This is a genomic window from Micromonospora sp. NBC_00421, from assembly GCF_036017915.1.
GTDB lineage: Bacteria > Actinomycetota > Actinomycetes > Mycobacteriales > Micromonosporaceae > Micromonospora.
Genome location: NZ_CP107929.1, coordinates 6,576,132 through 7,231,838 on the forward strand (window position 1 = coordinate 6,576,132; position 655,707 = coordinate 7,231,838).

Below are 655,707 nucleotides of genomic sequence, written 5' to 3' on the forward strand. Positions count from 1 at the left end.
GATGGCCCGACTTTCGGGGGTGGATCGACGGCTGACTTCGGGCGGGACGGTCGGGCGGAGGAGGCAGCCCGGTGAGCGCGCTGATCCGGATGCGGTTGGCCGGCTTCCTGCGTACCGGACGGGCGCTGGCACCGCTGCTGGCCGGCCTGGTCGCCCTCGGCATCCTCTACGGCGGCGGTCGGGCCCGGCCGGCGGAGGCGTACGGCGTCTGCGCCGTGGTGCTCTTTCCGGTCCTGGCCTGGCAGACCAAGATCCTGCTGGACGTCGAGCCGGACGTGCAGCGCCGGCTGGCGCAGGTCCTGGTCGGCCCGGCCCGGGCCCGGCTGGCCGGGCTGCTCGCGGCGATGATCGCCGGAGCGGGCACTGTGCTGGTGGCCCTGGTCTTCCCGTGGCTGGTCGGCGGGATGGCCGTGCCTGGCCCGGGTGACCTGCCGCTACCGGTCGCGCTCACCCTCGGGCTCTGGGCACACCTGCTTGCTCTGCTGCCCGCCACAGCGGTGGGCGCACTTGCCAGCCGCGCCCTGACCCGCAACGCAGGGTACGGCGTCGCGGTGCTGGCGGTGGGCGTGGTCGGCACCCTCGCGCTGGGCCTGCGTGACTCGGTGGCGCCCTGGCTCGTGCCGCCGGTGCTGGCGACCGCCCGCGCGCTCGCCGGCCCCCTGTCGGCGGGTACCGCCCTGCTCCTCTCCGGCTGGGCCCTCGCCTGGACCGGGCTGGCCCTGGCCGGCTACACCTGGCAACGCCGGACCCACCCCTGACGCCGACCTGGAAGACCGGGTAGACCCCGGCCACACCACCTCGCCGGCCGATCCAGCCGCCGGTCCCTTTGGTCCGGTCGCTTTGGTCCGGTCGCTTTGGTCCGGGCCCTTTGGTCCGGGCCCCGGGTCTGGTACCCCTGGCTGGGTCACCTCGCCATGCCATCTGCCGGGTGACCCTGGCTGGGCTACCTGGTACGCCCGCATGATCATCCTCGACACCAGCCAACACGACACCGACCAGACCGACCCCGCCCCGGTCGCCGCATGACATCAGACCGGATCACGCGATGGCCGTCCCTTACACCACCAGCGCGGACGTGATCGGGGTCACCAGTCATGCCACCTGCCGGGCCATCTCGCCGGATCATCTGGTCAGGCCACCTCGTCAGCCTGCCCCGACAGTCTCGGTCGTGCGCCCCTCCAGCAAGGCCGTGCGCCCCCTGTCAAGGTCGTGCTGGATCCAGGATGTAGTGGTGTCCGCCGTCGATGAAGGCCACTACAACCTGGACAACACCGTTGCGTTAGGTGGAACGGCTGTTCGTCAACCACCGCTGCCTCGCCGATCATGGAGTTGTGGTGGGTAACAGAACGCCCGTAAAACCCCCAAAGTCGGCACCACCACTCCATGATCGCCAAGCGGGCCCACCCCGCTCCCCGATCGGGCACTTCCTGTCCCGGGTTGACCAGCCACCCACGGCGTTAACGCAACGGTGTTGACAACATGGTTGCAGCACGATCTTGCCGGTGCCGGTGCCGGTGCCGGTGCCGGTGCCGGTGCCGGGGCTAGGGCTGAGGGCTGGGGGCGCGGGGCGGCAGGGTGGGGCCGAGGGGTACGGGGTGTGCGCGGGGCGGCAAGTGAGGGGGTGCGGGTCCGGGGCGGCAGGGGTAACGGGCCGGCAGGGCGGGGCCGAGGGGGAGGGCCGAGGGGTGCAGGGCAGGGCGGGGTGCGGGGTGCGGGGTGCGGGGTGGTGGCGGGTGGGTCGCGGGGTGATTTGGCGTTGGGTGGGCACGTCGCGTAACCTGGGCCGGTAGTTCCACCCAGAGACCGCTGGTCACCGTGCCCCGGCACGGTCGAAGGCTCCGCGACGACGGGCGACCCGCGCAGGGCGGTAAGCGTAATTCGGCTCCTTTCCGTGGTCCATGACCGCGGTGATCGGTCCGGCCTCGCCCCGCGCGCCCTGCGCCGGGGCTTTTTCGTTGTCGTGACGCCTCCGGCGCCGTCGTAGAGCCTCGTGCTCCTCGGCGGCGACCAGCTCCGAGTAACGAGAGAGGAGGGACATGGCGGACAAGCCGATCCGGGCCGACAAGGCCACGGCAGTCGCTGAGCTGACCGAGAGCTTCCGTACCTCGGGCGCTGCGGTGCTCACCGAGTACCGTGGTCTGACGGTTTCCCAGCTCACCCAGCTGCGGCGCTCGCTCGGCAAGGAGACCACCTACACGGTTGCGAAGAACACGCTGGCCAAGCGTGCCGCGACCGAGGCGGGCATCTCCGGCCTCGACGAGCTGTTCACCGGTCCTACCGCGCTGACTTTCGTTTCGGGCGACGTCGTCGAGGCGGCGAAGGGGCTTCGCGACTTCGCGAAGGCCAACCCGAAGCTCGTCATCAAGGGCGGTGTCTTCGAGGGCAGGGCCATTTCCGCGGCCGAGGTCACGAAGCTTGCCGACCTGGAGTCCCGTGAGGTGCTGCTGGCCAAGCTGGCCGGCGCGATGAAGGGCAACCTGAGCAAGGCCGCGGCCCTGTTCCAGGCACCGCTCTCCAAGGCCGCCCGTGCGGCGGCCGCCTTGGCGGACAAGAAGCGCGAGCAGGAGGGCGCCGAGGCGGCCTGAGGCCCTCCCGGCGCACCACATTCTTAGTTTTCACTGCGAGAAAGGACGCCAGACATGGCGAAGCTCAGCACCGACGAGCTGCTCGACGCGTTCAAGGAGATGACGCTGATCGAGCTCTCTGAGTTCGTGAAGCAGTTCGAGGAGACCTTCGAGGTCACCGCCGCCGCTCCGGTCGCGGTCGCCGCTGCCGGCGGCGCTGCCGCCCCGGCCGAGGCCGAGCCGGAGAAGGACGAGTTCGACGTCGTCCTCGAGGCTGACGGTGGCAAGAAGATCCAGGTCATCAAGGTCGTGCGTGAGCTGACCGGCCTGGGCCTCAAGGAGGCCAAGGACGCGGTCGAGGCCGCGCCGAAGGCGATCCTGGAGAAGGTCAACAAGGAGACCGCCGAGAAGGCGAAGGCCAAGCTCGAGGGTGAGGGCGCCAAGGTCACCCTCAAGTGACCTGAGGTCGGCCTCGGGCTGACCTCGGCGCGTGTCCGGCTCGGGTGAGCCGTGGCACACCGCATCATGGCGGGCGGTGATCCGATTTTCGGATCACCGCCCGTTGCGCGTGGTGACTCCGGGTATCAGTGGTGTGAGCAGGGTGTTCGCACCCGTTGTGCGACCCGGCGGTGACGCCGTGGGTAACCCGTCAGTGGGAAACCCGGCGAGCAGCCGGGATGAGGCTCTTGACGCAGCCCCGGCCTGCCAGGCACGCTGACACCAGCAAGACCTTCCGCGCTTGCGACGGCCCCCTCTCGGGTAAGGCTGCGGCAGCATCAGCAGCCGCTCCGACCTGAGTGGCCCCGCCAGGAACGTCGCGTTCCGAGCGGCCCGGTCCGACCCCCGATCGGGGGTCCCGAGGCACGTTCCGCGACGACCTGCGGGATGGGCTGGACAGCGGTTAGCCTCTCGGCTACACTGCTAGTTTGCGCTGCCTTCCGACGTAGCCCCTGCTCGGAAATGTCCGGTTACGGATATTTTTGGTGGGGTCATTGGAGTGCACGCATACCAGCCGTTCTGCAGCACCGGTCCTCGGAAGGACGCATCTTGGCAGCTTCCCGCCCTGCGAAGACCAGTCGTACGTCGAGCGCTTTCGCTCCCCGCCGAGTTTCTTTCGGCAGGATCACCGAACACCTCGAGGTCCCCAACCTCCTTGCCATCCAGAACGAGTCCTTCGACTGGCTCGTCGGCAACGAGGCTTGGCAGGGCCGGTCGGCGGACGACCCGCACGCACGCTCGGGTCTCGCGGAGATCCTCGACGAGATCAGTCCCATTGAGGACTTCTCCGGCACCATGTCGCTCTCCTTCTCGGCGCCGCGCTTCGACGAGGTCAAGGCCTCGATCGAGGAGTGCAAGGAGAAGGACCTGACCTACTGCGCGCCGCTGTTCGTGACCGCGGAGTTCACCAACAACACCACTGGCGAGATCAAGAGCCAGACGGTGTTCATGGGTGACTTCCCGATGATGACGCCGAAGGGCACCTTCATCATCAACGGCACCGAGCGCGTCGTGACCAGCCAGCTCGTCCGTTCCTCCGGCGTGTACTTCGACAAGCAGCCGGACAAGACCTCCGACCGCGACCTGTCCAGCGTCAAGGTGATCCCGAGCCGGGGTGCCTGGCTGGAGTTCGACATCGACAAGCGCGACACCGTCGGTGTCCGGATCGACCGTAAGCGCCGTCAGGCCGTCACGGTCGTCCTCAAGGCCATCGGTTGGTCGGCCGAGCGGATCCGCGAGCGGTTCGGCTGGTCCGAACTGATGATGACCACGCTCGAGAAGGACCACATCGCCGGCCAGGACGAGGCCCTGCTCGACATCTACCGCAAGCTCCGCCCTGGCGAGCCGCCGACCCGCGAGAACGCCCAGACCCTGCTCGACAACCTCTTCTTCAACCCGAAGCGGTACGACGTCGCCAAGGTCGGTCGGTACAAGTTCAACAAGAAGCTCGGGCTGAACGTGCCGATCACCACGGGCACGCTCACCGAGGACGACATCGTCTCCACCGTCGAGTACCTCTGCCGGCTGCACGCCGGTGAGGAAGGCTACGAGGCGGACGACATCGACCACTTCGGCAACCGCCGGATCCGGACCGTGGGTGAGCTCATCCAGAACCAGGTCCGGGTCGGTCTGTCGCGGATGGAGCGGGTCGTCCGGGAGCGGATGACGACGCAGGACGTCGAGGCGATCACGCCGCAGACCCTGATCAACATCCGCCCGGTGGTGGCGGCGATCAAGGAGTTCTTCGGTACGTCCCAGCTGTCCCAGTTCATGGACCAGACCAACCCGCTGGCGGGGCTCACCCACCGGCGGCGGTTGAACGCGCTCGGCCCGGGTGGTCTGTCCCGGGAGCGGGCCGGCTTCGAGGTCCGCGACGTGCACCCGTCCCACTACGGCCGGATGTGCCCGATCGAGACGCCCGAAGGCCCGAACATCGGCCTGATCGGCAACCTCTCGACGTTCGCCCGGGTCAACCCGTTCGGCTTCATCGAGACGCCGTACCGAAAGGTCGTCGACGGCCGGGTCACCGACCAGGTCGACTACCTGACCGCGGACGACGAGGACCGGTTCGTCAAGGCGCAGGCCAACGCACCGCTGCAGGCCGACGGCACCTTCGCCGAGGACCGGGTCCTGTGTCGCCGTAAGGGTGGCGAGACCGAGGACGTGATCCCGAGCGCCGTCGACTACATGGACATCTCGCCGCGGCAGATGGTCTCCGTCGGCACCGCGATGATCCCGTTCCTCGAGCACGACGACGCCAACCGTGCCCTGATGGGCGCCAACATGCAGCGTCAGGCGGTGCCCCTGGTCAAGGCCGAGGCCCCGCTGGTCGGCACGGGCATGGAGTACCGCGCGGCCGTGGACGCCGGCGACGTCGTGGTCGCCGAGGTCGGCGGTGTGATCGAGGACCTCTGCGCCGACTACATCACCATCCACCAGGACGACGGTCACCGCCGGACGTACCTGCTGCACAAGTTCCGCCGCTCCAACTCCGGCTCCTGCGTCAACCAGAAGCCGGTGGTCTTCGAGGGCGACCGCGTCGAGGCCGGCCAGGTCATCGCCGACGGTCCGTGCACCGACGAGGGCGAGATGGCGCTCGGGCGCAACCTGCTGGTGGCGTTCATGTGCTGGGAGGGCCACAACTACGAGGACGCGATCATCCTGTCGCAGCGCCTCGTGCAGCAGGACGTGCTCACCTCGATCCACATCGAGGAGCACGAGGTCGACGCCCGGGACACCAAGCTCGGCCCGGAGGAGATCACCCGCGACATCCCGAACGTCAGCGAGGAAATGCTCGCCGACCTCGACGAGCGCGGCATCATCCGGATCGGCGCCGAGGTCGTTCCCGGTGACATCCTGGTCGGCAAGGTCACGCCCAAGGGCGAGACCGAGCTGACCCCCGAGGAGCGGCTGCTCCGCGCGATCTTCGGTGAGAAGGCGCGGGAGGTCCGGGACACCTCGCTGAAGGTGCCGCACGGCGAGACCGGCACGGTCATCGGTGTGCGTACCTTCTCCCGCGAGGACGGCGACGAGCTGCCGCCGGGCGTCAACGAGCTGGTCCGGGTCTACGTCGCCCAGAAGCGGAAGATCCAGGACGGCGACAAGCTCGCCGGCCGGCACGGTAACAAGGGCGTCATCTCGAAGATCCTGCCGATCGAGGACATGCCGTTCCTGGAGGACGGCACCCCGGTCGACATCGTGCTGAACCCGCTGGGTGTGCCGTCGCGAATGAACATCGGGCAGGTGCTGGAGACCCACCTCGGTTGGGTCGCCAAGACCGGCTGGAAGGTCGAGGGCGAGGACGCCGACTGGAAGCGTCAGCTCCGCTCGATCGACGCGCACGAGTCCGAGGGGGACACGAACGTGGCCACCCCGGTCTTCGACGGTGCCCGTGAAGAGGAGATCTCCGGTCTGCTCGCGTCGACCCTGCCCAACCGGGACGGCAACCAGCTGATCGGTTCCTCGGGTAAGGCGCGGCTGTTCGACGGCCGGTCCGGCGAGCCGCTGCCGGACCCGATCGCGGTCGGTTACATCTACATCCTGAAGCTCAACCACCTGGTCGACGACAAGATCCACGCCCGTTCGACCGGCCCGTACTCGATGATCACGCAGCAGCCGCTGGGTGGTAAGGCGCAGTTCGGTGGCCAGCGCTTCGGTGAGATGGAGTGCTGGGCGATGCAGGCGTACGGCGCTGCCTACGCCCTGCAGGAGCTGCTGACCATCAAGTCCGACGACGTCCTGGGCCGGGTCAAGGTCTACGAGGCGATCGTCAAGGGCGAGAACATTCCCGAGCCGGGCATCCCGGAGTCGTTCAAGGTGCTGCTCAAGGAGCTCCAGTCGCTGTGCCTGAACGTCGAGGTGCTCAGCAGCGACGGGGTGGCCCTGGAGATGCGCGAGACCGACGACGAGGTGTTCCGGGCCGCGGAGGAGCTGGGCATCGACCTGTCCCGGCGCGAGCCGAGCTCGGTCGAAGAGGTGTAAGTGGTGTGGGTTGGGGGCCGGCAGGCCCCCAACCCCGCCCGTGATCTAGCTGTAAAGACGACGACATAGGGGACATAGTGCTCGACGTCAACTTCTTCGACGAGCTGCGTATCGGCCTCGCGACCGCGGACGACATCCGTCAGTGGTCGCACGGTGAGGTCAAGAAGCCTGAGACGATCAACTACCGCACCCTCAAGCCGGAGAAGGACGGACTCTTCTGCGAGAAGATCTTCGGCCCTCAGCGGGACTGGGAGTGCTACTGCGGTAAGTACAAGCGGGTCCGGTTCAAGGGCATCATCTGCGAGCGCTGCGGCGTCGAGGTGACCCGGTCGAAGGTCCGTCGTGAGCGGATGGGGCACATCGAGCTGGCCGCCCCGGTCACCCACATCTGGTACTTCAAGGGCGTCCCGAGCCGGCTGGGCTACCTGCTGGACCTCGCCCCCAAGGACCTCGAGAAGATCATCTACTTCGCCTCGTACGTCGTGACGAGCGTGGATGCCGAGGCGCGCCACCGCGACATCTCGACCATCGAGAACGAGATCCTCGCCGAGAAGCGGCAGTCCGAGAACAGCCGCGACTCGGAGATCGAGAAGCGCGCCGCCAAGCTCGAGGCCGACCTGGCCGAGCTGGAGGCCGAGGGTGCCAAGGCGGACGTCCGGCGCAAGGTCAAGGAGGGCGGAGAGCGCGAGATGCGCCAGATCCGCGACCGGGCCCAGCGCGAGATCGACCGCCTCGACGAGGTTCTCGACACCTTCCGCAAGCTCGACTCGAAGCAGTTGGTCACCGACGAGCTGCTCTACCGCGAGCTGCGCGACCGGTTCGGCGAGTACTTCACCGGCGGCATGGGCGCCGAGGCGATCAAGGCGCTGGTCCAGAACATGGACCTCGACGCCGAGGCCGAGAGCCTGCGCGAGACGATCCGCTCCGGCAAGGGGCAGCGGAAGATCCGGGCGCTCAAGCGGCTGAAGGTCGTCGCGGCGTTCCTGAACACCCGCAACTCGCCGCTCGGCATGGTGCTGGACTGCGTCCCGGTCATCCCGCCGGACCTGCGCCCGATGGTGCAGCTCGACGGTGGCCGTTTCGCGACCTCCGACCTGAACGACCTGTACCGACGCGTGATCAACCGGAACAACCGCCTCAAGCGGCTGATCGACCTCGGCGCACCCGAGATCATCGTCAACAACGAGAAGCGGATGCTCCAGGAGGCCGTCGACGCGCTGTTCGACAACGGCCGTCGCGGTCGGCCGGTCACCGGCCCGGGTAACCGCCCGCTCAAGTCGCTGTCGGACATGCTCAAGGGCAAGCAGGGCCGGTTCCGGCAGAACCTGCTCGGCAAGCGCGTCGACTACTCCGGCCGTTCGGTCATCGTGGTCGGCCCCAAGCTCAAGCTGCACCAGTGCGGTCTGCCCAAGCAGATGGCGCTGGAGCTGTTCAAGCCGTTCGTGATGAAGCGGCTGGTCGACCTCAACCACGCGCAGAACATCAAGTCCGCCAAGCGGATGGTCGAGCGGCAGCGGCCGGTCGTGTGGGACGTGCTGGAAGAGGTCATCGGCGAGCACCCGGTGCTGCTCAACCGGGCGCCGACCCTGCACCGCCTGGGCATCCAGGCCTTCGAGCCGCAGCTGGTCGAGGGCAAGGCGATCCAGATCCACCCGCTGGTCTGCACCGCGTTCAACGCCGACTTCGACGGTGACCAGATGGCGGTGCACGTGCCGCTGTCCGCCGAGGCCCAGGCCGAGGCGCGGATCCTGATGCTGTCGTCGAACAACATCCTCAAGCCGGCCGACGGCAAGCCTGTCACCATGCCCACCCAGGACATGGTCATCGGTCTCTACCACCTGACCCACCTCATCCCGGGTGGCCGGGGCGAGGGCCGGGCGTTCAGCTCGGACGCCGAGGCGCGGATGGCCTTCGACGCGAGCGAGCTGCACCTGCAGACCCCGGTGAAGATCCGGCTGCGCAACGTGGTGGGTGTGGACAACGGCACCGGTGCCGAGCCGTGGGTCGCGCCCGAGGGCTGGACCGAGGGCGACCCGGTGACCGTGGAGACCACGCTGGGCCGGGTCCTGTTCAACGAGACGCTGCCGCAGGGCTACCGCTTCGTGAACTACGAGATCCGCAAGGGTCAGCTCTCCGCGATCGTCAACGACCTCGCCGAGCGCTTCCCGAAGGTGGCCCTGGCGGCCACCCTGGACGGCCTCAAGGAGGCGGGCTTCCACTGGGCCACCTGGTCCGGCGTCACCATCGGCATGGAGGACGTCATCCCGCCGCCGCGCAAGCGGGAGATCCTGGAGAAGTACGAGAAGGAAGCCGACCGGATCGACAAGCAGTACCAGCGTGGTCTGATGACCGCCGAGGAGCGACGCGGCGAGCTCATCGAGATCTGGACCAAGGCGACCAACGAGGTCGCCAAGGAGATGGACACCGCGCTGCCGCAGGAGAACCCGCTGTGGAAGATGATCAACTCGGGTGCCCGCGGTAACCTGCTCCAGCTCCGGCAGATCGCGGCGATCCGTGGTCTGGTGGCCAACCCGAAGGGTGAGATCATCCCGCGGCCGATCAAGGCCTCGTACCGGGAGGGTCTGTCCGTGCTGGAGTACTTCATCTCCACCCACGGTGCCCGTAAGGGTCTGGCCGACACCGCGCTGCGGACCGCCGACTCGGGTTACCTGACCCGTCGTCTGGTGGACGTCTCGCAGGACGTCATCATCCGCGAGGAGGACTGCGGCACCGACCGGGCGATCCCGATGCAGATCGGCGAGCGCCTGGAGGGTGGCCGGCTGGTCGTGCACGAGCACGCCGAGACCAGCGTGCACGCCCGGACCCTGGCCGACGACATCAAGGGGCCGGACGGCACCGTGGTGGCCCACCGGGGTCAGGACGTCAACTCCATCGGGGTCGACCAGATCGTCGCCGCCGGGGTGGAGACGATCCGGGTGCGCAGCGTGCTCACCTGCGAGTCGAAGCTGGGCGTCTGCGGTGCGTGCTACGGCCGCTCGTTGCCGACCGGCAAGACCGTGGACGTCGGCGAGGCGGTCGGCATCATCGCCGCCCAGTCGATCGGTGAGCCGGGCACCCAGCTGACGATGCGTACCTTCCACACCGGTGGTGTCGCGGGTGAGGACATCACCCAGGGTCTGCCGCGTGTCCAGGAGATCTTCGAGGCCCGGATCCCGAAGGGCAAGGCGCCCATCGCCGACACCCCGGGTCGGATCCGGATCGAGGACGGCGAGCGGTCCCGGAAGATCATCGTGGTGCCGGACGACGGTAGCGACGAGATCGTCTACGACAAGATCTCCAAGCGGGTCGGGCTGCGGACCCACGACGGGGACCACGTCGAGGTCGGCGAGAAGCTCACCGAGGGCACCATCGACCCGCACGAGCTGCTGCGCATCCTCGGCCCGCGGGCGGTCCAGGTCCACCTGACCCAGGAGGTCCAGGAGGTCTACCGCTCGCAGGGTGTGCTCATCCACGACAAGCACATCGAGATCATCATCCGCCAGATGCTCAAGCGGGTGACGGTCATCGACTCCGGCTCGACCGAGTTCCTGCCGGGTGTGCTCGTCGACCGGGCGCTGTTCGAGTCGGAGAACCGCCGACTGGTCGGCGAGGGTGGCGAGCCCGCCGCCGGTCGCCCGGTGCTGATGGGTATCACCAAGGCCTCGCTGGCCACGGACTCCTGGCTCTCGGCGGCCTCCTTCCAGGAGACCACCCGGGTGCTGACCGACGCGGCGATCAACTCGCGCAGCGACTCGCTGGTCGGCCTCAAGGAGAACGTGATCATCGGTAAGCTCATCCCGGCCGGTACCGGCATCAGCAAGTACCGCAACGTCCGGGTCGAGCCGACCGAGGAGGCGAAGGCCAAGGTCTACTCGATGACCGGTTACCCGGAGACCGACTACGGCTTCGGCCCGGCCAGTGGCCAGGCTGTGCCGCTTGACGACTTCGACTTCGGGTCGTACCGCTAGGCACCACCGACGAAGGCCCCCGGCAGCGTGCCGGGGGCCTTCGTCGTAGCCGGGGTCCACGGCCGTCCGGTCGTCGGTGGTTGCCGACCGGCCCGTCGGTAGGTGGGCGAACGCCCGGCTGCGGGGGTGGACCGCCGGGGAGTGCCCGGTACGGCGGGACGGCCGGGCATGATGGTGGACATGACGACCGCTCCGGGGCAGGTGCCGGTGACGCACCAGCCGCCACGTCATCCGCTCGACCCCGACCCGGTGCGTGCCACCAAGGCACGGGCCGTCTTCGCGCTCGGCCTGATCGGGGCGCTGACCGGGCTGTTCGTCGGTGGGGTGGTGCCCGCCACGGTGGCGCTCCAGTTGGCCCGGCAGGCCCGTCGGGAGGCGTACGCCTCGGGTGGTTTCCTCACCGGGGCGGCCTGGCTGCGGCGGGGGGAGCGGTTGGCCTGGGTGGGGTTGGTGCTGGTCGCGGTGGCCGTGGTGACGCTCGTGGTGATCGGCGTGGTCCGGCTGACAGGTTCCCCGTCCGGGCAGGACTTCGCCCCGAACGTGGACTGACCCGGCGGGGTGATGATCCGGTGGGGAGCACCCACGGTGCGTGGCGGCGGTAGCCTGGCCGGTGTCCGTCGCGTGACGGTGGACCCAGTTCGCGACAGGAGGACCCCGTGACGGAACCGGCGTCGCCGTCGGCAGGCGACCCGGGCGGGCCGCCCGCCGGTTCCCCGGAGCCTGCCTCGCCCTCCGGTTCGCCGGTGCCTGGCCTGCCCTCCGGTTCGCCGGTGCCTGGCCTGCCCTCCGGTTCGCCGGTGCCTGGCCCGGCCGGCTGGCCGCGTCCCTCCGGCGCGACCGGGATCGGGTCGTACTCCGGGTCGGGTGGGTCGTATCCCGGCGTGCTGCCGGCGGGTGACCATCCGCCGACGCTGCCCGGGCCGTACCCGGGACAGCCGGCGGGTCCGACGGCCGGGCCGGGCTGGCCGGCACCCTCCGGGCCCGGCTGGTCAGGGCCCTCCGGACCCGGGCCCGGCTGGTCGGGGCCTTCCGGGCCTGGACCCGGGCCGCTGCCCCCGCCTCCACCGGACGCCCCCCGCCTGCCGAAGCGGGTCGACCCGGTCCCTGGTACGCCCTTCGCCGTGGTGCACCTGGACGTGCCGGCGGTCACCTCCGGTCCGGCGGTGGGGTCGCTGGTCGCCGGGGTGGTGTCGATCCTGGTCTCGTTGCTGGTGATCTGCTTCGGCGTCGGGGGAGCGCAGCTCGGCGGTGCCTGGGCGGCCGGCGCGTTCACCGTGCCGGGCGTGCTGGCCGGCGGCGCGGCGATCGTCGCCGGGATGCTGGCCCGTCGGCAGATCCGGCGGGCCGCTCCGCCGCCGGCGGTGCGGTTCACCGGTCGGGGCCTGGCGACGGCCGGGATCAGCTGTGGCGGGGTGGGGCTGGTGCTCAGCCTGCTGGGGCTGGGGCTGGCGTTGCTGGTGCAGTTGGCGTGACCCCGCTGTCCGGAGTGACGGGCCCCGCTGTCCGGAGGTGACGGGCCGGGCCGTCCGGGGGTGGCGGGCCGCGGCCCGCGACAGCCGGTACACTGGAGCACCTGAGGGGCCCGACCCGGGCGAGCAGGCAGGCACACGGCGTGACCGGTGGGAAGTTGTGAGACCCGGCGGACCAACCCGTTTTGACCTGTGCGGCTGTGGTAGGTACTCTTCTCTCTTGCGCCCGGGCAAGCCTGGGTGGCTCGTGCGTGCGCGGGATTCGGATTTGCTCCGGAGATCGAGCGGCCGTACGACACAGTCCAAGACCCGGTGCGCGACAACCGCACGCCGGTGACAGAAAGCCGGTGCGCGCGTGAGCGTCGGCACCGGGACCGCGAATCGGGCGACACGCCCGACCGCGGGTGCCGGGGCCTCCGCGAGGTGGCACCGGCCGGAATGTAGGAGAGTCGACCATCAGGTCGGCTAACGAGCAGACGGCGCGGTCGCGTGAGCGGCCGAAGGGAGCGGAGAAACCCGGTGCCCACCATTCAGCAGCTGGTCCGAAAGGGCCGCCAGGCCAAGACGACCAAGACCAAGACCCCGGCGCTGAAGGGATCCCCTCAGCGGCGCGGTGTGTGCACCCGCGTGTACACCACCACCCCCAAGAAGCCGAACTCGGCGCTCCGCAAGGTCGCTCGTGTCAAGCTCAGCAGCCAGATCGAGGTGACCGCCTACATCCCGGGCGTGGGTCACAACCTGCAGGAGCACTCGATCGTGCTCGTTCGCGGCGGCCGGGTGAAGGACCTCCCCGGCGTGCGTTACAAGATCGTCCGCGGTTCGCTGGACACCCAGGGTGTCCGCAACCGCAAGCAGGCGCGCAGCCGGTACGGCGCGAAGAAGGAGAAGAGCTGACATGCCGCGTAAGGGACCCGCTCCGCGGAAACCGCTTGTCGCTGACCCGGTGTACAACTCGCCGCTTGTCACCCAGTTGGTCAACAAGATCCTGATGCGCGGTAAGCGTCAGCTCGCCGAGCGCATCGTGTACGCGGCCCTGGAGGGCTGCCGCGAGAAGAGCGGCACCGACCCGGTCGTCACCCTCAAGCGGGCGATGGACAACGTCAAGCCGACCCTCGAGGTGCGCAGCCGCCGCGTCGGTGGCGCCACCTACCAGGTGCCGGTCGAGGTCCGTCCGTCCCGGGCGACCACCCTCGGTCTGCGCTGGCTGGTGACGTACTCCAAGGCCCGCCGTGAGAAGACCATGATCGAGCGGCTGATGAACGAGCTGCTGGACGCGAGCAACGGTCTGGGGGCCGCAGTCAAGCGGCGCGAGGACACTCACAAGATGGCGGAGTCCAACAAGGCCTTCGCGCACTACCGCTGGTAACAGCTTGGTTCCGGCGCCTGACCGGCGCCGGAACCGCCATCGGTCGAGTCGAGACGACGATAAGTAGGGACTGAAGTGGCCGCCGCAGACGCGCTCGCCAACGTACGCAACATCGGCATCATGGCGCACATCGATGCCGGTAAGACCACGACCACTGAGCGGATCCTGTTCTACACCGGTATCACCTACAAGATCGGTGAGGTCCACGAGGGCGCTGCCGTCATGGACTGGATGGAGCAGGAGCAGGAGCGTGGCATCACGATCACCTCTGCTGCCACCAAGTGTGAGTGGAAGGGCCACACGATCCAGATCATCGACACGCCCGGTCACGTCGACTTCACGGTCGAGGTCGAGCGGTCGCTGCGGGTGCTGGACGGTGCGGTCGCGGTCTACGACGGTGTCGCCGGCGTGGAGCCGCAGACGGAGAACGTCTGGCGGCAGGCCGACAAGTACCACGTTCCGCGGATGTGCTTCGTCAACAAGCTCGACCGCACCGGCGCGGACTTCTTCCGCTGCGTGCAGATGATGATCGACCGGCTCAACGCCACCCCGCTGGTGCTCCAGATCCCGATCGGGCTCGAGGGCGACCACATCGGCGTCGTCGACCTGATCGGCATGCGTGCCCTCACCTGGCGCGGGGAGACCCAGAAGGGTGAGGACTACGCGATCGAGGAGATCCCGGCCGACCTGGCCGACTCCGCGGCCGAGTGGCGCGAGAAGCTGATGGAGACCCTGGCCGACGTCGATGACGCGGTGATGGAGAAGTACCTGGAGGGCGAGGAGATCTCCGTCGAGGAGATCAAGGCCGCCATCCGGCGGTCCACCATCGCCAGCAAGGCCAACCCGGTGCTGTGCGGTTCGGCGTTCAAGAACAAGGGCGTGCAGCCCATGCTCGACGCCGTGGTCGACTTCCTGCCGTCGCCGCTGGACGTCCCGGCGATCGAGGGCACGGCCACCGACGGCGAGACCCCGCTGGTGCGTAAGCCGTCGAAGAACGAGCCGTTCTCCGGCCTGGCCTTCAAGATCCAGACGGACAAGCACCTCGGCAAGCTCACCTACGTCCGGGTCTACTCCGGTCTGCTCGAGTCCGGCTCCCAGGTGGTCAACTCCACCAAGGACCGCAAGGAGCGGATCGGCAAGATCTACCAGATGCACGCCAACAAGCGGGAAGAGCGTCCGACGGCGCAGGCCGGCGACATCATCGCGGTGCAGGGTCTCAAGCAGACCACCACCGGCGACACGCTCTCCGACCCGGCGAACCCGGTCATCCTGGAGTCGATGACCTTCCCGGAGCCGGTCATCTCAGTGGCGATCGAGCCGAAGACCAAGTCCGACCAGGAGAAGCTCGGCACCGCGATCCAGCGGCTGGCCGAGGAGGACCCGACCTTCCGGGTCCGGCTCGACGAGGAGACCGGCCAGACGGTCATCTCCGGCATGGGCGAGCTGCACCTGGACATCCTGGTCGACCGGATGCGCCGTGAGTTCAACGTCGAGGCCAACGTCGGCAAGCCGCAGGTGGCGTACCGCGAGACCATCCGCCGCAAGGTGGACAAGGTCGAGTACACCCACAAGAAGCAGACCGGTGGCTCCGGCCAGTACGCCCGCGTCATCGTGAGCATCGAGCCGCTGCCGCTTGACAACGAGTCGCCGACCTACGAGTTCGCCAACGCGGTGAGCGGTGGTCGTATCCCGCGGGAGTACATCCCGTCGGTCGACGCCGGCGCGCAGGATGCCATGCAGTACGGCATCCTGGCGGGCTTCCCGCTGGTCGGGGTCAAGCTGACGCTGCTCGACGGTCAGTACCACGACGTCGACTCGTCGGAAATGGCATTCAAGATCGCCGGCTCGATGGTGATGAAGGACGCGGCCCGCAAGGCCGACCCGGCATTGCTCGAGCCGATGATGGCCGTTGAGGTCACCACTCCTGAGGAGAACATGGGTGACGTCATCGGCGACCTCAACTCCCGCCGCGGCATCATCCAGGCGATGGAGGAGCGCAGCGGCGCCCGCATCGTGAAGGCTCTGGTGCCGTTGTCGGAGATGTTCGGCTACGTCGGCGACCTGCGGTCGAAGACCCAGGGCCGGGCTAGCTACAGCATGCAGTTCGACTCCTACGCCGAGGTGCCGCAGAGCGTGGCGAAGGAGATCATCGCCAAGGCGACGGGTGAGTGACGCTCACCCGCTGCTGATCCGGTGAGCCGGGGCCGGTCGCGGGAGGTGTTCCCGCCCGCGACCACCTCGGTCGAGTTGTGTGAATCCGGGCCTGTAGGCTTCATCGCCGCAGAACCCACCAAGCTCTCCGGCCGCAGGCCGGAAAGGCTGTCGACAGAGTCCTAAGCGCCGTCCGGCGCGCCGGGGCGAACGAACCAAGAAGTCCACAGGAGGACACCAGTGGCGAAGGCTAAGTTCGAGCGGACTAAGCCGCACGTCAACATCGGCACCATTGGTCACATCGACCACGGTAAGACGACGCTGACGGCGGCCATCACCAAGGTCCTGCACGACCAGTACCCGGACCTCAACCCGTACACGCCGTTCGACGAGATCGACAAGGCGCCGGAGGAGAAGGCCCGCGGCATCACGATCTCGATCGCACACGTCGAGTACCAGACCGAGGCGCGGCACTACGCGCACGTCGACTGCCCCGGGCACGCCGACTACATCAAGAACATGATCACCGGTGCCGCGCAGATGGACGGCGCGATCCTGGTGGTCGCGGCGACCGACGGCCCGATGCCGCAGACCCGCGAGCACGTGCTGCTGGCCCGTCAGGTCGGTGTGCCGTACATCGTCGTGGCGCTCAACAAGAGCGACATGGTCGACGACGAGGAGCTCCTGGAGCTCGTCGAGCTCGAGGTTCGTGAGCTGCTCTCGGCGCAGGAGTACCCGGGTGACGACCTGCCGGTCGTCCGGGTGTCGGCGCTGCGGGCCCTCGAGGGTGACCCGGAGTGGACCGGCCGCCTGCTGGAGCTGATGAACGCGGTCGACACCGCGATCCCGCAGCCCGAGCGGGAGACCGAGAAGCCGTTCCTGATGCCGATCGAGGACGTCTTCACGATCACCGGTCGTGGCACGGTCGTCACCGGTCGCGCGGAGCGCGGCATCCTCAAGCCGAACGAGGAGGTGGAGATCGTCGGTATCCGCGAGAAGTCGCAGAAGACGGTCTGCACCGGCATCGAGATGTTCCGCAAGCTGCTCGACGAGGCCCGCGCGGGCGAGAACGTCGGTCTGCTGCTGCGGGGCATCAAGCGCGAGGACGTCGAGCGCGGCATGGTGGTCGTCAAGCCGGGCACCAGCACCCCGCACACGGAGTTCGAGGCGACGGTCTACATCCTCTCCAAGGAGGAGGGCGGCCGGCACACCCCGTTCTTCCAGAACTACCGTCCGCAGTTCTACTTCCGGACCACGGACGTCACCGGTGTCGTCACCCTTCCCGAGGGCACCGAAATGGTCATGCCGGGCGACAACACCACGATGGCCGTGAAGCTCATCCAGCCCATCGCGATGGAGGACAACCTCAAGTTCGCGATCCGCGAGGGTGGTCGTACGGTCGGCGCCGGTCGCGTCACCAAGATCATCAAGTGAGCTAGGTAACCCCGATTAGCGTTGCCGCCGGTCGTGCGGCATACTAGTCAGGTTGCGTAACGACGGTTAGTCGCCCGCGTCCGGCGTAAGGTTGGACCTCCGGGGAGACCAACAGTCGCGCGTAGGGTGGTTGATCGCCCCTGGCGGTCAACCACCCTCGCACGGCGTCCAGATCGCTGTGATGCGATCGGCGCCTTGACCCACCGCGTGGTCAGCGAATCGCTCCGGAGTCCCGGGGCGGAGCCTGGTCCACGGGCGCGACACGCCCGACCGCGGGGGTCGGCGAAGTGGGCCTGTGCCAGCCGGTACAGGTGCCCGCAACACAGCGGCATCGAGAGAAGGAACAGAAGCCACCATGGCGGGACAGAAGATCCGCATCCGGCTCAAGGCCTATGACCACGAGGTCGTCGACTCCTCGGCGCGGAAGATCGTCGAGACGGTGACGCGCACCGGGGCGCAGGTCGCGGGCCCGGTGCCGCTGCCCACGGAGATCAACCGTTTCTGCGTCATCCGCTCGCCGCACAAGTACAAGGACTCGCGCGAGCACTTCGAGATGCGCACGCACAAGCGGCTGATCGACATCATCGACCCGACTCCGAAGACGGTCGACTCGCTCATGCGCCTCGACCTGCCGGCTGGCGTCGACATCGAGATCAAGCTGTAGGGACCGGACAAATGGACAGGCAAGTCAAGGGGATCCTGGGCGCCAAGCTCGGTATGACCCAGGTCTGGGACAACAACAAGGTTGTGCCGGTGACCGTGGTTCAGGCCGGCCCGTGCGTCGTCAGCCAGGTGCGTAGCGCCGAGAAGGACGGTTACTCCGCGGTCCAGCTCGCCTACGGCACGATCGACCCGCGCAAGGCCAAGAAGCCGCTCAGCGGGCACTACGCCAAGGCGGACGTGGCGCCGCGCCGGCACATCGTCGAGCTGCGTACCGCGAACGCGGCGGACTACTCGCTGGGCCAGGAGGTCACGGTCGAGGAGTTCCCGGCCGGCGTGACCATCGACGTCACCGGCAAGACCAAGGGCAAGGGCTACGCCGGCCCGATGAAGCGGCACGGCTTCCACGGTCTGCGCGCCAGCCACGGCGTCGAGCGCAAGCACCGCTCGCCGGGCTCCATCGGCGCCTGCGCGACCCCGGGTCGCGTCTTCAAGGGCACCCGGATGGCGGGTCGGATGGGTGGCGTGCGCTACACCGTCCAGAACCTGACCGTCCAGGCGGTCGACACCGAGAACAACCTCCTGCTCGTCCGTGGTGCCATTCCCGGCCCCAAGGGCGCGCTGGTCCTGGTCCGCACCGCGGCCAAGACGAAGGCGAAGAAGGGCGGTGTGGCCAAGTGACCACCGTTGACGTCCGCAATGTCGAAGGCGCCAAGAGCGGCTCCGTCGAGCTGCCGGCCGACATCTTCGACGTCCAGGCCAACATCGCGCTGATGCACCAGGTCGTGGTGGCTCAGCTCGCGGCGGCCCGGCAGGGCACCCACAAGGTCAAGAGCCGTGGCGAGGTCGCCGGTGGCGGCAAGAAGCCCTACAAGCAGAAGGGCACCGGTCGCGCCCGGCAGGGCTCGATCCGCGCGCCGCAGTTCGCCGGTGGTGGAGTGGTACACGGCCCGGTGCCGCGCGACTACAGCCAGCGGACCCCGAAGAAGATGAAGGCAGCCGCCCTGCGTGGCGCCCTCTCCGACCGGGCCCGCGCCGGCCAGGTGCACGTCGTCGAGGCGTTCGTCTCGGGCGAGAAGCCGTCGACCAAGGCGGCCCTGGCCACCCTGGCCAAGCTGACCGAGGCCCGTCGGGTCCTGGTCGTGCTGAGCGGCACCGACGAGCTGAACTGGGTGTCGCTGCGCAACGAGCCGCGGGTGCACCTGATCGAGTCCGGCCAGCTCAACACGTACGACGTGCTGGTGGCCGACGACGTGGTCTTCACCAAGGACGCCCTGGACGAGTTCCTGGGCGTACCCGCGGAGGCCGGCCCCGTGGCCGAGTCCGCCGAGACCACCGAGGAGGGTGGCAAGTGAGCACGATCGCCGACCCGCGGGACATCATCGTCGCGCCGGTCGTCTCGGAGAAGAGCTACAGCGAGCTGAACCGGAACTGGTACACCTTCCTGGTGCACCCGGACGCGAACAAGACCGAGATCAAGATCGCTATCCAGCAGATCTTCAACGTCCGCGTCCTGACGGTCAACACGCTCAACCGCCAGGGCAAGCGCAAGCGCACCAAGACCGGCTTCGGTCAGCGCAAGGCGACCAAGCGGGCGATCGTGAAGCTGGCTGACGGTGACCGTATCGAGGCCTTCGGCGGCCCGGTCAGCTGAGGGGTGTAGACAATGGCTATCCGTAAGTACAAGCCGACGACGCCGGGCCGACGCGGCTCCAGCGTCGCCGACTTCGCCGAGATCACCCGGTCCACGCCGGAGAAGTCGCTGCTGGCTCCGCTGCCGAAGAAGGGTGGGCGCAACGCCCACGGCCGGATCACCACCCGGCACCACGGCGGCGGCCACAAGCGGCAGTACCGTCTGATCGACTTCAAGCGGGTCGACAAGGACGGCGTGCCGGCGAAGGTCGCGCACATCGAGTACGACCCGAACCGCACGGCGCGCATCGCGCTGCTGCACTACGCCGACGGCGAGAAGCGCTACATCCTCGCGCCGAAGGACATGAAGCAGGGCGACCGCGTCGAGTCCGGTCCGGGCGCCGACATCAAGCCGGGCAACAACCTGCCGCTGCGCAACATCCCGGTCGGTACCACCATCCACAATGTGGAGCTGCGTCCGGGCGGCGGCGCCAAGCTGGCCCGTTCGGCAGGCGTCGGCATCCAGCTGCTCGGCCGGGAGGGCGTCTACGCGACCCTCCGGATGCCGTCCGGTGAGATCCGGCGGGTCGACGTACGCTGCCGCGCGAGCGTCGGTGAGATCGGCAACGCCGACCAGTCGAACATCAACTGGGGTAAGGCCGGCCGGATGCGGTGGAAGGGCAAGCGCCCGACCGTCCGTGGTGTCGCGATGAACCCGGTCGACCACCCGCACGGTGGTGGTGAGGGTAAGACCTCCGGTGGTCGCCACCCGGTGAACCCGCAGGGTAAGCCCGAGGGCCGCACCCGTCGTAAGGGCCAGCCGAGCGACCGGCTGATCGTCCGCCGCCGCTACGCCACGCGTAAGCGCGGCTGAGGGAGATAGAGCATGCCTCGCAGCCTGAAGAAGGGCCCGTTCATCGACGACCACCTGCTCAAGAAGGTGGAGACGCAGAACGACAAGGGCTCGAAGAACGTCATCAAGACCTGGTCGCGGCGCTCGACGATCATCCCCGAGATGCTCGGGCACACGATCGCCGTGCACGACGGACGCAAGCACGTCCCGGTGTTCGTGACCGAGGCGATGGTCGGGCACAAGCTCGGCGAGTTCGCGCTGACCCGCACGTTCAAGGGTCACGAGAAGGACGACCGGAAGAGCCGCCGGCGCTGAGCCGCGGGCATACGGATAGAGGAACAAGGGGTTACAGCGATGCCAGGAAAGGGCGACGCTCCGGTGCTTCCGGGCGCGCGGGCGGTTGCGCGACACGTGCGCATCTCGCCGATGAAGGCGCGCCGGGTGGTCAACCTCGTCCGCGGCCTGCCCGCGAAGGAGGCGCTCACGGTGCTGCAGTTCGCGCCGCAGGCGGCGAGCGAGCAGGTGTACAAGGTGCTCGCTAGCGCGATCGCCAACGCGGAGAACAACGAGCGGCTGGACCCTGACGCGCTGCTCGTCAGCGAGGCGTTCGTCGACGAGGGCCCGACCATGAAGCGGTTCCGGCCGCGGGCGCAGGGCCGGGCGTACCGGATCCGCAAGCGCACCTGCCACATCACCGTGGCGGTGGAGGCGGTCGCGCCGGCGGCGCCGAAGAAGGCGGCTGCCAAGAAGGCCGCCCCGGCGCAGCAGGCCGAGGCCGCTGAGACCGAGAGCAAGACGGAGGGTGCCGAGTAATGGGTCAGAAGGTTCACCCCACTGGATTCCGGCTCGGCATCTCGACCGACTGGAAGTCCCGCTGGTTCGCGGACAAGCTCTACAAGGACTACATCGGCGAGGATGTCAAGATCCGCCGGATGATGTCCAAGGGCCTCGAGCGCGCGGGTATCTCCAAGGTCGACATCGAGCGCACCCGGGACCGGGTCCGGGTCGACATCCACACCGCCCGGCCGGGCATCGTCATCGGCCGTAAGGGTGCGGAGGCCGACCGGATCCGCGGCGAGCTGGAGAAGCTCACCGGCAAGCAGGTGCAGCTGAACATCATCGAGGTGAAGAACCCCGAGTCGGACGCGCAGCTGGTCGCCCAGGGCGTCGCCGAGCAGCTCTCCAGCCGGGTCAGCTTCCGTCGGGCGATGCGCAAGTCCATGCAGTCGGCGATGAAGAACCCCGTCTGCAAGGGCATCCGGGTGCAGGTCTCGGGTCGTCTCGGCGGCGCCGAGATGAGCCGGACGGAGTTCTACCGCGAGGGTCGGGTTCCGCTGCACACGCTGCGGGCCAACATCGAGTACGGCTTCTTCGAGGCCCGTACCACCTTCGGCCGGATCGGCGTGAAGGTCTGGATCTACAAGGGCGACGCCGTGCCGGGCCGGGAGGCTCCGGCCGAGGCCGGTCCGTCCCGCCCGCGTCGTGGTGAGCGTGGCGACCGGCCCGAGCGGCCGCGTCGTGGCCGGTCGGGTTCGTCCGGTACGACCGCCGGCGGTACCGAGGCCGGCCGGGCTGCCGCGACCACCATCGCGCAGCAGGCCGAGACGCCGAGCGGTGAGCCGGTCGACAGCTCCGCTGTCGCCGCGGCCGTCACCCAGCCGGCAGAAACGCAGCAGGAGGGCTGACAGATGCTGATGCCGCGCAAGCCCCCGAAGGGCTTCCGCAAGCCGCACCACCCGGACCGCCACGGCGCGTCCAAGGGCGGTAACCGGGTGGTGTTCGGCGAGTTCGGGATCCAGGCTCTCGAGCCGGCGTACGTGACCAACCGGCAGATCGAGTCGGCACGTATCGCCATGACCCGGCACATCAAGCGTGGTGGCAAGGTCTGGATCACGGTCTTCCCGGACCAGGCCCTCACCAAGAAGCCGGCCGAGACCCGGATGGGTTCCGGTAAGGGCTCGCCCGAGTGGTGGGTCGCGAACGTCAAGCCGGGGCGGATTCTCTTCGAGATGTCGTTCCCCAACGAGCAGATCGCGCGAGAGGCGATGCGTCGCGCGATCCACAAACTCCCGATGAAGTGCCGCATTGTTACGCGCGAAGTGGGTGAATCCTGATGGCAGCGGGCGTCAAGCCTTCCGAGCTGCGTGAGCTCTCCGAGGAGGAGCTGGTCACGAAGTTGCGCGAGGCCAAGGCGGAGCTGTTCAACCTCCGCGTGCAGGCCGCCACCGGTCAGCTGGACAACAACCGGCGGTTGCAGGTCATCCGTCGGGAGATCGCCCGGATCTACACGATCATGCGTGAGCGCGAGCTGGGTCTCTCGGCCGCGCCGACTGAGGTGACTGCATCATGAGCGAGACCGAGAACACCACCGCCACCGTGCGGGCCCGCCGTAAGGTTCGTGAGGGCCTGGTGGTCAGCGACAAGATGGACAAGACCGTCGTGGTCGAGGTCGAGGACCGGGTCAAGCACGCGTTGTACGGCAAGATCATGCGTCGTACCCGCAAGCTGAAGGTCCACGACGAGCAGAACGCCGCCGGCATCGGTGACCGGGTTTCGATCATGGAGACCCGGCCGCTGTCCGCCACCAAGCGTTGGCGGATCGTGGAGATCCTCGAGAAGGCCAAGTAGCGAAGGCTCGAGCTCGGCCGGTTTCGGTCGGGCGCAGGTTCCGCCAGGCTCCGGCCGTCCGCGAGGGCGGCCGGAGAACCGGCAGACATAGGAGATAGACGTGATTCAGCAGGAGTCGCGACTGCGCGTCGCCGACAACACGGGTGCCCGGGAGATCCTGTGCATCCGGGTTCTCGGTGGCTCCGGTCGGCGCTACGCGAGCATCGGCGACGTCATCGTGGCCACCGTCAAGGACGCGATCCCGGGTGCCGGTGTCAAGAAGGGCGACGTCGTCAAGGCCGTCGTCGTCCGCACCGCCAAGGAGCGTCGGCGGCCGGACGGCTCGTACATCCGTTTCGACGAGAACGCCGCCGTCATCATCAAGGACGGCGGGGACCCGCGCGGCACCCGTATCTTCGGCCCGGTGGGCCGGGAGCTGCGGGACAAGCGGTTCATGAAGATCATTTCCCTCGCGCCGGAGGTGTTGTGACCGTGAAGGTCAAGAAGGGCGACACGGTCATCGTCATCGCCGGCAAGGACAAGGGCGCCAAGGGCAAGGTCATCGCGGCCTACCCGCGGCAGGACAAGGTCCTCGTCGAAGGCGTGAACCGGGTCAAGAAGCACACCCGTATCAGCACCACCCAGCGTGGCGCCAAGACCGGTGGCATCGTCACCCAGGAGGCCCCGATCCACGTCTCGAACGTGCAGGTCCTGGACTCCGACGGGAACCCGACCCGGGTCGGTTACCGGTTCGACGACAACGGCCAGAAGGTCCGCATCGCGCGTAGCACCGGTAAGGACCTGTGATGACCACGGCTACCGAAACCAAGACCCTGCCGCGCCTCAAGGAGCGGTACCGCAACGAGATCGTGGCCAAGCTGCAGGAGCAGCACAGCTTCGGCAACCCCATGCAGGTGCCGCGGCTGGTCAAGATCGTCGTCAACATGGGCGTCGGCGAGGCCGCTCGCGACGCCAAGCTGATCGACGGCGCCGTCCGCGATCTGGCCACGATCACCGGCCAGAAGCCGCAGGTGCGGCGGGCCACCAAGTCGATCGCGCAGTTCAAGCTGCGTGAGGGCATGCCGATCGGCGCGAAGGTCACCCTGCGCGGCGACCGGATGTGGGAGTTCCTGGACCGGCTGCTGTCGATCGCGCTGCCGCGTATCCGCGACTTCCGCGGCCTGGACGGGCGCAAGCTCGACGGGCACGGCAACTACACGTTCGGCCTGACCGAGCAGTCGGTGTTCCACGAGATCGACCAGGACCGGATCGATCGCCAGCGGGGCATGGACATCACGGTGGTCACGACCGCCACGACCGACGACGAGGGCCGGGCGCTGCTCAAGCTCCTGGGCTTCCCGTTCAAGGAGAACTGAGATGGCCAAGAAGGCGCTGATCATCAAGGCGGCTGCGAAGCCGAAGTTCTCGGTTCGCGCGTACACCCGCTGCCAGCGGTGCGGGCGTCCGAAGGCGGTCTACCGCAAGTTCGGTCTCTGCCGGGTCTGCATCCGGGAGATGGCCCACCGCGGTGAGCTGCCCGGCGTGTCCAAGGCTTCCTGGTAATAGCCCGGCGCGCTTCGGCGTGTCAGCTGAACTGTCTCTTCGCCGTAGGCCCCGGGCCGTGCCCGGGGAACCCCGGCGAGAAAGGTTGACGAATTCATGACGATGACCGACCCGATCGCAGACATGCTCACGCGTCTGCGTAACGCCAACCAGGCGTACCACGACCGGGTGACGATGCCCTACTCGAAGATCAAGGCGAACATCGCCGAGGTCCTCAAGGCCGAGGGTTACATCGCCACCTGGTCGGTCGAGGAGCCCGAAGAGGGTGCCGTCGGCAAGCGACTGGTCGTCGAGCTGAAGTACGGCCAGAGCCGCGAGCGCAGCCTGGCCGGCATCAAGCGCGTGTCCAAGCCCGGTCTCCGGGTGTACGCCAAGTCGGACGGGCTCCCGCGGGTGCTCGGCGGGCTGGGCGTGGCGATCATTTCGACGTCCCAGGGGCTGCTCACCGACCGGCAGGCCCGCAAGCGGAGCGTTGGCGGGGAAGTCCTCGCCTTCGTCTGGTAACGGGAGACAGGTAGAAATGTCGCGTATTGGACGTAAGTCGATCCCGGTGCCTTCCGGCGTCGACATCACGATCGAGGGCCAGACCGTCAAGGTCAAGGGTCCGAAGGGCGAGCTGGCGCACACGCTCGCCGAGCCGATCAGGGCAGAGCGGGGCGAGGACGGCCAGTTGCACGTCAACCGGCCGAACGACGAGCGCAAGGCCAAGGAGCTGCACGGCCTGAGCCGTACCCTGGTCGCCAACATGATCGTCGGGGTCACCGAGGGCTACCGTAAGAGCCTGGAGATCGCCGGCACCGGTTACCGGGTCACGGCCAAGGGCAAGGACCTCGAGTTCGCGCTCGGGTTCTCGCACCCGGTGCTGGTCCCCGCGCCGGACGGCATCACCTTCACGGTGGAGCGGCCGACCCTGTTCCACGTGGCCGGCATCGACAAGCAGCAGGTCGGTGAGGTCGCCGCCAACATCCGGAAGATCCGCCCGCCGGAGCCCTACAAGGGTAAGGGCGTCAAGTACCAGGGCGAGGTCATCCGCCGCAAGGCCGGAAAGGCAGGTAAGAAGTGAGCGCCACGCTGCTCAAGCGCCGCCGCGGCGTCGCCGCCAAGCGCGCCGTCGGCCGTGCGCGTCGACACTTCCGGGTCCGCAAGAACGTCAGCGGAACCGCCGAGCGTCCCCGCCTCGTGGTCACCCGTTCGCTGCGGCACATCGTCGCCCAGATCGTCGACGACACCAAGGGTCACACCCTGGCGTCGGCCTCGACCCTGGACGCGTCGCTGCGCGGTGCGGAGGGCGACAAGAGCGCCCTGGCCGGCAAGGTCGGCGGCCTGCTCGCCGAGCGGGCCAAGGCCGCCGGTGTGTCCAAGGTCGTCTTCGACCGCGGTGGCAACCGGTACGCGGGGCGGGTCGCCGCGCTCGCCGATGCCGCCCGCGAAGCCGGGCTCGAGTTCTAGAAACCCCGTCACGAGAGATAAGGAAGGCTGCTGATGCCAGGTCAACAGCGCCGTGGCGGCGGGTCCGGTGGCAACGAGGGTGGTCGCCGCGACAACCGCCGTGAGGGCGGCCGCGGAAACGCGCCCGTCGAGAAGACCCCGCACATCGAGCGGGTCGTCGCGATCAACCGCGTCGCCAAGGTCGTGAAGGGTGGTCGTCGCTTCAGCTTCACCGCCCTGGTGATCGTGGGCGACGGCGACGGTACGGTCGGCGTGGGCTACGGAAAGGCCAAGGAGGTGCCCGCGGCGATCGCCAAGGGTGTCGAGGAGGCCAAGAAGCACTTCTTCAAGGTGCCACGGATCGGTCAGTCGATCCCGCACCCGATCCAGGGTGAGGCCGCCGCCGGCGTCGTGCTGCTCAAGCCGGCGTCCGCCGGTACGGGTGTCATCGCCGGTGGCCCGGTGCGTGCCGTGCTGGAGTGCGCGGGCATCCACGACGTGCTCTCCAAGAGCCTCGGCTCGTCCAACCCGATCAACATCGTGCACGCCACGGTGGCGGCGCTGAAGGGGCTCGAGTCCCCGGAGGCTGTCGCGGCCCGTCGTGGCCTGCCGGTCGAGGACGTCGCGCCGGCCGCCATGCTGGCGTCGCGGGCGGGGGTGGCGTCCTGATGGCGCGCCTGAAGGTCACCCAGCTCCGGTCCGCGATCGGGAGGAAGCAGAACCAGCGGCACTCGCTGCGTTCGCTCGGCCTGAAGCGGATCAACGACGTGGTGGTCAAGGAGGACCGGCCCGAGATTCGGGGCATGATCTTCGCGGTCAGCCACCTCGTGAAGGTCGAGGAGGTCGAGTAATGACGATCAAGGTTCACCACCTGCGCCCCGCTCCGGGTGCCAAGACCGCGAAGACCCGGGTGGGTCGCGGTGAGGGCTCCAAGGGCAAGACCGCGGGTCGCGGTACCAAGGGCTCGAAGGCCCGCAAGAACATCTCGGCGGCGTTCGAGGGTGGGCAGATGCCCATCCACATGCGTCTTCCGAAGATGAAGGGCTTCAAGAACAAGTTCAAGGTCGTCTTCCAGGTGGTCAACCTGGACCGGCTCGCCGAACTGTTCCCCAACGGCGGTCAGGTCGGCCCGCTGGAGCTGGTCGAGGCCGGCGCGGTCCGCAAGGGCCACCCGGTCAAGATCCTCGGCACCGGCGATCTGGGCGGGGTGACCCTCCAGGTGTCGGCGCAGGCGTTCAGCGCCTCGGCCAAGGAGAAGATCGCCGCCGCCGGTGGCTCCGTCACCGAGCTGTAGGTCAGGCAATCCATGGCGCCCGCTCAGTTCTCAGTGACTGGGCGGGCGCCCTGGTCTCCCCGGAGCGTGTGCGCCGGGTAACATCGGATTTGGTTTATGTAGCCGGGCACACCTGCCCGGAGCGGGATCGGGCTGTTAGAGTCCCTTCCCAGCCATGGATATCGGGCACTCGCCCGGCACCCACCCCGACCCGCCAGGGACCACCACCGGGCGGCCCGCGCGCAGGAGGAAGAAGTTGCTGTCCGCCTTTCTCAGTGCGTTCCGTACGCCTGACCTGCGCAAGAAGCTGCTGTTCACAGTAGGCATCATCGCGGTCTACCGGCTCGGCGCTACGCTGCCCAGCCCCGGCGTCTCGTACGGCAACGTGCAGAAGTGTCTCGACAGTCTGCAGGGCCAGAACACGGGCGTGCTCAACCTGCTCGACCTGTTCTCCGGCGGCGCGCTGTTGCAGCTCTCGGTCTTCGCGCTGGGCATCATGCCCTACATCACCGCGTCGATCATCCTGCAGCTGCTGACGGTGGTCATCCCCCGACTGGAGCAGCTCCGCAAGGAGGGCCAGGCCGGCCAGGCGAAGATCACCCAGTACACCCGCTATCTGACCCTCGGTCTGGGCATCCTCCAGTCCTCGGCGTTCGTGGCGCTGGCCCGTTCCGGCCAGCTCTTCCAGAACCGCTGCGACCAGTTCCCGATCGTGCCCGAGGGCACCGGCATCCCGAACTGGCTGACCCTCGGCATCCTGGTCATGACGATGACCGCCGGCACCGGCATGGTGATGTGGCTCGGTGAGCTGATCACCGACCGCGGCGTCGGCAACGGCATGTCCGTCCTGATCTTCACCTCGATCGCTGCCCGGCTCCCCAGCGAAGGCTGGAAGATCAAGACCAACGAGGGCTGGGGCAAGTTCGTCCTGGTGCTCGCCCTGGTCCTGCTGGTCATCACCGCGGTCTGCTTCATCGAGCAGGCGCAGCGCCGCATCCCGGTGCAGTACGCCAAGCGGATGATCGGCCGGCGGATGTACGGCGGCACCTCCACCTACATCCCGTTGAAGGTGAACCAGGCCGGTGTCATCCCGGTCATCTTCGCCTCGTCGCTGCTCTACCTGCCGCAGCTGGCGCTCCAGTTCTTCGACCAGACCGACCCGGGCAAGACCCAGGCCTGGATCCAGAACAACATCGTGCAGGCCGACGCGCCGCTGCACATCGTGATCTACTTCCTGCTGATCATCTTCTTCACGTACTTCTACGTGTCGATCACGTTCAACCCGACCGAGGTCGCGGACAACATGAAGAAGTACGGCGGCTTCGTGCCGGGCATCCGCCCCGGCAAGCCGACCGCCGACTACCTCGACTTCATCCTCAGCCGGATCACCCTGCCGGGCGCGCTCTACCTGGGCATCGTGGCGGTCCTGCCGAACTTCTTCTTCATCTGGCTGAACAGCCAGCAGTTCCAGAACTTCCCGTTCGGCGGCACCGCTGTGCTCATCATGGTCGGCGTCGGTCTGGAGACCGTGAAGCAGATCGAGAGCCAACTCATGCAGCGGAACTACGAAGGGTTCCTGCGGTAGATGCGACTCGTTCTGGTTGGCCCGCCGGGCGCGGGCAAGGGCACACAGGCGGAGTTCGTCGCCGCACACCTCTCGGTGCCGAAGATCTCGACCGGTGACATCTTCCGGGCCAACGTCTCCCAGGGGACGCCTCTGGGAGTCGAGGCGAAGCGGTACATGGACGCGGGCAAGCTGGTCCCGGACGAGGTGACCATCAACATGGTCCGGGACCGGCTCGCCGAGCCGGACGCCTCCGAGGGCTTCCTGCTCGACGGCTTCCCGCGTACCACGCCGCAGGCCGCCGCGTTGGACAAGCTCCTCGCCGACCTGGGCACCGCGTTGGATCTGGTGCTGGAGCTGGTGGTCGACGACGACGAGGTGATCCGGCGGCTCTCCGGCCGGCGTACCTGCCGGGGCTGCGGCAAGATCTGGCACGTCGAGTTCGACGCGACCACCAAGGACGGCATCTGCGACAGGTGTGGCGCCGAGTTGTTCCAGCGCGACGACGACAAGCCGGAGACCATCGCGGCCCGACTGCGTGAGTATGCCGAGAAGACCGCACCGCTTGTCGACTACTACGGCGCCCAGAACAAACTGGTCGGGATCGACGCCACCGGGCCGGTGGAGGACGTCACGGTCCGCGCGATCGACGCGCTGCGCTCGTACGGCGGCTGACCTCGCGGCGGGACCCGGTGGATAGAGTGCGAACAGCGGGGTACGTCAGGTACCCCGCTGTTTCGCTGTGTGTCGGCAACGAAAGGTGATCGCTTCATGCGCCGTGCCCAGCTGGACATCCAGCTGAAGACCCCTGACCAGATCGACAAGATGCGGGCCGCCGGGCTGGTGGTCGCCGAGGCCCTGCGCCGGATGAGCGCGGCGGTCGCCCCCGGGGTGAGTACGGCCGACCTCGACGCCCTCGCCGAGGCGACCATCCGGGAGGCCGGGGCGGTCCCGTCGTTCAAGGGCTACCACGGCTTCCCCGGCTCGATCTGCTCGTCTGTCAACGAGCAGGTGGTGCACGCGATCCCGGCAGCCGACCAGGTGCTCCGCGAGGGTGACCTGATCTCGATCGACTGTGGCGCGGTGTTGGACGGCTGGCACGGCGACGCGGCGGTCACCGTCGGGGTGGGCGAGGTCGACCCGGCGCTGCTGAAGATGGCCTCGGTCGCCGAGGACGCCATGTGGGCCGGCATCGCCGCCGCCGCGCGAGGCGCCGCCAACGGCCGGGGGCGGCTCACCGACATCTCGCACGCGGTCGAGACCGCCGTCCGCAGGGGCGGCCGGTACGGCATCGTCGACGGCTACGGTGGGCACGGAATCGGCACCGAGATGCACCAGGACCCGCACGTGCTCAACCACGGTCGTCCCGGTAAGGGGCCGCGCCTGGTGCCCGGCATGGCGCTGGCGATCGAGCCGATGATCACGATGGGCTCGCCGCGTACCGTGGAGCTGTCCGACGGGTGGACCGTGGTCACCCGCGACCGGTCGGTGGCGGCGCACGTCGAGCATTCGATGGCGCTGCTGGAGGACGGGGTGTGGGTGCTCACCGCCTTCGACGGCGGTCGGGCCCGGCTCGGCGACCTGGTGACCGCCCGGCAGCAGGCCGACTCCCCGGCCGGCTGACCTCCGCTTATCCCCGGCCGCTTATCCCCGGCCACCTGACCCCGGTCCTTCCCGGTGACGGGGCCCGACCTCTTCCCGGCCGCAAGGTGCCCCTGGTCTGGTGGCTTCTCGAACGTCGCCCGCCCGCTCGGCGTCATGCGGCCGGGCTTTCCCAAGACCAGCCGGGTGCTCGACGACCAGCCCGGGTCTTCGACGACCAGCCCGGGTCTTCGACGACCAGCCCGGGTCTTCGACGACCAGCCGGGCTCTCGGCGACCAGAGCGGCGACTTCGAGTCGGTCACCGTCCGACGCCGATGTGCGTCGGTGCGGCACCCGTTGGTGTCAGACCGCGTCCGGTGTGGGCAGACGGCCCGGGTGTGGGCAGACCGGCGGGTGTTGCCAGATGGCCCTGATCGTGATCGACAGGTGTCCGGAGCGGCTGCGGATGGCCCGGGTGTGGCTAGAGCATGTCGGGCCCTTTAGACCTGATGACGTTAGCGATTCAGGCGTCAGGCGGGCCGTGAATCGGAAACGTCATCAGCTCCAAAGCGTCGGCGACATGTGTGGGTGGGGCGGAGGCGGCGCGACGACCGGGGCCGCAGCGGTACGGGTCGGCGGGCGGGGGGCCGGCACGGATCTGGGCCGGCGAGAGTATGGGCCGGCGTGGGCGTGGGCTGGCGTGGGCATTGGCGTGGGCTGGCGTGGGTGCGGGCTGGCGGGGGAATGAGCATGGGCCGGCGTGGGTGCGGGCCGGCATGGGACGGCATGGACATGGACGGGCGGGAGTGGGGGTGAGGTGGGGGTGGCGTGGGCAAGCGTGAGCGGGAGTGGGCGGGAGTGGGGGTGAGGCGGCGGGGAGTGGCGGCCCGCGTGGACATGGGCCCGCACGGAGACGAACTGGTGGGGTCGTAGGTCGGTGGGGTCGTGGGTGGTGGGGACACGATTCGGGTGGGGCCGTGGTTGGCGAGGACCGAGCCGGTGGCGGTGCCGGTCGGCGTCGCTGGACCCGGAGTGTCATGCTTGCCGGCATGGAGGGGCGGGATCGGATGAGGGCGGCTGACACCGACCGGGAGGCGACCGCGGAGCGGCTCCGGCTCGCCCTGGAGGAGGGCCGGCTCGATCTGCACGAGTACGACGAGCGCCTGCAGCGGACGTACGGGGCGAAGACCTACGCGGAACTGGACACGGTGCTGGCGGATCTGCCGGGACCGGCCTCCGCGCAGCGGTCCGCCCTGGCGCCGGTCGGTCCCGGCGCGGCCCCGGCGATACCGCCGGAGCCGGTCGGTCACGGCTCTGCGGCGGGTCCCGGGCAGGGTGCCACGACCGGGCAGGGTGCCACGACCGGGCAGCCGGTGGACGGGGAGCTGGCGGCCGGCGGACCGACCGGTGCCGTCTCCGGACGCTGGTTGGCCGAGGTGTGGGGGCCCTGGCTGCGGGTCGCGGCCATCCTGACCGCTATCTGGGCGATCTCCGCACTCGGCAGCCGGGACCTGCTGTTCTACTGGCCGGTATGGGCGCTCGGCCCGTGGGGGGTCGTGTTGCTCTTCCGTACCGCGGGTGGGTTCGCCACCGGGGCGCCTGCGCGGGACGTAGCCCGGCGGGACCGGCGGCGGGCGGGCCGGGCTGTCCGCCGGCGGGAACGCCGGGAGCGGCGCCGGCACGATCGCTGACGTCGAGCGGGGCCTGCTGTGGGTCGGGACGGGTGGGAACGTCGTCCCAGAACAGCCGGGCCGGCACGAGGCTCTCGGGGTGGGCCTGGTGTCCGTTTTCGTCCGAGTGGGTGACGCCACGGGTGGCCGGTTTGGCGACGGCCCGTAGGCGGGCGTAGACTTTCAGATCGGCGCACAGCGTCCACTCCGGCATGCCCACCCCGCGCTTCGGTGGGAGCTGGAGCCGCGGCTGGCGCGGGTCCCCGATGACCATCGGAAGACCCGTGTAAGACGTTGTGGGCCGTCCGGAGCAACCGACGTCAGGACAGCGGAGTACATGCCGAAAAAAGACGGAGCCATCGAGATCGAGGGTCGGGTCATCGAGCCTCTGCCGAACGCAATGTTCCGGGTGGAGCTCGCGAACGGCCATAAGGTGCTGGCTCACATCAGCGGCAAGATGCGGCAGCACTACATCCGCATCCTGCCGGAGGACCGGGTCGTCGTCGAACTCTCGCCGTACGACCTGACCCGCGGGCGCATCGTCTACCGCTACAAGTAAGCCTGACGGCGGCCGGGAAGTCCCCGTGTCCGTCTTCGACGTCCGGAGTCGCGGTCATCGCGTCGCCGGGCCAGATGGGAAGTAAGGCAACCGTGAAGGTCAAGCCGAGCGTCAAGAGGATCTGCAACAAGTGCCGGGTTATCCGCCGGCACGGCCGGGTCATGGTGATCTGCAGCGACCCGCGCCACAAGCAGCGCCAGGGCTGATCCGATCCCGCCTTCCGTGACTTACGGAGGGCGGCGGACCGGTCCGGGTCGCGCAGATCCGACGACAACACGTCACCAGCTCGTCCCAGCCGCGGAACGTACGCATGCGTATCTTCTCGTGGCCAACCCCCGGTCGGAGGCCGGGGCCCGCTCGGGCAGCGGCCGTCCGGTCGCCGGCGCATCTCGCGCCGGAGGCGGACAGGTCGGTAGCGGGATGGGACGGGTCCACACCTCCGCCACAACATCACGAGGAGTACGCCCGCACATGGCACGTCTAGTCGGCGTGGATCTCCCCCGCGAGAAGCGGATGGAGATCGCGCTCACCTACATCTTCGGGGTCGGTCGCACCCGTGCCCAGGAGACGCTCGCCGCCACCGGCATCTCGCCGGACAAGCGCGCTCGGGACCTCACGGACGAGGAGCTGGTCCAGCTCCGCGACCACATCGAGTCGAACTACAAGGTTGAAGGCGACCTGCGCCGCGAGGTCGCCGCTGACATCCGCCGCAAGGTCGAGATCGGCTGCTACGCCGGCATCCGGCACCGCCGGGGCCTGCCCGTGCGTGGCCAGCGGACGCGGACCAACGCCCGCACCCGCAAGGGCCCGAAGCGGACCGTCGCCGGCAAGAAGAAGCCCGGCAAGAAGTAAGACGTAGACCGGAATACGGGTCTGGGTCCGCCGAGCTAGGCCAGGCCGCAACCTGTATCGGGAAGTCAACTAGGAGCGCAGAAGACTTATGCCACCGAAGGCTCGTGCCGGAGCCGCTGTCAAGAAGGTCCGGCGCAAGGAACGCAAGAACGTCGCCCACGGGCAGGCGCACATCAAGAGCACCTTCAACAACACCATCGTGTCCATCACGGACCCGACCGGTGCGGTCATCTCCTGGGCCTCCGCCGGCCAGGTGGGCTTCAAGGGCTCCCGCAAGTCGACCCCGTTCGCCGCGCAGCTGGCCGCCGAGGCCGCCGCGCGTCGGGCGATGGAGCACGGCATGCGCAAGGTCGACGTGTTCGTCAAGGGCCCCGGCTCCGGCCGGGAAACCGCCATCCGCTCGCTGCAGGCCGTCGGGCTGGAGGTCGGCCAGATCGCCGACGTCACCCCGCAGCCGCACAACGGGTGCCGTCCGCCGAAGCGTCGTCGGGTCTGAGAGGTTAGAGAGAGATGGCTCGTTACACCGGTGCTGACTGCCGCCGTTGCCGGCGGGAGAAGATGAAGCTGTTCCTCAAGGGCAGCAAGTGCGATGGTCCGAAGTGCCCGTTCGAGTCCCGGCCGTTCCCGCCCGGGCAGCACGGTCGTGGCCGCACGAAGGAGACGGAGTACCTGCTCCAGCTCCGCGAGAAGCAGAAGGCCCGCCGCGTGTACGGCGTGCTGGAGAAGCAGTTCCGCGGTTACTACGAGGAGGCGGTGGCCAAGCAGGCCAAGACCGGTGAGGTCCTCCTGCAGATCCTCGAGTCGCGCCTCGACAACGTGGTCTACCGGGCCGGTTACGCGCACTCGCGGGACATGGCCCGCCAGCTTGTCAAGCACGGTCACTTCACCGTGAACGGCAAGAAGGTCGACATCCCGTCGTACCGGGTCAAGGAGCACGACATCATCGAGGTCCGGGGCAAGAGCAAGGAGCTCACCCCGTTCATCGTGGCGCAGGCCCAGGCCGGCTCGAAGACGGTTCCGGCGTGGCTGGAGGCGATCCCGAGCCAGATGAAGGTCCTGGTGCACTCGCTCCCGGCCCGTCAGGTGATCGACACCCAGGTCCAGGAACAGCTGATCGTCGAGCTCTACTCCAAGTAAGGGCTCGTTGCGGTGGCCCGTCCTCCGGGGCGGGCCACCGGAACGGTTTGTGTCGTGGGCGTCATATAGCGGGCGCCCCGGAAGAGAAGAGAAGAAATGCTCATCAGCCAGCGACCGTCTCTCTCCGAAGAGTCGATCAACGAGACCCGCTCCCGGTTCACCATCGAGCCGCTGGAGCCCGGCTTCGGCTACACCCTGGGCAACTCGCTGCGGCGTACGCTGCTGTCGTCCATCCCGGGTGCCGCGGTCACCTCGATCAAGATCGACGGTGTGCTGCACGAGTTCACCACGATCCCCGGGGTCAAGGAGGACGTGGTCGAGCTCGTCATGAACATCAAGGAGCTCTGCGTCAGCTCCGAGCACGACGAGCCGGTCAGCATGTACCTGCGCAAGCAGGGTCCGGGCGACGTCACCGCGGGCGACATCCAGCCCCCGGCCGGCGTCTCGGTGCACAACCCCGACCTCAAGCTCGCCACCCTCAACGGCAAGGGCCGGCTCGACATGGAGCTGACCGTCGAGCGGGGTCGCGGCTACGTGACGGCGGCGCAGAACAAGCAGGCCGGCGCCGAGATCGGCCGGATCCCGGTCGACTCGATCTACTCGCCGGTGCTGAAGGTGACGTACCGCGTCGAGGCGACCCGCGTCGAGCAGCGGACCGACTTCGACCGGCTGATCATCGACGTCGAGACCAAGCCGTCGATGGGCCCGCGTACCGCGCTGGCCTCCGCCGGTTCGACGCTGGTGGAGCTCTTCGGGCTGGCCCGGGAGCTGGACGAGACCGCCGAGGGCATCGACATCGGGCCGTCCCCGCAGGACGCCCAGCTGGCGGCGGACCTGGCCCTGCCGATCGAGGAGTTGGACCTCACCGTCCGCTCCTACAACTGCCTCAAGCGCGAGGGCATCAACTCCGTTGGTGAGCTGATCGGGCGTACCGAGGCCGACCTCCTCGACATCCGGAACTTCGGTCAGAAGTCGATCGACGAGGTCAAGATGAAGCTCGCCGGGATGGGTCTGGGGCTGAAGGACTCGGCCCCGAACTTCGACCCGGCACACGTCGTGGACGCCTTCGGTGAGGCCGACTACGACACCGACGACTATCGCGAGACCGAGCAGCTCTAGTCCGCGCTGCCGCCACACCTGAGGAGCACCAAGCATGCCCACGCCCACCAAGGGCCCCCGCCTCGGCGGCAGCCCCGCGCACGAGCGGCTGATGCTGGCCAACCTGGCCACCGCGCTGTTCCAGCACGGCAAGATCCAGACCACCGAGACGAAGGCCCGGCGGCTGCGTCCGCTGGCCGAGCAGCTCATCACCAAGGCCAAGCGGGGCGACCTCGCCTCCCGTCGTCGGGTGCTGGGCGTCGTCAAGGACAAGGACGTGGTCTACTCCCTGTTCGACCAGATCGCGCCCCGGTACGCCAACCGCAACGGTGGTTACACCCGGATCGTGAAGACCGGTCCGCGCAAGGGTGACGCCGCTCCGATGGCGATCATCGAGCTGGTCGAGGAGCTTCAGGTCGCCGAGCCCAAGGCGAACAAGAAGACCGCCGCCCGCAAGAGCGCCCAGCAGGACAAGGTCGAGGCGCTCGCCCCGGCCGAGGAGACCCCGGCGGCCCCGGCCGACCAGGACTCCGAGGCGCCGGTCTCGGCGTCCGGTGACACCGCCGCCGCCCGCGAGGACAGCGACGAGGCCACCGAGACCAACGAGGCCACCGAGAACAAGGCCTGAGCACCGGCAGCATCGTCGGGCCCGGCATCCCTTCCTGGGGTGCCGGGCCCGACGCCGTCGAGGGGAGGTACGAGGTGGACGAGCGGATCCGGCTGCGGCTGGACGTCTCGTACGACGGCACCGACTTCTCCGGCTGGGCCGTCCAGCCGACCCGGCGCACAGTGGCCGGGGTGCTGGTCGAGACAATGGACCTGGTGCTCGGGGCGGGCACCGTTACCGGGTTGACAGTGGCCGGCCGGACGGACGCCGGGGTGCACGCCGCCGGCCAGGTCTGCCACCTCGACCTGCCCGGCGGCGTCTGGCGGGAGCATCGGGGACGGCTGCTGCGCCGGCTTGCCCGGCTGCTCCCCGGCGACGTACGGGTCCGGGCGATGACCGAGGTGCCTGTCGACTTCGACGCCCGCTTCTCGGCGACCTTCCGCCGCTACGAGTACCGGGTGACCGACGCCCCATGGGGCGCCGAGCCGCTGCGTCGGCGGGACATCCTCGCCTGGCCCCGCCCGCTGGACCTGGTCGCGTTGCAGGCGGCGGCGACCGGCCTGGTCGGGGAGCACGACTTCGCCGCGTACTGCCGGCGCAAGGAGAACGCCACCACGCTGCGTGAGGTGACCCGGCTGGACTGGCGGCGGGACCCGGACGGCATCCTGGTCGCCACCGTGCAGGCCGACGCGTTCTGCCAGGCGATGGTGCGCAGCCTGGTGGGGGCGATGCTGACCGCCGGGGACGGTCGACGCCCGGTCGACTGGCCGGGTGGCCTGCTCGCCCGGCGGGAGCGGTCCAGCGAGGTGACAGTCGCGCCGGCGCACGGGTTGACCCTGGTCGCCGTCGGTTACCCGGACGACCCGGCCGAGTACGCCCGCCGCGCCGACCGGACCCGCCGGCTACGCCTTCCCGTGGAGTCCTAGCCCGGTCAGCCCACCGCAGCGTCGCGGTTGCGCTACCGGCGGGCGGCAGCGTTGCGCTGGCGTGCCGACTCGTAGAGCACGACGGTAGCGGCGGCCGCCGCGTTCAGGGAGCTGGCGGCCCCGGACATCGGGACCCGGATGAGCTGGTCGCAGGCTTCACGCCAGCCGACGCTGAGACCGGTGGTCTCGTTGCCGATCAGGGTCAGCGTGGGTTGCGTGAAGTCGTACTCGGCGGCATCAAGTGCGGCGTGCTCATCGGTACCCGCGATGCCGATGCGGATACCGTCGGCGCGCACGTCGGCGACCCAGGACAGCACGGCCTGGTGCGAGGGCGCCCTGACCACGGGCAGCGCGAACACCGAGCCGGTGCTCGCCCGCACCGCCTTCGGGTCGTACACATCGGCGGCATGGCCGGTGACGATGACGCCGGACGCGCCGAAGGCGTCTGCGGACCGGATGAGTGTCCCGATGTTGCCGGGGCTGGTGGGCCGGTCGAACACGACGGTGAGCATGGTCGGTCCGGTCGGGATGCGGCACAGGTCGTCCTCCGGTAGGGCGACCACGGCCAGCAGCTCCGGAACCGTGTCCGCCTTGCCGCCCAGCTCATGCATCAGGTCGGGGGAGACGGCGTACCTCTCGGCCTGGACGGTGTCCAGGGCTCCGCGTGCCCAGTCGGACAACTGGACGTCGGCGTCGTGGAGCAGCTCCCGGACCTGCCAGCCGTGTTCGATGGCCATGGTGATCGGGCGTACGCCCTGCACGAGGAATTCGCCGCGACGCTGCCGCTTGGTCCGGTTGCGGAGCAGAGCCTCCCACTGCTGAAATCGCGCGTTGCGGCCACTCACCCGCCCCCTCACCGTTGTCCCCGCCTTCCCGGTACCTCAGGAGCGGGGGTGTCCTGCCCGAGTCCTCGGCGGATCGCGATCTCCACGGGCGAGTACGCACCGTCGGCCCGTTCCAGCTCGTACGGTGCCGCCGGCATCAGCGGCGGCTGGGCCATGAAGCGCGGCCGCGTCCCGTGGTGCGGTTGCGCCGCGTGCACCAGGAACGGATGGCAGAGGAAGACGTCCCCCGGAGAGCCGGTGGCCAGGGCGAGTGGCCGGTGGTCCGACGCCGCCACCAGCTCGGGCGCGAGGTCGAGCCCGCTCGCCCCGTCCTCCCCGTACCTCTCCAGCACGTTCGGCACGTCGAGGTGTGAGCCGACCCGGATCCGGGTCGGAGCGTCCTCTGCGCCGACCTCGCTGAACAGGAACAACATCAGCAGCGCCCGGCCCTGGGAGCGAACATTCGTGAAGTACCAGCTCGCACCCTCCGGCAGATAGCTGCCCTCGATGTGCCAGCCCGCGTCTTCCGGCTCGTCCCGGTGCGGGAAGCGCAACGGGAACGTGCCCAGTGAGTAGCGCGGCTCCCAGCGTCCCGCGCCGACGAGCAGGTCGTACGCGTGATGGAGGAACGGAGAATTGGGTGCGGCGGCGAACGGCCCCTGCGCCATGCCGGGCACCCAGTGCACGGGCTGCGTCCAGGTGGCGGGGTCGTCCGGATCGCAGCCGGTCTCCCGCCACAGCAGCCGCGCGCAGTCGGCGGCCACGCGCGGCGCGACGGCGCCCGCCAACTTCACGAAGCCGTCGCGAAGGAACCGGGATACCAGTGTCGTGTCGTCCATGCCCCCATCGTGTGGTGGCACCGCTCCCGACCGCCCGACACCTTCCGCTCCGCTTCCGTCGGGTACGCCGCATCAGCGCCGGTCACGATACGGAGGCACTGTCGCCCAGCACCACGGCCCAGGTTCCGCCCACTGCCGAAGGGAACGAACGCATGGAAACCCGCATCGTCGACCGTCCCGCATTCCGGCTCGTGGGGCATGCTGCCCGGGTTCCCCTGATCCACCGAGGCGTCAACCCGTACGTCCAGCAGCACATCGCGGCGCTGCCGGCTGAGGAGCACCTGCGCTTGAAGACACTCGGCGACGTTGAGCCGGGCGGCCTGCTCGCGGTCTGCGACGACCTCGACGCGGACTACGGCGAGGGCAGTGAGTTGACCTACCTGCACGGGGTCGCCGTGTCCCCGAGCACGCCGGTCCCGGCCGACCTCGACGTCATCGAGGTCCCGGCGGGCCGCTGGGTGGTCATCCGGGCTGTGGGGTCGCATCCGCGGATCCTGCAGCAGACCTGGGCCGCGGTCGCAACCGAGTGGTTTCCCTTCACCCCGTGGCGCCTGCGGCCGGGCCCGGAGATCGTCGCGGTGCCCAAACCGGCGGACGCCCCCCGCACCACGACACGCGAACTCTGGCTGCCCGTCGAGCCGGCGTAGCGACCGGTCCCGCTGTCGGGGCCGAGCCGGCAGTTCAGGAGACGGAGACCCGGACAGGACGGCCGGGCCTCCGCCAGCGGGTGTCAGTCGCCGGGTAGCTCGTCGGTGTCCGGGTCGTCGCGGCGCGGGGTGGCGGACGGGGTTGCGGTCTTCGATTCTCCGGCGCGCGGGGTGGCCGAGCGCCCGGTGGTCTTCGGATCGGGTTGGTCCACGCTGACGCCGCCCGCCCGGCGGTCCAGCACGCCCTTGTCGAGATGCAGTTCGACCAGGTCGTAGATGATCTCGCGGATGCCGGGGTCACCTGCCGGGACGGCACCGCCGTCCTCCCGGGTCACCAGGCAGTAGGCGACGTAGTGGCCGCGTACCTGCCAGGCGACGCGGGCGGCGGCGGTGGCGATGGACTCGGTGTCGTCCCCCGTGGGCATGCCCCGGAACCGGCCCCGCCGGTCGTCGAGCAGCGGCCGGATCCGGTCCCGGACACGCTGGGCGGTGGCCAGGTCGGTCAGGTTGAACAGGCCGGCGGTGACCAGGTGGTCGTCGTCCGGGGAGCGCAGCGTGGCCCGGACCACCTGGCTGCAGCCGAGGGTGACAAGCAGATCGGCGATCTCACCGGTGGCCGCGACGGCGCAACTGCCGCTGGACTGGGTCTTGAGCACCTGGTACTCGTGCCGGTCGGCGCCGACGACCAGTTTCTTGTCCGGGAAGACCTCCTTGACCGTCAACGGCTGCCGGTCGGTGCCCCGGGAGTCCAGCGGGCCGGCGGCGACCGGGGCGGCGGTGCTCGGCGGCGCGGTCGGCGTGGCCTGCCCGTTCTGCGCCGGGTCGTCGGTGGAGGTGCGGTCGATGAGCAGGACGGCTCCGCCGAGTCCGCAGAGGCCGAACAGCATCAGCACGGCGGCCCCACCGACGACGACCTGCCAGAGCCGGCCACCCCGACCGTCACCGGTGCGGCGGGACCGGGGGCCGTCCGATGCGGACGTGTGGGTGTGACCGTGGGCACCCGTGGGCGGCACCTGGACGGAGGAGCGGACCGGGACGGGGTCGGCGGCCGGGAGGGCCGGCCGGTTGGCCCGGGGCAGTGAGGGGGCCGGGAAGCGGGACGGGGAGGGTCCGGCCGGTGCGGTCGGGGCGGGCTGGAACAGCGGTAGATCCGCCCCGGGCTGCGGGTTCTCCTCAAACGCGTCCTCAGCGGACTCGTACCGATATACCATGTCGCTCAGAGTAGGGTTCATCGCCTCTTTAGGTGATAAAACCGGGAAAAGTGTACGTGGGCGCGTCGAATCCACTTCGCCGTTCGCCGGCAGGCTGGCGGCGGGCTGGCGGCGGGCTGGCGGCGGGCTGGTGGAAGAATGCCCCGGTGACCGGCGACCACTACTTCACCCCGGAGCCCAGCGCCCCGGCCCGCCCCCGCGAGGTCGAGTTCCACGTCGCCGGGCGTGACTACGCGCTGGCCTCCGCCAGCGGCGTCTTCTCCGCCGCCCGGCTCGACCCCGGCACCGCCGTTCTGCTGCGCAAGGCCGACCTGCCGACCGCCGCGACCGGCGGCCACCTGCTCGACATCGGCTCCGGGTTCGGGCCGATCAGCTGCGTGCTGGCCGACCTCGCCCCGACCGCCACCGTGTGGGCGGTCGACGTCAACGAGCGGGCCCGTGCGTTGACCGCCGCGAACGCCGCCCGGATCGACGCCGCCGACCGGGTACGCGCGGTCGCCCCGGACGAGGTGCCGGCCGACGTCACCTTCACCCAGGTCTGGTCCAACCCGCCGATCCACATCGGCAAGCCCGAGCTGCACGGGCTGCTGCGCCACTGGCTGCCCCGGCTCGCCCCGGACGGTGTCGGCTGGCTGGTGGTGGCCCGGCACCTAGGCGGCGACTCGCTGCACCGCTGGCTGTCCGACGAGGGCTTCGCGGTGACCCGGCACGCCGGCCAGAAGGGCTACCGGGTGCTGCGGGTCACCCGGTAATCCGGTGTCGCCCGGCCCCGCGCCTCGGGCAGGATGCCGGCGTGGGATACGTGGACGTGGCAGCGGTCGGGCACATCCTCCCGGACGGTCGGGAGCTCTTCTCCGACGTGTCGTTCCGGGTCGGTGAGGGTGCCAAGGTCGCCCTGGTCGGGCCGAACGGCGCCGGCAAGACGACGCTGCTGCGGATGGTCGCCGGTGACCTGCCGGTGCGCACCGGCGCGATCGCCCGCTCCGGTGGGCTCGGGGTGATGCGGCAGTTCATCGGCATGATCGGCGACGAGTCGACGCTTGCCGACCTGGCCCTGTCGCTGGCCCCGCCGGCGCTGCGCGACGCCGGTCGCCGGCTCGCCGACACCGAGCAGGCCATGCGGGCGGCCGAGCTGCGTGGCAAGTACAGCACCGCCGCCGGCAAGGCCCAGCTGGCGTACGCGGACGCGCTTGCCGCCTGGGGCGAGGCCGGCGGGTACGACGCCGAGGTGCTCTTCGACACCGTCACCACCACCGTGCTCGACCTGCCCTGGGACGCGTCCCGGGACCGGCCGGTGCGGACCCTCTCCGGGGGCCAGCAGAAGCGCTTCGCCCTGGAGCTGCTGCTGCGCGGCACCGAGGAGGTGCTGCTGCTCGACGAGCCGGACAACTTCCTCGACGTGCCCGGCAAACGCTGGCTGGAGCAGCGGCTGCGCGAGTCCGCCAAGTCGGTGCTGTACGTCTCGCACGACCGGGAGCTGCTGGCGCACACCGCCGACCGGGTGGTCGCCGTGGAAGGGGGCAGCGCATGGGTGCACCCGGGCGGCTTCGCCAGCTGGCACGAGGCCCGGACGGCCCGGCACGCCCGCCTCGACGAGCTGCGCCGCCGCTGGGACGAGGAGCACCAGAAGCTGCGTGAGCTGATGCTGATGTACAAGCAGAAGGCCGCCTACAACGACGGGTTGGCCTCCCGCTACCAGGCCGCGCAGACCCGGTTGCGCAAGTTCGAGGAGGCCGGGCCGCCGCCCGTACCGCCGAAGGACCAGGACATCCGGATGCGGCTGGCCGGCGGGCGGACCGGCAAGCGCGCGGTGATCTGCGAGCAGCTTGAGCTCGACGGCCTGACCTACCCCTTCGACCTGGAGCTGTGGTACGGCGACCGGGTGGCGGTGCTCGGTGCCAACGGCACCGGCAAGTCGCACTTCCTGCGCCTGCTGGCCCGGGGCGGCACCGACCCCGACCCGGCCAACGGCCCGGTCGACGGGGCCGCCGCACTCGCCCCGGTGGCCCACGGCGGAGCGGTCCGGCTCGGCGCCCGGGTCCGGCCGGGGCACTTCTCGCAGACCCACGACCGGCCGGAGCTGATGGCGAAGACCCTGGTCGAGGCGCTGTGGCGGGGCGACGAGCACCGGCAGGGGATGGACCGGCACGCGGCGATGGCGGCGTTGAGCCGCTACGAGCTGGCCGGTCAGGGAGACCAACGTTTCGGCACCCTGTCCGGCGGTCAGCAGGCCCGGTTCCTGGTGCTGCTGCTGGAGCTGTCCGGGGCCACCCTGCTGCTGCTCGACGAGCCGACCGACAACCTCGACCTGGCCTCGGCCGAGGCGTTGGAGGCGGGGATGGCCGCGTTCGCCGGGACGGTGGTCGCGGTCACCCACGACCGCTGGTTCACCCGCTCGTTCGACCGCTTCGTGCTGTTCCGGGGCGACGGCGACGTGGTGGAGACCCCGGAGCCGGTCTGGGACGTGGGCTGAGCCACCCGCATGGACCGTGAGGGGCCGACCACGCCTGGTCATCGGGCGGGGTCGTCGCCGGTCGGGGCCGGTCCGGCCGGCATAGGGTGGATCCCGTGACTGAGATGACCTACCGCCGGCTGGGCGACTCCGGGCTCGTGGTGTCCGTGGTCGGCATCGGCTGCAACAACTTCGGCCGCAAGCTCGACCTCGACGGCACCCGGGCGGTGGTCGACGCCGCGCTCGACGCCGGGATCACCTTCTTCGACACCGCCGACATCTACGGCGAGCCGCCGGGTGGCTCCGAGGAGCTGCTCGGGCAGGCCCTCAAGGGTCGGCGGGACGACGTGGTGCTGGCAACCAAGTTCGGCATGTCGATGGGCGGCCGCAACGGCCGCGACTTCGGGGTGCGCGGCTCCCGGCGGTACGTCGTACGGGCCGTCGAGGCGTCACTGCGCCGGCTCGGCACCGACCACATCGACCTCTACCAGCTGCACGAGCCCGACCCGGACACCCCGGTCGACGAGACGCTCGCCGCGCTGGACGACCTGGTCCGCGCCGGCAAGGTGCGCTACCTGGGCAACTCCAACTTCTCCGGTTGGCAGATCGCCGACGCCGACTGGACGGCGAAGACCCGGGGGCTGACCCGGTTCGTCAGCGCGCAGAACCACTACAACCTGCTGCACCGGGACGCCGAGGTGGAGATCGTCCCGGCCTGCGAGCGCTTCGGCCTGGGTCTGCTGCCGTTCTTCCCGCTGGCCAACGGGCTGCTCACCGGCAAGTACCAGCGTAACGCCGCCCCGCCCGCCGGCAGCCGCCTCTCCGGCGGTGGCCGGTACGCCGAGCGGCTGGCCGCCGCCCGCTGGGACACCATCGAGGCGCTGGAGTCGTACGCGTCGCAGCGGGGGCTCAGCCTGCTCCAGGTCGCCATCGGCGGGCTGGCCGCCCGGCCTGCGGTGGCCTCCGTCATCGCCGGGGCGACCACCCCCGAGCAGGTGCGGGCGAACGCTGCCGCCGGCACCTGGCAGCCCACCGACGCCGACCTCGACGCCCTGGACGCCCTGCTCTGACGGTCGTCAGCCGCCCAGCCCGGCCGGTTGGTCCCCGGGCCGAGGGCCGGCGCGGCGGCGACGCCACAGCAGCAGGGCCGCCCCGGCGACGACCACCACGAGGCCGCCGGCCAGCCACGGCCACCAGCCGGCCCCGGCCGCCTCCGCCCCGGCCGCCGGGCGCGCGGCGGCGACCGGTGACGGCGACTGGGCCACCCGGGCCTGCACCCGGGCGCTCGCCGTGCTGAGGTACGGGGCAGGTGCGCTGACAGTCACCCGCCAGTCGCCGGGGGAGAGCAGCGCACCGCTGCTGTAGAAGCCCTGCCCCTCTGCCGCCGGGGCGATCTGCACCGGCCCGGCCGTCCGGCCACCCTCGCCCTCGGCGGTCAGGGTGAGCAGCACCGGCTGGTCCAGGCGGTGGCCGTCGGCGTGCACGGCCTGCACGGTGATCCCGCCGGCTCCGTCACCGGCCACTGTCAGCTTCAACTTGCCGTCGTGCGCCGCCGCCGGACCCGCCGGCAGGGCCACCAGGCCCGCCGCGACCAGCGCGGCGGCGAAAACTCTGAAGGTACGCATCGACGTCCCCTTCCGATGTGGAGGGGCCGCCCCCACCGTCGGTGTCGACGGTGGGAGCGGCCCCGGTAGTGGTGGTGTTACAGCGAACCGCCCGCGGCGATCCGGGTGGGGTCGGCACCGAGCCGACCGGCCCCGTCCACCGACTTGTTGTCGTTCGCCTTGACGCCGGCCTTGGTGGCCGCGCCACCGAGCCGGACGATCATGGCGTCGGCGTCCCGGACCAGCACGTCCCGGACGTCGGTGTCGGTCACCAGGGCGGCATCGTTGGCCAACGCCTTGAAGGCGGTCAACTGCTGCACCGCCCGCTTGTCGTTGCCCGCCGCCTCGGACTCCCGCACCGCGTCCAGCTTGTTGGACAGCTGACGGTGCGCCTTGGTGGAGAGTCGTCCGGTCGCCTTGAACCGGTCCAGCAGGTTCTGCATGTCCCGGAACGAGGTGGTGACGTAGAACCGGACCGACGAGGTGGTGGAGTTGCCCGCCTTGTCGGTCGCGGTCACCTTCAGCTCGTGCAGGCCGAGCGGCAGCTCGTACAGCGCCTGCAGGGTGCCGCTGGCGTACGCCCGGCCGTCCAGCACGCCGGAGGTCGTCTTGATGCCGGAGGTCGGGTCGACCGCCTGCCACGAAATCCGGACGTCCTGGCTGTCACCGTAGAGCTGGCCGTCGGCGATGCCGGAGACCAGCAGCGTCGGCTTGGTGCCGTCGATCTTCACGACCGCCGACTTCAGCGACTCGACGTTGCCGGCGGCGTCGGTGGCCCGGTACAGCAGCTCGTGCGTGCCGTCCCCGGTCACCTCGACCGGCGTGGTGTACGCCGTCCAGGCGCCACCGTCGAGCGACCACTCCAGCTTCTTGACCCCTGAACCGGCGTCGGTGGAGGTGATCACCACCGGGACGGTGCCGTTGTGCCAGCCGTCGTCGTTCGCCGGGGCGAACGCCGCCGAGCTGACCGGCGCGGTGGCGTCGATCTTCACGGCGACCTTCTTCGTCGCCTCCACGTTGCCGGCCGCGTCCGTCGACCGGAACCGCACCTCGTGCGTGCCGTCCCCGGTGACCTGCACCGGCTCGGTGTACGCGGTCCACGTGGTGGCCCCGTCGAGCTGGTACTCGGTGCTCGCCACCCCGCTACCGCCGGCCTCGTCGGCAGCCGCCAGCGTCACGGTGACCGGGCCGGTGTGCCAACCCTCGGTCGGGGTGCCGGAGACGGTGGCCGTGGTCACCGGGGCGGTCGTGTCGGCCGCCTTGGTGGAGAGCCGGAAGTAGTCGAACGAGGCCGTCTTCGAGGTGGCCGCGTTCGCACCGAGGGTGAACAGACCGATCTTCGGGGTGGCCCCGACGGCGCTGTTCGTCACCGTCTCGAACGTGGTCCACTCCTGCCCGTCCGCCGAGTAGGACGCGGTGAAGGTGTCACCGGCCCGGGCCAGCCGCAGGTACCACACCGCCGAGGTCAGGTTGGAGACCTGCGGCTGCGGGTTCTGCGTCACCCCGGCGAGTTCGCCACGGAACTCGATCCGCCGGGAGGCCGTCTGACCGGCCTGGTTGTCCACGATGAAGTCCAACTTGACGTAGTTGTCGTCGTCGGCGTGGACGATCAGACCGGCCTGCTGGTACTGCTCGGCCAGCGCGCTGCCGTCGACCTTCGTCTCCAGGGTCCAGTCGCCGGTCGGCGCGGTCTGGAGGATGAAGTTCGTCGGCCCGGTGTTGCTGGTGCCGTAGATGTCACCCTTCGGCACGTCGATCTTCAGCGCGCCGTCGGCCACCCGGTAGGCGGCCGGGTCCTCTCGGAGCACCGCGTTCCACCGGCACTTGTCGAGCGTGGTGCCGGTGAACTCGTCAGACGGGGCGACCGGGCCGGCCGGGGCGTCCGGCGAGACCACGAACGAGTCGAAGACCGCGTCCACCACCGGCGCGGTGGTGCCGCCGTTGAGGGCGAGCAGCCCGATCCGCGGGTTGGTGATGCCGGCCAGCGCGGCGGACCGGCCGACCGGGGTGAACGTCGCACCGTCGGTGGAGTACGCCGCGGTGAGGTTGGTGCCGTCGCTGATCAGCCGCAGCCAGATGGTGTCACCGGCGGGTGCGGCCACGGCGTCGGCCGCGTCGTTGCGCGGGGTCGCCGCGGTCTCCCGGATGAACTCCACCTTGCGGGAACCGCCGTAGAGCAGGTCCACCTTGGCGTAGTTGTCGTCGTCGCCGTAGATCAGCAGGCCGGCCTGCTGGTAGTCGGCGGTGACTGGCACGGTGACCTTGGTGGTGGCCTGCCAGGCCCCGCTGGGTGCGGGCTGGAGCACCAGGTTGGTCGCGTCGTTGCGGGTGCCGTACAGGTCACCGGAGGCGGTGGGCAGCCGCAGCGCCCCGTCGGAGACCGAGTAGAGCTGGTTCTCCCGGACGACCGACCAACGGTCCTTGTTCAGGCTGTTGCCGGCGAAGTCGTCCGACCGCGCTCCGAGGCAGGAGTTGGTCGGCGCGTCCACCTTCACCGGGACGGTCGCGTATGACTTCGCGCCCCGCTTGTCCGTCACCGTCAGGGTGGCGGTGAAGGTGCCCGGGGTGGTGTACGTGTGGGTGGCGTCCAGGGTGGTCGCCGTCCCGCCGTCACCGAAGTCCCAGGCGTACGTCAGCGGGGTGTCGCCCTCGGCGTCGGTGGCCGTGCCCTTGAAGGCGACGGTGACCGGCGCGGTGCCGGTCGCCGGGGTGGCGGTGGCCGTCACCTGCGGCGGCGCGTTGTCGGTGACGCCCCGGCCGATGAAGTCCATCCAGTTGACGTTGACCAGCGAACCGGTGCCACCGGCCGGGTCCTTGGCGACGAAGTACAGCGCGCCCTCGGCCGCACCGGTCACCGGCGCGGTCACGTCGACGAACTGCTGCCAACCGCCCGTGCTGGGCACGACGGCCGTCGCCACGATCGGGCCGTCGACGGCGCCGGCGTGCACGTCGATCCGACCGCCCTGGACCTCGGAGGCCGCCCGGAACCGGATCTGGTCGACCCCGGTCAGGTTGGCCGGGTCGAGCGACCACCAGTCGCCGTCCTCGATGAAGCCGATGTTCTGGCCGCCGCCGGCGGTGTCGGTGGTGGTCTCCTTCTGCACGCCCGGGTCACCGCCGCCGGTGCTGCCCGGGGCCCGACCGGTGGCCGTGAAGTACTCGGCCTGCTTGCGCTTGGGCTGGAGGATCTCGATCGCCCGGCCGGTCAGCGGGCCGGCGCTGCCGGAACCGCCGTCGTCGGTGTAGGTGGCCTCGAAGACCGCGAAGACGTTCGCCTCCGCGCCGTGCCCGGACGCCAGCGAGGTCTGCACGGTGCCGGTGCAGCCGGTGTGCTGCTCCAGCGGGTGGGCGTGCTCGTCGTGGCCGAGCAGCACCTGCAGCTGCACCCGGTCACAGTCGATGGCGCCGTCCTCCGGGTCGGTCACCTTGATCGTGTACTTGACCTGGTCGCCCCACTCGAAGAAGCCGCCGCTGGGCGGGAACTCGATGGTCACCGTCGGGGCGGTGTTGCCGACCGTCACCGGCACGTTCGCCACCGCGGTACGACCCTTGGGGTTGGTCACGGTGAGCTGGGCGGTGTAGTCGCCGGCGGTGGTGTAGGTGTGGGTGGGGTTCGCCTCGGTGGAGGTCTGCCCGTCACCGAACTTCCAGGCGTAGGTCAGCGTGCCACCGTCGGGGTCACGGGAACCGGCGCTGGAGAACTTCACGGTCAGCGGTGCGGCCCCGGAGGTGGGGTCGGCGCTGGCCTCGGCGATCGGGGCGCGGTCACCGGCGGTGTAGTCGATCCGGTAGACCCCGGAGTCGTCGTTGTTGCCGCCGAAGCCGGTGCCCCACTCGATCATGTAGAGCGCGCCGTCCGGCCCGAACTCGAAGTCCATCGGGCGGACCATCGGCATGCCGGTGAGCAGCTGGTTGATGTCGATCAGCGACTTGCCGTCCGCGCTGACCTGCATCGTGTACATCTTCGACTGGTTCCACTCGCCGAGGAGCGCCTTGCCGTCGTAGTACGCCGGCCACTTGCGGCTGGACGTGCTGTCGGCGTCGTAGCGGTAGACCGGGCCGCCCATCGGGGCGCCGCCGCCGCCGATCTCGGGGAAGCGCGGGTCGCCGGCGTAGCCGTAGTCCACCGTCGCCGCGATGGCCGGCGGCAGGTTGGTCAGGCCGGTGTTGTTCGGCGAGTCGTTCACCGGCGCGGCGCAGTCGAACTTCGCCCCGCTCGGCCCGGACGGGAAGGTGTAGTCGTTGTACGCCTTGTTGTTGCCGGTGCAGTACGGCCAGCCGTAGTTGCCGGCCGTGGCGACGATGTTCCACTCCACCAGGCCCTCGGGGCCGCGGTTCGGGTTGGCCGCCGAGGCGTCCGGCCCGTAGTCGGCGACGTAGAGGGTGTCGGTCTTCTGGTCGACGCCGATCCGGAACGGGTTACGGAAGCCCATGCCGAAGATCTCGGAACGGGTCTTCGCGGTGCCCGGGGCGAACAGGTTCCCCGTCGGGACGGTGTAGGTGCCGTCGTCCTCCGGGTGGATCCGGATCACCTTGCCGCGCAGGTCGTTGGTGTTGCCGGCGCTGCGCTGCGCGTCGTAGTCCTGCCGGCCGGCCCGCTCGTCGATCGGCGTGAAGGCGCTCGACTCGAACGGGTTGGTGTTGTCGCCGGTGGCGAGGTAGAGGTTGCCCTTCGAGTCGAAGGTCATGCTGCCGCCGGCGTGGCAGCAGGTGTTGCGCTGGGTGTCGACCTGGAGGACGACCTTCTCGGTGGCCTTGTCGATGGTGTCACCGTTGACGGTGAACCGGGACAGGTAGTTGCGCGGGGCGCCACCGGCCGGTGCGTAGTACAGGTAGATCCACTTGTTGGTGGTGAACTTCGGGTCGAGGCGGAGACCGAGCAGGCCGTCCTCGTTGCCGGTGAAGACGTCCAGCCGGACGGCGGTGACCGTGTTGCCGGTGTCCGGCTTCACGATCTGCACCCGGCCGTCACGCTCGGCGTAGAACACCCGGCCGTCCGGAGCGATGTCCAGCTCCATCGGGTTGTTGGTGTTGCTGTCCAGCGTGATCTTCTCGAAGTTCGAGGTCTTGGTGGCGCCGCAGTCGGCGTTCTCGACCCCGGCCGCGGTGCGGATGCCGCCGAGCAGGTGGGAGAGGAACTCCGGCTCGGTGTACGACGCCTGGGTGTGGCCGCCGCCGGTGTACCAGGACCGGCCGCCGTCGTAGTCCTGGCACCAGGCGGTGGGGTGGTCCGCACCCATCGCGCCGGCACCCGGGCTGTAGGACTTCTCGTCCAGGCTGGCCAGCACGTGCACCTTGGAGCGCGGGTTGGTGCGGAAGTTGTACCACTCGTCGAAGCGGGACCAGCGGTCCGGCAGGGTGGCGGTCGACGGGTGGGCGTGGTCCTCGACCTTGACGGTGGCCTGCTGGTTGGCCGGGTGGCCGGAGAAGTACGCGCCGACCAGGTTGCCGTACCAGGCCCAGTCGTACTCGGTGTCCGAGGCGGCGTGCACGCCTGCGTAACCGCCGCCGGCCTTGATGTAGCGCTCGAACGCGGCCTGCTGGGTGGCGTCGAGGACGTCACCGGTGGTGGAGAGCCAGATGACCGCCTGGTACTTCGCCAGGTTGGCGTCGGTGAAGGCGGCCCCGTCCTCGGTGGTGTCGACGGTGAACCCGTTGTCGGTGCCGAGCTTCTGGATCGCGGCGATGCCGGCCGGGATGGCGTCGTGCCGGAATCCGGCGGTCTTGGAGAAGACCAGGACCGAGAAGGGTTCGGCGGCGGCTGCCGCCGCTGGTGCGGGTGCCGGTGCGGCCTGTGGCAGGGCCGCCGCGGCGGGAGCGGCCTGGGCGGGGGTGCCGCCGATCAGACCGCTGGCGAGTAGGGAGAGGGCAAGTAGCCCGGCGCCCAGTGGGCCGCGACGTGCGCGGCGGTGGCGGGATGGAGACACTCCATGCTCCTTATGTCCGTGCTGGACAGTGGTGGGGGCATGGGGACGACTCGCCGCAGACCGTCCCCGGTCGGATGGGTGCGGGCCCGCCGAGGTCCGCATCGGTGGCGATCAGGTGCCGACCTCGTCGAGGCCGGTCACCGGAATAATGTCGATCGGTTGAACAAATTAGCGCCGCTGGATTGGTTTCCGGCAAGGCATGAGCATGTAACGATTCGGTATCGCCGACTCGCATTTCCGGCTTATGTGGAGAGAAGCCAAGAAAGGTAATCATAGACACTGCTGGATCGATGTAACACCCCTTGGCGGATCAGCGGATCTGTCGTACGGTGACAGGCACGTAACCCACGGGAGCCCGGTACACCGGGCTGAGAGGGGGGCTGAGAGCCCCCGACCGTCGAACCTGATCCGGGTAATGCCGGCGCAGGGAGGAGAGTTGCCGTGCCGTCCCTCGGCCGACTGCATCTGATCACCGACACCCGACCCGGGTGCGACCCGCTCGCCGTGCTGCGCGCCGCCCTCCCGGTAGCCCGCGCCGACCTGGTCGTCCAGGTCCGGGTCACCGACGGGACCACCGACCGGCAGGCGTACGAGCTGGCCCGGCAGGCGCGGGCGCTCTGCCTGCCGTACGGGGCGACGTGCCTGGTCAACGACCGGCTGCACGTGGCCCTCGCGGTGGACGCCGACGGCGGCCACGTCGGCGCGGACGACCTGCCCGTCGCGGCGGCCCGACGGATCCTCGGTGGTGCCGCCGTACTCGGCGCGACCGCCCGGGAACCCGGCGGCGCGGCGCGGGCGGTCGCCGCCGGGGCCAGCTACCTGGGCGTCGGTCCGTGCCACCCGACCAGCACCAAGACCGGCCTGCCCGACCCGATCGGCCCGGCCGGACTCCGCGCCGTCGCCGAGGCCGTCGACGTGCCGGTGATCGCCATCGGCGGGGTCACCGTCGCCACCGTCCCGGTGCTGCGGGCCGCCGGGGCGTACGGGGTGGCGGTGGTCGGGGCGCTCTCCGCCGCCGCCGACCCGGGGCGGGCCACCGCCGAGCTGATCGCGGCGCTGACGTGTTGAGCGGCCCGGACGTCGCCGTCGTCGGGGCGGGGCCGGTCGGGCTGGCGATCGCCTGGCGCTGCGCCGCCCGCGGCCTGCGGGTGACCGTGCACGATCCGGCCCCCGGCTCCGGCGCGTCGCGGGTCGCCGCCGGGATGCTGGCCCCGGTCGCCGAGGCGTACTTCGGCGAGCGGGAGCTGACCGGGTTGCTCGCCGAGTCCGCCGCCCGCTGGCCGGGCTTCGCCGCCGAGCTGACCGAGGCCGCCGGCACCGGGTTCGGGTACCGCACCGACGGCACCCTCGTCGTCGGGCTGACCGGGGACGACCTGGCCGAGGCGCGCCGGCTCTGGTCGTACCAGCAGGGGTTGGGATTGCCGATCACCGCGCTGCGCCCGTCGGAGCTGCGGGACCGCGAGCCCGCGTTGACCCCGCGACTGCGCGGCGGCGCGGTCGCCCCCGGTGACCACCAGGTCGACCCGCGTCTGCTGGTCGCCGCGCTGCGGGTCGCCGCCGAACGGGCCGGCGCGACCCTGGTCCCCGGCGCGGTGACCCGGCTGGCCGAACTGGCCGCGCCGGTCGTCGTGGTCGCCGCCGGCTGCGGGGCCGCCGCGCTCACTGGGCTGCCGGTCCGCCCGGTCAAGGGCCAGGTCCTGCGGCTACGCGCGCCCGATCGCCGTCCGCCCGGCTTCCGGCACGTCATCCGCGGGTACGCCGACGGCGAGTCGGTCTACCTGGTGCCTCGCGACAGCGGCGAGGTGGTGGTCGGGGCGACCGTCGAGGAGCGTGCCGACACCGAGGTGACCGCCGGTGCGGTGCTGCGCCTGCTCCGCGCCGCCGTCGACCTGGCCCCGGAGTTGGCCGAGTACGAGCTGGTCGAGGCCGTCGCCGGGCTGCGCCCCGGCACCCCGGACAACGCGCCGATCCTCGGGCCGCTGCCCGGCCGGCCCGGAGTGCTCGCCGCCACCGGCCACCACCGGCACGGCATCGTGCTCACCCCGGTCACCGCCGACCTGATCACCGAGCTGATCGTCAACGGCGAACCGGACCCGCTGCTCACCCCCTTCACCGCCGACCGGTTCGCCGCCCCGGCCGGGGCGCGGCCGACGGCCGGCGGCGTCGGACGGGACCGGCACACGGCGAACGAGGAGGAGACGTGCGACTGATCGTCAACGGTGTCGGCCGGGAGCTGGCCGGCGGATCGACCGTCGCGGACCTGGTCCGGGCCGTCACCGAGCAGCGGCGCGGCCTCGCCGTCGCGGTCAACGGCGAGGTGGTTCCCCGGGGCGGCTGGCCGGGCGCCGTGCTGCGCGACGGTGACCGGGTCGAGGTGCTCAGCGCCGCCCAGGGCGGGTGACCGGGATGCCCCTCACCATCGCCGACCAGACCTTCACCTCCCGGCTCATCCTCGGTACCGGCGGCGCGGCCAACCTGCACGTGCTGGAGCAGGCGATCCGGGCCTCCGGCACCGAACTTGTCACCCTCGCCCTGCGCCGGGTCGACACCGCCCCCGGCACCGCCGGTGGCCTGCTCGACCTGCTCGACCGGTGCGCGGTGCGGCTGCTGCCCAACACCGCCGGCTGCTACACCGCAGGGGAGGCGGTGAAGGTGGCCCGGCTGGCCCGGGAGGCGTTCGACACCGACTGGGTGAAGCTGGAGGTGATCGGCGACGAGCGGACCCTGCTCCCGGACGGGGTGGAGCTGCTGCGGGCGGCCGAGGAACTCGTCGCCGACGGCTTCGTCGTGCTGCCGTACACCTCGGACGACCCGGTGCTGGCCCGTCGGCTGGCCGACGTCGGCTGCGCGGCGGTGATGCCGGCCGGCGCGCCGATCGGCTCCGGCCTCGGGGTGACCAACCCGCACCACATCCGGCTGATCCGGCAGGGCGTCGACGTGCCGGTGATCCTCGACGCCGGGATCGGCACCGCCTCCGACGCGGCGCTCGCCATGGAGCTGGGCTGCGACGGGGTGCTGCTGGCCAGCGCCGTCACCCGGGCCGCCGACCCGACGGCGATGGCCACCGCCATGCGGTACGGCGTCCAGGCCGGACGGCTCGCGTACTCCGCCGGGCGGATTCCCCGCCGGTTCCACGCCCTCGCCTCCACCCCCGACGACGGAAGGCCCGACCTGTGACCCGCTCCGCCGCCCCGCGCATCCCCGCACCGGCCGGGGTGGTGCTGCTGACGGACCGGCGGGCGGCGCGCGGCGACCTCGTCGACGTCGTCGCGAAGGCGGTACGCGGTGGCGTGCGGTGGGTGGTGCTGCGGGAGAAGGACCTGCCCCGCGCCGGGCGGCTGGCGCTCGCCGTCGACCTGCGGGCCGTCCTGGCCGAGGCCGGCGGCACCCTGATCGTCGCCGGCCCAGACCCGCTCGGCGACGGCTCGGCTGGCCCTGACCCGCTCGGTCGGGGTCCGGGCGCTGCCGGTGGGGCGGTGCATCTGGCGGCGGCCGGGCCGTACCCGCCGCCGGCCGTCGGGCTCGTCGGTCGGTCCTGCCACGACGCGGCGGAGCTGGCCCGACTCACCACCGAGGACTACGTGACGCTCTCGCCGGTCTGGACCACCCGCAGCAAACCCGGCTACGGCCCACCCCTGCGCCCGGACGGGCTGCGCCGGCTCGTCCGGATCAGCCCGGTGCCCGTGTTCGCCCTGGGCGGCATCGAGACCCCGGCACAGGTGACGGCCTGTGTCGGAGCGGGCGCGGTCGGGGTGGCGGTGCTCGGCGCGATCATGCGCGCCGCCGACCCGACCGGGGTCGCCGCCACCCTCACCAGCGCCTTCCCTTCGACCCCCCGCCCGACGGACCGCATCCCGGTCGGCGGGGCGTGGCCCGAGGAGACGACATGACGCCCACGACCGTGCTCACCATCGCCGGCTCGGACTCCGGCGGCGGGGCCGGCATCCAGGCCGACCTGAAGGTCTTCGCCGCCCTCGGCGCGTACGGCACGAGTGTGCTGACCGCTGTCACCGCGCAGAACACCCGGGGCGTGGACGCCGTGCTGCCGCTGCCCCCGCGCACCGTCACCGAGCAGCTCGACAGCGTGCTCACCGACTTCGCGGTGCGCGCGGTGAAGACCGGGATGCTCGGCACCCCGGCGGTAGCCGACGCGGTGGCCGAGGCGGCGAAGGCGGGCCGGCTGCCGCACCTCGTCGTCGACCCGGTGCTCGTCGCCACCAGTGGACACCGGCTCGGGGTGGTGGCGGCGGTCGAGCGGCTGCTGCCGTACGCCCGGGTGGCGACGCCGAACTGCGCGGAGGCCGCCGCCCTCACCGGACGCCCGGTGGACACGGTCGAGGAGATGGTCGTGGCGGCGCAGGACCTGGCGGCCGCCGGCCCGGAGTTCGTGGTGGTCACCGGCGGTGACGTGGACGCGGCCGGCGAGTCGGTCGACGTGCTGGCCGGCGGCGGGGCGACCACCCTGCTCCGCGCACCCCGGGTGGACACCCGGCACAGCCACGGCACCGGCTGTTCGTTCTCGGCGGCGATCGCCGTCCGGCTGGCGGCCGGTGACCCGGTGCCGGTCGCGGTCGCCACCGCCAAGGAGTACGTCACCCGCGCGCTGACCGGCGCGCGGGGTTGGGAACTGGGCGCGGGACGCGGCCCGCTGGACCACTTCGGCTGGTCCCGATGACCATCAGGGAGGCTGTCATGCAGGCACGTCGCAAGGTCTACGTCGAGGGGGCCCGGCCGGACGTCCGGGTGCCGTTCGCCGAGGTGGAGCTGACCGGGGACGACCCGCCGGTACGGCTCTACGACACCTCCGGCCCCGGCTCGGACCCGGAGGTGGGGCTGCCGCCGCTGCGCGGGCCGTGGATCGCCGCCCGGGGGGACGTGGCCCCGGTCCGGGGCGCCGGAACCCCGCTGGCCGGCGTCGACTCCCAACGCCCCACCCAGCTCTGCTACGCCCGCGCCGGGATGGTCACCCCGGAGATGGAGTTCGTGGCGATCCGGGAGGGCGTGCCGCCGGAGTTCGTCCGGGACGAGATCGCCGCCGGGCGGGCGGTGCTGCCGCTCAACGTCAACCACCCGGAGTGCGAGCCGGCGATCATCGGCAAGGCGTTCCTGGTGAAGGTGAACGCCAACATCGGCACCTCGGCGGTCACCTCGTCGGTGGCCGAGGAGGTGGAGAAGCTGACCTGGGCCACCCGCTGGGGCGCGGACACCGTGATGGACCTGTCGACAGGCAAGCGCATCCACGAGACCCGGGAGGCGATCGTGCGCAACTCGCCGGTGCCGATCGGCACGGTGCCGATCTACCAGGCGCTGGAGAAGGTCGGCGGCGACCCGGTGAGGCTGAGCTGGGAGGTGTTCCGGGAGACCGTCATCGAGCAGGCCGAGCAGGGCGTCGACTACATGACGGTGCACGCGGGGGTGCTGCTGCCGTACGTGCCGCTGGCGGTGGACCGGGTCACCGGGATCGTCTCCCGGGGCGGTTCGATCATGGCGGCCTGGTGCCTGGCGCACCACGAGGAGAACTTCCTCTACACCAACTTCCGCGAGCTGTGTTCGCTGCTGGCGAAGTACGACGTCACGTTCTCGCTCGGCGACGGGCTGCGACCCGGCTCGATCGCCGACGCCAACGACGAGGCCCAGTTCGCCGAGCTGCGTACCCTCGGCGAGCTGACGACGATCGCCTGGGAGTACGACGTCCAGGTGATGATCGAGGGGCCCGGCCACGTGCCGATGCACAAGATCAAGGAGAACGTGGACCTCCAGCAGGAGTGGTGCCACCAGGCACCGTTCTACACGCTCGGCCCGCTGACCACCGACATCGCGCCCGCGTACGACCACATCACCTCGGCGATCGGGGCCGCCATGATCGGCATGTTCGGCACCGCGATGCTCTGCTACGTCACCCCCAAGGAGCACCTCGGCCTGCCCGACCGGGACGACGTCAAGGCCGGCGTGATCGCGTACAAGATCGCGGCGCACGCGGCCGACCTGGCCAAGGGACACCCCGGCGCCCAGGCCTGGGACGACGCGCTGTCCAAGGCGCGGTTCGAGTTCCGCTGGGAGGACCAGTTCAACCTGTCACTGGACCCGGAGACCGCGCGCGCCTACCACGACGCGACGCTCCCCGCGGAGCCGGCGAAGACCGCGCACTTCTGCTCCATGTGCGGCCCGAAGTTCTGCTCCATGAAGATCACCCAGGAGCTCAAGGAGTACGCCGCCCGGGGCATGCAGACCAAGTCAGCCGAATTCCGCTCCACCGGCAACCGCGTCTACCTCCCCCTGGCCTAACCCCCACCCCCACCCCCCACCCCCCACCCCCCCGCGCCCGTCCCACCCCACCCACCCCCTCCTCGGTGATCAAGAGGTTTGCGTCACGGGTCGGCCGGAATCTGACGCAAACCTCTTGATCACCGGAGCGGGCCGGGTGGGGCCGGGTGGGTGGGAGGGGAGGGGGTGGGAGGGGGTGGGGGTGGGGTTATTCGCGGTGGTGGTGGCGGCCGCTGGTGCGTAGTGAGCGGCGACCGCTCTCCCGTTCCGGTTCGTTGTCGGCCAGCGGCTTGCTCAGGCCGGCGACCCAGTCGACGTACTCGTCGTCTGGTGTCGCCGGTTCTGCGGTGGGTTCGTTCGCCGGCGCACCCTCAGGCGATCGGTTGCGCCGGAACAGCCCTCGCCGGCCCTTGGCCCTGCCGGACGGCTTCTGCTCGTCGACGCCGGTCGGAGCGGGATCGACGGAGGCGGGGTCGGCGGAGGCGGGGTCGGCGGAAGTCGGGTCGGTCGAAGCACGGTCCACCGGCGCGGCAGCGCGGGAGCCGTCGGCCTCCCAACGGAGGCTGACCGGTCCCAGGGGGTCCGTGCGCTCGACGGCCTCCGGTTCGGGAAACGGCAGCGAGGCCCGAGCCGGTACGGGACGGGGGGCGTCGGTCGAGCCACCCGTACCGCTCAGGTCGGGCAGTTGGTGGCGAGGGCGGGGCGTGCCCTCGACGCCGTCCGGCGACACGTGCCGCAGCCCGGTGACCTGCGGTGCCGTCCCGGCGGTGGGCGCACCCGGGTGGGCGGTGCCCCGCCCGGCGGTCTCCGGCGCGGCGGTGCCGGCCGGGGCGGGTTCGGCGACGGCCGCTCGTTGCCCTTCTTCGGCTCCGCCCGGATCGGCCGGTGGATCAGAGGCGGGCCGCCCGGCAGGGGGCGCCGGGCTACCGGTGACGACGGGGCGGGTCCGGCTGGCCCGTTTCGCCCGGGGCCTGGGTGCGGCCACGGGCTCGTCCCCGGTGGGCGGACCCGCGTCCTCCACCTGCTCCGCTTCGGTGACCTCGGTCCGCGCCGACCCGGCCCGGGCTTGCCTGGTCGGGGCCGGCGCGGTCTGGGCCGGCTTGGTCCGGGCCGCTGTGGTCGGGGTCGGCTCGGTCTGAGCCGGTCCGGTCGGGGTCGGCGCGGTCTGAGCCGGTCCGGTCTGAGCCGGTCCGGCCTGGGTCGGCGCGGTCGGTCCCGGCTCGGTCGGGGTCGACTCGGCCCGGGACAGTCCGCTTGGCGTCGGGGCGGAGCGGGTCGCCGTCCGGTCGGTGACGGTGGCGCTGGGGTCCGGCCAGTCCCAGTGGGCGGGATTGCGGCCCGCGCCCGGCGTGTCGGCCGACGGTCGGCCGACGCCGGGAAGTACGCCGGTGTCCGAGATCCCCGGTGGGACGTCGCCGCCTCCGGCCGCCCTTGCGACGGTGCCGTCCGGGCGGTCCTGGTCGAGGCTCCGGGCGGCGGCGCCCAGCTCCACGGTCACCGGCTCGTCCGAGGCGGCTCTGCCCGAGTTCACCGGCTCGTCCGAGGCGGCTCTGCCCGAGGCGGCTCTGTCCGAGGCGGCGGGGACCGAGACGGTTCCGTCCGAGTCGGTCCGGTTCGGAGCCGGCACGGCAGGCAGCGGTGCGAGAATGTCGGTCGGTTCGATCGCCGCGTCGCCGTCGTCGTCGCCGGAGCTGGCGGAGTCGGAGCTGGCGGAGTCGGAGCTGGCGGCAGCGCGGGCGGGTAGCAGCGGCCAGCGCAGCAGGGTGGCGGCGACCGAGCCGAGCGCGCCGGTGGCGACTGCGATCACCGCCCCGTAGTACGGGGCGAGCTGGTAACGGTCCACCGGGTCGCCCGGCCCGGCGGTCAGGTAGGCGAAGGCGAGCAGCACCGGGCCGGCCGCCCCGGTGGCCCCGCCGATCAGCGGGAGGTGCCCCCGCCGTCGGGCCAGTCCACCGGTCACCGCGCCGGCCACCAGCGCGATCAGGGGCAGCAGCAGCATCGCCAGCCGCTGTGCCCGGTCCGGGCCGAGCCAGGCCGGCTCCAGCACCCCCAGGCGTACGGTGCGCAGCGGCTCGGTGGACAGCACCCCCGGCGCGGCCGAGCAGAGCGCGACCAGCCAGATCGCACCGCCCAGCACGGCGACGTTCCAGCCCAGCGGGGGGCGCAGCAGGACGGCCGAGGCGGCGCCCGCGCCGACCACCGCCCCGGCGACCGCGCAGATGCCGACCGCCCAGACCGGGTCGACGGCGCTCAGCTCGGCGGCCCGCGCGGGTTGCATGCAGAGCGGGGCGACGACCAGCGCGCCGAGCGCGGCGGCGCCGGAGATCGCCAGCTGTACCGGGGTGTCCTCCGGTAGCCCCTCACGGCGGGCGAGCCGGCCGGTGAGGACCGCGCCGACGATGGCGGCGGTCACCGCGAACCAGCCGACCCAGGCGAGCTGGGCCGGCCACCGGTTGACGTCGGTGAAGTCGCCGGTGAGTCGGACGATGCCGAAGCCGTACGCGATGCCGAGCTGGCCGGCCCCGGCCAACATGCTCACCCCGAGTGCGGTGAGCAGCAGTCTGCCCCACGTCCGAAAGGCCATGTCGGGCACGTTACGGCCCGGTGCGCCCGATCGCCACTGTGGCGCGGCGCGGCCGGGGCCAGCTGTTACCCAAGCTCTACCAGCGGCTACTTGAGCTCCACCAGGCGGGCCAGATAGGTCGTGTCCCCGACATTGGTGAGCATGTGGACGGCGCCGGGATCCCGGTAGACCACCCCGCCGGTGGGTTCGTCTGCGTCGATCCGGGTGCCGTCGATCGTCTGCACCACGTTCTTGGCGCCCTCGATCGCCACCACCAGGTACGGGTGGTCGTGCCGGTGCAGCGGCTGCCGCTCGCCCGGGGCCAGCCGGATGTGCCAGACCCGGACCCGGTCGTTCTCAAAGACGATCTCCTGGCCGACCGGGCCGAGTTCGAGGTCGTGGGTCACGTCGGTCATCGGGTTCCGTCCAGTTGGGGGAGCACCTCGGCGGCGATGAGCTCCAGGTGGTCGAGGTCGTCGAGGTCGATCAGCCGCAGGTGGACCCGGGTGGCGCCGATCGCCGCGAACTCGCCGATCCGGTCGACCAGCCGGGCGGGGGAGCCGACCACCGGGTCCTCGGGCGGCAGGGCGCTCTTGACGTGCAGCGGCGCTGCCCGACGGCGGGCCTCCGCGTCGGTACGCCCGATCGCCACCACGATCCCGGCGGAGAGCACAGGCGGTTCCCGCCCCGAGTCGGCCCGGCCGACCCGGTCGCAGGCCTCCCGTACCCGGTCGTAGGCCTCGGCGGTCTCCTCGACCGACGTGAACGGCACGTTGAACTCGTCGGCGTAGCGGGCGGCCAGGTCGGGGGTGCGCTTGGGGCCGCGACCGCCGATGATCACCGGCGGGCCGGGCTGCTGGACCGGCTTGGGCAGGGCCGGGGCATCGACGAGCCGGTAGTGCTCACCGGCCCAGTTGTAGGTCTCGCCGACCGGGGTACGCCACAGGCCGGTGATGATCTCCAGCTGCTCGGCGAACCGGTCGAAGCGCTCACCGACCTTCGGGAAGGGGATGCCGTAGGCGAGGTGTTCCCGCTCGTACCAGCCGGCACCGATGCCCAGTTCGACCCGGCCGCCGCTCATCTGGTCGACCTGGGCGACCTGCACGGCCAGTGGGCCGGGCAGCCGGAAGGTGGCCGAGGTGACCAGGGTGCCGAGCCGGATGCGGGAGGTCTCCCGGGCCAGCGCGGCAAGGGTCAGCCAGGCGTCGGTGGGGCCGGGCAGCCCGGGTTCGTCGCCCATCGTCCGGTAGTGGTCGGCCCGGAGGAAGCCGTCGAAGCCGCCGGCCTCGCAGAGCCGGGCGAACCGGAGCTGGTCGTCGTAGCTCGCCCCCCGGTGCGGTTCGGTGAAGACCGCCACCCGCATGGTCATCGTCCCTCCACCCCGGCAATCGCCGGGGTCTCCCGTTCCATCAGCAGCTCGTGCAGGTCGGCGCTGACCCGGGCGACGTCCGCCAGGTGGGCGTGGCGGCCGAGGGTACGGGGCCGGGGGATGTCCACCTCGACGATCTTGCGGATCCGCCCCGGGCGGGGGCTGAGCACGACCACCCGGTCGGCCAGCAGCACCGCCTCGTCGATGGAGTGGGTGACGAAGACGACTGTCGCCCCGGTCTCCATGTGCACCCGTTGCAGCTCGCCGGAGAGCTCCTCCCGGGTCAGCGCGTCCAGGGCGGAGAAGGGCTCGTCCATCAGCATCACCCGGGGCTCGCCGATCAGCGACCGGCACAGCGACACCCGCTGCTGCATGCCGCCGGAGAGTTCGTGCGGCAGCCGCTTCTCGAAGCCGCCCAGGCCGGAGAGTTCCAGCAGCTGCCGGGCGCGGTCGCGGTGCTTGGCGCGGCTCCAGCCGAAGATCTCGGCCGGCAGCAGGACGTTGTCGAGCACGGTGCGCCAGGGGAGCAGGGCTGGCTTCTGGAAGAGCATCGCGACGTCCCGGCGGGGCCGGGTGATCGGGCTGCCGGCGACGGTGATCTCACCGCCGCTGACCGGCAGCAGCCCGGCGATCATCCTGAGTAGAGTGGACTTGCCGCAACCGGAGCGGCCGAGCACGGCGACGAACTCGCCCTCGGCCACGTCGAGGTCGATCCCGCGCAGCGCCTCGACCCGCCCGGAACGCCCCTCGAAGGTCCGCGACACATCGGACAGTCGGATCATGCCGTCGGTCTCCCCTGAGTGGGCGGTCAGCAATCGGACAAGGATATCCCCAGCTCGTCGGCGTCCTGTCGGCCGGGTGCGAAGTTGAGTTGTTTCCGTTCCGCAACCCGATCCGCCTGGCGTGGTGACCCTCAGTGTCTCGTACGCTGTGCCGGCGAAGAGTCCCTTCACGACGGCGGCGTCGGTGCCCCCTCACGCCGGTGCCGCCGGACCGACAACCCCCTCCGGGTGAACCGCCCGGTCGGAAAGGACATGGTGCACTGATGACAAGGCTGACCCGCACGGTCGCCGCGGCCACCCTGGCCACCGCACTCGCCCTGGTCTCCGCCTGTAGTGGCGGGTCCGACTCGGCGGACGCCAAGACCGGCGACGGCAAGTCGCTGGAGAAGGTGACCTACCTCACCTCGTTCGGCAACTTCGGCCGCGACTCGTACGCCTGGGTGGCGAAGGACAAGGGCTTCTTCAAGGAGGCCGGCTTCGACGTGGAGATCAAGCCCGGTCAGGGTACCGGTGCGGTCATCCAGACCATCGTCGGCGGTCAGGCCGACTTCGGCCCGATCGACCTGACCGGTGGCCTGCTCCAGGTCGGTAACGGGGTGGCCAAGGACTTCGTGGCGGTCGCCGCGATCCAGCAGCGCACCATGGCCGCCATCGTCTCGGTGGAGGGCAAGAACATCGCCACGCCGAAGGACCTGGAGGGCAAGAAGCTCGCCGACACCCCCGGCTCCGTCGTGCGCAACCTCTTCCCGACGTACGCCCGGATGGCCGGGGTGGACTACAACAAGGTGACCTGGGTCAACGGTGACGCGCAGGGCCTGATGGGTCAGCTCGCCTCCGGCCAGGTGGACGGCATCGGCCAGTTCGTCGTCGGCCAGCCGACCGTCGAGGCGGTCACCAAGAAGAAGCCCGTGGTGCTGCCGTACAGCAACGTGATGCAGGACCTCTACGGCAACGCGCTGATCACCTCCAGCAAGATCGCCAAGGAGAAGCCGGAGACGGTGAAGAAGTTCACCGCCGCGCTGCTCAAGGGCCTGGAGTACGCCCTGGCCAACCCCCAGGAGGCGGCCGAGATCCTGAAGAAGAACGTGGACGCCACCAACCCGGCCGCCGCTGCCGCCGAGTTGCAGCTGATGGCCGGCTACGTCCGCTCCAGCAACTCCGGCACCGCCATCGGCACGCTGGACAGTGACCGGGTCGCCAAGAGCATCGCGATCCTCCAGGGTGCCGGCGCGCTCAAGTCGAACATCACCCCGGACCAGATCATCGACTTCAACCTCGTGCCGAAGGCCTGATCGACGTCGACGGTGCCACGGGGGTGCGACCCAGCGGGACGACCGTTGGCCGCACCCCCGTCGCGTGCCGGCCCCCGCGCCGGCAGGAGAGGAGAACCCCGTGACGGACTCGATCCGGACCCGTCCCGTACCCGGTTCGGCCGGTCCACCGACCCCGCCGGGCGGGACCGCCCCGACCGTCCCCCCGGCACCCGGCCGGTCACCCTGGTCCCGGGTACGCCCCGCGGCGGTCGGCCTGCCGCTGCTCGGCCTGGTGGTCGCGGTGGCCGTCTGGTGGTCGGTCACCTCCGGGCTGCACCTGGTGCACCCGGCGTCCCTGCCGCCGCCGCAGGCGGTCTGGACGTCGCTGACCACCTCGGCGGACGTGCTCTTCCCGGCACTGGGCACGACCACCCTGATGACGCTGCTCGGCTTCCTGATGTCGACGGTCGCCGGGGTGCTGATCGGGATGATGCTGGCCGCCTCCCGACGGGCCGAGCGGATGTTCGCCCCGCTGCTGGTGGCGATCAACGCGGTCCCGAAGATCGCGCTGGGGCCGCTGCTGGTGGTCTCGGTCGGCTGGGGGGAGAAGCCGATCCTGACCATGGTTTTCCTGCTCTGCTTCTTCCCGATCGTGCTCTCCACCGCCACCGGGCTCACCACCACCCCGGCGGATCTGGCCGAGCTGGCCCGGTCGCTGAACGCCTCCTGGTGGCAGTCGTTCCGCAAGGTACGGTTCCCGGCCGCGCTGCCACAGATCTTCGTCGGGCTGAAGGTGGCGATGCCGCTGGCCGCCATCGGCGCGGTGATCGGGGAGTTCTACTCGGACAAGCCGGGCCTGGGCTACCAGATCCTGCAGTACAACGGCATCGGTGACACCGCCACCGCCTGGGCGGCGATCGTCCTGATCGCCGCCATGAGCATCCTGCTCTACTCCGCGTTGTCGCTCGTCGAACGGCTCGCCCTGCCCTGGGTCCGGGCCACCACCTCCGCCCGCTGACCCCCCGGGCCCCGCCAGGAAGCCCTGTCCCGGGCACCGGGAGCCGTCCCACGAGGCGCCACCGGAATCCACCACCTGGGAGAGCTCGCCGCGAGGCAGCACCCCTGATGACCCCCCACCACCACTGACGGGCCGACCCACCCGGGATCGGCCCGTCAGTCACGTACGCACATCAGGGGTGGCCCCACCGCGACCGGCGCAGGGATCAAGCCTGACCGCCCGGAGCCGGTCGCGGTGGGGCCACCCCCCACCGCGAACCCGCACCACACAGCCAGGCCGCACCACAGCCCGAGCCCGTCAGCCCGCCAACCGCCACCGCCCACCCCGCGCCACCAGCGTGGTCAGCGCCTGCGGCATCAGCCCGGAGTGGTTGTCCGGGGTCATCCGGATCGGTCCGGACAGGCCGTCGAGCTGGGACGTCTCCAGCACGTCCCGCAGGCCGTCCCGGTTGACGCTGCCGGCCGGGCCGCCGGCCCGGAGCGCGGAGTCGGCGATCAGCTGGACGGCGTCGGCGGCGAACGACGACAGGCCGTTGTAGCCGCCGAATCGGGCGGTGTAGTCCTGGAACCACTGCCGACGGGCGGCCTTGGCCGGGGTGGTGGCGATGACGTCGTCGATCACCATGGTCTGGGTGAAGATCAGGGTGGCCCGCTCGGTGGCCCGGCCGGAGCCGCCCAGGAAGAGATCACCGGCGGCGGCGGCGTCGAGGAAGAGCGACCCGGCGTAGCCGGACTGGTCGGCGGCGGTGGCGGCGAGGGCGGCCTGCTCCGGCGGGGTCCAGATGATCAGGGCGGCGGGGTCGCGGTCGGCCAACCGGCGGATCGGCTGGCCGAGTTCGGTGTCGGTGGTGCGGACCGCCTCGGCCCGGACCCGTTTGATGTTGGCCTTGCGGAACTCGTCATCCAGCGCGGTCAGACCCTCCCGGCCGTAGTCGTCCTGGCTGTGCAGGATGCCGACCTCGGTGATCCCGCGTCGCCGCAGCTCGGCGGTGAGGGCGGCGGCGCTGTCGGCCGCGTTCGGCGCGAGCTTGAACACGTACCGACGTTCGGGGGCCGGGTTGGCGACCGCGCCCGACGGCGCCAGCGCGACCGTCGGGATCTTCCGCTCGTTGATGGTGCGGACGGCGCCGACGGCGCATTCGTTGCAGCCGCCCATGATGATGGCGCTGACCTTGGCGTCGTTGCTGAAGTCGCCGACGTTGCGCAGCGACTCGTTGACGTCGGACCGGTTGTCCTTGATCGTCAGCTTGACCTTGCGCTTGCCCAGCGCGCCCGAGGCGTTCAACTGGTCGACCTTCAGTTCCAGGGCGCGCTGGTAGGCCTGGCCGACCGGCGCGGCGGCACCGGAGATCTCGAGGTCGGCCCCGATGTAGATGGGGCTGTCGTCCTCCTCTGCCGCGCCGAACGAACAGCCGGTGAGCGTGGTGGCCAGTACGGCCGATGCGAGCGCCACGATGGTCGCGGAGCGGATGGGGCTCAACTCAGTCCTCCAGGTGCGGCGCGGGGCAGGCCCGGTCACCGCCGCTAGTCCGTCCTCAGTGGAGAAACGGGATTGGGTGCCGTACGGTGTGCGCGAAAGCCTGCAAAACCTTGCCAATGCGGGGGCGCTGCGGTCAAGCGCGGAGCTGTCGGCGGTTTCGGGACGCGAATCTCACATTGTGGGGACATCAGATATTTACCCATGCTCACTCATCAGAGGCGTACGAACACGCTGGAGTGACATGCCCTGTTCAGGGGTGGCCTGCTAATGAGGGCAAAAGACGACCGGCACACCGGTCGACCGATTCCTGCCTCACCGCCGACTTCCCAAACAGGATCTTCTCTGATGAAATCGCGGCCGTGCCGCGCATGGCGCTGTCCGTTGCACCAGGCGCGGGTAGGCGGGTCAGGCGTGTGGAAGATACGACGGAGGCGATGTCGTGAGCACCGGACCGACGACCCTGCCCGAGCCAGGCGAAAGCGCCGGCCCTGAACGGGAACGCCGACTGCCCCGGCTGCGCGATGCGCGGATTCGTTCCAAGCTCGCGCTCATTCTGGTCGTACCGGTCGCCGCAGTCATCGCGTTGGCAACAATCCGACTCGTCTCCACTACCGAGGGTGCTGTCGACGCCACCCAGATCCGGTCGCTGACCGCGCTCTCCACCCAGGTTTCCGCCCTGACGCAGGATCTGCACAAGGAACGGATGGCCGCCGCAGGTTATCTGGCCAACCCGCAGTTGCGCCCGGACGACTACAACCTGCGGGTCCGGGCCACCGGTGAGCGGATCAACTCGTACCGGGCCGAGCGGGCCGACCTCGGTGAGGTTCCGGCCGCCGTGCAGGACCGGCTCAAGGTGATCGACGACCACCTGCGGACGCTCGACGCGACCCGGCAGGAGGTGCTCGACCGCCGGCAGATGCCGGTCGCCGAGGCCACCCTCCGGTACGGGGTGATCCTCACCGACCTCGTCTCGTACGGCGACACCCTGGCCCAGCTGTCCGGCCAGGAGAGCCTGGCGGACGCCCGCCGCGCGGTGGCCGCGTTCGGCCGGGCCAAGGCCGCCGTCGCCGAGGAGGAGGCGGTCGCCTACACCGCGCTGGTCGGCGGACGCCTGGACGAGGAGCAGTTCTCCTCCTTCGTGGCGACCCTGACCAGCCAGCAGGAGGCGCTGCTCGCGTTCTCCCTCGCCGCCGACCCGACCCAGCGGGCGCTCGTCGACAGCGCGGTCTCCGGTGACGCCGTCGGGCTCGCCGACCGGGTGGCCGCCGACATCACCCGCTCGGTCGGGCAGCGCAGTCCGGTCAGCGCCGGGGACGCCAGTGCCTCGATCGGCGCGGTCAACGACCTGATGCGGTGGACCGAGATCCAGCTTCAGGACACCCTGCTGGCCCGCTCCGAGCAGGCCCGTAGCGACGTCATCCAGCAGGCGGTCATCGAGACGGTGCTGGTGCTGCTCACCCTCATCGTGGCGATCACCCTCGCCGTGGTGCTGGCCCGCTCGCTCAACCACTCGCTGCGCCGACTGCGTGAGGGCGCCCTCTCGGTGGCCAACCACGACCTGCCGGACGCGGTCAAGCGGTTGCAGAACATGGGCAGCATCAGTGACGGCGGGGTGGAGGAGATCGTCCGGCAGGTGCGGGACCCGATCCGGTTGACCAACCGGGACGAGGTCGGCCAGGTGGCCCTGGCCTTCAACGTGGTCCACCGGGAGGCCGTCCGGGTCGCCGCCGAGCAGGCCGCGCTGCGGACCAGCGTCTCGGCGATGTTCCTCAACCTGGCCCGGCGTAGTCAGACCCTGGTCGACCGGATGATCGGCGAGCTGGACGCGATCGAGCGCGGCGAGGAGGACCCGAAGCGGCTCGCCCAGCTCTTCGAACTGGACCACCTCGCCACCCGGATGCGTCGTAACGACGAGAACCTGCTGGTCCTGGCCGGTGCCGACTCGGCCGTGCCGCGCCGCGACGACGCGCTGCTCGTCGACGTGCTGCGCGCCGCCCAGTCCGAGGTGGAGCTCTACAACCGGATCGAGTTCGGCACCGTCGACACCGACATCTCGGTCGCCGCCCACGCGGTCAACGACGTGGTACGACTCGTCGCCGAGCTGCTGGACAACGCCACCCGCTTCTCGCCGCCGACCACCACGGTGGTCGCCGACGGCCGGCGCATCCGCGACTACGTGCTGATCCAGATCGAGGACCGGGGACTCGGCCTCACCGACGAACAGTTGGACTCGCTCAACCGCCGGCTCGCCGCACCGCCGACCGTGGACGTGGCCGCCTTCCGGCTGATGGGTCTCGCCGTGGTCAGCCGGCTCGCCGGCCGGTACAACATCCGGGTGGAGCTGCGACGCAACGTCGAGGGCGGCACCGTCGCCCAGGTGACCCTGCCCAACGCCACAGTGGTGCTGCCCGCCCACCGGGGTCGGGACCAGGCGACCGGCCGGCCGCGTCAGCCGCTGGCGGTCGAGCAGCCGACGCCCGCCCCGGCCGGTATCGGTGGTGCCTTCACCGGTGCCCGTAGCGCGGCGGCGACGTTGACCGACCAGTGGCGTACCACCCCACCGGCGCCGGCCCCCTGGCAGCCGCCGGTGGACGCCCGGGACACCGCCCCCGCCGTGCAGTTCGGCGGCCCGGTCTCCGCCCCGCCGCTGGCACCGGTCTCCGCCCCCTCGGCCGACTCCGGGTTCAGCGCCTTCTCGGCCGGCAGCCCCACGGTGGCGAACCCGACCATCGACGCGTTGCCGCGCCGGGCCGCGCCGGGCGGGCCGGCTCCGGTGCTGCCGGTCGGTCCGGTCGCCGGTGCCGCGCCCGGCACGACGGAGTCGTACGGCGGTCCGGCCATGCCGTTCGCCGGTGCGCCGGCGGCGACCCCGTATGCCGGTGCGCCGGCGGCGACCCCGTATGCCGGTGCCCCGGCGGCGACCCCGTATGCCGGTGCGCCGGCGGCGACCCCGTTCGCCCCGGCCGCAGCGGCGTCGTTCGCCCCGGCCGCGCCACCGTCCGCGTCGTTCGCTCCTGCCGTCCAGCCGTACACCGCTCCCGCCGCGCAGTCGTACACCTCCCCGGCCGCGTCGTACACCCCGCCGGCCCCGGCTGCGCCGGTGGTGGCCCGGCCGGACCGGCCGGCCGACTCGCCGATCTTCCGGGAGATGGAGGCGGTGTGGTTCCGGTCCCACGGGGACGACGCCACCGCGATCTTCACCCGGCCCCGCTTCGACGAGGAACCGCCCGCCGCGGCGGCCCGGCCCAACGGGGCGGTCAAGCCGACCCGCCCACCGCTGCCCACCCGGGTACCTGCTGCGCCCACCGCGGCCGGCACCCCGACCGTCACCCCGGCCCAGGCCCCGGCCCCGGCCCAGGCTCCGGTTCAGGCCCAGGCCCAGGCCCAGGCGACTGTGGAAGTCCCCGTCGTGACCAGTCCCGAACCACCGGCCGCCACCGCGCCGCCGACATACGGCTCACCCGAGGTGCCGACCGCGCCGTCGACCCCCCCCGAGGCTCCGGCTGCCCCGACGGCCGGCGACGCCGACGCCTGGCGGACGGCGGCCGACGAGGGCTGGTCCCGGGCCACCCAGGCGGCCGAGCCGGCCAACGCCGGCACCACCCGCTCCGGTCTGCCGAAGCGGGTGCCGCAGGCCCAACTCGTCCCCGGCGGGATCGAGCCGAAGGGCGGCCGGGACCGCAGCCGCCGTACCCCGGACGAAGTACGCGGCCTGCTCTCGGCCTACCACCGCGGCGTGCAGCGCGGTCGCACCGCAGGCGCGGACCTCAACAGCACCTCGACCAAGGAGACGAACCGATGAACAGGCCAGCTGCCATGCAGGACATGGGTTGGCTGCTCACCAACTTCGCCGACAGCGTGGCGGGCATCGCCCACGTGGTGGCGGTGTCCGCGGACGGGCTGCTGCTCGCCTCCTCGCGGGACCTGCCCACCGACCGGGCCGACCAGCTCGCCGCGATCACCTCCGGCGTGGTGAGTCTGACCGAGGGTGCCGCCCGGATGTTCAGCGCCGGCGGGGTGTTGCAGACAGTGATCGAGATGGACAGCGGATACCTGTTCCTCATGTCGATCAGCGACGGCTCGTCGATGGCGGTGCTCGCCGCCCGCAGCTGCGACGTTGGCCAGGTCGGTTACGAGATGGCGTTGCTGGTCGAGCGGGTGGGCGCGGCGCTGGTGCCGCTGCCCCGAGACGCCGTGCGCTCGTAGCCACGACGGTGAGGCCGGGCGCGACCGCGTCCGGCCACAGGGACGAAGCATCCGGGCCGGGCCCGGGCGGGAGGAGGTGATCGCGGCATGGACCCCCGGCGGGACCCACGTGGCGCGCTGGTGCGTCCGTACGCGGTCACCCGCGGCCGTACCGAGCCGAGCCGGGACATCGCGCTGGAGGCGGTGCTCACCTCCAGCCCGACCCAGGTGGCCGAGTCCCGTTTCACCGGGCACGACAAGTATCGAATCGCCACCGTCTGTGAGGGCCGGGCGCAGTCGCTGGCCGAGATCTCCGCGTACACCCGGATGCCGCTGGGCGTCACCCGGGTGCTGGTCGCCGACCTGGTCGCCGACGGTCTGCTCACGCTACACACTGCCGCTCCCGCCGAGGGGTTCGAGGAGCGAATGGAAATTCTTGGAAGGGTGCTAAGTGGACTTCGCAGGCTATGACCCCGCCGGGTCGCGCCAGAGCCGGGGAATCGTCTCCGCGAAGATCGTGGTCGCGGGCGGCTTCGGCGTGGGCAAGACGACCCTGGTCGGAGCGATCTCCGAGATCACACCGCTGACCACCGAGGCGCTGATGACCGCCGCCGGCGTCGGCATCGACGACCCGTCGAAGGTGCCCGGCAAGGAGACCACCACGGTCGCCATGGACTTCGGCCGGATCACCATGGCGCAGGATCTGATCCTGTACCTGTTCGGCACGCCCGGCCAGACCCGGTTCTGGTTCATGTGGGACGAGATCATCAGGGGGGCGGTGGGTGCGGCCGTCCTGGTGGACACCCGGCGGATCACCGACGCCTTCGCCCCGCTCGACTACTTCGAGAACCGCAACCTGCCGTACGTGGTGGCGCTGAACCGGTTCGACGGCGCGGACCAGTACGAGCCGGACGAGGTCCGCGAGGCGCTTGCCATCTCGGCGGACGTGCCGCTGGTGATGTGCGACGCCCGGGACCGGGATTCGGTCAAGCGGGTGCTGGTGACGGTGGTGGAACACGCCATGCTCCGGCTCCAGGCCGAACACGGTCGGGGCTTCCCGACCCCGGTGGGCTGAGGGCAAACCTGTCACCATTTGTAACGACACGGCGTGGCCGCGCTCAGTCCGACGATGCCCTCCGGGTGCGCCCGGAAACTGGGTAGACCCACTCTGACCTGCGGCAACGTACGCTCATCCACGAATGTGACGCCCGGTGAGAGGCTCCTCACTGGAGGCATTGGTGGAGTGGCGTCATGCGCACAGTGACAGTGGTGTCGATCATCGCGACCGGAGCCGTGCTCGGGCCGGGCTCGCCGGGCCGGCCCAGGCGGCGCGTACCAGCGAGCGGCGGATCGCCCGGCTCTTCGCCGACACGGCGCGGACCGAGCGGTACGACCACGTCGCGGCCGAGGCGAGTCTGATCGACTTCGTCGGCAGCAACGTGGACAATCTGCGGGAGTCGATCGACGGCGAGCAGTACGAGGCGACCGTCATGTACCCCACGTTCTCCCGGCGGGCGGCTGCGGCGGGTGACCGCAGGGCGGCGGCGCTGTTCCGGGAGATCGCCTTCGACGAGGCCGACCACGCGTCGGCCTTCCTACGGGCGCTGGTGCGACTGGAGGTCTGAGCATCCCGCCCGCGCGACGTGGACCGCGCTCCACCGGACCCCGGCCTCACTCCACCCGGAGCCGGTAGCCGCGCTTGACGACGGTCTGCACCACCCGGGGTGCCCGTAACCCCACCCGTAGCCGGGCCACCGCCATCTCCACCGCGTGCTCGTCGGCCCCCCTGGGCAGCGTGCGCAGCAGCTCGGTGCGGGACAGCACCCGGCCGGGTCGGGCGGCGAGCGCCCGCAGCACCGCCATCGGCGCGGGCGCCAGGGGACGCAGCTCCCCGTCGATGACGGCGGCGTGCCCGCGCAGGGTCAGCAGATGCCCGGCCGCCTTCACGGTGAGGGTACGGCGGGGCAGTTCGTCCACGATGGTGCGGACCAGTGCGCCGAGCCGGGCCCGGGCCGGCGCACTGACCGGCACCCCCCGCCGCACGAGCGGTTCGGCGGTGACCGCGCCGACGCAGCTGACCAGCACGTCCCCGCGCAACGCGGCAAGCACCGTCTCGGTGCGGTCGCCGGCGGCCCGCAGCAGCGCCTCCGCCGCCGGGGCGGAGGTGAAGGTGACGGCGTCGACCAGCCGGCCGGCGACCAGGTCGATCAGCCGGTGCAGCGGGGCCGGGTCGGTCGGTGGGGCCCACCGGTAGACGGGCACCTCGATCACGGTGGCTCCGGCGGCCTCCAGCGCCTCGGTGCACTCGGGCTGCCGGTCGCCGTGCAACTGCATGGCGATCACCTGCCCGGCCACCCCGCGCCGGCACAGGTGCTCGACCACCTCCTCACAGCTCTCGGAGACGGGCGACCACTGGTCGTGCAGACCGGCGGCCCGGATCGCCCCGCGCGCCTTGGGACCCCGGGCCACCACGTAGGCCCGGGACAGCACGGCCTTCAACGGCTCGGCCAGCCCCCAGCCCTCGGCCGCCTCCAACCAGCCGCGCATGCCGATGCCGGTGTTGGCCATCAGCACGTCCGGTGGCCGGTCCAGGCAGGCCCGGGTGGCGTCCCGCAGGTCGGTGTCGTCGGCCAGCGGCACGATCCGCAGGGCCGGGGCGAGCACCACCCGGGCACCGCGCCGTTCCAGCAACGCGGCCAACTCGTCGCGTCGCCGGTCGGCGGTCACCCCGATGGTGAAGCCGGCCAGTTCGTCCCGCATCACTCCTCCTGTCGCAGCCGCACCTCGACCAGGCCGTCCCGGCAGCGGACGTCGTACCGGGGCAGGGTCACCCCGGGCAGGTCCAGGCAGAGCCCGGTTCGCAGGTCGTACACCTGCTTGTGCAGGGGTGAGGCGACGGTGGGCGTCCCACCCCGGCTGCCGACGATGCCCCGTGACATCACGTACGCGTCGCTGAGCGGGTCGAGGTTGTCGACCGCGAACAGCTCGTCGTCGATCCGGAAGAGCGCCACCTGCACCCCGTCGACCAGGGCGGCGACGCCCCGCTCGGGTTCCAGCCGGTCCAGCGGGCAGACCGGGGTCCAGTCGACGGTGACCGTGTCGCTCATCGCCGTACCTCCGGCAGGCCGAGGACGACCGGCTGGCGGCGCCGGACGGGTGTCGCTGCTCCGTCGGGCGGTGTGGTGCCGACGGCGGGTCGGTTGTCGCGGGTCGGTACCGGCTGGCCCCGTTCCACCGCGAAGGTGATCGACGGGTCCGGTACGTCGGGGGCGTTGACGAAGGAGGTGAAGCGGCGCAGGCGTTCCGGGTCGTCAAGCACGTCGCGCCACTCGTCGGAGTAGGTCGTGACGTGCCGGGCCATCGCCGCGTCGAGTTCCGCGCAGAGCCCGAGCGAGTCGTCGACGATCACCGACCGGAGGTGCTCCAGGCCGCCGTCCATCGCCTCGATCCAGGCGGCGGTGCGCTGCAACCGGTCGGCGGTGCGGACGTAGAACATCAGGAACCTGTCGATCAGCGTGATCAGCTCGTCGGTGGACAGGTCGGTGGCGAACAGGTCGGCGTGCCGGGGGCGGAACCCGCCGTTGCCGCCGAGGTAGAGGTTCCATCCGGTGTCGGTGGCGATGATGCCGAAGTCCTTGCTGCGGGCCTCGGCGCACTCCCGGGCGCAACCGGAGACGGCGGACTTGAGCTTGTGCGGGGCGCGCAGCCCCCGGTAGCGCAGCTCCAGGGCGACGGCCAGGCCGACCGAGTCCTGCACCCCGTACCGGCACCAGGTCTCGCCGACGCAGGACTTCACCGTGCGCAGTGCCTTGCCGTACGCGTGGCCGGACTCGAAGCCGGCGTCGACCAGCCGCCGCCAGATCTGCGGCAACTGCTCGACCCGTGCGCCGAACAGGTCGATCCGCTGCCCTCCGGTGATCTTGGTGTAGAGCTGGAAGTCGCGGGCCACCTCCCCGATCACGATCAGCTTGTCGGGGGTGATCTCGCCGCCCGGGATCCGGGGCACCACCGAGTAGCTGCCGTCGCGTTGCAGGTTGGCCAGGAAGTGGTCGTTGGTGTCCTGCAACGACGCCTGTTCGCCGTCGAGCACGTGCCCGGTGCCCAGCGAGGCGAGGATCGAGGCCACCACCGGCTTGCAGACGTCGCAGCCCCGGCCCCGACCGTGCTCGGCGACGAGCTGCGAGAACGTCCGGATGCCGCGCACCCGGACGATGTCGAACAGCTCCTGGCGGCTGGCGTCGAAGTGCTCGCAGAGGGCGGTGGACTGCTGTACCCCGGCCGCGTCCAGCAACTGCTTGAGCGTCGGCACGCAGGAGCCGCAGCTCGTCCCGGCCCGGGTGCACGCCTTCAACGCCGGCACGTCGGTCGCCCCGCCGGCGATCGCCGCGTCGATGTCGTCCCGGGTCACCGCGTTACAGGAGCAGACCTGGGCCGCCCCGGGCAGCGCCGTCACCCCGGCCCCCGCCTCGCCGGCCGGTGCCAGCAGCGCCAGCGGGGGAGCGGGCAGCGGCCCGCCGACGCTGGCCCGCAGCGTCGGGTAGGCGCTCGCGTCGCCGACCAGCACCCCGCCGAGCAGGGTCCGCGCGTCGTCGGAGAGGACCAGCTTCGCGTACGAGCGGGTGACCGGGTCGGTGAACGTGACGTCCAGGCAGCCCGGGGTGGTGCCGTGGGCGTCGCCGAACGAGGCCACGTCGACACCGAGCAGTTTGAGCTTGGTGGCGCTGTCCGCGCCGGGGAAGGTGGCCGCGCCGCCGAGCAGCCGGTCGGCCACCACCTCGGCCATCGCGTACCCGGGGGCGACCAGGCCGTGGCAGGTGCCGTCGACGGCCGCGCACTCGCCGACCGCCCAGATCCGCGCGTCGTCGCTGCGGCAGCTCCAGTCGACGAGCACCCCGCCGCGCGGGCCGAGCGGCAGCCCGGCGGCGCGGGCCAGCTCGTCGCGGGGGCGGATGCCGGCGGCCACCACCACCAGGTCGGCGTCGACCGTGCCGCCGTCGGAGAGGTCCAACGCGGCGACCGCGCCGTCCGGGCCTGGCCGCAGCGCGGTGGTGCCCACCCCGAGGTGGGTGGTGACCCCCAACTCCTCGACGTAGCGCCGCAGCATCGCGCCGCCCGCCTCGTCGACCTGCACCGGCATCAGCCGGGGCGCGAACTCCACCACATGGGTACGCAGCCCCAGCAGCCGCAGCGCGTTGGCGGCCTCCAGACCGAGCAGGCCGCCACCGATCACCGCCCCGGTAGCCCGGCCCCGGGCGTGCTCCCGGATCGCCTCCAGGTCGTCCAGGGTGCGGTAGACGAAGACGCCGGGCAGGTCGGTGCCGGCCACCGGGGGCACGAACGGGTACGACCCGGTGGCCAGCACCAGCGCGTCGTACGGGTGCTCGCCGCCGGCGGTGGTCACCACCCGCCGGTCCCGGTCGATCCCGGTGACCGGGTCACCGAGACGCAGCTCCACCCCGTCGTCCGGAGTGTGCAGGTTCAGCTCCCCGGCGGACACCCCGTCGAAGAAGGCGGACAGCCGTACCCGGTCGTACGCCGGGCGGGGTTCCTCGGCGAGCACCGTCACCTGCCAGCGCCGGTCGTGGTCGCGGGCGCGCAGCGCCTCGACGAACCGCTGGCCGACCATGCCGTTGCCGACGACGACCAATCGTCCACCGGTCATCGGGTCACCTCCTCGTGGTGTCATCACGGTCATCGGGGCGTCCCCACCGAGTCCACCTCGGACAGCCAGCCGACGATCCCGCCGACGGCCTCCCGGCAGCCGCCGCAGCCGGTGCCGGCCCGGGTCGCGGCGACCACCTCGTCGACCGTCCGGGCACCGGCCCGCCAGCAGCGGACCAGGGTGCCCTTGTCGACGTCGTTGCACTGGCAGACGGTCGTCGCGTCCGGCATCAGCGCCGGGGACGCGGCGGGCGTCGCGGGGGCACTGCCGAGCGACCGGCCGAGCAGCAGTGCCCGCCGGTCGGTGGGGACCGGGCCGCCCCGGTCGAAGAGCTGCACCACCGTGCCGACCGCCGGGTTGTCGCCGAGCAGGATCGCCCCGGTCAGCCGGTCGTGGTCGATCCGCAGCCGGGCGTACGTCCCCCGGGCCGGGTCGGCGAAGGTCAGCTCCTCACCGGGGCCCCCGGTCGGGTCGCCCATCGCGGCCAGGTCGATCCCGGCGGCCTTGAGCCGGGTCACCACCGGCCGGGGCCGGTAGCGGGCGGTGTGGTCCTCGCCGGTGAGCAGCCGGGCCACCACCCGGGCCTGCGCCCAGGCGGGCGCGACCAGCCCGGTCGGGCCGCCGGCGGGGCGGGCGCAGTCGCCGATCGCCGAGATCGCCTCGTCGCCGGTGCGCAGCCGGTCGTCGACCAGCACGCCGCGGTCGACGGCCAGCCCGGCGGCGGCGGCCAGGTCGGTGTCGGGGCGTACCCCGCAGGAGAGCACCAGCAGGTCGGCGGTCAGGCTGGTGCCGTCGGCCAGGTCGAGCCGCACCGCGTCGTCGGCGGTGGCCAGCCCGGTCGCCGGCACGCCCAGCCGGGTGGCGACGCCGAGCCCGGCCAGGGTGTCGGCGAGCACCGCGCCGGCGGCCGGGTCGAGCTGCCGCTCCATCAGGTGCGGGTGGGGGTGGACCACGGTCACCGTCAGCCCCCGGGCGGCCAGGCCGCGCGCCGCCTCCAGGCCGAGCAGCCCGCCGCCGAGCACCAGCGCGCTGTGCGCGGTGCGGGCGGCGGCGAGGATGCGTCGGCAGTCGGCCAGGGTCCGGAAGACGGCCGCCCGTGGCGGCAGGGCGGCCGGGTCGAGGCCGGGCAGCGCGGGCACCACGGCCCGGCTGCCGGTGGCGAGGACCAGGTGGTCGTAGTCGACCCGGTCGCCGTCGGTGGTGTGCACCGTCCGGGCGGCCCGGTCGATCGCGGCGGCCACCACGCCGGTACGCACGTCGGTGCCCTGCCCGGCGACCTCGGCCAGCTCCACGTCGGGCTCGTCGATCTTGCCGGCCAGCAGCGTGGAGAGCATGATCCGGTTGTACGCCCGGTGCGGTTCCGCCCCGAGCACGGTGACCTTTCGGTCCCCGTTGCGGGCGTGCAGCTCGGTGGCGAGCCGGGAGCCGGCCATGCCGTACCCGACGATCACGATCCGCCCGGTCATGCCCGCTCCACCCGGACCGCGCAGATCTTGAACTCCGGCATCCCGGAGACCGGATCGAGAGCGTCGTTGGTGACCGAGTTGGCGCGGGCCGCGCCGGGCCAGTGGAACGGGGCGAAGACGGTGTCCGGCCGGATCGTCGGGCTGAGCCGGGCCGGTGCCCGCAGCTCACCCCGGCGGGAGGCGACCCGTACCTCGTCGCCCTCGGCGACCCCGAGCCGGGCGGCCAGGTCGGGGTGCAGCTCGACGAAGCCGCGCGGGGCGGCCCGGCGCAGCGCGGCCACCCGCCGGGTCTGCGTGCCGGACTGGTACTGGGCCAGCACCCGCCCGGTGGTGAAGTGCAGCGGGTAGTCGGCGCAGACCTCTTCCGCCGCCGGCCGGTGCTGCACCGGGTGGAACCGGGCCCGGCCGGTCGGGGTGGGGAAGGTGTCGGCGAAGAGCCGGGGGGTGTCCGGCCCGTCCGGGTCGGGGCACGGCCAGAAGACCCCGTCGGCGGACTCGATCCGGTCCCAGGTGACCCCGGCGTAGTCGGCGACGCCCCCGGCGGAGGCCCGCCGCAGCTCGGCGAAGACCACCCTCGGGTCGGTCGGGAAGCGGTCCGGGCGGTTCCCGTCGGGGACGCGGCCCGGTCCGGCCCCGTCGCGGGCGTGCTCGGGTCCGGACCCGGTGCCGGGCTGCTCCGGGTCGACGGCCGGGGTGGCGGGGTCGTCGAGGCGGGCGGCGAGGTCGGCGAGGACCGCCAGGTCGGTGCGGACGCCGGGGGGTGGTTCGCGCAGCGCGCGGCGGCGCAGCACCCGACCCTCCAGGTTGGTCATCGTGCCGTCCTCCTCGGCCCACTGGGCGACCGGCAGCACCACGTCGGCCAGCTCGGCCGTCTCGGAGCGCAGGAAGTCGGCCACCACCAGCAGGTCCAGCCCGCGCAGCCGGGACTCGACCCGGGCCGCCCGGGGCGCGGAGACCACGGGATTGGAGCCGAAGACGAGCAGCGCGCGGGGGCCGTCGGGGCTGCCGAGCGAGTCGAGCAGCTGGTAGGCCGGCACGCCGGGGCCGGGCAGCTCGGCGGGGTCGACGCCCCACACCTCGGCGACGTGGGCGCGGGCCGCCGGGTCGTCGATCTTGCGGTAGCCGGGGAGCTGGTCGGCCTTCTGGCCGTGTTCGCGCCCGCCCTGGCCGTTGCCCTGGCCGGTGAGGCAGCCGTACCCGGAGTACGGGCGGCCGGGCAGGCCGAGGGCGAGGGCGAGGTTGACGTACGCGCTTACCGTGTCGACGCCCTTGGCGTGCTGCTCGGCGCCCCGGGCGGTCAGGATGACCGCCGAACCGGCGGAGCCGAGCGCGCGGGCGGTCGCCTCCAGGTCGGCCACCGGCACCCCGGAGAGCCGTTCCACCTCCGCCGGCCAGTAACCGGCGACGGTACGACGTACCGCGTCGAAACCCTCGGTGCGGGCGGCGACGTACTCCCGGTCGATCAGCCCCTCGGTGAGCGCGACGTGCAGCAGCGCGTTGGCGACCGCCAGGTCGGTGCCGGGCAGCGGTTGCAGGTGCAGGTCGGCCTGGCGGGCGGTGGCGGTCAGCCGGGGGTCGACCACGATCAGCCGGCCGCCCCGGGCCTGCTGGTCGGCCAGGTGCCGCATCAGCGGCGGCATGGTCTCGGCCGGGTTCGCGCCGACCAGCAGCAGGGTTTCCGTGTGGCCCAGGTCGGTCAGCGGGAAGGGCAGCCCCCGGTCGACGCCGAAGGCGCGCAGCCCGGCCGCCGCCGCCGAGGACATGCACCACCTGCCGTTGTAGTCGATGTGCCGGGTCCGCAGCGCCACCCGGGCGAACTTGCCGAGGGCGTACGCCTTCTCGTTGGTGAGCCCGCCGCCACCGAAGACCGCGACCGCGTCCCGCCCGTGGTCACGTTGGACGGTGCGCAGCCCGGCGGCGATCCGGTCGAGCGCGACCTCCCAGCTGGCCGGGCACAGCTCGCCCGACGGGTCGCGGACCAGCGGGGTGGTCAACCGGTCGGGGTGGTCGAGCAGTTCGGCGGCGGTCCAGCCCTTCTGGCACAGCCCGCCGCGGTTGGTGGGGAACTGCCGGGGCCGGACCTCGATCCGGCCGTCGTCGGCGTCCCGCAGGACCATGCCGCACTGGAGCGCGCAGTACGGGCAGTGCGTCTCCGCTTCCCGGGGTTCGGACCCCGTTCGCGTCGCGGCGCGTGCACCGTCTGTCATGTCGGCAAAGCGTGCCGCTGGGCGGTTTCCGACCCGCGTCCCTTCTGTTTCGGTCCTGTCAAGAGCGGCTCACACCGCACGGGGGCACGGGACCGGTCGGCAAGGTCTATGATGTGAGACAGGAATCTTATTATGTGAGAGGGGTGGATCATGGACGTGACGGCGGCCTTCGATGCGGTGGCGGGCTCCTACGACCAGGCCCGCCGCCGGCTCGTCCCCTGCTTCGACGACTTCTACGGCACCGCCGTCGAGGTGGCCGCCCCACCGCTGCGGGCCGCGCTCGCCGCGGGGCGTACCCCCGAGGTGCTCGATCTGGGTGCCGGCACCGGGCTGCTCTCGCTGCTGCTCACCGCAGCGCTGCCCGGGGTGCGGGTGACCCTGGTCGACGGCGCCGCGCGGATGCTCGCGGTGGCCGCCGACGGGCTGACCGCCCGGGGGGTGGCGCACCGCACCGTCGTCGCCGACCTGGCCGACCCGCTCCCCGCCGGGCGGTACGACGCGGTGGTCTCCGCCCTGGCCGTGCACCACCTCGACGACGACGGCAAGCGGGCGCTCTACCGGCGGGCGGCCGGGGCGCTCGTCCCCGGCGGGGTGTTCGTCAACGCCGAGCAGGTGGCCGGCCCCACCCCGACCCTCGACCGCCGCTATGACGACGTCTGGCTGGCGCAGACCGCCGCGCGCGGCTCGGACGCCGACGAGATCGCCGCCGCCCGGAAGCGGATGCGGCACGACCGCCCGGCGTCGGTAACCGACCAGTGCCGGTGGCTTGCCGACGCCGGCCTGGTCGACGTGGACTGCTTCTACAAGGCGTGGCGGTTCGCCGTCTTCGGCGGCCAACGTCCGACCGCCTGACCCGTTCGCCGCCTGACCCGGCCACCGGCCACCGGCCTGACCCCGGTCGCCGCGCGGCGACCGGTCGGTGGTCCGGCACGCGGACGGGATGACCGCTGGTCATACCGAGGGTACGATCGATGGCATGACTGCCAAGGTGACCCTCTCGTTCTCCGACGAGACGATCGAGGAGGCCCGCCGGTTCGCCAAGCGGGAAGGGCTCTCCCTCTCCGCATGGATGGACCAGGCCGCCCGGGAGAAGGCGCTGCGGGAGGTGTTCACCGCCCACGCCGAGGCGGTCGGCCGGGCCGGGCTCGACCTGGAATCCGCCGCCCTCGCCGATGCCCGTGAGGTGGGCATGGTCACCGACGCGCTCTTCGGTGGTCGCCCACGTGCTGCGTAGGGGAGAGGTCTGGCGCATCGAGGGTGCCCGCGAACGGCTCGGGCTGGTGATCAGCTCCGACGTCTACAACTCCACCGACGTGCCGATCGTGATCGTCGCCGAGGTGGTCGAGACCGCGCTGCTGCGCGACTCCCCGCTCGCCGTGCCGATGGGTGCCAACGTGGTGATGCCCGACCGCCTGTCGGCCCCGATGAAGAAGTGGTTCACCGAGTGCGTGGACGTCGCCGACACCGAGACCATGCAGCACGTCGCCCGCGCGCTGCGCATCCTCCAGGAGCTCTGACCCCCTCACCACCGGTTGCCGGCCGACGTGCGATCTCCGTTTCCGGAACGACCCACGGGGGGCACCGTCGGGAAACCGGCCCTGCCTAGCGTCCTGCTCACATCGATGAGGAGGAGTCGCCGTGAGCACGCTCGCCAGCAGCACCGCCGCCGATCCACCCGCCGCCGGTCCGCAGGTCGCCACCGATCCGCAGGTCGCGACCGACGTCCCGCCGGCCGCCGACCCGCAGCGCGCCGCAGCCGACCCGCAGCGCGCCGCAGCCGACCCGCAGCGCGCCGCAGCCGACCCGCAGCGCGCCGCAGCCGGGCCGTCGGCCGCTGCCGCCGGAGGGCGGCACCGGATCGACGACTGGCGTCCCGAGGACCCCACCTTCTGGCGGACGACCGGAGCGCCGATCGCCCGCCGTAACCTCTGGGTGTCGATCTTCGCCGAGCACGTCGGGTTCTCGGTGTGGAGCCTCTGGTCGGTCACCGTGCTCTTCCTCGGCCCGGCGTACGGCATCGACCCGGCCGGGAAGTTCCTGCTCACCGCCGTACCGGCCGCGCTGGGGGCGGTGCTCCGGCTGCCGTACACCCTGGCGGTGGCCCGGTTCGGCGGGCGGAACTGGACGATCGTCAGCGCGCTGCTGCTGCTGGTGCCGGCGGTGCCGATGGCGGTGCTGCTGGAGCCGGGGGTGTCGTACTCCACGCTGATGGTGCTGGCCTGCCTGACCGGGGTCGGCGGCGGCAACTTCGCCTCGTCGATGGCGAACATCAACCTGTTCTTCCCGGACCGGCTCAAAGGCCGGGCGCTCGGGCTCAACGCCGGGGGCGGCAACCTCGGCGTACCGGCGGTGCAGCTGGTCGGGTTGGCGGTGCTGGCCACCGCCGGGGCGGCGTACCCCCGGTTGGTGCCGGCGGTCTACCTGCCGCTGATCGTGCTGGCCGCGCTCGCCGCCGCCCGCTGGCTGGACAACATCCCGGACGCCCACAACGAGCCCGGCGCGCTGCGCGAGGCCGCCCGCGACCGGCACACCTGGGTGATGTCGCTGCTCTACGTGGGCACCTTCGGCTCGTTCATCGGCTTCGGTTTCGCCTTCGGTCAGGTGCTCCAGCTCCAGTTCGCCGAGCGGTTCCCCACCCCGGTCGACGCGGCCTGGCTGACCTTCCTCGGGCCGCTCGTCGGCTCGCTGATCCGGCCGCTCGGCGGGCAGCTCGCCGACCGGCTGGGCGGTGCCCGGGTGACCTTCTGGAACTTCGTCGCGATGGCCGCCGGGGCCGGGCTGGTGCTGTACGCCGCCCGGGAGCGGTCGTTCCCGCTCTACCTGGCCGGGTTCCTGGCCCTGTTCGTCTTCTCCGGCATCGGCAACGGGTCGACGTACAAGATGATCCCGGCGATCTTCCGGGTCCGGGCGGCGGCCGAGGCGGAGCTGACCGGCGACCCGGTCGCGGCGCAGCGTCGGGCCCGGCGACGCTCCGGGGCCCTGATCGGCATCGCCGGCGCGATCGGCGCATCGGGTGGGGTGCTGGTGAACGTGGCCTTCCGGCAGTCCTTCCTCACCTCGGGCAACGCGGACGCCGCCTACCTGGCCTTCATCGGCTGGTACGCGCTCTGCTTCGTGGTCACCTGGGCGGTCTACCTGCGGCCCGGTCCGGGTAAGCTGATCGGTGTGTGACCCTGGTCATGCGACGACACCGCAGGCCACGCCGGTCGGCCCCCCGTTTTGACCAGCCCACGGGGTGCCGGGTATCGTTGCCTGCTGTTGTACGACATCCAGAGGCGTGCCGCTCAGGTACGCTTGGTCGTTCGTGCGCGCTGGTCCGGCCGGGAAGCCTCTGGTCACCTCGGCGCGCGACCCCAGACCGACGACGAGACAAGGTAGACCTGTGCGTACGTACAGCCCGAAGCCGGGTGAGATCGAGCGTCAGTGGCACGTTATCGACGCCTCTGATGTCGTGCTGGGCCGCCTGGCCACCCACGCCGCCACGCTGCTGCGCGGCAAGCACAAGCCGACTTTCGCGCCGCACGTCGACACGGGCGACTTCGTCGTCGTCGTGAACGCGGGCAAGGTGGCGCTGACCGGCAACAAGCGGCAGACCAAGGTCGCCTACCGGCACTCCGGATACCCGGGTGGCCTCAAGCAGATCGGCTACGAGGAGCTGCTGACCAAGCGGCCCGAGCGGGCCATCGAGCTGGCCGTGAAGGGGATGCTCCCGCACAACAAGCTCGGCCGTCAGCTGATCAAGAAGCTGAAGGTCTACGCCGGTGCCGAGCACCCGCACCTGGCGCAGCAGCCGGTGCCGTTCGAGATCAAGCAGATCGCGCAGTGAGCGAGGGCGAAGGAAACAGCATGACCGACATCACCGAGACCGAGGTCGCCCCCGAAGCCCCCGAGGCCACCGAGGCGCCCGCGCCCGTCGCCCGCGCGCCGTATGGTGACCGGCCGATCCAGACCGTCGGCCGCCGCAAGGAGGCCATCGTCCGGGTCCGCATCGTCCCGGGCACCGGCAAGATCACCTGCAACGGCCAGGAGCTCGAGTCGTACTTCCCGAGCAAGGTGCACCAGCAGCTCATCAAGGACCCGCTGGTCACCGCCGAGAAGCTGGAGCAGTTCGACGTCATCGCCAACCTGCGTGGCGGCGGCACCACCGGCCAGGCCGGTGCGCTGCGGCTGGGCATCGCCCGTGCGCTGATCGTCAACGAGCCCGACGACCGCCCGGCCCTCAAGAAGGCCGGCTTCCTGACCCGGGACGCCCGGGTCAAGGAGAGCAAGAAGTACGGTCTCAAGAAGGCCCGTAAGGCGCCTCAGTACTCGAAGCGCTGATCAACTACAGCGCGTTGTACTTCTGACGAACGGCCGGGTCCGCCTCCCCTGCACGGGAGGCGGCCCGGCCGTTCCGCTTTCTCCACTCATCGCAGTTGCACCGGAGGTTCGCGGGTATGGGGCGGTTGTTCGGCACGGACGGCGTACGCGGGCGGGCGAACGTGGATCTCACCCCGGAGCTGGCGCTCGCGGTGGCGGTGGCCGCCGCGCACACGCTGGCCGAGTCGGACCGTAGCCACCCGCCGCTGGCGGTGGTCGGCCGGGACACCCGGGCCAGCGGCGAGATGCTGGAGGCCGCCGTGGTCGCCGGCCTCACCAGCGCCGGCGCGAGCGTGGTCCGGGTCGGTGTGCTGCCCACCCCCGCCGTGGCGTTCCTGACCGCCGAGGCCAAGGCCGACCTGGGCGTGATGCTCTCCGCTTCGCACAACCCGATGCCGGACAACGGGATCAAGCTCTTCGCCGCCGGTGGGCACAAGCTCCCCGACGAGATCGAGCTGCGGATCGAGGCGGCCGTCGAGGCGAACGCCACCACCGCCTGGGACCGCCCGGTCGGCGCGGGGGTCGGTCGGGTGCACGACCTGCTCGACGGCGCCGACCACTACGTACAGCACCTGGTCGGCACCGTGCCGCACCGCCTCGACGGCATCAAGGTCGTGGTCGACTGCGCCAACGGCGCCGCCGCCGAGGTCGCCCCGGTGGCCTACCGGGAGGCCGGCGCCGAGGTGATCGCGATCCACGCCGAGCCGGACGGTCTCAACATCAACGACGAGTGCGGTTCCAACCACCTCGACAGCCTGCGGGCCGCGGTGATCGAGCACGGCGCACACCTGGGCCTCGCCCACGACGGCGACGCCGACCGCTGCCTGGCGGTCGACGCCGACGGCGCGGAGGTCGACGGCGACGAGCTGATGGCGATCCTCGCGCTGGCCCTGCGGGATGCCGGCGGGCTGACCGGGGACACCCTGGTCGCCACCGTGATGAGCAACCTCGGCCTGCGGTTGGCCATGTCCGCGCAGGGCATCCGGCTGGTCGAGACCAAGGTCGGCGACCGGTACGTGCTGGAGGAGCTGCGCGCCTCCGGCCTCGCCCTCGGCGGCGAGCAGAGCGGTCACCTCGTCATGCCCGCGCACGCCACCACCGGCGACGGGGTGCTCACCGGGCTGCACCTGATGGCCCGGATGGCCGCCACCGGCCGGTCCCTGGCCGAGCTCGCCTCGGTGGTCACCAAGCTGCCGCAGGTGCTGATCAACGTGCCGGTCGGCGACCGCACCGTCGGCGCCACCGCACCCGCCGTCCGGGCCGAGGTCGAGCGGGCCGAGGCCGAGCTGGGGGAGACCGGCCGGGTGCTGCTGCGCCCGTCGGGCACCGAACAGTTGGTCCGGGTGATGGTCGAGGCCGGCACCGAGGAGATCGCCCGGTCGGTGGCCGAGCGGATCGCCGACCACGTCCGCACCGCCAGCCCCGCCGCCTGACGCCCGGTGCGGCCTGCCGGGCGGGATGATCGCCGCCGGGCGGGTGACCGGGATGTCGGTGGGGTGCGGTCAGCGGGTGGCGGTCAGGGCGCGCAGCCGGGTGACGGCTTCGGTCAGCACCTCGGGGCGCTTGCAGAAGGCGAACCGGACCAGGCGGCGGCCGGCGTCGGCATCGTCGTAGAAGACCTGGGTGGGTACGGCGACCACGCCGCAGCGCTCCGGTAGGGAGCGGCAGAACTCCAGCCCGTCCCGACCGCCGAGACCGGTGATGTCGGCGGTGACGAAGTACGTCCCCTCCGGGGTGAGCACCTCGAAGCCGGCGTCGGTCAGACCGCCGATCAACAGGTCCCGCTGCCGTTGGAGAGCGTCCCGGAAGCCGGTGTAGTAGTCGTCGGGCAGGGCCAGCGCCACGGCGACCGCCGGTTGCAGCGGTGCCGCGTTGACGAAGGTGAGGAACTGCTTGACCCGCAGCACCGCCGACACCAGCGCGGCGGGGCCGCTCACCCAACCCACCTTCCAACCGGTGCAGGAGAACGTCTTACCGGCCGACGAGATCCGCAGCGTGCGCTCCCGCATCCCGGGCAGGGTGGCAAGCGGCAGGTGCCCGGCGGCGGCGTCGGTGAAGACGAGGTGCTCGTACACCTCGTCGGTGACCGCGTACACGTCGTGCTCCCGGCAGAGATCGGCGACCAGAGTCAGTTCGTCGGGGGTGAAGACCTTCCCGGTCGGGTTGTGCGGGGAGTTCAGCAGCACCAGCCGGGTACGCGGCCCGAACGCGGCCCGCAGTTCTGCCGGGTCGAAGGCGTACCGGCCGTCGTCGGCGGGGCGCAGGGTGACCGGCCGCCGCACCGCCCCGGCCAACGCGATCGACGCGGCGTACGAGTCGTAGTACGGCTCGAAGCAGACCACCTCGTCGCCCGCCTCGCAGAGCGCAAGGATGCTGGCGGCGATCGCCTCGGTGGCTCCGGCGGTGATGACGATCTCGCCGTCCGGGTCGTACCCCAGACCGTGGAAGCGGCGTTGGTGCTCGGCGACGGCGCGACGCAGCTCCGGGATCCCCGGGCCGGGCGGGTACTGGTTGTGCCCGGAGCGCAGCGCCTCCGCGGCGGCGGACAGCATCTCGGGCGGCCCGTCCGTGTCCGGGAAGCCCTGGCCCAGGTTGACCGCTCCGGTCCGGACGGCGAGCGCGGACATCTCGGCGAACACGGTCGTCCCGAACGGGCGCATCCGGGCCACCAGCGGGTCGACATCGGTCGGTGTCGTCACGTCCGTCAGCCTACGGCCCGCCGACCGGGCGGGCAGTGGCCCGGTCAGCGGACCGGTCTGGCGTGGCACTGCACCCGCCAGCCGTCCGGACCCACCGCGTCGGTCACCCGGGGGCGGCCGGTGACCGTGGTGGCGCACCGGAAAGCGCCCTCGTTGCCGACCGTGCGGGCGGCGCTGACCAGCACCCGGTCCGGGTGGTCGGTGCGTAGCTCCAGCCGCCACGGCAGCGGTACCCGCTCCTGCTGGACGAAGGTGCCGGCACCGTCGTAGAGCTGGAGGTCCACCGGGCCGGTGCCGGTCACCTCGTACGTCACGGCGTACCGGCCCGGACCGCTGGCCGGCACGGTGGCGGGCGCGGACGATGGGTACGGCTGCGGGCGCCATCCGGACTCGGGGTCGTCGGGGTGACCGTCGTCGTATGGGTCCCCGGTCGCCGTGTCCGAGCCGATCCCGCCCAGCAGGGCACCGCCCCCGCAGAAGCAGGCGCAGAGGCCGACGACGAGCACCACGACCACCGCGAGCACGATCGCCACCACCTGACCGGCACCGGTGGAGGTTCGCCCACCCGGCGGTGGGTACCCGGGGTGGGCGAACGGCGGCGGGTAGCCCGACGGCGACCAGCCGTGACCGGGCGGACCGCCGGGCGTCGACGGGGGTGCGCCGGGCCAGCCGTGACCGGGCGGGCCGCCGGGAGTCCCGGGGAGCGCGCCGGACCAGCCGACAGGAGCGGGCGTCCCGGGAGCCGGGCCGGGCCAGCTTGCGGAGGGGACCGTGCCGGGCCAGCCGGTGGGAGGGACTGCGCCGGGCCACCCCGAAGGAGAAGCCGTGCCGGGGTCGTCGGCGGGAGGGGGTGGGCCGGGGGGAACCGGGCCGGCCGGTGGGCCGTCGGTCGACGGTCCGCCGGGCCACGGGTCGGGGGCCGCCCAGGGTTGCGGGACCGCGAGCGGGTCCGGAGGGGTCCAGGCGGATGCGCCGGGCGGCGGGGCGGTCGTCGGGTCCGCGCCGGCACCGCCCGGATGAGCCGGTGGAGGGCCACCGCCGGGGCTCGGGATGCCCGGGTCGCCGGCGGGGATCGACGGATCGCCGGCCGGGGGAGCCGGGTCGCTGGGCGGGGTCGGGGGATCGGCGGGTGAGGGCGCGGGGTCGCTGGGTGGGGGCGCGTCGGACATGGTCGCTCCGGGAACGGATGAGGAGGAAAGGGGTGAGTGGGCCGTCCCTGGGACGGTCCAGGGTCGCCGAGAGACTGTCGTACCGCCGGGCGACCCGCAAGCCCGTGCGGTCGGACGGCTGCGGCGCTCGTCCGGTTGTCGCCGGTCGTCGACCGATCGATCAAGTTCGGTGATTGTTTACCCGGCTTCCGCGCACGCATGATGAGCGAAACTGGGTTAGGCTGCGGACCATGTGTGGAATCGTGGGTTACGCCGGCTCGCGCCCGGCGCTCGGCATCGTGCTCGACGGGTTGCGCCGGCTGGAATACCGGGGTTACGACTCGGCCGGGGTCGCGATCGTCTGCGACGACGAGCTGCTCACCGAGAAGAAGGCCGGCAAGCTGGCCAACCTGGAGAAGGTCCTCTCCGAGCGGGCCGCCAGCAACCCGGGGGACTGCGCCGCCAGCCCGGTAGGCATCGGCGACGGCACCACCGGCATCGGCCACACCAGGTGGGCCACCCACGGCGGGCCGACCGACCGCAACGCCCACCCGCACGTGGCCCCCGACGGCCGGGTCGCCGTGATCCACAACGGCATCATCGAGAACTTCGCCAAGCTCCGCACCGAGCTGGAGGACGCCGGCGTCCAGTTCACCAGCGACACCGACACCGAATGCGCCGCCCACCTGCTCTCCCACGCGCTCACCGAGCTGCGGGCGGCCGGCGGGACCGACAACCCGCAACTGCTCGCCGCCGCGATGCGGGTGGTGTGCCGGCGGCTGGAGGGCGCGTTCACCCTGCTCGCCGTCGACGCCGCCATCCCCGGTGCGGTGGTCGGTGCCCGGCGCAACTCGCCGCTTGTGGTCGGTCGCGGTGACGGAGAGAACTACCTGGCCAGCGACGTGGCGGCATTCATCGAGCACACCCGCGAGGCGGTCGAGCTGGGCCAGGACCAACTCGTCCTGATCACCGGCGACAGCATCGAGATCACCGACTTCGACGGAGAACCGGCCACCGGCAAGGACTTCCACATCGACTGGGACTCCTCGGCCGCCGAGAAGGGCGGCTACGACTGGTTCATGCTCAAGGAGATCGAGGAGCAGCCGCAGGCCATCGCGGACACCCTGCTCGGCCGGCTCACCGAGACCGGGGAGATCGCCCTCGACGAGGTCCGCCTCAGCGACCAGGACCTGCGCGACGTCGACAAGATCTTCATCGTCGCCTGCGGCACCGCGTACCACTCCGGCATGGTCGCCAAGTACGCCATCGAGCACTGGACCCGGATCCCGTGCGAGGTGGAGCTGGCCAGCGAGTTCCGCTACCGCGACCCGGTGCTCGACCGGTCCACCCTGATCGTGGTGATCTCGCAGTCCGGCGAGACGATGGACACCCTGATGGCGCTGCGGCACGCCAAGGAGCAGAAGGCCCGGGTGCTGGCCATCTGCAACACCAACGGCTCCACCATCCCGCGCGAGTCCGACGCGGTGCTCTACACCCACGGTGGCCCCGAGATCGCGGTCGCCTCGACCAAGGCCTTCCTCACCCAACTGGTCGCCTGCTACCTGATCGGCCTGCACCTGGCCCAGGTGCGCGGGATCAAGTTCGCCGACGAGGTCGGCGCGGTGGTGGCCCAGCTCCAGGAGATGCCGGACAAGCTGCGCGAGCTGCTCGGCCGGATCGAGCCGGTACGGGAGCTGGCCCGGGAGCTGAAGTCCGAGCCGACCGTGCTCTTCATCGGCCGGCACGTCGGCTACCCGGTGGCCCTGGAGGGCGCGCTCAAGCTCAAGGAGCTGGCGTACATGCACGCCGAGGGGTTCGCCGCCGGTGAGCTGAAGCACGGCCCGATCGCCCTGATCGACAAGGGCACCCCGGTGATCTGCGTGGTGCCGTCGCCGGTCGGCCGGGGAATGCTGCACGACAAGGTCGTCTCCAACATCCAGGAGGTCCGGGCCAGGGGGGCGCGGACGATCGTGATCGCCGAGGAGGGCGACGAGGCGGTGGTCCGCTACGCCGACCATCTGATCTACGTGCCGCGTACGCCCACGCTGCTCGCGCCGCTGGTCACCACAGTGCCGTTGCAGGTGTTCGCGGCCGAGATCGCCGCCGCCCGGGGGCACGACGTCGACCAGCCGCGCAACCTGGCGAAATCGGTCACCGTGGAGTAGGTGACTCCGCGTCACCGTCGGTGGCCCGGTCATCGGCCGAGCACGATCCGGGCCATCCCGTCGAGGGCCGGGTTGTCGGGCTCCCAGTAGCCGGTGTGGCCGTCCCGGCTGCTGGGGAAGGTCCGGCCACCGAAGCCCGGATCGCTCGGATCGTGCCCGAACCACAACTGGTGGTCGTCCGGGCGGAGCAGCCAGGCGGCGCTGGCCAGCGGCGAGGTGGCCAGCACCGCCCGGCCGGCCAGGTCGCGGGGCGGCTCGACCAGCGCGATCACGTCGTCGCGGGCGGTGCTCGACCAGACCCGGTCCGGGGGCAGCCCCAGCGCCCCGGCCCGGTCCACCCCGACGCCGGGTGACCCGACGAAGGCCAGCGCGTCGGCGGCCAGCCCGTGGTCCCGGGCGGCGCTGCCCACCACCAGCGAGCCGTAGCTGTGCCCCAGTACGGTCTGCCGGGCCGCCGGCCCGTCGTGGGTGGCGCGCAGCCCTTCCTGGAAGCGGTGCAGCGCAGGCCCGGCGTCCCGGGCCTGGGCCGGCGAAGAAGCCTCGGGCAGGAAGTCGGGGGCGTCGTAGTCCAGCCAGAGCACCGCCGCCGTCTCCTCGCCGGGAGCGATGACGGTGCACCTGGCCTGCACCCGGGCGGCCCGGCTCAGCTCACCAGGGACGTCGGCGAGGTCGCTTGTCATCCCCGGCACGTAGGTCAGCACCCGACCGGCCCGGTCCGGGTTGCCCAGCGCGACGATCGCCCGTCCGTCGCCGCGCGGGTCGAGCCCGAGCAGGTACGCCCGGGGCGTCGTCGTCGAGGCCAGCCGACCGGCGAGCCCGTCCAGGACGGCCAATGCCCGATCGATCCGCCGCAGACCGGTGCGCTCGCCCGGCCGGTGGCTCGACAGCGACAGCCGTTCGGTCGACAGGGCCTCCCGGTGGCCGGCCAGCAGCAACCGGTTCGCCTGGTCCCGGGCCGCCGCAGGCACCCCGTCGCGCGGGCCGATCCGGGCCGGTTCGTGGAGCACCAACCAGCGCCGCTGGGCCGGGGTGAGGGCGGCCCACCAGGCGCGGACCACCCCCGGGGTGGCGTCGTCCGCCGGTCGGCCCGGTGGTGGCCGCTCGACCCAGCCGGTGCGGGCCGCGCCGGACAACTGGGCCAGCCGGGCGGCGGCCTCCCGGTCGGCCGCGTCGGCCAGCGCGAGCGCCTCCCGCAGCGCCGCCGCCACCTGACCCACCGCCGCCGGCGGCCCCACCCCGCCGCCGGCACCGCCCCCGGCACTGGCACCGGCACTGGTCGCGTCCGGGCCGGCTCCGGGGCCGGGAGCAAGGCCACGGGTGTCGACCGCGCCGGTGCCGACCGAACTCCCCGCTGGGGAAGAGCGGGCACCCGTAGCGGCCGGGAGTACCCCCGCCTCGGGGCCGCGCCAGGTCGGCGGGACCGCCCGGACCCCGCCGTGCCGGTCCACCGCCACGCCGGTGCGGTCGGCCAGTGCCACCGCCTCGGCGAGCCGGCCCTTGGCCACCCGGAGCCGACCGGCGAACTCGGCGAGCACCTGATCGGTCTCGACCAGCGCCGGCAGGATGGTGGCCAGCTCCGACCGCAGCCCGTCGAGCCGACCGTCGGCCGCCGTGGCCGCCCCGCCGCGCCAGCCCGCCCGCAGCGCCGTCGCCCGGTCGGCCAGCCCGGCCCGCCGCCGCCCGACGGGCGCGTCCAGCCCGCGCCAGGCCACCCCCGCCGCGTCCCAGTCGCCGGGGGAGGCGGTCCAGAGCTGGGCGTACCCGATCATCGGGGTCGGCCGACCAGTCGCCCGGCGGCCCGGTCGTCGGCCGCCGTGTACGCCTCGGCGGCGGCCCGCAGGGCGGCACCGGTCTCCGCCACCCGGACGCCGAGCGCCCCGTGCCAGGCGTGCACCGCCGACTCGAGCCCGGCCAGGGCGGTGCCGGCCCGCCACCCCGGCGCGGACAGCACCAACCCGGGTCGGCCCACCAACCCCTGCGCCAACGCGTACGCCTCGTCGGCCAGCCCGCCGGCTGCCACCCGCAGCACCGACAGGTCGACCTCCACCGGCTCGTTCGTCATCGCCCGCCTCCCGCGCTGTCGGCTCGCCTCGTCGTCGACCCGCCTCATAGGCGACCCGCACTCTCGTCGGCCCCCGCTGCCGACCGTGGCACCGACGCTAGGTGACCGGGCCCCGGTCGAGCCGGCCCTGTGGACGACGGGCGACGGGCGGAGCCGAGGGTTGTCCACAGGTCTTGCCTGGCGTGCCGCCGGTGGCTAGTCTGCCGCCCCGGCGCCGGTAGGGTGATCCGGGCCATGATGGACGCGGGACGCCGACCGCGACGGACGGGTCGTCCCGGGACGGAACGGACGCCGGAGCGGGACAGCCGGTCGGCAGGACAGACGGGGACGGTATGGAACCGGTGTGGCGGGTGGCTGACGTACGCGCGGCGGAGGCCGGCCTGATGGCCACCCTGCCGCCCGGGACGCTGATGCAGCGGGCGGCGGCCGGGCTGGCCCGGCGCTGCGCCCTGCTGCTCGCCGACCGGGGCGGGGTCTACGGGGCGCGGGTGCTGCTGCTGGTCGGCTCCGGCGACAACGGCGGTGACGCGCTGTACGCCGGCGAGCGGCTGGCCCGGCGCGGCGCGCAGGTCTCCGTGCTGCCGACCAGCGACGGGCGGACGCACGCCGAGGGGCTGGCGGCGTTGCGGGCTGCCGGGGGGCGGGTGGTCGACGCCCTGCCCGCCACCGTCGACCTGGTGCTCGACGGGATCGTCGGGATCGGCGGCACCGGCGGGCTCCGGGAGACCGCCGACCGACTCGTCGCCGAGCTGTCCGAGTTGCGGGGCCGCGACGGCGGCCGGGCCACCGTCGTCGCGGTGGACGTGCCCAGCGGGGTGGCGGTGGACACCGGAGACGTGCCGACTGACACCTCCGGCCGGCCCCGCGCCGTGCGGGCCGACGTGACCGTGGCGTTCGGCGCGCTCAAACCGGCCCTGGTGGTCGGCCCGGCGGCCCCGCTCGCCGGGCAGGTCGAGCTGGTCGACATCGGGCTCGGGCCGTGGCTGCGCGGCACCCCCGCGCTGCGGGTCACGCAGTGGTCGGACGTGCGCGACTGGTGGCCCCGCACCGGCGCGGCCTCGGAGAAGTACAGCCGGGGCGTGGTCGGGGTGGCCACCGGCTCGCGGACCTACCCGGGGGCGGCGGTGCTCTCCGTGGGTGGCGCCCTGGCTGGCCCCACCGGCCTGGTCCGGTATGCCGGCGGCGCCCGGGAGGTGGTGGTCCGGCAGCACCCGTCGGTGATCGCCACCGACCGGGTCGCCGGGGCCGGCCGGGTGCAGACCTGGGTATGCGGTTCCGGTCTGGGCACCGACGAGCAGGCCGGCGCGGAGCTGCGCGCGGTGCTGGCCGCACCGGTGCCTGTGGTGCTCGACGCGGATGCGCTGACCCTGCTGGTGGACGGCTCGCTCGCCGACCGGCTGCGCCACCGGGACGCCCCGATCGTGGTCACCCCGCACGACCGGGAGTTCACCCGGCTGTGCGGCGAGGAACCGGGGGCCGACCGGGTCGCCGCCGCGTTGCGGCTGGCCGCCTGGATGAACGCGACGGTGCTGCTGAAGGGGGACCGCACGGTGGTCGGCACGCCGGACGGCCGGGCGTACGTCAACCCGACCGGTAGTCCCGCGCTGGCCACCGGGGGCACCGGGGACGTGCTGGCCGGACTGCTCGGTTCGCTGCTCGCCACCGGACTGGCCCCGGAACGGGCGGCGGCCGTCGCGGCGTACCTGCACGGGCTGGCCGGGCGGGAGGCGGCCCGCGGCGGTCCGGTGACCGCGCCGGACGTGGTGGCCGCGCTGCGCCCGGTGGTGGCCCCGCTGCTCTGACCGGCCCACCGGGGCGGGGCGGCGCTGGTCGGCCCACGGGGTGCGGCGGCGCTGGTCGGCGTCCACCGACCGGGTGATCACCGACGCAAGTAGGCTGGGCGTATGTGGCAGGCCGAGGTGCGCGTCGATCTCGACGCGATCCGTGCGAACGTGGCCCGGCTCCGGGCGGGCACCAGCGCCGAGCTGATGGCGGTGGTGAAGGCCGACGGGTACGGCCACGGCATGGTCCCGTCCGCGTGGGCCGCGCTCGACGCGGGGGCGGACTGGCTGGGGGTGTGCACCCTCGACGAGGCGTTGACCCTGCGCCGGGCCGGGATCACCGCGCCGGTGCTGGCCTGGCTGCTCGACCCGGGGCTGCCCCTGCACGAGGGGGTGGCCGCGGGGGTGGACCTGGCCACCGCGAGCCTGTCCCAGCTCGACGAGATGGTCGAGGCGGGTCGGGTGGCCGACCGCCCGGCCCGGCTGCACCTGAAGATCGACACCGGCCTGGCCCGGGGCGGGGCCACCGTCGCCGACTGGCCGACCCTGCTGGAGGCCGCCGCGAAGGCCCAGGCCGACGGCCTGGTCGAGGTGGTCGGCGTGTGGAGCCACTTCGTGTACGCGGACTCGCCCGGCCACCCCACCACCGACCGGCAGCTGGCGGTCTTCCACGAGGGGCTGGCCATGGTCGAGCGGGCCGGGCTGCGCCCGCGTTACCGGCACCTGGCCAACTCGGCGGCCACCCTGACCCGGCCCGACACCCACTTCGACCTGGTCCGGCCCGGGATCGCCGTGTACGGGCTGTCGCCGGTCGCCGGTCAGCAGTTCGGGCTGCGTCGGGCGATGACCGCGCGGGCCCGGGTGATGCTCACCAAGCGGGTCCCCGCCGGCACCGGAGTGTCGTACGGCCACACCTACGCCACCGAGGACGAGGCGAACCTGGCGGTGGTGCCGCTCGGCTACGCCGACGGGGTGCCCCGACACGCCTCCAACGTCGGCCCGGTGCAGCTCGGTGGGAAGCGACGCACCATCTCCGGCCGGGTCTGCATGGACCAGTTCGTGCTCGACTGCGGCGCGGACGAGGTGGCCGCCGGTGACGTGGCGACCCTCTTCGGCAGCGGCGACGACGGGGTGCCCACCGCCGACGACTGGGCCGAGGCGGTCGGCACGATCAACTACGAGATCGTCACCCGGTTCGGCGGGGTCCGGGTGCCCCGGGTCTACGACGGCGAGCGGTCGTGAGCGCCGTCAGCCGGTTCCGGGTGCCCCGGCCGAGGACCGCCGCCGGGAAGGTGGCCGGCGTGGTCGGGGCGGCGGTCGGGGTGGCCGCCGCCGGGCTGGCCGCCGGGGTGGCCACCGAACGCGCCCTGGTCCGCCGGCTCAAGGCCGACCCCGCCGACCCGTACGCGGGGGAGGACTTCGGCGCGCAGCGCTACGACGAGGCGTACCGGCTGGAGTTGCCGGACGGCACCGACATCCACGTCGAGGTGGTCGAGCCGACCCGGCCGGTGCCGGGGCACCCGACGGTGGTGCTGGTGCACGGTTTCTGCCTGGACATGGGGACGTTCCACTTCCAACGCCAGTTGCTGGCCGACCGGGGCGACTACCGGATCGTCGCGTACGACCAGCCGGGGCACGGCCGGTCGGGCCGGTTGGAGACCGGCGAGTACGACCTCGCCGCGCTCGGGCACACCCTGCGCAAGGTGATCGACCGGACCGCCCCGGAGGGGCCGTTGGTGCTGGTCGGCCACTCGATGGGCGGGATGACCATCATGGCGTTCGCCGAGGCGTACCCGGAGTTGTTCGGTGACCGGGTGGTCGGCACGGTGCTGATGGCCACGTCGGGCGGGTTGCTGGCCGAGACGAAGCTGGTCGCGCCGGCCCTGCTCGGCCGGGTCGGCTCGCCGGTGCTGTTCATGATGAGCACCACCACCAGGTACGGCGGGATCGTCATCGACCGGGCCCGGAAGTCCACCGCCAACGTGGCCTGGCTGCTGACCCGGCGCTACGGCTTCGGCACCCCTAAGCCGAGCCCGGCCCTGGTGTCGTACGTGGAGCGGATGAACTCCCGGACGTCGGCCGACACGGTGACCCGCTACCTGCGTACCCTGGCCACCCACTCCCGGTTCCCGGCGCTTGCCGCGTTGAGCGGCACGCCGGTGCTGGTCGTGGTGGGCGACAAGGACATGATCACGCCGGTGGTCCACTCCGAGGAGATCGTCCGCCGGCTGCCGCACGCCGAGTACGTCAAGATTCACAATAGTGGGCACGTGGTGATGCTGGAGCACGCCGACGAGGTCAACGCCGTGCTGGAACGCTTCCTGGAGGCGCTGTGAGCAGGCTCGTGGTGTCGGCGCGCGGCCCGGCACGGGTCGCTGCCGGGCCGGGCCGATTCGGGGAGGCCTGGTGACCGTGACCGGCACGCTGCCGACGGTCGAGGACACGCACGCCTTCGGCCGTCGGCTGGCCGGGGTGCTGCGCGCCGGTGACCTGTTGCTGCTCACCGGCCCGTTGGGCGCCGGCAAGACCGCGCTCACCCAGGGCATCGGTTCCGGCCTGGGTGTACGCGGTGACATCACCTCGCCGACCTTCGTGATCGCCCGGGTGCACCGACCCGACCCGGCGCGCGGCGGCACGGTGGCCCTGGTGCACGCCGACGCGTACCGGCTGGGCGACGCGACCGATCCGCGTGCCGAGATCGACGACCTGGACCTGGACGCCTCGGTGGACGACTCGGTGACCGTGGTCGAGTGGGGTGAGGGCCTGGTCGAGCAGTTGGTCGACGCCCATCTGCGGGTACGCCTCGACCGGCACGACGACGACACCCGGGTGGTCGAGTTGGAGCCGGTGGGCGGGGACTGGGCGCAACGGCTGAACGCCCTGGGCTGAGCTGCTGCCCGGCCGGACCGCCCTGGTCTGAGCTGCTGCCCGGTCGGGCCGGACCGCCCTGGGCTGAGGGGTGTCGTACCCGCTGCCTAGAGTGCCGGGGACTTCGTTGCGAAAGGTTGCCGATGCCCGACGACACCCCCACCCTCGACCTCTTGGCACTGCTGCCGCAGGCGTGGCGTGCCGTGCTCACCCCGCACCTGGACCCGGCCCGCACGACGGCGCTGGCCGAGTTCGTCGCCCACGAGTACGCCACCCGGACGGTCTTCCCGCCGCTGGACGATCTCTTCTCCGCCTACCGGCTGTGCGGTCCGGAGCAGTGCCGGGTGCTGATCCTCGGTCAGGACCCATACCACAAGGCGGGGCAGGCGCACGGGCTGAGTTTCAGCGTGCGGGAGGGGGTGTCGGTGCCGCCGTCGTTGCGCAACGTCTTCAAGGAGTTGGGCGAGGACGTGGGCGTGCCGAAGCCGCGCAGTGGCAACCTCGACGGTTGGGCGGCGCAGGGTGTGCTGCTGCTCAACGCGGTGCTCACCGTCCGTGAGGCGAGCCCCGGCTCGCACGGCAACAAGGGGTGGGAGGAGTTCACCGACGCCACCATCCGCGCCCTGGACGCCCGCGACGAACCGGTGGTCTTCCTGCTCTGGGGTGGTTACGCCCGCAAGAAGGCGACGCTGGTCACCAATCCACGGCACGTGGTGCTGGAGGCCGGTCACCCGAGCCCGATGAATCCGCGCGGGTTCCTCGGCAGCCGCCCGTTCAGCGCCACCAACAAGGCCCTCGCCGACGCCGGCCTGCCCCCGATCGACTGGGAGCGCTCGGCCGGCTGACCCGCCCGCCACCTACTCGCGTCCGCCGCCCGCCGCCCGCCACCTACTCGCGCCCGCTGCCCGCTGCCCGCTGCCCGCTGCCCGCTGCCCGCTGCCCGCACATCGCCGGCTGCCGCTGGCGGCGTGCGGTGGCGGCGTGCGGTGCTGCATCACGGCGACGGCGTGGCCGCCGGAGTCGTGGCCGTGCTGGGGCGGCTCGCCGCCGGTCGAGCGGTGGGCGCTGGCATGGCGACCCGGGCTGGAGTGGCAGATTGGCGGCCTACCGCAGGCTTCGAGGGGCAGGGCTGGTGGCTGTGCGTTGGCGGTGTCGGCGGAGCAGCGTGGCGGCCTGCGGGTCGGTCAGCTCCACCGTGACCAGCGGGACCACCCGGTAGCTGCGTTCCCCGTGCCGTACCTCGATCGCCTCCGGAAACTCGTCGCACATCTGGGCGCGGATCTCGCCGTACCGGGTCATCCAGTAGTGCTCGCCTGGCTCCTCCGGTTCCAGGTACAGGCCGCCGAACTCACGCCACCTGGCGTTCCAGCGCTGCCCGTAGGCGGCGGTCAGCCAGGCGGTGAACCGGGCGGAGTCGCGCCACCGGACGGCGATCTCGACCGCGTCGACCGGCACCGGGGCGCCCTGGAGCAGTGCGGCGGTGCTGCCGGTCAGCAGGTGGGGCAGGTCGCCCAGCCGATCCAGCAGCCGATCCAGGCCCAGTTCGTCGATCCGGTCGTCGAGCGACCGCGCGGCGAGGGCATCCATCCCGGCGTCGAGATGGCTGTCGAGCTGCTCGGCGGTGACGGCGAGTTGCAGGCCGAGGGCGGTGAAGAGGCGCTCGATCAAGGAGAGGCTCGGTACCCGTCCGCTGCGTTCGACGCGGGCCACCGCACTCTGACTCGTCCCGGCCCGGTCCGCCAGTTGCTGCTGGGTGAGCCGCTGGGCGCTGCGTTCCCGGCGCAGGATGGCGGCGATCTCCGTGGTGAGGCGACTACTCTCAGGCATCTCCGCATGATGGTGTAGTGGAAGTGAGCGGTATGCCTGCCCGTCATATTTATGACAGACAGGCATACCGCTCTCCGTGGGGTACAACACTTCGCCGCCCGCCGCCCGCCGCCCGCCGCCCGCCGCCCGCCGCCCGCCGCCCGCCGCCCGCCGCCCGCCGCCCGCCGCCCGCCGCCCGCCGGGAACCGGTGGGATCGATGGCCGACGCCGACGGCCGAAGGGCGCGGTGTGGGGCGTTGGGCGCGGTGTGGGGCGATGGGGCGTGGTGTGGGCGGGGGCGTGGCGTGGCGTGGCGTGGCCGGGCGTAGTGGGGAAGTGTCCCTATGGGTTTCGTCAAAGCCGGGACGGGGCTGGTGGGTGTGGTGTGGGCGGGGGCGCAGTGTGGGTGTGGAGCGCTGTGTGGATATGGGGCGGCGTGGGATGTGGGGCGGGGCGTGGGTTGTGGAGCGGGGCGGGCTGCGACCGGGGCGGCACGGGTGGACGGCTAGGCTGGCTCACCGTGCTCGTACTGGTGGTGGACTCCTCGACCCCCGCGGTCACCGCGGCGCTGACCGAGGTCACGGCGGACGGCGTCGCGTTGCGGGCGCACCGGCGCACGGTCGACGCCCGGGCCCATGGTGAACTGCTCGCCCCACAGGTCGAGGCGGTGCTCGCCGAGGTCGGTGCCCGGCCGGGCGACCTCGGCGCGATCGTCGCCGGGCTCGGACCCGGCCCGTTCACCGGGCTGCGGGTGGGGCTGGTCACCGCCGCCACCATGGGCCAGGTGCTCGGCATCCCCACGTACGGCGTCTGCTCGCTCGACGGCATCGGCCACCCCACCACCGCACCCTCGACCACGCCGGGAAGCCCGGCCGACGCGGCAGCCGGCCACGCTGCGTCTGGCCACGCTGCGTCTGGCCACGCTGCGTCTGGCCACGCTGCGTCTGGCCACGCTGCGTCTGGCCACGCTGCGTCTGGCCACGCTGCGCCCGGGGACGCCGCGCCGGAAGACGCCGCGCCCGGGGAGCAGCGGGTGCTGGTCGCCGTCGACGCCCGGCGGAAAGAGGTGTACTGGGCGGTCTACGACGATGCCGGCCAGCGGATCGCCGGGCCGGCGGTGGACGCACCGGTGGTCGCCGCCGCCCGTGCCCGGGACCTGGCCGTCACCGTGGCGGTCGGGGACGGCGCCCACCGGTACGCCGACGTGCTCGGCCTGCCGCTGCGCGTCGAGCCCCGTTATCCGGACGCCGCCGCGCTGGTCACCCTGGCCGCCGAGCGGATCCGGGCGGGTGCCCCCGGCGAGGCGCTCACCCCGCTGTACCTGCGCCGGCCGGACGCGGTCGCGGCGACCAGCCGCAAGTCGGTGCTGCCGTGACGGTACGACTCGACCGGTTCCGCTGGTGGCACGTCGCCGAGGTGCTGCCGATCGAGGCGGACCTGTTCGGTGCCGAGCAGTGGTCACCGGCAATGTTCTGGAACGAGCTGGCCAACGGCCACCACTACCGGGTCGCCCTGGACACCGACGGGTCGCCGCTGGGTTACGCCGGGTTGGCCGTCGAGCCGGGCGGCGAGGCGTGGGTGCAGAACATCGCGGTCCGCCGGGACGCCCAGCGGCGCGGGGTGGGCCGGATGCTGCTGGAGGACCTGCTCGCGGAAGTCGCCCGGCGCGGGGTGGGCAGCGTCCTGCTGGAGGTGGCCGCCGACAACGCCCCCGCCCAGCGGCTCTACGCGACGTACGGGTTCGAGCCGATCGGCGTACGACGGGGCTACTACCAACCGAGCAACACCGACGCGCTGGTCATGCGGCGTGACGCGGAACCGGTCGCAGACGGGATGGACCATGGCTGACGAACCGCTGATCCTCGGCATCGAGACCTCCTGCGACGAGACCGGGGTGGGCATCGTGCGCGGGCACACCCTGCTCGCCGACGCGCTGGCCTCCAGCGTGGACGAACATGCCCGGTTCGGCGGTGTGGTGCCCGAGGTGGCCAGCCGGGCGCACCTGGAGGCCATCGTGCCGACCATGGACCGGGCACTGCGCCAGGCCGGCGTGACGATCGCCGACATCGACGCGATCGCGGTCACCTCCGGCCCCGGCCTGGCGGGTGCGCTGCTGGTCGGCGTGGCCGCCGCGAAGGGTTACGCGGTGGCCGCCGAGAAGCCGGTGTACGGGGTGAACCACCTGGCCGCGCACGTCGCGGTGGACACCCTGGAGCACGGCCCGCTGCCTGCGCCGGCGATCGCGATGCTGGTCTCCGGTGGACACTCGTCGCTGCTGCTCGTCGACGACCTGGCCCGGGGGGTGACCCCGTTGGGCGCGACCATCGACGACGCGGCCGGGGAGGCGTTCGACAAGGTGGCCCGGCTGCTCGGGCTGCCGTTCCCGGGCGGCCCGTACATCGACCGGGAGGCCCGTTCCGGCGACCCGGAGTCGATCGGCTTCCCGCGTGGCCTCACCGCCGCCAAGGACCTCGCCGCCCACCGGTACGACTTCTCCTTCTCCGGGCTCAAGACGGCGGTGGCCCGCTGGGTGGAGGGCCGGCGCCGCGCCGGCGAGCCGGTGCCGGTGGCCGACGTGGCCGCGTCCTTCCAGGAGGCGGTCTGTGACGTGCTCACCGGCAAGGCGCTGGCCGCCTGCCGGGAGCACGGGGTGGACACGCTGGTGATCGGCGGGGGAGTGGCGGCGAACTCACGGCTGCGGGCGATGGCCGAGCAGCGGGCGCAGCGGTACGGCATCCGGGTCCGGGTGCCCCGACCGGGGTTGTGCACCGACAACGGGGCGATGGTCGCCGCGCTCGGCGCGCACCTGGTGGCCGCCGGCGTGGCACCGAGCCGGCTGGACCTGCCCGCCGACTCGGCACTGCCGTTGACCACTGTCAGCGTGTGACGGGAGGAGGCCGACGTGATCGTACGGATGTGGGAGGCGCGGGCGGAGTCGTACGGCTTCGCCGACCTGATCACCTGGGTGTGTGAGACCGCGTTGCCCGAGTTCGAGCACGACCCGCTGCACGTGTCCAGTGAGGTCTTCTCGTCCACCGACCACCGGGTGGTGGTCATCTCGAAGTGGCGCAGCAGCCCCCGCGCGCTGCCGGAGCCGCCGGCCACGCTGGTCGCCCGCCCGCCGCACTCCTGGGACTTCACCCAGGTCGACCGCTGACCACAGCGGGCCCCCGGCCGGCCGCCGGACAGCCGGACGGCCCGCGGGCGGTGGTGCCGCCTGCGGGCCGTCGGTCAGGTGCGTGGGATCAGCTGCGGCGCATGATCCGCCAGGTGGCGTAGCCGCCCGCGCCGAGCGCGAGCAGGAAGACCGCCCAGACGACGGTGGTGCTGATCGCGACGGACGGGCCGGCGGCGGCACCGGCCTGGGCGGCGGCGACCAGCGAGTCCTGCTGCGCGGCCGGGATCGCGGCCGGCGGCATCTGCTGCCAGCGGACCAGCCCGGTGCTCTCCAGCATGGCCATGTGGTCGTTGACGAACTTGTTGGCCTGGTCGGCGAGCTTGCGGACGGTGTTGTCCCGGGTGCTGGCCCGGACCGCACCGATCACCGGGAAGATCTTGCCGTGCGCCACCCGGAGCCGGGTCACGAAGATCTGGTCGAACTGAGCACCGGAGGCGTTCTGCATCTCGGTCAGCCACCCCTTCTGCTCGGTGGTGGGATCGCTCGGCAGCGTCGCGCCCAGCTTGTTGGCGGCCTGCACCACCAGCTCGTCGAGGATGCCGTGCTGCCGGGCGATCTCCGCGCCGACCTCCCGCACCCGCGCGGACTGACCCTTGTCGGCGGCCATCGTGCCGGCCGGCATCTCCCACAGGCCGGCGAGCCGGACGCCGTTGAGCAGCGCCACGTCGGCGGCGTTCATCTGGACGCCGGGAGCGGCGACGGCCATGCCGGGTAGCACGACCAGCCCGGCCAGGAAAGCGACGAGCAGCACCGCCACCCGGTAGGTCCGGTGCCCTCGCCGACGACGTACGGAATCCAGCGGTGCCATGCTGCGGTGCCTCCTCGATCCGGGCCGACCTGTCCTGCCGGGCAGCGACCCACAGGCTGCCCGTCCGTCCACTGGTACGGACCACCGGGCCGATCAGTTCATCGGGCCGACCAACTCGCCGGGCGGGGGAGGTGCGGGCGGGACCGCGCGGCGGCTCAGCTGACGTCGAGCGGGTCGGCGAGGAGCCGTTCGAAGGCCAGCTCGGCCGCACCGATCAACGCCGCGTCGTCACCGAGCTTGGGGGTGCGCAGCCGGACGTGTTCCAGGCAGGCGGGCAGCCCGGTCTCGTTGAGCCGGCTGCGGACCTGGGCGGCGGCGGCCAGGTAGAGGTCCCGCATGGTGCCGCCGAAGATGACCATCTCGGGGTTGAAGATGTTGACCAGGTTCGCCACCCCGAAGCCGAGCCAGTCCCCGGCGTGCCGTACCGCGGTCTGGGCGCGGGCGTCACCCCGGTCGGCGGCGTCGAAGACGGCCAGCAGCGCCTCCCGGCCCCGGGCGTCGGAGCGGCCGGCGGCCCGGAGCAGCCCGTACTCGCCGATCTGGGTCTCCCAGCAGCCCCGGGAGCCGCACTCGCAGGGAGTGCCGTCGCGCACCACCACCATGTGCCCGACCTCGCCGCCGTACCCGCCGTGGCCGGTCAGCCGGCGGCCTCCGGCGATGATGCCGGCGCCCACGCCGACGTCGCCGTAGAGGTAGATGACGTTGTCGCAGCCGGCGGCGACCCCCCGGGCGTGTTCGGCGAAGGCGGCGACGTCGGCCACGTTGCCGACCGTGACCGGCAGCTCCACGCCCACCTCGGCGGCGAGCGCCGCGCCGATCGGCTCGTCCACCCAACCGGTGGTGGGGCCGAGCCGGACCAGCCCGTCGGCCTTGCGGACCATGCCGCAGACGGCGACACCCGCGCCGACGCAGATGGACCCCGGCGGCACCCGCTCCCGCATCTGCTTGAGCGCGCCGGCCAGTATCGGGGCGGTCTCGGCGGCATCCAGGTCACGCGGCCGGTCCAGCTCACGGCGGTCGAGCACCTCGCCGCCGAGCCCGACCCGCGCGGCCCGCAGCCGGTCCACCTCGATCGAGTACGCGTACGCGTAGACCCGGGCCGACTCGGGCCGGACGACGAGTGACGGTCGCCCGGCCCGGCCGGTCTCCTTGGGCGTGCCCTCGCTGACCAGCCCGGCACCGGCCAGGTCGGTGGTGAGCGCGCCGATGGTGCTGCGGTTGAGCCCGAGGGCGGTGGTGAGTTCCGCGCGGGAGGTGGCGCCGTGCACGTGGACGTGCCGGAGCAGCGCCCCGAGGTTCTGCCGTCGGATCTCGTCCTGGCTCGGTCCTACCCGCATCGTCGCTGGCACCCCACGTCCCGCCGGTGGTGAACGCGGATCAGCGGGTGCCGGAGGCGTTGGCCCGGCGGCGTGACAGCGCGTCCACGCTGGCCGCGAGGAGCAGCACCACGCCGGTGACCACGTACTTCACCCCGGCGCTGTAACCCATCAGACCCATGCCGTTGTCGATGACGGCGACCACCGCGCCACCGAGCACGGCGTCGAGGACCCGGCCCTTACCGCCGAAGAGGCTGGTGCCGCCGATCACCGCCGCGCCGACAGCGTAGAGCAGCACGTTGCTGCCGCCGGTGTTCGGGTCCACCGAGTTGGCCCGGCTCGCCGCGACGATGCCGCCGACGGCCGCCATCGACGAGCAGATCACGAAGACCGAGATCCGGATCCGGTCGACGTTGATGCCGGCCCGCCGCGCGGCCTCCTTGTTGCCACCGACGGCGTAGACGTGCCGGCCGTAGCTGGTGCGCTGGAGCACGAAGGTCCAGACGATCAGCAGCACCGCGATGACCGGCACCACGATCGGCACGCCCTTGAGCGAGTTGATCAGGACGTTGCGGCTGCGCTCCTGGTTGAGGATGTAGACCGCGAGGCCGAGGATCAGGGTCAGCCCGCCGATCCGGGCGAGCACGACCGCCATCGGGTCGGTGGTCAGGCCCCGGGCCAGCCGCTTACGGTGCCGCAGCAGTTGCACGGCCGCGTACCCGCCGACCGCGATGGCGGCCAGCGCCCAGCCGAGGGTGGGCGGGAGGTTGCGGTTGGCGATCGCCACCAGCACCTCGTCGTTGACCGGGATGTTGCTGCCCCCGCTGATCAGCATCAGCACGATGCCCTGGAAGGCGAGGAAGCCGGCCAGGGTGACCACGAAGGACGGGATGCCGATCTTCGCGACCAGGAAGCCGAGCACGGTGCCGATGACCACGCCGGTGAGGATCGCGGCGAGCACTGCCACGTACCAGGGGTAGCCGGCCTTGGTGGCGACGTTGGCCAGGATGGCCGCGCAGACCCCGCTGGCGAAGCCGGCGGAGAGGTCGATCTCGCCGAGCAGCAGGACGAAGACCAGCCCCATGGCGATCAGGGTGACCGCCGCGCCCTGGGTGAACAGGTTGGCGAAGTTGCCGGCGGTGAGGAACGACGGCCGCATGATCGAGAAGACCGTGCAGAGCACGATCAGCCCGAGTACGGCGGGCAGCGCGCCGATGTCGCCGCCGCGTACCCGACCCCAGTAGCCGCGGAGGTGGCTGCCGACGGTCGGCGTCGGGGTGACTGCCGCCGGCCCTTCCTTGTGCACGGCGGTGGTGGTCATCGAACGCCTCCTGGAGTGGTGTCGGCGGGCCGCGCGCCGTTGCCGTTGCCGGCCGTGACCGGTTCGCCGGTGAGGCCGAGGTTGCCGGAGCGGCCGGCGGTGATCAGCTCGACGACCTGCGAGTGGGTGATGTCGGTGGTCTTCACCTGGGCGACCATCTGGCCGAGGTAGAGCGCGGCGACCCGGTCGGAGACGGCGAAGACGTCGTTCATGTTGTGCGAGATCAGCACCACGGCCAGGCCGTTGTCGGCCAGCCGCCGGACCAGTTCGAGGACCTGGGCGGTCTGGGCGACCCCGAGCGCGGCGGTCGGCTCGTCCAGGATGACCAGCCTGCTGTTCCAGAGCACCGCCTTGGCGATGGCCACCGTCTGCCGCTGGCCGCCGGAGAGGCTGGAGACGTGCTGGCGCAGCGACTTCACCGTCCGCACGGAGAGCCCGGCGAGGGTGTCCGCCGCCATCTGCTCCATGGTCGGCTCGTCGAGCACCAGCCCGCTGTGCTTCTCCCGGCCGAGGAACATGTTCTGCACGATGTCGAGGTTGTCGCAGAGCGCGAGGTCCTGGTAGACGACCTCGATGCCGAGCGTGGCGGCGTCCCGGGGGCTGTTGATGCTCACCGGGCGGCCGTCGAAGAGGAACTCGCCGGCGTCGGCCGGGTAGATGCCGCTGATGCACTTGACCAGGGTGGACTTGCCGGCACCGTTGTCGCCGACCAGTGCGGTCACCTCTCCGGCGTGGGCGGCGAGGGCGACGTCGCGCAGGACCTGGACGGGACCGAAGCTCTTGTCGATCCCGCGCAGTTCCAGCAGGGGGGTCGCGGACACGGGGGTCTCCTTCGGACGGAGGGAAGATCTCGGAGCCCGTCCGGCGTCGAGCGCCGCCCGGCACGAGGCTCCGTGCCGGGCGGCGTCGCGTCGACGGGGTACGACGCTTGTCGTACGGGTCAGCTGATGCCGTTCGCGGTGCAGAGCGCCGCGTACGCACCGGTGCAGAGCTTGGCCTTGTCGACGTAGCCGTCGGCCACCACGTCCTTGACGGTCGACTTGTCGATCGCCTTCGGCTCCAGCAGCACGGACGGAACGTCCCGGCCGCTCTCCGGGTCCTTGACCGTCTGACCGGTCTCCTTGCGCTCGCCCTTCGCCACGGCGATGGCCAGCTCGGCGGCCGCGTCGGCCTCCTTCTTGACGGCCTTGTAGACGGTCATGCACTGGTCACCGGCGAGGATGTTCTGCAGGCCGGTCACGTCGGCGTCCTGGCCGGTCACCGGGACCTTGCCGTTGAGCTTGTTCTTCTTCAGCACCGAGATGGCCGCGTTGCCGAGGCCGTCGTTGGCGGAGAGCACACCGTCGATCTTGCCGCCGGTCTGGGTGAGCATCTGCTCGAAGATGGTGGCACCCTGCGCCGGGTCCCAGTCCGGGACGGCCTGGTCCGGGCCCTTGGTGTATTCCTTCGAGTCGAACTTCGGCTTGAGCACCGAGTCGTAGCCGTTCTTGAACAGGGTGGCGTTGTTGTCGGTCGGCGAGCCGTTGAGGTAGGCGACCGTCGGGTTCTTGACGCCCTTCTCGGTCAGGCACTTGGCCAGGCCCTCGCCCTGGAGCTTGCCGACGGCCTCGTTGTCGAAGCTGACGTAGTACTGGGCGGAGCCGCCCAGGGTCAGCCGGTCGTAGTCGATCGTCGCGACACCCTGCGACTTCGCCTTGTCCAGCACGGCCTTGCCGGTGCCGGAGTCCAGGTTGACGATCATCAGGGTGGTGACGCCCCCGGTGATCATCTGGTCGGCGATGGTCTGGAAGGCGTTCTTGTCGTTCTGCGCGTTCTGGATGTCCGACTCGACACCGGCGGCGTCGAACGCCTCCTTGAGGAACCTGCGGTCAGCGGTCTCCCAGCGGGCGGAGGACTTGCTGTCCGGCAGGATCACGCCGATCTTCGGCTTCTTGTCGGTGCTGCCACCGGCGTCGTCGCTCTTGGAGTCGTCGCCACAGGCGGCCATGCTGCCGGTGGCCAGCAGGCCCACGGCGGCGAAGGTGAGGAAGCCCTTGCGCATGTCTGCACGGGTCCTTTCGAGGGTGGGGGAGGAGTGGTTCGGTGTTTTGTTGTGTCCGGCAACGTATTCCCGCTCGCGTTCCGGGCGCAAGACTGCCGAGGTCAGAAGTTTGTTGGCGGCGGTAACAATTCAGCAACGCGGTTGTCACCCGCAGGACACCCGTCCCGCAATCACGCTGCGTGTCCGTTCCGCGACTACTCTGGTCGCGGTCGGGGGGTCCGGTCAGCCGGCGGCGATCCGCGCGGTGCCGGCCCCGGTGAGGGCCACCAGGTCGGTCGGGGCGAGCTGGAGCTGCAACCCCCGCCGGCCGGCCGAGACATAGACGGTGTCGTGCTCCAGCGCGGAGACGTCCACCACCGTCGGCAGCCGTCGCCGCTGCCCCAGCGGGCTGATCCCACCCCGCACGTAACCGGTGCTCCGTTCGGCGGCGGCCCGGTCGGCCAGTGCGGCCCGTTTGCCGCCCAACGCCGCCGCCAGCGCCTTGAGGTCCAGCTCACCGGTGACCGGGACGACCGCCACCGCCAGCGCCCCGTCCACCTCGGCGACAAGCGTCTTGAACACCCGCTCCGGCGGTACCCCGAGAGCCGCCGCGACCAGCGCGCCGTAGTTCGGCGCGTCCGGGGAGACGTCGTACGGATGGGTGCGGTAGGTGATCTTCCGCTTGGTCAGCAACGCCGTCGCCGCGGTGGCCTGTCCCGCCATGCCGGCCACGTTAGCCCGGCCGGCCCCCGCCCGCGACCGGTCGACCGACCAGCACCGTCGGTGCCCCGGCGACCCGGGTCAGCACCAGGCTGGCCGGGTTCTCCCCGACCAGCCTCAGGTCCCGGCGCAGTTGCTCCGGCGTCAGCGCCGAGCCCCGTTTGAGGATCTCCACCCGGCCGACCCGACGTTCCCGCAGCAGTGCGCGCAGCCGCTTCAGCGAGAACGGCAGCACGTCGACGATCTCCAGGCAGCGGCCGAACGGGGTCGGCTGCGGGGTGTCCGCGTACAGGTAGGCGATCGTCGGGTCGGCCAGCGTCGCGTCGAGGGTGTCGGCCAGTTCGGCGACCAGGTGCGCGCGGACCACCGCCGGGTCCGGGTCGTACAGGTAGCGCCGGACCGGTCCGACCTTGGCCTCGGCCGCACCGGTGCCGGTCAACTGGTGGGCGGCGGCCGGCTCGCCGCCGGCGGGCCGACCGGAGGCGGTGCCGTTCGCCGAGCGCTGCCGGTCGGCGGGTCCCGGCCGCAGCACGGTCGCCCGGCGGGGCACCTCGGCGAGCCGACCACACCAGAGGGCCGCCTCGACCAGGTCGCCGTCGACGCTCACCCACTCCGCCTCGGCCCCGGCCGGGATCAGCGCGTGGTCGAGGCCGGGGGCCACCTTCACCACCGTGTGCGGCACCCGCCCGGCCAGCCCGGTGACGAAGTCCCACGGTGGTGAGTAGGCGTTCGGGTCGAAGATCCGTCGTCCGGTGCCGGCCCGTCGCCGGGCCGGATCGCAGAAGACCGCGTCGACCCGGGTCACGTCGAACGCCGTCGCGTCGCCGCACTCCACGGTGAACATCGCGGCCAGCCCGGCGGCCTCGGCGTTCGCGGCGGCCAGCGCGGCGGTGACCGGGTCGGCCTCCACCCCGTACACCCGGATGCCGGCGCGGGCGGCGGCGAGCGCGTCGGCGCCGAGGCCGCAGCCCAGGTCGGCGAGGGCGCGCACCCCGGCGGCGGCGAGCCGGGCGGCCCGCCGGTCGGCGACCACCCGCCGGGTGGCCTGCTCCAGGCCGGGGCGGGTGAGGAACATCCCGGCCGCCTCCGGGCCGAACTTGCCGACCGCCCGGCGGCGCAGCTCGGCCTGGGTCAGCGCGGCGGCGGCCAGCCCGGCCGGCACCCCGCGCGACCGCAGCGCCGCCGCCGCGGCCAGCGGATCGCCGCCGGCCACCTCGGTCGCCGCGGTGAGCACGGCCGACCCCTCGGGGGTACGCAGCGCGGCGAACTGGTCCAGATCCACCCGCCCATTGTCCGGTCCGTCCCGGAGGTCGACTCGGGCGGGCCGAGGTCGCGGCCTCCGGGCGGGGTCGGCACCGCAGGGTCGCCACCGTTGAGTCGATCATGGCCGGGGTTGGGCCGGGGCGACACGGGAGGTGTCTCGTTGGCACTCTCCTTGACGGAGTGCTAGCCGAGGAATAACCTGCGATTAGCACTCTCACCCTGAGGGTGCCAGCGTCCCGGGCCATCCGGTCCGGGTGCTGAACGCCAGGCGGACCGGCACCCGCGACGACGGCCCCGCCCGGTGGCATGTGGCAATTGACGCTGGTCGGACTCTCGGCCGGCAACGAAACCAAGTACCCCAGGAGGGTATGCCCGTGACTACCGCGACCAAGGTTGCGATCAAGCCGCTCGAGGACCGCATCGTGGTCCAGGCGAACGAGGCTGAGACCACCACGGCGTCGGGCATCGTGATCCCCGACACCGCCAAGGAGAAGCCGCAGGAGGGCACCGTCCTCGCCGTCGGCCCGGGCCGGATCGACGACAAGGGCAACCGCGTGCCGCTCGACGTCAAGGTCGGCGACACCGTCCTCTACTCGAAGTACGGCGGCACCGAGATCAAGTACGCCGGCGAGGAGTACCTGGTGCTCTCCGCCCGCGACGTTCTCGCGGTCATCGAGAAGTAACCAACCGATTCCAGTGTCGTCGCCCCGGTCCGGCTCGCCGGGCCGGGGCGACGTCGCTTCGAAGGGACATTCATGGCGAAGATCCTGAGCTTCTCGGACGACGCCCGGCACCTGCTGGAGCACGGTGTCAACGCCCTCGCGGACACGGTCAAGGTCACCCTCGGCCCGCGCGGGCGCAACGTCGTCCTGGACAAGAAATTCGGTGCGCCGACGATCACCAACGATGGTGTGACCATCGCCAAGGAGATCGAGCTCACCAACCCCTACGAGAACCTCGGCGCGCAGCTGGTCAAGGAGGTGGCGACGAAGACCAACGACGTCGCCGGCGACGGGACCACCACCGCGACCGTGCTGGCCCAGGCGATGGTGCGCGAGGGCCTGCGCAACGTGACCGCCGGTGCCAACCCGGCCGGCCTCAAGCGGGGTGTCGACGCGGCGGCGGCCAAGGTCTCCGAGGCGCTGCTCGGCCGGGCCGTAGAGGTGGCCGACAAGAAGTCGATCGCGCACGTCGCGACGATCTCCGCGCAGGACGCCACCATCGGCGAGCTGATCGCCGAGGCGATGGAGAAGGTCGGCCGCGACGGTGTCATCACCGTCGAGGAGGGCTCCACCCTCACCACCGAGCTGGAGGTGACCGAGGGTCTGCAGTTCGACAAGGGCTTCATCTCGCCGAACTTCGTCACCGACTCGGAGTCTCAGGAGTCGGTGCTCGACGACCCGTACATCCTGATCACCACGCAGAAGATCTCGGCGATCGAGGAGCTGCTGCCGCTGCTGGAGAAGGTCCTCCAGAACAGCAAGCCGCTGCTGATCGTCGCCGAGGACGTCGACGGTCAGGCGCTGTCGACCCTGGTGGTCAACGCGATCCGCAAGACCATCAAGGTCTGCGCGGTCAAGGCCCCCGGCTTCGGCGACCGCCGCAAGGCGATGCTCCAGGACATGGCGATCCTGACCGGCGCCGAGCTGGTCGCCCCGGAGCTGGGCTACCGGCTCGACCAGGTCGGCCTGGAGGCGCTCGGCACCGCCCGGCGGGTCGTGGTCGACAAGGAGAACACCACGGTCATCGACGGCGGTGGCAAGTCCGCCGAGGTTGCCGACCGGGTCGCCCAGATCCGCAAGGAGATCGAGGCCTCCGACTCCGACTGGGACCGGGAGAAGCTGGCCGAGCGGCTGGCCAAGCTCTCCGGTGGCATCGCGGTCATCAAGGCGGGCGCGGCGACCGAGGTCGAGATGAAGGAGCGCAAGCACCGCATCGAGGACGCGATCGCCGCGACCAAGGCCGCGGTCGAGGAGGGTACGGTCCCCGGCGGCGGTGCCGCGCTGGCCCAGATCCGTTCGGTGCTCGACGACGACCTCGGCCTGACCGGTGACGAGAAGGTCGGTGTCTCGATCGTGCGCAAGTCGCTCGTCGAGCCGCTGCGCTGGATCGCCCAGAACGCCGGCCACGACGGTTACGTGGTGGTGGAGAAGGTCGCCGGCAAGGAGTGGGGCCACGGCCTCGACGCCGCCAAGGGCGAGTACGTCGACCTGGTCAAGTCCGGCATCATCGACCCGGTGAAGGTGACCCGCAACGCGGTCACCAACGCCGCGTCGATCGCCGGTCTGCTGCTGACCACCGAGAGCCTCGTGGTGGAGAAGCCGGAGCAGCCGGAGCCGGCCGCCGCCGGTGGGCACGGCCACGGTCACGGTCACGGCCACCAGCACGGCCCGGGATTCTGACCCGGTAGCACGCCTGTTCAGGGCGCATCGTCGTACGTCGGCGGTGCGCCCTGACGCGTCCGGGGGCAGCTGCTTACGGAACGGTGACGTGGTTGGCGGCCGGGGTGGTCGATCGACGACACTGGCCTGATGAGCACCACCTCCCGTGGCTTCGCCGCGCTGGCCGGGGTCACCGCCGCCGTGGTGGCCATCGGTGTCGCCGAGCCGGTCGCCGTCCTCACCGGCCCGCGTTCCGCCCCGCTGATCGCGGTCGGCGGGGTCGTGGTCGACGTGGTCCCCGAGCCGCTCAAGCAGTTCGCCATCGACGTCTTCGGCACGTACGACAAGATCGCCTTGCTGGTCGGGACGGCGGTGCTGCTGGCGGCGTTCGCCGCCGGGATCGGCGTGCTGGCCGCGCGCCGGCTCTCCGTCGGCCTGCTGGGCATCGCGGCGTTCGCCGGCCTCGGTGCCGCCGCCGCGCTCACCCGGGCCGGCGCGGATGTCGCCGACGCCCTACCCGCGCTGGTCGGCGGGGGACTGGGCGGGCTGGTGCTCTGGGCGTTCGTGGCCGGCCCGCTGCAGCTCGACCCCTGGCCCTGGCGGCCACCCACTCCGCTGCCCACCGCCTTCCCGGCCGCCCGCCCCGAGCCGGCCCCGACGGACGAGCCGGCCCCGACGGACGAGCCGGCCCCGACGGACGAGCCGTTTCCGGCGCGCGAGCCGACTCCGGTCCCCGAGCCGTCCCGGGCGGCCGGGCGGGAGCTCGGGGAGCCGAGTGACCCCGAGTCCCGGCGGCGGTTCCTGCGCGGGGCCGGCCTGCTCGCCGGCACGGCGACAGTGGTGGGGCTGGGCGGGCACTGGCTCGCCGGTCGACGGGGGGTCTCGGCGGCTCGGGAGGCCGTCGCGTTGCCCACCCCGTCGGCGGTGGCGCCGGCGGTGCCGCCCGGCGCGGATCTCTCGCTGGCCCAGCTCGCCCCCTACACCACCCCGAACGGCGGCTTCTACCGGATCGACACCGCGCTGGTGGTGCCGCAGGTCGATCCGCGGACGTGGCGGCTGCGCATCCACGGCCGGGTCCGCAACCCGATCGAGTTGACCTTCGCCGAGCTGCTCGCCCGCCCGATGGTCGAGCGGTACGTCACCCTGGCCTGTGTCTCCAACGAGGTGGGCGGGGACCTGATCGGCAACGCCCGCTGGCTGGGCGTACCCATCAAGGAGCTGCTCGACGAGGCGGAGCCGGAGGAGGGGGCCGACCAGGTGGTCGGCCGCTCTGTCGACGGCTGGACCTGCGGCACCCCCACGGCGGTGCTGCGCGACGGCCGGGACGCCCTGCTGGCGGTGGGGATGAACGGCGAGCCGCTGCCGGTCGAGCACGGTTTCCCGGTGCGGATGGTGGTGCCCGGCCTCTACGGGTACGTGTCGGCCTGCAAGTGGGTCACCGAGCTGGAGCTGACCAGCTTCGCCGACTTCGACGCGTACTGGGTGCCGCGCGGCTGGTCGGCGCAGGGGCCGGTGAAGACGCAGTCGAGGATCGACACTCCGCGCCCGCGCAACCGGCTGACCGCCGGTGAGGTGGTGGTGGCCGGGGTGGCCTGGGCGCAGCACCGGGGGATCAGCCGGGTCGAGGTACGGGTGGACGGTGGCGGGTGGCAGGAGGCGACCCTCGCCCCGGCGGTGTCGGTGGACACCTGGGTGCAGTGGTCCTGGCGCTGGTCGGCGACCCCGGGTGAGCACACCCTCCAGGTGCGGGCCACCGACCGCGACGGCGAGACCCAGACCGCGCTGGCCGCGCCGGTGGCTCCCGACGGCGCGACCGGTTGGCACCGCGTGAAGGTCACCGTCCGCTGATTCTCCAGCACCCGTCTGTCATCAGGCATGATCGATATGTTGATTACCGGAAATTCCACTGCGGTATCGAGGGTTGAGGCTGTGGGAGCGCTCCCGTAACATACCTGACGCGACTGTTAACGTTCACCTAACAACGACCACCACCAATGTGCAGGTCGCCATCCCGTCAGGAGGGTGTTTTATGTCCAGATCCAGATCGGCCAATGTCGGCCTGGTCTCGGCCGGTGTCGCGTTGCTGGCGTCGGCGTCGATCGTCACCGCGTTGCCGGCGGGTGCCGCGGCGGCGGGTTGCTCGGTGAACTACGCCGTGTCCTCGGAGTGGGGTGGCGGTTTCGGCGCCAACGTCGCGATCACCAACCTGGGCGACGCGGTGAGCAGCTGGACGCTCACCTGGTCCTTCGGCTCCGGGCAGTCGGTGACCCAGGCGTGGAACGCCACCGTGACGCAGAGCGGGTCGGCGGTGACCGCCAAGAACGTGAGCTACAACGGCGCGATCCCGACCAACGGCTCGGTGTCGTTCGGCTTCAACGGGGCCTGGACGTCGAGCAACCCGGTCCCGACGAGCTTCGCCCTCAACGGGGTGGCCTGCAACGGCGGCACGACGCCGACCAACCCGCCCACCACCCCGCCCACCACCCCGCCGACGACCGCGCCTCCCACCACCCCGCCGCCGACGACGCCTCCGCCGACCACCCCGCCGCCGGGTAACTGTTCCCTGCCGTCGACGTACCGCTGGTCGTCGACCGGCCCGCTGGCGCAGCCGAAGTCCGGCTGGGCGTCACTCAAGGACTTCACCATCGCCCCCTACCAGGGCAAGCAGTTGGTGTACGCCACCACCCACAGCAGCAGCGCCACCGGCGGCTGGGGTTCGATGAACTTCGGCCTGGTCGACAACCTCAACCAGCTCGGCTCGGCCCCCCAGAACACCATGAGCCAGAGCACCGTCGCGCCGTCGCTGTTCTACTTCGCGCCGAAGAACATCTGGGTTCTCGCCCACCAGTGGGGCGGGACGTCGTTCTCGTACCGCACGTCGACCAACCCGGCCAACGCCAACGGCTGGTCGGCCGCGCAGACCCTGTCGACCGCGAAGATCACCGACTCCGGCACCGGCGTGATCGACCAGACGATCATCGGCGACGACCAGAACATGTACCTGTTCTTCGCCGGCGACAACGGCAGGATCTACCGCCAGATCATGCCGATCGGGAACTTCCCGGGCAGCTTCGGCTCCAACTACACGACGATCATGAGCGACACCTCGGAGAACATCTTCGAGGCGCCGCAGGTCTACAAGGTGCAGGGCCGCAACCAGTACCTGATGATCATCGAGGCCAGGACGAGCTCCTGGGAACGCTACTTCCGCTCGTTCACGGCGACCAGCCTGAGCGGCACCTGGACGCCGAACGCGACGACCTACAACAACCCGTTCGCGGGCAAGGCCAACAGCGGTGCCACCTGGACCAACGACATCAGCCACGGCGAGCTGCTGCGCACCAGCGCGGATCAGACGAACACGATCGACCCGTGCAACCTGCAGCTGCTGTACCAGGGCCGCGCCACGAACTCGGGCGGTGACTACGGCCTCCTGCCGTACCGGCCGGGTCTGCTGACCCTGCAGCGCTGACGGCGTGACGCAGGTGGGACCCCGCTGTTCCTGACTCCCGCGACCGGCGGCGTACGCCGCACCGGGTGAGCCGTAGGGCGGCTCGGGAGCGGGATCGGGTGGAATGAGGGGCGGGTCCGGTGATGCCGGGCCCGCCCCGCTCTTCGTGCGTGTCGGCCGGCCCGGCGTCGGGGCCGGGGGCCGGGGAAACGACGAGGCCGCGCTCCGGAGATCGGAGTGCGGCCTCGTCGAGGTGTGGTGGGTCGGTCAGGCGATCTTGCGCTGGGCCGGTACGGCGGTCTTGTGCGAAGCGCCGAGCCGGGCCTCCATGCGGGCGATGTCCACCCGGGTCTGCCGGCGGTCGGCCAGGTCCTCCCAGCCGAGGGCGAGCAGGCGGAGCCGTTCCGACTCACTGAGGCCGCCCCAGACGCCGTACGGCTCGCGGACCGCGAGGGCGTGGGCGGCGCACTCGGCCCGCACCGGGCAGGCCTGGCACACGGACTTGGCGCCGGACTCCCGACGCAACCGCGACGAGCCGCGCTCGCCGTCCGGGTGGAAGAACTGGGCGCTGTCCCGGCCCCGGCAGGCGCCGAGACGCTGCCAGTCCCACAGGTCGACGATGGGTCCGGGCAGTCTACGTACGTTCGACATCAGCACCCCTCCTCCCGCGCGGCACCGCGGAGATCCTCGTTGAACCGGCGTCCGGGCTGTGGTCCGCGCTGGCGTACCCCGTTTCCGGCGTGCAGCTTCGGTACCCGAACCCCCGTGGCCTCACACGTGCTGAGATCGAAAAAGCCCGACAGCATGCGGCATATGACCCAAATGCCGGAAAAGTTCGAAGGATTGCCCGGAACCTCCTCCCCGGTGGACCCCGTCATGGTCTGCTCGTGTCCGGAGAGGAGACCACCGTGCGTACCGTTCTCGTATGTGTTCGGACACCGCTCGCCGCACAGCAGTTGACCAATGCGGCGGCGCGACTCGGCCTGGCTGCGGTCGTCCGGACCGCCGTCTCCGATCCCGAGGTGATGCTGCGGCTCGCCGAGCGCCCGGTCGACGTGGTGCTCGCCGACACGGCGCTCACCCGGCCGGACAGCGCCGGCTTCGTCCGCCGGGTGCTGGCCCGCGCGCCGCAGGCCGCGGTGCTGCTGCTCGGCACCGAGGAGTCGGAGGCGGCGGCGGCCACCATCAGCGCCGGGGCGCGGGGCCTGATCCAGGGCGCCGACCACGACCTGACCAGCGCGGTGGCCAAGGCCCTGCTGCTGCTCTCCGCGCCCGGACGCCCCGCCCGGCACCGGGTCGCCGACCCTGCCCGGGACACCGCCGCGGTCGGTGCGCCACCCCGATCCACCACCGGTCGTACGCCGACAGCGGGCTGGTCACAGGCGGCGGCCGAGGGGACGCCCGGAGCGCCGTCGGTGGTGCCCGTGCAGCGCGGTGACGACGAGGTCGACGGGGAATCGGAGGCCACGGCGACCGGGACGGCCCCGGCCGGCGCGTCGCCGCGACCGGCTCCCGGCGCGCGCAGCGGTCGGACCTCCGTCGGACTGACCGAACGCGAACTCCAGGTGCTGCTCGGGATGGCCGAGGGCAAGAGTAATGCGGAGATCGGCCGGGAACTCTTCGTTTCGGAGGACACCGTCAAGACCCACGCTCGGCGGCTGTTCCGCAAGCTCGGTGCCCGGGACCGGGCGCACGCGGTGGCCGCCGGCTTCCGCGCCGGCCTGGTCAGCTGAGCGTCAGTCGTCCGGGTCGGCGTCGTCCCCGGAGGACTCGGTGAGCGTGTCGTGCACCCCGTCGGCGTAGCCACGGGCATAGTCCCAGGTGACGTAGTGGTCGGGGTCGGGGTCGTAGGCCGGCTCGTGCACCCGGGGGCGACCGGAGCTGAGCAGGTGACGCAGGTTGCCCCGGAGCAGGTCCCAGTCGAAGTAGTGCGGCTCGCGGCAGTCCTCGCACTCGATGACCAGCCCGCGGACCCCGATCGGGGCCAGCAGGGCCTGGTAGATCTCCAGGTCGGCCAGGTCTTCCAGCACGTCCTGCCGCTCGACCTCGGTCAGCGGGTCGAGCGGGGCGTCGTCGACCGGGTCGTCCAGCCCCGCAGCCGGATCGGCCGGGTCGCCGTTGAACGGGTCGATGGGCTCGTCGTGCACCCCCTCACCGTAGACCCAACGCCCGCGCCACGCGTCCCCCGCCGGTCGCTGTGGCATCGCCGACCCCGGCCGGTCGCCCACGAGGGCCGCCCTGCTCAGTGGGTACGATGAGACGACTCGCCGTCACCCCGGCGTGCGCCGGTCGCCGCGCGCGCCGCCTCGCTGAATCCCGTCCGAGCAGCTCAGGGGAGCAATCGTGGAGAATTCGCCCAGCACCGATCGTCCGGCCGGCGTCGACAACGGCGAGTTGGCGGGCCACCTGCCGGAGCTGCCCGCCGGGTCGGCGCGGGTGGTGCCGCTCGGCCTGACCTTCGACGACGTGCTGCTTCAGCCGGGCGAGTCGGACGTGGTGCCCAGCCGGGTGAACACCCGCACCAGGCTCACCCGCAATGTCGAGCTGACCATCCCGCTGCTGTCCAGCGCGATGGACACCGTCACCGAGGCCCGGATGGCGATCGCGATGGCCCGCCAGGGCGGCATCGGCGTGCTGCACCGCAACCTCTCCCTGGAGGACCAGGCGCTCCAGGTCGACCTGGTCAAGCGCTCCGAGTCCGGCATGATCACCAACCCGGTGACGGCCAGCCCCGAGGACACCCTCCGCGAGGTCGACGAGCTGTGCGGTCGCTACCGCATCTCCGGCGTCCCGGTGGTGGACGGCGACGGCCAACTGGTCGGCATCGTCACCAACCGGGACATGCGTTTCGTCTCCGACCCGGCCACCCCGGTCCACGCGATCATGACCCGGACGCCGCTGGTCACCGCCCCGGTCGGGGTGAGCAAGGACGACGCGCTGGCGCTGCTGCGCCAGCACAAGGTCGAGAAGCTGCCGATCGTCGACGACGCGGGACGGCTGCGCGGCCTGATCACCGTGAAGGACTTCACCAAGAGCGAGCAGTACCCGGAGGCCACCAAGGACGACGCGGGCCGGCTGCGGGTCGCCGCCGCCATCGGGGTGGGCGAGGACGCCTACAAGCGGGCCCGCACCCTTGTCGACGCGGGCGTCGACGTGCTGATCGTGGACACCGCGCACGGTCACCAGCGGGCCGTGCTGGACATGGTCCGCCGGCTCAAGGCCGACGTCACGATCGACATCGTGGGCGGCAACGTGGCCACCTACGCCGGGGCGAAGGCGCTTGTCGACGCCGGTGCCGACGGCGTCAAGGTCGGGGTCGGCCCGGGTGCCATCTGCACCACCCGGATCGTCGCCGGGGTCGGCGTGCCGCAGGTGACCGCGATCATGGAGGCGGCCCGCGCGGCCCGCCCGGCCGGCGTCCCGGTTATCGGCGACGGCGGCATCCAGTACTCCGGCGACATCGCCAAGGCCCTGGTGGCCGGCGCCGACACGGTGATGCTCGGCAGCCTGCTGGCCGGCTGCGAAGAGAGCCCCGGTGAGCTGATCTTCGTCAACGGCAAGCAGTTCAAGGCGTACCGGGGGATGGGGTCGCTCGGCGCGATGCAGTCCCGGGGGCAGGCCAAGTCGTACAGCAAGGACCGCTACTTCCAGCAGGACGTGCTCAGCGACGACAAGCTGGTCCCGGAGGGCGTGGAGGGCCAGGTGCCCTACCGGGGGCCGCTGTCCCGGGTGGCCCACCAGCTGGTCGGCGGGCTGCGGCTGGCGATGGGGTACGCCGGCGCGGAGAACATCCCCGACCTGCACCACCGGGGCCAGCTCATCCGGATCACCGCGGCCGGGCTCAAGGAGAGCCACCCGCACGACATCCAGATGACCGTCGAGGCGCCCAACTACCACACCCGCTGACCCACCACCCCCCAACCACCTGGAGTCCCTCATGCGTGACGTGGTCGAGATCGGGCTGGGCAAGACCGCGCAGCGCGGTTACCACCTGGACGACATCGCCATCGTGCCCAGCCGGCGCACCAGGGACGTCGACGACGTCTCCACCGGCTGGCAGCTCGACGCCTACCATTTCGACATCCCCTGTGTCGGTCACCCCTCGGACGCCACCATGAGCCCCGCCTCGGCGGTGCGACTCGGCCAGCTCGGTGGTCTGGGAGTGCTCAACGTCGAAGGCCTCTGGACCCGGTACGAGAACCCGGCCAAGGTCCTGGAGGAGCTGGCCGACCTGGGCGAGGACGCCCGCGCGACCAAGCGGCTCCAGGAGGTCTACGCCGAGCCGATCCGCCCCGACCTGATCGCCGAGCGGGTCCGCGAGCTGCGGGCGGGTGGCAGCACGGTGGCCGTCCGGGTCTCCCCGCAGCACACCCTGGCGCTGGCCCCGGTGATCCTGGACGCGGGCGTCGACATCCTGGTCATCCAGGGCACCATCGTCTCGGCCGAGCACGTCTCGACCACCGACGAGCCGCTGAACCTCAAGGAGTTCATCGCCGACCTCGACCTCCCGGTGGTGGTCGGCGGTTGCACCGACTACAAGACCGCGCTGCACCTGATGCGTACCGGTGCGGCCGGGGTGATCGTCGGCATCGGCGGCGACGACTGGTCGACCACCGAGTCGGTGCTCGGCATCAGGGTGCCGATGGCCACCGCGATCGCCGACGCCGCCGCGGCCCGCCGCGACTACCTCGACGAGACGGGCGGACGCTACGTCCACCTGATCGCCGACGGTGACATGCAGACCTCCGGCGACATCGCCAAGGCGCTCGGCTGCGGCGCGGACGCGGTGATGCTCGGCGAGCCGCTGTCGCTCTGCGCGGAGGCCCCGGCCGGCGGCGCCTGGTGGCACTCGGCGGCCAGCCACCCGTCGCTGCCGCGTGGCGCGTTCGAGGTGGCGGGCGAACCGCTCGGCTCGATGGAGCGGCTGCTCTTCGGCCCGGCCGACGAGCCGGACGGCCAGCTCAACCTCTTCGGCGGGCTGCGTCGGGCGATGGCCAAGTGCGGCTACCGCGACCTGAAGGAGTTCCAGAAGGTCGGCCTGGTCCTCGACCGCTGACCCGCCGCAGCGACCGGCCGGCTCCCGGGTCCGGCCGGTCGCTGCGTCCGTTACCCGCCGGGCCGTCCCGATCCGCCACCGGTCCGTCGTTCGGGGTATGTGCGGCCGGTGCTCTCGGTAGGCTGCGCGCACGGCGGGGCGGGTGAACGGGGGACACAGGGTGGCCATGAGCCGGAACCGGCGCGGTCTCGCGCTGCTGGTGGCCGTGGTGCTGGCCCTGGCCGGCTGTACCGCCGACCGGAGGCCGCGGGAGGAATCCCGGCCGGCCCCGACGACCAGCCCGACCCTGGGCGCGACCACCGGCCCGGCCGGCGTCGGCGACCCGTACTTCCCGACCGCGGGCAACAGCGGTTACGACGTCGACAGGTACGCCCTCAAGGTCCGCTACGACCCGGCCACCGACGAGCTGCGCGGCACCACCACCGTGCGGGCCACCGCCACCGCCGGGCTGCCCCTGTTCCACCTCGACCTGGCTGGCCTGACGGTGCGGCGGGTGACAGTGGACGGCACGCCGGCCCGGCACGCCCGCGAGGGTGCCGAGCTGGTGATCACCCCGGCCACGCCGGTCCGAGCCGGGGCGGTCTTCACCGTCGAGGTCGACTACGACGGCCGGCCGGTGCCGCTGCGCAACGAGACGATCGGCGAGGGCGGTTGGCTGCACACCGCCGACGGAGCGGTCGCGCTCGGCCAACCCGAGTCGGCGAGCACCTGGTTCCCGGTCAACGACCACCCCTCCGACAAGGCCACCTACGACTTCGAGATCACCGTGCCGAAGGGGCTGGTCGCGGTCGCCAACGGCGTGCCGAAGGGGCAGCGTCCGGCAGCCGGCGGTGGGACCACCTGGCGCTGGTCCGAGGACGCCCCGATGGCCAGCTACCTGAGCACCGTGGTGATCGGGAAGTACCGCACCACCACCGGTGAACACCGGGGCAGACCGGTGTTCAGCGCGGTCGCCAGCACCCTGCCCCGGGGTGCCGCGGACGAGTCGATCGCCCGCACGCTGGAGGTCGCCGACCACCTGGAGAGCGTCTTCGGGCCGTACCCGTTCGGGGCGTACGGCGGGGTGGTGGTCGACGATCCCCGGATCCGGTACGCGCTGGAGACGCAGAGCCGGCCTGTCTACTCGGCCAGCTTCTTCCGGACCGGCGAGAACACCGGGGTGGTCGCGCACGAACTGGCCCACCAGTGGTTCGGCGACAGCGTCTCGCTGGCCCGCTGGGAGGACATCTGGCTCAACGAGGGGCTGGCCACGTACACCGAGTGGCTCTGGGCCGAACACCAGGGCCGGGACACCGCCCAGGCGGCCTTCGACACGCGGTACGCCTCGTCCAGCGACCAGGTCTGGCGGGTGCCGCCCGGAGCGCCCGGGGTGGCGAACCTGTTCAGCGATTCGGTCTACCAACGCGGCGGGATGACCGTGCACGCGCTCCGGGTGACGGTCGGCGACGACGCGTTCTTCCGGATCCTGCGGACCTGGGTGGCGGAGAAGCGGAACGACAATGCCACCACCGCCGAGTTCGTGGCCACCGCCGAGCGGGTCTCCGGGCAGCAGCTCGACGACCTCTTCGCCGCCTGGCTGCACGGCACCGAACGACCCCCGCCGCCCACCCGCCGCTGACCCGTCCCAGCCCCGCCCACCCGGTCAGTTCTTCACCCGCAGCTCGGGGTGGGCGTCCAGATAACTCTCGGCCTTGCCGGCCTTGAGCGCCGGCAGGAAGCCCTTGCCGACGGTGGTGAGCTGCTCACCCCGGTAGCTGCTGCCCTTGCCCACCCCGTCGCCGGGCAGGCCGACCAGGGTGATCCGGTCGGCGCTCATGCCACCCAGGGCGTACGCCAGGTCGACGATGCGCGGCCCGCCCGCATAGACCAGGGTGTCGCCGAGCGCGGCCACCACCTGCTCCACCCGGTCCGGTTCACGGGCCAGGTTCCCGCCGAGGATCTTGGCGGCCAGCGCCCGGAGGAGCTGCTGCTGGTGGCGCTGCCGGGCGTAGTCGCCGCCGGCGATGTAGCGCTGCCGGGCGTAGTCGAGCGCCTGCCAGCCGTTGAGGTGCCGTTCGCCCTTCTCGTAGACCATCTGCGGGCCGGTGTAGCCGCCGCCACCGGGGGCCGGGTCGCGGTACTTGCCGTCCGGCCTGCGGTGCAGGGAGGGGACCCGCTGGTCGACGTAGAGGTCCACCCCGCCGAGGGTGTCGACCAGCCGGTCGAAGCCGTTGAAGGTGATCACCGCACCGGCGTCGAAGCGCAGCCCGGTGTAGCCGGCGACCGTGCTGCGCAGCAGCTCGTACCCCTGGGCGGCGCTGGGGTTCTTGGGTTTGCCCGGCACCCGGCTGCCGTAGCTCATCGCGTGGGTGAGCTTCGTCCGGCCGCCCTTGTACCCCGACTTCGGGAACGCCGGGATGTCGACCACCAGGTCGCGGGGGAGCGAGAAGAGGTACGCCCGGTCCAGCCCGGCCGGCACGTGCAGCACCAGCACCGAGTCGCCGTGCGGCTCCCAACCGGGCACGCTGACCCGGGTGTCCACCCCGACCAGGAGCAGGTTGAGCGGGCCGGTGATGGCCGCGCCGGGTGGCGGGGTCGGGCTGGGGGTGGGGGTGGGGCTCGGCGTCGGGCTGGCGGTCGTGGCGACCGGCCCGGCCGTACGCCGTGGCCCGTCGTCGCGGACCTGCCGGGTCACCACCAGGGCGACCACCGCCACCAGTACGACACCGACCAGGGCGGCCAGCCCCCACACCCATCGTGGGCGTCCCGTTCCGGTTTCCTGAGTCATCGCTCGCCACCCCCGTCTGCACAACGCGTCGACCGGCCCCCCGGGTTGCGGGCGTCGATCGGCGACGGTGAGCATGATCGCGCGAAATCCGGCACTGGCGCGATGGCTACCCGCCGGTAATGATGCGTTCATGCGGTACGACGTGCTCGTCATCGGCTCCGGCTTCGGTGGCAGCGTCACCGCGCTGCGGCTGGCCGAGAAGGGCTACACCGTAGGGGTGCTGGAGGCGGGCCGGCGGTTCGCCGACGACGAGTTCCCGCAGACCTCCTGGCGGCTGCGCCGGTTCCTCTGGGCACCCCGGCTCGGCTGTTACGGGCTGCAACGGATCACCCTGCTCCGCCCGGCCGACCGGAAGGCCGGCGGCGGCGTGCTCGTGCTCTCCGGTGCCGGGGTGGGCGGCGGCTCCCTGGTCTACGCGAACACCCTCTACCAGCCGCCGGACGCCTTCTACACCGACCCGCAGTGGCGCGACGTCACCGACTGGCGGGCCGAACTCGCCCCTCACTACGACCAGGCCGCACGGATGCTCGGGGTCACCACGTACCCCCGGCACACCGGCGCGGACCGGGCGATGCGGGCGGTGGCCGAGCGGATGGGGGTGGGGCACACCTTCGGGCCCACCCCGGTGGGGGTGCACCTCGGCCGCCCCGGCGAACGGGTGGCCGACCCGTACTTCGGTGGGGCGGGGCCGGAGCGCACCGGCTGCACGCACTGCGGGTCGTGCATGACCGGCTGCCGGCACGGTGCCAAGAACACCCTGGTCAAGAACTACCTGTGGCTTGCCGAACGGCTCGGCGCGCGGGTCCATCCGCTGACCACGGTGACCGCCGTCCACCCGGATGCCGACGGCGGCTACCGGGTGCACACCACGCGGACCGGAGCCTGGCTGCGGCGGCGTCGCCAGGTGTTCCGGGCCGACCAGGTGGTCTTCGCGGCCGGCGCGCTCGGCACCCAGCGGCTGCTGCACGAGATGAGGCAGACCGGGGTGCTGCCCCACCTGTCGGACCGCCTCGGCGAACTGACCCGCACCAACTCGGAGGCGATCCTCGGCGCGTCGGTCGGCCACCGGCAGGCCGGGCAACGGGGGCTCGACTTCACCGACGGGGTGGCGATCACCAGCTCGTTCCACCCCGACCCGCAGACCCACGTCGAGCCGGTCCGCTACGGCCGGGGCGCCAACGCGATGGGGCTGCTCCAGTCGTTGCTTGTCGACGGCGGCCCGCACCGGGTCCGGCGCTGGCTGGGCGGCCTCGTCCGGCACCCCCTGGTGGCCGCCCGGATGCTCTCGGTGCGCCGCTGGTCGGAGCGGACGGTGATCGCGCTGGTGATGCAGTCGGTCGACAACTCGCTTACCACCCGCTGGCAGCGGGGCCCGCTGGGCCGGCGACGGCTGGTCTCCGGCCCCGGGCACGGCGCGCCCAACCCGACCTGGATCCCGGCCGGCAACCGGGCGGTCCGGCTGCTCGCCGAGGAGATCGACGGCACCCCGGGTGGGGCGTTGACGGAGCCGTTCGACATCCCGATGACCGCGCACATCCTCGGCGGGGCGGTGATCGGTGCCACCCCGGCCGACGGGGTGATCGACCCGTGGCACCGGGTGTACGGGCATCCGGGGCTGCACGTGGTCGACGGGGCGGCGGTCTCGGCGAACCTCGGGGTGAACCCGTCGCTGACGATCACCGCGCAGGCGGAACGGGCGATGTCGTACTGGCCGAACAAGGGCGAACCGGACCCCCGGCCGCCGCTCGGGTCGGCGTACACCCGGATGGGTGCGGTGCCGCCGCGGCACCCGGCGGTCCCGGCGGACGCCCCCGGCGCGCTGCGTCACGGGCCGCGCTGACCGGGTGCGGCGTGCCCGGGGGCGGCCCGTGCCCGGGGCGGGTGTGACTGTCGGTAGGATTTGCGCACATGAGCACGCCTCGCCCCGTCCTCGTGGTGGACTTCGGAGCCCAGTACGCCCAGCTCATCGCGCGCCGGGTGCGCGAGGCGAAGGTCTACTCGGAGATCGTCCCGCACTCCATGCCGGTCGCCGAGATGTTGGCGAAGGACCCGGCCGCGATCATCCTGTCCGGCGGCCCGTCCAGTGTCTACGCCCCGGAGGCTCCGCAGATCGACGCCGGGCTGTTCGAGGCGGGCGTGCCGGTATTCGGCATCTGCTACGGCTTCCAGGCGATGGCCCAGGCGCTCGGCGGCACTGTCGCCCGGACCGGCAACCGGGAGTACGGCGGCACCCCGCTGCGTCCCCGGCTGCTCGACCCGGGCGTGCTGCTGCGTGACCTGCCGGCCGATCTGCCTGTCTGGATGAGCCACGGCGACGCGGTGACCGAGGCCCCGGCCGGTTTCACTGTGACCGCCGAGTCGGCGGGTGCCCCGGTCGCCGCCTTCGAGGACCTGGCCGGTCGCCGGGCCGGTGTGCAGTTCCACCCCGAGGTGGGGCACACCGCGCAGGGTCAGGAGATGCTCCGCCGCTTTCTCTACGACATCGCCGGCATCGCGCCGACCTGGACGCCGCAGAACATCATCGACGAGCAGGTGGCCCGGATCCGGGCCCAGGTCGGCGACAAGGAGGTCATCTGCGGCCTGAGCGGCGGGGTCGACTCGGCGGTCGCCGCCGCGCTTGTCCACAAGGCGGTCGGTGACCAGCTCACCTGCGTCTTCGTCGACCACGGCCTGCTGCGCGCCGGCGAGGCCGAGCAGGTGGAGAAGGACTACGTGGCAGCCACCGGCATCAAGCTGAAGGTGGTGGACGCGGCCGAGCGGTTCCTCGGCGCGCTGGCGGGGGTGACCGACCCGGAGCAGAAGCGGAAGATCATCGGCCGGGAGTTCATCCGGGTCTTCGAGGCCGCCGCCCGGGAGGTCGCCGCCCACGGCGACGTCGAGTTCCTGGTGCAGGGCACCCTCTACCCGGACGTGGTGGAGTCCGGCGGCGGCACCGGCACCGCCAACATCAAGAGCCACCACAACGTCGGCGGCCTGCCGGAGGATCTGAAGTTCGCCCTGGTCGAGCCGCTGCGCACGCTGTTCAAGGACGAGGTCCGGGCGCTCGGCCTCCAGCTGGGCCTGCCCGAGGCGATGGTCTGGCGGCACCCGTTCCCGGGGCCGGGTCTGGCCATCCGGATCATCGGCGCCGTCGACCGGGAGCGGTTGGCGCTGCTGCGCCAGGCCGACCTGATCGCCCGGGAGGAGCTGACCGCCGCCGGCCTGGACCGGGGCGTCTGGCAGTTCCCGGTGGTGCTCCTGGCCGACGTGCGCAGCGTCGGGGTGCAGGGTGACGGGCGCAGCTACGGGCATCCCGTCGTGCTGCGCCCGGTCTCCAGCGAGGACGCGATGACCGCCGACTGGTCCCGGCTGCCCTACGACGTGGTGGCCCGGATCTCCACCCGGATCACCAACGAGGTCGCCGAGGTCAACCGGGTGGTCCTGGACGTGACGAGCAAGCCGCCGGGCACCATCGAGTGGGAGTGACCGGGGCTCAGCCGGCCGTCGGCGGTACCGCCGGAGGCTGAGGCTGCGGCCGGGGTGCCGGCTGCGGCGTCGTCGGGTGCGGCCAGGCCGGGGCGCCGGCCGGCTCCTCCGGCATCAGGAACCACATGACCGGGTACGCCAGGGCGGCGACACCGCCGGTGACCAGGGTCGCCACCGCGAACAACACCCGGACCAGGGTGGGGTCGACGGCGAAGTAGCGGCCGAGGCCGCTGGCGACGCCTGCCACCATCCGGTCGGTGGTCGGCCTGCGGAGCTGCTTGTACGGGGCGTGGGGGGTGCTCGTCGAGGTCATGTCTCCACGGTCCGCGCCGACCGGGCCGCCGACCTCGGTGACTGCCCCGATCCCTACCCTGATCGATCCCTGAGTGGCCAGCTCTGAGTCAGGAATCCGACTCTTTTCCGCACTGGTAACGCGACCCGGGGAGAATTTGGCTCCGTGACCACCTTGCTGGAGCCGCTCCGCAGGATCGCGGCATATGCAGTCTGTGCAGATTCAGTCGGCCGAGTGTTGCTGGTCCGCGCATCGGAGCGCTCCGGCACCCCCGGCGTATGGTCCCTGCCCGGTGGGGCGGTCGACCACGGCGAGGACCCGAACCACACGGTCGTCCGGGAGACAGCCGCCGAGACGGGCCTCTCGGTCGCCGTCGCCGGCCTGGCGGACGTCCTGGCCGACATGCGCGCACTGCCCGAGCGGCGCATCACCATCCACACCGACCGCCTGATCTACCAGGTCTCGGTGCGTGGCGGCACCCTCACCGACCGGGTGGACCGCTCCACCGACCTGGTCCGCTGGTACACCCTCGACGAGGCGCGGGAGCTGCCGCTGCGGGCCTTCACCGCACGCGCCCTGGGGCTGCCGGCCTCCTCGGCCGACGTGGTCCCCGACGAGGCCCCCGAGTTCCCCTCCTTCTACGCCGTGCCCGGCCCGGACGGGCTGCACCGGGCGCAGCGCTTCGCCGCGTACGCGGTGGCCACCGACCCGGCGGGCCGGGTGCTGCTGACCCGGGTCTCCGACGGCTACCCGGGCGCGGGCTGCTGGCACCTGCCCGGCGGCGGCACCGACTACGGCGAGCAGCCGGGCGCGGCACTGATCCGGGAGCTGGTCGAGGAGACCGGGCAGACGGGTCGACTCGTCGAGCTGCTCGGGGTGGCCAGTCACCGGGACGCCGCCTCGCTCGGCCCCGAGGGCTACCCGATCGACTGGCACGGCGTACGCGCCTTCTACCGGGTGATGGTCGACCAGCCCGCCCCGCCGACGGTGACCGACGTGGGCGGCTCCACCTGTGAGGCCCGCTGGTTCGCCCGTGAGGAGCTGGGTGCCCTGCCCGCCGACCGGCTCACCGAGGTCACCGCCGAGGCGGTGCAGGCCGCCCGACTCACCTGACGGTGGCTGCCCCGGTCGGTGCTCGGTCGGGCGACCGCTAGCCTCATGATCGACGGGCGGGCCGCGACGGGGGAGTGCGACGTGCAGGAGCGACGGCGGATCGCGGCGTACGGCTGGGCGGTGGACGACGCCGGCCGGGTCCTGCTGGCCCGGGGGGCGGCCTCCGGCCCCTTTCCGGAGGTCTGGCGGTTGCCGGGCGGGGGCGTCCGGCATGCCGAGCATCCGGTCGACGCAGTGGTCCGCGGGTTCGCCGAGGAGACCGGGCTGGACGCCACGGTCACCGGGGTGCGCGCCGCCGTCGCCGACGTGACCCACCTCCGTGCCGGAAACTCGGACGTGTCGGTGCACACCGACCGATTGGTGTTCGACGTCACCGTCCGGGGTGGTCGACTCCGCTCGGCGGCGGACGGGGGCGCCGACGAATTGGCCTGGTGCACCCCGCAGGAGGCGGCGGTGTCGCCGTTGCTGCCGTTCACCGCCCGGCTGCTCGGCCTGCCGGCCGCGCCGCTTCCCGCCGACCTGCCGCAGGAACCGCCGACCGCGCCTCAGCCGCCGCCCGGGTCGGACCGGCGGCAACGGTTCGCCGCGTACGGCCTGGTCACCGACCCCGACCAGCGGGTGTTGCTCACATTGATCGCGCCCGGCTATCCGGGTGCCGGCAAGTGGCATCTGCCCGGCGGGGGTACCGATCACGGTGAGCAGCCGGTCGACGGTCTGTTACGGGAACTGGTGGAGGAGGCGGGCCAGCGGGGCCGGGTCGACCGATTGATCTTGGTCGACAATCTGCACAATCCGGTCGCAGTCGGCCCAGAGGGTCGACCACTCGACTGGCATGGAGTGCGGGTGATCTATCGGGTGCTGGTCGACGAGCCCGGCGAGGCGGTGGTGACCGAACCAGCGGGGGGATCGACGGCGAGCGCCGCCTGGTTCACGTCTTCGCAGCTCAGCGGCCTTTTGTTGACAGACGTGGCCCTGTTGGCGACCGGGGCGGCGGTCGGATGGCGGTCGCTCGACGAGCCGGTTGAGGGGCACTCCGGTAAAGTCAGGCCTGCGGTTGGCGACAAGAATGGGTGATGAAGCCCGAGATGGGAATAAGGGAGCGGTTCGCGTGGTTTAAGCGGATATAGAACTACCGCCGGCAGCTATCGCCAAGCACCAGGCCCCTGTGCAATGGTGTACTCCGCTTGAACGGCTGCCGGGCCACGAAGCGGTCCGGCACGAGACAGCCGGACATCCGCCCGCACGGGCGGCCAGCCGATCCGGTGATGGAGGAAACGTGCCGAGAGCCCCATGGCGCCGGCGTCGTACGACTGACAGTCCGCGCCCCGCAGGGCGTCGCTGGGCGGGCCGGTTGCGCCGCAGCAGCACATTCGCCCGCCAGGTGCTGCTGGTCCGGGTGGGTCGCCGCGACGGCGACCAGCTCAACAGCACCGACCTGGTCCTTCCGGAGCACCGTGTCGACCGCCAACGTCGCCGGTACGGTTTCGACCGTCGGGGGGTCACCCTCGACCGCGCCGAGATCGAGGCGGTCGTGCCGGTCAGCCCGGCACTCGCCCCCGCCGCGTCGGTCGACGATTCGCCGGCGACGGCGATCCCGCTGCTCCCCGGCGCGCGTACCCCGGCCCGCCGGATGAAGTTCGCGCTGGTCAACGCCTGCACCCTGGCCAGCCTGGTGCTCGGCATCAACGCCATCTTCGTGGCCATGGACGGTCATACCCGGCTCGCCGCGCTCCTGCTGATCGCCTGCGTGGTCTTCGACGGTCTCGACGGCGCGCTCGCCCGGAAGTTCGGCGTGGCCAGCCCGTTCGGTGCCCAGATGGACTCGCTTGCCGACATGTGCTCCTTCGGCCTGGCCGCCCCGGTGGTGGTCTACGCCTCGCTGGCCGGGTCGGCCCCCACCGCCGCCGCGGCGGTCGCGGCGGCCCTCGTGGCGTCCTGCGCCGCGATCCGGCTCGCCCGGTTCAACGTCTCACCCAAGGACGGCCGGTTCTTCTGCGGCGTGCCCACCACCATGGCGGCGGCGGTGCTCGCCCTCACCGTGGCCATCGGGCTGCCGCTGCCGGCGACCGTGCAGATCGGCGGGGTGGCGCTGCTGGCCTTCGCGATGGTGTCCAGCTTCCCCTACGCCAAGCTTGCCCGGCTGGTCAAGCTGCCGCCGTGGCTCTGGCTGGCCCCGGCCGTCGGCGCGCTTGTCGACATCCGGCTCACCTTCGCCCTCGTGGTGATGGGCTACCTGGTCAGCGGGCCGCTGCTCTGGCTGCACCAGCGTCGCACAGCCTGATCCGTCCGCAGCTACGCAACAGGGGCGCCGCGATCGCGGCGCCCCTGTTCGCGTCGGCGTCGCTCAGCTCCAGCGGGCGATGACCGAGGAACCGCCGACCACCTTGTCGCCGGGGCCGACCAGCGGCTCGGCGGCGTCGGCCGGCAGGTAGACGTCGGTACGGGAGCCGAACCGGATCAGCCCGAACCGTTCGCCCCGGGCCAGCAGTGCCCCCACCGGGGCCCGCTGCACGATCCGGCGGGCGATCAGCCCGGTCCGCTGTGCCACCACCACCGTGCCGTGCGCGGTGTCCAGCACCGTGTAGGCGGCGACGTTGTGCTCGGCGTCCGGCTTCATCGCGTTGACGAAGCCACCGTCGGCGACGAAGTAGTCCACCACCTTGCCGGCCACCGGCGAGCGGTTGACGTGCACGTCCAGCACCGACAGGAAGACCGCGATCCGCAGCCACTCACCGTCGCCGAACCGCTCGTCGTGCAGCCGCTGCACCGACAGCACCTGGCCGTCCGCGGCGGCGACCACCGCCGACGGGTCCTCCGGCACGTCCCGCTGCGGGTCCCGGAAGAACGCGGCCACCGGAGCGGCGGCGAGCGCCGGCACCAGCCACAGCTTCGACTTCGGCCGGACCACCCGGGCGACCGCGGCCAGGCCGAGCGCGATGCCGGCCGCCGCCACCCCGTTCGAGTCGATGTGCATGCCCCGGGTCAGCGGCACGCTCGACGGCCGGTACGCCGGGGCGAGCTGGGCCGCCGCCGCGGGGCTGGCCGGGGTGAACCGCAGGTGGTGCACCCGGACCGGCGGGGAGTTGCGCAGCACCAGGTCGGTGCGGACGCCGTGCAGCACGCCGTGCCGGTCCAGCTCGGCGGCGGCCCCGTCGGTGCGGAACACCGGTGCGGCCACGCTCAGCACCGCGCCGTCGGCCAGGTACTTGGTGAGGCCGTCGACGGCGTCGCGGGTCTCCTCGCCGGTGCCGGTGAACGGCTCGGCGGCGATCACCAGCTCGGCAGTGTCCGCCTCGGCGAGGGAGTCGACCACCCGTACCCGGTCGGCGACCCAGCGGCCCTGGGCCGTGACGTGTTCGCGCAGCGTGGCGGCGTCGGTCGCCGGGGCCGGCACGACGGTCAACGTGTCACCCGGCAGCAGCGCGTCGATCGCCGCGGCGAGGACCGCGGCCCCGGGGGCCGCGCCCACCAGCAGGGCGGCCTTCGGGTCGTTGCGTCGGGCGAGTTCGGCGACGAGGGTACGGGCGGCACGCTCGCCGATGCGGACCGGACCGGACGGACCGGAGGGGCGCACGGCGGGGGACTGGGTCATGTCGGGCGGGCTCCTGACAGGGTAGAGACGGACGTCGCGGCGGGACCGCCTCGGGCGCCCCGGACAGTGCACACCCGGGCCGGTGCCCTGGCGCGGCCACCGGCGGACCCGACGGTGTGGCGGTCGGACGGAGGCGGGATCTCCCCGGCCAGCATACGAGCCGCCGGACGCCGGCCGCACCGGTGCGGTCAGCGGGACGGCTGCGGTGGTTCCGCGCCGACGTCGTCCGGCTCTGCCGCCTCCGGGGTGCCGAGGTGCAACTCGGCGGTGTCCTGCCCGCCGATCCGCTGGTCGTCCCCGGCGGCCGGGCCGGCTGGTACACCGGTCGCCGGGCCGTTGGTCGCCGGTACGTCGGCTGGAGGTGCCTCCCGGTCCGGGGTGCGGGCCGACCGCACCGCACCGACCAGGCCGAGCAGGCCGATCAGCACCAGCGCGCCGGCCAGGAACCAACCCACCGCAGGCAGGGCCAGCCCGAGGATCTGGGCGAGCAGCCACCAGAGAGCGAGCCCCACGAAGAGCAGGCCGAAGACGAACGACACCAGGTCGGTGCGATGGACCTTCACCGGGTCACCTCCAGGTTGCCCGCGTTGACGTGGACGGTGAGCCGCAGCGTGCCGCCGCCGGGTCCGTCCGGGCCCAGGTCGGTGAGCTGCCGTGCCTGCCCCTCCAACCCGGAGGTACGTCGTCCGAAGACGGTGGCCTCCCCGGCCTTGACGTTGGTCACCGCGGTGACGTCCACGTTCGGCGGCACCACGATGGTGGCCTCGCCGAAGTTGACCACCACTGTGAGATCGGTGTCCTGCTTGTCGAAGTCCACCGCGCGCAGGTCCAGGGTCGCGTCGCCGAAACTGTTCTCGTAACGGTCGGCGAGCTCCCGATAGCTGGTCGGTGCCCAGGTGACCGCCCCGTCGACACCACGGACCCGGTCGTAGGACTCGGCCACGGCGGCCACCCCGAGGGCGGCGGCGGCGACCAGACCGAGGGCGATCAGCCAGCGGGCCCGGCCGAACCAGGTGCCCACCAGCAGGCCGAGCCCGATGGTGGCGAGCACCGCCGCGAAGTATCCGGCCGCGCCGATCGGGAAGACGTCCAGCAGATCCAGGATGGCTACCACGCCGACGACCATGAAGATCAGCGAGAAGGTCGCGGCACCCAGCGACGACCGCTCCTTCGGCTTCTTCGGCGGCTTGACGGGGGGCGTGGGCGGTGCCGGAGGCGGGGCTCCAACGGCGTACGGGCCGTGTGGCGCGAACGGCGGTCGGTAACCCGTACCGGGCGGTGGTGGGACGGCCACCGGTGCGGTGGTGGGCCCACCTGCCACCGGCGCGCGGGGCGGCCAGCTCGGGGCCTCCGCCCGGGTCGCGCTGATCTCCATCGGCCTGGCCGCTGGCCAGGCCGGCAGCGGGGCGGTCCGGGTCTGCGCGGGCCAGCCCGCCGGTTCCCCGGCCCGGGCCGGCGGCCACCCCGCCGGGTCACCGACCCGACCCGGCAGGAACGGTGGGGCCGGTGCGGCGGGTGCCGGCGGGGTGAACGGGGCGGGCGCCGGGTAGCCGACCGGGGGCACCGGTCCAGGCGGGGGGGCCGACCCGGGTGGAGGTCCACCCGGACCGGCGGCCGGCACACTGGAACGGCTCTCCCGGTTGAGCAGCAGTGCGCCGCCGATGAGGATGGCCGCGCCCAGCAGCACCGCCCGGAACGCGTCGGTGACGATGTACCCGAAGCTGACCGCGACCAGGATGGTCAGCACGATCACGGTGATCGGGGACATGCTCGACCGACCGCGCCCGAGCATCGACTCCAGCGGCGAGGCGCTGTCACCCTCCCCCGGGATGATCAGCCAGGCGGCCACGTACACCAGGACGCCGACCCCGCCGAAGAACCCGAGCACGGCGAGCAGTACCCGCCACAGCACCGGGTCGGTGTTGGTGGCCCGGCCGATCGCCGCGCAGACCCCGGCCAGGTAGCGGCCGTCGCGGGGCCGGACCAGGCCGTACCGTGAGGTGAAGCTGGCACCTCCGGACGGCGGGGGGTAGCCCCCGGGAGGTGGCGGCGCGTCGTCGCCCCCCGTGGGCGACGCGGGCGCCGTCGCGGTCGGCCCGGCGGCGGAACCGGGCGGCGGCGTACCATCCGGTGCCGCCACCGGGGGGTACGGCGGCGGGGCTGGGTCCTCGGTCATGTCCCGATCCTGCGGCGTCACCGGGCCGAGTCGCCTCCGGAACCGACCCTGACCCCACCCTGAGATCCCGGCGGGCGGATGTCGGGGGCGTCCCCGTGGTCGGCACCGCCACGGGCGTGTGACGATCGGAGCGGCACCGCACCGCCCGGTGTCCGTCCGACACCCACCGTGACCAGGGAGCCTCAAATCAGCGCCGTGACCCCGCCGCCGCGCCTCTACCGGGCGCCCGAGCACCGGCTGGCCGCCGGGGTGGCCGCCGGCATCGCCGACCACCTCGGCATCTCGGTGCTGCGGGTACGCGTCGCGTTCATGGTGCTGCTCGGCCTCAGCGGTCTCGGGCTGCTGCTGTACGCGGCGTTCTGGGCGGTGGTGCCGCTGCGCCCGGGTGACACCGCCACGCCGCCCCGGCGCGACCCCGGGCAGCTGCTGCCGTTCGTGGCGATCGGCCTCGGTGTGCTGCTGGTCCAGGTGCTGGTCTTCGACTCGGTCGGCGCGGCGGGCACCGCCGGCTGGCTGGTGGCGATCATCGCGGTCGGTGCCGGGGTGATCTGGCACCAGTCCGCGCCGGAGCGCCGCCGGCAGTGGAGCGGGTCGATGGCGGTGCCCTGGCTCGGCGCGGTGGTGGAGGAGAGCGACAGGCGGGCCTTCGTGCTCCGCTTCGCCGGGGGCGCGGTGCTGGTCGCCGTCGGCATCATCGGCGTGGCGGCTGTCTACTCCCCGGTGCAGAACCTCGACGCGGTGGTCAACGGGGTGATCTTCGCGTTGGTCGGGTTGGCCGGGGTCGGGGTGGTGGCCGCCCCGGTGCTGTGGCGCACCTGGAACCAGCTCCGCTCGGAACGGGAGGGGCGCATCCGCGAGCAGGAGCGCGCCGAGTTGGCCGCCATGGTGCACGACCAGGTGCTGCACACCCTCGCCCTGATCCAGCGCAACGCCAGCGACGTCAAGACGGTGCAGCGACTCGCCCGGGGCCAGGAGCGGTCGTTGCGCAACTGGCTCTACAAGCCCACCGCCTCGCCGACCGAGCGGTTCGCGGCGGCACTGGAACAGGCCGCCGCCGAGGTGGAGGACACGTTCGCGATCACCGTCGAGGCGGTGGTGGTGGGTGACCGGGAGACCGACGAACGGGTGGGTGCGCTGGTGGCGGCGGCGCGGGAGGCGATGGTCAACGCGGCCCGGCACGCCGGGGTGCAGACGGTGTCGCTCTATGCCGAGGTCGAGCCGGAGCAGGTGAGCGTCTTCGTCCGGGACCGGGGGAAGGGCTTCGACCCGGATACCGTGGAGGATCACCGGCACGGCGTCCGAGGATCGATCATCGGGCGGATGAAGCGGCACGGTGGCCGGGCGGAGATCCGTTCCGAGCCCGGGGAGGGGACGGAGGTCCGGTTGATGCTGCCGATCACCGGCACCGGCTCCACGGCGGAAAGGGACAGCTGAGATGGCGGAGCAGTCGATGGAACCGGGTTCGGACGCCCCGGCACGGGTGGAGCGGTTGCGGGTCTTCCTCGTCGACGACCACGCCATGTTCCGGGCCGGGGTCAGGGCCGAGTTGGGCGCGCACGTCGAGGTGGTCGGGGAGGCGAGCACGGTGGCCGAGGCGGTCGCCCGGATCGCCGCGACCGGGCCGGACGTGGTGCTGCTCGACGTACACATGCCCGATGGCGGCGGGCGGGCGGTGCTGGATGCGATGCGCCGCAGCCATCCGCAGGTGAAGTTCCTGGCGCTGAGCGTGTCCGACGCCGCCGAGGACGTGATCGGGCTGATCCGGGCGGGTGCCCGGGGTTACGTCACCAAGACCATCTCCCCGGACGAGCTGACCGACGCGATCCGCCGGGTCGCCGACGGTGACGCCGTGTTCAGCCCCCGGCTGGCCGGCTTCGTGCTGGACGCCTTCGCGGCCCGGCCGGACGCCCCGGTCGCCGACCCGGAGCTGGACCAGCTCACCAACCGCGAGCGCGAGGTGCTGCGCCTGCTCGCCCGGGGGTACGCGTACAAGGAGATCGCCAAGGAGCTGTTCATCTCGATCAAGACGGTCGAGACGCACGTGTCGAACGTGCTGCGCAAGCTCCAGATGTCCAACCGGTACGAGCTGTCCCGCTGGGCGGCGGACCGACGACTCGTGTGACTTCGGCCGGCCCGACCGGTCACACCCCTCATTCCGGGAAGATCACCCCAGGGGCTGACAAGAGATCAATTCGTGTCGGATAATGCCCCGTCGCCTTCGCGCGTGCGGGTGGTGCCACGACCCCGCGGGACGGCGACGCACGCGGCCCGCCGGTAGCGGGCCACCCCTGGGGAGAGGTGCACGGAACTGATGTTCGTTGAACGAGGACGACGCTGGGCGGGTCTCGCCGCGGCGTTCGTCACCGGTGGCGCGCTGGTGCTCGCCGCAGCCGGTCCGGCCACCGCCGAGCCGGCCACGAAGGGCGTGGCCCGCGCGGTGCCGGGCACCGGCGTCACGCTGAAGCTGGACGGTCGGACGCAGAAGACCTCGGCGCTGGCCCTGGAGTTGAAGGACGGCACCGTGCCGGTCTTCTGCATCGACTTCCACACCCCGGTGGCCCGCGACGGCGAGTACGCCGAGGGCACCTGGGGTCAGTCGGAGGTGAAGAACCTCGGCCGGGTGCAGTGGGTGCTCACCCACGGCTATCCCAACGCCGACCGGGCGAAGCTGCTCGCCGCGGCCGGGGCCACCCTGCCCGGCGGGCTGCCCGACTCCCGCCGCGACACGCTGCTCTACTTCGGCACCCAGACCGCCGTCTGGCACTTCAGTGACGGCGTCGCCCTGGGTGACTGGGAGCGGGGGCTGACCGCCGCCGCCGAGTACGACGTGATCCGGCGGGTGCACGACTACCTGGTGCGCAACGCCACCGAGCAGCCGGAGCCGAAGGCCGAGCTGAGCCTCGACCCGGCGTCCGCCACCGCGACCACCGGGGGTCGGGCCGGGCCGTTCACCGTGCACGGGCCGGCCGGGGAGATCGCGCTGAAGGTCGACGGTGGGAACGCCGTCGACGCCGAGGGCCGTCCGGTCGGCACGACCACCAACGGCGGCCGGTTCTGGCTGACCGCCACCGCCGCCGGCCGGGTCACCGTGACCGTCTCCGCCCCGGACTCGGTCTCCTTCGGGCGGGTCTTCCTCTTCTCCGGTGGCAAGAACGCCAAGCAGAAGCTGATCCTGGGTGGGAGCACCGGCACCTCGGTCACCGCCGCGGCGGCGGCGAGCTTCGCCGCCGCCCCCGCGTCGCCGTCGCCGTCGGCCTCGCCGTCCGGGTCCCCGTCGCCGTCGCCGTCGGCCTCGCTGTCCGGGTCGCCGTCGCCGTCCAACCCGGCGGAGTCCTCGTCGGCGCCGGCCAGTCCGGCCCCGTCGACCTCGCCGGCCAGCAACGACGGCGGCCTGCCGCTGACCGGGTCGCCGATCGCGCTGGCCGCGCTGGCCGGGATGGCCCTGCTCGCCTTCGGAGCGGTGGCCGTCCTGCTGGTCCGCCGCCGCAGGGTCCGCTTCACCGCCTGACGTACGCGGTACCTTCCGGCCCCGGCACCCGATGGTGCCGGGGCCGGCCCGGTTCTCCGGCCTTCCACCGGCGCGGGGCCGACGGTCGACGCGCCGGTGCTCCCGGCGGTCCCTCTTCCCGGCCAGGTGACCCCGCACACAGTGCGCGAGCTGGATTTCTTCGTCCGCCCGGCTGGATCCCGACGCCGCCCGGTGGAAGTCGACATCCCCCGGATGGGCAAAAACGGCCAACGCTCGGTGGACCTCGGAACGTCTCAATCGGGGTGGCGGGCAACCTCACACCGCTTGACCCGTGGTCGTGGGCCGGTCGAGCCGACTTGCTGTCTTTCCTGCTCAGAGCGGTACGACCAGGGCATCTCATGATCTTTTCTCAAGTATCGGCAACGCGGCACCCGATTAACGGCTTGATAACGGCACCTTCACGTAATGGGCCGGTGGGTGTCACAGTTGCAGCACCTCACCCTCGAAGCGAGGCGCCCCGCACGTCCTGCCTGCCCCGCTGCTGCACGCGCGCGTGGCCGTCGAGTCTGCGTGGCGTCGCGCGTGAGAGGTGGGGTGGCCCGGCGGATCGGTCCCCCTGGGGTGTCCCGATTTCTCTGCGGTAAACCGGTGACCTGCGAAAACGAGGTCGTCGGCGGCGTCACCCCCCATACGTGCGTGAAACCCACGACGGAACTGGCTAGAAAGAGGAGGCCCCTCGGAATGAGAGTCTCGAAGCGGGCAACCGGCGTCATCGCGGTCGGCATGGCCGCCGCGCTGGTCGCCAGCGGTTGCTCCAGCAGTGACGGCGGCGGTGAGAGCGACACCGCCGCGACTGCGGACGGTGCGATCACCATCCACGGCGTCCAGCCGCAGAACCCGCTGGTTCCGGCGAACACCACCGAGACCGGTGGCGGCAAGATCATTGACGACCTGTGGACCGGCCTGGTCGAGTACCCGAATGACGGTGGCGCCCCGCGCAACGCGTTGGCCGAGTCCATCGAGACCAAGGACTCCAAGGTCTTCACCATCAAGATCAAGAAGGGTACCAAGTTCCACGACGGTACCGAGGTCAAGGCGGAGAGCTTCGTCAAGGCCTGGAACTGGGCCGCCTACAGCCCGAACGGTGCGGCGAACGGCAGCTTCTTCGCCGACATCGCCGGCTACGACCAGGTCACCTCGGTGGACCCGGACGACGACGGCCCCAAGAAGGCGCCGGAGCCGGCCGCCAAGGACCTGTCCGGCCTGAAGGTCGTCGACGAGCAGACCTTCGAGGTCACCCTGTCCGCGCCGACCGCGGTCTTCCCGACCAAGCTCGGCTACGGCGCGTTCATGCCGCTGCCGGACGTGTTCTTCACCCAGAAGTCCGAAGAGTTCGGCAAGAAGCCGATCGGTAACGGCCCGGTGAAGTTCGTCTCCTGGGAAGACAACGTCTCGATCAAGCTGACCCGGTTCGACGACTACAACCTGCGCGACAAGGTCAAGGTCAAGGACGTCAACGTCAAGCTCTACCAGGACGAGAACGCCGCCTACGCGGACCTGCTCTCGGGCAACCTGGACTTCCTGGAGTCCATCCCCACCTCCGCGCTGGCGGGCGAGAAGTACAAGGCCGACCTCGGCTCGCGGGCGCTGAACACGGTCACCCCGACCACCGCCTTCATCGCGTTCCCGATCTACGACAAGCGCTTCCAGAACCCGAAGCTGCGTCGCGCCGTCTCGCTGTCGATCAACCGGCAGGACATCTCGGACAAGATCTTCTTCGGCACCCGCAAGCCGGCCGACAGCTGGGCCAACCCGCTCACCCCGGGCGCCCCGGCCGGCAACTGCACCTCCTGCAAGTTCGACGCCGCGCAGGCGAAGCAGCTGCTGACCGAGGCCGGTGGCTTCACCGGTGAGATGGTCTTCTACTACAACGCCGACTCCAGCCACAAGGACTGGATGGAGGCCGTTGCCCAGCAGGTCAAGACCAACCTCGGTATCGAGGCGCGGGCCGAGGGCATCCCGACCTTCGCGGTGTTCCGCCAGGGCGTCGACGCCCACACGATGAAGGGCCCGTACCGGTCTGCCTGGCAGCAGGACTACCCGGACATCGAGAACTGGGTGAACCCGCTCTACGTCAAGGGTGGCTCCTCCAACGACGGCCTCTACAGCAACCCCGAGGTCGACGCCGGCGCCAAGGCCGCCAGTGGCGCGCCGAGCCTGGAGGCCTCGCACCAGCAGTTCGCCGAGGTTCTCAAGAAGGTCGACGCTGACGTCCCGACCATCCCGATCTACTTCTACGGCCAGCAGTCCGGCCACTCGGAGAAGATCAAGAAGATCGAGCTGAACAACGTCGGTGAGCTGGACCTCTCCTCGGTCGAGCTCTGATCCGTCCGCGCTGACCCCGGGTCGGGCCCGCCACATCCGGCGGGCCCGGCTCGGGGCAGTTCCGCGAGCAGGGTGTCACCACATCCGCTCGCACGTTGTCACCCCGTGTCGGCCGTCCGACGCGCCCCCTGTCTGGAGGACCACCCCATGGGCCGCTATCTCTTGAGACGGCTGCTCCAACTGGTGCCGGTGTTCATCGGCACCACGTTCATGATCTACGCGCTCGTCTGGGCCGTGCCGGGCGACCCGTTCGCGGGCAAGTGTGGCGAGCGGAGATGCCCGCAGAACTACATCGACTTCATGACCGCCAAGTACCACCTCGACGAGAACGTCTTCGTCCAGTACGCGATCTACATGCAGAACCTCCTCAAGGGCGACTTCGGGCAGACGTACAGCGGCCAGTCGATCAACGACATCATCGCGACGGCGTACCCCAACACGCTGAAGCTCGCCCTGGTGGCCCTGGTCATCGAGGCGGTCATCGGTCTCACCGCAGGCGTGCTCACCGGCCTGCGCCGCAACGGCTTCCTGGACAACCTGGTGCTGGTCTCCACGCTGTTCCTGATCGCGCTGCCGGTCTTCGTGGTCGGCTTCGTGCTGCAGTGGCTCTTCGGCGTGCAGTGGGGCATCGTCAAGCCGACCGTCTCCAGCGAGATGCTCCTCTCCGAATTGATCATCCCCGGCTTCGTGCTGGGCAGCGCGTCGACGGCGTACATCGCCCGGGTGGCACGGACGAGCATCGCCGAGAACCGGCGGGCCGACTACGTGCGTACCGCGATCGCCAAGGGTCTGCCGATGCGCCGGGTGGTCGGGGTGCACCTGCTGCGCAACTCGCTGATCCCGGTGGTCACCCTCCTCGGCACCGATCTCGGTGCCCTGATGGGCGGTGCCATCGTCACCGAGGGCATCTTCAGCATCAACGGGATCGGCCGGCAGGTCTACCGGGCGATCGTCACCAAGGAGAGCGCTACCGTTGTCTCCATCGTGGTGGTGCTGGTGCTGGTCTACCTGCTGATGAACCTGCTGGTCGATCTGCTCTACGCCGCCCTGGACCCGAGGATCCGTTATGAGTGACCCCTCTACCGCCTCGATCGTCAGCACTCCCCGCGCCGAACAGCCGGGCCAGATCGGTGCTCCCGCCGACGCCGGCCTGCCGGAGGGCGCCCGCAAGGAGAAGCCCCGCGGCCTGCTCGACGACGCCTGGCGCGACCTGCGCCGTAAGCCGCTGTTCTGGATCTCCGCCTTCTTCATCCTGCTGTTCGTCGTGATGGCGGCCGTCCCGTCGCTGTTCAGCTCCGGCGACGCGGTGAACGGCAGCCTCACCAACAGCCTGGGCAAGCCCTCGTCGACCGCCTGGTTCGGCTACGACGTGCAGGGCCGTGACGTCTACGCCCGGGTCATCTACGGTGCCCGCGCCTCCATCCTGGTGGCGTTGCTGTCCGTGGCCGGCACGCTGCTCTTCGGCGGACTGATGGGGGTCGTCTCCGGCTACCGCGGCGGCTGGGTGGACGCGCTGCTCTCGCGGATCGCCGACGTCTTCTTCGGCCTGCCGTTCGTGCTCGGTGCGATCGTCATCCTGACCACGTTCAACGGGTCCGGGACGAGCAACAGCAAGTGGAAGATCATGGGCCTGGTCATCGCCTCGCTGGTGCTGTTGAGCTGGCCGGTCGTGATGCGGCTGATGCGCTCCTCGGTGCTGTCCACCAAGGAGGCCGACTACATCATGGCGGCCCGGGCGCTGGGCGCGGGCAACGGGCGGATCATCCTCAAGCACCTGCTGCCGAACTGTCTGGCGCCGCTGCTGGTGTACGGGACGATCATGGTCGGCTCCTTCATCGGCGCCGAGGCGACGCTCTCCTTCCTGGGTGTCGGCCTGAAGAGCCCGGTCGTGTCCTGGGGCATCATGATCAGTGAGGCGCAGAACTACCTCCGAGTCGCGCCCTACCTGCTCTTCTTCCCCGCCGCGTTCCTCGTCACCGCCGTGCTGAGCTTCGTCATGCTCGGTGAGGCCGTCCGCGAGGCCCTCGACCCGAAGCTCCGATAGGGGAACTGAGTTGTCCGAGATTCTCGTTTCCGAGCAGTCCGCGCCCGGCGCCGACGGACCCGGCCGCCCTGCGGGCCGGCTGCTCGAGGTCGACGACCTGCGGGTGGAGTTCCGCACCCGGGACGGCGTCGCCAAGGTCATCAACGGAGTCACGTACCACGTCGACGCGGGGGAAACCCTCGCCGTGCTCGGCGAGTCCGGCTCCGGCAAGAGCGTCACCGCGCAGACCGTCATGGGCATCCTGGACATGCCGCCGGGCTTCGTCACCGGTGGTCAGGTCCGCTTCCACGGCAAGGACATGCTCACTATGTCCGCCGAGGAGCGCCGCCGCATCCGCGGCGAGGGCATCGCGATGATCTTCCAGGACTCGCTCTCCGCGTTGAACCCGGTCTTCACCGTCGGGTTCCAGATCGCCGAGCAGTTCCGGGTCCGGCGCGGGATGAGCCGCGCGGACGCCAAGAAGCGCGCGATCGAGATGCTCGACCAGGTCAAGATCCCGAATGCCAAGGGTCGGTTCAGCAACTTCCCGCACCAGTTCTCCGGCGGTATGCGGCAGCGCGCGATGATCGCGATGTCGCTCGCGCTGGACCCGGAGGTGCTGATCGCGGACGAGCCGACCACCGCGCTGGACGTGACCGTGCAGGCCCAGATCATGGACCTGCTCGGCGAGCTCCAGCGGGAACGCCGGATGGGCATGGTCCTGATCACCCACGACCTCGGCGTGGTCGCCGACGTCGCGGACCGGATCGCGGTCATGTACGCCGGCCGGATCGTCGAGGAAGCCGACGTCTACGACCTGTACGCCAAGCCGGCGCACCCGTACACCCACGGTCTGCTCAACTCGATCCCCCGGCTCGACGAGAAGGGGCAGGAGCTCCGGACGATCAAGGGCCTGCCACCGAACCTGATGAACATCCCGCCGGGCTGCCCGTTCAACCCGCGGTGCCCGATGGCGCAGCCGGTGTGCCGCGAGAAGCTCCCCCCGCTGCTGCAGATCCGCCCCGGCCGGGCCAGCGCCTGCCACTTCGCCGAGGAGCTGGTGAACCGTGACTGAGCACATCATCGAAGTCCGTGACCTGGTCAAGCACTACCCGGTCACCCGGGGCATCGTGCTCAAGAAGACGATCGGTCAGGTCAAGGCCGTCGACGGCGTCTCGTTCGAGCTGAAGGCCGGCGAGACGCTGGGGGTCGTCGGGGAGTCGGGCTGTGGCAAGTCGACGCTGAGCCGGGTCCTGATGAACCTGGAGAAGCCGACCGCCGGCACGGTGCTCTACAAGGGCCAGGACATCTCCAAGCTCTCCGGTGGCGCGCTGCGGCGGCTTCGCCGGCAGATCCAGCTGGTGATGCAGGACCCGTACACCTCGCTCAACCCCCGGATGACAGTCGGTGACCTGATCGGTGAGCCGTTCGAGATCCACCCGGAGGTCGCCCCGAAGGGCAGCCGCCGGGACAAGGTCAGGGAACTGCTCGACCTGGTGGGCCTCAACCCGGAGCACATCCACAGGTACCCGCACCAGTTCTCCGGTGGCCAGCGGCAGCGCATCGGCATCGCCCGCGCGCTCGCCCTGCGCCCCGAGGTGATCGTCTGCGACGAGCCGGTCTCCGCCCTGGACGTCTCGATCCAGGCCCAGGTGATGAACCTGCTGGAGAAGCTCCAGAACGAGCTGGGCCTGTCGTACGTCTTCATCGCCCACGATCTGTCCGTGGTGCGGCACCTCTCCGACCGGGTCGCGGTGATGTACCTCGGCAAGATCGTGGAGATCGGCACCGAGGACGAGATCTACGAGCGGCCGACCCACCCGTACACCCAGGCGCTGCTGTCGGCGGTGCCGGTGCCGGACCCGACGCTGCGGGACAACAAGGCGATCATCCGGCTCACCGGTGACGTGCCCTCCCCGATCAGCCCGCCGTCGGGCTGCCGGTTCCGCACCCGGTGCTGGAAGGCGCAGGACGTCTGCGCCGAGCAGCCGCCGCTGCTGGAGATCCGTCCCGGCTCGGACCACCCGAGCGCCTGCCACTTCGCCGAGAAGCGCGAGATCGTCGCCACCCACGAGGCGTGAGACACCCCGGGCCGCCTGCCACCGTCTGTCCGACGGCGGCAGGCGGTTCGTCATCTCCCCACCCGGTCTGCCGCCCTGCGCCGGCCGGGTGCGCCGTGCCCGGCGCGGGTGCGGGTGCGGTGGCCGGTCTACAGCGGTCCGCGCCCGGCCCGCAGCAGCAGCAGCGCGAGCTGGGTGCCGTCGGCCCCCAGCTCGCTGCGGAAGCGTTCCAGGATCTCCCGTTCCCGGGAGAGCACCAGCCGGGTGCCCCCGGAGGCCATCCGGGTCACCCCGACCTCCTGGGAGAGCGCCGCGCGTTCCTGCCAGAGCGCGATGAGCGTACGGTCGATCTCGTCGATCCGTTCCCTGATCGCCACGATCCGCTCGGCCGCCGCCGTGTCACCGGTGCCGGTGCGGGCAGCAACCGCTCCGGCCGGTTCGGTTCCGGCCGGTTCGGTTCCGGCCCGGTCGTCGTGCCGCGCGGGGCCACCGCTGGACTCCACCACGTCAGTCATCATCGTCGTACCCCTCGGGTCTCGGGTCCGGTGCCCGGATCCCGGGACGAAAAAGCCCCGGGCTCTCCGAGCCCGGGGCTTTCGTAGGTCCTGTCGATCAGGCGCGACCCACGGCTGCCGGACTCCCGGTGCCGTAGTAAAAGTAGGACCGCCTATCGATCACGCTGTCGAGTATGCCGACCGGGGGCCGGTCCGCGCAAGCAGACCTCGGTTCTCCCGCACGGATGGTGCCGGGACGACCGACGGGCACCGGCGGCAGGGGGCCCGTCCGGCCCCGCCCGGGCGGGGTTCCACCGCACGCGGGCGGGAGCCGGACAGGGCCCCTGCGTACCGGTCAGCCGAGGCGGGTGATGCGGTCCGCCGCGGTGGGGGCCACCGGCTCCCCGTTGCCCAGGTACGCCACCAGGGCGTCCACGTCGAAGCCGGGTGCCGTGGTCCGGCCGGCGCCGCCCGCCAGCTCGGTGAACCCGTCCCCGCCGTTGGCGAGGAAGTCGTTCGTGGTGACCCGGTAGCTGCCCGCCGGGTCGACCGGGCTCCCGTTCAGGGTCAGCGCGCTGACCCGCGAACCGGCCGCCGCGGTGCTGTCGTACGAGTAGGTCAGCCCGGCGGACGGCTGGAGGATGCGCTGGGCGGTCTGCCCGTTGAAACCGACGAACTGCTGCTCCAGCACGTTCTTGAGCTGTGCGCCGGTGAACGTCTGGGTGACCACCAGGTTGTTGAACGGCTGCACCGTGAACGCCTCGCCGTAGGTCACCTCGCCCGGCGCCTCACCACCGGTCGACGCCGCGTACGACAGGGAGGCCCGGACGCCGCCGGGGTTCATCAGCGCGAGCTGCGCCCCGTCACCCTTCGTGTACGCCAGCTGCGCGTCGGCGATCACGTCACCCATCGGGCTCTCCCCGTTGGGCCGGGCGTCCCGGACGATGTCCGCGCTGATCTTCCCGACCACCCGGTTGGCGATCGGGGCGACCGCCGTGCGGTACTTGTCGGCCAGCGCCTTCGTGCCCGCGTCCACCAGGGCCGGGTTCTTGGCGAACACGCCCCCGGTCTGCTGCCAGCTGCCGTCGGCGTTGCGCACGCCGTTCTCCACGATCACGTTCTTGGCGGTGATGCCGGTGAACCGGCCGGTACGCCGGTCCAGCGAGTAGTCGATGTCGGTGACCAGCTGCCCGTTGTTGCCGGCGCTGGTGACCACGCTCGGCCTGCCCGAGGAGTTCGGCAGCGAGCAGGAGTAGAAGCGGTGGGTGTGCCCGGAGACGACCACGCCGAACTCCGGCCGCAGGCCCTTGACGATGTCCACGATCGGGCCGGAGAAGTTGGCGCAGTCGGAGACGCCCGGGGTGGTCGGCGGCGCGGACTGGGTGCCGCCCTCGTGCACCAGCAGGACCATCGCCTTGACCCCGAAGAGCTTGAGCAGGCCACCCCACTTGTTGGCGGTCTGCACCTCGTCGGCAAAGGTGACGTCCTTGATGCCGGCCGGGTTGACGATGCCCGGGGTGCCCTCCAGGGTGACCCCGACGAAACCGACCGGCACGCCGCCGACGAACTTCACGTCGATCGGGGGCAGGATCGGCAGCTTGGTCTTCTTGTTGATGGTGTTGGCGGCGAGGTAGGTGAACTTCGCACCGGCGAAGCCGTCGCCGTCCTGGCAGCCGTCGACCGGGTGGCAGCCGCCCTTGTTGATCCGGAGCAGCTCCTTGACGCCCTCGTCGAACTCGTGGTTGCCGACCGAGCTGACGTCCAGGCCCACCTGGTCCATCAGTTCGATTGTGGGTTCGTCGTGGAACGCGGCGCTGACCAGCGGGGAGGCCCCGATCAGGTCGCCGGCGCCGACGGTGGTGGTGACCCGACCCTCGGTCTTCGCCTCGGCACGCAGCTTCTTGAGCCAGGTGGCGAGGTATTCCACCCCGCCGGCCGGGGTGCCGTTGACGGTGGCGCCGCTGCCACCGGGTGGGTCGATCGCGCCGTGGAAGTCGTTGTAGCTGAGGAACTGACCCTTGACCTCGCCACCCGTCGCGGTGGCGTACGAGACGGCGACCGGAGCGAGGCCGGCCCCGGGGGCGGCGTCGGTCGGCTGCGTGGTGGCGCGGCCGGTGATGGGCAGGCTGGCCACGACGGCCAGGGCGAGGGCCGGCGCGGCGAGGTGACGCAGCACGGCCCGACCGCGCGAGCGCGGTTGACTCATGGTTGTTCTCCCAAGTCGTCTTCGGGGGAGCAGGCGGGGATTTCCCGCGTCATCGTCGCGCCTCGGGGACGAAGATGCCAGTGGGGCCACCGTGACAGCTTCGTCTCAGTCCCGACCGACGCTCTCGTCGGGCGGCAGGAGTGCCGCTGCGCTCGGCGGATGGTGGCACTGCGGGTCGCCGAACCAGGTTTCCAACGCGGCCAGGAGATGGTGGTCACCGTCCGGGCCGAGCGCCCACGCGACATAGCCGTCCGCTCGGACGAGCAGGGCGCCGGCGGGTGGCGCCGCCCAGCCGTGCACCTGCGCGGCGAGTTTCCAGCCGAGGTTGGCCGCGTCCTGGAGCCCGAGGTGAGACCGGGCGCACCGACCGCGGGAGCACGTGGGCGGCGTCTCCGGCGAGGAACACCCGACCGCGCCGGTACGAGTCCGCGACCCGGGCGTTCGCGGCGTACCTGCGGCGCAGCAGGTGCGGCCCGGCGGTGGTCGGCGCGGCAAGCGGTAGGTCCCGGCCGAGGACCCGGTGCAGGCTGGCGCGCACCTCCCCGATGCTGACCGGGCTCTCGGCGGCGATCGGGGGCCCGTCCCACTCGATCACCGACACCATCGACACGCCGGGGCCGTGCGGCACCACGACGTGGGTGCCGCGTTCGGTGCGGTGCCAGGCGTACAGACCGATACGGTCCCCGTCGGGCAGCACGATCTCGGCGGTGGCGGCGTCGACCGACGATCCCGGCAGGGTGACGTGTGCGGCACGCGAGACGACGCGCGGATCGGTGGAACCGGAGAACGGAACCCCGATCCTCCGGCGCACCTCGCTGCGGGCGCCGTCGCATCCGACGAGATATCCCGCGCGCATGTCGTAACCGCCGTCGGTGCCCTGCACCCGCACGGTCACGGCATCGTCACCCTGCCGCAGTTCGTGCAGCCGGTGCCCGCGTCGTACCTGGACGCCGAGATCGCGAGCCCTTTCCTGACATGAATCCCGCTCCTGACACGAACCCCGCTCCTGTCACGAATCCCGCTCCTGACACGAACCCCGCTCTCTATGCGGGAGCGGGTGAGAGGTGCCTGTTCCGCGTCCTTTGGAGCTGATGACGTCAACGATTCGGGGTTCCCGAGCGGTCGAGTCGGTAACGTCATCAGCTCCAAAGCCTCTGCCGTGACGGCCGGTCCGGCCTCGGTTCCGGCCTCGGTTCCGGCCTCGGTTCCGGCCTCGGTTCCGGCCTCGGTTCCGGCCTCGGTTCCGGCCTCGGTTCCGGCCTCGGTTCCGGCCTCGGTTCCGGCCTCGGTTCCGGCCGGACGGGGTCGGCGTGGCGCCGGTCCGGTCCGTGGCTCGGTGGTGCGGTGGGCGGAGTGCGGTGGTGGGCGGACTCCGGGTGGTGAGTGTGCGCTCGGCGTCCTGTCGGGCGTGCGCGGGCGGAAAGTGGTGTGCTCGGCGTCCCGTCGGGCGGCAGGCGGTGTGCTCGGCGTCCCGTCGGGCGTGCGCGGGCGGGAAGTGTCCGGCCGTCGGCATAGACTCGCCGTGCGATGCATCCTCTCTTCGACATCCCCGCGTCCCCGCCCGCGCCCGAGCCCGCGTCGGTTCCGCCGCGTCGGCCCGGCCCGGCCCGCCGCCTCGACCCGCAGGAGCTGGTGGAGGGCCTGAACAGCCCGCAGCGGGACGCGGTCACCCACTCCGGCTCACCACTGTTGATCGTGGCCGGGGCCGGCTCCGGCAAGACCCGGGTGCTCACCCACCGGATCGCCTACCTGCTCGCCGCGCGGGACGTCCACCCCGGCGAGATCATCGCGATCACCTTCACCAACAAGGCCGCCGGTGAGATGAAGGAGCGGGTGGCCCACCTGGTCGGCCCGCGCGCCCGGCTGATGTGGGTGTCGACGTTCCACTCCGCCTGCGTACGCATCCTGCGCGCCGAGCATGAGCATGCCGGTCTGAAGTCGACCTTCTCCATCTACGACGCCGACGACTCCCGTCGGTTGATGCAACTGGTCGCCCGGGAGCTGGATCTCGACCCGAAGCGCTACCCGGCCCGGGGGCTGGCCGCCCAGGTGTCCAACCTGAAGAACGAGCTGGTCGACCCGGAGGAGTTCGCCGGCCGGGCGAAGGGGCCCAACGAGCGGGCCCTGGCCGAGTCGTACACGCTCTACCAACGGCGGCTGCGCGAGGCGCACGCGTTGGACTTCGACGATCTGATCATGACGACGGTGCACCTGCTCCAGTCGCACCCGCACGTCGCGGAGAGCTACCGTCGCCGGTTCCGGCACGTCCTGGTCGACGAGTACCAGGACACCAACCACGCGCAGTACACCCTGATCAAGGAGCTGGTCGCCGGCACCGAGGGGATCGCGCCGGCCGAGCTGTGCGTGGTCGGCGACGCCGACCAGTCGATCTACGCGTTCCGGGGTGCGACGATCCGCAACATCCTGGAGTTCGAGCGGGACTTCACCGATGCCCGGACGATCCTGCTGGAGCAGAACTACCGCTCCACCCAGACCATCCTCAACGCGGCCAACGCGGTGATCGACCGGAACACCTCCCGCAAGCCGAAGCGGCTGTGGAGCGACGCCGGGGCGGGCGAGCAGATCGTCGGCTACGTCGCCGACACCGAGCACGCCGAGGCCGACTGGGTGGGCCGGGAGGTCGACCGGCTGGTCGACGCGGGGGAGACCCGCCCCGCCGACGTCGCCGTCTTCTACCGCACCAACGCCCAGTCCCGGGTCTTCGAGGAGGTGTTCATCCGGGTCGGCCTGCCCTACAAGGTGGTCGGCGGGGTGCGCTTCTACGAGCGCAAGGAGGTCCGTGACGCGTTGGCCTACCTGCGTGCGGTGGTCAACGACGACGACACGGTGAGCCTGCGCCGGGTGTTGAACACCCCCCGCCGGGGCATCGGTGACCGGGCCGAGGCGTGCGTCGAGGCGCTCTCCAGCCGGGACCGGATCTCCTTCGGCGCGGCGCTGCGCCGGGCCCGGGACGCGCCGGGCATCTCCACCCGGGCCGCCAACTCCATCGGCGAGTTCGTCGCGCTGCTCGACGACGCCCGCGAACTGGCCGAGGAGGGCACTCCGGAGGACGTGCTGGAGGCGCTGCTGACCCGGTCGGGCTACCTGACCGAGCTGGAGGAGAGCCTCGACCCGCAGGACGCCGGCCGGGTCGACAACCTCCAGGAGCTGGTCAGCGTCGCCCGGGAGTACACCGAGCGGATCGAGGCGCTGGGCGAGGACGGCGAGCGGGCCACCCTGGCCGGCTTCCTGGAGCAGGTGGCGCTGGTCGCCGACGCCGACCAGATCCCTTCCGACGACCCCGACCACCAGGGCGTGGTCACCCTGATGACCCTGCACACCGCCAAGGGCCTGGAGTTCCCGGTGGTCTTCCTGACCGGCCTGGAGGACGGCGTCTTCCCCCATCTGCGCTCGCTGGGCGACACCCGGGAGCTGGAGGAGGAGCGCCGGCTGGCGTACGTGGGGATCACCCGGGCCCGGCAACGGCTCTACCTGTCGCGGGCGGTCACCCGCTCGGCCTGGGGGCAGCCGTCCTACAACCCGCCGTCGCGTTTCCTGGAGGAGTTACCGCCGGAGCTGGTCCGCTGGGAGCGCACCGAGGGGACGTACACCTCGTGGGCCGGTGGGGGCGGCGGCGTCGGCGGCCGTGCGGACCGCGCGTCGGGCGGTCGCGGGGGCTTCACCGGCGGTACGCCGCGGGCGGCGGAGCTGGCGAAGCGGATCGGGGTGGACGCCAGTCGGCTGGCCACCGCCAGCGAGCTGCCACAGGGGCCGAAGGTGTCGGCCGGCGACCGGGTCAACCACCAGCGTTACGGGTTGGGCCGGGTGCTCGCGGTGGAGGGGCACGGGCCGAGTGCCCGGGCGCAGATCGACTTCGGCGACCAGACCATGTGGCTGGTGCTGCGGCACGCCCCGCTCGACAAGCTCTGAGCGGTCGGCCCCGCCCCGGTCGGGGCGGGGCCGTAGCAGCGGCCTGACTCAGCAGGCCACGTCGATGCCCCGGGCGCGCAGGAACGGCGCCGGGTCGATCTGGTTCCACATCTGCCCCTGGTGCACCTCGAAGTGCAGGTGGGGGCCGGTGGAGTCACCTGTGGAACCCTCGTAGCCGATCACCTCGCCGACGCCGACCCGGTCGCCGACGGCGACCTTCAGGCTGCTCTGGTGGGCGTAGTGGGTCAGGTAGCCGTTGCCGTGGTCGAGGAAGACCGAGACGCCGTAGCCGTCCCCGACGTCGCCCGCCTTGACCACCGTTCCTGCCGCGGCGGCGTGGATCGGGGTGCCGGCCGGCAGGGCGAAGTCGATGCCGGCGTGCAGGGCACCCCCCCGTTGGCCGTAGCAGGAGGTGATCTCGGCTCCCGCCATGGGGATCACCCAGGACGGCTTCGGCTTCGGCTTCGGTGTGGCCGTCTTCTTCGCGACGACCTTCGGCTTCGTGGCGACCTTCGGCCTGGCGGGGGCCCTCTTCGTCGGCGCGACCGTCGGGATGGGGCTGGCGGAGGTCGGCCCGACGGTGGGGCTGACCGGGGCGGCCGGCTCCCGGGCGGACCGGTCGGCCCGGGTGGCGGCGTCGGCCCGCGCCGCGGCCTCCGACTGGGCCCGGGCGTCGAGCGCTACGGTCGCCGGCTCACCGGCGTCGCCGCCGTCGAGGGCGATCGCCGAGATCCCGGCCAGGGCCAGGGCGACCAGTGCGCCGGCACCGACGAGGGCGCGTCCACGCCGGGTCCGGCGTCGGTGCCGGATCACGGTGCCGGGCATCCCGGCGCTCCGGGCGGTACCGGCGGCGCTGTCGTGCCGGGAAGTGTCGTCGTCTCGGCAGCTGCTGTCGTCGCGGGGGGTGCTGTCGTTCCGGGATGTGTTGTCGTCCCGGCGGTGGCTGTGTTCCTGCACGGCGGACCTTCACACACTCAGGGGGTTCGGACCGGGACCATCCTGGGTGTCGAAACGGGTCGGCGACGGTGCGGGTACCGGCGGGTAGCCTCAGCCGCCCGCGACGCTGCCCGACTATGCCCCGCCCTCGGGGCGTCTGACCAGTTGTCCGATAGTGGTCGACCGTGTCCTCGGTCACACTGCGGCATGTGACGCAGCAGACATGGCCGCACGAAGAACCGCCCGGATCGGCAGATCCGGGCGGTCGACAGGCATTACCCAGGGGTCAGGAAGCGGCAGCCTCGGTGTAGTACGCCTCGACTTGCAGCTTGATGTCCACTCCGCGCTCCTGCAGCCACGGCACCGGGTCCAGAGGCTGGCCCTTGACATGGACCTCGAGGTGCAGGTGCGCGCCGTAGGAGTGGCCGGTGTTGCCGACCAGGCCGAGCTGGTCACCCGCCTTGACCTGCTGGCCCTCGTGCACGCTCACCGCGGAGGAGTGGCCGTAGATGGCCTCGCTGCCGTCGGCGTGCTGCACGATCACCGCGTAGCCGTAGCCGCCGAACCAGCCGGCCTTGGTGACCGTGCCGGAGTGGATGGCCACGTACGGGGTGCCCTCGGGCGCGACCAGGTCGATGCCGGTGTGCAGCTTGCCCCACCGCACGCCGTACGGGGAGTTGAAGTCGTAGCCCTGCATGGGCAGCAGCCACGGGTCCTGCTCGCTGGCCCCCGCCTCGGCATCCCGGGCATTGTCCCGGGTGGCCCGGTCGGCGGCGTCGGCACGCGCGGCGGCGTCCTGGCTGGTGATCGAGGCCTGCCGGAGCTCGTCGAGGACCGACGGGCTGACGCTCTTGGCGTCCGGCATCGCACCCGCGCCGAGCGCGACGATGCCGGCGCCGACGAATGCGGTGGTGACCACCGCCGCGTAGCGGCTCCGCGGGGGCGTGGGTACGCGGCGACGGCCGCGATATCTATCGGGCTCAGACGACAGGCGCTGGCGCACGCACACCCTCCGTTGTCGGGGATCCGATGCCACCTCCGACCGTTCGGTGCAGTTCATCGAACGGTCGTCGGTAGCGTCATCACCCGTCCGTGGACCTGATGACAACCGTGGACACGTTAGCCCTCCACCGCTCCCGTCACAAGCGGAAGCGCCGAACCGGCGATTCGTTCTGTCCGTTTACGTCCATCATTGTCATAGCTCCGGCCACCGGACGGCTGTCCCCCTTCCTGCCCGTTCGTCGCGGACAGTGACCGTTCGGCGGAGGCGTCCGGCTTCCGGGTGGCCCGCCGGGAGGGTAGGGGTCCGGCCCGGGTTTTCCACACCTGCCCAGTCGGGTTACCGTTCGTTCAGCTGGTGACCGCGGAGCCGTGGAAGGTGTGCGCTGATGAACTCTCGTATCCGGGTAGTCGTCGCGAAGCCGGGCCTCGACGGCCACGACCGGGGTGCCAAGGTGGTGGCGCGCGCCCTGCGTGACGCCGGCATGGAGGTCATCTACACCGGTTTGCACCAGACCCCGGAGCAGATCGTCGAGACCGCCATCCAGGAGGACGCCGACGCGGTCGGCCTCTCCGTGCTCTCCGGCGCGCACATGACGCTCTTCCGCCGGGTGCTGGAGCTGCTCGCCGAGCGGGACGCGCGGGACATCGTCGTCTTCGGTGGCGGCATCATCCCCGACGCCGACCTGCCCGAGCTGGTGGAACTCGGCGTCAAGAAGATCTTCACGCCGGGCGCGACCACCCAGTCGATCGTCGAGTGGGTCCGCGCCAACGTGGCCCAGCCGGTCGCCTGACGGTCCCGGGCGCGTCGCACCCTGTTCGTCCGCCGATGGCGGTGCGCCAGGGTGCCGCCGTTCAGTCGTGCCGCGGCCCCGGCGGCGAATCCGGGCAGGGTGAAGGGCCGGACGCACCCCTCACACGCCCGGCCCTTCTATGCACGATGCCCCGCCGCCACCCCTCGACCGACAGGGCATCGGCCGCTCCCGTCTTCGCGCTGACCAGCGCTCCGACATCAGACTCAACGACGCCCGTACGGTGGGGTTACGCATCACGTGGGACAACCTGTGGACGGTTCTGTGCCGTCGGCGAGTCGTCGAGGGCGCGCTGTGCATTACCGCACACCGCGCACCCGCTCGGTTGCCGCCGGTGCCCACCTCGCTAGGCTGCGGCCAATGGCCTGTTTCAACTGATGACAGGCGTCAACGGAGTTTCCACAACGCTGGCGGCGGCGCGACGGCGCGCCGCAGAGACGGGACGGGACGCGCAATCGTGGACCTGTACGAGTACCAGGGGCGGGACCTGTTCGAGCGGCACGGCTTGCCTGTGCTCGCCGGCGGCGTCGCCACTACCCCGGAGGAGGCCCGCGCGATCGCCGAACGCCTCGGCGGTCGGGTGGTCGTCAAGGCGCAGGTGAAGGTCGGTGGCCGAGGCAAGGCCGGCGGCGTCAAGCTGGCCGAGGGCGCCGACGAGACGGTGGCCAGGGCCACCGACATCCTCGGCATGGACATCAAGGGTCACACCGTCCACAAGGTCATGATCACGGTGACCGCGGACGTGGCCGAGGAGTACTACTTCTCGTACCTGCTCGACCGGGCGAACCGCACCTTCCTCTGCATCGCCAGCGTCGCCGGCGGCATGGACATCGAGCAGGTCGCCGCCGACACCCCCGACAAGGTGGTCAAGGCCCCGATCGACGCGGTCGAGGGCGTGGACGAGGCGAAGGCCCGGGAGATCGTGGACGCGGCCGGTTTCCCGGCCGAGGTCGCCGACCAGGTCGTCGCGGTAGCGGTGGGGCTGTGGAAGGCGTTCGTCGCCGAGGACGCCACCCTGGTCGAGGTGAACCCGCTGGCCACGACGGGCGACGGCACGCTCCTGCTGCTCGACGCCAAGATCACGCTGGACGAGAACGCCGGCTTCCGGCACCCGGACCACGAGGCCCTGGTCGACCAGGCCGCGGTGGACCCGCTGGAGCAGGCCGCCAAGGAGAAGGACCTCAACTACGTCAAGCTCGACGGCGAGGTCGGCATCATCGGCAACGGCGCGGGTCTGGTCATGTCCACCCTCGACGTGGTGGCCTACGCGGGTGAGCGGCACGGCAACGTCAAGCCGGCCAACTTCCTCGACATCGGCGGTGGCGCGAGCGCCGCGGTGATGGCCAACGGTCTGGAGATCGTGCTCTCCGACCCGTCGGTGCGCAGCGTCTTCGTCAACGTCTTCGGCGGCATCACCGCCTGCGACGAGGTCGCCAACGGCATCATCCAGGCGCTGGCCCTGCTGGAGGAGCGCGGCGAGAAGGTCACCAAGCCGCTCGTCGTCCGGCTCGACGGCAACAACGCGGAGGCCGGTCGGGCGATCCTCGACGGCGCCGGGAACCCGCTGGTGCAGCGGGTCGACACCATGGACGGCGCGGCCGAGCGGGCCGCCGAGCTGGCAGCTGCGGGGGTCTGACGATGGCGATCTGGCTGACCAAGGAATCCAAGGTCATCGTGCAGGGGATGACCGGGTCCGAGGGTTCCAAGCACACCCGGCGGATGCTCGCCGCCGGCACCTCGGTCGTCGGTGGCGTGAACCCGCGCAAGGCCGGCACCACCGTCGACTTCGACGGCACCGAGCTGCCGGTCTTCGCCTCCGTCGCGGACGCGATGCGGGAGACCGGGGCGGACGTCACGGTGATCTTCGTGCCGCCGCAGTTCACCAAGGGCGCGGTGATCGAGGCGATCGACGCGCAGATCCCGCTCGCCGTGGTGATCACCGAGGGCGTGCCGGTGCACGACACCGCCTCGTTCTGGGCGTACAACGTGGCCAGGGGCGAGCAGACCCGGATCATCGGGCCGAACTGCCCCGGCATCGCCTCGCCGGGCGCCTCCAACGCGGGCATCATCCCGGCCGACATCACCGGCTCCGGCCGGATCGGCCTGGTCAGCAAGAGCGGCACGCTGACCTACCAGATGATGTACGAGCTGCGCGACATCGGCTTCTCCACCTGCGTCGGCATCGGCGGTGACCCGATCATCGGGACCACCCACATCGACGCCCTGGCCGCGTTCGAGGCCGACCCGGACACCGACGCGATCGTGATGATCGGTGAGATCGGCGGCGACGCCGAGGAGCGGGCCGCCGACTTCATCAGGGACAACGTCACCAAGCCGGTGGTCGGTTACATCGCCGGCTTCACCGCGCCCCCCGGCAAGACCATGGGGCACGCCGGCGCGATCATCTCCGGCTCGGCGGGCACCGCCGAGGCCAAGCAGCAGGCGCTGGAGGCGGTCGGCGTCAAGGTCGGCAAGACCCCGACCGAGACCGCCAGGCTGATGCGGGAGCTGATGTCCGGCCGCTGAGCCACCGACCGTACCGCCCCTGTCACCCGGGGCCGGGCCGCCGAGCGGGCGGCTGGGTCGCCGGGCCCGGCACCGGCGGGCGACAGGACCACCGAGGGGGTCGACCGGAGACGGTCGGCCCCCTCAGTTGTTGTTCCAGAGCGGGTACGTCCCGCTGGCCCGCCAGATCGCGGTGCCGATGATGTTGATCACGCCGAACGCGATGGCCAGGTAGCCGAGGACCGGCGACTGGCCGTACCGTTTGGCGTCCCGGATCGACAGATAGCCGAAGATGATGCCCAGGATGCCGCAGCAGATCAGGCCGAGGACGATGCCGAGCACCCCCCAGAGCGTGGTGCGGTCCCGCCCGGCCGCAGCCGGCGGCGGGGGCGGTGGGTACCCAGCGTTCACGACTTCCTCCGGACGGTCGGTGCCGCGACTTCGGTCGCGTCCCTGCGCCGAGGCTAGACCGGATCGGCGCCCGACGGCGGTGGATCACGGAACTCGCCGGGTCCGCGCGGGTCCGACGGGCAGCCACCACCGGTCCGACGTGCCAGAGTAGAGCCGATGTCCTCGAACACCCCTGATCAGCCGCGCCGTCCCGCCGGTGTCCGTGCCGGCGGTAGGCCGCCCGGTCGCGCCGGTGGCCCCCGGGTGCCCGCCCCCCGTCGGCCGGAGCAGTCCGGGCGCTCCCGGGCGCCGCTGCCGGTCGCCGCCGGGGTGGCCGCCGCGGGTGCCGCCCTCACCTCGTACCTGCCGGTGGCGGTGGTGCTCGGGGTGGCCCAGTTCAGCGAGGACGCCGGCTCGGTGGTCGGTGCGCTGCGCGCCGGGCTGGCCGGTTGGCTGCTCGGGCACGGTGTGCCGCTGCAGACCACCGCAGGCCCGCTCGGCCTCGTCCCGCTGGCGCTCGCCGCGCTCGCGTTCTGGCGGCTGGGCCGGGCCGGGGTGCACACCAGCCGGGCGGTGGGCGCGCGCGGTGGCCGGTCACCCCGGCAGGCCGTCGCCGTCGCCGTCGCGGTCGGCACCGGGTACGCCCTGTTCGGCGTCCTGGCCGCGCTGCTGGTCGACCACGCCGGACTGCGGGTCTCCCCGGTCCGGTCCGGGGCCACCCTGTTGCTCTTCGGCACGCTGGCCGCCCTGGTCGGGGCGGTCCGCACCACCGGCGTGGCAGGACTGTTCGCCGCCCGCGCGCCGGCGGTGCTGCGCGACGGCGTCCGCACCGGCCTGGTCGCCGGTCTGCTGCTGCTCGGGGCCGGTGCCGGCGCGGCCGGGCTGGCGGTGGCGACCGGTGGGGGAGACGCCGCCGACCTGATCGGGGCCTACCGGACCGGGGTCGCCGGCCAGGCCGGCATCACCCTGGTCAGTCTGGCCTACGCGCCGAACGCCACCGTCTGGTCGACCGCCTACCTGCTCGGTCCCGGATTCGCCGTCGGCACCGACACGGCGGTGCGGCTCAGCGAGGTCTCCGTCGGGTCGCTACCGGCCGTACCACTGCTCGCCGGCCTGCCCAGCGGCCCGGTCGACGGGCTCGGGGCGGTGCTGCTGGCGGTGCCGGTGCTGGCCGGCATGACGGCGGGTTGGCTGCTCGGCCGCCGGCTGCTGCGCCCGGACGGTGACGACCGGGTCGCCGCGAGCTGGTCGGCGCTGCTCGGCCCGGCTGCCCTCGCCGGGCCGGTGGTCGGCCTGGTCGTCGGGCTCGCCGCGGCGGCCTCCGGCGGCCCGCTCGGCGGCGGCCGGCTGGCCGAGATCGGCCCGGTGCCCTGGCAGGTGGCGGCGGTGGCGACCGCGGTGGTGACGGTCGGCGCGCTGCTCGGGGCCGCCAGCGCCAAGGTCCTCGCCCGCCCGTCGTCCGGTCCCCGCCCGTCGGCCCGGTCCCGCCCGCCTGCCGACCGGTCCCGCCCGCCCGCCGACCGGTCCCGCCCGCCCGCCGACCGGCCCCGGGCGACCCTCGATCTGCCCGGTGCGTCCCAGGACAGGCCGTCCCGGCCGGTGCGTGACTGACCGCCCGCCCCCCGCACCGCCCGGGTCCCGGTTGCCGGTGCCCGAGCGCCGGTCCGACGTCCCCGACGCTGGCAGGTGACGGTCGCGGGCAGGCCGCGCACGGCGGCGGGCCGCTGCCGTGCGCGGCGAAGGGCGCCCCGGACGATGCCGGGACGCCCTTCGATCTCGCGCCTGGTCAGGGCGAGGTGGGCAGCGTGAAGGTGCCGATGAGGTTGAGGAGCACCAGCAGGATGCCGAGCCCGACCGCCACCGCCCCGCAGATCAGGCCGGCCTTGGCCTGACCGGCGTTACCGGCCAGCCCCTGGGCCGCCTTCTGCATTCCCAGCCAGCCGGTGACCACCGCGCCGATGCCGAGCGGGATGCCCAGGAAGGCGCAGCAGAGCAGCGGGATCGACGCGATGCCGAGGATCAACGACACCAGGCCGAGGGTGTTCTGCTGCCCCTGGGGCGCCGGGTAGCCGGCCCCCGGGTAGGAGGCCGCCGCGCCGTACGGCTGCTGCGCGTACGGGTCCTTGCCGACCGGCTGGCCGTACGGGTCTGGCTGGCCGTACGGCTGGCCCGAGGTGGGCGGAGGGCCGTACGGGTCGTGCGGCTGCTGCCCGTACTGAGGCTGCTGCCCGTACGGTGCCGCCGGCTGCTGCCCGTACGGCGCCTGCGGCGCGGCGTACGGGTCCTGCGGCTGGCCCGACACGGGCTGCTGCCCGTACGGGTCGTGCGGGGGCTGCTGGCCGTACGGGTCCTGGCCGGGGTTTCCGGGCTGCATCTCGGGTGCTCCTCAGTCGTGGTCCGTCAGTAGCTGCTCGTGCTGGTGTTGCCGCCGATCGCACCCATCACACCACCGAAGATGCAGCAGAGCAGCACGATGACGAGCCAGACGGCACCGATGATGAAGGCCAGCTTCGACCACTTCTTGGACTCCCGGGCGGCGGCCTCGGCGCCCGCGTAGTCGCCCTGCTGGAGCAGCGGGTTGACCTTCGAGGCGTTGATGATGGCGGGGATCGCCAGCGGCCAGAAGAAGAAGATGGCCACGATCGACGGGGTCATGTTGTTGTTGATCGGCTGCTGCGGGTTGGGGTAGCCGGGCTGCATCGTGGTGCTCCTCGTTCACGTCGGTACGGCGTCCGTACCTGATCATTGGTAAAGGGTGCGGTGGCCGGACGTGGTCCGGCCACCGGGCGACCGGCAGCGTATCGTGCCGGGGCGACACGTGTGATCACCCGAAACGTCGCCGCCCGGCAGATGGGCGGGCCGACCTGCCCGCTAGGGTTGCCCGGTGTCCGAGCCCGCGTCCGTCGCCCGCCTCGTCGTCCTCGTCTCCGGCTCCGGCAGCAACCTCCAGGCGCTGCTGGACGCCGCCGCCGACCCCGGTTACCGGGCCCGGGTGGTGGCCGTCGGTGCCGACCGGGACGGCATCGCCGGCCTGGACCGGGCCGCCGCCGCCGGGGTGCCGACCTTCGTCGAGCGGGTGAAGGACCACCCCACCCGGGCGGACTGGGACGAGGCCCTCACCGCGCACGTCGCCGGGCACCGGCCCGACCTGGTCATCTCCGCCGGCTTCCTCAAGCTGGTCGGGCCGCAGTTCCTGACCGCCTTCGGCGACCGGTACCTGAACACCCACAACACCCTGCTGCCGGCGTTCCCCGGCATCCACGGTCCCCGGGACGCGCTCGCCTACGGCGTGAAGATCACCGGGGCCACCCTCTTCTTCGTCGACGCCGGGATGGACACCGGCCCGATCGTCGCGCAGGTCGCCGTGCCGGTCCGCGACGACGACGACGAGCAGACGCTCACCGAGCGCATCAAGGAAGCCGAGCGCCGCCAGCTCGTCGAGCAGGTCGGTCGGCTGGTTCGTGCAGGTTGGACGATCACCGGAAGAAAGGTCACCGTTCCGTGAGTGCCACGCAGGACTCCCGCCGCCCGATCAGGCGGGCGCTGGTCAGCGTCTACGACAAGAGTGGTCTGGTCGAGCTGGCCCGCGCGCTGCACGAGGCCGGGGTGGAGCTCGTCTCGACCGGTTCCACCGCGTCGACGATCTCCGGCGCGGGCGTGCCGGTGACCCCGGTCGAGCAGGTGACCGGTTTCCCCGAGATCCTGGACGGCCGGGTGAAGACCCTGCATCCCGGGATCCACGGCGGTCTCCTGGCCGACCTGCGCAAGGACTCGCACGCCGCCCAGCTCGACGCGCACGGCATCGCCGGGATCGACGTCCTGGTCTCCAACCTGTACCCGTTCCAGGCCACCGTCGCCTCCGGCGCGTCGCCTGACGAGTGCGTCGAGCAGATCGACATCGGGGGGCCGGCGATGGTCCGGGCCGCCGCCAAGAACCACGCCTCGGTCGCCGTGGTGACCGACCCGGCCGCGTACCCGGCGCTTGTCGCCGCGCTGGCCGAGGGGGGTTTCACGCTGGCCCAGCGCCGGGCGCTCGCCGCCCGCGCCTTCGCCGACATCGCCGAGTACGACGTGGCGGTCGCCGACTGGTTCGCCACCACCGCCGCCCCGGACGGCGAGGGCTGGCCGGCCTTCGCCGGGTTGGCCCTGCGCCGGCAGGCGACGCTGCGCTACGGCGAGAACCCGCACCAGGGGGCGGCCGTCTACGCCGACCCGGCCAGCCCGGCCGGGCTGGCCCAGGCCGAGCAGCTGCACGGCAAGGAGATGTCCTACAACAACTACGTCGACGCCGACGCCGCCTGGCGGGCCGCGAACGACTTCCCCGACGAGCCGGCGGTGGCGATCATCAAGCACGCCAACCCGTGCGGCATCGCCGTCGGCACGGACGTCGCCGAGGCCCACCGCAAGGCCCACGCCTGCGACCCGGTCTCCGCCTTCGGCGGGGTGATCGCCGTCAACCGGCCGGTCTCGGTGGAGCTGGCCGGGCAGGTCGCGGAGATCTTCACCGAGGTGCTCGTGGCCCCGGGGTTCGCGCCCGGCGCTGTGGAGATCCTCCAGGGCAAGAAGAACATCCGGCTGCTGCGCGCCCCGGCCTTCCAGCCGCTGCCGGCCGAGTGGCGGCAGGTCACCGGCGGTGTCCTCGTACAGCAGCGGGACCGGATCGACGCCGCGGGCGACGACCCGGCGAACTGGCGGCTGGCCACCGGCGAGGCGGCCGACGAGGCGACCCTGCGGGACCTGGCGCTGGCCTGGCGGGCGGTCCGCGCGGTGAAGAGCAACGCGATCCTGCTGGCCCGCGACGGCGCTTCGGTCGGGGTCGGGATGGGACAGGTGAACCGGGTCGACTCGGCCCGGCTGGCGGTCAGTCGGGCCGGTGCGGAGCGCGCCCGGGGTGCCGTCGCCGCCTCGGACGCCTTCTTCCCGTTCGCCGACGGCGTCCAGATCCTGATCGACGCCGGGGTGAAGGCGATCGTCCAGCCCGGCGGCTCGATCCGCGACGAGGACACCATCGCCGCCTGCAAGCAGGCGGGCGTCACCATGTACCTGACCGGCACCCGCCACTTCTTCCACTGACGCCACCCGTGTTCAGCTGCGGCTGACCGGCGCGCTGCCCGCTGGGCCGGGCCGGCGGCCGCAGCTGACCGGGGTCAGACCTCGGGCGCGGCGGGTGGTGGGGGGCGCAGCGCGGCGAAGTGGCAGGCGCTGGGGTGCGGGTCGGCGGGTCGGGGGACGGTCGGCGGGTCCTCGCGGGCGCAGATGTCCTCGGCCTTCCAGCAGCGGGTGCGGAAGTGGCAGCCGGACGGCGGGTCGGCCGGGCTGGGCACGTCACCGGTCAGCCGGATGATGCCGGCGGCGTCGCGGGCGTCCGGGTCGGGCACCGGCACCGCGGAGAGCAGCGCCTGGGTGTACGGGTGGGTGGCCCGCTCGTAGATCTCCTCCTCGGTGCCGATCTCGACGATCCGGCCCAGGTACATCACCGCGACCCGGTCACAGATGTGCCGGACCACCGACAGGTCGTGCGCGATGAAGATGTAGGACAGCCCGAACTCGTCCTGGAGCTGCTCCAGCAGGTTGATCACCTGCGCCTGGATCGAGACGTCCAGGGCGGAGACCGGCTCGTCGCAGACGATCACCTCGGGGCGCAGGGCGAGCGCGCGGGCGATGCCGATGCGCTGCCGCTGGCCACCGGAGAACTGGTGCGGATAGCGGTTGACGTGCTCGGGGTTGAGCCCGACCACGTCCAGCAGCTCCTGCACCCGGCCGCGCTTGCTGCCCTTCGGCGCGGCGTCCGGGTGGATGTCGAACGGCTCGCCGATGATGTCGCCGACAGTCATCCGCGGGTTCAGCGAGGTGTACGGGTCCTGCATCACCATCTGCATGTTGCGGCGCAGCCGGCGCAGCTCGCCCCCGGAGGCGGAGAGCAGGTCCCGGCCCTCCAGGGTGGCCCGGCCGGAGGTCGGCGTCTCCAGTCGCATCAGCAGCCGGGCGAGGGTCGACTTGCCGCAGCCGGACTCGCCGACGATGCCGAGCGTCTCGCCCCGGTGCAGCGTGAAGCTCACCCCGTCGACGGCCCGCACCGCGCCGACCTGTCGCCGGAAGACCACGCCCCGGGTGATCGGGAAGTGTTTGACCAGGTCTTCGACGGCGAGGATGGTCTCGCCCCGGACCTTGGCCGGGCTAGCGGGCGCGGTCATCGTGGACCTCCTGCGCGAAGTGGCACGCGCTGGTCCGGCCGTCGGCGAGGACCAGGTCGTCGGGCACCACGTCCACACAGACCTGCCGGGCGTACGGGCAGCGGGGGTGGAACGGGCAGCCGGTGGGGATCCGCATCAGGTTCGGGGGCAGTCCCCGGATCGTGGACAGCTCCCGGCCGCGTACGTCCAGCCGGGGAATCGAGGCCAGCAACCCCTTGGTGTACGGGTGGGCGGGCGCCCGGTACAGCGCGCGGACGTCGGCGTGCTCGACGATCCGGCCGGCGTACATCACCGCGATCCGGTCCGCGACGCCGGCCACCACGCCCAGGTCGTGGGTGATCAGGATCATCGCCATGTCGAGGTCGCGTCGCAGGTCGGCCAGCAGGTCCATGATCTGGGCCTGCACGGTGACGTCGAGGGCGGTGGTCGGCTCGTCGGCGATGAGCACCTTCGGGGCCAGCGCCAGCGCCATCGCGATCATCACGCGTTGCCGCATGCCGCCGGAGAACTGGTGCGGATGGTCGCCGAGCCGTCCGGCCGCCCCGGGAATGCGTACCAGGTCCATCAGCTCGACGGTCCGTCGGCGGGCGTCGGCGCGGGACATCCGGTCGCGCTGCCGCAGCGTCTCGCCGATCTGCCAGCCGACCGGGAAGACCGGGTTCAACGCGGACAGGGCGTCCTGGAAGATGATCGCGATCTCCTTGCCGCGCACCTGCCGACGCTGCTCCTCGGGCAGGGTCAGCAGGTCACGGCTCTGGTAGCGGATCTGACCGGAACGGATCACCGCCGGTGGGGTGTCCAGGATGCCCATGATCGCCTGGGCGGTGACCGACTTGCCGGAGCCGGATTCGCCGAGCACGGCAAGGGTCTCGCCCGGGTCCAGATGGTAGGAGACCCCGTTGATCACCTTGGCCACCCCCTCGCCGGTGCGGAACTCGACGTGCAGGTCCCGTACCTCAAGCAGGTGCCCGCCGGGCGGGGTGGGTGAGGCCGGCGTGGGCCGGACCGTGGACCCGGTCACCGGATCCACCTCGCGCTCGCGGCCGTGGCCTGCATGACGATCACCGGAGTTTCGGGTCGAAGGCGTCGCGGATGGCGTCGCCCAGCATGATGAAGGCGAGCACTGTCAGCGCGAGGAAGGCGGACGGGACCACCAGCGGGGTCGCCGACTCACGCATGTGCACCCGGCCGGCGTCGATCTCGATGCCCCAGGAGATGGTCGGGGCCTTCAGGCCGATGCCGAGGAAGCTCAGGGTGGCCTCGGCGGCGATGAACGACCCGAGTGCGATGGTCAGTACCACGATCGCCGGGGCGAGCGCGTTGGGCAGGATGTGCCGCCACATGATCCGGCCGTCGCCCGCGCCGAGCATCCGGGCGGCGGCGACGTAGTCCTGCTCCTTGGCGGTGATGACCGAGGAGCGGACCACCCGGGCGGCGGTGGTCCAGCCGAGCACCGCCAGCACGAAGATCACCGCGAACAGCCGGACCGTGTCGCTGCTGGTGCTGACCCGCTTGAGCAGCACGATCGCGGCCAGCAGCAGCGGGATGCCGAGCACGATGTCGATCACCCGGGAGAGCACCGCGTCGACCCACCGGCCGAAGTAGCCGGCCACCATCCCGACGACCAGCGCGATGATCCCGGTGAGCAGCGCGGAGACCGCGCCGACCAGCAGCGAGGCGCGCGCCCCGTAGACCGCCCGGGCGTACGTGTCGCAGCCCTGGAAGTCGTACCCGAAGACGGCCCCGCCGGACGCCCCGGCGTGCTGGCGGGAGAGCACGCAGTCGCGCGGGTCGTTGGCGGTGAACAGCGACGGTACGGCGGCCATCGCGGTGACCAGCACGACCAGCACCAGGCTGAGCCAGAAGACCGGTTTGCGGCGCAGGTCGCGCCAGGCGTCCCCGGCCAGGCTGCGGGGCTTCTGCGGTACGCCCACCCGGTCGGGCGTGCCGGGCTCACCGGAGACCCCCCGCCGGGCGGCCTGGTCCTCCGTCGCCGCGACCGTCTCGAAGTCGCTCATGCCGGCACCTCACTGCGCTCACTCATAGCGGATCCTCGGATCGAGGACGGCGTACAGGACGTCCACCACCAGGTTGGCGACGAGATAGACGACGACGAGCACGCTGACGATGCCCACCACGAGCGGGCCGTCCTCGGTGCGGATGCCCCGGAACAGGTTGAAGCCCACTCCCGGGATGTTGAACACACCCTCGGTGATGATCGCGCCGCTCATCAGGTTGCCCAGCTCGACGCCGAGGAAGGTGATCACCGGGATCAGCGAGTTGCGCAGCACGTGCACGCCGATGATCCGCCGCCGGAGCAGGCCCTTGGACCGGGCGGTCCGTACGTAGTCGGCGCGCAGGTTCTCGGCGACCGAGGTGCGGGTCAGCCGCAGCGCGGTGGCCAGCGAGAGCGAGCCGAGCACGATGCCGGGCAGCAGCAGGGCGAACAGGTCGGGGTCGGCCCCGGCGGTGGGCGGGAAGAGCGGCCACCGGACGCCGAGCAGGTACTGGGCGAGCGGGGCCAGCACGATGGTGGGGATGCCCAGCACCAGCAGGGTCAGCACCAGCGTGGCGTTGTCGAAGAGACCGGCCCGGCGGATGCCGGCGAGTACCCCGGCGGTGACCCCGAACAGGATCGTCACGGCCATCGCGATCAGGGCCAGCTTGACGGTGACCGGCCAGGCGGCGGCGAGGATGTCCCCGATCGACCGGCCGGTCAGCGACTGGCCGAGGTCACCCTGGAGCAGGTTCTTCAGGTAGTCGAGGTAGCGGTAGAAGAAGCCGCCGACGCCGGTCCGGTCGAGGTGGAACTTCTCCGTCAGGTACGCCCGCTGGGCCGGGGTGACCGGCCGTTCGCCGGCCAGCGCCTGGATCGGGTCGCCCTGGCCGGCGAACATCAGGGCGTACACGATCAGCGTGGTCCCGAAGAAGGCGAGGACCATCTGGAGCAGACGCCGCAGAACGAAGCGGAACATACTGTGCAGTCTTGCCGAAAAGGGGCGAAGATGGAGGCGGGTCGGGTCACCGTCCACCGATGACCCGACCCGTCCTGCCGGCTGCGTCCGCCGACGGCCCCGTTGCCGCCGCCGTCCGGACTAGCTGACCGCCTCGATCTTCAGCAGGTCGACCCGGTCGAAGAGGTCCATCTGGACGTTCTTCACCTTGGTCGAGTGCCCGAAGTTGTTCTGGCCGTAGCGCAGCGGGATCACCGGCATGTCCTTGGCCAGCAGGTCCTCCGCCGCCTGGTACTTCTTGACCGCGGCTTCCTCGTTCGGGGCCTTGGCGCCCTCGGCCAGCAGCCTGTCGAACTCGGGGTTGCTGTAGCCGTAGTAGTTCGAGGAGCCGTTCGTGCTGTACAGCGGGCCCAGGTAGTTCTCCATGGACGGGTAGTCCATCACCCAGCCCATCCGGAAAAGGCCCACCGGCTGCTTCGCCTTGACCTTGGTCAGCAGGTCGGCGAACTTGGGCTCGGCGGTGCCTACGCACTCCACGCCCAGGTTTGCCTTGAGCTGGTTGCAGGTCGCGTCGATCCAGTCCTTGTGCCCACCGTCGCCGTTGTACGACAGCTCGATCTTCTTCGGGCCGCCCGCGGCCTCGTACGTCGCCTTCGCCTTGGCCGGGTCGAACTCGCCGGCCGCGCCGATGGTGTTCTCCCGGTAGCCCGCGACCACCGGCGAGACGAACGAGCGGGCCGGCTGCTGGGAGTCCTTGAAGATCGACCTGGTGATCTCGTCCCGGTCGATCGCCATCGAGATGGCCTTGCGGACCTCGGGGTTGCCGAACTCCTTCTGGAAGGTCGGGAAGGCCAGCACCTGGAGCGACGAGGCGGGGCTCTGCTGGAACCGGTCACCCAGGTCGGTGCCGGCGGTAGACAGGTTCTCGGTCGGGATCGTCTTGATCACGTCGAGGTTGTCCGAGAGCACGTCCGCGTACGCGGCGGTCGGCTGCTGGTAGATCCGGAACTCGACGCCGCCCACCTTCGGCTGCTCGCCGGGGAAGGCGTCGTAGCGCTCCACCTCGACCTTGGCGTCGTGCTGCCAGGAGCCCTTCATCCGGAACGGGCCCTGCCCGACCGGGGCCTGCTCGTAGCCCTCCTTCAGCACGCCGGGCCCCGAGAAGGCGGCCTTCGGCAGCGGGTAGAAGGCGGTGTAACCGAGCATCGACCTGAACTCGCTGTACGGCTCGGTCAGCGTGACGGTGAAGGTCAGGTCGTCGACCTTCTTCAGCCCGGACATCCGCTCCGCCTCCGGCTTGTCGCCCTGGAGGTCGGCGTACCCGGCGATCTTCTCGAAGAAGTAGCTGGAGTTCTGCCCGTTGGGGGCGTACGCGCCGTAGTTCCAGGCGTCGAGGTAGTTGTCGGCGGTGACCTTCTCGCCGTTGTGGAAGGTGTAGCCGTCCTTGAGCTTGACCGTCCAGACCTTGTTGTCCGAGGAACTGACCGATTCGGCGGCCACCTCGTACGGCTTGTTGGCCTCGTCGTAGTCGACAAGCGGGCTGAACAGGGCGGCGAGCACCTGCGAACCGCTCGTCTCGTTGGTGTTGGTCGGCACCAGGTGCTGCGGCTCGGCGATCTCGATCCGCACGGCCGCGTCGGGGTCGGACTGGCCGGTTCCGCTGCCGCCGCCCGAGCCGCAGGCCGCCAGGCCCAGGGTCACCGCGAGCGGGAGAGCGGTCCAGGCAGCAAGCCTGCGCACACGCATGGGGGTCTCCTCATCTCATCACGTAGCGCAGCCGAACCCGGCGCTGGGTGACTCTGCGCAACGTCTGGCAACGGTAGGTCGGGGGCGGCCGATCGACAACGGGAGCGTTGCGAACGCATAACGGGTCACCGCCCGCGCCCTTGTCGCCAGGCGGTGCATCTGATAGAGGAAGAGGTCAAAATGGCTGCTCGTCGTGGTGAGTCGAGGCCTGGCCCGGGGGCTGGTGGCCCCGGATCTACGTCTCTGGCGGGTCGCGGACCACCCGTCCGGCCCATGCCCGGTGCGACCCGGCCGTCCGGCGCGCCCGGTGGCCCGTTCTCCATTTGATTACAATCAGTGACTTACGGCACGTTACGGAAAGTCATGCTTCCCCGTCGTCGACCCGCCGTCCGCCGGCCATGAGACGATCTGGTCGTGACGGCGATCATCCTGGACGGCAAGGCGACCGCGGCCGAGATCAAGGACGAGCTGCGGGTACGGGTCAAGGCGCTGGCCGAGCGAGGTGTCACCCCCGGCCTGGGCACCGTCCTGGTCGGTGCGGACCCCGGCTCGGAGGCCTACGTCAACGGCAAGCACCGCGACTGTGCCGAGGTGGGCATCGCCTCGATCCGCCGGGAGCTGCCCGCCGACGCCACCCAGCAGCAGCTCGACGACGTGCTCGCCGAGCTGAACGCCGACCCGGCCTGCCACGGCTACATCGTCCAGCTGCCGCTCCCGGCGCACCTGGACACCCAGCGGGCCCTGGAGATGATCGACCCCGACAAGGACGCCGACGGCCTGCACCCGGTGAACCTGGGCCGGCTGGTGCTCGGCTACGACGGCCCGCTGCCCTGCACCCCGCGCGGCATCGTCGAGCTGCTCCGTCGATACGACGTGCCGCTGCGCGGCGCCAACGTCGCCCTCGTCGGCCGGGGCAACACCGTCGGCCGCCCGCTCGGCCTGCTGCTCAACCGGCGTAGCGAGAACGCCACCGTCACCCTCTGCCACACCGGCACCCTGGACCTCGCCGCGCACACCCGCGCCGCCGACGTCGTCGTCGTCGCCGCCGGGGTGCCCGGCCTGCTCACCGCCGACATGGTCACCCCCGGCACCACCGTGGTGGACGTCGGCATCACCCGGGTGATCGGGGACGACGGCAAGGGGCGGTACACCGGCGACGTGGACCCGGAGGTGGCGCAGGTCGCCGGTCGGCTCGCGCCGATGCCGGGCGGCGTCGGCCCGATGACCCGGGCCATGCTGCTCACCAACGTCGTCGAACGCGCCGAGCGCGGCTGACCCGGCCGAGCGCGCTGATCCGGTGAGTGCGCTGATCCGGTGAGTGCGCTGATCCGGTGAGTGCGCTGATCCGTCGGGCGCGGGGTGTCGCCGGCACGCGCTGATCCGCCCCGCTCGGTGGCGGTGCCCGCCGCCGTGGTGTCCGCCGTCCGCTTCGCCGCTCGTCGGGAACCGGGCGGTGGTGACGTTGACCCCATCCCGGGGACGGCCGCCGCCCCTGGCCTGAACGGTCCCACGATGACTGTTACGGTCGGGAAAACCGACTGGTAGCAGGGAGTGGGACGACCATGGGTAAGAAGGTCACTGTCGTCGGGGCTGGTTTCTACGGCTCCACCACCGCACAGCGCCTGGCCGAGTACGACGTCTTCGACACGGTCGTGATCACCGACATCGTGGAGGGCAAGCCGGCGGGTCTCGCGCTGGACCTCAACCAGTCCCGCGCGGTCGAGGGCTTCGAGACCAAGGTCGTCGGCGCCACCACCGGCCCCAACGGCGAGGGCTACGAGGCCATCGAGGGCTCGGACGTCGTGGTGATCACCGCGGGTCTGCCCCGCAAGCCGGGGATGAGCCGGATGGACCTGTTGGAGACCAACGCCAAGATCGTGCGGCAGGTCGCCGAGAACGTCGCCAAGTACGCCCCGAACGCCGTCGTCATCGTGGTGTCCAACCCCCTCGACGAGATGACCGCGCTGGCCCAGCTCGCCACCCAGTTCCCCAAGAACCGGGTGCTCGGCCAGGCCGGCATGCTGGACACCGCCCGGTTCACCAACTTCGTCGCCGAGGCCCTCGAGGTGCCGGTGAAGTCGGTGAAGACGCTGACCCTCGGTTCGCACGGCGACACGATGGTCCCGGTGCCGTCGCAGAGCACCGTCAACGGCAAGCCGCTGCGTGACGCGATGCCGGCCGAACAGATCGAGGAGTTGGTCGTCAAGACCCGCAACGGTGGCGCCGAGGTCGTCGCGCTGCTCAAGACCGGCTCGGCCTACTACGCCCCGTCCGCTGCCGCCGCGCGGATGGCCAGGGCGGTGGCCGAGGACTCCGGCGCGGTCATGCCGGTCTGCGCCTGGGTCGACGGTGAGTTCGGCATCTCCGGGGTCTACCTGGGCGTCGAGGCCGAGATCGGCGCGGAGGGCGTCAAGCGGGTCGTCGAGACCGACCTGGACGCCGACGAGCTGGCCAGCCTCAAGGAGGCCGCCGAGGCCGTCCGCGCCAAGCAGGCCGACGTAGCCAGCATGTGACAAACCCCTGAACACCGCCCGGAGGGGCGGGCCGGCTCCCCCCGGCCCGCCCCTCTCCCGTCTCCCACCCCACCCCCCGGCCCCACCCCCCACCCGGCCCCACCCCCCGCCCGGCCCCGGCCCCGGCCCGGCCCCGGTCCGGTGATCAAGAGGTTTCGGTCACGCCAGAGCGAGTTTCTGACCGAAACCTCTTGATCACCGGGGTTGGACGGGGGCGGGGGTCGCCGAGGCGGGTTCCCGCCGGTCCGGCTCGCGCCAGTGGGCGGCGTTGGCGTCGGGAAACGCCTCCGCGCGAGGTTGGAAGAACGGTCCGTCACCGTCGGTGAGGGCGGTGGCCGTGATAGACCGAGGGTACGGCTGGTCATGCTGGCAGGAATCCGCAGCGCCCCGCACGGTGATTTCCGGCCGATCGGTGCCGGCCACGGCTCCCGGGCCGAGGCCGGCTCGGTGCCGCCGACCAGTTTCCAGTACGCTCGTACTGCTTGAGCACGTGTCCCCCGAGAGGAGCGCCGGCCGATGGCGAAGATCAAGGTAAACAACCCGGTCGTGGAGCTCGACGGCGACGAGATGACCCGGATCATCTGGAAGCAGATCCGGGAGCAGCTGATCCTGCCCTACCTCGACGTCGACCTGCACTACTACGACCTGTCGATCCAGCACCGGGACGCCACCGACGACCAGGTGACCATCGACGCCGCCAACGCCATCAAGGAGCACGGCGTCGGCGTCAAGTGCGCGACCATCACCCCGGACGAGGCCCGGGTGGAGGAGTTCGGCCTCAAGAAGATGTGGCGGTCGCCGAACGGCACCATCCGCAACATCCTCGGCGGTGTCGTCTTCCGCGAGCCGATCATCATGTCCAACGTGCCCCGGCTGGTGCCCGGCTGGACCAAGCCGATCATCATCGGCCGGCACGCCCACGGTGACCAGTACAAGGCCACCGACTTCGTGGTGCCCGGTCCGGGCACGGTGACCATCAGTTACACCCCGGCCGACGGCGGCGCCCCGATGGAGCTGGAGGTCGCCAACTTCCCCGGCGGCGGCATCGCCATGGGCATGTACAACTACGACGAGTCGATCCGGGACTTCGCCCGCGCCTCGTTCCGGTACGGCCTGGACCGCAACTACCCGGTCTACCTGTCCACCAAGAACACCATCCTCAAGGCGTACGACGGCCGGTTCAAGGACCTCTTCGCCGAGGTGTTCGAGACCGAGTTCAAGGACGAGTTCGCCGCCGCCGGCATCACCTACGAGCACCGGCTCATCGACGACATGGTCGCCGCCGCGCTCAAGTGGGAGGGCGGCTACGTCTGGGCCTGCAAGAACTACGACGGCGACGTGCAGTCCGACACCGTCGCGCAGGGCTTCGGCTCGCTCGGCCTGATGACCTCGGTGCTGCTCTCCCCGGACGGTCGTACCGTCGAGGCGGAGGCCGCGCACGGCACGGTCACCCGGCACTACCGGCAGTACCAGAAGGGCGAGAAGACCTCGACCAACCCGATCGCCTCGATCTACGCCTGGACCCGGGGCCTGGCCCACCGGGGCAAGCTGGACGGCACCCCGGCGGTCACCGAGTTCGCCGACACCCTGGAGCAGGTCATCGTCGACACCGTCGAGGCCGGCCAGATGACCAAGGACCTCGCACTGCTCATCTCGCGGGACGCTCCGTGGCAGACCACCGACGAGTTCATGAACACCCTCGACGAGAACCTGGCGCGCAAGATCGGCGCCTGATCCTCGCCCGTACCCACGGAACCCGCCGGCAGCCCGCCGGCGGGTTCCGTCGTACCGGCCGACCCACCCGGCCCCCTGACCCCACCCGGCCCCTGACCCCCTGACCCCACCCGGCCCCTGACCCCACCCGTCCCCACCCCACCCGGCATGGCCGCCCCCGCCCCTGCCCCCGGGCCCGCCCGGCATGGTCGCGCTCGATCGTGGGAAGAGTGGCATCGATTGCCGGGGAGGCCACTTTTTCAGGATCCAGGGCGATGCCCTCCCGGAGGGCGGGGTGATCGGGTGGGCCGGCGAGGGCCGCTGCCCCCTATCGGGTGAGCGCGCGTCGCTCTCGTCACCGGGGATGGTGACAGGTCGTTGAGCGGGGTGGACGTGGTGCCAGTCGCGTCCAGGAGAGGTTGTCCGTGGTCGCCGTGGCAATGACCACCGACCGGCCAGCCTTCCCGGCTGTTCGCACAGCCAGCCGTCCCTTCCCCGCGGGGGGCCCTGTCCCGGGCCCCCCGCGCCCTGTTCCACGTTGTCCACGCCCTGCCCCGGCCCGGTCGGTGCTGTCCGCCCTGGTCGGTGCTGTCCGCCCCGGTCGGCCCGTTCCCGTCCCCGCTCCGGCCTTCTCGGTCCGGTCGGCACGGGTTCCGCAGAGTCGTCCTGACGACGCTGGGGGCCCTGCCGTGGCCGGCTGCTCCGGTCGGCCGTTCCCGCCCTCGTTCGCCGCTTCTCGGTCCGGCCGCTCCGGACGGCGTGCGGGTCGGTCCGGCCGCTCCGGACGGCGTGCGGGTCGGTCCGGCCGCTCCGGACGGCGCGCGGGTGCGCCCGGCCGGACCGGGCAGCATGCGGGCGCGACCGGGCTACCCGGGCAGCATGCGGTGCGAGCGGGTCGGACCGGTCCGGGCCGGCTCTGGACGGCGTGCGCCCCGGCGCGGTCGGCCGGGGAGATCCGGGAGAAGGGTCAGGCGGCGCGGAGCAGTTCGGCGGCGCGCTCGGGGGCGATGTCGTTGATGAAGACCCCCATGCCGGACTCGGAGCCGGCCAGGTACTTCAGCTTGTCCTTCGCCCGGCGGACGGTGAACAACTGCAGGTGCAGGTGGCCCAGCTCCCGGTCGATCCGCACCGGTGCCTGGTGCCAGGCCGAGATGTACGGCATGGGCAGGTCGAACAGCCCGTCGAAGCGGCGCAGCACGTCCAGGTAGAGCGGCCCGAAGGCGTCCCGCTCGGCGTCGTCGAGCGCCGGGATGTCGGGAACCGGCCGATGTGGTGCGACGTGCACCTCGAACGGCCAGCGGGCTGCCGCGGGGACGTACGCCGTCCAGTGCTCGTTGGCGGTGACCACCCGGTCGCCGGTGGCCCGCTCGGTGGCGAGCACGTCGGCGTAGAGGTTGCGCCCACCGGTGCGGTCGGCGTGCCGGCGGGCCGCCGCGAGCAGCGACCGGGTACGCGGCGTGACGAACGGGTACGCGTAGATCTGGCCGTGCGGGTGGTGCAGGGTCACCCCGATCTCCACCCCCCGGTTCTCGAAGCAGAACACCTGCTCGACGCCGGGCAGCGCGCCGACCGCCGTCGTCCGGTCGGCCAGCGCGTCGAGGACCAGCCGGACCCGGCGGGGGGAGAGGCTGGCGAAGGAGGCCTGGTGGTCGTCGGTGAAGCAGACCACCTCGCAGCGGCCCTGGCCGGGGCGGACCGGGGTGAACGGGGTGATCTCGGCCGGTTCGTCGGCGATCCGCTGGCTCAGCGAGGGGAACCGGTTCTCGAAGACCGCCACGTCGTAGTCGGGCGCGGGGATCTCGCTGTGCCGCTCGCCCCGGGACGGGCACAGCGGGCACTGGTCGGCCGGCGGGAGGAAGGTCCGGGTCTGCCGGTGCACCGCCACCGCCACCCACTCGTCGGTGAGCGGGTCGTAGCGGAGTTGGGAGGCCGGCGGGGGCGGGGGCAGTTCCCGCTGGTCCGGTTGGTCCCGGAGGGCGTCGTCCCGTTCGTCGAAGTAGATCAGCTCGCGGCCGTCGGCCAACTCGATCGCCGTACGCTTCACCGCGTCGTCTCCTGCCCGGTCGCCCGGCCCGTGCCTGTCACGATCACCAATTCGCCCACTTTCTCGTCGATCACCCGGCGCGCCTCGGGGTCCAACCGGTCGTCGCTGACCAGCACGTCGGCGGCGCCCAGGCCGACGATGGAGGAGATGCCCACGGTGCCCCACTTGGTGTGGTCGGCGAGGACGACCAGCCGGTCGGCGGCCTCCACCAGGGCCCGGTCGGTCTCCGCCTCCATCAGGTTGGGGGTGGTGAAACCGGCCCGCTCGGTGATCCCGTGGACGCCGAGGAAGAGTAGATCCAGGTGGAGCGAGCGGATGGCCTCCACTGCCAGCGGGCCGACCAACGCGGCGGACGGGGTGCGTACCCCGCCGGTCAGCACCACGGTCTGGTCGGGTCGGCCGGCGGTGTGCAGGATCTCGGCCACCGGCAGGGAGTTCGTCACCACGGTCAGCCCGGGGACGTCGACCAGCCGCCGGGCCAGCTCGGCGGTGGTGGTGCCGGCGGAGAGGGCGATCGCGGCACCCGGGTGGACCAGTTCGGCGGCGTGGCCGGCGATGGCGGCCTTCTCGGTGGACTGCCGGACGGACTTGGCGTGGAAACCCGGCTCGTCGGTCGAGCCGGGCCCGGTGACGGTGGCACCGCCGTGCACCTTGGCCAGCAGGCCCTGGTCGTGCAGCGTGTCCAGGTCACGCCGGATGGTCATGTCGGAGACGCCGAACTCGGCGGCCAGCTCGGTGACCCGTACGCCACCGGCGGCCCGGACCCGGTCGAGGATGGTCGCCTGTCGCTGCCGCGCCAGCATCCGCCGCACCTCCCGGATTCTCCACACCCACACGCGCTCGAACGTGTTTCAACAAGATTGAACACTAGCGCGCAGCAGGCAGCGGCGGAAGTGGAACCCCCTCGGCTCAGGCGGGCGGACCTCCGGTCAGGCGGACGGACACCCCCCGGTCAGGCGGACGGCAGCCGTGGCTCCACCCACCCCGTCTCGGTCAGGTGGTGCATCACCGCCTGTACCGCCTCCTCGATGCTCTGGTCGGTGGTGTCGACCACCAGGTCGGCGTCGGTCGGCGTCTCGTAGGGGTCGTCGATCCCGGTCATGCCGGTGAGCAGGCCGGCGCGGGCACGGGCGTACAGGCCCTTGCGGTCCCGCTGCTCACAGACCTCCAGCGGGGTGGCCACGTGCACCAGCAGGAAGCCCGCCCCGGCGGACCGGGCCATCTCCCGGACGGCGGCCCGCGCCTGGGCGTACGGGGCGATCGGGCAGCAGATGCCCACCCCCCGGTGCCGGGCGATCTCGGCCGCCACCCAACCGATCCGGCGTACGTTGGCGTCCCGGTCGGCCCGGCTGAAAGTCAGCCCGGCGGACAGCTCCCGGCGCACCACGTCCCCGTCGAGCAGGGTGATCGTCCGCTCGCCCTGCTCCCGGAGCAGATCGGCCAGGCCCCGGGCGATCGTCGACTTGCCGGAACCGGAGAGCCCGGTCAGGAAGACCACCAGCCCCCGGTGCCGGCGCGGCGGGCGGGCCCGACTGAGCTCCTTGGCCACCGCCGGCGGGGTGTGCCACTCGGGCAGCGGGAACCCCCTGTCGAGCAGGTCGTCGATCTCCGCCTCGCTCAGTGCCAGCTTGCGGTTGCGCGGCGGGATGTCGTCCCGCCAGCGCCACTGGCCGTCCCGGCTGTCGTAGGCCAGTTCGCGGGGGACCAGCACCCGCAGCCCGGCGCCGGAGAGCATGCCGCCGGTGGAGAGCAGGTGGGTCACCCCGTAGGCGGCCGAGATCCGGGCCCGCAGCAGGGCGTCGCTGATCTCGTCGGTACGGCGGGGCAACGGCACCGCGACCAGGGTCGCCGGAGGCATCCGGTCCCGGGCGGCGAAGACGCTGCGGACCAGGGCCTCGGTGGGCAGCCCGCCCGCGCCGTCCTCGCCGACCGGGATCATCACCAGCAGGTGGGCCCCGAGGGTACGGGCGGCGTGCGCGATCTGCGCCAGCTGTGGCCGGTGCAGCGGCCGGTCGGCGATCACCCCGAGCACCCGGCCCGGGGGCAGCAGCGGACGTACCTCGTCCGGGCCCCGGCGCAGCCGCTGGAACGGGCCGTGCCCGCCGTCGCCGAGCCGGCGGACCGGCCCACCCAGCCCGGCCACGCCCTCGCGGACCGGCCAGACGTCGGTCACCTCCAGGGCGGCAACCGGAGCGCCCTCGCCGTCGGTGAGCACCAGCGTCCGGCGCCCCGGGTCGGCCGGGTCCAGCCCCTCGGCGACCGGGGTGGGCACCTGGAGGGTCACCGGGACCGGCCAGGAGGTGCCGTCGGCCAGCCGCCCCCGACGCTGCGACGAGGCCAGGTCGGCGCGGGTCATGAAGCCGGCCAGCGGGGTGTACGCCCCACTCAGCAGCAACTCCAGATCGGCCAGCTCACCGGGGCGCGGTGCGTACGCGGGAGTATCCCGCAACACGTCCTCGGGCAGCACTGAACCGTTGCTCATCCGTACCCCTCACTCGCCGACCGGCTCACAGTTTCTCAGCCGACCGGCGATCGGTCGAGAGCGCCACTCCACTCCCGCCCCGAAGTGGATCAACGGAGCGCCGCGCCGACCGGTCGGCGGGTGCCGCTCAACCGTTTGCGACCAGGGGCGCGGCCCCGAACGAGACGGCGAACCGCTGGCACCAGATCGCCACACTGGTCAACTCGGCGAGATCGGTGCCGGCCGGGATGGCGTACGCCTGGTCGCCCCGGTTGCCCTTGAGCCGGCCCAACTCCACCCGGCGGCCGTCGTCGAAGACGTCCCAGCCGGCCCGGCCGGGGCGTACCGGCTGGTCGGTCAGCCAGACCTTCAGGTCGGGGCCGTTGGAGGTGTCCAGGCCGACCAGTTCCAGCCGGTGCCGGCCGTCGGCGGTGCGGACGATCCGGGCGGTGCCCGAGGTGTCGTGCTCGTGGCTGACGAACTCCCCCCGGCTGAGCACCACCGGCCGGGTGCTGGTGGGGCTGCCGGCGGAGGTCCCTGTCCCTGCGGCCGGGGTGGTCGACGTGGTGCCGGCGGGGGTGGCCCCGGTGGGCGCGGTGCCGGGGGCGTCGATCGGGGTGGTGCCGGCCGGAGCGGCGTCCACCTCGGAGAGTTGTTCGTCGACCTGGTTGTCGGTCACCACCTTCCAGGGTTGGAACCAGTACAGGCCGAAGGCGGTGCCGACGCCGAGAACGGCGACGGCGACCCAGGTCAGCGGGGTACGCAACAGGCGACGGGACATGCCGCCCAGTCTCGCCGGACCACGGCGGCCGATCACCGGCCGGCGGCGTTACGAAAGCCTTACCACCGTCGGACATCCACGATCCATAGCTCGTTCATAGGTCGTTCACATCGACTTTCCGGTCCGGTCACCTTAGCTACCGGCGACCCTTTCGCGATCAGAAAGCGCCCACCGCATGCGACTACGGTTCCCCCGCCGGACCCCAAGATCCGATCCGTCCACCATCGCCGAACCCTCCGCCGGAGGGCATCGTGAGTCGTCGCCCCCTCCCGGTGACACCGACCATGCCGGCCACGCCCTTCGGGCGCCGAGCAAGCTGCACGCGTTCAACCGGTACGAGATCAAGTACCTGGTCGAGACGACGAAGGTGCCGGCGTTGCGGGCCGCACTCGCCGCCCGGATGACGCCCGACGCGCACGGCGGTGACGGTGGCTACGGCGTCTGGAGCGTCTACTACGACACCACCGACCTGCGTTTCTACTGGGAGAAGATCGAAGGGCTGAAGTTCCGTCGCAAGCTGCGGGTACGCCACTACGGCGACCGGTCCGGCGTGACCGACGACGGGACCGTGCACGTCGAGATCAAGCAGCGGGTCAACCGGGTCACCCAGAAGCGCCGGATCGCCGTGCCCTACCGGGTGGCCCGCCGACTCTGCGACGAGCGCGTCATGATCGAGCACGATCCCTCCCAGCGCGGCTTCGTCGAGGAGGTGCTGGAACTCGTCTCCGGCCTCGACCTGCGCCCGGTGGCGATGACCGGCTACCAGCGTGAGGCGTTCGTCGGCCAGGGGGCCGACCTCGGCCTGCGGGTCACCCTCGACCACCGGGTACGCGGCCGGGACCGCGACTTCCACCTCGGCGCGGACGCCGAGAACCGCCTGATCATTCCGGCCTCGAAGTCGATCGTCGAGGTCAAGGCGAACGAACGGGTCCCGTACTGGCTCACCGACCTGGCCGGCCGGGCCGAGCTGTCGGTGGTGCGGGTCTCCAAGTACTGCCAGAGCGTCGAGGCGTTCGGCCGGGTGCCGCGCTCGATCTTCCACGTCCAGGATGCCGATCCCGCTGCCGACCTGGTGGCCCCCACCCCGAGAAATGAGGCCTGAACCCCGATGGACATCACGTTCCAGGACCTGTCCGGCACCTTCAGCACGGGCGACATCGCCCTCACGCTGTCGTTGTCCTTCCTGCTCAGCGCCATGATCGGCTGGGTCTACCGGGCCACCCACCGCAACGTGTCGTACAGCCAGTCGTATGTCCAGACGCTGATCATCCTGGGCATGCTGATCTCGCTGATCATGCTGGTGGTGGGCTCCAACATCGCGCGGGCCTTCGCCCTGGTCGGCGCGCTGTCGGTGGTGCGGTTCCGCAACGCCATCAAGGAGACCCGCGACGTCGGCTTCATCTTCCTGGTGATGGGCGTCGGGATGGCCTGCGGCACCCGGTTCTACAGCCTGGCCGTCGCCGCCGCCGTGGCGATCAGCCTGATCATCGTGGTGATGTACCGGTTCAACTGGTTCGTGCTCAACGTGCAGCGGCAGGTCGTCAAGGTCCAGGTCCCGGCCGGCGGCAACCACACCGCCGACATCCAGGACGTGCTGGTCCGGCACACCACCGAGTTCGAACTGGTCAGCATGGAGACGATCCGGGCCGGTGCGCTCACCGAGATGACGTACACGGTCCGGTTGAAGAAGGGCGGCGAGCCGGGCGACCTGATCAGCGCGCTCAGTGAGCGGACCTCGGGCCAACGGGTGACCGTGCTGACCGGCTACGACCAGACGGACCTGTGATGGCGCAGTCCCTGCGTACCCGGTCGGTGCTGCCGCCTCGGCTGCGTCGCCGGCTGCCGGTCCGGGTGCGGCAGAACTGGAAGCTGCTCACCACCTGCGCGGCCTTCCTCGCCGTGCTGACCCTGGTGCTGGGGACGGAACGGATCCGCCCCTACGTGACCAGCACCGGAAGCTCCGGGGGCGACGTGGTGAGCGTGGACATCCCCGGCACCGTCGACCTCTTCGACGCCGGTCGAGCGCACGAGATCTCGCTGACGTTCCGGAACGCGGACTACGAGCGGATGCTCGACGCCTACTGGAAGGAGGGCGAGAAGGAGTACGTCGAGGCCGACCTGACCGTCGACGGGACCACGATCCCCAGCGTGGGCATCCGGCTCAAGGGCAACTCGACGCTCGGCCAGCTCAGTTGGAAGGGCGAGACGCGGCCCTTCGGGGGCCGGGGTGAGGACGGCGGTGGGCCGCGACCGGGCGGCGGGTTCCCGGGCGGGCCACCCGACGGCGGGCCGCCGCAGGGCGCCGGGTTCCCCGGCGGCGGGCCGCCGGACGGTGCTGCTCCCGGCGCCCAGCAGCCCGGAGCAGGCGAGCAGGCCGGCGGTGGTCAGCAGGCCGGTGGTGGTCAGTTCCCCGGTGGGATGACCCGGGCGGCGTTGAAGGCCGAGGAACCGGAGACGTTGCCGTGGCTGCTCAGCTTCGACGAGTTCGTCGACGGCCGGCGCTACCAGGGGCACCGGGAGGTGGCCGTCCGGGTGGGCGGCATGGGCGGCGGTTCGACTGTGCTCAACGAGGCCCTGTCGCTGTCGCTGCTGGACGCCACGGGTGAGGCCGCGCAGCGGTACGCGTACTCCTCGTTCAGCGTCAACGACCGGCCCACCACCGCCCGGCTGCTGGTCGAGCACCCGGACGAGCACTTCGCCGATCAGATGGACGGCACAGGGGTGCTCTACAAGTCGCTGGCCAGCGGCAGCTTCACCGACCAGGGCGACGACCCGACCGAGTACGCCGACGACTTCAAGCAGATCACCATGAAGGGCAGCCAGGACCTGCAACCGGTGATCAACCTGATCCGGTGGGTGAACTCGGCCAGCGACGAGGAGTTCGACGCGCACCTCGCCGACAGGGTGGACGTGGCGTCCTTCGCCCGGTACGTCGCGTTGCAGAACCTGCTGCTCAACTTCGACGACATGGCCGGCCCGGGGAAGAACTACTACCTCTGGTACGACCTGGGGACGAAGAAGTTCAGCGTGATCAGCTGGGACCACAACCTGACCTTCAGCGGCAACGCCAGCCAGGGCCCGCACGACAGTGGCGGGTTCGGCACGGGCCGGGGCTTCCCCGGCGCGGTCGGTGTCAACGGTGCGCCCCCGGGCCAGGCAGCACCGGGCGGGACCGGCCAGCAGCCGGGGCCGCAGGCCGGTCAGCAGGCCGGGGGGCCACCCGGGCAGCCGGCCGGGCCGGGTGCCCGGGGCGCGGACAACGAGGGTGGTGGCCCGCGCGGCGGGATGATGATGGGCCACAAGCTCAAGGAGCGCTTCCTCGCCAGCGCCGCCTTCAAGGCGACCTACGAGGACGCCTACCGGGAGCTGTACCGACAGGTCTTCGGCAGCGGGAAGGCGGCGGAGTCACTCACCGCGATCAGCACGGTGCTGAAGAAGGTCGACGGGGCGGACGCCGCCGCCGTCGACTCCGACGTGGCCCGGCTACGCACCCTCATCGGCCAGCGGACCGAGAGCCTGGGCAAGCACGAGGTGATCGCCCGGAGCTGAAGCCGACGGGACGCGGGCCGGCACCAGGCCCGCGTCCCGTCACCGACCTCAGGGCCGTCACCGACCTCAGGGAAGTCCCCGGGCGATTCCGGATACCTGCCAGGGTGGCCGCTCCCTAGGCTGGCGGACGTGACACTGATCGCGACCGAGTCGCTGACCAAGACGTACGGAGGCCGGGTCACCGCGTTGGCCGACCTGACCGTCGCGGTCGAGCCGGGGATCATCGGGCTGGTCGGCGCGAACGGCGCCGGCAAGTCCACCCTGATCAAGATCCTGCTGGGCCTGCTCCCGCCGACCAGCGGACGGGTCTCCGTGCTCGACCTCGACCCCACCACCGACCCGGCGGCGGTCCGCGCCCGGGTCGGATACATGCCCGAACACGAGGCGCTGCCACCCGACCTCTCCGCCGCCGAACTCGTCACCCACCTCGGGCGGATGAGCGGCCTGCCCCGCACGGTGGCCCGGGAGCGCGCCTCCGAGACGCTGCGCCACGTCGGCCTCTACGAGGAGCGGTACCGGCCGGTCGGGGGCTACTCCACCGGGATGAAGCAGCGGGTCAAGCTGGCCCAGGCGCTGGTGCACGACCCGGACCTGCTGCTGCTCGACGAGCCCACCAACGGCCTCGACCCCGCCGGCCGGGACGCCATGCTCGCCCTGGTCCACCGGATCGGCACCGAGTTCGGCATCTCCGTGCTGGTCTGCTCGCACCTGCTGGGCGAGGTGGAGCGGATCTGCGACACCCTGGTCGCGATCGACGGGGGCCGGTTGCTGCGCGCCGACCGGATCGACGCGATGACCTCGGCCACCGACGTGCTCGCCGTCGAGGTCAGCGAGGGCACCGACCAGTTGGCCGGCCGACTCGCCGCGCTCGACCTGCCGGTGACCCGGGACGGCCGGATGCTGCTCGTCCCGCTCGTCGACGAGCGTACCTACGACCTGATCCTCGGCGCGGTCGCCGAGCTGGACCTGCCGCTGCACCGGCTGGACCAGCGCCGGCACCGGGTGGCCGAACTCTTCGCCCCGAGGGAGCCCAGCAATGCCTGAGCCGACCGGCGTCATCCACGACATCGGCTACCAGCGCTACACCGGCCCGAGGCTGGGCCGCCGGCACGTCTTCGGCGCGCTCTACCTGCACGGCCTGCGGACGGTCTTCGGGTTGGGCCGCAGCGCCAAGGCGAAGATCTTCCCCTGGCTGGTCGTCGGCATCGTGACAGTGGTGGCCGCCGGCCTCACCGCGGTCCGCAGCCAGCTCGGCCAGGTGGTGATGACGTACGCCCAGTTCGCCGACGCGATGAGCTGGCTGGTCATCTTCTTCGTCGCGGTGGCCGCCCCCGAGCTGGTCTCCCGGGACCTGCGCAGCGGCGTACTCCCGCTGTACTTCTCCCGGCCGCTGCCGCGCGACGACTACGCGCTGGCCAAGCTGCTCTCCCTGGTCAGCGCGCTCTGGCTGCTGCTGGGCGGGCCGCAGCTGGTGATGTTCCTGGGCGCGGCGTTCACCACCTCCGACGGCCTGCGCGGAGCCTGGAACGAGCTGCTGGACCTGCTGCCCGGGTTGCTCTACGCCGGGCTGTGGGCGGTGGTCTTCGCCGCGATCGGCCTGCTGGTCGCCTCGCTCACCGGTAAGCGGGCCTTCGCCGCCGGTGGGATCGTGGCGGTCTTCCTGATGACCACCCCGATCGTCGGCGTGCTGTCGATCCTGCCGTCCCACGCGGTCAACGAGCTGGCCTTCCTCGCCTCGCCGTCGACCCTGGTCGGCGGGGTGGGCACCTGGGCGCTCGGCGACCTGCTGGTGCCCGAGGGACAGGGCGGCGGGATGCCGATCGGCAGCTTCGGCCCGGTCTACGCGATCGTCGCCGTGCTGCTGGTCACCGCCTGCACCGCCCTGCTGCTGCTGCGATACCGGAAGGTGGCCGCCCGATGACCACACTCGACACCGACACCCGTCCGACGGTCGTCACCAGCACCCTGGACCTCGCCGGGGTCTCCCGCTGGTACGGCAACGTGGTGGCGGTCAACGACGTCACCATGCGGCTCGGCTCCGGAGTGACCGGCCTGCTCGGCCCGAACGGCGCCGGCAAGACCACCCTGCTGCACATGATGGCCGGCTTCCTCGCCCCGTCCCGGGGCACGCTCACCCTCGACGGCGAGTCGACCTGGCGTAACCCGGCCGTCTACCGCCGGCTCGGGCTGGTCAGCGAGCGGGAGGCGGTGCACTCCTTCCTCACCGCCAAGGAGTTCGTGCTGGCCAGCGCCAAGCTGCACCGGTTGCCCGACCCGGCGGCCGCCGCCCGGCGGGCGATCGAGCTGGTCGAGATGACCGACGCGCAGGACCGCCGGATCGGCACGTACTCCAAGGGGATGCGGCAGCGGACCCGGGTGGCCGCCGCGCTGGTGCACGACCCGCAGGTGCTGCTGCTCGACGAGCCGTTCAACGGGATGGACCCGCGCCAACGGTTGCACATGATGGGCCTGCTGCACTCCCTCGGCGACGCCGGGCGGACGATCCTGTTCAGCTCGCACATCCTGGAGGAGGTCGAGCAGGTCTCCGGCACGGTGCAGGTGATGGTGGCCGGTCGACTGGCCGCCTCCGGCGACTTCCGGACCATCCGCCGGCTGATGACCAACCGACCGCACGTCTTCGCGGTCCGCTCCACCGACGACCGGGCGCTGGCCGTGGCGCTGATGGCCGACCCGTCGGTCACCGGCGTCGAGCTGGACAAGACCGGCCTGACCGTACGGGCCGGCGACTACGGCGCGTTCACCCGGGCGTTGCCCAAGATCGCGCTCGCCCAGCAGATCCGGGTCCGACAGTTGACCCCCGAGGACGAGTCCCTGGAGAGCGTCTTCTCCTACCTGGTGGAGGCCTGATGTCGACCGTTTCCTGGATCACCGCCCGCGGGCTCTTCGGCCGCCGCCGGTTCCTCATGCTGCTGCCGCTGCCGGCGGTGCTGGTGCTGCTCGCCGTGCTCTGCCGGTCGCTCGGGGTGGACCCGGGTGAGTGGGGCCAGCCGGTGCTCGTCGGCCTCGGCCTGGCCGTGGTGCTGCCGGTGGTGGCGCTCATCGTCGGCACCGGCGTGCTCGGCGCGGAGATCGACGACGGCACGGTGGTGCACATCCTGACCAAGCCGCTGCCCCGCTGGCAGATCGTGCTGCCGAAACTCGCGGTGGCCGCCGGGGTCAGCGCGGCCACCGTCGCCGTGCCGCTCTACGTCGCGGGCGTGCTGGCCGACTCGGTACGCCTCGGCCTGGCCCTCGCCGCCGCCTCGGCGCTGGGCGCGCTCGCCTATTCGGCGCTGTTCCTGGCGCTCAGCCTGGTCACCCGGCGGCCGGTGCTGCTCGGCCTGGTGTACGTGCTGATCTGGGAGGGGCTGCTGGGCAACTTCGTCAGCGGCACCAAGGTGCTGTCGATCCAGCAGTGGGTGATCGCCCTGGCCGACCGGATGGCCCCCACCGCGCTGCTGTCGACCACCGTCTCGGTGCCTGTCGCGGGGGTGCTGACCGCCCTGGTGAGCATCGGCTTCACCGTGCTGGCGATCGACCGGCTCCGCTCCTTCAGCATCGCCGGCGAAACCAGCTGACGATCGACACGATGTCGGCGGTGTGGCGGTGTCCTTTCGCGGGGACACCGCCACATCAGCGAAACCGCGCCGGTCCGCCAGCCGCTCCGGTCAGAAGGCGCTGGCGATCACCAGCTCGGGGGTGCGGTCGGGAAGCAGGTCGAGGGTGGTGATCCGGCCAGCGGCGCGCACGTCGTCGGCGATCAGGGTGAGCTGGTCCAGCAGGGCGGCCGGGCCCAGCGCCTCGGCCAGCGGGATCTCCGCCCGCATCGACAGCTTGCGTTCGGACTTGGCCCGGCGGACCTGCGCCAGGGCCTCCCCGGCCAGTTGGAGCAGGGCCGGGTCACCGGTGCCGGTGATCGCCCGGTCCACCTCGTACGTGGTGGGCCAGGTGGCCCGGTGCACCGAGCCGTACCGCCACCACGACCAGACCTCCTCGGTCACGTACGGCAGCACCGGGGCGAAGAGTCGCAACTGCACCGACAGGGCGGTGGCCAGCGCCGCGCGGGCCGAGTCCGCCCCGGGCCCGGTGCCGTAGGCGCGTTCCTTCACCAACTCGATGTAGTCGTCGCAGAACCGCCAGAAGAACGCCTCGGTGGCCTGCAACGCGGCCGTGTGGTCGTACCCGTCGAAGGCGGCGGTGGCGGTGGCGACCACGGCGGAGAGTTCGGCGAGCATGGCGGTGTCCAGCGGGGTGGTCGCCGGAGTGCGCAGGGCGTCGGCGGCACCCAGCCCGAGCGCGAACTTCGACGCGTTGAGCAGCTTGGTGGCCAGCCGCCGGCCCACCTTGATCTGCGCCGGGTCGAACGCCAGGTCCATGCCGGGCCGGCCGTTGGCCGCCCAGTAGCGGACCGCGTCCGAGCCGTGCTGCTCCAGCAGCGCCATCGGGGTGACCACGTTCCCCTTGGACTTGGACATCTTCTTGCGGTCCGGGTCGAGGATCCAGCCGGAGAGCACCGCGTCCCGCCAGGGCAGCACCCCGTGTTCCAGGTGGGCGCGGACCACTGTGGCGAAGAGCCAGGTCCGGATGATCTCCTGCCCCTGCGGGCGCAGGTCCATCGGGAAGACCCGGTCGAACAGCTCCGGGTCGGTCTCCCAGCCGCCGACGATCTGCGGGGTCAACGACGAGGTGGCCCAGGTGTCCAGCACGTCCGGGTCGCCGACGAAACCGCCGGGCAGGCCGCGCTGCGATTCGTCGTAGCCCGGCGGCGGCTCACTGGACGGGTCGATCGGCAGCGACGTTTCGTCCGGTGTGAGAGGGTTGGTGTGGTCCGGCTCGCCAACGGCGTCGAGCCGGTACCACACCGGCACCGGCACCCCGAAGAAGCGTTGCCGACTGACCAGCCAGTCACCGGTCAGCCCACCCACCCAGTGCGCGTAGCGGTGTCGCATGTGCTCCGGCACCCAGCGCAGCTCGTCGCCCCGGGCCAGCAGCGCCGCCCGCAGCTCCGCGTCCCGGCCACCGTTTCGCAGGTACCACTGCCGGGTCGAGACGATCTCCAACGGCCGGTCACCGCGCTCGTAGAACTTCACCGGGTGGGTGATCTCGCGCGGCTCGCCGACCAGGTCGCCGGCCTCGCGCAGCAGCGCCACCAGGGTCCGCCGGGCGGCGTTGACCGACTGCCCGGCCAGCGCCGCGTAGGGCGCCGCCGGCACGCCGGCCGGCGGCTCGGCCAGCAGTCGACCGTCCCGGCCGATCACCACCCGGGTCGACAGGTCGAGATCCCGCCACCAGGTCACGTCGGTCAGGTCACCGAACGTGCAGACCATCGCGACCCCGGTGCCCTTGCCCGGGTCCGCCAGCGGGTGCGCGCGCACCGGCACCTCCACGCCGAACACGGGGGTACGCACCGAAGTGCCCACCAGGTCGGCGTAGCGCTCGTCGTCCGGGTGGCAGACCAGCGCCACGCAGGCCGGCAGCAGCTCCGGGCGGGTGGTGTCGATGAGTACCTCCCGCCCGTCCGGCCCGGTGAACCGCAGCCGGTGGTACGCCCCCGGGCGCTCCCGGTCCTCCAGCTCCGCCTGGGCCACGGCGGTGCCGAAGCCGACGTCCCAGAGCGTCGGCGCCTCCGCCTGGTACGCCTCACCCCGGGCCAGGTTGCGCAGGAACATCCGCTGTGAGGCGGCCCGTGCCGCCCGCCCGATCGTGGTGTACGTCAACGACCAGTCCACCGACAGCCCGAGCCGCCGCCAGAGCGCCTCGAAGACCTGCTCGTCGGCGGCGGTCAACCGCCCGCACAGCTCCACGAAGTTGCGTCGGGAGATCGGCGTCGGCTCCCGACGGCGGGCCTCGGTGACCGGGGCGTCGGGCGGCTGCCACGCCGGGTCGTACGGCAGGGACGGGTCACAGCGCACCCCGTGGACGTTCTGCACCCGGCGCTCGGTGGGCAGGCCGTTGTCGTCCCAGCCCATCGGGTAGAACACGTTCCGGCCGCGCATCCGCTGGAACCGGGCCACCGTGTCGGTGTGCGTGTACGAGAAGACGTGCCCCATGTGCAGCTCGCCGGACACGGTCGGCGGCGGGGTGTCGATGGAGTACACGTCGTCGCCCCGACCGTGCCGACGCGGCGCGTCCGCCGCCGACCCGCGACCCGTTACGGTCGCCCCCGTTACGGTCGCCTTCTCCCGGTCGAACGCGTACGTGCCCTCCTCCTGCCAGCGCTGCGCCCAGCGTTCCTCGATGCCGTCCAGGGTGGGACGTTCGGGAACACCGGCGCGGGCCGTCCTCGCCGTGTCAGTCATCGGTCGATCGTAGGCACCCGCCGACGCCCCGCCCACCGGCTTTACCGGGCGTGCCGGCTACCTCGCGCCGGGTGTGCGGCGTGCGGCGCGGTGGGTGTGCGGCGCGGGCGCGGGGCGGGCCCGGGTGGTCTACCGGTTCGCGGAGGCGGCCGGCGAGGCGAGCAGCGGGCCCTTGGTGGCGATCTGGAAGTCGAGCCCGGTGCGACCGTTGACCCGGTCGAGGATGACCGAGACCGGCGCGTAGGTGTTCTTCTCGTCCGGGTTGGTGCAGGGGCCCTCGCCGTCGTCACCGTTGCTCAGGATGCCCAGCGCCCGCCCGTCGGACTCGGTGAACAGCGGACCTCCGCTGTCCCCCGGCCGGGCGCACACCCGCACGTCGATCCCGCCGCTGGCCTTGCCGATGACCTCGCCACAGCGGGTGCCCGGCAGGAAGCCGGCCCCGGCCCCCGAGTCGACGTACTGCTCGCCGGCCTTCGGGGTGTACGCCGACCCGGTGGCGCAGACCACCCAACCGGCCTGCACCGCGCCGTACGACGTGACGCCGGTGACCGGCACGTCGCGGCTGCCCTTGCTGGCGCAGGCCGGATTGTCCGCCACGCACCAGTAGTTGACCAGGCTGGGCGTGTTGCCCACACCCCGCCTCGGGTACGCCCAGCGGGTCGTCGCCCCCTTGGCGTACGGCAGGACCGCGTAGTCGTAGGGGAAGGCGTTCTCGGCCAGCACCGGAGCGGTCGACTCCAGACCCACAGGCACCTTCGGGCCGAGGAACTGGTGCCAGGTGTCGTCGACACGCTGGTGCCGGCCGCCGACCACGCAGTGCCCGGCGGTCAGCACGTAGTACTGCCCGGACTTCGCCCGGACGTTGAAGCCGGTGGTGCAACCGCCGACGGTGCCGTCGTCGCGGGGCACGTCCAGCCGGATGCCGCCGCGCATCGGCGCCTCGGCGCAGTAGCGCGGGTCGCACGCCTTGGGGATCGAGGAGCCGTCGAGCCGGGACTGGGCCCGGACCGGCACCCCGCCCGCGCCGAGCACGCCGGCCAGTCGGGCGTCGTCGGCCGGCACCGTGTCGCCGGTGAGCACCAGCACCTCGTTGGCCCGCTCGTCGACAAGCACGTCCTGCCCGGCGGTGACGCCCAGCGACCCGGCCACCCGACTGGCCGCCGCGTCGAGGTCGCGCCGGGAGTGGCGGACCGGCACGACGGTGACGTGCCGGGCATCCGGCAGGCCGGCGACCGCCTCGGTGACCGGGGCCGGGTCGGTGGCGGCGATGGTGAGCACCCCACCACCGGCCTGGTCCAGCCACATCCCCGCGTACGAGCCGGGGAAGCGGGCGGCGAGGATGTCGGCCAGCGGCGCGGACAGCTCCTGGAGGGCGAGCCGGCGGGCGGCCTCGCCCGGGGCGACCCGGTAACGCTCGCTCAGGTAGCTCACCGAGGCGGGGGCGGCCTGCGCCACCTGCGTCGCCGGACGGGTCACCACCGGTGCCGGGCGGGGGGCCGCCGGCGCTGCCGCCCGGCCACCGGTGCCGGTGCGGGTCGCCGCCGGGGCCTCCTCGGCGACCGGGGCCACCCCGGCGGCCCAGGCCCCACCGTTCGATTCGTGGACCGGGCCGGTGGCCCCGTCCACGGCCAGCGCCACCCCTGTCGTCCCCGCCATGCCCAGCGCCACTGCCGCCGCCAGCACCATTCGTCCGCGAATCCGCACGCCGCAACCTCCCCGTATGCCCGGCGATGCGATCGGCCCCACCACGCCCGTCCGCCGGTGGGACCGGTGGAAACGGGGGCGAGACCCATCGATGCGGGCAGAGTCTATCCGGCACGCGGCCCACCGGCTGCCCCGGAGCGGTGCCGGACGGCCCGTCAGACCAGCGAGTCGCGCCACTGCCGGTGCAGCGCGGCGTACCGGCCACCGGTGGTGACGAGCAGGCCCGGTGGGCCGTCCTCGACGATCCGTCCGGAGTCGACAACCAGCACCCGGTCGGCGGTCTCCACAGTGGAGAGCCGGTGCGCGATCACCAGCGCGGTGCGGTCCCGCAGCACGGTGGCCAGCGCCTGCTGCACCAACCGCTCGGTCGGCACGTCCAGCGACGAGGTCGCCTCGTCGAGGATCAGCACCCGGGGGTCGGCCAGGAACGCGCGGGCGAACGCGACGAGCTGCCGTTGCCCGGCGGAGAGCCGCCCGCCGCGCCGGTGCACGTCGGTGTCGTACCCGTCGGGCAGGGCGGCGATGAAATCGTGCGCGCCGATCGCCCGCGCCGCCGCCTGCACCGCCGCGTCGGTGGCGTCCGGCCGGCCGAACCGGATGTTCTCCGCCACCGAGCCGCCGAACAGGTGGTTCTCCTGGGTCACCAGCACCACCGCGCGCCGCAGCTCGGCGTCGACCAGCTCCCGCAGGTCGACGCCGTCCAGCTCGACCGTGCCGTCGTCCGGGTCGTGGAACCGGGCGAGCAGCTTCGCCACCGTCGACTTGCCGGCGCCGGTCGGGCCGATCAGGGCCACCGTCTGCCCGGCCGGCACGGCCAGATCCAGCCCGGCCAGGATCGGCGCCTGCGGCCGGTAGCCGAACCGGACCGCGCGGAACGTCACCGCGCCCCGGCCCGGCCCGGCCGGCAGCGGCACCGGTGACGCCGGTTCGGGCACCCCGGGACGCTCATCCAGCACCCCGGCCAGCTTCTCCAGCGCGGCCGTCGCGGACTGCAGCGAGTTGTAGAACTGGCTGAGCTCCTGCATCGGCTCGAAGAACCGGCGCAGATAGAGCAGGAACGCGGCGAGCACCCCCACCTCGGTGTCGCCGCCGAGCACCCGCCAGCCGCCGTACCCGAGCACCAGCGCGACGGTGACGTTGCCGATCACCTTGATCCCCGGCGAGTACGTGGCGATCAGCCGGAACCCGAGCAGGCTGGCCCCCCGGTACTCGTCGTTGACCGTCCCGAAGATCTGCTGGTTGCGCGGCTCCCGGCGGAACGCCTGCACCGCGCGGATACCGCGCAGCGACTCGACGAAGTGGACGATCACCAGGGCCATCGCCTCCCGGCTGTGCCGGTAGGCGTGCGCCGAGGCGCGGGCGAACCAGCGGGACAGCCAGAACAGGAACGGGAACGCCAGCAGGGTCAGCGCCGCCAGTGGCAGGTCCAACCAGAGCAGGATGGCGGCGACCGACAGGACCGACAGCGCGGCGGCGACCAGGGTGTCGATCCCGCCGTCGACCAGTTCGGCGATGGAGTCCACGTCGCTGGTGAGCCGGGACACCACCCGACCCGAGGTGTAGCGCTCGTGGAAGCCGACCGACAGGGTCAGCAGGTGGCCGTACACCCGCTGGCGGAGCTGGAGCAGGACGGCCTGGCCGATCCGGGCGGAGCGGGTGAGGTAGCCGCGCCGGGCGGCGTACTCGGTGACGGCCGCGACGGTGAACGCGCCCGCGACGGCGGCCAGCGGACCCGGGTCGCCGGCCCGCAGCGGGGGCACCGCCCGGTCGATGCCGAGCATGACCAGGTAGGGCCCGGCCATCGCGGCGGTGTTCTGGGCGAGCAGCAGGGCCACCGCCGCGCCGAGCGGTCGACGGAGCGGCCGGAGCAGGTCCCGCAGCAGCGCCCGGCTCCGAGCGCGCAGCCTGGCGACGGCCTCGGGTGAGTCGTTTTCGGCCCGGCTGCGGTCGGCGTCCGGGTCGGTCGCCAGCCCACGCCAGCGCGACAGCGCGCCGATGGACCGGCCGTCGCTCCCGGCCGGAATGTGCTGTCGGGGCGGGCGACGGCTCACGAACGCACCAGGCCCGGAGTCGCCGAGGGCTCGGCGGCGAGCACCGCCCGGTACGCCGGCACCGTGGCCAGCAGCTCGGAGTGCCGCCCGACGGCGACGATCCGGCCCCCGTCGAGCAGCGCCACCCGGTCGGCCAGTGCCACGGTCGACGGTCGGTGCACCACCAGCAGCGCGGTGGTCTCCCGCAGCACCCGGCGCAACGCCGCCTCGACAAGCGCCTCGGTCTGCACGTCCAGGGCGGAGAGCGGGTCGTCCAGGACCAGCAGCGCCGGCCGGCCGAGCACCGCGCGGGCCAGCGCCAGCCGTTGCCGCTGCCCACCGGAGAGCGACAGGCCCTGCTCGCCCACCCGGGTCGCCAACCCCCACGGCAGCTCGTACGCGAAGTCGGCCTGGGCCAGCGTCAACGCGGCCCGGACCTGGTCGGCGTCGGCGTCCGGGCAGCCCAGGGTGAGGTTCTCCCAGACCGACATGGAGAACAGGGTCGGCTCCTCGAAGGCCACCCCGACCAGCCGGCGCAGCGCGTCCAGCCGCAGCGCCCGCAGGTCGTGCCCGTCCAGGGTGATCCGGCCGTCGGTCACGTCGTACAACCGGGGGACCAGGGAGAGCAGCGTGCTCTTGCCGCAGCCGGTCGCCCCGACCAGGGCCAGCGTCTCGCCCGGCTCGACGGTCAGCTCGATCTCCCGCAGCACCGGCTCCGGGCTGCCCGGATAACGGAACGACACCCCCTCGAAGCGGAGCCGGCCGCGGATTGCCGACCGGGCCAGCGCGACGGCGTCCGGAGCGTCCACGATCGACGGAGGGGTGTCCAGCACCTCCTGGATCCGGTCCGCCGCGGTCGCCGCCTCCTGCCCGTTGGCGATGATCCAGCCGAGCGACTGCACCGGCCAGATCAGCATCAGCTGGAGGCTGACGAAGGCGACCAGCTCGCCGACGGTCAGCGCGTCCCGGGCGACGAGCGTCGCGCCGCCGACCAGCACCGCGCCCAGGGTCAGGTTGGGCACCAGGTCGAACAGGGCCGAGGCGCGGGCCTGCATGGCACCCTTGCCGACCCCGGTGTCGTGCAGCGCGCTGGTCCGCCGGGCGAACCGTTCGGCCAGTTCCGGCCCCCGCCCGTACGCCTTCATGGTGCGCAGCCCCTGCGCGGTCTCCTCGACCAGGGTGGCCACGTCGCCCTGCTGGTCCTGCATCCGCCGGGAGACCGCGTGGTAGCGCCTGCCGAACCGGCGGCTGATCACGAACAGCGGCACCGCGCTGGCCGCCACCAGCAGACCCAGCGGCCCGTGCAACCGCACCAGGAGGATCACCACGGCGACGTAGGTGACCAGGTTGAGCACCAGGAAGAGCAGGCCGAAGGAGAGGAACCGGCGCAGCACCGACAGGTCACTGGTGGCCCGGGACAGCAGTTGCCCGGACTGCCAGCGGTCGTGGAAACCGGCCGGCAGCCGTTGCAGGTGGGCGTAGAGGTCGGCGCGGATGGTCGCCTCCATGCCGGCCGACGAGGAGGACTGGCTCCACCGCCGGATGAAGATCAGCACCGCCTCGACCAGCCCGAGCAGCAGGGCCAGCCCGCCGAGCCGCAGCAACCCGGCCGGGTCGTGCCGGGCCACCGGCCCGTCCACCACCCGCTGCACCACCAGGGGTACGGCGAGACCGGCCCCGGTGGCCGCCAGCGCGGCCAGCAGCAACAGGGCGTACGCGGGGGCGTACGGGCGCAGGTAGCGGCGCAGCCGCCAGAGGTTGCGCAGCGGCCGGACCCGGCCGTCCACCCTCGGGGCCGGGTCGCCGTCGCACGGCGCGGGCACCATCCGACCGTAGCGTCGAACGGTGTCGATGCCGCTGTCGGCTTGTGTCAGTTTGCCGTCAGCCGCCGCTCATGACCGAGCAACCACGTCTTCACCGCCAACCCGTACCGGTAGCCGCCGAGGGTCCCGTCGGTGCGTAGCACCCGGTGGCAGGGGACGAAGAGGGCGGCGGCGTTGCGGGCGCAGGCGGCGGCCGCCGCCCGGACCGCGGCGGGCCGGCCGGCCAGTGCGGCGTACGCGGTGTAGGTGATCGGCTCGCCGGGCTTGACGTCGCGCAGCACGGTCCAGGCGTGGGTCAGGAACGCCCCGCCGCTGTGCTGGGTCACCGGCACCTCGTCGATCGCGGTCAGCTCGCCGTCGAGGTAGGCGTGCACGGCGGCGGTCACCGGGCCGAGGTCGGCGTGCGGCCGGAGCGGGCCGCGCAGGCTCGGGTGCACGAGCGGCAGCAGGCTCTCCGGCGCGGTGGTGAAGCCGGCGGCCCGGACCGCGCCGTCCGGGCCGACCAGCACGCTCAGCGGGCCGGCCGGGGTGTCCATGGTGGTGGTGCCGATTGCCGTCGTGCCGGTGGTCGTCATGCCGCTCTCCAGAGTCTGATCGTCGCGTACGACCGCCAGGGTCGCCAGCGCTCGGCGTACGTGTCGAGGGTGGTGGGGGTGTGGGGCAGGCCGAGGGCGGCGGCGCCCCGGCGTACCGCGAGGTCGGTGCAGAGCAGCACGTCCGGGTCGCCGAGGGCGCGCATGGCCAGGTAGCCGGCCGTCCACGGCCCGATTCCGGGCAGCGCGGTCAACCGTCGTACGGTCTCCGCCCGGTCCCCGCCCGGCTCCAGGTCGACCTCCCCGGCGGCGACCGCCCGGGCCAATGCCCGGATCGTCTCCCGCCGCGCGACCGGCATCCCGAACGCCGCGTCCGGCAACCCCGCCACCTCCTCCGCCCCCGGAAACCCCCGCACCTCCCCCCACCCCCCACCAACCACTCCGAGCCCTCCGAGCCCTCCGAGCTCGCCGGGTTCGCCACGGTGATCAAGAGGTTTGGGGCGCCGGGAAGCGCTCTCCGTGACACAAGCCTCTTGATCACCGGAGCCGAGGCGGTCGGCGGAGGCCGGGGAGGGGGGAGAGGGGGAGGGGGAGGAGGGGGAGGGGGTGTGGGGGTGGTGGAGGAGGCGGGTGAGGGTGGTGATGGCGGCGCGGAGGGAGATCTGTTGGCCGATGATGGCGCGGAGGGCCAGCTCGAAGCCGTCGACCGCGCGGGGGAGGCGGACGCCGGGCTCGGCGGCGACGACCCCGGTCAGGGCAGGGTCGGCGGCCAGCGTCTGGTCGACCGCCTCCGGGTCGGCGTCCAGGTCGAACAGGCGGCGGCAGCGGGCCACCGCCGGGGCCAGGTCGCGCAGGTCCGTCAGCCTGAGCGTCGCGCCGACGTACCCGACCGCCGGGGTCAGCGCGACCTCCGCCGGGCCGTGCGGCAACCGCAACCCCCGGCGGTACGTCCCGTCGCGCACCTCCTCCACCCCGGGCAGCGCCCGGTCGGCCAGGAAGTCCAGCAGCGCGGCGGCGTGCAGCGGCGGCCGGTACGCCAGCCGGAGCGTGATCGTGCCCGCCCCGCCCGCTGCCGGTCGGCCGCCCCGCCCGGTGCGCAACCGTGACGGCACCGTTCCGTACACCTCGCGGACGGTGTCGTTGAACTGCCGTACGCTGCCGAACCCGGCCGCGAACGCCACCTCCGCCAGCCCCAGCCCGGTGGTCTCGATCAGCGTCCGGGCGGTCTGTGCCCGTTGCGCCCGGGCCAGTGCCAGCGGACCGGCGCCCAGTTCCGCCCGGAGCATCCGGTGCAGGTGCCGTTCGGTGTAGCCCAGCCGGGCGGCCAGCCCCGGCACGCCGTCCCGGTCGACCACCCCGTCGGCGATCAGCCGCATGGCCCGGCCCACCACGTCGGCCCGGACGTCCCACTGCGGTGAGCCCGGGGCGGCGTCCGGCCGGCACCGGCGGCAGGCCCGCAGCCCGGCCCCCTGCGCGGCGGCTGCCGACGGGAAGAACCGGACGTTACGTCGTTTCGGCGTCATCGCCGGACACGACGGCCGGCAGTAGATCCCGGTCGACGTGACGCCTGTGTAGAACCAGCCGTCGAACCGCTGGTCACGGCTGTCCACGGCCCGGTAGCACCGTTCGAAGTCCCACTCCACGCCACCGATCATGCCCGCAGGCCAGCGGCGGTGGCTCGCGGAAATCGGACCTGGGCGTGCGGACGCCCGGTGACCCCCTGGGCTCGGGCCAGCCGGGGCGGGTCACCGGGCGTCCGGCGTCGTCAGCGCCCCGGCAGCCCGACCGGCGGGGCGGTCTGCGCCGGTGCCGGTACGGCCGTCCGGCCGGTCTTCGGGAACCGGTCGCCGGGCGGTGCGGTCTGCGCCGGTACGGGTGCGGCGGGCGCCGCCGGCACGGCGGTCCGACCGGTCGTGGGGTCCGATCCGTCGGGCCGGGCCGGTACGGGTGCCGCCGGTACGGCGGTCCGGCCCGTGACGGGTGCGCCGGGTGCCGCCGGTACGGCGGTCCGGCCGGTCATCGGGGCCGGGCCGTCGGGCAGCGCGGGAGCCGGTGCGGCAGGTGGCCCGCTCTGCGGGGAGGCCGGTACGGCGGGCGGGGCGTCCCCGCCGCCGCTGGCAGCCATCGCGAGCGGTGCGGCGATCAGCACGGCGGCGAGGGCGCCCACCGCGCTCACCGTCATCGTGGCGCGGCGTCGGGTCCGGGCCCGGTGTTCCGCACGGGTCAACTGGTCGTGCACTGTCGGTGCCTCCTCGGCGAGGTCGGAGAGAGTGGCGCGGATGAGGTGCTCGAAGGGCGTGGTCACCGCCGTACCTCCAGCAGTTCGATGTCCGGCAGGAGTTGCCGCAACCGGGCCACGGCCCGGTGGGTGCGGCTGCGTACGGTGCCGACCGAGCAGCCGAGCGCGGCGGCCACCTGGGTCTCGGTCAGGTCCTCGTAGTACCGCAGGACCACGACCGTGCGCTGGGCCGCCGGCAGCGCCCGCAGCGCGGCCCGCATCGCCAGCCGTACGTCGGTGCCGCCGTTCGGGTCGGGCCCGGCCCGTTCGTCGGCGCCGGTGAGCAACGTCTCCCGGTGCCGGCGTAGTCGCCGCCACCAGCTCACCTGTTCGCGGTACATGACCGTGCGCAGGTAGCCCTCCGGGTCGGCGTGGCGCAGCTCGCGCCACCTCGGAATGGTCCGCGCCAGCGCCGACTGGAACAGGTCCTCGGCGGTGTGCCGGTCCCCGGTGAGCAGGTACGCGACCCGCATCAGGGCCGGCGTCCGGCTGGCCACGAACTCGGCCAGCCGGGCCCGGTCGTCCTCGTCCACCCGCCCTCCCCGATGTTGTCTGTCACAGATACAGACGCCCCAGCTCGGCGTAGCTATCCGCTCCGCCTGTCGCAGTTTCCCGCCGGAAAAGTGTCGGTAGTGGTCGGTAGCGTCCCGGCACCAACTCCAGAAGGGTGTGGCGATGGCGAGCGTGACCGGGTGGGGGGATCCTCGGTCAGGGCGGGTGCGGTTGGACGATGCCGCCGCCCAGGGCCTCTACGACCGGATGCGGGTGGTCGCGCCGGCCGCCTTCGGTGCGATCGAGCGGGACCGGGCCGACGACCCGGCGCGGCCGTTCGCCGACACCGCCTGTGGTCGGCTCGCCGGGTCCCTCGACGCGGCCGGCCTCCGGGCGTTGGGCATGTGGGCGCACCACTGGTGCATGCGGTTCTACGACGACGACACCCGGGTCGGCCGGCGACTGGTCCGGGAGATCGCCGGCCGGCGGGGGCTGGGCTGGACGGCCGACGAGGTCCGCTGGATGCTCGGCGAGTCCGAGCGGGCCGGGCCGGCCGCCGGGGACAGGTTCACGCTGCCGCTCGCGGCGGCCGGCGAGCTGCCCGGGACGGCGGACGGCGGGACGGGCTGGCGTCTCGCCGGCTGAACCCGGCCAGGGTGTGGCGGTGACGCAGGATGGGGACGGAGCCAGCCGACGAAAGGACCAGCATGCCCGCCAGCGCACCGACGATCGTCGCCACCAGCATGGGTTTCACCAGCCGCCACCGGGGCCCGTGGGACGCCGACCCCGGGCCGGTCTTCGACCTGATGGCCGAGTTGGCGCAGGCCGACGAGCCGAGGATCTGCTACCTCAACCAGGCCGTCGGCGACCAGCCCACCTCGCTGGCGGTCTTCCACGGCGCGTTCGCCGGCACCCGCTACCGCCCGTCGCACCTGGCGCTGTTCCCGATGCCCAACGTCGAGGACGTCCGGGCGCACCTGCTCGGCCAGGACATCGTCTGGGTCGGTGGCGGCAGCGTGGCCAACCTCTGCGCGGTGTGGCGGGTGCACGGCCTGCCGGAGATCCTGCGCGAGTGCTGGGAGGCGGGGGTGGTGCTCGGCGGGGTCTCCGCCGGCTCGATCTGCTGGCACGTCGGCGGCACCACCGACAGCTTCGGCCGCAAGCTGCGCGCCTACACCGATGGTCTGGGCTGGCTGCCCTACGGCAACGGGGTGCACTACGACAGCGAGGCCGAGCGTCGGCCGCTGCTGCACCGGCTGGTCGCCGACGGCACCCTGCCGGCCAGCCACTGCACCGACGACGGGGTGGGGCTGGTCTACCGGGGCACCCGGCTGGCCGAGGCGGTCGCCGACCGGGCGGGGGTGGCCGCGTACGAGGTGGTGCCGGATGGTGCGGGTGGGGTCCGGGAGACCCGGATCGAGCCCCGGCTGCTCACCGCCTGAGCCTTTCCGGCGCTGCCGACGGGGCTGCCTGCCGGGTGTCGGTGGTCGACGGCGTAAGCTGGCCCGTCGTGAGTCTCACCATCGGCATCGTCGGCCTGCCCAACGTCGGCAAGAGCACCCTGTTCAACGCGCTGACCAAGAACGACGTGCTCGCGGCGAACTATCCGTTCGCCACCATCGAGCCCAACGTCGGGGTGGTGGGGCTGCCGGACGACCGGCTCGGCAAGCTCGCCGAGATCTTCTCGTCGCAGAAGGTGCTGCCCGCGCCGGTGTCGTTCGTCGACATCGCCGGCCTGGTCCGGGGCGCGTCCAAGGGGCAGGGCCGGGGCAACGCCTTCCTGGCGAACATCCGGGACGCCTCGGCCATCTGCCAGGTGGTGCGCGCCTTCTCCGATCCGAACGTGGTGCACGTCGACGGCAAGGTCTCGCCGGCCGACGACATCGAGACGATCAACACCGAGCTGATCCTGGCCGACCTGCAGACCCTGGAGAAGGCGCTGCCCCGGCTGGAGAAGGAGGCCAAGCTCCGCAAGGACCGGGCCGCCGCCGTCACCGCCGCCAAGCAGGCCGTCGAGGTGCTCGACGGCGGCACCACTCTCTACGCCGGGGCCGCCGCCGCCAAGATCGAGCTGGAGCACCTGCGGGAGCTGCACCTGCTCACCACCAAGCCGTTCCTCTACGTCTTCAACGTCGACGAGGCCGAGCTGGCCAACGCCGGTTTCCTCGACGAGCTGCGGGCGCTCGTGGCTCCCGCCGAGGCGGTCTTCATGGACGCCAAGATCGAATCTGAGCTGGTGGACCTGCCCGAGGAGGAGGCCCGTGAGCTGCTGGAATCGATCGGGCAGCACGAGCCGGGGCTGAACCAGCTCGTCCGGGTCGGCTTCCGCACGCTCGGGCTCCAGACGTACCTCACGGCGGGGCCGAAGGAGGCGCGGGCCTGGACCGTGCCGGTCGGCGCGACCGCCCCGGAGGCCGCCGGGGTGATCCACAGCGACTTCCAGCGGGGTTTCATCAAGGCCGAGGTGGTCTCCTACGGCGACCTGGTCGCGGCCGGATCGATGGCGGCGGCGAAGGCCGCCGGCAAGGTCCGGATCGAGGGCAAGGAGTACGTCATGCAGGACGGCGACGTGGTGGAGTTCCGCTTCAACGTCTGATTCCGCCCGCCGCCCGCCCGGCCGTGGGGTCGAGGGTGTCTCGCAGCCGCTGAGGGAGACGGGTCAGGGGTGTCCCAGTCGGGGGTCGTCCGACCACGGTGAGTTCGGGTGTGCCAGCCGGACCGCCTCGCGCAACCATCGGAGCTGCGCCGGGGTCAGCAGGTGCCGGGCGACGTCCAGGTCGCGCTCGTCGCGGGGGCGCGGGTCGGGTGACTTCCACAGCAGTTGGGTGACGGGCGTCCCGGTCGGTACGGCGCGGATGGACGCCACCGCCGAGTCCCACGGGAGCGTGATCCGTGGATCGCGTCGGTAGCGCCAGCCCGTCTCGGCGCCCTCCTCCAGGTTGATCTGGAGGACGAAGCGGTCCCGACCGGCGTCGTACACCCAGATGTTGTGCACCTCGGGGTCGTCGTGCCCGTCCGCCAGCGGGAACAGGTGCCCCCGCCGGGCCGCGAACGGCCGCAGGTCCGCCGGTAGTGCGTGCAGCAGGGCGGGCAGCGCCGGCCGCAGGGTGCTGACGTCGATGTCACCGTGCGGTCGGCTCGGGCTGCCGTGCCAGTGGTCGATGGCCCATCCCCCGGAGAGCCACCAGCGCGCCGGGCAGCCGGCGAACAACGCGTGCACCTCGGTGACCGAGAGCGCGGACCAGAGGTGCCGTTGAGGGTCGTACCGCACGGATCCAGGCTGACAGCCGGCCCCGCCGGGCGCCAGTCGGAAACCGGCGCTCTCGCGGGTCGCCGGTCGACCCTGCGACCACGAGGCAGCGGGCGGGGTGGTGCTGACCCTACGGTGGTGGTGTGGTGACCTTGCGGCTGGAACCGATGACCGACGAGCAGTACCTCCGCTACCGGGAGCGCGCCGAGGAGGACTACGCGCAGAACATCGCCGCCTCCGGGGCGATGCCGCTGCCGGAGGCGCAGGAGAAGGCCCGGCAGGACTACCAGGGCCTGTTGCCCGACGGGTTGGCCACCGAGGGGCACCGGCTGTGGACGGCGTACGACGACGCCGACGAGGTCGGCATGCTCTGGCTGCACCTGGAGCAGAAGTCCGACGGCCTGCACGCCTTCGGCTACGACTTCGAGGTACGCGAGGAGTTGCGCCGCCGGGGCTACGGCCGGGCGATGATCGAGGCCGCCGAGCAGGTGTGCCGGGAGTTGGGCGTGGTCGCGATCGGGCTGAGCGTCTTCGGGTTCAACTCCGGCGCGCGGGCGCTCTACGAGCAGATGGGCTTCGAGGTCACCGCCGTCCGGATGATCAAGCGGCTGTGACGCGCCGAGAACGGGCCTGACCGGGCGCCCGGGACGATTCGGCCCACCCGGGGTCGGGACGGGCGCCCCGACCCCGGCCGGTCCACCCCTCAGCGCCGGTAGACCGAGATGTGCGACGTGCTTGTGGCGTCGAACGGCTGCCGGTGCCAGTCGGCGTACCGTTCGACGAGCCGTAGACCGGCCCGGTCCGCCAGCTCGTCGATCTGCTCCGGCCAGCAGTACCGCATCGCGAATGGCGCCAGGTGCACGCCCTCGCGGTCGAAGGTGATCGTCTGCCGGACGAAGGTCTGTGCGGTCCGGTCGTACTGGTGCAGCCGGATGGTGGCCGAGTCCTCGGTCACCGACCGCATCTGTACCTGCTCGTCCCGGTCGAAGCCGGCCGGGTCGGCGAGCGGCAGCGCCACCCGACCCGTCCCGATGGCGAGTTCGAGCACCGGGCCGCCGCCGGCCCGCTCGACGAGGAAGTCCACCGCCGGTACCGGGTCCGGGTTACCCGTGCCGTCGTAGCTGTCGGCCCACAGCCGGCCGAAGTGCCCCGGATCGTCGAAGACCGACATCAGCGGCCTCCTTTCGGAACGACCGCCGGACCGCTGCTATCGGCGCTGACCCGCGCCGTGGTCGTGGAACTGCTGGTAGTCACGAAGTCTCGATTCCGTCTGGTGGGGGATGGTCCCTTCCTGAGTGGACTTCGCTGCGTACGGCATGTCGTCTGCTCCCTCCGGTCGGCTTCGCGCCCGGAGCCAAGCAGTGCGTCAGTCAGCGGGCAACCGGGTTTCCGGCCGCTCGGGCCGGCCGGTCAGGTCGAGCGTCCAGTGTCGGGTGGTGATGACCTGGTCGTTGAACTCGACGTCCTCCTCGCCGAGCAGGGTGAACCCGAGCGCCCGGCAGATCCCGTTCGACGGGCCGTTGGTGACCGCCGGGAAGGCGTGTACGACGCCCCAGCGTCCTTCGGCGCGCGCCTGGTCGAGCAGTGTCCGGACGCCCTGCTTGGCGAGGCCCCGGCCCTGGAACCCGGGCAGCACCATCCAGCCGATCTCGGTGACCGCCTCGTCGTCCGACCCGTGCCGCCACAGGGTGACGGTCCCGGCGACGGTGTCGTCCACCACGATCATCTTGATCAGTGCGGTGCCGTCGGCGGCCAGCTCGGCGTCCCGGCGGACCTGCCGGGCCACGTGCGCGGCCGGCAACGGCCCGCCGAGTTCGGCCATCATCACCGGGTCGCAGCGCATCCGCAGGTACGCCTCGACGTCGGTGGCGAGCACGTCACGCAGGAACACACCGCACCCACTTCCGTCGGCTCCACGTACGGCCGCCCGGCCGGGGCGGCCGGTCAACCATCGCGCAACGCGTCGTCCACGCCTGTCTCGCGGCGACCGAGGTGGGTCGGGTCGCGCCCGGACAGCAGGTCGAGCATGGCCTTCACACACGCGCCATACTCGCGGGTGGAGCTGATCCGCCACCTCAGGTCGTCCGCGCGGGCGGTCTCGTCGCCCACCCCGCTGGCGTCGATGCCGAGCCGACGGCACACCGCCACGGCGCGGGGCAGGTGGAAGGACTGGGTCACCACGGTGGCCCGGTCCACCCCGAAGATCCGCTTGGCGCGGGCGCAGGAGTCGTAGGTGTCGAAACCGGCGTAGTCGAGCACCACCCGGTCCGCCGGCACCCCGTGCCCGAGCAGCCAGCGTCGCATCGCGGTCGGCTCGTCGTAGCCCGGGTTCATGTTGTCGCCGGAGAGCAGGATGGCGTGCACCCGGCCGGCGGCGAGCAGTCGCCGCGCGATCTCCAGCCGGGCGGTGAGGAACGGCGACGGCGTGCCGTCGGACTGCACCATGGTGCCCAGCACCAGGGCGACGGGTGCCTCGGGGACGTCGTCCTCGGCGAAGACGTGCCCGTCGGCGTCGCTGCGGATCCAGGCCACGCTCGCCACGGTGCCGCCGGCCAGCAGCATCAGGCCGACGACGGCCGCGACGACGGCGCGGCGTAACCAGCGGGCACGCCGACCGTCGGCACGGCGCAGTCGTCGGACCACAGTGGAGAACCTGCTCCGCATGCCGAGGAGTATCGCAGGGTCGCCGGCCCGGCGGGGGTCAGGCGGAGCGGGCCGGGGCGAGGAACCGGGCCAGCCGGGCGAGACCGTCCTCGCCGTGACCGGCGGTGACGGCCCGTCCGATGACGGACCGGGCGGCGCGCAGCACCCCGGAGTCGATCCCGTGGGTGTCGGCGGTCTCGATGACGTGGGTGATGCCCGAGTGGGCCGAGGCGATGGTTGACCGGTCGCCGGGGAACCGCTCCTCGGCGAGCTGGTCGGCGAAGCGGGCCGTCATCTCCCCGAGCATCGGGGCGATCCCGGCGGCGTACCTGGCGAACGAGCCGGGGGCGATGCCCTCGGCCGAGGCCAGCGCGAAGGCGTGGGTCAGGCCGCTGACCGCGGTGCCGAACAGGTCGAGCAGCGCCATGTCGTACGCCGCCGCCGCGCCCGGGTCCGGCCCGAGGAAGGCAGGGGTGCCGCCGAAGGTCGCCAGGACGGGCCGGGCGGCGTCGAAGGCGGACCGGCTGCCGCACCACAGTGCCGTGGCGGCCGGGGTGCCGATCGTCGGGGTCGGGGTCAGGATGGCCCCCTTGACCAGGTCGACGCCGTGATTGTCGGCCCAGTCGGCCAGCTTGCGCGCCTCGTCCGGTCGGCCGGTGGTGACGTCGACGACCGTCCGGTCGCCCCAGTCGTCATGGGCGGCCAGCACGGCGTCGACCGCCGCCGGGTCCCGCAGGCAGGTGATCACGAGGGTGGCGGTCCGGACCGCCCCGGTGACTGTCGGTGCGGCCGTCGCGCCCCGCGCGACGAGAGGTGCGGCCCGTTCCGGCGTACGGTTCCAGACGGTCGTCGGAATGCCGGCGGAGATCAGGGTGGCGGCGAGCGCCTGGCCCATCGGGCCCAGGCCGAGCACCGCCACCGGGTCGCGGTACGTGAGTTGTCGATCGCTCATGCCGGCGACGGTAGACCTTGACGTTGACGTGAAGGTCAAGTCCGCGATCTCCTGTACGCATGCGGATCGGCGAACTGGCCCGGCGGGCCGGGGTGAGCACCCGGGCCCTGCGCTACTACGAGGAGCAGGGCCTGCTGCGGCCCGAGCGGCGGTCGAGCGGCTACCGAGACTACGGCGAGCAGGCGCTGACCACGGTGCGGCACATCCGGCTGCTCCTGTCGGCCGGGCTCGGAACGGCGGTGATCGCCGAGATCCTGCCCTGCGTGCCGGACGACACCACGGTGCTCGCCCCCACCTGCCCCGAGCTGCTGGACGGCCTCGCCGAGGAGCGGGCGCGGATCACCGCGTCCATGCAGCGGCTGGCCGCGGCCCGGGACATCCTCGACGCCCTCATCGCCACCGGGACGCCTCCCGCCGGCCGGGAGGCGGTCGTCGCGGCCCGTGGTGGCGGCGGGCGGGGCGGGGGTCAGGAGATGTAGTGCAGGATCACGTTGTGCACGTGGTGGCTCTTCTGCGCGCCGCGGAACTCCACCTCGTAGGTGTGGGTGCCGACGTGAACCGCGATCGAGCCGGTGGAGAAGAACTCCCCGCCCCAGGACTTGTTGCTCACCACGCTCACACTGGTGATCTTCGAGTACGGGATGCTGGTGATCGCGTACTTCTTCCCCACGAACGAGCGGTCCTGGATGATCACCCGCCGGTCGGTCAGGCCGATGAACCCGGTGCCGGTGCCGACGGCGTCGTAGACGGCGATGATCTGTTCCCCGTCGAGCAGTCCACTCTGGATCTGCTGGAACTGCTCCTTGCGGTCGTACGTCGCATTTGCCATGGATCCCACGGTAGGAGACGCCCGCCAGCATCGGCCCTTCCCCGCTGGTTGGTCCGGTCGACTAGTCTCGCCATGCCTGGCCAGACGCGGGCGACGGGGGAGGGAAGCGGCGTGACCAGCGAACGTTCCGAGACGCCATCCACCGGCGAGGCGCGGCCGGAGCCGGTGCCGGCACCGACAGGTGACGAGAGTGCGGCCCTGGCCCGCCGGGCGTCCGCCACCCCGGTGCCGACCGGTGGTGAGGACGCGGCCCCGGCCCGCCAACCGGGTTCCACAGCCGTGCCCGACTGGGAACCCTGGCCGCAGCCGCCGGCCGTCCGGGGCCGGCTGAACCGGCTGGCCGTCGCCACCCTGGTGTTCGGCCTGCTCGGTGGCGTACTCGCCGCCGTCACCGCCGGGTTCGCGTTGCGTCGGATCAGGCGGGACGGCGAGCGGGGGAAGGGCCTGGTGGTCGCCGGGCTGGTGCTGTTCGGCGGATGGGTGCTGGCCGGTCTGGTGGCCCTGGGCATCGTGTTCACCGGCTCCGACCCCGGCACCGGTCTGCGCGGGCTGCGGGTGGGGGACTGCTTCCGGATCCCCACCGGCGCCACCGCCAGCCGGACCGCACCCGAGCAGGTCACCCGGGTGGCGTGCGACACCCCACACCAGGCCGAGTACGTCGACGACTTCCCGGCGTACGAACGCTCCGCCGACGAGCGGTATCCCGGCGCGGCGGTGCTCTCCCAGCGGGCGGAGGCGCTCTGCCGGCAGCGGCAGCGCAGCTACGTGGTGGACCCGCTGGGGTTGCCCGCCGAGGTGCGGTTGAGCTGGTACCTGCCGACCCGGGTCGACTGGTCCACCGACCCCACGATCACCTGCTACCTGACCGCCCCGACCGCCCTGTCCCGGCCGCTGCGGATGGACACCACGGTGCTCGACCCGGCACAGCTCGGCTACCTGCTGGCCAGCCGGGAGTGGACCGAGACGCGGGCGGCGCTGGTGGCCGGCGCACAGACCAGCCCACCGGCCACCCTCCGGGACGCGGTCCGGAGGGCCGAGACCATCCACACCGACATGTGGTTCCGACTGCGCAGGGAGCCCTGGCCGGAGGCGGTCCGGCCGGCGATGGAGCGGTTGCTCACCGAGATGGAGCAGGACGAACCGGCCTGGCGGGACGCCGACGGTGAGCCGGACCAGGGCCGACTGCTCCAGGTCGTCGCGCAGGCCGGGCAGCACCCGGACCCGGCCACCGAGCTGGCCGTACGCCAGGCCCTGGGGTTGCCCACCGCGCAGGGGGAGCCGATGCGGTGACCCGCACCTCAGTGCTCCGTCACCGCGCGGTACGCGTCCTCGATCCGGGCGGCGAGCAGCACCTCACCCTCGGTGAGCGGTTCCCCGTCCCCGTGCCCCACCCGGATCCGCGTCTCGGTGTCCCGCCGGCTGATGTCCGGCCGCAACCGCAGCGCGTCCGCGACGACCTTGACCCGTTCGGTGAGCGCCGCGTGCTGGGCGTCGTCCATCACCAGGGTGCGCCGGATCTGCTCACCGTCGCGGGTCCACCCGTGCAGGAGCGTGAGGGCGTCACTGAGATAGTCGTGCTTGGTTCGACTGGTGAACAGCGCGCGCATCACCGCACCTCCCAGGCGCCGTTGCCGGCTTGTGGCCAAATCGTCGCCGTCCCGTGTCCTCGTGGTGTCACCAGTCTGTCGACCTGACGGCGGTGTGTCCACGCCCACACTTCCGTCTCTTATTGGCCTACCGGTCGGCGACGGTACCCAAAACGACTATTGATCTGGCACGCTGGACGCCCGTGCAGACCGAACGGTGTAGCGGTAACGGACAGGCCGACCGGCGCGAGCCGAAGGTGGTCGTGGGCGCGGCGATCATCTCCGCCGGGCGGGTGCTCGCCTGCGCGCGTACCGCGCCGCCCGAGGTGGCCGGCATGTTCGAGTTCCCCGGCGGCAAGGTCGAGCCGGGCGAGAGCGAGACGGCGGCGCTGATCCGCGAGTGCGCCGAGGAGTTGGCCGTCCGGGTGGAGATCGGCGACCGGGTCGGCCGGGACGTCCGGATGGCCCACGGCCGGTCGGTGCTCAAGGTGTACGCGGCCCGCCTGCTGCACGGCGACCAGCCGCGCGCGCTGGAGCACTCCGCGATGCGCTGGCTCGCCGCCGGTGAGCTGCACAGCGTCACCTGGCTCCCCGCCGATGCCCCCATCGTCGCCGCCCTCCGCCCGCTGCTGGACTCCGACTGACCGGGCCGGACACCCGGCCGGAACGGGACGGGGGCCGACGGCTTCCGCCGTGGCCCCCGCCGCCTGTCGTGCCGCTTACCGCCTGTCGCGTGGCGTCAGTGCCTGTCACCCTCGCCCGAGGGCTTCTCGTCCTGCTTCGGGTGGGCGAAGTTGAGGTGCTCCGGCGGCAGCGGGAAGGTGAGGTCGTCGCCGAACGGCGACGGGGCCGCCGCCCGGTCGAAGGTCAACTCCGTCAGCGGGAGCCGGCCCCGGTCGTCGACCGCCGGCATGGTCGGGTGCGGGACCTCGCGGTGCCAGTTCACGCCCTGCTGCGCCTGGGCCTCCGCGCCCGGGTCGCCGGAGCCGCCGGCGTGCGAGTGGACCCCAGTCTGACGAGCGCCGCTGTGCACCGCGGACCCCTTTCCCGCGCTGTTCGCGGTGCTCTGGGGCGTCTCGCCCCGACGGAAGATCTTGCTACCGAGCCATACCAGGGGATCGTACCTGCGGTCGACGACCCGTTCCTTCATGGGGATGATCCCGTTGTCGGTGATCTTGATGTGCTCGGGGCAGACCTCGGTGCAGCACTTGGTGATGTTGCAGAAGCCGAGCCCCTGCTCCTGCTGCGCGTACTGCTTGCGGTCGGTCTTCGCGTCCAGCGGGTGCATGTCCAGCTCGGCGGCCCGGATGAAGAACCGGGGCCCGGAGAAAGCCGGCTTGTTCTCCTCGTGGTCGCGGATCACGTGACAGACGTTCTGGCACAGGAAACACTCGATGCACTTGCGGAACTCCTGCGAGCGCTCCACGTCGACCTGCTGCATCCGGTACTCGCCAGGGGCCAGGTCGGCCGGCGGGGCGAAGGCCGGCGTCTCCCGGGCCTTCTCGTAGTTGAACGAGACGTCCGTGACCAGGTCCCGGATCACCGGAAAGGTCCGCAGCGGGGTGACCGTGACGGTCTCGGTCTCCTCGAACGTCGACATCCGGGTCATGCAGCTCAGCCGCGGCTTACCGTTGATCTCCATCGAGCAGGAGCCGCACTTGCCCGCCTTGCAGTTCCACCGGCAGGCCAGATCAGGCGCGTCGGTGGCCTGGAGCCGGTGGATGACGTCGAGGACGACCTCGCCCTCGTTCACCTCGACCGAGTAGTCCTGGAGGTCACCGCCGGTCTCGTCGCCCCGCCAGATGCGGAACTCCCTCTTGCTTCCCATCAGTTGCTCGCCTCCTCGGTGAGGGCGTCGAAGTCGGCCAGCTCCTCGTCGGTCAGGTACTTGCCCAGCTCGGTACGGTCGAAGAGGCCGATCAGCTCGGCCCGCATCTTCGGTAGCGGCTTGTGCTCCAGGCGTACGGTGTCGCCGTCCAGCGCACAGACCAGGTTGACCCGACGCCACCTGGGGTCCATCGTCGGGAAGTCCTCCCGGGTGTGCCCGCCGCGCGACTCCTGCCGCTCCAGCGCCGCCTTCGCGGTGCACTCCGAGACGACGAGCATGTTGCGCAGGTCAAGCGCCAGGTGCCAGCCCGGGTTGTAGCGTCTGCCGCCGACCGCGCTCACCTTCGCCACCCGCTCCCGCAGCTCGGTCAACCGGCGCAGGGCGTCGACCAGCTCGCCCTCCCGCCGGATGATCCCGACCAGATCCCCCATCACCGCCTGGAGGTCCTGCTGGAGGGTGTACGGGTTCTCCCCGGTGTCCCGCTGCAACGGCGCCAGCGCCGTCTCCACGGCGGTCTCCACCGCGCCCACCGGCACCTTCGGCCGCGAGGCCAACTGATCGGTGTACGACGCCGCGTGCCCGCCCGCCCGCTTGCCGAAGACCAGCAGGTCGGACAGGGAGTTGCCACCCAACCGGTTGGAGCCGTGCATGCCACCGGAGACCTCACCGGCAGCGAACAGCCCGTGCACCGTGCCGTGCGCGGCCCCGGAGTCCGGGTCCACCTCGACGCCGCCCATCACGTAGTGACAGGTCGGCCCGACCTCCATCGGCTCGGCCGTGATGTCGACGTCGGCCAGCTCCTTGAACTGGTGGTACATCGACGGCAGCCGGCGCCGGATCTCCTCGGCCGAACGTCGGGAGGCGATGTCCAGGAAGACGCCACCGGCAGGCGTACCCCGACCGGCCTTGACCTCGCTGTTGATCGCGCGGGCGACCTCGTCGCGGGGAAGCAGCTCCGGCGGGCGTCGGTTGTTGTCCGGGTCGGTGTACCAGCGGTCCGCCTCCTCCTCGGTCTCCGCGTACTGCTTGCGGAAGACGTCGGGGACGTAGTCGAACATGAACCGCTTGCCGTCGGAGTTCTTCAGCACGCCGCCGTCGCCGCGTACCGACTCGGTGACCAGGATGCCCTTCACCGAGGGCGGCCAGACCATGCCGGTCGGGTGGAACTGGAGGAACTCCATGTTGATCAGCGTGGCCCCGGCCCGCAGGGCCAGCGCGTGCCCGTCCCCGGTGTACTCCCACGAGTTCGAGGTGACCTTGTAGGACCGGCCGACGCCGCCGGTGGCCAGCACCACCGCCGGGGCCTCGAAGAGGATGAACTCCCCGGACTCCCGGTAGTAGCCGAACGCGCCGGCGATCCTGTGGCCGTCCGTCCCGGCGCCGTCGAGCAGCAGCTCGGTGATGGTGGTCTCGGAGAAGACCTTGATCCGGGCCTCGTAGTCGCCGAGGTCGCGCTTGTCCTCCTGCTGCAGGGAGACGATCTTCTGCTGGAGGGTGCGGATCAGCTCCAGGCCGGTCCGGTCGCCGACGTGCGCCAACCGCGGGTACTCGTGCCCGCCGAAGTTGCGCTGGGAGATCTTCCCGTCCTTGGTCCGGTCGAAGAGCGCCCCGTACGTCTCCAGCTCCCAGATCCGCTGCGGCGACTCCTTCGCGTGCAGCTCGGCCATCCGGAAGTTGTTGAGGAACTTGCCGCCGCGCATGGTGTCGCGGAAGTGCACCTGCCAGTTGTCCCGGCTGTTCACGTTCCCCATCGCGGCTGCCGCGCCGCCCTCGGCCATCACGGTGTGCGCCTTGCCGAAGAGCGACTTGGAGATGATCGCGGTCTTCTTGCCGGCGAGCCGGGCCTCGATCGCCGCGCGCAGGCCGGCGCCGCCGGCTCCGATCACGACGACGTCGTAGTGGTGTCGTTCGATGCGAGTGGTAGTGGTCATGTCGGCGCGCCCTCTAGTTGATGAACCGCAGGTCGGTGAACCAGCCGGCGGCGATGGCCATCACGTAGAAGTCGGTGAAGGCCAGCGTGCCGAGGGTGATCCAGGCGAGCTGCATGTGCCGGGTGTTCAGCTTGGACACGAACGTCCAGGCCCGGTACCGCACCGGGTGCGCGGAGAAGTGCTTCAGCCGGCCGCCGATGATGTGCCGGCAGGAGTGGCAGGAGATCGTGTACGCCCAGAGCATCACCACGTTGACCAGCAGGATGATGTTGCCCAGCCCGAAGCCGAAACCCTCCGGGGAGTGGAAGGCCAGGACCGCGTCCCAGGTGTTGATCAGCGAGATGATCGCGGCGGCGTAGAAGAAGTAGCGGTGCAGGTTCTGCCCGAGCAGCGGGAACCGGGTCTCCCCGGAGTAGGACTTGTGCCCGTCCGGCACCGCACAGGCCGGCGGCGACAACCAGAACGACCGGTAGTACGCCTTGCGGTAGTAGTAGCAGGTGAGCCGGAACAGCAGCAGGAACGGCAGGGTCAGCGCCGCGTCCGGGATGATCCACCAGCCGGGCAGGAAGCTGCCGAAGTGCGAGGAGCCCTCGACACATCTGTCGGTCACACAGGGGGAGTAGAACGGGGTCAGGTAGTGGTACTGGTCCACCCAGTACCACTTGTGCATGAACACCCGGACGGTCGCGTACGCCACCCAGGCGCTGAGCCCGACGACGGTGATCAGGGGGGCGAACCACCAGCGGTCGGTTCGCAACGTCTTCGCCGCGATGGCGGCGCGCGCCCGCGCACCCCGCGGCTTCGTTGCCGTTGATGTCATTCGAGTCGTCTTCCTGACGGGACGGGCCCTCGCGGGCGGCGGTTCACGTTCCGTGCGGTCAGCGGACCGGCCGGACCGTGTCCACTGCCACGTCTTGCGGCACGCAGGCGACCGCGCCGGGACATCGGCGCAGCTAAGTGACACACGTTACGCCGATCATCACGGTCGGGCCGCGCAACGCAGTGTCCCGTGTGTCCCGCACCTTGGAAAGACCCGAGCCATGATCGTTTTACCGTCGGCCGTCGGCCGTCGGCCGTCGTGGCGTTGCCGGCGGGCTGCGCGGCAGGTCGGCGTGCGGTGTGTGGCGGTGCGGTGTGTGGCGGTGCGCTGCTGGGCCTGCTTCGGCGCAGACGCGTGGGCGGCGACCGGTCAGCCGGACGCGCCGCCTGTGAAGTTCCACGAGGCCAGCCGCAGCGGCGGCCCCTCCCACCAGCCGCCGTCGATCCGGTCCGGCTGACGGACCGGCCGCCGGCCGAGGCCGAGCACCGCACCGGGCCCCAACGCCCGGGGGTACGCCTCGGTGAAGCGGAGGTTCCGTACCGCCCGCACCGGCACGCCGTCCTCCACCAGCCACACCCCGTTGCGGGTCAACCCGGTGATCACCAGGCTCTTCGGGTCGAGTACCCGGGTGTACCAGAAGTCGCTGACCAGCAGCCCCCGGGCCATCGGTGCGACAAGTGCGGCGGTGTCCGCATCCACCACCGCCCCCGCCACCGGGCCGTCGGCCGCCGGGCCACCCGCCACCGGGCCGACGGTCGGGACCGGACCGGTCGCCGCGTCGTCCGCCCCGGTGTGGCCGAGCAGGCGCAGGTTGCGCGGGACCGGGCCGAAGGTGGACCCGCCGGGCGTCCCGTGACCGGTCGACGTGGTGCCCGCCCCGGCGGCGCTGCGCCGGTCGTGGGCCACCCCGCGGGTGGTGCCCGCCTCGACCAGGGTGAGCGCCCGGCGCGGGGTGCCCTCCAGGTCGAACGGCATCTCGCCGCCGTACGTCGGGTCGTCGACCAGGGTCACCGCCGGGTCGAACTGGGCGGCGCCGGGGCTGGCGAACGACTGGCGTTCGGTGTGCCGCTTGCCGTTGAAGCCGTACCAGGCGAGATTCTGCAGCAGGTCGGCCACGGCGGCCGGTTCGAGGACCACCTCGTACCGGCCCGGGGGCAGCTCGACCGGGTCGGCGGCGGCCCGTGCCTTGGCCGCCGCCCGCGCGCCGAGGGCCGCGCCGTCCAGCCCGTCGAGGCGACCGGCGCAGAGCCGGGCCACCCCGTCCGCGCCACCGGACCGGGCGATGCCGTCCATCGCCGCCTCGGTGGTCCGCCCCTGCGCCGACTGGCCGGCCGAGTTGACGAACGCCCCCGACCGGTAGGAGGTGCGGCAGTAACCGGCCGCCTCCAACCCGCCCACCGCGTCGACGAAGGCGCGGACCCGGTCGGCGCGGGCCGCCGGCTCGGCATAGGCGGTGGCCTCGTCGAGCAGGCCGTTGGAGTGCACCGACGAGGGTGGGGTCAGCCCCGGCCAGGCCGGGTCGGGCGGGCAGAGCCGGGCTGCGGTGAGGGTGCGCCCGACCAGGGCCCGCAACCCGTCCGGGTCGACCAGGCTGCCGCCACCGGCGGCCGTCCGGCCGTCGAGGTGCACCCGCAGCCGGACGCTCACCCCCGACTCGGCGACGTTCTGGTGGATGAAGGAGTTGGCGAACCGGGTCAGCGCCAGGTCGTGCCGGACGACGGTGACCTCGGCCTCGGCGGCCGGTCCGGCCACCTCGCGGACCAGCTCCACCACCCGGGCGGCGACGTCCAGCTCGGTCGCCCCGGCGTCCCGCAGGCCGGTCATGCGCGCACCCCCACCCGGACGTTGCGGAACCGGGCCGGTGCCGCCGGATGACCTGTGTGCCCGATCTGGCCGGGCTGGCCCTTGCCGCAGTTCGGGGTGCCCCACGGCACGGTCTCGGAGGAGAGCATGTCCATCGACCGCCAGAACAGCGGCCCGATGCCGGTGTAGGTGGGGTTGCGCAGCATCCGGCCGCGTCGGCCGTTGCGCACCTCCCAGCCGATCTCGCAGCCGAACTGGAAGTTGAGCCGCCGGTCGTCGATCGACCAGGATCGGTTGATGTCCATCAGCACCCCGTCGTCGGTGGCCGCGATGATCTCGTCGAGGGTGTGCGGGCCGGGTTCCAGGCCCACGTTGGTCATCCGCACCATCGGCAGCCGGGCCCACCCGTCGGCCCGTACGCTGCCGCCGTGGTCCAGGCCGGCGACGGCGGCCGAGTCCCGGCCGGCGAGCACGCCTACCCAGCGGCCCTCGCGTACCGCGTCGCGTCTGACCGCCGGGGAGCCCTCGTCGTCGAAGCCGAAGCTGCCCAGAGCGCCGGGGATCGTCGGGTCGATGGTGACGTTCATCAGCTCGGAGCCGTAGCGCAGCGAGCCGAGCTGGGCCAGGTCGAGCCAGGAGGTGCCGGCGAAGGCGGCCTCCCAGCCGAGGATCCGGTCCAGCTCGATGGCGTGCCCGACCGACTCGTGGATCTGCAGGGCGAGCTGCTCGCCGCCGAGGATCAGGTCGGTCTCGCCGGCCGGGCACTCGGGCGCGGTGAGCAGCGCCCGCGACTCGTCGGCGATCCGGGCGGCGTGCCCGGCCAGGTCCAGCGACTCGACAAGCTCCCACCCGGTGGTGCCGTACTGACCCCGGTAGCTCGGCCAGGAGCGGCGCTGGGTCTCGTGCTCGCCGATCGAGGTGGCCGAGATGCCGCCGCCGCACTCGCGGATGTGCTGGTCGATGCGGTGCCCCTCGCTGGAGACGAACCACTTGCGGGTGTCCCAGATCTGGTAGAGCCCCTCGGCCAGGTCGGCCCCCTGGTCGCGGGCCGTCCCGGTGGCCCGGACCAGCAGGTCGCCCTTGTCGGACAGCGCCACGCCGAGCGGGTCGACCGCGCACCCGGAGGCCCAGCTCGCCACCGCCGGCTCGGCCGGGGTCAGCGTGATCGGGGGGCCGGGCACCCGGGCGCTCGCGGCAGCCACCGCCGCCGCCCGCCGCCCGGCTTCGCGCGCCGCCGCGTCGGACAGCTCGGGTACGGCGTGGAAGCCCCACCCCGACCCCACCAGCGCGCGTACGCCCAGGCCGATGCTCTCGTGCTGGGTCAGCTCCTCGATGTCGCCGTTGCGGGCGGACATCGACTCGTAGCGCAGGTGCATCACCCGGGCGTCGGCATACCGGGCGCCCGCGTCGAGGGCGGCCTGCACGGCGGCGGCTGCGGCGTCGAACTCGGTCATGGACCGACAGTAGGCGAGCCCACCGACATCCGTCAGGGCAGTAGCTCCTCGGGACGGATGCTCACCCGGACCGGCTCGGTGAGGTCGAGCGTCTCCCCGACCTTGGCGACCGTCTGCTCCAGGTAGTGCCGACCGTGTCGCCGGTAGAGGTGCAGGTTGCCGTTCTGCTGCTCGATCAGCAGGTACCACTCGATCCCGGCGGCGGCGTAGTAGTGCATCTTGAGGACCTTGTCGGTCGCCGCGTTGCCGGGCGAGATGATCTCGCAGACCAGACGGACGTCGTGTGCCTCGATGTAGACCTCGTCGAAGTCGATCTCGCCGGTGACGACGAGATCGGGAATGGTGATCCGGCCCGGCTTGAGGCGGACGTTGACCGCCTCCAGGACCCGCAGGTGCGCACTGCGGGCCGGCTGCCGCAGCGCGGCCCGCAGTTCTCCCGAGATGTTCTGGTGGCGGGGGGTGGGGGCTGGGGTCACGTGGAGGCTCCCGTCGAAGAGTTCGACGCGTTGGGACGTCTTGCCGAGGGTGAGGTACTCCTCTTCGGTCCACGGTCCGTCGTGGCCGAACACCGCTGCGGTCATGGTCGGTCACCTCCACCTCGTGTCGCCGGGCATCCTCCACCGGGCACCATGGTCATGGTCGCACCCCGGGTGCGGCAGGCGGGTGACGACACCGCATGACGACGCGGGGTCGCGACGACGGTCGCGCCGGTTCGGGCCGGGCGGCCGGGGGCGCGCGGCGGGGTCACCGGGTCGTTACGCTGTGGTCCGCTGTCAGCTCACGGTCCGTAGCTTATTTTCAGCCTCCGCTCTTTGTTGTAGGTTCCCTACAACCCGAGGGAGGCGGTCGTGGACAGTCCGCAAGCAGCCCCGTCCGGCCCGCCGGACACCGGCCCGGCCGTGCCGCGGCAGCGCGTCGACAGTCGCCCGGCCGTGCCGCAGCCGGGCGTCGGCGACGAGCCGTACCTGCGGGTGGACGACCTGCGGGTACGGTTCGACACCGCCGACGGCGTGGTGCGCGCGGTCGACGGGGTGTCCTTCGCGGTGCCGCGCGGCCGGACTCTGGGCATCGTCGGTGAGTCGGGTTCCGGCAAGAGCGTCACCTCGCTGGCCGTACTCGGACTGCACGACCCCCGGCGCAGCACCGTCAGCGGTCGGATCACCGTCGGCGGCCGGCAACTCGTCGGCCTCCCCGAGGAGCAGGTACGCCGGCTGCGCGGCCGGGACCTGGCGATGATCTTCCAGGACCCGCTCTCCGCCCTGCACCCCTACTACACGGTGGGGCGGCAGATCGCCGAGGCGTACCGGGTCCACCATCGGGGTGCGGGGAAGCGGGCGGCGCGCGCCCGGGCGGTGGAGCTGCTGGACCGGGTGGGCATCCCGCAGCCGGCCCGCCGCTACGACCAGTACCCGCACGAGTTCTCCGGCGGCATGCGGCAGCGGGCGATGATCGCGATGGCGTTGGTCAACGATCCGGCGCTGGTCATCGCCGACGAGCCGACCACCGCGCTGGACGTGACGGTGCAGGCGCAGATCCTCGACCTGCTCGCCGACGTCCAGGCCGAGTTCCACACCGCGATCGTGCTGATCACCCACGATCTGGGGGTGGTCGCCCAGGTCGCCGACGACGTGCTGGTGATGTACGCCGGGCGGGTGGTCGAGCACGGTAGCGCCGCGCAGGTGCTCCGCCGGCCGCAGCACCCGTACACCTGGGGGTTGCTCTCCAGCGTGCCGTCGCTGCACGGCGACGCGGACGCGGACCTGGTGCCCATCCCGGGCAACCCGCCCTCGCTGATCGACCTGCCGCCCGGCTGCGCGTTCCACCCACGCTGCCGGTACGCCGGCGACCGCTCCCGCACCGAGGTCCCGCAGCTCGGCCCGGCCGGCGCGGACGGCCACCTGGTCGCCTGTCACCTGCCCCCCGGCGAACGCACCCGCCTGGCGGCCGTGTCCCTGAGCGAGAGGCGGCTGCCATGAGCGCGAGGAACGTAGCGCAGTGGAGTCCGGCAGTCGCGGGCGAGAGGCGGCTGCCATGAGCGCGAGGAACGTAGCGCAGTGGAGTCCCGCAGTCGCGGGCGAGAGGCGGCTGCCATGAGCGCGAGGAACGTAGCGCAGCGGAGTCCCGCAGTCGCGGGCGAGAGGCGGCTGCCATGAGCGCGGCCGAGCCGTTGTTGCGGGTACGGGGGTTGACCAAGCACTTTCCGGTGCGCACCGGCCTGCGGTCCACGGGGCTGGTACGCGCGGTCGACGGGCTCGACTTCGAGGTGCGGCCCGGCGAGACGCTGGGCCTGGTGGGGGAGTCCGGCTGCGGCAAGTCCACCACCGGACGGATGCTGGTACGGCTGCTGGAGCCGACCGCCGGGACGATCGAGTTCGCCGGGCGGGACATCACCCACGCCCGCCGTCGTGCGCTGCGCCCGCTGCGGCAGGACCTCCAGATCATCTTCCAGGACCCGTACGCCTCGCTGAACCCCCGGCACACCGTCGGGCGGATCGTGGCCATGCCGTTGCAGGTCAACGGGATCGACCCGCCCGGCGGGGTGAAGCAGCGGGTCCGGGAGCTGCTGGAGCTGGTCGGGCTCAACCCGGAGCACTACAACCGCTACCCGCACGAGTTCTCCGGCGGGCAGCGGCAGCGGATCGGGATCGCCCGCGCGCTGGCCCTGCGGCCGAAGCTGATCGTCGCCGACGAGCCGGTCTCCGCACTGGACGTCTCGATCCAGGCGCAGGTGGTGAACCTGCTGCGGGACCTGCAACGCGACCTCGGGCTGGCGTTCGTGTTCATCGCCCACGACCTGGCCGTGGTGCGGCACTTCTGCCAGCGGGTCGCGGTGATGTACCTCGGCCGGATCGTGGAGATCGGCGACCGGGACGACATCTACCAGCGGCCCCGGCACCCGTACACCCGGGCACTGCTGTCGGCGGTTCCGGAGGTGAGCGCGCCCGGCCAGGCCGGGCGGATCCGGCTGACCGGGGACGTGCCGACGCCCCTGGACCCGCCGTCGGGCTGCCGGTTCCGCACCCGGTGCCCGAAGGCCCGGGAGGTCTGCGCCACCGAGGAACCGGCGCTGGTGGCCCGCGACGGCGGCCGGCAGGCCACCGCCTGCCACTTCCCGGAGACCGGGCCGCTTGGCGACCCGGTGGTCGTCCCGGGCCCGGACGCGAGCGCAGGGGAGGTGGCGGGATGAGTGTGTCCCCGGTGGATCCGGCCACGCTGGCCGAGGCCGGAACGGAGACCGGTGGTGACCGTCCGGAGGCGGGTGGCGGGTTCGTCGGGCGCTCGCCCGGCCAGCTCGCCCGGGCCCGGCTGCGGCGCGACCGGACCGGCCTGGTCAGCGGCGGCATGCTTGTCTTCTTCGTGCTGGTGGCGCTCGCCGTCCCGCTGATCGAGCGGGTGTACGGGATCGGCCCCCGGGAGCAGTTCCAGTCCGGGCTGGACGGATTCGGGATGCCGCTCGGTTATGCCGGCGGGGTGACCGGGGAGCACTGGTTCGGGCTGGAGCCGGGGCTGGGCCGGGACATCTTCGTCCGGCTGGTGCACGGGCTGCGTACCTCGCTCTTCATCGCCGTCGCGGCGGCGGTGCTCACGGCGGCGATCGGCATCGTGCTGGGCACCGTCGCCGGCTACCTGGGCGGCTGGCTGGACGCGGTGGTCAACTGGATCACCGACCTGACCCTGGCGATGCCGTTCCTGATCATCGCGCTGGCGTTGACCCCGACCATCGCGCTGCGCTTCTACGGCCAGCGGGACGAGGTGCCGGCGGCGTTCCAGATCGGGGTGCTGATCGCCATCTTCGCGCTGTTCGGCTGGACGAGCACCGCCCGGCTGGTCCGGGGGCAGGTGATCGCGTTGCGCGAGCGGGAGTTCGTGGACGCGGCGCGGGCCAGCGGCGCGGGGTTGGGACACATGCTGTTCCGGCAACTGCTGCCCAACCTCTGGGCGCCGATCCTGGTGTCGTTCTCGCTGGCGGTGCCGGCGTACATCACCAGCGAGGCGGCGCTGTCGTTCATCGGGGTCGGGCTGACCGACGCCACCCCGAGCTTCGGCCGGATGATCTACCGCAGCCTGGACTACCTCCAGACCGATCCGGCGTACGTCTTCTTCCCCGGCATCACGATCTTCGCGCTCGTGTTCGCCTTCAACCTCTTCGGTGACGCGCTGCGCGACGCGCTCGACCCGAAGTCGTCCCGGTAGGAGGGCGCGGCGATGGTGCGGTTTCTGGTCAAGCGGCTCTTCTCGGCGACGTTGACGCTCTTCGCGGTCAGCGTGCTCAGCTTCCTGATGTTCTTCGCCCTGCCCCGGGATCCGGTCACCGGCATGTGCCCGAAGAACTGCAACCCGGAACGGCTGGAGCGGGTCCGCCAGGAGCTGGGGCTACGCGACCCGCTGATCAGCCAGTACGCCGGCTACATGAAGGGCATCGTGACCGGCCGGGATCTCGGCAGCGCCCAGGGCGGCCGGTGCGACGCGCCCTGCCTGGGCTGGTCGTACGTGTCCAACGAGGCGGTCTCGGACACCATCGCCCGGGTGCTGCCGGTGACCCTGAGCATCGTCGTCCCGGCGGCGGTGCTCTGGCTGCTGCTCGGGGTCGGCCTGGGGATGGTCTCGGCGCTGCGCCGGGGCACCTGGCTGGACCGGGCAGCGATCGGCTTCTCGCTGGCCGGGGCGTCGTTGCAGCTCTACTTCGTGGGGGCGGTGCTGCTGCTGGTCTTCGTCTACACGCTGCGCTGGCTGCCGGTGCCGAGCTACACGCCGCTGCGGGACGACCCGGTGCGCTGGGCCGGCGGGCTGGTGCTGGCCTGGCTGGCGCTGGCGTTCCTCTACTCGGCGATCTACGCCCGGCTGTCCCGGGCGCAGATGCTGGAGACGCTGTCGGAGGACTTCGTCCGCACCGCGCGGGCCAAGGGCCTGGCCAAACCCACTGTGTACGGCCGGCACGCGCTGCGCGCGGCGATCACCCCGGTGGTGACCATCGCCGGGCTGGACGTCGGCGGCGCGCTGGGCGGCACGGTGATCACCGAGACCACCTTCGGTCTCAACGGCATGGGGCGGACGGCGGTCGACGCGGTCCGCGCCGGTGACCTGCCCACCATCATGGCGACCGTGCTGATCGCCGCGGTCTTCGTGGTGCTGGCGAACGTGCTGGTGGACCTGCTGTACGCGGCGATCGACCCCCGGGTACGGCTGCGCTGAGCCGCCGGTCTGCCGGTCGGTCCGGTGCAGCGGACGCCGGCCCGTCGGGCGACAAGAGTTGTCGAGATCTGTTAGACAGTCCGAAGTTTTTCTTCTTGACGATCCTCGCGACGTCGGCGTTCACCGCCCGACGGTGACGGGGTGGAGGAGGTAGGGATGCGACCACGCGCAGCAGCCGCCGCAGGCGGGGCGATCGCCCTGGTGGTGGCGTTGGGGGCCTGCTCGGAGAACACCGGCGAGGGCACCACCGTGGACACCGAACGGCAGCAGACCGGGGTGATCGCCACCGACCCGAAGGACTCGCAGGGCCCGGCGGCGGAGGTGGCCGGGGCGGCCAAGGGTGGCACCTTCACCGTCATCCGGGAAACGCCCATCTCCCACCTGGACCCCCAGCGGACGTACTCCTTCGCCGGGCTGATGGCCAACCCGCTCTTCGCCCGCTACCTGACCACCTGGAAGGACGACGGCAAGGGTGGTCTGGTCCTGGTCGGCGACCTGGCGCAGACCCCCGGTAACAACGTGAACAGCGACTGCCGGGTCTGGGAGTTCACCATCAAGGACGGGGTGAAGTTCGAGGACGGCAGCCCGATCACCGCGAAGGAGATCGCGTACGGCATCGCCCGCTCCTTCGACCCCGACCTGACCGGCGGCCCCACCTACCTCCAGGAGTGGCTGGCCGACAGCCCGCAGTACGACACGAAGTGGGACTTCAAGAAGAACAGGACGTCGCTGCCGCCGGGGCTGACCACCCCGGACGCGAAGACGCTGCGGTTCGAGTTCGCCAAGCCCCGCTGTGACCTGCCGTTCGCGGTCTCGCTGCCGACCACCGCGCCGTTGCGGCCCGACCAGGACACCGGCGTCAACCTGGACCAGCGGCCGTTCTCCTCCGGGCCGTACAAGATCGCCAAGAACCAGGCAGGCGTGCAGCTCACCCTGGACCGCAACCCGCACTGGGACGCCACGACCGACCCGGTCCGCCACCAGTACCCGGAGCAGTTCGTCTGGACCTTCGGGCCGACGCGCGACGCGGCCGTCAACCGGGTGATCGCCGACAACGGCACCGACCAGAGCGCGCTGGCCTGGGACTACGTACCAGCCTCGCTTGTCGCCCGGGTCGCCCAGGACCAGGCGCTCAAGGCGCGCAGCATCCTGTCGCCGACGCCGAGCGCAAACCAACTGGTCATCAACAACCAGCGGGTCACCGACCTCAAGGTCCGCCAGGCACTCAACTACGCCATCGACCGGGACGGCCTGGTCAAGGCGCTCGGCGGGCAGACCGTCGCCCAGCCGATGACCACGCTGATGCCGCCGTCCACCATCGGCTACCAGGCGTACGACGCCTATCCGGCGGGTGCCAACGGCGACATCGACAAGGCCAAGGAACTGCTCGGCGGGAAGACCCCGGAGCTGGTCCTCGGTGTCGCCGACAACACCAACGAACAGCAGATGGGCACCCAGCTCAAGGGCAACCTGGAACGGGCCGGTTTCAAGATCACCCTGCGGAACATCCCGGACGACGCGAAGCTCGACGAGATCAAGAAGAAGAACAACCCGTGGGACCTCTACATCGGCAACTGGGCCGCCGACTGGCCCAGCGGCGCGTCGATCCTGCCGGTGCTCTACGACGGCCGCACCATCAAGGCCGAGGGCAACAGCAACCAGGCGTACTTCAACGACCCGGCGGTCAACGCCGAGATCGACCGGATCCAGGCCCTGTCCCCGGCCGACCAGGGGCCCGAGTGGGGCAAGCTCGACAGGCGGATCATGACGGAGTACGCCCCGGTGGTGCCGCTCTTCGTGGACGTGGCCTACACGGTGCACGGGTCCAAGGTCGGCGGGGTCTTCATCTCCAGCGTCTTCGGCTACCCGTCCTTCGTCAACGCCCACGTCAGGCAGTGACCCCGTACTGAGCCGACGGGCTCCCTCCCGGCCAGCGTCGGGAGGGAGCCCGTCGGCTCTCGTGGGCGCGCTGCGTCCGCCACCCGACCCGGGTGATCAAGGAGTTTGCGTCAGATTCCGGGCTGCAGGATGACGCAAACTTCTTGATCACCTCCGCGTGCCCCCGTGATCACCCACTCGCCGTCAGCCTCGGACTGCCCTGCGCACCCTGATCGGTGAGTAGTGGGATCTCGAACGGAGGCACACGGGTTCGAGAGACTCACGGCGTCGAGAGACTACTCGGGCGGGGTGTTATAGCGATCGAGCGTCGCCTTGGACGTCGAAGCGTCCTGGAAGGTCAGCTCCCAGGGGCCGGTGTTGACGTCCATGTCCTTGCCGAACCCGACCCACTTCCCCGCCATCCGTCGACCGGTCGGCTCCACCAGCAGTTGGATCGCACCGTGGTAGCGGGCTCCCCGGTAGTGGCCGGCGGGGTCGGTCTGCTCCACCCAGGTGCCGGTGACGACGGCACCGTCCACGCTGAGATCCAGCGACAGCGACGATGCCGCCGAGCCGGGCAGGCTGCGCACGGTCAACCGGTCACCGTGCTGGAGCACGACCACGAAGTGCTGCCCGGCGAAGGACTCGCCCCGGCTGCTGGAGTGGTATTGATAGCGGCTCAGCCACACCCCCTCGTGGGACCCGTGCACAGCGGCTGATCTGGGCGTCGGGGTGGCCAGGTCGCCCATGGGCGAGGCGAGGCCGTTGCCGCCGTGGGGATCATCCACCGCGCCGCCGTCCGACATCGCGGCGAAACCGAGCAGTGTGATGGGCAGGCCGGTGACGACCTCCAACGCGCGGGCGTAGAAAGGCCGAGGGGCGGCGATCACCCCGGCCTCCCAGCGTTGGACGAGTCGCTTGTTGGCGTCATTGGGCTCGCCGACGCGGTGGCCGGCGGCTTGGAGCGCACGGGCGAAGTCGTCCTGGCTCATCCGCATCCTGGTCCGGACCGTACGCAGCGTGATGTTGGGGACAGCCATGCCGGTCACCGTACCGTTATGTCGCCCTAATGTCGTCCCCTAAGTAACCCTATTGTCACTCCTTATGCCGCCGCGCGTGGCGACACTCCAGCGTCAATCTATGAAGCACGCGTCGGCTGAGAACTTGCCGCCGCGATGTTGATGGGGGTGACGATGAAGCGTCGTGGCGACGGGTCGACGACGGGCCGGGGCGAGCAGATCGACGCCGCCGAGCGGGAGGCGGCGCGGCACCTGACGGTGGTACGCCGCATGAGTGGTCGCTGTGTGGGTCGCTGCTGGTGCAGGCCGCATTGATCGCGGCGCGGGCCGGAGACGACCGGACGGCCGATGACCTGTTGGACGAGGCCGCCGAGATGGCCGCCCGGGTGGGCGACGGTCACGACCACCACCGGACGGGGTTCGGGCCGGCGGCCGTCGAGGTGGGGCGGGTCACCGCCGCCGTGGAGTTGGGCGACGGCCCGCAGGCGGTCGCCCGGCACGAGGAGGTGATCGGCTGGGAGGGGTGGCGCTGGCTGCCGGTCGAGCACCGGGCCGCGCACCTGGTCGACGCGGCACACGCGTACCTGCTGACCGGAGATCCGGTCAGCGCGGCCCGGGTGCTGATCCGCACCGACAGCATCGCGCCCGCCGAGGTCCGGCACCGCCCGGCGGTACGGGAGGTGGTGGCCCAGCTTGCTCACGCTCCGTACGCCCCGACGACGATCACCCCGCTCGCCGTCAGCCTCGGGCTGCTCTGACGATGACCGTCCCTGCCCGGCGGATGAAAGACCGCCCGACCGAGTGACCCGGCGATCATTGCGGCCCGCCAGCTGCACGAGGCGCTTCTCGGCAGGCCGGGCAGGAGCCGACGGTCAGTCGACCCGCAGGGCCAGCAGGGCGCTCTTCAGCTCCTGTTCGACGTACTGGCGGGAATCCTGGTCGGCGACCATGAGTCGGTAGCTGTCCTGTCGGGCCGGCACCCCCGACACCGAGAACCGGAACTGGCAGCTGCCGTCGGCGAGCGCACGGGCGTCGGTCAACCGCCCGCCGGCGAATCCGAGGCCGGCGAAGATGACCACGTGGGCACCCTCTTTGACGTCGGCGTGGCCGCCTGTCCCGGCGCAGCCCCCATGACCGTCGGCGACGAAGGACCGCCTGTCGCCGAGCAGCACCGTGCCGGAGGACACGAACGTCTCCCTCGGCAGCCGGTTCGCCGCAACCGGGGTGCGGGCCCTGGTGCTGTTGCCCACGAACATGCCCCCTGCAAGCAGCAGCCCCGCAGCAGCACCGGCCCACATCCACCCGGGACGACGCCGCGCGGTCCGCTCCGCGTACAAGGGCTGCATGTCGTCTCCAGGGCGCGGGGCGGGCGGGATCACCGAAAGTGTGATCGAAACCGTCCTCTCCCGCAGCCCCGTCCGACCTTCAGTCGCTTCGTCCGCCACCCGACCCCGGTGATCAAGAAGTTTGCGTCAGATTCCGGGCTGCAGGATGACGCAAACTTCTTGATCACCGGGGCGGGGCGGGGGCGGGGCGGGGGCGGGGGAGAGGCGGGGCGGGGGCGGGGCGGGGGAGAGGCGCACATCGATTGCCGTTGGATGGGCGGTCGGGAGAGTGCAGGGCATGGACCCCGCGTCGCGTGCCAACCGGATCGCCTGGGAGCAGGCGCACCAGGAGCGGGTCTGGGCGAACGGGGAGATGTTGACCGAGGCGGCTGCCGGGGTCACGCTCGTCGCCAGCGAACACGCGCTGCTCCGGGACATCCTGGCGGCCCGGCCCCTGGTGGTGCACCCGCAGAGCGGCAACGGTCAGGACGACGTCGCACTGGTCGATGCCGGTGCCCGGACGGTGATCGGCGTCGACAGTGCCGGCCTTGAGGTCCGGCAGCTCGAAGAGTACGCGGAGCCGTTCTGGCGGATGGGCGACGTCGACGCGGCGGCCTTCCGTGGTCGCCTGCCGAACGCGTTCGCCCTGCCGCCCACCGGGCGGTGACCCGCCCCGACCACAGACCGGCCCGGCCCGCCCAGACCACGGCTCAGCCCAGGTGGGTACGGAGGAAGTCGAGTTCCAGGCGGAGCAGGCGTTCGGACAGCCCACCGGCCGCCATGTGGGTGGCCCCGGTCAACGGCAACACCGCGTGCGGTCGGCCGGTCGACAGCAGCGCCGCCGACAACCGCAGGGTGTGCGCGGCCACCACGTTGTCGTCGACCATCCCGTGCATCAGCAGCAGCGGTCGGGCCGGCTCGCCGGGGTAGAGCGGCTCCGCCGCCAGCTCCACCAGCGAGTGGTGCCCGTACACGTCGAGGCCGTCGTCGGGCAGGCCAAGGTAACGCTCGCTGTACGCGGTGTCGTACAGCGCCCAGTCGGTGACCGGGGCGCCGGCGATGCCGCACCGGAACAGCTCCGGGTGCCGCAGCACCGCCAGCCCGGCCAGCCAGCCGCCGAACGACCAACCCCGGATCGCCACCCGGTCCAGGTCCAGGTCGGGATGCTTGCCGGCGAGCGCGGTCAGCGCGTCCACCTGGTCGGTCAGGATCACGTCGGCCACCCGCCGGTGGATCGCCTTCTCGAACGACGGCGCGACGCCCGGCGTACCCCGGTTGTCGATGGTGACCACGGCGAACCCGGAGTCGGCCCACCACTGCCGTTCCAGCCAGGCCGACCGGGCGGCCACCACCTCCTGGTGGCCGGGGCCACCGTAGACGTCCAGCAGCACCGGCAGCCGGGTGCCCTTGACGTGCTCGGTCGGGTACAGCACCGCCGACGGTAACCGCCTGTCGGTCACCCGGACCAGCATCGGCCGGGGGGCGGACGACGGGGTGGCCGCCAGCGACCGCAGTCGGGCCACCTCCCGGTCACCGCGCCACACCGACCAGCTCGTCCCCGCGTCGTCCAGCGAGGCGGTGCCGACCACCAGGGTGTCTCCGCCGACCGCCGCCGTGTGCCAGCCCGGGGCGCTGCTCATCCGGCGGGTGTCCACCCCGCCGCCGATCACGGTACGGACCCGGTAGAGGTGCCGCTGGCTCGGTTCGCCCTCGCTCGCCTCCACCAGCAGGTCGGCCGGGCCGGGACCGGTGGGCAGCCGGCCCACCACCCGCCGTACGTACAGCGAGGGCGGGGTGAGCAGGGTGCCGTCGGCGAACAGGCAACGGGCGTCGTACCCGTCGTGGGCAAGCTCGCCGCCGACCAGCACCCGGCCGTCGGGCAGGTGTGCCGGGGTGCCCGGGATCGGCTCCACCCAGCGCGGGTCGGCCAGCTCGGCGTGCACCTGGGTCTCCCCGGTACGCGGGTCCACCGCCAGCACCAGGCCGTGCTGCTGCGACCGGCGCAGCACCGTGATCAGCGGGTTGCCGTCGGCCCAGTCGACCGACGCCAGGTACGGGTAGGTCTCCCGGTCCCAGTGCGCGTCCACCCAGCCGTCGTCCAGGTCGAGCAGGTGCAGGCTGACCTCCGCGTTCGGGCCACCCGCCCGGGGGTACGCGACGGTGGTCGGCGGGGTCGCCGGCTCGGCCGGGTCGTGCAGGTGCCAGCGGGGCAGCCGGGACTCGTCGACCCGGGCGGCGAGCACCATCCGCCCGTCCGGAGCCCACCAGTAACCCCGGAACCTGTGGAACTCCTCCGCCGCGACGTGCTCGGCGAGACCCCAGGTCACCCCGCCGTCCTCGCCGGCCAGCAGGCTGTCGGTGCCGTCCGGGTCGACCACCCGCAGCTCGCCCCGGCGTACCCCGTCGGCGGTGTCGGTCACGTACGCCACCCGTTGCCCGGTGGGGTCGGGGCGCGGGTCGATCACCGGGCCGACGGTGGCCACCTCGATCACGTCGCCGTGCACCAGATCGGCCCGGAACAGTCGGCCGGCCAGCGCGAACACGGCCACCCGGCCCGCACCGTCCAGGGCGTACGAGCCGATGCCCGCGGCGCTGAGCCGGCGGCGCTCGCGCAGCGCCCGCTCGCCCGGGGCCAGCGCCACCGGGTCGGCGTCCCCGCCGAGCAGCACGGCCGGGTCGGCGATCAGCCGTTCCTCGCCGGAGGCGGCCTCCAGCGCCCAGAGCGCGTCGGCCGGGTCCTCCGGCCCGCCCGAGCGGAGGAAGACCGCCCGGGAACCGTCGTCGGCCACGGAAACGGCGCGCGGTGCCCCGTGGCTGAACCGACGGGTACGGGCGGCCAGCTCGGGAAAGTCCACAACCCGGATCGTAGAGCGGTGTCGGGCGTGATGTGGCCGACCTGCCTGGACGCGTACGCCTCGATGCCGCCGGACCGCCGGTTAGAGTGACCGTCGTGACGACGCTGCCCGACCGACGCCTGCTGCTGGTCCACGCGCATCCCGACGACGAGTCCATCGGCACCGGGTCGACGATGGCGCACTACGCCGCCGAGGGTGCCCACGTCACGTTGGTGACCTGCACCCTCGGCGAGGAGGGTGAGATCCACGTGCCGGAGCTGGCGCAGCTCGCCGCCGCCGAGGCCGACCAGCTCGGCGGCTTCCGGATCGGCGAACTGACCGCCGCCTGTGCCGCGCTCGGCGTCACCGACCACCGCTTCCTCGGCGGCGCGGGCCGCTACCGGGACTCGGGCATGATGGGGATGGCCACCAACGAGCACCCCCGGGCGTTCTGGCGGGCCGACCTCGACGAGGCCGCCGGTCAGCTGCTGGACGTCATCCGCGAGGTCCGTCCGCAGGTACTCGTCACGTACGACCCGGACGGCTTCTACGGGCACCCGGACCACATCCAGGCGCACCGGGTGGCGATGCGGGCGCACGAGCTGGCCGGCGCGGAGGGCATCGCCCCGGCCAAGGTCTACTGGACGGCGCTGCCGCGCAGCGTCCTGGAGGCCGGTATGAGCCACTTCACCGAGCTGTCGGACAACCCCTTCGCCGGCATCGACAGCCCCGACGACCTCCCCTTCGGCACTCCGGACGACCAGATCGCCGCCCGGATCGACGCCACCGACCAGCATGCCGCCAAGGAGGCGGCGATGCGGGCGCACGCCAGCCAGATCCCGGCCAACTCCTGGCTGTACGCGATCGCCGGCAACTTCGGCGCCGAGTTCATGGGCGTGGAGTACTTCACCCTGGCGGTGGGGGAGCAGGGGCCGGCCGGCGGCCCCAACGGCTGGGAGAACGACCTCTTCGCCGGCATCGACACCACCGCACCGACCCGGGCCGCCGCGGCGACGGCCGGACTCCGGTGACCCTGCCCGCCACGCCGATGCCGGTCGTCGAGGAGGAGACCGCCGCCGTCCCGCCGCCACCAGGCCGGACGGTACGGCTGCTCGACGTCGTGCTGCGCGTGGTCGGCGGGCTGGTGGCCGTGGCCGGTGGGGTGCTCACCGCCCTGATCGGCCTGCTGCTGTCCACCGTCCGGGTCGGCGGGCAGTTGATCGGGGTGTCGGTGGCGGTCACCATCCTGGGCGCGATCGCGGTGAGCTGGTTCGCGTACGCAACGGTCGGCCGGAAGTGGGCGGTGGCGTTGCCGGCGCTGCCGTGGTTCGTGCTGATGGCGGTGGCGGCGGTCCGTACCGCCGAGGGTGACCTGCTGGTCGCCGGGGACAACTGGGTCGGCTTGGCGATGATCACCAGCGGGGCGATGACCTTCGCGGTGATGGCGTTCCGGCAGATGCTCAGCCCGCAGCCGCGCCGGCACGACGGGTGATGACGACACACAGCCGGCGGTGGTAGATATTCCTGCCAGGAGACCCGCCGACGCGGCGGGCGGTACGGCGGGAGGCGTGTGATGAGAGATCGGTGGCGGGCGGTCGGCGTACTCGCGGCGGCCCTGTTCGCGGTGAACGTGCTGGCCAGGGTGATCATCAAGCTCGGCTTCGACGGCAACGACACCGCCGCCGACCGGGTCTCGCTGGGCATGTTCGTCGTGGTCGGGCTGGTCCTGGCCGGGGTGGTCTCCGCCTGGGGCCGGGTCGTCCCGGCCGCGCGGTGGGGCACCGACGTGACCGCCGCGGTGGTCGTGGCGCTGCTGCTGACCGTGCTCGTCGGGCCGCTGCTGGTCGGCAACAACCCGTTCGGCGGAGGCGCCGGGCTCTTCTTCGCCCAGATCTGGCTCTATCTCGCCGCCGCCGCGGCCGGTGTGGCGCTCGGCTACCTGGTGCTCATCGCGCTCGGCCGCGACCACCGCTCCCAGCAGCTCCAGCGGTACGCGGAGCGCAACGCGACCAAGCCCCGCCGGGTGGTCCGTCGCTGACCACCGGTCAGGTGGGAGGGGCGACGCGGGTCAGGTAGGTGTGGTGGGTGGTGAAGCCGAGCTTGCGGTAGAGCGCCACCGCCTCGGTGTTGCGCTGCTCCACCTGGAGGAAGGCGAGCGTCGCGCCCTCGGCCGCGCCCCAGTCGGCCAGCGCCCGGATCACCCGGGCGGCCAGCCCCTGCCGGCGTGCCTGCGGGGCCACCTCGATCAGGCTGAGCCCCAGCCAGCGGCCCTGCCCGGTGACCGTGCCCCGACCCGTCGCCACCAGGACGCCGTCGGCGTACACCTGGGCGAAGCGGACCCGGTCCACGGCGGTGAGGATGTGTCGGGCGGAGGCCGGCAGGCCGCCCTTGCGGCCGGCGGCGACCGCAAGCCACTCCTCGGGCGGCGCGGCGGCGAGGACGACCGGCGGCGCGGTGGCGAGGGTGGCCGGCGGCGCGTCGGCGTGGACGACCGGCGGGTCGTCGGCCGGGCTGACGGCGGGGGCGGGCGGTCGCAGGGTGGCCAGCGGGACGGTCTGGACCAGGGTCAATGGCCGGGCGGACCACCCCCGGGCGTCCAGTTCGGCGCCGACCGGCACGGCGAGCGGCAGCGGCGTGTTGACCATCGCGGGCTGACCGTGCGCGGCGTACCAGCGTTCGATCGCGTCCACGGCGGCCGGCAGGGGCCGGTCCGGGTCGCCGACCGGTAGCGCCGAGTTGGCCCGGCCGGTCCAGCCGTCGGCGGAGCGCAGCAGCCAGTCGCCGAGCCGCCCGCGTACCGGGGCGGGCCAGGCCTCGTCCGCGGCGAGTTCCAGCTCCACCACGGCGGTGGCGGTGGGTCGCCGGGTGGGCGGCACCCGCTTGGCCCGGTGCACCTCGGCCACCGGCACCCGGAGCCGGCCCTGGGCGGTGGCGATGGTGAGATGGGTCTCGTTCAGCTCGACGAGCTCGCCGAGGGCGTCCGAGAAGAGGGGCCGGCCCTCACGAATCCCCACAATGCGGCGAACCACGATCCGGTGTCCCACATCCTGCTGTCGGAGCACGATCGACCTCCTCCCCGGCGAGATACTAGGCTCTTAGCGTCGCGGGTGATCGCGGCGAGTCTTGCGGAGGAGAAGACCGGTGACCTACATCATCGCCGAGCCGTGCGTGGATGTGCTCGACAAGGCATGCATCGAGGAATGCCCGGTCGACTGCATCTACGAGGGCAATCGGATGCTCTACATCCACCCCGACGAGTGCGTCGACTGTGGTGCCTGTGAGCCGGTCTGCCCGGTCGAGGCGATCTTCTACGAGGACGACGTCCCGGAGCAGTGGAAGGACTACACCGGGGCCAACTACGAGTTCTTCGAGGACCTGGGCTCCCCGGGTGGCGCGTCGAAGATCGGCAAGGTGGAGAAGGACGCCACGTTCGTCGTCGGCCAGCCGCCGCGCGGCGAGGGCAGCTGAACCGGCCCGCCGCCGTGGCACCGGGGTCGCCGGCCGGGCCTGCGCCGGTCCCGGCCCGGCCCGTTGCGGTGTCGGCCCGGTTGCCCGAGTTCACCTGGGACGCCCTGGACGCCGCGGCCACGCTGGCCGCGGCGCACCCGGACGGCCTGATCAACCTCTCCATGGGTACGCCTGTCGACCCGGTGCCCCCGGTGATCCGGCAGGCACTGGCTGACGCGTCCGACGCGCCGGGATATCCGCTGACCGCGGGTACCCCGGCGTTGCGGGAGGCCATCGCCGGTTGGGTCGCCCGCGCCTGCGGTGCCGGCGTCGACGGGCTCGGGGTGCTGCCGACGATCGGTTCCAAGGAACTGGTCGCCTGGCTGCCCACCCTGCTCGGGATCGGCCCCGGCGACGTGGTCGTGGCGCCGTCGGTCGCCTATCCGACATATGAGGACGGGGCCCGGCTGGCCGGTGCCACGGTCGTCCGCGCCGACTCGCTGACCGCGGTCGGCCCCACCTCCCGGGTACGCCTGGTCTGGGTCAACTCGCCCGGGAACCCGACCGGTCGGGTGCTGCCCGCCACCCACCTGCGCAAGGTGGTCGACTGGGCCCGGGAGCGCGGCGCCGTGGTGGCCAGCGACGAGTGCTACCTGCCGCTGGGCTGGACGGCCGACGCCGCGCCGGTGTCGGTGCTCGCGCCGGAGGTCTGCGGCGGGTCGTACGACTCGGTGTTGGCGGTGCACTCGCTGTCCAAGCGGTCCAACCTGGCCGGCTACCGGGCCGGGTTCGTCGCCGGCGACCCGGCGCTGGTGGCCGAGCTGCTGAAGATCCGCAAGCACGCCGGCATGATCGTCCCGGCCCCGGTGCAGGCGGCGATGGTGGCCGCGCTCGGCGACCAGGCGCACGCCGACGAGCAGCGGGAACGCTACCGGGCCCGGCGGGGGGCGCTGCTCGCCGCGTTCACCGGCGCGGGGTTCACGGTCGAGCACTCCGAGGCGGGCCTCTACCTCTGGCTCACCCGCGACGAGGACTGCTGGGACACCGTCGACTGGTTGGCCCGGCGGGGCATCCTGGTGGCCGCCGGGGCCTTCTACGGTCCGGCCGGGCAGCGACACGTCCGGGTGGCGCTGACCGGTTCCGACGCGCACGTCGGGGCGGTCGCGCAGCGGCTCGCCCAGCCGTAGGGGGCGGGTCGGGTGGGTGACGACGTCGGCCGGCCCCGGATCGCCGTGGTGGGCACCGGCCTGATCGGCGGTTCGATCCTGCTGCGGCTGCACGAGGCCGGCACGCGGGTGGTCGGTTGGGACCCGGACCCGGCGACCCGGGCCGAGGGCCGCCGTCGGGGTCTGACCTTCCCCGACGAGTTGGCCGACGCGGTGCGGGACCGGGACGTGGTCTTCCTCGGTGGACCGCTGACCAGCCTGCCGGCGACCCTGCTCACCGTGGCGGGGCTGACCGACGACAGGTGTGTCGTCACCGACGTGGGCAGCACCAAGGCTGCCGTCGCCGAGTTCGCCGGGGCGCACGGGTTGACCGGCCGGTTCGTCCCCGGGCACCCGATGGCCGGCACCGAGCGGGCCGGTCTCACCGCCGCGCTGGCCGGGCTCTTCGTCGACGCCGCCTGGGTGCTCTGCCCGAGCGTCGACGGGTTGGGCCCGTTCCGGTCACTGGTCGGGCTCGTCGTCGACGTCTTCCACGCGCACGTCGTACCGATGTCGCCGGGGGTGCACGACTCGGTCGTCGCGCTCTCCTCGCACGTACCGCACCTGTTGGCCGGCAGTCTGGCCGGGGCCGCCGCCGACTCGGTGGTGCGTGACGCGGTGGTCAGGCTCGCGGCGGGCAGCTTCCGCGACGGGACCCGGGTCGCGACGACCCCGGCGCGGCGCACCGCCGACATGCTGCTGGCCAACCGGGAGCAGGTGCTCCGGCAGTTGGCCGAGGTGCGGGCCGCGCTCGACGGGCTGGCCGAGGCGGTCCGCGCCGACGACCTGCCCACGCTGGTGGCCCGGTACGAGCGGGCCCGGACGGTACGCCTGGCCGGGCCGGACCGCGCGCGACCCGTCCGCCGGAAGTTCGACCTCGACGGCGACCCCGCCGAGGAGTTGGCGTTCGTCCGGTCGGTCGGCGAGGCCGGTGGGCATCTCACCGGCTGCACGGTGGCGGGGGGGACGGTGACGTACACCGGGCTGCGGCCCGCCGACGCCCCGGCCTGACCGCGCGGAAACCGGCGGTGCGCCGGCTGCGCCGTTAGGGTGGGTGCGTGGCGGACGGACCGGTGGTGGCGGTACGCGGTGAGGCGTACCGGGAGGTGGCTCCCGAGCTGGCCCGCTTCGAGGTGACCGCGACGGCCCGGGAACGCGACCGCCAGGCCGCCCTGACCCGGCTCGCCGAGCGGGCCGCCGCCGTCCGGGTGCTGCTCGACGAGCACGAGCCGGCGGTGGACCGGCGGGAGGCCGGGGAGCTGCGGGTACGTCCCGAGACGAACCGGTCCGGTGAGCGGGTCGTCGGCTATCTGGGCAGCGTCTCGACCACCGTCACCGTCACCGACTTCGGCTCCCTCGCCGAGTTGATGCTGCGGCTGGCCGAGCTGGACCACGTCGAGGTGGCCGGCCCCTGGTGGTCGCTGCGCCCGGACAGCCCGGTCCACCGGGAGGCCCGGCACGCGGCGATCACCGACGCGTTGCGCCGGGCCCGGGAGTACGCCGAGGCGCTCGGTGCCCGGGTGACCGCCCTGCTGGAGCTGGCCGACACCGACGAGGGGTTCGGCGGGGGCGGGGCGATGTACGCCCGGCAGGCCCGGCAGGGCGGTCCGCCGGAGCTGGAGCTCGACCCCCGCCCGCAGTCGGTGCACGCGGTGGTGCGGGCCCGGTTCACCATCAGCGAGCCGGTCCTGACCTGATGCCCGGGGCCCGTGCGTTCTCCCTCGACGACCTGGTGGCCCGGGCCCGGTCGCTTGCCGACGCCGGCCCCCGCCAGCTGCTGGGCATCGCCGGGGCACCCGGCGCGGGCAAGTCCACCCTGGCCGAACGGCTCGTCGCGGCGGTCGGCCCGACCGCCCGGCTGGTGCCGATGGACGGCTTCCACCTCGCCCAGGCGGAGCTGGTCCGGCTGGGCCGGGCCGACCGCAAGGGCGCGGTGGACACCTTCGACGCCAACGGTTACGTCTCGTTGCTGCGTCGGTTGCGCCGGTTGGAGCCGACCGCCGTGTACGCGCCGGTGTTCCGCCGCGATCTGGAGGAGCCGGTGGCCGGGGCGGTGGAGGTGCCGCCCTCGGTCCGGCTGGTGGTGACCGAGGGCAACTATCTGCTGCTCGACGAGCCACCCTGGGACGAGGTGCGCTCGCTGTTGCACGAGGCGTGGTTCCTCGACCTGGACGCCGAGCTGCGGTTGCGCCGGTTGGTGGCGCGGCACCTGGCGTACGGGCGGTCCCCGGAGACGGCGACGGCCTGGGCGTACGGCAGCGACGAGGTGAACACCGCGGTGGTGGTGGGCACCGCCGGCCGGGCCGATCTGGTGATCCGGTCAACCGACCCGGGGTGACGGGACGGTACGCCGCAGGAGCCGGGCCACCAGGGCACGTTCCCGGTGGAACTCCAGCGCCTCCGGGTAGCCGCTGTGGTTGCGGATCGGCGGGTCGGCGACCTCGCCCCCGCTGGGGTGCAGCGCCTCCGGGTCGGTCACCGGCACGTTCCGTTCCCCGGCGTCGACCTGCCAGCCGAGCGGGTCGGTCCCGCGCCAGAAATTGGTCCACGCGACGTAGCCGGAGGGCCAGGTCAGGCTGTCGGCGAGCACCCGGAGCCGGTCCGGTCCGAAATAGGCGGGGAAGACCCGTCCGTAGAGCCGGGTGAGCTGGCAGCCGTACGACAGGAACCAGATCCGTCGGCGCCACCGGGCGGGCAGCTGGAGCAGCATCGCCGCGCAGATCACCGTGCCCTGGCTGTGCCCGGAGAGGATCACCCCGTCCACCCGGCGCGGGTCGTGCTCGGTCAGCGCCAGTATCCCGGCGACCCGGGTCTGCAACTCGGGGACGGCCCGTTCCGCATAGCTCGGCGGGGCGAGCGGATGCGCGGCGCGGGGCCAGAAGGTGCCGACGTCCCAGAGCACCCCGACGCTGCGCCGGACGGTGTCGTTGCGGTAGACGAGCATGCCCAGGCCGGCGACCACCAGGGGGAGCCAGCCCAGCATGGTGTCGCCGAGGTTGGCGGCGGTGTGCACCAGGCCCGCCCAGCCCGACGCCCCCGCCGGTGCAGGCCGGGTCCGGGTGAGCGTGGCCACGCAGGAGAGGGCCACCAGCACCGCCGCGACTGTGGCGTAGCAGCCGATCAGCCGTACCGCGTGCTCGCCGACCAGCCGGTGCAGCGCGCGGTACGTGCCGACGTCCCGGCAGCGCCGCAGGTCGTGCGCGGAGACGGCCTGTCCGCCGCTGGTGAGCTGGGCGTACTCGACGCGGCGCAGCCGCTGGAAGAGCACCCCGGCGCGGATCAGCGTGCCGATCAGGGCGGCCGTGGCGACGGTGAAGGCCAGCCCGGCCCAGATCGCCGGCAGCGGCGGCACGACAGGCGAGAAGCCGCTGGGTGAGGCCGGGCCGTTGAGCCGGTCGGTGACCCAGTAGTGCAGGCCGGCGCAGTAGGCGATGGCCATCATCCAGCCGAAGCCGGCGATCACCGCGGCCCCCCGGCCGCCCCAGGCCACGGCGGCGTGCGCGCCGAGCGGCTGCTGGTCGGCAGCGCTGTCGGTGCGGGGCAGCAGCAGCCCGATCGCGGCGACCGCGATGGCCGGCGCGGTGAGCATCCAGATCCGCAGCCCGTCGGGGGTGGCGGGGAGGCCGGGCAGCCGGCCGTCGAGCCAGGCCATCCCGAGGGGGAGCAGCACGCCGGCCGCGGCGGGGGCGAGCAGGGCGCGTCGTCCCGACCGGGCGACCGTGCCGATGGCGATCAGCAGCAGCACCTGGTAGGTGGCGAACCAGGCGATGGTGCCGTCGTACCCGGGCAGGGAGTGGTCGGTGAGGCAACCGGCGAGGCCCGGGTCCCCTGTGCAGCCAGCCGGCGGGCGGAACTGTGCCAGCGGGGTGCCGGCGGGGCCGTCCGGCAACAGCAGGAGGGCGAAGGCGCCGGCCAGCGCGAGGCCGGTGAGCACCCCGACGGCGAGACTCCACCGACCGAGCGGGGTGGCCCCACTGCGGCGGGTCAGCCAGGGGCGGCCCACCGCCACGACCGCGATCGCCACGACCGCGACCTGGGCGACGACGGTCGGGGTGGCGACCAGGGCCCGGACACCCCGGGGCGGGTCCATCACCAGCACCGCGCCGACGGGCACCGCGGCGGCGAGCACCGCGCCGACGCACAGGTGCAGGACGGCGGCGCGGCGTAGCTGGCCCTCCCCGCACCAGAAGGTGGGGTCCTGCAACGGGTTGGCCAGGGGTTTCACCTCCCCGTCGTCCGCTGCCGGCGGGTGCGGGCGGGGTTCGGCGGGCATCTCGGCCTCGTACTGGTAGGTGCGCCAGGCGACGATGCCGAGCACCAGCAGCATGGCCAGCGGCAGCAGCAGGCCGACGGCGAGCGCGTGGGCGTCGGCGTGCCACCAGCCCCGGCCGAGGAACTCCCACGGGCCAGGCAGTTGCCGCAGGCACTCCTGGTCGACGCACTGCCAGGCGATCAGGTCGACCCCGATGCCGGTGGTGGCGAGCACCAGGGTGCCGGTGAGGCTGAGGCAGAACAGCCGGATCAACCAGGCGGTGATGCCGGAGCGGCTGCCCCAGCGTTCGGTGTCCGGATCGGACGGGATGCCGGGCCGGGCGTACAGGGCGACGTTGGCCAGGGTGAACGGCAGCAGCAACGTCCACAGGGCCCGTTCGACGTCCCGCCTGGTCCGCGCCCCCGAGGTCAACTGCCCCCAGCTGTACGCCTCGACGACGAGGGGGTCGTCGGGGGCGGACGTGCTGGCGCGGTAGAAGCCGGTGACGTCACCGCCGGAGACGAGCCGGGGCTGCGGGCCGGCACCGGTCGGGTCGGTGGGCAGTCCGAGGATCTGGTCGGGTGGGGTGTTGGACACGCCGTGCACCCGAAGTTCGAGTACCCGTTCGGCCATCGGTGCTCCCTGGTGACGTCGTCACTACCCAGAGTGCATCGGAATTCACGATTCGCCCACCGATCCGGCAAAGGTTTTCGCAGCTCAGGCTGTCATTCCAGGGTACGTATCACCCGTGCGGGGTTACCCACGGCAACCACGTTGGGTGGTAGGTCGCGGGTGACCACCGCGCCGGCGCCGACCACCGTGTTCTCCCCGACGGTCACCCCGGCGAGAACGATCACCCCGCCGCCGAGCCAGACGTTGTCGCCGATGGTGATCGGTTGGGCGGCCTCCCACCGGGCCCGGCGTGGTCCCGGCTCGACCGGGTGGGTGGCGGTGAGCAGCTGCACGTTCGGTCCGATCTGGACGTCCGCGCCGATGGTGATCCGCGCGACGTCGAGCAGGACGGCGTTGAAGTTCACGAAGCTGCGTGCGCCGAGGTGGGTCTGCCAGCCGTAGTCGCAGTACAGCGGTGGGCGTACCCAGGCGTCCTCGCCGACGGTGCCGAGCAGCTCGCGCAGGGCGGCGAGCCGGCCCTCGGGGTCGTCGGCGGAGCTGCGGTTGAAGCGTTCGGTGAGCCGCGCGGCGCGGTCCAGGTCGGCGATGATCTCAGGTTCGTTCGCGATGTACGGCTCGCCGGCGAGCATGCGTTCCCTCATGGACGTCACCAGGTGATCGTGGCTGATCGACCGGCCGGACGCCGGTAACCGAGGGGCCGTGTCTCGGCAATGTGGCCGGAAGGTCATCATCCGGACTTCTTTTTACATACTGAGTATGTAATTCTGAGGCGTCGATATGACTCCCGTCATGGAAGACGCCCCAGAAGGAGGGATCCGTTGCACGGAACCAGAAGAACCGCGGCCGGTGGGCTGGTGCTCGCCCTGGCCCTCGGTCTACCGGCGACGAGTGCGGGCGCCGCGCCCGCAGCTCAGGCCACGCCCCGACCCGCCGCGCCGGCCGTGGGCTCCATCACGGTCACCCTGATCACCGGGGACCAGGTCACCGTCACCCGCACCGGCGGCGCCGCCGTGCGCCCCGGCGCCGGCCGCAAGCACCAGCAGTTCGTGGTGAGCCGCGAACGCGGTCACCTCTCCGTGGTGCCCCGGGACGCGCTGCCGCTGCTCCGCTCGGGGCAGGTCGACAGGCGACTGTTCGACGTCACCGCGCTGATCGACGCCCGCTACGACGACGCCCACCGCGACAGCCTGCCGCTGCTGGTGTCGTACCGCTCGGGGCAGGCCCGGCGCGGTGCGGCCGGACTGCCCGGCACCCGGGTGACCCGCGACCTGCCGGCCATCCGGGGCGCTGCCCTGACCGCGGGCAAGTCCTCGGCCGGCGCGGTCTGGTCGACGCTCACCGGCGGGGCCGGCGGTGCCGACAGGGCCGGCGGGGCCGGCGGTGCCCGGCTCGACGCGGCAGGGGGCGTCGAGCGGATCTGGTTGGACGGCCGCCGCGCGGTCTCGCTCGACCACAGCGTGCCCCAGATCGGCGCACCCACCGCCTGGGCGGCCGGCTACACCGGCAAGGGGGTGACCGTCGCGGTGCTGGACACCGGCATCGACGCCACCCACCCGGACCTGGCCGGCAAGGTGACCGAGGCACGCAACTTCAGCGACACGCCGGACCAGAAGGACACCGTCGGCCACGGCACCCACGTCGCGTCCACCATCGCCGGCACCGGTGCCGCCTCCGGTGGCAAGTACAAGGGTGTCGCGCCGGACGCGAAGCTGCTCGACGGCAAGGTCTGCGAGGACTTCGGCTGCGCCGAGTCGTCGATCCTGGCCGGCATGCAGTGGGCCACCGTCGACAAGAAGGCCACCGTGGTCAACCTGAGCCTCGGCGGCCGGGACACCCCGGAGCTCGACCCGCTGGAAGAGGCCGTCCAGACGCTCACCGCCCAGACCGGCAGCCTCTTCGTCATCGCCGCCGGCAACGACGGCTCGGACGGCTCGGTCGGCTCACCGGGCACCGCCGACGCCGCGCTCACCGTCGGCGCGGTCGACCGGGACGACGAGCTGGCCGAGTTCTCCAGCCGGGGCCCCCGGGTCGGCGACGACGCGCTCAAGCCCGACATCACCGCCCCGGGCGTCGACATCGTGGCCGCCCGCTCCGCCAACGGCCAGATCGGCGATCCGGTGGGGACGCAGTACGTCGCGCTCTCCGGCACCTCGATGGCCACCCCGCACGTCGCCGGCTCGGTGGCGCTGCTCGCCCAACAGCACCCGGGCTGGAAGGCCGGGCAGCTCAAGGCGACCCTGATGGCCGCCGCCAAGCCGCACCCCACGCAGACCGCCTACGAGCAGGGCGCCGGCCGGGTGGACCTGACCCGGGCGATCACCGAGCAGGTCACCACCGACCCGGTAAGCGTCTCGTTCGGTCGGGCCCTCTGGCCGCACGGTGACGACGCCCCGATCACCCGGACCGTCGCCTGGCAGAACGGCGGCTCCGCCCCGGTCACCCTCGACCTCACCCTTGAGGTGAAGGGCCCGGGCGGGAAAGCCGCGCCGGCCGGCATGTTCGCCCTCGGCGTCAACCGGATCACCGTCCCGGCGGGCGGCCGGGCCGAGACCACCGTCACCGCGGACACCCGGCTCGGGGTCGACGGCTACTGGACCGGCCGGGTGGTGGCCCGCTCGGGCAGCACCGTGGCGGTCACCCCGCTGGCGGTGCACCGGGAGGTGGAGAGCTACACCGTCACGCTCACCCACCTCGACCGGAACGGCAAGCCCGCCGCCGACTACGCGACCACCCTGGTCGGCCTCGCCGACTTCGACGTGCGGGACGTCTTCGGCGCCGACGGTGTCGCCGAGGTCCGGATCCCCAAGGGCCGGTACGGGCTGAGCAGCGTCCTGTTCGAGGAGGCGCCGGAGGGCGAGTCCAGCGGGCTGGCCCTGCTCAGCCAGCCGGAGTTGGTGGTCGACGGCGACACGGCGCTCACCATCGACGCGCGTCGGACCGGGCCGGTCCGGATGACCGTCCCGCAGGCCGACGCGAAGGTCGTCCTGGTCGATGTCGCCGCCAACTTCTTCACCGACGACGGCGGTAGCTACAGCTTCGGCGTGGGCTCCGACACCTTCGGCGGGGTGCGCACCGGGCAGCTTGGCGGCACGGTGACGGACAAGCGGTTCATCTCCTCCTTCAGCAGCCAGTGGGCCGACCTCGACGTCGCGCACAGCCCCTACCTGTACGCGCTGAGCGAGGTCGTACCGGGCAGGCTGCCCACCGGGTTCACCCGCGACTACCGACCGCGTGACCTGGCCACCGTGGTGCACAAGTTCCACGACGCGTACCCGGAGCTCGAGGCCGAGCGGTTGGTCTTCCCGGACAACGGTTACAACACCGGCGGCTGGGCGGTGAACGTCCCCACCACCGTGCCCGGCCAGCGCACCGAGTACTACAACACCAAGGGCATGCGCTGGGACTCCGAACTGGACTTCGGCACCCGGACCGAGGAAGGCTGGCTGGACCTCAAGGCGCTCCTCCTGGGCCGGTCCGCCGCCTACCAGGCCGGTCGGAAGGTCACCGAGACCTGGGGGTCCGCGCCCCTCGGGCCGACCCTGCCCACCCCGCGCTGGCCGGAGGAGGACGTCACCCGGATCGGGGACACCATCTGGGTGAGCGTGCCGCTGCACAGCGACGCGGCCGGACACATCGGGGTGTCGCTGAACGACAGCTCCCGTACCGCGCTGTGGCGCAACGGCAAGCTGGTGGCGGAGAACGACGAGTCGGGGTACGGCGAGTTCACCGTGCCGAAGGAGGCCGGCGACTACAAGCTGACCGCCGGGGCCAAGCGGAGCCTGACCGACCTCAGCACCGAGGTCGAGGCGAGCTGGACCTTCCGGTCCGGGCACGTGGCGGGTGACACGCCCAAGCGGCTGCCGCTGTCGGAGATCCGGTTCACCCCGCGGTTGAGCGCCGACAACACCGCACCGGCCGGGCGGGTCTTCGCCGTTCCGGTCCAGGTGCGGCGGCAGGCGGGTGCCGGCACCGCCAAGGTGGCCAAGCTGAGCGTCGACGTCTCGTACGACGGCGGGAAGACCTGGCGACGGGCGACCGTGGTGAAGGTGCCGGGCCAGGGCACCGTGGCGCTGGTCAACCACCCGGCCGGTGCCGGGTACGTGTCCCTGCGGGCGACCGCCCGGGACACCGACGGCAACACCGCGAGCACCCGGATCATCCAGGCGTACCGCCTGGAGTGAACCGAGGTCCGGGCCCACGACGGTCTCGTCGCGGGCCCGGACCGCTCGGTCGTCAGTCGTTGGCGTGCAGGGCGGCGTTCAGCTCGATGCCCCGACCGGTGCGCGGCTTCGCCTCCAGCGCCCCGGTGACCGAGTTGCGCCAGAACAGCAGCCCGTCGACGCCGGACAGTTCGCGGGCCTTGACCACCCGGCCGTCCGGCAGGGTGATCTTCGAGGCGGCGGTGAGATAGCAGCCGGCCTCCACCACGCAGTCGTCGCCCAGCGAGATGCCGACCCCGGCGTTCGCGCCGACCAGACTCCGCTCGCCGATCCGGACCCGGTCGGTGCCGCCGCCGGAGAGGGTGCCCATGATCGACGCGCCGCCGCCGATGTCGGAGCCGTCGCCGACCACCACGCCCTGCACGATCCGGCCTTCGACCATCGAGGTGCCCAGCGTGCCGGCGTTGAAGTTGACGAAGCCCTCGTGCATCACGGTGGTGCCGCTGGCCAGGTGGGCGCCGAGCCGGACCCGGTCCGCGTCGGCGATCCGCACCCCGCCAGGCACCACGTAGTCGGTCATCCGGGGGAACTTGTCCACCCCGTACACGGCCAGGTGGCGGCCGGCGGCCCGCTCGATCACCCGCAACTCGTCCACCCGCTCCGGCGGGCACGGCCCGGCCGACGTCCAGGCGACGTTCGCCAGTTGGGCGAAGATGCCGTCGAGGTTCAGCTCGTTGGGCCGCACCAGGCGGTGGGAGAGCAGGTGCAGCCGCAGGTACGCGTCGGCGGCGTCCTTGATCGGCTCGTCCAGCGCGCCGATCACGGTGACCACCTGCACCGTACGCAGGCCGGGCAGGGCCCGCTCGCCGATCGCGCCGGGCGGCAGGTCGAGCACGTCGGCCTGGTCCTCGCCGGGGACCAGCGGCAACTCGCCCAGCCCCAGCTTGCCGGTCGGGTACCAGGTGTCGAGCACCTGCTCGGCGGCGGTCACGGTGGCCAGGCCGATACCCCAGGCGGATTGGGACGTCACTGTTCTACCCTCTCGTTCGCGGCTGCGGGCCCGCGCGGGCTCACCCCTCGCGCCCACCGTTCAGGACGGTACCGTGCGAACCATGGAGAACCCGCTTACCCCCGAGGTCCTGGCCGATCCGGTGGCGCTGACCCGTGCCCTGGTCGACATCGAATCCGTCTCCCTCGACGAGAAGGCCATCGCCGACTGCGTCGAGGAGGTCCTGCGCCGGGTGCCGCACCTGAGCACCTTCCGGCACGGCAACACGGTGATGGCGCGGACGGACCTCGGCCGGGCCTCCCGGGTGGTGCTCGCCGGGCACCTGGACACGGTGCCGCTCAACGACAACTTCCCGTCGACAATGCGCGGCGACCTGATGTACGGCTGCGGCACCTCCGACATGAAGTCCGGGGTGGCGTTCGCGCTGCACCTGGCGGTGACCCTGCCCGACCCCCGGTACGACGTGACGTACTTCTTCTACGAGGCCGAGGAGATCGAGTCCCGGTACAACGGGCTCACCCTGGTCTCCCAGGCCCACCCGGAATGGCTCCAGGCCGACTTCGCGGTGCTGCTGGAACCGACGTACGGCATCGTCGAGGCCGGTTGCCAGGGCACCATGCGGGCGGTCGTCACCACCCACGGCGAGCGGGCCCATGCGGCCCGGTCCTGGCGCGGGGTCAACGCCATCCACGGCGCGGGGGAGGTGCTGCGCCGGCTCTCGACCTACCAGGCCCGGCGGGTCACCATCGACGGTTGCGACTACCGCGAGGGCCTGAACGCGGTACGGATCCACGGCGGGGTGGCCGGCAACGTCGTACCCGACCGCTGCGAGATCGAGATCAACTACCGGTACGCGCCCGATCGTGACCCGGCGGCGGCCGAGGCGCACCTGCGGGAGGTGCTCGACGGCTTCGAGCTGACGGTCACCGACGCGGCCGCTGGCGCGCCTCCCGGACTCGACTCGCCGGCGGCCCAGGAGTTCCTGGCGGCGGTGGGTGCGGCCCCGATCGGCAAGCTGGGCTGGACCGACGTGGCCCGGTTCGCGGCGATGGGCATCCCGGCGCTGAACTTCGGCCCGGGCGACCCCAACCTGGCCCACCACAAGGACGAACACGTCGAACTCACCAAGATCCGCGACGGCGCCGCCACCCTCCACCGCTGGCTCACCCCCGCCTGACCCCCCACCCCCGCCCCCACCCCCCACCCCGCCACACCCCGCCCCGCCTCGGTCCGGCTCGCCCTCGGTCCGGCTCGCCCTCGGTCCGGCTCGCCCTCGGTCCGGCTCGCCCTCGGTCCGGCTCGCCCTCGGTCCGGCTCGCCCCGGTGATCAAGAGGTTTGCGTCACGGGGAGCGCTTTCCCGGCTCGCAAACCTCTTGATCACCAGCCGAAAACCTCTTGATCACCGGGGCGGGGGAGGAGTGCGGGTGGGGTGTGGGCGCTGGGAGGGGTGGGGTTGCATGGTGGGGCCCCGGGGTCGGGGACCGCCGGGGCCTTGGTGGGGCTGGGTGGTGAGGCTCGCGGTGGGCGGTGGGCGGTGGGCGGTGGGCGGCGGTGGGTGGTGGGTGGCGGTGGGTGGTGGTGTCAGGCGGGGGTGAGGTGGGGGGTGTCGGGGGCGACCGGCTCGACGGGTGGGGCGGCGGGCTCTGCCGGCACCTCGAGTTGTCGGGCGCGGCGGCGCTCGGCCACCACCTCGTTGATCCGTCGCTGCATCTGCCGGCGGATCCGCATCCGCTCGTTGTTGCTGATCACGCTTGCTCCTCCCCCGAAGGCGCGCGCCGAGCCATACCCGGTATGTGAATAGTAAGACGTACGGGCGACAGAATTAGTTGCCCATGATCGCGAACTTTTTCTTCGGCTCGCCGGCCGTCACCGCCCTGACGTGCGCCTCCACTACGGTGACTGGCATGAGTCAGAGCAACGGGCGGCAGCCGGGCCGCGATCCGGAGCGGCACCGGGGGGCGGTCACGCTGCGCCGCGGTGCGATCCCCACCAGCACCGCTGACCAGCGATTGTTGGACTCCCGGGGGCGCAGCGACTGGAAGACCAAGGACGCCTGGCGGGCACTTCGGATCCTCTCCGAGTTCGTCGAGGGCTTCGACACGCTGGCCGACCTGCCGCCCGCGGTGAGCGTCTTCGGCTCCGCCCGTAGCAAACCCGACAGCCCGGAGTGCCGGCTGGCCGAGGAGTTGGGTGCGGCCCTCGCCCGGGCCGGTTACGCGGTGATCACCGGTGGTGGTCCCGGGGTGATGGAGGCGGCCAACCGGGGTGCCAGCGACGCCGGTGGACTCTCCGTCGGGCTGGGCATCGAACTCCCCTTCGAGCAGGGGCTCAACGACTGGGTCGACCTGGCCATCGACTTCCGCTACTTCTTCGCCCGCAAGACCATGTTCGTCAAGTACGCCCAGGCGTTCGTCGTACTGCCGGGCGGCTTCGGCACCATGGACGAGCTGTTCGAGGCGCTCACCCTGGTGCAGACCGGCAAGGTGACCCGCTTCCCGGTGGTGCTGATGGGCACGGCGTACTGGCGTGGACTGCTCGACTGGTTGCGCGACAGCATGGCCGCCGAGGGCAAGATCGGCCCGGTGGACCTGGAGCTGATCTGCCTCACCGACGACGTCGACGCGGCGGTGCGGCACATCGTCGCGGCCGAGGCGGCGCTCGCCGCCGACCAGGAGGCGGTCCGCGAGGAGGCGGTCGCCCGGACCGCAGCCGACCAGCAGGCCGCCCGCCGCGCCGCCGACACCGCCGCGCCGTCCGGCGGCACCGCGTCCGGCGGCACCGCGTCCGGCGGCACCGCGTCCGGCGGCACCGCGTCCGGCGGCACCGCGTCCGGCGGCACCGCGTCCGGCGGCACAGGCTCCGGCGGTACGGGAGGCAGCGGTACGGGGAGCGGCGCAGGATCCGGCGGCACCGCGTCCGGTACCGGACGCGGCGTCGATGGTCGGGAGGGCTGAGACGGTGGCGGCGATCTGTGTCTTCTGCGCGTCCTCCCGTACGCTCGATCAGCGCTGGCTGGACCTGGCGGCCGAGACCGGGGCGGAGCTGGCCCGGCGCGGGCACACGCTGGTCAGCGGCGGCGGTTGCGTCGGGATGATGGGTGCCCTCGCCGACGGGGCGCGGGCGGCCGGCGGGCGCACGGTCGGGGTGATCCCGCAGGCGCTGATGGACCTGGAGGTCTCCGATCTCGCCTCGGACGAACTGCTGGTCACCGACACCATGGCCAGCCGGAAGACCATCATGATCGAGAAGTCGGACGCCTTCCTCACCCTGCCCGGCGGTCTGGGCACCCTGGACGAGCTGTTCGAGGTCTGGACCACCGCCACGCTGGCCATGCACGCCAAGCCGATGGTGCTGGTCGACACCGACAGCTTCTACCGCCCGCTGCTCGACTGGCTCGCCACCATCACCGACCAGACCTTCCTCAAGCCGGCCGGCCTGGAACTGCTCACGGTCACCCCGACCGTCTCCACCGCACTGGACGCCCTGGAGTCGCGGCTGCCCTGACCCGCACGCCCGGCCCTGACCCGCACGCCCGGCCCTGACCCGCACGCCCGGCCCCGGTCCGGCCCCTTGGGCGAGTGCTCACGCCTGGTACCCGGGAGCGAGCGACGGGCCTGGGCAGGGTGGTGAGGTGGGTGGTGTCGTACCGGCGTGGTGGGATGTGGGGGTGCAGGGGTACCGGCTGGTGCGCCGGCCTGTCGGACCCGGCCCGGATGACGGGCGGTCCGCCGCGGGCGTCCGGGGGGACGCTCGGCGCGGCGGGGTGATCGAGGAGCCGGGTCGGAGCGGGTCGGGCGTCGAGGGGGAGCCGCGGCCCGGAGGGTCGGCGGGCGATGCCGCACACCCCGACGGCCCACACCGACCGGGGGCGGATCCGCCCCGCCCAGGGTCCGGGCCGCACCGGCCGGAGGTCGCAGCGCAGTCGGGTGGTCGGCGCGATCCGCTCCACGAGGAGGTCGCAGCGCAGTCGGGTGGTCGGCGCGATCCGCTCCACGAGGAGGTCGCAGCGCAGTCGGGTGGTCGGCGCGATCCGCTCCACGAGGAGGTCGCAGCGCAGCCGGGTGGTCGGCGCGATCCGCTCCAGGCGGAGGTGGTGGCGCACACCGCCGGGCCGATGCTGGTGCTCGGCGGGCCGGGCACCGGCAAGACCCGCACCCTGGTCGAGTCGGTCGCCGCCCGGGTCGCCGAGGGGGTCGACCCGGAGCGCCTGCTGGTGCTCACCTTCGGCCGTCGGCAGGCCACCGAGCTGCGGCAACGGATCGAGGCCCGGATCGCCGCCGACGGTCACCGGGTGCTGCGGGAACCGTTGGTACGCACCTTCCCCGCCTTCGCCTTCGGGCTGCTGCGCCGGGCCGCAGGCGAGCGGGGCGAGCCGTCCCCCCGGCTGCTCACCGGCCCCGAGCAGGATCTGATCATCCGCGAGCTGCTGGACGTCGTCGGCACCGAACCCGGCGACGACCCGGTCGGTTGGCCGGACGACCTGCTCCCCGCCCTGCGTACCCGGGCGTTCGCCGCCCAGCTGCGTGACCTGCTGATGCGGGCTGCCGAGCGGGGGGTCGGCCCGGCCGAGCTGGCCCGGCTGGGGGAGAAGCTGGGCCGCACCGACTGGCCGGCCGCCGCCCGGTTCCTCAGGGAGTACGTCGCCGTCCTCGCGCTGCGCGACGTCGGCAACCGGGGCTCCGTGGCGTACGACCCGGCCGAGCTGGTCCGCGCCGCCACCGGCCTGCTCCTCGACGATCCGGAGCTGTTGGAGGCCGAGCGTCGCCGGCTGGCCCACGTCTACGTCGACGAGTTGGCCGACACCGACCCGGCCCAGCAGGACCTGTTGGCCGTTCTGGCCGGCGGCGGCAGGTCCCTGGTGGCATTCGCCGACCCGGACTCCTCCACGTACGCCTTCCGGGGTGCCGACCCGGCCGTGGTCGCCGCGTTCCCCCACCGGTTCCGGACGGCCTCCGGGGCACCGGCGGCGCAGGTCACGTTCACCACCTCCTACCGGGCCGGGCCGGTGCTGCTCGGTGCTACCGGCCGGCTGGCCCGGCGGCTGCGCGGCCCGGCCGGGCACCGGCAGCTGCGACCGCTGCCCGACGCGCCGCCGGGCAGCGTCGAGGTGCGCACCTTCCGCTCGGCCACCAGCGAGGCCGCCTGGCTGGCCCACGCGCTGCGCGCCGCCCACCTGCTCGACGGGGTGCCCTGGTCGGCGATGGCGGTGCTGGTCCGCTCGACCCACCTGCACCTGCCGTCGTTGCGACGGGCGTTGCACGCCGCCGGGGTGCCGACCGTGGTGCACGGCGAGGACCTGCCACTGCACCTGCAACCGGCGGTGGCCCCACTGCTGCTCGTGCTGCGCTGCGCCCTCGACCCGGCCCGGCTCGACGAGGAGTCCGCGATCGCCCTGCTGCACTCGCCGCTGGGCGGGGCCGATCCGCTCGCCGAGCGGCGGTTGCGGCAGGGGCTGCGGGCGCTCGCGCTGGCCCGGGGCGACCGGCGGCCCTCCGGCGAGCTGATCGTCGAGGCGCTGGCCGACCCGGCGGAGCTGGCCGGCATCGAGCGGCGCTGGGTCGAACCGGCCCGTGCCGTGGCGGAGTTGCTGGCCACCGCCCGGACGGCTGCGGCGGTGCCCGGCGCGACCGCCGAGGACGTGCTCTGGGCGGTGTGGAGCGCCAGCGGGCTCGCCGAACGCTGGGCCGGGGTGATCATGCGGGGGCGGGCGGCCACCGGGGAACACGAGACCGCCCAGCGTTGGCGGGCCGAGGCCGCCGACCGGGACCTCGACGCGGTGCTGGTGCTCTTCGACGCGGCGGCCCGGTTCGTCGACCGGCTGCCCGGTGCCCGGACCGAGGTCTTCCTCGACCACGTCCTCGGCCAGGATCTGCCGGCCGACACCCTGGCGGCCAGCGCCGACCGGGGAGCCGCGGTCCGCCTGCTCACCGCGCACGCCGCCAAGGGGCTGGAGTGGGACCTGGTCGCGGTGGCCGGTGTGCAGGAGGGCGTCTGGCCCGACCTGCGGCTGCGCGGCAGCCTGCTCGGCTCGGAGCGGCTGGTCGACGTGCTGGTCGGCCGGGCGGACGGCGCCGGCGTCCGGGCCGGTCTGGTCGGGCAGACCTCCGCCCTGCTCGACGAGGAACGCCGGCTCTTCCACGTCGCGGTGACCCGGGCCCGGCGTCGGCTGCTGGTCACCGCCGTCGCCTCGGCGGCCGTCGGCGGCGACGACCACGAGGAGCAGCCCAGCCGCTTCCTGCACGAGCTGGGTGTGGCCGACCCGGCACCTTCCCGCCCGGACCCGTCGGCGGCCCGGGGTGACGTGGGCGAGAAGAGCGAGGCCGGCGAGGTGGGCGAGGCGGGCGACGACCTGCCCGGCGAGTTGCCGGTCGGGCGGCCACCCCGGGCGCTCACCCTCTCGGCGCTGGTGGCGGAGCTGCGTACCGCGATCGCCGGTCCGGCGGCGTCGGTGGCCCGGCGGCGCGCGGCGGCGGCCGAGCTGGCCCGGCTGGCTGCCGCCGGCATCCCGGGCGCGCACCCGGACGACTGGTGGGGCCTGCGCACTCTCTCCGACGACCGGCCCCTGGTGGACGAGGGCGAGCCCGTCCGGGTCACCCCGTCGGGCATGGAGAGCGCGCTGCGGTGCAGCCTGCGCTGGCTGCTCGAACGGCACGGCGGCAGCGGCCCGGCCAGCGCCGCCCAGGGGGTCGGCAACCTGGTGCACGCCGCCGCGATGCTGGCCGAGGACGCCAGCGCCGACCGGACCGCCCTGCTGGAGTACGTGGCCGCCCGGTTCGACGCGATCGAGCTGGCCGCCCGCTGGATGGTCGGCCCGGAACGGGAACGCGCCGAGGCCATGGTGGACAAGCTGCTGCGCTGGCTGGCCGGCAACCCGCGTCGGCTGCTCGCCATCGAGCACGAGTTCGCGGTCCGCCTCGACGACCCGGCGCGGCCGGTCGAGCTGACCGGCCGGGTCGACCGGCTGGAGGTCGACGCCGACGGCCGGCTCGTGGTGATCGACCTCAAGACCGGCAAGTCGACGGCGGTCACCGAGCGGGAGGTGGCCGAGCATCCGCAGCTCGGGGCGTACCAGGCGGCGGTGGAGGCGGGTGGGTTCGCCGAGTTCGGCGACGAGGCCGGGGGAGCGGCGCTGGTGCAGCTCGGCACCGGCGCGAAGGACGCCCGGGAGCAGACCCAGGCCGCCGCCGGGCAGGGCCCCGAGGCCGGCTGGGCCACCGCCCTGGTCCGGCGCACCGCCGACACGATGGCCGCCGCCACCTTCGCCGCCGTCGCCAACTCGAAGTGCCGGGTCTGCCCGGTGCGGACCAGTTGCCCCGTCTCCGGGCAGGGCCGTCAGGTCGTCGAGCCACCGACCGCCGTGGACGAGGGGGAGCGGTGACCCAGCCGACCCTGTTCAGCGCCGCCACCCCCGCCCCGCGCGCCGCCGACGCCGGCCCCCGCTACACGCCTGTGGAGCTGGCCCGGCTGCTCCGGCTGCCCGCCCCGACGACCGAACAGGCCGCGATCATCGCGGCGCCGGTCGCGCCGCTGCTGGTGGTGGCGGGTGCCGGCTCGGGCAAGACCGAGACGATGGCCGCCCGGGTGGTCTGGCTGGTCGCCAACTCGTACGTCCGGCCGGAACAGATCCTCGGGCTGACCTTCACCCGCAAGGCGGCCGGCGAGCTGGCGCACCGGGTACGCACCCGGCTCGACCAGTTGGTCCGGCGGCTCGGCCGGCGGTCCCGCAACCCGCTGGACGATCCCCTCGCCGGTGAGCCCACCGTCTCCACCTACCACTCGTACGCGGGGCGGATCGTGGCCGAGCACGGGCTGCGGGCCGGCTACGAACCGACCACCCGGCTGCTCACCGAGGCGTCCCGGTGGCAGCTCGTCGACCTGCTGGTGCGCAACTACGACGGCGACATGTCCGAGGTCGACCGGATGCCCAGCACCATCACCGACGCCGTGCTGGCCCTCGCCGGCGAGCTGGACGAGCACCTGGTCGACCCGGACGCGCTGGCCGCCTGGACGGGCCGGTTCTTCGCCGACGTGCAGGCCCACCCCGGGCGCGTCTACGCCGACGTCCGCAAGGCGCTCCAGCTCCAGCGGACCCGGTTGAAGCTGCTGCCGCTGGTGCGGGCGTACGCCAGGCGCAAGGACGACTTCGAGGCGATGGACTTCGCCGACCAGCTCGCCCGTGCCGCCCGGGTCGCCCGGGATCACCCGGCGGTCGGCGCGGTCGAGCGGGACCGCTACCGGGTGGTGCTGCTCGACGAGTACCAGGACACCAGCCACGCCCAGGTGGTGCTGCTCAACCACCTCTTCGGCGGCGGCCACCCGGTCACCGCGGTCGGCGATCCCTGCCAGTCGATCTACGGTTGGCGCGGGGCCAGCGCCGGCACGCTCGACCGGTTCCCCACCGACTTCGCCCGCGCCGACGGCACCCCCGCCGAGGCGATGAGCCTCACCACCAGCTGGCGCAACCGGCCGGAGATCCTCGGCGTGGCCAATGCGTTGTCGGTCCCGCTGCGGGCCGCCGGTGCCCGGGTGCCGGAGCTGCATGCCGCGCTGAGCGTCCGGGAACCGATCCCGCACCGCAGCCCGGGGGGCCGGGCCGCCGGCACCGTGCACTGCGCGCTGCTGCCCACGTACGTCGACGAGGCGGACTGGATCGCCGACAGTGTGCTCGCCGCCTGGCGGGGGGCGGCCCGGGTGCCCGGCGCGCTACCCGAGCACATCCCGGTGCCGCAGCGCCCCTCCACCGCCGTGCTGGTCCGGGTGCGCAGCCAGATCCCGGCGATCGAGGCGGCCCTGCGGGCGCGGGGGCTACCGGTCGAGGTGGTCGGCCTGGGCGGGCTGCTGGACACCCCGGAGGTGCGGGACGTGGTCTGCACCCTGCGGGTGCTCGCCGACCCCACCGACGGCGCGGCGCTGCTGCGCCTGCTCACCGGGGCGCGCTGGCGGATCGGGCCGCGTGACCTGGTGGCCCTGCACCGGCGGGCACGGGCCATCGCGCGGGCCCGCCGGGAGCTGACCGGCGACGAGGGGCCGGAGATCACCGTGGACGTGCTGGACGAGGCGACCCTGGTGGAGGCGCTGGCCGACCTGGGGCCGGCGCAGGCGTACTCGGCGGAGGGTTACCTGCGGCTGCGGTCGTACGGGATGGAGCTGGCGCTGCTGCGTTACCGGCTGGACCAGACGCTGCCGGAGCTGATCGCGGACGTCGAACGCACCATCGGCCTGGACGTCGAGGTGGCGGTCCGGGCCGGCCGGGACGGCACCGGCGACGCCGGGTTGGCCCGGGGGCACCTGGACGCCCTCGGTGACGTGGCCGCCCGGTTCAGCGGCGAGACCCCGGCGGCGACGCTTGCCGGTTTCCTGGCCTACCTGGCCGCCGCCGAGGACGAGGAGCGTGGGCTCTCCCCGGGTGAGGTGGAGGTGGTGGAGGGCGCGGTGCAGGTGCTCACCGCACACGCCGCCAAGGGCCTGGAGTGGGACGTCGTCGCGGTCGCCGGGCTGACCCGGGGCGGCTGGCCCGGCCAGGTCCGCAACTCCGATCACTGGCTGGGCGGGCTCGGGGTGCTGCCCTTCCCGCTGCGCGGCGACGCCGACGGGCTGCCCGTGCTCGACCTCGCCGAGCTGGCCGACCAGCGTGGGGTGGCCCGGGCGATGGCCGACTTCACCGACGCCTGGCGGGCCCACGACGAGCGTGAGGAACGCCGGCTGGCCTACGTGGCGGTGACCCGGCCCCGGCGGCTGCTGCTCTGCTCCGGGTACTGGTGGGGCGAGGGGACCAAGCGGTTCCGGGGGCCGTCGGTGCTGCTCCGCGAGGTGTACGACGCGTGCCTGGCCGGCGGGGGCGGCCTGCTGGTCGACCAGTGGGCGCCCGAACCGGCCGGTGACGCGGTCAATCCGACCACCGAACTGGTGTTGCGGGCCGACTGGCCGGCCGACCCGCTCGGCCCACGACGGCCGGCGCTGACCGAGGCGGCGGCGTTGGTCCGCCGCTACCTCGCCGACCCCGAGGCGGCCCACCGGGACTCCCGGCCCGACCCCGACTCGGCCCGCCTGGAGTCCCGGGCCGACCCCGAGACATCCCGCCGGGAGACCACGACCGGACCCGACGTGGTCGGGCGCGAACCCGGACCCGACGTGGCTGGGCGCGGGGCCGAGCCGGTGGTGACGGATCCGGAGGTGGTGCGGTGGCGGCGGGAGGCGGATCTGCTCCTGGCCGAGCGGGCGGAGCTGTTGCGGCAGGCCGACGGGGTCGAGGTGGTGCTGCCCGGACACCTGTCGGTCACCCAGCTGGTGGCGTTGCGTCGGGACCCGGCGCAGCTGGCCCGTACGCTGCGCAGGCCGATGCCCGCCCCACCCAGCCCGTACGCCCGGCGGGGCACCGCCTTCCACGCCTGGCTGGAGGCCCGGTTCGGAGCCGACCGGCTGCTCGACGTGGACGAGTTGCCGGGGGCGGCCGACGCGGACGCCGCGCCCGACGGGGCGCTTGCCGAACTCCAGGAGCGCTTCCTGGCCAGCGAGTGGGCAGACCGGGTGCCGGTGGAGGTGGAGGTGCCGTTCGCCACGGTGCTTGCCGGCGTGGTGGTCCGGGGCCGGATGGACGCCGTCTTCTCCCGCCCCGGCGGCCGGTACGACGTGGTCGACTGGAAGACGGGTCGACAGCCGACCGGCGGGGAGGCCGCGGTGGCCGCGGTGCAGTTGGCCGTCTACCGGCTGGCCTGGGCGGAGCTGGCCGGGGTGCCGGTGGACCGGGTGGGGGCCGCCTTCCACTACGTCCGGGACGGGGTGACGGTGCGGCCGGCCGACCTGCTGGACGCCGACGGGCTGACCGCCATCATCGCCGGGTTGCCGGAAAATCCGCTGGGGGGTGGCGCGCCGGAAGATCCGTGGTAGGTTGTTCTTGTTGCAGTTTTGGTTTCCAGAGACTCTGTGTGCGCCTGGCGGATTGTGGCCCCAGGCGCTCTTTGTTGTGTCCGGAGCTCTCCGGGCGGGGCGACCAAAAACAACAGGCGATTCGCGCATCCCGCGCGGAGCGCTCCTCTTCGGGTCCGCAACAAGTGCGGGCTCGACGTTCCGTCAAGGAGACGAAACAGATGGCAATTGGCACCGTCAAGTGGTTCAACGCTGACAAGGGCTTCGGCTTCATCACCCCGGACGGCGGCGGCGCTGACGTCTTCGCCCACTTCTCGGCGATCCAGTCCTCCGGCTACCGGAGCCTGGACGAGAACCAGCGGGTCGAGTTCGAGGTGACCCAGGGCCAGAAGGGCCCGCAGGCGGAGAACATCCGTCCGCTCTGATCTTCGGATCGTCCGGTAACACCCACCAGGTCCTCCGGACCCGGTGACGGACCGGTCCGCCGCGCCGCCCCCCGCTCCGGCGGGACGCGGCGTGCTGCGGCGGACCGGCCCGTACCCAATCGGTTCGTGCTTGTGAGTCCCGACGGACCTGGTCCGTCGGAGACCGCGCCGACTTCCGGCGCCCTCCCTCGACACGTGCCGCGTCGAGGAAGGCTTTCCGCATGACCATGACCATTCCCACCTTCGCCGCGACCGGCCTCGCGCCGGCGCTGCTCGCCGAGCTGACCGCGCAGGGCATCACCGAGCCGTTCCCCATCCAGACGGCCACCCTGCCGGACTCGTTGGCCGGTCGGGACGTGCTGGGCCGGGGGCGTACCGGCTCGGGCAAGACCCTGGCCTTCGGGCTCCCGCTGCTGCACCGCACCGCCGGTCACCGGGCCCGCCCCGGTCGCCCGCTCGCCCTGGTGCTGGTCCCCACCCGTGAGCTGGCCGCCCAGGTCACCACGGCACTCACCCCGTACGCCCGGGCGCTCGGGCTGCGCTGCGCCACCGTGGTCGGTGGGCTGTCCCTCCAGCGGCAGGCGGACGCGCTGCGCGCCGGTGCCGAGGTGCTTGTGGCCACCCCCGGTCGGCTGCACGACCTGATCAACCGGGGTGACGCCCGGCTGGACCAGGTCGCCATCACCGTGCTCGACGAGGCCGACCAGATGGCCGACATGGGCTTCCTGCCCCAGGTGACCAAGCTGCTGGAGCAGGTCGCCCCGAACGGCCAGCGGATGCTCTTCTCGGCCACCCTGGACGGCGGGGTGGACCGGCTGGTCCGCCGCTTCCTCAGCAACCCGGTGTCGCACTCGGTGGACCCGGGCACCGCCACGGTGACCGCGATGACCCACCACGTCCTGCACGTCGACGCGGCCGACAAGCCCGCCGCGCTCACCCAGATCGCCGCCCGCGAGGGCCGCACCATCCTGTTCATGGCGACCAAGCACCGCGCCGACCGGATGGCCCGTCAACTGCTCGCCAAGGGCGTACGCGCGGCGGCGCTGCACGGTGGGAAGTCCCAGCCGCAGCGCACCCGGATCCTGGAGCAGTTCCGCACCGGCCAGGTCACCGCACTGGTCGCCACCGACGTGGCGGCCCGGGGCATCCACGTCGACGGGCTGGACATGGTGGTCAACGTGGACCCGCCGACCGAGGCGAAGGACTACCTGCACCGTGGCGGTCGGACCGCCCGGGCCGGCGAGGCCGGCCAGGTGGTCACCCTGGTCCTGCCGGAGCAGCGCCGGGACGTCTCCCGGCTGATGAGCGTGGCCGGCATCAAACCGCAGTCGACCCAGGTACGCCTCGGCGACGGCGGGCTGGCCCGGGTGACCGGAGCGCGTGAGCCGTCCGGCGTGCCGGTGACCATCGTGGCCCCGGCCCCCGCCCCGGCTGCCCGGCCGCGTACCGCCCCCGGTGGCGGCAACGGTGCCGGTGGTGAAGGTGGTCGGTCGCACCGGGCGTCGGGCCGTTCCCGTCGGCCGCGTCGCCCCCGTACCGCCTGACCGGCGAAACCGTCCCGCCTGACGGGTGAGCTGTTCCGCCTGGGGCCGGGAGGCCGCGCGCGGCCAGCGTGCTCGCCGTGACTGCTCGGACGAGATCGACTCAGTGGGGCGATGTCGGTGTGTCGTCGTGCCGAAGATGCCGCCACGTCGGCCCAGCTGAGTCGATCTTGTTTTGGCGGGTGACGATCGGGCTGCCGTCCCACCCCATGGACGGTGCGGGATCGGATGCGGACCCTCGGTGATCGCGGTGGCCGATGCGTCGACTTGCCGGCTCTATTGCGTCCGATCGGTGACTGTTCCACCGGGCCCGGCTGGTCGAAGCTTGCTGCCGGGGAAGAAGCGGCCGGCACGGTCGGTCACGGGGGAGGGTTGACCATGGCGGGCGACGCCGATTCGGGGGCGGGGCGCGAGCTGCTTGTGGTGTTCGCCGTGGCGGGTGCCGGGCTCCTGCTCGCCATGATCGCGGCATTCGCGCCCTGGCACCCGAGGCCGGGACGGGCCGCCCCGGCCGGGCTGGTCGAGTTGCACAGCCCCGACGAGGGACGCCCGTCGACGGTCGAACTGACCGCCGGCTGAGCCGACCCCGACCGGGGTCGACGGGACGGAAGTCCGGGTGCCCGCAGGTCAGTGGGCCGGCATCTGCTCCCGGTGGACCAGCAGGTCGGTCAGCGTGGTGTGGTCGACCACCACGGCTATCGCGCCGTCCACCGCCAGCCACACGTCGCGTAGGCCGGTGGCCACCCCGTGATAGCCGGCATCACCGGCGGGCAGCCCGCGTACGGTGGTCAGTGATCCACCGACGGCACGCAGCACGTCCCCGACGCTGATCTGCGAGGCGGGGCGGGTCAGCGCGTAGCCACCCTCGGCGCCCCGGTGGCTGTGCAGCAGGCCGGCCCGGCGCAGGTCGAGCAGGATGCCCTGGAGGAAACTCAGCGGGATGCCCTGCGCCTGCGCCAGACTCGCCGCCTTGACCAGCTCCCCACCGCCCCCACCCTCGGATCGGCCGCCCCCGCCATGGGGTCGGGTGCCGGTGTCGGGGCGGTCGACCTCGCCGGTCCTGCTGTCGGGTGGGCCGTGCCCGCCGTCGCCGGAGGCGGCGACGGCGAGCATGGCCCGGAGCGCGTAGTCGCTGCGTGCGGAGATGTACACGTCACTGACCAGCCTGGTCCAGCACGCCCCAGCGGCGGCGGATCGCCCGGTCGGCCGCCCCGAAGGCCGCGTCGACCACCAATCCGACGACCAGGATGACGATCATCGTGGCGAGCAGCCATGGTGCGTCGGACAGCTCCCGTGAGTAGGTGAGCTGGGCGCCAAGCGACGTCTGCGAGATGCCGACCACCAGCAGCTCCCCGGCCATCAGGCTGCGCCAGGAGAAGGCCCAGCCCTGCTTGAGCCCGGCGACGATGGCGGGCAGCGCGGCCGGCGCGATGACGTACCGGTAGAGGTTCAGTCCACGTGCGCCGAGATTGCGACCGGCCCGGACCAGCAGCGGCGGTACGTAGTCGACGCCACTGATCACCCCGTTGGCGATGGACGGCGCGGCGCCGAGCACCACCACGAAGAAGATCGCCTTCTCGCTCAGCTCGAACAGCAGGATGGCCAGCGGGAACCAGGCGATCGACGGCATCGTCTGCAACGCGGTGATCATCGAGCCGATCGCCGCCCGGAGCACCTTGGACCGGGCCACCGCCAGACCGACCAGCAGGCCGACCGCGACGGAGAAGAGGTAGCCGAGCGCGGCCCGTTGCAGCGTGGTGGCGAGCCCGTCCCAGAGTTGCCGGCCGCTGGCCTGCCGGACCAGCTCCTCGGCGACGGTGACCGGGCCGGGCAGCGAGTACGGCGGCTTCCAGCCACTCCAGACCACCACCTGCCACAGCCCGATGGCGATGGCGAGCGCGGCGAGCTTGGGCCAGGTGGACGCCCAGAGCCGGGCCCCCCGGGAGACCTCCTTCTCCCGGCCGGCGATCTCCAGCGCGTCCAGCCCGGAGATCTCCGCGTCGGCGCGGGCCGCATCGGTCAGGGTGTCACTTGCCATGGCGGCCCACCTCCGTGCGCAGTCGGTCGGTGACCTCGGAGGCGATCGCGGCCACCTCGGGGGAGTCGATGCGCCGGGGGCGGGGCACGTCCACCTCGGTGGACCAGATGATCCGGCCGGGGCGGCTGCTGAGCAGGATGATCCGGTCGGCGAGCCGGGCCGCCTCGCGGACGTTGTGCGTCACGAACAGCACGGTGAGCTGCCGTTCCGTCCAGATCCGTTCCAGCTCGTCGTGCAGGATGTCCCGGGTCATCGCGTCGAGCGCGCCGAATGGCTCGTCCATCAGCAGCACCGGGGTGTCCAGGGCGAGGGTGCGGGCCAGGGCGACCCGCTGCCGCATGCCGCCGGACAGCTCGTGCGGGCGTTTGCGGCCGAAGTCGGACAGGTGGACGGTGCGCAGCAGCTCCGCCACCCGTTCCCGGCGGGCCGTCCGGGGCAGCCCGCGTAGCTTCAGCGGCACCTCCACGTTGGCCTCGACGGTCAGCCACGGGAAGAGCGCCGGCTCCTGGAACATCAGGCCGGGGTGGGCGTCGTCGGCCACCGTGATGGTGCCGCCCTGCGCGCGGTCCAGCCCGGCGACGAGGTTGAGCAGTGTGCTCTTGCCGCAGCCGGACGCACCGACGAGGCAGACGAACTCGCCGGGCCGGACGTCCAGGCTCACCCCGTCCAGGGCGAGGACGGCGTTCGTCCCGCGCCCGTACACCTTGGTCACACCGGAGAGCGCGACCGCGGCGGTCGCGCTCTGCGGCGTCGTCGTGGTCGACGTCACGGCTGGGTGACCTCGGTCTGGCCCTGCGTCTTGAGCACCTCGTTGAGGTACTTCAGGTCGTACAGGCCGTTCAGGTCGACCGGCTGGGTCAGCTCCACCGCGACGGCGTGGTCGAGGCCCGTCTTGAGCGAGGAGGCGATCGGGTCGTTGGTGAACAGCAGGGTGGGCCACGCCTGCTTGATCAGCTTGAGGTCCAACGGCTTGCCGGTGATCTTGCCGATGTGGTCGGAGATGGCCTGCTGGGCCTCGTCCGGCTTGGTGTTGACGAAGTCGTTCGCCGCGACCTGCCCTTCGACCAGCTTCTTCACCGCGTCGGGGTGGGCCTTGAGGAACTTGGTGGAGACGATCAGGTTGGTGATGACGAACTTTTTGTCCGGCCAGAGGTCCCGCTCGTCGACGAGGACCTTGCCACCGGCGTTGACCAGCCGGGAGACGAACGGCTCGGGCACCCATGCGCCGTCGATCGCGCCGCTGGAGAAGGTCTCCACCGTCTGGGCGTTCTCCTGCGGGACGATCTTGACGTCGCCGCCGCCCTCCTTGGTGGTCTTGAGGCCCTTCTCCTTGAGCCAGTAGCGGATGGCGACGTCCTGGGTGTTGCCGAGCTGCGGGGTGGCGATCTTCTTGCCGCGCAGCTGCTCGACCGAGGTGATCTCCGGCTTGACCACCAGGGCGACCCCGCCGGAGGCGGCGCCGGAGATGACCCGGACGGCCTCGCCCTTGGACTTGGAGTAGGCGTTGACCGTCGGGTTCGGGCCGATGTACGTGGCGTCGAGCGCGCCGGAGAAGATCGCCTCGATCGCGGCCGGGCCGGCGTTGAACGTCTTGGTCTCCAGCTTGACGTCGCTGCCGAGCTTCTCGGCGAAGATGCCCTTCTCGACGCCGACCACGGCCGGGGCGTGCGTGATGTTGGGGAAGTAGCCCAGCCGCAGGGCGACCGGGCCGGAGTCGCCGCCGCCGGCAGCGCTGTCGTCGTCACCGCACGCCGCGGTGGTCCCCATCGTGGCCGCGCCGATGACGGCGAGGGTGGCGAGGGAGACCAACCGACGGAAGGGGAGCCGTCTCATCGTCTATCCAATCCGCAGTATTCCTATTTAGTTGGTAGGAAGAGTGGGTCAGGGGTGCTCCGGCGTCAAGAGCCGTCCACATCTCGGGACGACGAGTTCTCAGATATTCCCCGTTCTCCTACCTTCTTGCTAGGTTTAGCCGCCCCGCCGACGGACGCCGGCCGGGACGCGGCGAGAGGGTGGCGGACATGGCCTTCCACTGGTTCCTCCCCACCTCCGGCGACGGCGACCAGGTCGGTGCGGCCACCGTCACCGCCGGTGCGGCCCGGCACGACCGGGCGGCCACCGTCGGATATCTGACCGAGGTGGCCCGCGCCGCCGAGGCGGGCGGGTTCCGCGCCCTGCTCACCCCGGTCGGCTCCGGTTGCCCCGACCCGTGGATCGTCTGCGCGGCGGTCGCCCAGCACACCGGGCGGATCGGCCTAATGGTCGCCGTCCGGGCCGGCTTCGCCCTGCCCACCCTGGTCGCCCAGCAGGCCGAGGCGTTCCAGGCGGTCTCCGGCGGGCGGCTCGCGCTGAACGTCGTCACCGGCGGCGACCCCACCGAGCAGCGGGCGTACGGCGACTTCCTCGACCACGACGCCCGCTACGCCCGTACCGGTGAATTCATCGAGGTGCTCCGCCGGTCCTGGCGCGGCCGGCCGTTCGACTTCACCGGCGCGCACTACCGGGTCGACGGCGGCGGGCTGGCCGCTCCGCTGGCCGACCCGCCGTCGGTCTACCTCGGCGGCGCGTCCCCGGCCGCCGAGGCGGTCGCCGCCCGGCAGGCCGACGCGTACCTGATGTGGGGTGAACCACCCGCGGCCATCGCCGCCCGGGTGGACCGGATCCGGGCCCGCGCCGCCGAGCAGGGCCGCACCCTGCGCACCGGCCTGCGGCTGCACGTCATCGCCCGACCCACCGCCGACGAGGCGTGGGCCGAGGCGGGCCGGCTGCTGGCCGGGATGAGCCCGGACCGGATCGCCGCCGCCCAGGCCCGGTTCGGCCGGATGGACTCCGTCGGCCAGGCCCGGATGACCGCGCTGCACGACGGCCGCGCCGACGGCCTCACCGTCGCGCCGAACCTCTGGGCCGGCATCGGCCTGGTCCGCGAGGGCGCGGGCACCGCGCTGGTCGGCAGCTACGCCGAGGTCGCCGCCCGGATCGACGAGTACGCCAGCAGCGGCGTCGACGAGTTCGTCCTCTCCGGCTGGCCGCACCGGGAGGAGGCGGAACGGGTCGGCGCCGAGGTGCTGCCCCGGGTCACCGCGTTGCCCGTCGCGGTGGCGCACTGAGACGCAGGCCGAGGACGGCCGTGTCACCGGTGGCGACACGCTAGGGTCGATCACGTGCCGACCCGGAGAGCGAGAATTCCAGCGACGAAATACCCGGTCGAGCGGTTCACCCTCGACAACGGCCTACGGGTGGTCCTCACCCCGGACCGCAGCGCCCCGGTGATCGGCGTGGCGGTCGTCTACGACGTCGGCATCCGCTCCGAGCCGCAGGGGCGTACCGGCTTCGCCCACCTCTTCGAGCACCTGATGTTCCAGGGCTCGGAGAACCTGGAGAAGCTGGCCCACTTCCGGCACGTGCAGGGCGCCGGTGGGACCTTCAACGGCTCCACCCATCTGGACTACACCGACTACTACGAGACGCTTCCCGCAAACGCCCTGGAACGGGCGCTGTTCCTGGAGGCCGACCGGATGCGCGGCCCCCGGTTGACCGAGGAGAACCTGCGCAACCAGGTCGACGTGGTCAAGGAGGAGATCCGGGTCAACGTGCTCAACCGGCCGTACGGCGGGTTCCCCTGGCTGACCCTGCCGCCTGTCATGTTCGACACCTTCCCCAACGCGCACGACGGTTACGGCTCCTTCGACGACCTGGAGTCCGCCACCGTCGCCGACGCCGCCGACTTCTTCCGCCGCTACTACGCCAGCGGCAACGCCGTGCTCGCCATCAGCGGGGACGTCGACGTCACGGAGGCGACCGCCCTGGTCGAACGGCACTTCGGTGACGTGCCGGCCCGGCCCGCCCCGCAGCGGCCCGACTTCACCGAGCCCGACCTGACCGTCGAGCGGCGCACCTCGTACACCGACCAGTTGGCGCCGTTGCCGGCGGTGGCCTCGGCGTGGCGGGTGCCCGACCCGGTCGACGACTTCGCCGGCTACCTCCCCTACGTGGTCCTCGCCGAGGTGCTCACCGACGGGGAGGCGTCCCGGCTGGTCGAGCGGCTGGTCCAGCGGGACCGCAGCGTGACAGGCGTCGGCGGCTACCTCGGCTTCATGGGCGACCCGTTCGACGTCCGCGACCCCACGGCACTGCTGCTCCAGGCGCACCTGCCGCCCGGCGGCGACGTGGACAAGGTGCTGCGCACCGTCGACGAGGAGCTGGACCGGCTGGCCACCGACGGGCTGACCGACGGCGAGCTGGCCCGCACCCAGGCGCGGATGGCCACCCACCTGCTGCGGGACACCGACGCGGTGCTCGGCCGGGCGTTGCGGATGGCGGTGCTGGAGCAGCAGCGCGGTGAGCCGGGTCTGCTCAACGAACTGCCCCGGCTGGTCGGCGAGGTCACCGAGGAACAGGTCCGGGCCGCCGCCGCCACCCTGCGACCGCAACGCCGCGCCTCCATCGAGGTCATCCCCGGAGGTGCCAACAAATGAGTACGAACATCCGGGCGTTGCCGGCGCTCGGTCCGACCCGGCGGCTCAAGCTGCCCCGGCAGGCCGAGCGGCGGCTCGGCAACGGGCTCACCGTGATCGCGGTACGCCGGCCCGCCGTCCCCCTGGTCGAGTTGCGGCTGTGGATGCCGTTCGGCCGGACCCACCTGGCCCGGCGCGCGATGCTCGCCGAGACGATGCTCACCGGCACCGGCACCCTCACCGCCACCCAGATCGCCGCTGAGCTGCAGAAGGTCGGTGGCGGGCTCTCCGCCGGGGCCGACCCGGACCGGTTGATGGTCTCCGGCGCGGGCCTGGTCACCGGGCTGGACCGGATGCTGGAGATCCTGGCCGACGTGCTGACCGGGGCCAGCTACCCGGCCGACTGGGTGCAGACCGAGCGGGACCGGCTGGTGGACGGGATCCAGGTGGCTCAGAGTCAGCCCGCCCATCTGGCCCGTACCGCGCTGCTCCGGCGGATCTACGGCCAGCACCCGTACGCGGTGCAGACCCCGGAGCCGGAGCAGGTCCGCGCGGTCCGCCCGGCGGCGCTGCGCCGGTTGCACGCCGAGCGGGTGCACCCGGCCGAGGCGGTGCTGGTGCTGGTCGGCGACGTGCAGCCGGAACGCGCGCTGGACGCCGCGGAGAAGGCGCTGGCCGGCTGGACCGGGGACAGCCGGGGCGTCGACCTGCCGCCCGCGCCACCGCTGGAACCCGGGCAGCTGCTGCTGGTGGACCGGCCGGGCTCGGTGCAGTCGTCACTGCGGATCGCGCTGCCGGCGGTGCCCCGCACCCACCCGGACCACGCCGCGCTGCAACTGGCCAACCTGATCTTCGGCGGCTACTTCTCGTCCCGCTGGACGGAGAACATCCGGGAGGACAAGGGTTACACCTACGGCCCGCACTCGTCGGTCGAGCACTCCGTCGCCGGGTCGGTGCTGGTCGCCGGTGCCGACGTGGCGACCGAGGTGACCGGCCCGGCCCTGCTGGAGACGACGTACGAGCTGGGTCGGCTGGCCTCGTTGCCGCCCAAGCCGGACGAGCTGGAGCAGGCCCGCCAGTACGCCCTGGGCACCCTCCAGCTCGGCATCTCCACCCAGGCCGGGTTGGCCGCGTTGACAAGCGCGTACGCCGGCAACGGGTTGCGGCTGGACTTCCTCGCCGAGCACGCCGCCCGGCTGGCGAAGGCCACCGTCGACGATGTCGCCGAGGTGGGCGCCCGGTACCTCGCCCCGTCGGGGGCGGTAGTCGTGGTACTCGGTGACGCCGAGCGGGTCGCCGGTCCGCTGGCCGCCCTCACCCCGATCCGTACGGAGTCGGCGTGAGCGGTGAGACCGCGCCGCCGCTGGCCCGTTCCACGCTGGACCGGGCGGCGCACCGGCGTACCGATCCGCAGTGGTTGGCGCAGGCGTGGCAGCGGGCCCGGGTGCTGGTGCTGGATTCGGCCCGGGACGGGCGGGCGCTGATCCGCACGGAGGTGAATCCGCCGGTGCTGGTGCTGCGGGACGCCGTCGAGGTCGGCCCGCTGGGGGAGGCGTTCCCGCTCTTCCTGGGGGTGGAGCCCGACGGGGTGCCGGTCTTCGCGGTGGACGCCCCGCTGCCCGAGCTGCCGGGCACCCGGGAGGCCAACCTGCGGGAGATCGGCCACCTGCTCGACGATCGGGACGCCGGGATCTTCACCACGGCGCTCGCCCTGGTCAACTGGCACCTGGGGCACGGCTGGTCACCCCGCACCGGGCACCGGACCGAGGTCGACGAGGGTGGCTGGTCGCGGGTGGACGGGGACGGCCGGCGGGCCTGGCCGCGTACCGACCCGGCGATGATCGTCCTGGTGCACGACGGGGTGGACGGCCCGGACGGTCGTTGCCTGCTCGGCAACAACGCCACCTGGCCGCGTACCCCGGGGCAGCGGCGTTTCTCCTGTCTCGCCGGTTACGTCGAGCCGGGGGAGTCGGCCGAGGCGGCCGTGCTGCGCGAGGTCCGCGAGGAGGTAGGCGTCGGGGTCGAGCGGATCACGTACGCGGGCAGCCAGGCCTGGCCGTTCCCCGGTTCGTTGATGCTGGGCTACCTGGCCGAGGCGGACCCGGGGGAGCCGGTGCGGGTCGACCCGACCGAGATCGCGTACGCCCGCTGGTTCACCCGGCGCGAGATCGGCGCGGTGCTGGCCGGCCGGGCGGTGGACGCCGGGGACGGCGACCGGGTGATCCTGCCGCCGCCGTCGTCGATCGCCCTCTTCCTGATCCACCGCTGGCTCGACGGCCACTGCTGACCCCACCCGACCGCGACGGCCGGAGGGAGTGCGCTGCGGCCTCGTGACCCGGGCGACGTGGAGCCGCCGGCAGCCTCGCCGACGGCCCCACCCGGTCACCGGATCAGTCCAGTGCGAACTGCCCGTTCTTCGTACCCTCGATGAACCCGAGCCACCCGGCCCGCGGGAACAGCAGTATCGGGCCGCTCGGGTCCTTGCTGTCCCGCAGCGCCACCTGGGCCGTCGCGGTGCGCAGCTGGGCGACCTCCACGCAGTTGGACGTCTGGCTGCGGGTGCTCTTGTGCCAGCGCGCGTCGGCGGGCACGGTCTCCTGGATCTCGTTCATGGTTCTGCTCCTGGTTGCTGGAACTGCCTCGACGGAACGAGCGGCGGTCGCCCGGCCCCGACGGGCCGGTGTGGATCACCGATCCGTCAGGCGCCCGGGTCGGCGGCGGCGTTGGACCGGCGCTGCCGTCGGACCAGGGGCCGCCGTGGACGAGGCCGCCGTGTCGGTCAGCCGTCCCGACGCCGCGAAGAGCCAGGTGAGGGTGTCCGATGCGGAGAGCGCCGCCGAGCAAAGCCACTCAAATGCCACTTTATAGTGATTTACCGTGGATGCCTCGGTCGACATGACGTCGATGAAGCCTCCTTCGATCGCCAGCGTCTCCGGATCCTGCGGATCGGCGAACCGGTAGAGCGAAAAGGCAGTCGGCGGCAGGTAGAACTCGCCGATCCGGGTGTCCCGCAGCAACAGGTGCAGCGTCACGTTCGGCAACATGGCCAGCTCACAGAGGTGGGCGAGCTGTTCCCGCAGCACCTCCGACGGGCAGGCCCGCCGCCCCAGGGCCGCCTCCTCCAGCACGGCCGTGTAGCCGGGACCGTCCGGCCGGTCCAGCAGGGACTGCCGACCCAACCGTGCCTTGACCTCGGTCTCCGGGTCGTCCCGGACGGACGGGTCGGCCGCTCCCGCGGCAGCGGCGTTGGCCGAGACGATCCGCAGCCGGGCGTACCCCTCGGTCTGCAACAGGCCCGGCACCAGCACCGGGTTGTACTCGCGGATCTGGGCGCAGCCCGCCTCCAGCTCCGCCCACCCCAGCTGTTGCCGGGTCATCACCGGGTACGACCTGCGCCAGGCGCGCATGTCGCCGGCCTCCTCGGTGATGACGAGCAGCTCCTCCCGCAGCTCGGTGTCGGCCTCGTAGAGGTCGAGCAGGGCGCGGACGTCCTCCGGGTCGGGCCGGCTGCGGCCGTTCTCCAGTCGGGAGAGCTTCGAGGCCGACGCCCAGCCGATCCGCTCGATCACCTGGTCCCCGGTGAGTCCCGCCGCCTCGCGCAGGCGACGCAGGTCACTGCCGAGCCTGCGCCTGCGCAGGATCGGACTCGGTACGGCAGGAGGCACGGTGTCCTCGATTCCGTCGACCGTCGCGGGACGCGACGGTAACTGTATGAAATTCGCCCCCCACGGTCAGTATGGACGGCGCGACCGGCGTCGGAGGTCCCGGCGAGGGCGTGTCTTGCGACAAAAAGAGGACTCTGGAACCTGCCCGCCGGCCCCGGGGACGCCCCCGCCCCCACCCGACGGCGGTTCCCCGTACGCGTCCGCCCGGGCGCCATCCCCCGGAGGGAACCCCCATGCGCGCCGTCCTGCGCCGCCCCGACTTCCGTCTGCTCTTCGTCGCGCTGCTGGCCAGCATGGCGGCAGAGTCGATGCTGCCGCTCGCCCTCGCCATCTGGGTCAAGGACCTGACCGGCTCCGACGGGCTGGCCGGTGCGACCATCTTCGCGATCATCGCGCCGATGGCCCTGGCCCCGCTGGTCGGCTGGGTCGTCGACCGTTACCGCCGCCAGCCGTTCTTCGTGGCCGCCAACCTCGGCACGGCGGTGCTGCTCACCCCGCTCTTCGCGGTCCGCGACCGGGCCGACGTCTGGATCGTCTATTTGGTGGCCGCCTGCTACGGACTGTCCTACCTGGCGCTGCACGCGACCCTGAGCGGGCTGCTCCGCCAGCTCGTGCCGGGCGCGTTGCTGGCCGACGCGAACGGGGCGCTGCAGACCGTCCGGCAGGGCCTTCGCCTCGGCGGTCCGCTGGCCGGGGCGGCCCTGTACGCGGCGGTCGGCGGTTGGCTGCTCACCAGCCTGGCGATGACCGGGTTCGTGGTCGCCGCCGCCGTGGTGGGGCTGCTCCGGGTGACCGAGCACCCGCCCGCCACCGCCACCCTGCGCTGGCCGGCGGAGCTGGGCGCCGGGCTGCGTCACCTGACCCGTGAGGCGGCCCTGCGCCGGGCCCTGCTCGGGTACGGGCTGGGCTCGCTCGTGATGGGCTTCACCGAGTCGCTGATCTTCGCGTACGTCGACCAGGGGCTGCGCCGTGACGCCGCCTTCGTCGGGGTGCTGATCACCGTGCAGGGGGTCGGTGGGCTGGTGGGTGGCCTGATCTCGCCGACGGTCGTCCGCAGGGTGGGTGAGCTGGGGTCACTCGCCACCGGGGTGGCCCTCTTCGGCCCGGCCGCGCTGGCCCTGGCCTGGCCGGACCTGCGGCTCGGCGTGCTGGCGCTGCTGCTCGCCGGACTCTCCCTGCCGTTGACCGTGGTCGGGCTGACCACGCTGATCCAACGGCGCACCCCGCCCGGGTTGCTCGGCCGGGTCACCGCCGCCTCCGAGGCGCTGGTCAGCGGACCGCAGGCGGTCTCCATCGGGGCCGGGGCGCTGCTCGTCGGCGTGTTCGACTACCGGCTGCTCTTCGCCCTCGTCGGGGTGGTCACCACGCTCGCCGGTCTCTGGCTCTGGCAGGGCCGCCGCCTCACCCCGCCGAACCCGCCCACCCCGATCCCGACCGCGCCACCGGCCCCGCCCGGTCCCACGCCCGTCGCCCACATCCCGGTTCCCCGCCGTCCGCTGCCCGACCCCACCGCCCACCGGATGCCCGGTCGGTGAACCCGGAGCCGACGCGGAGCGGCCGGCCCGGTGGGGCCGGCCGCTCCGTGGTGGCGGGGTACCGGGAGGTCAGCCCGGAAGGGTGGCCAGGTGCTGCTTGACCTGGGTGATGGACGGGTTGGTCAGCGCGCTGCCGTCGGCGAAGCGCAGCGTCGGCACGGTCTGGTTGCCGCCGTTGACGCTCATCACGAAGTCCGCGGCCTTCGGGTCCTGCTCGATGTCGACCACCTCGTACCCGATGCCTTCCCGGTCCAGCTGCGACTTCAGCCGGTGGCAGTAGCCGCACCACGGGGTGGAATACATGGTCAACATCGTCGAATCCTCCAGCGGTCGTCGCACCGGCCCGGTCAGGTCGGGCTGACCGGTACAACATCAGCCGGAGCTGGAATGATTCCACGCTGTGGTGGTTCACTCGGCGGAGACGGTGCTCGCCGGGCTGGATCCGGAACAGCGGTCGGCGGTGACCGCCCCGGCCGGCCCGGTCTGCGTCCTGGCCGGCGCCGGCACCGGCAAGACCCGGGCGGTGACCTCCCGGATCGCCCACCGGGTGCTGACCGGCGAGATCGTCGGCCGGCACGTGCTCGCGGTCACCTTCACCGCGCGGGCCGCCGCAGAGATGCGGAACCGACTCGCCCTGATCGGGGTGCCGGGGGTGCAGGCGCGGACGTTCCACGCGGCGGCGCTGCGTCAGGTGCGCTACTTCGCCCCCCGGCTGCTGTCCGGGCGGGCCATGCCGGAGCTGCTGGACAGCAAGGTCCGGGTGGTCACCCTGGCCGCCGCCAAGGTCGGCCTGCGGGCCGACCGGGCCGCCGCCCGGGACCTGGCCGGCGAGATCGAGTGGGCCAAGTCGTCGCTCGTCGAGCCGGGCGAGTACGTGGTCGCCGCGGCGAAGGCGCTGCGCGAGACGCCGCACGAGCCGGCGCGGGTGGCCGAGGTCTTCACCGCGTACGAACGGCTGAAACGGTCCTCCGGGGTGATCGACTTCGAGGACATGCTGCGGGCCGCGGTCTGGGGCATCGAGGAACACCGGGACGTGGCCGAGCAGGTACGCGGCCAGTACCGGCACTTCGTCGTCGACGAGTACCAGGACGTCAACCCGCTCCAGCAGCGGCTGCTCGACGCCTGGCTGGGCGGCCGGGACGACGTGACGGTGGTCGGTGACGCCAGCCAGACGATCTACTCGTTCACCGGGGCCACCTCGGCCTACCTGGTCGACTTCCCGCGTCGGCACCGGGAGGCCACGGTGGTCCGGCTGGTCCGCGACTACCGGTCCACCCCGCAGGTGGTCGGGCTGGCCAACGCGGTGATCAGCCAGGCCCGGGGCACCGAGGCGCGGCTGCGGCTGGAGCTGCACGGCCAGCGCCCACCCGGCCCCGAACCGGAGCTGCGGATCTTCACCGACGAGCCGGCCGAGGCCAACGCGGTGGCGGCCCGCTGCCGGACGCTCGTCGACGCGGGCACCCCGGCGAAGGAGATCGCCGTGCTGTTCCGCACCAACGCCCAGTCCGAGGCGTACGAGAAGGCGCTGACCGAGGTCGGCGTGCCGTACGTGGTCCAGGGGGCGGAGCGGTTCTTCGAGCGGACCGAGGTACGTCAGGCGATGGTGGCGCTGCGGGCCGCGACCCGCTCGATCCCGGGCGAGACCCCGCTGCCGATCGCGGTCCGGGAGGCGCTGACCGCCATCGGCTGGGCGCCCGACGCGGCCCCGCCCGGCGGCGCCGCCCGGGAGCGCTGGGAGGCGCTCGCCGCGCTCGTCCAACTCGCCGACGAGTACGCGGCCACCCCCGAGGTGCTGCCGGTCGGCGAGGCGGCGGCGGTGGAGCGCCCGGCCACCCTGGCGGACTTCAACGACGAGCTGGCCCGGCGGGCCGCCCAGCAGCACGTGCCGACCGTGGACGGGGTGACCCTGGCGTCGCTGCACTCGGCCAAGGGCCTGGAGTGGGACGCGGTCTTCCTGGTCGGGCTCGCCGAGGGCACCCTGCCCACCTCGTACGCCCGTACCCCGGAGCAGGTCGAGGAGGAGCGGCGGCTGCTCTACGTCGGGATCACCCGGGCCCGGCAGTGGCTCTGGCTGTCGTACGCCTCGGCCCGCTCGCCGGGTGGGCGGGCCCGCCGCCCGTCGCGCTTCCTGCCCCAGCTGGACCGGACCGGCGGTGGTGAACGGGCCGGCACGGGCCGGGCGGGTGGGACGGGCGGGACGAAGCGGGCGGTGGAGCGTCGGCGGCCCCAGGTGGTCTCCTGCCGGATCTGCGGTGCGACCCTGCTCGCCGGCGCGGACCGCAAGCTGGGCCGCTGCCCGACCTGTCCGTCCGACATCGACGAGAACCTGTACGAGCGGCTCTGCGACTGGCGTGCCCGGGTGGCCGGGGCGCAGCGGATCCCGGCGTACGTGGTCTTCACCGACGCCACCCTCGTCGCGCTCGCCGAACGGCGGCCGGGTCGGGTGGAGGAGCTGATCGCCATCGCCGGCATCGGCCCCCGCAAACTCGGCCTCTACGGCGAGGCGGTGCTGGCGTTGGTGGACGGCGCCGCGGTGGACGACATCGGTCCGGAGAAAACTTTCGAAATCTCGTCGTAAATTCGTTTGCCCTCGCCCCGGCGCGAGGAATAGCCTCAGAACGCACCTCGGGAGCAGCGCCATTTCGGCTGCTCACGGGGCTGGTCCAGTCGGTACGAGGAACGTGAGGGAGGTGGCACCCGTGGAGATCTTCAATTACGAGCGTTCGGCGGTGATGTCAGCTGCCTTCACTCCGCCGGCGGTCCTCCGGGTGGCAGCTGCCGCTCCGCGACCGTCGATCCCGCAGGTGCACCAGGTCTCGGTTCAGGCCGAGCTGAACCTGACTGTTGCGCCCACTGCGGGAGCCGAGGGGACCAGTGGCTTCACGGGTCTGGGCATCGATGTCGCCAAGAAGCACATGGATGTCCGCGGCGTTCCACCTCGAGGGAGACCGGTCTGATATCAGACCACCGGCTCACCTCGAGGCCGCGGAACCCGCTCACCGGGATCCGCGGCCTCAGTTTTTTGCCCGTCGAAGTACGTCGGAAATGCGATCCACGAGATCGAAGTGAGAGAGAGGTGACCGGGAGATGAGTCTGGCGTTGGCCCCCCTCGACGTGAGCGTCGAGCTGGAGGCGAACCTGCCCTGCCGGAAGTTCGACCCCGACCTGTGGTTCTCCGACTCGCCCACCGACCTGGAACTCGCCAAGTCGCTCTGCGGGGACTGCCCGCTGCGCGTCGAGTGCCTGGCCGGTGCGGTCGAGCGGGCCGAGCCCTGGGGCGTCTGGGGCGGCGAGATCTTCGAGCGTGGCGCGGTCGTCCCGCGTAAGCGGCCCCGGGGCCGTCCGCGTAAGGAGGACCTCGCCCGTGACGCGGCCCTTCAGGTCGAGGCCGAGGCGCGGTTGGCGGCCAGTGGTGTGGCCACCTCGCGCAGTGCGGTCCGACTGGCAGCCTGACCTACCCGATCCGTTCCACCCACCCGCCGATGATCATCGGCCGCGAGAAAGTTGACCCCGATGCTGCACCTGCCGAATGGAACCGAGATGCAACTACTCCACGAAGCGTTGTCCCGGGCTCGAATGCGCCGGCCTCAGGCCGGTCGTACCACCACGAGCACTGAGGCGCACCGTTCTGCCCGTACCGTCGCGATGAAGAGCCGGAGCCAGTCGGCTCGCGAACTGGGCGTTCTCTAGAGCACCACCGACAGGCGGGGGCGGTGACCGGAATCCGGTCACCGCCCCCGCTCCTCGTCGGGTCGTCAGGCCACCGGGGCGAAACCGGGCAGCCACCGTTCCAGGATGCCCCGGTAGGGCGCCTTCGCCTCCAACTGGCAGAGCACCCCGATCGAGCCCAGCGTCACCCGGTGGATGAGCAGGTACGACGGCGGCAGGTTGAGCTGCCGACTGAGCTGGAAGGCGGGCGACTTCGGGCTGGCCAGCCGGGTCGCCTCGGCGCGCAGCCAGGCCCGGGTGAACCGGAACTCCTCCTGCGCCACCGGGTCCAGCATGGGCCGGATGTAGTCCAGCAGCGCCGGTGCGTCGATCGGCTCGGTCGGGTTGACGAAGCCCTCCTCGCGCAGCCCGGCGACGACCGCGTCGGCCTCACCGCGCAGCGACAGCCCGAGCAGTCGGCCGATCGGTTCCGGGGTGCCCTCGGGCATCCGGGCCACCGCCCCGAAGTCGATCACACCGAGCCGGCCGTCCGGCAGCAGCCGGAAGTTGCCCGGGTGCGGGTCGGCGTGCAGCAGCCCGGCCCGGGGCGGGGCGGACAGGTGCAGGATCGCCATCAACCGCCCGGCGGAGTTGCGCTGCTCCTCGGTGCCCTCCCGGATGATGTCCGCCAGTGGGGTTCCCTCGATCCACTCGGTGACCAGCACCCGGGGCGAGGCGGAGAGCACCGCCGGGATGAAGATCTCCGGGTCGTCGGCGTACGCGGCGGCGAAGGCGCGCTGCGACTCGGCCTCCAGTTCGTAGTCCAGCTCCTCGGTGATCCGTTCCCGCAGCTCGGCCAGGAGCGGCTTGACGTCCAGGCCGGGTTGGATGACCCGGAACATCCCGCCGAGCCGGGAGAGCTGCTTGAGGTCGGCGAGCAGCGCGTCGCCCGCGCCCGGGTACTGGATCTTGACGGCGGCGGCCCGGGACACCCCGGTCTCCGGATCCCGCCACACCGCCCGGTGCACCTGGCCGATGCTGGCCGCCGCGGCCGGGGTGTCGTCGAACTCCACGAACCGGTCCCGCCAGTCCGGCCCGAGCTGCTCGGTGAGCACCTTGTGCACGCTCGCCACCGGCAGCGGCGGGGCGGCCTCCTGGAGCTTCGTCAGGGCCTGCCGGTAGGGCGCGGCGATCTCGTCCGGTAGCGCCGCCTCGAACACCGACAGGGCCTGGCCGAACTTCATCGCCCCGCCCTTGAGCTGCCCGAGGACGCTGAAGAGCTGCTCGGCGGTGCGTTGCTGGATCTCGGCGGAGATGACGTCGGAGGCGATGCCGGTGACGCGCTTACCCATCCCGAGGACGGTCCGACCGGCGAAGCCGAGCGGCAGAGCGGCGAGCTTGGCGGTCCGGGACACGGCGCGGCGCGGGATGTCGGTCACTTGGCCATTGTTACCGACTTCGTGGCCCCGGTGCTGCTCCGAAGCCGGGCCGGGTGCCTGCATACCCCTTCCGCGTCCCTTCCGGGCTCCCTTCGCATTCCCGGTGGGGCCGGGCGTGGTCACCATCGACGGCCGGCGCCAGAGCAGGAGCAACCGGGGTGCGGGGCCCAGACCCGACGGCGGAACCGGCCGGCCGACCCGACCTCCACCGCACAGCCCACCGTCTCCGGCGTGCCCCCGTCGACCTGGGCCAGCGCCTCGGCGACCGCGTAGCCGACCGCAGCGAGCAGGGTGGCAGTGCCGCAGGACTGGTCAGCCGGGCCGGTGGCGAGTTGGGCGGCCAACGCGGGCCAATCCGGGTCGCGCTCGGTGCGGTGCAGGTCCAGGCAGTGCAGGCAGGGTCCCGCCGGGGGCCGGACCAGCGGACCGACCACCGGCACCCCCTCCCGGAGGGTGAGCAGCAGGTGCGGTTGGCGACGCCGGGCGTACCCGGTGGCGAGCAGGTCCGCCGGCCGGTCCGTGCCGAGTTGCACCACCAGTTCGACCCGGCGTCGGCCGGCTGGCCCGGTCCGGGTGCCCGGGGCGACGCGTTCGATGACGGTCCGGACCGCGCCTGCCAGCGGCTGGCCGACGTCGGTCGCGACCAGTCCGGTCCCGACCAGGTCGCCCGGGTGCACCGGGCCGGTCAGCTCGGCCGACACGTGACCCACGCCGGCCTGGGCCAGAGCCACGGCGACGGGTGCGCCGAGCCGGCCCGCTCCGGCCACCACCACCCGGGCGACGCGTCTGCGGCGCAGCACCTGGGCCGGGGTGCCGGCCAGGGTGGGCGTGGCCAGGGCGAGCGCCCCGGCCTCCGCGGCGAGCCGGGTCCGGTCCGGGCCGGTGAGGTCGCGGGGAAGCAGGGTGTGCGCCGGTACGACGAGCCCGGCGGCGTGCAGCGTGTCGATCAGTCCGCGTACCTGACCGGGGTCGACCTGGAAGTTCGCCGCGTCCACCAGGATGCCGCGCTCGCTGCGGGTGCCGTCGAGCAGGTCGAGTAGCCGGGGGAGGCGTGAGTCGGTCACCTCCAGCAGTACGGCCCGGCCCGGAGCCAGCCCCAGTTGCAGGGTGTGCCGGTCCCGCCAGAGCCGGGTGAGGCCCGGTAACAGGGCGGGGCGGAGCAGCGCGGTACGGGAGGGTTCCGTGCCGGAGGGCCCAACAGGGGAGGACGTGCCGGAGGGCCCAACAGGGGAGGACTCTGTGTGGGAGGGCTCTGTGTGGGACGGTGCGGCGCGGGACGGCATGGTGCGGGACTGAGTCATGATGACGAATCGTGATCGAATCCCTGCGGTGAGTCGCTCGTTGTCCACAGGTGTGCAGCGCCAGATCCAGCGTTGTCCACAGGAATCGACGAGTTATCCACAGTTCACGGGCAGTGATGTCGCCTAGCTGACAGCCCGTCCCTCGGGCCCGCCGGCAGGCGTACCCGAGAAGCGGCCCCACCTTCGCGTCGGCTCGGCCTCCCGGACCCGGACGTGCGGGAGGGGCGGCCTCGTCGGCCGCCCCTCCCGCGTCGCACCCGGACGGGTCAGACCTTGGCCTTGCCCAGGATGCGGTTCACTGTTGTGCCGCACACCGGACACTTGCCCTTGGCCATGTTCATCCCGGTCTTCGAGACCTCGACGTGCCCCTCGAAGTCCCGCTTCTCCTTGCACTTGACGCAGTAACCGTTGTAGGTCTGGGCCTGGTCGGCCACGGTAGCCTCCTCGTCTCGTCCGGCGGGCACGTCGGCCCGACGGTGCTCCCGGCGGCGGGCCACGCGGGGCGCCGACGCCGGGTCCTTCTCCGGCGGTCACCCACGTGACCACCGGTTGGCGGACCCTACCCAGCTCTGGGCAGTTCCATGTCAGCTGTGCATCGACACTGTGAGCAAGTCGACGTCGAGAGTGTGCATCCCGAATTAGGTGGGATAAGTGAGTTTGCCGGGGACACGCCGTGTGGAACCCCGCTCGGGTCCCCCGGAGGGGGTGTGGGGACGCCGCCCGGGTCGCTCACCCACCGTGGAGATCGTTGCGGGCGGACGCCGTGGAGCCGGCCACGAAGGGTGACGAGGGTCGAACCCCAAGGTGATCACCAGTTTTTTTCGGACTCCTTACCACCAATCATCATTTTCCGGGCGCGCGTCGGGGTGTTGACCCTTGCGGACCCCTGGTCAGTACGCATTAGCTTTCCTTCGTGGCAGGAAACCACGGCTGCGCGGCCCACTGATGGCGGCGGCGCGGAAGCCAGTCGTCGAGGTACGGCGCAGTCAGCGCCGGCGACGCACGGTGTCCGCCTACCGGGACGGCGAGCGGGTCGTGGTCCTCATCCCCGACCAGTTCTCCCGAGCCGAGGAGAGCGAGTGGGTCGACCGGATGCTCGCCCGGCTCGCCGCCCGGGAGGACCGGTTGACCCGCAACGACACCGAACTGCTCGACCGGGCGCTCCGGCTGATCAGCATGTACCTCTCCGACCAGGGCGGCGACGCCCTGCCGGCCAGCGTCCGGTGGGTCACCAACCAGAACGGCAGATGGGGGTCCTGCACCCCCGCCGACCGGACCATCCGGATCTCGCACCGGCTCCAGGACATGCCCGACTGGGTGCTCGACTACGTGCTGCTGCACGAGTTGGCGCACCTCATCGTGCCGAGCCACAACGCCCGCTTCTGGGCCCTCGTCGGCCGGTACGCGAAGACCGAGCGGGCCCGGGGCTACCTGGAGGGGGTGGCCGCCGCCTCCGCCGTCCCGGTCCCCGGCTGACTCCGCATCGCCGCCGCTGCTGCCCCGGTCCCCGGCTGACCCCACGTCGCCTCCGCTGCCCCGGCATCTGCTGCCCCTGCTTCGCCGCCGCCCCGCCCTCCGGCGGTCGGAGGCGTGCCCGCTGGAGGGCGGGGAGGCGTGCCCGCTAGGGTCGGGGAATGGTCCGACGGGTGGTGGTGGCGTTACTCGGCCCGGTGGCCTGGTCGCCGCCCGGGATCGGCCTGGTGGACTGGCGCACCGCGCTGGCCGAGGACGTGGTGGACCTGCTCGCCACCCTCGCCGAGGTGGAGACCGCTGTCGCCGTGACCCCGGCCGACCGCTGGCTCGCCGACGCGGTGCGCTGGCCCGACACCGTCGTGTACGAGGTGCCCGAGCCGACCGTCACCGCGGCGCTGGCCGCCCTCGCCGGGTACGACCAGGCTGCCGTGGTCGCCGCCGATGCCCCGGACCTGCCGGGGCTCACCCTCGGCAAGCTGCTCCGGCCACTGACCAGTCGATCCGTCGCCGTCGCCCCGGTCGAGGGTGGTGGCGCTGCCGGGCTGCTCGGCGTGGCGTCGCGGTTACCCGTACCCGATTGGCTGCCGGTGCTGGACCTGGACGTCGCCGGGCCGGCGGACCTGCGTCGCGCGGCGCCCGCCCCGGCCGACGTGGCGGTCACCCCCGGCTGGCACCGGTTGCGCGGCCCGGCCGACCTGGCCGCCCTGGACCCGGCGGTCGAGGGCTGGGAGGCCACCCGTGCCCTGCTCTCCGGCCACCGCGCCTGACCGGCCACCGCGCCTGACCGGCCGGGAGTCGGGTGGGTCCGGCCGGCGTCGCGGCAGGTAGGGACCGGTCAGGGCGGGGAGCCGGTCAGGGCATCGGGGCGGTCAGGGGCGGTCGGGGTCGCCGTCGGGGTCGTCGGGACGGGGGCGGCTGCCCGGGGCCTGCTCCTCGGGGCCGCCGGGGGCGGTGAAGTCGAAGTTGGCCAGCTCGTCGTCGAGATCCGCCGAGGTGGTCGCGAACGCCACCGGGTCGGCGAAGTCCGCGTCGGAGGGGAGCAGGTCGGGGTGGCCCCAGACCGCGTCCCGGCCGGCGATGCCCCGGTGCTCGGTCAACGCCGCCCACAGCGCCGAGGCCTCCCGCAGCCGGCGCGGACGCAGCTCCAGGCCGACCAGGGCGGCGAAGGTCTGTTCGGCCGGCCCGCCGGCCGCCCGGCGACGACGGAACGCCTCACCGAGGCGGACCACGTTGGGCAGCCGGTCGGCGGCGGCACTGTCGACCACGTGGCAGACCCAGCCCTCGACCAGCGCGAGCACCGTCTCCAGCCGGGCCAGGGACGCCTTCTGCGCCGGGGTGTCCTCCGGGGTGAAGATCCCCTCCAGGGCGATCGCCTGCATCGACTCCGGGTCGGTCGGGTCGACCCGGCCCATCGCCTCCTCGATCGCCTCCCGGTTGACCCGGATGCCTGACGCGTAGTTCTCCACAGCGGTCAGCACGTGCCCGCGCAGCCACGGGACGTGCTCGAAGAGCCGCTGGTGGGCGGCCTCGCGTAGGGCGACGTAGAGGCGTACCTCGTCCTCGGGCAGCTCCAGGCCCTCGCCGTACACCCGGATGTTGGCCGGGATCAGTGCGGCGGTGCCGGCCGGGCCGAGCGGCAGGCCGATGTCGCCGGCGGAGAGCACCTCTGCGGCGAGCTGGCCGAGGGCCTGGCCGAGCTGGCCGCCGAAGAGCGCCCCGCCCAGGGTGGCGACCATCGACTGCATCGGGCCGAGCTGGGCACGGGCCTCCGGCGGGACCAGGTCGCCCATCGCGCCGACCATCCGGCTGGCCACCGGGTCGCAGAGCTTGCGCCAGACGTCGAGCGTCTTGTAGATCCACTCGTTGCGGTTCCACGCCACGGAGGTGCGGATGCCGGTCGGCCAGGCCGACGCCGGCTCCAGCCACAGATCGGCCAGGCGCAGCGCCTCCTCCACCGCGTGCCGCTCGTAGGGGGAGGCCATCGGATCACCCGTGGCCGCGAGCTGGCTGGCGGCCACCTGACGGGCCAGGTCCCAGTTGACCGGCCCGCTGCCCGGCGCGGAGAGCAGGTGCTGCAACTGCGACATGAACTGCTGCATCTGCGCGGGATCGTTGGGGTCTGGTGGTTGCCCACCCGGGAGCGCGAAACCGAACGGAATATCAGGCACGACGTCTACGGTACGCGCGCCGCGCCCCTGGTAGCCGCCACTGGCGTTGCGCTGAGGGCGAAGTCCGCCGCAGCGCGCCGGAGTCGCCGCCACCTGTCGGTACGCTCTGCCGCATGCGACGTCGTGGCGTGACCGTCCTCCTCGGTGCCCTGCTCACCACCCTGCTGAGCATCGGCGTGCTCGGCGCACCCATCCCGTACGTGGTGCTCGGCCCCGGGCCGACGGTGAACACGCTCGGCACCTCCGCGGGCAAGGAGGTCATCCAGGTCAGCGGCCGGGAGACGTCCACCTCCGCCGGTCAGCTCCGGATGACCACTGTCGGCGTGCAGCCGACGGTGAAGCTGCGCGCCGCGATCGCCGGTTGGCTGTCGAAGGACGAGGCGGTGGTGCCCCGGGAACTGGTCTACCCGCCGGGCGAGTCGCAGGAGGAGGTCGAGAAGCGCAACGCCGAGGACTTCCAGAACTCGCAGAGCAGCGCCGAGACCGCCGCGCTGGTCAAGCTCGGCTACCCGGTCGAGGTGGTGGCGAAGGAGGTGGCCGCGGACGGTTCGGCGGCCGGTGTGCTGAAGGCCGGTGACGTGATCGTCACCGTCGACGGGGCCAAGGTCACCTCCGCGACCCGGCTGGTCGAGCTGGTCCGGGGCAAGCCCGCCGGCACCCGGCTGACCATCGGGTACGTCCGCGACGGCACCGCCGGCAGCGCCACCGTGACCAGCCGGGAGGCCGACGGCCGGCCGCGCATCGGGGTGGTCCCCGACCAGCGGCAGCCGCACCCGTTCAGCCTGAAGATCGACCTGAACGACATCGGCGGCCCGAGCGCCGGGCTGATGTTCGCCCTCGGCATCATCGACAAGCTCAAGCCGGAGGATCTCACCGGTGGGAAGGTCATCGCCGGCACCGGCACCATCGACGACGAGGGCCGGGTCGGCCCGATCGGCGGCATCGCGCAGAAGCTGGTCGGCGCGAAGAAGGCAGGTGCCAAGGTGTTCCTGGTCCCCGCCGACAACTGCGCCGAGGCGGTCCGCAACCCGCAGCCCGGTCTGCCCATGCTCAGGGTCGGCTCGCTGGACGACGCATTGACCGCGCTGGACACGTTGCGCGCCGGTGGAGAGCCGACCCGCTGCTGAGGCCGGTGCCACCGGACCGACCCGGCGCGACCTGACCCGAGGCGTTCAGGAACACCCCGTACTCTGGGTGCCTGTCCGGAGCCGATCAGATCGAGCGTGCGGAGCCAAACAGTGGTCATGCGTAGCAGCCCCCTGCCGAGGATGAGTCGGCGCGGACGCGTCACCATCGGGGTCCTGGTCGGGGTGTTCCTCCTGTTCACCCTGCTGGGCTGGGGGGTGCAGGCGTGGACCGACTGGCTCTGGTTCGACGAGGTCCGCTACACCCAGGTCTTCACCGGCGTGCTGCTGACCCGGGTGCTGCTCTTCCTCGCCGTCGGGCTGGGCCTGGCCGCGTTCGTGGGCGGAAACCTGTGGTTGGCCTACCGGCTGCGGCCGAAGCTGCGCCCGCACTCGCTGGAGCAGGCCACCCTGGAGCGGTACCGGATGCTGCTCGCGCCCCGGATCGGCAGCTGGATCAGCCTGACCGCCGTGGTGCTCGGCCTGTTCGCCGGGCTCTCCGCGCAGGGCCGCTGGCCCCAGTGGCTGCTGTTCCGCAACGGCGGCGACTTCGGTGTCAAGGACCCGGAGTTCGGCATCGACGTCGGCTTCTACGTCTTCCAGCTGCCGTTCTGGCGCTACCTGCTCGGGGTCGGTTTCACCGCAGTGGTGCTGGCCCTGATCGGCGTGTTGGCCGTGCACTACATCTTCGGCGGGGTACGCCTGCAGGGCGTCGGCGACCGGATGACAGGCGCCGCCCGCGCCCACCTGAGCACGCTGGTCGCGGTCTTCGTCCTGCTCAAGGCCGTCGCGTACGTGCTGGACCGGCGGGCCATGCTGCTGGAGTACAACGAGGGCGCCAAGCTGTACGGCGCGGGCTACGCCGACGTCAACGCGCTGCTGCCGGCGAAGGAGATCCTGGCGTACATCTCGGTGGTGGTGGCCATCGCCATCATCGTTTTCTCCAACGCGGTGATGCGGAACCTGGTCTGGCCGGGCATCTCGCTGGCCCTGCTCGGGGTCTCCGCCGTCGCGATCGGTGGCATCTACCCGTGGGCGGTGCAGACCTTCGAGGTCAAGCCGAGCGCCCGGGACAAGGAGGCCCCGTACATCCAGCGCAGCATCGACGCCACCCGCGCCGCGTACGACATAGCCGAGGTGCAGACCAAGGGGTACGCGGCCAGCAACCTGGTGCCACCGGCCAGCCTGGCCACCGACACCTCGGTGGTGCCGAACGTCCGGCTGCTCGACCCGCAGCTGGTCTCCGAGACGTACACCCAGCTCCAGCAGGTCCGGGGGTTCTACGACTTCGGCCCCAAGCTGGACATCGACAGGTACGCGGTGCAGAACAAGACCTCCGACTACGTGGTCGGGGTTCGTGAGATCAACTACGGCGAGCTGACCGACCAGCAGAACAACTGGATCAACCGGCACACCGTCTACACCCACGGCTACGGCCTGGTCGGGGCCCCGGCCAACCAGGTGGTCTGCGGTGGGCAGCCGTACTTCGTCTCCGGCTTCCTCGGCGAGAAGGCACAGGAGGCGTGCTCCTCGCAGACCGAGCAGATCCCGGCCAGCCAGCCGCGGATCTACTACGGCGAGCGGATGCAGGCCGACGACTACGCCATCGTCGGTCAGACCGAGGAGGGTAAGAACGCCGAGTTCGACAGGCCCACCCCGACCACCGGGGGCGAGCAGTACTACACCTACACCGGTGAGGGTGGCGTCGAGATCGGCTCGTTCACCAGGCGGCTGCTCTACTCGATCAAGGAGCAGGAGACGAACTTCCTGCTCTCCGAGGCGGTCAACGAGAACTCCAAGCTGCTGTACGTGCGCAACCCCCGGGACCGGGTGGAGAAGGTCGCCCCGTTCCTCACCCTGGACGGCGACCCGTACCCGGCGGTGGTGGGCGGCAAGGTCCAGTGGATCATCGACGGCTACACCACGGCGGCGACCTATCCGTACGCCGAGCGGATCAACCTCCAACAGGAGACCACCGACGAGCTGACCAACCGGGGCACCTTCCAGCTGGCCCGGGAGAACGTCAACTACATGCGCAACTCGGTGAAGGCCACCGTCGACGCGTACGACGGCACGGTCCGGCTCTACGAGTTCGACGACACCGACCCGGTGCTCAAGGCGTGGAACAAGGCGTTCGGTGGCGACCTGGTGCTGCCGAAGACCGCGATCCCGGCCGACCTGGCCGAGCACTTCCGCTACCCGGCCGACATGTTCAAGGTGCAGCGCAACCTGCTCACCAAGTTCCACGTCACCAACCCCGGCGACTTCTACTCCGGCCAGGACTTCTGGCAGGTGCCGAACGTGCCGGACGCGCCGGACAGCGGGCAGAAGCAGCCGCCGTACTACCTGTTCACCCAGTTCCCCAACCAGGACGCCCCACGGTTCCAGCTCACCTCGGCGGTCACCCCGAACGGTCGGCAGAACCTCGCCGCGCTGATCTCCGGGTCGTACGTCGACGGGCAGCCGAAGCTGGAGGTGCTGGAGCTGCCGGATCAGACCCGGATCTCCGGCCCGGTGCAGGTGCACCAGCAGATGACCAACAACGCCACCATCCGGACCGAGCTGAACCTGCTCTCCTCCAACCAGGCGCAGGTGCAGTACGGCAACCTCCTGTCGTTGCCGTTCGCCGACGGGATGCTCTACGTCGAGCCGGTCTACGTCAAGAGCAACCAGCAGGACGCGTACCCGCTGCTGCAGAAGGTGCTCCTGTCGTACGGCGACGGCGGCTCGTACGTGGTGCTTGCCAACAACGTCGCCGACGGCATCAAACAGCTCGTCGAGCAGGGCAAACGGGCCGGGCAGGGGAGCACCCCGCCGCCGTCGAGCGGTGGGACGCCGCCGTCGCCGTCACCGTCGCCGTCACCGTCGGCATCGCCCACGGCCTCGCCCGGGGCGAGCAACCCGCCGCCCAGCGGTGACCTGGCCGCCGCAGCGCAGCGGGTCCAGACGGCGATCGCCGAGGTCAAGGCCGCCCAGGCGTCCGGCGACTTCGAGCGGTACGGCCGGGCCCTGAAGGCGCTGGACGAGGCGATCACCGCCTTCCAGCAGGCCCAGCAGGGCAATCCGGCCGCCCCGCCCAGCGGCAACCCGCCCGCGTCACCGTCCGCCGGCGGCTGACCCGCCCGCTCCCGCGTCGACGGGGCCACGATCCGAGTGGGGATCGTGGCCCCGTCGGCGTTTCGGCTGTTCACAGCACCAACCTGTGGGTACCGCCGACCGTGTCCCGGTGGGGTGCCGGGGAGGCGTGCCGGGCATCCCGGGCCCGTTTTGCGGGCGCGGGGGTCGGTGCGCTACGGTTAACCAGGCGACGCGGGGTGGAGCAGCTCGGTAGCTCGCTGGGCTCATAACCCAGAGGTCGCAGGTTCAAATCCTGTCCCCGCTACTGTTCGAAAGGCCCCGGAGTTCTTCTCCGGGGCCTTTCGATTTTCTCCTGCTGGTTCTCCGCGTTCTCCTGCTGGTTCCCGAGCGTGTGCAGAATGCTCCCGGGCGTGTCACGCCCGTCTGGAACCGGTTGCTCCATGATCAAATAGCATTTTCGAGCACTTTCCTCGGCGTGTCGTCTCTCTGAATGCAATCCGATCTTGTTGCCGGTTGCCGGTTGCCGGTTGCCGGTTGCCGGTTGCCGGTTGCCGGTTGCGCGTATAGCGCTGTGGGTGGGGTGTGGCTGTCGTGGCCACATTGCGCCGGAAGGCTGCGGGGACCGTGTTGGGCTGCGGGGCCTTGTTGAGCTGGGTAGATGGTGGATCGAGGGGGCGGTGGATCTCCGTCTGGAGGATGGGTTAGGCTTATCTAGCCGACGCGGGGTGGAGCAGCTCGGTAGCTCGCTGGGCTCATAACCCAGAGGTCGCAGGTTCAAATCCTGTCCCCGCTACTGTTCGAGAGGTCCCGGAGTTCGTCTCCGGGGCCTTTCTTCGTCTGTGCCCGTCGGTCGTGCCCGTCGGCGCTGGGTCGGGGGCGGGGCGGGCCGGTGTGTGCTTCGGGGTGCCGGACTTGCTCCTCTCGGTCAGGATGAGGGCATGTCTACTGGGATCAACAAGTCAACTGCCACCAAGTGGTGGGGCCGGCTGAGCGCGGTGCTCGGCGCGGTGGTTCTCTCGGTCTTCGTACCGGTTGCCGCGTGGGCGTCCACAGGCACCGGTGAGCTGGTGGTGGAGGCCGCCCGTCGCCGGTCCAGGGGCGGTGGCTTCGGCGTCTTCGGGCTGCTCTGCTGCCTGGTGGTGGTCGGCGGCATCGTCCTGCTGGTCGTCCTGCTGATGCGGAACCGGCGCAGCCGCCCGCCCCGCTGACCCCGTGACCGGGGCGCTGCCTCGGCCCGTTGTCGGGTAGCGCCCTGGTCCGTCACCGGGCCAGGGCGGCCTGGGCGCGGGCCATGAACTGCGCCGTCGCCGCTCGCGCCCCGGAGCGTCCCGCGCGGATGCTCCGGGCCGACTCGGCGAGCAGGGCACGCACCTCGCTGTGCCCCTTCGGGGGTGGCGCGGGCGCCGGACCGACCTGCTGGTGCAGCGCCTCACCGAGGGCGGCGACCCGCTCGGCCGGCGGATCGTCGAGGGTCTGGACGACCGCCTGTCGTACCGTCAGGCTGGCCGGCAGGCCGCGCTCGGTGCCGAGGAGCCGGCCCACCTCCACGCTGCTGGTGAGGAAGTTGACCACGTTGGCCACCACCCCGGCATGGCGGGTGCCCCGGAACCCGGCCCAGTACATCGACGCCCGGTCCCACTGGGCGGCCCGGGGGCCGGGGAAGCCGACCAGGGCCAACTCGTCCTCGGAATAGCGCTGGAGTTCGGGAAACTGGTGTGACCAGGCGAACGAAGCGGCAGTGTGCCCGGTGACCACCAGCTGCCGGGCCGGCTCGCCGCCGTCGGCCCGGTCGACCAGGGCGGCGGCCGGGGTGGCCCGTTGGCTGCGGGCCCGCTCCCAGAACTCGAACCAGTCCAGCAGTGCCGCCGAGCCGAAACCCAACTGACGTCCCTGGTAGAACTTGGTGCCCAACCCGCGTAGCCAGAGCCACAGCGCCCGGTGGTCCCCGGACGGGTCCATGGAGCCGGCGACCCGGCCACGGCTGGCCCGGGTCACCCCGGCGGCCCAGCTCAGATAGTCGGCCCAGGTCATCGAGGTGGTCGGTTCGGGGGCACCGAGCCGACGGAGCAGGTCCCGGTTGAACACCACGGCGGCGTGGGTCTGTGCGGCCGGGACGCCGTAGACCCGGCCGTCGACCTTGCCGTAGTCCGCCAGGCCGGGCGGCAGGGTGTTCAGGTTGATCCGGCCGTCGTCTACGTATCCGCCGAGGTCCAGGACGATGCCGCGCTGGGCGTACTCGCCGAGCATCGAGTCGTCGATCTGGAACAGGTCGGGCACGTTGCCGCCGCCGGCCTGGGTGGCGAGCCGGTCGTAGTAGCCGCCCTGCCCCTGCCAGGTCACCCGGAAGGTGACAAGCGGATTGCGTGCCGAATACAGCCGCAGGGCCCGTTCGGTGGCCTCCGCCCGCTTGGTGCCGCCGTACCAGAAGACCGACAACTCCACCGGGCCGTCCCGCACCGACGACTCCTCGTCGACGCCGCACCCGCTGAGCCCGCCGACGGCCAGCACCGGCAGACCGAGCAGCCCGCCGAGCAGCCGCCGCCGGGCCGGGTCGACTCCGGGTCGGGGGAGCGGGGGACGCGCAGCGGACAACGGGTGCTCCTGGGGACGGGTGAGCCGGTAGCCGGATCATTCACGCAGGTGGCGCGGGTGGGTGTCAACGGCCGGTCGGCCCGCCGTACGCCGGTCGCCCGGGTGGGCGCACCGGCCGACGCGGCACCCGTGGTGTACTAGGGCGCGTGGAACTTCTGCACTCGGGCAAGGTCCGGGACGTCTACACCGACGGTGACGACCTGATCCTGGTCGCCTCCGACCGGATCTCCGTCTACGACGTGGTGCTACCCACCCCGATCCCGGACAAGGGGCGGTTGCTCACCGCCCTGTCGCTCTGGTGGTTCGCGCAGCTCGCCGACCTGGTGCCGCACCACGTGGTCTCGGCCACCGAGGTGCCCGCCGAGTTCGCCGGTCGGGCCATCCGCTGCCGCCGGCTGGACATGGTGCCCGTCGAGTGCGTCGCCCGCGGCTACCTCACCGGCGGCGGCCTCAAGGAGTACGAGCGCACCGGCGCGGTGTCCGGCGTACCGCTGCCGCGTGGCCTGGTCGAGGCGTCGATCCTGCCGGAGCCGATCTTCACCCCGTCGACCAAGGCGCCAGCGGGGGAGCACGACGAGCCGATCACCTTCGCCGAGGTGGTGGACAAGGTGGGCGCGGAGACCGCCGAGCGGCTGCGCCAGATCACCCTCGACGTCTACCGGCGGGGCGCGGAACTCGCCGCCGACCGGGGCATCCTGGTCGCCGACACCAAGATCGAACTGGGCTGGGCGCCGGACGGCACCCTCACGCTCGGCGACGAGGTTCTCACCTCCGATTCGTCGCGCTACTGGCCCGCCGAGTCGTACCAGCCGGGTCGCACCCAGTTCTCCTACGACAAGCAGTACGTCCGGGACTGGGCGACCGGCAGCGGCTGGGACAAGCAGGCCCCCGCTCCCGAGGTCCCGGCCGAGGTGGTCGAGGCGACCCGGGCCCGCTACGTCGATGTCTACGAGCGGCTGACCGGCGAACGCTGGGCCTGACCCGCCGCTGCCCGGCCGGCCCCTGCGGGATCGCGCTGCCCGGCCGGCCCCTGCGGGACCGGCCGGGAAGGGCTCAGCCGCCGCCGAGGGCGGTCTTCGGTTCGGCCCGGTAGGAGCGGTCCTCGGCCTGCTTGCCGAGGACACCGCCACCTGGCGTCTCCACGCTGAACGCCTGCTCGTCGGTGACGATCTCCGAACCGTCGTGGCGCTCGCCCCGGTCGTCGCGCCTCGCGGCGGTGGTCCGTCGGGGGCTCAGCTCCGGCGGCACCGGCTGCCCACCGCGCGCCGGCCGGGTGGTCGGCTCGGCCGGTGCCCGACCGCGTAGTGCGCCCGGCACCTCCTCCAACCGGGACACCCGCCCGCCGGACAGTGGCGCGGCTGGCCCGTCCAGCACCGGCGCGGTCACCGCCGACCGCTCGTCGCCCAGCCACTCGTCGCCCGGTGCCGCCGGGCGTGCCACGTCGGCCCGGTCACGTCGCTTCGGCCGGGCCGTCCCGGGCGTACCGACACTCCTGGCCGGGCTGCCCAGCACGGGCGGGGCGGTGCCCGGCCGGGTCGGCGTCGTAGCGTCGCCGGCCCGCTCACCGCCGGCCCGCTCACCGCCGGCCCGCTCACCGCCGGCCCGGGTGCCGCCACCGGTCGCGCGCCGCCCGTCCGGACGACGGTTCTGCAACACCGGTGCGGTGGTCTCCCCGGCCGGGCGGCCGAACAGGTCCTCGTCACCGGCACCCGGGCGGACGGACCCGCGTCGCGCCTGGTCCGTCCCCTCCTCGGTGCCCGGCCGGCGGGTGCCCGGCGAGTGCGACGCCCCGGCCGTCGGGGTACCGCCGGTGCCGCGCGCACCGGACGGTGGTGCCGCCGTCGAGGAGGAACCGGGACCACGCAGCCCGTTCGGGGGCGCGGCCCGGCCGCCGGTCGGTGGCGGGGTGGCGTTCGCGCCGGGGGAACGCAGCGATGCCTGGGGTGGCTCGGTGACCGATGGTGCGCCGACACCGCCGCGCAGCACCCCGCTGCGTAACCCGCCACGCTCACCGGTGAGCCCGTCCAGGCCCGGCGGTCGGGTCAGCCCGGCCCGACCCGCGCCGGGGGCATTGACGTGCGCGCCGCTCAGGCCGGGTGCGCCGGTGGGCAGCCCGGGTGGCGGCGCGGCCAGCGGCGGCGGCACCACCGGCGGCCGGGCCACGGCGGGACCCGGCCGGTCGACGGTGGCGGGTGCCGGGGCCGGCGGGCCGGTCTCGGTGCCCGGTGGCGGTCGCAGGGTGGCCAGCACCTGCCGGGCCAACTGGTCCGGGTCGCCCGGCGTGGGCCGGGGTACCGGCCGGACCGACGCCGGGGGCCGGTTCGCCCCGGTCCCGGGCGGGCGTACGCCGGGCGGCGGCGTACCGACCGGACCGCGCCACGGCGGATGACCGACCGGGTTGAGCACCGCGTCCATCGGGAAGAACGGTGGCCCGTGCCCGCCGCTGACCTTGCTCAACGTGCCGAAGTACTCGTTGGCGGTGCGTTCGGCCAGCTCCTGCGCCCGGCGGTTGTACTCCTGCTGCTTCTCCTGCACCGCCTCGGCCTCGGCCGCCTGGATGCCCTTCTCGCCGTCGTACAGGCCGAGGGTGAAGCCCTGCTTGAAGCCCTCGGAGAACTGCGTCCAGCCGTCGGAGTTCTTCGCGTCGTCGATCGCGTTCTCGTATTCCGTCCAGAGCCGGTCCATCTCCGTGCGGGAGTCCCGGGCGATGCCGACCATCGCCCGCAGCGCGGTCACGTTGTGCTGGGCCGCGTCCATCCACTCGTCGAGGTAGGCCAGCGTCTTGCCCGGCCCGGCCTTCAGGAACGCGTCGCGGGCCTGCGGCGACTTCCAGTGCTCGTCGTGCAGGGTCCGGCTGGCGGACAGCAGCTGCTGGTGGATGCCCTGCAAGAGGTTGTAGGCGTTCTGCCACTGGTCGGCCAGCGCCGAGATGTCCTCCGGGTGCTGGCCCAGCACCTGCTGGCGGACCGCCTCGATGGTGGCCCCACCCTCGCCGCCCGGAGCCGGGGTGAACGTCAGGTCCGGGTTCTCCGGCGGCATGACGTACCGGGTGCCCTCGCCGCGCGGGCCACCGGAGGCGTACGTCGCACGGGCGTCCCAGTAGTCGGCCATGGTGTCCTCCCGGGCTCAGATGCCGTAGTCGTGCCGCTTGATCTCGTCCAGCGCCTGCCTGGTCGGGGAGTTGGAGAGTTCGCTCGTCGGCACGCCCTCGGTGTCCTGACCGATGTGCAGCTCCTCGGTGACCTGCCCCTTGCCGTCGGTCGTGGTGAGCGTCCGCGTCCCGTCGGCGTGCTGCTCGTCGACCCGCTTCGAGGTCGGCTGCTCCTTGGCGTCGAGTTGTTCGCTTGTCACCGTGCGACCTCCGTCGGCGTCGTACGACGTCGTCTCCCGGCTGCCGCCCGTGCGCCGGCCCTCGGCGTCGGTGGTCGTGGTGGTGACCACCGTCGAGTTGCCGCTGACCACCGTGGTCGTCCGGCTGGTGCTGGTGGCGAGCACCTTGCCGTCGACGTCGGTCGTGGTCATGGTGACGATCGTGCCCACGCCACCAGGGAGCGTCTGCTGGGTGATCGTCTTCACCGTGCCGTCCGGTGCGATCGCCGTACTGGTCACACTGCCGTCCGGGTCGACCCGTTGGCCCTGGTCGACGAAGTCCTCCTCCGCCGGCGCGGTGGTGGCCTGCCCGCTCGACAGCGTCTCGAAGTACTGGTCCCACCAGGTCTTGCCGGAGACGAACGGGGGCAGCCCGGCGGGGCGCGGCGCGTCGGCGTCGCCGAAGGCGAACCGGACAGCGTCCAGCGAGGCCGCCGACCAGCCGTCGGTGTTGGCGTAGGCATCGGCCACCGTCTGCGCGGCCATGCCGATGTTGGTCAGCGCGGTGCCGAGATAGGTGAGGTACTGCTGGAACTCGCCGTAGTTCAGGGTGAGCTGGCGGCGGATGTAGGTGCCCTCCGGCAGCGCGTTGTTGTCCCAGGCGCTCTGCGGCAGCTGGCCGAGCTGACTCAGCCGGCCGCTGTGGCCCCGCAGGTTCTCCTGGATGGTGACCATGTTCCTGCCGTAGTCGACCAGCCCGTCGGGATCGACGTCGACGGGTTTCTGATCGGCGAGCCAGTCCGTGCAGGTGTTCTGGTCGGTCTGCTGCTGGTAGGGGTTGGTGCCGCCCGCGCTGCCGTCGTCCTCCGCCACCGAACCCTCCCCCTGGTGCGGCGGGCCCCCGCCCGAGTGTTGCCGGAGATCGTCCCGAGCCTAACCGCTGCCGACCACCACCGGGACCCGGTATCGCCGGACCGGCCGTCCGACCAGCCACTTCGGACGGAGTGAGGTGGCCCGATTCGATGCGGGACGCTACCGTCAGCATCGGCCACGACGGCCACCACCACATCAAGGGGACGCTTCCCTGACCGGGGGGCGCAAGCAGAGGAGCGGGTGAGTCCACCTTGACCAACACTCCCGGACTGGGTCAGGTCCACGCCACCCAGGAACAGCTGAACCAGATGGCACAGCGCTGCAACGACACCGGTGCGGGCCTCGCGCAGGGCATGGCGCAGCTCATCGATCGGGTGCAGACCCTGGGCGGTGGCGGCATGCGCGGCTCGGCGAACAACGCGCTCCAGGACGTCTCCGTGCAGCTCAACGACGGGCTGAAGAAGATCATCTCGGCACTCGACGAGCTGTCCGGCAAGATGACCAGCGCGGCCACGCAGTACGGCATGAACGACGACGACGCCGCGACCGAGATCCGCCAGGCCGCCGCCGAGACCGGCAACGCCGACGTGATGAGCATCCTGCGCGGCTGACGCCGCCGGTATCCTGCGCGGCTGACGCCGCCGGTATCCTGCGCGGCTGACGCCGCCGGTATCCTGCGCGGCTGACGCCGCCGAGACCAGCGAAAGGTGACCTTCCGTGAGCAGTCCCATCACCTACAACTTCGGCGAGATCTCCGATGTGGCCACCGCCATCGGCACATACCAGGGCCAGATGGACGGCAGTCTCCAGGAGCTGTACACCCAGTTCACCCAGCTCTTCGCGGCGGACTGGCAGGGCTCGGCGGGCCAGGCGTGCGACGAGGCCCGGCAGAAGTGGAACCAGGGCGCCACCGAGATCAAGGAAGCGCTGTCCCGCGTCGGCGTCAAGCTCGGAGCCTCGGCGGAACGGATGCAGCAGATCGACCAGCAGATCGCCGCCGGTATGTGACGGTCCGGTCCGGCGTCCCCGTCACGGTGGGGGTGCCGGACCGGCCGCGCCGCCGGCAGGGCAGCCGGTGTCGTGGCACCCGGTTAGGCTGCCGTCGGGCGACCCTGGGGGGAGTGGCGATGGAGGAACGACCGAACTTCGGCGCGCTGACCGCCATGATCGGTGACCTCAGGAAGGCCTGGTCCGGAATGGACGAGGTGCAGCGCCGGATGCTCCGGGTGACCGGCACGGCCTGGTCGGACGACCGTACCGTCAAGGCGGTCGTCGGCCCTCGCGGGCACCTGCTGGAGCTGGACATAGACCCACGGGTGTTCCGGAACCCCAACTCGAAGGCGCTGGCCGCCACCATCGTGGCGACCGTCCGCCTCGCCGTGGAGGACGCCGCCGAGCAGTCCAAGGAGATCCTCGACGGCAGCCTCGCGCCCGACCTGCGGCGGCTGGCACCCGGCGGCGCCCAGTTGGAGAAGCTGCTGCACAGCCACGACGCCGACGTACGCCTGAAGGGGGACGACGATGAGTAGCTTCGTCGAGATCAGGACGAGCGTCGCCGACATCCTGGGCATCGCCAACCGGCTGCGGGCCAGCGGGCAGTCGCTCGCCAGCACGATGAACTGCAGGCTCGGCGCGATAAGTGGTCTGGAGTCCGCGCCGGGGACGCTGCCGCGCGACGAGTTCACCGAGGAGTTCCTCAAGACTTACCACAAGCCGGTCGAGGGGGCCGGCGGCGGTCAGCAGATGAACGAGGCCGTCAAGGAGAGCGTGCCCAAGCTCGGCAAGGCGATGGACCAGCTCGGCAAGTACGTCGCCGACGCGATGTGGAGTTACACAGGCACCGACGACGACAACGCCACCGACATCGACCGGGCCGGTGGTGGCCGGCGCTGACGTGCGGGGAACGGCCGTGGGTGACAGCGGTGTCGGGGAGGGCTCCGCGTGAGCGAGAGTGACCACGCCCTCGCCGAGATCCTGGAGTGGTTCTCCGACCTCGAAGCCGCCATCCCCGGCGTCCGGTCCACCGTCGGTGAGATCCTCATCGGCAAGATCCCCGAGTCGGACGTCGACGCCGTCTACGAGCTCTCCGACGCCTGGGGCACCGCCGCGCAGGAACTCGCCTCCTTCTACGAGGAGGCCGTGCACGCCGCCGACGGCATCATGGAGAACTGGCTCGGCGACGGGGCCGCCGAGGCGTTCACCCGGGAGTGGCTGTCCTACCTGGAGTCGCTCGCCGGCACGGTGGACACGCTCGCCTCCATGGAGGAGGCGGTGCATAGCTTCGGCCTCCAGATCGAGCTGATGAAGTTCATGGCCCTGATCGGCCTGATCATGCTCGCCGTCTCGCTGTTCATGCTGGTCGCCGCCGCCATACCGTCGCTCGGCCTGTCCACCGCCGGTATCCCGGGGGCGTTCGCCGCCTGCCGGGCCGCGATCGGCGCCGCCGCCACCAACGCGGTACGGGCGATCGGCAGCATCTCCGTCCGCGCGGCCCTCGCCGAGGTGACCGCGCTGCTGACCCGTACGCTGCCGACGCTGGTGCGTACCCAGCTGCCGAATCTGGTCCGTACCCAGGTGCCCCGGCTGGTCACCACCCAGTTGCCGCGCTTCGCGCGTACCCAGGTCCCTGCCTTCGTCCGGCAGACCCTGCCGACGTTGACCCGGCAGGGCGCCGGCAACCTGGCCCGGGGCGTACTGCCGCGTAACGTCGTCGCCCGGTCGGTCGCCGACCGGATGGCCGGTCAGTGGCTGCGCGGCGTCACCAACCGGGAGCTGCTGCGCCAGCTCGGCCGGGAGGCCGGGCTGGAGTCCCGGCGGCTGGCCGGGCGGAGCCTGCTCGCCGCCCGCAACCAGCTCGCCCGGGAGATCGAGGAACAGCTGCTGCGTCAGTTCGGTGCCCGGGTCGGCACCGACCTCGCCGCCCGGGGCGGGGTACGGCTCGCCGGTACCGAGGCGTTCGAGCAGCTCAGCCGGGCCACCCTGAGCCAGTACGCGACCCGAGAGATCGCCACCACCACCTTCGGCCGGGAGCTGACGAAGTACCTGGGCCAGCGGGTGGCGTTCGGCGCGGCCTTCATGGGCGGTGGTGACCTGCTGGGTCAGCTGTACCAGATCGCCGGCGGTGAGCGGGCCGGCCTCGACCTCGGCCAGCTCGGCATCTCCACCGCACAGGGCGGGCTCTTCGGTGCGTCGATGTTCGGCGGCGTCCCCGGCCACGTCATCGGCGGTGGGCTCGCCGGCGGGCTGGTGACCGGCGCGACGGACGCCGCGCAGGGCCGGTTCGACCTGCAGAACATGCTGCACGGCGTGGCGGAGGGCGCCAAGGCCGGCGCCATCTTCGGCGCGCAGAACAAACTGGAGACGGTCCGGGTCGGCGGGATGGACCTGCGGATCGGCCGGGACGTGATGGTGCTCCCCGAGGGGATGGCCGCCGTCGACCGGGCCGACGGGCTGCGGGTCACCTACAGCGAGCGCGGCGCGGTCTGGGAACACGTCGACGCGAGCGGCCAGCGGGTGGACGGCGGCGCGATCGCCGCCGACGGCAGTGTGCTCGCCCGCGACCGGGTCCGGTCGCCCGACCCCACCGTGGTCGCCGGCGACGTGACCGCTCCCGGTGGTCCGCGTACCACCCACCCGCCGGTGGCCGCGCTGCCCCCGGCCGACCTTCCGCAGCGCACCCACCTGATGGGTGGTGCGGGCGGTGGGGACGGTGGCGGTGGTCCGCGCCAGCCCGCCCACCCGACGCCGGTACGCACCCCGGAGGCGGGGGTGCGCACCGCCGGGCCGGTCCGCCACGGTCCCGGCGACGGGCCACCGCCGGTGCACACCCGTGCCGAGCCGCCGGTGCCCGTGCGGGACGACGCCCCGCCGACCGGTGCCACCAGGACCGATCCGGCGGCCCCGCACCCCGACGGCGGGCGGGTGATCCGGGGCGGGGTTGTCGCCGAGCGGACCGACCCGGCCGGACCCTCCGCACCCGACGCCGACCGTGCACCGAGCGGTCCGGTCACCCGGGCGGACGGGCCCGGCCGGCCCGAGCCGCCCCGCCCGGACGACGGCCCCGTTCCCGACCGTACGACCGAGGACCGGACCGCGCCGGATGACCGGGACGCCCAGACCGGTGCGTCGATCCGCCCCCGCGACGAGGTGCGGGCCTGGGACTGGGCGGAACGGGCGTACGACCGGTTCCGGGCCGACGACCACGATCTGCCGGACATCGCGGGGCACCTCGCGGACACCCCACGCCCCAGCGGTGCGGTCGGCTTCTCACCAGGCGAGGTGCGGCAGGTCAAACGACACCTGATGGCGGACGAGCACCTGCTCGACGACTACGAGGGCGGACACCGTCGGGCGCGCTTCGACGCCAACCCGGACATCGCCGAGGCGTGGATCCGGCTCCGTGAGGGCCGACACCTGCCCGAGGATCTCGTCCTGCTCGAACACGAGCTGACCGAGGCGAACTACCTGCTCGTACATCCGGACGCCACCTACCGGGAAGCGCACGACGCGGCTAATGCCCGGTACAACTGGGAGAGCATCCGGCCGGGACGGGCCGGTGAGGACCTGGACGCGTCGTGGAGCAAGAGGAGTGCGGATGGCGATCCTGCTGGACTTCGAACTGGTCCGGGAAGACAGACAGGAGGTGGAATACACCTTCGGGTACCCGACGATGGACCGGCGGCTGGTCATCCAGAAGGCCACCGGCCAGGGGAGACCGACGGACGGCCGGGAGGACGGGAACTACGCGGCGGTGTTGGTGAAGATCCTGCGGTTCCACCGCAGCGAGGCGCGCTGGCCCCGGAAGGGCAGCTACGCGGCGTAGCGCCCGGCGACGGGCACGTCCCGTTCAAGCTGGTCCCGGTCGAGTCCCGGCCGATCGGTCCGTCGGTCCCGCTGCCCGAGACGGTGCGGTCCACGTTCGACGGGCACGTCGGCGAGCTGCTGGCCGGGCGGGGACCCGGACCGGTCGACCAGCCGCACCGGGCGAGCTGGGACGAGTCGTCCCGGCTGCTCACCGTGGCCTACCCGGACGGGCTCCACGTCCAGGTGGCGCTCCAGGTCAACTCCGCCCTGCCACCCGGGCAACCCGTGGTGCTGCGCCCCGGGCTGACGGTCGAGCACGGGCAGTGGGTGCAGCGCGAGCCGGCCGGTGTCGTGCTACCGGACCACCTGCCGACCGATCCGTCCGCGCGTACGGCCTTCGTCGACCGGCAACTCGGCGACGCGTGGCGCACCCTGCACCGGGAGATTCACCAGGTGCTCGACCGTCCCGACGAACCGACTCCTGGCGTACCGGAAGCCGGGCGCGACACCACGACGACGCCGGACGGCCCGACGCGGCCTGAGCCTGCGCGGCCTGAGCCTGCGCGGCCTGAGCCTGCGCGGACGGTGGGGGAGCCGTCGCTGGCGGCGCTGGAGGCACCGGCGCGGCCCGACCCGCCGGTGCTCGACGCCGACGCGATCAGCTTCCGCGACGCCACCGCCCCGGCCCCGGCACCGCCCCGGCCGCTCACCCCGGACACTGTGCGCGGCCTGCTCGCCGACGGCGCGGCCGTCCCCGATCAGGTCCGGGCCTGGGCCCGCGACCAGCTTGCGGTACGGCAGGAGGACGGCTCGTACCTGCCGCACCGCCAGGTGGAGATCGACGCCGCGGTGGCCCGGTTGCGCGCGGAGACGACGACGCTGGTCGCGCAGCGGGTACCGGCCGACCCGAACGCCGCCCCGCCCGCCGCCGCCCCGCCCGCCGCCGCCCCGCCCGCCGACGCACGGCCCGCCGACGCCTACCCACGGGCCGCCGACGAGTTGCCGCTCAGCCAGGAGCTCGCACCCAGCAGCAACTTTCCCGCGCACCGGGCCAGGACCGGCGCGGAGTTGCCCGGGCAGGTGCACGAGCTGGTGCAGAAGGCGAAGGAGAACCTGCTCGGCCGGGAGCAGTCGGGGCGGTCGCTGCCCGCGCTCCGTGACCAGCCGGCCGTCCCGTCCCGTCCCCGCGCCGACGCGGCTGCACCGCCGCTCGCCGAGTGGGGGCCATCGCGCGACGGCGGACAGCCGGTCCGGCCGGAGCCCGAGCGTCGAGCCGGTGTGCTGGGTCGGGCCCTGCGCCGGGTCACCGGCTTCCTCGGCGGGGCCGACGCCGCCCCCGCCGCCCCAGAAGGCGGAACGACGCCCCGGCCGGCTGTCCCGGAGCGGGCTCCGGAGCACTCCGGCCGGACACCGGCACCGACGACGCCCGGCTGGCCTGTCCCGGAGCCGCACCAGCCGGCATGGACGTCGGGCACGGAACGCGTTGCGGCGGATCCAGCCACCCCGGACGCACGGACCCTGCTCAAGCTGACCGAGCGGCGCTGCATCGTCGACGAGCTGCGGGCCGCCACCGACCCGATCGACCAGGTCCGGCTCCGCGACGAACTCAACCGGCTCGACACCGACCTCGCCCAGCGTGGCTACCCCGTGCACGAGCTGGAGCGGGTACCGGAGGCGGACGGGGCGGCCCCGGCCGACCGGCGGGAGCAGACCCGCCAGGACGAGATCTGGTCCGACCCGCCGTGGCGGCAGGAGGACCGGCGGCCCTCGCTCGACGAGCTGATCCCCACCACCCGGGAGGAGGCCGGGGCCCGGGGCGAGGCGGTCCGCCGCGAGTTCGCCGACCAGCTGGACGGGCGCGAGTTCGCCGGGCTGCGGATCCGGGTGGACCTGACGGACCCGTACAGCGTCAGCGTGCACCGCAACGAGGTGGTCGTCCGGGCGACCGTGCACGACCCGGACGGCGTGCCCGTCGGCCGGGTGGTGCGGTCCTTCCAACGCGACCACGACGGCAGCCTCTTCGTCGAACACGTCTCGCTGAAGCTCAGCGAACGGGTCCAGGGTCAGGGCTTCGCCCGGGAGTGGAACGGCCACCTCACCGAGTGGTACCGGTACTCCGGCGTGGAGCGGATCGAGGTGCACGCCGCGTCCACCATCGGCGGGTACGCGTGGGCCCGCGACGGCTTCGACTGGGCACCGAACACCGAACACCGGGCTGACGGGGTGCTCGACCGGCTCCGGGGCGAACTCTGCGAGGTGGACGTCGACATCGAGCTGGCCCGCCGCTCGACCGCCGGCGACGGCCTCGTGGCCGTCGACCGGCTCCGGGAACGTTACGGCACCACCGACCCGGACCAGGTGCTGCGGGAGGCGAACCGGCAGCGGGAGGCGGGGCGGGAGATCCTGGACCGGGCCCGCACGCACTCCTTCGGCAGCACCCGGTACCCGACGCCGTTCGAGATCAGCCAGGCCGGCTGGGGCGACCACCACCAGGGGAGGGACGCCTCCTGGATCGGCAAGCGGGCCCTGCTCGGCGCGGACTGGAAGGGCGTCAAGCGGATCAGCGACACCGGCCCGCTGCACCCCCGGTCGGCGTACACCGTGGGGCTGCCCCGGGTGCCCGACCCGTCGGCGATCCACAGCCTGCTCAGCGGGGGCGGCCCTCCGCCGGTCACCGCCGCCCGGGTGCCCGACGCCGAGTTCCACGGGTACGGCCGGGAAGTGCCCGAGCCGGAACTGGCCGGGCAGCTCGGTGCCGACGCCCTGCGCCAGGTGGTGGACCGGTTGCCGGCCGACAGCACGCTGCGTGGCGTACGGCTGGAGCTGACCGCCGTCCCGGCGGACGCCCTGCCCGACGGCGCGGTGGCCCGGTCGGTGCCGATCGACGCGCACGGCCGGGACCTGCCGCACGGCACCGTCCCGCCGGACGGGGGCGGTTGGCGGGTCGAGCTGTCCGACCGGGCCACCGACGTCAACGTGGCCCGGGCTGTCGCCCACGAGGCAGCCGAGCTGGAGGCGATCGGGCAGCGGGCGGCCGGCGGGCTGGACCCGTTCACGCCGGACGCCCTCACCCCGGGGGTGCTGGCCGACGACGCCGGGCTCAGCCCGCACGACCTGGGCCGGCTGGCCGAGGTGGAGGTGCTGACCGACCTGCTACGCGACCCGGTGCAGGCGGCGTACGCCCGGACCGAGCTGCGGGCCCTGCGCGACCATCTCGGCCTGCACCCGGACGATCCCGGCGCGGCGGCCCGGCTGCCGTTGCTCGACGGGCGGCTCAGCGACGCCGGCCGGGACGCGCTGCTGGGTCGGGCGGGCCCGTCGGGCGAGCCGGCCCGTCCACCCGCCGACGGCGAGCCGGGGCACGCCCGCGACGAGGGGCCACCCGGCCGCAAGTCCGCTGACGCCGGCCTGCCGGGACGGGCCCGGGACGACGGGACAGCCCTGGTCGGGCGGGACGGCGACGGGCTGAGCGCGGTGCGTCCGGACGCGGTCGACCCGGCGGCACCGATGCGCGCCGACCTGGCGGCGGCGACCTATCCGGCCCGGGTCAGTCGGGTGCCGTTCGAGTTCGAGCGGTTCCTGCACGACCCCCGCTGGTCCGACGGCGCGACCCGCTTCGAGCAGCGGCTGGGGGCGCACTACTTCCGCGACCCGGAGGTGCTGGACACGGTCCGGACGGCGCTGACCCGGATGCGGGACATCCTGGTCGAGCTGATCGATCCGCTGCACCCCGGGGAGACCCGTGCCGAGGTGGTCGCCCGGGTGGAGAGCGCCTTCTTCCGGGACGACGAGCCGGCCAGCGCCGGCCAGGTCGGCACCTCGGTCAGCTTCGACCGGCTGCTCGCCGAGGGCAATCTCCGCGAGACGATGACTGCCTTCTACAACGCCGCCTACTGCAACTGGAAGAACCCGCACACCCTGTCCCATGTGCTGCTGTCGGTGCTGGACGAGGGGCGGTGGGAGCAGGCGCAGGGCGCGGGCGTCGACGTCGGTGCCGTCCGTCGGATGGGGGGCCTGCTCGACGGTACGGTGAACCGGCTGATGCCGGACGCCCTGCGGGACAGGCTGAAGTTCGGCCGGGACTTCTTCGCCACCGGCAACGTGGCGAGGAGTTCGGCGCACGGCATCCGGGACCTGACCGAGATGACGGCGAGCCAGTCCCCCCGCAGGCCCCGCTCGGATGAGGAACAGTTGGCACTGGCCAACACCCCCGACCACTACGCCCGGCTGGGGACTCCGCTCGGTCGGCTCGAACGGGCCTATGTCGACCAGCTGAACAGGGAGAAGACCGGCGATCCGCTCGGCGACCACGGCCTGCTGCCGTGGCGTGAGGGGGTCACCGCGCACGACACCGACCACGGGCCGTGGGCCCGCTGGGTGGGCCGGGACGGCTTCCCGGTCATCGACGGTGTCTCCGGCACCACCGCCCGGATGCTCACCGCCGCGCGGTTCGTGGGGCTCGACGGCCCGCGGGCCGAGCGGTTCCTGAGCGGCCTGATGGGCTGGATGCTGCCGGCCCGGGACCACTCCCTCTTCGAGATCCTGCGCGGAGCGGAGATCGCCGGCATCCAGCGGGTGGAACTGCGCCCGTCCGACGGCCGTTTCACAGCGGTGGACCTCTACCGCAGTCTGCCCGACGTCGACCTGCCCACGCTGCGGGCCGAGGTGGCGGTCGACGGGCTCTTCCCCCACGAGGCCCGCTACCTGGACCATGCCGTCGACCCGCACGGCTTCTCGGAGACCCAGCACAAGGTCCCGGCGATCGCGGACCGGCTGTGGCCCCAACTTGCCAGCGGTCAGGTGCGTGACGCCGACCTCGCCGACTGGCTGCGGCGCAACGGCATCGACCCGGCCGACACCGCCGCCGTGCGGGGCCTCGGTCAGCGGCTGTCGAAGCCGCACGTGATGGCGTTGGCCGTCTACACCCGACACAGCCACTACCTGATCAACAACGTGATCCGCGCACACCTGTTCACCGGCGCCGCCGGGGAGGTGCCGAGCAGGGCACTCTTTGACCGCAAGGTGCGTGAACTGGTGGCCGGCTACCTGGGGAACCTGGCGGCTGGCTCCAAGGCGTTGCCCCTGCCGCTGATGCTCCGCTCGGTGGTGCACGTCGGCGACGGGCATCTGACGGCCCGGTCCGAGTTGGCCGGCCCGGCCCGGGACTGGGTGGACGCCCACCGCCGGGTGGTCGACGCCCAGCGCCGGATCGACGAACATCACCGGTTGGGGCAGCGGCACGACGAACGGCAGGCACGCGCCGACAAGCAGCGTGCCAAACGGGACGCCGCGACGTCGTGGAAGCAGATCCGGCGAGGGCTCGACGCTGTCTTGCCTCGACTCTTCGACGAGGTGGTATGGCACGCCGACATGGTCCACGACGCGATGATGCAACTGCCTGCCGTCGGCCGGCCGGACCGTCCGCTGATCGCGTTCCGAGGGGACTGGATCACCCCGATCTACTCGCCCATCTACGGGAGTTCCTGGCATCCCACCGGTATGGCGCGGGAGTTCCTCAGCGTCAGCCGGCGGCTCGATGTCGCGGTACGGTTCATGTCCGAGAATCCGGCGTCGGGCGGTAAGGTGCTGGTCGTCTACCGGTTGAGCGGCCAACAGGCCAGGGACATCGCGGTCTTCTCCTCGTTCGCCACGGACGAGGAGGCGGTCTTCCCGCCTCGCTCCCGGGTGCGCCGGACGTCGGACCCGCAGCTGGCCGCGCAGATCCGGGCCCAGCTTCCAGCCGAGTTCCAGGACAACTGCGAGATCATCGTGATGGAAGAGGACTGACCGGTGACGGACGAGAACGGGTGGAACGAGGCGGATCAGCTCTTCGCTGACGTGCACCGAATGCTGCTGCGCCTCGCCGGGCGGATGCCCGACGAGATGGTCAGCCGGTTCCGCGAACTGCTCGGCAATGGTGACCTGAGATACCTGCCGGACGCCGTGTCCGTGGCGACGGTGGAACTTGCCGTCCCGCTGATCCCGGCGGACCGGGAGTTGCTGGCCCGGATACTGGTGGTTCTTGACGTGCCCGGTGGCGAGCCGCAGCTCTACTCGGAGGTGCCGGTCTCGGCCGATCCGCCGTCACCCGTCGCTTTCCGCTTCCTGCCTGCGTCGCCGGACGTCGTCGCCGAGGCGGGAGGCCGGTTGCCGCCTCGGCTCGACCTCACCGGCGGTGACCCTGACGATCTCACCGACCTGCCGCCGGAGTTGAGCCACCTCCGCGACCTAGCCGACCGGCTCACCGACTCGTCCGACGACGGGGTGGTGGTGACGCTCACCACGGAGCCGGGCGTGCGGAGCATCTGGCGGACCTGGCGTACCGGGCCTTCCCCGGATGCCGCCGTGCGCCGGGTGTATCTCGTGGAGGCGGCGCCCGGTGCACCGGCCTGGGATCTCGCGTACGAGGGCCAGGGCTCACTGGCTGACGACGGCGAGTCCGCTCCACAGGTGGAGGTGTACTGGCTGGGGGACGTACTGCCGTCCTATCATCGGGCCGCGCTGGACGGAGCCGCGTTGCTCTGGCACCGGCCGCCGCCCGGAGCCAGCGCGGCGACCGCCGAGGGCTGAAGCTCCGGTGACCGTGGCCCACTCCGGGCCGTTCGATGTGCCCGGCGGGTGACTGACAGCCGGAGCGAGCGCGTTCTGGTTGACGTGCCATCGCCCGGGGGCGACAGTTCGCCGGTGTACAGCGCGAGTCTGAGGAAACTGGAGCAGCTACCCCGCCCGGTGCGGTCTGACTACCTACGGATCGCGGAGCGGACGATCGCGGAGGTCTCCACCCGCTGGTCGTCGGTACTGTCGGTGCCGGTGCTCTGGCTGACCCTCGGCGCTGACGGCGCCGACGTCCGGGTGGAGCGAGTCGACATCGACGAACACGCCGGACGGGCACGTCCACCTGCGCGCCGTGCACCGCGACGATCCCCGGGCGTTCGCGGACACCTTCGCCGTCCGCCGCCGGCCGTTGCGGCGGAGACGGTTCGTACCCGAGGTGTACGAGCAGCTGGCGCAGGCCCGGCGGACGTACCCCGGCGCGTCTGACTGAGGCCCCTGACCAGGCAGGTGGGTGCGGCCGGCTTCGTTCGCCGACGGGCGGCAGGGGTAGGTCCTCCCCCACAGGAGGTGACCGGCGATCCGGACAGCCCGGCGTCGGGGTCGCGTCGGGCAGCGGGCACCCGGCTGCCGCTGCGCTGAACGACGATCAGCGGCGGCGGGGCGGTGGCGATGACCACCGACCCTGATCCGGGGTACGGCCGGGCGGTGCGCGGCACGGCGGCCAGGTGCCTGGCTGTGGCAGGATGACGTGCGCCGACGGCCGTGACGGGGAGGTTGCTGGTGGACACGGAGCGGACGACCGAGGCGCTCCAGCGGTATGTGCTGGACCCCGGTGAACCCGTCGAGCAGGTGTGGACCGGCCCGGCGTCGGTCACCGTGCGGACCGCCCGCTTCCGCTATCTGGCCCGGCCGGCGCAGTGGGCGGTCGCCGACGAGGAGTGGGTGGCCGAGGCGGTCCGGGTGCTGGCGGCGCGGCAACCGATCTTCGTGTCCCACGGCCTGGTCTTCACCGGCTCGGGCGAGACGCTGCATCTCAACCGGCCCGAGGTGATGGCCGACCTCGGTCGCCGGGTGGGTGCCGGGCTGCCTCCGCTGGCGTACGCGGAGCTGCTCGGTGAGCTGTACTCGGCGTGGGAGATCGACGGCCCGGTGGTGCGCCCCTTCTCGGCGACCGAGGGCACCCGCGCCGGCTGGCTGGTCTGCGACGCCGACCACTTCACCGACGTGCTGTCGGTGCCGGACGCCCCGGCGGTCACGCCGCCGACGTTCGAGCGGGCCGCCGACGGGGACTGGACGTTGCGGTTCTTCTCGCACAACTGTTACCCGCTGGAGATCCGATCCGCTGTGGACGTCCACCGGTGGACGGTGACGGGTGGGCCGGGTCGGGCGGCGAGCTGGGACCGGGAGGCCGTCGCCGCGCGGGTGGCGCGTCCACTGCCGTGACGCGTCGGCCGGCGGAGGCCGCGTACCGGCCTGGAGGACCGTCCCCGGTCGACGGCCCGGCGGGCAGCTCGCCCGTCAACGACCGGGCCCGGGCACACGGAGGTGACGTGATGGCGATGAACACCGATCCGGAGCGGCAGCGTCGGCTGCGGGAGTTGGCCGAGCTGCACGCCCGGTGGCAGTCCGAGCACCGGGTGGACGATGCGGAGTTCACCCCCGAGGGCGCCGACTCGGCCAACCGGCGGTCACCGTCGCCGCAGGCGCAGCGGGAGTACCTGCGCCGAGCCCGGGAGATCATGGGCCTCGACCCGGACACCGGCCACTACCGGGGGACGGAATGACGCTGCTGCCGGCCGCCCGCACCGGGGACGAGGCCGACCTCTACCTGGAGCTGCACCCGTGCCCCCGGTGCGGGGCGATGGAGGCCACCTGGCGGGGGACGGCGACGACGCAGGGGACCCGACCGGTGTACCGGTACTCCGGTCGGTGCGCCGACTGTCACGAGCCGCGCGAGTTCGTCTTCGCCCTGCCCGACGGGCGGACGGCACCCGCCGAAGCCGGCCCGCACCCGACCACCAGGTTCGGCGGCCCGCAGCCTTCGGCCCTGCTCGACCCCGGTGAGTGGCTGCTCGTCGCCGACTGGTGCGCGGAGGCGTCCGAGGTGGCCGAGCGGCAGGGCGACGACGCCGAGGCGGCGGAGCTGCGTTGGACCGCCGTGGCGGCCCTGGAGGAGGTCCGCAAGTTCCTCCCGACCGACGGCGACGCGGTGCCGGAGTCGGCGTTCTGGTCGACCCGGGGGCGGACGGTCCACCAACGGGAGCCGGGGCGGTTCCGTCGCCGCCGCATCGAGGTCGTCCGGGACTTCCACCTGGACCACATGCCGTGGAGCCCGTCGTGACGCCGCTGGCCGCCCGCTCCACCCACGAGGCCCACCTCTACATGGACCTGCAACCGTGCGGCTGCGGGCAGGGGCGTTTCCCGCGCGCCTCGACGGTACTCACCCTGCCCGACGGGGAGCTGGCCCGCCGGTACGCCGGCCCGTGCGAGGGGTGCGGCGCGACCCGGGAGTTCCTGTTCCGGCTGCCCGCCGGGCCCGTCGAGGTCGAGCAGGGCTTCCGGTACGGCGGTACGGAGCCGTCCCTGCTGATCGACGCGGGGGAGTGGCTGTGGGTGGCCGAGAACCACGCCCGGGGGGTGCCGGCCGGGGCGGAGGGCCTGCCGGAGGGCGACCGGCGACGCTGCCGGGTACGGCTGACGGCAGCCGTCGCCGCGCTGGACGAGGTGGTGAAGTTCGTGCCCCCCGGTGGTGCCCGGGTGCCGTTCACCGCCGTCTGGACGGCGCTGGGCCGCTCGGTCTACCAGCGTGAACCGGGCCGGTTCCGGGTCGCCCGGCTGGCGGCGGTGCGGTCCGCGTACGCCGGGGCGCTGCGTCGCCTCGACTGAGCCGGCGCGTTCGGGCCGGGTCAGCCGACGGTGCCGGTCGGCGCAGCCGGCGGGGTGGCCGACAGGTTCGCGTCGCACTGGGGCGCGGCGCTTGTCTGTTTGGCGACGGTCCGGCCGTTGACGAGGATCCGGCAGTGCACCTGCGGAGCGCCGTTGCGGTATGCCAGCGACTCGTCGACCCCGGGCCGGACCTCCGGTGCCGCCATCACCCACACGTCCTTGACGTCCGGGTAGCTGACGGTCACCATGTGCGCCCAGGCCCAGGTCGGGCTCTTGGCCCGCTGACCCTCCAGCGCGGTGTGCCCCCAGGTGACCGAGAGGCCGAATGGCCCGCCCCCACCGCCGACCACCTCGACGGTGAACGAGACGATCTGCTCCACCGGCTCCGGTTCCGGCTCCGACTCCAGCGCGGACGTGTCGGGGGAGCAGCCGGCCAGGGTCGCGGCCAACGCGGTGATCGCGACGGCGCGTCGCATGGATCCTCCTCAGGGGACGTTGGCGGACGGCGACCGGCCCGCAGCCTAGCGTGCGTCGCCGACGGGTCCCGTCCGTCGGCATGGGATCGTTAGGCTCAGGGCCGGCACCGGGCAGGGAGGAGACCCGTCGTGGACGAGTCGTGGCAGCCGGCCAACGACATCGAGCGGGCGCTGCTGCGTGCGGTGCGTGACGACGACCGCACGGAGTTCTTCCGCCTCCTCACCCGGGCCGAGCTGTACCTGCCGCAGCTACGCGACGACGACGGCGGCAGTCAGCGCTTCGTCACCATGGACCTCTTCGGACGCCCCTTCCTGCCGGTCTTCACCTCGGTGGCGACGATGGCCCCCCGGGTCGCCGGGGTGGCCGACGCGTACACCGTGACCGGGTACGACGAGCTGTGTGAGCGGTGGCCGGTCGCCGACTGGCGGCTGGCGGTGAACCCGGGCACCCCGCTGGACGCGTACCTGCCGGTGGCGGCGGTGCGGGCGGCGGCGGACGGCGAGCTGACCGTACCCGCCGGGGTGGAGCTGCTCACCGAACTGGCCGAGGCGGCTGCCGACGACGAGATCGCCCGCTCCGAGGCGATCGGCGGGGAGGACGACCCGGCCGCCGGGTTCGCCGCCGCGATGGGCCGGGCCGCCGCCGCCCCGGCCGGTGAGCCGGACACCGCCGAGCTGTTGCGTGACGCGGCCGAGCGGGGCGACTCCACCGGGTACCTGGACGCGCTGCTCGACGCGCTGGTGGTGCTCCCCACCGCCCGCCCGGTGGACGACCCGGCCCGGCTGGTCGACCCGGACTTCCCGTGGCGGTCGGTGGGGCCGCCGGAGGTGCCGGCGGTCGAGGTGTTCACCTCCCCGGAGCGGCTGGCCCGCGCCTATCCGGACGGCACGCCGAGCCTGTGGGCGACGCTGGTGTCCCTGCTGACGGTCTGGCCGCGGGGGCACGCGCTGGCCGTCGACCCGGACTCGCCGGCTGGAATCACCCTCCCCGCCGAGCAGGTCCCGCAGCTCCTGCTCTGGCCGGCCCCCGACGAGGCCACCACCGGCCCGACGGCCACCACCGGCCCGACGGCCACCACCGGCCACCCGACTACCGACGGCCGGGATACCGGGGTCGGGCGGGACGGGCGGGCCCGGTGAGCGGGGCCGGGTTGATCCCCGGGGCCCGGTACGCCTTCGGCGTGGTGCACCCGGTCGCGCCGATGCTGCGGGTCCGCTACCGCCAGGGCGTGCCGGTCGACCCGTACGGCTTTCCCGACTGGACCCCGTACGCCCGGGCCGTGGTCGAGCTGCCGCCGCTGCCGCCGGGCATCGGGGTGGACGCCGCCCGGGTGCTGGCCGTCCTCACCGCCAACCTGGCCGTGGCCGACCCGGCCGACCCGGACGCGACGGGGCGTACCCCGGCGGGTTGGACCTGGGCGCACCTGGCGCGGACCCGGCGGGTCGCGCTGGTCCCTGCGGAGCTGCATGCGGCGCTGCGGCACCTGGGCGGGGTGAGCACCGGCGACGCCGACCCTCGGCGGCGCGGGCTGCCGGTGGACACCGCCGAGCCGCCGCCGCTGTGCTTCGCCGAACGGCTCGCCCCGGACGCTGTGGCCCGCATCGAGCAGCGGCTCGGCTTCGGGCTACCGGCCGGCTACCGGGACTTCCTGGCCCGCACCAACGGCGGGTGGCCGGGCTGGCCGGCCGTGCACCCGCGCTTCGGGTTCGTGGTCGACCAGCCGCTGTTCGGCGCGGTCCGGGCCGACTGGATGCAGGACCTGTGCCACGCCAACGCCTGGTTCACCGACCGGCTCACCACCGACTGGCTGGCCGTCGGGCACGTGCAGGGCGGGCTGCTCGCCGTGCGGGTGGCCGGCGGCGACGAGGGCTCGGTCTGGTACTGGGACGACGACGACCCCCGGGCGCGGGACGACGACACCGCCACCGACATCTGCGGCCGGCTGCTGCACCGCTGCGCCGACAACTTCGGCGTGTTCTGGCACGCCCTGCGGGCGGTACCCGGGTCGCTGCGCGACCTGGCCGTGGAGGCGGTGGCCGGGGGCCGGGTCGTCCGGGTCGACGACGAGCGGACCGGGTCGGCGCTGCCGGCAGCCCGCCGGCGGCGGGCAGCATGAGGCCGGAGGAGCACATGACGGGGTACGGGTCGGACCGGCAGCGGTCGCGGACCACGGAGGTGCGGGGCCGGATGACGACCGGTGGGGTCGTGGTCGCGCTCGCCGCCACCGTCCTGCTCGGGCCGGTGTCGCCCGCGACGGCGGCGCCCGACTGCGCGCCGCCCGGTGGACGGGTCACCGCGCCGTCCTGGGCCCAGCAGGTGCTCGCCCCGGAACAGGTGTGGCCGTTCACCCAGGGGTCGGGGGTCACCGTCGCGGTGCTCGGTTCCGGGGTGGACGGTGACCATCCCCAGTTGCGGGGCCGGGTCGAGACCGGCTTCGACGCGGTCCGGGGCAACGGCCGCGCCGACACCGACTGCACAGGTCAGGGCACCCGGGTGGCCGGGCTGATCGTCGCCCGGCAGACCGGCCCGTCCCCGTTCGCGGGGCTCGCGCCGAGCGCCCGGGTGCTGCCCGTACGGGTGGTCGACGACCGGGCGTTCGGTGACACCCCGGCCGACCCGGGTGCGCTCGCCCGGGGCATCGACTGGGCGGTCGACCGGGGTGCCCGGGTGGTCGCGGTCACCGTCGCCGCCGACCGGGACACCGGGACGTTGCGGGCCTCGGTCCGGCGGGCCGTCGACCGGGGCGTGCTGGTGGTGGCCGCCAGCGGTGACCGGGCCGGTGACGGCAACCCGGTCTCCTATCCGGCCGGCTACCCGGAGGTGCTCGCCGTCGGGGCGATCGGCCCGGACGGGCGGCGCTGGTCGAAGTCGCAGTACGGGCCTTACCTGGACCTGGTCGCGCCTGGCGTCGCCGTCACCACCACCCAGCGCGGTGGCGGGCTGGTCGAGGCCGCCGACGGCACCGCCCTGGCGTGCGGGCTCGTCGCCGGTACGGTCGCGCTCACTCTCGCCAAACGGGCCGGTACACCGCGCAGCGAACTGGTCCGGCTGCTGACCGTGACGGCGGTCCCCGGCGCGGACCACGCCGAGTACGGACACGGCACGGTCAACCCGTACGGGGCGGTCAACGACCAGCTGCTGCCGCAGGCCCGACCGGTCCCGCCGCCCCGGTTCCGGCCGGCCGTCGACCGGCCCGATCCGGCGGTACGGGAGAGCCGGCGGATCGCGCTGGCCGGCTCGGTGCTCGCCCTCGGCACCGTACTCGTGGTCTGTGTCGTCGCGGTGACCCTGCCGAGGGTGCGGCGTCGCCGGTGGCGGGCGGCCGTCGCGCCGGCACCCGCCCGGTCGGTGGAGCCGACCGAACCGGGCCCCCCGGTGCAGCTCTTCGACGAACCCACGCCCGGCCCCGGCCGCTGACCCGACGTCCGGCCGGACCGGTCGGCACCGCCGGGTCGGTGGGACGGGTCGAGCGGACCGGCAGCGGTGGGGCGGGACGGGGTGGTCAGCCGCCGGTGGTGATCGGTGCCGGGCGGACAGCGACCCGGGGGTCCAGGGTCGGGCCGCTCGGGATGAGCATGGTCAGGCTCGGCGGGACCGCCAATGCCGCGTCCACCGGGTAGCCGAGCAGGCGCAACGCGTCGGCGGACGGCACCGGATACCGGATGCCCAGGTCGGTGACGATGCTGTACGCGCCGGGGCTGCCGAGCAGTTGCAACACGGTGACCCGGCCGGCGGGGGCGGCGATCCGGTCGGCGAGCGGGATGCCGTCCGGTGAGACGGAGCCGGTCGGCGCGGCCCGGTCCGCGCCGGGCAGGGTGCCACCGACGGTCAGCTCCGGTGGGGTGCCGGCATCGGCGGTGGCGGCGCAGATCTGCTGGCCCGGCTCCCGGCCGACAAGCTTCGGCGGGGTGGCGGGCGGCTGACCCCGGTCCGGTGGGCGGGGAACCCGTTGGCTCCTGGGCAGCGACGTCACGTCGGAGACGGCGACCGTCACCGGCTGCCACCCCGACTGGCCGATCTGGATGGCCTGCTGCACCGGGGTGATCGGGGTGACCCCGTCGGCGAGCACCAGGTAGTGCTGCGGTCCGGAGGCGGTCTGGACGACCAGCACGTCACCGTTGCGTCGGCCCGGCACCTCGCGGGACTTCCCGCCCCGGTCGGCGACGGGCAGGGCGGCGAGGTCCACCCCGGCCGGCAGCGCGTTCAGCCAGGCGGTGCCGACGGGTGCCGGGGTGACCGCCCCGAACAGGGCGGGGACGACCACCCGGGAACCCTGCACCAGGTGCCGCCGACCGTGCCAGACCAGGTAGTTCATGCCCAGTGTGGCGTCCTTGACGAGCAGCCCGTCGTCGCCGACGTCCCGGCCGCCGGCCGGTCGGGTGGCCAGCGCCAGGGTCACCGTGTCGACGGTGCGTCCGGTGTCGTCGACGGCCGGGGTGGAGCAGACCGTCCACGGCAGACCGGCGCGTCGGTTCGCCGCCGGCAGCGAGGCGGGAGCGTTGGGGATGCCCATCGTCACCCCGCGCGGCACCGCGCTGAGGGTGCTGGCGGAGACGCGTACCACAGGGGTGCCGGGGCGGCCGGCGGCCAGCAGCGCGGAGGTGTAGTTGAGCGTCGGGTGCAGCCGACCGTCCAGGTAGACGTAGCTGGCGCCGCTCTCCTTCTCGACCACCACCGAGCCGGGCTTGCGCCAGCCGTCCCCGCCGACCTTGGTGAGCAGCCCGTAGATGCCCACCCCGGCGGCGACGAGGACGGCCACCATCAGGCCGCCGAAGAGCGCGCCGATGCCCCGGCGCAGCGGCGACTGCTGCGGGTCGGTCTCGCGCATCACGAACGCGGACATCACCCGCTGGGTCATGAACTGGTACGACTGGAGCTGGTCCCGCCGGGTCGTCATGGTCGCGTCACCCGCCGATCGAGGCGAACATTTCCCGGATCGCCCCGAACAGGCCGATGACCGCGCAGGCCAGCGGGATCAACGCCATGATGGCGACCACGTCGGTGATGTCGGCGGCCCGGCCCAGGTAGGGCGACGGCCGGCGGCGGCTGAAGAGGAGGCCGGCGACCAGCGTCAGCGCCGCCGCGGTGACCACACCGAGCCCGACCAGCATCCGTCCGCCGCCCGGTGCGGTGGCCAGTAACGCCGCGACGGCCAGCGACGACAGCCCCACCAGGCCGCTGACCAGCAGCGGCACCCGCTGGGCGGCGGTGGGGAACAGCCGCCCGCGCAGCAGCAGCGCCCCTGCACCGCAGAGCGCCAGCAGCACGCCGGCCGGGGTGCGGTCCTCGGTCAGGAGGAAGGCGATGGCCAGCGCGCCGCAGACCGACGCGGACAGCAGCATGCCGGTGAGCAACTCGGTGGCCCGCGCCACTGTCACGAAGACCCTCGCCCGCTCGGGCACCGGCCGGTCCCTGAGGATCTCCTCCGGCCGGTCGGGCAGCTCCGGAACCGGCAGCCTGCCCAGCCAACCGGCGATCAGCGGATAGCCGGGCAGCAGGCCGATCACGGTGGTCAGCGTCGCCGCCGCCGCACCGGCGGGGGACACCCCGCCGTAGCAGAGCAGGGCGGCCAGCACGCCGGTGAGACCGGCGGCCGACCCGGCCATGAACAGCCGCTGCACCCCACCCACCGCCGCGTACCCGATGATGCCGAAGACCAGCAGGAGGGCCGAGCCGAGCAGCAGGCTCGGTGCCCCCAGGTCGACGATCCGCGCGCCGTCCGGGGCGGCGAGCAGCGCCCCGCCGAGCAGGGCGTAGGGCAGGCCGGCGGCGGCGACCACGGCCCCGGCGGTGGCGTCGGGCACGGCCCGGGACAGCACCGGCCCGGCGATCGCCAGCAGCGCCGCGATCCCCAGTGCCAGCAGGCCCGGGGTACGCCACGGCGAGCCGACCGCGAGCAGCGCGACCAGCCCGAACCCGAGCAGCGCGGCGGTCACCGTCAACCCGGCCCGTCGGGTGGCGTCGTTGCTCCACGATCGACCGGTCCGGCGCGCGCCGCTGGCGATCACCTCGACCACGTCGTCGTACGCCAGCTCGGGCCATTCGTCACGGCCCGGCGTGAGGTGCAGCAGTTCGCCGTCGCGGACGCCCTGTAGGGCGAGGCTGCGGGTGGCTTCGAGCAGGGTGCCGGTGGCCCGTCGGAGCACCCAGCCGCCCTGCTGCTCGCCGACGTCGCCGAGATCCTCCCCGGCGTGCCGGAGCAGGTGGGGCAGCAGCTCCCCGACGAGCATGCCGTTGGGCAGCGCCACGTCCATCCGCCGCTGGGGAGCGGCGATCGTCACCCTGGCCAGACTGAGACCGCCCGGGGCCGTCACGCTGGTCACCTCCCCGTGTGCCATGCGTCCGCGCGGTCGCCTCCTGGGCTCTCCGCGGCGGTCAAGGTAGCACGGCCGCGCCGCCCGTCGGGTGGCCGTCCGGGGGCGGACGGTGGTCCCTGCCAGGGGCAACCTGTCGATAGAGTGGGCCGCCGAAGACCAACGTGGTGGGAGGTACGGGGGAGATGTCGTCGTTGGTGGTCGTCAAGCGTCCACCCCGTCGGCCGGCGCCCCCGCTGCCGTCCGGGGAGGTGCTCCTCGACCCGCCGCCGGAGGTGCCGGCGGCCGGCGGTCGAGGCTGGACCCGGATGCTGATGATCCTGCCGATGGCGGCCGGTGCCGCGGCGATGGGCCTGATGATGGGCATGCAGCGCGGCGGTGTGATGACCTATGTGGTCGGTGGCATGTACGGCGTCTCCATCCTCGGCATGATCGCGGTGATGGTGGTCAACCAGTCCGGGCCGGGCAAGCGCGAGATGATCGAGTCGCGCCGTCAGTACCTGCGCCGCCTCGCGCAGCTCCGGGCCCAGGTCCGCGCCACGGTCCGCCAGCAGCGGGAGGCCGTCCACTACCGCCACCCCGACCCGGACTCGCTCTGGTCCACGGTGACCAGTGGCCGGCTCTGGGAGCGCCGCCGGGGCGACGCCGACTTCAGCGTGGTCCGCATCGGGCTCGGCCCGCAGGAGGTCGCCACCCCGCTGATCCCGCCGCAGACCCGCCCGGTGGACGAGTTGGAGCCGCTCTGCGCCGTGGCGCTGCGCCGGTTCGTCGCCACCTACTCGGTGGTGCCCGACCTGCCGGTGGCGATCGCGTTGCGCGACTTCTCCCACGTCCACCTGCGGGGCGCCGACGACGCCGTCCGGGGCTTGGTCCGGGCCGTGGTGGCCCAGCTGACCACCTTCCACGCCCCCGACGACCTGCTGGTCGCGCTCTGCGTCAGTGCGGAGCGCCGGGCCTGCTGGGAGTGGGTCAAGTGGCTCCCGCACGCCCAGCACCCGACGAAACTCGACGCCGTCGGGCCGATCCGGCTGTTCGCCCCGACCGTGGTGGCGCTGGAGGCGATGCTCGTCGACGTGCTGGCCGACCGGCCGCGCTTCGACCCGACGGCGACGGTCACGCCGTACGTGCTGGTGGTGGTCGACGGCGGGCAGGTCGCCGGCTCCGACCACCTGATGACCGAGGGCGGGGTCGCCGGGGTGACCCTGCTGGACCTCACCGGTCGCCCCCCACGTCTGCTCGACGAGAGTTCCGTGGTGCTCGACATCGCCGAGGACGACGCCATCTCGGGCACCACGATGGACGGCACCACCCGGGTCGGCCGGGCCGACACGCTCGACCCGGCACGGGCCGAGGTGCTGGCGCGGGAGCTGTCGCCGCTGCGACTGTCGGCCGCGTCGTACGCCGACCAACCGGCCGTCACCACCGACCTGGGGCTGGCCGACCTGCTCGGCCTCGGCGACCCGTACGAGCTGGACCTGGCCGACGCCTGGGGCAGCCGGCCCAACCGCAGCCGGCTGCGGGTGCCGATCGGGGTCAACGAGAGCGGCCGGCCGATCGAGCTGGATCTCAAGGAGTCCGCCCAGGAGGGGATGGGCCCGCACGGGCTGCTGGTCGGGGCGACCGGCTCCGGCAAGAGCGAACTGCTGCGCACGCTGGTGCTGGCGCTGGCCGTCACGCACAGCCCCGAGATCCTCAACCTGGTGCTCGTCGACTTCAAGGGCGGTGCCACCTTCGCCGCGTTGGACCGGCTGCCGCACACCAGCGCCGTGATCACCAACCTGGCCGACGAGTTGTTCCTGGTCGACCGGATGCTCGGCGCGATCCAGGGCGAGATCACCCGCCGGCAGGAGCTGCTGCGCCGGGCCGGCAACTACGCCTCGCAGCGCGACTACGAGCGGGCCCGCGCGGCCGGGGTGCCGCTGGCCCCGCTGCCCAGCCTGCTGATCGTGGTGGACGAGTTCAGCGAACTGCTCAGCGCCCGACCGGATTTCATCGACATGTTCGTGCAGATCGGCCGGGTGGGCCGGTCGTTGGGCATGCACCTGCTGCTGGCCTCGCAGCGGTTGGAGGAGGGGCGGCTGCGCGGCCTGGAGACGCACCTGTCGTACCGGCTGGGGTTGCGGACGTTCTCCTCGATGGAGTCCCGCGCGGTGCTCGGGGTGGCCGACGCCTACGAGTTGCCCCGCTCGCCGGGGCACGGCTACCTGAAGGCCGGCACCGAGGGCCTGATCCGGTTCAAGGCCGCGTACGTCTCGGGGGCGGTCCGGCAGCATGGTGGGGTGCCCACCGTCGGCGGCCGGCTGATCGACCCGGTACGCGACTACACCACCGACTACGCCCCGCTCGCCACCGACGACGAACCGGACGAGCAGGTGCCGGCCCCGGTGGACGAACACGTCGGGGAGAGCCTGCTCGACGTGTTGGTGGCCCGGATGGAGGGGCGCGGGCCGGCGGCCCACCAGGTCTGGTTGCCGCCGCTGGAGGAGCCGCCCACCCTCGACGCGCTGCTGCCGCCGGTGCTGGTGTCCCCGCTGCGCGGCCTGACGATCGCCGCCGAGGACCGGCACGGCGCGTTGCACGGTGTGGCCGGCATCGTGGACAAGCCGTTGGAGCAGCGCCGTGACCCGCTCTGGCTGGACCTGGCCGGGGCGGCCGGCAACGTGCTGGTGGTGGGTGCCCCGCAGACCGGCAAGAGCAACCTGCTGCGCACCCTGGTCACCAGCCTGGCGCTGGGCAACACCCCGCGCGAGGCGCAGTTCTACTGCCTCGACTTCGGCGGCGGCACGCTGGCCGCGCTCGGCGGTCTGCCACACGTCGGCGGGGTGGCCAGCCGGCGGGAGGTGGACAAGGTCCGGCGGACCATCGCCGAGCTGCACGGGTTGATGCAGGCCCGGGACGCGGTGTTCACCACGCACTCGGTGGAGGGCGCGGCGGCCTACCGTCGGGCCCGCCGGGAGGGTCGCTTCCGGGAGGACCCGTTCGGCGACGTGTTCCTGGTGGTGGACGGCTGGGCGGCGCTGCGGGCCGAGTTCGAGGACCTGGAACCCCTGGTCACCGAGCTGGCCAACCGGGGTCTCGGGTACGGCATCCACATCCTGGCCGCGACCAACAGGTGGATGGACGTCCGGCCCGCGGTGCGGGACATGTTCGGTGCCAAGGTGGAGCTGCGCCTCGGCGAGCCGGCCGACTCGGTGATCAACCGGCGCGCCGCGGCGAACGTGCCGGAGCAGCACGGCCACGGGCTGACCCCGGACGGCCTGCACTTCCTCGCCGGCCTGCCCCGCCTCGACGGCCGGCCGGTGGTGGACGACCTGCCGGACGCGCTGGCCGACCTGGTAAAGCGGGTGCAGCAGCACTGGACGTGGGCGGGTGCCCCGGCCGTCCGGCTGCTCCCCGCCGAGCTGCCCTACGAGGCGTTGCCCGCCGCGCAGGGCGGCGTGATCCCGATCGGCATCGCCGAGACCGACCTCCAGCCGGTACGCCTCGACTTCACCGCCGAGCCGCACCTGCTGCTCTTCGGCGACGTCGAGTGCGGCAAGAGCACCTTCCTGCGCGGGCTGGCCCGCCGCATCGTCGAGGGCAACGATCCGGCGCAGGCCCGGATCATCCTGGTCGACTTCCGGCGCAGCCTGCTCGGCGCGGTGGAGTCCGAGCACCTGATCGGCTACGGCACCTCCCCGCAGGTCACCGCCGACCTGGTCAAGCAGGTGGCGACGGTGATGGGCGAGCGGTTGCCGGGGCGGGACGTCACCGCCGAGCAGCTGCGCGACCGCAGCTGGTGGAAGGGTCCGGAACTCTACCTGCTGGTCGACGACTACGACCTGGTGGCCGGGGCGGCGGTCAACCCGCTGGCGTCGCTGCTGGAGTTCCTGCCGCAGGCCCGCGACATCGGTCTGCACCTGGTGCTGACCCGGCGGATCGGCGGTGCCGGTCGGGCCATGTTCGACCCGGTGATCGGCCGGATCAGGGAGCTGGCCTCGCCGGGCATCATGATGTCCGGGCCGCGCGAGGAGGGCGCGCTGTTCGGCACCATCAAGCCGCAGCGGCTGCCCGCCGGCCGGGGCTGGCTGTTCACCCGCCGCCACGGCGCCCAACTGGTCCAACTTCCCCAGGTGCCACCCCACTGATTGCTGCAACAGCAGTTGGCTGTCTCTGAATCGGATCCCAGCACCACGAGTGGTCAACGCGCGGCTCGACGAGCGACCACAGTTGCTCGGAGCCACCGGCCGTATCAAGGTCGAGGTGATCGCCGCCTGTCGAAGGCGTATCGCCACGGGCGCCGGCCGTGGCGTTCTAGGCTGCGAGATGTGACGGCGGCGTGCCATGTCGACCTGGCACACCACTCGGCAGTCCCCTCACCTCATGATTCACCCTCCGTGAGGCGTGAACTCAGACCGAGAGGAAGCGCGCATGGCGGTCAGGACCAGGACGCGACCCGGCACCACGGAGATCCGGCCGTTCTCGGTGGACATCCCCGAGGCGGACCTCGACGACCTGCGCCGACGTATCGCGGCGACCCGGTGGCCGGAGAAGGAGACCGTCGACGACCAGTCGCAGGGCGTGCCGCTCGCGACGATCCAGGCCGTCGCCCGCTACTGGGAGCGGGACTACGACTGGCGCAGGATCGAGGCGCGGCTGAACGCCCTGCCACAGTTCGTGACGACCATCGACGGGGTGGACATCCACTTCATCCACGTCCGGTCGACGCACGAGGACGCGCTGCCGCTCATCGTCACGCACGGCTGGCCCGGGTCGGTGATCGAACAGCTGAAGATCATCGAGCCGCTGACCGACCCCACCGCGCACGGCGCGAGCGCGTCGGACGCCTTCCACCTGGTGATCCCGTCGCTGCCGGGGCACGGCTTCTCCGGCAAGCCGACCGGGTCGGGCTGGAACCCGGAGAGGATCGCCACCGCCTGGACCGAGCTGATGAAACGACTCGGCTACCACCGGTTCGTCGCGCAGGGCGGCGACTGGGGTGCGGTCGTCGTGGACCAGCTGGGTGTGCAGGCGCCGCCTGAGCTGCTCGGCATCCACACCAACATGCCGGGCGCGGTGCCGCCCGAGATCGACATGCTGTTCCAGGGCGACACGACCGGGGCGAACAACGCCCTGGGCTCGCTGCCGTCGGGGCTGTCCGACGACGAGATGCGGGCGGCCACCGAGCTGGACTACGTCTGGAAGCACGTCGCGTACGCCCTGATGATGGCGACCCGCCCGCAGACGCTGACCGGCCTGGCGGATTCCCCGGTCGGCCTGGCGTCCTTCCTGCTCGACCACGACGCGCGCAGCCTGGAGCTGATCTCGCGGGTGTTCCAGGGTGCCACCGAGGGCCTGACCCGCGACGACGTGCTGGACAACATCTCGCTCTACTGGCTGACGAACACGGCGATCTCCGCAGCCCGGCTCTACGCCGAGAACAAGCTGTCCTTCTTCGCGGCCAAGGGCGTGTCCGTGCCCGTCGCGGTGAGCGTCTTTCCCGACGAGCTCTACGAGGCTCCGCAGAGCTGGGCCGAGCAGGCGTACCCCCACCTGATCTACTTCAACAAGCTCGACAAGGGTGGGCACTTCGCGGCCTGGGAACAGCCGAAGGTGTTCTCCGAGGAGCTACGCACCGCCTTCCGGTCGCTGCGCTAGTGCGGCGGCGACCGGGGGTGGCCGGGCGGCCCGCCGTGGGCGTCACCCGGGTTACGCTGCGATGGTGAACCGGCGTGACCAGTACCGGGCCGAGTTGCGGGGGTCCGATCCCGCGCGCTGGCCGGCGTTCCTACGGGAGCACTCGGGGCTGCCCGGGCCACGGGCCAATCTTGAGCTTGCCCAGGCCGTCGCCGATGAGGGCGAGCCCGCCTCGTTCGATCGGCTGATCGCCACCGACGACGAGTATCTGGTGTTCTGCGGGGTGCTCGGTCTCGGCCGGCTGCTGGCCGCCGGCGGGCGGACCCGCCCACGCGTCGAGGCACGCCTGCACGACCACGCGACCGACACCCGCTGGCGGGTACGCGAGGCGGTGGCCCTGGCGTTGCAGCGTCTCGGCGACGCCGACCTGCCGCGTCTGCTCGACCTCGGCACGGCCTGGGTCGGGGACCCGCACCCGTTGGTCCGGCGGGCAGCCGTCGCGGCCGTGTGCGAACCACGCCTGCTGGCCGTCCCGGAGGCCGCCGCCCGCGCCGTCGCACTGTGCGAACGGGCGACGGCGGGGCTGGCCGTCCTGCCGGCCGGCCGGCGTCGCGACGACGACGTCCGGGCGTTGCGTCAGGCGCTGGGCTACTGCTGGAGTGTCGCGGTGGCGGCCGATCCGACTGCCGGCCTGCCGCCGTTCCGGGCGCTGGCCGCCGCCGACGACAACGACGTGGCCTGGATCGTCCGCGAGAACAGCAGGAAGAAGCGCCTGGCGGGGCTGCTCGTCAGCGGCGGGGTGCGCCCAGCAGGCGCTGCTCGACCGACGTCTGGCTGATCCACAGGTGCCGGTCCGTGCCGCCACCGACCAGGCTCAGCATGTCGTCGGCCATCACCTGGAGGAACCGGGCGCTGTCCGGGGGCAGCCGCAGTGCGTGCTGCACGGACGCCGACTCGTCGGCGGAGAGCCGTTGCAGCACGCAGAGGTCGCTGTCGCGCAGGGCGGGCGCGGTGCCGGGGTCGAGTCGCCGCAGCACGGTCAGCTCGGCCTGCCACGACCCGGGGGCCGCCGCCCCGAACGCGGCCGGGCCGTGGAGCGCCGCCCCGGGCGCGGCTGATCCGGGCGCGGCCGGGCTGGTCACGCCGGGCGGTAGGTCACGCACGATCAGGGTGGGCCGCTGCGCAGTGCCGGTGGTGGGCACCGGGCGACCGTCGGCGCGTACCTCGACCCGGTCGGTGGCCGGGCCGAGCGCCGCCGGACCGAGCCCGGACCAGCTCGCCGGGTCGGCGGTGAGCACGACGACCCGGGCACCCAGCGCCAGCGCCCGGAAGGCGACGAGCTGACCCGCCCACACCCCGCCGACCAGGGTGACCCGGGTCGGTTCCGGGCGGAACAGCCGGATCGTCACCGCCGCCCGGCGGCGGTCCGCACCGAGCACCAGACCGGCCGGGAGCGGGGTGGGGCTGAGCCGGGCGAGAGCCGCCGGGGAGACCGCGTGGGTGCCGATCCGCAGCCGGGGCAGCCGACCGGACGGCCCACCACGACCGGGGACGTCCCTGGCCCCGAGGCTGCGGGCCGGCGGTGGCCCCGGCGGAGCGGGCGGGTGGCTCTCCGGGGCGGCCAGCGGACTGGCGAGGGCCCGGGTCAGCGGGTCGGCGGTGGCCAGCACGGTCGCGGCGGCGGTGCCGGCCGCGTCGGTGTCGGTCCGGACGCCGGGCGCACCCCGCACCGGCGCGTCCGCACCGACCGGCGGCGCGGTGGATGGCGGCGCGGTGACCGACGGTGCGGTGACCGACGGCACAGCGACCGGCGGTGGTACGGCGGCCGAGGCGACCGGTAGCGGCACTGCCGTACGCCGTTCGTCACCCGGTCCGGTCATCCCGCGCCACCCCCGGTCGGCGCCGACGCGTACACCGCCGGGCCGTGTTCGCCGTCGAGCGGGAAGAGCTCCCCGCCCGCCTGTCGTACCCCGTCGACCGCTGGCCCGCACAGCTGCGGCAGCAGTTCCGCAGGCCCGGTGACCCGGACCAGTCCGCGCAGGTCGAGATCCTCGCCCGGCCCGTTCGAGGCCACCGTCAACGACACCGTCACCAGCGATGCCGGCAGGGTCTCCAGCCAGCCGAGCATGGCCCCCGCCCGGTCGACCGGCGGCCAGCGGCGGATCCAGAACGACCGGTGCGCGAGCGGGCCGCAGTGCCACGCCGACCACTCCTCGCGCACGGGCGTCGCGTCGACCGGGACGCCCGGGGTGAAGCCACAGGACCGGCCGACGGCGGCGAGCAGTTCGTGGGCGTCCAACAGCCGGTGCGTGACCCCGCACCGGCGCAGCGACCTGCCGACCTGGCGGGCCAGTGCGGCCACCACCGAGGGGGCGATCCCCAGGTCGACCGCGTAGTCGTCGATCGCCTCGGCCAGCGCGCGGGCGTCCAGCCGGACCGCCACCCAGGTCGCCCGCCCGGCCGGAACCGGCGTGCCACCGAGGCTGGCCAGCAACTGCCGGTAGGACTCCCGGGCCGGGGTGGTCGGGTCGTCGCCCGGCCCGCCGGCCGGGACGGTGCCGGTAACCACCTGGAGCACGGTGCCCGGCTGGCCGGACTCGGCCAGCGCGGTGGCCAGCACGTCCAGCGGCAGACCGGCGGGGGCGTCCAGCGGCAGACCGGCGGGGGCGTCGCCGGTCGGCCCGGCGCCACCGACCGCGGCCACCGCGAACCAGCCGGCGTCGTCGCGGGCCACCCCGATCCGGGCCCCGTCGGCCATCGCCACGGTGCCCACCGAGAGGCCCGGGGCGAGTCGTTGCAGGGCGTCCAGCCCCGGATCGGCGGCGATCGGCACCGCCGTGCCGGCCCGTCGCCGCTGGTGCCGGGCCAGCACCAGCTTCTCCAGCCACCAGCGGCCCCGCGAGCGCAGGAACACCACAGTCAGCAGGAGTACGCCGCACAGCGCGGCGACGATCAGCACCGGCATCCCGAACAGTCCACTGGCGAGGACGCCGAGCAGCACCGCCTCCAACAGCAGTAGCTGCAGGATGTGCAGCTCGCCGATCCGGCCGGGGCGTCGGCGGGGAGCCAGGTGCAGGCGTGTGTCGGGATCGTCCGGCCGGAGTGCGTCACGCGCCGGTCGTGGTGCTCCGGTCATCTCCGGCTGCCCCCCCAGACGCCTCGACCCGTGGCCCGTCCACGGCGGACCGCACCCATCATAGGAACCCGCCGCAGCGGCCCGGGGTCGGCTCGGCCGGCCGGTCGCTGGACGTCGGGTCGGCCCGGTCGGACGCGGACCGTCGGTCAGTTCACCCGGAAGCCGATCCGGGGGTCGGCCGCCGCGCCGGCCCGGTACGCGGCGAGTGCCGGCCGGTCCGAGTCGATCACCCAGTCGCCGGAGCCCTTCTGGTTGAAGTAGACGAACCCGAGCAGGTCGGGTCGTTTCCGCATGGCGGTGAAGAGCTCGTCGACCGCGCGACGGCGCATCGCACCCGGTTCGGCGCCGGTCTCCACGATCAGCAGTGGTCGGGTGGTGAACTTGCGGACCTGCTTGATGGTGGGGGCGAACAGGGCGTCGAAGGTCTGCTCGCCGCGTCGGGTGAAGTACCCGTCGATGCCTACCCAGTCCACGTACGCGTCGCCCGGATACAGCGGGGCGAGCTTCACCGACGGGACCGGGTTGACCACGTTCGGGGTCCAGGCCCAGATCACGTTCGTCGCGTCGGCGCGGGCGAAGACGGCGTGGATGTGCCGCCAGGCGGCGACGAAGTCCTTGGCGGTGTTGTCGTGCGCACCCCACGAGTACCAGTGGCCGTTCATCTCGTGGGCGATGGTGAGCGCGACCGGCAGGTTGAGCCGGCGTACCGCGACGGCGAACTCCACCAGGTATGGGTCGTGCCGTCCGGCGGCGATGTCCTTCAGCTTCGCCTTGAACGGTTCCCAGCGGACGATCGGCAGTGCGCCGTACCGGTGGACGCGGCGGACCTCGGCGGCGGCGAACTCGTCGTCGAAGCTCTCGTAGATGGTGATGATGTTGGGTTTCCTGCCGACCAGGTCGGCGAACCGGTCGACCCGGCTCATGTCCTGCGGCGCACCGCTCAGCGCCACCCCGAGGTAGCGGCCCTGCGGCTGTGCCAACGGGCGGACGTCGTACGCCGGGGGCGGGCCGGTGGGCGAGGGGGAGGCACTGGCCCCGGTGGCGAACCGGGCCGGGTGGCTGGCCGGGCTGGGCGCGAGCGCGGCATAGCCGAACACCCCGACGACGAACATCGTCACGATGGTGAACAGCTGGCGGGAGGTCACCGGGAACGCTCCGGCCGGATGTCCCTCGCCGGCTTCACCAGCAGCGCCTGCAACGCGACGGCCAGGTAGAACGTGCCACCGAGGAAGGCGGGCGAGAAGGTCAGCAGGTCGTCGGTGATCATCCGGTGGGCCGCCAGGCCGGTCCACAGTGCTCCGCTGCCCGCCGTGCAGACGGCCATCCCCCACCACAGTCGACCCGTCCTGTTCTTCCGCCCCGTGCCGCCGGTGGGTTGCCAGCCCATGCTCTGCCCGCGCAGCAGGTCCCAGATCGCGAAGGCGTGCGACCAGCCGTAGACCATCTTGACGGTCCACGCCTCCACCCGGTAGGCGCACCGGTGCCAGAGCGGGAAGACCACCAGGTTGTAGACCAGGCTGGGCACGATCCACAGGTAGTTCGCCGGGGCCACCGACTGCGGGAACCAGGCCAGCAGCACGATCGGCACCAGCGGCCCGACGAAGGTGAACAGCGCCGTGTGCAGGTAGTAACAGAACCCGGAGAGGTACGACAGCCGGGTGCGTAACCGCATCCGGGTGTTCCAGAACTTCGTCGAGCCGAGCAGGCTCATCGAGCCGGCGCACCAGCGGTACTGCTGGGTGAAGAACGAGCTGACGTCCGCCGGGCACAGGCCGGTCGCCAGCGGCACCGGCAGGTACCGCAGCCGCCAGCCGCGCCGCCGCATGTCGAACCCGGTGTGTACGTCCTCCGAGTGCTCGATCAGGGTGGAGCCGCCGATCGCGTCGAGCGCCTCGCGCCGGTAGAGCGCACAGCTGCCGACGCAGATGGCCGCCTCGTGGTGCTGCCGGGACACCTGCACCATCCGGTAGAACAGCTCCTGCACCGCCCCGGCCCCACGCTCCAGCCAGCCCTGGCCGGAGTGCACCCGGAAGTACTGCGGGGACTGCACGATGCCGAGATCCGGCTCGGCGGCCAGATAGGGAACCATCTCGTCGAGCATGTCGTGCCGGGGGGTGAAGTCGGCGTCCAGCACCAGGATGTGTTCGCCCAGCGTGCGCTGGTACGCGTACCGCATGTTGCCGGCCTTCTTGTACCAGCCCCGGTTGGGGCGGCGCTGGTAGACGAAGCCGAAGGCGAGCGCCATCGCCTCCCGCTCGTCGGTCGCCGAGTCGTCGAGCACGTAGACGTGCACCCGGCCCGGGTAGTGGTCGACCATCCGGCTGACGTGCTCCCAGGTGTTGCGGAGCACCTCGGTCGCCTCGCCGCACACCGGCAGGAACACGTCGACCGACGGGTGGACGGGCGGCCGGAAGTCGCGGACCAGCCGACGGTGCCGGTCCAGGTCGAACCCGGGCGTGCCGATGTTCACCGCCACCGAGATCAGGTAGTAGAGCACGGTGAAGCCGAACAGCGGCAGCAGCAGGAGCAGCCACGGTGCCATCCGGACGAAGAGCAACTGGCTGGTGAGCAGCCCGGTGAAGCTGACGAACGAGGCGATCATCAACACCGGCAGCCGGCGGCGACGGTAGGCGGCCTTCTCGTCGTCGTCCGGTGGCAGCGGCAGCGACGGGTCGACGGTCGCCGGGCGGCCCGGCGTCGCCGGTGTCACCACCTGCCGCGCCGTCCCCTCCCGTGGCGTCGGCACCGTCGCCGGTGCCCGTGGCGTCGGCACCGCCCTCGGCTCGCGGGGGGCCGGGACCGACGTCGGTCGGCCCGGTGCACCCACCCGTCCCGGCCACGGCGGGGGCACCGGTCCGCGCTGCGGAGCCGCCGGCCGCTGCGGAGGCACCGCCGGCCCCTGCCGTGCCGGTGCCGGCCCGGTCTGCTGCGCCGGGTCGGGCTGCGGTATCGCTCTCGGCCCGCGCCTCGGTGTCGGGGTCGCGGCGGGCTGCGGTGCCGCCGGGGTGGGGCGGGGTGGCGGCACCGGGCGGTGGAACTCCGTCGTCTCGTCGGTGCGGCCCGCGCCGGCCCGGGTGCTCACTTCGCCGCCGCCGGCCTGCGCACCAGCAGGGCGATGCTGAAGCCCCGGACCCGCCAGGTGCGCTCGACGGCGTACGGCTTGAGCGCGGCCTCCTTGGCCGGTCCGATCCGCTGCAGCGGATCGTCGAACGCCCCCTTGCGGACGATCCACACCCGCGTCGGGCGACCCAGGCAGACCGGGACGTCCCGGTCGGCGCACTCCCGCGCGCCCAGGGTGCCCTGCCGGCGGGCCGGTACGGTCATCAGCACGTCCCGGGGCCGCCAGCTCTCGTCGACGTACCGGTTCACCGCGTCCCGGCTGGTGCGCTGGTCGCCGGCGTCGAACGGGCCGTACACCAGGATGTCGCCGGGGACGGCGTGTGCCCGCAGCACCGCGGCGATGTCCTTGGTGCCCTGGCTGTGGCCGGTGACGCTGCGGATCTCCACCTGCGTCGGGATGCCGAGCAGCCCGATCGCCAGCATCGCGGCGGTGCCCCGCAGCAGCGAGCTGCGGCGCAGCGCCAGCGAGGCGACAAGCGCCCAGGCCGGCACCGTGAACAGCAGGTAGCGCGGCAGCCAGAGCGGGGTGAGCTGGGCGGCGACCAGCAGGCCGAGGGTGGGCAGCACCAGCCAGGCGGTGGCCACCGCCGCTCGCTCGCGCATCGACATGCCGAGGAAGGCCAGGGCGAGCACCGCCCCGGCGAGCAGCGGCCCGCCGAACAGCGCCTCCGGAGTGTCGACCAACCGGTCCAGGGTGACCGGCGGAATCCAGTTGATCTGCGTACCGGTCTGTTGACGACCCAGCCAGAGCACCGGCAGGACGGGCAGCACGCCGGCCACCGCCGCGCCGAGCCAGCCGAAGAAGGTACGCCGACGCTCGGCCGCCCGCCAGGCGATCAGCGCGTGCGCGGCGAGCAGCAGCAACCCGACCAGGTGCATCAGCCCGAGCAGCGCCACCACTGCGGCGTAACCCAGGTAGCGGACGAACCGGGGGCGTTCCAGCAGCCGGATCAGCAGCAGGGTGGCCAGCGCGGCGGCGCACACCGCGAACGCGTACGGCCGGGCCTCCTGGGCGTACCGGGAGGTGGTCGGCAGCACCGCGAACAGCACCCCGGCGACCAGCCCGACCCGCAGCCCACCGACCCGCAGGCCGATCGCTGCGACCAGGCCGGCCGCCGCCGCCATGGCCAGCAGCGAGGGCATTCGCAGCGCGACGTCGGAGCTGCCGGCCAGCGCCACCCACCCCCGCATCAGCAGGTAGTACGGGCCGATCGAGGCGTCGACGTTGCGCAGCACCGCCACGAAGTCGTCGAACCCGACGGTGACCATGCCCCAGGTGGCCAGCTCGTCCTCCCACAGGCCGGGCCGGTTCAGCCCGATCGCGCCGAGGACGCCGACGACGGCCATCGGCAGCAGCCGGGCCAGGTGCCGCAGCCAGGGCGCGTCAAGGGGTTCCGGCGGCGCCGGCTGGTCGGCCTCGGTGGGCCGCCAGGGCGCGGTCGGCTCGGGCGGTGCGTCGCGGACCCGGACGATCAGGGCGGTCGGCGCGTCGCTGCGGGTGGCCCCCGCCTGACGGGGAACGGGGCGGGCCGTCGGCAGGGCGTCCCCGCCGCTACCCCCGGCGGACGGCATCCCGGTCACCGGGTGGCGACGAGCAGGTCGTCCAGGACGAGGGTGCGCAGGTCGTCCCGGCTCGGCCGCCGACCCGACGCGCGCAGCCGCCCGGACTGCGCCTTGCGCATCCCCTCCAGCAGTCTGCGGGCCTCCCGGGCGTTGCCGAAGTTCTGGTCCCGTTCGATCTGGCCGAACCATTCCAGCAGGCCGTCGGCGAGCCCGTCGGCGAACAGGTAATCGTCGTTGCGGGCGATCCGCCCGACGATGTCGACCAACTGGACCGGGCTGTAGTTCTCGAACTCCAGCGTCTTGGCGAACCGGGACGCCAGCCCGGAGTTGGCGTCCAGGAAGGCGGCCATCTCGGTGGTGTAGCCGGCGACGATCACCGCCACCTGGTCGCGGTGGTCCTCCATCAGCTTGACCAGGGTGTCGATCGCCTCCTGGCCGAAGTCGCCGCCGGCACCCCCGGCCCGGGACAGGGTGTACGCCTCGTCGATGAAGAGCACCCCGCCCAGCGCCTCGGTGAACACCGACGAGGTCTTCTCGGCGGTGTGTCCGATGTACTGGCCCACCAGGTCGCGCCGGGACACCTCGCGGAACTGGCCGTTGGGCAGCACCCCGAGGGCCTTGAGCAGCTGCCCGTAGACCCGGGCCACAGTCGTCTTGCCGGTGCCCGGTGCACCCGTGAAGATCAGGTGGTGGCTCACCGCGCCCACCGACAGGCCGGCGTCGCGTCGCCACTCGTCGACCTGGATCTCGTCGATCAGCGAGCGCACCTCGGCCTTCACCCCGGCCAGGCCGATCATCGAGTCCAGCTCGGCGAGCAGTTCCTCGACCCTCTGCTCGTCCTGCCCGACCGTGCCGCCGCCCCCGCTCACCCCGGCCAACGGCCGGCCGCCCGCCTCGGCAGCCCGGAACACGGTGGTCGACCCCTCGGCGAGCCGGACGCCCGGTGCGGCGGTCTGCTCGGTGTGGCTGCCCTCGATCGTCCCGCCGCAGCCCCGGCCGACGTCGATGCCGACGCCCCGGGTGTCGTGCACCCAGCAGTCCACGATGGTGGGGCTGCTCTGCAACGCCACCACGATGCCGGCGTCACCGGTGCCGGAGACGTCGCAGCGCTCGATGGTGGGCCGGGCCGCCTGGTAGACGTACACGCCCCGGAAGCCGGTGCTGCTGACGGTGCAGTTGCGGATGGTCGGGTCGGCACCGAGCCGCACGATGATCCCGTCGTCGGTGACGTCGCGGATCTCGCACTGCTCGACCGTCCCGCCCGCGTCGGAGACGACCAGCCCGTGCTGTCCACCGGTGACGGTCACCTCGACGGCCTCGACCCGGGCACCGTCGCGTACCGACACGGCCGCCGCGTAGCCGGCGCTGACCTGGCACTTCTCCATCCGGAGCCGGCCGCCGACCGCGTCCACGGCCGGGTGGTCGGCGGACTGGAGGACCAACCCCTGCAACAGCACCTCGCCCCCGGCGCAGGCCACAGTCGGCCGGCCGGTGGCCCGACCGTCCACGGTGACCGAACCGGCCTCGCCGGCGGCGACCAGGCGAACCCGCCGGCCCTCCAGGCGCAGCGCCTCGGGGTAGACGCCGGGCTCGATCGAGACGACCGCGTCGTCCGGCGCGATCTCCAGGGCGTCCGCGATGGTCGGACAGGCCCCGGCTCGGTCAGGGGAGACAGTCAGCATGCGCACCATGGTCCCGCTCGGTCGTGGAAGGACGGACCGGTTCGTCGTCGACGCCCGGTCGAAGGGTACCGGTCGACCTGAGGAGGTCTCGCCCCCGCGTCAGATGGTGAAGGTGGCGGCGCGTACCGAGGCGGCCACCTTGCGTACCTCGTCCGCCCGGTCCAGGGGTGCGGTCATCCGGAGCACCAACTGCCTGTCGATCGCGTCCTCCGGCACACTGCGCCAGTAGGAGAGGTAGACCAGGCCGTAGCGTGGCGCACCGTCCACCCTGGTGGTCTCCGCCCAGGTGGTGAACTCGCCGCTGCGTACCCATTGCAGACCCCATGCCTCCTCCTGCCGGCGCAGCGCGGTGCGGCGCTCGTCGGTGCAGAGCCGGGGGCACTGCCGGACGACCAGATCGCCCCCGATGATCGACCCGTCGGCGGCGGGGACGCCGCACCGGTAGTGCGCCGAACCGCTGGTGCGGGCGGCCTCGGTGCAGTTCCACCCGGTGGGCACCCGGAAGCTGAAGTCGACCCCGGCCAGGCCGGTGATCTCCCGGGTCGGGTCGGTGCCGGCGAAGGTGGGCGCGGCGGTCGGCCAACCGCCGCCGACCGGTGGCTCCACGCCCGGCCGGCGCGGCGGCGTGCCAGGCAGCCCCGGATCGGCACTCGGGGTCGCGCTGGCCGGGCCGGCGACCGTCAGCGGACCGTCGGCCGACCGACCGGCGACGCCGAACCCACCGGCCGCGCCGACCGCCGCCGCGACCAGCGCCACAAGCACCGACCACAGCACGGCACGACCCTGGCTGCGCGCCGCGACCGGCGGATACGGAGCGGGGGTCGTCGGGTACCCGGCGGGCACGGGTCGCTGCCCGGCCGGTTGGTGCGGGTACGGCATCGCCTGGTGCGGGGCTGCCTGCTGCGGATTCGGCATCGCCTGGTGTGGGGCGGTCGGCCGCTGACCCGGTCGCTGGCCCGGGGAGGTGGACCCCGACGGGTGGAGCGCGACTGTCGGTGGCACGGCACCGTCGGTGGTCGGCCCGGCGGAGGGGGCCGCAACCGTCGGCGTGACCGATCCGTCCGTCGTGGGACGGGTCGCGCCACCGCCGGGACCCCCGGCCGGCGGGCCGCTCGCCGGTCCCGCGTCGACCAGCCGGCTCGTCGGTCCCGCGTCGGCCGCCCCGCTCGCCGGGGTGGGCTCGCCGGGCGGGCCGACCCGCTGTCGACCGGCCCCGGCCGGGGGCTCCTCGGCCGGGGTGAGGCGCTGGCCCAGCGCGAGGAAGACGTGCGCGGCCCCCGCACCCTGCTCGGCGGCGCAGGCCACCCAGGGGACCGGGCCGGTGTGGTTGGCCCCGGTGATCGGCAGGCCGTCCGAGCGGGCCAGCGTGTTGGCCGCCGCGGCGAACGCCTCCCGCCAGCCGCCCTCGGCGGCGGCCGGGGCGAGCACGGCCACGGTGAACGGCCGCTCGGCGGTGTCCCTCGCGGCCCAGACCTCGCCCAGCTCGCACGAACTCAGCTTCCGGTGCAGCGCGTACGGACCGACTGTCTGCATGTGGCATCCCCCCGGTCGATGGTATCGGTCCGGGCGGCGCGGACCGATCGACCGACGGGCCGCCGGCCGGTCAGTCGACCCAGTCGAGCGTGCGGGCGACCGCCTTGCGCCACCGGCCCAGTTCCCGCTGCCGGTCCGCCGGATCCATCCGGGACTCCCACTGCGCGTCGGAGCGCCACTGGGCGCGCAGGGTGGCCAGGTCCGGCCAGAAGCCGACCGCCAGACCGGCCGCGTACGCCGCGCCGAGGCAGGTGGTCTCGGTGATCCGGGAGCGGACCACAGGCACCTCCAGCACGTCGGCGAGGAACTGCATCAGCAGGCCGTTGGCGGTCATCCCACCGTCCACCCGCAGCCGGCGCAGCGCCACGTCGGAGTCGGCGTTCATCGCGTCGACCACCTCCCGGGTCTGCCAGGCCGACGCCTCCAGCGCTGCCCGGGCCAGGTGCCCCTTGGTGATGTAACCGGTCAGCCCGGCGATCACCCCCCGGGCGTCGCTACGCCAGTGTGGCGCGAACAGCCCGGAGAAGGCCGGCACCACGTAGCAGCCGCCGTTGTCGTCCACCGTGGCGGCCAGCTCCTCGACCTCGGCGGCCGACGAGATCAGCCCGAGGTTGTCCCGCAGCCACTGCACCAACGACCCGGTCACCGCGATCGCCCCCTCCAGTGCGTACGCGGCCGGCTGGCCCTCGATCCGGTAGGCCACCGTGGTCAGCAGCCCGTGGGTGGACGGCACCGGGCTGGCCCCGGTGTTGAGCAGCAGGAAGCTGCCGGTGCCGTAGGTGCACTTCGCCTCGCCCGGCTGGAAGCAGGTCTGCCCGAACAGGGCGGCCTGCTGGTCGCCGAGCGCGCTGGCCACCGGCACCCCGGCGAGCACCCCGTGGGCGGTCCCGTAGACCTCCGCCGAGCTGCGGATCTGCGGCAGCACCCCGGCCGGGATGCGCAGCGCGTCGAGCAGTTCCCGGTCCCAGTCGAGGGTCTCCAGGCTCATCAGCATGGTCCGGCTGGCGTTTGTCACGTCGGTGACGTGCCGGCCGGTCAGGTTCCAGATCAGCCAGCTGTCCATGGTGCCGAACAGCACCTCGCCCCGCTCGGCGCGCCCGCGCAGCCCGTCGACGTGGTCGAGCAGCCAGCGCAGCTTCGGGCCGGCGAAGTAGGTGGCCAGGGTGAGCCCGGTGCGGGCGCGCAGCTTCTCCTCGCCGTACGACCCGGCCAGCTCGCGCAGCAGCGGGCCGGTGCGGGTGTCCTGCCAGACGATCGCGTTGGCGACCGGTCGGCCGGTCGCCCGGTCCCAGACCACGGTCGTCTCCCGCTGGTTGGTGATGCCGACCGCGGCCAGTCCCTCCGGGCCGGTGCCGGCGGCGGCCAGCGCGTCGCGGACCACCCGTTCGACGTTGGCCCAGATCTCATCGGCGTCGTGCTCCACCCAGCCGGGCCGGGGGAATATCTGCCGGTGCTCGCGTTGGGCGACGGCGACGATCTCACCGGCCCGGTCGAAGACGATGCACCGCGACGAGGTGGTGCCCTGGTCGATGGCGGCGACGTACTCTCCGGTCATCTCGGCACCGTACCCGGCCGGGTACGCCCCGGAGAACCGTCGCGACTCCGTACGATCTCCAGACGTGCGCGACATCGCCGTGTTCAGTGGAACCGCCCATCCCGACCTCGCCGCCGAGATCTGTGCCCACCTCGGGGTGCCGCTGCACCCGGTGCGGGTGTCCCGGTTCGCCAACGACTGCCTGGAGGTGCAGTTGCAGGCGAACTGCCGCGAGCGGGACGTCTTCCTGATCCAACCCCTGGTGCCCCCGGTCCAGGAGCACCTGGTCGAGCTGCTGCTCATGATCGACGCCGCCCGGGGAGCGTCGGCCGGGCGGATCACCGTGGTGCTGCCGCACTACGCGTACGCGCGGTCGGACAAGAAGGACGCCCCGCGCATCTCCATCGGTGCCCGGTTGGTGGCCGACCTGCTCACCTCGGCAGGCGCCCAGCGGGTGCTGGCGATGACCCTGCACTCGCCGCAGGTGCACGGCTTCTTCAGCGTCCCGGTCGACCACCTGCACGCCCTGCGCGAGCTGGCCGCCCACTTCCGGGGGCACGACCTGGGCAACACGGTGGTGGTCTCACCGGACCTGGGCAACGCCAAGGAGGCGGCGGCGTTCGCCCGGATGCTCGGCACCCCCGTCGCGGCGGGGGCCAAGCAGCGGTTCAGCGACGACCGGGTCACCATCAGCACGGTGATCGGCGAGGTGGCCGACCGGGACGTGATCGTGTTGGACGACGAGATCGCCAAGGGCAGCACGGTGATCGAGTTGATCGCCCACCTGCGGGAGCGCAACGTCCGCTCGATCCGGCTGGCCTGTACCCATGGCCTGTTCTCCAGCGGTGCGTTGGAGCGGCTCAGCGCCACCGACGGGGTATGCGAGATCGTCTGCACCAACACGGTGCCGATCCCGAAGGAGAAGCGGGTGCCGAAGCTGGAGGTGCTCTCGGTGGCCCCGGCGCTGGCCGAGGCGATGCGCCGGATCCACAACGGCGAGTCGGTGAGCGCCCTGTTCAGCTGACCGGCCGCCCGTCGGCGGTGCGGGCCGGGCGTCCGGCGGTGCGGGCTCGGCGGAGCGTGGGGTCGTCCGCCTCACGCACATCGAACCGGTTCAGCCGACGGCGGCGCTGATCCGGACCGTGGTGCCGGCCGCGCCGCTCTCGACCTCCATCGCGTCGCTGAGCTCCCGGGCCAACCAGAGCCCCCAGCCGCCCGCGGTGTCGGGGGCGGGTCGGCTGCGGTCGTGGAGCTGGTGCTCGCTGAGGCCGTCGCCGTGGTCGGAGACCTCGCAGACCAGCTCGCCGGGGCGTCGCCAGAGCCGTAACCAGCCCTTGCCGCCGCCGTGCCGGACGGCGTTGGTGATCAGCTCGTTGACGGCCAGCACGAAGTCGTCGAGTCGCTGACCGGCCAGTCCGGCCGAGTGCGCACAGGAGCTGACCGAGTGCCTCAGCTCGGTCACCTGTGCCTGGTCGAACGCCTCGGCGATGAGAAGGGAAGGTTCGATGGGCACCACCGTACGCGGTGTGGGAAGTTCTGCGTTCGTCATGGGGCCTGTCCCGACAGCGATCTCGGAGTCTTTCGCGCTGTTTCTACCGTACGTCAGGGTTGTTCATGCCGTAGCGGCCGGTCCGGCGGGTGACCGGGGCGGTTGTGGCATCGTGGCGGCCATGCCGTCGTCCCCGTCGGGTGGTTTCGAGGTTCCGCTCTGGCGTTCCGTCGCGGTCTTCCGCTTCGCCTCGCTGGCGTACGTCGGGCTGCTGGTCCTGCGCGACGCCGACCGGTACGCCCACCCGTTCGCCGCCGGGGGTGCGCTGCTGGTGATGCTGGCCTGGTCCGGGGTGACCGCGGTCGGCTACGCCCGGCCGGCCAACCGGGGTTGGCCGCTGCTCTCTGCCGACCTCGGTGTGGTCCTGCTGATCCTGGCCGTCACGCCGTGGGTGGTGGGCCGCCCGGCGCTGGCGGCCGGCGTACCGGCCCTGGCCGTGGCCTGGCTGGCCGGGCCGGTGCTGGCCTGGGCGGTCTCCGGTGGGCGGCGGCGCGGCACGGTGGCCGCCCTGCTCGTCGGCGGCACGGACCTGGCCACCCGGGGCCGGATCGGCCCGTCCTCGCTGACCGGGGTGATCCTGCTGCTGCTCGCCGGGCTGGTGGTGGGGCACGTGGCTCGGCTGGCGGTGGCCGCCGAGGAGCGGTTGCAGCGGGCGGTGGAGCTGGAGGCGGCGACCCGGGAACGGGAGCGGTTGGCCCGGGACATCCACGACTCGGTGCTCCAGGTGCTGGCGCTGGTCCAACGGCGCGGTGCCCACCTGGACGGGGAGGCCGGTGAGTTGGCCCGGCTCGCCGGTCGGCAGGAGGTGGCGCTGCGCGCGTTGATCTCCGGGGCGTCGCCGGCGTCGCCGGCCGACCCGGTCGGGGAGGCGGACCTGCGGTCCCTGCTGGCCGGGTACGCCTCGGAGGCGGTGCAGGTCTCCGCGCCCGCGACCCCGGTGCCGCTGCCGGCGTCGGTGGCCCGGGAGGTGGCCGCCGCGACCGCGGCGGCGCTGGACAACGTGCGGCGGCACGCCGACGGGCGGGCCTGGGTGCTGGTCGAGGACGAGGGGGCCACGGTGACCGTGTCGGTGCGCGACGCCGGTCCGGGCATCCCGGCGGGCCGACTGGTCGAGGCGGCCCGACAGGGTCGGCTGGGGGTGGCCCAGGCCATCCGGGGCCGCCTCGCCGATCTGGGTGGCGAGGCGCGGATCGTCTCGACGCCGGGGGAGGGCACCGAGATCGAACTGATGGTGCCGAGGAGCGACCGATGGGCGGGGAACCGATGACCGGGGTACGGGTGATGGTGGTCGACGACCACCCGATGTGGCGGGAGGGGGTGGCCCGCGACCTCACCGAGGCCGGGCACCTGGTGGTGGCGACCAGCGGCGAGGGCCGCCAGGCGGTCCGGGTGGCCGCCGCCGCCCGACCCGACGTGGTGGTGCTCGACCTGCAGTTGCCTGACATCTCCGGGGTGGCGGTGATCCACGGGCTGCGGGCCGCGCTGCCCCGGGTCCGGGTGCTGATGCTGTCGGCGAGCGGCGAGCAGCAGGGCGTGCTGGACGCGGTGAAGGCCGGGGCCACCGGCTACCTGCTGAAGTCGGCGGCCCCGGCGGAGTTCCTGGACGCGGTGCGCCGCACCGCCGCCGGTGAGCCGGTCTTCACCCCCGGCCTGGCCGGTCTGGTGCTGGGCGAGTACCGGCGGCTGGCCGCCGACCCCCCGACCGACGGGACCGCCGACGGTCGGCCCGACGCGGCACCCCGGCTCACCGAACGGGAGACCGAGGTGCTGCGGCTGGTGGCCAAGGGGCTGTCCTACAAGCAGATCGCCGGGCGGCTCGGGCTGTCCCACCGCACCGTGCAGAACCACGTGCAGAACACGCTGGGCAAGCTCCAACTGCACAACCGGGTGGAGCTGACCCGCTACGCGATCGAGCGGGGCCTGGACGACTGAGGTCAGTGCGCCTCGGGCGGCCGGGTCTCGTGGACGGCCAGCTCCTCGGCGCTCGCGCCGCCGCCGGCCGCGCCCGCGTCGTACGCGACGTTGTCGGTCTCCTGGTCGGTGCGGGCCCCCTCGTCCGGTTCGACCAGGCGGCCCACCTGCGCGTCGGCAACCGTGCCGAGCTGACCGTGGTCGTAGATCGAGACCGGGGAGTCCGGGTCGGAGGTCGGGCCCGGGTCCAGCACGTCGGCGTCGAGTTGGGCCTGCGCGGCGGCCTCCTCGTTCTCCGCCTCGGCGGCGATGTCCGGGTCCACCGGGCCGGCCAGCGGGTCGTCGGCCCGCCGCTCGTACTGCTCGCGGTCGAGCTTGTAGTCGAGCGACTCCCCGTCGAGCTGCTCCTCGGCGGTGGTGCCGAAGTCGTCGACGGCCACCGGGGTCCGGTCGCCGGGCAGCTGCGCCGGGTCCGGGCCGTCCGCCTCGCGGCCGGTCAGCACGTCGTCGTTGGCGGTCGAGTCGTCGTCGGCGGTGTCGGGCAGGCCGAGCGCCTCGGGGTCGGACACGGGGGTCGGGAACTCGTCGTCGCGCATGGCTGATCACTACCCACTGCCATGGGCCGGTTAACCGGGTCCCGCTCCCCGGATCGGGACGAAAAGGCAGGAATCAGTCGTGGTGCCAGTGCGACTCGTCCTCGGTGTGCAGTACGCACCAGATCACCTTGCCGTCCGGGAGCAGGGTGCTGCCCCAGCGTCGGGCCACCGTGTCGATCAACAGCAGCCCCCGGCCACCGGCCGAGGTGAGCGGGGCCAGGCCCGCGTACCTCGGCTGTTGCCGCGAGTGGTCCCGGACGGACAGATGCAGGGTGCCGGCGCCCGGGGCAAGCCGCAACGTCATCGGGGTTGACGCGTGCGCCACCACGTTGTTGACCATCTCGGTGACCGCGATGCAGGCCGGTTCGGTCAGCTCCGGCATCCGCCACCGCTCGCAGCCGTCGGCGACCAGTTGCCGTGCCCGCCGGGCAGCCCCGACCGCCGGCATCAACTCCTCGGTCAACACCGCCGCCAGCGGCGTACGGGCCAGCGCGGCCGTCGCCTCGGCGGGGTCAGGGTAGACCGCCGACTCCGCCGCGGCGGCCCCGGTGACAGTGCCGGCCGGGTCGACCACCAGCAGGTCGGCGGCGGGCCAGCCGGACACCGCCTGGCGTACCTCGGTCAGCAGCCGGCCGACGGACGCCCCGACGCACCGCAGCTCGGTGAGGTCGACCACGATCGGACCGGGCCGGTCGCCGAGACGGGCGAGCAGGGCGTCGCGCACCCGGTCGGCGTCGGTCGGTTCCCACACCCCGCTGAGCCGGACCAGCGCCGAGGAGTCGTCGACCACCACCCGGCAACCCGGCGTCGGTGGACGGACCGGCGCGGGAGTGCCGGGCCCGGGACGGGTCGGCCGTTCGGTGCCGCTCATCGTGGGCCAGCCCGTCCGGGTCGACCCGGCGCGATGGTCGTGCCCACGGCTGCGGCGGTGCCCACGGCGACGCCGGGCCGGGGGACGGGGCGCGCGGGGGTGGCGTCGATCCCGCCGGAGGCGCCGGTGACCACCACGGTGGCCTCGGCGGTGATGCGGGTCGTCGGCATCCCTGGTCGGTACCCCCGACCGGACCGGGTCATGCCGAAGCACGGCCATGGGATTCCTGATCCGACCGGGCGTCGGGCGCTGGTCACCACGGCCCCGGCAGTCGCTGACCGCTTCCGATCTGCGAGGTTTCGGCTCGTCGGACGCAGGTTAATGGGACGCTCTGACCGGAAGCCCACCCCTCGCAGATCGCCTGGAGGTGCACCATGCGCATCGGCCTCGTCTGCGCGCACGCCGGGCCGTCCCGGCACGCGGAAGGACCGCCCGTCGGCACCCACGAGCACGTCGCCCGGGTCGCCGGCGAGCTGGCCGGGCGCGGCCACGACGTCCGGCTGTACGAGCGGCGCGAAGACCCGGCCCTGCCGGCGAGCGTGGAGATCGACGGCTACCGGGTGGAACGGGTGCCCGTCGGCCCGGCCCGGCCCACCGCCACCGCCGAACTCGTCCCGTTCGTCCCCGAGTTCGGTAGCTGGTTGGCCGACCGCTGGGCCGGGGAGTGGACGCCCGAGGTGGTGCACGGTCACTACTGGCTCGGTGGTCTGGCCGCCGCACACGCAGTCCGCGAAACGGATATTCCGGTGGTGCAGACCTTCCACTCGCTCGGCGTCGAACAACGGCGTCACCTCGGCCGGCAGTACGACGGCCCCGGTGAGCGGATACCGCTGGAGCGGGCGCTCACCCGGGCGGTGGACGTCGCCGTCGCCCAGTGCAACGACGAGGTCGACGAGCTGACCCGGATGGGGCTGCAACGCACCTCGGTGGCGATGGTGCCGACCGGGGTGGACGTCGAGCGGTTCCATCCCGACGGCGAGGCGGCCCCCCGGGACCAGCGGGCCCGCATCCTCTCCGTCGGCGGGCTCTCCCCCGGGCACGGTCAGGACGACCTGATCCGGGCGATGCGGCTGGTCGGCGACGCGGAACTGGTGATCGCCGGGGGACCGCCGGCGGACCAGTTGGCCACCCACGCGGAGGCCCGGCGGCTGCGGGACCTGGCCGAGCGCACCGGGGTCGCCGACCAGGTCATCCTGGTCGGCGCGGTGCCGCACGATCAACTGGCGACCTGGTACCGCTCCGCCGACGTGGTGGCCTGCACCCCGCACTACTCCTCCGCAGGGCGGGTGTCGCTGGAGGCGATGGCCTGCGGGGTGCCGGTGGTCGGCTATGCCATGGGCGGGATCGCCGACGCGGTGGTCGACGAGGTCACCGGCCGGCTGGTCCCCCCGGGCGACGTCCGGACGCTGGGCATGACGCTGCGCCGGCTGCTCGCCGACAACGCCGGGCGGTTCGCGTACGGGCACGCCGCGGTGGACCGGGTCCGGTGCAGCTACACCTGGGAGCGGACGGCCGGCGCGTTGGAACGGCTCTACGAGCGGGTGGTGGGCCGGCGAGCACCGGCCGAGGTGGCCGTCGAGGTGCCCGACACGGTGCCGGTCGAGGGCGACGTCGACGCTGCGGTCGAGGAGACGACCACCGGCCCGGTCGGGGTCTGAACGGTCAGGTGTGGGGGACCGCGCCCACCATGGCGCGTTCCCGGGTCCGGGTCACCGAATGGTGGTGCTGGGGTGCGGCGTACCGGGTGAGCCCGATCACCGAGGCGAGGGTGATCAGGAAGCCGACGGCGGCCAACCACTCCCGGCCCGGCCAGATCTTGTCGTCGAGCAGCAGCAGGCCGACGATCGCGGCGGGCACCGCTCCGGCGGCGTCCATCGCGGCGACGGCGGCCGTGGTGGAGCCGCGCTGCATGGCCAGACCGAGCAGCAGCTGACCCACCAGCGAGTGGACGATCAGCAGGTAGAGCAGCGGATCCCGGACGAACGCCTCGGCCGACGGGGCGGAGGCGAGCGGCCGGGCGGCCACCGCGGCGGCGGAGAACGCCAGCCCGGCCAGTGAGCCGAGGGCCACCGAACCGGGTGCCCCGTGCAGGCGTACCGCGAAGAAACCGAGCAGCCCGATCACGCCGAGGGCCACCGTCAGCGCGATCAGGCCGGCGGTACCGAGCCCTTTCGAGGGGGCCGGCTGGGCGGAGAGCACCAGCGCGGTGATCCCGGCGAAGAGCAACACCAGCAGCGCCACCTCGGCGGCGGGCAGCCGCCACTTGAGCACCACCACCCCGAGCAGGGCGGTAACCCCCAGCCCGGCCGCCACGCTGGCCTGGACCAGGAACAACGGCAGGTCCCGGCGGGCCAGGAAGGCCAGCACGAAGCCGATCACCTGGCAGAGCAGCCCGATCAGGTACGTCCGGTGCCCGGCCAGCCGCAGCAGCAGCCCCGGGTCGAAGGTGTGGTGCACGGTCGTCCGGGCGGCGGCGACCGACTGGAGCATGTTGGCGAAGCCGTACGCGACGATCATCGCCGCGAGGAAGCACCAACCGGAGGACACCACCTGGCGAGGATAAGGGGTTGCGTGGGTTCAGCGCGCGGCTGACCGACCCAGCCGGGAGAGGACCTCGGCGTGCAGCGGCCCGTTGGTGGCGATCGCACTGATCTCACCGGACGTCCTCCCACCAGGGGCGGGAACCCCGTCCCGGGTGGTGAGGGTGCCCCCCGCCGCGGTCACGATCGGCACCAGCGCGGCAATGTCCCAGAGCGACAACTCCGGCTCCACCATCACGTCGAGTGCCCCCTCGGCCAGCAACATGTAGCCGTAGAAGTCGCCGTACGCGCGGCTGCGCCAGGTGTCCCGCATCAACTGGAGCACCGCGTCCAGCCCACCGGCCGCCTCCCAACCGGTCAGTGACGAGTAGCAGAAGCTGGCGTCGGCGAGATCGCGTACCCCGGAGACCCGGATCGGTTCGCCGGAGGCGGCGTCCGGGCCGGCGTACGCCCCGATGCCGGGTGCCCCCCACCAGCGCCGGCCCAGGGCCGGGGCGGAAACCAGACCGGCCACCGGGCGATCCCCTTCCAGCAGCGCGATCAGGGTGGCCCAGACCGGCACCCCCCGGACGAAGTTCTTGGTGCCGTCGATCGGGTCGATCACCCAGCGCCGGTCGTCCGGGCCGGTCGCCGGCTGCTCGCCGTACTCCTCGCCGATCAGCCCGTCGTCCGGCCGGTGGGTGGCCAGCAACGCCCGGATGGCCCGCTCCACCGAGGTGTCCGCATCGGAGACGGGAGTCAGGTCCGGCTTGGCCGTCACCCGCAGATCCAGCGCCCGGAACCGGTCCATCGAAATGGCGTCCGCAGCATCCGCAAGCCGATGAGCAAGATCGATGTCGTCCGCATACCCCGTCACCCCAGCACCCTAACCCCACCCACCCCTTACCCCACCCACCCCTCTCCCCTCCCTCCCCGCCCTCGCCCACGCCCCCCGCCTCGCCCCCGCCCACGCCCCCCGCCTCGCCCTCGCCCACGCCTCCCGCCTCGCCCCCGCCCCCCGCCCCGGTGATCAAGAGGTTTACGTCACCCAAACTCCCATTCCTGCCCCAAACTTCTTGATCACCGAGCACCACCGCCGTCCCACTCCCGTGATCAAGAGGTTTGCGTCACCTGGCGGCTGGAGTTTGACGGAAACCTCTTGATCATCGGGGCAGGGCAGGGCAGGGCAGGGCAGGGCAGGGCAGGGCAGGGTGGGGGTTATGAGCCGGCCAGGGGGTCGCCGGGGTTGCGTTCGGGTTCGTGGGGGTCGACGTCGCCGGACCGGGAGGCCAGCAGCCGACGGTACGAGGCCAGCCGGCGCTGGTCGGCCTTGCCGGTGGCCACCCAGGCGTCCAGGGCGCAGTCCGCCTCGTCCGGGGTGTGCGGGCAGTTAGGCGGGCAGTCCAGCGTCCCCTCCACCAGGTCGGGGAAGCCGTGCAGCAGGCTCTCCGCCGAGACGTGGGCCAGCCCGAAGCTGCGTACCCCGGGGGTGTCCACGATCCAGCCCGGGTCGCCCTCGGCATCGGGGGTACGCGGCAGCCGCAACGCCACCGCGCTGGTGGAGGTGTGCCGGCCCCGGCCGATCGCGCTGACCACGCCGACCGCCCGCAGCGCCTCCGGCACCAGCCGGTTGACCAGGGTCGACTTGCCGACCCCGGAGTGCCCCACCAGCACCGACACCCGGCCGGCGAGCAGGGCGCGCAGCGCGTCCAGGTCGGAGTCCGGCCGAACCAGCACGTACCGCAGTTCCAGCTCGGCGTAGTAGCCGACCACCTGGTCCGGGCCGGCCAGGTCGGCCTTGGTCAGGCAGAGCAGCGGCTCGATGCCGGCGTCGTACGCGGCGACCAGGCAGCGGTCGATGAACCCGGTCCGGGGTGGCGGGTCGGCCAGCGCGCTGACGATCACCAGTTGGTCGGCGTTGGCGACCACCACCCGTTCATGCCGCCCCTCGGCGGTGTTCTCGTCGTCGTCGGCGGTACGCCGCAACGCCGAACGCCGCTCGACGATCCGGACGATCCGGGCGAGGGCCCCGTCCGCGCCGGAGACGTCCCCGACCAGGCTCACCCGGTCGCCGACCACCACCGACTTGCGGCCCAGTTCGCGGGCCCGCATGGCGGTGATCGCGCCGTCGTCGGGGGCGTCCGGGAGCACACAGGTGTACCGGCCACGGTCGACGGCGATCACGAACCCGTCCACCGCGTCGTCGTGCCGGGGGCGGGTGCGGGTACGCGGACGCGAGGACCGGCCGGGACGGACCCGTACGTCCTCCTCGTCGTACTCCCGTCGTTTGGTCGTCAGGACCCTGCCCCCTCCGCCGTCAGCTCTTGTCGGTCACCATCGCCGACCATAGTGCCGGGAACTCCGGCATGGTCTTCGAGGTGCACGACACGTCGTCCACCTCGATGCCCCCGACGACGAGCCCGACCACCGCGGCGGCGTGCGCCATCCGGTGGTCGGCGTGGGTGCGGAAGGTGCCGCCGCGCAGCGGCCGGGGCCGGATCTCCAGCCCGTCGGCGGTCTCGGTCAGGTCGGCGCCGAGCGCGGTGAACCCGCGGGCCAGCGCGGCGAGCCGGTCGGTCTCGTGCCCCCGGATGTGCCCGACCCCGGTGAAGGTCGACGGCGAGTCGGCCAGCAGGGCCAGCGCGGTCATCACCGGGGTCAGCTCGCTGACGTCGGACAGGTCGGCGGAGAGTCCGTGCACCGTGCCCGTGCCCCGGACGGTCAGCCCTTCGGTGGTCAGGGCCACCTCGCCGCCCATCCGGTGCAGCAGCGAGCGGAGCTGTTCGACCGGCTGGACGCTGCTGTGCGGCCACCCCTGCAACGTCACCTCACCGCCGGTGACCAGGGCGGCGGCGAAGAACGGGACCGCACCGGAGAGATCGGGCTCGATCTCCCAGCCCCGACCGGCCAACGGCCCCGGCTCGACCACCCAGACGTCGGGGACGCTGTCGTCGACGGCCGCCCCGGCGGCCCGCAGCATCTGCACCGTCATCCGCAGGTGCGGGGCGGACGGCACCGGTGGCCCCTCGTGCCGGACCACCACGCCCCGGTCGAAGCGCGCCCCGGCGAGCAGCAGGCCGGAGACGAGCTGACTGGAGGCGGAGGCGTCGATCACCACCTCGCCGCCGGTGACCCGGCCGCCACCCTGCACCACCAGGGGCAGGCTGCCGGTGGCCGGCGTCTCGATCCGGACGCCGAGTGAGCGCAGCGCGCCGATCAGCGGGCCGAGCGGTCGGACCCGGGCCTGCGGGTCGCCGTCGAAGGTGACCCGCCCCTCGGTGAGGCCGGCGACCGGCGGGACGAACCGCATCACCGTGCCGGCGAGACCCACGTCGACGTGGGCCGGGCCGACCAGCGGGTGCGGCCGGACCAGCCAGCGCTCGTCGTCGGAGACCGAGACGTGCGCGCCCATCGCACGCAGCCCACCCGCCATCAACTCGGTGTCCCGGGCCCGCAGCGGCCCGTGCAGCGTCGACGGGCCGCCGGCCAGGGCGCTGAGCACCAGGGCCCTGGCGGTCATCGACTTCGAGCCGGGCAGGCGCAGTGTCGCCGTGACCGGGTCACCGGCGGTCGGCGCGGTCCAGGGTTGTTGCGCACGGGCGGCGGTCAGGTTTCCCACGGTCGCATTCTGCCAACCCGGTGGGGCCGTCGGGCCGACTGCCGGGGTGACTCCCGGTTGGCGGGACAGCCGACGGCGGCGCGGGGCGTTACCGTGGGCGCCATGTGCGGCAGGTACGCGACCACCCGGAGCGCCGGGGACCTGAGCGCCGTCTTCGAGTCGTCCGACGACACCGACGGCGGGCTCCGGCCCGACCACAACGTCGCCCCGACCGATCCGGTGCCGGTGGTCCGGGTCGACGCGGAGCAGGGGCGGGTGCTCTCGGTCGGCCGCTGGGGGCTGGTGCCGCACTGGGCCAAGTCGGCCAGCGGGGCGGCCCGCATGATCAACGCGCGGGCCGAGACGGTCGCCACCAGCCGGGCGTACGCGGTGCCGTTCGCCCGCCGGCGCTGCCTGGTCCCGGCCGACGGCTGGTACGAGTGGGTACGTCTGGCCGGTGGCGGCAAGCAGCCGTACTTCATGACCCCGCACGACGGGTCGGTGCTGGCGCTGGCCGGCATCTGGTCGCGATGGGAGTCGCTGCTCACCTTCAGCGTGCTCACCACGGCAGCGGTGGGTGAGCTGGCCGAGGTGCACGACCGGATGCCGTTGCTGTTGCCCGCCGACCGCTGGGCGGACTGGCTGGCCCCGGCCGACGATCCGGCGGCGCTGCTCGTCCCGCCGCCGCCGCAGTGGCTCGACGGGCTGGAGATCAGGCCGGTCGGGCCGGCGGTCGGCGACGTCCGCAACGACGGCCCAGGGCTGATCGAGCGGGTGCCGGTGGACCGGGAACGCTCCCAGGAGGAGAGCGCGCTGTTCTGAAGGCCATTGGTGACATAGTCGCGTACCAATTGCCAGAGTTCTGGGCGAAACGTCGCTCGGATCTTCGGCCATCTTTCCGGCAGACCCCTTGTCCCGGTGGCCGACGGTGCGATAGAACACAGCGCTGGCACTGGGAGCGTCTTCGCGCAGTGTGAACGACGCCCGTCGATCTTGCCGGTCCCACGGGGGAGGTGGGTGTGATGACCCGGGCGCGTATGCCCCGTCCGCACGAGGTGGCCGCCGCACGGCGAGATCCTCGATTGTTACGGGCGTTGCGGGACCGCCGTTCCGACGATGCCTGGCGGACCAGAGGAACCTGCCAGAGTGTGGACCCGGAGACGTTCTTTCCGGCGCCCAACGAACCGGCCGACGCGGCCGTCTCGCTCTGCCGCAGCTGTGACGTCCAGGGTTCCTGTCTGGCCTGGGCATTGGAGGTGGGAGACACCCACGGGGTGTGGGGCGGCACCACGCCCCGCGAGCGTCGGGCCATGCTTGTCGCCTGGCGCGGCGAGGTCGAGTCCGATCCCGACGCCGCCGACGCCGCCGGCCCACCGGTGCGGGACCGGCTGCTCACCCTGGTGCCGTTGAGCTGATCCGTCCGACGGCGACGGCGCAGAATGACCAGGTGCCGCACCTCGACACCCCCCGCGGCCCGGCCCGGGTCGACACCGACCTGCCGGCCGGTCCACCGACGTCCCTGCTCGTGCTCGGGCACGGGGCCGGTGGGGCGGTGGACGCGCCTGACCTGCTCGCCCTGCGTGACGCCGCGTGGGGGGCCGGGGCGGTGGTGGCCCGGGTGACCCAGCCATACCGGGTGGCCGGCCGCCGGGCCCCGGCCCCGGCCGGTCACCTGGACGAGGCGTGGACGGCGGTGCTGGCCGTGCTGCGGAGCCGACATCCCGGCGTACCGCTGCTTGTCGGCGGGCGGTCCAGCGGCGCCCGGGTGGCCTGCCGGACGGCGCGTGCGGTGGGCGCGGTCGGGGTGGTCGCGTTGGCCTTCCCGCTGCACCCGCCCGGCCGACCGGAGCGCTCCCGGGCCGACGAGCTGGTCACCGGGCTGCCGACGCTTGTCGTCAACGGTGACCGGGACCCGTTCGGGGTACCCGCCGCCGGTGGGTCGGTCGAGGTGGTGGTGCGCCGTGGCGAACGGCACGACCTACGTCAGGACCCGGCCGGCGTGGCCGACGTGGTGCTCACCTGGTTGCGCGCCCACCAGTGGGCGCGCTGACCCCGGGTCACCCGTTTCCGCCCCGGCGGACCCGTCGTTGCATCCGATGGTGTCGGCCTTCCGGTTCGGGCGGTCGGGACCGTCCCTCCCAGGCCCTTCCTGGTCCCAGCCCCCGGTAGCCGACCGGCGGGCCGGGACCAGGAGCGGGAGGCCGGTGGAATGTCCGGCCCACGGTCGGGCGTTACGACTCCCGGACGAGGAATCTGGCGAGGGGGGTGACCGGTGCCGACCGAGACACGGAGCCGGGAGCGTGACGAGCGGGACGCGCGGCAGCTCAGACGGCTGTTGGACGGCCCGGACTGGCCGGCGGTGGGGACCGGCCCCGGGGTGGTGAGCACCAGCACACCCGGCGGAACCGAAGCTGCGGACCGGTTCGTCCGCGTATCCTCGGCGGGACAGCATCCGACGCGAGGGGATGTGCGGTTGACCACCGAGAAGACGGACGAGCGCAGGGCCCGCTTCGAGCGGGACGCGATGCCCTTCGTCGATCAGCTCTACGCTGCCGGGCTGCGGATGACGCGGAACCCGGCAGATGCCGAGGACCTGGTCCAGGAGACGTACCTGAAGGCGTACGCCGCCTTCCACCAGTTCGAGCAGGGCACCAACCTGAAGGCCTGGCTCTACCGGATCCTGACCAACACCTACATCAACTCCTACCGCAAGCGGCAGCGCCAACCCATCCAGGCGCCCACCGAGGAGATCACCGACTGGCAGCTCGCCGAGGCCGAGTCGCACACCTCCAGCGGGCTGCGGTCGGCCGAGACCGAGGCGCTGGACCGGTTGCCGGACAGCGACGTCAAGGACGCGCTCCAGCAGTTGCCGGAGGAGTTCCGCCTGGCGGTCTACCTGACCGATGTCGAGGGCTTCTCGTACAAGGAGGTCGCCGACATCATGGGCACGCCGATCGGCACCGTGATGTCCCGGTTGCACCGCGGGCGTCGCAATCTGCGCAAGCTGCTCGAGCGGTACGCCGCGGAGCGCGGCTTCAGCGCCGCGCAGCCCGCGAAGGGCTCGACCGCCACCGCTGCCAGCCGGGAGGTGTGACGTGAGCTGTGGGAAACCGCACGAGACGGACTGCCGGGACGTGCTAGCCGAGGTCTACCTCTACCTGGACCTGGAGTGCGCCGAGGAGCGACGCTCGCTGATCCGTTACCACCTGGAGGAGTGCGGGCCCTGCCTGCGGGAGTACGGCATCGAGCAGGAGGTGCGGGCGCTGGTGGCCCGGTGCTGCGGCAACGAGACCGCCCCCGACCAGCTGCGGGAGCGGCTGCGGGTACGCCTCACCGAGCTGGTGGTCTTCGAGGCCAGCGAATCGCGCGAACTGGCCGAGTGACGTACGGACACGACGGTGGCCCGGGTCGAGTCGACCCGGGCCACCGGTCTGTCCGGCTCCGGGCCGGCCCTGGACGTCGCGGCGGATGCCCGCCGGGACGACTCAGGAGTTGGGGCGCTTGCCGTGGTTCGCGCCGCTCTTCTTGCGGGCCTTCTTCTTGCGGGCCTTCTTCGCCATGCTGACCTCCTCGTGATGGGTCCGACCCCTGCTGCGGCGACCCTCGGCACCGGTGTCCGCCACCGGTCCTCCCGGCGTCGGGGTCCGACCCGATGATGCTAGTGCGACCGGCGCCCGCCGTCGCGCACCGGGGCGGCGTGGAGCAGCCCGGTCCCGCCGCTCCGCACCCGTACGGGGCCGGTACGTGATTGGATACCGAACGCAGACACACCCGGTGGAGAGGGAGGGCCGTGATGGCCGAGGAGATCCGCGCCGAGATGGTGGCCAACGTGTGGAAGGTCGTGGCGTCGACCGGGGACACCGTGTCGGAGGGGGACACGCTGGTGATCCTGGAGTCGATGAAGATGGAGATCCCGGTCGTCGCCGAGTCCGACGGCGTGGTCGAGCAGCTCGTGGTCAACGAGGGTGACGTGGTGCAGGACGGTGACCTGATCGCGGTGATCGGTTGACCCCCGGGAACCGGTCGACCGGTTTGCTGGTCCGACGGGCCGTGCCGGCCGAGTTCGCGGCGGTGGCCCGGCTGACCGTCGCCGCGTACGAGGCCGACGGTCAGCTCAAGGGCGAGCACGGTTACGGCGGGGTGCTGGCCGACGTGGCCGCCCGGGCGGAGCACGGCGAGATCCTGGTCGCCGTCGACGAGGTGACCGGTGCCGTCCTCGGCTCGGTCACCTTCGTGCTGCCCGGCAGCCCATACGCGGAGTTGTCCGGACCGGGCGAGGCGGAGTTCCGGATGTTGGCGGTGGACCCGGCCGCCCAGGGGCGGGGTGTGGGCGCGGAGTTGGCCCGGGCCTGCCTGTCCCGGGCCGCCGACCAGGGCTGCGCGGCGGTGGTCATCTGCGTCCGCAGCGGGCTCGCCGACGCCGCGCACCGGTTGTACGCGGGGCTCGGCTTCGTCCGTACCCCCGAGCGGGACTGGTCGCCGCTGCCGGGCGTGGACCTGCTCGGCCTGCGCCGCGAGCTGACCTCCGGCCCGGCCTGACCCTGCCGCCTCCGGTCCTGTCGCCTCCGGCCTGGTCCGGCCGCTTCAGATCCGGCCCTGTCGCCTCCGGCCCGGCCGGCGCGGTCTACTCGTCCATGCCGGCGATCAGCTCGCCGGCCACTTCCAGGGCGATCGCCTTGCGCTCGTCGTCGGTGATGTCCGGGGTCCGGACGGCGAACCAGCTGCTGTGCACGGCGAACAGGACCAGGGCCGCCCGGAGTTGGGCCCGGGGCGAGTCGTCGCCCAGGCAGATCGCGTCGGCCAGCCGGAACATCCGTTCGCGCATCTGCTGGCCTGCGGTGAGGCTCTTGAGCACCGTCTGATTCTGCTCGAAGAAACGCATCACCGAGGGTTGCCCGGTGGTGAACATGGTGTCGGCGTACTGGCTGACCAGCGCCTGTCGGGTGGCCCGGTTGGCCGGTTGGCCGTGGGCCCAGTCGATCAGCTCGTCCATCCGGTGCAACCGGTCCTCGACGTAGCTGTTGACGATCTCCTCTTTGCTCTTGAAGTGGTAGTAGAGGGCGGCCTTGGTCACCCCGAGCCGCTCGGCGATCTCCCGGAGCGAGGTCTTCTCGTAGCCCTGTTCGGTGAAGAGCTCCAGCGCGACGGCCTGGATGCGCTCCCGTGTGCCGCCTGTGCTCTGACTCACCTGCACCACCCAACTCACTTGACGGGGTCCTGCTGTCCAACTTACCGTGCGGCTAGTAAGGTAACTAGCCGGGCGGCAAGTAAGTGCGATAGATCTCCGGGGGAGCTTACCCATGACTCAGCAGAACCAGGCGACGGCGAAACCCAACATCCGGGTGGTGCTGTTCGGTCTGATGATCGCGATGATGCTCGCGATGCTCGACAACATGATCGTCAGCACCGCGCTGCCGAGGATCGTCAGCGAGTTCGGCGGCGTCAACCACTTCACCTGGGTGGTCACCGCGTACGTGCTGGGCACCACCGTCTCCACCCCGATCTGGGGCAAGCTCGGTGACCTGTACGGTCGCAAGGCGGTCTTCCTGACCTCGGTGGTCATCTTCCTGATCGGGTCGATGCTGTGCGGGATGTCCGGTTCGGAACTGCTGGGCGGCACCGGCAACGGGATGGTCGAGCTGATCGCGTTCCGGGCCGTACAGGGGCTCGGCGCCGGTGGCCTGATGGTCGGTGTGATGGCGATCATCGGTGACCTGGTGCCACCCCGTGAGCGGGGCCGCTACCAGGGCATGATCGCCGGGATCATGGCGATCGCCATGGTCGCCGGCCCACTGGTCGGCGGTTTCATCACCGACAACCTCTCCTGGCGCTGGGCGTTCTACGTCAACCTGCCGCTCGGTGGCCTCGCGCTGCTGATCCTGGCCACCACCATGCACCTGCCGAAGTACCGGACCGAGCACCGGATCGACTGGCTCGGCGCGGCGCTGCTCTCGGTCGGCATCACCGCGATCGTCCTGGTCACCACCTGGGGCGGCAACTCCTACGACTGGGCCTCCCCGCAGATCCTCGGTCTCGTCGCGCTGGCGCTGGTCAGCCTGGTCGCCTTCGGTTTCGTCGAGCACCGGGTCGCCGAGCCGATCCTGCCGCTCGGCCTCTTCGCCAACCGCAACTTCACGCTGATCTCGGCGATCGGCTTCCTGCTCGGCTTCGCGATGTTCGGCGCGATGAACTTCCTGCCGCTCTACCAGCAGACCGTGCAGGGCGCGTCGGCCACCAACAGCGGCCTGCTCCTGCTCCCGATGATGTTCGGCATGCTTGTGGTGTCCCTGGTGATCGGCCGGGCCATCACCAAGACCGGTCGCTACCGGATGTACCCGATCGCCGGTGGTGTGTTGATGGCCCTCGGCATGGCGCTGCTGTCCCGGCTGGAGGTCGACACCGGCAAGGTCGAGTCGTCGCTCTACATGCTGATCCTCGGCGCCGGCATGGGCTTCCTGATGCAGACCTCGATGCTGATCGCGCAGAACAGCGTGGAGCAGAAGGACCTCGGTGCGGCAAGCGGTGCGGCCACCTTCTTCCGCTCGATCGGCGGCTCGTTCGGCATCTCGCTCTTCGGTGCCGTCTTCGCCAACCGGCTCGCCGGCTCGGCGGCCGGCAGCGCGTTCGAGGGTGGCACCGGCGAGGGCCAAGGGCTGGACCTGGTGAAGCTCGGCGAACTGCCGGCGCAGCTGCGCGAGGTGGTGCTGGGCGGCCTCTCCGACGCCATCTCGCACGTCTTCCTCTGGGCGACGGTCATCACCGTCGCGGTGCCGGTGCTGGCCTGGTTCATCCGGGAGATCCCGCTCCGCACGGCGAACGAGGTCCCGCCGGCGGACGCCACCGGCGAGGAACAGGCCGAGATCGCCCTGGGCAGGGCCCCGGTCGCCTGACCCCGTCCCGACCCGTCGCGGCCGGTCCGTCCCCGTCCGGGTGCGGGCCGGCCGCGCCCGTCCCGAGCCCGGCAGGGCCGGGCCGGGTGGGGTGCCCGGCGGGTCAGGGGCGACGGCGGAACGGGCCGGTGAGGCGACGCCAGGCGCGGGCGAGTCGACCGGCCCGGCCGGTCCGGGGCGGGGAGGCGAGGAGCCGGTGGGCCAGCGCGGTGGTGGTCGGGTCCACGGCCGGGGTGGCCAGTGCCAGGTGGGCCAGGGAGATGGCGATCGGCACCGGCCGCCCCTGGGCGACGGTCGCCACGTCGGTGAGGCGCTCGGCCACCAGGTCGGCCACGTCGGGGCGTACCGCCGGGTCCACCCAGGCGGCGGTGACCAGGGCGAACAACGCCGCCTCGGTGATCCAGTCCTCGACGCCCCAGATCAGCTCCACCAGCACCCGGCGGCGGGTCGAGGTCGTCCACGGCTCGTCGGTGCGGTGGTGCAGCAGGCCCAGGCAGGCCCAGACCTGGACGCAGCGCACCCAGAGCGACGGGTCCTGGCCGGTGAGCACCCGGCCCAGCGCGGTGGGTGGTGCCTCGGGCGGGTGCACCAGCAGGCCCAGCAGGTCGGTCAGCTCCAGGGTGGCCAGCCCGACCGCCGCGTCGTACGCGGCCGGTGGATGTGGCCACGCCGGGTGGGCGAGCTGGCGTACCCGGTCTGCGGCGGCGGTGGACGGGGCGGGCAGGGTCGGCGCGGCGCTGGTGCCGTCGTAGCGCCAGAGCTGGCACTCACCGGCCCGGCGCGGCTCCCGCGGGTCCGGCTCGGCGACCCCGGTCACCTCGACGTAGAGGCCGGGCACGGCGGCGGTGACGGTACGCATCGCGCTCGGCGGTTCCAGGGTGTCCAGACGTACCGCCGCGTCGGGGAGGCCGTCGGCGGCGAGCGCCCGGCGCAGCGCGTCGACCATCGCGCCGGTGGCCGGGGTGACCTGCCCGAGCCAGGGGCGTGCCCGGCAGGACTCGGCGAGGTCGGTGTGCTCGTGGCTGTCGTCGGGGTGGTCCCGGGTGAAGTCGGCGAGGGCGACCAGGTGGCCCACGTCGCCGTCGCGCAGGAACCGCAGCCGGTGCGCGGTGTGCACCGCGCAGTCGAAGGTCGGGTCGCGGGCCAGGGCCCGGTCGATCCAGTCGAGAGCCTGGTCGAGCCGCCCGTTGTCGGCCAGGGTGCCGGCGATGTCCGCATAGACGGCGAGGTCGTCGGGTTCGTGCGCGACGGCCCGCTCCAGGGCGGCCAGCGCCTCCCGGGTCCGGCCGGCGCTGCGGTACGCGTACCCGAGCCAGACCTCGCCGAGCTTGGACGGCGCGAGGCGTACCCCCCGGCTGGCCCAGGTGACCGCGAGGGTGGCCTCGCCGAGCCGCCGGGCCAGCGCGGACGCCGCGCCGAGCAGGAGGGCGTGCCGGGGGTGCGCGGCGACCGCGTGCCGGGCGAGGGCGAGGTAGGGCCGCAGGGGCACCCGGCCGGTCCGGGGCACCGGGTCGGGCACCGCGGCGCAGACCTGCATCAGGATCCGGGCGCACCGGTCCGGGTCGAGTCGTTCGGCCAGCTCGGGGGCGGTCACCCAGGGCACCCCGGCCCAGTCGACGCCGGGGGCGTGGCCGGTGGCGGCGACCAGCAGGTCCAGCCCTTCGGCCGGGCGGCCGGCGGCGGCGAGCAGGTGGGCGCGGGCGACGACGGCCCCGACGTGTGCGCGGTGACCGAGCGGGAAGAGGTCGAGGTCCCCGCCGGAGGCGGCGGCGATCCGGGCGAGCGTCTCGTGCGTTTCGGGCAGGGTCGGTGCCAGCACCAGCGCGGCGGCGAGGTGGTCGGCGGCGTGGGTCAGGTCGCCCTCGTCGAGTGCGAGCCGGGCGAGGGCGAGTTCCTCCGCCGCGGTCAGCGCGGGTGGATCCTCCGACACGTCTGCCTCTCGCTCGCAGGGGGGTTGCCAGGGCTGGGCAAGCGTAGGGGATGCCGGCAACAAGTGTGGATCGACTGCGCGTTACTGCTCACTGGATTGTCTGAGACGGCAATATCGTGCAAGACTGAACATGAAACGCGCGGCTATCGCGCAAGGAGGGGAGTTTTCCGTGACACAGCCAGGGGTCGGGATGGCCGCCGACATCGACGAGCAGCCCGCCGGTTACGCGCGGCTGCTCTCCGCCGAGCACACCGGGGCGATCACCCGGGTCGCGGCGGCCGTCGCGCAACGCCGCCCCCGGCACGTGGTCTTCACCGCCCGGGGCACCTCCGACCACGCCGCCCTCTACGGGGCGTACCTCACCGAGATCCGGCTCGGGCTGCCCGCCGGGCTCGCCTCGCCCAGCGCGGTCACCGTCTACGGGGCCCGTCCCGACCTCTCCGACGCGCTTGTCGTCGGAGTCAGCCAGAGCGGCGGCTCACCCGACCTCACCGAGGTGCTGCGCACCGCGCGCGAACGCGGCGCGCTCACCCTGGCGGTCACCAACGCCCCCGACTCGCCACTGGCGCAGGCCGCCGAGCTGGGCGTGGACATTGCCGCCGGGCACGAGCGGGCGGTCGCCGCGACGAAGACGTACACCGCCGAACTGCTCGCCCTGCTGCTGCTGGTGGAGGGGATCCGGGCCGGCGACGGCGGGCTGCCGACCGACCAGCGGGCCGCCCTGGACCGCCTCCCCGAGCTGGCCGAGCGCACCCTCGCCGACCCCACCCCGGCCCAACTCGCCCCGCGCTACCGGTTCGCCGGCCAGCTCGTCACCACCGGCCGGGGGTACGCGTACCCGACCGCCCGGGAGGCGGCGCTGAAGCTGATGGAGACGTCCTACCTGCCGGCGCTGGCCTTCTCCGGCGCGGACCTGCTGCACGGCCCGCTGGCGATGACCGACCCGGACGTGCCGGTACTGGCCGTGGTCGGCTCCGGCCCCGGCGGCCGGTCGATGGGCGAGGTGCTGCCCCGGCTCGGTGAACGCCGCGCCGACGTGGTGGTGGTCGGCTCGGCCGAGGTCGCCGGGGTCACCCGGATGGCCGTGCCCGAGGTCGACGAGCGGTACGCCCCGCTGCTGGACATCCTGCCGTTGCAGCGGCTCGCGCTCGCCCTGGCGCTGGCCCGGGGCGAGAACCCGGACGCCCCGCGGGGCCTGAAGAAGGTCACCGCGACGATGTGACAGGGGTCGGCCAGCGGGACGGGACACCGGCGGCCGTGGCACGCTGTGTCTCGTGTCCACGCTGCGCGACCTCGCCGAGGAGCACACCAAGCTCCGCCCGGCCGACATCGACCACCTGCACCGGATCGCCGGCGACTGGCAGTTGCTGTCCGACCTGTCCTTCGCCGACCTGCTGCTGTGGGTGCCGGTGGACGACGACGGGACGTTCCTCTGCGTCGCCCAGGTCCGCCCGACGACCGCCCCGACCGCCTACCTGGACGACCAGGTGGGGCGGATCGTGGGTGGGCCGGAGGTGGCCCACCTGGAGGTGGCGTACCGGCAGGGCCGGATCTGGCGGGAGGGCGATCCGGTCTGGTACGGCGACGTGCCGGCCCGGCACGAGGCGATCCCGGTCCGGCTGCGGACCGCCGAGGGGGAGGCCGGCGAGGTGATCGCGGTGGTCGGCCGGGACACCAACCTCTCCACCGCCCGCACCCCCAGCCAGCTGGAGCTGAACTACCTCACCACCGCCGACGACCTGGCCCAGATGATCGCCGACGGCACCTTCCCGCCGCCCCGGCACCCGGGCGAGACCACCTCGGCGCCCCGGGTGGGCGACGGGCTGGTCCGCCTCGACGCGGGCGGCAAGGTCACCTACGCCAGCCCCAACGCGCAGTCGGCGTACCGCCGGTTGGGTTACGCCTCCCACCTGGTGGGCGAGGATCTGGCCAAGCTGCACCGCCGGCTGGCCAGCGACCCGCTCGACGGCACCGAGGCGGCGAACGGCATCCTCGCCGCGCTGCGCGGCGAGGGTCCGCCCCGCCGGGAGATCGACGCCCGGGGGGCCACCATGCTCACCCGGGCCCTGCCGCTGATGCCCGCCGGGGTGCCGATCGGCGCGCTGGTCCTGGTCCGCGACATCACCGAGGTACGCCGCCGCGACCGGGCCCTGATCACCAAGGACGCCACCATCCGGGAGATCCACCACCGGGTGAAGAACAACCTCCAGACCGTCGCCGCGCTGCTGCGCCTGCAGGCCCGCCGGGTGTCGATGCCGGAGGCCCGGGTCGCCCTGGAGGAGTCGGTACGCCGGGTCGCCTCCATCGCCCTGGTGCACGAGACGCTCTCCATGTCCAGTGACGAGGCGGTCGAGTTCGACGGGATCGTCGACCGGGTGGCGAGCGCGGCGACCGAGGTGGCCGCCACCGAGGTGAGCGTCGGGATGCGCCGTACCGGCAGCTTCGGGGTGCTGCCCGCCGAGATCGCCACCTCGCTGGTGATGGTCCTCAACGAGTTGCTCCTCAACGCCGTCGAGCACGGGTTCCCGCCGGCCGAGGAGGGAGGCGAGCCGGCAGAGCCGGACGCCCCGCCGGAGGTGGTCGTCTCGGCCCACCGGCACCGCAAGCAGTTGCACGTCTCGGTGGCCGACAACGGGCGCGGCCTGCCGGCCGAGTTCGACGCCGACCGGGGCGGGCGGCTCGGGTTGCAGATCGTCCGGGCGCTGGTCACGGGGGAGTTGCGCGGCAGCATCGAGCTGCGCCACGGCCCGGCCGGGGGCACCGAGGCGGTGCTGGTGGTCCCGCTGGCGAAGGCATGAACCGGGCCGGCCGATGACGGTCCGGTTGCCTGGCGGTGACGCTCGGGTGAATGTGAGCAGGGTGACGGGGGATCTGGTGCCCGATGTGGCATTCGATCCATTTACGGGCATTGACACCTTGCGGACGACTGAATAGTTTTCTAGCTCAACCATCAAGCAGGCACGGCCATGCCGCCGTGCCCGGCTTCCTGGACGCGTCCGGCGACATCTCGCCCGCACTGTCGGGGAGACGTGCTGCTTGGCGAGCGGGGGAGACGGAGCGATGACCTCACCACCTGCGGTCGACCCGGCCGCGGTGCTGTCGCCGACTGCGGAGTTCCGGGTACCGACCCAGCTGTCGAGGTGGACCCCCCGCAGGCCCACCGGCGCGCCGCACCGGCCCGCGTACGCCCCGGTGCCGCTGCCGCCGACGGACGACGAACTGGTCTCCTACCGCAAGCGGCGGATGGCCGCGCTGATGGTGCCGTCGCTGATCAGCTTCGGTTGCCTGATCACCAGCCAACTGCTCTTCGTCCGGCTCACCCCGTGGCTCTGGCTGCTCGCCCCGCTGCTGTTCTTCACGATCGTCTACTACCTCATCTCGCTGGCGGTCAACCTGTTCACCCCGGGCTTCGACATGGCCCGCCACCAGGAGCTGGTCCGGACCTGGCGGCCGGCGCGGCACCCGAGCGTCGACGTCTTCCTGCCGGTCTGCGGCGAGCCGCCGCACGTGCTGCGCAACACCTGGGAGCACGTCCGGGCGATGGGCGGTCACTACCGGGGCGAGGTCACCGTCTACGTGCTCGACGACTCGCCCAACGAGGCGATGGAACGGATGGCGCTCGCCTTCGGCTTCGTCTACCAGCGGCGGCCCAACCGGGGTTGGTTCAAGAAGGCCGGCAACATGCGGTACGCCTTCGAGCGCACCATGAGCGACTTCATCCTGGTCCTGGACGCCGACTTCGTCCCGCGCAAGGACATGCTCGACCAGATGCTGCCCTGGTTCGACGCCGAGCCGAAGACGGGCATCGTGCAGTCCCCGCAGTACTTCCGGGTGCACCTGGGGCAGACCTGGGTGGAGCGTGGGGCCGGGGCGGTGCAGGAGCTGTTCTACCGGTCGGTGCAGGTCTCCCGGCAGGCGCACGACTCGGCGATCTGCGTCGGCAGCTGCGCCATCTACCGCCGGGACGCGCTCTTCTCCATCGGCGGATCCACCCTCATCGAGCACTCCGAGGACGTGCACACCGGCTTCGACCTGCGGATCAAGGGGTGGAACCTGCGGTACATCCCGGTCGTGCTGGCGGCCGGGCTCTGCCCGTCGGACGTGGACTCGTTCTTCACCCAGCAGTACCGCTGGTGCGCCGGCTCGATGAGCCTGCTCGGCTCCAAGAAGTTCTGGTCGACGAAGCTGCGGCTGCGGGCCCGGCTCAGCTACATCTCCGGCTTCTGTTACTACCTGCACACCGGGCTGTTCACCTTCGTCGCGCCGATCATCCCGGTGCTGATGCTCACCGCGTTCGCGCACCAGATCGCGCTGGCCAACTACCTGCTGATCGTGCCCAGCGTGGTCTACAACATGATCATTTTCCCGTTCTGGCACCGCAACCGCTACGGGCTGGAGAGCTGGACGGTCAAGATGATCTACGGCTGGGCGCACGCCTTCGCCATCATCGACATCGTCCGGGGCCGGCGGATGGGCTGGCAGCCCACCGGCGGCACCGCCAAGAAGAGCAAGACCAGGCGGTTGTGGACCGGAATGCGGGTCTGGACCGCCGGTAGCGGCCTGGTCTGGGCCGGCGCCGCCGGCTGGCGGATGCTCGTCGAACCGGCCCCGTGGATCTTCGTACCGGCCCTGCTCAGCGCCGTCTTCTACCTGGCCGTCGTCGGGCAGGCGCTGCTTGTCGACCCGGAGAAGGACGTCGAGGTCGTGCGGTGAGGACGAAGTACCTGGTCACCTTCATGGTGGTGCTCGCGCTGGCCTTCACCGAGTTCGCCGTGCTACGCAAGGTGGACATCACGGTCACCGAGGCCGGCGGACCGGCCGGGGTGGCCGCCGCCGAGAAACAGGTCCCGGCGTACGACGTCACCGCGCTGAAGTCGCCGAAGGGCAAGTACCTCGGCGTCACCGTGACCGGCGGCGCGGAGATGGACCGGGTCAGGAAGTTCGCCGAGGAGACCGGCAAGACCCCGAACCTGGTGGCGATCTTCGAGAGCTTCGACGACAAGTTCGCCGCCAGCGAGGTCCGGGAACTGCACAACTACGGCGCGCTGGCGGTGATCCGCTGGGAGCCGTACGACGTGCCGCTGCGGGACATCGCCGCCGGCAGGCACGACGCGTACGTCAAGGAGTTCGCCACCGCCGTACGTGCCCTGAACCTGCCGATCGCCCTCACCTTCGCCCACGAGATGAACGGGCACTGGTACTCCTGGGGCACCAAGAAGACCAGCGCAGCGGAGTACGTCGCCGCCTGGCGGCACCTGCACGAGATCTTCACCCAGCAGGGCGCGACCAACGTGATCTGGACCTGGACCCCGAACGTCGTCAACTACCTGCGCAAGGTCAGCATCAAGGCGCTCTACCCCGGTGACGCCTACGTCGACTGGGTGGGCATGGACGGTTACTACACCAACCGGGGGCCGAAGACGTTCCAGGACCTCTTCGTCCCCACGATCACCCAGATCCGCGCCTTCACCAGGCGTCCGCTGCTGATCGTGGAGACCGGCGTCGAACCGAGCGCCCGGCGGCCGGGCCAGATCACCGACCTGCTGACCAACGTGACCCGGCGCAAGGACTTCCTGGGGGTGGCGTACTTCAACATCAACGGCTCCGGGAAGTGGAACATCGACCGGGACGACGCCGCGCTGCGCTCGTTCCGCCGTTCCGCCGCGAAGGACACCTACGGCTTCGACATCAGGACGGTGAAGTGACCGCGCCGGCGATCCAGTGGACCGGGCAGGCCGACCCGGCGGAGGTGACCGGCACGGTCGTACCGGTGCGGTCCGGGGGCCGGGGCGGGTGGTGGGCGCTGCTGCCGGCCGTCGTCGCGCTCGGCTTCGGCTGGTGGCGACTGGACGCCCGGGACCTGTGGAACGACGAGCTGGTCACCTGGCACGTCACGGCGCTCTCGGCCGACCAGTTCCGGATGCTGGTCGGCAACATCGACCTGGTCCACGCCGGCTACTACGTGATCATGTCGGTGCTGACCACGTTGACCGGGGACTCGACGATCGCCCTGCGGCTGCCGTCGGTGATCGCGATCGGGCTCACCGCCGGACTTGTCACGCTGATCGGGCGGCGACTCTTCGACACCCCGGTCGGTGTGCTTGCCGGGCTGGTCTTCGCCCTGCTGCCCACCGTCTCCCGGTACGCCCAGGAGGCCCGGTCCTACGCCCTGGTCACCCTGGCGGCGGTGGCGGCCACCTGGCTGTTCCTGCGCGCGGTGGACCGACCCACCCGGGGCCGCTGGTGGGCGTACGGCGTGCTGTTGGTGCTGGTCGGCTGGCTGCACTTCGTCGCGTTGCTGGTGGTGGTCGCGCACCTGTTCCACCTCTGGCGGTCGGTCGGCGGCGAGGAACCGAGGTGGCGGTGGGCGGCCTCCACCGGCATCGCCGGGCTGTTCGTCCTCCCGGTGCTGATCCTCGCCAGCCGGCAGTCCGGGCAGATCTCCTGGGTGGAGAACGACGCCGACGCCGTGCTCCGTTTCCTGGCGAACCTGACCGGCACGACGGCGACGCTGGTGCTGGTCGCGGCCCTCGCCGTCCTCGCGGTGGCGGTGGCCGGGCGGCAACGGCGGGCGACGGTGCTGATGCTGCTCGTCTGGGCCCTGCTGCCCCCGATCGCCGGTTACCTGACGTTCAGCGTGGTGCATCTCTTCCTGGCCCGGTACTTCCTGTTCACTGTCCCGGCCTGGGCGCTGCTCGCCGCGTTCGCGGTCTGCCGCACCGCCCAGCTGCTGACCCGGGGACGACTGCCGGCGGCCTGGCTGGCCGGTGCGCTGGTGCTGCTGCCGGTGCTGGCCTGGCAGACCCTGCCGGCCCAGGAGAAGGTGCGGTCCAACGAGGCCGACGGGCAGCCCCGCTACCTCGACGCGGTCCGTTACCTGGGGACACAGGTCAAGCCGGGCGACGGGGTCGCCTACAACGACGGGTTCGGTGGCCCCAGCGACGTGGCCCGCAAGGCCGTCGACTACGGCCTGCGCGACCAGTCGCGGCCCAGAGACGTCTTCGTGGCCGTCGCGGCCCGGCAGACCGGCTGGCTGACCGCCCGCGAGTGCCCGGAACCGTTGCCCTGCCTCGGGGACACCAGGCGGCTCTGGCTGGTCGAGACCGAGCACCTCAACGATCCGTTGGCCGGGCTGCCGCCGGCCCGGGAGGCCCTGCTGCGGCAGCGTTTCCTGATCCGGCACGTCGAGCGGTTCGACCGGGTCCGGGTGGTACTGCTGGAGCGCAAGCCGGCCTGACCGGTCGCCGGCTCAGCCGTTGCGCACGAGCAGCGCCACGGTCACCCCGGGCCGGGGCCGGACCTCCGCGACGGTGAACCCGGCCCGCAGCGCGTCACCCTTGGCCCCGGGCACCGCCGCGAGCGGGTCGTCGCGCCGCCCGGCGACCACCAGCCAGACCCGGTCGACGCCGGCCAGGCACTCGGCTGGCCGGGCGCACTCGTCGACCCACAGGTCGGCCCGCTCCCGCCGGTCCCCGGTCACCAGCACGTCCCGGGGGTGGATCCCGGCGATGGTTCCGGTGCCGGGTCCGCCGCCCGGCGGGTCGGTCGGCACGCCGGTGGGCGCGTCGTCGCCCCGCCGGGTCAGGTGGTAGTCGACGCCGAGGTCGAGGAAGAGCCAGCCGTCGCGGGGTGCGTAGACCACCGCGTCACCGGGGCGCTGTCCGGCGGCGATCACCGCCGCCGCCCCCCGGTAGTCGACGGTCGCGCTGCGCGGCCAGCCGTGACTGTGCCGTACCGCTGCCTGGTCCGGCAGCCCGAGCAGCCCGGCCAACACCACCACCGCCACCCCCGCCCCCGTCCCTGCCGCGACCCCGGCCCTCCTCCCTGCCGCCTCCTCCACCCCCGTCCCTGCCGCCATCCCTGCGGGGCCGGCCCGTCCTGCCCCGGCGGGGCCGGCCGGCTTCGTCCCCGCCGGGCTCGGCCGCGCCGCCTCTGGTAGGCCGGTCCTCGTCGGGGCCGTGGGCGGCGACGGCCCGGCCAGGGCGGCACCGGCGAGCAGGCAGGCGAAGGGCACCGTGAAGAACAGGTAACGCGGCACCCAGAGAGGTACGGCCAGCGCGGCGACGAAGAGCAGGAGCACCGGCAGCACCGCGCAGGCCCCGGGGAGCAGGCCGCGCCATCCGGATCGGGCCGCCCCGAGCGCGGCGAGCCCGACCAGTACTCCGCCCACCACACCGCCCTGCGCCAGACCGCCCGGCAGGGCCGCCAGATCCGCCAGCCGGGCCGGGGCGATCCAGTCGAGCTGGTGGGACCGCTGCCCCTGCGCGACGACCAGCAGCGGCGCCAGCACCAGCACGGCCCCCAGCACAGCCACCGCCCACCCCGACAACCGTCGATCCCGCAGCCTCCCACCCGACCCGTCGTCACCCGACCCGTCGTCACCCGGCCCGGCGTCGTCCGGTTTGGCCGTGCCCGGTCGGTGGGGAGCGGTGCTCCTAGCGGTCAGCACCACCACGGCGTGCGCGGCGAGCAGGCCCAGGGCGAGCAGGTGCGCCAGGCCGAGCCCGGCGACGGCCGCAGTGTAGAAGGACCAACGCAGCACCCCGGGGCGGTCCAGCGCGCGGACCAGCAGCAGGGTCACCAGCACGGCGAAAAGGGTCACCAGGGCGTAGGGCCTGGCCTCCTGCGCGTACCGGGAGGTGGCCGGGAGGACCGCGAAGAGCAGGCCGGCGAGCAGGCCGGCAGGTGCCCCGAACAACCGCCGACCGAGTACGGCGGTGAGGCCGGCTGCCCCCGCCATCGCCAACACCGAGGGCAGCCGCAGCGCCGTCACGGAATCGCCTAACAGCCTGGTCCAGGCATGCACCAGCAGGTAGTACGGCCCGGTCGCCGCGTCGACGGTGCGGGTGAGCCGGAACAGGTCTCCGACCGGTCGGGTGGCGGCGCTCCAGGTGGCCAACTCGTCGCGCCAGGGCTGAGCCCGACTGATCCCGTAACATCCGGCGACCAGGGTGACCATCAGCGGAACCGCCCAGACCAGCGACCCCACCCACCGCCCTGAGTACCGCGTTTTGGACATTGCGCCCACCGGTCGAGGATTTCACACCCGGCCCGACGATGCGGCCGGAGCCGGAGCCGGAGCCGGTGTGACTCTGGGTTCGATCACATGGGGGGCGTGGAAGCTGTCGCGGCCGGCACCACCGCCCTCGGCTGGCGCTCCGGCGGCTGATGCGCCCGGTGCCTACGGTGCCCGTGGCGTCAGTGGCGCGTGCCGTGGACGTCGGGCTGCCGGCCAGGTCGGGCCTGTTCGCACCGGACATCGCCGCTACCTACGGGGGTGGGGTTCGCATCCTTTGGAGCTGATGACGTAAACGATTCACCATCGACACCCGCGTGACTCAGGCTACTCACCCGCCGCCGAGGTCGACTTCCCCTCCGGCGGCTTCCGTTGTCCCGGCCGCCCATTCGGCATTCGTCCCCGGCCCCGCATCGGGCCCCGGCTCCCGGCCTCGGCTCCCGGCCTCGGCCCCTGGCCTCCGGCCCTCGGGGCGACGATCGCAATATCATTTGTGTCTATCGATGTCAGCGCCTGGCCCGCTCGTCGGAGTCGCGATTCGTTCTCGTCATCAGCTCGAAAGGCGCTGAAGAGGTATGGGTGGGGGCGGGGCGGCAGGCGGGATGGCATGTTCCGCCGAGTCGGGAGCAGTTGGTCGGGCGGTGGGCGGCACGCCGACTCGGCGAGCAGGCGGGGCTCCGGGCGAGGGACGCCGGGTGTGGCGTGTGCGGGTCCGAGTGCATGCGGGTCCGGTGAACAAGCATGGACTCGGGTGCGACGGCGGGCGTGCGGACAACGGACTCGACGGCGGGCGAGCGACAAACGGACTCGACGGCGGGCGAGCGACAAACGGACTCGACGGCGGGCGAGCAAGGTGGGTGGGCGTCGGGCGCGCAAGGTGGGGTGCGCGGAGGGGGAGCGTTGCGGACAGGGTGGGGCGGTGACGGTGGGGATGCGGTCCGTGATGTGGGATGTCGCACGTGGTCATTGGCCGGTCTGCGGGGGGTGTGGGAGCATGGCGGTATGACCGCCGCTGTCGTCCGCCGCTTCGTGGCCCGCCGCCACGTCGACTACGGCCGCGTGCGCAGCGCGCTTTGTCCGGCCCACTGACGACGCCCGACCCATCCGTCTCGGGCGCGTGTACTGCGCCGGCCGTTCCGACACCGTTGTCCTCGGCCCTTCCAGGGCCGGTCGCCGCCGCGTCCGCGCTCCCACCGAGGCACCGCAGAGACAACGGAGGACGCCGCAATGGCGGTCAGCAGCACCCCGGCTCGTCCCGGAACCCCGACGGCCCCCGCCGTACCCGCCACCCGTGCCCCCCGTCGGCCCCGCGGGGAGGGACAGTGGGCCCTGGGTCACCGTGAGCCGCTCAACCCCAACGAGCGGATCAAGAAGGACGATGACCCGCTGAACGTCCGGGCCCGGATCGAGAACATCTATGCCCACGGTGGTTTCGCCTCCATCGACCCGCAGGATCTGCGCGGCCGGTTCCGCTGGTGGGGGCTCTACACCCAGCGCAAGGCCGGCATCGACGGGGGTCGCACCGCCGTGCTGGAGCCGCACGAGCTGGAGGACGAGTTCTTCATGCTCCGGGTCCGGGTCGACGGCGGTCAGCTCTCCCTGGCCCAGTTGCGCGTGGTCGCCGACATCTCCCGGGAGTTCGCCCGGGACACCGCCGACATCACCGACCGGCAGAACATCCAGTACCACTGGATCCGGGTCGAGGACATGCCGGAGATCTGGCGTCGGCTGGAGTCGGTCGGCCTGCAGACCACCGAGGCGTGCGGCGACTGTCCCCGGATCGTGCTGGGTAGCCCGGTCGCCGGCGTGGCCGAGGACGAGCTGCTCGACGGGACCCCGGCGATCGACGAGATCGTCAGCCGGTACGTCGGTGACAAGGCGTACTCGAACCTGCCCCGGAAGTTCAAGACCACGATCTCCTGGCTGGTCGACACTCCGTACGAGGCGAACGACATCGCCTTCCTCGGGGTCGAGCACCCGGAGCACGGCCCCGGCTTCGACGTCTGGGTCGGTGGCGGTCTGTCCACCAACCCGATGCTTGCCAAGCGGCTCGGCGTCTGGGTGCCGCTGGCCGAGGTGCCCGACGTCTGGGCGGGAGTGGTCGGCATCTTCCGCGACTACGGCTACCGCCGGCTGCGCAACCGGGCCCGGCTGAAGTTCCTGGTTGCCGACTGGGGTGTGGAGAAGTTCCGCGAGGTGCTGGAGAAGGACTACCTGGGGCGCACCCTGCTCGACGGTCCGGCCCCGCAACTGCCCGACAAGCCGGTCGACCACATCGGCGTGCACCGGCAGCGCGACGGGCGCAACTACGTCGGGGCCGCCCCGGTGGTGGGGCGGGTCTCCGGCGGGCAGTTGACCAAGCTCGCCGACGTGGTCGAGGCACACGGCAGCGACCGGGTACGACTCACCCCGTACCAGAAGCTGCTGGTGCTCGACGTGCCGCCGGCGCGGACCGAGTCGCTGGTCGACGAGCTGCGCGGGATCGGCCTGGAGGCCCGGCCGTCGGCCTGGCGGCGGGGCACCATGGCCTGCACCGGGATCGAGTTCTGCAAGCTGGCCATCGTCGAGACCAAGGCGCGCGGTGAGGAGCTGGTGGCCCGGTTGGAGGAGCGGCTGCGCGACTTCGACGCGGACATCTCCATCCACATCAACGGCTGCCCGAACGCCTGCGCCCGGACCCAGGTCGCCGACATCGGCCTCAAGGGGCAGCTGGTGGTCGGCCCGGACGGCCAGCAGGTGGAGGGCTTCCAGGTGCACCTGGGTGGCGGGCTGGGGATGGCCCAGGGGCAGACCGCCGGGTTCGGCCGCAAGCTGCGCGGCCTGAAGACCACCGCCGACGAGCTTCCCGAGTACGTGGAACGACTGGCCCGCCGCTACCTGGCCGGCCGGACCGAGGGCGAGACGTTCGCCAACTGGGTGATCAGGGTCGACGAGGAGGAACTCCGATGAGCGAAACCCGATCCGCGCCGCTGTACTGCCCGTACTGCGGCGAAGAGGACCTGCGGCCGAACGAGGCCGGACACGGCGCCTGGGAGTGCCACGCCTGCGCGCGGGTATTCACCGTCAAGTTCAACGGCCTGCTCAGCCGGGCGGTGGCCCGATGACCGGCCTGCTCTCCGCCACGAACCTGGGCCTGGTCGGGCCCGGCGGTCCGCGACCGACCGACCCGACCCGGCGCGACCCGGCCGAGCTGCGGGCGTTGGCCGAGCGGGCCGGCCGCGAGCTGGAGGGCGCTCCGGCGTTGGAGATCGCCCGCTGGGCGGCCGACACCTTCGGCGACCGGTTCTGTGTGACCAGCTCGATGGCCGACGCCGTGCTGGCCCACCTGGTGTCCCGGGTCGCTCCCGGGGTGGACGTGGTCTTCCTCGACACCGGGCTGCACTTCCCGGAGACGCTGCGGGTCCGCGACGAGGTGGCCCGACGGTTGCCGGTGAACGTCCGCTCGATCCGGCCCCGGCAGACCGTCGGTCAGCAGGACGGCGAGTACGGGCCCCGGCTGTTCAACCGTTCACCCGACGACTGCTGCCAGCTGCGCAAGGTCGAGCCGCTGGAACGGGCCCTGTCCGGGTACGACGCCTGGGCCGCCGGGTTACGCCGGGACGAGTCGCCGACCCGGGCGAACACGCCGGTGGTGACCTTCGACCCCCGGCGCGGCAAGGTGAAGGTGAACCCGATCGCCGCCTGGTCCCAGTCCGACGTCGACTCCTACATCTCCCGTTACGACATCCCGGTCAACGAGCTGCTCGCCCGGGGCTACGGCTCGATCGGCTGCTGGCCCTGCACCCGCCGGACCAGGGCGGGGGAGGACCCGCGCGCCGGCCGGTGGGCCATGTTCGAGAAGACCGAGTGCGGCCTGCACCTCTGACCGGGCCGGAGCAGGTCCCCCCGGTGGTGCTGGTGGCGCACGGCAGTCGGGATCCGCGGGCGGCGGCGGCGACCCGGGCGCTGGCCCGGGCCGTCGAGGCCGCCCGCCCCGGCACCCCGGTGCTGCCCAGTTGGCTGGACCACACCGACCCGGGGCCGACGGAGGTGCTGCGAGGGCTGGCCGCCGCCGGTCACCGTACGGCGGTGGTGGTGCCGCTGCTGCTCACCGCCGCGTACCACCGGCGGGTGGACGTCCCGGTGGCGGTGGCGGCGGCCCGACAGGACGCGCCCGAGCTGACGGTACGGGTGACCGACGTGCTCGGGCCGGCGGACGGGACGGTGGACGCGGGGTTGCTGTCCGGGCTGGGCCGCCGGCTGACCGAGGCGGGGCCGGGACCGGTCGACGCGCTGGTGCTGGCGGCGGCGGGGACCAGGGACGCGCGGGCCCGCGGGTCGGTGGGTCGGGTCGCCGTCGCCCTGTCACACGGGTTCGGGGTGCCCTGCACGGTGGCCTACGCTTCGGCGGCCCCGCCGACGGCCGAGGTGGCGGTGGCCCGGTTGCGGGCGGTCGGTGCCCGGCGGGTGGCGGTGGTGGCGTACTTCCTGGCGCCGGGGCTCTTCCACGACTCGGTGGTGGTGGCGGCGCGGCGGGCGGGTGCGGTGGCGGTCGGCGCGCCGTTGAACGATTCGCCGGAGTTGGTCGGCCTGGTGCTGCGGCGGGTCGACGCCACGAATGTCGGGTAACCGAGGGTCACCGCGTTGACATTACTCTACGTTATTGCATCGACACCCGAATTCGGTCAACTGCCCATTACGGAGAGTGGGGAAAGCGGAACGCCCCGGCGGGGTGGTGGACCCGGCCGGGGCGGACAGCGTGTGATCGGTTTCAGGCGGAGTGAGCGCGCAGCACCCGGAGGCCGCCACGGCGCTTGACCGCGCGGCGTTCCTCTTCGCTCATCCCGCCCCAGACGCCCGCGTCCTGACCGGACTCCAGCGCCCACTGCAGGCACTGGTCGGTCACGGAGCAGCGCCGGCAGACGGCCTTGGCCTGCTCGACCTGAAGAACCGCCGGGCCGGACGTCCCGATCGGGAAGAACAGCTCCGGGTCCTCGTCGCGGCAGATGGCATTGTGACGCCAGTCCATGGCGGCAACACTCCTCATTCTGGATGGGCGGAAGATAACGCTCGTGCTTTTCTTATATCCGTCCGCAGTGCCGGTCGTGACGGTTCGCGTACGACTATTCGGCATTGCGTGAGCAGACTCGTTCAGCGCCTGGGCCTGCTGGAACCGCTCAAGCGGTCGAGCATATCCAGGCAATGTCTCGGTAACTCAAGTTCGCTTGTGAATACTTTCACGAACAAACGCGATGTCAAGGGTGACGCTCGGAAAAACTCCGCTCGGTGAGCAAGCTCACGACCCTTTTGTCCGGTTTTCAGGCTTCCCCGGTTACCCGGCGTACCACAGTCGAGGATCAATATAGTACAGTCCGCGTGACAATGCTGACATTTCCGGCACTACCTCCTCGGTGTGGCGGCCACCGCGCCGTGCGGTGTCCCGACCGCTCGACCTAGGGCGTTACCCGAGACCTAACAGATTACTCTCAGTGCGCCGGAAACGGAGGAAAATCTGACCTTGTGTCGCTCGCCGAGGTAGTCGCCGTCCAGCTGGAAGGCCTGTGGACGGGCCGAGACCAGGGTGAACTCGTCCACGTCGTGCAGCCGGAGCACCTGCTTGCCGCGCGGATCGGGGTGTCGGGACAGGAACTGCGTCACCGTCCGTGTGGTGCTGGCGACGCGCAGCTGACGAAGCGCCATCACGTCCAGCCCGAGATCGAACGACGCCTCCGGGTTCGGGTTGATCTCCCGCTCGCCCAGGTACGTCCACGGCGCGGTGTTCTGGATGATCACCGTGCCCAGCTCGCCCTCGGCCGGCTCTCCCGGCCGCTCCAGGCTGATCGCCGGGTGCCGCCGGTCCGAACTGAGGAAGTAGTGACTCAGGGTGGAGCGGAAGTAGAGCGACGGTGAGGACACCCGCCCCCGCCGCCGGGCCTGCTCCACCCGGTGGATCACCGCCGCGTCCAGGCCGAAGCCGGCACAGAAGGTGAAGTAGCGGTCGTCGGCCAGGCCCAGCCCGATCGTCCGGGACCGGCCGAGCCGCAGCCCCTCCAGGATCATGCTGGTGCCGTCCGCCCACTCCCGGGGCAATCCGAGGGCACGGGCGAAGACGTTCGTCGAACCACCCGGCACGGTGGCCAGCGCCGGCAACCGCTCCGCCGGGGAGCCGCCGGTACGGATCGTCGGCGGCTCGGCGGTCATCAGTCCGTTGACCACCTCGTTGACCGTGCCGTCGCCACCGAGCGTGACCACCAGGTCGACGCCCTCCTGGGCGGCCTCCCGGGCCAGGTCGGTGGCGTGACCCCTGCGCCGGGTGTACCGCACCGACAGGTCTACTTGGCTGCGCAGTGCCCGGACCAGCACGTCCCGGCTGCGTTCACTGGTGGTGGTGGCCTTCGGATTGACCACCAGGACGGCCCGCATGGGCGGCACTTTACGTGATCGGGCGGGGGTATCGTGGCCCGCGTGACGATCGACTCCGCGCCGGTTCCCGACACTCTGCGCTGGGCGGTACGCCTGCTGCGGGCCGAGGCGGTCGCCCTCGCGCTGATCTCCGGATGGTTGGTCTGGGCCGACCTGACCGCCACCAGGACCGACCTGGTCTCGGCACTCTTCGTGACCGGGTTCGCCGTCGCCGGCGCCGTCGCGCTCTGGGCGTTGGGCGGGGCGTTGGCCCGCCGCCGGGCCGGTGCCCGCGCCCCGGCGATGGTGCTGGAGCTGATGCTGCTGCCGGTCGGCTGGTTCATGATCGGCGGCGGGCTGGGCTGGCTCGGCGTACCGCTGATGGCGCTCGGCCTCGGCGTCTGCGCACTGCTGGTCAGCCCGCCCACCACGAAGGCCCTGGGCTTCGGCTGAGCCACCACCGGCGGACCGGGCCGAGACGCGTCGGCCGAGACGTCGGCCGTGCCCGCCGGGCGGTGCGGAGCCCGGCAGCGGCGGGTCAGTAGCTGGCGGAGCGGCGGGTCAGCAGGGAGATGGTGGCCCGGCCGTCGGCGGACTCGGCCGCCGCCGCCGTGGTCAGCGCGGTGAGCACCTTCCAGGCGAACGAGGACTCGCCCGGCAGCGCCGCACCGCGCACGATCGGCACCGTCACCTCGACGGTCAGCGCGTCCTCGGTGACCGCGAAACGGCACTCCAACTCGGCGTCGCGGGTGGCGATGGCGAGCAGCATCGCGCACGCCTCGTCCACCGCGATGCGCAGGTCCTCGATCTCGTCGAGGGCGAACTGGAGGCGGGCCGCGAGCCCCGCCGTGGCGGTGCGCAGCACGCCCAGGTAGCCGCCGTCGGCGGGCACGGTGAGGTGCACGACGTCGTCGGTCGCTGGCTGGCCGGTCAGTTGAGTCACGCCTCATCCCCCCGGTCCGGGACTCTACCCGGCCGGGCTCGGGCGTGCGTGGTCGACGTCACCCCAAGGCTCGCAAGAGCGTGTAGGGCCGTTCCACTGAGCCGGTAGGGAACCCACTCGGACATCGGTTCGGCCCCGATCGAGGCGTAGAAGTGGGCGGCCGGGTTCCAGTCGAGCATCCACCACTCCAGCCGCTGGTAGCCGCGCTCCACACAGACCGCGGCGAGCGTGGCGAGCAGCGCCCGGCCGGCCCCGGTGCCCCGGTGGGTCGGCCGGACGTACAGGTCCTCCAGGTAGATGCCGTGCACGCCGGCCCAGGTGGAGAAGTTGAGGAACCACAGCGCGAAGCCGACGGGGACGTCGTCGTCCACCGCGACATGACCGAACAGGGTCGGGGCCGGGCCGAACAGGGCATCGTCGAGCTGCGCCGTGGTGAGCAGGCACTGATCGGCGGCCCGCTCGTAGTCGGCCAGCTCGTGCACCATCGCGACGACGGCCGGCACGTCCTGTGGACGTGCCGGCCGGATCGTCGGTGCCGTGACGGGCAGGGTCACGCCTGCTTGGTCTCCCAGAAGATCTTGGAGATCTCGTCGATCTTCTGGAGCAGTTCGTCGGCCTTGGCCGGGTCGGTCGCACCCTTGGCGCCGGCCGCGCCGGCCGCCTTGGTTGCCTCGTTGAACAATTGGTGCAGGTGCGGGTACTTCTCGAAGTGCGCCGGCTTGAAGTAGTCGGTCCAGAGCACCCACAGGTGGTGCTTGACCAGATCGGCGCGCTGCTCCTTGATCAGGATCGCCCGGGTGCGGAACTCCGGGTCGGTGTTCGCCTGGTACTTCTCGCAGATCATTTTGACCGACTCGGCCTCGATGCGGGCCTGCGCCGGGTCGTACACGCCGCACGGCAGGTCGCAGTGCGCGCTGGCGGTCACACGGGGCGAGAGGATGCGGGGAAGTCGCATCAGGGTCCTCCATGGGAAGTTTGCGATGATCCGAGACGACACTACTCCTGAGGACGTCCCCGGCAGGGGCGGAGGGGAAACCTCGTGACGGTCGGCGGGTCCAGTCCCACCCCACGGCTGCCCGCCCCGCTCACCGCCGTGGGCGTGAGCGGGCCGTCCATGTCACCGACGCTGCGGCACGGCGACGCCGTCCTGGTCCGTCGGGGCGGTCGGCCGGTCCGTCCCGGGGACGTGGTGGTGGCCGTCTTCCGGAGCCGGCCGGACCTGCTGGTGGTCAAGCGTGCCGTCCGCCGCCAGGACGACGGTTGGTGGCTGCGCGGTGACAACGAGTTAGTCACCGACGACTCCCGGGTGTACGGGGTGGCCGACGTGCTGGGTCGGGTGCTGTTCCGCTACTGGCCCCGCCCCGGTCGGTTGACGCCGAAACCGATATGACCCTCCTCACATGCGGCCGAGGAGCGGCTGACTATGCTCGGGGGTGTTCGGGTGACCCCCCGCATCGCGTGTCGCCGCTCCGCCTCACCTCGCGCCCTCGCGCCGGCCGCTCCGTCTGCTTCGACAGATCCTGGAGTCACCATGTCTGCATCCACCGTGGATCCCGCTGATCCCGTCTTCCGGTTGCACCTCGGCGGCAAGCTGGCCGTCGCCTCGACCGTCCCGCTGACCAGCCGGGAGGACCTCTCCCTCGCGTACACCCCGGGGGTGGCCCGGGTGTGCGAGGCGATCGCCGCCGACCCGGCCCTGGTCGACGACTACACCTGGGTGTCGCACGTCGTCGCGGTCGTCACCGACGGCTCCGCCGTGCTCGGGCTCGGCAACATCGGCCCGCGCGCGGCGCTGCCGGTGATGGAGGGCAAGGCGGTGCTGTTCAAGCAGTTCGCCGGGGTGGACGCGGTGCCGATCTGCCTGGACACCCAGGACGTCGACGAGATCGTGGCGACCGTGCGGGCCCTCGCCCCGTCGTTCGGCGGGATCAACCTGGAGGACATCAGCGCGCCGCGCTGCTTCGAGGTGGAACGGCGGCTCGACGAGGCGCTGCCCATCCCGGTCTTCCACGACGACCAGCACGGCACCGCCATCGTGGTGCTGGCCGCGTTGCGCAACGCGGCGACCCTGCTCCACCGCAAGCTCGGTGACCTGCGGGTGACGGTGAGCGGGGCCGGCGCCGCCGGGATCGCGGTCACCCACATGCTGGTCGCCGGGGGAGTGGATCCCGAGCAGGTGGTGGTCTGCGACTCCCGGGGCGTCATCGGCCGGCACCGGCCCGATCTGACCGAGACCAAGGCGCACCTCGCCGAGACCACCAACGCCGAGGGCCGCCGGGGCGACGTCACCGAGGCGCTGCGCGGCGCGGACGTGCTGATCGGCGTCTCCGGCGGCCGGATTCCCGAGGCGGCGGTCGCCGGCATGGCCCCCGGCGGCATCGTCTTCGCGCTGGCCAACCCCCAGCCCGAGGTGGACCCCGAGGTGGCTGCCCGGCACGCGGCGGTGGTCGCCACCGGGCGCAGCGACTACCCCAACCAGATCAACAACGTGCTCGCCTTCCCCGGGGTGTTCCGGGGTGCGCTGGACGCGCGGGCCACCCGGATCACCGACGGGATGAAGGTGGCCGCCGCCGACGCGATCGCCCGGGTGGTCGACGGGTCGCTCAGCGCGGACGCCATCGTGCCCTCCCCGCTCGACCCCCGGGTCGCCCCGGCGGTGGCGGCGGCGGTCGCCGAGGCGGCCCGCCACGATGGCGTCGCCCGCGCCTGAGCCGACGCGCGGCGCACCGCCGACCAGCGGTGCGCCACCCGCGCCTGCCGGCGGCGTGCGCGGGCGGAACAGGCCGGGCCGGACCCTTCGTGAACGATCGTCGCGCTGTTACGGTGCGGATCATGCGTGCCGCCTATGCCTCCCGGTTCGACGCCGACAACCCGCTCGCCGCGCTCACCGTCGGCGACCGTCCCGAGCCCGCCCACCCGGAGGACGACTGGGTGACCGTGCAGGTCAGGGCCAGCTCGCTCAACCACCACGACCTGTGGTCGCTCAAGGGGGTCGGGCTCGCCGACGCTCAGCTGCCGATGATCCTCGGCTGTGACGCGGTCGGCACCGACCCGGACGGCAACGAGGTGGTCGTCTACTCGGTGCTGCCCACCCCCGGCGACCCGCGCGGCGTCTCCATCCTCTCCGAGCACTACCAGGGCACCCTCGCCGAGCGAGTGGCGGTACCCCGGGCGAACCTGTTGCCGCTGCCGAGCGGCCTGTCGGCGACCGACGCGGCCTGCCTGCCGACCGCCTGGCTCACCGCCTGGCGGATGCTCACCACCCGGGGCCGGGTCGCCGACGGCGAGTCGGTGCTGGTGCAGGGGGCCGGTGGCGGCGTCGCCACCGCGGCGGTCGCGCTGGGCGTGGCGCTCGGCAAACGGGTGTACGCCACCAGCCGCGACGCCGGCAAGCGGGAACGCATCGCCGCGCTGGGGGCGACCGCGCTGGAACCCGGTGCCCGGCTGCCGGAGCGGGTCGACGTGGTGGTCGAAACTGTCGGCGCGGCCACCTTCGACCACTCGTTGAAGTCGGCCGCCCCGATGGCCCGGATCGTGGTCGCCGGCGCGACCTCCGGCCACCTGCCGGCGGTGAACCTGCGCCGGGTCTTCGCCATGCAGCTGGAGATCCTCGGCACCTCGATGGGCACCCCGGACGAGCTGACCGAGCTGCTCGCCTTCTGCGCCGAGCACGAGGTACGCCCGGTGGTGGACAGCGTGGTCCCGTTCAGCCGGGTGGCCGACGCCTTCGCCCGGCTGCACTCCGACGAGGTCTTCGGCAAGGTCGTCGTCGACCACACCAGCTGACAGTCGTACCCGGCCTGGTCGGGACTGCCGGGCGGGTCGACCGGGCGGGTCGGGCGGCGACGGTGGGAGCGCTCAGAGTCGGTCGTCGAGGGTGGCGACGTCGCCCCGGGCGGCCGAGGCGGGGAGCCGGCCCTTGGCGGCCCGGTCGCCGTAGAGGGTCCAGCGGAGGAACTCGATCGTGGTGTCGGAGACCACCCGCAGGGCCGGGCCGTCACCGAGCAGCGCCCGACCGTGGTCGCCCCGGGGCAGGCTGAGCATCGCCTTGGGCCAGGGCACCGCGTCGAAGACGGCCTTGCCGGCGGCGTAGTCGACCACCTCGTCGGCCTGACCGTGCACGAAGAGCTGCGGGGCGGCGGCCCCGGCGAAGGCGGTGCCCACGCCCAGCCCGGTCCCGGCGAAGACCACCCCGGCGTCGAGCCGTTCGTCCCGGCCGGTGGTGAACAGGCCGATGGTGGTCACCCCGCCGGCCGAGTGCCCGGCCGCCGCCACCCGGTCGGTTGCCAGCCGGCCGCGCAGCGGGTCACCGGCCTTCGCGTCCAGCGCCAGCACCTTGTCCAGCACGTACGACACGTCGGCGGGCTGGTTGAGCACGTCGAGGACGCTGCCGTCGCCGCCCTTGCCGGTGTGCGGGAAGGTCGGTGCGGCCACCACGAAACCGGCCGCCGCCCAGCGGGTCAGCAGCACCTGGTAGTCGACGGGTCGCCCGTCGAGGCCGTGGCTGAACGCCACCACCGGGAACCGCCCTGTCGCCGCCGTCGCGTCGCGTCGCGCCGCCTCACCGGCGGTGCCCCGGGCCGGGTACCAGAGGGTCACCGGCAGCGGGCGGTCGCCACCCCGGTTCAGCTTCAGCTGTCGTACGCCGACCGCGAACGCCTCGGCCGGCGCGGTCCCGGCGGGAACGCGCGGTGCCGGCGTGGTGGCCTTCGGCGGCTCCGGCGGGGCCTCGGTGCGGGCGGGAGCCTGGGCCGAGCAGCCGACGAGGCCGGTGGCGAGCAGCGCGGTGGTCAGCAGGACCGGGGTACGGCGACGGAACATGAACCCGATTGTGCCCTGCTGGTCGGGCTACCCGGCCGGCTACGGCCCGTCGCACCCCCGGTGGACGTCCTCGTCACGGCCCGTGGACGTCTTCGTCGCGGCCCGGTGGACGCCCGCGTCGGGGCGGCGGTCACCGTCCGTCGTCGGTCAACCGGTCGTCGAAGGTGGTGACGCCGGGGCGGGCGGCGTCGGTACGCAGCCGGCGGCCGGCGTCCCGGTCGTCGTAGAGGGTCCAGCGCAGGAAGTCGGTGGTGGTGGCGAGGAACTCGTCGAAGCCGGGCCGGCCCGGGATCAGGTAGTCGCCGTGGCCCTGCCCGAGCAGACTCAGGAACGCCTTCGGGCCGGTCGCCCGCTGGTAACCGGCCTGACCGACGGTCAACGGCACCACCGGGTCGGCGGTGCCGTGCACGAAGAGCAGCGGGGCGGTCGGCCCGGCGAAGGCCCCGGCCAGCCCGCCCCCGGCGATGATCACGCCGGAGCGCAGCCGGGCCGAGTGGCCGGAGGTGAACATGCCTGCGGTGGTGAACCCGCCCGCCGAGTGGCCCGTCGCGGCGAACCGGCCGACGTCCAGGTGCCCGGCCAACGGGTCACCGGCACGGGCGTTCAGCCGGACCAGGTGCCGGATCACCCGCCAGGCGTCGGCGGGCTGGTTGCGGACGTCGGCGCGACTGAACCGGGCCGCCCGCCGGCTGGTGTACGGGTAGGTCGGCGCGGCCACCACGAACCCGGCGGCGGCCCACCGGGTGGCCAGCGCGGCGTGCAACTCGGGCAGGCTGCGCAGGCCGTGGCTGTGCACCACCACCGGGAACCGGCCCGAGGCGACCCGACCGCGCTCGGTCGGGTACCAGAGCGTCACCGGCAGCGGACGCGGCCCGGACGGGTCGACGGTGAGGGTGCGGACCGCGACCGGCCGGGCCTGGTCCGGGGCGTGTCGGGCCGGCGGTGGTGCCTCGGTGGCGGCGGTGGCCGGGCCACAACCGGCGAGCAGCGCGGCCAACAGCACGGCGCCCAGCCGTCTCACCCCCATCCCTCGACGGTAGGCGGTCGGCGGCCGGTGCGGCCCCGCCGTCCGGACCGATGGTGGTCAGCTCCCCGGTCGGTCAGCCCCCACCCGTCAGCTCGCGTCGGCCAGCACCGCGCGGGTCTGCCGGGCGATCTCCCGCTCCTCGTCGGTGCCGACCACGCAGATGCTCACCTCCGCGCCGGCCGGGGAGATCACCCGGTCCCCGGTGCCGGCGTTGCGCTCCGGGTCGACGGCGATGCCGAGCCGGTCCAGCCCGGCCAGGGCGGCGGCCCGCACCTCGGGGGAGTGCTCGCCCACCCCGGCGGTGAAGGTGACCGCGTCCACCCGGCCCAGCAGTGCGTAGTACGCCCCGACGTAGCCGGTGATCCGCCGGCAGTAGACGTCGAAGGCGAGGATGGCGGCCGGGTCGGCAGCGGCCCGGCGGGACAGCACCTCCCGCATGTCGTTGGCCCCGGTCAGCCCGAGCAGCCCGCTGCGGTGGTTGAGCAGGTCGTCGATCTCGTCGACGCTCAGCCCGCCTTCGCGGCGCAGGTGGAAGATGACGGTCGGGTCGAGGTCACCGCTGCGGGTGCCCATCACCAGCCCTTCGAGCGGGGACATCCCCATCGAGGTGGCCACGCTGCGTCCGCCGTCCACGGCGCAGGCGCTCGCCCCGTTGCCCAGGTGCAGGCTGATCGTGCGCAGCCGGTCGTACGGCCGGTCCAGCAGCTCGGCGGTGCGCTTCGACACGTACGCGTGGGAGGTGCCGTGGAAGCCGTACCGGCGGATGTCGTGGCGGCGGGCGGTGGCCAGGTCGATGGCGTAGGTGGCGGCGGCCTCGGGCAGGGTGTGGTGGAACGCGGTGTCGAAGACCGCCACCTGGGCGACGTCCGGCAGCAGCTCCCGGGTGACCTCGATGCCGGCCAGGTTGGCCGGGTTGTGCAGCGGGGCCAGCGGCACCAGCTCCTCGATCGCGGCGAAGACCGCGTCGTCGATCCGGACCGGGGCGCTGAACCGTCGGCCGCCGTGCACCACCCGGTGCCCGACGGCGGTCAACCCGGTCAGGTCGAGCCGACCCAGGATGTCCCGGACGGCGGTGGCGTGGTCGGCCGGTCCGCCGCCCGGCTCGCCGACCCGCTCGACGGTGCCGGAGTCGACCGTCGACTCCCCGTCGTAGAGCCGGTACTTCACCGACGACGACCCGCAGTTGAGTACCAGCACCCGGTCGGTCACGACCCCTCCTCCGGCGATCCGGCCGCCTGGATGGCGGTGATCGCCACCGTGTTGACGATGTCGGCGACCCTCGCGCCCCGGGACAGGTCGTTGACCGGCCGGCGCAGGCCCTGCATCACCGGCCCGACGGCCACCGCCCCCGCCGACCGCTGCACCGCCTTGTAGGTGTTGTTGCCGGTGTTGAGGTCCGGGAAGACGAACACGGTGGCCCGTCCGGCGACAGTGCTCTGCGGCAGCTTGGTCGCCGCGACCTGCGGGTCGATCGCTGCGTCGTACTGGATCGGCCCCTCGACCAGCAGGTCGGGCCGGCGCTCGCGGACCAGCCTGGTGGCGGCGGCGACCTTCTCCACGTCGGCCCCCGCGCCGGAGTCCCCGGTCGAGTAGGACAGCATCGCCACCCGGGGCTCGATGCCGAACCGGGCCGCCGTGTCGGCCGAGGAGATGGCGATGTCGGCGAGCTGGGCGGCGTCCGGGTCGGGGTTGACCGCGCAGTCGCCATAGACCAGCACCCGGTCGGCGAGCAGCATGAAGAACACGCTCGACGCCACCGAGACGCCCGGCACGGTACGGATGATCTCGAAGGCGGGGCGGATGGTGGCGGCCGTGGTGTGGGTGGCCCCGGAGACCATCCCGTCGGCGTGCCCGGTGGCCACCATCATGGTGCCGAAGTAGTTGGGCTGGGCCACGATGTCGTACGCCGACTCGACTGTGACGCCCCGGTGGGCGCGCAGTTCCGCGTACCGGGTGGCGAACTCGTCCCGCCAGCCGCTCCCGGCCGGGTCGACCACCTCCGCGCCGGTGAGGTCGATGCCCAGCTCCCGGGTGCGGCGGGCCACCTCGTCCGGACGGCCGAGCAGGGTCAGCTCGGCCACTCCCCGGCGGAGCAGGATCTCGGTCGCCCGCAGGATGCGCTCGTCGGTGCCCTCCGGCAGCACCAGCCGGCGGCGGTCGGCGCGGGCCCGGTCGATCAGGTCGTACTCGAACATCAGCGGGGTGACCCGCTCGGAGCGGCTGACCCGCAGCCGGCGGGCCAGGTCGACGGTGTCCACGTGGCCCTCGAACGCGCCGAGCGCGGCCTCGACCTTGCGCGGGTTGGCCGGGCCGGGCCGCCCCTCGATGTGGCTGGACGCCTCGACCGTGTCGTAGCTGTCGCTCGTCACCGAGAGCACGGCGAAGCCGGTGTTGAGCCGCTCGACCAGGCGCATCGCCCGGGGGTCGGGCTGCTCGCCGAGGGTGAGCACCACCCCGGCCAGCGAGACCTGCCCGGCGACGTGCGCGGTGCTCGCCGCGACCAGCAGGTCGGCCCGGTCACCGGGGGTGATCACCAGCGCCCCCTCGGTCAGGTGGTCGAGCAGGATCGGCACGTGCGCCGCGCCGACCACGTAGTCGAGCACGTCCCGACCGAGGGCCGCGTCGTCCCCGGCCAGCAGGGTGGCGTCGAGGGCCGCCGCCACCTCGGCCACCGTCGGCGCCGACACGCTCGGCACCTCCGGGATGGCGTACGTGGGGACCGGCAGCTCCGGCAGGGTCAGCGCCCCGGTCACCCGGTTGGCGATCACCGCCAGCACCGTCGCGCCCAGGTCCACCAGATCGTGGTACGCCCCCCGCGCCGTGGCCGCGGTCGTCTCCGGTTGCTGCCCGAAGCCGTCCACCACCGGCACCACCACGCTGCCGAACTCGGTGGCCAGCCGGGCGTTGAAGGCGAGTTCCCGGGGGCCGGCGCCGTCCCCGCCGTCGGCGAAGTCGCTGCCCACCACGACGACCGCCGGGCAGCGTCGTTCCACCGCCCGATACCGCTCGACGATCCGGGAGATCAGCTCCTCCCGCCGCCCGTCGGCGACCAGGGCCGCCGCCTCCGCGTACGTGGTGCCGGTCAGGTCGGCCTCGGGCAGGTCGATCCGGTAGCGGTCGTGCAGCAGGGCGAGGATCGGGTCGGGGCCGGCGTCGGAGACCAGCGGCCGGAACACGCCGATCCGCTCGACCTGCCGGGAGAGGAGTTCCGCGAGGCCGAGGGCGATGGTCGACTTACCCCCGCCGGACCCCACGCTGGTCAGGTAGACGCTGCGGGCCACGCCACCACCCTAGGAGATCATGTCGTCCGCCGCCCGGGACCTTCGCCCCGAACCGCTACCTCCGACGGCGCGGGTCGGCGTCGAGGATGCGATCAGAGTCTCATTCGTGGGACGCACTGGGAGCTGAGCGATCCTCGTGCCTAGACTCGCATCCCATGACTGCCGACCGCCTGAGCAGCAATAACGTGCCGAACCGGAGATCGATGCCGGTGGGTGCAATCGGCGGTCGGTCGACTGTTGGTCCAAAGTGTATCGATCCCGTGACGAATTTCGATGGGCCCACCGAGATTCAGCCGAGGGCGGCCCACCCGGTGGTGCGACGCCGGACCGCCGGCATCCCCGTCGGCTCGGCCACCCCGATCAGACCGGCCGCCCCGACCGACGGGCCGACCGTGGTGATCAGCCCGGCCGACGGTCCCACCGCGCTGATCGCCGCGGTGCCCGAGCTGACCCCGGTCTTCGTCGACCCCAGCGGCAGACGCCACTCCCGGCTGCGCTGGCTCGCGTACACCCTCGGGCTGGTGGGTCTGGTCTACACCGGGCTGGTGGGGGTCAGCTTCGCGGGCGGCATCGAGCCGCACACGGTCCTCCCTTTCGTGGACGAGGTCGAGCAGCCCGAGCGGTCGTCGTCGCCGCAGGCCGAGGCGCTCACCACCACGGCCACCACTCCGGCCGCCGCAGCCGCCGTGCCCACGACGGTCGCCACGCGTACGCCGAGGGCGAGCGCGCCCGCCGTCGTCCCGGCCACCCCGTCCCCGGCCGTCTCGCCCACCGCCACCCCCTCGCGGTCGCCCAGCGCCACCCGTTCGCCGAGCCGCAGCCCGGCGACCTCGTCGACGTCGCCCCGACCGACCCGCACCGTCCCGGAAGCCACCACGCCCGACCCGCCGGACCCGACCGGCGAACCGCCAGCCCTGCCCGACCTGCTGTCCGGCCGGGTCGACGACGCCCGTGCCGATGGCTGAGCCGGTCGTCCCGCCGACCCGCCGTCGCCTCACCGGGTCGGCCCGGCGTCGTCGGGCGGTACCGCCGCCGAGCTGGATCCTGCTGAGCACGGTGCTGACCCTGCTGGCCGGCGTGCTGCTCGTCGGCGCGTACGCCAACGCGTCGTTCGCCCCGGACCGCCGGCAGAGCACCGCCGGGCAACGCGAGGTGCCGACCTCGGTGGTGACCGGTGGGCCGATCATCAGTGCCAGCAGCGAGCTGGTCCGCTCCTACCGGCTGCCGCCGCGCACCATCGCGTTGACCTTCGACGACGGCCCCGACCCGGTCTGGACCCGCGAGGTGCTGCGGGTCCTGGACACCCACCAGGTCAAGGGAACGTTCTTCGTGCTGGGCTCGCAGGTGGCCCGGCACCCCCGGATTGCCCGGGACCTGGCCGACGGTGGGCACCAGCTCGGCGTGCACACCTTCACCCACCCCGACCTTGCCGAGCTGCCGGTGTGGCGGCAACGCCTGGAGTACGCCCAGACCCAGCTCGCCGTGGCGGGCGCGACCGGCCTGCGGACCTCGCTGGTGCGGTTCCCGTACTCGTCCCACCCGGGTGCGATCGACAACCGGGACTGGCCGGTGGTCACCGCCGCCGGTGACCTGGGCTACCTGACGTTCCTCAACGACACCGACAGCCAGGACTGGTCGCTGCCCGGGGTGGACCGGATCATCGAGAACGCCGCCCCGGAGGGCGACTCCGGTGCCGTCACCCTCTGGCACGACGCCGGTGGCGACCGGGCGCAGACCGTGGCCGCCCTCGACCGGTTCATCCCGATGATGAAGCAGCGGGGGTACCGGTTCGTCACCGCGACCGAGGGGTTGAACCTCGCCTTCGCCGCCGCCGGGGCGGACCACCGGGTGGATTCCGCAGGGGTCGCCACCGCCGGGGACCGGTGGCGTGGCCGGATGCTGATCTGGGCGGTGCAGGGCGCCGACACCATGCTTACCGTGTTCGGGGGGCTCTTCGTCGTCGTCGGTCTGCTCACCGTGGGTCGTACCCTCGCGCTGTTCGTGCTGGCCGGGCGGCACGCCCGACGCCGCCGGGCCAGGGGCTGGAGCTGGGGGCCACCGGTCACCGCGCCGGTGTCGGTGATCGTCCCGGCGTACAACGAGAAGGAGGGGATCGCCGCGGCGGTCCGCTCCCTGGCCGGTGGCGACCACCCCGGCGGGATCGAGGTGGTCGTCGTCGACGACGGCTCCACCGACGGCACCGCGGACATCGTCGACGCGCTCGGCCTGCCCAACGTCCGGGTCGTCCGCAAACCCAACGGCGGTAAGCCCAGTGCCCTGAACACCGGCCTGGCGCTGGCCCGGCACGACCTGATCGTGATGGTCGACGGGGACACCGTCTTCGAGCCCGACGCGGTCCGCCGGCTGGTGCAACCCTTCGCCGACCCGCAGGTCGGCGCGGTGGCCGGCAACGTCAAGGTCGGCAACCGGCGCAGCCTGATCGCCAAGTGGCAGCACATCGAGTACGTCATCGGCTTCAACCTGGACCGGCGGCTCTACGAGACGCTGCGCTGCATGTCCACGGTGCCCGGGGCGATCGGCGGGTTCCGGCGGGAGGCGCTGCGCTACGCCGGGGGGATGACCGACGACACCCTGGCCGAGGACACCGACATCACCATCGCCCTGGGCCGGGCCGGCTGGAAGGTGGTCTACGAGGAGACCGCCCGCGCCTGGACGGAGGCCCCGGCGACCATCGGGCAGCTCTGGAAGCAGCGTTACCGGTGGAGCTACGGCACCATGCAGGCGATGTGGAAGCACCGTCGCTCGGTGCTCGACAGGGGCTCGTCCGGCCGGTTCACCAGGCGGTGTCTGTTCTTCCTCAGCCTCTTCGGGGTGCTGCTGCCACTGCTCGCGCCGGTGATCGACCTGCTGGCCCTGTACGGCCTGTTCTTCCTCGACCGCAAGGCCACGGCGGTGGCCTGGCTGGTCATGCTCGGCGTGCAGACCGCCACCGCCGTGGTGGCGTTCCGGCTGGACCGGGAGAAGCTGGGGGTGCTGTGGGTCCTGCCTCTCCAGCAGTTCGTCTACCGGCAGTTGATGTACCTGGTGATGATCCAGGCGGTGGTCACCGCGGTGACCGGTGGCCGGCTGGGCTGGCAGAAGCTCCGCCGCACCGGCCTGGAACCCGCCGTCCGCACCGGCTGACCCCTCGCCGTCCCGGTCCCCGCCGGCCCGCGTTGACCGGGGTGCGGTGCCGGTCGGCGTCGCGGTGTGGTGCCGGCCCGCGTCGCGGTGCGGTGCCGGCCCGCGTCGCGGTGTGGTGCTGGTCCGCGTCGCGGTGCGGTGTTGGTCCGCGTTGACGCGCTGCGGCTCGCACGCGCCCTGGCACGACATGGTGCCCGGGGAACGAGGGCCGGGGCGGGCGGATGCCCGCCCCGGGCTCAGTCCTCGTCGAGGTCGTCGAGGCGGGCCAGCCAGGTGGCGAAGCGCTCGATCGGCGTCTCGAACTCGGGGTTGAGGTCGACGAAGTCGCGCAGCCGCTCGCCGAGCCACTCCAGGGTGACCTGCTCGTCACCCCGCCGCTGCACCAGTTCCTCGATCCCACGGTCGGTGAAGTACACCGCGCCTCCTCACTGCTGCGTTCCGTGCCTCGGACCAACTCGGAAAGTGGACATGATCCCTCCCGACCGGGGGCGCTCCGCCACCCGGGTGGCGGACGATCCCACCGGTCACCATGCCCCACTCGCCGCGCCCGCCGCGCAGCGGGTTCAGCTCTTTTGGGGAGAGTTGTTGTCGCTGGGGCGACAACAACTCTCCCCAAAGCTGCGGTGCGGCGTGGCCATGGCGTGGAGCGGTGCGGTGCGGTGCGACGTGGTGGGCGTGGTGCGGTGCGGCGTGGTGCGACGTGGCGTGGCGAGGTGCGGGGCGGGCCGCGACATGGGACGGCCCGCGCCCCTGGAGGGGGCGCGGGCCGGGGTGGTACCGGGTCGGGGCTGGTGCGGTCAGGGGCGGGGGAGGGCGGTGTCGATCAGCCCGGCCTGCTCCACCTCGTGCATCTTCGCCGAGCCGACCGCCGGGGCGGCGGCGGCGGGGCGGGAGATGCGGCGCAGCCGGACGTCGGCCAGGTGCTCCAGCAGGTTGAGCGCGACGAAGCTCCACGCCCCCTGGTTGGCCGGCTCCTCCTGCACCCAGGCGAAGTCCTCCGCGTTGGGGTACGCCGCGAGCGCCGCCCGGATCTCCTCCACCGGCAGCGGGTAGAGCTGCTCGATCCGGATGATCGCGGTGTCGGTGACACCCCGCTCGGCGCGGGCGGAGAACAGGTCGTAGTAGATCTTGCCCGAGCAGAGCAGCACCCGCTTGACCTGCTCAGGCGCGGGTGCGGCGGTGTCGGCCAGCACCGGGGCGAAGGTGCCTGTGGTGAAGTCCTCCACCGGGCTGACGCAGAGCTTGTGCCGCAGCAGCGACTTCGGCGTGAACACCACGAGCGGCTTGCGCTTCGGCGACAGGGCCTGGCGACGCAGCAGGTGGAAGTAGTTCGCCGGGGTGGTCGGGATGGCCACCCGCATGTTGTCCTCGGCACACATCTGCAGGAACCGCTCCGGGCGGCCGGAGGTGTGGTCCGGGCCCTGCCCCTCGTGGCCGTGCGGCAGCAGCAGGGTGACCGCGGAGCGCTGACCCCACTTCACCTCGCCGGAGGAGATGAACTCGTCGATCACCGACTGGGCGCCGTTGACGAAGTCACCGAACTGGGCCTCCCAGCAGACCAGCGCGTTGACGTTCTCCACCGAGTAGCCGTACTCGAAGCCCATCGCGGCGTACTCGCTCAGCAGCGAGTCGTGCACGAAGAACCGGGACCGCTCGCCGTCGGCGGTGAGCGTCTTGAGCGGCAGGTAGTCCTCGCCGGTCTTGGCGTCGACCACCGAGGCGTGCCGCTGGACGAAGGTGCCCCGGCGGGAGTCCTGGCCGGCGAGCCGGACGGTGACCCCGTCGTGCAGCAGCGAGCCGAAGGCGATGATCTCGCCGTACCCCCAGTCGATGTTGCCCTCGACGGACATCTTGGCCCGCCGGTCGAGCAACTGCTGGATCCGCTTGTGCGGGGTGAAGCCCTCGGGGAGGTTGACGTGCGCCTCGCCTACCGCCTTGACCACGGCGGCGTCGGTGGCGGTCTCCACCTGCGGCTCCGGCTCGTCCTCGCGGCGCGGTCGGGTGGCCTGGCGGGGGGTGGTGGCGGCATCCCGGGTGGCCTTGAAGACCCGCTCCAGCTGCGACTGGTAGTCGCGTAGCAGCTCCTCGGCGTCCTCGACGGTGATGTCGCCCCGGCCGATCAGCTCCTCGGTGTAGAGCTTGCGGACCGAGCGCTTCGAGTCGATGATCTTGTACATCTGCGGGTTGGACATCGAGGGGTCGTCGCCCTCGTTGTGCCCGCGCCGGCGGTAGCAGACCATGTCGATCACGACGTCCTTGTTGAACGCCTGCCGGTACTCGAAGGCCAGCCGGGCGACCCGGACCACGGTCTCCGGGTCGTCGCCGTTGACGTGGAAGATCGGCGCCTGGATCATCCGGGCCACGTCGGTGCTGTAGAGGCTGGACCGGCTGTACTCCGGGGCGGTGGTGAAGCCGACCTGGTTGTTGACCACCACGTGCACGGTGCCGCCGGTGCGGTAGCCGCGCAGCTGGGACAGGTTGAGCGTCTCGGCGACCACGCCCTGCCCGGCGAAGGCGGCGTCACCGTGCACCGCCAGCGGCAGCACGGTGTAGCCCTCCAGCTTGAGGTCGATCCGGTCCTGCTTGGCCCGGACGATGCCCTCCAGCACCGGGTCCACGGCCTCCAGGTGCGACGGGTTCGCCACCACCGAGACCTTGACCGAGTGGTCGCCGTCCGGGGTGGTGAACTTGCCGTTCTGCCCCAGGTGGTACTTCACGTCGCCGGAGCCCTGGGTGGAGCGCGGGTCGAGGTGACCCTCGAACTCCGAGAAGATCTTCTCGTACGGCTTGCCGACGATGTTGGCCAGCACGTTGAGCCGGCCCCGGTGCGCCATGCCGATGACGACCTCGTCCAGCCCGTCCTCGGCGGACGCCTCCAGCACCTCGCCGAGCAGCGGGATCAGCGACTCGCCGCCCTCCAGCGAGAACCGCTTCTGGCCGACGTACTTGGTCTGCAGGAAGGTCTCGAACGCCTCGGCGGCGTTGAGCCGGTTGAGCACGTGCTTCTGCTCGTCGGCGGCCGGCTTCTCGTAGCGGCGCTCGATCCGCTCCTGGATCCAGCGGCGCTCCTCCGGGTCCTGGATGTGCATGTACTCGATGCCGAGCCGCCGGCAGTACGAGTCGCGCAGCACCCCGAGGATCTCGCGCAGCTTCATCCGCTGCTTGCCGGCGAAGCCGTTGACCGGGAAGGTGCGGTCCAGGTCCCACAGGGTCAGCCCGTGCTGGAGGACGTCCAGGTCGGGGTGCTTGCGGATGGCGAACTCGAGCGGGTCGGTGTCGGCCATCAGGTGGCCCCGGACCCGGTAGGCGTGGATCAGCTCGTGCACCCGGGCGGTCTTGTTGATCTGCCCTTCGGAGTCGACGGCCACGTCCCGCACCCAGCGCACCGGCTCGTACGGGATGCGCAGCGAGGTGAAGATCTGGTCGTAGAAGCCGCGCTCGCCGAGCATCAGCTCGTGCATCACCTTGAGGAACTCGCCGGACTGCGCGCCCTGGATGATCCGGTGGTCGTAGGTGCTGGTCAGCGTGATGATCTTGCTGACCGCCAGCTCGGCCAGGGTCGCCTCGCTCATCCCCTGATACGGCGCGGGGTACTCCATCGCGCCGACCCCGATGATCGCGCTCTGCCCCTGCATCAGCCGGGGGATCGAGTGCACCGTGCCGATGCCGCCCGGGTTGGTCAGCGAGATCGTCGTACCGGCGTAGTCCTCCATGGTCAGCTCGTTGCGGCGGGCCCGCCGGACCACGTCCTCGTACGCCTGCCAGAACTGCCGGAAGTCCATCTGCTCGCAGCCCTTGATGGACGGCACGACCAGGTTGCGGGTGCCGTCGGGCTTGGTCAGGTCGATGGCGATGCCCAGGTTGACGTGCTCCGGGCGGACCATCGCCGGCTTGCCGTCGACCTCGGCGAAGGAGTTGTTCAGCTCCGGGTGCTCGACCACGGCGCGGACCAGCGCGTAGCCGATCAGGTGGGTGAAGCTGACCTTGCCACCACGCCCCCGGGCGAGGTGGTTGTTGATCACGATGCGGTTGTCGACGAGCAGCTTGGCCGGGACGGCGCGCACGCTGGTGGCGGTCGGCACGGACAGCGAGGCGTCCATGTTCTGCACGATCCGGGCGGCCACCCCGCGCAGCGGCGTGGTGCCGGCGGCGCTGGCCGTCGGTGCCTTCGCTGCCGGCTTGGCCGGGGCGGCCTTCTCGGTCGCGGCGGGCTTGGCCGGTGTGGGCTTGGCGGCGGTGGCCGGCTTCGCGGTCGCGGTCGGCTTCGCGCTGGCCGTCGGCGCCTTGGTGGCCGGGGCGGTCTTGCCGCCACCGGCCGGTTCCTGCTGCCCGGCCGGTTCCTGCTGCCTGGCCGGTTCCTGCTGCCTGGCCGGCTCGGACGTTGCGGCCGGGGTGCCCTTGCCGTCGGCCGGGCGCGGTGTCGCGGTGCCGGGGGCGGGTCGGTAGTCGGCGAAGAAGTCGTGCCAGGCCGAGTCGACGCTCGACGGGTCGGCGAGGTAGCGCTGGTACATCTCCTCGACGATCCACTCGTTCGGGCCGAAACCCGCCAGTGGGTTCTCCTGCGAAGTCTGCTGGGTCGACACGGCCGGTAATCGCCTCTTTCACGCGGGTCTGTGTGTCACGCGGTGTCCGCCGTCGTCCGGAAGTGCGAGTGGGCGGGGGATGGTTCCCAGGCTACGCCGTGAGATTACGGTAGGCATTCCCACCTCGGTCGGGTGGCCGGTTTCACAGAAGATGCCGGAAGTCAATCAGCTCTTCGTATCCTGTTGACTCCGGACCGGAGTGGGGCTTCGCCTCCGGACCTGAGGCGGGACCGGAGCGGGACAGGGCGACGACCACCTCCCGACAGCCGACCGGCCCGGCGCGACAGTCGTCACGCCGGGCCGGAACGGTCCGGAAAGCGGGTCGGTCAGGAGATGTCCCGCCGCCGCATGGTGAGCGTGCCGATCGCGCCGGCCACCACCGCGTACCCGATCAGGACCACCGCGCCCGCCCAGCGGGGCGGGTTGCCCGGGATCTCGGCCCCGCTGACCATCAGCGACGACGCCAGCGACGGCACCAGCACCTGGAGGTCGTTGATCCAGTCGCCCCACTTGGCGGCCAGGATGCTGATCGCGATGGCCGCGCCGACCGCGCCGCCCAGGTAGAGCAGGATGCCGGTGACGGTGGCGCCGATCTGGCTGCGGATCAGCACCCCGATCCCGACCCCGAGCACCGACCAGAGCAGGTACGCCAGGCCGTTGAGCGCGGTCGCCCGCCAGACCGCGCCGCTGCCGAGCTGGGAGCCCAGGTCGACGCTGCTCATCACCAGTGCCCCGAAGAGCAGGTTGAACACGGTGGTGACCAGCCAGAACAGCATGGCCAGGATGGCTGCGGCAGCCAGCTTGGCCAGCATCACCGCCGTCCGGTGCGGCACGGTGAGGAAGGTGGTGGTGACCGTCTGGTGGAAGAACTCGCTCGTCACCACGATGATGCCGAGCAACATCACGATCATCAGGCCGAAGAACTGCCCGTTGGTGTAGACGTTGGCGGCCAGGCTGTCCACCGACTGCACGGCCTGCATCTGGTCGGCCTGGTCGGCCGGTACGTCGCCGAAGTTGTTGCTGGCCAGCGCGTCGGTCTGCAACCAGTTGATCAGCGCGGTGAGCGCCCACAGCGGCACCGTGATCAGCCCGAAGATCCACCAGGTGCTCGTGGTACGGATCTTCAACAGCTCGGATCGGACCAGGTTCATCGGATGCCCGCCTTCCCGGCCGTCAGCTCCAGGAAGACCCGTTCCAGGTCGGGCCGTTCCGGGGTCAGTTCGTGCAGCTCGACCTTGGCGGCCAGCGCGGCCCGGCCGATCGCCGGCGCGTCCACCCCGCTGACCAGCAGCACGCCGTGCTCGTCGGTCTCCACCGTCGCGGACTGCTCGCGCAGCGCCACTGTCAACTCCTCGGCCTGCGGGGTGCGCACCCGCACCCGGCCGCTCTCTGCCATCGAGCCGAGCACCTGCTCCACCGGCCCCTGCCGGATCAGCTTGCCGGCCGCGATGATCACCACGTCGTCGGCGAGGAGCTGCATCTCGGACAGCAGGTGGCTGGAGACCAACACCGTGCGCCCCTCGTGCGCCAAACCCTTGAGGAAGCCGCGCATCCAGCGGATGCCCTCCGGGTCGAGGCCGTTGGCCGGCTCGTCGAGGATCAGCACCCGGGGGTCACCGAGCATCGCGGCGGCGATGCCGAGGCGCTGCTTCATGCCCAGCGAGTAACCCTTGAACTTGCGCTTCGCCGCCGGGGTGAGCCCGACCAGGGCCAGCGCCTCGTCGGCCCGGCTCTTAGGCAGGCCGGCCGCCGCGCAGATCACCCGCAGGTGGTTGATGCCGGTACGGCCCTTGTGCGCGCTGGACGCCTCCAGCACCGCGCCCACGTGCCGCAGCGGGTCGGTCAGGTCGGCGTACCGCTGGCCACCGATGGTCGCCGTGCCACCGGTCGGGGTGACCAGGTTCAACAGCATCCGTAGCGTCGTCGTCTTGCCCGCGCCGTTCGGGCCGAGGAAGCCGGTCACCCGGCCGGCCTCGACCGTGAAGGACAGGTTGTCGACCGCCCGTACGTTCTTGTACTGCTTGGTCAACCCGGACACGACGATCTGGCCGGTGCTGGGGCTCCACTGCCCGTCGGACATCGTTCTCCTCCCGTGCGGCGGCGCATCGTGCACCGCGTCCTGCGGCGCCGTTACGGAATGCGCCGCTGACCAGCCTCGCTGGTGACGTCAAGTTACGCCATCAGCCCGGGTCGGTAGGTCGTGCTCCCTCTCAGGCAGGAGGCGGTAGTCCTCAGGGACGAGACGCGGGCGGCAGTGCGACCCAGGTGGCGCGGGCCCGGCCGAGCAGCCCACCGGCGCTTCCGTAGAGGCTGGTGTGCACCACCGCCAGCCGGCCCTCGGCGGTGACCACCGCACCGGTGACCACGCACTGCTCACCCGGCTCGGGCAGCGTGTCGAGCGCGACGGCGAGCCGGCCCAGCACGTACGGCCGGCCGGGGGCGATCACCGTCCAGCCACCCGGGCAGTCCAGCGCCGCCCAGGCGGTCGGTGCGGTCACCCGCTGTGGCGTCCGCCACGGCGCGGCGGTCCGCCCGTCGGGCAGCCGGCCGGGAAAGATCCGCAGGCCGTCGGGGTGCTCCGGGCCGCAGACGTAACAGCCGGGGAAGGGGTGGTCGACCAGGCCCGGATAGCCGGCCGAGGCGGCGTGCGCGGTCGCCGGGTCGACCGGGGGGACCGGGGCGGGCGGGTCGTCGGCCGGGCGTACCTCGGCGACCAGGTGCCCGTCCGGGTCGTACACGTCGCCGTCGGTGAGGGTGAGCGGGGTGTCCAGCGGGGGTGGGCGACGCAGCGTCACCTCGACGGGCCGGTCCGCGCCGTACGCCTCGGCGAAGACCCCGGCGCTCCAGCCGCCGTTGCCCGAACCGGGCGGGCCGTTGTACCGGGATTCGATGATCATCAACCCTCCGCCGCGTCGTCCGTCCGGCCCAGGTGGCCGGCTTCCCCGCAGGCAGCCTCGCACACACCCCAGGCGTCCCGTCGGCCCCACCTGCCCCGCAGGTCACACGCGGGGCCGGACCGCCGACCGGCGTTCATCGGATCGACACCCTTCGCCGGGCGGCAGGCAACCCGGGGCACCTAGACAGGTCCCATGGCTGTTCTGCATGCCGCTGGCGCACCCCTGACGACCAGTGGATACACCCTGCTGATCGCCGACGACCCGACCCAGGTCGCGGCCGCGCAACGCCTGCGCCACGAGGTGTTCGCCACCGAACTCGGCGCGACCCTGCGCCCGGGGGCCGCCGGGCTGGACGCCGACGACCTCGACGTCCACTGCGACCACCTGATCGTCCGCGAGGAGCGCACCGGCGCGGTGGTCGGCACCTACCGGCTGCTGCCACCCGGCCGCACCGACCGCCGGTACGCCGCCGGTGAGTTCGACCTGACCGCGCTGGACCCGCTGCGCGACCTGCTTGTCGAGACCGGCCGCTCCTGCGTCCACCCGGACCACCGCTCCGGCGCGGTGATCAACCTGATGTGGGCGGGACTGACCCGCTACCTGCACCTGCGTGGCTCCAACTGGCTGGGCGGCTGCGCCTCGGTGCCCGTCGACGACGGCGGCCGGGCCGCCGCCGAGGCATGGGCGCTGATCCGGGCCGGGCACCTCGCGCCCCCGCCGCTGAGGGTGCGCCCGCTGCGGCCCTGGTTCGCCGAGCCGGGCGCGGCGGCACCGGAGACCGCCACCGGCGGCCCCGCCGGGCGGGCGCTGGTCCCACCGCTGCTGCGCGGCTACCTGCGGCTCGGCGCGTGGATCGCCGGAGAGCCGGCGTACGACCCGGACTTCCGCTGCGCCGACTTCTACGTGCTGTTCTCGCTGGACCGGATGAACCCGCGTTACCTGCGGCACTTCCTCGGTGGGGAGACGCGGTGAGCGCCGAACTGTGGCGACCGACCGCCGGCTGTGGCCCGGACTGCCTGCCGGGGGCGGGGCGGACGGAGGTGTCGCTAGGGCGGCGGGTGCTCCGGCTGCTTGGCGTGCTCGGGATGCTGCTGGTCGGGGTGGGTGTGGTCGTACTGCTGCCGGTGCTGCCGACGGCGGAGCGGGCGGCGGTGGTCCGGGGCTGGGCCCGGGGGACCGCCGGGGCGCTCGGCGTGCGGCTGACGGTGCGCGGTCGGCTGCCCCGGCGGCGGGCGCTGCTGGTCGCCAACCATGTCTCCTGGCTGGACGTCCTCGCGGTGCTGGCGGTCGCGCCGGCCCGGCTGCTGGCCAAGCGGGAGGTGCGGACCTGGCCGTTGCTGGGGCTGCTGGCCCGCGCCGCCGGCGCGGTCTTCGTCGACCGGTCGCGTCCCCGGGACCTGCCGCGCACCGTGGCCCGGCTCGCGGCCACCCTGCGGGCCGGTCACCCGGTCGCGGTCTTCCCCGAGGGGACGACCTGGTGCGGCGTCGCCCCCTCGGCGGACTGCCGGCCGCCCCGGGGGTTCCGGCCGGCGGCGTTCCAGGCGGCGATCGACGCCGGGGCCCCGGTGGTGCCGATACGGATCAGCTACCGCTCTGCTGCCACCGGGGCGACGACCACCACCGCCGCCTTCCTCGGCGACGAGACCCTGTGGCGCTCGTTGGGCCGGGTGCTGGCCGCCCGGGACCTGGTGGTGGACGTCGCGGTGACCGCCGCCCTGCACCCGGCCCCCGGCGCGGACCGCCGGGTGCTGGCCCGGGCCGCCGAGTCGGTCGTGCACCTGCTCCCGCCCCGCCCGGTCACCCGCCGCCTCACCCTGGCCGCTGTGCCCGTGGTCGCCCTGCCCGGGTCCGCGTCCGCGCCGGCCGCCGGGAAGGGCCTCGGTCTGGCCGCCTGACCCGTCTCACCCAAGGGGCCGCTTCGACGGCATGATCCACTCGGGTGGGCCGTTGTTGCGGTGTCCTGGCGACCGGTTACCGCAACACCGACCCAAGTGAGTGGATCGCGTCATCGAGGCGGCGGTCTGGCGGTGGCTGGTGTGCCGGTGGCGGGACGGCAGGTCCGCCCGTTGGCGGGTGTGGCCAGGGCGGCCTGTTCTGGGCGTAGGTGGTATGACGCTGTGGCATAAACATGACGGACAGGAATACTCGTCCGCCGGAGTTGGGGACGCCTCGGCTGGCGTGGGTCAGGTCGCCGGGCGGATACACCAAGGGACCGCTCGGCATCGTGCCGAGAGGTCCCTTCAGCGTTGGTTGTCCGCCCGGCCGGCATGGTCGCCAGCCTGACCCACTCGCGTGGGCCGATGTTGCGGTATCCCGGGTGACTGGTTGCCGCAACATCGGCCCACGCGAGTGGATCAAGGTGGGGGCGAGGCGGGGGTGGGCATTGGCGGGTTTGCGACTCACGACAGTCTTGTTCTATCGCGATGTATCGCGTTACGCTCTGCCCGTGCAGTGGCGCGGCTACCGGCCGCGACCCACCGAGGGGAGACGTCATGGCCACCTGGAAGGTCGACAGACCACAGCAGCTCACCATCGACGGGCCGGTCACCCGGCTCGACGTACGCCTGGTCACCGGGCGGCTCAACGTGGTCGGCACGGACGGCCCGGCCCGGGTCGACGTCACCCGGATCAGCAGCCGGCCGCTCATCGTCGAACACCGCGACGGTGTGCTCACGGTCGGGCACGAGCGCCACCCGCGCCGGCCCGGGCTCCTCTGGTGGCTCGGTCAGCTCGGTCGCCGGTTCCGCGCCGAGGTGTCCATCGCCGTCCCGGCCGACACGCTGGCCGACCTGCACCTGATCGACGGCTCGCTGGTCGCCTCCGGCCTGGTCAACGACAGCACCGTGAACGTCACCTCCGGGCAGGTCACCCTGATGGGCCTGGCCGGGCGCACCAGGGCACGGGTCGTCTCCGGCCCGGTCGAGGCGCTCGGCGTGACCGGTGAGCTCAGCCTGGACACGGTCTCCGGCGAGGTGACCCTCGCCGAGAGCGCGGCCGGCCGGGTGCACGCCAACACCGTCTCCGGGGCGATCACCTGCGACCTGGACAATCCCCGGCGCAGCGAGATCCGGCTCACCACCATCTCCGGGCCGATCACCGTCCGGGTCCGCGAGGACAGCGACCTCGCCGTCCACCTGCACACCACCTCCGGCCGGATCACCAGCGGCTTCCCCCAGGTCAGCGGCGCAAGCGGGATCGGACCGGTCAAGGACAGCCACGGGGTGCTCGGCGCGGGCGAGGGTAAGCTCTGGGCGTCCGCGACCTCCGGCAGCATCGCGCTGCTCGCCCGGCCGGTGGACGACGACCAGGAGGAGCAGCCGTGACCGCCGTGTTCAGTCACGGGCGGCTCCGGCTCTATCTGCTCCGGCTGCTCGACGACGGTCCCAAGCACGGCTACGAACTGATCCGGCTGCTGGAGGAGCGCTTCCTCGGCCTCTACGCCCCGAGCGCCGGCACCATCTATCCCCGGCTGCAACGCCTGGAGGCCGACGGCCTGGTCACCCACACCGCCGCCGGTGGCCGCAAGGTCTACGAGATCACCGAGAGCGGTCGGGCCGAGTTGCGCCAACGCGCCGACGAGGTGACCACCCTGGAGACCGACATCACCGCCTCGGTGGAGGATCTGTCCGCGCTGGCCGGGGAGATCCAGACCGAGGTACGCGGCTCGGTGCGCGACCTCAAGCGCGAACTGCGCGAGGCCACCCGGCAGACCCGGCAGACCCGCTGGGACCGCCCGGTGCCCGGCCCGACACCCCGCCCGGCGCCCGGCTCGACATTCCGCCCGGCGGACCCCGCTCAGGGCGATTCCCCCCTGCTGGCCGATTTCGACAAGCGATTGGCCGAGTTCACCGTCGAGGTCGGCGCGCTGGTCCGGGCCGGGCGGCTCAGCGACACCCAGCTCCGGACCGCGATCCGGGTCCTCGACGGCGCACTGGACGGGCTGCGCCGACTGCTGCGCTGACGGCCGCGGCGCGCTGACGTGGGCGGCGCGCTGACGTGGGCGGCGCGCTGGCGGCCGCGGCGACGTGCACGGTTGCGCTGATGGTTGCGCACGGCTGCCGCGTACGGCTGCGCAGGCTGGCGTGCTGGCGGCGGCCGGGCACGGCGGCGCGGGCCGGTTCACGGCTTCACAGGGTTTTTCCAGCGAGCATCCAGCGCCGGCGCAGCGACGTCACGGATGATGGCCGGCATGGCCGCTACCCATACCGAGGCGCGACTGCTCGTCGTCGAGGACGATCCCAACATCCTCGAACTACTCTCCGCCAGTCTCCGCTTCGCGGGGTTCGACGTGGCGACCGCCACCAGTGGCAGCGCGGCCCTGCACGCGGCCAAGGACCACCGGCCCGACCTGGTGGTGCTCGACGTGATGCTGCCCGACCTGGACGGCTTCGAGGTCATCCGGATGCTCCGCGAGGGCGGCACGCGTACCCCTGTGGTGTTCCTGACCGCCCGGGACGCGACCGACGACAAGATCCGTGGGCTCACCCTGGGCGGCGACGACTACGTCACCAAGCCGTTCAGCCTGGAGGAGCTGACCGCCCGGATCCGGGCGGTGCTGCGGCGCACCGCGACCGGCGAGCAGGCCCCGTCCCGGCTCACCTTCGCCGACCTGGAGCTGGACGAGGAGACCCACGAGGTGCACCGGGCCGGGCAGCGGGTGCAGCTCTCGCCTACCGAGTTCAAGCTGCTGCGTTACCTGATGCTCAACGCCAACCGGGTGCTGTCCAAGGCGCAGATCCTCGACCACGTGTGGAACTACGACTTCCGGGGCGACGACAACATCGTCGAGTCCTACATCTCCTATCTGCGCCGGAAGGTGGACAACACCCAGCCCCGCCTGATCCACACCCTGCGCGGCGTGGGCTACGTCCTGCGCAAGCCGGCGGCGTGAGCCCGCTCGACGAGGCGAAAGGGCGGATCCGGAGCGTCCCGCTGCGGGTCAAGCTGGTCGCGGCGGTGCTCACCCTGGTCGCCGTCGCCCTCGTGGTGATCAGCTCGCTGACCACGTACTTCCTGCGCGAGTACCTGATCGGGCAGGTCGACGGGGAGTTGCAGTCGGCAAGCGTCCAGGTCGGCCGGGCGCTGCCCAACCTGGAGAGCGGGCTGGCCAGGGCCACCCTGCCCACCGACTACGTGGTCGCCCTCGCCGACGGCGACGGCTCCCGGTTCATCGGGTACGACCCGGCCCTCGAACCGGACGACCTGCCACCGGTTCCCGCCGACGTGGCCGGATTCCGGGGTGACGAGGGCGATCCGTTCACGGTCCGGTCCCAGGACGGCCGGGAACGGTGGCGGATGCTCTACCGGGAACTCTCCGACGGCCGGGTGCTCGCCGTCGGACAGCACCTCACCGACGTCGACCTGGCCGTGAAGCGGTTGATCTGGATAGACATGCTGGTCGGTGGGGCGGTGCTGATCCTGCTCGCCTCGGTCGGCGCGGCCATCGTGCGCACCAGCCTGAAACCACTCGTGGAGATCGAACGCACCGCCGCCGCGATCGCCGGTGGCGATCTGACCCGCCGGGTGCCCGACCCGGAGGAGGGGCAGGAGTGCGCCACCTCCGAGCTGGGCCGGCTCTCCCGGGCGCTGAACGCGATGCTGGCCCAGATCGAGGCCGCCTTCACCGCCCGCGCCGCCTCGGAGATGGCCGCCCGTACGGCGGAGGCGGGTGCCCGGGACGCGGCGCACGCCGCGCTGGCGTCCGAGGCCCGCGCCCGCCGGTCGGAGGAGCGGATGCGGCAGTTCGTCGCGGACGCCTCGCACGAGCTGCGGACCCCGCTGACCACCATCCGGGGCTTCGCCGAGCTGTACCGGCAGGGGGCGGCCCGCGCCCCGGAACAGACCGCCGACCTGCTGCGCCGCATCGAGGACGAGGCGGCCCGGATGGGGCTGCTCGTGGAGGACCTGCTGCTGCTGGCCCGGCTGGACCGGGAGCGCCCGCTGTCGCTGGCCCCGGTGGAGCTGCCGGTGCTCGCCTCAGAGGCGGTCGAGGCCGCCCGGGTGGTCGCCCCGGAGCGGCGCATCGAGCTGGAGATCGCTCCGGGCTCCGGCCCGCTCGTGGTGTACGCCGACGACGCCCGCCTGCGGCAGGTGATCGGCAACCTGATGACCAACGCGCTTACCCACACCCCGCCGGAGGCGTCGGTGACCCTGCGGCTGCGCTCCGAGACCGGCAACCTGGCCGTGGTGGAGGTGGCGGACACCGGCCCGGGGCTCGCCCCGGAGCAGGCCGAGCGGGTCTTCGAACGGTTCTACCGGGCCGACGCGGCCCGGACCCGCCGGGCCAGCGGGATCACCAGCACCGGCCTGGGGCTGGCCATCGTCGCCGCGCTGGTCACCGCCCACCAGGGCACGGTCGAGGTGGACGGGACGCCTGGGGGCGGGGCGACCTTCCGGGTCCGGCTGCCGCTGCTGCCCGAGCCCGACGGCGACGTGGAGTGATGCTCCACCGGTCCCGGTGTGACTTTCAGAAAACTTCCAGGCAGGATCCAGGGTGGTGACAGTGCCACGGGGAAAACTATGGGCATGACCGAGTTCGAGACCGACCCGCAGCGTCGGCCGGCTGCCACCGACGCCGAGCCGTCGCACCCCTCCGCCGAGCCGTCCCGCGTCGAGCGCGGCGAGTCCGACACCACCGCCGCTCCGGGCGACGCCACCGCCGCTCCGGGCGACACCGCCGGCGCCGCGGGGGAGCCGGCCGGCACGCCAAACCCCGGATCGTCGTACGGGCCACCGTCGTCGCCGTACGCGCAACCCTCCGCCACCCCGTACCCGCAGGCTGCGTACCAGTCCGGTGCGTCCGCCGGCGACCAGGCGTACCGGCCCGGCTATCCGGCGTCCGGCTACCCGGGCTACCCGCAGGCGGGCCAGTACCCGACGGCCGGTTACCCACAGTCCGGCCCGCAGCAGCCCGGCCCGCAGCAGCCCGGGTGGGCCGCCGGTCATCCGGGCCAGCAGCAGCACCCCGGCGCACCGGGTCAGCCCGGTGTGGGCGCCCCCTCTGCCGGTTATCCGGGCCAGCCCGGTTCCGCCGGCCCGGGTCAGCCCGGTGGCGGTTACCCGGGCCAGCACGCCCTGGCCGGAGCGGGCCAGCCGTCTGCCGGCTACCCGGGGCAGACCGGCCCGGGTGGCCCGCAGCACCCCGGCCAGCCGGTCCCGCCGTGGGCGTCGGCCCCGGGGCCGCAGGCCGGCAAGGTGGCCAAGTTCGTCGGTGCCGGGATCGCGGTCTTCGCCCTGATGCTCGGCTCCGGCGTGGCCGGCGGCGCGCTCGCCCTGGCGGTCGACGGCGACCGGGGGGGCATCACCCGCACCTATTCGGCCGCGCCGGTCATCGACAGCGCCGACCTGCCCAAGATCGCGGCGTCGGTGCAGGACAGTGTGGTCTCCATCCTCACCGACAACGGTGAGGGTTCGGGCGTGATCCTCAGTGCCGACGGCTTCGTGCTGACCAACAACCACGTCGTCGCGTCCGCCTCCGGCGACACCGTCCGGGTGGTCTTCGCCAACGGCAAGACCGCCTCGGCCAAGATCGTCGGCACCGATCCGAAGACCGACCTCGCGGTGGTCCAGACCAGCGGCGTCGACAACCTCAAGGCGGCGAAGTTCGGCGACAGCGACGCCATGCAGGTGGGCGACCAGGTGCTCGCCCTGGGCAGCCCGCTCGGCCTCCAGGGCTCGGTGACCGCCGGCATCCTCAGCGCCCGGGACCGCACCATCCGGGCCGGCAGCGAAGACAGCCCGCAGCAGGCCCCGCAGGGTGGTGCCAGCTCGATCTCCGGCCTGCTCCAGACCGACGCCCCGATCAACCCGGGCAACTCCGGGGGCGCGCTTGTCAACACCCGCGGCGAGGTGATCGGCATCAACACCGCCATCGCCACCGCCGGGCAGGGCAGCACCGGCAACATCGGTGTCGGCTTCGCCATCCCGAGCAACAAGGCCAAGGACGTCGCCGAGAAGCTCCAGCGGGGCGAGAAGATCAGCCATCCGTCCCTCGGCGTCAGCGTCAACGCGGCCGAGGACGGCGGTGCCCTGGTCGCCGCGGTCGCCGGTGGCAGCGCCGCCGAGAAGGCCGGGATCCAGCGGGGTGACGTGATCACCAGGTTCGGGGACAAGGCGATCAACGACTCCAACGACCTCGTCGGCGCGGTGCAGGCCGGCAAGGTCGGCGACCGGGTCCAGGTGACCTACAAGCGAAATGGCACCGAGGCGACGGCAACCGTCACGCTCGCCGAGACGTCATAGCAATCAGACCTGCCTCCTCCGGGGCGGCGGGCGGCGGAGCCAAGGGGGTTGGCTCCGTCGCCCGCCGCCCTTCTTCCTGCCCGGGACGCTCGCCCGGCCGGGTGCGTTTGACCTCCCGGCCGAGGGGAAACCGCCGCTGATCCCGCTTACCGGGCAGCCGCCGATCCCGCTCATCCGGACAACGGGGGAGGATCCGTGACCGTGACCCACCGTCCGTCGGAACACCCGCCGTCCGGGCCGCCGCTGCGGATCGCGATGCTGGTCCCGCCCTGGCTGTCGGTGCCGCCCCCCGGGTACGGCGGGCTGGAACAGGTCGTGCACGGGCTGGTGGACGCGCTGGTCGGGCACGGTCACGAGGTGACCCTCTTCGGTGCCGGCCGGCAGCACGGGACGGCCGCCGGCTTCGTCTCCACCATCGACGAGTTGCAGTACGACCGGCTGGGCGAGTCGCTGCCCGAGCTGGCCCACCTGGCGCGGGCCAAGCAGTTGATCTCCGCCGCCGACTTCGACGTGATCCACGATCACACCACGATCGGGCCGCTGGTCGCCGGCCGTCGGGCGGTGCCCACCGTGGCCACCGTCCACGGCAACCCGGTCGGGGAGTACGGGACGGTGCTCGGTGACACCGACCACGGGGTGGGCCTGGTGGCGATCTCGCACGCCCAACGTCGGGCGAACCCCGGCCTGCCCTGGGTGGGTACGGTGCACAACGCGCTCGACGGCCGGGACGTGCCCGCCAAACGGGAACCCGGCCGGGGACCGGTGCTCTGGCTGGCCCGGTTCAGCCCCGACAAGGGCCCCGACCTGGCGATCCGGGCCTGTCGGGCGGCCGGCCTGCCGCTCACCCTGGCCGGCAAGTGCAACGAGTCCGCCGAGCGCCGCCACTTCGCCGAGGTGGTCCAGCCGATGCTCGGCGAGGACGTCAACGTGATCATGAACGCCGGCCGGGAGGAGACGCTGCGGCTGCTTGTCGACGCCCGCTGTCTGATCATGCCGATCCAGTGGGAGGAACCGTTCGGCATGGTGATGGTGGAGGCCATGGCGACCGGCACCCCGGTGGTGGCGTTGCGTCGGGGCGCGGTGCCGGAAGTGGTGGTCGACGGGGTGACCGGGCTGATCTGCGACGGTGCCGGGGAGTTGCCGGCGGCGATGCGCGAGGTGGTCCGGATCGACCCGGCGGCCTGCGTCGCGCACGTGGCCCGGAACTTCTCCACCGAGCGGATGGCGCGCGGCTACGAGGCGGTCTACCGCAGCGTCGTGCTCGGCACGACCCCGCCCCTGCACCGGCCCGTGCCGATCCACTCCCACTGACCGCTCCGAGCGGCGGCAGACCGCGCTGACCGCCGGGCCCCCTGCACCGGTCCGTGCCGGTCCGCTCCCACTGACCGGCCAGCGGTGCGGACCGGGCAGGCCCGGGTGGAGCAGACCCTCAGGTCGTCGTCGCGGCCAGGTCCCGGGCGGCGGCGTCGAGCTGACGACCGTACTCCCGGGTGATGCCGCCCTCGTCGATCCGGCGGGTGACCTTCGCGCGGAGCGCGGCGGCCTGGGCGGACACGTCGGAGCTTCCCTCGGCGGCGGACCGGGTCAGGTTGGCGAGCACGTTGCGCAGGTCCAGGCCGACGTCCTCGCGGATCTCGCCGGTACGGACCCCGTCGTCGACCAACCGGCGCATCCGGTCGGCCGCCTCGGTCAACCCGCCGCCACCCTGCCCACCGTCCGGGCTCGGCTGGGGGCGCGGCGGGGTGGGCGTGACGGTTGCCCGGCGGGTGCCCGGTGTCGACGTGGGGTCCGCCGGGGGTTGGGTGCGCGGTGCCGGCGGCTCGGTCACCGGAACCTCGGTCACCGGTGCCTCCGTCGGCCGGGCGACCGGCGGGGTGTGGGTCCCTGGCTCCAGGAGCGGAGCGAGCAGGAGGACCGCCGCCACTGTGAACACGACCAGCGCGCCCACCGCCACCAGCGGACGGCGCGACGGCGGCAGCTCCGGCTCGGGAGGCCCGTTCACCGCGCCACCGTTCCCGGCGCCGCCGTTGCCTGGGCCGCCGTTCCCGGCGAGCCGACCCCCCACCGCGTTGGCGCCCGCCGTGCCGGCACGTGGCGCGGCGGTGCCTACGGTCCGGCCGTCGGTACCGGCCCCGGTCTTCCCGGTCCCCGCGCCACCGCCCGGGCCCGCTGCGGGGCCGGATGCCGTGGCGGCACCGACGCCGGCCGCCGCGACCCGGGCGGTGGCGGTGACGCCCGTGCCGGTGGTAGCGGCCCCGGGGGTGGCGGGCGGGGTGGCGAGGGCGGGCAGGCTGACCGTCGGGGCGAGCATGGTGGCCGCCTGCGGGTCGCCCGGCAGCAGCTGGTCGCGCAGCGCGGTGGCGACCTGGTGCGCGGTCGGCCGTTCGTGCGGGTCGCGGGCCAGGCAGCGCAGGCAGACGTCGACCACCACCGGTGGCAGCCCGGGGACGCCGTCCAGCGTCGGCGGCGTCTCGTCGGTGATCGCGGCGGCGAGCTGTTCCCAGGTCTCCGCCGGGTACGGCGGTTGGCCGGTCAGCGTCTCGTAGAGCAGCACGCCCAGGGAGTAGACGTCGGTCGACGGCTGGGCCGGCGCCCCGTCCAGCCGCTCCGGGGCCACGTACGCCGGGGTACCGAAGGTGCCCCCGTCCTCGTCGTCGTCGGGGGTGCCGATCTGGGTGGCGATGCCGAAGTCGAGCACCTTGGCGCCGACCCTGGTCATCATCACGTTCGCCGGGGTGATGTCCCGGTGCACGATGCCCAGCCGGTGCGCCGCCGCCAACGCCTCGGCCACCTGGGCGCCCACCTCGACCGCCTCCGGCCAGGGCAGCGCCCCCTCGGTCAGCCGGTGCTCCAACTCCTCGCCGGTGAGCAGCTCCATCACCACGAACGAGGTGATCTCGCCGTCCGGGGCGAGCGCCTCGCCGTAGTCGTGCACCGCGGTCACGTGCGGGTGGACGAGCTGGGCGGCGGAACGCGCCTCCTCGCGGACCATGTCCCGGAAGCGGGCGTCGGCGGCCAGCGACGGCGCGAGCACCTTGACCGCGACGACCCGGTCGAGCACCTCGTCGCGGGCCCGCCAGATCACCGACATCCCGCCGGCCCCGATCCTGTCGAGGAGCCGGTACCTGCGGGCCAGCAACCTACCGGCGTTCAGGGCTGCCATCAGTGTTCGCACCTGCCTGGGGTCGGGGTGGTGTCAGGTTGCGGGAATGTGTCCCCCCTGTCAACGGTTGTCCAATTGCCCGATCGCTGTGGGCGGTGGTGCGTTCTCCCACCGCTACGAACCCGCGGTCGGGGCCGGTGGCCAGCGGCTGCGCCGCAGCTGCGGGCGGCGGCGTGCCAGGATGAACGGCATGAGTGGCGGTCCGGTGGCGTTCGTGCTCGGCGGCGGGGGAGTGCTCGGCGCGGTCGAGGTGGGCATGCTGCGCGCCCTGTTCCGGGCCCGGATCCGCCCCGACGTCGTGCTCGGCACCTCGATCGGCGCGGTCAACGGCGCGTTGGTCGCCGCCGACCCGTCCGAGGCGGTCACCGACCGGCTGGTACGGCTCTGGGCCTCGCCGGAGGCGAGCGAGGTGTACGGCGACTCGGTGGCCCGGCAACTGCGCCGGTTCGCCGCCCGTACCCACCTGCACTCGCCCCGGCCGCTGCGCAAGCTGTTGGAGGGCGAGTTGGGGGCGGAGACCACCTTCGCCGACCTGAAGGTGCCGTTCCGCTGCTGCGCGGCCAACATCGAACGGGCCGCCGAGCACTGGTTCCACACCGGACCGCTGGTGCCGGCGGTGCTCGCCTCCGCCTCCGTGCCGGGGCTGCTGCCCCCGGCCCAGATCGACGGTCAGCACTACATCGACGGCGGGATCGTCAACTCGATCCCGATCGGCGAGGCGGTGGCGGTCGGCGCGAAGCAGATCTTCGTCCTCCAGGTGGGTCGGATCGAGCGGGAGTTGACGCCACCCCGACGGCCCTGGGAGATCGCCCAGGTCGCGTTCGAGATCGCCCGCCGGCACCGGTTCGCCAGGGAGTTGGCGGCGCTGCCCGAGGGGGTGGCGGTGCACGTGCTGCCGACCGGTGGGCTGGAGCCGCGCGACGACAGCCCGTGGGCGTACCGGGACATGGCGGCGGTGGGGCGGCGGATCAGCCGCGCCTACACCGCCTCCCGGGCCTACCTGGCGACCCTGGACCGCTGATGCCGCTACCCCCACGATGGGTGCGCCGGTTACTGTTCGCGCCCGCGGTGATCCTGCTCGCGATCACGGTGGTGACCACCGTGCCGGTCTGGGCGCTGCTCGCGCTGGCCGTGTCACCGTTCGTGCCGGGCCGGCTGCGTCCGCTGCGGCTGCTCTGGATCGGCTGCGTCTACCTGCTCTGGGACGCTGCCGCGCTGGTCGCCCTCTTCGTGCTCTGGCTGGCCTCGGGATTCGGCCGGTGGAAACGTTCACCGGCCTTCCAGCGGGCCCACTACGTGCTCGCCGGTTGGTTCCTCCAGGCCCTGTTCTGGCAGGCCCGGTGGACGCTGCGGTTGAGCATCGACGTGGTCGGCACCGACCCCGACACCGCGCTTCCCGGTCGGCCGGAGCTGGTGCTCTGCCGGCACGCCGGCCCGGGTGACTCGTTCATCCTGATCCACTCCCTGGTCAACTGGTTCCGGCGGGAGCCCCGGATCGTGCTCAAGGAGACCCTCCAGTGGGATCCGGCGATCGACGTCCTGCTCAACCGGTTGCCCAACCGCTTCATCGCCCCCGGTGACGGCCGTGATTCGGCGGTCCGGCAGATCGGCCACCTCGCCACCGACCTGGACGACGACGACGCCTTCGTGATCTTTCCGGAGGGCGGCAACTTCACCCCGGGGCGGCGGTTGCGGGCCATCGCCAAGCTGCGCGGGCTCGGCCTGGAACGGATGGCGGCGCGTGCCGAGCGGATGCAGCACGTGCTCGCCCCGCAGCCCGGTGGGGTGCTGGCCGCCCTGGACGCCGCCCCGGACGCCGGGGTGATCTTCGTGGCGCACACCGGCCTGGACCGGATGCTGACAGTCGGCGACGTCTGGCGGGAACTGCCGATGGACAAACGGATCGTGATGCGGTTCTGGTCGGTGCCTCCGGAGGACGTCCCGACCGGTCGTCAGGAGCGGATCGACTGGCTCTTCGACTGGTGGGCCCGGATCGACAGATGGGTCGCCGCCAACCGGGACGGCGTGACCACCGGATAGACGCACCGTGACGGTGGACCGGTTCGACCTCGTTCCCACGTAGGGTGCGCAGGTGGACCAGATCTGCGTGGTGACGACAGTGGTGGACTCGCGGTCCGTCGCGGACCTGATGGCGGCTGCCGCGGTGGCCGGGCGACTGGCCGCCTGCGCCCAGGTCGGCGGCCAGGTCGACAGTACGTACTGGTGGCGGGCCGGGGTGGAGACCAGCACCGAGTGGTCGGTGCAGTTCAAGACCGCGCCCGACCGGGCCACGGCGCTGGTCGGCCAGATCCGGGCCAACCATCCGTACGAGGTGCCCGAGATCCTGGTCACCCGGGTGGAGAGCGGCGACCCGGCGTACGCCGTCTGGGTGCACGAGACCACCCGTACGTAGGTACGGGCACTCTGGCCTGCGATCGCCGCCCCCCGGCAGGATGGCCGGGTGGAGAACACCGGTTACCCCTGCCCCCGCTGTGGTGCGCCCGCCGAGCTGACCCGGGGGTGTGTCCGCTGCGGGCTCGGGCCGTACCCGCCCGCCGCTGAGGTGGTCCGGCTGGACCGGGAGATCGTCACCCTCGGCCGGGAGGTCGAACGGGCCCGGGAGGCGTACCAGGGGGTCGGCGCGCGACTGCTCGCGGCGCAGCGCCAACGGGCGGAGCTGGCGGCCCGGATCCGCCGCGAGATCCCCGCGCCGACGCCGGTCGGCGCGGCTGCCCCTCCGGCCCTGACGGCCGCGCATCCGGTCGCGCCCGCACAGGCTGTCCGCCCGCCCGCCCAAGCCGTCCACCCGCCCGCGCCGGGCGCGCGCCCGGCCGCACCGGCCGGCCGCCCGGTGGTGCCGGTGCCCCGGGGCGGCGTCGTCGCGCCCGGTGGGCAGGTGCCGCCGGCCGGGTCCGGGAACCCGTCGGCGCCGGGTCGTCCGGAGACCTCGACGCGGACGATCCAGTGGCTGCTGTTCGTCCTCGGCGGCCTGCTGCTCGGCACGGCGGCGGTGGTCTTCACCGCGGTCGCCTGGGCGACGGTGGGGGTGGCCGGCCGGGCGCTGATCCTGGCCGCGTTCACCGCGCTCGCCCTGGCGGTGCCGCTGGTGGCGAGGTGGCGTGGACTGCGCGGCACCGCCGAGACGTTCGCCGCGGTGGGGCTGCTGCTTGTGGTCCTCGACGGGTACGCCGCCTGGTCGGTGAACCTGCTCGGCACCGCCGACTGGCCGGGCACCCGGTACGCCGCCCTGGTCGGCGGGGTCAGCGCGGCGGTCGCCACCGGATACGCCCTGCTCAGTCGGCTCACCGTGCCGTGGTTCGCGGCGCTGCTCGTGGTCCAGCCGGTGCTGCCGCTGGCGGCGGCGCAGTCCCGACCCGGGGCCACCGGCTGGACGCTGGTCTTCCTCGGGGTGGCACTGCTCGACCTCGCGGTGGTGGTCGCGCTGCGCCGCCGGTCGCCGGCTCCGGCCGCCCCGGCGGCCACCGGCACGACCGGCCCGGTGCCGGGTGGGCCGAATCCCGCCGCTCCGGTGCCGGCCGGAGCGCTGCCGCCAGGGTCGGGTCCGGCCGCTCCGGGGCCAGAGGGAGCGGTGGTGGTGCCCGCCGGGGGGGCGGGCACCACCACCCCACGCGCCGGGGAGGCGTTGGCCGGCTCGGCCGCCGTGCTCGCCGGCCGGGTGTTCGGCTGGCTCGGCTTCGGTGCCGCGGTGACGGTCGCCGCAAGTTGCGCCCTGGTGCCGCTGGCCCTGGGCCGGGCCGCCGGCCAGCCGCTGCTCGCCGGCCTGCCGCTGCTGCTGGTCGGGGTGGTGCTGGCCGGCGCGGCCCGGGCCGCCGGTGCCCGGGTGTTCCGGCAGCTCACCGCCGGGCTGCTGGTGCCGTTGGTGGCCGCCGCGTTGCTGCGGCCGGTAGCCGAGCTGCGGGCCGGTTTCCTGCTGCTCGCCGTCGGCCTGGTGGCGGCCGGTCTGGCCGGTGCCGTCCGGCTGCTGCCGCAGCGGCACCGGATCGGCCCCCGGGTCGGCGCGTTGCTCGTCGCGGGCGGGGCGGCCCAGGTCGGCCTGCTCGCCAGCGGGGCGGTCGCGGCGCTCGCGGTGGACCGGTCACTGCCCGCGTGGCGGGGCGCCGCAGCCGGACCCGACCTGTCCTGGGGCTGGCAGCTCCCGCTCGCCGTGCTGTTCACCGTCGGTGCCGGCGTACTGCTGCTGCCGAGGGCGGCCCGTCCGGTGACCGTACTGCTGGGGGCGGTGGTCACCGCCGCAGCGCTGCCGGCGGTGACTGTCACCCCGTGGCCGGCCACCCTCGCGGTCGACCTGGTCGTCGGCGCGGCGCTGCTGCCGGTCGCGGTGCTGCGGGCCCGTCGTACGCCGACCGTGCTGGTCGGTGCCGGGGGTGCCGCCGTGCTGCTCGGGCACGGGCTGCTGGTGGCGTCGGCCGACCCGGTGGGGCTGCTGGTGGCGCTCGGGGTGGTGCTGGCCGTCGGGCTGGCGGTGGCGCTGCCCGGCCGCCCGGTGAACGCCGTCGCGGGCCGGGTCGCCGGGGTAGCGCTGACTGTCGCGCTGCTCACCGTGCCGGCCGGCGCGGCAGTCGCGCTGCGGGCCGCGGGTTCGCCGCCGTGGTGGCAGCTGCGGGCCGGGTTCGCCGCCGCCGTGCTGCTGATGGTCCCGCTCCTCGCGCTGCGTCGCCGCCGCCCCGCCCTCGACGGGTACGCCGGCACCGCGCTTGCCGTGGCGCTCGCCGCCGTGGTCACGCCGGCCGTCGTACCGGGTGGCGAGTCGGCGGCGCTCTACGCCGCGCTGGCGCTTGTCGCGCTGGTGCTGGCCGACCGGCGTACCGATCCGGTGACACCGGGCCGGGTGGTCGGCGTAGGGCTGGCCGGGTGCGCCCTGGTCGCCTCCGCTCCGGTGGCCCTGACCGCACTGTTCGCCCCGTACGGTGGGCCGGTCCGGCCCTGGTCTGGGGCGCCGACCGGAGACGGGCCGCCCGGTGCGGCGGTGGTCGGGGTGGCGCTGCTGACCCTCGCCCTCGCTGCCGCGCTGATCGCTCACCGGCACACCGGCGGCCGGTCCGGTCCGGTCGTCGCCGCGCTGCCGTTCGGGGCGGCGGCGCTGCCCGTGCTGCTGCTCGCCGGTCCCGTCCCCTGGCCGGTGGTGCCGGCGGCGGTGCTGCTCGTCGGCGTCGCCGCCCTGCTGATCGCCGCGCTCGCCGGCACGGGCGTCCCGGTGACCACCCCGGTCGGTCTGCTGTGGACGGGCGCCGGTCTGGTCGGGCTGCTCGCCACCCGGGCCGGCACCCTGGCCGGGCTGGCCCTGCTGGTGGTCACGGCGGCGGTGGTCGGTGCGGTAGGCAGGTGGGCCGGGGTACGGCTGCTCGGCTGCCTGACCACGGTCGCGGCGGCCACCTGTTTCGCGCTCACCGCTCCGCTGGCGGCCGGTCTGCCCACCCGGACGGCCGGCTTCCCGGTGCTCGGGGTGGCGGTGGCGGTGCTCCTCGGCACGCCCCTGCTGGCCCGGCGCGGGCCGCTCACCGTACGGGCGCTGGAGGCGGCGGCGCAGGCGGTGGCCGTGCTCGCCCTGCTGCTCACCGTCGGCGCGATCCGGCACGCCGCGGTGATCTGCGTTCTCTGGGGGGCCGCCGCCGCGCTGCGGGTGCTGTACCCGGGCCGGCCGGCCGGCAGACGGTGGGTCTTCGCAGTGGTGGCCGGCGGCAGCGAGCTGCTCGGGGCGTGGCTGCTGCTGATCAGTGGCGAGGTGGTGCTGCTGGAGGCGTACACCCTGCCGGCGGCCGGGTTGACCCTGGTGGCCGGCCTGCTGGCGCTGCGCACCCGGCCGGGGTTGACCAGCTGGCTGGCCCTCGGTCCCGGGCTCGCCGCCGGGTTGCTGCCCAGCCTGGTCTCGGTGCTGGTGGCTGCGGACCCGCAGCCGGTGCGGCGGCTGCTGCTCGGTGCCGCCGCACTGGGCGTGGTGCTGGTCGGGGCGACCCGGCGCTGGCAGGCGCCGGTGGTGCTCGGCGGTGGCAGCCTCGTCCTGCTCGCGCTGCACGAGCTGGTCCGGGGTTGGGACCTGCTGCCCCGCTGGATCTACCTGGCCGTCGGCGGGCTGACACTGATCACCCTCGCCGCCACCTACGAGCGGCGGCGGCGTGACGTGACCCGGCTGCGGGCGGCGGTGGGCCGGATGGGTTGACCCGGCCACCGGTAGGGTCGTCCCATGGCAGCGCCTGCCCACTGTCGAGCCGGCGCCCAGGTGCTGGTCGGGCCGGCGGTGGCAGCCCGGCAGAGCGACGAGATCCTCCGGAGCGCGCGATGAGATTCGAGATCAGCAAGGTGCTCGACGCGATCGAGGGGCGGGTCTGCACCGACCCGTCCCTGGCCCGAGCCGTACTGGACCTGGCCGAGGTGATCCGCTACCAGGACCTCGACGGCGGCCGTCCGGCCAGCCTGCTGCGGCTCGGCATGGTGATCGACGCCCTGTCCCGCGAGCTGGAGGAGGACAGTGTCCCGGTCTACGCGATCGTGCACCGGGCGTTGCTCTCCGACGCCGACCTCACCTCCAACGAGCGGATGGTGGTGCGCCGGTGGGCCGACGACGGCCTGGTCGAGGTGCTCGACAATCCGGGCGACCGGATGCTGGAGGTGGCCGACCTGCTCGGGCTGCCGGTGGTCAGCCGGGTTCGGCTCGACGGCCTGCGCGGCCGGTTCCCGTGGTTGGTGGAGCAGCCGGGGCGGGTGGTCGCCCCGGTGCCCGGCGCGGGTGGCCCGGTCTTCGTCGCGCACGTCGGTGGTGGGCACAGCCCGGTCGAGGGTGACCGCTCCCCGGTCGGTGGGCAGCTGCTGGCCCGGCAGTGGCGTTGCCCCGAGTCGGGCTGCGCGTTGTTCGGCGGGGGTGGTGGTGGCGGGGCGTTCGCCGATCTGGCCCGGGTGGACCGCGCGCCGGCCGGTCAGCCGCCGCCGGCCCTGCGGCAGGGCGTGCCGACCTGTCCCCGGCACGGCACCCGGCTCTCCGACGCCGGGCCGCGCCCGCGCAGCGAGGTGCTGGCGATCCGGATCGGCGGTCTGATCCGCCGTCGTTTCGTGCTCACCGAGGAGCAACCGGTGACGGTCGGCCGGGCACCGGAGGAGCCCGGCGGCGTGATGCTCGGCCAGTGGCTCAACGACGAGGCACGTCGGTGGATCAGCCGGGGTCACGTCCGGTTCGAGCTGCGGGTCGGCGAGGTGATCGTCACCGACGTCAGCACCAACGGCTCCGGCATCCGGCCGAACGGGTCGATGACCGAGTCGGAGCGCGTCGTGCTGGCCCCGAAGCAGTCCCGGGTGCTCGGCGGCGCGGACATGGTGGAGCTGTATCCCGGGGTGCAGATCGGTCGGGCCCGGGAGCTGCCCACCGGTGCGGCGTTCACCCCGACGTCGGTGATGGCCGAGGCTCCCACCATGGCGATGCGGCTGCCCCGCAACTGAACCGGCCACCGCTGCGGGCGGTGCCAGACGGTGGGCATCGGGACCATGTTCCGACGCCCGCCGTCCCGCCTCCGACCGGCGATGTCCCGGTGGCGCGGGTCCGGTAGGGGTAACCCCACCCCCGACTCGGGGTATTGCAGGATTGCCCCGCGCTACCAATACCGCCAGGATTGTGACGGAGGGTCGCACATCACGTGCGACCCGCGACACCGGAGGGCGACATCACATGAGTTCATCGACGTTGGCAGCGTCGACCGCCCGGCGGGGCAGCGACTATGCGCGCCTGTCCCGCCAGGTTGCCGAGGCGGGACTGCTGAGCCGGCGGCCCGGCCGGTACGCGGTCCGCATCGTCGGAACCCTGGGCGCCTTCCTGGCCGGTTGGGTGTTGGTAGGGGTGGTCGGCGATTCCTGGTGGCAGCTGCCGCTGGCGGTCGTGATGGCGGTGGCCACCACCCAGGTGGCGTTCCTCGGGCACGACGCCGGGCACCGGCAGATGTTCCGCCGGCGCGGGCCCAGCGAGGCGGCCGGCCTGATCGCCGGCAATCTCGCCGTGGGGCTCAGCTACGGCTGGTGGGTGGACAAGCACAACCGGCACCACGCCAACCCCAACCACACCGACGACGATCCCGACGTCGGCGCGGGCGCGCTGGTCTGGACGCACGAGCAGGCGATGGCGACCCGGGGCCTGGGCCGGCGGATGGCCCGCCGGCAGGCGTGGCTGTTCTTCCCGCTGCTCCTGCTGGAGGGGCTGGCGCTGCACGTGGCGAGCATCCAGGCTCTGACCGGCCGGGAGTCGGACGGCCGGTGGCGGGTGCCGATGCGGCACCGGGTCGTGGAGGCGCTGCTGCTCGTGCTGCACACCGTCGGCTACGTCGGCCTGCTGCTCGCGGTGATGTCTCCGGTGAAGGCGCTGCTCTTCGCCGTCGTCCACCAGGGGCTCTGGGGCCTCTACATGGGGTGCGCCTTCGCCCCCAACCACAAGGGCATGCTGATGCCCACCGACGAGGACGACCTCGACTACCTGCGCAAGCAGGTGCTCACCTCGCGCAACGTGTCCGGCGGCTGGTTCGTCGACCAGGCGCTGGGCGGCCTGAACTACCAGATCGAGCACCACCTGTTCCCGAACATGCCCCGGGGTAACCTGCGCCGGGCCCAGCCGCTGGTCAAGGCGTACTGCGCCGAGCAGGGCATCTCGTACACGGAGACCGGGCTGATCGACTCGTACCGGCAGGGGCTGGCGCACCTGCACGAGGTGGGGCGACCGCTGCGCGAGGGCTGACCCCGGCGGGCCTGACGCACCGGCACGAAGGCGCCGGGACCATAGCGGTCCCGGCGCCTCTCCCGTGGTACGGAGGTCAGCCGGCCAGCACGGCGGCGAGCTGCGCCACCGCGTGGTCGATCTCGTCGGAGGTGATCACCAACGGCGGGGCCAGCCGGATGGTGGAGCCGTGGGTGTCCTTGGCCAGCACACCCCGCTCCATCAGCCGCTCGCAGGCCTGCCGACCGGTCATCAGCGCCGGGTCGATGTCCACGCCGGCCCACAGCCCGCGCACCCGCACCGCCACCAGCCCCTTGCCGAGCAGCCCTTCCAGCCCGGACCGCAGCCGTTCGCCCAGCTCGGCGGAGCGGCGTTGGAACTCACCGGTGGCCAGCAGCCGGACCACCTCGGTGGCGACCGCGCAGGCCAGCGGGTTGCCCCCGAAGGTCGAGCCGTGCTGGCCCGGCTTGAGCACCCCGAGCACGCCGGCGTTCGCGGCCACCGCGGAGACCGGCACGATGCCACCGCCGAGCGCCTTGCCCAACAGGTACAGGTCAGGTACGACGCCCTCGTGCTCACAGGCGAAGGTGCGCCCGGTGCGGCCCAGGCCGGACTGGATCTCGTCGGCCACGAACAGCACGTTCCGCTCGGTGCAGACCCGGCGTACGCCCGGCAGGTAACCCTCCGGCGGCAGTACGACGCCCTGCTCGCCCTGGATCGGCTCCAGCAGCACCGCCACAGTGTTCTCGTCGATCGCCGCCTCCAGCGCCGCCAGGTCGCCGTAGGGCACCACGGTGAACCCCGGGGTGTACGGCCCGAAGTCGGCGCGGGCGTCTTCGTCGGTGGAGAAACTGACGATGGTGGTGGTCCGGCCGTGGAAGTTGCCGTCGGCCACGATGATGTTGGCCTGCCCCGGGGCGACCCCCTTGACCTGGTAGCCCCACTTACGGGCGACCTTGATGCCGGTCTCCACCGCCTCGGCGCCGGTGTTCATCGGCAGCACCAGGTCCTTGCCGCAGAGTGCGGCCAGCTCCCGGCAGAAGTCGGCGAACTGGTCGTGGACGAACGCCCGACTGGTCAGGGTGAGCCGGTCGAGCTGCTCGTGGGCGGCCCGGATCAGGGTGGGATGCCGGTGGCCGAAGTTCAGCGCCGAGTAGCCGGCCAGGCAGTCCAGGTAGCGGCGGCCGTCCACGTCGGTGAGCCAGGCCCCCTCGGCCGACGAGATCACCACCGGCAGCGGGTGGTAGTTGTGCGCGGTGTACCGCTCCGCGTCCCGGACGGCGGACGGGGTCCGCAGCATGTCGTCGATCACTGGCTCGCCTTTCCCTGACGGAGTCGCAACGTGCAGCACTTCGGTCCGCCGCCGGCCTTGCGCAGCTCGGACAGGTCGACCCCGATGGTCTGGTAACCCCGGTCGCGCAGCTGCGCGGCCAGCCCGGTGGCCTGCGCGGGCAGCACCACGTGCCGGCCGTCGCTCACCGCGTTGAGGCCCAGCACCCCGGCGTCGGCCATGGTGGCGTGGACCGCGTCCGGGAAGAGCCGACGCAGCACCGCGCGGCTGCCGGGGGAGAACGCCTCGGGCAGGTACGCCACGGTCCGCTCGTCGAGCACGGTAAGCGCGGTGTCCAGGTGGTAGAAGCGCGGGTCGACAAGCTGCATGGTGATCACCGGGTAGCCGAAGACCTCCTGCAACTGGGCGTGCGCGGCGTGCGCGGTGCGGAACCCGGTGCCGGCGAGCAGGTGGTCGCCGACCAGCAGGACGTCGCCCTCGCCCTCGTTGACGTGCTTCGGGTCGTACACCTCGAAGCCGGCGGCCTCGAACCAGGCCCGGTAGGCGGGGGCCTCGTCGGCGCGCTGCGGGTCGCGGAACTGCACCGCCATCGCCCGGTCGTCGAGCACCGTGCCGCCGTTGGCGGCGAAGACCATGTCCGGCAGACCGGCGACCGGGTCGATCAGCTCGACGGTGTGGCCGAGATCGAGGTAGGTGCGGCGGAGCTGCTCCCACTGCCGGATCGCCAGCGCGGTGTCGACCGGCGCGGTCGGGTCCATCCACGGGTTGATGGCGTAGTCGACGGCGAAGTACGTCGGCCGGCACATCAGGAAGCGCTGGCTGGTGGGGTCCATCGTCATTGTCCTGGCTCCCGGGGTCGGGCGCGCCCGGCCTCCGTGGCCCACGGGCTGGCGCCGTGGGTCAACGGTATGCGGCCGGGGGCCACGACAACCACCGCCGAGACTTGCGTACGGCAGCAGTTCATTGCGTGTGCTGGGGATGGGGCGGCGATCCGTTGCGTGGCAGCGCAACGCGAAGGGGCCGTCACCTCGGCGGAGGTGACGGCCCCTGTGCGCATCGGTGACGGCGAACCGCTGCCACCGAACGATATGGGTGCCCGGCTGGTGAACCACCAGAGCTGATCGGGCGAAGCCGGCGAACCGGCTGGTCCAGCGTTGCCGGCGAACCGCCGGCGGGGTCATATGTGCCCGTCAGAACCGGTCCGCAAACTGTGAGTCAAGCCACTCGCGGAGCCGGGCCACCCAGTCGCCGTCCGTGGTCGGCCAGTCGAACTGACCGGTGAACGCGACCACGCCCAGCACCACCGCGGCCAGACCGACCAGCACGCCGATCAGCGCGTCCGTGGTGCCGGCCACGTGCCGACGCCGGGTCGCGATCAGGCCCAGCACCGAGCAGACCGCGCCGAACGCGCCGAGCGCGATGCCGTACCCGGCGAGGGTGCCGGTGAGCACGAACGCCGCACCCACCACCGAGACGATCAGGCCGAGCGTGGCGAGCAGGCTGGCCCGCGGCTTCGGACCGGCCACCACAGCCGCCTCCGGGCGGGCCCCGTCGGCGTCGACCCGGTCCCGGTCGGCGGGGCGGGTGGCGACGCCGGCGGTGGGCATCGTCGGGTCGACGGCCGTCGTCCGGTCCCGGGCGGTCGGGCGGTCGGCGTCCACCGGGCGCGGTGCGGTGCGGACCGGGCCGGCGTCGGCGACTCGGATCGGGTCGGTCGGCGTGCGCGGCTCGTCGTCGACGGTCGAGGGCCGCGCGGCAGCGGCGCTCCGCGTGCCGTCGACGGCGCTGCGGGCGGTCGCCGCCCGCGCCAACGCGCCGCGCTCCGCCGCGCGCCGCTCGGCGTCGGCGTCAGGCCCGGCGTCCATGGTGCGTTCGCCGGTCGGTCGGCCGCCGACCCCGGCCGCGTCGGCGTCGCGTTCGGCGGTGCGTCGCGCCGCGTCGGCGTCGCGCTCGCCGTCGGTGGCCAGCGACCCGCTGCGGTACGTCGCCCGGTCGGCGTCCCGGTCGGTCACCACCGGCTGCCCGTCGCGCGCGTCGACCACCCCGTCACCGTTGCTGTCCTGCGCCGTACGGCGACGCAGGAGAGAAGGAACGTTCACCACCACACCTCCTTGTCGATGCGTGCAGCCCTCGGAAGGTCGGTGGCCGCCACGCGGGAACTACAGGTACGTACCCCACCCGTCGATCGACCACACTCCGATCGGCAGGCCGTGGCACCGGCGTCGGTGGGGCCCCGGCCGCCTGACTACCCTTGGCACCCGTGCCAGAGGGACACACCATCCACCGCCTCGCGGCCCGGCACGCCGAGCTGTTCGCCGGCGACAAGGTCACCGCCAGCAGCCCGCAGGGCCGGTTCGCCGAGGGCGCCGCCCGGCTCTCCGGCACCGTCCTCGACGACACCGAGGCGTACGGCAAGCATCTGCTGCACCACTACGCCGACGAGCGGACCCTGCACGTCCACCTCGGCCTGTACGGCAAGTTCACCGACGGGGACGGTGAGCCGCCCGTACCGGTGGGGCAGGTCCGGTTGCGGCTGGCCAGCGACCGGCACTGGCTCGACCTGCGCGGACCCACCGCCTGCGAGCTGCTGACCCCGCCCGAGGTGGCGGCGCTGCGCGGCCGGCTCGGCCCGGACCCGTTGCGCGCCGACGCCGACCCCGACCACGGGTACGCCCGGATCCGGCGCAGCCCCACCCCGCTCGCCGCGCTGCTGCTGGACCAGTCGGTGGTCGCGGGCACCGGGCTGATCTTCGTGACCGAGGCGCTGTTCCGGGCCGGTCTGCGGCCGACGTTGCCCGGCCGGCAGCTCACAGCGGCCTGCTGGGCGGCGCTCTGGGCCGACCTGGTGGAGTTGATGACGCTGGCGGTGGCGCGCGGCCGGATCGACACCGTCCGCGACGCCCACCTACCCGAGGCGATGGGCCGCCCGGCGCGCGTCGACCGGCACGGCGGCGAGGTGTACGTCTACCGCCGCCCCGGTGCCCCCTGCCACGTCTGCGGCAGCCCGATCAGCCGGGGTGGGCTGGCCGGCCGCAACCTCTACTGGTGCCCCACCTGCCAACCCTGAGCCGCGTCGCCGGGGGTGCCGGGTTCAGTGGCCGTCGAGCAGCCAGCGGGCCACCTCCACCTGGTTGGTGAAGACCGTGTCGCCGTCCAGGCTCCAGGCGAGGCAGTGCGCGATCGTCCAGCCGGCCACCCGCTCCCGGTCCAGCCCGAGCGCGCCCGTGATCCGGTCCAGCCGCCGCCGTACCGCCCCGGGGGAGTGCCCCAGCTCGACGCCGCGCACGATCGGCACCACTGCGAACTCCCGCTCGCCCAGCAACGGCTTGGGGTCGATCACCAGCCACGGTTCGCGGGTCGCCCGCAGCACGTTGCCGGCGTGCAGATCCTGGTTGACGAGCACCTGCTCGCCCTGGCTGCCGGCCAGCCCGTCGAGCCGGTCGAGGGCCGCATCGACGAGTCGCCGCTCGTACGGCCGGCCGGCCCGTTCCCACTTCTCGGGCAGCCGGTGCCGCCAGCCGGTGGCCTCCTCGGCGAGCGGGATGAACGGCCCGGCCGGCCGCCGCCACAGCCGGGGCAGCAGCGCGGCGACCACGTCCACCGCCTCGTCGGAAGGGAGTTCGTGCAGGGGTGAGCCGGGTCGGCACCGCTCCACCAGCAGCGCCCGTCGCTGCGGGTCGTGAGCGAGAAGCCGGACCGCCGCCTCGCCGTCCCAGTGCGCCAGCGCGTCGGCCTCGTGCCGGCTGTCCGGGTCCGGGTACTGCAACTTCAGCACCGCCGAAGTGCCGTCGGGCAGCTCGGCCGGCATCGCCAGCGAGGCGAACGCGTAGGGGAAGGGCCTGCCGAGCCGCAGCGACCACTGCTGCGCGCACTCGTCCCGCCACCGGGGCAGCACCGCCAGCCACTCCCGCCCGTCGGGTTGCTGCCGCACCCACGACAACCCCGCCGGAACCTCCACCCGCCCATTGTGGCGATCGTGGAGTGTTGTTGCTGAACTGGCGACTGGCTATAGCGACAACAACTCTCCACAAAGGCAACAGCACGACGGCAGCAACGCGGGCGTCGCCGTGCGGGCCGGTGCCGGCGTGGGGGTGGTGCGAGCGTGCGGGGTGGTGCCGGCGTGCGGGGTGGTAGGCCGCGATGGTGTGGCGCGGGGAAGACTGCGGGCCGGGCGGGGGTGCAGCGCAGAGACGGTGGGCGGGGGGATGGCAGGTCAGCGGTCGAGGGCGTCGACGGCCTTGCGGGCGGCGATCAGCACCGGGTCCCAGACCGGGGCGTACGGCGGGGCGTAGCCGAGATCGAGGGCGGTCATCTCGTCCACAGTCATCTCGTTCCACAACGCCACGGCCAGCGCGTCGATCCGCTTCGCCGCCTCGGAACGACCGACGATCTGCGCGCCGAGCAGCCGCCCGGTGGGCCGCTCGGCGATCAGCTTCACCGTCATCGGCTGGGCCCCCGGGTAGTAACCGGCCCGGTTGGTCGACTCGGCGATCACCGAGACGAACTCGAACCCGGCCGCCGCGGCGTCCCGTTCCCGCAGCCCGGTACGCCCCACCTCCAGGTCGCAGACCTTCGTCACGGCGGTGCCGATCACGCCGGGGAAGGTGGCGTACCCGCCGCCGATGTTGATCCCGGCGACCCGGCCCTGCTTGTTGGCGTGGGTGCCGAGCGGGATGTGCACCGACGTGCCGGTGACCCGGTGCAGGGTCTCCACGCAGTCGCCTGCCGCCCAGACGCCGGGCACCCCGGTCACCCGCATCCGGCGGTCCACCCGTACCCCGCCGGACTGGCCGAGGGGGAAGCCGGCGGCGGCGGCGAGCGCGGTGTTGGGGCGTACGCCCAGGCCGAGGACCACGACGTCGGCCGGCACCGGGCCGGCGGAGGTGACCACCGCGGACACCCGGCCGTCGCGCTGCTCGACCCCGCTCACCGTGACGCCGGTACGGATCTCGATGCCCAGCTCGCGCATTGCCCTGGCGACCAGGCCGGCCATGTCCTCGTCGACGGTGGCCATCGGCTGCTCGGCCCGTTCGACCAGGGTGACGGTGAGCCCGCGCTGGATCAGCGCCTCGGCCATCTCCACCCCGATGTAACCGCCGCCGACGACCACCGCGCGGCGGGGTGCCGGGGTGCCGTCCAGCCAGGCACGTAACCCCGCCGCGTCGTCGAGGGTCTGGATGCCGAAGATGCCGTCGACGTCTTCGGTCGCCCAGTCGGGCAGGTTGGGGACCGCGCCGGTGGCGTACACCAGGGTGTCGAACCGTTCGTGGACCTCGCCGCCGTCGTCGAGCCGGCGGGCGGTGACCTCCCGACGGTCGAGGTCGATGCCGGTGACCTCGGTACGCAGCCGCACGTCGATGGCGAAGTCGTCGCGGAAGGTGGCCGGGTCGCGGGCGATCAACGCGTCCCGCTCCTCGACCAGGCCACTGATCCAGTACGGGATGCCGCACGCCGAGTACGACGTGAAGTGTCCCCGCTCGAACGCCACGATCTCCAGGTCGTCGCTGCCCCGGCGGCGGCGGGCCTGGGAGGCCGCCGCCATCCCGGCGGCGTCCCCACCGACGACGATCAGCCGCTCTGCCACGATGCCCAGTCTTCCACGCGCCGGCCGAGCACGGGCCGGTCAGCGGCACGACGGCCGCCCCCGGACCACCTGCCGACGGGCCGACCAGCGACGGGCCGGCCAGCGGCACGATGGTCAGCCACGGGTCTGCCGGGCGACCTCGGCGACCACGTCCTCCAACCGACCCGACCGGGCGAACACGGCCCGCTGCCGGGCGGCCCCGGTGCCGTGCCGACGCAACCCGGCCAGCAGTTCGGTCACCTCGGCCAGGTCGTCGTGCGCCTCCAGCGCCGGACGGACCCGCTCGACCAGCCGGTCCACCAGCTCCCAGGCCGGGCGCAGCTCACCGTTGGCCAGGTCGACGCCGTCGCCCTCCAACCCGTCGTGGGCGGCCCGCCAGTGCGCGGCGACCAGCATGTGATGGTCGGTGTTCACCGCCGGGCGGCCCGCCGCCACGTCGTCCATGGCGGTGGCGACCAGCGCCCGGACCAGCCCCGCCACCAGCACCGCGTCGTCCACCGAGGGGCAGACGTCACCGATGCGGACCTCCACGGTCGGGTACTTCGCCGACAGCCGGGCGTACCAGTAGAGCATCCCCTCGTCGAGCATCACCCCGCTGGCGATCAACTGCCGGATCAGCCGCTCGTAGTGCTCGGACGACTCCAGGTAGGGGGTGGGCGCCACCGAAGGCCAGCGCTCCCACTCGACGGAGCGCCAGCTCGCGTAGCCGGTGTCGACGCCCTCGGAGAACGGCGAGTTGGTGGTCATCGCGTGCAGCACCGGCAGCCACGGCCGGATGTGGTTGAGCACCTGCACCCCGGTGTCCGGATCGGGAACACCCACGTGTACGTGCATGCCGTTGTTGCCGGGGCCGGGCACCAGCAGCCGGAACCGCTCGATCATCCGGTCGAAGCGGGGCTTGTCCACCACCGGCGGCACCGGCCCCGCCACCGGACCGGTCCCGATGGCCAGCACCCGTACGCCGGCCCGCTCGGCGGCGTCGGCCAGCGCGGCGCGCAGCACGCCCAGCGAGTGCCGGATCGAGCTCAGCTCCAACCCGGGCGGGCTGCCGATCTCGATCTGGCTGGTCTGGAACTCCCGCTCCACCTGCCCGCGCAGCTCGGCCGGCACCTGCGCCATGACCAGGTCGATGGCGGGCACCGCGGCACCGGTGTGCGGGTCGACCAGGAGGAACTCCTCCTCCACGCCCACCGTGAGCCGGTCGACCCCGGTCTGCTCCGGAGCCGTCGCCCCGGCCGCCACCCCACTGGTCATCGCCCATCACCGTCCGTCCCGTCGGGTCGCGGCGGGTTTCGCCGCGGTGTCGCCCGGCCCATTACCCAGAGTGTCCGGCGGGGAAAACGCGACACGGCGGGCCATCGCGCCGGATGCTTACCATGACCCGGTCCGCCGACCGGTGCCGTGGCGCACCCCCGCCCCGACCGGGTGGGCCGGGGCCGGCGACGTGAGGGAGGTCAGGTGACCCCGACGACGGTGTCCCAGGTCGCGGCCCCGCCGGTCCACCCCGGCCACACCGGCCGCCCGGGCCACCCCGCCCGGCCGTCCGCGCCGGACTGGCGGCGGCAGGTGCCCCGGATGTTCGCGGCGCTGCTGTGGTTCATCGCCGCGATCTGCGCGCTGGCGGCGGTGAGCAGTGCGGCCAACGCCGAGTTCCAGCCGGTGCGGACCACCATCGACACGCTGCTGGTGCCTGCCCCCGCCAACCTGGCGTACGCGGTGTTCCTGGGCACCCTCGCCGCGGCGGTGCTGCGGCGTAAACGGCTGGCGTACTGGGTGCTCGTCGTCTACTTCACCCTCAGCCTGGTCGTCGGCGCGCTGGCCGGTCTGCTGCTGGTGACCGTCGGCGCGGACCGGCTCACCGACGACGCCGGGCGGCGGATCTTCGACCTGATCGACACCGTGGGCGTCTGGGTGGGCATCGGCTTCGCCGCCGCCGCGCTGGCCCTGCTGCTGGCCGCCCGGCGGGAGTTCTACGCCCGGGTCCGCAGCGGCAGCACCCGCCGCGCCCTGGGGGTGTTCTTCGGCCTCGCCGCGGGCGCCGTCGGGCTCGGCTACCTGCTGCTCACCGCCGTGCCCGGCAGCCTGCGCAGTTGGCTGGACCGGCTCGGGTACGCCATCGAGAAGGTCTTCGGCGGGGCGATCACCCTGGACGTCACCCGGCACGGTCAGGCCCCCGGCTGGGTCAACCTGCTGCTCGGCGGGATGGGCGCGGTCGCCTTCCTCGCCGGCCTGTTCACCCTGCTGCGCTCGCAGCGCGCCGCCGCCGTGCTGCACCCCGACGAGGAGCAGCGGATCCGGGAGCTGCTGGCCCGCTACGGCGAGCGGGACTCGCTCGGCTACTTCGCCACCCGGCGCGACAAGGCGGCGATCTTCTCGGCCAGCGGCAAGGCGGCGCTGACCTACCGGGTGGTCAACGGGGTGAGCCTGGCCAGCGGCGACCCGGTCGGCGATCCGGAGGCGTGGGGGCCGGCCATCACCGCCTGGCTGGAGCAGGCCCGGGAGTACGCCTGGACCCCGGCGGTGATGGGGGCCAGCGAGGTCGGCGCGCGGGCCTACCACAGGCACGGGTTGAAGGTGCTGCAACTGGGCGACGAGGCGATCCTGCTGGCCCGGGAGTTCGACCTGGGCGGGCGGGACATGCGTCCGGTCCGGCAGGCGGTGCACCGGGTCGAGCGGGCCGGGCACACCGCGCTGGTCCGTCGGCACGCCGAGATCCCGCCGGACGAGCTGGCCGACCTCGCCGCGCTGGCCACCCGCTGGCGGGACACCGAGCACGAGCGCGGCTTCTCGATGGCGCTGGGCCGGCTCGGCGACCCGGCCGACGGCGACTGTGTGCTGGTCGAGGCCCGGGACGGCACCGGCCGGGTGCGGGCGCTGCTGTCGCTGAGCCCGTGGGGCGCCGACGGGTTGTCGCTGGACCTGATGCGTCGGGACCGCACCGCCGACAACGGGGTCACCGAGTTCATGGTGGCCGCGCTGCTCGGTGCGGCCCCCCGGCTGGGCGTCGAGCGGGTGTCGTTGAACTTCGCCGTGTTCCGGTCGGTCTTCGAGCAGGGTGCCCGGATCGGTGCCGGCCCGGTGATCCGGCTGTGGCGGCGTACCCTGCTGTTCTTCTCCCGCTGGTGGCAGTTGGAGTCGCTGTACCTGTCCAACGCCAAGTACCAGCCGCACTGGACGCCCCGCTACCTGTGCTTCGGCGAGCGGCGGGAACTGGCCCGGGTGGGGTTGGCCGCCGCCGTCGCCGAGGGCTTCCTGGCGTTGCCCGGTGGCCGCCCGTCCCCGCTGTACGGGGCACCACCGGCCGGTGGTGGGGTGGGGTTCGTGCCGCCGGAGGCCGCAGTGGTGCACGCGGTCAGCCCGGAACCGGCCCGCGAGCAGCTTCCCGAGCAGGTCCGGGTGCGTCGGGCGAAGCTGGACCGGCTGCGGGCGGAGGGCGTCGAGGCGTACCCGGTGGGGTGGCCGCGTACCGACGGGTGTGCGGCGGTGCGGCAGCGGCACGCCGGGCTGGCCCCGGACACCGGCACCGGGGAGACGGTCTCGGTGGCCGGGCGGGTGCTGCTCGTCCGCGACCACGGCCGGGTCTGCTTCGTCACCGTCCGTGACGGCAGTGGCGACCTGCAACTGATGCTGGAGAAGGAGCTGGACCGGTGGCGGGCCACCGTCGACATCGGCGACCACGTCGGCGCGACAGGCGAGGTGTACGCCACCCGGCGCGGCGAGGTGTCCGTGCGGGTGGCCGACTGGCGGCTCACCGCCAAGTGCCTGCGCCCGCTGCCGGACAAGCACCACGGCCTGGCCGACCCGGAGGCGCGGGTCCGCCGCCGCTACCTGGACCTGGCGATCAACCCGTCGGCGCGGGAGCTGCTGCGGGCGCGCAGCGCCACCCTGACCAGCCTGCGGCGGACCCTGGTGACCCGGGACTTCCTGGAGGTGGAGACGCCGATCCTGCAACGGGTGCACGGCGGCGCCAACGCCCGTCCGTTCGTCACCCACAGCAACGCCTACGACCTGCGGTTGACCCTGCGGATCGCCCCCGAGCTCTATCTGAAGCGGCTCGCCGTGGGCGGCGTCGAGCGGGTGTACGAGTTGGGTCGGGTGTTCCGCAACGAGGGCGTCGACTTCAGCCACAACCCGGAGTTCACCGTGCTGGAGGCGTACCAGGCGTACGCCGACTACCACGACATGCGGGAGCTGGCCCGGGAGTTGATCGTGGCGGCGGCGGTGGCGGTGCACGGCGCTCCACTGGCCCGTCGACCGGGCACCGGTGAGCTGGTGGACATCGGTGGGCCGTGGCCGGTGCGCACGGTGCACGAGGCGGTCTCCGCCGCGCTGGGCGAGGAGGTCACCGTGGACACCGACGGGGCCACCCTGCGCCGCCTCGCCGACGGCGCCCGGGTGCCGTACGACCCGGGTTGGGGGCGCGCCGAGCTGCTGTCGGAGCTGTACGAGCGGCTGGTCGAGGCGGTCACCGACGTGCCCACGTTCTATCTGGACTTCCCGACCGAGGTCTCGCCGTTGACCCGTCAGCACCGGGTCGACCCCCGGCTGGCCGAGCGGTGGGACCTGGTGGCGTTCGGGATGGAGCTGGGCACCGCGTACTCGGAGCTGGTCGACCCGACCGAGCAGCGGCGGCGGTTGACCGCCCAGTCGCTCAAGGCGGCCGGCGGCGACCCGGAGGCGATGGAGCTGGACGAGGACTTCCTCACCGCGCTGGAGTACGCGATGCCGCCGACCGGCGGGTTGGGGCTGGGCGTGGACCGGCTGGTGATGCTGCTGACCGGCCGGTCCATCCGGGAGACCCTGCCGTTCCCGATGGTCCGCGAGTCGTGAACCGCCCCCGCGCGGCCCGGACCGGGGCGGCGGTGGCGCTCGTGCTGGCGGCGGTCTGTTACGCCTCCTGGCTGCTCGGCCCGGTGCTCAACCCGGGGCTCGACCCGGTCGGCAGCTACCTCAGCGAGCTTGCCGCGCGGGACCAGCCGTACCACAGGCTCTTCCAGCTGGGCGACGTGGCGACCGGGCTCTGTGCGGCGGTGGCCGGGCTGCTGCTGGGCCGGGTGGCCCGGGACGTGCCACGGCCGGCCTGGTGGGGGTTGCTGCTCTTCGGAGTGGCCACCGCCGTGGACGGCGGCTGGACCACGATGGACTGCGCACCGTCGGTGGACGCCCGCTGCGCGCGGCTGGAGGAGCTGGGCGAGCTGTCCTGGCGGCACCAGGCGCACACAGTCACCTCGTCGGTGGCGGTGGCCGGCGCGCTGCTCTCGGTGGTGGCGATCCTCGCCGTGCTGCGTGGCCCGGCCCGCCGCCGGGCCGGGCTGGTGGTGGCGGTGGTGCTGCTGGTCGGCACGGTCGGGACGCTGATCGCCGCGGTGCGCCCCGAGTGGGGGTTGGGCCTGTGGCAGCGGACCCAGTTGACCGGGCTGTCCGGCTGGCTGCTGCTCGCCGCCGCCGTCGCCCGCCTGGGTCCCCGCCCGGAGGAACCCCGGTGACCGGCCGGCCCGGCGACCGGCCCGCCGCCGACCGGGCGGCGCAGGGTGGCGTGACCGGTCGGTCGGGCGGGGCCGGTGGGCCGGGGGTGCTGCTCTGCCCGGGGATGGGGGAGGGGGCGGAGACCTGGGACCGGCTGGCCCCCCTGCTGCGTGCCGCCGGCTACCGGGTGGGCCGGCTGGACCGGCCGGGGCCGGAGGACTTCCGGGTGCCCACCCTCGGCGACGAGGTGGCCCGGATCGCCGCGGGGGTGGCCGGGCTGGAGCGGCCGGTGCTGGTGGCCCACTCGGCGGCGGCCCTGCCCGCGGAGGCGTACGCCCGGCGGCATCCGGGGCGGCTGGCCGGGCTGGTGCTCGCGGATCCCAGCCTGGCGGCACCGCGCCTGGCGGACCCGGGCGGGACCCGGGCAGCGGGCTGGGAGCGGTTGTCGGCGTGGTCGGCCGGCGCGGTGGCGGCGGCCGCCCCGATGGTGGCCGGGGCGCTGGACCGGTCGGGGCTGGTCCGTCGGGTCGGCCCGTGGGCCTGGCATCGGGCGGTACGCCGGATGAGCGTCCGGCCGCCCGACCCGGCGGCGGCGGTGCCGTACGGCTCGGCGGCGGTGCTTGTCGGCGCGCTGGTGCAGTGGCTGGCGCATCCGGCGGTGGCGGCGGAGCTGGTGGCGCTACGCGAGGTGACGGCGGCACCGACGCTGCCGGTGCGGGTGCTGACCGCGCTCGGCGACGTGCCCACCCCGGTTGGTCGGGCGGCGTGGCGGGCCGGGCACGCCCGGCTGGCGGCGAGCTTCCCGGCGGGCCGGCAGGAGGTGTTCCGGGACGCCCGGCACCTGCTGCACGTCGACCGGCCGGCGACGGTGGTCGAGGCCGTCGCGGCGGTGGGACGTGACAGCGGGTCCTAGTCTGGTGCGCGTGCCGGGTCTGCGGGTGGTGACGGGTCTGTGGGCGTACGCGCTCATCGGGCTGACGCTGTTCGCGGACCGGCCGGGCGACCTGCTGGCCGGTGCGGCGGTGGTGGCCGCGCTGTTGCTCGTCGTCCTGCTGGCGGCGCGTCCCCGCCCGGTGACCGGCCCCGGGCTCGGGCGGCGGGCGGTCGGGCTGCGGGACCGGGCCCGACGTCGACGGGTGCCCCGCCAGGTCGACCCGGACGCGGCGGGCCGACCCCGCCCCCGGGCACCCGGGCGTTGCTCTCCGGTCGGGTGGTCCCCGGTCGCGGGCTGACCCGCGCGCCGCCGACCCCTGACCGATTCCGTCGTCATCCGTCCCTGCGGTGCACGGGCCGGCGTCCCCTGGTGGGCCGCCGGCAGCCGTCCCGTGCGGACTTCCGGAATCGGACCGAGGGGTTCCTCCATGCTCGCCTTCTCACCTGTGCACGACGCGGCTGTCGCCGCGGGTTCCTTCGTCGGCTGGCTCGCCGAGCTGCTGACGCCACTGGGCGGGGTCGCCACCGCCGCCGCCATCGTCCTGTTCACCGTCGCCGTCCGACTGCTGATCTCGCCGCTCACCGTCGCCCAGGTCCGCGGGGAGCGGCGTCGCGCGGCGCTCGCCCCGCAGCTCCGCCAGCTCCGGCAGCGGTACGCGGGCGACCCGGCGAAGCTGCAGTCGGAGATGTTCGCGCTCTACCGCCGGGCCGGCGCGTCGCCGGTGGCGGGGTGCCTGCCGGCTCTGCTCCAGGCGCCGTTCTTCCTGGTCATGTACCGCCTGTTCGGCACCGGGGACGGTGCTGCCGGGTTGCTCGACGCGCGGCTGGCCGGGGTGCCGCTGGGCTGGCACCTGGGCGACGGGCTGTCACCGTCGGTGCTTGTGGTCTTCGGGGTGCTGCTGGCGGCCCTGCTCGGGTCGGCCCGGTTCCTGTCCCGGCGGGCCCAGCGGACGGCCGCGTCGGCAGATGCCCCGACGGATCAGCCGGGGGCGGCACTGCTGGCCCGGGTGATCCCGCTGCTGCCGTATGGCACGGTGCTGGTGGCGTTGGTGGTGCCGTTGGCGGCGGTGCTCTACCTGGTCACCACCACCGGGTGGACGGCGGCCGAGCACCTGCTGCTGCGCCGGCCACAGTCGGAACTCGTCGAAGCCATCGACGAACGTTGACAAGTAGCGGGGCGGGAGCGTAGAAAACCGCTCAGAGAGCGCTCTCTAGCTCCCGTCCCCCTCGGAGAGGCATCCCGATGAACGCTGTCCCGGCGGCCCCGGTCGCCCCCACCGCCCCGCGCCGGTCCCGCCGCCGGCTCGCCCTGGCGGTCACCCTCGCCACCGTCACCGCACTGACCGGCCTCTCGGTCGCGGCACAGGCCGCCGTCCCGACGCCGCCGTCGGGGTGGAACCTGATGTGGAGCGACGACTTCACAGGTGCGTCCGGCACCCTGCCGTCCTCGGCCAACTGGATCGTGGACACCGGCACCAGCTACCCCGGCGGCCCGGCCAACTGGGGCACCGGCGAGATCCAGACGTACACCGGAAGCACCGCCAACCTGGCCCAGGACGGTGCCGGCAACCTGCGGATCACCCCGCTGCGCGACTCCGCCGGCCGGTGGACCTCGGCCCGGATCGAGACGGTCCGCACCGACTTCAAGCCCCCGTCCGGCGGGGTGCTGGCGATCGAGGGGCGAATCCAGATGCCCAACGTCACGGCCGCCCAGGCGGCCGGCTACTGGCCGGCGTTCTGGGCGCTCGGTGCGCCCTATCGGGGCAACTACCAGAACTGGCCGGGCATCGGCGAGATCGACGTGATGGAGAACGTCAACGGGCTCAACCAGGTCTGGGGCGCGCTGCACTGCGGGGTCGCCCCCGGTGGCCCGTGCAACGAGTTCAGCGGGCTCGGCGCCACCCGGGTCTGCCCCGGCAGCGCCTGCCAGGCCGCCTTCCACACCTACCGCACCGAGTGGGACACCTCGGTCAGCCCGCAGCAACTGCGCTGGTACGTCGACGGGCAGCTGTTCCACACCGTCACCGAGACCCAGGTCGGTGCGACCTACTGGGCGCAGATGACCGGCCACGGCGGCTACTTCCTGCTGCTCAACGTGGCGATGGGCGGCTCCTTCCCGGACGGGGTGGCCGGCTACGTCACGCCGACCGGCTCGACGGTCTCCGGTCGGCCGATGCTCGTCGACTACGTCGCGGTCTACCGTCGGGGCGGCGGCTCCAACCCGACGCCGACCCCCACCACGCCGGCCCCGACCACGCCGCCGCCGTCCGGCACCGTGGACGCCTACGGCACGATCCAGGCCGAGGCGTTCTCCGGGCAGAACGGGGTCGCGGTCGAGACGTGTGCCGAGGGCGGGCAGAACATCGCCGCGCTGCGCAACGGCGACTGGGCCCGCTACGACAACGTGGACTTCGGCACCGGCGGGCCGCGCGACTTCCTGGCCCGGGTGGCGTCCGGGGCGGCCAGCGGGGTGAGTGGCCTGGTCGAGGTCCGGTTGGACAGCCCGACCGGCACCCCGATCGGTAGCTTCGCCCTGGCCAACACCGGTGGCTGGCAGAGCTGGCGGTCGGTGCCGGGCAACGTTTCGGCGGTGACCGGCCGGCACAGCGTCTACCTGACCTTCAGCAGCGGCCAGTCGGCCGACTTCGTCAACGTCAACTGGTTCACCTTCCGTCGCTGAGTCGGCAGTCGGGGTCCGTGCCGCGTCGGCACGGACCCCGTTGGCCCGTCGGCCGGTGCGGCCGGTGCGCGGTGCGGCCGGGGGCTGGGCCGGCGGGGAAGTTGTCCGGCGCTGGACATTAACAGTTAAGAGTCTTAATAATAGGCGGACGTAGACAACCGTGGATCGGTCCATCGGTCGTCCCGGCGGTCCCGCCCCCGGACCGCGCCCCCACCGGCCCGCGCAGGCGGGACGGTCACCCCCGCCCCGGTCCCTGGAGGCCACCCGTGAGACTCCGCTCCCCCCGCGCGGCCACCCTCGCCGTCGCGCTCGCCGCTGCCCTGGTCGCCGGCACGCTCGTGGCCCCGCCGGCCGCGTCCGCCGCCACCGCCGCCTTCGTCCGCACCGCCAGCTGGAGCAGCGGGTACGAGGCGAAGTTCACAGTCACCAACGACACCTCGACCGCGATCAGCTCGTGGAACGTCCAGTTCGACCTGCCGTCGGGCAGCGCCGTCGGCTCGTTCTGGGACGCCCGGCTGACCAGCTCCGGCCAGCACGTCACCGCCCTCAACCAGAGCTGGAACGGCAGCCTCGCACCGGGTGCCAGCACCACCTTCGGTTTCGTCGTCGCCGGCACCGGCGACCCGACCGACTGCACGGTCAACGGCGGGGCCTGCACCGGCGGCGGCCCCGGCAACCCGACCGGCCCGGCCACCCCCGGCGGGCTGCGGGTCACCGGCACCACCGCGTCCTCGGCCACGCTGGCCTGGAACGCCGTCTCCGGCACGGTCACCGGCTACCGGATCTACGAGGGCAGCACGGTGAAGGCCACCGTCACCGGCACCTCCACGACCGTCTCCGGGCTGGCCACCTGCTCCGCGCACAGCTGGACCGTCACGGCGTACAACTCGGTAGGCGAGTCGGCGAAGTCGGCAGCGGTCTCGGCCACCACCACCGGCTGCACCGGGGGCACCGGCCCGATGGCCGCCGCCCCCTACCTCTACCCGGGCTGGGGTGACCCGCCCGCACCGGCCACCGTGATGGGGGCGACCGGGGTCAAGTGGTTCACCGTCGCGTTCGTGCTCTCCGGTGGAGGCTGCACCCCCGCCTGGGACGGTTCCGGCCCGCTCACCGGTGGCGCGCACGCCAGCACCATCGCCGCGATCCGGGCGGCCGGCGGCGACGTCATCCCGTCGTTCGGCGGGTGGAGCGGCAACAAGCTCGGCCCGAACTGCGCGTCGGCAAGCGCCCTCGCCGGGGCCTACCAGCAGGTGATCAACGCGTACGGCCTGAAGGCGATCGACGTCGACATCGAGAACAGCGACGAGTTCGAGAACGAGGCGGTGCAGGACCGGATCCTCGGCGCGCTGAAGATCGTCAAGCAGAACAACCCGGGGATCAGGACGATCGTCACCTTCGGCACCACGACCACCGGGCCGTCGTACTACGGCACCCGGCTGGTCAGGCAGGCAGCCGCGCTCGGTGCGAACATCGACACCTTCACCATCATGCCGTTCGACTTCGGCGGCGGGGCGAACATGTACCAGAACTCCGTCGATGCCGCCGAGGGGCTGAAGAACACCCTGAAGTCGGCGTTCGGCTGGTCCGACGCCACCGCGTACGCGCACATGGGCATCAGCGGCATGAACGGCCTCTCCGACCAGCAGGAGCTGACCTCGCCGGCCACCTGGACCCAGATCCGGGACTGGGCCAAGGCCCGGGGGCTGTCCCGGTTCACCTTCTGGGCGGTCAACCGGGACCGGCCCTGCCCGGGTGGCGGAGTGGTCGCCAACTGCTCCGGCATCGCCCAGAACACCTGGGAGTTCACCTCGATCACCGCGAAGTTCTGACCGACGCCGCCCGAGGGACCGGCCGGTTGCGGCGGGCAGGTCTCTCGGGCCGAGCGGTCGCTCGGGCGGGGCGACCCGGTGGGGTGGCCCGGTGGGGTGGCCCGGTCAGTGGTCGGCGGTCGCCGACTGCCTGTCGTTCCGGTCGCGCCGGGAGCGGATCTTCTTGCCGGCCCAGCTCACGATCATGACGGCGAGGACCGCGAAGATGGCGTAGTTGAACCAGTCGCTGTACTTCTCGACGTCCTGCCAGCGCGAGCCCAGCGTGTAGCCGAGACCGACGACCAGCGCGTTCCACGCCCCGCTGCCCAGCGTGGTGAGCAGGACGAACTCGCCCATCGGCATCCGGTTCGCACCGGCCGGGACGGAGACCAGGCTGCGGACCACGGGCACCAGCCGGCCGATCAGCACCGCCCACCGGCCGTGCCGCTCGAACCAGCGGTCGGCCTTCTCCAGGTCGTCCCGGTCGACCAGCGGGATGTGGTCCAGCCAGCGCTTGAGCCGCTCCTCGCCGAGCGCGGCACCGAGCCAGTAGAGCACCAGTGCGCCGACCAGCGAGCCGACCGTCGCGGCGAGGACGATCACCACCAGGTTGAACCGGCCCTCGGCGGCGAGGTAACCCGCCATCGCCAGCACGATCTCGCTGGGGATCGGCGGGATGATGCTCTCCAGCGCCACCAGGAAGGCGACACCGGCCGCGCCGAGGGCGTCGATCACGCTCGCCACCCAGCCGGTCAGCCCGGTGAACTGGTTCGGGTCGACGTCCTGGGCGAGGGCCATCGTCGTCCTCCTCGGTGCCGGTGGGATCGGACAGTGGTACCCGCCCGACCACCGCTTACACCTGCGGGTGGGCCGGGCCACCCTGTCCCGCCCTGACCCGAGGCTCAGTCCGTCGGGTGCAGTTCCCGGTCCGCCGGCCCCTGCCGCCAGCCGGTGAACCGGACTGTCAACCCGCCCCGGGAGGGCGAGCAGCAGAACGGCCCGGCCAGCGCGACCGCGTCCGGGGCGAGCGGGGCCAGCCGGACCAACCGCCACCCCTCGTCGTCGGTGCAGGCCCGGACGGTCAACGCGTCGCCGTCCCGGCTGACCCGTACGGTCACCACGCGCCCGGTCCAGTCCGGCACCGGGGCCACCGACCAGTCCGAGAACTCCCTGGTGACCACCGCGCCGACCTGCGGCAGCCCGTCGCTGATCTCCACCCCGGCCTTCACCCAGTTCCGCTCGTCCACCCGGACCAGCACCCCGGCCTGGTCGAACTGCGCCGTGTAGTCCAGCACGAAGCTCACCTCGACCGCGCCGCTGGCGGGCAGCGCAGCGAGCAGCGCCGGCCCGTCGTCGTGGACGAAGCCGTAGCCGGTGTGCCGCCACAGGTCGCTCTCCGCCCCCGGCTCCACCAGCAGTCCACCGTCGTCGGTCCGGTCCACCCGCACCGGTGGGTGCGACCACCGGCCCTCGTCCCAGTCCACCGTGCGGGAGCCGTCCGTCGGATGATCAGCCATCCCGGCACCGTACCCCGGACCTCGCGGGAGGAGGACTCGCGTTTGCGGCGACGGCGGAACGGAGACATTAGGCCGGCATGGGTGACAGGTGGTACTCCGAGGCAGTCGTCTACTGCCTCGACGTCGACACGTACGCGGACTCCGACGGTGACGGGGTCGGTGACTTCCGTGGCCTCATCGGCCGGCTCGACTACCTGGCGCGGCTGGGGGTGACCTGCCTCTGGCTCAACCCGATCCATCCCTCGCCCAACCAGGACGACGGGTACGACGCGACCGACTTCTACAACGTCGACCCACGACTGGGGACCCTCGGCGACTTCGCCGAACTGCTGCACCAGGCGCAGAACCGGGGGATCCGGGTGATCATCGACCTGGTGGTCAACCACACCTCCGACCAGCACCCGTGGTTCCAGTCGGCCCGATCCTCGCCCGACTCGCCGTACCGTGACTGGTACGTCTGGGCCGACCACGAGCCGGCGGACCGGCACCAGGGCATGGTGTTCCCGGGCGAGCAGCACGAGACGTGGAGCTACGACCGGACCGCCAAGGCGTGGTTCTACCACCGCTTCTACAAGTTCCAGCCGGACCTGAACATCGAGAACCCGAAGGTCCGCGCCGAGATCAAGAAGATCACCTCGTTCTGGCTCCAGCTCGGCGTCTCCGGGTTCCGGATGGACGCCGTGCCGTTCATCATCGAGCAGACCGAGCCGGGCAACCCGGACGCGCCCAAGGACTTCGACTTCCTCACCGACCTGCGCCAGCACGTGCAGTGGCGGCGCGGCGACGCGGTGCTGCTGGCCGAGGCGAACGTCGAACCGGACCAGTTGCCCGTCTACTTCGGCGACGGCAGCGGCTCGGGCAACCGGATCCACATGCTCTTCGACTTCATGCTCAACGGCCGGCTGATGCTCGCCCTCGCCCGGGAGGACCCGGAGACGATCGTCGACGCGCTGCGCGACACCCCGAAGCTGCCCACCGGCGGCCAGTGGGCGACCTTCCTGCGCAACCACGACGAGATCGACCTGTCCCGGCTCACCGCCGACCAGCGCAACGACGTGCTGGCGAAGTTCGGGCCGGACGAGAACATGCAGCTCTACGGCCGGGGCATCCGGCGCCGGCTCGCCCCGATGCTCGGCAACGACCGCCGGCACATCGAGCTGGCGTACGCGCTCCAGTTCTCGCTGCGCGGCACGCCGGTGCTGCGTTACGGCGAGGAGATCGGGATGGGCGAGAACCTGGCGCTGGACGGGCGCAACGCGATCCGTACCCCGATGCAGTGGTCGTACAAGGAGAACGCGGGCTTCTCCACGGCCGACCCGGAGAAGCTGATCCGCCCGGTGATCGACCAGGGTGACTTTGGTTACCAGCAGGTCAACGTCACCGCCCAACGGGGTGACCCGAAGTCGCTGCTGGCCTGGTTCGAGCGGATGATCCGCACGCTGCGGGAGGCCCCCGAGATCGGCTCCGGCTCGACCTCGCACATCGACGTGCCGATGCCGGCCGGGGTGCTCGCGCACCGCGCCGACGGCCCCACCGGCACCATGGTCTTCCTGCACAACCTCGGCACCGAGGACGTCGAGGTGGACCTGGGCACCCTGGCCGCCGAGGCGGACCTGCCGATCGACGTGCTCACCGACCGGGGTTACGGCGACGTCGGCAAGCTGGACAGCCTGAAGCTGGGCGGGCACGGCTACCGCTGGATCCGGCTCTGCCGTTCCGCCACCTACTGACCGGAGTATCCGCCGGCCGGCCCGGTCGCTGACCGGGCCGGCCGGCGTGCCGCTGGGTTAAGCTCCTCCGATCGAGCCACAAGTTACCGGGAGGTAGTCGTGTCGGAGGAGCCCCGCGTCGCCATCGTGACCGGAGCCGCGCGCGGCATCGGCGCGGCCACCGCCAGTCGGCTGGCCGCCGACGGGATGGTCGTCGCCGTGGTCGACATCGAGGAGCAGGCGACCAGGCAGACGGTCGACGCGATCACCGCCGCCGGTGGTCGGGCGCTCGGGGTGGGTGCGGACGTGGCCGACCGGTCCCAGGTGGAGGCCGCCGTCGAGCGGATCGCCACCGAGCTGGGCGGGCCGACCGTGCTTGTCAACAACGCCGGGGTGCTGCGGGACAACCTGCTGTTCAAGATGACCGACGCCGACTGGGACACCGTGCTGGGGGTGCACCTGCGCGGCGCGTTCCTGTTCAGCCAGGCCGCCCAGCGGCACATGGTCGAGCGGAAGTACGGCCGGATCGTCAACCTCTCCAGCACCTCGGCGCTGGGTAACCGGGGCCAGGCCAACTACGCGGCGGCCAAGGCCGGCCTGCAGGGCTTCACCAAGACCCTCGCCATCGAGCTGGGGCCGTTCGGGGTGACGGTCAACGCGGTCGCCCCCGGCTTCATCGTCACCGACATGACCGCCGCCACCGCCGCCCGGATGAAGGTCGACTTCGACGACCTTCAGAAGCACGCCGCCGCCGAGATCCCGGTCCGCCGCCCCGGCCGTCCGGAGGACGTCGCGCACACCATCTCGTTCCTGGTCAGCGAGGGCGCGTCCTTCGTCTCCGGCCAGGTCGTCTACGTGGCCGGCGGCCCGAAGGACTGACCGGCGCGTTCCGCCACCGCCGTCCGGTCCGCACCGGGCGGCGGTGCCGGTCAGGCGGTGCCGGTCAGGCGGTGCCGGCCGTGCGGTGCGGGCGGCGGTGCCGGTCAGGCGGGCGGGCGGGCGTGAGGGCCGGTGGTGGTGCGGGTGCGCCGGAGCCAGAGCAGCCCGAGCACCGGCAGCACCAGCGGGATGTAGCCGTACCCGCTGCCGAAGCCGGACCAGACCGTCTCGTCGGGGAAGAGTTCGGCGTCGACCAGGCTGAGCACCCCGACGCCGACCACCCCGACCAGCTCCACCGAGCAGCAGGCCAGCGCGACCCGCCGGCCGGTGTGACCGGCGCGGGCCAGCCCGACCGCCGCCACGATGTAGATCAGCGCGGCCACCGCCGAGAGCAGGTACGCCACCGGCGCCTCGTCGAACCTCGTGGCGATCTGGAGCCCGGCCCGGGACGTGGCGGCGATGGCGAACAGGATGTAGACGGCGATCAGCAACCGCCCCGGCCCGGTGTTGGTGGCCCGCGCCGGCCCGGCGTCGGTGGCGCGCTCCGCCGCCCGGGGGTCAGCCACCGACGACCTCCCAGGTCTGCTGGAGCCGGACCACGACCACCGGGACGACCAGGCAGACCGCGCAGACGATCGCCGACCCCCACCGGGTCGGCTCCATCCGGGCCAGCACCCAGGCCAGCGGGGGCAGGCAGACGAGCGTCACCAGGTACCCGAAGAACGCGCCCGGCTCGCCGGCCCGTTCACCCCCGGCGACGGCGACCAGGGCCAGCCCGGTCAGTGCGAGCAGCGCCAGCTCCAGCAGGCCCAGGCCGACGGACTGCGCCAGGTCCGGCGGCCGGTGCCGGACCGCCGCCACCAGAGCCCACAGCGCCAGTACGAGCGACAGCACGATCGCCGCCGTGGCGGGGACTCCGTCCACCGGCGAACCGGCCGCCGCCGCGCCGGTCATCGCGGACATCCGATGGGTGTGTCGGTCACCGGCACAGCCTACTAACCGGCGTAGTACTCGCCGCCGTCCAGGTCCCGGGTCAGCGGGATCCGGGCGGGTCGGGCGGCCTGCCGCAACGAGGCAACCCTGCTCCCGTCCCGGGACCGGCCGCGTCGGCTGCGGCGACCGGGGTGGACGACTAGCGTGGGTCACGGTCACCGCATCGGGTGGCCGACGACGACACCGGGGGTACCTCGTGCTGCGGTTCGGCCTGTTCGGCACCGGTCACTGGGCGGCGCAGACGCACGGCGCGGGGCTGGACGCGCATCCGCGCGCCGAACTGGCGGGTGTCTGGGGGCGCAACCCGGAGCGGGCCGGCGCGTTGGCCGCCCGGCACGGCGTACCGGCGTTCGACGACGTCGACGCGCTGCTCGACGCGTGTGACGCGGTGGCCGTGGCGCTGCCCCCGGACGTGCAGGCCGGGATCGCCGTCCGGGCCGCCACCGCCGGCCGGCACCTGCTGCTCGACAAGCCGCTGGCACTGGAACCCGCCGAGGCGGACCGGGTGGTCGACGCCGTGCAGGCCGCCGGGGTGGCCTCGGTGGTCTTCTTCACCCAGCGGTTCCTCCCGAACATCGACGGTTTCCTCACCGCCACCGCCGCGGCCGGTGGTTGGCAGCACGCCCGCGCCACCCAGTTCGCCTCGATCTACCAACCCGGCAGCCCGTACGGCGACTCCCGCTGGCGGCAGGAGCAGGGGGCGCTGTGGGACATCGGCCCGCACGCGCTGTCGATCGTCCTGCCGGTGCTCGGCCGGGTCACCCGGGTCGCCGCGATGGACGGCCCCGCCGGACTGGTGCATCTGCTGCTCACCCACGACGGGGGTGCCACGAGCGCCCTGTCGTTGACCCTGGACGCCCCGCCGACGGCGGTCACCCGGGACTACGTCTTCTACGGCGAGAACGGCACCGGGTCCGTCCCGCCGGGCGACGGCAACGCGCTGACCGCCTTCGGCACGGCCCTCGACCAACTGCTGGGGCAGATCGACTCGGGCGACCGGGACCACCTCTGTGACGTCCGCTTCGGCCGGGAGGTGGTGGCCGTCCTGGCGGCGGCGGAGACCGCCCGCGCCGAGGCCCGCACCGTCGACCTCTGAGCCCGGTGGCCGGAACGTCTCAGTACCTGCCGGCCAGGTAGTTCCAGACCGACCGCCCGTGCAGCCTGTCCGTACCGTTGCCGAGCCGGCGACACGGACCTGTGGCGCCCCGCCCGGACCGCACCGCGCGACCGGCACCGGGCCCGGGTCGGTGGCCGTCGGCGGTGACCCCGTCCGGGTGTCAGCTGTGGGTGACCAGGGCCTGGTTCAGCTCGGCCGGGTCGTCGAACTGCTCGGCGGGCAGGGCGCGCAGCAGCTGGAGCAACTCGGTGCTCGCGCCGTTCTCCTGACCCCAGCGGACCAGGTCCTCGCGGGAGACCGGGTAGTCGAGGCCGGCCAGGTACTCCTGCAACTGCATGCCGGTGACGCTCATGCCGCCCGGCTACCCGTTCCACCCGTCGCCACACCGCACGGGCCCGGCAGGATCAGCGGTTTGTCCGCCGATCCTGCCGGGTAGCCCCGCCCATGCTGGTACAGCGGCTCGGTACGCCGAGCGACTTCGACCCGCTGGTGGAGCGCGTCCGGGACGCCCGCGTGGTCATGATCGGCGAGGCGACGCACGGCAGTCACGACTACTACCGGTTGCGCGAACAGCTCACCCGACGGCTCATCGCCGAGCAGGGGTTCGACTTCGTGGCGGTGGAGGGGGACTGGCCGGACTGCGACCGGGTGCACCGGTCGGTGGTGGGTGCACCAGGCGGCGCGGCGGACCCGCGTACCGCGCTGGGGCGGTTCACCCGCTGGCCGACCTGGATGTGGGCCAACGCCGAGGTGGACCGGTTCTGCCGCTGGCTGCGGGCCTGGAACCTGGAACGTCCGGAGCGGGAGCGGGCCGGCTTCCACGGGCTGGACGTCTACAGCCTCTGGGAGTCCATGCAGGCCATCTTCGACTATCTCGGCGAGGAGGACCCGCACGCGATGGAGGCGGCGCAGGACGCGTACCGGTGCTTCGAGCCGTACGGCAGGCGGGTCGAGGAGTACGGCGCGGCCAGCCGGTTCGTCTCGGCGCGCTGCGAGGAGGAGGTGATCCGGCTGCTGACGCGTACCCGGGCCCATGTCGCCTCGGACGGCCCGGACGCCTTCGCGGCCTGGCAGAACGCGGAGGTGGTGGCCGGTGCGGAACGGTACTACCGGGCGATGGTGCACGGCGGACCGGATTCCTGGAACGTGCGGGACGTCCACATGGCCGACACCCTGGACCGGCTGCTGACCCGCTACGGCCCGGGGTCCCGCGGGATCGTCTGGGCGCACAACACGCACGTCGGGGACGCCCGGGCCACCGACATGGCCGACGACGGGATGGTCAACATCGGTCAGCTCGCCCGGGAGCGGCTGGGCCGCGAGGCGGTGGCGCTCATCGGTGTCGGCGGCTACCGCGGGACGGTGGTCGCCGCCCCGCACTGGGGTTCGCCGGCCGAGGTGATGACGGTGCCGCCGGCCCGGGAGGGCTCGGTGGAGCAGCGGCTGCACGAGCTGCTGCCGGAGCGGGCGGTGCTCGTCTTCGGCGACCCCGACCAGCCCGACTGGGCCACCGACACCGCCGACCACCGGGCCATCGGGGTGGTCTACGACCCGACCTTCGAGAGCTGGGGCAACTACGTCCCCACCCGACTGGCCGACCGCTACGACGCCTTCGTCTGGTGCGACACCTCCACCGCCCTGCACCCCCTGCCCACCCCGTCGCGGGTGGCCGAGCTGGAAACCTACCCCTCCGGCCTCTGACCCCATCCCACCGCCCGGTGTCCGCGCGCCCAGGTGTCGCCGTGTCGGTGGATCATGGAGTTGTGGTGCCCGGTTGGTGGGTTTTCGCCACCGTTGTCCGGCACCACAACTCCATGATCGACAGTGGTCAGGCGTCGACGGGCTGCTTGTCGAGGTGGGCGCGGAGACCTTCGCCCTCGATGTCGACGTTGGGGAGGACCTTGTCGAGCCAGCGGGGGAGCCACCACGCCCTGGTGTTCAGCAGGGACATCACGGCGGGGACGATGGTCATCCGGACCACGAAGGCGTCGATGGCGACACCGACCGCCAGCGCGAAGCCCATCGACTTGATCACCGGGTCGTCGAGGAAGACGAAGCCCCCGAAGACCGACATCATGATCAGCGCGGCGGCGGTGACCACCCGGGCACCGTGCCCCATCCCGTTGATGGTGGCCTGGCGGGCGCTGTCGCCGTGCACGAAGTCCTCCCGCATCCGGGAGACCAGGAAGACCTCGTAGTCCATGGCCAGACCGAACAGGATGCCGATCAGCAGGATCGGCAGGAAGCTGATCAGCGGGGCCGGGCTGTCCAGACCGACCAGGCCGGCGAGGTGACCCTGCTGGAACACCGCGACCGTGATGCCGAAGGTCGCGGCCACCGTGAGCAGGAAGCCCAACGCCGCTTTCACCGGCACCAGGATCGACCGGAAGACCAGCATCAGCAGCAGGATCGACAGCCCCACCACGAGCAGCAGGTAGACCGGCATCGCGTCGGCGAGCTTCTCGGACACGTCGATGCCGATCGCGGTCACGCCGGTCAGCAGCACCTCGGCGTTGCCGACCGAGCCGACCCGGTCCCGGATGTCGTGGACCAGCGTCTCGGTGGCGGCGTCGGTCGGGCCGCTCTTCGGGATCACCCCGATCAGCGCGGTCCGTCCGGACGGGTCGAGCTGCGGCGGGGCCACCGCCAACACCCCTTCGGTACGCTGGACCAGCGCCGTCACCTGCGGCACGGCGGTCGCGGTGTCCTGCGGGGAGTCCGAGGTGACCACCACGGCGAGCCGGCCGGTGAAGCCCGGGCCGAAGCCCTCCCGGATCAGGTCGGCGCTGGTCCGGGCCGGGCTGCCCACCGCGGCGGTGCTGGCGTCCGGCAGGGCGATCCGCATGTCCTGGGCCGGCAGGGCGAGCAGCCCCAGGCCGAGCAGGCCGACCAGGATGACCGGGATGCGCAGCCGGGTGATCCAGTGCGCCCAGCGGAACCCGAAACCGGAGCGGTCCTCGGCGGCCGGCGCGGCCCGGTGGGCCGGTCCGGTCCCGGCGTTGCGCAGTTTACGGGGGAGGACCCGGCGGCCGGCGAAACCGAGCAGCGCCGGGGCGAGCGTGATCGCCACCAGCACCGCCACGCTCACCGTGCCGGCGGCGGCCAGACCCATCACGGTGAGGAACGGGATGCCGACGACGGCGAGGCCGGCGAGCGCGATGACCACTGTGGCGCCGGCGAAGAGCACGGCGGAACCGGCGGTGCCGACGGCCCGGCCGACCGCCTCCTCGGGGGTGAGCCCTTCGAGCAGGTGCTGTCGGTGCCGGGAGGTGATGAACAACGAGTAGTCGATGCCGACCGCCAGGCCGAGCATCAGGGCCAGGATGGGCGCGGTGCTGGTCAGCTCGACCGCACCGCTGAGGGCGAACAGGCCGGCCATGCCGACCCCGACGCCGATCAGCGCGTTCAGCATGGTCATCCCGGCCGCTACCAACGAGCCGAAGGTGACGATCAGGACGATCGCGGCGACCAGTACGCCAAGCGCCTCGGTCGAGCCGACCTCCGGCTCGGAGTTGAGCACCTCACCGCCGGGGGCGATCTGCCAGCCCCGCGCCTCGGCCTGCGCGCCGACCTTCTCGTACGCCTCGCGCTGGTCGTCGGTGACCTCGTCCCCGCCGGTGGCGAACTGCACCTGGATCAGGGCGTACCGGCCGTCGGGGGTGATCGCCTGGGACTGGTACGGGTCGACCGCGCCGACCACGCCGGGCAGCGTCGCCGACTCCTGGACGACCCCCTTGACCACGGCCTGCCCCTCGGGGGTGGTCAACTGGCCGTCCGCGGGTGCCTTCACCGCGATGGTGCCGGTGGCGCCGCTGGCCGCCGGGAAGCGCTCGGCGAGCAGGTCCAGCGCCTGCTGGGACTCGGTGCCGGGCATGGTGAAGTTGCTGGCGGTCGGGCCCTTCAGGGTGGCCGCGGCGATGCCGAGGCCGACGAGTACGACGAGCCAGACGGCGACGACGAGTCGCCGGCGGCGCAACGATGCCCGGCCTAGCCGGTACAGCAGGGTCGCCATCAGATCCTTGTCCTCATTCGTGATCGGGTAGGTCGAGAGGTGGCCGTGGTGGCGGCGGTATGGGGGAGACGAGTACCCGCTGGGCGACGGCCAGCAGGGCGGGACGCAGTTCCTCGTCGGAGATGTCGGTGAACGTGCCGCATCCCTCGGCGATGCCGGCGAGCAGCACCAGCGCGGCGACCCGCGCGTCCTGCCCGCCGTCGGGGCCGGTCATCGCCTCGATCAGCCGCTCCGAGATGCGCTGGACGTGGGCGAAGGCCGGTTGGGCGAGCAGTTCCGGGAACTCCCCGCGCAGCAGCGCGATCTCGCCGCGGAACCGCACCGCGAGGTCGACGAAGCCCTCCGCCGCCACCTGCTGCGCCGCTGCCCCGGTCAACGCCGAGATCCGCTCGTCCAGCTCACAGAGCACCGAGATCGGCCCCGCCATCAGCTCGGCGAGCAGGGCCTCCTTGCCGGCGAAGTGGTAGAGCACCGCCGCCTTGGAGCAGCCCACCTCGCGGGCGATGTCCTGCAACGAGGTGCCCTTGTAGCCGGTCACCGCGAACCGCCGGGCCGCCGCGGCGAGGATCTCGCCGTGCGTGCGGGGGGTGCGACGGATCATGCGTTCCAGCATGCCTGACCGATCGGTCAGAACTGACCGATCGGTCAGAGAAACGCGGTGGCGTTCGCCACAGGCCCGGTCAGGGGCTCATTCCCGGCCGTGCTTGCGGTCGTAGGCGGCCCGCGCCTCGCTGATCGCCGTGCGGTGCCGCTGTGCCCAGGCGGTCAACGCCACGAGCGGTTCGTAGAGCTCCAGCGCCATCGGGGTGGCGCGGTACTCGACCCTCGGCGGCACGGTCGGGTGGGCCTGGCGGTGCAGCAGACCGTCCCGTTCCAGGTTGCGCAGGGTCAGGGTGAGCATCCGTCGGCTGATCCCCTCGACCTGCCGCTCCAACTCACTGAAGCGGACCGGCCCGGGGGAGGCGGCCAGCAGGATGCCGATGCTCCACTTGCCGCCCACCCGGTCCAGCGCCTCCCGCAGGGTGCAGACGCCGTCCTGTTCCCCGCCGGCGCATCCGTCGCTGTGTTCCTGGGACACGGGGTGCCTCCTTCCGCCGGTGTCATGGTCACAGACGAAGATCTCGACGACGGGTCTGTCGGCCGACCCGTGTCGGGGTTGCGCCCGGCCGGTGCGGCCGGGAGGGTGGGCGGATGGCCGGGGCGGAGGAGACGCGCGACGGGGTCGGTCTGACCAACCTCGGTCAGCCGCTGCTCGCCGGTGGCGACGTGACCAAGCGGGACCTGGTCGACTACCTGGACACCGTGCACGACCGCCTCCTCCCCGTCCTGCGCGACCGGCCGCTGTCGGTGGTCCGGCTGCTGCGCGGGCAGGAGCCGTTCATGCAGAAGAACCTGCCGAAATACACCCCGGAATGGGTACGCCGCACGGCGATCTGGGCCGAGACGTCCCACCGGCAGGTGTCGTACGCGCTCTGCGACGACCGGCGCACCCTGCTCTGGTTCGCCAACCAGCGGGCGGTCGAGTACCACCCGGCACTGGTCACCGCGACCAGCCCGGAGCAGCCCACCCACCTCGTGCTCGACCTCGACCCGCCCGAGGGGGAGGACTTCGCGACGGTGGCCCGGGTCGCCGGGGCGGTCCGCCGCGCGCTGGCCGACGTCGGGCTGGCCGGCGCGGTGAAGACCAGTGGTGCCAAGGGGCTGCACGTCTTCGTCCCGGTGCACCCGGACACCACCACCGAGGAGGTCGCCGCCGCCACCCGGGCGCTCGCCGTACACACCGAAGGCCTCGACCCGGAGTCGGCGACCACCGCCTTCATCCGCGAGGACCGGGGTGGCCGGGTCTTCGTCGACCCGACCCGGGCCGGCGGGGCGACAGTGGTGGCCGCGTACAGCCCCCGGCTGCGCCCCGGGTTGCCGGTCTCGTTCCCGGTCGCCTGGGACGACCTCGACCGGATCACCCCGGCGGACTTCACCGTGCGGACGGTCCCCGCGTTGCTCGGTGACCGGGATCCGTGGGCCGGGGCGATGCCCGCGCCGCAGCGGCTCCCGGTCGACCTGGTAGCCGAGGGGCGCACCATCCCGGTGCCCCGGGTGCAGGCCATGCACGAGGGAAAACGCCGTGCGAAGGCCCGCCGCGAATCCGCCTGAGCCCCACTCGTACGACGAAGGCCGCTGATCGGGTTTCCCCTGGTCAGCGGCCTTCGTGTGCTGGTCTCGGTTTCCTAGCAAGTGTGCCCCCGGCAGGATTCGAACCTGCGCCACCGCCTCCGGAGGGCGGTGCTCTATCCCCTGAGCTACGGGGGCTCAGCGACCTGAGAAGAGTAGCAAACCCCTCCGGGATCACCGAATCGCGACCCGGCCCCCGCCGGTACGCCCCGCTGACCTGGATGATCATGATGCCGAGGCTGGCGAGGGGTCGGCGGCGACTGCCGTCGGCGACGAGCGAAGATGTCACCTCCGGTCAGGCCGGGTGGATCACCCGCCGGCCGAGCCGGGCGGAACGTCGCCGCCGGCCAGGCCGAGCGGGTCGGGTGCCGGCCCGGGTCGAGTGGGTCAGGCGGCGGCCTGGGCGCGGCCGCAGCTCGGCAGCGGGTGCAGGACGATGCGCCGGGGCAGCCGGCGGGGCCATTCGTTCCGGGGCCAGGAGCCGTCCACGATCAGGTGCACCGGGTGCTGGTCGGCGCCGCTGAGCCGGAACACGAAGTCGCGGGGCAGTGGTGGATCCACGCTCGGCGTGGTCACCATGAACCGGACCCGGCCCCGGGACGACACCGCCGAGATCACCTCGGCGGCGGGCATGGTGCCGCGCAGGCGTACCCGGCCGATCCAGTAGACCTCCGCGTCGTGTTCCTGGGCGGCCCGGGTGATGGCCGGGTAGTCACTGCGTACCCAACGCTCGACCGCGCCGACGCAGAGCCCGCAGGCCCGCTCGCGCGGCTCCCGCGGACCCAACCCCCAGGCCCGCAGGTACGACCCGACCGTGCCGGCGTCGACCGCCAGGTCGAAGCGGCGCTGGATCAGCGCGGCGAGGCTCTGCCGCGTCCAGAGCTCCTCGTCCAGCCCGAACCCGTCGGGGTGGACGCCCCGCAGTACGTCGATCAGTTCGAGTTCCTGTTCCCGGCTGAGCGCTCCCGACTCGCCCTGCCGGTGTCCGCGACGGGCGGCTGCCACCGCTCCGTCACCGCCGATGGTGTGGCGTCGGCACCAGCTGGTGACCGAGCGCCGCGCGTCTCTGAGTGCAACCCCCACGTCCTACGCAACGAGCACGAATCACTACCGGTCACGATATGTGGGTAGAAAAGTCTCTTAGGGCCTTAAAGGTGCGGACCGCGCTAAAAATACAAATCGCCCATAACCCGCGTTGCAGGTCTTCGCGTTCCAGGTCGCCGCGTGCCGTCGGGGCCCGCAACCGCGTCGGCGAGGGGGCGGTGACGCACGGAGGCCCGCGTCCGCCGGAGCGGGACGCGGGCCTCTCGGACGCGTGGGGACGGGTCAGCCGCCCAGACGCTTCAGGGCGTTCTGGAGGTTGGTCAGGTCCGTCTGCTGGGTGTTCTTCATGGTCTGCGCCACCGTGCGGACGTCGTCGTCGCCACCGGCGTCGAGGATGCCCTGGATCATGTGGATCCCGCCGAGGTGGTGCTTGATCATCATCTGGAGGAAGAGGACGTCCAGCTCACGGCCCTGGGCGACGCGTAGCTTCGCCATCTCCTCCGGGGTCGCCATGCCCGGCATCAGGCCGTTCTCGACCTTGGTGGCACCGTCGGGCATCCAGGCCATCCGGGGCTGGCTGCCGGTCGGGTCGAGCCCCCACGACCGCAGCCAGGTCTGCATGGTGCCGATCTCACCCTGCTGGCCGGTGGCGATGTCGCCGCCGATCTGGCGTACCTCGGGATCGGTGCCCCGGTCGAAGGCGATCAGCCCCATCTCCACCGCCTGGGCGTGGTGGGTGCTCATGTCCCGGGCGAAGCCCGCCTCGGCGGAGCCGTCACCCGGCCGGGTCAACGTCGGGGTCAGCAGGCCGCCGGCGTACCCGAGCAGGAGACCGACCACGACGGCGGCGGTCAGGGCGAGTGCGCCGTAGCGGCCGGCGGGCCGCCGGTCACCGGAGCTGGTGACCGGGGGCTCGACGGGCGGCGTGTCGGTCGTCGCGGGGGCGGTCATCGCCGTGTCCTCACTGGGTGGGCTGCTGCTGTTGCTGCGGGACGTTGTCGCGGGGGGCGGTGCCGGTGGCCGTGATGCCCTGGCCGCAGTTGGCGTTCGGACCCTCGACCGAGGCGTTCACCCGCAGCGTCTTGATGAACTCGTCGATCCGGCTGTCGTCGGCGTTGTCGACCTTGAGCTGGTAGCCCCAGGCCTGGAGCGAGATCGGCTTGTCCAGCCCCTCGAACGGGCTGAGCATGACCTTCTCCACGCCCTGCGTCTTGCTGCGGAGCTTGCTGACCTGGTCGGCCGGCAGGTCGGGGCGGTAGGTGATCCAGACCGTGCCGTGCTCCAGGCTGTGCACCGCGTGCTCGTTGGCGATCGGGGCGTCGTAGACGTCGCCCATGCAGTTCTGCCAGGCCGGGTTGTGCGGGCCGGCCACCGGCGGGAGGACGTCGTACTTGATCGCGCCCTGCTGGTGCTGACCACCCTGGACGAGCTTGGGGTCCTTGTCCCGGAAGTCGACGATGCCGTCGATGTCGGCGGCCCGCTGCTCCCACGACTTGGAACCCTGGAAGGCCGCGTACGCGCCGTAGCCGATGATCGAGGCAGCGAGCACGCCCACGGCGACGAACAGGGCGATCGGGCCCCAGGACCGGCCCTGGCTCACCTTCACCGGCGTGATCGGCTTGCGGGGGCCCTTTCCGCCCGAGGTCTGCCGGGGGGTGCCTGCGGGCTTGGCGGCCCCGGGCTTGGCGCCGGCGGCGGGCCGGCCCGCCGCCGGCTTCTTGCCGGTGCTGACCACGGTCGGACGGCGCTCAGGGCCGCCCGGGGTGCTGATGCTCATCGTGCCTCGTCAGGTCGGTCGGTCAGGGGATCTGGCGGGCCGGGTGACGCTCAGGGTCGCCGCCGAGTGCCCGAGTCTACCCCCGATAACATGGTTCGGTGACTCCCGCAGAACTGGCCGAGGTCGTCCTCTCCGCAGCCCACGCCGTATTCACCGCGCGCGGGCTCGACCCCGACGCGCTTCCGGCGCGTACGGCGGTGGAGCGACCGCGCAACCCCGACCACGGTGACTACGCCTCCACGCTGGCCCTCCAGCTCAGCAAGAAGGTGGGCGTCCCGCCCCGGGAGTTGGCCGCCGCGCTCGCCGAACAGCTCGGCCGGGCGGCCGGCGTCAAGTCGGTGGAGATCGCCGGCCCCGGCTTCCTGAACATCCGGCTCGACGCCGCCGCCGCCGGCCAGCTCGCCCGGGTGATCGTCGAGGCAGGCCAGGAGTACGGCCGCAGCGACCGGCTCGCCGGCCAGCGGATCAACCTGGAGTTCGTCTCGGCCAACCCGACCGGCCCGGTGCACATCGGCGGGGTCCGCTGGGCGGCCGTCGGCGACGCGCTCAGCAGGCTGCTGCGGGCCACCGGCGCGGACGTCGGCACCGAGTACTACTTCAACGACGCCGGGTCGCAGATCGACAGGTTCGCCAGGTCGTTGCTGTGCGCCGCGAAGGGCGAGCCGGCCCCCGAGGACGGCTACGGCGGGGCGTACATCGCCGAGATCGCCGAGCAGGTCCGGGCGATCCGGCCGGACGTGCTCGACCTGGCCGACGCCGAGGCCCAGGAGGTGTTCCGGGTCGAGGGCGTGACGTCGATGTTCGCCGAGATCAAGGCCTCGCTGCGCGGCTTCGGGGTGGAGTTCGACACCTACTTCAACGAGAAGGACCTGCACGACCGGGGCGAACTGGAGCTGGCCCTGGAACGGCTCCGCGCGCAGGGCCACCTGTACGAGGCCGACGGGGCGACCTGGCTGCGCACCACCGACTTCGGTGACGACAAGGACCGGGTGCTGCGCAAGTCCAACGGCGAGTGGACCTACTTCGCCGCCGACTGCGCCTACTACCTGGACAAGCGGGAGCGCGGCTTCGAACGGGTCGTGATCATGCTGGGTGCCGACCACCACGGCTACATCGGGCGGATGAAGGCGATGTCCGCCTGCTTCGGCGACGACCCGGCGGTCAACCTGGAGATCCTCATCGGCCAGCTGGTCAACCTGGTCCGCGACGGCGTCCCGGTGCGGATGAGCAAGCGGGCCGGCACCGTGGTCACCCTGGAGGACCTGGTCGACGCGATCGGGGTGGACGCCGCCCGTTACGCCCTGGCCCGCTACTCCAGCGACTCGCCGATCGACATCGACGTGGAGCTGTGGACCCGGGCCACCCGCGACAACCCGGTCTACTACGTGCAGTACGTCGCCGCGCGGACGGCAAGCGTCGGCCGCAACGCCGCCGAGGTCGGCCTGGGCCGGGGCGACGGGGCCGGGTTCCACCCCGAGCTGCTCGACCACGACAAGGAGAACGAGCTGCTCAAGGCGCTCGCCGAGTTCCCCGCGGTGGTCGCCGCCGCCGCCGAGCTGCGCGAGCCGCACCGGGTGGCCCGCTACCTGGAGGACCTGGCCGGGGCGTACCACCGGTTCTACGACAACTGCCGGATCCTGCCGCGCGGTGACGAGGAGGTCACCGACCTGCACCGGGCCCGGCTCTGGCTCAACGACGCCACCCGCACGGTGATCGCCAACGGACTGCGCCTGCTCGGCGTCGCCGCCCCGGAGAGGATGTAGCCCATGCGTAACCCAGGAACGGGCCTGCGTCCGCAGGTCGGCGGAGCGGGCCGGCGGTCGTCGCGGCCCCGGGGCGGAGATCGCTGATGCGCGCCCACGAAGCCGGCGCGATGCACGGCGACATCGGTGACCGGGGGCCGGGCTGGCTGCGTCCCCCGGCCGACATCAACGCCCTGGTGCCACAGCTCTGGCCCCGCCGGGTCGCGCGCGGCGCGGGCGGCGCGCTGACCGTCGCGGGTCTCGACGTCCGCGAGCTGGCGGCCGAGTACGGCACCCCGGCGTACGTCCTCGACGAGGACGACCTGCGCTCGCGGGCCCGGGACTTCCGGGCCGCCTTCCCCGATGTGGACGTCTACTACGCCGGCAAGGCGTTCCTCTGCCGGGCGGTGGTCCGGATGATCGCCGAGGAGGGTCTGCACCTGGACGTCTGCACCGGCGGCGAGCTGGCCACCGCGCTGTCGGCCGGTATGCCGGCGGACCGGATCGGCTTCCACGGCAACAACAAGTCGGTCACCGAGCTGACCCGGGCGCTGGACGCCGGGGTGGGGCGGATCATCCTCGACTCGTTCACCGAGATCGACCGGCTCACCGCGCTGGCCCGGGAGCGCGGGGTCCGCCCCGGCGTGCTGATCCGGGTCACCGTCGGGGTGGAGGCGCACACCCACGAGTTCATCGCCACCGCCCACGAGGACCAGAAGTTCGGCTTCTCGCTGGCCGGTGGGGCCGCCGCCGCAGCCGCCTTCAAGGTCATCGACGAGGGTGTGCTGGACCTGCGGGGGCTGCACTCGCACATCGGCTCGCAGATCTTCGACACCAGCGGCTTCGAGGTCTCCGCCCGCCGGGTGCTCGCCCTCCAGGCGCAGATCCGCGACGCCCGCGGGGTGGAGCTGCCCGAGCTGGACCTGGGCGGCGGGTTCGGCATCGCCTACACCACCCAGGACGACCCGGCCACGCCGGACGAGCTGGCCAAGCGGCTCCGCAAGATCGTCGACTCGGAGTGCGCGGCGGAGAACCTGGCCGTACCGCACCTGTCGATCGAGCCGGGCCGGGCCATCGTCGGCCCCGCCGTCCTCACCCTCTACACGGTCGGCACCGTCAAGGACGTGGACGGGCTGCGGACGTACGTGAGCGTGGACGGGGGGATGAGCGACAACATCCGGACCGCCCTCTACGACGCGTCGTACTCGGCGACCCTAGCCGGCCGGGCCTCGACCGCCGCGCCGCTGCTGGCCCGCGTGGTGGGAAAGCACTGTGAGTCCGGGGACATCGTGGTGAAGGATGAATTCCTGCCCGCCGACGTGCAGCCCGGAGATCTTGTCGCGGTCCCCGGCACGGGAGCGTACTGCCGCAGCATGGCCAGCAACTACAACCATGTGCCCCGACCCCCGGTGGTCGCGGTGCGTGACGGCCGAGCCCGGCTGATCGTTCGACGGGAGACCGAAGAAGACCTGCTCGCTTTGGATGTGGGATGACGTCACCTGTGCGCTTGGCCCTGCTCGGCTGCGGAACGGTAGGTAGCGAGGTGGTCCGGCTGCTGCACACGCAGGCCGCCGACCTGGCCGCCCGGATCGGCGCTCCGCTGGAGATCGCCGGCATCGCCGTACGCCGGGTCGGCCGGGCCCGGGGTGACCTCCCCGTCGACCCGGCGCTGTTCACCACCGACCCGCTCGGCCTGATCAAACGCGACGACGTGGACGTGGTCGTCGAGGTGGTCGGCGGCATCGAACCGGCGCGGACCTGGCTGGTGGAGGCGCTGCGCGCCGGCAAGAGCGTGGTCACCGCCAACAAGGCGCTGCTCGCCGAGGACGGCGCGGCCCTGCACGACGCGGCGGCCGAGGGCGGGGCCGACCTCTTCTACGAGGCGTCCGTCGCCGGGGCGATCCCGCTGCTGCGTCCGCTGCGCGAGTCGCTGCACGGCGACCGGATCAACCGGGTCACCGGCATCGTCAACGGCACCACCAACTTCATCCTCTCCGCGATGGACGCCACCGGCGCCGGCTTCGCCGAAGCGCTGGACGAGGCGACCGAGCTGGGTTACGCCGAGGCCGACCCGACCGCCGACGTGGAGGGCTTCGACGCCGCCGCGAAGGCCGCCATCCTGGCCTCGCTCGCCTTCCACACCCGGGTCACCGCCGCCGACGTGCACCGCGAGGGCATCACCGAGGTGACGGTCGCCGACATGGCCAGCGCCAAGGCGATGGGCTGCACCATCAAGCTGCTCTGCATCGCCGCCCGGGGCGTCGACCCGGCCGGCCGGGAGACGGTGAGCGTCCGGGTGCACCCCGCGATGATCCCGCTGACCCACCCGCTGGCCAGCGTCGGCGACGCGTTCAACGCGGTCTTCGTCGAGGCCGAGGCGGCCGGGCAGCTGATGTTCTACGGCCGGGGTGCCGGTGGCGCGCCGACCGCCAGCGCGGTCCTCGGTGACGTGGTCGCGGTGGCCCGCAACCGGCTCGCCGGGGCGTTCGCGGCAAGCGAGTCCGCGTACGCCGACCTGTCGGTCCGGCCGATGGGCGAGGCGCTGACCCGCTACCACATCAGCCTCGACGTGGTGGACCGGCCGGGCGTGCTCCAGGCGGTGGCCGGGGTGTTCGCCCGGCACGACGTCTCCATCGCCACCGTCCGGCAGGGCCCGGCCGGCGGCGGTCCGGCCGGTCGGGGTGAGGACGCCGACCTGGTCATCGTCACCCACGTCGCCCCGGACGCCGCGCTCGCCGCGACGGTACGGGAGCTGCGCGGGCTGGACATCGTCCGCTCGGTGGCCAGCGTGCTGCGGGTCGAGGGCGGGGCGTGACCCGGCGTCTCGCCTGATGGTTTCCGGTGGGTGTGCCGAGGGGTGATCGGCGAGGCTGGTCCAGGCTGGCAGGGGCTTCCGGCACGGCCGGGGCGGGCAGAGGCGAGGAGAGCGACATGTGGCGGGGTCTGATCGAGACGTACCGGGACCGGCTGCCGGTCACCGACGCCACGCCCGTGGTCACCCTGCACGAGGGGAACACCCCGCTGCTTCCCGCGCCGGCGCTCTCCGCCCGGCTCGGCGCCGACGTCTACCTGAAGGTCGAGGGGGCCAACCCGACCGGCTCGTTCAAGGACCGGGGCATGACGGTCGCGGTCTCCAAGGCGGTCGAGGCCGGCGACAAGGCGATCATCTGCGCCTCCACCGGCAACACCAGCGCCTCCGCCGCCGCGTACGCCGCGCGGGCCGGGATCACCTGCGCGGTGCTGGTGCCGCAGGGCAAGATCGCGCTGGGCAAGCTGGCCCAGGCGCTCGTGCACGGTGCGAAGCTCCTCCAGGTGCAGGGCAACTTCGACGACTGCCTTGCGCTGGCCTCGAAGCTCGCCCAGGACTTCCCGGTGGCCCTGGTCAACTCGGTCAACCCGGACCGGCTGCACGGCCAGAAGACGGCCGCCTTCGAGATCGTCGAGGCGCTCGGTGACGCCCCCGACATCCACTGCCTGCCGGTCGGCAACGCCGGCAACATCTCCGCCTACTGGATGGGCTACTCGGAGGACCTGCGGGCCGGCAACGCCACCCGCGCCCCGAAGATGTACGGCTTCCAGGCCGCCGGGGCGGCCCCGATCGTCAGCGGTCAGGTGGTGCCGGAGCCGTCGACCATCGCCACCGCCATCCGGATCGGCAACCCGGCGAGCTGGACCAAGGCGCTCGACGCCCGGGACGCCTCGCAGGGGCTGATCGCCGCGGTGACCGACCGGGAGATCCTCGCGGCCTACCGGCTGCTCGCCCGGGAGGTGGGGGTCTTCGTCGAGCTGGGCAGCGCGGCCAGCGTGGCGGGCCTGCTCCAGCAGGGCGCGGCGGGTCAGGTCCCGGCCGGCGGCACGGTGGTCTGCACGGTCACCGGCCACGGCCTGAAGGACCCGGAGTGGGCCATCTCCACCGCCCCCGCGCCGATCACCATCGCCAACGACGCGCTGACCGCCGCCCGCTCCCTCGACCTGGTGTGATCCCACCCTGCCCGCCCTGTCGACCCCGGCGGGGCGGGTGGCCACCCCGTGCGGGGCGGGGGAGACCGGGTCGGGCAGACTTTCCCATGCCTGTCCCCTCTCCCAGGAGTGAGCCACGCCGATGTCGCTGCTCGCCAGATCCAGCCTCGCCAACCGGGGGCTCGTCGCCCTGATCGCGGTGGTGACCGCGGCGTTCGGGGCGTTCGCCGTCCCCTCGCTCAAGCAGCAGCTCCTGCCGTCGCTGGAGTTCCCCGGCGCGTTCGTCGTCGCGGTCTATCCGGGTGCCTCGCCGGAGATCGTCGAGGCGCAGGTCACCGAGCCGATCGAGAACAGCCTGCAGAGCATCCCCGGGCTGGAGAAGGTCACCTCCACCTCGCGGGAGGGGTCGGCGACGATCGCTGTGGAGTTCGTCTTCGGCACCGACATCGACGACGTGGCCAACAAGATGCAGACCGCGCTGAGCCGGGTCGACGCGCAGCTGCCCGACGAGGTGGACCCGCAGGTCATCACCGGCAGCACCGACGACCTGCCGGCCGTGGTGCTGGCCGCCACCGGTGGCGGTGACGAGCAGGCGCTCGCCGACAAGCTGCGCGACACCGTCGTACCCGAGCTGGAGGGGATCGACGGCGTCCGCACGGTCGCCGTGACCGGCACCCGCGACCAGGTCGTGACGATCGTGCCGAACCCGGCGAAGTTCGCCGCCGCGAAGCTGAGCCCGACCGCGATCGCCACCGCGCTGAAGACCAACGGCATCGCCGTCCCGGCCGGTGCGGTCGTGGACGGCAGCAGCGCGCTGCCGGTGCAGGTGGGGGCCCCGGTCACCACCCTCGACGAGCTGCGCGGCATCGCGCTCACCTCGACCGCGCCCAAGACCGCCCCGGTCCGGCTCGGCGATGTGGCGACAGTCGAGCAGCAGCTCGCCCCGGCCACCGCGCTCACCCGGACCAACGGCAGGGAGAGCATCGGGGTCCAGGTCACGGCCGCCCAGGACGGCAACGCCGTACGGATCTCGCACGACATCCGGGACCGGCTGGACGACCTGCGGTCCGCCTCCGGTGCCGAGCTGACCATCGTGTTCGACCAGGCCCCGTTCGTGGAGAAGTCGATCGAGAGCCTGACCACCGAGGGGCTGCTCGGCCTGCTGATGGCGGTCGTGGTGATCCTGGTCTTCCTGCTCTCCGTCCGGTCCACCCTGGTCACCGCGGTCTCCATCCCGCTGTCGGTGGTGGTGGCGCTGCTCGCCCTCTGGATCGGCGACTACTCGCTCAACCTGCTCACCCTGGGCGCGCTCACCATCGCGGTCGGGCGGGTGGTGGACGACTCGATCGTGGTCCTGGAGAACATCAAACGCCACCTGGAGTACGGCGAGCCGAAGCGGGAGGCGATAGTCACCGCCGTCCGCGAGGTGGCCGGGGCGGTCACCGCGTCGACCCTCACCACGGTCGCGGTGTTCGCGCCGATCGCCCTGGTGGGCGGCTTCGTGGGGCAGCTCTTCGCGCCGTTCGCGATCACCGTCACGGTGGCCCTGCTCGCCTCGCTGCTGGTGTCGCTGACGGTGATCCCGGTGCTGGCCTACTGGTTCCTCAAGCCGCCGCGCGACGGGGCGGACGAGGCGGTCCGCCGGGCCGCCGAGGAGAAGGAACTGCGCAGCCCGTTGCAGCGGGCGTACCTGCCGGCGATCGGGTTCGCCACCCGGACCCGCCGGACCCGGTGGATCACCGTTGCGGTGGGCATCCTGCTGCTGTTCGGCACCTTCGGCCTGGCCCAGAAGCTGGAGACCAACTTCCTCGACGACTCCGGCCAGGACACCCTGAGCATCAGCCAGAAGCTGCCGGCCGGGTCGGGGCTGGCCGCCACCGACCAGGCGGCCCGCCTGGTGGAGGGGGTGCTGGGGCGTACCGACGGGGTCGAGACCTACCAGGTCAGCGCGGGCGGGAACGACCAGCCGTGGCTGGCCGGTGGCGGCAACAACACCGCCCGCTGGTCGGTGGCGCTCGGCGGCGATACCGACGCCAAGGAGATGAAGCAGGTCCTCCGCCGGGAGTTCGACGGGCTCGGCTCCGCGGCGGGCGAGCTGAGCTTCGACAGCGGGCAGGGGGGCGCCTCGGGCAACCAGCTGGAGGTGGTCGTCCAGGCCGCCGACACCGACACCCTGAACCGGGCGGCCGACCAGGTCCGGGCCGCGATGGCGGGCACCCCCGGGGTCGAGGACGTCGCCACCAGCCTGGCCGACCGGGTGCCCCGGGTCGACGTCACCGTCGACCGGTTGGCCGCCGCCCGGGTGGGGCTCAGCGAGGCCGCGGTCGGGCAGTTGGTGTCGCAGGCGTACCGGGGCAGCCCGCTGGGCCGGGTGACCCTCGACGGTGGTCAGCAGGACGTCGTGCTGCGGACCACTGCCGTCCCGCCGCTGACCGAGGAGCAGTTGCGGGCGCTGCCGGTGGGCCCGGTCAAGCTCGACGACATCGCCGACGTCACCCGGGGTGAGGGACCGCAGCAGGTGACCCGGATCGACGGTGAGCGCAGCGTGTCGGTGACCGGTACGGCCACCGGCTCGAACCTCGGCGCGACCACCACCGAGCTCAAGAAGCGGCTGGACGACCTGGACGTGCCGGGGGCGACGATCGCCGTCGGCGGGGCGAGCGCCCAGCAGGAGGACGCCTTCGGTGACCTGGGCCTGGCTGTGCTGGCCGCGATCGCGATCGTCTTCCTGATCATGGTGGCGACGTTCCGGAGCATCACCCAGGCGCTGATCCTGCTGATCTCGATCCCGTTCGCGGCGACCGGCGCGATCGGTCTGCTGCTGGTCACCGGGACCCCGTTGGGCGTGCCGGCGCTGATCGGCGTGCTCATGCTGGTCGGCATCGTGGTGACCAACGCGATCGTGCTGTTGGACCTGGTCAACCAGTACCGGGCGCAGGGGATGGGCATCACCGAGGCGGTGGTCGAGGGCGGTCGGCGACGGCTGCGGCCGATCCTGATGACCGCTGTGGCCACCATCTTCGCGCTGCTACCGATGGCCCTCGGGCTGACCGGGGAGGGTGGCTTCATCTCCCAGCCGCTCGCGGTGGTGGTGATCGGTGGCCTGCTCAGCTCCACCCTGCTCACCCTGGTCCTGGTGCCGACCCTCTACACGATGGTGGAGCGCACCAAGGAGTCGCTTCGTGAGCGGCGGGCCGGCCGGCGGGGCAGCCCCACCGACGGCGACGAGCCGACCGGGAAGCCCGCCGACCGGGACGCCGAGGTGTCGGCCCCGGTGGGTGCCCCGGCCGCCGAGGCGTCGGCCGAGACGCCGGCCCGGCCGACGCCGTCGGCCGCGCTGGTGGACGGCACCGACCAGTTCGAGGTGCTGCGGCTGCCGAAGAGCCGCCGGTCACCGCTGCCGCCTGCCGAATAGCGCCTCGGGTCGCCTTCGGCGCGACAGTCGCGTCACGACGCGCCCCCGGTCCGGGGTCACCGGCCGGGGGCGCGTCCTCTTCGGTCCCGGGGGCGCCGGCCCGGCGCGCGTCGGGCCGGGCCGGTGACATCGCGTCGGGCCGGGCCGGTGACATCGCGTCGGGCCGGGCCCGGGACATCGGGCCGGCCGACGGGTACGGTCACCCTGTGTTCATCTACTTTCGGTCATCGTCGATCCACCCTGGGTGATGGCGCGGAGCGGGCCGGAGACGGCCGACCCGGGCGGCGGGCGGTGGGGCCGACGGCGGCTGCTGGGCGGCGGGGCGCTGCTGGTCGGGGGCGTCACGTTGGGCGCCGCCGGGATGTCGCAGGGGACGTGGCTCGCCGACCGGCACCTGCCGCTCTCCGCCGGCCCGGCCAGCGCCACGGTCGGCAACCGGCGACAGGACGTCGGCTCGGGTGGGCTCCAGGTGGTGTGGCACGTGCCGACCACCGAGCGACTGGTCGCGCTGACCTTCGACGACGGCCCGCTGCCCCGGTGGACGCCGACCGTACTGGACATCCTGGACCGGCACGCGGTGCCGGCGACATTCTTCCTGGTCGGCACACGGGTGCGTCGGCACGCCGACCTGATCCGGGGCCGGTTGACCCGGCACGAGGTGGGCAACCACAGCTGGCGGCACCGGGATCTGGCACGGCTGTCCGCCCCCGCCGTACACGACGACCTGCGCCGGTCGCACGAGGCCATCACCGAGGTCGCCGGGGTGCCGCCCCGGCTGGTCCGGCCCCCGTACGGGCACCTGGGCGGCGGGGTGCTGCACGCCGCCGTACGTCTCGACTACCGCGTCGTGCTCTGGTCGCTGCAGATGGTGGAGGGCGAGTTCCCGGACGACCCGGCCGGACACGCCCGGCGGATCGTGGCCGACGTCGTGCCCGGCACCATCCTGCTCGCCCACGACGCGGGGTCGGAGAACCGGCAGGTGGCGCTGCGCGGGCTGGACGCGATGATCAGCGGTCTGCGGGCCCGTGGCTACACCTTCGTCACGGTCTCCCGGCTGCTGAGCCGAACGGCAGTGCCGCGAGCCGGCGGGTAGGGTCCGGGTACGTGTCCTCTCCGCTCTCGGTCCTGGTCCGCAACCGGGACTTCCGCAACCTCTTCCTGGCCGAGCTGGTGGTCTTCGGTGCCGACTGGTTCGTCATGGTGCCGCTGCTGGTGCTGCTGCCGCAGTTGACAGGCAGTGGCGTCTGGGGTGCCCTGGTGCTGGCCCTGGACACCGGGGTGCTGGCGCTGCTGCTGCCGTACACCGGGACCATCGCCGACCGGTTCGACCGCCGGAAGGTCATGATGGCCGCGAACGGCGTGACGCTGCTCGGTGTGCTGCTGCTGCTCGGCGTCCGCGACGCCGGCACGGCCTGGCTGGCCATGGCGGCGATCACGCTGGTGGCGGTCGGCAAGGCGTTCTACTCGCCGTCGGCGCAGGCCGCCCTGCCCAATGTGCTCGACCCGGCCGACCTGGCCGCGGGCAACGCCGTGGCCGGGTCCGCCTGGGGGACGATGACCGTGGTCGGCGCGTCCCTCGGTGGGGTGTTGAGCGCGGCGGTCGGGCCGTACGCCTGCTTCTGGGTGGGTGCGGTCGGCCTGGTGCTGGCGGCGGGCCTGGCAGCGCTGATCCGCCGGCCGTTGCAGGCGGCCCGGGAGCCCGACCGGTCGACGCCGCGCACCTGGACGGCGATCCGCGAGGCGTTGGGCCACATCCGGCACCGGCCCCGGGTGCTGGCGCTGGTCACGGTGAAGTCGGCGGTGGGGCTGGGCAACGGAGTGTTGACCGTCTTCCCCTTGCTGGCCGCCCTCTACGGGGTGGGGCCGGTCGGCACCGGTCTGCTCTTCGCGGCGCGCGGGGCGGGGGCGCTGGTCGGGCCGATCCTGATGAGCCGGGTGTTGACCAACCGGGCCTGGCTGCTGCCCGGCCTGGCCCTGTCGATGTCCCTGTACGGGCTGGCCTACCTGGGCGCGGCGGTGACACCCTGGTTCCCGCTGGTGGTGGTGCTGGTCTTCGTGGCCCACTTCGGTGGCGGCAGCAACTGGGTGCTGTCGAACTTCGCCCTCCAGGGTGAGGTGCCCGACCGGCTGCGGGGCCGGGTGTTCGCCACCGACATGATGCTTGCCACCCTGGCGATCTCGGTCAGCCAGCTGGTGGTCGCCGGCGTGGTCGACCGGGTGGACGAGCGGGTGGTGCTCGCCGGCTGCGGCCTGGTCACCCTGGTGTACGCGGTCGGCTGGCGGATCGCCACCCGCCGGCTCTCGCTCACCGGCCCGGCCGCCGACCCGGACCCGCTGCCCGCTCGCTGAACCGCCGGACGCTGCTCAGTCGGGGCGGTCGACCTGCGGCGGGACGGTCGGCGGACTGTCGCTCCCGCCCCGGGCAGCGGCGGCCTGGCCCGGCACCGTCGGACCTGGGGCAGGGTGGCCGACGGCAGGGTGGCTGGTGGCCGGATGGCCGGCGGCGAATCCGGGTGGTGGGCCACCGGCGGCGGCGCCGGTGGGTGTCCCGCCAGCCGGGGGCGTCCAGGTGCCCCACGGATGGCCGGGCGTGGGGGACGCGGCGCGGCCGACGAACACGGCGGCGACGACGAGGCCCAGGCCGACGGGGTAGCCGAGCCAGCCGACCACGCTGACGGTGAGGTTCCACAGCTCGAACTGCCGCATCCCGCCGGGGAGCGAGCGCGACCGGATCAGCTCCGGCAGGGCTGCCACCCAGGCGGTGCTGAGCAGTTCCAGCAACAGCAGTAGGGCGGCCCCGGCGAGCAGCAACGACCGGGCCCGACCGGGCAGCCGGCGGCGGGCGGTGGCGGCGACCACCAGGACGGCGAGCAGCGTCAGCAGCACGGGCAGGTGGCCCAGCAGCTGCACGAGTCGGTAACCGAACATCTCCATGTGGCCTCCCGGCCGGCGGTGGGGTCGGCGTCAGGCTAACCGAGGTGATCCAGTCCCACCGTCCGGGCGAGCAGGCGCGACGTCGGTCCCGGGCCCTAGCATGAGCCGGTGCCGACGACTTTCGCCTCCGGGCCGGTGCGGGTGCGGGTGCCCGCGACCAGTGCCAACCTGGGCCCCGGGTTCGACGCCTTCGGGCTGGCCCTCGCCCTGCACGACGACGTGGCCGCCGAGGTGACCCCGGCCGGTGTCCGGGTGGCGGTGACCGGCGAGGGCGCCGGCGAGCTGCCGCCGGACGACCGGCACCTGGTGGTGGTCGCCATGCGGGCCGCCTTCGACCAGCTCGGTGGGCAGCCGCCGGGGCTGGCGCTGGAATGCGTCAACCGGATTCCGCAGGCCCGTGGCCTGGGCTCCTCCTCGGCGGCGATCGTGGCCGGGGTGCTGCTGGCCCGCGCGCTGGTCACCGACGGCGGGCAGCGGCTCGACGACGACGCGGTGCTGCGGCTGGCCGCCGAGATCGAGGGCCATCCGGACAATGTCGCCCCCTGCCTGCTCGGCGGGTTCACCATCGCCTGGACCGAGCCGACCGGCGGCCGGGCGGTCTCGCTGCCGGTCGCCGCCGGGGTACGGCCCACTGTCTTCGTGCCGGCCGAGCGGGGGTTGACGGCCACCGCGCGGGCGGCGCTGCCGGCGACCGTGCCGCACGCGGACGCGGCCCTGAACGCGGGCCGGTCGGCGTTGCTGGTGCACGCGTTGACCGCCGAGCCTGCGTTGCTCCTGCCGGCCACCGTCGACCGGCTGCACCAGAATTACCGTGCGGCGGGAATGCCGGAGACTGCGGCCCTGGTCAGCGAGCTGCGTGCGGCCGGTGTGGCCGCTGTGGTCAGTGGGGCTGGCCCGACGGTGCTGGCGTTCGACGGGCCGCCCGACGGGTTAGTGCCGGGAACAGAATGGGAAGTCTGGCGGTTGCCGGTAGAGGTGCGCGGAGCGACGGTCGTACGGGGTAGACTGGGACACGCCGAGCGGGACCCTGTTGCCGCAGGTCGGAAGAGTTGATTACGCTCTAGACTCAGCACAGCCGCGAAAGCACGCGATCTCTCTGCGGGTCGGCGCACCCCGAAGCTCTCGGCGGTCAGCCCGTCACCCCTGCCAAAGGCCCACGCCGCACCGCAGTTTCCGCAGGTCGCCGCAGACGGCGAGACCTGCTCACCGACGTTGGTGAGTTGGGAAACCGCCCGGCTGCTGTGCCACAGACTCCCGCGACGCGTCATGCGAGGCGGGTGCACCGAGGCCGCCCGGCCACCTTGCTTGTCGATCCCGGGCAGTCCCGGCCTATCGAGGGAAGGAATCCATTGAGCGACACCACCGACGTGACGTCGGATGTTTCCAACGTCGCTGGCGATGCCACCACCGCCGCCCCCGCCCGCCGTCGGCGCAGCGGTACCGGTCTGTCGGCGATGCTGCTGCCGGAGCTGCAGAGCCTGGCCGCGTCGCTCGGCATCTCCGGGACCGCCCGCATGCGCAAGGGCGAGCTGATCAGCGCGATCTCCGAGCGGCAGCAGGGCGGCGCCGCGACCGGCACCCCTCGACCGCGGGCCGAGGTGGCTGCTGCGGCTGCCCCCGTCCGGGAGGAGGTGCGCGCCGAGGTGACCCCGGAGCGGGCCCCCGAGCCGGCGTCGGCGGCCCCTGCCGCCACCGGTGAGACCGAGGGTCGGACCCGGACCCGGCGCAGCCGGGCCAGCACCGCCGAGGCGCGGCCGGCTGCCGAGACGCGGACCGTCGAGAGCCGGACCGTCGAGAGCCGGACCGAGGAGGCGCCGGTCGAGACCGGTGAGCGTCCCGAGGCGCGCGGCGGTCGGGACCGTGGCGAGCGGGCCGGCGTCGACCGGGCCGAGCGCGGCGAGCGGGCCGGTAACGACCGGGCCGAGCGGGCGGGCAGTGACCGGGCCGAGCGGGCCGGTAACGACCGGGCCGAGCGGGCGGACAACGACCGGGCCGGCCGTACCGGTAGCGACCGCACGGGTAACGACCGTGGCGAGCGGGCCGGTAACGACCGGGCCGAGCGGGTGGGCAGCGACCGGGCCGATCGCAACGACCGGGGTGACCGCAACGACCGGGGTGACCGCAACGACCGAGGTGAGCGGGCGGACCGCAACGACCGGGGCGACCGCGGCAGCGATCGGGGTCAGCGCGACAGCCGCGACAACCGTGACGATCCGGACGACGACGGCGAGGGTGGCGGTCGGCGGGGCCGACGCAGCCGGTTCCGGGACCGTCGGCGTGGTCGGGGCGACCGGATCGAGGGCGGGACGGACAGCGGCGGCGGTCGCGAGCCGCAGGTCAGCGAGGACGACGTGCTGGTGCCGGTCGCCGGCATCATCGACGTGCTCGACAACTACGCCTTCGTCCGGACCACCGGCTACCTGGCCGGTCCGAACGACGTCTACGTCTCGATGTCGCAGATCAAGAAGCACGGCCTGCGCCGGGGTGACGCGATCACCGGCGCCGTCCGTGCCGCCCGGGACAGCGGCGGCAGTGGCGACCAGCGGCGGGACAAGTACAACCCGCTGGTCCGGCTGGACACCATCAACGGCATGGAGCCCGACGAGGCCCGTCGCCGTCCCGAGTTCTACAAGCTCACGCCGCTCTACCCGCAGGAACGGCTGCGGCTGGAGACCGAGCCGCACATCCTCACCACCCGGGTGATCGACCTGGTGATGCCCATCGGCAAGGGGCAGCGGGCGCTGATCGTGTCGCCGCCCAAGGCGGGCAAGACGATGGTGCTCCAGGCCATCGCGAACGCCATCACCCGGAACAACCCGGAGTGCCACCTGATGGTGGTGCTGGTGGACGAGCGGCCGGAAGAGGTCACCGACATGCAGCGGTCGGTGAAGGGCGAGGTCATCGCGGCCACGTTCGACCGTCCGCCGCAGGACCACACCACGATCGCCGAGTTGGCGATCGAGCGGGCCAAGCGCCTGGTCGAGCTGGGCCACGACGTGGTCGTACTGCTCGACTCGGTGACCCGGCTCGGTCGGTCGTACAACCTGGCGGCGCCGGCCTCCGGCCGGATCATGTCCGGTGGTATCGACTCCACGGCGCTCTACCCGCCGAAGCGGTTCCTGGGTGCGGCCCGCAACATCGAGAACGGCGGCTCGCTGACCATCCTCGCCACCGCGTTGGTGGAGACCGGGTCCATGGCGGACACGGTCATCTTCGAGGAGTTCAAGGGCACCGGCAACGCCGAGTTGAAGCTGGACCGGAAGATCGCCGACAAGCGGGTCTTCCCGGCGATCGACATCAACCCCTCCGGTACGCGCAAGGAGGAGGTCCTGTTCGCGCCGGAGGAATTGGCGATCATCCACAAGCTCCGCAAGGTGCTGCACTCGCTGGATTCGCAGGCGGCGCTGGATCTGCTGATCGACCGGCTCAAGCAGTCCCGCACCAACATCGAGTTCCTGATGCAGATCGCCAAGTCGACACCGGGGGAGTGACCCCACCCGGGTGAAGACCGCCACGAAGGGCACGGCCGCAGCGGCCGTGCCCTTCGTCGTACCCGGATTCGCACTGGCTGGGGATTGCTGCTGGTGAACTTTTCCTTCGATGGGACTGGCAGCTCTTGAAAATTCTGTGCGTAGCCGGGTTGACTGGGGTAGGCGGGTTCGCGGGTTCGCGGTCGATCCGGCCGGGGCGTGCCCACCGGTGGGCGGCGGAGGAGGACCTGGGGAGGCGTCCGCCGCCCGGCCGCCCTATCGGGCGGGCTCCTGAACCTGGGGGAGGAGCCCGCCCGGTCCGGCCGGACCGGTTTCCGTCCCGCCGCCGACCCGGCCGGGCCGCGTCCGCCGACCCGGCCGGCCCCCGACCCCGCCGACGCGGGCCGCGCGCGGGGCCGGCAGGCCGGTCGAGGAATGTGGGCCGGGACGGCGGGAATGCGGCCCGGTGGGCAGGCGTTACCACTGCCGGACCGATCGTGCGGCCCGCTCGCCGGGTCGGCTCACGCCCATGGCACACTGGTCAATCGGCCACCGGTTCCGGTTCACGCCCGAGTCCGTCGCGCACCAGGCGGCGGGGGATCAGCGGCGACCCGGCGACCACCTGACGAAAGGACCGAGGCGACATGAAGCCCAACATCCACCCGGAGTACGTGACCACCGAGGTCAAGTGCTCCTGCGGCAGCTCCTTCACGACCCGCAGCACCGCCAAGGGCGGGACGATCAGCGTCGAGACCTGCAGCGCCTGCCACCCGTTCTACACCGGCAAGCAGCGCGTCCTCGACACCGCCGGCCGGGTCGCCAAGTTCCAGCAGAAGTACGCCAAGGTTCAGGCGAAGAAGGCCAAGTAGCTCCACCGACGACGCCCGCGTCCGGCCCCGTGCCGGACGCGGGCGTTCGTCCGTTCCGCCTACTTGCCACCTCCGTCCCCGGTTCTTCCGCGGGGAACCCGTCGAAGGAGTACACCCCGTATGAGCAGCGAGCGCCTGGCCGCCCTCCTCGACGAGTACGCCGAACTGGAGAAGCGGCTGGCCGACCCGGCCATCCACGCCGACCAGAACACCGCCCGCCGGGTCGGTCGCCGCTATGCCGAGCTGGTCCCGCTGCACAAGGCCGCGGGTGAGCTGGAACAGGCCCGTGCCGACCTGGTCGCGGCCCGGGAGCTGGCGGCCGAGGAGCCGGCCTTCGCCGAGGAGGCGGAGTCGATCGCGGTGACCGTGCCGGCGCTCGAGGAGCGGCTGGCCGAGCTGCTGATCCCGCGGGATCCGCACGACGCCAAGGACGTGATCATCGAGATCAAGGCCGGGGAGGGTGGCGAGGAGTCGGCGCTCTTCGCCGGTGACCTGCTGCGGATGTACACCCGGTACGCCGAGCGGCACGGCTGGCTGACCGAGGTGATCGACGCGCAGGACTCCGACCTCGGTGGGGTCAAGGACGTCTCGCTGGCGATCAAGACCAAGGGCGTGCCGGAGGGCGGCAACGGCGTCTGGTCCCGGCTCAAGTGGGAGGGCGGCGTGCACCGGGTCCAGCGGGTCCCGGTCACCGAGTCGCAGGGCCGCATCCACACCAGCGCGGCAGGCGTGCTGGTGCTGCCCGAGGCCGAGGACGTCGACGTCAGCATCGACCCGAACGAGCTGCGGATCGACGTGTTCCGCTCGTCCGGGCCGGGCGGGCAGTCGGTGAACACCACCGACTCGGCGGTACGGATCACCCACCTGCCGACCGGTGTGGTGGTCTCCTGCCAGAACGAGAAGTCCCAGCTGCAGAACCGCGAGCAGGCGATGCGCATCCTGCGGGCCCGGCTGCTGGCGGTGGCCCAGGAGCAGGCCGACGCCGCCGCCTCGGACGCCCGCAGGGCGCAGGTGCGCACCGTGGACCGCTCGGAGCGGATCCGCACCTACAACTACCCGCAGAACCGGATCACCGACCACCGGATCGGCTACACGGCGTACAACCTCGACCTGGCCCTCGCCGGGGAGCTGGACGGCGTCCTCGACGCCCTCACCGAGGCCGACCGCGCCGCCCGCCTCGCCGGCGACACCGAGCTGACCCGCCGCTGACCGACCCGCGACCCGGCCGGGTCAGCCGGCGCGGGAGCGGGTCTTGGCCCGCAGCATCTCCCGGTCGGCGATCTCGAACGCGGTGCCGAGGGCGTCGCGTACCGCGGTGCCGCCGCCGCTGCCGTCGACCTCGGCGAAGCCTATGCTGACCCCGACCGGCGTGCCGGGGACCAGCGACTCCCAGTCCTCGGTGCGCACGGCCGCGTCGATCCGGCGGGCCACCTCGGCCGCTTCGGTCATGCCGGCCCCGGAGAGCACCACCACGAACTCGTCGCCGCCGTAGCGGGCCACGAAGTCGCCGCGGCGCATCACCCGGTTGATCACTCCGGCGATCCGTTGCAGCACCAGGTCACCGGAGTGGTGGCCGTGGGTGGTGTTGACCGCCTTGAAGCCGTCCAGGTCGCAGACGCCGATCACCACCCGCTCGCCCCGGGACACCACCGAGCCGATGTGCCGCTCCAACTGACGCCGGTTGGCCAGCCCGGTCAGCGGGTCGGTCAGTGCCTCGCCCTCGTAGCGGGCCGCCTCCCGGCGCATCTCCTCGTGGTCGATCCGGGCCGCGATGCCGTCGATGTAGACGTCCCGCAACCGGTCGTTGCGCTGCCCGGCCAGCCGGAACGCCATCCGGTCGGCGCGGTGCGCGGCGGCGTGGTCGCCGGCCCGGGAGAAGGCGATGCTGCGCAGCCGGGACGGTTCCGCCGCGCCGAGCGTCTCGGCCGACACCCGGGCCGAGTCCAGTCGGGTGATCGCCTCGATCGGGCGTCCGTCGGCGACCGCCAGGCAGACGTGGCCGAGCTGGCGCATGTCCCGGGCCCGGGCGCTGTCCCCGCTGTGGTCGAGCAGCCGGGCCGGCTCCGGGCCGACCGGACCCGGGTCGCCGAGCGCCGCCCGGCGGACCGCCGCGTAGCCGTACGCGGCGAGGCTGCTCGGTCGAAGCCGGTCGGCCCGGCCGTCGGAGGCGAAGCGCGCCAGGTCGGCCGCGATGTCGCGGAGCACCCGCAGGCAGCCGTCGCTGTCGCCGTTGTGGTCCAGCGCGACGGCGTTGCGCAGTCGGATGCCCGGGGCGGCGAAGGTCTCCTCGGGGATGCCGGCGGCGGCACCGTGCTGGCGGGCCCGCTCGATCGCGCCGAGCGCATGGCCGTGGAAGCTGAGGTAGGAGTAGGCCATCGCCAGGTCGTGCCAGCCCCAGGCGGTGTCCCGGTCCCGGTCCTCCGCGGCGCCGAGCGCGCGGGCCGCCCGGACCAGGTGCATGACGCAGCGGTCCAGCGCGCCCTGGTGGTGCGCGGCGAGCGCGGCCAGTGCGTTGAGGTGCCCGTGCAGGTAGGGCTCGGGGAGGTCCCGGACGGCCCCGGAGGCCTCTTCGATGGCCCTGGTGAACTCGGCCGTCCGGCCGAGATTGATCAACGCGCAGAGCCGCTGCACCAGGGCGTCGGCCCTGGTGTACGGATCGGCGGTGGTGCGCAGCACCCGGTCGAGGACCCCGACCGCCTCGGCCGATCGGCTGGCCTCCTGGAGGTGGCGGGCATGCGTCAGGGAGTCAACCTGGTCATCGACCCGGTCGAGCCACCCCACCTGGCGAACCTCCTGTCGGTGCGCGTCCGGACCGTCGGCCTCGCCGCCGGGTCGACGCGGGGGCCCACACCCACTCGTGGCGCGGCCGACGACGCATCATGATTATGTCGTGACCTCACTTCCGCGCCACCCGTCCGAAGGGACAGAACGCGAGCGGCCCTCGCTCGTGGTGGCCCGCGCCGCCCGTACCCTCGCCGCCGCCGGGGTGGCGTCGGCCCGCGCCGAGGCGGAGCAGCTCGCCGCGTACGTGCTGGACGTGCCCCGGGGCCGGCTCGCCCTGGCCGACGGCTTCACCCCCGCCCAGCGGGCCCGCTACGACGCGCTGGTGGCCCGGCGGGCCGACCGCGAGCCGTTGCAGCACCTGACCGGCCGGGCCGGCTTCCGGCACCTGGAGCTGGCGGTGGGGCCGGGGGTCTTCGTGCCCCGCCCGGAGACGGAGCTGCTGGCCGGCTGGGGGATCGACCGGGCGTCGACCCGCCCGGACCCGGTGGTGGTCGACCTGTGCAGCGGCTCGGGGGCGATCGCGCTCGCGGTGGCCCAGGAGGTGCCGACGGCCCGGGTGGTGGCGGTGGAGCGGTCCCCCGCCGCGCTGACCTGGCTGCGGCGCAACGCCGCCGAGCGGGCCGCCGCCGGGGACCGGCCGGTCGAGGTGGTGGTCGCCGACGTCACCGACCCGGGGCTGCTCGCCGACCTGGTCGGCGCGGTGGACGTGCTGCTGTGCAACCCGCCGTACGTGCCGCGTACGGTCGCGGTTCCCCCGGAGGTGGCCGGGTACGACCCGGACGAGGCGGTCTTCGGCGGGGCGGACGGGCTGGCCGTGGTCCGCCCGGTGCTGCGCCGGGCGGCCGAGCTGCTGCGACCCGGCGGTGACCTGGGCGTCGAGCACGACGACACGCACGGCGCGGCGGTCCCGGCACTGCTCGCCGCGGACGGCCGGTACGCGGCGGTGCGGGCGCACCGGGACCTGGCCGGCCGGCCCCGTTTCGCCACCGCGTCCCGCGGGTCGGACGGCCCGCACGACGTCCGGACGTCGGCGTGGCAGACTGGCTCCTCGTGATGCTCTACGACTGTCGGTCGCCCGCCGACCGGGACCGCGGTGTCGCCGCGGCGATCGAGGCGGTCAAGAACGGCGAGCTGGTCGTTCTGCCCACCGACACGGTCTACGGGATCGGCGCGGACGCGTTCACCCCGTACGCGGTGCGGGCCCTCTCCGACGCGCGGGGTGGCAGCCAGGCGGCGCCGCCGGTGCTGATCGGCTCCCGGCACACCCTCGACGGCCTGGTCTTCTCGCTGCCCAAGGCGGCCCGTGACCTGGTGGAGGCGTTCTGGCCGGGGGCGTTGACCATCGTGGTGGAGCACTCGCCGAGCCTCGCCTGGGACCTGGGCGACGCCAGCGGGACGGTGGCGGTACGGATGCCGCTGCACCCGGTGGCGTTGGAGGTGCTGCGGGAGACCGGCCCGATGGCGGTGGCCTCGGCCAACAAGGTGGGCCAGCCGGCCGCGCTGACCGCCGAGGAGGCCCGCGACCAGCTCAGCTACTCGGTGCGCGTCTACCTGGATGCCGGCGCCTGCCCCGAGCCGGTGCCGAGCACCATCGTCGACCTGACCGGTGAGGTGCCCCGGCTGCTCCGGGTCGGCGCGATCGACCTGGACCAGCTCCGTGAGGTGGCACCGGACATCCTCGACGAGCGGGGAGCCTGAGTGCCGCCGTTCACCGTCCTGCACGTCTGCATGGGCAACATCTGCCGGTCCCCGATGGCCGAGCGGCTGCTGGTGCTCGCCGTCCGGGGGCGGCTGGGGCGGCTCGGTGTCGACCCGGCCGGCTCGGACGCGCTGCTGCACAGCCACAGCGCCGGCACCGGCGGCTGGCACGCGGGGGAGGAGATGAACCCGCCCGCCGCCCGGCAGGTGCTGGGCCGGGGTGGCGACGTCGAGGGTTTCGCCGCCCGCAAGCTCCGCTCCGACCTGATCGACGCCGCCGACCTCGTCCTCACCGCCACCGCCGACCAGCAGGAGTACGTGGTGGCGTTGCGCCCGGACGCCGCCGGGCGCACCTTCGTGCTGGGGGAGTTCGGCCGGCTGCTCGGCGCGGTGGACACCGCCGCCCTGCCGCCGGCACAGGCCACCCCCGATGCCGTGTACGCCCGGGGGGTGGCCCTGGTCGCGGCGGTCGACGCGGCGCGGCAGGGTGCGACTGCGCTGCACTCCGACGACCTGGACGATCCGTGGGGCCGGGGCGACCAGTGTTTCAGTCGGGTGGCCGACGAGATCGAGGAGACCGTGCACCCGCTCGCCTCGGCCCTGCTGCCCTGAGCTTGTTCCGGGCCTGATCCGGGTGCCGTTCTCCGGTGCCGTCCGGTCTGTCTCGTCCGGGTGACCGGGGCGGCGTGTCCCGTCCCGCGCGCCGTGTGTGCCGTGCGAGCTTTTTCCGTATTCGGGGAAAGATGAGAGTTCGGGCGGTTTTGCGGGTCATGCTGAACGGGTCCTGACGACTCCTGCGGGGAGTACTGATGATCCGGGCCCACCTCGACAAGGCGTTCACCGTGTTGATCGCCGGCGTGCTCGCCGGTCTGGTGCTGGCGGTGGCGGCCCTGCCGCTCGCCCTGGTGTTCGGCATCGGCTTCGGCGGGCTCGCATCCTCCTACGCCGAACTGCCTAACACCCTGCGCACCCCACCCACCGCCCAACGCTCCACCCTGTACGCCGCCGACGGCGTCACCCTGATCACCTCGTTCTACACCGAGGACCGGGTGGACGTGCCGTTGGTCAAGGTGGCCCCGGTGATGCGGCAGGCCATCGTGGCCGCCGAGGACGCCCGGTTCTACCAGCACCGGGGCGTCGACCTGCGGGGGGTGGTCCGGGCGTTCACCGTCAACCAGCGTGACGGCCGGGCCCGGCAGGGCGCCTCCACGCTGACCATGCAGTACGTCCGCAACGTGCTCAGCAACGATCCCCGGCTGACAAAGGAACAGCGGAAGAAGGCCACCGAGGTCAGCACCGCCCGCAAGCTCCAGGAGATGCGGTACGCCCTGGCGTTGGAGCGGGAGCTGACCAAGGACGAGATCCTCACCCGCTACCTCAACATCGCGTACTTCGGCGCCGGGGCGTACGGCATCGCCGCCGCGACCAAGCGGTACTTCTCCACCACCGCGGCCAACCTGACCCTGGACCAGGCGGCGCTGCTGGCCGGGCTGGTCCGCTCCCCGGACACCGACGACCCGATCAACGGCGACGCCGACGCGGCGCTGACCCGGCGGTCGTACGTGCTGGACCGGATGGTGGCGCTGGCCCAGGTGCCGGCGGCGGACGCGGCGGCGGCCCGGGACGCCCCGCTGGCGTTGCGCCCCAGCCGGACACCGAATGACTGCACCGCAGTGCCCGAGACTCGTAACGACTGGGGCTTCTTCTGCGACTGGTTCACCCAGTGGTGGAGCGACCAGCCGGCCTTCGGCGCCACCGCCGCCGAACGACAGGACACCCTGCGCCGGGGCGGTTTCCGGATCGTCTCCTCGCTCGACCCGGCCGTGCAGCGGGCCGCCGTACGCCAGGTGACCGACATCTACGCCGTCGACGATCCCCGGGCGGCACCCGCAGCGGTGGTCCAGCCGGGCACCGGCCGGGTGTTCGCCCTGGCGGTGAACCGCAACTACAGCGTGGCTCCGAACCCGGCCGGGCAGCAGAACTATCCGAACACGGTCAACCAGCTGATCGCCGGCGGCAACGGCATCGAGGGATACCAGGCCGGCTCGACGTTCAAGCTGTTCACCCTGTTGGCCGCCCTGGAGTCCGGGCTGCCGCTGGAGACCGGCTTCGTCGCGCCGAGCCGGATCGTGACCCGCTTCCCGACCGACGACCCCCGGGCCGGCTGCGGCGGGCGGTGGTGCCCGGCCAACGCCACCCCCGAGTGGATGGACGGCTACCGCACCATGTGGACCGGCTTCGGGCGCTCGGTGAACACCTACTTCGCCTGGCTCACCGAGAAGGTCGGCGCGGACCGGGTGGTGGAGATGGCCGAGCGGCTGGGCATCCGGTTCCGCGCCCCCGACGACGCCGCACTGGCCCGGCACAGCGCCCGCGACTGGGGGGCGTTCACCCTCGGCGTCTCCTCCACCACCCCGCTCGACCTGGCCAACGCGTACGCCACGGTGGCCGCCGAGGGGACCTGGTGCGCGCCGCTGCCTGTGGTGTCGATCACCGACAGCGCCGGGCACGAGGTGGCCGCGGGTCGGCCGGACTGCCGGCAGGTGATCGACACCGAGGTGGCCCGCGCCGCCGCCGACGCGGCCCGGTGCCCGGTCGGCGACCAGTCGATGTACCGCCGCTGCGACGGTGGCACGGCGGAGAAGCTCCGTCCGGGGCTGGGCCGTCCGGTGGCCGGCAAGACCGGCAGCTCGGAGCGGAACGAGACCGAGTCGGTGGTGGCCTTCACCCCGCAGCTCGCGGTCGCCCAGATCGCCGCCAACCCGGACGACCCGCGCGACGCCGTCGGTGCCGCCGTCCAGTCCCGGATGGTCGACGCGGTGGGCCGGATCCTCGCCGCCGCCCTGTCCGACACCCCCGTCCGGGACTTCGTCCCGCCCAACGAGTCCATCACCTACCGCCTCACCCCCACCCCCCGCACCGGCAACTGACCTCGTCCCGGGACGGGGGATCAGCGGGTCGGGGCGTGGTTGGCGATGTTGCGGGCCATGCCGCCGAAGACGACGGCGTGGAAGGGGGCCACCGAGAGCCAGTAGAGGTGGCCGGGCAGGCCGCGGGGGAGGAAGACGGCGCGTTGGACGTAGCGGGCGCGGCCCTCTCCGACCGGTTCGGCGCGCATCTCCAACCACGCCCGACCGGGTAGGCGCATCTCGGCACGCAACCGGAGCAGCTCACCCGGGACGATCTCCTCCACCCGCCAGAAGTCCAACGCCTCGCCGACCTGGAGGCGGTGCGGGTCACGGCGGCCCCGACGCAGTCCCACCCCGCCGACCAGCCGGTCCAGCCAGCCCCGGACGGACCAGGCGAGCGGGAACGAGTACCACCCGTGTTCACCGCCGACGCCCTCGATCACCCGCCAGAGCGCGGCCGGCGAGGCGTCGACCTCGCGTTCCCGGACGTCGGTGTAGACCGTGCCACCGGACCAGTGCGGGTCCGACGGCAGCGGCTCGGCCGGTGCGTCCGGGCCGCTCGCGTTCGACCAACGGGTCTCCACCTGGGCGTCGCGCACCATGGTCAGGGCCAGCGCGACGGCGTCGTCGAAGCCGGTCAGTCCGCCGGGCGGGTCGGGCAGCCACCGGGCGATGTCGTGTTCGTGCGCCACCGCCTCGTGGATCAGGCTCTCCACCAGCGGGCGGGCGATGGCGTTCGGCACCGGCGTGATCAGCCCCACCCAGTGCGAGGAGAGCGCCGGGGTCAGCGGGCGGACCGGCACGATGATCCGGCGGCGCAACCCGGCGACCCGGGCGTACCGCTGCATCATCTCCCGGAAGGTGAGCACGTCCGGGCCGCCGATGTCGAAGGCCCGGTCCACCTCGGCCGGCAGGGTGGCACAGCCGACCAGGTAGCGCAGCACGTCCCGGACGGCGATCGGCTGGATCCGGTTGCCGACCCAGCGGGGGGTGACCATGGCCGGCAGCCGCTCGGTGAGGTAGCGCAGCATCTCGAAGGAGGCCGACCCGGATCCGATGATCACGGCGGCCCGTAACACCACCGTGGGCACTCCGCCGGCCAGCAGGATCCGCGCCACCTCGGCCCGGGACCGCAGGTGCGGCGAGGGCACCTCGCCGCCCGCCGCCGGCTCCGGCCCACCCAGATAGACGATCCGGCGTACGCCGGCCGCGGCGGCGGCCGCGGCGAAGTGGGTGGCGGCCTCCCGGTCGGCCGCCTCGAAGTCGGCCTGCCCCAGCGAGTGCACCAGGTAGTACGCGACGTCGACGCCCTCGAAGGCGGCCGGCAGCGTCTCCGGTTTCCGCAGGTCCCCCTCGACCACCTCGGCGTAGGCGGCCCAGGGCACGTCGCGCAGTCGACCGGCCTTACGGGCCAGGCAGCGCACCTGGTGCCCCTCGGCCAGCAGTCGGGGCGCGAGCCGCCCACCGATGTACCCGGTGGCGCCGGTGACGAGGCATCTCACGGTCACCAGTGTGCGGCTCCGTAGACTCCTTCGCTGTGGAGAACGCGAAGCACACCTGGTGGGGGTCGGACGTCGAGCGGCTCGGCAGCGGCCTGACGGGCACCGGGTCGGTCGGCGGCTTCCCGGCGTACCCCCGTGGCTGAGCCCGGGGCGGGTACGGCGGCGACGGCCGACGACCGGGGTTGGCGGTTGCGCCACCTGCCTGTGCTGTTGGCCGCCTCGGCGGTGCTGGGGGCCCTCGCGGCGCTGGTCGGCGGGGTGACCGGCGGTGCGGACGCGGCGGTCGGCGCGGCGGCCGGGGTGGCGGTGACGGTGCTCAGCCACACCCTGACCACCGTGGTGCTGGCCCGGGCCGACGCGGTCAACCCGCAGCTGGTGCTCCCGCTCGGCCTGGGGCTGTACGCGGCCAAGTTCACCCTGCTGGGGGTGTTCATGGTGGCGGTGGCGTCGACCGGGTGGGACGGACTGGTTCCGCTCTGTGTCGGCATCGCCGCCGGCGTGGCGGTCTGGACCGGAGTGCACATCTGGTGGCTGACCAGGGTGCATTCCCGTCGATCGGTCGACTGACCGTCCCAATTGGTGGACACGCGCGCGACTGTCCGCGTTCGGTCATTCTCTGGTTGGCGGAAGGGGAGTAGCGTGCCCCCAGACGAAGGAGCCCGCCGGAAGCCCACACAACGAAGGTTGTGCGGGGGGTGAGGCACAGCCTCGTCTCCTCGGCTGATATCGTTCGCCCCGTCATGGCTGGTGACCGAACCCCCCAACCCACCGGCGGTCCGGACGACGTTCCGACCGGCGCCGGTCAGGGCTGGACCGCGCTCTCGTACCTCATCGGGGGCATGCTCGTCTGGGGTTTCATCGGCTGGCTGGTCGACCAGTGGCTCGACTCCGGCGGCATCGCCACCGGGATCGGTGTCGTGCTCGGCATGGCCGGGGGAATCATCCTGGTCGTCCGCCGGCTCGGCACGCCTACTTAGGAAGGGACGCGGTGTTCGGACAGGCGAACGTCCTGGCAGCGGGCCAGGCGGCATTCCCACCCAGCGTGGAGGACTTCTACCTGCCCAGCATCCTGCCCTGGGGTGCGCACGACTCGTACTGGTTCACCAAGGTCACGGCGATGGTCTGGATCGCGGTCGGCATCCTGATCATCTTCTTCCTGGCGACCTACCGGAAGCCGCAGCTGGTGCCGACGAAGAAGCAGTGGCTGGCCGAGTCGATCTACGGCTTCGTGCGGAACAACATCGCGATCGACATGATCGGGCACCGGGGGGTGCGGTTCGCGCCGTACTTCACCACGCTGTTCTGCTTCATCCTGCTGACCAACCTCTTCGCGATCGTGCCGTTCTTCCAGATCTCCCCGAACTCGCACATCGCCTTCCCGGCCTTCCTCGCCGTGATCAGCTACGTGATGTTCAACTACGTCGGCATCCGGCACCACGGCGTCGGCAAGTACTTCAAGCACGCGCTGATGCCGCCGGCACCCTGGTACATCCTGCCGCTGCTGGTCCCGATCGAGCTCTTCTCGACCTTCATCATCCGGCCGTTCTCGCTGGCCGTGCGTCTCTTCGCCAACATGTTCGCCGGCCACATGCTCCTGTTGGTCTTCACGCTCGGCGGCTTCGCGATGATCAGCGCCAACGCCTGGCTCGCGCCGGTCTCGGTGCTGTCCTGGGTGATGACCATCGCGCTCACCTTCCTCGAGTTCCTGGTGATCTGTCTGCAGGCGTACGTCTTCACGGTCCTCACCGCCAGCTACGTGCAGGGCGCGCTCGCCGACGAACACTGATCCACCCGGGCAGGGGCTCGTGAGCGAGCACTCGTCCACCGCACCAACCCGTTGTCGTCCCGCGTGAGAGTCACGCGAGATACCCAGGAGGAACCACACCCATGGACGCTAGCGTTCTCGCCGAGGTCACCGGCAGCACCGCCGCCATCGGCTACGGCCTCGCCGCCATCGGCCCGGGCATCGGCGTCGGCCTGGTCTTCGCCGCCTACATCCAGTCGACCGCCCGGCAGCCGGAGTCGTCCCGGATGACCCTGCCGTACGTCTGGATCGGCTTCGCCGTCATCGAGGCGCTCGCCCTGCTCGGCATCGCCTTCGGCTTCATCTGGTCCGGCGCCTGATCCCCCCTCTGACCGGGAGGTCTCTCATGTTCCTTCTCGCCGCAGAGGGTGGTGAGTCGACGCACAACCCGATCTTCCCGATCTGGCAGGAGATCGTGGTCGGTGGTGTCGCCTTCATCGTGCTCTGCATCGTGCTGATGAAGTTCGTCTTCCCCCGCATGGAGCAGACGTTCCAGGCCCGGGTCGACGCGATCGAGGGTGGCATCAAGCGCGCCGAGGCCGCCCAGGCCGAGGCCAACCAGCTCCTCGAGCAGTACCGCGCGCAGCTCGCCGAGGCGCGTACCGACGCCGCCAAGATCCGGGACGACGCACGGGCCGACGCGGAGGGCATCCGACAGGACATCCTCGGCAAGGCACGCGAGGAGTCCGACCGGATCATCGCGGCCGGCAAGGAGCAGCTCGCCGCCGAGCGGGCCACCATCGTGCGTGAGCTGCGCACCGAGGTCGGCACCATCGCGGTCGACCTGGCCAGCAAGATCGTCGGCGAGTCGCTGGCCGACGAGGCGCGCCGCAAGGGCACCGTGGACCGGTTCCTGAGCAACCTCGAGAGCACGGGGGCCCGCTGATGCAGGCCGCCAGCCGGGAGTCGTACGCGATCGCGGCCGAGCGCCTCGACGCGTACGTCCGCGGTGCGGAGCCGTCGGCGGTGGCCACCACCGCCGACGACATCCTCTCCGTCGCCGCCCTGCTGCGGGGCGAGCCGCGGCTGCGCCGGGCGCTGTCCGACCCGGCCCGCTCCGGCGACGACCGCGCCGGGCTGCTCGACGGCATCCTGGCCGGCAAGATCGGCGCGGACGCGCTCGGCCTGCTGACCGGCCTGGTCGCCGGCCGTTGGTCGACGCCGTCGGAGCTGCTCGACGGCACCGAGCGGCTCGGGGTGGAGGCGCTGCTGGCCAGCGCCGACTCCGCCGGCGACCTCGGTGAGGTCGAGGACGAGCTGTTCCGCTTCGGCCAGGTGGTCGCCGGTCAGTCCGCGCTCTCCGCGGCGCTCGCCGACCCGATCGCCCCGGCCGGGCAGCGGGCCGCGCTGGCCCGGGAGTTGCTCGACGGCAAGGCCCGCCCGGTCACCGTCCGCCTCGTCGAGGCGGCTCTCGGCGGGTTCGGGGGGCGCTCCTTCACCGGGGCACTCACCCGGCTGGTCGAGCTGGCCGCCGATCGGCGGGACCGCCAGGTCGCTTACGTGACCGTGGCTGCCCCGTTGAGCGAGGCCGACGAGCAACGGCTCGGTGCCCGCCTCTCCGCGATGTACGGTCGAGAGGTTTCCGTCAAGCAGACGGTCGACCCGGAGGTGCTCGGTGGGGTGAGCGTGCGGGTCGGTTCCGACCTGTACGACGGCACCGTCCTGCGCCGCCTCAACGAGACCCGCAACGCGCTCGTGAAGCGCTGACAAGCGGCCTCGCCGCCCTTTGATCGACGCCATTCGGACCGGTCGGTACTAGGTATCCCGGGCCCCTGAATTTTAAGGAAGCAGAGGATGGCCGAGCTGACCATCTCGACGGAGGAGATCCGCGGCGCCCTGGAGCGCTACGTCTCCTCCTACTCGACCGACGTCTCCCGCGAGGAGGTCGGCACCGTCGCCGACACCGGTGACGGCATCGCCCACGTCGAGGGGCTGCCCTCGACCATGACCAACGAGCTCCTGGAGTTCGAGGACGGCACGCTCGGCGTGGCGTTGAACCTCGACGTCCGGGAGATCGGCGTCGTCGTTCTCGGTGACTCCGCCAAGCTGGAGGAGGGGCAGCGCGTCAAGCGCACCGGCCGGGTGCTCTCCGTACCGGTCGGCGACGCCTTCCTCGGCCGCGTGGTCAACGCGCTCGGCCAGCCGATCGACGGCCTCGGCGACATCGCCGACGAGGGCTTCCGCGAGCTGGAGCTCCAGGCCCCGAACGTGATGTCCCGGCAGTCGGTCGACGAGCCGCTGCAGACCGGCATCAAGGCGATCGACGCGATGACCCCGATCGGTCGGGGCCAGCGGCAGCTGATCATCGGCGACCGGAAGACCGGCAAGACCACCGTCGCGCTGGACACCATCCTCAACCAGCGGGACAACTGGCGCTCCGGCGACCCGAAGAAGCAGGTCCGCTGCATCTACGTCGCCATCGGCCAGAAGGCCTCCACGATCGCCTCGATCAAGGGCATCCTGGAGGACGCGGGCGCGCTGGAGTACACCACCATCGTGGCCTCCCCGGCGTCCGACCCGGCCGGTTTCAAGTACCTCGCCCCGTACACCGGCTCGTCCATCGGGCAGCACTGGATGTACGGCGGCAAGCACGTCCTGATCGTCTTCGACGACCTGAGCAAGCAGGCCGAGGCGTACCGGGCCGTGTCGCTGCTGCTGCGTCGCCCGCCGGGCCGTGAGGCGTACCCGGGTGACGTCTTCTACCTGCACTCCCGCCTGCTGGAGCGCTGCGCGAAGCTCTCCGACGCGCTGGGTGGCGGCTCGATGACCGGCCTGCCGATCATCGAGACGAAGGCCAACGACATCTCGGCCTTCATCCCGACCAACGTCATCTCCATCACCGACGGCCAGATCTTCCTGGAGTCCGACCTGTTCAACCAGGGCGTCCGGCCGGCCATCAACGTCGGTACCTCGGTCTCCCGGGTCGGTGGCGCCGCGCAGATGAAGCCGATGAAGAAGGTCTCCGGCTCGCTGCGGCTCAACCTGGCCCAGTTCCGTGAGCTGGAGGCGTTCGCCGCCTTCGCCTCCGACCTGGACAAGGCCTCGCAGGCCCAGCTGAACCGGGGCTCCCGGCTGGTCGAGCTGCTCAAGCAGCCGAACTACTCGCCGTACCCGGTGCAGGAGCAGGTCGTCTCGGTCTGGTCCGGCGTCGAGGGCAAGCTGGACGACGTCCCGGTCGGCGAGGTCCGTCGCTTCGAGTCGGAGTTCCTCCAGTACCTGCGGCACAAGCACGAGGGCGTGCTGGCCTCGATCGCCGGTGGCAAGTGGGGCGACGACATCGCGTCCTCGCTCGACTCGGCCATCACCGAGTTCAAGCAGGTCTTCCTCGGCAAGGCCGACGAGCACCGGGTCAACGACGCGCCTGCCAAGCCGCTGGAGGGCGAGGCCGACCGCGAGACGGTCACCCGGTACGCCGGCGGCGACGCCGAGAAGCAGTAGGGCTGACTCATGGCGGCCCAGGTACGCGTTCTTCGTCAACGGATCCGTTCGGCGAAGGGGATGAAGAAGATCACCAAGGCGATGGAGCTCGTGGCGACGAGCCGCATCGCCAAGGCCCAGGCCCGGGTGACGGCGTCCCTGCCGTACGCCCAGGCGATCACCGGCGTGCTCACCGCGCTGGCCTCGAACGCCCGGATCGACCACCCGCTGCTCACCCCGCGCGAGCAGGTGCGGCGGGCGGGCGTCCTGCTGGTCACCTCCGACCGGGGCCTGGCCGGCGGGTACAGCTCCAACGCGATCAGGACCGCCGAGTCGCTGATCGCCCGGCTCACCGCCGACGGCAAGGAGCCGGTGCTCTACGTCATCGGGCGTAAGGGCCTGACGTTCTACCGGTTCCGCAACCGGGAGATCGCGGCGAACTGGACCGGCTTCTCGGAGCAGCCCACCTTCGCCGACGCCCGCGAGGTGGGTGAGACGCTGATCGCGGCGTTCACCGCCGGTGCGGACGACACCGACGGTGACGCCGGACCGGACGGGGTGCTCGGCATCGACGAGTTGCACATCGTCTACACCGAGTTCCACAGCCTGATGACGCAGAACCCGGTCACCAAGATCATCGGTCCGATGCAGGTCGAGGACCGGCCGCGCTCCGAGGGGCTGCTGCCGGCGTACGAGTTCGAGCCGGAGGCGGAGTCGCTGCTCGACGCGCTGTTGCCGAGGTACATCAACACGCGGATCTACGCGGCGTTGCTGGAGTCGGCGGCGAGCGAATCGGCGGCCCGTCGGCGGGCGATGAAGAGCGCCACCGACAACGCCGAAGACATGATCGAGAAGTACACGCGTGAGATGAACTCGGCCCGCCAGGCCGGGATCACCCAGGAGATCAGTGAGATCGTCGGCGGCGCGAACGCGCTGGCCGCGTCGGGAAGTGAAGTGTGATGACTGTATCCGCAGTTGCCGGGGGACCGGCAGAGACCAGGACGGCCACCGGTCGCGTGGTTCGGGTCATCGGCCCGGTCGTCGACGCCGAGTTCCCGCGCGACGCCATGCCGGCCCTGTTCAACGCCCTGCACGTCGAGGTGAACCTCTCCGGCGGTGAGAAGACGCTGACCCTGGAGGTCGCCCAGCACCTGGGTGACAACCTGATCCGCGCCATCTCCATGCAGCCGACCGACGGTCTGGTCCGGGGCGCCGAGGTCACCGACACCGGCTCGCCGATCACCGTCCCGGTGGGCGACGCGGTCAAGGGCCACGTCTTCAACGCCATCGGCGAGTGCCTCAACCTCACCGAGGGCGAGACGCTCGACGCGGACGACCGGTGGGGCATCCACCGCAAGGCCCCGGCCTTCGCGGACCTGGAGCCGAAGACCGAGATGCTGGAGACCGGCATCAAGGTCATCGACCTGCTCGCCCCGTACGTCAAGGGCGGCAAGATCGGCCTGTTCGGCGGCGCGGGCGTGGGCAAGACGGTGCTCATCCAGGAGATGATCACCCGTGTTGCCCGGAACTTCGGTGGTACCTCGGTCTTCGCCGGCGTGGGTGAGCGCACCCGTGAGGGCAACGACCTGATCGCCGAGATGACCGAGTCCGGCGTCATCGACAAGACCGCGCTGGTCTACGGCCAGATGGACGAGCCGCCGGGCACCCGGCTGCGGGTGGCGCTGTCCGCGCTGACCATGGCCGAGTACTTCCGGGACGTCAAGAAGCAGGAGGTGCTGCTCTTCATCGACAACATCTTCCGCTTCACCCAGGCCGGTTCCGAGGTCTCCACCCTGCTCGGCCGGATGCCGAGCGCGGTGGGTTACCAGCCGACCCTGGCCGACGAGATGGGCGAACTCCAGGAGCGGATCACCTCCGTCCGGGGCCAGGCCATCACCTCGCTCCAGGCGATCTACGTGCCCGCCGACGACTACACCGACCCGGCGCCGGCCACCACCTTCGCCCACCTGGACGCGACCACCAACCTGGAGCGGTCGATCTCCGACAAGGGCATCTACCCGGCCGTGGACCCGCTGGCGTCCTCGTCCCGGATCCTCGCCCCGGAGTTCGTCGGTGAGGAGCACTTCACGGTGGCGACCGAGGTCAAGCGCATCCTCCAGCGCTACAAGGACCTCCAGGACATCATCGCGATCCTCGGCATCGAGGAGCTCTCCGAGGAGGACAAGCTCACCGTCGGCCGGGCCCGCCGGATCGAGCGCTTCCTCTCGCAGAACACCTACGCCGCCGAGCAGTTCACCGGCGTGCCGGGCTCGACGGTCGCGATCGCCGAGACCATCGAGGCGTTCAAGAAGATCAGCGAGGGCGAGTACGACCACTTCCCCGAGCAGGCCTTCTTCATGTGCGGCGGTCTGGAGGACCTGGAGCGCAAGGCGAAGGAGCTGATGTCGGAGGGCTGAGCCCCCCGACAGTCGTCGGCCGAGCCGCACGACAAGGCGTCCCACGAAGGCCACCCCGGTCGCACACCGGGGTGGCCTTCGGCCGTTACCGGCCTGGTGAGTGCGGTTGTCCGGTTGCCGGGGGAGCGGCCTGCGCGCGGGCACGGTACCGTTTTGCGTACGACGCTCACGAACGGGTGTCGATCCGGTGCAACTTTCGACGGTGGACGCCCGTCTTCTGTTCGTGGACGTGACGAATTCTCGTGACGGATCCTCGTGGCGCGACGAATGGAGCTGCTCGTGGGTAAGACCGGCAAGGGCGGCGGCAAGCCGTCCATCTGGTCGGGGGTGCCGCGCTGGGCCCGGGTGTGCACCGTCTTCGGGGTCGTGCTGATGATGCTCAGCGGCGCGGTCCTGGTGGGCTACGAGACGCTGCTGTCCCGCTACGAGGGCTCGGTGGGCAAGGCAGACCTCTTCGGCGACAAGGCGGCCGGGGCGCAGGAGCGCAAGAGCAACGTCAAGGGCCCGTTGAACATCCTGCTGGTGGGCATCGACCCGCGGGACGCGAAGACCCCGCCGCTGGCCGACTCGATCATGGTGCTGCACGTGCCCGAGTCGCTGGACCGGGCCTACATCTTCTCCGTCCCGCGCGATCTCTACGTCGACATCCCCAAGTTCGACAAGGCCGGCTACCGGGGCGGCTCCGGCAAGATCAACGGCGCGATGTCGCACGGCAGCATCGTCGAGGGCAAGAACCCCAGCGCCCCGCAGGGCTTCGAACTGCTCGCCAAGACCGTGCAGAAGGCGACCGGGATCGAGCGGTTCGACGCTGGCGCGATCATCAACTTCACCGGCTTCCAGAAGATCGTCGACGCGATGGGCGGCGTCGACATGTACATCGAGCGGGAGGTCAAGTCCGAGCACCGCGAGCCGAACGGCAAGCATCGCAAGGGCAACCCGTACGGCGAGGGCTACATCGGGCCGCAGGCGGTCTACAAGAAGGGCAACCAGCACCTCAGCGGCTGGCAGGCGCTCGACTACGTCCGGCAGCGGTACCCGAAGAACGGTGTCCCGGACGCCGACTACGGCCGGCAGCGGCACCAGCAGCAGTTCATCAAGGCGATGGTCGGCCAGGCGTTCAGCGCCGACGTGGTGACCAACCCGATCAAGCTGGACCGGGTGATCCGGGCCGCCGGTCAGTCGCTGACCTTCAACGGCCGGGGCAGCAGCGTGGTCGACTTCGCCATCGCGCTCAAGGGCATCCGCTCGGAGAACGTCGAGATGATCAAGCTGCCGGGGGAGGGGATCGGCACCGGCAACGGCTACCGGGGGGAGCGTTTGCTGCCCGCCGCCGACGACTTCTTCGCCGCCCTCGGCAACGAGCAGTTGGACGCCTTCCTGCTGGAGCATCCGGAGTTCCGCAACAAGGCCAAGTGATCCCCGCCCGGTGGCGGTGCCGCCCCACGGTGCCGCGACACGCCGGGTGGTGGTGCAGGTCTCGCCACCCGCGTTGGGGTGGCACCAGCGGCCGGACTAGACTTTCGACAATCCGTCGCCGCAGCAAGGAGACAGCGTGGCACAGCAGCTTCACGTCGACCTCGTAGCCGTCGAGGAGAAGGTCTGGTCCGGCGAGGCCGAGATGGTCGTCGCCCGTACGACCGAGGGTGAGCTGGGTGTGCTGCCTGGGCACGCGCCGCTGCTCGGTCAGCTGGCCGAGCCCAGCCAGGTCCGGATCAAGCAGGCCGGCGGCCAGCAGGTCGCCTTCGACATCACCGGCGGATTCCTGTCGGTCGGCGCCGAGAGCGTGACAGTGCTCGCCGAGAGTGCCACCCCGGCCACTCCGGCCCGCTGAACCCGCCCGCCGATGGAGATCGTCGAAGGGATCGGAATCGGCATCGCGGTGCTCCTGGTCGCGGTCCTGATCCTCTTCGTCCGGCGGGCGCTGGTCACCCGTAGCGGTGGCATCATCCGGCTGAGCGTCCGGGTCACCACAGTCCTGGATGGTCGGGGCTGGTCCCCGGGCTTCGCCCGGTTCGTCGGCGACCAGCTGCGCTGGTACCGGATGTTCAGCTTCGCCCTACGGCCCAAGCGGGTGCTCTCCCGCAAGGAGCTGGTGGTGGAGCGACGGCGGCTGCCCGAGGGGCAGGAACGGCTCTCCATGCCGTCCGACTGGGTGATCCTCCGCTGTACCAGTCGACACGCGCCGGTCGAGATCGCCATGGCGCGGTCGACGGTGACCGGTTTCTCCTCCTGGCTCGAGGCCGCCCCACCCGGGGCGGCCTCGCCACGTATGGCCTCCCAGGACTGGCCAGCCGCCTGACCCGTCGTCCGGTCAGTCGCCGGCCCGCAGCGGGCGACGACAGTGGTAGACCAGCGCCGGCGGCAGGTTCCCCCAGACCGTCCGGCCCACGGTGACCTCGTCGAACACCTGCTGCAGCAGACTGCGGAAGCGCCGGGCCGGCGGGGTCCACAGGGCGTGCCGGTAGGCGAACGTGGTGAAGACGCCCCCGTCGCCCAGCCCGGCCGCCACCGCATCCAGCACGCTGCGCTGCCGGCTCTCCCGGAACGCCGCCCACGGCAGGCCGCTGACCACCACGTCGGCGGACGGGTGCCGTCGTGCGGCCAGCAGACCGCCGAGCGCCGCCGCGTCGCCGAGCACCACCTCCACCGTCGGGTACCGCCGGGCCACCCGGGCCGCGAAACGCGGGTTGACCTCCAGCGCCAGGTGCTGCCCCCGGCCGCCGAGCCGACGCTGGATGGCCCGGGTGAACGCGCCGGTGCCCGGGCCCAGCTCGACCACCACCGGGTCGCCCGTGCCGGGCACCGCCGCGGTGATGTCGGCGGCCAACCCCGCGCCGCTGGGGGCCACCGCGCCCACGGTGAACGGATGCCGGGTGAACTGGCTCAGGAACGCCCACGAATCGCTCATGCCGCCGAGGCTAGGAACGACTGCCGGGTCGCCGGATCGCCCCGGTGGCCCGAGCACCGGCCACCCGGAGGAGGCCGGGCGGCCGGTGGGAGGACCGCCGTCCGACCGCTGCTCCGTAGGGTTGGCCGGGTGAGGGGCGGACGTACCTGGTGGCCGGAGCTGCTGCTCGGGCTGGTCGCGGCCGGGCTGGGCCTGGCCAGCGGGCTGAATAGCCTGACCCCGGAGGTCACCGACCGGGGCGTCAACGTGGCGCTCGCCGTGATCGCCGGGCTGGCGCTGGTGGGGGTACGCCGGTGGCCCGGCCCGGTGCTGGTGCTGGAGAGCGCGCTGATGCTGGCCGCAGTCCAGTTCGCGCCGTTCGGCACGGGTACCCCGCTGTTGTGCGCCGCGGCGGCGCTGGGGTTCGTCGCGTACCGGGCGGGCTGGCCGGCCACCGGCGCGGCCTTCGCGCTGTTCCTCGCGGTGGTGATCTACACGGTGCTCGACTCGGGCCCGCCGGACGCGCTGGTCGGCGGCCCGGGCCTGCTCCGGTTGGCCATGCTTGTCGGTTCCTCGGCCGCGCCGGTCGCCTTCGGCCGTTACCTGCGGGGGCTGCGCAACGCGGCGGTGGTGGCCGAGGAACGGGCCCGGGACGCCGAGTCGCGGCAGGAGATGCAGACCCGGGCCGCCCGGCTCGCCGAACGCGCCAGCATCGCCCGGGACCTGCACGACATCGTCGCGCACCACGTCGCGGCGATCGCCCTCCAGGCCGGGGCCGCCCAGTACGCCACCCGGCGGACCGGGCGGGTGGACGAGGCCGTCACGGCGCTCGGCGAACTGCGGTCCACCGCCGGACGGGTGCTGGACGAGCTACGCGAGCTGTTGGAGGTGCTGCGCGATCCGGAGGCGATCGAGGGTGGCGCGCCGATGGTCGAGCCCGAGCAGATCATCACCGAGGCGCAACAGTTGGTCCGGGCCGCTGGCCTGGCGGTGCAGGTCACCGTCGACGACCGGGCGGCCAGCACCCCGCTCGTGGTGCGCACCACCGCCGCCCGGGTGATCCAGGAGGGCCTGACCAACAGCCTCAAGCACGCCGGTCCGGGTGCGACCGCCAGCGTGGTCGTCCGGTCGGAGCCGTTCGGGCTGCTGGTCGAGGTGCGCGACAGCGGCCCGGAGCACCCCCGGCCCGGCCCGGCGCTACCCTCGTCCGGGCACGGACTGGCCGGGATGCGGGAGCGGGTGGGGCTGTTGGGTGGCACCCTGACCGCCGGCCCGACCCATGCCGGCGGGTGGCAGCTGCTGGCTCGGCTGCCGGTACGGGGGGTTTCGTGATCCGGGTGCTCGTGGTGGACGACCAGGCGCTGGTCCGGGCGGGGGTGGGCCTGCTGTTGCGCACGGCCGGTGGTTTCGAGATCGTCGGCGAGGCGGGAGACGGCCACGAGGCGGTCCGCCTCACCGAACGGCTGCGCCCCGACATCGTCCTGATGGACCTTCGGATGCCGCGGATGGACGGCATCGAGGCGACCCGCCGGATCCTCGCCCGGCAACCGGGGGTCCGGGTGGTGGTGCTGACCACCTTCGCCGACGACGCCGACGTCTACGGCGCGCTGGGTGCCGGGGCGATCGGCTACCTGGTGAAGGACGGCGTGCCCGAGGAGCTGATCGACGCGGTGAGTCGGGCGGCCCGGGGGGAGGCGCTTGTGGCACCGCCGGTGCTGGCCCGGATCGTCCGTCGGGCGATCGCCGCCCACGACCACGAGCTGCGGCCGGAGACCAGCGCGCCGCAGCCCGGGTTGCAGCTGCTCAGCCCCCGGGAGCGGGAGGTGCTGGCGTTGGTCGGCACCGGCCTGTCCAATGCGGAGATCGGTGCCCGGCTGCACCTGGGGGTCACCACGGTCAAGACCCATGTCTCGGCGGCCATGGAGAAGCTGGACCTGCGCAACCGGGTGCAGGCGGCGGTGGTGGCGCACCGGCTCGGCCTGGTGGACGACGACTTCAACCCGGTGCCCACCCCGGGAACGCCCTAGGGGCACGACCGGCCACCCGGAGGACCCGGCCCGGCCGGCGGGAGGACCGGTGGGGCCGGCTGACTGCCGCACGCTTGCCGACATGACCTTCGTGGACTCCCTGCTGGACCGCCTCGGCACCCTGCCGCCCGGATTCGTCCTGCTGACCGCGGCGGCGGTCCTCGCCGCCGAGGTGGGCCTGCTGCTCGGGCTGGTGCTGCCGGCGGCGACCACGATGCTGACCGTCGGGCTGCTGGCGAGGGCCGGTCGGCTGGACCTCGGCACGGCCCTCGCCGTCACCACCCTCGCTGCCTTCGCCGGGGATCAGCTCGGCTACCTGGAAGGTCGGCTGTTCGGACCCCGGCTGCGCGGCGGCCGGCTGGGCCGGTGGGTCGGCGAGCACCGGTGGCGGCGGGCTGAGGCGCTGATCGTCGCCCGGGGCGGGACGGCGGTGCTGCTCGGCCGGTGGACCGCCTTCGTCCGTACCCTGGTGCCCCGGGTGGCCGGCGCGGCCGGGCTGCCGTACGCCCGGTTCGTGTTCTTCGACGGGGTCGCGGTGCTGGTCTGGGTGCCCGGCACGGTGCTGCTCGGCTGGGCGGCCGGCGCGGCGTCCACGGGGCTGCCGACCGCTGTCGGCGGCGCGGTGGTCGTGGTGGTCGTGGTCGCGTTGACCGTACGCCGGGCCCAGGCGCGGCGTCGGCGGGCACCGGTCCGGCCCTGCGCCGGGGCGGTCCGGCCCGGTCGATCACCGAGGTGCCGGGTGCCCGGTTCCCGACGGCCGGGTGCCGGACGGAGCGCCCCGACCCGCCGGGGCGCACTGGACCGGTCCTGACCCCGTGTACCTCGGCCGGCGTCCTGACCCGTGGCCCGGCTCTCGGCGGTGCCGGTCAGTCGGTTCCGGCGACCAGTTCCACCTCGTAGCCCTGCCCGTCGGTGAGGTAGCCGGCATAGCTGTCCGGGCCGCCGGCGTGCGGGTGGCGGTCGGCGAACAGCAGCGTCCAGCCGTGGGCCGGTGCGGCGGCCACCAGCCGGTCCACCGCGTGCGGCGGACCGGCGTGGAAGGCCAGGTGGTTGAGGCCCGGAGCGAGCCGGTCGTGGACCCGTCCGGCCAGCGCCGGGGACTCCTCCAGGACCAGGTACGTCGGGCCGTGCCGCCAGGACCGGCCGGCGGACCAGTCCTGGTACGGCGTCCAGCCGAGCTCACCGAGCAGCCAGCCCCAGCTCCGCTTCGCGGCCTCCAGATCGGGTACCCAGACCTCGACGTGGTGCAGCGCGCCCGTGCTCAGCGCTTGCCGCCCGGCACCCATAGCACATCGCCGCCCGGATTGGCCGTCCTTGACAGGATGAACAGCAGGTCGGACAGGCGGTTGAGATACTTGGCCGGAAGGGAGCTGGTGCGATCCGGATCGTGGGCGACCAGGGCCCAGGCCGCCCGTTCGGCGCGCCGGGCGATCGTCCGTGCCACGTGCAGCAGCGCCGCGCCTGCGGTGCCGCCGGGGAGGATGAAGGAGTCGAGCTTGCTCAGACGCCCGTTGTACTCGTCGCACCAGCCTTCGAGGCGTTCGACGTACTCCTCGGTGACCCGCAGCGGTGGGTACGCCGGGTCCGGCTCGACGGGGGTGGCCAGGTCGGCGCCGACGTCGAACATGTCGTTCTGGATCGACTCCAGCACGGCCCGCAGCTCGTCGTCGAGCTGCCCCAGGGCGAGCGCCACACCGAGCGCGGCGTTGCACTCGTCGACGTCCGCGTACGCGGCGATCCGTGGATCGGTCTTCGGCACCTGCTCGTTGTTGCTCAGCCTGGTCATGCCGGCGTCGCCGGCCTTGGTGTAGATGCGCGTGAGGTGGACGGCCATGACGCACAGCCTACGGATACCGGACCTGACCATCCCGGCCCGGCCGGACCCGGCCGGCTGGCCGGCGGGGGTGGGGCCGGGTGACGCCGGTGACCCGGCGGTCGACGACGTCGACGTCATCCGGGTCGGCGGGGACGCCCGGCTGGCCGGCACGGTGCACGTCGTCGGGGCGAAGAACTCGGCGTTGAAGCTGATGGCGGCGGCACTGCTGGCACCGGGGCGGACGGTGATCACGAACGTGCCCCGGATCACCGACATCGCCATCATGGGGGAGGTGCTGCGTCGGCTCGGTTGCGTGGTCAGCTTCGATACGGACGACCCGGTGGACCCGATGGTGGCGTACGGCGGGCAGGCCCGGTCCCGGTCGGTCGTCATCGACGTACCCGAGCAGCCCGGCGCGGACGCCGACTACGACCTGGTCCGCCGGCTGCGGGCGTCGATCTGCGTGCTCGGCCCGCTGCTGGCCCGCCGGGGGTACGTGCGGGTGGCCCACCCGGGCGGCGACGCCATCGGCTCGCGGGGCCTGGACATGCACATCGCCGGGCTGGCCCGGATGGGCGCGGACGTCTCCGGTGAGCACGGTTTCGTCATCGCCGCGGCCCCGGGCGGCCTGCGGGGAGCCGAGATCGTGCTGGACTTCCCGAGCGTGGGCGCCACCGAGAACCTGGTGATGGCGGCGGTGCTGGCCCGGGGTGTGACGACGATCGACAACGCGGCCCGGGAGCCGGAGATCGTCGACCTCTGCACCATGCTCAACCGGATGGGCGCCCGGATCTCCGGTTGCGGCAGCTCCACCCTGCGCATCGTCGGGGTGCCCGCGCTGAGGCCGGTGCGGCACGCCACGGTGGGGGACCGGATCGTGGCCGGCACCTGGGCGTTCGGCGCGGCGATGACCCGGGGGGACGTGACGGTCACCGGGATCGACCCGGCCTGCCTGGAGGTCGCGCTGGACAAGCTGGTGTCGGCCGGAGCGCTGGTCGAGACCCGGGGTGACGCCTTCCGGGTACGCGCCGACGACCGGCCCGCCGCCGTCGACGTGGTCACCCTGCCGTACCCGGGGTTCGCCACCGATCTGCTGCCGATGGCGATCGGGCTGGCGGCGGTGAGCGACGGCGCGTCGCTGATCACCGAGAACATCTTCGACGGCCGCTTCATGTTCGCCAACGAGATGACCCGTCTCGGTGCGGACATCAAGACCGACGGCCATCACGCCGTGGTGCGGGGCCGGGACCGGCTCTCCGGTGCACCGGTACGCGCCACCGACATCCGGGCCGGCGCCGGGCTGATCATCGCGGGGCTCTGCGCGGACGGGGTCACCGAGGTCTCCCACGTGCACCACGTCGACCGGGGCTACCCGGACTTCGTGGCCGACCTGCGGGCGCTCGGCGTGGAGGTGGAGCGCGGTACCGCCCCGGAGGCTCCCGACCTGACCATCTGATCCGCGCCGTCTGACCCGCGCCGGTGCCGGTGGCTTAGTGGTCGTTCAGGCCCGCCTACTAGGGTGCTGGCAGACACTCAATCGCAGCGAGGGAGAAGCAGATGGCGGGTCGACTCGCGGTCGTCGGGGCCGGGCTGATGGGCTCCGGCATCGCCCAGGTGGCGGCGCAGGCGGGCTGGCAGGTGACGCTGCGGGACGTGGACGACGCAGCCACCGCCCGGGGCCTGGCCGGGATCCGGAAGTCGCTGGCGAAGTTCGCCGAGAAGGGCAAGATCGACCCGTCCGAGGTCGAGGCGACCTTGGCCCGGATCACCCCGACCACCGAACTGGAGGCGGCGGCCGACGCGGACGTGGTGGTCGAGGCGGTCTTCGAGAAGATCGAGATCAAGCACGAGGTGTTCCGCGCGCTGGACAGGATCTGCCGGGCCGACGCGGTGCTGGCGACAAACACCTCGGCCATCCCGGTGACCCAGATCGCCGTGGTCACCGAGCGGCCGGAGTCGGTCGTCGGCACCCACTTCTTCTCCCCGGTGCCGATGATGAAGCTCTGCGAGCTGGTCCGCGGCTACAAGACAAGCGACGCCACCATCGCCACGGCGAAGGCGTTCGCCGAGGAGATCGGCAAGACGGTGGTGGTGGTCAACCGGGACATCGCCGGCTTCGTCACCACCCGGCTGATCTGCGCTCTGGCCATGGAGGCGGTCAGGCTGGTCGAGTCCGGGGTGATGTCGGCCGAGGACCTGGACACCGCCTGCAAGCTGGGCTTCGGTCACGCGATGGGTCCGCTGGCCACTGTCGACCTGACCGGCGTGGACGTCCTGCTGAACGCCACGAAGAACATCTACACCGACACCGCCGACGAGAAGTTCTTCCCGCCGGAGCTGCTCCAGCGGATGGCGACCGCAGGCGACCTGGGCCGCAAGACCGGCCAGGGCTTCTACTCCTACTGAGCCGACCCGGCCGGCGTAGCCCGGTCGTAATGTCGCCGATACTGCGGTATCCGCACCAGCGGATACCGCAGTATCGGCGCAACTGTGTCGATCACGTCCCGCCCCGGCCCCGCCCGGCGCGGCGTGGGGCCGGCGGGACGCCGGGGGCGGCGGGTCAGCCGTCGCGCTTGGTGGTCCAGCGGAAGGTGGTCAGGCAGAGGACCAGGCCGATCACGCACCACAGCGCCAGGACCAGGGCGACCCGGCCCAGCTCGAAGGAGCCGCCGGGTTCCTGGGCGCCGAAGCTCGCCGGCAGGAAGACCGCGCGCAGCCCCTGGCACATCCACTTGAGCGGGAACAGCGCGGCCACCTGCTGCATCCAGGTGGGCAGGTCGGTGAAGACGAAGAACACCCCGGAGATGAACTGGAGCACCAGGGAGACCGGGGTGACCACCGCCGAGCCGCTGCGCGCGGTGCGGGCCAGCGACGAGATGGCGATCCCGCACAGGGTGCAGGCGGTCACCCCGAGCACGGCGACCCAACCGAAGGTGAACCACTTCCCGGCGGTGGCCGGCAGGTCGAGGTCGAACAGCGCCACGGCGACCGCCAGCAGCAGCGCGGTCTCGGCGATGCCGATCGCCACCACCATGATCACTTTGCCGGCGAACCAGACCCACTTTGGCATCGGGGTGCCCCGGTAGCGCTTGAGCACGCCCCGGTCCCGCTCGATCGGGATCCAGATGCCGAGGTTCTGGAAGCTCACCGTCATCAGGCCGGTGGCGATCATGCCGGTGATGAAGTACTGGGTGAACTTCACCCCGCCGCCGATCGTCCCGTCGAAGATCGACGCGAAGATCAGGATCATGATGATCGGGAAGCCCATCGTGAAGACGACGGACTCCCTGCTGCGCAGGAACTGGGTGATCTCCAGCCGACCCTGGCGCAGGGCGAGCGCCCCCGGCCCGATCCGTCGGCCGCCACTGGTGGGGACCGGGGTCGCCGGCCTCGTGCTGGTCGTCATCAGTGTCCGATCATGCTCAGGTAGACGTCTTCCAGGGTCGGCCGGGTCACCGTGAGACCGGGCACCTCACCGCCGTATCGCGCGGCCAGCTCCGCCACCAGCGCCGTCGGCGTCGCACTCTGCGCCGACTCCGGCGTCCCGTCCGGGGTACGCCAGGAGACTGTCGCCAGGGCGTCCTGCCGGTTGCCGAGCCGGTCGGGTGGGGCCACCTCTACCAGCCGGCCGGCGGCGATCACCCCGACCCGGTCGGCAAGCGACTCGGCCTCGTCCAGGTAGTGGGTGGTGAGCACGATGGTGGTGCCGGCGGCGGCGAGGTCCCGGATCAGCTCCCAGAACTCGCGCCGGGCCTCCGGGTCGAAGCCGGTGGTGGGCTCGTCGAGGAAGAGCAGCTCGGGGCGGCCGATGATGCCCAGCGCCACGTCGAGCCGGCGCTTCTGTCCGCCGGAGAGGGTGTGCGTGCGGGCCCTCGCCTTGGCCCCCAGCCCGACCCGCTCGACGACCTTGTCCGGGTCGTCCGCGTCGGGATAGAAGCCGGAGAAGTGCCTGACCACCTCGCCGACGGTCAGCTCGTCGAACTCGCCGGTGCCCTGGAGCACGATGCCGACCCGGGACCGCCAGTCGGCCGCTGGCCGGGCCGGGTCGTTGCCGAGCACGTTGACCTCGCCGGCGTCGCGCTGCCGGTAGCCCTCCAGGATCTCCACGGTGGTGGTCTTGCCCGCGCCGTTGGGGCCGAGCAGGGCGAACACCTCGCCCCGGCGGACGTCCAGGTCCACCCCCGCCACCGCGACGTTGTCGCCGTACGCCTTGCGCAGTCCCCGTACGGAGATCGCGAGCTCGTCATCCATGACGTCCAGTGTGCGACCAAGCCGACCTGGGCGGCAGCGGGGGGTGTGGTGGTGTGGTGTCGTCGGCGGCGGGGGTGGTCAGCGGCTCTGGTAGGTCATGCAGTCGGCGAGGTCGTTGTCCGGGCCGACGGTGATCGCCGGGGCGTGACACTCCAGCTCCGCGTTGTGCCGGCAGTCGGCCCGGCTGCACGCGCCGACCTGGGCGACGAGCTGGTCGAGGCCGCCGCGGATCGGTGACTCCACGAACGTGTGGCAGTGGGCGTGGTCGCTGCTGCCGATGGTGATGGCGAACGCGTGGCAGTCGTTGGTGTGGTTGTAGGCGCAGGACGAGGCCGCGCACTCCTGAACCCGGGGCATTTCCATCGCTGTGGTCATGACAACCTCCCTTTCGGCGTATATGCCGCAATCTTAGGCATCTGGTCAGCGGACGCGTGGGGTTCCGCCGAGGATCGCCCGGTTCGGAGCCAGCGCCGCCGCCCGGCGGTGCTCCGACGTCGCCGGGCGAGTCCCGAAGACTGCGGCGTACCCCCGAGTGCGCCGAGATCGCGGAATGTCCCGGATGTCGGCGGATGTCCCGGGCGGTCGGATCGGTGCGGGCGGTCCCGGCCCGGGTGCCCCGGATCGGGGTGGTCCGGGGTGGGCGTCCGGTGACCGGGGACACCCTGGCGGCGGAATCCCGGCCGGCCCGCAGTCGTTACACCCACCGTACGACCGCAGCAGCACCCCGCCCGGCCAGCCCGGAGGTGGGCAGCGCCCCGGAATGACGTGGGGCCCCCGGTCGTTACACATGGTTCCGGCGCGAGCGGCAAGGCCCGCCGGAGACCTATGGACTTCCTCCGTATGAGCGCCTCGTCGTGGTGCTTACGCCCCCGCCCACCGGCTGCGTCCGGTGGTCCGGTCCCCCGATCGGCCGGGTGGCGTCGACCCCCTCGAAGGAGCATCCCCCATGAAGACCACCATCCTGCGTAAGAGCGTTCTCGGTATCGCCGGTCTGGCCGTCGCCGGTGGCCTCGCCGCCGGCCCGCTGAACCACGGCACGGCCGAGTCGACCGGCACCGACCACACCGTGGCCGTGGTGCAGGCCGACAAGCCGGCGGTGGACAAGGGCAAGCTGATCCCGCACGGTGTGCAGGGCGACCAGTCCCGCATCGACCTGGACGACGAGCAGACCGCCAACGTCAGGGCGATCATCGCCGCGACCAAGAAGTCGGGCCTGGACGAGCGGGCCGCGGTCATCTCCATCGCCACCGCCCTCCAGGAGTCCAAGCTGGAGAACCTGGGCCACCTGGGCGACCGCAACGACCACGACTCGCAGGGCCTGTTCCAGCAGCGCCCGTCGTCCGGCTGGGGCACGGTCGAGCAGATCACCGACCCCGAGTACGCCACCACCGCGTTCCTCAAGGGCCTCAAGCAGGTCGACGGCTGGCAGGACATGCCGCTGACCAAGGCCGCCCAGACCGTCCAGGTCTCGGCCTACCCCGACCACTACGCCCAGTGGGAGCAGCAGGCCGCCGACCTCGTCGCCGAGCACTGGAACAGCTGACCCACCCGCACCCGCACATGACGCCGTTGGCCGGCACCCCGCCCGGGGTGCCGGCCATCGACGTGCGCGGGGGGTGGGTCAGACCCGGTAGCCGGCGGCGCGTGCCGCCTCGCGTTCCTGGCGGCGGCCCCGGCGTCGCCGTAGGAACCAGACCACGAACGCCACCATGCCCAGCAGGAACGCCAGCACCAGCACCGGCAGGATGATCGCCACCAGGGACATCAGCACGCTCGTCGCGTCCTCGGCGGTGCTGGCCACCGGGGCGCCGAAGCCCGCCGTGGTCGCGTTGACCACCGGCCGGGCCGCCGCCTTGAACAGGTGCACCCCGAGCGCGATGGCGACACCGGCGGCCACCGGCACCCACTGGTGGGAGGTGAAGAACCCGCCCGGGTCGCTCACCGTCACCGTCTCGGAGCCCGACCCGGCGCCGAAGGCGAGGCCGCCGGCGGTGGGGCGGACCACCGTCTGCACGACGTCGTTGACGTGGTCGACCACCGGCACCTTGTCGGCGACGACCTCGACCGCGAGCAGCGCCGCGAGGATCGCCAGGACCCAACCGTTGCCGAGCCACTGCCAGCCGCTCGGCAGGTCGATCAGGCCGGTGTAGCGGGCGAGCAGGCCCATGGTGAGCAGGGGAATGTAGGCGTTGAGGCCCGCCGAGGCGGCGAGGCCGGTACCGGTGAGGACTTCGAGCACCATCTCAGCATCGCACCGGCGCGCCAGTGCCGCTCGACGGTGACCGACCGGTCCTCGGCTACCCTCGTCGGGTGCGTCTGGTGATTGCGAAGTGCTCGGTGGACTACGTCGGACGGCTCTCGGCGCACCTGCCGCTGGCCACCCGCCTGCTCATGGTCAAGGCGGACGGGTCGGTGTCGATCCACGCCGACGACCGGGCGTACAAACCGTTGAACTGGATGAGCCCGCCCTGTCGGCTGGAGGAGGCCCCCGGCGTGTGGCGGGTGGTCAACAAGGCCGGCGAGGAGCTGCGGATCAACCTGGCGGAGATCTTCCAGGACACCTCGTACGAGCTGGGGGTCGACCCGGGGCTGCGCAAGGACGGCGTCGAGGCGCACCTGCAGGAGCTGCTGGCCGCCAACCCGGAGACCCTCGGGACCGGCTTCACCCTGGTCCGGCGCGAGTACATGACCGCGATCGGCCCGGTCGACCTGCTCTGCCGGGACGCCAACTCCGGTGCGGTCGCCGTCGAGGTCAAGCGGCGTGGCGACATCGACGGGGTCGAGCAGCTCACCCGCTACCTCGAACTGATGAACCGGGACCCGCTGCTCGCCCCGGTGACCGGCGTCTTCGCCGCCCAGGAGATCAAGCCGCAGGCCCGGGTCCTCGCCACCGACCGGGGCATCCGCTGCGTGGTAGTCGACTACGACCGGCTGCGCGGCATCGTGCGCGACGAGCTGACCCTCTTCTGACCGGTCGTCGGCGCGCTGCGGCATTCCGCCCGCGTCGGCGCGCTGTGGCATTCCGCCCGCGTCGGCGCGCTGTGGCATTCCGCCCACGTCGGCGTTCCGCAGTGCGGGCGGGGTCAGCGTCGGCCGTAGAGCGCCTTGGTGACCTTGACGAGGCGGGCCACGTCGGTCGGGGTCCGCTCGAAGGTCATCGAGGGCAGCAGCGACCGGGCCCGTCGCCTGGTGATCGACTTGGCCCGGCCGAACTCGCGCAGCCCGTCCTCGCCGTGGATCCGGCCGAAGCCCGAGTCGCCCACCCCGCCGAACGGCAGCGTGGACATGCCGGCGAAGGTCAGCGCCGAGTTGACCGAGGCCATCCCCGAGCGCAGTCGCCGGGCGATGGCCACCGCGTCGCGCCGGCCGAAGACCGAACCACCCAGGCCGTACGGCAGGGCGTTGGCCCGGCGTACGGCCTCGTCGGCGTCGGCGACCCGGCTGATGGTCACGGTCGGCCCGAAGGTCTCCTCGCGGATGGCCGAGGCGGACTCGGGGACGTCCACCAGTACGGTCGGGTGCACGTACGGCGGCTGTACGGCGGCCGGACCACCGAGCACCGCCCGCCCTCCGGCGGCGATGGCGTCCTCGATGTGCCGACGGATCACGTCGAGCTGGCTCGGCATGGTGATCGGACCGAGGTCGGCCCCGTCCGCGCCGACGGTCAGCCGTTCGGCGCGGGCGACCACCTTGCCGACGAACTCGTCGTGGACCGACGCCACCGCGTAGACCCGTTCGATGCCGATGCAGGTCTGACCGGCGTTGGTGAGCGCGCCCCAGACGCACGCCTCGGCGGCGGCGTCCAGGTCGGCGTCGGCGGCCACGATCATCGCGTCCTTGCCGCCGGCCTCCAACAGCACCGGGGTCAGCGACTCGGCGCAGGCCGCCATCACCTTGCGGGCGGTCGCCGTGGAGCCGGTGAAGGCCAGCTTGTCCACGCCCGAGCGGCACAGGGCCGCGCCGACGTCGCCCAGGCCGTGCACCGCCGTGAACACCTGCTGCTCCGGCACCACCTCGGCGAACGTGTCGACCAGCCACTGGCCGACCACCGGGGTGTACTCGCTGGGCTTGAGGACGACCGCGTTGCCGGCGGCCAGCGCGTACGCGGCGGAGCCGATCGGGGTGAAGACGGGATAGTTCCACGGGCCGATCACCCCGACCACGCCGTGCGGTTGGTATTCCAGGTGGCCGGAGAACTCGGCGAGGATCAGCCGGGAACGGACCCGGCGCGGCCCCAGCACCCGGCGGGCGTTGCGGGCCGCCCAGTCGATGTGTTCGATGGCGGTGAGGACCTCGACGACCCCGTCGCCGACCGGCTTGCCGCCCTCGACGTGGATCAGCTCGGCCAGCTCCTCGATCCGCTGGGCGAGCAGCGCCCGCCAGCGCAGCAGCCGGGTGCGGCGACCGTCGAAGCCGAGCCCGGCCCACCACTGCCCGGCCGTCCGGGCGCGGGCGACCGCGCGCTCCACCTCCTCGGTGGTGGCGACCGGCAGGCTGCCGGCCTCGGCGCCGGTGGCCGGGCTGGTCGAGATCAGCCGACCCTCGGAGATGACCGGGACACCCGGGACCTGCACAGCCGTCATGGCGGAAGTCTAGACCCGGAAGCTACCGGCTGGTAGTTGTGAGCCTTGTTCGGCTACGACTCCCGGTCGCCGCCTGTTCGGTGGACGGTGGATGTCCGGCAGGGGTCGCGGAGATGACCGGGTGGGTGGTGAGCTGATCACACGGAGCTGGCAGGCTGACCGTGGGGCGACGGTGGGTGGGGAGCTGACTGTCCATGCAGGATCATCCGGAACTGATGCCGCTGTTGACGGTTGCCGGCGGGCCGATGCGGGGAGCGAGCTTCCGCGTCCGGCCCCAACCGCAGGTGATCGGCCGGGCGCCGACCGCCGACATCGCGGTGGCTGACGCGCACCTGAGTCGGCGGCACGCCGAGGTGCGGCTGACCGAGGGCGGGGTGGTCCTGGCCGACCTGGGGTCGACCAACGGCACCTGGCTCAACGACCGGCGGATCACCGACGCCGAGCCGCTCACCGACGGCGACGTGATCCGGCTGGGCCGTACCGAACTGCGTTACTTCGATCCGGGGTTGGCCACCACCGACCCGGTCGGTCTGCGCTTCACCGGCGGCACCGGTGGCCGTCGGGACCACCGGCCGACGCTGCCGCTGCCACCGCGCGCCCCCGGCCCGACCGACGCCCTACCCGCCGCTTCCATCCGGAGCGGCGTCGACGCCTGACGGCGCGGCTGCCCCGGATGGGGTCACCGGCTCCGGCCCCACCCCGCCCCGTGGCTCAAGATCGTGCTCGATCAATGTTGTAGTGGCAACCTCCAGCTACGAGGCCACTACAACATTGATGTTGCGGGCGGCCCGGTGGGCCGGGTGTGGCGCGGGGCGCGGGGAGGTGGCCCATGGACCCGACCGGCCTGCCGTGGCAGCATGCCGCGGATGGAGATCGCGCAGCGCACCGTGACCGCGAACGGCATCACCCAGCACATCCGGGTGGCCGGGCCACCGGACGGGACGCCGGTGCTGCTGGTGCACGGCAACGGCTCGTCGTCGGCCTTCTGGGTGCCACTGCTGCGCCGTCTGCCGGCGACGCTGCGGGTGGTCGCCCCGGACCTGCGCGGCTACGGGGGTACGCAGACCGCCCCGGTCGACGCCCGCCGGGGCCTGGCCGACTTCGCCGACGACGTGGCCGCCCTGCTCGACACCCCGGGACTGTTCGCCGTCGGGGCGCGTCCGGTGGTGGTCGGGCACTCCCTCGGCGGGGGAGTGGCGATGCGGTTGCTCGTCGACCGACCCGACCGGGTGGGCGCGCTGTTGCTGGAGGCGCCGGTCTCCCCGTACGGCTTCGGGGGGACCCGGGATCTCGCCGGCACCCCGACCACCCCCGACTTCGCCGGCACCGGGGCGGGCACCGCCAACGCCGACTTCGTGGCCCGGCTCGCCGCCGGTGACCGGGGGGTGGACGCCTCGACCTCCCCCCGCGCCGTGCTGCGGGCCGGCTACGTGGCGGACCCGGCCTGCCTGGTTGAGGACGAGGAACTGTTGCTCGACAGCCTGCTCTCCACCGCCACCGGCGACGACAACTACCCAGGCACCGCCGTGCCCTCGCCGCACTGGCCGGGCGTCGCGGCCGGCGACCGGGGGGTGCTCAACGCGCTGGCCCCGGCCCACTTCCGGATCGCCGACGAGCTGGTCGCCGTCGCGGTCAAGCCGCCGGTGACCTGGGTACGCGGTGAGGCCGACGTGATCGTCTCCGACACCTCGCTGTTCGACCTGGCGTACCTGGGCTCGTTGGGGGTGGTGCCCGGGTGGCCGGGTGAGCAGGCGTGCCCACCACAGCCGATGATCGGCCAGACCCGGGCGGTGCTGGAGCGGTACGCCGCCGCCGGGGGCAGCTACCGGGAGGTGGCCCTGCCGGACTGCGGGCACAGCCCGCACCTGGAGCGACCCGCCGAGTTCGTCGCCGAGCTGTTGGCCCTGACCGGGGCGGTCGCCGCGCCCTGACCGGGCCGACGGCCGCGCGTCCCTGGCCGATGGTTCCGCCTGCCGGGCCGACCCGGTGGCCCGAGGGGGAGCGGCAGGCGTCGGCCCCGGGGCGGGGGAGCGGCCGGGCCGGATGCCGCTGCGGGGTGCGGCAAATCCCGCCCGCGTCGCGACGGCGTGCCGCCGCGTGGCAGACTCCGGCGGATAACCTTAGCGTTCGTTCATGTCGGCGACGGCGGAGTCAACCAGGGAGGCCGGTCGTGGCGCGGGAGTTCACCAGGGTGGGCGTGGTGGGGCTGGGCACCATGGGTGCCGGCATCGTCGAGGTGTTCGCCCGCAACGGCGTCGACGTCGTCGCGGTGGAGATCTCCGAGGACGCCCTGGCACGTGGCCGGGCCACCCTCGCCCGGTCGACCGACCGGGCGATGGCGAAGGGCAGGCTGGCCGAGGCCGACCGGGACGTCCTGCACTCCCGGGTCGACTTCCAGGTCGGGCTGGCCGCGCTGCACTCGGTGGACCTGGTGGTCGAGGCGGTCCCCGAGCGCCTCGACCTGAAGCAGCGGCTCTTCGCCGAGCTGGACCGGGTCTGCCGGCCCGACACCGTGCTGGCCACCAACACCTCGTCGCTGAGTGTCACCGACATCTCGGTCGCCACCAACCGACCCCAGCAGGTCGTCGGCCTGCACTTCTTCAACCCGGCACCGGTGATGAAGCTGGTCGAGGTGGTCCGCACCGTGGTCACCGCCGCCGACGTGGTCGACGACGTCGAGGCGCTCTGCGCCCGGCTCGGCAAGGTGGCCGTCACGATCGGTGACCGGGCTGGCTTCATCGCCAACGCCCTGCTGTTCGGCTACCTCAACCACGCGGTGAGCCTGTTCGAGGCCCGGTACGTCACCCGGGAGGACGTCGACGCGGCGATGAAGCTCGGTTGCGGCCTGCCGATGGGTCCGCTCGCCCTGCTGGACCTGATCGGCCTGGACACCTCGTACGAGATCCTGAACACGATGTACCGGCGCGGCGGGCGGGACCGTCGGCACGCCCCGGCGCCGTTGATCAAGCAGATGGTCACCGCGGGGCTGCTCGGTCGCAAGTCCGGACGCGGCTTCTACACCTACGAGAAGCCGGGCTCGCCGAAGGTCGTACCCGACGAGCTGACCCCGACCGCCACCCCGTCCGACGCCGACGCCGCAGGTGAGTTCACCAGGGTCGGCGTCGGGAGCGCGAGGAGTGAGCTTGCGAGCCCCGCAGTCGTGACCAGGGTCGGCGTCGGGAGCGCGAGGAGTGAGCTTGCGAGCCCCGCAGTCGTGACCAGGGTCGGCGTCGGGAGCGCGAGGAGTGAGCTTGCGAGCCCCGCAGTCGTGACCAGGGTCGGCATCATCGGTACGGGGGTGATGGCGAGCGGTCTCGTCGGGGTCTTCGCGCGGGCCGGCTACCAGGTGGTGCCGGTGAGCGGGGGCGCGGAGCCGTCCGCCGGGATCGCCGAGGCGGTCCGGACCTCGCTCGACGAGGAGGTCACCCGCGGTGACCTCGACCCGGCCGACCGGGACGCCGCCCTGGCCCGGATCACCTGGTCGGCCACGCTGGAGCAGCTCGTCGACGTCGACCTGGTGGTCGAGGCGGTGGTCGATGAGCTGAGCGTCAAGCGGGCGCTGTTCGCCAGCCTCGACGAGATCTGCAAGCCTGGAGTGCTGCTCGCCACCACCACCTCCGCGCTGCCGGTGATCGAGGTGGCGATGGCCACCGCACGCCCCGCCGACGTACTCGGCCTGCACTTCGTCGGCCCGACGCCGGTGCGACCGCTGGTCGAGGTGGTCCGCACCGTCCGTACCTCGGCGGAGGCCACCGCCACCGCCCGCGCGGTCTGCGCCGCGCTCGGCAGGACCGCTGTGGTCTGCGACGACCGGGCCGGGTTCGTGGTCGACGCATTGCTGTTGCCGTACCTGAACGACGCGGTGAAGATGGTGGAGGCCGGCTACGCCACCGCCGACGACATCGACCACGCGATGACGCTCGGCTGTGGTTACCCGACGGGCCCGTTCGCGCTGCTCGACGCGATCGGCCTGGACGTGGCGCTGGCCGCCCAGCGGGCGCTCTACCGGGAGCAGCGCGAGCCGGGCCTAGCCCCCGCGCCGCTGCTGGAACACCTGGTCACCGCCGGCTACCTGGGCCGTGGGACCGGCAGGGGTTTCCGCGAGCACACCCGACGCTGATCCGGGTCAACGGCGGACGCCCGTGACGGCGTCTGACGTGTGTGACCTTCGAGGAGTACGTCAGCAGCCGGGGGCCGGCGCTCGTCCGGCTGGCCCGGCTGCTGACCGGCGACCCGCACCGGGCGGAAGACCTCACCCAGGACGTGCTGGCCCGGGCGTACGTGCACTGGCGGCGGATCGTCCGCACCGACCGTCCCGACGTGTACGTACGCCGGATGCTTGTCAACGCCCAGATCCTGGACTGCTCACCGGTCACCGTCCGCACCCACGCGATGCGGGCGCTCACCCACCTCCGGGAGCGCCTCGGCGTCCCCTCGACGAACGGGAGCCGGCCGTGACCGGACCTGGACCAGCGGATCAGCGACACCCTGCGGGAGCGGGCCGAGGGGGCGGTGGACACCGACGGGCTGACCGTCCGGGCGATGGCCGGCGGACGGGCCCGCCGTCGTCGTCGGCGGGTCGGGGTGGGTGTCGCGCTGGGCCTGGTGGCGGTGCTCGGCGTCGGCACGGTCACCGGCCTGCCGGGTGACGGCCGGGAGCAGCCGGCGGCCGTGACGGTTGCCGCGCCTCCCCTGGTCGAGGGGGTTTCCGGGGCGACCACCCGCCCCGACCTGGTGGGTACCGATCCCGAGCTGTTGCACTTCGGTGTCGACCCGGCGCGGGCCCGGCTGCTCACCTGGGGCATCCGCAGGGGCGTCGAGGGGGGCCGGCTGGAGCTGCCCGGCGGGCGGGTGGTCGCAGTGGACCTCGGCACCGACGTGGCCGCCGTCGAGGACACGTTCCACGACGGGACGACCTACCCGGAGCGGCCCGCCACCGCCGTCGACTTCGACGGGCGGGTACGCCGGGTGCCGCCGCGCGACCCGGGCTGGTTCCTGCGCTGGCAGCCGGTGCCCGGCCTGTACGCCCGGGTACACACCACCGCCGCCGTCGCCGACGACGGTGCCCTCCGCGCGGCGGTGGCCGCGCTGCGGCTGGACGAGGCGCACCGATGCGCCTCCCCGCTCCGGTTGACCACCCTGCCCCCCGACAGCCGGCTGGACAGTTGCCAGGTCGACGTCGCCGAGTTCCCGGCCATGCTGGACGTGCTCCTGGTCGTCACCGGGTCGGCGGACCGGCGGCTCGAAGTGCAGCTGGAGTACCGCAGCGGGATCGTCGGCCGCCGTACCGAGGGGAACCGGACGATCAACGGCAGAGCCGCCTACCTGTATCCGCAGTTGAGCCGGTTGGAGCTGCTCGGGCTGGAGAAGGCCCACCTGACGGCCCTTTTTCGGCTGGCCGTCCCGGGGCTTCACCGAGGCGGACGCGGCGACGGTGCTCGGCGGGGCGGTGGTGGCGGACGACCTCACCCGGCCGGCCACCTGGAACTGACCGTAACCTTGGCAAGGTGAGCCCCCGTCGCAACCGTCCCCGCCGCGAGGACACCGCCCACTTGGACGCCGACCGTGCCCGCCACGGCGTGGAATCGGTGCAGCAGTGGCGCGACGGCGAGTGGCAGGTACGCGGGATCAGCGGCGGCGCGTCGGTCAAGACGTACCGCTGCCCCGGGTGTGACCAGGAGATCCGCCCCGGGGTGGCGCACCTGGTGGCCTGGCCCGCCGACGGCACGGGTGATCTCACCGACCGGCGGCACTGGCACAGCGGCTGCTGGCGGGCCCGCGACCGTCGGGGCCCGAACCTGCTGCGCGGCCGGGGCGCCCCCCGCTACGGCTGACCGGTTCCGGTGGGTGCCGTGCTGTGGCTGACCGATCCGGCGGGTGCGCCGCGTGTGGCCGACCGATCCGGCGGGCGCCTCCCGTTACGGCTGACCGATCCGGCGGGTGCGCCCGCGCTGGGGCTCCCGGGACCAGCGGGCGCGCTGCCGAGTGGGCGATCTGGGTCACCCCGGTTCCGCCCCGGGCGGGCGGGCGCGGCGACTTCGCGTCAGACTTGGGCGGTGAGCACACCGATCCGCGCGTCGTCGATCCTGCCCGGCCACCGGGAGGACATCGAGCTGCACACCGCCGACGGCCTACGGCTCGTCGGCGAACTGGCCCGCCCGGTCGACCGGGCGCCGGCGGGCACCCTGGTCTGCCTGCACCCGTTGCCCACCCACGGCGGGATGATGGACAGCCACGTCTTCCGCAAGGCGGCCTGGCGGCTGCCCGCCCTGGCCGACCTGGCGGTGCTCCGGTTCAACACCAGGGGCACCAGCAGCGTGCGGGGCACCAGCGAGGGGGCCTTCGACAACGCGGTGGCCGAGCGCTTCGACGTCGCCGCCGCGATCGAGTACGCCGAGTTCCACGAGCTGCCGAACATCTGGCTGGTCGGCTGGTCGTTCGGCACCGACCTGACCCTCAAGTTCGGCTGTGACCCGGCGGTGGCCGGGGCGATCCTGCTCTCCCCGCCGCTGCGTTTCTCGAACCCTGGGGACCTGGCCGTCTGGGCGGAGTCGGGCCGGCCGTTGACCGCGCTGGTGCCCGAGTTCGACGACTACCTGCGCCCCGATGAGGCCCGGGAACGCTTCGCGGCGGTGCCGCAGGCCGAGGTGGTCGGCGTGCCGGGGGCCAAGCACCTCTGGGTGGGCGACGCCGAGCGGGTGCTCGACGAGATCGTCCGGCGGGTGAACCCGGCGGTGCCGCTACCGTTGCCGACCAGCTGGGACGGCCCGATGGAGACCGGCGACGTCAGCGCGTACGCCGACCGTACGGTGGCCGCCTTCGCCGACACCCCCGTTCCCGGCCCCACCACCGCCTGAGCCCAACCCGGCGCGTGTCTCGCGTCAGCTCCCGTGCCCGGCTCCGGCTCCGGCGCCTGGCTCCGGCTGCGCGCACCGCCTCTCGCCCGTGTCCCGCCCACCCGCTTCGCCCGCCCACCCGCTTCGCCTGCCCGCTTCGCCCACCCGCGCGACGCGGTTCAAGATCGTGCTCGATCCATGTTGTCAACACCGTTGCGTTAGGTGGAACGGCTGTTCGTCAACCACCGCTGCCTCGCCGATCATGGAGTTGTGGTGGGTAACAGAACGCCCGTAAAGCCCCCAAGGTCGGCACCACCACTCCATGATCGCCGAGCGGGCCCACCCCGCTCCCCGATCGGGCACTTCCTGTCCCGGGTTGACCAGCCGCCCATGGCGTTAACGCAACGGTGTTGTCCATGTTGTAGGGGCCTCCCGGCTGGAGGATGCCACTACAACATGGTTGTTGTGGGTGGTGTCCGGGGTTCCCGGTGGGCCGGGTGTGGGTTGTCCGTGCGGGGGCGTGGGAGCGTGGGGGTGTGGGGTGGTCAGCGGCGTTCCTGGCGGGGGAGGACCACCTCGCGCAGGATCAGCTGGAGGGCGGCGACCACCGGGATGGCGATCAACGCGCCGACCACCCCCATCAGCGCCACCCCGAGCAGTGCGGCGAGCAGTGCGGCCACCTCGTTGACCTCCACCGAACGCCGCATGATCTTGGGGTAGATGAGGTAGTTCTCCACCTGCTGGTAGAGCACGAAGAAGACCACGCAGGCGATGCCGATCGGCAGCCCGGTGGCGAACCCGACCAGACTGACGATCACCGCGCCGAGGGTGGCGCCGATCTGCGGGATCAGGTCGGTCACCGCCACCACCACGGCCAGCGCGAACGCGTAGGGCAGCTCGACGACCAGCGCGAAGACGAAGGTGGTCGTACCGGCCAGCACCGCGATGCTCAGCGCCCCCACCATGTACGCGCCGACCTTGGTCAGGATCTCGTCGCCGATCAGACTGACCCGTTGCCGGCGCGACCTCGGCACCAGTGCGTACCCGAGGTCGCGCAGCTTGTCGAAGTAGGCCAGGAAGTAGATCGTCAGCACCAGCACGGTGAGCACCCGGAAGATGGTGCCGAAGATCAACTGGGCGCCGCCGAGAACTCCGCCGAGTGCCCGGCCGACGGTGTCCGCGTTCGCCAACTCCTGCACCCGTTGCATCACGTCGTACCGCACCACGAGATCGTTGACGGCGCGGTTGCGGCGCAACTCCTCGACGTAGCTGGGTAGCTGGTCGATGAACTGGCCGGTCTGGGTCACCACCGGCGGCACCAGCGCCACCAACCCGGCGACGATCAGCAGCATCAGAATCAGCACCACCACCGTCACGGCCAGGCCGTGTGGCAACCCCCAGCGGCGCAGCCGGACCACCGCCGGATTGAGCCCCACCGCCAGGAAGAGCGCGATCACCACCAGGACCAGGATTCCGCCCGCGTTGCGAATCCCCAGAAACACGGTGTACGCCAGCAGCACGCCGAGCGCGCCGGTGAAGCCGACCAGGAAGCTGCTGCGGCGCAGTGGTCGACCGGGCCGACCGAAGCGCCCCGAGCCGGTGGCGACCGGATCGGCGGGCCGGTGTTCCCCCGGGTCGCCGTCTGCCTCCGTGTCCACCGACCCGGCGTTCTCCGTGCCGGTGACGGCAGCGCCCGATCGGGTCGGGGCGGCGCTCGTCGATCCGGCCGGGGCGGTGGAGGTCGTGGCCGGGTTGCCGTCGTCCGCCTGGGTCGGGGCGGTGGAGGTGGCGGCCGGGTTGCCGCTGTCCGCCTGGGTCGGGGCGGTCGACTCGGCGGTCCGCTCCGCGACCGGCTCCGTCCCGGGCCGGGCCGCCGGTACGCCCCGAGGGGCGCTGTCCCGGGTCACGTCGTCGCGTGCCGGGCCGTGCTGTGCCACCGAACCTCCCCGTGCTGCACCTGGACTGCCGCTGGCAGGTCCAGTCCTACTCCGGCACCGCGCACCCTGCCCGGCCCCTGTTCATCTGTGCCCGGCCTGTGCTCGGCCGCGCCCGTTCCTGCTCGGCCGGGCCGTGTACTTGCCTGGGCCGCTTCCTGCTCGGCCGGGCCGTGTCCCTGCCCGGCCCGGCGTTGCCGCTTTCGCATCCGCCATCTGCGCAGTAGATCACCGATCCGTCTCGGTGAACACCTAAAGTGCGGATCCCGGTTCGAAGGGTAGTGGGGTCTGTCGTCGCCGGCGACCCCGGGTCATCCGACCCCACCCTGTCGGGCACGTGTTCACTCGGACTCGACGGTCACGGTGCTCGGTTTGGCGCTGCGTTCGTCGGTGGTCGGCTTGGTGGGCCGTTTGCCGTTCTCACCGGTACTGGTGATCTTCGTCGGGGTGGCCCTCCGACCGGCGGTGCCGGGAACCGCGGCGACGGTCGGTTCGCCGTCCACCCCGGCGCTTGCCGTCTCACCGTCGACCGTGGTCACCGGCTCCGCCTTCGGCTTCGTGCCGTTCTCCGTCGGTCTCGCACCGTTGGCGGCCGGACCCCCCGCCGGTTTGGTGACGGCCACGACCGAGTCCGCCGTGGCACCGGAACCCACCTGCTCCGGCGAGGAGCCGTCGGCGGTGCGGGTCGCCTTCGGCCTGGTGCCGTTGCCAAGCGGGACCGCCCCGGCCCCGTCGCCGTCCGGCGACAGCACCGCCCCGGCCCGGTCGCCGTCCGGCGACAGCACCGCCCCGGCCCGGTCGCCGTCCGGCGACAGCACCGCCCCGGCCCCGTCGCCGTCCGGCGACGAAACCGCCCCGTCGAGGCCGGCCGGTGCGGTGGTGCGCATCCGGAGTTCGGTGAACTGCCGCTGGACCTCGTCGTGCTCCTGCCGCGCCTGCCAGGTCTCCTGACGCAGGTCGGCGAGCTGCTGCTGGGCCTGGGCGATCTCCAACATCACCCGGGCGAGCTGCTGACGGCCGGCCGCTGCCTCCTGCTGGGTGGCGGCGAGGTGCTGTTGGGTGGTGGCCAGGTGCTGTTGGGTGGTGGCCGCGTACTCGTCGAACTGCCGGCGCGAGGCGGCGACGTGCTCGTCGGCCTGGCGGCGCTTGTCGGCGGTCTCCCGCTCGACCCGGTCGAGCAGCTCGGCGGTCTCCTGCTCGGCCTGCCGGCGCAGCGTCGCCGCGTCCGACTCGGCGGCGCGGCGGATCTCCGCCGCGCCCTGCTCGATCTCGTCGCGTCGGGCGGTCCACTCCCGTTCCAGCTCGTCGTGCCGGGTCTTGTGCTGCTGCTCCAGCTCGTCGTGCCGGGTCTGGTGCTTGCGGTCCAGCTCGGCGCGGCGCTCGGCGTACTCCTGATCGGCGGCGGCGCGACGCCGGGCCAGCTCCCGGTCGGCGGCCTCCCGCCGGCCGTTGACCTCCTGCTCCACCCCCGCGCGCCAGGCCCCCAGCTCCTGCTGCGTCTGGGCACGCGACTGCCGCACGTACGCCTCGGTCTCGGTCTGCATCCGCTGCGCGTACGCCTCGGCCTCGGTGCGGCTGCGTTGGGCCGCCTCGGTCGCCTCGGTGGTCAGCCGGTGCGCCTCCTGGTGGGCCCGGTCCCGGGTCGCCTTCGCCGCCCCGTCGGCGTCGTCGGTGACCTGCTTGGCCTGCTGGAGCGCCTTGGCGTGGGTGGCCCGGCTGGTCTCGGTCGCCGTCTCGGTGAGCCGCTTCGCCTCCTGCTGCGCCTTGGCGTGCACCTCCTTGGCGGCCTCGCGTAGGTCGGTGGCTTCCTTCTGGGCCTTGGCCAGCGCCGCCTTGGCCGTCTCGCGGAGCTTGGTGGCCTCCTGCTGGGCCCGGCTGTGGATCTCCCGTGCGGTGTCGCGCAGCTGGATGGCCTCCTGCTTGGCCTTGTTGAGGGCCTCCTCGGCGGCAGCACGCAGCCGGTTCGACTCGTCCTCGGCGGTGGTACGCAGCCGGTTCGAGTCCTCCTCGGCGGTCGCGCGCAGCAGGGTCGCCTCGTCCTTGGCGGTGGCGCGCAGCCGGGTGGCCTCCTGCTTCGCCGTACGCACGGCGGCGTCCGCCTCGGCCTTGCGGGCCGTGGTGTGGCGTTCCTCCTCGGCGCGCCGGGCGGCGAGTGCGATCTCGAAGTCCTTGAGCGCCCTGCCGGCCTGCTCCCGGGCCTCGTCGATGATGTGCTCGGCGGCTGCCCGGCGGGCCTCGATCTCCTCGTTGGCGGCGGCCAGGATCGCGTCCGCCTGCTCCTCGGCGAGGGCGAGGATCTGTTCGACCCGGGGGCCGAGGTGTTTGAAGGAGGCCCGGTCCACCACGCCGATCTGCTTGCGCACCTGGGCGAGATCCCGCTGGAGGTGCTCGACCTGACCGGCCAGCTTGTGGATCTGGGTGTACGCCTGTTCCCGCTCACCGGTCAGGGTGGTGATCTCGTGCTCCGCACGAGCGACGTACCGGTCGACCTGTCGTTTGTCGTATCCCCGCAGGGCGGACTCGAAGCTGGGCTCCGTCGTCACATCCCCGCCGAGAGCGAACAGTTCCTCGCCGTGCGACATGCCCCCATCCTCACACGCATCCGGCCCTCCGGGGGCGATACGGACGCCGCTGTGGGGAGCTGTTTCACTGTGGTCGCGCGACAGGGTGTCACAGGGCGGAAACGGGCGCGGCGCGGGGGTCCACCGGTCGTCCGGTGTCTTCCCGCGCCGCGACACATGCCCCGTCGGTACGGCCCGATCAGCCGGTGGTCTCCGCGGTGGCCCGCGACTCGGCGTCGGCCTTGGCCGGCTCCGACTTGGCCGGCGCGGCGGCCTGCTGCTGTGCCGGCACGCCCGGCACGATCCCGGCCAGGCCGGAGAGCATCTGGCCGAGCTGGGAGGTGACCGCGTCCTTCTGGCGGGTGAGGTCGTCCACCTCGCGACGGGCCGCCTGGGTGGTGAGGTCCGCCTCGGTACGCGCCTCGGTGAGTAGCCGCTTCGCCTCGGCCTTGGCCTCGTTGAGGGTCTTCTCGGACAGCGCCTTTGCCTTGTCGACGGTCTCGTTGGCGGTGCGCTCGGACTCGACCCGACGGGCCTCGGCGCGCTGCTCGATCTCCTTGGCCCGCTCCTGGGCGGCCCGGGCCCGCTGCTCGGCCTCGCCGACCAGCTTCTGGGTCTGCGCCACCTGGGCGGCGTGCCGTTCCGACTCCTCGCGCTCGGCCTTCTCCCGGCGCTCGGCGAGCTGGAGCTCCAACGCCTGGAGGTCCTTGTCGCGCTTGTCGCGGGCGTCGGTGAGCAGCTTGGTCGCCTCGGCGCGCTTCTCCTCGGCCTCCCGGGCGGCCTTCGCCCGCTGCTGGGTGATCTCCCGCTCGGCGGTGGCGCGCAGGGTGGCGACCTCCCGCTCGACCGTCGACTTCAGCTCGGCCACCTCGTGCGCGGTGACCGTACGCAGCTGCTTGGTCTCCCGGTCGGCGTCGGCACGCAGCGTGTCGGCCTCCCGACGGGCCTGCACCCGGGCCTCGGCGGCCTCCCGCTCGGCGGCGGTACGGACGGTGCCGGCCTCGCGCTCGGCGGTGGCCTTCATCGCGGCGGCCTCGGCGCGGGCCTTGTCGGTGATCTCCCGCGCCTCCAGCCGGGCAGCGGAGAGGATCCCTTCCGACTCGCGCTTGGCCTCGTTGCGGTGGTCGTTGGCCTGCTCCTCGGCCAGCCGGAGGATCTGCTCGACCCGGGTGCCGAGACCGGAGAGAGTCGGCCGGCTGTTCTCCTCGAGCTGCTTGTTGGTGTCGGTGAGCTTCTGCTCCAGGGCGGCCTGCCGCTGCTCGGCCTGGCGGAGCCGACGCTGGGCATCGTTCATCCGCTGCTCGGCCTCGGCGCGGGCCTGCTCCGACTGGGTCAGCGCGGCTGTCATCCGGCCGAGGAAGTCATCGACCTGGTGCGTGTTGTATCCGCGCAGGCCGACCGTGAAATCTGGTTGCGAGTTCGCGTTGTCGAAGAACGCGAGAGGGGAGGACTGCTGCTGGGGCATTGGGACATACTCGCAGACCCCCCGGGGTCGTTCGCAAGAGCGGTGCCGAGCTTTCGGGTCCTCTTTACAGGGTCCACCGGGTCGTCCCGGCGGTGGGGACCGAACGGCGATCTTGCCAGGTCCGGGCGGCCCCGCCGTCACCCGAAGTAACGGAAAAAGCCCCGTCCCCCGCCCCTTTCCCACCCGCCCCGAATAGCGACCCGGCGCAATACCCCCGCCCCCGCCCCCCGCCCCCGCCCCCGTCCCAACTCCCGTCCCCGCCCCCCGTCCCCCGTCCCCCGCTCCCGCCCCGTTGATCAAGAGGTTTGCGTCATTTTGATCTTCAGACCTGACGCAAACCTCTTGATCAACACCGGGAACCGGGGGTGGGGTGGGGCATCGGAGGGGGGAGCCGGGGTGGGGTGGGGGGTTAGTGGGGGGTGGGGGCGGGCTCCACCAGTTCGATGAGGACGCCGCCGGTGGCCTTGGGGTGGACGAAGTTGACCCGGGAGTTGGCGGTGCCGCGCTTCGGGGTGTCGTAGACCAGGCGTACGCCGCGTTCGCGCAGTGTCGCGCAGGCGGCGTCGATGTCGGCGACCGTGTACGCCAACTGCTGCAGGCCGGGGCCGTTGCGGTCGAGGAACTTGGCGATCGTCGACTCCGGCGTCAGCGGGGCGAGTAACTGCACGCATCCCCCCTCGGCGGTCGGGCCGACGGCCAGCATCGCCTCGCGTACGCCCTGCTCGGTGTTGGTCTCCTCGTGGATGCAGCGCATCCCGAAGGTGCGCTGGTAGAAGTCGATCGCGGCGTCCAGGTCGGCGACCGCGACCCCGACGTGGTCGATCCGGCGCAGCCCGATGTCTGTGACGTAGTCGGCAGCGGGCTCGACGGGGGAGTTCTCAGCCATGCCGCTAGTCTGGCCGAACAACCGTTCAGGCGTACAGGTCGGCATCCCCTCGGAGGCAGTTCAGTGGCATCGGTGATCGTCAGCGGCGCGCGGACCCCGATGGGCCGGCTGTTGGGCAACCTCAAGGACCTTCCGGCGACGAAGCTCGGCGGGGTCGCCATCAAGGCGGCCCTGGAGCGCGCCGGGATCGCCCCTGGCCAGGTGCAGTACGTGATCATGGGTCAGGTGCTCCAGGCCGGCACCGGGCAGATCCCGGCCCGTCAGGCGGCAGTGGAGGCCGGCATCCCGATGTCGGTGCCGGCGTTGACCATCAACAAGGTGTGCCTCTCCGGTCTGGACGCGATCGCCCTGGCCGACCAGCTGATCCGGGCCGGCGAGTTCGACATCGTGGTGGCCGGCGGCATGGAGTCGATGACCAACGCCCCGCACCTGCTGCTCGGCCAGCGCACCGGTTACAAGTACGGCGACGTCACGATCAAGGACCACATGGCCCACGACGGGCTCAGCGACGCCTGGGACTGCTGCTCGATGGGGGAGTCCACCGAGCGGCTCGGCGCCCGGCACGGCATCACCCGCGCCGAGCAGGACGAGTTCGCGGCGGCCAGCCACCAGCGGGCCGCCGCCGCGCAGAAGAACGGTCACTTCGCCGACGAGATCACCCCGGTGGTCATCCCGCAGCGCAAGGGCGAGCCGCTGGTGATCAGCGAGGACGAGGGCATCCGGCCGGACACCACAGCCGAGTCGCTGGCGAAGTTGCGCCCGGCGTTCGCCAAGGACGGCACCATCACCGCCGGCACCTCGTCGCCGATCTCGGACGGTGCGGCGGCCGTGGTCGTGATGAGCAAGGCCAAGGCCAACGAGCTGGGCCTGACCTGGCTGGCCGAGGTCGGCGCGCACGGCAACGTGGCAGGCCCGGACAACTCCCTGCACTCGCAGCCGTCGAACGCCATCCAGCACGCCCTCAAGAAGGGCGGTCTGAGCATCGAGGACCTCGACCTCATCGAGATCAACGAGGCGTTCGCCCAGGTCGGCATCCAGTCCGCGCGGGACCTCGGGATCAGCACCGACAAGATCAACGTCAACGGTGGGGCCATCGCGCTGGGTCACCCGATCGGCATGTCCGGCGCCCGGCTGGTGCTCACCCTCGCGCTGGAGCTCCAGCGGCGCGGTGGCGGCACCGGCGCGGCGGCGCTCTGCGGCGGTGGCGGCCAGGGCGACGCCCTGATCATCCACGTGCCCGCCGACTCCGGGAACTGACCGGCACCCGGTTCCGCCCGCCCGCAGCCGACCCTGTGGCTGAGCGCGGGGGAACGAGCCGGGTTTGCGAGCCCCGCAGTCGTGAGCAAGATGTCATCCGGTGAGCGCGAGGAGCGAGCCGGGTGCGCCGACCCCGAAGTCGTGACCGGAGGGTGGACCAGTGAGTGTCGAGAACGCCCCGGCTCCGGCCGCTGTCCCGGTGCGCCGCAGTCGGGACGTACCGATGCTCGTGGAGAGGGCGCGCGAGGGTGACCCCCGGGCGGTGGCCCGGCTGATCACGCTCGTCGAGTCCGGTGACGAGGTGCTGCCGCAGGTGGCGGCGGCGCTCGCGCCGTACGCCGGGCAGGCCCAGGTGGTCGGGTTGACCGGCTCTCCGGGGGTGGGCAAGTCGACCACCACCAACGAGCTGGTCCGGGCGCTGCGGGCGGGCGGGCACCGGGTCGGGGTGCTGGCCATCGACCCGTCCAGCCCGTTCACCGGCGGGGCGATCCTCGGCGACCGGGTCCGGATGCAGGATCATGCCACCGACCCGGGCGTCTACATCCGGTCGATGTCCAGCCGGGGGCACCTCGGTGGGCTCTCCGCCGCGACCCCGCAGGCGGTCCGGGTGCTGGAGGGCGCCGGCTGCGACGTGGTGCTGGTGGAGACCGTCGGCGTCGGTCAGGCCGAGGTGGAGGTGGCCTCGCTCGCCGACACCACCCTGGTGCTGCTCGCTCCGGGCATGGGCGACGCGATCCAGGCGGTCAAGGCCGGCATCCTGGAGATCGCCGACGTCTTCGTGGTCAACAAGGCCGACCGGGACGGCGCGGACAACACGGTCCGCGACATCCAGGGCATGATCGCGCTGGGCGAGCGCGGGCCGGGCGAGTGGCGGCCCCAGGTGGTGCGCGCGGTGGCCGTGCGCAACGAGGGTATCGACGACGTCGCCGCCGCGATCGACAAGCACCGGTCCTGGCTGGAGCAGCACGACGAGCTGCGCCGCCGCCGCGAGAAGCGGGCCGCCGCCGAGATCGAGGCGATCGCGCTCGGCACCCTCCGCGCCCGCATCGGTTCCCTACGCGACGGTACGGAGCTGAGCACGCTCGCCGCGAAGGTGGCCGGCGGCACCCTCGACCCGTACGCCGCAGCGGACGAACTCCTCGCCCAGATCGGCACCTGAGCCGCCGGCCCAGATCGGCACCTGAGCCGCCGGCCCGGGCGGGTCCTGGCGGTGGGGGTCTCGGTGGCGTTCTGGGCCACCCTCGTCCCTGAACGGGAAGCGGTCCGCCGCGAAGGCACGGCCGGCCGGTCGGTCGCTGAATTGCTTTCGACCGACCGGCCGTGCCTGTCAACGCATTTCTTCTTTCACGGTCAACAAGACGCCGGCATCAGCGCCGGTCATCAGGATTCGAGCTTCCATTCGTCGACGCGCGCCGTTCGGGGAGCGTTGGCGCTGGCCCCTGAATAATTGGTGAGGAACTTGCACTGTGCGACGTTCCACGTCTGCTTCTTCACCACGAAGGAGCGAGACTCCTGAAACAGTCGCATCCGTCGGCGTTGCCCACTGGGCACATCCAGCGCGTAACTGAAACCGGCAGTCCACGAGCGCCCGGCGGTCACCGACACCCCGATGGACGTGCTCGCCTTCGCGAAAACGACGCCGGCTTCGGCGGACACCGTCGCCGACGCCGTCGCCGAGACGTTGGCGGTCTCGTTCTCGCTGTACGAGATGGTGCCGGGGCCGGTGATGTACGCGCTGTAGACGTCGGTCGGCCGGGTCGACCTGCTGACGTTGGTGAAGGTGTAGAGCGGGTTCTCGCCCTCGGCCGGGCAGCCCTGCGGCTTTGCCTGGGCCGGGGCCGGCAGGGCCACGACGGGTAGCGGCAGCACCGCGATCGTCGATACGACACTCAGTAGACGTTTCCTGAAGTTCACGTTCTCTCCCCGTGGATATACAGATGTACAGAAACGGCCCCCCATTGGGTGGGGTCGCCGTGAATTCCAGGAAGATAGCAGGGGAAGGCCGGCGTCGCTGTCCCTTGACGGGGTCGAACCTGCTCTGTACCATCACAAAAATTAATAACGGGGGAATGGGCTGCGATGAACAATAGAGTTTCGGGGATCGCGCTTCTGTTCGGATGCTCGTTGACCCTCGCCGTTTCCCTCGCGGGGTGTTCGGCGGGATCGGACGGCGGGTCTCCTGCTTCCCCGCCCGCCACTGACATCTCCGGGACTCCCCGCCCATCGGTGTCCGAGGCTCCGAGCGACCTTCCCGTGTTCGGTCCGGAGGCTGTCCGGGTCGTGGCCGTCCGCAGTGCTTCCGGCGAAGTGAGCTTCGACGTGGTCGGCCCGAAGGGCGCGCGGTACGGGCTGCGCGATGCGGCCGGGAAGAAGGGCGAGTGTCGTCAGGTGGAGCGGGGCGAGGTCGCGTCCCGTCCGTCGGGCCTGCCGGTGACGTCCGACTGGCAGACGGAGTTGATCTGTGTCAGCAGCGAGAAGGTCACGAAGGCGAGCAGGGTGCTCGTCAAAGTCGCGCTGGACAGCTTCACCTACGACTTCGAGGTGCCCGCACTGCCGCCGGCCTGACTCCGCCGACTCTCGTCTGATCGATCCGCGCCGGGTTCCGCACGGGGTGACGGCCGTCCACACTCGACCGGTGGCGTCCCCGGCGGTCGATCCCCGGTCGGTACGCTCGCACCCGTCCCACGTCGAGTGGGGCGGGTGCCGGGCGGTGTTCCGTGCCGGTGGTGCGACGACAGGGGGCGACGATGAACCACGAGGAGACGCAGGAGCTGTCGGTGACGCCAGACGCGGTGGCGGGCGGGACGACGCAGGTCTCCGACGAGGTGGTCGAGAAGATCGCGGTGGCCGCCGCGAAGTCCGTCCCCGGGGTGGCCGAGCTGGGTGGTGACGTGGCCCGGTTCTTCAACGCCGTACTCGACAGGGTCGGGCTGGACCGGGTCGGTGACGCCCGGCGGGGCTGCTCGGCGCACGTCACCAACGGCGCGGCCGTGGTCAACCTCGTTCTGGTGATCTCCGCCGGCCACCCGGTACCCCAGGTCACCGACGCGGTCCGCGCCGCCGTGACGGCAGCCGTGGAGTCCTACGGCCTCCGCGCCGACGAGATCAACATCCGCGTCGACGACGTAGCCATGGACACCCCAGAATCCCCCACCCCCTGATCCCACCCCCACCCCACCGCGCTCCTCTCTGCGCCTGGTGATCAAGAGGTTTGCGTCAAGTTTCGGCTGCCGGATGACGCAAACCTCTTGATCACCGCCGTGGGTGTGATGGTGCTCGGAGGTTGGTATGCCTGGGGGGCATGAATATGACTGGTGGGCATACCGGGTTGGGGGGAGGTGCTCCGGGTGGGGTGGGCTGGGCTTTCGGTGGCTTGCCTGGTGACTCGGTCGGCGCGGGTGGCCCGGGTTGGGTTGTGGGTAGCGCAGGCGGGTTGTAGGTAGCGCAGGCGGGTTGTAGGTAGCGCAGGCGGGTTGTGGGTGGCGCAGGCGGGTTGCGGGTGGCGCAGCCGGGTTGCGGGCGACTCGGTCCGGTTACGGGCGGATCAGCTCGACCTCGTCGCCCGGCAGTAGCTCCACGTCGCCCTGCGGGCCGTGGACTTCGAGGATCGGTACGCCCTCGTCGAGCTGCATCCTTCGCCGCTCGGCACCGCTCGGCATCCGCGCGATGACCCTCCCGCCTCCCGGCAACTCGACCTGCCGACGCGCAGGTGCCTCGCGGACAAGAGTGCCGCGGCCCCGCATCGTGTTGACCAGACCTTCCGAGCGCAGCAACGAGATCGCCATCCGCACCGCGTCGCGGCCGATGCCGTACTCCTGCGCCAACCGGGCCTCGCTGGCGACGGTTGACCCGGCGGGTAGTTCTCCCGATTCGATCTTTTCCCGCAGCAGGTCGGCGAGCTGCACGTAGACCGGTGTGTGCGAGCGGGGATCGATGGTCATGCCCTCAACCCTTGTGCCCTCGTGGGGAAGACGAGTTCTGGCGCTAAGGACATAGGGCCTTGTGGCCATGTGCCCCTCAATGTATGGTCGCTGTCACGGTCCGTGTTCGGTGGGGAACTCGGAATCTCTCCCGTGTCGGGCCGGTCGCACTGCTCCGCCGCCGTACCGCTGATGAGGGCTGCGGTCGCGGGGCGGGGTGGGTCCGCCCGTGCGCGGCGGGCGTGCGGGCCCACCCCTTCCAGCCCTCGATACGACAGAGAGCTCGATACGACAGAGAGGTAGATCGTCGTGCGTCTGATCCTTCGGTTGCTCGGTCGGCCCGAGCAGGGTCGGCACCCCCGCCGACCGCACTGCTACCGCTCGGCGGCCTACCGCCCGCTGCGACCGTGGCAGGTGCGGGAGCGGCAGTTCCGGTGGACCCGGTTCGGCCGGCCTGGGCTCGACCCGGCGGAGGTGCAGGAGTTCCTGGACCGGGTCGCCACCGACCTGGCCGCCGCCTATCAGGCGCTCGGCGACAGCAGGCACGAGACCACCCGGATCCGGGACGCGCTGCGCCGCTGGCAGTCCGAGCAGGCCCGACACCGGGTGAACGCGGGGTGGTACCGGTGACCGTCGGCCGGGAGCGGTACGTCGTCCACCTGCCGGTGGTCGCCGGGGACCTGCCCGGAGCCGTCCGGCTGGCCCGGGTGCTGGCCCGCTGGGCGGGGGTGCTGGCCCAGGCCGACCCCGGCGAGACCACTGTGTCGGCTGAGGACGACCAGTCCGTACGCCATCGGCTCTTCTGTGACCTGCGCCTGGCCACCGACCGACGCTGCCTCCTGCGGGCCGACCACTCCGGCCCCTGCTCCCGCCGCCCCACCACCCCCTGACCCCCCACCCCCACCCTGAACCACCCCCCGCCCACCCCCGCCCACCCCCCGCAGGCGGGGGTGCGTCCGGCCGGGTGGCGTCGGGTGGGGGTTGACTTAGCGATCGTTCAGGTTCTCGTTCTACACTCGGGGCACAGTCGAGGACTCGAGGAGGAGCCCCGCGGATGAACGCCGACGAGATCGCCGCCGGACGGGCACGCTGGCAGGCCCGGTACGACGCCGCGCGCAAGCGGGACGCGGACTTCACCACGCTCTCCGGCACCACCGTGCAGCCGGTGTACGGGCCACCCGAGGGGACCGGTTACCCCGGGTTCGAGCGGATCGGCTGGCCGGGCGAGTTCCCGTACACCCGGGGGTTGCATCCGACCGGCTACCGGGGGCGGGCCTGGACGATCCGGCAGTTCGCCGGTTTCGGCAACGCCCAGCAGACCAACGAGCGCTACAAGATGATCCTCGGCGCGGGCGGTGGCGGGCTCTCCGTCGCGTTCGACATGCCGACCCTGATGGGACGCGACTCCGACGACCCGCAGGCGCTCGGCGAGGTCGGCCACTGCGGGGTCGCGGTGGACACCGCCGCCGACATGGAGGCCCTCTTCGACGGCATCGACCTGGCCGGCGTCACCACCTCGATGACCATCTCCGGCCCGGCGGTGCCGGTCTTCTGCATGTACCTGGTCGCCGCCGAGCGGCAGGGCGTCGACCTGTCCAAGCTGGACGGCACGTTGCAGACCGACATCTTCAAGGAGTACATCGCGCAGAAGGAGTGGCTCTTCGACCCCGAGCCGCATCTGCGCCTGATCGGCGACCTGATGGAATACTGCGCCGCCGAGATCCCGCGCTACAAGCCGCTGTCGGTCTCCGGCTACCACATCCGCGAGGCCGGCTCGACCGCCGCGCAGGAGTTGGCGTACACGCTTGCCGACGGGTTCGGCTACGTCGAGCTGGGGCTCTCGCGGGGGTTGGACGTCAACGTCTTCGCCCCCGGGCTGAGCTTCTTCTTCGACGCGCACCTGGACTTCTTCGAGGAGATCGCCAAGTTCCGGGCCGCCCGCCGGATCTGGGCCCGCTGGCTGCGCGACGTCTATGGCGCCACCAGCGAGAAAGCCCTCTGGCTGCGGTTCCACACCCAGACCGCCGGGGTGTCGCTGACCGCGCAACAACCTGTCAACAACGTGGTACGCACCGCGGTGGAGGCCCTGGCGGCGGTGCTCGGCGGCACCAACTCGCTGCACACCAACGCCCTGGACGAGACCCTGGCCCTGCCCACCGACGAATCCGCCGAGATCGCCCTGCGCACCCAGCAGGTGCTGATGGAGGAGATCGGGGTGACAAACGTGGCCGACCCGCTCGGCGGCTCCTGGTACGTCGAGGCGCTGACCGACGCCATCGAGGCCGAGGCGGAGGAGATCTTCGCCCGGATCCGGCAGCTCGGCGGGGACGGCCCGCACCGGATCGGCCCGATGACCTCGGGCATCCTGCGGGGCATCGAGGACGGCTGGTTCACCGGCCACATCGCCGAGTCGGCCTTCGTCTACCAGCAGGCCCTGGAGAAGGGCGACAAGAAGATCGTCGGGGTCAACTGCCACACCGGCACGACCGCCAAGGAGCTGGAGATCCTGCGCATCTCGCACGAGGTGGAGCTGGAGCAGCGTCGGGTGCTCGCCGCGCGCAGGGCCGACCGCGACGACGCGGCGGTGACGGCGGCGGTGCAGCGCATGATCGAGGCCAGCCGCACCGGCGTCAACATGATCCCGCCCATGCTCGACGCCGTCCGCGCCGAAGCCACCCTCGGCGAGATCTGCGACGCCCTCCGCGCCGAATGGGGCACCTACCGCGAACCCGCCCGCTTCTAACCCGGAAGTAGACCCACTTCCTCCCACTGAGGCCCGCTTCCACGCAGCGGAGCCACAAGAACGAACCCCCACCCCACCCGCTGGTCGATCATGGAGTTGTGGTGGGGGCAGAGCGCCTTAAAAGGGGCGTTCCGCCCACCGCAAGTCCATGATCGACGAGGTGGGGTGTGGGGGGTAGTGGGAGGTGAGAGTGGCAACTGTGGGCGTTGTGGCTGAGCCGAGGACAGTGGGGGTCGTGCGAGACTAGGTAACCATGAGCGACCCACGGATCACCTCGTCGATCTTCACCCGCGGCGCGGTCGACCTCAGCGCGCTGCGCGGCACCGCCCCGGCCAGTTCCCGTCCCGCCACACCGAGCCAGACCGGCGCACCCACCGGTCCATCGGGCGGTCCCGCCGCAGGTGGCGGCACCGCCGCGCTCGACGTGACAGAGTCGAACATCCAGTCCGAGGTGCTCGAACGGTCGATGACCACACCCGTGGTGGTCTTCTTCGGCGCGGCCGGCTACCCGGACAGCGACCAGTTCGCCCCGGTGCTGGAGCGGTTGGCGGCCGAGGGCGCCGGCCAGTGGGTCCTCGCCCGGGTCGACGTCCAGGAGAACCCCCGGATCGCGCAGATGTTCCAGATCCAGGCGATCCCCACCGTCTACGCGGTCGTCGGCGGGCGGCCGATCGACGCCTTCCCCGGGGTGATCCCCGAGCCGCAGCTGCGCCAGTGGCTCGCCGCCGTGCTCAAGGCCGGTGGCGTCACCGTGGCCGAGCCGGAGGACCCGCGCCTCGACGAGGCCGACGACGCCCTGATGAGCGGCGACCTGGACGCCGCCGAGCAGGCGTACCGCAAGATCCTGGCCGAGTCCCCGGCGGACGCCGCGGCCGAGGCCGGGTTGGCCCAGGTCGGGGTGGCCCGGCGGGTCGCCGGCGCGGACCCGCAGGCCGCGCTCGCCACCGCACAGGCAAACCCCGACGACGTCGAAGCCCAGCTGCTCGCCGCCGACATCGAGGTGCTCAGCGGGATGGCCGAGCAGGCGTACGCGCGGCTGGTCGGGCTGGTCCGGCGGACCGCCGGCGACGACCGGGACAAGGCCCGCCAACACCTGATCTCGTTGTTCAGCATCGCCGGCCCGGACGACCCCGCCGTGGCCTCCGCCCGCCGCGCCCTGGCCAGCGCCCTGTTCTGAGACCTGACACGCCCGCGCGGGCCGGCCCTCCGGCCGGCCCGCCACCCATCGAGGACGGGAGCCCGTGATGCGCCGAATCGCCGTCCTCGACGCGCCGACCAACCTGGGTCTGCGACCACCCACCTCCACCTCCGTCCCCGGCTGCGGCAAGGCCCCCGGGGCGCTGCGCGACCACGGGCTGCTCGCCCGGCTGGGCGCCCGGGACGCCGGCTGCCTCACCGCCCCCCGGTACGACCCGGGCGACTGGCGGCCCGGCGACGGGGTCTGCCACGCCCGGGAGATCTCCGACTATTCGACGGCGCTCGCCGACCGGATCGGCGCGATCATCGACCGGGGCGAGTTTCCCCTGGTCCTCGGTGGGGACTGCTCGGTGCTGCTCGGCTCGGCGCTGGCCATGCACCGGCTCGGTGAGGCGGTCGGCGGGCGGATCGGGCTGGTCTTCGTCGACGGCCACTCCGACTTCCGGCACCCCGGCAACGCCTCCTACGTCGGCGCGGCGGCGGGGGAGGACCTGGCCCTGGTGACCGGGCGCGGGCAGGCCGACCTGGCCGCCATCGAGGGGCGTCGACCGTACTTCCGGGACATCGACGTGGTGGTGCTCGGCATCCGGGCGCAGGACGAGTACCGGCTCGACCTCCAGGCCGCCGGGATCACCACCCGCCCGGTGCCGGCCCTGCGCGCCGAGGGGGCCGCCCGCAGCGCCCAGTGGGCGCACGAGCAGCTGGCCGACTGCGCCGGTTACTGGGTGCACATCGACGTGGACGTGCTCGACCCGGCGGTGATGCCGGCCGTGGACGCCCCCGACCCCGGTGGGATCGCCTTCGCCGAGCTGGAGATCCTGCTCGCCGGGCTGGTGGACACCCCGCACTGCCTCGGCGTCGAGCTGACCGTCTTCGACCCCGACTACGACCCGGACGGCGCGTACGCCGGCGAGATCGTCAACACGGTCGTCGCCGGGTTGGCCCCGGTGGTCGCCCCGGACGCCGTCGCGCCCCGGCTGCTGCCACCCCGGCCGGTCCAGCCCGACCCGATCCCCGAGGTGGCGGACCGGGCCGAGGAACCGGTGGCCTGACGGTCAGCCGAGGGCGCGGAGGAAGCGCTCGGCGATCGGGACGGCGCTGGCCGTACTCGATCCGCCCTGCTCGACGAAGACGGCGAACGCGACGTCCCCCCGCCAACCGACGAACCAGGCGTGGGTGTGCGCCGGGTCGTCGTCGTACTCGGCGGTGCCGGTCTTGCCGTACACCGGGCCACCCGGAACGTCGGCCAGGGCCTTGCCGGTGCCGGCGGTGACCACCTCGCGCATCATCGTCTTGAGCCCCGCCACCGACCCGGCCTTCAGCGGCGGGCCGGCCTCGGCGGGCGCGGCCGGGGCCGGGTCGAGCACCAGCTTCGGCTGCTCCCAGCGGCCCCGGGCGACGGCGGCGGTGGCCCCGGCCATGGCCAGCGGGCTGACCACTGTGGTGCCCTGGCCGATCGCGGCGGCAGCCTGCTCGGTCGGAGCGTCGCCGGTCGAGACCTTGCCGGTGAAGACGTCCGCGCCGAGATCCCAGCTGCCCTCCAGGCCGAGGGTGCGGCCGGCGGCGGCCAGCCCGTCCGGGCCGAGCTGCGGGGCCAGCGCGACGAACGCGGTGTTGCAGGACTTCGCGAAGTCGGTCCGGAACGGCACCTTGCCCAGGACGAAGTCGTCGGAGTTCTTGAACGACCGACCGTCCACCGCGCGGGTCTTCGGGCAGTCGACGACTGTCTGCGGGGTCACCGCGCCCTTGTCCAGCAGGCCGAGGGCGCTGACCACCTTGAAGGTGGAGCCGGGCGGCACCTGGGCGGTGAAGGCCAGGTTCTCCCCGGCAGCCCCGGGACCGTTGGCGGCGGCGAGCACCGCGCCGTCGCTGATCCGCACCGCCACCACCGCCGCCCGCCGCTTCTCGGCCCGCAACGCGGCGTCGGCGGCGTTCTGGGTGGTCACGTCGAGGCTGGTGCGCACCGGCTGGCCGGCGGTCGGATCCTGCCGGAACGCCTCGGTGACCACCGTGCTGCCGCCCTCGGTGCTGGGCCGGCGGATCTCCACGGTCGTGCCGGGAACGCCGCGCAGCCGCTCGTCGTAGCGGCCCTGGAGGCCACCGTGGCCGACCAGGTCACCCTTGGCGTACCGGTCGGGATGGGCGGCCAGGTCGTCGGCCTGCGCCTGGTCGACCGTGCCGAGCAGGGCGCGGGCGAACTCCCGGGTGGGGGCCAGGTCGAGCTTCTCGGCCCGGAACTTCGTCCCCGGCAGGTCGTAGATCCGGGACCGGATCTGCCGGTACGCCTCGTCGCGCAACGTCACCACCTCGACGAAGGCGCCCGGATCGGCGTCGGCGAGCCGTTTCGGAAGGTCGGTGAGGTCGACCGGGGGGCTGATCGGCGGCGTGACCGCCTTGAACGCCGCGTCGAGCTTCCTTACCAGGGCCTTGGCGTCGGTGACCTCGCTCGGCTGCAACCCGATCCGGACCACCGGCCGGGGCGTCACGATCGGCTTCCCCGCGCCGTCCAGCACCCCGGCCCGGGGGGCGGCGGTCCGCCGCAGCGTCAGCCGGTCACCCTTCTCCAACTGCTCGTGCAGCACCTGTGGCTCCCAGATCACCTGCCACTGGTCGTCGCCGTCGTGCTGCCGCAGCCGGACCGGCCGCTGGTAGGACCAGTTCACCCCGCCCGGCAGCGCCCACCGGATCTCGACCCGGGTGGTGGCGAGGTTCTTGGTGACCTCGGGGTCACCGCTGCGGCTCAGGGTGGGCGGGGTGGCGGCGAGGTCACCGGAGAGCTTCTTGATCTCCTCGGCGACGGCGGTGGCGGGCACCCTCGCCCCGGTCGGGTCGACGAAGCCCACCTTGTCCAGTTTGCCGGAGCGCCAGCCGGCGAGGAACGCCTCCACGCTGCCGTCGAGCCCGTCGTCGCCGGAGCAGCCGACCAGGGTGCCGGCCGCCAGCACCGAGACGGCCAGGGCCGCGAGACCCCGCCGCAGGGGAGTGCCAGGGCGGTGGTACGGGTACGACAGGGGCATGGAGCTGCACCTTCCGAGTGGCGGGCTGCCCTGCACGCTAGTACGCGATCGCCGCCCGTACTGCCCCGCGCGGTGTGGGCGGGGTGAAGAGGCGGGCGCGGAGGTGTGATGAACATCCCGGGACGGGGTACACGGCACCCGGCCGATCGGGCATCTGCAAGGGCTGCCTGGTCGGTGTCCCGAACCGGACGTCGCAGCGACGGTCCGCCGACGAAGGCACGAAGCGGCAGGGCCTAAGGTGGGGCGGCAGAGTGACCCACAACGCGGTGGGTCGTCGAGGGGAGTGGCACCCATGGACCGGCGTCCGGCGATCAAACCGGGACCCGACCTCCGGCAGAGCGACACCGGCCGGGACGACAGCTTCGATTCGGCCACCGACGGGGACAGCCCGCCGACCGACGGGGACGGCTACGGTCGACTCGACACCGGCGTGACCGGGATGACCGGTTCGAGCATCGACACCCTCTACGACCTGGGTCTTCCGATGGAAGCTCTCGGTGACGACGTGGAGGACGCCGCACTCGACGAGCCGGTGCCCAACGCCGAGCGCCTGGTGGCCCAGGCGGTGGCGCTGGCGGGTGACGACCACGACGCGGCGACCCTGGTGGGTCGGTTCTGGCGGTTCGCGCCGGACGAGGAGCTGATCGGGTTCACCGCCGAGGAGATGCTCGACGCGGCCCGCGCGCACCGGGACCTGGCCCAGCAGCGGGTGCCGGGCGAGCTGAAGCTGCGCATCCACGCACCCGACGCCGACCAGCACCACACCGTCGTCGAGATCGTCACCGACGACATGCCGTTCCTTGTCGACTCGGTCACCGCCCTGCTCAATGCCCACCACCTCGACGTACACCTGCTGGTGCACCCGCTGGTGGTGGTCCGGCGGGAGCCGCTGGGCCGGCTGAGCGAGGTCTCCGCCGACGTGGAGCCGGACGACGCCATCGCCGGTGACCTGGTCGAGAGCTGGATGCGGATCGAGATCGACCCGGTCCGCGACGCCGAGCTGCGGGACCAGCTGCGCCGCGAGTTGCAGCGGGTGCTCACCGACGTGCGGGAGGCCGTCGAGGACTGGCCCAGGATGCGCCAGCAGGCCCTGGCGCTCGCCGACGACCTGGCCTCCGCCCGGACGGCGGGCGACCGGCCGCCGGTGCCGGAGAAGGACATCACCGACTCGGTGGAGCTGCTGCGCTGGCTGGCCCACGACCACTTCACCTTCCTCGGCTACCGGGAGTACCGCCTGGTCGACTCCGGCGGGCAGGGCGGCCCCGCGCTGGAGGCCGTCCTCGGCACCGGCCTGGGCATCCTGCGGTCGGACTCGCCGGAGGCGCGGGCGCTGTCGTCGATGACGCCGGAGGCGCACGAGAAGGTGATGGAGAAGCGGCTGCTGATCATCACCAAGGCGAACTCCCGGGCCACCGTGCACCGCTCGGCCTACCTGGACTACATCGGGTTCAAGATCTTCGACTCGGCCGGCGAGGTGGTCGGCGAGCGGCGGTTCCTCGGCCTGTTCTCCACCGCGGCCTACCGGACCAGCGTCCGGGAGCTGCCTGTGGTCCGCCGCAAGGTGGCCGAGGTGCTGGACCGCTCCGGGCTGAGCCAGCGCAGCCACTCCGGCAAGGACCTGCTCCAGATCCTGGAGACCTACCCGCGTGACGAGCTGTTCCAGATCAAGACCGACGACCTCTACCACGCGGTGGTCGGCGTGCTGAGGATGGCCGGCCGCCGGCAGCTGCGGGTGTTCCTGCGCCGCGACGCGTACGGGCGGTTCATCTCCTGCCTGATCTACCTGCCCCGGGACCGGTTCACCACCCAGAACCGGCTGCGCATGCAGGACATCCTGCTGCGCGAGCTGAACGGGGTCGGGGTGGACTACACCACCCGGGTCACCGAGTCGATGCTGGCCCGGGTGCACTTCATCGTCCGGACCGACCCGAACCGGCCGCCCGGGGAGATCGACGCCGACCTGCTCGCCGAGGAGTTGGCCGACGCCACGAGGCTGTGGGACGACGACTACCGGCTGGTGCTGGAACGCAAACTCGGCGACGAGCAGTCCAAGCACCTGTTCGCCAGGTACGCCGACGCCTTCCCGGAGGGCTACAAGGACGGGCACACGCCGTACGAGGCGATGAAGGACCTGGCCAAGCTGGAGCTGCTGGAGGAGCCCGGCCAGCTGGAGATGCACCTGTTCCGCAAGCAGTGGGCACCCCAGCGCGACGTCGGGGCCGACGAGGCGATGGACGTCCGCTTCAAGGTCTACCGGTACGGCGAGCCGATGATGCTCTCCGCCGTGCTGCCGGTGCTGCACTCGCTCGGCGTCCGGGTGGTCGACGAGCACCCGTACGAGGTGGACCGGATCGACGGCCGGGTCTTCCTCTACGACTTCGGGCTGCGGCTGCCCGAGGGGCACCAGGAGCTGGCCGAGGTGCGCCCGCACGTGGAGAACGCCTTCGCCGCCGCCTGGCGGGGCGAGGCCGAGGTGGACGGCTTCAACGAGCTGGTCCTGCGCGGCGGCCTGACCTGGCGGCAGGTGGTGGTGCTGCGGGCGTACGCGAAGTACCTGCGGCAGACCGGGGCGGTCTTCTCCCAGGAGTACATGGAACAGACCTTCATCGCGTACCCGCAGATCGCCGCGCTGCTGGTGGAGCTCTTCGAGGTGCGGTTCGTCCCGGACGGACGGAGCACCGAGCAGCGCCGGGAGCGCAGCGGCGAGCTGGTCGAGGCGATCGGGGCGGCCCTGGACGACGTGGCCAGCCTCGACCAGGACCGGATCCTGCGCGCCTACCTGACGTTGATGCAGGCCACCCTGCGGACCAGCTTCTACCAGAAGCGCGCCGACGGGCGACCCAAGCCGTACGTGGCGTTCAAGCTGGACCCGCAGGCCATTCCGGACCTGCCGGCGCCCCGGCCCAAGTTCGAGATCTTCGTCTACTCGCCCCGGTTCGAGGGTGTGCACCTGCGGTACGGGCCGGTGGCCCGGGGCGGGCTGCGCTGGTCCGACCGGCGGGAGGACTTCCGTACCGAGGTGCTCGGCCTGGTCAAGGCGCAGATGGTGAAGAACGCGGTGATCGTGCCGGTGGGCGCCAAGGGCGGCTTCGTGCTGAAGCAGAAGCCGGGGGACCGGGACGAGGCGGTCGCCTGCTACCAGGAGTTCGTCGGCGCGATGCTCGACGTCACCGACAACATCGTCTCCGGGGAGATCGTCCCGCCGACGGACGTGGTGCGGCACGACCCCGACGACCCCTACCTGGTGGTCGCGGCGGACAAGGGCACCGCGACGTTCTCCGACACCGCCAACCGGATCTCGGCCGCGCACTGCTTCTGGCTGGGCGACGCGTTCGCCTCCGGCGGTTCGGCCGGCTACGACCACAAGAGGATGGGCATCACCGCCCGGGGCGCCTGGGAGTCGGTCAAGCGGCACTTCCGCGAGCTGGGCCACGACACCCAGACGGCCGACTTCACAGTGGTCGGGGTCGGTGACATGTCCGGCGACGTGTTCGGCAACGGGATGCTGCTCTCCGAGCACATCCGGCTGGTGGCCGCGTTCGACCACAGGCACATCTTCCTCGACCCGGACCCGGACGCCGCCGCCTCGTACGCCGAGCGGAAGCGGCTGTTCGACCTGCCCCGGTCGTCCTGGGAGGACTACGACCCGAAGCTGATCTCCGAGGGCGGCGGGATCTTCCCCCGGGGTGCCAAGTCCATCCCGATCACCCCGCAGGTGCGGGCCGCCATCGGCCTGGCCGACGACGTCACCCAGCTCAGCCCGCCGGAGCTGATGAAGGCGATCCTCACCGCACCGGTGGACCTGTTCTGGAACGGCGGCATCGGCACCTACGTGAAGGCGTCCAGCCAGACCAACGCCGAGGTGGGCGACAAGTCCAACGACGCGATCCGGGTGGACGGCAGGAGCCTGCGCTGCCGGGTCGTCGGCGAGGGCGGCAACCTGGGCTGCACCCAGCACGGCCGGATCGAGTACGCGATGACCGGCGGCCGGATCTACACCGACTTCATCGACAACGCGGCCGGGGTGGACTGCTCCGACCACGAGGTGAACATCAAGATCCTGCTCAACACGGCGGTCGCCGACGGCGCGCTGGACGTCCCCGCCCGCGACGAACTGCTCGCCCAGATGACCGACGAGGTCGCCGAGCTGGTGCTGCGGGACAACTACGACCAGGCGCGGGCGATAAACAACTCGCAGGCCCAGGCCGCCTCGCTGCTGCCTGTGCACCGCCGGATGATCAGTGAGCTGGAACGGGCCGGTCAGCTCGACCGGGCGCTGGAGGCGCTGCCCCCGGACGAGGAGCTGGCGGTACGCACCGAGTCCGGGCTCACCGCGCCGGAGTTCGCGGTGCTGCTCGCGTACGTGAAGATCGTGCTGGAGCGGGAGATCCTCAACGAGGGCCTCGCGGACGAGGAGTGGACGACCGACGTCCTGGTCAAGTACTTCCCGACGCCGATGCGCGAGCGGTTCGCCGACCGGATGGCCCAGCACCGGCTGCGCCGGGACATCGTCACCACCGTCCTGGTCAACGAGGCGATCAACCGGGGCGGCATCTCGTTCGTCTTCCGGGTCGTCGAGGAGACGGCCGCGTCGGCGGCCGACGTGATCCGGGCGTACGTGGTGGTCCGCGAGGTCTTCGGGCTGCGGGAGCTGTGGGCCGCGGTCGAGGCGCTCGACAACCAGGTCTCGCCGGAGTTGCAGACGAGCGTCTACCTGGACACCCGGCGGCTGCTCGACCGGGCGGTGCGCTGGCTGGTGACCAACAGGCGCTCGCCGATCGACGTGCCGGCCGAGATCGACCGGCTCCGCGACGGGGTGGCCCGGCTGCTGCCCGACCTCCAGGAGCGGTTCCACGGCAGCGAGCGGGAGTCGCTGCGGGCGCACATCGACGCGATGACCGGCCGGGGACTGCCGCCCGACCTGGCCGAGCAGGCGACCCGGCTGATGTACAGCTTCGGTCTGCTGGACGTGGTGGAGACGGCCCGGACCGGTGGGCGGGACGTCGGCGAGGTGGCCTCGGTCTACTTCGTGCTCTCCGACCGGTTCCGGGTGGACTCGCTGCTGTCGAAGATCTCCCTGCTGCCGCGTGAGGACCGCTGGCAGACGCTGGCCCGGATGGCGCTGCGCTACGACCTGTACGCCGCGCTGGCCGCGCTCACCGGGGAGGTGCTCGACTCCACGCCGGACGACCTGCCGCCGCAGGAGCGGGTGCTCCAGTGGGAACAGTCGAACGCCACCTCGATCCACCGGGCGAACCGGGCCATGGGGGAGTTCGACGAGTCGCGGGCCGACCTCGCCTCGCTGTCGGTGCTGCTGCGACAGATCCGTACCCTGGTGCGGACGTCCGGCGCCGCCTGACCGTACGCCGACCCGCGCCTCCGGTTCGGAGGCGCGGGTCGTTTTCTCCCGCCCGCAGGTGCGGGTCCGCACGCGACAGTGGTCGCGGACGGGGTCAGGACGTCAGCGTGGCGAAGACGATCACGTTGTCCCGGTAGCTGCCCGCACCCTGGTCGAACTGGCCGCCGCAGGTCACCACCCGTAGTCCGGGGCGGTCGTTCGGGCCGTACACCTGCTCGGTGGGGAACTGCTCCTTGGGGTAGGACCGCACCTCGTCGACGGTGAAGGTGGCGACGCTACCGTCCGCCCGGGTCACCGCGACGAGGTCGCCCGGCAGCAGCGCGCCGAGTTGGAAGAAGACCGCCGGACCGAGCTTCGCCGAGTCGACGTGCCCGACGATCACCGCGTTGCCGGTCTCGCCGGGGCTGGTCCCCGGCTCGTACCAGCCGGCGCGCTGGGCCTGGTCCAGCGGGGGCACCTGGACCGTGCCGTCCGGGTTGGTGCCCAACGGCATGATCTCCGCGTTGACCCCGATCTTGGGGATGGTGATGGTGGTGGGGGCGGACCGGGGCAGCGGAACGGGACCCGGTGGGACGCTCGCGTCGGCGGGCACCTGGGCGTCCGGGTCGTCCACCGGCCCGGTGTCCTCGCCGGGGGTGGTCGCCGGGGCGGGCTGCGGCGCGGACTGGGCCGCGGGCTGCGGTGGACGCGGCGGGGGCGCGCTGCGGATCGACGCACCGACCAGGCCGGAGCCGGCCATGGCGAGTAGGACGACGACGGCCGCGCCGGCGGCACGCCACGGTCTCCCGTGACGGCCGCCGGCCCGTGTCGCCGTCAGGTCAGCCGAGCTCATCGGCCCGACGCCGACGCATCAGCACGATGCCGCCGAGGGCTGCCGCACCGATCATGCCCGCTCCACCGGCGACCATGCTCCGGTCGGCACCGGTGGTGGTCATCCCACCGTCGCCGCCGTCGACGTGCCCCTTCGGCAGGACGACCAGTTCGCCCTCGCCGCACGAGCCCTCCAGCTCGTACTTGCCCGGACGGGCGTCCTCGGAGACCTTGGCCTCGCCGTAGTAGACGAAGTCCTTCTTGTGCTCCCAGCCGCCCTCGTCCTTGCCGTAGCCGGACTCCTCGTCCTGGCCGTACTCGTCGTGGCCTAGCCACTCCTCCTCGCCGTAGCCCGGCTTGCCGTGTTCGTCGGACTCTTCGCCCGCACCCGGCTTGCCGTGTTCGTCGGACTCTTCGCCCGCACCCGGCTTGCCGTGTTCGTCGGGCTTGCCGTGCTCTTCGCCCTTGCCCTCTTCGCCCTTGCCGTGTTCGTCGGACTCTTCGCCCGCACCCGGCTTGCCGTGTTCGTCGGGCTTGCCGTGCTCTTCGCCCTTGCCCTCTTCGCCCTTGCCGTGTTCGTCGGACTCTTCGCCCGCACCCGGCTTGCCGTGTTCGTCGGGCTTGCCGTGCTCCTCACCCTTGCCCTCTTCGCCCTTGCCTCCGTGGTCCGGGCCCTGGTCGGCGGCCATGAAGCCACCGCCCTGACCGTCGGCCGGGGGCTGCCCCCCGCCGTCGGCCGGAGGCTGTCCACCCTCGGCCGGGGGCTGGGGCTTGGGACCGTTGCCGTCGGGGCCCTTTCCGTCCGGGCCCTTGCCGTGGTCCTCGCCCTTGCCCTCCTCGCCCTTGCCGTGTCCCTCGTCCTTGCCGTGCTCTTCGCCCTTGCCCTCTTCGTCCTTCCCGTCGCCGTGGTCCTCGCCCCGGCCGTCGGCCGGCTTGAGCTTGACCTTGCCGGTGACCTTGGACCAGACGAAGGCCTGCTCCTGCGGTTCCGGGCAGATGGCGATGAGTTTGACCTCCTCGCCGGGCTTGACGACGTGCGGCTTGGCGAAGACCTTGCCGTCCCGGCTCTCGCCGTCGTGGTGACCGTCCGCGAACGCGATCCCCGGCGAGAAGACCAGAAGGGACGCGCCACCGAGAGCGGCACCCGCGACGACCTTCCCGAGCATCTTGTTAGCCATGACCTGCGTCACTCCATCCCCTGTTGTCCTGAGCCCGACGACAGTCGAGCTATGACCGACGTTAGACCGTTTCACGACTTATCCGGGGAAAGATTCGTGTTTTCGGCTTTACCGATGATCACGGCTTTACGGGTTCAAGGCCGGTTGTGTCGGCATTGTCGCCACGGTGCGCGGTTGCTGTCCGCCCGGCGGAGCTGGGCGGGGATACGCTCGACGGGGTCGGAGTCACCTGGCGGGCGTTGCGGGCAGGTTGCCGCGAGGTATCGAGCCATTGCCATGGAAGCGCTCCCATGCAAGAATCCGTGTACGCGGTTCGGGGAGCCACACCGCGTGCGGCAGATGTCGAGGGCAACCGGTGCACCGGACGACGTCACCGCCGACCGGTCCCACGGGACCGGTGCAGCTCGCCACCACCACGCCCGTCCCCCCAGGCCGGGCACCCCCGAGATGTCCCGTTGGCGCCGGGGTCGTCCGTACCCCAGGACGCTCACGCGCCACTTGCCGGTCCCCACGCGGTGCCGGTCTCGCCCAAGGAGTGCAAAAGGCATGAATCTGTGGAGAAGTCTGTCCGCCCGACGCCGGGCGTTCGCCCTCACCGGGGCGAGCGTGCTGGTCGCGGGCGGGCTCGTGACCATCCCGGTCACCGCGGCGCAGGCCGCCACCCAGTGCAGCATCGACTACACCAGCAACGACTGGTCCGGTGGTTTCACCGCGAGCGTCACCATCCGCAACGTGGGTGACCCGATCAGCTCCTGGAACCTCGGCTTCACCTTCCCCAACAGCAGCCAGCGGGTCACCCAGGGCTGGTCGGCCAAGTGGACGCAGAGCGGCCAGAACGTGACCGCCACCAACGAGGCCTACAACGGCTCGCTGGGCCGTGGGGCCAGCACCACCCTCGGCTTCAACGGCTCGTGGAGCGGCAGCAACCCCAAGCCGACCTCGTTCACCCTGAACGGCGTGGTCTGCAACGGTGGCGTCACGCCCACCACCGCGCCGCCGACCACCGCGCCGCCCACCACGGCCCCGCCGACCACCGCGCCGCCGACCACCGCGCCGCCCACGACGGCGCCGCCGACGACTCCGCCGGTCACCACCCCGCCGGGGCAGAAGGTGGACAACCCGTACGCCGGGGTCAAGGGCTACGTGAACCCGGAGTGGAAGGCCCACGCGGACGCCGAGGCCGGTGGCAGCCGGATCTCCAACAACCCGACCGCGGTGTGGCTGGACCGGATCGCCGCGATCAACGGCACCACCGACAGCAGCTCCAACGGCGCGATGGGCGTCAAGGACCACCTGGACGCAGCACTCGCCCAGGGTGCCGGCTACATCCAGTTCGTGATCTACAACCTGCCCGGCCGGGACTGCTCTGCGCTCGCCTCCAACGGTGAGCTGGCCGCCGACGAACTGCCGCGCTACAAGTCGGAGTACATCGACCCGATCGCCGCGATCCAGAGCAACGCCAAGTACGCCAGCCTGCGGATCATCAACATCGTCGAGATCGACTCGCTGCCGAACCTGGTGACCAACACCTCCGGCAACGCCGGTGGCACCGTGCAGTGCGACGTGGTGAAGGCCAACGGCGCGTACGTCAACGGCGTCGGCTACGCCCTGGCCAAGCTGGGCCCGATCGGCAACGTCTACAACTACATCGACGCCGGTCACCACGGCTGGCTGGGCTGGGACACCAACTTCGGCCCGACCGCCGACATCCTGAAGACCGCCGCCGTCGCGTCCGGCAGCACCGTGAACAACGTGCACGGCTTCATCACCAACACGGCGAACTACTCCGCCCTGAAGGAGCCGTACATCAAGATCACCGACTCGGTGAACGGCCAGACCGTCCGCCAGTCCAAGTGGATCGACTGGAACTTCTACGTCGACGAGCTGACCTTCGCCCAGGCGTTCCGCGACAAGCTGGTCTCGGTCGGCTTCAACAGCAACATCGGCATGCTGATCGACACCTCCCGCAACGGCTGGGGCGGCACCGCCCGGCCCACCGGCCCGGGTGCGACGACCAGCGTCGACACCTACGTCAACGGTGGTCGTGTCGACCGTCGGCTCCACGCCGGCAACTGGTGCAACCAGGCCGGTGCGGGCCTCGGCGAGCGGCCGAAGGCCAACCCCGAGCCGGGCATCGACGCCTACGTCTGGGTGAAGCCCCCGGGTGAGTCCGACGGCTCCAGCTCCCTCATCCCGAACAACGAGGGCAAGGGCTTCGACCGGATGTGCGACCCGACCTACACCGGTAACGCCCGTAACGGCAACAGCATGAGCGGCGCCCTGCCCAACGCGCCGATCTCCGGCGCCTGGTTCTCCGCGCAGTTCCAGGAGCTCATGAAGAACGCCTACCCGGCGCTCTGACGAACCTGCCCGCCGCGGCTGGAGTGAGGCACTGACGCGGTAGGGCGCACCCGGGCCCCCGGTCCGACCGAGAGGTCGGACCGGGGGCCCACCCGTATGCCAGGGCGCGGGCTCAGGGAACTGTGCGTTCCACAGCGGCCCGGCCCAGCTCGGCCAGATCCCGCCGGGCCCGTTCCAGGTTCTCCGGCGTCAGGTCCTGCCCGCGCGCCATGACCAGGTCCTCCGGCTCCCAGGGCTGCTCGGCCCCGGTACGGATGTCGTCCCCGCCGGCCCCGGTGCCGGTCCCGGTGGCCCCGGTGCCGGCCGCGTACGGGTCACCGATCAGGTCGCCGGGCTGGGCGTCGGTCGCCGCCGGCCGGTCACCCGGCGCGGTGAACGTCGGGTCGTCCGGGTCGGTGCCACCGGCGCCGGCCAGCTGCGGCACGGTGGAGTCGTCGTCCACCGCGGCGGCCACCTCCGGGCTCTCCTCCATCGGTCGGCTCGGGTCACGATCGGTCATGGTGCCGCCCTCCTGTCCCAGACGCGTTCCCGCGATCCGGGTACCCCGTCCGGGCGGCCCCATGCCGGGAGCGGATCAGACCTCCCGGGCCTCCTCGGTGGTGGGCGGCACCACCGGGCGCAGCCACTGCCAGGCCAGCATGAACAGCCCGAAGGCCAGCATCGCCAGCCCGGCCCAGAGGTTGATCCGGACGCCCTGTGCCTTGTCGATCTCGGCAGCCGAGTCGAAGACGCCGACCAGCCCGACGATCACCCCGTACGCGACGAAGAGGCCACCGATCACCCGGCGGATGTCGAACAGCCGGGCGGCGGCGGACCGCTTCCGTTCGTTCTCGGTCTCCTCGACCTGCGGGTCGTTCGCCCGCTCGCTGTGCTGGTCCATGTCCTACGCCTCCCTCTCGTGACCGACCGGGCTCAGAAGACCGGGATGTAGAAGAGCACGGCCAGCACCAGCGCGATCGCGCCGAGCAGCACCGGCGACCGCCACCAGACCTGGTCCCCGGTGAGCACGTCGCCCTTCAGGTCGACCCCGCCCATGCCGTAGACCAGACCCTTCAACTCCTCGGCCCGCTTGGGCCGGGTCAGCGGGGTGACCACCGCGGCCACCACGGCGACCGTGACGAACGCGATGCCCGCGCCCCAGAAGCTCTCCTCCAGGTCGGAGTTGAAGTGCACCACGCCGGCCTTGTAGAGCAGGTAGGTCGCCAGCGCGGCCAGGGTGCCCGCCAGCAGCGACCAGAAGCCGGCCAGCGCGCTCATCCGCTTCCAGAACATGCCGATGATGAAGGTCGCGAAGAGCGGGGCGTTGAACAGCGAGAAGAGCGCCTGGATGTAGTTCATGATGTTGCTGAACCCGGCGGCGATGAACGCGGTGCCGATGCCGACCACCACGCCGGCCACTGTCGCGATCCGACCGATCCGGATGTAGTACTCGTCGGGCCGGTCCCTGCGGACGTACGCCTGCCAGATGTCGTAGGTGAAGACGGTGTTGAAGCCGCTGACGTTGGCCGCCATGCCGGCCATGAACGAGGCGACCAGGCCGGTGACCGCGATCCCGAGCACCCCGTTGGGCAGCAGGTCGCGCATCAGCAGCGGAATGGCGTTGTTGTAGACCAGGTCGCCGGACTCGGCACCCAGCCCCTTGACGGTGACCAGCGCGATCAGGCCGGGGACCACTGTCACCACCGGGATGACCAGCTTCGGGTACGCGGCGATGATCGGCGTACGCCGGGCGGCGCTCATGTTCTTGGCCGACAGCGCCCGCTGCACCTCGGCGAAGTTGGTCGTCCAGTAGCCGAAGGACAACACGAAACCGAGCCCGAACACGATGCCCAGCCAGTGCGCGCCGAGCGGGTTGGCGGTGCTGCCGGTGCCCTCCCAGGCGTGCAGTCCGGCCTCACCCAGCTTGGAGTCGCGGACCGACTCCATCAGGCCGGACCAGCCGCCCACCTTCACCAGGCCGATGACGGTGATCGGCACCAGACCGGCCACGATGACGAAGAACTGGAGCACCTCGTTGTAGATCGCGCCGGTGAGCCCGCCGACGGTGATGTACGCCAGCACGATCGCCGCGCCGACGACGATCGCCAGCCAGAGCGGCCAGCCGAGCAGCGCCTGCATGATCAGCGCCAGCGCGTACAGGTTGACCCCGGCGATCAGCACCTGGGCCACCGCGAAGCTGATCGCGTTCAGCAGGTGGGTCGGGCGGTTGAACCGCAGCCGCAGGTACTCGGGGACGCTGCGCACCCGGGAGCCGTAGTAGAAGGGCATCATCACGATGCCCAGGAAGATCATCGCCGGCACGGCGCCGATCCAGTAGTAGTGGACGGTCATGATGCCGTACTGCGCGCCGTTGGCGGCCATCCCGATGATCTCCAGCGCGCCCAGGTTGGCCGAGACGAAGGCCAGACCGGTCACCCAGGCGGGCAGCGAACGCCCGGAGAGGAAGAAGTCGACGCTGGTGCGGATCGCCCGGCGGGCGGCGAAGCCGACGCCCAGCACGGTGACGAAGTAGAGCGCGAGGATGCCGTAGTCCAACACGTTCATGTTCAGTCTGAGTCCGGCACCGTCCATCGTCCCGCCACCCTTCCGCCGCGCCGTCAGCACTCGCCGGGGGCGCTATTACCCCTCGTGCGGAGTTTCATGCCGTCCGTCCGGGTCGAACTCGGGGTGAGCCGACGACGCCCCGGCCGGGAGTGGCTCCGGCCGGGGCGTCGACTGGTTCGGCAATGGTGGTCGGGTCTGCGCCAGGGCCTCGGCGGCCCGGTGCGCGGGGTCAGCGGCCCAGCACGCGGTCCAGGAAGTCCCGGTACTGGCGGACCGCCACCCGGAGCTGCTCGGTGTCGGCCTCACCGGCACCCTGCCAGCCACCCAGCTTCTCCTTCTGCGCGGCAAGCGCCTCGGAGAGGGCGTGGATCGCCTCCTCGACGAGCGACTGCGCCTCGTCGGCAGCGGCCCGGGGGTCGTCGACGAAACGGAGCTGGACGTCGCGCCAGCGGTCCCGGAACCCCTGCGCGGCGTCCGCCTCGAACAGGGTGGCGGCGTCGCTCGGCACGTTCCCGGTGGACACCTGGCCGGCATCCGCCGCCATCGCCGCACCTGCCGCGCCGCCGTCGGCCGCCACCGTCGTCACCCCGCCGGAGGCCGCCGCGTCGGGGTCGACCAGGGCGGGGTCGGCGCTGCCGTATCCGGCGGTGTCGGTCTCCGACAGGTCGCCGGGAGCGACCCGGTCGACGACGTCCGGGCCGCCGTGCCGCCCCCGGTCGTGGATCCGGTCCGCCGCGGTCGGGTCGGCCCGCTCGTCGTCGAACGGCTCGGTACGCCCCGGTGCCCCGTCGCCGGGCAGTGCGGTGTCCTCGTCCCGGGCGTCCCGTTCGTCCTGCGGTCGCCCACCGGCCAACGCCGACGCGGCTACCGCATCGCCCACGCTCGTCGCCCCGAAGGCGGTCGGCAGGGGAGCCGGCTCGTGGAACTCCGGGCGGCCGTCGCCGTCCGGGTCGGTCACGGTGTCCCGGTCGGCCCTGGCGTCCCCGTCTGTGGCGTCGGTGTACCCCGCGTCCGGGGGTGGCACCGCCACCGGAGTGGACCGGACGGTCTCCGGGTGGTCGTTGTCGAGCTGTCGTTCTTCCTGGCGCATGACGGTGTTCTCCTCAGCGGGTGGTGGCGTCCTGGGCGCTGTCCGGGTGCTGCTGTTCGGTGGGGCGGTGTCCGACAGGTTCCTCGCCGAGCAGGTCGGCGAAGAGGGCCCGGTAGTGGACGACCGCCTGGCGGAGGTCCTCGGTGCCGGCCTCGCCCCGCTCGTTGCGTACCCGGATCTCGTGCGCCTCCCGGTAGTGGGTCAGGGTGCGGGCGTGCTCCACCGAGAGGTGGGCTGCCTGCTCGGTGAACTCCCCGGTCGGGTAACCGCGGTCGGCGATCAGTCGGCTGACCAGCTCGTCGGCGTCGCCGACGGTTTCCGCCGGCGAGTCGACGAAGCGGACCTGGAGCTCCTCCCAGGCGGCGGCGTAACGGGCCCGGTCCTGCGGGCTGAGCGGGGTGAGCTCCAGCTCCGCGTGGCGGCGCTCCCGTTCGCGCAGTTCCCGCTCGGCGGCACCGCGGCTGTCCTGCTCGGCGACCACCCGGTCGTACTCCGGGCCGAACCGGGACCTGAGGGCACGCCGGCGGTTGGCCACCACGGCCACGGCGACCAGCGCCGCCACCACCAGTACGACGAGAACCAGTAGGACTATCTGCGTGGGCGACATGGCTCCTCCTTCCTCTGCGGTATTCCCTCCCCGCACTGATCACCAATCCCGATCCGCTGAATTTCCTCCACCGGGTGCCGCCGCGGACCGCGCCGAACCGGTCACCACGGACGTGGGGCACGATCCGGGTGGAAAAACCTGATCACGATTCCGGTCGGCCGCCGGGGAGCGGCCGACGGGTCGACGTGGGCCTGCTGCCCACCGTCGATGCCTGGTCAACCTGGTGGCGACCCGATGCTCCGCAGGCCCGCGCGGGGAGGTCGGCGGACCGGGCGACGACGACGCAGCGGTGACGCCGAGGGACGCACGGTAGTGCTGAGCGTCAGGATTACGTATCCTGCCCAAGGTGCCGTGCCGGTGCCCGGCGCCGCTGCCGGAACCACCCGGCCACCGCCGACACTCCGCCCCGGGCGAGGACTGATGGACACCCGCGACTGGCCGATCCGCGCCAAGCTGACCGCCCTGGTCGTCACCCCGGTGGCCGCCCTGCTGGCGCTCTGGATCTTCGCCACCACGTTGACCTTCGGGCCGGCGCTCGACCTGCTCGCCGCCCGGACCCTGCTGTCGGACTTCGGTCGTCCCGGCGAGCGGGTGGTGGCCGAGCTGCAACGCGAGCGCCGGGCCTCGGTGGTCCAACTGGCCGGCACCGAGACCCTGCCCGCCCTCGCCGAACAGCGGCGACGCACCGACGAGGCGATCCTCGAACTCCGTCGGAGGATGGCCGGCGAGCAGCTCCGGGACGCCGCCGGCGACCTGCTCGACGCCCGGCTCGACGCGCTCGGCGCCGCCCTGGAGGCGCTGCCGGCCGGTCGGGGATTCATCGACCGCAGGCAGGTCGACCGGGCCGGTGCGATCGGGCTCTACAGCGGAATGATCTCCTCGGCGTTCCAGGCGTTCGCCGCGACGGCGGCCCTGCCCGACGCCGAGCTGAACCGGCAGGCGCTCGCCCTGACCGCGGTCGGCCGCTCCCGTGAGCTGCTCGGCCAGACCGACGCGGTGCTGGCCGGTGCGTTCGTCACCGGCCGGTTCACCGAGGGCGAGCACCTACGGCTGGTGCAGACCATCGCCAACGAGCGGTTCCTCGTCGAGACGGCCGTGGCCGACCTGCCGGCCGCCGACCGGGCCGCCTACCAGCGGCTGGTGGAGGGGGAGGCGTTCGTCCGGCTGCGCACCATGCAGGAGCGGCTGCTGACCGCCGGGCCGTCCGCCGCTCCACCCGTCGACGCGCGGAACTGGCAGGCCAGCCAGGAAGCGGTCCAGCAGGAGTTGCGGGACTTCGAACTGATTCAGGCCGACGGGCTGGCCGAGCGCTCCGTACCGGTCGCCGTCACGATCCTGGTCCGGCTCGGTGCCGCCGGGGTGTTGGGGCTCGTCGCGATCGTGGTGTCGCTGCTGGTCGCCGTCCGGGTCGGCCGGACGCTGGCCCGCCGGTTGACCGCGGTCCGCAGCGCCGCGCTCGAACTGGCCGGGCACCGGCTGCCCGACGTGGTGGCCCGGTTGCGCCGGGGCGAGCCGGTCGACGTGGCCCGGGAGGCACCGCCGCTGTCCTACGGCGCGGACGAGATCGGCGACGTGGGCCGGGCGTTCACCGAGGTCAGCCGGGTGGCGGTCCGCTCGGCGATCGACGAGGTGACACTGCGACGCGGGTTGAACGAGGTCTTCCTCAACCTCGCCCGACGCAGTCAGGGGCTGGTGCACCGGCAGCTCGCCGTGCTCGACCGGATGGAGCGCCGCGCCGAGGACCCGGACGAACTGGCCGAGTTGTTCCGCGTCGACCACCTGGCGACCCGGCTGCGCCGGCACGCCGAGGACCTGGTCATCCTGGCCGGGGCGGCCCCGGGGCGGGGCTGGCGGCAGCCGGTCGCCGTGCTGGACGTGCTGCGCGGCGCGATCTCCGAGGTGGAGGCGTACGACCGGGTGGACATCGGTCGGGTCGAGTCGGCCGGGCTGCTCGGCCGGGCCGTCGCCGACGTCATCCACCTGCTCGCCGAGCTGATCGAGAACGCCACCGCGTTCTCCCCACCGCAGCGTCGGGTCGAGGTGACCGGGGCGGCGACGGCCGACGGCTACCTCGTCGAGATCATCGACCACGGGCTCGGGATGTCCCCGCAGGCGGTCGAGGACGCCAACCGGCGACTTGCCACCCCGCCGGAGTTCGACCCGGCCGACAGCGCCCGGCTCGGCCTGTTCGTGGTGTCCCGGCTGGCCGCCCGGCACGACGTCCGGGTCACCCTGCGGGCCGGGACCACGGTCGGGCTCACCGCGTTGGTGCACGTCCCGGCCGACCTGGTCACCGAGGAACCGCCTGTCGCCCCGCCGGCCCGCGACCGGCCGGCGACCCGGTTGACCACCCTGCCCCGGCCACGGACCACCCGGGCCGTCCGGGCCCGGCCGGAGCCGACCGTGCTGCCGTTCGCCCCGGCCCGTACCTCCTCGGTGGAGGCGGCCCCCGACGGCGAGGGGCTGCCCCGCCGGGTCCGTCGCCAGGGGCCGGTGGCCCGCCCACGTCCGGCAGCCGGTCACGACGCGCCCACCGCCCGCTCGCCCGAGGAGGTACGGCGGCAGATGTCGGCCCTCCAGGCCGGTACCGCCCGGGGTCGCCTGGAGAGCAGCGGCGTCCATCCGGTGTCGCCGGTCCGGCCCGACCCGACCGTCGGTGACGACCCGGGGAGGCGGGACGACGCCGTTGCACAGTCGCCGGCCGGTCCGGTGGCGACGCCCGATTCCACCGCGACTGAGAGGGACGCCTAGTGGTGCACACGACAAGGCAGAACGCCGACCTCGGCTGGTTGCTCGACGAGCTGGTCGAGCGGGTGCCGGCCGCCCGGCAGGCGGTGGTCCTCTCCGCCGACGGCCTGCTGCTCGGCGCCTCCGCCGGGCTGGAGCGCGCCGACGCCGAACACCTCTGCGCACTGGCGTCGGGCTTCTCCAGCCTGGCCAAGGGGGCCAGCAGGCAGTTGGCCGCCGGTGGGGTGCGGCAGACCGTGGTGGAGATGGAGGAGGCGTACCTCTTCGTGACCGCCGCCGGGCAGGGCGCCTGCCTCGCGGTCGCCTGCGCGGCGGACGCCGACATCGGCCTGGTGGCGTACGAGATGGCGATGCTCGTCGTCCGGGTCGGCGAGAACCTGACCGCGCCGGCCAGGGCGGCGGTGGGGATCGCCGATGCGGGCTGAGCAGCCGGGCCCTCAGCACGAGTGGTTGGACGGTGCGGCCGGCCCGGTCGTCCGCCCGTACACCCTCACCGGTGGTCGGGTGCGGCCCGCCGTCGGCGGCTTCGACCTGGTGGCCTTCGTCCTGGCCGCGGCGGGCGTCGACCCGTACGGTCAGCCGGGCCTGCAACCGGAGCACCGCCGGCTGGTGGAGTACGCCCGGCACCCGGTGGCGGTCGTGGACCTCGCCGCCGACCTGGACCTCGCCCTCGGGGTGGTCCAGGTCCTCCTCGGTGACCTGCTCGCCCGGGGGCTGGTCACCGTGCACGAGCCGCCGGCCACCGCCGGCATTCCCGACGACGACATCCTCAAGGCGGTGGTCAGTGGACTACGTGCGCTCTGATCGCGACTCCTCACCGGCCAGGCTGCCCCTGGCCCTGAAGATCCTCATCGCCGGCGGTTTCGGCGCCGGCAAGACGACCCTGGTGAGCGCGCTCAGTGAGGTCCGGCCGTTGCAGACCGAGGAGGTGCTGACCGACGCCGGCATCGGCACCGACGACCTCTCCGGGGTGGAGGGCAAGTCGACCACCACGGTGGCGATGGACTTCGGTCGGATCACCATCACCGACGATCTCCAGGTCTACCTGTTCGGCACCCCGGGGCAGGACCGGTTCTGGTTCCTCTGGGACGAGTTGGCCTTCGGCGCGCTCGGCGCGGTGGTGCTGGCCGACACCCGTCGGCTGGCCGACTGCTTTCCGTCGATCGACTACTTCGAGCAGCGCGGCATCCCGTTCGTGGTGGGGGTCAACTGCTTCGAGGACACCCGCCGGTTCGGCGTCGACGCGGTCCGGCAGGCGTTGGACATCGAGCCGGAGGTGCCTGTGGTGCTCTGCGACGCCCGGGACCGGCAGTCCGGCAAGCTGGTGCTGATCTCGCTGGTCGAGCACGTGGCGCGGCAGCGCGGCGAGCCGGTGCCGGTAGGCTGACCGACCCGGTCCGGTTCGACGGAGGGTGGTGCGGTGACGGGCACGATCGTGCACATCGGTGGTTACACGGCGCAGACGGGTGGGCGTGGTGAGGGCATCGTCGCCGCCCGACGGGATCCGGAGTCGGGGGAGTTGACCCCCCTCGGCACGGTCGCGGTGACCCCGGCACCGTCCTTCCTCGTCCGCCATCCCGACCGGCCGGTGCTCTACGCGGTCAACGAGCTGCCGGAGGGGCAGGTCAGTGCCTTCGACGTCGATCCCGACGGCGGGCTGACCCCGTTGGGGGTGTGGTCGACCGGGGGTGCCGAGCCGGCCCACCTGGCGGTCGCCCCCGACGGTGGGCACCTCTTCGTCGCCAACTACGGCGGAGGCAGCGTCGCCGTCCTGCCGTTGGACGGACGCGGGGTGCCGGGGGAGCGCACCGACCTGGTGGTGCACCAGGGGCACGGCCCGGATCCGGAGCGTCAGGAGCAGGCGCACTGCCACATGGTGTCGCCGGATCCCGGCGCCGGCCCGCTGCTCGCCGTGGACCTGGGCACCGACTCGGTCTACCGCTACGACCTGGACGTCGGCTCGGGCCGGCTGACGCCGCGGGCGCCCCGGGTGCGGACGGTCCCCGGTACCGGCCCCCGGCATCTGGCCCGGCACCCCGACGGGCGGCGCTGCTGGCTCGTCGGCGAGCTGGACGCGACGGTGACCGCCTACGAGGTGACCGCCGACGGGGTGCTGCACCAGCGGGGTCGGGTGGACGCCAGTGCGCGGGCCGGTCACGTCCAGCCGTCGGAGGTCACCGTCGGGCCGGACGGCCGGTTCCTCTACGTGGGTAACCGCGGGGTGGGCACGGTGGCGGTCTTCGCCCTCGACGGGGAGCTGCCCCGGCTGGTCGACGAGGTGGCCACCGGCGGGGAGTGGCCCCGCCACTTCGCGCTGCGCGGGCGGCACCTCTATGTGGCCGACGAGCGGGCCGACATGATCCGGGTGTTTTGGGTCGACCCCGACTCGGGCGTGCCGTCGCCGGTGTGCGAGCCGTTCCCCACCCCCAGCCCCACCTGCGTACTGCCCTGATCCCTGGGCTGTCCGGTGTGGTTCAGTGCCACGTCACGAGACTGTTTGGTTACGCAGAGTGGGAAAACGGTGATCAACTGTTTCTCCTGCGTAACTTTCGTCCGAACGGTCATGGCAGAAAGCGAACGAGATACGCAAGATGGTCAGCGTGTCTGGCCGCCATCGCATGCGTTCAACAATCCGTGGAGCGGGCGCCGCCGCGGCGGCGACCGCGCTCGTCGTCGTGGTCGCGGGTTCCTGGGTCGGCTACCAGCAGTTGGCGGGACCGTCCTGTTCCGGTGAGATCCAGCTCGGCGTGGCTGCCGCGCCTGAGGTCGCGCCGGCTGTCGAGGCGGCGGCGGCCCAGTGGATGGCGGACGGGGCCGCTGTCGGCGGGACCTGCATCAAGGTGAACGTCACCGCCTCCGAGCCGGTGGAGGTGGCCGCCGCGGTGGCCAGCAAGCACGGGGCCAGCCTCGCCGGGGTGGGGCAGGCGAGCGGCACCGCGGTCACCCCCGACGTCTGGATTCCCGACTCGTCGACCTGGCTGCTGCGCCTCAAGAGCGGCGGCGCCACCGCGTTCGCGCCGGGCAACGGCGCCTCGATCGCCCGCAGCCCGGTCGTGGTGGCCATGCCACAGCCGGTGGCCGCCACCAAGTTCGGCTGGCCGGACAAGAAGCTCACCTGGAACGACATGCTGCGCGCCGTACGCAGCGACAAGCCCCTGCGGGCCGGCATCGTCGAGCCGACCCAGGACGCCGCCGGGCTCTCCGGCCTGCTCTCCCTCACCGCCGCCGCCAGCGGCGGCGGTGGCGACGCCCAGCAGGCGACCACGGCCGCCCTGCGGGCACTGGCCACCGGTCGCTCGGCGCTGCGGCAGGACCTGTTGGCCCGGTTCCCACGCTCCAACGACCCGACGTCCATCGCCAGCGCGCTCGGTGCCGCCGCGCTCTCCGAGGAAGACGTCATCGCATACAACAGCACCAAGCCGCCGATCCCGCTGGCCGCGCTCTACCTGGAGCCGTCGCCGATGCCGCTGGACTACCCGTACGCGGTGCTCCCCGGGATCGACCAGGCCAAGTCGTCGGCCGCGAAGGTGCTCTTCGAACTGCTCACCACGCAGGGCTTCAAGAACCGGCTGGCGGTCCAGTCGCTGCGCGCCCCGGACGGCAACTGGGGCGACGGCTTCCAGGCGCCACAGGGTGCGCCGAGCCCGGCCGGCGGCGGTACGGCCGTGCCCCCGGCCGGTGGGACCGCCGCGGGCGGCCTGGACCCGGTGGCCATCGACCGGGCGGTCTCCGGATGGTCGATCGCCACCCAGTCGGGGCGGATGCTCTGCGTCATCGACGTCTCCGGCTCGATGAAGACCCCGGTCCCGTCGGCCAACAACGCCAGCCGGGAGCAGGTGACCGTGGCGGCGGCCAGCCGGGGCCTGAACCTCTTCGACGACTCCTGGTCGATCGGGCTGTGGACCTTCTCCACCAAGCTGGTCGGCTCGCGGGACTGGCGGGAGATCGAGCCGATCAACCCGCTGTCCGGCAACCGGGGCAAGTTGGAGCAGGGGCTCGCCGGCATCCGCCCGTCCAGCGGCGACACCGGCCTGTACGACACCATGCTGGCGGCGTACAAGACCGTCCAGGACGGTTGGGAACCCGGCCGGGTCAACTCGGTGGTGCTCTTCACCGACGGCAAGAACGAGGACGACGACGGCATCTCCCAACCCGCCCTGATCAGCCGGCTCAAGCAACTCAACGACCCGGAGCGGCCGGTGCAGGTGGTCGTCATCGGCATTGGTAGCGAGGTCTCCAAGGCCGAACTCCAGTCGATCACCAACGTCACAGGTGGCGGCGCCTTCGTCACCGAGGACCCGTCCAAGATCGGTGACATCTTCCTGAAGGCCATCGCGTTGCGTCCGAACGCACCTCGCTGAGCCCTCACACAGAGCAGAGGAACCCGCCGCGCCGGGCAAACCGGTGCAGTGGTGCCCTTTCCGGCTCCGGCCGGGTAGAGAAACTGACGGTAATGCGTCCGAAGCAATCGGTGTACGTCGTTGTAGGGCAGGATGTTGGGAGCGCCCCGGTGGTGGGCCCGCACCGGTGAACACCAGGCCCGGAAGCGACCAGTGTGATGTGGGGGAGGTTGGGTGACCCCGGCGACGCTGTCCACGCCCGTCCGTACTCCGCCGTCGGCGCCAGCTGGCCGATCGGCGGGTACCCGATCCCAGACCAGCCAGCGGGGCTACGTACGCACGCTCGTGGTGCTGGACACCGCCGTGCTGTCGCTCGCGGTCCTCGCCGGCTACGCCACCCGGTTCGGCGACGCGGTGCCGCGCGGCTCCGAGATCCCGTACGTGGTGGTGGCCCCGGCCCTGGTGCTCGTCTGGTTGGTCTCGCTCAAGGCGCTGCGCTGCTACGACAACAGGGTGCTCGGCTACGGCGCGGACGAGTACCGGCGGGTCAGCGGGGCCAGCCTGCGACTCGCCGGCGGGGTCGCGATCGCCGGGTACATCTTCGACGCCGGGGTCTCCCGGGGCTTCCTCGGCATCTCCTTCGCCGTCGGCACGGTCGGCCTGGTGGTCACCCGGTTCGCCGCCCGTAAGGCGCTGCACCGGGCCCGCTGCCGGGGTGGCGGCTGGTCCCGTCGGGTCCTCGTCGTCGGGGACACCGCGCACGTGTTGGAGCTGGTGCACACCCTGCGCCGGGAGCCGTACGCGGGCTACCACGTGGTCGGCGCGTGCATTCCCGACGCGTTGCTCGCCCCGGTGCCGCAACGGCTCAGCGACGTGCCCGTGGTCGGCTCCCTGCGGGGCATCCCGGAGGCGGCCACCGCGATCGGCGCGGACACCGTGGCGGTCACCGCGTCCGGCGAGCTGACCGCGACCCGGCTGCGCCGGCTCGGCTGGCAGTTGGAGGGCACCGGGATCGACCTGGTCGTCGCCCCCGCGCTCACCGACGTGGCAGGTCCACGCATCCACACCCGGCCGGTCGCCGGCCTGCCGCTGATCCACGTCGAGGCGCCCGAGTTCCGGGGTGCCCGCAAGCTGGTCAAGGAGTTCGTCGACCGGTCCGCCGCCGCGGTGGCACTCCTGCTGCTGCTGCCGCTGGTGGCGGTGATCGCGCTGGCCGTCAAGCTGGACAGCCGGGGCCCGGTGCTGTTCCGGCAGACCCGGGTCGGGCAGGGCGGCCTGGAGTTCGGCGTGCTGAAGTTCCGCACCATGGTGGTCAACGCCGACGCGCTCCTCGCCGAGCTGGCCGTCCGCAACGAGACCAACGGGCTGATGTTCAAGATGCGGGACGATCCGAGGGTCACCCGGATCGGGCGGCTGCTGCGCAAATGGTCGCTCGACGAGCTTCCCCAGCTGGTCAACGTGATGCTCGGCCAGATGAGCCTGGTCGGTCCCCGCCCACCGCTGCCCTCCGAGGTGGCCCGCTACGACGGCGACGTGGCCCGCCGGCTGTTGGTCAAGCCCGGCATGACCGGCCTCTGGCAGGTCAGTGGCCGGTCCGACCTGAGCTGGGAGGACGGCATCCGGTTGGACCTCTACTACGTGGAGAACTGGTCGCTCGCCGCCGACCTGACCATCCTGTGGAAGACCTTCGGCGCGGTGCTGCGGGGCCGCGGGGCCTACTGACCCCGGCCGCCGATCCCGGCCCCCGGCATCGGCCCGGCCCGGCCCGGCCCGGCCCGGCCTAGGCTCACGGCTGCGGGCCGGTCCAGTCCAGGCAGACCACCACCGCGTCGTCGATCAGGTCGCCGGCGACGAAGGCACGCAGGTCGCCGATGAGCGAACGGACCGCGTCCAGCGGCGTCATCGGGCCGGTACGCCGCAGGAAGCGGTCCAGCGCCGCCTCCCCGTAGCGGACCTGCTGACCGGTCGCGTCGATCACGCCGTCGCTGAGTACGAAGAGCCGGTCGTCGCGGCGCAGTTCGAAGCGTTGATGCCGGTAGTCGGTGTCCTCGAACATGCCCAGCGGGAACTGTTTCTCCAGCACCTGCTCGCTGACCTCGCCGTCGCGCAGCAGCACCAGCCGGGGTGACCCGGCGTCCACCGCCGTCAACACGCCGGTGGCCAGGTCCAGCTCCATCACCAGTGCGGACAGGTGCTGCTCACCCCGGTGCAGGGCGTAGATCGCCTGGTCGGCGAGGGCGACCTGGTCGGCGAGGGCGAGCCCGCCCCGGCGCGCGTTGCGCAGCGCGTGGGTGGCCAGCGCGGTGAGCATCGAGGCGGCCACCCCCTCGCCGGTGCCGTTGATCGTCGACAGCCACAGCCGGTCGCCGTCGTCGGACCAGTCGAAGCTGTCCCCGCGCACCGCGTACGCCGGTTCGAGCTGGCCGGCGAGGCGGAACGAGGGACGGTCCCGACTGCGCCCCGGCAGCAGCTCCCACTGCATCTCGGCGGCCAGGGTGAGCCGGCGGGCCCGGCGGGAGGCCCGGTAGACGTCGGTGCCGGCGGTGACGGCGGCCAGCTCGTGCCCCAGGGCGGTGGCGATGCGGGCCAGCTCCTCGACGGTCGTCGGGTCGTCGGGCACCGGGGTCAACCGCAGCACCCCGCGCCGTTCACCCCGCATCCCGACCGGGAACCAGCCGACGCCGTCGGCGCGCACCGGCTGCTGGTGGTCGAAGCAACGCCAGGCCGGGTGCCCCGGGCCGGTCAGCGGCTCCCCGTCGCCCAGCGGCAGCAGCACCGACAGCCGGTAGTCGACCTGGAACAGCTCCACGCCGGTGATCCGATGGGCCCGCGCCAGCTCGTCGGCGAGCCGGTCCAGCAGCAGATCTGCCGGCGCCTCGGTCAGCGCCTGTCGGGCCCGGGCCTCGCCGCCGCTCGTCATCACGCCTCCTGACAGCGCAGATCCCCTGGTAAGGGGGGTAGTCTCGGGCCCACCATGGCCGAAGAAATTGGTCCTCGTGGACCAGACATGAGTATGGTCGCCGAGCTGGACGCCGCGGCGGGGGCCCTGCTGTCCGTGTGGGAGGCGGCCCGGGAGAGCACCACCAGCCGGCTGTCCAGCGCGCAGCTGCGCGCCGTCATGGTGGTCGAACGGCACGACGGGATCAACCTCCGTCGGCTCGCCGCCCTGCTGGACATGCTGCTCTCCTCGGCGAGCCGGCTCTGTGACCGGTTGGTCGCCGCCGGCATGCTGGAGCGGGAACCGGGCCGGCAGGACCGGCGGGAGATCGCCCTGCACCTGACCCCGGAGGCGGCTCGCCTCCTCGGCGAGCTGCGTCGGGACCGTCGCCAGCGGCTCGCCGACGTGCTGGCCGAGATGAGCGGCGAGGGGCGGCAGGCGTTGCTGCACGGGCTGGTGGAGTTCGACCGGGTGGCGCGGGCACGGGAGGGGGCGACCGGTCCGGTGGTCGAGTTCCGGTCGGCGGCACCCCCGCCGGTGCGGCCCCGGACGTCCCCGGACGGTCCGTCGGTGGTCCGCACGGCCTGACCCCGCCGCCCGGGTGCGGTCAGGCCGGGTACGCCGCGCGGACGGCCAGCATCGCGATGTCGTCGTGGCTCTCCCCGTCCAGCCACTTGTCGACGAGTTGCCGCAGCCGGTCGATCACGGTGGCCGGTGGCAGCCCGGCCACCGAGGCGAGCGCCCGGCGCAACCGGTGCTCGCCGAACATCTCGACGCCCGCCGGGCCGCCGCGCGCCTCGGTCACCCCGTCGGTGTACGCCAGCAGCAGCTCCCCGGGGGCGAGCCGGATCTCCGCCTCGGCGAAGGTCGCCGAGGCGAACGCCCCGATCGGCATCCCGCCCACCCGGACCGCGACGGTGCTCCCGTCGGCGCGTACCACGATCGGGGACGGGTGCCCGCCACCGGCGATGCGGACCCGTACGCCGCCGTCGGGCTCCGGTTCGGTGGTGCCCAGCAGCAGGGTGGTGAACTGGCCACGCCGGGCGGTGTCGGGAAAGTCGAACAACGCCCGGTTGAGCAGTGCGACGAGTTCCCGGGGGCGTTGCTCGACCAGCCGCAGGGTCCGCAACGACTGGCGTACCCGCCCGGTGAGCACGGCCGCGCCGACCCCCTTGCCGCAGACGTCCCCGAGGGCGAACAGCGCACCGGTGGCGGTGGGGAAGACCTCGTAGAAGTCGCCGCCGATGCGCAGGGTGTCCCCGGCGGCCCGGTAGCCGCCGGCGAGGGTGACCCCCGGCACCGGGGGCAGCCGTGGGGGCAGCAGGCTCTGCTGGAGCACCCGCGCCAGGTGGGCCTGCGCACCGTAGAGCTCGGCGGCTGCCACCGCCGACCCGGCCCGGGCGGCGAATTCCCTGACCAGCTCGATGTCGCGTGGGTCGAACCCGGCCCGGCCGGCCCGGCGGACCAGGATCAGCGCGCCGGCCGGTCGGCCGGGGCTGAGTATCGGGCTGACCAGCACGGTGCCGGGGCGGCCGAAGCTCGCCGGCAGCACGGTGGCCAGGACGGCCGGGTCGGCGTCGAGCCAGGGACCGGGGTCGGTGGGCTCGTCGCCGAGTGCCTCGACGAGCCGGGGGACCTCGTCGATCAGCCCCGCACCGCCGGGCACCTCGACCGGGCCGGGTTCGCCGTCGGCGTACCGGAGCCAGCGCGGGAGGTCTCCGCCGGGCTGCGGCGACCGGTGCACGACAAGCGAGGCGTCCGCCAGGTAGGGCACCGGCAGGGTGACCGCGGCCCGCAGTGTCTGCGCGCGGTCCAGGGACAGCCCGAGCCGGCTGCCGGCGCGGGCCAGGAACGTGGTGCGGGCACGCTCGGCCAGCAGCGCGTCGGCCCGCGCCTGCTCGTCGGTGACGTCCCGCACGTACCAGGCGTGACCACCGGCGGCGAGCCGACGGCCCTCGCCCCGCAGCCGGCGGCCGTGGTGCTCGGTGGCGAACGTCCTGATGCCCTGGGCGACCGCTCGGGCGAGCGCCGGCACGGCGCCGCAGGCCAGGTCGGTGCCGGGGGTCAGCTCCGGCAGCAGGTGCCCGGCCATCGCGTTGGCCAGGGTGACCCGCCCGGCGTGGTCGGTGGTGACCACCGCCTCGGCGAGGCCGTCGAGCAGTTCACGGGCGAGCTGCGGGTCGGTCGGCGACGGCTGGTCCGGTGACGGGTCGGCCGGCGTGCGCGCCGCCCGGGCACCCCCACCCGCCGGGCCGACGGGCCCGTCCCGGTGGGTCGTCGTCACCGCCGGTCGCCGGGCGCGTCGGCCTGTCGACCTCTGCGCATGCTGGGAGTGCTCTCCTCGGTAGAAAAATCCTTGCCGCAGGGAAAGCGTACCGAGGTGGGGCGGTGATCGCCCAGCGCGCAGGGGGTCAGTCCGGGCGGGACAGCCACCCGGACGGACGGGCGATGATCCGACGTACCACCGAACCGGCCCCGCCGACGGCGGCGGACTCGGCCCCGAGCGCCGCCGGGCGGACCGTGACCGGGGACCACCCGCTGGTGAGCACCCGGTCGTCGAGTTCGGCCAGCACCGGCGGGCACAGCCACTGCGCGAGTGTCGCGTATCCGCCGCCGAGCACGACGGTGTCCAGATCGAGCAGGTTCACCACGCCGGAGACGGCCACCCCGAGCGCGGTGCCGGCGGCCTGCAGCGCGGCGAGCGCGGCCGGGTCGCCGGCCCCGGCCAGGTCGGCCAGCCGGCGGGCGGCGGTGTCGGCCGGCAGGTCCGCGCCCGCCAGCCCGGCCGCCGCCAGCACCGCCTCCTGCCCGGCGTACGTCTCCAGGCAGCCCCGGGCGCCGCAGCGGCAGGTGGGGCCGCCGGGATCCACGGGTACGTGGCCCAGCTCGCCGCTCCAGCCCCGGGAGCCCCGGAACAGCGCCCCGTCGAGCACTATCCCGGCACCGATGCCGATCTCGCCGGAGACGTGCAGGAAGCTCTGTGGCCCGCCGGGGCGGGCATGCAGTTCGCCGAGCGCGGCCAGGTTCGCCTCGTTCTCCACCAGCAGTGCCGGCACCCCGTCGACCGGGTCGGTGAGGGCGGGGTGGGCGGCGAGCAGGCCCGGCACGTCCACGTCCCGCCAGCCCAGGTTGGGGGCGAGCCGGACCAGTCCGTGGGCGTCGACCAGGCCCGGCACGGCCAGGGCCGCCCCGGCCAGGGTCAGCCCCGCGTCGGCGGCGGCGGCGCTCACCCGCGTGGCCAGGGCGACCAGGCCGGCGAGCGCGTCGGCGGGGGAGAGCGGGCGCAGGTCGACCCGGCGTACCTCGTGGTGTCGGACGGCACCGGTGAGGTCCACCACGCAGGCGGCCAGGTAGTCGACGTTGACCTCCAGCCCGAGCCCGGCCGGGCCGGTGTCGCCGAGCAGCAGCCCCCGGGCGGGTCGGCCGGCGCCGGTGCGGGGCGCGGGGTCGGCCTCGGTGACCAGCCGCCCGGCGATCAGGTCGTCGACGACGGCGGAGACGGTGGCCCGGGTCAGGCCGGTGTCGGCGGCGATCTCGGCCCGGGAGGGCGGCCGACCGGTAGTGGCGATCCGCCGCAGCACCACGGCGAGGTTGAGTTCGCGCAGGCTTCCCTGGCGGACCGCGCCGGCGGTCCGGGTGTCGGTCACCCCTTGACAGTGCCACAGCCCCGCCATTTAATTCAACCACTGAACAAATTGTGCGCGACACACCCACCGCCACCATCATCACCACCGGAGGTCTGCCATGGCACCCCGTCCCACTCCTGCCGACAAGTTCTCCTTCGGGCTCTGGACGGTGGGCTGGCAGGCCCGTGACCCGTTCGGTGACGCCACCCGCCCCGAGCTGGACGCCGTCGAGGCCGTGCACCGGCTCGCCGAGCTGGGCGCGTACGGCATCACCTTCCACGACGACGACCTGATCCCGTTCGGCGCGGACAACGCCGCCCGGGAGGCCCAGCTCGCCCGGTTCCGCAAGGCGCTCGACGAGACCGGCCTGGTCGTGCCCATGGTCACCACCAACCTCTTCACCCACCCGCTGTTCAAGGACGGCGGCTTCACCAGCAACGACCGCGACGTCCGTCGCTACGCGCTGCGCAAGGTGCTGCGCAACGTCGACCTCGCCGCCGAGCTGGGCGCCAAGACCTTCGTCATGTGGGGTGGCCGCGAAGGCTCCGAGTACGACGTGGCCAAGGACATCCGGGCCGCGCTGGACCGCTACCGCGAGGCCGTCGACGTGCTCTGCCAGTACGTCGTGGACCAGGGCTACGACCTGCGGTTCGCCATCGAGCCCAAGCCGAACGAGCCGCGCGGCGACATCCTGCTCCCCACCGTCGGGCACGCGCTGGCGTTCATCTCCGAGCTGGCCCGGCCCGAGATGGTCGGTCTCAACCCGGAGGTCGGGCACGAGCAGATGGCCGGGCTCAACTACGCCCACGGCATCGCCCAGGCGCTCTGGCAGGGCAAGCTGTTCCACCTCGACCTCAACGGCCAGCGGGGCATCAAGTACGACCAGGACCTGGTCTTTGGCCACGGTGACCTGATGAACGCGTTCGCCCTGGTCGACCTGCTGGAGAACGGCGGCCCCAACGGTGGCCCGGCGTACGACGGTCCGCGCCACTTCGACTACAAGCCCTCCCGTACCGAGGACATCGCCGGGGTGTGGGCGTCGGCCGAGGCCAACATGCGCACCTACCTGCTGCTCAAGGAGCGGGCGGCGGCGTTCCGGGCCGACCCGGAGGTGGCCGAGGCGCTCGCCGCCAGCAAGGTCGACGAACTGGCCAGCCCCACGCTGAGCGCGGGCGAGGGCTACGCCGAGCTGCTCGCCGACCGGTCCGCGTTCGAGGACTTCGACGTGGACGCGACGGCCGCGAAGGGCTTCGGCTTCGTCCGGCTCAACCAGCTCGCCGTCGAGCACCTGCTCGGCGCGCGCTGAGGCGGCCCGACATGCCGCTCGTCGCCGGGGTGGACTCGTCCACCCAGTCCTGCAAGGTGGTCGTCCGGGACGCGGAGACCGGCGTGCTGGTCCGACAGGGCCGCGCGCCGCACCCGGACGGCACCGAGGTCGACCCACGGGCCTGGTGGGATGCCCTGCTGGCCGCCGTCGAGGCGGCCGGCGGGCTGGCCGACGTGGCGGCCGTGTCGGTCGCCGGCCAGCAGCACGGGATGGTCTGCCTGGACGAGGCGGGTGAGGTCGTCCGGCCGGCGCTGCTGTGGAACGACACCCGGTCGGCCGACGCCGCCCGGGACCTGATCGCCGAGGCCGGCGGTGGGGAGACAGGCCGCCGGTTCTGGGCCGACGCGGTCGGCCTGGTCCCGGTGGCCAGCTTCACCGCCACCAAGCTGCGCTGGCTGGCCCGGCACGAGCCGGAGCGGGCGGCCAGGGTCGCCGCCGTCTGCCTGCCGCACGACTGGCTGACCTGGCGGTTGGCGGGCGCCCCCGGGCTGGCGGCGCTGCGCACCGACCGGGGCGACGCCAGCGGCACCGGCTACTGGTCCCCGGCGACCGGGCAATACCGTCCTGACCTGCTGGAGCGGGCGTTCGGCAGGGTCGTCGAAGTGCCCACGGTACTCGGCCCGGCCGACCAGGCAGGCGTGCTGGACCCGACCGTGCTGGGCGACGGTCGGGCGGTGCCGGTCGGTGACGCCGGCCGGCCCGACGGCGCTGCGGGCTCGCCGTTGCCGGGCGGGGACGTCCTGCTCGGTCCCGGCACCGGGGACAATGCCGCCGCCGCGCTCGGCGTCGGGGCCGGTCCGGGCGACGTGGTCGTCTCGATCGGCACCTCCGGCACGGTCTTCGCGGTGGCGGACACGCCGGCAGCCGACTCCGGTGGCGCGGTGGCCGGCTTCGCCGACGCGACCGGCCGGTTCCTGCCGCTGGTCTGCACGCTCAACGCGGCCCGGGTGCTCGACTCGGCGGCGGCGCTGCTCGGCGTCGACCTCGACGAGCTGTCCGACCTGGCGTTGAGCGCCCCGCCCGGGGCGGACGGCCTGGTCATGGTGCCCTACCTGGAGGGGGAGCGGACCCCGGACCGCCCCACCGCCACCGGCTCGGTGCACGGCCTCACCCTGCGTACCGCCACCCCGGCCCACCTGGCCCGCGCGGCGGTGGAGGGGATGCTCTGCGCGCTGGCCGACGGTCTCGACGCGCTGGTCGCCCAGGGGGCCACGGTCGAGCGGGTGATCCTGGTCGGTGGCGGGGCCCGCTCGGCGGCGGTCCGCCGGATCGCGCCGCAGGTCTTCGGTCGCCCGGTGGTCGTGCCCCCGCCCGGGGAGTACGTCGCCGACGGCGCGGCCCGCCAGGCCGCCTGGGTCGCCCTGGGCGGGGCGACCCCGCCCACCTGGGCCCCCAAGGACACCGAGGAGTACGCGGCGGAGCCCGTCCCCGCCATCAGGCAGCGGTACGCCGAGGCCCGCGACCGTACTCTCGACCGGGTGGCCGCGACCGGGGAGTAGTGACCCACCCGGCCGACGTCGTCGGCCGGTGACCGATGCACGGGGGATCGGTCACCGGCCGACGACCGGGGTCGCCCGGCGGGGCCGGTCCGGCGGCCCGGCCCGGTAGTGCCGGTCCGGTGGGGCCGGTCGTCGGGACGGGAGGCGTACCTGGTTGGCTGCCGGACATGACCGGCAGCAGGATCTCCCGGCGCGGGAACGCGGTGCACCGCCTCTACAGCGTCGTGGTGTTCGTGGTGCTCGCCTCGCTGGACAACGTGGCGATCGGGCTGGTGCCCCCGTTGTACGGGCCGATTTCCGGGGCGCTGGGGGTGCCGCAGCGGATGCTCGGCCTGGTCACGGCGGTGAGCTTCCTGGTCAGCGCGGTCGCTGCGGTGGCCTGGGCGTACGTCGGCGACCGGACCAACCGCAAGCCGCTGCTGATGGTGGGCACGCTGGTCTGGGCGGCCGGCACCGGCGGCAGCGCCCTGGCCACCGGCTTCCCGACGTTCCTCGCCGCGCAACTGGTCGCCGCGATCGGGTTGGGCGCGGTCGGCTCGGTCGGGTTCTCCGTGGTCACCGACCTGATCTCGCCGCGCCGACGGGGCCTCGTGATGAGCTTCTGGGGGCTGTCCCAGGGGGTCGGCACCCTGGCCGGCACCCTCACCGGTGGGCTGCTCGGTGCCACCGACTGGCGACGCCCGTTCCTGCTGCTCACCGTGGTCGGCCTGGTCGCCACGGTGGCCTACCTCCTGACGTACGACATCCGGCGCGGGCAGAGCGAGCCGGAGCTGGCCGAGGCGATCGACGCCGGCGTCGAGTACGACTACCGGATCACCCGGGCCGACCTGCCGCGAATCCTGGGCCGACGGACCAACAGGTGGCTGATCCTCCAGGGCCTCACCGCGCAGGCGGCGTTCGGCTCGCTGGTGTGGCTGCCGGTGCTGTTCGCCGAGCGGGCCCAGGACCAGGGCTATTCGGCGGCGACGGCGGTCGTGGTGGGCAGCGTCTTCGCCACCCTGTTCCAGCTCGGCGGGGTGTTCTCCATCGTCGGCGGGCTGGCCGGGGACGCGCTGCAACGGCGTACCCCCCGGGGGAGGGCCCTGGTCGCGGCGGTCGGCGTCCTCGCGGCGCTGCCGTTCTACCTGGTGTTGTTCTTCGTGCCGATCCGGATCGACGTGCCCGACGGCGGCGGCACCGGCGCGGTGGTGGCTGCGGTGCTGGCCAGCGTGGTGACCGAACCGACGGTCGGGCTGAGCCTGCTCACCGCCGTCGTCGCGTTGGCGCTGACCTCGGCGAACTCACCGAACTGGTTCGCCCTGATCGCCGACGTCAACCCGCCGGAGCACCGGGGCACCGTCTACAGCCTGGGCAACCTGGTCAACGGGGTGGGTCGGGCGGCCGGCAACGGTCTGGTCGGGGCGGTCTTCCACGCCCTGCGGGCGGCCTTCCCACCGCCGCTGAACTACGCGGTCGGGCTGGCCGCGTTCCAACTCTTCTTCATCCCCACCGGGCTGATGTACTGGTTGGCCTCGCGCACCTCGCCCCGCGACATCGAGGCGGTACGCGACCTGCTGCACCGCCGCGCCGAACGTCGCTGAAACGGCCCTCTGCGCCTACTCTGCGCCTACTCTGCGCCTACTCTGCGCCTACTCTGCGCCTGCTTTGGGCCTGCTTTGGGCCTGCTTTGGGCCTGCTTTGGGCCTGCTCTGCGCCGACCTGTTGGCCCACGGATCGGCCGCGGCCGGTGCGCGGGCCTCGTCATGGTTGCCTTCGGGTACGGATGGGTCGGTCGCGTTCGTGGCTGTCACGGTCTTCCGCCGGGCGGCGCGGGCCTGGTCACCGCAGCTTTCCGGGAGGCCATGGTTACCTCGGTCGCATCCTTTAGAGCTGATGACGTTAACGAATCACCGATCGGGGGCGTACGCCTCAGCCCCGGTTCGGGTGGTCTCCCTATCAGTGGTTCATCAACGTCATCCGACCCGACGACAGCGCCCCGATCATGCGTACGACAGGGGCAGGAAGTCGAACCGGGCCGCCCGACCGAGGTGTCACCAACCGGGGACGATCAAAAGGAAACGGGGCCACCCGGTCGAGGTGTGGGCCCATCGGCTGGGGCGACGGCGGGTGAGGGGGTCCGGTGTGGGCCACCGGTAGGGGTGAGGGTCGGTGCGGTGGTCGGGACGAGGGCCACCGGTCGGGGCGACGGCGGGTGAGGGGGTCCGGTGTGGGCCACCGGTCGGGGTGAGGGTCGGTGCGGTGGTCGGGACGAGGGCTGGTGGTCGGGGTGAGGACTGGTGGTCGGGGCCACGGCTGGTGGTCAAGACGAGGGCTGGTGGTTGGGTGGGGCTCGCCCGGTGACTCCCGGCTGTGAATCGCTAACGTCATCAGCTCTAAAGGACGCGACCGGAACTACCGGGGTGCCACGTTCCGCCTGTGCACCAGCCGCCTGCTGACGCCTCAGCGCCCGGCCCAGCGCCGATTGCCCAGCGTCCGGCGTCCGGTCCAGGCACCGGCCCGGCGTCCGGTCCAGGCACCGGCCCGGCGCCGGGGCCTGGACCGGGAGGGGATCAGGGGCGGACCCAGACCGTCACGTCGGTGGGGACCCGGCCGTCGGCGTCCAGCGGCGCGCTGCTGTGCAGCAACTCCCCGGCCGGCGGCGGCACCGCGGCGGCACCGAAGTTGGTCAGCACGGTCAGCCCGGCGTTGTGGAAGCTCAGCGCCTCGTCGCCCGAGGACAGCCATTCCAGGGTGCCCCGGCCCAGGCCGTGCTCGCGGCGCAGCCGCAACGCGGTCCGGTACGTCTCGTAGGTCGAGCCGGGCACCCCCTGCTGCCGGTCCAGCGCGTACTCGGCCCAGAGCGGCGGCTGCGGCAGCCAGCTGGCGTCGGTCGGGCCGAAGCCGTACGACGGGGCGTCGGCCTCCCACGGGATCGGCACCCGGCAGCCGTCCCGGCCGCGTTGGGTGTGGCCGCTGCGCTCCCAGGTCGGGTCCTGCCGGGACTCGTCGGGCAGCGTGGTGTGCTCCGGCAGTCCCAGCTCCTCACCCTGGTAGAGGTAGGCCGAACCGGGCAGGGCCAGCATCAGCAGGGTGGCCGCCCGTGCCCGGCGCAGGCCCAGCGCGGCGTCCGGCTGGGGGTCGCCGATGCCGATGCCGTTAGGCCGGCCGCCCTTGGCCGACAGGCCCATCCGGGAGGCGTGCCGGATGACGTCGTGGTTGGAGAGCACCCAGGTGGTGGGGGCACCGACGGCGTCGGTGGCCTCCAGCGAGCGGGTGATCACCGCGTACTGGGCGGGAGCCGTCCAGGCGGCGAGCAGGTACTCGAAGTTGAACGCCTGGTGCATCTCGTCGGGGCGTACGTAGCGGGCGATCCGTTCGGCCGGCTCCACCCACGCCTCGGCGACCAGGATCCGCTCGCCGTCGTAGGAGTCCAGCACCTGCCGCCAGTCCCGGTAGATCTCGTGTACGCCGTCCTGGTCCCACATCGGCGGGCGCGGCTTGTCCACCTCGTTGCCGGAGAGGATCTCCTGCGGCTCCTCCCAGTTGGCCAGGTCGGCCTGCTTGATCAGGCCGTGCGCCACGTCCACCCGGAAACCGTCGACGCCCCGGTCCAGCCAGAACCGGAGCACGTCCAGGAACTCGGCGCGGATCTCCGGGTTGTCCCAGTTGAGGTCCGGCTGGGCGGTGTCGAACAGGTGCAGGTACCACTGGCCGGGCCGCCCGTCGGGCTCGACGAGCCGGGTCCAGGCGGGGCCGCCGAAGACGCTCTGCCAGTCGTTCGGCGGTTCGACGCCGTCCGGGCCGAGGCCGTCGCGGAAGACGTACCGGTCCCGTTCGGGGCTGCCGGGGGCGGCGGTGACGGCGGCCCGGAACCACGTGTGCGCCGACGAGGTGTGGTTGGGCACCAGGTCGACGATGACCTTCAGGCCCTTCGCCCGCGCCTCGGCGATCAGCGTGTCGGCGTCCGCCAGGCTGCCGAAGAGCGGGTCGACGTCGCGGTAGTCGGCGACGTCGTACCCCGCGTCGGCCTGCGGCGACGGATAGAACGGCGACAGCCAGACGGCGTCGACGCCCAACTCGGCCAGATGTCCCAGCCGGGCGGTGATGCCGGGCAGGTCACCGATGCCGTCGCCGTCGGAGTCGGCGAAGGAACGCGGATAGATCTGGTAGATGACGGCCTCGGTCCACCATCCGTGGGCCACGCCCATGGACTGTTCCTGCTGCCTCGCGTCGGTGTTCAGAGCCTTCTCCCTGTGTCGAGCCGGTCGAGCCGTGCGGTCGAATCCGTTCAGTGTGCCCGGGGCGGCGCCGTCGACTCCCGTACCACCAGTCGAGTGGGCAGGATCACCGACCGGCCCCCCGCGGTGCCGTCGCCGTCGACCCCGCGGGGGGCCGGCACCCGGCCGGCGTACGGCTCGACGGTGCCGGTGCCCAGCGGATCGAGCAGCAGCCGGGCGGCGAGCCGACCCTGCTCGGCGGCGGGTTGGGCGATGGTGCTCAACCCGAGCACGCCGGACAGGTCGTGGTCGTCCACGCCGATCACGCTGACGTCCTGCGGAACCCGTAACCCGGCGTCACGCAGCGCGGTCATCGCGCCCATCGCGATCTCGTCGCAGGCGGCGAAGATCGCGGTCGGTGGCTCTCCCCGGGCCAGCAGTTCGACTGTCGCCTGGTTGCCGCCGTCGATGCTGAACTGCGACTCCATGTCCAGGCTGGGGTCGGGGCGCAGGCCCGCCCGGCGCAGCGCCTCCCGGTAGCCCCGGCGACGGTCGGTGTGGGTGGTGAAGGCCAGTTCGTCGTTCGGATCGCCGGAGATGTGGGCGATCCGCCGGTGGCCCAGGTCGAGCAGGTGCCGGGTGGCCGTCCGGGCCGCCGCCACGTCGTCGATCCGGACGCAGGGCCAGCCCGGCACCGTGCTTCCCGAGCTGATCGTGATGCCGGGCAGGTCCAGCTCGGCCAGGGCGGTCAGGTCGGCCGGCCGTAGCGGGGTGGCGACCAGCATGATCGCGTCCACCCGCTTGTGCAGGTTGGCGGTGCGCAGCACCCGTTGCCGGACCTGCTCGCGCCCACCGAGGTTGTAGAGCAGCAGGTCGTAACCGGCCTGGTGGAGGAAGTCCTCGACCGCCTCGACGACGGTGCCGAAGAACCAGCGGGTGATCCGGGGCACAACCACGGCGACCGTGCCGGTCCGGCCCCCGGCCAGCCGGGACGCGCTGGGCGAGACCGCGTACTGGAGCTGTTCGGCGGCGGCGAGCACCCGACGGCGCGTGGCGGCCGACACCGTCGGCAGGCCGCGCAACGCCCGGGAGACGGTGGCGGTGGAGACCCCGGCGAGCCGGGCCACGTCGTCGATCCTCGTCACGCTGTCGTTCCCCCGCTCCGCGCCGACCTCCGCCGCCGCCCGGTGCTGCCGGGCGGCGGCGGGCGGACGTCAACCCTTGACGCTGCCGGCGAGCAGGCCGCGCACGAAGAAGCGCTGCAACGACAGGAACACGACAAGCGGTACGACGATCGAGACGAACGCGCCGGCGGTGAGTCGCTGCCACTCGTTGCCCCGGGTGCCGGCCATCTCGGCCAGCCGGACGGTGAGCGGGGCGGTCTCGTTGCCGCCACCGGCGAAGATCAGCGCGACCAGCAGGTCGTTCCAGACCCAGAGGAACTGGAAGATGCCGAACGCCGCCAGCGCCGGGGTGATCAGCGGCAGCACGATGGTGCGGAAGATCTTGGGGTGGGTGGCCCCGTCGACCCGGGCCGCCTCCATCAGGTCCCGGGGGAGCTGCGAGACGAAGTTGTGCAGCAGGAACACCGCGAACGGCAGGGCGAAGCAGGTGTGCGCGAACCACACCTGGGCGAACTTCTGCTCGTCGACCAGGTCCCAGGCCGGCATCAGCTGCACGCCGCCCAGGGTGACCCCGGTGGAGAAGAACTTCAGCAGCGGCACCAGGGCCATCTGCAGCGGCACGATCTGCATCGCGAAGATCGCGATGTAGAGCCAGTCCCGCCCCCGGAAGTTGATCCAGGCCAGCGCGTACGCGGCAAGCGAGGCGAAGGCCAGCGGGAACAGCACCGACGGGATGGTGATGGCCAGCGAGTTGATGAAGTAGCTGGCCAACTGCCCCGACGACGAGGAGGACCCGAAGAGCACGTCCTGGTAGTTCTCCAGGGTGAACTGCGGGTCGGTGAAGAAGGTCCACCAGCCGGTGGACTTGATCTCGGCCTCGGGCCGGAACGAGGAGACGAACAGGCCGAACGTCGGGATCGTCCAGAGCAGGGCGATGACGATCGAGACCAGGGTGGCGGTGCGGCTGTTGAGCCGGTTGCGGACCCGGCCGGCCGTGGTGGTCGGTTTCCCGGCCGCCTGGGCGCCGGCTCCGACGGTGGGCGTGGCGGTGGTCATCTCAGCCCTCCCGCTGCTGACGCAGGTTGCGGATCTGGTAGATCACGAGCGGGATGACCAGGATGAAGAGGAAGACCGCCAGGGCGGAACCCTGCCCGGCCTCGCCGTACCGGAATGCCTGGTTGTACATCTCGTTGGCGATCACGCTGGTGTCGTAGTTGCCGTTGGTCGCGGTCCGGACGATGTCGAAGACCTTGAGCGTGGCGATCGACAGCGTCACCACCACCACGATCAGCGCCGGTCGGATGCTCGGCATGGTGATCTGCCAGAACATCTGCCACGGGGTGACCCCGTCGAGGCGGGCCGCCTCGACGATGTCGCCGGGGATCGCCTTGATCGCGGCGGCGAGCACCACCATGGCGAAACCGGCCTGGATCCAGACCATGATGACGATGAGCAACAGCGTGTTGAGCGGGCTCTCCTGGAGCCAGAACCGAGGCTCGCCGCCCAGGCTGACCACTATCTGGTTGAGCAGGCCGATCTGGTCCTGGTCGTCACCGCGGTACGCGTAGACGAACTTCCAGATGATGCTGGCCCCGACGAACGAGATCGCCATCGGCAGGAAGATCAGTGACTTGGCGATGGACTCGAACCGGGCCTTGTCCACCATGACGGCGTAGAGCAGGCCGAAGGTGGTGGCCACCAGCGGCACCAGCAGCACCCAGATCAGGGTGTTGAGCAGGACCCGGACGATCGAGTCCTCGGAGAACATCCAGCCGTAGTTGCGCAGCCCCACCCAGTCGTTGCCACCGGAGTCCATGAAGGAGAGCAGGACGGTCCGGATCGCCGGCCCCACCAACCCGATGGCGAGCAGAAGCAACGTCGGCAGCAGGAAGAAGAGCGCGAACAGCCCCTCCCTCGGCTTGCGCCGGCGGGGTAGCGGGGCACCGCCGGTCGAGGCGGCGACCAACTGCGCCTCCCGACGGCGGGCGAACCAGGCCGGCACCACGTCGAGGAGCAGGAGCAGACCGCCCACCACCGCGACGAAAGCGATCAGCCCGTACATCAGCATGAGGAACTTCGGCTGTTCCTCAGCGAAGTCGAACTCCATCGACCCTCCTTCAAGGGTTCGGTATCCGACGGTGGCCCGGTCCGTGGGTACGGACCGGGCCACCGTCGCAGATCACTTCCAGCTGTTTTCGATGCCGCCCAGCACGGTGGCGGTGTCCTTACCGTTGATCCACTCGATCATGCCCTTCCAGAAGGTGCCGGTGCCCACGGCGGCCGGCATCAGGTCGGAACCGTCGAAGCGGAACACGGTCTTCGGGTCCTGGAGGATGCCCACGGAGAGCTTGTCCACCGGGTTCGGCACGTTGGCCAGGTCGAGCTTCTTGTTCGCCGACACCCAGTCGCCGATCTTGGCGCGGCTGTTGGCGTACTCGCCGGAGGCGAGGTAGGTCTGCACCGCCTGCACCTCGGGACGGTCGGCGAAGGCCGCGACGAACTCGCCCGCGCCCAGCACCGGCTTGCCCTGGGCCGGGTCGATGGCCGGGAAGTAGAACGCGAAGACGTCACCGTCCTCGGCGACCTTGGTGCCCTTGGGCCACTGGTTGGCGTAGAAGGACGCCTGCCGGTGCAGGGCGCACTTGCCGGTGGTGATCGGGACGCCGGCCTCCTGGAAGGAGGTGGTGGCGATGCTCTTCACGCCGCCGAAGCCGCCGTTGACGTACTTCTCGTTCTTGAGGATGGTGCCGGCCCGGTTGAGCGCGTCGGCCACCTTCGGGTCGTTGAACGGGATGCCGTGGGTGGTCCACTGGTCGTAGACCTCGGGGCCGGCCGTACGCAGCAGCACGTCCTCGATCCAGTCGGTGGCCGGCCAGCCGGTCGCGTCCTGGGATTCGATGCCGACGCACCACGGCTTGGTGCCGCTGGCCGCGATGGTGTCGGAGAGCTTGATCAGCTCGTCCCAGGTGGTGGGGACCGTCCAGCCCTTCTCCTTGAAGGTCTTCGGCGAGTACCAGACGAACGACTTGACGTTAGAGCCCAGCGGGGCGCCGTAGAACTGGCCGTTGACGGTGCTGTACTTCAGCCAGTCGGGGGAGTAGTTCGCCTCGGCCTCGGTCTTGGTGGCGGCGGCGGCCGGCTTGAGCTTGCCGGCATCGGCGAACCGCTTGAGCAGGCCCGGCTGGGGGATGAAGGCCAGGTCGGGCGCATTGCCGCCGTCGACGCGCACGGGCAGCTGGGCCTCGAACTCGCCGGAGCCCTCGTGGTCGATCTCGATGCCGGTGCAGTCCTCGAACTGCTTCCAGGACTGGGCCAGCCGGTCGGCCTCGATGTCCCGGATCGACGAGTAGACGGTGACCTTCTTGCCGTCGTTGTCGCCGTACTTCTCGTATGCGGCGCACTCGGCCGAGCCCGCGTTGCTGCTCTTCTTGTCGTTGCCGGTGCCACAGGCGGCGGCGCCGAGGGCCAGCCCCAGCACGCCGGCGATCGCGAGAGCCTGGCGTGATCTGGCAAACGCCATGCCGTTCTCCTTCCTTGCCGGCGCGCCCACAGGTGGGGGAACCCGACGCCGGTCCGATGAGTCGTCCCCACATGTAAGCGCTTGCATCCCGATCGGTCCACCCCCCTGGCGGACACGGCCCGGTAACAATCGCGAAACCCCCTCATCCGAGGTGGGTGCGCTCCCACCCGTGCTCGTCGGACAGGGGTGGGCAGGGGGTTCACCACCTTTTCATCGATGGCGATACCTGCCACTCTCGGGGTAGGCGATTGAAGGATCTCGACATCGGAGGTGCTGGATGCGTAGACGGTGGTGGAGCCCGGTGGTGGCGGCCGTGCTGGTCGGCGGGGTGCTTGTCCCGGCCGGCCCGGCGTGGGCCGCCGCGCCCACGTTCAAGGTGCCGTTCCCGTGCGGCCAGTCCTGGTCCGGCCAGACCCGCTCGGACCACAGCCCGGCCAACGCGGTGGACTTCAACCGCACCGACGACCTCGGCGATCCGGTGGTGGCCAGCGCCCCCGGCACCGTCGACCGGGTCACCGACCTCGGCGGGACGAGCTACGGCAAGTACGTCCGGATCGACCACGGCGGCGGTTACACGACGTACTACGCCCACCTCAACGGCTTCAACGTCTCGGTCGGCCAGCGGGTCGGCTACGGCAAGGTGATCGGCTGGGTCGGCAGCACGGGCGGGTCCACCGGCCCGCACCTGCACTACGAGCAGCGCCTCGACGGTGCCGACATCAAGGTCAGGTTCAACGGCACGCTCGCGCTGTACTGGGGCACCAAGACGTACACCAGCGGCAACGACTGCGCCAGCGGCACCGGATCGGGCACGGTCGACACCGCCGGGGCCCCGCTGACCGTCCGGTCCGGGCCGGGCACCGGCTACTCGTCAGTCGGCACGGTCGCCGACGGCGCCAAGGTCACCATCGGGTGCCAGACCAGCGGCACCACGGTCACCGGCACCTTCGGCACCAGTTCGATCTGGGACCGGATCGGCTCCGGCCGGTTCATCGCCGACGCCTACGTCTACACCGGCCACGACGGCTACATCCCGAACGTGCCCCGCTGCTGAGACCGGGGGTCGCCGGGTCGGGGTGACCTGCCCCGGCCCGGCGACGACCCCGCAGCGGCCTGTGGGGCGGCGACAGTCAGTTGTTGAGCTGCCAGATCGAGAAGTTCAGCGCGGCGGCGAAGGTGACCCAGGCCCAGTAGGGCAGCAGCAGGGCCGCCGCCGGCCGGGAGATCCGCCGGAAGGCGACCACCGTGACCGCGATCGCCAGCCACATCAGCACGATCTCGGCGAACGCCAGACCGTAACGGCCGGCGCCGAAGAAGAGCGGGGTCCAGACCGCGTTCAGCACCAGCTGGACCGACCAGGCCCAGAGTGCGGGGCCGAAGCCGACCCGCCGCCAGACCAGCCAGCCGGCGACCGCGATCATCGCGTAGAGCAGGGTCCAGACCGGGCCGAACAGCCACGAGGGCGGGGCCCAGGCCGGTTGCCGCAGGGCGGCGTACTCGTCGCTGGTGCCGGACACCCCCAGCCCGCCGATCGCGGCGGCGACCGTGACGGCGGCGCCGAAGCCGAGCAGCGCCCACCAGGTCCGTGCGGTGCCGGCCCGCCGGTCGCTCCGGGTTGTCTCCATAGTCAAGATATTTCCCCGGTACGCCCCGACAAACCCGTCACCACGCCGCCGGCCCGACCGGGGAACCAGCCGGACGGCAAGACGCCGGGGTCGTCGATGCCGGATGCTCCTGTCTGGGAGGACGGAGCATCCGGTGGCGACGACCCCGGCGGGTCAGGTGTGGACCGGTGTCAACTGAAGATGCTGACACCACCCGGGCCGACCAACAGGCCGACCACGATGAGGACGACGCCCCACAGGATCTGCCGGCGGAACAGCGCGAGGATGCCGGCGACCACGAGTACGACTGCGAGAATCCAGAGAATCAGCTCCATGGCTGCTGAATACCCGGCGGTCCGATCCCGAAAACCTGCTTCTCAGTTGATCTGGTCTCCCAGATGGAAGACGCTGTACGCCTGCTTGATCACCGGGTGGGCGACGTTGCGCACCCGTACCCCGCCGGGGGTGACGCCGCGCTCGGTGCCGGCGTGCGCGTGCCCGTGCAGGGCGAGCGCCGTCGGCGCCGAGTCGATCGCCTGACCGAGCTGGTACGACCCGAGGAACGGATAGATCTCCAGCGGCTCACCGGCCAGGGTGTCCGGCACCGGGGCGTAGTGGGTGAGCGCGACGAGCAGGTCGCAGTCCAGCCCGCGCAGCGCCTCGCCCAACGCCGCCGCGCTCTCGTTGCTGGTGCGGACGAAGGACTTCATCTCCGGCTCGCCGAAGTCGCTGGCGCACCGGCCGGCGAACCCGCCACCGAAGCCCTTGACCCCGGCCACCCCGAGCCGGCCACCGGGGCACTCCAGCACCGTGCCGGTCCCCTCCAGCACGGTGATGCCGGCATCCTCCAGCACCTTGACCACCTGCGGCACCTGATCGCACTGGTGGTCGTGGTTGCCCAGCACGGTGATCACCGGCACCCCGAGGCCACCGAACTCCTGGGCGACGCAGCGGGCCTCGGCCTCGGTGCCGTGCCGGGTCAGGTCGCCGGCGAGCAGCAGCACGTCGGCACAGTCGGGCAACTCCTCCAGGGCCGGGCGGAACCGACCCAGCACGTCGGCGTCCAGGTGGACGTCGCCGACGGCGGCGATCCGGATCATCGGGTCCTCCTCACGGCAGCTCCTCGACCTGGGCCGGCGCCTGGGCGCGGATCACGCCGATGTCGCTGGTGACCGCCTCGTCCGGGAAGCGTTCGGCCACCCGACGCAGGATCTCCGCCCGGCGGTGCGGGCTCTCCACCTCGCCGGTCAGGACCAGGCCACGCTCCCGGCGGACCACTGTGATGCCCTGCTCGGCCACGTCCGGGTCCTCGGTCAGCAGCCGTTGGATCGCCGCCTCGACGTAGTCGTCCGGCGGGCCGGCGCTGTGCTCGGTCACGGGGTCTCCCTTTCCTCGGGGATGCGGGCGTACGGCACCGGCGTGCCCCCGTACGGGACGACGTCGAGCCGGTCCAGCAGCATCAGGAACGCTTCGGCGTACGGCGAGTGCTGGGTCTCCTTCCGTACCCGCTCCCAGTCGATCTGTTCGCGCAGCGACCGGGCCAACGGCAGGCCCCGGGCGAAGTCGCAGTAGTGCTGGGAGAAGCTGAGCAGCTTGTGCACCATCAGCCGGGTCGCCGACAGCACCGGCATCCGGATGGCGTCCACCGGGCGGACCACGGTGTCGGCGAGGGTCTCCTGGGTGACCGGGGTCTCCACCGGTCGGTGGATCAGGTCCACCATCCGCCCGTCGTCGTAGACCTTGACCAGCCAGTCCTCCGGCGGTCGCTCGGCGGTGAAGCCCTCGTCGGTAAGCGCCTCCAACGCCCGCTCGACATGCTCCTCGGGGAGCAGGAAGTCCACGTCGTGCTCGCTGGAGTGGCCGCCGTGCGCATAGACGGCGAAGCTGCCGCCGAGGGCGAAGGGGATCTCGTTCTGCTTGAGCACGGCGGCGACCCGCTTGAGGGTGTGCAGGAGGCTGACGTCCCCGCGCTCGGCCATCTGGTCGCTCCCGTCGTGGATTATCGGTGGGAAATGACGTTGCGTACCCGGCTGTCCGCCCGCCCACACCTGGGTCGGCGTGTCGATCCGGCTATCACCTACTCAAGTGGGATCAACCGGGCAGCCGGCAAGCGCGGGTCGGATAGCCTGTGGAGGGTGGCCAGAGCGCGGCGCGTGACCGACCGTAGGGCCCGACTGCGTCGCGTCGCGTTGATCGGCATCGACGGTTCGGGCAAGACCACCCAGGCGTACCGGCTCGCCGCCGCCCTCACCGCGGCCGGGCGGCCGGCCACCTACCACCGCAACGCGAGTGGCAGGCGCTGGCTCGGCCGGGTCGCCCACCGCTTCGGCCGTACCGACGCGCAGCTGCTGGTGGGTCGGGACGGGATGATCGCCGTGGAGTCCGTACTGCGCTGGCTGGCCATCGCCGCCGCGCTGCTCAGCTGCCTGGTGACCGGTCGCACTGCCGTGATGGACCGCTACTCCGCCTGTCAGTACGCCAGCATCCGGGCGCACGGTGGGCAGCGGTGGGAGCGGCTGGCCCGGGTCGGCTACCGGGTCTTCCCCGCACCGCAGGTCACCTTCCTGCTGGCCGTCGACCCGGTCGAGGCGTACCAGCGGATCGAGCGGCGGGGCGAGGACCACGAGACGATGGGCTGGTTGACCGCCGCCGATGCGGCCTACCGGTCGTTGCCGGAATATCCGGGCTTCGTGGTGGTCGACGCGGCTGGTGGGCCGGACGAGGTGTCCCGGCGGATCCGGGCGCACCTGGCGCGCTGGCTGCCGCCGGAGGAGGCCGGGTCGACGGTCGACGGCCCGCCGGACGACACCGGGCCGTCCGCCCCGAAGGTCGACGACGTGGCCAGGGAGCCGGTCGCGGCTCAGACCGGACCGTAGGCCGGGCGATTCCACCGGACCGGCGGAGGCGCGTCAGGCTGCGGAAATGGAAGTCTGGGCCGGCAAGGCCCCCCACCCGGGGGATACTTCCTGTCGGATCCGCGCGGTCGTGGTTGACGCTCGCGGCTCGTGAAAGTAAGTTTCATCCGTGGCGAAGAGTCCGAAGATTTCTGCGAGTCACGAGCCGGGTGGACTGATCGTCCACATCAGTGGCCTGCTCCCGTCGCTGTCCCCCGCCGAGCAGCGGGTCGCCCGGCTGGTCGTCGCGGATCCGGCCGCCGCCGCCCGTCGGACCATCACCGACCTCGCCACCGCCGCCGAGACCTCCGAGGCCACCGTCATCCGGTTCTGCCGGTCCGTCGGCATGGACGGCTACCCGCAGCTGCGGATCCGGCTCGCGGCCGAGGCCGCCCGACGGGTCGAGCCACCGGACGCCCGGGTGGTCGGCGGCGACATCCCGCCCGGCGCCGACCTGGCGCAGATCATCGCCACCATCGCCTTCAACGACGCGCGGGCCGTCGAGGAGACCGCCGAGCAGCTCGACCCGGCGGTCTGCGAGCAGGTCGTCGAGGCGATCGTCAGCGCCGGCCGGATCGAGGTCTACGGCGCCGGCGCAAGTGGCTTCGTCGCCTCCGACTTCCAGCAGAAGTTGCACCGCATCGGCCGGATCGCCTTCTCCTTCCCGGACGTGCACACCGCGTTGACCTCCGCCGCCCTGCTCGGCAAGGGCGACGTGGCGATCGGCATCTCGCACACCGGTACCACGTCCGACGTGATCGAGGTGCTCGAACAGGCCCGGTCCCGGGGTGCGGTCACCGTCGCGCTCACCAACTTCCCCCGCTCGCCGATCACCGAGGTCGCCGACTACGTCCTCACCACCGCCGCCCGCGAGACGACCTACCGTTCGGGCGCGATGGCCAGCCGGCTGGCCCAGCTCACCGTGGTGGACTGCCTCTTCGTCGGAGTGGCCGCCCGGAACCGGACCCGGGCCCGCCGGGCGCTGGAGGTCACCGCCGAGGCGGTCCGCACACACCGGGTCGGCGGCAGCCGGAGGCGCTCGTGACCGCCGGCCCGACCGGGCCGGACGGCGTGTTCGGGCCGGACGGCGTGCTCGGGCAGCGGGGCCACGAGGGCGTGGTGGACCTGCATCAGGTGGTCCGCGTCGGCGCGCCCACCGAACGGCGCAACCCGCACAGCACCGACCTCGACCTGATGTCGACCCGGGACGTACTCACCGTGATCAACGACGCCGACCGGCGGGTGCCGGCGGCGGTGGCCGCCGTCCTGGACGAGATCGCGGCGACCGTCGACCTCGCGGTCACCGCGTTGCGCGGCGGGCACCGGGTGCACTACTTCGGCGCCGGCACCTCCGGCCGGCTCGGGGTGATCGACGCCGCCGAGCTGGCCCCCACCTTCAACTCCCCGGACGGCTGGTTCTGCGCCCACCTGGCCGGTGGACCCGATGCGATGTGGCGTGCCGTCGAGGACGCCGAGGACGACCTGCGCGGGGGCGCGGCCGAGGCCGCCGGGTGCGTCGCCGCAGGCGACCTGGTGGTCGGACTGGCGGCCAGCGGGCGCACACCGTACGTCCTCGGGGCGCTCGACGCGGCCGGGGAGCGGGGTGCGGCGACGGTGCTGCTCTGCGCCAATCCGGAGGTCCGGGCGTCAGCCCGGGTCGACGTGGTCATCGGGGTCGACACCGGCCCGGAGGTGGTGACCGGGTCGACGCGGATGAAGGCGGGCACCGCACAGAAGTTGGTGCTGAACACCTTCTCCACGGCGGTGATGGTGCGGCTGGGCCGGGTCTACTCCAATCTGATGATCGACATGGTGGCCACCAACGCCAAGCTGCGGGGCCGGATGATCTCCATCCTGATCGAGGCGACCGGGTGCTCCGAGGAGGTCTCCCGGCGTGCCCTGCACGAGGCCGACGGCGACCTGAAGACCGCCCTCGTCTCGCTGCTCTCCGGGGCCGAGGTCGGCGCGGCCCGGGCCGCGCTGGCCCGCACCGCGCACCAGGTCCGCGGTGCCATCGCCCTGCTCGCCTCCTGAGCCTGCCGCCGGTGGCGGCGGTGGGACGCGGCGACGTGCCGCGCTGCGGGGCCCGCCGGGCGGGGTGACCGGGAACACCCGCCGCCGGGGACGTCCGCCACGTCACGGATTGTTGTTCGGGGCGTGGGGTAATCCAGGACCGCCGGGTGAACCGACCGGTCCACCGGCCCGTATCTGGCAGTGACCGGAATCGCAGCCAGGCGGTGACGAGGGTCGCTGTGTGCCGGATGTCGCAATGGTGCGGCGTTTCGGAAACGGACGACGACCTCCCGTTCCACAGGCGGTGACCGTCGGTCGACGGGGCTGCCCCAAGGGGCGCTGACAGCAAACGTGGACCGGGCTTTCAGCTGGTACTCAGGCATTCGTGACACTTTCGACTCACGACATGGAATCCCCGACCCGTCTCGACTGTTGTGTAGGTGTCAGCACCCGCGGGCAGCACGGGGGAGGGCTGATGGACGTGGGGATGGCAAGGAACCGGGCAACCGGCGCGAGCGAGGGGACCGTGGACACCGTGGACAAGAACATCGGCATGCGAACCGACGAGGTCGCCGAGGAGCGTGACCTGGTCGGCGTCTACCTTCACGAGATCTCCCGGACGCCACTGCTGGACGCCGCCAAGGAGGTCGATCTCTCCAAGGCGATCGAGGCGGGCCTCTACGCCGAGCACCTGCTCGGCGAGGACCGCGTCCCCGCCGGCGTCGACCGGGAGGACCTGGATCGGCTGGTCGTCGAGGGTGAGCGGGCGAAGGACCTCTTCATCCGCGCCAACTTGCGGCTGGTCGTCTCGATCGCCCGCCGCTACGTGCGGTCGGGCATGCCCATGCTGGACCTGATCCAGGAGGGCAACACCGGCCTCGTCCGGGCGGTCGAGAAGTTCGACTACGAGCGCGGCTACAAGTTCTCCACCTACGCGACCTGGTGGATCCGTCAGGCGATCAGCCGGGCGATCGCCCAGCAGGAACGCACCGTGCGGCTGCCCGTGCACCTGGTCGAGGACGTCAACCGGATGCGCAACGTCGCCCGCCAACTCACCCGTGAGCTGGGCGGCGACCCGGAGCCGGAGCAGATCGCGGCCTCCCTCGGCGTCACCGTCGAGCGGGTCAACGAGCTGCGCCGCTGGTCGCAGGACACCGTCTCGCTGGACACGCCGGTCGGCGACGACGGGGACACCAACCTGGGCGATCTGGTCGCCGACAGCGACGCCCCGTCACCCGAGGACATCGTCCTCACCGGGTTGGAGCGGCAGCGCATCGAGGGTCTGCTCAACCACCTCGACGACCGGTCCGCCGGCATCATGCGGGCCCGGTACGGCCTGGAGGACGGGCGGGAGCACTCGCTGACCGAGGTCGCGTCGCGCTTCTCGCTCTCCCGGGAGCGGATCCGGCAGTTGGAGATCCAGGCGCTCGGCCGGCTGCGCGAGCTGGCCCGGGCGGAGGGCCTCCAGGCCGCCTGACCGGGCCTCGTCGGGACAGGTGCCGGTTCCGTGGCACCGAGCGGCTCAGTAGCCGCCTGAGCTGGTAGTAATGACGGCGAACGGCCGGCGTCCGATAGGGGGACGCCGGCCGTTCGCCGTAGCCGTGCCGGTCAGCCGACCCGGCCGTAGCCGGCGATGCTCATCATGTTCATCTTCCGTTTGAGCACGTTGCGACCGGCGCTCGGCGCGTCGATCACCTGACCGCCGCCGACGTAGAGCGCGACGTGCCCGAGCCCCGAGTAGAAGACCAGGTCGCCGGGGCGCAGCTCGCTACGGCTGACCCGGGAGGTGGCGTTCCACTGCATCGCCGCGTTGTGCGGCAGCCGCTTGCCGGCAGACCGCCAGGCGGCCAGGGTCAGCCCGGAGCAGTCGTATCCGCCGGGGCCCTCGGCACCCCAGACGTACGGCTTGCCGATCGCCCCGTACGCGTACCGCACGGCGGCGCCGGCGCTGCCGGAGACGGCCGGTGCGTCGGGGGTGGCGGCCGGGGTGGACCGGACCGGCTTGGCCGCCGGGGCCTCGGTGGCCCGCCCGTACGCCGCCCGGCGCATCTCGTAGAGCTTCGCCAGATCCTGCTCGATCCGCTTCTTGGCCTTGACGACGGCCCGGGACTGGGCGGCCTGCCGGGCCAAGGTGCTGTCGAGCCGGGTCTTCTGGTCGAGCAGCGCCCGCTGGTCGGCGGTGTACCCGTCGATCTGCTGTTGACGCTGCCGGGTGAGCTGGTCGAGGGTGCCGAGCCGGTCGACAAGTGAGCCGCCGGCCGGGTCGAGGATCGCCTCGGCGGTGCGCAGTCCCCCGGTCTTGTAGGCGGTGGCGGCGATCTGCCCCACCGCGGCCCGGCTCTGGGCGGCCTGGGTCTCCAGCGGGCCGATCCGCGCGTGCAGACCGGCCGCGGTGGCCTGGTTCGTCTTGATCTCCTCGTTGAGCTTGTTGTAGGACTCGACGATCCGTTCCAGCTCCGCCGAGGACTTCTCGATCCGGCTGGTGAGCTCGGCGACCGAGGGCTCGGCCCGGGCCGGTGCCGAGGGGGCGATCAGCGCGGCCGACAGGCCGGCGACCGCCAGGGTGCGCAGCAGCATCCGTAAGGACGACAAGAGCGGAAGACTCCTCTCCCACCGGTCACCGGGGGATGCTGACGCCCTCGGTGACACCGGCCGGGCCCGTCCGGATGGACGGCCGTTTACCGTGCCGGCCCGATCAACCTAACCCGTGACGGGAGTGACGCGCAGACAAAGCAGCGTCGAATGTTGCCGGAGCGGTGCGGCGTGTCGTTGTGGCAGCTGGAAACGGGTGCGGCCGGGGAGGGGGCGGTGACCGGGTGCTGAGTGGTTAGCGAGGAAGGTCTGATTCGTCGTTCCAGGCGGATACCGATGGGGATCGCGTGGGAAAAGAGGGATAAAACCGGAATGGTGGCCAGATGTGCCGGAGCAGGGAAGTGGCGGTCGCCGGATCTGTCGGAAATCGGGAAGCGGCCCGGGTGTGCCGGCAACAGAATGGAGCCTCAGCCGGGAATCCCGCCGTACGCAGGTGGATATCGCGGTGGGACACACCGGCCCCCGTCGGCCCCTGGGAGGACGCCGTGCAGGCAGACCGCGCCAGCACCCGACCGCCGCGCTGGTCCCGACCGACCACGCTGCTGTACGCCCGGCCCGGGATCGTGGTGACCACCGAGCGGTTCACCGCCGGCCGGAGCAGTTACGCCGTCGCCGACCTCACCCACCTGCGCACCGGCCGTGGGCCGCACGACCGGCTCGCGGCCCGGGTGGTCACCCTCGCCGCCGTCGGCGCGGGTACGGCCGGGGTGCTGCTCGGCTTCACCGGCGGCCTGGAACGGCTCACCGCCGGGGCGTACCTGGGGCTGGGGGTGGTGTGCCTGATGCCGGTGCTGCTGGTGCTGCTCGGGGACCGGTGGCGACCACCGGCCCACGAACTGCACGGGCACTGCCACGGCACCGAGCTGCTGCTGTTCAGCAGCGACGACCGGGAGCAGTTCGACCAGGTGGTCGACGCCCTGCACCAGGCCCGGGAGGAGCACCGCTACCCCGACGCCGACGACCCGTCACGCACCGCCGCCTACTGGCGACCGGCCCGCTGAGCACGGGCCGTCAGAGGACGGCCGGCTCCGGGGTACGGGGACGCGCGGTGGACAACTCGCGGGTGACCTTGCGCTCCGCCACGAACGACACGAAGGGCACCGTGCCGGCGAGCATCACCAGGAGCATCCGCTTCAACGGCCAGTCCACCCGACGCCCCAGGTCGAAGGTGGCGGCCAGGTAGAGCAGGTAGAGCCAGCCGTGCGCGGTGCCGACGACCGCCACCACGATCGGCTCGTCGAACGCGTACTTCAGCGGCATGCCGATCAACACCAGCACGGCCAGCGCCACGCCCACGATCCAGGCGATCACGCGGTACCGGGTAAGGGCTCCGCCCACCGTCGTCCGTCCTTCCGACCGGCCTCAGCCGGGATAGTCGCCGGGCCTCGCGCCCGGATTGGCGTTCAGCCAGTGCAGATAGCGGTTGTACGCGGCCAGGTCGGCGTCGTCCGCGCCGTCGGCCGGGGCGGCCGGCACCCGGGCGACCCGCACCGGACGGCGTACCGCCGGGGTGGCCGACGGTGCGGTGGCGGTGTCGACCGGTGCCGTCTCGCCCGGCGCGGTGGCCGGCGGCGGCGCGGTGTGCGGGCCGCGCAGCGTGTGCCGGACCTCACGCCACCAGACGAAGACCACGAAGCCGGCGAAGATCGGCCACTCCACCGCGTACGCCCAGCTCAGCGTGTTGCCGGAAGCGGCCCGGCTGATCTGCCACCAGCCCAGCGCCAGGAAGCCCGTCACCAGGACGACCAGGGCCACGTGGCGGAGGATCCACGCCGGGGTCCAGAGCCGCTTCATGCCGTCGAGGGTACCGGGGCGGGCCGGTGTCTCCGACGCGGCGTCGTAGCTGGCGCGCCGGAGGGTTTGGTGACATCCCGGCTGGGCATCCGTCTAGACACCAGCACAGTCGAACCCGAGGGGGCGACATGACCGAATCAGTACACCGCTCCGAGGCCAGCCCGGAACAGCGGATGCCCGAGTGGGACGGCGACCACGTCCACCACGCGGCCACCGTGATCTCCGGGACCGACGGCGAGCTGCTCGGGGTGGACCCGGCCGAGCTCGACGAGGACGACCTGATCCGCGAGTTGCAGAGCCTGCACCGCACCCGGCTCGACACACTCCGGCACGCCGCCGACTCGGCGCTCGCCAACCACCTGCGACGCACCGCCGAGTTGGAGACCGAGTACCTGGCCCGGCACCCCGGCCGCGAGGTCGACCCGCACCGGCTGCGGGACTCCTGATGGGCGTGCGCGCCGAGCGGGGCATGTCCGCGCCCCCCGAGGTGGTGTTCAGCACCGCCACCGACCCCGACCGGACCGACGCCTGGTTGCCCGGGACGCTGCGGGCCGACGGCCCTGCCCCGACCACCCGGTCCGACCACGAGCTGCGGGCCCGCTGGGACGGCCCGGACGGCGCGGCCGAACTCCAGGTCGCACCGGCCGACGCCGGCGGGGCCCGGGTCCGGCTGGAACTGCCCGCCGGGTCGGCCGACGGGCTGGCCGACGAATCCCTGGTCAACCTCGAACGTGAGGTCGCCGAGAACCTGACCGCGGGCTGACCCCCGACCCGCCCCGCTGGACACCGAAGACGTGATGCGAAGCACCCACCGATGCGAACGGACGAGGAGACCCGGTGACCGACAGCGGCCTGAAGCAGAAGGTGACGCGTCTGCGTCAGGCGTACGCGCCGCACGAGCATCGCCCGTTGGGTGGTTACCTGGCGGCGATGGGCACGTACGCCGGGGTGACCGCCTCCATCGCGGCGCTGGTGAAGGCGACCGGTCGACCGGTGCCCGAACGGCCCTCCCCGGGTGACGTGGTGCTGCTCGCCGTCGCCACCCACAAGCTGAGTCGGCTGCTCTCCAAGGACGCGGTGACCAGCCCGCTGCGCGCCCCGTTCACCCGCTACGACCACCCGATCGGCAGCGGCGAGGTGATGGAGCAGGTCCGTGACCAGGGCAGCGCCACCCGGCACGCGATCGGCGAGCTGCTCAGCTGCCCGTTCTGCCTGGCCGTCTGGGTGGCCACCGGGCTGACCGGTGGCCTGGTGCTGGCCCCCCGGCTGACCCGGCTGGTGGCGACCGCGCTGACCGCCGTCGCCGCGTCCGACTTCCTCCAGATGGGGTACGCGGTGGCCCAGCAGGCCGCCGAGGGCGGGCGTCCCGACGAGAAGTGACAGGTACGCGGAAGGGGCCGGCGGATCGTGTCCGCCGGCCCCTTTCCCGTCATCCGCCCGCTCAGGTGGGGGTGGTGCCGTGGTCCTCACCCGCCCAGCCGCGCGACGTCTCCGGTTCCCGCTCGTCGGCGTCCGCGCCGGTGATCACGTCACTGTCGACGGCGGTCCGGTCGTGCTCGTTGGCGAAGTCCGGCTCGGGCAGGGTGTCCTGCCCCTCGGGGGGTTGGCCGAGGGCCGGCACCCGCTCGTGGTGTTCCTGCTGGTCGGACATCTCGATCTCCTCTCGCCGGCAACGGCCGGTCAGCCCGCCGTCCCGCCCAGCAGGTCGGCCACCTCGTCCACCGCGTACTCGCCCTCGGGGAGCGCGGCGACCCGGGTGAGCAGCTCCGCCGGCAGGCCCGCGCTGACCGCCGAGCGGTAGATGTCGGCCTGGCTGAGCCGTTCCTGGCCGTGGTAGATCTCGTCCAGCAACTCGTCGAGCTGCCGGATGTCCGGCTGGTCGGTCCCGGGCAGGTCGTCGGTCACGGGTGCGTCGTCGGTCACGGGTGCGTCGTCGGTCACCCCGCCCTGCTACCCGGGGTCGAAACGGTCAAACCCGTCAGGCCGGGGTGGGCAGGGTGGCCCGGCGGGCCCGGACGGCGGCTCCGAGGTGCTCCAGCACCTCCGCCGTGGTGCCCCAGTCGATGCAGGCGTCGGTGACCGACTGGCCGTAGGTCAGCTCCCGGGTCGGGTCCAGGTCCTGCCGGCCCGCCAGCAGGAAACTCTCCAGCATGATGCCGACGATGCCCCGCTGCCCGGCGGCGAGCTGGGCGGCCACGTCGGCGGCCACCCTCGGCTGGTTGCGGTGGTCCTTGCCGCTGTTGGCGTGGCTGGCGTCGACCACCAGCCGCTCCGGCAGCCCGGCCGCCCGGAGCAGGTCCAGCGCCCCGGCCACCGACCCGGCGTCGTAGTTCGGCCGGCCCCCGCCGCCGCGCAGCACCAGGTGCCCGTCGGCGTTGCCCCGGGTGTGCATGATCGCCGGGGTGCCGGAGACGTCGATGCCGGGGAAGACGTGCGGCACCTCGGCGGCCCGGATCGCGTCCACGGCGGTGGCGATGCTGCCGTCCGGGCGGTTCTTCATGCCGATCGGCATGGACAGCCCGGAGGCGAGCTGCCGGTGCACCTGGCTCTCCACCGTCCGGGCACCGATCGCGCCCCAGGCCACCGTGTCGGCGATGTACTGGGGGGTGATCGGGTCGAGGAACTCGCAGCCCACCGGGAGCCCCAACCGGACCACGTCGCGCAGCAGCGCCCGCGCGGTCCGCAGGCCGGTGTTCACGTCACCGGAGCCGTCCAGCGCCGGGTCGTTGATCAGGCCCTTCCAGCCGACAGTGGAACGCGGCTTCTCGAAGTAGACACGCATCACCACCAGCAGGTCGTCGGCGTGCCGGTCGGCGGCCTCGCGCAGCCGGTGCGCGTAGTCGAGCGCCGCCGCCGGGTCGTGCACCGAGCACGGGCCCACCACCACCAGCAGGCGGTCGTCGGCGCGGTCCAGCACCCGCCCGACCGCGCGTCGACCGGCCAGCACGGCCGAGGCCAGCGGCGGATCCAGGGGCAGCTCGTGCAGGAGCAGGGCGGGGGTGGTAAGCGGCACGACACGGTCGATCCGTTGGTCGATGACCGCGCCGTTGTCCGGGGTCGGCCCGTTGTCCGGGGTCGTCACGGGGGAAGTCCTTCCGCCGACCGTGCCCGGTGCCGGTGCCCGGGTCGAGCCGGCTGCTCGTAAACAGAAGGGCAGGAAGCTGAAGGCTCCTGCCCGGCCGGCTCGAAACGCGGTGACGTCAGCTCATGGTGAGGTCACCGGCTCCGCAGCCGGCTGCCTAAACCATCGATACGAACGTGTCACGCCGGCAAGCGTACCCGAGGCGGAGGAAAGACTCATCCGGTAGTCGGCCGAACCTCGCCTGACGTTCACTTCCGGCACGGCGACCGTCGGTAACTTCGGCGGCACCGCTCGCATCCCCCGGAGGTTCCGATGGACCGTCGTACCGTCCTGCGCGCCACCGTCGCCGGTGGGGCCGCCGCCTTCGCCGGCAGCCTCTGGTCCGGCGCCGCGCTGGCCGCCCCGGCCCAACCCGGCGTCGGCCCCTACGGTCCACTCGGCACCGCCGACGGCAACGGCATCCAACTGCCCGCCGGCTTCACCAGCCGGGTGATCGCCCGCTCCCGGCAGGTGGTCCCCGGCACCTCGTACACCTGGCACAACGCTCCCGACGGCGGGGCCTGCTTCGCCGCCGGCACCGGTTGGATCTACGTCTCCAACTCGGAGATCACCCCCAGCGGCGGCGCGTCGGCGGTGCGGTTCACCGCCGAGGGGACGATCGCCTCGGCGTACCGCATCCTCTCCGGCACCAACCAGAACTGCGCCGGCGGCGCGACGCCGTGGGGGACCTGGCTCTCCTGCGAGGAGATCAGCCGGGGCTTCGTCTACGAGACCTACCCGCAGGGCGGCACCGCCGCGGTGCAGCGCCCGGCGCTGGGCCGGTTCAAGCACGAGGCGGCGGCGGCCGACCCGGTCCGCCAGGTGATCTACCTGACCGAGGACGAGACCGACGGCTGCTTCTACCGGTTCCGCCCCTCCGTCTGGGGCGACCTCTCCGCCGGCACCCTGGAGGTGCTGGTCGCCGGCACCGCCACCAGCGGCCCGGTGAGCTGGGCCCGGGTCCCCGATCCGGACGGCTCGCCGACGGCGACCCGCAACCAGGTCTCCGGGGCGAAGCGGTTCACCGGCGGCGAGGGCTGCTGGTACGCCGACGGCACCTGCTGGTTCACCACCAAGGGCGACAACCGGGTCTGGGCGTACGACGTGGTCGGCCAGCGCATCGACCTGGCGTACGACGACTCGCTGGTGACCGGCGGCAGCGCCCCGCTGACCGGGGTGGACAACATCACCGGCACCCGCTCCGGCGACCTCTACGTCGCCGAGGACGGCGGCAACATGGAGATCAACCTGATCACCCCGACCGCAGTGGTGACGCCGTTCCTGCGGATCACCGGGCAGTCCTCGTCGGAGATCACCGGGCCGGCGTTCTCGCCGGACGGCAGCCGGCTCTACTTCTCGTCCCAGCGCGGCACGTCCGGCCTCTCCGCCGGCGGCCTCACCTACGAGGTACGCGGCCCGTTCCGCTCCTGACGCCCGCCCGCTACGCCCGCCCGCTACGCCCGCCCGCTACGCCCGCACGTCCCCCGCTCGCCCCTCGGGCCTCGTCTCCGTCCCGCTCATGACCGCGCTCGGTCCCCGACGATGGCCGTCTGTCGAATTCCGCCGATGATCGTGCTCGATCCAGGATGTAGTGGCCTCAGGTCGGCGGGAGGCCCCTACATCCTGGATCGAGGGGTGGGCTCGGGCGGTGGGGGATCTCGTTGCGGGGTTGGGGGTCTGGGGGCGTGGCGGAGGCGTCGGTGGGGTATCGACAACCTCATGACCCACGAGCAGAGCGACCAGGAACGGGTGGAGTCCCGGGCCCACCTGCTGCCCGAGGAGGCAGCGGTCGGCAGCGACGACCCGCAGGCCCAGGCCGAGGCGATCCTCGCCGAGTCTGATCTCCGCGAGGCCGACCAGCGGGCCGCCCCCGACACGGTGCTGGAGCACCGGACGTCCGAGCAGACCGTCACCACGATCGAACCCCCCGACTGACCCACCCCTGACCGATCCACCCGCTGACTGATCCACCCCCGACCCACTCCAGGTCGCCGAGGTGGCGGTGTCCACTTCCGGGTGATCCCGCCACCTCGGCGTCATTGAGTCGATCAAGGCCGGTTGTTCGCCCGTCGAGGCCAGGTGGACAGGCCGGGCGGACAGGCCAGGTGGAGTGTGGTCCGGGTGGTGTGCCGGTGCGGGCGGTGGTGGTGCGGCGGGGCCGGACGGTGGCGCGTCGCCCCGGCGGCGTGGAGATCGGATAGCGTCGGGTCATGCCCGACAGCGGTTACCCCTGGCCCATCGAGACGACCCGACTGGACAACGGCCTGCGCGTGGTGGTGAGCGAGGACCGCACCGCCCCGGCGGTCGCGGTCAACCTCTGGTACGACGTGGGCTCCCGCCACGAGCCGGCGGGACAGACCGGCTTCGCCCACCTCTTCGAGCACCTGATGTTCGAGGGCTCGGTCAACGTCGCCAAGACCGAACACATGAAGCTGATCCAGGGCTCCGGTGGCTCGCTCAACGCCACCACCAACCCGGACCGGACGAACTACTTCGAGACCGTCCCGGCCGAACATCTGGAACTGGCCCTGTGGCTGGAGGCCGACCGGATGGGCGGGCTGGTCCCCGCGCTGACCCAGCAGACCCTGGACAACCAGCGGGACGTGGTCAAGAACGAGCGTCGACAGCGCTACGAGAACGTCCCGTACGGCGACGCCTGGCTGCGGCTGCTCCCGCTGCTCTACCCGCCGGGGCACCCCTACCACCACGCGACGATCGGGTCGATGGCCGACCTGAACGCCGCCGACCTGGCCACCTTCCAGGCGTTCCACCAGACCTACTACGCGCCGGACAACGCGGTGCTCACCGTGGTCGGCGACGCCACCGCCGCCGAGGTGTTCGCGCTGGCCGAGCGGTACTTCGGGGGGATCCCGGCGCGCGGTGACATCCCCGCCGCGCCGGACGGCCACACCGTCGCCCGCACCGACCGGCCCGCCGTCGAGACGGTCACCGCCGAGGTTCCGGCCGCCCGGGTCTACGTCGCGCACCGCACCCACCCGTTCGGCAGCCCCGGCTACGACGTGGCCACGGTGGCCGCCACGGTGCTCGGCAGCGGCCGGGGCAGCCGGCTCTACCAGCGCCTCGCCGACGGCGAACGGCTCGCCCAGCCGGACCTGGTCGGCGCGTACGGGGTGGACCTGGCGCACGCCCCGGCGCCATTGATCGCCACCGCCACCGCCCGCCCCGGGGTGACCGCCGAGCGGCTCACCGAAGGGGTCGCCGAGGTGGTCGACGAACTCGCCACCGTGCCGGTCACCGCCGCCGAGCTGGACCGGGCCAAGGCGCTGCTCAGCACCGCCTGGTGGCGGCAGATGGCCACGGTGGACGGCCGGGCCGACGCACTCGGCCGGTACGCCACCCAGATCGGCGACCCGGCGAAGACCGCCGACCGGCTGCCCGGCTGGCTGTCGGTGACCGCCACGCAGATCGCCGAGCTGGCCGCCGACGTGCTCACCCCCGCCGACCGGGTGACCCTGACCTACCTGCCGGAGGAGACCTCATGACGCTGATCACCACCCGTCCGGGTCCGGGCACCGCCCGGCCCTACCGGTTCCCGACGGTGGTCCGGCGGGAGGTCGCCGGTGGCCGGGTGGTCGCCGCGCACCTGCCCGGCCAGAACCTCGCCGTCGCGTTGCTGCTGCTCGACGCGGGTGCCGGGCGTGAGCAGGTGGGCAAGGAAGGGCTCGGCGCGGTGCTGGCCAAGGCGCTGGAGGAGGGCACCGCGCAGCGGGACGCCACCGGCTTCGCGCTGGCCGTCGAGGGCCTCGGCACCGAACTGGCCACCGGGCTGGACTGGGACAGCTTCCAGGTCAGCGTCCAGGTGCCGGTGGACCGGCTCGGCGCCGCGGTGGAGCTGCTCGCCGAGGCGGTGCGGACGCCCAGGCTCGACCCGGACGACGTGCGCCGGGTCCGCGACGACGAGGCGACCGCGCTGCGGATGGACTGGTCCAACCCCGGTCCACGTGCCGACGCGGCGCTACGTGCCGACCTGTTCGGCGCGCAGAACCGGTGGGGCCGGCCGCTGTACGGCGACCCCGGCTCGGTGGCCGGGCTGGACGTGGAGGACGTCACCGTCTTCCACTCCGAGTGGTTCCTCCGCCCCGGCACCCTGATCGTCGCCGGTGACCTGGACCGGATCGACCTGGACGCGCTGGGCGCGGCGGCGTTCGCGGGCACCGGCGGCGGTCCCGTCGAGCGGGGCGGCCCGATCGAGGTGGCGCTGCCCGCCGGACGGCGGATCATCCTGGTGGACCGCCCCGGCTCGGTGCAGTCCACCCTGCGGCTGGGCCACCCGTCACCGCACCGCGCCCACCCCGACCACGTGCCGATGACGCTCGCCGGCACGGTGCTGGGCGGGGCGTTCACCTCCCGGCTCAACCACCTGATCCGCGAGGTACGCGGCTACACGTACGGCATCCGGGGCGACTTCGCCTCGTCCCGCCGGTTCGGTCGGTTCGCGGTCAGCTCCGGCGTGCAGACGTCGGTGACCGCCCCGGCCCTGGTCGAGGCGATCGGCGAGATCACCCGTACCCGGGCCGGCGGGGTGACCGAGGACGAGCTGGCGGTGGCCCGGTCCTGGCGGGCCGGTCAGCTCTCGGTCGAGTTGCAGAGTCCCCGGGCGATCACCTCGGCGTTGACCACCCTGGTCGTGCACGACCTGCCGGACGACTACCACGCGCGGTTGCGGGAGGAACTGCTCGCCGCCGACGTCGCGCAGGTCTCCGCGGCTGCCGGCGAGCACCTGCACCCGGATGCGCTCACCCTGGTCATCGAGGGGGACGCGGCGCTGATCCGCGACGAGCTGGTCGCCTCCGGGCTCGGCGAGGTGACCGACCACGCCGGCTGAACGGCGCTCGACGGGTGGCCGACCACCGGGCTGAGGGCAGGTCGGGGAGCGGGGCGGTGTGATTCCGGTCGCGCCGCCCCGGGAGGGCCGGGCCGGGCCGGTGGTGCGGATGCTGCGGCCGGACGGCCTGGTCACGGGCGATCTTCCGGGGCTTCGGGGCGTACCGTCGGGTGGTTTGTGGTGTGGTGGGGGGCACGGGCGGTGACCGGCGGGCGGGCGGTGACCCGGGCGGTGGGAAAGGTTTCCCGCCGTGGGCCTGCGGCTGGGTAGCCTCGCGGGCATGAGGATCGGCATTGTGGGAGCCACCGGCCAGGTCGGTGGGGTCATGCGGCAGGTGCTGGCGGAACGCGGGTTCCCGGCGGAGCAGGTGCGGTTGTTCGCCTCGGCCCGGTCGGCCGGGCGCACCCTGCCCTGGCAGGGCGGCGAGGTCACGGTGGAGGACGCGGCCATCGCCGACTACTCCGGGCTGGACATCGTGCTCTTCTCCGCCGGCAAGGGTACGGCGAAGGAGCTGGCGCCCCGGGTCGCCGCGACCGGTGCCGTGGTGATCGACAACTCGTCGGCGTTCCGCACCGACCCGCAGGTGCCGCTGGTCGTCGCCGAGGTCAACCCGCACGCGATCGCCGACCGGCCGAAGGGCATCATCGCCAACCCGAACTGCACCACGATGGCCGCGATGCCGGTGCTGCGCCCGCTGCACGACGAGGCCGGGCTGGTGAGCCTGGTCGTCGCCACCTACCAGGCGGTCTCCGGTGCCGGTCTGGCCGGCGTCGCCGAGCTGGACGAGCAGGTCCGCAAGGTCGTCGAGGGGGCCGCCGGGCTGGCCTACGACGGGGCGGCTGTGGAGTTCCCCGCGCCGCGTTCGTTCGCCCGGCCGATCGCCTTCAACGTGCTCCCGCTGGCCGGCGCGATCGTCGACGACGGCTCGTTCGAGACCGACGAGGAGCAGAAGCTGCGCAACGAGAGCCGGAGGATCCTGGAGATCCCCGAGCTGAAGGTCTCGGGCACCTGCGTCCGGGTGCCCGTCTTCACCGGCCACTCGTTGCAGATCAACGCCCGGTTCGCCAGGCCGATCACCCCGCAGCGGGCCCGGGAACTGCTCGACGGTGCCCCCGGGGTGGCCCTGTCGGACGTACCGACGCCGTTGCAGGCGGCCGGTCAGGACCCGACGTACGTCGGCCGGATCCGGGCCGACGAGACCGTAGAGCACGGCCTGGCGCTGTTCTGCGCCAACGACAACCTGCGCAAGGGTGCCGCGCTGAACGCGGTACAGCTCGCCGAACTGGTCGCCGCCGGACTCCGCTGACCGGTCGCGTCGGGTCGGGCGCTCTCGGCGTCCGGCCGGTCCCGCCGGGCCGGCGTCCCCCGCGCTCGGCCCGGCGGCGGGGACGGCCGTGCCGGTCACCGGGTGCGCTGGTGGAGGTGCGTTACCTGGTCGGGAGCGGCGGGTAGACGGCCGTGCCGACACCGAGAGGAGAGCGCCATGACAACGGTCGGAGAGTTCATGACGACCCGGTTGGTGACGATGGACGGCAACGACACGCTCACCGCCGCCGCGCAGGAGATGCGGGACAGTGCGATCGGCGACGTGGTGGTGACCAGCGGTGACGACGTGGTCGGAATCGTCACGGACCGGGACGTCACCGTCCGGGCGGTAGCCGAGAGTCTGGACCCGAACCGTACCCGGCTCAACGAGATCACCAGCAGGGACGTGATCACGGTCAGCCAGCACGACGACGCGGTCGCCGCCGCGGACCTGATGCGCACCTACGCCGTACGCCGGCTGCCGGTGATCGACGACGGCCGGTTGGTGGGCCTGGTGTCGATGGGTGACCTTGCGGTCGAACGGGAACCCCAGTCGGTCCTCGCGGACATCAGCGCCGACGACCCCAACAACTGACCTCCGCATGCGGACGACCCAGACGCCGGCCCCCGGGACATCCCGGGGGCCGGCGTTCGTCGTCCCCGTCGGCGCGGGTGCCGGCCCCGGCGGATGGCCTCACCCGATCCGGGCGAGGTTGACGGCGGACCGGGCGGGGATCCCCCGCCGGTACCGGCAGGCGGATGGGACGACGGGGGAGAGGCCCGATGGTGGACGCGACCACGAGGTTCTTCGAGAGTCTGGAGCGGCGGGGTTACGAGCCGCTGTTGGACAAGGCCGTGGGGACGCTGCGGTTCGACCTGCACGAGGGGGCGCAGACCACCCACTGGCTGCTCCGGGTTGACCGGGGCAAAGTGGCGGTCAGCCAGGAGGACCGCGAGGCGGACACCGTCATCGGGACGACTCCGGCGTTGTTCGAGGAGATGGCGGCGGGTCGGGAACACGGCCTGGCGGCGCTGCTGCGCGGCGACATGACGGTGACCGGGGACGCCCGGCTGGTGGTGCAGATCGAGCGGGTCTTCCCCAGTTCCCCGGACGCCCAGGGGCCGCACCGGCTCCACCAGCGGGAGGTGCGGTGATGGGACAGAGCAACACGGTCCGGATCCTGGACGGCAACACGTTCGTCGTCTCGGAGGAGACCGGCGACATCGAGGCGACACCGACCGAGCCGACCGGCCTGTTCTCCCTCGACGTCCGCTTCCTGTCCCGCTGGGTGCTGACCGTCAACGGGGAACGGCTCAACGCGCTGTCCTACGACGACCTCCAGTACTACGAGGCGCGGTTCTTCCTGGTGCCCGGGATGGCCACCCACTACGTCGACGCGAAGCTGTCGATCATCCGGGAGCGCGCGGTCGGTGGCAGCTTCCGCGAACAGTTGACCATCCTGAACCACGACGAGAAGGCGGTCGACCTGGAGGTCCGGATGGACGCCGGGGCCGACTTCGCCGACCTCTTCCAGGTCAAGGACGAGATCCTCAACAAAAAGGGCGAGCTGTACGCCGAGGCCGAGTCCGACCGGCTGCGGCTGGGCTACCGCCGGGGCAACTTCCGGCGGGAGACGGTCATCTCGTCGTCCCGGCCGGCCCGGTACGACCGGAACGGCTTCGCGTACTCGGTGCACCTGGAACCCAACGAGGAGTGGACCGCGGAGATCGACGTACAGACCTTCGCGATCGGCCCGGGGGGCCGGGACCTGCGGCTGGGCGTGACCGTGCACGGCCACGAACGGCTCGCCCTCGCGCACGACCTGGAGGAGTGGATCGCCAAGGCCCCCAAGGTGAACAGTGAGCACGACCGGGTGGCCGCCACCTACCGGCGCAGCCTGATCGACCTGGCGGCGCTGCGCTTCGCGCCGCTGTCGCTCGGCGGCCAGACCCTGCCCGCCGCCGGCCTGCCCTGGTTCATGACCATGTTCGGCCGGGACAGCATCCTGACCTGTCTGCAGGTGCTGCCGTTCGCCCCGGAACTGTCCAAGACCACGCTACGGATTCTGGCTGCCCTCCAGGGCACCCGGTTCGACGACTTCCGGGACGAGGACCCGGGCCGGATCCTGCACGAGATGCGCTACGGCGAGACGGCCGCCTTCGAGGAGCAGCCGCACTCGCCCTACTACGGTTCGGTCGACGCCACCCCGCTGTTCGTGGTCCTGCTTGACGAGTACGAGCGGTGGAGCGGGGACGTCGCGCTGGTCAAGGAGTTGGAACGGGAGTGCCGGGCCGCGCTGAGGTGGATCGACGACTACGCCGACCTGGCCGGCAACGGCTACATCTGGTACGAGCGGCGCAACACCGAGACCGGGCTGGAGAACCAGTGCTGGAAGGACTCCTGGGACTCCATCTCGTACGCCGACGGTAGCCTGCCGCCGTTCCCCCGGGCCACCTGCGAGGTGCAGGGCTACGCGTACGACGCGAAGCGCCGGGCGGCCCGGATGGCCCGGGAGTTCTGGGACGATCCGGCGTTCGCCGACCGGCTGGAGCGGGAGGCCGCAGCGCTGAAGGAGCGGTTCAACCGGGACTGGTGGGTGGCCGACGGGGAGTACTACGCGCTGGCCCTCGACCCGGACGGCCGGCAGTGCGACGTGCTCAGCTCCAACATCGGGCACCTGCTGTGGAGCGGGATCGTCGACCACGACCGGGCCGAGAAGATCGCCAGGCACATGGTCGGGCCCCGGCTGTTCACCGGCTGGGGCGTGCGTACCCTCGCCGAGGGGGAGGTGCGGTACAACCCGATCGGCTACCACAACGGCACGATCTGGCCGTTCGACAACTCCTTCATCGCCTGGGGCCTGCGCCGGTACGGCTTCGCCGAGGAGGCCGCCACCATCGCCAACGGCATCCTCGACGCGGCCACCTACTTCGAAGGGCGGCTGCCCGAGGCGTTCGGTGGTTATCCCCGGGAGCAGACCAAGTTCCCGGTCGAGTACCCGACGGCGTGCAGCCCGCAGGCCTGGTCGACGGGCGCCCCGCTGCTGCTGCTGCGGACCATGCTCGGCCTGGAGCCGCACGAGGGGCACCTGGCGGTGGAGCCGGTGCTGCCCGTCGGGATGGGCCGGATCGAGGTGTTGGACATCCCGGGCCGGTGGGGACGGGTGGACGCCTTCGCCCGGGGCCGGGCCGACCGGCAGCGGCTGGCCGACTGACCGGCGTGCCGTACGCCGACCGCGCCTCGGCCGGGCTCCCCGAGCCGGCTCCGCCCTACGGTTCCGTAACCTACGCGGGGTAAAGTAACCGGATGCCGGAACTCGTTTACCCGCCCGTGATCGCCGCCGCCAAGACCATGTTCCGGGTCCTCGACCTGCGGCTGACCGTCGACGGCAACCACCACGTGCCCCGTACCGGTGGGGTGGTGCTGGCCAGCAACCACGTCAGCTACCTCGACTTCATCTTCTGCGGGTACGGGGCGCACGAGTCCCGGCGGCTGGTCCGGTTCATGGCCAAGCACGAGGTCTTCGCGCACAAGGTCTCCGGCCCGCTGATGCGCGGCATGAAGCACATCCCGGTGAACCGGTCGGCGGGGGTCGGTTCGTACAACACGGCGGTGGACGCGCTGCGCCGGGGCGAGGCGGTCGGTCTCTTCCCGGAGGGGACGATCAGCCGTTCCTTCACGGTGAAGGAGTTGAAGACCGGCGCGGCCCGGATGGCGCAGGCGGCGGCGGTGCCGCTGCTGCCGGTGGCGCTGTGGGGCACCCAGCGGCTCTGGACCAAGGGCCGGCCGAAGACCCTGACCCGGCGGCACACCCCGATCACCATCCTGCTCGGCGAGCCGATGGACCCGGCCGCCTATCCGGACGCCAACGCCATGACGGCGGAGCTGAAGACCCGGCTGGCCGCGCTGGTGGACCGGGCCCAGCGGGAGTACCCCGACAAGCCGGCCGGCCCGGACGACACCTGGTGGCAGCCGGCCCACCTGGGCGGTACCGCGCCCAGCCTGGAGAAGGCCGCCGAACTGGACCGCCGCCCCCGCCGCTCGACCGCCTCCTGACCGCCTCCTGACCGCCCGGCGCATGCGGTCGACGCCGCCGCCCTGGTGTCATACGCGCGTCCTGTAGAGCTGATGACGAAAACGAATCGGGATGAACTCCGTCCGGCGCGGCCTCGACGCCGCGGCAGAGCGGCCACCACAGGTGATGCGTCGAGTCATCGGGCCGGTGCCGCCTCGTCGCGCCCTTCATGATCGTGCTGCAACCATGTTGTCAACACCGTTGCGTTAACGCCGTGGGCGGCTGGTCAACCCGGGACAGAAAGTGCCCGATCGGGGAGCGGGGTGGGCCAGCTTGGCGATCATGGAGTGGTGGTGCCGGCTTTGGGGGTTTTGCGGGCGTTCTGTTACCCACCACAACTCCATGATCGGCGAGGCAGCGGTGGTTGACGAACAGCCGTTCCACCTAACGCAACGGTGTTGACCATGTTGTAGTGGCCTCCGTTGTTCAGAAGCCCACTACAACATGGTTGCAGCACGATCATATGGCTGAGGCACCGCGCGGGAGCGACCGGAACCAGCCGAACAGCGATGGCGGATGTGGTCGCGGTGACGGTGGCGGTCGCGGTCGCGGTCGCGGTAAGGATGCGGTGACGGTGACGGTGGTGGGTGCGGTCCCGGTGGGGATGCGGTGGCGGTGGTGGTGGTGGTGGTGGGTGTGGTCGCGGTGACGGTGGCGGACGCGGTCGCGGTGGGGATGCGGTGGCGATGGCGGTGGTGGGTGTGGTCGCGGTGGGAGTCCGCCTTCCCGGCCGCACCGGCCCCCCGGCCGCACCGGCCCCCCGGCCGCACGGGCCCCCCGGCCGCACGGGCCCCCCGGCCGCACCGGCCCCCGGCCCCGCCCGCTCGGCCTCGCTCGCCCGCTCGGCCCTGCTCGACCGCTCGGCCCTGCTCGACCGCTCGGCCCTGCTCGACCGCTCGGCCCTGCTCGACCGCTCGGCCCTGCTCGACCGCTCGGCCCTGCTCGACCGCTCGGCCCTGCTCGACCGTTCGGCCCTGCTCGACCAGCCATGCCCCGCCCGTGCTGTTCGCGGTCCACTGTGGCGCGTGGTCGGTCAGCTGCCGACGGCGTCCTGCCCCGCCGGCTCGGGGGTGCGGTAGTAGTCGTCGCGGGAGAGGAACTCCACAGGCAGCGAACCGGGCAGGGTCACCCGCGCCTCACCTGTCATCGGAGCGGCGGTGGCCCGTCGGATCAGCACGTCCCGCTCCGGCGGTGCCAGCTCCACCAACTCGGGACGGGTGACCCGGAAACAGGCCACCGTCCGTCGGATCAGCCGGGCCAGCTCGGTCACCGGGCCCACCTGGCCACCAAGGGCCAGGGTGGGTTGTTGGATCGTCCGCAGCGCGTCGCAGACCACAAGCAGTTCGGCGTCCGGAGCCGTACCGTGCGCCCCGGAGGGGGTGGACCGTAGCTCCAGCCGGGACGGCCACTGCCAGCGGACCTGCCCGCTGACCAGGCGAGGCAACCGGACGGCCCGCCGGTGCCGGACGCCCGCCGAGTCGATCTTGCCGGCGACCAGGGCCAGGTCACCGGCGAGGCAGACGTACGCGAGGCGACGGTCGGTGACGGTGACCGAGGCGGGTGCCGGCAGGACCCACTGCCGGCGGGTGCCGGTCGGGCTGAGTAGACAGCCGGCCACCGACGTCAGGTACCGGCCGAGCACCCGTTCACCGGGTTCCGGGACCAGGTCGTGGTGCCGGTCGAGTACGGGGGCGAATTCGTCCTCCGGCGCGTCGAACCGATGCGGTGCGATGAAGAACGGGGACATGTCCTCGCGCATCGTCACGACCTCCCCCGCGCAGTGGTCTCGTGGCGTTCAGCCTCACCGACCCGTGACGCGCTGTCATGACACCCGTTAGGGGGTCGGCCGGTCGTACGACGCCTGTGACCGGTAGGTGCCGATCTCCTCCGGCCGGACTAGTCCGTCCTCGATCGCCCGGGCCAGGAGAGCGGCCTTCGTGGCGGCCGGTCGGCCCGCTCGGGTGTACTTGATCCGGGCCCGGTCCACATATTGTTTGACGGTGTGCTCGCTGATCTGCATCCGGCGGGCCACCGACGCCTTCGACATCGACTGGAACCACAGCAGCAGTGCCTCGCGTTCCTTGTCCGACAGGGCCGGTCGGTCCGGGCGCGGATCACCCACCATCGCCCCGGCCAGGGCCGGCGGCACGTACGGGCGGTCACTTGCGGCGGCCAGCACGGTCGCCACGCAGTGTTCCCGCCCCTCGTGTTTGGCCAGGAACGCGGTCGCCCCGGCGTCGAGCGCCGTGAGTATCGTCGCCGGATCGGTGTGCTCGGAGTAGACCACCACCCGCCGACCGGCGGTGCTCAGCTCGGCCAACTTGTCGATGACCATCCGCCCGCGCAGCCGCAGATCCAGCAGGATCACGTCTGCCTCCGGCGCGGTCCGCAGCACCAGGTCCGGGTCGTCGCCGGTGGCGAGCACCCGTAGTCGAGGCTCGGTGGACAACCAGGCCCGCACTCCGTCGATCACCACCGGATGGTCGTCGACGATCGACACTCCGACGGGTCGCTCCCCGCTCATGGCCGGTGCCACCGGGTCTGCGTCCACCTGATCTCCCCGTCCCGCTCCTGTAGGTGTTCCACCTGTTCGTCGTCGCCCGCCGGAGCGAACGGCGGGTCGCCCGGCTGGGCGCCCGGCGCGTCGGCCGTTCCCGGGCCGCCCACGTCCGGTGCCACCAGGCTGACCGCCACCTCGTCCGGACCGGCCACCACCGTCAGCCGGGCCCAACCGGTGGCGGCGGCCAGCGCGGCGGCCAACGGGTCGGCCAGCCGCCGGCGGACCTCCACCGGCAGCGGCGGCGGCGTGCCGATGGCGATCAACTCGATCGGCAGCCCGTTGCGTTCGGCCAGGTCGGCGGCGGCCCGCAACTCGTGCAGCAGCGGATCCGGCACGTCGTCGGATTCGGCGATCAGCCGGCGCAACCGGGTCGCCGCCAGCACGCACCGGCGCTGCACGAACGGGTCGGTCGGGTCGGCGCGACCATCGGCCAGCTCCGCCAGCACCTGCTCGGCGGCCCCACCGACAAGCGCCAGCCGGGTCCGCCGGTCGGCCAGGGCCCGTTCGGCGGCGTCCCGTTCGGCGCGTACGGCGAGGGTCGCCGCGGCGGTGCCGGCCCGGTCCCGGGCGAGGGTGGAGATCACCGCGGCACCGGCGAAGACCGCCACCGGCAGCGACGAGGTGCCGTAGACGTACATCGTGAAGCGGGTCAGGTCGGCGGGGGCGGTCGCGCCGTGGCCGATCAGCGCGGCGAGCGCGATCACCGAGTGACCGGCCGACAGGGCGATCATCCAGCGGATCGGGCGCCCCCAGAGCACCACCACGAGGAACCAGGCCAACCCGGTCCACGCCCAGTTCCCGGCGGCGAAGAACTGCCGTTCGCCGGCCGCCGCGAAGACCGCCGTGTCCACCGCCAGCAACGTGGTCACCAACGGCAGCACCGGCGGCAGGGTGCCGTGCAGCAGCCGGTGGGCGGCGTACCCGCCGACGACGAGGGCGGTCAGCCAGCCCACCGCGACCACCGTCGGCGCGGCCAGCTCGGACCAGGCGCCGAGCAGCGCCGGCAACCCGATCGCGGTGTGCCAGACCAGCGCGATGGCCACCGCCGCGATCCGGGCGCCCCGGTCCGAGACCCGGGCCACGTCCACGGCGGTGCCGTCGGCCACCGCCAGGCTCCCCGACGACATCACCGGCCGGGGTACGCGGGCCGGTGCCGTCGCGCTGAGGTCAGTGGACATCCGGCCATTCCAGCCTGATCCGGGTGCCCTCGCCAGGGGCGGAGGTCACCTCCGCCCGCCCGCCGACATCGGCCAACCGGCCCCGGATCGACTCGCGTAGCCCGTACCGATGGGCCGGGACGGTGGCCGGGTCGAAACCGGGACCGTCGTCGACCACCTCGACCACGACGCCGCCGTCGTGCCGGCCCAACCGCACGACCACCTCGGCATCCGGCGCGTGCCGGGCCACGTTGGCCAGCGCGGCGGCGGTGGCGTCGACGAGCGCGGCGACCACCCCCGCCGGGGCCGTGCAGGGCGGCAACGTGGCGGTCACCGTCAGCTCCGGGTGGATGGCGAGCAGCGCGCGTAGACCGGCGTCGACATCGGCCGGACCGGCCCCGACAGCGATGCCGACCTGGCCGGCCTCATTGCCGACCTGGCCCGCCTCGTTGCCGGCCGGAGCGGTCTCGTTGCGGACCTGGCCGGTCTCGTTGCCGACCGGGTCGGTCGAGGGGGTGGACCGGGCGTTCGCGAGCGCCACCAGGGTACGCAGATCCGCGTCGGCCCGTTCGCGTAACGCCGCCGAACCGGCCGGCAGGGCACCCAGCCCGACCACGGTCAACGTGGACAGGACCGTGTCGTGCAGGTCCCGGTTCTGCCGCCGTTCCACCTCCCGGACCGTCCGGGCAAGCACCGCCTCCCGGCGCAGCCGCTGGAATTCGGTGAAGGCGGCGTCGGCCCGTCCGATCCACCGGCGCATCACCGTCGCCGTCATCGCCGCGCAGCCTGTCTGCACCAGCAGGGTCGCCGCGTGCGCGGACGCCTCGACGGTGTTGCCGGCGGCCGAGGCGCCGGCCGCGTATCCGGCGGTGACCAGCAGGCCCGCCGGCACCGACCAGCGGACCGGCGCGGTGGCCTGCGCGTTGATCACCGTGGTGCTGGCCAGCACGGCGAGCCAACTACCCTCGCCCGGCAGCACCTCCGGGGCGACCAGCAGCGGGGCTAGCAGGCTCGCCGCGAAGGTGAACGCGACGTCCCCGGCGACCAGCCCGGGACCGATGCCGACCCGCAGCGCACGCGCCGCGTACCAGACGGACCAGCCGGTCAGTGCGATCACGGCGGCTAGCAGCACGGGCACCCGGACCGGCGCGGTGCGTACCGCCAGCGCGGTCGCCGCGCCGAACAACCCGCAGGTCAACCGCAGCAGCGCCGGCAGGGTGGTGAAGATGAGCTGCAACGCGCCACCCGCCGGCCGATCCAGCAACGACGGTGACGAGGTCGGAGCGGGGAGGGCCGACATCAAGAGGAGTGCGTCCTTCGGGCGGTGACCCGTCCGGGTCTGCTCGGCGGTGCATCGACGCCGGAGAATAGCATCAGTTTCCCTAACTGATCACCATTGGTGTACGGCGTGTCGCGTGGCGTTCCGCACCTGCGTCGGGCCGGCCCCGCCGCCGATCAGCGGCGCAGCCACTCCAGGGCTGCCGATGCACCGCCGAGCACCGAGATGTGGCCGTCGTCGGCGGTGATCCGCAGCTCGGCCGTCGGGCAGACCCCGGCCAGCCAACGGCTGTGGGTGGCCGGGACCACCCGGTCCCGCCCGCCGTGCAGCAGCAGCACCGGCACCCGCACCAGGGCCGGGTCGAAACCCCACGGCGCGACGTACGCGAGGTCGTCGTCGACAAGCCCCGCCGGGCCGCCCCGGACCGCCGGGCCGACCACGCTGTCGAACCAGGACCACGGCCCGGCCAGGGCGGCCAGGTCGGCCGGGGTGAACTCCGGGTCGTAGTCGACGTCGGACGCGGCGTGCCGTTCCTTGGCCGCCCGGCCCTCGGTGGCGGCGCGCAGCGACGCCACCCCGGACGGCGTCATCCCGGCGAACCAGTCCAACCCGGCCGCGTCGTAGGGGGCCAGACCGGCGCCGGCGACCACGGCGGTCACCCGGTCGGGCAGCAACGCCCCGCAGGCCAGCGCGTGCGGGGCACCACCGGAGTGGCCGAGGGTGGCGAACCGGTCCAGGCCCAGCGCGTCGGCCACCCGGGCGGTGTATCCGGCCGCCGAGGCCACGTCCCGACCGGGGCGACGGGTGGAACCGCCGTACCCGGGCCGGTCGTAGGACACCCAGCGCAGGCCGAGGCGGTCGGCGGCGGCGAACAGCGGGGCGGGCGGGGTGCCGATGTTGGGGGTGCCGTGGTGCCAGACGACAGGCAGCCGGCCGGTGCCGTCGTCGCCGGTGTCGTAGACGTGCAGGGTGCCGCCGTCCGGCAGCGCCAGGTCGGTCTCGGTCAGCGCAGCGGGTGGGTGGCTCACTGGTCCGCCCAGCCTGTCGGGTTGGTGCACGACTCCCGGGAGATGCCGGAGCCGGTCCGGGGCCAGTCGCCGAACCGCTGCTCGTGCAGGCGGCCGAAGAAGTAGCAGATGCCCTGCAGGTAGCCGTCGGGCAACGCCCAGCTCGGGTCGGCCCGGACCGCCTCGTAGAACTCCCGCCCCAGCGCCACGACGTGGCCCCGGCCGTAGAGGAAGCCGTCGTCGGAGCCGTCGATCACCGCATGCACGTCGGCCCGGTCGATGTCGTACAGCTTGCGTTCGACCACCCGGTCGAGGTCGGTCAGCTCGGGGCCGGACAGGTCGGCGCAGAGCTGGCCCAACTGGTCGAGGAAGGCGTCCAGCCAGGCGTCGATCGCGTAGGCGCTGTCGTCGTCGGCGGCCCGGTCGCGGGTGAGCAGCGCCCGGCGCAGCGCGGCCGGCTCGGGGCCGAGTCGCTGCCAGGCGGCCTCCACCAGGCCCCAGAACCGGGCCTCCTCCTCGGCGGTGGGCAGCCGGGTCGCGGTCTCCGTGTCACTCATAGGCCGGACGGTAGCGGGCCGCCCCGACGTTTTCCGGGGATCCGCTTCGTTCGCCGGGTGACCGGGAGGGCGCGCTACGGCCTCGGGGCCGCCCTCCCGGTGGTGGGCGGCCCCGGACGGCGGCGGTCAGCGCAGCCCGTGGCGTACCTCGTGGACGAAGGTGGACCAGGCGGTCGGGTGGAAACGCAGGGTCGGGCCGGACTGGTCCTTGCTGTCCCGTACGCCGATCACGCCGGGCAGGTTGTCGGCCACCTCGACGCAGTCGCCGCCACTGCCGCCGCTGCGGGTGCTCTTGCGCCAGAGGGCACCGGCCAGGTCGTTCATGCTCGCTCCTCGATGATCGTCCCCGGCAACAACAGGGGTACGCGCAGGGCGCATGGAATGGGAGCCTACTTTCCCCCTGCTACGTAGACCCCGCGCCCGGGTTGCCCCACGACCAGGTCGCGGTCGTGCAAGAGCGAGACGGCGCGGTACGCGGTGGCGACGCTGACGGCGAACTGGTCGGCGAGCTCGCTGGTGCTGGGCAGCTTCGTTCCCGGCGTGAGCTCGCCGCTCTTGATCTTCGTGGTCAGCTCGTCGGCGATGCGTCGGTATTCGGCAGGTGCAGAGGGCATGGCTTTGGTCCCTTGGTTCGGCCCTGCCATCTGACCACGAGCCGACCAACGTCAGCAAGTGATGCAAGACAATCACGCGCTGTGGCTTTACCTACGTCAGATAGTGACGTAGATTTCTTCGTGGCTGCCCTTGGTTCGGCAAACGAAGGCCAGTCCCGTCAGGGCGGCGCGGATCCCGTCGCCCTGACGGTCCACTCTGTCCCGAACGCCGGGGAGTATCGATGGGCCGGATCCACCATGACGACTACCTGTTGACCGCCGCACTGACGTTCGCCGACCGGCACCGGCCGGTCTGGAGTTGGCGGCGCTGGCGCAGGGTGTGCCGCTGCGGCGCGGAGCTGCCCTGCCGGGCGCGGTACCGCAATCCGGCCAGCCGGGCGAACCGGCCAGCCGCCGGTGAGCTGCCGTTGCTGGTCCGGTCGGCGTGGGACTGCCTGGACCAGCACCGGCGCAGGCGTTGCGGGAAGTGCGCCGACGCCGGGTTCTGCCCGGTGGTGGAGGCCGCCCGGCACCGGATCAGGGAGTGGCGCAGGTTCCGGCACGTCTGGGGGCGGCGGTGAGCGCGCCGCTGCCCAAGGCGGGTGACCTGGTGGTCGTCGGCCGGGAGGCCAGTGTGCAGTTCCTCAAGCCGATCAGGTGCCGGGTGATCCGGGTGCTGGACTGGATCACCTACGACGGGTGGTGCTGGCTCGACGTCTACCAACTGGACGCCAAGGGTGACGCGGTGGCCCGGCGGTCGATCTTCGTACAACCGGCGGGGTTGGCGGTGGTGCGGCCTGCGCCGACGCCTCGCGCGCCGAGCCGGGCGGGGGTGACGCCCAACGTACGCCGGGGGCCTCGGCCGGCCGGGGTGCCGCCGGTGCGGCGGCCGGCGGCCGGCGGACGGGGTGGGGCCGTTAGGGGGTGACGGAAAGTCAGGTCGTGCTCGTGGCGGCGAAGTAGGGCTCGGCTGCTTCCAAGCGGGGCGCCCGCACGCCCAGCCTGCGCGCCTCCGCCAGGGTGTCGCGGCAGACCGCGCGCAACTCCTCGGGGTTGGCGTGGGCAGTTGTCACCCTGCGCACCGGCGGGAAACGGTGGAACAGCCAGGAGAGCGCCGGTGCCGCCAGCCAGGCGGGGGCGGTGAAGGGCCGCAGTTCGGCGCGGTGCCGCCGCAGGTCGACGCCGCGCGCCTCGACGAGCGGCAGCAACTCGCGGGTGGCGAGGATGGCCTCGCGTACGTCGTTGCGCGTCAGCGCGGACAGCGAGCCCCGTCTCAGGCTCTGGGTGTGCAGACCCGCGTTCTGGACGAAGTGGACCGACAGCCAGCCCCGGAAGTCGGAGTTCTCCCGGATCCTGAACCCCGCCCCGCGAAACACCTGGCGGACGGCCTGCTCGCGTGGGGTCGGCGGCCGGTCGAGAGTGCCGAGGAAGACCACGGGCAGCAGAGCGGCACGCAGTACGCCGTCGTCGCCGAACCCCCCGCCGGCCCCGGGAAAGCCCCAGGCGACCTGGTCGGCCGGGAGGTGTTCGATCGCGGTCGACGGCTCGACCCACAGGTTGTTGAAGACCAGCACCGTGGCCCCGCCGACCCGTGGCCCCAGAAAGGCGGCAGCCTCCGCGAAGTGGTAGTGCTGCACGCTCAGCACGATCAGATCGAAGTCGTGATCGGGCTCCAACGACTCGCGGTAGCGCACCGGCCACTTCTCGGCGACGCGCTTCCCCCACGGCCGCCGTCGTACGTCGAGCAGGTCGAGGTCGATCGATTTCCCGTACGCCGCCGCCCGCCCTGGCCGGACGTAGAACTCGACGTCGTGCCCGGCCCGTTCCAGCGCCCATCCGTAGGTCGCGCTGATCACGCCGCGACCGAACATCAAGATCTTCACGCGTACCCCATGGCTATAATCGGAGACCATCTCCACTTTCAAAATATGGAGACAGTCTCCACTTGTCAACATGAGGTCCCGCATGACTGACGCCAAGTCGCTGAGTGCCGCTGCCAAGCCGCTGCGTGCCGACGCCCGCCGCAACCGTGACGCCCTGATCGCCAAGGCCCGCGAACTCTTCGCCGACGGCTGCTTCGACCTGCGCTTCGACGACTTCGCCAAGCTGGCCGGGGTGGGCACCGGCACGCTCTACCGGCACTTCCCCACCCGGGAAGCTCTGGCCGAAGCGGTCTACCGGGAAGAGCTCCGGGCGATCTGCGATCGGGCCCGGGAGTTGCAGGCCACCCTCCCCGCCGACGAGGCGCTGGAGTCCTTCCTGCGTGGATTCGTCGAGCACCTGCACGCCCACGAGGGGTTGGCCCGTACCCTCTCGACGCTGATGGCCTCCCGGTCGGGTGTGCTGGCGGAGGGTGCCCAGGCTCTGGGGCAGGTCGTCGATGAGCTGTTGGGGGCTGCCGTCACAGCGGGGACCGTCCGCGACGACGTGGGTGTGGGTGCGGTCATGATGGCCATTCAGGGCATCTGCGCGGCGTACGGTCACCCGGCCTACCGGGCCGACGCGGACGGCGTCGTCACCGTCGTGCTCGCCGGCCTCCGCTGCCCGGCGCGTTGAGTGGTGCCCGACGGGTACCGCCTCTCGCGCAATCGCGGAACCACCCGAGGATGCCCTGCCGGTGGTCGGTCCGTCGAGCCGTTCCCGGTGGAGGCTGTCACCCCGGGAACCGCAGCGCTTCCGCACGATGAAATACTCCGCGCGAGCCGGTGGGAAGAGGAAAGTACGTGTGCGCCCGGCAGGATTCGGCGGGCTGCGCGAAACGCACGCGAAACGAGGCGCCGACGGCATGGCACCATGCACCTGAGTATCGAGCGGGCCGACTTCACCGACCCCGGCCTTCTTGCGTTTCTACAGGCCCATCTGGATGACATGGCTCCCACAGCTCCGGCAGAGAGCCGGCATGCGTTGGATCTTCGTGGACTGCAGGCACCAGATGTCCGACTGTGGGTCGCTTACGTCCGTGAGCAGGTCGTGGGCACTGGTGCTGTGGTGGCGCTGGAACCTGGGCACGAGGAAGTGAAGAGCATGCGGACCGATCCGGCGAGACGAGGTCAAGGCATCGCTAGCCGAATTCTCCAGCATCTCGTGCAGGACGCTCGCGGACGCGGTATCCGTCAGCTCTCTCTGGAGACCGGCAGCATGGAGTTCTTCGCATCCGCGAGAGCACTGTACGCCAAGGCGGGGTTCACCTTCTGCTCTCCATTTGGCTCCTACACCGAAGACTCCAACAGCGTCTTCATGACGAAGACCCTGTAGCGCTACTCGCGCTTCCACGCCCCCGAGCAGTCCGCTCGGATGGCGCTTACCAAGCCCTCCGCCGGCAGCAGCGCCACGGCGCGGTGAGCGGTTCCGACCGAGACGCCATGTGTCGCAGCCAGCTCAGCAACCGCGGGGAGTTGGTCGCCGGGCCGCAGTCGGCCGGCAGCAATTTGCGCGCGCAGCTCGGCGGCGATCCTCTGGTACGGACTACTCGCCACGGTGCGTCGTGTCGGCGCGACCGGGCGCGGCGGCATCGCGCAGCCAGTGTCCCGGCGGCCCGCTGGTCCGACTCCGACACCAGGCCGCATAGACCCTGAGCGTGGTTGTCCGGCCGCCGCCATGACCGAGCCGGCCGGCGACCGTCCGCACGTCGACACCCGCATTGATCAGCTCGGTCGCCGAGAGGTGGCGCAGTGCGTGGATGTGACTGCGCCTCCTCGGCGTCCTTCGCTGCGGTGCGGCTCGCCGGGATGGTCTCGGAAAGGTAGTGCGCACCACGCGGCTTGATCGGCTGGGAGAAAGTGCTGTGCGCCCGGCAGGATTCGAACCTGCGGCCTTGGGATTAGAAGTTGAATCCCCCTCGGGTTAGCTGGTCATCATGAGTGGCTAGGGGTGTCTATCTGTCCAGGTAGACACCCCTATGCTTGCCAGTCCGTGTCAACCCGTAATGCCGGGTCCAGCGGCGTCCGGGCTCACTGCGGGCTCACCTGCATCGAAGATTGGAGCAGGGTCTAGGCGTGGGTGGTGGCATTATGGAGCTGAATCGAATCTAGCGTAACCCGAAGGTGCGGATAAGGTGAGGCCGATCATTCAGCAAGAACTCCAAGCGGGCGTCATTCCAAACTTCGACTATTGGGCGCTGTCCACGGGAATTGTGTCGCTCAATCCAGGCGATGGCGTCAGAGGTGAAGCGTCCACTCGTTGCCAGAACAAGCACGTCGAACGGCGGACTATCCCAGTGGCTGATGCTCACGATTGCTTGGCTTGCATCAATATCACGAATGGCACGTGAAAGCCAATGTTTGCATTGAATGGCGACCCGCTGCGAACTGTGGCCGCTCAGTGGATCTTTGCGAAGACGCACGGCACTCACATCGCGACCATGATCAGCGGCGTTGGTATGCATGAGCCAATCGACGTTTTCGTAACCCTCGGTCTCGACTACTAGTTGGAAAATGAGACGCTCAAAGGCAGTGAAATCGATTTTCTCCCATGCCAACTCTAGGCCCGCTCGTCTGACGGGAAGATCAACCGGCGAGTATGCCAAGGCGTCTTCAAGTTGTAGTGCGCGGGAGAAGAGTATGTGCGAGATTGTCGACTGTGGTAAGCGAGAGTCTCGCCGAAAGACACTCACATCCCATCCTTGGGCGTAGGCGCGATCAACGTCTCCCGAGATTCTCGTAATTGCGCTGTTCGCAGCCTGTTTCGCGGTTACTCTCTCCCTTGCCGCATACGCGGCGCTATCTCGTGCCGCTCGCCAGATGAAGTAGTACATTTGGCCGATTGAATACCATCGCAGCGCGTGGCGGAAGACCTCTTCTGTCCGCTGTCCTGGCGTGAAGTCAAACCCGTGCCGTTTGAGCATGTGGACCAAGTAGGCTTTGCACTCTGATACCGCTAGGTCGAACCAAAAATCCGAGAACTGTTCCACCCAGTGCTCGGGCCAGTTGTCCCGGGAGATTACCTGAGAAAGCTCCTTGAGGTATTCTCGTAGTCGAATCTCTACATCGCCAACGCCCCTCAGATGGTAAGATGCAAGCATTGGGTAATGCTGGTCGTCGAGCGCACCATCCTCCTTCCATAAGAAGGCATCAGGTGTCGAGGATGGATGTAGCTGTAGGATTCCTTGATCGATGAGCGCTTCAAGCAACTTGAAATCAAGGTCTGATGTAGGCGTTAAGGGATTGCCTCGTTCGATGACTGGAACGGTGACTCCTCCGGACACCTCTTCTCCGTCTTCGAATAACGCAGCCAGTGTCAGAGCCACTGGTAAATCGAGTTTCTCGGCGCGGACCGGTGACTCGCGTTCCGTTACCTTGAACTGCTCGCAGATCGCAGCTTTCATGGCTGCCTCTGCCTTTTTTTGCTCGGCTTCCAGTCGTTGCTTCTCCGCTTCGACGCATGCCCGGCAACGGGTAGGTGTGAATCGGTGGCCGGAAGTCCATTCTGAACGAGTTTTGTAAATGAAGCCCCGGTTGCACTGATTGCAATATCTACTCGATGAACGGGCATAGCAAGATTCTGAGACAATCTTGCTAACCTTGTGTGCGGGTTGTTCGAATTGCTCCGATAGCGCTTTGACTGTAAATGAGAACGAGCCATCAACGTCGGTGGCCCAATACATCAAGCATAGCTCAGAAACTGTCGGATCTTCGGCGTTGACCTCGACCTCAAACTCCGGCACGAGACCTCCTGACGGTTCGGTGAACCACCCTTGGGGACTTACGAATACCCGGCAGGTAGACTAGGTTCCTAGGTGCAAGTTGAGCCCGCGCGAGTCGACTACAGGATACGCTAGTTGCCATATGTGTCCAAGTCGGCTGCCGCAGCTTTGTAAGTAGGGAAGCGCTGAAGGTTGGCAGGGAATTGCTGCGGCCGCTCGCGACAATGTGTCGGGTCAAGTGTCAGGTTGAAGTGGTATGCCCGACCGATTATTGTCGATCTTTCGGGTTGTCGGCTATTTCTGATTCTGCATCGGCAACGCAAAGTAGAGCCCCAACATCTGAGTCGTCCAGTCGGCCTGCCGAACTTCGCCTCGCGGACCGAACTCGGAGAACCAGGGCTTGATGTCCAGAATGGGGGTGCCATCCACGGCGTCCAGTTCCTCGACGTGAAGGTCAAGCCCGTCAACCTGGACCAGGCGGCACCGAGATACCCCAAGCCAGTTGATGCGGCGCATGTTGCGGTGGCCGAAGATTCCTACTGCGGGCCATTCTGGGTTGTCTCTTGGGCGGCGGGCACCGAGGTTCAGATCGGTTGGATCAGTGAGGTGGAAGCGAAACACGATCTCAAGGTGGGAGAAGTCCGATAGTGACTCGACGGCGGCTGGCGTGAACCGGTCTCCGTCGATTCGGATGATGGCTCGGCTTCCGCCCCAGTAGTCATCCGTGGGCTCGGACCTTCCACCTACGACTCGCGCAATGGACTCCACTACGAACTTCTCGGATTCCACTTCAACTCTCCCGATTCTCTTGCTGGCCGTCGTTTCAGGCGAAAGTTGAGAGGTAGGTCTTTGCGCGCGCATCCACGTCTTGGACTGCTCGAATGCTGCGGCGTTTGTAGGGGGAGAGGATGGCACGCATCTCGCTGGCGACCTGGCGCGTGCGTCCCGACCGGACGCCGTCCATGGCGTCCAGGGAGCGGGACCATGTCGCGCAGGCTTCCTCGATTGCTCCCTGCCTGGCCTGTACTGCTCCCAGGTATCCGAGTGTGACGGCGTGGGTCCGGGTAAAAGCGGAAGCCTGACGCGTCCTGACACTGCGACGGAATTGAGTTGTCGCGCCTGCCAGGTCGCCGGTGTCCCGTAGGGCGCAGGCCGTCTCGTGTGCGAGGCTGGCTTCGCCGAAGAAGAAGACCCGGCCGGGTTCGTCGTCTCCGCTTGAGGCTGCGGCAAGGTCGTCTTCGGCGCGGAGAAGCGCGCGAGCTGCCCCCTGCGTCTCGCCGTTTACGGCAAGTGAGCGGGCGTGGACCACTCCGAGCAAGGCTCGTTCTCGTGGAGCTGCGGTCTCGTATCGTGCGCCGTCGACTGATGCCGACGCGAGTTTGAGAGCGTACTTGTGATGGCCTAGATCGATGGCTTGGTGTGCCATGGCGCGCAGCACATGACCTGCCATCGCTGGGTTGTCGGCCTCTGCGGCCAGTTTGACTGCCACGGTGAAGTAGTGCTGAGCCACGTTGTGCTCGCCGTTGTCGAATGCCATCCAACCGGCGAGGTAGGAGAGTTCGCTGGCGGCGGTGAACATGCCACTTCGCAGAACGTCGTCCGCGTACCGTCCACGCAGGAAGTTCGACACATCCGAGCTGAGGTACTGGACGACTGCTGAGCGGGCGTGTCCGCCGCCTCGGCGTTGGTCCACTCGGGAGAACAGCGACACCATGTCGCGCACGGCGTCCAGGTCGCCTTGGCCCACGGTCCGGCCGCCTGCTGCGCCGCGCATCTGGCCATGTTCGGCCATCTGCGTCCACCAGCGATCGGAGGGCAGCGTCAGCGCGGCAAGCGAGTAGGCAGCAGTGCTGAGAACGCGCCTGCGTTCAGCGTCCACGTCGACTCTCCCGAGTTCGGTTAGCGCAGCCAGGGTATCGACTCGCCATCCCAACATGTCCCGGGAGGACAGCGGTGAGGCTGGTAGCCCGATCTCGTCCAGGGTGACGACCCTGCCGAGTCGTCGCGACAGCGCCTCGCAGAGCAGCATGGGTGCCCGCCCCGATGGCTTAGAGCCGGCGACCCAGTGCGAGACGTGGGAGCGGCCAACCCCGGCGAACTCGGGAGCGTTGCTCTCCTGCGCCACCCGCACGAACGCGCGTGCGACCTCGCCGTGCGACATGCCTGCCTCGGTGATGACGGCCGCAAGCTTGGCGTTGCCGGCTCGCGCTTGCGGCATGGTGGCACCCCCGCCTCTAAGTTGATCTTTCACCGCGTTCACCGCTTCGACGTGCGTCACAGCGTACCTACCGCCTGTGGTTTGCGGTTTGCTGACGGTACGCAAGACGGCGGGCCGGATAGGCGGAGGTCATCCACGTCGGGCCTGCCTTGCGAGGAAACGTCAACGGGCTCCCCACTCACACGGGCGGTGCGCGCCGTGGCGGTGGGTGACGGGTCGGGCACGCCGCCCGGACAGTGCACAGCGGACCTTCGAGCGGCGTGCCCGATCCAGCGTGAAAGGCGGTGCGAAGGATGACGATCTATCCGGGCGGTGAGCAAGTCGATGCCGCACAGGATGCGCTTGAACGGCACGCGGTGTCGAGCGCGGATGGCCGGTGTCTGCGGTGCGGAACGTTGGGGCCATGCCCTGCGAACGAACACGCCGTGCGGGTTTTCAGCCTCTCGCTACGGCTACCCAGGCGGAGCCCCGGTGCCACGCGTCCGGAGTTGGTCAACGCGCGCCGTGTCGGTGCGCCCGCGCTGTTCCCGGCCCGGTAGATGAGTGTCGACGCCGTGATGCTGTCGCTCGCCGCTGCGGAGCGTGTGACTGCTGATCCGGCACCTCGGTACGTGACGCCGGAGGCGCTGGCGGATGCTCGTCGGCTGCTGGGGGCTCAGTTGAGAGCGGCGCGTAGGGGTATGGGCGTCACTCAGTCGCGGCTCGCTCAGGAGGTGCGGTGGTCGCGGAGCACGGTCGCGAATGTGGAGGTCGGGCGGCAGCCGGCTCCCCGGGAGTTCTGGGTGGCGTGCGATAACGCGTTGGGCGCGGGTGGAGTGCTGGTGGCGAGGTCTGCTGCTGCGGCGGAGCTGTCGCGTCGGTTGCGTGATCAGAGGACGGCGGAGCGGATTCGGGAGATTCCGTTTCAGTCGCCGGATGTGTGCGTGTGTCGGGATCTTCACCGCCTGCTGAGAGAGCTGGCCGCGATGTCGTTCCTTGATGCCCCGTCCGCTGCATCCGGCCTTGCGGACAAACGGGGTCACGGATGACGGCGACGCGGACCTCAGGCGAGCCACCTCGGGACCGTGGCCGACTCGGCCGTGCGCAACGAATCACCGATGGAAAGGAGTGGATCACCTCGCACGTCAGCTTGTGGCACCAATCCGTCAGCTCTATCGAAGGAGACACGGCATCATGACCGACACGATCACTGGTAACCCGACCATCGAGGCGTAGTCCGGCCCTATCGACCTGTCTCGTCCGTACTTCGTGGGCGTGGGCGGGTCCGCGATGTCCGGCCTGGCCCGGCTGTTGGCCGAGCTGGGCCACCAGGTCAGCGGCAGCGACGTCCACGACTCGGCCACCGTCGCGGCGTTGCGTTCGGCGCCACAGTCTACGATGACATCGCCACAAGTGACGGTTACTGCGTCGTGGCGAAGTTGCAGGGAATCACCGTGGCGACTTCATGCAACTCAACTGGCACGCCGTTCACGTTCACGGACCCGGACGGGGACAAGAACGCAAGCATCCAGGTGTGCCTGTCCGGAACATCCATATGCGCTGGCCCGGCCGGCGGTAACAAGAACTTCTAACCCTCTCGGCCGAGAAACCGAACGCGTCTCATGGCTCCTGGTCGGGTTGGCGGGGTGCGCCCGCCCGGCCAGGAGTCACGCCGGACCGCAATCGTATCGAGTCGGCTTCGATGGCATAGCACTGACAAGGGGCGCGGATAGTGCAGCTGCCCATTGGCCGGACGCTTGGCCCGAAGGTGCGTACGCGGCCGGAATGGTGACAGTGACCTGAACCTTACGGTCCAGGGTCTGCCATACTGTCGATGACTCCCCGATCTCGGCGTACCAGCAGACGTCAGAGATGATCCAAATCTTGGCGGTAGGATCTAGTTCCACATCTTTGCCGCCGCATTGAATCGTTAGCGGAGGGTCGCCGTAAGCTGCGTTCTGCTCGGGGCCTTCGCTGACTCGCCGCGCCGGCAAGTCGCGAAGCTGGGCCGGCAACTGTGAGATCAACGCCAGACACGCTTGTGCCTGTTCGGGGGGGCAGCTTTGGTGCCGTCATCGGGACCGGTGTCGTCGCACCGATCCGGCCGCCGCTGCGGCTGGGCTGTGGCGTCGCGGCGGGTTTGGTTGCGTTCGGGTTCATCACGCTCAAGGTGGCAAGACTGGCAATAATCGCGAATGGTGCCGCGATCGCGGTTCCGATTAGCTTGGTACGTCGATTCGCATCCACCGTCATGACCGTCAAGCTCTTTCTTGTGCAGGCGCTCGCCAATGCCCAGAGCCTATCAGTAGCCACCTGGCCTCTCGTTGTGAGGCCAGGCTACCTGAATCTCACGGCTCAGTGGATGTAAGTCACTCAGCTCCCTGGCCTGCTGTCGGCTCGGGGTGGAGGCTTCCTCCATGCGTCTCGGGAGGCTCCGGTGCATGCTGGTGATGCGGTGTCGAGCAAGCAGCGCGGTGGCGTTGCGGTGCGGACTGTTCTTCGGTCAAGGCGTTTCGGTCGCACGGCTGCCTCTGTGGTGGACCTGACACCTGTATTGACGACGCTATGCGTCATAGGTTGCCCTAGAGGTCAATCTCGTCGTCATTGTCGGGTGCCGGAATCCAGTACGGTTCCCGTTCAACCGGTACCACGAGCGCCGCCGCCGGCCGCGACCTCGCCCACCTCAGAACCTCGTCGCGGGTGCCTTCGATTCCCGCCACCCCGGCCGTCTGACCACCTGGCATCTCGTCTACCCAAGTGGCAGCCCAGACGATTTCCCGTTCCAAGTTGCGGCCTTTATGTATGTAGACCGTGCCGTGCCCGGGGCGGGGGTCGGTTATTACCTGTGCGGGCGCGATTTCTTCGTCACGAATCTCGGGTGGAAGATAATAGGCATTCGTGCGGCGGCGAGGTTGCTCCATGTGGCGGATACTACCGGACTGGCTGAGATCCGAACCGGGAAGCGGGTCGAGCCCCGTGTGATCATTTTCTTGGTCACGCGGGGCTCGACCGTCTGGTGTTATTCAGGTACCGCTTGTCTCGGGTGCGTCAGGACGGGCTCCACCCCGAGCCGTACCAGGCGCTGCCCATCTGCGGCGGGTCGTCCAGGTTGTACGCCCCGGCGGAGTTGCGGTGGAACTTCGGGCTGTTGACGAAGGTGTACCAGCGGCCCGGGTACGAGCTGGACGGGTCAGTCCAGTCGAACTGGTGGGCCACTCCGGCATGAGCGACGGTGCTCTCATAGGCGATGTAGCCGCCTGATCCGAAGCAGCTCACCAAGGCCCCGGCCCCATACGGGCCACCGCTCCAGGTCTGCAACGTCGAACCCCCGCTCACGGGGTAGCCCTCGGGGTGGGCGCTGCTGAAGTACAGCCGCTCACCCGAGGCCCGGACCTGCTTCGTGCCGCGTGTCGACTCGAACTGGAAGGGCTTTGACGTAGTGGTGCCTCCGCTGAACTTCACCTCGATGAAGAACTCGGTACTGCCCAACGTGGTGCCGTTGTAGCCGTAGATGCCATCGCCGCTGAACTCGGCCCAGTAGTTCGCGACGTAGTACCAGCATCCGAGCACCGAGCACGTTCCGCCGTTGGCTCGGACCTTCGACGTGTCCGGGCAGATCCACGCACCCTTTCGTGCGCTGACCGGACTGGAGCACTGGTCCGCCCCGGTTGCGGTCATGGCTTCGGTGTACGCCTTCGTAGTCGTGCTCGGTCGGGAGTCTGCGACTGCGGGGGCGGCGCTCACGGTGAGCCCACCGGCAGCCACCAGCATTGCGGCGAGTAGCAGTCTTGCGAACCGTTTGACCATCGCCTCTTCTTCCTTCGACGGTGTTCGACAACAGCCGTTTAGCCGATCGCCGTTCACCTTGATATCAGGGGATGGGCACGCGGAAAGTCTGGGCCCTTAATCGAAAGACGTCCCGTGCCTTAAATGAAGGTTATTGGCGAACCCGTCCAACATGAAAGGTGGTCGATTGTCGGAGTTCGACTCCGACAATTTCAGCGAAATCTGCCACCCGAGATTTCCCGAATGAGGATTCCCATGCGCGAAAGTGACTCAAATGGAGATTTGCAACGGTTGACCTTCACCGACCGAGAGATCCTGACCACCGCCACCCACCCCGACTTCCGGGCATGGCTTGCCCGCATACGCCACATCGGCGGCTGCCAACACCCCGTCCACCTCGTCGGCCACACCCTGACCGTGGACGCCACCACCGGCCGCCTGGTGGACGCCTTCACCAGCGCCGAACAACCATACGGCCGACTCACCATCGCCTGCGGCAACCGCCGCCAATCCCGCTGTGAACCCTGCGCCCGCCTGCACCAGGGCGACACGTACCAACTCGTGGTGTCCGGGCTCGCCGGAGGCAAGTCAGTCCCCGACACCGTACGGATGCACCCGCGCGTCTTCGTTACCTTCACCGCACCCAGCTTCGGCCCCGTCCACCGGCACACCACCGACAAGCCCTGCCGGCCGCCCCGCCCACGTCGCGGCCTCGTCTGCACCCACGGCCGACCCCTGTGGTGCCTCGACCGCCACGCAACTGACGATCCGCTGACCGGTTCACCGATCTGCGGCGACTGCTACGACTACCCGGCCGCCGTGCTCTGGAACGCGCACACCCGCGAACTCTGGCAACGCCTGCACCGCAACCTGTACGAAGCCATCGCATCGTCGCGCGGCATCTCCCGCACCGCCGCACGCAAGACAGTCCGTATCGCCTACGCCAAAGTGGCCGAGTACCAGCGACGCGGGTCAGTCCACTTCCACGCCGTCATGCGCTTCGACGGCCCCACACCTGCCACCCCACCGCCAGCCTGGGCAACGCTGCCACTGCTGATCCAGACCATCCGCACCGCCACCCGCCGCGTCCACCTGGCCGTGCCCGGCCTGGACACCGTCCTCCGGATCGGCGCACAACTCGATGTCCGACCCATCCTCCCCGGCCACCAGGGCGACGACCTCACCGAACGCGCCGTGGCCTCCTACATCGCCAAGTACGTCACCAAACCCGATGTCGCCGGCATCACCGTGGACCGCCCCATCCGCGACGCCATCACGATCTCGGTTCTTCCCCTCACCGAGCACGCGCGCACGCTCATCCGCACCTGCTGGAGTCTTGGCAGACGGCAGGAATACAAGGCCCTGAACCTGCGGCGGTGGGCGCATCAGCTCGGCTACCGAGGCCACATCGCCAGCAAAAGCCGGGCCTACTCCACCACCTACACCGCGCTACGCGCCGCGAGGGAGGAACACCGCCGCGACCAAGCCGAGAAGGAGGCGACCGACTCGGACACCATCACGGACAAGCGCTGGACCTACACCGGCACCGGCCACACCGCCGGTCAAGCCATGTTCGCTGACGCCATCGCGGACGACCTGCGAACCGCCCGTGAAGCCGCACACGACGTCCGCATGAGTGTCGACACCCCTCAGGAGACACACGATGAACCCCGCTGACCGCCCTTGGACTATCGAAGCCGTACGTGCTCTGGGATTGACGACAGACGTGGAAACCGCCGGAGCAGTCCTCGGTGTCGGCCGGAGCAAGACGTACGCGCTCGCCAAGCGTGGAGAGTTTCCCGTCCGGGTGCTCCGCGTCGGGCGCAACTACGTCGTGCCGGTGCCGGCGATCTTGGAACTACTCGGAGTTGGTGCCGTCCCCTGACGGTGCTGCCCACTGTGGGGTGTGCCGTCCGGACAGCACGTCATCGACCAGGAGCGCGACGATTCCGGCGGCGGTGAGGTCGGGCCGTATCCGCACGAGCTTGTCTACCTCGCTGCGGGAGAGCCTGATCTTGATCTGCTGATCGCGCTTCTCCTCGCCGGGAAGGGCTGGCAGCCCTTGAGCGGCTTCTACTACCCGGCGTCGTCGCATAGCTGGCCTTCCATCAGTCATCATGAGAAGTGGTACCATCAAAGGTACCTCTTTCCCTCGCTCTCCAAGGAGGAATCTTGCGAGGCTCAGTATTTCGTCGGTGTGCCTGCCGAGATCCCCAGACCGGCAAGCAGTATGGGCAATCGTGCCCGAAGCTCAGTCAGCGCCGACACGGCACCTGGGGTGTACGGCAGGAGTTGCCGCTGAACGGTGACGGCGAACGCCGCACGTTTCGACGCTCCGGCTACTCGTCCGCGACCGAGGCGCAAGCGGACCTTGACCTGCTCCGCGCATTCCTGGCCGTTCCTGACGCGGATGACGTCGGCGGCCGTCAGCGGATGGGGGACATGCTGGAGCAGGTCGCGGCCAAGCGCGAGCCGTTGCCCGATCTGGAGGAGACGCGCCGCAAGTTCCGAAGCGGCCACTCCCTGACCGCTCGGACCACAGTCGGAGAATGGCTGGACACCTGGATTGCTGGTCGGAAGATTCGCCGCAGCACGATCGATCGCTACAAGCGAGACATCCGGCTTCACCTAAAACCGAACATCGGTGCCATCCGCCTTGACCGCCTGCGCGTGTCGCACCTGACGGAAATGTTCAATGCGATCGTTGAACGAAACATCGAGATAGAGGAGGCTAACGCCCTGCGCCGGGCGGCGATTGAGGAATTGAAGACGCTCAAGGGTCGTGAGCGTCGCCGGGCTGCCCGTGCTGCTATCGCTGAGATGTCGCCCTTTCGCCGTGCGGTCGGCCCGACCACGCGGAAGCACATCCGGGCGACCGTGAGGGCGGCTCTCAATGACGCCATCGGGCAAGAGTTGATCACGTTCAACCCTGCCGCTCACGTCGAACTCGACCCAGTCCGGCGGGCCAAGGCTCGGGTGTGGACGGCGGAGCGTGTGGAGCAGTGGAAGGCTACCGGCGAGCGACCCTCACCGGTCATGGTGTGGACCCCCGCCCAGACGGGGGCCTTCCTCGACGCAATCGTGGGTGACGAGCTGTACGCGCTGTTCCACCTGATCGCCTACCGAGGGCTGCGTAGGGGTGAGGCGTGCGGAGTGCGGCCGGAAGACCTGGATCTCAAGGGGCGGTCGCTCGCTGTAGCTACCCAGCTCGTGGACATCAGTGGAGTGATCGAGGAAAACGAACCCAAGAGTGAAGCGGGTAACCGGATTGTCGCTCTCGACATCGACACTGTTCGCGTCGTGAAGCGGCACATCAAGCGGCAGCGGAAAGCCCGCGAGAAGGCTGCTGCGGCGTGGGTCGACAGCGGCCGTCTCTTCACCCGCCCTGATGGGCAATGGGTCGAACCGACGTGGCTGTCTGACTACTTCGAACGGTTGGTTAGGCGCGTCGGCCTTCCGCCGATCCGGCTGCACGATCTCCGTCACGGGGCGGCCACGATGGCGCTCTTGGCCGGCACCGACAAGAAGGTGGTTCAGGAATTGCTCGGGCATTCCTCCTACTCGCTGACGGCGAACACGTACACGTCCGTCCTGCCGGAGCTTGCCATGGAAGCCGCCGAGGCGACGGCCCGCCTCGTGCCGCGTCGGCGCACCAAGGGCACCGCCGGGCTCACCTCGGGCTCACGTGGGGCCAATCCATCGAAGGATGGCGCTAAGAAAGATCGCAAGAAGAGCAAGAAACAGCAGGTCAACCCCGCTGCATGAAAGTGCGCCCGGCAGGATTCGAACCTGCGGCCTTGGGATTAGAAGTCCCCTGCTCTATCCGCTGAGCTACGGGCGCGCGGCGTACGTGTCGCGCCAAGAGGGTACCGCCGACCCTCCGCCGTACGGCGGAACGGGTCGCTTCCGGACACGCATGATCAGGGTCGCACGGCACCCCCGGGCCCGGGCACCCCTCATCCGGGCGGCGCGTCGGGCCGTACCCTCGGGTCCGTGTTGCTGGAACCGGATCTCGAGAACGAGGTCGCCTACGAGCTGTGCCAGCTCCTGGGCCGGGCCATCCTGCCGGTCGACGCGGCGGACGACCCGGGTACCGCCTTCTTCCTCGCGCATCCCGACGGTGGGTTCCTGCTGACCGCCGACGTCGTGGCCGGGCGGGCGCAGCGGCTCGGCCTGCGGCCCAGCGTCACCGAGCCGGCGGACGTGGCAGGTGAGTCGTTGGTGCTGGCGGACCTTCCGGCGCGCTGGGTGCGTGACACGCGGCTCGGGGTGGCGGCCCTGCCGACCGGCGAGTTGCACGCGTTCGCCGAAGGGCAGGGCTGGCGGTGGCGGGTGCAGCCGGTGCCGGCGGCGGTCGCTGTCGGGGCGGACGACCTCGCCGGGTTCGGTGCCGGGCCGGTCACCGCGATCGTGCTGGCCCTCGGCGTCGGCGGCGACGGCAGCCGACCGCTGGAGGTCGCCGTAGAGCGGGCCGTCCGCGACGGCGACCGGCTGCGGATCACCGCCACGCTCCCCGCCGGCTACGTCGGCGCTCCCGTCTTCGGGGTACGCCCCGACGCCGCCGGGGAGATCAGTCTGCGCTGCCTCGGGGTGCTGCTGCCCGCCGACGGCAGTGGCTCCGGAGGCGGGCACCCGGTGGCCACTCTCGACCGGGTGCTCACGACCCTGCCCACCGCCTGATCCCCACCATCGGCCCGGCGGGCGGCAGGCGGGCGTCCTGATCGACTCACCGGGGCCGAAACGGCGTGTCCCGCGCTGCTCGTTGCCGCGCCCCCGGCCCAGGTGAGTCGACCATTGCGGCCTTGCCGCTACCTCGGCCCCGGTGAGTCGATCATGTCGCCGGCACGCGGGGCGGGGATCGGGTCGGCCTGGGCGACCGGGGTCGGTTCGCCGGGGGGAACCGTTGCGGTGGAGGGCGGCGCGGTGTCGGCGGGGCGGGTGGGGCCGGCACCGAGGAAGGCTTCGGCCCAGCGGCCGACCTCGGTGAAGACCTGCTCGCGTACGGCCTGGCCGGAGAGGACCAGGTCGTGCTTGCCGCCGTCGAAACGGGCCACGGTGACGTGCCGGCCGAGCCGGGGTGCCCAGCGGACCATGTGCTCCACGTCCAGCACCGCGTCGGCCAGGGCCGCCGAATCATGCCAGCAGGTGCCCCGGAAGCTCCGGGTCGAGCAGGCCAGCAGCACCGGGACGGGGATGTCCAGGCCGGCGCGGAGCTGCCGTTGGGCGGTGCGGATCGCGGCCAGCCAGCCGGCCCGCACCGGAAACCCGGCGAGCGGCTTCCAGGCCAGGTCGTACGTCCACTCGCCGCGATGGTCGGCGTGCAGGCTCTCGCCGTACACGGTGCCCAGGCCGAAGGGGAGGGCACGGTGCGGCGCGCGACGGCCCAGCCGGGCGACGGCCGCCGCGAGGGGTCGACGGACCAGCCAGGGGGCGTTGATGTCGAAGAAGGGGCTGTTCAGGACGAGCCCGTCGACCAGCCCTGCGTCGCGGCGGGCGTGTGCCCAGAGCGAGATGATCAGGCCGCCGGTGGAGTGGCCCATGACGAGCAGGGTGTCGTGCCCGTCCCCGTCGCGGATGATCCTGGCGGCGGCGTCCAGCTCGGGGAAGTAGTCGCTCAGGTCGCGGCAGAAGTTCGGGGTCTGGTGGGGCAGCAGGCTGCGGCCGTACTTGCGCAGGTCGAGGGCGTAGAAGTCCCAACCACGGGCGGCGTAGAAGTCGGCCAGGTGGGTCTGGAAGAAGTAGTCGACGTAGCCGTGCACGTAGAGCACCGCCCGACCGGTGGGGCTGTCCGCGCGCCGGCGGACCAGCGTCGCGACCACCGGCCCCTCGTCGTCGGTGCCCAGGTCGATCGTCTGCCGCTCGTACGGCGGCCCCAGCACGTCCTGTTCCACGACCGTGACGCTACGCCCGCCGGCCTACCCGGCGGTAGCCCCCGGTTCGGCCGTGGTGGTCGACGTCTCCACGACCGGCGGCTCGGTCTTGCGGGGCGGGCCGGCGGGGCCTGGTGGAGCACCGTCCCGCGCCTGTCGTCGACGGGTTCGGGGCGGGCCGGGTCCCGTCCGGCGTGGCGCGCGGACGGGGACCCGGCCCGGTGGGCGGTCAGGCGGTCTCGGCGTCGACCCGGTCGGTGTCGGTGTCGGTGTCGAGGTCCGGCAGCGGTACGGGGACGGGCTGGGCCATCTCCCTGATGTGCTTGTTGTGCCGGGGCTCCTGCCGGGTCTTGGAGTCGTTGAGCTTGCGGCGCATGTCGTCCCGGGCGTCGTTGAGGGCGGCCCGCAGGTCCACCTCGGTCGACGTGGTGACGATCTTCTGCCGGCCGGCGATCCAGCACTCCAGGGTGACCTTCTGCCCGCGCGCCTCCCGGTCCTTGACCGACACCTCAAGCTCGGTGGCGTCGGCGTGAAAGGCGGCCAGCCGGGCGTCCAGGGTGCCGAACTGCTCGACGATCCAGTTCCGGTCGCCCTGGGAGAAGCCCGCGCCCATCCGCAGACACTCGGCCACGGTCGCCGGGTTCGCCACCGCGCTCATCGCCGCACCTCCCGCTCGGTGCGGACGGAGCCGGTCGTACGGAGCGGGCTGCGAATCATCAGCACTGCCTTTCTCGTCGGACGTCGTGCCTGGTGGCGCTTGGTTGATCAACTCATTACCCAGTCGGGGCCGGGCTCACTCCGGGTGCTGCCGTCTTCTCGGTGCTGCCGTGGTCGCCTCCTCCCGATGCCGGTCGCTCCCTCGGGGCGGTGATGGCCTCGATCCTCGTGAATTCATCCTGGCCCGGCCCGGTGGAGCTCCTCCAGGGCCGGTAGGCCTAGCACACCGGGACCTTGATCAGGTTGTTGTCCACAGCCGGCCCGGTTGTCCACAGGGCGCGGGTGAGTGCTCGCCGCCGGACGTCATGCGGGCCAGGCTCGGTGGCGAGTCGACTCACCATCGCATCCGCAAGGACCCCTGGGAGGGGACGATGTTCGATACCTACGTCACCATCGTCGGTAACGTTTTGACCGCGCCGGAGTGGCGTCGTACGGCGCAGAGCAACACCCTGGTCGCCAATTTCAAGGTGGCCTCGACCGCCCGCCGCCTCAACCGGGACAGCGGTCGGTGGGTGGACGGCAACAGCCTCCGCGTCCGGGTCAACTGCTGGCGCAAGCTGGCCGAGGGGGTGGCCGCCTCGGTGATGGTCGGCGACCCGGTGGTGGTGGCCGGGCGGCTCTACACCCGCGACTGGACCGACGACGCCGGCAACCACCGCGTCCTCTACGAGTTGGAGGCGGTCGCGGTCGGGCACGACCTGTCCCGGGGCCGGTCCCGCTTCCTGCGCAACCGGCCGAGCATGGCCACCAGCGCGGTGGAGGACGAGGAGGCGGCCCAGCGGGTGCAGGGCGAACCGACCGAGCCGGTGCCGGTCGGGCAGGCCCCCGCCAGGCCGGACGACCGCCCCCTCGACGACGACTTCGAGCTGTCCGGCTTCGGTTTCCCGCGTGCCGGCCACGACCTGTCCGGCGGCAGGTACGCCCCGGCAGCCGACCCGCTCGACGACGAGCCCGACGGCCACGAGCCCGACGACGACCTGTCCCCGTTGCCCGACGACGGGACCGACCCCGACCTGGGGTCGCTGTCCCGGGCCGGCGGCGGGACCGGCACGGGCCGGGGACCGCTGGCCGGGGCTGGTGGCGGGACCGGCGCCGGGGTACCGACCGGGCGACCCGGCGACGAGGGACAGGCGGGAGATCCCGGCCAGCCGGACGACCAGGACCAGCCGGCAGAGCACGGTCAGCCGGGCTACGAGGGGGAGCCCGGCGACGAAGGCAAGCCGAGTGGCCCGGTCGCCCCGACGCCGGGCGAGGTGGCTGCCGGCCCGGCGGGTCGGGCTCGGCGTGGTCGGGGCCGGGTGCCGGTCCCGGCCTGAGATCCCGGCCCGCAGCTGCCGGGCGCGGCGGGCCGTGTCCGTCAACTGCGCCGGGGAAGAGGGTGCAAGATCCGGTCTGCGCCGGGGAAGGGGCGCGGGCCGGGGGCTCGTAGGGGCGGGGCGGGGTGGCGACGGCGACGTGGCCGCCCCCGCCCAGGGACTAGGCTGGCCGGCCGGAGGTGGTGACGTGTGGGGCGGCGCACAGCGACGGCGAACGCGGTCGGCCTGGTGGCCGGGTACGCGCTGGACAGCCTGCTCGGCGATCCTCGGCGCTGGCATCCGGTGGCCGGCTTCGGGCGGGCCGCCGGCACCCTGGAACGTCGGGTCTACCGGGCCGATCGCCGGGCGGGAACGTTCTTCACCGCCATCGCGGTGGGTGCGCCGGTGCTGCTCGGCGTGGCCGTCGACCGGGCCACCCGGCGACACCCGGTGGCCCGGGTCCTGGTCGTTGCCGCCGGCACCTGGGCGGTACTCGGTGGCCGGACCCTGCGCCACGAGGCGAAGGTGATGGGTTCCGCCCTGCGCGCCGGTGACCTGCCGGCGGCGCGACACCGGCTCGGCCACCTCTGCGGCCGGGACCCGTCCCGGCTCGACGAGGCCGAGTTGGCCCGCGCCACAGTCGAGTCGGTCGCCGAGAACACCTCCGACGCCGTGGTCGCCCCGTTGCTCTGGGGTGCCCTCGCCGGTCTGCCCGGCCTGCTCGGCTACCGGGCGGCGAACACCCTGGACGCCATGGTCGGGCACCGCTCACCCCGTTACGCCCGGTTCGGCACCCCGGCCGCCCGGCTCGACGACCTGCTCAACCTGGTACCGGCCCGGCTGACCGGGCTGCTCACGATCGCCGCCGCGCCCACCGTGCACGGCGACCGGGAGCGGGCCTGGCAGGTCTGGCGACGGGACCGCCACGACCATCCCAGCCCCAACGCCGGGCAGTGCGAGGCGGCCATGGCCGGGGCGCTGGGCGTCCGGCTCGGCGGCCGGAACGTCTACTTCGGGCGGTCCGAGGTGCGTCCGTTCCTCGGCGACGGCCCGCGCCCCGAAGCCCGGCACCTGAAGCGGGCCGCCCGGCTCTCCGGAAAGGTCGGCCTGGCCGCCCTCGCTCTGGCCGCGGTATGGCCGCTGACCGGTGGCCGGCTGGTCGCCGCCACCGGCCGCGCGCTGCTGGGCCGCCGGTGAGCGGTGGGCTGCTCGTCGCGGGCACCACGTCCGACGCGGGCAAGAGCGTGCTCACCGCCGGCATCTGCCGCTGGCTGCACCGGCGGGGAGTCGCCGTCGCACCGTTCAAGGCGCAGAACATGTCCAACAACTCCGCCGTGGTGGTCGGCCCGGACGGGCGGGGCGGCGAAATCGGGCGGGCCCAGGCGATGCAGGCCGCCGCCTGCGGGCTCGCCCCCGACCTGCGGTTCAACCCGGTACTGCTCAAGCCGGGCAGCGACCTGGCCAGTCAGGTGGTGTTGCTCGGCGAGGCCGTCGACACGGTCACCGCCGGCAACTTCCGTACCCTGCGTCCGAGGCTCGCCGAGACGGCGTACGCGGCCCTAGCCGAGCTGCGCACGGCGTACGACGTGGTGATCTGCGAGGGGGCCGGCAGCCCCGCCGAGATCAACCTGCGGGCCGGGGACTACGTCAACATGGGGCTGGCCCGGCACGCCGGTCTGCCCGCCATCGTGGTCGGGGACATCGACCGGGGTGGCGTGTTCGCCTCGATGTTCGGCACGGTGGCCCTGCTCGACCCGGCCGACCAGGCGCTGATCGCCGGCTTCGTGATCAACAAGTTCCGGGGCGACCTCGGTCTGCTCCGCCCCGGGCTGGACATGCTGCACCGGGTGACCGGTCGACCCACCTACGGGGTGCTGCCCTGGCAGCTCGACCTCTGGCTCGACGCCGAGGACTCGCTCGCCTACGGGCGGGTGCTCGGCCGCCCCGCCGCCCCGTACGGCAGCGAATGGCTCGACGTCGCAGTGGTCCGGCTGCCCCGGATCAGCAACGCCACCGACGTGGAGGCCCTGGCCACCGAGCCGGGTGTGCGGGTCCGGCTCACCGTCGAGCCCGCCGAGCTGGCCGCCGCCGACCTGGTCGTCCTGCCCGGCTCCAAGTCCACGGTCGCCGACCTGACCTGGTTGCGGGAGACCGGGCTCGCCGAGGCCGTCACCGCACACGCCGCCGCCGGTCGGCCGCTGCTCGGCATCTGCGGCGGCTTCCAGATGCTCGCCACCGCCATCCATGACCCGGTGGAGAGCCGGCGGGGCAGCGTCCCCGGCCTGGGCCTGTTGCCCGTCGAGATCACCTTCGACCCGGTCAAGACCGTCCGCCCGGCCGTCGGCACCGCCGCCGACGTGCCGGTGCGCGGCTACGAGATCCACCACGGGCACGTCTCCACCGCCGATCCGGAGCTGCCCCCGCTGCTGCACCACGCCGACGGTCGCCCCGAAGGCGCCCGGCTCGGCGCGGTGCACGGCACCCACTGGCACGGCGCGTTCGAGTCCGACGGGTTCCGCCGCCGGTTCCTCACCGAGGTGGCCCGGTCGGCCGGGCGGCACGGCTTCACCGTCGCGCCGGACACCAGCTTCGCCGCCGCCCGGGAACGCTCCCTCGACCTGCTCGGCGACCTGGTCGAGGAGCACCTGGACACCGCCGCGCTGTGGCGGCTCATCGAGGCCGGCGCCCCCGCCGACCTGCCGTTCATCCCACCCGGCGCACCACCTGCGGGCTGACCGCGCCGGTCCGGCGGCCCCCGCCCGCCGGCTGACCGTCAGACCCGGAAGGCCGACCTACCGTCAGGGGCGGATGTCGGCGGGCTGGTCGGACAGGGGCAGCCCGGCCTCCCGCCACGCCTGCACGCCGCCGATCAGGTCGGTGGCCTTGCGCAGGCCCAACGCCTGGAGGCTGGCCGCCGCCAGGCTGGAGCTGTAGCCGTGCCGGCACACCACCACGATCTCCCGGTCGTAGCCGGTCGCCTCGGGGATGTGCCACTCGCTGGCCGGATCGAGCCGCCACTCCAGCACCGTCCGGTCGATGACGATCGCGCCGGGCAGCTCCCCCTGCTCGCGGCGCTGCCCCTCGGTGCGCGTGTCGACAAGCAGCGCACCCGCCCGTACCGCCTCGACCGTCTGCTGAGGACTCAACCGCCGCAGCCCGGCTCGGGCCTGTTCCAGCAGGGCGTCCACGCCCGGACTCATCACGTCATTGAGCACGTCCAGATCATGCCCCGGCACCCGGAGCACCGCCCGACGAACAGCACTCCCCACGGCGGAACCAGGCTCACGGGGGACACCCACTAGCGTCACCTGAGTGACGGTGACCCTGGTCGAGGCGTACGCGATGCTGGCCCGGCGGGTGCTCGCCGGCCCGGCGCGGTTGGGCCGTACCCGACTGGTGGCCGTCGACGGGCCCAGCGGCGCGGGCAAGAGCGCCTTCACCGCGCGCCTCGCGGACGCCCTGGCCGGGTTGTCCGACGGTGGACGACCACAAGTGGTGCACACCGACGACCTGCTCGACGGCTGGGACGACCAGTTCACCTTCTGGGCCCGGCTGGAGGAGCGGGTGCTGGCCCCGCTGCGGGCCGGTCGACCGGGGTCCTACCGGCGGTACAGCTGGGTGCGGCGGGCGTTCCTGCCCCGCGACGTGCCGGTGCCTGTCGTGCCGGTGCTGCTACTGGAGGGGGTGAGCGCGGCGCGGGCGACGATCCGGCCGGAGCTCACCCTGTCGGTGCAGGTCACCGCGCCGGCCGGGCTACGGCTGCGCCGCGCGCTGGACCGGGACGGGGCACATCTCCTGGCGGAGCTGCGGCGTTGGCACGCGGGGGAGGAGGCCCACTTCGCGGCCGACCGGACCGCCGCCGCCGTCGACCTGGTGGTCGACGGCGCACCGACCCTGCCGCACGACCGGGACCACTACTACGTACGCCGCCCGGCATCCGGTCGCGGCTCGCCGGGTACGTCCCGGTAAGGCCGGCATACCATGCCGGTCATGACCTCTCCGATCATGTCCGAGTCCGAGGTACGGGCCGCCGTCGAGCGGGAAATGCCCGGTGTCCGTGCCGACCTGGAACGCCTCGTCCGCATCCCCGGCATCGCGTTCGAGGGGTTCGACCACTCGCACGTCGAGCGGTCCGCCGAGGCGGTCGCCGAGTTGCTGCGCGGCTGCGGTCTCGACGTGCGGATCGTGCGTTCCGGCGGTCAGCCCGCGGTGATCGGAACGCGGGCCGCCCCGCCCGGCGCACCCACAGTGCTGCTGTACGCCCACCACGACGTCCAGCCCGTCGGCGACCTGTCGCTGTGGGAGTCCGCGCCGTTCGAGCCGGTCGAGCGGGACGGTCGCCTCTACGGGCGCGGTGCCGCCGACGACAAGGCCGGCGTGATGGCGCACGTCGCCGCCCTGCGCGCCTTCGGCGACCGGCTCCCGGTCGGTGTGGTGCTCTTCATCGAGGGCGAGGAGGAGTACGGCTCCGACTCGCTGGAGCGGCTCCTCGTCGAGCACCGCGAGGAGATCGCCTCGGACGTCATCGTGATCGCCGACTCCGCCAACTGGGACGTGGGCGTACCGGCTCTGACCACCTCGCTGCGCGGCATGGTCAACCTGTTCGTCGAGGTGCGGACCCTGGACCACGCGGTGCACAGCGGCATGTTCGGCGGTGCCGTGCCGGACGCGTTGACCGCGCTGGTCCGGCTCCTGGCCACGCTGCACGACGACGCCGGGGACGTGGCCGTCGAGGGCCTGACCGGCCGGCCGGGCGCCGCCGTCGACTACCCGGAGGACCGGTTCCGGGCCGAGGCCGGCCTGGTCGACGGGGTGTCGCTGATCGGCACCGGCCGGATCACCGACCGGCTCTGGACCAGACCGGCGGTGGCGGTGCTCGGCATCGACGCCCCGGCCACCGGCGAGGCACCGAACGCGCTGGTTCCGGCCGCGAAGGCCAAGGTGAGCGTACGGCTGGCGCCGGGTGACGACCCCAAGCGGGCGTACGACGCGGTCCGTACCCATCTGGAGAGGCACGCGCCGTGGGGTGCGCGGGTGGTGGTGACCCTGGAGCACGACGGTGATCCCTGCGTCATCGACGCGTCGGGGCCGGTGTTCGACGCCGCCCGCGCGGCGTTCCGGGCCGCCTGGGACGGCGCCGAGCCGGTGGACATCGGCATCGGCGGCTCGATCCCGTTCATCGCCACCTTCCAGGAGATGTTCCCGCAGGCGGCGATCCTGGTCACCGGGGTGGAGGACCCGCACGCGCGGGCGCACGGCCCGAACGAGAGCCTGCACCTCGGCGAGTTCGCCCGGGTCTGCCTCGCCGAGGCGTTGCTGCTGGCGAAGGTGGCAGGGCAGGGGCGACCGGTCGGTTAGGTCGCGGAACCGTAACTTCGGGGTCGATGTCGGAGTTTGCGGCGTGTCGGACGGCACACTGGTATAGCCTTTCGAACATGCGTACGAACGACGTGATGACGCGGCTGGAAGCCGCCGTGAGCGCTCTGGGGGACGTCGACGTCTCCGCGTGGCCCGAGGACACGCTCAAGGAACAGCTCGGCGAGCTCTCGGCCGTGCTGGTCGCCCTGGACGGGGTGCTGTCCCGGGTCGCCGACGGGGTCCGCGCCCGTGGTCTGCGCGTCGAGGAACCCGTCTCGGCCTGAGCCGGGCGGCCCGGGTACGGCAATGCCCGGGTGATGTCGGGGGTGGCTGGCAGGATGAGGTGCGTGCGGTTCCTCGACCTGGCAGCCACCTCCGCGGCCGTCTCGGCCACCTCCGGCCGACGCGCCAAGGTGGAGCTGTTGGCCGGCGCGCTCCGGGCGCTCGACCCGTCCGAGGTGTCGGTCGGCTCCGGCTACCTCGCCGGTGAGCTGCGCCAGCGGCAGACCGGCGTCGGCTGGGCCAGCCTGCGTGACCTGCCGCCCCCGGCCACCGAGCCGGCCCTGACCGTGACCGCCGTCGACGCGGCGATCGACGAGATCGCCGCCGTGCACGGTCCGGGCTCCCAGGCCCGACGCCGGCAACTGCTCGTCGCACTCTTCGGCGTCGCCACCGCCGATGAGCAGCGGTTCCTGGTCGACCTGTTCCGAGGCGAGCTGCGCCAGGGCGCACAGGCCGGTCTGCTCGCCGACGCCATTGCCCGAGCCGCCGAGGTACCGGTGGCGACGGTACGTCGGGCCCTGTTGCTCGCCGGCGACCTGCGGGCCGTCGCGGTGGCCGCCCGCACCGGCGGTGCCGCCGCGCTGGCCGGGTTCGGGCTCCAGGTGGGCCGCCCGCTCGCGCCGATGCTGGCCTCCAGCGCCCCCTCGGTCGACGCCGCCCTCGATGTCACCGGGGTTCCGGCGGTGGTCGACGTCAAACTCGACGGCATTCGCATCCAGGTGCACCGCTCCGGCGACGAGATCGCGGTCTTCACCCGCAGCCTCGACGAGATCACCGCGCGGGTGCCCGAGGTGGTTGCCGCGGTGCGCGCGTTGCCGGCCCGGGAACTGGTGCTCGACGGCGAGGCGATCGGGCTGGACCTCAGCGGTAGGCCGTTACCGTTCCCGCAGACCTCCAGCAGGGCGGCCAGACGCGCCACCGCCGCCGCGACCGGGGCCACCTCCGCCACCGGTGCGACCGCGGCGACCGACGTCACCCCGCTGGCCGACGCGACCGCGCTCACGCCGTACTTCTTCGACCTGCTGCACCTCGACGGCGACGATCTGATCGATCTGCCCGGCCGGCGGCGGTGGGCCCAACTCGCCGATCTGGTCGACGGGCCGTTGCTGGTCGGCCGGGTCGAGGTCGACGACCCGGGGCAGGCCGCCGCGGCGTTCGCCGCCGCACTCGACGCCGGTCAGGAGGGGGTCGTGGTCAAGTCGCCGGACGCCCCCTACGACGCCGGTCGGCGTGGCTCCGCCTGGGTCAAGGTCAAGCCCCGGCACACCCTCGACCTGGTGGTGCTGGCGGTCGAGTGGGGCAGCGGCCGACGGCAGGGTTGGCTGTCCAATCTTCATCTCGGTGCCCGGGAGCCGCGCACCGGTGAGTTCGTGATGCTCGGCAAGACCTTCAAAGGCCTCACCGACGAGCTGCTGCGTTGGCAGACCGAACGGTTCCTCGGGTTGGCCGTGGAGCGCGGCGACTGGGTGGTGCGGGTCCGCCCCGAGCAGGTGGTCGAGGTCGCCTTCGACGGGGTGCTCGCCAGCACCCGCTACCCGGGCGGGGTGGCCCTCCGGTTCGCCCGGGTGCTGCGCTACCGCGACGACAAGTCGGCCGCCGAGGCCGACACCATCGATACGGTCCGGGCACTGCACGCCGGGCGAGCCGCCGATTGACCGTCACCGGACGGAGCGACACAGGGTAGTCAGGCCGCTGGGCTAACGGGGCGGAGGGGCGATGGGGCGGAGGGCCGCTGGCCCGGGATTTGTGAAGACGACCCCGGGGTCAGACCGTCGACAGCGACCGGGCGTAGTTGACCTGATTGTTGATCTGCTGCACCTGGCCCGGGTCGACGACCGGGATGCGGGCCACGTACTGATGGGCGCCACTGGTCACCGTCACCTGCACGGTGCCGTGGTGTCGCGTCTCCTTGATCAGCAGGAAGAGCAGGCTGAAGATGGTCAGACAGAAGAAACCGAGGATGGCGCAGACGATCGCCCAACTGGCGATCTTCTCCTCCCGCTGCCAGTGGTCGGTCACGTACCAGCCGGCACCGGCCAGGGGCATCACCCCGGCCGGGGTACGGATCACCGGCGGGCTGACCATGATCTCACCGATCTGCACCGCCGGCGGCTGGTGCCCTACTGCCGCCCCCGGCACCGCTCCCGTCGGCGCGAACAGCGGCGGGTAGGGCCCGGCCTGCGGCACGGCATAGGGACCGGTCCCGGGTGGCGCGGAGAACTGCGCCGGTGGGGCGGAGAACTGTGCGGGCGGTGCGAATGGGGCGGGTGGCGCGGAGAACTGCGCGGATGGCGGTGCGAATGGTGCTGGCGGCGCGGAGAACTGTGCGGGCGGTGCCGGGTACGGCCCGGCCTCCGGCGGGGTGGCGGGCTCGAACGGCGCTGCCGGGGAACCTGCCGTCGGGAACTGGGCGGTGGAGGGTGCGGGCTGCGTCGATGGCGGGTGGAACGTCGCCGTTGTCGAGGCCACGTCCGGCGACGGTGCCCACGGGTCGTAGGCGGGGCTCGCCTGCGTGGGCGGATCGGACGGGTACGACGGGGCAGGATCGGAGGTCATCACGACACCTCACGCGCGTTGAACACGTTGCGGACCATACCGCCTCCCGCGTCGTCGTGCGTTCCGACGATGGCGTCGTGGTCGTGGTCGTGGCGGTGGTGGCGGTGGCGGTGGTCGAGGTAATCGTGGCGGTGTCGCGGTCGTGTTAGCTGTGGTCGCGGTGGTCGCGGTGGTCGCGGTGGTCGCGGTGGTAGTGGTCGCGGTGGTCGGCGCTGCGGATGCCACGACCACGACCCGCGCTTGAGCCCGGCAGGGGAGGGCAGGCCGGTATACCTGTTCGGGTCCTTTCGAGCTGATGACGTAAACGACTCACCACCGATCAGTGGTGGGCGACTCACCACCGACCAGTGGTGGGCTGAATCGCCAACGTCATCAGCTCGAAAGGACGTACACCCATAGGTCGGTGGTCCGTCGTGGCCTTGCGGTGGTGTCTGGCCCGGTGGTCCGTCGTGGCCTTGCGATGGTCTCAGCGGGTGATCCGTCGTGACGTAGCGATTGTGTCGGCCCGATGGGCTGTCGTGACCGGGGGTGTCGGCCCGGTGGTCCGACCTTGAGCCGGTGGCCCGAGGTGGGGTGACGTGGGTGGTGGCGCGACGTGGGCGGTGGCGCGACGTGGGTGGTGGGGTGACGTGGGTGGTGGGGTGACGGGGGTGGTGGCGTGACGGGGGTGGTGGCGTGACGTGGGCGGGGCGGCCGTCGGGTGGGGGCCGGGGGGGCGACGGAGCGGTCCACCAGCCCGGTTCCACACGCCGAATGCAGCTCAGGCAGGGGTGACGGGCTCGGCGGCCCGGTCGACGGGGAGCTTCGGGGCGTCCAGCCCGGCGGCGTGGCGGGCCTCCCGACGGGCCACCCAGCCGTAGCCGAAGAGCGTCATCGCGGCGAACAGCCACCACTGGACGACGTAACCGAAGTTCTGCCAGTTGTTGGTGTGACCGATCGGCACCGCCCGGAACGCCGGGTCGTTCGCCGGGGTCTGCTCGTCGAGCAGCAGGTAGGCCCCGTGCAGCGGGTAGGGCAGTTCCCGGGCCAGCTTGTCCACGGTCACCCGACGGGTCTCCAACCGGCCGTCGCGCCGGTCCACGCCGTTGCCGCCGGTCTCGGTGGGGTGCACCCGGCCGACGACTGTCACCGCACCGGTCGGCAGCGCGGGCACCTGGGGCATGGCCAGCGCACCACCGGGCGCTGGCGGCACCCAACCCCGGTCGACAAGCACCGCCGTGCCGTCGTCGAGCACCAGCGGGGCGAGCACCTCGAAGCCGACCTTGCTCTCCACGGTCCGACCCCGGACCAGGACCACGTTCGCGGCGTCGTACCGACCGGTGGCGGTGACCCGGCTCCACTCGGCCTGCTCGGCGGGGGGCGGGCCGACGCTGCCCGCGCCACCGGTCGGGGCGGGCAGCGTGGCCCGCAGCGGCGCGGGGGTGCCTGCGGTGCCGGCGTCGATGCGCTCGTTGACCGCGGTGCGTTCCCGGTAGCGGTCCAGCTGCCAGTTGCCGAGCAGCACCATGACGGCGGCGGCGACCAGGGTCAACGCGAGGATGCCCAGCCAGCGTGGGGTCAGCAGGAACCGGTACACAGCACGAGGCTACCCGTATGACCGACGCCACCCTCCGCGACGGCCCGGGACCGGTCCGTACGGCCTCGGATCGGCGGTCTCCAGCGTCGGCTTGGGCGGGTATGGTCACGCGAGCGGATCGCCGCCGGTGTTCCTCCCGGCCGTCCGCGCGCCACCACCCGTCGCCACCGAGGAGTCGATGATGACCGCCGTGCCGCGCCTCGTGTTCAGCGCGCCGTCCTCCGGTCACGGCACCAACGCGCTCTCCGTCGGCCTGCTCGCGGCCCTCGCCGACCGGGGGCTCGACGTCGCCGGTTTCAAGGTCGGCCCGGACCACGTCGACGCCGCGTACCTCGGCCTGGCCGCCGGTCGCCCCGGCCGCACCCTCGACCCCCGGCTGGTCGGCGCCGACCGGCTCGGGCCACTCTTCGCGTACGGTGCCGAGGGCGCCGCGTTGGCCCTGGTCCAGGGCACCATGGGCCTGTACGACTCGGTCGCCGGCCGGCCCGACGCGGAGTCCACCGCCGCCGTCGCGACCGCGCTGCGCAGCCCCGTCGTGCTGGTGGTGGACGTGGCGGCGATGGGGCAGTCGGTGGCCGCCCTGGTGCACGGCTTCCGCTCGTACGACGAGCAGCTCTGGTTGGGTGGGGTGATCCTGACCCAGGTCGCCTCCGGCCGGCACGAGTCCATGCTCCGGGAGGCGCTCGACGACGTCGGGATGCCGGTCTACGGCGCGCTGCGTCGCCACGAGCTTCCCCCGGTGCTCCCCTCGCGCCGGCACGGTGTGGTGCCGGTCCTCGCCCGCGACGCCGAGGCGACCCGGGCGGTCCGCCGGCTCGGGGAGGCGGTTGCCGGCACGGTCGACCTGGAGCGCCTGCTCGCGCTGGCCCGTTCCGCCCCGGCGCTCTCCGTCCCACCGTGGTCGCCCGTCCCCGGGGCTCCGGCCACCACGGCTCCGGCCGGGGACGCGCCGGTGGTGGCACTCGCCGGGGGACCGGGTGGCAGCTACGGCCACCCGGAGGTCGCCGAGCTGCTCCGGGCCGCCGGGGCGCAGGTGGTCACCGTCGACCCGCTACGCGACGAGGCGCTGCCCGCCGGCACCCGCGCGCTTGTCGTCGGCGGCGCGTTGCCCGAGTCGTACGCGCGGGATCTCTCGGCGAACCGGCGGCTCTGCATCGCGGTGGCCGAGCTGGCCCGCACCGGGCGTCCGGTGGTCGCCGAGGGCACCGGCCTGCTGTGGCTGGCCCGCGAGCTGGACGGGTTGCCGATGTGCGGGGTGCTGGACGCGATCGGCGGCAGTCGGGACGGCCTGGTGGTGGGCTACCGGGAGGCGGTCGCCCAGTCCGACAGCGTGGTCGCCGGCACCGGGGCGACCGTGGTCGGCTACAAGCAGCACGGTGCCGTGCTCACTCCCAGGTCGGGGCCGCGGGCCGCCTGGAGTTGGGAGGGTGGCACGCCCGAGGGCTTCGTCTGGCGGGGCGTGCACGCCTCCCAGCTCGGCCTGCACTGGGCGGCGTACCCCGAGATCGCGACCCGGTTGGTGACGGCGGCGGCGCTGCCCTCGCCGGTCGAGGGCGTCGCCGCCCCGGCCTGACCACCACCGCCCGGCGGCCCGGGTCTCACCCCCAACGCCAGCATCCGGGTGTCAGCCGACGATGGCGTCCGACGGTGGGGTGAACTGGCGGGTCGGGGTGCCCTTGAGGCCGTCCCGCAGGGTCTGGGCGACCGCGTTGACCGGGACCTGGGACTGCCCGTCGCCGACGGCGTTGAACGGGTTGTCCGGGTCGGCGATGAAGCTCGCCGCCGCCAGTTCCGGGGTGTAGCCGACGAACCAGGCTGACCTGGTGCTGTCCGTGGTACCGGTCTTGCCGGCCACCGGGCGGCCCACCGTGCGGCGGACGCTGTCCGCCGTCGACCAGCCGCCGCAGGTGCCCTTGGCCGGGGTGTCGCCGGTGGGGCAGCGGGCCGCGTCGGTGGCGGCGCGGGCCGCGTCGGCGTTGACCACCTGGCGGCAGCGGGGCTTCGCGACCTCCCGTTCGATGCCCCCGGCGGTCTTGTAGGTGGCCGGGGTGCCGTCCCGGTTGGTGATCGAGTTGACGGGCATCGCCTCGCAGTACCGGCCGTCGGCGGCGATCGCGGCGTACGCGTTGGCCATCTCCAGCGGGGTGGCGTCGGAGACACCCAGGGTGAACGCGCCCCACTTCTTCGCCTTGGCGGGCGACGCCTGCTCCTTGTCGACGTCGGTACGCCAGCGCAGCCCCAACTGCTCGGCGAGGTGCACCCCCCGGTCCGCGCCGATCTTCTCCTCCAACTGGACGAAGTAGGTGTTCACCGACTTGCCGAATCCGGACCACATGGTCTGCCGGCCGGTCATCGCCCCGCTGGCGTTGGACGGCGCCCAGCCGTCGTAGACGGCCGACTTGTACCGGTACGGCGAGTCGAACGCCGTGGACAGTGGCATCCCGGCGTCCAGGGCGGCCAGCATCGGGAACATCTTGAACGTCGAGCCGGCCTGGTAGCCGGGGAGGGTGCCGCCGCCGAGCAGCGGGGCCACCGTGTTCGGATAGTTTGCTTTCGTCTTGGGGTCGGCCTCGGGGTTGGAGCTGGGTCCGTTCTCGCTGACGTCCAGCGAGTACGTCCGGTTCACCGCCATCGCCTTGATCCGCCCGGTGCCCGGTTCGGCGACCACGATCCCGTTGGCGAAGGGGCTGCCGACCCCGTCCTTCGCGCCGACGTTCTTCTCGGCGGCGGCCTGGACCTTGGGGTCGAGACTCAGCACGATCCGGTAGCCGCCCCGGCGCAGCTTGTCCATCCGTTCCAGCCGGTTCTCCCCGAACGCGGGCTGCGCGCTCCACCAGTTCTTCACGTAGTCGCAGGCGAAGCCCCAGGTGTTGTACCTACTGGGTATCGAGGCGCAGTCGTTGGGCGGGGTGGTGGGCCGGGTGCGGATCGGTTCGCTCTTGGCGACCGCGGCGGCGTCCGGGGACAGGTAGCCGAGTTGGGCCATCTTGTCGAGGACGTAGTTGCGCCGGCCGGTGGCCTCCTTCTGGTCCGAGCTGAGCGGGTCGTACTCGGAGGGCGACTTGACCAGGCCGGCGAGGGTGGCCGCCTCGACCGGGGTGAGGGTGGCCGGGGTCTTGGAGAAGAAGATCTGCGCCGCCGCGTAGATGCCGTACGCCCGGTGGCCGAAATACGCCGAGTTGAGGTAGCGCTCCAGGATCTGCTCCTTGGTCAGCTCCTTCTCGATGTCCAGCGCCATCCGCATCTCCTTGACCTTGCGCAGGCTGGTCTGCTGGGTTGCCTCCTGCACCTCCTGTGGCGTCTGCGAACTGTCCCGCAGCGCCATCCGGACGTACTGCATGGTCAGCGTGGAGGCGCCCTGGGAGACGCCGCTGGAACGGGCGTTGGCCACGAAGGCGCGGGCGACGCCCTTGGGGTCGACCCCCCGGTGCTGGTAGAAGCGGTTGTCCTCGGCGGCGACGATGGCCTGCTGGATGTTCGGCGACATGTCCGACAACTTGGTGTACTGCCGGTACTCCTCGTAGAACATCGTCAGGATCGTCGTGCCGTCCGGGGCGTAGAGGTAGGACGTCTCGGCGGGCAGGGCGGTGCGCAGGATGTTCGTCTTGTGCTCCACGGCGTGCGCGGTGGCCTTGGCACCCAGGCCTGTCACGGCGGCCAGCGGGTACGCCACGGCGGCGAGCACGATGCCGGCGATCAGCCCGGCGCGGAGGAGTGGAACGGAACGACCTGCGGCGGCGAAGGATCGATTGCTCACCTGGTCAAGTTATGACATTTCCGATTCATCCATGAGAAGAATTCATGAACGCTCCGGAGTTGGTCGAGTCCCGTGATGTGGCCCACGCCCGGATCGGCTGTCCCAGGCGTCGGCTTCCCGGCAGGATCGCGGTCATGCAAGGGCAACCGACAGGCACCGCGCCGGCCACCGGCACCGAGCCGGACCTCGCCCACCACGGCGACGCCGAGGCCGCCCCCGGCCTGGTCGACCTGGCCGTGAACGTCCGCCGGGACCCGATGCCGGACTGGCTGGCCGACCCGATCACGGCCGCCCTCGCCGACCTGGCCGGCTACCCCGACCCCCGCCCGGCCCGCGCCGCCGTCGCCGCCCGGCACCGCCGTCCACCGGCGGAGGTGCTGCTCACCGCCGGTGCCGCCGAGGGCTTCGTGCTGCTCGCCCGCGCCCTGACCGGGGTACGCCGGCCGGTGGTGGTGCACCCGCAGTTCACCGAGCCGGAGGCTGCTCTGCGGGCCGCAGGCCACCAGGTCGAGCGGGTGCTGCTCGACGCCGCCGACGGTTTCCGGCTCGACCCGGCCCGGGTGCCGGTCGACGCCGACCTGGTCATGATCGGCAACCCGACCAACCCGACCTCCGTGCTGCACCCCGCCGCCGACCTGGCCGGGCTGGCCCGCCCCGGCCGGGTGCTCGTCATCGACGAGGCGTTCTCCGACACCACCGGCGTACCCGGCGTCGACGGTGAGCCGGAGTCGCTCGCCGATCGTCGGGACCTGCCCGGCCTGGTGGTGGTGCGCAGCCTCACCAAGACCTGGGGGCTGGCGGGCCTGCGGATCGGTTACCTGCTGGGCGAGGCCGCCCTGCTGGAACGGCTGGCCGCCGCCCAGCCGCTCTGGGCCGTCTCCACCCCGGCGCTGGCCGCCGCCACCGCAGTCGCGTCGCCGACCGCCGTCGCCGTCGAGCGCGCCGTCGCCGCCCGGCTCGCCACCGACCGCGAGCACCTGGTGACCCGCCTGTCGGCTCTGCCCGGGGTACGCGTCGCGGGCCGCCCGGCCAGCGCCTTCGTCCTGATCCACCGGCCCGGGGCCGACCGGCTACGCCAGTTGCTGCGCGAGCGCGGCTGGGCCGTCCGACGCGGCGACACCTTCCCCGGGCTGGGACCGGACTGGCTGCGGATCGCCGTCCGCGACCCGGCGACCACCGACGCGTTCATCGAGATACTGGCGGAGATCCTGGAGGCATGATGCTGGAGACGACGATCGCGGCGATCGGTCCGCTCGACGGGTCGGCGATGACCGCCGCCCGGGACCTCCAGGCCCGGCTCACCAAGCCGGCCGGCTCACTCGGTGCCCTGGAGGAGCTGTCCGTACGCCTGGCCGGCCTGGCCGGAGCCTGCCCGCCCCCGCTGCCCGAACCGGCGGCGGTGGCGATCTTCGCCGGTGACCACGGCGTGCACGCCCAGCGGGTCACCCCGTGGCCGCAGGAGGTCACCGCCCAGATGATCGGAAACTTCCTGGCCGGCGGGGCGGTGGTCAACGCGTTCGCCCGGCAGGCCGGCGCCTCGGTCACCGTGGTCGACGTCGGGGTCGCCACCCCGCTGTCATTCCCACCCGAGGCGACCGCCGGCACCGCCGGCCCGGCGGGCGGCCCGACCGGTGCCGTCCTCGCGCCGCCGCGCCTGGTCGACGCGAACGTGCGGCGGGGCACCCGGGACATGACGGTCACCGCCGCACTCACCCGGGACGAGGCGCGGGCGGCGATCGAGGTCGGCATCCGGGTCGCCGACGAGTTGGTCGACGCCGGGGCGGGTGTGCTGCTCACCGGGGACATGGGGATCGCCAACACCACGCCGTCCGCCGCACTGATCGCCGCTTTCACCGGGGTGGACCCGGGCGAGGCGACCGGCCGGGGGACCGGGGTGGACGACGAGACGTACCGGCGCAAGGTCGGCGTGGTGCGGGCGGCGCTGGAGCGGCACCGGCCCGACCCGGCCGATCCGCTGGGGGTGCTGGCGGCCGTCGGTGGCCTGGAGCACGCGGCGCTTGCCGGCCTGATCCTCGGTGCGGCGGCCCGCCGGGTTCCGGTGCTGCTCGACGGGGTGATCGCGGTCAGCGCCGCGCTGGTCGCCGCCGCCCTCGCCCCCGACGCGGTCGGCGCGATGATCGCCGGGCACCGCTCCGCCGAGCCGGGTGCCAGCGTGGCGCTGCGCCACCTCGGCCTCGACCCGCTTGTCGACCTGGGCCTGCGGCTCGGCGAGGGCACCGGCGCGCTGCTGGCGTTGCCCGTGGTCACCGGCGCGGTCCGGGTGCTGCACGAGGTGGCCACCTTCGATGCGGCGGGGGTCTCCGAGAAGTGAGCGCCAACCCGTACCCCCTCGGCCTGCGGCTCGCCGGGCGGCGGGTGGTCGTGGTGGGCGGCGGCGCCGTGGCCAGCCGCCGGGTGCCCGCCCTGCTGGACGCCGGCGCCGACGTGCTGCTGGTCGCCCCCGAGGTGACCCCGGCGCTGCGCGCGCACGTCGATGCCGGGCGGCTGCACTGGCGGCCCCGCCGGTTCGCCCCCGACGACCTGGACGGCGCATGGCTGGTGCAGGTCGCGGTGGACGACCCGCACGCCGCCGCCTCGGTCAGCGCGGTCGCCGCCGAACGGCGGATCTTCTGCGTGCGGGCCGACGACCGGGCGGCGGCCACCGCCTGGACCCCGGCGGTCACCCGGCACGGGCCGGTGACGGTGGCCGTGTTGGGCGGGGGCGACCCGCACCGGGCGATGAGTGTCCGGGACGCCGTCCGGGAACTGCTCACCGCGCGGACCGGGCTGCTCGCCGATCCGGGGGAGACCGTGGTGGTCGGGGTCGCCGCGGGCGCGCAGGGTCCGGTACCGGCCGGGCTGGGAAGCGGGGAGGCCCCTCCCCCCGGCCCGATCGGACGGGTGTCGCTTGTCGGCGCGGGACCGGGCGACCCGGAGCTGATCACCGTGAAGGGGTGGCGGCTGCTCACCGAGGCGGACGTGGTGGTCGCCGACCGGCTGGTCCCCGGGCTGCTCCTGGACGAGTTGCGCCCCGACGTCGAGCTGGTCGACGCCGCCAAGATCCCCTACGGGCCGTCCCGCGCGCAGGAGGAGATCAACCGGATCCTGGTCGACCGGGCGCTCGCCGGGAAGGTCGTGGTCCGGCTCAAGGGCGGTGACCCGTACGTCTTCGGCCGTGGCGGGGAGGAGCTGCTGGCCTGCGCGGCGGCCGGCGTACCGGTGACCGTGGTGCCGGGGGTGACCAGTGCGATCGCCGTGCCGGCGGCGGCTGGTGTCCCGGTCACCCACCGGTCGGTGGCGCACGAGTTCACAGTGGTCTCCGGGCACGTCGCCCCGGACTCGCCGGTCTCCCTGGTGCGCTGGGAGGCCCTCGCCGGCCTGCGCGGCACCCTCGTGGTGCTGATGGGGCTGAAGAACCTGGCCGCCATCACCGCCGTCCTGACCCACCACGGCCGGGACGCGGCGACCCCGGTCGCGGTGATCCAGGAGGGCACCACGGGGAGCCAGCGGAGCCTCCGCTCGACCCTCGGCGCGGTGGCGGCGGACGTCGTCGAGGCGGGTCTGCGTCCACCGGCCATCGTGGTGATCGGCGACGTGGTCGACGCCCTCACCACCTGACCGCCGGGCCGAGGGACGGCGACTGGCAGCAGCGACGAGCAGTGCCGGCCGGCCGACTATGACCGTGCGCGGCCCCTTTGGACCTGATGACGTCAACGAATCGCTCGCGGCGGTGTGGGACCGGGTCGTCAGCCTGGTCGTCGACCGTCGCGGGCAGCAGCAGCGCGGGTGAGTCGCATACGTCATCAGCTCCAAAGCACGCGAATGTCAGCTCTGGAGCCCGCCACACGGTGCCGAGCCTCGTCGCCGTGCCGAGAGACCCGCGGCGCTGACCACCGGACCCGGGGCGGTTACCGTCGGGCCCGGGGCGGCGGTCAGCGGGACGGTAGGCGCTGCGGGACGGTACGAACGCGACGACGGCCGGGAGTGGCTCCTCCCGGCCGTCGTCGGTGCTGTTCAGATCACTGCTTGAGCATGTTGTCGAGCAGCAGGGCGCAGCGGATCAGCCCGAGGTGGCTGTACGCCTGCGGGTGGTTGCCCAACCCGCGTTCGGCAAGCGGGTCGTACTGCTCGGGGAGCAGCCCGGTCGGGCCGGCGGTGTCGACCATCTGGGCGAACAGCTCCTCGGCGTCGGTGCGCCGACCGGTGCGCAGGTACGCCTCGATCAGCCACGCCGTGCAGATGTGGAAGCCACCCTCCCGGCCGGGCAGGCCGTCGTCCCAGTGGTACCGGTAGACGACCGGACCGCTGCGCAGATCCGCCTCGATCTTGAGCACGGTGGAGAGGAAGCGCGGGTCGTCCCCCGGGAGGAGGCCGGAGAGCCCGATCCAGAGCGAGGAGGCGTCCATGTCCTCGTCGCCGTACGCGACGCTGTACGCCTCGACCTCCTCGTGCCAGCCGTTCTCCAGCACGTTGGCACCGATCCGGTCGCGCAGTTCGACCCACTCCGGCCGGTCCTCGCCGTCGTGCTGACGCACCACGTGCAGGGCCCGGTCGACGGTCATCCAGCACATCACCTTCGAGAAGATGTGGTGCCGAGGTGGGAGGCGGGCCTCCCAGATGCCGTGGTCGGGCTCGTGCCAGCGGCGACGGACCGCCTCGACCATGTTGTCGAGCACCCGCCACTCGTCGTCGCGGACCGAACCCCGGGCGTCGGCGACGGCCGCGATCAGATCGGCGATCGGCCCGAAGACGTCCAGTTGGAGCTGGTGGTTGGCGAGGTTGCCGACCCGGACCGGCCGGGAACCGGCGTACCCGGGCAGGGTGTCGATGACCGCCTCGGCACCCAGCTCGTAACCGTCGACGGTGTAGAGCGGGTGCAGCCGCTCGGGGTGCCCGCCGGTGCGCTCGATGCAGCCGTCCACCCAGCGCAGCAGCGCCTCGGCCTCCTCGATCGAGCCGAGGTCGACCAGGGCCCGCGCGGTCATCGCCGCGTCGCGCAGCCAGCAGTACCGGTAGTCCCAGTTGCGGACGCCGCCCAGCTCCTCCGGCAGCGAGGTGGTCGCCGCCGCCAGGATCGAGCCGGTCGCCTCGTGGCAGAGCCCGCGCAGGGTGAGCGCGCTGCGGGCGACCAGGTCCCGGGCGGTGGCGGGCAGCCGTAGCGAGGCCACCCAGTCCTTCCAGGGCTGCTCGGCCCTGGCCTGCCGGTCGTGGATGGCGACCGTGTGGTCCTCCAGGCTGTGCGTGCCGAAGCGTAGCTCCAGCACCACCCGGCCGCCGGTGGCGGAGAGGTCGACCACGGCGTGCGCGGTCTGGTACCCGCCGTCGTTGCGGACCTGCCAGGACACCCCGGGGGAGTAGAGCGCGACCGGCTCGTTGGAGCCGAGCACCAGCAGGCCGTCGTCCATCGGCTGGAGCTGGGTGGCGACCTGGCCGAACTCGGGGCGCGGGGCGAACTCGATCCGGGCCCGGCCTGAGCCGGTGAGCACCCGGACCAGGGTGGAGTCACCGGTGATGACCGCCGGGCCGTCCGGGGTGGTCTCCCGGGCCGGTAGGTCCAGCCAGTCGGTGACGGTGAGCCCCGACCAGCGGGTCTCGACGGTCATCGTGCCGTTGCGGTAACGCTGGCCCAGCGGGATTCCGCCGCGCTCCGGCCCGACCGTGAAGTGCCCGGCCGGGCTGCCGCCGACCAGGTCGGCGAAGATCGCCGCCGAGTCGGGCTTGGGGTGGCAGAGCCAGCTGACCTTGGCCTCGGGGGTGAGCAGCGCGACGGTACGGCCGTTGGCCAGCATCGAGTGCCGCTCGATAGGCACCGCCCGCTCGCCGAAGAGCCAGTGCCGGCGGGTCTCCAGCAGCAGACCGAGCGCGCGGGCCGCCTCGATCGGCTCGGCCACCCGGTAGTGCGCCTGGGTGTCGCCGGGGCCGATCTTGATGCCCAGGTCGGGGCCGTGCAGGTTGCCGAAGGCGTTCTCGTCGGTGACGTCGTCGCCGATGAAGAGCACCGCGCTGGCCGAGAGCTGGGTCCGGAGCTGGTCGACCGCGGTGCCCTTGTGGGTGGCGACCACCGACAGCTCGATGACCTCCTTGCCCTGGGTGACGGTGACGTCGTCCCACTTCGCCGGCCCGTTGCGGACCGCCTCGACGGCGGCGGCGGCGACCTGCGGGTCGACCCCGCGGGTGTGCACCGCGACGCTGGCCGGCTTGCGCTCCAGCCGTACCCCCGGGTGGGCGACGGCGATCTCGCGCAGCGCGTCGCGCAGCCGGGTGCGGACCGCGACCAGTTCGGGGGAGAGCCGCTCGACGAAGCCGATGTCGAACTCGGAGCCGTGGCTGCCGACGAGGTGGATCTCGTTGGGCAGCCGGGACAGCGCGGCCAGGTCGCGCAGCGCGCGCCCGGAGACCACCGCGACTGTGGTCTGCGGCAGCGCGGCCAGCGCCCGGACGGCGGCGACCGACTCGGGCAGCGGCACCGCCTTGCTCGGGTCCTCGACGATCGGCGCGAGGGTGCCGTCGTAGTCGCAGGCGACCAGGAGCTGTGGTACGCGGGCGATCCGGCCGATCGCGGCGAGCAGCTCCGGGTCCATCGTCCCGGCGGCGGGGGTGATGATCTCGGCGGTGGGGGCGTTCACTCGGCCTCCGTCCCCGGTGCGCCCAACTCGGTCAAAAAGGAATTCGCCCAGTGCCCCACATCGTGGGTGCGCAGATGACGTTGCATGATCCGCATGCGTCGACGGGCCTCCGGCTTCTCTACGTGTACAGCCCGCAGGAGGGCGTCCTTGACGGCGTCGGGGTCGTGCGGGTTGCACAGGAACGCCTGACGCAGCTCGGTGGCCGCGCCCGCGAATTCGCTGAGCACGAGCGCACCGCCCTGGTCGGCGCGCGACGCGACGTACTCCTTGGCCACCAGGTTCATTCCGTCTCGCAGCGGGGTCACCATCATCACGTCGGCCGCGACGTACATCGCGGCCAGTTCGGAGCGACTGTACGACTGATGCAGATAATGCACCGCAGGCACGCCGACCCTGCCGAATTCGCCATTAATCCGACCAACCTCGCGTTCTACCTTGACACGAAGTGCCTGGTAGTGCTCCACGCGCTCGCGGCTGGGGGTGGCGACCTGCACCATAACCGCGTCCGGAACTGTCAACTTTCCGTCAGCAAGAAGTTCGCGGAAAGCCTTGAGTCTGAGCTCGATGCCCTTGGTGTAGTCGAGCCGGTCCACGCCCAGGATGATCGTCTTGGGGTTGCCCAGCTCCTCGCGGATCTGCTTGGCCCGCGCCTGGATCGCCGGGTCCTCGGCCAGCCGCTCCATCTCCCTGGTCTCGATGGAGATCGGGAACGCGCCGGCCTTCACCTGCCGCCCGTCGACCTGGATCATCTGGCCCTCGTAGCGCAGGCCGAGCAGGTGCCGGGCCAGCCGGACGAAGTTCTGCGCGGCCAACCGCTGCTGGAAACCGACCAGGTCACTGCCGAGCAGACCGCGCAGGATCTCGGTGCGGAACGGCATCTGCATGAACAACTCGATCGGCGGGAACGGGATGTGCAGGAAGAAGCCGATCTTGAGATCCGGCCGCAGCTCGCGCAGCATCGCCGGGACCAGCTGGAGCTGGTAGTCCTGCACCCAGACCGTCGCGCCCTCGGCCGCGACGTCCGCCGCGGCCTCTGCGAACCGGGCGTTGACCAGCCGGTACGCCTCCCGCCAGCGGCGCTTGTAGGCGGGGGTCTCGACGGCGTCGTGGTAGAGCGGCCAGATGGTCGCGTTGGACTGGCCCTCGTAGTAGCGTTCCAACTCCTCGGCACTCAACGGCACCGGGTGCAGTCGGATGCCCTCCAGGTCGAACGGCTCCGGGGCGGCGCCGGTGCCACCGGCCCAGCCGACCCAGGTGCCCCGATGCTCGGCGAGGACGGGGTGCAGCGCGGTGACCAGCCCACCCGGGCTGCGTCGCCACTGCCGTCCCTCAGGTGTGCTCACCTCGTCGACCGGCAGTCGGTTGGCCACAACGACAAAGGAGCTACGGACGGTCACGATCGGCCACCTCCGGGTGCTGACGGGTCCACCGCGATGAGCGTACTGAGCGTAGCTGCGGCCTCTGGGACCCAGTGCCGCAGTTACCTACCCGTACCACGCCTGCTGAACCCGTACCGTGATCTTGTCGACATCGCCTGCTCAGAGGTCGATGACCGGCCACTGCTTGGGTAACACCTCAGCGAGCAGTTCCCGCCGGTCCGTCATGATCGGCACCAGGGGGTTGGTGGCGGCTTCCATGGCGAGCTGGGCCAGATCCAGCCGGCCGCTCATCCGGCGCGACCAGCCGCCGAGGTAGCTGCACATGTCCGGCTCCACCGCAGTGACCTGCACCTGGGGCAGCGCGGCGAGCAGTTCGAGCAGTTCCCACTGCGCGACCGTGGCCCGCTCGTGGGCGTGTGCCAGGCAGAGGCCGGGTACCAGCACGTCCCGGGCGTAGTCGGCGGCCTCGGCGATCCGCACCCCGACGGCCCTGGCGCCGGACGAGTAGGCAAGCAGCGCGGCGGTGTCGAGCGCCAGGCCGAACTGCGTCACCGGCGGGCCCTGGCCCGCGCGGCGCGTACCTCTGTCTGGACTCGCGTGGCCTGCTCGCGAAGCTCGGGCGTGATGCCGGCGGCGAGCTGCTGCATCTCCGCGTGGGCCCGGGCCACGTCCTCGTCGGTGATCGCGAACCCGGCGTGGGAGAGGACCGCCCGGGTCTGCTCACCGGCCATCTGACGACGCACCGCCCGCGCGACGAAGGCGGAGACGTTCGGCTCCCGGGCCAACCGCTCCGCGACGTCGTCCGGCAGGCTCACCGCGATCTTCTTGGTCATACAAAGACGCTAACCAGTTATACCGCGCTGCCGCAACGCGGCACGCCGTACCGCTGCCGGGGCGGGGTGATGTGGGCGCGGCGGGCCGTACCTGTCAGGATTGACTATGGCGTGCGCGTGGCCGGCCCCCGGCCGGCGGCGGCGGGCGAAGGTCGCAGCCCGCGCCGCGCCGCCGCCCGAGGCGACAGCAATCGACGGAGGTAGCCCGCACCGTGGCCCAGTACATCTACGTCCTGGAAAAGGCGCGCAAGGCGCACGGCGACAAGGTCGTGCTCGACAACGTGACGCTGAGCTTCCTGCCGGGGGCCAAGATCGGTGTGGTCGGTCCGAACGGCGCCGGCAAGTCCAGCCTCCTCAAGATCATGGCAGGGCTGGACAAGCCGAGCAACGGCGAGGCCCGGCTCATGCCCGGCTACACCGTCGGCATGCTCGCCCAGGAGCCCCCGCTCAACGACAGCAAGACCGTGCTCGGCAACGTCGAGGAGGCGGTCGCCGAGACCAAGGCCAAGCTGGAGCGGTTCAACGCCATCGCCGAGCAGATGGCCACCGACTACTCCGACGAGCTGATGGAGGAGATGGGCCGGCTCCAGGAGGAGCTGGACCACGCCGACGCGTGGGACATCGACTCCAAGCTCGAACTCGCCATGGACGCGCTGCGCTGCCCACCGCCGGACGCCGACGTGACCCAGCTCTCCGGTGGTGAGCGCCGCCGGGTCGCGCTGTGCAAGCTGCTGCTGGAGGCACCCGACCTGCTGCTGCTCGACGAGCCCACCAACCACCTGGACGCGGAGAGCGTCTCCTGGCTTGAGCAGCACCTGGCCAAGTACGCCGGCACCGTCATGGCGATCACCCACGACCGGTACTTCCTGGACAAGGTGGCCGGCTGGATCCTGGAACTGGACCGGGGCCGGGCCATCGGCTACGAGGGCAACTACTCCACCTACCTGGAGAAGAAGGCCGCCCGGCTGGCCGTCGAGGGTCGCCGGGACGCCAAGATGAAGAAGCGGCTCACCGAGGAGCTGGAGTGGGTCCGCTCCAACGCCAAGGCCCGCCAGACCAAGTCCAAGGCCCGCCTGGACCGCTACGACGAGATGGCCACCGAGGCGGAGAAGACCCGCAAGCTGGACTTCGAGGAGATCCAGATCCCGCCGGGCCCGCGCCTGGGCAGCACGGTGATCGAGGCCAACCAGCTCGGCAAGGGCTTCGGCGACCGGCTGCTGATCGACGACCTGTCGTTCTCGCTGCCGCGCAACGGCATCGTCGGCATCATCGGCCCGAACGGCGTCGGCAAGACCACCCTGTTCAAGACCATCGTCGGGCTGGAGCAGCCGACCAGCGGCGAGGTCCGGGTCGGCCCCACCGTCGCCCTGTCGTACGTCGACCAGAACCGCGAGGGCCTGGACGGCGACAAGACCGTCTGGGAGGTCGTCTCCGACGGGCTGGACTACCTCATGGTGGGCAAGGTCGAGATGCCGTCCCGGGCGTACATCGCGGCGTTCGGGTTCAAGGGGCCCGACCAGCAGAAGCCGACCAAGGTGCTCTCCGGTGGCGAGCGCAACCGGCTCAACCTGGCGCTGACCCTCAAGATCGGCGGCAACGTGATCCTGCTCGACGAGCCGACCAACGACCTGGACGTCGAGACGCTGTCCAGCCTGGAGAACGCGCTGCTGGAGTTCCCCGGCTGCGCCGTGGTGATCTCCCACGACCGGATGTTCCTCGACCGGGTCGCCACCCACATCCTGGCCTGGGAGGGCGACGACGAGAACCCGTCGAAGTGGTTCTGGTTCGAGGGCAACTTCGACGCGTACGAGAAGAACAAGATCGACCGGCTCGGCGCCGAGGCGGCCCGCCCGCACCGGGTGACCTACCGCAAGCTGACCCGCGACTGAACATGGCGGACCGTTTCGTCTACCACTGCACCCTGCGCTGGTCCGACCTGGACGCGTACGGCCACGTCAACAACTCGCGCTTCCTCACCCTGTACGAGGAGGCGCGGGTGGCGTTGATGTTCGCCGGCGGCAAGGCGTGGGGGGTCGGCTCGTTCGCCGACGGGGTCGTCATCCGCCGACACGAGGTCGACTACCTGCGCCCGGTCGACTACGCGCTCGGCCGGGCGACCGCCGAGGCCGCGCCGACCGTCCGGATCGAGCTGTGGGTGGAGCGGATCCGGGCCGCCTCGTTCACCGTCGCCTACGAGCTGTACGACGGTGCGGTGCTGGCCAGCACCGCCCGTTCGGTGCTGGTCCCGTTCGACCTGGTCGAGAAGCGGCCCCGCCGGCTCAGCGACGACGAGCGGGCCTTCCTGGCGTCGTGGGCCCTGACCGGCGGAGCGGCGTGAACGCCGGGTCGCCCGCCCACCAGGGGCGCGGGGACACTCCCCACCCGGTTCACGCAGGCGCGGCCGACGCGGGGCGCGGGGACGTCGCCCACGCCGGGCGCGGGGACACGGCCGACGCGGGGGCCTTCCTCGCCCGGCTGGTGCGCTTCGACCCGGCCACGGTGGTCCGGTTGCGCCCGCTGGCCGATGTCGGCCGTACCGCCCTCTGGGCCCGGTTGCCGTGGGACGTGCTTGTGGTCCGGACGGTGGCGGGGCGGGCCCCGGCCGACGTCACGGTGGTCGCGGCCGAGCTGCTGGCCCGGTTGGCCCCGGCCGACGCCGGGCCGCCCGCGGCCGGCGATGCCCTGGCCGACGGCGACCGGTGGCCCTGGCCGTTGCCCCCGGCCCGGGACGACCGGTGGCGCTGGCCGCTGCCCCCGGCGGCGAGTCGACCGGTCGAGGCGCTGCCCGCCGCCGAGCTGAGAGGGATCGCCGAGGCGGCGGCGGGCACCCTGCGTGCCGCCGCCACCGAGGGGGTACGCGGTCGCGCGGTGGGGCAGCGGATGCTGCGGGACGCGCTGTTGGACCATGTCGCGGTGACCGTCACCCCGGACACCGGGCCGACCGAGCCGGTGGAGGTGACCCAACGACTGGTGCAGGGTCTGGTCCGGATGGGATTCCTCGGCCCGGCCGGTGGCGGTGGGGCGAGGGAGGTCCAGGTCCGGGTGGCCGGTCGGTGGGTCGGCCTGGTGGGACCATACGGAGCCGCCTGGTCGCGGAAAGTTCCCGATCTCGCAATTCGTCCGGTACGGGATCAGCCGAAAGTATGACCCCGGCTCATTCTTCCGGACTGGGGCTGCCGTTGGGGGGGTGTCTCAACCCGGCTGTCCGGGTACCGTCCATCCTCGGATCCAACGCACCGTAGGCGATTGGATCCGCTGGGGAGTGAGGTGCGCGAGCGATGCCGTGGTGGTCATGGCGCCCTGGTCCCGCCGCTGGCGGCGACTCGGAAACTCGAAGCGGGATCACGGTGGACAGTGTCCGGGTGGGGCCACCGTCCCCCCGCCAGCCGGCGGACGACTGTCCGGTCAGCGAGCGGCCGGTGGTGACCGACCGGCCGGTCTCCGTGGCACCGGTCACCCTCGCCCGGGTCTGTGACGCGCTCGATCTGCTCGACGTGCGTTATCTGGCCGACGGCGACGGCAACCTGCTGGCCATGTGGGAACGGCACGCGGTGCTGGTCACCCTCGAGGGCCCCGAGGACGAGATCCTGGTGATGCGGGCCCGTCCACACGCGACCGTCCCGCCGGACTGGGCAGACCGGGCCTACCGGGTGGTCAACGAGTGGAACCACACCCGGCGGTTCTGCAAGGCCTATGTCGGTGACCCGACCGAGCGCGGCCAACTGCCCATCTACGCCGAGTTGCAGGTGCCGCTCGGTGCCGGGGCGCACGATGCCCTGCTGGTGGAGATGCTGGACTGCGGGGCGGCAGTGGCGACCACCTTCGTCGACTGGTTGCACGACGAGGGCGCCCTGCTCTGAGCGGGCGGCCGGTGCGGTCAGCCGGAGGCCGGGTCCTCCATCACGTTGACCATGAAGTAGGCCGACCGCTCCAGGTAGTCCCAGAGGGCGGTGGCGGTCTCCGGCGGCAGCGCCAACTCGTCCACCGCGTGGCGCATGTGGCGCAGCCAGGCGTCCCGCTCGGCCGCGCCGATCCGGAACGGTGCGTGCCGCATCCGCAGCCGGGGGTGCCCCCGCTGGGCGGAGTAGGTGTTCGGGCCGCCCCAGTACTGCATCAGGAAGAGCGTCATCCGCTCGGCGGCCGGCCCGAGGTCGTCCTCCGGGTACATCGGCCGCAGCAGCGGGTCGGTGGCGATGCCGGCGTAGAACCTGTCGACCAACCTGCGGAAGGTGGGCTCACCGCCGACGGCCTCGAAGAGGGTCATCGACGGAACGGGCCGGGACTCGCCTGCGGAATTCACCGTTCCATCCTGCCAGGTGTGGCGGTGCCACGAGCGCCGCCGCCCGGCCGATCACGTCACAGCGTGCCGGTGACCGGCCTGCTCGCCGACCCGCGTCGGCGCCGTGCCGGGCCGGTCGTCCGGCTGCGGACCGGTGGCGGCATTGGCCAGGTCAGCGGCCTTCACGGCGGCGTCGACGGTCGTCCGGGCCGGCCAGCGCAGCGCGGTGACCAGCATCAGCAGCACCCCCGCGGCGCTCCACACCCCCACCACCACCGGCACCGAGAAGCGATCGGCGAGCAGGCCGGTGGCCAGCACCGCGCTACCCTGGATCACCTGGATACCGGTCGCCATCACGCCGAAGGCACGGGCCCGGTAGCCGTTGGGCAGGGCCCGGACGAAGAGGCCGTTCGCCGTCGGGATCAGACCGGCGACCGCGAAGCCACAGGCCGCCGCGAGCAGGGCGACCACCACCGGCGGGGGATTCAGCAGCGCCGGGACCAGGACCAACGGGGCGAGCACCGCCAGTGGTCGCATCAGGGCGAGCCGGCCGGCAGGTGACACCAACCGCCCCACGAGCAGGCCGCCGACGATGTAACCGACCGGGTTGGCCGCCATGATGACGGCCTGGGCGGCGCCGGAGTCCAGGCCGTTGCCGGAGCGCTCTCCGGCCCAGGCCGCAGCGAGACCCTCCGGGACGATCGAGAAGAGCATGGCGCTGAACACCAGCAGGCTGACCGCCCGCAGGACCGGGGTGCCGAAGACGATCCGGAAGCCCTCGCCGGTCTCCCGCAGCAGATGGGTGCGGTGCGCCGCACTCAGCGTCGGCTCGCGATCGTGGACGCCGAACTGGACGATCAGGGCCGACAGGCCGAAGGTGGCCGCGTTGAGCAGCAGCGCCGCCGTCGGACTGACCGCGGCGACCGCCGCGCCGGCCAGATAGCCGACCACCTGTGCGGCCTGGCTGGCGCTCGCGTTGAGCGACAGGCCCAGCACCAACCGGTCACCGGTGAGGATCACCGGCAACAGCGCCGATCGGGCGGCCTGCCCGGGTGGGTTGGCGAGGGTGGCGGCGAAGAGCAGGGCCAGGATCGCCCAGACCGGCAGACCGGGCAGCACGATCAGGGCGGTCAGCACCATCCGGATAACGTCGCAGGTCACCATCACCTGCCGGTGCCGGTGCCGCTCGGCCAGCGCGGCGAGCAGTGGACCGCCGACCAGCCACGGCAGGTAACTGACCGCGAACGCGGCGGCGGAGAGGGCGACGGACCTGCTCTCCTGGTAGACCAGCACGGTGACCGCGGCCTTGGCGACGTAGTCACCGACCCAGGACAGGACGCTGGCGCCGAAGACCGCTCGGAACTCGGCCCGGCCGAACACCTCACGGAAGGTGGCCGGGTGGTCCGGATCGGGTCGCTGGTCGGACACCGTCGCCTCCATCGTGCCCCGACGCCGGCCACTTGTGATGGCCCGGCGGGGCACCGTCGTCAGATTCGCGGATCAGCGATGACGCGATCACGCTCCTCGGGAACGCGTGCACCGGATTCTGCCCGATCGTCTGACAACTGACTAGGGCGAACGGATTGATCGTCGTATCCCCGACTGAACGAACGGACGATACCCGAGGGGTCAGCCGGTGCGCGAGCAGCGCCCTTCGGGTGGCCGCAACCCGTGTGGACGGCCCTGCGGAGCCACACTGTGGACGTCAGGTCGCGCTGCCCTGCCCGGTGCCGGTGAGGCCGCTCTGCCCGGTGCCGGTGGGGGCGGCCGGGCCGGGGGCGGCGGGGCCGGTGGTCATGCCGACCGGCGGCAGCCCCGGATAGAGCCGGGCCGCCGCGATCCGCGCGGTGATGCCCGAGTTCTCCAGCGCCTCGGCGAGCCTGCGGCGCAACTCCCGGCCGACCGCGAACTGGCCCTCCGCGGTGGTCTTGACCACCGTACGGATCACCGCGCCGTCGACCGTCACCTGCTCGACCCCGAGCACGTCGGGTGGCTCGACGATCTCCGGGGCCAGCTCCGGGTCCATCGCCACCGAGGCGGCGGCCGTCCGCAACACCGCGTTGGCCTCCTCGCTGCCGGCGAACCCGATCGGCAGGTCGATCACGACCAGCGCCCAGCCCTGGCTCTTGTTGCCCACCCGGATGATCTCGCCGTTGCGGATGTACCAGAGCACCCCACGACCGTCGCGGACCGTGGTGACCCGCAGCCCCACCGCCTCGACCACCCCGGTCGCCTCGCCCAGGTCGACCGTGTCGCCGACCCCGTACTGGTCCTCGATCAGCATGAACAGCCCGGCGATCAGATCCTTCACCAGGCTCTGCGCGCCGAAACCGAGCGCCACTCCGGCGATCCCGGCGCTGGCCAGCAGCGGGGCCAGGTCGAAGCTGAACTCGCGCAGGATCATCAGCAGGGCGATGCCGAAGACGAACGCGGTGACCAGGCTGCGCAGCACGGAGCCGATCGCCTCGGCGCGTTGGCGACGCCGTTCGGGCACGAACTCGGTCGGGTCGAGCGTGGCGGTGGGCACCCGCTCGCGCAGTGGACGCAGCAGCGTGGGCACCGCCCCGTCGGTGGTGGTACGGACCAGCCGGTTGATCGTCCGGTGCAGCGCCCACCGGGCCACCAGTGCCAGCAACAGGATCAACACCACCCGTAGCGGCTTGAGCAGGATCCAGTAGCTCCCCTCGGCGAACCAGTCCGAACCGGTCACCCGGTACAGGTATTCGCAGGAGGTGCTGCCCTGGCAGTCGGCACCCGAGCTGCTGCTCGGTTCCGGGCTCGGTGCGGCGGGCAGGACGACGGACCACAGGCTGACGGCGCTCACCCTGTCTTCGTACCGCAGGGGGCCGGACGCCCGACGGGCGACCCACCGCGTCCGCCCCGGGCCTCTTCCTAACACGGCGCGGATCCTCAGACGGGTACCCCGGATTGGTGCGTGCGATCCCTGGTTGAGTAGTCGGTCTGCACCCCGCGGCTTGGCGGGTAGAACTGAAGACGTGCAGCGGTCTACCTGAGGAGGCAAGGTGGTTCCACGCTCGCAGCCCCAGCGGGGTCGGTGCGCCGTCTGCAAACGCGTCGTAGCCCTCACCGCTGACGGAAGAGTCGGGCGGCACGACGGCACCATTCGTGCCTACGCTCCGCCCGAGGAGTGCGCCGGGAGTGGACAGCGAGCGGAAGCTACCGGGTCATGATCGACAGCGACTGCCCGGCATGAGTGAGTGCCACCGGGCGCGCGACTTGATCAATTCCAGCAATCGGCTTCAATGTGAATTCATGATCACCGGGCACGGGACCGGCCCGACTGAGCGCGGAAACTGGTGCAGAACGTCGATAGCTGTTGAGCGCCCCCGCCCTGCTCAAGAGGCGGATCTGTCCGGTTCCGGGTGATGCCTGGGCGGTGTCCGACATTAGTACGTGCAATCCGGGGTCCGATCAGGGACGATTGGCGCAACGGACGACGGTGATCCCGCCGGAGCCGGTCGGGGGTTCCCTGTTGCCCGAGGGCCGACCAGCGCAGCCAGCGGTGGGAGCGGCTGGACCGGGAGGGTGAGCACGATGCCTGACATACGACCCACGGTGGGCTCCGGCGCGCTGGTTCTCAACGCCACCTACGAGCCGCTGTGTGTCGTGTCCGTGCGTCGTGCCGCGATCCTGGTGCTCACCGCCAAGGCGGTCTGCGTCGCCGACGGTGACGGCATCCTGCACAGCGCCCACGACGCGCTGCCCGTGCCCTCGGTGGTGCGGCTGACCCGCTTCGTCCGGGTGCCCTACCGCACCCACGTCGGGCTCTCCCGGCGGGCGATCTTCGCCCGGGACGGTGGCCGCTGCGCCTACTGCCGGGGGCCGGCCGAGACCATCGACCACGTCTTCCCGCGCAGCCGGGGCGGCCGGCACGCCTGGGAGAACGTGGTCGCCGCGTGCGCCCGGTGCAACCACACCAAGGGCGACAAGACCCCGGCCGAGCTGGGTTGGCGGCTGCACAGCCTGCCGGCGGCCCCGAAGGGCAACGCCTGGCGGGTGCTCGGCCACCGCGCGCCGGACCCGCGCTGGGCGGACTGGCTCGACCTGCGCGACCCGCTACGCGAGACCGAGGCCGCCTGACCCGCTACGCGAGACCGAGGCCGCCTGACCCGGGCGGTGGGCGGGTCAGCGGGCCCGGACCAGGGTGGCGTACACCACGAGGTTGTCGGCGTAGCCGGTCCCGCCGCCGATCCAGCGTCCGCCACAGGTGATCAACCGCAGGTTGGGGCGGCTGAAGTCGCCGAAGATCTGGTCGACCGGTAACCGTTCCTTGCCGTACCGCTGGATCTGGTCGACCTCGAAGACGGCCACCCGGCGGTCGGCGCGGGTGACCTCGATCTCGTCACCGTCACGCAACTCCTTGAGCCCGTGGAAGACCGCAGGCCCGGTGGTGGTGTCCACGTGCCCGACGATCACCGCCGGGCCGTACTGGCCGGGGGTGGGGCCCTGGTCGTACCAGCCGGCCTCCTGGGCGCGGGCGGTGTCCGGGACGGCGATGCTGCCGTCCGGGGCGATGCCGACCTGGTGCACCGCCGCCCGCAGGTCGATGCGGGAGATGGCGATCCGGGTCGGTGGGCTCCCCGGCATGACCGGGAACTTCTTCGGCGGCGGGCGCAGGCCGGCGATGAACCGGTCCGGCAGGACGCGCAGTCCGGTGACCCGTTCCACCCCGAGCATCGTCACGATCAGCAGCATCACGGCGGCGATCGCCAACACCGGGAACCCTGGTCCGGATCCGGCGAACCGGCCGCCGAACGCCGGATTCCGGGGCACCGGGCGTACCGGCCGGGCCTGGGTGACCGGGTCGGTGGTGGTCACGCTGGCGGAGAACGCCTGGCCGGCGACCTGGCGGACTCGACCGGCGACCCGGCCGACGCGACCGGCGACCCGGCGGAGACGACGGGCCACCCGGTCAGGAGCCTGGCCGGGGCCGCCGACGGTTGCCGCCGAAGACGCCGAGCCCGGCGACCACGGCGACCACGGCCAGGCCACCGACCAGCAGCAGGGAACCGGCGCCCCGGCCGCTCGCGGTGCCTCCGCCGCCGGTAGCCGGACCCTTGCTCGGCTGGGTCATGTTCAGCACGGTCAGCATGGTCGAGGCGGTGGTGCCGTTGGCGCACCGCAGGTCGACCGGGTAGTCGCCGGGTTGCTTGTTGCCGGGGACGGTGACCGCGCCGGTGAGGAAGCCGTGGTCGGGCCGCAACACCACCCGTCCGAAGGCGTCCGAGTGCACGGTGGCCTGCTGGTTGTTGGCGTTGTCGCAGCTGGCCCGGACGGTGACCCGGGTGCCGGCCTGCGCGCTGTTCGGCGTGACCTCGACGAAGGTGTTCTCGCCGGCCCGCGCCGCTGGGGCCGCCACCAGGACGAACGCCCCGACCAGGGCGAACATCGCCAGTACGGCGAAGACGGCACGACGGTGCAGAGTGAGCCCCCGCATGATTCCCCCCTCCCGGCGACGATTCGCCGGAATCCTGCGACGGGTGTGCGGGCCTGCATTCCCGCTGGCCCGGGGGCAAACCCGGACTCAGCGGTGCCGGGGCCCCGGTGCGGGCGGCAACGGGGTGACCGGATGCCATTGCAGCGGGCTGGAGAGCACCATCGTGCTGGACGGCTGCCCGTATGGGGCGAGCCGGTCGATCACCGCCTCGAACTGCCCGATCGAGCCGGCGGCGACCTTGAGCATGCTGCACGCGTCGCCGGTGATCCGGTGGATCTCCCGGATCTCGGGCCAGTCGACGACCTGCGGGTCGTGCAGGATGCAGCGGGAGCCGTAACAGGACATCCGGATCAGCGCCACCACCGGGCGTCCGGCGCGGGTCAGGTCGACGTGGGCGTGGTAGCCGGTGACCACCCCTGACTCCTCCAGCCGGCGGACCCGTTCGGCGACCGCCGGCGGGGACAGGTGCACCCGCCGGGACAACTCGCTGTACGACAGCCGCGCGTCGGCCTGCAACTCCCGCAGCAGCGCCCAGTCCATCTCGTCCACGCGCTGACCTTACCTTCGACAGGCTTCAGCGCCGAAGTGCTTACCGTACGAAAGGTGATCGGTGGGATCGCCGTCGAATCGGCATTCCATCGCCGGTGTGTGCCGGGGGATCATGACGGGACGGGCATCCGGAGGAGGCGACACGATGGAACAGACGGACCTGCGGGCGCGTACGCCGATCCCGGCGGTGCGCCCGGTCACCCCGCAGCAGCGCAGCGCGCGGGCCGCCCGCAACGGCGGTGAACCCACCCTGGAGTTCACCGACCGGGTGCCCTACGACACCTACGTGCAGGCCAGCACCCTGCACACCCTCCAGCAGCCGCTCAGCTCAGACCCGGGCGAGATGTCCTTCCTGATGGTCAGCCAGATCATGGAGCTGTACTTCGGGTTGACCTGTCACGAACTGCGCCAGGCCCAGCTCGACCTGCGGGCCGACCGGGTCTGGGCGGCGCTCGCCCCGCTGCGCCGGGCCGCCCTGCACCTGGAGGGGCTCAACGCCGCCTGGCGCGGGTTGCGCTGGATGACCCCGGCCGACTTCAACCGGTTCCGCAACCTGCTCGGTGAGGGCTCCGGCTTCCAGTCCGCCATGTACCGCCAGTTGGAGTTCCTGCTCGGGCTGCGCGAACCGGCGCTGATCCGCCCCTTCCGCCGACAGGCCCAGGTGTACGACGAACTGCGTGCCGCGCTGGCCGTACCGAGCCTCTGGGACGAGGTGGTCGCCCTGCTCGGCCGGTGCGGGCACGAGCTTCCCGCCGAACTGCTCACCCGGGACGTCGCCGTCGAACACCTGCCGCATCCCCTGGTCGAGGCGGCATGGGTGACGGTCTACGACGACGACGGGCCGGACAACCACCTGCGGCAGCTCGGCGACGCGCTGGCCGACGTGGCCGAGCAGTTCGGTGACTGGCGGTGGAACCACGTGAAGGCCGTCCAGCGCACCATGGGCGCCAAGGTCGGCAGCGGCGGGTCGGCCGGGCTGGCCTGGTTGCAGCGCAGCATGTCCCGGGTGGTCTTCCCCGAGCTGTGGTCGGCCCGTACCGCGATGTGACCGGCCGGGTCCCCGCCGCCGTGCGGGGTGACGGGCCCGGCCGGTGCGTGGTCAGGAGTGCGGGCAGGTGTCCCGGTACTCCTCGATCGCAGAGCCCCGGGGCGCGGGGCAGAGGAACTGCTCGTAGCGGGTGTCGTCGTCGACGAACCGCTTGAGCCAGGAGATGCTGTACTTCGCCACCGTGACGTTCGCCGAGGTGGGCGCGGAGTGGCCGGCCGCGTTCAACTCCAGGTACGCCTTGTCCAGGCTGGCCGGCAGGCTGGTGTAGAACGGCTCCGAGTGTGACGCCACCGGGGCGGTGGTGTCGTTCTCCGCGCCGATCACCAGCGTCGGCACCCGTACCGACGACCAGTTCTTGACGGTGTGCCAGCCGGTCAGCGGGATGGCGGCCTGCAACGCGGGCCGGGTGTTCGCCGCCGACAGACTGCCGCCGCCGCCCATCGAGTGCCCCATCACCGCGAGCCGGTTCGGGTCGATCCGGCTACGCACCGCGCTGCTGCCGGTCAGGTAGTCCAGGGCGGCGAGCAGTTGGGTGCCCCGGGCGGCCGGCTGGTCGTACACCGAGAGGGTGTCGATGGTGATGACGACGAAGCCCTGCGAGGCCAGTCGCGGGCCGAGCCAGGCGACGCTGGACTGGCTGGCGGTGTAGCCGGGGGAGACGGCCACCGCGCCGAAGGTGCCCTCGGCGGTGCTGGTGGGGTAGTAGACGGTGCCACCCCGGAAGCCGCTCACGGTGGACGCGGCGACTGTGCTCTGGGCGATGGCGAACGGACCACGGGTGGCCTCGATGCCGGCCACCGTGGGGGCGGGGCCGCGTTCGTAGGGGTTGGCGGCGGCCGTGGTGGCGGGTCGGTTGTCGATGGTCGCGGCCGTCGCGCCCGGAGCGGCGACCGCACCGACGCCGACCAGGGCGAGGGTGAGCAGCGGCCGGGCGGCCAACCGGGGCCAGGAGCGGCGGGGGCGGACGGGGTGGGGGTGGAGGGCGGGCACCGGTTGCACGGGGGCTCCCTGCGGGGTGGGTGGACCGGATTCGATCGATACTTGCCGATCGGTACGGGTCATCCTCCGGGTCGCGGCGCGGCGTCCGGCAATCCCGGCCGGGTCATGTCAGGGGAATATGGGGCGGACGCCACACCCGCGCCGCCCGTGTCGGCCCGGCGCAGCGCACACCGAACCGGCAGGATAGGGACGCGCGACCCGACTCGTCGCCACCGCGAAGCCACTGGGACACTGGAGTGACAGGTGGGATCGGCACCCCGCAGGCTCGCGGGGCGTCGGCTCCGCTAACGTGAATGGCAGCGGAGTCGGGAGCTCGATGCCATCATGATCGTCCACCCGACCCGGAAGCTCTGGTCTCTCTTACCGCCTGGGGGCGTTGGGATTGTCTGTCACTGACACGTTGCTGATCTTCGTCGGCATCCCGGCGGCGGTGGTGCTGGTGATCGTCGGGCTGGTCTACGCCGCCAACCACGGCAGCGGCGGCGGCGCCAAGCGCTACCGCCCCGGCCGACGCTTCGACTTCACGCCGGTCTGGTTCCTGGGCCGCCCGGAGCAGTTGGCCGACTCGGCCGGCACCGCCCTGGCCGCCGGTGCCCAGGCGCCGGCGCTGACCAGCCACAAGCAGGAGCAGGCCGGCATCGAGGCGCCGGCCGGTGGAACCGGAGGCGCAAGTGACCGTTGGTGAGCAGGTCGACCAGACCGGGACGGGCACCCCACCCGAGGTGCTGGACGGGCCGTTCTCGACCCGCCAGCTGCTGCGCATCGACGAGGCGCTGCGCCTGGCCGACCAGGGCAGCGGCCTGGTCTTCTCGGTCTACGTCGGCGGCCTCGACGAGCCGGTCCGCGAGCACGCCGAGCGGCTGCACCGCCAGCTCGCCGAGCCGGACCGGTCCGTGCTGATCGCCGTGTCGCCCAACCAGCGCCAGCTGGAGGTCGTCACCGGCAAGTACGCCCGCAAGCGCATCCCCGACACCTACGTCAAGCTGGCCGCGCTGTCCATGGTGGCGTCGTTCGGCGGCGGCGACCTGGCCGGCGGCATCATCCAGGGCCTCGACCAGCTCGCCAGCCACGCCGGCCGAGGCTGAGCCCCACCCGCACGCCTGACCGACCCGGAGCCCGGCCCGCACCACGCGGACCGGGCTCCGGCACATCCGCACGCGGCCGGGGGCCCGCGCCAGACCGGACCGGTTCCGGTCAGCGGCCGCTGCGCGGGCAGCGCTCAGCGGGGCCAGCCGGCGGGATCGAGCCGCATCGGCCACGGCTCGTCGACCTGCACCGCCTCGTCTGGGCCGACCGTGCCGAGCAGGTTGTAGTGCACCCCTTTGACCAGGGTGTACCGGTAGACGACCGGACCGAAGTCGCCCCGCTCGACGCGCCAGTACGCGGGAATACCGGACTCCGCGTACAGCGCGGGTTTGGTCAGGCGGTCATGGCGGCGACTGTTGGGTGACTCCACCTCGACGACCAGAGCGACGTCTGACGGGTCGGCCCACATCCGGTCCCGGGGGGCACCCGGCCGGAGCACCGTGACGTCCGGGATGAGGTTGCCCGCCGGCACCCGCACCCCGATCTCCCGGATCACCCGCCAGCCGGCGGGCGCGCTCTGCCGCAGTGCCACCCGGATGTCGTCGGCGAGTTCGTGATGGTACGGCCCGGCCGGAGGGGTCACGTGCAGACTCCCGTCGATGATCTCGTAGCGGTTACCGTCCTCGGGCAGGTCGAACAGGTCCTGTTCGCGCCAGTCCCGCCCGGGTGGCCGCCACTCGTACGTCGGCTGTGCCATCACGTCCACCTCCTCGACACACGATAACGGCCCGGGGTCGGCGTGGGCTGCCACCCGCGCCGGCCCCGGGCCGTGCCGCCTCAATCAGCCGCTGCGGGCATCCCGGGCGCGGGCCTTCAGCGCGCGGACCACCCCGTCGCGCCCCTCGGCCACCAGCCGGCGCAGCGACGCCGGGTGGCCGTCGCCGGCGAGCCAGGAATCGGTGACCGTCACCGTCTCCTCCTCGACCAGGTACGCCGGGTACGCCAGCTGCACGAACTCCTGCGCCGGCTCGCTGTCGCGCTGCGCCCACACCTGCGCCACAGCGGCGAAGTACCGCTCCCGGTACGGCGCGGTCAGCGCCACCTGCGCCGGGTGGGTCAGGCCCTGCAACAACGCCCGGTTGCGCCAGTTGGGCAGTGCCTCCGGGCCGGTCAGCAGGGACCACACCGTCGCCTTGTTCTCCTCGGTCGGCACCAGCGCGTGCGCGTACGCGGCCTCCCGCTCACCGGAGGCCGTCCGGTCGCCGGCCAGCTCCGCCTCGATCTCGGCGGGGCCGGCCGCCCCGTTGGCCACCAGCACCTGCAGGACCGTCCAACGCAGCTCGGTGTCGATGGTCAGGCCGGTCGGCACACCGGTGCCGGCCAGCCAACCGCGCAGCGTCGCCAGGTCCTCGTCGGCGCGGGCCGCCGAGGCGTACGCGCGGGCCCAGGCGAGCTGGAAGCCGCTGCCCGGCTCGGCCGCCGCCAACGTCGTCTTCGCGGTACGCGACAACCCGGCCCAACCGGTCGGCGCCCATGCCGGGTCGGCGTAGAAGACCAGCGCGGTGCTGGCCTGCCGCAGGGTGGCGGTGACCAGGTTGATGTCGGTCTCGGCGGGCAGCCCGGCCAGCACCAGCGCCAGGTAGTCGCGGGCGGACAGCTCGGCGTCGCGGAGCATGTCCCAGGCCGCCGTCCAGCACAGCGCCCGGGCCAGCGACGACTCGAAGCCGGCGATGTGCTGCACCACGGTGGCCATGGACCGCTCGTCGAGCCGCAGCTTGGTGTAGGTCAGGTCGTCGTCGTTGAGCAGTAGCACGTCGGCGGCGGGCCGGCCGTGCAGCGCCGACAACTCGGTCGCCTCGCCGGTGACGTCCACCTCGACCCGTTCCCGGCGGACCAGCCGGCCGTCGGTCAGGTCGTACAGGCCGACCCCGATCCGGTGGGTGCGCAGCGTCGGGTGCCCGGCCGGTGCCTCCTGCCGGATCAGCACCCGCTCGTACCCGCCGTCGGCACCGATGGTCACCTCGGGGCGCAGGGTGTTGACCTGGGCGGTCTCCAACCACTGGGCGGCGAACTTGCGCAGTTCCCGGCCGGAGGCCGTCTCCAGCTCCGACAGCAGGTCGTCGAAGGTGGCGTTGCCCCAGGCGTGCTTACCGAAGTACGCCCGCAGCCCGGCCAGGAACGGCTCCTCGCCGACGTACGCCACGAGCTGCTTGAGCACGCTGGCGCCCTTGGCGTACGTGATGCCGTCGAAGTTGACCTCGACCGCCTCCAGGTCCGGCATCTCGCAGTAGACCGGGTGGGTGGAGGAGAGCTGGTCCTGCCGGTAACCCCAGTTCTTGCGGATCGACAGGAACGTCGTCCAGGCCTCGGAGAACCGGGTCGCGTGGGTGTTGCACCAGTGGCTGGCCCACTCGGCGAACGACTCGTTGAGCCACAGGTCGTTCCACCAGCGCATGGTGACCAGGTCACCGAACCACATGTGGGCCAGCTCGTGCAGGATCGTGTTGGCCCGCTGCTCGTACTCGAAGTCGGTGACCTGCGAGCGGAACAGGTAGTGCGACTCGGCGTGGGTGACGCAGCCGAAGTTCTCCATCGCGCCGGCGTTGAAGTCGGGCACCCAGAGCTGGTCGTACTTGGGCAGCGGGTAGCGCACCCCGAACTGCGCGTGGAAGAAGTCGAAACCCTGCTTCGTGACCAGGAACAGGTCGTCGGCGTCCAGGTGGGGCGCCATCGACGCCCGGCAGAAGACCCCCAGGTCGATGCCGTCGTGGCTGTCCCGCACCTCGTGGTACGGGCCGGCGCAGAGCGCGGTGACGTAGGTGCTCATCCGCACCGAGGTGGTGAAGTGGACGGTCTTGAGCCCTTCGCCGGCCGGCTCCTCCCGCTCGGCGGGCATGTTGGACACCACCCGCCAGTGCGCCGGGACGGTGGCGTGCCAGGTGTAGACGCTCTTCAGGTCGGGTTGGTCGAAGCAGGCGAAGACCTTCTGCGCGTCGGCCGTCTCGAACTGGCTGTAGAGGTAGGTCTCGCCGTCGACCGGGTCGACCGTCCGGTGCAGGCCCTGCCCGCTCGTGGAGTAGCCGAAGTCGGCGTCCACCACGAGCACGTTCTCGGCGGCCAGACCGGTCAGCGCCAGGCCCTTCTCGGCCGACCAGCCGGCCAGGTCCACCGGCTCGCCGTTGAGCGTGGCCGCGCGTACCGACTCGGCTGCGGTCTCGATGAAGGTGCCGGCACCGGGTTCGGCGCAACGGAACCTGACCTCGGTCACCGACCGGAACGTGCGGCCCTCGGCCTGCACCGCGGTCGACAGGTCGAGGTCGATGTCGTACCCGGTGACCTCCAGCAGGCGGGCCCGCTCGGTGGCCTCGACCTGGGTCAGGTTGCGCACTCCTGGCACTTTCGTCTCCATCCCACTCTCGCCGCCTTCCGGCTGCGCCAGCCCCTGCCGGCCGCTCGTGGCGGCGACCCGAGCCGAGTCTTCCATGCACCGACCCTGCGGTGGTCGACGTCACGCTCTCATTCCGCTACCGATCGACGCCCTCCGGGGTGAGGATCGAGGTCAGCCGCGCCGGGTCCGCCGGCGTGCCTGACGTCACGAAGGGACTCCACCGTGACCGAACGTGTCGCCGTCGACATGTGGTTCGACCCGCTGTGCCCGTGGGCCTGGATCACCTCCCGTTGGCTGCTGGAGGTCGAACAGGTCCGAGAGGTGGACATCAGCTACCACGTGATGAGCCTCTCCGTGCTCAACGAGGGTCGGGAACTGCCCGAGCAGTACCAGGAGATGATGAAGCTGGGCTGGGGGCCGGTGCGGGTCTGCATCGCCGTCGAGCAGGCGCACGGCGGCGCGACGCTGGCGAAGCTCTACACCGCGATGGGCACCCGGATCCACCTCGGCAAGGAACCGCTCGGCCGGGACATGATCACCGCCGCGCTCGCCGACGTCGGGTTGGACCCGTCGTTCGCCGACGCCGCCGACTCCACCGAGTACGACGAGGCGCTGCGGGCCAGCCACGAGGCGGGGATGCGGCCGGTCGGCACCGACGTCGGCACCCCCGTGGTGCACGCCCCCGGCCCGGACGGCGGCAAGATCGCCTTCTTCGGTCCGGTCGTCACCCCGGCCCCGAAGGGGGAGGCCGCCGGCCGGCTCTGGGACGGCGTCCTGCTGGTCGCCGGCACCCCCGGCTTCTACGAGCTCAAGCGTTCCCGCGAGCTGGGCCCGATCTTCGACTGATCCCGACCCTGGTGGGGCCCGGCCCGGTCGGGCCCCACCAGGGGACGGTTCATCTGGTGGACCTGGTGCGGGGTCGGCGTGATGCGGACCGCCCGCGTCGGTAGCGTCAACCCCCATGACGGTCGTACATCCGATCGCCCGGGCCTGGATCACCACTGGCGGCACCGGCGCGCAGAACTACGACGAGTTCGCCGACGACGCGGAGATCACCGCGATCATCGAGTCGAACCCGCACAGTGCCCTCGGCATCGAGATGCCCCACCGGGCGCCGGAGAGCCTGGGGAAGTCCTTCCTCGACTCGCTCGGCGACGCGGCGGCCCGGCTCACCGAGGCGAAGGCCGACGGCAGCTACACCCCGGCCGAGCAGGTGGTCGTCCTCTACCGGATCAGCGCCCCGGGCGAGGATTCGGCGTACGGGCTGTTCGCGATGGTCGACACCGACCAGATCTCCACAAGCGCCGACGAGCCCGGCCTGGTGATCCGCAACGAGGACGTCTTCATCGCCAAGGTGCGGGAGCGGGTCGCCCTGGCCGAGGCGCTTGGTCACCTGCTCTCGCCCGTACTGCTGCTGCAGACCGGGCGGGGCGACGAGCTGCACGCCGCGCTCGCGGCGGCGACCGACGCGGCCGGCGTCCCGGCCGCCACCGACACCGACCAGGCCGGCCGGACGCACGCCATCTGGCTGCTCGGCCCCGGCCCCGAGCAGGACGCGCTGACCGCGCTGGCCGGCGGCGGCGAGCTGGTGGTCGCCGACGGCAACCACCGCAGCCTGGCCGCACAGACCGGCGGCTTCCCGCGCTTCCTCTCGGTGATCACCACCCCGGCCTCGGTCGCCATCCAGCCCTACAACCGGCTGGTCAGCGAGCTGACCAGCACCCCCGACGAACTGCTCGACCGGCTCCGCGCCGCCGGCGCGCAGATCGACCCGATCGACGGCCCGGTCGAGGTCCCGGCGACCGGCGGCACCGTGCACCTCCGCCTCGCCGGCCAGGGGTACGCGGTGACCCTGCCGCACGACACGGCCGCCGCCCGGCTGGAGAACCTCGACCACGCCCTGGTCGAGCGGCTGCTGCTGCGTGACGCGCTCGGCCTCGACCCCGGCGACAAGCGGATCACCTACGTCGGTGGCGACTACCCGGCGAGCTGGCTCACCGGCGAGGTCGACGCCGGCCGGGCCGAGCTGGCCGTCCTGATCGCCCCGGTGACCGTGGACGACTTCGTCGCGGTGAACCTGGCCCGGGAGAGGATGCCCCGCAAGAGCACCTGGTTCACCCCGAAGGCGCGCGGCGGCCTGGTCGTCGCCGAGCTGCCGCACTGACCATGTGACGGATCCGCCCCGGCACGCGGCCCCCACGGCGGGCCGGGGCGCGGCCCTGACAGACTGCCCGGTATGCGCGTCTACCTGGGATCCGATCACGCCGGTTTCGAGTTGAAGGTGCACCTGGCCAATCACCTGGCCAAGCAGGGATACGAGCTGGTCGACGTCGGCCCGCACGCCTTCGACCCCGACGACGACTACCCGACCTTCTGCCTGCACACCGGCGACCGGGTGGTGGCCGACCCGGGCAGCCTGGGCGTGGTCATCGGCGGCTCCGGCAACGGCGAGCAGATCGCCGCCAACAAGGTCGTCGGCGTCCGGGCGGCACTGGCCTGGAGCGTCGAGACCGCCCAGCTCGGCCGGCAGCACAACGACGCCAACGTGGTGGCCGTGGGCGCCCGGCAGCACACCCTGGACGAGGCCGCCGCCATCGTCGAGGCGTTCCTCACCACCCCGTTCTCCGGCAACGAGCGGCACGGTCGGCGGATCGCCCAGGTGGCCGAGTACGAGCGCACCCGCGAACTGCCCGAACTGCCCTGACCCAGTCCCGCCCCGCTCGTCGCCCGCCGCTCACCGACCGGGTCGGCCCCAACCGGCCCGGTCTCTGCTCGGCGCCCGGTCCCTGGGCTGCCCGTTTCCTGGACGGTCGCCGTCGGCGCCCGACACCGTGCCGGGTGGTCGGTCGCCGTCCGCGCCCGACACCGTGCCGCCGCTCGGTCGCCGTCGGCGCTCGGCACCGTGCCGGGGGGTCGGTCACCGGGCCGAGCGGGGGAGGTCCTCCCGGGGCGTCCAGTTCCGTCGGATGATCACCAGTCGTTCCTCGGCCTCGGTGAGGTCCTGTTCGGTGGGCCGGGCGGCGTCCCGGGCCCGTAGCGAGGCGCTCACCCCGACCTGCGACGAGCCGGAACCGACCAGCCCCCGCAGGCCCCGCTCACCGTCCTCGCCCCCCGGGCCACCCCGCCGGACCCGAGGTGCCGCGATCCCGTCGTGCACCTCGGCCGTGGTCGCCGCCGGAGGCGCGTCCGTGCCGGTCGCCGGCTCGGGTGAGTGCCGTAACCGGCGTCGTCGCCGCTCCACATCCGCCATCTGCCGACCGTACCGCCTGCGGCTCCGGGCGGGCCCGTGTCGGTCGGGCGGGCCGGGCGGGCCGTACCGCCCGGCGGCTCCGGGCGGGCCGTGTCGATTGGGCGGGACGGGCGACCCCAGGTGGCCCGGGCGGGCCGACCGTACCGCCCGGCGGCCCCGGGCCGGGCGGGGCAGTTTGTCCGCTCGCTACCCTCGAAGGTGGTGGACCGGTCGACGGCCGGCACCGGTCATGGGGAGGACACAAGATGGCAGACCAGACACAGCCGTGGGCCGAGCGGACCGTCGAGGTACCCCAGCCCGGTGTCGGGGTGCCGCCGCAGCGGGACCCGTTCCGCCGGGGCGTCGCCTCGGTGGGGCAGCCCCGGGCTCCGCGCACCGAGCCGTTCCCGGTGGTCGATCACGACGTACCCGACTGGGCCGAGCCGCCGGCGCCGCGCCGGCCGATGAGCTGGCACGTGGAGCAACTGCGTCGGGGCGGTGAGTGGAGTGCGGCCGGCGCGCTCTTCGCCTTCGTCTGTTGGGGGATCTGGGCCATCTCCGGTCGGGGTGACCTGGGTGCCCCGCTGCTCACCTTCCTGCTCAGCCTGCTGGTGGCGGCCGGCCTCTTCGCGCTCTCCCGGCTGCTCGGCCGGGTGATCCTGGAGCGCCAACTGGGCCGGGTACGCCGCAGTGCGCGCGGCGCCCACCTGGTGACCGGGATCTTCCTGGCCGGGGTCGGCATCGCCTACCTCCAGCAGACCCAGTGGGTGATGGACGCCTGGAACTTCCTCACCGGCAACTGACCACCCACCCCACCCCACCCACCCACCCGCGCTGGCACGCCGCCCCCCGCCCCGCTCACCCCGCCCCCCGCCCCGCTCACCCTGCCCACCGGCCCGCTGGCCCGGCGGGCACTACTTCCAGGATCCGGTGGCCTTACTCGACACCAAGACCACTACATCCTGGACAACACCGTTGCGTTAGGTGGAACGGCTGTTCGTCAACCAGCGCTGCCTCGCCGATCATGGAGTTGTGGTGGGTAACAGAACGCCCGAAAAACCCCCAAAGCCGGCACCACCAATCCATGATCGCCAAGCGGGCCCACCCCGCTCCCCGATCGGGCACTTCCTGTCCCGGGTTGACCAGCCGCCCACGGCGTTAACGCAACGGTGTTGACATCCTGGAACCAGCAGGATCTTGATGAGGCGTGACTGCCTGCGGGCCGGACTCGGCGAGGCCCGATCGGACCTAGCGAGGCTCGGCCGGACCCGGCGAGGCCCGGCCGGGTCGGGTGAGGGGCGGCCGGGTCGGGTGAAGGCTGGCGGGACCGGGGTGAAGGCCGGCCGGGTTGGGCGAGGAGGGGCCGGGCCGGGTAAGGGCGGGGCCGGGCCGGGTGAGGGCGGGTGGCACGGTACGGCGGGCGGGCCGGGGGTGACCCGGTCCGCCCGCGTCCGGTCGCGGGAGTGCCCACGACGCCGGTCGACTCCACCAGGCCGGGCGCTGTCTTACCCCGCCGGGCCCTCTTCATCCCCTCCGGCCGGGTGACCCGCACCGGACTTCTCCAGCACGGTGGACTTCCCCGCAGGGTGGACTTCCCCGCAGGTCATGGCCTGTCCCCGCAGGTCTTGGCTGTCTCTACCTGTGGGCTGCTTCAGCGCGGTGGAGCATGGTCGTATGACCCATCAAGTATCTTGATGCATGTCGATTTATCGTTCTAGGCTCCCGCCATCGAACCGGCGCCCCCACCAGGCGCGCCGCCGAGGGTTGGAGGCCCTGTGAACCGTTGGCGCAGTCTCATCGGCCGGATGGCCGCCTCGATGGTGGCGATCACCGCCGGGTCGCTCGTCCTGACCGCCCCGGCCACCGCCGCGCCCATCGCCGACCCCGCCCCGTCGGTCGTCGGCGGCACCCGGGCCGCGCAGGGCGAATTCCCGTTCATGGTCCGGCTCTCCATGGGCTGCGGCGGAGCGCTCTACAGCCCCCGGCTGGTGCTCACCGCCGCGCACTGTGTGAACCGCACCGGCACGAACACCAGCATCACCGCCACCCTCGGCGCGGTCGACCTCCAGTCGAGCAGCCGGATCCAGGTCAAGTCCAACTACGTCTACCAGGCCCCCGGCTACAACGGCAGCGGCAAGGACTGGGCGCTCATCCGACTCGCCACCCCGGTGACCAGCCAGGCCACCCTGCCCATCGCCACCAGCACCGCGTACGACAGCGGCACCTTCACCGTCGCCGGTTGGGGCGCGGCGCGCGAGGGTGGGGCTCAGCAGCGTTACCTGCTCAAGGCCACCGTGCCCTTCGTCAGCGACGCCAGTTGCTCCGCCTCCTACCCCGGCGACCTGATCGCCGCCGAGGAGATCTGCGCCGGCTACGCCAGCGGTGGCACCGACACCTGCCAGGGCGACTCCGGTGGCCCGATGTTCCGCCGCGACGCCGCGAACGCCTGGATCCAGGTGGGCATCGTCAGCTGGGGCGACGGCTGCGCCCGGCCCAACGCCCCGGGCGTCTACACCCAGGTGAGCACGTTCGCCTCGTCGATCGCGTCGGCCGCCGCCAGCCTCGGCGGCTGACCCGCCGGCACCGCCCGAGCTGCAGCACCCGCACCCGCCCGCTCCGCACCCGGACCCGCCCGCTCCGTAGCGCCCAGTAGGCGTGTCCGGATCCGCCCGGCCGTACCCGGACCACCGCGCCACCGACAGCTTCCGCGGCCGTCGGTGGCGCGGTGGTGTACGGCGATCCGGCCCGGACGTCGGCCGCGGTGACGGTGAGCCGACCCGGGAGCCCACCGAGCGGTCGCACCGGCCGGCACCGTTGACCCGCACCCGGCCGAGCGGTCGCACCGGCACCAACACGGCGCGGGGAGCCGGGCGCAGCCTGCTCAGCCGTCCCCGGCGAACCGGTACAGCACGAAGTCCCGCTCCGCACCGCAGACGATCACCGAGGTGTTCCACGAACACGACCCGCTCCGTACGCCCTGGAGCTGCCCCATCTCGGTCAGCTCACCGGCCGTCGACACCCCGGCGAGGCTGCGATCGTCCTCGACGCTGTTCGGCGGCTCGGCGAAGACCAGCAGGTTGCCGGCGTCGACTCGGGCCGCCGTACCCTTCCGGTCGGTCAGCACCGCCTTCCCGGCCGGGTCGAAGAGGCTGACGGTGGTCTTCGGGGACTCCCGCCGGACGAGCAGGTGCTCACCCACCGGCACCAGATCCGCTCCGTCCGGTGCCGGCCAGCGCCGGCTGCCCTTACCCTCGGTGGCCGCGACCACCTCGGTCCGGTCGGCGTCACCGTCGGGCACCTCGAGCAGGCAGGCCCGGTGCTTGCCGCAGGCCACCAGCCCGGTGACCCGCCGTTGGTCGCCCGCGCTGTAGAGCACCGTCGGTTCGGCGAAGCTGCCCAGGTCGTACCCGAGCAGTTTGTATCCCTGGTCCTCCTCCACGACGTAGAGCCGGTCGGCGTACGCGGCCATCCGGTCACCCACGTCGGCGACCCCGTCGCGGTGGCGCAGCACCTTCCCGCTGTTCATGTCGAGCACCCGGACGGATCGGTCGGCACCCACCTGCACCAGCCGGTCGGCGTCGCCGAGCCAGGGGGCGCGCGGAGCGCCGTCGAACTGGGCGGGGCCGACCACGCCCTGCTCGGTGCCGACCGGCAGCACCGTGCTGCGGGTGTCGTCGTACTCGCTGCGGGGGTTGGCCTGCGTCCACTCCTGACGGCCGTCGCGCAGCCGCAGCCCGACCAGGCGGCTGCCGGCGCGGTCCACCCACACCAGGGTCTCCCGCGTGACGTGCACCGCGTCGTCCCCGTGCACCGGCAGCCGCCACCGTTCCTTCCCGGACCCGGCGTCGAGCACCACCACGTCCCGGGGGGTGCTGTCGCCGACCGCGTCCGCGACGGCCAGCACCGCCCCCGGCACCGCCCGGACCCCGGTCCACTGCTGGGCACCCGCCGAGATCGTGCTCCGCCACGCCGGCTTCCCGGTGCCGGCCTCGACCGCCACCACCGTCAGCCGGTCGTCGGGGAGCTGATAGGCGAGATAGGCCCGATCGCCGAGTACGGCGGTGAACATCGCCGTCGGCCGGTCGCCGTCGGCGGTGGGCCGGGCCACCTCGGTCAGGGTGTGGAACTCCAGCGCCGGGTAACGGTCCCGGGTGAACCAGAGCGCCGCCGCACCGAGCACACCGACCAGCGCCAGGCCCGCGCCGAGCCCGATCCACCACCTCCGACGTCCGCGCCGCGCCGACGCCACCGGCGGGCCACCGGCTTCCGGTGACGTCGGCAACCCCGCCCCGGGTACGCCCGACCAGCCCGTCCCCGGCGGGTAACCGCCCGGCCCGGCGTCGACCGGGTACGGCCCGGCAGCCGGTTGCCCGCCGACTCCCGGCGGACCCGGTAGCGGGCCCGCGTCGGCAGGTGCACCGGCACCGGCATACGCGACCGCCCGGGGACCACCCTGACCCGGTACGCCGGCGGGCGTGGGACCGACCGGCGTGGCCACCAGCGTGCCGCCGACCTCCGCTGCCGGGAGCCGGTCGCCCGGCCCGGCAGGGTTCCCGTCCGGCCGGGCCGAGATACCGTCCGGCCGGGCCGAGATACCGGGCGAGCCGGCGGGGGCGGTCTGCGGGTTCCCGAGCGGCTGGGCGGGGTTCCCTGGCGGTCCGGCGGGTGCGGTGGGCGGGGTGACCGGCGGTCCGGCGGGTGACGGGTGACCCGGGGTGGCCGGGGCGAGGGCCGCCGCGCCGGCCGGTGCGGGACGGTTGCTCCGCGGCAGCGGCAGGTCGGTGAGGGCGCCCTCGGCCACCGGCAGTTCGGGCTGTTCCAGCACGGTCGGCGCGATGCCCAGCTCGGCGTGGAGCAGCCGGGCGACCAACGGGATCCGGGACGAGCCGCCGACCAGGAAGAGCCCGGCGAGCCGGTCCGGGGTGAGTCCCGCCTCGACGACCACCTCCCGGGTCCGGGTGACGGCCCGGCTCAGCAGGGGAGTGGCCGACCGCTCCAGGTCCTCGCGGGTGAGCGACACGGTGGTCTCCAGGCCCGGTACCGCGACCGGTGCGACTGTCACCCGGGACAGCATCTCCTTCGCCCCGCGTACGGCGTCCCAGAGCTGTTGCCGCTCCCGCCACTGCCCGGTCGTCTCCGGGCGGGCCAGCCGACCCCAGCGCGCAGGGTGCTCCCCGCCGATCAGTTCACCGAGCCGGCCGAGCAGGGCCGCGTCGAGGTCCAGCCCACCGAGGTCGGCCATCCCGCCGGTGGCGATCACCGTGAAGCCCGAGTCGCCCCACGGATCGGCGCCCTCGTTGCGGACGACCGCCACGTCCAACGTGCCGCCGCCGAAGTCGAACACCGCGACCGACTCACCCACCGGCACCGGCCGGCGCAGCACCTCGGTGTAGTAGCGGGCGGCCGCGACCGGTTCCCGCAGCAGCCGGGTGCCGATCGGCACCGGGCCGGACATGGTGTGCTCGGCGGCCGACGGCCAACCGGCCAGGGCCAACGCGTCGTGCAGCACCTGCCGCCGGGGGGCCTGCCAGGCGGTGGGATAGGTGACCACCGCCGGGGGCAGGAAACCCACTGTCGCCACCGCCTGCTCGGCGACCGCCCACAGGGTCGCGGCGAGCAGCTCCGCCGGGGCGTACGACCGGTCGCCGAGGGGCACCGCCGGCTCGTCCACCCGACGCTTCGGGTTCGGCTCGTACCGGGTCGGGTCCGCCTGGGCCAGGCGTTGGGCGTCCCGGCCGACGTGCAGCCGGCCGTCGGTGTCGGCGTACACCCCGGAGGGGAGGATGGGTTGGCCGTCGACGAGCAGCGGCCGGGTCCGCCCGTCCGGCCAGCGCAGCACGGCCACGGTGTTGGAGGTGCCCAGGTCGACCCCGAGGGCGTATCCGTCCTGCTGGCCTGCCATCCGTCGCTACCTCCGCCGGGACGAGGGGATGCCCGGTCCCGCATGGTACGTCTCCCGTGCCGCCCCCGACGCCGGCCGGTCCGGCCCCCGTGTCCGCCGGCCGGTCCGGCCCTGCCGTCGGTCAGTTCGGTCGTGCCGCCGGGCGTCGCTGTGGCCCGGTCAGCCCCGGCGGCCCGGTTCGCGGGGCGGGATCTCGTCGGCGTAGGAGCCGGGCGGCCCCGAGTAGCGCACCCCGTCGCGGTACGGCGAGGCGTTGGCGGTGCAGCCGTGCAGGCCCAGCGTCTGCTGCTGCATCACCGGCGCGGGGCGGCCCCGCCCCGGGCACCGCTCGTGGCCGTGGCCGAGCCGGTGCCCGACCTCGTGGTTGACCACGTACCGGCGGTAGGTCTCCAGGTTGGCGCCGTAGCCCGGCACCCCCTTCACCCAGCGGGCCACGTTGACCACCACCCGGTCGCCGTTGCGGCACGAGGTGTAGCCGTCCGCCGCGTCCCCGCACAGCTCGTCCCGAGTGCCCGGGGTGGCCAGGTGGACGGTGAAGTCGGCGGGCCGATCGGGTCCGACCCGCCGCAGCCGCAGCGTCCGGCCGGTGGTCCACCCCTGTGGGGCGGTCAACGTCGCGCTGACCTCGGCCGCGAACTCCGTCACCGGCAGCCCCCGGATGTCACGCTCCACGGCGACCCGGTACCGCAGCAGCCGGCCGGTCCCGCCCGGTGCCGCCGGCTCGCCGGGTGCGACCTGCCAGTGGTTGTTCCCGTCCGCCGGATAGCTGATCGCGGCCGGTCCGGAGGCGAGCGGCGTCGGCCCGGCCGACCGTCCGGCCCCGCCGGACGTGGCCGACGGGGTGGCCGGACCCGCCGCCCCCCGGCCGGTGCCACCCACCCGGTCGGTGGTGGCCGGGTCGGTGGTACCCCGGTCGGCGGTGGCCCGGTCGGCGGTGGCCCGGTCGGCGGTGGCCCGGTCGGCGGTGGCCCGGTCGGCGGTGGCCCGGTCGGCGGTGGCCGGTGCCCCGCAGCCGGGCAACCACCCCGCCACCAGCAGCGCCAACGCCGATCGACCGATCAGCCCACGGCCCACGCGGGCGGTACCCTTCGTCGCCATGCTGCTCCCTCCGCACACCGCCGGTCGGCGATGGGCAGCGGGAAGGACGGGCGGCCCGACGGAACAGTTGATCCGGTCCGGACTCAACCTTTCGGCCGCCCGGCCCGTCGTGTCCGTCGTGGGATGCGGGAAGAGTGGGCATGGCCCGGGGTGACGCCGAGTTCGTGGAGTTCGCCCGGTCGGCCTCCGGGCGGTTGACGCACGCCGCCTTCCTGATGACCGGCGACCACCACCAGGCCGAGGACGCCGCGCAGACCGCGCTGGTCCGCACGTACGCGTCCTGGTCCCGGATCCGCGACGAGGACGCCTACGGGTACGCCCGGACCGTCCTGGTCAACCACCTGGTCGACGGGTGGCGGCGGCCGATCCGGGAGTACCCCACCGACGAGCTGCCCGAGCAGCGGCGCGGTGACGTCGCCGACGACGTGGCCACCCGCCGCTGGCTGCTCGACATCCTCGGCGCGCTCAGCCCCCGCGAGCGGGCCATCGTCGTGCTCCGCTACTACTTCGACCTTCCGGAGGCACAGGTGGCCCGTGAACTGGGCGTATCGCTCGGCACGGTGAAGAGCACCAGTTCCCGGGCGTTGCAGAAGCTGCGCGCCAGCGGAACCCCGGAAATCCACGGGAGCCGCCGATGAACGAGTTGGATCAGTTCCGCGAGGCGATGCGGGCGACCGAACGGCCGTACCACGACGACCTCGACCTGACCGTGATCATGCGGGACGGCCGGCGGCTGCGCCGACGTCGCCGGCTCGCCAGTGCCGGCGCGGCGGTGCTGGTCGGCGGGTTGCTGGCAGGCGGCATCGGGATCGGCGTGCGGTGGAGCGGGCCGCCGACGCCGGACCGGCCACCCGTGCCCGCCGCCACCGTCCCCGCCCCCACCGGGCGGCCGACGGACACGCTGCCGCCCACCCCTGCCCCGACCCGGTGGCAACCCCCCCGGCAGCCCCTCGGCGACGTGGTGGACAGCGGCATCCGGTACGGCAGCGAGCAGCGGGTGTTCTACGTCGTCGCCGTCGACCTGCCGAAGGTGCCCCGGGTACAGATCGGGCTGATGGCCGGCCGGCGCACCTCAGGCGGCGAGCTGACCGACGACATCCTGGTCAACGACGTGCAGGGCAGCGACCGGGGTCCGGGCTTCCACCAGATCGGCTACGACGACTCGACCCCCTCGCAGGACCGTCCGCCGGTGCCCACCTTCGGGTACTTCGTCGGCCCGGCGCACCGGATCGTCGGCACGGTGGACGGTCGACAGGTCGACGCCCGGCTGGCCCGCTGGAACACGGACCCGACCGTGGTGATCTTCTGGTTCAGCCCGGCCGACCTCGCCCCCGGCGTACGCCTCGACGGCATCGTCGCCCGCGACGCAGCCGGACGGCTGCTGTGAGGCCTGGTCGGCGAGGCAAACCACTGGCCTCAGGAGGGAACCCGGGCCATCATGCCCCACATGGCCGATGACGAGGAGTTGCCTCTCGCCGACGTTCTGGCGCTCCAGAAGCTGGCCTACCTGCGTCAGCGTTCACTGCGTAATCCGCGCTACCGGAATGCCGACCACGTCCGGCCCCACGTGAAGCCGGGTTATCTCCGCTGGAGCCGACCCTCGATCTTTGATCCGCATCCGGAGTCCGTGCAGCGCAGTCTGGCCGCCTTCGAGCGACTACTGGCCAAGCGCCACGACCCAGAGGCCGCCCACGCCTGGCAGCAAGTCCTCACTGCGGTGGACCGCTTGCTGGCCGAAGGCAGGTACCGGGCGGGGCACGGCATCCGGCCGAGACGATTCTGATCGGGCACTACCGTCGGACCGGTCCCACACACCGGTGGCTGGGCAACGGGTGTGGGTTCTGGTAGACGTGAGCGATGGGCCGAACCTATGTGCTGTTGTCGAGCCCGTTTCTCGGTCCGGTGGTGTGGGATCCGGTGGCCTCCGTGCTCCGGGCGGGCGGGCATGACGTCGTCGCGCCTTCGCTCCCACGGGACCCGCTGTCCACCCCCGGAGAGGTGCTGAGCGCACTGGAGGAATCCGTACCCGGGCGGGGCGAGTTGGTCCTGGTGCCGCACAGCAACGCCGGCCTGTACGTGCCCGCGCTCGTCGCGTCGCGTCCGGTGCGGGCAACCGTGTTCCTTGATGCCGTGCTGCCGCCACGGAGCGGTCGCCTACCGGTCGCACCGGCCGGGTTGGCCGCGATGCTCCGGGATCGGGTCGGTGCCGACGGCCTGCTGCCGTTGTGGAGCGAGTGGTGGTCGGAGGAGGATGTCGCCGCCCTGTATCCGGACCCGCAGACCCGGCAGCGGGTCGAGGCCGATCAGCGCCGGGTGCCCTGGGCCTATCTCACCGCCGAGGTGGAGGTCCCGGCCGGCTGGGCAACGAACCGGGCCGGGTACGTGGCCTTCGGGACCGCGTACGCCGACGAGCTTCGGGAGGCCGAGAACCGGGGATGGCCGGTTCGGATCCTGGACGGCCGCCATCTGCACATGTTGTGGGATCCGGCCGCTGTCGCTTCGACGTTGCTGGAGATCGCCGACCAGCTATCGCCACGGGAGTGAACGGCCACCGGACGGCCCGCAGGATCGCAGCACGGGAGGGGCGGCCGGCCCGAGATCAGCAGCACCCCTCTGAACTGGGCCGGAAGGTGTGGAGCGGGCGACGGGAATCGAACCCGCACCGTCAGTTTGGAAGACTGAAGCTCTGCCATTGAGCTACGCCCGCGCGCCCTGGCGCCCCAGGACACCCGCCACCCTACCCCCACCCCCCAGCATCCCCCCCAACCCCCACCCCCACCCGGGTGGGGGTCACCGGGGCAGGGGTGGGGATGCCCCGGGGGACCGGGGTGGGTGGGACGGCATACACTTCTTTGGCCACGGGGTGTGGCGCAGCTTGGTAGCGCACTCGCTTTGGGAGCGAGGGGCCGTGGGTTCAAATCCCGCCACCCCGACTGCGTGCGCATCCGGGCGACGCCCGAGGTGACGCCGATTCCGTCAGGTACGCCGGGCGCTGCCGGAGCAGCGTCCCGGCTCGCCTACACTCGATGCGCGCATTCATGCCCAGATCCAACCCGCCCAGACCCAAACTGAGATCCGTCAAGGAGTACGCCTGTGAAGAGCACCGTCGAGACTCTGAGCCCGACGCGCGTGCGGCTCGCCATCGAGGTGCCGTTCGTCGAGCTCGAGCCGAGCCTCAAGAAGGCGTACCGGGAGATCGGCCAGCAGGTCCAGGTCCCCGGCTTCCGTCGGGGCAAGATCCCGGCTGCCGTGATCGACCAGCGGGTGGGCCGGGGCACCGTGCTCAACGAGGCGGTGCAGGAGGCCATCCCGCAGAACATCCTCGCCGCGGTCCGCGAGCACGACCTCAAGACGCTCGGTCGTCCGGAGGTCGAGATCACCGAGTTCAACGATGGTGACTCGCTCAACTTCACCGCCGAGGTCGACGTCCGGCCGGAGCTGACCCTGCCGGACCCGGCCACCGTCGAGGTGACCGTCGACGAGCTCCAGATCGACGACACCGAGGTCGACGAGCAGGTCAAGAACCTGCGCGAGCGGTTCGCCACGCTGAAGACCGTCGAGCGGGCCGCCGCCGAGGGTGACTACGTGCAGATCGACCTGAACGCGACCGTCGACGGCGAGGACGTGCCGGGCGGTTCGGCGAGCAACATCTCGCACGAGGTCGGCAGCAAGCAGCTCCTGCCGGGTCTGGACGAGGCCCTGGTCGGTCTGGCCGCCGGTGACGACACCACCTTCACCACCCAGCTGGTGGGCGGCGACTTCGCCGGCCGCGACGCCGAGGTGGCGGTGACCGTCCGCACGGTCAAGGAGAAGGAGCTGCCCGAGCTGGACGACGACTTCGCCCAGATGGCCAGCGAGTTCGACACCATCGACGAGCTCCGCGCCGACCTGCGGGAGAAGGTCAGCCGGGGCAAGCGGGTCGAGCAGATCTACGCCGCCCGGGACAAGGCCCTGGAGCAGATGGTCGCCGCCGCCGAGGTACCGGCGCCGGAGGGCATCGTCCGCGAGGAGGTCGAGAGCCGCAAGCAGGCGATGGTCGACCAGCTGGAGCGGATCGGCGCCTCGATGGAGGAGTACCTCGCCGCCGAGGAGAAGACCGAGGAGCAGATCGACGCCGAGCTGGCCGAGGCGGCGACCGAGGGTGTCAAGATCCAGCTGCTGCTGGACAGCCTGGCCGACGCCGAGGACACCCAGGTCTCCGACGACGAGTTCGGGCACGAGATCGTCCACCGGGCGCAGCGCGCCGGGATGGCCCCCCAGCAGTACTACGACCAGCTGGTCCGCTCCGGCGCAGCCGGTGCCGTCTTCGGTGACGTGCGGCGCGGCAAGGCGCTCGCCTCCGTGATGGAGAAGATCAAGATCAAGGACTCGGCCGGCAACGAGGTCACCCTCGACGCGCTGCGGGCCGAGAGCGAGCAGGCGCACGACCACGAGCACTGACCGACCCGGTAGGCCGCCGTCCGCCCGTTGCGGCAGACGGCGGCCGAACCCCTTTCCGGGTACGTCCCGAGCAGCTGCGCTGAGAGCGAACAGTGCCGCGAGCGGGAGTCGATCACCCGGTCGAGCGGTTAATGTCGGGTACGACGGTACGGAGAGCGAAGGGCTGCCATGACCGACATGCACATCCCAGCGAAGCCGCTCCGGGCGATCGAAGCCCGAGGTGGGGACACCATTGGCAACCTCGACGACTCGGTCTACAACCGGTTGCTCAAGGAACGCATCATCTTCCTCGGCAGCGAGGTGAACGACCAGGTCGCCAACCGCATCTGCGCGCAGCTGCTGCTGCTCGCCGCGGAGGACCCGGACCGCGACATCTTCCTCTGGATCAACTCGCCGGGTGGCTCGGTCTACTCCGGCATGGCGATCTACGACACCATGCAGTACATCGACAACGACGTGTCGACCGTGGCGATGGGCATGGCCGCCTCGATGGGCCAGCTGCTCCTCTGCGCGGGCACCAAGGGCAAGCGGTACGCCCTGCCGCACGCGCGGATCATGATGCACCAGCCGTCCGGTGGCCTCGGTGGCACCGCGTCGGACATCGCGATCCAGGCGGAGCAGATGCTCTACACCAAGCGGATGTTCCAGGAGCGGGTCGCCCACCACACCGGCCAGAGCCAGGCGCAGATCGAGGCCGACTCGGACCGGGACCGTTGGTTCACCGCCCAGGAGGCCATGGACTACGGCTTCATCGACAAGGTGATCATCGGAGCCACGCAGGTTCCGGATGGCGCCGGGACCCTGAGCTGAGGAGCTGACGATGACCGATCTGAGCCTGCCGCCCCAGTTCGCGGCCGTGCACAACCGTTACGTCCTGCCGTCGTTCGTCGAGCGCACCTCGTACGGGGTCAAGGAGTCCAACCCGTACAACAAGCTCTTCGAGGACCGGATCATCTTCCTCGGCGTCCAGGTCGACGACGCGTCGGCCAACGACGTGATGGCGCAGCTGCTGACTCTCGAGGGCACCGACCCGGACCGCGACATCATCATGTACATCAACTCGCCGGGTGGTTCGTTCACCGCCATGACGGCGATCTACGACACCATGCAGTACGTCCGGCCGGACATCTCCACGGTCTGCCTGGGTCAGGCGGCCAGCGCGGCGGCGGTGCTGCTGTCGGCGGGTACGCCGGGCAAGCGGATGGCGCTGCCCAACTCGCGGATCATCATCCACCAGCCGGCCACCGAGGGCGGTTACGGGCAGGGCTCGGACATCGAGATCCAGGCCCGGGAGATCCTGCGGATGCGCACCCAGCTGGAGGACATGCTCTCCCGGCACTGCAACCGGCCGATCGAACAGGTCCGTAAGGACATCGACCGTGACAAGATCATGACGGCCGAGGAGTCCAAGGAGTACGGGCTGGTCGACACCATCCTGACCAGCCGCAAGAAGGGCCTGCTGGCCGCCAACGCGGCCCGCTGAGCACCATCGGGTCGGAGGTCGGTCGGCGGCACATTCCCGGCCGACCTCTGACACACCCGTTTTGGGGGTCGGAGAAACCTCCGCCAGCGGGTAACGTCGGTCCGTACGGCGTGGCCGGGTCGGACCGGCGGAACGGTTTTTCACCACGGACGGGCGCCCCGCGCCCGCGGTTCAGGGCCGGGCTCCGGTCGACGAGTGCAGGGAGAACGTAGGTGGCACGGATCGGTGACGGCGGCGACCTACTGAAGTGCTCGTTCTGCGGCAAGTCGCAGAAGCAGGTCAAGAAGCTCATCGCGGGCCCAGGTGTCTACATCTGCGACGAGTGCATCGACCTCTGCAACGAGATCATCGAGGAGGAGCTGGCCGAGTCCGGCGAGGTGAAGTGGGAAGAGCTTCCCAAGCCGATGGAGATCTGCCAGTTCCTCGACAACTATGTCATCGGCCAGGACCAGGCCAAGAAGGCGCTCGCGGTCGCCGTCTACAACCACTACAAGCGGATCCAGGCCGAGGCGGCCAACGCACCGGGCTCCGGCAGTGACGCGGTCGAGCTGGCCAAGTCCAACATCCTGCTGCTCGGCCCGACCGGGTGTGGCAAGACGCACCTCGCGCAGACCCTGGCCCGGATGCTGAACGTGCCCTTCGCGATCGCGGACGCCACCGCCCTGACCGAGGCGGGTTACGTCGGCGAGGACGTGGAGAACATCCTCCTCAAGCTGATCCAGGCCGCCGACTACGACATCAAGCGCGCCGAGACCGGCATCATCTACATCGACGAGGTCGACAAGATCGCCCGCAAGTCGGAGAATCCGTCGATCACCCGGGACGTCTCCGGTGAGGGTGTGCAGCAGGCCCTGCTCAAGATGCTGGAGGGCACGGTGTCGAACGTGCCGCCGCAGGGCGGCCGCAAGCACCCGCACCAGGAGTTCATCCAGATCGACACCACCAATGTGCTGTTCATCTGCGGTGGCGCCTTCGCCGGCCTCGACCAGATCATCGAGTCCCGCACCGGCTCCGGGGGCACCGGCTTCGGTGCCCGGCTCCGGTCGGTCTCCGAGCGCTCCACCGACGACATCTTCAGCCAGGTGATGCCAGAGGACATGCTCAAGTTCGGGCTGATCCCCGAGTTCATCGGCCGGCTGCCGGTGATCACCAACGTGCGCAGCCTGGATCGCTCCGCCCTGGTGCGCATCCTCACCGAGCCGCGCAACGCCCTGGTCCGGCAATACCAGCGCCTCTTCGAGCTGGACGGTGTCGAGCTGGAGTTCGAGCCGCCGGCCCTGGAGGCGATCGCCGACCAGGCAATGCTCCGGGGCACCGGTGCCCGTGGCCTGCGCGCGATCATGGAAGAGGTCCTCCTCTCCGTGATGTACGAGGTGCCGAGCAACCCGGACGCCGCCCGGGTGCTGATCACCCGCGAAGCGGTCCTGGAGAACGTCAACCCGACCATCGTGCCGCGTGAGTTCACCGGCCGCCGGGCCCGCCGCGACCGCGAGGAGAAGTCGGCCTGACCGGTTTCCCCCGAACACCCCAGAAGCACGGCCGCCGCACGGGGCCGTGCTTCTGCGCGTACCCGCCGCACCGGAAGCCGCGACCTCGATTGCTCGGTGTCGCCACTGCACACGGTCACTCGGTGTCGCCACTGCACAGGGCCACTCGGTTCGCCACTGCACACTGCCACCTGACGCGACCGCGCCCGGCCCCGGAACGGCACCGCGAGCGGGCACAGTTGGCCGCTGCCGGACGGAGGCTGCCGAGTCGGCACCTGGGGGTCACCCACGGCCACGCGGCGTGGTGTGGGGGCACCGTCATCTCGCCGGGTCGACCGGGCCGGACTGCTGCCGCTCACCGTCGCGGGAACCGATGCGTCGGGTGCTGTCCCGGGCCGACGTCCACCCGTACCCTGATCATCATGCGCGTCGCCGTCTGCCAGCTCAACGCCCGCGACGACAGGTCGGCCAACCTGGCCGCCGCCGAGGCCCTGCTGGCCAGGGCCGCGGCGGCCGGTGCCGACCTGGCGATCCTGCCCGAGTACGTCGACTATCTCGGTCGGGCCGACGGAATGCCGCCAGCCGAGGGCGTCGACGGCACGGTGGGGACGTTCTTCGCCGAGGCGGCCCGCCGGCTGGGGATCTGGGTGGTGGCCGGCTCCTTCCACGAGGTCGGGCCGGACCCGACGCACACCTGGAACACGTCGATGGTCTTCGACCGTGCCGGCAGGCTCGCCGCCAGCTACCGGAAGATCCACCTGTACGACGTGGAGATCCCGGGCCGGGTGTCCTACCTGGAGTCCGCCACGGTGTCGCCGGGCCGGGAACCGGTGGTGGTCGACGTGGAAGGCCTGCGGGTCGGTCTCTCCATCTGTTACGACCTGCGCTTTCCGGAGCTGTACCGCCGGCTCGCCACCGACGGGGGCGCGCACCTGCTGGTCGTGCCGGCGGCGTTCATGATGCACACCGGGCGGGACCACTGGGAGGTCCTGCTGCGGGCCCGCGCGATCGAGAACCAGTGTTTCGTGGCCGCCGCCGGTCAGACCGGCGACCATGATCCGGGCCGGACGTGCTTCGGGCGCAGCATGGTGATCGACCCGTGGGGCACGGTGCTCGGTCAGGTACCCGACGGGCCGGGGTTGACCGTGGTCGACCTGGACCTGGGCCGGTTACGGACGATCCGTGCCGAGCTGCCCAGCTTGGCGAACCGCCGTCTCTGACCGGTTGCGCCGGCCCCGTCCGCGGGGAAACCGTCCGCGGGGAAACCCGTCCGGCTCCGGGCGGGTGGCAGCCGGTCGGCTCCGGGTCGATCGGGGTCGGGGCCGGTGAAACCGGTCGGGGCGGATGGGTCGGGCCGGCGGTACTTCGGGTGCCGCGGTCAGCTCAGCAGTATCCCCACGACGGCCAGGCCGATGATCACCGCTGCGGTCACCAGCAGGGCGGTTCCCATCCTGGATGGTCCGCGCCGGGCCAGCCGACCTACCGACAGCACGACCACGACGAGCACTACCGCTGCGATCACCAGTTGCCAGAAGGGCAGCAGGAGTCCCAGCAGCGCGTCGTCGGCGAGGGTGACCGTGGGGGACCGGGGCGCCTCATCCATGGCAGCCACTCTGGCACGGATCGGCCACCACGTCGTCGTTTCCGATGGGCAGGCCGCAGGGAGGACGCACACCGTGTGGTGAGGAAGCGCAACGCGGTCAGGACGTGCAGGCCGCCGTTGAGCGACGCGTAGACCCTGGTGAGGACGCGAGGGCCGCAGTGAGGCGCGCTGGGCGCAGTGAGGCGCGCAGGCCGCAGTGCCCCGGGACGGCTGCCCGGCTGGACGGCAGTGGAGGAAGTACCGGTCGCCGGTATCCCCGCGATGGCCCCGACCGGGTCGGTCCGCTCCAGACACCAGCGCATACAGCGACATCTGTTGATTTGCCTTCCGTGGGGCGCACGCGTAACTTTCTCTCTGCACGCGGCAGGCCGGACGAACCGGCCGAGAGCGGGCACCAGGACCGTGGCGGAGACGCCGAGCGGTGCTGGGGATCGGGCGGTGCGAAACTCCCCAGAAGTTGGGGTTGCGAACGCGAAGTCGGCCGGGTAGAGTGCATAAGCCGGCAGGGAGCCGGGCGAGCGCCGCGAAAGCGGAGCTGACCGGTCTGCCGAATCCCACGACAGTAGCGACCACCATTCACGGTGTGCGTAGACGTGGAAATGACTTAGCCGAGCTGGAGAGATCGCGAAAGCGAATTTGACAGCGGAAGTAAGTCAAAGTAAGTTAGAGAAGTTGCCCCGGACGGGAATTGCAGCTGCGATAACCAGA

Annotated in this window: 584 protein-coding genes, 6 tRNA genes, 12 pseudogenes and 1 riboswitch (1 of these 603 cut by a window edge); of the genes and pseudogenes, 365 read left to right on the top strand and 237 right to left on the bottom strand. The window is 72.4% G+C overall.

The genetic code is table 11. From position 1 onward, the window contains the following. The 45 genes from OHQ87_RS28320 to truA form a co-directional block, all read left to right on the top strand. A protein-coding gene (locus OHQ87_RS28320; RefSeq protein ID WP_328342820.1) for an ABC transporter ATP-binding protein crosses the window boundary here: on the top strand, window positions 1-75 show its end. 864 nt of this gene lie to the left of the window's left edge; the window shows 75 of its 939 coding nt (coding positions 865-939); its start codon lies off the left edge, out of view; it ends in the stop codon at window positions 73-75. Further along, complete coding sequence (locus OHQ87_RS28325) at window positions 72-758, top strand: hypothetical protein (protein WP_328342821.1); 687 nt, start codon at window positions 72-74, stop codon at window positions 756-758. The genes OHQ87_RS28320 and OHQ87_RS28325 overlap by 4 nt, the downstream gene beginning before the upstream one ends. A 1,278-nt stretch (window positions 759-2,036) precedes the next feature. After that, window positions 2,037-2,585, top strand: a complete 549-nt coding sequence (rplJ, locus tag OHQ87_RS28330; protein WP_067301385.1) for a 50S ribosomal protein L10 — start codon at window positions 2,037-2,039, stop codon at window positions 2,583-2,585. A 54-nt stretch (window positions 2,586-2,639) separates the two neighbouring features. Next, on the top strand, window positions 2,640-3,023 hold the full coding sequence (gene rplL, locus OHQ87_RS28335) for a 50S ribosomal protein L7/L12 (RefSeq protein WP_091242050.1): 384 nt from the start codon (window positions 2,640-2,642) through the stop codon (window positions 3,021-3,023). Window positions 3,024-3,611: 588 nt separating this feature from the next. Continuing rightward, window positions 3,612-7,043, top strand: coding sequence for a DNA-directed RNA polymerase subunit beta (gene rpoB / locus OHQ87_RS28340; RefSeq protein ID WP_328342822.1), 3,432 nt, complete (start codon window positions 3,612-3,614; stop codon window positions 7,041-7,043). Window positions 7,044-7,120: 77 nt separating this feature from the next. Beyond that, the gene (locus OHQ87_RS28345) at window positions 7,121-11,011 is read left to right on the top strand and encodes a DNA-directed RNA polymerase subunit beta' (RefSeq protein ID WP_328342823.1); all 3,891 of its coding nucleotides are present in this window, start codon (window positions 7,121-7,123) and stop codon (window positions 11,009-11,011) included. 180 nt (window positions 11,012-11,191) lie between these two features. Further along, window positions 11,192-11,560 carry a hypothetical protein gene (locus OHQ87_RS28350; RefSeq protein ID WP_328342824.1) on the top strand — a complete coding sequence of 123 codons (369 nt, stop codon included), beginning with the start codon at window positions 11,192-11,194 and terminating at the stop codon, window positions 11,558-11,560. 530 nt (window positions 11,561-12,090) lie between these two features. Further along, a complete protein-coding gene (locus OHQ87_RS28355; protein WP_328349031.1) occupies window positions 12,091-12,483 on the top strand; it encodes a hypothetical protein in 393 nt (130 codons plus the stop codon). A gap of 516 nt (window positions 12,484-12,999) precedes the next feature. After that, window positions 13,000-13,374: a 30S ribosomal protein S12 gene (gene rpsL, locus OHQ87_RS28360; protein WP_007465318.1), complete on the top strand. Its 375-nt coding sequence runs from the start codon at window positions 13,000-13,002 to the stop codon at window positions 13,372-13,374. Between the two features lies 1 nt (window position 13,375). Then, window positions 13,376-13,846 (top strand): 30S ribosomal protein S7, encoded by a 471-nt coding sequence (gene rpsG, locus OHQ87_RS28365; RefSeq protein ID WP_067301402.1) that lies wholly within the window; start codon window positions 13,376-13,378, stop codon window positions 13,844-13,846. A 75-nt stretch (window positions 13,847-13,921) separates the two neighbouring features. Further along, a complete protein-coding gene (gene fusA, locus OHQ87_RS28370) occupies window positions 13,922-16,018 on the top strand; it encodes an elongation factor G (RefSeq protein ID WP_328342827.1) in 2,097 nt (698 codons plus the stop codon). A gap of 219 nt (window positions 16,019-16,237) precedes the next feature. After that, window positions 16,238-17,431, top strand: coding sequence for an elongation factor Tu (gene tuf / locus OHQ87_RS28375; RefSeq protein ID WP_067301408.1), 1,194 nt, complete (start codon window positions 16,238-16,240; stop codon window positions 17,429-17,431). 355 nt (window positions 17,432-17,786) lie between these two features. Next, the gene (gene rpsJ / locus OHQ87_RS28380) at window positions 17,787-18,095 is read left to right on the top strand and encodes a 30S ribosomal protein S10 (protein ID WP_007073037.1); all 309 of its coding nucleotides are present in this window, start codon (window positions 17,787-17,789) and stop codon (window positions 18,093-18,095) included. An 11-nt stretch (window positions 18,096-18,106) separates the two neighbouring features. Further along, complete coding sequence (gene rplC, locus OHQ87_RS28385; protein ID WP_328342830.1) at window positions 18,107-18,772, top strand: 50S ribosomal protein L3; 666 nt, start codon at window positions 18,107-18,109, stop codon at window positions 18,770-18,772. Beyond that, a complete protein-coding gene (rplD, locus tag OHQ87_RS28390) occupies window positions 18,769-19,446 on the top strand; it encodes a 50S ribosomal protein L4 (protein ID WP_328342833.1) in 678 nt (225 codons plus the stop codon). The genes rplC and rplD overlap by 4 nt, the downstream gene beginning before the upstream one ends. Next, on the top strand, window positions 19,443-19,745 hold the full coding sequence (gene rplW / locus OHQ87_RS28395) for a 50S ribosomal protein L23 (RefSeq protein WP_007465304.1): 303 nt from the start codon (window positions 19,443-19,445) through the stop codon (window positions 19,743-19,745). The genes rplD and rplW overlap by 4 nt, the downstream gene beginning before the upstream one ends. 12 nt (window positions 19,746-19,757) lie before the next feature. Continuing rightward, window positions 19,758-20,597 (top strand): 50S ribosomal protein L2, encoded by an 840-nt coding sequence (gene rplB, locus OHQ87_RS28400; protein ID WP_074314603.1) that lies wholly within the window; start codon window positions 19,758-19,760, stop codon window positions 20,595-20,597. 12 nt (window positions 20,598-20,609) lie between these two features. Next, window positions 20,610-20,891: a 30S ribosomal protein S19 gene (gene rpsS / locus OHQ87_RS28405; protein ID WP_088647003.1), complete on the top strand. Its 282-nt coding sequence runs from the start codon at window positions 20,610-20,612 to the stop codon at window positions 20,889-20,891. A 39-nt stretch (window positions 20,892-20,930) separates the two neighbouring features. Further along, window positions 20,931-21,389, top strand: coding sequence for a 50S ribosomal protein L22 (gene rplV, locus OHQ87_RS28410; protein ID WP_328342839.1), 459 nt, complete (start codon window positions 20,931-20,933; stop codon window positions 21,387-21,389). Then, window positions 21,389-22,261, top strand: a complete 873-nt coding sequence (gene rpsC, locus OHQ87_RS28415) for a 30S ribosomal protein S3 (RefSeq protein ID WP_091242018.1) — start codon at window positions 21,389-21,391, stop codon at window positions 22,259-22,261. Before rplV ends, rpsC begins: the two co-directional genes overlap by 1 nt. 3 nt (window positions 22,262-22,264) lie before the next feature. Further along, entirely contained in the window at window positions 22,265-22,690 is a 426-nt protein-coding gene (rplP, locus tag OHQ87_RS28420) for a 50S ribosomal protein L16 (RefSeq protein ID WP_328342842.1), read from the top strand. Further along, a complete protein-coding gene (rpmC, locus tag OHQ87_RS28425) occupies window positions 22,690-22,926 on the top strand; it encodes a 50S ribosomal protein L29 (protein WP_013288628.1) in 237 nt (78 codons plus the stop codon). Before rplP ends, rpmC begins: the two co-directional genes overlap by 1 nt. After that, on the top strand, window positions 22,923-23,204 hold the full coding sequence (gene rpsQ, locus OHQ87_RS28430; protein ID WP_067301434.1) for a 30S ribosomal protein S17: 282 nt from the start codon (window positions 22,923-22,925) through the stop codon (window positions 23,202-23,204). Before rpmC ends, rpsQ begins: the two co-directional genes overlap by 4 nt. Before the next feature lie 100 nt (window positions 23,205-23,304). Next, complete coding sequence (gene rplN, locus OHQ87_RS28435; protein WP_007465279.1) at window positions 23,305-23,673, top strand: 50S ribosomal protein L14; 369 nt, start codon at window positions 23,305-23,307, stop codon at window positions 23,671-23,673. Beyond that, the gene (rplX, locus tag OHQ87_RS28440; RefSeq protein WP_172898445.1) at window positions 23,670-23,990 is read left to right on the top strand and encodes a 50S ribosomal protein L24; all 321 of its coding nucleotides are present in this window, start codon (window positions 23,670-23,672) and stop codon (window positions 23,988-23,990) included. Before rplN ends, rplX begins: the two co-directional genes overlap by 4 nt. After that, on the top strand, window positions 23,990-24,559 hold the full coding sequence (gene rplE, locus OHQ87_RS28445) for a 50S ribosomal protein L5 (RefSeq protein ID WP_091242008.1): 570 nt from the start codon (window positions 23,990-23,992) through the stop codon (window positions 24,557-24,559). Before rplX ends, rplE begins: the two co-directional genes overlap by 1 nt. 1 nt (window position 24,560) lies before the next feature. Next, complete coding sequence (locus OHQ87_RS28450; protein WP_007465272.1) at window positions 24,561-24,746, top strand: type Z 30S ribosomal protein S14; 186 nt, start codon at window positions 24,561-24,563, stop codon at window positions 24,744-24,746. 96 nt (window positions 24,747-24,842) lie between these two features. After that, entirely contained in the window at window positions 24,843-25,250 is a 408-nt protein-coding gene (gene rpsH / locus OHQ87_RS28455) for a 30S ribosomal protein S8 (RefSeq protein WP_091242005.1), read from the top strand. Between the two features lie 16 nt (window positions 25,251-25,266). Further along, window positions 25,267-25,809 (top strand): 50S ribosomal protein L6, encoded by a 543-nt coding sequence (rplF, locus tag OHQ87_RS28460; protein ID WP_328342850.1) that lies wholly within the window; start codon window positions 25,267-25,269, stop codon window positions 25,807-25,809. Beyond that, entirely contained in the window at window positions 25,806-26,195 is a 390-nt protein-coding gene (rplR, locus tag OHQ87_RS28465; RefSeq protein WP_091241997.1) for a 50S ribosomal protein L18, read from the top strand. Before rplF ends, rplR begins: the two co-directional genes overlap by 4 nt. Window positions 26,196-26,228: 33 nt before the next feature. Continuing rightward, window positions 26,229-26,843, top strand: a complete 615-nt coding sequence (rpsE, locus tag OHQ87_RS28470; protein WP_089004147.1) for a 30S ribosomal protein S5 — start codon at window positions 26,229-26,231, stop codon at window positions 26,841-26,843. Continuing rightward, the gene (rpmD, locus tag OHQ87_RS28475; RefSeq protein WP_067301451.1) at window positions 26,843-27,025 is read left to right on the top strand and encodes a 50S ribosomal protein L30; all 183 of its coding nucleotides are present in this window, start codon (window positions 26,843-26,845) and stop codon (window positions 27,023-27,025) included. Before rpsE ends, rpmD begins: the two co-directional genes overlap by 1 nt. Then, on the top strand, window positions 27,025-27,468 hold the full coding sequence (gene rplO / locus OHQ87_RS28480; RefSeq protein ID WP_328342857.1) for a 50S ribosomal protein L15: 444 nt from the start codon (window positions 27,025-27,027) through the stop codon (window positions 27,466-27,468). The genes rpmD and rplO overlap by 1 nt, the downstream gene beginning before the upstream one ends. Before the next feature lie 235 nt (window positions 27,469-27,703). Continuing rightward, window positions 27,704-29,032: a preprotein translocase subunit SecY gene (secY, locus tag OHQ87_RS28485; RefSeq protein WP_328342859.1), complete on the top strand. Its 1,329-nt coding sequence runs from the start codon at window positions 27,704-27,706 to the stop codon at window positions 29,030-29,032. Next, complete coding sequence (locus tag OHQ87_RS28490) at window positions 29,033-29,686, top strand: adenylate kinase (RefSeq protein ID WP_067301462.1); 654 nt, start codon at window positions 29,033-29,035, stop codon at window positions 29,684-29,686. It begins immediately after the preceding gene. Between the two features lie 96 nt (window positions 29,687-29,782). After that, entirely contained in the window at window positions 29,783-30,634 is an 852-nt protein-coding gene (map, locus tag OHQ87_RS28495; RefSeq protein WP_328342862.1) for a type I methionyl aminopeptidase, read from the top strand. 1,026 nt (window positions 30,635-31,660) lie between these two features. Next, a complete protein-coding gene (locus OHQ87_RS28500) occupies window positions 31,661-32,284 on the top strand; it encodes a DUF1707 SHOCT-like domain-containing protein (RefSeq protein WP_328342864.1) in 624 nt (207 codons plus the stop codon). A gap of 316 nt (window positions 32,285-32,600) precedes the next feature. Continuing rightward, window positions 32,601-32,822 (top strand): translation initiation factor IF-1, encoded by a 222-nt coding sequence (infA, locus tag OHQ87_RS28505; RefSeq protein ID WP_007073013.1) that lies wholly within the window; start codon window positions 32,601-32,603, stop codon window positions 32,820-32,822. A 92-nt stretch (window positions 32,823-32,914) separates the two neighbouring features. After that, window positions 32,915-33,028 carry a 50S ribosomal protein L36 gene (gene rpmJ, locus OHQ87_RS28510; RefSeq protein ID WP_043965539.1) on the top strand — a complete coding sequence of 38 codons (114 nt, stop codon included), beginning with the start codon at window positions 32,915-32,917 and terminating at the stop codon, window positions 33,026-33,028. Between the two features lie 265 nt (window positions 33,029-33,293). Beyond that, entirely contained in the window at window positions 33,294-33,674 is a 381-nt protein-coding gene (rpsM, locus tag OHQ87_RS28515; RefSeq protein WP_091241981.1) for a 30S ribosomal protein S13, read from the top strand. A gap of 88 nt (window positions 33,675-33,762) precedes the next feature. Then, a complete protein-coding gene (gene rpsK, locus OHQ87_RS28520) occupies window positions 33,763-34,170 on the top strand; it encodes a 30S ribosomal protein S11 (protein ID WP_030329919.1) in 408 nt (135 codons plus the stop codon). A gap of 14 nt (window positions 34,171-34,184) precedes the next feature. After that, on the top strand, window positions 34,185-34,811 hold the full coding sequence (rpsD, locus tag OHQ87_RS28525; RefSeq protein WP_067301470.1) for a 30S ribosomal protein S4: 627 nt from the start codon (window positions 34,185-34,187) through the stop codon (window positions 34,809-34,811). 96 nt (window positions 34,812-34,907) lie between these two features. After that, complete coding sequence (locus OHQ87_RS28530) at window positions 34,908-35,930, top strand: DNA-directed RNA polymerase subunit alpha (protein WP_007073009.1); 1,023 nt, start codon at window positions 34,908-34,910, stop codon at window positions 35,928-35,930. A 34-nt stretch (window positions 35,931-35,964) separates the two neighbouring features. Next, window positions 35,965-36,537 carry a 50S ribosomal protein L17 gene (gene rplQ, locus OHQ87_RS28535; RefSeq protein ID WP_067301474.1) on the top strand — a complete coding sequence of 191 codons (573 nt, stop codon included), beginning with the start codon at window positions 35,965-35,967 and terminating at the stop codon, window positions 36,535-36,537. A 74-nt stretch (window positions 36,538-36,611) separates the two neighbouring features. Further along, a complete protein-coding gene (truA, locus tag OHQ87_RS28540; protein ID WP_328342870.1) occupies window positions 36,612-37,442 on the top strand; it encodes a tRNA pseudouridine(38-40) synthase TruA in 831 nt (276 codons plus the stop codon). Between the two features lie 32 nt (window positions 37,443-37,474). Here truA and OHQ87_RS28545 read toward each other — a convergent pair whose 3' ends face one another. Both OHQ87_RS28545 and OHQ87_RS28550 read right to left on the bottom strand, forming a co-directional pair. Continuing rightward, window positions 37,475-38,287 carry a TrmH family RNA methyltransferase gene (locus OHQ87_RS28545; protein ID WP_328342872.1) on the bottom strand — a complete coding sequence of 271 codons (813 nt, stop codon included), beginning with the start codon at window positions 38,285-38,287 and terminating at the stop codon, window positions 37,475-37,477. Window positions 38,288-38,295: 8 nt separating this feature from the next. Further along, the gene (locus tag OHQ87_RS28550) at window positions 38,296-39,105 is read right to left on the bottom strand and encodes a phytanoyl-CoA dioxygenase family protein (protein WP_328342874.1); all 810 of its coding nucleotides are present in this window, start codon (window positions 39,103-39,105) and stop codon (window positions 38,296-38,298) included. Window positions 39,106-39,257: 152 nt separating this feature from the next. Between OHQ87_RS28550 and OHQ87_RS28555 the strand changes: the two genes are divergently transcribed. After that, complete coding sequence (locus OHQ87_RS28555) at window positions 39,258-39,752, top strand: GyrI-like domain-containing protein (RefSeq protein ID WP_328342876.1); 495 nt, start codon at window positions 39,258-39,260, stop codon at window positions 39,750-39,752. An 83-nt stretch (window positions 39,753-39,835) separates the two neighbouring features. Here OHQ87_RS28555 and OHQ87_RS28560 read toward each other — a convergent pair whose 3' ends face one another. After that, window positions 39,836-40,963 (bottom strand): hypothetical protein, encoded by a 1,128-nt coding sequence (locus tag OHQ87_RS28560; RefSeq protein ID WP_328342878.1) that lies wholly within the window; start codon window positions 40,961-40,963, stop codon window positions 39,836-39,838. A 146-nt stretch (window positions 40,964-41,109) separates the two neighbouring features. Between OHQ87_RS28560 and OHQ87_RS28565 the strand changes: the two genes are divergently transcribed. The 3 genes from OHQ87_RS28565 to OHQ87_RS28575 all read left to right on the top strand — a co-directional run bounded on the left by OHQ87_RS28565 (window position 41,110) and on the right by OHQ87_RS28575 (window position 44,485). Continuing rightward, window positions 41,110-41,715, top strand: a complete 606-nt coding sequence (locus OHQ87_RS28565) for a class I SAM-dependent methyltransferase (RefSeq protein WP_328342880.1) — start codon at window positions 41,110-41,112, stop codon at window positions 41,713-41,715. Window positions 41,716-41,756: 41 nt separating this feature from the next. Beyond that, window positions 41,757-43,436 carry an ABC-F family ATP-binding cassette domain-containing protein gene (locus OHQ87_RS28570; RefSeq protein ID WP_328342882.1) on the top strand — a complete coding sequence of 560 codons (1,680 nt, stop codon included), beginning with the start codon at window positions 41,757-41,759 and terminating at the stop codon, window positions 43,434-43,436. Window positions 43,437-43,522: 86 nt separating this feature from the next. Further along, the gene (locus tag OHQ87_RS28575) at window positions 43,523-44,485 is read left to right on the top strand and encodes an aldo/keto reductase (protein ID WP_328342884.1); all 963 of its coding nucleotides are present in this window, start codon (window positions 43,523-43,525) and stop codon (window positions 44,483-44,485) included. A 6-nt stretch (window positions 44,486-44,491) separates the two neighbouring features. Here the strand turns inward: OHQ87_RS28575 and OHQ87_RS28580 are convergent, their stop codons facing one another. Next, window positions 44,492-45,040: a hypothetical protein gene (locus OHQ87_RS28580; RefSeq protein WP_328342886.1), complete on the bottom strand. Its 549-nt coding sequence runs from the start codon at window positions 45,038-45,040 to the stop codon at window positions 44,492-44,494. A 77-nt stretch (window positions 45,041-45,117) separates the two neighbouring features. Then, a complete protein-coding gene (locus OHQ87_RS28585) occupies window positions 45,118-50,946 on the bottom strand; it encodes a ThuA domain-containing protein (protein WP_328342888.1) in 5,829 nt (1,942 codons plus the stop codon). Between the two features lie 337 nt (window positions 50,947-51,283). Next, a riboswitch (TPP riboswitch) is annotated at window positions 51,284-51,393 on the top strand. On the opposite strand from OHQ87_RS28585, the gene thiE reads away from it, so the two are divergent. From thiE to thiC, 7 genes are all read left to right on the top strand, one after another. Continuing rightward, window positions 51,388-52,014, top strand: coding sequence for a thiamine phosphate synthase (thiE, locus tag OHQ87_RS28590; protein ID WP_328342890.1), 627 nt, complete (start codon window positions 51,388-51,390; stop codon window positions 52,012-52,014). (Overlaps the previous riboswitch by 6 nt.) Beyond that, window positions 52,008-53,156: a glycine oxidase ThiO gene (gene thiO, locus OHQ87_RS28595; protein WP_328342891.1), complete on the top strand. Its 1,149-nt coding sequence runs from the start codon at window positions 52,008-52,010 to the stop codon at window positions 53,154-53,156. Before thiE ends, thiO begins: the two co-directional genes overlap by 7 nt. Continuing rightward, window positions 53,147-53,347 carry a sulfur carrier protein ThiS gene (gene thiS / locus OHQ87_RS28600; protein WP_328342893.1) on the top strand — a complete coding sequence of 67 codons (201 nt, stop codon included), beginning with the start codon at window positions 53,147-53,149 and terminating at the stop codon, window positions 53,345-53,347. The genes thiO and thiS overlap by 10 nt, the downstream gene beginning before the upstream one ends. A 5-nt stretch (window positions 53,348-53,352) precedes the next feature. Beyond that, the gene (locus OHQ87_RS28605; protein ID WP_328342895.1) at window positions 53,353-54,123 is read left to right on the top strand and encodes a thiazole synthase; all 771 of its coding nucleotides are present in this window, start codon (window positions 53,353-53,355) and stop codon (window positions 54,121-54,123) included. Window positions 54,124-54,143: 20 nt separating this feature from the next. Further along, entirely contained in the window at window positions 54,144-54,836 is a 693-nt protein-coding gene (locus OHQ87_RS28610; protein ID WP_328349032.1) for a thiamine phosphate synthase, read from the top strand. Beyond that, a complete protein-coding gene (gene thiD, locus OHQ87_RS28615) occupies window positions 54,833-55,621 on the top strand; it encodes a bifunctional hydroxymethylpyrimidine kinase/phosphomethylpyrimidine kinase (protein ID WP_328342897.1) in 789 nt (262 codons plus the stop codon). Before OHQ87_RS28610 ends, thiD begins: the two co-directional genes overlap by 4 nt. A 17-nt stretch (window positions 55,622-55,638) precedes the next feature. Further along, complete coding sequence (gene thiC, locus OHQ87_RS28620; protein WP_328342899.1) at window positions 55,639-57,231, top strand: phosphomethylpyrimidine synthase ThiC; 1,593 nt, start codon at window positions 55,639-55,641, stop codon at window positions 57,229-57,231. Window positions 57,232-57,418: 187 nt separating this feature from the next. Here thiC and OHQ87_RS28625 read toward each other — a convergent pair whose 3' ends face one another. From OHQ87_RS28625 to OHQ87_RS28640, 4 genes are all read right to left on the bottom strand, one after another. Next, on the bottom strand, window positions 57,419-59,794 hold the full coding sequence (locus tag OHQ87_RS28625; protein WP_328342901.1) for a hypothetical protein: 2,376 nt from the start codon (window positions 59,792-59,794) through the stop codon (window positions 57,419-57,421). 86 nt (window positions 59,795-59,880) lie between these two features. Further along, window positions 59,881-60,189 carry a cupin gene (locus tag OHQ87_RS28630; RefSeq protein WP_145921730.1) on the bottom strand — a complete coding sequence of 103 codons (309 nt, stop codon included), beginning with the start codon at window positions 60,187-60,189 and terminating at the stop codon, window positions 59,881-59,883. Continuing rightward, window positions 60,186-61,136: an LLM class F420-dependent oxidoreductase gene (locus OHQ87_RS28635; RefSeq protein WP_328349033.1), complete on the bottom strand. Its 951-nt coding sequence runs from the start codon at window positions 61,134-61,136 to the stop codon at window positions 60,186-60,188. Before OHQ87_RS28635 ends, OHQ87_RS28630 begins: the two co-directional genes overlap by 4 nt. A 2-nt stretch (window positions 61,137-61,138) precedes the next feature. Further along, window positions 61,139-61,924 carry an ABC transporter ATP-binding protein gene (locus OHQ87_RS28640; RefSeq protein WP_328342906.1) on the bottom strand — a complete coding sequence of 262 codons (786 nt, stop codon included), beginning with the start codon at window positions 61,922-61,924 and terminating at the stop codon, window positions 61,139-61,141. A gap of 263 nt (window positions 61,925-62,187) precedes the next feature. On the opposite strand from OHQ87_RS28640, the gene OHQ87_RS28645 reads away from it, so the two are divergent. Together OHQ87_RS28645 and OHQ87_RS28650 are read left to right on the top strand one after the other, a co-directional pair. Beyond that, a complete protein-coding gene (locus OHQ87_RS28645) occupies window positions 62,188-63,216 on the top strand; it encodes an ABC transporter substrate-binding protein (protein WP_328342908.1) in 1,029 nt (342 codons plus the stop codon). A gap of 112 nt (window positions 63,217-63,328) precedes the next feature. Further along, window positions 63,329-64,195, top strand: a complete 867-nt coding sequence (locus OHQ87_RS28650) for an ABC transporter permease (RefSeq protein ID WP_442930863.1) — start codon at window positions 63,329-63,331, stop codon at window positions 64,193-64,195. A gap of 297 nt (window positions 64,196-64,492) precedes the next feature. On the opposite strand, the gene OHQ87_RS28655 is transcribed toward OHQ87_RS28650, so the two are convergent. Further along, on the bottom strand, window positions 64,493-65,674 hold the full coding sequence (locus OHQ87_RS28655) for an ABC transporter substrate-binding protein (protein ID WP_328342910.1): 1,182 nt from the start codon (window positions 65,672-65,674) through the stop codon (window positions 64,493-64,495). A gap of 439 nt (window positions 65,675-66,113) precedes the next feature. Between OHQ87_RS28655 and OHQ87_RS28660 the strand changes: the two genes are divergently transcribed. The 5 genes from OHQ87_RS28660 to OHQ87_RS28680 all read left to right on the top strand — a co-directional run bounded on the left by OHQ87_RS28660 (window position 66,114) and on the right by OHQ87_RS28680 (window position 71,484). Then, window positions 66,114-69,476, top strand: coding sequence for a sensor histidine kinase (locus OHQ87_RS28660; protein WP_328342912.1), 3,363 nt, complete (start codon window positions 66,114-66,116; stop codon window positions 69,474-69,476). Continuing rightward, window positions 69,473-69,880, top strand: a complete 408-nt coding sequence (locus tag OHQ87_RS28665) for a roadblock/LC7 domain-containing protein (RefSeq protein ID WP_067313320.1) — start codon at window positions 69,473-69,475, stop codon at window positions 69,878-69,880. Before OHQ87_RS28660 ends, OHQ87_RS28665 begins: the two co-directional genes overlap by 4 nt. An 87-nt stretch (window positions 69,881-69,967) precedes the next feature. Beyond that, window positions 69,968-70,330, top strand: a complete 363-nt coding sequence (locus OHQ87_RS28670) for a DUF742 domain-containing protein (RefSeq protein WP_328342918.1) — start codon at window positions 69,968-69,970, stop codon at window positions 70,328-70,330. Continuing rightward, complete coding sequence (locus OHQ87_RS28675) at window positions 70,311-70,934, top strand: GTP-binding protein (RefSeq protein WP_328342920.1); 624 nt, start codon at window positions 70,311-70,313, stop codon at window positions 70,932-70,934. Before OHQ87_RS28670 ends, OHQ87_RS28675 begins: the two co-directional genes overlap by 20 nt. Before the next feature lie 136 nt (window positions 70,935-71,070). Then, window positions 71,071-71,484: a ferritin family protein gene (locus tag OHQ87_RS28680; RefSeq protein ID WP_328342921.1), complete on the top strand. Its 414-nt coding sequence runs from the start codon at window positions 71,071-71,073 to the stop codon at window positions 71,482-71,484. A gap of 46 nt (window positions 71,485-71,530) precedes the next feature. Here OHQ87_RS28680 and OHQ87_RS28685 read toward each other — a convergent pair whose 3' ends face one another. Genes OHQ87_RS28685 through OHQ87_RS28705 form a run of 5 tightly spaced genes read right to left on the bottom strand, consistent with a single transcriptional unit; the run spans window position 71,531 to window position 79,194 of the window. After that, window positions 71,531-72,619, bottom strand: coding sequence for a uroporphyrinogen-III synthase (locus OHQ87_RS28685; protein WP_328342922.1), 1,089 nt, complete (start codon window positions 72,617-72,619; stop codon window positions 71,531-71,533). Then, window positions 72,619-72,966 (bottom strand): nitrite reductase small subunit NirD, encoded by a 348-nt coding sequence (gene nirD, locus OHQ87_RS28690; RefSeq protein ID WP_328342924.1) that lies wholly within the window; start codon window positions 72,964-72,966, stop codon window positions 72,619-72,621. The genes OHQ87_RS28685 and nirD overlap by 1 nt, the downstream gene beginning before the upstream one ends. Then, window positions 72,963-75,521, bottom strand: a complete 2,559-nt coding sequence (nirB, locus tag OHQ87_RS28695; protein WP_328342925.1) for a nitrite reductase large subunit NirB — start codon at window positions 75,519-75,521, stop codon at window positions 72,963-72,965. Before nirB ends, nirD begins: the two co-directional genes overlap by 4 nt. Window positions 75,522-75,550: 29 nt before the next feature. Next, a complete protein-coding gene (locus OHQ87_RS28700) occupies window positions 75,551-76,987 on the bottom strand; it encodes an FAD-dependent oxidoreductase (protein WP_328342926.1) in 1,437 nt (478 codons plus the stop codon). Continuing rightward, window positions 76,984-79,194: a molybdopterin oxidoreductase family protein gene (locus OHQ87_RS28705; RefSeq protein WP_328342927.1), complete on the bottom strand. Its 2,211-nt coding sequence runs from the start codon at window positions 79,192-79,194 to the stop codon at window positions 76,984-76,986. The genes OHQ87_RS28700 and OHQ87_RS28705 overlap by 4 nt, the downstream gene beginning before the upstream one ends. Before the next feature lie 150 nt (window positions 79,195-79,344). Between OHQ87_RS28705 and OHQ87_RS28710 the strand changes: the two genes are divergently transcribed. The 7 genes from OHQ87_RS28710 to glmM all read left to right on the top strand — a co-directional run bounded on the left by OHQ87_RS28710 (window position 79,345) and on the right by glmM (window position 84,986). Continuing rightward, window positions 79,345-80,046 carry a class I SAM-dependent methyltransferase gene (locus tag OHQ87_RS28710; RefSeq protein WP_328342929.1) on the top strand — a complete coding sequence of 234 codons (702 nt, stop codon included), beginning with the start codon at window positions 79,345-79,347 and terminating at the stop codon, window positions 80,044-80,046. Between the two features lie 124 nt (window positions 80,047-80,170). Further along, on the top strand, window positions 80,171-80,428 hold the full coding sequence (locus OHQ87_RS28715; RefSeq protein ID WP_328342931.1) for a DUF6364 family protein: 258 nt from the start codon (window positions 80,171-80,173) through the stop codon (window positions 80,426-80,428). Beyond that, complete coding sequence (locus OHQ87_RS28720) at window positions 80,406-80,711, top strand: type II toxin-antitoxin system PemK/MazF family toxin (protein ID WP_328342932.1); 306 nt, start codon at window positions 80,406-80,408, stop codon at window positions 80,709-80,711. Before OHQ87_RS28715 ends, OHQ87_RS28720 begins: the two co-directional genes overlap by 23 nt. 340 nt (window positions 80,712-81,051) lie before the next feature. After that, on the top strand, window positions 81,052-82,365 hold the full coding sequence (locus OHQ87_RS28725; protein ID WP_328349034.1) for a nitrate/nitrite transporter: 1,314 nt from the start codon (window positions 81,052-81,054) through the stop codon (window positions 82,363-82,365). Window positions 82,366-82,576: 211 nt separating this feature from the next. Further along, window positions 82,577-83,020, top strand: coding sequence for a 50S ribosomal protein L13 (gene rplM / locus OHQ87_RS28730; protein WP_328342933.1), 444 nt, complete (start codon window positions 82,577-82,579; stop codon window positions 83,018-83,020). A gap of 20 nt (window positions 83,021-83,040) precedes the next feature. Further along, window positions 83,041-83,514 carry a 30S ribosomal protein S9 gene (gene rpsI / locus OHQ87_RS28735; RefSeq protein WP_328342934.1) on the top strand — a complete coding sequence of 158 codons (474 nt, stop codon included), beginning with the start codon at window positions 83,041-83,043 and terminating at the stop codon, window positions 83,512-83,514. 116 nt (window positions 83,515-83,630) lie between these two features. Then, window positions 83,631-84,986, top strand: coding sequence for a phosphoglucosamine mutase (gene glmM / locus OHQ87_RS28740; protein ID WP_328342936.1), 1,356 nt, complete (start codon window positions 83,631-83,633; stop codon window positions 84,984-84,986). Between the two features lie 69 nt (window positions 84,987-85,055). Here glmM and OHQ87_RS28745 read toward each other — a convergent pair whose 3' ends face one another. Further along, window positions 85,056-86,252 carry a pyridoxal phosphate-dependent aminotransferase gene (locus OHQ87_RS28745; protein ID WP_328342938.1) on the bottom strand — a complete coding sequence of 399 codons (1,197 nt, stop codon included), beginning with the start codon at window positions 86,250-86,252 and terminating at the stop codon, window positions 85,056-85,058. A gap of 44 nt (window positions 86,253-86,296) precedes the next feature. Then, window positions 86,297-86,788, bottom strand: a complete 492-nt coding sequence (locus tag OHQ87_RS28750; RefSeq protein ID WP_328342940.1) for a hypothetical protein — start codon at window positions 86,786-86,788, stop codon at window positions 86,297-86,299. An 863-nt stretch (window positions 86,789-87,651) separates the two neighbouring features. Between OHQ87_RS28750 and glmS the strand changes: the two genes are divergently transcribed. Beyond that, a complete protein-coding gene (gene glmS, locus OHQ87_RS28755; protein WP_328342942.1) occupies window positions 87,652-89,565 on the top strand; it encodes a glutamine--fructose-6-phosphate transaminase (isomerizing) in 1,914 nt (637 codons plus the stop codon). Between the two features lie 29 nt (window positions 89,566-89,594). Here glmS and OHQ87_RS28760 read toward each other — a convergent pair whose 3' ends face one another. Together OHQ87_RS28760 and OHQ87_RS28765 are read right to left on the bottom strand one after the other, a co-directional pair. Beyond that, window positions 89,595-91,334, bottom strand: coding sequence for an alpha/beta hydrolase (locus OHQ87_RS28760; protein ID WP_328342944.1), 1,740 nt, complete (start codon window positions 91,332-91,334; stop codon window positions 89,595-89,597). Further along, a complete protein-coding gene (locus OHQ87_RS28765; RefSeq protein WP_328342946.1) occupies window positions 91,331-91,627 on the bottom strand; it encodes a hypothetical protein in 297 nt (98 codons plus the stop codon). Before OHQ87_RS28765 ends, OHQ87_RS28760 begins: the two co-directional genes overlap by 4 nt. 332 nt (window positions 91,628-91,959) lie before the next feature. Here OHQ87_RS28765 and OHQ87_RS28770 point away from each other — a divergent pair, with 332 nt between their 5' ends. The 5 genes from OHQ87_RS28770 to OHQ87_RS28790 all read left to right on the top strand — a co-directional run bounded on the left by OHQ87_RS28770 (window position 91,960) and on the right by OHQ87_RS28790 (window position 97,121). Continuing rightward, window positions 91,960-93,429: an NAD(P)H-hydrate dehydratase gene (locus OHQ87_RS28770; protein ID WP_328342948.1), complete on the top strand. Its 1,470-nt coding sequence runs from the start codon at window positions 91,960-91,962 to the stop codon at window positions 93,427-93,429. A gap of 102 nt (window positions 93,430-93,531) precedes the next feature. Next, entirely contained in the window at window positions 93,532-94,650 is a 1,119-nt protein-coding gene (gene alr, locus OHQ87_RS28775) for an alanine racemase (protein ID WP_328342950.1), read from the top strand. Then, window positions 94,647-95,744 carry an alpha/beta fold hydrolase gene (locus OHQ87_RS28780; RefSeq protein WP_328342952.1) on the top strand — a complete coding sequence of 366 codons (1,098 nt, stop codon included), beginning with the start codon at window positions 94,647-94,649 and terminating at the stop codon, window positions 95,742-95,744. Before alr ends, OHQ87_RS28780 begins: the two co-directional genes overlap by 4 nt. Before the next feature lie 70 nt (window positions 95,745-95,814). Next, on the top strand, window positions 95,815-96,297 hold the full coding sequence (gene tsaE, locus OHQ87_RS28785; RefSeq protein ID WP_328342954.1) for a tRNA (adenosine(37)-N6)-threonylcarbamoyltransferase complex ATPase subunit type 1 TsaE: 483 nt from the start codon (window positions 95,815-95,817) through the stop codon (window positions 96,295-96,297). A 122-nt stretch (window positions 96,298-96,419) separates the two neighbouring features. Further along, complete coding sequence (locus tag OHQ87_RS28790; protein WP_328342956.1) at window positions 96,420-97,121, top strand: uracil-DNA glycosylase; 702 nt, start codon at window positions 96,420-96,422, stop codon at window positions 97,119-97,121. A gap of 259 nt (window positions 97,122-97,380) precedes the next feature. On the opposite strand, the gene OHQ87_RS28795 is transcribed toward OHQ87_RS28790, so the two are convergent. Further along, window positions 97,381-98,103, bottom strand: coding sequence for a helix-turn-helix domain-containing protein (locus OHQ87_RS28795; protein WP_328342958.1), 723 nt, complete (start codon window positions 98,101-98,103; stop codon window positions 97,381-97,383). Between the two features lie 499 nt (window positions 98,104-98,602). Here OHQ87_RS28795 and tsaB point away from each other — a divergent pair, with 499 nt between their 5' ends. From tsaB to OHQ87_RS28815, 4 genes are read left to right on the top strand one after another with little or no spacing between them, the layout of a single operon-like run. After that, window positions 98,603-99,457: a tRNA (adenosine(37)-N6)-threonylcarbamoyltransferase complex dimerization subunit type 1 TsaB gene (gene tsaB, locus OHQ87_RS28800; protein ID WP_328342960.1), complete on the top strand. Its 855-nt coding sequence runs from the start codon at window positions 98,603-98,605 to the stop codon at window positions 99,455-99,457. Continuing rightward, window positions 99,454-99,930, top strand: coding sequence for a ribosomal protein S18-alanine N-acetyltransferase (gene rimI / locus OHQ87_RS28805; RefSeq protein ID WP_328342962.1), 477 nt, complete (start codon window positions 99,454-99,456; stop codon window positions 99,928-99,930). The genes tsaB and rimI overlap by 4 nt, the downstream gene beginning before the upstream one ends. Continuing rightward, window positions 99,923-100,969, top strand: a complete 1,047-nt coding sequence (tsaD, locus tag OHQ87_RS28810) for a tRNA (adenosine(37)-N6)-threonylcarbamoyltransferase complex transferase subunit TsaD (RefSeq protein WP_328342963.1) — start codon at window positions 99,923-99,925, stop codon at window positions 100,967-100,969. Before rimI ends, tsaD begins: the two co-directional genes overlap by 8 nt. A gap of 15 nt (window positions 100,970-100,984) precedes the next feature. Beyond that, window positions 100,985-101,239 (top strand): hypothetical protein, encoded by a 255-nt coding sequence (locus OHQ87_RS28815; RefSeq protein ID WP_328342964.1) that lies wholly within the window; start codon window positions 100,985-100,987, stop codon window positions 101,237-101,239. Window positions 101,240-101,327: 88 nt separating this feature from the next. On the opposite strand, the gene OHQ87_RS28820 is transcribed toward OHQ87_RS28815, so the two are convergent. From OHQ87_RS28820 to OHQ87_RS31480, 8 genes and pseudogenes are all read right to left on the bottom strand, one after another. Further along, entirely contained in the window at window positions 101,328-102,068 is a 741-nt protein-coding gene (locus tag OHQ87_RS28820; protein WP_328342965.1) for a DUF4142 domain-containing protein, read from the bottom strand. 155 nt (window positions 102,069-102,223) lie between these two features. Next, complete coding sequence (locus OHQ87_RS28825; RefSeq protein WP_328342967.1) at window positions 102,224-103,405, bottom strand: ROK family protein; 1,182 nt, start codon at window positions 103,403-103,405, stop codon at window positions 102,224-102,226. Between the two features lie 40 nt (window positions 103,406-103,445). After that, entirely contained in the window at window positions 103,446-104,705 is a 1,260-nt protein-coding gene (locus OHQ87_RS28830; protein ID WP_328342969.1) for a sugar ABC transporter permease, read from the bottom strand. Continuing rightward, window positions 104,702-105,526 carry an ATP-binding cassette domain-containing protein gene (locus tag OHQ87_RS28835; RefSeq protein ID WP_328342970.1) on the bottom strand — a complete coding sequence of 275 codons (825 nt, stop codon included), beginning with the start codon at window positions 105,524-105,526 and terminating at the stop codon, window positions 104,702-104,704. Before OHQ87_RS28835 ends, OHQ87_RS28830 begins: the two co-directional genes overlap by 4 nt. Before the next feature lie 119 nt (window positions 105,527-105,645). Further along, complete coding sequence (locus OHQ87_RS28840) at window positions 105,646-106,746, bottom strand: sugar ABC transporter substrate-binding protein (RefSeq protein WP_328342971.1); 1,101 nt, start codon at window positions 106,744-106,746, stop codon at window positions 105,646-105,648. Between the two features lie 222 nt (window positions 106,747-106,968). Further along, window positions 106,969-107,448, bottom strand: a complete 480-nt coding sequence (gene ybaK / locus OHQ87_RS28845) for a Cys-tRNA(Pro) deacylase (protein WP_328342973.1) — start codon at window positions 107,446-107,448, stop codon at window positions 106,969-106,971. 10 nt (window positions 107,449-107,458) lie between these two features. Further along, window positions 107,459-107,899 (bottom strand): annotated as a pseudogene (locus OHQ87_RS31475) (THUMP-like domain-containing protein); the annotation flags it as partial. A 65-nt stretch (window positions 107,900-107,964) separates the two neighbouring features. Next, window positions 107,965-108,727 (bottom strand): annotated as a pseudogene (locus OHQ87_RS31480) (methyltransferase domain-containing protein); the annotation flags it as partial. Window positions 108,728-109,076: 349 nt separating this feature from the next. Here OHQ87_RS31480 and groES point away from each other — a divergent pair. The 4 genes from groES to OHQ87_RS28870 all read left to right on the top strand — a co-directional run bounded on the left by groES (window position 109,077) and on the right by OHQ87_RS28870 (window position 114,561). Then, a complete protein-coding gene (groES, locus tag OHQ87_RS28855; protein ID WP_084261531.1) occupies window positions 109,077-109,391 on the top strand; it encodes a co-chaperone GroES in 315 nt (104 codons plus the stop codon). 72 nt (window positions 109,392-109,463) lie between these two features. Then, window positions 109,464-111,110 (top strand): chaperonin GroEL, encoded by a 1,647-nt coding sequence (groL, locus tag OHQ87_RS28860; protein WP_328342980.1) that lies wholly within the window; start codon window positions 109,464-109,466, stop codon window positions 111,108-111,110. A gap of 129 nt (window positions 111,111-111,239) precedes the next feature. After that, the gene (locus tag OHQ87_RS28865) at window positions 111,240-112,937 is read left to right on the top strand and encodes a molybdopterin-dependent oxidoreductase (protein ID WP_328342982.1); all 1,698 of its coding nucleotides are present in this window, start codon (window positions 111,240-111,242) and stop codon (window positions 112,935-112,937) included. A 181-nt stretch (window positions 112,938-113,118) separates the two neighbouring features. Continuing rightward, window positions 113,119-114,561, top strand: coding sequence for a non-reducing end alpha-L-arabinofuranosidase family hydrolase (locus OHQ87_RS28870; protein WP_328342984.1), 1,443 nt, complete (start codon window positions 113,119-113,121; stop codon window positions 114,559-114,561). A gap of 246 nt (window positions 114,562-114,807) precedes the next feature. On the opposite strand, the gene OHQ87_RS28875 is transcribed toward OHQ87_RS28870, so the two are convergent. Beyond that, window positions 114,808-115,191, bottom strand: a complete 384-nt coding sequence (locus tag OHQ87_RS28875; protein ID WP_328342986.1) for a WhiB family transcriptional regulator — start codon at window positions 115,189-115,191, stop codon at window positions 114,808-114,810. Window positions 115,192-115,448: 257 nt separating this feature from the next. On the opposite strand from OHQ87_RS28875, the gene OHQ87_RS28880 reads away from it, so the two are divergent. Next, window positions 115,449-116,273 carry a helix-turn-helix transcriptional regulator gene (locus OHQ87_RS28880; RefSeq protein ID WP_328342988.1) on the top strand — a complete coding sequence of 275 codons (825 nt, stop codon included), beginning with the start codon at window positions 115,449-115,451 and terminating at the stop codon, window positions 116,271-116,273. 3 nt (window positions 116,274-116,276) lie between these two features. Here OHQ87_RS28880 and OHQ87_RS28885 read toward each other — a convergent pair whose 3' ends face one another. After that, window positions 116,277-116,687, bottom strand: coding sequence for a DUF5319 domain-containing protein (locus OHQ87_RS28885; RefSeq protein ID WP_328342990.1), 411 nt, complete (start codon window positions 116,685-116,687; stop codon window positions 116,277-116,279). A gap of 196 nt (window positions 116,688-116,883) precedes the next feature. On the opposite strand from OHQ87_RS28885, the gene guaB reads away from it, so the two are divergent. The 3 genes from guaB (at window position 116,884) to OHQ87_RS28900 (ending at window position 121,214) form a co-directional block, all read left to right on the top strand. Further along, window positions 116,884-118,446, top strand: coding sequence for an IMP dehydrogenase (gene guaB, locus OHQ87_RS28890; RefSeq protein WP_328342992.1), 1,563 nt, complete (start codon window positions 116,884-116,886; stop codon window positions 118,444-118,446). Between the two features lie 31 nt (window positions 118,447-118,477). Continuing rightward, entirely contained in the window at window positions 118,478-119,596 is a 1,119-nt protein-coding gene (locus OHQ87_RS28895; RefSeq protein ID WP_328342994.1) for a GuaB3 family IMP dehydrogenase-related protein, read from the top strand. A gap of 166 nt (window positions 119,597-119,762) precedes the next feature. Beyond that, the gene (locus OHQ87_RS28900; RefSeq protein WP_328342996.1) at window positions 119,763-121,214 is read left to right on the top strand and encodes a M1 family metallopeptidase; all 1,452 of its coding nucleotides are present in this window, start codon (window positions 119,763-119,765) and stop codon (window positions 121,212-121,214) included. A 24-nt stretch (window positions 121,215-121,238) separates the two neighbouring features. Here OHQ87_RS28900 and OHQ87_RS28905 read toward each other — a convergent pair whose 3' ends face one another. Next, entirely contained in the window at window positions 121,239-122,363 is a 1,125-nt protein-coding gene (locus tag OHQ87_RS28905) for an LCP family protein (protein WP_328342998.1), read from the bottom strand. A gap of 130 nt (window positions 122,364-122,493) precedes the next feature. Between OHQ87_RS28905 and OHQ87_RS28910 the strand changes: the two genes are divergently transcribed. Next, the gene (locus OHQ87_RS28910; protein WP_328343000.1) at window positions 122,494-124,203 is read left to right on the top strand and encodes a GMC family oxidoreductase; all 1,710 of its coding nucleotides are present in this window, start codon (window positions 122,494-122,496) and stop codon (window positions 124,201-124,203) included. 68 nt (window positions 124,204-124,271) lie between these two features. Continuing rightward, complete coding sequence (gene guaA / locus OHQ87_RS28915) at window positions 124,272-125,828, top strand: glutamine-hydrolyzing GMP synthase (RefSeq protein WP_328343002.1); 1,557 nt, start codon at window positions 124,272-124,274, stop codon at window positions 125,826-125,828. A gap of 7 nt (window positions 125,829-125,835) precedes the next feature. Here the strand turns inward: guaA and OHQ87_RS28920 are convergent, their stop codons facing one another. Then, on the bottom strand, window positions 125,836-126,141 hold the full coding sequence (locus OHQ87_RS28920; RefSeq protein WP_328343003.1) for a PspC domain-containing protein: 306 nt from the start codon (window positions 126,139-126,141) through the stop codon (window positions 125,836-125,838). A 144-nt stretch (window positions 126,142-126,285) separates the two neighbouring features. Between OHQ87_RS28920 and OHQ87_RS28925 the strand changes: the two genes are divergently transcribed. From OHQ87_RS28925 to OHQ87_RS28935, 3 genes are all read left to right on the top strand, one after another. After that, on the top strand, window positions 126,286-127,233 hold the full coding sequence (locus tag OHQ87_RS28925; RefSeq protein WP_328343004.1) for an NUDIX hydrolase: 948 nt from the start codon (window positions 126,286-126,288) through the stop codon (window positions 127,231-127,233). Between the two features lie 81 nt (window positions 127,234-127,314). Then, window positions 127,315-128,307: an NUDIX domain-containing protein gene (locus tag OHQ87_RS28930; RefSeq protein WP_328343005.1), complete on the top strand. Its 993-nt coding sequence runs from the start codon at window positions 127,315-127,317 to the stop codon at window positions 128,305-128,307. A 277-nt stretch (window positions 128,308-128,584) separates the two neighbouring features. After that, complete coding sequence (locus OHQ87_RS28935; protein ID WP_328349035.1) at window positions 128,585-129,514, top strand: CDP-alcohol phosphatidyltransferase family protein; 930 nt, start codon at window positions 128,585-128,587, stop codon at window positions 129,512-129,514. A 63-nt stretch (window positions 129,515-129,577) separates the two neighbouring features. Here the strand turns inward: OHQ87_RS28935 and OHQ87_RS28940 are convergent, their stop codons facing one another. From OHQ87_RS28940 to OHQ87_RS28950, 3 genes and pseudogenes are all read right to left on the bottom strand, one after another. Further along, a complete protein-coding gene (locus OHQ87_RS28940; protein ID WP_328343007.1) occupies window positions 129,578-130,825 on the bottom strand; it encodes a phosphatidylserine decarboxylase in 1,248 nt (415 codons plus the stop codon). A 293-nt stretch (window positions 130,826-131,118) separates the two neighbouring features. Continuing rightward, window positions 131,119-131,388: pseudogene (locus OHQ87_RS28945) on the bottom strand (hypothetical protein); the annotation flags it as partial. Continuing rightward, window positions 131,385-133,001, bottom strand: a complete 1,617-nt coding sequence (locus OHQ87_RS28950) for a PspC domain-containing protein (RefSeq protein WP_328343009.1) — start codon at window positions 132,999-133,001, stop codon at window positions 131,385-131,387. The pseudogene OHQ87_RS28945 and the gene OHQ87_RS28950, both read right to left, overlap by 4 nt. A gap of 168 nt (window positions 133,002-133,169) precedes the next feature. On the opposite strand from OHQ87_RS28950, the gene OHQ87_RS28955 reads away from it, so the two are divergent. The 8 genes from OHQ87_RS28955 (at window position 133,170) to OHQ87_RS28990 (ending at window position 142,959) form a co-directional block, all read left to right on the top strand. Next, complete coding sequence (locus tag OHQ87_RS28955; protein ID WP_328343011.1) at window positions 133,170-134,435, top strand: PspC domain-containing protein; 1,266 nt, start codon at window positions 133,170-133,172, stop codon at window positions 134,433-134,435. A gap of 1 nt (window position 134,436) precedes the next feature. Further along, window positions 134,437-135,123, top strand: a complete 687-nt coding sequence (locus OHQ87_RS28960) for a response regulator (protein WP_091241742.1) — start codon at window positions 134,437-134,439, stop codon at window positions 135,121-135,123. Window positions 135,124-135,312: 189 nt separating this feature from the next. Then, window positions 135,313-136,509, top strand: a complete 1,197-nt coding sequence (locus OHQ87_RS28965; protein ID WP_328343016.1) for a thioester domain-containing protein — start codon at window positions 135,313-135,315, stop codon at window positions 136,507-136,509. 702 nt (window positions 136,510-137,211) lie between these two features. Continuing rightward, entirely contained in the window at window positions 137,212-138,855 is a 1,644-nt protein-coding gene (locus OHQ87_RS28970; protein ID WP_328343018.1) for a peptide ABC transporter substrate-binding protein, read from the top strand. Between the two features lie 147 nt (window positions 138,856-139,002). Then, a complete protein-coding gene (locus OHQ87_RS28975; RefSeq protein ID WP_328343020.1) occupies window positions 139,003-139,929 on the top strand; it encodes an ABC transporter permease in 927 nt (308 codons plus the stop codon). After that, window positions 139,922-140,899: an ABC transporter permease gene (locus tag OHQ87_RS28980; RefSeq protein ID WP_328343022.1), complete on the top strand. Its 978-nt coding sequence runs from the start codon at window positions 139,922-139,924 to the stop codon at window positions 140,897-140,899. Before OHQ87_RS28975 ends, OHQ87_RS28980 begins: the two co-directional genes overlap by 8 nt. Window positions 140,900-140,918: 19 nt before the next feature. After that, window positions 140,919-141,953: an ABC transporter ATP-binding protein gene (locus OHQ87_RS28985; protein WP_328349037.1), complete on the top strand. Its 1,035-nt coding sequence runs from the start codon at window positions 140,919-140,921 to the stop codon at window positions 141,951-141,953. Next, entirely contained in the window at window positions 141,946-142,959 is a 1,014-nt protein-coding gene (locus tag OHQ87_RS28990) for an ABC transporter ATP-binding protein (protein ID WP_328343024.1), read from the top strand. The genes OHQ87_RS28985 and OHQ87_RS28990 overlap by 8 nt, the downstream gene beginning before the upstream one ends. Window positions 142,960-143,087: 128 nt before the next feature. Here OHQ87_RS28990 and OHQ87_RS28995 read toward each other — a convergent pair whose 3' ends face one another. The 4 genes from OHQ87_RS28995 to OHQ87_RS29005 all read right to left on the bottom strand — a co-directional run bounded on the left by OHQ87_RS28995 (window position 143,088) and on the right by OHQ87_RS29005 (window position 146,563). Beyond that, window positions 143,088-143,456, bottom strand: a complete 369-nt coding sequence (locus tag OHQ87_RS28995; RefSeq protein ID WP_328343025.1) for a chorismate mutase — start codon at window positions 143,454-143,456, stop codon at window positions 143,088-143,090. A 331-nt stretch (window positions 143,457-143,787) separates the two neighbouring features. Next, window positions 143,788-145,638: a bifunctional metallophosphatase/5'-nucleotidase gene (locus tag OHQ87_RS29000; protein ID WP_328343026.1), complete on the bottom strand. Its 1,851-nt coding sequence runs from the start codon at window positions 145,636-145,638 to the stop codon at window positions 143,788-143,790. 105 nt (window positions 145,639-145,743) lie between these two features. Beyond that, window positions 145,744-145,938, bottom strand: coding sequence for an aromatic-ring hydroxylase C-terminal domain-containing protein (locus tag OHQ87_RS31485; protein ID WP_442930617.1), 195 nt, complete (start codon window positions 145,936-145,938; stop codon window positions 145,744-145,746). Then, on the bottom strand, window positions 145,853-146,563 hold the full coding sequence (locus OHQ87_RS29005) for an FAD-dependent monooxygenase (RefSeq protein ID WP_328349039.1): 711 nt from the start codon (window positions 146,561-146,563) through the stop codon (window positions 145,853-145,855). The genes OHQ87_RS31485 and OHQ87_RS29005 overlap by 86 nt, the downstream gene beginning before the upstream one ends. Window positions 146,564-147,165: 602 nt before the next feature. Here OHQ87_RS29005 and pcrA point away from each other — a divergent pair. Then, a complete protein-coding gene (gene pcrA, locus OHQ87_RS29010) occupies window positions 147,166-149,568 on the top strand; it encodes a DNA helicase PcrA (protein WP_328343027.1) in 2,403 nt (800 codons plus the stop codon). Window positions 149,569-149,616: 48 nt separating this feature from the next. Here the strand turns inward: pcrA and OHQ87_RS29015 are convergent, their stop codons facing one another. Continuing rightward, a complete protein-coding gene (locus OHQ87_RS29015; RefSeq protein WP_328343029.1) occupies window positions 149,617-150,393 on the bottom strand; it encodes a M23 family metallopeptidase in 777 nt (258 codons plus the stop codon). A gap of 397 nt (window positions 150,394-150,790) precedes the next feature. Next, window positions 150,791-151,507, bottom strand: a complete 717-nt coding sequence (locus OHQ87_RS29020; RefSeq protein ID WP_328343031.1) for a M23 family metallopeptidase — start codon at window positions 151,505-151,507, stop codon at window positions 150,791-150,793. A 385-nt stretch (window positions 151,508-151,892) separates the two neighbouring features. Here OHQ87_RS29020 and OHQ87_RS29025 point away from each other — a divergent pair, with 385 nt between their 5' ends. The 3 genes from OHQ87_RS29025 to sucD all read left to right on the top strand — a co-directional run bounded on the left by OHQ87_RS29025 (window position 151,893) and on the right by sucD (window position 154,841). Then, a complete protein-coding gene (locus OHQ87_RS29025; protein ID WP_328343033.1) occupies window positions 151,893-152,297 on the top strand; it encodes a cobalamin B12-binding domain-containing protein in 405 nt (134 codons plus the stop codon). 475 nt (window positions 152,298-152,772) lie between these two features. Then, window positions 152,773-153,951, top strand: coding sequence for an ADP-forming succinate--CoA ligase subunit beta (gene sucC / locus OHQ87_RS29030; protein ID WP_328343036.1), 1,179 nt, complete (start codon window positions 152,773-152,775; stop codon window positions 153,949-153,951). A 2-nt stretch (window positions 153,952-153,953) separates the two neighbouring features. Next, window positions 153,954-154,841 (top strand): succinate--CoA ligase subunit alpha, encoded by an 888-nt coding sequence (sucD, locus tag OHQ87_RS29035; protein WP_328343038.1) that lies wholly within the window; start codon window positions 153,954-153,956, stop codon window positions 154,839-154,841. Between the two features lie 123 nt (window positions 154,842-154,964). Here the strand turns inward: sucD and OHQ87_RS29040 are convergent, their stop codons facing one another. Beyond that, window positions 154,965-155,231, bottom strand: a complete 267-nt coding sequence (locus tag OHQ87_RS29040; protein WP_328343039.1) for a DUF4190 domain-containing protein — start codon at window positions 155,229-155,231, stop codon at window positions 154,965-154,967. Window positions 155,232-155,387: 156 nt separating this feature from the next. Here OHQ87_RS29040 and OHQ87_RS29045 point away from each other — a divergent pair. Then, a pseudogene (locus OHQ87_RS29045) lies at window positions 155,388-156,662 on the top strand (cell division protein PerM); the annotation flags it as partial. 334 nt (window positions 156,663-156,996) lie between these two features. Here the strand turns inward: OHQ87_RS29045 and OHQ87_RS29050 are convergent. Both OHQ87_RS29050 and OHQ87_RS29055 read right to left on the bottom strand, forming a co-directional pair. Beyond that, a complete protein-coding gene (locus OHQ87_RS29050; RefSeq protein WP_328343041.1) occupies window positions 156,997-157,584 on the bottom strand; it encodes a DUF4190 domain-containing protein in 588 nt (195 codons plus the stop codon). 26 nt (window positions 157,585-157,610) lie between these two features. Continuing rightward, window positions 157,611-157,910, bottom strand: a complete 300-nt coding sequence (locus OHQ87_RS29055) for a CD225/dispanin family protein (protein ID WP_328343043.1) — start codon at window positions 157,908-157,910, stop codon at window positions 157,611-157,613. Between the two features lie 184 nt (window positions 157,911-158,094). Between OHQ87_RS29055 and purN the strand changes: the two genes are divergently transcribed. Then, window positions 158,095-158,715 (top strand): phosphoribosylglycinamide formyltransferase, encoded by a 621-nt coding sequence (gene purN / locus OHQ87_RS29060; RefSeq protein ID WP_328343045.1) that lies wholly within the window; start codon window positions 158,095-158,097, stop codon window positions 158,713-158,715. Further along, on the top strand, window positions 158,712-160,283 hold the full coding sequence (gene purH / locus OHQ87_RS29065; protein ID WP_328343047.1) for a bifunctional phosphoribosylaminoimidazolecarboxamide formyltransferase/IMP cyclohydrolase: 1,572 nt from the start codon (window positions 158,712-158,714) through the stop codon (window positions 160,281-160,283). The genes purN and purH overlap by 4 nt, the downstream gene beginning before the upstream one ends. 74 nt (window positions 160,284-160,357) lie before the next feature. On the opposite strand, the gene OHQ87_RS29070 is transcribed toward purH, so the two are convergent. The 5 genes from OHQ87_RS29070 to OHQ87_RS29090 form a co-directional block, all read right to left on the bottom strand. Continuing rightward, complete coding sequence (locus tag OHQ87_RS29070) at window positions 160,358-161,404, bottom strand: ABC transporter ATP-binding protein (protein WP_328343049.1); 1,047 nt, start codon at window positions 161,402-161,404, stop codon at window positions 160,358-160,360. Continuing rightward, complete coding sequence (locus tag OHQ87_RS29075) at window positions 161,388-162,425, bottom strand: ABC transporter ATP-binding protein (RefSeq protein WP_328343051.1); 1,038 nt, start codon at window positions 162,423-162,425, stop codon at window positions 161,388-161,390. Before OHQ87_RS29075 ends, OHQ87_RS29070 begins: the two co-directional genes overlap by 17 nt. A gap of 40 nt (window positions 162,426-162,465) precedes the next feature. Continuing rightward, entirely contained in the window at window positions 162,466-163,422 is a 957-nt protein-coding gene (locus tag OHQ87_RS29080) for an ABC transporter permease (protein WP_328343052.1), read from the bottom strand. An 18-nt stretch (window positions 163,423-163,440) separates the two neighbouring features. Next, window positions 163,441-164,379: an ABC transporter permease gene (locus OHQ87_RS29085; protein ID WP_328343054.1), complete on the bottom strand. Its 939-nt coding sequence runs from the start codon at window positions 164,377-164,379 to the stop codon at window positions 163,441-163,443. 120 nt (window positions 164,380-164,499) lie between these two features. Then, window positions 164,500-166,104, bottom strand: coding sequence for a peptide ABC transporter substrate-binding protein (locus OHQ87_RS29090; protein WP_328343055.1), 1,605 nt, complete (start codon window positions 166,102-166,104; stop codon window positions 164,500-164,502). A 414-nt stretch (window positions 166,105-166,518) separates the two neighbouring features. Between OHQ87_RS29090 and OHQ87_RS29095 the strand changes: the two genes are divergently transcribed. From OHQ87_RS29095 to OHQ87_RS29105, 3 genes are all read left to right on the top strand, one after another. Continuing rightward, on the top strand, window positions 166,519-167,379 hold the full coding sequence (locus OHQ87_RS29095) for a bifunctional methylenetetrahydrofolate dehydrogenase/methenyltetrahydrofolate cyclohydrolase (protein WP_328343056.1): 861 nt from the start codon (window positions 166,519-166,521) through the stop codon (window positions 167,377-167,379). A gap of 287 nt (window positions 167,380-167,666) precedes the next feature. Beyond that, complete coding sequence (locus OHQ87_RS29100; RefSeq protein WP_328343058.1) at window positions 167,667-168,617, top strand: malate dehydrogenase; 951 nt, start codon at window positions 167,667-167,669, stop codon at window positions 168,615-168,617. A 516-nt stretch (window positions 168,618-169,133) separates the two neighbouring features. After that, window positions 169,134-170,351: an NADP-dependent isocitrate dehydrogenase gene (locus OHQ87_RS29105; protein ID WP_328343060.1), complete on the top strand. Its 1,218-nt coding sequence runs from the start codon at window positions 169,134-169,136 to the stop codon at window positions 170,349-170,351. 946 nt (window positions 170,352-171,297) lie between these two features. Here OHQ87_RS29105 and galT read toward each other — a convergent pair. The 4 genes from galT to OHQ87_RS29125 form a co-directional block, all read right to left on the bottom strand. Continuing rightward, complete coding sequence (galT, locus tag OHQ87_RS29110; RefSeq protein ID WP_328343062.1) at window positions 171,298-172,374, bottom strand: galactose-1-phosphate uridylyltransferase; 1,077 nt, start codon at window positions 172,372-172,374, stop codon at window positions 171,298-171,300. Next, window positions 172,371-173,177: a DeoR/GlpR family DNA-binding transcription regulator gene (locus OHQ87_RS29115; RefSeq protein ID WP_328343064.1), complete on the bottom strand. Its 807-nt coding sequence runs from the start codon at window positions 173,175-173,177 to the stop codon at window positions 172,371-172,373. The genes galT and OHQ87_RS29115 overlap by 4 nt, the downstream gene beginning before the upstream one ends. 149 nt (window positions 173,178-173,326) lie before the next feature. After that, a complete protein-coding gene (gene cysC, locus OHQ87_RS29120; protein ID WP_328343065.1) occupies window positions 173,327-174,856 on the bottom strand; it encodes an adenylyl-sulfate kinase in 1,530 nt (509 codons plus the stop codon). A gap of 127 nt (window positions 174,857-174,983) precedes the next feature. After that, window positions 174,984-175,616, bottom strand: a complete 633-nt coding sequence (locus tag OHQ87_RS29125; protein WP_328343066.1) for a DM13 domain-containing protein — start codon at window positions 175,614-175,616, stop codon at window positions 174,984-174,986. Between the two features lie 175 nt (window positions 175,617-175,791). Here OHQ87_RS29125 and OHQ87_RS29130 point away from each other — a divergent pair, with 175 nt between their 5' ends. The 7 genes from OHQ87_RS29130 (at window position 175,792) to OHQ87_RS29160 (ending at window position 182,743) form a co-directional block, all read left to right on the top strand. Continuing rightward, entirely contained in the window at window positions 175,792-176,718 is a 927-nt protein-coding gene (locus OHQ87_RS29130) for a polyphosphate polymerase domain-containing protein (RefSeq protein ID WP_328343067.1), read from the top strand. Window positions 176,719-176,724: 6 nt separating this feature from the next. After that, window positions 176,725-177,402, top strand: coding sequence for a DUF4956 domain-containing protein (locus OHQ87_RS29135; RefSeq protein WP_328343069.1), 678 nt, complete (start codon window positions 176,725-176,727; stop codon window positions 177,400-177,402). Then, on the top strand, window positions 177,402-179,165 hold the full coding sequence (locus OHQ87_RS29140; protein ID WP_328343071.1) for a CotH kinase family protein: 1,764 nt from the start codon (window positions 177,402-177,404) through the stop codon (window positions 179,163-179,165). The genes OHQ87_RS29135 and OHQ87_RS29140 overlap by 1 nt, the downstream gene beginning before the upstream one ends. A 186-nt stretch (window positions 179,166-179,351) precedes the next feature. Continuing rightward, entirely contained in the window at window positions 179,352-180,209 is an 858-nt protein-coding gene (locus OHQ87_RS29145) for an ABC transporter ATP-binding protein (RefSeq protein ID WP_442930864.1), read from the top strand. After that, complete coding sequence (locus tag OHQ87_RS29150) at window positions 180,202-181,086, top strand: ABC transporter permease (RefSeq protein ID WP_328343075.1); 885 nt, start codon at window positions 180,202-180,204, stop codon at window positions 181,084-181,086. Before OHQ87_RS29145 ends, OHQ87_RS29150 begins: the two co-directional genes overlap by 8 nt. Beyond that, window positions 181,083-182,033 carry an ABC transporter ATP-binding protein gene (locus OHQ87_RS29155; RefSeq protein ID WP_328343077.1) on the top strand — a complete coding sequence of 317 codons (951 nt, stop codon included), beginning with the start codon at window positions 181,083-181,085 and terminating at the stop codon, window positions 182,031-182,033. The genes OHQ87_RS29150 and OHQ87_RS29155 overlap by 4 nt, the downstream gene beginning before the upstream one ends. Further along, window positions 182,033-182,743 carry an ABC transporter permease gene (locus OHQ87_RS29160; RefSeq protein WP_328343079.1) on the top strand — a complete coding sequence of 237 codons (711 nt, stop codon included), beginning with the start codon at window positions 182,033-182,035 and terminating at the stop codon, window positions 182,741-182,743. Before OHQ87_RS29155 ends, OHQ87_RS29160 begins: the two co-directional genes overlap by 1 nt. Window positions 182,744-182,833: 90 nt before the next feature. Here OHQ87_RS29160 and valS read toward each other — a convergent pair whose 3' ends face one another. The 8 genes from valS to OHQ87_RS29205 form a co-directional block, all read right to left on the bottom strand. Beyond that, window positions 182,834-185,464, bottom strand: coding sequence for a valine--tRNA ligase (valS, locus tag OHQ87_RS29165; protein WP_328343081.1), 2,631 nt, complete (start codon window positions 185,462-185,464; stop codon window positions 182,834-182,836). 129 nt (window positions 185,465-185,593) lie between these two features. Next, window positions 185,594-187,168, bottom strand: coding sequence for a trypsin-like peptidase domain-containing protein (locus OHQ87_RS29170; protein WP_328343083.1), 1,575 nt, complete (start codon window positions 187,166-187,168; stop codon window positions 185,594-185,596). A gap of 155 nt (window positions 187,169-187,323) precedes the next feature. After that, complete coding sequence (locus OHQ87_RS29175) at window positions 187,324-189,192, bottom strand: ABC transporter ATP-binding protein (protein ID WP_328349041.1); 1,869 nt, start codon at window positions 189,190-189,192, stop codon at window positions 187,324-187,326. 23 nt (window positions 189,193-189,215) lie between these two features. Beyond that, window positions 189,216-191,021 (bottom strand): ABC transporter ATP-binding protein, encoded by a 1,806-nt coding sequence (locus OHQ87_RS29180; RefSeq protein WP_328343085.1) that lies wholly within the window; start codon window positions 191,019-191,021, stop codon window positions 189,216-189,218. A 47-nt stretch (window positions 191,022-191,068) separates the two neighbouring features. After that, complete coding sequence (locus OHQ87_RS29185; RefSeq protein ID WP_328343087.1) at window positions 191,069-191,596, bottom strand: methylated-DNA--[protein]-cysteine S-methyltransferase; 528 nt, start codon at window positions 191,594-191,596, stop codon at window positions 191,069-191,071. Then, window positions 191,593-193,197 (bottom strand): DNA-3-methyladenine glycosylase 2 family protein, encoded by a 1,605-nt coding sequence (locus OHQ87_RS31490; protein ID WP_442930865.1) that lies wholly within the window; start codon window positions 193,195-193,197, stop codon window positions 191,593-191,595. The genes OHQ87_RS29185 and OHQ87_RS31490 overlap by 4 nt, the downstream gene beginning before the upstream one ends. Window positions 193,198-193,319: 122 nt before the next feature. Continuing rightward, on the bottom strand, window positions 193,320-193,859 hold the full coding sequence (locus OHQ87_RS29200; protein WP_328343088.1) for a hypothetical protein: 540 nt from the start codon (window positions 193,857-193,859) through the stop codon (window positions 193,320-193,322). Continuing rightward, window positions 193,856-194,365, bottom strand: coding sequence for a SigE family RNA polymerase sigma factor (locus OHQ87_RS29205; protein ID WP_328343089.1), 510 nt, complete (start codon window positions 194,363-194,365; stop codon window positions 193,856-193,858). The genes OHQ87_RS29200 and OHQ87_RS29205 overlap by 4 nt, the downstream gene beginning before the upstream one ends. 142 nt (window positions 194,366-194,507) lie before the next feature. On the opposite strand from OHQ87_RS29205, the gene OHQ87_RS29210 reads away from it, so the two are divergent. The 3 genes from OHQ87_RS29210 (at window position 194,508) to ychF (ending at window position 196,920) form a co-directional block, all read left to right on the top strand. After that, window positions 194,508-194,969, top strand: coding sequence for a hypothetical protein (locus OHQ87_RS29210; RefSeq protein WP_328343091.1), 462 nt, complete (start codon window positions 194,508-194,510; stop codon window positions 194,967-194,969). A 62-nt stretch (window positions 194,970-195,031) separates the two neighbouring features. Beyond that, entirely contained in the window at window positions 195,032-195,766 is a 735-nt protein-coding gene (locus OHQ87_RS29215; protein WP_328343093.1) for a peptidase E, read from the top strand. Between the two features lie 68 nt (window positions 195,767-195,834). Then, window positions 195,835-196,920 (top strand): redox-regulated ATPase YchF, encoded by a 1,086-nt coding sequence (gene ychF, locus OHQ87_RS29220; RefSeq protein WP_328343095.1) that lies wholly within the window; start codon window positions 195,835-195,837, stop codon window positions 196,918-196,920. Between the two features lie 63 nt (window positions 196,921-196,983). Here the strand turns inward: ychF and OHQ87_RS29225 are convergent, their stop codons facing one another. Further along, entirely contained in the window at window positions 196,984-197,595 is a 612-nt protein-coding gene (locus tag OHQ87_RS29225) for a nucleotidyltransferase domain-containing protein (protein WP_328343097.1), read from the bottom strand. 122 nt (window positions 197,596-197,717) lie between these two features. On the opposite strand from OHQ87_RS29225, the gene OHQ87_RS29230 reads away from it, so the two are divergent. Beyond that, complete coding sequence (locus tag OHQ87_RS29230) at window positions 197,718-198,188, top strand: GNAT family N-acetyltransferase (protein WP_328343099.1); 471 nt, start codon at window positions 197,718-197,720, stop codon at window positions 198,186-198,188. An 89-nt stretch (window positions 198,189-198,277) separates the two neighbouring features. Here OHQ87_RS29230 and OHQ87_RS29235 read toward each other — a convergent pair whose 3' ends face one another. The 4 genes from OHQ87_RS29235 to OHQ87_RS29250 form a co-directional block, all read right to left on the bottom strand. Next, entirely contained in the window at window positions 198,278-198,745 is a 468-nt protein-coding gene (locus OHQ87_RS29235) for a hypothetical protein (RefSeq protein ID WP_328343101.1), read from the bottom strand. 195 nt (window positions 198,746-198,940) lie between these two features. After that, a complete protein-coding gene (locus OHQ87_RS29240; protein ID WP_328343103.1) occupies window positions 198,941-199,465 on the bottom strand; it encodes a GNAT family N-acetyltransferase in 525 nt (174 codons plus the stop codon). 53 nt (window positions 199,466-199,518) lie between these two features. Continuing rightward, window positions 199,519-200,238, bottom strand: a complete 720-nt coding sequence (locus OHQ87_RS29245; RefSeq protein ID WP_328343104.1) for a SanA/YdcF family protein — start codon at window positions 200,236-200,238, stop codon at window positions 199,519-199,521. 37 nt (window positions 200,239-200,275) lie between these two features. After that, a complete protein-coding gene (locus OHQ87_RS29250) occupies window positions 200,276-201,169 on the bottom strand; it encodes an NAD(P)-dependent oxidoreductase (protein ID WP_328343106.1) in 894 nt (297 codons plus the stop codon). A 59-nt stretch (window positions 201,170-201,228) separates the two neighbouring features. Here OHQ87_RS29250 and OHQ87_RS29255 point away from each other — a divergent pair, with 59 nt between their 5' ends. Next, the gene (locus tag OHQ87_RS29255; protein ID WP_328343108.1) at window positions 201,229-201,648 is read left to right on the top strand and encodes a MerR family transcriptional regulator; all 420 of its coding nucleotides are present in this window, start codon (window positions 201,229-201,231) and stop codon (window positions 201,646-201,648) included. On the opposite strand, the gene OHQ87_RS29260 is transcribed toward OHQ87_RS29255, so the two are convergent. Beyond that, complete coding sequence (locus OHQ87_RS29260) at window positions 201,636-201,998, bottom strand: PH domain-containing protein (RefSeq protein ID WP_091241571.1); 363 nt, start codon at window positions 201,996-201,998, stop codon at window positions 201,636-201,638. The genes OHQ87_RS29255 and OHQ87_RS29260 overlap by 13 nt on opposite strands. A 111-nt stretch (window positions 201,999-202,109) precedes the next feature. On the opposite strand from OHQ87_RS29260, the gene OHQ87_RS29265 reads away from it, so the two are divergent. Next, window positions 202,110-203,288: a DUF4190 domain-containing protein gene (locus OHQ87_RS29265; protein ID WP_328343111.1), complete on the top strand. Its 1,179-nt coding sequence runs from the start codon at window positions 202,110-202,112 to the stop codon at window positions 203,286-203,288. Window positions 203,289-203,296: 8 nt separating this feature from the next. Here OHQ87_RS29265 and OHQ87_RS29270 read toward each other — a convergent pair whose 3' ends face one another. Next, window positions 203,297-203,605, bottom strand: a complete 309-nt coding sequence (locus OHQ87_RS29270) for a 4a-hydroxytetrahydrobiopterin dehydratase (RefSeq protein ID WP_328343112.1) — start codon at window positions 203,603-203,605, stop codon at window positions 203,297-203,299. A 182-nt stretch (window positions 203,606-203,787) separates the two neighbouring features. Between OHQ87_RS29270 and OHQ87_RS29275 the strand changes: the two genes are divergently transcribed. Beyond that, window positions 203,788-204,228, top strand: a complete 441-nt coding sequence (locus tag OHQ87_RS29275; protein WP_328343114.1) for a (deoxy)nucleoside triphosphate pyrophosphohydrolase — start codon at window positions 203,788-203,790, stop codon at window positions 204,226-204,228. Between the two features lie 95 nt (window positions 204,229-204,323). Here OHQ87_RS29275 and OHQ87_RS29280 read toward each other — a convergent pair whose 3' ends face one another. The 6 genes from OHQ87_RS29280 to OHQ87_RS29305 all read right to left on the bottom strand — a co-directional run bounded on the left by OHQ87_RS29280 (window position 204,324) and on the right by OHQ87_RS29305 (window position 212,001). Then, window positions 204,324-205,412 carry a succinate dehydrogenase/fumarate reductase iron-sulfur subunit gene (locus OHQ87_RS29280; RefSeq protein ID WP_328343116.1) on the bottom strand — a complete coding sequence of 363 codons (1,089 nt, stop codon included), beginning with the start codon at window positions 205,410-205,412 and terminating at the stop codon, window positions 204,324-204,326. Then, window positions 205,412-207,343: a fumarate reductase/succinate dehydrogenase flavoprotein subunit gene (locus tag OHQ87_RS29285; RefSeq protein ID WP_328343118.1), complete on the bottom strand. Its 1,932-nt coding sequence runs from the start codon at window positions 207,341-207,343 to the stop codon at window positions 205,412-205,414. The genes OHQ87_RS29280 and OHQ87_RS29285 overlap by 1 nt, the downstream gene beginning before the upstream one ends. A gap of 13 nt (window positions 207,344-207,356) precedes the next feature. Beyond that, window positions 207,357-208,163, bottom strand: a complete 807-nt coding sequence (locus OHQ87_RS29290; protein WP_328343120.1) for a hypothetical protein — start codon at window positions 208,161-208,163, stop codon at window positions 207,357-207,359. Window positions 208,164-208,532: 369 nt separating this feature from the next. Continuing rightward, a complete protein-coding gene (locus tag OHQ87_RS29295; protein ID WP_328343122.1) occupies window positions 208,533-209,987 on the bottom strand; it encodes a TldD/PmbA family protein in 1,455 nt (484 codons plus the stop codon). Beyond that, entirely contained in the window at window positions 209,984-211,420 is a 1,437-nt protein-coding gene (locus OHQ87_RS29300) for a TldD/PmbA family protein (RefSeq protein WP_328343124.1), read from the bottom strand. Before OHQ87_RS29300 ends, OHQ87_RS29295 begins: the two co-directional genes overlap by 4 nt. 32 nt (window positions 211,421-211,452) lie before the next feature. Beyond that, a complete protein-coding gene (locus OHQ87_RS29305; RefSeq protein ID WP_328343126.1) occupies window positions 211,453-212,001 on the bottom strand; it encodes a Uma2 family endonuclease in 549 nt (182 codons plus the stop codon). 267 nt (window positions 212,002-212,268) lie between these two features. Here OHQ87_RS29305 and OHQ87_RS29310 point away from each other — a divergent pair, with 267 nt between their 5' ends. The 5 genes from OHQ87_RS29310 (at window position 212,269) to OHQ87_RS29330 (ending at window position 218,512) form a co-directional block, all read left to right on the top strand. Next, complete coding sequence (locus OHQ87_RS29310) at window positions 212,269-213,396, top strand: ABC transporter ATP-binding protein (RefSeq protein ID WP_442930618.1); 1,128 nt, start codon at window positions 212,269-212,271, stop codon at window positions 213,394-213,396. A gap of 173 nt (window positions 213,397-213,569) precedes the next feature. Continuing rightward, complete coding sequence (locus OHQ87_RS29315) at window positions 213,570-214,607, top strand: ABC transporter ATP-binding protein (RefSeq protein ID WP_328343128.1); 1,038 nt, start codon at window positions 213,570-213,572, stop codon at window positions 214,605-214,607. After that, window positions 214,604-215,614 (top strand): ABC transporter permease, encoded by a 1,011-nt coding sequence (locus OHQ87_RS29320; protein WP_328343130.1) that lies wholly within the window; start codon window positions 214,604-214,606, stop codon window positions 215,612-215,614. The genes OHQ87_RS29315 and OHQ87_RS29320 overlap by 4 nt, the downstream gene beginning before the upstream one ends. A gap of 12 nt (window positions 215,615-215,626) precedes the next feature. After that, window positions 215,627-216,613: an ABC transporter permease gene (locus OHQ87_RS29325; RefSeq protein WP_328343131.1), complete on the top strand. Its 987-nt coding sequence runs from the start codon at window positions 215,627-215,629 to the stop codon at window positions 216,611-216,613. A 156-nt stretch (window positions 216,614-216,769) separates the two neighbouring features. Next, a complete protein-coding gene (locus OHQ87_RS29330) occupies window positions 216,770-218,512 on the top strand; it encodes an ABC transporter substrate-binding protein (RefSeq protein WP_328343133.1) in 1,743 nt (580 codons plus the stop codon). 275 nt (window positions 218,513-218,787) lie between these two features. Here the strand turns inward: OHQ87_RS29330 and OHQ87_RS29335 are convergent, their stop codons facing one another. After that, entirely contained in the window at window positions 218,788-219,531 is a 744-nt protein-coding gene (locus tag OHQ87_RS29335; protein WP_442930619.1) for a helix-turn-helix domain-containing protein, read from the bottom strand. A 278-nt stretch (window positions 219,532-219,809) separates the two neighbouring features. On the opposite strand from OHQ87_RS29335, the gene OHQ87_RS29340 reads away from it, so the two are divergent. Beyond that, entirely contained in the window at window positions 219,810-220,268 is a 459-nt protein-coding gene (locus OHQ87_RS29340; protein WP_328343135.1) for a hypothetical protein, read from the top strand. A gap of 114 nt (window positions 220,269-220,382) precedes the next feature. On the opposite strand, the gene OHQ87_RS29345 is transcribed toward OHQ87_RS29340, so the two are convergent. Further along, window positions 220,383-220,856, bottom strand: coding sequence for a hypothetical protein (locus OHQ87_RS29345; RefSeq protein WP_328343137.1), 474 nt, complete (start codon window positions 220,854-220,856; stop codon window positions 220,383-220,385). 277 nt (window positions 220,857-221,133) lie between these two features. On the opposite strand from OHQ87_RS29345, the gene OHQ87_RS29350 reads away from it, so the two are divergent. After that, complete coding sequence (locus tag OHQ87_RS29350) at window positions 221,134-221,502, top strand: hypothetical protein (protein WP_328343139.1); 369 nt, start codon at window positions 221,134-221,136, stop codon at window positions 221,500-221,502. A 43-nt stretch (window positions 221,503-221,545) separates the two neighbouring features. Here OHQ87_RS29350 and OHQ87_RS29355 read toward each other — a convergent pair whose 3' ends face one another. Further along, a complete protein-coding gene (locus OHQ87_RS29355) occupies window positions 221,546-223,690 on the bottom strand; it encodes a S9 family peptidase (protein WP_328343140.1) in 2,145 nt (714 codons plus the stop codon). Between the two features lie 86 nt (window positions 223,691-223,776). On the opposite strand from OHQ87_RS29355, the gene mshB reads away from it, so the two are divergent. The 3 genes from mshB to OHQ87_RS29370 all read left to right on the top strand — a co-directional run bounded on the left by mshB (window position 223,777) and on the right by OHQ87_RS29370 (window position 225,707). Continuing rightward, window positions 223,777-224,700 carry an N-acetyl-1-D-myo-inositol-2-amino-2-deoxy-alpha-D-glucopyranoside deacetylase gene (mshB, locus tag OHQ87_RS29360; protein ID WP_328343141.1) on the top strand — a complete coding sequence of 308 codons (924 nt, stop codon included), beginning with the start codon at window positions 223,777-223,779 and terminating at the stop codon, window positions 224,698-224,700. 17 nt (window positions 224,701-224,717) lie between these two features. Beyond that, window positions 224,718-225,161 carry a hypothetical protein gene (locus OHQ87_RS29365; protein ID WP_328349044.1) on the top strand — a complete coding sequence of 148 codons (444 nt, stop codon included), beginning with the start codon at window positions 224,718-224,720 and terminating at the stop codon, window positions 225,159-225,161. Between the two features lie 81 nt (window positions 225,162-225,242). Further along, a complete protein-coding gene (locus OHQ87_RS29370; RefSeq protein WP_328343142.1) occupies window positions 225,243-225,707 on the top strand; it encodes a hypothetical protein in 465 nt (154 codons plus the stop codon). Between the two features lie 7 nt (window positions 225,708-225,714). Here OHQ87_RS29370 and OHQ87_RS29375 read toward each other — a convergent pair whose 3' ends face one another. Then, window positions 225,715-226,731, bottom strand: coding sequence for a GNAT family N-acetyltransferase (locus OHQ87_RS29375; RefSeq protein ID WP_328343143.1), 1,017 nt, complete (start codon window positions 226,729-226,731; stop codon window positions 225,715-225,717). Window positions 226,732-226,810: 79 nt separating this feature from the next. On the opposite strand from OHQ87_RS29375, the gene fdxA reads away from it, so the two are divergent. The 5 genes from fdxA (at window position 226,811) to OHQ87_RS29400 (ending at window position 230,659) form a co-directional block, all read left to right on the top strand. Further along, a complete protein-coding gene (fdxA, locus tag OHQ87_RS29380; protein ID WP_328343144.1) occupies window positions 226,811-227,137 on the top strand; it encodes a ferredoxin in 327 nt (108 codons plus the stop codon). 80 nt (window positions 227,138-227,217) lie between these two features. After that, window positions 227,218-228,303: a succinyldiaminopimelate transaminase gene (gene dapC / locus OHQ87_RS29385; RefSeq protein WP_442930620.1), complete on the top strand. Its 1,086-nt coding sequence runs from the start codon at window positions 227,218-227,220 to the stop codon at window positions 228,301-228,303. A 12-nt stretch (window positions 228,304-228,315) separates the two neighbouring features. Continuing rightward, window positions 228,316-229,332, top strand: a complete 1,017-nt coding sequence (locus OHQ87_RS29390; RefSeq protein ID WP_328343146.1) for a prephenate dehydrogenase — start codon at window positions 228,316-228,318, stop codon at window positions 229,330-229,332. A gap of 47 nt (window positions 229,333-229,379) precedes the next feature. Continuing rightward, complete coding sequence (locus OHQ87_RS29395; protein ID WP_328343147.1) at window positions 229,380-230,018, top strand: SIMPL domain-containing protein; 639 nt, start codon at window positions 229,380-229,382, stop codon at window positions 230,016-230,018. Next, window positions 230,018-230,659: a nucleoside/nucleotide kinase family protein gene (locus tag OHQ87_RS29400; RefSeq protein WP_328343149.1), complete on the top strand. Its 642-nt coding sequence runs from the start codon at window positions 230,018-230,020 to the stop codon at window positions 230,657-230,659. Before OHQ87_RS29395 ends, OHQ87_RS29400 begins: the two co-directional genes overlap by 1 nt. Here OHQ87_RS29400 and OHQ87_RS29405 read toward each other — a convergent pair. Both OHQ87_RS29405 and OHQ87_RS29410 read right to left on the bottom strand, forming a co-directional pair. After that, the gene (locus OHQ87_RS29405) at window positions 230,642-233,206 is read right to left on the bottom strand and encodes a hypothetical protein (protein ID WP_328343151.1); all 2,565 of its coding nucleotides are present in this window, start codon (window positions 233,204-233,206) and stop codon (window positions 230,642-230,644) included. The genes OHQ87_RS29400 and OHQ87_RS29405 overlap by 18 nt on opposite strands. Before the next feature lie 92 nt (window positions 233,207-233,298). Beyond that, the gene (locus OHQ87_RS29410; RefSeq protein ID WP_328343152.1) at window positions 233,299-233,856 is read right to left on the bottom strand and encodes a sugar O-acetyltransferase; all 558 of its coding nucleotides are present in this window, start codon (window positions 233,854-233,856) and stop codon (window positions 233,299-233,301) included. Between the two features lie 168 nt (window positions 233,857-234,024). Between OHQ87_RS29410 and OHQ87_RS29415 the strand changes: the two genes are divergently transcribed. Beyond that, on the top strand, window positions 234,025-237,387 hold the full coding sequence (locus tag OHQ87_RS29415) for a S8 family serine peptidase (RefSeq protein WP_328343154.1): 3,363 nt from the start codon (window positions 234,025-234,027) through the stop codon (window positions 237,385-237,387). Window positions 237,388-237,439: 52 nt separating this feature from the next. On the opposite strand, the gene dapD is transcribed toward OHQ87_RS29415, so the two are convergent. Continuing rightward, the gene (dapD, locus tag OHQ87_RS29420; protein WP_328343156.1) at window positions 237,440-238,396 is read right to left on the bottom strand and encodes a 2,3,4,5-tetrahydropyridine-2,6-dicarboxylate N-succinyltransferase; all 957 of its coding nucleotides are present in this window, start codon (window positions 238,394-238,396) and stop codon (window positions 237,440-237,442) included. Window positions 238,397-238,478: 82 nt separating this feature from the next. Here dapD and dapE point away from each other — a divergent pair, with 82 nt between their 5' ends. Then, on the top strand, window positions 238,479-239,552 hold the full coding sequence (gene dapE / locus OHQ87_RS29425; RefSeq protein WP_328343158.1) for a succinyl-diaminopimelate desuccinylase: 1,074 nt from the start codon (window positions 238,479-238,481) through the stop codon (window positions 239,550-239,552). A gap of 405 nt (window positions 239,553-239,957) precedes the next feature. Here dapE and OHQ87_RS29430 read toward each other — a convergent pair whose 3' ends face one another. Next, complete coding sequence (locus tag OHQ87_RS29430; RefSeq protein WP_328343160.1) at window positions 239,958-240,125, bottom strand: hypothetical protein; 168 nt, start codon at window positions 240,123-240,125, stop codon at window positions 239,958-239,960. A 155-nt stretch (window positions 240,126-240,280) separates the two neighbouring features. Between OHQ87_RS29430 and OHQ87_RS29435 the strand changes: the two are divergent. From OHQ87_RS29435 to OHQ87_RS29465, 7 genes and pseudogenes are all read left to right on the top strand, one after another. After that, window positions 240,281-241,102: pseudogene (locus OHQ87_RS29435) on the top strand (TIGR00730 family Rossman fold protein); the annotation flags it as partial. A 232-nt stretch (window positions 241,103-241,334) separates the two neighbouring features. Beyond that, window positions 241,335-241,880, top strand: coding sequence for a TIGR00730 family Rossman fold protein (locus OHQ87_RS29440; protein ID WP_328349046.1), 546 nt, complete (start codon window positions 241,335-241,337; stop codon window positions 241,878-241,880). A 610-nt stretch (window positions 241,881-242,490) separates the two neighbouring features. Next, window positions 242,491-245,754 (top strand): ATP-dependent helicase, encoded by a 3,264-nt coding sequence (locus OHQ87_RS29445; RefSeq protein ID WP_442930866.1) that lies wholly within the window; start codon window positions 242,491-242,493, stop codon window positions 245,752-245,754. Further along, window positions 245,751-249,263, top strand: coding sequence for an ATP-dependent helicase (locus OHQ87_RS29450; protein WP_328343164.1), 3,513 nt, complete (start codon window positions 245,751-245,753; stop codon window positions 249,261-249,263). Before OHQ87_RS29445 ends, OHQ87_RS29450 begins: the two co-directional genes overlap by 4 nt. Window positions 249,264-249,463: 200 nt before the next feature. After that, a complete protein-coding gene (gene cspE / locus OHQ87_RS29455) occupies window positions 249,464-249,667 on the top strand; it encodes a transcription antiterminator/RNA stability regulator CspE (protein WP_007464836.1) in 204 nt (67 codons plus the stop codon). A 221-nt stretch (window positions 249,668-249,888) separates the two neighbouring features. Next, the gene (locus OHQ87_RS29460) at window positions 249,889-251,211 is read left to right on the top strand and encodes a DEAD/DEAH box helicase (protein WP_328343166.1); all 1,323 of its coding nucleotides are present in this window, start codon (window positions 249,889-249,891) and stop codon (window positions 251,209-251,211) included. Window positions 251,212-251,586: 375 nt separating this feature from the next. Then, window positions 251,587-251,787, top strand: coding sequence for a hypothetical protein (locus tag OHQ87_RS29465; protein ID WP_328343168.1), 201 nt, complete (start codon window positions 251,587-251,589; stop codon window positions 251,785-251,787). A 48-nt stretch (window positions 251,788-251,835) separates the two neighbouring features. On the opposite strand, the gene OHQ87_RS29470 is transcribed toward OHQ87_RS29465, so the two are convergent. The 4 genes from OHQ87_RS29470 to OHQ87_RS29485 are packed head-to-tail and all read right to left on the bottom strand — an operon-like array spanning window position 251,836 to window position 255,079. After that, window positions 251,836-252,360 carry an RrF2 family transcriptional regulator gene (locus OHQ87_RS29470; RefSeq protein WP_328343170.1) on the bottom strand — a complete coding sequence of 175 codons (525 nt, stop codon included), beginning with the start codon at window positions 252,358-252,360 and terminating at the stop codon, window positions 251,836-251,838. A 1-nt stretch (window position 252,361) separates the two neighbouring features. Further along, window positions 252,362-253,246 carry an ABC transporter permease gene (locus tag OHQ87_RS29475; RefSeq protein WP_328343172.1) on the bottom strand — a complete coding sequence of 295 codons (885 nt, stop codon included), beginning with the start codon at window positions 253,244-253,246 and terminating at the stop codon, window positions 252,362-252,364. Then, entirely contained in the window at window positions 253,236-254,015 is a 780-nt protein-coding gene (locus OHQ87_RS29480) for an ABC transporter ATP-binding protein (protein WP_328343174.1), read from the bottom strand. Before OHQ87_RS29480 ends, OHQ87_RS29475 begins: the two co-directional genes overlap by 11 nt. Next, complete coding sequence (locus OHQ87_RS29485) at window positions 254,012-255,079, bottom strand: ABC transporter substrate-binding protein (protein ID WP_328343176.1); 1,068 nt, start codon at window positions 255,077-255,079, stop codon at window positions 254,012-254,014. Before OHQ87_RS29485 ends, OHQ87_RS29480 begins: the two co-directional genes overlap by 4 nt. Before the next feature lie 188 nt (window positions 255,080-255,267). Here OHQ87_RS29485 and OHQ87_RS29490 point away from each other — a divergent pair, with 188 nt between their 5' ends. Genes OHQ87_RS29490 through nudC form a run of 4 tightly spaced genes read left to right on the top strand, consistent with a single transcriptional unit; the run spans window position 255,268 to window position 259,987 of the window. After that, window positions 255,268-256,353 (top strand): LLM class flavin-dependent oxidoreductase, encoded by a 1,086-nt coding sequence (locus tag OHQ87_RS29490; RefSeq protein WP_328343178.1) that lies wholly within the window; start codon window positions 255,268-255,270, stop codon window positions 256,351-256,353. A gap of 54 nt (window positions 256,354-256,407) precedes the next feature. After that, window positions 256,408-257,721: a M16 family metallopeptidase gene (locus tag OHQ87_RS29495; protein WP_328343180.1), complete on the top strand. Its 1,314-nt coding sequence runs from the start codon at window positions 256,408-256,410 to the stop codon at window positions 257,719-257,721. After that, window positions 257,718-259,043 (top strand): M16 family metallopeptidase, encoded by a 1,326-nt coding sequence (locus tag OHQ87_RS29500; RefSeq protein ID WP_328343182.1) that lies wholly within the window; start codon window positions 257,718-257,720, stop codon window positions 259,041-259,043. The genes OHQ87_RS29495 and OHQ87_RS29500 overlap by 4 nt, the downstream gene beginning before the upstream one ends. Continuing rightward, window positions 259,040-259,987, top strand: coding sequence for an NAD(+) diphosphatase (nudC, locus tag OHQ87_RS29505; protein ID WP_328343184.1), 948 nt, complete (start codon window positions 259,040-259,042; stop codon window positions 259,985-259,987). The genes OHQ87_RS29500 and nudC overlap by 4 nt, the downstream gene beginning before the upstream one ends. Before the next feature lie 103 nt (window positions 259,988-260,090). Here nudC and OHQ87_RS29510 read toward each other — a convergent pair whose 3' ends face one another. Both OHQ87_RS29510 and OHQ87_RS29515 read right to left on the bottom strand, forming a co-directional pair. Beyond that, window positions 260,091-260,312, bottom strand: a complete 222-nt coding sequence (locus OHQ87_RS29510; RefSeq protein WP_328343186.1) for a DUF397 domain-containing protein — start codon at window positions 260,310-260,312, stop codon at window positions 260,091-260,093. Window positions 260,313-260,387: 75 nt separating this feature from the next. Continuing rightward, complete coding sequence (locus tag OHQ87_RS29515) at window positions 260,388-261,365, bottom strand: helix-turn-helix domain-containing protein (RefSeq protein WP_328343188.1); 978 nt, start codon at window positions 261,363-261,365, stop codon at window positions 260,388-260,390. 233 nt (window positions 261,366-261,598) lie between these two features. Between OHQ87_RS29515 and OHQ87_RS29520 the strand changes: the two genes are divergently transcribed. Continuing rightward, window positions 261,599-262,900, top strand: coding sequence for an MFS transporter (locus OHQ87_RS29520; RefSeq protein WP_328343190.1), 1,302 nt, complete (start codon window positions 261,599-261,601; stop codon window positions 262,898-262,900). 69 nt (window positions 262,901-262,969) lie between these two features. On the opposite strand, the gene OHQ87_RS29525 is transcribed toward OHQ87_RS29520, so the two are convergent. Then, window positions 262,970-263,212: a mycoredoxin gene (locus OHQ87_RS29525; protein WP_328343192.1), complete on the bottom strand. Its 243-nt coding sequence runs from the start codon at window positions 263,210-263,212 to the stop codon at window positions 262,970-262,972. Between the two features lie 88 nt (window positions 263,213-263,300). Here OHQ87_RS29525 and OHQ87_RS29530 point away from each other — a divergent pair, with 88 nt between their 5' ends. The 3 genes from OHQ87_RS29530 (at window position 263,301) to OHQ87_RS29540 (ending at window position 266,353) form a co-directional block, all read left to right on the top strand. Then, the gene (locus tag OHQ87_RS29530; RefSeq protein ID WP_328343193.1) at window positions 263,301-265,478 is read left to right on the top strand and encodes an ATP-dependent DNA helicase UvrD2; all 2,178 of its coding nucleotides are present in this window, start codon (window positions 263,301-263,303) and stop codon (window positions 265,476-265,478) included. 121 nt (window positions 265,479-265,599) lie between these two features. Beyond that, window positions 265,600-265,857: a hypothetical protein gene (locus tag OHQ87_RS29535; RefSeq protein ID WP_328343194.1), complete on the top strand. Its 258-nt coding sequence runs from the start codon at window positions 265,600-265,602 to the stop codon at window positions 265,855-265,857. A gap of 130 nt (window positions 265,858-265,987) precedes the next feature. After that, entirely contained in the window at window positions 265,988-266,353 is a 366-nt protein-coding gene (locus tag OHQ87_RS29540) for a WhiB family transcriptional regulator (protein ID WP_282267977.1), read from the top strand. A 302-nt stretch (window positions 266,354-266,655) separates the two neighbouring features. On the opposite strand, the gene OHQ87_RS29545 is transcribed toward OHQ87_RS29540, so the two are convergent. The 3 genes from OHQ87_RS29545 to OHQ87_RS29555 form a co-directional block, all read right to left on the bottom strand. Further along, window positions 266,656-267,987 carry an ABC1 kinase family protein gene (locus tag OHQ87_RS29545; RefSeq protein ID WP_328343198.1) on the bottom strand — a complete coding sequence of 444 codons (1,332 nt, stop codon included), beginning with the start codon at window positions 267,985-267,987 and terminating at the stop codon, window positions 266,656-266,658. 119 nt (window positions 267,988-268,106) lie between these two features. Beyond that, window positions 268,107-269,150, bottom strand: coding sequence for a TOMM precursor leader peptide-binding protein (locus tag OHQ87_RS29550; protein WP_328349048.1), 1,044 nt, complete (start codon window positions 269,148-269,150; stop codon window positions 268,107-268,109). 404 nt (window positions 269,151-269,554) lie between these two features. Next, window positions 269,555-269,722 carry a DUF5679 domain-containing protein gene (locus OHQ87_RS29555; RefSeq protein ID WP_007464795.1) on the bottom strand — a complete coding sequence of 56 codons (168 nt, stop codon included), beginning with the start codon at window positions 269,720-269,722 and terminating at the stop codon, window positions 269,555-269,557. A 511-nt stretch (window positions 269,723-270,233) separates the two neighbouring features. Here OHQ87_RS29555 and OHQ87_RS29560 point away from each other — a divergent pair. After that, the gene (locus OHQ87_RS29560) at window positions 270,234-270,764 is read left to right on the top strand and encodes a M48 metallopeptidase family protein (RefSeq protein ID WP_328343200.1); all 531 of its coding nucleotides are present in this window, start codon (window positions 270,234-270,236) and stop codon (window positions 270,762-270,764) included. Window positions 270,765-270,922: 158 nt separating this feature from the next. Continuing rightward, window positions 270,923-271,528, top strand: a complete 606-nt coding sequence (locus OHQ87_RS29565) for a hypothetical protein (protein ID WP_328343201.1) — start codon at window positions 270,923-270,925, stop codon at window positions 271,526-271,528. A 102-nt stretch (window positions 271,529-271,630) separates the two neighbouring features. Here OHQ87_RS29565 and OHQ87_RS29570 read toward each other — a convergent pair whose 3' ends face one another. Beyond that, window positions 271,631-272,860 carry a zinc-dependent metalloprotease gene (locus OHQ87_RS29570; protein ID WP_328349050.1) on the bottom strand — a complete coding sequence of 410 codons (1,230 nt, stop codon included), beginning with the start codon at window positions 272,858-272,860 and terminating at the stop codon, window positions 271,631-271,633. A gap of 182 nt (window positions 272,861-273,042) precedes the next feature. On the opposite strand from OHQ87_RS29570, the gene OHQ87_RS29575 reads away from it, so the two are divergent. The 5 genes from OHQ87_RS29575 (at window position 273,043) to OHQ87_RS29595 (ending at window position 278,339) form a co-directional block, all read left to right on the top strand. Beyond that, window positions 273,043-274,056 (top strand): YlbL family protein, encoded by a 1,014-nt coding sequence (locus tag OHQ87_RS29575; RefSeq protein ID WP_328343202.1) that lies wholly within the window; start codon window positions 273,043-273,045, stop codon window positions 274,054-274,056. Window positions 274,057-274,173: 117 nt separating this feature from the next. Continuing rightward, window positions 274,174-277,170 (top strand): UPF0182 family membrane protein, encoded by a 2,997-nt coding sequence (locus OHQ87_RS29580; protein ID WP_328343204.1) that lies wholly within the window; start codon window positions 274,174-274,176, stop codon window positions 277,168-277,170. Between the two features lie 191 nt (window positions 277,171-277,361). Then, window positions 277,362-277,435, top strand: a tRNA-Met gene (locus tag OHQ87_RS29585). Window positions 277,436-277,850: 415 nt separating this feature from the next. Further along, window positions 277,851-277,924, top strand: a tRNA-Met gene (locus tag OHQ87_RS29590). A 145-nt stretch (window positions 277,925-278,069) separates the two neighbouring features. Beyond that, on the top strand, window positions 278,070-278,339 hold the full coding sequence (locus OHQ87_RS29595) for a hypothetical protein (RefSeq protein WP_328343206.1): 270 nt from the start codon (window positions 278,070-278,072) through the stop codon (window positions 278,337-278,339). Window positions 278,340-278,391: 52 nt separating this feature from the next. On the opposite strand, the gene OHQ87_RS29600 is transcribed toward OHQ87_RS29595, so the two are convergent. Beyond that, the gene (locus OHQ87_RS29600) at window positions 278,392-279,723 is read right to left on the bottom strand and encodes an ABC transporter substrate-binding protein (RefSeq protein ID WP_328343208.1); all 1,332 of its coding nucleotides are present in this window, start codon (window positions 279,721-279,723) and stop codon (window positions 278,392-278,394) included. A gap of 146 nt (window positions 279,724-279,869) precedes the next feature. Between OHQ87_RS29600 and OHQ87_RS29605 the strand changes: the two genes are divergently transcribed. Beyond that, on the top strand, window positions 279,870-280,703 hold the full coding sequence (locus OHQ87_RS29605) for a phosphoribosylaminoimidazolesuccinocarboxamide synthase (protein WP_328343210.1): 834 nt from the start codon (window positions 279,870-279,872) through the stop codon (window positions 280,701-280,703). Between the two features lie 73 nt (window positions 280,704-280,776). Here the strand turns inward: OHQ87_RS29605 and OHQ87_RS29610 are convergent, their stop codons facing one another. Further along, the gene (locus tag OHQ87_RS29610; RefSeq protein WP_328343212.1) at window positions 280,777-282,834 is read right to left on the bottom strand and encodes a hypothetical protein; all 2,058 of its coding nucleotides are present in this window, start codon (window positions 282,832-282,834) and stop codon (window positions 280,777-280,779) included. 15 nt (window positions 282,835-282,849) lie between these two features. After that, window positions 282,850-283,905, bottom strand: coding sequence for a hypothetical protein (locus OHQ87_RS29615; protein WP_328343214.1), 1,056 nt, complete (start codon window positions 283,903-283,905; stop codon window positions 282,850-282,852). A 251-nt stretch (window positions 283,906-284,156) separates the two neighbouring features. On the opposite strand from OHQ87_RS29615, the gene OHQ87_RS29620 reads away from it, so the two are divergent. The 11 genes from OHQ87_RS29620 to OHQ87_RS29670 all read left to right on the top strand — a co-directional run bounded on the left by OHQ87_RS29620 (window position 284,157) and on the right by OHQ87_RS29670 (window position 298,149). Beyond that, the gene (locus OHQ87_RS29620; protein WP_328343216.1) at window positions 284,157-284,516 is read left to right on the top strand and encodes a WXG100 family type VII secretion target; all 360 of its coding nucleotides are present in this window, start codon (window positions 284,157-284,159) and stop codon (window positions 284,514-284,516) included. A gap of 106 nt (window positions 284,517-284,622) precedes the next feature. After that, a complete protein-coding gene (locus OHQ87_RS29625) occupies window positions 284,623-284,913 on the top strand; it encodes a WXG100 family type VII secretion target (RefSeq protein WP_328343218.1) in 291 nt (96 codons plus the stop codon). Window positions 284,914-285,032: 119 nt separating this feature from the next. Further along, on the top strand, window positions 285,033-285,434 hold the full coding sequence (locus OHQ87_RS29630) for a YbaB/EbfC family nucleoid-associated protein (RefSeq protein ID WP_328343220.1): 402 nt from the start codon (window positions 285,033-285,035) through the stop codon (window positions 285,432-285,434). Next, complete coding sequence (locus OHQ87_RS29635; protein ID WP_328343222.1) at window positions 285,427-285,798, top strand: hypothetical protein; 372 nt, start codon at window positions 285,427-285,429, stop codon at window positions 285,796-285,798. Before OHQ87_RS29630 ends, OHQ87_RS29635 begins: the two co-directional genes overlap by 8 nt. A gap of 48 nt (window positions 285,799-285,846) precedes the next feature. Next, complete coding sequence (locus OHQ87_RS29640) at window positions 285,847-294,495, top strand: WXG100-like domain-containing protein (protein WP_328343224.1); 8,649 nt, start codon at window positions 285,847-285,849, stop codon at window positions 294,493-294,495. 3 nt (window positions 294,496-294,498) lie between these two features. Beyond that, window positions 294,499-295,278 (top strand): hypothetical protein, encoded by a 780-nt coding sequence (locus OHQ87_RS29645; protein ID WP_328343225.1) that lies wholly within the window; start codon window positions 294,499-294,501, stop codon window positions 295,276-295,278. A 337-nt stretch (window positions 295,279-295,615) separates the two neighbouring features. After that, window positions 295,616-295,753: a hypothetical protein gene (locus OHQ87_RS29650; protein ID WP_328343226.1), complete on the top strand. Its 138-nt coding sequence runs from the start codon at window positions 295,616-295,618 to the stop codon at window positions 295,751-295,753. Window positions 295,754-296,043: 290 nt separating this feature from the next. Further along, window positions 296,044-296,706 (top strand): hypothetical protein, encoded by a 663-nt coding sequence (locus tag OHQ87_RS29655; RefSeq protein ID WP_328343227.1) that lies wholly within the window; start codon window positions 296,044-296,046, stop codon window positions 296,704-296,706. 110 nt (window positions 296,707-296,816) lie between these two features. Next, entirely contained in the window at window positions 296,817-297,047 is a 231-nt protein-coding gene (locus tag OHQ87_RS29660; protein WP_328343229.1) for a hypothetical protein, read from the top strand. Beyond that, a complete protein-coding gene (locus OHQ87_RS29665) occupies window positions 297,044-297,604 on the top strand; it encodes a hypothetical protein (protein WP_328343230.1) in 561 nt (186 codons plus the stop codon). The genes OHQ87_RS29660 and OHQ87_RS29665 overlap by 4 nt, the downstream gene beginning before the upstream one ends. Beyond that, window positions 297,601-298,149: a hypothetical protein gene (locus OHQ87_RS29670; protein WP_328343232.1), complete on the top strand. Its 549-nt coding sequence runs from the start codon at window positions 297,601-297,603 to the stop codon at window positions 298,147-298,149. Before OHQ87_RS29665 ends, OHQ87_RS29670 begins: the two co-directional genes overlap by 4 nt. 20 nt (window positions 298,150-298,169) lie before the next feature. Here the strand turns inward: OHQ87_RS29670 and OHQ87_RS29675 are convergent, their stop codons facing one another. Further along, complete coding sequence (locus OHQ87_RS29675) at window positions 298,170-298,625, bottom strand: hypothetical protein (protein ID WP_328343234.1); 456 nt, start codon at window positions 298,623-298,625, stop codon at window positions 298,170-298,172. A 129-nt stretch (window positions 298,626-298,754) separates the two neighbouring features. Here OHQ87_RS29675 and OHQ87_RS29680 point away from each other — a divergent pair, with 129 nt between their 5' ends. From OHQ87_RS29680 to OHQ87_RS29690, 3 genes are all read left to right on the top strand, one after another. Further along, window positions 298,755-299,765 carry an SseB family protein gene (locus OHQ87_RS29680; protein WP_328343236.1) on the top strand — a complete coding sequence of 337 codons (1,011 nt, stop codon included), beginning with the start codon at window positions 298,755-298,757 and terminating at the stop codon, window positions 299,763-299,765. Further along, on the top strand, window positions 299,762-300,742 hold the full coding sequence (locus OHQ87_RS29685) for an SMI1/KNR4 family protein (RefSeq protein WP_328343238.1): 981 nt from the start codon (window positions 299,762-299,764) through the stop codon (window positions 300,740-300,742). Before OHQ87_RS29680 ends, OHQ87_RS29685 begins: the two co-directional genes overlap by 4 nt. A gap of 71 nt (window positions 300,743-300,813) precedes the next feature. Continuing rightward, window positions 300,814-302,043 carry a S8 family serine peptidase gene (locus OHQ87_RS29690; protein WP_328343240.1) on the top strand — a complete coding sequence of 410 codons (1,230 nt, stop codon included), beginning with the start codon at window positions 300,814-300,816 and terminating at the stop codon, window positions 302,041-302,043. An 85-nt stretch (window positions 302,044-302,128) separates the two neighbouring features. On the opposite strand, the gene eccB is transcribed toward OHQ87_RS29690, so the two are convergent. Together eccB and eccD are read right to left on the bottom strand one after the other, a co-directional pair. Beyond that, window positions 302,129-303,523: a type VII secretion protein EccB gene (gene eccB, locus OHQ87_RS29695; RefSeq protein ID WP_328343241.1), complete on the bottom strand. Its 1,395-nt coding sequence runs from the start codon at window positions 303,521-303,523 to the stop codon at window positions 302,129-302,131. A gap of 7 nt (window positions 303,524-303,530) precedes the next feature. After that, complete coding sequence (gene eccD, locus OHQ87_RS29700) at window positions 303,531-304,940, bottom strand: type VII secretion integral membrane protein EccD (protein WP_328343242.1); 1,410 nt, start codon at window positions 304,938-304,940, stop codon at window positions 303,531-303,533. 185 nt (window positions 304,941-305,125) lie between these two features. Between eccD and eccCa the strand changes: the two genes are divergently transcribed. The 3 genes from eccCa (at window position 305,126) to OHQ87_RS29715 (ending at window position 311,394) form a co-directional block, all read left to right on the top strand. Then, entirely contained in the window at window positions 305,126-309,067 is a 3,942-nt protein-coding gene (eccCa, locus tag OHQ87_RS29705) for a type VII secretion protein EccCa (RefSeq protein ID WP_328343243.1), read from the top strand. Between the two features lie 283 nt (window positions 309,068-309,350). Then, complete coding sequence (locus tag OHQ87_RS29710; protein WP_328343244.1) at window positions 309,351-310,577, top strand: epoxide hydrolase family protein; 1,227 nt, start codon at window positions 309,351-309,353, stop codon at window positions 310,575-310,577. Window positions 310,578-310,641: 64 nt separating this feature from the next. After that, window positions 310,642-311,394, top strand: coding sequence for a hypothetical protein (locus tag OHQ87_RS29715; RefSeq protein ID WP_328343246.1), 753 nt, complete (start codon window positions 310,642-310,644; stop codon window positions 311,392-311,394). Here OHQ87_RS29715 and OHQ87_RS29720 read toward each other — a convergent pair. The 8 genes from OHQ87_RS29720 to glpK form a co-directional block, all read right to left on the bottom strand. Continuing rightward, a complete protein-coding gene (locus OHQ87_RS29720; RefSeq protein WP_328343248.1) occupies window positions 311,345-312,436 on the bottom strand; it encodes a hypothetical protein in 1,092 nt (363 codons plus the stop codon). The two genes, OHQ87_RS29715 and OHQ87_RS29720, sit on opposite strands and share 50 nt — an antisense overlap. Continuing rightward, window positions 312,433-313,692 carry a type VII secretion protein EccE gene (locus OHQ87_RS29725; protein ID WP_328343250.1) on the bottom strand — a complete coding sequence of 420 codons (1,260 nt, stop codon included), beginning with the start codon at window positions 313,690-313,692 and terminating at the stop codon, window positions 312,433-312,435. Before OHQ87_RS29725 ends, OHQ87_RS29720 begins: the two co-directional genes overlap by 4 nt. Before the next feature lie 146 nt (window positions 313,693-313,838). After that, on the bottom strand, window positions 313,839-314,837 hold the full coding sequence (locus OHQ87_RS29730) for a glycoside hydrolase family 26 protein (protein WP_328343251.1): 999 nt from the start codon (window positions 314,835-314,837) through the stop codon (window positions 313,839-313,841). Next, the gene (locus OHQ87_RS29735; protein ID WP_328343253.1) at window positions 314,834-316,465 is read right to left on the bottom strand and encodes a glycosyltransferase family 2 protein; all 1,632 of its coding nucleotides are present in this window, start codon (window positions 316,463-316,465) and stop codon (window positions 314,834-314,836) included. The genes OHQ87_RS29730 and OHQ87_RS29735 overlap by 4 nt, the downstream gene beginning before the upstream one ends. 305 nt (window positions 316,466-316,770) lie before the next feature. Next, window positions 316,771-318,384: a glycosyltransferase family 39 protein gene (locus OHQ87_RS29740; RefSeq protein ID WP_328343255.1), complete on the bottom strand. Its 1,614-nt coding sequence runs from the start codon at window positions 318,382-318,384 to the stop codon at window positions 316,771-316,773. Between the two features lie 5 nt (window positions 318,385-318,389). Beyond that, the gene (locus OHQ87_RS29745) at window positions 318,390-320,066 is read right to left on the bottom strand and encodes a right-handed parallel beta-helix repeat-containing protein (RefSeq protein WP_328343257.1); all 1,677 of its coding nucleotides are present in this window, start codon (window positions 320,064-320,066) and stop codon (window positions 318,390-318,392) included. 90 nt (window positions 320,067-320,156) lie between these two features. Beyond that, a complete protein-coding gene (locus OHQ87_RS29750; protein ID WP_328343259.1) occupies window positions 320,157-321,590 on the bottom strand; it encodes a hypothetical protein in 1,434 nt (477 codons plus the stop codon). A gap of 70 nt (window positions 321,591-321,660) precedes the next feature. Then, window positions 321,661-323,145, bottom strand: coding sequence for a glycerol kinase GlpK (gene glpK / locus OHQ87_RS29755; protein ID WP_328343261.1), 1,485 nt, complete (start codon window positions 323,143-323,145; stop codon window positions 321,661-321,663). Window positions 323,146-323,209: 64 nt separating this feature from the next. Here glpK and OHQ87_RS29760 point away from each other — a divergent pair, with 64 nt between their 5' ends. Further along, complete coding sequence (locus OHQ87_RS29760) at window positions 323,210-324,148, top strand: ribose-phosphate diphosphokinase (protein ID WP_328343263.1); 939 nt, start codon at window positions 323,210-323,212, stop codon at window positions 324,146-324,148. A gap of 90 nt (window positions 324,149-324,238) precedes the next feature. On the opposite strand, the gene OHQ87_RS29765 is transcribed toward OHQ87_RS29760, so the two are convergent. Continuing rightward, window positions 324,239-324,673: an ATP-binding protein gene (locus tag OHQ87_RS29765; RefSeq protein WP_328343265.1), complete on the bottom strand. Its 435-nt coding sequence runs from the start codon at window positions 324,671-324,673 to the stop codon at window positions 324,239-324,241. Window positions 324,674-324,794: 121 nt separating this feature from the next. On the opposite strand from OHQ87_RS29765, the gene macS reads away from it, so the two are divergent. Together macS and OHQ87_RS29775 are read left to right on the top strand one after the other, a co-directional pair. Then, window positions 324,795-325,940: a MacS family sensor histidine kinase gene (macS, locus tag OHQ87_RS29770; RefSeq protein ID WP_328343266.1), complete on the top strand. Its 1,146-nt coding sequence runs from the start codon at window positions 324,795-324,797 to the stop codon at window positions 325,938-325,940. Then, entirely contained in the window at window positions 325,937-326,605 is a 669-nt protein-coding gene (locus OHQ87_RS29775; protein ID WP_328349052.1) for a response regulator transcription factor, read from the top strand. The genes macS and OHQ87_RS29775 overlap by 4 nt, the downstream gene beginning before the upstream one ends. 2 nt (window positions 326,606-326,607) lie before the next feature. Here OHQ87_RS29775 and OHQ87_RS29780 read toward each other — a convergent pair whose 3' ends face one another. The 3 genes from OHQ87_RS29780 to OHQ87_RS29790 all read right to left on the bottom strand — a co-directional run bounded on the left by OHQ87_RS29780 (window position 326,608) and on the right by OHQ87_RS29790 (window position 328,221). Next, window positions 326,608-327,180, bottom strand: coding sequence for a DUF5709 domain-containing protein (locus tag OHQ87_RS29780; RefSeq protein WP_328343268.1), 573 nt, complete (start codon window positions 327,178-327,180; stop codon window positions 326,608-326,610). A 73-nt stretch (window positions 327,181-327,253) separates the two neighbouring features. Beyond that, complete coding sequence (locus OHQ87_RS29785) at window positions 327,254-328,051, bottom strand: ATP-binding protein (protein WP_328343270.1); 798 nt, start codon at window positions 328,049-328,051, stop codon at window positions 327,254-327,256. Beyond that, the gene (locus tag OHQ87_RS29790) at window positions 328,048-328,221 is read right to left on the bottom strand and encodes a hypothetical protein (RefSeq protein WP_328343272.1); all 174 of its coding nucleotides are present in this window, start codon (window positions 328,219-328,221) and stop codon (window positions 328,048-328,050) included. Before OHQ87_RS29790 ends, OHQ87_RS29785 begins: the two co-directional genes overlap by 4 nt. 204 nt (window positions 328,222-328,425) lie before the next feature. Here OHQ87_RS29790 and OHQ87_RS29795 point away from each other — a divergent pair, with 204 nt between their 5' ends. Continuing rightward, complete coding sequence (locus OHQ87_RS29795; protein WP_328343274.1) at window positions 328,426-329,709, top strand: glycosyltransferase; 1,284 nt, start codon at window positions 328,426-328,428, stop codon at window positions 329,707-329,709. Window positions 329,710-329,713: 4 nt separating this feature from the next. Here the strand turns inward: OHQ87_RS29795 and OHQ87_RS29800 are convergent, their stop codons facing one another. The 4 genes from OHQ87_RS29800 to aroA all read right to left on the bottom strand — a co-directional run bounded on the left by OHQ87_RS29800 (window position 329,714) and on the right by aroA (window position 334,189). Then, window positions 329,714-330,568, bottom strand: coding sequence for a hypothetical protein (locus OHQ87_RS29800; RefSeq protein WP_328349054.1), 855 nt, complete (start codon window positions 330,566-330,568; stop codon window positions 329,714-329,716). A gap of 60 nt (window positions 330,569-330,628) precedes the next feature. After that, window positions 330,629-331,447 (bottom strand): histidinol-phosphatase, encoded by an 819-nt coding sequence (hisN, locus tag OHQ87_RS29805; protein ID WP_328343276.1) that lies wholly within the window; start codon window positions 331,445-331,447, stop codon window positions 330,629-330,631. A gap of 341 nt (window positions 331,448-331,788) precedes the next feature. Then, a complete protein-coding gene (gene rsgA, locus OHQ87_RS29810) occupies window positions 331,789-332,721 on the bottom strand; it encodes a ribosome small subunit-dependent GTPase A (RefSeq protein WP_328349056.1) in 933 nt (310 codons plus the stop codon). 166 nt (window positions 332,722-332,887) lie between these two features. Further along, a complete protein-coding gene (aroA, locus tag OHQ87_RS29815; protein WP_328343277.1) occupies window positions 332,888-334,189 on the bottom strand; it encodes a 3-phosphoshikimate 1-carboxyvinyltransferase in 1,302 nt (433 codons plus the stop codon). Between the two features lie 102 nt (window positions 334,190-334,291). On the opposite strand from aroA, the gene OHQ87_RS29820 reads away from it, so the two are divergent. From OHQ87_RS29820 to rsrA, 5 genes are all read left to right on the top strand, one after another. Next, the gene (locus tag OHQ87_RS29820; RefSeq protein ID WP_328343279.1) at window positions 334,292-334,990 is read left to right on the top strand and encodes an SOS response-associated peptidase; all 699 of its coding nucleotides are present in this window, start codon (window positions 334,292-334,294) and stop codon (window positions 334,988-334,990) included. Window positions 334,991-335,190: 200 nt separating this feature from the next. After that, window positions 335,191-335,583 carry a WhiB family transcriptional regulator gene (locus OHQ87_RS29825; RefSeq protein WP_328343281.1) on the top strand — a complete coding sequence of 131 codons (393 nt, stop codon included), beginning with the start codon at window positions 335,191-335,193 and terminating at the stop codon, window positions 335,581-335,583. A 32-nt stretch (window positions 335,584-335,615) separates the two neighbouring features. Further along, window positions 335,616-336,218, top strand: coding sequence for an alpha/beta hydrolase family protein (locus OHQ87_RS29830; RefSeq protein WP_328343283.1), 603 nt, complete (start codon window positions 335,616-335,618; stop codon window positions 336,216-336,218). A gap of 222 nt (window positions 336,219-336,440) precedes the next feature. Next, window positions 336,441-337,262, top strand: a complete 822-nt coding sequence (locus OHQ87_RS29835; RefSeq protein ID WP_328343285.1) for a sigma-70 family RNA polymerase sigma factor — start codon at window positions 336,441-336,443, stop codon at window positions 337,260-337,262. A gap of 1 nt (window position 337,263) precedes the next feature. Beyond that, window positions 337,264-337,551: a mycothiol system anti-sigma-R factor gene (gene rsrA / locus OHQ87_RS29840; RefSeq protein WP_328343287.1), complete on the top strand. Its 288-nt coding sequence runs from the start codon at window positions 337,264-337,266 to the stop codon at window positions 337,549-337,551. Between the two features lie 102 nt (window positions 337,552-337,653). On the opposite strand, the gene OHQ87_RS31495 is transcribed toward rsrA, so the two are convergent. After that, window positions 337,654-337,728, bottom strand: a complete 75-nt coding sequence (locus tag OHQ87_RS31495; RefSeq protein WP_369700219.1) for a 50S ribosomal protein bL37 — start codon at window positions 337,726-337,728, stop codon at window positions 337,654-337,656. Window positions 337,729-337,961: 233 nt separating this feature from the next. Here OHQ87_RS31495 and OHQ87_RS29850 point away from each other — a divergent pair, with 233 nt between their 5' ends. Both OHQ87_RS29850 and OHQ87_RS29855 read left to right on the top strand, forming a co-directional pair. Next, the gene (locus OHQ87_RS29850; protein WP_091241253.1) at window positions 337,962-338,177 is read left to right on the top strand and encodes a biotin/lipoyl-binding carrier protein; all 216 of its coding nucleotides are present in this window, start codon (window positions 337,962-337,964) and stop codon (window positions 338,175-338,177) included. Continuing rightward, entirely contained in the window at window positions 338,174-338,707 is a 534-nt protein-coding gene (locus tag OHQ87_RS29855; RefSeq protein WP_328343291.1) for a GNAT family N-acetyltransferase, read from the top strand. The genes OHQ87_RS29850 and OHQ87_RS29855 overlap by 4 nt, the downstream gene beginning before the upstream one ends. Before the next feature lie 85 nt (window positions 338,708-338,792). On the opposite strand, the gene OHQ87_RS29860 is transcribed toward OHQ87_RS29855, so the two are convergent. Beyond that, window positions 338,793-339,362, bottom strand: coding sequence for a TetR/AcrR family transcriptional regulator (locus OHQ87_RS29860; protein ID WP_328349058.1), 570 nt, complete (start codon window positions 339,360-339,362; stop codon window positions 338,793-338,795). Between the two features lie 106 nt (window positions 339,363-339,468). Between OHQ87_RS29860 and OHQ87_RS29865 the strand changes: the two genes are divergently transcribed. Next, on the top strand, window positions 339,469-341,058 hold the full coding sequence (locus OHQ87_RS29865; RefSeq protein ID WP_328343292.1) for an MDR family MFS transporter: 1,590 nt from the start codon (window positions 339,469-339,471) through the stop codon (window positions 341,056-341,058). A gap of 103 nt (window positions 341,059-341,161) precedes the next feature. On the opposite strand, the gene OHQ87_RS29870 is transcribed toward OHQ87_RS29865, so the two are convergent. Next, window positions 341,162-342,988, bottom strand: coding sequence for a tetratricopeptide repeat protein (locus tag OHQ87_RS29870; protein ID WP_328343293.1), 1,827 nt, complete (start codon window positions 342,986-342,988; stop codon window positions 341,162-341,164). Window positions 342,989-343,178: 190 nt separating this feature from the next. Here OHQ87_RS29870 and OHQ87_RS29875 point away from each other — a divergent pair, with 190 nt between their 5' ends. The 5 genes from OHQ87_RS29875 to OHQ87_RS29895 all read left to right on the top strand — a co-directional run bounded on the left by OHQ87_RS29875 (window position 343,179) and on the right by OHQ87_RS29895 (window position 350,225). Then, window positions 343,179-344,210 carry an SIS domain-containing protein gene (locus tag OHQ87_RS29875; RefSeq protein ID WP_328349060.1) on the top strand — a complete coding sequence of 344 codons (1,032 nt, stop codon included), beginning with the start codon at window positions 343,179-343,181 and terminating at the stop codon, window positions 344,208-344,210. 52 nt (window positions 344,211-344,262) lie between these two features. Further along, window positions 344,263-345,786: a sensor histidine kinase gene (locus tag OHQ87_RS29880; RefSeq protein ID WP_328343294.1), complete on the top strand. Its 1,524-nt coding sequence runs from the start codon at window positions 344,263-344,265 to the stop codon at window positions 345,784-345,786. Window positions 345,787-346,048: 262 nt separating this feature from the next. Continuing rightward, window positions 346,049-347,701, top strand: coding sequence for a glycosyltransferase family 2 protein (locus OHQ87_RS29885; RefSeq protein WP_328343296.1), 1,653 nt, complete (start codon window positions 346,049-346,051; stop codon window positions 347,699-347,701). After that, the gene (locus OHQ87_RS29890) at window positions 347,698-348,693 is read left to right on the top strand and encodes a glycoside hydrolase family 26 protein (RefSeq protein WP_328343298.1); all 996 of its coding nucleotides are present in this window, start codon (window positions 347,698-347,700) and stop codon (window positions 348,691-348,693) included. The genes OHQ87_RS29885 and OHQ87_RS29890 overlap by 4 nt, the downstream gene beginning before the upstream one ends. Further along, a complete protein-coding gene (locus OHQ87_RS29895; RefSeq protein WP_328343300.1) occupies window positions 348,690-350,225 on the top strand; it encodes a glycosyltransferase family 39 protein in 1,536 nt (511 codons plus the stop codon). The genes OHQ87_RS29890 and OHQ87_RS29895 overlap by 4 nt, the downstream gene beginning before the upstream one ends. A 12-nt stretch (window positions 350,226-350,237) precedes the next feature. Here OHQ87_RS29895 and OHQ87_RS29900 read toward each other — a convergent pair whose 3' ends face one another. Further along, entirely contained in the window at window positions 350,238-352,007 is a 1,770-nt protein-coding gene (locus OHQ87_RS29900; RefSeq protein WP_442930621.1) for a glycosyltransferase family 39 protein, read from the bottom strand. 1,224 nt (window positions 352,008-353,231) lie between these two features. Between OHQ87_RS29900 and OHQ87_RS29905 the strand changes: the two genes are divergently transcribed. The 4 genes from OHQ87_RS29905 to OHQ87_RS29920 are packed head-to-tail and all read left to right on the top strand — an operon-like array spanning window position 353,232 to window position 356,612. Continuing rightward, on the top strand, window positions 353,232-354,953 hold the full coding sequence (locus OHQ87_RS29905) for a nitrite/sulfite reductase (RefSeq protein WP_328343302.1): 1,722 nt from the start codon (window positions 353,232-353,234) through the stop codon (window positions 354,951-354,953). Further along, a complete protein-coding gene (locus tag OHQ87_RS29910; protein WP_208568333.1) occupies window positions 354,950-355,108 on the top strand; it encodes an IS1 family transposase in 159 nt (52 codons plus the stop codon). Before OHQ87_RS29905 ends, OHQ87_RS29910 begins: the two co-directional genes overlap by 4 nt. Then, window positions 355,105-355,869 (top strand): phosphoadenylyl-sulfate reductase, encoded by a 765-nt coding sequence (locus OHQ87_RS29915; protein ID WP_328343305.1) that lies wholly within the window; start codon window positions 355,105-355,107, stop codon window positions 355,867-355,869. Before OHQ87_RS29910 ends, OHQ87_RS29915 begins: the two co-directional genes overlap by 4 nt. After that, the gene (locus tag OHQ87_RS29920) at window positions 355,851-356,612 is read left to right on the top strand and encodes a sirohydrochlorin chelatase (protein WP_328343307.1); all 762 of its coding nucleotides are present in this window, start codon (window positions 355,851-355,853) and stop codon (window positions 356,610-356,612) included. The genes OHQ87_RS29915 and OHQ87_RS29920 overlap by 19 nt, the downstream gene beginning before the upstream one ends. A 142-nt stretch (window positions 356,613-356,754) precedes the next feature. Here the strand turns inward: OHQ87_RS29920 and OHQ87_RS29925 are convergent, their stop codons facing one another. Continuing rightward, window positions 356,755-357,012 carry a WhiB family transcriptional regulator gene (locus OHQ87_RS29925; RefSeq protein ID WP_328343309.1) on the bottom strand — a complete coding sequence of 86 codons (258 nt, stop codon included), beginning with the start codon at window positions 357,010-357,012 and terminating at the stop codon, window positions 356,755-356,757. A 443-nt stretch (window positions 357,013-357,455) separates the two neighbouring features. After that, window positions 357,456-358,406 carry a diacylglycerol/lipid kinase family protein gene (locus OHQ87_RS29930; protein WP_328343311.1) on the bottom strand — a complete coding sequence of 317 codons (951 nt, stop codon included), beginning with the start codon at window positions 358,404-358,406 and terminating at the stop codon, window positions 357,456-357,458. 42 nt (window positions 358,407-358,448) lie between these two features. Between OHQ87_RS29930 and OHQ87_RS29935 the strand changes: the two genes are divergently transcribed. After that, entirely contained in the window at window positions 358,449-358,838 is a 390-nt protein-coding gene (locus OHQ87_RS29935; RefSeq protein ID WP_328343313.1) for a hypothetical protein, read from the top strand. Window positions 358,839-358,923: 85 nt separating this feature from the next. Here OHQ87_RS29935 and OHQ87_RS29940 read toward each other — a convergent pair whose 3' ends face one another. The 3 genes from OHQ87_RS29940 to sodN are packed head-to-tail and all read right to left on the bottom strand — an operon-like array spanning window position 358,924 to window position 360,283. Beyond that, window positions 358,924-359,328: an ATP-binding protein gene (locus OHQ87_RS29940; RefSeq protein WP_328343315.1), complete on the bottom strand. Its 405-nt coding sequence runs from the start codon at window positions 359,326-359,328 to the stop codon at window positions 358,924-358,926. Next, the gene (locus OHQ87_RS29945) at window positions 359,325-359,882 is read right to left on the bottom strand and encodes a GNAT family N-acetyltransferase (protein ID WP_328343317.1); all 558 of its coding nucleotides are present in this window, start codon (window positions 359,880-359,882) and stop codon (window positions 359,325-359,327) included. Before OHQ87_RS29945 ends, OHQ87_RS29940 begins: the two co-directional genes overlap by 4 nt. Then, on the bottom strand, window positions 359,879-360,283 hold the full coding sequence (gene sodN / locus OHQ87_RS29950) for a superoxide dismutase, Ni (protein WP_328343319.1): 405 nt from the start codon (window positions 360,281-360,283) through the stop codon (window positions 359,879-359,881). Before sodN ends, OHQ87_RS29945 begins: the two co-directional genes overlap by 4 nt. Window positions 360,284-360,367: 84 nt before the next feature. Here sodN and OHQ87_RS29955 point away from each other — a divergent pair, with 84 nt between their 5' ends. From OHQ87_RS29955 to OHQ87_RS29965, 3 genes are all read left to right on the top strand, one after another. Next, the gene (locus tag OHQ87_RS29955; protein ID WP_328343320.1) at window positions 360,368-360,718 is read left to right on the top strand and encodes a S24/S26 family peptidase; all 351 of its coding nucleotides are present in this window, start codon (window positions 360,368-360,370) and stop codon (window positions 360,716-360,718) included. A 141-nt stretch (window positions 360,719-360,859) separates the two neighbouring features. Then, a complete protein-coding gene (locus OHQ87_RS29960; protein ID WP_328343322.1) occupies window positions 360,860-362,038 on the top strand; it encodes an NAD(P)-dependent malic enzyme in 1,179 nt (392 codons plus the stop codon). A 113-nt stretch (window positions 362,039-362,151) separates the two neighbouring features. Beyond that, entirely contained in the window at window positions 362,152-363,114 is a 963-nt protein-coding gene (locus OHQ87_RS29965) for a zinc-binding dehydrogenase (RefSeq protein ID WP_328343324.1), read from the top strand. A gap of 72 nt (window positions 363,115-363,186) precedes the next feature. On the opposite strand, the gene OHQ87_RS29970 is transcribed toward OHQ87_RS29965, so the two are convergent. The 4 genes from OHQ87_RS29970 to pta all read right to left on the bottom strand — a co-directional run bounded on the left by OHQ87_RS29970 (window position 363,187) and on the right by pta (window position 368,457). Further along, a complete protein-coding gene (locus OHQ87_RS29970) occupies window positions 363,187-364,149 on the bottom strand; it encodes an alpha/beta hydrolase family protein (protein ID WP_328343325.1) in 963 nt (320 codons plus the stop codon). Between the two features lie 130 nt (window positions 364,150-364,279). Then, window positions 364,280-365,176 carry an alpha/beta hydrolase family protein gene (locus tag OHQ87_RS29975; protein ID WP_328343327.1) on the bottom strand — a complete coding sequence of 299 codons (897 nt, stop codon included), beginning with the start codon at window positions 365,174-365,176 and terminating at the stop codon, window positions 364,280-364,282. Window positions 365,177-365,263: 87 nt separating this feature from the next. Further along, entirely contained in the window at window positions 365,264-366,385 is a 1,122-nt protein-coding gene (locus tag OHQ87_RS29980) for an acetate/propionate family kinase (protein WP_328343329.1), read from the bottom strand. After that, window positions 366,382-368,457, bottom strand: coding sequence for a phosphate acetyltransferase (gene pta, locus OHQ87_RS29985; RefSeq protein WP_328343331.1), 2,076 nt, complete (start codon window positions 368,455-368,457; stop codon window positions 366,382-366,384). The genes OHQ87_RS29980 and pta overlap by 4 nt, the downstream gene beginning before the upstream one ends. Window positions 368,458-368,717: 260 nt before the next feature. Between pta and OHQ87_RS29990 the strand changes: the two genes are divergently transcribed. Together OHQ87_RS29990 and OHQ87_RS29995 are read left to right on the top strand one after the other, a co-directional pair. Continuing rightward, on the top strand, window positions 368,718-369,422 hold the full coding sequence (locus OHQ87_RS29990; protein ID WP_328343333.1) for a hypothetical protein: 705 nt from the start codon (window positions 368,718-368,720) through the stop codon (window positions 369,420-369,422). Beyond that, window positions 369,415-371,601 carry a bifunctional polysaccharide deacetylase/glycosyltransferase family 2 protein gene (locus OHQ87_RS29995; RefSeq protein ID WP_328343334.1) on the top strand — a complete coding sequence of 729 codons (2,187 nt, stop codon included), beginning with the start codon at window positions 369,415-369,417 and terminating at the stop codon, window positions 371,599-371,601. The genes OHQ87_RS29990 and OHQ87_RS29995 overlap by 8 nt, the downstream gene beginning before the upstream one ends. Window positions 371,602-371,837: 236 nt before the next feature. Here the strand turns inward: OHQ87_RS29995 and OHQ87_RS30000 are convergent, their stop codons facing one another. The 5 genes from OHQ87_RS30000 to OHQ87_RS30020 all read right to left on the bottom strand — a co-directional run bounded on the left by OHQ87_RS30000 (window position 371,838) and on the right by OHQ87_RS30020 (window position 379,081). Beyond that, complete coding sequence (locus tag OHQ87_RS30000; RefSeq protein ID WP_091241170.1) at window positions 371,838-372,017, bottom strand: DUF6104 family protein; 180 nt, start codon at window positions 372,015-372,017, stop codon at window positions 371,838-371,840. A 381-nt stretch (window positions 372,018-372,398) separates the two neighbouring features. Continuing rightward, a complete protein-coding gene (locus OHQ87_RS30005; protein WP_328343338.1) occupies window positions 372,399-376,184 on the bottom strand; it encodes a multifunctional oxoglutarate decarboxylase/oxoglutarate dehydrogenase thiamine pyrophosphate-binding subunit/dihydrolipoyllysine-residue succinyltransferase subunit in 3,786 nt (1,261 codons plus the stop codon). Window positions 376,185-376,510: 326 nt separating this feature from the next. Continuing rightward, window positions 376,511-377,335, bottom strand: coding sequence for an ABC transporter permease (locus OHQ87_RS30010; RefSeq protein ID WP_328343340.1), 825 nt, complete (start codon window positions 377,333-377,335; stop codon window positions 376,511-376,513). Further along, on the bottom strand, window positions 377,332-378,264 hold the full coding sequence (locus OHQ87_RS30015) for an ABC transporter ATP-binding protein (protein ID WP_328343342.1): 933 nt from the start codon (window positions 378,262-378,264) through the stop codon (window positions 377,332-377,334). Before OHQ87_RS30015 ends, OHQ87_RS30010 begins: the two co-directional genes overlap by 4 nt. A gap of 151 nt (window positions 378,265-378,415) precedes the next feature. Further along, window positions 378,416-379,081, bottom strand: coding sequence for a hypothetical protein (locus tag OHQ87_RS30020; RefSeq protein ID WP_328343344.1), 666 nt, complete (start codon window positions 379,079-379,081; stop codon window positions 378,416-378,418). Between the two features lie 192 nt (window positions 379,082-379,273). On the opposite strand from OHQ87_RS30020, the gene OHQ87_RS30025 reads away from it, so the two are divergent. From OHQ87_RS30025 to OHQ87_RS30060, 8 genes are all read left to right on the top strand, one after another. Continuing rightward, window positions 379,274-380,053 (top strand): GNAT family N-acetyltransferase, encoded by a 780-nt coding sequence (locus OHQ87_RS30025; protein ID WP_328343346.1) that lies wholly within the window; start codon window positions 379,274-379,276, stop codon window positions 380,051-380,053. Further along, on the top strand, window positions 380,050-380,976 hold the full coding sequence (locus OHQ87_RS30030) for a lysophospholipid acyltransferase family protein (protein ID WP_328343347.1): 927 nt from the start codon (window positions 380,050-380,052) through the stop codon (window positions 380,974-380,976). The genes OHQ87_RS30025 and OHQ87_RS30030 overlap by 4 nt, the downstream gene beginning before the upstream one ends. 597 nt (window positions 380,977-381,573) lie before the next feature. Next, a complete protein-coding gene (locus OHQ87_RS30035; RefSeq protein WP_328343348.1) occupies window positions 381,574-382,404 on the top strand; it encodes a DUF4097 family beta strand repeat-containing protein in 831 nt (276 codons plus the stop codon). After that, window positions 382,401-383,042 (top strand): PadR family transcriptional regulator, encoded by a 642-nt coding sequence (locus tag OHQ87_RS30040; protein WP_328343350.1) that lies wholly within the window; start codon window positions 382,401-382,403, stop codon window positions 383,040-383,042. Before OHQ87_RS30035 ends, OHQ87_RS30040 begins: the two co-directional genes overlap by 4 nt. Window positions 383,043-383,270: 228 nt before the next feature. Further along, window positions 383,271-383,972 (top strand): response regulator transcription factor, encoded by a 702-nt coding sequence (locus OHQ87_RS30045; RefSeq protein ID WP_107160940.1) that lies wholly within the window; start codon window positions 383,271-383,273, stop codon window positions 383,970-383,972. Beyond that, window positions 383,969-385,522 carry a sensor histidine kinase gene (locus OHQ87_RS30050; RefSeq protein WP_328343354.1) on the top strand — a complete coding sequence of 518 codons (1,554 nt, stop codon included), beginning with the start codon at window positions 383,969-383,971 and terminating at the stop codon, window positions 385,520-385,522. Before OHQ87_RS30045 ends, OHQ87_RS30050 begins: the two co-directional genes overlap by 4 nt. A gap of 84 nt (window positions 385,523-385,606) precedes the next feature. Continuing rightward, a complete protein-coding gene (locus tag OHQ87_RS30055; RefSeq protein WP_328343356.1) occupies window positions 385,607-387,322 on the top strand; it encodes a trypsin-like peptidase domain-containing protein in 1,716 nt (571 codons plus the stop codon). Window positions 387,323-387,523: 201 nt separating this feature from the next. Further along, on the top strand, window positions 387,524-388,633 hold the full coding sequence (locus OHQ87_RS30060; RefSeq protein ID WP_442930868.1) for a glycosyltransferase family 4 protein: 1,110 nt from the start codon (window positions 387,524-387,526) through the stop codon (window positions 388,631-388,633). Window positions 388,634-388,751: 118 nt separating this feature from the next. Here OHQ87_RS30060 and OHQ87_RS30065 read toward each other — a convergent pair whose 3' ends face one another. Further along, complete coding sequence (locus OHQ87_RS30065) at window positions 388,752-390,485, bottom strand: serine/threonine-protein kinase (RefSeq protein WP_328343358.1); 1,734 nt, start codon at window positions 390,483-390,485, stop codon at window positions 388,752-388,754. A 190-nt stretch (window positions 390,486-390,675) separates the two neighbouring features. Here OHQ87_RS30065 and OHQ87_RS30070 point away from each other — a divergent pair, with 190 nt between their 5' ends. The 6 genes from OHQ87_RS30070 to OHQ87_RS30095 all read left to right on the top strand — a co-directional run bounded on the left by OHQ87_RS30070 (window position 390,676) and on the right by OHQ87_RS30095 (window position 399,213). Then, window positions 390,676-391,506, top strand: a complete 831-nt coding sequence (locus tag OHQ87_RS30070; protein ID WP_328343360.1) for a patatin-like phospholipase family protein — start codon at window positions 390,676-390,678, stop codon at window positions 391,504-391,506. Further along, window positions 391,506-392,525, top strand: coding sequence for a 1-acyl-sn-glycerol-3-phosphate acyltransferase (locus OHQ87_RS30075; protein ID WP_328343362.1), 1,020 nt, complete (start codon window positions 391,506-391,508; stop codon window positions 392,523-392,525). Before OHQ87_RS30070 ends, OHQ87_RS30075 begins: the two co-directional genes overlap by 1 nt. 52 nt (window positions 392,526-392,577) lie before the next feature. Next, on the top strand, window positions 392,578-392,898 hold the full coding sequence (gene cutA / locus OHQ87_RS30080) for a divalent-cation tolerance protein CutA (protein ID WP_328343364.1): 321 nt from the start codon (window positions 392,578-392,580) through the stop codon (window positions 392,896-392,898). Between the two features lie 48 nt (window positions 392,899-392,946). Then, complete coding sequence (locus tag OHQ87_RS30085; protein ID WP_328343366.1) at window positions 392,947-396,663, top strand: SCO7613 C-terminal domain-containing membrane protein; 3,717 nt, start codon at window positions 392,947-392,949, stop codon at window positions 396,661-396,663. Between the two features lie 119 nt (window positions 396,664-396,782). After that, window positions 396,783-397,934, top strand: a complete 1,152-nt coding sequence (locus OHQ87_RS30090) for an FHA domain-containing protein (protein ID WP_328343368.1) — start codon at window positions 396,783-396,785, stop codon at window positions 397,932-397,934. A gap of 226 nt (window positions 397,935-398,160) precedes the next feature. Further along, window positions 398,161-399,213: a fatty acid desaturase family protein gene (locus OHQ87_RS30095; RefSeq protein ID WP_328343370.1), complete on the top strand. Its 1,053-nt coding sequence runs from the start codon at window positions 398,161-398,163 to the stop codon at window positions 399,211-399,213. Window positions 399,214-399,289: 76 nt separating this feature from the next. Here OHQ87_RS30095 and rocD read toward each other — a convergent pair whose 3' ends face one another. The 3 genes from rocD to OHQ87_RS30110 form a co-directional block, all read right to left on the bottom strand. Next, entirely contained in the window at window positions 399,290-400,504 is a 1,215-nt protein-coding gene (gene rocD, locus OHQ87_RS30100; protein WP_328343372.1) for an ornithine--oxo-acid transaminase, read from the bottom strand. Further along, window positions 400,501-401,316: a dimethylargininase gene (gene ddaH / locus OHQ87_RS30105; protein WP_328349066.1), complete on the bottom strand. Its 816-nt coding sequence runs from the start codon at window positions 401,314-401,316 to the stop codon at window positions 400,501-400,503. The genes rocD and ddaH overlap by 4 nt, the downstream gene beginning before the upstream one ends. Window positions 401,317-401,673: 357 nt before the next feature. Next, on the bottom strand, window positions 401,674-402,582 hold the full coding sequence (locus OHQ87_RS30110) for a thrombospondin (RefSeq protein ID WP_328343375.1): 909 nt from the start codon (window positions 402,580-402,582) through the stop codon (window positions 401,674-401,676). Window positions 402,583-402,743: 161 nt separating this feature from the next. Here OHQ87_RS30110 and OHQ87_RS30115 point away from each other — a divergent pair, with 161 nt between their 5' ends. After that, on the top strand, window positions 402,744-403,550 hold the full coding sequence (locus OHQ87_RS30115) for an Fpg/Nei family DNA glycosylase (RefSeq protein WP_328343377.1): 807 nt from the start codon (window positions 402,744-402,746) through the stop codon (window positions 403,548-403,550). A gap of 24 nt (window positions 403,551-403,574) precedes the next feature. Here OHQ87_RS30115 and OHQ87_RS30120 read toward each other — a convergent pair whose 3' ends face one another. The 3 genes from OHQ87_RS30120 to OHQ87_RS30130 all read right to left on the bottom strand — a co-directional run bounded on the left by OHQ87_RS30120 (window position 403,575) and on the right by OHQ87_RS30130 (window position 407,321). Continuing rightward, window positions 403,575-404,441, bottom strand: a complete 867-nt coding sequence (locus tag OHQ87_RS30120) for an aminoglycoside phosphotransferase family protein (RefSeq protein ID WP_328343379.1) — start codon at window positions 404,439-404,441, stop codon at window positions 403,575-403,577. A 255-nt stretch (window positions 404,442-404,696) separates the two neighbouring features. Then, window positions 404,697-406,067, bottom strand: coding sequence for an FAD-dependent oxidoreductase (locus tag OHQ87_RS30125; protein ID WP_328343381.1), 1,371 nt, complete (start codon window positions 406,065-406,067; stop codon window positions 404,697-404,699). A gap of 114 nt (window positions 406,068-406,181) precedes the next feature. Beyond that, on the bottom strand, window positions 406,182-407,321 hold the full coding sequence (locus tag OHQ87_RS30130; protein ID WP_328343383.1) for a carboxylate-amine ligase: 1,140 nt from the start codon (window positions 407,319-407,321) through the stop codon (window positions 406,182-406,184). A 204-nt stretch (window positions 407,322-407,525) separates the two neighbouring features. On the opposite strand from OHQ87_RS30130, the gene lysX reads away from it, so the two are divergent. From lysX to OHQ87_RS30165, 7 genes are all read left to right on the top strand, one after another. After that, entirely contained in the window at window positions 407,526-410,897 is a 3,372-nt protein-coding gene (gene lysX / locus OHQ87_RS30135; protein ID WP_328343385.1) for a bifunctional lysylphosphatidylglycerol synthetase/lysine--tRNA ligase LysX, read from the top strand. Further along, window positions 410,894-411,553 carry a DUF998 domain-containing protein gene (locus OHQ87_RS30140; RefSeq protein ID WP_328343387.1) on the top strand — a complete coding sequence of 220 codons (660 nt, stop codon included), beginning with the start codon at window positions 410,894-410,896 and terminating at the stop codon, window positions 411,551-411,553. The genes lysX and OHQ87_RS30140 overlap by 4 nt, the downstream gene beginning before the upstream one ends. After that, the gene (locus OHQ87_RS30145) at window positions 411,550-412,446 is read left to right on the top strand and encodes an alpha/beta fold hydrolase (protein ID WP_328343389.1); all 897 of its coding nucleotides are present in this window, start codon (window positions 411,550-411,552) and stop codon (window positions 412,444-412,446) included. The genes OHQ87_RS30140 and OHQ87_RS30145 overlap by 4 nt, the downstream gene beginning before the upstream one ends. Before the next feature lie 10 nt (window positions 412,447-412,456). Further along, window positions 412,457-412,765 (top strand): DUF6412 domain-containing protein, encoded by a 309-nt coding sequence (locus tag OHQ87_RS30150; RefSeq protein WP_328343391.1) that lies wholly within the window; start codon window positions 412,457-412,459, stop codon window positions 412,763-412,765. A 129-nt stretch (window positions 412,766-412,894) separates the two neighbouring features. Next, window positions 412,895-413,632 (top strand): YidC/Oxa1 family membrane protein insertase, encoded by a 738-nt coding sequence (locus OHQ87_RS30155; RefSeq protein WP_328343393.1) that lies wholly within the window; start codon window positions 412,895-412,897, stop codon window positions 413,630-413,632. 77 nt (window positions 413,633-413,709) lie between these two features. Further along, the gene (locus OHQ87_RS30160) at window positions 413,710-415,146 is read left to right on the top strand and encodes a carbohydrate-binding protein (protein WP_328343395.1); all 1,437 of its coding nucleotides are present in this window, start codon (window positions 413,710-413,712) and stop codon (window positions 415,144-415,146) included. A 266-nt stretch (window positions 415,147-415,412) separates the two neighbouring features. Beyond that, on the top strand, window positions 415,413-416,975 hold the full coding sequence (locus OHQ87_RS30165; RefSeq protein ID WP_328343397.1) for a cellulose binding domain-containing protein: 1,563 nt from the start codon (window positions 415,413-415,415) through the stop codon (window positions 416,973-416,975). 105 nt (window positions 416,976-417,080) lie between these two features. Here OHQ87_RS30165 and OHQ87_RS30170 read toward each other — a convergent pair whose 3' ends face one another. Together OHQ87_RS30170 and OHQ87_RS30175 are read right to left on the bottom strand one after the other, a co-directional pair. Next, the gene (locus OHQ87_RS30170) at window positions 417,081-417,752 is read right to left on the bottom strand and encodes a DedA family protein (protein ID WP_328343399.1); all 672 of its coding nucleotides are present in this window, start codon (window positions 417,750-417,752) and stop codon (window positions 417,081-417,083) included. A gap of 104 nt (window positions 417,753-417,856) precedes the next feature. Beyond that, window positions 417,857-418,471, bottom strand: coding sequence for a DUF1349 domain-containing protein (locus OHQ87_RS30175; RefSeq protein WP_328343401.1), 615 nt, complete (start codon window positions 418,469-418,471; stop codon window positions 417,857-417,859). A gap of 77 nt (window positions 418,472-418,548) precedes the next feature. Between OHQ87_RS30175 and OHQ87_RS30180 the strand changes: the two genes are divergently transcribed. Continuing rightward, on the top strand, window positions 418,549-420,201 hold the full coding sequence (locus OHQ87_RS30180; RefSeq protein ID WP_328343403.1) for an alpha-amylase family protein: 1,653 nt from the start codon (window positions 418,549-418,551) through the stop codon (window positions 420,199-420,201). A 99-nt stretch (window positions 420,202-420,300) separates the two neighbouring features. Continuing rightward, complete coding sequence (gene fabG, locus OHQ87_RS30185) at window positions 420,301-421,059, top strand: 3-oxoacyl-ACP reductase FabG (protein ID WP_328343404.1); 759 nt, start codon at window positions 420,301-420,303, stop codon at window positions 421,057-421,059. 104 nt (window positions 421,060-421,163) lie between these two features. Here the strand turns inward: fabG and OHQ87_RS30190 are convergent, their stop codons facing one another. Beyond that, complete coding sequence (locus tag OHQ87_RS30190) at window positions 421,164-421,625, bottom strand: hypothetical protein (protein ID WP_328343405.1); 462 nt, start codon at window positions 421,623-421,625, stop codon at window positions 421,164-421,166. After that, window positions 421,618-422,022 carry a hypothetical protein gene (locus OHQ87_RS30195; RefSeq protein WP_328343407.1) on the bottom strand — a complete coding sequence of 135 codons (405 nt, stop codon included), beginning with the start codon at window positions 422,020-422,022 and terminating at the stop codon, window positions 421,618-421,620. Before OHQ87_RS30195 ends, OHQ87_RS30190 begins: the two co-directional genes overlap by 8 nt. Before the next feature lie 226 nt (window positions 422,023-422,248). Between OHQ87_RS30195 and OHQ87_RS30200 the strand changes: the two genes are divergently transcribed. After that, window positions 422,249-423,148: a Gfo/Idh/MocA family protein gene (locus OHQ87_RS30200; RefSeq protein WP_328343409.1), complete on the top strand. Its 900-nt coding sequence runs from the start codon at window positions 422,249-422,251 to the stop codon at window positions 423,146-423,148. A gap of 181 nt (window positions 423,149-423,329) precedes the next feature. Here OHQ87_RS30200 and OHQ87_RS30205 read toward each other — a convergent pair whose 3' ends face one another. Next, window positions 423,330-423,521, bottom strand: a complete 192-nt coding sequence (locus OHQ87_RS30205) for a DUF2795 domain-containing protein (RefSeq protein WP_328343411.1) — start codon at window positions 423,519-423,521, stop codon at window positions 423,330-423,332. Between the two features lie 92 nt (window positions 423,522-423,613). On the opposite strand from OHQ87_RS30205, the gene OHQ87_RS30210 reads away from it, so the two are divergent. Beyond that, complete coding sequence (locus OHQ87_RS30210; RefSeq protein WP_328343413.1) at window positions 423,614-424,870, top strand: erythromycin esterase family protein; 1,257 nt, start codon at window positions 423,614-423,616, stop codon at window positions 424,868-424,870. 127 nt (window positions 424,871-424,997) lie between these two features. Here OHQ87_RS30210 and OHQ87_RS30215 read toward each other — a convergent pair whose 3' ends face one another. The 3 genes from OHQ87_RS30215 to OHQ87_RS30225 all read right to left on the bottom strand — a co-directional run bounded on the left by OHQ87_RS30215 (window position 424,998) and on the right by OHQ87_RS30225 (window position 428,259). After that, window positions 424,998-427,181, bottom strand: coding sequence for an MMPL family transporter (locus OHQ87_RS30215; RefSeq protein WP_328343415.1), 2,184 nt, complete (start codon window positions 427,179-427,181; stop codon window positions 424,998-425,000). Between the two features lie 13 nt (window positions 427,182-427,194). Continuing rightward, window positions 427,195-427,782: a TetR/AcrR family transcriptional regulator gene (locus tag OHQ87_RS30220; protein ID WP_328343416.1), complete on the bottom strand. Its 588-nt coding sequence runs from the start codon at window positions 427,780-427,782 to the stop codon at window positions 427,195-427,197. A gap of 87 nt (window positions 427,783-427,869) precedes the next feature. Then, the gene (locus OHQ87_RS30225; protein WP_328343417.1) at window positions 427,870-428,259 is read right to left on the bottom strand and encodes a winged helix-turn-helix transcriptional regulator; all 390 of its coding nucleotides are present in this window, start codon (window positions 428,257-428,259) and stop codon (window positions 427,870-427,872) included. A gap of 113 nt (window positions 428,260-428,372) precedes the next feature. Here OHQ87_RS30225 and ligD point away from each other — a divergent pair, with 113 nt between their 5' ends. Then, entirely contained in the window at window positions 428,373-429,332 is a 960-nt protein-coding gene (gene ligD / locus OHQ87_RS30230; protein WP_328343418.1) for a non-homologous end-joining DNA ligase, read from the top strand. An 84-nt stretch (window positions 429,333-429,416) separates the two neighbouring features. Here ligD and OHQ87_RS30235 read toward each other — a convergent pair. The 4 genes from OHQ87_RS30235 to OHQ87_RS30250 all read right to left on the bottom strand — a co-directional run bounded on the left by OHQ87_RS30235 (window position 429,417) and on the right by OHQ87_RS30250 (window position 432,171). Beyond that, window positions 429,417-429,488: transfer RNA gene (locus OHQ87_RS30235), tRNA-Arg, on the bottom strand. Between the two features lie 249 nt (window positions 429,489-429,737). Next, complete coding sequence (locus tag OHQ87_RS30240) at window positions 429,738-430,433, bottom strand: winged helix-turn-helix domain-containing protein (protein WP_328343419.1); 696 nt, start codon at window positions 430,431-430,433, stop codon at window positions 429,738-429,740. 243 nt (window positions 430,434-430,676) lie between these two features. Further along, window positions 430,677-431,345 (bottom strand): DUF305 domain-containing protein, encoded by a 669-nt coding sequence (locus tag OHQ87_RS30245; protein WP_328343420.1) that lies wholly within the window; start codon window positions 431,343-431,345, stop codon window positions 430,677-430,679. A gap of 10 nt (window positions 431,346-431,355) precedes the next feature. Next, complete coding sequence (locus OHQ87_RS30250; RefSeq protein WP_328343421.1) at window positions 431,356-432,171, bottom strand: DUF3105 domain-containing protein; 816 nt, start codon at window positions 432,169-432,171, stop codon at window positions 431,356-431,358. A gap of 98 nt (window positions 432,172-432,269) precedes the next feature. Between OHQ87_RS30250 and argS the strand changes: the two genes are divergently transcribed. The 7 genes from argS to OHQ87_RS30285 all read left to right on the top strand — a co-directional run bounded on the left by argS (window position 432,270) and on the right by OHQ87_RS30285 (window position 443,637). Beyond that, window positions 432,270-433,934, top strand: coding sequence for an arginine--tRNA ligase (gene argS, locus OHQ87_RS30255; protein ID WP_328343422.1), 1,665 nt, complete (start codon window positions 432,270-432,272; stop codon window positions 433,932-433,934). 86 nt (window positions 433,935-434,020) lie between these two features. Next, complete coding sequence (lysA, locus tag OHQ87_RS30260) at window positions 434,021-435,406, top strand: diaminopimelate decarboxylase (RefSeq protein WP_328343424.1); 1,386 nt, start codon at window positions 434,021-434,023, stop codon at window positions 435,404-435,406. Between the two features lie 8 nt (window positions 435,407-435,414). Further along, window positions 435,415-436,728, top strand: coding sequence for a homoserine dehydrogenase (locus OHQ87_RS30265; RefSeq protein WP_328349067.1), 1,314 nt, complete (start codon window positions 435,415-435,417; stop codon window positions 436,726-436,728). Between the two features lie 116 nt (window positions 436,729-436,844). Then, entirely contained in the window at window positions 436,845-437,894 is a 1,050-nt protein-coding gene (gene thrC / locus OHQ87_RS30270) for a threonine synthase (protein WP_328343426.1), read from the top strand. Window positions 437,895-438,015: 121 nt separating this feature from the next. Beyond that, window positions 438,016-441,288, top strand: coding sequence for an efflux RND transporter permease subunit (locus OHQ87_RS30275; RefSeq protein ID WP_328343428.1), 3,273 nt, complete (start codon window positions 438,016-438,018; stop codon window positions 441,286-441,288). A 247-nt stretch (window positions 441,289-441,535) separates the two neighbouring features. Continuing rightward, entirely contained in the window at window positions 441,536-442,381 is an 846-nt protein-coding gene (locus OHQ87_RS30280; RefSeq protein ID WP_328349069.1) for a polysaccharide deacetylase family protein, read from the top strand. A gap of 11 nt (window positions 442,382-442,392) precedes the next feature. Continuing rightward, the gene (locus OHQ87_RS30285) at window positions 442,393-443,637 is read left to right on the top strand and encodes an MFS transporter (protein ID WP_328343429.1); all 1,245 of its coding nucleotides are present in this window, start codon (window positions 442,393-442,395) and stop codon (window positions 443,635-443,637) included. Window positions 443,638-443,652: 15 nt separating this feature from the next. Here the strand turns inward: OHQ87_RS30285 and OHQ87_RS30290 are convergent, their stop codons facing one another. After that, window positions 443,653-444,222 (bottom strand): hypothetical protein, encoded by a 570-nt coding sequence (locus OHQ87_RS30290; RefSeq protein WP_328343430.1) that lies wholly within the window; start codon window positions 444,220-444,222, stop codon window positions 443,653-443,655. A gap of 108 nt (window positions 444,223-444,330) precedes the next feature. Between OHQ87_RS30290 and thrB the strand changes: the two genes are divergently transcribed. The 4 genes from thrB to prfA all read left to right on the top strand — a co-directional run bounded on the left by thrB (window position 444,331) and on the right by prfA (window position 449,770). Further along, a complete protein-coding gene (gene thrB / locus OHQ87_RS30295) occupies window positions 444,331-445,275 on the top strand; it encodes a homoserine kinase (RefSeq protein ID WP_328343431.1) in 945 nt (314 codons plus the stop codon). 296 nt (window positions 445,276-445,571) lie between these two features. Then, window positions 445,572-447,713, top strand: a complete 2,142-nt coding sequence (gene rho / locus OHQ87_RS30300) for a transcription termination factor Rho (RefSeq protein ID WP_328343432.1) — start codon at window positions 445,572-445,574, stop codon at window positions 447,711-447,713. 623 nt (window positions 447,714-448,336) lie between these two features. After that, window positions 448,337-448,561, top strand: coding sequence for a 50S ribosomal protein L31 (gene rpmE, locus OHQ87_RS30305; RefSeq protein WP_328343434.1), 225 nt, complete (start codon window positions 448,337-448,339; stop codon window positions 448,559-448,561). A 120-nt stretch (window positions 448,562-448,681) separates the two neighbouring features. After that, window positions 448,682-449,770 carry a peptide chain release factor 1 gene (gene prfA, locus OHQ87_RS30310; protein ID WP_328343436.1) on the top strand — a complete coding sequence of 363 codons (1,089 nt, stop codon included), beginning with the start codon at window positions 448,682-448,684 and terminating at the stop codon, window positions 449,768-449,770. A gap of 21 nt (window positions 449,771-449,791) precedes the next feature. Here the strand turns inward: prfA and OHQ87_RS30315 are convergent, their stop codons facing one another. After that, the gene (locus OHQ87_RS30315; RefSeq protein ID WP_328343438.1) at window positions 449,792-451,342 is read right to left on the bottom strand and encodes a GGDEF domain-containing protein; all 1,551 of its coding nucleotides are present in this window, start codon (window positions 451,340-451,342) and stop codon (window positions 449,792-449,794) included. A 109-nt stretch (window positions 451,343-451,451) separates the two neighbouring features. Here OHQ87_RS30315 and prmC point away from each other — a divergent pair, with 109 nt between their 5' ends. The 4 genes from prmC to OHQ87_RS30335 all read left to right on the top strand — a co-directional run bounded on the left by prmC (window position 451,452) and on the right by OHQ87_RS30335 (window position 455,973). Continuing rightward, complete coding sequence (gene prmC, locus OHQ87_RS30320; protein ID WP_328343440.1) at window positions 451,452-452,399, top strand: peptide chain release factor N(5)-glutamine methyltransferase; 948 nt, start codon at window positions 451,452-451,454, stop codon at window positions 452,397-452,399. Then, window positions 452,378-453,043, top strand: coding sequence for an L-threonylcarbamoyladenylate synthase (locus OHQ87_RS30325; RefSeq protein WP_442930623.1), 666 nt, complete (start codon window positions 452,378-452,380; stop codon window positions 453,041-453,043). Before prmC ends, OHQ87_RS30325 begins: the two co-directional genes overlap by 22 nt. Further along, window positions 453,044-453,655 (top strand): arsenate reductase/protein-tyrosine-phosphatase family protein, encoded by a 612-nt coding sequence (locus tag OHQ87_RS30330; RefSeq protein WP_328343442.1) that lies wholly within the window; start codon window positions 453,044-453,046, stop codon window positions 453,653-453,655. A gap of 197 nt (window positions 453,656-453,852) precedes the next feature. Continuing rightward, on the top strand, window positions 453,853-455,973 hold the full coding sequence (locus OHQ87_RS30335) for a transglycosylase domain-containing protein (protein WP_328343444.1): 2,121 nt from the start codon (window positions 453,853-453,855) through the stop codon (window positions 455,971-455,973). Between the two features lie 20 nt (window positions 455,974-455,993). Here OHQ87_RS30335 and OHQ87_RS30340 read toward each other — a convergent pair whose 3' ends face one another. Next, entirely contained in the window at window positions 455,994-457,454 is a 1,461-nt protein-coding gene (locus OHQ87_RS30340; protein ID WP_328343446.1) for an SDR family oxidoreductase, read from the bottom strand. Between the two features lie 135 nt (window positions 457,455-457,589). Between OHQ87_RS30340 and OHQ87_RS30345 the strand changes: the two genes are divergently transcribed. From OHQ87_RS30345 to OHQ87_RS30400, 12 genes are all read left to right on the top strand, one after another. Beyond that, entirely contained in the window at window positions 457,590-458,021 is a 432-nt protein-coding gene (locus tag OHQ87_RS30345; RefSeq protein ID WP_328343448.1) for a hypothetical protein, read from the top strand. A 173-nt stretch (window positions 458,022-458,194) separates the two neighbouring features. Next, window positions 458,195-458,431 (top strand): AtpZ/AtpI family protein, encoded by a 237-nt coding sequence (locus OHQ87_RS30350; protein WP_328343450.1) that lies wholly within the window; start codon window positions 458,195-458,197, stop codon window positions 458,429-458,431. 11 nt (window positions 458,432-458,442) lie between these two features. Beyond that, on the top strand, window positions 458,443-459,240 hold the full coding sequence (atpB, locus tag OHQ87_RS30355) for a F0F1 ATP synthase subunit A (RefSeq protein ID WP_328343452.1): 798 nt from the start codon (window positions 458,443-458,445) through the stop codon (window positions 459,238-459,240). Between the two features lie 101 nt (window positions 459,241-459,341). Next, the gene (locus OHQ87_RS30360) at window positions 459,342-459,578 is read left to right on the top strand and encodes a F0F1 ATP synthase subunit C (protein ID WP_328343453.1); all 237 of its coding nucleotides are present in this window, start codon (window positions 459,342-459,344) and stop codon (window positions 459,576-459,578) included. A 26-nt stretch (window positions 459,579-459,604) separates the two neighbouring features. Beyond that, a complete protein-coding gene (locus OHQ87_RS30365) occupies window positions 459,605-460,144 on the top strand; it encodes a F0F1 ATP synthase subunit B (protein WP_328343454.1) in 540 nt (179 codons plus the stop codon). Continuing rightward, entirely contained in the window at window positions 460,144-460,965 is an 822-nt protein-coding gene (locus OHQ87_RS30370; RefSeq protein WP_328343455.1) for a F0F1 ATP synthase subunit delta, read from the top strand. Before OHQ87_RS30365 ends, OHQ87_RS30370 begins: the two co-directional genes overlap by 1 nt. An 87-nt stretch (window positions 460,966-461,052) precedes the next feature. Further along, window positions 461,053-462,696 (top strand): F0F1 ATP synthase subunit alpha, encoded by a 1,644-nt coding sequence (gene atpA, locus OHQ87_RS30375; protein ID WP_328343457.1) that lies wholly within the window; start codon window positions 461,053-461,055, stop codon window positions 462,694-462,696. A 9-nt stretch (window positions 462,697-462,705) separates the two neighbouring features. Then, window positions 462,706-463,635 carry a F0F1 ATP synthase subunit gamma gene (locus OHQ87_RS30380; protein ID WP_328343459.1) on the top strand — a complete coding sequence of 310 codons (930 nt, stop codon included), beginning with the start codon at window positions 462,706-462,708 and terminating at the stop codon, window positions 463,633-463,635. Then, window positions 463,635-465,092, top strand: coding sequence for a F0F1 ATP synthase subunit beta (atpD, locus tag OHQ87_RS30385; protein WP_328343460.1), 1,458 nt, complete (start codon window positions 463,635-463,637; stop codon window positions 465,090-465,092). The genes OHQ87_RS30380 and atpD overlap by 1 nt, the downstream gene beginning before the upstream one ends. Window positions 465,093-465,365: 273 nt before the next feature. Then, the gene (locus tag OHQ87_RS30390; RefSeq protein WP_328349073.1) at window positions 465,366-466,508 is read left to right on the top strand and encodes an LCP family protein; all 1,143 of its coding nucleotides are present in this window, start codon (window positions 465,366-465,368) and stop codon (window positions 466,506-466,508) included. 136 nt (window positions 466,509-466,644) lie between these two features. Further along, complete coding sequence (locus OHQ87_RS30395; protein WP_328343461.1) at window positions 466,645-466,923, top strand: F0F1 ATP synthase subunit epsilon; 279 nt, start codon at window positions 466,645-466,647, stop codon at window positions 466,921-466,923. A 12-nt stretch (window positions 466,924-466,935) separates the two neighbouring features. Beyond that, on the top strand, window positions 466,936-467,391 hold the full coding sequence (locus OHQ87_RS30400; RefSeq protein ID WP_328343462.1) for a DUF2550 domain-containing protein: 456 nt from the start codon (window positions 466,936-466,938) through the stop codon (window positions 467,389-467,391). 12 nt (window positions 467,392-467,403) lie between these two features. Here OHQ87_RS30400 and OHQ87_RS30405 read toward each other — a convergent pair whose 3' ends face one another. Then, entirely contained in the window at window positions 467,404-468,000 is a 597-nt protein-coding gene (locus OHQ87_RS30405) for a class I SAM-dependent methyltransferase (protein WP_328343464.1), read from the bottom strand. A gap of 129 nt (window positions 468,001-468,129) precedes the next feature. Between OHQ87_RS30405 and OHQ87_RS30410 the strand changes: the two genes are divergently transcribed. From OHQ87_RS30410 to OHQ87_RS30420, 3 genes are all read left to right on the top strand, one after another. Continuing rightward, entirely contained in the window at window positions 468,130-469,311 is a 1,182-nt protein-coding gene (locus tag OHQ87_RS30410; RefSeq protein ID WP_328343467.1) for a sensor histidine kinase, read from the top strand. Beyond that, window positions 469,308-470,006 (top strand): response regulator transcription factor, encoded by a 699-nt coding sequence (locus tag OHQ87_RS30415; RefSeq protein ID WP_328343469.1) that lies wholly within the window; start codon window positions 469,308-469,310, stop codon window positions 470,004-470,006. The genes OHQ87_RS30410 and OHQ87_RS30415 overlap by 4 nt, the downstream gene beginning before the upstream one ends. 82 nt (window positions 470,007-470,088) lie before the next feature. Beyond that, window positions 470,089-470,817, top strand: a complete 729-nt coding sequence (locus tag OHQ87_RS30420) for a DedA family protein (RefSeq protein ID WP_328343471.1) — start codon at window positions 470,089-470,091, stop codon at window positions 470,815-470,817. A 55-nt stretch (window positions 470,818-470,872) separates the two neighbouring features. Here the strand turns inward: OHQ87_RS30420 and OHQ87_RS30425 are convergent, their stop codons facing one another. Both OHQ87_RS30425 and OHQ87_RS30430 read right to left on the bottom strand, forming a co-directional pair. Then, window positions 470,873-471,292, bottom strand: a complete 420-nt coding sequence (locus OHQ87_RS30425) for a VOC family protein (RefSeq protein WP_328343473.1) — start codon at window positions 471,290-471,292, stop codon at window positions 470,873-470,875. Beyond that, window positions 471,268-471,840 (bottom strand): cob(I)yrinic acid a,c-diamide adenosyltransferase, encoded by a 573-nt coding sequence (locus OHQ87_RS30430; RefSeq protein WP_328343475.1) that lies wholly within the window; start codon window positions 471,838-471,840, stop codon window positions 471,268-471,270. Before OHQ87_RS30430 ends, OHQ87_RS30425 begins: the two co-directional genes overlap by 25 nt. Between OHQ87_RS30430 and murA the strand changes: the two genes are divergently transcribed. Further along, window positions 471,839-473,278 (top strand): UDP-N-acetylglucosamine 1-carboxyvinyltransferase, encoded by a 1,440-nt coding sequence (gene murA / locus OHQ87_RS30435; RefSeq protein ID WP_328343477.1) that lies wholly within the window; start codon window positions 471,839-471,841, stop codon window positions 473,276-473,278. The two genes, OHQ87_RS30430 and murA, sit on opposite strands and share 2 nt — an antisense overlap. Window positions 473,279-473,379: 101 nt before the next feature. Beyond that, window positions 473,380-474,228, top strand: coding sequence for a 3-hydroxyacyl-CoA dehydrogenase family protein (locus tag OHQ87_RS30440; RefSeq protein WP_328343479.1), 849 nt, complete (start codon window positions 473,380-473,382; stop codon window positions 474,226-474,228). Between the two features lie 154 nt (window positions 474,229-474,382). Here OHQ87_RS30440 and OHQ87_RS30445 read toward each other — a convergent pair whose 3' ends face one another. The 3 genes from OHQ87_RS30445 to OHQ87_RS30455 form a co-directional block, all read right to left on the bottom strand. Continuing rightward, window positions 474,383-475,228, bottom strand: a complete 846-nt coding sequence (locus OHQ87_RS30445; protein WP_328343481.1) for an ABC transporter permease — start codon at window positions 475,226-475,228, stop codon at window positions 474,383-474,385. Further along, on the bottom strand, window positions 475,228-476,073 hold the full coding sequence (locus OHQ87_RS30450; RefSeq protein ID WP_328343483.1) for an ABC transporter ATP-binding protein: 846 nt from the start codon (window positions 476,071-476,073) through the stop codon (window positions 475,228-475,230). The genes OHQ87_RS30445 and OHQ87_RS30450 overlap by 1 nt, the downstream gene beginning before the upstream one ends. Before the next feature lie 78 nt (window positions 476,074-476,151). Beyond that, the gene (locus OHQ87_RS30455) at window positions 476,152-476,448 is read right to left on the bottom strand and encodes a DUF1540 domain-containing protein (protein ID WP_328343485.1); all 297 of its coding nucleotides are present in this window, start codon (window positions 476,446-476,448) and stop codon (window positions 476,152-476,154) included. 194 nt (window positions 476,449-476,642) lie between these two features. Here OHQ87_RS30455 and OHQ87_RS30460 point away from each other — a divergent pair, with 194 nt between their 5' ends. Beyond that, entirely contained in the window at window positions 476,643-476,837 is a 195-nt protein-coding gene (locus OHQ87_RS30460; protein ID WP_328343487.1) for a hypothetical protein, read from the top strand. A gap of 182 nt (window positions 476,838-477,019) precedes the next feature. Then, window positions 477,020-477,616: a hypothetical protein gene (locus OHQ87_RS30465; RefSeq protein ID WP_328343489.1), complete on the top strand. Its 597-nt coding sequence runs from the start codon at window positions 477,020-477,022 to the stop codon at window positions 477,614-477,616. Between the two features lie 78 nt (window positions 477,617-477,694). Here the strand turns inward: OHQ87_RS30465 and OHQ87_RS30470 are convergent, their stop codons facing one another. Further along, entirely contained in the window at window positions 477,695-478,312 is a 618-nt protein-coding gene (locus OHQ87_RS30470; RefSeq protein WP_328349075.1) for a DUF4126 domain-containing protein, read from the bottom strand. Window positions 478,313-478,383: 71 nt separating this feature from the next. On the opposite strand from OHQ87_RS30470, the gene nucS reads away from it, so the two are divergent. Beyond that, complete coding sequence (gene nucS, locus OHQ87_RS30475; protein ID WP_328343491.1) at window positions 478,384-479,043, top strand: endonuclease NucS; 660 nt, start codon at window positions 478,384-478,386, stop codon at window positions 479,041-479,043. A gap of 113 nt (window positions 479,044-479,156) precedes the next feature. Here nucS and OHQ87_RS30480 read toward each other — a convergent pair whose 3' ends face one another. Then, complete coding sequence (locus tag OHQ87_RS30480; protein ID WP_328343493.1) at window positions 479,157-480,656, bottom strand: aldehyde dehydrogenase family protein; 1,500 nt, start codon at window positions 480,654-480,656, stop codon at window positions 479,157-479,159. 194 nt (window positions 480,657-480,850) lie between these two features. Here OHQ87_RS30480 and OHQ87_RS30485 point away from each other — a divergent pair, with 194 nt between their 5' ends. From OHQ87_RS30485 to OHQ87_RS30520, 8 genes and pseudogenes are all read left to right on the top strand, one after another. After that, window positions 480,851-481,312 carry an FHA domain-containing protein gene (locus OHQ87_RS30485; RefSeq protein WP_328343495.1) on the top strand — a complete coding sequence of 154 codons (462 nt, stop codon included), beginning with the start codon at window positions 480,851-480,853 and terminating at the stop codon, window positions 481,310-481,312. 210 nt (window positions 481,313-481,522) lie between these two features. Then, the gene (locus tag OHQ87_RS30490) at window positions 481,523-482,587 is read left to right on the top strand and encodes an alpha/beta fold hydrolase (protein ID WP_328343497.1); all 1,065 of its coding nucleotides are present in this window, start codon (window positions 481,523-481,525) and stop codon (window positions 482,585-482,587) included. A 239-nt stretch (window positions 482,588-482,826) separates the two neighbouring features. After that, window positions 482,827-483,753 (top strand): annotated as a pseudogene (locus OHQ87_RS30495) (3-hydroxyacyl-CoA dehydrogenase family protein); the annotation flags it as partial. A 180-nt stretch (window positions 483,754-483,933) separates the two neighbouring features. Beyond that, a pseudogene (locus OHQ87_RS30500) lies at window positions 483,934-484,776 on the top strand (3-hydroxyacyl-CoA dehydrogenase family protein); the annotation flags it as partial. 41 nt (window positions 484,777-484,817) lie between these two features. Continuing rightward, window positions 484,818-485,114 carry a sigma factor gene (locus tag OHQ87_RS30505; RefSeq protein ID WP_328343498.1) on the top strand — a complete coding sequence of 99 codons (297 nt, stop codon included), beginning with the start codon at window positions 484,818-484,820 and terminating at the stop codon, window positions 485,112-485,114. A gap of 54 nt (window positions 485,115-485,168) precedes the next feature. After that, a complete protein-coding gene (locus OHQ87_RS30510; RefSeq protein WP_328343499.1) occupies window positions 485,169-486,167 on the top strand; it encodes a hypothetical protein in 999 nt (332 codons plus the stop codon). Further along, window positions 486,164-486,490, top strand: coding sequence for a hypothetical protein (locus OHQ87_RS30515; RefSeq protein WP_328343500.1), 327 nt, complete (start codon window positions 486,164-486,166; stop codon window positions 486,488-486,490). The genes OHQ87_RS30510 and OHQ87_RS30515 overlap by 4 nt, the downstream gene beginning before the upstream one ends. A 222-nt stretch (window positions 486,491-486,712) precedes the next feature. Next, a complete protein-coding gene (locus tag OHQ87_RS30520) occupies window positions 486,713-487,513 on the top strand; it encodes an alpha/beta hydrolase (protein WP_328343501.1) in 801 nt (266 codons plus the stop codon). A 524-nt stretch (window positions 487,514-488,037) separates the two neighbouring features. Here OHQ87_RS30520 and OHQ87_RS30525 read toward each other — a convergent pair. The 4 genes from OHQ87_RS30525 to mce all read right to left on the bottom strand — a co-directional run bounded on the left by OHQ87_RS30525 (window position 488,038) and on the right by mce (window position 494,338). Continuing rightward, a complete protein-coding gene (locus tag OHQ87_RS30525) occupies window positions 488,038-489,150 on the bottom strand; it encodes an AI-2E family transporter (protein WP_328349077.1) in 1,113 nt (370 codons plus the stop codon). 617 nt (window positions 489,151-489,767) lie between these two features. Further along, on the bottom strand, window positions 489,768-492,008 hold the full coding sequence (locus OHQ87_RS30530; RefSeq protein ID WP_328343502.1) for a hypothetical protein: 2,241 nt from the start codon (window positions 492,006-492,008) through the stop codon (window positions 489,768-489,770). A gap of 178 nt (window positions 492,009-492,186) precedes the next feature. Beyond that, entirely contained in the window at window positions 492,187-493,452 is a 1,266-nt protein-coding gene (locus OHQ87_RS30535) for a DivIVA domain-containing protein (RefSeq protein WP_328343504.1), read from the bottom strand. Between the two features lie 409 nt (window positions 493,453-493,861). After that, complete coding sequence (mce, locus tag OHQ87_RS30540) at window positions 493,862-494,338, bottom strand: methylmalonyl-CoA epimerase (protein ID WP_328343506.1); 477 nt, start codon at window positions 494,336-494,338, stop codon at window positions 493,862-493,864. A 63-nt stretch (window positions 494,339-494,401) separates the two neighbouring features. Between mce and OHQ87_RS30545 the strand changes: the two genes are divergently transcribed. Together OHQ87_RS30545 and meaB are read left to right on the top strand one after the other, a co-directional pair. Then, on the top strand, window positions 494,402-495,595 hold the full coding sequence (locus OHQ87_RS30545) for an acetyl-CoA C-acetyltransferase (RefSeq protein ID WP_328343508.1): 1,194 nt from the start codon (window positions 494,402-494,404) through the stop codon (window positions 495,593-495,595). 223 nt (window positions 495,596-495,818) lie between these two features. Next, window positions 495,819-496,754, top strand: a complete 936-nt coding sequence (gene meaB, locus OHQ87_RS30550; RefSeq protein ID WP_328349079.1) for a methylmalonyl Co-A mutase-associated GTPase MeaB — start codon at window positions 495,819-495,821, stop codon at window positions 496,752-496,754. 221 nt (window positions 496,755-496,975) lie between these two features. On the opposite strand, the gene OHQ87_RS30555 is transcribed toward meaB, so the two are convergent. Further along, a complete protein-coding gene (locus OHQ87_RS30555) occupies window positions 496,976-497,509 on the bottom strand; it encodes a hypothetical protein (RefSeq protein WP_328343509.1) in 534 nt (177 codons plus the stop codon). Between the two features lie 366 nt (window positions 497,510-497,875). Between OHQ87_RS30555 and OHQ87_RS30560 the strand changes: the two genes are divergently transcribed. Continuing rightward, window positions 497,876-498,160: a hypothetical protein gene (locus OHQ87_RS30560; RefSeq protein ID WP_328343511.1), complete on the top strand. Its 285-nt coding sequence runs from the start codon at window positions 497,876-497,878 to the stop codon at window positions 498,158-498,160. A 182-nt stretch (window positions 498,161-498,342) separates the two neighbouring features. Then, entirely contained in the window at window positions 498,343-498,756 is a 414-nt protein-coding gene (locus tag OHQ87_RS30565; protein WP_328343512.1) for an Asp23/Gls24 family envelope stress response protein, read from the top strand. 372 nt (window positions 498,757-499,128) lie between these two features. On the opposite strand, the gene OHQ87_RS30570 is transcribed toward OHQ87_RS30565, so the two are convergent. After that, window positions 499,129-499,536 carry a GntR family transcriptional regulator gene (locus tag OHQ87_RS30570; RefSeq protein ID WP_328343513.1) on the bottom strand — a complete coding sequence of 136 codons (408 nt, stop codon included), beginning with the start codon at window positions 499,534-499,536 and terminating at the stop codon, window positions 499,129-499,131. A gap of 288 nt (window positions 499,537-499,824) precedes the next feature. On the opposite strand from OHQ87_RS30570, the gene OHQ87_RS30575 reads away from it, so the two are divergent. From OHQ87_RS30575 to OHQ87_RS30595, 5 genes and pseudogenes are all read left to right on the top strand, one after another. Beyond that, window positions 499,825-500,145: a DivIVA domain-containing protein gene (locus tag OHQ87_RS30575; protein ID WP_442930624.1), complete on the top strand. Its 321-nt coding sequence runs from the start codon at window positions 499,825-499,827 to the stop codon at window positions 500,143-500,145. Then, complete coding sequence (locus tag OHQ87_RS30580) at window positions 500,142-500,405, top strand: hypothetical protein (protein WP_328343515.1); 264 nt, start codon at window positions 500,142-500,144, stop codon at window positions 500,403-500,405. The genes OHQ87_RS30575 and OHQ87_RS30580 overlap by 4 nt, the downstream gene beginning before the upstream one ends. Before the next feature lie 164 nt (window positions 500,406-500,569). After that, window positions 500,570-502,258 carry an acyl-CoA mutase large subunit family protein gene (locus tag OHQ87_RS30585; protein WP_328343517.1) on the top strand — a complete coding sequence of 563 codons (1,689 nt, stop codon included), beginning with the start codon at window positions 500,570-500,572 and terminating at the stop codon, window positions 502,256-502,258. 253 nt (window positions 502,259-502,511) lie between these two features. Beyond that, the gene (locus OHQ87_RS30590) at window positions 502,512-503,435 is read left to right on the top strand and encodes a tetratricopeptide repeat protein (protein WP_328343519.1); all 924 of its coding nucleotides are present in this window, start codon (window positions 502,512-502,514) and stop codon (window positions 503,433-503,435) included. Between the two features lie 64 nt (window positions 503,436-503,499). Next, window positions 503,500-504,504 (top strand): annotated as a pseudogene (locus OHQ87_RS30595) (arginase family protein); the annotation flags it as partial. A gap of 6 nt (window positions 504,505-504,510) precedes the next feature. On the opposite strand, the gene OHQ87_RS30600 reads toward OHQ87_RS30595, so the two are convergent. Next, window positions 504,511-506,472 (bottom strand): penicillin-binding transpeptidase domain-containing protein, encoded by a 1,962-nt coding sequence (locus tag OHQ87_RS30600; protein ID WP_328343521.1) that lies wholly within the window; start codon window positions 506,470-506,472, stop codon window positions 504,511-504,513. A gap of 292 nt (window positions 506,473-506,764) precedes the next feature. Here OHQ87_RS30600 and OHQ87_RS30605 point away from each other — a divergent pair, with 292 nt between their 5' ends. Further along, window positions 506,765-511,831, top strand: a complete 5,067-nt coding sequence (locus OHQ87_RS30605) for an NAD-glutamate dehydrogenase (RefSeq protein ID WP_328343523.1) — start codon at window positions 506,765-506,767, stop codon at window positions 511,829-511,831. A 94-nt stretch (window positions 511,832-511,925) separates the two neighbouring features. Here the strand turns inward: OHQ87_RS30605 and OHQ87_RS30610 are convergent, their stop codons facing one another. Both OHQ87_RS30610 and OHQ87_RS30615 read right to left on the bottom strand, forming a co-directional pair. Beyond that, entirely contained in the window at window positions 511,926-512,648 is a 723-nt protein-coding gene (locus OHQ87_RS30610; protein WP_328349083.1) for a class F sortase, read from the bottom strand. Window position 512,649: 1 nt separating this feature from the next. Next, on the bottom strand, window positions 512,650-513,819 hold the full coding sequence (locus OHQ87_RS30615) for a hypothetical protein (RefSeq protein ID WP_328343525.1): 1,170 nt from the start codon (window positions 513,817-513,819) through the stop codon (window positions 512,650-512,652). 546 nt (window positions 513,820-514,365) lie between these two features. On the opposite strand from OHQ87_RS30615, the gene OHQ87_RS30620 reads away from it, so the two are divergent. Then, window positions 514,366-516,180 (top strand): glycoside hydrolase family 6 protein, encoded by a 1,815-nt coding sequence (locus tag OHQ87_RS30620; RefSeq protein ID WP_328343527.1) that lies wholly within the window; start codon window positions 514,366-514,368, stop codon window positions 516,178-516,180. Window positions 516,181-516,292: 112 nt separating this feature from the next. Here the strand turns inward: OHQ87_RS30620 and OHQ87_RS30625 are convergent, their stop codons facing one another. The 5 genes from OHQ87_RS30625 to OHQ87_RS30645 form a co-directional block, all read right to left on the bottom strand. Then, entirely contained in the window at window positions 516,293-516,679 is a 387-nt protein-coding gene (locus tag OHQ87_RS30625) for a hypothetical protein (protein ID WP_328343529.1), read from the bottom strand. Between the two features lie 75 nt (window positions 516,680-516,754). Continuing rightward, window positions 516,755-517,060, bottom strand: a complete 306-nt coding sequence (locus tag OHQ87_RS30630) for a hypothetical protein (RefSeq protein WP_328343531.1) — start codon at window positions 517,058-517,060, stop codon at window positions 516,755-516,757. Window positions 517,061-517,092: 32 nt separating this feature from the next. Next, window positions 517,093-518,751, bottom strand: coding sequence for a sodium:solute symporter family protein (locus OHQ87_RS30635; RefSeq protein ID WP_328343533.1), 1,659 nt, complete (start codon window positions 518,749-518,751; stop codon window positions 517,093-517,095). Window positions 518,752-518,953: 202 nt separating this feature from the next. After that, entirely contained in the window at window positions 518,954-519,814 is an 861-nt protein-coding gene (locus OHQ87_RS30640) for a hypothetical protein (protein WP_328343534.1), read from the bottom strand. Window positions 519,815-519,827: 13 nt separating this feature from the next. Continuing rightward, a complete protein-coding gene (locus OHQ87_RS30645) occupies window positions 519,828-520,421 on the bottom strand; it encodes a hypothetical protein (protein WP_328343536.1) in 594 nt (197 codons plus the stop codon). A gap of 420 nt (window positions 520,422-520,841) precedes the next feature. On the opposite strand from OHQ87_RS30645, the gene OHQ87_RS30650 reads away from it, so the two are divergent. The 7 genes from OHQ87_RS30650 to OHQ87_RS30680 all read left to right on the top strand — a co-directional run bounded on the left by OHQ87_RS30650 (window position 520,842) and on the right by OHQ87_RS30680 (window position 529,231). Further along, window positions 520,842-523,172 (top strand): sensor histidine kinase, encoded by a 2,331-nt coding sequence (locus OHQ87_RS30650; RefSeq protein ID WP_328343538.1) that lies wholly within the window; start codon window positions 520,842-520,844, stop codon window positions 523,170-523,172. Then, window positions 523,172-523,594: a roadblock/LC7 domain-containing protein gene (locus OHQ87_RS30655; RefSeq protein WP_328343540.1), complete on the top strand. Its 423-nt coding sequence runs from the start codon at window positions 523,172-523,174 to the stop codon at window positions 523,592-523,594. The genes OHQ87_RS30650 and OHQ87_RS30655 overlap by 1 nt, the downstream gene beginning before the upstream one ends. Then, window positions 523,584-523,973: a DUF742 domain-containing protein gene (locus OHQ87_RS30660; protein ID WP_328343541.1), complete on the top strand. Its 390-nt coding sequence runs from the start codon at window positions 523,584-523,586 to the stop codon at window positions 523,971-523,973. Before OHQ87_RS30655 ends, OHQ87_RS30660 begins: the two co-directional genes overlap by 11 nt. After that, entirely contained in the window at window positions 523,954-524,556 is a 603-nt protein-coding gene (locus OHQ87_RS30665; protein WP_328343543.1) for a GTP-binding protein, read from the top strand. The genes OHQ87_RS30660 and OHQ87_RS30665 overlap by 20 nt, the downstream gene beginning before the upstream one ends. Before the next feature lie 33 nt (window positions 524,557-524,589). Beyond that, on the top strand, window positions 524,590-525,621 hold the full coding sequence (locus tag OHQ87_RS30670) for a lactonase family protein (protein WP_328343545.1): 1,032 nt from the start codon (window positions 524,590-524,592) through the stop codon (window positions 525,619-525,621). A 166-nt stretch (window positions 525,622-525,787) separates the two neighbouring features. Continuing rightward, a complete protein-coding gene (locus tag OHQ87_RS30675; protein WP_328343547.1) occupies window positions 525,788-527,530 on the top strand; it encodes a VWA domain-containing protein in 1,743 nt (580 codons plus the stop codon). Window positions 527,531-527,743: 213 nt separating this feature from the next. Beyond that, window positions 527,744-529,231 (top strand): sugar transferase, encoded by a 1,488-nt coding sequence (locus OHQ87_RS30680; protein WP_442930625.1) that lies wholly within the window; start codon window positions 527,744-527,746, stop codon window positions 529,229-529,231. Between the two features lie 64 nt (window positions 529,232-529,295). Here OHQ87_RS30680 and OHQ87_RS30685 read toward each other — a convergent pair whose 3' ends face one another. After that, window positions 529,296-530,429 carry a PP2C family protein-serine/threonine phosphatase gene (locus tag OHQ87_RS30685; protein WP_328343549.1) on the bottom strand — a complete coding sequence of 378 codons (1,134 nt, stop codon included), beginning with the start codon at window positions 530,427-530,429 and terminating at the stop codon, window positions 529,296-529,298. A gap of 87 nt (window positions 530,430-530,516) precedes the next feature. Here OHQ87_RS30685 and OHQ87_RS30690 point away from each other — a divergent pair, with 87 nt between their 5' ends. After that, window positions 530,517-531,035, top strand: coding sequence for a MarR family winged helix-turn-helix transcriptional regulator (locus tag OHQ87_RS30690; RefSeq protein ID WP_328343551.1), 519 nt, complete (start codon window positions 530,517-530,519; stop codon window positions 531,033-531,035). Between the two features lie 19 nt (window positions 531,036-531,054). Here the strand turns inward: OHQ87_RS30690 and OHQ87_RS30695 are convergent, their stop codons facing one another. Together OHQ87_RS30695 and OHQ87_RS30700 are read right to left on the bottom strand one after the other, a co-directional pair. Further along, window positions 531,055-532,731, bottom strand: a complete 1,677-nt coding sequence (locus tag OHQ87_RS30695) for a PP2C family protein-serine/threonine phosphatase (RefSeq protein ID WP_328343553.1) — start codon at window positions 532,729-532,731, stop codon at window positions 531,055-531,057. Between the two features lie 127 nt (window positions 532,732-532,858). Beyond that, window positions 532,859-534,121, bottom strand: a complete 1,263-nt coding sequence (locus OHQ87_RS30700; protein WP_328343555.1) for an ROK family protein — start codon at window positions 534,119-534,121, stop codon at window positions 532,859-532,861. Between the two features lie 70 nt (window positions 534,122-534,191). On the opposite strand from OHQ87_RS30700, the gene xylA reads away from it, so the two are divergent. The 3 genes from xylA (at window position 534,192) to OHQ87_RS30715 (ending at window position 538,479) form a co-directional block, all read left to right on the top strand. Next, a complete protein-coding gene (gene xylA / locus OHQ87_RS30705; protein WP_328343557.1) occupies window positions 534,192-535,379 on the top strand; it encodes a xylose isomerase in 1,188 nt (395 codons plus the stop codon). A gap of 11 nt (window positions 535,380-535,390) precedes the next feature. Beyond that, window positions 535,391-536,899, top strand: a complete 1,509-nt coding sequence (locus OHQ87_RS30710) for a xylulokinase (protein ID WP_328343559.1) — start codon at window positions 535,391-535,393, stop codon at window positions 536,897-536,899. A 167-nt stretch (window positions 536,900-537,066) separates the two neighbouring features. Further along, window positions 537,067-538,479 carry an MFS transporter gene (locus OHQ87_RS30715; protein ID WP_328343561.1) on the top strand — a complete coding sequence of 471 codons (1,413 nt, stop codon included), beginning with the start codon at window positions 537,067-537,069 and terminating at the stop codon, window positions 538,477-538,479. A 969-nt stretch (window positions 538,480-539,448) separates the two neighbouring features. On the opposite strand, the gene OHQ87_RS30720 is transcribed toward OHQ87_RS30715, so the two are convergent. From OHQ87_RS30720 to OHQ87_RS30740, 5 genes are all read right to left on the bottom strand, one after another. Then, the gene (locus OHQ87_RS30720; RefSeq protein ID WP_328343564.1) at window positions 539,449-541,086 is read right to left on the bottom strand and encodes a glycoside hydrolase family 13 protein; all 1,638 of its coding nucleotides are present in this window, start codon (window positions 541,084-541,086) and stop codon (window positions 539,449-539,451) included. Window positions 541,087-541,166: 80 nt separating this feature from the next. Then, the gene (locus OHQ87_RS30725; protein WP_328343566.1) at window positions 541,167-542,240 is read right to left on the bottom strand and encodes a LacI family DNA-binding transcriptional regulator; all 1,074 of its coding nucleotides are present in this window, start codon (window positions 542,238-542,240) and stop codon (window positions 541,167-541,169) included. A gap of 69 nt (window positions 542,241-542,309) precedes the next feature. Beyond that, the gene (locus tag OHQ87_RS30730) at window positions 542,310-543,275 is read right to left on the bottom strand and encodes a carbohydrate ABC transporter permease (protein WP_328343568.1); all 966 of its coding nucleotides are present in this window, start codon (window positions 543,273-543,275) and stop codon (window positions 542,310-542,312) included. A gap of 1 nt (window position 543,276) precedes the next feature. Continuing rightward, entirely contained in the window at window positions 543,277-544,326 is a 1,050-nt protein-coding gene (locus tag OHQ87_RS30735; protein WP_328343570.1) for a carbohydrate ABC transporter permease, read from the bottom strand. A gap of 72 nt (window positions 544,327-544,398) precedes the next feature. Next, entirely contained in the window at window positions 544,399-545,739 is a 1,341-nt protein-coding gene (locus OHQ87_RS30740; RefSeq protein ID WP_328343572.1) for an ABC transporter substrate-binding protein, read from the bottom strand. Window positions 545,740-546,016: 277 nt separating this feature from the next. Between OHQ87_RS30740 and OHQ87_RS30745 the strand changes: the two genes are divergently transcribed. Then, window positions 546,017-546,793 carry a peptidoglycan DD-metalloendopeptidase family protein gene (locus OHQ87_RS30745; RefSeq protein ID WP_328343574.1) on the top strand — a complete coding sequence of 259 codons (777 nt, stop codon included), beginning with the start codon at window positions 546,017-546,019 and terminating at the stop codon, window positions 546,791-546,793. Window positions 546,794-546,869: 76 nt separating this feature from the next. On the opposite strand, the gene OHQ87_RS30750 is transcribed toward OHQ87_RS30745, so the two are convergent. The 5 genes from OHQ87_RS30750 to OHQ87_RS30770 form a co-directional block, all read right to left on the bottom strand. Then, window positions 546,870-547,364, bottom strand: coding sequence for a TspO/MBR family protein (locus OHQ87_RS30750; protein WP_328349087.1), 495 nt, complete (start codon window positions 547,362-547,364; stop codon window positions 546,870-546,872). 170 nt (window positions 547,365-547,534) lie between these two features. Next, entirely contained in the window at window positions 547,535-547,678 is a 144-nt protein-coding gene (locus OHQ87_RS30755) for a GPGG-motif small membrane protein (RefSeq protein WP_167179460.1), read from the bottom strand. Window positions 547,679-547,720: 42 nt separating this feature from the next. Next, window positions 547,721-548,443: a metallophosphoesterase family protein gene (locus OHQ87_RS30760; RefSeq protein ID WP_328343581.1), complete on the bottom strand. Its 723-nt coding sequence runs from the start codon at window positions 548,441-548,443 to the stop codon at window positions 547,721-547,723. Between the two features lie 10 nt (window positions 548,444-548,453). Beyond that, the gene (locus OHQ87_RS30765; RefSeq protein ID WP_328343583.1) at window positions 548,454-548,720 is read right to left on the bottom strand and encodes a hypothetical protein; all 267 of its coding nucleotides are present in this window, start codon (window positions 548,718-548,720) and stop codon (window positions 548,454-548,456) included. After that, the gene (locus tag OHQ87_RS30770) at window positions 548,717-549,322 is read right to left on the bottom strand and encodes a nucleotidyltransferase (protein ID WP_328343585.1); all 606 of its coding nucleotides are present in this window, start codon (window positions 549,320-549,322) and stop codon (window positions 548,717-548,719) included. Before OHQ87_RS30770 ends, OHQ87_RS30765 begins: the two co-directional genes overlap by 4 nt. 174 nt (window positions 549,323-549,496) lie before the next feature. Between OHQ87_RS30770 and OHQ87_RS30775 the strand changes: the two genes are divergently transcribed. From OHQ87_RS30775 to OHQ87_RS30790, 4 genes are all read left to right on the top strand, one after another. Continuing rightward, window positions 549,497-550,219, top strand: a complete 723-nt coding sequence (locus tag OHQ87_RS30775) for a dTMP kinase (protein WP_328343587.1) — start codon at window positions 549,497-549,499, stop codon at window positions 550,217-550,219. Between the two features lie 148 nt (window positions 550,220-550,367). Next, entirely contained in the window at window positions 550,368-551,282 is a 915-nt protein-coding gene (locus OHQ87_RS30780; protein WP_328343589.1) for a MurR/RpiR family transcriptional regulator, read from the top strand. A gap of 89 nt (window positions 551,283-551,371) precedes the next feature. Next, window positions 551,372-552,271, top strand: a complete 900-nt coding sequence (locus OHQ87_RS30785) for an N-acetylmuramic acid 6-phosphate etherase (protein ID WP_328349089.1) — start codon at window positions 551,372-551,374, stop codon at window positions 552,269-552,271. 466 nt (window positions 552,272-552,737) lie between these two features. Then, on the top strand, window positions 552,738-553,727 hold the full coding sequence (locus OHQ87_RS30790) for a sigma-70 family RNA polymerase sigma factor (RefSeq protein ID WP_328349091.1): 990 nt from the start codon (window positions 552,738-552,740) through the stop codon (window positions 553,725-553,727). A gap of 131 nt (window positions 553,728-553,858) precedes the next feature. On the opposite strand, the gene OHQ87_RS30795 is transcribed toward OHQ87_RS30790, so the two are convergent. Next, a complete protein-coding gene (locus OHQ87_RS30795; protein ID WP_328343591.1) occupies window positions 553,859-554,842 on the bottom strand; it encodes a C40 family peptidase in 984 nt (327 codons plus the stop codon). Between the two features lie 485 nt (window positions 554,843-555,327). On the opposite strand from OHQ87_RS30795, the gene OHQ87_RS30800 reads away from it, so the two are divergent. Beyond that, the gene (locus tag OHQ87_RS30800; RefSeq protein WP_328343593.1) at window positions 555,328-555,843 is read left to right on the top strand and encodes a DUF6232 family protein; all 516 of its coding nucleotides are present in this window, start codon (window positions 555,328-555,330) and stop codon (window positions 555,841-555,843) included. A gap of 10 nt (window positions 555,844-555,853) precedes the next feature. Here OHQ87_RS30800 and OHQ87_RS30805 read toward each other — a convergent pair whose 3' ends face one another. Both OHQ87_RS30805 and OHQ87_RS30810 read right to left on the bottom strand, forming a co-directional pair. After that, window positions 555,854-556,180 (bottom strand): DUF3817 domain-containing protein, encoded by a 327-nt coding sequence (locus OHQ87_RS30805; protein WP_328343595.1) that lies wholly within the window; start codon window positions 556,178-556,180, stop codon window positions 555,854-555,856. 24 nt (window positions 556,181-556,204) lie between these two features. Then, on the bottom strand, window positions 556,205-556,636 hold the full coding sequence (locus tag OHQ87_RS30810; protein ID WP_328343597.1) for a hypothetical protein: 432 nt from the start codon (window positions 556,634-556,636) through the stop codon (window positions 556,205-556,207). A 128-nt stretch (window positions 556,637-556,764) separates the two neighbouring features. Between OHQ87_RS30810 and OHQ87_RS30815 the strand changes: the two genes are divergently transcribed. From OHQ87_RS30815 to OHQ87_RS30825, 3 genes are all read left to right on the top strand, one after another. Further along, window positions 556,765-557,082, top strand: coding sequence for a DUF6158 family protein (locus tag OHQ87_RS30815; protein ID WP_328343599.1), 318 nt, complete (start codon window positions 556,765-556,767; stop codon window positions 557,080-557,082). Then, complete coding sequence (locus OHQ87_RS30820) at window positions 557,082-557,399, top strand: hypothetical protein (protein WP_328343600.1); 318 nt, start codon at window positions 557,082-557,084, stop codon at window positions 557,397-557,399. Before OHQ87_RS30815 ends, OHQ87_RS30820 begins: the two co-directional genes overlap by 1 nt. 74 nt (window positions 557,400-557,473) lie before the next feature. Next, window positions 557,474-558,016, top strand: a complete 543-nt coding sequence (locus tag OHQ87_RS30825) for a DUF1360 domain-containing protein (RefSeq protein ID WP_328343602.1) — start codon at window positions 557,474-557,476, stop codon at window positions 558,014-558,016. A gap of 61 nt (window positions 558,017-558,077) precedes the next feature. Here OHQ87_RS30825 and OHQ87_RS30830 read toward each other — a convergent pair whose 3' ends face one another. The 3 genes from OHQ87_RS30830 to OHQ87_RS30840 are packed head-to-tail and all read right to left on the bottom strand — an operon-like array spanning window position 558,078 to window position 559,718. Continuing rightward, entirely contained in the window at window positions 558,078-558,287 is a 210-nt protein-coding gene (locus OHQ87_RS30830) for a hypothetical protein (protein ID WP_328343604.1), read from the bottom strand. A gap of 29 nt (window positions 558,288-558,316) precedes the next feature. Further along, window positions 558,317-558,559: a hypothetical protein gene (locus OHQ87_RS30835; RefSeq protein ID WP_328349093.1), complete on the bottom strand. Its 243-nt coding sequence runs from the start codon at window positions 558,557-558,559 to the stop codon at window positions 558,317-558,319. A gap of 55 nt (window positions 558,560-558,614) precedes the next feature. After that, the gene (locus OHQ87_RS30840) at window positions 558,615-559,718 is read right to left on the bottom strand and encodes a 3-deoxy-7-phosphoheptulonate synthase (RefSeq protein WP_328343606.1); all 1,104 of its coding nucleotides are present in this window, start codon (window positions 559,716-559,718) and stop codon (window positions 558,615-558,617) included. Window positions 559,719-560,030: 312 nt separating this feature from the next. On the opposite strand from OHQ87_RS30840, the gene OHQ87_RS30845 reads away from it, so the two are divergent. The 10 genes from OHQ87_RS30845 to OHQ87_RS30890 all read left to right on the top strand — a co-directional run bounded on the left by OHQ87_RS30845 (window position 560,031) and on the right by OHQ87_RS30890 (window position 571,063). Beyond that, the gene (locus OHQ87_RS30845) at window positions 560,031-561,188 is read left to right on the top strand and encodes an alkaline phosphatase PhoX (protein WP_328343608.1); all 1,158 of its coding nucleotides are present in this window, start codon (window positions 560,031-560,033) and stop codon (window positions 561,186-561,188) included. A gap of 288 nt (window positions 561,189-561,476) precedes the next feature. Beyond that, window positions 561,477-561,692 (top strand): hypothetical protein, encoded by a 216-nt coding sequence (locus OHQ87_RS30850; RefSeq protein WP_328343610.1) that lies wholly within the window; start codon window positions 561,477-561,479, stop codon window positions 561,690-561,692. Window positions 561,693-561,967: 275 nt separating this feature from the next. After that, window positions 561,968-563,260, top strand: a complete 1,293-nt coding sequence (locus tag OHQ87_RS30855) for a M16 family metallopeptidase (RefSeq protein WP_328343612.1) — start codon at window positions 561,968-561,970, stop codon at window positions 563,258-563,260. Beyond that, entirely contained in the window at window positions 563,257-564,603 is a 1,347-nt protein-coding gene (locus OHQ87_RS30860) for a M16 family metallopeptidase (RefSeq protein ID WP_328343613.1), read from the top strand. The genes OHQ87_RS30855 and OHQ87_RS30860 overlap by 4 nt, the downstream gene beginning before the upstream one ends. A gap of 280 nt (window positions 564,604-564,883) precedes the next feature. Then, complete coding sequence (locus OHQ87_RS30865; RefSeq protein ID WP_328343615.1) at window positions 564,884-565,909, top strand: aspartate-semialdehyde dehydrogenase; 1,026 nt, start codon at window positions 564,884-564,886, stop codon at window positions 565,907-565,909. Window positions 565,910-566,086: 177 nt separating this feature from the next. Then, complete coding sequence (locus OHQ87_RS30870) at window positions 566,087-566,503, top strand: CBS domain-containing protein (RefSeq protein WP_328343617.1); 417 nt, start codon at window positions 566,087-566,089, stop codon at window positions 566,501-566,503. Window positions 566,504-566,691: 188 nt separating this feature from the next. Further along, window positions 566,692-567,063 carry an SCP2 sterol-binding domain-containing protein gene (locus OHQ87_RS30875; protein ID WP_328343619.1) on the top strand — a complete coding sequence of 124 codons (372 nt, stop codon included), beginning with the start codon at window positions 566,692-566,694 and terminating at the stop codon, window positions 567,061-567,063. After that, window positions 567,063-569,123, top strand: coding sequence for an amylo-alpha-1,6-glucosidase (locus tag OHQ87_RS30880; protein ID WP_328343622.1), 2,061 nt, complete (start codon window positions 567,063-567,065; stop codon window positions 569,121-569,123). The genes OHQ87_RS30875 and OHQ87_RS30880 overlap by 1 nt, the downstream gene beginning before the upstream one ends. A 92-nt stretch (window positions 569,124-569,215) precedes the next feature. Next, entirely contained in the window at window positions 569,216-569,965 is a 750-nt protein-coding gene (locus OHQ87_RS30885; protein ID WP_328343624.1) for a lysophospholipid acyltransferase family protein, read from the top strand. 699 nt (window positions 569,966-570,664) lie between these two features. After that, the gene (locus OHQ87_RS30890; protein ID WP_328343626.1) at window positions 570,665-571,063 is read left to right on the top strand and encodes a hypothetical protein; all 399 of its coding nucleotides are present in this window, start codon (window positions 570,665-570,667) and stop codon (window positions 571,061-571,063) included. Here the strand turns inward: OHQ87_RS30890 and OHQ87_RS30895 are convergent. From OHQ87_RS30895 to OHQ87_RS30930, 8 genes are all read right to left on the bottom strand, one after another. After that, entirely contained in the window at window positions 571,018-571,743 is a 726-nt protein-coding gene (locus tag OHQ87_RS30895; protein WP_328343628.1) for a hypothetical protein, read from the bottom strand. The genes OHQ87_RS30890 and OHQ87_RS30895 overlap by 46 nt on opposite strands. A 75-nt stretch (window positions 571,744-571,818) precedes the next feature. After that, window positions 571,819-572,535, bottom strand: a complete 717-nt coding sequence (locus OHQ87_RS30900; RefSeq protein ID WP_328343630.1) for a response regulator transcription factor — start codon at window positions 572,533-572,535, stop codon at window positions 571,819-571,821. Then, a complete protein-coding gene (locus tag OHQ87_RS30905) occupies window positions 572,505-573,722 on the bottom strand; it encodes a hypothetical protein (RefSeq protein ID WP_328343632.1) in 1,218 nt (405 codons plus the stop codon). The genes OHQ87_RS30900 and OHQ87_RS30905 overlap by 31 nt, the downstream gene beginning before the upstream one ends. Beyond that, window positions 573,712-575,001 (bottom strand): ATP-binding protein, encoded by a 1,290-nt coding sequence (locus OHQ87_RS30910; protein ID WP_328343633.1) that lies wholly within the window; start codon window positions 574,999-575,001, stop codon window positions 573,712-573,714. The genes OHQ87_RS30905 and OHQ87_RS30910 overlap by 11 nt, the downstream gene beginning before the upstream one ends. A gap of 155 nt (window positions 575,002-575,156) precedes the next feature. Beyond that, window positions 575,157-576,008 (bottom strand): alpha/beta fold hydrolase, encoded by an 852-nt coding sequence (locus OHQ87_RS30915; RefSeq protein ID WP_328343635.1) that lies wholly within the window; start codon window positions 576,006-576,008, stop codon window positions 575,157-575,159. Then, window positions 576,005-576,544, bottom strand: coding sequence for a DUF4240 domain-containing protein (locus OHQ87_RS30920; protein ID WP_328343637.1), 540 nt, complete (start codon window positions 576,542-576,544; stop codon window positions 576,005-576,007). The genes OHQ87_RS30915 and OHQ87_RS30920 overlap by 4 nt, the downstream gene beginning before the upstream one ends. Window positions 576,545-576,670: 126 nt before the next feature. Beyond that, window positions 576,671-576,868, bottom strand: coding sequence for a DUF397 domain-containing protein (locus OHQ87_RS30925; RefSeq protein WP_328343639.1), 198 nt, complete (start codon window positions 576,866-576,868; stop codon window positions 576,671-576,673). A 65-nt stretch (window positions 576,869-576,933) separates the two neighbouring features. After that, window positions 576,934-577,158 carry a winged helix-turn-helix domain-containing protein gene (locus tag OHQ87_RS30930; RefSeq protein WP_328343641.1) on the bottom strand — a complete coding sequence of 75 codons (225 nt, stop codon included), beginning with the start codon at window positions 577,156-577,158 and terminating at the stop codon, window positions 576,934-576,936. A gap of 221 nt (window positions 577,159-577,379) precedes the next feature. Between OHQ87_RS30930 and OHQ87_RS30935 the strand changes: the two genes are divergently transcribed. Next, complete coding sequence (locus OHQ87_RS30935) at window positions 577,380-577,718, top strand: hypothetical protein (protein ID WP_328343643.1); 339 nt, start codon at window positions 577,380-577,382, stop codon at window positions 577,716-577,718. 8 nt (window positions 577,719-577,726) lie between these two features. Continuing rightward, window positions 577,727-578,065, top strand: a complete 339-nt coding sequence (locus OHQ87_RS30940; RefSeq protein ID WP_328349095.1) for a hypothetical protein — start codon at window positions 577,727-577,729, stop codon at window positions 578,063-578,065. A 7-nt stretch (window positions 578,066-578,072) separates the two neighbouring features. On the opposite strand, the gene OHQ87_RS30945 is transcribed toward OHQ87_RS30940, so the two are convergent. Further along, entirely contained in the window at window positions 578,073-579,020 is a 948-nt protein-coding gene (locus tag OHQ87_RS30945) for a ketopantoate reductase family protein (protein WP_328343645.1), read from the bottom strand. Between the two features lie 82 nt (window positions 579,021-579,102). Here OHQ87_RS30945 and OHQ87_RS30950 point away from each other — a divergent pair, with 82 nt between their 5' ends. Together OHQ87_RS30950 and OHQ87_RS30955 are read left to right on the top strand one after the other, a co-directional pair. Beyond that, window positions 579,103-579,693: a TetR/AcrR family transcriptional regulator gene (locus OHQ87_RS30950; RefSeq protein ID WP_328343647.1), complete on the top strand. Its 591-nt coding sequence runs from the start codon at window positions 579,103-579,105 to the stop codon at window positions 579,691-579,693. A gap of 237 nt (window positions 579,694-579,930) precedes the next feature. Next, the gene (locus OHQ87_RS30955; RefSeq protein ID WP_328343649.1) at window positions 579,931-580,392 is read left to right on the top strand and encodes a GNAT family N-acetyltransferase; all 462 of its coding nucleotides are present in this window, start codon (window positions 579,931-579,933) and stop codon (window positions 580,390-580,392) included. A 2-nt stretch (window positions 580,393-580,394) separates the two neighbouring features. On the opposite strand, the pseudogene OHQ87_RS30960 reads toward OHQ87_RS30955, so the two are convergent. From OHQ87_RS30960 to OHQ87_RS30975, 4 genes and pseudogenes are all read right to left on the bottom strand, one after another. Next, a pseudogene (locus OHQ87_RS30960) lies at window positions 580,395-580,893 on the bottom strand (GntR family transcriptional regulator). A gap of 271 nt (window positions 580,894-581,164) precedes the next feature. Further along, the gene (locus tag OHQ87_RS30965) at window positions 581,165-582,799 is read right to left on the bottom strand and encodes a restriction endonuclease (protein WP_328343651.1); all 1,635 of its coding nucleotides are present in this window, start codon (window positions 582,797-582,799) and stop codon (window positions 581,165-581,167) included. A gap of 273 nt (window positions 582,800-583,072) precedes the next feature. After that, entirely contained in the window at window positions 583,073-583,567 is a 495-nt protein-coding gene (locus tag OHQ87_RS30970; protein ID WP_328343653.1) for an SAM-dependent methyltransferase, read from the bottom strand. Window positions 583,568-583,601: 34 nt separating this feature from the next. Then, a complete protein-coding gene (locus OHQ87_RS30975; protein ID WP_328343655.1) occupies window positions 583,602-585,056 on the bottom strand; it encodes a Tat pathway signal protein in 1,455 nt (484 codons plus the stop codon). Window positions 585,057-585,553: 497 nt separating this feature from the next. On the opposite strand from OHQ87_RS30975, the gene OHQ87_RS31500 reads away from it, so the two are divergent. Then, window positions 585,554-586,024, top strand: coding sequence for a helix-turn-helix domain-containing protein (locus tag OHQ87_RS31500; RefSeq protein WP_442930869.1), 471 nt, complete (start codon window positions 585,554-585,556; stop codon window positions 586,022-586,024). Between the two features lie 226 nt (window positions 586,025-586,250). Then, on the top strand, window positions 586,251-586,778 hold the full coding sequence (locus OHQ87_RS30980) for a Mur ligase domain-containing protein (protein WP_328343657.1): 528 nt from the start codon (window positions 586,251-586,253) through the stop codon (window positions 586,776-586,778). Here OHQ87_RS30980 and OHQ87_RS31505 read toward each other — a convergent pair. The 3 genes and pseudogenes from OHQ87_RS31505 to OHQ87_RS30990 form a co-directional block, all read right to left on the bottom strand. After that, window positions 586,682-587,017: pseudogene (locus OHQ87_RS31505) on the bottom strand (DUF3515 family protein); the annotation flags it as partial. The gene OHQ87_RS30980 and the pseudogene OHQ87_RS31505 sit on opposite strands and share 97 nt — an antisense overlap. Before the next feature lie 540 nt (window positions 587,018-587,557). Beyond that, entirely contained in the window at window positions 587,558-587,896 is a 339-nt protein-coding gene (locus tag OHQ87_RS30985; RefSeq protein ID WP_328343659.1) for a hypothetical protein, read from the bottom strand. Between the two features lie 127 nt (window positions 587,897-588,023). Further along, on the bottom strand, window positions 588,024-588,545 hold the full coding sequence (locus tag OHQ87_RS30990; protein ID WP_302745099.1) for a hypothetical protein: 522 nt from the start codon (window positions 588,543-588,545) through the stop codon (window positions 588,024-588,026). Between the two features lie 507 nt (window positions 588,546-589,052). Here OHQ87_RS30990 and OHQ87_RS30995 point away from each other — a divergent pair. Genes OHQ87_RS30995 through OHQ87_RS31010 form a run of 4 tightly spaced genes read left to right on the top strand, consistent with a single transcriptional unit; the run spans window position 589,053 to window position 592,526 of the window. Further along, on the top strand, window positions 589,053-590,438 hold the full coding sequence (locus OHQ87_RS30995; RefSeq protein ID WP_328343663.1) for a replication initiator: 1,386 nt from the start codon (window positions 589,053-589,055) through the stop codon (window positions 590,436-590,438). Between the two features lie 49 nt (window positions 590,439-590,487). Further along, window positions 590,488-590,646, top strand: coding sequence for a hypothetical protein (locus tag OHQ87_RS31000; RefSeq protein WP_328343664.1), 159 nt, complete (start codon window positions 590,488-590,490; stop codon window positions 590,644-590,646). Window positions 590,647-590,667: 21 nt separating this feature from the next. Continuing rightward, window positions 590,668-591,063, top strand: coding sequence for a hypothetical protein (locus OHQ87_RS31005; protein ID WP_328343666.1), 396 nt, complete (start codon window positions 590,668-590,670; stop codon window positions 591,061-591,063). Beyond that, window positions 591,054-592,526, top strand: coding sequence for a tyrosine-type recombinase/integrase (locus OHQ87_RS31010; protein WP_328343668.1), 1,473 nt, complete (start codon window positions 591,054-591,056; stop codon window positions 592,524-592,526). Before OHQ87_RS31005 ends, OHQ87_RS31010 begins: the two co-directional genes overlap by 10 nt. Window positions 592,527-592,529: 3 nt before the next feature. On the opposite strand, the gene OHQ87_RS31015 is transcribed toward OHQ87_RS31010, so the two are convergent. Beyond that, window positions 592,530-592,602, bottom strand: a tRNA-Arg gene (locus OHQ87_RS31015). A gap of 152 nt (window positions 592,603-592,754) precedes the next feature. Between OHQ87_RS31015 and OHQ87_RS31020 the strand changes: the two genes are divergently transcribed. After that, window positions 592,755-593,441, top strand: a complete 687-nt coding sequence (locus OHQ87_RS31020; RefSeq protein ID WP_328343670.1) for a hypothetical protein — start codon at window positions 592,755-592,757, stop codon at window positions 593,439-593,441. A 128-nt stretch (window positions 593,442-593,569) separates the two neighbouring features. Here OHQ87_RS31020 and OHQ87_RS31025 read toward each other — a convergent pair whose 3' ends face one another. After that, window positions 593,570-594,652 (bottom strand): alpha/beta hydrolase, encoded by a 1,083-nt coding sequence (locus OHQ87_RS31025; protein ID WP_328343672.1) that lies wholly within the window; start codon window positions 594,650-594,652, stop codon window positions 593,570-593,572. Between the two features lie 208 nt (window positions 594,653-594,860). Beyond that, complete coding sequence (locus tag OHQ87_RS31030; RefSeq protein ID WP_328343674.1) at window positions 594,861-595,289, bottom strand: HPF/RaiA family ribosome-associated protein; 429 nt, start codon at window positions 595,287-595,289, stop codon at window positions 594,861-594,863. Between the two features lie 430 nt (window positions 595,290-595,719). Between OHQ87_RS31030 and ssb the strand changes: the two are divergent. From ssb to OHQ87_RS31045, 3 genes and pseudogenes are all read left to right on the top strand, one after another. After that, window positions 595,720-596,494, top strand: a pseudogene (gene ssb / locus OHQ87_RS31510) (single-stranded DNA-binding protein); the annotation flags it as partial. A 359-nt stretch (window positions 596,495-596,853) separates the two neighbouring features. After that, window positions 596,854-597,840 (top strand): cobalamin biosynthesis protein, encoded by a 987-nt coding sequence (locus OHQ87_RS31040; protein WP_328343676.1) that lies wholly within the window; start codon window positions 596,854-596,856, stop codon window positions 597,838-597,840. Then, entirely contained in the window at window positions 597,837-599,378 is a 1,542-nt protein-coding gene (locus OHQ87_RS31045; RefSeq protein WP_328343678.1) for a cobyric acid synthase, read from the top strand. Before OHQ87_RS31040 ends, OHQ87_RS31045 begins: the two co-directional genes overlap by 4 nt. Before the next feature lie 63 nt (window positions 599,379-599,441). On the opposite strand, the gene OHQ87_RS31050 is transcribed toward OHQ87_RS31045, so the two are convergent. After that, a complete protein-coding gene (locus OHQ87_RS31050) occupies window positions 599,442-599,843 on the bottom strand; it encodes a rhodanese-like domain-containing protein (RefSeq protein WP_328349097.1) in 402 nt (133 codons plus the stop codon). A gap of 112 nt (window positions 599,844-599,955) precedes the next feature. Between OHQ87_RS31050 and OHQ87_RS31055 the strand changes: the two are divergent. From OHQ87_RS31055 to OHQ87_RS31070, 4 genes and pseudogenes are all read left to right on the top strand, one after another. Further along, a pseudogene (locus OHQ87_RS31055) lies at window positions 599,956-600,656 on the top strand (uridine kinase family protein); the annotation flags it as partial. Then, window positions 600,649-602,001, top strand: a complete 1,353-nt coding sequence (locus tag OHQ87_RS31060) for a dipeptidase (protein WP_328349099.1) — start codon at window positions 600,649-600,651, stop codon at window positions 601,999-602,001. The pseudogene OHQ87_RS31055 and the gene OHQ87_RS31060, both read left to right, overlap by 8 nt. A gap of 77 nt (window positions 602,002-602,078) precedes the next feature. Beyond that, entirely contained in the window at window positions 602,079-602,285 is a 207-nt protein-coding gene (locus OHQ87_RS31065; RefSeq protein WP_067308586.1) for a hypothetical protein, read from the top strand. 54 nt (window positions 602,286-602,339) lie between these two features. Further along, window positions 602,340-603,938: an ATP-dependent DNA ligase gene (locus tag OHQ87_RS31070; protein WP_328343682.1), complete on the top strand. Its 1,599-nt coding sequence runs from the start codon at window positions 602,340-602,342 to the stop codon at window positions 603,936-603,938. A 109-nt stretch (window positions 603,939-604,047) separates the two neighbouring features. On the opposite strand, the gene OHQ87_RS31075 is transcribed toward OHQ87_RS31070, so the two are convergent. Then, window positions 604,048-604,839 (bottom strand): hypothetical protein, encoded by a 792-nt coding sequence (locus tag OHQ87_RS31075; RefSeq protein WP_328343684.1) that lies wholly within the window; start codon window positions 604,837-604,839, stop codon window positions 604,048-604,050. A 760-nt stretch (window positions 604,840-605,599) separates the two neighbouring features. Further along, window positions 605,600-606,415 (bottom strand): SURF1 family cytochrome oxidase biogenesis protein, encoded by an 816-nt coding sequence (locus OHQ87_RS31080; RefSeq protein ID WP_328343686.1) that lies wholly within the window; start codon window positions 606,413-606,415, stop codon window positions 605,600-605,602. A gap of 127 nt (window positions 606,416-606,542) precedes the next feature. On the opposite strand from OHQ87_RS31080, the gene OHQ87_RS31085 reads away from it, so the two are divergent. Continuing rightward, complete coding sequence (locus OHQ87_RS31085) at window positions 606,543-607,988, top strand: cobyrinate a,c-diamide synthase (RefSeq protein ID WP_442930629.1); 1,446 nt, start codon at window positions 606,543-606,545, stop codon at window positions 607,986-607,988. Between the two features lie 51 nt (window positions 607,989-608,039). Here the strand turns inward: OHQ87_RS31085 and OHQ87_RS31090 are convergent, their stop codons facing one another. Continuing rightward, entirely contained in the window at window positions 608,040-610,172 is a 2,133-nt protein-coding gene (locus OHQ87_RS31090) for a transglycosylase domain-containing protein (RefSeq protein ID WP_328343687.1), read from the bottom strand. Between the two features lie 134 nt (window positions 610,173-610,306). On the opposite strand from OHQ87_RS31090, the gene cobC reads away from it, so the two are divergent. From cobC to cobA, 3 genes are read left to right on the top strand one after another with little or no spacing between them, the layout of a single operon-like run. Then, window positions 610,307-611,392, top strand: coding sequence for an Rv2231c family pyridoxal phosphate-dependent protein CobC (cobC, locus tag OHQ87_RS31095; RefSeq protein WP_328343689.1), 1,086 nt, complete (start codon window positions 610,307-610,309; stop codon window positions 611,390-611,392). Then, window positions 611,392-612,504 carry a nicotinate-nucleotide--dimethylbenzimidazole phosphoribosyltransferase gene (gene cobT, locus OHQ87_RS31100; RefSeq protein WP_328349103.1) on the top strand — a complete coding sequence of 371 codons (1,113 nt, stop codon included), beginning with the start codon at window positions 611,392-611,394 and terminating at the stop codon, window positions 612,502-612,504. Before cobC ends, cobT begins: the two co-directional genes overlap by 1 nt. Next, window positions 612,501-613,790 (top strand): uroporphyrinogen-III C-methyltransferase, encoded by a 1,290-nt coding sequence (cobA, locus tag OHQ87_RS31105; RefSeq protein WP_328343691.1) that lies wholly within the window; start codon window positions 612,501-612,503, stop codon window positions 613,788-613,790. The genes cobT and cobA overlap by 4 nt, the downstream gene beginning before the upstream one ends. A 401-nt stretch (window positions 613,791-614,191) precedes the next feature. Here cobA and otsB read toward each other — a convergent pair whose 3' ends face one another. From otsB to OHQ87_RS31125, 4 genes are all read right to left on the bottom strand, one after another. Next, on the bottom strand, window positions 614,192-616,753 hold the full coding sequence (gene otsB, locus OHQ87_RS31110) for a trehalose-phosphatase (RefSeq protein ID WP_328349105.1): 2,562 nt from the start codon (window positions 616,751-616,753) through the stop codon (window positions 614,192-614,194). A gap of 41 nt (window positions 616,754-616,794) precedes the next feature. Continuing rightward, window positions 616,795-618,195 carry an alpha,alpha-trehalose-phosphate synthase (UDP-forming) gene (locus OHQ87_RS31115; protein WP_328343693.1) on the bottom strand — a complete coding sequence of 467 codons (1,401 nt, stop codon included), beginning with the start codon at window positions 618,193-618,195 and terminating at the stop codon, window positions 616,795-616,797. A gap of 141 nt (window positions 618,196-618,336) precedes the next feature. After that, window positions 618,337-618,729, bottom strand: a complete 393-nt coding sequence (locus OHQ87_RS31120) for a hypothetical protein (protein WP_328343695.1) — start codon at window positions 618,727-618,729, stop codon at window positions 618,337-618,339. After that, complete coding sequence (locus OHQ87_RS31125) at window positions 618,726-619,010, bottom strand: hypothetical protein (protein WP_328343697.1); 285 nt, start codon at window positions 619,008-619,010, stop codon at window positions 618,726-618,728. The genes OHQ87_RS31120 and OHQ87_RS31125 overlap by 4 nt, the downstream gene beginning before the upstream one ends. Before the next feature lie 212 nt (window positions 619,011-619,222). Here OHQ87_RS31125 and ettA point away from each other — a divergent pair, with 212 nt between their 5' ends. The 4 genes from ettA (at window position 619,223) to OHQ87_RS31145 (ending at window position 622,870) form a co-directional block, all read left to right on the top strand. Beyond that, window positions 619,223-620,899 carry an energy-dependent translational throttle protein EttA gene (gene ettA / locus OHQ87_RS31130; protein WP_328343699.1) on the top strand — a complete coding sequence of 559 codons (1,677 nt, stop codon included), beginning with the start codon at window positions 619,223-619,225 and terminating at the stop codon, window positions 620,897-620,899. Between the two features lie 2 nt (window positions 620,900-620,901). Continuing rightward, window positions 620,902-621,348: an acyl-CoA thioesterase gene (locus OHQ87_RS31135; RefSeq protein ID WP_328343701.1), complete on the top strand. Its 447-nt coding sequence runs from the start codon at window positions 620,902-620,904 to the stop codon at window positions 621,346-621,348. Beyond that, window positions 621,345-622,157 (top strand): hypothetical protein, encoded by an 813-nt coding sequence (locus OHQ87_RS31140; protein ID WP_442930630.1) that lies wholly within the window; start codon window positions 621,345-621,347, stop codon window positions 622,155-622,157. Before OHQ87_RS31135 ends, OHQ87_RS31140 begins: the two co-directional genes overlap by 4 nt. A gap of 131 nt (window positions 622,158-622,288) precedes the next feature. Continuing rightward, window positions 622,289-622,870: a YbjN domain-containing protein gene (locus OHQ87_RS31145; RefSeq protein ID WP_328343703.1), complete on the top strand. Its 582-nt coding sequence runs from the start codon at window positions 622,289-622,291 to the stop codon at window positions 622,868-622,870. A 17-nt stretch (window positions 622,871-622,887) separates the two neighbouring features. Here OHQ87_RS31145 and OHQ87_RS31150 read toward each other — a convergent pair whose 3' ends face one another. The 3 genes from OHQ87_RS31150 to OHQ87_RS31160 all read right to left on the bottom strand — a co-directional run bounded on the left by OHQ87_RS31150 (window position 622,888) and on the right by OHQ87_RS31160 (window position 626,131). Next, the gene (locus OHQ87_RS31150) at window positions 622,888-623,274 is read right to left on the bottom strand and encodes a globin (protein WP_328343705.1); all 387 of its coding nucleotides are present in this window, start codon (window positions 623,272-623,274) and stop codon (window positions 622,888-622,890) included. 87 nt (window positions 623,275-623,361) lie between these two features. Beyond that, the gene (locus tag OHQ87_RS31155; RefSeq protein ID WP_328343707.1) at window positions 623,362-624,729 is read right to left on the bottom strand and encodes an MFS transporter; all 1,368 of its coding nucleotides are present in this window, start codon (window positions 624,727-624,729) and stop codon (window positions 623,362-623,364) included. Between the two features lie 265 nt (window positions 624,730-624,994). After that, a complete protein-coding gene (locus OHQ87_RS31160; RefSeq protein ID WP_442930871.1) occupies window positions 624,995-626,131 on the bottom strand; it encodes a mechanosensitive ion channel family protein in 1,137 nt (378 codons plus the stop codon). A 713-nt stretch (window positions 626,132-626,844) separates the two neighbouring features. Between OHQ87_RS31160 and OHQ87_RS31165 the strand changes: the two genes are divergently transcribed. Continuing rightward, window positions 626,845-627,390, top strand: a complete 546-nt coding sequence (locus tag OHQ87_RS31165; protein WP_328343709.1) for an HNH endonuclease — start codon at window positions 626,845-626,847, stop codon at window positions 627,388-627,390. Between the two features lie 45 nt (window positions 627,391-627,435). Here the strand turns inward: OHQ87_RS31165 and OHQ87_RS31170 are convergent, their stop codons facing one another. The 3 genes from OHQ87_RS31170 to OHQ87_RS31180 form a co-directional block, all read right to left on the bottom strand. Further along, complete coding sequence (locus tag OHQ87_RS31170; RefSeq protein ID WP_328343711.1) at window positions 627,436-628,218, bottom strand: class F sortase; 783 nt, start codon at window positions 628,216-628,218, stop codon at window positions 627,436-627,438. A gap of 4 nt (window positions 628,219-628,222) precedes the next feature. Continuing rightward, the gene (locus OHQ87_RS31175; protein ID WP_328343712.1) at window positions 628,223-628,747 is read right to left on the bottom strand and encodes a hypothetical protein; all 525 of its coding nucleotides are present in this window, start codon (window positions 628,745-628,747) and stop codon (window positions 628,223-628,225) included. Between the two features lie 87 nt (window positions 628,748-628,834). Next, window positions 628,835-629,296: an Lrp/AsnC family transcriptional regulator gene (locus OHQ87_RS31180; RefSeq protein ID WP_328343713.1), complete on the bottom strand. Its 462-nt coding sequence runs from the start codon at window positions 629,294-629,296 to the stop codon at window positions 628,835-628,837. Window positions 629,297-629,441: 145 nt separating this feature from the next. Between OHQ87_RS31180 and OHQ87_RS31185 the strand changes: the two genes are divergently transcribed. Further along, window positions 629,442-630,344 (top strand): tryptophan 2,3-dioxygenase, encoded by a 903-nt coding sequence (locus OHQ87_RS31185; protein WP_328343714.1) that lies wholly within the window; start codon window positions 629,442-629,444, stop codon window positions 630,342-630,344. 51 nt (window positions 630,345-630,395) lie between these two features. Here OHQ87_RS31185 and OHQ87_RS31190 read toward each other — a convergent pair whose 3' ends face one another. Further along, complete coding sequence (locus OHQ87_RS31190) at window positions 630,396-631,334, bottom strand: poly(ethylene terephthalate) hydrolase family protein (RefSeq protein WP_442930872.1); 939 nt, start codon at window positions 631,332-631,334, stop codon at window positions 630,396-630,398. Between the two features lie 391 nt (window positions 631,335-631,725). Between OHQ87_RS31190 and ctaJ the strand changes: the two genes are divergently transcribed. Beyond that, on the top strand, window positions 631,726-632,028 hold the full coding sequence (gene ctaJ, locus OHQ87_RS31195; protein ID WP_436837636.1) for an aa3-type cytochrome oxidase subunit CtaJ: 303 nt from the start codon (window positions 631,726-631,728) through the stop codon (window positions 632,026-632,028). After that, the gene (locus tag OHQ87_RS31200; RefSeq protein WP_328343715.1) at window positions 632,015-632,428 is read left to right on the top strand and encodes a DUF5130 family protein; all 414 of its coding nucleotides are present in this window, start codon (window positions 632,015-632,017) and stop codon (window positions 632,426-632,428) included. The genes ctaJ and OHQ87_RS31200 overlap by 14 nt, the downstream gene beginning before the upstream one ends. Before the next feature lie 134 nt (window positions 632,429-632,562). Here the strand turns inward: OHQ87_RS31200 and OHQ87_RS31205 are convergent, their stop codons facing one another. Both OHQ87_RS31205 and pepN read right to left on the bottom strand, forming a co-directional pair. Next, window positions 632,563-633,126 carry a Uma2 family endonuclease gene (locus OHQ87_RS31205; protein WP_328343717.1) on the bottom strand — a complete coding sequence of 188 codons (564 nt, stop codon included), beginning with the start codon at window positions 633,124-633,126 and terminating at the stop codon, window positions 632,563-632,565. Window positions 633,127-633,210: 84 nt separating this feature from the next. Then, window positions 633,211-635,757, bottom strand: a complete 2,547-nt coding sequence (gene pepN, locus OHQ87_RS31210) for an aminopeptidase N (RefSeq protein WP_328349114.1) — start codon at window positions 635,755-635,757, stop codon at window positions 633,211-633,213. Window positions 635,758-635,979: 222 nt separating this feature from the next. Between pepN and OHQ87_RS31215 the strand changes: the two genes are divergently transcribed. From OHQ87_RS31215 to OHQ87_RS31225, 3 genes are all read left to right on the top strand, one after another. Continuing rightward, window positions 635,980-636,603, top strand: coding sequence for a mycothiol-dependent nitroreductase Rv2466c family protein (locus OHQ87_RS31215; protein WP_328343718.1), 624 nt, complete (start codon window positions 635,980-635,982; stop codon window positions 636,601-636,603). A gap of 115 nt (window positions 636,604-636,718) precedes the next feature. Further along, window positions 636,719-637,921 (top strand): DUF1015 family protein, encoded by a 1,203-nt coding sequence (locus OHQ87_RS31220; RefSeq protein WP_328343720.1) that lies wholly within the window; start codon window positions 636,719-636,721, stop codon window positions 637,919-637,921. A 72-nt stretch (window positions 637,922-637,993) separates the two neighbouring features. Continuing rightward, the gene (locus tag OHQ87_RS31225; RefSeq protein WP_328343722.1) at window positions 637,994-638,461 is read left to right on the top strand and encodes a ribose-5-phosphate isomerase; all 468 of its coding nucleotides are present in this window, start codon (window positions 637,994-637,996) and stop codon (window positions 638,459-638,461) included. A 213-nt stretch (window positions 638,462-638,674) separates the two neighbouring features. On the opposite strand, the gene OHQ87_RS31230 is transcribed toward OHQ87_RS31225, so the two are convergent. Beyond that, window positions 638,675-639,007, bottom strand: a complete 333-nt coding sequence (locus OHQ87_RS31230; RefSeq protein WP_328343724.1) for a hypothetical protein — start codon at window positions 639,005-639,007, stop codon at window positions 638,675-638,677. Between the two features lie 245 nt (window positions 639,008-639,252). Between OHQ87_RS31230 and OHQ87_RS31235 the strand changes: the two genes are divergently transcribed. Then, window positions 639,253-639,789, top strand: a complete 537-nt coding sequence (locus tag OHQ87_RS31235) for a hypothetical protein (protein ID WP_328343726.1) — start codon at window positions 639,253-639,255, stop codon at window positions 639,787-639,789. Window positions 639,790-640,761: 972 nt separating this feature from the next. After that, entirely contained in the window at window positions 640,762-641,559 is a 798-nt protein-coding gene (locus OHQ87_RS31240; RefSeq protein WP_328343728.1) for a S1 family peptidase, read from the top strand. 308 nt (window positions 641,560-641,867) lie between these two features. Here the strand turns inward: OHQ87_RS31240 and OHQ87_RS31245 are convergent, their stop codons facing one another. Both OHQ87_RS31245 and OHQ87_RS31250 read right to left on the bottom strand, forming a co-directional pair. After that, window positions 641,868-644,888: an Hsp70 family protein gene (locus tag OHQ87_RS31245; protein WP_328343730.1), complete on the bottom strand. Its 3,021-nt coding sequence runs from the start codon at window positions 644,886-644,888 to the stop codon at window positions 641,868-641,870. Between the two features lie 159 nt (window positions 644,889-645,047). After that, complete coding sequence (locus tag OHQ87_RS31250) at window positions 645,048-645,986, bottom strand: DUF3152 domain-containing protein (protein ID WP_328343732.1); 939 nt, start codon at window positions 645,984-645,986, stop codon at window positions 645,048-645,050. A gap of 140 nt (window positions 645,987-646,126) precedes the next feature. Here OHQ87_RS31250 and OHQ87_RS31255 point away from each other — a divergent pair, with 140 nt between their 5' ends. From OHQ87_RS31255 to OHQ87_RS31270, 4 genes are all read left to right on the top strand, one after another. Beyond that, a complete protein-coding gene (locus OHQ87_RS31255) occupies window positions 646,127-646,624 on the top strand; it encodes a SigE family RNA polymerase sigma factor (protein ID WP_328343734.1) in 498 nt (165 codons plus the stop codon). Next, window positions 646,621-647,373, top strand: coding sequence for a hypothetical protein (locus OHQ87_RS31260; RefSeq protein WP_328343736.1), 753 nt, complete (start codon window positions 646,621-646,623; stop codon window positions 647,371-647,373). The genes OHQ87_RS31255 and OHQ87_RS31260 overlap by 4 nt, the downstream gene beginning before the upstream one ends. Before the next feature lie 60 nt (window positions 647,374-647,433). Next, entirely contained in the window at window positions 647,434-647,769 is a 336-nt protein-coding gene (locus OHQ87_RS31265; RefSeq protein WP_328343738.1) for a hypothetical protein, read from the top strand. A gap of 74 nt (window positions 647,770-647,843) precedes the next feature. After that, window positions 647,844-648,530, top strand: coding sequence for a hypothetical protein (locus OHQ87_RS31270; protein ID WP_328343740.1), 687 nt, complete (start codon window positions 647,844-647,846; stop codon window positions 648,528-648,530). Between the two features lie 89 nt (window positions 648,531-648,619). Here the strand turns inward: OHQ87_RS31270 and OHQ87_RS31275 are convergent. After that, a tRNA-Gly gene (locus OHQ87_RS31275) sits at window positions 648,620-648,693 on the bottom strand. A gap of 152 nt (window positions 648,694-648,845) precedes the next feature. On the opposite strand from OHQ87_RS31275, the gene OHQ87_RS31280 reads away from it, so the two are divergent. The 6 genes from OHQ87_RS31280 (at window position 648,846) to OHQ87_RS31305 (ending at window position 654,616) form a co-directional block, all read left to right on the top strand. Then, window positions 648,846-648,919: transfer RNA gene (locus OHQ87_RS31280), tRNA-Pro, on the top strand. A gap of 160 nt (window positions 648,920-649,079) precedes the next feature. After that, the gene (tig, locus tag OHQ87_RS31285; protein WP_328343742.1) at window positions 649,080-650,426 is read left to right on the top strand and encodes a trigger factor; all 1,347 of its coding nucleotides are present in this window, start codon (window positions 649,080-649,082) and stop codon (window positions 650,424-650,426) included. Window positions 650,427-650,594: 168 nt separating this feature from the next. Then, on the top strand, window positions 650,595-651,236 hold the full coding sequence (locus tag OHQ87_RS31290; RefSeq protein WP_067310650.1) for an ATP-dependent Clp protease proteolytic subunit: 642 nt from the start codon (window positions 650,595-650,597) through the stop codon (window positions 651,234-651,236). Window positions 651,237-651,246: 10 nt separating this feature from the next. Continuing rightward, entirely contained in the window at window positions 651,247-651,909 is a 663-nt protein-coding gene (locus OHQ87_RS31295; protein ID WP_030333536.1) for an ATP-dependent Clp protease proteolytic subunit, read from the top strand. Window positions 651,910-652,121: 212 nt separating this feature from the next. Next, a complete protein-coding gene (gene clpX / locus OHQ87_RS31300) occupies window positions 652,122-653,417 on the top strand; it encodes an ATP-dependent Clp protease ATP-binding subunit ClpX (protein WP_328343745.1) in 1,296 nt (431 codons plus the stop codon). A 401-nt stretch (window positions 653,418-653,818) separates the two neighbouring features. After that, window positions 653,819-654,616: a carbon-nitrogen hydrolase family protein gene (locus tag OHQ87_RS31305; RefSeq protein ID WP_328343746.1), complete on the top strand. Its 798-nt coding sequence runs from the start codon at window positions 653,819-653,821 to the stop codon at window positions 654,614-654,616. A 158-nt stretch (window positions 654,617-654,774) separates the two neighbouring features. Here the strand turns inward: OHQ87_RS31305 and OHQ87_RS31310 are convergent, their stop codons facing one another. Then, window positions 654,775-654,999 carry a hypothetical protein gene (locus OHQ87_RS31310; protein ID WP_328343747.1) on the bottom strand — a complete coding sequence of 75 codons (225 nt, stop codon included), beginning with the start codon at window positions 654,997-654,999 and terminating at the stop codon, window positions 654,775-654,777. Window positions 655,000-655,707 lie beyond the last annotated feature (708 nt).

What these genes read in the sequence shown, in the direction of transcription:
- OHQ87_RS29580 (WP_328343204.1), top strand. Translation starts at nt 274,174, where the DNA reads ATGCGTAGCAGCCCCCTGCCGAGGATGAGTCGGCGCGGACGCGTCACC.
- rplB (WP_074314603.1), top strand. Translation starts at nt 19,758, where the DNA reads ATGGCTATCCGTAAGTACAAGCCGACGACGCCGGGCCGACGCGGCTCC.
- OHQ87_RS29750 (WP_328343259.1), bottom strand. Translation starts at nt 321,590, where the DNA reads ATGCAGACAGTCGGTCCGTACGCGCTGCACCGGAAGCTGAGTTCGTGC.
- rplC (WP_328342830.1), top strand. Translation starts at nt 18,107, where the DNA reads ATGGACAGGCAAGTCAAGGGGATCCTGGGCGCCAAGCTCGGTATGACC.
- OHQ87_RS29300 (WP_328343124.1), bottom strand. Translation starts at nt 211,420, where the DNA reads ATGACCGAGTTCGACGCCGCAGCCGCCGCCGTGCAGGCCGCCCTCGAC.
- OHQ87_RS29080 (WP_328343052.1), bottom strand. Translation starts at nt 163,422, where the DNA reads ATGAGCGACTTCGAGACGGTCGCGGCGACGGAGGACCAGGCCGCCCGG.
- OHQ87_RS30205 (WP_328343411.1), bottom strand. Translation starts at nt 423,521, where the DNA reads ATGAGCGTCACCGGCATGCAGTTGCAGGAGTACCTGGCCGGCCTCGAC.
- prfA (WP_328343436.1), top strand. Translation starts at nt 448,682, where the DNA reads ATGAGCAGCGAGCGCCTGGCCGCCCTCCTCGACGAGTACGCCGAACTG.
- OHQ87_RS28605 (WP_328342895.1), top strand. Translation starts at nt 53,353, where the DNA reads ATGCCCCTCACCATCGCCGACCAGACCTTCACCTCCCGGCTCATCCTC.
- OHQ87_RS28765 (WP_328342946.1), bottom strand. Translation starts at nt 91,627, where the DNA reads ATGACGAACGAGCCGGTGGAGGTCGACCTGTCGGTGCTGCGGGTGGCA.
- OHQ87_RS31060 (WP_328349099.1), top strand. Translation starts at nt 600,649, where the DNA reads ATGTCCGAGTCCGAGGTACGGGCCGCCGTCGAGCGGGAAATGCCCGGT.
- OHQ87_RS31225 (WP_328343722.1), top strand. Translation starts at nt 637,994, where the DNA reads ATGCGCGTCTACCTGGGATCCGATCACGCCGGTTTCGAGTTGAAGGTG.
- pcrA (WP_328343027.1), top strand. Translation starts at nt 147,166, where the DNA reads ATGCATCCTCTCTTCGACATCCCCGCGTCCCCGCCCGCGCCCGAGCCC.
- OHQ87_RS29720 (WP_328343248.1), bottom strand. Translation starts at nt 312,436, where the DNA reads ATGACCGGACCGGGTGACGAACGGCGTACGGCAGTGCCGCTACCGGTC.
- OHQ87_RS30400 (WP_328343462.1), top strand. Translation starts at nt 466,936, where the DNA reads ATGGAGATCGTCGAAGGGATCGGAATCGGCATCGCGGTGCTCCTGGTC.
- OHQ87_RS28920 (WP_328343003.1), bottom strand. Translation starts at nt 126,141, where the DNA reads ATGACCTCGACGAGCACCCCCCACGCCCCGTACAAGCAGCTCCGCAGG.
- OHQ87_RS30290 (WP_328343430.1), bottom strand. Translation starts at nt 444,222, where the DNA reads ATGGAGATGTTCGGTTACCGACTCGTGCAGCTGCTGGGCCACCTGCCC.
- OHQ87_RS29290 (WP_328343120.1), bottom strand. Translation starts at nt 208,163, where the DNA reads ATGACATCAACGGCAACGAAGCCGCGGGGTGCGCGGGCGCGCGCCGCC.
- rpsG (WP_067301402.1), top strand. Translation starts at nt 13,376, where the DNA reads ATGCCGCGTAAGGGACCCGCTCCGCGGAAACCGCTTGTCGCTGACCCG.
- OHQ87_RS30220 (WP_328343416.1), bottom strand. Translation starts at nt 427,782, where the DNA reads ATGATCCGTCGCACCCCCCGCACGCACGGCGAGATCCTCGCCGCGGCG.
- OHQ87_RS30745 (WP_328343574.1), top strand. Translation starts at nt 546,017, where the DNA reads ATGCGTAGACGGTGGTGGAGCCCGGTGGTGGCGGCCGTGCTGGTCGGC.
- OHQ87_RS29250 (WP_328343106.1), bottom strand. Translation starts at nt 201,169, where the DNA reads ATGAGCGATCGACAACTCACGTACCGCGACCCGGTGGCGGTGCTCGGC.
- rpsI (WP_328342934.1), top strand. Translation starts at nt 83,041, where the DNA reads ATGACCGACATCACCGAGACCGAGGTCGCCCCCGAAGCCCCCGAGGCC.
- OHQ87_RS30790 (WP_328349091.1), top strand. Translation starts at nt 552,738, where the DNA reads ATGGCAAGGAACCGGGCAACCGGCGCGAGCGAGGGGACCGTGGACACC.
- OHQ87_RS28790 (WP_328342956.1), top strand. Translation starts at nt 96,420, where the DNA reads ATGCCCGACGACACCCCCACCCTCGACCTCTTGGCACTGCTGCCGCAG.
- OHQ87_RS29215 (WP_328343093.1), top strand. Translation starts at nt 195,032, where the DNA reads ATGCCCGCCAGCGCACCGACGATCGTCGCCACCAGCATGGGTTTCACC.
- OHQ87_RS30075 (WP_328343362.1), top strand. Translation starts at nt 391,506, where the DNA reads ATGCCGCTACCCCCACGATGGGTGCGCCGGTTACTGTTCGCGCCCGCG.
- OHQ87_RS28895 (WP_328342994.1), top strand. Translation starts at nt 118,478, where the DNA reads ATGCGTGACGTGGTCGAGATCGGGCTGGGCAAGACCGCGCAGCGCGGT.
- OHQ87_RS28625 (WP_328342901.1), bottom strand. Translation starts at nt 59,794, where the DNA reads ATGGCCTTTCGGACGTGGGGCAGACTGCTGCTCACCGCACTCGGGGTG.
- OHQ87_RS30365 (WP_328343454.1), top strand. Translation starts at nt 459,605, where the DNA reads ATGTTCCTTCTCGCCGCAGAGGGTGGTGAGTCGACGCACAACCCGATC.
- OHQ87_RS29575 (WP_328343202.1), top strand. Translation starts at nt 273,043, where the DNA reads ATGCGACGTCGTGGCGTGACCGTCCTCCTCGGTGCCCTGCTCACCACC.
- OHQ87_RS30950 (WP_328343647.1), top strand. Translation starts at nt 579,103, where the DNA reads ATGACTGACGCCAAGTCGCTGAGTGCCGCTGCCAAGCCGCTGCGTGCC.
- OHQ87_RS28530 (WP_007073009.1), top strand. Translation starts at nt 34,908, where the DNA reads ATGCTCATCAGCCAGCGACCGTCTCTCTCCGAAGAGTCGATCAACGAG.
- OHQ87_RS30570 (WP_328343513.1), bottom strand. Translation starts at nt 499,536, where the DNA reads ATGACCATCGATCCCCGCTCGCACACACCGGTCTACGTGCAGCTCGCC.
- OHQ87_RS31205 (WP_328343717.1), bottom strand. Translation starts at nt 633,126, where the DNA reads ATGGCACAGCCGACGTACGAGTGGCGGCCACCCGGGCGGGACTGGCGC.
- OHQ87_RS31220 (WP_328343720.1), top strand. Translation starts at nt 636,719, where the DNA reads ATGACGGTCGTACATCCGATCGCCCGGGCCTGGATCACCACTGGCGGC.
- OHQ87_RS29245 (WP_328343104.1), bottom strand. Translation starts at nt 200,238, where the DNA reads ATGCGGAGCAGGTTCTCCACTGTGGTCCGACGACTGCGCCGTGCCGAC.
- OHQ87_RS31175 (WP_328343712.1), bottom strand. Translation starts at nt 628,747, where the DNA reads ATGCGGGGGCTCACTCTGCACCGTCGTGCCGTCTTCGCCGTACTGGCG.
- OHQ87_RS31260 (WP_328343736.1), top strand. Translation starts at nt 646,621, where the DNA reads ATGAACGAGTTGGATCAGTTCCGCGAGGCGATGCGGGCGACCGAACGG.
- OHQ87_RS31305 (WP_328343746.1), top strand. Translation starts at nt 653,819, where the DNA reads ATGCGCGTCGCCGTCTGCCAGCTCAACGCCCGCGACGACAGGTCGGCC.
- OHQ87_RS29235 (WP_328343101.1), bottom strand. Translation starts at nt 198,745, where the DNA reads ATGTCGGTCTTCGACGATCCGGGGCACTTCGGCCGGCTGTGGGCCGAC.
- OHQ87_RS30855 (WP_328343612.1), top strand. Translation starts at nt 561,968, where the DNA reads ATGCCCGACAGCGGTTACCCCTGGCCCATCGAGACGACCCGACTGGAC.
- OHQ87_RS29995 (WP_328343334.1), top strand. Translation starts at nt 369,415, where the DNA reads ATGGCTGAGCCGGTCGTCCCGCCGACCCGCCGTCGCCTCACCGGGTCG.
- OHQ87_RS30710 (WP_328343559.1), top strand. Translation starts at nt 535,391, where the DNA reads ATGCCGCTCGTCGCCGGGGTGGACTCGTCCACCCAGTCCTGCAAGGTG.
- OHQ87_RS28970 (WP_328343018.1), top strand. Translation starts at nt 137,212, where the DNA reads ATGAGAGTCTCGAAGCGGGCAACCGGCGTCATCGCGGTCGGCATGGCC.
- OHQ87_RS29660 (WP_328343229.1), top strand. Translation starts at nt 296,817, where the DNA reads ATGGCGATGAACACCGATCCGGAGCGGCAGCGTCGGCTGCGGGAGTTG.
- OHQ87_RS29130 (WP_328343067.1), top strand. Translation starts at nt 175,792, where the DNA reads ATGCGACTACGGTTCCCCCGCCGGACCCCAAGATCCGATCCGTCCACC.
- OHQ87_RS29070 (WP_328343049.1), bottom strand. Translation starts at nt 161,404, where the DNA reads ATGACCGCGCCCGCTAGCCCGGCCAAGGTCCGGGGCGAGACCATCCTC.
- OHQ87_RS29315 (WP_328343128.1), top strand. Translation starts at nt 213,570, where the DNA reads ATGAGCGCGGCCGAGCCGTTGTTGCGGGTACGGGGGTTGACCAAGCAC.
- OHQ87_RS30905 (WP_328343632.1), bottom strand. Translation starts at nt 573,722, where the DNA reads ATGTCCACTGACCTCAGCGCGACGGCACCGGCCCGCGTACCCCGGCCG.
- OHQ87_RS29780 (WP_328343268.1), bottom strand. Translation starts at nt 327,180, where the DNA reads ATGCGCGACGACGAGTTCCCGACCCCCGTGTCCGACCCCGAGGCGCTC.
- OHQ87_RS29445 (WP_442930866.1), top strand. Translation starts at nt 242,491, where the DNA reads ATGCTGGTGCTCGGCGGGCCGGGCACCGGCAAGACCCGCACCCTGGTC.
- thiC (WP_328342899.1), top strand. Translation starts at nt 55,639, where the DNA reads ATGCAGGCACGTCGCAAGGTCTACGTCGAGGGGGCCCGGCCGGACGTC.
- guaA (WP_328343002.1), top strand. Translation starts at nt 124,272, where the DNA reads ATGAGCACGCCTCGCCCCGTCCTCGTGGTGGACTTCGGAGCCCAGTAC.
- OHQ87_RS29635 (WP_328343222.1), top strand. Translation starts at nt 285,427, where the DNA reads ATGAGTAGCTTCGTCGAGATCAGGACGAGCGTCGCCGACATCCTGGGC.
- OHQ87_RS30565 (WP_328343512.1), top strand. Translation starts at nt 498,343, where the DNA reads ATGAACCACGAGGAGACGCAGGAGCTGTCGGTGACGCCAGACGCGGTG.
- rpsC (WP_091242018.1), top strand. Translation starts at nt 21,389, where the DNA reads ATGGGTCAGAAGGTTCACCCCACTGGATTCCGGCTCGGCATCTCGACC.
- OHQ87_RS30660 (WP_328343541.1), top strand. Translation starts at nt 523,584, where the DNA reads ATGCGGGCTGAGCAGCCGGGCCCTCAGCACGAGTGGTTGGACGGTGCG.
- OHQ87_RS30275 (WP_328343428.1), top strand. Translation starts at nt 438,016, where the DNA reads ATGTCGCTGCTCGCCAGATCCAGCCTCGCCAACCGGGGGCTCGTCGCC.
- rpsJ (WP_007073037.1), top strand. Translation starts at nt 17,787, where the DNA reads ATGGCGGGACAGAAGATCCGCATCCGGCTCAAGGCCTATGACCACGAG.
- OHQ87_RS30620 (WP_328343527.1), top strand. Translation starts at nt 514,366, where the DNA reads ATGAATCTGTGGAGAAGTCTGTCCGCCCGACGCCGGGCGTTCGCCCTC.
- OHQ87_RS30750 (WP_328349087.1), bottom strand. Translation starts at nt 547,364, where the DNA reads ATGGAGACAACCCGGAGCGACCGGCGGGCCGGCACCGCACGGACCTGG.
- OHQ87_RS29820 (WP_328343279.1), top strand. Translation starts at nt 334,292, where the DNA reads ATGTGCGGCAGGTACGCGACCACCCGGAGCGCCGGGGACCTGAGCGCC.
- OHQ87_RS29785 (WP_328343270.1), bottom strand. Translation starts at nt 328,051, where the DNA reads ATGAGCGGCACCGAACGGCCGACCCGTCCCGGGCCCGGCACTCCCGCG.
- OHQ87_RS30920 (WP_328343637.1), bottom strand. Translation starts at nt 576,544, where the DNA reads ATGAGTGACACGGAGACCGCGACCCGGCTGCCCACCGCCGAGGAGGAG.
- OHQ87_RS29710 (WP_328343244.1), top strand. Translation starts at nt 309,351, where the DNA reads ATGGCGGTCAGGACCAGGACGCGACCCGGCACCACGGAGATCCGGCCG.
- OHQ87_RS29350 (WP_328343139.1), top strand. Translation starts at nt 221,134, where the DNA reads ATGGACCCCGCGTCGCGTGCCAACCGGATCGCCTGGGAGCAGGCGCAC.
- OHQ87_RS29960 (WP_328343322.1), top strand. Translation starts at nt 360,860, where the DNA reads ATGTCTGCATCCACCGTGGATCCCGCTGATCCCGTCTTCCGGTTGCAC.
- OHQ87_RS30535 (WP_328343504.1), bottom strand. Translation starts at nt 493,452, where the DNA reads ATGCCCCAGCAGCAGTCCTCCCCTCTCGCGTTCTTCGACAACGCGAAC.
- OHQ87_RS31500 (WP_442930869.1), top strand. Translation starts at nt 585,554, where the DNA reads ATGCTGTCGCTCGCCGCTGCGGAGCGTGTGACTGCTGATCCGGCACCT.
- OHQ87_RS29675 (WP_328343234.1), bottom strand. Translation starts at nt 298,625, where the DNA reads ATGCGACGCGCCGTCGCGATCACCGCGTTGGCCGCGACCCTGGCCGGC.
- OHQ87_RS30210 (WP_328343413.1), top strand. Translation starts at nt 423,614, where the DNA reads ATGCTGGTACAGCGGCTCGGTACGCCGAGCGACTTCGACCCGCTGGTG.
- OHQ87_RS28820 (WP_328342965.1), bottom strand. Translation starts at nt 102,068, where the DNA reads ATGGCACCGCTGGATTCCGTACGTCGTCGGCGAGGGCACCGGACCTAC.
- OHQ87_RS29665 (WP_328343230.1), top strand. Translation starts at nt 297,044, where the DNA reads ATGACGCTGCTGCCGGCCGCCCGCACCGGGGACGAGGCCGACCTCTAC.
- OHQ87_RS28665 (WP_067313320.1), top strand. Translation starts at nt 69,473, where the DNA reads ATGAACAGGCCAGCTGCCATGCAGGACATGGGTTGGCTGCTCACCAAC.
- OHQ87_RS29270 (WP_328343112.1), bottom strand. Translation starts at nt 203,605, where the DNA reads ATGCGCGCGCTGTTCACCAGTCGAACCAAGCACGACTATCTCAGTGAC.
- OHQ87_RS29135 (WP_328343069.1), top strand. Translation starts at nt 176,725, where the DNA reads ATGGACATCACGTTCCAGGACCTGTCCGGCACCTTCAGCACGGGCGAC.
- OHQ87_RS29865 (WP_328343292.1), top strand. Translation starts at nt 339,469, where the DNA reads ATGACTCAGCAGAACCAGGCGACGGCGAAACCCAACATCCGGGTGGTG.
- OHQ87_RS29915 (WP_328343305.1), top strand. Translation starts at nt 355,105, where the DNA reads ATGACCGGCCTGCTCTCCGCCACGAACCTGGGCCTGGTCGGGCCCGGC.
- OHQ87_RS30690 (WP_328343551.1), top strand. Translation starts at nt 530,517, where the DNA reads ATGAGTATGGTCGCCGAGCTGGACGCCGCGGCGGGGGCCCTGCTGTCC.
- OHQ87_RS31310 (WP_328343747.1), bottom strand. Translation starts at nt 654,999, where the DNA reads ATGGATGAGGCGCCCCGGTCCCCCACGGTCACCCTCGCCGACGACGCG.
- OHQ87_RS30455 (WP_328343485.1), bottom strand. Translation starts at nt 476,448, where the DNA reads ATGACCACAGCGATGGAAATGCCCCGGGTTCAGGAGTGCGCGGCCTCG.
- OHQ87_RS31185 (WP_328343714.1), top strand. Translation starts at nt 629,442, where the DNA reads ATGGAACAGACGGACCTGCGGGCGCGTACGCCGATCCCGGCGGTGCGC.
- rplQ (WP_067301474.1), top strand. Translation starts at nt 35,965, where the DNA reads ATGCCCACGCCCACCAAGGGCCCCCGCCTCGGCGGCAGCCCCGCGCAC.
- OHQ87_RS29025 (WP_328343033.1), top strand. Translation starts at nt 151,893, where the DNA reads ATGAACTCTCGTATCCGGGTAGTCGTCGCGAAGCCGGGCCTCGACGGC.
- OHQ87_RS29320 (WP_328343130.1), top strand. Translation starts at nt 214,604, where the DNA reads ATGAGTGTGTCCCCGGTGGATCCGGCCACGCTGGCCGAGGCCGGAACG.
- OHQ87_RS30640 (WP_328343534.1), bottom strand. Translation starts at nt 519,814, where the DNA reads ATGCGCCAGGAAGAACGACAGCTCGACAACGACCACCCGGAGACCGTC.
- OHQ87_RS28715 (WP_328342931.1), top strand. Translation starts at nt 80,171, where the DNA reads ATGACTGCCAAGGTGACCCTCTCGTTCTCCGACGAGACGATCGAGGAG.
- OHQ87_RS30955 (WP_328343649.1), top strand. Translation starts at nt 579,931, where the DNA reads ATGCACCTGAGTATCGAGCGGGCCGACTTCACCGACCCCGGCCTTCTT.
- OHQ87_RS30380 (WP_328343459.1), top strand. Translation starts at nt 462,706, where the DNA reads ATGGCGGCCCAGGTACGCGTTCTTCGTCAACGGATCCGTTCGGCGAAG.
- meaB (WP_328349079.1), top strand. Translation starts at nt 495,819, where the DNA reads ATGCTCGTGGAGAGGGCGCGCGAGGGTGACCCCCGGGCGGTGGCCCGG.
- OHQ87_RS30885 (WP_328343624.1), top strand. Translation starts at nt 569,216, where the DNA reads ATGCCGGAACTCGTTTACCCGCCCGTGATCGCCGCCGCCAAGACCATG.
- OHQ87_RS30090 (WP_328343368.1), top strand. Translation starts at nt 396,783, where the DNA reads ATGAGATTCGAGATCAGCAAGGTGCTCGACGCGATCGAGGGGCGGGTC.
- OHQ87_RS30095 (WP_328343370.1), top strand. Translation starts at nt 398,161, where the DNA reads ATGAGTTCATCGACGTTGGCAGCGTCGACCGCCCGGCGGGGCAGCGAC.
- OHQ87_RS29525 (WP_328343192.1), bottom strand. Translation starts at nt 263,212, where the DNA reads ATGTTGACCATGTATTCCACCCCGTGGTGCGGCTACTGCCACCGGCTG.
- infA (WP_007073013.1), top strand. Translation starts at nt 32,601, where the DNA reads ATGCCGAAAAAAGACGGAGCCATCGAGATCGAGGGTCGGGTCATCGAG.
- OHQ87_RS28350 (WP_328342824.1), top strand. Translation starts at nt 11,192, where the DNA reads ATGACGACCGCTCCGGGGCAGGTGCCGGTGACGCACCAGCCGCCACGT.
- OHQ87_RS29125 (WP_328343066.1), bottom strand. Translation starts at nt 175,616, where the DNA reads ATGTCCCGTCGCCTGTTGCGTACCCCGCTGACCTGGGTCGCCGTCGCC.
- OHQ87_RS29335 (WP_442930619.1), bottom strand. Translation starts at nt 219,531, where the DNA reads ATGGCTGTCCCCAACATCACGCTGCGTACGGTCCGGACCAGGATGCGG.
- OHQ87_RS30070 (WP_328343360.1), top strand. Translation starts at nt 390,676, where the DNA reads ATGAGTGGCGGTCCGGTGGCGTTCGTGCTCGGCGGCGGGGGAGTGCTC.
- map (WP_328342862.1), top strand. Translation starts at nt 29,783, where the DNA reads ATGCGCCGTGCCCAGCTGGACATCCAGCTGAAGACCCCTGACCAGATC.
- rpsD (WP_067301470.1), top strand. Translation starts at nt 34,185, where the DNA reads ATGGCTCGTTACACCGGTGCTGACTGCCGCCGTTGCCGGCGGGAGAAG.
- OHQ87_RS29510 (WP_328343186.1), bottom strand. Translation starts at nt 260,312, where the DNA reads ATGAACGAGATCCAGGAGACCGTGCCCGCCGACGCGCGCTGGCACAAG.
- OHQ87_RS31125 (WP_328343697.1), bottom strand. Translation starts at nt 619,010, where the DNA reads ATGACCAAGAAGATCGCGGTGAGCCTGCCGGACGACGTCGCGGAGCGG.
- OHQ87_RS29345 (WP_328343137.1), bottom strand. Translation starts at nt 220,856, where the DNA reads ATGCAGCCCTTGTACGCGGAGCGGACCGCGCGGCGTCGTCCCGGGTGG.
- OHQ87_RS28760 (WP_328342944.1), bottom strand. Translation starts at nt 91,334, where the DNA reads ATGATCGGGTACGCCCAGCTCTGGACCGCCTCCCCCGGCGACTGGGAC.
- OHQ87_RS30025 (WP_328343346.1), top strand. Translation starts at nt 379,274, where the DNA reads ATGGCTGTTCTGCATGCCGCTGGCGCACCCCTGACGACCAGTGGATAC.
- OHQ87_RS28965 (WP_328343016.1), top strand. Translation starts at nt 135,313, where the DNA reads ATGTTCGTTGAACGAGGACGACGCTGGGCGGGTCTCGCCGCGGCGTTC.
- murA (WP_328343477.1), top strand. Translation starts at nt 471,839, where the DNA reads ATGACGCACAGCCTACGGATACCGGACCTGACCATCCCGGCCCGGCCG.
- OHQ87_RS28550 (WP_328342874.1), bottom strand. Translation starts at nt 39,105, where the DNA reads ATGGACGACACGACACTGGTATCCCGGTTCCTTCGCGACGGCTTCGTG.
- OHQ87_RS31165 (WP_328343709.1), top strand. Translation starts at nt 626,845, where the DNA reads ATGCCTGACATACGACCCACGGTGGGCTCCGGCGCGCTGGTTCTCAAC.
- OHQ87_RS30440 (WP_328343479.1), top strand. Translation starts at nt 473,380, where the DNA reads ATGGCGGGTCGACTCGCGGTCGTCGGGGCCGGGCTGATGGGCTCCGGC.
- OHQ87_RS28825 (WP_328342967.1), bottom strand. Translation starts at nt 103,405, where the DNA reads ATGCGGGTAGGACCGAGCCAGGACGAGATCCGACGGCAGAACCTCGGG.
- atpD (WP_328343460.1), top strand. Translation starts at nt 463,635, where the DNA reads ATGACTGTATCCGCAGTTGCCGGGGGACCGGCAGAGACCAGGACGGCC.
- rplO (WP_328342857.1), top strand. Translation starts at nt 27,025, where the DNA reads ATGACGATCAAGGTTCACCACCTGCGCCCCGCTCCGGGTGCCAAGACC.
- OHQ87_RS30245 (WP_328343420.1), bottom strand. Translation starts at nt 431,345, where the DNA reads ATGACCGCCCCCGCGACGACCGACACGCCGCCCGTCGAGCCCCCGGTC.
- atpA (WP_328343457.1), top strand. Translation starts at nt 461,053, where the DNA reads ATGGCCGAGCTGACCATCTCGACGGAGGAGATCCGCGGCGCCCTGGAG.
- OHQ87_RS30635 (WP_328343533.1), bottom strand. Translation starts at nt 518,751, where the DNA reads ATGGACGGTGCCGGACTCAGACTGAACATGAACGTGTTGGACTACGGC.
- rpsH (WP_091242005.1), top strand. Translation starts at nt 24,843, where the DNA reads ATGACGATGACCGACCCGATCGCAGACATGCTCACGCGTCTGCGTAAC.
- OHQ87_RS30130 (WP_328343383.1), bottom strand. Translation starts at nt 407,321, where the DNA reads ATGACCAGTGGGGTGGCGGCCGGGGCGACGGCTCCGGAGCAGACCGGG.
- OHQ87_RS28840 (WP_328342971.1), bottom strand. Translation starts at nt 106,746, where the DNA reads ATGCGCAAGGGCTTCCTCACCTTCGCCGCCGTGGGCCTGCTGGCCACC.
- OHQ87_RS28830 (WP_328342969.1), bottom strand. Translation starts at nt 104,705, where the DNA reads ATGACCACCACCGCCGTGCACAAGGAAGGGCCGGCGGCAGTCACCCCG.
- OHQ87_RS29400 (WP_328343149.1), top strand. Translation starts at nt 230,018, where the DNA reads ATGCCCGGGGCCCGTGCGTTCTCCCTCGACGACCTGGTGGCCCGGGCC.
- rplJ (WP_067301385.1), top strand. Translation starts at nt 2,037, where the DNA reads ATGGCGGACAAGCCGATCCGGGCCGACAAGGCCACGGCAGTCGCTGAG.
- OHQ87_RS29330 (WP_328343133.1), top strand. Translation starts at nt 216,770, where the DNA reads ATGCGACCACGCGCAGCAGCCGCCGCAGGCGGGGCGATCGCCCTGGTG.
- OHQ87_RS29160 (WP_328343079.1), top strand. Translation starts at nt 182,033, where the DNA reads ATGTCGACCGTTTCCTGGATCACCGCCCGCGGGCTCTTCGGCCGCCGC.
- OHQ87_RS30615 (WP_328343525.1), bottom strand. Translation starts at nt 513,819, where the DNA reads ATGGCTAACAAGATGCTCGGGAAGGTCGTCGCGGGTGCCGCTCTCGGT.
- OHQ87_RS29210 (WP_328343091.1), top strand. Translation starts at nt 194,508, where the DNA reads ATGGCGAGCGTGACCGGGTGGGGGGATCCTCGGTCAGGGCGGGTGCGG.
- OHQ87_RS29570 (WP_328349050.1), bottom strand. Translation starts at nt 272,860, where the DNA reads ATGCAGCAGTTCATGTCGCAGTTGCAGCACCTGCTCTCCGCGCCGGGC.
- OHQ87_RS30910 (WP_328343633.1), bottom strand. Translation starts at nt 575,001, where the DNA reads ATGTCGGCCCTCCCCGCTCCGACCTCGTCACCGTCGTTGCTGGATCGG.
- OHQ87_RS30645 (WP_328343536.1), bottom strand. Translation starts at nt 520,421, where the DNA reads ATGTCGCCCACGCAGATAGTCCTACTGGTTCTCGTCGTACTGGTGGTG.
- thrC (WP_328343426.1), top strand. Translation starts at nt 436,845, where the DNA reads ATGTGGCGGGGTCTGATCGAGACGTACCGGGACCGGCTGCCGGTCACC.
- OHQ87_RS29105 (WP_328343060.1), top strand. Translation starts at nt 169,134, where the DNA reads ATGGCGAAGATCAAGGTAAACAACCCGGTCGTGGAGCTCGACGGCGAC.
- OHQ87_RS30010 (WP_328343340.1), bottom strand. Translation starts at nt 377,335, where the DNA reads ATGAACCTGGTCCGATCCGAGCTGTTGAAGATCCGTACCACGAGCACC.
- otsB (WP_328349105.1), bottom strand. Translation starts at nt 616,753, where the DNA reads ATGGACCCGGAGCTGCTCGCCGCGATCGGCCGGATCGCCCGCGTACCA.
- OHQ87_RS31150 (WP_328343705.1), bottom strand. Translation starts at nt 623,274, where the DNA reads ATGACCCTCTTCGAGGCCGTCGGCGGTGAGCCCACCTTCCGCAGGTTG.
- OHQ87_RS29565 (WP_328343201.1), top strand. Translation starts at nt 270,923, where the DNA reads ATGGTCCGACGGGTGGTGGTGGCGTTACTCGGCCCGGTGGCCTGGTCG.
- OHQ87_RS28685 (WP_328342922.1), bottom strand. Translation starts at nt 72,619, where the DNA reads ATGCGGGACGAACTGGCCGGCTTCACCATCGGGGTGACCGCCGACCGG.
- OHQ87_RS29775 (WP_328349052.1), top strand. Translation starts at nt 325,937, where the DNA reads ATGACCGGGGTACGGGTGATGGTGGTCGACGACCACCCGATGTGGCGG.
- tsaD (WP_328342963.1), top strand. Translation starts at nt 99,923, where the DNA reads ATGGCTGACGAACCGCTGATCCTCGGCATCGAGACCTCCTGCGACGAG.
- OHQ87_RS30485 (WP_328343495.1), top strand. Translation starts at nt 480,851, where the DNA reads ATGCAGGATCATCCGGAACTGATGCCGCTGTTGACGGTTGCCGGCGGG.
- OHQ87_RS29155 (WP_328343077.1), top strand. Translation starts at nt 181,083, where the DNA reads ATGACCACACTCGACACCGACACCCGTCCGACGGTCGTCACCAGCACC.
- OHQ87_RS29795 (WP_328343274.1), top strand. Translation starts at nt 328,426, where the DNA reads ATGCGCATCGGCCTCGTCTGCGCGCACGCCGGGCCGTCCCGGCACGCG.
- OHQ87_RS29055 (WP_328343043.1), bottom strand. Translation starts at nt 157,910, where the DNA reads ATGCAGCCCGGCTACCCCAACCCGCAGCAGCCGATCAACAACAACATG.
- OHQ87_RS29485 (WP_328343176.1), bottom strand. Translation starts at nt 255,079, where the DNA reads ATGAGACGGCTCCCCTTCCGTCGGTTGGTCTCCCTCGCCACCCTCGCC.
- OHQ87_RS28865 (WP_328342982.1), top strand. Translation starts at nt 111,240, where the DNA reads ATGAGCACCACCTCCCGTGGCTTCGCCGCGCTGGCCGGGGTCACCGCC.
- cobC (WP_328343689.1), top strand. Translation starts at nt 610,307, where the DNA reads ATGCAAGGGCAACCGACAGGCACCGCGCCGGCCACCGGCACCGAGCCG.
- OHQ87_RS29305 (WP_328343126.1), bottom strand. Translation starts at nt 212,001, where the DNA reads ATGACCGCAGCGGTGTTCGGCCACGACGGACCGTGGACCGAAGAGGAG.
- OHQ87_RS30830 (WP_328343604.1), bottom strand. Translation starts at nt 558,287, where the DNA reads ATGTCCGACCAGCAGGAACACCACGAGCGGGTGCCGGCCCTCGGCCAA.
- OHQ87_RS28670 (WP_328342918.1), top strand. Translation starts at nt 69,968, where the DNA reads ATGGACCCCCGGCGGGACCCACGTGGCGCGCTGGTGCGTCCGTACGCG.
- OHQ87_RS28700 (WP_328342926.1), bottom strand. Translation starts at nt 76,987, where the DNA reads ATGACCGGGCGGATCGTGATCGTCGGGTACGGCATGGCCGGCTCCCGG.
- OHQ87_RS30720 (WP_328343564.1), bottom strand. Translation starts at nt 541,086, where the DNA reads ATGGGCGTGGCCCACGGATGGTGGACCGAGGCCGTCATCTACCAGATC.
- rpsK (WP_030329919.1), top strand. Translation starts at nt 33,763, where the DNA reads ATGCCACCGAAGGCTCGTGCCGGAGCCGCTGTCAAGAAGGTCCGGCGC.
- OHQ87_RS28450 (WP_007465272.1), top strand. Translation starts at nt 24,561, where the DNA reads ATGGCCAAGAAGGCGCTGATCATCAAGGCGGCTGCGAAGCCGAAGTTC.
- OHQ87_RS28940 (WP_328343007.1), bottom strand. Translation starts at nt 130,825, where the DNA reads ATGACCCAGTCCCCCGCCGTGCGCCCCTCCGGTCCGTCCGGTCCGGTC.
- OHQ87_RS29100 (WP_328343058.1), top strand. Translation starts at nt 167,667, where the DNA reads ATGGGTAAGAAGGTCACTGTCGTCGGGGCTGGTTTCTACGGCTCCACC.
- OHQ87_RS29015 (WP_328343029.1), bottom strand. Translation starts at nt 150,393, where the DNA reads ATGCCCGGCACCGTGATCCGGCACCGACGCCGGACCCGGCGTGGACGC.
- OHQ87_RS30490 (WP_328343497.1), top strand. Translation starts at nt 481,523, where the DNA reads ATGGAGATCGCGCAGCGCACCGTGACCGCGAACGGCATCACCCAGCAC.
- OHQ87_RS28635 (WP_328349033.1), bottom strand. Translation starts at nt 61,136, where the DNA reads ATGCGGGTGGCGGTCTTCACCGAACCGCACCGGGGGGCGAGCTACGAC.
- OHQ87_RS30850 (WP_328343610.1), top strand. Translation starts at nt 561,477, where the DNA reads ATGACCCACGAGCAGAGCGACCAGGAACGGGTGGAGTCCCGGGCCCAC.
- OHQ87_RS31290 (WP_067310650.1), top strand. Translation starts at nt 650,595, where the DNA reads ATGACCGACATGCACATCCCAGCGAAGCCGCTCCGGGCGATCGAAGCC.
- OHQ87_RS30585 (WP_328343517.1), top strand. Translation starts at nt 500,570, where the DNA reads ATGAACGCCGACGAGATCGCCGCCGGACGGGCACGCTGGCAGGCCCGG.
- rplV (WP_328342839.1), top strand. Translation starts at nt 20,931, where the DNA reads ATGCCAGGAAAGGGCGACGCTCCGGTGCTTCCGGGCGCGCGGGCGGTT.
- OHQ87_RS30810 (WP_328343597.1), bottom strand. Translation starts at nt 556,636, where the DNA reads ATGAAGCGGCTCTGGACCCCGGCGTGGATCCTCCGCCACGTGGCCCTG.
- OHQ87_RS30675 (WP_328343547.1), top strand. Translation starts at nt 525,788, where the DNA reads ATGCGTTCAACAATCCGTGGAGCGGGCGCCGCCGCGGCGGCGACCGCG.
- ddaH (WP_328349066.1), bottom strand. Translation starts at nt 401,316, where the DNA reads ATGGACCCCACCAGCCAGCGCTTCCTGATGTGCCGGCCGACGTACTTC.
- OHQ87_RS30170 (WP_328343399.1), bottom strand. Translation starts at nt 417,752, where the DNA reads ATGGCCCTCGCCCAGGACGTCGACCCGAACCAGTTCACCGGGCTGACC.
- OHQ87_RS30155 (WP_328343393.1), top strand. Translation starts at nt 412,895, where the DNA reads ATGCTCGCCTTCTCACCTGTGCACGACGCGGCTGTCGCCGCGGGTTCC.
- OHQ87_RS28645 (WP_328342908.1), top strand. Translation starts at nt 62,188, where the DNA reads ATGACAAGGCTGACCCGCACGGTCGCCGCGGCCACCCTGGCCACCGCA.
- OHQ87_RS29000 (WP_328343026.1), bottom strand. Translation starts at nt 145,638, where the DNA reads ATGAGTCAACCGCGCTCGCGCGGTCGGGCCGTGCTGCGTCACCTCGCC.
- OHQ87_RS30605 (WP_328343523.1), top strand. Translation starts at nt 506,765, where the DNA reads ATGGACCGGCGTCCGGCGATCAAACCGGGACCCGACCTCCGGCAGAGC.
- OHQ87_RS30685 (WP_328343549.1), bottom strand. Translation starts at nt 530,429, where the DNA reads ATGACGAGCGGCGGCGAGGCCCGGGCCCGACAGGCGCTGACCGAGGCG.
- OHQ87_RS30985 (WP_328343659.1), bottom strand. Translation starts at nt 587,896, where the DNA reads ATGGAGCAACCTCGCCGCCGCACGAATGCCTATTATCTTCCACCCGAG.
- OHQ87_RS28640 (WP_328342906.1), bottom strand. Translation starts at nt 61,924, where the DNA reads ATGATCCGACTGTCCGATGTGTCGCGGACCTTCGAGGGGCGTTCCGGG.
- OHQ87_RS29740 (WP_328343255.1), bottom strand. Translation starts at nt 318,384, where the DNA reads ATGCCGTCCGCCGGGGGTAGCGGCGGGGACGCCCTGCCGACGGCCCGC.
- OHQ87_RS31145 (WP_328343703.1), top strand. Translation starts at nt 622,289, where the DNA reads ATGCCGTGGTGGTCATGGCGCCCTGGTCCCGCCGCTGGCGGCGACTCG.
- OHQ87_RS30055 (WP_328343356.1), top strand. Translation starts at nt 385,607, where the DNA reads ATGACCGAGTTCGAGACCGACCCGCAGCGTCGGCCGGCTGCCACCGAC.
- OHQ87_RS31245 (WP_328343730.1), bottom strand. Translation starts at nt 644,888, where the DNA reads ATGGCAGGCCAGCAGGACGGATACGCCCTCGGGGTCGACCTGGGCACC.
- rpmE (WP_328343434.1), top strand. Translation starts at nt 448,337, where the DNA reads ATGAAGCCCAACATCCACCCGGAGTACGTGACCACCGAGGTCAAGTGC.
- glmS (WP_328342942.1), top strand. Translation starts at nt 87,652, where the DNA reads ATGTGTGGAATCGTGGGTTACGCCGGCTCGCGCCCGGCGCTCGGCATC.
- eccB (WP_328343241.1), bottom strand. Translation starts at nt 303,523, where the DNA reads ATGACGACCCGGCGGGACCAGCTCCAGTCGTACCAGTTCATGACCCAG.
- OHQ87_RS29475 (WP_328343172.1), bottom strand. Translation starts at nt 253,246, where the DNA reads ATGGCAAGTGACACCCTGACCGATGCGGCCCGCGCCGACGCGGAGATC.
- OHQ87_RS30180 (WP_328343403.1), top strand. Translation starts at nt 418,549, where the DNA reads ATGGGTGACAGGTGGTACTCCGAGGCAGTCGTCTACTGCCTCGACGTC.
- OHQ87_RS28975 (WP_328343020.1), top strand. Translation starts at nt 139,003, where the DNA reads ATGGGCCGCTATCTCTTGAGACGGCTGCTCCAACTGGTGCCGGTGTTC.
- OHQ87_RS28995 (WP_328343025.1), bottom strand. Translation starts at nt 143,456, where the DNA reads ATGATGACTGACGTGGTGGAGTCCAGCGGTGGCCCCGCGCGGCACGAC.
- OHQ87_RS28560 (WP_328342878.1), bottom strand. Translation starts at nt 40,963, where the DNA reads ATGGTATATCGGTACGAGTCCGCTGAGGACGCGTTTGAGGAGAACCCG.
- OHQ87_RS30930 (WP_328343641.1), bottom strand. Translation starts at nt 577,158, where the DNA reads ATGCCCTCTGCACCTGCCGAATACCGACGCATCGCCGACGAGCTGACC.
- OHQ87_RS28630 (WP_145921730.1), bottom strand. Translation starts at nt 60,189, where the DNA reads ATGACCGACGTGACCCACGACCTCGAACTCGGCCCGGTCGGCCAGGAG.
- OHQ87_RS30335 (WP_328343444.1), top strand. Translation starts at nt 453,853, where the DNA reads ATGATCCGGGCCCACCTCGACAAGGCGTTCACCGTGTTGATCGCCGGC.
- OHQ87_RS29900 (WP_442930621.1), bottom strand. Translation starts at nt 352,007, where the DNA reads ATGTCCAAAACGCGGTACTCAGGGCGGTGGGTGGGGTCGCTGGTCTGG.
- rpsE (WP_089004147.1), top strand. Translation starts at nt 26,229, where the DNA reads ATGCCAGGTCAACAGCGCCGTGGCGGCGGGTCCGGTGGCAACGAGGGT.
- OHQ87_RS30715 (WP_328343561.1), top strand. Translation starts at nt 537,067, where the DNA reads ATGACCGGCAGCAGGATCTCCCGGCGCGGGAACGCGGTGCACCGCCTC.
- OHQ87_RS30860 (WP_328343613.1), top strand. Translation starts at nt 563,257, where the DNA reads ATGACGCTGATCACCACCCGTCCGGGTCCGGGCACCGCCCGGCCCTAC.
- OHQ87_RS30870 (WP_328343617.1), top strand. Translation starts at nt 566,087, where the DNA reads ATGACAACGGTCGGAGAGTTCATGACGACCCGGTTGGTGACGATGGAC.
- OHQ87_RS30425 (WP_328343473.1), bottom strand. Translation starts at nt 471,292, where the DNA reads ATGGGTGCCGGGCGGCAAGCGCTGAGCACGGGCGCGCTGCACCACGTC.
- OHQ87_RS31270 (WP_328343740.1), top strand. Translation starts at nt 647,844, where the DNA reads ATGGGCCGAACCTATGTGCTGTTGTCGAGCCCGTTTCTCGGTCCGGTG.
- OHQ87_RS29280 (WP_328343116.1), bottom strand. Translation starts at nt 205,412, where the DNA reads ATGGGAAGCAAGAGGGAGTTCCGCATCTGGCGGGGCGACGAGACCGGC.
- OHQ87_RS28490 (WP_067301462.1), top strand. Translation starts at nt 29,033, where the DNA reads ATGCGACTCGTTCTGGTTGGCCCGCCGGGCGCGGGCAAGGGCACACAG.
- groES (WP_084261531.1), top strand. Translation starts at nt 109,077, where the DNA reads ATGCCCGTGACTACCGCGACCAAGGTTGCGATCAAGCCGCTCGAGGAC.
- OHQ87_RS29885 (WP_328343296.1), top strand. Translation starts at nt 346,049, where the DNA reads ATGACCTCACCACCTGCGGTCGACCCGGCCGCGGTGCTGTCGCCGACT.
- OHQ87_RS29725 (WP_328343250.1), bottom strand. Translation starts at nt 313,692, where the DNA reads ATGACCGGAGCACCACGACCGGCGCGTGACGCACTCCGGCCGGACGAT.
- OHQ87_RS29090 (WP_328343055.1), bottom strand. Translation starts at nt 166,104, where the DNA reads ATGCGTGTGCGCAGGCTTGCTGCCTGGACCGCTCTCCCGCTCGCGGTG.
- OHQ87_RS30350 (WP_328343450.1), top strand. Translation starts at nt 458,195, where the DNA reads ATGGCTGGTGACCGAACCCCCCAACCCACCGGCGGTCCGGACGACGTT.
- OHQ87_RS30935 (WP_328343643.1), top strand. Translation starts at nt 577,380, where the DNA reads ATGGGCCGGATCCACCATGACGACTACCTGTTGACCGCCGCACTGACG.
- OHQ87_RS30465 (WP_328343489.1), top strand. Translation starts at nt 477,020, where the DNA reads ATGAAGACCACCATCCTGCGTAAGAGCGTTCTCGGTATCGCCGGTCTG.
- OHQ87_RS30730 (WP_328343568.1), bottom strand. Translation starts at nt 543,275, where the DNA reads ATGACCACCGCCACGCCCACCGTCGGAGCCGGCGCCCAGGCGGCCGGG.
- OHQ87_RS30480 (WP_328343493.1), bottom strand. Translation starts at nt 480,656, where the DNA reads ATGACGGCTGTGCAGGTCCCGGGTGTCCCGGTCATCTCCGAGGGTCGG.
- OHQ87_RS31075 (WP_328343684.1), bottom strand. Translation starts at nt 604,839, where the DNA reads ATGACCTCCGATCCTGCCCCGTCGTACCCGTCCGATCCGCCCACGCAG.
- OHQ87_RS30420 (WP_328343471.1), top strand. Translation starts at nt 470,089, where the DNA reads ATGACCTTCGTGGACTCCCTGCTGGACCGCCTCGGCACCCTGCCGCCC.
- OHQ87_RS30755 (WP_167179460.1), bottom strand. Translation starts at nt 547,678, where the DNA reads ATGGAGCTGATTCTCTGGATTCTCGCAGTCGTACTCGTGGTCGCCGGC.
- rplL (WP_091242050.1), top strand. Translation starts at nt 2,640, where the DNA reads ATGGCGAAGCTCAGCACCGACGAGCTGCTCGACGCGTTCAAGGAGATG.
- OHQ87_RS29285 (WP_328343118.1), bottom strand. Translation starts at nt 207,343, where the DNA reads ATGACCACTACCACTCGCATCGAACGACACCACTACGACGTCGTCGTG.
- ligD (WP_328343418.1), top strand. Translation starts at nt 428,373, where the DNA reads ATGGCCGGGGCGGAGGAGACGCGCGACGGGGTCGGTCTGACCAACCTC.
- eccCa (WP_328343243.1), top strand. Translation starts at nt 305,126, where the DNA reads ATGTCGTCGTTGGTGGTCGTCAAGCGTCCACCCCGTCGGCCGGCGCCC.
- rpmD (WP_067301451.1), top strand. Translation starts at nt 26,843, where the DNA reads ATGGCGCGCCTGAAGGTCACCCAGCTCCGGTCCGCGATCGGGAGGAAG.
- OHQ87_RS29295 (WP_328343122.1), bottom strand. Translation starts at nt 209,987, where the DNA reads ATGACCGGCCTGCGGGACGCCGGGGCGACCGAGCTGGACGTCGCCGCC.
- dapE (WP_328343158.1), top strand. Translation starts at nt 238,479, where the DNA reads ATGGAGAACCCGCTTACCCCCGAGGTCCTGGCCGATCCGGTGGCGCTG.
- OHQ87_RS31065 (WP_067308586.1), top strand. Translation starts at nt 602,079, where the DNA reads ATGCGTACGAACGACGTGATGACGCGGCTGGAAGCCGCCGTGAGCGCT.
- OHQ87_RS30405 (WP_328343464.1), bottom strand. Translation starts at nt 468,000, where the DNA reads ATGAGCGATTCGTGGGCGTTCCTGAGCCAGTTCACCCGGCATCCGTTC.
- OHQ87_RS29765 (WP_328343265.1), bottom strand. Translation starts at nt 324,673, where the DNA reads ATGACGAACGCAGAACTTCCCACACCGCGTACGGTGGTGCCCATCGAA.
- OHQ87_RS29925 (WP_328343309.1), bottom strand. Translation starts at nt 357,012, where the DNA reads ATGGACTGGCGTCACAATGCCATCTGCCGCGACGAGGACCCGGAGCTG.
- OHQ87_RS31050 (WP_328349097.1), bottom strand. Translation starts at nt 599,843, where the DNA reads ATGAGTCCGGGCGTGGACGCCCTGCTGGAACAGGCCCGAGCCGGGCTG.
- OHQ87_RS29790 (WP_328343272.1), bottom strand. Translation starts at nt 328,221, where the DNA reads ATGCCGACGACCCGCATCACCGCCGAGGCCACCGTGGTGGTCACCGGC.
- OHQ87_RS28900 (WP_328342996.1), top strand. Translation starts at nt 119,763, where the DNA reads ATGAGCCGGAACCGGCGCGGTCTCGCGCTGCTGGTGGCCGTGGTGCTG.
- OHQ87_RS31230 (WP_328343724.1), bottom strand. Translation starts at nt 639,007, where the DNA reads ATGGCGGATGTGGAGCGGCGACGACGCCGGTTACGGCACTCACCCGAG.
- thiD (WP_328342897.1), top strand. Translation starts at nt 54,833, where the DNA reads ATGACGCCCACGACCGTGCTCACCATCGCCGGCTCGGACTCCGGCGGC.
- sucD (WP_328343038.1), top strand. Translation starts at nt 153,954, where the DNA reads ATGGCGATCTGGCTGACCAAGGAATCCAAGGTCATCGTGCAGGGGATG.
- OHQ87_RS29185 (WP_328343087.1), bottom strand. Translation starts at nt 191,596, where the DNA reads ATGACGACCACCGGCACGACGGCAATCGGCACCACCACCATGGACACC.
- glmM (WP_328342936.1), top strand. Translation starts at nt 83,631, where the DNA reads ATGGGGCGGTTGTTCGGCACGGACGGCGTACGCGGGCGGGCGAACGTG.
- OHQ87_RS29975 (WP_328343327.1), bottom strand. Translation starts at nt 365,176, where the DNA reads ATGGGGGTGAGACGGCTGGGCGCCGTGCTGTTGGCCGCGCTGCTCGCC.
- OHQ87_RS30015 (WP_328343342.1), bottom strand. Translation starts at nt 378,264, where the DNA reads ATGTCCGACGGGCAGTGGAGCCCCAGCACCGGCCAGATCGTCGTGTCC.
- OHQ87_RS30175 (WP_328343401.1), bottom strand. Translation starts at nt 418,471, where the DNA reads ATGGCTGATCATCCGACGGACGGCTCCCGCACGGTGGACTGGGACGAG.
- groL (WP_328342980.1), top strand. Translation starts at nt 109,464, where the DNA reads ATGGCGAAGATCCTGAGCTTCTCGGACGACGCCCGGCACCTGCTGGAG.
- nirD (WP_328342924.1), bottom strand. Translation starts at nt 72,966, where the DNA reads ATGAGCGACACGGTCACCGTCGACTGGACCCCGGTCTGCCCGCTGGAC.
- OHQ87_RS30760 (WP_328343581.1), bottom strand. Translation starts at nt 548,443, where the DNA reads ATGATCCGGATCGCCGCCGTCGGCGACGTCCACCTGGACGCCGACGTG.
- OHQ87_RS30430 (WP_328343475.1), bottom strand. Translation starts at nt 471,840, where the DNA reads ATGGCCGTCCACCTCACGCGCATCTACACCAAGGCCGGCGACGCCGGC.
- OHQ87_RS29115 (WP_328343064.1), bottom strand. Translation starts at nt 173,177, where the DNA reads ATGCTGGCGCGGCAGCGACAGGCGACCATCCTCGACCGGGTCCGGGCC.
- rpsM (WP_091241981.1), top strand. Translation starts at nt 33,294, where the DNA reads ATGGCACGTCTAGTCGGCGTGGATCTCCCCCGCGAGAAGCGGATGGAG.
- OHQ87_RS28770 (WP_328342948.1), top strand. Translation starts at nt 91,960, where the DNA reads ATGGAACCGGTGTGGCGGGTGGCTGACGTACGCGCGGCGGAGGCCGGC.
- OHQ87_RS31155 (WP_328343707.1), bottom strand. Translation starts at nt 624,729, where the DNA reads ATGGAGGCGACGGTGTCCGACCAGCGACCCGATCCGGACCACCCGGCC.
- OHQ87_RS29630 (WP_328343220.1), top strand. Translation starts at nt 285,033, where the DNA reads ATGGAGGAACGACCGAACTTCGGCGCGCTGACCGCCATGATCGGTGAC.
- OHQ87_RS31070 (WP_328343682.1), top strand. Translation starts at nt 602,340, where the DNA reads ATGAGGTGCGTGCGGTTCCTCGACCTGGCAGCCACCTCCGCGGCCGTC.
- OHQ87_RS31250 (WP_328343732.1), bottom strand. Translation starts at nt 645,986, where the DNA reads ATGGCGACGAAGGGTACCGCCCGCGTGGGCCGTGGGCTGATCGGTCGA.
- OHQ87_RS29500 (WP_328343182.1), top strand. Translation starts at nt 257,718, where the DNA reads ATGAGTACGAACATCCGGGCGTTGCCGGCGCTCGGTCCGACCCGGCGG.
- OHQ87_RS30650 (WP_328343538.1), top strand. Translation starts at nt 520,842, where the DNA reads ATGGACACCCGCGACTGGCCGATCCGCGCCAAGCTGACCGCCCTGGTC.
- OHQ87_RS29490 (WP_328343178.1), top strand. Translation starts at nt 255,268, where the DNA reads ATGGCCTTCCACTGGTTCCTCCCCACCTCCGGCGACGGCGACCAGGTC.
- OHQ87_RS30700 (WP_328343555.1), bottom strand. Translation starts at nt 534,121, where the DNA reads ATGGCGGGGCTGTGGCACTGTCAAGGGGTGACCGACACCCGGACCGCC.
- OHQ87_RS30530 (WP_328343502.1), bottom strand. Translation starts at nt 492,008, where the DNA reads ATGTCGCACGGCGAGGAACTGTTCGCTCTCGGCGGGGATGTGACGACG.
- OHQ87_RS31255 (WP_328343734.1), top strand. Translation starts at nt 646,127, where the DNA reads ATGGCCCGGGGTGACGCCGAGTTCGTGGAGTTCGCCCGGTCGGCCTCC.
- OHQ87_RS28710 (WP_328342929.1), top strand. Translation starts at nt 79,345, where the DNA reads ATGGACGTGACGGCGGCCTTCGATGCGGTGGCGGGCTCCTACGACCAG.
- OHQ87_RS29610 (WP_328343212.1), bottom strand. Translation starts at nt 282,834, where the DNA reads ATGGCCGACTACTGGGACGCCCGTGCGACGTACGCCTCCGGTGGCCCG.
- OHQ87_RS28910 (WP_328343000.1), top strand. Translation starts at nt 122,494, where the DNA reads ATGCGGTACGACGTGCTCGTCATCGGCTCCGGCTTCGGTGGCAGCGTC.
- OHQ87_RS28980 (WP_328343022.1), top strand. Translation starts at nt 139,922, where the DNA reads ATGAGTGACCCCTCTACCGCCTCGATCGTCAGCACTCCCCGCGCCGAA.
- OHQ87_RS30460 (WP_328343487.1), top strand. Translation starts at nt 476,643, where the DNA reads ATGTCCCGGGCGGTCGGATCGGTGCGGGCGGTCCCGGCCCGGGTGCCC.
- OHQ87_RS30815 (WP_328343599.1), top strand. Translation starts at nt 556,765, where the DNA reads ATGACCGAATCAGTACACCGCTCCGAGGCCAGCCCGGAACAGCGGATG.
- OHQ87_RS30445 (WP_328343481.1), bottom strand. Translation starts at nt 475,228, where the DNA reads ATGACGACCAGCACGAGGCCGGCGACCCCGGTCCCCACCAGTGGCGGC.
- OHQ87_RS29150 (WP_328343075.1), top strand. Translation starts at nt 180,202, where the DNA reads ATGCCTGAGCCGACCGGCGTCATCCACGACATCGGCTACCAGCGCTAC.
- OHQ87_RS29910 (WP_208568333.1), top strand. Translation starts at nt 354,950, where the DNA reads ATGAGCGAAACCCGATCCGCGCCGCTGTACTGCCCGTACTGCGGCGAA.
- OHQ87_RS29325 (WP_328343131.1), top strand. Translation starts at nt 215,627, where the DNA reads ATGGTGCGGTTTCTGGTCAAGCGGCTCTTCTCGGCGACGTTGACGCTC.
- OHQ87_RS31030 (WP_328343674.1), bottom strand. Translation starts at nt 595,289, where the DNA reads ATGAGCGCGGTGGCGAACCCGGCGACCGTGGCCGAGTGTCTGCGGATG.
- cysC (WP_328343065.1), bottom strand. Translation starts at nt 174,856, where the DNA reads ATGAGCAACGGTTCAGTGCTGCCCGAGGACGTGTTGCGGGATACTCCC.
- OHQ87_RS30250 (WP_328343421.1), bottom strand. Translation starts at nt 432,171, where the DNA reads ATGAGCATCAGCACCCCGGGCGGCCCTGAGCGCCGTCCGACCGTGGTC.
- OHQ87_RS29255 (WP_328343108.1), top strand. Translation starts at nt 201,229, where the DNA reads ATGCGGATCGGCGAACTGGCCCGGCGGGCCGGGGTGAGCACCCGGGCC.
- ybaK (WP_328342973.1), bottom strand. Translation starts at nt 107,448, where the DNA reads ATGGCGGGACAGGCCACCGCGGCGACGGCGTTGCTGACCAAGCGGAAG.
- xylA (WP_328343557.1), top strand. Translation starts at nt 534,192, where the DNA reads ATGGCACCCCGTCCCACTCCTGCCGACAAGTTCTCCTTCGGGCTCTGG.
- OHQ87_RS28875 (WP_328342986.1), bottom strand. Translation starts at nt 115,191, where the DNA reads ATGTCGAACGTACGTAGACTGCCCGGACCCATCGTCGACCTGTGGGAC.
- OHQ87_RS29745 (WP_328343257.1), bottom strand. Translation starts at nt 320,066, where the DNA reads ATGGTGCGCATGCTGACTGTCTCCCCTGACCGAGCCGGGGCCTGTCCG.
- OHQ87_RS31295 (WP_030333536.1), top strand. Translation starts at nt 651,247, where the DNA reads ATGACCGATCTGAGCCTGCCGCCCCAGTTCGCGGCCGTGCACAACCGT.
- OHQ87_RS29560 (WP_328343200.1), top strand. Translation starts at nt 270,234, where the DNA reads ATGGCGGCGGCGCGGAAGCCAGTCGTCGAGGTACGGCGCAGTCAGCGC.
- OHQ87_RS30770 (WP_328343585.1), bottom strand. Translation starts at nt 549,322, where the DNA reads ATGGCCGAGCGCGGGGACGTCAGCCTCCTGCACACCCTCAAGCGGGTC.
- OHQ87_RS29690 (WP_328343240.1), top strand. Translation starts at nt 300,814, where the DNA reads ATGACGACCGGTGGGGTCGTGGTCGCGCTCGCCGCCACCGTCCTGCTC.
- OHQ87_RS29595 (WP_328343206.1), top strand. Translation starts at nt 278,070, where the DNA reads ATGTCTACTGGGATCAACAAGTCAACTGCCACCAAGTGGTGGGGCCGG.
- OHQ87_RS30035 (WP_328343348.1), top strand. Translation starts at nt 381,574, where the DNA reads ATGGCCACCTGGAAGGTCGACAGACCACAGCAGCTCACCATCGACGGG.
- OHQ87_RS29520 (WP_328343190.1), top strand. Translation starts at nt 261,599, where the DNA reads ATGCGCGCCGTCCTGCGCCGCCCCGACTTCCGTCTGCTCTTCGTCGCG.
- OHQ87_RS28795 (WP_328342958.1), bottom strand. Translation starts at nt 98,103, where the DNA reads ATGCCTGAGAGTAGTCGCCTCACCACGGAGATCGCCGCCATCCTGCGC.
- OHQ87_RS28705 (WP_328342927.1), bottom strand. Translation starts at nt 79,194, where the DNA reads ATGACAGACGGTGCACGCGCCGCGACGCGAACGGGGTCCGAACCCCGG.
- OHQ87_RS30600 (WP_328343521.1), bottom strand. Translation starts at nt 506,472, where the DNA reads ATGCCCCTGTCGTACCCGTACCACCGCCCTGGCACTCCCCTGCGGCGG.
- OHQ87_RS30215 (WP_328343415.1), bottom strand. Translation starts at nt 427,181, where the DNA reads ATGGCGACCCTGCTGTACCGGCTAGGCCGGGCATCGTTGCGCCGCCGG.
- OHQ87_RS29875 (WP_328349060.1), top strand. Translation starts at nt 343,179, where the DNA reads ATGGCCGCCGACATCGACGAGCAGCCCGCCGGTTACGCGCGGCTGCTC.
- OHQ87_RS30360 (WP_328343453.1), top strand. Translation starts at nt 459,342, where the DNA reads ATGGACGCTAGCGTTCTCGCCGAGGTCACCGGCAGCACCGCCGCCATC.
- rplE (WP_091242008.1), top strand. Translation starts at nt 23,990, where the DNA reads ATGACCACGGCTACCGAAACCAAGACCCTGCCGCGCCTCAAGGAGCGG.
- rpsS (WP_088647003.1), top strand. Translation starts at nt 20,610, where the DNA reads ATGCCTCGCAGCCTGAAGAAGGGCCCGTTCATCGACGACCACCTGCTC.
- OHQ87_RS29460 (WP_328343166.1), top strand. Translation starts at nt 249,889, where the DNA reads ATGACCATGACCATTCCCACCTTCGCCGCGACCGGCCTCGCGCCGGCG.
- OHQ87_RS29465 (WP_328343168.1), top strand. Translation starts at nt 251,587, where the DNA reads ATGGCGGGCGACGCCGATTCGGGGGCGGGGCGCGAGCTGCTTGTGGTG.
- OHQ87_RS29140 (WP_328343071.1), top strand. Translation starts at nt 177,402, where the DNA reads ATGGCGCAGTCCCTGCGTACCCGGTCGGTGCTGCCGCCTCGGCTGCGT.
- OHQ87_RS31235 (WP_328343726.1), top strand. Translation starts at nt 639,253, where the DNA reads ATGGCAGACCAGACACAGCCGTGGGCCGAGCGGACCGTCGAGGTACCC.
- OHQ87_RS28580 (WP_328342886.1), bottom strand. Translation starts at nt 45,040, where the DNA reads ATGCGTACCTTCAGAGTTTTCGCCGCCGCGCTGGTCGCGGCGGGCCTG.
- OHQ87_RS28870 (WP_328342984.1), top strand. Translation starts at nt 113,119, where the DNA reads ATGTCCAGATCCAGATCGGCCAATGTCGGCCTGGTCTCGGCCGGTGTC.
- OHQ87_RS30735 (WP_328343570.1), bottom strand. Translation starts at nt 544,326, where the DNA reads ATGGAGTTCGACTTCGCTGAGGAACAGCCGAAGTTCCTCATGCTGATG.
- OHQ87_RS29930 (WP_328343311.1), bottom strand. Translation starts at nt 358,406, where the DNA reads ATGCGGGCCGTCCTGGTGGTCAATCCGAAGGCCACCACCACCAGTGAA.
- rplP (WP_328342842.1), top strand. Translation starts at nt 22,265, where the DNA reads ATGCTGATGCCGCGCAAGCCCCCGAAGGGCTTCCGCAAGCCGCACCAC.
- OHQ87_RS30065 (WP_328343358.1), bottom strand. Translation starts at nt 390,485, where the DNA reads ATGGCAGCCCTGAACGCCGGTAGGTTGCTGGCCCGCAGGTACCGGCTC.
- rpsQ (WP_067301434.1), top strand. Translation starts at nt 22,923, where the DNA reads ATGAGCGAGACCGAGAACACCACCGCCACCGTGCGGGCCCGCCGTAAG.
- OHQ87_RS30845 (WP_328343608.1), top strand. Translation starts at nt 560,031, where the DNA reads ATGGACCGTCGTACCGTCCTGCGCGCCACCGTCGCCGGTGGGGCCGCC.
- OHQ87_RS29370 (WP_328343142.1), top strand. Translation starts at nt 225,243, where the DNA reads ATGAGAGATCGGTGGCGGGCGGTCGGCGTACTCGCGGCGGCCCTGTTC.
- lysA (WP_328343424.1), top strand. Translation starts at nt 434,021, where the DNA reads ATGCGCGCCCACGAAGCCGGCGCGATGCACGGCGACATCGGTGACCGG.
- OHQ87_RS29905 (WP_328343302.1), top strand. Translation starts at nt 353,232, where the DNA reads ATGGCGGTCAGCAGCACCCCGGCTCGTCCCGGAACCCCGACGGCCCCC.
- mce (WP_328343506.1), bottom strand. Translation starts at nt 494,338, where the DNA reads ATGGCTGAGAACTCCCCCGTCGAGCCCGCTGCCGACTACGTCACAGAC.
- OHQ87_RS30160 (WP_328343395.1), top strand. Translation starts at nt 413,710, where the DNA reads ATGAACGCTGTCCCGGCGGCCCCGGTCGCCCCCACCGCCCCGCGCCGG.
- OHQ87_RS30590 (WP_328343519.1), top strand. Translation starts at nt 502,512, where the DNA reads ATGAGCGACCCACGGATCACCTCGTCGATCTTCACCCGCGGCGCGGTC.
- cspE (WP_007464836.1), top strand. Translation starts at nt 249,464, where the DNA reads ATGGCAATTGGCACCGTCAAGTGGTTCAACGCTGACAAGGGCTTCGGC.
- OHQ87_RS30630 (WP_328343531.1), bottom strand. Translation starts at nt 517,060, where the DNA reads ATGGACCAGCACAGCGAGCGGGCGAACGACCCGCAGGTCGAGGAGACC.
- rpmC (WP_013288628.1), top strand. Translation starts at nt 22,690, where the DNA reads ATGGCAGCGGGCGTCAAGCCTTCCGAGCTGCGTGAGCTCTCCGAGGAG.
- OHQ87_RS29405 (WP_328343151.1), bottom strand. Translation starts at nt 233,206, where the DNA reads ATGGCCGAACGGGTACTCGAACTTCGGGTGCACGGCGTGTCCAACACC.
- OHQ87_RS30450 (WP_328343483.1), bottom strand. Translation starts at nt 476,073, where the DNA reads ATGGATGACGAGCTCGCGATCTCCGTACGGGGACTGCGCAAGGCGTAC.
- OHQ87_RS30195 (WP_328343407.1), bottom strand. Translation starts at nt 422,022, where the DNA reads ATGTCCGCGATGACCGGCGCGGCGGCGGCCGGTTCGCCGGTGGACGGA.
- rplF (WP_328342850.1), top strand. Translation starts at nt 25,267, where the DNA reads ATGTCGCGTATTGGACGTAAGTCGATCCCGGTGCCTTCCGGCGTCGAC.
- OHQ87_RS29365 (WP_328349044.1), top strand. Translation starts at nt 224,718, where the DNA reads ATGCCGGTCGTCGAGGAGGAGACCGCCGCCGTCCCGCCGCCACCAGGC.
- OHQ87_RS30880 (WP_328343622.1), top strand. Translation starts at nt 567,063, where the DNA reads ATGGGACAGAGCAACACGGTCCGGATCCTGGACGGCAACACGTTCGTC.
- OHQ87_RS30875 (WP_328343619.1), top strand. Translation starts at nt 566,692, where the DNA reads ATGGTGGACGCGACCACGAGGTTCTTCGAGAGTCTGGAGCGGCGGGGT.
- glpK (WP_328343261.1), bottom strand. Translation starts at nt 323,145, where the DNA reads ATGACCGGAGAGTACGTCGCCGCCATCGACCAGGGCACCACCTCGTCG.
- OHQ87_RS31265 (WP_328343738.1), top strand. Translation starts at nt 647,434, where the DNA reads ATGGCCGATGACGAGGAGTTGCCTCTCGCCGACGTTCTGGCGCTCCAG.
- OHQ87_RS30280 (WP_328349069.1), top strand. Translation starts at nt 441,536, where the DNA reads ATGGCGCGGAGCGGGCCGGAGACGGCCGACCCGGGCGGCGGGCGGTGG.
- OHQ87_RS29850 (WP_091241253.1), top strand. Translation starts at nt 337,962, where the DNA reads ATGGCCGAGGAGATCCGCGCCGAGATGGTGGCCAACGTGTGGAAGGTC.
- OHQ87_RS29825 (WP_328343281.1), top strand. Translation starts at nt 335,191, where the DNA reads ATGACCCGGGCGCGTATGCCCCGTCCGCACGAGGTGGCCGCCGCACGG.
- OHQ87_RS30020 (WP_328343344.1), bottom strand. Translation starts at nt 379,081, where the DNA reads ATGATCATCGAATCCCGGTACAACGGCCCGCCCGGTTCGGGCAACGGC.
- OHQ87_RS28555 (WP_328342876.1), top strand. Translation starts at nt 39,258, where the DNA reads ATGGAAACCCGCATCGTCGACCGTCCCGCATTCCGGCTCGTGGGGCAT.
- OHQ87_RS29260 (WP_091241571.1), bottom strand. Translation starts at nt 201,998, where the DNA reads ATGGCAAATGCGACGTACGACCGCAAGGAGCAGTTCCAGCAGATCCAG.
- OHQ87_RS29085 (WP_328343054.1), bottom strand. Translation starts at nt 164,379, where the DNA reads ATGTTCCGCTTCGTTCTGCGGCGTCTGCTCCAGATGGTCCTCGCCTTC.
- OHQ87_RS29800 (WP_328349054.1), bottom strand. Translation starts at nt 330,568, where the DNA reads ATGATCGTCGCGTACGGCTTCGCCAACATGCTCCAGTCGGTCGCCGCC.
- OHQ87_RS28950 (WP_328343009.1), bottom strand. Translation starts at nt 133,001, where the DNA reads ATGACCGAGGACCCAGCCCCGCCGCCGTACCCCCCGGTGGCGGCACCG.
- OHQ87_RS30865 (WP_328343615.1), top strand. Translation starts at nt 564,884, where the DNA reads ATGAGGATCGGCATTGTGGGAGCCACCGGCCAGGTCGGTGGGGTCATG.
- valS (WP_328343081.1), bottom strand. Translation starts at nt 185,464, where the DNA reads ATGACTGACACGGCGAGGACGGCCCGCGCCGGTGTTCCCGAACGTCCC.
- OHQ87_RS29970 (WP_328343325.1), bottom strand. Translation starts at nt 364,149, where the DNA reads ATGTTCCGTCGCCGTACCCCGGTCCTGCTGACCACCGCGCTGCTCGCC.
- OHQ87_RS30370 (WP_328343455.1), top strand. Translation starts at nt 460,144, where the DNA reads ATGCAGGCCGCCAGCCGGGAGTCGTACGCGATCGCGGCCGAGCGCCTC.
- macS (WP_328343266.1), top strand. Translation starts at nt 324,795, where the DNA reads ATGCCGTCGTCCCCGTCGGGTGGTTTCGAGGTTCCGCTCTGGCGTTCC.
- OHQ87_RS30740 (WP_328343572.1), bottom strand. Translation starts at nt 545,739, where the DNA reads ATGGCGTTTGCCAGATCACGCCAGGCTCTCGCGATCGCCGGCGTGCTG.
- OHQ87_RS30925 (WP_328343639.1), bottom strand. Translation starts at nt 576,868, where the DNA reads ATGAACGACCTGGCCGGTGCCCTCTGGCGCAAGAGCACCCGCAGCGGC.
- OHQ87_RS28500 (WP_328342864.1), top strand. Translation starts at nt 31,661, where the DNA reads ATGAGGGCGGCTGACACCGACCGGGAGGCGACCGCGGAGCGGCTCCGG.
- OHQ87_RS28960 (WP_091241742.1), top strand. Translation starts at nt 134,437, where the DNA reads ATGGCGGAGCAGTCGATGGAACCGGGTTCGGACGCCCCGGCACGGGTG.
- OHQ87_RS29050 (WP_328343041.1), bottom strand. Translation starts at nt 157,584, where the DNA reads ATGCAGCCCGGAAACCCCGGCCAGGACCCGTACGGCCAGCAGCCCCCG.
- alr (WP_328342950.1), top strand. Translation starts at nt 93,532, where the DNA reads ATGTGGCAGGCCGAGGTGCGCGTCGATCTCGACGCGATCCGTGCGAAC.
- OHQ87_RS28905 (WP_328342998.1), bottom strand. Translation starts at nt 122,363, where the DNA reads ATGACTCAGGAAACCGGAACGGGACGCCCACGATGGGTGTGGGGGCTG.
- OHQ87_RS29540 (WP_282267977.1), top strand. Translation starts at nt 265,988, where the DNA reads ATGAGTCTGGCGTTGGCCCCCCTCGACGTGAGCGTCGAGCTGGAGGCG.
- OHQ87_RS30625 (WP_328343529.1), bottom strand. Translation starts at nt 516,679, where the DNA reads ATGACCGATCGTGACCCGAGCCGACCGATGGAGGAGAGCCCGGAGGTG.
- sodN (WP_328343319.1), bottom strand. Translation starts at nt 360,283, where the DNA reads ATGCGACTTCCCCGCATCCTCTCGCCCCGTGTGACCGCCAGCGCGCAC.
- cobT (WP_328349103.1), top strand. Translation starts at nt 611,392, where the DNA reads ATGCTGGAGACGACGATCGCGGCGATCGGTCCGCTCGACGGGTCGGCG.
- nirB (WP_328342925.1), bottom strand. Translation starts at nt 75,521, where the DNA reads ATGACCGGTGGACGATTGGTCGTCGTCGGCAACGGCATGGTCGGCCAG.
- OHQ87_RS31135 (WP_328343701.1), top strand. Translation starts at nt 620,902, where the DNA reads ATGGCGGACCGTTTCGTCTACCACTGCACCCTGCGCTGGTCCGACCTG.
- OHQ87_RS30895 (WP_328343628.1), bottom strand. Translation starts at nt 571,743, where the DNA reads ATGCGCGAGGACATGTCCCCGTTCTTCATCGCACCGCATCGGTTCGAC.
- OHQ87_RS30045 (WP_107160940.1), top strand. Translation starts at nt 383,271, where the DNA reads ATGGCCGCTACCCATACCGAGGCGCGACTGCTCGTCGTCGAGGACGAT.
- OHQ87_RS30820 (WP_328343600.1), top strand. Translation starts at nt 557,082, where the DNA reads ATGGGCGTGCGCGCCGAGCGGGGCATGTCCGCGCCCCCCGAGGTGGTG.